The sequence below is a fragment of the Parabacteroides sp. AF18-52 genome (genome assembly GCF_003479145.1).
Taxonomy (GTDB): domain Bacteria; phylum Bacteroidota; class Bacteroidia; order Bacteroidales; family Tannerellaceae; genus Parabacteroides; species Parabacteroides faecis.
Genome location: NZ_QUGR01000001.1, coordinates 1 through 922,746, shown reverse-complemented (window position 1 = coordinate 922,746; position 922,746 = coordinate 1). Strand labels below are relative to the sequence as shown.

General features: G+C 42.7%; 745 protein-coding genes, 10 tRNA genes, 5 pseudogenes and 2 riboswitches (1 of these 762 only partly in view). Of the genes and pseudogenes, 430 read left to right on the top strand and 330 right to left on the bottom strand.

Annotated elements, in window-relative coordinates; genetic code table 11:
- The 9 genes from DWX23_RS03805 to DWX23_RS03765 all read left to right on the top strand — a co-directional run.
- Positions 1–1,034 carry the final stretch of a glycoside hydrolase family 95-like protein gene (locus DWX23_RS03805; protein WP_122373505.1) on the top strand. It extends 1,246 nt beyond the left edge of the window, so only the last 1,034 of its 2,280 coding nucleotides appear in the window; the start codon falls outside the window, past its left edge; its stop codon occupies positions 1,032–1,034.
- Positions 1,035–1,040: 6 nt separating this feature from the next.
- Positions 1,041–3,431, top strand: a complete 2,391-nt coding sequence (locus DWX23_RS03800; RefSeq protein ID WP_122373452.1) for a glycoside hydrolase N-terminal domain-containing protein — start codon at positions 1,041–1,043, stop codon at positions 3,429–3,431.
- 190 nt (positions 3,432–3,621) lie between these two features.
- Positions 3,622–5,007: an alpha-L-fucosidase gene (locus tag DWX23_RS03795; protein WP_122373451.1), complete on the top strand. Its 1,386-nt coding sequence runs from the start codon at positions 3,622–3,624 to the stop codon at positions 5,005–5,007.
- Positions 5,008–5,021: 14 nt separating this feature from the next.
- The gene (locus DWX23_RS03790; RefSeq protein ID WP_122373450.1) at positions 5,022–7,364 is read left to right on the top strand and encodes a glycoside hydrolase family 3 N-terminal domain-containing protein; all 2,343 of its coding nucleotides are present in this window, start codon (positions 5,022–5,024) and stop codon (positions 7,362–7,364) included.
- Positions 7,365–7,479: 115 nt separating this feature from the next.
- Positions 7,480–7,704 carry a DUF2007 domain-containing protein gene (locus DWX23_RS03785; protein WP_122351528.1) on the top strand — a complete coding sequence of 75 codons (225 nt, stop codon included), beginning with the start codon at positions 7,480–7,482 and terminating at the stop codon, positions 7,702–7,704.
- Between the two features lie 332 nt (positions 7,705–8,036).
- Positions 8,037–11,168 (top strand): TonB-dependent receptor, encoded by a 3,132-nt coding sequence (locus DWX23_RS03780; protein WP_122373449.1) that lies wholly within the window; start codon positions 8,037–8,039, stop codon positions 11,166–11,168.
- A 21-nt stretch (positions 11,169–11,189) separates the two neighbouring features.
- Entirely contained in the window at positions 11,190–13,067 is a 1,878-nt protein-coding gene (locus tag DWX23_RS03775) for a RagB/SusD family nutrient uptake outer membrane protein (protein WP_122373448.1), read from the top strand.
- Positions 13,068–13,100: 33 nt separating this feature from the next.
- Positions 13,101–13,640: a hypothetical protein gene (locus tag DWX23_RS03770; protein ID WP_122351525.1), complete on the top strand. Its 540-nt coding sequence runs from the start codon at positions 13,101–13,103 to the stop codon at positions 13,638–13,640.
- A gap of 278 nt (positions 13,641–13,918) precedes the next feature.
- A complete protein-coding gene (locus DWX23_RS03765; protein ID WP_122373447.1) occupies positions 13,919–16,819 on the top strand; it encodes a glycoside hydrolase family 2 TIM barrel-domain containing protein in 2,901 nt (966 codons plus the stop codon).
- Positions 16,820–16,837: 18 nt separating this feature from the next.
- On the opposite strand, the gene DWX23_RS03760 is transcribed toward DWX23_RS03765, so the two are convergent.
- Positions 16,838–19,078, bottom strand: coding sequence for a S41 family peptidase (locus DWX23_RS03760; RefSeq protein ID WP_122373446.1), 2,241 nt, complete (start codon positions 19,076–19,078; stop codon positions 16,838–16,840).
- Between the two features lie 107 nt (positions 19,079–19,185).
- On the opposite strand from DWX23_RS03760, the gene DWX23_RS03755 reads away from it, so the two are divergent.
- Positions 19,186–19,581, top strand: a complete 396-nt coding sequence (locus tag DWX23_RS03755) for an ACT domain-containing protein (protein WP_122373445.1) — start codon at positions 19,186–19,188, stop codon at positions 19,579–19,581.
- Between the two features lie 131 nt (positions 19,582–19,712).
- Here DWX23_RS03755 and DWX23_RS03750 read toward each other — a convergent pair whose 3' ends face one another.
- Complete coding sequence (locus tag DWX23_RS03750) at positions 19,713–20,141, bottom strand: hypothetical protein (protein WP_122373444.1); 429 nt, start codon at positions 20,139–20,141, stop codon at positions 19,713–19,715.
- A gap of 516 nt (positions 20,142–20,657) precedes the next feature.
- Between DWX23_RS03750 and DWX23_RS03745 the strand changes: the two genes are divergently transcribed.
- Positions 20,658–21,098 (top strand): helix-turn-helix domain-containing protein, encoded by a 441-nt coding sequence (locus DWX23_RS03745; RefSeq protein ID WP_122351518.1) that lies wholly within the window; start codon positions 20,658–20,660, stop codon positions 21,096–21,098.
- Positions 21,099–21,433: 335 nt separating this feature from the next.
- On the opposite strand, the gene DWX23_RS03740 is transcribed toward DWX23_RS03745, so the two are convergent.
- Positions 21,434–21,766 carry a hypothetical protein gene (locus DWX23_RS03740; RefSeq protein WP_122373443.1) on the bottom strand — a complete coding sequence of 111 codons (333 nt, stop codon included), beginning with the start codon at positions 21,764–21,766 and terminating at the stop codon, positions 21,434–21,436.
- Positions 21,767–21,890: 124 nt separating this feature from the next.
- Between DWX23_RS03740 and DWX23_RS03735 the strand changes: the two genes are divergently transcribed.
- From DWX23_RS03735 to DWX23_RS03670, 13 genes are all read left to right on the top strand, one after another.
- Positions 21,891–22,469 (top strand): RNA polymerase sigma-70 factor, encoded by a 579-nt coding sequence (locus DWX23_RS03735; protein WP_122373504.1) that lies wholly within the window; start codon positions 21,891–21,893, stop codon positions 22,467–22,469.
- A gap of 80 nt (positions 22,470–22,549) precedes the next feature.
- Complete coding sequence (locus tag DWX23_RS03730) at positions 22,550–23,548, top strand: FecR family protein (RefSeq protein WP_122351671.1); 999 nt, start codon at positions 22,550–22,552, stop codon at positions 23,546–23,548.
- A gap of 321 nt (positions 23,549–23,869) precedes the next feature.
- Positions 23,870–27,175, top strand: a complete 3,306-nt coding sequence (locus DWX23_RS03725; protein ID WP_229801038.1) for a TonB-dependent receptor — start codon at positions 23,870–23,872, stop codon at positions 27,173–27,175.
- Positions 27,176–27,191: 16 nt separating this feature from the next.
- Positions 27,192–28,916 carry a RagB/SusD family nutrient uptake outer membrane protein gene (locus tag DWX23_RS03720; RefSeq protein ID WP_122373442.1) on the top strand — a complete coding sequence of 575 codons (1,725 nt, stop codon included), beginning with the start codon at positions 27,192–27,194 and terminating at the stop codon, positions 28,914–28,916.
- An 86-nt stretch (positions 28,917–29,002) separates the two neighbouring features.
- Positions 29,003–31,450 carry a hypothetical protein gene (locus DWX23_RS03715; RefSeq protein WP_147382518.1) on the top strand — a complete coding sequence of 816 codons (2,448 nt, stop codon included), beginning with the start codon at positions 29,003–29,005 and terminating at the stop codon, positions 31,448–31,450.
- Positions 31,451–31,477: 27 nt separating this feature from the next.
- Positions 31,478–33,697 carry an alpha-N-acetylglucosaminidase gene (locus tag DWX23_RS03710; protein WP_122373440.1) on the top strand — a complete coding sequence of 740 codons (2,220 nt, stop codon included), beginning with the start codon at positions 31,478–31,480 and terminating at the stop codon, positions 33,695–33,697.
- Complete coding sequence (locus DWX23_RS03705; protein ID WP_122373439.1) at positions 33,678–36,365, top strand: glycoside hydrolase domain-containing protein; 2,688 nt, start codon at positions 33,678–33,680, stop codon at positions 36,363–36,365. Before DWX23_RS03710 ends, DWX23_RS03705 begins: the two co-directional genes overlap by 20 nt.
- A gap of 140 nt (positions 36,366–36,505) precedes the next feature.
- Positions 36,506–37,372 (top strand): AraC family transcriptional regulator, encoded by an 867-nt coding sequence (locus DWX23_RS03700; RefSeq protein ID WP_075557960.1) that lies wholly within the window; start codon positions 36,506–36,508, stop codon positions 37,370–37,372.
- Positions 37,373–37,514: 142 nt separating this feature from the next.
- Positions 37,515–38,207: an RraA family protein gene (locus DWX23_RS03690; RefSeq protein WP_075557959.1), complete on the top strand. Its 693-nt coding sequence runs from the start codon at positions 37,515–37,517 to the stop codon at positions 38,205–38,207.
- A 17-nt stretch (positions 38,208–38,224) separates the two neighbouring features.
- Entirely contained in the window at positions 38,225–39,394 is a 1,170-nt protein-coding gene (locus DWX23_RS03685; RefSeq protein WP_122351512.1) for a mandelate racemase/muconate lactonizing enzyme family protein, read from the top strand.
- 5 nt (positions 39,395–39,399) lie between these two features.
- A complete protein-coding gene (locus tag DWX23_RS03680; RefSeq protein WP_122373438.1) occupies positions 39,400–40,191 on the top strand; it encodes an SDR family NAD(P)-dependent oxidoreductase in 792 nt (263 codons plus the stop codon).
- A gap of 115 nt (positions 40,192–40,306) precedes the next feature.
- Positions 40,307–41,860, top strand: coding sequence for a sodium/sugar symporter (locus DWX23_RS03675; protein ID WP_122373503.1), 1,554 nt, complete (start codon positions 40,307–40,309; stop codon positions 41,858–41,860).
- 35 nt (positions 41,861–41,895) lie between these two features.
- Positions 41,896–44,877, top strand: coding sequence for a glycoside hydrolase family 2 TIM barrel-domain containing protein (locus DWX23_RS03670; RefSeq protein WP_122373437.1), 2,982 nt, complete (start codon positions 41,896–41,898; stop codon positions 44,875–44,877).
- Positions 44,878–44,987: 110 nt separating this feature from the next.
- On the opposite strand, the gene DWX23_RS03665 is transcribed toward DWX23_RS03670, so the two are convergent.
- Positions 44,988–45,455: a GAF domain-containing protein gene (locus tag DWX23_RS03665; RefSeq protein ID WP_122373436.1), complete on the bottom strand. Its 468-nt coding sequence runs from the start codon at positions 45,453–45,455 to the stop codon at positions 44,988–44,990.
- Between the two features lie 76 nt (positions 45,456–45,531).
- Between DWX23_RS03665 and DWX23_RS03660 the strand changes: the two genes are divergently transcribed.
- The 3 genes from DWX23_RS03660 (at position 45,532) to DWX23_RS03650 (ending at position 48,515) form a co-directional block, all read left to right on the top strand.
- Positions 45,532–46,884, top strand: a complete 1,353-nt coding sequence (locus DWX23_RS03660) for an MATE family efflux transporter (RefSeq protein WP_122373435.1) — start codon at positions 45,532–45,534, stop codon at positions 46,882–46,884.
- 45 nt (positions 46,885–46,929) lie between these two features.
- The gene (locus DWX23_RS03655; RefSeq protein ID WP_122351505.1) at positions 46,930–47,571 is read left to right on the top strand and encodes an AAA family ATPase; all 642 of its coding nucleotides are present in this window, start codon (positions 46,930–46,932) and stop codon (positions 47,569–47,571) included.
- Between the two features lie 17 nt (positions 47,572–47,588).
- Positions 47,589–47,684, top strand: a riboswitch (TPP riboswitch).
- A 60-nt stretch (positions 47,685–47,744) separates the two neighbouring features.
- On the top strand, positions 47,745–48,515 hold the full coding sequence (locus DWX23_RS03650) for a sulfide-dependent adenosine diphosphate thiazole synthase (protein WP_122373434.1): 771 nt from the start codon (positions 47,745–47,747) through the stop codon (positions 48,513–48,515).
- A 91-nt stretch (positions 48,516–48,606) separates the two neighbouring features.
- Here the strand turns inward: DWX23_RS03650 and DWX23_RS03645 are convergent, their stop codons facing one another.
- On the bottom strand, positions 48,607–49,569 hold the full coding sequence (locus DWX23_RS03645; RefSeq protein ID WP_122373433.1) for a hypothetical protein: 963 nt from the start codon (positions 49,567–49,569) through the stop codon (positions 48,607–48,609).
- Between the two features lie 524 nt (positions 49,570–50,093).
- On the opposite strand from DWX23_RS03645, the gene DWX23_RS03640 reads away from it, so the two are divergent.
- From DWX23_RS03640 to DWX23_RS03560, 17 genes are all read left to right on the top strand, one after another.
- Complete coding sequence (locus DWX23_RS03640) at positions 50,094–50,486, top strand: DUF6769 family protein (protein ID WP_233587484.1); 393 nt, start codon at positions 50,094–50,096, stop codon at positions 50,484–50,486.
- A gap of 93 nt (positions 50,487–50,579) precedes the next feature.
- Positions 50,580–51,818, top strand: a complete 1,239-nt coding sequence (locus DWX23_RS03635) for an efflux RND transporter periplasmic adaptor subunit (RefSeq protein WP_122373431.1) — start codon at positions 50,580–50,582, stop codon at positions 51,816–51,818.
- Between the two features lie 15 nt (positions 51,819–51,833).
- The gene (locus DWX23_RS03630; RefSeq protein WP_122373430.1) at positions 51,834–54,944 is read left to right on the top strand and encodes an efflux RND transporter permease subunit; all 3,111 of its coding nucleotides are present in this window, start codon (positions 51,834–51,836) and stop codon (positions 54,942–54,944) included.
- Positions 54,941–56,122 (top strand): TolC family protein, encoded by a 1,182-nt coding sequence (locus tag DWX23_RS03625; protein ID WP_122373429.1) that lies wholly within the window; start codon positions 54,941–54,943, stop codon positions 56,120–56,122. Before DWX23_RS03630 ends, DWX23_RS03625 begins: the two co-directional genes overlap by 4 nt.
- 216 nt (positions 56,123–56,338) lie before the next feature.
- Positions 56,339–57,352, top strand: a complete 1,014-nt coding sequence (locus DWX23_RS03620) for a LacI family DNA-binding transcriptional regulator (protein ID WP_122373428.1) — start codon at positions 56,339–56,341, stop codon at positions 57,350–57,352.
- Positions 57,353–57,406: 54 nt separating this feature from the next.
- Complete coding sequence (locus DWX23_RS03615; RefSeq protein WP_122373427.1) at positions 57,407–60,049, top strand: family 78 glycoside hydrolase catalytic domain; 2,643 nt, start codon at positions 57,407–57,409, stop codon at positions 60,047–60,049.
- Positions 60,050–60,070: 21 nt separating this feature from the next.
- Positions 60,071–62,473: a glycoside hydrolase family 2 protein gene (locus DWX23_RS03610; RefSeq protein ID WP_122373426.1), complete on the top strand. Its 2,403-nt coding sequence runs from the start codon at positions 60,071–60,073 to the stop codon at positions 62,471–62,473.
- A 5-nt stretch (positions 62,474–62,478) separates the two neighbouring features.
- Positions 62,479–63,438 carry an ROK family protein gene (locus DWX23_RS03605; protein WP_122373502.1) on the top strand — a complete coding sequence of 320 codons (960 nt, stop codon included), beginning with the start codon at positions 62,479–62,481 and terminating at the stop codon, positions 63,436–63,438.
- Positions 63,439–63,452: 14 nt separating this feature from the next.
- On the top strand, positions 63,453–64,031 hold the full coding sequence (locus DWX23_RS03600) for an SIS domain-containing protein (protein WP_122373425.1): 579 nt from the start codon (positions 63,453–63,455) through the stop codon (positions 64,029–64,031).
- Positions 64,032–64,053: 22 nt separating this feature from the next.
- Positions 64,054–65,211, top strand: a complete 1,158-nt coding sequence (locus DWX23_RS03595; RefSeq protein ID WP_233587483.1) for a sugar MFS transporter — start codon at positions 64,054–64,056, stop codon at positions 65,209–65,211.
- Between the two features lie 208 nt (positions 65,212–65,419).
- Positions 65,420–68,548, top strand: a complete 3,129-nt coding sequence (locus tag DWX23_RS03590) for a TonB-dependent receptor (RefSeq protein ID WP_122373424.1) — start codon at positions 65,420–65,422, stop codon at positions 68,546–68,548.
- An 11-nt stretch (positions 68,549–68,559) separates the two neighbouring features.
- A complete protein-coding gene (locus tag DWX23_RS03585; protein ID WP_122373423.1) occupies positions 68,560–70,425 on the top strand; it encodes a RagB/SusD family nutrient uptake outer membrane protein in 1,866 nt (621 codons plus the stop codon).
- 231 nt (positions 70,426–70,656) lie between these two features.
- Positions 70,657–72,783: a glycoside hydrolase family 36 protein gene (locus DWX23_RS03580; protein ID WP_122373422.1), complete on the top strand. Its 2,127-nt coding sequence runs from the start codon at positions 70,657–70,659 to the stop codon at positions 72,781–72,783.
- Complete coding sequence (locus DWX23_RS03575; RefSeq protein WP_122373421.1) at positions 72,780–76,256, top strand: alpha-galactosidase; 3,477 nt, start codon at positions 72,780–72,782, stop codon at positions 76,254–76,256. The genes DWX23_RS03580 and DWX23_RS03575 overlap by 4 nt, the downstream gene beginning before the upstream one ends.
- A gap of 130 nt (positions 76,257–76,386) precedes the next feature.
- The gene (locus DWX23_RS03570; protein ID WP_122373420.1) at positions 76,387–77,706 is read left to right on the top strand and encodes an acetylxylan esterase; all 1,320 of its coding nucleotides are present in this window, start codon (positions 76,387–76,389) and stop codon (positions 77,704–77,706) included.
- A 185-nt stretch (positions 77,707–77,891) separates the two neighbouring features.
- Positions 77,892–79,328, top strand: a complete 1,437-nt coding sequence (gene aldA, locus DWX23_RS03565; protein WP_122373419.1) for an aldehyde dehydrogenase — start codon at positions 77,892–77,894, stop codon at positions 79,326–79,328.
- Positions 79,329–79,474: 146 nt separating this feature from the next.
- Positions 79,475–81,493 (top strand): SUMF1/EgtB/PvdO family nonheme iron enzyme, encoded by a 2,019-nt coding sequence (locus DWX23_RS03560; RefSeq protein ID WP_122373418.1) that lies wholly within the window; start codon positions 79,475–79,477, stop codon positions 81,491–81,493.
- Positions 81,494–81,675: 182 nt separating this feature from the next.
- Here the strand turns inward: DWX23_RS03560 and DWX23_RS03555 are convergent, their stop codons facing one another.
- Complete coding sequence (locus DWX23_RS03555; protein WP_122373417.1) at positions 81,676–82,626, bottom strand: nitronate monooxygenase family protein; 951 nt, start codon at positions 82,624–82,626, stop codon at positions 81,676–81,678.
- A gap of 113 nt (positions 82,627–82,739) precedes the next feature.
- On the opposite strand from DWX23_RS03555, the gene DWX23_RS03550 reads away from it, so the two are divergent.
- Positions 82,740–84,857 carry a M3 family metallopeptidase gene (locus DWX23_RS03550; RefSeq protein ID WP_122373500.1) on the top strand — a complete coding sequence of 706 codons (2,118 nt, stop codon included), beginning with the start codon at positions 82,740–82,742 and terminating at the stop codon, positions 84,855–84,857.
- 217 nt (positions 84,858–85,074) lie between these two features.
- The gene (locus DWX23_RS03545) at positions 85,075–87,189 is read left to right on the top strand and encodes a M3 family metallopeptidase (protein ID WP_122373416.1); all 2,115 of its coding nucleotides are present in this window, start codon (positions 85,075–85,077) and stop codon (positions 87,187–87,189) included.
- Between the two features lie 454 nt (positions 87,190–87,643).
- Here the strand turns inward: DWX23_RS03545 and DWX23_RS03540 are convergent, their stop codons facing one another.
- Positions 87,644–88,522 carry an aldose 1-epimerase family protein gene (locus tag DWX23_RS03540; RefSeq protein WP_122351495.1) on the bottom strand — a complete coding sequence of 293 codons (879 nt, stop codon included), beginning with the start codon at positions 88,520–88,522 and terminating at the stop codon, positions 87,644–87,646.
- A gap of 124 nt (positions 88,523–88,646) precedes the next feature.
- Between DWX23_RS03540 and porU the strand changes: the two genes are divergently transcribed.
- The 3 genes from porU to DWX23_RS03525 all read left to right on the top strand — a co-directional run bounded on the left by porU (position 88,647) and on the right by DWX23_RS03525 (position 96,611).
- On the top strand, positions 88,647–92,132 hold the full coding sequence (gene porU, locus DWX23_RS03535) for a type IX secretion system sortase PorU (RefSeq protein ID WP_122373415.1): 3,486 nt from the start codon (positions 88,647–88,649) through the stop codon (positions 92,130–92,132).
- 610 nt (positions 92,133–92,742) lie between these two features.
- Positions 92,743–93,732 carry an L-glyceraldehyde 3-phosphate reductase gene (mgrA, locus tag DWX23_RS03530; RefSeq protein ID WP_122351493.1) on the top strand — a complete coding sequence of 330 codons (990 nt, stop codon included), beginning with the start codon at positions 92,743–92,745 and terminating at the stop codon, positions 93,730–93,732.
- A complete protein-coding gene (locus tag DWX23_RS03525; RefSeq protein WP_122373414.1) occupies positions 93,729–96,611 on the top strand; it encodes a PD-(D/E)XK nuclease family protein in 2,883 nt (960 codons plus the stop codon). The genes mgrA and DWX23_RS03525 overlap by 4 nt, the downstream gene beginning before the upstream one ends.
- 20 nt (positions 96,612–96,631) lie before the next feature.
- On the opposite strand, the gene DWX23_RS03520 is transcribed toward DWX23_RS03525, so the two are convergent.
- The 6 genes from DWX23_RS03520 to DWX23_RS03495 all read right to left on the bottom strand — a co-directional run bounded on the left by DWX23_RS03520 (position 96,632) and on the right by DWX23_RS03495 (position 102,279).
- Positions 96,632–97,348 carry a porin family protein gene (locus tag DWX23_RS03520; protein ID WP_122373413.1) on the bottom strand — a complete coding sequence of 239 codons (717 nt, stop codon included), beginning with the start codon at positions 97,346–97,348 and terminating at the stop codon, positions 96,632–96,634.
- Between the two features lie 4 nt (positions 97,349–97,352).
- Positions 97,353–97,919, bottom strand: coding sequence for a flavin reductase family protein (locus tag DWX23_RS03515; protein ID WP_122351490.1), 567 nt, complete (start codon positions 97,917–97,919; stop codon positions 97,353–97,355).
- Between the two features lie 6 nt (positions 97,920–97,925).
- The gene (gene pyrI / locus DWX23_RS03510) at positions 97,926–98,390 is read right to left on the bottom strand and encodes an aspartate carbamoyltransferase regulatory subunit (RefSeq protein ID WP_122351489.1); all 465 of its coding nucleotides are present in this window, start codon (positions 98,388–98,390) and stop codon (positions 97,926–97,928) included.
- A gap of 14 nt (positions 98,391–98,404) precedes the next feature.
- Positions 98,405–99,319 (bottom strand): aspartate carbamoyltransferase, encoded by a 915-nt coding sequence (gene pyrB, locus DWX23_RS03505; RefSeq protein ID WP_122360268.1) that lies wholly within the window; start codon positions 99,317–99,319, stop codon positions 98,405–98,407.
- 69 nt (positions 99,320–99,388) lie between these two features.
- On the bottom strand, positions 99,389–101,083 hold the full coding sequence (locus DWX23_RS03500) for an alkaline phosphatase (protein ID WP_122373412.1): 1,695 nt from the start codon (positions 101,081–101,083) through the stop codon (positions 99,389–99,391).
- Between the two features lie 20 nt (positions 101,084–101,103).
- Positions 101,104–102,279 (bottom strand): Xaa-Pro peptidase family protein, encoded by a 1,176-nt coding sequence (locus DWX23_RS03495; RefSeq protein ID WP_122373411.1) that lies wholly within the window; start codon positions 102,277–102,279, stop codon positions 101,104–101,106.
- 274 nt (positions 102,280–102,553) lie between these two features.
- On the opposite strand from DWX23_RS03495, the gene DWX23_RS03490 reads away from it, so the two are divergent.
- The 3 genes from DWX23_RS03490 to DWX23_RS03480 are packed head-to-tail and all read left to right on the top strand — an operon-like array spanning position 102,554 to position 104,583.
- Positions 102,554–103,111, top strand: coding sequence for a LemA family protein (locus tag DWX23_RS03490; protein ID WP_122360265.1), 558 nt, complete (start codon positions 102,554–102,556; stop codon positions 103,109–103,111).
- Between the two features lie 2 nt (positions 103,112–103,113).
- A complete protein-coding gene (locus DWX23_RS03485; RefSeq protein WP_122360264.1) occupies positions 103,114–104,094 on the top strand; it encodes a M48 family metallopeptidase in 981 nt (326 codons plus the stop codon).
- A 9-nt stretch (positions 104,095–104,103) separates the two neighbouring features.
- A complete protein-coding gene (locus DWX23_RS03480) occupies positions 104,104–104,583 on the top strand; it encodes a DUF456 domain-containing protein (RefSeq protein WP_122373410.1) in 480 nt (159 codons plus the stop codon).
- A gap of 44 nt (positions 104,584–104,627) precedes the next feature.
- On the opposite strand, the gene DWX23_RS03475 is transcribed toward DWX23_RS03480, so the two are convergent.
- Entirely contained in the window at positions 104,628–105,134 is a 507-nt protein-coding gene (locus tag DWX23_RS03475) for a bacterioferritin (RefSeq protein ID WP_122351471.1), read from the bottom strand.
- 80 nt (positions 105,135–105,214) lie between these two features.
- Positions 105,215–106,342, bottom strand: a complete 1,128-nt coding sequence (locus DWX23_RS03470; protein ID WP_233587480.1) for an alpha/beta hydrolase — start codon at positions 106,340–106,342, stop codon at positions 105,215–105,217.
- Between the two features lie 200 nt (positions 106,343–106,542).
- Here DWX23_RS03470 and DWX23_RS03465 point away from each other — a divergent pair, with 200 nt between their 5' ends.
- The 6 genes from DWX23_RS03465 (at position 106,543) to DWX23_RS03440 (ending at position 116,447) form a co-directional block, all read left to right on the top strand.
- Complete coding sequence (locus tag DWX23_RS03465; RefSeq protein ID WP_122360261.1) at positions 106,543–106,884, top strand: hypothetical protein; 342 nt, start codon at positions 106,543–106,545, stop codon at positions 106,882–106,884.
- A 25-nt stretch (positions 106,885–106,909) separates the two neighbouring features.
- Positions 106,910–109,102, top strand: coding sequence for a DUF4838 domain-containing protein (locus DWX23_RS03460; protein ID WP_122373499.1), 2,193 nt, complete (start codon positions 106,910–106,912; stop codon positions 109,100–109,102).
- Positions 109,103–109,299: 197 nt separating this feature from the next.
- Positions 109,300–111,021, top strand: coding sequence for a phosphoethanolamine transferase (locus tag DWX23_RS03455; RefSeq protein ID WP_122360260.1), 1,722 nt, complete (start codon positions 109,300–109,302; stop codon positions 111,019–111,021).
- A 30-nt stretch (positions 111,022–111,051) separates the two neighbouring features.
- Positions 111,052–113,535: an ATP-binding protein gene (locus tag DWX23_RS03450; RefSeq protein ID WP_122373408.1), complete on the top strand. Its 2,484-nt coding sequence runs from the start codon at positions 111,052–111,054 to the stop codon at positions 113,533–113,535.
- Positions 113,536–113,902: 367 nt separating this feature from the next.
- Positions 113,903–115,078: a DUF418 domain-containing protein gene (locus tag DWX23_RS03445; RefSeq protein ID WP_122373407.1), complete on the top strand. Its 1,176-nt coding sequence runs from the start codon at positions 113,903–113,905 to the stop codon at positions 115,076–115,078.
- Positions 115,079–115,127: 49 nt separating this feature from the next.
- Positions 115,128–116,447: a sigma-54 dependent transcriptional regulator gene (locus tag DWX23_RS03440; RefSeq protein ID WP_122373406.1), complete on the top strand. Its 1,320-nt coding sequence runs from the start codon at positions 115,128–115,130 to the stop codon at positions 116,445–116,447.
- A 50-nt stretch (positions 116,448–116,497) separates the two neighbouring features.
- On the opposite strand, the gene DWX23_RS03435 is transcribed toward DWX23_RS03440, so the two are convergent.
- A complete protein-coding gene (locus DWX23_RS03435; RefSeq protein WP_122373405.1) occupies positions 116,498–116,962 on the bottom strand; it encodes a TspO/MBR family protein in 465 nt (154 codons plus the stop codon).
- A 630-nt stretch (positions 116,963–117,592) separates the two neighbouring features.
- Between DWX23_RS03435 and DWX23_RS03425 the strand changes: the two genes are divergently transcribed.
- The 25 genes from DWX23_RS03425 to DWX23_RS03285 all read left to right on the top strand — a co-directional run bounded on the left by DWX23_RS03425 (position 117,593) and on the right by DWX23_RS03285 (position 151,036).
- Positions 117,593–118,897 carry a DUF3440 domain-containing protein gene (locus tag DWX23_RS03425; protein ID WP_122373403.1) on the top strand — a complete coding sequence of 435 codons (1,305 nt, stop codon included), beginning with the start codon at positions 117,593–117,595 and terminating at the stop codon, positions 118,895–118,897.
- Positions 118,881–119,390: a ParB/RepB/Spo0J family partition protein gene (locus tag DWX23_RS03420; protein WP_122360253.1), complete on the top strand. Its 510-nt coding sequence runs from the start codon at positions 118,881–118,883 to the stop codon at positions 119,388–119,390. The genes DWX23_RS03425 and DWX23_RS03420 overlap by 17 nt, the downstream gene beginning before the upstream one ends.
- Before the next feature lie 112 nt (positions 119,391–119,502).
- Positions 119,503–120,201, top strand: coding sequence for a response regulator transcription factor (locus tag DWX23_RS03415; protein WP_122351460.1), 699 nt, complete (start codon positions 119,503–119,505; stop codon positions 120,199–120,201).
- Positions 120,185–121,552, top strand: a complete 1,368-nt coding sequence (locus DWX23_RS03410; RefSeq protein WP_122373402.1) for an ATP-binding protein — start codon at positions 120,185–120,187, stop codon at positions 121,550–121,552. The genes DWX23_RS03415 and DWX23_RS03410 overlap by 17 nt, the downstream gene beginning before the upstream one ends.
- Before the next feature lie 226 nt (positions 121,553–121,778).
- Entirely contained in the window at positions 121,779–122,558 is a 780-nt protein-coding gene (locus DWX23_RS03405; protein WP_122360248.1) for a class I SAM-dependent methyltransferase, read from the top strand.
- Complete coding sequence (gene rsgA / locus DWX23_RS03400; protein ID WP_122373401.1) at positions 122,555–123,610, top strand: ribosome small subunit-dependent GTPase A; 1,056 nt, start codon at positions 122,555–122,557, stop codon at positions 123,608–123,610. The genes DWX23_RS03405 and rsgA overlap by 4 nt, the downstream gene beginning before the upstream one ends.
- A gap of 187 nt (positions 123,611–123,797) precedes the next feature.
- Positions 123,798–125,063 (top strand): ATP-binding protein, encoded by a 1,266-nt coding sequence (locus tag DWX23_RS03395; protein ID WP_122373400.1) that lies wholly within the window; start codon positions 123,798–123,800, stop codon positions 125,061–125,063.
- 430 nt (positions 125,064–125,493) lie between these two features.
- Positions 125,494–126,813 carry a hypothetical protein gene (locus DWX23_RS25095; RefSeq protein ID WP_233587479.1) on the top strand — a complete coding sequence of 440 codons (1,320 nt, stop codon included), beginning with the start codon at positions 125,494–125,496 and terminating at the stop codon, positions 126,811–126,813.
- Positions 126,795–127,436 (top strand): hypothetical protein, encoded by a 642-nt coding sequence (locus DWX23_RS25090; RefSeq protein ID WP_233587478.1) that lies wholly within the window; start codon positions 126,795–126,797, stop codon positions 127,434–127,436. Before DWX23_RS25095 ends, DWX23_RS25090 begins: the two co-directional genes overlap by 19 nt.
- 3 nt (positions 127,437–127,439) lie before the next feature.
- A complete protein-coding gene (locus tag DWX23_RS25085) occupies positions 127,440–130,721 on the top strand; it encodes a hypothetical protein (protein ID WP_233587477.1) in 3,282 nt (1,093 codons plus the stop codon).
- Positions 130,711–131,661, top strand: coding sequence for a hypothetical protein (locus DWX23_RS03355; RefSeq protein ID WP_122373398.1), 951 nt, complete (start codon positions 130,711–130,713; stop codon positions 131,659–131,661). The genes DWX23_RS25085 and DWX23_RS03355 overlap by 11 nt, the downstream gene beginning before the upstream one ends.
- 715 nt (positions 131,662–132,376) lie before the next feature.
- Positions 132,377–133,297 (top strand): site-specific integrase, encoded by a 921-nt coding sequence (locus DWX23_RS03350; protein WP_122373397.1) that lies wholly within the window; start codon positions 132,377–132,379, stop codon positions 133,295–133,297.
- Positions 133,298–133,848: 551 nt separating this feature from the next.
- Positions 133,849–135,108 carry a DUF3575 domain-containing protein gene (locus DWX23_RS03345; RefSeq protein ID WP_233587476.1) on the top strand — a complete coding sequence of 420 codons (1,260 nt, stop codon included), beginning with the start codon at positions 133,849–133,851 and terminating at the stop codon, positions 135,106–135,108.
- 14 nt (positions 135,109–135,122) lie between these two features.
- Entirely contained in the window at positions 135,123–136,043 is a 921-nt protein-coding gene (locus DWX23_RS03340) for a DUF5119 domain-containing protein (protein ID WP_122373395.1), read from the top strand.
- Between the two features lie 30 nt (positions 136,044–136,073).
- On the top strand, positions 136,074–137,030 hold the full coding sequence (locus tag DWX23_RS03335) for a fimbrillin family protein (RefSeq protein WP_122373394.1): 957 nt from the start codon (positions 136,074–136,076) through the stop codon (positions 137,028–137,030).
- A 22-nt stretch (positions 137,031–137,052) separates the two neighbouring features.
- Positions 137,053–138,006: a fimbrillin family protein gene (locus DWX23_RS03330; RefSeq protein WP_122373393.1), complete on the top strand. Its 954-nt coding sequence runs from the start codon at positions 137,053–137,055 to the stop codon at positions 138,004–138,006.
- 61 nt (positions 138,007–138,067) lie between these two features.
- A complete protein-coding gene (locus DWX23_RS03325) occupies positions 138,068–139,360 on the top strand; it encodes a fimbrillin family protein (RefSeq protein ID WP_122373392.1) in 1,293 nt (430 codons plus the stop codon).
- A gap of 21 nt (positions 139,361–139,381) precedes the next feature.
- Positions 139,382–140,503, top strand: coding sequence for a fimbrillin family protein (locus DWX23_RS03320; protein WP_122373391.1), 1,122 nt, complete (start codon positions 139,382–139,384; stop codon positions 140,501–140,503).
- Positions 140,504–140,534: 31 nt separating this feature from the next.
- On the top strand, positions 140,535–141,710 hold the full coding sequence (locus DWX23_RS03315; RefSeq protein WP_122373390.1) for a fimbrillin family protein: 1,176 nt from the start codon (positions 140,535–140,537) through the stop codon (positions 141,708–141,710).
- A gap of 27 nt (positions 141,711–141,737) precedes the next feature.
- Positions 141,738–144,293 carry a BACON domain-containing protein gene (locus tag DWX23_RS03310; RefSeq protein ID WP_122373389.1) on the top strand — a complete coding sequence of 852 codons (2,556 nt, stop codon included), beginning with the start codon at positions 141,738–141,740 and terminating at the stop codon, positions 144,291–144,293.
- A gap of 58 nt (positions 144,294–144,351) precedes the next feature.
- Complete coding sequence (locus tag DWX23_RS03305; protein WP_158607044.1) at positions 144,352–146,913, top strand: DUF1566 domain-containing protein; 2,562 nt, start codon at positions 144,352–144,354, stop codon at positions 146,911–146,913.
- A 123-nt stretch (positions 146,914–147,036) separates the two neighbouring features.
- A complete protein-coding gene (locus tag DWX23_RS03300; RefSeq protein WP_122373387.1) occupies positions 147,037–147,315 on the top strand; it encodes an HU family DNA-binding protein in 279 nt (92 codons plus the stop codon).
- 71 nt (positions 147,316–147,386) lie between these two features.
- A complete protein-coding gene (locus tag DWX23_RS03295) occupies positions 147,387–150,152 on the top strand; it encodes a DUF4906 domain-containing protein (protein WP_122373386.1) in 2,766 nt (921 codons plus the stop codon).
- A gap of 6 nt (positions 150,153–150,158) precedes the next feature.
- Positions 150,159–150,440, top strand: coding sequence for an HU family DNA-binding protein (locus tag DWX23_RS03290; protein ID WP_122373385.1), 282 nt, complete (start codon positions 150,159–150,161; stop codon positions 150,438–150,440).
- A 104-nt stretch (positions 150,441–150,544) separates the two neighbouring features.
- On the top strand, positions 150,545–151,036 hold the full coding sequence (locus DWX23_RS03285) for a hypothetical protein (RefSeq protein WP_122373384.1): 492 nt from the start codon (positions 150,545–150,547) through the stop codon (positions 151,034–151,036).
- Here DWX23_RS03285 and DWX23_RS25080 read toward each other — a convergent pair.
- The 3 genes from DWX23_RS25080 to DWX23_RS03275 form a co-directional block, all read right to left on the bottom strand.
- Entirely contained in the window at positions 151,033–151,476 is a 444-nt protein-coding gene (locus tag DWX23_RS25080; RefSeq protein WP_233587474.1) for a PDDEXK nuclease domain-containing protein, read from the bottom strand. The two genes, DWX23_RS03285 and DWX23_RS25080, sit on opposite strands and share 4 nt — an antisense overlap.
- 14 nt (positions 151,477–151,490) lie before the next feature.
- Complete coding sequence (locus DWX23_RS25075) at positions 151,491–151,847, bottom strand: DUF1016 N-terminal domain-containing protein (RefSeq protein ID WP_233587472.1); 357 nt, start codon at positions 151,845–151,847, stop codon at positions 151,491–151,493.
- Between the two features lie 73 nt (positions 151,848–151,920).
- Complete coding sequence (locus DWX23_RS03275) at positions 151,921–152,781, bottom strand: DUF2806 domain-containing protein (RefSeq protein ID WP_122373383.1); 861 nt, start codon at positions 152,779–152,781, stop codon at positions 151,921–151,923.
- Between the two features lie 900 nt (positions 152,782–153,681).
- Here DWX23_RS03275 and DWX23_RS03270 point away from each other — a divergent pair.
- Positions 153,682–154,122, top strand: a complete 441-nt coding sequence (locus tag DWX23_RS03270) for an HU family DNA-binding protein (protein WP_122373382.1) — start codon at positions 153,682–153,684, stop codon at positions 154,120–154,122.
- A 215-nt stretch (positions 154,123–154,337) separates the two neighbouring features.
- On the opposite strand, the gene DWX23_RS03265 is transcribed toward DWX23_RS03270, so the two are convergent.
- Both DWX23_RS03265 and DWX23_RS03260 read right to left on the bottom strand, forming a co-directional pair.
- Positions 154,338–154,727 (bottom strand): HipA domain-containing protein, encoded by a 390-nt coding sequence (locus DWX23_RS03265; RefSeq protein WP_233587471.1) that lies wholly within the window; start codon positions 154,725–154,727, stop codon positions 154,338–154,340.
- A gap of 70 nt (positions 154,728–154,797) precedes the next feature.
- Positions 154,798–155,022 (bottom strand): helix-turn-helix domain-containing protein, encoded by a 225-nt coding sequence (locus DWX23_RS03260; RefSeq protein ID WP_044214648.1) that lies wholly within the window; start codon positions 155,020–155,022, stop codon positions 154,798–154,800.
- Between the two features lie 378 nt (positions 155,023–155,400).
- On the opposite strand from DWX23_RS03260, the gene DWX23_RS03255 reads away from it, so the two are divergent.
- The 4 genes from DWX23_RS03255 to DWX23_RS03240 are packed head-to-tail and all read left to right on the top strand — an operon-like array spanning position 155,401 to position 156,954.
- On the top strand, positions 155,401–155,844 hold the full coding sequence (locus DWX23_RS03255; RefSeq protein WP_122373380.1) for an HU family DNA-binding protein: 444 nt from the start codon (positions 155,401–155,403) through the stop codon (positions 155,842–155,844).
- A 51-nt stretch (positions 155,845–155,895) separates the two neighbouring features.
- Positions 155,896–156,114, top strand: a complete 219-nt coding sequence (locus DWX23_RS03250) for a hypothetical protein (protein WP_007659354.1) — start codon at positions 155,896–155,898, stop codon at positions 156,112–156,114.
- Positions 156,095–156,505, top strand: a complete 411-nt coding sequence (locus tag DWX23_RS03245) for a D-Ala-D-Ala carboxypeptidase family metallohydrolase (protein ID WP_122373379.1) — start codon at positions 156,095–156,097, stop codon at positions 156,503–156,505. Before DWX23_RS03250 ends, DWX23_RS03245 begins: the two co-directional genes overlap by 20 nt.
- On the top strand, positions 156,502–156,954 hold the full coding sequence (locus tag DWX23_RS03240) for a hypothetical protein (RefSeq protein ID WP_233587470.1): 453 nt from the start codon (positions 156,502–156,504) through the stop codon (positions 156,952–156,954). Before DWX23_RS03245 ends, DWX23_RS03240 begins: the two co-directional genes overlap by 4 nt.
- A 25-nt stretch (positions 156,955–156,979) precedes the next feature.
- Here DWX23_RS03240 and DWX23_RS03235 read toward each other — a convergent pair whose 3' ends face one another.
- A complete protein-coding gene (locus DWX23_RS03235; protein ID WP_122373378.1) occupies positions 156,980–157,549 on the bottom strand; it encodes a YdeI family protein in 570 nt (189 codons plus the stop codon).
- Positions 157,550–157,553: 4 nt separating this feature from the next.
- The gene (locus tag DWX23_RS03230) at positions 157,554–158,369 is read right to left on the bottom strand and encodes a transglutaminase-like domain-containing protein (protein WP_122373377.1); all 816 of its coding nucleotides are present in this window, start codon (positions 158,367–158,369) and stop codon (positions 157,554–157,556) included.
- A gap of 263 nt (positions 158,370–158,632) precedes the next feature.
- Between DWX23_RS03230 and mgtA the strand changes: the two genes are divergently transcribed.
- Complete coding sequence (mgtA, locus tag DWX23_RS03225; protein WP_199673203.1) at positions 158,633–161,287, top strand: magnesium-translocating P-type ATPase; 2,655 nt, start codon at positions 158,633–158,635, stop codon at positions 161,285–161,287.
- A complete protein-coding gene (locus tag DWX23_RS03220) occupies positions 161,254–162,390 on the top strand; it encodes a carbohydrate porin (RefSeq protein WP_122373376.1) in 1,137 nt (378 codons plus the stop codon). The genes mgtA and DWX23_RS03220 overlap by 34 nt, the downstream gene beginning before the upstream one ends.
- Positions 162,391–162,489: 99 nt before the next feature.
- Here the strand turns inward: DWX23_RS03220 and trxA are convergent, their stop codons facing one another.
- Genes trxA through DWX23_RS03205 form a run of 3 tightly spaced genes read right to left on the bottom strand, consistent with a single transcriptional unit; the run spans position 162,490 to position 164,248 of the window.
- Positions 162,490–162,975, bottom strand: a complete 486-nt coding sequence (trxA, locus tag DWX23_RS03215; RefSeq protein ID WP_122351434.1) for a thioredoxin — start codon at positions 162,973–162,975, stop codon at positions 162,490–162,492.
- A gap of 24 nt (positions 162,976–162,999) precedes the next feature.
- Positions 163,000–164,025 carry a TQO small subunit DoxD gene (locus DWX23_RS03210; protein ID WP_122373375.1) on the bottom strand — a complete coding sequence of 342 codons (1,026 nt, stop codon included), beginning with the start codon at positions 164,023–164,025 and terminating at the stop codon, positions 163,000–163,002.
- A 1-nt stretch (position 164,026) separates the two neighbouring features.
- Positions 164,027–164,248 (bottom strand): DUF6132 family protein, encoded by a 222-nt coding sequence (locus DWX23_RS03205; protein ID WP_075557749.1) that lies wholly within the window; start codon positions 164,246–164,248, stop codon positions 164,027–164,029.
- 275 nt (positions 164,249–164,523) lie between these two features.
- Here DWX23_RS03205 and recR point away from each other — a divergent pair, with 275 nt between their 5' ends.
- The 3 genes from recR to DWX23_RS03190 are packed head-to-tail and all read left to right on the top strand — an operon-like array spanning position 164,524 to position 166,866.
- Positions 164,524–165,147 carry a recombination mediator RecR gene (gene recR / locus DWX23_RS03200; protein WP_122373374.1) on the top strand — a complete coding sequence of 208 codons (624 nt, stop codon included), beginning with the start codon at positions 164,524–164,526 and terminating at the stop codon, positions 165,145–165,147.
- Positions 165,148–165,158: 11 nt separating this feature from the next.
- On the top strand, positions 165,159–166,334 hold the full coding sequence (locus tag DWX23_RS03195; protein WP_122373373.1) for a glycosyltransferase family 2 protein: 1,176 nt from the start codon (positions 165,159–165,161) through the stop codon (positions 166,332–166,334).
- A 1-nt stretch (position 166,335) separates the two neighbouring features.
- Positions 166,336–166,866 carry a GNAT family N-acetyltransferase gene (locus DWX23_RS03190; protein ID WP_122373372.1) on the top strand — a complete coding sequence of 177 codons (531 nt, stop codon included), beginning with the start codon at positions 166,336–166,338 and terminating at the stop codon, positions 166,864–166,866.
- On the opposite strand, the gene DWX23_RS03185 is transcribed toward DWX23_RS03190, so the two are convergent.
- Both DWX23_RS03185 and DWX23_RS03180 read right to left on the bottom strand, forming a co-directional pair.
- Entirely contained in the window at positions 166,867–167,463 is a 597-nt protein-coding gene (locus DWX23_RS03185; protein ID WP_122373371.1) for a YqgE/AlgH family protein, read from the bottom strand.
- Positions 167,464–167,582: 119 nt separating this feature from the next.
- Entirely contained in the window at positions 167,583–168,896 is a 1,314-nt protein-coding gene (locus DWX23_RS03180) for a pyridoxal phosphate-dependent aminotransferase (protein ID WP_075557744.1), read from the bottom strand.
- Between the two features lie 138 nt (positions 168,897–169,034).
- Between DWX23_RS03180 and DWX23_RS03175 the strand changes: the two genes are divergently transcribed.
- A tRNA-Asp gene (locus tag DWX23_RS03175) sits at positions 169,035–169,108 on the top strand.
- 41 nt (positions 169,109–169,149) lie between these two features.
- Here the strand turns inward: DWX23_RS03175 and DWX23_RS03170 are convergent.
- The 3 genes from DWX23_RS03170 to DWX23_RS03160 form a co-directional block, all read right to left on the bottom strand.
- Positions 169,150–169,551: an ASCH domain-containing protein gene (locus tag DWX23_RS03170; protein ID WP_075557743.1), complete on the bottom strand. Its 402-nt coding sequence runs from the start codon at positions 169,549–169,551 to the stop codon at positions 169,150–169,152.
- 36 nt (positions 169,552–169,587) lie between these two features.
- A complete protein-coding gene (locus DWX23_RS03165) occupies positions 169,588–170,064 on the bottom strand; it encodes a YdeI/OmpD-associated family protein (protein ID WP_075557742.1) in 477 nt (158 codons plus the stop codon).
- Between the two features lie 207 nt (positions 170,065–170,271).
- Complete coding sequence (locus tag DWX23_RS03160) at positions 170,272–171,159, bottom strand: radical SAM protein (RefSeq protein WP_122373370.1); 888 nt, start codon at positions 171,157–171,159, stop codon at positions 170,272–170,274.
- A gap of 155 nt (positions 171,160–171,314) precedes the next feature.
- Here DWX23_RS03160 and DWX23_RS03155 point away from each other — a divergent pair, with 155 nt between their 5' ends.
- Both DWX23_RS03155 and DWX23_RS03150 read left to right on the top strand, forming a co-directional pair.
- Complete coding sequence (locus DWX23_RS03155; protein WP_122373369.1) at positions 171,315–171,668, top strand: helix-turn-helix domain-containing protein; 354 nt, start codon at positions 171,315–171,317, stop codon at positions 171,666–171,668.
- Positions 171,669–171,785: 117 nt separating this feature from the next.
- Positions 171,786–172,691 carry an AraC family transcriptional regulator gene (locus tag DWX23_RS03150; RefSeq protein ID WP_122373368.1) on the top strand — a complete coding sequence of 302 codons (906 nt, stop codon included), beginning with the start codon at positions 171,786–171,788 and terminating at the stop codon, positions 172,689–172,691.
- Here the strand turns inward: DWX23_RS03150 and DWX23_RS03145 are convergent.
- Entirely contained in the window at positions 172,686–173,672 is a 987-nt protein-coding gene (locus DWX23_RS03145; protein WP_122373367.1) for an aldo/keto reductase, read from the bottom strand. The two genes, DWX23_RS03150 and DWX23_RS03145, sit on opposite strands and share 6 nt — an antisense overlap.
- Before the next feature lie 304 nt (positions 173,673–173,976).
- Between DWX23_RS03145 and DWX23_RS03140 the strand changes: the two genes are divergently transcribed.
- From DWX23_RS03140 to DWX23_RS03095, 9 genes are all read left to right on the top strand, one after another.
- Entirely contained in the window at positions 173,977–174,411 is a 435-nt protein-coding gene (locus tag DWX23_RS03140; RefSeq protein WP_075557737.1) for a DUF6078 family protein, read from the top strand.
- A gap of 737 nt (positions 174,412–175,148) precedes the next feature.
- Entirely contained in the window at positions 175,149–175,598 is a 450-nt protein-coding gene (locus DWX23_RS03130; protein WP_122373365.1) for an Arm DNA-binding domain-containing protein, read from the top strand.
- Positions 175,555–175,872 (top strand): hypothetical protein, encoded by a 318-nt coding sequence (locus DWX23_RS03125; RefSeq protein ID WP_147382516.1) that lies wholly within the window; start codon positions 175,555–175,557, stop codon positions 175,870–175,872. Before DWX23_RS03130 ends, DWX23_RS03125 begins: the two co-directional genes overlap by 44 nt.
- 73 nt (positions 175,873–175,945) lie before the next feature.
- Entirely contained in the window at positions 175,946–176,515 is a 570-nt protein-coding gene (locus tag DWX23_RS03120) for a Crp/Fnr family transcriptional regulator (protein WP_122373363.1), read from the top strand.
- Between the two features lie 152 nt (positions 176,516–176,667).
- On the top strand, positions 176,668–179,013 hold the full coding sequence (locus DWX23_RS03115) for an outer membrane beta-barrel family protein (protein WP_122373362.1): 2,346 nt from the start codon (positions 176,668–176,670) through the stop codon (positions 179,011–179,013).
- A gap of 291 nt (positions 179,014–179,304) precedes the next feature.
- Positions 179,305–179,700, top strand: coding sequence for a hypothetical protein (locus tag DWX23_RS03110; protein WP_122373361.1), 396 nt, complete (start codon positions 179,305–179,307; stop codon positions 179,698–179,700).
- Positions 179,701–179,895: 195 nt separating this feature from the next.
- On the top strand, positions 179,896–180,000 hold the full coding sequence (locus DWX23_RS25290; RefSeq protein ID WP_122373496.1) for a zinc-binding dehydrogenase: 105 nt from the start codon (positions 179,896–179,898) through the stop codon (positions 179,998–180,000).
- Positions 180,001–180,151: 151 nt separating this feature from the next.
- Complete coding sequence (locus DWX23_RS03100) at positions 180,152–180,433, top strand: hypothetical protein (RefSeq protein WP_122373360.1); 282 nt, start codon at positions 180,152–180,154, stop codon at positions 180,431–180,433.
- Between the two features lie 443 nt (positions 180,434–180,876).
- Positions 180,877–181,203, top strand: a complete 327-nt coding sequence (locus DWX23_RS03095) for a helix-turn-helix domain-containing protein (RefSeq protein WP_122373359.1) — start codon at positions 180,877–180,879, stop codon at positions 181,201–181,203.
- Positions 181,204–181,644: 441 nt separating this feature from the next.
- On the opposite strand, the gene DWX23_RS03090 is transcribed toward DWX23_RS03095, so the two are convergent.
- The 5 genes from DWX23_RS03090 to DWX23_RS03070 all read right to left on the bottom strand — a co-directional run bounded on the left by DWX23_RS03090 (position 181,645) and on the right by DWX23_RS03070 (position 186,459).
- Entirely contained in the window at positions 181,645–182,286 is a 642-nt protein-coding gene (locus tag DWX23_RS03090) for a flavodoxin (protein ID WP_075557736.1), read from the bottom strand.
- Positions 182,287–182,357: 71 nt separating this feature from the next.
- Positions 182,358–183,521 carry an aldo/keto reductase gene (locus DWX23_RS03085; protein WP_122373358.1) on the bottom strand — a complete coding sequence of 388 codons (1,164 nt, stop codon included), beginning with the start codon at positions 183,519–183,521 and terminating at the stop codon, positions 182,358–182,360.
- 134 nt (positions 183,522–183,655) lie between these two features.
- Positions 183,656–184,468: an AraC family transcriptional regulator gene (locus DWX23_RS03080; protein WP_075557734.1), complete on the bottom strand. Its 813-nt coding sequence runs from the start codon at positions 184,466–184,468 to the stop codon at positions 183,656–183,658.
- A 4-nt stretch (positions 184,469–184,472) separates the two neighbouring features.
- Positions 184,473–185,300 carry a carboxymuconolactone decarboxylase family protein gene (locus DWX23_RS03075; protein WP_122360210.1) on the bottom strand — a complete coding sequence of 276 codons (828 nt, stop codon included), beginning with the start codon at positions 185,298–185,300 and terminating at the stop codon, positions 184,473–184,475.
- Positions 185,301–185,334: 34 nt separating this feature from the next.
- On the bottom strand, positions 185,335–186,459 hold the full coding sequence (locus DWX23_RS03070) for an aldo/keto reductase (protein ID WP_122373357.1): 1,125 nt from the start codon (positions 186,457–186,459) through the stop codon (positions 185,335–185,337).
- 634 nt (positions 186,460–187,093) lie between these two features.
- Between DWX23_RS03070 and DWX23_RS03060 the strand changes: the two genes are divergently transcribed.
- The 10 genes from DWX23_RS03060 (at position 187,094) to DWX23_RS03015 (ending at position 203,760) form a co-directional block, all read left to right on the top strand.
- Entirely contained in the window at positions 187,094–188,077 is a 984-nt protein-coding gene (locus DWX23_RS03060) for a site-specific integrase (RefSeq protein WP_122373355.1), read from the top strand.
- A gap of 423 nt (positions 188,078–188,500) precedes the next feature.
- A complete protein-coding gene (locus DWX23_RS03055; protein WP_122373354.1) occupies positions 188,501–189,142 on the top strand; it encodes a sigma factor-like helix-turn-helix DNA-binding protein in 642 nt (213 codons plus the stop codon).
- 24 nt (positions 189,143–189,166) lie between these two features.
- Positions 189,167–189,769 carry a DUF3575 domain-containing protein gene (locus tag DWX23_RS03050; protein WP_370450054.1) on the top strand — a complete coding sequence of 201 codons (603 nt, stop codon included), beginning with the start codon at positions 189,167–189,169 and terminating at the stop codon, positions 189,767–189,769.
- 23 nt (positions 189,770–189,792) lie between these two features.
- Entirely contained in the window at positions 189,793–191,220 is a 1,428-nt protein-coding gene (locus tag DWX23_RS03045; protein ID WP_122373352.1) for a DUF3868 domain-containing protein, read from the top strand.
- A 107-nt stretch (positions 191,221–191,327) separates the two neighbouring features.
- Positions 191,328–193,316 carry an Mfa1 family fimbria major subunit gene (locus DWX23_RS03040; protein ID WP_158607043.1) on the top strand — a complete coding sequence of 663 codons (1,989 nt, stop codon included), beginning with the start codon at positions 191,328–191,330 and terminating at the stop codon, positions 193,314–193,316.
- A 132-nt stretch (positions 193,317–193,448) separates the two neighbouring features.
- Positions 193,449–194,594 (top strand): FimB/Mfa2 family fimbrial subunit, encoded by a 1,146-nt coding sequence (locus DWX23_RS03035; RefSeq protein ID WP_122373495.1) that lies wholly within the window; start codon positions 193,449–193,451, stop codon positions 194,592–194,594.
- A 12-nt stretch (positions 194,595–194,606) separates the two neighbouring features.
- Positions 194,607–196,253, top strand: a complete 1,647-nt coding sequence (locus DWX23_RS03030; RefSeq protein ID WP_122373350.1) for a FimB/Mfa2 family fimbrial subunit — start codon at positions 194,607–194,609, stop codon at positions 196,251–196,253.
- Positions 196,250–202,225 (top strand): T9SS type A sorting domain-containing protein, encoded by a 5,976-nt coding sequence (locus DWX23_RS03025; protein ID WP_122373349.1) that lies wholly within the window; start codon positions 196,250–196,252, stop codon positions 202,223–202,225. The genes DWX23_RS03030 and DWX23_RS03025 overlap by 4 nt, the downstream gene beginning before the upstream one ends.
- Positions 202,226–202,357: 132 nt before the next feature.
- A complete protein-coding gene (locus DWX23_RS03020) occupies positions 202,358–202,888 on the top strand; it encodes a hypothetical protein (RefSeq protein WP_147382515.1) in 531 nt (176 codons plus the stop codon).
- 116 nt (positions 202,889–203,004) lie between these two features.
- Positions 203,005–203,760, top strand: coding sequence for a class I SAM-dependent methyltransferase (locus DWX23_RS03015; protein ID WP_122373347.1), 756 nt, complete (start codon positions 203,005–203,007; stop codon positions 203,758–203,760).
- 25 nt (positions 203,761–203,785) lie between these two features.
- Here the strand turns inward: DWX23_RS03015 and DWX23_RS03010 are convergent, their stop codons facing one another.
- Together DWX23_RS03010 and DWX23_RS03005 are read right to left on the bottom strand one after the other, a co-directional pair.
- Entirely contained in the window at positions 203,786–204,604 is an 819-nt protein-coding gene (locus DWX23_RS03010) for an AraC family transcriptional regulator (protein ID WP_122373346.1), read from the bottom strand.
- A gap of 64 nt (positions 204,605–204,668) precedes the next feature.
- Complete coding sequence (locus DWX23_RS03005; RefSeq protein WP_122373345.1) at positions 204,669–205,649, bottom strand: aldo/keto reductase; 981 nt, start codon at positions 205,647–205,649, stop codon at positions 204,669–204,671.
- A 271-nt stretch (positions 205,650–205,920) separates the two neighbouring features.
- Here DWX23_RS03005 and DWX23_RS03000 point away from each other — a divergent pair, with 271 nt between their 5' ends.
- From DWX23_RS03000 to DWX23_RS02985, 4 genes are all read left to right on the top strand, one after another.
- Complete coding sequence (locus DWX23_RS03000) at positions 205,921–206,160, top strand: zinc ribbon domain-containing protein (protein WP_221267848.1); 240 nt, start codon at positions 205,921–205,923, stop codon at positions 206,158–206,160.
- Between the two features lie 5 nt (positions 206,161–206,165).
- Positions 206,166–207,083 (top strand): cation diffusion facilitator family transporter, encoded by a 918-nt coding sequence (locus DWX23_RS02995; protein ID WP_199673201.1) that lies wholly within the window; start codon positions 206,166–206,168, stop codon positions 207,081–207,083.
- A gap of 173 nt (positions 207,084–207,256) precedes the next feature.
- The gene (locus DWX23_RS02990; RefSeq protein WP_122373343.1) at positions 207,257–207,874 is read left to right on the top strand and encodes a TetR/AcrR family transcriptional regulator; all 618 of its coding nucleotides are present in this window, start codon (positions 207,257–207,259) and stop codon (positions 207,872–207,874) included.
- Between the two features lie 93 nt (positions 207,875–207,967).
- On the top strand, positions 207,968–212,215 hold the full coding sequence (locus DWX23_RS02985; protein ID WP_122373342.1) for an acyl-CoA dehydratase activase-related protein: 4,248 nt from the start codon (positions 207,968–207,970) through the stop codon (positions 212,213–212,215).
- Between the two features lie 203 nt (positions 212,216–212,418).
- Here the strand turns inward: DWX23_RS02985 and DWX23_RS02980 are convergent, their stop codons facing one another.
- Entirely contained in the window at positions 212,419–213,363 is a 945-nt protein-coding gene (locus DWX23_RS02980; RefSeq protein ID WP_122373341.1) for an AraC family transcriptional regulator, read from the bottom strand.
- A 23-nt stretch (positions 213,364–213,386) separates the two neighbouring features.
- Between DWX23_RS02980 and DWX23_RS02975 the strand changes: the two genes are divergently transcribed.
- The 6 genes from DWX23_RS02975 to DWX23_RS02950 all read left to right on the top strand — a co-directional run bounded on the left by DWX23_RS02975 (position 213,387) and on the right by DWX23_RS02950 (position 217,844).
- Entirely contained in the window at positions 213,387–214,235 is an 849-nt protein-coding gene (locus DWX23_RS02975) for an aldo/keto reductase (RefSeq protein ID WP_122373340.1), read from the top strand.
- Positions 214,236–214,277: 42 nt separating this feature from the next.
- A complete protein-coding gene (locus tag DWX23_RS02970; protein WP_122373339.1) occupies positions 214,278–215,144 on the top strand; it encodes an aldo/keto reductase in 867 nt (288 codons plus the stop codon).
- 4 nt (positions 215,145–215,148) lie between these two features.
- On the top strand, positions 215,149–215,796 hold the full coding sequence (locus DWX23_RS02965; RefSeq protein WP_122373338.1) for an NADPH-dependent F420 reductase: 648 nt from the start codon (positions 215,149–215,151) through the stop codon (positions 215,794–215,796).
- Positions 215,797–215,817: 21 nt separating this feature from the next.
- Positions 215,818–216,861, top strand: a complete 1,044-nt coding sequence (locus tag DWX23_RS02960) for an aldo/keto reductase (protein WP_122373494.1) — start codon at positions 215,818–215,820, stop codon at positions 216,859–216,861.
- A 108-nt stretch (positions 216,862–216,969) separates the two neighbouring features.
- Entirely contained in the window at positions 216,970–217,563 is a 594-nt protein-coding gene (locus DWX23_RS02955) for an NAD(P)H-dependent oxidoreductase (protein ID WP_122373493.1), read from the top strand.
- A 44-nt stretch (positions 217,564–217,607) separates the two neighbouring features.
- Positions 217,608–217,844: a hypothetical protein gene (locus DWX23_RS02950; protein WP_122373337.1), complete on the top strand. Its 237-nt coding sequence runs from the start codon at positions 217,608–217,610 to the stop codon at positions 217,842–217,844.
- A gap of 4 nt (positions 217,845–217,848) precedes the next feature.
- Here DWX23_RS02950 and DWX23_RS02945 read toward each other — a convergent pair whose 3' ends face one another.
- On the bottom strand, positions 217,849–218,760 hold the full coding sequence (locus DWX23_RS02945; protein ID WP_122351409.1) for an AraC family transcriptional regulator: 912 nt from the start codon (positions 218,758–218,760) through the stop codon (positions 217,849–217,851).
- Between the two features lie 182 nt (positions 218,761–218,942).
- On the opposite strand from DWX23_RS02945, the gene DWX23_RS02940 reads away from it, so the two are divergent.
- Both DWX23_RS02940 and DWX23_RS02935 read left to right on the top strand, forming a co-directional pair.
- Positions 218,943–219,431 (top strand): cyclophilin-like fold protein, encoded by a 489-nt coding sequence (locus DWX23_RS02940; RefSeq protein WP_122373336.1) that lies wholly within the window; start codon positions 218,943–218,945, stop codon positions 219,429–219,431.
- A 47-nt stretch (positions 219,432–219,478) separates the two neighbouring features.
- Entirely contained in the window at positions 219,479–219,895 is a 417-nt protein-coding gene (locus DWX23_RS02935) for a putative quinol monooxygenase (protein WP_122373335.1), read from the top strand.
- Here DWX23_RS02935 and DWX23_RS02930 read toward each other — a convergent pair.
- A complete protein-coding gene (locus DWX23_RS02930) occupies positions 219,819–220,601 on the bottom strand; it encodes a hypothetical protein (RefSeq protein WP_122373334.1) in 783 nt (260 codons plus the stop codon). The two genes, DWX23_RS02935 and DWX23_RS02930, sit on opposite strands and share 77 nt — an antisense overlap.
- Positions 220,602–220,714: 113 nt before the next feature.
- Between DWX23_RS02930 and DWX23_RS02925 the strand changes: the two genes are divergently transcribed.
- Positions 220,715–221,749, top strand: a complete 1,035-nt coding sequence (locus DWX23_RS02925; RefSeq protein ID WP_122373333.1) for an alcohol dehydrogenase — start codon at positions 220,715–220,717, stop codon at positions 221,747–221,749.
- Between the two features lie 626 nt (positions 221,750–222,375).
- Here DWX23_RS02925 and DWX23_RS02920 read toward each other — a convergent pair.
- Positions 222,376–222,942, bottom strand: a complete 567-nt coding sequence (locus tag DWX23_RS02920) for a sugar O-acetyltransferase (RefSeq protein WP_122373332.1) — start codon at positions 222,940–222,942, stop codon at positions 222,376–222,378.
- Positions 222,943–223,078: 136 nt separating this feature from the next.
- A complete protein-coding gene (locus tag DWX23_RS02915; protein ID WP_122373331.1) occupies positions 223,079–225,493 on the bottom strand; it encodes an outer membrane beta-barrel family protein in 2,415 nt (804 codons plus the stop codon).
- A gap of 151 nt (positions 225,494–225,644) precedes the next feature.
- Here DWX23_RS02915 and DWX23_RS02910 point away from each other — a divergent pair, with 151 nt between their 5' ends.
- On the top strand, positions 225,645–229,694 hold the full coding sequence (locus DWX23_RS02910; RefSeq protein ID WP_122373330.1) for an ATP-binding protein: 4,050 nt from the start codon (positions 225,645–225,647) through the stop codon (positions 229,692–229,694).
- Positions 229,695–229,710: 16 nt separating this feature from the next.
- Here DWX23_RS02910 and DWX23_RS02905 read toward each other — a convergent pair whose 3' ends face one another.
- The 3 genes from DWX23_RS02905 to DWX23_RS02895 form a co-directional block, all read right to left on the bottom strand.
- Positions 229,711–230,325, bottom strand: coding sequence for a flavodoxin family protein (locus DWX23_RS02905; protein WP_122373329.1), 615 nt, complete (start codon positions 230,323–230,325; stop codon positions 229,711–229,713).
- Between the two features lie 96 nt (positions 230,326–230,421).
- The gene (locus DWX23_RS02900; protein WP_122373328.1) at positions 230,422–231,828 is read right to left on the bottom strand and encodes an aldo/keto reductase; all 1,407 of its coding nucleotides are present in this window, start codon (positions 231,826–231,828) and stop codon (positions 230,422–230,424) included.
- Between the two features lie 30 nt (positions 231,829–231,858).
- Positions 231,859–233,406, bottom strand: a complete 1,548-nt coding sequence (locus DWX23_RS02895; RefSeq protein WP_122373327.1) for a 4Fe-4S binding protein — start codon at positions 233,404–233,406, stop codon at positions 231,859–231,861.
- Between the two features lie 170 nt (positions 233,407–233,576).
- Here DWX23_RS02895 and DWX23_RS02890 point away from each other — a divergent pair, with 170 nt between their 5' ends.
- On the top strand, positions 233,577–234,476 hold the full coding sequence (locus DWX23_RS02890) for an AraC family transcriptional regulator (RefSeq protein WP_075557326.1): 900 nt from the start codon (positions 233,577–233,579) through the stop codon (positions 234,474–234,476).
- Positions 234,477–234,479: 3 nt separating this feature from the next.
- Here DWX23_RS02890 and DWX23_RS02885 read toward each other — a convergent pair whose 3' ends face one another.
- Positions 234,480–234,986: a hypothetical protein gene (locus DWX23_RS02885; protein WP_122373326.1), complete on the bottom strand. Its 507-nt coding sequence runs from the start codon at positions 234,984–234,986 to the stop codon at positions 234,480–234,482.
- A gap of 155 nt (positions 234,987–235,141) precedes the next feature.
- Between DWX23_RS02885 and DWX23_RS02880 the strand changes: the two genes are divergently transcribed.
- Both DWX23_RS02880 and DWX23_RS02875 read left to right on the top strand, forming a co-directional pair.
- Positions 235,142–236,230 (top strand): MBL fold metallo-hydrolase, encoded by a 1,089-nt coding sequence (locus DWX23_RS02880; RefSeq protein WP_305036996.1) that lies wholly within the window; start codon positions 235,142–235,144, stop codon positions 236,228–236,230.
- Between the two features lie 53 nt (positions 236,231–236,283).
- Entirely contained in the window at positions 236,284–237,129 is an 846-nt protein-coding gene (locus DWX23_RS02875; RefSeq protein ID WP_122373324.1) for an aldo/keto reductase, read from the top strand.
- A 193-nt stretch (positions 237,130–237,322) separates the two neighbouring features.
- On the opposite strand, the gene DWX23_RS02870 is transcribed toward DWX23_RS02875, so the two are convergent.
- The 3 genes from DWX23_RS02870 to DWX23_RS02860 form a co-directional block, all read right to left on the bottom strand.
- Positions 237,323–237,763, bottom strand: a complete 441-nt coding sequence (locus DWX23_RS02870) for a DUF6078 family protein (RefSeq protein ID WP_122373323.1) — start codon at positions 237,761–237,763, stop codon at positions 237,323–237,325.
- Positions 237,764–237,856: 93 nt separating this feature from the next.
- A complete protein-coding gene (locus DWX23_RS02865; RefSeq protein ID WP_122373322.1) occupies positions 237,857–238,417 on the bottom strand; it encodes a YdeI family protein in 561 nt (186 codons plus the stop codon).
- Between the two features lie 26 nt (positions 238,418–238,443).
- Entirely contained in the window at positions 238,444–239,295 is an 852-nt protein-coding gene (locus DWX23_RS02860) for an AraC family transcriptional regulator (RefSeq protein WP_122373321.1), read from the bottom strand.
- Positions 239,296–239,479: 184 nt separating this feature from the next.
- Here DWX23_RS02860 and DWX23_RS02855 point away from each other — a divergent pair, with 184 nt between their 5' ends.
- The 21 genes from DWX23_RS02855 to DWX23_RS02755 all read left to right on the top strand — a co-directional run bounded on the left by DWX23_RS02855 (position 239,480) and on the right by DWX23_RS02755 (position 261,662).
- Positions 239,480–240,604 carry an efflux RND transporter periplasmic adaptor subunit gene (locus DWX23_RS02855; protein WP_370450053.1) on the top strand — a complete coding sequence of 375 codons (1,125 nt, stop codon included), beginning with the start codon at positions 239,480–239,482 and terminating at the stop codon, positions 240,602–240,604.
- A gap of 11 nt (positions 240,605–240,615) precedes the next feature.
- Positions 240,616–243,792, top strand: a complete 3,177-nt coding sequence (locus tag DWX23_RS02850) for an efflux RND transporter permease subunit (protein WP_122373319.1) — start codon at positions 240,616–240,618, stop codon at positions 243,790–243,792.
- A 2-nt stretch (positions 243,793–243,794) separates the two neighbouring features.
- Positions 243,795–245,156, top strand: a complete 1,362-nt coding sequence (locus DWX23_RS02845; RefSeq protein ID WP_122373318.1) for an efflux transporter outer membrane subunit — start codon at positions 243,795–243,797, stop codon at positions 245,154–245,156.
- Between the two features lie 127 nt (positions 245,157–245,283).
- The gene (locus DWX23_RS02840; RefSeq protein WP_122373317.1) at positions 245,284–246,639 is read left to right on the top strand and encodes a dipeptidase; all 1,356 of its coding nucleotides are present in this window, start codon (positions 245,284–245,286) and stop codon (positions 246,637–246,639) included.
- A complete protein-coding gene (locus DWX23_RS02835) occupies positions 246,636–247,946 on the top strand; it encodes a DEAD/DEAH box helicase (RefSeq protein ID WP_122373316.1) in 1,311 nt (436 codons plus the stop codon). The genes DWX23_RS02840 and DWX23_RS02835 overlap by 4 nt, the downstream gene beginning before the upstream one ends.
- The gene (locus DWX23_RS02830) at positions 247,943–249,199 is read left to right on the top strand and encodes an amidohydrolase (protein ID WP_122373315.1); all 1,257 of its coding nucleotides are present in this window, start codon (positions 247,943–247,945) and stop codon (positions 249,197–249,199) included. Before DWX23_RS02835 ends, DWX23_RS02830 begins: the two co-directional genes overlap by 4 nt.
- Before the next feature lie 9 nt (positions 249,200–249,208).
- On the top strand, positions 249,209–250,030 hold the full coding sequence (locus DWX23_RS02825) for a purine nucleoside phosphorylase I, inosine and guanosine-specific (protein WP_370450052.1): 822 nt from the start codon (positions 249,209–249,211) through the stop codon (positions 250,028–250,030).
- Between the two features lie 137 nt (positions 250,031–250,167).
- A tRNA-Gly gene (locus DWX23_RS02820) sits at positions 250,168–250,240 on the top strand.
- A gap of 49 nt (positions 250,241–250,289) precedes the next feature.
- Positions 250,290–250,374, top strand: a tRNA-Leu gene (locus tag DWX23_RS02815).
- 3 nt (positions 250,375–250,377) lie between these two features.
- Positions 250,378–250,461, top strand: a tRNA-Leu gene (locus DWX23_RS02810).
- A gap of 237 nt (positions 250,462–250,698) precedes the next feature.
- Positions 250,699–251,616 carry a helix-turn-helix domain-containing protein gene (locus tag DWX23_RS02805; RefSeq protein WP_122373313.1) on the top strand — a complete coding sequence of 306 codons (918 nt, stop codon included), beginning with the start codon at positions 250,699–250,701 and terminating at the stop codon, positions 251,614–251,616.
- A 120-nt stretch (positions 251,617–251,736) separates the two neighbouring features.
- Positions 251,737–252,873: an N-acetyltransferase gene (locus DWX23_RS02800; protein ID WP_122373312.1), complete on the top strand. Its 1,137-nt coding sequence runs from the start codon at positions 251,737–251,739 to the stop codon at positions 252,871–252,873.
- Positions 252,874–252,888: 15 nt separating this feature from the next.
- On the top strand, positions 252,889–254,109 hold the full coding sequence (locus tag DWX23_RS02795) for a beta-ketoacyl synthase (protein ID WP_122373492.1): 1,221 nt from the start codon (positions 252,889–252,891) through the stop codon (positions 254,107–254,109).
- 26 nt (positions 254,110–254,135) lie between these two features.
- Positions 254,136–254,387: an acyl carrier protein gene (locus tag DWX23_RS02790; protein WP_122351379.1), complete on the top strand. Its 252-nt coding sequence runs from the start codon at positions 254,136–254,138 to the stop codon at positions 254,385–254,387.
- The gene (locus tag DWX23_RS02785; RefSeq protein ID WP_122373311.1) at positions 254,380–254,805 is read left to right on the top strand and encodes a beta-hydroxyacyl-ACP dehydratase; all 426 of its coding nucleotides are present in this window, start codon (positions 254,380–254,382) and stop codon (positions 254,803–254,805) included. Before DWX23_RS02790 ends, DWX23_RS02785 begins: the two co-directional genes overlap by 8 nt.
- Before the next feature lie 14 nt (positions 254,806–254,819).
- Positions 254,820–255,200 carry a beta-hydroxyacyl-ACP dehydratase gene (locus DWX23_RS02780; RefSeq protein ID WP_122373310.1) on the top strand — a complete coding sequence of 127 codons (381 nt, stop codon included), beginning with the start codon at positions 254,820–254,822 and terminating at the stop codon, positions 255,198–255,200.
- Between the two features lie 10 nt (positions 255,201–255,210).
- A complete protein-coding gene (locus tag DWX23_RS02775) occupies positions 255,211–256,686 on the top strand; it encodes an NAD(P)/FAD-dependent oxidoreductase (protein ID WP_122373309.1) in 1,476 nt (491 codons plus the stop codon).
- A gap of 13 nt (positions 256,687–256,699) precedes the next feature.
- Positions 256,700–257,428 carry a 3-oxoacyl-ACP reductase FabG gene (gene fabG, locus DWX23_RS02770; RefSeq protein ID WP_122373308.1) on the top strand — a complete coding sequence of 243 codons (729 nt, stop codon included), beginning with the start codon at positions 256,700–256,702 and terminating at the stop codon, positions 257,426–257,428.
- 80 nt (positions 257,429–257,508) lie between these two features.
- Positions 257,509–257,934 carry a thioesterase family protein gene (locus DWX23_RS02765; RefSeq protein ID WP_233587469.1) on the top strand — a complete coding sequence of 142 codons (426 nt, stop codon included), beginning with the start codon at positions 257,509–257,511 and terminating at the stop codon, positions 257,932–257,934.
- Positions 257,935–257,970: 36 nt separating this feature from the next.
- A complete protein-coding gene (locus tag DWX23_RS02760) occupies positions 257,971–258,951 on the top strand; it encodes a CDP-alcohol phosphatidyltransferase family protein (RefSeq protein ID WP_122373306.1) in 981 nt (326 codons plus the stop codon).
- Between the two features lie 155 nt (positions 258,952–259,106).
- Positions 259,107–261,662: a DUF5686 and carboxypeptidase-like regulatory domain-containing protein gene (locus tag DWX23_RS02755; RefSeq protein WP_122373305.1), complete on the top strand. Its 2,556-nt coding sequence runs from the start codon at positions 259,107–259,109 to the stop codon at positions 261,660–261,662.
- Positions 261,663–261,728: 66 nt separating this feature from the next.
- On the opposite strand, the gene DWX23_RS02750 is transcribed toward DWX23_RS02755, so the two are convergent.
- Positions 261,729–262,616: a helix-turn-helix domain-containing protein gene (locus DWX23_RS02750; protein ID WP_122373304.1), complete on the bottom strand. Its 888-nt coding sequence runs from the start codon at positions 262,614–262,616 to the stop codon at positions 261,729–261,731.
- A gap of 338 nt (positions 262,617–262,954) precedes the next feature.
- Between DWX23_RS02750 and DWX23_RS02745 the strand changes: the two genes are divergently transcribed.
- Positions 262,955–265,951 carry a glycosyl hydrolase gene (locus DWX23_RS02745; protein WP_122373303.1) on the top strand — a complete coding sequence of 999 codons (2,997 nt, stop codon included), beginning with the start codon at positions 262,955–262,957 and terminating at the stop codon, positions 265,949–265,951.
- Between the two features lie 17 nt (positions 265,952–265,968).
- Here the strand turns inward: DWX23_RS02745 and DWX23_RS02740 are convergent, their stop codons facing one another.
- On the bottom strand, positions 265,969–266,493 hold the full coding sequence (locus tag DWX23_RS02740; protein ID WP_122351369.1) for a TlpA disulfide reductase family protein: 525 nt from the start codon (positions 266,491–266,493) through the stop codon (positions 265,969–265,971).
- Between the two features lie 683 nt (positions 266,494–267,176).
- Between DWX23_RS02740 and DWX23_RS02735 the strand changes: the two genes are divergently transcribed.
- From DWX23_RS02735 to DWX23_RS02720, 4 genes are all read left to right on the top strand, one after another.
- Positions 267,177–268,142 carry a helix-turn-helix domain-containing protein gene (locus tag DWX23_RS02735; RefSeq protein ID WP_122351368.1) on the top strand — a complete coding sequence of 322 codons (966 nt, stop codon included), beginning with the start codon at positions 267,177–267,179 and terminating at the stop codon, positions 268,140–268,142.
- Positions 268,143–268,343: 201 nt separating this feature from the next.
- Positions 268,344–269,309 (top strand): helix-turn-helix domain-containing protein, encoded by a 966-nt coding sequence (locus tag DWX23_RS02730; protein WP_122351367.1) that lies wholly within the window; start codon positions 268,344–268,346, stop codon positions 269,307–269,309.
- Between the two features lie 202 nt (positions 269,310–269,511).
- A tRNA-Ser gene (locus tag DWX23_RS02725) sits at positions 269,512–269,596 on the top strand.
- A gap of 67 nt (positions 269,597–269,663) precedes the next feature.
- Positions 269,664–269,751 (top strand) — tRNA-Ser (locus tag DWX23_RS02720).
- 545 nt (positions 269,752–270,296) lie between these two features.
- Here DWX23_RS02720 and DWX23_RS02715 read toward each other — a convergent pair.
- Positions 270,297–271,631, bottom strand: coding sequence for an MATE family efflux transporter (locus DWX23_RS02715; RefSeq protein ID WP_122351366.1), 1,335 nt, complete (start codon positions 271,629–271,631; stop codon positions 270,297–270,299).
- A 131-nt stretch (positions 271,632–271,762) separates the two neighbouring features.
- On the opposite strand from DWX23_RS02715, the gene DWX23_RS02710 reads away from it, so the two are divergent.
- From DWX23_RS02710 to DWX23_RS02700, 3 genes are all read left to right on the top strand, one after another.
- Positions 271,763–272,863: a cytochrome-c peroxidase gene (locus DWX23_RS02710; RefSeq protein ID WP_370450041.1), complete on the top strand. Its 1,101-nt coding sequence runs from the start codon at positions 271,763–271,765 to the stop codon at positions 272,861–272,863.
- Between the two features lie 89 nt (positions 272,864–272,952).
- Positions 272,953–274,692, top strand: coding sequence for a thiamine pyrophosphate-dependent enzyme (locus DWX23_RS02705; RefSeq protein WP_122373302.1), 1,740 nt, complete (start codon positions 272,953–272,955; stop codon positions 274,690–274,692).
- Between the two features lie 48 nt (positions 274,693–274,740).
- Entirely contained in the window at positions 274,741–275,556 is an 816-nt protein-coding gene (locus tag DWX23_RS02700; RefSeq protein ID WP_122373301.1) for an alpha/beta hydrolase family protein, read from the top strand.
- Between the two features lie 71 nt (positions 275,557–275,627).
- Here the strand turns inward: DWX23_RS02700 and DWX23_RS02695 are convergent, their stop codons facing one another.
- Complete coding sequence (locus DWX23_RS02695; RefSeq protein ID WP_122373300.1) at positions 275,628–277,553, bottom strand: DUF4132 domain-containing protein; 1,926 nt, start codon at positions 277,551–277,553, stop codon at positions 275,628–275,630.
- Positions 277,554–277,699: 146 nt separating this feature from the next.
- On the opposite strand from DWX23_RS02695, the gene DWX23_RS02690 reads away from it, so the two are divergent.
- The 3 genes from DWX23_RS02690 to DWX23_RS02680 all read left to right on the top strand — a co-directional run bounded on the left by DWX23_RS02690 (position 277,700) and on the right by DWX23_RS02680 (position 281,117).
- Positions 277,700–278,053 (top strand): hypothetical protein, encoded by a 354-nt coding sequence (locus DWX23_RS02690; RefSeq protein ID WP_229801066.1) that lies wholly within the window; start codon positions 277,700–277,702, stop codon positions 278,051–278,053.
- A 232-nt stretch (positions 278,054–278,285) separates the two neighbouring features.
- Positions 278,286–280,586: a TonB-dependent receptor gene (locus tag DWX23_RS02685; RefSeq protein ID WP_122373299.1), complete on the top strand. Its 2,301-nt coding sequence runs from the start codon at positions 278,286–278,288 to the stop codon at positions 280,584–280,586.
- Positions 280,587–280,685: 99 nt separating this feature from the next.
- Complete coding sequence (locus DWX23_RS02680) at positions 280,686–281,117, top strand: HIT family protein (protein WP_122373298.1); 432 nt, start codon at positions 280,686–280,688, stop codon at positions 281,115–281,117.
- A 42-nt stretch (positions 281,118–281,159) separates the two neighbouring features.
- On the opposite strand, the gene DWX23_RS02675 is transcribed toward DWX23_RS02680, so the two are convergent.
- From DWX23_RS02675 to DWX23_RS02650, 6 genes are all read right to left on the bottom strand, one after another.
- Positions 281,160–281,483: a type II toxin-antitoxin system RelE/ParE family toxin gene (locus DWX23_RS02675; RefSeq protein ID WP_122373297.1), complete on the bottom strand. Its 324-nt coding sequence runs from the start codon at positions 281,481–281,483 to the stop codon at positions 281,160–281,162.
- Positions 281,468–281,770, bottom strand: coding sequence for a hypothetical protein (locus tag DWX23_RS02670; RefSeq protein ID WP_229801065.1), 303 nt, complete (start codon positions 281,768–281,770; stop codon positions 281,468–281,470). The genes DWX23_RS02675 and DWX23_RS02670 overlap by 16 nt, the downstream gene beginning before the upstream one ends.
- 205 nt (positions 281,771–281,975) lie before the next feature.
- Complete coding sequence (gene yihA, locus DWX23_RS02665) at positions 281,976–282,578, bottom strand: ribosome biogenesis GTP-binding protein YihA/YsxC (RefSeq protein WP_122351358.1); 603 nt, start codon at positions 282,576–282,578, stop codon at positions 281,976–281,978.
- A 121-nt stretch (positions 282,579–282,699) separates the two neighbouring features.
- Positions 282,700–284,442, bottom strand: coding sequence for an alpha-L-fucosidase (locus DWX23_RS02660; protein WP_122373296.1), 1,743 nt, complete (start codon positions 284,440–284,442; stop codon positions 282,700–282,702).
- Positions 284,443–284,642: 200 nt separating this feature from the next.
- A complete protein-coding gene (locus DWX23_RS02655; protein WP_122373295.1) occupies positions 284,643–284,864 on the bottom strand; it encodes a hypothetical protein in 222 nt (73 codons plus the stop codon).
- A gap of 521 nt (positions 284,865–285,385) precedes the next feature.
- Positions 285,386–286,834 carry a sodium:solute symporter gene (locus DWX23_RS02650; protein ID WP_122373294.1) on the bottom strand — a complete coding sequence of 483 codons (1,449 nt, stop codon included), beginning with the start codon at positions 286,832–286,834 and terminating at the stop codon, positions 285,386–285,388.
- A gap of 163 nt (positions 286,835–286,997) precedes the next feature.
- Here DWX23_RS02650 and DWX23_RS02645 point away from each other — a divergent pair, with 163 nt between their 5' ends.
- The 3 genes from DWX23_RS02645 to DWX23_RS02635 are packed head-to-tail and all read left to right on the top strand — an operon-like array spanning position 286,998 to position 293,686.
- A complete protein-coding gene (locus DWX23_RS02645; RefSeq protein ID WP_122373293.1) occupies positions 286,998–288,971 on the top strand; it encodes an alkaline phosphatase in 1,974 nt (657 codons plus the stop codon).
- Positions 288,972–288,986: 15 nt separating this feature from the next.
- Positions 288,987–292,100, top strand: coding sequence for a TonB-dependent receptor (locus DWX23_RS02640; protein WP_122351355.1), 3,114 nt, complete (start codon positions 288,987–288,989; stop codon positions 292,098–292,100).
- A gap of 20 nt (positions 292,101–292,120) precedes the next feature.
- Positions 292,121–293,686 carry a RagB/SusD family nutrient uptake outer membrane protein gene (locus tag DWX23_RS02635; protein ID WP_122373292.1) on the top strand — a complete coding sequence of 522 codons (1,566 nt, stop codon included), beginning with the start codon at positions 292,121–292,123 and terminating at the stop codon, positions 293,684–293,686.
- 238 nt (positions 293,687–293,924) lie between these two features.
- On the opposite strand, the gene DWX23_RS02630 is transcribed toward DWX23_RS02635, so the two are convergent.
- The 3 genes from DWX23_RS02630 to DWX23_RS02620 form a co-directional block, all read right to left on the bottom strand.
- On the bottom strand, positions 293,925–295,238 hold the full coding sequence (locus tag DWX23_RS02630; protein WP_122373291.1) for a SpoIID/LytB domain-containing protein: 1,314 nt from the start codon (positions 295,236–295,238) through the stop codon (positions 293,925–293,927).
- Positions 295,239–295,246: 8 nt separating this feature from the next.
- Positions 295,247–297,244 (bottom strand): OPT family oligopeptide transporter, encoded by a 1,998-nt coding sequence (locus tag DWX23_RS02625; protein ID WP_122373290.1) that lies wholly within the window; start codon positions 297,242–297,244, stop codon positions 295,247–295,249.
- Positions 297,245–297,552: 308 nt separating this feature from the next.
- The gene (locus tag DWX23_RS02620; RefSeq protein WP_122351351.1) at positions 297,553–298,125 is read right to left on the bottom strand and encodes an HdeD family acid-resistance protein; all 573 of its coding nucleotides are present in this window, start codon (positions 298,123–298,125) and stop codon (positions 297,553–297,555) included.
- Between the two features lie 211 nt (positions 298,126–298,336).
- Between DWX23_RS02620 and rfbA the strand changes: the two genes are divergently transcribed.
- From rfbA to DWX23_RS02420, 39 genes are all read left to right on the top strand, one after another.
- Positions 298,337–299,212: a glucose-1-phosphate thymidylyltransferase RfbA gene (gene rfbA / locus DWX23_RS02615; RefSeq protein ID WP_122351350.1), complete on the top strand. Its 876-nt coding sequence runs from the start codon at positions 298,337–298,339 to the stop codon at positions 299,210–299,212.
- Positions 299,209–300,282 (top strand): GDP-L-fucose synthase, encoded by a 1,074-nt coding sequence (locus DWX23_RS02610; protein WP_122373289.1) that lies wholly within the window; start codon positions 299,209–299,211, stop codon positions 300,280–300,282. Before rfbA ends, DWX23_RS02610 begins: the two co-directional genes overlap by 4 nt.
- Positions 300,283–300,295: 13 nt before the next feature.
- Positions 300,296–301,447 carry a GDP-mannose 4,6-dehydratase gene (gene gmd / locus DWX23_RS02605; RefSeq protein ID WP_122373288.1) on the top strand — a complete coding sequence of 384 codons (1,152 nt, stop codon included), beginning with the start codon at positions 300,296–300,298 and terminating at the stop codon, positions 301,445–301,447.
- A gap of 112 nt (positions 301,448–301,559) precedes the next feature.
- The gene (locus tag DWX23_RS02600; RefSeq protein WP_122351655.1) at positions 301,560–302,696 is read left to right on the top strand and encodes an OmpA family protein; all 1,137 of its coding nucleotides are present in this window, start codon (positions 301,560–301,562) and stop codon (positions 302,694–302,696) included.
- Between the two features lie 100 nt (positions 302,697–302,796).
- On the top strand, positions 302,797–304,194 hold the full coding sequence (locus DWX23_RS02595) for an undecaprenyl-phosphate glucose phosphotransferase (protein ID WP_122373287.1): 1,398 nt from the start codon (positions 302,797–302,799) through the stop codon (positions 304,192–304,194).
- Positions 304,195–304,263: 69 nt separating this feature from the next.
- The gene (ruvX, locus tag DWX23_RS02590; RefSeq protein WP_122351346.1) at positions 304,264–304,686 is read left to right on the top strand and encodes a Holliday junction resolvase RuvX; all 423 of its coding nucleotides are present in this window, start codon (positions 304,264–304,266) and stop codon (positions 304,684–304,686) included.
- A 3-nt stretch (positions 304,687–304,689) separates the two neighbouring features.
- Positions 304,690–305,247, top strand: coding sequence for a peptide deformylase (gene def / locus DWX23_RS02585; protein ID WP_122373286.1), 558 nt, complete (start codon positions 304,690–304,692; stop codon positions 305,245–305,247).
- A gap of 19 nt (positions 305,248–305,266) precedes the next feature.
- Positions 305,267–306,814, top strand: a complete 1,548-nt coding sequence (locus tag DWX23_RS02580; RefSeq protein ID WP_122351344.1) for an acyl-CoA carboxylase subunit beta — start codon at positions 305,267–305,269, stop codon at positions 306,812–306,814.
- A 28-nt stretch (positions 306,815–306,842) separates the two neighbouring features.
- Positions 306,843–307,169, top strand: coding sequence for an acetyl-CoA carboxylase biotin carboxyl carrier protein subunit (locus DWX23_RS02575; RefSeq protein WP_122351343.1), 327 nt, complete (start codon positions 306,843–306,845; stop codon positions 307,167–307,169).
- Between the two features lie 242 nt (positions 307,170–307,411).
- Positions 307,412–309,538: a tetratricopeptide repeat protein gene (locus tag DWX23_RS02570; RefSeq protein ID WP_199673199.1), complete on the top strand. Its 2,127-nt coding sequence runs from the start codon at positions 307,412–307,414 to the stop codon at positions 309,536–309,538.
- A gap of 154 nt (positions 309,539–309,692) precedes the next feature.
- Entirely contained in the window at positions 309,693–311,648 is a 1,956-nt protein-coding gene (thrS, locus tag DWX23_RS02565; protein ID WP_122351341.1) for a threonine--tRNA ligase, read from the top strand.
- 33 nt (positions 311,649–311,681) lie between these two features.
- Positions 311,682–312,329, top strand: a complete 648-nt coding sequence (gene infC / locus DWX23_RS02560; RefSeq protein ID WP_122351340.1) for a translation initiation factor IF-3 — start codon at positions 311,682–311,684, stop codon at positions 312,327–312,329.
- A gap of 51 nt (positions 312,330–312,380) precedes the next feature.
- On the top strand, positions 312,381–312,578 hold the full coding sequence (gene rpmI, locus DWX23_RS02555; protein ID WP_122351339.1) for a 50S ribosomal protein L35: 198 nt from the start codon (positions 312,381–312,383) through the stop codon (positions 312,576–312,578).
- A gap of 106 nt (positions 312,579–312,684) precedes the next feature.
- Positions 312,685–313,029 carry a 50S ribosomal protein L20 gene (rplT, locus tag DWX23_RS02550; protein ID WP_005635321.1) on the top strand — a complete coding sequence of 115 codons (345 nt, stop codon included), beginning with the start codon at positions 312,685–312,687 and terminating at the stop codon, positions 313,027–313,029.
- Positions 313,030–313,484: 455 nt separating this feature from the next.
- Entirely contained in the window at positions 313,485–315,659 is a 2,175-nt protein-coding gene (locus tag DWX23_RS02540; protein ID WP_122373489.1) for a beta-N-acetylhexosaminidase, read from the top strand.
- Positions 315,660–315,740: 81 nt separating this feature from the next.
- Positions 315,741–317,984 (top strand): GH92 family glycosyl hydrolase, encoded by a 2,244-nt coding sequence (locus tag DWX23_RS02535; RefSeq protein WP_122373284.1) that lies wholly within the window; start codon positions 315,741–315,743, stop codon positions 317,982–317,984.
- 138 nt (positions 317,985–318,122) lie between these two features.
- Positions 318,123–318,284 (top strand): hypothetical protein, encoded by a 162-nt coding sequence (locus tag DWX23_RS24845; protein WP_158607042.1) that lies wholly within the window; start codon positions 318,123–318,125, stop codon positions 318,282–318,284.
- 767 nt (positions 318,285–319,051) lie between these two features.
- Positions 319,052–320,968 (top strand): UDP-N-acetylglucosamine 4,6-dehydratase family protein, encoded by a 1,917-nt coding sequence (locus tag DWX23_RS02525; RefSeq protein ID WP_122373283.1) that lies wholly within the window; start codon positions 319,052–319,054, stop codon positions 320,966–320,968.
- Positions 320,969–321,202: 234 nt separating this feature from the next.
- Positions 321,203–322,447 (top strand): hypothetical protein, encoded by a 1,245-nt coding sequence (locus DWX23_RS02520; protein WP_122373282.1) that lies wholly within the window; start codon positions 321,203–321,205, stop codon positions 322,445–322,447.
- 4 nt (positions 322,448–322,451) lie between these two features.
- Positions 322,452–323,432 (top strand): hypothetical protein, encoded by a 981-nt coding sequence (locus DWX23_RS02515; protein ID WP_122373281.1) that lies wholly within the window; start codon positions 322,452–322,454, stop codon positions 323,430–323,432.
- A 1-nt stretch (position 323,433) separates the two neighbouring features.
- Positions 323,434–324,237 carry a phosphorylcholine transferase LicD gene (locus DWX23_RS02510; RefSeq protein WP_122373280.1) on the top strand — a complete coding sequence of 268 codons (804 nt, stop codon included), beginning with the start codon at positions 323,434–323,436 and terminating at the stop codon, positions 324,235–324,237.
- 8 nt (positions 324,238–324,245) lie between these two features.
- Positions 324,246–325,772, top strand: coding sequence for an oligosaccharide flippase family protein (locus tag DWX23_RS02505; protein WP_122373279.1), 1,527 nt, complete (start codon positions 324,246–324,248; stop codon positions 325,770–325,772).
- A gap of 373 nt (positions 325,773–326,145) precedes the next feature.
- On the top strand, positions 326,146–327,072 hold the full coding sequence (locus DWX23_RS02500; protein WP_122373278.1) for a hypothetical protein: 927 nt from the start codon (positions 326,146–326,148) through the stop codon (positions 327,070–327,072).
- A 19-nt stretch (positions 327,073–327,091) separates the two neighbouring features.
- The gene (locus tag DWX23_RS02495; RefSeq protein WP_147382513.1) at positions 327,092–328,306 is read left to right on the top strand and encodes a glycosyltransferase; all 1,215 of its coding nucleotides are present in this window, start codon (positions 327,092–327,094) and stop codon (positions 328,304–328,306) included.
- 215 nt (positions 328,307–328,521) lie between these two features.
- The gene (locus tag DWX23_RS02490; protein WP_122373276.1) at positions 328,522–329,484 is read left to right on the top strand and encodes a glycosyltransferase; all 963 of its coding nucleotides are present in this window, start codon (positions 328,522–328,524) and stop codon (positions 329,482–329,484) included.
- Positions 329,485–329,486: 2 nt separating this feature from the next.
- Positions 329,487–330,797, top strand: coding sequence for a hypothetical protein (locus DWX23_RS02485; protein ID WP_122373275.1), 1,311 nt, complete (start codon positions 329,487–329,489; stop codon positions 330,795–330,797).
- Positions 330,797–331,726: an NAD(P)-dependent oxidoreductase gene (locus DWX23_RS02480; RefSeq protein WP_122373274.1), complete on the top strand. Its 930-nt coding sequence runs from the start codon at positions 330,797–330,799 to the stop codon at positions 331,724–331,726. The genes DWX23_RS02485 and DWX23_RS02480 overlap by 1 nt, the downstream gene beginning before the upstream one ends.
- Before the next feature lie 2 nt (positions 331,727–331,728).
- Positions 331,729–332,769 (top strand): acyltransferase family protein, encoded by a 1,041-nt coding sequence (locus DWX23_RS02475; protein ID WP_122373273.1) that lies wholly within the window; start codon positions 331,729–331,731, stop codon positions 332,767–332,769.
- Positions 332,770–333,918 (top strand): glycosyltransferase family 4 protein, encoded by a 1,149-nt coding sequence (locus tag DWX23_RS02470; protein ID WP_122373272.1) that lies wholly within the window; start codon positions 332,770–332,772, stop codon positions 333,916–333,918.
- 5 nt (positions 333,919–333,923) lie between these two features.
- Positions 333,924–334,745, top strand: a complete 822-nt coding sequence (locus DWX23_RS02465; RefSeq protein ID WP_122373271.1) for an aldolase/citrate lyase family protein — start codon at positions 333,924–333,926, stop codon at positions 334,743–334,745.
- Positions 334,746–334,890: 145 nt separating this feature from the next.
- On the top strand, positions 334,891–335,499 hold the full coding sequence (locus tag DWX23_RS02460) for a sugar transferase (protein ID WP_122373270.1): 609 nt from the start codon (positions 334,891–334,893) through the stop codon (positions 335,497–335,499).
- A 7-nt stretch (positions 335,500–335,506) separates the two neighbouring features.
- A complete protein-coding gene (locus DWX23_RS02455; protein WP_122373269.1) occupies positions 335,507–336,094 on the top strand; it encodes an acetyltransferase in 588 nt (195 codons plus the stop codon).
- Between the two features lie 4 nt (positions 336,095–336,098).
- On the top strand, positions 336,099–337,343 hold the full coding sequence (locus DWX23_RS02450) for a DegT/DnrJ/EryC1/StrS aminotransferase family protein (RefSeq protein ID WP_122373268.1): 1,245 nt from the start codon (positions 336,099–336,101) through the stop codon (positions 337,341–337,343).
- A gap of 31 nt (positions 337,344–337,374) precedes the next feature.
- Positions 337,375–338,448: a polysaccharide biosynthesis protein gene (locus DWX23_RS02445; protein ID WP_122373267.1), complete on the top strand. Its 1,074-nt coding sequence runs from the start codon at positions 337,375–337,377 to the stop codon at positions 338,446–338,448.
- A gap of 42 nt (positions 338,449–338,490) precedes the next feature.
- Positions 338,491–339,639: a capsular polysaccharide biosynthesis protein CapF gene (locus DWX23_RS02440; protein ID WP_122373266.1), complete on the top strand. Its 1,149-nt coding sequence runs from the start codon at positions 338,491–338,493 to the stop codon at positions 339,637–339,639.
- A gap of 79 nt (positions 339,640–339,718) precedes the next feature.
- Positions 339,719–339,970, top strand: coding sequence for a hypothetical protein (locus tag DWX23_RS02435; protein WP_122373265.1), 252 nt, complete (start codon positions 339,719–339,721; stop codon positions 339,968–339,970).
- Complete coding sequence (locus tag DWX23_RS02430; protein WP_122373264.1) at positions 339,961–340,281, top strand: type II toxin-antitoxin system RelE/ParE family toxin; 321 nt, start codon at positions 339,961–339,963, stop codon at positions 340,279–340,281. Before DWX23_RS02435 ends, DWX23_RS02430 begins: the two co-directional genes overlap by 10 nt.
- 36 nt (positions 340,282–340,317) lie before the next feature.
- A complete protein-coding gene (wecB, locus tag DWX23_RS02425) occupies positions 340,318–341,460 on the top strand; it encodes a non-hydrolyzing UDP-N-acetylglucosamine 2-epimerase (protein ID WP_122373263.1) in 1,143 nt (380 codons plus the stop codon).
- A 10-nt stretch (positions 341,461–341,470) separates the two neighbouring features.
- Positions 341,471–341,866 (top strand): WbuC family cupin fold metalloprotein, encoded by a 396-nt coding sequence (locus DWX23_RS02420; protein ID WP_122373262.1) that lies wholly within the window; start codon positions 341,471–341,473, stop codon positions 341,864–341,866.
- Between the two features lie 60 nt (positions 341,867–341,926).
- Here the strand turns inward: DWX23_RS02420 and DWX23_RS02415 are convergent, their stop codons facing one another.
- The 3 genes from DWX23_RS02415 to DWX23_RS02405 form a co-directional block, all read right to left on the bottom strand.
- Positions 341,927–342,253 (bottom strand): hypothetical protein, encoded by a 327-nt coding sequence (locus DWX23_RS02415; RefSeq protein ID WP_122373261.1) that lies wholly within the window; start codon positions 342,251–342,253, stop codon positions 341,927–341,929.
- A 33-nt stretch (positions 342,254–342,286) separates the two neighbouring features.
- On the bottom strand, positions 342,287–342,748 hold the full coding sequence (locus DWX23_RS02410) for a glucosaminidase domain-containing protein (RefSeq protein WP_122373260.1): 462 nt from the start codon (positions 342,746–342,748) through the stop codon (positions 342,287–342,289).
- A gap of 97 nt (positions 342,749–342,845) precedes the next feature.
- Positions 342,846–343,301, bottom strand: coding sequence for an HU family DNA-binding protein (locus tag DWX23_RS02405; RefSeq protein ID WP_122351318.1), 456 nt, complete (start codon positions 343,299–343,301; stop codon positions 342,846–342,848).
- A gap of 342 nt (positions 343,302–343,643) precedes the next feature.
- Here DWX23_RS02405 and DWX23_RS02400 point away from each other — a divergent pair, with 342 nt between their 5' ends.
- From DWX23_RS02400 to DWX23_RS02330, 15 genes are all read left to right on the top strand, one after another.
- Positions 343,644–344,084, top strand: a complete 441-nt coding sequence (locus DWX23_RS02400; RefSeq protein WP_122373259.1) for a hypothetical protein — start codon at positions 343,644–343,646, stop codon at positions 344,082–344,084.
- A 302-nt stretch (positions 344,085–344,386) separates the two neighbouring features.
- The gene (locus DWX23_RS02395; protein ID WP_122373258.1) at positions 344,387–344,887 is read left to right on the top strand and encodes a hypothetical protein; all 501 of its coding nucleotides are present in this window, start codon (positions 344,387–344,389) and stop codon (positions 344,885–344,887) included.
- A complete protein-coding gene (locus tag DWX23_RS02390; RefSeq protein ID WP_122373257.1) occupies positions 344,884–346,221 on the top strand; it encodes a DnaB-like helicase C-terminal domain-containing protein in 1,338 nt (445 codons plus the stop codon). Before DWX23_RS02395 ends, DWX23_RS02390 begins: the two co-directional genes overlap by 4 nt.
- The gene (locus DWX23_RS02385) at positions 346,218–347,405 is read left to right on the top strand and encodes a DNA primase (RefSeq protein ID WP_122373256.1); all 1,188 of its coding nucleotides are present in this window, start codon (positions 346,218–346,220) and stop codon (positions 347,403–347,405) included. Before DWX23_RS02390 ends, DWX23_RS02385 begins: the two co-directional genes overlap by 4 nt.
- Entirely contained in the window at positions 347,402–347,674 is a 273-nt protein-coding gene (locus tag DWX23_RS02380) for a DUF4248 domain-containing protein (RefSeq protein ID WP_122351313.1), read from the top strand. The genes DWX23_RS02385 and DWX23_RS02380 overlap by 4 nt, the downstream gene beginning before the upstream one ends.
- Before the next feature lie 39 nt (positions 347,675–347,713).
- Positions 347,714–348,442: a YjbH domain-containing protein gene (locus DWX23_RS02375; protein WP_122373255.1), complete on the top strand. Its 729-nt coding sequence runs from the start codon at positions 347,714–347,716 to the stop codon at positions 348,440–348,442.
- A gap of 19 nt (positions 348,443–348,461) precedes the next feature.
- Positions 348,462–349,694, top strand: coding sequence for a YjbH domain-containing protein (locus tag DWX23_RS02370; RefSeq protein WP_233587468.1), 1,233 nt, complete (start codon positions 348,462–348,464; stop codon positions 349,692–349,694).
- 37 nt (positions 349,695–349,731) lie between these two features.
- The gene (locus tag DWX23_RS02365; RefSeq protein ID WP_122373253.1) at positions 349,732–350,967 is read left to right on the top strand and encodes a carboxypeptidase-like regulatory domain-containing protein; all 1,236 of its coding nucleotides are present in this window, start codon (positions 349,732–349,734) and stop codon (positions 350,965–350,967) included.
- A 52-nt stretch (positions 350,968–351,019) separates the two neighbouring features.
- Entirely contained in the window at positions 351,020–351,772 is a 753-nt protein-coding gene (locus DWX23_RS02360) for a polysaccharide biosynthesis/export family protein (protein WP_370449231.1), read from the top strand.
- 12 nt (positions 351,773–351,784) lie between these two features.
- A complete protein-coding gene (locus DWX23_RS02355; RefSeq protein ID WP_122373252.1) occupies positions 351,785–354,151 on the top strand; it encodes a polysaccharide biosynthesis tyrosine autokinase in 2,367 nt (788 codons plus the stop codon).
- An 8-nt stretch (positions 354,152–354,159) separates the two neighbouring features.
- Positions 354,160–354,915 (top strand): tyrosine-protein phosphatase, encoded by a 756-nt coding sequence (locus DWX23_RS02350; protein ID WP_122351308.1) that lies wholly within the window; start codon positions 354,160–354,162, stop codon positions 354,913–354,915.
- Between the two features lie 12 nt (positions 354,916–354,927).
- Positions 354,928–355,215 carry an HU family DNA-binding protein gene (locus DWX23_RS02345; protein ID WP_122373251.1) on the top strand — a complete coding sequence of 96 codons (288 nt, stop codon included), beginning with the start codon at positions 354,928–354,930 and terminating at the stop codon, positions 355,213–355,215.
- Positions 355,216–355,710: 495 nt separating this feature from the next.
- Complete coding sequence (locus DWX23_RS02340; RefSeq protein ID WP_233587467.1) at positions 355,711–356,226, top strand: DUF3575 domain-containing protein; 516 nt, start codon at positions 355,711–355,713, stop codon at positions 356,224–356,226.
- Positions 356,227–356,239: 13 nt separating this feature from the next.
- Positions 356,240–357,250 (top strand): DUF3868 domain-containing protein, encoded by a 1,011-nt coding sequence (locus tag DWX23_RS02335; RefSeq protein ID WP_122373250.1) that lies wholly within the window; start codon positions 356,240–356,242, stop codon positions 357,248–357,250.
- 32 nt (positions 357,251–357,282) lie between these two features.
- A complete protein-coding gene (locus tag DWX23_RS02330; RefSeq protein WP_122373249.1) occupies positions 357,283–358,851 on the top strand; it encodes an Mfa1 family fimbria major subunit in 1,569 nt (522 codons plus the stop codon).
- Between the two features lie 62 nt (positions 358,852–358,913).
- Here DWX23_RS02330 and DWX23_RS02325 read toward each other — a convergent pair whose 3' ends face one another.
- Positions 358,914–359,801 carry an AraC family transcriptional regulator gene (locus tag DWX23_RS02325; protein ID WP_122373248.1) on the bottom strand — a complete coding sequence of 296 codons (888 nt, stop codon included), beginning with the start codon at positions 359,799–359,801 and terminating at the stop codon, positions 358,914–358,916.
- 186 nt (positions 359,802–359,987) lie between these two features.
- Here DWX23_RS02325 and DWX23_RS02320 point away from each other — a divergent pair, with 186 nt between their 5' ends.
- Genes DWX23_RS02320 through DWX23_RS02305 form a run of 4 tightly spaced genes read left to right on the top strand, consistent with a single transcriptional unit; the run spans position 359,988 to position 366,779 of the window.
- Positions 359,988–361,100, top strand: a complete 1,113-nt coding sequence (locus tag DWX23_RS02320) for an efflux RND transporter periplasmic adaptor subunit (protein WP_122373247.1) — start codon at positions 359,988–359,990, stop codon at positions 361,098–361,100.
- A 2-nt stretch (positions 361,101–361,102) separates the two neighbouring features.
- Entirely contained in the window at positions 361,103–364,240 is a 3,138-nt protein-coding gene (locus DWX23_RS02315; protein ID WP_075557300.1) for an efflux RND transporter permease subunit, read from the top strand.
- Positions 364,237–365,607, top strand: a complete 1,371-nt coding sequence (locus DWX23_RS02310; RefSeq protein ID WP_122373246.1) for an efflux transporter outer membrane subunit — start codon at positions 364,237–364,239, stop codon at positions 365,605–365,607. Before DWX23_RS02315 ends, DWX23_RS02310 begins: the two co-directional genes overlap by 4 nt.
- On the top strand, positions 365,604–366,779 hold the full coding sequence (locus tag DWX23_RS02305; protein ID WP_122373245.1) for a multidrug effflux MFS transporter: 1,176 nt from the start codon (positions 365,604–365,606) through the stop codon (positions 366,777–366,779). The genes DWX23_RS02310 and DWX23_RS02305 overlap by 4 nt, the downstream gene beginning before the upstream one ends.
- Before the next feature lie 84 nt (positions 366,780–366,863).
- On the opposite strand, the gene DWX23_RS02300 is transcribed toward DWX23_RS02305, so the two are convergent.
- Positions 366,864–367,790: a magnesium transporter CorA family protein gene (locus DWX23_RS02300; protein ID WP_075557303.1), complete on the bottom strand. Its 927-nt coding sequence runs from the start codon at positions 367,788–367,790 to the stop codon at positions 366,864–366,866.
- Positions 367,791–367,985: 195 nt separating this feature from the next.
- Here DWX23_RS02300 and dnaB point away from each other — a divergent pair, with 195 nt between their 5' ends.
- The 18 genes from dnaB (at position 367,986) to DWX23_RS02205 (ending at position 388,120) form a co-directional block, all read left to right on the top strand.
- Complete coding sequence (dnaB, locus tag DWX23_RS02295; protein WP_075557304.1) at positions 367,986–369,515, top strand: replicative DNA helicase; 1,530 nt, start codon at positions 367,986–367,988, stop codon at positions 369,513–369,515.
- A gap of 134 nt (positions 369,516–369,649) precedes the next feature.
- Positions 369,650–369,958, top strand: coding sequence for a nucleotidyltransferase domain-containing protein (locus DWX23_RS02290; protein WP_122373244.1), 309 nt, complete (start codon positions 369,650–369,652; stop codon positions 369,956–369,958).
- Positions 369,955–370,350 carry a HEPN domain-containing protein gene (locus DWX23_RS02285; protein ID WP_122373243.1) on the top strand — a complete coding sequence of 132 codons (396 nt, stop codon included), beginning with the start codon at positions 369,955–369,957 and terminating at the stop codon, positions 370,348–370,350. The genes DWX23_RS02290 and DWX23_RS02285 overlap by 4 nt, the downstream gene beginning before the upstream one ends.
- Positions 370,351–370,546: 196 nt before the next feature.
- Positions 370,547–370,834: an HU family DNA-binding protein gene (locus DWX23_RS02280; RefSeq protein WP_122373242.1), complete on the top strand. Its 288-nt coding sequence runs from the start codon at positions 370,547–370,549 to the stop codon at positions 370,832–370,834.
- Positions 370,835–371,372: 538 nt separating this feature from the next.
- Positions 371,373–373,340 carry a response regulator gene (locus DWX23_RS02275; RefSeq protein WP_233587465.1) on the top strand — a complete coding sequence of 656 codons (1,968 nt, stop codon included), beginning with the start codon at positions 371,373–371,375 and terminating at the stop codon, positions 373,338–373,340.
- Positions 373,341–373,610: 270 nt separating this feature from the next.
- A complete protein-coding gene (locus DWX23_RS02270; RefSeq protein WP_158607041.1) occupies positions 373,611–374,843 on the top strand; it encodes a fimbrial protein in 1,233 nt (410 codons plus the stop codon).
- Between the two features lie 125 nt (positions 374,844–374,968).
- The gene (locus DWX23_RS02265; RefSeq protein ID WP_122373240.1) at positions 374,969–376,117 is read left to right on the top strand and encodes a fimbrial protein; all 1,149 of its coding nucleotides are present in this window, start codon (positions 374,969–374,971) and stop codon (positions 376,115–376,117) included.
- Positions 376,118–376,150: 33 nt separating this feature from the next.
- On the top strand, positions 376,151–377,326 hold the full coding sequence (locus tag DWX23_RS02260) for a hypothetical protein (protein ID WP_122373239.1): 1,176 nt from the start codon (positions 376,151–376,153) through the stop codon (positions 377,324–377,326).
- 1 nt (position 377,327) lies between these two features.
- Positions 377,328–378,233 carry a FimB/Mfa2 family fimbrial subunit gene (locus tag DWX23_RS02255; RefSeq protein ID WP_122373238.1) on the top strand — a complete coding sequence of 302 codons (906 nt, stop codon included), beginning with the start codon at positions 377,328–377,330 and terminating at the stop codon, positions 378,231–378,233.
- Between the two features lie 27 nt (positions 378,234–378,260).
- Positions 378,261–379,382, top strand: coding sequence for a fimbrial protein (locus DWX23_RS02250; protein WP_122373237.1), 1,122 nt, complete (start codon positions 378,261–378,263; stop codon positions 379,380–379,382).
- Between the two features lie 11 nt (positions 379,383–379,393).
- The gene (locus tag DWX23_RS02245) at positions 379,394–380,584 is read left to right on the top strand and encodes a fimbrial protein (RefSeq protein ID WP_122373236.1); all 1,191 of its coding nucleotides are present in this window, start codon (positions 379,394–379,396) and stop codon (positions 380,582–380,584) included.
- A 257-nt stretch (positions 380,585–380,841) separates the two neighbouring features.
- Positions 380,842–381,621 carry a DUF6261 family protein gene (locus DWX23_RS02240; protein WP_122373235.1) on the top strand — a complete coding sequence of 260 codons (780 nt, stop codon included), beginning with the start codon at positions 380,842–380,844 and terminating at the stop codon, positions 381,619–381,621.
- Positions 381,622–381,936: 315 nt separating this feature from the next.
- Positions 381,937–382,893, top strand: a complete 957-nt coding sequence (locus DWX23_RS02230; protein WP_147382512.1) for a fimbrial protein — start codon at positions 381,937–381,939, stop codon at positions 382,891–382,893.
- 44 nt (positions 382,894–382,937) lie between these two features.
- Positions 382,938–385,772, top strand: coding sequence for a fimbrial protein (locus DWX23_RS02225; protein WP_122373232.1), 2,835 nt, complete (start codon positions 382,938–382,940; stop codon positions 385,770–385,772).
- A gap of 12 nt (positions 385,773–385,784) precedes the next feature.
- Entirely contained in the window at positions 385,785–386,105 is a 321-nt protein-coding gene (locus DWX23_RS02220) for an HU family DNA-binding protein (protein WP_122373231.1), read from the top strand.
- A gap of 47 nt (positions 386,106–386,152) precedes the next feature.
- Entirely contained in the window at positions 386,153–386,812 is a 660-nt protein-coding gene (locus tag DWX23_RS02215) for a DUF3575 domain-containing protein (RefSeq protein WP_122373230.1), read from the top strand.
- 31 nt (positions 386,813–386,843) lie between these two features.
- Positions 386,844–387,188 carry a hypothetical protein gene (locus DWX23_RS02210; RefSeq protein ID WP_122373486.1) on the top strand — a complete coding sequence of 115 codons (345 nt, stop codon included), beginning with the start codon at positions 386,844–386,846 and terminating at the stop codon, positions 387,186–387,188.
- Positions 387,189–387,778: 590 nt separating this feature from the next.
- Positions 387,779–388,120 carry a hypothetical protein gene (locus DWX23_RS02205; protein ID WP_122373229.1) on the top strand — a complete coding sequence of 114 codons (342 nt, stop codon included), beginning with the start codon at positions 387,779–387,781 and terminating at the stop codon, positions 388,118–388,120.
- On the opposite strand, the gene DWX23_RS02200 is transcribed toward DWX23_RS02205, so the two are convergent.
- Positions 388,117–389,565, bottom strand: coding sequence for a mechanosensitive ion channel family protein (locus DWX23_RS02200; RefSeq protein ID WP_122373228.1), 1,449 nt, complete (start codon positions 389,563–389,565; stop codon positions 388,117–388,119). The two genes, DWX23_RS02205 and DWX23_RS02200, sit on opposite strands and share 4 nt — an antisense overlap.
- A gap of 106 nt (positions 389,566–389,671) precedes the next feature.
- On the opposite strand from DWX23_RS02200, the gene DWX23_RS02195 reads away from it, so the two are divergent.
- A complete protein-coding gene (locus DWX23_RS02195) occupies positions 389,672–391,882 on the top strand; it encodes a C10 family peptidase (protein ID WP_233587463.1) in 2,211 nt (736 codons plus the stop codon).
- An 89-nt stretch (positions 391,883–391,971) separates the two neighbouring features.
- On the opposite strand, the gene DWX23_RS02190 is transcribed toward DWX23_RS02195, so the two are convergent.
- The 3 genes from DWX23_RS02190 to ettA are packed head-to-tail and all read right to left on the bottom strand — an operon-like array spanning position 391,972 to position 394,860.
- Positions 391,972–392,490, bottom strand: coding sequence for a GNAT family N-acetyltransferase (locus DWX23_RS02190; protein ID WP_122373226.1), 519 nt, complete (start codon positions 392,488–392,490; stop codon positions 391,972–391,974).
- A 3-nt stretch (positions 392,491–392,493) separates the two neighbouring features.
- Positions 392,494–393,147 (bottom strand): DUF1080 domain-containing protein, encoded by a 654-nt coding sequence (locus DWX23_RS02185; protein ID WP_122373225.1) that lies wholly within the window; start codon positions 393,145–393,147, stop codon positions 392,494–392,496.
- 24 nt (positions 393,148–393,171) lie between these two features.
- Complete coding sequence (gene ettA / locus DWX23_RS02180; RefSeq protein ID WP_122373224.1) at positions 393,172–394,860, bottom strand: energy-dependent translational throttle protein EttA; 1,689 nt, start codon at positions 394,858–394,860, stop codon at positions 393,172–393,174.
- Between the two features lie 380 nt (positions 394,861–395,240).
- On the opposite strand from ettA, the gene DWX23_RS02175 reads away from it, so the two are divergent.
- Positions 395,241–395,313: transfer RNA gene (locus DWX23_RS02175), tRNA-Lys, on the top strand.
- A 272-nt stretch (positions 395,314–395,585) separates the two neighbouring features.
- On the opposite strand, the gene DWX23_RS02170 is transcribed toward DWX23_RS02175, so the two are convergent.
- The 4 genes from DWX23_RS02170 to DWX23_RS02150 all read right to left on the bottom strand — a co-directional run bounded on the left by DWX23_RS02170 (position 395,586) and on the right by DWX23_RS02150 (position 400,827).
- On the bottom strand, positions 395,586–396,539 hold the full coding sequence (locus DWX23_RS02170; protein WP_122357311.1) for a bifunctional helix-turn-helix transcriptional regulator/GNAT family N-acetyltransferase: 954 nt from the start codon (positions 396,537–396,539) through the stop codon (positions 395,586–395,588).
- 673 nt (positions 396,540–397,212) lie between these two features.
- Positions 397,213–398,196, bottom strand: a complete 984-nt coding sequence (locus tag DWX23_RS02160) for a YgcG family protein (RefSeq protein WP_122373223.1) — start codon at positions 398,194–398,196, stop codon at positions 397,213–397,215.
- 20 nt (positions 398,197–398,216) lie between these two features.
- A complete protein-coding gene (locus DWX23_RS02155) occupies positions 398,217–398,816 on the bottom strand; it encodes a LemA family protein (protein WP_122357313.1) in 600 nt (199 codons plus the stop codon).
- A gap of 100 nt (positions 398,817–398,916) precedes the next feature.
- Positions 398,917–400,827, bottom strand: a complete 1,911-nt coding sequence (locus DWX23_RS02150) for a biosynthetic peptidoglycan transglycosylase (RefSeq protein WP_122373222.1) — start codon at positions 400,825–400,827, stop codon at positions 398,917–398,919.
- Positions 400,828–400,918: 91 nt separating this feature from the next.
- Here DWX23_RS02150 and DWX23_RS02145 point away from each other — a divergent pair, with 91 nt between their 5' ends.
- On the top strand, positions 400,919–401,917 hold the full coding sequence (locus DWX23_RS02145; RefSeq protein WP_122373485.1) for a 2-hydroxyacid dehydrogenase: 999 nt from the start codon (positions 400,919–400,921) through the stop codon (positions 401,915–401,917).
- A gap of 88 nt (positions 401,918–402,005) precedes the next feature.
- Complete coding sequence (locus tag DWX23_RS02140) at positions 402,006–402,851, top strand: patatin family protein (RefSeq protein WP_122373484.1); 846 nt, start codon at positions 402,006–402,008, stop codon at positions 402,849–402,851.
- A 92-nt stretch (positions 402,852–402,943) separates the two neighbouring features.
- Here DWX23_RS02140 and thiC read toward each other — a convergent pair whose 3' ends face one another.
- The 4 genes from thiC to thiD are packed head-to-tail and all read right to left on the bottom strand — an operon-like array spanning position 402,944 to position 406,803.
- On the bottom strand, positions 402,944–404,650 hold the full coding sequence (gene thiC, locus DWX23_RS02135) for a phosphomethylpyrimidine synthase ThiC (RefSeq protein ID WP_122357316.1): 1,707 nt from the start codon (positions 404,648–404,650) through the stop codon (positions 402,944–402,946).
- A gap of 22 nt (positions 404,651–404,672) precedes the next feature.
- Positions 404,673–405,371 (bottom strand): thiamine phosphate synthase, encoded by a 699-nt coding sequence (locus DWX23_RS02130; RefSeq protein ID WP_122373221.1) that lies wholly within the window; start codon positions 405,369–405,371, stop codon positions 404,673–404,675.
- Entirely contained in the window at positions 405,356–405,958 is a 603-nt protein-coding gene (locus tag DWX23_RS02125) for a thiamine phosphate synthase (RefSeq protein WP_122373483.1), read from the bottom strand. The genes DWX23_RS02130 and DWX23_RS02125 overlap by 16 nt, the downstream gene beginning before the upstream one ends.
- Entirely contained in the window at positions 405,955–406,803 is an 849-nt protein-coding gene (gene thiD / locus DWX23_RS02120) for a bifunctional hydroxymethylpyrimidine kinase/phosphomethylpyrimidine kinase (protein ID WP_122357319.1), read from the bottom strand. Before thiD ends, DWX23_RS02125 begins: the two co-directional genes overlap by 4 nt.
- A gap of 28 nt (positions 406,804–406,831) precedes the next feature.
- Positions 406,832–406,917: riboswitch (TPP riboswitch) on the bottom strand.
- 175 nt (positions 406,918–407,092) lie between these two features.
- Between thiD and DWX23_RS02115 the strand changes: the two genes are divergently transcribed.
- Together DWX23_RS02115 and DWX23_RS02110 are read left to right on the top strand one after the other, a co-directional pair.
- Complete coding sequence (locus DWX23_RS02115; protein WP_122373220.1) at positions 407,093–407,641, top strand: AAA family ATPase; 549 nt, start codon at positions 407,093–407,095, stop codon at positions 407,639–407,641.
- A 130-nt stretch (positions 407,642–407,771) separates the two neighbouring features.
- Positions 407,772–410,324 carry a DUF5686 and carboxypeptidase-like regulatory domain-containing protein gene (locus tag DWX23_RS02110; protein WP_122373219.1) on the top strand — a complete coding sequence of 851 codons (2,553 nt, stop codon included), beginning with the start codon at positions 407,772–407,774 and terminating at the stop codon, positions 410,322–410,324.
- Positions 410,325–410,574: 250 nt separating this feature from the next.
- Here the strand turns inward: DWX23_RS02110 and DWX23_RS02105 are convergent, their stop codons facing one another.
- Together DWX23_RS02105 and DWX23_RS02100 are read right to left on the bottom strand one after the other, a co-directional pair.
- The gene (locus DWX23_RS02105) at positions 410,575–411,810 is read right to left on the bottom strand and encodes a BamA/TamA family outer membrane protein (protein WP_122373218.1); all 1,236 of its coding nucleotides are present in this window, start codon (positions 411,808–411,810) and stop codon (positions 410,575–410,577) included.
- A gap of 89 nt (positions 411,811–411,899) precedes the next feature.
- Positions 411,900–413,519: an ATP-binding protein gene (locus DWX23_RS02100; protein WP_233587462.1), complete on the bottom strand. Its 1,620-nt coding sequence runs from the start codon at positions 413,517–413,519 to the stop codon at positions 411,900–411,902.
- A gap of 234 nt (positions 413,520–413,753) precedes the next feature.
- On the opposite strand from DWX23_RS02100, the gene DWX23_RS02095 reads away from it, so the two are divergent.
- The 4 genes from DWX23_RS02095 (at position 413,754) to DWX23_RS02080 (ending at position 416,442) form a co-directional block, all read left to right on the top strand.
- A complete protein-coding gene (locus DWX23_RS02095) occupies positions 413,754–416,069 on the top strand; it encodes a patatin-like phospholipase family protein (RefSeq protein ID WP_122373216.1) in 2,316 nt (771 codons plus the stop codon).
- Positions 416,070–416,145: 76 nt separating this feature from the next.
- Positions 416,146–416,222 (top strand) — tRNA-Arg (locus DWX23_RS02090).
- 33 nt (positions 416,223–416,255) lie between these two features.
- Positions 416,256–416,332 (top strand) — tRNA-Arg (locus tag DWX23_RS02085).
- Positions 416,333–416,368: 36 nt separating this feature from the next.
- A tRNA-Arg gene (locus tag DWX23_RS02080) sits at positions 416,369–416,442 on the top strand.
- Between the two features lie 166 nt (positions 416,443–416,608).
- Here DWX23_RS02080 and DWX23_RS02075 read toward each other — a convergent pair.
- Genes DWX23_RS02075 through DWX23_RS02055 form a run of 5 tightly spaced genes read right to left on the bottom strand, consistent with a single transcriptional unit; the run spans position 416,609 to position 424,118 of the window.
- The gene (locus DWX23_RS02075) at positions 416,609–418,468 is read right to left on the bottom strand and encodes a helix-turn-helix domain-containing protein (protein ID WP_122373215.1); all 1,860 of its coding nucleotides are present in this window, start codon (positions 418,466–418,468) and stop codon (positions 416,609–416,611) included.
- An 8-nt stretch (positions 418,469–418,476) separates the two neighbouring features.
- Complete coding sequence (locus DWX23_RS02070) at positions 418,477–418,704, bottom strand: 4Fe-4S dicluster domain-containing protein (RefSeq protein ID WP_122373214.1); 228 nt, start codon at positions 418,702–418,704, stop codon at positions 418,477–418,479.
- Between the two features lie 44 nt (positions 418,705–418,748).
- On the bottom strand, positions 418,749–420,290 hold the full coding sequence (locus DWX23_RS02065) for a DUF6850 family outer membrane beta-barrel protein (protein ID WP_122373213.1): 1,542 nt from the start codon (positions 420,288–420,290) through the stop codon (positions 418,749–418,751).
- Between the two features lie 4 nt (positions 420,291–420,294).
- The gene (locus DWX23_RS02060) at positions 420,295–421,464 is read right to left on the bottom strand and encodes a DUF4876 domain-containing protein (RefSeq protein WP_122373212.1); all 1,170 of its coding nucleotides are present in this window, start codon (positions 421,462–421,464) and stop codon (positions 420,295–420,297) included.
- Between the two features lie 29 nt (positions 421,465–421,493).
- Positions 421,494–424,118, bottom strand: a complete 2,625-nt coding sequence (locus DWX23_RS02055; protein WP_122373211.1) for a TonB-dependent siderophore receptor — start codon at positions 424,116–424,118, stop codon at positions 421,494–421,496.
- A gap of 977 nt (positions 424,119–425,095) precedes the next feature.
- On the opposite strand from DWX23_RS02055, the gene DWX23_RS25070 reads away from it, so the two are divergent.
- From DWX23_RS25070 to DWX23_RS01960, 20 genes are all read left to right on the top strand, one after another.
- On the top strand, positions 425,096–425,386 hold the full coding sequence (locus DWX23_RS25070; RefSeq protein WP_229801055.1) for a helix-turn-helix transcriptional regulator: 291 nt from the start codon (positions 425,096–425,098) through the stop codon (positions 425,384–425,386).
- Between the two features lie 195 nt (positions 425,387–425,581).
- Positions 425,582–425,986, top strand: a complete 405-nt coding sequence (locus tag DWX23_RS02045) for a LytTR family DNA-binding domain-containing protein (RefSeq protein WP_122354415.1) — start codon at positions 425,582–425,584, stop codon at positions 425,984–425,986.
- A 22-nt stretch (positions 425,987–426,008) separates the two neighbouring features.
- Positions 426,009–426,896: a helix-turn-helix domain-containing protein gene (locus tag DWX23_RS02040; RefSeq protein WP_122373210.1), complete on the top strand. Its 888-nt coding sequence runs from the start codon at positions 426,009–426,011 to the stop codon at positions 426,894–426,896.
- A 124-nt stretch (positions 426,897–427,020) separates the two neighbouring features.
- A complete protein-coding gene (locus DWX23_RS02035) occupies positions 427,021–427,602 on the top strand; it encodes a DUF4255 domain-containing protein (RefSeq protein ID WP_122373209.1) in 582 nt (193 codons plus the stop codon).
- Between the two features lie 29 nt (positions 427,603–427,631).
- Positions 427,632–428,300: a hypothetical protein gene (locus DWX23_RS02030; RefSeq protein ID WP_147382511.1), complete on the top strand. Its 669-nt coding sequence runs from the start codon at positions 427,632–427,634 to the stop codon at positions 428,298–428,300.
- Between the two features lie 35 nt (positions 428,301–428,335).
- On the top strand, positions 428,336–429,769 hold the full coding sequence (locus DWX23_RS02025) for a phage tail sheath subtilisin-like domain-containing protein (RefSeq protein WP_122373207.1): 1,434 nt from the start codon (positions 428,336–428,338) through the stop codon (positions 429,767–429,769).
- Between the two features lie 12 nt (positions 429,770–429,781).
- The gene (locus tag DWX23_RS02020) at positions 429,782–431,698 is read left to right on the top strand and encodes a phage tail sheath C-terminal domain-containing protein (RefSeq protein WP_122373206.1); all 1,917 of its coding nucleotides are present in this window, start codon (positions 429,782–429,784) and stop codon (positions 431,696–431,698) included.
- Between the two features lie 40 nt (positions 431,699–431,738).
- Positions 431,739–432,191 (top strand): phage tail protein, encoded by a 453-nt coding sequence (locus DWX23_RS02015; RefSeq protein ID WP_122354421.1) that lies wholly within the window; start codon positions 431,739–431,741, stop codon positions 432,189–432,191.
- A gap of 14 nt (positions 432,192–432,205) precedes the next feature.
- On the top strand, positions 432,206–432,676 hold the full coding sequence (locus DWX23_RS02010; RefSeq protein ID WP_122354422.1) for a phage tail protein: 471 nt from the start codon (positions 432,206–432,208) through the stop codon (positions 432,674–432,676).
- Between the two features lie 3 nt (positions 432,677–432,679).
- Positions 432,680–432,844, top strand: coding sequence for a hypothetical protein (locus tag DWX23_RS24945; protein WP_183671638.1), 165 nt, complete (start codon positions 432,680–432,682; stop codon positions 432,842–432,844).
- A gap of 6 nt (positions 432,845–432,850) precedes the next feature.
- Positions 432,851–433,507 (top strand): hypothetical protein, encoded by a 657-nt coding sequence (locus DWX23_RS02005; RefSeq protein ID WP_122373205.1) that lies wholly within the window; start codon positions 432,851–432,853, stop codon positions 433,505–433,507.
- A gap of 2 nt (positions 433,508–433,509) precedes the next feature.
- Positions 433,510–435,288 carry a type VI secretion system tip protein VgrG gene (vgrG, locus tag DWX23_RS02000; protein ID WP_122373204.1) on the top strand — a complete coding sequence of 593 codons (1,779 nt, stop codon included), beginning with the start codon at positions 433,510–433,512 and terminating at the stop codon, positions 435,286–435,288.
- 19 nt (positions 435,289–435,307) lie between these two features.
- Positions 435,308–435,610: a PAAR domain-containing protein gene (locus DWX23_RS01995; protein WP_122354425.1), complete on the top strand. Its 303-nt coding sequence runs from the start codon at positions 435,308–435,310 to the stop codon at positions 435,608–435,610.
- Positions 435,611–435,689: 79 nt separating this feature from the next.
- Positions 435,690–436,010, top strand: a complete 321-nt coding sequence (locus DWX23_RS01990) for a GPW/gp25 family protein (protein ID WP_233564372.1) — start codon at positions 435,690–435,692, stop codon at positions 436,008–436,010.
- A gap of 6 nt (positions 436,011–436,016) precedes the next feature.
- A complete protein-coding gene (locus DWX23_RS01985) occupies positions 436,017–439,409 on the top strand; it encodes a baseplate J/gp47 family protein (protein ID WP_122373203.1) in 3,393 nt (1,130 codons plus the stop codon).
- A 6-nt stretch (positions 439,410–439,415) separates the two neighbouring features.
- Positions 439,416–439,937, top strand: a complete 522-nt coding sequence (locus DWX23_RS01980; protein WP_122373202.1) for a hypothetical protein — start codon at positions 439,416–439,418, stop codon at positions 439,935–439,937.
- A gap of 8 nt (positions 439,938–439,945) precedes the next feature.
- Positions 439,946–442,435, top strand: a complete 2,490-nt coding sequence (locus DWX23_RS01975) for a hypothetical protein (RefSeq protein ID WP_122373201.1) — start codon at positions 439,946–439,948, stop codon at positions 442,433–442,435.
- Positions 442,419–443,969: a contractile injection system tape measure protein gene (locus DWX23_RS25065; RefSeq protein WP_233587461.1), complete on the top strand. Its 1,551-nt coding sequence runs from the start codon at positions 442,419–442,421 to the stop codon at positions 443,967–443,969. Before DWX23_RS01975 ends, DWX23_RS25065 begins: the two co-directional genes overlap by 17 nt.
- Entirely contained in the window at positions 443,960–444,493 is a 534-nt protein-coding gene (locus DWX23_RS01965; protein ID WP_229801051.1) for a DUF4157 domain-containing protein, read from the top strand. The genes DWX23_RS25065 and DWX23_RS01965 overlap by 10 nt, the downstream gene beginning before the upstream one ends.
- 18 nt (positions 444,494–444,511) lie before the next feature.
- The gene (locus DWX23_RS01960) at positions 444,512–445,831 is read left to right on the top strand and encodes an ATP-binding protein (protein WP_122354430.1); all 1,320 of its coding nucleotides are present in this window, start codon (positions 444,512–444,514) and stop codon (positions 445,829–445,831) included.
- Between the two features lie 88 nt (positions 445,832–445,919).
- Here DWX23_RS01960 and DWX23_RS01955 read toward each other — a convergent pair whose 3' ends face one another.
- The gene (locus tag DWX23_RS01955) at positions 445,920–446,666 is read right to left on the bottom strand and encodes a NigD-like protein (RefSeq protein WP_122373200.1); all 747 of its coding nucleotides are present in this window, start codon (positions 446,664–446,666) and stop codon (positions 445,920–445,922) included.
- Positions 446,667–446,891: 225 nt separating this feature from the next.
- Between DWX23_RS01955 and DWX23_RS24940 the strand changes: the two genes are divergently transcribed.
- The 5 genes and pseudogenes from DWX23_RS24940 (at position 446,892) to DWX23_RS01935 (ending at position 450,378) form a co-directional block, all read left to right on the top strand.
- Complete coding sequence (locus DWX23_RS24940; protein ID WP_183671632.1) at positions 446,892–447,050, top strand: hypothetical protein; 159 nt, start codon at positions 446,892–446,894, stop codon at positions 447,048–447,050.
- A 546-nt stretch (positions 447,051–447,596) separates the two neighbouring features.
- The gene (locus DWX23_RS01950) at positions 447,597–447,986 is read left to right on the top strand and encodes a hypothetical protein (RefSeq protein ID WP_122373199.1); all 390 of its coding nucleotides are present in this window, start codon (positions 447,597–447,599) and stop codon (positions 447,984–447,986) included.
- Between the two features lie 111 nt (positions 447,987–448,097).
- Positions 448,098–448,544, top strand: coding sequence for a LapA family protein (locus tag DWX23_RS01945; protein ID WP_122354433.1), 447 nt, complete (start codon positions 448,098–448,100; stop codon positions 448,542–448,544).
- A 6-nt stretch (positions 448,545–448,550) separates the two neighbouring features.
- Complete coding sequence (locus DWX23_RS01940) at positions 448,551–449,765, top strand: sodium ion-translocating decarboxylase subunit beta (RefSeq protein ID WP_122373198.1); 1,215 nt, start codon at positions 448,551–448,553, stop codon at positions 449,763–449,765.
- 90 nt (positions 449,766–449,855) lie between these two features.
- A pseudogene (locus tag DWX23_RS01935) lies at positions 449,856–450,378 on the top strand (SGNH/GDSL hydrolase family protein).
- A 92-nt stretch (positions 450,379–450,470) separates the two neighbouring features.
- Here DWX23_RS01935 and DWX23_RS01930 read toward each other — a convergent pair.
- On the bottom strand, positions 450,471–451,691 hold the full coding sequence (locus tag DWX23_RS01930; RefSeq protein WP_122373197.1) for a lipopolysaccharide assembly protein LapB: 1,221 nt from the start codon (positions 451,689–451,691) through the stop codon (positions 450,471–450,473).
- 40 nt (positions 451,692–451,731) lie between these two features.
- Positions 451,732–454,311, bottom strand: a complete 2,580-nt coding sequence (gyrA, locus tag DWX23_RS01925; protein ID WP_122373196.1) for a DNA gyrase subunit A — start codon at positions 454,309–454,311, stop codon at positions 451,732–451,734.
- A gap of 221 nt (positions 454,312–454,532) precedes the next feature.
- Here gyrA and DWX23_RS01920 point away from each other — a divergent pair, with 221 nt between their 5' ends.
- The 3 genes from DWX23_RS01920 (at position 454,533) to DWX23_RS01910 (ending at position 461,214) form a co-directional block, all read left to right on the top strand.
- The gene (locus DWX23_RS01920; protein ID WP_122373479.1) at positions 454,533–457,094 is read left to right on the top strand and encodes an ATP-dependent Clp protease ATP-binding subunit; all 2,562 of its coding nucleotides are present in this window, start codon (positions 454,533–454,535) and stop codon (positions 457,092–457,094) included.
- Between the two features lie 110 nt (positions 457,095–457,204).
- Positions 457,205–459,256 carry a molecular chaperone HtpG gene (gene htpG, locus DWX23_RS01915; protein WP_122373195.1) on the top strand — a complete coding sequence of 684 codons (2,052 nt, stop codon included), beginning with the start codon at positions 457,205–457,207 and terminating at the stop codon, positions 459,254–459,256.
- A gap of 587 nt (positions 459,257–459,843) precedes the next feature.
- Positions 459,844–461,214 carry a PL29 family lyase N-terminal domain-containing protein gene (locus DWX23_RS01910; protein ID WP_122373194.1) on the top strand — a complete coding sequence of 457 codons (1,371 nt, stop codon included), beginning with the start codon at positions 459,844–459,846 and terminating at the stop codon, positions 461,212–461,214.
- 79 nt (positions 461,215–461,293) lie between these two features.
- Here the strand turns inward: DWX23_RS01910 and DWX23_RS01905 are convergent, their stop codons facing one another.
- From DWX23_RS01905 to rpmB, 15 genes are all read right to left on the bottom strand, one after another.
- The gene (locus DWX23_RS01905; protein ID WP_122373193.1) at positions 461,294–461,674 is read right to left on the bottom strand and encodes a RidA family protein; all 381 of its coding nucleotides are present in this window, start codon (positions 461,672–461,674) and stop codon (positions 461,294–461,296) included.
- Between the two features lie 13 nt (positions 461,675–461,687).
- Positions 461,688–462,440: a 23S rRNA (guanosine(2251)-2'-O)-methyltransferase RlmB gene (gene rlmB / locus DWX23_RS01900; RefSeq protein ID WP_122354442.1), complete on the bottom strand. Its 753-nt coding sequence runs from the start codon at positions 462,438–462,440 to the stop codon at positions 461,688–461,690.
- Between the two features lie 253 nt (positions 462,441–462,693).
- Positions 462,694–464,166 (bottom strand): tetratricopeptide repeat protein, encoded by a 1,473-nt coding sequence (locus DWX23_RS01895; RefSeq protein ID WP_147382510.1) that lies wholly within the window; start codon positions 464,164–464,166, stop codon positions 462,694–462,696.
- A 207-nt stretch (positions 464,167–464,373) separates the two neighbouring features.
- Positions 464,374–464,799: a hypothetical protein gene (locus DWX23_RS01890; RefSeq protein ID WP_122373191.1), complete on the bottom strand. Its 426-nt coding sequence runs from the start codon at positions 464,797–464,799 to the stop codon at positions 464,374–464,376.
- 62 nt (positions 464,800–464,861) lie between these two features.
- A complete protein-coding gene (locus tag DWX23_RS01885; RefSeq protein WP_122373190.1) occupies positions 464,862–465,209 on the bottom strand; it encodes a DUF1622 domain-containing protein in 348 nt (115 codons plus the stop codon).
- 59 nt (positions 465,210–465,268) lie between these two features.
- Complete coding sequence (locus tag DWX23_RS01880; protein ID WP_122373189.1) at positions 465,269–466,039, bottom strand: hypothetical protein; 771 nt, start codon at positions 466,037–466,039, stop codon at positions 465,269–465,271.
- A gap of 67 nt (positions 466,040–466,106) precedes the next feature.
- Entirely contained in the window at positions 466,107–467,771 is a 1,665-nt protein-coding gene (gene recN / locus DWX23_RS01875; protein ID WP_122373188.1) for a DNA repair protein RecN, read from the bottom strand.
- A 9-nt stretch (positions 467,772–467,780) separates the two neighbouring features.
- On the bottom strand, positions 467,781–468,698 hold the full coding sequence (locus tag DWX23_RS01870) for a DUF4835 family protein (protein ID WP_122354447.1): 918 nt from the start codon (positions 468,696–468,698) through the stop codon (positions 467,781–467,783).
- The gene (gene coaBC, locus DWX23_RS01865) at positions 468,695–469,897 is read right to left on the bottom strand and encodes a bifunctional phosphopantothenoylcysteine decarboxylase/phosphopantothenate--cysteine ligase CoaBC (RefSeq protein ID WP_122373187.1); all 1,203 of its coding nucleotides are present in this window, start codon (positions 469,895–469,897) and stop codon (positions 468,695–468,697) included. Before coaBC ends, DWX23_RS01870 begins: the two co-directional genes overlap by 4 nt.
- Positions 469,898–469,905: 8 nt before the next feature.
- Positions 469,906–471,057 (bottom strand): iron-containing alcohol dehydrogenase, encoded by a 1,152-nt coding sequence (locus DWX23_RS01860; protein WP_122373186.1) that lies wholly within the window; start codon positions 471,055–471,057, stop codon positions 469,906–469,908.
- 5 nt (positions 471,058–471,062) lie between these two features.
- Complete coding sequence (locus DWX23_RS01855; protein WP_122373185.1) at positions 471,063–471,836, bottom strand: 3'-5' exonuclease; 774 nt, start codon at positions 471,834–471,836, stop codon at positions 471,063–471,065.
- 10 nt (positions 471,837–471,846) lie between these two features.
- Positions 471,847–472,971 (bottom strand): DNA polymerase III subunit beta, encoded by a 1,125-nt coding sequence (gene dnaN, locus DWX23_RS01850; RefSeq protein ID WP_122354451.1) that lies wholly within the window; start codon positions 472,969–472,971, stop codon positions 471,847–471,849.
- Positions 472,972–473,207: 236 nt separating this feature from the next.
- The gene (locus DWX23_RS01845; RefSeq protein ID WP_005638125.1) at positions 473,208–473,360 is read right to left on the bottom strand and encodes a DUF4295 domain-containing protein; all 153 of its coding nucleotides are present in this window, start codon (positions 473,358–473,360) and stop codon (positions 473,208–473,210) included.
- A 16-nt stretch (positions 473,361–473,376) separates the two neighbouring features.
- The gene (rpmG, locus tag DWX23_RS01840; protein WP_007657199.1) at positions 473,377–473,565 is read right to left on the bottom strand and encodes a 50S ribosomal protein L33; all 189 of its coding nucleotides are present in this window, start codon (positions 473,563–473,565) and stop codon (positions 473,377–473,379) included.
- 18 nt (positions 473,566–473,583) lie between these two features.
- Positions 473,584–473,823: a 50S ribosomal protein L28 gene (rpmB, locus tag DWX23_RS01835; protein ID WP_005638129.1), complete on the bottom strand. Its 240-nt coding sequence runs from the start codon at positions 473,821–473,823 to the stop codon at positions 473,584–473,586.
- 261 nt (positions 473,824–474,084) lie between these two features.
- On the opposite strand from rpmB, the gene DWX23_RS01830 reads away from it, so the two are divergent.
- The 6 genes from DWX23_RS01830 to DWX23_RS01805 all read left to right on the top strand — a co-directional run bounded on the left by DWX23_RS01830 (position 474,085) and on the right by DWX23_RS01805 (position 481,068).
- Positions 474,085–474,687: a nitroreductase family protein gene (locus DWX23_RS01830; protein WP_122373184.1), complete on the top strand. Its 603-nt coding sequence runs from the start codon at positions 474,085–474,087 to the stop codon at positions 474,685–474,687.
- Between the two features lie 15 nt (positions 474,688–474,702).
- Positions 474,703–476,052 (top strand): dihydrolipoyl dehydrogenase, encoded by a 1,350-nt coding sequence (lpdA, locus tag DWX23_RS01825; RefSeq protein ID WP_122373183.1) that lies wholly within the window; start codon positions 474,703–474,705, stop codon positions 476,050–476,052.
- On the top strand, positions 476,052–476,795 hold the full coding sequence (locus tag DWX23_RS01820; RefSeq protein ID WP_122373182.1) for a biotin/lipoate A/B protein ligase family protein: 744 nt from the start codon (positions 476,052–476,054) through the stop codon (positions 476,793–476,795). The genes lpdA and DWX23_RS01820 overlap by 1 nt, the downstream gene beginning before the upstream one ends.
- A 113-nt stretch (positions 476,796–476,908) precedes the next feature.
- On the top strand, positions 476,909–478,285 hold the full coding sequence (locus DWX23_RS01815) for a dihydrolipoamide acetyltransferase family protein (RefSeq protein ID WP_122373181.1): 1,377 nt from the start codon (positions 476,909–476,911) through the stop codon (positions 478,283–478,285).
- A gap of 18 nt (positions 478,286–478,303) precedes the next feature.
- Positions 478,304–480,334, top strand: coding sequence for a thiamine pyrophosphate-dependent enzyme (locus tag DWX23_RS01810; protein WP_122373180.1), 2,031 nt, complete (start codon positions 478,304–478,306; stop codon positions 480,332–480,334).
- Positions 480,335–480,525: 191 nt separating this feature from the next.
- Complete coding sequence (locus DWX23_RS01805) at positions 480,526–481,068, top strand: flavodoxin (protein WP_122373179.1); 543 nt, start codon at positions 480,526–480,528, stop codon at positions 481,066–481,068.
- A gap of 69 nt (positions 481,069–481,137) precedes the next feature.
- Here DWX23_RS01805 and DWX23_RS01800 read toward each other — a convergent pair whose 3' ends face one another.
- Both DWX23_RS01800 and DWX23_RS24840 read right to left on the bottom strand, forming a co-directional pair.
- Positions 481,138–482,664, bottom strand: a complete 1,527-nt coding sequence (locus DWX23_RS01800) for an alpha-L-fucosidase (RefSeq protein WP_122373178.1) — start codon at positions 482,662–482,664, stop codon at positions 481,138–481,140.
- 22 nt (positions 482,665–482,686) lie between these two features.
- Positions 482,687–482,845 carry a hypothetical protein gene (locus DWX23_RS24840; protein WP_158607039.1) on the bottom strand — a complete coding sequence of 53 codons (159 nt, stop codon included), beginning with the start codon at positions 482,843–482,845 and terminating at the stop codon, positions 482,687–482,689.
- Positions 482,846–482,953: 108 nt separating this feature from the next.
- Between DWX23_RS24840 and DWX23_RS01795 the strand changes: the two genes are divergently transcribed.
- Positions 482,954–483,772, top strand: a complete 819-nt coding sequence (locus DWX23_RS01795; RefSeq protein WP_122373177.1) for an AraC family transcriptional regulator — start codon at positions 482,954–482,956, stop codon at positions 483,770–483,772.
- 82 nt (positions 483,773–483,854) lie between these two features.
- Here the strand turns inward: DWX23_RS01795 and DWX23_RS01790 are convergent, their stop codons facing one another.
- Genes DWX23_RS01790 through DWX23_RS01770 form a run of 5 tightly spaced genes read right to left on the bottom strand, consistent with a single transcriptional unit; the run spans position 483,855 to position 488,956 of the window.
- Positions 483,855–484,226 carry a YbaN family protein gene (locus tag DWX23_RS01790; RefSeq protein ID WP_122373478.1) on the bottom strand — a complete coding sequence of 124 codons (372 nt, stop codon included), beginning with the start codon at positions 484,224–484,226 and terminating at the stop codon, positions 483,855–483,857.
- A 2-nt stretch (positions 484,227–484,228) separates the two neighbouring features.
- Positions 484,229–485,203, bottom strand: coding sequence for a methionyl-tRNA formyltransferase (gene fmt / locus DWX23_RS01785; protein WP_122373176.1), 975 nt, complete (start codon positions 485,201–485,203; stop codon positions 484,229–484,231).
- Between the two features lie 3 nt (positions 485,204–485,206).
- Positions 485,207–486,991: a chloride channel protein gene (locus DWX23_RS01780; protein WP_122354461.1), complete on the bottom strand. Its 1,785-nt coding sequence runs from the start codon at positions 486,989–486,991 to the stop codon at positions 485,207–485,209.
- Between the two features lies 1 nt (position 486,992).
- Positions 486,993–488,393: a sugar transferase gene (locus tag DWX23_RS01775; RefSeq protein WP_122373175.1), complete on the bottom strand. Its 1,401-nt coding sequence runs from the start codon at positions 488,391–488,393 to the stop codon at positions 486,993–486,995.
- A gap of 2 nt (positions 488,394–488,395) precedes the next feature.
- Entirely contained in the window at positions 488,396–488,956 is a 561-nt protein-coding gene (locus DWX23_RS01770) for an L-threonylcarbamoyladenylate synthase (RefSeq protein ID WP_122373174.1), read from the bottom strand.
- Between the two features lie 329 nt (positions 488,957–489,285).
- Here DWX23_RS01770 and recJ point away from each other — a divergent pair, with 329 nt between their 5' ends.
- From recJ to DWX23_RS01750, 4 genes are all read left to right on the top strand, one after another.
- Positions 489,286–491,010, top strand: coding sequence for a single-stranded-DNA-specific exonuclease RecJ (recJ, locus tag DWX23_RS01765; RefSeq protein WP_122354464.1), 1,725 nt, complete (start codon positions 489,286–489,288; stop codon positions 491,008–491,010).
- 9 nt (positions 491,011–491,019) lie between these two features.
- Positions 491,020–492,975: an ATP-dependent DNA helicase RecQ gene (locus tag DWX23_RS01760; RefSeq protein WP_122354465.1), complete on the top strand. Its 1,956-nt coding sequence runs from the start codon at positions 491,020–491,022 to the stop codon at positions 492,973–492,975.
- Positions 492,976–493,042: 67 nt separating this feature from the next.
- Positions 493,043–494,344 (top strand): ABC transporter permease, encoded by a 1,302-nt coding sequence (locus DWX23_RS01755; protein ID WP_122373173.1) that lies wholly within the window; start codon positions 493,043–493,045, stop codon positions 494,342–494,344.
- A gap of 8 nt (positions 494,345–494,352) precedes the next feature.
- Positions 494,353–495,615, top strand: coding sequence for an ABC transporter permease (locus DWX23_RS01750; RefSeq protein WP_122373172.1), 1,263 nt, complete (start codon positions 494,353–494,355; stop codon positions 495,613–495,615).
- A 147-nt stretch (positions 495,616–495,762) separates the two neighbouring features.
- Here DWX23_RS01750 and DWX23_RS01745 read toward each other — a convergent pair whose 3' ends face one another.
- On the bottom strand, positions 495,763–496,680 hold the full coding sequence (locus DWX23_RS01745) for a ThuA domain-containing protein (RefSeq protein ID WP_122354468.1): 918 nt from the start codon (positions 496,678–496,680) through the stop codon (positions 495,763–495,765).
- A 192-nt stretch (positions 496,681–496,872) separates the two neighbouring features.
- Between DWX23_RS01745 and DWX23_RS01740 the strand changes: the two genes are divergently transcribed.
- On the top strand, positions 496,873–497,598 hold the full coding sequence (locus tag DWX23_RS01740; RefSeq protein ID WP_122373171.1) for an SDR family oxidoreductase: 726 nt from the start codon (positions 496,873–496,875) through the stop codon (positions 497,596–497,598).
- A 112-nt stretch (positions 497,599–497,710) separates the two neighbouring features.
- On the top strand, positions 497,711–499,363 hold the full coding sequence (locus DWX23_RS01735; protein WP_122354470.1) for an amino acid permease: 1,653 nt from the start codon (positions 497,711–497,713) through the stop codon (positions 499,361–499,363).
- A gap of 3 nt (positions 499,364–499,366) precedes the next feature.
- Here the strand turns inward: DWX23_RS01735 and DWX23_RS01730 are convergent, their stop codons facing one another.
- From DWX23_RS01730 to DWX23_RS01700, 7 genes are all read right to left on the bottom strand, one after another.
- Entirely contained in the window at positions 499,367–499,756 is a 390-nt protein-coding gene (locus DWX23_RS01730; RefSeq protein ID WP_122354471.1) for a GtrA family protein, read from the bottom strand.
- 32 nt (positions 499,757–499,788) lie between these two features.
- Positions 499,789–500,172 carry a DUF3859 domain-containing protein gene (locus tag DWX23_RS01725; RefSeq protein WP_122354472.1) on the bottom strand — a complete coding sequence of 128 codons (384 nt, stop codon included), beginning with the start codon at positions 500,170–500,172 and terminating at the stop codon, positions 499,789–499,791.
- Between the two features lie 61 nt (positions 500,173–500,233).
- On the bottom strand, positions 500,234–500,956 hold the full coding sequence (locus DWX23_RS01720) for a LytTR family DNA-binding domain-containing protein (protein ID WP_122373170.1): 723 nt from the start codon (positions 500,954–500,956) through the stop codon (positions 500,234–500,236).
- Between the two features lie 8 nt (positions 500,957–500,964).
- A complete protein-coding gene (locus tag DWX23_RS01715) occupies positions 500,965–502,011 on the bottom strand; it encodes a sensor histidine kinase (RefSeq protein ID WP_199673197.1) in 1,047 nt (348 codons plus the stop codon).
- Entirely contained in the window at positions 502,008–503,084 is a 1,077-nt protein-coding gene (locus DWX23_RS01710; protein ID WP_122373169.1) for a sensor histidine kinase, read from the bottom strand. Before DWX23_RS01710 ends, DWX23_RS01715 begins: the two co-directional genes overlap by 4 nt.
- Before the next feature lie 94 nt (positions 503,085–503,178).
- Positions 503,179–504,081: a DUF6268 family outer membrane beta-barrel protein gene (locus DWX23_RS01705; RefSeq protein ID WP_122373168.1), complete on the bottom strand. Its 903-nt coding sequence runs from the start codon at positions 504,079–504,081 to the stop codon at positions 503,179–503,181.
- Positions 504,082–504,390: 309 nt separating this feature from the next.
- Complete coding sequence (locus DWX23_RS01700; protein WP_122373167.1) at positions 504,391–504,573, bottom strand: hypothetical protein; 183 nt, start codon at positions 504,571–504,573, stop codon at positions 504,391–504,393.
- A gap of 444 nt (positions 504,574–505,017) precedes the next feature.
- Between DWX23_RS01700 and DWX23_RS01695 the strand changes: the two genes are divergently transcribed.
- Genes DWX23_RS01695 through DWX23_RS01680 form a run of 4 tightly spaced genes read left to right on the top strand, consistent with a single transcriptional unit; the run spans position 505,018 to position 508,778 of the window.
- On the top strand, positions 505,018–505,422 hold the full coding sequence (locus DWX23_RS01695) for a hypothetical protein (protein ID WP_233587460.1): 405 nt from the start codon (positions 505,018–505,020) through the stop codon (positions 505,420–505,422).
- 35 nt (positions 505,423–505,457) lie between these two features.
- Positions 505,458–506,111 (top strand): DUF3575 domain-containing protein, encoded by a 654-nt coding sequence (locus DWX23_RS01690; protein ID WP_229801049.1) that lies wholly within the window; start codon positions 505,458–505,460, stop codon positions 506,109–506,111.
- Positions 506,112–506,117: 6 nt separating this feature from the next.
- Entirely contained in the window at positions 506,118–507,143 is a 1,026-nt protein-coding gene (locus DWX23_RS01685) for a DUF6562 domain-containing protein (RefSeq protein ID WP_122373166.1), read from the top strand.
- Between the two features lie 45 nt (positions 507,144–507,188).
- Entirely contained in the window at positions 507,189–508,778 is a 1,590-nt protein-coding gene (locus tag DWX23_RS01680; protein WP_158607038.1) for a DUF6562 domain-containing protein, read from the top strand.
- A gap of 108 nt (positions 508,779–508,886) precedes the next feature.
- On the opposite strand, the gene pgl is transcribed toward DWX23_RS01680, so the two are convergent.
- The 4 genes from pgl to DWX23_RS01660 are packed head-to-tail and all read right to left on the bottom strand — an operon-like array spanning position 508,887 to position 513,977.
- Entirely contained in the window at positions 508,887–509,588 is a 702-nt protein-coding gene (gene pgl / locus DWX23_RS01675; RefSeq protein WP_122373164.1) for a 6-phosphogluconolactonase, read from the bottom strand.
- A 46-nt stretch (positions 509,589–509,634) separates the two neighbouring features.
- Positions 509,635–511,104: a glucose-6-phosphate dehydrogenase gene (gene zwf / locus DWX23_RS01670; RefSeq protein WP_122373163.1), complete on the bottom strand. Its 1,470-nt coding sequence runs from the start codon at positions 511,102–511,104 to the stop codon at positions 509,635–509,637.
- A gap of 18 nt (positions 511,105–511,122) precedes the next feature.
- Complete coding sequence (gnd, locus tag DWX23_RS01665; protein WP_122373162.1) at positions 511,123–512,577, bottom strand: decarboxylating NADP(+)-dependent phosphogluconate dehydrogenase; 1,455 nt, start codon at positions 512,575–512,577, stop codon at positions 511,123–511,125.
- 23 nt (positions 512,578–512,600) lie between these two features.
- Positions 512,601–513,977: an FAD-dependent oxidoreductase gene (locus tag DWX23_RS01660; RefSeq protein WP_122373161.1), complete on the bottom strand. Its 1,377-nt coding sequence runs from the start codon at positions 513,975–513,977 to the stop codon at positions 512,601–512,603.
- Positions 513,978–514,465: 488 nt separating this feature from the next.
- Here DWX23_RS01660 and DWX23_RS01655 point away from each other — a divergent pair, with 488 nt between their 5' ends.
- Positions 514,466–514,897, top strand: a complete 432-nt coding sequence (locus DWX23_RS01655) for a transposase (protein ID WP_122373160.1) — start codon at positions 514,466–514,468, stop codon at positions 514,895–514,897.
- 244 nt (positions 514,898–515,141) lie between these two features.
- On the opposite strand, the gene DWX23_RS01650 is transcribed toward DWX23_RS01655, so the two are convergent.
- Together DWX23_RS01650 and DWX23_RS01645 are read right to left on the bottom strand one after the other, a co-directional pair.
- Positions 515,142–515,987 (bottom strand): helix-turn-helix transcriptional regulator, encoded by an 846-nt coding sequence (locus DWX23_RS01650; RefSeq protein ID WP_122354486.1) that lies wholly within the window; start codon positions 515,985–515,987, stop codon positions 515,142–515,144.
- A gap of 15 nt (positions 515,988–516,002) precedes the next feature.
- Positions 516,003–516,809 carry a helix-turn-helix domain-containing protein gene (locus tag DWX23_RS01645; protein WP_122373476.1) on the bottom strand — a complete coding sequence of 269 codons (807 nt, stop codon included), beginning with the start codon at positions 516,807–516,809 and terminating at the stop codon, positions 516,003–516,005.
- A 443-nt stretch (positions 516,810–517,252) separates the two neighbouring features.
- On the opposite strand from DWX23_RS01645, the pseudogene DWX23_RS01635 reads away from it, so the two are divergent.
- A pseudogene (locus tag DWX23_RS01635) lies at positions 517,253–517,754 on the top strand (ORF6N domain-containing protein).
- A 52-nt stretch (positions 517,755–517,806) separates the two neighbouring features.
- Positions 517,807–518,148 (top strand): annotated as a pseudogene (locus tag DWX23_RS25250) (DUF3987 domain-containing protein); the annotation flags it as partial.
- A 60-nt stretch (positions 518,149–518,208) separates the two neighbouring features.
- Here the strand turns inward: DWX23_RS25250 and DWX23_RS24835 are convergent.
- Complete coding sequence (locus DWX23_RS24835) at positions 518,209–518,562, bottom strand: helix-turn-helix domain-containing protein (protein ID WP_183671731.1); 354 nt, start codon at positions 518,560–518,562, stop codon at positions 518,209–518,211.
- Between the two features lie 254 nt (positions 518,563–518,816).
- Here DWX23_RS24835 and DWX23_RS01625 point away from each other — a divergent pair, with 254 nt between their 5' ends.
- Positions 518,817–519,692 (top strand): arginase family protein, encoded by an 876-nt coding sequence (locus tag DWX23_RS01625; protein ID WP_233587490.1) that lies wholly within the window; start codon positions 518,817–518,819, stop codon positions 519,690–519,692.
- An 82-nt stretch (positions 519,693–519,774) separates the two neighbouring features.
- On the opposite strand, the gene DWX23_RS01620 is transcribed toward DWX23_RS01625, so the two are convergent.
- Together DWX23_RS01620 and DWX23_RS01615 are read right to left on the bottom strand one after the other, a co-directional pair.
- Positions 519,775–520,734, bottom strand: coding sequence for a ketopantoate reductase family protein (locus tag DWX23_RS01620; RefSeq protein WP_122373156.1), 960 nt, complete (start codon positions 520,732–520,734; stop codon positions 519,775–519,777).
- Positions 520,735–520,756: 22 nt separating this feature from the next.
- Positions 520,757–521,590 carry a helix-turn-helix domain-containing protein gene (locus DWX23_RS01615; RefSeq protein WP_122373155.1) on the bottom strand — a complete coding sequence of 278 codons (834 nt, stop codon included), beginning with the start codon at positions 521,588–521,590 and terminating at the stop codon, positions 520,757–520,759.
- Positions 521,591–521,765: 175 nt separating this feature from the next.
- Between DWX23_RS01615 and DWX23_RS01610 the strand changes: the two genes are divergently transcribed.
- Positions 521,766–522,467, top strand: coding sequence for a carboxylesterase (locus tag DWX23_RS01610; protein ID WP_122373475.1), 702 nt, complete (start codon positions 521,766–521,768; stop codon positions 522,465–522,467).
- A 15-nt stretch (positions 522,468–522,482) separates the two neighbouring features.
- Positions 522,483–523,220 (top strand): carbon-nitrogen hydrolase family protein, encoded by a 738-nt coding sequence (locus DWX23_RS01605; protein ID WP_122373154.1) that lies wholly within the window; start codon positions 522,483–522,485, stop codon positions 523,218–523,220.
- A 234-nt stretch (positions 523,221–523,454) separates the two neighbouring features.
- On the opposite strand, the gene DWX23_RS01600 is transcribed toward DWX23_RS01605, so the two are convergent.
- The 21 genes from DWX23_RS01600 to DWX23_RS01500 all read right to left on the bottom strand — a co-directional run bounded on the left by DWX23_RS01600 (position 523,455) and on the right by DWX23_RS01500 (position 549,362).
- Positions 523,455–524,450: a BF3164 family lipoprotein gene (locus DWX23_RS01600; RefSeq protein ID WP_122373153.1), complete on the bottom strand. Its 996-nt coding sequence runs from the start codon at positions 524,448–524,450 to the stop codon at positions 523,455–523,457.
- Positions 524,451–524,480: 30 nt separating this feature from the next.
- Positions 524,481–525,371, bottom strand: a complete 891-nt coding sequence (locus DWX23_RS01595; RefSeq protein WP_122373152.1) for a slipin family protein — start codon at positions 525,369–525,371, stop codon at positions 524,481–524,483.
- Positions 525,372–525,376: 5 nt separating this feature from the next.
- Positions 525,377–525,757 (bottom strand): GntR family transcriptional regulator, encoded by a 381-nt coding sequence (locus DWX23_RS01590; protein ID WP_122354501.1) that lies wholly within the window; start codon positions 525,755–525,757, stop codon positions 525,377–525,379.
- 141 nt (positions 525,758–525,898) lie between these two features.
- Positions 525,899–527,077: a HAMP domain-containing sensor histidine kinase gene (locus tag DWX23_RS01585; protein ID WP_122373151.1), complete on the bottom strand. Its 1,179-nt coding sequence runs from the start codon at positions 527,075–527,077 to the stop codon at positions 525,899–525,901.
- Positions 527,074–527,751, bottom strand: a complete 678-nt coding sequence (locus DWX23_RS01580) for a response regulator transcription factor (protein ID WP_122373150.1) — start codon at positions 527,749–527,751, stop codon at positions 527,074–527,076. Before DWX23_RS01580 ends, DWX23_RS01585 begins: the two co-directional genes overlap by 4 nt.
- 91 nt (positions 527,752–527,842) lie before the next feature.
- Positions 527,843–530,968, bottom strand: coding sequence for an efflux RND transporter permease subunit (locus DWX23_RS01575; RefSeq protein ID WP_122373149.1), 3,126 nt, complete (start codon positions 530,966–530,968; stop codon positions 527,843–527,845).
- Positions 530,969–530,974: 6 nt separating this feature from the next.
- The gene (locus DWX23_RS01570; protein WP_199673195.1) at positions 530,975–532,060 is read right to left on the bottom strand and encodes an efflux RND transporter periplasmic adaptor subunit; all 1,086 of its coding nucleotides are present in this window, start codon (positions 532,058–532,060) and stop codon (positions 530,975–530,977) included.
- A gap of 33 nt (positions 532,061–532,093) precedes the next feature.
- The gene (locus DWX23_RS01565; protein WP_122373147.1) at positions 532,094–533,362 is read right to left on the bottom strand and encodes a TolC family protein; all 1,269 of its coding nucleotides are present in this window, start codon (positions 533,360–533,362) and stop codon (positions 532,094–532,096) included.
- 103 nt (positions 533,363–533,465) lie between these two features.
- Positions 533,466–533,930: a septal ring lytic transglycosylase RlpA family protein gene (locus DWX23_RS01560; protein ID WP_122354507.1), complete on the bottom strand. Its 465-nt coding sequence runs from the start codon at positions 533,928–533,930 to the stop codon at positions 533,466–533,468.
- Positions 533,931–533,956: 26 nt separating this feature from the next.
- Entirely contained in the window at positions 533,957–535,330 is a 1,374-nt protein-coding gene (locus DWX23_RS01555; RefSeq protein ID WP_122373146.1) for a cytochrome-c peroxidase, read from the bottom strand.
- A gap of 185 nt (positions 535,331–535,515) precedes the next feature.
- Positions 535,516–536,778 (bottom strand): DUF4934 domain-containing protein, encoded by a 1,263-nt coding sequence (locus tag DWX23_RS01550; RefSeq protein ID WP_122373145.1) that lies wholly within the window; start codon positions 536,776–536,778, stop codon positions 535,516–535,518.
- The gene (locus tag DWX23_RS01545; protein WP_122373144.1) at positions 536,775–538,418 is read right to left on the bottom strand and encodes a M56 family metallopeptidase; all 1,644 of its coding nucleotides are present in this window, start codon (positions 538,416–538,418) and stop codon (positions 536,775–536,777) included. The genes DWX23_RS01550 and DWX23_RS01545 overlap by 4 nt, the downstream gene beginning before the upstream one ends.
- 4 nt (positions 538,419–538,422) lie before the next feature.
- Positions 538,423–538,788 carry a BlaI/MecI/CopY family transcriptional regulator gene (locus DWX23_RS01540; RefSeq protein ID WP_122354511.1) on the bottom strand — a complete coding sequence of 122 codons (366 nt, stop codon included), beginning with the start codon at positions 538,786–538,788 and terminating at the stop codon, positions 538,423–538,425.
- Positions 538,789–539,183: 395 nt separating this feature from the next.
- Entirely contained in the window at positions 539,184–541,631 is a 2,448-nt protein-coding gene (locus DWX23_RS01535; protein WP_122373143.1) for a DPP IV N-terminal domain-containing protein, read from the bottom strand.
- Positions 541,632–541,770: 139 nt separating this feature from the next.
- Positions 541,771–542,223: a hypothetical protein gene (locus tag DWX23_RS01530; RefSeq protein WP_007656321.1), complete on the bottom strand. Its 453-nt coding sequence runs from the start codon at positions 542,221–542,223 to the stop codon at positions 541,771–541,773.
- Between the two features lie 54 nt (positions 542,224–542,277).
- The gene (locus DWX23_RS01525) at positions 542,278–544,098 is read right to left on the bottom strand and encodes a V-type ATP synthase subunit I (protein ID WP_122373142.1); all 1,821 of its coding nucleotides are present in this window, start codon (positions 544,096–544,098) and stop codon (positions 542,278–542,280) included.
- Positions 544,095–544,718, bottom strand: coding sequence for a V-type ATP synthase subunit D (locus tag DWX23_RS01520; RefSeq protein WP_075557595.1), 624 nt, complete (start codon positions 544,716–544,718; stop codon positions 544,095–544,097). The genes DWX23_RS01525 and DWX23_RS01520 overlap by 4 nt, the downstream gene beginning before the upstream one ends.
- Before the next feature lie 94 nt (positions 544,719–544,812).
- Positions 544,813–546,132, bottom strand: coding sequence for a V-type ATP synthase subunit B (locus tag DWX23_RS01515; RefSeq protein ID WP_075557596.1), 1,320 nt, complete (start codon positions 546,130–546,132; stop codon positions 544,813–544,815).
- A gap of 8 nt (positions 546,133–546,140) precedes the next feature.
- Positions 546,141–547,898, bottom strand: coding sequence for a V-type ATP synthase subunit A (locus tag DWX23_RS01510; RefSeq protein ID WP_122373141.1), 1,758 nt, complete (start codon positions 547,896–547,898; stop codon positions 546,141–546,143).
- 2 nt (positions 547,899–547,900) lie between these two features.
- Positions 547,901–548,770 carry a DUF2764 domain-containing protein gene (locus DWX23_RS01505; protein ID WP_122373140.1) on the bottom strand — a complete coding sequence of 290 codons (870 nt, stop codon included), beginning with the start codon at positions 548,768–548,770 and terminating at the stop codon, positions 547,901–547,903.
- Between the two features lies 1 nt (position 548,771).
- On the bottom strand, positions 548,772–549,362 hold the full coding sequence (locus tag DWX23_RS01500) for a hypothetical protein (protein ID WP_122354516.1): 591 nt from the start codon (positions 549,360–549,362) through the stop codon (positions 548,772–548,774).
- A 158-nt stretch (positions 549,363–549,520) separates the two neighbouring features.
- Between DWX23_RS01500 and DWX23_RS01495 the strand changes: the two genes are divergently transcribed.
- Together DWX23_RS01495 and DWX23_RS01490 are read left to right on the top strand one after the other, a co-directional pair.
- Entirely contained in the window at positions 549,521–550,024 is a 504-nt protein-coding gene (locus tag DWX23_RS01495) for a GNAT family N-acetyltransferase (protein WP_122354517.1), read from the top strand.
- A 105-nt stretch (positions 550,025–550,129) separates the two neighbouring features.
- Entirely contained in the window at positions 550,130–551,197 is a 1,068-nt protein-coding gene (locus tag DWX23_RS01490) for a family 20 glycosylhydrolase (RefSeq protein ID WP_370450051.1), read from the top strand.
- A gap of 65 nt (positions 551,198–551,262) precedes the next feature.
- Here DWX23_RS01490 and DWX23_RS01485 read toward each other — a convergent pair whose 3' ends face one another.
- Positions 551,263–552,588: a PhoH family protein gene (locus DWX23_RS01485; protein ID WP_122373474.1), complete on the bottom strand. Its 1,326-nt coding sequence runs from the start codon at positions 552,586–552,588 to the stop codon at positions 551,263–551,265.
- 559 nt (positions 552,589–553,147) lie between these two features.
- On the opposite strand from DWX23_RS01485, the gene DWX23_RS01480 reads away from it, so the two are divergent.
- Positions 553,148–554,791, top strand: coding sequence for a beta-N-acetylhexosaminidase (locus tag DWX23_RS01480; RefSeq protein WP_122373138.1), 1,644 nt, complete (start codon positions 553,148–553,150; stop codon positions 554,789–554,791).
- Between the two features lie 69 nt (positions 554,792–554,860).
- Here the strand turns inward: DWX23_RS01480 and DWX23_RS01475 are convergent, their stop codons facing one another.
- The 21 genes from DWX23_RS01475 to nspC form a co-directional block, all read right to left on the bottom strand.
- Positions 554,861–555,484, bottom strand: a complete 624-nt coding sequence (locus DWX23_RS01475) for a lysine exporter LysO family protein (RefSeq protein ID WP_122357277.1) — start codon at positions 555,482–555,484, stop codon at positions 554,861–554,863.
- Positions 555,474–555,758, bottom strand: coding sequence for a LysO family transporter (locus tag DWX23_RS01470; protein ID WP_122373137.1), 285 nt, complete (start codon positions 555,756–555,758; stop codon positions 555,474–555,476). Before DWX23_RS01470 ends, DWX23_RS01475 begins: the two co-directional genes overlap by 11 nt.
- A gap of 407 nt (positions 555,759–556,165) precedes the next feature.
- Complete coding sequence (locus tag DWX23_RS01465) at positions 556,166–558,535, bottom strand: outer membrane beta-barrel family protein (protein WP_122373136.1); 2,370 nt, start codon at positions 558,533–558,535, stop codon at positions 556,166–556,168.
- A gap of 253 nt (positions 558,536–558,788) precedes the next feature.
- A complete protein-coding gene (locus tag DWX23_RS24935; protein WP_183671589.1) occupies positions 558,789–558,953 on the bottom strand; it encodes a hypothetical protein in 165 nt (54 codons plus the stop codon).
- A 185-nt stretch (positions 558,954–559,138) separates the two neighbouring features.
- Positions 559,139–559,312 (bottom strand): histone H1, encoded by a 174-nt coding sequence (locus tag DWX23_RS01460; protein ID WP_122357252.1) that lies wholly within the window; start codon positions 559,310–559,312, stop codon positions 559,139–559,141.
- 266 nt (positions 559,313–559,578) lie between these two features.
- Positions 559,579–560,691: a universal stress protein gene (locus tag DWX23_RS01455; RefSeq protein ID WP_122357253.1), complete on the bottom strand. Its 1,113-nt coding sequence runs from the start codon at positions 560,689–560,691 to the stop codon at positions 559,579–559,581.
- A 118-nt stretch (positions 560,692–560,809) separates the two neighbouring features.
- Positions 560,810–561,085: a DNA-binding protein gene (locus DWX23_RS01450; RefSeq protein ID WP_122357254.1), complete on the bottom strand. Its 276-nt coding sequence runs from the start codon at positions 561,083–561,085 to the stop codon at positions 560,810–560,812.
- Positions 561,086–561,237: 152 nt separating this feature from the next.
- Complete coding sequence (locus tag DWX23_RS01445; RefSeq protein WP_122373135.1) at positions 561,238–561,924, bottom strand: phosphatase PAP2 family protein; 687 nt, start codon at positions 561,922–561,924, stop codon at positions 561,238–561,240.
- Positions 561,924–562,691, bottom strand: a complete 768-nt coding sequence (locus DWX23_RS01440; protein ID WP_122357256.1) for a tetratricopeptide repeat protein — start codon at positions 562,689–562,691, stop codon at positions 561,924–561,926. Before DWX23_RS01440 ends, DWX23_RS01445 begins: the two co-directional genes overlap by 1 nt.
- Position 562,692: 1 nt before the next feature.
- Entirely contained in the window at positions 562,693–564,507 is a 1,815-nt protein-coding gene (locus DWX23_RS01435; protein ID WP_122357257.1) for a BatD family protein, read from the bottom strand.
- A 31-nt stretch (positions 564,508–564,538) separates the two neighbouring features.
- Positions 564,539–565,288: a tetratricopeptide repeat protein gene (locus DWX23_RS01430; protein WP_199673193.1), complete on the bottom strand. Its 750-nt coding sequence runs from the start codon at positions 565,286–565,288 to the stop codon at positions 564,539–564,541.
- Positions 565,289–565,301: 13 nt separating this feature from the next.
- Positions 565,302–566,321 carry a VWA domain-containing protein gene (locus DWX23_RS01425; protein WP_122357259.1) on the bottom strand — a complete coding sequence of 340 codons (1,020 nt, stop codon included), beginning with the start codon at positions 566,319–566,321 and terminating at the stop codon, positions 565,302–565,304.
- A 12-nt stretch (positions 566,322–566,333) separates the two neighbouring features.
- Positions 566,334–567,320 (bottom strand): VWA domain-containing protein, encoded by a 987-nt coding sequence (locus DWX23_RS01420; protein WP_122373133.1) that lies wholly within the window; start codon positions 567,318–567,320, stop codon positions 566,334–566,336.
- Between the two features lies 1 nt (position 567,321).
- The gene (locus DWX23_RS01415) at positions 567,322–568,326 is read right to left on the bottom strand and encodes a hypothetical protein (RefSeq protein ID WP_122373132.1); all 1,005 of its coding nucleotides are present in this window, start codon (positions 568,324–568,326) and stop codon (positions 567,322–567,324) included.
- Positions 568,327–568,328: 2 nt separating this feature from the next.
- Positions 568,329–569,198 carry a DUF58 domain-containing protein gene (locus DWX23_RS01410; RefSeq protein ID WP_122373131.1) on the bottom strand — a complete coding sequence of 290 codons (870 nt, stop codon included), beginning with the start codon at positions 569,196–569,198 and terminating at the stop codon, positions 568,329–568,331.
- A 125-nt stretch (positions 569,199–569,323) separates the two neighbouring features.
- Complete coding sequence (locus tag DWX23_RS01405; RefSeq protein WP_122357263.1) at positions 569,324–570,319, bottom strand: MoxR family ATPase; 996 nt, start codon at positions 570,317–570,319, stop codon at positions 569,324–569,326.
- A gap of 157 nt (positions 570,320–570,476) precedes the next feature.
- Positions 570,477–571,763 carry an HU family DNA-binding protein gene (locus tag DWX23_RS01400; protein WP_122373130.1) on the bottom strand — a complete coding sequence of 429 codons (1,287 nt, stop codon included), beginning with the start codon at positions 571,761–571,763 and terminating at the stop codon, positions 570,477–570,479.
- A complete protein-coding gene (locus tag DWX23_RS01395) occupies positions 571,756–572,046 on the bottom strand; it encodes an HU family DNA-binding protein (protein WP_122357279.1) in 291 nt (96 codons plus the stop codon). Before DWX23_RS01395 ends, DWX23_RS01400 begins: the two co-directional genes overlap by 8 nt.
- 77 nt (positions 572,047–572,123) lie before the next feature.
- Positions 572,124–573,422 (bottom strand): 30S ribosomal protein S12 methylthiotransferase RimO, encoded by a 1,299-nt coding sequence (gene rimO, locus DWX23_RS01390; RefSeq protein ID WP_122373129.1) that lies wholly within the window; start codon positions 573,420–573,422, stop codon positions 572,124–572,126.
- A gap of 132 nt (positions 573,423–573,554) precedes the next feature.
- Entirely contained in the window at positions 573,555–574,508 is a 954-nt protein-coding gene (ftsY, locus tag DWX23_RS01385) for a signal recognition particle-docking protein FtsY (protein WP_122357266.1), read from the bottom strand.
- A gap of 122 nt (positions 574,509–574,630) precedes the next feature.
- Positions 574,631–575,770: a carboxynorspermidine decarboxylase gene (gene nspC / locus DWX23_RS01380; RefSeq protein WP_122373128.1), complete on the bottom strand. Its 1,140-nt coding sequence runs from the start codon at positions 575,768–575,770 to the stop codon at positions 574,631–574,633.
- A 419-nt stretch (positions 575,771–576,189) separates the two neighbouring features.
- On the opposite strand from nspC, the gene DWX23_RS01375 reads away from it, so the two are divergent.
- From DWX23_RS01375 to DWX23_RS01365, 3 genes are all read left to right on the top strand, one after another.
- A complete protein-coding gene (locus tag DWX23_RS01375; protein WP_122373127.1) occupies positions 576,190–576,549 on the top strand; it encodes a BlaI/MecI/CopY family transcriptional regulator in 360 nt (119 codons plus the stop codon).
- 17 nt (positions 576,550–576,566) lie between these two features.
- Positions 576,567–577,904 carry a TonB family protein gene (locus tag DWX23_RS01370; RefSeq protein WP_122373126.1) on the top strand — a complete coding sequence of 446 codons (1,338 nt, stop codon included), beginning with the start codon at positions 576,567–576,569 and terminating at the stop codon, positions 577,902–577,904.
- Positions 577,905–578,137: 233 nt separating this feature from the next.
- Complete coding sequence (locus DWX23_RS01365; RefSeq protein WP_147382509.1) at positions 578,138–579,598, top strand: TlpA disulfide reductase family protein; 1,461 nt, start codon at positions 578,138–578,140, stop codon at positions 579,596–579,598.
- 164 nt (positions 579,599–579,762) lie between these two features.
- Here DWX23_RS01365 and DWX23_RS01360 read toward each other — a convergent pair whose 3' ends face one another.
- From DWX23_RS01360 to DWX23_RS01350, 3 genes are all read right to left on the bottom strand, one after another.
- Positions 579,763–579,981, bottom strand: a complete 219-nt coding sequence (locus DWX23_RS01360) for a DUF6722 family protein (RefSeq protein ID WP_122373124.1) — start codon at positions 579,979–579,981, stop codon at positions 579,763–579,765.
- A 311-nt stretch (positions 579,982–580,292) separates the two neighbouring features.
- On the bottom strand, positions 580,293–582,629 hold the full coding sequence (locus DWX23_RS01355; RefSeq protein ID WP_122373123.1) for an ATP-dependent helicase: 2,337 nt from the start codon (positions 582,627–582,629) through the stop codon (positions 580,293–580,295).
- A 37-nt stretch (positions 582,630–582,666) separates the two neighbouring features.
- Positions 582,667–584,877 (bottom strand): outer membrane beta-barrel family protein, encoded by a 2,211-nt coding sequence (locus tag DWX23_RS01350; protein WP_122373473.1) that lies wholly within the window; start codon positions 584,875–584,877, stop codon positions 582,667–582,669.
- A 205-nt stretch (positions 584,878–585,082) separates the two neighbouring features.
- Between DWX23_RS01350 and DWX23_RS01345 the strand changes: the two genes are divergently transcribed.
- Both DWX23_RS01345 and bla read left to right on the top strand, forming a co-directional pair.
- Positions 585,083–586,000 (top strand): helix-turn-helix domain-containing protein, encoded by a 918-nt coding sequence (locus DWX23_RS01345; RefSeq protein ID WP_122373472.1) that lies wholly within the window; start codon positions 585,083–585,085, stop codon positions 585,998–586,000.
- 20 nt (positions 586,001–586,020) lie between these two features.
- Positions 586,021–586,914 (top strand): class A beta-lactamase, subclass A2, encoded by an 894-nt coding sequence (gene bla / locus DWX23_RS01340; RefSeq protein ID WP_122373122.1) that lies wholly within the window; start codon positions 586,021–586,023, stop codon positions 586,912–586,914.
- A 15-nt stretch (positions 586,915–586,929) separates the two neighbouring features.
- On the opposite strand, the gene DWX23_RS01335 is transcribed toward bla, so the two are convergent.
- Both DWX23_RS01335 and DWX23_RS01330 read right to left on the bottom strand, forming a co-directional pair.
- Positions 586,930–588,087, bottom strand: a complete 1,158-nt coding sequence (locus tag DWX23_RS01335) for a MalY/PatB family protein (protein ID WP_122373121.1) — start codon at positions 588,085–588,087, stop codon at positions 586,930–586,932.
- Positions 588,084–588,950, bottom strand: coding sequence for a DUF3737 family protein (locus DWX23_RS01330; RefSeq protein WP_122373120.1), 867 nt, complete (start codon positions 588,948–588,950; stop codon positions 588,084–588,086). Before DWX23_RS01330 ends, DWX23_RS01335 begins: the two co-directional genes overlap by 4 nt.
- Before the next feature lie 300 nt (positions 588,951–589,250).
- On the opposite strand from DWX23_RS01330, the gene DWX23_RS01325 reads away from it, so the two are divergent.
- Positions 589,251–589,844: a sugar O-acetyltransferase gene (locus DWX23_RS01325; protein WP_122373119.1), complete on the top strand. Its 594-nt coding sequence runs from the start codon at positions 589,251–589,253 to the stop codon at positions 589,842–589,844.
- Positions 589,845–590,039: 195 nt separating this feature from the next.
- Here the strand turns inward: DWX23_RS01325 and DWX23_RS01320 are convergent, their stop codons facing one another.
- A complete protein-coding gene (locus DWX23_RS01320; protein WP_122356683.1) occupies positions 590,040–590,447 on the bottom strand; it encodes a secondary thiamine-phosphate synthase enzyme YjbQ in 408 nt (135 codons plus the stop codon).
- A gap of 14 nt (positions 590,448–590,461) precedes the next feature.
- Complete coding sequence (locus DWX23_RS01315; protein ID WP_122373118.1) at positions 590,462–591,259, bottom strand: hypothetical protein; 798 nt, start codon at positions 591,257–591,259, stop codon at positions 590,462–590,464.
- Positions 591,260–591,338: 79 nt separating this feature from the next.
- Here DWX23_RS01315 and DWX23_RS01310 point away from each other — a divergent pair, with 79 nt between their 5' ends.
- From DWX23_RS01310 to DWX23_RS01295, 4 genes are all read left to right on the top strand, one after another.
- Positions 591,339–592,289, top strand: a complete 951-nt coding sequence (locus DWX23_RS01310; RefSeq protein WP_255419624.1) for a DUF362 domain-containing protein — start codon at positions 591,339–591,341, stop codon at positions 592,287–592,289.
- Positions 592,289–593,902, top strand: a complete 1,614-nt coding sequence (locus DWX23_RS01305) for a 4Fe-4S binding protein (RefSeq protein ID WP_122373117.1) — start codon at positions 592,289–592,291, stop codon at positions 593,900–593,902. Before DWX23_RS01310 ends, DWX23_RS01305 begins: the two co-directional genes overlap by 1 nt.
- Positions 593,903–593,942: 40 nt before the next feature.
- Positions 593,943–595,073, top strand: coding sequence for a tRNA guanosine(34) transglycosylase Tgt (tgt, locus tag DWX23_RS01300; RefSeq protein WP_122356691.1), 1,131 nt, complete (start codon positions 593,943–593,945; stop codon positions 595,071–595,073).
- An 87-nt stretch (positions 595,074–595,160) separates the two neighbouring features.
- Positions 595,161–596,246, top strand: coding sequence for an LptF/LptG family permease (locus tag DWX23_RS01295; protein ID WP_122356693.1), 1,086 nt, complete (start codon positions 595,161–595,163; stop codon positions 596,244–596,246).
- Positions 596,247–596,370: 124 nt separating this feature from the next.
- Here the strand turns inward: DWX23_RS01295 and DWX23_RS01290 are convergent, their stop codons facing one another.
- The gene (locus tag DWX23_RS01290; RefSeq protein WP_233587457.1) at positions 596,371–597,843 is read right to left on the bottom strand and encodes a PCMD domain-containing protein; all 1,473 of its coding nucleotides are present in this window, start codon (positions 597,841–597,843) and stop codon (positions 596,371–596,373) included.
- A 241-nt stretch (positions 597,844–598,084) separates the two neighbouring features.
- Here DWX23_RS01290 and DWX23_RS01285 point away from each other — a divergent pair, with 241 nt between their 5' ends.
- Positions 598,085–599,806, top strand: a complete 1,722-nt coding sequence (locus DWX23_RS01285) for a hypothetical protein (RefSeq protein ID WP_147382508.1) — start codon at positions 598,085–598,087, stop codon at positions 599,804–599,806.
- A 391-nt stretch (positions 599,807–600,197) separates the two neighbouring features.
- Here the strand turns inward: DWX23_RS01285 and DWX23_RS01280 are convergent, their stop codons facing one another.
- The 6 genes from DWX23_RS01280 to DWX23_RS01255 form a co-directional block, all read right to left on the bottom strand.
- Positions 600,198–601,256, bottom strand: coding sequence for a DUF4925 domain-containing protein (locus DWX23_RS01280; RefSeq protein ID WP_122373114.1), 1,059 nt, complete (start codon positions 601,254–601,256; stop codon positions 600,198–600,200).
- 143 nt (positions 601,257–601,399) lie between these two features.
- Positions 601,400–602,524 (bottom strand): DUF4925 domain-containing protein, encoded by a 1,125-nt coding sequence (locus DWX23_RS01275; protein WP_122373113.1) that lies wholly within the window; start codon positions 602,522–602,524, stop codon positions 601,400–601,402.
- A 213-nt stretch (positions 602,525–602,737) separates the two neighbouring features.
- A complete protein-coding gene (locus tag DWX23_RS01270; RefSeq protein ID WP_122356703.1) occupies positions 602,738–602,923 on the bottom strand; it encodes a CDGSH iron-sulfur domain-containing protein in 186 nt (61 codons plus the stop codon).
- Between the two features lie 96 nt (positions 602,924–603,019).
- The gene (locus DWX23_RS01265; protein WP_122373112.1) at positions 603,020–603,544 is read right to left on the bottom strand and encodes an acetyl-CoA carboxylase biotin carboxyl carrier protein subunit; all 525 of its coding nucleotides are present in this window, start codon (positions 603,542–603,544) and stop codon (positions 603,020–603,022) included.
- 15 nt (positions 603,545–603,559) lie between these two features.
- On the bottom strand, positions 603,560–605,071 hold the full coding sequence (gene accC, locus DWX23_RS01260) for an acetyl-CoA carboxylase biotin carboxylase subunit (protein WP_122373111.1): 1,512 nt from the start codon (positions 605,069–605,071) through the stop codon (positions 603,560–603,562).
- 13 nt (positions 605,072–605,084) lie between these two features.
- The gene (locus DWX23_RS01255) at positions 605,085–606,629 is read right to left on the bottom strand and encodes an acyl-CoA carboxylase subunit beta (protein ID WP_122356708.1); all 1,545 of its coding nucleotides are present in this window, start codon (positions 606,627–606,629) and stop codon (positions 605,085–605,087) included.
- Between the two features lie 416 nt (positions 606,630–607,045).
- On the opposite strand from DWX23_RS01255, the gene DWX23_RS01250 reads away from it, so the two are divergent.
- The 9 genes from DWX23_RS01250 to DWX23_RS01215 all read left to right on the top strand — a co-directional run bounded on the left by DWX23_RS01250 (position 607,046) and on the right by DWX23_RS01215 (position 620,311).
- Complete coding sequence (locus DWX23_RS01250) at positions 607,046–607,759, top strand: FadR/GntR family transcriptional regulator (protein WP_122356710.1); 714 nt, start codon at positions 607,046–607,048, stop codon at positions 607,757–607,759.
- A 117-nt stretch (positions 607,760–607,876) separates the two neighbouring features.
- Positions 607,877–610,366: a sodium/solute symporter gene (locus DWX23_RS01245; protein ID WP_233587455.1), complete on the top strand. Its 2,490-nt coding sequence runs from the start codon at positions 607,877–607,879 to the stop codon at positions 610,364–610,366.
- Positions 610,367–610,370: 4 nt separating this feature from the next.
- The gene (locus tag DWX23_RS01240; protein WP_122356714.1) at positions 610,371–611,282 is read left to right on the top strand and encodes a dihydrodipicolinate synthase family protein; all 912 of its coding nucleotides are present in this window, start codon (positions 610,371–610,373) and stop codon (positions 611,280–611,282) included.
- Between the two features lie 84 nt (positions 611,283–611,366).
- The gene (locus DWX23_RS01235) at positions 611,367–614,531 is read left to right on the top strand and encodes a TonB-dependent receptor (RefSeq protein ID WP_122373109.1); all 3,165 of its coding nucleotides are present in this window, start codon (positions 611,367–611,369) and stop codon (positions 614,529–614,531) included.
- 37 nt (positions 614,532–614,568) lie between these two features.
- Entirely contained in the window at positions 614,569–615,489 is a 921-nt protein-coding gene (locus DWX23_RS25055; RefSeq protein WP_233587454.1) for a RagB/SusD family nutrient uptake outer membrane protein, read from the top strand.
- A 63-nt stretch (positions 615,490–615,552) separates the two neighbouring features.
- Entirely contained in the window at positions 615,553–616,023 is a 471-nt protein-coding gene (locus DWX23_RS25050) for a RagB/SusD family nutrient uptake outer membrane protein (RefSeq protein ID WP_255419749.1), read from the top strand.
- A gap of 77 nt (positions 616,024–616,100) precedes the next feature.
- Positions 616,101–617,228, top strand: a complete 1,128-nt coding sequence (locus tag DWX23_RS01225; RefSeq protein WP_122373108.1) for an exo-alpha-sialidase — start codon at positions 616,101–616,103, stop codon at positions 617,226–617,228.
- 7 nt (positions 617,229–617,235) lie between these two features.
- Complete coding sequence (locus DWX23_RS01220; RefSeq protein ID WP_122373471.1) at positions 617,236–618,672, top strand: sulfatase; 1,437 nt, start codon at positions 617,236–617,238, stop codon at positions 618,670–618,672.
- A gap of 7 nt (positions 618,673–618,679) precedes the next feature.
- Entirely contained in the window at positions 618,680–620,311 is a 1,632-nt protein-coding gene (locus DWX23_RS01215; protein ID WP_122373107.1) for a sialidase family protein, read from the top strand.
- Between the two features lie 78 nt (positions 620,312–620,389).
- Here DWX23_RS01215 and DWX23_RS01210 read toward each other — a convergent pair whose 3' ends face one another.
- The gene (locus DWX23_RS01210; protein ID WP_122373106.1) at positions 620,390–621,679 is read right to left on the bottom strand and encodes a serine dehydratase subunit alpha family protein; all 1,290 of its coding nucleotides are present in this window, start codon (positions 621,677–621,679) and stop codon (positions 620,390–620,392) included.
- Positions 621,680–621,905: 226 nt separating this feature from the next.
- Between DWX23_RS01210 and DWX23_RS01205 the strand changes: the two genes are divergently transcribed.
- Positions 621,906–623,069 (top strand): hypothetical protein, encoded by a 1,164-nt coding sequence (locus DWX23_RS01205; RefSeq protein ID WP_233587453.1) that lies wholly within the window; start codon positions 621,906–621,908, stop codon positions 623,067–623,069.
- A 91-nt stretch (positions 623,070–623,160) separates the two neighbouring features.
- Here DWX23_RS01205 and DWX23_RS01200 read toward each other — a convergent pair whose 3' ends face one another.
- Positions 623,161–623,823, bottom strand: coding sequence for a glycine zipper family protein (locus tag DWX23_RS01200; protein WP_122373105.1), 663 nt, complete (start codon positions 623,821–623,823; stop codon positions 623,161–623,163).
- A gap of 133 nt (positions 623,824–623,956) precedes the next feature.
- Between DWX23_RS01200 and DWX23_RS01195 the strand changes: the two genes are divergently transcribed.
- The 12 genes and pseudogenes from DWX23_RS01195 to DWX23_RS01145 all read left to right on the top strand — a co-directional run bounded on the left by DWX23_RS01195 (position 623,957) and on the right by DWX23_RS01145 (position 642,607).
- Positions 623,957–625,885, top strand: coding sequence for an AAA domain-containing protein (locus DWX23_RS01195; RefSeq protein WP_122373104.1), 1,929 nt, complete (start codon positions 623,957–623,959; stop codon positions 625,883–625,885).
- Positions 625,886–625,977: 92 nt separating this feature from the next.
- Positions 625,978–627,210: a Cof-type HAD-IIB family hydrolase gene (locus DWX23_RS01190; protein ID WP_122356815.1), complete on the top strand. Its 1,233-nt coding sequence runs from the start codon at positions 625,978–625,980 to the stop codon at positions 627,208–627,210.
- Positions 627,207–628,295: an isochorismate synthase gene (locus tag DWX23_RS01185; protein WP_122373103.1), complete on the top strand. Its 1,089-nt coding sequence runs from the start codon at positions 627,207–627,209 to the stop codon at positions 628,293–628,295. The genes DWX23_RS01190 and DWX23_RS01185 overlap by 4 nt, the downstream gene beginning before the upstream one ends.
- A gap of 360 nt (positions 628,296–628,655) precedes the next feature.
- Positions 628,656–630,317, top strand: coding sequence for a 2-succinyl-5-enolpyruvyl-6-hydroxy-3-cyclohexene-1-carboxylic-acid synthase (menD, locus tag DWX23_RS01180; RefSeq protein ID WP_122373102.1), 1,662 nt, complete (start codon positions 628,656–628,658; stop codon positions 630,315–630,317).
- A 49-nt stretch (positions 630,318–630,366) separates the two neighbouring features.
- The gene (gene menB / locus DWX23_RS01175) at positions 630,367–631,191 is read left to right on the top strand and encodes a 1,4-dihydroxy-2-naphthoyl-CoA synthase (RefSeq protein WP_122373101.1); all 825 of its coding nucleotides are present in this window, start codon (positions 630,367–630,369) and stop codon (positions 631,189–631,191) included.
- Between the two features lie 12 nt (positions 631,192–631,203).
- Positions 631,204–632,217, top strand: a pseudogene (locus DWX23_RS25045) (o-succinylbenzoate synthase); the annotation flags it as partial.
- A 63-nt stretch (positions 632,218–632,280) separates the two neighbouring features.
- Positions 632,281–633,369 (top strand): AMP-binding protein, encoded by a 1,089-nt coding sequence (locus DWX23_RS25040; protein WP_370450050.1) that lies wholly within the window; start codon positions 632,281–632,283, stop codon positions 633,367–633,369.
- Between the two features lie 24 nt (positions 633,370–633,393).
- On the top strand, positions 633,394–635,358 hold the full coding sequence (locus DWX23_RS01165; protein ID WP_122373099.1) for a DUF3857 and transglutaminase domain-containing protein: 1,965 nt from the start codon (positions 633,394–633,396) through the stop codon (positions 635,356–635,358).
- A gap of 6 nt (positions 635,359–635,364) precedes the next feature.
- A complete protein-coding gene (locus DWX23_RS01160; RefSeq protein ID WP_122373098.1) occupies positions 635,365–637,074 on the top strand; it encodes a DUF3857 domain-containing protein in 1,710 nt (569 codons plus the stop codon).
- Between the two features lie 121 nt (positions 637,075–637,195).
- Positions 637,196–639,712: a beta-N-acetylglucosaminidase domain-containing protein gene (locus DWX23_RS01155; protein WP_122373097.1), complete on the top strand. Its 2,517-nt coding sequence runs from the start codon at positions 637,196–637,198 to the stop codon at positions 639,710–639,712.
- A gap of 153 nt (positions 639,713–639,865) precedes the next feature.
- Positions 639,866–641,173, top strand: coding sequence for a folylpolyglutamate synthase/dihydrofolate synthase family protein (locus DWX23_RS01150; protein WP_122373096.1), 1,308 nt, complete (start codon positions 639,866–639,868; stop codon positions 641,171–641,173).
- A gap of 24 nt (positions 641,174–641,197) precedes the next feature.
- Positions 641,198–642,607 (top strand): MFS transporter, encoded by a 1,410-nt coding sequence (locus DWX23_RS01145; RefSeq protein WP_122373095.1) that lies wholly within the window; start codon positions 641,198–641,200, stop codon positions 642,605–642,607.
- 83 nt (positions 642,608–642,690) lie between these two features.
- Here DWX23_RS01145 and DWX23_RS01140 read toward each other — a convergent pair whose 3' ends face one another.
- Positions 642,691–643,782, bottom strand: coding sequence for an acyltransferase (locus DWX23_RS01140; RefSeq protein ID WP_122373094.1), 1,092 nt, complete (start codon positions 643,780–643,782; stop codon positions 642,691–642,693).
- Positions 643,783–644,031: 249 nt separating this feature from the next.
- Here DWX23_RS01140 and ispE point away from each other — a divergent pair, with 249 nt between their 5' ends.
- The 3 genes from ispE to DWX23_RS01125 are packed head-to-tail and all read left to right on the top strand — an operon-like array spanning position 644,032 to position 647,922.
- Positions 644,032–644,841, top strand: coding sequence for a 4-(cytidine 5'-diphospho)-2-C-methyl-D-erythritol kinase (gene ispE / locus DWX23_RS01135; protein ID WP_122373093.1), 810 nt, complete (start codon positions 644,032–644,034; stop codon positions 644,839–644,841).
- On the top strand, positions 644,838–645,413 hold the full coding sequence (locus tag DWX23_RS01130; RefSeq protein WP_122373092.1) for a bifunctional 2-polyprenyl-6-hydroxyphenol methylase/3-demethylubiquinol 3-O-methyltransferase UbiG: 576 nt from the start codon (positions 644,838–644,840) through the stop codon (positions 645,411–645,413). Before ispE ends, DWX23_RS01130 begins: the two co-directional genes overlap by 4 nt.
- A gap of 16 nt (positions 645,414–645,429) precedes the next feature.
- A complete protein-coding gene (locus DWX23_RS01125) occupies positions 645,430–647,922 on the top strand; it encodes a prolyl oligopeptidase family serine peptidase (RefSeq protein WP_122373091.1) in 2,493 nt (830 codons plus the stop codon).
- Between the two features lie 80 nt (positions 647,923–648,002).
- Here DWX23_RS01125 and DWX23_RS01120 read toward each other — a convergent pair whose 3' ends face one another.
- Positions 648,003–649,004 (bottom strand): malate dehydrogenase, encoded by a 1,002-nt coding sequence (locus DWX23_RS01120; RefSeq protein ID WP_122373090.1) that lies wholly within the window; start codon positions 649,002–649,004, stop codon positions 648,003–648,005.
- A 182-nt stretch (positions 649,005–649,186) separates the two neighbouring features.
- On the opposite strand from DWX23_RS01120, the gene DWX23_RS01115 reads away from it, so the two are divergent.
- Positions 649,187–651,001 carry a YgiQ family radical SAM protein gene (locus DWX23_RS01115; RefSeq protein ID WP_122373089.1) on the top strand — a complete coding sequence of 605 codons (1,815 nt, stop codon included), beginning with the start codon at positions 649,187–649,189 and terminating at the stop codon, positions 650,999–651,001.
- A 103-nt stretch (positions 651,002–651,104) separates the two neighbouring features.
- Here DWX23_RS01115 and DWX23_RS01110 read toward each other — a convergent pair whose 3' ends face one another.
- Positions 651,105–652,280 carry a VWA domain-containing protein gene (locus DWX23_RS01110; protein WP_122373088.1) on the bottom strand — a complete coding sequence of 392 codons (1,176 nt, stop codon included), beginning with the start codon at positions 652,278–652,280 and terminating at the stop codon, positions 651,105–651,107.
- Positions 652,281–652,433: 153 nt separating this feature from the next.
- On the opposite strand from DWX23_RS01110, the gene DWX23_RS01105 reads away from it, so the two are divergent.
- The 3 genes from DWX23_RS01105 to DWX23_RS01095 all read left to right on the top strand — a co-directional run bounded on the left by DWX23_RS01105 (position 652,434) and on the right by DWX23_RS01095 (position 658,995).
- Positions 652,434–654,131 carry a histidine kinase gene (locus DWX23_RS01105; protein WP_122373087.1) on the top strand — a complete coding sequence of 566 codons (1,698 nt, stop codon included), beginning with the start codon at positions 652,434–652,436 and terminating at the stop codon, positions 654,129–654,131.
- Positions 654,132–654,238: 107 nt separating this feature from the next.
- A complete protein-coding gene (locus DWX23_RS01100; protein ID WP_122373086.1) occupies positions 654,239–658,099 on the top strand; it encodes a TIM-barrel domain-containing protein in 3,861 nt (1,286 codons plus the stop codon).
- A gap of 134 nt (positions 658,100–658,233) precedes the next feature.
- Positions 658,234–658,995: a LytTR family DNA-binding domain-containing protein gene (locus DWX23_RS01095; RefSeq protein ID WP_122373469.1), complete on the top strand. Its 762-nt coding sequence runs from the start codon at positions 658,234–658,236 to the stop codon at positions 658,993–658,995.
- Here the strand turns inward: DWX23_RS01095 and DWX23_RS01090 are convergent, their stop codons facing one another.
- Entirely contained in the window at positions 658,996–659,841 is an 846-nt protein-coding gene (locus tag DWX23_RS01090; protein ID WP_122373085.1) for an AraC family transcriptional regulator, read from the bottom strand.
- Between the two features lie 218 nt (positions 659,842–660,059).
- Here DWX23_RS01090 and DWX23_RS01085 point away from each other — a divergent pair, with 218 nt between their 5' ends.
- Entirely contained in the window at positions 660,060–660,284 is a 225-nt protein-coding gene (locus DWX23_RS01085) for a winged helix-turn-helix domain-containing protein (protein WP_122352829.1), read from the top strand.
- 47 nt (positions 660,285–660,331) lie between these two features.
- On the opposite strand, the gene coaW is transcribed toward DWX23_RS01085, so the two are convergent.
- Positions 660,332–661,174, bottom strand: coding sequence for a type II pantothenate kinase (gene coaW / locus DWX23_RS01080; RefSeq protein ID WP_122373084.1), 843 nt, complete (start codon positions 661,172–661,174; stop codon positions 660,332–660,334).
- 91 nt (positions 661,175–661,265) lie between these two features.
- On the opposite strand from coaW, the gene DWX23_RS01075 reads away from it, so the two are divergent.
- The 3 genes from DWX23_RS01075 to DWX23_RS01065 all read left to right on the top strand — a co-directional run bounded on the left by DWX23_RS01075 (position 661,266) and on the right by DWX23_RS01065 (position 663,843).
- Positions 661,266–661,865: a MarC family protein gene (locus tag DWX23_RS01075; protein ID WP_122352827.1), complete on the top strand. Its 600-nt coding sequence runs from the start codon at positions 661,266–661,268 to the stop codon at positions 661,863–661,865.
- A gap of 109 nt (positions 661,866–661,974) precedes the next feature.
- Positions 661,975–662,541 (top strand): Crp/Fnr family transcriptional regulator, encoded by a 567-nt coding sequence (locus DWX23_RS01070; RefSeq protein ID WP_122373083.1) that lies wholly within the window; start codon positions 661,975–661,977, stop codon positions 662,539–662,541.
- A 144-nt stretch (positions 662,542–662,685) separates the two neighbouring features.
- Positions 662,686–663,843, top strand: a complete 1,158-nt coding sequence (locus DWX23_RS01065) for an acyltransferase (RefSeq protein ID WP_122373082.1) — start codon at positions 662,686–662,688, stop codon at positions 663,841–663,843.
- Positions 663,844–663,978: 135 nt separating this feature from the next.
- Here DWX23_RS01065 and DWX23_RS01060 read toward each other — a convergent pair whose 3' ends face one another.
- The 6 genes from DWX23_RS01060 to DWX23_RS01035 form a co-directional block, all read right to left on the bottom strand.
- The gene (locus tag DWX23_RS01060; RefSeq protein ID WP_122373081.1) at positions 663,979–664,539 is read right to left on the bottom strand and encodes a flavin reductase family protein; all 561 of its coding nucleotides are present in this window, start codon (positions 664,537–664,539) and stop codon (positions 663,979–663,981) included.
- Positions 664,536–665,081 (bottom strand): flavodoxin, encoded by a 546-nt coding sequence (locus DWX23_RS01055; protein ID WP_122373468.1) that lies wholly within the window; start codon positions 665,079–665,081, stop codon positions 664,536–664,538. Before DWX23_RS01055 ends, DWX23_RS01060 begins: the two co-directional genes overlap by 4 nt.
- A gap of 87 nt (positions 665,082–665,168) precedes the next feature.
- Positions 665,169–665,690, bottom strand: a complete 522-nt coding sequence (locus tag DWX23_RS01050; protein ID WP_122373080.1) for a DUF6125 family protein — start codon at positions 665,688–665,690, stop codon at positions 665,169–665,171.
- A gap of 122 nt (positions 665,691–665,812) precedes the next feature.
- Entirely contained in the window at positions 665,813–666,616 is an 804-nt protein-coding gene (locus DWX23_RS01045) for a 4Fe-4S dicluster domain-containing protein (RefSeq protein ID WP_122373079.1), read from the bottom strand.
- Positions 666,616–667,239 carry a hypothetical protein gene (locus DWX23_RS01040; RefSeq protein ID WP_147382507.1) on the bottom strand — a complete coding sequence of 208 codons (624 nt, stop codon included), beginning with the start codon at positions 667,237–667,239 and terminating at the stop codon, positions 666,616–666,618. The genes DWX23_RS01045 and DWX23_RS01040 overlap by 1 nt, the downstream gene beginning before the upstream one ends.
- A gap of 623 nt (positions 667,240–667,862) precedes the next feature.
- Complete coding sequence (locus DWX23_RS01035) at positions 667,863–668,765, bottom strand: AraC family transcriptional regulator (protein ID WP_122373077.1); 903 nt, start codon at positions 668,763–668,765, stop codon at positions 667,863–667,865.
- A gap of 302 nt (positions 668,766–669,067) precedes the next feature.
- On the opposite strand from DWX23_RS01035, the gene DWX23_RS01030 reads away from it, so the two are divergent.
- The 7 genes from DWX23_RS01030 (at position 669,068) to DWX23_RS01000 (ending at position 676,554) form a co-directional block, all read left to right on the top strand.
- Positions 669,068–670,240: an iron-containing alcohol dehydrogenase gene (locus DWX23_RS01030; RefSeq protein WP_122373076.1), complete on the top strand. Its 1,173-nt coding sequence runs from the start codon at positions 669,068–669,070 to the stop codon at positions 670,238–670,240.
- Positions 670,241–670,269: 29 nt separating this feature from the next.
- Positions 670,270–670,812: a flavodoxin family protein gene (locus DWX23_RS01025; protein ID WP_122373075.1), complete on the top strand. Its 543-nt coding sequence runs from the start codon at positions 670,270–670,272 to the stop codon at positions 670,810–670,812.
- Between the two features lie 166 nt (positions 670,813–670,978).
- Positions 670,979–671,269, top strand: coding sequence for a YtxH domain-containing protein (locus DWX23_RS01020; protein ID WP_122373074.1), 291 nt, complete (start codon positions 670,979–670,981; stop codon positions 671,267–671,269).
- Positions 671,270–671,340: 71 nt separating this feature from the next.
- Positions 671,341–672,546 carry a hypothetical protein gene (locus DWX23_RS01015; protein WP_122373073.1) on the top strand — a complete coding sequence of 402 codons (1,206 nt, stop codon included), beginning with the start codon at positions 671,341–671,343 and terminating at the stop codon, positions 672,544–672,546.
- 80 nt (positions 672,547–672,626) lie between these two features.
- Positions 672,627–674,063, top strand: a complete 1,437-nt coding sequence (locus DWX23_RS01010; RefSeq protein WP_122373072.1) for a sensor histidine kinase KdpD — start codon at positions 672,627–672,629, stop codon at positions 674,061–674,063.
- A 13-nt stretch (positions 674,064–674,076) separates the two neighbouring features.
- The gene (locus tag DWX23_RS01005) at positions 674,077–674,760 is read left to right on the top strand and encodes a response regulator transcription factor (RefSeq protein WP_075557622.1); all 684 of its coding nucleotides are present in this window, start codon (positions 674,077–674,079) and stop codon (positions 674,758–674,760) included.
- Between the two features lie 21 nt (positions 674,761–674,781).
- A complete protein-coding gene (locus DWX23_RS01000) occupies positions 674,782–676,554 on the top strand; it encodes an SUMF1/EgtB/PvdO family nonheme iron enzyme (protein WP_122373071.1) in 1,773 nt (590 codons plus the stop codon).
- Between the two features lie 23 nt (positions 676,555–676,577).
- Here the strand turns inward: DWX23_RS01000 and DWX23_RS00995 are convergent, their stop codons facing one another.
- From DWX23_RS00995 to ppdK, 16 genes are all read right to left on the bottom strand, one after another.
- Positions 676,578–676,832 carry a TIGR03905 family TSCPD domain-containing protein gene (locus DWX23_RS00995; RefSeq protein ID WP_122352810.1) on the bottom strand — a complete coding sequence of 85 codons (255 nt, stop codon included), beginning with the start codon at positions 676,830–676,832 and terminating at the stop codon, positions 676,578–676,580.
- Positions 676,833–676,920: 88 nt separating this feature from the next.
- Entirely contained in the window at positions 676,921–677,409 is a 489-nt protein-coding gene (locus DWX23_RS00990; RefSeq protein ID WP_122373070.1) for an NAD(P)H-dependent oxidoreductase subunit E, read from the bottom strand.
- Positions 677,410–677,411: 2 nt separating this feature from the next.
- Complete coding sequence (locus DWX23_RS00985; RefSeq protein WP_122373069.1) at positions 677,412–679,202, bottom strand: NADH-dependent [FeFe] hydrogenase, group A6; 1,791 nt, start codon at positions 679,200–679,202, stop codon at positions 677,412–677,414.
- Between the two features lie 41 nt (positions 679,203–679,243).
- Positions 679,244–681,037, bottom strand: a complete 1,794-nt coding sequence (locus tag DWX23_RS00980; RefSeq protein ID WP_122373068.1) for an NADH-ubiquinone oxidoreductase-F iron-sulfur binding region domain-containing protein — start codon at positions 681,035–681,037, stop codon at positions 679,244–679,246.
- Between the two features lie 23 nt (positions 681,038–681,060).
- The gene (locus DWX23_RS00975) at positions 681,061–681,459 is read right to left on the bottom strand and encodes a ferredoxin (protein WP_122373467.1); all 399 of its coding nucleotides are present in this window, start codon (positions 681,457–681,459) and stop codon (positions 681,061–681,063) included.
- Between the two features lie 101 nt (positions 681,460–681,560).
- Positions 681,561–682,448 (bottom strand): serine O-acetyltransferase, encoded by an 888-nt coding sequence (locus DWX23_RS00970; protein WP_122352807.1) that lies wholly within the window; start codon positions 682,446–682,448, stop codon positions 681,561–681,563.
- Position 682,449: 1 nt separating this feature from the next.
- Positions 682,450–684,690: a hypothetical protein gene (locus DWX23_RS00965; RefSeq protein WP_122373067.1), complete on the bottom strand. Its 2,241-nt coding sequence runs from the start codon at positions 684,688–684,690 to the stop codon at positions 682,450–682,452.
- Between the two features lie 11 nt (positions 684,691–684,701).
- Complete coding sequence (locus DWX23_RS00960) at positions 684,702–685,643, bottom strand: hypothetical protein (RefSeq protein WP_122373066.1); 942 nt, start codon at positions 685,641–685,643, stop codon at positions 684,702–684,704.
- A 7-nt stretch (positions 685,644–685,650) separates the two neighbouring features.
- The gene (locus tag DWX23_RS00955; RefSeq protein ID WP_122373065.1) at positions 685,651–687,552 is read right to left on the bottom strand and encodes a serine/threonine-protein kinase; all 1,902 of its coding nucleotides are present in this window, start codon (positions 687,550–687,552) and stop codon (positions 685,651–685,653) included.
- 43 nt (positions 687,553–687,595) lie between these two features.
- Entirely contained in the window at positions 687,596–688,399 is an 804-nt protein-coding gene (locus DWX23_RS00950) for a PP2C family serine/threonine-protein phosphatase (RefSeq protein WP_122373064.1), read from the bottom strand.
- Between the two features lie 14 nt (positions 688,400–688,413).
- Positions 688,414–688,929 (bottom strand): FHA domain-containing protein, encoded by a 516-nt coding sequence (locus DWX23_RS00945; RefSeq protein WP_122352803.1) that lies wholly within the window; start codon positions 688,927–688,929, stop codon positions 688,414–688,416.
- Positions 688,926–689,168: a hypothetical protein gene (locus DWX23_RS00940; protein ID WP_122352802.1), complete on the bottom strand. Its 243-nt coding sequence runs from the start codon at positions 689,166–689,168 to the stop codon at positions 688,926–688,928. The genes DWX23_RS00945 and DWX23_RS00940 overlap by 4 nt, the downstream gene beginning before the upstream one ends.
- Before the next feature lie 137 nt (positions 689,169–689,305).
- Positions 689,306–689,959: an FHA domain-containing protein gene (locus tag DWX23_RS00935; RefSeq protein WP_122352801.1), complete on the bottom strand. Its 654-nt coding sequence runs from the start codon at positions 689,957–689,959 to the stop codon at positions 689,306–689,308.
- Positions 689,949–690,347 (bottom strand): LytTR family DNA-binding domain-containing protein, encoded by a 399-nt coding sequence (locus DWX23_RS00930; RefSeq protein ID WP_122352800.1) that lies wholly within the window; start codon positions 690,345–690,347, stop codon positions 689,949–689,951. The genes DWX23_RS00935 and DWX23_RS00930 overlap by 11 nt, the downstream gene beginning before the upstream one ends.
- Positions 690,348–690,672: 325 nt before the next feature.
- Positions 690,673–690,894 carry a hypothetical protein gene (locus tag DWX23_RS00925; protein WP_122352799.1) on the bottom strand — a complete coding sequence of 74 codons (222 nt, stop codon included), beginning with the start codon at positions 690,892–690,894 and terminating at the stop codon, positions 690,673–690,675.
- A 164-nt stretch (positions 690,895–691,058) separates the two neighbouring features.
- Positions 691,059–693,779 carry a pyruvate, phosphate dikinase gene (ppdK, locus tag DWX23_RS00920; protein ID WP_122352798.1) on the bottom strand — a complete coding sequence of 907 codons (2,721 nt, stop codon included), beginning with the start codon at positions 693,777–693,779 and terminating at the stop codon, positions 691,059–691,061.
- 196 nt (positions 693,780–693,975) lie between these two features.
- Between ppdK and rlmD the strand changes: the two genes are divergently transcribed.
- From rlmD to DWX23_RS00900, 4 genes are all read left to right on the top strand, one after another.
- Positions 693,976–695,391: a 23S rRNA (uracil(1939)-C(5))-methyltransferase RlmD gene (rlmD, locus tag DWX23_RS00915; protein WP_122359991.1), complete on the top strand. Its 1,416-nt coding sequence runs from the start codon at positions 693,976–693,978 to the stop codon at positions 695,389–695,391.
- 11 nt (positions 695,392–695,402) lie between these two features.
- The gene (locus DWX23_RS00910; RefSeq protein ID WP_122373063.1) at positions 695,403–696,800 is read left to right on the top strand and encodes a transglycosylase SLT domain-containing protein; all 1,398 of its coding nucleotides are present in this window, start codon (positions 695,403–695,405) and stop codon (positions 696,798–696,800) included.
- A 200-nt stretch (positions 696,801–697,000) separates the two neighbouring features.
- A complete protein-coding gene (locus tag DWX23_RS00905) occupies positions 697,001–698,593 on the top strand; it encodes a RagB/SusD family nutrient uptake outer membrane protein (protein ID WP_122373062.1) in 1,593 nt (530 codons plus the stop codon).
- Between the two features lie 2 nt (positions 698,594–698,595).
- Positions 698,596–699,324 (top strand): T9SS type A sorting domain-containing protein, encoded by a 729-nt coding sequence (locus tag DWX23_RS00900; RefSeq protein WP_158607037.1) that lies wholly within the window; start codon positions 698,596–698,598, stop codon positions 699,322–699,324.
- A gap of 143 nt (positions 699,325–699,467) precedes the next feature.
- Here DWX23_RS00900 and DWX23_RS00895 read toward each other — a convergent pair whose 3' ends face one another.
- From DWX23_RS00895 to DWX23_RS00870, 6 genes are all read right to left on the bottom strand, one after another.
- Complete coding sequence (locus DWX23_RS00895) at positions 699,468–699,989, bottom strand: HAMP domain-containing sensor histidine kinase (protein WP_122373060.1); 522 nt, start codon at positions 699,987–699,989, stop codon at positions 699,468–699,470.
- A gap of 150 nt (positions 699,990–700,139) precedes the next feature.
- Entirely contained in the window at positions 700,140–700,883 is a 744-nt protein-coding gene (locus DWX23_RS00890) for a PHP domain-containing protein (protein WP_122373059.1), read from the bottom strand.
- On the bottom strand, positions 700,880–701,218 hold the full coding sequence (locus tag DWX23_RS00885; RefSeq protein WP_122373058.1) for a DRTGG domain-containing protein: 339 nt from the start codon (positions 701,216–701,218) through the stop codon (positions 700,880–700,882). Before DWX23_RS00885 ends, DWX23_RS00890 begins: the two co-directional genes overlap by 4 nt.
- Positions 701,205–702,584 carry a [Fe-Fe] hydrogenase large subunit C-terminal domain-containing protein gene (locus DWX23_RS00880; RefSeq protein WP_122352792.1) on the bottom strand — a complete coding sequence of 460 codons (1,380 nt, stop codon included), beginning with the start codon at positions 702,582–702,584 and terminating at the stop codon, positions 701,205–701,207. The genes DWX23_RS00885 and DWX23_RS00880 overlap by 14 nt, the downstream gene beginning before the upstream one ends.
- Positions 702,585–702,590: 6 nt before the next feature.
- Complete coding sequence (locus DWX23_RS00875; RefSeq protein WP_122352791.1) at positions 702,591–703,013, bottom strand: ATP-binding protein; 423 nt, start codon at positions 703,011–703,013, stop codon at positions 702,591–702,593.
- A 14-nt stretch (positions 703,014–703,027) separates the two neighbouring features.
- The gene (locus DWX23_RS00870; protein ID WP_122352869.1) at positions 703,028–703,372 is read right to left on the bottom strand and encodes a hypothetical protein; all 345 of its coding nucleotides are present in this window, start codon (positions 703,370–703,372) and stop codon (positions 703,028–703,030) included.
- A 113-nt stretch (positions 703,373–703,485) separates the two neighbouring features.
- On the opposite strand from DWX23_RS00870, the gene DWX23_RS00865 reads away from it, so the two are divergent.
- Positions 703,486–704,859, top strand: a complete 1,374-nt coding sequence (locus DWX23_RS00865; protein ID WP_122352790.1) for an aminopeptidase P family protein — start codon at positions 703,486–703,488, stop codon at positions 704,857–704,859.
- Between the two features lie 184 nt (positions 704,860–705,043).
- Here DWX23_RS00865 and DWX23_RS00860 read toward each other — a convergent pair whose 3' ends face one another.
- Complete coding sequence (locus DWX23_RS00860; RefSeq protein WP_122352789.1) at positions 705,044–707,347, bottom strand: family 20 glycosylhydrolase; 2,304 nt, start codon at positions 707,345–707,347, stop codon at positions 705,044–705,046.
- Positions 707,348–707,549: 202 nt separating this feature from the next.
- Here DWX23_RS00860 and DWX23_RS00855 point away from each other — a divergent pair, with 202 nt between their 5' ends.
- Positions 707,550–708,848, top strand: a complete 1,299-nt coding sequence (locus tag DWX23_RS00855) for a 6-bladed beta-propeller (RefSeq protein WP_122373057.1) — start codon at positions 707,550–707,552, stop codon at positions 708,846–708,848.
- A gap of 59 nt (positions 708,849–708,907) precedes the next feature.
- On the opposite strand, the gene DWX23_RS00850 is transcribed toward DWX23_RS00855, so the two are convergent.
- Positions 708,908–709,408 carry a thioredoxin-like domain-containing protein gene (locus tag DWX23_RS00850; protein WP_122352787.1) on the bottom strand — a complete coding sequence of 167 codons (501 nt, stop codon included), beginning with the start codon at positions 709,406–709,408 and terminating at the stop codon, positions 708,908–708,910.
- Positions 709,409–709,807: 399 nt separating this feature from the next.
- Positions 709,808–710,332: a hypothetical protein gene (locus DWX23_RS00845; protein WP_122352786.1), complete on the bottom strand. Its 525-nt coding sequence runs from the start codon at positions 710,330–710,332 to the stop codon at positions 709,808–709,810.
- A 155-nt stretch (positions 710,333–710,487) separates the two neighbouring features.
- On the opposite strand from DWX23_RS00845, the gene serB reads away from it, so the two are divergent.
- The 3 genes from serB to DWX23_RS00830 are packed head-to-tail and all read left to right on the top strand — an operon-like array spanning position 710,488 to position 712,524.
- On the top strand, positions 710,488–711,714 hold the full coding sequence (gene serB, locus DWX23_RS00840; protein ID WP_122352785.1) for a phosphoserine phosphatase SerB: 1,227 nt from the start codon (positions 710,488–710,490) through the stop codon (positions 711,712–711,714).
- Positions 711,715–711,730: 16 nt separating this feature from the next.
- A complete protein-coding gene (locus tag DWX23_RS00835) occupies positions 711,731–712,033 on the top strand; it encodes a Dabb family protein (RefSeq protein ID WP_122352784.1) in 303 nt (100 codons plus the stop codon).
- 17 nt (positions 712,034–712,050) lie between these two features.
- Positions 712,051–712,524: a C-GCAxxG-C-C family protein gene (locus DWX23_RS00830; protein ID WP_122373056.1), complete on the top strand. Its 474-nt coding sequence runs from the start codon at positions 712,051–712,053 to the stop codon at positions 712,522–712,524.
- Between the two features lie 4 nt (positions 712,525–712,528).
- Here DWX23_RS00830 and DWX23_RS00825 read toward each other — a convergent pair whose 3' ends face one another.
- Positions 712,529–713,233 carry an MgtC/SapB family protein gene (locus DWX23_RS00825; protein ID WP_122352782.1) on the bottom strand — a complete coding sequence of 235 codons (705 nt, stop codon included), beginning with the start codon at positions 713,231–713,233 and terminating at the stop codon, positions 712,529–712,531.
- Between the two features lie 138 nt (positions 713,234–713,371).
- Here DWX23_RS00825 and DWX23_RS00820 point away from each other — a divergent pair, with 138 nt between their 5' ends.
- On the top strand, positions 713,372–714,553 hold the full coding sequence (locus DWX23_RS00820; RefSeq protein ID WP_122373466.1) for an MFS transporter: 1,182 nt from the start codon (positions 713,372–713,374) through the stop codon (positions 714,551–714,553).
- Positions 714,554–714,640: 87 nt separating this feature from the next.
- On the opposite strand, the gene DWX23_RS00815 is transcribed toward DWX23_RS00820, so the two are convergent.
- The 6 genes from DWX23_RS00815 to DWX23_RS00790 all read right to left on the bottom strand — a co-directional run bounded on the left by DWX23_RS00815 (position 714,641) and on the right by DWX23_RS00790 (position 722,141).
- On the bottom strand, positions 714,641–716,797 hold the full coding sequence (locus DWX23_RS00815; RefSeq protein ID WP_122373055.1) for an alpha-galactosidase: 2,157 nt from the start codon (positions 716,795–716,797) through the stop codon (positions 714,641–714,643).
- A gap of 419 nt (positions 716,798–717,216) precedes the next feature.
- Positions 717,217–718,128 carry a dihydroorotate dehydrogenase gene (locus tag DWX23_RS00810; RefSeq protein WP_122352780.1) on the bottom strand — a complete coding sequence of 304 codons (912 nt, stop codon included), beginning with the start codon at positions 718,126–718,128 and terminating at the stop codon, positions 717,217–717,219.
- Positions 718,116–718,898: a dihydroorotate dehydrogenase electron transfer subunit gene (locus DWX23_RS00805; RefSeq protein WP_122373054.1), complete on the bottom strand. Its 783-nt coding sequence runs from the start codon at positions 718,896–718,898 to the stop codon at positions 718,116–718,118. Before DWX23_RS00805 ends, DWX23_RS00810 begins: the two co-directional genes overlap by 13 nt.
- 63 nt (positions 718,899–718,961) lie before the next feature.
- Positions 718,962–719,411 (bottom strand): helix-turn-helix domain-containing protein, encoded by a 450-nt coding sequence (locus tag DWX23_RS00800; RefSeq protein WP_183669933.1) that lies wholly within the window; start codon positions 719,409–719,411, stop codon positions 718,962–718,964.
- A 914-nt stretch (positions 719,412–720,325) separates the two neighbouring features.
- On the bottom strand, positions 720,326–721,348 hold the full coding sequence (holA, locus tag DWX23_RS00795; RefSeq protein WP_122373053.1) for a DNA polymerase III subunit delta: 1,023 nt from the start codon (positions 721,346–721,348) through the stop codon (positions 720,326–720,328).
- Positions 721,349–721,364: 16 nt separating this feature from the next.
- Positions 721,365–722,141 (bottom strand): AMP nucleosidase, encoded by a 777-nt coding sequence (locus tag DWX23_RS00790; RefSeq protein WP_122352777.1) that lies wholly within the window; start codon positions 722,139–722,141, stop codon positions 721,365–721,367.
- A 58-nt stretch (positions 722,142–722,199) separates the two neighbouring features.
- Between DWX23_RS00790 and DWX23_RS00785 the strand changes: the two genes are divergently transcribed.
- Positions 722,200–722,652 carry a type I restriction enzyme HsdR N-terminal domain-containing protein gene (locus tag DWX23_RS00785; protein WP_122373052.1) on the top strand — a complete coding sequence of 151 codons (453 nt, stop codon included), beginning with the start codon at positions 722,200–722,202 and terminating at the stop codon, positions 722,650–722,652.
- Between the two features lie 930 nt (positions 722,653–723,582).
- Here DWX23_RS00785 and nqrF read toward each other — a convergent pair.
- From nqrF to DWX23_RS00745, 6 genes are read right to left on the bottom strand one after another with little or no spacing between them, the layout of a single operon-like run.
- The gene (gene nqrF / locus DWX23_RS00770) at positions 723,583–724,872 is read right to left on the bottom strand and encodes an NADH:ubiquinone reductase (Na(+)-transporting) subunit F (protein WP_122373050.1); all 1,290 of its coding nucleotides are present in this window, start codon (positions 724,870–724,872) and stop codon (positions 723,583–723,585) included.
- 27 nt (positions 724,873–724,899) lie between these two features.
- Positions 724,900–725,517, bottom strand: coding sequence for an NADH:ubiquinone reductase (Na(+)-transporting) subunit E (nqrE, locus tag DWX23_RS00765; protein ID WP_007656841.1), 618 nt, complete (start codon positions 725,515–725,517; stop codon positions 724,900–724,902).
- Positions 725,518–725,542: 25 nt separating this feature from the next.
- Positions 725,543–726,172 (bottom strand): NADH:ubiquinone reductase (Na(+)-transporting) subunit D, encoded by a 630-nt coding sequence (locus DWX23_RS00760; protein ID WP_075557435.1) that lies wholly within the window; start codon positions 726,170–726,172, stop codon positions 725,543–725,545.
- A gap of 4 nt (positions 726,173–726,176) precedes the next feature.
- The gene (gene nqrC / locus DWX23_RS00755) at positions 726,177–726,842 is read right to left on the bottom strand and encodes an NADH:ubiquinone reductase (Na(+)-transporting) subunit C (protein ID WP_122373049.1); all 666 of its coding nucleotides are present in this window, start codon (positions 726,840–726,842) and stop codon (positions 726,177–726,179) included.
- 22 nt (positions 726,843–726,864) lie between these two features.
- Positions 726,865–728,067, bottom strand: coding sequence for an NADH:ubiquinone reductase (Na(+)-transporting) subunit B (locus tag DWX23_RS00750; protein ID WP_122373048.1), 1,203 nt, complete (start codon positions 728,065–728,067; stop codon positions 726,865–726,867).
- Positions 728,068–728,089: 22 nt separating this feature from the next.
- Positions 728,090–729,439, bottom strand: a complete 1,350-nt coding sequence (locus DWX23_RS00745; RefSeq protein WP_122373047.1) for a Na(+)-translocating NADH-quinone reductase subunit A — start codon at positions 729,437–729,439, stop codon at positions 728,090–728,092.
- A gap of 132 nt (positions 729,440–729,571) precedes the next feature.
- Between DWX23_RS00745 and DWX23_RS00740 the strand changes: the two genes are divergently transcribed.
- Complete coding sequence (locus DWX23_RS00740) at positions 729,572–730,840, top strand: DUF5103 domain-containing protein (RefSeq protein ID WP_122352866.1); 1,269 nt, start codon at positions 729,572–729,574, stop codon at positions 730,838–730,840.
- 13 nt (positions 730,841–730,853) lie between these two features.
- On the opposite strand, the gene DWX23_RS00735 is transcribed toward DWX23_RS00740, so the two are convergent.
- The gene (locus DWX23_RS00735) at positions 730,854–731,594 is read right to left on the bottom strand and encodes a DUF5131 family protein (protein ID WP_122373046.1); all 741 of its coding nucleotides are present in this window, start codon (positions 731,592–731,594) and stop codon (positions 730,854–730,856) included.
- A 319-nt stretch (positions 731,595–731,913) separates the two neighbouring features.
- On the opposite strand from DWX23_RS00735, the gene DWX23_RS00730 reads away from it, so the two are divergent.
- Entirely contained in the window at positions 731,914–732,522 is a 609-nt protein-coding gene (locus DWX23_RS00730) for an HU family DNA-binding protein (protein ID WP_122373045.1), read from the top strand.
- Between the two features lie 95 nt (positions 732,523–732,617).
- Here the strand turns inward: DWX23_RS00730 and DWX23_RS00725 are convergent, their stop codons facing one another.
- From DWX23_RS00725 to DWX23_RS00715, 3 genes are read right to left on the bottom strand one after another with little or no spacing between them, the layout of a single operon-like run.
- Entirely contained in the window at positions 732,618–733,082 is a 465-nt protein-coding gene (locus DWX23_RS00725; protein WP_122373465.1) for a hypothetical protein, read from the bottom strand.
- Positions 733,083–733,122: 40 nt separating this feature from the next.
- Positions 733,123–734,847: a RagB/SusD family nutrient uptake outer membrane protein gene (locus DWX23_RS00720; RefSeq protein ID WP_122373464.1), complete on the bottom strand. Its 1,725-nt coding sequence runs from the start codon at positions 734,845–734,847 to the stop codon at positions 733,123–733,125.
- 13 nt (positions 734,848–734,860) lie between these two features.
- Positions 734,861–737,986, bottom strand: coding sequence for a TonB-dependent receptor (locus tag DWX23_RS00715; RefSeq protein WP_122373463.1), 3,126 nt, complete (start codon positions 737,984–737,986; stop codon positions 734,861–734,863).
- A gap of 601 nt (positions 737,987–738,587) precedes the next feature.
- On the opposite strand from DWX23_RS00715, the gene DWX23_RS00710 reads away from it, so the two are divergent.
- Positions 738,588–739,562 carry a 4Fe-4S binding protein gene (locus tag DWX23_RS00710; RefSeq protein ID WP_122373044.1) on the top strand — a complete coding sequence of 325 codons (975 nt, stop codon included), beginning with the start codon at positions 738,588–738,590 and terminating at the stop codon, positions 739,560–739,562.
- On the opposite strand, the gene guaD is transcribed toward DWX23_RS00710, so the two are convergent.
- Genes guaD through DWX23_RS00695 form a run of 3 tightly spaced genes read right to left on the bottom strand, consistent with a single transcriptional unit; the run spans position 739,527 to position 743,032 of the window.
- Positions 739,527–740,867: a guanine deaminase gene (gene guaD, locus DWX23_RS00705; protein ID WP_122373043.1), complete on the bottom strand. Its 1,341-nt coding sequence runs from the start codon at positions 740,865–740,867 to the stop codon at positions 739,527–739,529. The genes DWX23_RS00710 and guaD overlap by 36 nt on opposite strands.
- Positions 740,868–740,912: 45 nt before the next feature.
- A complete protein-coding gene (locus DWX23_RS00700) occupies positions 740,913–741,467 on the bottom strand; it encodes a DJ-1 family glyoxalase III (RefSeq protein WP_122373042.1) in 555 nt (184 codons plus the stop codon).
- Positions 741,468–741,472: 5 nt separating this feature from the next.
- The gene (locus DWX23_RS00695) at positions 741,473–743,032 is read right to left on the bottom strand and encodes an ATP-binding protein (RefSeq protein ID WP_233587452.1); all 1,560 of its coding nucleotides are present in this window, start codon (positions 743,030–743,032) and stop codon (positions 741,473–741,475) included.
- 286 nt (positions 743,033–743,318) lie between these two features.
- Here DWX23_RS00695 and DWX23_RS00690 point away from each other — a divergent pair, with 286 nt between their 5' ends.
- The 7 genes from DWX23_RS00690 to DWX23_RS00665 all read left to right on the top strand — a co-directional run bounded on the left by DWX23_RS00690 (position 743,319) and on the right by DWX23_RS00665 (position 750,068).
- Positions 743,319–744,620: a phenylacetate--CoA ligase family protein gene (locus tag DWX23_RS00690; RefSeq protein ID WP_122352760.1), complete on the top strand. Its 1,302-nt coding sequence runs from the start codon at positions 743,319–743,321 to the stop codon at positions 744,618–744,620.
- Between the two features lie 32 nt (positions 744,621–744,652).
- On the top strand, positions 744,653–745,078 hold the full coding sequence (locus DWX23_RS00685) for an acetolactate synthase (protein ID WP_122352759.1): 426 nt from the start codon (positions 744,653–744,655) through the stop codon (positions 745,076–745,078).
- Positions 745,079–745,133: 55 nt separating this feature from the next.
- Positions 745,134–745,274, top strand: coding sequence for a symporter small accessory protein (locus DWX23_RS25285; protein ID WP_370449246.1), 141 nt, complete (start codon positions 745,134–745,136; stop codon positions 745,272–745,274).
- Complete coding sequence (locus tag DWX23_RS00680; RefSeq protein WP_122373040.1) at positions 745,271–746,839, top strand: sodium:solute symporter; 1,569 nt, start codon at positions 745,271–745,273, stop codon at positions 746,837–746,839. The genes DWX23_RS25285 and DWX23_RS00680 overlap by 4 nt, the downstream gene beginning before the upstream one ends.
- Before the next feature lie 243 nt (positions 746,840–747,082).
- Positions 747,083–747,769 carry a hypothetical protein gene (locus DWX23_RS00675; RefSeq protein WP_122373039.1) on the top strand — a complete coding sequence of 229 codons (687 nt, stop codon included), beginning with the start codon at positions 747,083–747,085 and terminating at the stop codon, positions 747,767–747,769.
- A gap of 5 nt (positions 747,770–747,774) precedes the next feature.
- Positions 747,775–748,692 (top strand): ABC transporter substrate-binding protein, encoded by a 918-nt coding sequence (locus DWX23_RS00670; protein WP_122373038.1) that lies wholly within the window; start codon positions 747,775–747,777, stop codon positions 748,690–748,692.
- Positions 748,689–750,068, top strand: a complete 1,380-nt coding sequence (locus DWX23_RS00665; RefSeq protein WP_122373037.1) for an ATP-binding cassette domain-containing protein — start codon at positions 748,689–748,691, stop codon at positions 750,066–750,068. The genes DWX23_RS00670 and DWX23_RS00665 overlap by 4 nt, the downstream gene beginning before the upstream one ends.
- Here the strand turns inward: DWX23_RS00665 and DWX23_RS00660 are convergent.
- Positions 750,061–751,569 carry a PAS domain-containing sensor histidine kinase gene (locus tag DWX23_RS00660; protein ID WP_122373036.1) on the bottom strand — a complete coding sequence of 503 codons (1,509 nt, stop codon included), beginning with the start codon at positions 751,567–751,569 and terminating at the stop codon, positions 750,061–750,063. The genes DWX23_RS00665 and DWX23_RS00660 overlap by 8 nt on opposite strands.
- Positions 751,570–751,706: 137 nt before the next feature.
- Between DWX23_RS00660 and DWX23_RS00655 the strand changes: the two genes are divergently transcribed.
- Positions 751,707–753,833, top strand: a complete 2,127-nt coding sequence (locus tag DWX23_RS00655; RefSeq protein WP_122373035.1) for a Tex family protein — start codon at positions 751,707–751,709, stop codon at positions 753,831–753,833.
- A gap of 1 nt (position 753,834) precedes the next feature.
- On the top strand, positions 753,835–754,317 hold the full coding sequence (gene ybaK / locus DWX23_RS00650) for a Cys-tRNA(Pro) deacylase (protein WP_122373034.1): 483 nt from the start codon (positions 753,835–753,837) through the stop codon (positions 754,315–754,317).
- 87 nt (positions 754,318–754,404) lie between these two features.
- Here ybaK and DWX23_RS00645 read toward each other — a convergent pair whose 3' ends face one another.
- The 9 genes from DWX23_RS00645 to DWX23_RS00605 all read right to left on the bottom strand — a co-directional run bounded on the left by DWX23_RS00645 (position 754,405) and on the right by DWX23_RS00605 (position 765,823).
- Positions 754,405–754,812 carry a lipocalin-like domain-containing protein gene (locus tag DWX23_RS00645; RefSeq protein ID WP_233587451.1) on the bottom strand — a complete coding sequence of 136 codons (408 nt, stop codon included), beginning with the start codon at positions 754,810–754,812 and terminating at the stop codon, positions 754,405–754,407.
- A gap of 1 nt (position 754,813) precedes the next feature.
- Positions 754,814–755,941, bottom strand: coding sequence for a bifunctional histidinol-phosphatase/imidazoleglycerol-phosphate dehydratase HisB (gene hisB / locus DWX23_RS00640; protein WP_122373033.1), 1,128 nt, complete (start codon positions 755,939–755,941; stop codon positions 754,814–754,816).
- Between the two features lie 2 nt (positions 755,942–755,943).
- A complete protein-coding gene (hisC, locus tag DWX23_RS00635) occupies positions 755,944–756,975 on the bottom strand; it encodes a histidinol-phosphate transaminase (protein ID WP_122373032.1) in 1,032 nt (343 codons plus the stop codon).
- Complete coding sequence (hisD, locus tag DWX23_RS00630) at positions 756,972–758,252, bottom strand: histidinol dehydrogenase (RefSeq protein ID WP_122373031.1); 1,281 nt, start codon at positions 758,250–758,252, stop codon at positions 756,972–756,974. Before hisD ends, hisC begins: the two co-directional genes overlap by 4 nt.
- A gap of 165 nt (positions 758,253–758,417) precedes the next feature.
- Complete coding sequence (gene hisG, locus DWX23_RS00625; RefSeq protein WP_122352748.1) at positions 758,418–759,269, bottom strand: ATP phosphoribosyltransferase; 852 nt, start codon at positions 759,267–759,269, stop codon at positions 758,418–758,420.
- Between the two features lie 257 nt (positions 759,270–759,526).
- Complete coding sequence (locus DWX23_RS00620) at positions 759,527–759,844, bottom strand: multidrug efflux SMR transporter (protein WP_122352747.1); 318 nt, start codon at positions 759,842–759,844, stop codon at positions 759,527–759,529.
- A gap of 4 nt (positions 759,845–759,848) precedes the next feature.
- The gene (locus DWX23_RS00615; RefSeq protein ID WP_122373030.1) at positions 759,849–762,407 is read right to left on the bottom strand and encodes a M1 family aminopeptidase; all 2,559 of its coding nucleotides are present in this window, start codon (positions 762,405–762,407) and stop codon (positions 759,849–759,851) included.
- 6 nt (positions 762,408–762,413) lie between these two features.
- Complete coding sequence (locus DWX23_RS00610) at positions 762,414–762,869, bottom strand: DUF4268 domain-containing protein (RefSeq protein ID WP_122373029.1); 456 nt, start codon at positions 762,867–762,869, stop codon at positions 762,414–762,416.
- Positions 762,870–762,958: 89 nt separating this feature from the next.
- Entirely contained in the window at positions 762,959–765,823 is a 2,865-nt protein-coding gene (locus DWX23_RS00605; protein WP_122373461.1) for a pitrilysin family protein, read from the bottom strand.
- 260 nt (positions 765,824–766,083) lie between these two features.
- Between DWX23_RS00605 and DWX23_RS00600 the strand changes: the two genes are divergently transcribed.
- From DWX23_RS00600 to DWX23_RS00585, 6 genes are read left to right on the top strand one after another with little or no spacing between them, the layout of a single operon-like run.
- Positions 766,084–766,950 (top strand): hypothetical protein, encoded by an 867-nt coding sequence (locus DWX23_RS00600; RefSeq protein WP_122373028.1) that lies wholly within the window; start codon positions 766,084–766,086, stop codon positions 766,948–766,950.
- A gap of 26 nt (positions 766,951–766,976) precedes the next feature.
- Entirely contained in the window at positions 766,977–767,150 is a 174-nt protein-coding gene (locus DWX23_RS24830) for a hypothetical protein (RefSeq protein WP_158607036.1), read from the top strand.
- Positions 767,151–767,170: 20 nt separating this feature from the next.
- Positions 767,171–768,466, top strand: coding sequence for a hypothetical protein (locus DWX23_RS00595; protein ID WP_122373027.1), 1,296 nt, complete (start codon positions 767,171–767,173; stop codon positions 768,464–768,466).
- Positions 768,467–768,482: 16 nt separating this feature from the next.
- Positions 768,483–768,971 carry a S24/S26 family peptidase gene (locus DWX23_RS24825; protein ID WP_158607035.1) on the top strand — a complete coding sequence of 163 codons (489 nt, stop codon included), beginning with the start codon at positions 768,483–768,485 and terminating at the stop codon, positions 768,969–768,971.
- Entirely contained in the window at positions 768,968–769,261 is a 294-nt protein-coding gene (locus tag DWX23_RS00590; RefSeq protein ID WP_158585843.1) for a PqqD family protein, read from the top strand. The genes DWX23_RS24825 and DWX23_RS00590 overlap by 4 nt, the downstream gene beginning before the upstream one ends.
- Positions 769,258–770,880: an ABC transporter ATP-binding protein gene (locus DWX23_RS00585; RefSeq protein ID WP_122373025.1), complete on the top strand. Its 1,623-nt coding sequence runs from the start codon at positions 769,258–769,260 to the stop codon at positions 770,878–770,880. The genes DWX23_RS00590 and DWX23_RS00585 overlap by 4 nt, the downstream gene beginning before the upstream one ends.
- Positions 770,881–770,882: 2 nt before the next feature.
- On the opposite strand, the gene DWX23_RS00580 is transcribed toward DWX23_RS00585, so the two are convergent.
- The 11 genes from DWX23_RS00580 to DWX23_RS00530 all read right to left on the bottom strand — a co-directional run bounded on the left by DWX23_RS00580 (position 770,883) and on the right by DWX23_RS00530 (position 783,257).
- Complete coding sequence (locus DWX23_RS00580; RefSeq protein WP_122373024.1) at positions 770,883–772,019, bottom strand: nucleotidyltransferase family protein; 1,137 nt, start codon at positions 772,017–772,019, stop codon at positions 770,883–770,885.
- Positions 771,994–772,416: a helix-turn-helix domain-containing protein gene (locus DWX23_RS00575; protein WP_158607034.1), complete on the bottom strand. Its 423-nt coding sequence runs from the start codon at positions 772,414–772,416 to the stop codon at positions 771,994–771,996. Before DWX23_RS00575 ends, DWX23_RS00580 begins: the two co-directional genes overlap by 26 nt.
- Positions 772,394–774,748: a polysaccharide biosynthesis tyrosine autokinase gene (locus tag DWX23_RS00570; protein WP_122373022.1), complete on the bottom strand. Its 2,355-nt coding sequence runs from the start codon at positions 774,746–774,748 to the stop codon at positions 772,394–772,396. Before DWX23_RS00570 ends, DWX23_RS00575 begins: the two co-directional genes overlap by 23 nt.
- 29 nt (positions 774,749–774,777) lie before the next feature.
- Positions 774,778–775,587 (bottom strand): polysaccharide biosynthesis/export family protein, encoded by an 810-nt coding sequence (locus tag DWX23_RS00565; RefSeq protein WP_122373460.1) that lies wholly within the window; start codon positions 775,585–775,587, stop codon positions 774,778–774,780.
- A gap of 89 nt (positions 775,588–775,676) precedes the next feature.
- Positions 775,677–776,072: an HU family DNA-binding protein gene (locus DWX23_RS00560; protein WP_122373021.1), complete on the bottom strand. Its 396-nt coding sequence runs from the start codon at positions 776,070–776,072 to the stop codon at positions 775,677–775,679.
- Positions 776,072–777,277, bottom strand: coding sequence for an OmpA family protein (locus DWX23_RS00555; RefSeq protein WP_122373020.1), 1,206 nt, complete (start codon positions 777,275–777,277; stop codon positions 776,072–776,074). Before DWX23_RS00555 ends, DWX23_RS00560 begins: the two co-directional genes overlap by 1 nt.
- Positions 777,278–777,281: 4 nt before the next feature.
- Positions 777,282–778,529: an OmpA family protein gene (locus tag DWX23_RS00550; protein ID WP_122373019.1), complete on the bottom strand. Its 1,248-nt coding sequence runs from the start codon at positions 778,527–778,529 to the stop codon at positions 777,282–777,284.
- A 52-nt stretch (positions 778,530–778,581) separates the two neighbouring features.
- A complete protein-coding gene (gene wecB / locus DWX23_RS00545; protein ID WP_122373018.1) occupies positions 778,582–779,724 on the bottom strand; it encodes a non-hydrolyzing UDP-N-acetylglucosamine 2-epimerase in 1,143 nt (380 codons plus the stop codon).
- Positions 779,725–779,735: 11 nt separating this feature from the next.
- The gene (locus tag DWX23_RS00540; RefSeq protein ID WP_122373017.1) at positions 779,736–780,884 is read right to left on the bottom strand and encodes a capsular polysaccharide biosynthesis protein CapF; all 1,149 of its coding nucleotides are present in this window, start codon (positions 780,882–780,884) and stop codon (positions 779,736–779,738) included.
- 15 nt (positions 780,885–780,899) lie between these two features.
- Positions 780,900–781,973 carry a polysaccharide biosynthesis protein gene (locus tag DWX23_RS00535; protein WP_122373016.1) on the bottom strand — a complete coding sequence of 358 codons (1,074 nt, stop codon included), beginning with the start codon at positions 781,971–781,973 and terminating at the stop codon, positions 780,900–780,902.
- A gap of 42 nt (positions 781,974–782,015) precedes the next feature.
- Positions 782,016–783,257: a DegT/DnrJ/EryC1/StrS aminotransferase family protein gene (locus tag DWX23_RS00530; RefSeq protein WP_122373015.1), complete on the bottom strand. Its 1,242-nt coding sequence runs from the start codon at positions 783,255–783,257 to the stop codon at positions 782,016–782,018.
- Positions 783,258–783,386: 129 nt separating this feature from the next.
- Here DWX23_RS00530 and DWX23_RS00525 point away from each other — a divergent pair, with 129 nt between their 5' ends.
- Positions 783,387–784,595 (top strand): ATP-binding protein, encoded by a 1,209-nt coding sequence (locus DWX23_RS00525; protein WP_122373014.1) that lies wholly within the window; start codon positions 783,387–783,389, stop codon positions 784,593–784,595.
- A gap of 30 nt (positions 784,596–784,625) precedes the next feature.
- Here DWX23_RS00525 and DWX23_RS00520 read toward each other — a convergent pair whose 3' ends face one another.
- From DWX23_RS00520 to DWX23_RS00510, 3 genes are read right to left on the bottom strand one after another with little or no spacing between them, the layout of a single operon-like run.
- Positions 784,626–785,252 carry an acetyltransferase gene (locus DWX23_RS00520; protein ID WP_122373013.1) on the bottom strand — a complete coding sequence of 209 codons (627 nt, stop codon included), beginning with the start codon at positions 785,250–785,252 and terminating at the stop codon, positions 784,626–784,628.
- 6 nt (positions 785,253–785,258) lie between these two features.
- Positions 785,259–785,867, bottom strand: a complete 609-nt coding sequence (locus DWX23_RS00515; protein WP_122373459.1) for a sugar transferase — start codon at positions 785,865–785,867, stop codon at positions 785,259–785,261.
- 11 nt (positions 785,868–785,878) lie between these two features.
- Positions 785,879–786,217, bottom strand: coding sequence for a hypothetical protein (locus DWX23_RS00510; RefSeq protein ID WP_233587450.1), 339 nt, complete (start codon positions 786,215–786,217; stop codon positions 785,879–785,881).
- Positions 786,218–786,422: 205 nt separating this feature from the next.
- Between DWX23_RS00510 and DWX23_RS00505 the strand changes: the two genes are divergently transcribed.
- The 5 genes from DWX23_RS00505 to DWX23_RS00490 all read left to right on the top strand — a co-directional run bounded on the left by DWX23_RS00505 (position 786,423) and on the right by DWX23_RS00490 (position 790,326).
- Positions 786,423–788,561 (top strand): BT4734/BF3469 family protein, encoded by a 2,139-nt coding sequence (locus tag DWX23_RS00505; protein WP_122373011.1) that lies wholly within the window; start codon positions 786,423–786,425, stop codon positions 788,559–788,561.
- 212 nt (positions 788,562–788,773) lie between these two features.
- On the top strand, positions 788,774–789,016 hold the full coding sequence (locus tag DWX23_RS00500; protein WP_122373010.1) for a DUF4248 domain-containing protein: 243 nt from the start codon (positions 788,774–788,776) through the stop codon (positions 789,014–789,016).
- A gap of 177 nt (positions 789,017–789,193) precedes the next feature.
- Positions 789,194–789,655, top strand: a complete 462-nt coding sequence (locus DWX23_RS00495; protein WP_122373009.1) for an HU family DNA-binding protein — start codon at positions 789,194–789,196, stop codon at positions 789,653–789,655.
- 63 nt (positions 789,656–789,718) lie between these two features.
- The gene (locus DWX23_RS24820) at positions 789,719–789,850 is read left to right on the top strand and encodes a smalltalk protein (RefSeq protein WP_158607033.1); all 132 of its coding nucleotides are present in this window, start codon (positions 789,719–789,721) and stop codon (positions 789,848–789,850) included.
- 47 nt (positions 789,851–789,897) lie between these two features.
- Positions 789,898–790,326 (top strand): N-acetylmuramoyl-L-alanine amidase, encoded by a 429-nt coding sequence (locus DWX23_RS00490; RefSeq protein WP_370450048.1) that lies wholly within the window; start codon positions 789,898–789,900, stop codon positions 790,324–790,326.
- Positions 790,327–790,476: 150 nt separating this feature from the next.
- On the opposite strand, the gene DWX23_RS00485 is transcribed toward DWX23_RS00490, so the two are convergent.
- The 11 genes from DWX23_RS00485 to DWX23_RS00435 form a co-directional block, all read right to left on the bottom strand.
- Positions 790,477–791,616 carry a glycosyltransferase family 4 protein gene (locus tag DWX23_RS00485; protein WP_122373007.1) on the bottom strand — a complete coding sequence of 380 codons (1,140 nt, stop codon included), beginning with the start codon at positions 791,614–791,616 and terminating at the stop codon, positions 790,477–790,479.
- A 68-nt stretch (positions 791,617–791,684) separates the two neighbouring features.
- A complete protein-coding gene (locus DWX23_RS00480; RefSeq protein WP_147382506.1) occupies positions 791,685–792,641 on the bottom strand; it encodes a glycosyltransferase family 2 protein in 957 nt (318 codons plus the stop codon).
- Positions 792,642–792,648: 7 nt separating this feature from the next.
- Positions 792,649–793,824, bottom strand: coding sequence for a Coenzyme F420 hydrogenase/dehydrogenase, beta subunit C-terminal domain (locus DWX23_RS00475; protein WP_158607032.1), 1,176 nt, complete (start codon positions 793,822–793,824; stop codon positions 792,649–792,651).
- Positions 793,817–794,941 carry a polysaccharide pyruvyl transferase family protein gene (locus DWX23_RS00470; RefSeq protein ID WP_158607031.1) on the bottom strand — a complete coding sequence of 375 codons (1,125 nt, stop codon included), beginning with the start codon at positions 794,939–794,941 and terminating at the stop codon, positions 793,817–793,819. Before DWX23_RS00470 ends, DWX23_RS00475 begins: the two co-directional genes overlap by 8 nt.
- A 128-nt stretch (positions 794,942–795,069) precedes the next feature.
- On the bottom strand, positions 795,070–796,371 hold the full coding sequence (locus DWX23_RS00465; protein ID WP_122373003.1) for a glycosyltransferase: 1,302 nt from the start codon (positions 796,369–796,371) through the stop codon (positions 795,070–795,072).
- A gap of 17 nt (positions 796,372–796,388) precedes the next feature.
- Complete coding sequence (locus tag DWX23_RS00460) at positions 796,389–797,369, bottom strand: glycosyltransferase family 2 protein (RefSeq protein ID WP_122373002.1); 981 nt, start codon at positions 797,367–797,369, stop codon at positions 796,389–796,391.
- Positions 797,362–798,453, bottom strand: coding sequence for a polysaccharide pyruvyl transferase family protein (locus DWX23_RS00455; protein WP_122373001.1), 1,092 nt, complete (start codon positions 798,451–798,453; stop codon positions 797,362–797,364). The genes DWX23_RS00460 and DWX23_RS00455 overlap by 8 nt, the downstream gene beginning before the upstream one ends.
- Positions 798,450–799,649: a glycosyltransferase family 4 protein gene (locus tag DWX23_RS00450; protein ID WP_122373000.1), complete on the bottom strand. Its 1,200-nt coding sequence runs from the start codon at positions 799,647–799,649 to the stop codon at positions 798,450–798,452. Before DWX23_RS00450 ends, DWX23_RS00455 begins: the two co-directional genes overlap by 4 nt.
- Complete coding sequence (locus DWX23_RS00445; RefSeq protein WP_122372999.1) at positions 799,646–800,818, bottom strand: O-antigen ligase; 1,173 nt, start codon at positions 800,816–800,818, stop codon at positions 799,646–799,648. Before DWX23_RS00445 ends, DWX23_RS00450 begins: the two co-directional genes overlap by 4 nt.
- Entirely contained in the window at positions 800,811–802,013 is a 1,203-nt protein-coding gene (locus DWX23_RS00440) for a glycosyltransferase (protein ID WP_122372998.1), read from the bottom strand. The genes DWX23_RS00445 and DWX23_RS00440 overlap by 8 nt, the downstream gene beginning before the upstream one ends.
- A 240-nt stretch (positions 802,014–802,253) precedes the next feature.
- Positions 802,254–803,792: a lipopolysaccharide biosynthesis protein gene (locus DWX23_RS00435; RefSeq protein ID WP_122372997.1), complete on the bottom strand. Its 1,539-nt coding sequence runs from the start codon at positions 803,790–803,792 to the stop codon at positions 802,254–802,256.
- A gap of 314 nt (positions 803,793–804,106) precedes the next feature.
- Between DWX23_RS00435 and DWX23_RS24815 the strand changes: the two genes are divergently transcribed.
- On the top strand, positions 804,107–804,244 hold the full coding sequence (locus DWX23_RS24815; protein ID WP_158607030.1) for a hypothetical protein: 138 nt from the start codon (positions 804,107–804,109) through the stop codon (positions 804,242–804,244).
- A gap of 32 nt (positions 804,245–804,276) precedes the next feature.
- Here the strand turns inward: DWX23_RS24815 and DWX23_RS00430 are convergent, their stop codons facing one another.
- The gene (locus DWX23_RS00430) at positions 804,277–806,190 is read right to left on the bottom strand and encodes a UDP-N-acetylglucosamine 4,6-dehydratase family protein (protein ID WP_122372996.1); all 1,914 of its coding nucleotides are present in this window, start codon (positions 806,188–806,190) and stop codon (positions 804,277–804,279) included.
- Positions 806,191–806,880: 690 nt separating this feature from the next.
- On the opposite strand from DWX23_RS00430, the gene DWX23_RS00425 reads away from it, so the two are divergent.
- Positions 806,881–808,050 carry a mechanosensitive ion channel family protein gene (locus DWX23_RS00425; RefSeq protein ID WP_122372995.1) on the top strand — a complete coding sequence of 390 codons (1,170 nt, stop codon included), beginning with the start codon at positions 806,881–806,883 and terminating at the stop codon, positions 808,048–808,050.
- 80 nt (positions 808,051–808,130) lie between these two features.
- Here the strand turns inward: DWX23_RS00425 and DWX23_RS00420 are convergent, their stop codons facing one another.
- From DWX23_RS00420 to DWX23_RS00410, 3 genes are all read right to left on the bottom strand, one after another.
- The gene (locus tag DWX23_RS00420) at positions 808,131–808,901 is read right to left on the bottom strand and encodes a DNA-binding domain-containing protein (RefSeq protein ID WP_122372994.1); all 771 of its coding nucleotides are present in this window, start codon (positions 808,899–808,901) and stop codon (positions 808,131–808,133) included.
- Positions 808,902–808,980: 79 nt separating this feature from the next.
- On the bottom strand, positions 808,981–811,890 hold the full coding sequence (locus DWX23_RS00415; RefSeq protein ID WP_122372993.1) for a leucine-rich repeat protein: 2,910 nt from the start codon (positions 811,888–811,890) through the stop codon (positions 808,981–808,983).
- A 165-nt stretch (positions 811,891–812,055) separates the two neighbouring features.
- Complete coding sequence (locus tag DWX23_RS00410; protein WP_147382505.1) at positions 812,056–812,832, bottom strand: DUF4469 domain-containing protein; 777 nt, start codon at positions 812,830–812,832, stop codon at positions 812,056–812,058.
- Positions 812,833–812,994: 162 nt separating this feature from the next.
- On the opposite strand from DWX23_RS00410, the gene DWX23_RS00405 reads away from it, so the two are divergent.
- Both DWX23_RS00405 and DWX23_RS00400 read left to right on the top strand, forming a co-directional pair.
- On the top strand, positions 812,995–814,155 hold the full coding sequence (locus DWX23_RS00405) for an AraC family transcriptional regulator (RefSeq protein WP_158607029.1): 1,161 nt from the start codon (positions 812,995–812,997) through the stop codon (positions 814,153–814,155).
- 81 nt (positions 814,156–814,236) lie between these two features.
- On the top strand, positions 814,237–815,508 hold the full coding sequence (locus DWX23_RS00400; protein ID WP_122372991.1) for a mechanosensitive ion channel family protein: 1,272 nt from the start codon (positions 814,237–814,239) through the stop codon (positions 815,506–815,508).
- Between the two features lie 42 nt (positions 815,509–815,550).
- Here DWX23_RS00400 and DWX23_RS00395 read toward each other — a convergent pair whose 3' ends face one another.
- The 6 genes from DWX23_RS00395 to sucC all read right to left on the bottom strand — a co-directional run bounded on the left by DWX23_RS00395 (position 815,551) and on the right by sucC (position 823,607).
- Positions 815,551–817,164 carry an energy transducer TonB gene (locus DWX23_RS00395; RefSeq protein ID WP_122372990.1) on the bottom strand — a complete coding sequence of 538 codons (1,614 nt, stop codon included), beginning with the start codon at positions 817,162–817,164 and terminating at the stop codon, positions 815,551–815,553.
- 24 nt (positions 817,165–817,188) lie between these two features.
- Complete coding sequence (locus DWX23_RS00390; RefSeq protein WP_122372989.1) at positions 817,189–818,718, bottom strand: MBOAT family protein; 1,530 nt, start codon at positions 818,716–818,718, stop codon at positions 817,189–817,191.
- Positions 818,708–820,093 carry a GDSL-type esterase/lipase family protein gene (locus tag DWX23_RS00385; RefSeq protein WP_122373458.1) on the bottom strand — a complete coding sequence of 462 codons (1,386 nt, stop codon included), beginning with the start codon at positions 820,091–820,093 and terminating at the stop codon, positions 818,708–818,710. Before DWX23_RS00385 ends, DWX23_RS00390 begins: the two co-directional genes overlap by 11 nt.
- Positions 820,068–821,519, bottom strand: coding sequence for a hypothetical protein (locus DWX23_RS00380; protein WP_122372988.1), 1,452 nt, complete (start codon positions 821,517–821,519; stop codon positions 820,068–820,070). The genes DWX23_RS00385 and DWX23_RS00380 overlap by 26 nt, the downstream gene beginning before the upstream one ends.
- A 65-nt stretch (positions 821,520–821,584) precedes the next feature.
- On the bottom strand, positions 821,585–822,451 hold the full coding sequence (gene sucD / locus DWX23_RS00375) for a succinate--CoA ligase subunit alpha (RefSeq protein ID WP_122372987.1): 867 nt from the start codon (positions 822,449–822,451) through the stop codon (positions 821,585–821,587).
- Positions 822,452–822,467: 16 nt separating this feature from the next.
- A complete protein-coding gene (sucC, locus tag DWX23_RS00370) occupies positions 822,468–823,607 on the bottom strand; it encodes an ADP-forming succinate--CoA ligase subunit beta (RefSeq protein ID WP_122372986.1) in 1,140 nt (379 codons plus the stop codon).
- A gap of 240 nt (positions 823,608–823,847) precedes the next feature.
- Here sucC and DWX23_RS00365 point away from each other — a divergent pair, with 240 nt between their 5' ends.
- The 7 genes from DWX23_RS00365 (at position 823,848) to DWX23_RS00335 (ending at position 831,240) form a co-directional block, all read left to right on the top strand.
- Positions 823,848–824,408 (top strand): NUDIX hydrolase, encoded by a 561-nt coding sequence (locus DWX23_RS00365; RefSeq protein WP_122372985.1) that lies wholly within the window; start codon positions 823,848–823,850, stop codon positions 824,406–824,408.
- A gap of 100 nt (positions 824,409–824,508) precedes the next feature.
- Positions 824,509–825,333: a hypothetical protein gene (locus tag DWX23_RS00360; RefSeq protein WP_122372984.1), complete on the top strand. Its 825-nt coding sequence runs from the start codon at positions 824,509–824,511 to the stop codon at positions 825,331–825,333.
- A gap of 353 nt (positions 825,334–825,686) precedes the next feature.
- Positions 825,687–826,700 (top strand): N-acetylmuramoyl-L-alanine amidase, encoded by a 1,014-nt coding sequence (locus DWX23_RS00355; protein ID WP_122352730.1) that lies wholly within the window; start codon positions 825,687–825,689, stop codon positions 826,698–826,700.
- Between the two features lie 98 nt (positions 826,701–826,798).
- The gene (locus DWX23_RS00350) at positions 826,799–828,040 is read left to right on the top strand and encodes an anaerobic sulfatase-maturation protein (RefSeq protein WP_122372983.1); all 1,242 of its coding nucleotides are present in this window, start codon (positions 826,799–826,801) and stop codon (positions 828,038–828,040) included.
- Between the two features lie 5 nt (positions 828,041–828,045).
- Positions 828,046–829,578, top strand: a complete 1,533-nt coding sequence (locus DWX23_RS00345; protein WP_122352728.1) for a TldD/PmbA family protein — start codon at positions 828,046–828,048, stop codon at positions 829,576–829,578.
- Between the two features lies 1 nt (position 829,579).
- A complete protein-coding gene (locus tag DWX23_RS00340) occupies positions 829,580–830,899 on the top strand; it encodes a TldD/PmbA family protein (protein WP_122372982.1) in 1,320 nt (439 codons plus the stop codon).
- A 128-nt stretch (positions 830,900–831,027) separates the two neighbouring features.
- Entirely contained in the window at positions 831,028–831,240 is a 213-nt protein-coding gene (locus DWX23_RS00335) for a DUF6722 family protein (RefSeq protein ID WP_122372981.1), read from the top strand.
- Between the two features lie 157 nt (positions 831,241–831,397).
- Here DWX23_RS00335 and DWX23_RS00330 read toward each other — a convergent pair whose 3' ends face one another.
- From DWX23_RS00330 to DWX23_RS00320, 3 genes are read right to left on the bottom strand one after another with little or no spacing between them, the layout of a single operon-like run.
- Complete coding sequence (locus DWX23_RS00330; RefSeq protein ID WP_122352725.1) at positions 831,398–832,057, bottom strand: hemolysin III family protein; 660 nt, start codon at positions 832,055–832,057, stop codon at positions 831,398–831,400.
- A gap of 6 nt (positions 832,058–832,063) precedes the next feature.
- Positions 832,064–832,270, bottom strand: coding sequence for a heavy metal transport/detoxification protein (locus DWX23_RS00325; protein ID WP_122372980.1), 207 nt, complete (start codon positions 832,268–832,270; stop codon positions 832,064–832,066).
- Positions 832,271–832,290: 20 nt separating this feature from the next.
- Positions 832,291–834,501 carry a cation-translocating P-type ATPase gene (locus DWX23_RS00320; protein ID WP_122372979.1) on the bottom strand — a complete coding sequence of 737 codons (2,211 nt, stop codon included), beginning with the start codon at positions 834,499–834,501 and terminating at the stop codon, positions 832,291–832,293.
- 207 nt (positions 834,502–834,708) lie between these two features.
- Between DWX23_RS00320 and DWX23_RS00315 the strand changes: the two genes are divergently transcribed.
- A complete protein-coding gene (locus DWX23_RS00315) occupies positions 834,709–835,161 on the top strand; it encodes a YhcH/YjgK/YiaL family protein (protein WP_122352722.1) in 453 nt (150 codons plus the stop codon).
- A gap of 95 nt (positions 835,162–835,256) precedes the next feature.
- Here the strand turns inward: DWX23_RS00315 and DWX23_RS00310 are convergent, their stop codons facing one another.
- The 3 genes from DWX23_RS00310 to DWX23_RS00300 all read right to left on the bottom strand — a co-directional run bounded on the left by DWX23_RS00310 (position 835,257) and on the right by DWX23_RS00300 (position 840,848).
- A complete protein-coding gene (locus DWX23_RS00310; RefSeq protein WP_122372978.1) occupies positions 835,257–836,546 on the bottom strand; it encodes a TolC family protein in 1,290 nt (429 codons plus the stop codon).
- Positions 836,547–836,751: 205 nt separating this feature from the next.
- A complete protein-coding gene (locus tag DWX23_RS00305) occupies positions 836,752–839,829 on the bottom strand; it encodes an efflux RND transporter permease subunit (protein ID WP_122372977.1) in 3,078 nt (1,025 codons plus the stop codon).
- Positions 839,826–840,848, bottom strand: coding sequence for an efflux RND transporter periplasmic adaptor subunit (locus DWX23_RS00300; RefSeq protein ID WP_122372976.1), 1,023 nt, complete (start codon positions 840,846–840,848; stop codon positions 839,826–839,828). Before DWX23_RS00300 ends, DWX23_RS00305 begins: the two co-directional genes overlap by 4 nt.
- A 164-nt stretch (positions 840,849–841,012) precedes the next feature.
- Here DWX23_RS00300 and DWX23_RS00295 point away from each other — a divergent pair, with 164 nt between their 5' ends.
- Complete coding sequence (locus DWX23_RS00295; protein WP_122352718.1) at positions 841,013–841,891, top strand: helix-turn-helix domain-containing protein; 879 nt, start codon at positions 841,013–841,015, stop codon at positions 841,889–841,891.
- Between the two features lie 4 nt (positions 841,892–841,895).
- Here DWX23_RS00295 and DWX23_RS00290 read toward each other — a convergent pair whose 3' ends face one another.
- Positions 841,896–844,280 carry a PAS domain-containing hybrid sensor histidine kinase/response regulator gene (locus tag DWX23_RS00290; RefSeq protein WP_122372975.1) on the bottom strand — a complete coding sequence of 795 codons (2,385 nt, stop codon included), beginning with the start codon at positions 844,278–844,280 and terminating at the stop codon, positions 841,896–841,898.
- A 269-nt stretch (positions 844,281–844,549) separates the two neighbouring features.
- Here DWX23_RS00290 and DWX23_RS00285 point away from each other — a divergent pair, with 269 nt between their 5' ends.
- Entirely contained in the window at positions 844,550–845,434 is an 885-nt protein-coding gene (locus tag DWX23_RS00285) for an AraC family transcriptional regulator (protein ID WP_122372974.1), read from the top strand.
- Between the two features lie 13 nt (positions 845,435–845,447).
- Here DWX23_RS00285 and DWX23_RS00280 read toward each other — a convergent pair whose 3' ends face one another.
- Together DWX23_RS00280 and hypD are read right to left on the bottom strand one after the other, a co-directional pair.
- Positions 845,448–846,356, bottom strand: coding sequence for a glycyl-radical enzyme activating protein (locus DWX23_RS00280; protein WP_122372973.1), 909 nt, complete (start codon positions 846,354–846,356; stop codon positions 845,448–845,450).
- A gap of 83 nt (positions 846,357–846,439) precedes the next feature.
- Positions 846,440–848,878 (bottom strand): trans-4-hydroxy-L-proline dehydratase, encoded by a 2,439-nt coding sequence (gene hypD / locus DWX23_RS00275; RefSeq protein WP_122372972.1) that lies wholly within the window; start codon positions 848,876–848,878, stop codon positions 846,440–846,442.
- A 326-nt stretch (positions 848,879–849,204) separates the two neighbouring features.
- Between hypD and DWX23_RS00270 the strand changes: the two genes are divergently transcribed.
- Positions 849,205–850,869 (top strand): AMP-binding protein, encoded by a 1,665-nt coding sequence (locus tag DWX23_RS00270; RefSeq protein ID WP_122372971.1) that lies wholly within the window; start codon positions 849,205–849,207, stop codon positions 850,867–850,869.
- A 139-nt stretch (positions 850,870–851,008) separates the two neighbouring features.
- Here the strand turns inward: DWX23_RS00270 and dapA are convergent, their stop codons facing one another.
- From dapA to DWX23_RS00215, 11 genes are all read right to left on the bottom strand, one after another.
- On the bottom strand, positions 851,009–851,902 hold the full coding sequence (gene dapA / locus DWX23_RS00265; protein ID WP_122352712.1) for a 4-hydroxy-tetrahydrodipicolinate synthase: 894 nt from the start codon (positions 851,900–851,902) through the stop codon (positions 851,009–851,011).
- A gap of 53 nt (positions 851,903–851,955) precedes the next feature.
- Positions 851,956–852,477: a hypothetical protein gene (locus DWX23_RS00260; protein WP_122372970.1), complete on the bottom strand. Its 522-nt coding sequence runs from the start codon at positions 852,475–852,477 to the stop codon at positions 851,956–851,958.
- Positions 852,474–854,474: an NAD-dependent DNA ligase LigA gene (gene ligA / locus DWX23_RS00255; protein WP_122372969.1), complete on the bottom strand. Its 2,001-nt coding sequence runs from the start codon at positions 854,472–854,474 to the stop codon at positions 852,474–852,476. Before ligA ends, DWX23_RS00260 begins: the two co-directional genes overlap by 4 nt.
- Positions 854,475–854,476: 2 nt before the next feature.
- Positions 854,477–855,436, bottom strand: coding sequence for a PCMD domain-containing protein (locus DWX23_RS00250; protein WP_122352709.1), 960 nt, complete (start codon positions 855,434–855,436; stop codon positions 854,477–854,479).
- Between the two features lie 27 nt (positions 855,437–855,463).
- Entirely contained in the window at positions 855,464–856,567 is a 1,104-nt protein-coding gene (locus DWX23_RS00245; RefSeq protein ID WP_122372968.1) for a sulfotransferase, read from the bottom strand.
- Between the two features lie 3 nt (positions 856,568–856,570).
- Positions 856,571–858,034, bottom strand: coding sequence for a sulfate adenylyltransferase subunit CysN (gene cysN / locus DWX23_RS00240; RefSeq protein ID WP_122372967.1), 1,464 nt, complete (start codon positions 858,032–858,034; stop codon positions 856,571–856,573).
- 90 nt (positions 858,035–858,124) lie between these two features.
- Positions 858,125–859,033, bottom strand: coding sequence for a sulfate adenylyltransferase subunit CysD (gene cysD, locus DWX23_RS00235; protein WP_122352706.1), 909 nt, complete (start codon positions 859,031–859,033; stop codon positions 858,125–858,127).
- Between the two features lie 23 nt (positions 859,034–859,056).
- Positions 859,057–859,665, bottom strand: coding sequence for an adenylyl-sulfate kinase (gene cysC, locus DWX23_RS00230; protein ID WP_122352705.1), 609 nt, complete (start codon positions 859,663–859,665; stop codon positions 859,057–859,059).
- Between the two features lie 24 nt (positions 859,666–859,689).
- Positions 859,690–861,243: an SLC13 family permease gene (locus tag DWX23_RS00225; RefSeq protein WP_122372966.1), complete on the bottom strand. Its 1,554-nt coding sequence runs from the start codon at positions 861,241–861,243 to the stop codon at positions 859,690–859,692.
- Between the two features lie 106 nt (positions 861,244–861,349).
- Positions 861,350–862,174, bottom strand: coding sequence for a 3'(2'),5'-bisphosphate nucleotidase CysQ (cysQ, locus tag DWX23_RS00220; protein ID WP_122352703.1), 825 nt, complete (start codon positions 862,172–862,174; stop codon positions 861,350–861,352).
- 107 nt (positions 862,175–862,281) lie between these two features.
- A complete protein-coding gene (locus DWX23_RS00215) occupies positions 862,282–863,337 on the bottom strand; it encodes a DUF362 domain-containing protein (protein WP_122372965.1) in 1,056 nt (351 codons plus the stop codon).
- Between the two features lie 182 nt (positions 863,338–863,519).
- On the opposite strand from DWX23_RS00215, the gene DWX23_RS00210 reads away from it, so the two are divergent.
- The 3 genes from DWX23_RS00210 to DWX23_RS00200 all read left to right on the top strand — a co-directional run bounded on the left by DWX23_RS00210 (position 863,520) and on the right by DWX23_RS00200 (position 866,695).
- Positions 863,520–863,909: a hypothetical protein gene (locus DWX23_RS00210; RefSeq protein ID WP_122372964.1), complete on the top strand. Its 390-nt coding sequence runs from the start codon at positions 863,520–863,522 to the stop codon at positions 863,907–863,909.
- 492 nt (positions 863,910–864,401) lie between these two features.
- Positions 864,402–865,598 carry a DUF4272 domain-containing protein gene (locus DWX23_RS00205; protein WP_122352700.1) on the top strand — a complete coding sequence of 399 codons (1,197 nt, stop codon included), beginning with the start codon at positions 864,402–864,404 and terminating at the stop codon, positions 865,596–865,598.
- Between the two features lie 35 nt (positions 865,599–865,633).
- On the top strand, positions 865,634–866,695 hold the full coding sequence (locus DWX23_RS00200) for a Gfo/Idh/MocA family oxidoreductase (RefSeq protein ID WP_122373457.1): 1,062 nt from the start codon (positions 865,634–865,636) through the stop codon (positions 866,693–866,695).
- A gap of 136 nt (positions 866,696–866,831) precedes the next feature.
- On the opposite strand, the pseudogene DWX23_RS00195 reads toward DWX23_RS00200, so the two are convergent.
- A pseudogene (locus tag DWX23_RS00195) lies at positions 866,832–867,440 on the bottom strand (class I SAM-dependent methyltransferase); the annotation flags it as partial.
- Between the two features lie 241 nt (positions 867,441–867,681).
- On the opposite strand from DWX23_RS00195, the gene glyA reads away from it, so the two are divergent.
- Both glyA and DWX23_RS00185 read left to right on the top strand, forming a co-directional pair.
- Positions 867,682–868,962, top strand: coding sequence for a serine hydroxymethyltransferase (gene glyA, locus DWX23_RS00190; protein ID WP_122352699.1), 1,281 nt, complete (start codon positions 867,682–867,684; stop codon positions 868,960–868,962).
- A 169-nt stretch (positions 868,963–869,131) separates the two neighbouring features.
- Positions 869,132–871,480, top strand: a complete 2,349-nt coding sequence (locus tag DWX23_RS00185) for a family 20 glycosylhydrolase (RefSeq protein ID WP_122352698.1) — start codon at positions 869,132–869,134, stop codon at positions 871,478–871,480.
- A gap of 244 nt (positions 871,481–871,724) precedes the next feature.
- On the opposite strand, the gene DWX23_RS00180 is transcribed toward DWX23_RS00185, so the two are convergent.
- Positions 871,725–874,193, bottom strand: a complete 2,469-nt coding sequence (locus DWX23_RS00180) for an alpha-L-arabinofuranosidase C-terminal domain-containing protein (protein WP_122372962.1) — start codon at positions 874,191–874,193, stop codon at positions 871,725–871,727.
- Positions 874,194–874,386: 193 nt separating this feature from the next.
- Here DWX23_RS00180 and DWX23_RS00175 point away from each other — a divergent pair, with 193 nt between their 5' ends.
- The 16 genes from DWX23_RS00175 to DWX23_RS00100 all read left to right on the top strand — a co-directional run bounded on the left by DWX23_RS00175 (position 874,387) and on the right by DWX23_RS00100 (position 892,579).
- A complete protein-coding gene (locus tag DWX23_RS00175) occupies positions 874,387–874,752 on the top strand; it encodes a PleD family two-component system response regulator (RefSeq protein ID WP_122352696.1) in 366 nt (121 codons plus the stop codon).
- A gap of 33 nt (positions 874,753–874,785) precedes the next feature.
- On the top strand, positions 874,786–875,955 hold the full coding sequence (locus tag DWX23_RS00170) for a sugar transferase (protein ID WP_308425743.1): 1,170 nt from the start codon (positions 874,786–874,788) through the stop codon (positions 875,953–875,955).
- Between the two features lie 13 nt (positions 875,956–875,968).
- Complete coding sequence (locus DWX23_RS00165; protein ID WP_122373455.1) at positions 875,969–876,754, top strand: TolC family protein; 786 nt, start codon at positions 875,969–875,971, stop codon at positions 876,752–876,754.
- 3 nt (positions 876,755–876,757) lie between these two features.
- Entirely contained in the window at positions 876,758–878,917 is a 2,160-nt protein-coding gene (locus DWX23_RS00160) for a hypothetical protein (protein ID WP_122352695.1), read from the top strand.
- A gap of 1 nt (position 878,918) precedes the next feature.
- On the top strand, positions 878,919–880,370 hold the full coding sequence (locus tag DWX23_RS00155; protein ID WP_122372961.1) for an O-antigen ligase: 1,452 nt from the start codon (positions 878,919–878,921) through the stop codon (positions 880,368–880,370).
- A gap of 11 nt (positions 880,371–880,381) precedes the next feature.
- Complete coding sequence (locus DWX23_RS00150) at positions 880,382–881,611, top strand: glycosyltransferase family 2 protein (protein ID WP_122352693.1); 1,230 nt, start codon at positions 880,382–880,384, stop codon at positions 881,609–881,611.
- On the top strand, positions 881,595–882,713 hold the full coding sequence (locus DWX23_RS00145) for a glycosyltransferase family 1 protein (RefSeq protein WP_122372960.1): 1,119 nt from the start codon (positions 881,595–881,597) through the stop codon (positions 882,711–882,713). The genes DWX23_RS00150 and DWX23_RS00145 overlap by 17 nt, the downstream gene beginning before the upstream one ends.
- Positions 882,714–882,717: 4 nt before the next feature.
- Positions 882,718–883,347, top strand: coding sequence for a DapH/DapD/GlmU-related protein (locus tag DWX23_RS00140; protein WP_122372959.1), 630 nt, complete (start codon positions 882,718–882,720; stop codon positions 883,345–883,347).
- A complete protein-coding gene (locus tag DWX23_RS00135) occupies positions 883,347–884,492 on the top strand; it encodes a sugar-transfer associated ATP-grasp domain-containing protein (RefSeq protein ID WP_122372958.1) in 1,146 nt (381 codons plus the stop codon). Before DWX23_RS00140 ends, DWX23_RS00135 begins: the two co-directional genes overlap by 1 nt.
- A 22-nt stretch (positions 884,493–884,514) precedes the next feature.
- Positions 884,515–885,447 (top strand): glycosyltransferase, encoded by a 933-nt coding sequence (locus tag DWX23_RS00130; protein WP_122373454.1) that lies wholly within the window; start codon positions 884,515–884,517, stop codon positions 885,445–885,447.
- Positions 885,448–885,452: 5 nt separating this feature from the next.
- A complete protein-coding gene (locus DWX23_RS00125; protein WP_122372957.1) occupies positions 885,453–886,898 on the top strand; it encodes a lipopolysaccharide biosynthesis protein in 1,446 nt (481 codons plus the stop codon).
- The gene (locus tag DWX23_RS00120) at positions 886,895–888,016 is read left to right on the top strand and encodes a glycosyltransferase (RefSeq protein WP_122372956.1); all 1,122 of its coding nucleotides are present in this window, start codon (positions 886,895–886,897) and stop codon (positions 888,014–888,016) included. Before DWX23_RS00125 ends, DWX23_RS00120 begins: the two co-directional genes overlap by 4 nt.
- Before the next feature lie 81 nt (positions 888,017–888,097).
- Complete coding sequence (locus tag DWX23_RS00115) at positions 888,098–889,273, top strand: glycosyltransferase family 2 protein (protein ID WP_122372955.1); 1,176 nt, start codon at positions 888,098–888,100, stop codon at positions 889,271–889,273.
- The gene (locus tag DWX23_RS00110; protein WP_122372954.1) at positions 889,266–890,159 is read left to right on the top strand and encodes a glycosyltransferase family 2 protein; all 894 of its coding nucleotides are present in this window, start codon (positions 889,266–889,268) and stop codon (positions 890,157–890,159) included. Before DWX23_RS00115 ends, DWX23_RS00110 begins: the two co-directional genes overlap by 8 nt.
- A 12-nt stretch (positions 890,160–890,171) precedes the next feature.
- On the top strand, positions 890,172–891,368 hold the full coding sequence (locus tag DWX23_RS00105) for a glycosyltransferase family 2 protein (RefSeq protein ID WP_122372953.1): 1,197 nt from the start codon (positions 890,172–890,174) through the stop codon (positions 891,366–891,368).
- Positions 891,369–891,466: 98 nt separating this feature from the next.
- The gene (locus DWX23_RS00100) at positions 891,467–892,579 is read left to right on the top strand and encodes a hybrid sensor histidine kinase/response regulator (RefSeq protein WP_122352683.1); all 1,113 of its coding nucleotides are present in this window, start codon (positions 891,467–891,469) and stop codon (positions 892,577–892,579) included.
- Positions 892,580–892,810: 231 nt separating this feature from the next.
- On the opposite strand, the gene DWX23_RS00095 is transcribed toward DWX23_RS00100, so the two are convergent.
- From DWX23_RS00095 to DWX23_RS00050, 10 genes are all read right to left on the bottom strand, one after another.
- Positions 892,811–894,106 carry a TolC family protein gene (locus DWX23_RS00095; RefSeq protein ID WP_122372952.1) on the bottom strand — a complete coding sequence of 432 codons (1,296 nt, stop codon included), beginning with the start codon at positions 894,104–894,106 and terminating at the stop codon, positions 892,811–892,813.
- Positions 894,107–894,109: 3 nt separating this feature from the next.
- Positions 894,110–897,151: an efflux RND transporter permease subunit gene (locus tag DWX23_RS00090; RefSeq protein ID WP_122372951.1), complete on the bottom strand. Its 3,042-nt coding sequence runs from the start codon at positions 897,149–897,151 to the stop codon at positions 894,110–894,112.
- 11 nt (positions 897,152–897,162) lie between these two features.
- Positions 897,163–898,215 (bottom strand): efflux RND transporter periplasmic adaptor subunit, encoded by a 1,053-nt coding sequence (locus DWX23_RS00085; RefSeq protein WP_122352857.1) that lies wholly within the window; start codon positions 898,213–898,215, stop codon positions 897,163–897,165.
- Positions 898,216–898,396: 181 nt separating this feature from the next.
- Positions 898,397–899,365 (bottom strand): DNA/RNA non-specific endonuclease, encoded by a 969-nt coding sequence (locus tag DWX23_RS00080; protein WP_122372950.1) that lies wholly within the window; start codon positions 899,363–899,365, stop codon positions 898,397–898,399.
- A 109-nt stretch (positions 899,366–899,474) separates the two neighbouring features.
- Positions 899,475–901,682 carry an alpha-L-rhamnosidase C-terminal domain-containing protein gene (locus DWX23_RS00075; RefSeq protein WP_122372949.1) on the bottom strand — a complete coding sequence of 736 codons (2,208 nt, stop codon included), beginning with the start codon at positions 901,680–901,682 and terminating at the stop codon, positions 899,475–899,477.
- 39 nt (positions 901,683–901,721) lie between these two features.
- Positions 901,722–903,476, bottom strand: coding sequence for an alpha-L-rhamnosidase C-terminal domain-containing protein (locus DWX23_RS00070; protein ID WP_122372948.1), 1,755 nt, complete (start codon positions 903,474–903,476; stop codon positions 901,722–901,724).
- Between the two features lie 101 nt (positions 903,477–903,577).
- Positions 903,578–904,378, bottom strand: a complete 801-nt coding sequence (gene rhaD, locus DWX23_RS00065; RefSeq protein WP_122352677.1) for a rhamnulose-1-phosphate aldolase — start codon at positions 904,376–904,378, stop codon at positions 903,578–903,580.
- Between the two features lie 35 nt (positions 904,379–904,413).
- Complete coding sequence (gene rhaT / locus DWX23_RS00060) at positions 904,414–905,442, bottom strand: L-rhamnose/proton symporter RhaT (RefSeq protein WP_122372947.1); 1,029 nt, start codon at positions 905,440–905,442, stop codon at positions 904,414–904,416.
- Positions 905,439–906,698: an L-rhamnose isomerase gene (locus DWX23_RS00055; RefSeq protein WP_122372946.1), complete on the bottom strand. Its 1,260-nt coding sequence runs from the start codon at positions 906,696–906,698 to the stop codon at positions 905,439–905,441. The genes rhaT and DWX23_RS00055 overlap by 4 nt, the downstream gene beginning before the upstream one ends.
- Before the next feature lie 214 nt (positions 906,699–906,912).
- Positions 906,913–908,388: a rhamnulokinase family protein gene (locus DWX23_RS00050; RefSeq protein ID WP_122372945.1), complete on the bottom strand. Its 1,476-nt coding sequence runs from the start codon at positions 908,386–908,388 to the stop codon at positions 906,913–906,915.
- Positions 908,389–908,483: 95 nt separating this feature from the next.
- Between DWX23_RS00050 and DWX23_RS00045 the strand changes: the two genes are divergently transcribed.
- Positions 908,484–909,371: an AraC family transcriptional regulator gene (locus DWX23_RS00045; protein ID WP_122352673.1), complete on the top strand. Its 888-nt coding sequence runs from the start codon at positions 908,484–908,486 to the stop codon at positions 909,369–909,371.
- Here the strand turns inward: DWX23_RS00045 and DWX23_RS00040 are convergent.
- From DWX23_RS00040 to DWX23_RS00005, 8 genes are all read right to left on the bottom strand, one after another.
- Positions 909,368–911,182 carry a glycoside hydrolase family 127 protein gene (locus DWX23_RS00040; RefSeq protein ID WP_233587485.1) on the bottom strand — a complete coding sequence of 605 codons (1,815 nt, stop codon included), beginning with the start codon at positions 911,180–911,182 and terminating at the stop codon, positions 909,368–909,370. The two genes, DWX23_RS00045 and DWX23_RS00040, sit on opposite strands and share 4 nt — an antisense overlap.
- A 128-nt stretch (positions 911,183–911,310) precedes the next feature.
- Positions 911,311–912,873, bottom strand: coding sequence for an ATP-binding protein (locus tag DWX23_RS00035; RefSeq protein ID WP_122372943.1), 1,563 nt, complete (start codon positions 912,871–912,873; stop codon positions 911,311–911,313).
- A gap of 184 nt (positions 912,874–913,057) precedes the next feature.
- Positions 913,058–913,828 (bottom strand): DNA-binding domain-containing protein, encoded by a 771-nt coding sequence (locus DWX23_RS00030; RefSeq protein WP_122372942.1) that lies wholly within the window; start codon positions 913,826–913,828, stop codon positions 913,058–913,060.
- Positions 913,829–913,880: 52 nt separating this feature from the next.
- Positions 913,881–916,865 carry a BACON domain-containing protein gene (locus DWX23_RS00025; RefSeq protein WP_122372941.1) on the bottom strand — a complete coding sequence of 995 codons (2,985 nt, stop codon included), beginning with the start codon at positions 916,863–916,865 and terminating at the stop codon, positions 913,881–913,883.
- Positions 916,866–916,897: 32 nt separating this feature from the next.
- Complete coding sequence (locus DWX23_RS00020; RefSeq protein WP_122372940.1) at positions 916,898–917,176, bottom strand: HU family DNA-binding protein; 279 nt, start codon at positions 917,174–917,176, stop codon at positions 916,898–916,900.
- Complete coding sequence (locus tag DWX23_RS00015) at positions 917,176–919,059, bottom strand: fimbrial protein (RefSeq protein WP_122372939.1); 1,884 nt, start codon at positions 919,057–919,059, stop codon at positions 917,176–917,178. Before DWX23_RS00015 ends, DWX23_RS00020 begins: the two co-directional genes overlap by 1 nt.
- A gap of 154 nt (positions 919,060–919,213) precedes the next feature.
- Positions 919,214–921,676 (bottom strand): hypothetical protein, encoded by a 2,463-nt coding sequence (locus tag DWX23_RS00010; RefSeq protein ID WP_122372938.1) that lies wholly within the window; start codon positions 921,674–921,676, stop codon positions 919,214–919,216.
- A 42-nt stretch (positions 921,677–921,718) separates the two neighbouring features.
- Positions 921,719–922,660 (bottom strand): FimB/Mfa2 family fimbrial subunit, encoded by a 942-nt coding sequence (locus DWX23_RS00005; RefSeq protein ID WP_122372937.1) that lies wholly within the window; start codon positions 922,658–922,660, stop codon positions 921,719–921,721.
- Between the last annotated feature and the right edge of the window lie 86 nt (positions 922,661–922,746).

Sequence of the window (922,746 nt, the reverse complement as noted above, 5' to 3'; positions counted from 1 at the left end):
CCGGAGCATGGCTGGCACAACATTTTTATCTTCACTGGAAGTATTCGATGGATCGTGAATTTCTGAAAGATCGTGCGTATCCTTTCCTGAAAGAGGTTGCTACATTCCTGGAGCAGATATCTGTAGTGGATGCGCAGGGTATCCGTAAACTGACGATGAGTTCCAGTCCGGAGATATACGATAATTCGATCAATGCCTGGTTCAAAGATATGACCAATTATGATCTGGCTTTAATGAAGTTCGCTTTCAGCGCTGCTTCAGAGCTGGCAGGTGAATTGAATATCCCGGAAGAGGCCGCTCACTGGCAGGAACTGAATAAACAATTACCGGAACTGGATACGGATAAAGAGGGTGCCCTGACCTTTGCAAAAGGTTTCTCATACGATCAGTCCCACCGTCATTTCTCTCATGCGATGGCTATTCATCCGCTGGGATTACTGGATTGGAGCCAGGGAGAAAAATCGCAGAAGATCATCCGGGCTACAATTAAGAAATTAGAGGATTATGGTCCCGATTACTGGACTGGCTATTCATACAGTTGGTGTGGTAACATGAAAGCCCGTGCTTTCGATGGCGAAGGTGCCGCACAGGAACTGCGTACATTTGCCGAATGTTTCTGTCTCCGAAATACATTCCATGCGAACGGCGATCAGACAAAGACCGGCAAATCGAAATTCACTTATCGCCCGTTCACGTTGGAAGGAAATTTTGCTTTTGCTTCCGGTATCCAGGAAATGCTGTTACAGAGCCATACAGGTATTATCCGGATATTCCCGGCAATCCCTGCCGGTTGGTCGAACGTTTCGTTCGATAACTTACGTGCTATGGGTGCTTTCCTTATCTCGGCAGAAAAGCAGAACGGCAAGATTACCAAACTCCGTATCTATCCGGAGCAGGGCGGTACCATCCGGATCGCTTCACCGTTCGGGACGGATGAAGTGGTTGTCACCGGAAATGCCAGTGAAGTTACGAATGAGAACGGTATCCTTTCTTTTGATACACGCAAAGGAGAGTGGATAGAGATAAATAATTAATTATTCATGAGAAACACTTTTGCAAAAATAGTCTGGTGGCTACTGCCGACAACACTATTGGCTTGTGCCGGAGATCCTCCTCCGGCAAAGCAGACTTCTTCGACAATCCTTTATATGGATAAATCGGCGGCATCCTGGTATGAAGCGACCCCGATAGGGAACGGACGTTTGGGGGGGATGGTGTATGGCGGGGTTACCCGGGATACTATCCGAACAAACGATGATACGTTCTGGAGTGGTGAACCGCGTGATTTGCAGCGGCCAGGAACCTACAAGGTACTTCCGGAGATACGCAAGTTGTTGTTGGAAGAAAAGAATCAGGAAGCACAGAATGTGATCGATGCCAATTTGCTCGGTCCCTGGAATCAGAATTATATGCCTCTTGCCGATATTCTGTTGGAATGGCCGGGAGATGGGAACGTTTCTGGTTACAGAAGAGAACTGGACCTGAACCGTGGTGTGGTGACGATCACCTATGCACAGAACGGGATAAATTATAAACGGGAGTTATTTGCTTCGTATCCCGATCAGGCTATTGTGATGAATATCTCGGCCGATAAGAAGAATGCTATTGAATTTACTGCCGGTCTGGGAAGCCAGATCGAGAGCGGAGTAAAAGTAGAAGACGGTCAGATTGTGATTGACGGACAGGCTCCTTATCATACCGATCCTAATTATACGGGCGTCCATCCTCCGGTATATAAAGAGGGAAAAGGAATGCGTTTTGAAGGGCGGTTGCTGGTTAAACAGGAAGGCGGATCGGTTACTCCTTCAGGCGATAAGCTGCATGTGAAAGAGGCAACTTCCGCTACTCTGGCTTTTGTGGCGGCAACCAGTTTTAACGGTTTTGACAAAGACCCTTATACGAATGGAAAAGATGAAAAGGCGATTTGCCGGAAATATCTTACTTCATTGGAGGCAAAGAAGTATTCCGACCTGTATAAAGCACATGTGGCTGATTATGCTTCTTTGTTCGGGAGGGTAAGCATTGACCTGGGAGAATCGGCGGAAGCTGCTTTACCAATAAACCGACGGATTGCAGACTACAAACCGAGCATGGATCCGGCTCTTACTGCTTTGTATTTCCAGTTCGGACGTTATCTGCTTATCTCCGCTTCCCGTCCCGGGTCGCAACCGGCTAATTTGCAGGGTATCTGGAATCAGGATATGCAACCCGCCTGGAGTGCGAACTGGACGATCAACTGTAATGCGGAAATCAATTATTGGCCGGCAGAGATCACGAACTTGTCCGAATGCCATGCCCCGATGTTCGATATGATCCGGGAAACATCGGTCGACGGAGCGAAAACGGCAAAAAACTTGTATAACTCCCGCGGTTGGATGGCACATCACAACCTGGATATCTGGCGGACTACCTGGATGGTAGGAGGAACCGGATTGTACTCCTTGTTTCAAGTGGGCGGTGCGTGGCTTTGCCAGCATATCTGGGAACATTATCTGTTTACGTTGGATGAAGATTTTCTAAAGGACCATTATGACCTGTTGAAGAATGCGTCTTTGTTTTATCTGGATAATCTTCAGACCGACAGGGATGGCTATCTGGTGACAAGTCCTTCCGAATCCTTTGAGAATGGCTTTGTGAAGCCGGACGGAGAGACCGGTTGGGCTTGTATCGGTTCGGCGCAGGATATGCAGATCATCCGTGCATTGTTTGAGAATACCATGAAAGCGGCTGATATTTTGAATGACGGTGCTTTCAAAGAAGATGTTTCCAAAGCGTATGCAAAACTGGCTCCTATGAAAATCAGTCCTAGAACAGGACAGTTACAGGAATGGAACGATGATTGGGAACCTTCCAATCCGGCGAGCGGCCAGGTAGGACATGGATGGGCATTCGCCGTCGGTAATCAGATTACCTTGCGAGGGACTCCGGAATTGGCTCAGGCTTTTAGAAAAACGATCGATTACCGTCGCCCCGGTTATTCTTATAATAGCGGTAGTTGGACGGGAACATTCCCTGCTGTCTATTGGGCTCGTTTTGAGGAACCGGACAGCGTACAACGTGTGATCGACCGCCATTTCGATTTGGCATTATCTCCGAACCTGACTTGTGAGTTTATGAAGTCCTGGCAAATAGACGGTAATTTAGGGATAACAACGGCTATAACTGAAATGCTGTTGCAGAGTCATGCCGGTGAGATCAGCCTGTTGCCTGCTTTACCGGCTAAATATCCTGCCGGTTCCGTTACCGGCTTACGGGCTCGTGGAGGTTACGAAGTGGATATTTTCTGGAAAGACGGAAAACTGACTAAAGCTGTGATAAAAGCAGACCGGACGAAGAAGGATGAGGTTATTCCTGTCCGCTATGGCGGTATCGTTAAAGCGGTAAAACTGGCAAAAGGAGAAACTGTTATATTGGACGGTTCTCTGGAATAAATAGAATAGCTAATAGAGTGAAGATGTACGGATCGGTAATGAGATCCGTACATCTTTTTTGTTACATATTGTCAGAGTTACATTTTGGTTTTTAGGATATTTTCTGTATCTTGCCGTGCTTTTTTAATCCCCGTTAAGAGTAGACTTAAACGAAAAATTAATAATGTACAATAATTAAAACGGTTATTTTATGAAAATCCTGAAAACACTATTCGGCTGTCTGACTGGGGCGGTTTTGACGATGAATGTAAACGCCCAACAGGTACAAGGTTTTGTTCACGAACGTTCAACCGACTATGAATGGCCTACAGATCAAAAGGTTTTGGATAAACTGGATAAATGGCAAGATCAAAAGTTCGGTGTTTTATTCCATTGGGGACTTTATTCTGTTCCCGGTATCGTAGAGTCATGGTCCATCTGTTCCGAGGACGTAGACTGGATCTCCCGCAAGAAAGATATGACATACGATGAATACAAGAAGTGGTATTATGGCTTGAAGGATTCTTTAAATCCGACACAGTTCGATCCCGCTAAATGGGCGGATATCATGCAGGATGCAGGAATGAAATATATGATTTTTACAACGAAACATCACGATGGCTTCTGTATGTTCGATTCGAAGTATACGGATTTTTCCATAGCAAACGGTCCTTTCGGTACTGATCCGAAAAAAGATGTGGCGCGTCATGTCTTCGATGCTTTTCGTCAGAAAGATTTTATGATCGGATGTTATTTCTCAAAGCCGGACTGGCATTGCGAATGGTTCTGGAATCCTTATTTCGCAACAGCGAACCGTCGTCAGAATTATAAGAAGGAAAACCATCCGGACTGGTGGAAAAACTATCAGGACTTTACATATAATCAGATGGATGAACTGATGACCGATTATGGCAATTTCGATATCCTTTGGCTGGATGGCGGCTGGGTGACCGGTGAGGATGTCAATCTGGATAAGTTGCTGGCGAAAGTACGTACTTCTACACAACCGGGGTTGATCTCTGTTGACCGTACGATCCGCGGAAGAAATGAGAATTATCAGACTCCGGAGCGTAGCATCCCCGAAACGCAATTGAATAATCCGTGGGAAAGCTGTATTACATTGAGTAATGATTGGGGATGGGTTCCTAATGCGCCATATAAATCTCCAACTAAAGTGATTGGACTTTTGGCAGAGATTACTGCGAAGGGTGGCTGTTTGTTATTGGGAGTCGGTCCGACTCCGCAAGGAACTATCGAAGATGCAGTAGCAGAACGCCTGCATGTTATCGGTGACTGGTTGAGAGTAAATGGAAAAGCGATTTATAATACCCGCATCACTCCGGTTTATAATGATGGCAATGTTTGGTTTACTGCCGATAAAGACGGTAAGACCTTATATGCTGTTTACGCTTTGCCGGAAGGAGAAAACTTACCTGAAACAATCGAGTGGTCCGGAAACATTCCGACAGGTAAGATGAAAATGCTGAAAGGAAACAAAACGGTGAAGTATACAAACAAAGACGGCAAAGTAAAAGTCTCTCTACCGAAAGGATTAAAGAATGAACCGATTGCTCTGCAGTTTGCTGTTAAAAAATAGAACAATATAATTATATGAGTAAAACAACATCTTTATTGATCGGCCTGATTGCTTGCGCCGGGCAGGTTATGGCCCAGCAACCGGTATATAAGCAAGCGACGGCCCCTATTGAAGACAGGATAAATGACCTGATAGGACGTATGAACGTCGAAGAGAAAGTCGGGCAACTATGTTGTCCGTTGGGTTGGGAAATGTATACGAAAACAGCTAACGGCGTTGTTCCTTCCGAATTATATAAGGAGCGGATGCAGGCGATGCCTATCGGTTCCTTCTGGGCTGTTCTACGTGCCGATCCCTGGACACAAAAGACATTGGAGACGGGTTTGAACCCCGAATTATCGGCTAAGGCTTTGAACGCTTTACAGAAATATGCTGTGGAAGAAACCCGTTTGGGAATACCGGTGCTGTTTGCCGAAGAATGTCCGCACGGACACATGGCTATCGGGACCACTGTTTTTCCGACTTCACTGGCACAGGCAAGTACCTGGAATGAGGATCTGATGTATAAAATGGGAGAAGCGATCGCTCTGGAAGCCCGTTCGCAGGGAGCTAACATCGGCTATGGTCCGGTATTGGATATCGCCCGTGAACCGCGTTGGTCGCGTATGGAGGAAACTTTCGGGGAAGATCCTGTGTTGACATCTAATTTAGGTGTTGCTTTTATGAAAGGCATGCAGGGGAACAACCAGAGTGACGGTAAACATCTTTTTTCCACTTTGAAGCATTTTGCCGCTTATGGAATACCTGAAGCCGGACATAACGGAGCACGTGCCAATGTAGGTATGCGCCAACTCTTTTCCGATTATCTGCCTCCTTTCAAGAAAGCTGTCGAAGCTGGTGTGGGAACGATCATGACCTCTTACAATTCAATCGACGGTATCCCTTGTACTTCTAATAAATATCTGCTGGACGATGTACTTCGTAAACAGTGGGGATTTAAGGGATTTGTCTATTCTGATTTGACAAGTATCGAAGGGATCGTAGGAGCCCGGGTCGCTAAGGATAATAAGGAAGCAGCCGTGTTGGCATTGAAGGCCGGTCTCGATATGGACCTGGGTGGAAATGCCTATGGTAAGAATCTCCGGAAAGCATTGGAAGAAGGCGCTATCACAATGAATGATCTCGACCGGGCGGTAGCTAATGTGCTTCGTTTGAAATTCCGTATGGGATTGTTTGAAAATCCGTATGTTTCTCCCGAACAGGCTAAACAGGTAGTACGTTCGAAGGCGCATAAGGAGCTGGCTCGTGAAGTAGCGCGTGAAGGTATCGTCCTGCTGAAGAATGAGGGGGTGTTGCCATTGAAGAAAAATATCGGAAGTATTGCAGTGATCGGCCCGAATGCCGATATGATGTATAACCAGCTAGGCGATTATACGGCTCCACAGGAACGGGAAGAAATAGTGACTGTCCTGGATGGCATCCGGAAAGCGGTGTCTTCTTCCACGAAAGTCAATTATGTAAAAGGATGTGCCATCCGTGATGTAACGACCAGTAATATTCCTGCTGCGATAGAAGCTGCCCGTGCGGCTGATGCTGTCGTTCTGGTAGTCGGTGGTTCCAGTGCCCGCGATTTTAAAACGAAGTATATCGGAACAGGTGCGGCTACCGTATCGAATGAGGGAAACCAAATCCTTTCGGATATGGATTGCGGTGAGGGTTTCGACCGTAGCACATTGCGCCTGTTGGGCGATCAGGAAAAGTTGCTGGAAGCGGTAGCCGCTACCGGTAAGCCATTGGTGGTCGTTTATATTCAGGGACGTACCCTGAACATGAATCTGGCATCAGAAAAAGCACAGGCTTTGCTGACAGCTTGGTATCCGGGTGAACAGGGTGGTACGGCTGTAGCTGACGTTTTGTTCGGTGACTATAACCCGGCCGGACGTTTGCCGGTTTCTATTCCCCGTAGCGAAGGGCAGCTACCATTATTCTATTCGCAGGGAAAGCAACGTGCCTATGTAGAAGAAGCAGGAACTCCTCTGTACGCTTTCGGCTATGGGCTGAGCTATACCACCTTTGAATACGGTCAGCTGGAAATGCAGAAGGGAGATGGTAAAGATGCTTTGCAAACAGTAAGTTGTACGGTAACCAATACGGGTGACTGCGATGGGGAAGAGGTTGTCCAGCTTTATATTTGCGACAAAGTTGCTTCTGTTTCCCAGGCTCCGATCCTGTTGAAGGCTTTCGAGCGGGTTGCTTTGAAGAAAGGTGAAAGCAAGAAAGTTACATTTACATTGGGTGAAGAAGAGTTGTCTCTTTATAATATGGATTTGAAACAGGTCGTAGAACCGGGAGATTTTAAAGTTATGGTCGGTGCTGCTTCGGATGATATCCGCCTGGAAGGTGAGTTTACACTATAACAAATCCTTATCTGTATCGTTGTGAACAGACTGTTGCTAAATTGGGAATAAAGCTTGTTTTTCTAAAGAAAAAAGCATATCTTTGAGAAATAAGAAACCCTAAATTTATAAAGGTATGGAAACAGTTTATTTGGCAACATTAGATAACGATTTCCAGGCAACTCTGTTGTCGGATTTGTTGAGAAATGACGGTATCGAGTCTTTTCTAAAAAATGAGATCATTTCTTCCGTACTGAATATCCCTGGTTTTCAGATAGAGATATATGTTATGGAGAAGGATTATGAAAAGGCAAAAGAAATACTGACGCAAGCATTCCCTGAATTAGTGGGAAAAGAATAAAAGAGTAGCTATTGCTCTGTAAATATAAGTCGGGTGTGATTAAGTTCATCCCCGACTTTTATTTTAAGTATTTGTTTTTACTTAATTATGTAATTCTGCATCATCATTGATTTTTTACTCTTTTGCACCTGTTGCGTCGACAAAGAAGTTTACATTGAATATTTTGTTCTGTTCCTATTTTGATACATTTTTTAGAAATCCGTTCCGTATTTAAAAGTTCTTGCCATAAGTATAATACCCGCTGATAATGAGAACATAACTTACTTTGTAATCGTAAAACATTATCAAATTAAAGCATTGTGTAAAGTAGTTTTCATTAAAGCATTATTATTATGGAAAGCAAAAAAATGTGTGTGTGGAAACGAGGGGGATACTTGTTTATTGCGACTTTATTAGGCGCAGGTCCTTTCTCAAGTCATATTTATGCCGGAACTGATCATGATCAGTTCAACTCGGTTACTACCGAGTTGAATAATAGTTTAGATCAGAAAAAGGGGAAGAAAGTTACAGGAACGATTGTCGATGAAACCGGCGAACCTGTTATTGGGGCCAATGTAGTTCAAAAAGGTACTACAAATGGTAGTATAACGGATATAGATGGACGATTCTCTTTAGAAGTTCCGGAAGGGGCTGTTCTCGAAATTTCTTATATAGGTTATTTAACTCAGTCGGTACCGGTAGGTAATAAATCTTCTTTTCAAGTTACACTTCGGGAAGATACTCAAAAGCTGGATGAAGTGATTGTTGTAGGTTACGGTTCGACCAGTGTTCGGAAAAATACGGCAGCGTTGGCTTCGGTCGATAATACGAAGGTTTTAGAAGTACCTTTTTCCGATATGGGATCGACTTTGCAGGGACGTGTACCCGGAGTGATCGTACAGCAGGGATCTGCAGAACCGGGGCAGAACGGAGCTAGTGTCTCCATACGTGGGAACGGAGATCCGTTGTATGTAATCGACGGATTTGTTTCTTCAAGCGGCCGTTTCATGGCATTGAACAAATCGGATATCGAATCGATGACCGTATTGAAGGATGCGGCTTCTACAGCTGTTTATGGTATGAATGCCGGTAACGGAGTCATTGTAGTCACAACCAAACAGGGAAAAGCTGGGAAACTGAGTGTAAACTACCAGGCGAATTTTGCCTTCAATACACCTTCTTATCCATCGGAACGGATGAATGCCTATGAATATGCAACGGCAATCAACAAACTGAATCAATCTTTGGGAAATGGCCTCAATTCGTTCAGAACCCCGGAAGAAATGGCAGAGATTGCAGCAAATGTAGGCTCATACACGAATTGGGAAAATGAACTGTTGCGTAATTATACACCCCAGAACGAACATACGGTGTCGATCAGCGGCGGTAATGACAAACTGAAGTATTTCGGTAGTTTGAACTATTTGGGACAAAAAGGTATTTACAAAGCCGATAAACTGAACTATGACCGTTATAATTACAGGACGAATATCAGTAGTAACTTTGACGAAATAGGCTTGACCGTCGGATTAAATGTGAACGGTACCGTGCGGGATGAACTTTATCCGAGTGCCAGTGCATATACCCTTTATTCCCGTTTAAAAGACAGGACTCCTTTTGAAAGACCCTACAATGAGGATGGTACGGTCTCCAATCAATTTGACAATCCGGCTTTGCAGCTGGATGGCCCGGGTGAAATCAAGTATCGTACTGTTTATAATCAGTTGGCGGTGAACCTGGAGTGGGCTGTACCCTGGGTGAAAGGGTTGAAACTGGGTTTTGACGGTAACTATAATATCGAGTCGCAAGACCGGGCAGACTGGTATGAAAATGCGACTTATTATGATGCCGATGGGAATGCAACACTGGAAGATCCTTCCAACATCAGTATGACCCGCTCTTCCTATCAGCATAACAGATATGATTTCAACGTACGTGTCGATTATAAAAACACGTTCAACGATAAACATAATGTATTACTGACTTTGGTACATAACCGTCAATATTATCATGGTACTTCGCTCAGTGCAGGATCAAATACGTTTTATTTGTCGACGATCCATCAGATACAAAATGGTGATGCTTCCAGTATAACGGCAAGTAACAAAGAGAGTGAGCAGGCTTCGATGGGATATGTTGGTCGTCTTCGTTATGACTATGATAATCGTTATATGGTGGAATTTTCCGGTCGTTATGATGGCTCCGATTGTTTTCCTAAAGGAAACAGGTTCGGATTTTTTCCTTCCGGTTCTTTAGGATGGGCTATTTCGGAAGAAGAATTCTTTTCTCCTGTGAAGGAACTAGGGATATTTGACTATTTCAAGGTGCGTGGTTCGTATGGGGAGATTGGTCTGAACGGAGCCAAACATGATGACTATGCCTACCTGACCACTTTTAACTATAATTCCAATGCGTATGTGATTGGCGGTAGTTTGGTCAATTCTATTACTCCGGGTGCGACTCCGAGTATTAATATGACATGGTATAAACGTGATAAGACAGATGTCGGTTTCGATTTCGCCACTTTGGGAAATAAGCTGGAAGGATCATTCGACTGGTTCTATGAACGTACGAAAGGATATCTGGTAGCTCCCAAATATGAATACACCGATCCGATCGGTTACGATTTGCCTTTGATCGTCTCTGATGCGGAAGACCGTTCGGAAGGATTGGACGGTTTTGTAAAATATTCGGATAAGGTCGGAGATTTTAATTTCTCTGCCGGTTTTAACTTTACCTGGTACCGTTCCATCAAAGCGATCACCAATGAAGATAAAGTAACCTTGTCGAATCCTTATACCCGTGAACAGGGGTATAAACTCGGATATCTTGGTACGGGTTTTATCGGTACACAGTTTTATATGACGCCTGAAGATGTTTTGAATAATCCGAAACGTATCAACTCGAAAGACCTGCGTCCGGGTGACCTGTGGTATGCTGATGTCAATGGTGACGGTCAGATTACCAATCAGGACCAACGGAAATACGGACATAATGCAAGTCCGCGTTTTGTTTTCGGTATCGATCTGTCAGCTGATTGGAAAGGTTTGAGTGTGTTGGCTAATATTCAGGGAACGGGTCGTCGGCAAACTTATATGAGTAATGTCGCTATGGCGCAGGAAGGTGAACGACGCCTGGATTTCACTTATCAGCTTGATACCTGGTCACCAACCAATACGAATGCCGCTTTCCCACGCCCTGGTAATACTTCGTTGAATGAAAATAATAACTATGTCGCCTCTGATTTCTGGGCTCGTAATTCCAATTATGTACGTTTGAAATCGTTGACAATCTCATACGATTTGAAATATGCCGCTTTGAGAAATCTTTCCTGGCTGCAGAATATGACGGTATTTGCTTCCGGTGTGAATTTATTCGCTATCGGACCGTCGGTAAAATATGCCGATCCCGAAGCATCTAACTTCGATGGATATGCTTACCCGATGATGCGTACATATTCTGTGGGATTTCAATTAGGATTTTAATAATAGATAAAAGAGTAAATCATGAAAAAAATATTATATACAGGCATTGTTTCTTTATGCCTTGCTTTTACAACTACATCATGTTCGGATTTTCTCGATACGAGACCGTATGACAAGATCATAGGAGACGATACATGGACCAGTGAGACATTGGCTGAGTCTTATGTCTATTCCATTTATTCCACTGTACTGCAAAAAAGTTTATGGCTGGGTGCTTACGGGCATCGTTATTCATGTCATTCCGAAAGTTCTACCAAGAATGCCATGACGGGAACCTTGAATAGCTCCTACTGGTCGAGAGACCGTTCGGAAGGAGTTACGGCGGATGATAATTATGAATGGCTAGATTACAGCGTCTTATGGCGTATCCATACTGCTATCGATGAGATTTCTGCAAGTGCGATCTTCTCGGATGAGTTTAAGAGTCGTACGATCGGTGAGTTGAAGTTTTTACGTGCAGCCCATTATTTCCTGTTTGCCCGTCAGTATGGCGGTTTACAGATCATAGACCGCGTATTGTCTGTGGAAGATGATCTGCAGATACCTCGTTCTTCCATTAAAGACACTTACGACTTTATTATTAAGGATTTGCAAGATGCGGCAAACGCGTTGCCGACTACCGGTGAAGTAGCCAGAGGACGTGCGAGCAGTGCAGCCGCTTATGCTTTGTTAATGCGTGTTGCGAACCAGGCAGCCGCTTATGTAGACGGAGGAACGGCGCAGAGTGAATATTACGATAAGGTGATAGCTGCCGGTACGGCTTTGGGACTGGATGTCGAAGGCAGCCGGTTAAGCCCTTATTATGACATGTTCCGTTCTTATGAAACTGCTATCGCTGCACAGGAACAGATACTGGTTGTGGAACGTTTGAAATTGAATACTTCTTTACATGATACACCTATGCAGTATCAGGGATTATGGCATGCCGGTAATATTTCGGAGTATGCTAAAAAGAATTATCCTATCCACGCAACGATGAACTATTGGGGAATGGATGGCGGTTCATGGCCTACCCAGGATCTGGTCGATGATTATCTGGTTGAAGATGTGGACGGCTCCGTCAAATACTGGGAAGATGCTTCTTATGTACAGACTGGTTCCAATGTGGATGAGAAAATGTATTTCAGTAAAGATAAGAAGAGGGATTTACGTTTCTATACGACTATATTGTATGACAGTTGTCTGTATTTTAACGGACAGGAACGTATATTCTTCCGCCGTGACGGAAACTGTTCAAACTCGAACAGCCCGATAAATGCTGGTGCGGAAGATGAATATGGACGCAGGGCAGGTGATCTGGATAATTATAATTCTTCGACCGGCTATGCGATGGTGAAGTATCATTACGATCATGTGGTTTCTTTACCTGATCCGGGATCACAGAAATTGGACTATTGCTATTCAGTATTACGTTATGGCGAGGCTTATCTGAATATGGCAGAGGCTTATCTGATGAAGGGAGATTTTGCCAATGCACGGAAATATATGATTCCGACAATGGTGAAGCATGGTGGATTCAGTGCGGAAAAAGCGGCGCAATACCTTAATTCGAAAAGTGGAAATGGTTGGAACGATCCGCTCTTCGAGGCTTACAAACGTGAGCGGAATGTGGAAATGGTGTATGAATGCAACGATCGTTATTGGTCTTTACTGCGCTGGGGAATGCGTCAGAGTGGTGGTGTCGGTAATGGTACTTATGCAACCGGAGGTTTTATTATCCCAGAATTGACAGGTTCGTTGCGTGGTATCCGTATCTCACGTGACGGGCAGACCTACAATTTCTTTACTGTTAATAATGCGATAGGAGAGGCCCGGTTCACACCGAAACGTTATTTAGTCCCCTTGAACCGTAAATTCTGCCTGAAAGCGGGAGTCGAACAGAATCCGGGATGGGAATGATCATGTAAAATAGTAACTAAAAAAACAAGTACAATGAAAAGAGTTTATAATATATTGATCGGATGTTTGCTGATGTTCGTTATGAACAGTTGCCTGTATCACAATTTGCAAGACCTGGAAAATTCGTCGGATAAGGTAATGACGAATGTCGACTATTCTTATCGTTTCTTATATAATGATACGATCCAGAAAGGAACTGCTAACCAGGAAATAGAAGAAGGCCGTGTTTGTGAGGTGATATTTAATAAAAAGATGGAAGCGGTTGAGGAAAATGGCAAGACTGGTTTCAAAACGACTTTAAGCCATAGCCTGAACAGTATCCAGAAGGCTGGTCCGTCTGGCTCTGTGACGAAGGAGATGTTGTATGATATGTTTAAGGAGCAGATTGCGCAAGACGGTTTGACAAAGTTGTGGGTGTATGTCTCTATTTCGGATGCCGCAACCATTTCACCTTTGGATGAGGCTCCCAGGCTGGGAGCTCCCGGTGATTTTTCTCAGGATCGTTTTTACCGCGTAACAGCTGCAGACGGTTCTTATCAGGACTATATCCTGAAAACTGTTAAGGACTTCTGAAAATGAGCTGCGTTTGAAGATTTATTTTTGATCTTATTTCTAAAATACAGCCGGGAATCGGTAGCTGGTATAGCTGACTGATTCCCGGCATTTCTGTATAACGGTTGTTTCCTGTGTGTGGTACGAAACTTTTTAGTTCCTAATTTTATACATTATATTTGTGAAGGTTCCGATTTGAAGTTTTTTTGTTTTGACAAAGAGGAAAAGCGATAAGAATAATTATCGTTAATTTGCGTATGTAGAGAAGATTATCAATCTTATTAAAACACAAATACATAATGAAAGTAAGGATACTATTTTTCCTGATGATTTCGATTTTATTCTTACCATCGGTTTTCGCGAATGATTTTATCGTTCCACGCCTTTCCCCTTTACCTGCGAAGATGGAGAAACAGAAAGTTTCTTTGGCAGGAAATTGGTTGTTCAATCCTTCACCGGAAAGTGAATTCTGGAATAAAGGGAATGTTTCAGGTTGGAAAAGCATAGAAGTTCCCGGTGAATGGGTAATGCAGGGATTTGAAGTGGAGAAAGGGAAGCCTGCCGGTTATTTCCGGACATTTACTGTCCCTGCTTCCTGGAGCGGACAACGGATCAAGTTACGTTGTAACGGGATATACAGTGACAGCCGGATTTTTATAAACGGTAAGGAGGCGGGTTCCCATTTGGGTGGTTTTACTGCTTTCGAACTGGATGTGACCGGATTGATAGAAGCCGGAAAAGAGAACAGGATAGCAGTTTCAGTCATATCGGAGAGCCTGGCGGATTCCACGTCGAGCGGATCTCAGTATGCCGTACACCCGTTGGGAGGGATTACGCGCGATCTGTATCTGTTTACATTGCCGGAAGTGAATTTGTCGATGTTCCATGCTGCGACTTTATTCGATTCGACTTATACGGATGCTACGCTAAAGGCAGAAGTAGAGGTTATGAACGAATCTTCGGATGCAGCTAAAGGATTGTCTCTTCATTTCATTTTGAAAGATAGAAACGGAAAGGAGATCCCGTTAAAACAAAATACGACTCCGGTCGGTGTTGTCGGGGTGGGGAGATCTGAGAAGATGACGCTTTCATTTCCTGTTACGGAACCGGATAAATGGGATTCGGAACATCCTGTTCTGTACACTTTCACCTGCCAGTTAAAGAGCGGGAAACAAATATTGCATGAGACTACCCGCCGTATCGGTTTCCGTCAGATAGAGGTACGGGGTAATCAGATGTATGTAAATAATATGCCGGTGAAGCTTCGGGGTGTTTGCCGCCATGAGGTAATGCCGTTACGCGGACGTTCGGTAAACGGGGATATATGGCGCCGGGATGTCGAGTTGTTCCGTCGTGGCAATGTGAATTATATCCGTACTTCCCACTATCCGCCGGATGAGGCTTTGCTGGAGGCTTGTGACGAACTGGGAATGCTAGTAGAAGTGGAGGCCCCTTTCTGTTGGGCACATAATACCAAAGTATCGGACGACAAACACGATGTCGTTCTGGTAAATCAGCACGTGGAAATGGTCAACCTGAACCGGAGCCATCCTTCCGTCATCATGTGGTCGATGGGAAATGAATCGACACTGTTTACCGAATATTTCAAAAAGGCGTCGGAAGTCGTGAAGATTATAGACCCCACCCGTCCCCGTATCTTTAGCCAGTGGGGACCGGATGCGGATAACGGGGAACTGGAAGTGACCAATCATCACTATCCCGGACCTACCGGACCGGATAAATACCGTAATAGCAAACGTCCTGTCACATTCGATGAGTTTTGCCACCTGAATGCTTATAACCGCTTGGAACTGGCTGCCGATCCGGGACTTCGTTCGATGTGGGGACCGTTGTTGGACCGGATGTGGAATGATATGTACCATAGCCAGGGTGTTCTGGGTGGTGCGATATGGGCGGGTATCGACGATACTTTCTTCCTGCCGGGAGAAAAGGCGGTCGGTTACGGAACCTGGGGACCGATAGACGGATGGCGACGTGAAAAACCGGAATATTGGGGAATGAAGAAAGCCTTCAGTCCGGTTAAGATAATGCAGAAAGGTAATATGACGGCCGACGGCATTGTCCGTTTCTATGTGGAGAACCGTCATAATTTCAGTAACCTTTCCGAATGTTCCATTGAATGGAAAGTAGGAAAGAAGAGCGGTAAGATCACTGCGGATATCGCTCCCCGTACTGAAGGCGATATAGAGGTCCGTTTACCGGAAGAATTGCGTAATGCGGAGATCATGGAACTGGCAGTGATTGGTGTTCGCGGTTTTGTCATCGATGAATATCGTTTCCGCATCTTACCTGAACAATTGAAGGAACAGACACAGGAGCAGACCGGAACTCTTTCCTGGCAGGAAGGACTGGATGCGATCGAAATACAATCCGGCAAAGGACATTTTACTATAGACAGACGGACCGGTTTGTTATCGGCCGAATGTAACGGAAAGACTGTTTTGCATCAGTCTCCTTCATTGATGGTGTTACCTTTGAACGGAGAAGGCGAAGGGATTCAGATGGTAGGAAAGGATCAGAAATTTGAGCCTTATAACCCTGTTTGCGAGGATTGGCTGGCCCAGTCGGTTACTTTTGTACCCGGCGAAGAGGTTGTTTCCGTAAAGGTGAAAGGAAATTATAAAGAAGCAGAAGGTGTATTGGAATATCGTTTCCATAAGAATGGTGAAGTCACTTTTACTTATGATTTTACGATGCTTCAGGATATTTCACCCCGGCAAACCGGATTGGTTTTCACGCTGCCTTCTTCTTTCACTCATTTGGATTGGGAGCGTAAAGGGTATTGGACTGTGTATCCCGAAGATAATATAGATGCCCTGAAAGGAGAGGCCGAGGCTTTTGATAAATCTTTACCGGTATCCGGATTGGCCGGGCCATCCAAACAACCATCGAAATCCTGGTCATACGATCAGACGGCAGCGGGTTCAAATCTGTTTCGTTCTACCAAAGAGAATATCTACCGGGCAGGTCTGAAGAGTAAGGAAGGCAATTCTGTTACCATCATTTCCGATGGTACGCAACATGTCCGCCCCTGGATAGAAAAAGAGGCCACCCGCTTATTGGTGGCCGGTTATAATAATCCGGGAAGAGAGAACTTCCTGATTCCTCATGCAGAAAAGGGATACAGGCCACTCAAAAGGGGGGATAAGGTAGAAGGGGTTGTTAAACTGGTATTTTAGCTATATCCATAGGCCTGTTTATTTTAATATATATTCAATTGCTTTTTCGATCCATACATCTTGTCCGTTACGGATCTCCTGGTTTGTCGGGCGGACTTCGATGTCTACCTTAACGCCTTTGCGCTGGCATTGTTCCCAGTTCGGGTAATAAGCTCCCAAAGCGGTGTAGATGCAGGTGGCTTTACCTGGCAGATAAAAACTTCCGATATTGCCGTCTGCTCCGGCTGTCGTGCTGCCGATAATGGCACTTTGCGGAGCTTTGCGATAAGCCATGGAGGAAAATTCTCCATGACTTTGAGTTCCTTCATTTACCAGAATGGCTACTTTCCCTTTGAAATAGTCGGGATTATCGGAGCCTGCTTTTGCTGTGGAACATAATTTGTAGTTGCCCGGAGCTTCATTCCGGTTAAATGAAAACCACATGAATTCTTGCGGAGCAGGAAGCAGTAAATTGGGTAAAGTACCGTAAGCCGCCATGGATGGATATTTTCGCATGTCGAGTATCATGCCTTTCGCATTCTTATTGTTTTGAATCACATCGGTAATGGCATCGCTTTCTGCCGTCGACACATCTATATATATAATTTTTTTGGCTGACAGATTGTAATCTTTCGGCCATTTCATGTCGCTGAGTTCATGGGGCTGTCTACGCCTGTTTTGTCCGAAGTTTTTGATATCTATCTGTATTTCTTTTCCGTTGCGGATACAAGTGATATTCATATATCCTGTATCGGTCCGCAGTAACCAGGGCAATACGTTTCTGACCAATGTCGGATGGTTGGAGGCGGGGACGTACGGACTAAGATCTGTTATAATCTTTTTTACATCCTCACCATCGATCGTACGAATAATGTCTCCTCTTTCCAACTCGAATGTCCGTGTATCCCTGACCACGATGTCACCGCTTTTCGACTCTGTTAATGTAACAGGGACCACAAAACTATCGGATTGTCTTTTCAAAATCGTTTTTTCCAAGTCCTCTCTGGGTACATAAACGAAACCATGTGAATCGTTAATGCAAGTGAGTAATTCCAGAATAGCCAGTTTATACTCTTCGTTATCGACTGGTGACACGAATCTGGGAAGGAATTTCCCTAATAATGTATCCCACGGTTTATCTGTCATTTCTGTATATGGAAAACAATATTCAACGGCATTCCATAACCTGTATAAAGTCAGGATACGGTAACCTTGGTCTTTCCAGGGAATCAGAGGATATTCTTTTTCACGGTCGAATAAAGAAGATCCGCCGCTTTGATAAGGGATCAGATAGTAATTGAATTTAAGATTGCGTTTTGCATTCTTGATTGTATTCAATTTGGATATTAATGGGGCATCGAATAAATTTTTGTCGTTTATCCAGTCCGTATCGATGATACGTGAATATTTACTGGAATCTTCTATTGCGTAGGAGACAGTTTGGGTTATCTTTCCGTATTTGTCGATCCATTCATTCAGTAATTTATTTCTTTTGTCTTTGTCGGGAGCTTTGGCTATTTGAGGTAATATCCTGAATAATTCGTAGTCCCAATTGTAATTACCCTGGGTAACTTCTGGGTGGTAATATTTCAGGAATCCCCAGACCTTACCCAGTACCTCCAGATTTTCATATGTTTGTGTGGTCGGGGCGGATAGGCAGAAGGACGATCCGTAATCAAATTCTTTATCTTTTTCTACTGAAAATTCGTGATTGACAAATGCCCCTAACGGTTTTTTATCTAATTGGGCCTGCCAGTTGCTTGTCCACAATTCGATATTTCCGGTAGTGAAGACGAAGAAATTGATACCCGATGTCAATGAAGACATGGCTGTTTTAATGGTAAAATCATTCCACTCTGAATCTCCGGAGCGTTTCCCTATCTCAGTCATGGCATTAGCCATAGTATCCTGTCCCATTTGTTGTATACCGAAAACGATAGAGGTGCTGTCGGCTCCTTTGTATTTAAACTTTCCGGAAAAATAAATAGAATCGCCGGTAATATCTCTGGTGTTGGCGTAATAATAAACCTGGGATATTTTAAGGCTGTCAGCCGGATCGTTTTGTAACTTCAATGACTTCCGGTCATTGAATAGTTCAACCGAATCGATTGACGCATTTCCATTGGAGGCAAACCAACCATTTAACTCAAGAGAGGATAAATGGCCCTTTTTTATACGAGGATTGTTGTCGAATGACATCAAATCGGATTGTGTGCCTTGTTGTGAACAAGAGCATATCCATACGAGTAGCATACAAATAAAAAAAGAGGAATTTTTCATGCTAGTCTGATTAAGTTTGTAACTTTGTTCAATTACAAATATACGGAAATAGTGATATATATGTTTATAAGCCTTTGAGAATTATGTTAATTTAAAATCAATACATTATGACAGGTATTAAAGAATTGCAGACATTATTAGCGAATGTAGATCCGGTATTGGATGAGCGGAGTTTTGTTTTTTGTACTTTCCCGGATTTTAATAGCAATGATATCTGCCGTCTGAATCCGATAGGAATGTTTCAAGAAAAAGAGGGAGTGACATTAATTATAACAAAGCAGCAGGCTATTGACAGTCATATCGACTATGAATCTGTTTATAAGCTTATTTCTTTGAATGTTCATTCCAGTTTGGATGCTGTTGGATTGACAGCCGCTTTTTCTGCAAAACTGGCAGAAAAGAATATTAGTGCGAATGTTGTTGCAGCCTATTATCACGACCATATTTTTGTACCTGAAGAAAAAGCAGAACAAGCTTTGATGGCAATTTGTGAACTACAATAATCAGGAGGAATACAACCTGCTTGAAAGGTCAGGTCTTTTGAAATGTTAAGACAGGACTTTTAATTACAAAATAAGGGACTTTTGAATTCAAAAGTCCCTTATTTTTTCGGAGATAGTTATGCCCTGTTTTATTAGGATTCAACTATCGCGGAATTACCCTGTTGTTCTTCATTTTTTGCCAATAGGTTGTCAAGATCATTGATCTGGTGGTCGAAATAAACAGCCAGAGCATTAATCTCCCGTCCGTTTTGTGACAGATAAGTGATACAATCAATTAATTGTGCAGTTAACTGGGCCATTTTTCGTTTGTTTATATTTATGTCCGGTTGTTGCATGTAGAGGGTAAGACTACGAAAGAGGATGGGAATAAAGCGATCCCACGGAAGTTCAAGGCTTGTTGCCAGACTTTTCATACATTTCAACTGGTGACGGAGATACTCGAGGTCCAGCTCATTACTTTTGCTGTTGAATGCTTCCCGTATACGGCGGGCTTCTTCTTTGAAAAAGACTTCACTAGAGATTTTTTTCGGGAGTGTCGATGTGTTTTCTGCTTCATTCATGGTAGTATTTTCTTTAAAGCACAGGTGGAAAAAAACGGTTCCGCCCTTCCCGTTGAACAACACATTCCTAGAATGCTGGAGGCACATTAATGCTCTCCACGGGGGTACGGAACCGTCTATAAGGAAAAGTTGTAGACAAAAAATATTTACCCCACATATTAAATATATGTTTAGTATGGCAAAGATAAGGCTTCTATTGAAGATTTATAAGATGTGAAGTGAAATAATCAAAGAAACAACGTTGTCTTTGTAATGTGTTTTATATCTTTACAATTGATTTAAAGGATGCATATTCTGTTTTTTCAAAAAAAATGTTGGTATCTTTATATTTTATTTTAAAGAATAAGATATTTATTATATATAATATAAGGAATCGCGTTTGTTACATCGGACAAAAATATAACTAATTTCACCGGGTGGTGTAAAGGGTTTATTGATAGACGATTAAAGATGAATAGTAAATTGCACTTTTACATCGGGAGTTACATCGTAATATTTGTTAATAAATTTGATGCTATGGATGAGTTCCGGTCTGTTAATGAGAAGCTGGCAATCGATTTAATGGGATTGCCTTACGTAAAAATTCCACGTTATACCCTGGATTTGTTAAAGTGTCCGGCTACCCGCCAGTTGGGACAGCTTCATTTGTTGTTATTCGACATTTGCTTTTTTGCCGATGGTTATACTGATTTGAACGGACGGAAGGTTCCGTGCAAAAGAGGAGAGTACGTCGGTACACAACAGGAATTAGCCGACCTGTCAGGTATCAATATCGGTTCGATTAATCGCTTGATACGTAAATTGGAAGCCCTGCACCTGATCTCCGTCACTAAAATACAGGGAGGAAGTTTAATAAAAGTACACGGTTATACAAGCCTGATTGCAGCTCCGGGAGTAAAAGATGATTCCCGGAAGAGGAATGGAAGACAATTTAACGATAATCTTTACGGAAACTGAAAGGTTTTATAGCAGCCGAATGGACCGGACAAATGAGAATAATTTCGTTTCATCTTTAGGAAAGATAAAAAAATACATATCTTTACGAAATAAAATTTAATCATACTTTAGAGATATGAGGGAAATTATCACCTGTTTTTATAGCTATTTATCTGAGCATTTTGGTGATAAAAATGGAAGGGTAGAATTCGGGGTGATAAATCAGACCGGATTAGGGCTTCATGTCCCGTTTTTTTTAAAGAGAAATATGGTTCCATGTTTTAATATACACAAATTACCGGAAGTTATCAGGCAGTATCCAAAGGTAGAAAATCAACTGTATGAAATAGATAATTTTAACCATTTTGACGCTTGTTCTTTAGTTCCGGGAGTTTTCTTTTGTCCTCTATTGGCGATATATTGTTGTTGTGTAGCCTCTTTTTATTTTCTGTCTGAGCTTTCTGTCCAAAACGCGGTTCATATAGAACTTTGGTAATTTGGCGTAAAAACCTTGTTAACTTCCTTATTAATCCGGTCTTATAGTGAGTATAATAGAGAACTTTGTCCGTAAATCCGGATAAAGTGGTATCTGGTTCTATAAATTTATACCATGCTTTATAATTTTCAGGTAATAAATCCCCGTAATTTCGGAAAAAACTCTCCTTTTTGACAACATATTCGTTTTTCATACAGCCAATGAATATTAATATAGTACATAGTTCTATATGAACTATGGCTGAAATGTCTTCTGACTTGTTGCGGTTTTTGGTGTATTCCTATTTTTTGTTCACGACTCTTAAACCTTTCAAAAGCATGAGTTCAGAGAAAGATATATATGAGATAGCAGCTTTGGGGACGCTCTTCAGACGTTTTTATAAGCCTTTACGGACGTATGCTTTTCGTTTCGTAAATGATACGGACCTGGCGGAAGACATTGTGCAGGATACTTTTTTTGAACTTTGGCAAAGGCGCGATTCGATTGAATTTGAAGGTGCGGTAAAATCCTATTTGTTCAAATCGGTATATAACAGATCCATCAATGTGATGCATAAAAAATATCAGAATAAAGAATATTCATTGGATGAGAGTAATGAAAGCGATATTCTCGAACAATATATGTCCGCTAATATCCTGAACTCGGAGCAAAGTTTACTTTTGAAAGAACTGGAAACAGAAATAACCTTATTTATAGATACATTATCACCGCAATGCAAGAAAATATTTTTACTCAGTCGCTCATACGGTTTAAAGAACCGTGAAATAGCCGAACAATTGGAAGTCAGTATAAAAGCGGTTGAGAAACAGATAAGTAAAGCCTTGTCAGGACTGAAAAAACATTTGACTGAAGAAGGGCTGATCTCACTGCTCATTTTATTGTCGGGAATATCTTAACATAAAGGCAAATAAAAAATATTTCAAACAGGGGGTAGGGTAAAACCCCGAAATTTTGTACTACTAATAGAATGGAAAATATGGAGAATTTCACAACTGATATAAATCTTATAATAATCCGTTACCTGGACGGTTCGGCAAGCCTGGAAGAGAAAAGACAATTACTTCAGTGGCTGAAGGAATCGGAAAAGAACAGAAGTGATTTTACGGATACGAGAGATCTGTGGCTTTCGTGTAATGCTTCTGCCGACAATGAGTTGGAAGTGGATATCGCTCTCGACAGGTTGAAGATGCGTATTCTGAACGAACATGAACGGATAGAGAAGAAAACCCGGCGGTCATTTATCCGTTGGTATCAGGCTGCTGCTGTTTTGCTTGTTTTGTTCGGATTGTACTTCTGGTTGAGTATTGAACAGACGGAACCGAAATTGATGGTGCAGAACCAGCTGATAACGGCCAAAGGCAGCAAAGGTAAATTTACTTTACCGGACGGGACGGTTGTCTGGCTGAATTCGGAGAGCCGCCTGGTCTATCCTGATCAGTTCGCTGATGGTAAAAGAACGGTCAATCTGGTCGGAGGCGCTTACTTTGAAGTGGTAAGGGACGAAGAAAAGCCGTTCATCGTAAAAGCGGGTGATGTGGACGTGGAAGTTTTAGGTACGAGTTTTAATATATCGAGTTATCCTTTTAAAGAGAATATAGAGACGGCCTTATTGAGCGGAAGCGTAAAAATATCCGGTCCTTCCGTTCACCGGGAAGTTTATTTGAAGCCCAATGAGGTTTTTGAGTATAAGAAAGACCTCCAGGCTGCAACAGTGAAATCGGCCAATGCTAGTTTATATGCCGACTGGATCAAAGACCGGCTTGTTTTCGATAACCGCCCTCTTTCCGATATTCTGATTAGTATGGAAGGATGGTATAATATAGATATAGTGTGTCCGGAAAAATTTGCTGAATCGACTTATATGTCATTTACGATCCGTCAGGAGGACATCGACGAGATATTGAGGGCGATGAGTTTTATTATTCCGATCAGTTATCAGATAAAAAACGGAAAGGCATTTATTATGCCTAAGTAATAGAGTATTAACCTTAAAAAAAAGAATGCTTATGAGACCAGACATATAGAGAAAAAGAAAATAGGCGAATGCGGTAACATTCACCTATTCCGAAGATTTTAATTAAACAATCACATCTCTTGGCAGGGAATGGGATAAATGTCTAACTAGAAAAATCCATGTAAAAATATGAATAAATTTTATGGGAAGGGCTTATTATGTCCTTTCTTAACAGAAATAAACTTTCGGGGAATGAAAATAGTCCTGATTTTGTTAACCGTCGTGCTGTTTAAAGTTTCTGCTGTAGAAACTTACGCCCAAAGCACCAGAATTGATTTAAACATGAAAAACTCTACCGTCAAAGAAGTTTTGAAGGATATCGAGAGTAAAAGTGAATTCACCTTTTTTTATAATGACAACGCGATCGATACCAATCGTCGGGTTAGTATCAATGTGGCAAAGAAACGGATCGATGAAATATTGACCGTGATTTTGCCTGAATGTTCTTATAAAGTAGAAAACAAAAAGATCATCATTGTTCCGAAAGCGTTGGAAGATGTCGCTACCGCACAACAGCAGGGAAAGAAACTGACCGGTAAAGTGGTGGATCATAACAACGAGCCGATCATCGGTGCTGCTGTAGCTGTTGCCGGAACAACGATCGGTACGGTAACGGATATCGATGGTAATTTTGCATTACAGGTTCCGGATAATGCAACCTTGCAGGTTTCTTATATCGGATACCAGAGTTTTCTTGAAAAAGTGGGAAACCAGACGAATTTGATGATCACACTGAAAGAAGATACGCAGTTGATCGATGAAGTGGTAGTAGTAGGTTACGGTACGCAGAAGAAAGTGAACCTGACCGGTGCCATCACTTCCGTAAAGACGGACGATCTGAACAAGATCCCGACCTCCAACTTGTCTAATACGCTGGCTGGACGTGCTCCGGGCGTAACGGTAACTACTACTTCCGGTATGGCGGGGGCTTCTTCCAAGATCCGTATGCGTGGTAGCTTCGGTGAACCTTTGTTCGTTATTAATAATGTAATTAAAGACAAAGCAGCTTTCGATGCTCTGGATCCGAATGAGGTAGATAATATCAGCTTCCTGAAAGATGCGGCCAGTGCTTCTATCTATGGTTCGAAGGCAGGTAACGGCGTTGTATTGGTAACAACGAAAGCCGGTAAGAACCAGAAACCGGAATTTCAGTACAAGGGTGTTTTCAGTGTCTCCAATACGACCCGCCCTTTGCAGGATTACTCGGCAACCGATGAGCTGATCTGGGCAAACCGTGTAGCGGAAACCAAAGGGCTTCCGTCTCCTTACGGACAGGAAATATTCGATTATTTTGCGGATAAGAGTTATAATGTAAATGATTACGTATGGAGAAATCCGTCTTCTCAGCAACATAATATCAGTGTCAATGGCGGTAGCGATCGTATTACTTATTATATGATGCTGGGCTTCCATGACGAGAACGGTTCTTATAAGAAACTGGATTTCAAGAAATACAATTTCCGTTCCGATATTACGGCTCAAGTATCCAAACGTTTCAATGTGAACTTTAACCTGAGCGGTAACCAGAAGGAGTATAATCGTTTTTATTGGCCGTACGATAAGGTGGACGACTTTAATGTGCCTGATTTTTATCGTACAACTTTCAACTGGACTCGTTTATACCCATTTTATGTGGACGATAACGGTAACCCGACGACCGATACGAATGCCAATCCGGTGACAGCTGGTTCATGGAATCCGGTCGATATGGTTCTTGGTAATCGTTATCAGAAAACGACAAGACGGACGATCGACGGACAGGTTCGCTTTAATCTCGACCTGGGACAGTTTGTCGATGGATTGAAAACCAGCTTCCTGGCCCAGTACACGGCTTATGATGAGAATCTGAAAGGCTTCCTGACCCATAACAAAGGATATCGTTTTAAGAGTGCAAGTGCGGATAATAAATTTGTCCCGACTAAGGTCGATCCGAATGATATGGTAGTTCACAACCTGAGTTCCAATTATGAAGGAATCCGTGAGATGGTCAAACTGGATCATTCTTATCAGATCAACTGGTTCCTGCAGTATGACAAGGTATTCAATAAAAAACATGCCGTATCTGCTTTATTGGTATATGAACAGTCTGAATCAGGCGGTAAGACGTTGAACGGTACAGCCGACGACATGCTTACTACGTCGATCGACCAGATATTTGTAACATCCAGCGATACACAGCGTCGTTACTTCAGCGGTAGTGAATGGGAAAAGGCCCGCCAGTCTGTTGTCGGACGTTTCAACTACTCATATGCAGATAAATACATTGCTGAATTCTCTTTCCGTGAAGACGGTAACTATAAATTCGCTCCGGGTGAACGTTGGGGATTCTTCCCTTCCGGTTCTGTGGCATGGCGTATGTCGGAAGAAGGCTTTATGAAGAATATCTCATGGCTGAGCAACCTGAAGATCCGTGGTTCTTACGGTACGACCGGTGATGATAATAACTGGGACGGTGAAGATAACATCGCTGCTTTCTTGTGGCGCGAATCGTATAAGAACGGTACAGGTTTCATCTTCGGTGATAACTACCAGAATGGTCTGACGGTAGGTAGTACGGCTAATCCGTATATCTCATGGGCAAAACTGGAAGTATATGATATCGGTCTTGATTTCGGTTTCTTCGATAACCGCCTGAGTGGTGAGTTCGACTACTTCTATAAGAATAAGAATCATATCCTTAGAGCCCGTAACCGTGTCATCCCGGGTACTTATGGCGCCAGCCTGAGTAACGAGAATTATGCAGAGCAGGATTGGAAAGGTACTGAAGTTTCTTTGAAATGGTCGGATACATATCGTTCTCTGGATTACAGCGTATATGCTAATCTGGGTTATGTGAAAGATACCTGGAAGGTATTGGATGAGGCTGAAGGGCTGGAAGCATGGAGAAGTGCGATCGGTCATCCGAACACTCGTCTGCAGGGATATCTTTGTGAGGGTATTATCCGTACACAGGAACAACTGGATGCTCTTCCTGAAGGCTTTACGCAGTTTGGACGTAAGCCGATCCTGGGAACGCTTCTGTACAAGGATATTCGCGGTTCCAACTATTCGGAAGGTGCCGACGGAAAGATCGACAGTAACGATAATACGTATCTCTCCGATAAGGGAACTCCCCGTATCAACTATGGTTTCGGTTTCAATCTGTCATGGAAAGGTATCACGTTGGATGCTCACTTCCAGGGAGTAGGAGCTTACGACCGTATGTTGAAGACCAAGAATGGCGACGGTGTATTCCAGGTAGGTGACAAACCATACTTCGAGTTGTGGACCGGTGATGTCTGGAGACCGGACAATGTAGATGCGAAATATCCGCGTGTAAGTGGTGAATGGCAGGAAGAATACGGTGCAGCCGGTTCTACTTACTGGATGAGGAACGGTGCTTATATGCGTTTGAAGAATCTGAATATCGGCTATACATTGCCTCGTACATGGTTCTCGAAACTAGGAGTGAATAATGTTCAGGTGTTTGTTAATGCAACCAACTTATTCTGTATCTCAGGCATGGACGAAATGGATCCGGAACAGGATACGTTGGATTCTTATCCTCTGATGAGAACATTTACAGGTGGTTTAAGTATTAATTTCTAATAGATTATTTAGTAATATGAAAAAGATATATGCAGTAATAGCCGCAAGCCTTTTAGCTTTTTCTGGTTGTAATGTGCTGGATACGAAAGATTTGAGTAATTATGGTCCGGATGTATGGAATGATTCGAAGCTGACATCGGCGTTCCTGACCGACATATATGGGAATGTTTTGAATTTAACCTGGCCCCGTGACGGTTCAAATTCGGATGAATGTCTGGGCATTATGGGAAAAGATGCCGTACAACCGAATAATACGTCGTTTAAGTTCTGGCCTTATGCCAGTATCCGTAATATCAATACGTTGTTGAAGAATATAGATGAAGGGACGTTGCCTGAAGGTGAAAAGAATCTGATGAAGGGGCAGGCTTATTTTATGCGTGCGTTCCAGTATTTCAAGATGGTCCGTCTGCATGGAGGTGTTCCCATTGTCAAAGAACCTCAGTCGTTGGAAGATGATTTGAATGTGAAGCGAAATTCTACTGCCGAATGTTTTGAATTTATCCTTTCCGATCTGGATGAGGCAGCTAAACTTCTTCCTGTCAAGAATTCCGGAGATAATTACGGACGTATCGACCAGTGTATCGTTGCTGCGTTTAAAAGCCGTGTCTTGTTATATAAGGCAAGTCCGCAGTTTAACCCGTCGAGCCCTTACAATAACAGTTATTGGAAAGATGCTTATAATGCGGCGAAATCGGCAAAAGAGTTGCTGGATCAGAATGGTTACGGACTGATCGATAACTATACGGATGTCTTTGAAACGAAAAAACATTCGGAGGCGATCCTGCCGATCATATATTCTAATCCTACCAAAGTGAACGGACGTGCCGAAGATGCAGTCCGTCCGTTGTCGGAATCGAAGAATGCGACCGGTGGCGACCAACCGACCTGGGGATTGGTTGAGTCATTCCCGATGAAAGATGGTAAGAAGGTCGGTGAGTCTGATAAATATTCTTATAATGTACAGGAATTCTGGAAAAACAGAGATCCGCGTTTCGATGCCGTCATTGTTTATAACGGAGATATTTATGAATTGAGCGGTAAAGCCGGACGTCGTCAATATACGACTCCCAACATCGCTAATTCGCTGGATGCTTTCGGATATAATATACAAGGCGAACATCATAACCGTACCGGTTTATATTGTAAGAAAGGGATCATGGAAGAACTTCCGGTTGCACAGGTTACTCTGAATGATGTAGACTGGCTCGAGATCCGTTATCCGGAAATTATGTTTAACTTAGCGGAAACTGCCAATGAGAACGGAAGTACGACTGAAGGCTATGAAACGCTGGTGGCTATCCGTAAACGGGCAGGTATCGAACCGGGAGCAAACAATCTGTATGGGTTGAAAGCCGGAATGTCACGGGAGGAAATGCGCTTGGCTTTACTGGATGAGAAACGTATCGAGTTCTGCTTCGAAGGCCAGCGTTTCTGGGATTTACGCCGTCACCGTATGCTGCATACTTATTTGAACGGACAGCATAAGTACGGTATCCTGGCTAACCTGAAAGCCGGTATCGATATGACTGACGCGATGAACCGGGCAGCTAGCTATACCTTGATGCCGGAGGAATTCGATTATCAAGTGATCGACCTGATCTTCCAGAATCCTACGAGTGAAGATGCCATGTATATGCCTGAGTCTTACTATTTCTTCCCGATCAGCAAGGATGAAATAGAAAAGAATCCGAACCTCGATCAGAATAAAGACTGGGGAGGCAGTTTCGACCCTGTGTTATAATTAGATTGTAAAACATATAGAACGGATTCTGGTTTAGCTTACTGATAAGATGCCGGGATCCGTTTTTTTTAATACTAACCTATCGTATGAAAACACGTAATATATTTATAATAGGTCTGTTAGCCTGTTGTATGTTATCTGCTTGCCGGAAGCAGATAATGAGTTTTGAAACGGATACATTCAAATTGGAGGTCGACGCCAATGGGAATATCTCTTCTTTATTGGATAAAACACACCGGAGGGAATATTTACCGGACGGACAACTGTCGTCTTTGCTGGCTATCCGTGTCGGCGGGGAATATGAAAATCCGGCAAGTGCATCCTGGAATGATAACCAGGGAATCCTGTCATTGACTTATCCGAAGAATGGGGCCACTTTACTGGTGACTACCAAACAGGAAAAGGGTTTTATTACTTTCGAGTTGCAGGAGGTCCGTTCTGATAAAGATATCGATCTGGTTGTCTGGGGACCGTATGCCACGACGATTACGCAAACGATCGGGGAGTGCGTCGGTGTGGTGCGTGATAGTCTTTTTGCAATAGGAATACAAGCACTGAACCCTAAAACAATCGGCGGTTATCCTTCGACGGAAGATGATATAGATCCGGCATTCGATATTTTTGCAACGACATCACTGGTCGATGTTGCCGATTCGATGAAGGTATTATATCGCGGACAGACTGCCAAACATACGGAGTTTGGCAGTGTTTTACAGGCTTACTGCCGTAACCGGGATCATGAACGGGTAGTTCCGATGTGGGGACATACGCATTATACGGCTCCGGCTTATGAAGATGGCGGTATTATCGGCAGTAAAATCGCGTTGTTCGGTTGTCCGGCGGATCAGGTACTCGATCATATCGAAGAGGTAGAATTAACGGAAAGCCTGCCGCATCCTGAACTGAACGGTGTCTGGATGAAACGTGCGCCTGAAGCGGCACAGGCCTATATTATCTATCCGTTCAATGAGAATAATATAGAAGAGGCGATTGCCTTTACGAAACGTACCGGATTGAAATATCTGTATCATGGAGGTCCTTTCCTGACATGGGGGATTTTTAAACTCAACCCGTCGGAGTTCCCTACAGGACTGGACGGATTGAAAGACTGCGTGAATAAGGCTGCACAATCCGGAATTAAATTGGGATTTCATACTCTTTCCAATTTTATTACGACCAACGATGCCTATGTAACGCCTGTCCCGGATAAGCGTTTGGCAAAGGTCGGAAGTTCGATACTGGTATCCGATCTCAGTCCGGATCAGCATACTGTCGAAATAGCCGATCCTTTGTTTTTCAACCAAATGGAAAATAACAGCCTGCATGGCGTAATGATCGGTGATGAACTGATCCGTTATGAACGGGTAAGCGAAGCGGCTCCGTGGAAATTACTTAATTGCCAGCGTGGGGCGTGGGGTACGAAAGCTGTAGCTCATTCAAAAGGAGATACGATCGGTAAGCTGATGGATCATGGTTACAAGGTCTTTCTGTCGGATACGGAACTGACGAAAGAGATCGCCCGTAATATAGCGGGTATCTTCAATTATACGGGTGTGCAGCAGATTTCCTTTGACGGGTTGGAAGGAGCCTGGTCTACCGGTCTGGGACAGTATGGATTGTCGCTGATGATGAAAGAGTGGTATGATAATCTGTTGCCCGAATACCGTAACTGCATTAACGATGCCAGCATGACCACCCATTATAACTGGCATACTTTTACCCGGATGAATTGGGGTGAGCCCTGGTATGCCGGATTTCGTGAGAGCCAGATGAACTACCGCCTGATGAACCAGGATTTTTATCGTCGTAACCTGATCCCTTGTATGTTGGGATGGTTTAAATTCGATGCGAATACCAGTATTGAGGATATTGAATGGCTACTGGCTCGTTCGGCTGCCTTTGATGCCGGTTATACATTGGTCACCAATAAGGAAAATGTAGCGAACAACGGGGAGTCGGATGCGATCATCAAAGCTATCCGCGAATGGGAAAACGCCCGTTTATGCGGAGCTTTCCCGAAGGAACTGAAAAAGGAAATGGAACATGTTTCCAATGAATACACTTTGACGGAGACTTCTGCGACATCCTGGTTGTTATCTCCGCTTCAGGTTCAACGTTTCAAACATACTAACAAAATCCTTCAGCCCGGTGAGCCGGTCGTTTCCAAATGGGAGTTCGAGAATAAGAATGATCGCCAGCCGGTTCAGTTCATCTTAAAGGCGAATGACCGTATCTCGGATATCTCGCTGGAGATTGCCAATTATTCTACGGTCCGGTTAGATTGTGCACTGGAAGAAGGGCAGTACCTGAAGTATGCCGGAGGAGATTCTTTCTTTATTTACGATAAAAACTGGAATGAGGTGAGACGCATTTCCACGAAGGCTGATCAAATGAATGTACCGAAAGGCAAGGTCTCACTGGTATTTTCTTGTACCTTTGCCCGGCCGGATAATATGGATAAGTACGTTTCGGCGGAGTTTAAAACAGTAGGAGAGAGCATTCGATTATCCGCTACAAGGCAAAAGAATAACTGACAATTATAGATATTAATCATTAGCATCATGAAATATACATTTAATTTATTATTAATTCTTCTTCTCTTTTTTACATCTTGCCGGAAAGACCCGCAGATACAGGCGGCTTATGATTTGATCGAACGTATTACTCCGGGATATGGCAAACAATTTTGTCTGGAACTGATCGGGCCGGACAACGGGAGCGATGTCTATGAAGTGGCCGGGGAGAACGGCAAAGTCGTGTTGCGCGGGAATAATACGGTATCGTTGGCAACAGCTTATAACCAGTACCTGAAATATCATTGCAACGCCCATGTCTCTTGGTTCGGCGATCAGTTGAACTTGCCGGAAACACTGCCTGTTCCGGCTGAAACGACACACCGGGTCATTAACGGTAAGTATCGTGTCTATTTTAATTATTGTACGTTGAGCTATACCGGTGCCTGGTGGGATTGGGAACGCTGGCAGCGTGAGATCGACTATATGGCTATGAACTCGATCAATACACCTTTGTCGGTTGTCGGTCTGGAAGGCGTTTGGTATAATACTCTGCTTCGTTTCGGTTTTACGGATGAGGAAGCACGTTCTTATCTGGTCGATCCTGCCCATTTTGCCTGGCAGTGGATGCCTAATATCGAGAGTTTCGGCGGGCCGCTGCCGAAATCATGGATCGATTCGCATATCGCATTGGGTAAACAAGTGGTAAACCGTCAGTTGGAGTTGGGAATGACACCGATACAGCAAGGTTTTTCCGGTGCTGTACCTCGTAAGATGATGGAAAAGTTCCCGGAGGCCAAGATACAGAAGCAACCGGATTGGTACGGATTTGAAGGTATCTGCCAGTTAGACCCGCTCGACCCGTTGTTTACGGATCTGGGAAAAGCCTTTCTGGAAGAGGAACAGAAATTATACGGGACCTACGGACTTTATGCAGCCGATCCTTTCCATGAAAGCAAACCGCCTGTGGATACGCCTGAATATCTGAATGCAGTAGGTTCTTCTATCCACAAATTGATGAAGACGTTCGACCCGGATGCAATGTGGGTGATGCAAGCCTGGAGCTTCCGGAAAGATATTGCATCCGTCGTACCGAAACATGACCTGCTCGTATTGAGTCTGAACGGTGCGTTAGGGGGAGAAGATTATTTCTGTAACCATGATTTTGTGGTAGGTAATCTGCATAATTTCGGCGGACGTGTCAATCTTCACGGAGATTTGCCGCTGGTATCGTCCAATCAGTTTATGAAAGCGAAACAGGAAACACCGAATGTAGTAGGTTCCGGTTTGTTTATGGAGTCGATCGGACAGAATCCCGTATTCTATGAGTTAGCCTTTGAGATGCCTGTTCACCAGGACTCGGTGAAGCTGAAAGAGTGGTTGGATAAATATGCGCAGCGTCGTTACAGCGCACCTTCCGAAGCTGCCGGTAAGGCCTGGGAGTTATTGCTTGCAGGTCCTTATCGTGCGGGGACGAACGGGGTGGAGTCCAGTTCGATCATCTGTGCCCGTCCTGCTGTGGATGTAAAGAAGTCGGGACCGAATGCCGGTTTCAATATCCCTTACGACCCTCAATCGTTGATAGAAGCCGAAGCCTGTTTGTTGCAGGATGCAGAACAATTGAAAGGTTCCAAGCCTTATCGTTTCGATATTGTCGATGTGCAGCGTCAGATCATGTCTAACCTGGGACAGGAAATACATAAAAAAGCGGCGGAAGCATTCAAAAAAAAGGATAAAGAGGCGTTTGCCCTGCACTCCGGACGTTTCCTTGAATTATTAAAAGATGTAGATATCTTGCTTCGTACCCGTACAGAGTTTAACTTTGACCAGTGGTTGACGGATGCCCGTGCCTGGGGTACGACCGACGAAGAACGTAATTTGTTTGAAAAGAATGCCTCTTCGCTGGTGACTATCTGGGGCGGACAGGTCGATGTTCGTCAGTTCGATTATTCATGGCGCGAATGGACCGGTTTGATCGAGGGGTATTATCTGCAACGCTGGAAACAGTTCTATGATATGTTGCAGGGACATCTCGATAACGGAACGGCTTACAGGGAGGAAGATGCAAAGATGGATTTAGGCCGCCAGGCTTTCCGTGCGAATGAGTTTTATGATTCATTGGCTGACTGGGAGTTGGCTTTCGTCGATCGTCCGGGTAAGGCCCGTACTCCGGTAACGGAAGGAGATGAAGTGACCGTTGCCCGCCGAATGCTGGACAAATACAAACAATTATCAAAAGAATACTACAATGTTGAGAAAACAAATTAAGTACCTGATGGTGTATTCGCTTCTGACCCTGCCTTGTGTGATGCAGGCGCAGGATGATGTAACGAATGCCTTCGATGACTTGAAACGACAGGGAACGGTGAACGAGCAGGACTCGGAAATGCGCCGTGTGGCTTCGTCGGATGCGGTGAAGAAGTTGATACAGGAAAACCCGGAAGCCGGTTATTTCTGTTTTACGGAAGACCGGGAACACGATATCCGTATGACGGATGCGATACCTGTGCGTTGGGTGGAACGGTCGGCCGATTCACGTACAAAGTTCCAGGGCGATTGCCTTCCGGGCGAGTTCTATACCTGGCAAGTAGGAATCTTCGCTCCGTATCAAACTGTATCGGACCTGTCTGTCACCTTCTCTGACTGGAAGAATGAAAAAGGAAACAAGATCCCGGCTTCTGCTTTCCGTTGCTTTAACCTGGGAGGAACCGATACGAACGGTAAATCTTTTAAGAAGACAGTGAATGTTCCCAAAGGAAATGTACAGGCATTATGGATCGGCTCTGATGTGCCCGTAACGGCTGACGGTGTTTATAAAGGAAAAGTGACTATCAAAGCAGCTGATGCAAAACCTGTAGAGATTACCTGCGAATTGACCGTACAAGGTTCTCCCATCGCGAACCACGGAGATAACGAAGGGTGGCGTAAAACCCGTCTGCGCTGGTTGGATTCTTCCATCGGTAATGCCGATGAACCGACGGCTCCGTATATTCCCGTTCAATTACAGAAACAAACGATCTCCTGGCTGGGAGGGACGATGGAACTGTCGAAAGAGGGGTTGCCTCAGTCCCTTTCTACCCGTTATGATCGGAGTAACCAATTGAACGACCAGAGCAATAACCCTGTCCTGGCAGGCGAAATGCGGTTCGTGATCGAAACGGAGAATGGCGAAGAAGTATTGAAGGGCGGTTCGCTGCGGATCACCGGACGGAATAAGGCGTCGGTAAACTGGACAGCTACCCGGAAGAGCCGTCATTTTGAAGTGCAGTGTTCAGGTACCTTCGGTTTCGACGGTCTGGTCGATTACCGGATACAGGTGAAGTCACTGGGAGACGTGAAGGTGAAGGATATCCGTCTGGAAGTACCTTATACTGCGTATGCCGCCAAGTATATGATGGGATTGGGCCATAAAGGCGGTTTGCGCCCCGACTCCCTGATCAACTGGCAATGGAATGTAGAGAAACATCAGGATAAGATCTGGATGGGAAATATAAACGCCGGTCTGAACTTCTGCTTCAAAGATGAAAACTATGTGCGTCCGCTGGTGAATATCTATTATGGTTTAGGTAGGTTGAACCTACCTGCTTCGTGGGGAAATGCCAATAAGGGCGGTATCGACATTCAGCCCGATAAAGGCGGCACGGTCCTGATGACAGCCTACAGCGGTGAACGTTCGATGCAGAAAGGCGATGTCCTTCATTATAATTTCAATATGCTGGTTACTCCGGTGAAACCGCTTAACCTGCCGGAACTGGCGGAAAAACGTTTCTACCATTCCAACAGCGATGTAAGTGCCGATTATATCCCTGCCGCCCTGAAAGCGGGAGCCAATATGATCAATGTGCATCATAAGAAAGATATTTACCCGTTCATTAACTATCCGTATTATGATGAAGCCGTTCCGGATTTGAAGCGCTTTATCTCGGATGCACACAGCAAGGATTTGGATGTCCGGCTTTATTATACGACCCGTGAGTTGACGGTGAAGATACCGGAGTTGTGGGCATTACGCAGCCTGGGCAGTGAAGTGATTCATGACGGTCCCGGAAAGGATGCCCGTACACTGATCCATCGCAACGGTCCTCACGAATGGTTGAACAAGAACCTGACAACTCATTTCATCCCCGCTTGGTATAACGCTTTCAAAGAAGGTAAATATGCCGGCGATATGGATATCTCGGTTATCACCACCCCTGATTCCCGTTGGAACAATTACTACCTGGAAGGGCTGGACTGGATGATTAAAAACCTGGGCCTGGATGGTGTCTATATCGACGACAGTGCTTTGGATCATCAGACCTTGCAACGTGCCCGCCGTGTGATGGATGCCGACGGTAAACGCCGCTTGATCGATATCCACTCCTGGAACCATATGAATCAGTGGGCCGGCTATGCAAACTCGTTGCATCTTTATCTGGAGTTACTGCCTTACGTAGACCGTACCTGGATCGGTGAAGGTTTCCCTGCAAACAATACACTGGACTTCTGGCTGGTGGAAATGTCCGGTATTCCTTTCGGATTGATGAGTGAAACGTTGGATGCCCGGAATGTGTTCCGTGGAATGGTCTACGGTATGCTTCCCCGCCTGCCGTGGAGTGGAAACCCTGTTCCGTTCTGGCATATTTGGGACGATTTCGGTATGAAGAATGCCGTGATGAGAGGCTATTGGGATGAACGTTGTCCGGTAAAAACAGATAATGCTGATATCCCGGCTACCGTTTATATCAACGGAGATAAAGCGCTTGTCGTACTGGCAAACTGGACCGATCTTCCTCAAACGGCAAAGATCACTTTGGATGAAGAACTGCTTGGCTTCAAGCCGTCTTCCTATCTGTTGCCGGAGATCCGGAACACACAATGGGAAGGAAAACTGTCTTCCCTGAACCAATGCGAGATCATGGGACGTGGCGGTATGATCATTTTACTGGAAAAATAAAAGAACGGACCGAGTAGTTCCGTTTTGTATAAGTTAAAGGGCCGAATGATACCATTTCGGCCCTTCTTTTTTTTCGGAAGTGTAAAATCCGGTACTGCCTTTTCCCTATCTTTGCTTCTGAATAAGGGAAAGGAAATACCATGGATAACAAGACAACAGAACAGTCTCTCTGGGGACTTTTGGAAGGGATAACGGATAATCTGAAGTACAAACGACTGGCGGATGTCTTCCGCTTTGTCTCTTTCCAGCCATTTGAAACATTCGGACCACACCAGCATCTGCGTATCGAGATCAACTATGTAAAGAAAGGAAATTGCATTCTGCACCTGGAGAACGAAAGTATCAGTTTTAATGAGAACGAGATGATGATCATCTGCTCGAATGTGGAACACACCTTCGAGGCCGGTTCGGAAGGGACGACGCTGATGCAGCTGGAATTTCTGCCGGAGATCTTCTCCCGCTTCAATCCGCATGCCCAGGATGAGACAGGCGAATTGACGCCCGTCACTATCTTCTCGGAAGAGAACCGGCTGATCAAGATCGTGAATAATGTCCGGATCATGCGGGCCGTTCAGCGTATCGTGAACGAGATGAACCTGAAAAACAAATACTATCAATACCTGGTCGTGATGTACTATGCGGAACTGCTGATTCTGATCTACCGCTATATGGACGAATCTTACCTGCCGATTTGTACAAATGAATCGCTGAAAAAGGCAATTTCTTATATCCGCATGAACTATCAGACAGATATCTCCATCACCGACGTAGCCGGGCAGACCGGAATAGGGGAACGTTACCTGCGCAAACTCTTCGCCCAGCATCTCAATCTATCTCCGCTGGATTATCTGAACCAGATACGGATCAATAAGGCGATCGAACTGTTGAGGAATACGGAAATGTCTATAAAAGAGATCTGTTTCATCTGCGGGTTCAAGTCGCCGCAATACTTTTCTAGGGTATTCAAACAGCAGATGGGGATCACTCCGAGGGAGGTTACCAAATAGTTTTCCGTTTTGTACACATTTTCCTCTTAAAAGGTCCTACCTGCATACGTTGCAGCTTTGTTTTAAGCCTTACTTTTTGTACACTCCGGCTAACTTTGTGATCAGTAACAGGAGTATATAAATACTGATAAACTATAGTAAAATGAAAGAATGGAATGATGATAAAGCGTTGTTCTCTTTGATAAAAGAGGAGCTTTATACCGCAGTGATCGGTGACATTATGGATAAGATGGGATATACCCGTCAGTTTCTTCCTCCACAGATACGTCCGCTTCGTGACGATATGCTGGTTGTCGGGCGGGCAATGACAGTGCTGGAAGCAGATGTGTTGGAACATGGAAAGGAATGCGGGGAGAATCCGTTATTGAAACGTTCTTTCGGATTGATGCTCGAAGCGCTGGACGATCTGAAAGAAGATGAAGTCTATGTCTGTTCCGGTTCGTCTCCCTGTTATGCCTTATGGGGTGAATTGATGAGTGCCCGGGCTATGCAGTGCAAGGCAGCCGGTGCCGTGGTGAATGGTTATTCACGCGATACGAAAGGGATTCTGGCACTCGACTTCCCTTGTTTCTCTTACGGCCCTTATGCACAGGACCAGGCTCCGAGAGGAAAGGTGATCGACTATCGCGTTCCGATTGAAATGGATGGGGTGCGTATCGACGACGGGGATATCCTGATAGGAGATATCGACGGTGTATGTGTCGTTCCCCGCGCTATCGAGGAGGAAGTCTTTACCCGTGCCCTTGAAAAAGCCCGTGGCGAACGGATGGTATTGAAGAAGATACAGGAAGGAATGAAAGCCCGCGATGCTTTCGACCAGTTTGGAATCATGTAATTAAATCGAAATAGACAATGAAGATCACAGATGTAAAGGTATGGTTGGTACAAGGTATCAAATACAACTGGACGCTACTTAAAATATATACGGACGAAGGATATACCGGTGTGGGCGAAGCGACCAACTGGCCGGGAAGCCCGATCGTCTTTGAAGCTGCCAAGCATGTAGGGCAGCGTATCATCGGTCTCGATCCGATGAAGACGGATTTTATCTGGACAAAGCTCTATCGCGATCTGAACTGGATCGGCCCGTACGGTGCCAGCCTTTGCGCCATCAGCGGTATCGATATGGCTTTGCTGGACCTGAAGGCAAAAGTGCTGGGCGTTCCCTGCTATGAGTTGCTGGGCGGCGCTTATCGCAAAAACGTTTTATTATATGCCAACTACTGGTTTACCGGTGGCGGACATAATGCCAAAGACTATACGGAACAGGCGTTGAAAGTAAAGGAGGCCGGTTTCACCGGACTGAAGTTCGACCCATTTGCACATACGAACTATTTCTATGGGGAAGACCTGGCTTCCAATCTGACCCTGACGGCAGAACAACAAGATCTGGCTTTCGATGTATCGAAGGCGGTACGTGATGCGGTAGGACCGGAGTTCGATATTATGATCGAGACACATGCCATGCTGAATTACCGGGTGGCGGTGAAGATGGCCGAACGTTTGGCAAAGCTGGATATTACCTGGTATGAGGAACCTGCCGGACCGGAAAGTTCGCAGACCTTGCGTGCCATGCGTGAACGTATCCCTTCCGATGTCGCTATCTGCGTAGGCGAACGCCATTATACCCGCTTCGGTATCCGTTCTTTGTTGGAGAAACATGTCTGTGATGTCATCATGCCGGATATCACCCGTTGCGGCGGACCGTCTGAAATGAAGCGGATGGCGACGATGGCGGAAGCCTACAACGTCCTGATCGCTCCCCATAACCCGAACGGGCCTTTATCGACGCTTGCTTCTTCGCATGTGTGTGCTGCGATCCCGAATTTCTTCCGTCAGGAATTTATGTTCAATGATGTTCCCTGGAGGGATACGGTGATCGACCATCCGATAGCGGAAATGGTGTACGACGGCCATCTGCACCTGTCCGACCGTCCGGGACTGGGCGTAGATCTGGTGGAGGAAGAGATGGAAAAGCATCCGGGTATTACGACGAACGCGCCTGATAACTTCTATATCTGATTGGTATGAGCTTTACGATAGACTATAAAGATAAAGTAGTACTTGTTACCGGTGTATCTTCCGGTATCGGTCTGGGTACTGCCCGGGAGTTTGCCCGGGCGGGTGCTCATGTCGCCGGATGTGCACGAAAAGCGGCGGATGATCCGTCGGCAGCCGCATTCCGGGAGGCTGTCGAGTCGCAGGGAGTCCGGTCGCTGTATGTGCAGACCGACGTCACTTGTCCCGAACAACTGGGGCAGCTGGTGGAGGAAACGATCCGTACTTTCGGGCGGTTGGATATTCTGGTCTCCAGTGCGGGAATGAATGTATTCGAGGGTGCAGCCGGGTGTACGGAAGAACGCTGGCAGTATAACCTGGATCTGAACCTGGCATCCCACTGGCGGTTGTCGAAGCTATGCAAACCCTATCTGGAACAGAGTGGGGAAGGCGTTATCCTGTTGATGACTTCCAACCATGCGTTCGGAACGATTCCCGGATGCTTTCCGTATAGCGTGACGAAAACGGCGATCACCGGCCTGGTCCGTAACCTGGCGATCGAGTGGGGGCCTGCTATCCGTACGGTCGGTGTCGCTCCGGGCTTCATCGATACGGCGGGCAACGATACCTGGTTCGACTCTTTTCCGGATGCCCGGGAAGAGCGTTTACGTACGATCAACCTGCATCCGGTCAAACGGATCGGGACAGTAGAGGAGGTGGGTGACCTCTGTGTCTATCTTGCATCGCCTATGGCGCGTTTCATTAGTGGGACAACGATCCTGATGGACGGTGGCCGGTCGGCTCTGATGCAAGATGAATAGGGTTTTGCCACTACGATGGCAGACCCCTGCCATACCTTTGGCAGAGCTCTGCCATCGTAGTGGCAGTATTCTGCCAAAGGCATGGCAAAAGAATTAGATAACGAATATGAATACCATGAACACAATAGATCTGATTGTTTTTATTGCTTACTGTGCCCTGATCCTCTTCGTAGGATTGTTTGTCTCACGAAAGAAGAAAGGCGAAGAACGGGATGCCGGCGATTATTTCCTTGCCGGACGCGGACTTGCCTGGTGGGCGATCGGTGCTTCGATCATTGCGTCGAACATCTCTGCCGAACAGTTTGTCGGTATGTCCGGCTCCGGGTATGCGATCGGGCTGGCAATGGCTACTTATGAATGGATCGCCGCACTGGGATTGATTATCGTAGCCAAATACTTTATTCCGATATTTCTGGAAAAGAAGATATTCACGATGCCGCAGTTTCTGGAAGAGCGGTTCGACAGGCGGGTGAAGACGGTCATGGCTGTCTTTTGGCTGGCGGTTTTTATCTTTATCAACCTGACTTCCATACTGTATCTCGGAGCACTGACGATCGAGAAGGTCATGGGTATTCCTCTGTTTTGGGGAGTAGTCGGACTGGCTGCCTTTGCCGGTATCTACTCTATCTACGGAGGATTGAAAGCGGTTGCTTTGACTGATGTCATTCAGGTGATCTTCCTTATTGGAGGCGGACTGATAACGACTTATATTGCCTTGGACTTGCTGGGAGCCGGTGAAGGAGTATGGCAGGGTGTCACGAACCTGTATGCACAGGCAGAAGATAAGTTTCATCTGATCCTCGATAAATCGCATCCGAGCTACAAAGACTTGCCCGGTATCTCTGTTATTCTCGGTGGACTGTGGGTGGCAAACCTGTATTACTGGGGATGTAACCAATATATTATTCAACGGGCTTTGGCTGCCAAATCGGTGGGAGAGGCGCAGAACGGTATGTTGTTTGCCGGGTTTATCAAACTGTTGGTTCCGTTGCTGGTCGTGATACCGGGGATTGCTGCGTTTGCTTTGAATGCTCCGTTGGAAAAGTCGGACGAGGCTTATCCCTGGCTACTCAGCAACCTGCTTCCGGTAGGAGTGAAAGGGATTGCTTTTGCGGCGTTGACGGCGGCGATTGTCAGTTCGCTGGCTTCGATGATGAACAGTATATCCACTATCTTTACAATGGATATTTATAAGTCCTTTTTCAGGAAGGAAGCCGGGCAGCATGAATTGGTAAAGACTGGAAGATGGGCGAGTTTTGGGTCGTTGCTGGTTGCCGTATTGATCGCACCGATGTTGTCGGGACTGGATCAGGCGTTCCAGTATATTCAGGAGTTCACCGGATTTATCAGTCCGGGTGCTTTGTCGATCTTCCTGGCTGGGTTCTTCTATAAACGGGCGACGGCAAACGGAGCATTAGCGGCTGCTTTCGGATCGTTTGTATTCTCTACGTTGATGAAGTTCCTCTGTCCCGGTTTACCGTGGATGGATCGTATGATGATCGTTTTCTTCCTCTGTTGCGGATTGATCATCCTACTGGGTAGCCGTAAGCCGATGGAAAATGCCTATACGACGCATCGGCCCGGATTATTCCATACGAGCCGCCTGTTCAATATCCTGTCGTTGGTCGTGATAGCTATATTGGTCGCATTCTATTGGTTCTGGTGGTGACATTAGAAATAACAACTATAAAACATGAAACATATATGAAAAAAACATTATTACTCTTGAGTAGTTGTTTCCTGCTCAGTCAGGGAATAGGTGCGGCAGATTCATCGGAGACACTCTCTCCGGAGTCTTCTTTCCTGATCCCTTGTAAAATAGCGGGGGTAGATTCACCCTCTTTGCTATTGAATGGCGATTGGCAATTCCGTTTTTCTCCGAAAGGAAAATGGAATACCGTCCAGGTTCCCGGCGAATTGGCTATGCAAGGTTATGCCATCCAACACGATACTCCATACCTTTATCGTAAATCATTCACTCTTCCTGCGGATTATAAAGGCAAACGTACGATACTACGTTTCGATGGTGTATATAGCCATGCAGTTCTTTCAATAAACGGAAAACAGGTCCGTGAGCATCATGGCGGCTTTACCCGTTGGGAAACGGACGTGACGGATTATGTTCGTCCGGGTGCGAAAAATGAGATACAACTGGATGTAACTGACCGTATAGACGATATCTCTTATGCTTCCGGATACGCCCATCATCCGATAGGCGGTATCCTGCGTGATGTGACTGTTTTTGCTTTGCCGGAAACCTATTTCTTTGATTTTGCAGCGGAGACACACCTCGATACGCTTTACCGCGATGCCGTGCTGAAAGTATCCTATACCGGTAGGACCACGGGAAATACAGAGGTTACCTATGCCTTGACCGATCCTTCCGGAAAGAATGTTCCGTTGTCTCAATCTGTTTTTGCACTGAAAGAGAATGATAATATCCATGAACTTCCGGTGTCTGCCCCTTTGAAATGGGATGCCGAGCATCCGAACCTTTATACCCTTACCGTAGCCCTTCGTGAAGGAGGAAAGGAGATCAGCCGCTTCATTAAGAAGGTCGGCTTTCGGGATGTAAAGATCGTAAAAGACCGTATGCTGGTTAACGGAAAGCCGGTTAAGTTACGCGGTGCTTGCCGCCACGATATCCATCCCACATTGGGACGCACCACGACTGCCGAACTCGATAGTCTCGATGCCCTCCGTTTCAAACAATCGAATATGAACTTTGTGCGTACTTCGCATTATCCGCCTTCTGAAAAGTTCCTTGAGTATTGCGACCGCTTCGGTATCTATGTAGAGTGTGAAACGGCTGTTTGTTTTGTCGATACCTATCGCCAGAAGAATTATGCCCCGGGTAAGACACAAGATAGTACCGAGTTTACACCTCGTTATTTGTCGCAATGCCGTGAAATGGTAAAGTCGTTCTGCTCGCATCCATCGATCCTTTTCTGGTCGATCGGTAATGAGAGTGTGTACGGAAAGAATTTTCAGGCTTGTTGGGATTGGGTGAAAGCGACGGATACGACTCGCCCTGTTATCTTCAGTTATCCCGGTTCGGTAGGTGAGAAGAAGCCGATATATGATATTCTGAGCATGCATTATCAGGATGTGGATGGAAACCTGAACCAATGGGGACGCGCCACCCGTAACTTCCAAGGACATGGTATCCCGGCTCTTTTCGACGAATGGGCACATCCTGCTTGCTATACCTATAAAACATTGCAGGACGATCCGAATATCCGTGAGTTCTGGGGAATCTCCCTCGATAAGATGTGGAGCGGTTTGTTCGATGCTCCCGGCGGTTTGGGCGGTGCCATCTGGGGATATATCGACGAGACATTTATGTTACCCGAGCCTAAGATGGGTACTTCTTTCTGGAAGGAGTTTGCCCATACTGCCAAGCCGGAAGACTTTCAGGGGAACTGCGTAGGATATGGCGAATGGGGTATTGTAGATGTCTGGCGTCGTGAGAAACCGGAGTTCTGGTCTACCAAGAAAGCCTATTCACCAGTACGCCTGTTAGCGGAGCAGGTCAGTGATTATACAACGGGTGAACGTCTGGTTCTTCCGGTATATAACCGTTTCGATCATACGAACCTGAATGAGATAAAAGTACGTTATCAATATAACAGTATGGAAAAAGATATCCGGATGGCTTCCATCGAACCGCATCAGAAAGGTGTTCTGATCCTTCCCGCTGAAGACTGGAAAGAAGGTGGCGAACTGCTTGTCAGTTTCCTTACAGCGGAGGGAGATTTGATCGATGCCTCGCTTGTCACATTAGGGCAACCTAAAATCACACTGCCGCAACCGGATCGTAAAGGTTCGCTACTGGTCGAGGAAAGTGCTGACCGTATCGTGGTAAAAGGCGATCGTTTTGAAATCCCGTTCAGTAAAGAAACCGGCCTGATCTGTCATGCAACGGCCGACGGGCAGGTCTTTATAGAAAAAGGTCCTTTCCTGAATCTGGATATCAACCTGAACCATCTGACGGGAGCCGAAGTGCGTAAGAGTGCAACCAAGTTCCTTACATCGGATGCCGACTGGCAGAAGCAGAGCATCACTTATACAAAACAAGGCGATAATGTCCTGGTTATCCTGAACGGTCGTTATAATGATGTGGATACGGATATCCGTCTATTGATCTCTCCCGAAGGACGTATGGAGATCAATTACCTGACGAACGGACAACCGAATGGTTTTCTGCGTGAAACAGGTCTTTCTTTCTATCTTCCTGAAACGATGGACCGGCTGAAATGGAAACGCCGGGGACATTGGAGCTATTATCCTTCCGGTGCTTTTGCAGGCAATGAAGGAGAAACCTCTCTCTATAATCCGAACAAAGTGCCTTATGGAGCCCGTCCGGAACAACCCTGGCAGTGTGATACGCACAATTATTATTATTGGGCAGATGCCGGAGCGAATTGCGATCGCCCGCTTACTCAAATGGCAAAAGGAATGAAAGAAAATATCTATTTCTATACGTTGAATGCCGGTAATACAGGAAAAGGCTTATCGGTTCTTTCACCGGATGCCACTGTAGCCTGCCGTTCAAGTAAACGCGCAGATGGCCAATTGATCCTGTACGTCAACAACCGTTGGGATTATCCGGAAATTGCCTGGGGAAATTATTGTAAGACATTGGAGGCTAACCCTTGCTATGGCAAGATAGAGATTGTCTTCTAAATATTACAAAAGCCTATAAATGAAGATGTGTCAAAATAGATAAACCGTCTGCGTTATCTGCGTCTGGTAAATATCAATTCTGGCACATCTTCATTTATATTATGTTACGGTTAAATCAACCGGCATATCTTCTCCAGATAAACAGCATCTGTCTCATCGAAACTATTCAACTCATCGCTGTCGATATCGAGTACAGCTACCACTTTCCCGTCACGAATAACCGGAACTACAATTTCAGATTTCGAATCGGAGTTACAGGCAATATGTCCGGGGAATAGATCTACGTCAGGAACAATTTGAGTGGTTGCCTCTTTCCATGCCGTACCGCAAACACCTTTGCCATACCGGATACGTGTGCAAGCTATCGATCCCTGAAAAGGAGCGAGCACCAGCATATCGTCTTTGACTATATAGAAACCGACCCAAAAGAAATTGAATGTCTGTTTCAGTGCCGCTGCTACATTTGCCATATTGGCGATCGTGTCGTTTTCACCAGCCAGTAATGACTCTATCTGGGGGAATAGTGTTTGATACTGCTGCTCTTTATTTCCAACGCTTATGATTAAGTTCTCTGCCATCTTTTAAACTATTATAGTAGAACAAAGGTAAAAATTAATCGGAAATATCCGTACCTTTGCATATCAATTGGTTTTTATGGCAAAAGAAAACTCTCCTCTGGTATTAGGTACCGAACGTATTGGAAAACTGCTTACGCAATACGCTATTCCGGCGATTATCGCCATGACGGCATCTTCGCTTTATAATATGGCAGACAGTATTTTTATCGGACATGGGGTTGGGCCGCTGGCTATCTCCGGTCTGGCTCTGACCTTTCCGCTTATGAACCTGGCGGCAGCTTTCGGTTCGTTGGTCGGGGTAGGGGCTTCTACGCTTGTGTCTGTTAAATTAGGGCAGAAAGATTACGAAGGTGCAAACCGGGTTCTCGGCAATGTATTAGTGCTGAATGTCCTTCTTGGCGTCGCTTTTACCTTTGTCTTTTTGTTCCTTCTCGATCCGATCCTTTATTTCTTCGGGGCTAGTGAGAATACGATATCGTATGCACGCGATTATATGCAGATCATTCTCTATGGAAATGTGGTCACACACATGTATTTGGGATTGAATGCCGTATTGCGTTCATCCGGTTTCCCGAAACTGGCCATGTATGCGACACTGGCTTCGGTCGTGATAAACTGTATATTGAATCCGATCTTTATCTTTGGATTCGGCTGGGGAATCAAAGGTTCCGCATGGGCTACTGTGATTTCTCAGGTGATTTCACTGACCGGACAGATGATCCATTTTTCCAGACCGTCGCAATTGCTTCATTTTAAGAAAGGTATTTATAAATTGAAGAAGGAGATAGTAAAAGGTATCCTGTATATCGGTATGTCTCCTTTCTTGATGAATCTCTGTTCTTGCCTGATCGTCATCCTGATCAACCGTGGATTGAAGGAGTATGGCGGAGATATGGCTATCGGGGCCTATGGTATTGTAAACCGTATCATCTTCCTGTTTGTAATGATCATTATGGGCTTCAACCAGGGTATGCAGCCGATTGCCGGATATAATTTCGGCGCCCGTTTATATCCTCGTGTGACGGAAGTGACCAAGCTGACGATGAAGTGGGCGATAGGCGTTGCAACGACGGGTTTCCTGTTATGCCAGTTGTTCCCGACTCTGATCGTGAATATGTTTACGACCGACGATGAATTGGTGAAAGCTGCTGTGTTCGGTCTTCATATCGTATTTGCCGTCTTCCCGATCGTGGGGTTCCAGATGGTGGCAACCAACTTCTTCCTTTCGATCGGTATGTCAAAGAAAGCGATCTTTTTGTCGCTTACCCGTCAGTTATTGTTCCTGATCCCTTGTTTGATCATCCTTCCCCGTTTCTTCGGAACGTTAGGTGTCTGGATCAGTATGCCGGTAGCCGACACGATCGCAACGGTCGTAACAGCAATTGTACTGGTAAATCAATTCAGGAAGTTTAAACATGTACCAAACTAAAAAAATATTGTATATTTATCGCAGGATAATCAAATCTGGTAATTTATGGATAACAAGATCATATTGACCATTGGCCGTCAATTTGGCAGCGGTGGACGAGAAGTAGGGCAGAAGTTGGCGAAAGCGCTGGGCATCGCTTATTATGATAAGGAATTGATGGCGATAGCAGCGAAAGAGAGCGGCTTGAGTGAGGAGTTTTTTGAGAAAGCGGACGAACGGGCTTCCAGCGGACTGTCATATGCATTTACTATGGGATATTCCTATATGGGAATGTTTACACCTTACAACGACATTTTGTCGAACGACGGATTATTCAAGTTTCAGAGTGACGCTATCCGCAAGTTGGCGGCTGAGCAGTCGTGTGTCTTGGTAGGACGTTGTGCAGACTATATCCTGCGTGACGATCCCGACTGCCTGAGTTTCTTTATTCATACCACTCCCGAACATCGTATCCAGCGTATTATAGAAAGACAAGATGTAACTGTCGAGCAGGCAAAAGAATTGATGATGAAAACCGATAAATCGCGTGCCGCTTACTATAATTATTACACCAATAAAGAGTGGGGAGTTGCTTCTTCTTATAATTTCTCTATCGATGTATCTGTATTGGGTGTAGACGAAACAGTAGGGTTTATCAAAGACTTTGTTGAACGGAAAATGAATAAGCGGCCGCCACATTTCGGATAATTTATTATCTTTGCTGCGACTTATCATAGGGGTGCCTTAATATACAGGCTGAGATTATACCCATAGAACCTGCCCGGGTAATGCCGTGAAGGGAGAATCGGTAGAATTGCTAAATAAAGGAGAGCTTTACCTCTATGTGCTCTCTGATGTTTAAACACTAATTATTTAATGTAATGGAACAGATCGTTTCAACAGGAATTATTGACTCTTATTTTGCAAAACTGAAGAGCAACTTATCAATTGATGTGGCTATCGTAGGTGGTGGCCCTTCCGGTATCGTAGCAGCTTATTATCTGGCTAAAGCCGGTAAAAAAGTGGCTCTTTTCGACCGTAAACTGGCTCCCGGCGGAGGTATGTGGGGCGGTGCTATGATGTTTAATGATATTGTCGTACAGGAAGAAGCTATGCCGATCGTAAAGGAGCTGGGTGTTTCTTATCATGATGCAGGCAACGGTACTTATATAATGGATTCGGTTCATACTACTTCTGCATTGATCTATCAGGCAACAAAAGCCGGTGCTACTATCTTTAACTGTTATTCGGTGGAAGACGTAGTATTCCATAACGATGCCGTAGCCGGTGTTGTAGTGAACTGGGCTCCGGTAATCCGCGAAGGTATGCATGTGGACCCGCTGACTATTATGGCTAAAGCTGTATTGGAAGGTACAGGACATGACTGCGAAGTAGCCCGTACAGTTGCCCGCAAGAACGATATCCGACTGAATACTCCGACAGGCGGTGTGATCGGTGAACGTTCATTGAATGTGGAACTGGGTGAACAGACTACCGTTGAAAACACAAAAGAGATCTATCCGGGATTATTTGTTTCCGGTATGGCTGCCAACGGAGTTAGCGGAAGTTTCCGTATGGGGCCGATCTTCGGCGGTATGCTGATGAGCGGAAAGAAAGCCGCAGAACTTATCTGTGAAAAGCTGAATAAGTAAGATCAGATAATGATATCATATGAAAAGGACGGAAATCTATAGAAGATAACCGTCCTTTTTCAATTATAGTAACATAAAAACTCATGCCTTTTTACATATTCTCTACAATCTCCCGTTGTTTCTTGAAGAACTGTATCCGTTGCATTTCGCCGCTTTCGGATATCATCGTGGAGAATTTACGTAAGGACTGAATCCATTCCTTCATATTTTTGCACATCTCTTTATCCCTCGAAGTGATCGAGTTGATTGAAAAAATCCGGATCAGGCTTAATTGCAGGCTCGATGTTTCCACATAGCTGTATGTAGCTTCAAAATTGATGTTAGATATATATATATGTATATCTTTACCTGTATCAAATTTGCCTTTGGAAGCAATAGTTTCCAAATCGTCTAATAGCTTGAGGAGTTCTTCTTGTAATTTAGTGACTTCTTCTTCTGTAATTAAATGAATACTGGCGAAATATTTTATATCGTTCACCAGATAGTTAAACATCATGCTATCCCATATATAATGTGTTGTTTGTATATATGAACTAGCTTCGACAAATGCCTTTTGGGCACGCTTAAGATCATCGGATATATTCAGTTCTGAAAAGTTCTTTACACAATTTACCTTTTCATTCTGGTACATCCATTTGAATAGCCGGAACCTGGACAAATTATCGTATTTCAGGTAATAAGTCTGGGGGATCATATTTGAAGCCGTACTAAGTTCCGAGGTCGGATCATCCCGTAAGGATTCAAATAATTCAACGTAGTGGTCAAGAATCGCGTAATACGTTTTGATAGGATCTGAATAATGTAAAAGATTCAGGTCGAACATTGCGTTATTGGTATAGCTTATACCCACGATCTGATCCAGGGAAACTCCCAATTTCTTTGAAATTATAGAAGCTTCATTGAGGGTGAAAGGGACTTCGCCGCGTAATCTTCTGTATACGGCTTCTTTTCCTATATAAAGAATATCCATCAGGGTGTTCGCTAAGTTGACCCCATCCGGAATTTTATCTTTCATTACCTCGATCAGATTTGTATTTAATACATCTGTATTCATTCCAATTCTCCCTTTTAAATAATATATATGTTCAATTATTAAACAATAAACAATGCGTATTGTTTCGGAAAACGCAACAATAGACGTTAAAGTGTCTCCATGTTACTTATTTTCGAAAAAGACGAGTCGGTAAATACTTGAATGAGAAATAGACGCGTCTCAAAATACCTTATTTGCGAAATAGAACTCCCGTATTTGCTTCGTAAATTCGCATATCTCAATTAAGAGAGACGGCAATGATGGTTTGAACGAATAGTTATTGCAGTTTAATATTAATACTAAGTGATGTTAATTGAAATAGCATTAGAATGGATGAACTTTATTTTATTTTAGTCTTAGATTTTTTGTTTATAAATTATTGACCTAACCAAACATTTGCTTGTATAATCAGAATGAGTAGACCACTAATGCTAATACCATGAACAACTGTCCGGCTGGGAGGTGACTCTCGGCCGGTCTTTTTTTCTATATATCTGCTGTTTGCCTTTGAGTTGCAAAATAAACTTTTTACTTTTGCAACATAAATGATGAGAGCGAAGAAACATATAATCCGTTACATAATGCTGGTGGCAAGTATCATCATGCTGCTTTCGGTTGTGGTGCCACATCATCACCACAGTAACGGTATGCCTTGTTTCAAATCGTTGACTGAACATAACCATAAAAGCTCGTCTTCCCACGATTGCGGATGCAACGGGCATAATCTGGCCCTTTTTATATCTCTTTTGTCACATGTGACAGATGGTGATGTAAGTCACTTACTTTTCCCTTTGCAAGTTTTATTTGATTATATTAACCCTCCTGTTCCGTTGTTGTACGGACAAACGTTCGATCGTGAACGAGCCTTTTATATTGAGTCTCTGCACGATACCTGGATCACGTGCTCCGGCGGACTGCGTGCCCCTCCTGTGTTATAATTGTTTCTGATAGGAGCGAACCTTATTCGCATTCCGGTGTTTTAAGCAAGACGCCGAACTATTTTATTTGCATTTATAACATATTATAATACAATGAGAAAGATATATTTATTGTGGGTTTTATGTGCCTACATATTCGCAAGCTGTAGTGGCGGAGCTGCTAAGCCTGAAGAGCATAACCATGATCATGAAGCACATGAACATGAAGAAGGACACGATCACGAACATGAAGGTCATGATCACGAACACGAGGGAGACGAGCATGAAGGCCATGATCATGGGAACGAAGCTGCAGCAGGTGCACATTCCAACGAAATCATTTTTAAAGAAGAATTGGCGAAAGCTGTCGGGCTGCAGACAAAAGTGATGGAACCGGCTTCTTTTACGGATGTTATAAAAACCAGTGGAAGCGTACTGGCAGCACAGGGGGATGAAACAACGGTGGTTGCGACAGTTCCCGGTATTGTGACATTCGGTCGTTTATCATTTGTTGACGGTACTCCGGTAAAGAAAGGGCAGGCGATCCTGAGCCTGGCTTCCAGCTCCCTGTCGGAAGGGAATGTAGCTGCCCGTGCCAAATATGCATACGAAACAGCCAGGAAAGAATATGAGCGTATGCAGCAGTTGGTAGGAGATAAGATTGTTTCGGCGAAAGATTTTGAACAGGCACGTTTGAATTATGAAAATGCAAAGGCTGCTTATGATGCTGTTGCCGGTAAGCAGACAGAGAATGGCGTGTCGGTGGTATCTCCGATGAACGGATATTTGAAGAATCTTCAGGTAAAAGAAGGGGACTATGTGACAGTGGGGCAACCGCTGGCAACTATCTCTCAGAATAGCCGTCTGGTGCTTCGTGCCGAGGTTTCGGAAAAGTATTATCAATATCTTCCGGCTGTTCAGTCTGCTAATTTCCGTACTCCTTATGATGAGCAGGTATATAAGCTTTCCGAGCTTCACGGACGGCTGCTTTCGTATGGAAAAGCATCGGATGCCAATTCATTCTATATTCCTGTTACTTTTGAGTTTGACAATAAAGGGGCCGTTATTCCCGGTTCTTTCGTCGAGATTTATCTGCTTGTTACTCCGATGCAGGAGGTGTTGAGTGTCCCTGTTTCCTCCCTGATAGAAGAACAAGGAATTTATTCTGTATTTATCCGTCTCGATGAAGAAGGTTATAAAAAGCAGGAAGTAAAACTGGGAGCGAATAATGGTTCTGAAGTACAGATATTATCCGGCTTGAAACCGGGTGACGTGGTCGTAACACAAGGCGCTTATCAGATTAAACTCGCCTCTGCTTCTAATGCTATTCCGGCTCATACTCACAATCATTAATGGGAGGAGCAGAATATGTTGAATAAGATAATATATTACTCGCTGCATAACAGATTGGTAGTCCTGATCTGTGCATTGCTGCTGATGATAGCGGGAACTTATACAGCCTTTCATACGGATGTAGACGTGTTCCCCGACCTGAATGCTCCGACCGTGGTTATCATGACCGAAGCAAACGGGATGGCTCCTGAAGAAGTGGAACGTCTGGTTACTTTCCCGGTCGAAACGGCTGTAAACGGAGCGATGGATGTACGCCGTGTACGTTCTTCTTCTACCACCGGATTTTCGGTTGTATGGGTGGAGTTCGACTGGGGAACGGATATTTACCGTGCCCGTCAGATCGTTTCCGAGAAACTGGCGGTTGTAAGTGAAAGTCTTCCCGAGAATGTAGGGAAACCGACGTTGGGGCCGCAGTCTTCTATCCTGGGTGAAATGATGATCATCGGTCTGACGACAGACGAAACAAAAGCCTCAGGTGAAGGTACTCTCCCGACGACACAGATGGACCTGCGTACGATAGCCGACTGGACAATCCGCCCGCGTTTATTATCTACCGGAGGTGTGGCACAGGTAGCCGTAATTGGGGGAGATATCAAAGAATATCAGATTTTACTCGATCCTGCCCGCATGAAACATTATGGAGTAGGGTTGAATGAGGTGCTGACAGTTTGCCGTAACATGAACCGTAATGCAAATGGTGGTGTCTTGTACGAATACGATAATGAGTATATCATTCGTGGTGTCCTTTCTACTCCGAAAGCGGAAGAACTGGCAAAAGGTGTGATCAAGACTGTGGACGGTTTTCCTGTTCTGCTGGAGAATGTGGCTACGGTGAAAGTAGGAAGCAAAAGCCCTAAATTGGGTACGGCATCCGAACGGGGCAAACATGCTGTCCTTATCACGGTTACCAAGCAGCCGAATACCAGTACGATCGATCTGACAAATAAACTGGATGAAATTGTGGCTGACCTTCAAAAGAGCTTGCCTGCCGATGTAAATATATCTACCGATATTTTCCGTCAGAGCCGTTTCATCGACAGTTCTATTAATAATGTAAAGAACAGTTTGTTTGAAGGAAGTATCTTCGTGGTGATTGTGCTCTTTCTTTTCCTGATGAATATCCGTACAACGGTGATCTCGTTGGTGGCGTTGCCTTTGTCATTGCTGGTCTCTATCCTGGTTTTGCATTATATGGGGCTGACCATTAATACGATGTCGCTGGGAGGTATGGCGATTGCTATCGGATCGTTGGTGGATGATGCCATTGTCGATGTCGAGAATGTATATAAGCGGATACGTGAAAACCGGATGTTGCCTCCCGACGACAGGCGTTCGATCCTGGATGTTGTATATGATGCTTCTCGCGAAGTGCGTATGCCGATCCTGAACTCGACGTTGATCATTGTGGTGAGTTTCGTGCCTTTGTTTTTCCTTCATGGAATGGAAGGGCGTATGCTGGTTCCGCTGGGAATTGCATTTATTGTCGCTTTGTTCGCTTCTACAGTCGTGGCACTTACTTTGACACCGGTTTTGTGTAGTTATTTGCTGAACCGTAAAGCAACCGATAAGAGAATAGATAAAGAATCGTGGGTTGCCAATAAGCTGAAAAAGGTGTATGGCGCAGCGTTGAAGGTGGCTTTGGCACATAAATCGATCGTGTTGGGCTGTACAATAGGATTGTTCGTCGTATCGTTGGGAATATTCTTTACGTTGGGACGTAGTTTCCTTCCTCCTTTCAATGAAGGATCTTTCACCATCAATGTAAGTTCCTTACCTGGGATTTCATTGGATGAGTCTGATAAGATGGGACACCGTGCGGAAGAATTGTTGATGCAGGTTCCGGAGATACAGACTGTGGCTCGTAAGACAGGACGTGCCGAACTGGATGAACATGCCCTGGGTGTAAACGTATCGGAAATAGAAGCTCCGTTCGTCTTGAAAGATCGCAGCAGGGAAACAGTTATGAACGATGTACGCAAGAAGCTGTCAACCATCAGCGGAGCCAATATCGAAATCGGCCAGCCTATTTCCCACCGTATCGATGCGATGCTTTCGGGAACGGAGGCCAATATTGCGATCAAACTGTTCGGAACCGATTTGAACCGTTTGTTTACGATCGGTAATGATATCAAAAACTCTATCCAAAGTATTCCGGGCCTGGTCGATTTGAAGGTGGAGCAGCAGATCGAACGTCCGCAGCTGACCATTACTCCCAAACGGGAACTTATGGCTAAATATGGAATACCTCTGCCGGAGTTTGAAGAGTATATTAATGTTATGTTGGGAGGTGAAGTAGTCAGCCAGGTATATGATGACGGAAAGACATTCGACCTGACTGTAAAGACTTCCGACGAAAGCCGTGCAACCATGGAGGATATCCGTAATCTGATGATCGATGCCGGAGGGAAGAAGATACCGTTGAGTTATATTGCCGAAGTCCGTTCCGTAACGGGTCCGAATACGATCAACCGCGAGAATGTACAACGTAAGCTGGTCATCAGTGCAAACGTATCCGAACGTGACCTGCGTAGTGTCGTAAATGATATCCAGAACAAGATCGGGAATTCTATCCAGTTGCCCGAAGGTTATCATATCGAATACGGCGGACAGTTCGAAAGCGAACAGGCTGCCAGCCGGACTTTGTTATTGACATCTTTGATGTCTTTACTGGTAATCTTCCTGTTGCTTTATAATGAATTCAAGAATGCGAAGGAGAGCGGTGTGATCCTGTTGAACCTGCCGTTAGCGTTGATCGGTGGTGTGCTGATCTTGTGGATGACATCCGGTGAGATCAGTATTCCGGCTATTATCGGTTTTATCTCCCTGTTCGGTATTGCTACCCGAAACGGTATGTTGCTGATCAGCCACTATACTCAGTTGCGCAGTGAAGGTTTTTCTGTATATGATGCAGTGATACACGGTTCGCTGGATCGTTTGAATCCGATCCTGATGACAGCCTTGAGTTCTGCGCTGGCTTTGATCCCGCTGGCATTGAACGGAGATCTGCCGGGTAACGAAATACAAAGCCCGATGGCCACTGTGATCCTGGGAGGGTTGCTGACGTCTACCTTCCTGAACGGATTTATTATTCCTATTGTCTATCTTTTAATGAATAAGGAGAAATGAAACAATTCATAGTAATCACTCTGTTGGCTTCGACCGTACTTTCTGCGAGCGGACAACATTCTATAGATGGGGTCCTGAGTAGTATCGAAGCTAACAATAAAGAATTGCAGGCAAATAAACAGCTTACAGCTTCCAAGAAACTGGAGGTAAAGCTGGATAATAACCTGGCCGACCCGTCGGTATCGTATGTACATCAATACGGTAACCGTGAGGGGATGGGGATGCAGGGAGAGTTGGTCGCTTCCCAATCATTCGACTTCCCGACCGTGTATGCTCAGCGGAGTAAGTTGATTAAGTCGCAGGCTGTCGGCTTCGATCGTCAGGGGGCCGAATTCCGTCAGCAGATTTTGCTGCAGGCTAAAGAAGTCTGTCTGGATCTGGTTTTACTGAATCAGCAAAAAGCATTGTTGGACCAGCGGCGGGAAAACGCGGAACAGTTAGCCGCTTTGTATGCTACCCGGTTGGAATCGGGTGATGCCAATATTCTGGAGACAAACAAGATCAATCTGGAATTGTTGAATGCAAAGACGGAAGCCCGTATGAATGAATCTGCCCGTATCGCTAAATTGCAGGAGTTGGCAACATTGAACGGCGGGATCGCTATCGAGTTTAACGATACGACGTATGCTCCGGTTGAAGACATTCTCTCTTTTGAAGAACTCTGTCAGGAAGCTGTCACTTCCAATCCGCAGTTATTGACATTGAAAAGTGAACAGGTGACAGCTCGTCGCCAGATAAGTGTCAATAAGTCGAAAGGTTTGCCGGGTCTTGAGTTGGGCTATCGTCTGAATACAGCTTCCGGTGGCGAACGCTTTAACGGTTTCCTGGTGGGAGTCAGCATCCCTTTGTTCTCTAACAGGAACAATGTTAAGCAGGCAAAGGCACAGGCTCTTTACACAGACTTACAGTTGGAGAGTACAACGACCGCTATTGAAAGCGAATTGCACCAGTTGTATAACCAGTCAGTTGCTTTGCGAACTTCGATGGATGAATACAATACGGTACTGAAGAGCCAGAATAGCTTGGCTTTGCTGAACAAGGCAATCCAGACCGGACAGATCAGCATGATCGAATATTTTGTCGATATAACGACTTTGTATCAGAGTATGCAGAATTATATGCAATTACAGAATGAATATCAGAAGGTGATGTCACAACTTTATAAATATAAGTTGTAGTCTTCCTTTAGTGTTAAAAGATTAAGGTTCATGTCTTTTCAGATGTGAACCTTTTTTTCTTCTGTTTATGGAGCTTATTTATGAGCCCTTTTAGATGGGATTAATCTTATCTTATAAACAAATGAATCAGATTAAATAAAATTAACTTCACTATTCTTTGTTTTTTGAAACAAGTTAATATATTTGCATCACTTAACCGATTAAACGGTATGTATCATGAGAACATCACTTAAAGACATAGCAGAAAAATTGAAATTGTCGAAAGCGACGATTTCATGGACTCTTTCTGGAAAGGGTGATGAGAAGGGTATAAGCTTAGCCACGCAAGAAAAAGTTTTTCAGTGTGCTAAAGAATTGAATTACCAACCTAATTTGTTAGCCAGAAGTCTACATAGAGGATATTCTAAAACTATCGGTTTGATTATTCCTGATATTACAGACTCTTTTTATTCCAAAATAGCTTGTGTTATAGAAAAAGAAGCAGATGAGCAAGGCTATTCGGTTATGATAGGTAACTCTGAATCTAAAATTGAAAAAGAAAATAAACTGATCCGTCTTTTTAAAGCTAAACAGGTGGATGGTATTATATTGGCACCGACGAAAGTTTCAAAAAGTGAAATAGAAACTTTAGTCGATGAATCTTTTCCGTTAGTTCTGTTTGACCGTTATTTTCCACAGATTGATACAAATTACGTCATTATTGATAATGAGGAAAGTAGTTATCAATTAGTGCGGAAAATGATTGTGGACGGTGCTCGTAAAATAGCTATAATTACAACGAACTCCTATCTGCGGACAATGAATATGAGGCGGGAAGGCTACGCCAGGGCTTTAATGGAGATGGATTTTCCTGTCGAACCCGAACTCTATGGAGAAGTTCCTTTTGTAGATTATGAGCATAACATCGATAAGACATTAGATACGATATTTCATGATGTACCGGATGTGGATGGCTTTTTCTTTTCGACCCATATATTGGCTATTGAAGCTTTTCGCTATTTTTATGACAAGGGTATCGATTTGAAAAAATATGAATTAGCTTGTATCCATAGTATTCCTTCTTTTCGGGCACTGGCTCCTAAAATAAATATAGCATTCATGCCTATTGATGAAATTGGAGAGAATGCTGTGAGGATTTTATTGAAATCAATAGAGAGCCATCAGGAGCAGTCCAAAGAGAAGAAGAAAGTGGAAACAGTGGTTTTGCATTGTAAAATTTCAACTCTATAATACTATTGATATTTTTTTATTTATTTGTTTAACCGATTAAGTAAAGTATTTATTATGAAAATGAATATGAAATACGGAATTTATACTATTGTATTAGGAACCTTTTTACTGTGTGCATGTAAAAATAATAAGGTTGAAATTACCGGGATGTATTGTGAATATTCGGTAAATCCTATTTGCGTAGATAGTCCACATCCACGGTTTATCTGGAATTATTATTCAGAGGCTGGTTTTGATCAAGAAGGATACTGCTTATATATATATGTTGACAAGCAATCTCTGAATGGTTTAACTAGAGATGATCTGTTTAATTGGAATTCAGGCCTTATAAATACAGAGGAATCTTTCGGCAAATATACGGGAAATGATAAATTATTATCACACACTAAGTACTATTGGCAAGTCAAGGCTTTTGATAAGAACGGGAATACAGTAATATCTCCTGTAGATAGCTTCGAAACGGCTAAAATGAATCAGAAAGAATGGTTGGGTAACTGGATTACCGATGGTCATGATAAAGATTTTGATCCGGCTCCTATGCTGCGAAAATCATTTGTTGTCAATAATAAGGAAGTTATACAGGCAAGATTATTTATGAGTGCTGCTGCTTATTGTAAGATGGAAATTAATGGAAGTCCGGTATCTGCCTCTTTGTTAAATCCAGGCTATACACATTATGACAAAAGGAATTTATACAGTGTATTTGATGTAACTTCGTTGTTGGGAACTGGGGAAAATGTCTTGTCTGCTGTGCTGGGTAATGGTTTCTATAATGAAATAGCACCAGTTGCCACATGGGATTTTGAAAAAGCACGCTGGCGAAACCGGGCACGGATGATTTGCGAGTTACATATTAAATATGCTGACGGCACTTCTCAAATAGTAAACTCTGATGAATCCTGGAAGACAGCAACAGGTCCGTATACCCAGAATAATATTTATGGAGGGGATATATACGATGCTCGTTTGGAAATAAACGGGTGGGAGAAACCCGGATTTGATGATTCGTCATGGAGTAATGCCAGACATGTAACGGCTCCTTCATCGTTGTTGGTTGCTCAAACGATGCCGGCCATTGAGGTAGAACGTGAAATAGATGCAGTTTCCATGAAAAATTTCGGAGACAGTATATATGTATATGATTTCGGAATTAATATGACTGGTTTTTGTCGTCTTTCAGTGAATGGAGAAAAAGGAACGAAAATAACATTGAGGCATGCTGAGATACAGAAAGCTGACGGGCATATTGAAACAGGAAATATAGATGTATATTACAAGTCTCAGCCAGATGTGCCTTTTCAAACTGATATTTATATCTTAAATGGCGGAGACGAAGTGCTGAGTCCGAATTTTACTTACCATGGATTTCAATATGTAGAAGTAAAAGCTGATCGCCCTGTTAAATTGACTCAAGGAAGTTTAAAAGCCTTATTCTTTCACACTGCGGTACCACCTGTCGGAAGATTTAGTTGTTCCAATGATCTTCTCAATAAAATTTGGCAAGCGACTAATCAGTCTTATCTGTCTAACTTGATGAGTATTCCGACAGATTGTCCTCAACGTGAGAAGAATGGCTGGACGGCAGATGCACATATTTGTATGGATTTGGGATTACTAAATTTCAATGGGATCACTTTTTATGAAAAGTGGGTCGATGATATCGTGGATAATCAGAATGAGGAAGGACGAATCTCGGGAATTATTCCTAGTTCAGGATGGGGATATGATGATTGGATAGGACCTGTATGGGATGCCGCAATGTTTATTGTCCCGATGGCTATTTATAATTATTATGGTGATACAAAGTCAATTGAAACGATATGGCCTGTATGCGAGAAATATCTTGCCTATTTGGCGGCGCGTGAAGATTCGGATGGAACTGTAACCTATGGCATTGGGGACTGGGTATTTTATGATACGCAAACCCCTACAGATTATACGACAACCTGTTATTATTATTTGGACAATTTGTATATGTCTCGTTTTGCTCGACTGATAGGAAAAGACGGTACCGTTTATGCACAAAAAGCAGATTCGCTTAAAGCATTTATTAATAGCCGCTATCTTGACAAGGAAAAAGGTTTATATGCCAATGGCTCACAGGCAGCACAGGGAGTTGCCCTGTTTTTAGAAATAGTACCGGCTGAATATGAACAGAAAGTGGCAGATAACCTGAGTCGCATAATAACAAATAACCATAATCATCTTGATTTTGGTATGTTGGGAAGTAAAACCGTATTACGTATGCTTGCTAAATATGGTTATGCCGATCAGGCGTATGAGCTGGCTATTCAGGAAGATGTTCCTTCATGGGGTAATTGGATAAAGAGGGGATTGACTACTTTACCCGAAACCTGGAATCTTTCGCCTACTTTTAAAGATGCATCACTGAATCATGTATTTCTTGGAGATATTTCCGCATGGATGTATAATGTATTGGCAGGGATCAACTATGATGAAAAATCTCCGGGATTCAGGCATATTCTGTTTCAACCTCATTTTGTGAAAGGTTTGGATTGGGTCAAAGCAGAATATCATTCTATTAAAGGATTGATATGCTCTGAATGGGAACGTTCTGGTAATGAAATCTTATTAAAAGTTGCGGTTCCGGCTAACACGACTGCAACGGTAAAAGCTGAGGGACAGAATGTGGAGCTGACAGCAGGAGAACATCAATTAAAATTCATATGTGAATAATATTATTAAAAAGGAGGTAATATGAATAAACAGCTTATTTGCATTTTTGCAGTGTTCCTTTCGTTTATAAGCCTGGAAGTTTCAGCGAGTTCTGATGATGGTATAATCTCTCTTAACGGGAAGTGGGAACTGTCATATTGGAAGCAACCGGAGCAACCGGTATTGTCCCCTGACGGAATGAAACAGATGGAAGTAAAGACTATTACTGCCACTGTTCCCGGGAATGTAGAATTAGACTTGCTTTCTGCCGGTCTAATCGATAATCCTATGATAGGAAATAATGTAAATGAATTGCGCAAATGGGAAGAATTTCAATGGTGCTATTCGAAATCTTTCACTTCTCCGAAGCTAGAAAAAGGCCAACGCCTTCAATTGTTTTTTGGTGGAATAGATTGTCTGGCTGATATTTGGTTAAATGGCAAACGTATAGGAAAGCCTGAAAATATGTTGATCGAACATTCATTTGATGTAACAAATGAAATTAAGCAAGGAGAGAATAACCTGCTGCAAGTCATTATTCGTTCTTCCGTTATTGAAGGGCAAAATTATTTCTTAGGCTCTTTTAGTATTGGTAATTTCCCATCGGAAGAATCTACATTTATTCGTAAAGCTCCTCATGCTTATGGTTGGGATATATTGCCTAGGTTGGTCAGTGCTGGTCTGTGGCGTGATGTGGAATTACGTGTATTAGAACAAGCACGATTTAAAGATGTACATTATATGGTGGCTAATTTGGATACGGCACAACGTAATGTCCGTTTGTATATTGATGCTCAATTGAAACTTCCTTTTGAGAAATTTGATAAAGTGAAAGCTGTATATACTTTAAATCGAAATGGAAAAGAGGCCTATAAAGGAACTACCGCTGTGGTTTCACCAGCATTCCGTTATATAATGGAATTGAAGAATGCTGATTTATGGTGGCCGAGAGGATACGGTGAACCTGCGTTGTATGAAGCAAAGGTGGAATTAGTGGATGAAGATGGTTCCGTTTTGGCGACTGATACCAAACGTATTGGTTTAAGGACTGTACAGTTGGAGAGGACAGATATTAATTTGCCGGATGATCCAGGAAAGTTTTGTTTTATAGTAAACGGAGAACGTATTTTTATTCATGGTACTAATTGGGTCCCGTTGGATGCTTTGCACAGCCGGGATAATTCGTTGGTTGATGAAGCGATAGAGATGGCGGTTGATCTGAATTGTAATATGATCCGATGCTGGGGAGGAAGCGTTTATGAAGATCATCATTTCTTTGATTTATGCGATGAAAATGGAATTTTGATTTGGCAGGATTTTGCGATGGGATGTACTTTTTATCCACAGCGCTCTTCCTTTACCCGGAATATAGAAGAAGAGGTGATATCAGTTGTCTGTAAATTACGTAATCATCCGTCTGTTGCTTTATGGTCAGGTAACAATGAAGATGATATAGCTTTGCGTTGGTCTTTATTACCTTTTAATCTGGATCCGAACCGTGATGTAGTAACGCGCCAGGTCATTCCTTCGGTTCTTTATGAGTTCGATCCGACAAGGCCTTATCTTCCCAGTTCTCCTTATATCAGTGAGGCTGTCTATCAAAAAGGTTGTGATGAAAAGTATTGGCCGGAAAATCATCTTTGGGGACCGAGGGGATATTACAAAGATCCATTCTACATAGATGCACAATGTGCTTTTGTCAGTGAAATAGGCTATCATGGTTGTCCTAATCTGGAAAGTTTGAAAAAGATGATGACAGAAGATTGTGTATATCCTTGGGTAAAGGATCATGAGTGGAATGATGAATGGGTGACCAAGTCTGTCAGACGTTTTCCTGTTTGGGGAAAGACATTTGATAGGAATAATTTGATGATTAATCAGGTCCGTTTATTATTTGGTGAAGTCCCGTCAAAACTTGAAGATTTCATTTTTGCATCGCAATCTGTACAGGCAGAAGCAATGAAATACTTTATTGAGATGTGGCGTGGCAATAAATTCAATAAAACCGGGATTATCTGGTGGAATTTGAGAGATGGATGGCCTTTGATTTCTGATGCGATAGTGGATTATTATAATTCAAAGAAAATGGCTTATTACTATATCAGGAATGTTCAGAAAGACGTTTGTATTTTTATGAATGATGCCAGAGATGGTAATCATCCGCTTGTTGCTGTCAATGACACTCGCCATGCTAGCGAGGGAGATGTGAAAGTGACAGATGTAGCATCGGGCAAACAAATTTTTGAAGGAAAGTTCTATGTACCAGCTAATGGTAGAGTGCAGATCTCATCGCTACCCGAACAAAAGGGACAGGGTATTTTATTAATTCGTTATAAAGTGGGGAATCAGGAATTTACCAATCACTATTTATACGGTGAACCTCCCTTTAAGCTGAAGGAATATAAGCAGTTATTGCAGAAAACTAATTTATATACTGTAAAATGATGGAGATAGAAAGTAATTTGCTGGGAATAGACATTGGCGGAACCAAATGTGCGGTTATCTATGGTGTTCAAAAGAATGAAAATTTGATGCTTGTAGATAAAAAAAGATTTGCAACAACAAATGTGGATGAAACTATTGAAACTATTTTGTCCGGGATTGAAGAGATAATGAAAATTCATGGTCTTACCTCTTTAAATACGAAGGCAATAGGTATTTCATGCGGTGGTCCTCTTGATAGCCATAAAGGAGTTATTTTATCACCTCCTAATTTACCGGGCTGGGATAATATACCGATTGTGTCTATTGTAGAAAAGAGAGTAGGGATAAAAGCCACGCTTCAGAATGATGCTAATGCTTGTGCATTAGCGGAATGGAAGCTCGGTGCAGGAAAAGGAACGAAGAACATGGTGTTCCTTACATTTGGAACTGGCTTAGGAGCGGGGTTAATATTGAATGGCATGCTTTATTCAGGCACGAATGATAATGCTGGTGAACTAGGGCATATCCGTATGGCAGAATTCGGACCGGTGGGTTATGGAAAAAGGGGATCTCTGGAAGGTTTTGCCAGTGGAGGAGGCATCGCCCAGTTGGCAAAGATGTTTATTTCGGAAAAACTCCAGAAAGGGGAAAAGGTCCCTTGGTGTACTTTACAAGAGTTGGATCAAGTGACTGCCCAAAAAGTTGCAGAAGAGGCTATTAAGGGAGATGAATTAGCCCGGAGTATTTATGAAACGTCTGCTATTTATTTGGGAAAAGGATTATCTATTGTCATCGATCTGTTAAATCCGGAAGTGATAGTCGTAGGAGGAATTTATTCCCGTAACAGGGAAATGATGGAATCTGTAGTGCAAAAGATCATAAAAAGGGAAGCATTATCTAATTCAAGTCGTGTTTGTATCATTAAACCGGCTGCTTTAGAAGAGCACATCGGCGATTATGCAGCTCTTTCAATTGTATTTACTTAACCGATTAAATAGTTATGAAAGAGATTATTCGAGATAGTTTGAGGGAAACCCGATCCATATTGGAAACCTTTATAAATAATGAGGCGAATGTTGAGAGTATTTATAAAGCAGCAGATATATGTGCTGAAGCATTACAAACAGGGCATAAGATCATTAGTTGTGGAAACGGAGGTTCTTTATGTGATGCTACCCATTTTGCCGAAGAGTTAACAGGTCGTTTCCGGAATGATCGTCGTCCTTTACCGGCATTGGCAATCAATGATCCGGCATATATGACTTGTGTAGGGAATGATTTTTCATTTGATGAGATTTTTTCCCGTTATGTGGATGCTATGGGAAAGGAGGGAGATGTGCTACTGGCAATAAGTACAAGCGGACACTCCAGGAATATTATAAGTGCGGTAGATCAGGCACATATAAATAGGATGAAAGTGATAGTTCTTACATCTTTGGGGAAAAATGAATTGATTGAGAAAGCTGATGTGGCAATCAGTACTCCAAGTGCAGCGCATTCTGACCGGATACAGGAAATTCATATAAAGGTGATTCATATTCTTATTCAGGTCATAGAAGAGATTTTGAAAGTTAGTTAATCTTAAATAAGCAGTAAAGATTATGAAAAAGGACAATTTGAAATACAGTATTTATTCCGTTATGTTTGGGTTCTTCATTATGGGATTCGTAGACATTATTGGAATTGCTACAAGTTATGTCAAAAATGATTTTAGCGAATTGACTGATTCCAGGGTTAATCTTATTTCATTCTTTTGTTTTCTGTGGTTTTTGATCTTATCCGTACCGACAGGTCTGTTGATGAATAAAATCGGACGGAAAAAGACCGTGTTATTGAGTTTTCTGATAACGACATTAGCGATGTGTTTTCCACTGATCAATTATAGCTTTATATCAATAATAATAGCATTTGCTTTGATTGGAATAGGGAATACCATTTTACAAGCTTCATTAAATCCTTTGGTAACAGATGTTGTTACAAGTGAACGGCTTACAGGCAGTCTTACTCTGGGACAATTTATTAAAGCAGTCAGTTCTTTCTTAGGCCCGTTATTAACAGCCGGTATTGTCGGAAGTTTTTTAGGATGGAAAATGATTTTTCCGATTTATGCATTTATGTCTTTGTTAGCATTGATCTGGCTCTTACTGACACCTGTAAAAGAGAAAAAACTGGAACAGAAAAATATCTCTGTTAAAGTTACATTCGATTTATTGAAGGATAAATATATTGCGGCATTCTTTATTGGCATATTGGTATTGGTCGGTATTGATGTGAGTATTAATATGACTTTCCCTAAATATCTGATGGAACGTTGTGGTTTATCGTTAGCAGATGCGGGGATGGGGAATAGTGTTTATTTCTTTTTCAGAACAATCAGTGCTTTTGTCGGTGGTATTTTGTTAATGAGATATTCAGCAGGTAAATTTTTTATTTACAGTGTATGGATTGCGATCGCTGGCCTGATATTAATGGCTTTAGGAACTAATCTATGGTTTATTCTGGGATGTGTTGCCGTATTTGGAATAGGATATGCTAATTTGTTTTCGATTCTGTTTTCTTTTTCATTGAAGAGAGTACCTGAAAAAGCAAATGAAGTGTCTGCATTACTTATTTCCGGTGTATTTGGGGGAGCAATATTACCACCTATTATCGGAATGGCAACGGATATTACCCATACCCAGGTTACTGCAATAATTATACTGGTAATAGTTTGGTGTTATTTGATAGGACTTATCCGGAAAGTAAAATCGTTTTTATAACATCAAATAGTCAGGATTTGTAATAATATGTCTAACAATTTTAGAAATAATGCCTATGGAAAATTGATAATAAATATGGAGAAAAAACTCTTCAGATAATATTTGTGATTGAATATAGTATATAGCGTTTTATAGCAGTATGTCTCGAAAGTATGAAAATACTTTGTTAAAGGAATTATAAACTTTTAAATTTAATTATTTACAGATTATGAAAAATACATATTCCGTAATGGCATTTTGTATACTAGCCGTTTTTTCATTATGTGCTAATGCGCGGAATGCTGAGCCCGATGTACTACCCGACATTAAGAAGGCAAGTAATAATTTAATTAGTCAGCAACAGGAGAATACAATTTCAGGAAAGGTTGTTGATGTGAATGGTGAACCGGTTATTGGTGCATCTGTAGTAGAAGCGGGGACGCCTACTAATGGCACAATAACAGATATAAATGGCGTATTTTCTTTATCAGTGAAGAAGAATGCTATGTTAGATATTTCTTATATAGGTTATGTCACTCAACAGGTACAAACAACTCCTGGGAAAATGCTGACTGTCACACTAGAGGAAAATATAAAAGCACTGGATGAAGTTGTGGTAATCGGATACGGACAACAAAGGGTTGCTACGGTAACAGGTTCTGTATCTCAAATAAAGACGGAGAAAATAGCTGTAGCTCCTGTTGCCAATGTCAGTAATATGTTGGCCGGACAACTTCCAGGTTTGGTTAGTAAACAGACCTCCGGTCTTCCGGGGCTTGACGATGCCAGCTTGAATATACGTGGTTTTGATGCCCCGTTAATCATAGTGGATGGAATGGAGACAAGTTTCAATAATATTGATGCCAATCAAATAGAGTCCATTTCTATTCTGAAAGACGGTGCAGCTTCCATATATGGAGCACGAGCCGGTAACGGAGTAATTTTGATCACGACAAAACGTGGTAAATCATCCAAACCGACTATCACAGTGAACAGTTCGTATACACTTCAGGGATCGACGAATGTAATGAAGTCCGGTAGTTCGGCTGAAAGAGCCCAATATTCCAGAGATACATGGATATATTCGGGGAACCCGGCTGAGACTGCTCCTTACACAGAGGAAGAAATTCAGAAATATAAGGATGGTACAGATCCTAAGTATCTGAATACTGACTGGTATGCAGCTTCTATCCGGAAATTTGCACCTCAGCAGAATCATAATGTATCTATATCCGGTGGTAATGAAAAGATGAAATATTATGGCTATTTTGGTTATAATACGCAGGAAACCATTTTGAAGAAGAATGGAGGGCATTATGACCGTTATAACTTCCAGTCTAATGTCGATACAAAGATAACGGACCGCCTTTCAGCGACAATGGATTTAATGTATATCAAGGAACAGCGTTATTATACATCCGGTGCGGATATGATATCCAGTAATAATAATTTCTGGAATGATTTGATCTACAGGGCCAGCCCGATGTATCCTTTGGAATTGCCTGATCCTTCCAAACTGGCTTATGCTGAAGTAACGATGGGTAGTCCCGTTTTTGCAACGAACTCTGAATTGGCCGGTTATGTAGAGCGGATAAATAATATCACGCAGTTTAAAGGAGCGTTACAGTATGATTTCAAATATATTCCGGGATTAAAAGCCAAAGGAACTATTATTTACCGGAATGATTCGTACGATCAGAAAACCTTTAAAAAACAGGCTTCATTTTATACATATAATTCGGAAACAGATCAGTATACATTGGTACGCAATTCGCAGGACCCGACATCTTTGAATATGGGGGCCTCCAATAATACAAAATTAATTCAGCAGTATTCACTGAATTATGATGAGACTTTTGCAAAATCTCATCACATATCTGGTCTGTTCATGTTTGAATCAGTTGATGAAAAAAGCAAAAATCTAAACGCTTCGCGTACAGGTTTTGTATCAACGGCATTGGATGAGTTATTTGCCGGGAGTTCCACAACTGCTGCGAATAATTCATCGAGCTCGGCCGTGGGACGTGTAAGTTGGATCGGACGAATAAATTACAGTTATCTGGATCGTTATATGGTAGAAACTATTCTGAGAGCCGATGCTTCTTCAAGGTTTGCCAAGGGGCATAGATGGGGATATTTTCCCAGTGTGTCTTTGGGTTGGAATATGGCAGAAGAAACTTTTATGAAGCAACTGAATTTTGTTGACAATCTGAAGATACGATTAAGTTATGGTGAATCTGGATATGACGCAGTAGCTAATTTTGCTTATTTGACCGGATATACATTTGATTCGAGTTATACGTTGGGTTCTAATTTGATTTCAGGGTTAACACCGTCTGGATTACCCAATATAAATCTGACCTGGGAGAGAATGAAAATTTATAATGCCGGTGTCGATTATTCATTGTGGAACCGTAAACTTTACGGGGATGCAGAGTTCTTTTACCGTAAACGTAGTGGAATTCCGGGAACCCGCTCAAGTTCTTTACCATCTTCTTTCGGAGCTGCATTACCTACGGAAAACCTGAATAGTATCAATACGAAAGGATTTGAATTAAGACTCGGTACGACTGGTAATATAGGAAGTGTTGCATATGATATTTCAGGTAATGTTTCTTATTCCAGATCCAAATGGAACTATTATGATGAGCCGGAATATACGGATCCTGATCAGGAAAGATTATATAAGAACAGTGGAAGATATACGGATCGCCGGTACGGATATGTTTTCGACGGATTGTTCACAAGTCAGGAGGAGATAAATGCATGGAACTGCACTTTCGAAGATTTGAACAACGACAATTCTTCTTTACGTCCCGGAGATGCCAAATATAAGGATTTAAATGGCGACGGAGTGATCAACTGGCGTGACCAGAAAGAAATAGGTAAAGGTGCGACTCCTCATTGGATGTTTGGATTCAATTTGAATCTGAAATACAGAAACTTTGACTTGTCAGCCCTTTTCCAGGGAGCATCCGGCTACACAACGTTTGTGACTTATCTGGCGGAAACATCTTTCCGTTATCAGAATACGTGGAATGACAGGACAAACGATCCTGATGCTTTGATCGCACGGCCGGGAGGTTCGTCTACCAATGGTTTCTATTCGGATCACAACAACCATAATACAACTTATCTGCGTTTGAAGAACATGACATTCGGATACGAGATCCCTACTGAATTGTTGTCAAAAATAAGAGTCAGCAAATTGAGAATCTATTTTGCAGGAACGAATCTTTTTACAATAAATTCACTGCACAAATATGGAGTTGACCCTGAAATGCCGGAAAATTATGGAGCCGGTACTTATTATCCTCAGCAATATACGATGAGCATAGGTTGTAATCTTATTTTTTAACATGTACAATTATGAAAACGAAATTAAATATAGCAATAGTCGCTTTGGCTGCGACAATGACGTCGTGTTATGATGTATTGGACAAAGTTCCGACCGATCGGTATACGGATGCTGTAGTATGGAATGATCCTGCATTACTTGATATGTATCTGGCAGAGCTTTATGCTTGTACGCCGGTGATGATTAATGATGCGACATGTTTATATGACAGTTCGCCTATGAATCGTGATGGTAATGATTGGGGAACCGTTATGGGATACAGTGAGCAGATGGAAGGTACTGTCAGAATGCTCGAAATTACAGATGAGGCAAAGTATAATTTCGGGGCACAAGCTCATATGCTCGATATAAAAGATAACGGATTTCAGGTAAACTCTACTCAGATGCAGTGGTGGGGAAATGCTTATTATACCATTCGGAATTTGAATGACTTTATTGAGCGTGCAGCTGAGTCCTCTATTTCGAATGTGAATGAGCGAATTGCTGAAGCTCGTTTTTTAAGGGCATTTTGTTATTTTGCAATGGTAAAACGTTATGGAGGAGTACCTTTGATTACTGAGGTCCAGTCTATCGATGCGGATTCTACTGCATTGTATCCGAAACGTAATACGGAAAAAGAATTGTACGACTTCATCCTGAAAGAGACAGATGAAATATCTGAAATCCTTCCTTCTGCTACGGATGCGGGGCGTGCCAATAAATGGGCTGCATTAGCTCTTCGAAGCAGAGCTGCATTATACGCAGGAAGCATCGCTCAATTTGGTTCGGTACAACTGGACGGATTATTGGGTTTTCCTAATGGAGAGGCTTCACAGTATTATCAGATTTGTTATGATGCCAGTAAGAAGATCATGACTGAAAGCCCGTATGCCCTTTATAATGCGGATGCAGATAAAGTGGAGAACTTTAAGAATATATTTTTGAAAAAAGGTAATTGTGAAGCAATTATGGTAAAGCAACATACCGGTCCAAGTGCTTCGGATGGCGGAAAGAACAGATGGTCATGGGATATGACGGAATGTCCTCGTCCGAATGTCTGGGGTGTCGGTAACTATCATGGTCCTTATCTGGATATGGCGGAAGAATTCGAATATATAGACGGCACTCCTGGTAAGATTGACCGGGCATATGCAAAAAACCGTCTGTGGACGATGGAGGAATTATGGGGGAATAAAGATCCCCGGTTCGCTGCTTCTATCTGGACGAATGGAACCTCATGGCCGGATGCTGTAGGTGGTGTATTGGGTGAGAATACAATAGACATGCATAATGGCATCATTTCGAAAGATGGAACACTGATCGACGGGCGTTATGATTCCTACGAGGGTGTTGCTGCAATCGGAGATCAGCTGACACGTTTTAAAGAGCTTAGCTGTACTAATACAGGGTTCGGTGTAATGAAATACCTTGATCCAACGGCAAATAATATGAACTGGTTCAGTGAGTCGACAACCGATTATCTGATTTTCCGCTTCGGTGAGGTTTTATTGAATTATGCGGAAGCAGCGTTTGAACTGGGTAGAACCGGTGATGCGTTGGACGCTGTCAATCAGATTCGTGAACGTGCTGGAATTGCCAAATTAACTTCTATCGACCGGGAAAAGATACATCATGAAAGAAAAGTAGAATTAGTTTTCGAGAACCATCGTTATTGGGACTTAAGACGTTGGAGAACTGCCGTTACAGCTCTTACACGTACATATTCCGGTTTACGGTATATCTATGATGCAGCCAGTGGAAAGTATCGTTTGGATTTTGTCGATGATATCGACGGAAGACCGCAAACACCGACTTTCCCTGAAAAGAATTATTATTTGCCTATCGGGCATGGCCGTACTTCTGCTAATCCGAATTTGGTGGAGAATCCGGGGTATTAATGATTTGATCTACCAGTGGCCACTATTAAAAAGTGGTCACTGGTATTGCTGTAGTTTCAAATGGAATATGTGTTTCATTAGAATGAAACAATAGTTTCACCTTAGAGAAACAACTGTTTCATAGGGATGAAATAATTGGACAAATAGTACAACAGAGCATCTGATAAAGATAAGGAATAGAAATAATACAGGTGTTTTGACTCTGCAGAATAGTAACTTAATTATAATAAAATGGAGAACAGGCAATTCAAGTTAAAAGGTATAGCATATAGTTGGAAAATATTGCTGTCATTATTACTGATATATACAGGTTGTTTTAGTGTAGTGGGGCAAACTACTGTCAGAATGTCGAAGCACTTACCCGGTATAGAGCAATGGATCGAAGAGCACTTTGCCGAAGGGAAAATACCTCCTTTTTCTTTCGTTTATGATGGACAGCCGTCAGAGAGCTTTATTGAACAATGGAAGTATTCGGCAGAGAAACTGACTGTAGACGAACCGGATGTAGTCGAATACATATTCACATATATAAATCCGACTAATGGATTATCAGTCATATGTAATGTGAAAGGATATTCGGATTATCATGGCGTGGAATGGGTTCTGAACTTCACGAATAAAAGTCCGGAAAATTCACGGGAGATAACAGATGTAAATGTATGTGATTTATCCATACAATATCCTGCGGAAGGGGCTTTTCACCTTCACTATTCAGATGGCAGTCATATTTCCAAATACGATTTCCATCCCCGCTCCATAGAATTGGTTACAGGCGAAATGAAACGAATGAGTCCGGAAGGAGGACGTTCTTCCCAGGGAGATTATTTGCCGTTTTTTAATATAGAGTCACCGGCAAGTCAGGGAGTGGTTATGAGTGTCGGATGGACCGGAACCTGGCAGGCAAATATTTCTGCGAAGGATAAGAATACAGTGGCTATGGCCGCCGGTATGAAGAGAATGAATTTATATTTATATCCGGATGAAAGTATCCGTACTCCGAGTGTCAGTCTCATGTTTTGGAAAAGTAAAGACCGGATGGATGGACATAATCAGTTCAGACGTTTTATTTTGGCACATAACAGCCGGAAGATCAATGGAAAATTGGCTGAATATCCACTATCCAGCGGATTTAATTACCGGGATCCTTCTCCTTGCGGGGAATATTCCTGCATTACGAGTGATTACGCGATAGCTATGGTTAAGAGATATATCCAGTTTGGACTGAAACCGGAAGTGTTTTGGTTGGATGCGGGCTGGCATACGGATGCGTCTGATTTTGAACATGGAAAATCGTGGGCTAATACGACAGGAAACTGGACTATCGATACCCTGCGTTTTCCGAAAGGTTTACGACCTGTAGCAGATATGATACATCAGGTCGGGACTAAATTTATGGTTTGGTTTGAACCTGAACGGGTTGTAAGAGGAACCCAATGGGCCGTGGAATACCCTGAATGGATGCTTGAAAAAACGATGCAGGGAGATCCGAACCGGGAAGATAATACCTGGCTTTTATTTGATTTAGGAAATCCGGAGGCTTGTGAATGGTTATCGAAGTATATCGGTGATATGCTTGAAAAGAATGGCATAGATTATTACCGGCAAGATTGCAATATAGAACCGGCTGATTATTGGGAAGCAAACGATGAACCCGGACGTATCGGTATGAAAGAGATCCGGTATGTAGAAGGTCTGTATCGTTTCTGGGATTATTTGTTGGAACGTTTCCCAAATCTTCTGATCGACAATTGTGCTAGCGGTGGACGGAGAATCGATTGGGAGACTACGGGCAGAAGCGCACCTTTATGGAGGAGTGATTATTATCATTATTATGATACGGACGGACTGCAGAACCAGACGTACGGACTTGAATTTTTCTTACCTATACATGGTACGGGAAGCCTTAATACGGATAAGTATTCTTTCCGTTCCAGCATGAGTTCCGCCCTTATCTATAATTGGAAAGTAACAAATACCCAGGCATCCATACCGGAAATGCAACAATGCTTGAAAGAGTTCCATGAAATCCGGCCTTATTATTATGAAGATTATTATCCATTGACAGGAACGGGAGATATTACCCCTCTGAATATTTGGATAGCTTATCAGTTACACTGTCCGTCGGATGGCAGTGGAATCATTGTTGCTTTCAGGCGTCCTGAGTGCGGAGAGAATAGAATCAATGTGAACCTCCGGGGAGTAACTCCCAAAAAGGAATATAAAATTACAAATATGGATACCGGTAAAGTACTCAATATGTCAGGAAAGGAATTAACTGACGGATTGATGCTTGAGCTGGAGAACCCTCGCTCTTCCCTTTTATTGAAATATGAACCTGTTAATACTATAAAGAAATGAGAAAAAAATTATTTTATTTTGTGGTTGCCCTGATTATATATCCATATATATGTATAGGGCAAACAATTGCGTCGATGGATAGTCGGCCGACCGATGTGGAACATTGGATATCCTCGCATTTTGCACAAGGAACTGTTCCTCCTTTTTCATTCGAATACGGAGGAAAGCCATCCAAAGAATTTATCAAAGATTGGGCATATTCGGCTAAACCTCTGAAAAGCGACGATCAGCATGAAGTCAGATATTGCTATACATATCAGGACCCTGTAGGGGGGCTCAAGGTTGATTGTGATGTAAAAGGTTTTACAGACTCACAAGCTGTGGAATGGGTACTTCGTTTTACTAATACCGGATCCGGAAATACCCCAGAGATAGCGAATGTCTGTGTTTCCGATATCGTTTTCTGCTATGACCGGCCAGGCAACTTTCGTTTGCATTATGCGAATGGAAGTTTTCCGTCCAAAGCAGATTTCGCTCCTCGTCTGAAAGAATTGACTTCGGGCGAGAACCTGTATATGCGCCCTGATGGCGGGCGTTCTTCCCATACGGCTTTTCCTTTCTTTAATATAGAATCGCCATCCGGTCAGGGGGTGATGGTTGCAATAGGATGGACGGGGACCTGGTTTTCCAATGTGCGTTGCACAGATGCACAAAGTATTCAGCTTAAATCAGGAATAGAACGTTTGAAGGCATATCTTTATCCCAAAGAAACTATTCGTACATCGAGTGTCTGTCTATTATTCTGGCAAGGGAATAACCGTATGATCGGACATAACCAATTCCGTCGTTTCATATTAGCGCATCATACCCGTAAAGTAGATGGGAAACCAGCTCAATACCCGTTTTGTAAAGGATTTAATTATGGTGATCCGCCCCCGTGTAATGAATATACCTGTTTGACTGCCGATTATGCCATCGCATTGGTCAAAAGGTACAAACAATTTAAACTCCTGCCGGAAGTTTTCTGGCTCGACGCCGGTTGGTATGATCAGTCGGCAGATGTTGCCAATAATAAGAATTGGGCAAATACGGTTGGTAACTGGACGGTCGATTCCGTTCGTTTTCCGGAAGGGTTGAAGCCCATTGCTGACGAGATACATAAGGTAGGCTCTAAGTTTATGGTTTGGTTTGAGCCGGAAAGGGTTTATTATGGTTCTGCCTGGGCAATCGAACATCCCGAATATATGTTGGAAAGACCTGGTGCGGATGCTTGCCTCGTCAATTTGGGAAATCCGAAGGCTTGCCGGTGGATGAGTGAATATATCGGCGATTTTATAGAAGAGAATAACATCGATTATTACCGGCAGGATTTTAATATCGAACCGGCAGGTTTCTGGGAAGCAAATGATGAACCGGGACGGCAGGGTATATGCGAGATCAAATATATTGAAGGTTTATATGCTTTCTGGGATTATCTGCTGGAACGTTTTCCGAATTTACTGATCGATAATTGTGCCAGTGGCGGCCGTCGTCTGGATCTGGAAACGACTACCCGAAGTGCCCCTTTATGGAGGACGGACTACAGTTATGGAGAACCGGATGGTTATCAGTGCCATACATACGGATTGAATTTCTATCTGCCGTTGCATGGGACCGGCGCATGGGGAGTAGATAAATATACCTGCCGTTCCAGTTTAAGTTCTGCTGTAACGTTCAACTGGAAGATAACGGAAGCAGGCGTCTCTATTTATGATATGAGAGACAGACAAGCTGAGTTTGAAGAATTGCGTCCTTACTTTTTGGAAGACTACTATCCTTTGAGTGGTATAGATAATACAACCGCTGAAAATACATGGCTAGCTTATCAGTTGTACCGCAAATCGGATGACAGTGGTTATATCGTTGCTTTTCGCCGTAAAGAATGTCCGGATAAAGATTGCAGGGTTGAATTATCCGGAGTGAACCCGGATAAAACTTATTTACTCATCAATAAAGATACCGGCGATTCGATAAGAAAAACCGGAAAAGAGCTTTCCGAAGGTTTGACACTGACATTGAACGAACCTAGAAGCAGCATGATAATCAGATATCAAAGTGATCTGTCCGAACCAGTACATGATCTGGTTGTCGGGGAGAAGACAGATGCGGTATTACAGGCTATAGGTGCAGAATTTGATCCTCACTTCCTTTCTCAGAATGTAACCCGGAATGATGGAGCTAAAGAAAAGGATTGGAAGAATATCATAGAAAAGCGAATCAAGGATATGGACATTCATCGTCTCCGTGTAATGGTATTGCCGCAGTGGTATGAACCGGAGAATGATAATGACGACCCCGGTTTAATAAATTGGGATAAGTTTACATTCAACTCCCCGGAGATGCAATCACTATACCGTGAACTGGATTTGGCACAGCAGCAACAAATGGAAGTGACATTGACATTATGGGGTGCTCCCGACAAACATTTCCTGGCAGGCCGCAATAGTGGGAATTGGGTTGTTGCCCCTGAAAGCAACGAGGAGTGGAGTGAAAACTTTTCGGCACTAATCCAATATTTGATAAAAGAAAAGAAATATACCTGTATAAAAGAGATTACTCCGGTCAATGAACCGGATTGGTCGTTCCTGGTTAATGGAAAGAGGGCTTCTACTGCAAAATACATTGAAATGTGTAAGGCTTTGGACCGGCGTTTTAAAAAGGATGGAATACGTGAACTGGTCGATTTCAGCTTGTCGGATAATTCCGACGGAGGCATAGGTACGCATAAATACCTGGCAGCCTGTACCCGTGAGTTGGCGGATGTGGCGGATGTTTTTAACTCCCATACTTATATTTTCGGGTATGAAACACCAAATTCAACTATTCTGGATTGGGAAAGACAGAATTATGAATTATCCAAGTCGGCAGGAAAACCTCATTTTGTCGGAGAATTCGGAGGAAATCAATGTGTCGGAGCTGCCAGGCAGAAGGATATTAATTTATATGAACGTGGCGTGTTAATGGTACGTATAGCAATTAATTTATTGAATGCCGGTGCAAGTGGTGTCAGTTATTGGAGTTTGATAGATCAATATTATGGTAAAAATGACAGCTACGAGGGGATGCAGCAATTAGGATTATGGAAATATGTAAAGAATGCTTATGCGCAGGATACCTGTTATGAGAATATGACGGTAGACTATGAAGTTCGTCCTCAATATTTTGCCTATTCCCTGCTGACTCGTTTTATTCGTCCCGGAGCAGAAGTTTATCCGATATCGACCCCAGATGAATTTTATGCGGGTACTGCAATAAAAAATAAAGATGGGAAATGGGTGTATATATTTGCGAATGGTACAGCTCAGGAGAAAAAGATAAAAATCAGTAATAAGCATGTCGGTGCGAAAGGGACATATGAAGTTTATAAATATGCTCAGAATGCTTTGCCGAAAGGTGATAAGCAAATCTCACCGGAAAAACGGGCTATGAAAGGAGGAAATGAGTTCTTCTATACGTTGCCGACTAATTCTGTTATTCTTTTAAGAGAGAAGTAATAAAGTTTCAATGAAATGGTTCCGCAGTGGGAGGGCAGAATATATAAATTCTGCTCTCCTATCTCTTCTCGATACGAAACTTGTTTTCATAGATATTTATTGATCATAAATACTATTTATCATTTGTCGAATGAAACGAGATATCTTTTTTTCTTTTCTGCTTTTTATCGGTTACCTGTTTTCTCCGGTATCGGTTGTTCTCGCTCAGACAGTTCCCTCACCTTTACAGTTGGATATTGCGGTGGACAGAAATTGGATATTTGATCAAAAGCACCTTCCTCATTTTTCCCTGACACTGACATCTCCTGAATGTATTGATGGCTCTCTCCTTATAAATGTAACGACAGATTTTGGTGAAATTATTTCTTCACAAACAGAAAAATATACATTTGCAACCGATTCTCCGGTTTTAGACAGTCTTGGTTTTCGCAGCCATATATCATTTGAATTGAAAGACCTTATTCCCGGCTTTTATCATGTGACGATTCTTGCGGAAAAGGATACTCTTCGACAATTTTCATTTGGGTATGAACCGGAGATGATCCTGTCGGATCCGGATAAACCGGAAGGATTCGATCAGTTCTGGCAACAGACCTTGGCTGAGTTGGAAAGTGTGAAACCCGAATATAAAATGTCGCTTCTGAAAGAAGCCTCGACGTTAGAACGTCAGGTTTATGAAGTGGAAATGAAATCTTTGGAAGGTGAGACAATACGGGGGTATTGGGCAGCTCCTACAGATAAAGGCAAACATCCGGCTGTAGTTGTTTATCAGGGTTATGGAGCGACCACCTGGATTCCTGGTGAAAATGATTATCCCGGATGGTGTGTACTGGTCATTCCTCCTCGCGGACAAGGGCTCAACCTGCCGTATAATCGGTTTGGGGAATGGATGACTTACGGCCTTGATTCTCCGTTACGCTATTATTATCGGGGAGCATTTATGGATACGGTTCGGAGTATAGACTTTGTTTTTGAACAATCTGAATATGATGGAAAGAATCTTTTTGTGACAGGCATTTCCCAGGGGGGAGGATTATGCTTGGTTGCAGCATCGCTCGATAAACGTGTGACTGCGGCTGCCCCCATAGTTCCGTTTTTAGCAGATTATCCGGATTATTTCCGGATAGTTCCGTGGCCTGCCAGCTTAGTTTATGCAGAAGCCGGAAAACAAAATCTCACACAGGATGAGGTCTTGTCGGTAATGAGTTATTTCGATTTGAAGAACTTGACGGAACGTATCACCTGTCCTGTGTTGATGGGGTTCGGATTACAGGATGATATAACGCCGCCTCATACAAATTTTGCAGCCTATAATCAAATTCGTTCTCCCAAACGATGGATTTGTTATCCTCTGTCGGGACATTTGGCGGCATATGATCATATGGAGAATTGGATAGGAGAGAGCTGTCGGTTCTTCAAAAAAAGTTTACATTCATTTGCACGAAATTAGTTTCATGATAAAAGATGATAAAGCCGACTAATAGTTTTTTATTGTACAAATAATTTTTTATTTTTACAAGGTTCTTTTTTACTCAGGGAATGTATAGCTGATTTTCTTAAAATACCATGTATAACAAATATTTGATTCCTTGACAAAGGGAAACCAATAGTATTAATTATCAATTAAAAGAGACCATGAAAGATTTAAAAATGTACATCGATGGGCAGTTCATCGAGAATCGATCCGGAAAGTGGATCAATGTGTTGAATCCTTCTACAGAAGAAGTTATCTCCCGTATGCCTGACGGGACAGTAGAAGATGTCCGTACAGCCATCGATGCCGCAGAGAAAGCACAAGGTGCATGGGAGCGCCTGACTTCCATAGAACGCGCACAGTATCTTACTAAAATAGCACAGGGAATTCGTAACAGGGAAAAAGAACTGACAGACATTATTGTACGTGAAGGTGGTAAGACCCAGGGATTAGCTAATGTCGAAGTTAACTTTACTGCTGATTATATCGATTATATGGCCGGTTGGGCACGCCGTTATGAAGGAGAAATCATTCCCAGTGACCGTCCTCATGAAACTATCTTTGTCTTTAAGAAACCTATCGGAGTGACAACAGGTATATTACCGTGGAACTTCCCGTTCTTCCTGGTTGCCCGTAAGGCTGCTCCGGCTATGTTGACGGGAAATACGATTGTGTTGAAACCAAGTCAGTTGACTCCGGAGAATGCTTATGTCTTTGCCCAGATCGTGGATGAAGTGGGAGTGCCTAAAGGTGTATTCAATATCGTAAACGGTCGCGGATCGGTTGTCGGGCACGAGATGGCTGCTAATCCGAAAGTCGGTATGGTCAGCCTGACAGGAAGTGTATCAGCAGGTGTACAGACCATGGAAGCTGCTTCGGCCAATGTGACAAAAGTGTCGTTGGAATTGGGAGGAAAGGCTCCGGCTATCGTTATGCCGGATGCGGATCTGGATCTGACCGTGAAGTCGATCATAGCTTCCCGTGTTATCAATACCGGACAGGTATGTAACTGTTGTGAACGTGTTTATGTACATTCCAGTATTAAAGATGCCTTTATTGAAAAGTTACTGGATGGCTTTGGCAAGGTGAAAGTGGGTAACCCCAGTGAGATCACAGACCTGGATATGGGACCGCTGATCGATGCCGGTGCCTTGAAATCAGTGGAAGAAAAAGTAGAGAAAGCTGTTAAGCAAGGTGCAACCCTGGCTTATGGCGGCAAACGTATCGGAACCCAGGGATATTTCTTTGAACCGACACTTTTGACTAATTGTACACAGAAGATGGATATTATCCAGGAAGAAACATTCGGTCCCGTTCTCCCGATTGTAGAATTTACAGAAGTGGAAGATGCTATTGCCTGGGCGAATGACTGTGAGTACGGACTGACCTCTTCGGTCTATACACAGAATCTGGATATGGCCTTTAAACTGATGCGTTCCTTGAAGTTCGGTGAAACTTATATCAATCGTGAGAACTTTGAGGCAATGCAGGGATTCCATGCCGGTTGGCGTAAATCGGGTATTGGTGGTGCTGACGGTAAGCATGGTTTGGAAGAATATCTTCAGACTCATGTCGTTTATCTGGAGACACAGGGTTAATGTAAATCCGGTACGATTAAACAGAATATATAGAAAGGAGATTCCTGGTAGTCAAAGATTATCAGGAATTTTTTTGATAAATATCCCGGATTGTATTTCCGATAATATATTTATCTTTATTCCGGAATATGGAAAAATGAATAATGATGAGAAACGCTACAATCTTATGTTACTGCCTGATAGCATTAGGTGCCTTTACTATTAACGCACAGGAAACGAATAGTCTGGGAATGCAATTTGCCCGGATTCCGGCAGGGTCTTTCCATATGGGAAGCCACGGACAGGGAGAGGACTACGATGAAGCCCCGATCCATCCGGTAACGATCACAAAACCTTTCCTGATGGGAACAACTGAAGTGACAAACGCCCAGTACGAACAATTCGATCCTTCCCATAAAGAATTACGGGGAAAATACGGTCTTTCAAAAGAAGACGACGAAGCCGTGATCTTCGTCAATTACCGGGAAGCGGAAGCCTTCTGTAAATGGCTTTCGGAAAAGGAAGGAAAAACATATCGCCTGCCGACTGAAGCCGAATGGGAATATGCCTGTCGTGCCGGTTCCTACTGGAACTTCTGGATGGATGACGGACTACATGCTGTTTATCATAAAAATCAGCAGAATGTATGGGGAACTGATTCGACTATCAGTCTAAAGGTCGGTAAAACACCGGCCAATCCTTTTGGCCTGTACGATATGCACGGAAATGTAGAGGAATGGTGCTGCGACTGGTACGGACCTTACGAGGCTTTTCCGCAGACAGACCCTGTGGGGCGTGCTGACGGATTATATAAAGTAACGCGTGGTGGAAGCCATAGTACGCCGGAACGATTTCTGCGCTCCGCCAACCGTCTGGCAATGATTCCGGAAGATAAACATTGGTTGACCGGATTCCGGGTTGTCCAGGCTGATATGCCGCAAACCCGGCCTTTACCTGCTATCGAACCCGCTTCGCAGGAAAATATTTCCCAACAAAAATATAATTGGGGAACTCCGTTGAAAACCCCGTTCTTTGCTGAGCCTCTCGTTTATGTAAAAACTCCGGACTGTTCTTCGGGTGTCCCGTTTTATAAGCATAACCATTGTCCGGCTGTCAGTTGGTGTGATAACGGCGATTTATTGGCAATCTGGTTCACTTGTGACGAGGAATCGGGTAGGGAAATGGTTATTTTGGAAAGCCGTCTGAAACAAGGTACTGCTGAATGGAGCGAACCGCGTGAATTCTTTAGAGTCCCCGACCGGAATGTGACAGGCTCGTCTCTCCTGAATAATGATGGGACACTGATTCATATGAATGGAGTGGAGGCTGCCGGGACCTGGGAAACACTGGCTATGGTGATGCGTACCAGTAAAGATAACGGAGCCACCTGGAGTCGCCCCCATCTTGTTGCCCCGGAACATGCCCGTCGCCATCAGGTAATAGCAGGCTCCTCTAAAACGAAAGAGGGTTGGCTGATACAAGCCGCTGATGCAACACCCCGGAGTAATGGAGGTACTGCCTTGCATCTCAGTAAAGATAACGGTCTGACCTGGGAAGATATGGGAAAGACCAATCCCGGAACTTTCGAAGCCGGTGCTTCGGGTGGAACCATTGCCGGAATTCATGCCGGTGTAGTACAACTGTCAGACGGTCGTCTTATGGCTTTGGGGCGTGGTGACGGCATTGTCGATAAAGACGGTCTGGAACGTATGCCCATGAGCCTGTCGGAAGATAATGGTCGTACCTGGACTTATAGTGCTTCGGAGTTTCCTCCGATCGACGGCGGTCAGCGTCTGGTATTGATGCGATTGAAGGAAGGCCCTCTTTTACTGGTCTCTTTTACGAACCATCCTTTCCGCCTGAAGAACGGATTGAACGGAATGACCTTTAAAGATAAAAACGGACGAGAATATACAGGGTATGGAATGTATGCAGCCCTTTCTTTTGACGAAGGAAAAACATGGCCCGTAAAAAAGTTACTGACAGACGGTAAAAGTCGTTTCATGGATGGAGGCGCCTGGACAGGTTTCTTCGATATGGATCAGACGCATGCCGAACCTCGCGGTTATCTGGCAGCGACACAGACACCGAATCAGATTATCCATCTGTTGAGTAGCCGGAATCATTATCGGTTTAACCTGCAATGGCTGGTCGAAAATACAGACTTTCAAGGGAAAATAAAGTGATCTCTTCGGTTTTGCCTAAACAGGTTATCAGTCAGGGGCTTGCAGTTTCCTAAATTTTTTTAATAAGGAAACTGTAGTTTCCTGCGCGGGGAACTGTGATTTCCTCGGCAGGGAACTGGCGTTTCCCAGGCAAGAAACTCCAGTTTCCTAATGAGGAAATTATCAGGACACCGGATGCCCGGTTAGAAAAGATTTGCTTCGTTGTTCAATCCGGCAAGTGCTTTACGATAATCGGCAACAAGTTCTGCCATCACTTCACTAACAGTCTGTTCTTTTTTGAATAAGGCGGTAACTTGTCCGATTTCCAGCTCTCCTTCTTCCAGATTACCTTCGAACATACCTTTTTTGGCTCTTCCTTTGCCTAGTAAAGCACGCATATCTTCTGCTGATGCACCCTGTGCTTCGGCTTCTTCCACTGCTGTTTTGAAATCACCTTTTGCGAGCCGGGTGGGAGCCAGTTTCTTGAGGAGTAACTTTGTATCGCCTTCGTTGAGGCTGAAGCAGAGTTGTTTGAATTTCTCGTGAGCGGAACTTTCGGTTGTCAGGGCAAAACGCGTTCCGATCTGTACGCCTTCCGCACCGAGGGCGAAAGTGGCGAGCATTGCCTCACCGGTTCCTATTCCTCCGGCGGCCATCAGTGGGAGCGAGGTAGCACGGCGTACGGCAGGGATCAGGCAGAGTGTTGTCGTCTCTTCACGTCCGTTATGACCTCCGGCTTCAAAACCTTCGGCAACGACAGCATCGACACCGGCCTCTTCGCATTTAACGGCAAATACGGAACTACTTACCACATGCACGACGGTGATACCATGCCCTTTCAGAAAAGATGTCCATTTCTTCGGACTTCCGGCAGACGTAAAGACTATTTTTACTCCTTCTTCCACGATCAGTTGCATCAGTGTATCTATTTCCGGATACAACAACGGAACATTAACACCGAAAGGCTTGTCGGTTGCCGCTTTGCATTTCCGGATATGTTCGCGTAATACTTCGGGATGCATAGAGCCGGCTCCCAATAATCCCAGTCCTCCGGCGTTACTTACAGCCGAAGCAAGCCGCCATCCGCTGCACCAAACCATTCCTCCTTGTATAATAGGATATTTGATGCCAAACAATTCACATATTCTATTCATGGTTATTCTATTTATAATGTTAAAAGAACAAAGAAAGATAAAACTTCCCTATCTTTGTGCATCCTATCGTATAATTAATGTAGACATAAATTAATTCTTACAATATCATGGTTATGAATAAAACGCTTATGGCTGCCAGTCTGGTAGTAGTTTTGGGAGCTTGTAACTCCTCAAAGAAAAGCGATGTAGCAGATGCTGCACCCAATCCTTTTTTCTCGGAATATACAACTCCGTTCGGTGTTCCTCCTTTCGATAAAATAGAAGTAGCACATTATAAACCGGCTTTCGAGAAGGGAATGGCGGAGCATAAGAAAGAGATCGATGTCCTGGTGAATAATTCGGAAGAGCCAACCTTTGAGAATACGATCGTTGCCCTCGACCAGGCAGGCGAGTTACTGAATAAAGTTATGTATGCTTTCAGTGGGCAGTCGAGTGTGAACACAACCGACGAGATACAGGAACTCGAGCAAGAATTGTATCCTATTCTCTCTGCCCATTCAGATGATATCAGTTTGAACCCGGCCCTTTTTGCCCGTGTGAAAGCTGTTTACGACAATCAGGCTTCGCTTAACCTGGATAAGGAACAAAAGAGGCTGCTGGAAGAAACCTATAAAGGTTTTGTTCGCAGCGGTGCCAACCTCGATGCCGACAAGCAGGCTAAACTGCGTGAACTGAACGAGCAGATCTCAGTACTGGAACTGACCTTCGGACAGAACACCCTGAAAGAAACAAATGCTTTCAAGTTGGTTATCGATAATAAAGAAGACCTCTCAGGCCTGCCTGAAACCCTGATCGCCGCTGCTGCCGAGACAGCCGCTGCCGACTCGATGGAAGGCAAGTGGGTTTTCACGCTTCACAACCCGAGTGTAATGCCTTTCCTCCAATATGCAGATAACCGGGCATTGCGCGAAAAGATGTTTAATGCCTATGTTTGCCGGGGAAATAACAATAATGCCAACGACAACAAAGAAGTAATAAAGAAACTGGTTACCGCCCGTCTCGAAAAGGCCAAACTGTTGGGTTACGAAGACTTTGCCGCTTACGTCCTGGAAGAGAACATGGCAAAGAACGAAAAGAATGTATACCAACTGTTGGATCAGCTTTGGAAACCGGCGTTGGCAAAGGCAAATGAAGAATTGGCCGACATCAATGCCGAGATAAAGAAAGAAGGTGGCAACTTCAAGGCTGAAGCCTGGGACTGGCGTTATTATGCCGATAAAGCCCGTCAGGCAAAGTTCGACCTGGACGAGAACGAAGTGCGTCCGTATCTGGAGCTGAACCATGTACGTGAAGGGGCCTTTTATGTGGCAAACAAACTGTACGGTATCACCTTTACAGAAATAACAGATATACCGAAACCAGATCCGGATGCTTATGCATTCGAATGTAAGGACAAAGACGGTTCTCCGTTGGGTGTTCTGTATATGGACTTCTATACCCGTCCCGGCAAGAGTGGCGGAGCATGGTGTGGCGGTTATCGTTCGCAGACTTATAAAGACGGTAAAAAGATCACTCCGGTGGTAACGACTGTCTTTAACTTCAGTAAACCGGCAGCCGGACAACCTGCCCTGCTGAGTACCGATGAAGCAGAAACCGTTTTCCATGAATTCGGTCATGCACTGCACGCATTGTTTGGCGATGTTCATTATTATGGCGTTGCCGATGTCCCTCGCGATTTCGTAGAACTGCCTTCGCAGGTCAATGAGCATTGGGCATTTGAACCTGAAGTATTGAAAGTATATGCCAAACATTATAAGACAGGCGAAGTTATTCCACAGGAACTGGTAGATAAGATCGTGAAGAGTGGTAAGTACGGACAAGGTTTTGCCACAGTAGAATATCTGGCTTCTTCTTTGTTGGATATGGATTACCATGTAATGAAAGAAATTCCGGCCGACCTGGATATTGAGAAATATGAAGGGAAAGCGATGTATGGTCGCGGTTTGCCGACTCAGATAGCACCTCGTTACTGGGGAACTTATTTCGGCCATACGATGGAGGGAGGATATACTGCCGGTTATTACAGTTACATCTGGGCGGAAGTATTGGATGCCGATGCTTTTGAAGCTTATAAGGAAACTGGTGATATCTTTAATCAGGAAGTTGCTGCTAAATTCCGTCAGTATGTCCTTACTCCGGGTGGTATCGATGACGCTATGGATATGTATACCAATTTCCGGGGAAAGGAGCCGAGCATCGAGCCGTTACTGAAAAACAGGGGACTAAAATAGTTGACAAGACAGTTGACAGTTGACAAGTGACAGTTGACAGTTGACAGTTACGGTTAGGTTGACTGGCTGAATTTATTATTGACAGTTGGCAAATGATAGAAGACAATATATAAGCGTAAAGTTTATCTGTCAACTGTCATCTGTCAACTGTCATCTGTCTTGTCAACTGTCAACTTTTTTCTATCTTTGTGCAAATTAGTAACTTAAACAAAACATAATGAAGAAAACAATTATGGCTGCCGGATTAGCCGCTGTCTTGACAGCCTGTGGTTCGTCAGGAAATAAAACAGAAACCATGACAGAAAACCCTCTTTTAACTGAGTTCAAAACTCCGTTCGGTGTTCCTCCTTTCGATAAGATCGAACTGGATGATTATATGCCTGCTTTTAAAGAAGGTATCGCTCTACAGCAAAAGGAAGTAGAAGAGATTGTAAAACAGAAAGCTGCTCCCGATTTTGAAAATACGATTGTCGCACTCGACCAGAGTGGTGATCTGCTGCGTAAGGTAAGTGCAATTTTCTACGGGCTCAACAGTGCGAATACAAATGATGAGATGCAGGCATTGAGCCGTGAATTATCTCCGTTACTTTCAAAGAACAGTGATGATATTCGTATGAATCCGGATTTGTTTGCCCGTGTAAAAACGGTGTATGAGAATCAGGAATCGATGAATCTCAATAAAGAACAGAAGAAATTACTGGAAGAAACCTATAAAAGTTTTGTCCGTGGCGGAGCAAACCTGGATGCAGAACAACAGGCCCGTTTGCGTGAACTGAATAGCGAAATATCCATGCTTCAGTTGACTTTCGGACAAAATATGCTGAAAGAAACGAATGCTTTCCAATTAATTGTAGATAATAAGGACGACCTTGCCGGATTACCGGAGAGTCTGGTCATGAATGCTGAAGTAGCTGCCCGTTCGGCTGGTCTGGAAGGCAAATGGCTTTTCACGTTGCATAATCCGAGTGTGATGCCTTTCCTGCAATATGCCGACAACCGTGCGTTGCGTGAAAAGATTTTCAAAGGTTATATCAACCGAGGGAACAATGGCAATGATGCCGATAACAAAGACGTTGTACTTAAATTGATCACTCTCCGTCTGGAAAAAGCCAAACTGATGGGGTATGACAACTACGCTTCTTTTGTGTTGGAAGACCGTATGGCAAAAACGCCGGAACAGGTATATGCTCTTTTGGATGAGATATGGAAACCTGCACTGGCTAAAGCTAAAGACGAACTGGCTGATATCAATACTGAGATCAAGAAAGAAGGCGGCAATTTTGAAGCGGAAGGTTGGGACTGGCGTTATTATTTCGAGAAAGCTAAAAAGGCTAAGTTCGATCTGGACGAGAATCAGGTCCGTCCTTATCTGAAGCTTGAAAATGTGCGTGACGGCGCTTTCCTTTTGGCTAACAAGTTATATGGTATAACATTTACTCCGATCAAAGATATACCGTTACCTCATTCGGATGCTCAGGCTTTCGAATGTAAGGATAAAGACGGTACGCATCTGGGGGTTCTGTATATGGATTTCTTCCCTCGTGCCAGCAAACGTGGCGGAGCCTGGTGTGGAACATATCGTTCGCAAACTTACAAAGATGGCAAACGTCTAGGTCCGGTTGTTACGATTGTATGTAATTTTTCCCAACCGACTCCCGGACAACCTGCTTTGCTGAGTGCAGACGAGGCGGAAACATTATTCCATGAGTTCGGTCATGGCCTGCATAACCTGTTTAAGGACGTGCATTATTATGGCGTATCGGGTGTTCCCCGCGATTTCGTGGAGCTGCCATCACAGGTTATGGAACATTGGGTGTTTGAACCGGAGTTGCTGAAAGAATATGCAAGACATTACGAAACAAATGAAGTGATTCCTGCCGGACTGATCGAGAAACTGGATAAGAGCGGTAAATACGGACAGGGTTTTGCAACGACCGAATATCTGGCTGCTTCTTTGCTGGATATGGATTTCCATGTATTGAAAGAAGTACATGAAGGTGCCGATGTGATGAAGTTTGAAGAGGCTGTCCTGGGTGACCGTGGCTTGTTGAAACAGATTCCTTCCCGTTATCGTACGACTTATTTCAATCATACGATGGGTGGCGGATATACAGCCGGTTATTATAGTTATATCTGGGCGGAAGTATTGGATGCCGATGCTTATCAGGCTTATAAGGAAAGCGGTGATCTTTTCAATCAAGACGTAGCTCAGAAATTCCGCCAGTATGTTCTTACTCCGGGCGGTATCGATGATGCAATGGATATGTATAAAAACTTCCGTGGCAAGGAACCTAATACGGAACCGCTGCTGAAGAATAGAGGCTTAAAGTAGAGTTACTTTTCTCTTGATAGAAAAGTAACCAAAAGATCAAGGCTGCACCGGCTTCGCTGCTACGGTGAAAGACTACGCTGAAAAATCCGAAACTCGCTTCGCTCAAACAACGGATTTTTTTAACCGCTTCGTCTTTCCCCTTCGCGGACGCTCACCCGCTGAGGCCTTTCCAAGGAAGCTCTGCTTCCTCTTAGGATCGTCGATACCGACACCTATATATTATAACAGGTGCTTTCTGTTTTAACAAGCAATATCGGCAATCACAAGAGAACGCTTTGCGTTCTATGAAAGACCTCAGCTGACGAGCGTTAAGCGCAGCAGCCGGAGTGAGCGCCCGGAGCATCCGCTGTTTGAGCGTAGCGAGTTTCGGAGGCGACAGCGAACGCAGGATGCGGAGTAGCGAGGCAGGTGCAGCCTTGATCTTTTGATTACTTTTGGATCAAGCCAAAAGTAATTAATAAATTTCGATAAAATAGGAAGCCTCAAACACTTCTCCCGGCTCCAAATGTTGCATCCAGTCTTTATCCTTATATTCTCCCGTATAATTGACCCGGTCACAGCGTCCGTACCACGGTTCGATGCAAACAAAAGGCGCATTTTTAGCAGGAGGCGACCAAAGGCCGACAACCGGTGCCGTGAAATATACGGAGAGTGAGGTGCTTCCGTCCTGTTTCAATAAGTCGACCCGGTTGATCTGGTTGTTTTCAATGACTAACGCATCTTTGTCGAAAGTGTGTGTATCCAGTGGTAACAATCCTTCTTTGTCAAGTACAAGCGGATATTCTTTCTCTCCGATGCATCCTTTCTCCTCGACCAGTTTGTATGTCAATCCCTGTGTTTTATCAAAGGCAAAGAAACCTCTTTTCTGATCTTCTTTGTCGTAGTCCGGAAAATAGAAAGCCGGATGTGCCCCGATCTGGAAATGAAGTTCTTCGTTTCCGGTATTTTTTACGTACCATAAAACTTCGATCTGGTTACCGGCCAGTTTATAACCGATCTCCAGGCAGAACGGGAAAGGATATATCTGCAATGTCTCTTCGTTTTCTTGTAGCCGGAAACGCAATTCCGTATCAGTTTCCTTTATTAGTTCAAACTCCCGGTCCCGTGCAAAACCGTGTTGCGATAGTTTGTATGTCTTTCCGTTATGGCGGTATTCGTTATTCCACACACTGCCCACGATAGGGAATAAAACGGGCGAGTGGCGTTTCCAGAAAGCCGGATCTGCCTGCCATAAAAATTCTTTACCGGTCGCGTTGGCAACGATGCTGCTGAGTTCGGCTCCATGTGGTGACACCTGAATAGTCAACAGGTTATTCGATAATGTTTTCTTCATCTGATCTGTTTGTTTAAGTCATTTTCAATTTCAACAAAGTTAGTGAACTTATTTTTTGATTCTCCAGCTCTTTTATAATAAATCAAAACAGAAAGCGTTAAAAGATCATTGAATAGTTGAAAATATGAAGCTACACGAAAAAAGATTCTCGGCAATAACTAGTATTGCATTCTTACTTTGTTTCTGCCTTTCTTTTTCATTGGAAGCAAGTGGACGCTATACGGACAATTCTGTATTAAGCAAAGGACACTGGGTGAAAATACAGATCGAAAAAAACGGAATATATAAACTGACTTATTCCGAATTGAAGAATATGGGTTTCGACGATCCTTCAAAAGTCGCAGTCTATGGCTATGGCGGTTGGCCGTTGGAGGAAGATTTTACCAAACCCTATGTGGATGATCTGCCTGCTGTTCCGGTATTGAGAAAGGATAATTATATACTTTTTTATGGAAGAGGAACGACGAAATGGGAATATAAAGAAGTGAGCTATAGAAAAGACAGTAAAAGAAATAAATTTGTACATACCAATAATCCCTATTCCCTTTACGGATATTATTTTCTTACCACTTCTTCAGAGGTAAAAGAAATGGATATTGTCCCATCTGAAACGAAAGATGCTACTATAGAATTTGACTATTTTGATGATTATCTTTTGCATGAGAAAGATTTGGTTTCGGTTAATAAGTCCGGGCGTGAACTTTTTGGTGAATCGCTGTATTCCACTGTTTCTATTCCTTTTGAAAAGGTAGAAGGTATATTGGATACAGATGCTTTTGTTGACTGTCGTTTAATAGCTAAAACAAACGATGCAAAAAATTTTGTTCTTTCAATTAATGGGGAAGAGGTTGTGAAGAGCTATATCAATGGTGTATCGCCTAATTTGGATCTTTATGAATATATAAAAGCCCGGTCGGCAGAAGCCTATGGAATTTGGAAAGGTAGAAAAGAAAATAGTTTTTCCGTCAAAGTTGATTATTCAGAGAAAGGGAATAATACGGCTTATCTGGATTATATCTATATACAGTTGCAGAGGTCTTTGCAAGTCTATGGTCAACCGACGTTCTTCCGAACTCTCTCATCGATAGGAAATAAATCATGTTTTACAATAAAGAATGCTGATGCGAATACGATTGTACTTGATGTGACTGATGCTTTAAATCCTCGGATAATTGAAGGAGTGTTGAATGAAAGCAATTTCTCATTTGTTATTCCTAAAGAGGATCGGTTGAGAGAGTTTGTGGTTTTCAGGCTGGACAACTCTGTTCCTGTTATCAGTGCGAATAATAGCCAAAAGGTAGCAGAGCAAAATTTACATGCTTTACGACAGGCAGATATGGTGATCATTTCTCCATCTGCCTTTAAGAGTGAAGCGGAAAGATTGAAACAAGCACACGAAGAGCATGATCAACTGGAGAATATCCTGGTTGTTACCCCAGAAGAAATCTATAATGAGTTTTCCAGCGGAACGCCGGATGCTACAGCTTACAGACGTCTGATGAAAATGTTTTATGACCGAAGCAAAAATGAACAGTCGAACGCACCTAAATATTTATTACTTTTTGGAGATGGAGCCTATGATAACCGGTTTGTTTCCAGTGAATGGAAACTTTTTCCTTCAGGTATGAAAAATAATATGTTGTTGACTTATCAGACAAATGAATCATTAGATGATACTTCGTATGTGGTTGATGATTATTTTGGACTACTGGATGATAATGAAGGCGTGAATATTAGTAATGACATAATAGATATCGGAATAGGACGCTTTCCGGTCCGGACAATCACTGAAGCCCGGAATGCTGTGAATAAAGTGATCTCTTATATGAATGCTCCCGTTGGCGACTGGAAGAATAAGGTTTGCTTTATAGGTGATGATGGAAGTAACGCTGATCAATATGCTACTTACCATCAAAAGTATGCGGATGAATTGGCTGATACATTAGAAGAGAATCATGCTGAATATGTTTCAACCAAGATACTTTTTGATGCTTTTAAAAAGGACCGGTCAGGTAAAAGTTCCTATCCGGATATTCCCCCGCTTATCCAGAAGACATTAAAAGAAGGATGCTTCATGTTGAATTATACCGGACATGGTAGTGCTAAATCATTAAGCGAGGAGGCTGTGATCACTCAAAGCGATATTATTCAATCCACTTATAAGCATTTACCGATATGGATCACTGCATCCTGCGATTTCTGTCCGTTTGATCAGGTTGCTACTTCAGCCGGAGAAGATGTTTTCCTGAATAAAGTAAGCGGAGGAATTGCTTTGTTTACAACTACCCGTGTAGCTTTTTCTCCAGATAATAAGAATATCAATGAGAATTTGGTTAAGGAACTGTTTGGATCGGATAATGAGAGAAAGGCGCTAGGAGATATTTTTTTAAGTTCTAAGCAGAAACCATCACTTCGCAAGCTCGGTTTCAGTCTGATCGGTGACCCGGCATTGAAGTTATCTTACCCTAAATATCGGCTCAGGTTAAGTACGATCAATGGAAAAGACGTGGCTGATAGTTCTTTTGAGTTTAAGTCACAGGATAAAGTAGAGTTGGAAGGAATTGTCTGCACTGCCTCTGACGATTTACTGTCGGATTTTAATGGAGTTTTGAACGTCCGGGTGTTTGACGCACTTGATGAAAAAGAAACTATGGGTAATAATAAAATTTCATTTAAGTATGGTGAAAAAGATGGGAAACCTCTATATCGGGATTCTGTTCCTAAAATCAGATATAAAGATTATATCAATACGATTTTTTTAGGCAGTGACTCTGTACGGAACGGAAGGTTCAAGATATCTTTTTTTGTACCTAAAGACATATCTTACAAAGTTGGTAAAAACGGAAAAATAACTATGTATGCCTATGAAAGTGAAAGTAAAAGGGATGCAAGCGGCTCGTTTAAGAAATTCTCTGTTTTTGGGACTTCGGATAATCCGAAAGATGACAATATGCCTCCGGAAATACGGTCACTCTTTTTGAACGATACTACTTTTATTGATGGTGGTGATGTGAATTCTACTCCTTATTTCTATGCAAAAGTGTGGGATGAAAGTGGAATCAATATAACAGAGAGCAGTATAGGGCATGGTATTACATTGTCTATAGATAATAATCCGAATAGTAGTTATATTCTCAATAGCTATTATGAAAATATAATAGGTAGTGATGGGGAAGGTATGGTGAAATTCGGTATTCCGGTTTTAACTCCGGGTTTACATCATGCAGAATTCAAAATTTGGGATATCATGAATAATTCGGCTACTTATACATTTAGTTTTAATGTTGTTGAAGGTCTAAAACCTTTCATCACCAATGTGATCGCAACTCCTACACCTGCGAGGGGAAATGTCGAATTTCATATTACGCACAACCGTCCGGAATCCCGGATGAAAGTAGGTATCATGGTATACGACATGACAGGTCGTCTGCATTGGAAGCATGAAGAGACAGGTTCTTCCGAACTGTTCAAAGACTATACGATAGACTGGGATTTGAGAAATAATTCGGGAACTCATGTGCGTCCGGGTGTTTATATTTATCGCGCAGCGGTAAGTACTGATAATTCTAAAGAAGCAACGGAAGCAAAGAAGATGATTATTTTGTGGTGATCTTTTATAATCAATAGATTGAAAAAGTAACTGTCATACTATCATTCTATGTTTTGAATACATTGAAATTCATGTTGTTTACTCTGTGATAGTATATATGATAGTATGAATTTGTACTGTCATACTATCATAAAAATACCTGTTTGTTTTCACGAAGTATACTTCTTATTTTCAATAACATACTTACTAAATATTATTGAGACCCGGGTCTCGACACCTTCAAGACCCGGGTCTTAGCATCGTTCAGATGGGGGTGTAAATGGCATTCAGATGGGAGACTTGGAGAAGATTTCTGCTTGTTTTCTGCTAAATAAGACATAGTATTGCTGAAAAAAAGAGTATGTTCTGTGCAAAATAGCCTGTTTTGTAATGCTTTTGGATACCTTATTTTTCGATGAAAAGGGCCAAAATGATAGTTGAATGACAGTTTATGATAGTTGCATGATAGTTGTTTTGGGCAACTATCATGTTTGTGTTGTATGAAATTCAATTAGTATGCCGAAAATATGATAGTATGATAGTTGATTTGTGCAAAACTATGTTCGACACTAAAAAAAGACTGTGTCCGATATGCAATTTTTATATACATTTGTAAGAAATAAAATGCACCATGGAAAGTATATATACACCAAATGAAAACAGATACGCGGAGATGACGTATCGTCGTTGTGGACGCAGCGGTATCTTATTGCCAGCTATTTCTCTGGGGTTATGGCATAACTTCGGCAGTGTGGATGTTTTCAATAACTTTATCAAGATTGCCCATACGGCTTTCGATAACGGGATTACCCATTTTGACCTGGCGAATAATTACGGGCCAGTCTATGGTTCTGCAGAAGAAAATTTCGGCAGGATTCTGAAGAAAGGACTGGGAGCTTATCGGGATGAGCTGCTTATTTCGACAAAAGCCGGTTACGATATGTGGCCCGGTCCGTATGGGAATTGGGGTAGCCGGAAGTATTTGATAGCCAGTCTCGATCAGAGTTTGAAACGGATGGGACTCGATTATGTGGATATCTTCTATTCCCACCGTCCTGATCCGGAAACACCGATAGAGGAAACAATGGGGGCTTTGGCGGATATTGTCCGCCAGGGGAAAGCATTGTATGTGGGCATTTCAAACTATAATGCCGAACAGACGGAAAAGGCACTGGCCGTATTAAGAGAATATCGTGTTCCTTGCCTGATTCATCAGGCACGTTATTCCATGTTCGACCGTTGGACGGAACCTGATTTGTTACCTTTATTGAAGAAAGAAGGAGTAGGCATGATCGCTTTTTCTCCTTTGGCACAGGGGATGCTGACCAATAAATATCTGCACGGAATACCGGAAAACTCAAGGGCTGCCAGGTCGACAGGACATTTGCAGCGTGAGCAGGTGACAGAGGAAAAAATAAACAAGATATGTCGCTTGAACGAGTTGGCTATGGAACGTGGGCAGACGTTGGCAGAAATGGCGTTGGCATGGTTGCTGAAAGACGATCGTGTAACGAGCGTCCTTGTCGGAGCCAGTTCGGTAGAACAGTTACTGGATAATTTGAAGGCGTTGAATAATATTAGTTTTACATCAGAGGAACTGGAAAGGATTGAATCGATATGACACCATTCTTATACCAGGTAGCCTCTTTGTTTTATCAGCAATACGGAGCAGAGGTGAGTAAGTTGGCATTTGTTTTCCCTAACCGGCGAACAGGCCTGTTCTTTCAAAAATATCTTTCGGAGGTGGCGGACAAGCCGCTTTTCTCTCCGACGATCCTGACCATCAACGACCTGTTTGTGCAGTTGAGCGGCAAACAGGCGGCAGATAAGATCAATATGCTGTTCATGCTGTACGATATCTATATCCGGCATAGCGGCTCGACGGAAACCTTTGACGAGTTCCTCTATTGGGGGGAAATGCTGTTGAACGACTTTGATGATGTCGATAAATATATGGCAGATGCCCGCATGTTGTTTACGAATGTGACGGACCTGCGGGAGATAGAGAACGATTTCAATTTCCTGGATGAAGATCAGATTGCGGCAATCCGTACATTCTGGTCGTCTTTCTATCCGAAGGGAGATTCTCCGAACCAGGAAGAATTTCTGGCTGTCTGGAAAATCCTGTATACGTTGTACACCGATCTGCGTGAAGCGTTGGCGGCGGAGGGAAGAGGCTATGAAGGTATGATCTTCCGTGAAGTCGTTGAACAGATGGAGCAGGATGACTGTTGTGACCTGCCTTATCTGAAGGTGGTCTTTGTCGGTCTGAATGCCTTGTCTGTCGCGGAGGAACGTTTCCTGATGCAGTTGCAGAAACGGGGAATCGCTGATTTTTATTGGGATTATGCTTCGGATAAAGTGACGGACCGGGATAATAAAGCGTCCTATTTTGTCGAACGGAATCTTAAAAACTTCCCGTCGCAGTATCCGCTTCCTCCGGAAGAAAAAACGGAAACACAGATTGAGGTGATCGGTATTCCTTCCGGTATCGGTCAGGCAAAACAGGTGTACACATTGCTGAACGAACTTTGCAAGGAGGATGAAATGTCGCCCGAGGAAGCGTTGCGTACAGCCGTTATCCTGCCTGATGAACATTTGCTTATTCCGGTACTGAATGCCATTCCCGAACAGATACGCCGTATCAATGTGACGATGGGGTATCCGTTGGCAGGTACGCCAGTCGCTTCTTTGATGGAGTATATCCTGGCATTGCAGAAAAATGTACGTTATGTAGACCGTCAGCCGGTTTTCTATTTCCGTGACGTGCTGCCTATCCTGAACCATCGGTATATCAGTTCGACCGGTCCGGAAACGGTCAATGCCCTGGTGAAAGATATTGCGGAAAACAACAAGATCTATATTTCTGCCGCCGATCTGGGAAAGACGCCTCTTTTGTCCGTCCTCTTCCTGCCGGTAACAGATGTCAATACTTTTTCCGATTACCTGATCAATGTCCTGCAGGAACTGAATAAGGTGATGCACGCTTTATCATCCTCCGGTGAAGAGGAAGAAGATGCCACCCAGCGCACCAACGACCTGGAGCAGGAATTTATCTTCCATTACTTCACGACCGTCAACCGTATGAAAGAGATCATGCAGGATGCCGGGATCGAGATGAAGATCGACACCTATTTCCGCCTGCTCAAACGGGTGACCGATACGATAACTATCCCTTTCCGGGGCGAACCGTTGTCCGGTCTGCAGATCATGGGAGTTCTTGAAACCCGTGCACTGGATTTCAACCGGCTGATCATCCTTTCCATGAATGAGGGTATATTCCCACTCAGGAAAGCGGCCAACTCGTTTATCCCTTATAACTTGCGAAGAGGTTTCGGCCTGCCCACTTATGAGCATCAGGACAGTGTGTGGGCTTACCATTTTTATCGTCTGATTTATCGGGCGAGCCATGTCAGCCTGCTCTACGATACCCGCAGTAATGGTTTGCAGACAGGCGAAGTCAGCCGTTTTGTCCATCAGCTGCACTACCATTATGAAGAGCCGTTGCAGAACAAACTGGTCGTCTATAATGTCTCGTCCGCGAAAACCCCGGCTTTGCAGGTCCGGAAAACGGACGAAGTGATGCAACGGTTGGAGGCTTTCCATAAAGGAGGGCACAGGGCCATTTCTGCCAGTGCGGTCAATACCTATTTGGATTGCCCGCTGAAGTTCTATTTTTCGGTGGTCGAAGGTATACAGGAGGAAGAGGAGGTCAGTGAAACGATCGAGAGCAATGTGTTCGGAAGTATCTTGCACAAAGTGATGGAAGAGTTGTACATGCCTCTTTGCGGAAAGATGGTAACAGCCGATTTACTGAAGGCGATTAAGAAAGATACACCTGTCCTGACCGGTGCTATTGCACGGGCATTTGCGGAGATCTTTTTCATGTCGGATGTCGTACGTCCTTTGACGGGGCAGAACTTTCTGATCGGTGAGATGATCCGGAAATATGTGGAAAAGATACTGGAGCGTGACAGTAAACTGACACCTTTCCGTTATATCGAATCGGAGCGGAAGATCAACCGCCTGTTTACCCTGGGTGACGGTCGGACGGAAATCCAGTTGAAAGGTTTTATCGACCGGATCGATGAGGTGCGTGATACGGTCCGCATCATCGATTATAAGAGTGGGAGTGGGACTTCGGTATTTACTTCTATAGAGAGTCTGTTCGATAAAGAAGATAAAGACCGTGCCAAAGCCGTGATGCAGGTTTTCATGTACTCGTGGATGCTGGGCGACGTGCCTGCAGGAAAGACCCTTCAGCCGGGAATTTATTATATGCGTACGCTCTTTTCCGATTCGTTCGATGCAGCTGTGAGCCGGCGCGTGGAGCGGATGAAAACAGAGCCGGTAACGGATTTCTCTGTCTATTCGGCCGACTTTGAAGCGGAACTGCGCCGTTGTCTGGATGAGATATTCGGACAGGAAACTCCGTTCGTGCAGACGATGACGGAAAAAGCCTGTGCCTGGTGTCCTTTCAAGGATATATGCGGAAAATAGACGGAGAAGAATCAAACGAATCAGAACAGGAAACCGAGCGAGAAGCTCATCATATTGGTCCGCTTGTCTATCGAGATATTTCTTTCTATCGGGGTTAACGAGGATTTGTCCTTAAAATCGGACTCAACCTTGTTAAGCCCGAATTCGTAAGTGAATTCGAAAAACAGACGCCAGATACTCACGCCCAGCCCTGTGGCAATACCCAGTCCGAACGGTGTACTGTTATTGATGTATTCGTTGGTGACTTCAGAAAAATGGGTCGTATAACGTGACTTGTAGTTGTATTTCACTTTGGGTCCTACCATCAGGCTGAGGGCATAAGGACCTTCTTTTACAAGATAATAACCGATCATGACCGGCATTTCCAGTGAAGTCGTTTTTAGTTGGAGCCGGTCTGTTTCCGAAATACTTCCGGCTGCCTGGTCTGATTCGGTAGCTTGTGGCAATGAAAAAAGAACATCTCCTTGCTTGCGCGACCATGTCAGGTCCGGTTGGATAAAGAAGCGGTCGATATTGATCCTGCAAAAGAAAGAGGCCTGATAACCGACTTTATATTGCAGACGGATATTTTCGGCTTCGACACCGTCTATTGTCAATGAGTTAATGATCGGGAATGTAGAATTGACTCCCACCTTTGCACCAAAGTTGAAAGCTTTATCCTCAATATATATGAACTTCTGTGCATGGACTGAAATGCAAAGGAGGAACAGCGGCAATAGAAGGAGAATCTTTTTCATATGCTTATTTTTTCTTTTTTACAGACCAGCCGAATTTACCTACAAACTCACCTAATCCATAATATTTACCGTGCGAATAAGCCAGCAGGTCTGCCCGTTGCATATCGAATGCACCTGTTTGCGGATCCAGGTATTTATCATCCGCCTGGACATTGAGAACATCGGCGATGAACATATCGTGGCTACCCAGTGCAACCACTTCTTTTACCCGGCATTCGATGCAAAGCGGTGCTTCTTCGATGGTGGGGCAATTCACCAATGTTGCTTTACCCGGCGTCAGTCCCATTTCTTCAAACTTATGATGATCTTTTCCTGAATTAACGCCGCACCAGTCGGTGGCATAAGCCAACTCGCGTGTGGTCAGGTTGATCACAAATTCCATATTCTTTTTTAGGATCGGATACGAATGGCGTTCCGGACGTACGGATATATAACACATGGGTGGATTGGTACAAATCGTACCGACCCACGCCACAGTTATAATATTATATTCTGAAGGTTCGCTGCCACAACTAACCATTACGGCCGGTAAAGGATAGATCATGGTACCGGGCTTCCAGTCTTGCTTCATACAAACTTATTTAATAATAATGTCTTCTTTATTGATCTTGCGTTCGCAATAATGACATTTGATCGTGCCTTTCTCTTTGTCGATCACTTCGAAACGGCTCGGCATCGGTTCATTATTGGTGATACATTTCGGATTGTTACATTTAACCAGTCCGACCAGTTCGTCCGGCAAAGTAACCGTTTTTTTCTCTACAACCTCATAGTCGCGGATAATGTTCAGAATCACTTTCGGAGCGATCAGTGCGATACGGTTGATCTCATCTTCTTCGAAGAACTTATCGGATATTTTGATCACGCCTTTACAACCCATCTTCTTGCTTTGGAAATTGTTGCCGATCGTGATCGTGTTGTCCATATTTTCAAGTCCCAACAATTTGGCGACTTTAAATAACTGGCTGGGAGGAATATGGTCGATAGCAGTTCCGTTCTCCAGGGCGGCAACCTGCAATTCTCTTTTCTTTTCTACTGACATAATGATTATCAGAATTAAATATTGATACCTAAAACTTCACAAATAATAGCCTGACGGGCAAACAATCCGTTGCGTGCCTGCTGGATATAGTAGGCTTTCGGATTATCATCCACATCGTAAGCGATCTCGTTTACGCGGGGCAGCGGGTGGAGGATACGGAGATTTTCGCGGCTTCCTTCCAACATTTTGTTACGCAGGATATACACATTCTTCACCCGTTCGTATTCTTCCAGGTCGGTAAAGCGTTCGCGCTGTACGCGGGTCATGTAAAGGATATCGGATTGGTTGATCACCTCTTCGTCGAAAGTGGTATGCTCGTAATATTTGATGCCGTGTTCGTCGCAGAAATTCTTGTATTCGTCCGGCATGCGAAGTTCGTCCGGAGCCACGAAATGAAAAGTAGGATTGAAGTGCGACATGCCGACGATCAGCGAATGTACCGTACGGCCATATTTCAGGTCGCCCACCATTGTGATATTCAGGTCGGTCAGTTTTCCTTGTGTCTTTTGGATCGAATACAGGTCGAGCATGGTTTGCGAGGGATGCTGGTTTGCTCCGTCTCCTGCGTTGATGATTGGAATATCGGTTACTTCCGAAGCATAGCGTGCTGCACCTTCCAGATGGTGTCTCATAATGATCAGGTCGACATAATTGCTGACCATCAGGATCGTATCTTTCAGTGTTTCCCCTTTGGAAGAACTGGTCGTAGAGGCATCCTGAAATCCGATCACTCGTCCGCCCAGGCGGTTGACAGCTGTTTCGAAGCTTAATCGCGTGCGTGTAGAGGGTTCAAAAAACAGGGTGGCAGCAACTTTGCCTTCCAGCACCTTTCGGTTCGGGTTTTCCTCAAACTTCCTGGCGTTATCCAGAATACGAAGAATGTCCTCTTTGGAACATTGATCGATAGAAACTAAACTTTTACTTTTCATTTTGTGTATAATCTGTCTTTCTTGCAAAAGTATAAAAAAAGCGGAGACCGAATAGTCTCCGCTTTATATTTATTTCAGATAATCTGCCAGCTTCGTCGGGAGATAGAATGTATTGTTCTTATCTACATAGACAACGACTGAATTCAGCCGGACTTCTTCCTGTCCTTTCTTACCGATTGTAACGATATTGCTGAACGGTGTGATGTTGATCTGTTTCTTCTTATTCTTCACGACTAATGAAGGAGAACCTTTTTCATCTTTAGCGGGGATAATCTCACATTGGTAGTCTTCGAATACTTCTGTGTGAGGTGCGAAATTCTCTGCCGTAAGTTCATCCAGCTTATCGCGGTCCATGCCGAACAAAGCGCACAGGTAGGCGTTCAGTTCGATATTGGTATGCATACCGATCGGCAGGCTGGCCTTGTCGGGATGATAGGCTGCCAGGAAGACATCTTCGCCGGTATGACCGCCGGTGGTAAATCCGAAACAGGTTTTTGAGGTAAGCAGTTTCGACATGAAAGAGGTCAGCGAACCGCTATACAGTGAACCTTTGCCTTCAGTTTTGCGTTCGGCTTCTGGGATCGGACTGTTTTTATAGTCTTTACAATGGTTCAAAGCATCCAGTTCTTCCGGGCTTAGTTCGAAACCTGCATATTCACGGAAGATGTTCTGTACTTCCGAATTTGGTTCGCTGTTTACTTTCTTAGCGAATCCTTCTGCCGTCAGTTTATACAGAGAGAACTGGTGGAATAACTGGTCTTTCGTTAGTTTGTCGTATCCTTTGCAGTCGGCACGACCGATACTGATACCGCTGTTTCCGTGGTCAGGAACCATGATAACGGCTGTTTCACCGTTCTGGCGGGCAAATTCGAGTGCGGCACCGCAGGCACGGTCGTAAGCCAACATGTCTGTAGCCATGCCGACAGGGTCGTTTGCGTGAGCGGCCCAGTCTACTTTACTGCCTTCTACCATCAGGAAGAAACCTTCCGGGTTTTTGGATAGTTTCTGGATAGCGATGCGGGTCATCTCTTCCAGGTCCGGTTGTTGAGCCGGGTCACGGTCGATGTCGTAAGCCATTTCGCGGTCTGCGAATAAAGCCCACATATTGTCGCCGTTATAGTTGCGCATACCGTTGATGTCGTTTTTGAATACGCCGTATCCGTTACCTTTCAGGTAGGCCTCACTTTCTTCCGGAAGGAGGGAAACACCACCACCGATCACTACATTCAGATCGTTATGAGCCATCTGCGGAGCGATCCATTCATATTTGCCACGGTTGTAGCTATGGGCGGAACAGTCTGCCGGTGTAGCGTGAGGAAATTCGCAGGTGAAAACAAGACCGGTCGATTTACCCTGTGTTATTTTTGCGGCTTCCAACACAGTTGTAAGTGGTTGGAAAGCACGTTCGGGATCGGTCGGATAGATATCGTTGTCACCGTCATTTTCCGGATAAGTAGAGACATAGCCGGTACGGCTCGGATAGCCTGTCATGTAGCAGGAAGTAGTCGGAGCAGAGTCACCGATCGGAGCGTTTGATGAGTGTGTACGTACGGTACCGCACAGGTACGGGTCCAGATTCAGGTTCGGTTTGTCCGGGTTGGTATACCATTGCAACCAGCGTGCCATAGAAACGGTAGCCAGTGAAGTTCCGTCCGGTATCAGAAGAATAACGTTCTTGACCGGTTTTACATTTTCTACATCTGCAGCTTTTGCCGGCATAATGATGAATGCCAGTAGAAGCAGAAAAGTAATCGTCTTTTTCATGTGCTTTTATTGTTTATTAATTAATGTAATTGAATGATCTCTTCTTCGAAATGAGTCAGTTTCTCGATACCTGTTTCGGTAACCAGGAAACTGTTCTCGATACCGACGGCTCCTACACCCGGAATGACGAATTTAGGTTCGAGGGCAAATACCATATTCGGTTGCAGCTCTTCTTTGGAACGGGGAGTCAGCACCGGAAGCTCGTTGATCTGGATACCGATACCGTGTCCGACGAATTTAGCCTGCTGTTTGGTTCCCATGAAGTTTCCGGCAAATCCTTCTTTCTCTGCGATACCGGCAGCAATGTTATATAATTCCGAACAGACGACACCCGGACGGACGACATTTTCTATTTCATTTTGTATCGTTAATGAGGTCTGGTGCGCACGATAAGCATCTTCCGTCAGTTTACCGACAGAAAATACGCGGGTCATGTCGGTCATATACGGTGTATAATTACCTGCCATATCTACCATGATGGCTGTCCCGTCTTTCAGGATTGTGCCGTTAGCTCCGAGCGGGCAGGATGCGTCCATGCCGTTGCCTCCCAGGGCAAAGTCGAAAGGAGAGGGAGCTTCTGCGTTCTCACCTGCCAGGATGCTTCCCATAAAGATATCCATGTTAGCCCCGAATGCACGGAAGATTCCGATCGAACCGTTCTGGCGCATGCGTTTTTCTATTTCATACTGAAATTCGAGGTCGGTCATTCCCGGACGGAAACATTCGGTAATTTCCGAGTATGTCTTGGCATGTTTTTCGGCAGAGATACAGAACTGCGAGATTTCCCAGGGTGTTTTGATCTCGCGTAGGGTTCTCATCAGAGTGGTCGCATTACCTGTTTCTTTCGGGTTGAATATGGATTGCAGGCGGATATAATCGTTGTATGTCAACTCGTCGGCTTCCAGTAACAGTTTTTCCGGCATCGGGATACCGCGGGCGGCGAATATCTCGGCTATTTGTTCGGGTTTGCGGATATATTCGATATGATCGTCGGTCAGGCCGTTCGGACGTTTGACGAAGAACCAGGGTGCTCCTTCTGCAGGCAGATAGAAATATCCGCTGAAAATCCGTCCGGTTGTATAATACAGGTTTACATCTACACTCAGCAGGCAGGCATCTGCATGCTGTGCTTGCATTGCCTGTTGTATACGACCCCATTTAAGTTGCAGGTCGTCGATCAGTTCTTTTTGTATCATCTCCAACTTTTATTTTTATGTGGCTTCAAAGGTATTAAAATCTGTCGGGAAAAAAGAGGAGTTTGATATTAAATCTTGATTAAATGATCATCTGTTTAGCTTCCTGTAATAGCAGCGTACCAGCCTGGTTGTATTTGGGATGAAACTATTTTGCGGATGAGCAAATGATACTGAAATAGTTGTATTGAATTACAAATATCGGGCGAAGAATCATGACTACAAAATACTTTTTATATCTTTGGGCAGATTCTAACTTATATAATAAAGAAAGAAAATGGTACTAATAGTTTCTATTGTAGTAATTGTCGTGCTGGCGTTGTGGATAATCTCGTTGTATAATTCGCTGGTCAAGCTGCGGAACAACCGTGAAAATGCTTTTGCGGATATAGATGTGCAGCTCAAGCAACGGCACGATCTGATCCCTCAGTTAGTTGCAACGGTTAAAGGATATGCTGCCCATGAAAAAGATACGCTTGAACGGGTGATCAATGCGCGTAACGGTGCGATGAGCGCTCATACGATTGACGAAAAGATCAAGGCGGAAAATGCGTTGTCATCTGCATTGGCAGGGTTGAAGATCACTTTGGAGGCTTATCCCGACCTGAAAGCAAATCAGAACTTCCTCCAGTTGCAGGAAGAAATTGCCGATCTGGAAAATAAATTGTCTGCTGTAAGACGTTATTTCAATTCGGCTACTAAAGAGCTGAATAATGCAGTGGAGACATTCCCGTCCAATCTGATCGCCGGAATGTTTGGATTCCGTAAGGAGATCATGTTCGATCTGGGCGCACAACGGGCCACTTTGGAAGAAGCTCCCAAAATTGAATTCTAAGTATGCAATACGTTGGTATACAAACACAGCAGAGCAGGAATAATTTTCGTTCGTTGCTCTTGCTTTGTCTTTTTCCGGTGCTGGTCTGTGTGCTGGTGTTGCTTTTTTGTTATCTGTATGTGATGCTTCTCGGCGGTGGCGGAGGAGACTATCGGATGCCGGGGGAGGTTACACAGATGCAGTTGGCTATGGGCTTTTTCGTACAGATCGCACCGTATGTGCTGGGTGGCGTGCTGATTTGGTTTCTGATTGCTTATTTTGCCAATACGAGTATTATCAATTCAGCGACCGGCTCCAGGCCTTTGAGCCGTATGGAAAACAAACGGGTGTATAATCTGGTAGAGAACCTCTGTATGAGTCAAGGTATGACGATGCCGAAAATCAATGTGATAGACGATGATTCTCTGAATGCTTTTGCCAGTGGAATTAATGAGAGGAGCTATACGGTGACACTTTCGCGGGGAATCATCGATAAGTTGGATGATCAGGAGCTGGAAGCAGTGATCGCTCACGAACTGTCGCATATCCGTAATCATGATGTACGGCTGCTTATCATATCGATTGTGTTTGTCGGCATCTTCGCGATGGTGGCGCAGCTGGCTATGCGTTCGGCTTATTATTCTTCTTTTTCAAGAAGGAGAGATGAAAAGAACGGAGCCGTTCTGCTGATGCTACTGGTTTTGTTGGTGGCAGCGGTCGGTTATTTCTTTTCCATATTGATGCGTTTTGCCATCTCCCGGAAAAGGGAATATCTGGCGGATGCCGGATCGGCGGAGATGACAAAGAATCCGTTAGCTTTGGCAAGTGCGTTACGGAAGATTTCAGCAGATCCAGATATCGAGGCTGTCGAGCGTGATGATGTCGCCCAGTTATTCATCCAGCATCCGGGAAAGCAAGCTGAGAGTGCATTGAGTGGAATGAGCGGTTTGTTTGCAACGCATCCGCCGATAGAGAAACGGATTCAGATTCTGGAACAGTTTTAGCGGGAAGAGATGGATATCTTTTTGATCATATTAGGGGCTATTTGCCTGCTGGTCGGGTTGGCGGGGTGTTTTTTACCCGTTCTGCCGGGACCACCTTTGTCTTATTTGGGACTTTGGTTGCTTCATTTTACGGATAAAGTGCAGTTCTCCGTTACTCAACTGGTTATATGGGGAGTTTTAGTCGTGGTAGTGCAGTTGCTGGATTATCTGACCCCGGTACTTGGTACAAAGTATGGCGGAGGAAGTAAATGGGGTAACTGGGGTTGTGTGATAGGGACGATTGCGGGGATATTCATTTTTCCTCCCTGGGGTATATTGTTCGGACCGTTTGCCGGTGCAGTGATAGGCGAATTGCTTGGAGGTAAAAAGTCTATAGATGCTTTTAAAGCCGGAATAGGAGCGTTTATCGGATTCCTGCTCAGTGTCGTGGTGAAGATGGCGCTTTGCGGATATTTTGTCTATTGTTTTATAAAAGCTATCATAGGATGAAACAAAAAAGAGACTCTTGACAAGTCTCTTTTTTATTTTTATCATTATTCTGCCGGAGTGCCACCCGAAGAAATAATTTTACTACGTTCGATAGATTGTAATGCCAGATAGTTTGCACCGAAGTTTTCCATGTTTTCGATTTCTGTTTCGAACTGGTCGAGATGACCTTCTTCTTCGATAACCAAACCTTCAAATACCTTTTTGGTAGCAGAATCTGCATGTTGGGCACATTCGTTAGCCCATGCATTGTAATCGTCTACACTTCCGGTTTCCATTTCTGCCGCTTTTTCGAGCATTGCTTTTACATCGTGGATTTTTTCTACCGGGCCGGAGCATTTCATTTCTACTTCACCTTTCAGAAACAGGATACGTTCGGCAAGGCGTTCTACGTGCATCATTTCAGTAATGGCAGTACGTTTGAAAAGGCTTGATAACAAGTCATATCCCATATCATCCAGACGGAAGTGGAAATACATGTACTGGTTGACTGCTGTCATTTCATCAGCTACTGCTCTGTTCAGCAGTTCAATACTTTTCTCTCTTTTAATCATAATGCGTTAATTTTAGTCGGAATATCAGATTTTTAATTCGTTTATAGGCCCTAAAGTTAATAGATTTTTTCATCCGTGGTTCAGTTGGATAGATTCTTATTGAAAAATATTTCCAACTTATCAAAAGGTATTACGTCCATCCGATCGTATAAATCTACGTGGTTCGCTCCCGGGATAATCATCAGCTCCTTATTATCTCCTTTTAGTTTTTTGAAAGCATCTTCACTGAAATAGCGGGAGTGAGCTTTCTCACCGTGCATTACGAGTACGGCACTACGAATCTCGTCGCTATAAGAGAGCAGCGGCATGTTGATGAACGGCAAGGACGAGGTCTTGTTCCAACCATTATTCGAGTTGAGTGAACGGGGATGGTAACCGCGTTCGGTCTTGTAATAGTCATAGTAGTCTTTCACGAATTGCGGAGCATCGGAAGGCAGCGGATCGACTACACCACCGGCAAGCGCATACGTACCGTTCTTCGCATCCTCCGTTCGCTGGGCGTTGAGTTGTTTCCGGAGTTCGTAACGGGCATTGGCATCCATCGAGTCGAAATAGCCGTTGGCATTGACGCGGCTCATGTCGTACATTGTCGAAGTTACCGTTGCCTTGATGCGGGTGTCGATAGCTGCTGCGTTGAGTGCCATGCCACCCCAACCACAAATACCGAGGATACCGACACGTTCGGGATCGACGTCATTGCGTGTCGAGAGGTAATCGACTGCTGCACTGAAATCCTCTGTATTGATGTCGGGCGATGCTACATATCGGGGTTCACCGCTACTCTCGCCCGTATACGAAGGATCGAATGCAATAGTCAGGAATCCGCGCTCGGCAAGTGTCTGGGCATAGAGGCCCGACGACTGTTCCTTTACGGCACCGAATGGACCGGAGATGGCGATGGCAGCCAGTTTGCCGGTGACATTCTTAGGTATATACAAATCTGCTACGAGCGTAATACCGTAGCGGTTACGGAAGGTCACTTTACTGTGATCAACCTTGTCGCTTTGTGGGAACACTTTGTCCCACACCTGCGTTAAATTCTGATTTTCGTTCATTGTTATATCAGTTTTTAAATGAGTACTTGTCGCTTCGGATATGTCTGTCGTTGTAACAACATTTTTAGTGGAGCTTGCAACGAATAAGCTTCCCATGATGCAAAAGCATGCGACCATTATAATACGTAGTTTCCGGAATGAATTTCTTGCCATACTTTTAATGTTTAATTAGGTAATGTCATTCTCTATTAATTTCACATTACAAAATTACCGGATTACAACAAGCGGCTTTGTACCAGAATCAAGGATATATTTACCTAATTTACGGATTCTCAAAAATGTGTCAGTGTGTTTTCGTGAGTCAGGGATATTTTGTGTAGATTTGTCCTACAGAATTTAATTGAAAGAGAATTATGACTAAGATACAAGAATTTCTGGCTGCTCTGCCGGAAGATAAAAAAGCGTTGTTTATCCCAGTGTTCGGTAATGTAGATAAATTTTACACAGTCGTATATCTGATTGCCCGTAATGAACATGTTACAGATATGGAAAAACCGGATCGATATGAAGATCGTTTGCAGGTGATCCGGCAGATAAGAAGTAAGGTGGAGGATTTGGTTTCTTCCTATGGCCTGGAAGGGAAAGAGATCGTTGCCGATATCGCTAGTGATTATTTTGAAGATTATGTGAATTACAAAGAGCCAGAACTGGATATAACGAATGAAGAATTTATAGGAATCATACAAAAGCTGTAAAAACAGCTACTAAACACTTATGAACATGAGAACACTAAACCTATGTACTGCATTCCTTTTATCTGTAGCCACCTGCCTGCAAGCCCAGGTGACTGTAGTGAAAGAGGGTAAACCTGTATCCCGTATTCTGATAGAAAAGGATAATTCCGTAGATAATCAGGCGGCACTTCTTCTGCAGGATTTTGTGCAACGGATAAGCGGAGCTTCTTTGCCTGTACTGACGGATAAATCCCCCCGTAAAGGAGATATCGTGATTGGAGGAAAAGATACCTCCGGCCTGACTGAAGACGGATTTCGCCTGAAAACAGATAATGGAATTGTTTATATCAGCAGTGGCGGCGATAAAGGAAATATCTATGGAGCCGTAACTTTGCTGGAAGATTATCTCGGAGTAGCCTATTATAGTGCTGATGCTTATAGGCTGGAGAAACGTTCTACTGTGGTTATTCCGGAACTGGACCGTGCGGAGAATCCAGCCTTCCGTTACCGCCAAAGCCAGTGCTATGCCTTGCGGGAAGACCCTGTCTATAAATTATGGTTCCGTTTTGAAGAACCATCCGAAGTCTTTGCCGGAGGAATGTGGGTACATACGTTCGATCGTATTCTTCCTTCGGACGTATATGGAGAGTCGCATCCCGAATATTATTCGTTCATCAATGGCGAACGCCGCCCCGGGAAAGCCAGCCAGTGGTGTCTGACCAACCCGGAAGTATTCGAGATGGCTGCGCAGAAGATTGATTCGATCTTTAAAGCCAATCCTGGAAAGAATATGATCTCCGTCAGCCAGAACGACGGTAATTTTACCAATTGCAGTTGTCCGTCATGTAAGGCGCTCGACGAACAGGAGGGAGGTCCGTCCGGTAGTCTGATCCATTTCCTGAATAAACTGGCGGCCCGTTTTCCGGATAAGGAATTCTCGACGTTGGCTTATTTATATACCATGCATCCGCCCAAACATGTCAAGCCACTGCCGAATGTCAACATCATGCTTTGCGATATTGACTGTGATCGCGAAGTGCCGTTAACAGACAATGCTTCCGGGCAGGATTTTATGAAAGCGATGGAAGGCTGGTCTGCTATCAGTAATAATATATTTGTATGGGATTACGGAATCAATTTTGATAATTACGTTTCCCCTTTCCCGAATTTCCCGATCCTGCAAAAGAATATTCAGTTATTTAAAGATCACCATGCTACCATGCATTTTTCGCAGATCGGAGGATCGAAGGGCGGAGATTTCCCGGAGATGCGCGCTTATATGGTCAGTAAGCTGATGTGGAACCCTTATCAGAATGCCGATTCACTGATGCGTGCATTTATGGATGGTTATTATGGGGTAGCATCTCCCTATATCTATCAATATGAGAAACTATTGGAAGGCGGTTTGCTCGCCAGTAAACAACGTCTCTGGATCTATGACTCGCCGGTTACGCATAAGGATGGTATGCTGAATACGAATTGCCGTAAGCGTTATAACGAATTGTTCGACCAGGCAGAGCAAGCGGTTGCTGACGATCCCGTTCTGTTGAAACGGGTACGGTTATCCCGTTTGCCGTTGCAATATGCCGGACTGGAAATAGCACGTGCAGAAGGAAATCACGACCTGGAAGAGGTAAAAGCCAATCTGGCTCTGTTTGAAGAACGTACGCGCGAGTTCAATATTCCGACCCTGAATGAACGAAACAATCCGCCGGCTGAATATTGTAAACTATATACTGAGCGTTATCTGCCCGGCAAGGCAAAGAACCAGGCAAAGGGTGCGAAGATTATCTGGTTGCAGGAACCGTCCGGTAAATATAAAACTTTAGGTGAGGCAGCCCTGACCGATGAACTGTTTGGTGGAACCACTTTCGTGGAAAGCTGGATAGGATGGGAGGGGATCGATGGTTCCTTTATCCTCGATCTGGGAAAAGACATGCCTGTCCGTTCGGTTGAAAGTGACTTCCTTCACCAGCTGGGGGCATGGATATTACTTCCCCGAAAAGTAACTTATTCTATCTCTTCAGATAATAAGACCTGGCAGCCGTTCGGCGAAAAGAGCCTGGAGGAAGACCGTTCCGTACAGGTGAAATTTGTAGGAGTCAAGTGCGATGTCCCTTCTCCTGTAACGGCCCGCTATATAAAAGTGGAGATTGAAGGTGTTAAAACCTGTCCGTCCTGGCATTATGGAGTAGGTTATCCGGCCTGGTTCTTCCTGGATGAGGTTACAGTTCAGTAATATTTATTTGTCACAAATAGCAGAATGCAAGTTCTTAATCAAAAGGACTTGCATTTTTAATAATCATGAAATAACTTTTTTTGTATGTGCTGAGTATGAGTATATGCTGAATAACACCTACTTTTGCAGTTCGCCCGTAAATGAATGCGGGAGAAGAGAAAAGAATAGTTGTTTTTTAGGAATATTACGGTATATCGATGAGTTATTTTATAAAGTTGAGGGATTGGTTCACATCCCAGGAGCATTTACTGTTCCTGTTTGCGTTGCTGTTTATTGTTCCTAATTGTGTCTTGTTCTTTACGGAACCGTTGCCTGTCACAGTTGGGATTGCTTCTTTGATATTACCTTATGCTTTTTGGGTCGGTCTGCTTTTGCTGGCACGTAAGCCGGGAATCGTAGTTTGGTGTCTGTTGCCGAAAGTCATATTGGACGGAGGGCAATTGGTGCTGCTTCACCTTTTTGGCGAATCGGTCATTGCTGTGGATATGTTCCTGAATCTGACCAGCTCGACAGCCTCCGAAGCCAGTGAATTGCTTGGAAATATCTTTCTGGTGATTATAGGTGTCTTTTTCTTTTATACGTTGCCGACTTTATTGCTGGCTACCTGGTCTGTCCGGATGAAAGCGAAATTGACAGGGCCTTTCCGTAAGAAATGGGCCATACGGAGTTTCGGTGTTTTCATTTTGGGGATTATTCTTTGTTTGTTGGCTCCGATCCAGGGGCATCAGGTCTCTTTAAAAGATGATTTTTATCCGGGAAATGCCCTTTATAATCTTTACTTCGCGATCAATAAAGCGGAGAAAAACAGCAACTATCATATCACATCCGCTGATTTCAGATTCAATGCGATGAAGCCGGAACAGGCCAGCGGGAAGCGTGAAATTTATGTGCTGGTAGTCGGAGAGACTTCACGTGCTATGGAATGGAGCTTGTATGGCTATGAGCGGGAAACGACTCCCCGGATGGAAAAACTGGATGGACTGGTTCATTTTACCGATGTGGTGACACAATCCAATAATACGCATAAGAGTGTCCCCATCATTCTGTCGGCAGCCAGTGCGGAAGATTACGGAGTGATATATGATGAAAAAAGTATCGTAACCGCTTTTAGGGAAGCCGGTTTTCATACGGTGGTGATAGCCAATCAAAATCTGAGTACTTCGATGATCGGTTCGTTTTACCGAGAGGCGGATGCTTTCATCGATATGAGTACATTTAAACCGAAATCGGCTTATCTTACTTCGCTGCATGACGGAGAATTGCTCCCTTATCTGCAAAAAGAACTGGATAAGACAGAAGGAAACCTGTTTTTTGTGATTCATACTTACGGATCGCATTTTAATTATCACGAACGTTATCCGAAAGATTTTTCTCTGTTTAAGCCGGATAAAGCGGAAGGAATCCGTGCCTCCTATAAAAAGGAATTGCGCAATGCTTATGATAATTCAATCCTTTATACAGATTACGTACTGAGCGAAATTGCCGGTATGCTGGCAAAAACGAATGCCTGTGCTTCCATGCTTTATCTGAGCGACCATGGTGAAGATATTTTCGATGATGCCCGTGCGCGTTATCTGCATGCATCTCCGATCCCGACTTATTATCAGTTACATATACCCTATGTGATCTGGTTCTCGGATACATATCGCGAAACTTATCCGGAAAAATATCAGATGGTAGAAGCACATCAGGCTCTGCCGGTCAGCACGAACAGCGTGTTCCATACAGTGCTGGATCTTGCCGGAATACATACGGATGTTTCCGATTCTACATTGGCGGTGTCCAATCCGTCTTTTACGGTCCGTGATCGTATGTACCTTGGAGATCATGATGATCCCGTACCTTTCTGGAAAGTCGGACTGAAGAAAACCGACTTCGAGATGTTGGACAAATGGGGAATTGTTTACGACAAGGATTGATTTTTTGAGAGAAACTTCTACCTTTGTTTTATGGCAGAACAAAGTGGACATATTACCCTTAAGGTTATTCTGGGATATTTGTTGTTGATTGCAATAGCGATCTGCTCTGTCGTATATATCTATCGGATCATCGAACAGGTGGCCGGTGAGGAAGAACCGGACGGAAAAGCCCGCCAGAAAGTTTACCTTGTAACAAATACGTTATCACTGCTTTATGAAAGTGAGGCATTGGGGCAGTTGGTCGGTATGCCTCAGAATGATGTAAATCACTTTAACCGGACATTGAATAAGGCTCACAGCAATATGGATTCACTGCGTGTCCTGATCACCGACTCAGTTCAATTATTGAAGATCGATACGATCGATATGCTGTTAAGGCAGAAACGGTTGAATACCCGGCGTTTGCTGGAAACCTGGAAAGAAACGAATACGGAACATCTTTATACGATCAATATCGAAAAGGTGATAGCCGAACAGGATACATTCATCGAGCAAAAGGAGATAAAAGAACATGTGGTAGTCAAGCAGGATACCGTCTTTTCCCAAAAGAAGCCGCGCGGTTTTTTCCGCCGTCTGGCAGACGCTTTCTCTCCCAGCCGTGAAGATACGAGTATTATCGTCAATACAACCCGCCAGATCGTGACGGATACCCTGGTGAACGCTTATAATCCTTCGGATACGATTGCCAGTGTGCTGAAAAGCCTGCAGGATAGTGTTGCGGGACAACGTAAACTGTTGGCGGATCAGTTACTGGAACGCGCTGCCAATCTGAGGTATAATAATAGTATAGTTACCCGTAAGATCAACCAGATATTACGTGATATCGAAGAAGAAGAGGTGAACGCTTCGCTGGAACGTATGCAGAACAAACAGTTGATTTTGCGTGAAACATCTTTGCTGATTGCCGGTATTGCCGTCGTCTCTGTCATTATTGTGATCATCTTTATCTTTATGATCACCCGTGATGTCTCGAAAAGTAAATATTACAGAATGCAATTGGAGAAGGCGAAGCAGTATGCCGAAGACCTGTTGCATAGCCGGGAAAAGATGATGTTGACGATCAGCCATGATATCAGGGCTCCGCTCTCTTCCATCATCGGATATATAGATCTTTTGCTGAAAAGGCATCCGGACGAACGGCAGCAGTATTATCTGGAAAATATGTCCGGTTCTTCCAGTCATATCTTGTCACTGGTCAATGACCTGCTGGATTTTCACCGGCTTGAATCGGGGAAAATGGAGATACAGCGAGTTCCATTCAGCGTGTCGGCCTTGTTCAATGAGATATTTACCAGTTTCCGGCCGATTGCCGAATCGAAGGATCTTACATTTGTCTTGAATCTGAAAGAAGAAGGGACGGATAAGTTATATATCGGAGATCCGATCCGTATCCGCCAGGTGGTGGGTAATTTGTTGTCGAATGCCCTTAAGTTTACACGTGAGGGACGGGTTGTCATGGTGATATCCATCACTGCTTTAACAGATAACAGTGCTCGGCTGAATGTGCTGGTAAGTGATTCCGGTCCGGGAATCCCTCCCGAAGAGCAGGAACGTATATTCGGAGAATTTACCCGTCTTTCTGCCACTGAAAAAGCGGAAGGGTTTGGATTGGGCTTATCTATCACCCGGAAGATGACGGCATTGATGGGAGGAGAACTTTCATTGAAGAGTGTAGTCGGACAGGGTTGCGACTTTACCATTGAGTTGCCGCTTACTGTGGCTGATGTTCAGGTTCTTCCTGCACCGGAGGAAGAAATTACGGTGGAGCCGTCCGGACCTTCTTTTGCCGGACGTGAAGTTTATTGCCTGCTGGTTGATGATGATCCGCTACAGTTGGCTCTTACAGAAGAATATCTGCGGCAGAATCATGTGGAAGTAACTTGTTGTACCGATCCGTTCTCGGTAGTTTCTTTATTGCAGAACACCGCTTTCGATGCTGTCATTACGGACATTCAGATGCCGGGAATGGATGGTTATCAGTTGTTGGAAAGCATACGTAAATCCGGCATTCCGGGTAGTGATTCGATCCCGGTCATTGCACTTTCCGCCAGTGTGGAGAATGAGCATGACCATTATCTGGAATCCGGTTTTACCGGTTTTCTGAATAAGCCTTTTACTGCCCGCCAGTTAATCTCTTTATTGAATAAACTGTTGTCGACGGAATTGGTGGTAACTTCCGATTTCAACTTTGATTCGCTGACGGCTTTCGCCGGTGAAGATAGGGAAGCTTCTGCATCTATCCTGAAAACATTTATTGAAGAAACAGGTAAGAGTAATGCTCTGCTTGAAGACTCTTTACGTGATAACGATCGGGAACTATCAGCAAAAACATCTCATAAAATGGTTCCCTTGTTCGCAATGCTGGGTGCAACATCTCTGGTTGAAAAGCTACGAACTATAGAGAAAAATACTGCCACATTGCCTGAAGAAGAATGGAAATCGTTGCTTTCGGAGGTAATCGCCGAAGTGAAAAAGATCATCGATCAGGCAGCGAGCCTAGTCGGCAGTTGTTAGTAGATAACAGCCTTTTTGTGGAACAGGTTTGTAGAAAAAATCCCCAATTGTGTATTATGTTCCCCAGTGTCTTCCTTGTTATATTTTTGTTAGCTAAAACATTTTATCTCTCTTTTCTGTTAAGTTATAAGAGTTTATGAAATAGACGAAGACCTTTTACGGATTCTGGCACGGTATTCGCATTCATATTTACAGAATCGTAAGTGGACGTTTCTACATTTAAGCCGTTTAAAACAAAGAAAGATTATTTCTGAGTATTCTATTTAAGTCTGCGAAACAAAAAAGGCATCTGTTGGGGATGCTTTTTTTGTTTGGTTAGGTTTATTTGTTAAATTCGTGCCCAATATTAAAAAAGACCTATTTTACCATGGAGCACGAAATGCCACTCAAGTCACCACGCATTGAAGTTGTTGACGCATTAAGAGGATTCGCCGTTATGGCGATTATGTTTTTACATAATATCGAACATTTTAATTTCTACGAATTTCCGGAAGTCACTTCTGATTTTATGAAAAGCCTGGATAAAGGAGTCTGGGACACACTGTTTTTCCTTTTTGGAGGGAAGGCCTATGCGATCTTCTCTTTATTGTTCGGGTTCAGCTTTTTTATTCAGTATAATAACCAGGCCAGGAAAGGCAAGGATTTCCGTTTGCGTTTTCTGTGGCGGCTCTGTTTATTGTTTGTTATAGGTTGCTTCAACGGGGCTTTCTTTCCGGGAGATATACTTGTCCTTTATGCAATAATCGGTGTCGTACTCATTCTTGTTTGCCGCTGGAGTGATCGTGCTGTATTAATTGCTGCCGTTATCCTGATGCTTCAGCCTGTGGAATGGGGTAAATTCTTTTATGCAATGCTGCATCCTGATTATATGGCTTCGGCCGAGCAATGGCTGGTGCATCACAGAAAAATGTATCCATTCCTCAGCCAGCCTGATTTTTGGGAGATGGTCAAATCGAATTTATGGGATGGCCAACTGTTCAGCATTCTATGGGGCTGGAGCTACGGACGCTTTTTCCAGACTGCGTCTTTGTTCATGTTGGGTATGTTGATCGGACGTAAACAGTTGTTTGTGAATCTTGCGGAACACCGTACTTTTTGGCAACGAACCTTCTTGATCGGTCTTATTTGTTTCATTCCTCTGTATTATTTGTCTTTGTCGTTGCCGGATTTATTGACGAACAGGAGCATGCTTACTCCGATGAATACGATTGTATCCTCTTTCCGTAACTTTTCATTCATGTGTGTTCTGGTTTCTGTCTTTGTTTTTCTGTGGCAACAGGCAACTTCCCATAAAATTTTATATGGATTAGTTCCTTATGGAAAGATGAGCTTGACTAATTATCTGAGCCAGTCGATCATAGGTTCGTTTATCTATTTCGGTTATGGTCTGGGATTGTATAAATACCTGGGTGTCACTGCCAGTTTCGGAGTAGGAGTGTTGTTGTTCATCCTTCAGTTAGGCTTCTGTCATTGGTGGTTAAAGAATCATAAACAGGGGCCGTTCGAAGGAGCATGGCGTAAAGCGACTTGGATTTGTTCCTGATTTTCCGTTAAAATATATATCTTTGTCAGAGGTTTTAATCTAATAATGTATGCCGTCGATTCTTATAGTAGAAGATGATATAACTTTTTCTTTGATGCTAAAGACCTGGTTGGGTAAAAAGGGCTTCGAAGTAAAAACATTTAGCTCTGTTTCAGATGCAAAGCGTCAGATAGAAAACGGAGGTTACGATCTTATCCTGTCCGATTTGCGTTTACCGGATGGCGACGGGATCGATCTGTTGAAATGGGTAAAAGAGAAACAGACCTCTTTGCCGCTGATCATGATGACAAGCTATGCGGAAATACAAACGGCTGTCCAGGCAATCAAGTTGGGTGCCTCTGACTATATAGCCAAACCGTTGAATCCGGAAGAGTTATTGGGAAAGATACGTGAATTGATAAAAACGGTACCGGCAGAACATCGTCCGGCTGCAAAATCATCGGAGAGTAATACTTATATTGAAGGTCAAAGTCCTGCTGCCCGACAGTTATTCGACCATGTTCGTCTGGTGGCTCCGACGGATATGTCCGTGTTGATAACGGGGGCGAGTGGTACTGGAAAAGAATATATTGCCCGTCGTATTCACGAGCAGAGTAACCGTAGTAAAGCGCCGTTTATCGCTGTAGATTGCGGTGCTATCCCGAAAGATTTGGCTGCATCCGAGTTTTTCGGCCATGTGAAAGGTTCGTTTACCGGGGCGATAGACAATAAAACCGGTGCATTTGTGGCGGCACAAGGCGGTACGATTTTTCTGGATGAAATAGGTAACCTGACCTACGAGGTACAAGTACAGTTGCTTCGTGCCCTGCAGGAACGTAAAATAAAACCGATCGGAACGAACGATGAAATAGCTATTAATGTACGGTTAATTTCGGCAACGAATGAGAATCTGCGTACTGCAATAGAGAAAGGTGATTTTCGCGAAGACCTTTATCACCGTATCAACGAATTTACGGTTCGTATTCCGGACCTGAAAGAACGTAAAGAGGACTTATTGCTTTTTGCTAATAATTTCCTTGACCAGGCAAATGCGGAACTACAGAAAGATATTATAGGTTTCGATAACGAGACGATCCGACTTTTCCAGTCTTATTCATGGCCGGGAAACCTGCGTCAGATGAAGAATGTCATCAAATATGCAACACTTCTGGCTACAGGACGTTACATTACGCGTCATGAACTTCCTGAAGAACTAACGGATGCCCCTGCAAAAGACACCCGCATCCTCTTGAAAGACGAAGCTCACGAAAGCGAATTGATCAAACGTGCCCTCCAGGAATCCGGAAACAATAAAACCCGTGCCGCCCAACTATTGGGAATCGATCGGAAAACGTTGTATAATAAGTTGAAACTTTATAATTTGGATTGATAGGATAATATAAGATGAAGCCGGACATGATCCGGCTTATTTTTTTACAATCAATTATACATCAAAATATACCCATTCAAATAAGTTGCGAACAGTAGCCATAGTAGATAGGGAATGAAGAGTAGTGAACTAACTTTGTTGACAGGATAACTTTTTAAGGTGTAATTAATCACGAAGATATCGAGCAATATGATATTCAGGAAGCCGATAAGCGGATTCTGAAAATAGAAGAAACCGATGCTCCATGTGAAATTGAAGAAAAGTTGGAAGATAAAAGCTTTAATGAAAAACCTTGTTCGTTCACTCCCTGAATTGATCATTGATCCGATAGATAATCCCATACATAGATAAATAATACTCCAGGCAATAGGAAAGGTGATGTTTGGAGGAGTTAATACCGGTTTTATAAGAGTCGGATACCAGTTCTTTATTGCGTTAGCCTGAAAATAACTGACGGAAAGTCCTACCAGGAAACAAATCAGGATAGGGATAATAATATTCAATGCTTTTCTCATGATCTATCGTTTTTCTAATTGAATAACAAAAGGTAGGATGATCTTGTTGTCCCGAATGACAAACTTTTTGTGATGTATCTAGTCGGGATGGTAATACATTTTATTTTCTGCTACTTTTGAAAATTAAAGGGTGAAGCTCGCTATTTAAAGTTAAAATATTCGCAAATAATGAACCTGGAACAGTATTTTGTTTAATTTTGTATTTCAAAAGATTTTTGTTGTCCTAGTCTCTTTGGAATATGAGTATAGAAGTATTATCCGGAATTGCCCCGAGGCTATACGAACTGGTCGCTCCACTGGTGATGAACTGTAGCGTGCTGCGGCAAAATAATAATTACCCATTCAAAACTTCTAAACACTATTTATGGTTCGTCGCTATTGAAGGAGACATGGTCATAGGCTTTATACCTGTTGAGATTAAAAGTACCTGTGTGGTTATTAATAACTATTATGTGAGAGGGGAGGACAGTAAAACGATGTCATCCCTGATCGATGCTGTTCTGGAGCATTTCAAAAGCACTTCAATCATACGGGCCGTCGTTCATACCCGGCATGAAGATATTTTTGCTTCAAATCATTTTTTTGTAACTCAAAAGTGGAAACTATATATTAAAATGGAATATAGATGCGATGATGAGAGAAAAGATAAATGTTTACGAAGCAGTACAAGCGCGGTTGGATAAGATATTTTCCGACTTCGATAATATATATGTGTCCTTTTCCGGTGGTAAAGACAGCGGTGTGCTGTTGAATTTGTGTATCGACTATATACGTGAACACCGGTTGAAGCGAAAACTGGGGGTATTTCATATGGATTATGAGGTGCAGTACCAGGAAACGACATCTTATGTAGACCGGACACTGGCTTCTAATGCGGATATTCTGGAAATATATAGAGTTTGTGTTCCCTTCAAAGTACCGACCTGTACCTCGATGTTCCAGAACTATTGGCGTCCCTGGGATAAGCTACAGCAAAATATCTGGGTAAACAAAATGCCTGAAAACTCTTTGAAAGCTGAAGATTTTCCATTCTATAATGAAGACATGTGGGATTATCAGTTTCAGTTGTTGTTTGCAGGATGGCTGCATGAGAAAAAGCAGGCCGGAAGAACTTGTTGTTTAATCGGGATACGTACTCAGGAGAGCTTCAACAGATGGAGGGCTATCCATATAAAAAGTAAGGTACAGACCTATCGGCGTTTGAAATGGGTTCATCAGGTAATGCCTCGTGTCTATAACGCTTATCCTATCTTTGATTGGAAAACGAAAGATATATGGATTGCCAACGGTAAGTTTCATTGGGATTATAATCATTTGTACGACCTGTATTATCAGGCCGGAGTGCCTCTTGAAAAACAGCGGGTAGCAAGTCCTTTTATTTCCCAGGCGCTGGCTAGCCTGAAACTGTACCGGGCGATAGATCCCGATATGTGGGGAAAGATGATCGGACGGGTCAACGGTGTCGGTTTTGCCGGATTATATGGCGGCACTTCCGCTTTGGGATGGCAATCGGTCAAGTTGCCTAAAGGAATGACCTGGAAGTCTTATATGGAATTCCTGTTAAAAACATTGCCAGAGAAGACGCGTAACGGTTATTTACAGAAGTTGTCTGTCAGCATAAAATTCTGGCGGGATAAAGGAGGATGCCTTGCAGAGGAAACGATAGAGAAACTGCAACAGATCGGGATCCCCATCCGGGTGGAAGATAGCACGAATTATAAGACAAAAAAGAAACCGGTCCGTATGGAATATCTGGATGATATCGATATTCCGGAATTTAAGGAACTGCCGACCTATAAACGGGTTTGTATCTGTATTCTGAAAAACGATTACTATTGTAAATATATGGGATTCTCATTGAATATTCATGAGAGAAAGCAAAAGGAAAATATTTTACAACTTTATAACTCTGAATTATATGGAGGAATATACTAGCCCTGTCTACAAAGTAAGACCTGTTCCGGTTGAAAAAGTAATGGCTAACAGCTATAACCCCAATGTGGTTGCTCCCCCGGAAATGCAATTACTGGAAGTCTCCATCTGGGAAGATGGCTTCACCTCACCTTGCGTATGCTATTATGTACCGGAGAAAGATATGTATGAATTGGTTGACGGTTATCACCGTTATATGGTCATGAAAACGTCGAAACGTATATATGAACGTGAACACGGAATGCTTCCCGTTACTGTCATAGAAAAAGATCTGTCCAATAGAATGGCATCGACGATTCGCCATAACAGGGCACGCGGCACCCATAATATCGAGTTGATGAGTCATATAGTCTCCGAACTTTCCAAATGTGGTATGTCCGATGCTTGGATACAACGTAATATAGGAATGGATAAAGATGAAATATTGCGTTTGAAGCAGATATCGGGATTGGCCGAATTATTCTCTAATAAGGAGTTCAGTTTGTCGGAAGAATAATGTTTTCATCTTGTATGGGATAGATGCATACCTGAGAGGGGTGATGCCTGATTTATAATTAATGATTATATTTGCAGATATCATTCACTGTAATTTGTAAAAGCCTTTTCCCATGACAAGAATACTGGTAGTAGAAGATGAACAGCGTGTAGCGGAGCTCTTGAAGGTCGGTCTGGAAGATTCCGGCTATCAGGTGTCGGTGGCTTTTGACGGGGAGATGGGGTTGCGTCTTTTTCGGGCTTCGGGGTTCGATCTGGTGATCTCTGATATTATCCTACCGAAGATGAATGGCTTTGAGCTGACGAAAGAGGTGCGGCAACTGAATCCGGATATCCCCGTTTTGATGCTTACAGCTTTGGGTACAACCGACGACAAGCTGGACGGCTTCGATGCCGGGGCAGACGATTATATGGTCAAACCTTTCGATTTCCGTGAACTGGATGCCCGTATCAGGGTGCTGCTGAAAAGAAAAGTTGTCGCTTCGCAAACTACACAGCCCCAGGAGTTAAACTATGCCGATCTTCGTATCGATCTGTCCGGTAAGTCTGTCTTTCGCGATGGACGTGAGATAAAACTGACACCTAAAGAGTTTAATTTGCTGGCTTATATGATGGAGAATCCGGAGCGTGTCCTGTCGCGTGCGGAGATAGCCGATAAGGTTTGGAACACTCATTTCGATACGGGGACTAATTTTATCGATGTCTATATCAATTATCTCCGAAAGAAAGTTGACCGTGATTTTCCTGTTAAACTGATCCATACTAAGCCAGGCATGGGTTTTATACTGCGTACCGATGAAAATCAGGACTAAACTGACGATCCGTTATACGGCAGTCACAGCTACCGTCTTCCTGTTCTTGATGGGAATGATCTGGTTCTTGTCGGAAAGTAACCGGAAAAGTGTTTTCTATCGCGATCTGAAAAAGGAGGGGATTACGAAAGCCAATCTATTCCTGCAACATAAGGTCGATGCCGCTACCATGCAATCCATTTACATGAATAACCGGGAGTTTATCGATGAGGTGGAGGTGGCTGTCTATGAACCGGATTTCAATCTACTCTATCATGATGCCAAAGAGATAGACCGAGTAAAGGAAACCCCAGAAATGATCCGACGTATTGTCGAAAAAAAATCCATCGAATTCTTTGAAGGAGATTATCAGGTGGTCGGACTTTTGTATCCGTTTGAGGGGAAAGACTATGTTATCACGGCTGCTGCATTTGACGGTTATGGCTATGCGAAGCTCGATGCTTTACGGAATATCCTGTTGATATTATGGGGTGTCGGGTTGGCGGTACTGGCTGTTGTGGGGTATTTTCTGTCGCGAAGTGCTTTGTCGCCTGTCTCGAATATCGTCAGGAAGGTGGAGAAGATAACGGCATCCAATCTGGACGAAAGAGTTCCGGTAGCGGACGAGAAAGACGAATTGGGTGAGTTGGCTGTGACCTTCAACCGTACGCTCGACCGGTTGGAGCAGTCGTTCGATGCGCAGAAAATGTTTGTCAGCAATGTTTCTCACGAACTTCGTACACCTATGGCTGCCTTGATCGGTGGCCTGGAGGTTACGCTTCTCAAGGAGCGTTCCGGTGAAGCCTATCGGAAAGCGGTGGAAGAGGCTTTGACGGATGCGGATAAGGTGGTGAAATTGTCTGAGGGCTTGCTTAATCTGGCTCGTGCCAGTTATCAGCCGGAGCAGATCAGTATGGAAGAGGTACGTCTGGACGAATTGTTGCTCGATGCCCGCGAACTGGTTCTGAAAGCCAATAAGGAGTATAAGGTCAATCTGCTTTTTGAAGAAGAGACCGACGATGATGCCATGATCACCGTCTCCGGGAATGCTTATCTATTGAAAACTGCCTTTGTTAACCTGATGGAGAACAACTGTAAATTTTCCGATGACAAGACTTCCTCAGTGCAGATATCTTTCTATGAAGAAAAATCCATCCTCCGCTTTTCTGATTCAGGCATCGGAATCCCCGCAGAGGATATGGAACATCTCTTTACCGCTTTTCACCGTGGCAGTAACCGTAACTATGCTGTCGGCAATGGAATAGGGATGGCGTTGGTTCAAAAGATCGTTTTCCTCCACAAAGGAAATATCTATGTTCATTCTTATCCGGGTGAAGGGACTGTGTTTGTGGTGGAGTTTCCGCATATATAATTAGCATAATACAAAATATTATGTACCTTTGCCGCATGTTGAACAAACTATTTAAATTGGATTTGGTGTAGTAAACAATCTGTATTCCTTGTACAGGTTGTCCTTTCGTTTATTCTCGGGTAATTCTGCTCGGGTGTAATTCCTATTGTATTAATTCAATTTTAATCAGTGTACAATGATGATGGTATTGTTATGCTTTCACGGGTATGCTATATACATAAAGAAAATGAGTAACGAAAATAAAACAATTCACGAATTCGATTTTAATTTAATCTGCGAATATTTTTTAAATACAGAACGTCAGGGACCCGGAAGTCCCGAAGTGACCCTTAAAGCATTGAGTTTTATAGACAACCTGACCGACCGGTCCCTTATCGCCGATTTGGGTTGCGGTACAGGCGGACAGACAATGACATTGGCGCAGCATGCTCCAGGACATATTACAGGTCTCGACTTTTTTCCGGGATTCATCGACCGGTTCAACGACAATGCCAGGAAACTGAATCTTCAGGATAGAGTGGAAGGAATCGTCGGTTCAATGGATAACCTTCCTTTTGGAGAAGGTGAATTAGACCTGATCTGGTCGGAAGGAGCCATTTATAATATCGGCTTTGAACGCGGACTGAACGAATGGCGTAAATATCTGAAAACAGGAGGATATATCGCTGTTTCCGAAAGCACATGGTTTACTGAAGAACGTCCCGCAGAGATCCATGATTTTTGGATGGAGGCTTATCCGGAAATAGATACCATTCCCAATCAGGTAGCTCTGATACAAAAGGCCGGGTATCTTCCTGTCGCTTCTTTTATTTTGCCTGAGACTTGCTGGACAGAGCATTATTTTGCGCCTTTGGTTAAAGCACGGGAAAAGTTTCTAGCCAAATATCCGGGAAATAAAACTGCCGAAGAACTTGTCGCGATGTCACATCACGAAGAGGAATTATACCGTAAGTACAAAGGATTCTACGGCTATGTGTTTTATATCGCTAAAAAGATAACGCTATGATCTGTTTGGATATGTATGGTTGGAATGACAGGTTGAACCAACTGAAACAAGAATCGGCATATAATACGTTATCTCATGGACGGATAGCTGTCGTGCATCGCACCTGTTATGAAGTTATTTCCGAAAACGGACTGTTCCAATGCGAGTTGACGGGAAATATGATGTATGGAAGATCTGACTTTGAATTGCCCTGTACGGGCGATTGGGTCCTGTTTCAACCTTTCGATGATAGTAAAGGGATTATCGTCGATAGGCTGCCCCGTGAACGGACATTGTACCGTAAGAAAAGCGGGACAGTAGCCGAGAAACAGGCAATTGCATCGTATGTGGATAAGGCGTTTATTGTGCAGAGCCTCGATGATAATTTCAATATCCGCAGGGTCGAACGTTTCATGGTTCAGATACTGGAAGAAGATATCGATCCCGTGTTGATACTCAATAAATCCGATCTGTCTTTTGATAAACAGGAAGTAGAAGAGGCGATCAAACATCTTGCCAGCAGGATGCCGGTGTTTTTCACCAGTATCCGTCATCCAGAGACAGTTTCCCGGTTACGGGAATCCATATCGGAAGGCGAAACGGTGGTGTTTGTCGGTTCGTCGGGTGTGGGGAAGAGTTCTCTTGTTAATGCTCTTTGTGAAAGATCGGTGTTGCTGACATCGGATATAAGCCAGTCCACGGGGAAAGGAAGGCATACTTCCACCCGCCGGGAGATGGTCTTGATGGACGGTTCAGGTGTTTTAATAGATACTCCGGGTATCCGGGAATTTGGATTAGCTGTAGATAATCCCGATTCACTTGCTGAAATGCTGGAAATTTCTAGTTATGCAGAATCGTGTCGCTTCAAGGATTGTACACATACCAATGAACCTGGTTGTGCCGTGCTGGATGCGGTCGACAAGGGCCTGTTGGATACAAAAGTGTATGAAAGCTATCTGAAACTAAAGCGGGAAGCCTGGCATTTTGCTGCTTCCGAACATGAGAAACGTAAAAGGGATAAATCCTTTTCAAAGCTCGTGGAAGAAGTGAAGAAGCGCAAAGCAAATACCTGATTTTTATTTATATGGTGCAGGTTTCTTCGGATTCCTGCACTGTATTGTATTATTTTTTAGACATACAAACTTTAGGGTAGAATGTTTTTTTGTTTTGTTGATAAAATGATAAATATGTATTTTTGTTTTGTGTATAAAACAAAAATGGACAATATTTGTATTGTTTGGAGAATAAATATAGAAAGATATGGATAAAAATATTCTGAAAACGGTTATCGCTGACAATCAAGTGGAAGTCCCCAAATATAAGGTGATTCCACGAAGTTTTACTTTTGAGGAGTTTGGAAATTATGTTTTTGTGGGTATTCGGCGAGCGGGAAAGTCTTACCTGTTATATCAACGGATGCAGCAACTACTAGCACAAGGTGTACAGTGGGATGAAATGCTTTATATCAATTTTGAAGATGAACGTCTTACCGGAATGAAAGCAGAAGATTTAAATCTGTTGTTGGAGGTTCATTTAGAAATGTATGGAAAGAAACCTATCCTGTTTTTGGACGAAGTACAAAACGTTTCTGGATGGGAAAAATTTGCCCGTCGTATGGCTGATACCAAACATCGGGTTTATATTACTGGAAGCAATGCCAAAATGTTAAGTCAAGATATTCAGACAACTTTAGGTGGACGTTATATTCCTATTGATGTTTATCCGTACTCTTTTAAAGAGTTTTTGACGGCAAACAATGTTCCTGCTACTACCAATCATCTGTTGTCTACGGAAGGCAAAGCCGAAGTATTACGAAAATTCAATGACTATTTCTATTTTGGCGGATTCCCGGAAGGTGCTGAATTTTTGGTTAAACGGGATTACTTGACCAGTGTTTACCAAAAAATCTATTTGGGAGATATTGCAGCCCGTCATACGGTAGATAACACATTCGCTTTACGTATCATGTTCAAGAAATTGGCTGAAAGTGTCAAACAACCTTTATCATTTACCCGGATAGCAAATATTGTATCATCAACCGGAGCAAAGGTCGGAACGCAGACAGTTATTAACTACATGGAGTACGCTAGAGATGCGTGGCTTATCAATCCTATACAGAATATAGCGGGGAAATTGGTTGATAAGGAAACTTCTCCCAAGTACTATTTCACAGATAATGGCATTCTGAACCTTTTTTTATTGGATGGGAATACTTCTTTATTGGAGAATATGGTAGCTGTGAATCTACTGCGTAAATACGGGCGAAATGATGCTGTTTATTTCTATAATCAAGGTATTGAGGTTGACTTTTATATTCCCGACGATTACACTGTGATTCAGGTTTGTTACAATCTCGACAATAGCGATGGCACATTTGACCGGGAAATAAAAGTCTTGCTGAAAATTACCGAAGTTTTGGAATGTAAGCAACTATTAATTATTACCCGCGATACAGAACGAACGATAGAAATGAGTGGAAAAACTATTGAAGTCCTTCCGGTTTGGAAATGGCTTTTAAGTTTATAAGGAGTTTTCATATATCAGGCAGGAAAAAGATTGGTATAAATTCTTGTGCTACACCAGACAATCTACAGGGTTGTCAAATAGACTGTTTTATTTATCTGATGAAACTTTGCATCAGATAAATGAAAAAGGTTGTCTGCTTCCTTTCGTTTTTGATTCCCGTTAATTATTCAAGATAGGTTGTGAAGTCTTTCTATTTCTTCATATGACCAAAACGTATAAATATATTTGTCCTATCCGACTATAGGGGAGCTCTTTAGAATATGCTTTCCCATCCATTCTTTTCTGTAAGTGTTCGAGTTTAAAAGCTGTATCGAATGCCTCAATTGAAATGGAAACAATTATTTTCCTCTTTCTAAATGATTCTTTCAATATTTTTTTAGTAAATTTGTGGTAATGGTGTTAGAGGAAATAATCTTTTAATCTTTACTACATGCAATCCTTATTCGAGCAATTAAAAATAGAAAAGACCTATGAACATCTTTTTCCAGAGAAAAAGAAGGGATTAGCTGTAATATGGTTGTATGAACGGGTGAAGAATGGAGAATTTGAATATGGGATTTTTAAGGAAAAAGATATACATCGGGCTTTTGAAGCTGTAAGTCTTATCGAACGTGAACCTATACGGTTACAATGGGTAACTTATACAGCTTATATTTTAGAGCTACAGGAGTTTTATCTTATATATAATGATGAAAATCAGACCTATATGTTTACTGATTTCGGTTTTCAGATATGTGATAAGATACATCGCCTAATATCTCAGCGTTTTAATCCCACCTTTATTGAAATAACCTGTGAGGAACTATATGAGAAGCTTGAAATTGCCATCACAGAAGAACAAATAAAAAATTGGCTTACAGTCGACTTGTTCAAGTCTCGAACTCTTTTATTGGAACAAGTCGACTATCTTAATCAACAGATTGACCGTTCCGTAACAGCTTTAAGTGAAAAAGCTAAAAGGCGTAAAGAAACTTTGCTCGTAGCTTTACAGGAAATAGAAAAGCAAATTGATACCATACGTCAGCAAAACAGGGAATTAAGAGCTGCTTTCCGGGAAACTGACCGGATGAATGATATTCTTATATCACATCCGGTACGTGATGGGAGTGAAGAAGTAGATGATCTCATTAGCGAGGCCGTTTCTTATTTTGAAGGTATTCATCTCCGTTTAGCAATGGTAGATTCACGTATTGATAAAATACAGCCTAAAATAAAACAGTTTTTTGCCTCTCTCAACCGAGATATATTTAATACCAAAGTCGAGAAATTTTTGTATTTCTTGCTGGAAAAAAGCCATGTAACAGATAAACAGATACAGTTTCCTTTTCCCTATGACGGAAAAATTCAATTGGCAGATTCATTTCCCGTTTTTACCTCTGTAGATAGGCCAGAAAATCTTTTCCCGCCAGAACGTAAACAGCGTTCCGAATACAAAAAAGACCCGCAAAAAGAACAAGAAGCACACCAGAAAGGTCATGTGCAAATGATGCGTCAGATTCATATTCAGTGGTGGCTGGAATTTATTCGTCGAAAATCTCTGGAAACTGATCTCATACATCTTTCCGAAATATTCTTCGACATTTTGGAAAAGCATGATAACGATTTGCAGCTCGCTATACAGGTGATTGACCAGAGTATAAAAAAATATAAGGAAGACCCACATTGGGAAATACAGATTGATACAAGTAAAAAAATAGATAACCCTAATTCAAAACATACAATATCTGATATATGGATGAAACGCAAATAACTCAAAAATATGACTTCCTCGAATGTGAAGACGGTGCAGTACTGTTTTCACAGTTGGTAGATGCTCTGAAAAGAGGTGCTCATATACAATATGAAGGAGATAAGGCACTTTTTCTTTATCTAAATAAATATGTAGATAATCTGACAGCCTATTTCAAACGACATGAGAACATAACTATTGCTCCAGCCGGTAGTGGAAACGAATTTTATTATTTCCCCCTCTATCACTCTGTATCAAGAAGTAATTATTCCGTTGAGCGGTCGTCTTTACCTAAAGAACATATTCTTATAGCCTTGCTGCTGTACAAAGCTTATTATATCGATCACAATATAGAATTAACTTCCGTAAAAAAGTTTGTTGCTCTAATTCGCGTAGATATGCCTGATCTCAAGAAGCATGTGCAACGTCTACTTGTCAAGACAAAAGGCTCCAAAGAACGTTTTACTGAATCAAATGATGCTCGTATTGATCAAGAAGTACAACGTGCATTCAGGAATTTCTATAAGCTAAGATGGATTGATTTGAAAGAAGACGATTTTGCCATTCTCCCTGCATTTCAGCGTATAACACGGGAATTTGCTGATTATATTAATTATATTGGTAAATGGCTTAAAGAAGAATAAATTATGAAAAAATATCCTCGTATTTACAGTTTGTCTACTGTAGGTATCATACACCATCAGGAAAATGATTACATTTTTCATCCCGCTCGTACCGATTTTATTGGTGACAGCGGTTCTGGTAAAAGTATCATAGCCGATTTACTGCAACTTATATTTGTAGGGGCTTCCGCTTTCCGTTCCGCAACCATTCCGGTTCAGGGTAAACGGGAACCTGATGGCCTCGTTTTGCGATCACCTGGTAAATCATTGGATTATGGATATGCATTTGTAAATATAGAAGTTGCCGATGGACAATTTATTACAGCAGGAGCCTATCTTGAAAGTACTTCCAAAGCTACACGCTCTTTTATTGTACAGGCAGGGCTTGTTATTGAACATGGTGATTTTACCCCTATGACGAAACCTCTTTATGCCGCCGATTTTCAGGATGATGAATGTATTATTCCATTAGAGGATATTATTGAATACATGGAGGAAAAAAACTTAGTTTTTAAGGATTGGCAACGGATTTCTTTTTTTCATAAAGTACTCTATAAAAATAAAATACTACCACTTGACCTTACCGATAAAGATAAAGTTCTAAAAGATTATGCGAAAATAATTCAATCATTTTCAAGGGGCAAAGAACTTGATACTACAAGAAGTTCCAGTTTGTTGGATTTTTTATTCGGTCAGGAAAAAGGAAAAGACTTCATGAATAAATACAGGTCAATTGTAGAAGAAATAGAAAAAAATGCGGTAGACTATGGAAAAAATAACGATGAGATTGTTTTGCTGACACAGAAATGCTTTCAAGTTAGTGATCTATATAAGGTGTTGATAGAAAAAAAGGAAGCAGAAAAAAAATACCTTACTTCCCAATATGTGTTTTTGCTAAGAGATTATAATTCAAATAAAGAAAATCTCAAAAAAGAAGTCTATACATTTTTACAAGCCCAGGAAGATCTATCAGGATTACAAGTATTGGTCCGGTCTGAGTTAGAAGAGGCCCAAAGAAGTCGCGATAAGAAAGAGTCAGCTTATGAAGAAATAAGTGATATTTATAATGAATGGCGACAAAAGAAAAGTTTCCTGAATTGTGCTAACAATATAATTGAACAGTTAAACATTCTTCCTGGAGACTTGGCAGCCTGTTATAAACAATACAGAGCACAAAAAAAAGACTACATTTATTATAAAGATTTGAAAGATAAATTAGTCGGTTTACGTATGGTTGATTTTTTTGCAAATTCAGGTTGGAAAGGTGGATTAGCTGCAGGAAATAGTTTTTACTTCAAAAAGACAGGTGAACTACGTGACCGTTTATCACAATTGCATGTAGTAGAGCAGTTTCACGATATAAATAATCCAAATTCACTTATACGTTGGGCTTTGTCGTTGCGACGCAATTTTACAAAAGAAGAAGAAAGCTTAATTTATCATTTTCAGAAGTATGGGATGAATAAACCTAATCAGCCTAAACCGCTTGACCGCTATGTTTGCTCCCCTGAAGAATTAATAAGAAACACAAATATAGACTCCGAAGCAGAGGGATTCTGGATAAGCCTCGGTGGAGTAAACGAATTTGTAAACTACGTAACAGAAAAACAGGAAAGTCTCAATAATGATCGGGAAACGATTTTGCAGTATTTTCAATCACAGGTAGCCAATATAGAACAGGAGAAAAAAGCAATTGAAGAAGAATTAGAACTGTGGAAAAAACTATATGATATAGTAAATTCTCTCGATGCACCTGCTCGTTCGGTAGATGTATTTTTCCATAAGCCCGAAATAAAAACATTTCAGGAAATAGCAGTTTTAAATATCTCTCCCGAACAAATGGAGCAGTCTGTGAAGAGCTTAGCAGCAAAAGAATTAATAGAACAGTCGGAGAAAAATGCGAAAGAAGAACAAACATTATTGTACAACCAATTTGTACAACTTAAAAATATAGTTGAAACATTCCCTGATCTTATACAAAGAGCTACCAGTTTATTAATCTCAATATCAAAGAAAATAAAACCGTACGAAGTAGAGTGGAGCACCCTTTTGCAGGCAGAAACTATTCAGGCTTATAAAGAAGACGATTATATAAATGCAGATAATAAAACTGAGTTCTTCAAGGACGAATTAACCATTTTAAGTAGCACATTGAATAAATGCGAAGAATTAATACAGTCGGTGACGAATTTAAAAAGTCAGGAGAATTACCTGAATATAATTGAAGCTGAATACATATCTCTTTATATGGATTTACCTACCATTGATAGTTATCCGGCAGTAATAAGTAAAGAGTTGGTAGAAGAAGCAAAAAAACTTCATCTCCAAAAGGACATTACCTACATTAACCTGTATATCAATATGGTAAAATGTTTTATACCAAATGAACAATATAAATTTGAAACTAGCCATGATTTTAAGGAGTTGATAGCTAATTTATTGCCTGATTTATTCCCTGAAGATATGATTATAGAAGAAGAAGTCGTCAGCAGAATCAAGAAAAGGCTCGAAGATATTAATGAGAAAAATAGAGAACTGAATGGTAAGAAGATCGGTAAAATCCAGGATTTATTAACTGAAGTGAAACGGCAAGTCGAAGCACAATGGGATGAGATTCGTCGCATAAACCGTTTCTTCACAAGTAGTAGAAAAAAAATATCCGGAGCATATAATATGAAACTTGAAAAAACAGATTCTTTACAGTTTCCCGTTAGCTGGTTAAGCCAGTTTAAACATATGACATCTTTGGATAATATGGCTGATATGTTTGATGTCTCTATTTTGAACGAATTAAATACGCAAGTTTCTATCCGTGAGAAAATCATGAAAGCTTTCTACGAAATAACCAATAATTATTCAAATGATATAACGTTGGAAGACTTGCTGAATCCTAATTCATATATAGAACTGAGGCTTGATATGAAAAATCGTGTTGGACGCAATAATAAAGGAAGTACCGGGCAGACGTACGCTGCCACTGCTCTGCTTTGTATAGCCCGTCTCTCTATTGTTGGTAACAAAAACAATGCACAAGAAGATGGATTACGGTTTATGCCCATTGATGAGGCAGAAGGATTGGGTAGTAATTTTGACCTGTTGAGTGATATTGCCGAAGAATACGATTACCAGATACTAACTTTTTCAATTAATCCTTTGGGGAAATACAATGAACAACATGTATATATTCTTAACCGTAATCCAGATGTAGAAGAAGAAGTTAATTATGCTCCGATAGAGATACGTAGCCGAAATGATATTGATCCGGAATTGGCCAATTTTATAAATGTAAATGACTATGGAAGCTGAATTGACCTGGCGAACACTCACTGCAATGTATTCTCTTTACGAGGGGAACAAAATATCAGCGACAAAAAAAGATGATAATAAGTTTCGTAACTTGATAAGTAGAAAGTTGGTACAATATCAGCCAGGTAATCATAATTATTTGATTAAAAGTGAAAAGTACGATGCCTATTTTGCTAAACGCTACCTGGAAGATTATTTGGAATATGACCGTTTTCTGAAGTCTGTACAACCGAATGTGACTGGTCGACAAACATATACAGTTAATGATATCCGTTCTTTACAGTTTATTGCAGATAACAGAGAGCAAATTCGGAGTTCCCTTACGACCCGACATACATTTAGTGAAGACTTCTTTGAACATGGTGGAAGCAAGCATTTGGATACTTATCAAAGTCTGAACGATTTGGTGCTTTCTATCTTGGGAGTAGAGGATTATCCTCTGGAAGATCCAAAAATGCATCAGTGGAGATTCGTTGTAGATGTTGGTGAACCGCGTTGTATAGTACTTTGTGAAAACCTCAATTTTCTGAAAATGCCCCGCATTGCTCGTGAATACAAAATTGAGTTATGGTACGTAGGTGGAAATAATACAAAAGGAACTCATTTTATTGATGAAAAGAAATTGGATAAACTCTTATTCTATTCTTGTGATTGGGATTATAATGGTTTGGAAATCTATGTTCGGTTAAAAAAAATATTTCAGGAGAAAGGCTGTGATATAAAGCTTCTTTATCCTTCAGAACCAGTTAAAAAGTATCCAGTTAATATGAAAAAACATAATAGCAAATGGAAAACTACACTTCCCTTTTCAGGTTTGGAGCAATCCTGTTTTACTTCTGAAGATATTCATTTGATTAATGAATTGATATGTACGGATAGATGGGTAGAGGAGGAAACGAATGATTTGGTAGCGATGGTAAAGAGGTACATTGATTTATGAGTATCAATACAAGTGGTTAGTGTTTATCGGAGGAAAAGAGTAAGTTTGTAACATTGTAGAAAATTGCCGTTTTAGATTACACTCACAAGACTTCAATTATAGGAATATTACAAATTGACATTCTGTTAATTCATATACTCTTTCTTTGCTATATATAAAGGTAAAGGACAGTTCAAAAGCATTTATCCCCTCAATCTGGAGTTTAATAATGACGGATTGAGGGGATTTTCTTTTTGGTGCTGACATTTGGATAGCTGCAAATACAATCATTGCAATGTTTTTAGAGTAGGTGACAGAGATAGGACAAAACTTGCTGCAATCTGTTACATGGAAACAAGCTGTCCGGAAATACCTTCCAGCTTTCTGAAAGGTGTATTATCCCCATTTTATAAGATAATCACGAAGTAAATTCCCTAATATTCTGCAATGTTAAAAATTTCATTGTAATGATCAGTCCGGTTCATTGTGATAAGTGCCTGGAGTCATTGTGATGACTTCCCCAAGGCATTATGATGATCGGGAAGAATCATTGCAATGAATTTGTGTAAAGGTGGAAATGAGGGTAGGAAATGATGGTGAAAGATGTGATTTTTCTTCTAAAACATGCTTTTAGAGAGGTAGTGCCGTTTGCGAAAACCGTGAAAATCGAACAATCTGCAAGCCAGGAATGTTTATCTTTATCTTTTTGATTAATAACATAAAGAAGGAATAAGTTATGAGAAATAAAGATTTTTGCAGGCTGATGCTTGAGCAGGAAAAGCAGAAGCGTAGTAATGGGGATGAAAGCACAGCTGATCTGTATCGTGCTACCCGAAATCATTTTGTAGCATTCAATCGTGAGGGAGGAAAGAGCGGATTACTGGGAGATGTGACGCAGGATGTTGTGCAGGAGTTTGTCTTGTACTTGAAAGGAAAGAAACTGCGTGTAAATTCGGTGAATAGTTATATTAGTAATCTACGGGCGATGTACAACCGTGCTTGCCGGGGTTGGAAAGGGCGGCCTGAGGAACGACCGTTCGAGGGGATGCAGTTGCAACGGGAGGATACTGTTAAACGGGCAGTCCCGGTGGAAGTGATCAAGCAGATGGCTGCGCTCGATCTGGAAGAGGAACCGGAGAAAAAGCTGGCGGTGGATATGGCCTTGTTTTCTTTTTTGGCTTGCGGTATGCCTTTTGCGGATATCGTTCGTCTAGGGGGAGAGAACCTGGTTGAAGAAGGAAAAGTGTTGTCGTATCGCCGGCAAAAAACAGGTGCTCTGATTGAGATGGAAGTTTCGGAGCCTATGCAGTTACTGATCGATCGTTACAGGCGGGCGGATTCCAAATATCTTTTTCCTGTGTTACAGGAGGGAGCTACGCATGAACAGTATAAACAATGTCTGGCAAAGGAAAATCAATATCTGGCAGATGTGCAGGTCTTATTGGGTTTATCTGCAAAGTTGACGACCTATGTTTTTCGCCATAGCTGGGCATCTACGGCTTATCATCTGGGGATACCGATCGCTATTATCAGCCAAGCCCTGGGGCATTCTTCCGAAAAAATGACACACATTTACTTGTCTGCATTTGATGCAGGTAAGGTAGGAGAAGCAAATAAAAGGGTTTCTGAAGGTGTGAAGGAGCTGATGGCTGCATAAATTATCCTTATTTATATAATAAGGTAATTCCCTCTCTTTTTATTTCATATCCAAGCCTTTACAACTTGTGGATTTCGCAAAAAAGTTTGAATGCTCTGCAAACATAGGAAGAATCTTATGGAAAAACAAAGCTTTTGGGTAAAATCCTAAAAAAAACATATAGAATTTGTATTAATTAACCTAGTTTCCTACTTGTGACCTTTAAATCATAATTTTCAAAGAATAAGACATAAGGCGGGTGAAGACTGCTGTCTTATTAATATCCGTTTGAAAAAAACTGTTATCATTTTTACATGTTTTTACTCCACAAAATATTGAAATAAGACATCAATCTAAAATATCCCAGGGGCAAAACTCATTAAATCCCCCTTAAAACCGAGGTGTTTTTCTCCTATTACCTTATTATATAAATAAGGAAGCTATTTAGAGGTTAAACGGATAATCAAAGGCTAGTATTGATATAATATATGTATAGGATAAAAATACCATATTGTCAAATCCCGTTGAAACGGATTTTTCTGTTGCTGGTTTACTGTTTGCTAAAAACAGGTATGACTGCGCAGACAACGATTTATCATAAGGCGGAGTCCTTTTTATTTTCTTTTAAAGAGAACAGCGATATGTTCCTGGCAGATTATGGCGACAATGCTTACCAACTAGAACGGATGGGGCGATTACTCGATGCTTCCCGCAACCGTTTGCTGAAAGGCAACTCCCACCTTTTAATCGTTTCGCATGTGGATGCCTATACCAGTGAAGAAGAGTCGGTGATCAACGAAGCTTCCCTGCGCGCGAACCGTATCCGTGCTTATCTGAAGGTCCGTTTCGATATTCCTCACGAATGTGTTGCTTTTTATATCGACCGTAGCGGTAGTTACCGTGACCGGGTGCATGTGTATGAGGTGTATAAGCCACTTTCGTGGTTTGCCAATACCTCGATCCATTACAGTGATAGCCGTTACCCGGTTGCGATAAAAGCGGCGATCGACCGATATGGTGCCGTTCCTTATGTCGACCTGTATCGCCGTGGAGAGAAGGGAGGTTATGACCGTGAAGTGTATCGTATAGATGATCCTCTTTTTGACCGGACGGAACTGGAAGATTACCGGCTGGCATTGGTAGCGGATACCCTGCGGGTAAAAACAGAACATAAGATAACTGTACCGGAAGAAGCAAGAGTGACACCGGTGGAACAGCCAGTCGTTTCAGGGAAACCGGAACGCAAAGCTGTATATCTTGCCATTAAAACCAATCTGCTTCCGTGGTGTACAGTAGTCCCTTCGGTGCGTCTGGGAACCGGTGAAACAAAGATAAAAACCGGGTCTTTCATGCCGAATTTGGCACTGGAATACTTTTTTGCCGACCGTTGGTCGATCGCTGTATCAGGCATGTATTCCGATTTCTCTTATAAGAATAAGGTGTGCGACCGCTGGTCTGTCTCTTCTTTTTCCATCGAACCCCGTGTGTGGCCATTGCGTCCGGGTGAGTTTGTATGGCTTAATACAGGATTGTTCGGCGAGTACGGCGATTTTGACATACGAGGCAGTGCGATCGATCCGGATAAGGATATTCTCTATGGTCGGACTGGTCGTTTCTGGACGGCAGGTGCCAGTGTTGGTTGTCTGATTCCTTTCGGGAAAGGTTTCTGTATGGAGGCTGGAGTACGGGCAGGTTATCGTTCGGTGTCGGAGGGAAAGAAATACCGTTACGATAAAGTAGATGACAAGAATTATCTGGAAACCCGTTTTTCGTCGACAGGTTTTATGATTGGGCTGAATGTCAGCTTGGTGTATCGTTTTCAAATCAGATAAGGAAAGGAGGGAATATGGGTAAACATAAAAACGATAGAATAAAGAAATGGGTAATATGCCTGGTCGGCGCCCTAGCCTTGGCGGCATGTACCTATCATACGCCGGATGAAGACTGGGAGAAAAATGGGAGGGTGCGCTTGCTTCTCGATTGGCAAACCCGAGCACAGCCTTTGGTCATGACTTACCATTTCTATAAAGATGGAACAGGCAGTCCCGTTGTGCGACGTGGGGATGCTTGGGGATATGAAGGAACACTTCCGGCGGGATATTATAAAGTGGTTGTTTGTAATACCGACTGTGAGAATGTTTTGCTAGAGACGGAAAACGGATATGACGGGGCTTGTGGAAGGGCCCGGCAGGTATCTTCCCTGAAATCGTCACCAGTCTTGATCGCACAGCCGGGTAATTTGTACAGTACCGGTTGTGAACAAATCGATATCGGGGGCGAAGAAATTGCAGTACGGGAATTAAGTCCCGCCAGTCTGGTTCGCAGGCTGGAGCTGAATATAAAGATCACAAGCGGAGAGACGGGTGAGGTGGTTCAATGTGAAAAACTGACTGGGCGGCTCACCGGTCTATCTCCGGGCGTATATCTTTCAAGTGGCAAACCTTTTACCAGTACATCTGCCTTTGTGGTATTCGAGTCTGAGTTAACCTCTTCCGGAGTATATACCACGATACAGAATCTGTTCAGCCTGCCGGAAAAGGATGCTGGTAGCAGTCCGATCTGTCTTCTGTTGGACATGGAACTGGCGGACGGAAAAGAAGTTTCCACGTTGATCGATATTACGGAAGAGATCGGTAAGGCATTCATAGAGAACACGTTTTCGGTGATACTCGACTTGACGGTTAAGTACGACGAAATAAACGGCTTGACTGTCTTGCTGGCGGAATGGAAAAAAGGAAATGAGGGTTCGGGCGTTGTCGATCCCTGAAAAAGAATAACAATTAAACACTGGTATGATATGAGAACAAATGGATTTTTTGTAACAAGTATGTTGGCTGTCGCTTTTCTGGCGGGTTGTACCAACACAGAAGAGCCGGTGACGGCAAATAGTGAAGAAGCGATCCGCATAACAGCGGGTATCGGAGAACCTACCCGTGCGGTAATAGATGCCGGTTATGGCGCAGATCTGAATGTGTCGTTTGCCCGGATTGATAACCAGCCCGCAGGGATGAACTGGAATACACCGTCGATCGATGCCATCCGTACCGGTGGTGCAGGTAATACAGCGATTACTTTCGAGCAGGAACAAAACTATCTGGCGGCAAACGGAGTGTCGGCCCTGATCGGCTACTATCCCCGCAAGACTCCGGAAGCAGGGACGGCCAATCCGTTACGTGTAGTTTATACGATTACCGGAGATGAAGATATTATGGCAACGGAGATACAGACGGGATGGTTGGCGGCCCCGTTCGAAGTATTCACCTTTAACCACTTGCTTACCCAATTGCAATTTGTTTGTGTGGGGTCTGCTGAAGCCGTTGCCAAATGGACGGCAGTCACTTCCATAACGGTAAAAGATGTAACCACCGAATTGACACTTTCGCTCGATAAAACGACGGGTGCCGGTTTAACGGCTACCGGTGTTGCCAACAAAAGTTTGTTGGCAAAGAACTGTCCGGCAGCTGTCTCGGTAGTCGGTCTGGCTGTTCCCCAGACCGGCTACCTGATGCTTTATCCGGTAGCGGATATGGGAACGGCTGTAGCTGCGATCGACCTGGAAGTGAAAGCAACTTACGACGGAGTGGGAAAAACACTGCCTGTTTCTATAACGAATATTGATGGTGGAGTACAGGCGGGACAATCTCACCTGATCACGCTCACCTTTGCGGAGGACGGCACGATCATAGCAGAGGCCGGTATTGCGGTCTGGCAGCCGGGTAATGGCGGAAGTTCCATTATAACCCCCGGAGAATAATAAAAAATCGAATAGTAATAGAATGAATAAACCGATAGTCATAGCAACCGTCGTTATCCTTTCAGGTATCACCGCCTGTTCGGACAGCAATCCTACACCGCAGTTAGTTCCTGAAACGGCGGTCAACCTGGAAGGGGCGATCGGCTTGTCTACCCGCGTTGTAATCGATTCCGGTTATGAAACGGATCTGGATATCTGTTTTGTGCGTCAGGATGAAACAGGTAATACCTACGGTGCGTGGAGTCTGTACAAAGCTGTCCGTAGCGGAGGGGCAGGGAACCGTCCGATCCGGTTTGAGATACCCCAGTTATATCCGGCTGATGGAAGCCATATCCGCCTGCACGGTTATTATCCGGTGGAGAATGAGGTCGATCCGGTAACAGGTAAGGTGATTTTTACTTTAGACGGGATGACGGATATCATGGCAACGGGATGCCTTTCTGCAACCGCTTATGCTCCTGTGAGGACCTGCCTGTTCCGTCATTTGCTGACACAGGTCGGGTTGGTTTGCTATAGCGACCGGGCGGTGCTGTGGGGAGAGATCGTAAAGATAGAAGCAGTGGGAGTCCATACCCGTCAGGAACTCGATTGTACGGATGAGTCTCCCCGGTTGACGGATGTATCTTCCGCTGAAGTAATAAAAAATGTGATCGTGCAAGGGATAAACGGATTATCTCTCCCGCAGGTGGATGAAGGGGAAGGACTGCTTGATGCGCAAGGATATATACTGCTTCCCGCATCGCAGCCTGTAGGGACGGACGGGAATCCGCTCCGGTTGGAGATAACCACGACGAAAGACGGAAAAGGGAATGAGATAGAAACGATAACGTCTGTATCCATTACCGTAGAAGATGGTTTTCAGATTGGCAAACGACATGTCGTTTCGCTTTTTTTTACAACGGGTACCCGTATACAAACATCTTTTGTCGGCGTAGAACCCTGGACGGATCACGATGCTGATGAATTACCCATCTGAAAGGATGACTGACATAATTAAGTATGATTTTCTTTAATGTATAATTAAAAAACAAACGAAAATGAAAACAACAACAATGTGGGTTATAGCTATAGCCCTGGTGGCAGCAACAGGTTGCTCGGAAACAGAAACGGAAGTGATCGATTCCGGCGGCGACGATCAGGTAGCTTTAGGTATTTCACCTAATCTAAAGGTGGAAGCCGGAACCAGATCGGCAACTAAATCGGTTGTGAGCGGTGACCTTATTACCTATGCCAATTATACGACTGAAGCTCCGGGATTAGGCGTATTGATAACGAATAAGGCTGCAAATGGCTGGTATACACCTGATGGAACGGACTATACCGGCCACCATGTATGGTATATGGGTGATGAAAGGGGAGCGAATTGGATCTCCATACAAACAAAAGGAGCCACTTTTGCGGATACGAACGAGTCTCCTTATTATCTGACGAAGGATATAGGTAGAGTATATGCTTATTATCCGTATGATGTAACTATAACCAATACTCTCACAAATGTAAATGCGGAAGCCGACCTTAAAATACCCGTAACGGTTTTGAGTAGCGGTGAGATAAACGCTCAAAGAAATAATGCGAAGAAGTATTGGAACGCGGGTGCATGGGCATCTACAGCGAGGACTGACCTGGTCAATCTCAGTTTGCCGACAGAAAAAGACTACCTGTATTTTGGTGCGGATGGCGGACGCTATGTAAATAACGGACGTGCCGACGGATTTTCGCCTGTGACACCGGAGGATGAACCTAATAATCTGGATACGGATAATCCCGGTTACAAGATCAACCTGGATATGAAACATGCGATGGCGATGGTCTCTTTTCGGGTGTACGATGGCGGACGTTTAAGCGGTAATAATGTGAATTTTACGAAATTTACCATTAAGAATCATATCGGTGGTACAAATCTGTTCAAAACCGGTAGTGGAAAAATGTCTTTGACGGACGGTGCTATAACAGAGACAGTTGCAACGGCGGAATTGAGTCGTACGATCATCAATTATGTCCTGATGCGGCAAGTGGAAGCAGGAGAAGGACAGTATGCCTTTATACAGACCGGGACTACGACCGGCGGGATAAATGGTAAGACTGTATCCAAGTCGGTCAGTGCTATTGTGTATCCTGTCAATTTCGGTGAAAATGAAATCGACCTGGAGATCACGCTTCAAGAAGGTGATAATACTCCCGTCGTGTATCCTGTAACGCTGATCGGTAATCAATGGGAACCCAACAACAATTACATCTATACACTTTCCGCAGGACGTAACAAACTTACGGTGATGGATGTCAGTGTTGAGGCCTGGGCGGATAACGAACAGGACGAAATACCTCTGTAATCATATATAAAAACAAAGCCCATGAAACAATTCATATATACACTTTCGACAGTTGTTTTCTTCCTGCTGGCTAACGCTTGTACGGAGGCCACGATCTTTATGGGCGACGGGGGAAATGAAGGCAAAGGCGATGTGGAGGAGGGTGTTCCTTTGAGCGTAAAGAATCTGGGGTTATCGGTCGAGATAGAATCGAGAAGTATCGCAACGGGAGGGGCGATAGCTAGTCCGGTGAATCCCAATCCGCTTATGCAGGTAGGAGTTTCGGTTACGAAAGCGAATGGTTCCGCTTATGCCAGCGGTACTCATACACAGGTGTTTGTTTACAATACAGCGGCCGTTTCGCCTGGCTGGGAGTTGGCGGAGGGTGAGGAGAGGCTTTTGTTGTTTTCGGAGAAAGGAACCGTATACGGATATGCTCCGGCAGAGAGAAGCGTGTCTTTGTCAGGAACACCGAAAGTACCTGTCATGAGTGGTGTAAAGGTACTGGATAAACAGAAGTTTTACTTTAGCGACACCAGTGATCCGGTAGATGCATCGACCGATATACAGTGGGAAACCGATCAGGATGATTATCTGTATTGTAAAGTGCCCGTAGAGGTAGACCGCTGGCATCCGGAGGTTTCTTTGACGATGAATCATGCATTGGCAAAAGTGAGTTTCCGTGTGCTGGAAACGGATGGCGGTTCGGAGTTTGCCGGTAGCCGGGTGAAGAAGGTCGTGTTGAAAAGTAACAGCGGTTTTAAAAAGTCGACTTCCGCGAAGCTGAACCTGGCAACGGGGGAATTTGGGGGAACGGTGGCGACAGTGGGTGAGTTGTGGTTTACAGCAGACGGCGACCTGCGAAGAGTTGGAACGGGGGGTGGTGCTGGTGAGGATGATATTCGTAAGGTTGCCATACAGGCTTTCGGGATGGTTATACCTGTGGCGGACGTCCCTGTAACGTTGGAGCTGACGCTTGACAATGGTTCTGTTTTTACGATGGCTCCGGCGACAGGCGGCGGTGTAAGTACATTTATTGCCAACTGGTTGAAGGGGAACAATTATATCTACAACATCCAGCTATCTCCGCAAGGTATCAGTATTACTAATGTTGAAGTAGCTGGTTGGGCAGAGGGCGGTGCAACGGATGTTCCTGTGGAATAGTGAAACAAAATAATGCGAAAGACGAAATAAAATGGAACGGAATCGAGTACTGTTATATCTGTTATACTTGTTGTGGCTACTGGCTGGTATATTGCTGGTTGGGTGTACGGCGGAACCGGTAGAGGAGATCGTACCGGAAGAGAGCCAGCCGGTAGCCCTTAGTTTCGGCAAGCCCAATTTGGGCGTGCCGGAACTCCTGACCCGTGTCGGAGAGGTTGCCACCCTACCTCCAACACCTTTACCAGCCGGGGCAACCATACGTATCGGGGCTTATTTCACCGGTAATGTAGGAGATGTGCCGGCAGAGGCTTCCTTCTCTACGGTAGCCCCCTCGTTTGAAGCAACCTACGTGGTAGGGGATGACGGTAGTTTATCCCCTTGCTGCGTGAATGGGAACGGAGAGCAAGCGGTGGGTACAGCCAAAGGTTTGACTGTCAGGAATGGTATGTACGATTTCTACGCAGTCTCCCCGGCACGACCGCTATTGCAAGGGAATGACGGTTTCTATAGGGTAACCGGTATTTCCCACAAGGAGGATGTAATGACCTCTTTTGTTCGTGGTGTGGCTGTGACGAAGACCGCCAGACAAGTGACACTCCGAACTTTTAGCCGGAAATGTGCGATGTTGGTATTCAATGTGGCCCCTTCACCCGGTAATGCTCTTTCTTTTGATCGGTTATACGGAACTTCTCTTGTAATAAGAAAGATATCGTCTTCGGGGGCTGTCCTGCTGGCAGGTACGGATACGGGTATTCTTCCTACGGGAGGCGGTACCGGGGTGGATGCGGAAGTTACGTTTGCTACAGAAGAATTTGAACCGGTCGATCCTGGTTCTGATCCGGATAATTGCGGTCTGAACAAAACAAAAGGTGTCGTCCTTCCCAAAGACAACCAACCTTTCGAGGTGGAAATAACCGTAGTAAGAGACGATGAGACAGCGATCCTCAGGGCCACTATCGACCGGAATATCTCTTTCGACGAAGGCAAGCGGTATATTTTTACCCTCGAAGTGAAGAATAATGAAAGTAGTCTGATCATGAAGGTACTCGATTGGAATGCAATAGCTTTCAGAGACGACAATGTGGGAGGCCCCGACACTCCTTATCCCGACCCTGATATCAACGAAGGAATAGGTACAACCGTTACTGTTGCCCGATGGACGGAAATAACCTGGAGCGGTAATGGAAATGTCGGCGGAGATAGTTGAACGAATATAGTTTAAAAACGAAATACAATGAAACGAATAAGTAAAACAAGGCTGTTTGCACTGTTGTTTCTGCTGGTAGCTGGCGGTTGTACTGAAACGGTTGTGGAAGAAGATGATATTCCGCTTCATGCTCAGAAGGAAGTGGATGCCGGATTTATCCTGAATGTGCAGGCTAACCGGACTCCTGTTACCCGTAGCATCACTTTTACTCCTGACGGCACGATCGAGTCGGATACGCTAGCAGTAGGTACAAATGACTCGATACGAACGAAGGCCGCCGCTCCATTGTCTGAAATGCAGGAAAGCCAGATCGCCAGCCTGTGGGTCGGGCAGTATGATGTTATAACAGGTATGCGTTTGTTTAACCAGTATATTCCTTCTATGACAGGAACTACAGTTAATCTGAAATTGAAGCATAATGATAACAGGAACCGTGTTTATTTTATATCGAATGCCGGTGACCTGGGGGCGATAGCTACTGAAGCAATTTTGAAAAAACATACGTTGGCTTATACTTCTACACCTGAGGGGTTGCCTGATAATAATTTATGTAAAATGATGGGATACTGGGAGGGTGAAGTGACGGCTGATGGCATAAGAGATATAGGGGTGGAACTAACCCGTCTTATTGCAACAATTACGTTTACTTACTCGATAGGTGCTGATTTTATATTTAGGCCTGCTTCTGTTGCTTTGAAGAATACCCCGACCGTATCGCAGGTGGAAGCACCAACGGAACAATTGACAACAGGGGGTATCAGTTATAATATATATACGGGAACGGTCAACCAGGAGGGTGCGACTATTTATTGGTATTTGCCGGAAAATATGGCGGGTACTGTCAGTGGAGAAAATGTCGTCGATTCGGAGAAGAAGAAGACTGGTCAGGGTGTGACGAATGCAACCTGTATCGAGCTGACAGGAACAGCCGTACAAGGAGGTGTGACGTATGGGGATGTTACTTTCCGTTTTTATCCGGGTAGTGATAAGAACAATTACGATATTGTGCGTAACTCCCGTTACACGATGGACGTTACTTTGATAGGTATAGATGTTTTCGATGAACGTATTACCGTCGGTGAGATACCTCCTATAGTAGTTGATCCTACTGAAATGCCAGCTAAAAAAGGAGGAGAGAAAGAGATACAGATCACAGCTCGTCCGGGTCAGCCGTGGGTCTTCGATATGCCTGCTTGGTTATCTGCGTTGCTGGATAGTCAGAATATACCTTCGGGTGCCACTATTACGTACCAGGGGCCTGCCAATGTTATATTTAGAGCTGTGGAAGCAAACCCAAGAGCAGAAAGCAGATCTGTTTCTTTTAATATTGAAGTCAACGGAGTCAATCAGGAGATAACGATTGTTCAGGCAGGTTCTACCCTGACAAAAGGCAGTGATATATCACTGGAAGCAGAAGCCCCTTCAGAGTCGGCTTCTGCATTTACGGCTACAGAGGGCTTGCAATGGTTGGCGTCTTTAAGTGGCGATGGCTGGCTGGACTGGTCTGCATCTAATCCGGGCTCTTCGGGAGCTGAAGCACCGGACGGATCGCAGCCGCTAAAAGTAAAGGCAACTGCCAGTAATCCATTTGCCCTGGCGCGTAGCGGTAAAATAACGGTAAAAGCCGGGGCGTCGGTGGGGGACGCCGGTTATACAAACTTAACTCAGGAAATAGCTGTTTTACAAGCGGGTTCTATTGTAACCGGATCGGCCGTGAATCTGAGTGCGGAAGCGGTAAGTCATCAGGCATCAGCGTTTGTTGCCACAGCCGGTTTGGACTGGGCAGCTAATGTAACGAATGGCGATTGGATTACACTCATCGGAACAACGTCGGGTAATCTGACAACCGGTAATGCCCAGGACATAACTTTTGATGTAGAGGTGAATCTAAACTCTTCTTTGCGAACCGGTGAAATAACTGTTCGTGCAGGTGATGAGACTGGAGGTCCGACAGGATTGATTATTATAAAACAACAGGCTTCTACTTTTAGTACTACTGATGCTGCAACTGAAATAGACGCAGCTGGTATTGCTACTGCAACTGGTTCGGTTACTGCTACTTCCGGTTTGGAGTGGACTGTATCTCCTGAAACAGATAATGGTATAACTGTAAGTCCAACAGGAGGTTCGGGGGATGCTACGTTAACATTTACGGCTTATGCCAATCTTGATGCACCTCGTACGGGTACATTTACAGTATCAGTTACAGGTGCAAATCCGGCACGAACGGCTACCGTCACGGTTAAGCAGACTGGTGGGGCTTATCTTGGCAATATGCAGGTTCTGAAAACAGAGCCTTCCTCTAATAGTTGGAGTGGTGCCAATTTATATTGCAGCGGTCTAGATGCGGAAGGTCATACTGATTGGCGTTTACCAACGGTGGATGAAGCGGTAAGTATGTATCAAAACCAAAGTACGTTATTGGCCGTAAGTGGCTTTACGGGGTTTATCCGTGGTTGCTATTGGACTGTTACGACCGCTCCTTACAGTAGCCACTACTATGTGGATTTTAATAATGGTAGTTATAATTATAATCGCTACGATGCAGGAAATGCCTATGTTCGCTGTGTTCGTAATAGGTAAGTGTGCGTCTATTAGGTTCAAAACTGACAAATATCGAAACAATAAAAAACGAAATACAATGAAACGAGTAAGTAAAACAAGGCTGTTTGCACTGTTGTTTCTGCTGGTAGCCGGCGGTTGTACTGAAACGGTTGTGGAAGAAGATGATATTCCGCTTCATGCCCTGAAGGATGTGGATGCCAGGTTTATCCTGAATGTACAGGCTAACCGGACTCCTGTTACCCGTAGTATTATTTTTACTCCTGATGGTACGATCGAGTCGGATACGCTGGCAGTAGGTACAAATGACTCGATACGAACGAAGGCCGCCGCTCCATTGTCTGAAATGCAGGAAAGCCAGATCGCTAGCCTGTGGGTCGGGCAGTATGATGCGATAACGGGTACGCGTTTGTTTAACCAGTATATTCCTTCTATGACAGGAACCACGGTCAATCTGAAATTGAAACAGAGTCATAATGGCAACAGGAGCCGTGTCTATTTCATATCGAATGCCGGTGATCTGGGAGCGATAACCACTGAAACGATCTTGAAGAAACATACATTGGTTTATACCTCTACGCCTGAGGGGTTGCCTGATAATAATTTATGTAAGATGATGGGATACTGGGAGGGTGAAGTAACGGCCGGCGGCATAAGGGATATAAGAGTGGAACTAACCCGCCTTGTTGCAACGATTACGTTTACTTATTCGACAAGTGCTGATTTTACATTTAGGCCTACTTCCGTTGTTTTGAAAAATGCCCCGACCGTATCGCAGGTGGAAGCGCCAACGAAACAGTTGACGACAGGAGGTATCAGTTATAATACCTATACGGGAACGGTCAGCCAAACGGGTGTTACTGTGTACTGGTATCTGCCGGAAAATATGGCGGGAACTGTCAGTGATGCAAACGCTGTTGATTCGGAGAAAAAGAAGACTGGTCAGGGTGTAACGAATGCAACCTGTATCGAGTTGACAGGAACAGCCGTACAAGGAGGTGTGACGTATGGGGATGTTACTTTCCGTTTTTATCCGGGTAGTGATAAGAACAATTACGATATTGTGCGTAACTCCCGTTACACGATGGACGTAACTTTGATAGGTATAGATATTTCCGATGAACGTATTACCGTCGGTGAGATACCTCCTATTGAAGTCGATCCTGCTGAAATGCCTGCTAAGAAAGGAGGTGAAAAGGAAATACAGATAACAGCTCGTCCGGGGCAGCAATGGGTGTTCGACATGCCTCTCTGGTTATCTGCCTTGCTGAACGGTCAGAATATACCTTTGGGTGCAACCATCACGCATCAGGGGCCTGCCAAAGTAAAGTTTATAGCTGAGGAAACGAACCCAAAAGCAGAAAGCAGATCTACCTCTTTTAATATAGAAGTCAACGGAGTCAATCAGGTGATAACGATTGTTCAGGCGGGTTCTACCCTGACAAAAGGCAGTGATATATCACTGGATGCAGAAGCCCCTTCAGAGTCGGCTTCTGCATTTACATCTATCGAGGGTTTGCAATGGTCGGCATCTTTAAGTGGCGATGGCTGGCTGGATTGGTCTGCATCCAATCCGGGTACTTCGGGAACTGTGCAGGACGGCCCACAATCGTTAATAGTAAAAGCAATTACCAGTAATCCATTTGCCCGGGTACGTAGCGGTAAAATAACGGTAAAAACCGGGGCGTCGGTGGGGGACGCCGGTTATACAAATCTGAAACAGGAGATCGCGGTTACGCAAGCAGCTTCGACAGTCAGTAGTTCAACCAAAGCGGTAGCTGCCGAAGGTGCTGGAAGCCTAAGCTCTTCGTTAACTGTTACTCCCGGTTTGAATTGGTCAGCTAGTGTAGTGGGTGGTAGTTGGATCACTTTAGTAACGACATCCGGTGGTCCGGCTACAAATTCAGCAGAGAATGTAACTTATAATGTCCCGGTTAATCCGTACTCTTCTCCGCGAAGCGGAGTAATAACGGTTCGTGCGGGCGATGCGACTGATGGGCCGACAGGAATCATCACCATAAACCAGGATGCTTCGGTATTTAGCGCAACTAATGCAACTACAACAATAGATGTTGTGGCTACTACTACTTCAACCGGTTCGGTTACTGCTACTACAGGTTTGGTATGGACTATATCTCCGGAAACAGATAATGGAATAACTGTGAGTCCAACCAATGGAATAGGTAATGCTATACTAACGTTTACGGCATCAGATAATACCAGCTCTGTAGCTGTTGAGCGTACGGGTTCATTTTCTGTAACAGTTACGGGAACAAGTCCGGCGCGTATAGTGATGGTTACTGCTAAGCAGACGGCTCCGGCTTATGTGGAAAGTATCCAGGTTTGTAAAGCTGATGGTGGTAAGATGACTTTTAGTGAGGCCAACGATTATTGTCTTAATTTGGTTGCAGAAGGAAAGGAGGATTGGCGTGTACCTACGAAGAGTGAACTGGAAGTTATATATAGGAATAAAGATTTATTACAATCCGTAACTGGTTTCGATGAGTTTATAAACGACTACTATTGGTGTAGTGATACCGGTGGGCGCTACGGGCGTATTGTCATGCACTTAGGTAATGGTAATGTTGGCAGTGATTATGATCATTACAGTAACTATATTCGCTGTGTCCGGTCTAAATAGTTATGCCCAGCAAACTAGACCAAAGATGATGGAGTGACAACCGAGGTTTGGAAGGTGTAAGAAAACCTTTTTAATGGCAACTTAATAATAATACGAATAAAAATAACATTTAAAACATATATTATGAACAAAGCGGATTTAGTAAATGAACTAGCGGTGAAGTTGAATATCCCACAGTACCAGTCTCGTCAATTTCTCAATGCTTTCCAGGAAGTGTTGACAGAAACATTGAAACGGAGTCCTATAATCCTTCAAGGATTCGGGACATTTGAGCCCTGGAATCAGAAAGAACGGCAGGGGCGTAATCCTCGTAACGGTGTCCCTTGTATGATTGCTCCCCGCAAAAGTGTTAAATTCAAACCTGGAAAGTTTTTACTTCGAGATTTGAATTCTCCCAAATAGAGAGCAAAAGGGAGACACAAGTGTAAACCGAATAGAAAAGTTGAACGAATATAGATTAAAAACGAAATACAATGAAACGAGTAGGTAAAACAAGGCTGTTTGTACTGTTGTTTCTGCTGATTGCAGGCGGTTGTACTGAGACGCATGTGGAGGAAGATGATATTCCGCTTCATGCCCTGAAAGAAGTGGATGCCGGGTTTATCCTGAATGTGCTGGCTAACCGGACTCCCGTTACCCGTAGCATCACATTTACTCCGGACGGCACGATCGAGTCGGATACGCTGGCAATAGGTGCAGAGGATTCGGTACGAACGAAAGCTGTTGCCCCGTTGTCTGGAATTCAGGAAAGCCAGATTGCCAGCCTGTGGGTCGGGCAGTACGATGTAACAACGGGTATGCGTTTGTTCAACCAGTATATTCCTTCTATGACCGGTACAACAGTCAACCTGAAACTAAAGCAGAGTCAGGCCGGTAGCAGGAGCCGTGTCTATTTCGTGTCGAATGCCGGTGATCTGGGGGCAATAGCTACTGAAACGGTCTTGAAAAAACATACGTTGGCTTATACTTCTACGGCCGAGGGATTACCAGATAATAACTTATGTAAGATGATGGGATATTGGGAAGGCGAAGTGGCGGCCGGTGGTGTAAGAAATATAATGGTGGAACTGACCCGCCTTATCGCTGCAATAACGTTTACTTATTCGACAGGTGCTGATTTTACATTCAGGCCTACTTCCTTAGTTTTGAAGAATGCCCCGACCGTATCGCAGGTGGAAGCGCCAACGGAACAGTTGACGACAGGAGGTATCAGTTATAATACCTATACGGGAACGGTCAGCCAAACGGGTGCTACTGTGTACTGGTATCTGCCGGAGAATATGGCGGGAACTGTCAGTGAAGCAAACGCTGTCGATTCGGAGAAAAAGAAGACTGGTCAGGGTGTAACGAATGCAACCTGTATCGAGCTGACAGGAACAGCCGTACAAGGAGGTGTAACGTATGGGGATGTTACTTTCCGTTTTTATCCGGGTAGTGATAAGAACAATTACGATATTGTGCGTAACTCCCGTTACACGATGGACGTTACTTTGATAGGTATCGATATTTCCGATGAACGTATTACCGTCGGTGAGATACCTCCTATAGTAGTAGATCCAACTGAAATGCCTGCTAAGAAAGGAGGTGAAAAGGAAATACAGATAACAGCTCGTCCGGGGCAGCAATGGGTGTTCGACATGCCTCTCTGGTTATCTGCCTTGCTGAACGGTCAGAATATACCTTCGGGTGCCACTATTACACATCAGGGGCCTGCCAATGTGGTGTTTAGAGCTGTGGAAGCGAACCCAAGAGCAGAAAGCAGGTCTGTCTTTTTTAATATAGAAGTCAACGGAGTCAATCAGGTGATAACGATCGTTCAGGCGGGTTCTACTTTGACAAAAGGGGATGATATCTCACTGGATGCAGAAGCAAGTTCTGAAGGGGCTTCTTCTTTTACAGCAACCGAGGGGTTGCAGTGGTTAGCTTCCCTAAGCGGTGGTGACTGGCTGAATTGGTCCAATTCAGCGTCAGCCGGTCCTGAAGCACCGGCTGACGCACAACCGTTAAAAGTAAAGTCTACTGCCAGTAATCCATTTGCCCGGATACGTAGTGGTAAAATAACGGTGAAAGCCGGGGCCTCGGTGGGAGACGTTGATTATACAAATTTGATTCAGGAAATAAAAGTTTTACAAATGGGTTCTATTGTGACCGGATCAACTGTAAATATGAATGCAGAAGCTGTAAATAATCAGGCATCAACCTTTACTGCCACAGTCGGTTTGGACTGGGTTGCTAATGTAACGAATGGTAATTGGATTTCACTTACCGGAACAACGTCGGGTTATCCGACCACCGGAAATTTACAGAACATAACTTTTGATGTTTCTGTTAACCCGTCTTCAACTCAACGAAGTGGTGAAGTTGTTGTTCGTGCGGGGGATGTGGTTGATGGTCCGACGGGAACAATTACGGTAAATCAATTAGGCTCTAACTTTAGCGTATCTGATACAGAGTTAGTGTTGGCGTATGTTGCTACTTCTGGTTCTGTAATAGTAAAAGGAACAAACGGTTTGCTTTGGACAGTAAGTCCGGCTGAGAGTATAAATGGTATCACACCTGCTACTATCTCTCAAATAGCAGATGGTAATGCGCAGGTATTAAACTTTGATGTTACTGAAAATATTGGTACTGTAGTTCGTGAAGCTATTTTCACTGTCGCTGTAACAAATGGAGATCATTCTAAGCGAGTAAGAGTGAAACAGAAGGCCCGTGTTACTGTAACAATAGATCAGAGTGTGTTGCAAAGTTATTCTGCTCGATTATTATTTGGTTATAATTGGTTAAGTCATCCGCTATTTGATGCTGATGGAACAAATAAGGCCGCATCTCATGGTATTACTAATGTGAATTTATCATCATCTCCTCCTACAATGACAGGGTCTTATACTATACAGATACAGGAAGGACAAAATAGAGCCTCTGCCAGTTATTCAGATATGCGACATTATTGTGATACTTTAACTGAAGATGTTTTTAATGATTGGCGTTTACCAACTCAAATAGAGTTACATGGCATATATCAAAAAGTTGCACGAGAAGGTTCTATAGGTGCTAGTGCTAGCGCGTTTATCAGCAATTGGTATTGGAGCAGTTCGGTTTATCTTGAGGCTCCAGCCGATTATCGTTGTGTATTGACTTTTGGTGGTGTTGATGGTATTCCTGCCGGCGCTTTTGGTGCTCTTGGTTTGGGTACCAATTCTTATGTACGTTGTGTAAGAGATATTCAATCTATAAGATAAGAAATTATGAATAAAAAAGATTTAATTAGTGCATTAGCTGTCAAAATGAATGTTACGCGACAACAATCATGCGAGTTTATCAACTCTTTTCAAGAAGTATTAGCCGATACATTAAAACAGGATTCATCTGTGATGCTCCAAGGGTTTGGTACTTTTTCTTCTTGGAAACAAAAGAAACGGGAAGGACGTAATCCTCATACTGGCATTTCTTGTGTAATTGCTCCCCGTAGAAGTGTTAAATTTAAACCCGGAAAGTGTTTACTTAAAGACTTGAATTTTCCCAAATAGAGAGCAAAAGGGAGACACTAGCGTAAACCGAATAGAAATAGACCTTGTGTTTCCCTGTTTTTTTGATTTCCCTCAATTATTTATTAACGCCTATTAGATATATCATGAAGAAACAAAACAAATTAGAAGCCTTATTCCCAAATGGAAAAGTCCCAGACGTGAACGAGTTTAACCGCAATCTTGACAAAATGTCGAAAGAAGGTCGTAACCATTTGCTTGAAAAGATTTACAAAATTGCATTTACCGTATGGTCAACCTTGCCTAAAAAACACCAGAAGTTCATCGAAGAAGTAATTATCCACGACCGCCAGTCATATGTCGACTTCATCATTGATAAAACAGTGATGACTTGCCTTCGTTGCCCCCTCCGTTTTCCCGTCTTGTTTATCCGGATGCTCCATTTAACGGAAGTAGTAGAACGTACTGCGCAAACTTCAATAAATCATTTATCAATGTCTGTTCTTATCTGTTTCCAAATTTGTGGCAAGATTGGCACGCTTGCCGGGAATATTAGTAAAGGAGGGTTTACTTGCGAAGAGGTGCTGGTGTTGGCGGGGAAGGTGAGGGTGGGGGATTATTGTGGGGACTTGAATTAATAGTATTTTTCAATTCTACCAAATCTTGTTATTATTTTATTTTCTGATTCAATAGCTACGAGCGAACGTAATCCCCGATGAAAGAAGAGCATATCTACAAAATACTCCTTATTGTTATACTCCAAACGATATTGATTGCCCATAAAGGTAAACCCTCGACCTAATTCCAAAATGAATGACTTGATTTTGGCGACCAACCGTTTCTTCAACTCTAATTCTTTGATGGGCTCTGCTATTCCAAGAAACCCTAAATTATAAGAACTCCTGAATACCTCATTGGCATAATCAGCTTGCGCTTCGGGCAGTGCAATATCAAAGTTATTACTTTTGATTTGCGTTTGCCTGTTAGCATAGGTATTCATCTTTATGGCATTGAGTAACAAATCTTTTTTCCATCCTTTTTGAACTGCTTCTTGAGAATGAAAAAATATTTGCTCCAACGTGAGTTCTTTATCTACATAAGTAATATATTATGCCCCCAAGGCAAAACTGCAACGCAACGTTGCAGTTTTATATCAGCTTGATAATAAAGCTTATAATACCGTTTCATGTACCACAAATTACGAGGCGACAACCCCATATCTGGAAACTGTTCTTTTAGGTCAATAGACAATCTATTAACTACACCACTACCATATCCACCTTCTAAATTTTTTTCAAGGAGCAACTTACCTATATTCCAATATGCAGAGTTTACGGTCGTGTTTATCTGTCGGGCAATAGTGGCGCGAGCAGTCTGAATTTCTGCAACAGCTCGTTGTAGTATTTGAGCGTACTCACTATCGTTTATTATCTTTATTTCTTTCGTCATGACTCATTCATTTTTTATACCAGTCTATTAGCTCTTTTATTTCAGGAGGAATAGTCTCTCCTACTAATCGTTTTTATTGATTAATATATTGGAAAACATATCCTTGTTTACTTTTCTCTTTAATAAAGTATGATAAATAATTATAGTTATGCTCGAATTTAAGTATATTGATAAGCTCTTCTGCTGCGTGAGTAAAGCTAGTTTGATTAAATACAATCTTATTTTCACCTTCCTTTTTTACACCTATTATCTTATTTCCAAACTGTATTATAGCCATATTCAAAGGCGGAATAGTTGGGTATGTAATATTTAGTGATGTATTTGAATGAATCAACCCCGCAGCTTCCAAAACAAGTATATCTGAAAATGTTATACCAAATTGGTCATATGAGTTTTCATTGTTTACTTTTAGGACTGAATGATTAAAAACAGACATCGATGCTAATTTTTCAAAAAGCTCAGCCTCTTTTTTATCCAAATTACTCAATAACTCTAATGCTCTAATGCTCACATTACCAGGATTAGAAACCTCGTTTCCTAATATTTTCGCCCAGATTTCTTTTAACTCATCACTATTAATGTCCTGAACTTTATTAAAGAATCTATTTTTCCAATCAAAATCAATAGGTGTGTCTGAAACATTTTTTGATAAATATTTAATAGATCTATCCGCTACATCTTCAATGTTCATTTGTCTATTTATTTCTTGTAATGCTATGCGTTTTTTTGTCCTTTCAATAATTTCATCGTTGGCATCGGCAATTATTATCATACCTTTTGCTTCAGCTTCTTTTTGCATTATTAAAGCTTCCGCATTCGCTTTCGCCTCTTTTCTTATTTGAGTTGGTTTATACAATGTCCCAATAGCAGAACTTACTGTTTCGATAAGTTTCTCCAGAGGCTTTCCTTCTGTTTTAATAATATTAACTTCCATTATTTTGCATTTATTTAATTAGCTCTTTCATATCAACCTGCAAAATTTCAGCTATCTTATGAAGCATTTGCAGGGATAGTTGGCTGCGGTTGCAAGCGTTTAAAGTTCTTACCGAGTTTTTCTGCTAACCACGTCTGCTTGATGCCTTTTTCGTTTAGTACCTCTTTATCTGATTATTTTGCATCTTAACGTTTATTATAGTCCAAATATAAGAAATATTTTTGGATAATTATAAGTAAACAGTGAATTTACTAATGTGTAACTAATTAAAACTTTGTTTCAAACGACCTATATGTTATAGAAGCGGAGTCTTTTGTTTGAAACCTGCTACTAAACAGGTCGCGGATTTGCAACAGAAAGTCTTCGTAATACCACATGTAATGTGATTGTTTGCGGAGATTAATGTTTGTATTTGGTACGTCGTTGCGGTAAATCTACCTTGATGGAAATAGCCATCAACATAGAAATTGTTGCTGTAGGATGATTGGTTTTAAAGACCGATTCTTTGCGGGAAAATGAATTCCCGTTAAGTGGGGAGAAGATATATTGACTTATATTCTATAATTTGATACCCTTTCGGATATTTATTTCGTGATTATGTTAAAAAAGAGTACCCGAAAGGGTATTAAGAGTGTTATTGAAAGTTGTAAATAAATTAAATCCATTCCAGAGATTCCAGCGTAATAATCATTATTTTCCTGATAAACGTTAAATAAGAACCTAAATTTATCGGTGTGATGATTCCTGAAAAATGGTATTTTAAGATTTTGGTTGTTTCTAAAGTCTTATTATATATTGTTTTACATGATACTCTCGCGCCTATCTTTGCATATATCCCTATCTGTACCTTTGTATCGTTCCCCTGGAAACAGTAGTATTAATCATTAAAATAGAAAAGCTATGACACTGAAATTTAGAAAGGTGCAGCGCAAGGTTCTTAGCGGTGACGATAAGGACAAGGTGAAGACTTATGCGATGGCGCGGTCGTCGAATTATTGCGATATGGATAAGTTGTGTGAATTGATCTCCAGCCGCTCGGCGATGTCGAGTGCTGATGTGAAGGCAATACTCGATTCGTTAAATTGGGCGATGAGCCTGGAGCTTCGTTCGGGTAGTATTGTACAGGTGGGTGAGTTCGGTAGTTTTCGTCTTTCGATTCGTTCGAAAGGAGCGGAGACGGCGGATGCTTTCAATGCTTCCCTGATAAAAAAGGCACGGGTGATATTCTCGCCGGGTACCAGTCTGCGCTGGATGAGTGAGATCGTGAAGTTTGAAGAGGATGAAGATACGAAACCTAAAAAAGAAGAAAATCCGGATGATGACAGACCGGTGATTGAATAATTAAAAATGGTAAATTGGGGATTACCTGATTGAAAGAGGAAGGGGGGAATGTATGAAAAAAGTTTCCTTTATTTTAGGAAAGAAAATGCTTTTTTGTCCTAAAATAAAGGAAAACTTATAAGGAAAGAGGTTATCAAATTGCTGATTGCTATTAAGCAAAGTGAAATCCTGTTTGATGTGATAGACCGGGATGTGGAATTGCCATTTTCCTATTATCACTTGTTTAATATGGAAGATCTGTGTTCTATTAAAGCCTTATAATCTATTTTCATTTGATTTAGTAAAAATGAAATATCAATAAAATCATACCATAGCGGTACTACTTTTCTAAATTTGTTGTATGTATTTTCAATAACCTTATCTTCAACTTTCATTGTTTTTAGTAGATTGTCAAAGTCAGATCTCTTTAATTTTCGTTTTTTTCCGTTCAGAGTCAGAGCAAGTTCTTCTGTGTCTTCAGGTATGACCAGCTTAGTCGATAAGAGATCATAAGCAGGCGTTAGTGTGGTTTCTTTTATCTTTTTATAGAGGGAAAAGTTTTTTAGGTGCATGTCTGCATTACCTGTAAGATAACAGAACAATAAAACCTCAACGTAATTGATCAAGTCCAGGACTGGGTACGCTGAAAACTCTACAATCTTTTTGGCTTACTATACATATAAATTTTAGCTTGTTTCATGGTTCTATTAAATTATTCCTGTCCATAGGTACGGCACCAAGTTGCATTCCGAACAGTTTTAATACCTGATTTACTTTATCCATTTTCAAGGTTTCTTTTCCTTGTTCTAGTTCGCGAAGAAAACGGAGTCCGACACCTGCTTTCAGCGCGAACTCTTCACGTGATAATCCAAGCGACTTGCGCTTTGATTTTACATATTCATTTAATGATAAGTTATTCATTTTTGATACCTCTTCGGGTACAAATATAATGAATATTTCTTGTTTGATACCCTTTCGGGTATTTATTTTTGTGGCTTTTGTTAGGGAATACCCGAAAGGGTATCAAATTTGTTACGAGAAGTCATTAAATAACCTAAATCTATCCCTAAGAATCTCACGTAATAATCATTATTTTCCTGATAAACGTTAAATAATAACCTAAATCTATCGGTGTGATGGTTCGTGAAAAATGGTATTTTAAGATTTTGAATGTTCCTAAAGTCTTATTATATACTGTTTTACATGATGCTATCGCGCCGATCTTCACATATATTCCTACCTATACCTTTGTATCGTTCCCCTGGAAACAGTAGTATTAATCATTAAAATAAAAAAGCTATGACACTGAAATTTAGAAAAGTGCAGCGCAAGGTTCTTAGCGGTGACGATAAGGATAAGGTGAAGACTTATGCGATGGCGCGGTCGTCGAACTATTGCGATATGGATAAGTTGTGTGAATTGATCTCCAGCCGCTCGGCGATGTCGAGTGCTGATGTGAAGGCAATACTCGATTCGTTAAACTGGGCGATGAGCCTGGAGCTTTGCTCGGGTAGTATTGTACAGGTGGGTGAGTTCGGTAGTTTTCGTCTTTCGATTCGTTCGAAAGGGGCGGAGACGGCAGATGCTTTCAATGCTTCCCTGATAAAAAAGGCACGGGTGATATTCTCGCCGGGTACCAGTCTACGCTGGATGAGTGAGATCGTGAAGTTTGAAGAGGATGAAGATACGAAACCTAAAAAAGAAGAAGGTTCCGGTGGAGATGACAGACCTGAGATTGAATAATTGAAAATGGTAAATTGAAGATTACTTGATTGAAAGAGGAAAGGGGAACGTATGAAAAAAAGACTGACTATTCAATTGGTAATGGCAATCCTGCTCGTAATGAGCGGGATTGTTCTTCTTTTCTCCGGTTTCTGGATTGCTCCGAAAGGGGAGATTCATAATAGTGTGCTGGTGGCTTTCGGGGAAACCTGCACATTTGCCGGGGCTTTGTTTGGAGTGGATTACTCGTATAAAATTAAATCGGTACAAAATGAAAGAGAGGATAAGTAGGAATTTTACCTGGGAAGAAATGACGTATAGCCGGGTAGCGGTAGAGAACGGCTTGCTGAATGAGCCGTCGTTTGAGGTGAAGCAGGCTATAATGGAGTTGGTAAAACGGTTGTTACAGCCGTTGCGACTGGCTTATGGGAAGCCGATTGCGATCACAAGCGGTTACCGGAGTCCGGAGGTGAACAGGTTGGTGGGGGGCGTGCCTTCGAGCCAGCATGTGAAGGGGGAGGCTGCGGATTGTTATGTGCCTGATCCGAAGGTGTTACTGGATGTGTTGCTTTATTGTAAGTTACCTTTCGATCAGGCGATTCTTTATAAACGAAAGAAGTTTCTGCATTTGTCGTTTCGGGTAAATGGTGAGAATCGTTATCAGGTGATCATTAATAAATGAAGGGGATAGGTATGGATATGTGGAGGAGAAGTTTACTTGTTTCGGTTGGTTTGTTGGTTGTTTCGCTGTCCGGTTGTAGTGCCGGGCGGCGTAGTGTACAACATCGGGAGATAAGGAAGGAGATGCATAGCATTCATAGTGATAGTATGTTGTTAAAAAATTTGTATCAGGCTTCCCGCAATAAGGTGATCGATATAGAGCATATCGTGTTCGATAGCTGCCGGTTGAATGGGGTACAGTCTGTTACTCATGTCGCCATTAAGGAACAGGGGGAGGAAGTTGTTGAATCGGTTGTTAGTTCTGGTTCTGTAGATGAGAACTGTTTTGCCGGTTCTGATTCTTTTCAGAAAGGTAGTATTGTGGAGTTTTCCTATCCCAAGCGGATGTTGGTGATTGGGGTGGTGGTTTGTTTGTTATATATAGGTATAGCATTTAGAAAACGGAAGTAAAATTCATGCCAGCATTTTATTGGGATTAATAGTATTTTCCAATTCCCCCAAATCCTGCTATAATTTTATTTTCTTTCGTTTTATTGATAAAGTTGTTTAGTCGTTTTTCAAATTCTTTAGGCCGTTTCCTGGCTGCTTCAATGTATGCAATTCGGATACGTTTATATGGGTCGGAGAAGTGCAGATAGTTTTTCCATGCTGTTTTATCTTCTTTCAATCTGTCAATTATATCATCTGGAAAAATAAAAGGGTCAGATAAAATAGTTCTTATTTTATCCTCAAATTTAGGGTGTATCATTTTATTTTCCAATAACCATTTAAGTCTTTCTTTGTTGGCTTGCGAGTATGTACTTTTAGGGTTTCTAGGCGTGAAGCGCTGAATTTTATGTTCTTTGTCAAGTGTTTTTATCGTACTGTCGATCCACTCGAAACAAAGGGCTTCTTCAACAGCGTCGTTGTATGTAATACTTTTTTTGTCTGACGACTTACAAGGGAAGACAAACCAAATTTCGTTTTTGGTTTCAAAGTTGTCTGTCAACCACTTTCTCCAATCTTCCCTATTTTCAAAATACTTTATTTTATCTTCTGTCGTCATAGGGTTATTTCTTTGTAAACTCGATCGGCTCGATGTCATAGTTTAGGGTTCTGATATCGCAGTCTTCGTAATCTATTCCGTAACGCATCCTAACCATACCAAAATGAGGGGAGATATATGAAGGAAAAGTCGGGTCGACAGAACACCAACCTGCACCTTCTATATAGCATTCGGGCCAGGCATGGGTACTTTCGGCTTTCCATTCGGGAACATAACAATATCCTACTGCAAAACGGGTCGGTATATTCATATAGCGCATCAATGCGGTAAATAGATTAGTATATTCGCTACAAGTACCTTTTCTTGTTTGGATAACTGTATTGACATCTACGGTTCTGCAAATCCCTGCATCGATCTGTTTGGCAATGGAGTCAGAAGGTGACAGATAGGTATAGACAAATTTAAGGGCTTTCTCTATTATGACAAAGGTCTGTGTTTCGCCTTTGAACAGTGTATCGGCAATTTGTCTAACGTGTTCATTTTGTGCATCTATCAACGGGGTAGATTGCAAAAATCTAGTGATCTCTCTGTCGTATTCCCGTGATTTGTCATACTTGGCTTCTTTCATTTTAGCCAGTTTGCTTCCATCCAGGTAGGGGTTGATAGTGGTGAGTGAAATTACGTAATTTTCCCCGTTTTTCGATATTTGGGTAATCTGTTGCGGATAACAGTCTATTGCCTTAATATCAGGTTTCCTCACAGTAAAAGTAAAGTTGACGGTATCCTGATTTTCCAGGCGAAAGTATTTGGAATATGATTGCGCAAAAGCAGATTGTGCAATAAACAAGCACGTTATCAGCATAAATGGATATTTACTCATGACGTTTCGTTTTATGATTTACAATTGGCGGCAAAGGTAGTAAATATTTGAGATGTTGGGATGAGTATAGAGGTATCAATATTTAGAAGCAGAAGTAAACTGCAAAATTCTAATGGTTCTCTAATACCCTTCTAATAGTTCTCTAACGGCTTGTCTGGCCGGGTGTCTCTACTTTTGTGCTGTCAAAAAGAGAGACATAAAACGAATACCAAACCGGAGACCTCCTGCTTTGGGAGCAGGGGACTTCACAAAAGAGAGTTATCATGTGGATCAGAAGAAAGAAAAGAAAGAACAACAACGCAATCTCTTTCAACAGCGAACGGGTGTTCCTGGCTGCTACCCAACCACTGAAATCTGTGTTCAGTTATTTCGACACTTCACGTCTGGGATTGACGGAAGGAGAAGTTACAGACCGTTTACGTTTTCATGGGCCTAACGAAATCGTACGCGAAAAACGTGACCGTTGGCTGATCATGTTTATTAAAACCTTTATCAATCCTTTTATCGGAATATTGATGGCATTGGCGGTTGTCTCGCTGGTGATCGATATTCTGATGGCTGCGCCGGAAGACAGGGAATGGGTGACCGTTATTGTTATTACGGCGATGGTGATGCTGAGTGCGGTGCTTCGTTTCGTGCAGGAATGGAAATCGGGCAGGGCTTCGGATGCCTTGAAACGGATGGTGAAGAATACGGCTACCGTCTACCGGCTGGGTGCAAAAGACGGACAGGAAGTGAATATCGCTGAACTTGTGCCGGGGGATATCGTTTACTTGGCTGCCGGTGATATGGTGCCTGCCGATATCCGTATCGTGGAATCTAAGGATTTGTTTGTCAGCCAGTCGTCGTTGACAGGCGAGTCGGATGCTATAGAGAAAAGGGCGGAACTGGGGAACAGGACGCATCGGACGGGCAGTGTGGTCGAGCTGGATGATATCTGCTTTATGGGGTCGAATGTGGTGAGCGGATCAGCAATAGGCGTGGTGTTTGCTACCGGGCGTTCTACCTATCTGGGGACGATTGCCAAAAGCCTGACGGGGGTGCGGGCGCAGACGAGTTTTGACCGGGGAATCAATAAGGTGAGTTTGTTGCTAATACGGTTTATGCTGGTGATGGTTCCGTTTGTGTTCCTGATTAACGGGTTGAGCAAAGGGGACTGGTTCGATGCTTTTCTGTTTGCCGTGTCGGTTGCTGTCGGTCTTACGCCGGAGATGTTACCGATGATCGTTACCTCCAATCTGGCAAAAGGGGCTGTTAGTATGTCGCGCCGCAAGACGATCGTGAAGAATCTGAATGCGATACAGAGTTTCGGGGCGATGAATATTCTTTGTACAGATAAGACGGGGACGTTGACGCGCGATAAGATCGTGTTGGAGAAATATCTCAATGTGCATGGGGATGACGATCTGCGTGTGTTGCGGCATGCCTATTTCAACAGTTATTTCCAGACCGGACTGAAGAACCTGATGGACAAGGCGATCCTTTCGCATGCGAAGGAACTGGATTTCGAACATCTGGGTGATAAATACAGGAAAGTGGACGAGATTCCGTTTGACTTTACCCGCCGCCGCATGTCGGTGATCGTGGAAGATAACGACGGTAAACGGCAGATCATCACCAAAGGGGCGATCGAGGAGATGATGCAGATCTGTTCGTATGTGGAATATAACGGTGAAGTATGCCCGATGACGGACGAACTGAAGCAGATTGCCTTGACAATAAGCGGGCGGATGAACCGTGACGGCATGCGTGTGCTGGCGGTTGCCCAGAAGAGTTGGATAGAAAAGGAGCTGGATTTCTCGGTGGAGGATGAAATGGATATGGTGCTGATTGGTTATCTGGCTTTCCTCGATCCCCCCAAATCGTCGGCTGCCGGAGCGATCCGACAGTTGCATGAGCATGGTGTAGAGGTGAAGGTGTTATCCGGTGATAACGAAGCTGTGGTAAAAGCGGTCTGCCGTCAGGTCGGTGTAGATATTACGCATACGTTGCAGGGACCGGAGATCGAGAAGATGACGGATGAGGAACTGGTGAAGGAGCTGCAACATACGACGGTTTATTCGAAACTGACTCCGATGCAGAAAACGCGTATTATCACGTTACTGCAAAAGGGTGGGAATACAGTCGGTTTCCTGGGGGATGGGATCAACGATGCGTCGGCCTTGCGTCAGTCGGATATCGGGATTTCGGTGGATACGGCGGTCGATATTGCTAAGGAGAGTGCTGATATCATTTTGCTGGAAAAGGATTTGATGGTGCTGGAGCAGGGAGTTCTCGAAGGACGTAAGATATTCGGCAATATTATGAAGTATATCAAGATGACGGCGAGTTCAAATTTCGGTAATATGTTCAGTGTATTGGCGGCGAGTGCTTTCCTGCCTTTCCTGCCGATGCTTCCGATTCATTTGCTGGTACAGAACCTGTTGTATGATGTTTCGCAGACGACGATACCGTTTGACAAGGTCGACCGTGAATATTTGCTGAAGCCGCGTAAGTGGGATGCTTCCGATCTGAGCCGTTTCATGATCTGCATCGGGCCGATCAGTTCGATATTCGATATTACGACTTATCTGTTGATGTGGTATGTGTTCGGGTGTACTTCGCCGGAGCATCAGGCTTTGTTTCAGAGCGGTTGGTTCGTGGAAGGGTTGCTTTCGCAGACATTGATCGTGCATATGATCCGTACACGGAAGATACCGTTTATACAGAGTCGGGCTTCATGGCCGGTATTACTCACCACTTTTGCGATCATGGCGATCGGTATCCTCCTGCCGTTTACAGGGATAGGTGCATCTATCGGGCTTGTACCGCTGCCGCTGAGTTATTTCCCCTGGCTGCTTGCGACTTTACTTGGATATTGCATGTTGACTCAAATCGTAAAACAATGGTACGTAAAACGGTTTACACGCTGGTTGTAATAGTGTTGCAGATGGGTGAGGAGAGAGTGGTTTTTGCCCGGGAGAAGCCGGAAGTATCCGTTCAGTACACAACCGAGCTACAGTCGGATTTCGGCAGGCGGTTGAATTGGGTGAATCTTCTTTCTCTTCGTGTTACGATACCGACGGAATGGCTGGGGCTATGGGGTAACGGGAGGTTGGAGGTTCAGGCGATTTCTGTCTACAAGACTTCCCGTGAACGGATTGCCGGGGACAGGCAGGTCTTTTCGAATATAGAAGAGGACAATCTGCCTTTCAGCCCTTTTATCCTGGGGTATTCCCAGCAGATAGGGAAGGTGCTTCTGTTTGGGGGATTGAGGAATGTGAACGAGGATTATTTTACGACTCCATATGCTTCCTTGTTCACGAATAGTTCTTGTGGAATTTATCCGACGTTATCGGCTAATTATGTGTTGGCGAACTATCCTTTATCTGCTGTTTGTCTGCATCTGGAATATCGGATAAATGAGAAGATCGGGATAAAGAACAGTCTGTATAACGGGAAGGCTTATCTTCCTTTTAAGCGGGGAAGTTCGGTTTTTACCGTTGCGCCACGCCGGGATGGGTTGCTTGATTTGGCAGAAATAAGTTATACTACAAACAACAGTTATCATGGTACTTATAATTTGGGTGTTGTTGTACACGGCAGCAATCGTCTCGGTGATGCGTCTGACTGTCGTCTGCCGTCGGAACAGCTGCAGGCGCAGACGGAAGCGTCGTCGGCAAAACATTGGCGGGTGAATTATGCCTGCTGGCTTTCTGTGGAACAGGAGTGTTGGCGTTCGGGACGTTATTCGGCGGGGGTGTTGGGACAGTATTCTTTTGCTCCGTCCGACCGTAATGACTGCCGTCGGTATGTGGCTGCCGGGGGTGTTTTTAGAGGGATACTTTCTGCTTCACGGGAGGATGCTTTGGGAGTAATCTTTTCTCAGGCTTCTTTCTCCGATGTCCGGGAGAGGGCTTTGGAAATAACATGGAATTATACAGTGTCGGATCATTTTACTGTGCAACCTGCATTCCATTTTATACGGACTGGAAATGAGAGTTGTAATATTGCGATGTTGAGGGTGGTGGTGAGTTATTAGCTTCTTTACCGGATGCAGACGAACGCGGAGTAATCCTGCGTCGTCTGCGTCTGGTCCCTTTATTGGGATACCTCTTTTTTAGTTATGGATAGAATACTTTTACTTTTTCAGTAAAATAGTTTCAATCTTTTCTTTTAATTGATCTTTAGGCAATGCTCCTTGAAGCATCTGGGGTTTCCCTGTCATGGGGATGTACAGCAATGCCGGGATACCTTGTATTCCGAAAACCTGTGCCAGTTCAGTTTCCTTGTCGACATCTACTTTGTATATATCGATCTTTCCGGCATATTCTTTGGCTAGTTGTTCCAGAGAAGGAGCGATCATTTTACAGGGGCCACACCAGTCTGCATAAAAGTCGATGATGGCGGGTTTGTCGCCCAAATATTTCCATTCGTTGGGGCTGGCTTCGTAATTGTATATCTTTTTCAGAAAATCAGCCTTTGTGATATGGACAGGTGTATTGGCTGTTGTTTCCTGGCTGCTTTCTGTTTCACCGGCAGCGTTTTTGGCTTGTCCTTTGCAGGAGGATAAAGTCATGAAACCTACGACCAATACTAATAATGTGAAGATTTTTTTACTGTTCATTTGGATTTGAATTGATGTTAATAATTAATTTTTCAGTTTCTGTTTCCAGGTAATGCCGCTGATATCTGTCAATGTCAACTCGTAGTCACCTTTGGGCAGATTGGCGAGTGTTTCATCTTTTATTGTCAGCTCCGCTTTGCTTCCCAAAGGGATGACAAGGCTATGCTTACCAGGAGCCACTTTCGCTATATACATATTCCGGATATCTGTTTCCGGAAATTCAGATAATTCCTCTCCGTTTCTGTCGAGGATGATATTGCCATTTGCATCTTTCAAAGTAACGCCGATCAGGAAGGAACCGTATACATCCACACCTTCTACACGATAGATGGTGAATGACAACTTTTCTTTGCCCAGATTGACATCGTTTATTTCTATCTTTGGCTTGACCGACTTATTATGTAGCTTTCCCCATACTCCATTATGGAATACCTGATTGGTCAGGAGGGAGAGAAACAATATGGCTGTTGCACCGGCTACCGAAAGTCTTCCCGATGACTTCTCATCGAGTGGAAGCGGGCCGGATGTCAACCAGGTTGTCCAGGCATACTTATTTAGTAGTGGAATCCGGGGAATGACTATGTTGTCCAGAGAATATTTACCTCCACCGGACAGGAATAGGCTAAAGCCTGCTGCGACACCTAATATCCCGATTTGCCATTCATCCACGCAAGTGGTTCCCAGCCATCCCGAACCTAATAATATACCGGTTGCAAGGCTCAACACTCCGATACTCATCAACCGTGTAAAGAAGCCGAGCATAAAAAACAGACCTACAATTCCTTCAATGATCGTGAAAACGACCATCGCCCACCAAAGTTGATCCGGATTTGAAACGAGATATTCTATCACCGGTTTTATTCCGAATGCGTTAGGGAGGAAATGGTTGAATTTCTCTCCTATATAACCTGCCGTATCCGGGATAAGTTTATTCTCAAGTACTAATCTTCTCCAAAAAGCAGAAAAATAAGTCCAGCCGACTACAAGGCGTAGTGCCAGTGTAAACATTCCGAACAGTGAATATGCCTGTTTTTTGTATAGTGTTTCCATATCATTGATCTTTATCGGTTGATATTTTATTTTCTTTTTGAAAAGAGCTGAGCAATAAACCTCCTATAATTGCTCCCCAAACCGAACTGTTGATAGGAGAAGATGTGATAGGGCAGGTTCCTGTTGTGCAACCAATAAAATTCCAGTATAGAAATCCCCCTGCGGCGCCGAGTGCTATCCCTAGCAGTGTAAGCCAATGTCTCTTGAAAAATAACTTTGCCATGCGTTTACTTATTTGTTTTCTACTGATAAATATTTCTACTTGCAATGATACTGCAAACTTATGTTCTATTTTTTAATAAAACAATTTTCTAGTAGAAAATATCCTGTGTGCTAACATTGTTTCACAGATATGGTTTTATAAGGGCTGTCTGGATGTGTCGGAAATGTGAAGTTTGTAATTGGTTTGGTATTTTTAATAAAAACGGTTCGTTATTTATTACGGATAGAGTTGTTTGTGCGGAATTAATTATCTTTGTGGTCAAAGAAAGGTAATCAATGACTCAGAAATATCCGTCCGTTTTATTGGAGAATGCTGTGAACGAGCTGGCTTCGCTACCGGGAGTAGGAAGAAAAACGGCTCTCCGGTTGGCTTTGTATATGCTTCGCCGGGATGAAGGTTATACGGAAAACTTTGCTTCGGCTTTGCTGGCTTTGCGGAAAGAAGTGAAATATTGTAAGGTGTGCCACAATATTTGTGATGACGACATGTGTTCGATTTGTACCGATCCGCAGCGCGACCATTCTACCGTTTGCGTAGTCGAGAATATAAAGGAGGTGATGGCTATCGAGAATACCGGGCAGTTCCGTGGCGTTTACCATGTGCTCGGAGGAATTATTTCCCCGATGGACGGCATAGGGCCTGGCGACCTGCAGATAGATAGTCTGGTGCAGCGGGTGGCGAATGACGAAGTGAGGGAGATCGTGCTGGCACTTAGTACAACGATGGAGGGTGATACGACGAACTTTTTCATATATCGCAAGTTGTCTCCTTATGAAGTGAAAATTACGGTGATTGCCCGTGGGGTGTCGATTGGTGACGAGATTGAATATGCCGACGAAATAACCCTCGGTCGTTCCATTGTGAACCGGACTAGCTTTAATGATTCGATAAAAATTTAATCAGACTCTTTATGTACGAAACCAAGATATCCATTATTATTGTAAACTACAATGTAAAGTATTTTCTGGAGCAGTGTCTGCTTTCGGTTCGTGCTGCCATAGCCGGGCTGGATGCAGAGGTTTTTGTGGTTGACAATAATTCGACTGACGGCTCCATCGATTATTTGCGTCCTAAGTTTCCGGAAGTCCTGTTTATAGAGAATAAAGATAATCCGGGATTTGCAAAAGCGAATAACCAGGCTATCCGCCAGTGTAAAGGAGAATATGTTTTGTTGCTGAATCCTGATACGGTGATAGGAGAGGAGAGCTTGCGGACCCTTTGTTTCTTTATGGATGAGAATCCGAACTCCGGTGGTATCGGTGTGAAGATGTTGGATGGGCATGGCGTTTTCCTTCCGGAAAGTAAACGAAGTTTTCCTTCTCCCTGGGTTTCGTTCTGCAAGATATTCGGTTTGTCGAAATTGTTTCCTAAATCGCGTATATTCTCCAGGTATAGCCTGGCTTATCTCGATAAGGAGAAACAGCATAAAGTCGATGTATTGGCTGGTGCTTTCATGTTGCTCCGTCATGAGGCCTTGGATAAGGTCGGCTTGCTGGATGAGGCGTTTTTTATGTATGGTGAAGATATTGACCTATCGTACCGTCTGGTATTGGGTGGATATAAGAATTACTATATTCCCGAACGTATCCTTCATTACAAGGGAGAAAGTACCAAGCATGGCGACATGAAATATGTGAAGGCATTTTACGGGGCTATGCTGATCTTTTTCAAAAAGTATTATCCGCAGTCCGGCTGGCTGATGGGATTTTTTATCAAGATGGCTATCCTGTTGCGTGCATCTCTGGCTGCTTTGTCACGGATGTTGGGAGTTCGGACAAAGCCGAATAACAAACACCGCCGTTTGCTGGTGATTTGCCGGGAAGAGCATTTCGAAGCAATGAAAGCGGTTTGTGCCAAGCGTATGCCTGAACTGGAGCATATTAATCTATGGAACTTGAGTGAAGAGCGTGTGATGGATGCCATTTGCCGCCGTAATCAGATGAAAGAGTTCACAGACTATGCCTTTTGTTATCCGGATGCTCGCTTTGAACAAATGCTTTTGTTTATGGATAAGCTGGTTGACAAAAAAGTAACCTATCATATTTATAGTACAGAGAGCGGACAATTAATATCACCGGGAAAGTAATATGGCACTACTGGAAAATGAAATGATCCGGCTTCGTGCACTGGAGCCGGAAGATCTGGAACTTTTATATCGTTGGGAGAATAATCCAGACCTGTGGGAGTTGGGTAACACTATGTCCCCATATTCCCGTTATATATTGAAAGAGTATATCCGGGAGTCACACCGGGATATTTTCGATACCAGGCAATTGCGTCTGATGATCGAGTTGCGTTCGACGGGAGCAGCTATCGGCACGGTCGACTTGTATGACTTCGAGCCCCATCACCGGCGTGCAGGCATCGGTATTCTGGTCGATCCGCTTTATCAGGGGAACGGATTTGCATCAGAAGCGATGCATGTATTGATGGAATATGCTTTTATGTTTCTGAAATTGCACCAGTTATTTGTTCATATCCCGATAGAGAATGAAGCCAGTAAGGCCTTATTTACCCGTTGCGGGTTTGTTCTTTCCGGAATAATGAAAGATTGGGTCCTGACGGAAAAAGGATATTCCGACGTTTTGGTAATGCAAAAGGTATGGACTGAAAGATAATTAGTTAAGATACGGATCCTTGGGATATTTTGTCCATGCTTCATAATTGCTGCCAAGCTCTCCCAATGAATCTTTCCAGAAATCCTCTCCGTCGGCCAGCAACACATTTTCTTTTGATGCGTGGCTTACTACCCATGAGTTATGGTTGATCTCATTACCCAACTGACCTTCTGTCCAGCCTGAATAACCGAGGAAAAATTTTACTTTCCCGTCAATAGAATGACCATTCTGGATATAACGTTTTAACGCTTCGAAATCACCGTCAAAATAGAGATGGTCTTTTATCTTCAGGGAATCGGGGATAATCAGATCACCTAGTGAGTGAATGAAGAACAGGCGATTGGCACTTACAGGGCCTCCCAAGTAAATCGGTATCTCCGGGAACTTCTCCAGTTCCGGAAAAAATGTATTGACTACCAGATCCGTTTTCTTGTTTAAGACTAATCCCATTGATCCGTTATCTGTGTGTTCTACGAGCAGAACGACGGAGCGTTGGAAATAGGCATCTTGCAGAAAAGGTTCTGATATGAGTATGCTACCTTGTGCAGGCAGGAGATTATTATGCGTTATTTTGAAGATATTTTTGTATGATGCCATGATAAGATCGCTTAACTGTTAATACACAGCGACAATATATGGCTTTTGATGTTAAGAAGCAAACGAAAAACCCGGCATTTGGGTTAATAAGTGTAAAATAAATGCCGGGTTTGTGTTAATTATAGGGTATGATTTTCTTTGAATAGCTTTAAACGCTCTTCCAGAAGGTCATATTGGTGCGGTTTGATGAACGAAGTGCAGGCGCGCAGACCTTCCTGGTTGCTACCGGTCGTGCTTAAAGAGATGGCACTTACTCCGTAATAGATCAGTTCTTCCATCAACTCTCCGCCGGTCATTCCGGGATAAGCGATCGTGAAATAGAAGCCGTCGGCAATCGGTTCATCCAGGTCATGATCGTAAACGATCGTGAAGCCGTAGTCTGTAAAGATCTTCTTCAGTCTTTCGGCACGGCGTCCGTATTCCTTTACTTCCGAGATAAAATCGAACTGGCCGTCGGAGGCTGCTTTGAACATGGCAGCCAATGCTACCTGCGCTGAATGGCTGGTTCCTGATGACAGAGCGTACAGTACACGGTGGATGTAAACAGTACCGAAAGTACCGCCGCCATAACGCTTCGTCAGTCCCGGATAAGCACGGTGGTAAAGTTTGTTGGAGATAGCAGTTACACCGATACGTTGTCCGGCATAGCTGAATGCTTTCGAACCGGAGATCTGTAAGATGTAATTATCCGTATAATGTGCAACGCTTGCCTGATAAGGAGCTTCGAAAGGTTTGCCGAGTTCTTTGCGGAAATCCATAGCGAAGTAGGCGAGATCTTCGATCACGATCGTATCATATTTGTTTGCCATTTCTCCGATGATCTTCAGTTCTTCGTCTGTCAGGCAGAACCAGGCAGGGTTGTTCGGGTTCGAATAGATCATGGCTGCGATATTGCCTTTTGAAAGGTGTTCTTCCAGGATGGCACGCAGTTTCTCTCCGCGATATTCATAGACATCGAATGATTCGTATTTATATCCCATCACGACGATCTGTTGTTTCTGAACCGGAAATCCGGGATCGATGAAGAGGATGGTGTCTTTTCCTTCCGTGCATTGTCCGCTGGTAAGGAAAGAGGCAAATGTTCCTTGCATGGAACCGGTTACCGGAACACAGCATTCCGGTGCTATATCTATATTGATAAAAGCCTTGATGAATCTGGATGCTTCTGCTTTTACTTCCGGCGTACCGTTGATATTCGGATAGATGGAGGCGATACCGCTCTTTAGTGCGTTTATTTCCGCATCGACACCGACTTGCGCCGCTTTCAGTCCGGGAACGCCCATTTCCATATGTATGAACTCGGTTTTTGTTTCCTGTTCCAATTGTGTGGATATGGCAACAACTTCACGGATTGTAGCTTTCCCGAAATCCGGTAATCCGTAGCCATCTATTATTCGTCTGGCAGTCTGATAATCTACTGGAGTATTCTTCATGTCTGTTATAGTTTATATGGGGGACAAAAGTAAAAAAATAATCGATCCGATGTGAAATATTTGTATGAAACTGTTGTGTAATTAAAAATATTATCTACCTTTGCACCGCAATCGAGAGAGATGCGATATGAAAACATTGGTTCGGTAGTTCAGTTGGTTAGAATACATGCCTGTCACGCATGGGGTCGCGGGTTCGAGTCCCGTCCGGACCGCTTTCGAAAGAAGCAAAAGATATAAAGCTCTGTAATATATATTACAGGGCTTTTTCTTTTTCTTCGCTTTGATATACCTTGAACCACTCACAAAGTAGTTTTGTTTCTCCTGTAAGCTTTTTCCCTATTTTTTCTAATAATAAAGAATAATATTCCGTATGTATTCTTAGCCAGTTTTCTAAATTCCCATCACCCTCGGCAATTGCAAACTCTTCTGTTATATTCTGAAATTCAACAATTTCAATCTTGTTGATTTGTATGATGCATACCTCCCTACCATGTGAATCCAATATAGAGGCATATTCATTCTCTTTTATTGTTTCCTTTAGGTTCATACAATAATAGTCATATAAGGAAGATGTTGCTATCTTTTCTTTTGTTAGAACTTTCTTTGCTAATTTATCGGTAGTAGTTCCAAACTGTATTTTATGTTTTATTTCCATATTTATTGTATTTGCCTTTTTGCCAATAAGCGAACTCTAATAAAACTTATCCTCGTTTAGCACTTTGAGTATGGTTTTAGCGATACGGTCAGCTTTGGTTTGTTCTGTTTTAGCAGAATTGATCCAGTCGATAAATGCCTTTTTCTGACCATCGCTATAAGTTTCAAACTTTTCCAATGCTCCCTCTTCATATTCCATACATAAAAGCAATTCTTCCGGAATTATCAATGGAGTTTTATCCTCATATAAAGTAATATGAACTGTGTCGGGAGCTTCCTTTTTGATTTTCTTTCTTATTGCCGACTTGATGGGTAAACCGATATTTCCGTTCCCGATAGGCATCATATTCAAGTTAGAAAACTCATAATCATCTATCTTCCCTTTTACTTTCAACATCCCGAATGATGTTTTGGGCATAGGGATTTCAGGAATTTCGACAAAGGTCCAACCTCCTTTACCTCCGATTTTGAACAATATATAATCTTTGTCTACTAATGGTTTTTCTGTATTCATAATATGATATATCTATTTTAGTTTTGAAACAAAGATACTAAGTACGAATGACAGCAGTATGTCAGCAGCACAAATTATTTTTTATTCTCTGTTTACCAGACGTAGAAAAAAGTTCCTTCTTTCGTACGACCCTCGAAAGATGTAAAGTAAAGCCCTGCAATTATCATATTGTAGGGCTTTTTCTTTACTTTGATAAAAGACTCATTCTTATAAAGATACTATATGATCTCTGTATTGCCTTAATTCTGTTTCATTAGGTTGTTTGATTGCTGCATCCAAATCCTTTAATATCCGGACTTTATCGTTAGGAATCATACCTACAAATGGAATTGCATTTGAAACCGTATTTCCCAGTAAAGTAGTCTTTATAGTAAGTGTTGAAATAAATGTTCGTAATTCTAACAAACGTTCATGTTCTGTTGCTTCTACATATTTGTAGGCTTGTATTTCTTGATAAAGTTCTGATTCAGGAAAAACGGTCAGAGATACAAAATTGATGGTAAAAGGATGTAGCTGATTAAATATTGCAGCCGTATTTGTTGCATTTTGTTGTCCTTTCCCTTTTCCTGCAAGTCCGGTCAGGTAGACCAAATTATAGCGAATATTAGCTTCTTCCAACTTCTGACATTGCTCTAATATATCGGAGGCTGTATTACCTTTACTCATTTTTGTCAGTGTTTCATCATCCCCTGATTCCGTTCCGATACTGATACTGTCAAAACCTAAATGGCGTAGATTTTTCAGTTCTTCTACACTTTTAGGCTTAATATCTGCTATTCGGGAGAATGTACCGATTGTTTCACAATAAGGAAGATATTTGCGAATTAGTAAGCCCAATTCGAGCAATCTATTGTAGCTTAAAGCAAAAGGGTTAGCACCTGTCAGAAATACGCGTCTGGCTTTAGGCTGATATTTTTGAATGACTTTCAAATCTTCTTCAATCTCAGAAAGAGGAGATAACCTGAATTTTGTTCCATGATACAAACTGCAAAATTTGCATTTGTGATATGTACATCCTGCTGTTACTTGTAACAGTTGGGAACTTGCTTCATAAGGTGGTCGCCAAACTTGTCCTGTAAAATGTAATAGTTCCATAATCTGATAAATTAAATCCTTAAAAAAATATTTTGTTACTTTTGTGGGAGCGAAGTTAGGACGTTCTTTTGGTAAAAAGAAGAACTGTGTTATTACTCAGTTACTTACGTTTAGGTTAGTTTTTCTAAGTATCAATTTGTTTGATTACGAAAAAAATGAGAAAAAAATTGGATTATGAATATTGTTCCGCTTCTCCTGTATTAGAATGGTTGGGAGATAAATGGGCATTAGTCGTGTTATTGAAACTTCGGGAAAACGGAATTATGCGTTTTAATGAATTGTATAAACTTATTCCGTCTATTTCTGAGAAAATGCTTTCAACAGCACTTCGTTCATTGGAAACCGACGGTTTGGTGCATCGCAAAGTATATCCGGAAGTTCCCCCACGTGTAGAGTATTATGTTTCTGATTTTAGGATGACTTTAATTCCTCATCTAGAAAATATAATACAGTGGGGACAAGAGAACTTCTCGACTATTATGGATAACAGGAAAAAGAAAGTAACTTGACTTTCAAGTTTACCGAAACTACGGGAAACATTACCATTATTACGGTTTCTTTCCATGCGATGATGAGGATAAGGAAAAAACGAATTACTTTTGTAGTGGATCAAATATTAATATATTATGGATGAGATTCTTAAAGTAGATACGATTGAACAGTACAACGACCTGTTCGGTTTTGAAACCCTTCATCCGCTGGTGGCAATTGTTGACCTTAACAAGCCGGAAAGCCAGCGAAGGGACCGGATGACTCTCGGCTTTTATTCTCTTTTCCTGAAGGAGACCAAAGGGTGTGTGATCAATTATGGAAAAAGCATTTATGATTTCGATGCCGAAACAATTGTTGCCATTGCACCAGGTCAGACGGTGGGTTATTCCAATGATTTCACGGGAACGACTCCGAAGACCATCGGTTTATTGTTTCATCCTAATTTTATTAGCGGAACGTCATTAGGGCAGAAAATCAAAAAATATACCTTCTTTTCTTACGAATCGAATGAAGCTTTACATCTGTCGGAAGAAGAGCTCCGGATCATAAGGGATATACTGTCTATCATCCGGACAGAATTGAAACATGCGATAGACAAACATACCAGAGGACTGATATGTACCAATATCGAATTGCTGCTGGATTATTGCATGCGCTTTTATGACCGTCAGTTTATCACACGACAGGGCATGAACCTGGACGTATTGGCCCGTTTTGAAAGATTGCTTGACGAATATCTGGATTCCGGACTTGCCGCTAAAGAAGGATTGCCTACGGTTAACTATTTTGCAGACAAGATTTGCCTGTCTCCCAACTATTTTGGAGATCTTGTAAAAAAGGAAACAGGCAAATCTGCTAAAGAGTACATCCAATTGAAAATGCTCAACATGGCTAAAGAGGAATTACTGAACCCGGAGAAATCAATCACACAGGTTGCTTATTCACTGGGATTCCAGTATCCCCAACATTTCGTTCGCTTCTTTAAGAAATATGGAAATATGACCCCCAGTGAATATAGACGCGCAAGTTCGTCTTTATAACCCGGTTGTCCGTTCCAGTTCTTCGGGATAACGGTTGCCTGTCAGTTTTATTTTTGAACTGGCTTCATTGATGTTTTTCAATTCATCATCTGTCAAGTGAATTTCGGCTGCACCCAGGTTCTCTTTCAGGCGGTGCAGTTTGGTCGTTCCCGGTATGGGAGCAATCCACGGTTTTTGTGTCAGCAACCATGCCAATGCTATTTGGGCGAGCGTTGCTTCTTTCTCTGCGGCAATCTTTTTCAGCAAATCGACTATCGCCTGGTTAGCATCGAGTGCATCCTGTGTAAAACGTGGGAGCTTATTGCGGAAATCATCTTTGCCGAATGTAGTCTGTTTGTTAAAACTTCCGGTCAGATATCCTTTACCAAGCGGACTGAACGGAACGAGGCCTATACCCAGTTCTTCCAACGTAGGAATGATCTCTTCCTCGGGACGACGCCACCAAAGAGAATATTCACTTTGCAGGGCAGCGACCGGTTGAACGGCATGTGCCCGGCGAATGGTTTTAGCTCCGGCTTCCGACATGCCGAAATACTTTACTTTCCCTTCCTGAATGAGGTCTTTTACGGTTCCGGCAACCTCTTCGATAGGAACATTCGGGTCTACGCGATGTTGATAAAGCAAATCGATGTAGTCCGTCTTTAATCTTTTCAGGGATTCTTCTACTACCTGACGGATATGTTCAGGGCGACTGTCAGTTCCGGCTTGTTTACCATCGACTATATTGAAGCCAAACTTAGTGGCTATAACTACTTTGTCCCGGAAAGAGGCAACTGCTTCACCTACCAGTTCTTCGTTGGTATAAGGGCCATATACTTCAGCTGTGTCGAAAAATGTTTCGCCCAGTTCGTAGGCCGAACGGATTACCTGTATCATTTCGTTACGGTCGGGAAGGGGATCGTAAGCAAAACTCATACCCATACAGCCCAGTCCGATGGCCGACACTTCCAGCCCGTTGTTTCCTAATTTTCTTGTTTTCATATATTCTTTTTTAATAATAGTTCTTGTCACGTTTTCCTGTTATTTCTTCTGTGCCCAATGTACGTTTGAGGTGATTAACTGCATGCCGTCAGCAGATTTATTTTCTATTGCAAAGTACGGAAGAATGTATGATAGATTTGGTAGATAGATTACAGATATACTAACCTTAATTACAGGTAGCTATTATAAATCATTATCTTTTTGCCGGAATCACTCTGTTTACACCAAAAGAATGCTTACATTTACACGATTGGTTTGATTAATCTTATATCGAAAACTAACACAATAAACACTTATCACTAGTATGGAAGAAAAACATCTTTTCCCGGAAATTCCCTTCAACTATGCTTTATGCCTTAAACGGGAGTGCCCCAAAGCCTCTACTTGTTTGCGGCAGTTGGCAGAACAGGATATTTCGGACAGCGTCGAGCGTTGGATGATTATTAGTCCCAAATACCAGGTTACACTGGAGGGAGAGTGTCCGCATTATCGTCCTGACGTGAAAGTAATTTATGCCAAAGGCTTTACACGTTTGTTGGATAACCTGCCTTACGCACAGATGAAAAGCGTTATTTCTCGTTTGAGAAACCTTTTCAGTGAAAGAACTTACTATCGGGTTCGTAAAGGCGAACGTTTACTTTCTCCTGCCGAACAAAAAGAGATACAGCACATTCTGGTACGATGTGGAATTGATGAACCACCGAAGTTTGATGCCTATGTAGAAGATTATGCCTGGTAGTAACGGGGAAAGGATTTTGCCATAGGCTTGGCAGGCCACTGCCATCGTAGTGGCAGAGCTCTGCCATGCCTTTGGCAGACTCTTGCCATTACTATGGCAAAACATTTTCATCGGCATGACAAGACACTGTCATTTAAAGAACAGAGCGTCTTGCACGGGAAGAGGATTTTCCAACTGTGCAATTGCTGCTCGCTGCACTTCCTGCATGCCGATACCGCCCATAAAAAGAGGTGTTATCATTATCTGTTGTTTCAGTGACTTATTACAGTAGAAGCAAGAAAGAGAAGCATGGTAATTGATTGAATGATAGAAATGTACGTCTTTTAGTGTCTTTGGGTGTTCGATAGTGAAATTGCAAGAAAAAGCAGACTTATGCAAACTTTCCGTTTCTAGATTGTATCCCCTGAAAGCAAAAACTGATAAAACAGCGTAACTCATTGATTATATGGTGTAATGCGCACCGTTTCACTCTTCCTTGCCAAGTAGTAAAAAAGCAGAATATTGTGGTATTACGAGGACTTTCTGTTGCGAATCCGTTACCTGTTTGGTATTCGGAAGCAAATAAAAAAGAATCACAAACAACTGATTTAATCAGTGTTTGAGCAGTCATTTAACAAAGAACAGTCTCATACGTGACAAAATAACTATTTGAGAGGTTGTTACTCGCTGTACCACAATGATTTGCACACACTTAATTAGCTCTAATTAAGGTAATTTTGAAACCAAAAATTAGAGTTATGAGCAACGGATTAAAAGTAAATTTCTACCTCAAACGTGGTGAGGTGAAAAGTGATGGTACGGTTCCAATCACAGGACGTATCTCAGTGGGAAAATCAATGGCACAGTTCAGTGCCAAGTGTAGTATTCAGGTATCCCTTTGGGATACTCAATCAGGACGGGCAGTAGGCAAAAGTAAAGTAGCCACCGATCTCAATCGGGCATTAGAGAGAATCAACCTATCCATTCACAGCCATTACACAGAACTGCTGGCGAAAAAAGAAAACATTACGGCAGTAGAAATCAAGAATGCGTTTCAAGGTATAGCCTCTCTGCAGGAGACTTTGATAAGCTCTTGCGATAGATACGAAAGTATGCTATCATTGCGAGTTGGCGTGAATATTACATTGGAAAGCTACAAACGGTATGGCATCTCATTCAACCACCTTGCAGGGAATCAGTTTCATTAAAGACGATCTATCCTACAAAGGTTCGCAGGTGGATAGGTCGTTTAGTTTCTCGAAATTGGACGCTCAGTTGTCGCAAGCCAACCATCAAGGGCAACCAAAACAAATATTCGCTCCGCATTCATCGCAGCCACAAGTCCACGAAAAAGCTACAAATTCCGAATCTATCATCGGAGGATTATTCGACCTGCCTTTTGTCTCTGACGGTATAGACCCCGAAGAAGAGGCTTTCAGAAAACGGATGCAGCGAAAAAAGAAGAAAGGCATAAGGAGATAACCACTTCTTTGTATATGAACAGGATAATTGCCATCTAAAAAGCGTATCTTTGCAGATATAAGCGAATTAGAATATGATGAATTTCAATGAATATATGAATGGGGTTGATTTTTCAGGCTTTAAAAAGCTCTTTTTAGAAAATGGGAAGTCAATTGAATTTAAGAAGAAGGATTATTTTGTTCGACAAAATGAGCCGTGTAAATACGTGGGATTGGTTCAAAGTGGTATTTTTAGATATACTCGCATTGACAACGAAGGGGACGAACACATTGTAGGTTATAGTTTTACCGAAGACTTTGTGTGTGATTATCCATCATTGATTAAGCATTCAGATTCATTAACCAATATTCAGGCTGTTACGGACTGCTCTGTATATGTGCTATCCATGAAAGAGTTGAATGATTATTGGGAAACCAATATGAATACTCAAAGATTGGGCAGATTAGTAGCGGAAGAACATTTTATCGAAATATATAGACGGCTGCTTGGGTTTTATTGCGAGACTGCAGAGCAGCGTTATATTTCATTGCTAAAACGTTGTCCGAATCTACCCCAATATATTACACTCAAAGAAATAGCATCGTTTATTGGAGTAACTCCGGAAACAGTTAGCAATATTCGTAGAAAATTGCGTCATAGATAAAAGTCTTGAAATACTTCAAGGCTTTTTTTATTGATTGGCGGTAGCTTTGTGATTATTTTAAAATGAAAATTTTATAAATGACCTCAATATGAGTATTTTATAAATATTCAATACGCAATTTTAAGTTAATCATAGTTAGCACTCCAAAAAACATGAAATGTAATCTGTTTTTAAAAGCATCTGCTTTATTTTGTTTGTGGGCAATTAGTTCAGTAGGTGCACACTGTCAAACTATCTCAGGTTTGATTATAGACAAAAATAACAATCCAATAGCTTATTCAACTATCGAATTATTATCAGCGAAAGACTCAACTTTCCTAAAAGGAACTATTAGTGATAATGATGGGAAGTTCTCTATTACATCATCACCTAATATTGGAATAATAAGAGTTTCGTTTATAGGATATAATACTGTATACCAAAACTATAACGACACGGATAAAGATGAAATGGTTATTAGAATGTTTGAAAGCGCAACTCAACTTGAAGAGGTTGTCATTAGGAGGAATTTGCCACAATATCGAATGACAAAGAGCGGAATGCAGACTAATGTAGCAGGGACAATATTGAGTAAAGCAGGCACAGCTGACGATGTATTGAAGTATATTCCAAGTCTGAGAAAGATAGAAAACGGATACGATGTTTTTGGCAAAGGTTCTCCGCTTATTTATATCAATGGAAAAAAAGTGATGGATTTATCAGAATTGGATAGATTGAGCTCTGATAATATCAGTAATATAGAATTGATTTCAGATCCCGGAACGGAATATGATGCAACAATCACCTCTGTCGTAAAAATTAAGACAATTCGTAAAGTTGGTGACGGTTTCGGCCTCAATTATCGTCAAGTATATGCCCAAGCTCATAAAGCAAGTTTTCAAGAACAGTTAGACGTAAACTATAGAAAAAGTAGTTTTGACATATTTGGAACACTCTATTTAGACCAGACAAACAATAGACAAGAACAGCGCGGTATACAAGTTGTCAATAATGAGATCCTGATTGAATTGAAAAGCAGCATGCTAATTGAATCATCAAGCAATAATCTGAAAGGGTCGATTGGACTCAATTATGAAGTAAACGACAATCATTCTATTGGTGCTTCCTATAGCGGCAGTGTACCTACTTATAGCTTTGGTGGATGGAACTCTACAATGGATATTTTGAAAAATAATACGATTTCCGAACGTATCGACAATATATTTACAAGCCAAGGGAAAAAACGCTCGACACATGACCTAAATGCTTATTATACAGGAATGATTAATAAAATAAAAATTGACTGGAATGGTGATATGTTTCTTAGAAAAGGGGGAAATACACAGGTATCTGAAGAGCTTGAGATGATCAGTAATAATGATGAACGTACTATTGAAACAATGTATAATTATGACACTCGACTTTATGCCACAAAATTAAGTTTATCCAGACCTATATGGAAAGGTAACCTTATGGTAGGAGGTGAATATACCGATATTAGCAGACAAAGCCACTATCAAATAAGCCAGATTAGTGATGAATTACCCTCTTCTACAGATGACGAAGTCAAGGAAAGTAATATTGCAGGCTTTGCCTCTTATGCATTTACCAAAGATAAACTTCAGGTAAACGCAGGAATCCGTTTTGAACGTGTAGAATCCAAATATTATGATACCGGTACTTTTTCTGCAATTCAAAGCAAAAGGTATCAAAACTTATTTCCTCATCTCTCCATTTCTCTTCCGATTAAAGCTACGAACCTTATGTTCAGCTATACAGCAAAAGCACAGCGTCCTTCGTATAGCATGTTAAGCGGTAATATACAATACAACGATCGGTATACGTATCAAGGAGGAAATCCGTTGCTCCAACCCACAACCGTTCATACGCTTGCAGCTACATTGTCTTACAAATGGATTCAGTTCTATGCAAATTGGCGATATTATAAAAATGCATTCTATCAGTGTGTTGAACCATACAAACAAGGTTCTGATATTACAATATTCGCATTTCGGAATATTCCAAACTACCAATCAATGTACGCAGGTTTTTCCTTATCTCCAAAAATTGGATGCTGGCGACCTATGCTTGATGTTTGGGTTAAGAAACAGAATTTTGAGGTAGAAAGTGAAGGCATAAATCATAAATATAACACCCCTATTGCTTTCTTGGTATTCAATAATGCGATTCAAATATACGATGATTTTATAGTTAATATTGATATGGATTTTAATACAAGAGGACATTCAACCGCTATAAGATGGGAACCAAATGGAGGTGTAAATATTGGTGTTTACAAGAGCTTTTTTAATAATAGTTTATCTATAAATGTTCAATGGAAAGATATACTTGCAACCAATCGGGGATCAAATTGGATGATTTATGGGAAACGAGAAATTTATAAATGGAATTATTCAGATACTCGCAAAGTGATGATAACTGTTCGTTATAAATTTAATGTTACTAATAGTAAGTATAAAGGCACTGGTGCTGGAAAAGAAGAAAAATCAAGATTGTAATTTTCTTTTAAACTTTCATCCATAATTATCATGATATTATGTACTGAACACAAAGAGTTAGGGGAATTTATATTGTGACAGACCGAACGTTATGTTAAATTGGTATAACAATTCCCTGACCTGAAAGAGATAGCATCTTTTTCTTGGAGCGACTCCCGAAACTGTTAGCAATATTTGTAGAAAGTGCCACCATGGATAAAAGTCTTGAATTACTTCAAGGCTTTTTTTATTCCGCCACTCTAACTTTGCAAGTATTATTTCGAAAGTTACTATCAATTAAAATATAACAACATGAAAAATTTATTCAGAACATTCGTAGTGCTGCTTTTTACAATCGTATCGACTTCTTGCAGTGATGATAATAATGATTTTAGATTTGATTCTGAATCATTGAAACAGACAACTTGGAGTGGGGTAGAGCTCGTAACCGATGGGGGCAAAGTTATAAGGACAATAAATGTTGAAATGCAATTTTTTACCGCTCAACATGGTCAATACATTCTTAAAGAAGACGATACAGAAACAGAGGTATATAAGTTTAACTATTCTATTGACGGTAAAATAATGAATATAGAAGATGGTCCTCTTTTTAGCAAACGCACGCTATTGCAATTTAGTAACGATAAAATTGTGTTAGAGGCACTTAACTCGTACAAATCAACACTTACTCTAACTCGACGATATTAGCTGTGATGTTTTTGAAAAACACACCCAGATAATTAATTGCAAAAGCAAACAAATCGCATGAAGAAACTCAGTTTTAAGAAATATAGAGAGGCTAAAATTCTATTTTTCAAGAACTTGAGCTACCTACTGTAAAGGGGAATAGAGAAATACTTGTCAAAGTATTAACCGAGCTGTATAATTTAATTAAATCAAAAAATAAGTGCACATATTGATCATATATTTTCATTTAATGATGTAGTATCTGCACATCAATATATGAAACAATCAAGAACAGTAGGAAAAGTAATTATTAGCATGTAATAAAGGTATACGCTTTATATTTAAGGAAATGGTTTGTCAAACAAGGGGTTACTTGCTCTCTGAAACGAGAGTGAAGTAACCCCTATTTCTTTTTCGGAGGTTCGTAAATCCTCAATATCAATCTATTATTAATCATCTAAAAATTAAAACAATGAAGAGATTAACAGAAATGAAATTTTTCGAAATGGTTACTGAAAAATCGCCAACAAAAGTTACCTTGGATGAAGTAGAGTTGGCATTTAACGAATTTGCCAACTACGTGACCATTATCAGTGATGCAGAGTCCGAGCATAGTAAGCTCTACCGTACTCTTGCTTATACTCGTACCAGATTGCAAACCTTGCAAGGAAGAACCACACCAAACAAGGCGGAAAAAATGTGTCCATCACTCTCTATCTTAATGATGCAATTGGGCTCATTGATGCAGAATTAGAGTTGCTTAACTTACGGATTAAATTATCCCAAAGAGTTTCCACAGATAGTTATTGACAATCGGAAATCGCCTGTTTATCTGGCTGATGACGTAACTCATACGGCTATCATGGAAATAATAAATGGGATTTACTATCTCAATCAAGCTAAAACAATTAACGGTCAGCCTCTAACTTTAGCGATGTTGCCAGGGTCTTTGAAAATGGATTCAATTTTAAATTTGCTAAAAGATATCAGACTGAAGAATATGTTTTTAAGCGAAAGCCGTCCAAAATCACAGAGCAGTTAGAGAAGATGATAGTTGCCATCAAAGAAGAAAGCAAAAAAAGAGGCTATTTATAATCAGCGGTTTAGGTGCTATTTATAGAGTGTTATCTCAGGTATTCCCCTAATTTAACCACCCTGTTTTACTGAACTTTGCGTCAAACAAAAACAGATACCATTATGTATATAGAGAAAAGTGAATTTACCCTTTGGATGGAAAAACTATCCGAGAAGTTAGACAAAATCGGCAAGAGCCTCAAAGAATTATGTAATTCTTCCGAAGTGATGAAAGACGACAAACTTTTAGATAATCAGGATTTAGCATTCTTGTTAAAAGTTAGTTACCATACCCTGCAACGCCACCGTTCCAATAAGGTGTTGCCATACATAATAATAGGACACAAAACCTACTACCGAGCATCGGACATCCGTAGCTTTGTGACTGATAATTTTGATTGTCAAATATTAGAGCGTTTCAATAAAGAGACGAAAATCACTCCGCAGTAGATATTACTGCCCAACACCACTAAAATCCGCAGTAAACAGTAGACAGAACCATTTATGACCGTTCTTTCGAATCAATATAATTATTAACCCGTCAGCAAGACCTATCCAACCTTACTGGCACATTAAAGCCCCGAAACGCAAAAGACGTTTTGGGGCTTAGTTTTATCGTTGAATCACAAAATATGAAGCAGTTAGTATGATATTCAAAAAAGATGATTACCTTTGTAGAAGAGCTGATTGAACTACTTCAAAATGAAGAAAATCAATGAGGTTTACCCGTTTCAAATCCGTTACCTACTCAGGTTTATCAGTCTCCTAAATAGCTGATATATAAAGGAATCAATCAAAAGCATCAAATTATTTCTATATCGTTACCCATTGTTCTTTTTCTTTAGCCCAAATATCTATTAATCAATAGATAAAATTAAAATCTTCTGCTGTTTAATTGATCTCATTCAGCCAGTCGGCAATCATCGAGTGACAGTTGGATGTTTGAGATGAACGTATCCATAGGCTTGGTGTGAGGAAGTTTCCGCCCGGAATGAGCCGTTTGGCATCGGACTCGACACCGTTGATCCCGCTGCTTGCACTCGATACGATCAAACCGATGTTTTTACCTTCCATCTGACTGCCGTATTGAAATAGGAATGTTTGCAGGGGCGCAGCCATATTGCTCCACCAGAGAGGTGCGCCTATGATGATTCTGTCATAATCGGACAGGTTATCAATTGTCGTTTCAATAGATGGATAAGAATTCGCATCGTTCGGATTATCCCGGATTGCCTGAATCAATGCACTGCCAATCGCATAATTGTTGGCGGCATAGTCTATCCCTTTTTCGGTAGGTTCAACCCTTACCACATCGGCTTCTATTTGCGTCTGCAGATCGTTGATAATAGAATGTACATTATTCGTGTAGCTGTAATATACAATCAGTGTCTTGCCCGTTGGGGCCGGATTCGGATTGTCGGGTGTTTCCGGAGTCTCGGTCTGCGGGTTATCCGGCTCATTATCATCGGGAGAACATGCATTTAATCCTACCGCTATAAGAGTGGCAAACAGTAGATACAGGTACTTTTTCATATGATTCTTATTTTATAATTAAACAATTATTCCAATGCTGAAAGTTTGAGAAGTCTTGCAGGATTGATTCTTTAGCGACCTACCTGACGTTGTTGCTCGGCATTGTATCGGTCTCCGACAACGGGAATAGCGGCTACTGTATCCTCCAGTTCTTTCCATTCTTCGGGTGAAAGAGTAAATTCCTGTGTGCGCAGGTTCTCTTCCAGATGCGCCAGTTTTGTTGTTCCGGGGATGGGAACGATCCACGGTGCTTTCCGGAGTAACCAGCCGAGTGCCACTTGTGCCGAAGTCATGCCTCGTGTGCGGCCGAAGGCTTGAAGCACATTCACGATACGGGTATTCGCACGCATCGCTTCCGGTTGAAAGCGTGGCAGGGTTTGGCGGTTGTCGTTGTTTACATCGAAAACTGTGTATTCGTTGATGCAGCCACCCAAAAATCCACGGTTCAGCGGGCTGTACGGAACAAAGCCGATCCCCAACTCCCGACAGGTATCGAGCACTCCGTTTTCCTCTACCAACCGGTGCATCAGATGATACTCGCTTTGTATAGCCGTCAACGGGCAAACAGCATGAGCTTTACGGATGGTCTCGGCACTGACTTCGCACATGCCCCAGTGTTGTACCTTGCCCTCTTTCATCAGGTCGGCAATGGTCGATGCCACTTCTTCCGCCGGTGTATCCGGATCAGAGCGGTGCTGGTAAAACATGGGAAGCGATTCGAGCCGGAGGCGACGGAGCGACTCTTCGCAATAGCGACGAATAGTCTCCGGTCGGCTGTTCTGACGACCCGTGGCTTTCCCGTCGATAACTTCATGTCCGAATTTAGTCGTTACGTTGATCCGGTTTTTGAATTCGGATAATGCTTCTCCGGCTAGATTTTCGTTAGTCAACGGCCCATAGATGATAGCCGTGTCGAAGAGTGTTATACCCCGATCCACCGCTTCATGCAACAATCGGATGCACTGTTTTTTGTCCGGATGCTGACTGCGGTTGTAAGTCATACCCATTACACCAAAGCCGAGTGTCGATACCTCGAAAGCTGCCTTTCCCGTACCCAATATACGATGTCCCGTAATATGAGCGGCATCACTGTCGTTATCGGAGACTGCCGTCTGTTTCGTTTTCGCTGCAAAGACTTTATCCAGTCCGGTGGGCATGGTTAATGCTGCTCCTGTCAAGGTTGCCGTCTTGAGAAATCCGCGACGGCTGAGATTCATTTGATTGTTCTTTTCCATGATTTTATGTTTTAATGTTCTGTAGGCAAAGGTAAAAAGAGAGCCTCGCAACGACTTTGCTGCGAGGCTCAAAAGGGTTTGTTATAAAGTTCATTTAGTTAAGTAGTGTTTTACGAAAATACATCTCTGTTTTTTTACCATGATGGGGCAACCCCATACGCTTCCTTATATATTTTGGAGAAATGAGACAGGTTTTTGAAACCCACATCGAAACAGGCTTCCGTCACTTTTTTTCTACCTGATTTTATCAAATCATGTGCAGCCTCCAGACGACGTCTGATAATCCATTTCTGTGGTGTCAGGTCACTGATTTTGGCGAAGTCTCGTTTGAAAGTCGCCAAGCTACGTCCCGTATAACTTGCAATTTCATCCATCGAAAGGTCGCACATATAATTTTTATTCAGATAGTCGAGAATGTCTATTTTCCACGGTTCCACAAAATCGAACAACGAGGCGTAAAGGTTCCTGTCGGTATTGAGTAGTACATATACTCCCTCAATCATTTTTAACTTCAGTACATCTTCAGACGGTTTTTCGCCTGCATCGAAATAGGGTATGATGGATTCGAACAGTGAACGAATGTCCGGTCTGTTGCCTGGTAATACACGCAGACTTACTTTATCGCGTTTAGAATCAGTTGGAATTTGTTGCCGGTTAAGAGTCTGATAAAATTCTCTCAGAAAAGGTCTTGAGAATTTCAACACGACAGAACGGTACGGTTTCCCATCCTCGACCTTTTTTTGCAACCACATCCGGTTATCGCGCCGCATGAAAGCACACTCTCCCGGATGCAAAACGGTTTTCTTTCCGCGCTCCTCTATTTCCAGTTCACCGGAACATAGATAAATAAGCGTATGTTCCCTGTTTTCGTGGGCACATCCCCGGTCGTCAGTGAAATAGCTCGCTATAAGCACATTCGAGCAATCGAATACATCTAATTGTTCCATATATTTATTGTTTGTTCTGTTCGAGTTTGTTATACTCTTCATCCGTCACCGGTTCGAGCCATTCATTGGAAGTATTCTCTCCGGGGACTTCAAATGCTAAATGAGCGAACCAACTGTCGGCTGCAGCTCCGTGCCAATGCTTGACGTTAGCAGGGATATGAATCACTGTGCCAGGCAGAATCTCCACTGCCGGCTTGCCTTCTTCCTGATACCAACCGCGTCCGGCTACGCCGATGAGCATCTGTCCGCCGCCGCTTTTTGCGCGGTGTACGTGCCAGTTGTTGCGGCAACGAGGTTCAAAAGTAACATTGGCTATCGATACTTGCTCTCGGGAAACGGGAGCAAGGTAGCTGTTACCGATGAAGTACTGTGCATATGCAGTATTGGGTTCGCCGATAGGGAAAATCATTTCGCGTTGGAAAGCGGCCTTGGCATCTTCACCGGTAGAATCTTCCGCCCATACGCCTTTGGCCAGATTGAATGCCGCCCACGCTTTGGGCCAACCGGCATAGAAACCGATGTGGGTGATTATTTCGGCAATCTCGGTGCGGGTAATACCGTTCTTCTTTGCTGACTGAAGATGGAAAACGAGCGAATTGTCGGTGATACCCTGGCTAATGAGAGAGGTGATGGTCACTAAACTGCGGTCGCGCAGACCAAGTTTATCGGTGCGGCTCCATACTTCGCCGAAAAGGACATCATCGTTAAGTTCTGCAAATTTGGGGGCGAACTCGCCTAATTGGGTGCGCCCTGCTGTCTGTACTATTTTTTCTTGTGCCATGACATTGAGTGTTAAAATGGTGAATACTGAAATTAAAAGAATCTTGTTCATTGCTATTTGATTTATAGGATGAAGTTATTTGTTTTTATTTATCTATTTGACTTTCTGTGAAGGGGTCTGCCCGATGACCCATCAGGTCGATTTTTGCGTACTCCTTGTCGAATTCTTCCATTTCCCATGCTGAAAGGCGGACTGTCCCTGCTCCGAGAAAATCGTCCAAGTGTGACGGATTGGTCGTACCGGGTATCGGAGCAATCCATGACTTGCGCGACAACATCCAGATTAGGGCAAATTGTGCAGGTGTTACTCCTTTGCGTTGTGCCCATTCGAGTACCAACGTGATGAGCGGCATATTGTGTTTCAATGCTTCTGGTGTAAACTGAGGCAGTGTTGCCCGGCGGTCGGGTTTCTCGAAACGGCTGTTACCGTCGATTATTCCGGTGAGAAACGCACGCCCCAGTGGACAGTAAGGTACGAAGCCGATATTGAGTTCTTCCAGTGTCGGAAAGATTTTGGTTTCAGGTTCTCTCCACCAGATGGCATATTCGCTCTGCACAGCCGAGAGGGGACAAACGGCGTGTGCCCGGTGGATGGAACGGGCGCTGGCCTCGGACAAGCCCCAGTACAATACCTTTCCTTCCTGCATCAAATCCTTTACGGTTCCGGCCACGTCCTCCATCGGTACATTAGGATCGACACGGTGTTGATACAGCAAGTCGATGTGGTCGGTACGAAGGCGCTTCAGGGAGCCTTCTACCGCCCGACGGATATGGTCGGGACGGCTGTTGAGTGCAGTCGGTTGTTTTTCCTCGACTCCGAATCCGAACTTCGTACCGATTTTCACTTTGTCGCGGAACGGGGCGAGGGCTTCGCCGACCCACTCTTCGCTGGTATAGGGGCCGTAGACTTCTGCCGTATCGAAAAAAGTAACGCCCTTGTCATAGGCTCGGCGGATCAGAGCTATCATTTCATGCTTATCGTATCTGCCGCCATAGTACCCCACCATAGGCAGACATCCCAAGCCGATGGCTGATATGTCCAGTCTTCCGAGTTGGCGATATTCCATACTGTCCGACGTATTGCCGTCATAAGAACGTACGTCTTTAGACTGCGACGGGGATTGTGCAAAGACTTTAGATACCCCCGTCCATGTACCGATTGACGATATTGTTACCATCGATGACATTTTCAGAAAATCTCTTCTAACCATAACTTGTAAATTTTATGAATGATTGTTATAAGTTTATTTTTGATAATGCAAAGTTAGCAAGGCTTGTAAAAGCAGTTGTAACGATAAGTGGGAAGTTTGTACCAATTTTACTGATTTTGGATATCCATATTCTTCGGCGTTTCGTTTTCATCATTATCGTTTTCCGGTGTTTCGGGTTGTTCTATCGGTTTGTCACCGGAACGTTACCTGGAAGGATTGCTGGAAGAATAAATAATTCATATTTACATTTTGCTATTTTATCTTCTTAACCAGTCTTCTGCATGAAGGCTTGGTTAAGGATATCTTTTTTTATGCGTTTCTCCCGACGTTCAGTAAATACAGAAAGATAACCTAAAAGCTGAACAGATAAATTTTTGTTCTTTATCAGCTGATGACCTGCCGGGTAAATCACTGTCAGCTGCCGGAAAAAATAAATTATAAGCCGGGTGAAGAGAACTATGACCGTGTAAAAAAGGTTTATAGGGGAAGAAATGGGAGCGGAACAAGGTGAAATTACCCTGAAAGCGTTCTCCATGGAAAAAGTGATGTTACAAATAATGGAATAAAATGATATATTTGATTTTAATTCCTGTAAAAGTATAACATTTTGATTTACTAATATAACCAATCATGTATGGCAATAACAAAAGAAAACAATCAGAAGAAAAAAGGGCTTTTTCTGCATGAATATGTCGGTCGACGGGCAGAAAGCAAGCGACTGATGGGAAAAGACAGTACGGCTGATCTTTATCAGGCAGCCGGTCATCATTTTTTTGTCTTCCAGGGAAACAGGGATATTCGGGTCTGTGACGTAACGGCGACTCAGGTGAACGATTTTCAGGCTTACTTGCAGGCAAAAGGATTAAAGATCAATACGATCAATAGCTACCTGAGCAGTCTTCGGGCGATATACAATGCCGCCTTCGACGACAAACCGTTTAAAAGAAAACTGCATCCGTTCCACAAACTGAGACTGAAACGCGATATGACGGTCAAAAAGCCATTGTCGGACCAGCAAGTGAAAAAGATGGCGACAGCCGATTTTTGTGACCGTCCCGATCTGACCCTGGCAACAGATCTGGCTCTATTCAGCTTTATGGCGTATGGCATGCCTTTTGTAGACATGGTGCACCTGACGCGGAAGAATATCCATGGACAGGCTATCGTGTACAACCGGCATAAGACCGGTATAGAGATACGTGTCGAGATCACCTCCGGCATGTGGCAGATGATCCGTAAATATGAATCATCGGGCAGCGATTACCTTTTCCCTGTGATGTTTGCCTCGGCTACTTACCAACAGTATAAGTCCATGCTGTCTGCCCATAACGAAACATTGAAACAGGTGGGGCAGTTATTGGGTATTCATAATAACCTTACCTCGTATGTGATGCGTTATACCTGGGCTTCGGAAGCCCGCCGGCTGCATGTGGATATCGCCGTGATCAGTCAGGCATTAGGGCATACGAACGAAAAAACGACGCGGGGCTACTTCAACCGACTCGACCAGCCGGAACTCGATCAGGCGAATCGAAAGATTACAAATCCGATTTGTAAAATACTGTCGGATAAGCAGAAACGCATAAATTGGCAGGGAGTTGAAGCTACTTATTTATGAAATAAGAACAATTACGAAATGAATGTTGATTCTTATTCGCTTTTGTCTTAATACCTAATACTAGATGTCCACAAAGGTAAGAATATTAGTAAAAATAAAGAAAAAATCATCACACTTTTTATGTGTATAGGTAGTAAAGAAGATCTGGTATTAGCGTTTTGTCTGTAATTTACAATTTTTTTGCCGGTAATAGCTTGTTTATATTGAATTTGATAAAATGAGAATATGATCGGTCACCCTTCCTTGTGTTTTAACAGCTGTTATGTGAAAGTAACAGTGGATTTATACTCTTTTAAACACAATTGAAAGATAAAATAAAAGAAAAACTATCCTATTGTCTTTCCGTCTTTCTTTCTCAGTGTGGTTTTTCCGGGCTGATAAAACTTATTTCATAAATAAGTTCAAACAAAACCAGCATTAGAAATGGTTGATGATAAAAAGACAACATTTTCTCCTTCTGTAACCACTCTTTCCGAGAAATACTCGGAAGCGGTATCTTTGTATGCCACCACGGACATGACAAGCAAACAAATAGCCAGTCAATGTGGAGTCAGCCTTTCCGCTTTCCGCGTCTATCTGAGACGGCATCACCGTGACCTGGTCTTACGACGTTACGGGGTCGAAGCGGATTCGAATGAACTTGCTTCCATCAAGCTGCGCGGTCGTCGGGGACAAACACCGGCAGCCTACCATAAATATAAGGAAGCCATTGAAGCCTGCGACAACCTGTCTTATATCGAATTTAATATCTCCCAAATCGCCCGGCAGTTTAATCTGGACGGAACCTCTCTTTCCAACCAGCTGAAACTCCATTATCCGGAGATTCTGGAACGCCGGGAGAAGACTCGCGTACGTTTGGGGCTGGCCGACAACTTCCTCAAGTCTACCGCCTCCAAATACGCCGGTGCCATCGAAAGCCTTCGTACGACCCCCCGTCTGTTGGCGCAAGTGGCGTCCGAATACGGTTTCAATCCCGATACTTTCCGCGACTACCTTCACCGGCACGAGCCTGAGCTGGCGGTAAGCAATGCGGCAAAGCTTCGCATGAAAAGAAAGATACAGTAACAATAAAATAACAAACAGATTATGATTAAAAGATTAACATTTATCCTAAGCCTGCTGATGGCAGGACTTTTCACTCAAGCACAGGAAGCTGTACGGCCTGGCGTGGTGGAAAGTAAAGGTTCGGTTGTTGGTATCAAGACCAACCTTCCGTACTGGGCTACGGCTACCTTCAACCTGGGTGCTGAAGTACGCCTTGCCCGCCACTGGAGCCTCAGTGCCGAAGTCGGCGTCAATCCCTTCGACGGGAAGAATGATGACGGCAGCTATGGCCAATCCCTCAAGCACCTGCGTGTCCATCCGGAACTGCGCTACTGGTTTTGCGAAACATTCCACAAGCACTTTGTCGGCCTGCATGTCCCTTACCTATTATATAATGTATCCGACATCAAGCTGCTGGGTACGGAAGGCGAACGCCACCAGGGATGGGGTACAGGCGCAGGCATCAGCTACGGCTACTCGTGGCTGCTCTCCAAACACTGGAACCTCGAAGCCACGGTGGGCGTGGGATACCTCTACCTCGAATCGGAGAAATACCCCTGTGCCAACTGCGGACGCAAGCAGGAGACTGTCAAGAAACATTATTTCGGCCCCACGCAGGCAGCCATCAGCCTGATTTATCAATTCTAAACTATCCTAAACTATCTGAGCACATGAAAAAGAACAACATACTCATCATGACCGCCGGCCTTTTGCTATCAGCCGTAACTGCCGGCGCACAGGAAATCGTCGTCAAAGACAAGATTGTGGAAAAGGCGGGTTCCTCGCTGGTTATGGGCATGACGCTCGACCTGAGCCAAATCCGGCTGGCAGGCAACCGCAGCATCGTCTGCATCCCCGTCATCGTTCGCGGCGACAGTATACGTCCGCTCGCCCCGGTCATCATCAATGGTCGCAGCCGCCACATCCTGTATGAACGTACGGGCCGCAACCGCCAGGAAAACCAGGAGATCGAACTGCGCCGCCGCAACGGGAAAGAACAGACGGTCGACTACCAGGTGCGAACGCCCTACGCCTCCTGGATGAACAATGCCGAAGTGGCCCTTGTCACCGACGAATGCGGCTGCGGATGGGAAGCGATGCAAAGTAACCGTTCGCCGCTCTTCGCCATACAGCTTGAAAAACCGATTATGACCCCCTTCCTTTGCTATCAAACGCCCAAAATGGAAACCGTCAAAGCACGTGCCAAAGAGGGAAGCGCCTTCCTCGACTTCCCCGTAGGTAAGACAACCATTGCACCCGACTATCGCGACAACCGGGCCGAGCTGGCCAAAATACGCGAAACGGTCGAATCCGTACGCAACGACCCGTATGCTACCATCACCGAAGTCTATATTAAAGGCTTTGCCTCGCCCGAAGGCAGCTATAAGAGTAACAGCTACCTGGCCGAGAATCGTGCCAAGGCGCTCAGCGACTACGTGAAAGGACTCTATCATTTCGACCGCGCCACCTTCACCGTCGACTTCGAACCCGAAGACTGGGACGGACTGGCCGCACACATCGAAACCTCCGGGCTGGCAGACAAGGCCGAGTTGCTCGACATCATCCGTGCCGACCAGCCCGCCGACCTCGACCAGAAAGAATGGAAACTCAAGACGCTCAACGGTGGCGCTTCATACCCTGCTATCCTCCGCGACATCTATCCCTCCCTGCGACATTCGGACTATGCAGTGAAGTACACCATCCGAAACTTTTCCGTAGAAGAGGCCAAGGAACTGATCTACACCGATCCGAAGCAGCTGAGCCTGGACGAGATGTTCCGCGTGGCACAGACCTACGAGCCGGGCAGCGACCAGTACAACGAAGTCTTCGAGATTGCCGTCCGCATGTATCCCGACGACCCTGTGTCTAATCTGAACGCTGCCAATACAGCCATCGGTAATAAGCAGTTGGCACAGGCAAAACGCTATCTGAGCAAGGCTGCCGATTCTCCGGAGAAGCAGTTGGCGGAAGCTTCCATCGTCATGCTGGAGGGTGATCTCGATCGGGCAGAGCAACTGCTCGACCGGCTGAAAGGTACCCCGAGCGTATCGGAAGCCGTAGAAAAGAATCTGGAGCAAATCCGCCTTTGGCGGGAGTAGCTGGCCGCTATCTTGTTTAAGGTGTCCAGGCAAGGTTTGTTTGCGATATCCAAAAATGAAACTATTTATCAATAACTTAATTCATAAACTAAAAAATGAAAGTGAACATGAAAAAGAACAGACTTTACGCAGCAATGGCAGCCGTCGTTCTACTTGCTGCCGGCTGTACAGACAAAATTGGAGATGGTACAGAACTGGAAAATCCGGAAGAACTCAATGGCCAGAAATGCTACCTGACTGTAAATATTGCTACTGGAACGAGTGGCGGTTTTACGAAGGCTGGAAGTTCCAATGGTGAAGGTGACCAGTATTTGGAGGAAATTAAAGGATTGAAAGAAGATGAAATTAACGATGTTAATATCTTCTTATTTGAAGTTCCTGCAAGTATAACTGAGAATGATAAGTTACTGAAGACTTTGAACGCTGATCTTACTACTGATATAGATATAGCAGGACATGGTTATGTAGGCAACCTAAATGAAACACCAAATGGCGGTAGTGAAGCATACCATGATAAAGCTGATGTCGTAGTAACATTGAAAGATCCATTAGGTGATAATGAGTCTAAAACGTATCAGGTTTTGACAATTGTTAATGCTGGAAGTTCTCTCACAAATTATACAAAATTATCACAGTTAAGGGATGCAACGTTTGATAAGGCATGGACTGGTGGTGCATCAGATCTTGCTTCCTATACTAATTTTGTAATGTCTACCCATCAGATGAAGGGAAATACAGCAGAATCAACAGTAGAACTGAGTAAGAATAATACCAGCGAAGGTAATCCTGCTCACACTACAGTATATGTAGAACGTTTGGCTGCTCGTGTTGATTTGAAGGTTGCAGAGAACTTGTCAAGCAGTTCAAGAACAGACGGAACATTCGCTGTTACTCGCTATTTACCTGTAAACTTGTGGACTGGTAATACATATATGTTTAAGCAGGTTTCTCCATCTGTGACTAGCTGGACTGGTGCTATACCAGCTGTGGATGCGGTATATAGTGATGGTGAATATAAATACTTGGGCGATGAAATATGGAACAATACCGGCAATGGTACAGGTACGTTTAATTACGTATTGGATCCACAAACAAGAACTAAAACAGCAACTCAAACTGATAATTTTAATAACAACAACTTTTCTTATACTAATCACTTTATTTCAAACACGACCACTTTAGATCCAACAAATGGGGCTTGGAAAGATGTTTCTGTTTTAACTGGAAGCCAGTATACATCCGGAGACTTTACGCCAATCTTGTACACAAGAGAAAATACAACAGCTTACGATCAGCAGAAGAATGGTTTTTCAACTGGTGTGATTTTCGAATCTACATTTACTCCTGGTGAGGGTTTTGGCGTTAGCCTATATAGTGATGGTGTGATTTCATCTGGAAGAACAAACCTACCTCAAGATAAAAGTTTCTTTGTAGCCAACCACTTGGGTACAGATGGACATCATGTAAAGGTTAATTATGCCGATGTTAAGACAATTGCTGCGATGGCTTTTGTTAATATTGAAGATATGTCAAAGCCGCTGTACGAAGGTTTCATGGATGGTAGTTGGCTGTCAAATGGTCCAGACTTAACCACACTAGAATCTATTGTAGACAAAATGCAGGAATCAAATCCGGTTGAAGCTGCGTTTAAAGCCTATTTGAAAGGTGTTTTTGATGGAGCCGATGAATCTGCTTTAGATGATATTAAAGGTCTTTTGAATTATAATTCTTTTGTAGCTGACGCTAAATATAGCAATTTAACTCGAGGTGATCAATCGGAGCAGGCCTACGCTGGTATTCTATATGAAAACTATGAAGTATCCTATTATCTCGGCGGTAAGAGTTATTACAAATTCTGGATTCGTCACGATGATAACCAGAATCCGAACTTGATGTCTGTAATGGAGTTTGCTATTGTCCGTAACAATGTTTATCAGTTGAGTGTAACAGGTGTTAGGGATTTGGGCGATCCACTGCCTTTCACTCCTGGCAAGGATGATCCTAACAATCCGGACGAAAGCGATGAATTGAAGATTTCTGTTGAGATTTATGTTAAGAACTGGGTAAACCGTCTGAACGACAACATCATCCTCTAACGCACATAACCGTTGTTTCAATAATCAACTCGCATGAAGCACTCATGTGTGTCTAGGGCCAAGGGAGGGCAACCTCCCGGCCCTTTACCCTTTTTGCTTCAGATGTCTTATTTTTAACACACTAGCATGAATATGAATAATTTATTGCATACCTGTAAACAGCTGCTCTGCGCCGCAGCCCTTATCGGACTGCCCGCCTGCGACTGGATACACGACGACTCGCTGCCGCTTTGCGAGTATCGTCTGCATTTTAAATACGACTACAACATGAAATTTGCCGACGCCTTCCAGCAGGAAGTCGACCAACTGACGCTCTTCTTCTGCGACGAGGCTGGCAACTTCCTCTACCAGCGGCAAATCAACCAGGCGGAACTGACCGACGGCTCCATCGCACTCGACCTCGAACCCGGCACCTACCAGCTCCTTACCTGGGCCGGACTCAAAGCCGATAGCTACGAGTTACCCCAACTGACTGCCGGCACCTCGACTATTAAAGATATTAAAGCACGCACCCTGCGCAACGCCGACGCCACCCAGCCCAACGAACTGGACGCCCTCTGGCATGGCCTCGACACATTGGTGGTGACCCGTGACGTGCCCGAAAGCAAAACCGTCAGCCTGGCCAAAAACACCAACAAGCTGCGTGTCGTCCTCCAAAACGTGATGGGGGAGGACATGGACGTAAACAATTTCACCTTCCAAATTGTAGCCGACAACGGCTATATGGACTACGACAACAGCCTATTGGAAGACCCCGAAATCCATTATCTGCCTTACTACACCGAGAACGTGCAGATCGGTGCCGACCCGACCGAAGGAGCCACCACCGGCTCTCAGTTTGTCGCCGTTGCCGAACTCAACACCATGCGTCTGATGGACGGCCGCAACTACCGCCTCATCGTGCGCCATGAGGGATGGGAGAACGACGTATTGAACGTCAACCTCAACAACTACCTCCTCCTCACCAAAATGGAAGGCCACCGCATCTCGGCTCAGGAATACCTCGACCGCCAGGACGAGTACTCCATCATCTTCTTCATGACCCCGGTAACTTGTCCCGACTGTCCGGACCCTGAAGATCCGGATCCCGAGAAACCTGACCCCGAAGACCCTGACCCTGAAAAGCCAGATCCCGAAGACCCTGATAAACCTGACCCCAAACCGGATCCGGATCCTAAACCCGATCCCGACCCTGAAGACCCGACAATCGTCGGCTACGCCTGCTTCAAAATCCAGGTAAAAGATTGGGTCATCCGTTTGAACCAAGGTGAACTTTAAAACAATTATACAATGAAACACTATACATATATATTATATAACAAAGCAGCAGCAGTAGCCTTCACGCTACTGCTCTTGCTGCTTTCCCCCTCCTGTAGCAAGGAAAGCGGTAGCGGCACCCCCGACCTCCCCGACGAACCGCAGCTTTGCACGGTGACGATTTCGCTGCAGGCACCTAATTCTCTGCGCCCGATAACAAGAGCTAGTGGAGAGGAGGTTTCGACAGATTGGGCTACCGAAGAAGAAGAATCTGCGTATGAAAGAAATATTTCGGACTGGATTGTGGTGGCTTATGACGAAAATGGTACTTATGCAGGGCATTTACTAGGTAATCTGTATAATAGTGATGACGAAGATTCCCAGACATCATTGGAAATGCAATTGCCGACGGGGAGATATAACTTTTATGCTTTTGCAAACTTAGGTAGTTTGGAGAGTGGGGATGACATAAAAGATAATATTATAAATCCAGAAAAGGGAGAAGCATATATAAAAGATTTAACAGTCAATGTCGGTGATTTGTCTGCCAAGTTTAATACACCGACATCTGAAGCAAAACAACTTATCCCAATGAGTAGCTACGCTCAGGAGCAGGCTATTACCCAAGATTCCCAATTGGAGATTCCACTGATTCGTATGATTGGGAAAGTGAAGGTAACTATAAGTAATAGCTTGGATCAAGCTATAACGGTCAAAAATCTTACACTGGGAAAGTTTAGGCGTAATGGATTGATTAACTTTTTGCCTTGGGGTGAAAATAAGTATTTGGAGTTTAATGGAGTAAATTATCCTAATAAAAATCAAGGACCGCCTTTTGAATCGGATGATTATGCAGAAACATCATATTCTTATGTATTATTGGATGATCAGGGTGAGGAAATAGCGAAAGATGCTGAAACACAGTCCTACAGTTGTTATGTTGAAGAAACTCTGTTTACAAAACTTAATGAGACAAAAGGCTTGCTTCTGAATTTGGATATAGAGGGCCGGGAGACTATAGAAAGAGAAACTAATTTCGATTTTGTTCGTCGCAACGACTTGCTGGAAATTCCATTGATGGTAACAGAATTGGATGGAACGATAACCATCGGAGATATGCGCCTACCAATTGGCGTATTCCCGACAAAGTATGAATTTGGTGTGGGAAGCTCTATCCAGATTCTTACTCCTATCACTCACTATTTGCAGAGTGCGGGAGATTTGGTTATTAATTATGCATTGAGTGATCCTGTATCCGGAAAAGTGTGGAAGATTAAATATAAAGAAAATCCAGCTAATCCCGAAACAGAGAAATTTAGTAATTATATGTTGATACCAGCTCACTCCGGAAGTGGTAACCTGTTGCTTGATAGAGAAACGAACACAGAGTTAACGCAAAGTAAAACAATATATACATTCGATAACCCTGCTGTGTCTGAAGCAGGTTCTGCTGCAGATAAATCAAAGTCAGGTTCCTTTACAATCCGTACGCAAGAACTGGCAAAAACGGCAAGTGCAACTATCAAACTGACATTGATTGTAGAATATGGGAAAAATGAAAATGAAAGTTTTACAAAAGAAGGAGAAATCGAAATCCCCTACACAATAAACATAACAAACGCTCCGGAATCAACAACCGATGAAGGAGGAGAAACAACAACGAAAGGAGGTAAGGCATGATGAAAAGATATATAAATAAGTTGGGTAAGATATTACTTGCATCTACTTTATTAATAGGTGGAAGTGGAGGTTTGGTTTATGGACAAGGTACTGTGGAAGACGACCATGAGAGTACTACTATAAGCTTTACTAATACAGGTGATAGAATAAAGCCTACAGAAGAAGTCATTTATGCTTTACCTAATGTCCCTAAAAACATCTATTTCCAGTATGCTTATACGAGAGATAATATAGATGGGTTTATTTCGTGGAGGAATTTTACTAATAATAATCCCAAAGCAAATTTGACAAGACCTCAGGGCTATAGACCTGATTATAGAGTAGGAGGGGCTTGGGAATGGTCGGATGATGAAGCCAAAAATTTCTGGTCTGATGGCAATTACAGATTAGTTGAATACCAAAATGCTTTTGCGTGGTTTAGAAATAGCGATGATAGTAATACATCTTATTGCTATACCGTAACAAAGAGTAGCAGAGATAATGTAATTGGAGATATTACCTATAAGCGTGATAATTTGAATAATTCTTATTCTACACTTGCCAGTACTTGTTATATCACATATCAAAATAATACCATAAATGGTAATGAAATAATAGAATGTTCGGCAAGCTCTGTCCTGCCGACCTCATGGACTGTAGATAGGAGCAGACAATCCCCAGAGTTAACAGTAATACGTCGCTACCAAATAAAAAATGGGGCAGAAAGAGGTGATAAATTGAAGAATAACAGAGAGGTGATGGGGACTAGCGAATGGCTTATCAATGTAGATGCAACCTTGCCGGAAGCTTATCGTAACAATCCAGGTACATATTTCATTGAGACTCCAGTTATTCATACACCTATGACACGTGGTACGAGTTACCGTCTTGCTGAGAGGCTGACAAACTATTATGTACCGTCAGGCGGTAACTATGCAGAAGCGGGACAAGTACGTTGGAGAGCGTATGACGAGAATGGTTATCCGTCACAGGGGAATATTGAATTTTATGGGGAGAACAAGAAAACGGCTTCATATACAATACAAGAACAAAAAACAGACTTGAATTTGGCGGCAAACGAAAATCGATCTGTGGCAAGTATTTTGAATTTCTATTTTAATTACAATGAAGAGAATTCATCAAGTCAACAAAAATTTTATCTGACTGCCGAAGTGGCGGCAGAGGGTGGAGATACTTGGTATCCAGTTTCTCTCATTACAGTTTATTTGGAACCTCATTCTGATCCGATGACACAAGAGGAACTATGTGATATAAACAATGAAGATGATCCTCTGTATCAGCGAAGATTTTCTTATATAAATAAGCATTATACTTTATTGGCTAGTGAAACATTTGATGGAGAGCAGGGGGAGAAAAAAGAAATAGAGACTAATCTTAGTTCTAATAATAACTATCGCTCTACCCCTTTTACAAACAGCGAATCTTTTTATGCATATACTTATCCTTCAGAGAATAGAGATGAAGGTCGAAAATCGGCAGGTCGAGGAGAATATGGATTGTATAGAACTTTGAATTATGAGGGTGTATCTCAAACTAACTATACAGATTATTTTAAGAGTGTATATAATCATGAAGTGATAGACCGCAATAAAGAACTTGCTGATAGTAGATTCGAAGAAGAGAGACCTGAAGATTATGAAGATGGATTTGGTTATTTCTTATATGTAGATGCTGCGGATGAAGCAGGTGTTATAACCAAGTTGAAATTTAATGAGGATTTGTGTCCTAACACTCGTTTGTTGGTTACAGCATGGGTTTGTAATTTGGGTGGTACTTATGGTTTAAGTGCAGATGTGGGACTGACTTTTAAAGGAGTAAAAGATAGTGGCGAAGAAGAAATTCTGAATAAGTTTTATACAGGAGCTGTTAAGAATGTACCGGAAACTAACGATCCGCAGAGACAAACAGTAAAATGGCAACAAATCTACTTTTATTTCAACTATTCAGCAACGGAAGATACTTATGAATCGTATGTGTTGGAGTTAGCTAATAACTGTCGCCACTCCGGTGGTGCTGACTACGCGATTGATGATATTCGAATTTATCGCTCATTGCCAGATATACGTGTAGAGCGCATCAACGATTGTGATGCCACAACGCTGGAAGTAACAACTGACGTATTGACCCTATTCGCTAATATGAATTGGGATCAAGATCAGCCGGTACTAGAGAGCCAACAGAGAGAAAATGAAATATTGGGCGATTATACTACTCGAAAGTATCGGTATGGCTTGATGGGGTTGAAAGAAGGAGGAGTCATAAATGGTGAAGATGATGTGTATTCCGGAAACTTCTATTTTGCTTTTTTGGACAACTTCGATCCAGAAACGCAAAATCGTGATTATGATTGGGTTGCCATCAACAAAGATGCCCTAGGAAATGTGCCGGAAGCAGTACATGCCGCCCGTGTTTCATTGACAACTAAACTTGAGTTAATGCCGAGAAGTGCCGAAAGAGCTTTAATTGCTGAAAGGTATATGAATATTCAGGCAATGATAGACTATAATTCTGATTATCAACACGTAAGGGGGAGTTATGACCAATTTACAAATAAAGAGAATCCCGATGCTGAATTTGATGTCTCCTTGGGAAATGGAAGCTCTTTCAAGATGACTGTTACTGAAGCTATGCAGTTCTTGAATCTGTCAGATGATGGTTCGTCGCAAGAACTCTTGGATCTCACAGCTTTGGTTGATAACACCTCGTCTTCTCCAAATGTAGGTAGTTGGGATGATAACAAGTTAGCCAAATATACTCAAAATGTTATAGAGCTATACCACCGTTTGCATATCCCTCGCATTCGCTATCCTTGGCTTAGTTCAGATGGGAGTACGCTTCATATCAGTACGATAGATGTTGATAATACAGATTTGAAATGCTTTGAATACGACTCAAATGGGACGACTGTTAAACATGATGGTAAATACCATGTTATGATCTTTACGGCAGAAGAAGTAGCAGGAGTAAATACGACAGAAGTAAGCCCTGTAGGTAAATGTAAGTTGGTTTCTCCATTCCAGGTGCAAGGTGTTGTACAAATCAATATCATCACAGGAACTCAGCATGAGGCAGCCTTATGCGTCGGCAATCAGAGACAGCTATCTGCTTACTTATTACAATGGGAAGAAGGTAGTGAGGAACCCACAAAATTGGAGGTAGAAGATGGCTATATTTTTGACTGGTATCTAGGTCCTATGGAAGGGGAAGGAGAGGATGGAATACCTAGCTATTCCTCACTGGAGATTAAAGGGGCAGATGATAAATCTTTAACTTTAAAAGAAGCCCTATCTGAATATCGAAACGCTGTTAATAATCCCAAAGGCGTTATATCAGTTGATGCTTTGGAAGAATGGTCCTCTTCGGTTGGTAACATAAAGGAGGTTCTAATCGACTTGATTCAGCGTGGACTTTTGCAAACAGGAAAATTTGCAAATGAAACTTTCACAATGATTGTAAGGAGTGATGAAATTGTAGCAATGCCTTATGTCTCTAATCCGGCAGATCAGAATATACACTATTGTACAGAAGAATCTCCTGTTGACTTCGGAGAAGTAGGAGATCACTCACCACTACTATATCCAGGATTTAACAATACAGGAGATGATACAGATTTGGCAAGTGGTATAGCTTATTTGCGTTTGGGGCTGCTCCATCTTGAAAGTGGAAAATCATTAACAGTCCCTGTTCGTAGTAATGTAGAAATGGCAGATGATGCTACTTCTTTAAGAGAAGGTAGTAATACAAATATTACTTGGACAAATGTGAATACAGGAAATGTTACAACTGTAGGAACAATCACTGCATTAAATGTTACTGAAGCTGGTGGAACTATAACTTTCCAATGGAATAATTTTGCGAAAGAAAACTTCAAAGAGGGTATAGAATATCATTTGAATATTCCATTTGTACAATATGATGGTAGTAATATTCTTAGTAATGAATGCGACGGGCTCGCAACCTTGGCAATCAAAATCGTCCCCGAATACCTAACCTGGTCTGGCGATGCCAACGGCCTCTGGTACAACGATAACAACTGGGAGCAGTCAACGAAAGGAGAGTTGTATAAGGATGGTGATGCAGGAACATCAACAAATGATGCTAATGGAACAGATGATATCAAAAACGCCTTCTCCCCATTATACTTTACGAAGGTAACAGTTAATCCGGAGAAGATTGTTGATGGTAAAGCAAGTGTTTTGCCATTACGAGAAGAGAAAACAACTCTTGTTACTGGAACAGACAAGCATACATTGAACTTTGGAGCAGATGGTATGAATTTGGATGCAGCTACAGATGCAACTTCTAAATCCGGTGTCACCCCCAATATCCAATACGACATGGCAGTGGATGGCGAAATTACAGATGGTATAGATAAATCTGACAAATGGTCTATCGTCCCTTACTACGGCAACAAAGTTGACCAAATCTACTTCAAACCCGGTGCTCAATTACAACGTCAGCAAGAATTGAAATACAACATCGCTCGCGTAGAATTTGAGATGGATAAGGATGCCAAGTATTGGCTGGCTTCTCCGCTTAAGGATGTATATGCCGGTGATATGTATGCTCCGAAAGGAACAGGTAGGCAGACAACGTATGCGTTTGATCCGATTTCTTATTCAAAGAATGCACCAAATTCCGAAAATGATCGTCAAAATCCATCTTTCTATCAGAAAGCTTGGGATAAAGGGGTGAATATTTACACAAATGCAGATGGAGACCTAAGTACACTTTACAGCGTTGTCAAATCCAACTGGAGTGTTGAATACAATGATGTAAATGTACCTTATGCTTTGGGTAAAGGTTTCTATGCAAGTGTAGAAGACTTTACGAATGATGAAAATAAGGCTTTGGTTCGTTTGCCGAAAGAAGATGTTAGCTATACGTATGAAGAGTTGAAGACAAAAGCAGCTACTTCTTTATCAAAAACAAATGGTGGTAAATTAGCAGACGGAGCCGAAATCACTGTCACATTATCTAGTGATGATAATGCCAGTGATGCCGATGGCGATGGTAAACATTTCTTGTTAGGTAATCCATATATGTATCCGTTAAGTCTTGAAAGTTTCTTTGCGGAAAATACAATGTTGGCAAATAAAGTTTGGACATTAAATGGAGGAACAGCTATAGTTGGAACTCCAGATTTAGTTAATGGTTGGAATACAGGCGAAAGTTTGACTGAAATTCCCCCAATGCAAGCTTTCTTTGTGGAGTTGAAGGATGGTCTGACCGTAGAAACAACAACACAGACAGTCACATTCTCTACAAGTATGATGAAGTCTGATGACGAAACATCCCGCGCCACCCTCCGTTCCTCCATCACCGCCTCCCACCCGGTTCTCCGTCTGACGGCTGAGAAGGGAGAGAAGCGAAGCATCGCTTTCCTGACGCAACGCGATGACGCTAGTAACGCTTACGAAAGTGATAAGGATGCCATCACATTGCTCGATTCGGAACTAACGGAGATACCACAGGTCTACACCATTGCCGGTGACCGGGCTGCCGGAGTCAACGCCGTGAAGACTATCAATAATATTCCGCTAGGTGTCTACACCGCCTCCGACAAGGACGAAGTGGCGCTGACTATCGAAGGCATCAGCAACCTGCCTGCCGCACTTTATCTCTACGACGCAAAGACCAAAGAGAATAAGGTATTGACCGGTGACAGCTATACGTTGAACCTGACCGGCGCGACACACGGACGCTACTTCTTGCGTTCGGGCGATATGCCGACCGGCAATGAAGCCATCGAAGGCAATAATATCTCGATCTATTCCGTAGTAAGAGGCGAAGTAATTGTCAGTGCAACGGAGCCGTTGAAGCAGATTCAGGTAGTCGCACCTTCCGGCCAGGTGGTACGTTCGTTCTTCCCCAGACAGGCAGTTCATTCTTTCAACTTGCCTCAAGGCATTTACATTATTCGTGCCGAAAGCCAGACGGCTATAAAAACAGTGAAATTACAGGTACGTTAAACGCATTCCTACATTTTACATAAATAAAGTTGTTTACCGGCAGGATTGAATCAGTCCTGCCGGTATTTTTTCCGTACCTGTCAGCCGGGGCAGGCAAGGGAATTCATCCTTGCCGGTAAAACATACAATACGATGTACGAAGAATTAAAAGCCCTTTTCGGCAAAGAGACCTCATCGGTGAGAAAGTTTCAAAAAATCCTGAACGAGTTACCCCCTGTCCGGCGTTTGCATTATCTCCAGTTAGCTTATAAGGCAGCCTTTTGTGAATGGGACGTAATGAATGTGCGCTACCGTTTGTTTCTGACCCACCTGTTTACCCGTGACTGGCAGCGTACGCTAAACTTCTTGCTGGAAAGTACTGTACTCGGCACGTTACAGTTCGACTTGCAGGAACCGGGGATTATTCAGCGTTTTATCGGGCAACTGGAAAATCCGGAGAACAGCCCGAATCCCTCTTTTCTTCATTTAGCCTTTTCTTTGTCGCTGGTTTTTCCTTATTCCTGGTCGGTCGGGTATCTGGGTGATAAGTTACGGACACAAATCCTTACTTCGGAGGATCTTCTCCGATTGAATGACAAGACGCTTTTGGGTAGTGATCCGGGAGATAAGTTTCATTGTGACTATAAAGAGGTAATGAAAAATAAAGGTAAGAAACCATGCTGATCTGTTCGCTGATTATCTCCTTTATTTTGTTTTTTAACTGTATCTTTACGATCAATTCATAGTAATATGAAACAACAATAGATGAAAACATAAAACTATAAATCAGGAGGACATAGATGAATAGTGATTATAAAGTAGGCGATTTAATTTATGATGCAAATATTTATGATGGCATGAATACCAGCCTGACAGATTTGCAATTTTATAAACGGTGGCTGCCGAAAGGTAAGGAGACCCGAATACTCGAACTTTGTTGCGGCACAGGCAGGCTTACTGTTCCGATAGCAAAGGACGGGTATGATATTACCGGGGTTGATTATACTTCTTCAATGCTTGACCAGGCAAAGATTAAAGCATCCGAAGCAGGATTGGAAATTCCTTTTATTGAAGCAGATATCAGGACTTTGAATTTGCAGGAAAAATACGACCTTATTTTTATTCCATTTAATTCAATCCATCATTTATATAAAAATGAAGATTTGTTTAAGGCATTCAGTGTCGTTAAAAATCATCTCAAAGACGGAGGTTTATTTCTGTTGGATTGCTTTAATCCGAATATTCGATATATCGTGGAAGGCGAAAAAAAACCGATGGAAATTGCTGCATATACAACAGACGATGGAAGAGAAGTTTTGATAAAGCAGACAATGCGATATGAAAATACGACTCAGATTAATCGAATCGAATGGCATTACTTTATTAATGGTAAGTTCAATTCGAATCAAAATCTGGATATGAGAATGTTTTTCCCGCAAGAATTGGATTCATATTTGGAATGGAACGGTTTTAATATTATTCACAAATACGGAGGATTTGACGGGGAAGCATTTAATGATGATTCGGAAAAACAGATATTCGTTTGCCGGTGTTAGTTCTGATACGAACGCTTTATTTACGTTATCTGCCGGCACTGGGGGCCAACCCGTAAGCCTCCTTATAAATCCTTGAAAAATGTGACAGGTTCTTGAAACCGACATTCATCATTGCCTCGCTGACTTTATAATGTTGCTTGGCGATCAACTCGTGGGCGGTTTCCAGCCGTCGCCTGATGATCCATTTCTGCGGAGTAAGTTCGCTTACCTTCCGGAAGTCATTCTTAAAGCCTGTCAGGCTTCGTCCGGTGTATGTCGCCAGTTCTTCCATAGACAGGTCGTACATATAGTTTTCCTCCATGAATCCCATTAAGTCTATTTTCCAGGGTTCGGTAAAATCGAATAAGGAGGCGTAAACATTGGCATTGGATTTCAGTACGACATATAACCCTTCTTTCAGTTTCATATCCAACCACTCCTTATCGGGTGTGTCGGATGAACTGAAATAAGGGAAGATGGACTCAAACAAACTTGTGACATCAGGGCGTGAAGGTATTTTCAGGATACTTGTCTTGCTCCGTCTGGCTGTTTCCGGAAATTTATCTTTACCCTGATGGCGGTAATATTCCAACAGGAATTTTCGGGGAAAATTCAGAAGGATGGATTGATAGACCTGTGTATTCTTATCACTGTATTTAGTCATTTTTATCCGATGCCCTTTGCGGATAAAGGCACATTCCCCGGCACTAACTATAATGGAATGGTTGTCTTCCCGGAAATCTACCTGACCGGAATAAACATAAAGCAGGCAATGTTCCGGTATGCCGAGGTCGCATATCGTGTCCTCACTGACTTTCATATTGAGAAAGATGTTGGAGTAGTTGATGAAATGTCTGTCTTCCATATCTATTATTGTTTGAAGGCGAAAATACGATTTTATCCGCAAAAGGAGGAATTTGTACTAAGTTTTATTGGTAAAGCCTGGCAATATCTTCGTCTGTCCGGTTTCCGTGGATCTCAATATTGGCGAGTTCTGCCTCGATCCGGTTAAACTCTTCGGGAGTTAGTTCGAGATCGGCAGCATGCAGGTTCTCTGCGATACGTTCCGGTTTACGTGAACCGGGGATCGGAACAAGGAATTTATATTTATGCAGCATCCAGGCGAGAGATATCTGAGCCGGAGTCGCATTTTTCTCCTGTGCAAACAGATGAAGCAGATCGAGTAACGGTTGGTTGGCTACCATATTTTCTTTCTCGAAACGGGTAATTACCCGGCGCACATCGTCACCCGTATATTCCTGTGCAGGAGTATATTTCCCACTCAGGAAACCACTGCCCAGCGGACTGAACGGAACAAAGCCGATCCCTAACTCCCCACATGCAGGAATGACTTCTTTCTCGAATATACGCTCCATCATGGAATACTCGCTTTGCACGGCTGTCATGGGTGTGACGGCATGTGCCAGACGGATTTGTTCGGCAGTGGATTGCGATTGTCCCCAGCCCCGTATCTTCCCTTTCTTTATCAGTTCGCCCATACACCAGGCAATCGCTTCTACCGGGATCTGTTTGCTGACACGGTGCTGATAATAAAGATCGACATAATCCGTTTTGAGGCGTTTTAGCGACGCATCCAGATGCGATTCCACTGCCTTCATCAATTGGGGCATCGTAGAAACCTCTTCATCCGGATAAATTCTGAACTTCGTAGCCAGAATGAGATTCTGCCGGATCGGAGCAATGCCTTCGCCCACCAGTTTCTCATTCTCTCCGGCACCATAGGCTTCTGCCGTATCAAAGAAATTACATCCCAATTCATAGGCATTTCTCATTAAAGCAATAGCCTCGTCTTTCTCCGGAGTTTCACCGTAGCCATGACTTAATCCCATACATCCGTAACCTACAGCCGAGACTTCCAGTCCTGCTGCACCGATTTTTCTTTTCTTCATATTACTTCTTTGTTTATAGGTTTTATATCTGTTGGCAAAAGTAGGGGATAGGAATGATTCGGACTTTGCTGTGCGGACAAACTGTTTTTGCTGTGAGGGCTATTACACAAAAGAAGGGCAGAGGAAATATGATGTAATCATCGCTGATTCTTAAATAATTGTTAGCTTTGTAGACAGTTAGAGAGTAATATAGATTTATTCGATATCTGATAATAATTATAAACCTAATTAGTAGAACATTGTGAACAAACTATTTTGCCAGAGTTGTGGTATGCCACTTGAAAATGACAAGGTAATTGGAACAAACACGGATAACAGTAAAAATAACGACTATTGTATTTACTGCTATAAGGATGGAACTTTTACACAAGATGTGACTATGAATGAAATGATAGAGATCAGCTTACGACATATGAAAGAATTGTTTAAAGGCGACCCTGCTTTTGATGAAAAAGCTGCGCTCGATAACATGAACTCCTTTTTCCCACAATTAAAAAGATGGAGTAAATAATACGTATGTCACGGGAGAAAATCTTGATAAGAACTTCATGGGTAAGTACGATAGGCAACGCGATACTGTCTGTATCTAAAATTGTTGTCGGCTTGTTGTCGGGGAGTTTGGCTGTAATTGGGGATGGTATTGATTCGGCAACCGATGTGGTTATATCTGTTGTCATGATCTTTACGGCACGTTTGATGAACAAGCCACCTTCCAAGAAGTATGTGTTTGGTTATGAGAAAGCGGAGAGTATTGCCACTAAGGTGCTTTCGTTAGTGATCTTTTATGCAGGCGCACAGATGTTAGTGTCGTCGGTTGAAAGTATCTTTTCGAACGAGACGAAAGAGATTCCATCGGCTATTGCCATCTATGTTACGGTCTTTTCTATTATCGGTAAACTTTTGTTGTCTACTTACCAATATAAACAAGGAAAGAAAATAAACAGTTCCATGCTGATCGCGAATGCTGTCAATATGCGTAATGATGTGGTTATTTCATGTGGTGTCCTGTTTGGATTGATATTTACTTTTATATTTAAGTTGCCTATACTCGACTCAATCACGGGGTTGGTGATCAGCCTCTTTATCATCAAATCGTCTATCGGTATCTTTATGGATTCCAATGTTGAACTGATGGATGGGGTGAAAGATGTCAACGTATATAATAAGATATTTGAAGCTGTAGAGAAAGTTCCCGGTGCAGGTAATCCGCATCGTGTCCGGTCGAGAATGGTTGGTAATCTGTATCTGATTACGCTCGATATAGAAGTAGATCCGCAAATGACTTTAATGCGTGCCCATGAGATTGCCGATGAAGTGGAGAAGAGTATAGAAGACTCGATAGATAATATATATGATATTTTAGTCCATGTGGAGCCTGCCGGAAAATGCCAAACGGATGAGAAATTTGGTATCGATAGAGACATGGTGAAATAGAAAAAAATCGGTCTCGGTATAAGTCAAGAAAACTGTAATAATCAAAGCGGATAGCTAATATTTAGAGTTTCAGTCAGATACCAGCTGTTTTCTCGTTGATAATTATTAACAGTAAATGTTTTGCCATGTTTAAACGATCGTTTAAGTTTGCTTAAACAATCGTTTAAAATAGTATGGTGAAAAAGAATTCGACATCGGATGTAAGTGACCGGATACTGGATGTAGCCCGTGACTTATTTATTAAGAATGGCTATACGGGAACCAGTGTTCGCGATATAGCAGCAGCTTCAGGCACTAATGTAGCCCACATCAATTATTATTTTGAGTCGAAGTATAATCTTTTTGAAATAATATTTGATGAGGCATTTGATATTCTCTTTAAACGTGTTTCCGCAACTTTGACATCGGATATGCCATTCTACGATATGGTAGAAGCATGGATAACTACCTATTATGAAATATTGTCCGAATATCCTCAGATACCTATTTTTATCTTGAATGAAGTCAACCAGAGTCCTGATACCCTGATCAAGAAACTGGTGGAACGTAATCCTTTGGCTATATTTACAAGATTGTCTGAAAGGATGGCTGAAGAAGTGAAAAAGGGAACGATAAAGGATATTCCGGTGATAGACTTAGGATTAAATATCTTATCCCTATGTGTATTTCCGTTTATGTTCAAAGGATTGGCCATCAGGATTGCAGACCGTTCGGAAACTGAATATAATGAAATCCTGGCAGAACATAAGAAACGTGTGATTGATTTGATCTTTAGCGGGTTGAAACCATAAGTTTTTACTCGCTACATATATAATACCAGGGTAACCACTAATATTTAGCCCTCAATTAAGATTGTCGTATAGATTTATTATAATCGTTTTAATATGAAACCAAATACTATTTGTAGTATCGGGATCGATGTCGGTTCCACTACATTGAAAGTTGTTGTTTTGAATGACCGGAATGAAATCATTTACAAAGTTTACAGACGTCATAAGGCTGATTTTAATACCTTATTTGTTGAAGAACTGAATACTGTCACTTCCCGGTTCCCTGATTGCCGGTTTACAATAGCCATTACGGGATCGGCTGGCATGGGGATATCCGAACGAACAGGGATTCCTTTTGTTCAGGAAGTCGTTGCATCTATAGAAGTAGTAGATAAAGAATATCCGGACACACATACGCTGATAGATCTGGGTGGTGAAGATGCCAAAATGGTATTCTTTAAAGATGGAAGACAGCCGGATATTCGTATGAACGGAAGTTGTGCCGGTGGAACGGGAGCTTTTATCGACCAGATGGCCGACCTGATGAATATTCCTGTCGAAGAACTGGGGCGTCAGGCGCTGAGGTATGAAAAGTTATACCCGGTAGCTTCCCGTTGCGGTGTATTTGCGAAAACGGACGTACAGAATCTTATATCGCGCAATGTGCCGGTTCCCGATATATCCATGTCGATCTTGCGGACTGTCGCCGTGCAAAGTGTGACTACGCTTGCTCGGGGATGTGATATACAACCGAAGATACTTTGTGTAGGCGGTCCGCTGACGTTTATCCCTGCATTAAGAGACTCTTTTGTCGAACTACTGAACCTGGATGAAGCAGATCTGATCGTCCCGGCAAACAGTGAGTATTTTCCGGCATGGGGAACAGCCCTTTATAACCGGGAGGGAGAGACAATCGAAGACATATCCTTGCTGATACAAAAGTTGGGAATAAAGGATCATAAACGGAAAGATGTATTGCCTGCTTTATTCGCGAATGAAGAGGAATATCAGTCCTGGAAAGAGAACCGGAAGATAAAACCTTTAAAGCGGGCAGAACTCGGTTCGAAGAAAAATATCGAATGCTTTCTGGGTATTGACTCCGGTTCCACGACGACCAAGATACTAATTATGGATACGGACGGTGATATCGTTTATACGTTCTATGGCACCAACCAGGGAAATTCCCTGAGGAAGGTGATCGAGGGACTGAACGGATTTTATCAGGAAGCCAAAAACAAAGGAGTTACATTCCGTTTTATCTCATCTGCGGCGACAGGTTACGGGGAAGACCTGATCAAGTCGGCATTAAATTTCGATTACGGGATCGTGGAAACGATGGCGCATTTATCCGGTGCACAATATGTAGACCCGGAAGTCTCCTTCGTACTGGATATCGGCGGACAGGATATGAAATCCATATTCACCCGCAACGGAGTCATATCGAATATCGAACTGAATGAAGCATGTTCATCCGGTTGCGGCTCTTTCCTTCAGAACTTTGCGGCAACCATGAATATGGGGCTTTCCGAGTTCACGAAAGCAGCCTGCCTGGCAGAATATCCCAGTGACCTGGGATCACGCTGTACTGTTTTTATGAATTCGAAGGTGAAACAGTCATTGCGTGAAAATGCGGCATTAGGTGATATTGCAGCCGGTTTGGCTTATTCGGTCATCAAGAACTGTCTGTTCAAGGTGCTGAAAATCACGAACCTCAACCTTTTGGGAGAACATATCGTGGTGCAGGGCGGAACGTTCCGCAACGATGCTGTTTACCGTGCACTCGAACTCCTGTCTGGCAAATCGGTCAGTACCACCGACTATCCCGAATTGATGGGAGCGTTAGGAGCTGCTTTATATGCCCGGAAGATGTGGCAGGCTGATAAGAAGCAGACGCTGTTTACCGGAGAGGAAGTATTGCCGGATGTAAATACGGTGGATACAAAAGAATTGCAATGTAAAGGATGTACGAACAAATGTTCGATCCTTCGTTTCCGGTTTGATAACGGGAATATTTGTTATGCAGGAAATAAATGCGAGAAGGTGTTTTTTAGCAAAACCACGGCTGCAGAGAAAGGCTATAACGCTTTTGACAGAAAGAATGAGATTCTTTTTGCCCGTAGTGGTGAAAAGCAGACGTCTGTATCCGGTTTGCGGATTGGTATTCCGCGGGTGCTGAATATGTTTGAGAATTATCCTTTCTGGCATACCTTGCTTACCGAATGTGATTTGGAAGTGGTATTGTCTCCCGAGTCTACGACGGCTCTTTACCAGAAAGGAGTCGGAAGTGTGATGTCTGACAACATCTGTTTTCCGGCCAAGTTGGTGCACGGGCATATCCTGGCATTGGCAGAGCAAAAGGTCGACCGTATTTTCTATCCGATGATCGTGAAGGAAGAAAAAGAGTTCGATTCGTCGGTCAATTCATACAATTGCCCGGTCGTGAGCGGTTATCCGGATGTGATCCGGAGTTCTATGGAACCGGAGGAAAAGTTCGGTATTCCGTTCGACAAACCTGTCGTTACTTTTAGTAATGACAAAGCACTGGAGAAAGCCTGTTTTACTTATCTCTCTTCTTTGGGCGTATCGGAGGTTATTTTTAGAAAAGCCTTTGTGAAAGCGCTGAAAGAGCGCAATGAGACGAAAGATGCTTTGCGGGATAAACAAAAAGCTTTGTTCGACCAGGCGGTCAGAGAGAATAAGTTGGTATTCGTGGTAGTGGGCAGACCTTATCATACAGACCCGCTGATCCATCAGAAGGTAGGGCAAATCCTTTCGGATATGGGAGTATATGTGTTCACCGACGATATTTTCCGTCATAAGGAAAGTAAAGGGTTCGGTAAACTGAATATAGTCTCGCAATGGTCTTACCCTAACCGGGTCGTACAAGCTGCCATGGAAGTCGCCAAACTTCCTCAGAACGTGCAATTGGTGCAACTGAACTCTTTTGGCTGTGGTCCCGACTCTTTCTTTATGGATGAAACCGGGGAAATATTGAAGCAAGCAGGCAAGAACCATACGATCTTACGTATCGACGAAATAGCCAGTCCGGGTTCTGTCCGGTTGCGTATGCGTTCCCTGATCGAGTCTTTGAAGGTGATAATACCTGATCCGGTAACAGGAACGAAGACATTCCGGGGCTATGACATTGCTTATAAGAAAGAGGACAGGCAAAAGACGATACTCGCTCCCTGGTTTGCCGATTTTATCTCGCCTTTCATTCCGGCTCTCGGAGAACTGGCAGGTTATAAGATCGTCAATTTGCCTAAGACCAATACGGTCTCAGCGGAGGCCGGACTTGTTTATGGGCATAATGAAGTCTGTTATCCTTCCACATTGATTTTGGGAGATATTATCACGGCGTTACAATCAGGTAAATATGACTTGGATGATGTTGTGGTTGCCATTACGCAAACAGGCGGTCAGTGCCGGGCTACGAACTATCTGGCACAGATCAAATCTGGTTTGATGAACGCGGGATTTTCCAATATTCCGGTGTTGGTGTTTGCTGCCGGAGAGGTTTTCCAGAATGATCAGAAGGCGTTTAAACTGCCGGTTCTTAAATTGATGGATATTGTCGTTTATATGCTTCTTTATGCGGATGCATTGCAGCAGATGTATAGCAGTACGATCATCCGGGAAAAGAAGAAAGGGGAGACGCAGCATCTGTTTGATTTCTATATCGACAGGGGAGTGGAGGCAATCCGCAGGAACGATCATAAAGCGTTGCTTTCCTTGTTGGAACAGGCTGTGGCCGACTTTAACGGAGTTGACATCTACGACCGTGAGTTTACGAAGATCGGTCTGGTAGGGGAAATCTATGTGAAATACAATAATTACGGACAGGCTCATATCACCGAATGGCTTCGTTCCCGGAATATGGAAGTGGTCACGCCTCCGATCATTGATTTCGTGATGCAGTATTTCGTAAATTCCCAGGCCAACGTAAAAAATGGTTTGCAGAAGGATAATCTCTTTAAGCATTGCCTGAGCCCTATATTCTGGAAATATATGAATGACAAGATCAGGAAGGTGGAAGGGATCGTGAAGAGTTATCGTTTTCATGTGCCGTCTAAATCAATATATGTAAAGGCAAAATATGCATCGGAGATATTGGATTTGTCCAATCAGTTCGGCGAAGGTTGGTTGATAGCCGGAGAGGTTGCCAGCTATGCCCGTCAGGGGATAAAGAGGGTTGTCTGTATTCAGCCGTTCGGTTGCATTGCCAATCATATTGTAGCGAAAGGTATCGAGAAACGGTTGAGGAAGTTCTATCCGGAAATGAACCTGTTGTATCTGGATGTCGATGGTGGCATGGCGGAGGTGAATTTACAGAACAGGTTACATTTCCTGATTAATGATTGAGGGCGATATAAGTAATACAGAATTATCATTTTGACACATTTAATAACGACACGGTATACTTTGACAAAGTGATAAATAAACATTCAGTCCCGGATCATATATGTAGACCGGTGCATATACCTATTGAAATAGGGCGCTCAGCGAGAGTTAGGTTTTGTTATTTTGAAGCTGTATGACGGAGATTGGTGACTTTTGTCTGTGATTTAGGATTCTTCTGAGTAGCGGACAGATATATCTTTCCTATACTCTGATGGCGTTATCTTCATTCTCTTTTGCACATACCGACTGAAATAAGAAACAGAGGAGAAATTCATTCGTTCGGCAATCGTAGTTAAAGACAACTCTTTTTGTCGCAGCAAGCGGGTAATCTCTTGAAGGGTAAAGCGGTCGATCCAATAAGTGGCAGGTTTGCCGCTTACCTTTTTACATATCTCCGACAGATAATGAGGTGTTATGCAAAGCCGGGAAGCATAAAAATCGAGATCTCGATTTCGGATATATTCGCCGTTATATAACAGTTCTATGAAATTTCGCAGTAAGACCGTAATACGCTCCGATACCTGCATGTTATTCTGACTGCGTGCATGAATATCATAAAGGTCGAGGATGTGCGCCGTAAGCAGGCTTCCCATCAATTCTTCCCAAAACAGATGCTCTTTATTTTCCAGGCGTTGACGGATACAGCGCATCGCCTGCTCGCATACTTGAAAGTCATGGGAGGAAAGTTTCATAACCGGATTCTGTAAAAGCGATAGATACCCTATAATACCATAATTACTGCGAATAGCTATCGAAGAAACGAACGCATCCGAAAGGTTCATCAAAATACCTTGAAAGTCTTCGGAGTCCGAAAATTCCGATACGAGCGTGGCGTTGGGCAGAATTACATAATCCCCGACCGCGATGTTATAACGGGTATCCTGAAACGTGAAACCCATATTTCCTCCGCTGCAAAGAATATGGATTACTCTTCCTGCATATCGTAAGGTATTAAATTCCTGCAATGTATCGGCGAAAATAATCCCGTCGAAGTCTGTATGTGTCATTTCTCTTTCATTTCCTGCGAAAATAACAAAAAAACACGAATAGTGAAAATTCTTCCCCGAATAATGCAACAATAAAATGATAGGTACCCTGTAACTTTGCATCAGAATTAAAAACCATAAAGGATATGAAAAATGTAAGATTAAGCAATGGAGTAATGATGCCTGCTATCGGGTTCGGTGTCTTTCAGATTCCTGAAAATGAAACGGAACGAGCCGTAAATGATGCTATCGAGATCGGTTATCGGAAATTCGATACGGCTGCGGCTTATTTCAACGAGGAACAGTTGGGAAATGCCATCCGGCAAAGCGGTATCAAACGGGAAGAGTTTTTTATAACCACCAAATTGTGGGTGCAGGACTATGAATATGACGATACCCTGCGGGCTTTCGACCTCTCGATGAAAAAACTCGGATTGGACTACCTCGACCTCTATTTAATGCACAAACCATACGGGAATTACTATGCCGCATGGCGGGCGATGGAGCGGCTCTATAAAGAGGGACGTATCCGGGCTATCGGGGTTACGAGTTTCTCTAATGAACGCCTGCAAGACCTTTTCTTGCATAACGAAATAAAACCCGTCGTAAACCAGCTTGAAACGCATCCGTTTTTCCAACAGCAGGCTGCCAATGCTTTCTTACAGCAGGAAGGCATTCAGCACGAAGCATGGGCATCTTTTGCTGAAGGGCAGAATGACATATTCAACCATCCGACATTGAAAGCGATAGCAGAGCAACACGATAAGGGGGTCGGAGCCGTGATTCTTCGCTGGCTGAACCAGCGTAACATCGTAGTTATCCCGAAATCCGTACACAAGGAACGGATGAACGAAAACTTCAATATCCTCGATTTCACACTTTCAAAAGAGGAAATGGATGCTATCGCCCTGCTGGAGACAGGAAAAAGCCCCATCTACGACGATATGGACTTACCTACGGTAAAAGGTATCGGGTTACACAAAATCCATGAATGATTTCTAAAACAAATGGAATATTAACTTTAAAAACAGAATGATATGCAGACTGTAAAATTGAACAATGGCATCGAAATGCCGATATTAGGATATGGTGTATTTCAAGTATCGCCTGAAGAGTGCGAGCGTTGTGTGCTCGATGCCATCAGCGTGGGCTATCGGCTGATAGATACGGCGCAGGCTTATTATAACGAAGAGGGCGTGGGTAATGCCGTTACCAAATGCGGTGTGTCCCGTGATGAACTTTTTCTCACGACCAAAGTGTGGATTACCAATTCAGGAGAGGAAAAGGCAACCCGCAGCATCGACGAATCGCTCCGTAAGTTGCGCACCGATTACATTGACCTGCTGCTTATCCACCAGCCATTCAGCGACTATCTGGGAACATGGCGGGCGATGGAGAAAGCGGTAAAGGCCGGAAAAGTCCGTGCCATCGGACTCTCGAACTTCTATCCCGACCGCTTCGTGGATATGGCCGAATGTGCCGAAATAAAACCTGCCGTAAACCAACTAAAAACCAATGTATTCAGTCAGCAGTGGGACGCTGAAGCTGAAATGAAACCCTATGATACACGTATCATGGCTTGGGCACCGCTGGCACAAGGCGATCCCGACCTTCTGACCAATCCCGTACTGACGGCCTTGGCCGAAAGATACGAGAAAACGGTACAACAAGTCGCCCTACGTTACTTGGTGCAATGCGGCATCATCGCCATTCCGAAAAGCACGCACATCGAGCGAATGAAACAAAATCTGGATGTATTCGATTTCACCCTCACACCGGAAGATATGGAAAGCATACGTCCGCTCGACAAACCTGCCGACTTCCGCTGGTCGCACCGTAATCCCGAACTTGTAAAATTCCTTCTGAATTACGACAAGCAATTTAACCCTGACAATAAGAAATAAAAGTATGAAATACGGAATATTGGGAACAGGCGATGTGGCTCACGCCATCGCCACGAAATTGACCGAACTCGGCCATGAAGTCATGATGGGGGCACGTAATGCTACCAACGAGAAAGCTGCAAACTGGGCAAAAGCTAATGGAGAGCGGGCTTCTCACGGCACTTTTGCCGATGCTGCCCGATTCGGTGAAAGAGTATTCAACTGTGTGCAGGGCATCCACTCGCTCGAAGCTCTTAACGCTGCCGGGAAAGGAAATCTGAGCGGAAAACTGTTGATTGACTTGGCAAATCCGTACATCTACAAGGATGGGCATATTTCACTCGATTCGAAGTGGAGCGGAACAACCAGCCTGGGAGAAGAAACCCAAAAATTCCTGCCGGACGCAAAAGTCGTAAAAACGCTGAACTATCTCTGTAATCATCTGATGGTTCATCCGAGGCAACTACCAGAAGCCATTACAGGCTTCTATTGCGGCAACGATGCTGACGCGAAAGCCGAAGTAGCGGCTCTATTAAAGGATTTCGGCTGGGAGGATACCCTCGACTTAGGAAACATCAGTATGTCCCGCTACACTGAAATGCTCGGCACGTTCTGGGTAGCCGCGCTTAGTGCCACCGGAAATATGGATTGGGGAATAAAACTCGTAAGATAAACAAGTAAAAGATACAGAATGATGAAAACAAGAAAATTCGGGACATTGGAAATCTCGGCTGTCGGTCTTGGCTGCATGGGGTTCACGCATGGCTATGGGACTTGTCCGAGTGAAGAGGAATCCATTCGTCTTATCCGTAAAGCATACGAGGAAGGCTGTACCTTCTTCGATACGGCTGAAATATACAGTTGTTATAAAAATGAAGAACTCGTGGGAAAGGCATTAAAACCTTTCCGGCATGAAATAACAATCTCTACAAAATTCACTCCGGCTGTCCTGCCCGGACAAAAGAATCCGGAAGGCAAATTGAGCCGAACAGGAATCCGACAAGCTGTCGAGGGTTCTTTACGACGTCTGCAAACCGACTATATCGACCTTTACACGGAACACCGTGTGCCCAAAGAGAATGATCCCGCGGAGGTTGCCTATTGGATGGGAGAATTGATCAAGGAGGGGAAAATCCGTGCATGGGGACAGTCCGAGCCCACCCTCGAACAACTCAAGGCGGCCCATGCCGTTACGCCTATAACAGCCGTACAGAGCGAATACTCGCTGATGGAACGCAAGTGGGAGGCGGACGTAATTCCCTATTGCAAGGCTGAAGGCATCGGCTTTGTCGCTTATTCGCCTATGGCAGGCGGCTTTTTAAGCGGTAAATACCACTCCACGGCTGAATTTAAGGGAGATGATGTAAGGCGCGTGATTACCCGTTATTCCGAAGAGAATATGCGTGCCAATCGAGTCCTGCTCGATCTTATCAACCGCTATGCGGATGAGAAGCATTGTACCGCCGCACAAATCTCTTTAGCTTGGGTGATGTATTCCGGTCATATTGTTCCTATACCCGGTATGCGTAGCGATGCCCGTATTCTTGAAAATCTGGGCGCTGCGGAAGTGACTATTACGGCTGATGAATATGCCGCCATGAACGAAGCTCTAAGTCATATTACCATACACGGAAACCGCACGGACGAGGATATTGCCAAGTTGGGGACTATCGAAGGGCAGCAGCAGACTGTGGCCAAAGCGGAGAGACAGCAAACTAAAATCAACAAAATCAAATAAGAAATATGTATCCATCATTAAATCATAAAACAGCTCTTGTAACCGGAGCCGACTATAAAGTGGACGGCGGTGTAGGTGCATAAAACAAATAACAATAAAAGAATGAATATGAAAAATATATTGATTATCAGCGGCCATACAGACCTCGCCGCATCCGTGGCCAATAAAACGATTCTCGAAACCCTGAACGAACGGCTGCCGGAAGCCGAAATCGTAAAACTGGACGAACTCTATCCCGATTTCAAAATCGACGTAGAAGCCGAACAGCAGAAATTGCTCCGGGCAGACATCGTCGTGTTGCAGTTCCCCCTTTTCTGGTACTCCGCACCCTCCATATTGGAACGCTGGATGGAAGAGACTTTCCGTCATGGTTTCTCGCACGGAAGTACCGGAGACAAACTCAAAGGCAAGAAACTCGTTCTCTCTTTCACAACGGGAGCACCCGAAGCATTGTATAGCCATGAGGGGGCGATGGGCTACACGATCGACGAATTTCTGGCTTGCTACAAAGCAACTTGCCGACTGACGCACATGGAGTATAGCGGCAGTGTTTATACCTGCGGCGTAAGTTACGGCAACCGTACCACACCGGAACTTATCGAGCAACAAAAAAATGTATCAGTGGCGCATGCTGAACGTCTTATCGAATTACTCGAAATGCTCTCATGCTTGAAGACAGACTACATAATTTCGACGATATAGTATTCAGTTGCTTCCTACCCGATGACTGACTGAATGAATTTCGTATGCCGCAACACGTACTCGTGTATGTTTATGACACTTTTATTGCATATATGGTGATTGCTGCTTTAGGTAATGTTGTCGGTTTCCTGATGGACAGGTTTGAGCCGGAACATATCGACGGCTTGCAGATATATGGCCGCGATTCTTATTTGCTTTCGTTCGGTGTATTGCTGGTTATCTCATTGTTTGCGGTATATAGTGCATTCCGGATACGGGAAACATATGGTAAAGATATTTGAGTGCTCAGTTCTGCATCCGATATTCATTGGGAGTTATTCCAACTACCCGTTTAAACATGCGGCTGAGATGTTGAGGATACTGAAAGCCGAGGTCGTAGGCTATTTCGCTCATCGTTTTGTCGGATGAGAGTAGTTTTTCCTTTGCCACTCCTATTACTCGGTCCTGTATATACTCAGAGGCGGTACGTCCTGTTTGTTTACGTATCATATCGCCAAAATAGTTGGGGGAAAGGAAGACTTTGTCGGCGAAATATTTCACGGATGGCAATCCCTCTTTTTGTGGTGCGTCTCCCTCGAAGTAATCATTCAGTAACTGTTCGAAGCGGACGATGATGTCATTGTTTACCTCACCCCGTGTTTGGAACTGACGTTCATAGTAACGCATACAGTAGTCGAGTAATAATCCGATATTGGCACAGATCAGCCGACGACTGTGTTTATCGATGGCATGTTTCAGTTCGTTTGAAATATTCTGTAAGCAGTCCATGACAGTTTGCCGCTCTTCTTCGGAAAGATGGAGTGCCTCGTTGGTCTCGTAAGAGAAGAAAGAGTAGTTCCTGATTTCCTGACCGAGGGCGGTTCCATGTATCAGGTCAGGATGAAAGAGAATACCGTGTGCATGAGGCTGTATGTTCGGTAGCATTTCCAGGTCAGTAACCTGTCCCGGAGCGAAGCAGACGATAGTTCCATCCTGATAGTCATAATATTGACGACCATATTTGATGTTACCGCATTTGACATCTTTCAGGAATAGTGCATACACCCCATATCGGAACCAGGCTCTTTCAGGCCATTGTGTGGACTGGGTCAAATCGACGACACTCACCAAAGGATGCTGGGTTTCAAGTCCGAAGATTTTGTTGTAACGATCTACGCTGTCTAGTTCGATAATTTCATCTTTATTGATCTCTTCCATATCGCTTTATGTTTTTATACATTACAAATGTAGTTCTTTTCTTCATACGATTTCTATCGTTGTTTCAGAATCCATGATTAGGGTACAATTATCAGTAAAATGTATAAAGTCCCGGTGTTTCTGAGACTCTATTTTTGTATCAGAATAATTAAAACAAAGATAATCTGATAAATAGTAGTAATATGAAAAAGTTTTTATTAATTCCATTGATGCTGTTGACCGTTATGTCGATGGCTGCCTGCGGAGGATCGGACGATGATCCGGTGATGCCTGAAACACCTGAAACACCTGAACAACCCGAAACTCCTACAACATCTATGAAACTAAATATAACAGTCGGGAGCCGGACGATTACGGCTACGATGGAAGACAATGCTGCTGCACGGGATTTCCTCTCGCGTTTACCTTTGGAGGTGACTCTGAATGATTATAACAATATTACTGAAAAGATTTTTTATCCGTCGCCTGCACTGACGACGGCTGGTGTGACACGGGGCTGCTCACCCGCACCCGGTGATATTACGATTTATGTACCGTGGGGCAATGTCGCTATTTTCTGTAAAAACTGGTCGCGAAGCAACGATCTGATTAAGATCGGTCGTATTGAAGGTGATGGTATCGGGGTTTTGAATGTGGCGGGTGATATAGCGGTAAAATTTGAAAGACAATAAAACCAGCGAAGTTTGGTTTAATATAAGAAACAAAATAAATAAAGCAAATGAAGAAGTTACTAATTATTTTATTACTAACAGCTGTGATTATTCCGGTGATCGCACAAGAAACTGAAAATATGGTACGTCTGTCGAAAATTACAGTCGATCCGGAACGGTTGGCTGAATATAATGCTTATCTGAAGGAAGAGATAGAAGCCTCTATGCGGTTGGAACCGGGTGTACTGCTACTTTATGCAATGGCTGAAAAGGATCATCCGAATGAGGTGACTATACTTGAAATCTATGCGGATGAAACTGCCTATAAAAGCCATATCGAAACTCCTCATTTCCAGAAATACAAACAGGGAACGCTCGATATGGTAAAACATCTGGAACTGATCGATACTACTCCGTTGATTCCCGGGTTAAAGATGAAATCTCCTTCAACAGCCGTGAATACGGTTCGACCGAGGCCTTTCTGATCAGGACTCCTTTTTCTCCATGAAGTTCCCCTGAAGCCGGTAGGCAAAGACTAAGACAAGGGAGAGGAGGAAAAGTGCCTTCAATACCTTTGCCGTAATCCCAGGTTTCATCCGGTTCGGCTTGATGAACCAGCGTGCAAGGTTGTTCTGAAGACTGGAGTAGTTGAATGATATGATAACCTGTCAGTATATCGAATCCGCGGTCATTCTCTATGGAAAAGCCCGCTTCGTCTTCCCATCCCTCTTCGGTTACGTCCAGTATGATGCCGAGGGCGAGGTGAACTTTGTCTTTGTGCAACACATTCATCACTTCGACGGCGCCACCCGAATGGATTTCTTCATCCCCGGTAAATGCTATAACTACATCGTTATTCAGTTCATCACGCAGCATCAGGTCGATGATTACGGCATTAGTCGCACTGTTGTCGAAAGTCCCTTTCCAACAATCACCGGCCTCTTCCATAAAGCAATTCTGATAGACACAATCGATATGAGAAGATATAAGTGTGTTCCATTCGGCCGGATCTGTTTGCCGGGCATAGATAAGTGAAAGAGGTCCTTCGTGAATTAACCGGTAATTACTTGATTGCAGCAGTCTTTTTATTTCATCTACCCGATTATAGATCGTAAATTTATTCCCATCATCTTTGCTGTCGATGGTGAGACGTTGGAGCAGGGTGGGATATGATAGAGAGTTATGTTGCATGAATATTATGGAATGTTTTTCGAATACAAAAGTAGGAAGTTTTTTTAAGAGTAGGATATGATTATCGTGTAATCGCTATCTTTGTAAAATCTATTAATCAACAGAAAGAGATTATGCTTGCATATACATATATTAAACATGGTAAATTCGAACTGCGCGAGAAGGCGGAACCGGAAATAAAAGATTCACGTGATGCTATCGTGCGTGTGACGCTGGGTAGTATTTGTACGAGTGATCTGCATATTAAACATGGTAGTGTACCACGTGCCGTACCCGGAATAACGGTAGGGCATGAGATGGTCGGTATTGTGGAGCAGGTAGGTCCTGATGTTATTTCCGTCAAACCGGGGGATAGGGTAACCGTAAATGTAGAGACATTCTGTGGGGAATGCTTCTTTTGCAAACATGGGTATGTCAATAACTGCACGGACCCTAATGGCGGTTGGGCTTTAGGATGTCGTATAGACGGCGGTCAGGCAGAATATGTCAGGGTTCCTTATGCCGACAGTGGATTAAACCGTATTCCGGAGACGGTTAGCGACGAGCAAGCTCTATTTGTTGGTGATGTGTTGGCCACAGGTTTTTGGGCAGCCCGCATTTCGGAGATTTCCAATGATGATACAGTGCTTATCATTGGTGCCGGTCCTACCGGTATCTGTACATTGCTTTGTGTGATGCTGAAGAAGCCACGACGTATCATTGTCTGTGAAAAGTCCCCTGAAAGAATCCGGTTTGTCCGTGAACATTACCCGGATGTGCTGGTGACGGAACCCGAAAACTGCAAGGATTTCGTACTTCGTAACAGCGATCACGGCGGTGCAGATGTAGTCCTGGAGGTAGCGGGTAGCGAAGATACTTTCCGTTTGGCGTGGGATTGTGCCCGACCCAATGCGATTGTGACCGTTGTTGCCCTCTATGATAAACCCCAACTTCTTCCTTTACCAGATATGTATGGAAAGAATCTGACCTTTAAAACAGGGGGCGTGGACGGTTGCGACTGTGCCGAGATTCTCGAATTGATCGAACAAGGTAAGATAGACACCACTCCGCTTATTACTCACAAATTTCCGTTGAACGAGATTGAAGAGGCTTATCGTGTCTTTGAAAATCGTTTGGATGGGGTTGTGAAGGTGGCTATTTCGGTTTAGTGATACAATAAAAAGTTTTCAAGATAAATCCTTCATTCCTTCATCTTATTGTATTAACTATTTGATTATGCTGTTTTTATATATGAAGGATGTTTGTCAGGATGAAGGAATGTCTTTTGAATTGTCGTTTTTTCATTCACAAATGATGATTCCGAAACGATAAAAAGAGAGAGTATCCATCGAAAGGTTATTTGTATGCTAATGTTATTTTAGTTCTAGGATTACTGGGGCTTAGCTTGGTTGTCCTTTCTTTTTTCCTATTTGTTATTTGTCGAACGCTTGTTTGTCAGTTATCAAACGCTTGTTCGATAGTTGTATTATAAGCGTTTGACAATTGACAAACAATAAAAAGATAGTAACTCTCATAATAATAAGTAATTATAGATACCCTTACTGCTTATTATTTCAACCTTACTCCCTACCTGGCATATAAAGTTGAATCAGGTAGGGATTTTAGGTAGGAATATGAAGATTTCAGCCTAAAATAGATCTGTTTCCTTCATGTTGCCCAAATTCCTTCATGTGCAAAATATCAATAACCAGTTTGTTAGATCAAACATGAAGGAATGAAGGATTTATTTTAGGAAATTTTTGTTGAGATATTTTTGAAGATGTGATGCTCCGTTTTATATTTCTATGTTCCGGATGAACTTTGCCGGAACACCGCCAACTACCGTGTTTGCAGCCACGTCTTTTGTTACGACTGCTCCTGCTGCAACGATGGCATTGTCGCCAATGGTTACGCCTTGTAAAATAGTGGCATTCGAACCGATCCAGACATTTTTGCCAAGTACAATGGGAGCAGGATAGGTTGTCTTACGGTCTTCTGGTGTAAGGCCGTGGTTGAGGGTAGCGAACACAACGTTGTGTCCGATTTGACAATCATCACCGATCGTAACACCGCCGTGATCCTGAAAGTGACAGCAGGCATTGATAAAAACATTTTTACCAACTTGTATATTTTTACCAAAATCAGTATAGAACGGAGGAAATACACGCAGTGTCGGATCGACTTCGTATCCGAACAATCGCGAAAGTAATGCCCGAACCTCGTCGGAGGTATGATAGGAACCGTTCAGTTCGAAGGTGATACGCCGTGCCTCATTGCTCATCTCATCCATGAAACGATGGATTTCCGGTGTATTGAGTGGCCCCCGTGTCCGGATAACTTGTAAAAAATCCTTGAGTATCATAAGCTTAATTTTTAGATGTATATTTTCATAATGCAAAATTACAAGAAATATACATCCTGTTCTATACCCAAATCAGGGGAAAGATTACCCTTTTTACGGTTTTATACGGACATTTGGCACACCCTTAAGATCTTTTTTAATGATTGGTTCCTTCAAACAGATCCCGGTTATCCCGTGAGTTTTGTGAACCTCTCTTGAAGTTATTGAATGTATAACTGATAGACAAGGTTATAACCGGATAATCCGGTCGTATGCGTGTAATGGATTGTAGGTCTGCTGTTGTAATATCGCTTCTGTAACGGGCAGAGTTGAATATGTCCCGGAAAGAAAGTGTCGATTGCAGGTTGGGACTGAAGAGTTGCTGACGGATTGCCAGGTTGACAAACCAGAAAGCATCCGACCGTCCCTGCGTCGTAACCGACGGACCTACGAAGTTACCGTCCAACTGGATGCGAGTGTTCTTAAATACACGGAACATATTATTTAATGTAATATCATAATTCGTACTGGTCTCTTTCTTTCCACCCGATTGAATATCGTTCACAACCTTATAGTAGTAAACGTTTCCATTTACATTCAGGTTCCACCATTTGTTAATCGTTAGTTGTCCGTTTAATTCGATACCCAGAGCATGGTCGTTTCCGACATTTGCCATAGAGTCGAGGGTCACTCCGGCTTGATACGGGACACGTAAGCGTTCGATCTTATCTTTTCGCGACCTGTAAAACAAGCTGGATTGTAATAATTGTTCTCCAAAGTTCTTTTTGTAATTCAGTTCAAAGGAATGTATATATTCAGGCCGGATGTCTGGATTTCCGATCTCGGCTGTATAGTAATCGCGATACGTGATATATGGCTCCATGTAAAAGAGTTCCGGACGGTTGGTTCGGTACGAATAGGCAAATGTCAGTTTCTGTTCATGGGGAAGTGTATATCCGATATGTACGGAAGGAAAAACTTCGAAACGATTTACTTTCCGATTTGCACCTTCGATGGAGCTGCGTAATACCTGGTGCGTATGTTCGCCCCGGACGCCGACCTGTGCATCGAATGCCTTATAACTATCGCTGCCTATCAGATAAACCGAATGGATACCACGTTGAAAATAGAATGTGTTGTAAATATCTTCGCGCCAGTAGAACTCCTTTTTCTCCGGGTTCCAGAACTGCATACTGTAATCGCCGTCTTCCAGGTAAGAATGATACTGATAGCCGCTCTCCAAATGACCGGTCTTGCTGTAAGGATATTTATAGTCGACATTACCCCGTACCGTCCAACGTATTTCATCCTCCCAGGCACGATGTCCCTGTTGACGTTGGTCACTTTTATCAAACAGGTCGCTTTGGAAATACTCCATAGGATTTCCTTCATATCCTAACATGAAACTGCCGGAAAGTGCATGTCCATCGTCATTGAACTTATGGGAAAATCCGGCTTTCCCGATATTGACAGTCGAATGCAGGTCGAATTCATCGCGGCTGTTGAAGTTGTGCGGGGCGGATTCGCCGGTAGCGTCCTTACGGGTTTCCGTGTAGTCCAGGTTGCCGTCGCGGGTGAATTTGTCGTAGACGACTTGCAACTCTGCGTTGACGGATGTTTTCGGAGAGAAAGAATAATCGATGCCTCCGCGCAATCCGTAATGGTAGTTCTTCCCTTTTCTGGGACCATGAGAGATGGATGTTGTTGTTACATCATCGACAATAGTTGTTTTTTGTTGATCGAAGTGGCTTTCCCGGATCGGTTGGTTCCAATGTCCGGCAAAATGCCATTGTAATTTATTCAATTGTTGGGAGATAAGGAAATCGACTCCATTGGAAAGAGCTGTACTACCATACATATTCGCCATGCCGTTAATACCCTGTCGTTTATGCTTTTTAGTGACAATGTTAATCATGCCGACTTCACCATCCGTATCATAACGAGCCGATGGGGTAGTGATGATTTCCACATTTTCTATCTGTCCGGCCGGTATCTGTTGCAATGCCTGTGTACCAGAATAGAAGCTCGGCTTTCCATCGATATATACTTTGAAGCCGCTACTCCCTCTGAATGTTACGTCACCATTGACATCGACCCGTATGGAAGGGGTGTTTTCAAGAATATCGACAGCCGTACCGCCGCTTCCCATCAGGTTGTTGGAGGCATCGATGATCTTTTTATCCAGTTTATAGATGATCTGCCTTTTCGTACCTTCCACTACGACTTCGGATAATCCGACTTCCAGTGGTTGCAATTCGATAATACCCAGATCCAATACGGGCTGGGAGGGGAGAAGCGCAATCGTTTCACGGGTATAGACATCATATCCGATCAACCTGACCAATAATGAATATTCCCCGTCGTTAATATCCGTTATCCGGAAAGACCCGTCTGTCCCGGATAACGTACTGGAAACAGCTGCCGTTTCCCCTTTCTTTAATACTATGACATCCGCAAATTCGATCGGATTGCCTGTGCTTTTATCCCGGATCATCCCTTTTATCCGGGGAGAAACAGCCATAACGGAATGGAAACTGAATACTAAAAGAATAAGAATTAAAGTACCTTTCATGATGATATGTTTATGATTGATGTCGCAAAACTAATCAAGTGCTTTCTATACGGAGAAGAGATAATGGGAGATCTGATCGGCGTGTCATGGAGAGAGATACATTTGTCACTGTCAGACATAGCGGAGACAGGAAATAAGACTATATTTGTCTATGATTTCATTCTTCGATATAGCTATTGGAAAGAGAACTTTCTATTGTTTTCTTTTCTTATCGGCCCTTTTACTGATCGCTCCGTCGGTGAAGGGTTTCAACCTGCGGAAAATAAATAACGCGGAAAACCTTTCCAGTAGCAACATCTTTTCATTCTATCAGGACGAAAAAGGATTTATGTGGATAGGTACGAGCCGTGGGGTAGATATCTATGATGGAAAACGTATTATAAAGTACAGCCCCGGGGACGGCGAGAAATATTTTGCCGGTAGCCGGATTGAGAAGATAGAGCAGACCGGTGGGAAGGTCTGGCTTCAGACTTATCACGGATTATATAAGATTGACTTGAAAACATCTGTCACCCGGTCGTTCGATATGTTTAACCGGATAGCTTTTCTCGATAAAGACAGCCGGGGAAATATCTTCCTGATACAGGGTAACAATAGTATTTATTATACGCTTAAGGATCAGGAACAATTTGAGCAAAAATTCATTCCTGATCTGGCAGCAAACGATATAGCCGATTTCTTTATCGATGACTCCGATCGATTGTGGATATTCCGGAAGAACGGCGACAACATTTGTTTTTCCATTCAGATAGACGAGCAAGGTAATGCGAACCTTTTCCCTTTGCCCGGTTATAAGCATCCCGCCGGTATCGTCTATTGTGCGAACGAAGATAACATCTCGTATTTCGTGGATAACACATATACGTTGTATGAATTCGATACATCCAGTCGTAAAGCTTTTCCCGTATATCCTTTAAAGGATTATCTTGCCGGAAAAGACGACATCACATCCCTTCTGAAATTCCATGACGACTATTTCATCGGCTTTAAGACGAAAGGATTATCCTTGCTTAGGAAAGGTGAATATGGTTATTATTTCGATACATTGGAGATTACCGGTGGAATCAACTGTCTGCGTAAGGATAATTATCAGGATATGATTTGGGTAGGAACTTCTGGACACGGTGTATTTACCTATTCGGAAGACCTGTATTCCATCCGGTCTGTTCACCTGAATGATCTTCCGTTAAAATTACGGCAACCTGTAAATGCTTTGTTCGTAGACAAAGAGAATACTTTATGGTTGGGTAGCCGGGGAGACGGCATTCTTCGTGTCTTTGATTTCCAACCGGATAAAAAGGTAGAAGATCACCGTATGGAATTGATCTCTACTTCAAATAGTGGGTTACGGGATAATACGATCCTTTCTTTTTCATCCAGTCGACAGGATAACCTCTGGATCGGAAGTGAACACGGACTCAGCTATTTTAACCGGAAAGAGAAACGTATCATTCCTGTTCCTGTGTTGTGTGGGAATAGAAATGTAGAATTTATATCCGATATATATGAACGAGATTCCCTATTATGGATATCTACGCTTGGCATGGGGATTATACAGGCAACACTTGAATGGCGGAACAGCCATCCTGTGGTAACGGTTGTAAAACAATTCACTGTCCGTGAAGATGACGAGTTTACCAATCGTTTTCAATATATCTATCCGGAAAACGATTCTATTTTATGGTGCATGAATAAGGGAGAAGGCTTCTTCCGGCTGAATATCGCAACATCTACCTGGGAAAATGTCCGTTTTGATGGAAATACGATCAATGAAACCAATGTTATACAGAAAGATTATCACGGAAATTACCTGGTCGGAACCAATTACGGGTTGGTAAAATATGGCCCGGACGATTATAAATTATTGAATGAGATCAATAAATACCCAACCAACAGTATTTATAGTATTCTTCCTGATACCATTGCCGGTTATTGGTTAAGTACTAACCGGGGACTAATCTTGTATAATACAGATCAGGAATTGTTCCGCACTTACGATCATCATGACGGTCTTTCGATACTTGAATTTAATGAAGGTTCCTCTTTCAAAAACGAAAATGACGGGACGCTTTTCTTCGGGGGAACCAATGGCTTTGTTACTATCCGTCGCAATTATTATGATGAAGGGCAACACTATATGCCGCCAGTCTATTTCAGGACGATCACTATACGGGATAGGCAGTATCCTGTTGAGGAATTTATGTCGCAGAAAGGAAAAAAGACGATTCTGAAACTCTCGCATGACGAGAATTTCTTTACGCTCTCTTTCTCTGCGACCGACTATCTGAACGGTAATGGTTATTCCTATTATTATAAGTTGGATAGCGGTGAAAAGGAATGGATTTCCAACGGAAGTTCCGATATAATCACTTTCGCTGATCTTCATCCGGGGAATTATACATTGTATATAAAGTATTATAATAAAGTACTGGGAAAAGAAAGTTATATCTATAAACTAAATATCGAAGTTTTACCTCCGTGGTATGCTTCATCCTGGGCCCGATGCATTTATTTTTTACTATTATTGGTTGTGACAGGGCTTGTCACTCGGATATGGATTGTTTACAATAGAAAGAAAAAAGCGGATCGTCTGCAGAAGATGGAACAGAAACATAAAGAGGAAATATACGAGTCCAAGCTCCAGTTCTTCACAAATATATCCCATGAGTTCTGTACGCCGTTAACGCTTATCTATGGCCCTTGCAACCGTTTGATGGATCAGAAGAACTTGAGTGAACCCGCCCGGAAATACACTTCCATCATTAAGCAGAATGCCGAGAGGCTGAATTCGCTGATACAGGATCTGATCGAATTCAACCGGATCGAGTCGGGTTATAAGAAACCTGTGATAATACCTGTCGATATAACTGCTTTAGCCAATAAACTGGTGGATTCATTCACCGATATGGCGGAGTCGCATGCTGTAAGACTTGAAAAAGAGATATCCCTTTTTATTCAATGGAATTCCGACAAGGATTTTATTGTCACCATCCTTCTCAATCTTTTATCCAATGCATTCAAATACGCGGAAAACGAGAAGAAAGTAATTGTCAGGATCGGAACCGATTCCAATAATTTATATATCACCGTCTCCAATACCGGAAAGGGGATAGCAGCAAAAGATATTCCTACTCTGTTTGACAGATACCGCATTCTGCAGAACATTGAACAAAGTGACAATACTTCATTCTGGTCACGTAACGGGTTAGGTCTGGCAATCTCTTACAATATGGTACATTTGCTCGGCGGAACGATTGAAGTAGAGAGTATCCCGGATGAATGGACACATTTCAGGATCAAACTGCCTTACCTCGAAGCTTCTCTTGCCGGATCAAACGAAGAGACAGCTGTATTGTTGCCTGATTATAATCCGGAACGTACACCTGTCTGGCAAATCCCTGAAAGTCCTATCGACACATCGAAACCGACACTGCTTGTCGTGGATGATGAAATAGAAATCCGCTGGCTTATCTTCGATATATTCAGGGACGATTATAATGTATTGACAGCTGCAGGTCCCATTGAGGCCTCTGAAATATTAAAAGATATACACCCCGACCTTATCATTTGTGACGTGATTATGCCGGGAACAGATGGCCTGACTTTCTCGCGGCAGGTAAAAGAGGATGAAACAACTGCTCATATCCCTTTTATCCTGTTATCGGCTCGACAGGATATTGAAGGGCAGACTGCGGGGCTGAATGCCGGAGCAGAACTTTATATAACCAAGCCGTTTAATGTGGATTTCCTGAAATCTTCCGTACAACGCCTGTTGGAGAGAAAAGAAAGTCTCCGTGAATATTTCTCGTCTCCATTGAGTTCATACACGTTAGAGAATGGAAAGCTATCCCATAAAGAGCATAAGAAATTCGTCAATGATATATTGAAGATCATTAATAAAAACCTAAGGAACAAAGACCTGTCTGCGCAATTGATCGCTGAGAAAATGAACATAGGTCTTCGTACCTTTTACCGTAAGCTGGAAGAGATTGAAGAGATTACTCTAGCTGAACTGATCAATAGCTGTCGGTTACTGAAAGCTGCCGATTTGCTTATAAAAACAAAACTGACCATCGATGAAATAGTCTTTCAATCCGGCTTCACCAACCGCTCCACTTTTTATCGGGCATTCTCAAAGAAATATAATTGTACCCCGACGGAGTATAGAAAACAACAGTCGGGGACAATAAATTCTCAATAGATACCAAGACTTTATATTATCTGATAAAGTTCGTTATTTGCCGCTCTTCAGTTTCCGGCAATGGCTGTGCCCCGGCTTTTATGTTTTTCAGTAACCGGGCCATATTCTTACCGAGTGTCCGCATGATTTGTAAACCTTCGGCATCCTGTGCAGCCTCGCCGGGCATGCGACCATGTACGATGTTCCAGTATTGTGAAGAGACGACAGGCATGTTGTTGATCGTAAAATATTTGTTCAGCCGGTCGATTGTAGCACTGGCTCCACCACGTCGGCAGACTGCAATTGCGGCTGCCGGTTTGTACGCAAGCATATCCGAACAGGAATAAAAGACTCTGTCGAGGATGGCACAAAGCGAACCGTTAGGCCCGGCATAATATACGGGAGAACCTACTATCAATCCATCTATATCCTGAAGATTTTCACGTATCTCTTCATACAGTTTATCTTTGAAAACGCATCTTCCCAATTCGTTGCACTTGTTACAGGCAATGCAACCTTGTACGGCTTTATTGCTGAGTTGGATGATATGGGTTTCGACGCCATTCTGTTCCAAAGCTGTTGCCACTTCAGACAAAGCCAGAAATGTATTTCCCTCTTTCCGGGGGCTTCCATTAATAAGTAACACTTTCATATATAATCTTTATTGGACAAAAGTAGCAGTTTTAAGACAATGCCCTGTTCTTTATTCGTTCAAATTGTTTTTCTTTTTAGCTCATATATCCGGTTGCTATAATAAGTTTTGTTTCAACTGTTCCGTATATTTATCTATACGTAATAACTCTTTCGGAATATCGATGTTCTGCGGACAATGCGGATTACACTGGTTGCAGCCGACACAATGATTGGCCTGACGTAACCGGGGAACACTACGGTCGTATCCGACAAGGAAAGCACGACGCGCTTTCGCATAATTTTCATCCTGTTGACTTTCGGGAATATTTCCGGCATTGATACAACGGTTGTAATGCAAGAGGATCTCCGGAATATCCAAACCATACGGACAAGGCATACAATATTTACAATCATTGCAAGGGATGGTTGGATAACGTAGCATTTGTACGGCAGTCTCTTCCAGAAAAGCCAGATCGTTATCCGTCAGCGGTTCCAGTGGGGAATAGGTGCGGAGATTATCCTGCAGATGTTCCATATAAGTCATTCCGCTTAACACTGTCAATACACCCGGGAATGTTCCGGCGAAACGGAAAGCCCATGATGCGACACTCGACTCGGGACTGCGTTGTTTCAGTTTCGCTGCAATATGGTCGTGTACGTTCGAGAGACGGCCTCCCAGTAACGGCTCCATGATGATGGCGGGGATGTTCCGTTTCTGTAATTCGCCGTATAGATATTCAGCATCGGTATTCCGGGTGTTGACCTCTTTCGCATGTTTCCAGTCAACATAGTTGAGCTGTATCTGGACAAAGTCCCACTTGATCTCGTCCTGACGGGAGAGGAGGTAGTCGAATACTTTGATATCTCCATGATAAGAGAAACCTAGGTTGCGGATACGGCCTGCCTTTCGTTCTTCAAGCAGAAAATCAAGCATACCGTTGTTTATATAACGTCCTTCGAAATCTTCCATACCATTCCCCATACCGATACCGTGCAACAGGTAATAGTCGATATAGTCGACTTGCAGCTCTTTCATAGAGTTACGATACATTGCCATCGAGTTTTCACGGCTCCATGTCTGGGGCGCGAAGTTGGATAATTTGGTGGCAATATAATAGGTATCGCGCGGATAACGGCTGAGAGCGATACCTGTGGCATGCTCCGAACGTCCTTTACAATATGCAGACGATGTGTCGAAATAGTTGATACCATGTGCGATGGCATAGTCGACCAGGCGGTTGACCATTTCCTGGTCGATCTCATCACTACTGTCTCTTGCACTGCTGTTGGAAACTGTCGGCCAACGCATACAGCCATATCCTAACAAGGATACTTTATCGCCTGTCGTGGGCGTGGTGCGATAGGTCATTTCGGCAGGAATATCACCGGAACCGTTTCCCCGGAAGGATGCGTTTTTGTCCGGTTTGCAACTATAAAGTGAGGCTGTCGATGCCAGTGTGCTGCCGCCTAAGACTTTCAGGAATCTCCGTCGGTCTATATTCTTTTTATTCTTTTCTTCCATGATGCTTTGTTTTGATGATTTTCGGGTATATTAAATGGTCCGGTGCATTTCGTGTCCTTCCACATAGATGGCACTCAGTGGGCGGGAGGGACAAAGATGTTCGCAAGCTCCGCAACCGATACAACGTTCGGTATTGATAACCGGTATTTTCGGTGAGTCGGGTGCTTCGGGATCTTTGGGAACCATCTGTATAGCAGCTGTCGGACAATGACGGGCACAGTTGCCGCAATCGACACCGTCGGTATTGACTACGCAAAGGTCTTTGATCCATACGGCATGTCCGATCTGAATGGCAGATTTGTCGGCTACACTGATCGGCTGTATGGCGCTAGTAGGACACACGTCCGCACATTTGGTACATTCCGGTCGGCAATACCCAAGTTCATAGGACATTTCCGGTTGCATCAGGGTCATAAGGTTACCGGATGGACGCAGTACCTGGTTGGTACAGACGGATACACATAATTGGCAGGCAGTACAATGTCCGGTAAAGTTTCGTGCGCTTAATGATCCGGGAGGAGTGATAGGAGTGAGGCGTTCCGGCTTTTGTTTGTCTTCTATCGGAGCTAAACCGCCATCTACATTCTTTTCGGGTTTGACTTGTGCCTTCAATGTGGCTGATACGGCAAACAGGGTGGCAGCTGATAAAAAGTGACGGCGTGAAGCAGCGGATTTTTCTGTGGCAGGAGCCGATGCCGATGGCAATACTGATGCCGAAGCCGATGGCGAAGTGGTTGTTTCAACCTGTTTTTTAGGCAGCGATTGTCCCGGTACATATTTCAGGGCATTCCGGCGACATTTCCCGATGCAATCCATACAAGCCACGCAACGGCTGTAATCAATCCTGTGTTCTTTGGTATCGATGCATGCAGCCTTACAATTCCGGGCACATAATCCGCAACCGTTACATTTTTCGGTATCGATAACCGGTTTGAAATAAGAATACCGGGCAAGGAAGCCGAGGATGGTTCCTACCGGACAAATGGTATTGCAGTAGGTTCGTCCGTTACGCCACGCTAATATAGCCAGTACGATACATGTGATGATGGCTATGCTGAAAGTGGCTATTCCTTTCATCCAAACATCTACCGTATAAAAGGCATAGCTATCCATCCGTTCAGCGAGATAGGCGAGTCCATTGTTTGCCCATTGATAGAAAGGCGCGAACAGATTGGAGGCGATCCGCCCATAGGCACTGTATGGAGCCAGCAAAGCCAATAGCGAACCGAAACCTCCAATCATCGCAAGTATAAACATAGCAAGTATCCCATAACGTAACCAGCTAACCACCGGCGAATACGAAAAACGGTTCTTCTTTTGTTTTCCGGCTATCCATGAAACAACATCCTGAAATACTCCCAGCGGACAAATAACCGAACAGTAGATCCGTCCGAACAGTAATGTCAGGACAACAAGCCCTATCACTATTCCTATATTCACCGCCAGCAATGCCGGAAGGAATTGTATCTTCGCCATCCAACCGAACCACTGATGTATTGTCCCCGTGAAATCAAGGAACAACAAGGTGGTCAGGGTAAAGAAAATGACGGCAGCAGTTAGTCTGATTTTTCTTAACATATACGTCTCTGAATATTTTGTTGATTATTACTGATGCAAAATTATTCTTGTTTTTCCCGTTAACGATTACACATATTACAGGTATATCTACCATTATTACTGATTTGCTTTAGCAGATGAAAAAATGACGCAAAAAACATCTAACTTTGTGAAAACAAAACAGAAAGCATATGATGGAAATTAGAGAAATGGATCACATTTATCAGTATAATGACCGGATGGGGCTGGAAACATTGCATCCGCTGATCAGTATTGTCGACTTTTCAAAATGTGAGGTACAGGTAGAAAGTGCACGTTTGAGATATGGCTTTTACTCAGTCTTTTTGAAAGATGTGAAATGCGGTGACCTGCAATACGGGCGTAATTACTATGACTATCAAGAGGGCACGATGGTTTTCACTGCCCCCGGACAAGTGGTAGGTGTTGCCCGGAAAGGAGAATATATCCAGCCGAAAGGATGGGCGCTGCTTTTCCATCCCGATTTGATCCGTGGTACTTCTCTCGGTCGTAACATTAAGAATTACCGTTTCTTTTCTTATGAAGTGTATGAGGCACTTCATCTTTCGGAACAGGAACGGCAGATAGTAATCGATTGCCTGAAAAATATAGAACTGGAACTACATCATGGAATAGATAAGCATAGTAAAATGCTGATCGTTTCGAATATCGAACTGCTATTGAACTATTGCGTCCGTTTTTACGACCGTCAGTTTATTACCCGCGAAGAAGCAAATAAGGATACACTGGCTAAGTTTGAGAAGATCATGAACGACTATTTTCAGTCGGATAAACCGCAGGATATCGGGCTGCCATCCGTTCAGTATTGTGCCGACCAGTTACATCTTTCGGCAAATTATCTGGGTGATCTGATAAAAAAGGAAACGGGTAAATCTGCGCAGGAGCAAATCCAGCTATATCTTATCGATATGGCAAAAGAGAAAGTGCTCGATACCAGCCGTTCCATCAGTGAGATCGCTTATGAATTAGGCTTTAAGTATCCGCAGCACTTTACCCGTTTGTTTAAAAAGTGTGTGGGAACTTCTCCGAATGAGTATCGGATGCAGAATTAAGTTTTATTTCTTTTTGCGGGTAGCAAAAACTTTAGCTAAAGTGATCCATTCCCCGTCTTCGTTGATGGCAGTACTTCGCCAGGTGAAAGAATTGTCTGTAATATCAGAGAATATCCACTTCATACCTTGCGAAGTTATCTCCGTCAGGACAATTTCGTCCCCTTTTTTCCGGGCTTCCAGCCGGGCACATTCTTCCGGACATCCGTAGAAGATTTCCCAAAGACATTTTTCTTGGTTAAATAACCTGAGAGTAGTCCCGTAAGCTGCATCCGGTTGGATATCAATCAATCTTTCTGTTCGCGACGGAACAATAAAGACATCTTGTACTGCCATTCCGTCGAGTACCCATGAAAAGATCCATTCTCCTTTTACGCGTCTGGGAGTAGGTGTGTTGAGGTGGTCGTTCCAGTCAAGATCCCATTCACCGATCACTTTACCGAAGAAATTGAACTCTTCCGGTATTCTTTCACTCTTTCCTTCGCTGACTAGTGCTGCTTCAAATTCTTTCATGATTTCTTATTTAATTTGATTCAAGGTTTAATATTTAACAAAGATAAGCGAAAATCAACAAATAAGAACAGTGATAAAGGTAAAAATATCAGTAATCTATCTACCAGACTTCTGATAAAAGGGATGTACTTTTGTTTTATATAAAAGGATTTGATATGAAAATAAAAAATAGATGGTATATGGTAGCAGGACTTATAATAGGTATAGTGATCGTTTTGGGAGTGGCAGTGGTTGCTTTTATCAATCAACCGGCTTTCGGACGTCTGCCGCAAGGGGAACGACTGGAAAAAATAGAACATTCTCCCCATTATAAAAACGGAGAGTTTCAGAATATACATCCGACGACGTTAATGACTTCCGATAAAGGACGTTTGCGCAGCATGTGGGATTTCCTGATCTCCAGACCTGACGGACTGAATCCGGATGTCCCGGTTCCGGCGATCAAATCTGATCTGAAAAACTTGGGGGACGATTCGAATGTAATGGTCTGGTTCGGCCATTCTTCCTATCTGCTTCAATTATCCGGTAAACGAATTTTAGTCGATCCGGTGTTCTGTATGGCTTCTCCGGTTTCCTTTGTCAATAAGCCTTTTAAAGGAACGGATATATATAAACCGGAAGATATGCCGGATATCGATTATCTGGTTATTAGCCATGACCATTGGGATCATTTGGATTATCAGACGGTAATCCGGCTGAAAGATCGCATCCGTAAAGTAATCTGCCCTTTGGGTGTGGGTGAACATTTTGAATATTGGGGATTCGATAAAGGGAATATTATTGAACTGGACTGGTACGAAAGTGCGTTGCCGGACGAAAACTTTACGGTCCGTTGCCTGCCAGCCCGTCATTTCTCCGGCCGCGGACTGACATCGAATAAGACTTTGTGGGCTTCTTTCCTTCTGGAAACTCCTTCGTATAAAATCTATATGGGAGGGGATAGCGGTTACGATACTCATTTTGAAGAAATAGGCAAACAGTATCCGGATATCGATCTGGCTATTCTGAAAAACGGACAGTACAATGAGGGATGGCGTAATATCCATACGATGCCTCAGTATTTGGGGCAGGCAGCCAAAGATTTGAAAGCCCGTAAGGTCGTGACTGTCCATCATTCCAAATACGCATTAGCCAGACACCGTTGGGACGAACCGTTGAAAAACGAAATAGAGATGGCAAAAGAAAACTCTTTGGAGTTGATCGTTCCGGTGATCGGACAGGTGATGAATTTGGATAATAAGTAGATATAATTTAGTAGCTTTGTCTCAGATAAAAATAATTGATAATTAAAGAGATTATGGAAACAGTAAAATTGAATAATGGCATTGAAATGCCGATTTTAGGTTATGGAGTTTATCAGGTGACACCTGAAGAATGTGAACGTTGCGTATTGGATGCTTTGAGCGTAGGTTATCGTTCTGTCGACACGGCACAAGCCTATTTTAATGAAGAAGGTGTAGGGAATGCAATCAGTAAAAGTGGTATTCCACGGAACGAATTGTTTATTACAACCAAGGTTTGGATCTCCAATGCCGGATATGAAAAGGCAAAAGCATCTATCGCTGAGTCTTTGTGTAAACTGCAGAGTGATTATGTCGATCTCCTCCTGATACACCAACCTTTTGGTGATTATTACGGTACTTACCGTGCGATGGAAGAGGCTTATAAGGCAGGAAAGGCACGTGCTATCGGAGTAAGTAACTTTTATCCCGACCGTCTTGTCGATCTGGCGGAGTGCTGTGAGATAAAACCGGCAGTCAATCAGGTAGAAACACATGTCTTCAATCAGCAAATAGAACCCCAGAGGATCATGGAGGAATATGGAACACGGGTCATGTCATGGGGGCCATTTGCAGAGGGTAAAAATAACTTTTTTACTAACGAACTATTGAAAACAATCGGTGAAAAGTATGGAAAGTCGGTTGCACAGGTTGCTTTACGTTATCTGATTCAACGGGATGTGATCGTTATTCCGAAATCGACGCATAAAGAACGTATGATCGAGAATATGGATGTGTTTGATTTCTCCTTATCAGAAGAAGATATGCAGGCTATTGTGACGCTTGACCAAAAGAAAAGTTTGTTTCTCTCTCATAATGATCCGGAGATGGTGAAATGGCTGATTAATCTGGTGAAAAAGTAATCCTGTTAAAAACAGGACTATTGTCTGATTGCTAGTTTATTACAGTTTCCTCGTAGTTTCGTGCTTTGGAAACTCCGGTTTCCTCCGCGGGAAACTGTAATTTCCTCGGCAGGGAACTGCAGTTTCCTGGGTAGGGAACTGGCGTTTCCTGCTTAGGAAATTTACGGAAACTAACGAAGAAGTCGGAGCAGGATTACTTATTCCAATTATACGACTCTACATATCCGTCGAAATACTCCTCCAGAACAACTCCCAACTCCTGGGCAAGGGCGACGACATATTGTTGTTCGGCGGGTGACAAAGGTGCTCCCCCTTTACGTTTCAGATAATAATTTTTCCGGCCTAAAAAGGTTATCATCCGTAACCGGAAAGTATCTGCGACGTTTAAGGTTAACGCATTTACCGTGCGCATAAATCCAAGGGCATTAATGATTTTGTTGTTAGGGCGGTAAAGCTTGCATGCTCCTTTCATCTTCTTTAATGTGTTTGGATTCATTATCCGCAGGAAAATCATATCTTCGGGAGCATGCTTTAAAGCGATCTGGCGTAGACAGGTAGTTGCTTTTGGGCAGTTCTCGGCTGCACACATACCAAAATCATATGGTACTTTTGAGAAATCAAACGACTCTTCCATAACTTTGTAGAATTCAAGGTTTATTAATTCCGATAAAGATCGGGATATATCGGGGAAATACCAAATATCAAAGCATGAAAAGAGTGGCCGTTTTTACATTAACTTTTTGTTCTGTTCGAGTAACCCGATTATTTTCTCCAGTCTTTTCAGGCGGGTGTCTTCTCTTTTTGCTTCAAAGTAGAAACCGACAAAATTATTTTGAGTCGACTTTGCTGTCGTAAGGTAATTAGCATAAGCCTGATTGTAGTCTTTTATCAGGGATTCAAATTCAGACTTTTGAGTATCGGTAACATTTCTGTCCCGTACCTTTTCCCATTCTCCGCTTCTTTTGGCTTCTTCGATGGCCTGCATTCCGAACCCGGTCATTCTTCCTTCTTTGATAAGCTTTTCTACAATATTTTTATTCTTTTCCGACCATTTACTTCCTTTCCTTCTTTGGGAAAAGTACTTTTTGTATTTGTGCTCGTCGATAGAGTTGATCAGCCCGTCGATCCAACCGAAACACAATGCTTCTTCCAACGCCTCTTCTGCGGATAATGTTTTTAATGTTTTTGTTTTCCCGAATAGTAACCAGACACCCTCGTTTGTCTGGCCGTAATTCTTTAACCAGTCCTGAAAATCTTCTCTTGTCGCGAAAATTAATTCTGTTTCCATTTTTAATTGGTTTTATTTCGTGAGTATTATTTTAAGTAGATATTCCGGTATTCTGTCGGTGACGACCCGGTATGTCTCCGGAAGAAACGGCACATATATGAGGGATCTTCGAAATTCATCTCAGCTGCAATGTTTTTAATAGACAAATTAGTATTGGAAAGATAAGTTTTGATCTCTACGATGATCATTTGTTCGATTATCTCTTTGGGGCTTTGCTCCATTCCTTTATAAGCCAATTTGTAAAGATAGTCAGGTGTTATGCAGAGTTTGTCTGCATAAAAGCGTACTTCCCGGTGTTGATGGCAATGCTCTGCTAACAGGCTGGCGAACTTTCCCAGGATAGCCCATGTCTGATCTCTTTTGTAGTGATCGTTGATTCCTATATTTTTTTCTTTCGCTTCACTGTCGATAGCCATAAAAAGGCTGTGGATGTTGTTACGTAACAGTGTCAGTTTATATTCTTGTGCACATTCGTCAATAATCCATTTTGTTTGCTGATACCACGTATGTAGTAGCATGGATTGATTTTCCGATAGATGGAGAATGACGTGGTCATATATGAAATACCAAAACGAAGTAGGAGTAATTTTATAAAAGACTTCTTCCATCACTTCTTCGGAAAGCGAAACATACAGGGCGGAAAATGTATCTGACACTTCGATTGTAACGAATACTATATCGGTAAAGATAAAGACCGCATCTCCTTTTTTCATTATTCGCTTTTGAAAATTGGTAGAGACAGTAGCCATCCCCGCCGTACATAACAGGATTGTGCAACAGTTTGGATCCAACGGATGTCCTATGCTCTCTTTCAGGTTGGTTATTCCGGCTGCATTTTCGTTTCCAGGTCGGTGTAAAGCGTATTTTATATTTGTCATATTTTATTCGGATCTTCTCTGCGAAGATAGTATGTTTTTTTAGAATCCCTCTTTGATTTGTATTGAAAAGTACCCGATATGGCAGGATTATGATATGTGATCAGGTTACGACAAACTATATCTTTGCGCTCCGGTAAAATCAGTTGTTACCGGAGATAGTTCCAGATAATGAAAGATTGTTCAAATTAGTAACCGTATGAAAAATTTATCTCAATTTATTACCATTCTCTGCTTTATGTTTCTGATATCTTGTAAGAATAAACAAGAAGGGGAGTTTCATCAGGCTTATCCAGTATTAACCGTGACGTCTGCTCCGGCGGAAATCAAAGAATCTTATTCAGCCTCTATCCGGGGGCGACAGGATATTGAAATTTATCCGCAAGTGTCGGGTACGATATTCCGGCTTTGTGTTCAGGAGGGCGAAAAAGTGAAGAAGGGAGAAACTCTTTTTGTTATCGATCCGGTTCCTTACCAGGCTGCTTTAAGAACAGCGACGGCCAATGTACATGCAGCACAAGCACAAGTGGAAACAGCCCGGCTGACTTACGAAAGTAAACAGGAATTGTTCCGTGAAAACGTCATTTCGGAATATGAATTATCGACAGCACGGAATGCACTGTCTGTTGCCAATGCAGGACTGGAGCAAGCCCAGGCACAGGAAGTGAATGCCCGCAACAGCCTCTCCTACACAGAAGTGAAAAGTCCGTCGGACGGTATTGTCGGGATACTTCCTTACCGGACAGGCTCTTTGGTTAATCCGTCGATGGCTCAACCGCTGACCACCGTATCAGACAATTCACAAATGTATGTCTATTTCTCTATGACGGAAAATCGCCTCCGGGCATTGATCCGGCAGTATGGTTCGCCGGACGAAACGATAAAGCAGATGCCGTCGATCGAACTGCAGTTGAATGATGGAAGCATCTATGAGGAAAACGGACATATCGAAAGTATCAGTGGGGTTATCAACCAGCAGACGGGAACAGTATCGGTACGAAGCGTATTTCCGAACGAGAACCGTATGTTATTCAGTGGCGGGATCGGTAATGTCGTTATTCCTTATAAAATGGATGATGTGATTGTCATTCCTCAGTCTGCTACCTATGAATTACAGGATAAAGTATTTGCTTACAAAGTGCAGGAAAACGGAAAACTTTCTGCTGTTCAGCTACAGATAGAAAAGCTGAACGACGGTACTGACTATATTGTTCGCTCAGGTCTTCAGCCGGGCGACCGGATTGTCAGCGAAGGTGTCGGATTGTTGCAAGACGGAATGGAGATACTTGTCAAAGAAACCGAAAAACAATAAAATAAAAAAGTATGAACCTAAGATATTTTATAGACCGTCCCGTCTTATCGATTGTCATTTCCATAACAATTGTTCTGATGGGGATTATTTCTTTGTTTACACTGCCTGTCGAGCAGTATCCCGATATTGCCCCTCCTACGATCCAGGTCTTTACCAATTATCCGGGAGCCAATGCTGAAACTGTTCAGAAAAGTGTCATTGTCCCGTTGGAGGAAGCAATCAATGGGGTGGAGAATATGAACTATATCACTTCCACGGCCTCAAATAGTGGCGATGTGTTCCTCAATATCTTTTTCAAACAAGGAAGCGACGCAGATATGGCGGCAGTGAATGTACAGAACCGTGTTTCTACGGCGTTGAGTTTGCTGCCTGCCGAAGTAACCAAGATCGGTGTCACGACCATGAAGCAGCAGAACGCTGAGTTGAAGACTTTTGCTCTTTACTCACCGGACGATGCTTACGATCGCCAGTTCCTCAATAATTATATGAAGATTAATGTGGAACCGCGCATCAAGCGTATTGCCGGAGTAGGGCAGGTTATGCAATTCGGTTCCAATTATAGTATGCGTATCTGGCTCAAACCGGATAAGATGGCACAGTATAAACTGGTTCCGGGAGATATCTCGGCTGTATTGGATAAACAGAATATCGAAGCAGCTACGGGAGCATTCGGAGAAAATCATGATAATACCCATCAGTACACCATGAAGTATCGTGGACGTTTCTCTACGCCGGAAGAGTTCGGTAATCTTGTGATACGTTCTTTGCCGGGGGGCGATGTGTTACGATTACGTGAGGTTGCTGATATTGAACTGGGAGATGAGGCTTATAATTATGCAACGGAGGTAAATGGTCATCCGGCTGCACTGGCAATGGTGTTTCAGACTGCCGGGTCGAATGCTTCAATTATCATCAATGAAATCGACGCCACACTGGAAGAGATAAGCAGTGACCTTCCTAAAGGAATGGAGTTTATAACACTGAACGACACAAACCGTTTCCTGTATGCTTCGATCCATGAGGTGGTAAAAACATTGTTGGAGGCTATCTTGCTGGTAATCCTGGTGGTATACGTCTTTTTGCAGGATATACGTTCTACGTTGATCCCGACTATTTCAATTTTTGTTTCCATTATCGGTACGTTCGCCTTTATGTCGGTTGCCGGGTTCTCGATCAACCTATTGACATTGTTTGCCCTGGTATTGGCCATTGGGACGGTGGTGGATGATGCGATAGTGGTGGTCGAGGCTGTCCAGGCACGGTTCGATGTGGGATATCAATCCTCTTATATGGCAACGAATGATGCAATAAAAGGAGTCTCTTCGGCTATTCTTACCTCGACCTTGATCTTTATGGCTGTATTTATACCTGTGTCTATGATGGGAGGGACTTCGGGAGCATTCTATACCCAATTCGGTATAACAATGGCTGTTGCCGTCGGTATTTCGGCAGTCAATGCCTTTACATTGTCTCCGGCACTCTGTGCTTTGTTATTGACTCCTTATATAGATGAATCCGGAAATGTAAAGGATAATTTTGCAGCCCGTTTCCGTAAAGCGTTTAATGCAGCTTTCGATGTGATGACCAAACGTTATGTACAAGGGGTATTATTGTTTGTCAAACGTCGTTGGCTGATGTGGGGTACGTTGGTGACTGCACTTGTTTTACTTGTTTTTCTGGTACAACATACCAAGACAGGACTGATTCCCGATGAAGATACGGGAACCGTAATGATTAGCATGAACTCCAAGCCGGGTTCATCTCTGCCTCAGACTCAACGGGTGATGGAGCAGATGAACGAACAGCTAAAAGGGATCCCTGAGGTAGAATACAATGCCAATGTGGTAGGTTATTCATTTTCCGGTTCGGGACCTTCCATGGGAATGTATTTCCTTTCGCTCAAACATTGGGATGAACGAAAGGAAGAAGGACAGTCTGCTGCCGATGTAGTGAATAAGATTTATGGTTTGTCGACTGAAGTTCCGGATGCGCAGATATTTGCTATGACGCCACCGATGATCCCTGGTTATGGTATGGGTAGCGGTTTTGAACTTTACATACAGGACAAGACTGCCGGTGATCTGAACGCTTTCAAGAAAGTAACAGATAATTTTGTGGCCGCACTTAGCCAGCGCCCCGAGATTGAAGCCGTTTATTCTGCTTTCGAGACAAACTATCCACAGTATTGGGTAGATATCGACGCCGCGCAATGCGAACAATCAGGAATTTCTCCGGGTGAAGTATTGGAAACGCTTTCAGGCTATTATAGCGGCGGATATGTATCCAACTTCAACCGTTTCTCTAAATTGTACCGTGTGATGATCCAGGCAGATCCTGAATATCGTGTCACATCGGAGTCGCTGAACCATCTTTATGTAAGGGTCGGTGAGGAAATGGCACCGCTGAGCCAGTTTGTAAAGTTGACGAAAACATATGGCCCGCAGGATTTAATGCGTTTCAACCTCTATAATTCGATCTCGATTAACGGTTCACCGGCAAACGGTTACAGTTCGGGAGATGCATTACAGGCCATTAAAGAAACGGCGGATCAGGTGTTGCCGAAGAATTACGGATATGAATTCGGAGGCATCTCACGTGAAGAAAGCAAGACGACTAATAATGTCGTTATTATTTTCGGTATCTGTCTTTTGTTGGTTTATTTGATATTAAGTGCTTTATATGAGAGTTTTCTTATTCCGTTCGCAATTATTCTTTCGGTGCCTTGCGGATTGTTGGGTAGCTTTTTGTTTGCCCAGTTGTTTGGGTTGGGGAATGATATTTATATGCAGACCGGATTAATCATGCTTATCGGATTGCTGGCTAAGACAGCTATTCTTCTGACGGAATATGCGACTAAACGCCGGGAAGCAGGAATGTCACTGACGCAGGCTGCTCTTGCTGCTGCAAAAGTTCGTTTGCGTCCGATCCTGATGACGGCTCTGACAATGGTATTTGGTCTGTTGCCGTTAATGGTGGCGCATGGGGTAGGTGCAAACGGAAGCCGTTCGTTGGCGTCCGGTGCGGTAGGCGGCATGCTTGTCGGAACGTTGGCTTTATTATTCCTTGTCCCGGGTCTTTTCATTGTATTTCAATATCTACAGGAGAAAGTCAGACCGATACAAGCCTCCAGGGGAGATGCCGATTGGTCTATACAAACGGAATTAGAAGAAATAGGAAAGAAAAAGTGAGTATGAAACAGTTATTTATTTTAAGTCTTGCAATCTGTCTGATAACAGGTTGCAGGATATATAAACCTTATTCTCGTCCGGAGGTCAATACGGACGGACTGTATCGGGATATGACAGTGGAAGATACGGCGACAGTCGCTTCTCTTTCCTGGAAAGAGCTTTTTACGGATAATTTATTACAGAGCCTGATCGAAAGGGGATTGGAGTATAATACCGATCTGAATATCGCTCATCTGCGGGTGAAGGAAGCCGAAGCTGTCCTGATGAATGCCCGTCTTTCCTATCTTCCTTCTTTATCGTTGAATCCGGAGGGCGGAGTTAGCAGCTTCGATGGCTCTGCTCCTGGTAAGACGTATAATTTAGCTTTGTCGGCAAGCTGGGAAATAGATGTTTTCGGTAAAGTAACGAATGCGAAAAGAGGAGCGAAAGCAGCACTTGAAGGAAGCCGTGCGTATGAACAGGCTGTACAGACACAGTTGGTGGCTACCATCGCGAATAGTTATTATACTTTGTTGATGTTGGACAGACAACTTGTAATCAATAAAGAAACATTGGAAAGCTGGTCACGTACGGTAAAGACTTTGGAAGCATTGAAACGGGCAGGGGAATCGAATGATACTGCTATCCTTCAGGCAAAGGCAAATCATTTGGCACTCGAAGCTTCTATTCTATCCATACAGAAAAGTATCCGTGAAACGGAAAATAGTTTGTCTGTTTTACTGGCTATGGCACCACAAACGATTGAACGGAAGACGCTGGAGGAACAGTCGTTTTCGGAAGAACTAAAGGTTGGGGTTCCTTTGCAGCTTTTATCTAATCGTCCCGATATACGGCAGGCGGAATTTAACCTGATGCAGGCTTTTTATTCAACCAATGCAGCACGCTCTGCTTTTTATCCGAACATAATGCTTTCCGGTACTGCCGGATGGACAAATAACGGTAGCGGTGTGATTCTGAATCCCGGTAGTTTGTTATTGAGTGCAGTAGGATCGTTGGCACAACCATTATTTAATAAAGGTACGAATATCGCTAATCTGAAAGTGGCGAAAGCGCGGCAGGAAGAGGCCTCTCTTTCATTTCAACAATCTGTTTTGAATGCAGGGAAAGAAGTGAACGATGCTTTGGTGCAGTGGCAGGTTGCCCAACAAAGGATAGAGATCGGAAAGCAGCAGGTTGGTGCTTTACAGGAAGCTGTACATAAAACGGAGTTATTGATGCAATATTCTTCTACGAATTATCTGGAAGTATTGACTGCACAAAAGTCCTTATTGGATGCGGAATTAGTACAGGCGCAGGATCAATTTGATAAAATACAAGGGGTTATTAACCTATTCCATGCACTTGGTGGTAGTAGATTCCAGTAAACATAGGAATGGAAAGTTAACATTCTGATATATTTTATAGGACAATAAAAGGTAGATTTAAGTAATTTATTCGTAAACTTGTAACCCTAAATAAAAACGTTAAATTTAAAATTAAATCTCCAGTTTTATGACAGTAAAATCGTATATAGAATCCAATAAAGATCGTTTCCTGGAAGAGCTGTTCAGCTTGATCCGTATTCCGTCAATCAGTGCAAAACACGAACATAAACCGGATATGACAGCCTGTGCTGAACGGTGGACAGAGTTGTTGTTGTCTTCCGGTGCAGACAAAGCGGTAGTTATGCCAACAGAAGGAAATCCGGTAGTTTATGGTGAAAAGATCATTTCGCCGGATGCTCCGACCGTACTTGTTTATGCTCATTATGATGTAATGCCTGCCGAACCGTTGGAACTGTGGAAAAGCCAGCCGTTCGAACCGGAAATACGGGATGGTCGTATCTGGGCACGTGGTGCCGATGATGATAAAGGCCAGTCGATGATGCAGGTGAAAGGTTTTGAGACAGCATTGAAGCTCGACCTGCTGAAATGTAACGTGAAGTTTATCTTTGAAGGAGAAGAAGAGATCGGTTCTCCCAGTCTGGAAACCTTCTGCCGCGAACATAAAGACTTATTGAAAGCAGATGTGATCCTGGTATCTGATACCAGTATGGTCAGTGCCGAAACACCTTCATTGACAACCGGTTTGCGTGGTCTGGCCTATTGGGAAATCGAAGTGACGGGGCCTAACCGTGATCTGCATTCCGGTCATTTCGGTGGGGCAGTAGCTAACCCGATCAATGTATTATGTAAACTGATGGCGGATATAATCGATGCCGACGGACGTATCACGATCCCCGGATTCTATGATGATGTAGAAGAAGTTTCTCCGGCAGAACGGGAGATGATTGCACAGATCCCGTTCAATGAAGAAAAATATAAAGCGGCGATCGGTGTGGATGCCCTGTTCGGTGAAAAAGGATATTCGACACTGGAAAGGAACAGTTGCCGTCCGTCATTCGACATCTGTGGTATCTGGGGCGGTTATACGGAAGAAGGAAGCAAGACCGTGTTGCCGTCGAAAGCCTATGCAAAAGTTTCCTGCCGGTTGGTTCCGCATCAGGATCATACGAAAATATCTCAGCTATTCGAAGATTATATAAACCAAGTGGCTCCTGCCTGTGTTAAGGTAAAAGTCACACCGAAACACGGTGGACAGGGTTATGTTTGTCCGATCGACCTGCCTGCTTACCAGGCAGCGGAGAGAGCCTGTACGGTTGCTTTCGGAAAGAAGCCGCTGGCTGTACGTCGTGGAGGAAGTATTCCTATTATCTCCACTTTCGAACAGGTATTAGGTATAAAGACCGTCCTGATGGGCTTCGGACTCGAACAGAACGCTATTCATTCTCCTAACGAGAGTTGCATGTTGGACTTCTTCTATAAAGGGATTGAATCGGTTGCCGAATTTTATAAAGAATACAAATGACACAAAATGAGATCGTAGCCCGTGCCTTATCGAATACAGGTATCGAGGCGTTGAATGAAATGCAGCAGGCCGTATTGGATGCCGGTACAACCAAAGATATGGTTTTGCTTAGTCCGACGGGATCAGGTAAAACCCTGGCATTCCTGTTGCCTTTACTTACTACATTGACTGACGAGGAGAAAAAGATACAAGCGCTTATCATCGCTCCGTCGCGTGAACTGGCTTTACAGATAGAGACGGTGTTTCGTTCTCTGGGTGCCGGATATAAGGTGAATTGCTGTTATGGCGGTCATCCGATCCGGACGGAAAAGAAAAGCCTGGAACATGCACCGACCGTATTGATCGGAACTCCGGGACGAATCCTCGACCATCTGGAACGGGGTAATATCGATTTGGATACTGTCCGGACACTGATTCTGGATGAGTTCGATAAGTCTCTGGAATTAGGCTTTCAGGATGAGATGAAAGACATTCTGGCACACCTTCCGGGCGTGCGTCGCAGGGTGTTGACTTCGGCAACGGAAGCTGTCGAAATACCTCCTTTTACCGGTATTACGGCACCGGTACGTTTGTCATTCCTGACAGGTGTAAAGGAAGCGAAAGGTTTGACTTTGCATATCGTGAAATCTCCGATCAAGGATAAACTGGAAACGTTATACAAACTGTTGGGCGAATTGAAAGGCGAATCAGCTTTGGTATTCTGTAACCAGCGTGAGTCGGTGGAACGTGTCAGCAATTACCTGACCGAGATGGGTGTGGATAATGAATATTTCCACGGAGGTATGGAACAGCCGGAACGTGAACGGGCTTTGTCGCTTTTCCGTAATGGCAGTGCTTCTGTCTTTATTTCCACCGATCTGGCTTCCCGTGGACTGGATATTCCGGAAGTGAAGAATGTCATTCATTATCATCTCCCGATCAATGAAGAGGCGTTTATCCACCGAAACGGGCGAACGGCCCGTATGAATGCGGAAGGAAATGCCTTTATGATCCTGAACGAAGTGGAAACTGTCCCTGAATATATCACCCGTGAACCGGATGAGTTTTTCCTGCCGGAGAAAGCAAAGAAACCTCTTCGTTCGGAATGGGTGACGCTGACGATCAACCGCGGTAAACGGGACAAGCTGAGTAAAAAGGATGTTGTCGGTTTCCTTTTCCAGAAAGGCGGTTTGGAGAAAGAGGATCTCGGTGTTGTCGAAGTAAAGGAAAGTTGTGCTTATGCAGCAGTAAAACGCGATAAGAAAGCAGACTTGCTGGCACGTATCCGTGAAGAGAAGATAAAGAATATGAAAGCGAAATTTGTATGAGCATATTGATCAAAGGGGTAGAACTGAATGGAGTAGCTACCGATATTTATATAGAAAACAAATACATCAAACAGATAGGTGCAAACCTTCCTGTAACGGCCGATACTGTTATAGACGGTCGTCGTAAAGCCGTAGTTCCCGGTTTTGTGAATACACATGGTCATGCTGCAATGACTTTGTTTCGTGGTTTTGGCGACGATATGCCGCTGATGCCCTGGTTAGAAGAAAAAATATGGCCTAACGAAGCCAAGCTGACAAAAGAGGATGTTTATTGGGGAGCCAAACTAGCTTGTCTGGAAATGATAAAAAGCGGGACAACCACTTTCTTTGATATGTACCATAAGTTTCATGCAACCGCAGAGGCTGTGGAAGAGATGGGTATCAGAGCTAATATTTCCAGTGCCTGTTTCGACCAGTTTAAACCGGAGTTGACGGAGAAAAGTAAACAAACGATCCAAAAACTATATAATGAAGTGGATCGTTACAGCAAGCGGATACATTTTTCGATAGGTCCGCACGCTATTTATACCGTTTCCGGCGAATTACTGCAGTGGGCGGATGCTTTTGCACGGGAACACAATGTTTTGATCCAGCTACATCTGGCGGAAACGGAAGGTGAAGTGGAAAACTCCGTGAAGAACTTCGGATTGACACCTGTCCGCTATTTATATAAGTTGGGAGTGTTGTCTCCCCGCTTGTTGATTTCCCACGGCATTTATGTCGATGACGATGAAATTCGTATGTTGGCAGACCATGAGGTAAAAGTGGCACATAATCCGGCATCCAATATGAAACTGGCTTCCGGAATGCACTTTAAGTTCCGGGAGATGCGTGAGGCAGGTATTTTGGTTGGATTGGGAACGGACGGTTGTTCGTCATCCAATAATCTCGATATGATAGAGGCAATGAAGCTGGCTTCGTTATTGGGAAAGGTTTGGAGAAAAGACCCTGAAGCCGTTACTGCCGACGAGATATTCCAGTCTGCGACAGTCAATGGAGCAGCTATTGCTAACCTAAAGGCAGGAAAAATAGCTGAAGGCTATCTGGCCGATCTTTCTTTGATCGATTTGAATATGCCTGCATTTACACCGAATTTCAATTTCATATCCAATCTGGTCTATGCGGCTAACGGAAATTGTATCGATACGGTGATCTGTGACGGAAAAGTCTTGATGCAGAATAGAAAGGTTCCGGGCGAAGATGAGATCATGGAGCGGGCTGCCCAAATAGCCTATAACTTGATTAAACGATAAATTATGAATATGAGTTATACAAACGAACAATATCAGGAAGCGGCAGCATTTATAGCCGCGCGTATCACCGGCAATCCGGAGACAGCCATTATCCTGGGTAGCGGATTGGGTTCTTTGGCAGACCGGATAGAGGAGGCTATCGTGATCCCTTATGCCGAAATACCTCATTTCATGCATTCGACGGCTGCAGGACATAAAGGTAATTTTATTTGTGGAAAGTTAGGTGGAAAGCAAGTACTCGCTATGCAGGGACGCTTCCATTATTATGAAGGGTATTCGATGCAGCAGGTTACTTTTCCTGTTCGCGTGATGAAACTGTTGGGGATAAAGAATTTATTGGTGTCGAATGCGGCAGGCGGTATAAACAATACGTTCAAAGTAGGCGACCTGATGATTATCCGTGACCATATCAATATGATGCCGAATCCGTTGATCGGTCCGAATAATGAACTGTTCGGAACCCGTTTCCCGGATATGACACGTGCTTATGACCGCGAGTTTATCTGTGCGATAGAAGAGATTGCCGCTTCACATGCTATACCTTTAAAGAAAGGTGTATATGTCGGATTGACCGGTCCGTCTTTTGAGACACCTTCCGAATATGCTTTTTATGGTCGGGTAGGAGGCGATGCTATCGGGATGAGTACGGTTCCTGAAGTTATTGTAGCGCGTCATGCCGGATTGAGAGTGTTCGGTATGTCGGTTATCACGAATGAAGGATATCATTTTGCAGACGATTTTGTGAACGACGGCGCTGATGTGATCGTTGCTGCCAATAAAGCAGCAGCTGTAATGACTACTTTGTTCAGTGAACTGGTTTCCCGCATCTGAATTTTTTTTCAGAGTGAAACTCACTGTATTAAAATAAGATAGGAAATTGAACGGGTTGGGAAGGAAAAAATAGTATAAAAAAAGTATCTTCCGGTTTTGGAAAATAAAAAAATACCTATATCTTTGCACCCGTTATCGCGAAAGTAGCTCAGTTGGTAGAGCATAACCTTGCCAAGGTTAGGGTCGCGGGTTCGAGTCCCGTCTTTCGCTCACAGATAATAAGAGCGGTAAGAGGCCGCCTTTTTTATATAATGGAAATGCCCAGGTGGCGGAATTGGTAGACGCGCACGTTTCAGGTGCGTGTGTCGCAAGGCGTGCAGGTTCGAGTCCTGTTCTGGGCACCATTGGCGCGGATGGTGAAATTGGTAGACACGCTACTTTGAGGGGGTAGTGCCGGTTACGGTGTGTGAGTTCGAATCTCATTCCGCGCACATTTACTTTAAACTTCTGAATATCAAAATCTTATTTTACTTCTCTTGTATTATTCATATAAATCTTATTTTTTGAGTTATTCTATATAAGTCATTTGTTTTTATCTGTAACAAATTTTCTGTTATGCTTCTTGTTTTTTGAAATAGGAACAATAGGACACTTTTAGGGTGATATGTAGCATATTAGAATACATTGATACAGTTATATTTGCATGGAAGTGATAATTCTATGTAGATATGGAAAGAGAAAATACAATTCGACAAGTGGGTATAAATGACATCCTGGATGCCAGTGAAAGAATCAATGCCGGTATCACGTATACTGATAAAGACATTATTGTAATAGAACACTTGGAAGATATGACGGAACGCGGATCTGTCAAGTTATCGAAAGATATGATTATGATAATCGCCTGTCTGGAAGGAAAAATGCAGGTCAATTTGAATGCTAAACTCTATACGCTCCATCCGTACGAAGTTTTAATTTGCAAACCTAATATTATTTTATATGATCATGAAAACAGGACTTCTTTCAGGGGGAATGCAGTATGTCTTTCTACCCGCATTCTCCAAAGTCTCTTGCATTATGGGAGTGATATTTGGAACAGATTTTTTCAGTTCAACCAAAATCCGGTCATTTGCATAGGAGAGGAGAGCCTACAGTTGTTTTCCCTATATTCTGAGATCATGCGTTTAAGATTAAAATTTCCTCAGCGACCTTATCATAAAGAGGTTATGACTACTTTTATGCGGGCTATTATCTATGAGTTGCTGGCTGATTTGGACCATAATACGATTGAAACAACCCCAACTTCTATGAAACAGGGAGATATCTTATTCAAGAAATTTATAGAAATACTGGCAAACAGTGAAATAAAGCAGCGTAATCTGAGCCATTATGCCGATAGGTTATTCGTTACTTCCAAATATCTATCGACTGTAAGTAAAAAGGTTAGTGGAAGAACTGCTATGGATTGGATCAATGAATATGTCACAGACGATATTCAGCATTTCCTGACACATACCGATAAATCTATCAAAGAAATTTCTGAATACCTGGAGTTTACCAACATATCTTTTTTTGGAAAATATGTGAAGGCCCATCTGGGGTGTTCTCCGAAAGAGTTTCGTAAACAGTTGGGTTATAAAAAATGAGTTCGTCTTTCCATAAACTTTCCCGAAAATATTCTTAAATTCTCCAATACTGGTGGATTAGTCGCAGCTATTTTTACTCGCTTTGCAATTAGGAAAACCTTTCATAGTTTTACTCTCGTTATGAAAATTGTCAATGTGAAAAAGGTTGGGACGAAACACGAAATGGACGATTTCGTGAAGTTTACAGGCTGGTTGTATACCGGCTGCCAATACTATGTTCCCGACTTGGATATGGATATTCGCGAGGCTTTCGATTCACGTAAGAATGCGGGATTGGAATTTTCCGATATACAACCTTTCATTGCATACGATGAAGAAGGGAAACCTGTGGGCCGCATAGCAGGTATTATCAACCATCATGCCAACGAGAAATGGCAAAAGAAGAATGTCCGGTTTGGATTCATTGATTTTATTGATGACCCGGCTGTGTCGGCTGCTTTGCTGAAAGCTGTGGAAGAATGGGGCAAAGAGAGAGGTATGGATTATATACAAGGGCCGATGGGGATCTTCGATTTCGATAAGGAAGGTATGCTTATCGAGGATTTTGACAAACTGGGGTCGATGATTGCAATATATAACTATCCTTACTATCCCAAGCATATGGAGGCCTTGGGTTATGAGAAAGAGGTCGACTGGGTGCAGGTATGTATTGAAGTCCCTGAAGAAGTCCCTCCTAAATATGCCCGTGTGGCCGGGTTAGCAAAAGAGATGTTCGGATTGCATGTCAAAAAGTTGACTAATACTGATATTTCAGAACTTGGATATGGAAAAAAGGTATTTGACCTGCTGAATGTGGCTTATGCGCCTCTCTTCGGTTATACGGAATTGTCGGATAAACAGATTGATTTGTATATCAAACGATATCTGCCGCTGGTTGATAAGCAATTGTTGCCTGTCATAGAGAATGAAAACGGTGAAGTGGTAGGCGTGGCAATAACGATGGGCAGTTTATCGCATGCGTTGCAAAAAACAAAAGGGAAACTTTTCCCTTTTGGATGGTATCATCTTGTTCGTGCTTTGAAATGGAAAAAGGAAGAGAAAGCGGAACTGCTTTTAATGGCTGTGCGTCCTGACTATCAGGGATTGGGCGTGAATGCACTGTTTTTTGATGACCTTATACCAATCTATAATAAACACCACTTTAAATGGGCGGAAACTGGTCCTCAACTGGAGGACAATATCAGGGAACTGACGCAATGGAAACCTCTGAACCCAACTTTCATAAAGAGAAGGCGATGCTATAAAAAGAAATTATAAACGAAAATGACAATTATGGAAAGAAAAGTAGTGATAACGGGCATGGGTATATGGTCGTGCCTGGGAAAGACACTCGAAGATGTACGCGATTCGCTTTATGGCGGCAAGAGCGGTATCGTTTTCAGTCAGGAACGTAAAGAGGCCGGATTTCGTTCTGCTTTATGTGCCGATATCGAACTGCCTGACCTTAAGCCGTTCATTCCTCGTAATTTACGACAGTTTATGCCTGAAGAAGCACAATATGCTTATATGGCAACGCGTTCGGCCCTGGAAAATGCAAAACTGGATCAGGATTATATCGACAGCCATGAGGTAGGCATTATTTATGGAAACGATTCTGTAGCCGAAGCTACCATGCATGCGCTAGATAAGTTTCGTGAATTCAAGGATACATCCGCTTGCGGTAGTGGTGCCATCTTTCAGTCGATGAACTCCACCGTGTCGATGAATCTTGCGTGCCTGTTCAAATTGCGTGGCATTAATCTGACAGCTTCTGCTGCCTGTGCTTCCGGTTCCCATGCGATAGGATTGGCACATACTCTTATACGTAGCGGATTACAGGATTGTATTATATGTGGAGGTGCCCAGGAGGCCAACTTATACAGTGTGGCTTCGTTCGATGGTATTCAGTCGTTTTCCATGCGTGAAGACGAACCCGCAAAAGCTTGTTGCCCGTTCGATCGTCACCGTGACGGCCTGGTACCTGGCGGTGGTGCAGCAACAGTGATAATCGAAAGTTATGAACATGCTGTTAAGCGGGGTGCACCCATATTAGCAGAAATAGTAAGCTGGGGATTTTCAGGTAACGGTGACCATATCTCTACTCCGAATATATCCGGTCCTGCACGTTCACTGGAATTATGCTTGAAAAACGGCAATATGACTCCACATCAGATAGGCTATATCAATGCCCATGCTACTTCTACACGTATCGGTGACAGCAGGGAGGCTTTGGCTATAGCTCATATATTCGGTGATTACAAAGTGCCGGTAACTTCCACCAAGAGCCAGACGGGACACGAAATGTGGATGGCGGGTACCAGCGAACTGATCTATTCGATGCTGATGATGAAAAATGGTTTTATTGCAGGAAACATCAATTTCGTGAATCCTGACGAAGAGACGGCCTGTATCAATGTAGTGCCGGAGACACGTGAAGAAAATTTTGACGTATTCCTTTCCAACTCATTCGGGTTCGGTGGAACAAACTCGACTCTCATTGTAAAAAACATATAGTAAACAAACTGATAAAATATATTATTATGGCACGTGAAGACATTACAAAACAGGTAAATGCGATATTGGCAGAAGAATTTGAAGTTGATCCGACTCTTTTTACACCGGATGCTAATGTGAAAGATACGCTCTCCCTGGACAGCCTCAGTCTGGTTGATCTGGTGGCTATTATCCAACAGACCTATAAAATAAAGATCCCGGCAACTGATTTACGGGAGATTCAGACTTTTGATAATCTGTATGACTATATAGAGTCACATTTCGGGCAGAATGGTTAATGAAGATATAAAGAATCTGATCCCGCAACGCGATCCTATCATGATGGTTGATAAACTGATAGATGTAGATGGAGATGTGGCGGTAACTTCGCTTACAGTCAGAGATGATAACTATTTCATAGACGAGAATGGCCTGCTTGCCGAACCGGGACTTATCGAACATATAGCCCAGTCGGCTTCAGCATTTGCAGGGTACAGAGCTATGGCTTCTGGAGCTGTTATTCCTCCTGTGGGATATATAGGTGAAGTGAAAAGGTTTCATTGTTATCGTCGTCCATATGTAGATGATGAATTGCGTACTGTTATCACCATGGGTACAGAGATAGCCGGTGTGACTGTCATCACCGGTGAAATCCGTCTTGGGGATGAGATAATAGCCGATACGCAAATGAAGATTTTCATAGAGAAAAATAGTTGATCTACAGAGTTGTTATGTTACTTGAAAATAAATATTACAAGATAGTCGATAGCTGTGGTGAAGGATTGAATGCCGTTTTTCGTATTGTCCTTTTACCTGATTGTGATGTTTATCGCGGTCATTTTCCTGGAAATCAGGTATGTCCCGGAGTTTGTAATATCCAGACCATCAAGGAATGTGTTATGCAGTTGACGGAGGAAAAACTACTGATCGGCACTATAAAGCAATGTCGCATGACAGCAGTTGCTTCACCTGTCGTTTGTCCGGAGGTAAATGTGACGATCACTGTTCTGCCTATCGACAGGGGATTCACCGTCACGGCCGCAATAACCGATACGGAAAGGACGTATATGGAGTACAAGGGAGATATGATTGTAGATAGTATTCTACCTTAAAGAATAAAGAATGAAATACGATGTAATTATTATAGGCAGCGGATTGGGTGGACTGGAATGTGCTCATATTCTTTCGCGCGCCGGAATGAATGTTCTTCTGCTTGAGAGAGGAACGCAAGCCGGAGGTTGCCTTCTTAGTTACAAGCGACTTGGATTGGCTTTCGATACGGGATTTCATTATGTAGGAGGTTTATATGAAGGTCAGTCACTACATGCTATATTCGAATATCTGGGATTACTACGTCTGCCGTGGGAACGCCTTGATACCTATTTTGACCGGGTAACAATAGAGGATCGTACCTTTGCTTTTGCACAAGGGTATGATAGGTTTGTCAGGACATTGGCTGAAGATTTTCCTGCTGAACGTGAAGCTCTGAACAGATATGTAAATATGTTGAAGCGAATTGAAGAGCAACAGTTCGATATGTTGAATCCTCAATCCGGAAAACCGTCATTCCCCTTTAAACTTTTTGAAACGAGTGCTTATCAATATCTGACAGAGACGTTTCGTGATCCCTTGCTGATAAACGTGCTTTGCGGTACTTCTTTGAAAATGGAGTTGAGGAGGGAATCACTTCCTCTGTTTACTTTTGCTCATGGCAATAGTAGTTTCATAGAGAGTAGCTGGCGGTTGAAAGGAGACGGTTCGTTGATCGTAAACTCACTGGTTGATGACATTCGCAGGCATGGCGGCGAGATCCTATGCAATTCCGAAGTACAGGTACTGGTAGAGAAAGACGGAAAACTGGTACATGCTGTATGTTCGAACGGGGAGAGTTATGAAGGCAATATTTTCATCAGTAATGTGCATCCTGCCGTTACTTGCGATCTGGTAAAACAGAGTGATAGGATGAAAAAAATCTATCGTAACCGTATTGCCGGACTGGAAAACACCTTCGGTATGTTCACTGTATCGCTTTGTATCAGGTCACGAACGCTTAAATACTTCAACTGGAATCAGTATGTCTATGATCAACCTAATGTATGGACGTTTTATCTTGAAAACAGTCCTGTAAGCGGAGTGCTGGTAAGTTGCCGGATTCCGGAAGATGGTAGTGAGTATGTGCAGCAAGTGGATTTGCTTACTCCCATGCTTTGGAGTAAATGTGAGCCATGGAATATGACAGAGGTCGGCCGTCGTGGTGAAGAATATAAGGCCATGAAGAAGCGTGTGGCAGAGGAATGTATTATACTGGCAGAACGATTTATTCCCGGACTCCGGGATATGATCACCGGATATTATACTAGCACACCGCTGACTTATCGTGATTACACCCTTACTCCTGAGGGGACTGCTTATGGTCTGCGTAAGGATTTCAGAGATCCGGTAATGACTGTGCTCTCACCGCGTACACCTATTCCGAATCTGTTCCTTACGGGACAGAACCTTATGCTGCACGCTCTGCATGGGGTGACAATGACAACGCTTTTTACTTGTGCTGAAATACTTGGAAAAGAGCATATATGGAATATCGTAAAAAATTAAAAAGAACATAACCATGAAGTATGCATTAGTAACCGGAGGCAGCCGCGGCATTGGTCGTGCTGTCTGTGTGAAATTGGCCCAAATGGGTTATCGTATTATTATTAACTACGTAAACAATACGGCGGAAGCCGAAAAGACGCTTGAACTGGTGAGGCTAACCGGTCAGGATGGCGAGATGCTGAAATTTGATGTAAGCGACTATCGGGAAACCCGCGATGCGATCGAGTCATGGGAGAGCGCCCATACAGAGGAGTATATCGAAGTGCTGGTGAATAATGCAGGCATACGGCGTGATAATGTTATGGCGTTTATGCCGGAAGAGGACTGGAGCCGTGTACTCGACATCACTCTTGATGGTTTTTACAACGTGACACAACCGTTGTTGCAACCTATGTTGGTTCATAAGTTCGGTCGTATCATCAATATGGCAAGTGTGAGCGGTCTCAAGGGAATGCCGGGACAAACCAACTATTCTGCAGCCAAGGGGGGTATCATTGCTGCGACAAAAGCACTGGCCCAGGAGGTGGCACGGAAGAACGTGACAGCCAATGTTATTGCACCCGGTTTTATTAAGACTGATATGGTGGAAGGCCTTGATGAGGAAATATTGAAAAAGACTATTCCTGCCCAGCGTTTCGGTACTCCCGAAGAAGTGGCTGAAGCGGTCGGTTTCCTGGTTTCTCCGAATGCCGGTTACATTACCGGTAATGTGATTTCAATCAATGGGGGATTGTATACTTAAGGATTTATATTCAATATGACTTTTATAAACGATGTATATAATGTCGCAATCAACGACAACGTCATTAATTTCCAATCCTGATGAAAGATCTTGAAGATATTTGTCGAGTACAGGTAAAGTTCAGTGAGATAGACTCGATGCAGAGGGTGTGGCATGGGGCGTACATTACCTATTTTGAGGATGGACGCGAATCATTCGGCAGGCATTATCCCGGCATAGGTTATGCAGATATGCAGCGTTCCGGTATTTATGCCCCCATTTATGATATCCATATCAAATATTGTGCGCCTCTCGTTATGAATGATGTGGTTATAGTGCATACGCATTATATCTATAAACCGGGTGCACGGCTTGATTACAGCTATGAAGTCTACCGTGAGCATGACAATGTGCTGTGTGCCACAGGAAACACCATCCAGTTGTTCATCGATCCTGAGGGACAACTGATGATAGATAAGCCCGAATACTACCAGAGATGGCAGGATAAATACCTGGCTCAGTTGTAATATTGTAATAAACAATGAATCAAATAGAATAAATGTATGGCAGAAAATGTCAAATCGACTTATAAGTCAGATGATACCGAAGAATGGCTTGATACTGTTTGGACACGTCCTATCGGTTATCAGTGGGCACTTTTTTTCAAACGTCTGGATATCCATCCCAATACCGTAACTGTCCTTTCAATGATTATCGGTGCGGGATCTGCCTTTTTCTTTGCACAAGGTTCTTTCCGTACAGAAGGAATGAGCGGATTATTGTGTAATATAATAGCCATATTATTGTTGGCCTGGGCGAACTTCTACGATAGTGCGGACGGACAACTGGCTCGTATGACGGGGAAGAAAACCAAATTGGGACGGATTCTCGACGGTGCAGCCAGCGAGGTATGGTTCATTCCCATCTATCTTGGTCTTGTCTATCGGTTTTATATCCACCATGAGCTTGAATTTCGTATTCTGGGTATTGAGAATAATCAGCAGAATACGCTGGTGGTTACACTGATACTTTTTATTTTGGCGTTATATTCCGGTTTTGGTTGCCACAGCCGTCAATGCGGACTTGCCGACTATTACCGTCAGATCCATCTTTTTTTTCTGAAAGGTGAGGCCGGTAGTGAATTAGATAAGTCGGTACAACAGCAAAAGATATATGATGAAACGCCCTGGAAGGGTAACTTCCTTTGGAAAGCGTTCCTGAAAACTTATGTAGGCTATACTAAAAGGCAGGAAGCACAGACTCCTGATTTTCAGTTGCTGATGGATAAGTTGCGTGAAAAATACAGTATGATGGAGAATATCCCGCAATCTTTTCGCGACAAGTTCCGTACCCTTTCATTACCCATGATGAAATGGACTAACATTCTCACGTTCAATACTCGTGCCATTGTGTTATACGTCACTTGTCTGATTGATTTGCCCTGGCTCTATTTCTTCTTTGAAATTGTCGTGATGACTGCCATTTGTTATTACATGCGCCTGAAGCACGAGAAATTTTGTAAGGAGTTATATACCCAATTATAAGTTTGGCCATACCTGAGTGGCATGTGGTTCTTTATTCATTGATGCTCATTAGAATATTATGTGCGTATTTCGGGACACTCGATAAAAAAGATACTGTCGTATTTTTGTTGTGTCTTATGTAGGGATAAAGTAAAAATAGGTGATAGGAAGTTGTGATGGGAAAGAAGTTTGTTTTTTTGCTGATATCCTTGATCTCCGTATGGATGGCAAATGCTCAGAATACGACAATAAAGGGTATTGTAACCGATTCGATTACAGGAGAGGCACTGCCTTATGTCTCCCTTATATTCAAGGGGACCACTCTGGGGACGGCTACCGACGAAGATGGTTGTTTTTCATTCTCTGCCCCGGCTACAGGCAGGATCCTGCAAGTGTCGTATCTGGGATATGATACGAAAGAAGTGAAAATTATTCAGGGAAAAACAAATGATCTGAAAATACAGTTAGCGCCAAACGGGATTACCTTGAATGAGGTCGTTATCAAACCGAAGAAAGAAAAATACAGTAAAAAAGAAAATCCGGCTGTCGAATTTGTAAAACAGGTGATCGCTTTGCGGGAAAGGAACAATCCTCGTAACCATGATTATTTTCAGTACGATCAGTATGAAAAAATGATCTTTGCGATGAATGATTATCAGCCGAAACCTAAAAAGAACGGTAAGACCGGTAAGTTCGATTTTCTGGTCGATTTTATAGATACGCTCGATATCGGTACAACTATTTTGCCGGTTTCAGAAAAAGAAAAAGTCGAAACGGTTTATTATCGTAAAAATCCGAAGTTGGAGAAACATGTAGTGAAAGGAAATAAATCATCAGGTGTAGATGAAGTGTTCTCTCGTGACGGGATCCAGCAGGTACTGAATGAAGTGTTCCGGGAAGTCGATATTTTCAAAAATGATGTGCCTTTATTCCTGCAGAGGTTTGTAAGTCCGCTTTCCACGATCGGACCTAACTACTATAAATATTATTTGCTCGATACGCTGGATATAAATGGGCAGGAATGTGTGGACTTGGGCTTTGTTCCCTTTAATTCGGAAACATTTGGTTTTACGGGACATTTGTATGTGACGCTTGACTCCACTTTTTTTGTTCAAAAAGCAATACTCAATGTCCCGAAAGATATCAATCTGAACTTTGTTTCCAGAATGACGATTGAGCAGATATTTGAACGGACTCCGGAGGGTACCCGTGTCATTACAAAGGATGATATTAGCGTGAATTTCAAATTAAACGAAAAGACCAAGGGAATGTATGCACGGCGTTTGAATATTTACAGCAATCAGTCATTTGAGGAACCGGATGCTGAACAGGCTTGGGTCTTTAAAGAAAATGCCCCGGTCATTACTTTGAAAGAGGCTTATCGACAGCCGGAAGATTTCTGGGCAAGCAATCGTCCGGAAGAAGCGGTGAAAAAGAATCCGAACTCGGTGAAAAATCTAATGGCAAAACTACGTTCTGTCCCGGTCTTTTATGTAACGGAGAAGGTTGTAACGACCCTCGTATCTGGTTATATCGATACCAATAAGGACCCGTTGAAAAGTAAATTCGAATTTGGCCCGATGAATACAACGATCAGTGGCAATTCGATCGAAGGCGCTCGCTTCAGGGTGGGAGGAACAACGACGCCAGCTTTCAACAAGAACTTGTTTTTCGATGGCTATGTAGCGTATGGTACGAAAGATGAGAAACTGAAATATAATGCTCTTGTTGAATATTCGTTCAATGATCGTAAGGAGTTCCGCAAAGAATTCCCGATGAACTCAATCCGTTTTGAGTATATGTATGACATCAATAAGTTGGGGCAACAATATATGTACACCAGTAAAGATAATATTCTTTTGACAATAAGACGGCAAAAGGATACACGGGCCACTTACTTGCGACAGGCTGAGTTGAGTTATTCTTACGAGCATTATAATGGCCTGTCGTATAATGCCATTGTTCGTAACCGTCGTGAATATGCCACGGAATATGCGGTTTTCGACCGTATCGGTACAGATGGTACTATCAGTCGTCTCGGACATTACGATATGACCGAACTGGAGTTGAAATTCCGTTATGCCAGGAATGAAAAGTTTTATCAGACGCGTAACAACCGTATTCCGATCACATATGATGCTTTGATCTTTAATTTCAGCCATGTGATGGCGAAGAAAGACCTGTTAGGTTCGGCTTATGATTATCATCGTACGGACATCGGAATCCAGAAGCGTTTATGGTTCTCCGCTTTCGGCTATATGGATATTATCACCAAGGCAGGGAAAGTGTGGACCAAGGTCCCGTATCCGTTATTGATCCTTCCGAATGCCAACCTGTCTTATACTATTCAACCGGAAGCTTATACGAATATGAATGCGATGGAGTTCATCAATGATGAATATGCGTCCTGGGATTTGACATATTATATGAACGGGAATCTCCTGAATCGTCTTCCTCTTATCAAGAAGTTGAAAGCAAGGGAAGTTTTTGCTTTCCGTGGTTTGTGGGGACATCTGACGGATAAGAATAATCCAGCAAATGGGAAGGATGGACTATATCTCTTCCCTTATGGCTCTTATACTTTGGGAAAAGCTCCGTATATGGAAGCAAGTGTGGGCATTGAAAATATCTTTCAGTTCCTTCGTCTCGATTATGTCTGGCGTTTGAACTATCGTGATCATCCGGGTATCCAGACGAAAGGTGTCCGTTGTACAATGCGGTTGTCATTCTGACAATGGCGAATAGTCCATATAATCATATTCTCCAGTGAATGTTATGATCATATGGACTACTGCCTTTTATTGAAGGCAACGTTTTCTGAACTGAGAAGGCGACATGCCTTCTTTTTTTGTAAAAAACGTAGAAAATTGAGATATTGTTTCGAAATGAAGCGTATAAGCTATCTCGGAAATATTCATTGAAGTCTCGCTCAATAACTCTTTAGCCCGTAAATAACGGAGCTGCAATTGGTATTGCAGTGGAGATACGCCTGTATACGCTTTAAAAGTACTCCGGAACCAGGAATAACTGACATTTAGTTTTTGAGCAACTTCCTTTACTGAAATAGGATTATCCAGTTTCTTTTTCATAATGGCTCTCGCCTGGTTGATCTTTTCTACGATATCTGATTGTGTTAATGAATTATTTTTCTCTTTATAATAGATTTCTCCCATCAAATACAGGACGATGCAGGATATTAATTGTTGATACCCTATTTGTTCTTTGATGGTATGGGTTACAATCTCTTCGTATAATCCTATGATAGTGGCGTTTATACCAATTTCAAAGATGGGCTTTTCTTTGGAAAAGAACTTATTGGTTATCCAGTTTTCAATCAGATCTCCTTTGAAACCGACCCAATGTTCGTACCAACCCTCCTCATCTGGGGCATACGTATGCCATTCGTCAGGGAATAACAGGATCATGGTCCCGGCTTTGACTTTTATCCGTTTACAGGATTGAGACTCAAAAAAGCCGCTTCCCTGAGAAATATAAACTAATTGATATTCTGTCAATATACGTCCCTTTTCCGGGTTGAAAGAATAACTTTGAGGATGTTGCCGTTTGGATGGGTAGATACTATGTGGCGGGATACATTGATAACCGGCGGTTGTAACAGTTAATCCCCATTGCTTATCTATTGAATTAATATTCAGATAACGAATGTTGTTGTGTTGTGTATTCATAAGCTAGTATCTTTTAGGAAATTGAAATCAGGTCAAAAATAATATAATAATACAGTCTAAACAATGCGTGAATATTTTTTTGTCAAAAAAGAATATATAAATATCATTTTTGAAAATTCAAGGGCTGTAAAATAATGAAGATTATAAAAGAATATATGGTTTATAGGCAAAAACACAAATAAAGGAATTAAGGCGGATGTTGTCATTTTTTAGAAATCTAAAGTCATAATGCTAAAATCAGAATGAAGCAGATCCGATATATTTGTATTGTCGATAAAGTATATCAACGTATTCCGGATTTTCTGAATCAACTTTTATAACCTTTTAAATTTGATTGTATGATGAAGAATGTTTTTTATTGGTTGGTGAGCATCAGCCTTTTTGCACTTATAAGTACCTGTCAGGCTGAAAGTGATACGAATATGTTACGGAAAAATTTTATGACCCCACCTGATTCAGCCCGTCCTGGTGTGTATTGGTATTTCATGGATGGTAATTTGTCTAAAGAAGGAATGACAAAAGATTTGGAATCTATGAAGAAGGTTGGTATCGGTTCTGTTGTATTTCTGGAAGTAAATGTCGGTATACCTCGTGGAAAGGTAGATTTCTTGAGCGAGGAATGGAAGGACTGTTTTAAACATGCGGTTCAGGAATGTGAGCGGTTGGGGATTAGCATGATACTGGGTATAGGTCCCGGTTGGACGGGAAGTGGCGGTCCCTGGGTAAAAGCAGAGGAATCCATGCAAAGCCTGGTTTCTTCTGTAACTCATGTGACCGGGAAAGGAAAACAGACAGTATCTTTAGCTAAACCGGATCCGATGCCTCCTTATTTTGGAGAAGGAGCTTTTACTCCTGAGTTGAAAGAAAGATGGCAGGCCTTTTATAAAGATGTAGCTGTTTTAGCCTTTCCGAAGACAGATGAAAAAACTTTTATAAAAGATATTCATGAAAAAGCATTATACTATAGAGCTCCTTATAGTTCAGTTCCAGGAGTGAAGCAATTCTTGTCAAGAGATAATGACGATCTCAGTTTGAATTCGGGTGATGTCATTCACCTCGATAAAATTGTCGATTTAACCGGGTCATTGGTTGATGGGACTGTTACCTGGGATGTTCCTGCGGGGGAATGGACAATTATGCGGGTTGGTGTTCGTAATAACGGAGCTGTAACACGTCCGGCACCTCTGCCCGGAGTCGGTTTTGAATGTGATAAAGCAGATACGACCGCTTTAATGGCGCATCTTCGTGTTTTTACGGAAGAATTATTCTCTTTGTTGGGAGAACGTGATACACTTTTACCCGGAGGTTTGAAAATCTTACATATGGATAGTTGGGAGATGGGAGCACAGAACTGGACACCGAAGCTCCGCCAGGAGTTTAAAAAAAGGAGAGGGTATGATCCTCAACCTTACTATCCGGTTTATGCTGGCTATATTGTGGGAGATAAACAAACCAGTGAACGCTTTTTGTGGGATCTACGGCAGACTATGCAGGAACTGATGCTTGAAAATCATTCTTTATTTGTAAAGGCTTATGCTCATAAACATGGCATGAAGCTTTCTATAGAGCCTTATGATATGAATCCGATGCAGGATCTGGAATTGGGTGCTTCGGCTGATATACCGATGTGCGAATTCTGGAGTATGGGTGGGTATAATACATCTTTTAGTGCTGTAGAGGGAAGCTCTTTAGCCAATATCAAAGGCCAGCGTGTAGTGCCATCGGAAGCCTTTACTGCTGCCGGAGATGGTTGGAAGCAACATCCGGCATCTATGAAAGACCAGACCGACTGGGCTTTTGCAGCAGGAATTAACCGGCTTACCTTTCATACATTTCAACATCAGGCGTTGCGGGATGATCTGCGTCCGGGAATGACCATGGGCCCTTATGGTGTACATTGGGATCGGAATCAGACTTGGTGGCCTTATGTAGACGGTTACCATCGGTATATAGCTCGCTGCCAGTATCTGCTACAGAAAGGGCAAACAGTGGCGGATGTTCTTTATCTGGCGCCGGAAGAGGCTCCGTTTGTATTCAGAGCTCCTGTCTCTGCCTTGGAGGGCGATTTCTTAATCGATAAAAAAGGACATAACTTCGATGCTTGTCCGCCGAGTTTGTTATACAACGCTTCAGTTGAGAATGGAAAAATAAAGTTCCCTTCCGGAATGCAGTATAGCCTGTTGGTACTTCCTGTTTTTGAAACGATGACTCCCCGGTTATTGGATAAAATAAAGTCATTGGTAGAAGATGGTGCTACTTTGGTGGGAATACCTCCTCTGCATGCTCCCGGGTTAACCGATTATCCTGTATGCGATCAGGTATTATCGACGATGATTACAGATCTTTGGGGTGGCAAAGATCTTCCGGCAGGACTCGTAAAACGTACTTATGGTAAAGGTCAGGTCTATTGGGGACAGGATATTAGAGATAAGGCAGATAATCTTTATCCGAATTACCCATTAACTTCCGGTCTACTGGATCAGATGAAACTGGGTGATGATTTCAGATCGGACATAGGAAAGATACGGTACATCCATAAAAAGGTGAACGAACAGGATTTCTATTTTGTGTCCAATCGTACCAGGGACTTATTGAATACAGTTTGTCATTTTCGTGTGACAGGTAAACAACCGCAGTTATGGAATCCTGTTAATGGGGAGATACGGAATTTACCGGCGTTCACAGATGATGGTACTTGTACGTCTGTCGATTTGTCGTTTGAACCCAATCAGAGTTTCTTTGTTGTTTTTGACGGAAAACCTCAACCTGATTTAGGTGTGAAGAATTTTTCATTATCTAAAGAGATACAGAAATTAGATAAGAGCTGGCAAGTCTCTTTTGATCCGAAGTGGGGAGGTCCTGCTAATGTTGAGTTTAAAGAATTGCAGGATTGGAGCCAGTGTCCGGATGAAGGTATAAAGTACTATTCCGGGACAGCAGTGTATTGTCAATCATTTAATTACAGTCAATCTCTACAGAAACCAATTTATTTGGATTTGGGGCAGGTTAAGAATATTGCGAAGGTTTGGTTGAATGGTAAAGATTTAGGAGTGATTTGGACGAACCCCTGGGAGGTGGAGATAACAGATGCTTTGAAAAGAGGGAAAAATGAGCTCAGAATAGAGGTTACGAACTTATGGGTCAATCGATTGATAGGAGATGAGCTTAAACAGGATGATGGAATTGTCGATGGGCAATGGCCGGAATGGTTGATTAATGGGAAAGAAAGACCAAGCAAAAGATATACTTTTGCTACTTTCAGGCATTATACCAAAGAATCTCCTTTATTGGAATCAGGTTTATTAGGACCTGTCCGTATTGTTGTGAAGGAATAATGATTGTCAGTTTCTTTTTATTTCAGTTCTTTAATTATTTGTATTAGTTCTTTTGCTGAAATATCCAAAGACTCGACAGCCATCCATACGACTTCTTTATTCTGATTTATGATATATATTCGCGGGATAGTATTATTGGCAAAGAGAGCGAAAACACTGCCATGGGTAGGATCCAGATAAAACGGCATTGTCAATTGATTCTCTTTCCAGTATTCAGAGACAGCTTCGGCTGTTTCTTCCCGGGAAATTGCTATCAATTGGAATTTGCTGTCGTTTTTCATCTCTTTCCAGACTTCTTCGATAACCGGTAGAACCTGTTTGCAGTCAGGGCAATAAGTACCGAAAAATACCAGTAATGATTGTTTGTCGAGGAATTGGTTGGAGCTGAATGTATTGCCAGTCGTATCTTCAACAGCGAATGAAGGTATCTGATTACCGACATTCACATAATTAATCATTGTGTCATTATCATCATCCTTTATACAAGAGTAAAAAAGGAGGGATAGGATTGCTATGAACGAAAATATTTTTGTAAGCGACATATATTTATTATTTTAGTTTACGAAGATAAGGAATGTATTTGAATCTCTGAAAGAAAAGGAGCTGCCGTTTTGTAGATTTCACAACCTGTCGTCAGAACGGACAACCCCTTTTAGCAGCATCCCCTTTTATCGCTGCAATTTTCATTTATATTACTGAGATAGGTTTTGGCTTTTTTAACTGATTCGGATTCACATTCCTATGTACATTATGAGAGGATGCTGTCATCCTGTCTGAGTTTACATTATGGGGTTAGTTTTTACTTTGTTATTGACTATATTTGTATAAGTAAATATATGTTTTTTTATTTGAGTGCATTTCTCTGATAATAAGTATTACTGTTGTTTTTTTGATGAAATAGATAACGGATCTTCTTTTTTGAGCTATAATAAGAGTTATTGAGGCGAGTAGGGTAGAATATAACTGTTTATGTAATATTGGTTTTCTCTTTTCTCTTTTTTTACCGGTTTATACATTACTGACGTGGTGATTATCGTAAGTCGATTCCTGTTTCTTGTGTTATCTGATTATGTGGGAATCGGATAAATAGGTTATTCTTGAAAATAGCAGAAAACTGGGCGGCTTTGTTTTTTTATACTATTGACTCCCGTTTAATCGATTGTTATATTTGTGATTATAAGCATGAAAGCTACTAAGATGTAAGCTGGCATGAAAAGATTAGACTATGAAAAGGGATTTGTTATATGAAAATATACTGGAAGCTATCAGAGATAAAATATCGAACAAGGGAATACTGACAAGTACACTTGTGGATTTATTGGATCTGGAGAAGGAAGCGGTGTACCGTCGGCTGCGTGGAGAGGTTGCGTTTTCATTTTCTGAGCTAGCCATTGTTTCCAGTACTTTGGGTATTTCGTTGGATAATATGGTCGGAGGGCGGTTTACAAATAGCAGGCCTTTCCAATTGAGACTGGTTGACTATGGTGATTTGGACAATATCGATTACAAAATGTTGGAGCATTATATCTATATCCATAATTTAGGTAAATACGATAAAAGATCGCGAGTAATGGACTGTTCCGGCATTTTGCCCCAATCCCTTTATTTAAGTTATAAAAATATCTCTCGTTTTTTTCTTTTCAAATGGATTTATCAGAATAAAGAATTTAATAAGAAACTCCGGTTTCAGGATGTTTATCCAACGGAACGTCTTGAAAAGATACAAGAGAAAAGTGTGGCTGCGGCGAAACGGATTAATCAAACCATCTATGTTTGGGATCCCTTGATTTTTTATTATCTGGCGAATGATATCCGTTATTTTATCAGTATTCATTTATTGAGCGAAGAAGATTTGCTGCTATTAAAAATAGATTTGCTGCAGTTTTTAGATGATATGGAAGTTCTGGCTTTCAAGGGACAGTTTGATGATACGGGAAATAATGTCTATTTTTATATATCAGGAACACATATCGATACAAGTTATCGTTGTGTAGAAGTAAAACACTTGCGCGTCAGCTTGATACGAACATTTACACTGAATGCTGTCGTTTCGTTGGATCACCAGATTTATGAACGTATTTCGTCTTGGCTTGAGGCCATTGTCAGGTCGTCGACTATGATTTCCGTCAGTGGGGGCAGGCAACGTATTCAATTTTTTGAGAAACAGCGTGAAGTTATCAATGCCTTGTAAATGTTTAAAAATGAGGTTATATATTATTAACGGAACTTTCTGCTTTTATCGGTGACCGAGATTCAATGTCTGTTCGTTTTCTTAGTTTTTTTTGGATATTTAAAAGAGCTATGCCGGTTTATCCGGTAACTTTTTTATGGGTTCCTTGTTTACCTTTGCATGAAAACAGTGTGTTGATATCAAAACTTATAATTCTATGACATGGAAAAAGAACTTTTGTATGATAACCTTCTGAATACGATCAAAGAAGAGTTCCCTCAGAAAACAAACTTAGTAAGTGCGTTAGTCGATTTGTTGTGTATTGAGAAAGAAGCTGTGTATCGACGTTTGCGGGGGGAAGTTGCATTTACATTTGCTGAAATTGTTACTATAGCAAATGCTTTTGGTATATCATTGGATAATTTAGTCGGTACGGTTACAGCTAAAAGCAGGCCGTTTCAACTGAAGTTGGTTGATTTTGTGAATCCGAAAGAGATAGACTATGATATGTTGGAGCAATATGTCGATGTATTGGGTTTGTCCCGCGAGGATGAAAAATCGGAACTGATCGATTGTACGAATATATTGCCGCAACAGCTTTATATGAATTATAAGTATATCTCGCGTTTTTATCTTTTTAAATGGTTGTATCAATGTGGGGTTCCGGGGAAAGCAAAGCGTTTTGATGAAATCGAGGTTACCGACCGTTTTGTTGGAATACAGTTGGCAAGTGTAGAAGAATCGCGATATGTCCGTAATTCTTATTATATACTTGATCCGTTGATATTCCAATATCTGGTGAACGACATTAATTATTTCATGAGTATCCATCTGATTGGGAAGGAAGATGTGGAGCTTCTGAAAGAGGAGTTGATGAAGTTTCTGGATGAGATGGAAATTCTGGCAACACGCGGTTATTTTGAAGAGACAGGGAATAAAGTTTTCATTTATATATCGAGTGTGAATTTTGATACGAGCTACTGGTGCGTACAAATTAAAAACTACCATATAAGCATGATCAAAACGTTTATTCTGAGTTCTGTTGCCTCACTGGATGAAGGGACTTATGAAAAACTACGGAAGTGGCTACGGGCTCTTATCCGTTCTTCCATTATGATTTCTGTTAGTGGAGAGAGGCAAAGAGTTGCTTTTTTTAAGGCACAGCGTGAATTAATTCAATCTTTATGATGGTTGCTGTTTGTGAAGAGTATCAGAAACTTAAACAATAAAAGGACTATTTTGTAGTATTTTTTTGAAATGAATAGTATAAAAATAATTCCTGAATATTTGGAGCGTATTAATCTTTTACCTACTTTTGCACCCGTAAACAAGAGAGGCCAGATGCTTTGAAAAGCAACGTTTAAATACGTTCTGGCAGTTTTGATTTATTGGAGAGATGGCAGAGTGGTCGATTGCGGCGGTCTTGAAAACCGTTGAACTGAAAGGTTCCTGGGGTTCGAATCCCTATCTCTCCGCAAAAGCAGCAAAAAAGGCTGCTTTTTGTTTTATGGAGAGCTTACGTTCTCAAAATTCTTCCTTAAAGGAGAGATGCTCGAGTGGTTGAAGAGGCACGCCTGGAAAGCGTGTAAACCCCTAAAGGGTTTCGCGGGTTCGAATCCCGCTCTCTCCGCGGAAAAAACTTCTTACCCTTAAAAATTCCAGTAGACAGACTTATCGGATATCAACAAAATACATAAGTATTTGATTCGGAAAACATAAGTATTTCTGTATAAAAACATAAGTATTTTTTGTCCCTCTCAGTAGCATTTTATTAATCACCTTTCAGCCTTCAGTTTAGCTGTGCGACCTGTTTCTCAAAGGCGACAGGCTGAAACGTGGGACGTTACTCAAAATAAACAGGTAGTTACTCAAAATAAATGGGTAAGCACTCATCTGTGATTCGGTAGGTACCGGAAAAAGGTCCTATGTTTTGAAATGTAAAGTCAGGACTTTTGAATGCGAAACATAGGTGTTTTGTTTTCAAAACATATATGCTTTGAAAGTGGATTTTTTATTTGTATTGTACCATTTTATTCACCCTTCAGCTGAAATAATTGTTTTTCAATGCGTAAGGGTGGCTGAAGGCTGAAAGGATAGATAGTCTTTCTTGCTGAGATTCGATTACTTTGCGTATTCTGCGCTATCTGCATTCCCTAATAGCATGCCCTGGTTGCCTTATTTCTTGATCTTTCTATATACATATATAAAAGCAGGAATCAGAAACAGATCTGCTGCCATCCATGCCGTGGCATCACCGAAGCAAACAGCGAGAAACCCGAAAGCCGGTACTGCATAGATACTGACGAGTGTCCGGGCGATCATTTCAGATACGCCGGAAAGCATTGCCAGATTGGTAAATCCGGCTCCCTGGATCGTGTAACGAAGAATACAGAGAATACCCAGAATAGGAAAGAAGGAACAAGATATATGCAGGAACTGAATGGCATCTTTAATAATTTCCGTTTCTGCAGGATCGACGAATATAAATATCAGTTCGCGTGAAGCCAACATCAGTATAAGGAATGAAAAAGCAGCATAAACGATCATCATCAACCCGCTGGCTTTGATACCCTGCCAGATACGTTCCGGTTTGCCTGCCCCGTAATTTTGTCCGGTATAGGTAGCCATGGCAATTCCCAAACTTTCGAAAGGGCAGATAAAGAATGACTTGATACGCACAGCCGATGCAAAGGCTGCAATGCAGGCCGACCCTAGTGCATTATTGGCACTTTGCAACATGATACTGCCGATAGCAGTGATAGAGAACTGAAGCCCCATCGGTACGCCTATCCACATCAGGTTTCCTGCCAGTTTCGATTGAAATTTCCTCTCTTCCCGTGTACTTCTCAATATCTCAAAACGGCGATACATGTAAACGAAACAAAGAACAGCCGATATTCCCTGGGAGAGAAGCGTGGCTATGGCAGCACCGGCAACTCCCCATTTAAATACCAGGATACAAACCAGATCGAGGATCACATTCAGAATGGTAGAAAAAAGCAGGAACCAGAATGGGGTCTTGCTATCGCCCAAAGCGCGGATAATACTGGACAACAAATTATAAAAGAAAGTACAGGGTACGCCGATGAAAGTAACCAATAAATAGAAATAAGCATCTTTAAAAATATTCTCCGGAGTTTGCATCATCCTTAGAATATCCTTACAATATATACTTGTAACGACTGCAATGATAACCGACATAACTGCTGCCAGCTGCAAACTGATGGAAACATACTTCCGCATCGTGCTGTAATCTCTTGCACCGAATTTCTGTGCCACCGGAATACCGAAACCGGCACAGCATCCGTTACAAAATCCTATGATAAGAAATATAACAGACGTACTCGCCCCGACGGCGGAAAAAGCATCGATTCCCAGAAATTTACCAACAATAGCCGCATCGATCAAAGAATAGGTTTGTTGAAGCAGATTAGCCAGCAATACCGGCATGGCAAAGTTGAAGATCAACGGTAGCGCTGCCCCGGATGTCATTTCTTTTGAAGTTCCCATAACTATTTCCCTAAACAATCGCTGCAAAGGTAACTATTTTGTGACAGAAAGGATAAATATACACTTATAAAATCTATTGCTATGCAACTCAATAAATCATATATTTGTACGGATAAAGAAATTCATCTTATATGCATAGTTTTAGAAAGACGAAACAGATAACCGGAATGATGGTCTGTGCTGCTTTATTGTTTGCATGTCAGCTAGACAAGCATACCGGATTAAGTGAAAAAGAACTACTGGGTAAAAAGATTTTCTTTGATGAAAATCTTTCGGAACCTGTGGGTGAATCCTGTGCAACCTGTCACACTGCAGAAAAGGGTTTTGCAGATATATATTCCCGTATCACTTCTGAAGGTGCTGTCAAAGGGCGCTTCAGTAACCGTAACTCAATGACTTCCGCCTATACCTGCTATATCCCGCCGTTACATTATAATGAAGAGGATGAGACGTATGTCGGGGGACTTTTCTGGGACGGACGTGTCAACACACTGGAAGAGCAGGCCGCGCAACCATTTACAAACCCGTTGGAGATGGGTAATCATGACAATGCTATGGTTGCAGGAAAAGTGCGCCGTGCCGGTTACTACCGCGATTTGGTGAGGATATATGGAGAGCCGGCATCCGATGACTCTCTCTTTTCATACATAACAAATGCCATTGCTGCCTATGAACGTTCGGCAGAGATGAACCCTTTCTCTTCTAAATACGATGCCTGGCAAGCGGGTAAATGTGAACTGACAACACAGGAGCAACAAGGCTTGGAACTATTTAAAGAAAAGGGACTTTGTGCCGAATGCCATATATTGGAACCGGATGAACGGGCAGGAAAGGTCTTGTTTACTGATCATACCTATGATAATTTAGGAATTCCTTCCAATCCGGATAACCCTTTCTTTGCAACGCCGTTCCCTTACAATTCTTGTGGCCGCGACACGGTTGATCTGGGTTTGGGAAGTACTCTGAGGAATAGTACCGAAGCGGGCAAGTTTCGTGTTCCGACCCTTCGTAACATAGCTCTGACTGCTCCTTACGGGCATAATGGTTATTTTAATACATTGGAAGAAATAATCCATTTCTATAATGTTCGCGATGTAGAAGAATACCCTCAACCTGAATTTGCAGCAACTGTCAACAAAGAAGAACTCGGCAACCTCGGTCTGACACAGGACGAAGAGGCTGCTATTATCGCTTTTCTATCGACGTTAACGGATGGATATCAGGCGGACTAGAATATAATCTTTTTCCTGTTTTCAAAACATTTTACATTCTACCATAGTTCTTTTATAAAACAAAACATAAAAGAAAAAGTAAATATATTATGGCAAAGAATGTAGCAGAACAATTAGTCGACACGCTTGAAAAAGCAGGTGTGAAGCGTATTTATGCTGTCACGGGGGATAGTCTGAACGAGGTGAATGAAGCTGTGCGGAAAAACGGAAAGATCAAATGGATACACGTCCGTCATGAAGAAACAGGTGCTTATGCTGCTGCTGCCGAAGCGCAGTTGAACGGTGAGCTGGCTTGCTGTGCAGGAAGCAGCGGCCCGGGGCATGTCCACCTGATCAATGGTTTGTATGACGCACAACGTTCAGGAGCTCCGGTATTGGCTATTGCTTCCACGCTGCCGACCCATGAATTCGGAACAGAATATTTCCAGGAAACCAATACGATCAAATTATTTGAAGATTGCAGTTATTATAACCAGGTGGCAACTACCCCGGAACAGTTTCCCCGTATGTTGCAGGGAGCTATACAAGCGGCCCTTTCCTTCCGGGGCGTAGGAGTGATCGGGCTACCCGGCGACCTGACATCGAAAACAGCAACTCCGGGAGAATCCTCCCAACAATCATTTCCTACCAAACAGCGTGTTTGCCCTTCTGCCGAAGAGATCAACGAGTTGGCAGACCTGTTGAATAAAGCTGAAAAAGTGACCCTGTTTTGTGGAATAGGAGCGAAAGATGCCCATAAGGAACTGGTCGAATTATCCCAACGCCTGAATGCTCCGGTGGCTTATTCATTTAAAAGTAAAATGGAAATCCAGTACGATAACCCGAATGAAGTAGGAATGACCGGTTTGTTGGGTATGCCTTCCGGTTATTACAGTATGCATGAAGCAGAAGTATTGGTCTTGCTGGGAACAGATTTTCCCTATGAAGCTTTTATGCCGCAGAACAATACGATCGTTCAGGTAGATATTAAAGCGAACCGTTTGGGGCGCCGTGCTAAGATAAAGATGGGACTTTGCGGCGATGTAAAAGATACATTGCAGGAGTTGCTCCCTCTGATCCGTCAAAAAACGAATGATAGTTTCCTGCGAGAACAGTTGGCGCATTATGATAAAGTAAAGAAAAACCTGAGATCGGCTGCCGAAGTAAAAGGAAAAGAAGAAAAAATCCAGCCCGAATATGTTATTTCCGTTATCGACGAACTCGCATCGAACGATGCTGTCTTTACTGTCGATACTGGTATGACCTGTGTCTGGGGTGCTCGTTACTTACAGGCTACCGGGAAGCGGAAAATGTTGGGTTCTTTCAATCATGGCTCGATGGCGAATGCCATGCCACAGGCTATCGGAGCTGCTTTAGCCTATCCGGGACGTCAGGCGGTGGCTCTGTGTGGCGATGGCGGACTTTCGATGATGTTGGGTGATCTGGCGACGATCGTACAATATAAACTGCCTGTTAAACTGATCGTTTTCAATAACCGTTCCCTGGGAATGGTTAAGCTGGAAATGGAAGTTGCCGGATTGCCTGACTGGCAGACAACGATGTTGAATCCGGACTTTGCACGTGTCGCCCTTTCAATGGGAATGGCTGGTTATAATGTCAGCAAGCCGGAGGATGTATTGCCGACGCTTACAAAAGCTTTTGTTTCCGATGGCCCTGTCCTGGTCAATATCATGACCGATCCGAACGCGCTGGCAATGCCGCCGAAGATCGAGTTTACACAAATGTTGGGATTTGCACAGACTATGTACAAGTTACTGATGGAAGGACGTTCAAAAGAGGTAATGGATACGATCGATACAAATCTGAAGCATTGGAAAGAAGTCTTCTAACCAAAAAATGAATATCTTTGCTTTCTACTAATAAATTCTATACAGATCATGAAAGCAAAGATATTTTTATTATCGCTTGTAGCATTTTTTATCCTGTCTGCACAAGCAGCAGTAGTCGATACTATCCATGTTCGCAGTGATGCGATGAACAAGGATATTCAGACTGTTATAATAACGCCGGGAAATGGGAAGAAGTCAGCTCCGGTCATCTATTTACTGCATGGCTATGGCGGAAATGCTAAAACCTGGATCGGCCTAAAGCCTAATTTACCGGAGATAGCAGATCAATATGGGATCATGTTTGTCTGTCCGGATGGTAAGAACAGTTGGTATTGGGATAGTCCGGTCGATCCTTCCTATCGGTATGAAACATTTGTTTCCAAAGAGCTTGTCAATTATATAGATGCCAATTATCCGACCATAAAAGATCGTAAAGGACGTGCTATTACCGGTCTTAGCATGGGAGGGCATGGTGCGATGTGGATTTCTTTCCGTCACAAGGATATTTTTGGTGCGGCGGGGAGTACAAGCGGCGGTGTCGATATCCGTCCTTTCCCGAATAACTGGAATATGAGCGATCGGCTGGGGAAGGAAAGCGAGAATCAGGTGGTCTGGGATAATCATACGGTTATCAATCAGGTAGACCGCCTGCAGAATGGCGATCTGGCATTGATCTTCGATTGCGGTTACAGCGATTTCTTCTTTGAAGTAAATAACGATTTCCATAAAAAGCTGCTGAAATATAAGATCGACCACGACTTTATTGTCCGTCCGGGCGCACATAATGGCGAATACTGGAGTAATTCCATCGATTACCAGATATTGTTTTTCAAGAAATTCTTCGATAAACGAAATACTAAGTGAATATGGTAGACAGCCTGTCCCCGTGCTTGGAGTGGGGACAGGATCGTTTTATTTTCTGAACTGGCAACTGTTTATTTCTCCAGTGAAAAAGCATTGATCAGCATATCTAATATGCTGCAGATAATTCGTTCCGGTATGGCTGATAACGGCAGTTTTTCATTTTTAGGCAATCGGATAGTTTCCATATCTTCATCTTCTTCCAATGAAGAGAAATATATCTCTTTCAAAAGAACTTCATTTCCTTCAGTAACAAACGGTAGTTGTACCACAATATTTAGCGACCTATCTATAATATAGAGAATGTCATTTTCAATCCGGGTTGTTATATCCGCCGTTTCAAAGTTGTAAATGTTACTGATATAAACTTGTTTTCCGGAATAACGGGTAATCGTATTTACCTGTTTTTCCTCTTCACTCAGATAATATACCGGAGCAGTTAACTGCGGAAGGAGAGGAGTTATTCCCTGATTATCCAGTTGCTTCTTCCATCCGGATAATATTTCGGAAGTCAGATCGACCGGATGTACCAGGGAAAGGATTGCATCGTCAGAAAGGATAAATTCTTTTTCATCGACAGTTATACATTTTCCGTTCTCCATATACCGGAAAGACTCCCTTAGTAGCCCTTCCTTATAGACACCCCAGACAAGTCCGGTCGTGATATACCGCATAACCGGGTTTTCTATAAAGATAGTTTGCCATATCTTCCGGGGCCAGGTTCGTCCGTTCTTTAAAGACTGTTCCAGGCGTTTCCGCTGAATTTTAGTCTGGGTTTTGACTACTTTGTTTAAAGTAGATAACTCCTCCCGGGCCTTTTCTGCTTTTTTACGGTCATCGTTTTTAGTCGGGGCGGGGAGCGATTTGCTTACTTTCTGTTTTTCAAGATCGAATACAGAAAGGGTAAAGTCCGGATTCAGAGTTACACGGAAAGTCCGTGTGCCATAGCTTACCTCTTTCTCTGCCGAGTTATTGAAACCGAAAGTTGGAATGATCTGGTCTGCCAGTTCCTCTACAGTCATGCCTTTGCGGATGGCTGCCTGACGGAATGCGTTCCATGACGTGGTCCTGTACGTTCCGTTGGGAGAGATTTCCATCCATTCATTCAGGATACGGAGGGCATTGGGACTCGATTTTATTCCCAGTAGCTTGAGGACAAATCTGGAAAGTTGTTTGCGGGAGGCTCTCGACCACGACTTGATCAAAGGAGACAGCTGTGCGATCTGCTGTTCGGAACCGTAAAAACAATAAGGGAGCAGGAGCATCCTTCTGTTTGCCTCTGCACTATCCGATTGCCAGTAGCGGAACAGTTCTTCCATCATCGCCTGCCATTCTTCTTCTTCTATGAAAGGAACGATCGCATCGCAGGCATGTAGCCGGACAACTTGATTAAGAGACATATATTCACTTAATACGTACCGGATTACATGGCGGGGTACAAACTCATCCACATCTGTTTCGTTTGCCCAGTGGAGTCTTGTATAAGGTTTTTGCGGTAACCAGGCTATCTGTTGCGTACAATATAGTTCGATATGCTTACTGCAATAGTCGATGACTGCCTGCTTATTCCTGAATTTGATTTTGGCAGCGGAAGCATGTGTATTGTCCCAGTATTTGAATAATTGTCTGGCCCAGTTTTGCGACTCTTCATCCAGTTCCGGATAGAGTTGTTCAAGCAATTTGCGGGTTTTCTTTTCTTTGTCGAGCAGGAGTCTTTCGATATTCCTGCGGATTAATTTAGAGTTTTCTTTCAATAATCCCAGCAACTGTTCATAGTCTGTCAAGCCGCAGTCTGAAAATAGTTTATTCAGCCAGACCAGTCTTTTCTTTAGTGGAATGTCACTATATAGATAATGGTAGGCTGCTTGCTTATTCTTACGGATAAGTTCATCGATTTGTATTTCCCTGAGAGTATCCGGAAGTGGCAGGTCGGAAGTACTATATACTTCACACCAGGCATCGAATAGTACTGCAGCATCCGTTTGTTGCTTTTTCTTCATATATATATTGTTTTTCTTTTATTACTGTTTATTTCCTTATTCCTAAAACAAATACAGAAGTGGTTAGTTGCAGGAAATAGTATTACATATAAAAGCAAATGTATAAAAAATATTTTGTAATTTTGCACCTTCTAAATAATATGGGTGTGAGGCAAACAATGAATAAATATCTGAAATGGCTGTTACCGGTGATCTTTATCGCCTACTATGGCAGCATTACGTTATTTATTCATGTCCATATAGAACATGGTACGACGATTGTCCATTCGCATCCTTTCGGGAAATTGAACGGCGGTGCCTGCCACCATCATGCTTCCTTATCCGAAATACAATTATTCCACATACTGACAACGCTTAGTGTGGAAGACGGAGCAGTACATGCTCTTTATCTGAATTTTAGTGCACAACAAATTGCTGAAATAGTTGAATATCCGGTCTATCCGGACTATGCGCACCCTGACAAAGGGCAGCTTTCCCTTCGTGCTCCTCCTGTTTTCTGATAACAAATAGTAATACTTCAATTGATAAGGATAGGTGTTTCTAATAAAAACATCCCATCCTTCTAATTTTTCGACCCAGGTCGAAAACGTTTACCACCCAGGTCAAAAACGTTTATCACCTTGGTCAAAAAGGTTTTCGACCTGGGTCAAAAATATAAAACATCGGGTATTTCGGATTAGGAAGTACCGTGTTTTGCATTATAACATTACCTATTTATCAGAACAAATCGCAATGAATAAGATTATAACTCTTATACTGTGCCTGTGCTGTGTCTTTACGACGGCATGGGCGGATGATGCTCCGACCCTGAATCCGTCGGATGCCAATATCGTAGGACATATATTGGATAAGAAAACGGGCGAGCATCTTTCTTTTATCAATGTTTTCCTGAAAGGAACGACGATCGGTACGTCGACTGATGCAACCGGTCATTATTACCTGAAGAACCTGCCGGAAGGTAAGTATACACTGGTGATGAAAACATTAGGCTTTAAGACTATAGAGAAGTCGGTAACTTTGAAAAAAGGGAAAACTCTGGAAGTCAATTTTGATGCGGAAGAGGATTTGGTTGCATTGGACGGAGTGGTCGTATCGGCAAACCGTAACGAGACAACCCGCCGTCTGGCTCCTTCGCTTGTGAATGTGCTCGATTCGAAAACTTTTGAGACGACGCATGCTACCTCTTTGGCGGATGGTCTGAACTTCCAGCCGGGTGTACGTGTGGAAAACAACTGTCAGAATTGCGGATTCCAGCAGGTCCGTATCAATGGACTTGAAGGTCCTTATACGCAGATACTGGTGGATAGCCGTCCGATATTCAGTGCACTGACCGGTGTATATGGTTTGGAGCAGATCCCGGCAAATATGATCGAGCGTGTGGAGATCATGCGTGGGGGAGGTTCAGCTTTATTCGGTTCTTCCGCTATTGCAGGTACGATCAACATCATTACAAAAGAGCCTTTGAGGAATTCCGCACAGATCGCCCATTCATTAACGATGATTGGCGGCGACCGTCCGGATAATAACACGACAATCAATGCGTCGCTGGTGACAGATGATCATAAGGCGGGCATCTATATGTTCGGACAGAATCGCTATCGCGGGGCTTACGACCATGATGGCGACGGCTTTACCGAACTGGGAAAACTGAATGCCCGTACGCTTGGTTTCCGTTCTTATCTGAAGACGAGCACTTATTCGAAGTTGACTTTCGAATATCATAATATCAATGAATACCGTCGTGGCGGTAACTTATTGGATCTGCCTCCTCATGAAGCGGATATAGCCGAGCAAACGGAGCATAATATCAATGGGGGCGGGTTGAAGTTCGATCTCTTCTCGAAAGATTATAAGCATCGTTTGAATGTATATACTTCTGCCCAACATACGCAAAGAAGCAGTTATTACGGTGCCGATAAGAATCCGAATGCTTATGGCAGCACGACGGATATGACTTTTGTAGGTGGCGCTCAGTATTCGTATGAATGGGATAAATGCCTGTTTATGCCTGCCGAATTTACCGGTGGTGCTGAATATAACTACGATGATTTGCAGGATAAGATGCTGGGTTATCACCGTACGATCGAGCAGACAGTGCATATCGGAAGTGTTTTCCTGCAGAACGAATGGAAGAATGAGAAATGGAGTTTTCTTGTCGGGGCGCGTATGGATAAGCATAACCTGATCGATCATGCTATATTCAGTCCGCGTGCCAATGTGCGTTTTAATCCGATCAGCGATGTGAATCTGCGTATGTCCTATTCAAGCGGTTTCCGTGCTCCGCAGGCGTTCGATGAAGATTTGCATATCACGGCTGTAGGTGGTGATGTGGCTATTATTCAGATATCTCCCGACCTGAAAGAGGAAAACTCGCAGAGTGTGAGTCTTTCTGCTGATTTTTATCGTCGTTTCGGTCCGGTCCAGACTAATTTCCTGGTAGAAGGTTTCTATACGGATTTACGAAATGTATTCATCCTGGAAGAGATTGGACGTGACAATGATAACAACCTGCTGATGGAACGCCGTAACGGGAAAGGGGCTCGTGTAATGGGGATTAACCTGGAAGCAAAGGCGGTATATTCGTGGATGCAGATACAGGCAGGTGCAACTATCCAGCGCAGCCGTTATAAAGAGCCGGAAAGTTGGAGCGAGAATAAGAATCTGGAACCTCAGAAAAAGATGTTCCGTTCGCCGGATGTGTATGGCTACTTCACTTCCTCATTTACTCCGGTGAAAAGATTTACGGCTTCGTTGACCGGTACTTATACCGGGAGCATGCTGGTTCAGCATCTGGCTGGTTATATTCCGGAAGACCGGGAAGAGAAGACAAAAGATTTCTTTGACCTGAATGTGAAGGTAGCATACGATTTCCCTCTTTACCAGTCTGTTACTTTGCAGGTAAATGCAGGTGTTCAGAATATCTTTAATTCCTATCAGGATGATTTTGATAAATACGAGAAACGTGATGCCGGATATATCTATGGTCCGGGTATTCCGCGCAGTTATTTTATCGGATGTAAGATCAGTTATTGATAGGCTGATATAAAAATATTCGGGAAAGCCCGGTAGAAGTTCCTTGCTTTTACCGGGCTTTATGTTTACTTTAGCGTCAATTTAATAAATCTATATAACATGAATTTAAGTGATCCTAAGGATTGTTTGTATTGCACGAACAATCAGACATTACACGATCTGATGATCGAAATAGCTCCTTTATCCGTATCCAGACTGTTTCTTTTCAAGGAACAAACATATTATGGGCGTTGCCTGGTTTCTTATAAGGACCATGTGCATGATCTGAATATGTTGAGCGATGAGGAAAGAAATGCGTTTATGGCAGATGTGGTAAAGGTAACACGTGCCATGCAGAAGGTATTCAATCCGCAAAAAATAAATTACGGTGCTTATTCCGATAAACTTTCACATCTTCATTTCCATCTGGCTCCCAAATATGAGGACGGCCCTGACTTCGGAGGAACGTTCACTATGAATCCGCAGAAGGTTTATTTGTCGGATAAGGAGTATGAAGGCATGATTGCGAAGTTAAAGGAAGCGTTGGGATAAAAATAAAAACAAAAGGAAAGCTGCCGGGCTTTCCTTTGTTGTTTATTTTAGTTGTTTGATAAAGCTTTCTGGATTCTGGCTGTTAGGCCAAATGCTAACAATGTAGATTGTCTTTTTTTCTACATAGTAAAGGCTTTTATGGTTTCTATGTTCGACAAAGGAACGATAATTTCTTTTACATGTTTCGGTTTCCGGTTCATAAGATCCCATATTGGGATTTAATGCCAGCAAGTCTACGGTTTCTAAAATCCCATTAATGAATTTATCTGCAGCTCTAAGTCCCATTTCTTTTTTGTACCAGGCATAAATTGTTCGAGCTTGTTTTCTTGCTGTGCGTTTCCATGCAATAACTAAAGATTCCTCCATGAAGTGACAGCTTTTCGCATTTCATCTTGTGTGTAATAGACCGAATCTTCCTCTGCCAACCTAAGACTTTCCATCTTTTCTTCATGGGATAACGGGTGCATGGCACTTTCTATTTCTTCATCGGTAACGAAGTCGATATCGTCAACAGTTACCCTACGGGATATTTTAGATTTGTTGGATGCAATCCGCTTGACATACTTCTTTACTCTCTCGATACTTTCTGTGTCTAGGTTGATAATTTCGTTGAACAGTTCCAGGCGTTCACCCTGTAATTCCATTGCTTTCATATATTTACTCCTTCCGGTTTTGATAAAGTACAAATGTATTTATTTTTTTAATAAAGACAATGAAATAAACTTTTTTCTTTCAGGAGGCTGCGGTCACACGGCAATTATACTTGGTGAAGCGTGACCTTACGGAGCGGAGAGCATTCCGCTCCGGTATAACTGTGGCGATATCCATGTAACCAGAGCCATGTCGCTCCCGGATGATCTAACCTTTCAAACTTTTATTTATTGTATCTATGTAGTTAAGTATTTCGTCCCGTCCTTCTTTTTTCTCGGAAGAAGAGAAAAGCATCGGAGGGAGTTCTTCCCATGTTTCAAGTAACTTTTCCTGATAAGCTTTCAGATTTTCCTGTAAGCGTCCTTTGCTGATCTTGTCGATCTTTGTGAAGATGATAGAGAAAGGGATGCCGTTTTCACCCAGCCATTCCATAAATTCCAGGTCGATCTTTTGTGCTTCATGGCGGCAGTCGATCAAGACAAACAGGTTTGTGAGTTGTTCACGTTCCAGGATATAATCTTCGATGATCCGCTGGATATTCTCCCTGCCTTCTTTTCCGCGCTGGGCAAAACCATAACCCGGCAGGTCGACCAGAAACCAGTTGTTGTTGATTATAAAATGATTGATAAGCAAAGTTTTTCCCGGCTTCTGTGAAGTCATAGCCAATCCTTTCTTGCCTGTCAACATATTGATAAGGGAGGATTTGCCAACATTGCTTCGCCCGATAAAGGCATACTCCGGAAAGTTACCTGCGGGGCATTTCTTTACGTCTGTGTTACTGATAACAAATTCTGCACTTTTGATTTCCATATTCTTACGCTTTTATTGTTTTGTGTTTAATACAAACAATTTATGATGTACAAAGGTATAAAAATATTTAGAATTCAAACTTTGGTGGATTTTGAGGATATCTGTTTTTGCCATCATATGATTATTCGAATTCTATCCCATAAAAATTAGCCCATTTCCCCTCGCTTGGTTTTATTGTCAATTTTATACAATGAGTTCCCTGATTTAAATTGTAATTCTCCATTATTTTTGATTTATGGCGTTGATATCCTCTTTTTATTGTTCTGTCGTATTTTTCTCCATCAATATCCACTGATATTTCATAATCACTCATTTCAGCTGTATAAATGGATATATTATATGATCTGTTTTCTTTTGAATTAACACAATATTCTATGGAATTGGAAAGTTCTCCTTTCCAATTTGTAAGCATAAACTGATTGTTATCCCCTGTCTCTATGCCGAATTCTCCGTTGGCAAAGGCCGATAAAGATGATATTATTTCGTTGCATGGGATATTTATTCCTGCGTCGTAAGAATCAATTTCTCCGGATAGCAGAAGGCATGCCGTATCGAATTCTCCGTTGAAACCGCTTATAATAACGTCATCTCCTTCTTTTTTTGCTGTATGATTGGTTTCCATTGAGATAATGGAATTTTTGATCCCTGTTACTTTTATTTCTGAATTGTTTACATTAGGCATCTTTGTTATATACAACTTTGTATTACTGCTTTTTACAGTATATCTACAGAAACAATTATGTTGTCCATATATTTGGTTTAGACTTTTTGCACCTTGTATTCCTCCTATCTTTTGAATTATGTATCCCGCTTTTTCTAAAGGTTCAGATTGTTGTACAGGTATACTTCCATCGTTTTTGGGACCTATGTTAAGAAGAAAATTGCCTCCGTATTGGATACATCTTAATAGGTCGATGATGATTTCTTCTTTGGTCATATAAGAGTTTTGATTTTTAGACTTACTGTATCCCCAGCTTTTTTCGTTTATTGATGTACATAATTCAAATCGCTTGAATTTTTGAATAGATAAATTTAAAGACATCTCAGGAGTAATATAATCTCCTTCATGTTTTGAATATAACCTATCATTAAATATAATGTCTGGCCTTATACTTTCAGCTGCTTGTAAAAAACGGTTGGCTGAATTGGTATTTGTATTTTCAAGATATCCATCCCACCATATTAAATCGACGGATGGATATCTGGTAACAAATTCACGTATTAAATTTTCAGTATAGTCATCATACTGTTTGTGTTCTTTATACCTGCCTTTTATTTCCGGAACATAACCATACGATTCGTTGGTCATCCAATCAATATTTTGTGAAAAATATACACCGAATTTTAAACCTCTGTTGAGGCATGCTTCCTGCATCTCTTTAATAACATCCAATCCTTTTGCTCCACTATTTGATATGTTCCAGTCTGTTAATTTTGTAGGATACATGACGAATCCATCATGATGTTTTAACGTAATAACCAGATAATTCATTCCACAAGATTTTGCTAAATCGGCTATTTGGTTTGCATTAAAATTATGGCAAGTGAAATCTTTTGCATATAATTTATAAGTTTCTCTTGGAATTTTAGCAGTGTACATAATCCACTCTGCACCTACACCTCCTGACAATTTAGGTGAATCGGTAGGATAGACTACTCCATCAAGATCTGTTCCTGCAAATTCACCGGCAGGAACGGAATATACCCCGAAATGAATAAACATACCGAACTTCGCTTCATCCCACCAGTCCATTTTACTTGTAGGTTCAGGAGGTTCAGGCTTATCTATACTATCTTCTTTTAAACATGAAGTTAGGATTATGAGTAGATTAATTATTATAAAACTGTTGTATAAATATTTCATATGATATAATATTTCAATATAGGAAGAGTAATTATAAACTGTTTGTGTTGTATTATGATAATTTTTTTATGACTGATATTAATTGATAAGTCTCATAAATATCACTGCTTAGGTGATAATTAATTTTAATAAAAGTCGCATTGCTCCCGTTTTCTGGAGTGAATGATCGATTTGCGTTATTTGTCATATATAAATGTTTTTTATGTTACTGATGTTGCATCCGTTCTAATATTGATTAATTCATCTACGTTTATTGAAGATTTTATTTTTGTGATTGGAGAATTTGAGTCATTAACAAAAACTATTTTATTGTTAGAGTAATCAATTATATTATTTGTGATATTGACAGTTGTCATTATGCCATATATTTTCCCCGGTTTGGCATAATTAAAGACATTATATCCTACATTTATTTCGCTCATAACATTATTGTTCCCATATATAAAAAAATTGTTATTGAAGTATTATCAATTTGGATCAGATACATTTATAGTATTATTATAAATACTTACAAATGATTTGTCAATAGAGAAATACATTGCCTGCTTTTATATTGTTAGGCGCATTTAATGAACCAAAGTGCATTTTGTCCAGTCATATTATAGATCATATGTATAATCACTATTTTTTGAAACACTTATGTTTTCAAAAATATTAAATTGATTAGGTAAAAGATAATTTATACCCTTTTCTCCTCCATATAAAATAACCGTCACTACCATCACCTGAATTGTTGTATCCTTTTACATAGACTAGTCTGTTGTGATAGGTGAATTCTTTAAAGTTGCTAGATTTTTATTTGTGTCATAATCTAAATATTTAAAAGTTTAAATCTTTTGTTATATAAAACGTGTGAACAAGATAGCTTATTGTTTTTTACGCTTGTTAATTAATATTAAATGAATTTATTTGCGATTATGCGATATAAGCCATTTCGTTTTTCTTATTTGTGTTTGACTGAGGCCGCCCATAATCCGAAGAATGTGATTGCTCCGTTCAGCATCAGCATTTCATAACCGAAGGCATAGCCTGTATGTTGTTTCACCAGATAATCCGTTGCAAAGCAGATCAGCGGTGAAAAGATACATATATAAGGAACATATTTATCACGCGGATGTTTTTTTGTGAATAATCCAAAGACAAATAATCCCAGTAAAGGACCGTAAGTATAGGAAGCAATCATATAGATGGCATCGATCACACTACGGCTGTTTACGGCCTTAAAGATAAGGATAATTATGGCAAATAAGACAGAGATGAGCAAATGGCTCATCAGGCGGGTGCGCTTAGCCTTGGTTGCTTCTTCCTTTTCCACTCCGAGGATGTCGACACAGAAAGAGGTGGTCAATGCCGTCAATGCTGAATCGGCACTGCTGAAAGCCGCCGCTATGATACCGATCGTAAAGAAGATCAGAATGGAATGTCCCAATATGCCGGAAGTACAAAACATAGGCAGGATATCGTCATTTAATACCGGCAATTCGATATTCTTTTGTGAGGCAAGGCTTAGTAACAATACGCCGAGGGCAAGGAACAGGAAGTTCACCGGCGTAAAGGCAAAACCGTACGTGTACATATTCTTTTGTGCATCTTTCAGACTTTTGCAGGACAAGTTCTTTTGCATCATATCCTGATCGAGTCCGGTCATGACGATAGTGATAAAGATTCCGCTGAAAAACTGTTTCACGAAATGTTGCGTACTGTGCCAATCATCGAATTCAAAAATACGGAAATGAGGACTCTCTGTCAATGTCCGCACCATGCCTCCCATATCTAGTTCCATGGCATCTTTTACTTTCCATATAATAACGACCAGCATAGCGACCAGGCAAAGAGCCTGGAGTGTATCTGTCCAGATGATCGTCTTTATGCCGCTTCGGTACGTGTATAGCCATACCAGGAAAATACTGATAATGACGGTTACCCAAAAAGGAATATTCCAGGTGCTGAATACGTAATGCTGCAAGATCAGGACAACCAGATAAAGTCGTGCTGCTGCCCCGACGATCTTTGAAAGCAGAAAGAAGGAAGCCCCTGTTTTGTAACTTCTTCGTCCGATACGGTCTCCGAGGTAGGAGTAGATCGATGTCAGTTGTAGCTTATAATAGAGAGGCAACAATACTTTAGCTATTAATATATATCCGAAGAAAAAGCCGAAAACCGTTTGCATATAAGTCATATCTATGCTCCGTACCATTCCCGGGACCGAGACGAAAGTCACGCCTGAAAGCGATGTCCCGATCATCCCGATGGAAACGATATACCACGGTGATTTACGGTTGCCCAGGAAGAACGCGTCATTGCTTGTGCTTTTTCTACCTGTGATCCAGGCAATCAGCAACAATATGCCAAAATAAATGGCAATTATAGAGAGGATGATATAGCTATTCATTAACCGGTATTTAATTAAGTAGAGCAGGGAAGTTTAATCCCTGTCGAACGTTCGGGGACAAAGATAACAACATTTTACAAAAATGTAATATCATGTAAACTTCTTCTTAATATACGCATTGTTCCTTTGCGGTCGTAAAAAAACAAAGAAAAACAAAAAGAAAATGGAAATAAATAAAAGACGCTTTTCTGTTTTTAACTCGCTTTTAATCGCTGGCTTTTTGACTGTTTTTCCACTCGGAAATTTATCAGCACAACAGGCTGTCCTGATTCATTCTCATAATGATTACCGTCAGCGGGTTCCTTTTTATCAGGCCTATTCGCAGCAGTTATACTCAATCGAAGCGGATGTGTACGCAGTAGAGGAAACCGGAGAACTTCTGGTTGCACATGATCCGGAAGAATTGGGTACGGCATCTACACTGGATGAATTATATATAGAGCCTATACTCTCTTTATATAAACGAAATAACGGACGTCCCTGGAAAAACTCCGATAATAGACTGCAATTACTGATTGAACTCAAAACACCGGAAAAACCGACTCTCGATTGTCTGGTTTCCAAGTTGAATAAATATCCGGAAGTTTTTGATCCGGCTGTTAATCCGGCAGCAGTTCGTATTGTAATTACCGGAAACTGTCCGGCTCCGTCTGATTTTTCCAAATATCCGTCTTATATCTATTTCGATGGACAAATCGGTGTTGACTATACCCCGGAACAATTGGAACGAGTCGGGATAATCAGCGATGCTTTCGGTCGCTATTCTGTATGGAATGGAAAAGGAGCCATGATTGCTCCGGAAAAGAAACTGGTCGCAAACGTGATAGAAAAGGTTCATGCCTTGGGAAAACCGATTCGTTTTTGGGGAGCTCCGGATGGTATCACAGCCTGGAATACATTCCATAATATGGGAGTGGATATCATTAATACGGATAAACCGGAAGCTTGCTCCGATTTCTTTCACAACTTTGAAAGTAAGAATTTCTCGATTATTTCTGATACGCTCAATTTAAGTGAAGAAGTTACCCGAACCGACAGGCTGGATAAGACCACTGCCGGTTTCCGGGGCTTCGGTAAAAAGAACAGGATGCTGACAAAGCCAGTGGAAATTTACACGCCGACTTACCTGAATGATGGTACTGAAAAACCGATTAAAAATGTGATCCTTTTGATTGGTGATGGAATGGGACTGGCTCAGATTTGTGCTGCCCAGACGGTAAATAAAGGTCTTTCTTTTCTGCAATGTAAATATGTAGGGTTACAGCAGACCAATGCGAAAGACCAGTACACTACAGATTCGGCGGGTGCCGGAAGTTCGATTGCTACAGGACAATCTAATTGTAACCGTTATATTAGCATGAGTGAAGATGGTGAGGTATATCCTTCTCTGTCGGAGGTATTGGCTTCTGACGGATTTGCCTGTGGAGTCGTTACATTAGGCAATATTGCAGATGCAACCCCTGCTGCTTTTTACGGTCATGCAACGGAGCGTGACAATACGGATGAAATAACCGATTGGCTTCTGAAAGGTACTCTGACTTTATTGAACGGCAGTGGAATGAATGTACTTACCAAAAGGAAAGATAGCCGTAATTTGGTTGAAGAGTTGAGACCTCAATATAATATAACGACTACTATAGATGATATTAACGAGGTCAAAGGAAAGGTTATCTGTATAGATGAACGGATGGGGCAGGCTACAACCGAGGAATCGCTACCATTGCTTGCCGAGGCAACTCATGCTGCTATCGATAAACTGAAAGAAACGAATGAAAAAGGTTTTTTTCTGATGGTGGAAGGTGCTAAAGTTGATTATGCCGGGCACGCCAATTCTTTACCTGGCTCTGTTATGGAGACACTTAGTTTTGATAAAGCAGTAGCTGAAGCAATGAAATTTGCCGACAGTAATGGAGAAACGTTGGTTATTGTGACAGCCGACCATGAGACCGGTGGGCTGACTTTGGTTGATGGAGATCGTGAGTCTGGACATATTACAGCTCGTTATATGACTGATGATCATACACCGATAATGGTTCCTGTTTTCGCCTATGGTCCCGGAGCTTCACATTTCTGTGGAATTTATCCCAATACTGAAATCTTTCATAAGATATTAAATAGCATAAAACAAATACATTAATTAAAATCATTGAACATGAGATTGTTGGTTACTTATTTTCTTCTCACGTTTTGTTGCGTGAGCGTGTTGTTTGCGCAACAAATCAGCGTGAGAGGAGTGGTTTTTGATGCAAAAACATCGGAACCTATCATTGGAGCAACTGTTGTACAGACTGGAACTGCCAATGGAGCACTCACGAATATCGATGGGGAATATCAGTTGGAAGTCCCTGCGGATGCAGAATTGCAAATCAGTTATCTGGGATATAAACCTTTTACAACTAAAGTGAACGGTCGTTCGCAAATCAATGTTTCACTGGAAGATGACCTGGTGAATCTGGAAGAGGTGGTTGTTATCGGTTACGGACAGGAATCCCGTAAATCGAATCTTTCTGTTGCCGTATCCAAAAAAGATATCGGAGATGATGTAAAAAGCCGTTCGACAAGTGTGATCGGAGCTTTACAGGGGCAGATAGCCGGTGTGACGATCGCTAATAATAGCGGCGATCCGATGTCGTCACCTTCTGTAACGATTCGCGGAAAAGGTTCGCGTGACGGAGAAGCACCTTTATATGTAGTAGATGGTGTATCCGGCGCTCCTTTCAATATGGAAGATGTGGAATCCATCACGATCCTGAAGGATGCGGCTTCTGCTGCTATTTATGGAACGAATGTCGGTTCGGGTGGTGTGATCCTTGTAACGACTAAAAAGGCGAAAGAGGGTAAAATTACTGTTTCTGCTCGTGCTAGTTATGGCGTTCAGTCGGCTTGGAGAAAACCGAAAGTGCTGACTGCCGAAGAATATGTGAAAGTTCGTACCGATGCAGCCAATGTGGACGGAGTTTCGATACCGGCCGGCATCGATCCCGATATTTATCCTTATGGGCAGCAAACTCATACGAACTGGATCGATGAAATATTTCGTACTGGTAAGATACAACGATATGCTCTTTCCTTGAATGGAGGTAGTGAATCTTTGAAATCTTATCTTTCCGCTGAATATAACAAGACAGAGGGTACTTTACTTAATACCTATGCGGAAAACCTGGGGGTAAAAGCAAATATCGATTTCAAGATTAATAAATGGGTATCTCTTTCCGAACGTGTCAACTATGTATATACAAACGGACGAGGCGATATAAATACTTCCAGTCATACGGGGGTCACAGCTTCAGCTATGTTTATGCCTCCTTCCGCTACTGTTTATGAAATGGACCAGGACGGTAATTATGTTTTGGATGATTATGGGAAAAGAAAATTTGGAGGGACAGTCCCTTTGTGGGCAAAAGACCTGGGAGTAGCCGGAACTTTCGGAGAAGTAGTGAATCCTGTGGCAACCCTGATGCGTTTAAACCAGAATCGCCCGAATCAGCAACTGTTTTCAACGACAAGCCTGGTGATAGATCCTATCGAGCATTTGAAGATTCGTTCAGAGTTTTCTGCCGGGACAAAAAATAATTATTATGAAAATTTTAGCGTCCGTGTACTTGAGATCGGTAAAACAAATGATGAGAACTCACGGAATCTGATGTATTCACGTACAAATAACTGGTTGTGGGAAACGGTCGCAACGTATGACCAGATGTTCGGTAAGCATCAGGTGAATGTGATGGGTGGTTATTCAATGAGTTATAACTCTTACAGAGATGCGAATGTAACTGTATATAATTTCCCCGACGAGGATGAATATTCACAAAATCTGGTAAACGGTACGGATTGGACAAAGACAAAACCAAGTGAAAGCCGTACACAGGAATCGCAGGTATCTGTATATGCCCGTGGCTCTTATTCTTATGATGACCGTTATTTCCTGACTGCGAGTATCCGCCGTGATGCTTCATCAAAATTGTATTACAAGAATAATTCCGGTATTTTTCCCGCAGTGTCCGGTGCCTGGAAGATCTCTTCCGAGAAGTTTTTGAAGGATAATCCGGTGATTTCATTGTTGAAGCTACGTGCTAGCTGGGGGCAGATAGGTAATGTAGCCGGTGTGCGTAACTACTCTTATATGTCTAACTTGTCACAGACCGGTGATTATACATATTTGGGAAATAGCCACCAAAACCCGATTCTGGGACTGGGATTGACGACATTTCCTAATCCTGATTTAAAATGGGAGACTTCAGAACAAACAGACTTAGGATTCGATATTGAATTTTTAGAAGGAAAACTGGCTTTCGGGGCTGATTATTTTATTAAGAATACAAAGGACTTAATCGAGGAAGTTCCGCTTGCATCTGTCGGTGGCGTGTCGGTTGCTCCGCTGGGAAATGTAGGTAAAGTGCAGAATAGTGGAGTTGAGTTTACATTAGGTTATGGAGATACATCAAAGGGAGGTTTTTCTTATCATGTGGATGCGAATTTTTCTTTTCTCCGTTCGGAGGTAAAGGATTTGGGAGATCGTGATTTCTTTGCTCATGGATTGACTATCCGTGCTATGCAACCGTTACGTTCCAAAGTCGGACAACCCTGGTATTCTTATTATGTAGTAAAGACAGATGGTATTTTTCAATCACAAGCGGAAATAGATGCCTATACTCATACGGACCAGAATGGAAATATCACGAAGATACAGCCGAATGCAAAACCTGGTGATCAAAAATTCGTAGACCTGAATGGAGATGGAATCATCAATGATAATGACCGCGAATATATGGGTAGTTACACTCCGAAGTTTACATATGGTTTGAATGCATCTTTCGGTTATAAGAATTTCGATCTGAACATAGCCCTGCAAGGTGTTGCCGGAAATAAAATATTCAACGGAGTCAAGGTAATGACCTATGCTGCCGGCCAGGGTTGGAATATGTCTGCCGACGTTTTGGATTCATGGGGGTATAATCATAATTCGGATATCCCTTTGATCAGTATGTCGGATACGAACGGGAATTACAGTACGGTTTCTGACTTTTTCCTGGAAAACGGTAGTTACCTTCGTGTAAAAAATATTACGCTTGGTTATACTTTACCTAAAAGTTTGTTCGGAAATGCACCCGGAGCACCCAATCTGCGTGTGTATGCAAGTGGTGAAAACCTGTTGACTTTCACTAAATATTCAGGAATGGACCCGGAAGTGGGTAATTACGGAGTAGATGGCGGTACATATCCTGTATCCCGTGTAGTTTCTTTTGGATTGAATCTTACATTTTAAGCATATAAACGAATCAAAGTATGAAAACAGTATTGAAAATAGGAATTCTTTGTCTGGCATTGGCCGGATTAACATCTTGTGAGGATTTCCTTACCTATAATAAATATGGAGAACCTTCCAGCGACCGTTTCTGGATGACGGAGAATGATGCGCTTCGTGCAGCTGACGGACTTTATTTCTGGACCGGGGAAGCCGGTGTTGTCGGGCGTGGCTTTATGCATTATTATAATTGTAGTGATGATGTGGTAACAGGACGTACACAAGCCGGTTGTGCTGCCATGAAGAATTTTACGGCGGATTATAGCCGTGATGTCGTGGATAACTGGCCGAAAATGTACCAGTTGATCAAACGTTGTAACGATATTATTTTAAATGTTCCCGATATGAATATCAGTGAAGATACAAAGGATAAAGTCTTGGGACAAGCTTATTTTTTCCGTGCCTGGGCTTACTTTTGGATCGCTCCTTATTACGGGGATAATGGAGAAAACGGAGGTATACCTATTGTAGAGCCGGGTCTGGCAGTAGATGAACTGGATGTACCCCGTGTCAAGAGTGTACGCGATAACTATACTTATTGCATAGAAGATTTTGAAAAGGCAGCCGCATTATTGCCTGACTTTAAAGAATGGGGAGAGGCTGATTACGGCCGTCCGCATAAAACTGCTTGTTGGGCATATATTGCTAAAGTTGCTTTGTTCGATGCTCAGTATGATGCATCTTCTTATGCAACCACTATTGAATATTGTGATAAGGTTATCAACTCAGGAAAGAACCGCCTGTTGGATAATTTCGCCGATGTATTCAAGATCGAGAATAATTACAGTGATGAATATATTTTCTCTTCTCCGTCTTCGGAAGTGGCCGGTTCTTTCCTTCCCGGCGCATTGTTGGAGAATAAAGGTTGGGGGCAATATAACGGTTGGGGGTATTTTACTCCGACAATCGAGTTGGTCGAAGCTTTCGAAGTAGGCGATAAACGTCTGCCTGCCACTATTCTTCAACCAGGTGACAAGTTCTTTTTCCTGGGACAGGAAAAGGTATATTACTCCAATGAAAGTTTGTCCGGTATGCAGTTCAATAAATATATGGATCCGTTCAAGGCGGCAGATGCTATCGGTACGACTGTCAATCCGAACGGCGATAATCCGACAACAAGTCTGAATATACCGTTGATTCGTTATGCCGAAGTGTTGCTAATGAAGGCCGAAGCTTTGATTTGGCAAGGTCAGAACGGAGATGCCTCTTTGAATGAAGTACGTAAACGTGCCGGTTTGTCTCCTAAGCAGAATGCAACGAAGGAAGATTTGATGAATGAACGCCGTTGTGAGTTGGCCGGAGAGTTTTCGAATCGTATGTTGGATCTGATCCGTTGGGGTGTTGCGAAGAATTATGTGGAGAAACCTTTACATGGATATAGTGTTAAAGCTAAAATCCCGGTTCCTCAGTCGAAAGACGATTTGGAGATAACAGAAATAGAAGCCTGGCCGTCCCGTACATTCAATGCATCGGTCAATCATGTATTCCCTATACCAACAAACGAGATATCAAAGAGTAAGAATCTGATACAGAACAAAGGTTATTAATAATTTTATCGGTATTTTTCCCCATTTTGTGGGGAAAATACCCTTATTAATCTATTTTGCTTGGTTACTTGTAGAGTTATTTATTCCTTTGTAATCAGTTAGAGCTCGTGAGAGTAAAGACAACCGGCTACCACTAGGAGCCGGAAAGATAGGTAAACACAAAAAAAGGCCGCTATCGTGAGATTAGCGACCTTTTTAGATTTTAATATGTTTGTATCTGAATGCTTGTGGAAAGGAACTAATATCTTTTCTCAATTTTAGCTCCCCGGAAATAATGTGACAATATCTCCGTATAAGAATAGCCCTGTTCGCCCATAACTGCTGCGCCGATCTGGCAAAGCCCTACACCATGTCCCCAACCGGCACCCGTCAGTACGAAACGCTGCGGGATGTTGAGGCGCATATTTTCCTTATCAACAACGAAAGCAGAACTATACAGATGGGTTTCCGATAAGGTCCGCCGTATTTCCAACTCCTTGCCGATCGTATAAATACGGCGTGTTCCTACGATCTGTAACTTTTCGATACGTCCGGAACTCCCTCTTTCCAATGGGATCAGATCTTGTATCTCGCCGAAGTCGATGCCACTTTTGCGGTGGATCAGTCCGGCAAGTTCCTCCTGTGTATAAGTCACTTTCCAACGATAGAAATTAGTTGTTTCCTGATCATAATTGTTCAGCACCTGGCTCAATATCTTTTGATCTGTCGTATTGCAAAAAGCATCGGGCGAATTGCGTATCCACATTTCTGCTTCGACCGGATCGGTCAGGTCAGGAAAAGCGCTCTCCTTGCTGTCGCGAACGGCTGTCAGATAGGAGTGGGGCACAGGCTCCCAGCAATGTTCGAATTGCTCGGTTACGCCTCCGCAGCATTTGGAAAAGCGGGTATCGCAAATCGATTCGCCATCGGTCAGTATTTCGCCGCGTGTTTCGTGGATCACTTCTTCCACTATCGGAGTGGAGGCGCGGGTGATGCCCTGGTAACGTTGGCAATGATCATCGGCACAGACATCGAACATACCATGATCATCGCGGTCGTACCAACGGATCAATTGGTCACGGTCGCGTTCACAACTTTTGTATTTCTCCGGTGCTTTTCCCAGGCGGAACGTCTTTTCAATCTGTGCCAGCAACCAACTGCGGGAGATCACGGCGTGTGCCTTCAGCAACTCTTTTGAAGCTGTGGCACTCATTTCCGACGAGATCACACTGGTGAGATATTCTTCAACATCGATGCTGTTGATCACCACAATACCTTCATTCCCTGCTACCAGGTTCAATGCACCTTTGAATCGTTGGTCTTCCTGTCTTTGCCAGTGAAAATCAACTCCGATCGTAACAGCTTTCAGATCGAATGAAGAATCAGGCGAAGCCGGTTCAAAGAAAAGTTCCTTATACAGCTTGCCGTTGTATACTATATTCCCGTTTACGAACAACGCCCGTTGTTCTCCCGTCAGAAAAGAACTGCTCTCGGTGTGGATATATTCTCCGTTGAATACGAATGAGAGTGCCTTTTCCGTCATAATCCCAACATTAACTAACGGTGCATCCATTGTTTATATTATTCTTTTTTCGCTTTCATCGAGCTTATCGCCAGATAAGCCATTAATGCAATATACATAAGAACAGCTAAAGGCTCGGCAAAGTTTCCTTCCAGCCATTTTTCATTTACCAGGTTAATGCCACCGAAACGCAATGCTGCGCTGACAACACCCATTAAAGCTCCACCGGCAATGAATCCGGAAGCAAGCAATGTACCCTTTTCAAGACGGGCAGTATTCAATGCCTTGTCTTTGCTGCGGCTTCCAACATACCAGCTGATAGCACCACCGATCAACAAGGGGGTATTCAATTCCATCGGAATGAACATACCTAATGCGAAAGCCAATGCCGGGATTTTGCAGAAATTCAGGATGATAGCCAATACGGCTCCGATTCCGTACAGTATCCAGGGGGCTCCCGAACCACTCATCAGAGGTTCGATAACAGCTGCCATTGCATTTGCCTGCGGAGCTGCCAGTTGCCCGGTGGTAAACCCGTATGTCTGGTTCAGGATAAGGATAACACCGCCAACGGTTGCAGCAGAAACCAGTGTACCGAGGAATTTCCAGGTTTGTTGTTTTGCCGGTGTACTTCCGAGCCAGTAACCTATTTTCAGGTCGGTAATGAAGCCTCCCGCCATAGAAAGTGCCGTACATACAACACCTCCGATGATCAGAGCCGAGACCATACCGGCTGTTCCTTTCAGTCCGGCAGCAACCAGAATGATCGACGATAAGATCAGTGTCATCAATGTCATACCAGATACCGGATTGGTTCCGACAATCGCAATCGCATTGGCGGCAACGGTTGTGAACAGAAAAGCGATGATCCCGACGATCAGCAGACCGATCAGGGCATAATACCAGTTATCCAGCACACCGAAATGGAAGAACAAATAGGTAACGATCAGTGTCGCAAAGATACCGATCGAGATGATCTTCATGGATAAATCTTTTTGTGTGCGTACCGTTTCTGTGTCGGTTTCCGTATTTTTCCCTTTCAGTTCTTTGGCTGCCAATCCCACGGCTCCGCGGATAATTCCCCAGGAATTGATAATACCGATTACTCCGGCTGTAGCAATACCCCCGATACCGATATGGCGGGCATAAGTGGTAAATATCTGTTCTGCACTCATACTTCCGACTGTTGCAGTGATCGCGTCGTTGCCTAGTGTCAGTACATCTGCACCGAAAAAGGCGGACATCAACGGAATGATCACCAACCAAACCAGGAATGAACCGGCACAGATAATCATTGAATATTTTAAACCGATAATATAACCTAACCCCAGTACGGCTGCACCTGTATTTACTTTCAGAACGACTTTAGCCTTGTCCGCCAGCATTTCACCGGCACTGACGATCCGTGTACTTATCGTTTCGCTCCACCATCCGAATGTGGCGATGATAAAATCATATAAACCTCCGATCAGTCCGGCCAGGATAAGCGGCTTGGCCTGGCTTCCGCCTTTTTCACCTGAAACGAGCACTTGTGTCGTTGCTGTAGCTTCCGGGAACGGGTATTTACCGTGCATGTCTGAAACAAAATATTTCCGGAAAGGAATCAACAACAGAATGCCGAGGATACCACCCAACAGCGAGCTCATAAATACTTCAAAAAAGTTGATGGTGATTTCCGGATATTTATCCTGCAGGATATATAAAGCAGGAAGGGTAAAGATCGCCCCGGCTACGATCACGCCGCTACAAGCTCCGATAGACTGGATAATAACATTTTCCCCTAATGCATTTTTTCGTTTAAAGCCGCTCGACAGTCCGACGGCAATGATAGCGATCGGGATGGCTGCTTCAAAGACCTGTCCGACTTTCAGTCCCAGATAAGCTGCAGCCGCACTGAATATCACGGCCATCACAAGTCCCCAAAACACAGACCAGGGTGTCACTTCTTTGTACTGTTTATTGGGTGACATGATAGGGTTATATACTTCTCCTTCTTTGAGTTCTCTGTAGGCATTTTCCGGTAGCCCGCTTACCTTTTCTTCATCTTCCTTCTTCACGGTGACTATTATTTTTAGTTAGATTTAATCTCAAATGTGTTTTTCTGTATCTATAGCGTTACAAAACTACGTTATTTTTTTTATAGAACAATGATTAGGGTGGTAAGAATGGAGGGCTCGAGGTTTATATGAAAGCAGTGTGTGTGGCGTATTTCTTTTATCGGTTGATTATGAATTTATTACAGTTTCCTCGTAATTCCCGGGTAAGGAAACTGTAATTCCCTGCGGAGGGAACTGCAATTTCCTCCGCAGGGAACCAGAATTTCTTCCGGAGGAAACTACAGTGTCCTCCTGGGGAAATGATGAAATTATTCTTTTTCGTTTTTCTTATGCAGGCTTCTCAGTTCAAAAGAAAGCATTACGCGGAAGATACCGATGATAAGCAGCGCGTAAGCGATCATATAAACGAGTGTAAAGACTCCTAATCCCGGCTGCCAGATAATGGCGATGCTACAGATAATAGCCAGAATTCCGAAAGCCATATACCAACCCCAGTTTCCGGTTCCGAACCGTTTCAGGTCCATCGCATAACCAGTAGAAGAGAAACCTCTGAACATTAACCAGAATGCGAGGATAAACGGAAGGACGGTCATGCTCAGCCCAGGGCTTGCCATCAGGTAAATACCCAGTATGAGGTCGATGATACCACCGGCCAGATACCAGCCCCAGCTGGAAATATGTTTCCGGTTGGATACGGCAAAAAGGATTTCAAGTGTTCCGCTCACAAACATGGCAACGCTGAATAAAATACTTAATGCAACATAACTAGCCATCGGCGTGAACATCAGGCATATTGCAATCAGGATATATAATAATCCCAGTAGAAGTGAAACCCACCAGTTTTTTACGGCGGAACTAATTCTTTCGTCAAATGTGTTCATATCAATTTGTTATTAAAATTATTTCTACTGTAACAAAAGGCAGGAATGAAAGGTTGTAAAAATCTTCTTTTATATACATTATGGTCAGTTCTCTCTTAAATTGTCTTCTTCCCTTTAAACACATCGGAAAGAGGTCTTTGTCGAATAAGGACAAATCGAATATTTTGTATACATTTGTACTCTATTTTAATAATTAAAAAGTCTGAACCTAATGAAAGGAATTGTATTGGCCGGAGGTTCCGGAACCCGTTTGTATCCGATTACAAAAGGTGTATCTAAGCAATTATTGCCGATTTATGATAAACCGATGATCTATTACCCTATCTCTGTCCTGATGTTGGCCGGGATACGGGAGATATTGATTATTTCGACCCCGCAGGATCTGCCGGGATTCCGTCGACTGTTGGGGGACGGTTCGGATTATGGTGTGCATTTCGAGTATGCCGAACAACCTTCACCCGACGGGCTGGCACAAGCTTTTATTATAGGGAATAAATTTATTGGAAATGATTCGGTTTGCCTGGTGTTGGGCGACAATATCTTTTATGGACAAAGTTTTACGGCTATGTTAAAAGAGGCCGTTAACAATGTGGAGAACGAACAAAAAGCAACTGTGTTCGGTTACTACGTCAACGATCCGGAACGCTATGGTGTAGCCGAATTCGATAAAGAAGGGAATGTGCTGAGTATTGAAGAAAAGCCTCAGTCTCCTAAGTCGAATTATGCTGTTGTCGGACTCTATTTTTATCCGAATAAAGTGGTTGAGGTGGCAACGCAGATTAAGCCCTCGGCACGTGGAGAATTGGAGATCACGACTGTGAATCAGGAGTTCCTTAAAGACGGGGAACTGAAAGTCCAGTTGTTAGGACGTGGTTTTGCCTGGCTCGACACCGGTACACACGATTCTTTGTCGGAAGCTTCGACCTTTGTGGAAGTGATAGAGAAGCGTCAGGGTTTGAAAGTGGCCTGCCTGGAAGAAATTGCTTACCGGAAAGGTTGGATAGATGACGGAAAACTAAAAGAAGTGGCCACTCCAATGATTAAAAATCAATATGGTCAGTATTTATTGAAATTAGTAAAGGAATGAATAAGGACAGCAAAATATTTGTAGCAGGACATCGGGGGCTGGTTGGATCGGCTATCCTGAAAAACCTGAAGCAGAAAGGATATACAAACTTTATTTTGCGTACCCATGCCGAACTGGATTTGACAGACCAGTGTGCGGTGAATGAGTTCTTTGCAACCGAGAAACCGGAATATGTATTCTTGTCGGCTGCCCATGTGGGAGGAATTATGGCAAATAGCTTGTATCGTGCAGATTTTATTTATATCAATCTGATGATACAGAATAATGTGATCCATGCTTCTTATATTAATAATGTAAAGAAATTGCTGTTTCTGGGAAGTACTTGTATCTATCCTCGCGAAGCTCCGCAGCCGATGCCTGAGGATTGTTTGCTGACCTCTCCGCTGGAATATACCAACGAACCTTACGCCATAGCAAAGATTGCAGGTATAAAGATGTGCGAAAGTTATAATCTGCAATATGGCACGAATTATATTGCCGTGATGCCAACCAACCTGTATGGTCCGAATGATAATTTCAATCTGGAAACTTCTCATGTACTTCCGGCTATGATTCGCAAAATTCATCTAGCCAAATGTCTTCATTCAAATGATTGGGATGCTTTGCGAAAGGATTTGAATGCGCGTCCGGTAGAAGGAATCTCTGGTGATGCTCCGGAGAAGGATATTCTGGCTGTTCTTGGAAAATATGGTATTTCTCAAGGAAAAGTACAACTTTGGGGAACAGGAAAGCCGCTTCGTGAATTCTTGTGGAGCGAAGAAATGGCCGATGCTTCAGTATACATTATGGAACATATTAATTTTTCTGATGTGCGTCCGGAAGGCAATGAAGTGCGCAATACCCATATAAATATAGGTACGGGTAAAGAATTATCCATCAGGGAAGTTGCAAAACTTATTCAGGATAAGATCGGTTTTCAGGGTGAACTCGCTTTTGACGCATCCAAACCCGACGGAACATTGCGAAAATTGACAGATGTAAGTAAACTGCATGCTTTGGGATGGCATCATCAAATAGAGATAGCCGATGGTGTGGAAATTTTATATAATTGGTATTTAAACAAACAATAATAAACTTAGTATAATGAGTAAAGTTGCTTTAATAACAGGCATAACGGGGCAGGATGGAGCTTATTTGGCGGAATATCTTGTCAAAAAAGGATATACAGTACATGGCATCAAACGTCGTTCCTCTATGTTTAATACGGATCGTATCGACCATCTGTATCAGGATCCTCATGTAGAGAACCGGAATCTGATTCTCCATTATGGCGATCTGACCGATAGCCTGAATCTGACTCGTATAATAGGTGAGGTACAACCTGATGAAATATATAATCTGGCGGCTATGAGCCATGTGAAAGTTAGTTTTGATACACCGGAATATACTGCTAATGCCGATGGGCTCGGGGTTTTGCGTATCCTGGAAGCCGTACGGCTCTTGAACCTGATCCCTAAAACGCGTATTTATCAGGCTTCAACATCCGAATTGTACGGATTGGTTCAGGAAGTGCCTCAGAAAGAAACAACTCCTTTTTATCCCAGAAGTCCTTATGCAGTAGCTAAGTTGTATGGTTACTGGATTACGGTCAATTACCGGGAAGCCTATAAGATGCATGCGTCCAACGGAATTTTGTTTAACCATGAATCTCCGCTTCGCGGGGAAACTTTTGTTACCCGTAAAGTGACCCGTGCTGTTTCGCGTATCGCTTTGGGTATGCAGGAAAAAGTTTATATGGGAAATTTATCTTCCAAACGAGACTGGGGGCATGCTAAGGATTATGTTCGTGCGATGTATGCCATTCTTCAGCAGGATGAACCGTCTGATTATGTAATAGCTACCGGAATAACGACGACTATTCGTGATTTTATCCGTAAAGCCTTTAATGAAATAGGTGTAGAAATTATTTTCAAAGGAGAAAATGTTAATGAGGTCGCAGTATTAAACTATATTGACGAAAAAATGTTTATAGAGAAAGTAGGTGAGGCTTATCTCGAACGTTTTAAAGAACGGATAGGTGAGGAAGTTGTGGGAATCGATCCTCAATACTTCCGTCCGACCGAGGTGGATTTGCTTATTGGGGATGCTACGAAGGCCCGTACCCGTTTGGGATGGGAACCCAAATACACCCTTGATGCTCTTATTCAGGATATGATGCAGAATGATATCAAACTGATGAAAAAAGAGTCCTACCTGCGAGAAGGAGGATATAAAATTCTGAATTATTTTGAATAAATTAAGAACAAAACATAGATTTAATTTGTTTTAGTTAAAAAAAGAGTTAATTTTGCTCTAAATTTGAGCGTTATTTAAGGTAATTGATTGTTTAATTAAAAAGTTGATGAATATGAAGACTAAAGTATTACTTTTAGCTTTGTTGTCAGGTTTTGTTTTCTCTGTGTCAGCACAGGAATTTAAACCACAAGTTGGTTTTAGTACTGAAAAAGGTTATAAGACAAATTTCAAGAAAAACAAAGCTGGCGACAATTGGTTTATTTCTGTTGCCGGTGGTGCAAGTATGTTGTTGGGTGACCAAAATAATAAAGCAGATTTTGGAAACCGTCTGAATTTTGCTCCGCAGTTCTCATTTGGTAAGTGGTTCAATCCGTATCTGGCTTTCCGTGCTCAGTTGAACGGTGGTATTTTACACGGATTTGTAGGTGACAACGCAGAAATCATGCAGCACAACAAATATGCAGCTGCTCATGTAGACTTGTTATGGGATGTTACCAATTTCTGGGGAGTTTATAATGAAAAAAGAGTATTCCGTTTGATTCCTTGGGTAGGTTTCGGTTACGCACAGCGTTTCGAAAATCAGGGATATGCAAGAACAGAATCTCCGACGTTGAATGCCGGTATTCTTACTGCTTTCCGTTTAAGCAAACGTGTTGATTTGAACGTGGAAGTTCAGGGTTCTTTGTTGAATGAACAGTTTAACCGTGTTAATATGTTCCACCTGACAGACGGTATCGCACAGTTGAGTGCAGGTTTGACTTTCAAACTGGGTAAAACTGATTTCGAAGTTTTGGAACCGATGGATTACGCTTTGTTGAATGACCTGAACAATCAGATCAACTCTCTGCGTGCTGCTAACGATGAATTGAGCAAACGTCCGGAATCTTGTCCTGAATGCGAAGAAGTTGTAACTAATGTTGTAAATAACTATGTAGACAATGTAGTTTACTTCCGTTTGAACAGTTCTAAGATTGACAAGAACCAGCAGATCAATATTTACAATACTGCTGAATTCATGAAATCTAACAATGCACCTATCAAGGTTATTGGTTTTGCTGATAAGAACACAGGTACATCTAAATATAACATGGGTCTTTCTGAAAAACGTGCTAAAGCCGTTGCTAAAGAATTGATCGAAAAATATGGTGTTAACTCTAACCAGATTTCTATCGAATGGAGAGGTTCTGATGAACAACCGTATAGCGAAAACAACTGGAACCGTGTTGTTATTATGTCTGCTAACGAATAATTTATTTCGATTATATCCTGAAAAAGGCTGCACATTATGTTGTGCAGCCTTTTTTTTGCACAGAATATTGATTACTTTTGTAGAATTTTAGAACACAGTTATGGAATTCGACAAGAAACATGGTTACCTTATCCAGTGGCTGATAGGAATAGGAGATTTGTTAGTATTAAATCTGTTGTTCTTTGCTGTTTTTTATGGATTAGGGGATTTTTATACAAAGGCACTATCTAATAGCTTAAGAGAGGTTGTTCTCTTATTGAATTTTTGTTACTTCTTTGCTTTATATTTTGTCCCCATGCAATTGCATGTGGCTGTAGTCTTTATTGATAAAATTGTTCAGCGTGCTTTTGCTTTAGTTTCTATATTGGTGTTTCTGTTTGCAACCTGCCTCATATTTCTGAATATAGGTGACGCTTTGGCTACATTTCTGTTGATCTATTATATAATAACGGTAGTCATTTTTGCTCTTTGGCGTGTTTTTGTTCGTGTCACGTTGAAGATGTATCGTAGAAAAGGCCATAATTTCAAAAGAATTATTATTGTAGGAGCCGGTAAAAATGGAATGGAGTTATATCGGGTCATGAAAAATGATCTTTCCTATGGTTTCAGTATCATGGGATTTTTTGATGATAATTTGTCTTTGCAGAGTGTGCTGCCGAATTATTTGGGTATGACGCATGAAGTGGAGGAGTATGTGGAAGCTAACGATATCGATGAAATATATTGTACATTACCAGGAACACAGGATGAGAAGATATTGCGGATAATGAATTTTGCTGAAAAGCATATGATCCGTTTCTATATTGTGCCCGAATTCTATCGAAATATCAAGAAGAGTCTCGTTATGGAAATAATGGAGTCAATACCATTATTAGCCGTACGTCGTGAACCGTTGCAAGCAGCCTATAATCGGGCGTTGAAGAGGTCTTTTGATATTGTCTTCTCCTTGGGAATTCTCTTGACAATTTACCCGATACTTTATGTAATTGTCGGGACATTGATAAAAATAACGTCTCCGGGCCCCGTCCTTTTTAAACAAAAGCGAACCGGTTTGTATGGACAAGAATTTGAATGTTATAAATTCCGTACTATGAGGGTCAATTCGGATGCGGATAAATTGCAGGCGGTAAAAGACGATCCCCGTAAAACGAGGATCGGAGATTTTCTGCGCCGCACGAATCTGGATGAATTTCCTCAATTTATCAATGTGTTGAAAGGAGACATGTCAGTAGTCGGTCCCCGTCCTCATATGCTGAAGCATACCGAGCAATATTCGGCGCTTATCGATAAATATATGGTGCGTCATTTGGTGAAGCCTGGTGTTACTGGGTGGGCGCAAGTAACCGGTTACCGGGGAGAAACAAAGACTCTGGAGCAAATGGAAGGTCGTGTGAAAAGAGATGTGTGGTACATTGAGAATTGGTCCTTTTTCCTGGATCTGAAGATCATTGTGGTGACGGTTTTGAATATGTCGAAAGGTGAAAAGAATGCCTATTAAACTTATAAGCTGCACACTTTTTGCGTATTTGTGTAATATAAATGCATATTTGTGTTATCTTTGCAGCCGATGGGAAGGATACTAGCAATTGATTATGGTCGGAAACGGACCGGATTAGCGGTTACAGACACCTTGCAAATGATTGCAAATGGGTTGACGACAGTGCCGAGCGGTGAGCTTGTCCCCTGGTTGTCTGTTTATGTTTCAAAAGAACCGGTTGATTTGTTTGTGGTTGGCTTGCCGAAACAGATGAATAATGAACCTTCGGAGAATATGAAGTATGTAGAAGCTTTCGTTACGCATCTGAAACGGACAATACCGGGCGTTCCGGTTGAGTATTACGACGAACGTTTTACATCCGTCCTGGCACATAAGGCAATGCTGGATGGAGGTCTGAAGAAGAAAAAAAGACAGGATAAAGGTCTTGTTGATGAAATCAGTGCAGTTATTATCCTACAATCATATTTGGAAAATAAAAAATATCAGTTATAGTTTATGATTTTACCAGTATATTTATATGGACAGCCCGTATTAAGAAAAGAGGCTGAAGAAGTACCAAAAGATTATCCGGAATTAAAGCAGTTAGTAGCAAATATGTTCGACACGATGTACAATGCCGATGGAGTAGGCTTGGCCGCTCCCCAGGTTGGTTTGTCGATCCGTTTGCTCGTAATCGATGCAGATGTGATGGGAGATGATTTTCCTGAATGTAAAGGTTTCAAGCGTGCAATGATTAATCCGGACATTGTTGAACGCAGTGAAGAAGAAATAGCTATGGAAGAAGGCTGTCTGAGCCTTCCGGGCGTACATGAAAAGGTATCCCGTGCCAGTAAGATCCGTGTGAAATATATGGATGAAAATTGGGTGGAACATGATGAAGTCGTGGATGGTTTTGCTGCACGTGTTGTACAGCATGAATGTGAGCATCTGGAAGGTCATGTGTTCATTGATAATGTGTCGGCTATCCGTCGTCAATTGAATAAAGGAAAACTAAATAGTATTATTAAAGGGACCGCTCGTTGTTCATACAGAGCAAAAGCTGTCGGTAAATAATAAAAATCTATTAAATAATATGACAGATTTAAGTAAAAACATTCAGGCCCTCAGGGAGAAGAAAGCCGTCGTAGAGATGGGGGGAGGCGAAGCTGCTATCGAAAAGCAGATCGCAATGGGTAAACTGACTGCCCGTGATCGTATTCTTTCCTTGCTGGACAAAAACTCTTTTCATGAGTACGATTTGTTTGTAAAGCATGATGGTCGTGATTTCGGAATGGATAAGAAAGACTTTCCGGGTGATGGTGTGGTTACAGGTACGGGTACTATTTTCGGTGCTCCGGTATGTATCTATGCACAGGACTTTACTGTTGCCGGTGGTTCATTAGGTTTGCAACATGCCCGTAAGATCACAAAGATCATGGATCATGCACTGAAGATGAAATGCCCGATTATCGGTATCAATGACTCTGGTGGTGCACGTATTCAGGAAGGTGTTGGCGCTTTGGCCGGATATGGAGAAATATTTTATAGAAATACGATTGCATCAGGTGTTATCCCTCAGATCTCATTGATCCTGGGACCGTGTGCCGGTGGTGCAGTTTATTCTCCGGCTTTGACCGACTTCGTATTCGTGGTAGAAAACATCTCCAAGATGTTTATCACCGGTCCGAATGTGATCAAAACTGTTTTGGGTGAAGATATCTCTATGGAGGATCTGGGTGGTGCCCGTGTTCATGCAGAAACAACAGGTAACGCTCACTTTTATGCATTGAGCGAACAGGAATGTTTCGAACAGGTTAAACGTCTGGTAAGCTTTATCCCCTGGAACAATCAGCAGCGTGCCAAGACTACTGAACCGAAAGAGCCGACAGCTATGTTGAATATCGAAGAAGTTGTTCCAGCTGACCCTAAACAGCCGTATGATGTACGTGATGTTATTAAATGCATCGTCGACGACTCCGACTTCCTGGAAGTCCAGGAACTGTGGGCAGCCAATATCGTGGTCGGTTTCGGTCGTATGGCTGGTGAAACAGTAGGTTTCGTAGCTAACCAGCCGATGGTACTGGCAGGCGTACTGGATTGCGATAGTGCCGATAAAGCCGCACGTTTCATCCGTTTCTGCGATTCATTCAATATTCCTATCATTACATTGGAAGATATGCCGGGTTATCTGCCGGGCGTAGACCAGGAACATGCCGGTGTGATCCGTCACGGAGCAAAAGTTCTGTATGCTTATTCTGAAGCAACTGTACCTAAGATTACTGTGATCCTGCGTAAGGCTTACGGTGGTGGTTATATCGCGATGAACTCACGTCACCTGGGTGCTGACTTTATGTTTGCATGGCCGAGTGCGGAGATTGCCGTGATGGGACCGGAAGGTGCAGCAAACATTATTTTCCGTAAGGAAATTATGGAAGCTGAAGACCAGAATGCAATGCGCCAGGAAAAAGTAAAAGAGTATATCGAGAAGTTCGCTAATCCTTATGTGGCAGCTTCAAAAGGATTTATTGATTCTGTTATCGAGCCGAAAGAAACACGTGCGCTGTTGCTTCACGCTCTGAAACTTTCTGTTTTGAAAGAGGAATGCAGACCGGCCAAAAAGCACGGAATCCCTCCGTTCTAATTAAATCCGTACATATACTTTTTGAAATATGGAAAATAAAGAAAATGAATATGTAGATTTTGTAGTTACCGCCCGTAAGTACAAAACGCTGCTGACAGAGAAATATAAGAACCGTAAGATGTGGCATAAGCCCTTCGTCGGTGATGTGATTTCCAACCTCCCGGGAACCATCGTGAAGATTTATGTGGAGCAGGGCCAGGAAGTTGAAGCCGGCCAGTTGCTTCTCATCCATCAGGCGATGAAGATGTACAACCGGATCGTTGCTCCGGTATCCGGGGTGATTACCGAGTTGGGCGTAAAGGAAGGTGACAAGATCACAAAAGATCATTTGATGGCAAAAATACAGCCGAAGTAAAACCGGCTATATATAAATGTAGAGAAAGGTTGCGTTAGAGGTGTTCTGCACTTTGTAACGCAACCTTTTTTATGTCCGGTTTATGTTTTTTGACTAGATTACGATTTGTTGAGGATAATTTTACCAAGAACCGTTTTAACATTCATCCGAATTGCTTATTTTTGTTCGCTGAACAAGGAGGGGTGTCGAAAAGTCCGTTGAAACCTTTCGACACACCTCTTTTTAACACTTAAGGCAATCTGATGAAAAAAATATTCCTTTTTCTGATGTTTATCGCATTTTCGTTGGCGATGTCGGCCCAGATCAATACGGATCGTGTGCTGGCAATTGGGCGTAATGCTTTATATTTTGAAGATTACGTGCTGTCCATACAGTATTTTAACCAGGTAATTAAAGCGAAGCCCTGGATTGCGGAACCCTATTTTTATCGTGCTGTCGCGAAAATCAATCTGGATGATTACAAAGGAGCCGAAGAAGATTGTACGTTATGTCTTGAGCGGAATCCCTTTTTGGTGCAAGCTTATTATGCCCGCGGTATTGCCCGCCAGAGCCAGGAAAAATATGTGGAAGCGATTGCCGATTATGATAAAGGACTTGAATTCAAGCCTGACGATCGTCAGATGCTTGTCAATAAGGCTGTTGCCAATATTCAGCGAAAAGACTATAATGATGCGGAGAAGACATTCGATGTGCTGATGAGAGCGCATCCTAAATATTCTATGAATTATCTGACCCGTGGTGCGATGTACAGTGAAAAGGGAGATACGGTGAAAGCGCTTGCCGATTATAATAAGGCGATTGAAATGGATCCATATTATGCACCTTCTTATGGTAACCGTGCTATATTGCTCTACCAGACCAACGACCTCGACGGAGCTCTGGCAGACCTGAATGAAGCCATCCGTTTGAATACGCGTGAAAGCGGTTATTATATAAATCGTGGTTTGGTTCGTTATCAGAAGAACGACCTTCGCGGTGCAATGGACGATTACGACCAGGTAATCAGCATGGATAAAAATAATCTCATCGCCCGTTTTAACCGTGGATTGCTTCGTTACCAGGTTGGTGACAACAACCGTGCTATCGAAGATTTCGATGTGGTTATCCAACAAGAACCGGATAACTATATGGCTTACTATAACCGTGCTCTTTTACGTTTTGAAACCGGTGATTATCGGGGTGCTGTCCGCGACTTCGATGTTGTCCTGGGACAATATCCGAACTTTACCCCGGGCTATTACAGCCGTTCGGAAGCGAAGCGTAAGATGAATGATCAGGTCGGTGCCGACCGCGATTACTGGACCGCTATCGAAATGGAAAATAATAGTAAGAAAGGGAATGCTTCCGGTCAGACCGGCAACGCTATGGCTTCCAATAATACGACGGGGCAGGGGAATGATGCCACCTCTCCGGACAGTAAAGAGGAGAATACGCGTGAAAAGTCAGATAAAAACATCAGCAAATTTAACCGTTTGGTGGTATATGATAAGGATGAAGAGCGCAGAAATAAATATCAAAGCGATGTGCGTGGACGTGTGCAGGATCGTAATGTGCGTGTAGACCTGGAACCTCAGTTCGTCCTGACTTATTATGAAAAGATCGATCCGGTCAAGAAGATCGTCTATTATGATAAGATGATCGAGGAATATAATGCCCGCATGGTTTTGTCCCGTAAGTTGCGTATCACTAACGAAGAAGCAGCTCTTACGGAAGATCAGATTGCGGTGCACTTTGCATCCATAAATGACTATTCAGCTAAAATAGAAACTCAGCCGAATAACGCTGATGCATGGTTTGGACGTGCTGTCGACTATATGTTGGTACAGGATTTTACCGAAGCGATTAAAGACTTCAATAAAGTCGTGGAACTCGATCCAACCTATACCATGGCTTATTTCAATCGTGCGGTGGTGCGTTACAAACAATTGGTTTATAATCTGTCACAGGTATCCAGTACCGATGATTTATCTATGTCTATGAATAGTATGAACTTCAAGATGGGACAGGCCCCGGCACCTAAAACTCAATCCGATGTTGCATCGGCAGAGGTAAAGGATAAGAAGAGAGCTTACGAACACGAAATGATCACACGCGATTACGACATGGTAATCCGTCTGAATCCCGGTTTCGTATATGCTTACTTCAACCGTGGAAACCTGCGTTGCGTACAGCGTGATTTCCGGGCTGCCATACAGGATTATGACGAAGCAGTCAAGCGCGATCCCGATTTTGCAGAAGCCTATTTTAATCGTGGGCTGGCACGCTTGTCTTTGGGGGATGCCAATCAGGGAATTGCCGACCTAAGTAAAGCCGGTGAGCTGGGTATTATTAATGCTTACAGTATCATCAAACGTATGACAAGCAATTGATATGAATCAGTTTTTTTGAATCAAAACAGACATGTTTTCCAACAAAACATGTCTGTTTTGGGTTTAAAGCATATATCTTTTAGACTAAAAATATCATTTTACGAAAAAGAATGCTAAATTTGCATGCTAATTAAAGAATTATAGAGAACAGATTATGATAAAGATTACATTTCCGGATAATTCCGTAAGAGAATACGCTGAAGGAACTACTGCAATGCAGATCGCAGAAAGTATCAGTTCCCGTTTGGCTCAGGAAGTTTTGGCCGCAAGTGTGAACGGAGAAACATGGGACCTGTCTCGCCCTATTATGCAGGATTCGACAGTGAATCTGCTGAAGTGGGACGACGAAGAAGGTAAACATGCATTCTGGCACTCGAGTGCTCACCTGATGGCAGAAGCCTTGCAGGAACTTTATCCTGGTATCAAGTTCGGTATCGGTCCGGCTATTGAAAATGGATTCTACTATGATGTAGATCCGGGTGAAGCTACAATCAAAGAAGGTGATTTTGCAGCTATTGAAGCAAAAATGCTTGAACTGGTAGCAAAGAAAGAAGAAATCAAACGTCAGGACATTTCCAAAGCAGACGCTATGAAAATGTTTGGTGACAGAGGTGAAGAATATAAGACTGAGTTGATCAGTGAACTGGAAGACGGTAAAATAACCACCTATACACAGGGATCTTTTACTGACCTGTGCCGTGGACCGCACTTGCCTAACACATCTTACCTGAAAGCTGTTAAAATTCTGAGCGTGGCTGGTGCATACTGGCGTGGTGATGAAAAACGTAAACAGTTGGTTCGTTTGTATGGTATCACTTTCCCGAAAAAGAAAATGCTGGATGAATACCTGGCGTTACTGGAAGAAGCCAAAAAACGTGACCACCGTAAGATCGGTAAGGAACTGGAATTATTTACATTCTCTACTGCAGTAGGAGCAGGCTTGCCTTTATGGTTACCCCGCGGTACTCAGTTACGTTTGAAACTGGAAGACTTCCTGAAACGTATTCAGAAGAAATACGGTTACCAACAGGTGATGACTCCGCATATCGGTGCAAAGCAGTTGTATGTGACATCAGGTCACTATGCAAAATACGGCAAGGATTCATTCCAGCCGATCCATACTCCGCAGGAAGGTGAAGAATTTCTGTTGAAACCGATGAACTGCCCTCACCACTGTGAGATCTTCAAGTCATTCCCGCGTTCATATAAAGACCTGCCTTTGCGTTTCGCAGAGTTCGGTACTGTATATCGTTACGAACAGAGCGGTGAGTTGCACGGTTTGACAAGGGTTCGTGGTTTTACTCAGGATGACGCTCACTTATTCTGTCGTCCGGATCAGCTGAAAGACGAATTCCTGAAAGTAATGGATATTATCTTTATCATCTTTAAGGCACTTGACTTTGAAAACTTCGAAGCTCAGATTTCTTTACGTGATAAAGTAAACAGAGATAAATATATCGGTTCGGAAGATAACTGGGAAAAAGCAGAAACCGCCATCATCGAAGCCTGTCAGGAAAAAGGCCTGAAAGCCAAGATCGAATACGGTGAAGCCGCTTTCTATGGTCCGAAACTTGACTTTATGGTGAAAGATGCTATCGGCCGTCGCTGGCAGCTCGGAACAATCCAGGTAGACTATAACCTGCCGGAACGTTTTGAACTGGAATATACAGGCGAAGACAATAAAAAGCATCGTCCCGTAATGATCCACCGTGCACCGTTTGGCTCAATGGAACGTTTCGTTGCTGTGCTGATCGAACATACAGGCGGTAAGTTCCCGTTGTGGTTGACTCCGGATCAGGTATGTATCATGCCTATCAGTGAAAAATTCAATGAATATGCATGGAATATCGCTCGTCAATTGGAAGAACAGGATATTCGTGTACTGGTAGACGACAGAAACGAGAAAATTGGCCGTAAAATTCGTGACAATGAATTGAAACGTATTCCTTACATGCTCATCGTTGGAGAAAAAGAAGCAGAAAATAATGAAGTTTCTGTAAGAAAACAGGGCGAAGGTGATAAAGGTTCGATGAAAATTGCTACCTTTGCAGCGCTTTTGAACGATGAAGTAGAGGACATGATGAATCGTTGGCAAAAAAGTAATAAATAAATAACTAATAACGAGGAGAATAAATCTTTTTGAATGAAGAATGACAATCTGAAAGAACAGTATAGAATTAACGAACGTATTCGTGTTCGTGAAGTTCGTCTAGTAGGTGACAATGTAGAACAGGGCGTATACCCGACATCGCAAGCTTTAAAAATGGCTGAAGATATGGGATTGGACCTGGTTGAGATTTCACCCAATGCTGCGCCCCCCGTTTGTAGAGTAACCGATTACCAGAAATTCCTCTATCAGCAGAAAAAACGACAGAAAGAGCAGAAAGCGAAGTCAGTTAAAGTTGTAGTGAAGGAGATTCGTTTCGGACCTCAGACTGATGATCATGATTATAACTTTAAATTGAAACATGCCAAAGGATTTCTGGAAGAAGGAGCTAAGGTTAAAGCATATGTGTTCTTTAAAGGACGTTCCATTCTTTTCAAAGAGCAGGGAGAAGTTTTGTTACTTCGTTTTGCTAATGACCTGGAAGACTACGGTAAAGTCGAACAGTTGCCGGTATTGGAAGGTAAACGCATGATCATCATGTTGACACCGAAAAAGGCAGGCGCACCTGCTGCTACTGCTACTCCGAAACCTGCTGCATCTGCCGGACCTGCAAAGCCTGTGGCTAAGAAAGTTATAACCTTGAAGCCGAGGACAGAATCTGACGCAGAGGGAAACAAAGAATAAAAAACCGCCCGTTAGAGGGTGTCAAGTTTAATAATTAAAACAAATTGGAAAATGCCTAAGATGAAGACTAATTCCGGTGCCAAAAAGAGGTTCGCCCTTACCGGAACAGGAAAGATCAAAAGAAAACACGCTTTTAAAAGTCATATTTTGACGAAGAAGACTAAAAAAGCTAAGAGAAATCTTACTCATACCGGCCTTGTTGCTACTGTTGATGTAAGAAGTGTTAAGCTAATGCTTGGCATGAAGTAATCTTCTTAAATTAAGCGAGTTTTACAAAGATTTTTATTAACCGAATGTATTTAGCAAGTAAGATCATCATAAAGGATGACGCTAACATTCAAAACAGATTAGAATTATGCCTAGATCAGTAAATCATGTTGCTTCAAGAGCAAAAAGAAAACGGATTTTAAAACTTACCAGAGGTTATTATGGTGCACGTAAGAATGTGTGGACCGTAGCAAAAAATACCTGGGAAAAAGGTTTGACTTATGCATTCCGTGACCGTCGTAACAAGAAACGTAACTTCCGCGCATTGTGGATCCAGCGTATCAATGCTGCCGCTCGTCTGGAAGGTATGTCTTACTCTCGTTTGATGGGAGCTTTGCATGCTGCAGGTATCGAGATCAACCGTAAAGTGTTGGCCGACTTGGCAATGAACCATCCGGAAGCTTTCAAAGCAATCGTAGCGAAAGTAAAGTAAATTGATATATAAATGTCAATAGGAGAAGGGTTCCGATAACGGGACCCTTTTTTTGTTAGCTTTTTACAATTCATACCTTCTGAAACACTGCGACTTCACTTTTTTATTCATTATTTAAGGGGAAATTGTTGACATTTTGTTTGGAAGATTCAAAGGCTTTACATATCTTTGTAATAAGAAAAATGAGTTAGCCGCACTTGTTCGATTGGGAAACTCATCAGTTTATTTTAATTCCGAGACACAGCTCTTGTCGCTAATGGCGGGCCGCACCCTTCGGGGATGCATCGCACAGCGGATTACAAAGGTGGCAAAGCACTCAAATCCTGTCATACGGAGTTTGTTCATATCTAGGGTGCGGCTTTCTTCTCATATAAAGGGAAAATCTCTTACGGGATTTTCCCTTTTTCTTTGTATATTTACCGCACCAAGAATAAATACACAAAAAATAAATTATGATGTTATTGCCAAAACAATCGCGCATGACGATGGCTGGGATTACCGTAGCATGTTCGTTGTTCCTTGTAGCCTGTTCTCCGAAGGAAACAGTGCAGTTGAATCTAATCCCGTTACCGGCACAATTCACTGTGGCCGATGTTTTTTTCAAGGCAGACAGTGCAGCGGTCTTCTCTACGGAAAAACCTGCAAATGTTCATTTTGTTGTCGATAAGTCATTAGGCGGAAATCCGGAAGGATATCAGCTTACAGTTAATGACAAAGGTATCGACTTGAAAGCGGCTACAGAAACGGGCCTCTTCTATGGTGAGCAGACTCTCCGGCAATTATTTACTCCACAGGGCTTCCCTTATGTATCCATACAGGACGAACCTCGTCTCAAGTACCGTGGATTGCATTTGGATGTGTCCCGCCACTTCTTTCCGAAAGAAGAAGTGTTCAAACTGCTGGATGTGATGTCTTTCTACAAACTGAATAATCTGCATTTCCATCTTACGGATGCCGGTGGCTGGCGTATACAGATGGATAAATATCCTAAACTGACAACAGAGACGGCTTTCCGGACAGAATCCGATTGGCGGAAATGGTGGGATGGAAAGGACCGTAAATATCTTCCCGAAGGCACTCCGGGTGCTTATGGCGGTTATTATACGAAAGATGATATACGTGAGATCGTTGCTTATGCAGCCTCTAAACATATAAATGTAATACCGGAGATCGAATTTCCTGGTCACTCGGAAGAAGTATTGTTTGCCTATCCGGAGTTAAGTTGTTCCGGTCAGCCTTATAAGAATGGTGATTTCTGCATAGGCAACCCGAAGTCGTTTACCTTTATGGAAGATGTGCTGGATGAAGTGATCGAACTTTTCCCTTCCGAATATATTCATGCGGGAGGAGATGAAGCCGGTAAAGGAGCTTGGAAGACCTGTCCTAAATGTCAGGCTTTGATGAAAAAGAATGGCATGAAGAGTGTGGATGAACTGCAGAGTTATATGATCCATAAAGCGGAAGAACACCTGATCTCTAAAGGCCGTAAGTTGATCGGTTGGGATGAGATCCTCGAAGGTGGCCTTGCACCGGAAGCTACCGTTATGTCCTGGCGTGGTGAAAGCGGTGGAATTAAATCTGCCCGTATGGGACACGATGTGGTTATGACACCGGGCAATTATATGTATTTGGATTTCTATCAGGCTGATCCGAAGACACAACCTTATGCTATCGGCGGATATACCCCGATCAAGAAAGTATATAGCTATAACCCGGTTCCGGTCGATTCATTGACCGCAGAAGAAAGTAAACATATTATAGGTGTACAGGCGAATACCTGGACAGAATATATCACGAATGAGAAACATCTGGAATATATGATGTTCCCGCGTGCGCTTGCTGTTGCCGAGATTGGCTGGACTCCTCAGGAAAAGCGTGAGTGGAATGACTTCAAACCTCGTATGAACGCTCATATTTCAAAATTGCAGCAGATGGGTATAAACACCTTTACCCTTTCCGACGAACTGGAAGTTACCATGTCTGTCGATACAGTAAAGAAACAGATAGAAGTATTCCTGGATGCAGAGAAATATCCGGCAGAGATCCGTTATACGACAGACGGGACTGTTCCGACTGCTTCTTCCGCCCTTTATGATGGCGTGATTGTGGTAAAAGATTCTGCTTATGTCAAAGCTGCTATTTTCAGAAACGGTCAGTTGCAGGGAGCACCGACAGAAAAGAAAGTCGATTATCATCGTGCGATCAATAAGCCTATACATTATAATAGTAAGTTGTATCCCGGCTATATGGCGGGAGGTATGAATGCCCTGATCGACGGATACCGTGGTGGACTGACTTATCTGGATGGCCGCTGGCAGGGATATCTGAACGATCTCGATTGTGTGATCGATATGGAAGAAGTGACCGACATTCACAAAGTATCGGCTCGCTTTATGCAGTTGATCGGTCCGGGTGTTTACCAACCGGCCAGTGTCGAGCTGCTGACCTCGGAAGACGGTACAAACTTCACCTCTCAGGGAATTATCCCGACAACCATCTCCAATAAAGATGCAGACCTCTCTTTCCAGGAATATCTCTTCCAGGGAGACTGGAAAGCCCGTTACGTTCGCCTGAAGGCTGACGAAGCCAACAAAGGGTTTATTTTTGTCGATGAGATTGTTGTTTGGTAGGATTCACTTTGCTATTTCCATTAGCACATTATTAATGATAACAGAATACAATATATTAATTAGTAACTAAATAAATCAAGAATGAAGAAGCAAGTAATGAGCCTTCTGCTGTGTGGCAGCCTGATGGCGGCAGCGCAACAGCCGGTAGATTATGTAAACCCCTTTATCGGGACCAGTAACTACGGGACAACCAATCCCGGAGCTATTTGTCCCCAAGGTATGATGAGTGTCACTCCATTCAATGTGATGGGGTCGGAGAGTAACCGCTTCGATAAAGACAGCCAATGGTGGTCCACTCCATACTCTTCCGACAACGATTTCATGACAGGATTTGCTCATGTCAATCTGAGTGGCGTCGGTTGTCCTGAACTAGGAAGTCTTTTGTTGATGCCTACAGCCGGTGAACTGAAAGTCGATTACCGTGAATACGGCAGTAAATATAAAGATGAAGTCGCCCATCCCGGTTATTACAGCAATGTCCTGACAAAATATAATATCAAGACAGAAGCAACAGCCAGTATGCGTACAGGTCTCAGCCGTTTCACTTTCCCGAAAGGGCAAGGCAATATCCTTTTAAATCTAGGTGAAGGACTGACCAACGAGACCGGAGCCACCGTTCGTATCGTTAATGAGACCGAGATCGAAGGTAGTAAACTGTTGGGAACTTTCTGCTATAACCCACAGGCTGTTTTCCCTATCTATTTTGTGATGAAGGTCAGCAAGGCTCCTAAATCGATGGGATATTGGAAAAAACAGCGTGAAATGAAGGGTGTGGAAGCCGAATGGGATATCTATTCGGGTAAATATAAGTTGTATACCAAATACAACCGTGACATGAGCGGTGACGATATCGGTGTATGGTTTACCTACGATACGGAAGAAAACGAAGCAATCGAAGTAAAGATGGGCGTCTCTTTCGTCAGTATCGAAAATGCCCGTCTGAACATGAATACGGAACAGCCGGACTTTAACTTCGATAAAGTAAAAGCTACCGCCAGCAATATGTGGAACAGCGATCTGTCCCGTGTAAAGGTTGAAGGAGGTTCCAAAGACGATAAAACGATCTTCTATACCGCCTTATACCACCTGTTGATCCATCCGAACATTATCCAGGATGTGAACGGCGAATATCCGATGATGGAAAGCCTGAAAGTGGGCCATACCACAGGCAACCGTTACACAGTATTCTCATTGTGGGATACTTATCGTAATGTAAGTACCCTGATGACTCTTCTTTTCCCTGAACGCCAGCTCGACATTATCCGTACGATGATCGATATGTATAAAGAAAGCGGATGGTTGCCTAAATGGGAACTTTACGGACGTGAAACTCTGACGATGGAAGGCGATCCTTCTATACCTTATATAGTAGATGCCTGGATGCGCGGTCTTCGCGATTTCGATGTCGAAACAGCTTATGAAGCGATGCGTAAGGGAGCTACAACTCCGGGAGAGTTCAACCTGCTTCGTCCGGACAATAACGATTATATGAGTAAAGGCTATGTTCCTCTTCGTGAACAGTACGATAACTCTGTATCTCACGCCCTGGAATATTATATTGCCGACTGGAACCTTTCTCAGTTTGCCAAAGCATTAGGAAAGAAAGAAGATGCCAAGTTATTCCACGATCGTTCTATGGGATATAAGAACTATTATAGCAAAGAGTTCGGAACCCTTCGTCCGCTTCTGCCTGACGGAACGTTCTATTCTCCGTTCAACCCGAAACAAGGAGAAAACTTCGAACCGAATCCTGGTTTCCACGAAGGAAGTGCCTGGAACTATACATTCTATGTACCTCACGATATCCCCGGCCTTGTTAAGCTGATGGGTGGTCAGAAGAAATTTGTAGACAAGCTGCAGATGGTATTCGACGAAGGCCACTATGATATGGCTAACGAACCGGATATCGCTTATCCTTACCTGTTCAGCTATTTCAAAGGCGATGCCTGGCGTACACAGAAGCTCGTTCGTGAACTGCTAAACAAATATTATCACAACGCACCGAACGGTCTCCCTGGTAACGATGATACCGGTACAATGTCTACCTGGGCTGTATTCTCTATGATGGGATTTTATCCGGCCTGTCCGGGTGATATGGATTATGTATTAACATCACCGACCTTTAATAAGGTAACAATCGATCTGGACAAGAAATTCTATCCGAAAGGTGAACTGGTGATCGAGTCGATGCATCAAACTCCGGAAGATATCTACATTAAAGAGGTAACAGCCGGAGGAAAGAAGTTGAAAGGCTATACTATTTCTCAGGAAGAACTGGTGAATGCCGGAACATTGAAATTTATTTTAGAAGATACGCATAAATAAACATTAGAAAATAACTTGTTTGAACCCCGGAAGGCCTATTGGCTTTTTGGGGTTTTTTTATGGCTTAAAGCAATAAAGGGAAGTGTATTGTTGGTATTGTAGAAAATAAAATGTATCTTTGTATAAAGATAAATGTTTATGAAAGAGAGAATTTCAAAAGATCAAACAGAGGAAAAAAAGATGGAATCTTTGCGTTCCATGATTGCCTCTTTTAGAATAGAAGGGATTCATATTTCTGAAGAAATGGCCTTATCTATTTATGAGAAAGTTCAGCTCCGTCTACAAAAGTCATCTTTATAATATCTTCCATCCAACCATATTCTTTATTAGCTGCCATTTGTACAGCATATATATACTTGTCAAAATAGGTTGATGCAATCTTTGTGAAATCTAGTTTAGGGTATCCTTGTTTTTGTGCCATTAAGTTCGCTAATAGACGAGCTGTTCTTCCATTACCTTCGCGAAAATTCCGCATATAAAAATCCTTCGAATTCAGATGCTGCAATATCCTCTGCTGTAAGTAGTCCTAGAAGATTTGGTAAAATTTCAGATTCATCTTTATTTGTAGTGTATTTATTCATAGCTACTAAATTATATGAAGAGCAAATATACATATAATATAAGTAAAGTAGTGAACTAGTAATATGAATCTTCTCAAAGCTTTTGTATTTTAAAAACTGTATTATAGAAGCGAAGATTGATCGATAAATTTGTTTCATAATGTGAATCTTAAAAAAAATTGGAGGGGCTAGAATTCATAATGACTAGAAAAAACGATCGTTTTTTCTAGTCATTTTTTTGTGCTGCAAATGTAGGAGATATTTATTGAAATACAAAAGGTTTTGGGAATTTTATCTATTTGTTTTTCAATGTTTTGATCTTGTTTTTTCAAAATGCCGCTTCAATCATAGGTTAACAAATATTAGTCAAATAAGGCTGACTAGAAAAAACGATCGTTTTTTTTAGTCACTCCAATAACCTTCAAGTATAAGATTTTCAGTTGTTTATGTAGGTTGGCCGCTTGGGACTGACGAACTTTTTTACATAACACCCCTAATTTGTGACTTATGAATATCAATGGTTTTGCACTAGTATTATCACGCGTTAAATTTTTTAACCGTTGGATCGTCCTATTTATTGATTTATTTTTATCAATTCTGGCAACTGCTACTTCTCTGTCATTCCTGTGGTATATCCTTGGGACAGAGCTTGTAGACGATTCTCTTTTTCATATATTATTCATTTCTTTCTGCAGTAGCCTGGCAAGTTTCTTTTTGTGCCAGACCTATAAAGGTGTGATCCGGCACTCTGCATTTACAGAAGCCGGACGTCTCGCTTTATCCTCATTAATAAAGGTACTTTTCATCGTTGTTTTAGTCTACCTGACCACGACGATTCAATCTCCTCGTGAATTAGCCTTAGGAGCTGTAGTAGACTTATCCCTCACATTCTTCCTTTTAACAATACTCCGTGTCTTCATGATTGTTTTCTATACGATTATAGTCAATAGTGTATCCTTAAATCAAGGAAAACTACTGATTTATCAGGGTGATAAATCCGGGACTTTCTTGTTTGATGCTTCCCTGAGCGACAAACTGCTGTATAAAGTTTGTGGTTTCCTACGTTTTGGCGATCACACCTGTTTACGTGTAGGAAAATACAGAATTTACTCAATCAAAAAACAGGTAGACTTTAATCATTTGGTTAACAGGAAAAATATTAAAGCTGTTCTGTTTACTGACTATCATCTAGTAAAAGAAGAGAGTGAGCGTTTAGTCCGTTATTGTGAAAAGAAGAAGGTTCGTATGTTGATACTCCCTTCTGTCGATGAATTGAAGAAAGGCAGGGTTAATTTTCACAATCTTCCTGAAGTACATATAGAAGATTTATTGGGTCGTGAGGAAATCTGTATCAATATGGCTGAAATCGCCGCTTCCTTAAAAGGTAAAGTGGTTTTAGTCACCGGAGCTGCCGGTTCTATTGGCAGCGAACTCTGTCGTCAATTATGTACATTCAATCTGAAACAATTAATCTTATTCGACAGTGCCGAAACTCCCATGCATAATATACGTCTGGAACTGGAAGAAAAATTTCCTCAGGTAGAGTTTACTCCTGTAATGGGAGATATCCGGATGATCGATCGTGTAGAATCTGTTTTCTGTCGTTTTCAGCCTCAGTATGTATTTCATGCAGCCGCTTACAAGCATGTCCCTCTAATGGAAGAGAATCCTTGCGAAGCCGTTCATACGAATGTATATGGTACTCGTAATGTGGCGGATATGGCTGTCAAGTATAATGTCGATAAGTTCATTATGGTTTCTACCGATAAAGCCGTCAATCCGACAAATGTGATGGGAGCTTCCAAGCGTCTGGCAGAAATCTATGTACAAAGCCTGAGCATCGCTATCAGTAAAGGTTTGCATCCGGGTAAGACTCGTTTTATTACCACTCGTTTTGGTAATGTATTAGGCAGTAATGGCTCCGTCATTCCCCGTTTCCGTGAGCAATTAGCGAAAGGAGGTCCTTTAACAGTCACCCATCCGGACATTATCCGTTATTTCATGACGATTCCGGAGGCATGTCGTTTGGTCTTGGAAGCAGCCTTTATGGGTAAAGGTAATGAAATCTTTGTATTCGACATGGGAACCCCTGTAAAGATTGCTGATCTGGCTCGTCGTATGATTGAACTGGCAGGTCTTGTCCCCGGCGAGGATATCGAAATCCAATATACCGGTCTTCGCCCAGGCGAAAAGCTGTATGAGGAACTTCTGGCAACGAAAGAAAATACCCTTTCTACCAATAATGCCAAAATATATCGTGCCCAAGTGAGAGAATATGATTACAATGATATTTGTACGGTTATGAACCCGCTGATTACATTGGCGATTAAAGTCGATAAGATGGGAACAGTCCAAATGATGAAAGGGATTGTACCGGAGTTTAAAAGTAAAAATTCGGAGTATGAGGTGTTGGATAATGAATGAAGTTTCTATCTTTTTTTGTATACGAAAAGGAATATGAAGGCCAATGTGCAGGATGCTGAGGATATCAGCTCTTAATTTAAGCAAGGGAATTGTTCCAGGAAATTATCAATGGTGCAGGGATTATGAAAATCTACTGCCGATGAGTATCGGAATCTAACCTAATAAAATCAAAAATCAAGTCTATATTTAGGCGATATGTCAAAATGATGTTTACTATAATGTTCTTATTGGAGTATGGACAACGAACTTGGAGCTAGGAAATTACCGATAATTGAATTTTTATATATGCTTGTTTATGCTTCATATACAATATCCCCTGAATTATCTAAACTTCCGGCAGTACCATTTTTTGGAATTACATTTTGTTACTTATTTTATGTGATTATAAGGTCCAAAACAGGTAATAATGATAATAAGATTTTGACTTATGTTCTAATAGCTGTATATATATCATTGCTGTATTTTCTTCTTACAGAAACGCAGACGATTGATAATAAAGTTGATAATTATGTCTTAAAGTTATTTATTGCAAAGTTTCAGCAAATGTTATATCAGATAATACCCTTTGTAGTAATGTATAGACTTTTAACGGCAAGTTCTATTATACAATGTAGAATTTTTTTAGGTGTATCATTCGTTTGTTTTGCTTATACCATATGGATAACAAATATCTTTATGACAATGTATCCTGGGGTTGTGAGGTCATTTGCTAATAGTATAGAGGTAGCAGAAGAAACTAAAGGTATTGGTAATTTCTATTTTATTTATGGTACAGCAGCATTACTTCCTACATTAGCTCTTGTGTTTGTTACTTATAAAAACAAAATAATAAAAATATTGGTAAGTGTAAGTATTTTACTTATTTATTCGTTTCTTATGAAGGCTGAATTTTCGCTGTCAATTATTATTCCAACAATCAGTATTTCATATTTCTGCTATAAACAATTACCTGAAAAGAATAGACCTTTGATCTTTTTGGGAATACCTGTTTTATTTTTTCTGTTGCCTATATTTTTTAGGTTTGTAGCCGATAATGTAGAAGAGGGCAACGACATTAAGGATCGCTTTATGGAATTAAGCCTTTTATTTAGTTTTCAAGATACAGGTGGAACTGCCCAAGATGGTACAGCTAGAATGGAAATTTATAGTAATGCAATAAGGGTATTTTTAAGTTCTCCTATATGGGGACAGGCTGTAGATTTCGACCCTCATTCAACATTCTTTGGTTTTTTATGTGATATTGGTTTGATTGGGGCAATTCCATATTTTTTTCTGTATTATTCAATGAACAAATATGTATATAAATATTTGAATTTGCCATCAGAGTCCAATTATTTTAAAATATCCTTCTTGTTTATTATACTTATGGGCTTTACCAATCCTGTTCATTCAACATCAGCGTTGCAGTTTGTAATATGGTGTATTGCCCCATTGGTTATTAATGAGATATTAAAATATAACGCTAAATATAAAATATAACCTAATGAAAGGCTATTTAATTGACGTTCCCGTTTTACTTATCTTTTTTAAGCGTGATGATACATTCAAGCGGGTGTTTGATATCATAAAACAAGTGAAGCCAAGTACTTTGTTGTTATGGCAAGATGGTGCAAGAGAAAACAACCAAAGTGATATTGAGGGGATTACAAGGTGTAGAGCAATAGCTGAAGATATAGATTGGGAGTGCACTGTTTATAAAAAATATAATGATGTAAACTATGGTTGTGACCCCAGTACTTTTTATTCGCATCGTTGGGCTTTTACATTGGTAGAGAAATGCATAATATTAGAAGATGACCAGGTGCCAACTAAGAGTTATTTCCCTTTTTGTAAGGAGTTGTTAGATAAATATGAGAACGATTACAGAATTAGCCATATTTGTGGAATGAACTTGGTAGACTGCTCTTCATATGATAGCGATTATTTATTTTCTATTTTTGGAAGTAATTGTTGGGCCAGTTGGAGACGAGTTGTTTCAAACTTAGAAGAGAATTATGACTTTCTTCATAATGAGTGTGCTTTAAAGAATATAAAAAAGAAAATAGGGAAACATTTTGATGATGTTTACAAGGTTGCGTTGCAGCGTGAAAGCACAGGAATTCCATATTGGGAAAGTATTTTGTGTTTTGGAGCCCTTATGAATAACCAATATGCGATAATTCCTAAAGTAAATATGGTTACTAATTGTGGAAATACAGCGGACTCTACTCATTCTCAGGTGAATGCAAAATATTTAACAAAGGAAGAGCAGAGAATCTTTGGAATGAAAGCTAATGAAATAAGCTTTCCCTTGAAACACCCCAAGTATGTGATAGAAGATTTTGATTATATGGCAAAAAGGGATGGCTTTTTTGCCATAGGTCATCCTTATAAAGCCTTCTACCGAAGAGTACATTTGCTTATGATGTATTTAGTGCATGGAGAGTTTCTATCCAGATTAAAAAAGAAATATAACAAAAGATAATATGAGTAAGTACAAAGTGTGTGGTTATGACATGAAGGTGCTTCATCAGCGTCAGCTTGAGATAGCCATAGAAATAGATAGAATTTGTAGAGAACAAGGATTTAAATATTCATTATATGGAGGCTCTGTTATTGGAGCTGTACGCCATAATGGTTTTATCCCTTGGGATCACGATATTGACATATGCATGCCAAGAAAAGACTATCAAAAATTTTTGGAATACTGTGCAAAGCATCCATCGGAAAAATTTTTCTTCAGTAACTATTTTTCTGAACCTAAATATCCTAACAATTGGGGTAAGATGCGTCATGAGGAAACTGTGTTTGTAGAAAAAGAGCTGGCAAATTTACCCCTCCATCACGGTGTTTTTATAGATGTTCATCCTATTGATAATATAAATCCCTTATTTTTAAAAACTCAGGTTGTACTTGCTTCATTCTGGGCTTGTGTACATCATATCAAAACTGGCAGATCTCATCCAAACAGAATTAAACAATTCTGTTATACACCTTTCTCTTGGTTGCCTTATAAGTTTATCAATAAATGTCGTGATTGCGCTATGCGTGTATTTGAAAACTATAATACTAAATTTGTATATAAAGTAGCTCATCCTAATAACGGAGTATATCCTATTCCTCGTAATACTTTTGAGGATCTTATTGAACACGATTTTGAAGGGTATATGTTTTTTATTCCTAGGAATTATGACGAATTTCTGCGTAAGAGATATGGGAATTACATGCAATTTCCTCCCGAATCGGAAGTTTATGATTGTTGTACATCTATTGTTGAATGTAAACTATAACATTCAATATGGGTAGACCAATAAATTTAAATCGACAATTAAAGTTAGGGGCAATATTTTCATATTTGGCGATAACCATAAATATTGTTTCTGCCCTTATCTATTCACCATGGATGCTAAGGCAAATAGGGAGTGGAGACTATGGATTATATGCTCTTTCCTGTTCTTTGATAAATATTTTTATGCTGGATTTAGGCATTGGTGCCGCTGTGTCTAGATTTGTTTCTAAATATTTAGCCGAAGATTCACAAGACAAGGTTAATAATCTGTTAGGTGTAATCTACAAACTTTTTCTTGGTATTGCTTCACTAATTAGCATTATACTTATAATTGTTTATTTTTATATAGATGACATATATTTGTCGTTAACATCAGAGGAATTAAATAAATTCAAGATTGTTTATCTTATAGTAGCAACATTTACGGTATTGTCATTCCCATTGTCAGCAACACTTAATGGTTTAATGACATCTTATGAGAAATTTATAGAGATGAAATTGTGTGATTTAATTCACAAGATAGTAGTTGTGATTCTTATTGTTTTTGTGTTACTTTTTGGATATGGATTATATGCTCTTGTTACAATAAATGCTATTGGTAATTTATTATTTCTTCTTGTGAAATTTGTAATAATAAAGAAGACAACACCTGTTAGCGCAAATTTTAGTTACTTTGAATTTTCTCTTATAAAAGAAATATTTGGTTTTTCTATTTGGGTTCTTGTTAATACTATTATGGCCAGATTGATAATTAATTTTACTCCGTCAATTCTTGGTATAAGTGCAGGAACAATACAAATAACTTTGTTTAGCTTTGCGGCAGCCCTGGAAGGTTATACTTACACTTTTGCTAGTGCAATAGATGGATTGTTTATACCGAAAGTAGCCCGATTGGCATACAGAGATAAGGATATCTCAAAAATAGAGGATCTTATGATAAAAGTTGGTCGTTTCCAATTAAATGTTATTGGTCTTATATTTGTGGGATTTGTTGTAATTGGCAAAGAATTTATTACACTTTGGTTAGGTGCCAATTATATAGATGTGTACTATGGTGCAGTGTTATTGATATTCCCTGCTTTGTTCTATTTATCTCAACAAATAGGAAAAGAAACAATGGTAATGACAAATAAAGTTAAATACCTCACTTATGTAAATATTGGTAAAGCATTAATTAGCGTGGGATTAGTATTTATGTTGTCACGCAATTGGGGAGTTGTGGGTGCCTGTGTGGGAATTTCGGTTGCATACATGTTTAGAAGTATAGTTAATTTATTTCAGTACAAGTATCAATTGAATATTGCCATTTCAGGTTTTATACGTAATTGCTATTTTAAGATGATGCTTCCTCAAGTCATCGCATTAGTGATTTGTATATTTATTTCAATGGTTTATGTTTCTACAGGTTGGTTACATTTGGTGATAAAGGGAATTCTTGTTTTTGTTGTTTATGTAACTATATTATGGTCCCTTGCATACAATAGGGAAGAGAAGGCTCTGTTTGTAGGAATCATACACAAACTAATCAAAAGATGAAAAATGGTAACAGGACTATAGATGTTTTGTTCTTCTTATTGCTTATCGTATATTGGACTTAGTTCTTAGTATAGTTTTTATAAATTATGTTTCCATTTATAGTATTTATTTCATCTTATAGAATTAGCTGTAATTGTCCATAAGCCTTTTTGATTACTAAAAAATAATGTCATGTATGATTTTAATAGTTATATTTGTGATAATTACATTGGTGGTGGTTTTACAATTTTACCATCAACAATATTCTAGGGAACTATTATATTTTAAGATGTATAAATATTTCAGATTTCCACTTAATACTTTATAAATTAGTTTTATATATTTTCCCCAATAATAAGTAGTATCGAAATTCATAAAACATACATTTGTATAAATGAAATTTAGAGAAATAACAGAAAGACTAAAAATTTATGAAAGTCAAAGCCTTTATATTCCACATTTAACAGGTTTTTGGTATGAATTGATTCAAAAATTGGAAATCATTTCTATTAAAAATGAAACAGTGCCAAAGAATCCCTTAAATTTGGATAATAGAGACATAGAGGTAATATGTTCAATGACATCATTTCCTGGGAGGATTCATTTGGTACATTGGGCATTGAAATCTCTTCTTTTACAGTCTTACAAGCCCGACAAAATACTTCTGTATTTAGCTGAAGAACAATTCCCCAATAGAGATCTACCCCAAACCTTATTGAACTTACAGAAATATGGAGTGGAAATATGCTGGTGCCATGATATGTACGGACATAAAAAATACTTCTATCCGGTTCTTAATCAGAAACCCAATCAGGTTATAATAACTTTTGACGATGATATAATATATCCGGTTAAATGTATTGAACGTTTAATGAAAACCCATGAGAAATATCCAAATGTATTGGTATGTGAGCGAGCGCAGGCAATAAACAATGCACCGAGTAAGATTGATAATCCTGGTAGATGGGATACTATATCAGATGTTGGTATCAATACTCCATCATATAGCTTGAACCCATCACCTGGTGGTGGTTGTTTAATACCATACAAAGCGTTTTATAAGGATGCTACAAATGAAGACTTATTTCGTAAATATGCATATAAAAATGATGATTTATGGTATATGTTTATGTGTGCAGCAAATAGAACAAGGATTATAAAGACACGTAAGTATCATAAAATATTTACAGTATCTAAAGGCTCCCAGGAGATTTTTATGGCTCAAGAAGCCATCTTACAAAACAAAAACGCAATAGTAATGGCTGATTTGAAAGCCGCTTACCCTGAAGCGTATCAAAGAATCTTAACAGATATTGATTGAATTTGAGAAAGTTTCATGTATGAAGATACTTCACATAAATACGGTATGTGGGTATGGTAGTACCGGCAATATTGCTGTGGAGATTGCAGAGTATACCCGAATAGCTGGCCACGAAGCTTATGTAGCTTTTGCTCATAATGGTACTAAATATGCCCACGGAATAAAGTTTGGCAGTACTATAGAGCAGAAGCTATATGCTATTTTTGCACGCCTTACAGGCATGCAAGGCTTGTTTGGATATCGTTCTACAATACAACTTATCGCCATTATAGACAAGATATCTCCTGATATTGTTCATATTCACAATATACATGGAAATACGCTATATTTTCCATGGCTTTTCAATTATTTGAAACAAAAAAAATTGAAGGTGATTTGGACTTTACACGACTGCTGGAGTTTCACAGGTGGATGCTCACATTTTACAAGATATGGATGCTTTAAGTTTCAAAAAGAATGTAACTATCCATGCTCCAGTTACAGGTCCTGGTTGCCATTTGGTAAAGCTAAGCGACTGAATACTGTTTATAATAAAAAGAGGGATGCCTTTACTTCCATTGATAAAGATAAGCTGAAAATAGTGACAGTTTCTAGTTGGCTGAATAAAACTGTAAAACATTCATTCTTAAAGAAATATGAGATATCAACCATTTATAATTGGATTAATACAGATATATTCCAATATAGATATGATAAAACAACATTTGTAAAGTATAATCTTGATCCTAATAAAAAGTATTTAGTGAGCGTAAGTGCATTGTGGTCTGATACAGGAACTACAAAATTGAATGATGCATTAAGGTTGGTTGCAATTTTACCAGAAGAATATCAGATTTTAATTATTGGAAATCTTGAAACTAGTAGGACTTTACCTGCAAACATGACTTATATCCCTTATGTTAATGGTGCTTTAGAACTCTCAAAACTTTATTCTATCGCCTTTGCATATGTAAACTTTTCAATAGAAGATACCTTTGGAAAAGTAATAGCCGAAGCAATGGCCTGTGGTACGCCAACGGTGGTGTTCGATTCAACTGCATGTGGTGAGGTGGTGGGAGATGTCGGTATAAAAGTGCCTTCTCATGATGTTCAGGCTATCCTTGATGCGTTAACAATAATTGGGCAGACTGGTAAAGAGGCATATATACAAACTAGTATTGATTATGTAAGATCGAACTTTGCTCCAATGGTAAGTTTAAGTAAGTATTTGGATATATATAATTCATTTTTATAAAGTATAATAATAAAGTTATTAGATTCTTATCAATGGTGTTACACCCATCATTTGATCTATTAGGTAGATTATTTGAAAAATTGATAATGTTTATATGTAGTGTAGATATATCAGGAGAAGTGAAAAATTATAAGAGTGTAATTTCTCATGGAATAGAGGATGTATTTTAGTTGGTAATCCAATACGAATCATTCCCGAAAAGAAGTATAATAAATATGAAAAATCCGTTGTTTAGTATAATATTACCTGTATATAATGTGAGTAAATATTTACGCCCATGTATTGAAAGTATATTATCGCAAACCTACAAGAATTATGAGATAATTCTTGTAGATGATGGTTCTACTGATAATTCTCCAAAGATTTGTGATGAGTATGTAGACTCTAATGCCTGTGTACATGTAATACATAAGCTCAATGGTGGACAATCTACTGCTCGTAATGTAGGGCTTGATATTGCAATAGGTGAATATATCTATTTTATGGATAGTGATGACTATCTTATAGATGAACAGATGTTGGAGAAGATAGAAAACTGTATTACTAAATCGCACAATGATATTGTTGCTTTCAAATTTATAAAATGGTTTGAAAGTGATGGGCATATAGAAGAATGTACATTTAATTATCAATTATCGGTACCTTCAAACGATTATGCTGAGGTAGGAATACAGTTGACAAATAAGGATGCATTTTATAACGCTGCTTGGTGTAAAGTTGTGAAACGTTCTCTGTTGCTTAACAACAATATAAAATTTCAAATTGGCATAGTTGGAGAAGATAATGACTGGGGCTACCAAGTAGCATATCACGCCAAGACTATCTCCCTAATAGACGAACCTTTGTATGGGTATCGTCAGCGTGCAGGTTCTGTAACAAGAAATACCTCCTCTAAGCCATTGGTGGATATGCTTTGGATTATAGACAAATGGGATAATATTATAAGAGAAGAGCCTGCAAATCGCAATTGCGAGGTTATTCGGCAAAGTTTGTCAAAGATTTACTGTAATACAATAATAACTTTCTCTAAGCTGAGTAACAATTCGATTTATTACCCGTTACTGAAAAAACATAAATATTTGCTATATGTTGGTCGAAACAGACGTGTTGTTCTTTTCAGGTGGATAATTAGTTTGATAGGGTTGAAAGGTTTGATTGCTGTTCTGAAAAGAATGTAATAATGGAACAAAAAAAGAAATATCCAGCCACTCTTGTTGTAAGTATTAATGCTTGGAAAGATAAAGGGGGTGTAAACACTTTACTCAATCTGTTCAAAAACTGGAACAAGGCTAAGCTATCGCAAATATATACAAGGTCTGATATGCCTCAAACTCGAGTATGTGATGATTTTTTCCGTATACCAGAGATTGCTGTGGTAAAACGTGTTTTCAAGCCTTTCTCTAAGGCCGGTGAAAGAGTTTATACTGTGGTGGGTGATTTGACACAGAGTCAAAAGGCACAAATTGAAGCTGAAGAGAAAAACAAACAGATGATACACAGAAGCCAATCATGGCTTCTCACTCTGTTTCGTGAGTTTATTTGGTGGCTTGGCTCGTGGAAGACAAAAGAACTAAAGCAGTACTTGGCTGATGGTAATTGGGATGTTGTATTCTGTCCTATATATCCTTTGATATATATGAACCAGCTTCAAGCTTATGTGTTAAAAAGAACGGAATTAAAAGGTGTTGCTTTCTTTGGTGATGACAACTATTCATATAAATCGGGTGATGGTTCATTCTTATTTAAGGTTCACCGCTATTTCCTACGTAAGAGCATACGCAGTGTGATAAAGAAATGTCGTGATGTATTTGTTATGGTGCCTAAGATGCAAAAGGAGTATGATGCGGAATTTGGAATACATTCTATCTTACTCACTAAAGGAATAGACTATGATGCAATTCCAATTCCTGATTTTAAAGATCCAAACAAGCCCATTCAGATTGTGTATGCTGGCAAAATGATTTATGGAAGATATAAATCATTGAGTGCCATAGCAAGTGCTCTGAAAAATATTAACAAAGATGGGGTAAAGGCTATACTGCATATCTATACACCCGACGTTATTACCCCCCAACTTGATGCCATGCTGAATATTCATAATAGTAGTGTGCTTCACAAGCCTGTTCCTTATACCGAACTACAAAAAGTGCTTGTAGCTGCTGATATGGTGACATTTGTTGAATCGTTGGAAGATAACTATCGCTATTTGGCTCGTCTGTCGTTCTCGACAAAAATTACCGATTATTTTATGAGTGGTAAGTGTATATTCGCTATTGGTGGTGATGATATTGCTCCGATAGAGTATTTGAAAGAAAAAGATGCAGCATTAGTATGTACATCTTACTCTGAAATAGAGGATAAATTAATAACTATAATTTCGAATCCTTCAATAATCAAGGTGTATGCTAAGAAGGCATTTGACTGTGGTTATAAGTATCATAATGCTAGGGAGGTAGAAAAAAAAATGTATAATGTGTTGTCTAAAGAATAATGATACTTTGTGACAATAAAAAGCTTGTGGACCAACTCACAGGAAAGGGGCTAATCAATGCAGATATCTGCTTGGTAAATACACATTCTTTGATGAATTATTCAGGTTCCAGGGAGATAAAAGTCGTAATTGGCAGTAGAGCTTTGTTACAGGTTGTACAAGCAACATATTTGCCAGCATTGAGATATGTTCAGCTTCTGAGCGTTGGTATGGATGGACTTTATCCCAAGTTGTTTGCTTCAAGAGGTGTACAGTTAGCCAATGCTCACAACATTTACAGTGATGGTATGGCAGAGTTTGTGGTATATGCTATCTTAATGCATGCAAAACGCTATGATATAATGCCGGGTTCTTCAAGGCCAAAGCTATTGCGTGGCTATAAGTTTTTTACAGAACTAAGTGGTAAGACTGTGGGTATTATGGGGGTTGGCAATATAGGTAAAGCTATAGCCAAGCGTTTGGTCGGTTTTAATATGAATATTATTGGTTATGCTAATTCTACAACAACAGCACAGTATTTCAGTGAAATATATCACAGAGAGAGACTTACTTCTTTTTGTAACCAATGCGATTATATTGTAAGCACACTTCCCAACACGGAAGATACGCAGGGGCTTATTGATGCTTCTTTTTGGGCGCATGTAAAGCCAACAATATGCTTTGTGAATGTGGGAAGAAAGATTGTAATTGATGACAATGACTTTATTGCGTTCTTGAAATTTAACAAGAGAGCATCTGCAATACTTGATATGTTTGAATACTTGCCATTGCCTTGGTCCAATAGATATCGTCGCTTGCCTAATGTGAAGATTCTTCCTGGAGTAACTGCAATTTCAAAGGAAATTGATAAAAAACTGTTGAATTTAGTTGTTGGTAATATTCAAAAATTTGAAGCAGGTGAACCCTTGATAAACATTATAAAATTGTAATTATGGTAGAAAGAAAACAATACGCGTTACTTGATGTGCTGAAGTTTTTGCTGATAGGCTTAATTATGCTTTCGCATACAGCGAATGAACATGCACACCTTACAGGTATGTGGCACTATGTGTTTTCGCTATATAATTTTGGTGTACCATTTTGCTTTGCTTGCAGTGGTTATTTGTTTTTCTCTAAGGTAAAGACTTTACCTGGCAATGAAAAAAGTGTTTATTATAAGAAATACTCTATACGATTAGGCAAAATGTATCTTGCGTGGTCAATTATTTACATATCGTTTACAATATGTTCGTGGTTAGTAAATGGCGTAACATCTGATAAGATTCTTTCTTCAATTCATGGTTGGTTAGTGTATTCAACCTATGCAACAATATGGTTTGTACCTGCACTATGGATTGGCATTAGTATAACTTATTGGCTTTGGAAAAATAGAACTTGTAGAACTGTTTTGATTGTAGCTTCTGTATTATTTGTCTTTGGTAACTTAATGGGGTCGTATGTGAATTTTGTAAAAAGTTTCGATATTATAGAGGCATTTCATAATGGTTATATGATGGTGTTTAGAACGTTTAGAAATGGAGTATTCAATGGTGTGCCTTTTGTGGTATTAGGTTTTCTTGTTGCGAAAAAGCAGAATACCTGGTCAACCAGAACAAATCTTTTGTTTGTTTTGCTTTTTACTTTTTTTGTTGTGGGAGAATGTGCAGTCGTAAAGTTTTGTAATTTATCTACTATGACCGATATGGTATTTATGCTTGCTCCTGCTATATATTTCTTGCTGTTATGGGCAACCAAAGTTGAGGTAAAATACAATAACCTATTCTTGTGGATGCGTAACATGAGTATGTTGGTATTTCTGAGTCAAAGAATTTTTCTTTCTGCGATACCGAGTATATCAGTAGGGTATAGTAACTGGATTAAAAGTATGTCACAGCTTCAAATAATGATTGTGCTGCCGTTAATGACACTTCTGTTCTCATGGACAATCATTGTTCTTTCAAAAAGAATTTCATTATTAAAAGTGCTTTGGTAAATGAAGAAGGTTTGTGCAATAAGCACCATTGATATGACAATGTCTTCTTTTGTTGTAGATGCAATGTGTGCGTTACAACAACAAGAGGATGTGAAAATTACATTGGCATGTTCAATGTCTGATGCTTTTTATGAGAAATATAAGGGTGTGTTTCACTGTGTAGACATCCCTATGAGCAGGGGAGTGAATCTTTTAGATATAGTAAAGTCGACTTATGCTTTTTACAAATTATTTAAGAAAGAAAAGTTCGACTATGTGCAGTATGCAACTCCTAATGCTTCTTTGTACGCTTCAATGGCAGCTACATTTGCAGGAGTGAAGAAACGTGTTTATTGTCAGTGGGGAATCAGATATGTAGGTTTTCAAGGCAAAAGTAGATGGCTATTTAAACAATTGGAAAAATTGATCTGTAGATTGTCTACTCATATACGTTCTGCAAGCCAAAAAAATCTTGACTTTGCTGTAAATGAAGGCCTTTATAAAGTAGAAAAGGCTAGTATTATTGGCAATGGGGGCACTATTGGTGTGGATTCAAGACTATATGATATAACAAAGAGAGTCGAATTAAATTCTATTGTGCTTGAGCAATACCCTAGTCTTAAAGGTAAAACAGTGTTTGGTTTTGTTGGGAGGATGGATAGAGACAAAGGTGTAAATGAATTATTTGATGCTTTTTTGAAGATTGCTATCAGGGACACAAATATAGCCTTGTTGATGATTGGTCCGATGGATAAAGCTGATGGTATTGATGAAAACTTACTGAAACAAGCGAAAGCATCGCAGCAAATAGTTTTTACTGGTTACACAAACGAAGTATTTAAATATATGGCAGCAATGGATGTATTGGTTCATCCAAGCTATCGAGAAGGTTTTAGCATGGTTATCCAACAAGCTATGTTTATGGGTGTAACTATATTGACTACTGATATTCCTGGTCCATCTGAAGTTATAGAGGCAGGAGTGTCTGGTTTGTTGGTTCCTGCCAGAGAAAGTGATATGTTGACAGAGAAAATGAAAATACTGGCTAAAAACTGCTATTTGCGAGAAAAATTAGCTAGAGCTGGCTATGAACGGGCAACTAAGCTTTTTAACCGTCAGCGCATGATAGAATTAACGGTGAAGGATCGAATACAAATCCTTAATTCTTAAATAATATGGGTTTTAATTTAATGATTTTGGCAGCGGATCCTGATTCTGCTGTAAAGGCTCAGTCCGCGGGTATAGATAGGATATTCTATGACCTTGAATATATTAATAAAATGGAGCGGCAGCATGGTAGAAATACGGTTATCTCACATAACAACATCGATGACATTCCCGCAGTGCGTAATGTGTTAATCACATCAAAACTTTTGGTACGTACAAATCCTATACATGCTTATTCAAGAGTAGAAATTGATAAGGTTATCAGTTATGGTGCCGACATTCTGATGCTACCTATGGTACTTGATCAGCATGATGCTGAAGCCTATGTTGAAATGGTTGCTGGTAGAGCAAAGGTTTGTATCATGATTGAAACAGCGCAAGCTTTAGCTCGCATTGACAAAATTCTAGCTGTGCCAGGTGTGGATGAAATCTTTATTGGACTGAATGATTTACATATTAGTATGGGATTAACATTCATGTTCGAATTGCTAAGTGATGGACTTGTAGAGTACGTGGCCAATAAATGTAATGCAGCAAATATGCCTTTTGGTTTTGGAGGCATTGCTCGCATAGGCGAGGGTATGTTACCTTGCGATTACATTCTTGGAGAACATGTTCGCCTTTGTTCTCAGTCGGTTATTCTTTCACGCTCATTCAAGGGCGATGTTGGAGGAGCTTTAAAAAAAATTAGACTGGATATAGAAGTAAACAAAGTTCGTGCAAGGTTACAAGAGATACATTCTTGGACCGAAGCTCAGTTCATAGAGAACACTTCAAAAGTCGTAGAAGGTGTTGATCTTGTAATTAATAAAATTTGTGGTAAAATATAGAATAGGGATTGAGGGAGCTAAATATCAATAACTCTAATCTTTTTTATATAAACTTAAATGTACTTCATTTCATCCCTCAACGAGACATATTTAGGTGAATATATGGCTACCTAAATTAAATGAAAATATACAAATAAATATCGATATGTATAAAAACTTTTTTAAAAGGTTGATAGATTTCTGTTTAGTATTTACTGTCTTAGTTTTTATTTGGCCTGTTTTATTGTTGGTTATGGTTTGGCTATATTTAGCCAATAAAGGTGCTGGAGCTCTTTTTACTCAGGAACGCCCGGGTAAGGATGGGAAAATTTTTAAAGTGATTAAGTTTAAGACTATGACGGATGAGAGGGATGTAGATGGTAATTTGCTCCCTGATACAGAACGGTTGACCAAGGTTGGGCGTTTTGTTCGCTCCACCTCTATTGATGAACTTCCACAGTTGATTAATGTGTTGAAAGGGGATATGGCACTTATTGGTCCTCGACCGTTATTGGTTCAGTATCTTCCACTATATAGTCAAGATCAAGTTCGTCGACACGATATTCGTCCTGGTATTACAGGGTGGGCTCAAGTAAATGGACGGAATGCAATTAGTTGGACAAAAAAGTTTGAACTTGATGTTTGGTATGTGGATCATTGTTCATTTCTGTTGGATGTGAAAATACTATTTATTACCCTGAAAAAGGTATTTGTACGTGAGGGTATCTCTTCGGAGACTTCTGTTACGATGGAGGTTTTTACAGGAAATAATTAAACGAACTATGTACTTATTTGGAGCAAGCGGTCATGCTAAGGTAATCATTGATATCTTGAATGCGCAAAATGTGGTGATTGACGGGTTAGTAGACGATAATTCAGATGTGAATGAGTTGCAGGGGTATTTGGTAAAGCACTGCCATTCAGGTTTGTCACCTTTCATTGTAAGTATCGGCTCGAATGCTATTCGTAAAAAGGTCGTGGAGAAGTTAGATGTAGATTTTGGCAAGGCTATTCACCCCTCTGCAATAGTTTCGCCATCGGCTACCATTGACGAAGGTACGGTAGTTATGCAAGGGGTAATCATTCAAGCAGATGTTAGAATAGGAAAACATTGTATTATTAATACTGGAGCTTCAGTGGACCATGAATGTGTTATAAGCGACTATGTACATATCTCACCGCATTCTACGCTTTGTGGAAATGTAAAGGTGGGAGAAGGAACATGGATTGGAGCAGGTACAACGGTCTTACCGGGGGTTAAAATCGGTAAATGGTCTGTGATTGGAGCAGGATCTGTGGTTGCTAAAAATATTCCGGATGGGGTCTTGGCTATTGGTAATAGATGTAAGATCATAAAAAATATAATATAACATAATGAACAAACGAATCTACCTTTGCCTTGCCCACATGAGTGGCAAAGAACAGACTTTTATTAAAGAAGCCTTCGATACCAATTGGGTTGTTCCGCTTGGCCCGAATGTGAATGCTTTTGAAAGAGAATTGGAAACATTTGTAGGTGAGAATAAACAAGTCGTTACCCTCTCTGCCGGTACGGCAGCTGTACATCTTGCATTATTGGCTTGTGGTGTCAGTCCAGGTGATGAAGTGATTGTACAAAGCTTTACATTCTGTGCTTCTTCGCACCCTGTAACTTATTTGGGGGCTACTCCGGTGTTTGTTGATTCGGAGGTGGTTACCTGGAATATGGATCCGGAGTTTTTGGAAAAGGCAATTGTTGACCGGATGGCGGTGACAAGTAAAAAACCAAAAGCGATCGTTCCGGTTTATCTTTATGGAATGCCTGCTAAAATCAATGAGATCATGGCAGTTGCTGACAAATATGATATTCCAGTTATTGAGGACGCGGCTGAAGGCTTGGGTAGCCGGTATGATGGCAGGGTGTGCGGTACGTTCGGACGATATGGGGTACTCTCTTTCAATGGAAACAAGATGATTACTACGTCCGGAGGTGGTGCATTAATCTGCCCGGATGAAGAAACGAAAAAGAAGATTATGTTTTATGCTACTCAGGCTCGTGAGTCGTATCCTTATTACCAACATGAGGAAATTGGTTATAACTATCGCATGTCGAATATCTGTGCCGGTATCGGACGGGGACAGATGATGGTTCTGAATGAACATATTACTCATCATAAACATGTCTGTCGGCTTTATAAAGAGTTACTTGCCGGAGTAGAGGGAATTGTACTGCATGAAAATCCTTCTTCCCAGTTCGATAGCAACTATTGGCTGAATACGATTTTACTTGATCCTGACTTACATGTGAATGGGGAAGAATATGCATATGAAGCGGTAGTTCAGGGAGCTGTAGGTGGTGCTGCCGGTGTGACACACGAAGCTTCTTCTTTGCATACGGATTGTGAGCCGAACAAGAATGTAGAGGCGATGCGTATGGCTTTGGATGCTGTCGGTATCGAATCTCGTCCGCTATGGAAACCGATGCATTTGCAACCCGTTTATAAAAATAATCCTTGTTATGTGAACGGTGTAAGTGAATCTTTGTTCAAACAAGGACTTTGTTTGCCGAGTGGACCATGTGTGACGGATGAGGATGTGGTTTATATTGTACAAGAGATCAAGAAGGCGATTCAGAAGTGAAATAATTGAAATTTTAATAGAATAATATATTATGTCAGTTTTTAAAGACAAAACCCTCCTAATCACCGGCGGCACCGGCTCTTTCGGTAATGCCGTTCTCCGGCGTTTCTTGGATTCCGATATCAAAGAGATCCGGATCTTTAGCCGGGATGAAAAGAAGCAAGACGATATGCGTCACGCTTTGCAGAATCCTAAAGTGAAATTCTATATCGGAAATGTACGTAACAAGACATCGGTAGATATTGCTATGCGCGGTGTGGATTATGTGTTTAGTGCAGCTGCATTGAAGCAGGTTCCCAGTTGCGAGTTCTTCCCAATGGAAGCTACCCGTACAAATGTAGAAGGAACGGAAAATGTGTTGCTTTCCGCTATCGAACATGGCGTAAAAAATGTAGTCGTCCTTTCGACCGATAAAGCGGCTTATCCGATCAATGCGATGGGAATCTCCAAGGCGTTGATGGAAAAGGTGGCGATTGCAAAAGGGCGTGAGTTGGGCGAAGGGGCGCAGACGACGATCTGCTGTACCCGCTACGGCAATGTAATGGCAAGCCGTGGTTCAGTGATCCCTCTTTGGGTGGAACAGATAGAACAAGGGAAACCGATCACTGTTACCGATCCGGAAATGACCCGCTTTATGATGACTCTGGATGATGCAGTCGATTTGGTGATCTATGCCTTTACACATGGTCATAACGGTGACCTGTTTGTTCAGAAAGCTCCGGCAGCAACTCTGTCTGTTCTGGCACAGGCATTGAAAGAGACATACGCACAGATCGATCCGAAGTATCTGGATACAGAAGTGAAGGTGATCGGTACGCGTCACGGAGAGAAACTGTATGAAACACTGGTAACACGTGAAGAGATGGCGAAAGCGATCGATATGGGAGAGTATTACCGCATTCCTTGTGATACACGCGATCTGAATTATGACAAGTTTTTTACCGAAGGCAGCGAATGTCTGTCTAAGATAGAAGATTATCATAGCCATAATACCACACGTCTGGATGTGGAAGGCATGAAAAAACTATTACTCCGCTTACGTTTTATTCAGGAAGATCTAGGACTGATTGAACGGGCAAAACCAAGAGAAATCAGAAGCGAATAAATTAGCTTCATGTCAAGCCTCCAAACTTAAAATTTTAATGTAATGAATATATTAGTTACCGGTGCTAAAGGATTCGTCGGTCGAAATCTTGTTTCCCAACTCCATAATATCCAGTCGGGGAAAGCACGGAATTACCCTGTTTCGGAAACTGAACTAAAGGTTTTCGAATATGATATAGACAGCGATACGGCTGAGTTGGATGTCTATTGCAAGAATGCCGATTTCGTCTTTAACCTGGCGGGTGTGAACCGTCCGAAAGATCAATCGGAATTTATGAAAGGTAACTTTGGCTTTGCATCTATTTTGCTGGATACGCTGAAAAAGTATAACAATACTTGTCCTGTAATGATCTCTTCGTCTACGCAGGCGGCCTTGGATAATCCGTATGGTGAATCGAAGAGGGCGGGAGAGAACTTATTATTCGAGTATGCAAAAGAAACCGGAGCAAAAGTCCTGGTTTATCGTTTCCCGAATGTGTTCGGAAAATGGTGCAGACCAAACTATAATAGTGCTGTCGCTACTTTCTGTAACAATATAGCCAATGATCTGCCTATCCGGGTGAATGATTCGAGTGTGGTTATGAACCTGGTGTATGTGGATGATGTAGTGGATGAACTGATTGCTGCTTTGTCGGGTGGGGAACATCACGAGGGAGACTTTTGTGCCGTTCCTGTGGTTCATACGATCACGTTGGGAGGTATTGTTGACCTGCTTTATTCTTTTAAGGAAATGCCGGATAATTTAAGTGTACCTGATTTGGGCGATCCTTTCACGAAGAAGTTGTATTCGACCTATCTGTCTTATCTGCCGAAAGAGAAATTCAGCTATCCGGTACAGATGAAAACAGATGATCGCGGTAGTTTTACGGAGATTATCCGTACGCCTGACCGGGGACAGTTTTCAGTCAATATCTCCAAACCGGGTGTAACCAAAGGTCAGCACTGGCATCATACCAAGAATGAGAAATTCGTGGTGGTGAGCGGTCATGGCTTGATCCGGCTTCGTAAGATCGGAACGGATGAAGTAATCGATTTTGAGGTCAGCGGGGAAAAGATAGAGGTCGTGGAAATGATTCCCGGTTATACGCATAACATCATTAATCTTTCCGATACGGAAGAACTGGTGACTTTTATGTGGGCCAACGAACCTTTCGACCCAACCCGGCCGGATACTTATTTTGAAGAGGTGTAAATGTTAAATAAAGAAGAGAGAATGATTATTCTAAATGATTTACTACTTTTGTAAAAAGGAACTACAAATATAAAACGATATGAATACCTTTAGTGTAGATACATTGAGAGTCGATATTTTTAAAGAGCTTATAAACTTGGATCAAGAAAAGTTATCTGAAGTTTATAAGTATGTTAAAGAATTGGCTTCAAAAGGAAATTCAGAAACGCTTATTTTAAAGGAAATGTTGGATGCTTCGGCCGATTATGCGGTTAAAGCTCATAAGCGTGGTGAATTTCATTCTACTGAAGAGGTGATGGAACGGTTGGGGAAGGAGATGGGATGGATGTAATTTGGACATCTCCGGCTGAAAAAAGTTTTGCTGAAACACTCTATTATATCAGACTGAGAACGGGGGATGCTTCTGCCCGTAAAGTATGGCAAATGATTAGAAAGCAAGTCGACCTATTGACATTTAATCCATATATGGGTAAAGTCGATCCGGATTTATCTGATGAAAACCACCAATACCGCTTTATAGTTGTCAACAAAAAAAGTAAAGTCTACTATTTTATACAAGAGGATTTTCTCTATATAGCTTTGGTAAGAGATACCAGGCAGGACTTGCAATATTTAAGGGAACTTCTATCTTTATTATTCTAAGAAAATCAATCTCTTCCATAATCTATTTGAAGAGAAATGAATAAACTGAAATTAATGACCATCATCGGTACCCGTCCGGAAATCATCCGTTTGGCTGCTGTTATTAAACGATGCGATCAGTACTTCGATCAGATCTTAGTCCATACCGGACAAAATTACGATTATACATTGAACCAGGTATTCTTTGATGATTTGGGACTTCGTGCTCCTAACTATTATCTGGACGCCGTAGGTGCGGATCTGGGAGAAACGATTGGGAATATCATTGCCAAATCGTATAAACTGATGGCGGAGGTGAAGCCTGATGCCGTGCTTGTCTTGGGAGATACGAACTCCTGCCTGTCTGTTATCGGTGCAAAGCGTTTGCATATTCCTATTTTTCATATGGAGGCGGGTAACCGTTGTTTCGACGAATGTCTGCCGGAAGAAACCAACCGCCGTATCGTGGATGTGACAGCCGATGTCAATATGTGTTATTCGGAACATGCGCGCCGGTATCTGAATGCTGCCGGTACACCGAGAGAACGTACTTATGTAGTCGGTTCGCCGATGGCAGAGGTATTACATAATAACCTGGAACAGATCAAAGCAAGTGATGTACTGGAACGTCTGGGATTGAAGAAAGGAAAGTATATCTTATTGTCTGCCCACAGGGAGGAGAATATCGATACGGAAGTAAACTTCTTCAACCTGATGAATGCGGTAAATGCGATGGCAGAGAAATATGCCATGCCCATTCTTTATTCCTGCCATCCCCGTTCCAGGAAATACATAGAACAACGTGGTTTCAAATTCGATCCGCGTGTGATACAGCATGAACCACTGGGGTTTCACGATTACAATCATCTTCAGATGAATGCCTTTGCAGTGGTATCCGATTCGGGTACGCTTCCCGAGGAAAGCAGTTTCTTCTTGTCTGTCGGCAATCCTATTCCTGCGGTATGTATCCGTACGAGTACGGAGCGTCCGGAAGCATTGGATAAGGGAAATTTCATCTTAGCTGGTATTACAACAGAACAGGTGTTGCAGGCGGTGGATGTGGCTGTCGTGATGAATAAAGATGGCGCTTTGGGAATCCCCGTTCCCAACTACGTGGATGAGAATGTTTCGGTGAAGGTAGTCAAGCTGATCCAGAGCTATACCGGAATCGTGAATAAAATGGTTTGGAAAAAATATTGAAACAAAAGTCATGCAACTAATTAATTCAACCTTATTAAATGAAGTGACGAAGCAAGCCCAGGAATCTCCCCGCTTGCGTATGAACTGTAATTTTCATGATTCTTTGGATGCCAAAGCCCAGCGTTTGCTGAATGCGTTGGAGCCGGGGACTATTTTACCGATTCATCGCCATCCGCATACGGCAGAGACTTATTTGCTGTTGCGTGGGAAGATTCGGGTGATGTTTTATAATGATAAAAAAGAAGAAACAGAGTCGACCCTGTTGGATCCTTTGGTAGGAAGTTTTGGTGTACATATTCCGGCTAATCAATGGCATACATTGGAGGTGTTGGATAGCGGCTCTGTGTTGTTTGAAGTAAAAGACGGCCCCTATACTCCGTTGGGGGAAAACGATTTGTTGAAGTAAGAGATGTAAGAAGGGAGTACCTTCCTCATATCGGCAGTGCACTCCCTCTTTTTATATCGCTTACGCAATAAACCATTTATAAAGACACCCGACCCCGCCCATCAGCATCAGGCTATATCCTGACATTCCGAGCCAGTCGGCTCCGGGCGGGAGGTTATTCTTCCCATCTCTGCGGCTTCCCCAGTCCCCCTGGGTGAGAGCGAGAGAATCGCCCCGATGCAGGTCAGGGTCACTTCCGTCTCCCTCATCAGGAGGGAGAGGAGGCTCAGGAGGAGCAGGCAGAGGATGAGTACAGGGGCAGTCACCGGCTGCCGGTTTTCGCTTGCGGGGGAAGATGATCCGGGCAAGGCCGGTGAGGAAGTTGAGTATTGTTTCAAGGACATTCATGGAAATTGAAAATTATAAATTGAGAATTGAAAATTAATTTACCTTCAATCGCTCTATCGACCGGCTGACCGCCACCAACATGCGCTGGTAAGCCGCACGGTTGTCGCCGTTCACTTCGCTGATATATTTGCTGTAAGCAATCTCTTTGGCGTAGGCGGAAGGGTGGAAGGTGAGAGTCGCGGCCACAGGATAGGCCGAGTGGATCAGACGGGCGAAATCGAGAAAACTGGCTTCCGGAGTGAGGTAACTGCGGAACCACAGACACGGACGGCCGTCGTTGGCAGACAGGTCGGTACGGTCTCCTTCCCAGAAAGGGTTGGGACGGCCATAAGCGGTGATGCCGAAAAAGTTGTTATGCTCTCTGCATAGCGCACTTTTGCCCCAACCGGTCTCGATGGCGGATTGAGCCAGGATGATGACCGGGTTCATTCCGAACCGCTCTGCCGCCTTTTGGGCGAGGGGAAGATACTGTTTGATAAAATCTAGTTTTGTCATAATCGATAATGAAATTATTTGTCAATGTGCCAATATGCCAATGGGAATACCAATTATTGCAATCTTAATTGCCACATTGGTAAATTGGTTGATTCTTTTACTCAATCTCCGGACGGTCGCTACCGCCGCCCGAACCTGAACCGGAGCCTGAATCGCTGCCCGGAATGACCCACTTCTCGTAAGAAGCGTCGCGGACAATATCCATCAGCATGGTGCCCGGATAAAATACGATATGAGCACGATTGAACAACGAAGAATTGAAATCCTTTTCGGTGCTGGAACCTTTGCTGCCGGCAACCATACGGAAACTACCGAAATCGCCCAGATGGATCGATTCGCCGTCGGCAAGGGATTCGTTCATGACGGTGATCAAACCGTCCAGGACCAGCAGGATATCGCCACGGCTGGCGGTACTGTATTTGCTGATGCGGCTGCAGATGCGGTTCAGATCGACCTTTTTACTGATGCTGGTCTGAGCATAGTAGAGCTCGGCTCCTTCTGCTGCATCTTTACTCATGTCTTTGCGTTTGACAAGTCTGTACTTTAATGGCATAGATTTTAAAAATTAGGGTTGATACTTGAAATTAATTGTTGGTTATCGATAACATTACAAAGGTACGGCAGCCCGAAAACACGCAGACAGATAGATGCCGGTAGAGACAGATAGGGTCAGATAAAAACAGTTAAATATTTACATTCAAAACAGGTATGTTTCGTTGTTAAAACATATATGTTTTGAAGACAAAAGGTATATGTTTTACAATCCGGACAGACTATACGGAGACATAAAAAAGTATAGACTTATGGATTTATTTAACAGACAAGATCTACAAAAAGGAATCAGCCTTTTAAAAAAAGGATACGAGGAATAGCGGGTAAACATCTGTCATTCCCTTTGCTGAAAAAATCGATCGATGAACAGGAAAATGAGATACCGGATATCTTTTTACTGGCATTTTTGCTGGGAGACCCGAAGATCAGGGAGAAAAGGACATGGGACGACCTGGCCAGGTCGTTTTTCAAACAGTACCGCAAGGTGATATACAGTTACTGCCATTACGATACCGGTCCCCTCGACCTGGAACGGATCAGGGTGAAGGAACCGAAGTTGTTTATCGAATATTTGTCGGGGATGGTCAGAAGCGGGATGTTCGGTGATTGTTCGTATGAGGAACTGGCGGATTATATCTACATGATCTTTCAAACCGACTTTGAAAAATCGTACATCTGCAGCATTCTGAAGAATGCACATGAGGATTATCTGCATATACATGACCAGATAAGACGGGAAATGAAGCTCGAACCGAAGAGAAAGAACGGAATTTTTAATAACTAACCTGTTGATGTATAGTCTGTTGGGTTGTAATAAATACGTGAAAAACAGTTTTTTATATCAGAAAAGCACTGTGTACCTTTGTTTTAAAGCGTTGGAGAACGGTCTTATTCTGAAAAAAAATTGAAAAACCTCCTATTATAAAATCTTTATATAAGAAATACTTCTTTTTATATTAAAGAGGAACGCATAAAAGCTAAATAGAGAGCAAATATAAACCTGATATGATCTGATGTTATTCAATTGTTTTTGCGAATAGAGCGCACATAAGGACGCAAATACTAATTTTAGTTAAACCAAACACAATGAACAGAGAGCAGAGAAACTATGCCCAGGTTGCAACGTTACTGGGAAAGGCTTTTATCAGGTTGCCGAGAAAGATCTTGAACAAATTAACTTGTCCGATAAAAAAAGAACGCGATCTGGCAAAAATGTACGTCACTTTGATTATCAGAGCTTTTTATGTCGACGGGACGGTGATTTTAGGAAAGTACCGGCATATTTGCCGCCGGGGGGAGTATATGGGAACCTATCATGAATTGTCGGAATTGACTTGTATCAGTATCGGGTCGGTCGGCTATTATTTGAAATTACTGGCTATTGATCATCTGATCGTAATCAATGCCGTGACCGGAGGAACACGTATCGGTATTTGCGGCTACGACTATTTTTCCGGTTACGAATTGGAAACGGACACGCAGCAACGGGAATCTGAGCCGTCTTGCACATTGGCCGATATCGAGCGGAAAATGGGGGGACGCAGCATGCAGGATGCCGGTAACCGACAGGAAAGGAGTGACGTATGATGGATGTCGAGAAAACGTTGATCTGTTGCCTGCTGACCTCGGCGGAAGCTCCGATGCTGGTAGCTTCTTCCTTGCGTAAAGAGATGTTTGAAGATAAGTCGCTGAGCTTTGTTTACGGGGTTATCATGGATTTGTATAACCGGGGTGTGCGGCCGGATATGATGACGGTCGAAACTGAAATGCGTCGCCAGGACGAGGCACAGTGGAAAGAATTGAACGGGCTTTCTTTCATCCTCCCGGCCATGCTGAATGTCCGTACCGGAGAGAATGTAAGCCTGTATGCCGATGAGGTGAAACGCCGGTATAAACTGCGTCTGCTGGGACAATTGTTCGTTATGCTGAATTTTAAATCGGGGCAGTTCGATGCCGTACCCGACGAGCTGATCGCGGAGGCGGAACAGTCGTTGATGGATATCCGGCGGAATACGGCCGACGGGGAACCGATGCAGACGGTGGGAGAACTGTCGGCAAAGGCTGTGGAATGGCACCGGAAACGGATGAATGCTTCCGAAGATGTCACCCGGATATTGAGCGGGATGGAGGAACTTGATTATGTCACGGGCGGTTTGCATCGTGGGGAGGTGATCGTTTTGGGCGGCCGTCCCAGCGACGGGAAAACGGCGGTGGCACTTCATATCGCTGTCAATGCGGCACGTGCCGGAAAGCATGTCTGCCTGTTCAGCCTGGAAATGTCTGACTTGCAACTGCTGAACCGTATCCTGGCTGGCATGACCGATGTGGATGCCGATCATCTGCGTATTTCCGGATTGACGCAGCAGGAACTGGAGATGCTGGCGGAAGCAGGAAAGAAGTTGGATAAGCTACCGTTGTATATCGATTACACGCCTTGCTGTACGGTCGGCGATATCCGAGCCAAGGTGATGCTGAAGAGTAAGGCGGGCGAGTGCGACCTGGTGGTGATCGATTATCTGCATCTGTTGTCGTCGGTCCGCCAGAAGAATGAAACACTGGATCAGGTGGTAGGACGTAATGTGACTGCCTTGAAACAGCTGTCACTGGAGGCTGATTGTCCGGTTTTGCTTGTTTCGCAGATGAACCGTGCCTGCGAGACGAGACCGGATAAGGCACATGTCCCGGTGATGAGCGACCTGAGGGATTCGGGTACGATCGAGCAGGTGGCGGATTGTGTAATTTTTGTCTATCGTCCGGAAAAGCATGGGATTATACGGGACGAACGGACAGGGGAGAGCCTGGTGGGAGTAGGCAAACTTTATATCGTGAAAAACAGGAACGGGGCAACAGGAATTGCCCGTTACCGTTACAACGAATCTTATACGAAGATCACGAACTATCGTAATACTTCTGCATCATGACGCAACGGGAAATAAACAATATAAAACAGTCTGCACCGCCGATCGAAGAAATCATCGGGCGGTATGTACAGCTGACGCAGAAGGGGAGAAGCCTGTTGGGGTGTTGCCCGTTCCATAAAGATCGTCACCCTTCTTTGGCGGTAAATCCGGAGAAGCAGTGTTTCATCTGTTTTGCCTGTGGAGAGAAAGGGGACGTAATCAGTTTTTTACAGAAGATAGAAGGGATATCGTTCGGAGAGGCAATTGATAAATTGAAAATTGAAAATGGAAAGTCGAAAGTGAAATCTGAGGTCAAACCCGAAGTCAAATTGACAAAGCCGGTATGTGAAACAGACAAATTTTCAAATCTCGATTCTCAAATTTCAATTGAAAAAAATCTTCAGTTTCTTTCGTCTCTCCTTCCTGCCGCTTCAGGGGATTCGGACCTGACACCGACCTGGCTCGATTTCGGGGTTGGGACTTCACCGGCGATGGTTCCTGAAGAATGGAAGGCAATGCGTAACCGGCTGGTGTTTCCCATCCGGAATGAGGAGGGGCAGTTGGTCGGGTTCGGAGCACGCCGTCTGACCGAAAATCCGGATATCCCTAAATATATCAACTCGCCGACCAGCGGACTCTATCGTAAAAACGAGCTACTTTACGGCTTGGATATGGCCCGGAAAATGATTCGTGAAAAACAGTTTGCCATTCTGGTGGAAGGATACAAAGATGTGCTGGCGATGCACGCAGCCGGATTCAGGAATACGGTGGCGCTTTGCGGAACGGCTTTGTGTGACGGGCATATTGCCTTGTTGAAGAAATACACCTCGCGGGTGGTCGTGATGCTGGATGCGGACGCAGCAGGAAGAAAGGCTGCTGAAAAGGCGGTTTGCCAGCTGGGGATGCAAGATATCCGGGTGTATAGGATGGAACTGCCGGAAGGGCAAGACCCGGACTCGTTGTTCAGGCTTTGGGGAAAAGAAAGGTTTACAAGGTATCTGCGGGAAAGACTCATGCAGGGAACCTCTTCGGAAGAGGCTTTATTGCTGGGACGTATCCGGGAAGGGATACTGCTGTTGTCTGCCATCACCGACACGGCGAAACGGATGGAGGCACTTCGTTGCCTGAATGTCGGAATGGCTTACCTGACCGGTCTGTCGCAGAGGGAGAGACGTCCGGCCACGATGGACTGGAGGTGGGTATGAAGAAGGACGATAGAAAAAGCAGGATAAAGACCGCCGGGGAAGATGAGGAGGAAAGGATGTGGAAGAACCGCAGTTTTACCTGGATGGAACTGGGGATATTGTATAGTCCGGATCTGACTCCTGCGGCAGCCTCACGCCGGTTGAAGGTATGGGTGACGGCAAATGCCGGATTACTCCGTAGCCTGGGAAAGACGGGATGGAACCGTACGCAACGCATTCTGACACCGCGCCAGGTGGGGTATATTGTGGAAGTTCTGGGCGAACCCTGATTTTAGGATGAAAGAAATATCTGTCGACAGATAAATCAAATGAACTATTTTTTGAAATTCTTTTTTGTGGTCTGCATGTTACCGGTCGCTTCGTCATTGAATGCCCAGTATTCGCTGGGCATGACCGGATTGCAGACGATTCCGACTGCGGATATGCAAGCAGACGGAACTTTTATGGGAGGAGCTAATTTCCTGCCCGAAGCGATGACACCCGGCTACTGGGACTATGATACCGGAAACTATTTTGTCAATATGACTTTCCTGCCGTTCCTGGAGGTTGCATACCGTTGTACTTTACTTCACGGAGAATTTGAAAACGGGAATAAATGGCAGCAGGACCGTTCCGTCTCATTGCGTCTTCGCCCCCTGAAAGAGGGGAAGTGGCATCCGGCAATCGTTCTGGGATCGAATGATGCCTTTACGAGCAGCGAACTGAATATGTTTGCGAAAGTCAAAGGCAACCGTTTTTTCTCGTCCGTATATGTTGTTGGAACGAAACATCTGTTATTCGGCGGCCATGATCTGGGGCTTTCTTTGGGAGGTAATATCCCGTTCCGTAAAGATGCTTACCATAAGGGCGTTTTTGGAGGAGTAAGCTATCGTCCGGCTTTTCTGAAACCTGTCGTACTGATGGTCGAATATGATACGGAGGCAGTGAGTGTAGGGGCTGCCGCACGTTTTTTCAATCATTTATCCCTACACGCTTTCTGCTATGATTTCAAAGCTCTCTCTGCCGGGATACGGTATGAGTTCAGATGCTGGAAATGACTTAAATCGTTACAGTCGGATGTCGAAGATATATCGTATACTTTTTTTATTTCTCCTGGGCAGTCTGTTTGGTTGGAAAGGAAAGGCGACAGTAAAGGAGGCGCTTGTCGACCTGGGGATGGAAAACGTAAAAGTGGCGGTGCAGGCTGGTGGGGTGTGTATTGCTTATGAGGATAATGTTTACCGGGGTACTTATCGCGGATTGTTTGAGGTGATCCGGACTTTATTGGATGAACCGGATATTGCAGATGAAAACATACAACTGGCCGTATTGGAAAACGGAATTCCTCAAATCAGGGTGTCGCTGGACCGGGAGTTTGTCTCTGCTTACCGGCAGGGGCGTTTGTCACTGGCGGCCGTGATGAAGGGACTGGCGATAAGTTACGATACGGATGAGGTAATGAAGGCTTTGAAAGGGACGAAAGCGGTAAACCGTTCGGCAGGGAAAGTGGATCTGGTATTGTATCCCCAGGTCAGATTGCAAAATTCCTGGCTGGATAAAATATACGGAGCCGTACTCGATATAGCACCGGCTGTAGAGATCGGTTTATGGAAAGGTGCCTCTTTTACCGGGCAGGTGATATTTCCGGTCTGGAATAATCTGGTAGGAGAAATGGATTATATCCGTGCAGGGATGCTGGTGGTACGTCAGGAAATACGGTTACCGAAAAATGTGTTTGCGACATTGAGTGTAGGCAATTTTAATCAGGACCGGATCGGAGTGGACCTGAACCTGTTGTATCATACAAATTCCGACCGTTGGGCTTTCGGCTTGAGCGGCGGCTTGACGGGAGCATCCACTTTTTACGGCGGTAGATGGGAGGTGACACAATGGAGACGGGTAAACGGCTCGGTATTGGTGCGCTATAACGAGCCGTATTATAATTTGCAGTTCGACTTATCGGCGCATCGGTATATCTATGGCGATTATGGAGTGCGTGGTGATTGCAGCCGTCATTTCGGAGAGATAACAGTCGGTTTGTTTGCCATGTATTCCGAAGGGGAGGTGAACGGAGGATTTCACTTTGCTATTCCTCTGCCCCGGAAAAAACGTAGCAAGCACCGGGCTGTCCGGGTGCGTTTGCCGGAATATTTTGACTGGCAGTATGAAGCGCAGTCGGGGCCCCGGTATACTTCACGCAGGCTGGGACGTTCTTACGAGACACGTCCGGATGAAAACAGAAACCGCACTTACTACAATCCTGACTTTATCAAGGATAACCTGGTGATCCTGGCAGAACAATCCAAATAATATCAAGAAATATTTTTTTAACAAAAAAGAAGACAAAATGAAAATGAACAAGCATTTGGTTGCGGGCATGGCTATATGTCTTGCTGCAACAGTAGGTGTAGGACTTAGCTCCTGTAAGAAAGATGAACCGACTCCCGTCATTGTGGAAAATCCGTTGGATGCGGAGGTCTATTACATTGCCGGAAAAGTGATGGCTGGAAATAATGCTTTGGAGGGTGTAAAAGTAACTGCAGCGAACTCGGAAGCAACGACGGCCGCCGACGGTACTTTCCAGTTGGAGATGACATCGAAAAATGATTACGTTGTCACTTTTGAGAAGAGCGGCTATGTGACCGTTACGGCAGAAGCCAGTTTCCCGTCTGATGCCAAGAAACAGAGTGTCGTATCGCTGGTGCAGGAACTGGAGGAAAAAAATCAGCCTGTTACCGTTACTCCGGATGCCGGAAGTACAGTGATAGAGGCTAAACGGCAAATGGTGGAACTGGAATTTCCGGCCGGTGCGGTTAAAACGGCAACGGATATAACTGTGACGGCTTATAAGGAAGGTGCTAAAAAGTCTCAGGCAGGTACCGTTCGTGCCAGCCTCTCTACTGTTAGTTGTGAACCGGACGGTCAGACTTTTGAGAAGCCTGTTATTCTGCGGATGAAGAATCCGGCAAGTAACAGCGTTTATTTTGCTGATGTAAGGCATTATGTGGAGAAGAACGGCGTGTGGAATGAAACCGGTACTGCCGGGTACAATGGAAATGGATATTATATGACCACGATCGACGGATTTTCAAATCACTCGTTCGGAGTGCCTTGTTCATCACAAAAGGGAACATCTAAAACTGAAGATCTGGCATCGGTTGTGATTGATAATCTGGGAAATATGGATTCAAAAGAACAGGCGATCGATGTGACATTCCACTTGGGTTGGAAGATCGACGGAACTACGAGCGATCTGCTGAAGAAACAATTGGCAGGCTTGAGTGATAGTGATGTTACAGCTTTATCCGGTGCTGTCGAAAGTTCATTGGCTTCATTGCTGGGAGGAACTCAGAGTGTCGGTGAGATGACATTGAAACGTGATGCCAGAGTAAGCGGGGATATGAAAGCGACTGTTTCCATGATTGAAAAGACCACTACTACGGTATTTGGTTTTCCGGTCGTATTCGGAGGACAGACTGTAGCGCTGACCATTCCGGTTGTGAAATATGAGGGAGTCGACCTGGTAGTGACAACTGAGAAAGGGGCGAGTCATGGAAGTCATTCCGGTGGTTCAGGCGAGTAAATATCCGGAAAAGAAGAAAAGTATGAAGATAAAATATGTGACTTATCTGGTGATGTGTATGGCGGTGTTTTTTTCCGCCTGCACTTCAACCAAGAAAATTATCTATCTACAGGATGTTATCCCATTGAAACAGCAGGAGATCGAACAGAAATATGAAGTGATTATTCATAGCGACGACCTGCTGGCTATCATGGTAAACAGCCGTGATCCGGAGCTGGCGTTGCCTTTTAATATGCCGATGGTGACTTATCAGTTGGGATCGAATAATGGCGGACAGCAACGTGTTTTAGGTTATCTGGTGGATACGAACGGAGATATAGATTTTCCGATCCTGGGGAAGATCCATGTGGAAGGGTTGACTCGCATGCAGTTGACGGAGCTGGTAAAGAGCAAGCTGATCGAAGGCGACCTGATCAAAGATCCGATCGTAACGGTACAGTTCCTGAACTTTAAGGTTTCGGTGATGGGCGAAGTGGGCCGTCCGGGTAGTTTCACTATCTCCGGCGACCGTATCACATTGCTGGAAGCATTGAGTATGGCAGGCGACCTGACTATCTACGGCCGTCGCGACCGGGTAGGTGTTATCCGTGAAAATAACGGGAAACGTACGATCCTTTTCCATGATCTTCGGTCGGCTGATATTTTTAATTCTCCCTGCTATTACCTGCAACAGAACGATATTGTCTATGTAGAACCGAATAAAGCGAAATCAGGTCAGAGCAGCATTAACCAGAATAACTCGATCGGAGTCTGGGTTTCTGTCATATCGTTGCTGACGACGATCGCGGTATTAATCTTTAAATAATCGGATAATCTAATGAATTCTGAACAAGAAACTACTTATTTACGTGAAAAAGAAAACGAACTGAATCTGAACGACCTTTTCCATATAGTCCTGGCTAATTGGTACTGGTTCCTGTTGTCCACCCTGTTTTGTTGCGGGGTGGCGTTCCTGTATCTGAAATGGGCGCCGAAGGTGTATACACGTACGGCTTCCGTGCTGATCAAGGATAATACCAAAGGGGGTGGTCTTAGTGAATCGGCGGCTTTTGAAGAACTGAATATGTTCAATGTAAAAAGCAACGTGGATAACGAGGTGTTGGTTTTCAAATCGAAACGTTTGATGAATATTGTTTCCGAGCGTCTGAATCTGGATGTCAGCTATACGGAGAAGGACGGGTTGCGTACGGTTGAGTTGTATACGCAGTCGCCTGTAGCCGTACAGTTCCCGGAGGCGGAGGCGACGCAGGCGTTTTCATTGGTAGTGACGCCTTTGTCGGAAAAAGAAGTGCTGCTGTCGGATTTCTCTATGGCCGAGGGGAAAATGCAGAAGGTCGTGCTGAACGATACGGTGGCAACGCCTGCCGGCAAGCTGGTGGTAACTCCGACCTTGTATTATTCGGATAAATATTTCGGAAAGTCTGTCGTTGTCGGGAAGAAGAACCGGGAAGATGTCGCATTGAATTACAGCAATGCCCTGCAAGTGGTATTAGCCAGTAAAACGGCTACGATCATTAACCTGACCTTGCAGGATGTGTCTATCCCGCGTGCGGAGGATATCCTGAATATGTTGATCGCTGTTTACAATGAGGATGCGATAAACGACAAGAACCAGGTAACGGTGAATACATCCAATTTCATCAATGAGCGTCTGATCATTATTGAAAAGGAGTTGGGAAGCGTGGATGCCGATATCGAAACGTATAAACGGGAAAACCGGTTAACGGATATCAGCTCCGAGACAGGCATGTACCTGCAGGAAAGCAGTCAGTACAGTAAAGAAGGACTGGGGTTGGAAAACCAGAGGACGCTTGCCAAATATATACGCGATTACCTCACGGACCCTCATAAAAGTGCCGACCTGATACCGGCTAATACCGGCATCGCGGATGTGAATATCGAGGGACAGATCAGCGAGTACAACAACCTGTTGCTGAAACGTGACAAACTGATCAGCAACAGTAGTAATAAGAACCCGGTGGTTATGGATCTGAACAATTCGCTGAATGCGATGAAACAGACCATAATCCGGGCGGTTGACAACCTGATTGTCGGTCTGAATATCAAGATAAAGAATATCAAGGAGCGGGAGGTACAAACGACACGCCGTATCTCGGCTGTACCGACACAACAGAAGTATGTGCTGTCGGTCGAACGCCAGCAGAAGATCAAGGAAGAGCTGTATCTCTACCTGCTGAATAAGCGGGAAGAGAATGCCTTATCGCAGGCGATCACGGAAAGTAATGCCCGTGTGATCGATGCTGCCCAGGGTAGCCGGAGTCCGGTGGCTCCCAAGTCGATGATGATTTTACTGGCGGCTATGGTATTGGGGTTGGCTATTCCGGCAGGTATTATCTGGCTGCGGATAGTTATGAATACAACCGTGCGTACACGTAAAGATGTGGAAGATGCCGTATCGATTCCGTTCCTGGGAGAGATCCCTTTGCGTGACAAGAAGAATAAAGATGAAATAGTCGTGCGTGAAAACGGGCGCGACAGTATTTCGGAGGCGTTCCGCATTGTTCGTACGAATATGGATTTCATGCGTGTGAAAGCAAAGGATATGAAAGTGGTGATGTTTACTTCTTTCAATCCGAATGCCGGTAAGACATTTGTGTCGATGAACCTGGCGATGAGCTTTGCTTTGACCAGCAAAAAGGTGATACTGATCGATCTCGATATTCGTAAGGGTACCCTTAGCAGCCATGTTAGTGCTAGCACTAACATGGGAGTTACAAACTATTTATCTGGAAAAGTGGATGATGTAGATGTAATCATAGGAAAAGAGGAAATTGCGAAGAATCTGGATATTATCCATACGGGCCCTGTTCCTCCCAATCCTTCCGAGCTTTTGTTGAGTACCCGTTTGGATACTTTGATCGAAGAGCTGAAGAAACGGTATGACTATATCATTCTGGATAATGTGCCTGCTGGTCTGGTTGCCGATGCGGCTATTGTGAATCGCGTAGCTGACCTGACCATTTATATCCTGCGTGCCGGTTTGATGGACCGCCGCCAGCTTCCGGAACTGGAGAAGCTGTATAAACAGGATAAGTTCAGGAATATGAGTTTGATCCTGAACGGCGTACGCTATAACCATTCGGGCTATGGTTACGGCTATGGTTACGGATACGGCTATGGTTATGGCTACGGTTACGGGAATGAAAAGAAAAAATCAAAATAGTTTCCGTTATGTTGACCTGGATTATACCGAAGAGAAATATTCTTTATACCACATTGCTTGAGGGAATGACGGATGTGCATGCACATCTGCTTCCCAATGTGGACGGGGGAGCGGAGTCCTTAATGGACTCGATGGCTGCATTGGATAGGATGAGGGAGGTAGGGGTAAAGCGAATCTTCCTTACTCCTCATATTGCGGAAGAATGTACGAATAATTCGTTAGAACTTTTACAGGCAAAATATTCCATTCTGAAAGAGTGTTGCCCTGCGGATATTGAATTATGTCTGGCTGCCGAATATATGCTGGATAATGGTTTTGATGCCCGTAAGAGGGGAAAAGTATTGACTTTCCCCGGTAAGCAGATATTGGTGGAGACTTCCCGCTTATCGGCACCCGAGAAATTCCTGACTTTTTTATTCGATCTTATGCTGGAAGGGTATAGGCCTGTTATCGCTCATCCGGAACTGTATCAGTATATGACGCAGGATGATTATTATTTTCTGAAAGACAAAGGATATAAGTTTCAGTTGAATTTGTTCTCGTTGGCCGGACTGTATGGAAAGCAAGCCCGGTCGGTTGCCCGGATTTTGTTGAATAAAGAATATTATGATTATGTGGGGTCGGATTTTCACCGGCTGGCCGATTATGAAAAAGGCCTGAAAAAACTCTACTTGTCGGGAAGTCAGATGAAACAAATCTACAAACTATTTAATAATAACGATTCGCTTTGGAACAGCGGATCGTTGGAAGAACAAAAAATTTAAAACTGTAAAAATATGATGAACAAAAGAGAATTGATATACTCTATCGCAGAAAAGACGGGGTATACGCAAAGTGCTGTACGGAATGTTTTGAATACATTTATTAATACTGTATTTGAAGAAGTGAAATCAGAAAATAAAGTAAGGATAGGGGGCCTTGGGGTTTTTTCTCCGATGTTTCAGAAACCTCGTCCGGTCAGGAATACGCAAACAATGGAACCCCTGATGCTTGCACCCAGAAGTACCGTGAAATTTCGTGCTGCGGATGACCTGGTCAGAAAACTGAATAAAGAGGAAGAATAGCTGCTTTAAGCTTTCGTCCGGTTGAATATTTAACTCTGTATTTTCCGATATTATTTCAATTAAAGTCGGAAAATACAGAGTTTTTTTATGCTGAATTCATAAAGATCCGATGTAATGACTAAAATAAACGAACGTTTTTTCTAGTCATTTATTTGATGCAAATATATTTTATATTAAATGAAAAACAAAGCGTTTTTTATCTTTTTATTTTACTGAATTACAGAGAGATATATGTGGTTCTTCAAGAAGTTGCAATAATCATATTATCTTGAATTTTCGTCTCGGAATAATGACTAGAAAAAACGTTCGTTTATTTTAGTCATTATTTTTTTATTAAAATGAAAATAGAATAATTCAATATAGTATTAATAGTTTGTTATAATGTCTGATATGCGATATAAAAGTAATTATATAATTGTTTTTGGTGTTATTATGATAATGTATCGTAAGGTGTTTATCAGGCTTTATAGTCCTAAGAGTCTGATTTTTATAATAATGATTATCAGTTCTTTATCTAAATTGAACTGTCAGAATATAGCAGTGAAAACAAATGTACTTTATGATTTGACGTCGTCTTTGAATATCGGGGGAGAAATAAAATGTAAAGATGCCTATTCGTTCAGTTCTATTATCAGTTATAACCCGTGGACTTTTGCTGATAACAAGAAGATGAAACATCTGCTTATACAACCGGAGTTCAGAAGATGGTTTGGTGAAGTTTTTCAGGGAAGTTTTGTAGGTATACAGGCCCATTATGCGCGTTTTAATTGGGGAGGAATATTGTCAGATTATCGTTTTCAGGGAAATCTGGTCGGTGCCGGAATTTCTTACGGATACCAATGGATGATAAGTCCGCTATGGAACCTGGAAGCTAGTATTGCTTTGGGGTATGCTTATCTGAGTTATGATAAATACAGGCAGGAAAAAGGAACGCCTCGCATAGAAAAGGCGCATACCAATTATGTGGGACCGACACAAATAGGCATATCTCTAATTTACTTTATACAATAAAAAAACAATAAATATGAAAATCAATCCGCTCGTGTTGTTGAGCTTATTTTTTATTTGCAACTCCTTATACGCAAAGGATATTGATGTGGAGATAAAATCGCAGTCATGTTTTGTGAAAGGTGATTCGTTGATGGTATCGGTGAAATGTATTGTCAATACCCATGATTTCACATCTGACGAATCACTTACCATTATTCCGGTGATAAAAGAGAACAGGCAGGAGAAAGAACTTGCGCCTGTCTTGCTGAACGGTAAAAAAAGACATCGCATATATGAACGGAACCGTGTATTGAATAAACGAAAAGGTATTGAAGGGGAGAAATATTTTCTTGTCAGGGAGCTGTCGGGAGAATACCCTTGTGAAGTGATCTATAATACTTCTGTTGCTTCCGAAAATTGGATGCGTATGCCGGAACTGTTTTTGAAGGTAAACAGGCTGGCTTCTTCCGGGGAAATTGTCCAGGAAACGATCGGTCTGAAAGAATCGGGTAGGTCACCGGAGGTAAAGAGAGTTGCTGTAACCAATGATGTTACGCTTTCGCCGAAGGTTTCGGAAGTATCCGGGTTAAAGGCTTCATACATTTCTCCGGAAAGTGATGCGACCGATGTACGGAATCAGAAAGAACTGAATTTTAACCTGGAAGAGGCCAGGGTGGTGGCGGAAATGAATCCCCAGATGCTTTCTTTACGCGAGTTGTATATGGTGGCGTTGAGCTATAAAAATGAACCGGGGAAATTTTATCAGATAATAGAAACGAGTGTAAGGATTTACCCGGCTCATCCGGTAGCCAATCTGAATGCAGCAGCGGCTGCTATCGAGCAGGGCAACTGGCAGGCAGCCGGGGAGTATCTGCGGATGGCACCCCATGAAACCCTGGCTTATAAAAATTGCAAAGGGGTGTATGAGTTGATGACCGGGAATCTGTATGAAGGCATTCGTTTGCTGAAAGCGGCAAAAGCGGAAGGATCGGAAGAGGCCGGTATGAATTTGGCCGTATTTTTTGAGAATAATAAACGTCATTGAATGTATAATTATTTACTAAGTGCTTTTATCATATGAAAAACAACTTTTTTGTAAAATCAGCAGGACTGTTATGCCTGGTATTGGGCTTGTCGGGATGTATTAACGATGCAGATGTATTACCGGAAGATAATTCCGGCTTTGTGGACGAGGGAGAAGGAAATGTCCGGTTCGCTTTTGTTGTTCCTAACAGTTCTACGACCAAAGCCGGCGAGGCGGAAACTTCGGGTATTTATAAAACCGGTACTGCCAATGAGTATAATGTAAAGTCGCTTACCGTTTATCTGTTCAATTCGGATACGAAGGCTTTATATAAAAAGATCTCGTTGGAGAATATAACCCGTACGGCAGGACCACAGGTTTCGGAAAATGCTTCTTCCGGAAACCAGAGTGAACATATCGTAAAGTACACGGCTAACAGGGTTTTGATAGATCCGGGTACGTATGATATTTTTACGGTTGCCAACGGGGATGTGACAGGTTCTTTCAATACGGAGAATGAGTTTATCAACCTGGTGGACAGATCCACTTATAAAGACGGCTTCGGGGTTTTGACCGAGGACGGTACTTTATTGATGTCAGGGCGTGCCGACAATAGCGGTTTGTATGAGGGTACTACGGATTCGAATTTGAAAGTGACTGTACGTGAGATTTTACCGTCGGAAGATCCTACTATTATAACTATAAATCTGGAGCGGGCTATGGCTAAGGTATTGGTCGGACAGTCGAAAGAGAAATACGATCTGACGACCGGCGATGGCGATAAATATGTTTCCATCAGCCTGTCCGGATTCCAGTATATCAACTTAAGCCGTTGGTTTTACACTTTCCGTCATACGGCAGTCCTGGCTGCAAACCGGGCTCCTTCTTCCTATACCATTACAAACGGAAATTTCGGGGAGATAAATCCTGTTAACGGGTATGTGATCGATCCTTATTTCTTCTCGAAAACGATAGATGGGGCTACCGATTTCGATAATACGGACGGATATTATGCTTATCCATTGAAGACGGTTGCTGAAAACTGGCAGTCTGTACCGGTTAATTCGTACCATGGTTTTTACTGTCTTGAAAACTGTATGTTTAAAACGAACCAGTTGAATGCTTATTCCACCGGAGTGCGGTTTAAGGCCAGTTTTACACCTGAGACTCTTTGGGGAGAGAATAAGGAGACGACCGATGCGAGACCTGATGTTATCTATTATGCGAATTATAAATTTTATACCAGTATCCAGGCAATGAAAGATGCCGGATTCAAACTGGATGGTATTACGGAAGGATCGACCGATGAAGAACTGGCAAAAGTGTTTGTGAAACGTTACCGGAAAGATCCGGAAGTGGCGAGCTATTATTGCTATTACAATTACTGGATCAGACATCTGGATAATAATAAGGAGAATGAGATGGGAGTCATGGAGTTTGCGATCGTACGCAACAATATTTATCGTTTGCTGGTGACCAATATCTCTGGACTCGGCACGGGAACTCCGGAGATCGATCCGGAAAAACCGGATGAATATGAAGCTTATCTGAAAATGGATTTTAATGTGTTACCCTGGATTGTCCGGAATCAGGGAGGAGACGGAGGCGCAACCCTTAAATAAGTATATATTGTTGTTCAGGAGACAGTGATTGTTTCTATGAAAACAGGCCAGGTAGCCACGGTTTATTCCGTGGCTATTTTTTTTCTATAGGCCATCGGTGATATGTCCTTGTATTTTTTGAAGAATTTACAAAAAGCCGCCTGGTCTGAAAAATGCAGTATCTCTGCGATCTGGCGAACCGGGATTCTGTCGTCTTCCAATAGGGTCATAGCCATGTGGAAGATTTCTTCGGAGATGACGGCATGAGGTGTCTTTCCCATCTGGTCTTTGATGATTCGTGAGAGGTGTTTGGTCGAGATACAGAGTTTGTCGGCATAGAAATCCACATTGTGCTCTGTCTTGAAGTGCTGCCATACCAGTTTCATGAAATCCAGCATGACCAGTTCTTTCTTTTCGATCGTGGAAGGGGTTTCATCTGCTGGTGCCCTGTGTTTGAAAAGCAGGTTACCCAACTCCAGCATTAAACTTTTGAAGTAAGTCCTGGCCAGCTCTGTCCGGTAATAGTTGTCTGTATTCCGGAGACAGTTTTGGAGCAGAAGCATTTGGTTTTCCAGAATATGGTTCTCTTCGGGAGAGAAAGAGAGGATGGGAGCGTCCATGATGTCCAACATATAAGTCAGTGGTCCGGGCTTCAGGTTCTTCAGGGATTCACTGGCAAACTTGTAGTTGATGAACAGGCAGTAAGCTCTTATATCCGTGCTGGTATTGAGTATCTGGATGGTGATCCCGTCCAGCATATCCAGGAGTGTATGTTCCCTCATTTCGTAGCGTCTTCCATTGAGTTGCAGTACCAGACAACCTTTGCATACCAGGATGAAGGCACGGGTACGTTCGATATAATGCTCCTTTAATCGTCCGAATTCGGATGAAGGAACCAATAACACCCTGTCGGTTAAAACACAGGCAGGCGGAAACATCGGGAATAGTTCTTCCAGGCTTAGTGGATTCATGGCTGTTTTTTTCGCGAATGTAATTATATCATGTCTAAAATGAGCAAATCTATGCGCTAAATAGACAAACGTTTTGCTAATAATCTATAATGATGGGCAAAATGGACAAATATGAGAGCGGATTGTACAAATGACGCTTGTAGGATAGCTTCTATTTTTGCCTTCGAGAAAAACAAATGCAAGAAAATGAAGGCAAGAAGTGTTATTACGATTGGTTTAGGTTTGCTGCTGTTTGTGGCTTGTAAACAACAGGAGCAACAACAGGTTGAAGGTGAAAATTACCCTTTATTGACCTTGAAGCCGGAGAACAGGCAGTTGTCTGTCAAATATTCGGCAGTGATAGAAGGAAAGCAGGATGTGGAAGTTCGTCCGCAGGTCTCAGGAACGATCACACAGGTGTGTGTAGAAGAAGGGGCACATGTCCAAAAGGGACAAGTATTGTTCGTGATCGATCAGGTTCCCTATGAAGCCGCCTTGCAGAAGGCGGAAGCGGCTGTGGCTACGGCAGAGGCGAATGAGGCAACTGCCAAACAGACGCTGGAAGGAAAACAGTTGCTGTATGAGGATCGTGTGATTTCCGATTTCGAACTCCGTACGGCACAAAATTCTTATAAGAGTGCCAAGGCTGCTTTACTTCAGGCACAGGCGGAAAAACGGGATGCGGAGAATAATTTGTCTTATACGCTGGTGAAGAGTCCGGTGGATGGGTTTGCCGGTATGACCTCTTACCGTATCGGGGCGCTGGTGAGTGCTTCGATGACTGATCCCTTGATCCGTGTATCGGACAATTCGGATATGTATGTTTATTTTTCGCTGACGGAAAAACAGGTTCTTTCACTGACCGCCCAATATGGTTCGCTGGATAAGGCGTTGGAGTCGTTCCCGGAAGTTTCTCTGGAGCTGAATGACGGAACGGTCTATGAGCAAAAGGGAAAAGTGGATGTGATCAGCGGGATTATAGACAAGACGACCGGGACTGTCAGTATGCGTGCGGTATTCGGCAATGAGGGAAAGCGTCTGATGAGCGGAGGTTCGGCCAATGTGATCGTGCCTTATGACCGGGAGGAATGTATCGTGATTCCTCAGGGCGGTACTTACGAGATACAGAACCGTATTTTCGCTTATAAGGTGGTGGACGGTAAAGCGGTGTCTACACCTATCCGGGTATTTGAGGTCAATGACGGTAAAGAGTATATTGTGGAGGACGGACTGAAGGCCGGTGACGTGATCGTATCGGAAGGTGCCGGTTTGTTGAAAGACGGTACAGTCGTGTCGGGTACTAAAACAGAGGAGAACTGACTATGAAACTACAACAATTTATAGACCGGCCGATTTTATCGATGGTTATTTCGGTTGTTATCACGGTGGCCGGATTGATCGGGCTGTATGCTTTGTCTGTGGAACAGTATCCGGACATCGCACCGCCTACGATCCGTGTGTCTACCACTTATAGCGGAGCTAATGCGGAAGCGGTACAGAAGAGTGTGATCGTCCCGTTGGAAGAGGCGATCAACGGGGTGGAGAATATGACCTATATGACTTCTACCGCCAGCAATACCGGTAGCGCGGAGATCACGGTTTATTTTAAGCAGGGTAGCGATGCGGATATGGCTGCCGTGAATGTACAGAATAAAGTATCTACCGCCACATCGCTGTTACCGGCAGAGGTGACCAAAGTCGGTGTGACAACGATGAAGCGGCAGAGCAGTATGCTGAAGATTTTCGGTTTGTACAGTCCGAACGGTACATACGACGAGACCTTCCTGACCAATTACCTGAGCATTAATGTGAAACCCCAGATACAACGTATCTCCGGTGTCGGTGAAGTGAATGTGATGGGAGGGGACTATGCGATGCGTATCTGGTTGAAGCCGGATGTGATGGCGCAGTACGAACTGGAACCGAGTGATGTGGAAACAGCACTTTCCAGCCAGAATATAGAAGCCTCCACGGGGGCTATCGGCGAGGACTCCAAGAATGTCTATCAATATACGCTGAAATATCGCGGACGGTTGGAAAAGGAGCAGGAGTTCGAGGAGATCGTGATCCGTGCTTATGACGACGGGCGTGTACTTCGCCTGAAAGATATTGCCACGGTGGAGCTGGGGGCGCAAAGCTATTCCTATACCGGTACGGTGAACGGTGCGCCGGGAAGTACCTGTATGATCAACCAGACCGCCGGTACGAATGCGAATGAAATCATCCAGGAAATAGATAAGTATCTGGAAGAACTGAAAGGAAGCTTGCCGGAAGATGTGGAAGTGGTGGAACTGATGAGTACCAAGAACTTCCTCGACGCTTCCATCAACGAGGTGATAAAGACCTTGCTGGAGGCGATTATCCTAGTGGTGCTGGTGGTGTATGTCTTTTTGCAAAATCCGCGTTCTACGCTGATCCCTACCATCAGTATCTTCGTGTCGCTGATCGGTACGTTTGCCGTCCTGTATATTGCGGGATTTACCATTAACTTGCTGACCTTGTTTGCGCTGGTTCTTGCCATCGGTACGATTGTGGACGATGCCATTATCGTGGTGGAAGCGGTGCAGGTGCGGTTCGATGAAGGGTATCGTTCGCCTTACAAAGCGTCGGTGGATGCGATGAGCGGCATCTCTTCTGCAATCGTTACTTCTACACTGGTCTTTATGGCGGTGTTTATCCCTGTTTCTTTTATGGGAGGGACTTCCGGGGTGTTTTATACCCAGTTCGGTATAACCATGGCCGTTGCCGTAGGTATTTCGGCTATCAATGCGTTGACGCTTTCACCGGCACTCTGTGCACTGATCCTGCGACCGAACGAGATACTGGTGGATGGTAAGAAGCCGGAGTTTTCCACCCGTTTCCGTTTGGCTTTCGATTCGGCTTTCAAACAACTGGTTCTTAAATATAAGAGTGGCGTTAAGTTCTTCGTTAAGCGGAAATGGATGGCCTGGGGTGCCTGGGGGATTGCTGTCGTTGCACTTTTTTATCTGATGAGTACTACCAAGACGGGGTTGGTTCCTTCGGAAGATACAGGTTCTATCTTTGTCAGCCTGGATGCGCCTGCCGGAAGTACGCTGGCGGAAACGGCTAGTATCATGGACGAGGTGGAAAAAGAGTTGAAGGATCTGCCCCAGATAGACAATTTCAATAAGGTAGCCGGTTTCGGTATGGGATCGGGGAGCGGGGCTTCGCACGGAATGTTTATCATCAAGCTGAAACATTGGGATGAACGTCAGGGTGAAGAGAACAGTGTGGATGCTGTTTCCGCCGAGATCTATAAACGTACGGCACATATCAAGAATGCGAAACTATTTGTCTTTTCCCCGCCGATGATTTCCGGATATGGTACGGGAAACAGTTTCGAGCTTTATCTGCAGGATCGTTCGGGAAAAGGGATCGAGGCGTTGAGCAATGTGACCAATGATTTTCTGGAAGCACTGAATAAACGTCCGGAGGTACAGATGGCTTATACCTCTTTCAGTGAGAACTTCCCGCAGTACCGGGTGGATGTAGACGAGGCACAATGCCAGCGTGCAGGGACATCGACCGATCAGGTATTGTCGGTGTTGTCCGGGTATTTCGGGAGTATTTATGCCTCTAACTTCAACCGTTTTACGAAGATATACCGGGTGATCGTACAGGCACCGTCCGATTACCGTAAAGATATGCAGTCGTTGAACAATATCTTTGTGAAGACGACCGATGGGATGGCTCCGGTAAGCCAGTTCGTAAAACTGACCAAGACATACGGGGCGGAGTCGCTGACACGGTTCAATATGTTTTCATCCATCAATGTACAGGGGATGCCTGCCGAAGGATATAGTTCGGGTGATGTGATCAATGCGGTATCGGAAGTGGCTGCCCAGACATTGCCGACCGGTTATGGTTATGAATTTTCCGGTATGACGCGGGAAGAGGAACAGATGGCGAACTCGCATGATACGGTGATTATTTACGGGGTATGTATCCTGTTCATTTACCTGATACTTTGTGCCCTGTATGAGAGTTTGTTTATTCCGATGGCTGTCATCTTATCCGTTCCTTTCGGCTTGATGGGTAGTTTCCTGTTTGCCCGGATGTGGGGGATAGAGAATAATATTTATCTGCAAACGGGGTTGATCATGCTGATCGGATTACTTTCAAAGACGGCTATTCTGTTGACGGAATATGCTACGGAACGCCGTCAGGCCGGTATGTCGCTGACACAGGCGGCGATGGCTGCAGCTTCTGTCCGCCTGCGTCCGATCCTTATGACGGCGTTGACGATGGTGTTCGGTTTGTTGCCACTGATGGTTGCTTCGGGTGTGGGGGCCAATGGTAACCGTTCGCTGGGTGTGGGAACGGTCGGAGGGATGGTTATCGGAACCGTTGCTTTATTATTTGTGACGCCTGCTTTCTTTATCGTATTCCAATATATTGAAGAGCGGGTGATGGGTAAACGAAAAGAAGATAGAAAATGAAAAAGATCATATATAGTATTATAATATGTACGGCTTTGCTGAGCAGTTGTTCGGTTTACCGGAATTATCACCGGCCGGACAATCTGCCGGTCGACAGCCTGTACCGTGATAACCCGGCTGTCGGGGAAGATTCCCTGACGCTGGGGGATCTTCCCTGGGAAGAGATGTTTCAGGATTCGTTATTGCAAAACCTGATCCGTTACGGATTGGAGAACAATACGGATATGCAGGTTGCTTTCCTGCGGGTAGATGAGGCGAAGGCCCAGTTGATGGCTGCCCGTCTTTCTTTCCTTCCGTCGCTGACCTTGTCGCCGCAAGGGACTATCAGCCGTACGGACGGGGCGAAGAGTGTGAAAACGTATGAGTTGCCTTTGCAGGCCAGTTGGGAAGTCGACCTGTTCGGTAGCCTGCGTAATGCGAAGAAGGGGACACAGGCCACTCTTTTACAGCAGGAGGCTTACCGGCAGGCGGTTCGTTCGGAACTGATCGCGACTGTCGCCAACAATTACTATTCTTTGTTGATGTTGGATGAGCAGATCGGGATCAGCCAGTCTACGCTCGATATCTGGAATGAGCAGGTGCGGACTATGGAGGCAAAGCTACGGGTAGGCGAGGAGACGGAGAATGCCGTAACACAGGCGCGTGCCAGTCTGTATGAGCTGGAAGCTACTCATAATGACTTATTGAGACAGCAGCGTGAGGCAGAGAATACGCTTTGTACGCTGTTAGGGATGACTTCGCAATCCATCTCCCGGAGTACGCTGGCGGAACAGACCTTGCCGGAGGAGGTTAATGCCGGTGTTCCTCTCCGCTTGTTGTCCAAACGTCCGGATGTGGTACAGGCAGAAATGGAACTGGCGAATGCTTACTATGCCACGAACCAGTCTCGGGCTGCCTTTTATCCGAATCTGACACTGACGGGAAGTGTGGGCTGGACCAATTCGTTGGGGCAGGTAGTGACAAATCCCGGCGGATGGATACTATCGGCTATCGGTTCGCTGACACAGCCTATATTCAATAGGGGGAAGCTGATCTCGAATCTTCGTGTATCGAAAGATGAAGAACAGATCGCACAGCTTAATTATAAACAGGCTTTGCTGGATGCCGGGCAGGAGGTGAATAATGCGCTGTATGCCGTAGAATCGGTGAAGCGGACACTCGACAGCCATCAACGGCAATGCAAAGAGTTGGAACGTACGGTACAAACATCCGAATCGCTGTACCGGACGGGGAATGCAACTTATCTGGAGTTGCTTACCGCACGGCAGTCGCTGTTGAGTGCCCGTCTGAATGTGGTTTCCGATCGTTTTTCACAGTTCCAATCTGTTGTTAGTCTATATAATGCGTTGGGAGGAGGTTGCGAATGAGAGTCCTGGTTCAAAATAGAATAAACTATAAAGTTTTCTTGTTATTATTCCTCGGTATGCTGACGGCTTTCGGGCCGTTCGCTACCGATATGTATCTGCCGTCTTTTCCGTCGATGGCCGAATGGTTCGGAACTTCTTCGTCGATGGTGCAGCTGAGTCTGACATCCTGTATGATCGGGTTGGCAGTTGGGCAGTTGTTTTTTGGTCCTTTGAGCGATAAATACGGGCGGAAGATCGTGTTGTTGTGGTCGCTTCTGCTCTTTATCGTAGCTACTTTCTGGTGTATATATTCATCCGATATATATCAGTTCGTTGCTTTCCGGTTACTGCAAGGCATTGCTGCGTCAGGAGGGATTGTTATTTCGCGTTCTGTTTCTACGGATATGTTCGAGGGGCATGAACTGGCGAAGATGTTGGCGGTTATCGGTTCGATCAATGGGGTGGCACCCGTACTCGCACCGGTCGTTGGTGGTGCAATGACGGGGATAGCCGGTTGGAAAGGTATTTTCGGCGTTTTGCTGTTGATCGGCATGCTGATTTTATTCGCAGCTTTTTATTATCAGGAGTCATTACCCCGTGAAAGGCGTGTTTCATCCAGTTTTCTACATGCTTTCCGGAACTTCAAACCTTTATTTGGAAACCGTCCTTACATGGGGTACATGTTGCAGCTTGGGTTCGCCCAGGCTGCACTCTTTGCCAATATTGCTTCTGCACCGTTCATTATGCAGGAACATTATGGGTTTACACCGCTCGATTTCAGTATCTGTTTCGGGGTTAATGCGCTGGCGGTGGTGATAGCTGCTGCGTTGGCCGTGAAATTTAAGCGGGTGGAGAACGGGACGCTTGCCGGGAGTATCGGGTTACTGGTCTTTTCCGTGTGTGAGATGGTTGCTTTGTTTGCCGGATGCAGTTTCTGGGTGTATGAGGTGTTTATGCTTTGCATTCTTTTTTCGTTGGGGCTTTGTTTCACTTCTTCTACAACACTGGCTATGGATAAGGGACGGATGTATTCGGGGAGTGCGTCTGCATTGCTGGGATCGGTTTCTTTCGCTTTTGGCGGGGTTGTTTCTCCTTTGGTCGGCATGGGAAACCTGATGCATTCGACGGGGATCGTCTTTGTTGTCTGTGCCGTATGTTCTCTCCTTTGCATATATGTGGCAAAGGAGCATTAAATATCTTTTTCTGTCAAACAAATGAAACGGGGCTGTAGTATATATCTTACTGCAGCCCCTAATCTTATCTGTGATGGAGATGTATCAGAACCACTTGATCCTCCTGAAGATGAAGAATGCCAGTGCCGACAAGGTGATGGAAAAGAGTACGATCACGACAAATCCGTGCGGTAGTTCTTCTACATAGTTGATCACATTCATCCCGTAGAAGCTGGCTATCAGTGTCGGAACCATCAGGATGATCGATATGGAGGTCATGCGTTTCATGATGGTGTTCACATTGTTGGAGATGATGGAGGCGAAGGCATCCATCGTTCCGGTAAGGATATCGCTGTAGATGTTCACTGTGAGATGCGCCTGCTTCAACTCGGTTTCCACATCTTCCACCAGTTCGGCATCCATATACATCGGCTCCTGGAAAATACTTTGCAGCTTCGAGAGCATCACTTCATTTCCACGGATGGACGTATTGAAATAAACCATACTTTTCTCCAGCTTCATCAACCGCAGCAGGTCTTCGTTACGGATACTTTTCTCCAGCGCTTTTTCGGCACGTGCCACTTCGTTGTTGATCTGTTTCAGATATTTCAGGAACCAGACGGCAGACGAATGGATCAGTCGCAGGATCAGGTCGTATTTATGACGTACGACGAGCTCTTTGCGCCGGCTGTAACGAATGAAATCGGGCAATAACTCAGTCTTATGATAACAGACGGAGATAATGATCTCGTTATTCGTGATGATGCCGATCGGGACAGTTGTAAAAGGAATACCGCTTTCGGTGCTCTGTACCGGGATACGCAGGATCGTCAGCAACCAGTTCCCTTCATACTCGATACGCGGACGTTCGTCGGTATCTTCGATATCGCTCAGGAATGATTGGGGTACGTGAAACTGGTTTAAAAGGTATTGGATATCTTCAGGGGTAGGGCATTCTACATTTACCCAGCAGTCGGGAAGCCACTTGTCTTTTTCCACAAAGCCGGCTTCACAATAAAGAAACGATCTCATTATTGCCTCCTTTCGTTGTTGATACGAACAGAGGTAATAAGAAACCTCCGTCCGCTAATTTTTACTTGTTAATCTTTCTCGCGGAATACTGTCGTCCATAATTCGTTAATTACTTTTTACGGCTGCAAAGGTAGAAAAAAGGAATGAATACCAAATAAAAATCGTATTTTTGGCATTCGAAAATTACTAAAGAGAATGGCAGAAGGAACTAAAAATACCGGAAGAGGAAACTCCGGAAAGGGGAAACAAAAACCTGTTGTAGTGTCTGATATGGGACGTCTGCAGCCACAGGCTCGTGAGTTGGAAGAGGCCGTTTTAGGTGCCTTGATGCTTGAAAAAGATGCTTATTCGATCATCAGTGAGATCTTGAAGCCGGAATGCTTTTACGAAAAGTCGCACGAGATGATCTATGCGGCTATTGTGGATCTGGCAGCCAGCCAGCGGCCGGTCGACATGCTGACGGTGACGGAGCAGTTGAGGAAACGCGGCGAACTGGACCAGGTGGGCGGACCGTTTTATATCTCGCAGCTGACCAGCAAGGTTGCCAGTAGTGCGCATATCGAATATCATGCCCGTATCATCGCCCAGAAATACCTGGCGAGAGAGTTGATCTCTTTCACTGCGATGATCCAGGGAAAGGCTTTTGACGAGACGATCGACGTGGAAGACCTGATGCAGGAAGCGGAAGGTAAACTGTTTGAGATATCCCAGCGGAATGTAAAGAAGGACGTAACCCAGATCAATCCCGTTATCAAGGATGCGATGGATTTGTTGCAGAAAGCGGCGAACCAGAAGGAAGGTCTGAGCGGTACGCGTACCGGTTTCGATGCGCTGGATAAGATCACTTCGGGATGGCAGAATTCCGACTTGATCATTATCGCTGCCCGTCCTGCGATGGGTAAGACGGCGTTCGTACTTTCCATGGCGAAGAATATGGCGGTGAATCATAATGTGCCGGTTGCTTTGTTCTCGCTTGAAATGAGTAACGTCCAGTTGGTAAACCGTCTGATCGTAAACGTATGTGAGATCCCGGGCGAGAAGATCAAGAGCGGACGTTTGGAAAGTTATGAGTGGGAGCAGCTGGACTTCAAGATCAAGGAGTTGTATGATGCACCTATCTATGTGGATGATACGCCGAGTCTTTCGGTGTTTGAGTTGCGTACCAAGGCTCGCCGTCTGGTGCGTGAGCATGGGGTACGATGTATCATCATCGACTACCTTCAGTTGATGAATGCGAGTGGTATGAGTTTCGGTAGCCGTGAGCAGGAGGTAAGTACAATCTCCCGTTCATTGAAAGGGTTGGCGAAGGAGTTGAACATACCGATCATCGCACTGTCGCAGTTGAATCGTGGTGTGGAAAGCCGTCAGGGAGCCGAAGGAAAGCGTCCGCAGTTGGCCGACCTTCGTGAATCGGGAGCGATCGAGCAGGATGCGGATATGGTTTGTTTTATCCACCGTCCGGAATATTATAAGATCACGGAAGATGAGCGTGGTAACTCGCTGGTCGGCCTGGCAGAGATCATTATCGCCAAGCATCGTAACGGTGCGACAGGTGATGTGCGTCTGCGGTTTAAAGGCGATTATGCGAAGTTTATGAATATAGATGAGGATGTTGCCGTGCGCGAGTTCTCATCGAATATGAACAGTGAGGATCCGTTACCTCCGATACCGCCTGCTGGTGCAGATTTCCTGAACCAGGGCAGCAGCAGCGAGGTTCCGTTCTGATCAATCGAGGATAAGATCATGTGCGGCCTGTTCCCGGATTTGCGAAGGGGACAGGCTTTTTTATTCGCTTTATGTTCTCTTTTTGTTTGCTTTATGTTACCTTTGTGATTGTTGTATGATATAATATCAGGTTTATGAAACGTCCGGAAATAGTAAAAGCAATAAAGAAAGTATTAAAACAGGTGGCTCCCGATGCTACTGCAATTCTTTATGGCAGTGAAGCACGTGGCGACGCACGGTCTGATAGTGATATAGACTTACTTATATTGGTTGATAAGGAGCGTATTTCTCTGGAGGATCAGATGCGTATTATCGAACCGATCTATGAAATAGAACTTCAATCAGGCGTACAGATCAATCCCTTTTTTGAAACGTTGAAGAAATGGGGCGAACGTATTACACCTTTTTATCTGAATGTAATGAAGGAAGGGGTCGCCTTATGAATGAAGAACTGAGGAATGAAATCATCCAGTATCGCATGGAAGCAGCCGAAGCATTACTAAAGGAGATAGATAGCCATATTAATAATGGCTTTTATAATACAGCTGTAAACCGGATGTACTACGCATGCTTTTATTCTGTAAGTGCTTTATTACTTCATCAGATGATAGATGGAGTGAAAACACATGAAGGTGTCCGTCAAATGTTTGGAAAACATTTTATTAATACAGGTGTATTGCCTAAAGACTTCGGAAAGTTTTACACCATATTGTTTGCAAAGAGAAGCGCAGCCGATTATGAAGACTTTCTGAATTACGATAAAGAAGCTGTCATGGAACTACAACCCCGGACAGAAGATTTTGTAAAAACAATACATGATTTGATTAGTAAGTAATATTGATAATTATCACTTGAATATAGAAACGCTCTTTTCACCAAAATCAAACCTTCCTTTTCCCAATTTCCCTATAATTTCCCCCTTCACAGAAAAAATAGAACATATTTAGAAAAATATTGCGATTGCGAAGATGGATTGAAAGTCCGAACTTTGTAGCGATAATGTATTGTGTGTATTTTGATAAGTAATAGGGATGAATAGAAACTTAGTTGCCAGAAAGCTGGCGGAGAAAATGAGTATGAGTTTAGTGGATAGTCGTGTTTGTGTGGATACAGTTGTGTCGATTATGGTCGAAGGGCTGCTTACAGATGAAAAAGTAACTTTTCACGGTTTCGGGAGGATCTTTCTGTTATCACAGAGACCTCGGACCGTGCGAAATCCACAAACAGGGGAATCCATGATGTTTGAGTCGCGTGACACCATACGTCTGAAGCCCAGCAGAGAGTTGATCGATAAGATTAATAAAAGGAAAAGAAAATGATTTGTTTCCGGTGAAGCGGGATGGATAAAAGCAACCTTAGTCCATACAGAACTATATTTTTCACGGCTTCAAAGGTAGGAAATTATTTGATATGGTTACGACTGAGCCCTTATTTTATAAAGGAATTATACGTTTTTCTTTTTTCTCTTCTTTTTTACTTCTGCGGGTGAAATAGAGCACGGTACCAACCGAAGGTTTGGATATGCCTGCCATTCTGCGTAAACTCCTTCTATACTTTCACTGTTTTTTGATGTTTTCCCAATTGGCGTCAGATGTTTTGATATGTTTTTCATTTCAAAAAACGTGTTTATCTAATTGAGCCATAGTTCTGTATGGACTATGTATATCACTCCTGTAAATTTCAACAGTCTGTAAACGTATGATTGTATGGGTAATAAGTATTTCAAAGTATTGCTGCAACGACCTGTTTTTTGCGCAAAACCGAAAAAACACACTTCAAAATGCTACCCAACTTCTACTAAAAGACCGGAAACAGCAGGAGGTATCCTATAAAACAACAAAATAAACACCTGATACAATGGAAAAGATTGATCTACTTCAAAAGTTTTTGCCCGCAGGAGCTATCCTGACAGGGAATGCAGCCTCTCTGATGGCCGCAAATGAAAGCGAGGCAGCCTCGCCGGATGAGACGAGCTATCTCCTTTGCATTCTCATCCTCCTGTTACTGATAATGTGTGGTATCTCGATCCTCCTGTACCGCATCCTCAAACAGAAGATCGGTGATAAGCAGGAACAGAAACCAACCTCCGCCCAGATTCCGCCATCCGTCCCTGTGCCATACCCCGACCTCCGTGCCGAGAACGAAGAGTTGAAACAATCCGTCGACACCCTGACTGTGCGTAACCGGGAAATGCAGCAACTCATGGTAAACAAGATCAAAGAAACGGACAACTGGACTATCGAACAGGAAGCCAAATACCAGGAAGCCCTCAATAAGGCTGCCGAACTAGAGAAGATTCACAACTCATTTTTTGTTGAAGCAGTACATGAGATGCGAACACCTTTGTCGCTGATATTAGGCTATTTGAGTCAGTTAGTACAGAACCGCGAACTCGACAGGCTCGTGTCTACCCAGGTTCTTTCCGCCTACCGTAATACCCTCGCCTTGCAGGATATGATGTACCAGTTGCAGGATATCCGCCACGGCGACGATGTGGCAAACCATATGCGTCTCGCCCGTTACGACCTCGTCGAAATCACGAAGCAGATGTGCGACCTCTTTGTCGATTGGATCGCCATGAACAATATCGACTTCAAGATCAACACGCAAACCCCTGTCTTATGGATGATGATCGACCGCCGGAAGATGGAGTATGCCCTGCGAACCCTTCTGTCGAACTCCCTGAAAAATACTTTTATGTACGGAAAGATAACCGTCAACATCTTTGTTGTCAAAAAGGACGGTATCGCCTATGGTGCCGTAAGCATCCAGGACGACGGCCTGAACGAGCAGGAGAACACCCGTATCGGATTGAAGCAGATCCGCGATATGGCCGAGTCGGTTCGTGCCGAATTTATGTTGGAGACGCTTCCCGGGCAGGAGGGAACCTGTTGCACTGTGATGGGGCCGTTGGGTAAACATGCACTGATGGACCTCCCGGTCGAGTTCGTCGAACCCGATGCCGGTCTGGTCAAGCTCAATGAAATCCAGAAAGAAGAGATCTCCGGCTTCGTGCAACTCGTTCCCCAGAAGAAAGAGACGGGTAAGAAACTGCTGGTGATCGACGACAGCGACCAGATACGCTGGTTTCTCCGTCACGCCTTGAATAAGGAATACCGTATCGTGGAAGCCCGTGACGGCGGCGAAGGTGTCGAGATGGCAAAGAAAGAACGCCCGGACGCTATCCTTTGCGACGTCATGATGCCTGTAAAGGACGGCTTCACTGCCTGCCGCGAGATCAGAACCAATCCTGCCACCTGCCAGACCGTTGTCATCATGCTGACCGCCAAGGTGGAGAATGAAGACGTGATAGCCGGTATCGAAGCGGGTGCGGACGATTATATCACCAAGCCTTTCGACCTCGAAGTGCTGCGCAGCAAACTGATGAGCCAGATCAAACGCCGCGAACAGATGAAAGAATTCTACACCCAGCCCTCGGAACTTCCGGGCGGTGGTCCGCTCGTCATGCCTGCTCCGCTCAACGAGATCGAAGTGGCAGGAAATGCCTTTATGGATAAGATCATGAAGACGATCGAAGACCATCTGGACGACCCTTGTTTCGACGCGAAATACCTCGCAGACGAGATGAGCATGAGCATTCCGACGCTTTACCGCAAAGTGAAAGCCTTCTCCAATTGCAGCATCCTCGAATTAACGCGTGGTGTCCGTATCAAACGTGCCGCCGAACTGATCCTGCAACAGAAATATTCGATTATCGAAGTCTGCGAGATGGTCGGCTTTAACGATATGGCGACTTTCCGCAAACGATTTATCGAACAATATGGTGTCAACCCTTCGCAGTTCGGTCAGCCGGTGCGGGTGTAAAACATGGTATTCATTAAAAAAGGTGCAGATAAACAGAGGAATTTTTATCATTTAAAAATTACCGTACATCGGTGATAAATATACCGACAAGCGGTCAGAAACAGCTTCTCTACATTTGCATTGTCAACAAGAAACGATATGAAAAGATACTTAGTCTCTCAAGCGAAAAGAAGTGAAATGAAAAGATTTTAGATTAAGTATAGGTGTAAAATAGTATATCACTTTTAAATAAATTAAGTTATGAAATTACAGAATTTACTTTATGCAACTATGGTTGCTTGCGCATTCAGCGCATGTTCGAACGATGACGATCCTAACATTCCGGATCCTGCATTAGAAATGGATGCTACACTGACAGCAATGTTCAATACAGTAGGGGATGGAGGTTCCGGGTTAAAGAGTACCAAAGCGGATGATGCCACGTACAACACCATTTCTAAAATAGGTATTGCAGTATTCAACAAAGGTGCAATGGGCACTGCTATGGCAGAAGGAGCATTGATCGATTATCAGGTGAAAACAAATGTAAGTGACACTACTGCCTGTATTTCCGCAAAATCAGGAGCTGTAAGTATTTTGGTCATTGCCAATCCGAGAGGTGATATGTTTCAGGGTTTAAACACACTGGAAGGTTTTCTCGGAAAAATTGATGACACTGCTATGGATCCTACCGGTGCTGATTTATTGATGTCAAGCCAGGTTCATGATATAACGTTGAAGAAAGGCCGGAATGTATTTGCGAAGACTGCATCTGATGTTGATAATACAACTAATGATATGCTTGTAGGAAGCGACAATATTGCACTTTATCGTAATGTAGCAAGAGTGGAAGTACCCAAGATTACAGTTAGTCCTCGCGAAGGTTTTGGTAAAGGCGATGAAGTGACGTTTACTTTGAAATCTGTTTTTGTAGCAAATGTACGTAACAGTGTAAGAGTCGGAGGTTTGTCAGATAATGCCGTAGCTCTTTTATCTGCACAGAAACCGTGGTGTACGGTAGTTAATAATGCTACTGATAATTTGTCGGGATTTGCTTCTGACCCGCAATCGGGAAGTCCTTATCTTAAAGAATATGCATCAAAAACTCTCTCATATAATGGCAGTGTTGTCGATTTATCTCTTACTGCTGATGCTGATAAAGTTGAGCTCTTCGTTTATGACAATGCAGCCAACGCAGCGATCACTGCGACTAAAGATGATAATAAAGCAACTCTTCTGGTAATTAAGGGAGATTATGAATATAAGACATCGACGGGTTCAAAAGTAAAATCGGAAAATGCTTATTGGACTGTTCCTATCAACAATACCAACCTTGATGCTACAACAGGCAAAAATTTCCCTGCACATTATGGTGTACTTCGTAATGTTAAATACATAATCAGCCCGACTATCACAGGCCCGGGTACCGGTACAATTACTCCTGAAAGCACAGGATCCAGCTTGTCAGCTAAATTTGAAGTTGTAAACTGGGGCGAAGTAAACCTTGATCCAGATATCGACTAACAATCATATCACTTACGCTCAATAAATCTAATAGATGTTAGACGGATCGATCGGGGAGGACTTCCCTGGTCGATCTTATTACCAAAAAAACTTTCCGGTTAAGACGATAATAAAACAATTAATATATGAACATTAGGGTTTTATTTTACAATGTATTTCTGTTTCTCGCTTTTCTATCCTGTTCCCACGACGGCGACAAGGAGATCGATGGGAGCGGAGACGGTTCGCTTTCATTGCGCATAACGATCCCGCAGATCGGGACGAAAGCCGACGGAGACGCATCGGTCGAACGTCTCTACGTAGCTGTATTCGGAACCTCCGGCGAGAACACGGACAAATTGATCGTCGCCAGCGAAGTCACCCGAACGAATACGGTGGAAGACCTCGGACCGCTGAAAGCCGGTTCCATCCGCATGCTTGTCGTTGCCAACGCTCCTGTTGGTACATTCGACGGTTTAACCTCACTGGACCAGTATCTGGCCCTTACCCAACAACTGGAAAATCAAGAAACAAACCCCGCCATGAGTTCGGGAGTACAAACCTACCTGTTGAAACCCGGTAAGAACACCATCGGTATGCAGACAGCAGGTGCCAACCAGATCAGCGTATCCCCGGTGACCGTCTATCGTACGGCTGCCCGCGTTTATCTCAACCGACTCTATCTACGTCCGGTGGACGAATACGCCGATGAAACCGCCTTCAAACTCGAATCCGTCTTTATGGCAAACGTAAAAAGTACCTCCCATTATATCAGCGAGCAAAACTGGGGTACAGTGGAAGTCACCGATCGTACCCAACCCGACCTTTTCCTGTCGGGCGAAGAAGCCGATCTCGACAGCATCTGCAAAGTAGATGGCATCGCCGCACTATCAGACGCTCTGCGTACCGCCTATCTCTACGACTACCGCGGTCCGGAAGACGAAACCGCGCTGATCGCTAATTGTGCCGCCAACACCTACACTGTTTTTGAAAACATGCAGGAGGAAGAATGGCATACCATGCTGATCATTCGTGGCAGCTACCGTTTCAAAGACAAGAACGGGAAAATGCAGGAAGTGAAAAACACTTATTACCCGGTCGTTGTGAACCGTCAGCACGATACGATCGACAACGTGACGGAACACCGGTATATCCGCCGAAACGTGATCTACTCGATTGACGTCGTGATTAAAGGCCCCGGTTCAAACAACCCGTTCGACTTCGATGCCACCCTGACAAGCAAGATCGCGGTGCAGGCCTGGGGCGAAGTCGTGGAGAATCCTTCGATCGATTAATTCCGAAAATAAGTTAGATAATACAATACAGACATGAAACATTTTAAATTATATATCACGCTCTTATCTAGCCTGTTGCTAGCAGCCTGCTCACACGAAGAAGAACCATCCCCGACCCTGGGTGGAGAGGACGCATCTGTCACAGTCTCGGTGTCGGTGGATGGGATTGCCGCAACTAAAGCATTCTTATCCTCCATGGAAAATGTGATCCGGAATATGACAATTGTTTTTATCGATAAGCAGAATAATGAAGTAGTCGGGCATGGATATTGTTTGACTGAATTTAAGGGTTATATTGATAAATATGAATACACATCGGAACCTATCAACCTGAAAACCGGAACATATAGAATGCTTGTGATGGCGAATACGGTCGAAATATCTTCTTTTAAAGCAACAGACTATTATGATTATATATCTGCTGATTTCTTTCAGCCTGACGATATGATTTTGGCGTCGGAATTTGGGTTTCCTATGAGTTACGTAGACGAAGATATAACGATCGATAACAAAGAGACGACCATTACGGCAAAGGTAAAACGTGTTGTATCCAGAATCGAACTAAGTGAACTTTCCTTCAACTGGAAGGATCCCGATCTTAAATCTATTTCAGGTCTTAAATTCAAAATAAAACGTGTATTCGTTGCAAATGTGCGTCAGCGGACTTACCTGTTCGATACATCGACCTGGCTGCCGGAAGGAGTTGCAACGCATCCGATAGAATGTGTCGAAGATAAATATTACTGTGGTATAGAAGACCTCGGGTTGATAGTAGAAGGAGGAGATATTGCCAAAGGAAATGTAAATAAGTCGGTAATACCCTTTTACGATTTTATGGATGAAGGAATGGGGACAAGTTACTTCGGTGAGAATGAAAATGTGATTGATTTAAAACATGCAAATTTCTATGTCACCACCAATTCTCAGACTAAAGACGACGCTGCTCCCGTAATCCTTTATATAACAGGAGATCTTTATGACAGCGTGAACAATAAGACTGTCCTTTCAGATCGCTATTACCGCGTCAAACTGGAAAAAGGCGTAAAGCCGAATACCGTTTACAAGCTATCTGCACACATCACCGGTAAAGGTTCATACGCCCCGGGAGTCAATCAGGAGAATACCGACCTATCCGCTATCCTCAAGATCCAAAGCTGGGACGGTAAGGATTTAGACAAAATAACCATAGACGAAGATTTCGAATTATAATATGAAACAGATCGATCATATCCATAGATGGCTGGTTGCCGCCGTATGTGCCGCCACCCTTACCCTGACCGGTTGTATCCACGAAGATATGGCCCCCTGCTACAAGCTGACACTGAAAGCGGAGAACGCCAAAGGCGACGACGTCACCGCAAGCGCGCTTAACGATGCCTCCCTCTATGTTTTCGATGAAGGGTACGAGTATCTGGAAACCGTCCGTATGACGGAAGCCCAGATACACGACCATCAGGAAATAAGACTGAATTATCCGGAAGACCGTAATCTGCATGTGATAGCCTGGGGGAACGTTGCCGGAGGCAACCAGACTGTAACGGAAAGCGAGTTGATAGAAGAACTAAGGGTGATACTTAAAAGCCGTGATGGTCTGGCTCAAAAGCCCGACGACCTTTTTTACGGCAGCCGCCTCGTGCAGACGAAAGCCGGGGGCGGCCTGGCGGCGGACGATACTATCGTGGTACGCCCCAAACTCTCGCAGGTCAATATCCTGACGCAGGATATCAAATACGCCCTGCAAAAAAACGTCCCCTCCGCCGTCCCCGGTGAAGCCGACTGCAACTACTACGTCAACCGCACGTTGAACGCCTTCGACTACCGGGGTAACCTGACCGGCGATAGCGTCTATTACCATCCCGATGCCGGATGGGATGCCGACAACGAATATTTCGCGCCCAACTACCGCATGTGTGCCGGCGAAAACATCAACGTCGAACTGACCGCCGAAAACCGGACGCTCGGTATCGCCACCCACGATGACGACGGTGATCCGCTGGTCGCTCCCGAAGCCGGTATCCTGTATGTTGTCCTGCGCTTCGGTGAAAACGGTGCCTTGCTTTCCGTCCGGCAGACCGTCCGTCCCTGGGGCACCATAGACGATCATATCGAATTTTAAATCAATCCCCATTAAATCGAACAGACAATGATCTTACATAAAATATTTTTATTCGTATCTGTATCCACTTTGTTGGCCTCCTGTGCAAAAGACGACGGACCAGTAACTCCGCCGCTTGAACAGGCACGTCTTTCCGTCGGGCTGCAATTGCGCAGCCAGGCGGAAAGCAAGGCGACCGACGATCCGAACGCGCTGCCCGGTGAAAGCGACATACACGACCTGTCCGCCTACGTCTTCAACAGCGACGGTTCCACTCTGATCGGCTACCGGCGTAACGACGATCCCGATCCTTCGATGCTCGCCATTACCGATATAGAAACCAGTGCCGAACGCATCCTGCTTGTCGTACTGGCGAATGTGCCTGCAGACCTCGACGGGACGGTAGGCAGTTACGCCGGATTGCAATCGCGTCTGGCGGGGCTTGCCACGCAGTCGCAAAGCTCGCTCACTTTCAGTACGCAGGTGATCCGCTCGACACAGGCGTTGGAGAAAGGGGAGGACAACCTGATCGGCTACACCGCAGGTACGAACGTGGATAATATCTCCAGCCCCTTGCAACTCACCCGCATTGCCGCGCGTGTGGAAATGCGCAATATCGAAACCAATTTTGCTGGTACGCCTCTCGAAGGCAAGACCGTGCGTATCGACCATATCACGCTTGCCAACGTCAAAAGCAACTCCCGTTATTTCAGCGAAGCCGATTGGGGAGATGTCGAAGCCGGTGCCGCCGATGCTGCTCTGGTTTATGGTGCAGGTGCTTCCGAAGCGGCTTCCTCCTTTGCCGAGGGTTCGCATCCGGTAGATTATCTCGGGGCGGACTTCAACCGGACGGTCAGCGACAACAGCCCCTGGTTGTCGCCTGCTTACAGCAACTACGTTTTCGAGAACAGTTCGTCCGATGCGTCCCCGACGCTATTGGTCGTCAAAGCGACCTTGGTGGAGACGAACCAGACCCGCATCTTTACGTCGCCTGTCAACCGCAACGGCGTACAGAACGGCTACGATCACAATTATGTGAAACGAAACTATATCTACCGCCTCTACGTCACCTTCTCAGGCACCAGCTTCGAGAGTGACGAAGCCTCGCTCGACGTCCGTGTCGAAGTGGCAGGCTGGGGCTCCGTACATCAAACCGAAGAAATAAAATAAAAGAAAAAGATATGAAACCGATCAAAAGTATATTCTTTCTACTGGCGGCGGCATTGCTGGCCGCCTGTTCCGCTCCCGGCGAGGAGGAACCCGAAGTGATCGTTCCGCAGGATGCGACATTGACCCTGTCGGTTGCCCCCGGATCGATATTGACGAAAAGTGCCGCGAAGAGCACGACAAAAGGCGCAACGGGTGAAGATCACCTGATGAAGAAAGGCGAAGACAAGATCAACAACATATTTGCCGCCGTGTTCCGGGAGGATAGCACGTTACTGGCTTCAGCATACGTGGATTATGCGAATGTCAGCGGTGCTACGCCCGACACGATACGTATCGCAGCCAAGAGCGATACGAAGTATATATATGCGGTGCTCGTCAATGTCGGCAAGCCCAATTTTACAAACATAAAAGAGTTGAGGGAACAGTATATTAAGCTCGAAGATATTCGGGTGGATAACCAGCCGATGTGTAGCCACTTTATAGATCTCACCAAACTGAAACCGGGCAACAACTACATCGGGTCGGCAGAAACATTCAAAGATGTTCCGGCCGATGCCTTTTACAGTACCAGTCCCGTTTCGGTCTACCGTACCGCGAGCCGTATCGATATCGAAAATATCGACCTGGAATGGCGCGAAGCGGATGCTGCCGACCTGAGAACCGAAGGTGCCCGCTTTCGTTTGAAACGGATCTATGTGGTCGATGCGAAAAGTGCCGCCGCCCTGGTGGATGACGCGCTGCACAAAGTGGAATGGAAGGAAGGCGATTATAAGAATGGACGCGCTACAAACGAGCAGGGATATTTATCTACACTCGACTTGTTCACTGCTACCGAAGCCGATGCTCCGATACTGACGGTAAACAGCAGTTATCCGCCGGTCGATGCCCCTAAGATACAATGCTACGTCACCGAAAATACAGGCGTGAATCCTACAACGATCATCCTGAAAGGCGATATCCTCCATAAGGACGAAGACACGCCGATCCTGTCGGATCGTTATTTCTTTGTCCGGCTTAAAAATATGACAGATACACAAGGTAAAAGCCTTTCCGGCGTACTCCGCAACTATGTGATCCGTATCAGTGCGACGATCGCCGGACGAGGTTCCAGTGATGAAACATACAGAGAGAATGCCAAAGCCTTGGCTACGATTAGTGCTGACGACTGGGAAGTCGAAACACAGAAGACAGAGGTAAATTGAGAATGCAGATTGACACACGTCGATTTCTTCACCTCGGAGGTTTGGTGCCGGAAACGAGCCAAGCCATGTCCGTTCCGCCGGTTGGGAGGTAGTAACGTCCGTTAGGGCCTCCTTTCCGGCGGTTTGGATTAAAAAACAATCGTTTTTTCGTTCAGCACAATGGCGCGGGATGTTTGACGCACGTTTCCGTCTCCGCGCTTGCCGGGTTATATCAGAAACATAAAACAAACAGAATATTCATATAAAAACAGAAGATCATGGAAATAAGCACAATCAGCTTGCCCCGTATGAACAACGGGGCTCATTTTCTTTATAACATCGACTTTTATAACCGCATCGAAGCGGATACGAAAGTAAAAAATAAGGTCGCCGAAGTATTGACCCGTTACAAACAGGCCATCGACCACGAAGACGAAGCATTGACTATTTCCCGCAAAAGTCTGAACACCGACAAGATCGTCGAGTACGACCGCCGCCGCGACTCTCTCTATGTCGGCATAAAAAGTATCGTGAAGGCACAGCTCACCGTCTCTGATCCGGAGATTCAGAATGCCGCACGCGAAATCAATCAGATAATCAAGGACTACAATATCAATGTGAAGACACAACTGGACAAAGAAACCGGTCTCCTGATCAATTTTATCGACGATATGGAAAATAAATATGCCGACCAGGTGCAAAAACTGGCACTCGGTTCATTTATTAACCAGTTGAAACAATCGAACAGCTACGTACGTTCCTATACTGCCAGCCGCAACGATGAACGGCTGTCAAATCCGGAGTATACGTTGAAGGAAGCACGTAAAGTAACGGATGAAGTTTATCTGGAAGTGGTCAAACTGATCAATGCGTATGCCGTTATCGAAGGGGATACCGATTATAAAGCATTGATCGCGGTGCAAAATCAGGAAATCGTACATTACAAACAGCAGGTATTGAAGCAATCGGTACCTCCGGTTCCGGGTGACCCGACTGCCCCTATTGAACCTGATGCACCGAGCGGGGGAGGTGGTGACGACCGTCCGGAGATCGAATAATCCTTCGTCCTGGGGAACTGATTTTAATAAATACCGACCGAAAGGTGGCGTTCGTTGCAAACATCGGAAATTATCAGTCGGCGGTATTTTTATCAATTTCATGAGAATATATTTTTTCTATTGTTTTTCGGGGTTCGGAAAGCTCTTTTTTACAAGGTGTATTTATCGTTTTCATAGGGTATATTTATCAATTTCACGGCTTTAAAAAATACCTCTCCAGCCTGAAATATTTGCCGCACTTCGGCTATCGGGCAAGGCTGTACATTTGCATTGTAATCGTAAGGGTAAAATTTTAAATCGCAAATATACATTCCTATGAACACAAAAAATATCATTCTGGCAATTTTAATGGTGCTGTCATTCGCAGCTTGTTCTTCTGAAATAGAAGGTATCGACAACAATATGACAGACGCAAGTGTAAACAGTAACAGTGAAACATCTTTATCTGTACGTATGGTATCGAACGGAATCAATACAAAGGCTGACAACGATGTCAACGAATTTGCTATCGACAGTTATATGATAGCTGTTTTCGACTCCAAATCCGGCGAACGCATCGGTTTCACCAAAGAAGCATCTTCTTTTACGGATGAAACTGTAACGATCGACAATATCAGCACAAAAGAAGGAAAAGCAGACGTAGTCGTGATCGCTAATCTCGATCAGCATAATAACGATTGGACATTGTTCGACAATCTTTATACATACAACGAATTTGTAGATCAGACAGTAGGTTGTGTTCCTGGTTTGGTGAAAGTTGGAATTTCCAAAGGCGTTACTTTATCTGGAAGTGCAAGTACTGTTACCGTGGAACTGAAACAACTGACTGCCCGTGTCGTAGTAAATCTGTCAGCTAAAGCGGAAGGCGCAGGTTCGAATACTGTTGTAACGATGGTAGCAACCCGCTACGACGCAAAGATTGCCCGTGACTCTAAAATCATACCGGAAATTAATGCTCATGTGGATGGTGCAGCTCGTTATGATGGTGGTGTTTCTTCATTCTGGTATTGCACTACCAAAACGGAAGCGGCAAACATCGATGTAAATGTTGTAATCACCATTGATAAAGGAGACGGTAGCACACCGAAGGAAGTGAAAAAGACCATCTCCGTACCGTTCCTGAGCAACGGACAACCGGTGACGGTTCTTGAAAACGGTGTATCTTACAACATCGAGGTCGAGGCAAAGATAAGCGTGAAGTACGAAGTAGAATTGTCTTACCAACTGCATGCGATCAACACTATCACACAGGACGAAATAACTTTCAATTAATATTTTCTCGTATTACATCAATAATCCGATAAAAAGAAAAAACTATGATACATTCAATAAAAAATATATGCAACCTGTTGGCAGGCTTCCTGTTATTCGTCTCCTGTACGGACGAGACGTTGATCGGACCGAAAAAGATAGTCGTAGAAGAAGGCTTGCCCGTCACTGCAAAGCTGGCATTCGGTACTGCCGATCCGGTGAAGATCGAGACAAGAGCTTCGGATATCAGTGAGAACGATCAGGTCAGATCGTTAGCTGTACTGATCTTTAAAAGAGATGGCGGCAGCATGGTGAAAGTAGACAATACATTTTTCTTTGATGCCGACACGTTGACTATGGGCGCTGTCACGTTGAAAACAACTACCGGAGATAGATATGTGTATGCGGTGGCAAATTATAAGAGTTCTGTGTTTGGTGATCTGACATACCAGTTGGAAAATGTGAATACGTTGGAAGGCTTGAATGAGTTGTGTATCGAACTAGAGGAAAACAACACATCCGTACTGGACGGACAGTTTTTGATGAGCGGTTATTTTATTGGAAATACAGAGAGCACCGGAAAAGGAGCCTGCTGTATTACGGAAAATGGGGTAGTCGATCGATCGGGAAATTCCGGATTTATCGATTTGAAAAGGATCATGTCGTCTGTAAAGTTCAAAGTTTATAGCGATACTCCGGGGGCTACGTTTATTGTCGATAGCTGGCAGGTGAAAAATATACCTCAACGGTCGTTCGTTTTGGAGCAGAATGGTGAGTGTAGCGGAATGTCATATGATAACACAAATAAAAGCTCTGTGTTCGTAAAGGAAGATGGCAAAAAAACATTCTCTTTTCTGATGATGGAAAGCCGGAAAAAGACAACGGGCGTAACTACCCGCGATGAACGGGAAAAGATGTCCGGCAGTTCTGAGAACTTTGTTAATGCACCGGAAAATTCGGCGTATGTGATACTGAAAGGAACTTTTTCGGGAACAACCAATGAAAATGTGAATGGTGCTCCCGGTAGTAGTGAAGTTACTGCCTATGTAACCTATTATATACATCTGGGAGATTGGAGAGCCTTGAATAGTGGTACACCGGACTATAACAATTATAGTATTCTTCGTAATAATAAGTACGTTTATACGGTCAATGTCAGAGGAGTGGACGACTTGATTGTCGAAGTTCAAACAGATACCGAAAACTGGTCGGGTGACGGGGATATGCTTGTGTCGACCGATAATGCAAGGATTTTTGATGCGCATTACGAAACGACGATCATTTCTTTCACAAAAAAAATGATTGGCGATTTGAGAGAGAAATATTCTTCGGATGGGACTGCCGCAGGTTGTACCTTGGAACAGTTTAAAGAGAAGTTCTTAATTCATGCGGCTACACCTAAAAATGATTTTGTACCCAGTGCTTCTGATATCGGTTGGGTTTCTTATAGAAGGAATACTGAGGGAGATGCATCAAAAGACTTTATGGATTATAAATCTCCAAAAACGATAGGTGAGCCTTTGAAAGCTGATGGGTTTAAGGAGGATTTATATCATGCTTATGATGAATTGGCTGATGATGGGACTGTGTATTATACCTGTTTTATCGATGAATATTTTTATGGCGATGCGAATGGAAATTATGACGGGTCGGTGAAGTTGAGCAATTTCATCAACCAACAACCACGCATACTTCAGATTTGTACCAAATATGTAAAGAATGATGAGATCTCGAGTAACAGTTCCATCAGTATGGCTGCCTATACTTTCTCACAACGTTCGATATGTACGGTATATGATATGGATAGATTGGAAAATAATGTGAATGGTTGGGGTACGGAATGGAAACAGGAAGGAGAATATATGGGCTATCCTCAATTCAAAGTAATGCAGGATCCTAATAGTTTATTGAATGGGCGTACTAACATTTGGAATCGATTGAAACTTCAATCTTATCCTGGATTATTCGGAAAAGGTTATGACTGGAACCAATATGTGGATTATAAAACGAATACGCTTCAACGTAGCGATACATATAAAGTTTATGGCTTTGAATATGCCTGTTTTTCAAGGAACCGTGATTTGAATGGAAATGGAAAAATTGATGCAAATGAATTTCGTTGGTATCTTCCTGCAATCAATCAATATATGGCTTTTTATCTGGGTGCTGATGTTTTGCCGGAAGAAGTTCGTTTAGCGAGTGCCGATAAATTTAATGCAGAAGAGATGTATGCTAGTAGTACTTTAGGTAAAAAACAGGACTATTCTTGTGATTTTAAAATATTCTGGGCATGTGAAGGCTCTTCTATTGGCTTTTTTGCAGGTGGATATACAGGTTCATATCCTAAAAAACCTTATCGCTGTGTCCGCAATTTAAGAAGTGTACAAGGTGATGTTGACGATATTGTGGTTCCGAAAGGGATGTTGTCAGGGACTGATTATGAAAAGAATACCTATGAATATCTTTATTTTGATAATTTGAATTCTGCATCAAAGCGGAAAGGAGTATCTAATGAATTGAGTTATGGACATACTAATTTTGATGAAGAGAACCGTGTGTCTGACGGCATTCAGGTTGGAACAGTAAATCAGCCTAATGGTTTAACTGCTTTGAATGCCACTTTGACTAATCCGTGTGCATCTCTGGGACCGGGTTGGAGACTTCCGAACCAAAGGGAATTGACTATTATCGTTTCCCATCGAAGAGATAATGGAATGGAGGGAACATATCTTTTATGTAGTACGCAAAGCAAATATCCCCCGGCTGGCTATCCAAGCGATAATCAATCGGATAGAATCTATTTCGGTTATCGTAGCGGCAATAATGGTGATTATGCAATGACTATGTGGTTTCCTTATAATTCATATCCTTACCGTTGTGTAAAAGATGTCAAACGATAAACAGTTGATAAAATGAATCGTGCAGAGTTAATAGAAATAATCCGTGACAGGTCGCATTTGAAGAGGAAAGAGATCATTGCCTGTCTGGAAATATGGGAAGAGGAAGTAGGGAAGGCCTTATTACAGGAAGACAGCGTGATGTTAATGGGCTTCGGCACTTTCTCCCTTTGGAAGCAGACGGGCCGTCCGGGCAGAAATCCCAGATGCAACACCCCCTTTATGATCGCCGCCCGCAACAGCGTCAAATTCAAACCGGGTAAATTTCTCCTTGAATATCTGAACAACGCTGCTGATCCCGACAACAGTAACGGGCAGCCCGTAAACGAAGAATAAACAGACAAACAAGGAATATCGACAAACAAAGTATAAAACAATAAACGATGAAGAAAAATATATTTATCCTGTTTCTGCTCCTTTTAATTATCCCGACCGTTTCCGGCCAGCAACCGCAGCCTTCGGACGTTCCTGCCCGTCAGACAGTGGCGATTGCCGGTCAGCAGTCTTTGAACGTTTCCGGTGAGGGATCTTCGGTTGTTCCTGCCCGTCAGTTCGCGGTAAAAACGAATGTCCTTTATGATGTTACGACCTCTCTCAACCTCGGCATCGAAGTGGCTCTCGCTCCGCAATGGACTCTCGATATCTCCGCCAACTACAACCCCTGGAAGTTTGGCAACGGCATGCGTCTCAAACACTGGATGATCCAGCCCGAAGCCCGCTACTGGCTTCGTGAAAAGTTCGCCGGTCATTTCTTCGGTCTCAACGCCCAGTATGCCGATTACAATATCGGCGGCATCCGCTTCCTTAGCGACAACATGCAGTCGCACCGTTATCAGGGCAAACTTTACAGTGTTGGCCTGTCTTACGGTTACCAGTGGCACCTGTCTTCCCATTGGAGCATGGAAGCGACTGTCGGCCTTGGCTGGCTTCATCTCGATTACGACAAGTATCCTTGTGCTTCCTGCGGCACTCCGCTGTCTGCCTCCAAAAATTACTTCGGTCCCACAAAAGCCGCCCTGTCATTCATTTATTTCATAAAATAAGACGATCATGAACCAACAAATATTCAGCATTATGAAACGAGCATCAGACGTAGAATTAATCTTACTCAACGAAGTAGATAACAATCGGTACGTCCACCTTTATCTGGAAGGCGATACCTGGTGTGCATACGAGCGTTCGGCCTATTACCTGGCCGTGATGGATTTCCCGGTGAGCCTGGATATCGAGGTCGTTCATGATGGTTATGAAGTAATTTTGATGAAGGCCTCCTTCAACATCGACCAAATGCGCCTCCCTCTCTGCCGTTCCGCCGTACTCCGTTCTGTTGCCGACGACCGCCTGCTTTTTCAACTTGACAAACCCATTACCGGCTTCGTTGAATGGAAGGGTGAACAACTAAGCGGGATGCCTGCATAATTTGTCTCCCGTACTTGACGTGGGGAATTGTAGGAACGTATTCTTTTAGTAAGGGTAAAAAGAGAACGAAAAGTATTGTTTAAAATGGACTTAGTTCACGTAGAACTATTTTTTTCCCGTGTTCAAAGATATATATTTATTTTAAAAGATTTGATCCTCAGGCGTTATTTTATAACGACCTGTCCAGAATCATTTCTGACGCTGATTGTACCTTTTTTTCACCAGCCTTATAAGGTACAGTACACATTCAGTATCTGAAAATTTTGCCGGGGTCGTTCTGCTTTTATGTACACTTTGCCTCATTTTTGCGAAATACGACGTCGCATGCGACAAAATCTCTTGTTTATCATCTTAAAAAGTCTGTCCTCTTATCGTAACATAGTTCTACGTGAACTATGATTCTAGCACTTTTATCCCCTGGCAATCGTCCAAACCAAGCCTCTGCGTAGCCTAACGAATACAATGGCTCTTGCAGCAGGAAAACGATTACCGGATAAAAGTGATAAAATCAGGGTAAATAGTACTGTTTTTCTACTAAAAACGAACATAGTACGAATTTCACAAACAATCTCTCGAAAAACAACCAACTTATGACACAGATCATAGACATAGACTTGATTTATTTTAACGAAGTAGATAACGACAAATACGTCTACCTTTATCTGGAAGACGATTGTTGGTGCGCTTATGAGCGTTCGGCATACTATCTGGTAGCAAAGGATTTTCCGGTGACCCTCGCCAAAGAGGTTGTTTACGACGGTTGTGAGATCATCATGAAAGCCTCTTTCAACGTAGACCACATGCGTCTCCCTTTGATTCCCTCCGCCGTCTTGATAACTGTTGCCGACGACCGTCTCCTTTTCCAACTCGACAAACCCATCGACGGCTTCGTCAAATGGAAAAGGGCACAGATAGGTAGTCAGCCTGCTTAATTCGTTTTCGTCTCTTCTTTCTTGGGGATCGTAGAAGCATTGCCATTCCGGAACGCCGTGTAATGGGGCGACATGATCTCTACGCCTGCCTTATCGAAATAGTCCTGGATATTCTGGTGAAGGGCCGAATAGATGGTCGTCATATTGTTCGCCTCCTGGATATATGCGTTGATCTGGTAGACAGGATAGAAGTCGCTCAGGGCCGTTTCGAGAACGAAGGGAGCCGGTTCAGGCATCACTCCGGGTGTTGCTTTGGCGGCATCTATCAGAAGTTGATGCACCTTGCGCCAGGGGGTATCGTAGCCGATCGTTACCTCCGAGTGGATGATCAGCCCGTAAGTCCGTGCCGATGATGTATAGTTGACTGTTTGTGATGACATGATGAAGGAGTTCGGTATCGTCACGATCTCATTCTTGATGGTGCGCAGACGGGTGACGAAAGCGGTCTTTTCGATCACATTGCCTACCGTATCGTTCAGTTTGATCCGGTCGCCCTGCTTGAAGGCGCGCATATAAGTAATCACGAACCCGGCAATAATATTCCCGATCACCGTGCTGGAGCCGAGCGAGACGATCAACCCGACGAAAACAGATACTCCCTGAAAGACTCCCGAATTGGCTCCCGGCAGATAAGGATAGATCATCGCAATCATAAAAGCATACAATAGGAACCGGATAATATGGTAGGTCGGCATCGCCCAGTCCGAATAAAAGCCGTTAATCTTCAACCTGCCGGCATCTATCTCCGTGGCAAGGTAACGGATGCCCTTAATGACGTATTTTATAACCAGGCAAATCACGATGATCGTGAAAAGATTAGGGATATAGCCGAGGATGCCTTCCAGGATATCTTTTACGGGATTCCAGATATAATAGGCGATCTTATACGCCAGTTCCTTCGTCTGCGGGAAGATGGAGAAAAGGATCGGTATCGTTAAAACCAGCAGGATGAACAATAGGAGATAGCGGAGGATATTCGCCAGGAAGATCAATAGGGAGACCTGTTTCTGCGTATCCAGTATCTCATAATTCTGTATGGAGATCGGTTTTAGCTTGGTATCTTTCAACTGCTGGATACGGTTTTTCAGTTTCTTGTAAAGCCAGGAAGATAGGCGGAACAGTAGGAATTGCCCCAGCAATACCAATACGAAATAAAGGATATGTTTCCCCGTCTGCCACCAGCTGTCGTGATATTTCATCTCTTTCTCTTTGGCGACCGACTCTTTCCGCAGCGAGTCGAGTTTCTGTATCTGCCCGGTTTTCAGCTTGAAAGTCGCATCGTATTTTTGTAACTCGGACGAATCGATAGAGTCGGAGTCGGCATGCTCCGTCGTTATTTCGTCAGCTGAAAAAATATCCTTGATAACCTTTTGTAATTGCGCCTGCCCCGTTATATGCATAACCAATAGTAGCAGAAGAAGATATAATGATCTGTACAGTCTCATGTTGGCGTTCGTTTTTATTGTTGACTTAGATACAACAATGAAGAAGCTAAATTGTTACGTTAGATTTTTATCCTATATTTGTAGATATACAAAAAATCAAAGGCTTATGAAGAAACATTTACTTCGCATGTTGAGTTTTGGATTGCTGGGTTGCTTTGCCTTAGGCGTACAACTTTTATCTGCAGATCCAATAGGTTTGGCCGGATCGCTCCGGATTGCACAGGAGCGTTATTCAGAAGCGCATACTTCGGGTTTGAAATCCGAGGGTTTTCCTGATTTCAAGTTGGCATATATCGGAACGGAGAAAGCTATTATGGCTGCTTCTTCATTACGTTCGTCGGCTGTCGAAGATGCTTTGTTATACATTTATAATGTCGGTGACGATCGGGGATTTGTAATTGTTTCCGGTGAAGACCAGGGGAAACAACTTTTGGGGATATCGGATAACGGCTCTTTTCCGACTGGTGGTTTGTCCGGCAATATGAATAATTTTCTTATGATGTACACCCGTTATGTCAAGGCTTTGCGAAGCGGTGCAATTGTTGCGCAAACAGCAGGGACGAAAGCCGGTAGTTCAGATACGGATGCTTCTGAGTTTCCGGAAAGAGTGATCCCACTGGTCAAAGCCAAATGGGAGGTAGGTTATCCTTATAATGCCTCTTGTCCTGAAATCGGTGGTTATCTGAGTGAGGCCGGTCCTGCTGCTGTAGCAATGGCCCAGATCATGTCTTTTCATAAATATCCGGCGGGTGGAGTAGGGCATATCAGCTATAAATATGCCGGCAGCTCCCATGGTTTCGGGGGAACTCTTACGGGTTCTAAGTACTATTGGGATGAAATGCCTGTTGAACTGAATGAAAAGTCTTCCGATCGTGAGATCGATGATGTGTCGACGTTGATTTTTCATTGTGGCATTGCTGCCCGTACCAATTATGAATATGGTTCGACTGCAGATAATGAAGATGTATGGAACGCCTTTGTCGAGAATTTTCAGTACGACAAGAACCTGCAACTTTATGACCGTGCTTTCTTCTCGGAAAACGAGTGGACTACTATGTTGAAGACTGAACTGGCTGCTATGCGTCCGGTTTATTATTCGGGAGAGGGCGGCGAGAATAATCAGGGATATAGCTGGTCTTTCGTTTGCGACGGATATAATAAGGATAATCTTTTCCATCTGAAAACCGGATATGCCGGGGACGGTTATTTTGAGTTAGGTGCTATCAATATTGGTTTTTATTCACAGAACGAGCATCAACAGATAATCACCGGTATCCGGAAACCGACGGCGGCATCTGAGCCTGCAACGCTTTTGGGGATCAGTTCGATCGATATTGAAGGAAACGGACAGGTTAAGTTTGGCGATAATCTGCCGATTTCTTTTTCCTTGTCTAACTTCGGTGCGGATGGCGACTATTACATTTTCAGCAAGCTTTTTAGGGAAGACGAAGCAATCGAGGTACAGAGAGAAGACTATGAGGCAAACGTGGAGTTGATCGATAACTTCAAACGTGGAGAGCTTATCGAAGGCAATACCTTTACCTTCGATGTGCCGGACAGCACGGCTACTTATTACATCTATGTGGTTGGTTGCAAAGCCGGGGAGTCTGTGATGAAACCGATCCGCACGGCTAATCATCCGTATGATTATGTGGTGGTCGATGTGAAGGACGGTAACGTTACGCTTTCTAAAGCCGAAAGGAAACTGTCTGCCGATCCCGTTAAGGTCACTTATGATGCGGATAATAATACGGCAGTCTTCGAGGTCACTTTCCATAACAATCAGCAGGCGGATTATTATGGAACAGCCGGTCTGCTGGTCACAGCGCCGGGTCTTTCTACCGAAGAATATAGCTGGGAAGTAAATAACCTGGTGAATATACCTGCAGGGGAAAGCCGGAAGGTTTCCTTTACGGGTGGTTTTGACTGGACTGTTGGTGACACTTTGGTTGTTGTTGCTACTTATCAGTCGGGCTTACGGGATCTGTGGTATCCTTTTTATACCGATATTGAGGAAAGCACGCGCTGGTTTGCATTGAAGGTGGACGGTTCTCTGACCGTTTCCAATGAAACGATTGAACAACCGGCAACTGGTTTTGAATATACTTTTGATCCTGTATCCGGGTTGCTTGCCTTGCAGTCGAATGCATTAATGACAAACCTGATGGTTTACAGATATGATGGACAGGCTGTATGCAGATATCCGATCGGTAGTCAAACAGCTTATTCAACTTACCTTTCTATTCCAACGGGACATTATATTCTTATGGTACAAACCGGACAAGGAACGGAAGTCAGAAAGTTTTATAAGAAATAATGGTTGAGAAACCAGCTTTACTTTTATTGACCGGCGGATCTTAAACTCTAAGATCCGCCGGTTATTTTTTCAGACTGATTCGGAATGGTTTATTCAACCCGCACTTCCCCTGTAATCCCTTTCAGGCTGCCGGGGACTAACTCGTATCCCATGACATATTCCGCCGGAATGCTCTTGTGTGTCAGTCCGAAATCAGCGATCGACTTAAAACCGAGCCGATAATAGTAATTCGGATCGCCGCACAGGAATGCCGCCTTATATCCCATCTCTTTGCCGAGTTTCAGACCTTCCCGCATAAGTGCGCCGCCGATACCCTTGCTTCGATATTCCAGGGCGACCGAAAGCGGAGCAACCAATAGGACATCGAACCGGCTGCCGTCCGGTTGGGTGATATACGTATTGGTCAACATGATATGACCGATCAGCTTGCCACCTTCTTCGGCTACCAGCGCCAGTTCGGGAATGTATAATTTACTGTTATTCCTTAGATTGACAGCGAAATCCTGTTCGTCTCCGTCACTGACTTTCGCCGTTTCGAAGGCCGTACGGATCAGGTCGTAGATAGCCGGGTGATCTTGCTCCGTCTCTTGTCTGATGATGTATTCCATAAATTACCAGGGAGTGAGCGTCACATTACGGAACTCCACTTCTTTCCCTTCGCTCTGCAAGCCGATGTAACCGTCTTTCTGCTTGTTCCATCCCGTGTTTTGGTAAACGCCGTTGATGTAGACGTTGATCTTACCGTCTTTCACGTAGATGTTGGCTTCGTTCCACTCTCCGGCAGGCTTCTCGCTGCTGGGAGCGTTCTTTTTCACTACCGGGAAACCAGGACGAGGTTCGCCGGGCTTGCCTTGATACTGTGCCAGGTCGGAACCGCCCAACAAGACGAAATCACCGGCACTGCCTAACATCAGGTTACATTCGATACCGTTCGGGAACGGATTCTTCGGTTCGGCGATCAACAGGAAAATACCGCTGTTCGCACCTTGGTCACCATTCGGCCAACGCCATTCCACATGCAACTTATAGTTGTCGTATTTCTCTTTCGTGTACATGTAACCGAAAGGCTGTCCTTTGATCTTGATCACACCGTCGCCTACGGAATAAACCTGTTCGGCTGGAACGGAATTTTTGTCGACGACAAAGTTCCAGTTGGAAAGGTCTTTCCCGTTGAACAACTTGATTGTTTTCTGTGCGTTTGCATCGCTTCCGAAACAGAGGAAAGCAGCAGCGATAGCCGCCATGCAGAGCATTCTTTTTTTCATGGTTCTAAATGAATTATATAGTAATTAATCAACAATAAGTTTACGGTAACGTACGCGTTTAGGCTCTGTATCTCCGCCCTGTTTGCGCTTGTATTCTTCATATTCAGAATATGTTCCTTCGTAGAAGACCACATTCGAATCGCCTTCGAACGACAAGATGTGCGTACAGATACGGTCGAGGAACCAACGGTCGTGGGAAACGACAACGGCACAACCGGCGAAGTTTTCCAAACCTTCTTCCAGTGCGCGCAGCGTGTTTACGTCGATATCGTTGGTCGGTTCGTCCAGCAACAGCACGTTGGCTTCAGCCTTCAGCGTGATGGCGAGATGCAGGCGGTTGCGTTCTCCACCTGACAGGACACTGCAAAGTTTTTCCTGGTCGGCACCTGCAAAGTTGAACCGTGACAGGTAAGCACGCGAGTTGATCTCTTTTCCACCTACGCGGATAAATTCCTGTCCTCCGGAAACAACCTGGAAAACGGTCTTTTTCGGATCGATATCTTTATGTGTCTGGTCGGCATAACCTACTTTCACGGTTTCGCCCACTTCGAATGTACCTTTGTCGATGCTTTCCATGCCCATGATCATCTTGAACAGCGTTGTCTTACCGGCACCGTTCGGACCGATCACACCGACGATACCGTTCGGAGGGAGCATGAAGTTGAGGTCGTCGAACAACAGTTTCTCACCGAAAGCCTTCGCTACATGCTGTGCTTCGATCACCTTATTACCCAGACGCGGACCGTTCGGGATAAAAATTTCCAGCTTGGCTTCGCGTTCTTTCTGGTCCTCGTTCAGCAACGCTTCGTATGAGTTTAGACGAGCCTTACCCTTGGCTTGACGGGCTTTAGGGGCCATGTTGATCCATTCCAGCTCACGCTCCAGCGTCTTGCGGCGTTTGCTGACCTGCTTTTCTTCCATAGCCATCTTCTTCGTCTTCTGATCCAGCCAGGAAGAGTAATTGCCTTTCCAGGGAATACCTTCGCCACGGTCGAGTTCCAGAATCCAGCCTGCCACATGGTCGAGGAAGTAACGGTCGTGCGTGATACAGATCACTGTACCGGCATATTGCTGCAGGTGTTGTTCCAACCAGTCGATCGATTCGGCATCCAGGTGGTTGGTCGGCTCATCGAGCAGCAACACATCCGGCTGCTGAAGCAATAGGCGGCAAAGGGCAACACGGCGGCGTTCACCTCCTGACAGCGTATCGACTATCTGATCTTCGGGCGGGCAACGCAGGGCATCCATCGCACGTTCCAGGCGGCTGTCGAGGTTCCAGGCATCGGTTGCGTCGATCTTGTCCTGCAATTCAGCTTGACGGGCAATCAGTGCATCCATCTTGTCGGGATCATCCAGCACTTCCGGATCACCGAATTTTTCGTTTACTTCTTCGTATTCTTTTAATGTGTCTACAATATCCTGTACACCTTCCTGTACGATTTCTTTCACAGTCTTGCCAGCTTCCAGTTTCGGGTCCTGTTCCAGGTAACCTACCGAATAGCCGGGCGAAAACACCACTTCTCCCTGGTATTCTTTTTCGATGCCTGCGATGATCTTCAGCAAGGTTGACTTACCGGAACCGTTCAAACCGATAATACCGATCTTGGCTCCATAGAAGAAAGACAGATAAATATTCTTCAATACTTGTTTCTGGGGCGGGAAAGTCTTGCTCACGCCAACCATCGAGAAAATAATTTTCTTATCGTCTGCCATATTAATTAAAGTATGTTTATTAATTTTTTTCCAGGACAAACTTACGGAAATATCTTCAGATTCGAAAATAATATCTTATATACCCGATGATCTTTCTTTTGTATCTGCTGATGTAGTCGCATAATGACGTGATCCGGCCGTTTCCTACTTTTTGTAGGGTTGGCCGGTAGGGTAGATAAAGGGGGGCAGGCTTTTGCAAATGGTAAACATCTGGAGTGGTGCCAAAAGACGGAGTGAAAATATTGTATCTGTTATGTGCAGTAAGCCAGTGTGTTCTGAACTTTTGGTAGAAATTTATGTAAAAAAGTTATTGGAATATTTGCATAATATAAAACAACCCTCTATCTTTGCACCCGCATTACAGAAGTAACGCACAGGATGATTCGCTAGCTCAGCAGGTAGAGCACATCCCTTTTAAGGATGGGGTCCTGGGTTCGAACCCCAGGCGGATCACTGAAAACAAAAGAAAAATCAAGCAAAGCCCTGATAATTAGATATTATCAGGGCTTTCTTTTTTGGGGAAGATCGCAGAAAATAGCCGTTTCAAGCATATTATCGGTGGATAAATCGTGGGGCTAAAGTTTAGTCGAAAAAGTCCCACGAATTTGCATCTTTCTTGCTTATTCATACTATTTTGCGTAGTGTTATTTTGGAGGGGCTGAGATTTTTTTGTGCATAGTTGTGCGATACTCAAGATAAACAATTTACTCACCATCGTATTTTATTCATTTTAGTATCAATTCCATTTGAATATTGCATCTCTGATAGGATGTACTATGCCCAAAAATCCTTTTAAAACCTAATTTTTCATAGATATGAATTGCCGGTTTTAAAGCAGTGTTGCTTTCTAAGTACAGATTTCTCCCCCCTAATTCTTTTACTTTATTGATAACAGCCTGCCCTAAAAGCAGCCCGATGCCTTTCCCTTGTACTTTAGGACTAACAGCAAGTTTAGATAACTCATAATCATAATGTTCATCATTCATTTTAAGCAAAGCGCAAACACCAACAGGTTCGTTTTTGTAAAGTGCAACAAAAATTTCTCCCCCTTTATCTATAATAAGCTCTTGGGGATTATTGACTGCTGCATAATCGGTTTCTTCCATTTTGAAGTATTTGTTTATCCATTCTTCACTGAGCGACTTGAAAGCTTCCTGATAACAAGGTTCATAAAGTGTTATTTGAATATCCTTGCTTTCTCTTTGCTTTTTTACCTCTTTTACACGTTCCAGTAATGATTTGCCTGATAATAAACATTCCCATTCTTCAATGGCTTGCCATAAATCATTATGCGCTTCAGATGAAATATTTTCTATAGTAACGGTCATATCAGAGCATTCCTCGATGAGTATCTCTGACATTTTTTTTCCTTTGGGAGATAGCATTATTAAGTTTCTTCTTCCGTCAGACTTATCTTTTGTCTCCTTTACAATTCCTCTTGTAACCATCTCTTTTACAATATTACTAACTGAAGGATGGGAATGTCCTATTTCCTTTGCGATAGCAGTAATTGTTTTTGCTTCCCCATGTGCTAATACGAAAAAGACTGGAAACCATTTTGCACGAATGTCTATTCCATACATTTTGTGAATCCGTTCGGCATCGTTAGTTATTTTATCGGTTAACATCCGTAGCCTGCTACCAATTGCCATTTTACCTGTTTGATTAAAGAAATCCATGTTTTATCGGTTTTATTTAAGTAGATACGTAATTGATTACGCAAATGTAGGTAACTTACCTAATATATGCAAATATTCTTAGCAATTTACTACTCTTTCAACATATGAAAAGGGGTATTCTGATAAAGTTCTGACCGATCTAATGCGCTGCTTATATGTTCATATCCATATTTCATACATAGCAACAGCATTTCTAAACTGATGATAAGAAACAATATACAGATGTTCATATCCGATGGTCATATATGGAATTATTACTTGATGATAGCTGCAATGATGTGGTTTCAAATGTATGTTTGTTTTGACTACTAAATTCATGATAGTACAAACATGTTTTGCAAAACAACTATCATACTATCATAAATCGATATATGTTATTTATAATCAGTGATATGTATAATGATAGTTGTTTGTTTTAACTATCATAGCACCTATCATACTCTCATTAAAAGAATTATATAAGGAGATATTCTGATAAAGTATATAGTTTATTTTCAGAAGAGTAGGTAGAAAAATACGGTGAGACCCGGGTGTGAATAGTATCAGCACCCGGGTCTCGTTATTGTTTACACCCGGGTGTAAACCGGATGAAGAAGGGGATCTCAAATAACTTTTCTACCTGTTTTCGGTAAAATATCTAACCTGTTTACGCAAATCAGACTACTTATTTTGCTTAAAAGCGACTAATAGAACCGCCGCCCCCCGAACGTCCTCCTCCCCAGGAGCCACCGCCACCACCAAAACCGCCTCCAAAGCCTCCGCCTCGTCCGCCGCCACCAATGATGATAGGTCCCGTACTGCGTCTTAACCGGCTGATATGACGGTTTTTCTTTTCTGTATAGCCGCAATTCTTACATCTGTAGGTATCTTCTGCCAATCCTTCCGAACTGTAAGTAGCCCTTTGTATCACTTGCTGGCCCACATATACCAATGTTTTTTGTCCGCAACGGGGACAGATACGAGGACGGTATTTGAGGATGGATACAAGTATAAAGATCCCGGCAGGAAAAATGATCATCATGATCAGGAATAGCCATAGAAAAAGATCGTCGCCTTCTGTTTGTCTGCTGGTATTTCCTCCGGTCATGGCTGCACGTTCATAATCGCTTGTCATCAGATATTCTTTTACTGCGGCAACCCCTTTCAGCATACCGGCACTATAATCGCCCGTTTTCAGATCAGGGATCATGTATTTTTGTTGCAGGCGGTAACAGATTGCATCCGGAAGAATACCTTCTATACCGTAACCAGTCTCGAAAACAACCGAACGCTGTGACGGCTCAGTGACAAGCTGGATCAGAAGGCCGTTGTCTTTGTCTTTCTTTCCCAATCCCCAATGCCGGAACAGGTCTGTGGCAAACATACGGGCGTCATTATCACCGATACTTTCCACAGCAACTACGGCCACTTCGATCCCCAGACTGTCTTCTACAATCTGCAGCAAACGGTTGATATGCTCGACATCCTGCGGATGAATGATCCTATCCGGATTGCTTACATGATTGTTCCGGTCGGAGAGACGGACATTCGGAACTGTCTCGATAGTATAATCCTGCGTTGCAGAAAGTTGTAGCGGGAAAAGAGAGAGCAGGAACAAACCTGCAAGCAGTAAAGCCTGCAGGCGATTACCCGTCAGTATTTTATTCAGATTTCTCATTTTTATCTGAACTTATCGAATTAAAATTCTACTTTCGGAGCTTTCTCGGCACCGCTTTCCGCACTGAAATAAGCTTTCGGCTGGAATCCGAACATACCGGCGAGGATATTGGTAGGGAAACTGCGGATATAAGTATTATACGTTTGTGCGGTTTCATTGAAACGCTTACGTTCTACGGATATACGATTCTCCGTTCCTTCCAGTTGGGCTTGCAATTCAGAGAAGTTCTGATTGGCTTTCAGGTCCGGATAACGTTCCAGTACGACCATCAGGCGGGAAAGGGCACTGCTCAGTTCTCCCTGTGCAGCCTGGAATTTCTTCATCGACTCTTCATTCAGGTTAGACGGATCGATGGTGGTCTTGGTGGCCTCGGCACGGGCACTGACTACACCTTCCAGCGTTTCCTTTTCATGAGTAGCATATCCTTTTACTGTATTGACCAGGTTTGGGATCAGGTCCATACGACGCTGATATTGATTTTCTACCTGGCTCCAGGCTGTTTTTACTCCTTCATCCTGTGTGACCATTGTGTTGTATGTACTTTTTACCCAAGAGTATCCGGCAAACAAAAGTACCACGATAATGGCAAGTGTAATCCACAAAGCTTTGTTCTTAAACATTTTCTTTTTGCTTTAATTGTTATACATAGTTGTGCAAAGCTATATAAAAAACAGGATAGAAGAAGAAACTGTTTATACAATTGTTGGTTGCAATGAATATTTAGTGGGTATCTGCCAAGTAATATTTGGCAGGTCCTGTTATTTTCAAATCTTCGGGACGTATACCTTCTGCTTCCTGAGGCGTTATCAGTCCGCGATCGACCAGACGACTAAGGATTACCTGATAGAACTCCGTATAATAGGGTTTTAATTGCAAACCTTCAAAGCAATAGCGAACATGTTTCGGCTTAGGTACGATACTTGCCAGGAAGATACATTCTCCTAAAGTCAGGGCCGAAGGTTCTTTGGCAAAGTAAAAATGTGAAGCCTCGGCTGCACCGTAGACAAGCGGTCCCCATTCGACGATATTCAGATAGACTTCAAACATCCGTTCCTTCGAGGTAAGACGGTTACTTTCTATCAGCCAGACAATCAACATCTCTTCCAGTTTCCGGGCAATCGTTTTGTTACGACTCAGGAAGACATTTTTTACCAGCTGCATACTCAACGTACTTCCACCCCGTGCAAACCGCCGTTCTTTGAGGTCCAGTATCAGGGATTCACGGATCGCACTCGGGATAAAACCATTGTGATAAAAGAAACCGGCATCCTCGCTTTGCATGATGGCCAGAGGCAAATAATGGGATACAGCCGGGAAAGGCCGGAAAGAAGGATTGCCTTCACCGACCTCGAACGTACGCACCGGTTCTTCATTCTCGTAAACGGTATATTCGAACGGTTCGTTCATTTTTCGCAGATCAGTATTCCCATATTGAATGATCTGGAAATTACGGGCGGTAAGCGACGATTCCAGTTGCAGGCTATCCAATGAGGCAAAATCGACATCCAGTAAAAACCGATATGATAATGTTCCGTCGGCTTTTAATCCTTCCAGATTGTAAAACAAACCTTTCGGCAGGGATGCGAACAAGTCATTTGCCGGAAAGTCCTGTTTATTCACCGAGGCAGTTATATGCCAGTCGTCTTTTTTCTCAGCCTTCAGATAAGGATGAAAATCCAATTGATTGAAGTTTACCTGGGAGACACTATCCAGTTCCAGATAGTTTTTTCCGATATTCACCTGGCAGTCGACAGTTCCCCGGTCCAGTAAAACAGTATTGGGAGAAATGCGTCGTTGATGAAGTGTTAGTCCGCTGATATGTGCCTGTCCCCGGACAGCGTGTAGCTCATTCTTTTTGAGTATTTCCTCCAGTTTGAATGTGAGTGTGTCGAACTGTATCTGTGCTCCCCAGCGATAGTTCAGGAAGGGTAGGGTGATCTTTGTATTCTCTTTGGCATGCAGCTGTGCTTCGATCTTTTTTCCCTTGTCCAGCAGCGAACCTTCACAAACCCATTCGCTTCGTATTCCGTTTTCCGTGCTTCGTATTCCGGTAGCGAAACGGCTATCCTTTATGATCAGTGAAGGTATCTCGATCAGGAGTTCATCTCCTTTGTTCAGATAAGAAACACTTAGATTGCGTAAGGTCGCATTATCGGGAAGTAATTTGAAAAGCAGCCCGAACAACCTGCCTGTCTTCCGTGCAAAATTCTGTTCTGTTTCAGTATGGGCATTTATCTCCGCAGATGGGACAGAATGATACAGAAATTCAAAATTGGACGTATTGTCTTTCTTTATAAAGGAAATATTCACGTCGTCGGCTTCTATACTCTTTACGGAGACTTTAAAAAGAAGAAGTGCGGAGCGATCCAGCTTCACCCGGAAAGAATGGCTTCGCAGGAACGTATCGGCATCCGACGGTGTTACAGATAATCCTTTGATCTGTATGCCGCTGAGACCGATCATGCTTATGTCGTCGTAATGGACAGATATCCGGCGCGTTTCTTCCAGCTTCTCCAGTTTACGGTCGATGTATTGCCGTACGAATATGTTCCGTATGGAAAACGAAAGCAGAACCAAAACAGCTAAAAGAATGACACCTGCCGCAATTACTTTCCTAACAGGTTGATGCATATATTCTTCTTGTTTAAAACGGGAGTAAAAGTAGATATTTTTTCAACATTTCATATCTTTTATCTGTTTTAATAAAAACAAATAAATGAATATGTCATACAAGATTGCATTTTTTGGAGCTAAACCTTATGATATAGCTTCCTTTGATCAGGTAAACGAGAAATATAATTACGATATAAAGTATTATAAAGGACATCTTAATCCCAACAATGTGGTCCTGACGCAAGATGCCGACGCTGTCTGTATCTTCGTGAACGATACAGCCGATGCAGCCGTAATCGATGCGATGGCAGACAACGGTGTCAAGCTACTGGCTCTGCGTTGTGCCGGTTTTAATAATGTAGACCTTGCTGCTACCAAAGGAAAACTTCCGGTCGTCCGCGTTCCGGCTTATTCTCCTTATGCCGTTGCCGAGTATTCGCTGGCATTGATGTTGTCGTTGAACCGGAAGATGCATCGTGCCTATTGGCGTACACGCGACGGAAACTTCTCCCTGAACGGATTGATGGGATTCGATATGCACGGAAAGACAGTCGGTATAATCGGTACGGGAAAGATTGCCAAGATATTGATCCGGATATTGAAAGGGTTGGGTATGCATATCCTTGCTTATGATCTTTATCCCGATCACAAGTTTGCGGAGGAAGAAGGTATTACTTATGTGACATTGGATGAATTATATCGCGGGTCGGATATCATCTCGCTTCATTGTCCGTTGACGGATCAGACCCGTTACCTCATTAACGAGGATTCGATCGACAAAATGAAAGACGGTGTAATGATCATTAATACCGGCCGCGGGCAATTGATTCACACGAATGCCCTGATCGAAGGACTGAAGGAAAAGAAGATTTCGGCAGCCGGACTGGATGTATACGAAGAAGAAGGAGATTACTTCTATGAGGATAAATCCGACAAGATTATCGATGATGACGTGCTGGCACGTTTATTGTCTTTCAATAACGTGATCGTTACTTCGCATCAGGCTTTCTTTACCAAGGAGGCAATGCATAATATTGCAGAAACGACTTTGCAGAACATCGAAGATTTCCGGCAAAATCGTCCACTAGTGAACGAAGTTATTCTATAAACAGACTATTTTTTTATCGCTGATTTATTATATTTTTGTGGCCATTGTCCGGTGTGAGCCAGGCAATGGTCTTTTAATTTTACGTATTATGAAAATAGATGATCAGACAGGACTTGTTTTAGAAGGTGGGGGAATGCGCGCCGTTTTTACAGTAGGGGTATTGGATTACTTTATGGACCACAATCTCTGGTTCCCTTATACGATCGGAGTGTCGGCTGGGGCCAGCAACGGTATTTCGTATGCTTCCCGGCAACGGGGACGCTCCCGTTACAGCAATATAGATTTATTGAAAGAATATAATTATATCGGTCTGCGCCATTTTCTGCGTGGCAGAGGATATATCGATATGAAATATCTGTTCTATATTTATCCGGAAAAACACTATCCGCTCGATTATGATGCCTACTTCAGGTCGAAAGATCGCTTCGTGATGGTCACGAGTAATTGTCTGACGGGAAAGGCGGAATACTTTGAAGAGAAGAAGGATAAAAAGAGGTTGGTGGACATTTGTTGTGCTTCTTGCACGTTGCCGATCCTTTGTCCGGTCGCTCATGTAGACGGCATTCCGATGGTAGACGGTGGTGTGTGTGATGCTATTCCCATCCAACGGGCTATCGATGACGGTTTCAGTAAAAACGTGATCATTCTGACACGGAATAAAGGGTATCGCAAGAAAGATAAGAATTTTTATCTGCCAGGATTTATCTATAAACAATATCCGGCTATACGTGAACAGCTCAAACTGAGATATAAGCGTTATAACGAAGTACTCGATTATATCGACCAACTGGAAGCGGAAGGGAAAGCCTTTGTGATCCGTCCTGAAAATAAGATGGAGGTGGGGCGGACGGAAAGTAATCCGGAGAAGCTGGAAGCGTTATACAATGAAGGGTATGAGCTGGCTGCGAGGTTGTTTTCAGGGAAGCATGAATAATTTGAGGGTATGTCAAAACAAATAAACCGGACGCAGATATCGCAGAATTCTGCGTCCGGTAAATACCAGCTTTTGACACCCCCTCGTTCTTTTTATTCTTTACATTCTTTATGTAAATCCTTACTCAGGCGCATAGCACAGAAATTCGGACCACACATCGTACAGTATTCCCCATCGGTGACAGCGCTTTCCTTATAGTATTGCAAAGCCCGTTCCGGATCGAGCGACAGGTTGAACTGGTCTTTCCAGCGGAAGTCGAAGCGTGCTTTACTCAAAGCGTTGTCGCGTACCTGGGCACCCGGATGTCCCTTTGCCAGGTCGGCTGCATGGGCAGCTATCTTATAAGCAACCACACCGTTACGTACATCTTCTTTATTCGGCAATCCTAAATGTTCTTTCGGAGTTACATAACAGATCATGGCTGTTCCGTGCCATGCAATCTGTGCCGCACCGATAGCAGAAGTGATATGGTCATAACCGGGAGCGATATCTGTTGTTAACGGGCCTAATGTATAGAAAGGTGCCCCGTGGCAAGCATATTGCTGCTCCTTCATATTTTCATGTATCTTGTTCATTGGGACATGTCCCGGACCTTCGATGATTACCTGAACGAATTTCTCCCAGGCAATCTTTGTCAGATCACCCATTGCATGCAACTCGGCAAACTGGGCGGCATCGTTCGCATCATAAATAGAACCCGGACGAAGTCCGTCGCCAATCGAAACAGCTACGTCATACCGGCTCAATATATCGCAAATCTCTGCGAAATGGGTATAAAGGAAGTTCTCTTCATTGTGCAGTTGCATCCATTTCGCCATGATGGAACCGCCGCGTGACACGATGCCCGACAGGCGGGTTGCCGTCAGATCGATATGACTTTTCAGTAGACCGGCATGAATCGTGAAATAATCTACACCTTGTTCGGCCTGTTCGATCAATGTATCACGATAGATATCCCAACTTAGTGCTTCCACATTTCCGTTCACTTTTTCCAAAGCCTGGTAGATAGGAACAGTCCCCATCGGTACAGGACAGTTACGAATGATCCATTCGCGTGTTTCGTGGATATTGTCGCCTGTGGAAAGGTCCATTAACGTATCGCCTCCCCATTTGCAACTCCATACCGCCTTCTCTATCTCTTCGCTGATACCGGAAGAGAGGGCCGAGTTTCCGATATTCGTATTGATCTTCACCAGGAACTTCTTACCGATGATCATCGGTTCCGCTTCCGGATGGTTGACGTTGGACGGTATGATCGCACGCCCGGCTGCTATTTCCTTACGGACAAAATCCGGTGTAATATACGATTTCAGTCCCAATGCCTCGATCTGTTGATTTTCACGTATGGCAACGTATTCCATTTCAGGCGTAATGATCCGGCGTTTGGCATAATACATTTGGGTGATGTTCTTACCTTCTTTTGCACGATAGGGGAGGTGGCGTTTCGGGAAACGGATAGCATCCAGGCTTTTATCTTCCAGGCGGCTACGTCCGTATTCCGATGTAAGTTCGCTCAGCTGTTCGATATCCTTGCGCTTGCTGCACCATTCTTCACGGATACGTGGGATACCGGCTGTTATGTCGATGTTTATCTTCGGATCGGAGAATGGTCCGCTTGTGTCGTAGACAATTACCGGATTGTTTTTCTTACAAACTTTTTCTCCGTTTTCATCCAGTGTAACGGTATCCAGAAGTTTTATCTTACGCATTCCAACTTTGATCTTGTTGATCTCTCCCGGAATGTATATCTTCTCCGATGACGGGTAGGTGATACGCATCGTATTTTTCTTGTTTGCCATTGTTATATTGTTTATATTTTGATCAATGTAAATCTATTTGCTTGCTATACTTTTTTATTATTAAACAGAAACGTTCCATCTCCTTTACAGGATCGGGCGCCTGGGTAATAGCCGATGATACGGCGATCCCTGTAATTCCGGTACTCATCAAAGGGGCGATATCCTCATACCGGATTCCTCCGATTGCAAATATAGGAATTTTTAGTCCTGCTTCCCGGCATTGTTCCATGATTCTTTTGTATCCTTCGAGACCGAGTATCGGACTCAGGTTCTTTTTTGTTTCTGTAAAACGATATGGGCCAAGACCGATATAGGAGGCGCCCTGTCTGTCTGCTTCCACGATATCTTCAAAGGTATTGGCTGTAGCACCTACCAGGAAAAGGTCGCCGTATCCTTGTTGACGGATAATCTTCCAGGCATCGCTGACCGGCATATCTTTCTTACCCAGATGTACAGTGAGAGCTTTGCTTTTAATAGCGATCTCCAGGTTGTCGTCTATGCATACCCGACAGGATGATCCTGCTAAATGAACCAGCTTTTCGGCAGCTTCGAGGGTAAGATTGTCTTTCATTCGTATCTGTATCCAGTTACATCCGCCTTCCAGGGCTATTTTGACCTGGTCTTCTTCTGTATATTTTTCAGTACGGTGTGTGATGAACATCAACGGAAGTGTGTTCTCTTCCGTGAAACAAGCATACCGGCTGTTTATCTTTTCAGGCATAGTTGTATATTTTTATATTGATTGATAATTGTTTCTTTTTGTGATATATCCGGCACTTTTCCCCACAATGCACCTAAAACGGCTACGCCTCCGAAACCTATTGAACGGATCGATGGGATCGTTTCGTTACTGATACCACCCAAAGCGATTACTTTTTCATTTATTATCTTATGGGAAGCGGCATCCTGCAAAGTTTCCAAAGAGAAACCGCTACCGTATTCTTCTTTAGATATGCTCTCAAAGACAGGGCTGAGAAAGACATAATCGAGTTGTCGATTTTCTTTTACTTCCTGTAAGGAATGACAGGAACGGCTGATACTGCCTTTGAAACCTTCCGGTATAATATGGTTCCTGCTGTTCAGATGGATGCCGGCAAGATTATATTCCGATGTCAGTTCAAAATGATCATGTAAGACGATACGGGAGTGAAACACCTCCGGGACGGTATTTAATAATAAACGTAATACCTGTTTATCCCCCTGGGGTTTACGCAAATGCACTCTTTCCATTCCTTCCTGAAATAAAGCCGTCAGGATCAGACCTTCGCCTTCAAAGAAATTAGGAGTCGTTATGGCTATCAGTTTCATGACCTATTCATTTCTATTTTATGTAATGGAACCGGGGCAAAAAAATGATTCAACGGGCCATGACCATGACCCGTTTTTACATCTTTTCCACTCTGAATAGCTTGTGTGATATACTCTTTGGCAGAACCGACTGCTTCAGGCAGATTCATACCCAAAGCAAGATAAGCAGCAATAGCCGAAGATAATGTACAGCCAGTCCCATGACCGTTCGTCGTTTCTATCGTTTCGGCGGACAGGCGGACAGGAGACATTTCCGACATATATAATATATCGGTCATATCTTTTGTCTTCAGATGGCCGCCTTTCATTAGAACGGCCTTGCAGCCCCGGGACAATAATTTTCCGGCAGCCAAATCCATATCTTTTTCGGAGAAGATCTTTACACCTGACAGGTATTCTGCTTCGTCGATATTGGGAGTGACTAATGTACTTCGGACGAACAGTTCGCGGACTATGATTTCGATGGCATCATCCTGTAGCAATTTATTCCCGCTGGTAGAGATCATCACCGGGTCCAGTATGATATATGCGGGAGAAAATTTGTCTATTGTTTCAACGATAATTTCGGCTGCCGTCTTGTTATGTACCATTCCTATTTTCACAGCATCGATCGTAATATCTTCAAAGACAGCATCGAGTTGCCCTTTCAATATCTCGGGAGAAATAGCCTGAATGCCTCTGACACCCTGGGTGTTCTGAGCTGTGACCGATGTTATGACGGAAGCTCCGTAAACACCGATGGCGGAGAATGTCTTGATATCTGCTTGTATGCCAGCTCCGCCACCACTGTCGGAACCGGCAATTGTAAGTGCTACCGGATAGCGATACGTCGTATCTGTTTTCATGTTTACATACCAAAGGAGGGAAAAAGCCTTATCTGTCTTTCCTACGGCGGCATTACCCGCATCAGGTTCACAGGGTATAATCTCAGCCCGTTTACAGTATGGCACCCCCTTTTCGCGGACAAAGGTAGAAAGATTGACAGGAGAAAACAAAAGTGAATTGTTAAATTTAAGAGAGAATTGATACATATAAAGAAATAATCCAGTATATTTGCGAGTACATATCCGGCATTATAGCTTTTCTTCCGGATTGTGTTTCCTTTTACCATAACAATCTTAAAGGTGACTGAACATGTTGAATAATAAAGGCTTGTATGTGATTACCGGAGGGCCTGGAACAGGTAAAACATCGCTAATTGAAGAACTTGAAAAAGATGGATTAAAGACTGTAAAAGAGGTTGCACGAGATATAATCAAAGAACAACAACTGCAGGGAGGAGATGCCTTGCCCTGGAAAGATACCGGGTTATATACGAAGATAATGCTGGAACGCTCTGTCGATTCGTATCTTGCACATGCAAAAGAGGAAGGTGTCCTGTTCTTTGACAGGGGAATACCTGATACTTTGGCTTATGCACAGTTAATAGGGTTGAACGACCGGAAATACATAGAACTGGCCGTTAATAAATATAGGTATAGTGAACAGGTTTTTATACTTCCCCCGTGGGAAAGTATATACCATACAGATAAAGAACGTAAACAATCATTTAATGAAGCGATAGATACATATTATGTAATGAGAGATGTTTATGAGAATGCAGGTTATACATTGATCGAAGTACCCCAATTGCCTGTGGAAGCAAGGAAGGATTTCATTATTGATCGTATAAATTCAATCTGAAAACATCAATATTGGGGCCTTTTAATGAATTTTGTTGTCAATTGGAATATAATCGGTTCAATTTGGAACATTCAGAAAAAAGAATCTGTTATAATTTTGCGGAGTTTAACGAGGGAGTTAATATAAAATAATGGGGAAAAAGATTGTTTTTATTCTGACATTCGTTTTGATAGCTTTTGCATCAAAGGGTCAGAACACAATAATAAACGGAATTGTAACGGACTCGATCACAGGAGAAACGTTACCATATGTTTCAGTTATACTGAAAGGTACAACTATCGGAGCAACGACAGACGATGACGGGAAGTTTTCACTGACAACATCATCTAATGAAAGAACTTTATCCGTTTCTTATCTTGGATACGAAGAAAAAGAGTTTAAAGTTGCTGTCGGAAAGAAGAATTATTTCAAGATAGCTTTAGCGCCTTCCAGCTTCGCTATCTCGGAAGTTGTAGTCAAGCCCAAAAAGGAAAAATACAGTAAAAAAGAGAATCCGGCCGTCGCCTTCGTCAAGAATGTGATCGATTCACGCGAAAGTAACAATCCGCGTAACCACGATTACTTCAGCTATAGCCAGTATGAGAAGATGGTTTTCGCAATGAACGATTATCATCCGAAACCCAAAAAGGAAAATGGTAAAGCCGGTAAATTCGACTTCCTGATCGATTATATCGATACGTTGGATATCGGCAAGACTATCCTGCCCGTATCGGAAAAAGAGAAGGTGGAAGGTGTCTTTTACCGTAAAGATCCTAAGGTGGAGAAAAGAGTCGTATTGGGAGCCAAGGCTGCCGGTGTAGATGAAGTTTTCTCACGTGATGGCATGCAGCAGTTCCTGGGAGAAGTTTTTCGTGAAGTAGATATTTTTAAGAATGATATTCCTCTCTTCCTGCAACGTTTTGTAAGCCCGTTGTCCAGCATGGGGCCTAATTTCTATAAGTATTATCTGCTTGATACATTGGAGGTCAACGGACAACAATGTGTGGACCTGGGGTTTGTTCCTTTTGTTTCCGAAGGCTTTGGCTTTACGGGGCATTTGTTCGTGACGCTCGATTCTACCTATTTCGTCAAGAAGGCGATATTGAATGTTCCTAAAAACATCAACCTGAACTTTGTCAGTGGAATGACGATCGAACAGACTTTTGAAAGGACGGAAGACGGAACACGTATCATAACCAAAGATGATATAAATGTAGACTTTAAGCTGACGGAGAAGTCGAAAGGCATGTATGCCCGAAGGCTGAACATATACAGCAATCATTCTTTCCTGCCTCCTGAGGACGATGGGATATTTAAAGAAAGTGCTCCGGTCATCACGCTGCAGAATGCCTATAAACAACCGGAAGATTTCTGGGACCTGAATCGTCCCGAGGAAGCCGGAAAGCGGAATCAGAATACGGTCGATAAGCTGATGGAGAAATTACGTTCGGTTCCGATATTCTATGTGACGGAGAAGATCATAACGATCCTGACTTCGGGATATATAGGCACAAATACTGATCCTGTTAAAAACAAATTTGAGTTTGGACCGGCCAATACCTTTATCAGTGGTAATGCGATCGAAGGTGCCCGCTTCCGTGTCGGAGGTACGACTACGACTGCTTTCAGTAAAAGATTATTCCTGGAAGGATATGCCGCTTACGGTACGACAGACCGGAAGATCAAATATAATGGTTTGATAGAGTATTCGTTCAACGATAAGAAAGAATATCGTAAAGAGTATCCGGTCAATTCCATTCGTTTGGAATATCTGTACGATATCAACCAGCTGGGACAACAGTATATGTACACCAACAAGGATAATATCTTCCTGGCATGGAAACGTCAGAGAGATACCCGTGCTACTTATTTGAGAAATGCCGAGTTGACTTACTATCGCGAACATTATAACGGTATTGCTTACGGTGCTGTCCTGCGTAACAAGAAAGAATATTCGACAGACTATGCTGTTTTCGACAGAATAGAAGAAGATGGCCGTATCACTCCGATAAAATCTTATTCAATGACAGAGCTGGAATTTAAGTTCCGCTATGCTCCGAACGAGAAATTCTATCAGACACGTAATTACCGTTATCCGATTACTTTCGATGCTCCGGTAATCACTTTGAGCCATATTACAGCAAGAAAAGGTGTATTGGGTGCCGATTATACCTATAACCGTACAGACCTGGGTATCCAGAAACGTTTCTGGTTCTCTGCTTTCGGATACATCGATATTATCGGTAAGGCAGGCAAGGTGTGGGACAAGGTTCCTTATCCATTGCTGATATTGCCAAATGCAAACTTGTCATATACAATCCAGCCGGAGTCCTATACGAACATGAACGCAATGGAATTTATCAGTGATGAATACGCATCCTGGGATGTTACCTATTTCATGAACGGACTTCTTTTGAACCGTCTTCCGCTGATTAAAAAGCTGAAATGGAGAGAGGTGCTTTCATTCCGTGGTATGTGGGGTAATCTGACAGATAAGAATAACCCTTATTATGGCGGTAAAGATCTGTATTTGTTCCCGGAAGGATCCTATACATTAGGAAATACGCCTTATATGGAAGCCGGGGTAGGTATCGAAAACATCTTTAAGTTCCTTCGTCTCGATTATGTATGGCGTTTGACTTACCGTGATCATCCGGGCATACAGACAAAAGGTATTCGCTTCTCGATGAAGTTGTCGTTTTAGTCGGCATATTTGAAATATAAATAAAGCTTCCGTTGTCCGTAATTCATGTTACTGGCAACGGAAGTTTTTTATGCAGTATCGTTCTCGTTTCCTAAGCAGGAAACTGGAATTTCCCAGGGAAGAAACTGCAGTTTCCCAGGCAGGAAATTGTAGTTCCCTGCGGAGGAAACTGGAGTTTCCAAATAAGAAAACTACGAGGAAACTGTAATTGGTTGATAATTACAACGGTAGTCCTGTTTTGGTAAATCCTTTAAAATGCTTCTGTCATATTCATATAAACCTGCACTCCATCCAGTCCCGGTTCCTTTCCTATATCCAGTCGGAAGTTTTTACCCGGTTGCATTTGTACACGTAATCCGGCACCGAAATTCAGTTTCCATTTATTCCAGTCAAAAGGAGTATTACCGATCGTTCCGGTTCCCATCCAGGCGACAAAACCGCATTTAGCCCAGAAGTTTCCGCTTTTGTATTTAGCCTGAGAACCGAACATATGGCGGTATTCCACGATTCCGTAAGCCATAGACTTATCCCTGTATTTACCCCAGTAATATCCGCGCAGGTCGAAAGGCGAACCGAAAGACGGTAATTCGGAGTAGGGGACATCTCCCATGCCGATCTGACTCTTGGCGATCCATGCTAGTGTACTTCTGGGGCGGAACACATTTACAAAGTGCCGATATTCAAGTTCCAGTATTTCATAATTATAAGTGCCTCCGAGATACTTGCCGAAAGCCTTCATATTTCCACTTAGTAATACGCCCCGTGTCGGTGTGGCTACATCGTCTCTGGTATCATATTGGATCAATCCACCGATACCTACATTCAGATATTTCCGCTTGAACCGGTTGAAGTAGGGATCTATTTCTATTACCGGATTAATATCCGAGGCATCCGTAAAATTTATATCGAACAGCCCTCCCAGATAGAAGTGGGGGTGTATCTCCCAGACAAAGCGAGGGTAGATCTGGAAATAACTCCGGTGATAACGAGTGGTCGAATCGCTTCTGTCTACATGCTCAATCGTTTCGTATCCCTTTCCATAATAATGTGCCGGCTCGTTCCTGTATCCGTAGCTGGCATAAATACGGAATTTATTCTGATTGAAAAAGAATGTCCCGGCTCCTGCAACCACGATTGTTCCGTTTATCGAAAGATTGATGCCCGCTGGAAGGAAGGAACGTTGTGAGATTGTATCGTTCTTATTCATTCTAAAACTGGCCAACACAGCGCCGCCAACACCGAGTGATGCTTCCGGAGTATAAGACGGTCCTCCAAGGACTGACCACCATATTTTTTTGTTAGCTCTGATGGAGTCTTTTCGTAATTGCCGATAATAACGTTTAAGTTGTTTCTCGTTCAATTGCTGTCCGTCAACAAAAATGGCCTCTTTATGGAGTGTATCGGTCGGCTCTGTATTTTGGGCCTTTCCGGATAAAAAAGAAACAGATAGGATGATACCTGTGAAAACGATTAAATGTTTCGACATCGGCTGCTTTTATTTTTAGGTTGCAAAAGTATGAAAAAGAAAACATACTAACCTATACTTTGGTTGTCAGCCTTTGTATTTCTTTAGGTTTATTCAGCTTTTTGTACCGGAATTTCAATCCAGAACAGGGATCCTTCTCCTTCCTGGGATTCAACGCCTATATTTCCTCCGAATTTTTCGGCTATCATAGCACAGATAGGAAGTCCGAGTCCTGTGCCCTGGGCGAATGAATTCAGTTTGACGAAACGGTCGAAAATCTTATCTTTTTTATCTTCCGGTATGCCTATTCCGGTGTCTTTCACGTAAAAACGGATATTCTTTTCCGTTTCATCCAATGTATAGCCAAATGTGATAGTTCCTTTAGGCGTAAACTTCAATGCATTTGTGAGGAAGTTGATTATCACTTGCATCAGCCGGGTGCGGTCTGTGCAAATGATACATTGAGGAAGCTTCTGGTCGAATGATATACTGACTTCTTCAGATTTGTTCTTCAGTTTCATTTGGCTGCAAATCTCTTCCATCAGCTCATTTATGTCTGTCTGGGTATAGACATAATCCAACGAGCCGGATTCGATTTTGGCCATATCTATAATGTCGTTTATCAATTGGAGCAAGAGTTCATTATTGGTGGAAATGATATGTGCAAATTCCTGTTTCTCTTCCGGATCATCCGTCTCCGTCAATAAGTTTGAGAAGCCGACTATTGCATTCAACGGTGTGCGGATCTCATGGCTCATATTAGCAAGGAATGCTGATTTTAGACGGTTTGCTTCGTCAGCTTTCTTTACTTCATACATCAGATGTTCTATTCTCTTTTTGTCTGAAATATCTTCTATCTTCATTAAACCGCCGATAACATTTGTTTCCGAATGATCTAAAACGGGGATTGCACTGATCTCGAATGTCGTTTCGCCGTCGGAAAACTCATGGCGGACCGGATGTTCTTTTATGATCGCTTCGCTGAGTGCACATTGGGTACAGGGCTCTTTTCTTCCCATAACAGTTTCATAGCAGATCTTTCCCGGTGTATAGCGGCGTCCTTTGGCTTTCCCCTGTAGATTGGACGTAGATTCCCATTGTACCTTATATTCTTTGTCGATATAGATTAATCCAAAGTTTATGCTGTTCAATACCAGGTTTTGTGTATCTGCTGCATCTTCCAGTTTTTCCTTGGCCTGAATCAGCTCTTTTTCATATTCCTTTATCTGTGTAATATCCCAGCGAATGATCAGCAACCATCTGTTCTTGTCGTGCGAGATGATGGATTTATGTACGATCGTATTATGAAGAATGCCGTCCGGGGTTACATAATCTTCTTCTGCTCTGTAGTTTTCGCCTATCTGGACTAATTGTTCATCGACTTTGCGGTATTTCATACCGCGTTCTGCACCATAAATATCAAAATCCGTATGTCCCAGAACCTCTTCACGTTCAGTGCCGGACCGTAACTCCGCCTCTTTATTCCAATAGAGATATTTGTAATCATCATTGATATCCTTGACAAAAACCGGAAAAGGAAGATTATCCAGAATATCGATGCTAAAAAGACGTTCTTTTACTGTTTCGCTCAATGTCTGTTCTCCTGCCAGTTTGACTTTGTATTGATCGTTTTCTCGAGCTAATTTCCGGTTTCTGTACAACAGAAAAAAGGAGATAACAACCGATAGCAGAAGAAGCAGAAGTAATATGGTTGTTTCCACTGTTAACATCAAAAATAGATTATTTATCGAAATAAGCATTCCCATAAAACTGTAATAAAGATTTACCCCTTACAAATATCGACAAATGTATCATTAATATTTTAAATACTTCCTGAAATTTATTGATTTTCATATTATTTTTCGATTATACCCCTAAATATTTCCATAATATGCAATCTAGTTTCCTTGTAGTCTGAGAAATTAGCTTTACATTTGAAGAGGTAAACAGAGAAAAAGTAATTTATGAAGAAAGTAGCTGTTCTGGCAACCTTTTTTCTGATCTCCATGCAACTGCTCAACGCCCAGAAAGTAGGGTTAGTATTAAGCGGAGGAGGTGCGAAAGGTGCTGCACATATCGGGGTAATAAAAGCGCTTGAAGAAAATGGAATACCTATTGATTATATAACTGGTACCTCTATCGGATCCATTATCGGTAGTTTGTATGCTATGGGATATTCGCCGGAAGAAATGCTGGCATTAATGTTGTCGGAAGAATTTAGTTACTGGCAGACGGGAACGGTTGAAAATGAGTATAAATATTATTTCAAGCGGCCGGACCCGACGCCAGAATTCGGTCATTTTTCTATCGACATGACTGACTCCTTGCAGATAAAAGCAAACTTTTTGCCGCAGAGCCTTATCAATCCGATCCAGATGAATCAGGCTTTCATGGCTCTTTTCTCGCAGGCTACGGCTAAAGCCGGATGGAATTTCGATAATCTGTTCGTTCCGTTCCGTTGTGTCGCTTCCGATATTTATACAAAGAAAGCGATTATATTCAAAAATGGAGATTTGGGAGATGCTGTGCGTGCTTCCATGACTTTCCCTTTCTTTTTTCAACCGATCTGGAAAGACAGTATTCCTTTGTTTGACGGTGGCATTTATGATAATTTCCCGGTTGGTCCGATGAAAGAGGCTTTCCATCCTGATTTCATTTTTGGTTCTACAGTAGCCGGAGGGAATAACAAGCCTTCCAACAATGCATATAATCAGCTGGAAACAATGATTATGCAAAAGACAGACTATGATGTTCCCGAAGAAGACGGTATGATGATCAAGTTCAGCTTCCCGACCGTCTCATTACTGGATTTTCAGAAGGCAAAGGAATTGATGGATATTGGTTATAAACGTACTATGGGGATGATCGATTCGATTAAGCAGCGAGTTCCCCGCAGGGTGCCGCTTACCGAAGTGAATATGCGAAGGGCTGCTTATAAGGAAAGTTTGCCTCCATTGATTTTCCAGAATATCTATGTGACGGGAGTCTCTGAATCGCAGCGTAAATATATAGAGTCGCAGTTGCATCGTGACATCAACCATGAGTTTTCGATGGAAGAGTTCAAACGGGCTTATTTCAAAATGTTGACCTCTTCCAAGATCAGAGAGATTATGCCACATGCTGTTTACAATCGCAGGGAGAAAAAATTCGATCTTTATCTGGACGTAAAAATGAAAGAAGAAATAACGGTCGGTTTTGGTGGCAATATTTCATCACACCAGGCAAACCAATTATTTCTGGGGTTAGGATATCAATATTTAGGTCGTTTTGCTGCCGATGTTAATGCTAATTTCCAGGTGGGAAATTCCTTTAGCGGAGTGTTGTTGAGCGGGAGGATTTATTTGCAGACCAAAATTCCGACATATCTTAATTGGGAAGGCGTTTATTCTGATAAAAGATATCAGGAGAGCCAATCTTTGTTCTATGAAGATGTATTACCGGCTTTCATAAAGCAAAAGGAGCTGTATATGAAGTTGAAACTGGGATTCCCATTCCTGAACAGGGCTAAGTCGGAGATAGGATTCGCTTATGGGCAGTTGAATGATTATTATTTCCAAAGCAACAGCATGTTGTTCCCTAATTCGAGGTTTGACCATAGCTGGTATAACTTGTTTAGCGGCTCGCTCAGTATAGAACGTAATTCGTTGGATGCCAAACAATATCCCATATCCGGACGGAAACAGTTCCTGATAGCGCAATATGTTACAGGGACAGAGAATTATGATCCTTCCTCGCAGACAGCGGAAAGTCAACCGTTTAAGAAAAAGGTTCATAGTTGGTTGCAGTTGAAAGGGGAGTGGCAACACTATGAAGTGTTAAGTAATCGTTTCAACCTGGGACTTCAGGGTGAACTGGTCGTGTCGAGCAAAAACCTGATGAATAACTATACGGCATCAGTTTTACAGGCTCCGGCATTTACTCCTACACCTCATAGTAAGATTGTGTTTAATGAAGCTTTCCGGGCAAATCAATATTTGGCTGCCGGGATTTCACCGATCTATAAGTTCAGTAAGCTTCTGCATTTTCGTTTGGACTTATATGGTTTTGCGCCATTATACGAAATAAAGAAGGAGGTCAAAAGTGAAAATCCGTATGTGGCGGCTCCTTATTATGGAAAATTTCTTCATTCATTTAAGTATATGGGAGAGGCTGCTCTGGTTCTGCAATTACCTTTTGCCTCTATTAGTCTGTATGCCAATGGATATAGCTATCCAGCGAAGAATTTCAACTTCGGACTGAATATCGGTTACTTGATCTTCAATCCAAAAATGTTAGATTAATTTGAAAAAAAGATGTAGTAAAGTCTTGCAAGTTTAAAAGAAAACACTACCTTTGCACTCGCAATCACGAAACAATGGCCGCGTAGCTCAACTGAATAGAGTAGCTGACTACGGATCAGCCGGTTACAGGTTTGAATCCTGTCGCGGTCACCATTCGAGATTACAGTTTAAACAGATACAAAGATTGGCCGCGTAGCTCAACTGAATAGAGTAGCTGACTACGGATCAGCCGGTTACAGGTTTGAATCCTGTCGCGGTCACCATTTGAGATCACAGTTTAAACAGATACATAAAAGATTGGCCGCGTAGCTCAACTGAATAGAGTAGCTGACTACGGATCAGCCGGTTACAGGTTTGAATCCTGTCGCGGTCACAGAATAGGAAAGTGTTGAAGTAGTAATATTTCAACACTTTTTCTTTTTCCACAACTATTATCATACATCTTTCATATTGGAGAGTTTGTACAATAAACGTAAAGGATTGTAGGATTCCTATCTTATTATTTCCCGGAATAAAGGGTGTGGAGAATGAAATATAAATTATTGGGGTGGATTTTGTTTCAGGTACTCGTTGGGAGTAAGATTGGTCTTTCGTTTAAAATTACGATAGAATGAATCGGTAGATACAAAACCGGCTTTCTCTGCCAGTACGGATAATTTCTGACCGGAATGGATACGCTCCAGCAAATAATCGATACGGAAATCGTTGATCCATTGATTGAAGTTTTTGCCTGAACAGGTATTGATACATGATGACAAATAGGTCCGGTTGGTATCCAGTATCTTTGCCAGTGAATCAAGCGATATCTCTTTGTCGAGGTATAGTTTCCCTGATTTTACTTTCTTTTGAGCTGTACGGAAGAGTATTTCTTGTTGGCTGAGTGGTTTTGCGTTTTCTGGCGATACCAATGTCTGACGTTGTTGTTCTTCTTTCTCCTGCTCTATAAGAATGGCCATGCGCTTTTTCCGCTGGCGGTAAATGTGATAAACAGTTCCCATAAGAGCAATAAAAAGAATTATGCAGGTACCAAAAGCGACTAGTAGACGTTGAGTGTCCATCAATTCAACTTTCTGCATTTCGAGTTTGTGTATCAAATCACTAATTTGCAGACGGTCTATAAGATTTTTGTCATCACGTTCTTTCTCGGCTTTCGTAATGATTTGCTGGATAGAGTCCCGGTATATCAGAAGGTCTACAGCTTTTTTATATTGTTTAGTGGCTCTGCAAAAAGAACTGTAACGAGCAAGGGCTTTTACCTGTATTTCTTGTTGAGCTGGATTGTTAATGGCCTTTTTCATTAAAGGTTCTACTAAGGCAAATGATTTACCGGCTTGTTGATAGTCACCGTTCTTTTGATATAAGGTGGCGAGAGAGGAGTAAGGAGATAAAAAATAAAAAGGAAGAGAGGCTTTGATATCTTTAAAGCGTCCTGTTTGTTTCTGATATTGTACCATTGCTTTATCTAGAAAGAAGAGAGCTGAATCCATGTGACTTTCTGCAAGATAAGTGTCTGCCATATTACAATAAAAAGTCATGTTATTTTCAGTCTTTTTAGTTTGTTCTATTTTTGTTAAATAGAAACGTGCGCTATCTGGCTTTTGAAGTTCTAAATAGCATGTTGATAATATAGGATAAATAGAAGGAATGGATATAGCCACAGAATCTATATCAACTCTATTGGTATAGCTTATAACTTCTGTATATTTGTTCGATTTATATAAAAGGTATATTAATTGGGAGAAACACCTGTTTTTCAAATCAGAGATATTATTATTAATAGCTAATTGATAGGCTTCTTTATATAAAGAAATAGCTTTTTCTTTATCATCTAATATTGAGAAATAATGAGCAATCGTGCAAAGGTCTTCTATTATAAGAATTGGCTTATTAGCTGTGCGATGCTCCGCCAGTAACTCGAACCAAATAGGTAGATATTGTTCGTGTAATCCTCTTTTATTCAGAAAAGATGCTTTTATCTTCTTTATTTTCCATTCTTCCTCTTGTGGAAATGAATAAGTCTCTAGTTCTTTACATAACTGAATGCCATTAATCTCTTCTCCTAGAACTCTTTGTTCTACTGTTTTTTCGTAAATTTCGAGTAATTGTAATAATATTTTCTTTTTTTCTTTTTTAGAAGCAAGTGGTAAGCTTTCAAGTAATAGAGTCTTTTGTTTTAACAGTCCATCTATTTCTTCTTCTTCTCTACGGGCTATCTGATATAAGATTGCTACTTGTTGATGGGATGGTAATTTATGTACATCCAATAATAAAGAATCGAATGATAAAGAAAGAATTGGAGTAACCTCCAATTCTTTCTTTAATAAATCGGCTCTATTCTGAATTTCGTTCGTGCAACCTGTATATAAGTAAATAAAAAGAAATAGAAGATATGCTTTCATTTCCTGAATTAAGTCAATACGATAGCATCATAAGCACAAGCACTAGCACAATCACCACACCAATCACAACTAAATTGATCGATAATTATGATTTTTTTATTTTTAACATCGAGTAATCTAAGTTTACAAGCGTCTATACATTCACCACAAACCGTACACTTTTTGCGATCGATAGTCCATTGGGTTATTGGTGTATCCTCTGAGGATTCTTTTATTTTCCCTTCATTGTTTTTCATTATACTAATGTTTTAAAATTGTTAGACAAAATTACATATTCTATTTAAAATAGCAAACCGATACGGACTTCTATTTTTTGAAAATTTTCACGAATGGCATATTGAGGAATGCACTCAAAATTAAAGCCTGCACGGATAAACCATGAAAAAGGAGCAGACCGTGTATAAGTAATGGAAGCATTCATTCCCCAACGTGACATCGTTTCATAATCGAATACTTGTTGTAATCTGTTGCGATTTTGCCACAATGGAATTTCAGGAGCATTTTCTCCTGATTGTAGTTGTTTTTCATTGAGGATTGATCCTCCTCCTTTTCCATATTCTCCCCCCAAAGAGAGATCGAGCAACGCATTAGGTAATAAAAAATTCCGAACAAATGTGGCATGAACTGTAAACCGATGGATTGGTTGTGTGAATTTAGCCGGATAAAATAGCAATGCACTTTCTGCTTGATAATAGCTGATCCCTGAAAAAATAGAGAAACGAGGATGCCATGCGTCACGTAATTGATCATACTCATAAGTCAGCGCATACCGGCTTGTACGCCGAGTAGAACGAAGCAATTTTCCATCCGATTGCCAGGTATCCGATTCAGTCTGGTGCTGCAGCGGATCATAGTTATTCACATGGCCAAAGGTTGCCTGCCATACCCATTCATGTCGGAAAAGGGGAGAAACTCTTTGAAGTTTTCCTTTATAGTCTATTTGCCAGATGTTTGATTCTCCTTCTTTGCGATTTTGTATACGGTTGCTCTCAATGGCTTGATTGATAACACTTCCGTCCATTTCTTGAAATAGTTTAAAAGGACCACGATTGAATCCTAACTGCAAAGAACCACCTACTTCCCGACCAATATAATACCAGTTTACATTTTCACCTACAGATAAGGTTTTAAAGTATCCGAGTGGATAAGCTGCCAGGACTGGATAAGCTGTATGGCTTCCCATATTTTGATAATTCACAGTTTCCTTTCGATATGTGTAAAGAAAAGAAGCTCCCAACTGTAAATCTCTATACATATATCCCATACCCGGTGTGAATTGCCATTCCATCCATTGATTCTTATTGCGCGGGTCAATGTCTTTGGCTGTAAGTTGTACCTGATAAGCTGCTTTTGCTCCTAGTAACCAATGTTGGTGAACCGGTAGAGAGAAACCTGCTGCCAATTGATATTGTTCCGAACGTTGTTTTCCACTTATAGAGTCACATAAGTTTATGGCCTGCCAATGATCACCGGTCATTCCATTCCAGTTTTGTTCCCCATTTTGATATTGTGTATAACCGATCTTGCCATAAAGAGAAACTTTATTTACCATCTGGAACGATTCGCTATACACTGAATAAATACTAGTTGAAGCCGGTATACTGACATTTCCCAGATTCCCATTATGATAACTATAGCCTGCTTCCGCCACAGAAAAAGAACGGAAGCGATTGAATGATAGTCCTACAGGATTGTTGGCTGCTAACCAGTTATTATGCTTGTATATTTCCCGGATAGAAGGAATATGCAGCGTGTCGGTTTGAGCAGAAACCATCGTGGATAACGAAAATAAAAATCCGAACAGTACTTCCCGGCTTCTCATAGCACTATTTTGTTTTGAGTGTAGCAGTCGTTACTTCTATATCTTCAGCTGAATTGTTCGTATCCTGATAAACTGTGCGTCCATCAGTCGTACCTGTTTTCTTACGGATAATAGACCTGCCTGAATAGCGATCACCAGGGATATAACATTTTCCATTGTCGAGTTCGTTAGGTACTCGCTTGGGAGAATTTGCATCCTTTACACATTCAATGCAGTCGATGACCCATTCTTTGGGAACCATCAGATAACGTTTCTCCTGATTCGAAGCATTCGGGCGTGGTTCGCGGTTCTCCGGGTCTAACACATATTCTTCCGGAGAATCCTGTAGACTGAATACCATAAATGTAGGACCGTTTACGGGGAGTGCATACATAACCAGCAAAGGATTCAGGTTTGCAAGCAATGTCATCGGTTTAACACCGGCTGTAATGTTCTGACGCTCAAGACTGACATCCCAAAATCCCCAATCGACACCGGACAGATCGACGGAATTGGCATGCTGAAACTCTCCACCTGTATGATCTACGGCATTTGTTGCTATGGTCGTTTCTTCTCCTGGAGCTAAAGGATACTCTTTTCCACTCCCGGGGAATTGCCAGGTCAGATCATTTACCGGAATACGTTTCATTTCTGTATATGCCATCCAGGGTGATTCAAGGTTATTACCAGGGTCTACTACGCCGACACACAAACCATCCAGATAAATAGTTTGATCTGAATTATTATACAGAGTTATATACTGGTCAGCTTGATAATTTTCATAATACCCTTTACATCCGCCAAAGTAAATCTCTTTAATCACAAGGGCATTAGTTTTAGCTTGTGATAAAGGAAGTTCTATAATATCCGGTGCTTCTCCCTGATCTGGTAATAGTGCTAATGATTCTATCCTTCCGCTAAAAATTAATCCGGCATTTGTTTGATGGTGTACGGAGGCGGAGTAATAACCAGGTTCTACATCGAGAGAGGCTTGTCCTGTCGAAGAACAATGCAAAGAATACACGGTCCCCTGATCTTTATTAGTGAGCGTTACTTCCATTTCCTCATAAGGTAATGTTGTATAACCATCAGGAGGCAACAACTGGATATGAACGGAATAAGACTGATCTTCACTTTCCGAGCAGGATGCTAAGGCTAAAATTAAAACGAGTAATAAATAGGATACTTTTTTCATTCGATATTTGTTTTTTTGTAAATAATCAATCAAAACCGAATCATTATCTCGGCTCCGTAATACAAACCGGGATTTTGAATCGTATATTGTTGCGTACTACAGGTATATTTTTTCGGATTCGATTGCGTAAAATTGTTGGCGCAAAAAGCAACCGACACATAACGACCTATCTCTTTTGTTACCCGAAGATTCAACAAAAAATAAGGGCCGAACGAATCCGTCAAAAATGCAGTTGGCGTGCCTGTAGTCAGTACCAGATCTGCAAAACGTTTGTCATTTGCCATTTCTGGGGTGAAAAGATGCTGTACACCTTCACTATCCATATAATATACCGGATTGATACGTTTCTGGTGTTCAGTATCTGTCATTGGATCTCCATCTATACGGTTTCCGTTATCGTCGATCAGATAAACGGGATTATTGTAATTACTTTCCATACCCCGACGTTGTTTATCCATCCATACGGCTTGTAATGTCAAAGTGGTAATCAGTCCTATACGGGGGAGCTGAGTGATGAACTGGAAACGGGTACTGAATTGTTGCCATACTTTGAGATTGGCAGCGAAACTATTTGTTTCGTAAATGCCGACATACGGATATGGTTTACCGTTTACTTCTATCTGGGGATATCTGGCTGAAAGTGCAGTGTTTTTTTCATGTAAATTCAGATAACTTCCACTGATAAATAACGAAGTATGTAAAAGATCCCAATGCCCCATGTCGAATGTATATTCTATACCTTGTTTCAACTGTTCAATACCATTATCCGGAGAGGTATAGGTTGCAAAAGTTGTATAAGTAGTATAGGGGAGAGGCTGTCCGTTATTTATCACACCATCGGACGTTAATTCGGGATGTTCTCCTTTGCTGAATAACGGATCATAACGACGGTATGTAAAAGGTTCAACTTGTTCCGATGTACTGAATCCGTTCCGGAGGTGTTCCCGGAACCATACGATATCGGCTTCAACTTGTCCTATTTGCAGGTTAAGTCCTAGTTCTAATTTTTGGTTCACTGGCAAGCGTAGCTTCGGGTTGAACGTACGGCCTGTCGCAAAAGTATGCATCACAGTCAGGCGTTCACCATTTTCCATATCGTTATAGGTAAAGCAATTTTTGTCGGTATAGGACTTATCCGGATACAGGTAAGTTAATACCGGCATCTTATGCATTAATCCCCAGCCTGCCCGTATACTAAGATGTTTCAACATTGCATCTTTGTTTTGCTCCACCAGAATTTGTTTGAGGTTTATTCGTGGATCGACTGCCGGTGTATAATGGAGTGCCTTTGTTTGGAGTTGGGTGATACGTAAGCCAGCCTGTAATTCCGTTCGCATTTTTCCCATGTGAAAAGAGACTTTGTCTTCTGCAAAAGTTGTATAATGGTTTACAAAAGGAATACTACGGAAAGAACGGCTGCGCACCTGGATCATTTCTAACGGTGGCTGAAGGGGATCGAATACTATACCTTCGCCACGATTGCCTTCTGTACTTATTTCCATTCCTAAAAGAAAGTGATTATATACATTATTATATAACGTATTTCTAAGATTGGCCGTTAGTGACATGTCGGCATATATCGGTTTACCTTCTACCGAAAGATGACTGAAATAATTAGGAGCTAAAAATATTCCTGCCTGTTCACCTGGCTGACGGGTATAAGTAGTGACTTGTTGTGTACCGGAATAATATGTGCTTGATTCATTTTTCTGATAACCATAAGTTAGCCCGGCACGATATTCCAGATTTGATATCCAGGATTTGTTCAAATTCCACTGACCGTTTGCTGAGAACGAGAGCCCCCGGTTAAAGGCTTTCTGAAATTCACCATCGACCGAATTACGTCCATAGCCTCCTTTATCTCGCATCCAATATCCTCTTAGGTTGAAACGAAGTGATGCCGTAGGGAAATCTTTTGAATGAGCAATTTGAATACCTAACCGTTGAAAAGCCTGTTCCGGTATGCGGGGATCTTGTGCAGAAAGAGCATAATCAGCCCCAAGATGGAGAATGCCGCCATGATTACCGATAGCCATACCTTTACTTATAGATGCCAGTTTTTCAGTAGCCGTAAAACGTAATCCTACTGTATAGGGTTGTAATCCGGCTTTTGAGTTGACCAATACAACACCACTGGTCGCATCTCCATAACGGGCGGAAGGTATTCCACGTATAACTTCTACCGACTCGATGGAAGCAGGCGACAGTGAACGTATATCGAATCCCGAAAGAACAGAACTGTTCAAGAGACTACTTTGGCCTTCGAGTCCCATTTGCTGCATATTCATATTATTATTCATTCGTATGCCATCCACCAATATGGCAGTTCCCAAAGCATTCGTTGCATTTTCGTATGTGGCACTGCGGATTGTAAAAACGGCAGGTGTGTTCAGGTCAGGGTTGCGGGTAAGTACACCTGGTAATAATTGCGACAGATCAGACAAATCGGTAGCCTGAATATGACGAATGGCATCCTGACCGATCACGGAACTGGTGCCTGGCGTATTTGGTTGGGTGGCAGTAACTATCACTTCCCGAAGACGGATATTAGAGAGGGTATCGGTGGGTATTGTTTTTTCCTGTCCGTTAATGAATAAAGAACATAAAAGAAAGAATATTGCACACCATGTTTTTACCTGACTATATTTGTTCATTCTTGTTGTAAAACTGATAACTGACCGGTATAGTATGTTTTGAGGGGGCAAAATAAGCTATTTTATTTTGTACATTCACCGTCTGAAGTAAAAAAAATTAAAGAATCCTGTATTTATCAACTTTAGTAAGTACATTTGCATTCAACAAATTCATGATGCCATTACTACTATTTAAGATATTAGTTATTTGTACCTCTTTACTATCCTGGGTTGTTTTAAGCATTGCCGGGATTTCTTTGTTTCAGTACAATAAGTATAACAAGAAGATTGCTCTTTCGATTGCCATCGTTTCACTACTTTGGTTTGTTTCTACCTATAATAGTTGGTATGAAGGAGTTTTTCTCTTTAGGAAGATTGCTCTTATGCCCAGTCTGAACAGTTGGGCACTTACGTTACTTACTCCCTTGTTTTATCTGTATTTTTGTACTCAGAATAGTGATAAATCATTGAATACACGGCTGTGGATACGACATTTACTTCTTCCGGGAATACTGGCGGGTATATATATTGGAATGATACTTTTCAATCCGGTACCTGATATACTGATTTATAATTGGTCAGAATTCGAACTTAATTGCCCGGCCTGGTGGATTTCCTTCCGTATCGGTTGTTACTTGCTTTTGATCATACAACTGTTTGTTTATGTACCGAGACTCTTTGATATGAGTAAGGAAATAAGCGATAAAAACATGTATCAAATAAGATTCTTTAAAAGAGAATTATTATATATTTTAAGTTTTTACATTATCTCTGTTGTGAGTATGCTTACTCTCTGTTATATTTGTAATATTCTATATAATTTGTCTGTAACTCTGACGGCTGGATATTTTTTGAGACAATCGGTCTTTTATAGAACTATAAAATACAAAATAGCATTTTCGTTGCAGCCTCACTTAAACACAAGACAAGAAGAGAAAACAGATATTATTATCCTCTCTCCACCGGAAGAAGAACAATTAGCCAAGCATTTAAAAAGAATGTTGAATAATCCTGATCTGACACTCAAAATGCTCGCTCGTGAAGTAGGAAAGAATGCAACGATATTAAGCCGTTACTTCAATCAACAATTAGGGGTCCGCTTTTCAGATTATGTGACAGCCCGCCGTTTGGATGAAGCGGAAGTCTTACTAAAGGATACGGATATAACTGTAATTGAGATTTCGGAGCTGGTAGGCTTTCAGACTTCGTCCACATTTTATCAGGCTTTCAATGCACGACACAATCTCCCTCCTTCTCAATGGAGAAAGAAAATGAATGTAGAACTTTGAGGTTTGTATTCTGAAATCGTTTATTATTATTCTGAAATCATAAAATTTAAGACTCTATTTATTGTGTTAAATTGCTGTTAAACAGCATAGTATGATTATGTTAAAATAAGAATCATTTCGTTGTTGACACATATTGTTTCTAAGCTACATTTGCATATGTAACCTAGGTCGTAAGGCCTATAAAAATGAAACAATATGAATACACCTAATTTGGAAGAACAGACCATTCAGGAAGCTGCTGTCGATACATTGAGCAACGCGGATCAAATTGTATCGGATAGTATATTTATTAAAATACAGGAACATTTCCGCAGAATATTATTTAAAGATATTCTTTATATAGAAGCATCTGGCAGTTATTGCAATGTCTATTTGCAAGGCGGTTCTAAGGTCACGGTTGCATATACGTTAACCGACACTATGCAGCATTTGTCAAATAGCCTTTTCATTCGCGTACACCGTTCTTTCATTGTTAACATAAAACATATCACAGCTTATATCGGTAATATATTTTATGTGGGTGAGCATGTGATACCCATCGGTAGACAATATAAAAAAGAGGCATTATCCCATCTTAATATCTTAGGAATGATCAGTTAATTATAAATTCATGATGCAATAAATGAAATCATCTATATTGACTCTGCTTGTTTTGCTATTATTTTCTCCTGATTATATATATTCGGTAGAGTCCGATATAATGTCAGGGAATCTTGATAGTCTGCGTTATCGTTTATCTCAAAGCGATAGCACAAAGAACACACCGCAACAATTAGAAATTATACAGAGTTGTATCCATTTTAATAACAATGAGATTAGTAAAGGACTTCACCATGCTTCAAAAGCATTAAAATATGCCCGTAAAGCTGGAGATATAGACATTGAATTACTATCCTTGCAGATGCTTTGTAATGGATACAGCCTGCAAAAAAACGAAAAGGAACTTTCTTATTATACACGTCAATTAAAAGAGGAACAAAAACAGACAATTATAAAGTTACAGGATACAGTCAAGTGTTATCGGATTTATTGTATTATTTTATTAATATACTCCATTTTATTATCAGGTTTTATATACTATCATTATTATCGTCTAAGAGAGAGTAAACGATCCGTTGTTATTACAGGATCTGATCCTTCTCATGTTGACGAAGAAGACAAAGATGAATTTGAACCTGTTTATACATCTATAATTCAGTATGTTGTTACAGAAAAGCATTATCTGGATAAAATTATCGATATAGCAGAAGTAGGGAAACATTGCCACATAAATAAGGAGCTCGTAAATAAAGTACTGAGTGCAAAAGCCAATATGACGCTTTTGGAGCTGGTGAATAACCATCGTTTGGAACATGCCTGTTCTTTATTGTTGGACGATAGTAATAAGACAGTGGATGCCATAGCTGATGAATCCGGTTTTAAAACAACCCGAACGTTCCTGCGTCAGTTTAAGTCACGATATAATATGTTACCTAGTGAATATAGGCGTAGCGATCCACCTCCTCATTGACAATCCTTCTATAACAAAGGCACAACAGAAGTGGGGAAGGATGGGGTGACATTACACTTGTCATGTTATTTATTGCAAGTTGTCACCTTCGAAACAAGGATTTGTTTGTCTTATACTAAATAAAATGTTTTATTTGCTAGACTATATATTACATCTAAGAAGAAAACATATGATCCATGAAATAATGAACACTCTCAAATTCCGGCTGGAAGAATATATAACCAGTATTTTGGATTTGCCATATAGTCCCGTACTTACAGGCAATCTGTCCATGAGCGGAGAAGATGAGCCAAATAAACTGGTATTATCAGTTATAAATATAGAGCGTGAAACAGCAATGGGCATCACTGCTATGACTCATCAAAGTAATAATGAAAATGTTTCTATAAAAAAGTTTCCTCCCTGGCATCTGAATCTGAAAATATTGATATCTTCAGTTTTTGAAGATAAACTATATCTAGAATCATTAAAAATGTTTTCAATGGCCATCGGTTTTTTGCAATCAAACTCTTCTGTCAATTATTCAGACGGACGATATTTTACAGTTGAAATGGTTACACTTGATACGCAAGAATTAACGAATGTATGGAGTCTGTTCGGCGGACATTATTACCCCTCTATTGTTTGTAAAATACGCATACTGGAATTTGATGGAAATGAAATTTATGCATCTATGCGAAACATAACGGCTTCCGATGTAAAATAAATTTGTTTAATTGAATAATATTCATAATTATGGATACTTTTAAAATAATATTCCGAATTTCTTTAATGCATGACTTTTATAAGGATAGGAAGTGCCGTGGGATAGACATGAACTTAACTGATGAGACCAGACAGTTGTTTAACCGACGTGGCATTCTCTTCCGGGCAATTGGAATTGGGGAATGGGCTTTGATTTCGGTGAATGATCGGTCACCGAATATTTCGGATGAGCTGTCTTTGGTTTTGAAAGTGCGCGATCCTGATTTTTTCTATTATACAGAATCATCTGATGTATTAAAAAATATATCAAGGGGAAAAATAGTTATTCCATTCCAGTTTGCAGGAACAGATAATATGGTTCTGTATTTTCAAGCCCGTAAGGTTTATTGGGCTTATAAATTCATATCTAGGAGGAAGAATGAAGAGCGTAAGCTGGAAATAAAGAGTACGGATAAAAACTTCACGTTTAAGAAAGTGGAATTTATAGAAAAAGAAAATTCCTATTATTGCTGTTCGGAAACTAAAATCAGATTAAAAGAATCATATGATTTTCGTTTAAGTCTGACTGAGAATATTTCTCTAGGTGGCGACTTGCATACAACTGAAACAAAAGTACTGATCAGCGGAATGCCATTCCCGAAGCCGGGACGTATATATACAGATGATATACACTGTATACAAGAAATTATATACATATAACGAATTAAATTAGTAATCATATAAATCATTCTACCATGGGAACATACAAAACGCCAGGCGTTTATATTGTAGAGAAAAATGCATTTCCAAATTCGGTTGTAGAGGTTGAAACCGCAGTCCCGGCTTTTGTCGGATACACAGAGAAAGCAGATGACGGAAGCCAGTCATTATTGAACAAACCTTTTCGGATTTCATCTATGAGTGAATTCGAGGCTTATTTTGGAGGGGCAAATAACAACGTAAAGTATACTGTAACATCAAAAGAAGAAGCAAATGCATCAAAAGATGATTTGATCTTTAATAATGGTACTGATAAAAAATATTATGCTGTTACTACCGATAATACATTATTCATGTTGTATTATTGTATGAAAATGTTCTTTGCGAACGGTGGTGGCCCTTGTTTTATTGTTTCTGTAGGAAATTATACAGATAAGGTCGCTGTAGAGACAATCACTGCCGGAATTGACCTCCTGAAAGAGGAAAGAGAGGCAACGATGTTATTGGTTCCGGATGCAATGGCATTGGATGCAAAGGAATATGCTAATATACAGACTGCTATGCTTAGCCATTGTGGAGAAATGCAGAACCGGGTTGCATTGTTGGATTTTAAATATGAAAAGGATGCTGATATAGTAACTTTTCGGGATGGTGTTGGTTCCAGCTATCTGTCGTATGGAGCGGCTTATCATCCCTGGCTCAATACTTCTGTTTTGTCAGAACGTGATGTAACAGACTCTTTTTTGTCAGATGGCAGTTTGGATGAAATACTGAGTGATAGTGGCATTTCTAGAGAGGACCTTGGTAACGATAAATCTGCCTGGCACAATATTCTGTATCAAAATAGTCTTTTATATAAAGCTGTTATTACTGAAATACGCAGACAATTAAATTTATTACCTCCTGCTGCTGCTATGGCAGGTATTTATACAGCAGTCGATAATGCCCGTGGCGTGTGGAAAGCACCAGCTAATATTTCTGTAAATAATGTGATATCCCTGTCTCACACAATAACGAATGATGATCAGGAACTACTGAATGTTCCCTTGAACGGTAAAAGTATCAATGCAATCCGTTTTTTTACAGGGGATGGCATAAAGGTTTGGGGAGCACGTACATTGGACGGAAACTCTTTGGATTGGCGATATATCAATGTACGTCGTACGATGATCTTTTTAGAAGAATCAGTAAGGAATGCAGCCCGTGCTTACGTATTTGAACCGAATGTTGCCTCGACCTGGTTGAATATGAAGGGGATGATTGAAAATTTCCTACGTGGAATATGGAAACGCGGAGGTTTGGCAGGGGCTAGTCCTGAAGATGCTTATAGCGTACATGTTGGTCTGGGCGATACAATGAGTGCTCAGGATATTTTGGATGGAATACTTAGAATAACAGTACTGGTAGCAATCAGTCATCCGGCTGAATTTATTGAAATAACATTCCAGCAACAAATGCAAAAATCATAAAACATTGAAGATATGGAAACAATGAAAACTCCCGGCGTATATATTGTGGAAAAAAACGCCTTTCCAAATTCGGTTGTTCCTGTTGCTACGGCTGTACCAGCCTTCATAGGACACACTCAAATAGCAATGAATGGGACCAAGTCTCTTCTGAATGTACCTTTCCGTATTACTTCAATGCTGGAATATAATAAGTATTTTGGAGGAGGACCTCAGTCAGAATACTCCTTATCTGTTGAAAATCAGGAGAATATCAAGGACGCTGGGAAAAAGCTGGATGAGAAAGATGCTGAAATAGAAAGTGTTAATATCACTATAAACACCATACAAAATTTGCAGGAGGAGGCTAATAATCTAATTTCAGCACTTGAAGAGAAGAAACCTGAAGGTGAAACGACAGTCATAGCTGATAGGATTATAGCAACAGTAGTTATATTAGAAGATGATGTTAAAACACTTGAATATGACAATATACCTTCAGATGTGGCTAATATAAAGACTGTAGCAGATAATGTGAAAGAATTAATATCACAACCAGATGTAGCAAAATTAAAGGCCAATGATATTATAATAACCTCTAAGGATATACAGGTAAAAATCAATAATATAGTACCTAAGTTAAAAAATGAAAGAAAACAATTAGTAGAAGCAGTTAATACAGAAATAAAAAAACTTTATAGTGTTAGTGAGTCATTATGGAGCATCTCAGAAGCCCCAACAATACTCAATACATTATATTATAATATCGTTCTGTTTTTTGCTAATGGGGGCGGTGCCTGTTATATCGTATCGGTAGGAGATTATTCGGAAGCTTTCACCTCGGAAGATTGTGAAGCAGGTCTTACTCCTTTAACTAAAGAAATGGAGCCGACTATGTTGATTATTCCTGAAGCTGTAAACCTAAGTTTTGAAGAATGGAAAAAGACAATGGAGTATGCGTTAGGACATTGTGACACTATGAAGAACAGAGTAGCTATATTGGATATTTTTGAAGGATATAAGCCTCAGAATGATTCTTCAGGGGATGTTGTGAAAAATTTCCGTGAAAATATAGGATCCATATCTCTTGATTATGCAGCAGCTTATTATCCTTGGATAAATGCCTCTGTTGTAAGTGAGAGTGATATTGATACTTTTAATTTAACTACAGAAAGTGCAAAACTCTTACTTACCATTATGCAATACGAACTGGGGTACAAGAGTACAAAAAAAATAGAGCAAACAGATAATAAAGAAAATGCTACTGGTGTAGAAAAAGCTGATGAAGTTCTACTGGACTACAAACTGTTGAATACTCTTTTGCAAAGTAGTCCTTTCGGTGCTTTGGTAAGAAAAGAAATTTGTAAGAAAATAAATCGATTACCGGTTGCTGCTGCTATGGCTGGCATTTATACAAAAACGGACAATACCCGTGGCGTATGGAAAGCACCTGCCAATGTATCGATCAATAAGGCTGTATCCCCCACAGTAAATTTAACAAATAATGCTCAGGAAGACTTGAATGTCGATATATACGGACGAAGTATTAATGCGATCCGTTATTTTAAGGGAGAAGGTGTAAAAGTCTGGGGTGCTCGTACTCTGGATGGAAACTCCGGTGACTGGCGTTATATAAATGTACGCCGCACCATGATTTTTTTGGAAGAATCGATAAAGAATGCTGCCCGTGCTTACGTATTTGAGCCAAACGTAGCTTCAACCTGGTTGAATATGAAAGCTATGATTGAAAATTTCCTTTTGGGGGTATGGAAGCAGGGCGGACTGGCTGGGGCATCTCCTGAAGATGCTTATAGCGTACATGTCGGATTAGGTGATACTATGACACCGGAAGACATTCTGGAAGGCATACTCCGTATCACAGTCCTGGTAGCGATCAGTCACCCGGCTGAGTTTATAGAGATCACGTTCCAGCAACAAATGCAGAAATCGTAGTTTATAGTAACAATTAGTTTAACATTAAAAATAAAGTATTATGGCAGGAGAAAAACAAGATAACGTATGGCCGTTACCCGCGTTTTATTTTAAAGTAGAGATTGAAGACATAGGTGAAATTGCTTTTAAGGAAGTATCAGGTATGGATATGGAAGCACAAGTCATAGAGTACCGTCATGGCAACAGCCCGGTATTCTCTAACATTAAGATGCCTGGATTGAAGAAAACCAGCAATGTGAGTCTCAAAAAAGGCGTTTTCAAATCAGACAACAAGTTTTGGGATTGGTTCAATGAGATAAAAATGAATACGATCAAGCGTCGTTCAGTTACTATCAGCCTGTTGGACGAGACAGGTGCCCCTACGATGGTTTGGAAACTTATCAATGCTTTTCCAACCAAGGTGACGGGTGTAAGTCTGAAATCGGATGGAAATGAGGCTGCGATAGAAACGCTGGATTTGGCTCATGAAGGATTGACCATCGAAAACTCGTAAGTCATATAGGAGTTATGGGAGAACTGTCAGATTTCTTTCCGCCAGCTGTTTCTTTTTATTTCAGCGTGGCTTTTGTCATACCTTTTCGGGCATTGATAGAAATTCCGTTTATGGAAGTAGGAGGGTTGACAACTGAGATGACTACTGAAGAATTAAAGGAAGGTGGGGAAAATAGTTTTTCCTATCAACTTCCTGTAAGGATCAAACATGGGAATCTCATATTAAAGCGCCCGATAGAAAATATGTTGACAGATCTGCTGGAAGCCTGGTCAGCCAGTTCTCTTCACGGGGAACTGGTTACAAATGTTGTTCCGATAGATGTAACTATATCCTTGATAGATGCTTACAAGCTTCCTCACCGGATGTGGTACGTTACAAATGCTTATCCGGTAAAATGTGATAATAACCCGTTCGCATCCAATAAGAATGAGTTGGCTATGGAATCTTTGGAACTGGCTTATAATAAAATACTTAGAATAATCTGATTTATGGCAATAGTAATTAAAGAGATCATAGTACGTACAACAGTTGAAAAGGTCCGGACACGCGAGGAACTTCTTACGCAGGAATGGAAAGAGCAGTTGAAACGGGATATCCTGGAACAGCTTCGTTGGAATAATATTGGTAATAACAGTGGAAAAGGAAAAAGATAAAAGCATATGCAAGGTGGATTGGTAAAAATGTCTTTGACAGCTTACGGGGATGAATCCTTCACAAATAAGCTGGTATCTATAGATGTCCTTGTAAATCCAGACAGCTACAAGATATCGAAAGACGTTAATTTGTCGGATAGCAAACAGCAAAAATCCTCAAACAATGCTCAACATTTTGAAAAATACGGAAAAGAAACTTTATCGTTTTCAATTGTTTTTGATGGTACAGGAGTTCTTCCGGGAACAAATAGTAGCACAGTAAAGGACTTGGTTAATGATTTGGATGTCGTTATATATAACTACAATGGCAATATTCAACGGCCGAATTTTGTGGTAATCAACTGGGGAGATTTACTATTTAAAGGCCAGTTGAGCAGTTATTCGCTTAATTATACATTATTTTCTCCGAATGGTGACCCGCTTCGCGTAAAGATCGACCTGTCATTTGTGAATACACTCAAGATAGATCGGGATCTTGTTAATTCAAATAGCAAGAAGCTATCAGAATTAATTAAAGCAAAAGAAGGAGACAATGTAACCAGTCTCTGTGACAAAAAATATTCTGATGCATTAGTTGCACCATTGGTAGCCAAATTAAATGAATTAAATAGCCTTCGGAAAGATATAGCAGGAACATTATTGAAATTACCAAAAATAATTTAGAGATGGAAAATTCGTTAATAGCAAACAGTGACAAGATTATTTCATATATAATAAAAACAAATGGAAAGGAGATTGATGAATCTTTTGGGCTTTCCTCATTACATGTCTGCCGGATTTTAAACCGGATAGGCAATGCAACATTGCAGTTTGATACAGGAGATAACGATTCGTTCTCTTTTCCTGAATGTGATGCCGATACTTTTAAGCCGGGCAATGATATAGAAATTGAAGCTGGTTATGATAATGAACCCAAACGCGTGATTTTTTCCGGTATGATAATAGGTATGAATGTCCAGATACAGGGGGGGATACGTCCCCAATTGGTAGTTGAGTGCCGTGATTCTATTTTCCCGGCAACTCAAGGGCGTAAAAACCAGTTATTTGAAAAGGTAAAAGATTCCGATATTATAGTACGGCTTGGCAAACAATACGGGCTATCTGTTTCTGTGAATCCGACTCAAATCGAGCATGAATCATTGGTTCAGTATTATTGCAGCGATTGGGATTTTATTCGTTCACGCGCAGAAGCTAACGGATTGGTTATTTGTATTCAGGGAAAGAAGATGATTGTAGAACGACCGAAGGTTAGTGCTTCTCCAGTATTGACAGTCACCAATGGCGTTAATCTGGTTAGTTTCAATGGTACACTTTCCTCTTCTGAGCAATATTCGAAAGTTGTAGCTAATACCTGGAAAATAGCCAGTCAAACAACTATCTCCGAAACGGCTTCGGCTCCTTCGGTTAATTCACAAGGCAATATACCCGTAAAATATTTACAGGATAAAGGAGGGGAAAGTCTATATTGCCAGACCGATGCTCCTATATCGAATAACGAATTGAAAACCTGGGCAGATGCAATGGCTATGAGAAATGCCATGTCCCGATTTCAGGGGGACTTCTCCTTTATAGGGAGTGCCGAAATTGAACCCGGGTCTGTTGTTTTGCTGGAAAATGTAGGAAAACGTTTCAATGGGAGTGTGTATGTCGGTGGTGTAGAACATACGATAGAAAAAGGCCAATGGATCACGCGTGTTCATATGGGGCTTATGCCGGAAAACGTAACAGACTTACCTGATGTTATAGCACCTCCAGGAGCCGGTTTGTTACCTGGTATTGAAGGGTTACATGTCGGAAAAGTGAAAGAAATAAGTAATGATCAGGAAAAGGAATTTCGTGTACGGGTCAATATACCTTTACTAGGGAAAGATATATGGGCACGTTTATGTACTCTGTATGCTACAAATACATCCGGAAGTTTCTTCTTCCCTGAAAAGGGAGATGAAGTTGTGATCGGTTACTTTAATAATGACCCCCGTTTCCCGGTTATTTTAGGAAGTATGTATAGCAGCAAACAAGCGGCTCCCTACCAACCTGAATCATCGAACGATTTAAAATCGATTGTTACACGTGCTCAATTAAAGCTTGAGTTCGACGAAAAGAAAAAAAGTATAAAACTGTATACTCCGGGAAAAAACAGCATCGAGATAAATGATGACGGAAAATGCATACGACTTTGTGATCAACATAAAAATGAGATCATAATGAATGATAGTGGTATCACATTGAATTCATCGAAAGATCTGATGATGAAAGCGAGGGGTAATATTGTTCTGGATGCAGGAATGAAAGCGGATATAAAAGCCAAATCAGATACTTCCATTGAAGGTCTCAATGTAAAGGCAGCAGCTAAGGTTAGCATTTCTGTTTCCGGCAATGCAAAAGCTGAGTTGTCTGCTTCAGGGCAGACGGTTGTTAAAGGCGCAATGGTAATGATAAATTAAAAAAGAAAGGAGTAAAATTATGCCACCGGCTGCAAGAATTACTGATATGCATACATGTCCAATGCAAACACCGGCATTTCCTTCACCTATACCTCATGTGGGAGGTCCGGTAACGGGGCCATGTGTACCAAATGTTTTAATAGGCAAAATGCCAGCCGCCGTCGTGGGGGATATGTGCGTTTGTGTGGGACCACCGGATACAATTATCAAAGGATCTGCTACCGTAATGATCGGTGGAAGACCTGCTGCTCGTATGGGAGATACTACTGCTCATGGAGGACAGATCGTTGCAGGTTGTCCAACAGTTATAATAGGAGGTTAAAAAGGTGGAAGATAAATCTTTTTTAGGAAGGGGATGGAGTTTTCCTCCAGATTTCCAAAATGATAAAAGAACGACAAGAATGTCGGAGTATGAAGAAGATATCAGGCAGAGTTTGATTATTCTGTTCTCGACCCGGGTTGGAGAACGATTCAACAGAAATTATGGATGTAACTTGGCAGATTTTGTTTTTGAACAGATTACAAGTTCGGTTATAACCCGGATGAAGGATGAAATAGAACGAGCGATCCTGTTATTCGAACCCAGAATATCACTAAAAAAGGTAAACATCAACACATCCCGTGAGCCTGACGGAATCCTGTTGATCGAACTGGATTACCTGATCAGACAAACCAATACGGATGCAAATTTTGTATATCCGTTTTATTTACAAAATAAGTAAGAAAGAATGGTTTTATATAACGGAAGAGATGGTTTAAGCAGGCAGAAACGATCAGACGATGTAAAAGTCGTCTGTCCGTTTCGTATTCTGGAAGATGATTCTTTCAGTTTGCTTACCCGTGCTTTGGAAAATGCCTCCTTTATCCGTTATTTCAACTCGGAAAATACACCTGAAGGATACTGGAAAGCCTTGTATCTAAAACAGTCGATAGTCGTCCTTTCGGAGGTCAGGCAAATAGATACATCCACCCTGGAACAAGAATTTGTTGAAGGAAATTGGGAATATCGTTCATTATTAGTGGAGAATTTACTTAATAAGATAGATGACTGGTGTAAAAGGTTATTATCGTCTGCCCCTTTTGAAAATAAAATATTGTTGGCTATCGATCTGGAAAACCAGATAACAGTAAATTTGAGTTCCGCTTTTTACTGGCTAAAGGATGTTCTTCCGAAAGAGAATGTTTTAGCCGGTTTAACATTTGATTGGGGGAGAAAAGACGTTGATCATTCTGATATTATTATCACACAGAATGAATTGCTTGACCTATTGTTTTATAAAATACTGGAGTCGCTACGATTTTTGCAGGAAAATGTAAATTTATATACGAAAGATATCGAAAGTAGCGGTCTGGTAGACCCTTCACTTGCTCTCATTCTTTCATTTGCAAGAAATTATAGCGGCATTGCCAGTCGTTTTAATAAGAGATGGGAAGAATTGTCTGGTTTTTATGTAGAAAAAATACTACAAATACGTCCTCGTGCTTTTATTCCTGATAATACCTGGTTGATACTCACACCGAATGAATTATCGGACCGGATATGTATTCCGGCACAAACTGGTTTTATAGCAGGAAAACAAACAGATGATATTCCTTTGATCTACCGAAATGAAAAGGAAAGCTATATCAGCCAAATAGCTCTTCATACTGTATTAGCCTATAGACAAGACAGATTACTTTTAAGAAAGGATCTTTCAAGCTATATAAATCCCGATGATCCTGCTCTTCTTCAACCTCAGAACTTGTTCCTCGATAATGATAAGCAGGCTATAGCGGTATCTATGGGAATGATGATTGAATCGCCCTTATTTCTTTTGTCGGAAGGAGAAAGATTTATCACTCTCTCATTTACGTTGACAAATGAAAGTCGGGAACTGTTCGACTCTACCTATGGAAAACCGAAATATCTGAACGATGCCTTTTGTCTAGAAATCAGTACACAGGAAGGTTGGACACCTATTCCTGAATATGAACTGATCTACCTATCAGATAACGGTTGTCTGAAGTTACATCTTCTGCTATCTGAGGATTTTCCAGCTACAGCAGTTTGCACAGATGCTTACGGAAAGGTTACGAATGCACCGGTATTACGACTGTTAATGAATCCGGATGCGGTCTTTTATCCGTATATTTGGGCTACTCAATGTCATATTTCCCGAATGAATATCCGGGTAGATGTTACCGGGATTTCAACACTGGATATACAGAACCTGGCTGGTCCCGTAAGTGCATCGAGTTCCTTTTATCCGTTCGGACCTATGCCTGAACGTGGAGCATGGATGATCTGGGGTAATGAAGAAATGGCTCAAAAGGACTTGATTTCAACCGAATTAACCTGCGAATGGTTGGAACTTCCGGCATCAAATAATGGCTATTCCGATATTTATAGTACATATACACCTCCTCTCGATAATAGTTCCTTTAAAGTACAAACAGCATTTTCGTCACACAATAAGTGGGTAGTACAAGAAGATGCCGACTTAACCGAATTGTTTTCATATAACTTCCCAAAAGGAAAAGTGAATAAAACAAGTACTTTCAGATGGACTATAGAGAAAGGAACCTTTTCTGACGGACTTTTCAGACTTATATTGGCGGAACCGGAGATCGGATTCGGATATACTACTTACAGGCAAATGTTCAGTGATATCATGATCCGGAACAGTCATAAAAAAAAGGGTATTGTCATTCCTCCGCCAATGCCGATAGTTCCGCTTATGGATCAGGTTCGCGCGTCTTATACCGCCGAAGAAGAAATTTTATTTCAATCCGGGGCAAAAGGAGCATCCAGTACGCTGTATCATATTCATCCATTGATGGAAGACTGCCTGAAACAAATCGATACAGACGACGAGATCCTGTTGTTTGAAGGAATATCCAATAGTCGCAATCTGTTGTTTGCTATCAGTGGTGCCGTCGGAGAAACATTGATCCGGTTATTCATCAAAATTAAATCGTTAAAATTGTCGCTCAGTACTGTTCAACAACCTGAAGTCAGATGGTTGATCAAACGTAACAGATGGGATTGGGAGAAACTTTCTCCTCTGGCTCTTTTGGAAGATACGACCTCTGCATTCATGCAAACCGGTCAGATCGAGTTACAATTACCTGATCCGGTTTCGGAAGAGTGGTTGGATGAAGACGGACTCTTTTGGCTTTGCGCAGCTTTCAAAGATCCGAAGCCCGGAGCTAATCTAATAAATCCTATTATTTCCGGTTTTTATACAAATGCCGTTCAGGTGACACTGGATACAGAGCAGGAAGGATTCGATGTAGAAAAGTTACCCGGGTCAATACCGCCCGGAACCATTACAAAACCAGAAAAAGATATTATCGGTATCGATATGATCCGTCAGATCGAACGAGCTAAAGGAGGAAGACCGGAAGAAACCCGGGAAGAGATGATTGTTCGTATAGCCAACCGTATCAATCATCGTAACCGTGCTGTTTCTGCCCGGGATTATGAAGAAATGGCATTGGCACATTTTCCCGAAATCGGGAAAGCCTATTGCTGTCCTGGTAAATCATTACATGGCGGTCAACCGGTTGTGGAACTTACGGTTGTCCCCAATAGATATACGCCCGGTACTTATCCGCTGTGTGAAGGCATGCTATTGAAACAGGTGGAAAATTACCTGCAAAGCAAATCCAGTACATTTGTTAAGCTGAATGTGGATAACCCTTTCTACGAGGAGGTAACGGTGCGTTGCTGGATTGTACTTGCCGAAAGAGTGCCAATACCGTTGGGAGTCCTGGAAGACCAGGTGATACAACAAATAAATAACTGTATCGCTCCCTGGCAGGAAGCTACCGGATTGCCAGTTTTTAATTATGCATTTACATTGGATGATATGCATAATACGATAGGAGATAATCCTTATATTCAGTCGGTAGTCAAGCTTGTTGTTCTGCAACGTACCTTTATCGGAATGGAGCTGTATTATCTGAAAGATTATTATTCCGGAAAGACAGAAGGAGATGAGTTTATACAACCTACGATTCCCGGAAATATACTTTTCCCCGGTAAGGAACATTTGATAAGGACCACCGATTCTGATAAATGGGATAATCAGGCAGGTATTGGAGAATTAGAAATAAGTAATACATTTATAATACGCTGAAAAAATATGCCCAAGCAAGATAGAAAAACATTAAAGGAATACTTCAGACGGGGAAAAATGCCGGATGAAGGACAGTTTAATGATCTGATTGACTCAATGCTGAATCTGGTAGACGATGAGTATCCGGAACCTGTTCCGCCATTGCCTCCCATACCTCCTGTCCCTCCTGTTCCGACACCGGAGATCAGAATAGAGGTTCCGGCAAACGGCAAATGGCATACACTGACAAACTGGAGTCCTTCTTGTCGGGCTTATTCACTCACTGCAGGATGCGGAAGCCGTAAGTCTGACCGGTACGCATTGATACACGCAGTAGCTATGCATTGCATGGGAAATCATTTCCGTATTAACTATACACGTTCCTGGTATATGTTCTTTTTGAGTAAACTGAAACTCCGCTGGGCTTCCCGGGGAAATGCCTATGCTTTGCAAATACGTACCCGTAGCAATTATGGGGAAAATGTGAATATCTGCTGTAAGATCACCGAACTATGGGGTGAAGACGATATGACCTGGATCATTAAATAAAGAGAACTATGGAAGAAGTGATCCAATCTTTTAAACCCGAAGAGTCGTTGTACACCCTTCTGCAGGAAGAGTCGCTTGAATATGTACAAGGTATGTCCGGCAAAATATGGACGGACTATAACATACATGATCCTGGTGTGACAATTCTTGATTTGCTGAATTATGTTCTTTGGGATTTGGATTATCAGTTATCTTTCAATCTGGAGGATTACCTGACTCCGGAAAATAAGCATTTTGTTCCGAAAGTAAACGGGCTTTTCAGTCCACTGGAGGTTTTTCCTGTTTCCCCGGTTACACCGGATGATTACCGGAAACTGATTTTCGATTCATTCGACGATATCGAGAACGTAGAAGTTATTCCTTTCGAACCAACGGATGTAAAAACTTGCCGGGGAATGTATGACCTGAAAATTCAAATTTGTTTTTGGTCTGATAATAAGATACGGGAAAAGTATCTGAAACAAAAGATCCAATCATTGTTCCACCAGAACCGGAACCTTTGTGAGTCTCTGCACGAAATTTATTTTGTGAATTGGAATACGCTGACCATAACGGGAACGATAGAGATAGAGGCGGAAGTCGATCCGTCGCTGATACTTTCCCGGATTTATACGGAAGCTGCAGATATGTTTACCGGAGGGATCCGTTACCGTAATCTGCAAAGTTTGTTACAGAACGGAACCTCTCTGGATGAAATACTGGAAGGCCCCAGACTTCACTACCTGACTGTCGATGACGATTCCTTGACTGATTCGATTCAAATTTCCGTTTATTCTCAATTATATAACCGTATCAAAGAAATTGCAGGAGTAAAATCAATCCGTTCTCTTGATTTACCGGAATTAGATGGGGCAGGAATAATGAACAACATCGCTGTCCGATTCCCTAAAAAGAAAGCGGAAGTACTGATCCGTCTGGTATGTGCAGGACAAGAGATCAGTTTCAATTTTGAGAAGGTATCTCGTCAATTGTACCTGTATAAGATGAATCTTTATGGCGACCAACACCGGACAAGCAATCTTGATTTTTATAAGTCACCTGCTGGTTCTTTTCGGGATATTTATACTCTTTACAGCGTACAAAATGAGTTTCCGCATTGTTATGGCATCAATAAGTGGGGAGTTGCTCCAGATAAGAGTGATTTACGAAAAGCACAAGCCCGGCAGTTGAAAGCTTATATGCTTATTTTCGATCTTCTTGTTGCCAAAGGATTAAATGAAGTAGAAAATATACGGCAATGGATGCAGCTTACTTCCGAACTACCGACAGATCGGATACCGGTTCTTAGCAATGATCCGCTTTTGAAGTGGGAAGAATTGACAGATGATATCAAACGGGAGGAAACCGAAAAAGGGAGGTCCCATACCCTGAAATATGAAAAACGGAAGTGGCTGGATGTGATCGACAAGATCTATGGGGAACAAAGTAATCCTACTTTCCTGGATAACTTGAATATCTACGAAGATACGGAGGAAGAAATAACAGCTCGCCGGACAAAATTCTTGTCTTTAGTACCTGAATGGGGATACGGACGTTTTAAAGGCATCAACATTTATGATACGACCAATTCAGGAAGGTCGGGATTAGACCTGTATATTACAACACTGCTCGGGTTTGCCGGAGCAAACGGACACCCGATAGCAAATCTCTTGCCTTGTTACAATTTGAGTATGCTGGGTGATTCCGCCTTTTTCAGTAAACTTGGATGGCTATTGGATTACCGTTTGGTGACACAGAACCGAAAAGATATCCTGGAGGAGAAACGTTTGTGTGACGTGCCTCTAAGAAAACGAGAATGGACTGACGACAAATATGAATGGCTGCGGTTACAGTTCCCTTTGCTTCAGCATGGATTTATTTTTGAATCTTTTCTGCAAAAAGGATTTCAAATAGACAATTATAAGATATTGACGCTCCCGCTGAATGATAGCGGCTCAGTATTTTATTTACTTTTATTCCGTTATGGGATCGGAAAGAACTGGAGTTCACTGGGACGTTTTTCTTCAAAGGAGGAAGCTATACATGCAGCGAATTGCCTCTGTAGTTTTCTTCTGATGTTAAACAGGAGGAGCGAAACGATGTATGTAGTCGAACACTTGCTTTTAGCTCCCATCAATCAGGAAACCGAATTGGAAGAATCAGAAGAAGAGGAGGAAGAATACGATGAAGGAGAAAGTAATGATCAGGCGGTGTTTTCGAAGAAACAGCAGTTACTCTTGGATTTTTCCATGACCATTGTTCTGAATGGGACAACAGCCCGCACTGCTAATCCTTTATTCAGGAAACAAACAGAACAGCTTATTCTTGAAAAGGCTCCGGTCCATCTGGATATAGGTATTTACTGGCTTTCTTTCTGGGATATGACTGTTTTCGAGAAATTATACTATTCATGGCGGGATGCGCTGACATCGTCTATTGCAGGTGAAGTGAACAAAAAATCAGGAGAGCTAGCTGCTTTCCTATTAAAAATAAAGGAAAAATATGATCGCGATAGGTAAGGTAACATTTGATTTTAATATGGAAGATGAATCCTATGCACGTCAGTTATATGGACGATGGGATACTTTTTCCCGTACCTCTTTCGAACAGGTGGTAGATGATGTTTTATCACGGTTCGATTCTTCAGATGAAACGATTGAAATAGAATCGCTTTCATTGGATCTAGGTGTGATCCCTGAAGATGAGTTCGATGATAAGTTTCCCAAAATACTGGCAGAGAAACTAAATGAAACTTTCTCAGACTTTCTTAGGAATCCGGAAAGCCATTCGCAACAAATACGAATTATCCCTGTTTCTAAAAGCCGAATCGAATTATTAGCTTGCTATTTGCAATATGGTTTTTTCCCCTGGTTGGCAAATACGGAAAACCTGAATTTGGAAACGTTACTTTTAGAAGCAATGCAAATGGATAATGATGCCTTAAGGCAGTTGATCCATACGCTGGGAGATAATGAAAAAGTTCGAACACGCCTGATCTGGCAGTTATCGGACAAAATGCTGGAATCGATCGTTGTATTGATAGAACCAGGTGAAAGTGGGTTTATTAACACCTACACGCATGTTCTGGTTGCTTTATACCCCTATACCGGCCATCCGGAGATAAGCCGCCTGAACTTTCGTGATGTAGTCCATAATCTGGTTTTTGCTTATCTGCTTTATCCCAACAGAGGTTATTTCATGCGTAAACAATTCGTCTGGCAGACTATCTATGGGTTAGCCCAACGTTATAATATACAGGTGCTTTCGTTAATAGATATACTTACTAGTCAGGTACAAACATTATCTGAAGGTAAAACATTGTTACCTGGTTTGTTCCTGATACTAAATGAGCTTCGGACGGAAATGAAGTTGGACGGAGGACCACACCTGGATATAAAGAACGGTGACATCAATACGATAAATACTAACAAACAGACAGTTCAGGGTACGGTATCGGATAGCCATAAAGATGATGCTCTGTCAACTTCAACAAATAATCAACTTATTAACAATTTAAAAAACACGGAAATGGAAAATTTTAATGAAAAGACTTTTGAGGTTCAAAATGCAGGTTTGGTTTTAATATCACCTTATTTGCCTATACTTTTTTATCGACTAGGATATTTGGCAGAAGATCGAAGATCATTTGTTAATAAAGAAAAACAGATACGAGCCATATTTTTATTACAATATATGACTTCGGAAAAGCCTGATTACAATGAAGCATCTTTGTTATTGAACAGAGTTCTTGTAAATTATCCCATATCAGAACCACTTCCTCGTAATGTGGAATTAACACAGGCAGAAACTGATATGGCTGATCAAATGTTAACTGCGATTAAGACGAATTGGGATAAAATGAGAAATACATCCGTTAGAGGATTTCAGGATGCATTTCTGAAACGAAAAGGGAAGTTGGAAGAAAGTGAGGATCGCTGGATGCTAAAAGTGGAAGAGCGAGCCTATGATATTTTGCTAGATTCAGTTCCCTGGTCATTTAAGATGTTCAGGTATCCTTTTCAGGAAAAAACAATGCTGGTCGAATGGAGATAAATCCTGAGTTAAGTATGAAAGTAGAAAAAATAGAACACCCTCGGAGCACATCTCATGTGCTTCGGGCTGAAGCTGTACAAAGCGCCCAGATGAAAGATAACCGGGAATCGGTTTTGATACAGGCTAAACTGATGGATGCCATTCAACGTCAGGAAGAAGACGAAGAAGAACTGATCCAGGGAAAATTTGAAAACAAAACAGGAATCCCGGATGATGTAAAACAACGCATGGAAGATTCATTCGGGACTGATTTCTCATCTGTCAGGGTTCATCCGGAATCCTCCAAAGCTCCGGAAGTCGGGGCTTTGGCTTACACACAAGGCACTGATATCCATTTTGCTCCCGGTCAATTCAAACCAGAGACATCAACCGGCCAACAGTTGCTGGGCCATGAACTGACTCATGTTATTCAACAGTCCGAGGGACGGGTACAACCTACTACGGAAATAGGAGGGATGGCCGTCAATGACGATATCTCATTAGAAAATGAAGCTGATCTTTTAGGGGCGAAAGCTAGTATGTAAATCAAAAACCTGTAAAAGATGGAGCAATATATCGAATGGTTCCGCCAGGTACTGGATGTTAGTATCCGGCTTTATTTCCGTCAGGAATGTCCTGTCTCATCGATTTATGAGATCAGATGTCCCGACGGAGGTAAGCTGGAGAAAACACTGGGTATCGACAGCGGACCTCTTTCGTTCGATGAACAAGTGGTTATTATGCTTGCTCTGATTCCTCATTTGTGCCCACAGGCACTTGATATCCTGTTCGTGAACAATAAAAACTTCGATCGCCCTTATACGGAATTCGGAGGGTGGAAAGGTTTGTCTCATGGGGGATTCCTTCCTACCGGCGAAACAGCGGCTTTTATCCTGGCGGGAGAAAACTTCGAAAAGAGAAAAGATGTCTGTAAACTTTTCGATCCTGAACATCGTTTCCGTACTGCCAATATACTCCGGCTGGATGAACAGGGGAAAGGCGAACCGTTCCTGAGTGGCAAACTGGAAGTTTCGGAAGAGGCATTAAGCCGTATATTACAGGAGAAAGATTTTAAACCGGATTATAGTCCGGGATTTCCGGCAAAAAGGATTACAACACAACTGAACTGGGATGATGTGGTTCTCGATTATAATGTAAAGGTAGAGATAGAAGAGATCAACAACTGGATCAGGTGGGAATCGACAATTATGGATGAATGGCAGTTGGGACGTTTTCTGAAGGCAGGTTATCGTTCTCTTTTCTACGGTCCGCCGGGGACAGGCAAAACACTAACGGCTACATTGATCGGTAAACACAACCAGATGGATGTATACCGTATCGATCTCTCCATGATCGTTTCTAAATATATCGGTGAAACAGAGAAAAACCTGGCGTATGTATTCGATCTTGCTGAGAACAGGAACTGGATTCTCTTTTTTGATGAAGCAGATGCCCTTTTCGGTAAACGCACATCGACCAATACCTCCAACGATCGTCATGCTAATCAGGAAGTAGCTTATCTGCTCCAACGCATTGAAGATTTTCCGGGAATTGTGATCCTGGCAACCAATCTGCGTTCAAATATAGATGAAGCCTTCTCGCGTCGTTTTCAGTCGGTTGTTTACTTCCCGATGCCAAGAGAAGAATTACGCATTGAATTATGGAAAAAGATGTTGAGACAGGAATGGTTAGAGGAGAAATTCGATAAAACAGATGCGTTGATCAGGCAATGTGCGGGATATGAGCTATCGGGAGGTTCCATCTCCAACGTAATACGTCGTTGTGCCTTACGTCTGTTGGCAGAAAACAGAACCAAATTGACTAAACCTATATTAATAGAATCCATACAGAAGGAACTATATAAAGAAGGACGCATTCTTTAAATATACAAAAAGGCAGTGCTGAAAATCTCAACACTGCCTCATTCTTCTGGCAGATCAACTCCGCCACCTCATAATAAATAGATCCGTTTTATTTCAGATTTAATACACTTCTTTCTTCGCCTATTCCAGATTTATTGGCTGGTGTCGACTTGCGTGTGCAATAATCAAATTCTGCCGATTTATCTCCGCTGAACGATTTCCATTTCAATTTCAGTTTAACGGTTTTGCCTTGTGTATCAGGCAGGCCATCCAATTTGAATGCAACCAATCCGTCGCCTTCTGCTCCATATATATCTCCGTAAGCATTGTGGCGGAATTCCACTTCATAAGGATTAGCAGGGTCCTGGCTTACTAATAAGTTTACGAAATGTGCTTTGCTGCGATCTCCCCATAATGTTCTGAAACGAAGTGTCAGATAACCATCTTCGGCAATTGTCACCCAGTCTTTAACCATTTCGACAGGGTCGCTGCCATATACGGAATCGTTATCAACTCCCAGATCCGGAGCTATTTGCTTTGTCAGAATACTGTCGATCCAGTTAATATGAACAGCTTTACTGTATCCTTCGCTAGGCTCGTTTACTTCACTGAAATTAACCAGTGCTCTAACTTCTTTATCTCCAAAAGGAGAGGAGGTGATGTTTGCTGGCAACAAGGTAGTAGAATCATCCAATTGCAGGAAAAATGAATTGTCACTAACCGGCTTCACCGTCACAAGTGCGTTCGGGATCAAATACCCATAATGATAATCATCATTATCATCCAAACATGACTGAAAAGTCAAAGAAGTAAACAGAACACTTGTGGCCATTAAAAATAATTTCAACGTCTTCATAGCTTAATATCACTAAATTATTAATTGTTTATATCAGAGAAGATGAACAAGTGCTTGAAAATGCTGCAAAGCAGGTTGATAAAATATATTAATAAATATCTCGAACGTATGCTGAACGACGGAAATAAAGAAGAAAATAAATAATCAAAAAAAAATCGGGAAGATGATAGGGGTATTTTCTTTTTTTCTGTCTTAGGTATGAAGTTGAATTTAAAAAGGAAAAAAATGGAAACAGCAGAAAGAGAAAATCAAGCGCCCATGTTGTGGTACTGGAGTGTTCCTGAAAATGGTATGGATATGGAAGATTGCGAAAAGATAGCTAAGGAAAATCTGGCTAATCGACAGAGCAACAGATATAAGGAGATGTATATCGCGTTTATTTAGGCGACCAGATACAACGTAAAAAGGCATGTAGCGTATCAAATAAGATACATACATGCCTTTTTTAGTATTTATTAGTACATAGTCGCAAAACATATATAATTGACGTCTTGTTATAATATCGAATAAAATATAGTTCTCATATGAGAATAGTTTTTTATACTGACTGAAAACAAGCAGAAAAAAATAACAAAAATTATTCCATACTCAGAACTAAATAAACCTTATCATTGTTATAATGATACACAGAGCTTAAAAGTAAGATTCTGTAATAATTATGTTAGTAGTATTTGTTTTTTCATATAAGTAGAGTTTGTTATTTGTTTGGTCCGTATGTAACTGTGAAGTTATATACGGATTTTTTATTGGTTCTACTTTGATTTGTCTTTTTATTACTATTTTTTATAATTACCATTATGTTTAATAGAGGTTGTGGAACTCTCTAACTCTTGCCTATTTATCTGGATTTAACAGGCTCAATAATTTTTTTCAACATTTATTATCTAAAGAATGTTTTATATGAAATAAGTGTTTTATCTTCGCACCGCGATGAAAAAAATATTGCTGATATTATTATTCCTGTTTCTGCTGTTACTGAATATGCAGGTCAAAATTGAAGATGAAAAAGTTTTGTCTCCGGATGAAACTACTTTTATCTGCAACAAGAAACTGCCGCTACAGGACGAACTGAAGAATTTTGATTTGAATCAGTACCATAATACAGCTTATTGTCCTACCAGTCGTATTCAGGTTTTATCTACCAGATGTGAACGTCCGTTCAAAGTAACTACAAAATTTCTGGAATTCTTTTTATTGAAAGAGCAAAATACGCTGAATAGAGTCTTCGAATCTTATTTAACAACACAATCTATAAAATTTTCCACTCTTCGTATGCGATCTGCCCATTGGGTCTACGTATTACGGAAAATTATTATTTAGTTTACTATTTCTTGTTTTTTTTATTTTATTTGTCTGTACTGGATTACTGTCAGACAAAGGTTAACTATGCACTTTAAAGTGTATTATATCAGGATTTTAAATTAAATAATTATGTTAAGTCTATTACTTTCTACCCTGGAAATGATGGCCCTGACCTTCATCATAGGTTTTATTGTAGCCGGTGTGATCAAGATTATTGCAGCCTGGGCTGACTCTTTGGAGTTTCATCATTCTAACAGTGATGAAATGGTACAATTCAGTAAGCTGAATAAATTACGTGCCAAAATCGGTGATATCTTAGGATTGGATGTGGTGAATGAAAATGAAGAAGATCCGGTGGATGATGAACGTGAAGAGTTCCGCCGTGGTGTAAACAGTGACCTTCTCCATATAAAACCTTCCGGATATTATCATGGTGTTAGTCATGGTGCTTCTCATTTGGACCTGATGGATTATTATTATCCGCAGGATACTCGTATTATGTATCTGAAGAAAAAGGAACAGATGATAAGAAAAAACAATACAAACAATAAGGAAAATCCTTCTACCGAAAAATAATAAGATATGGAAAATGTTGATTTTTTAAGCTTGTTTCAAGGATTTGGAACAATGGTTGCCGGTGGATGGATACTGGCTATAGCACGTGTTTTTTTGATTTCCCTTGGTGCCCTGCTTGTTTATCTGGGCTGGAAAGGTGTTCTGGAACCAATGGTAATGATTCCTATGGGTTTAGGAATGGTTGCAATCAATTGTGGTACACTGATTATGCCGGAAGGTGGTCTGGGAAATCTTTTTCTGGATCCGATGCTATCTGATACGGATCAATTAATGAATACTATGCAGATTGATTTCCTTCAACCTGTTTATACACTGACGTTCAGTAACGGTTTGATCGCCTGTTTTGTGTTCATGGGGATCGGTACTCTACTGGATGTAGGTTTTCTACTTCAAAAACCGTTTGCTAGTCTTTTCCTTGCACTTTGTGCCGAACTGGGAACTTTTCTGACTGTTCCCATTGCAAGTGCATTCGGTTTATCTTTAAAAGAAAGTGCTTCTGTCGCTATGGTCGGTGGTGCTGACGGTCCGATGGTGTTATTTACCTCATTGATCCTGGCAAAACATTTGTTTGTACCAATCACAGTAGTTGCCTACTTATATTTGGGACTTACCTACGGAGGTTATCCGTATCTGGTAAAACTATTGATTCCACAACGTTTGCGTGCGATTAAAATGACGACTACGAAACCTCCCAAGAACTACGATGCAAAAGTTAAGCTGGCTTTTTCAGTTATTTTATGTGCTGTCCTGTGCTTTTTGTTCCCGGTGGCCTCTCCCCTTTTCTTCTCCTTATTCCTGGGTGTTGCCGTACGTGAATCGGGTATGAAACATATTTATGACTTTGTTAGCGGACCTTTATTGTATGGTTCGACATTCATGTTGGGGTTGTTGTTAGGTGTATTATGCGACGCGAAGTTATTGCTCGATCCTAAAATTCTGAAATTACTGGTGTTAGGTGTCACAGCATTACTTTTTTCCGGTATCGGAGGTATAATCGGAGGATATATAATGTATTTTATTAAACGTGGCAACTATAATCCTGTGATCGGTATTGCTGCAGTAAGTTGTGTTCCTACAACGGCTAAAGTGGCACAAAAGCTGGTCAGTAAAGAGAACCCGGATTCGTTTATCCTGGGTGATGCCTTGGGAGCGAATATTTCAGGTGTTATTACATCTGCGATTATTACAGGTATTTATATAACAATTATTCCTTACTTGTAATTCATCAGCAGAATTAGAGATAAAAAATAGCCGTTCCGTAAATGGGACGGCTATTTTTATAACTTTGTACGGCGTAAAAACAATCTTGTTATGAACAAACATCTAATACATTTTCTGATACTTTTTCTGAGTATCTCTTCAGGAATTTTGCCCAAAAGAAAATATCTATTCTTGGTGATTCCTATTCTACCTTTTATGGGTATGTTATCCCTGCCGGTAATGCGTGTTGGTATGGTGTTCGTTTGTAACCCGTATGGACAGTTTAGGTAATCCTGATATCATTTTTATCTTTGGTGGTACCAATGACAGTTGGGCAGGCTCCCCTATCGGCCATTTTCAATATGAAAACTGGACAAAAGCCGATCTTTATAATTTCCGTCCGGCTTTCTGTTATTTATTGGACCATATTACCCGATTTTATCCGAATGCCCGGGTTTATAATCTGATGAATACAGAGCTTTCTGAAGATATTACAAACAGTATAAATGAGATATGCTCTCATTATGGAATAACCAATATCGGTCTTCGCGATGTCGATAAACAATGGGGACATCCTTCTGTAAAAGGAATGAAAAGTATCAGTGAACAGGTTTGGACCGTCATTTCACAATAAGTATACAGAGAAATAAATACCGGAGAGACATAGAGACAAAAAAATAGCCATCTCAATCGAGACGGCTATTTTTGTATGTAATGAGATGATTATTATTTGTTCATTTCTGCTTCGATAGCTTCCAGTTCCGGACCCATGTTCAGATTATAATAGATACCTCTTAACGCAACCATATATTCTGATTCAGTCGGTTTCATTTCGTGAGCTTTCTGGAAATAAGGAAGAGCCTGTTTGAAAAGATCTTTAGCAACAGCTAATTCTTCCTGATATTTCTTGCTATCATTGATCATGTTAGCTTCACCTTGTTTGTTCACACCCTGGTTGTAGTAGATACGTCCCAGACCTGACATTGAATCGATGTTTTCCGGATTAAGTTCCAATGCTTTCTTGAATGCTGCTTCTGCTTTTGCATAATCCTTGAAACCTGTTTCATAAACGATACCCTGAACATGATAAAGTTGTGAGTTGTTCGGATCTTTAGCGATAGCTGTTGACAGGTTTTCGATAGCCTTTTCATTCTGACCTGAACGAATATAAGTATCGATCAAGCTCATCAGATAGAAATCTTCATTCGGGAATTTTGACAAACCTTCTTCCAGAGTATTTAAGTAGCTTACAGAATCTCCAGCCTGCTGATATTCGTAAGCCAGATACTGGTAAACATCATTCTGTCTGAAATCTGTATCTTTAGCACGAGTCAAAGCCTTGATAGCTGTAGGAGAATCGCCCAACTGAGTAGCAGCAACAGCAGCATAGAACTGAACTGTCATGAAAGTAGAGTCTTTTTCTGCAGTCTGAGTTCCTTCAAACATCGGCAATTCAGAGATTTCCAGATATTGATTGAAGAAATCATAAGCTTTCTTGTAATCTTTCTGGTCGAAATAGTAAGCACCACCGTTGAAATAATATACATGGTCAGCACTCAGAATGCTCTTGATGTCTTTTGTATATTTAGGTTTGATCTTACCTTTTTCGTTAGGCAGTTGATCTAGTTCGTAAGCCTTCTTGAAATAAGGAAGGATAGCGATCAATGCATCATACATAACCGGTTCGTTCGGTTGTTGTCCCAGGATCTGTTTTGTTCTTTCAGAACTAAACTGCTGATCTTCGATAAAACCTGCTACATACCATGCCTGAGCATCGTCTTTTGTTTCAGGATTTTCCAAAGCTCCCTTGATCAAGGTTCTAGCTTCTGTAAAATCAGGAGTTGCCCCTTTTGCTATACCTTGCGCCTCCTTAACGGCTTTCTTCTGAGCGAAAGAGGCTGATGATGCTGCAACACATAATGCAACTGTTAACAATAATCGTTTCATTGTGATAGTAATTTGAGATTAATATTTCTATTTGTTTAAATTATTCATTTGTTGTCTCTTCAGTATCATTTGCGATATCTTCAGATCCTCCAAACCCGGTTAATTCTTCATTATTTTCATTCTGAGCATCCAGTTCAGCGTTTTCTTCATCCACCTCCTGCTCTTCCGGTTCGGACAGTACCTTACATACCGAGGCTATCTCATCGTTACGTTTACCCAAGTTGATCAGGCGTACACCTTGTGTTGCACGTCCGATAACGTTCAAGTCGGTCACTTTCATACGAATAGCGATACCAGACTTGTTGATGATCATGATATCATTTTCTACTGTAACATTTTTGATGGCAACAAGTTTACCTGTTTTTTCTGTAATGTTGAGTGTCTTAACACCTTTACCGCCACGGTTTGTCATACGGTAATCTTCCACAACCGAACGTTTTCCGTAACCCTGTTCGGAAACGACCAGTACGGTATCGGCTTCCTTGTCCTTGATACATACCATTCCGACTACTTCATCGGAAGGATCGTCATCGAGTGTCATACCTCTTACCCCGGATGCTGTACGTCCCATAACACGAACGGCGCTTTCATGGAAACGGATAGCACGTCCGTTACGGTTTGCGATCAGCACTTCGTTATTGCCATTTGTCATACAAACTTCGATCAGACCGTCGTCTTCACGCAATGTGATGGCATTTACGCCATTCTGACGCGGACGTGAATATGCTTCAAGCAATGTTTTCTTGATGACACCTTTCTTGGTACAGAACAACAGATAATGTGAATTGATAAATTCGGTATCGGTTGTCAGTTTCTTTACACGGATGAATGCATTTACTTTATCATCCGGTTCGATATTCAATAAATTCTGGATTGCTCTACCCTTTGCGTTTTTGGCGCCTTCCGGGATTTCATAAACTTTCAGCCAGTAGCACTTACCTTTTGCCGTAAAGATCAGCAAGGTTGCATGCATAGAAGCCGGATAGATATATTCAACGAAGTCTTCGTCACGTGTTACCGATCCTTTCGCTCCTACTCCGCCACGTCCCTGGGCACGGAATTCACTCAGCGGTGTACGCTTGATATATCCCATGTGGGAAATGGTGATGATCATTTCGTCATCAGCGTAGAAATCTTCAGGATTCAGTTCTTCCGAAGCATATACGATATCTGTTTTACGTTCATCGCCGAATTTCTCTTTTACCTCTTCCAGTTCTCCTTTGATAACGTCCATACGAACATCTTCATTTTCAAGAATTTCTTTCAAACGAGCGATTAACTTTTCAATTTCTTCGTATTCTGCACGAAGTTTATCCTGTTCCAGTCCGGTCAACTGGCGAAGTCTCATTTCAACGATGGCACGTGACTGAACATCAGACAGCGAGAAACGCTCCATCAAACGTTCGATAGCCTCATTCGGACTTTTGGATGATTTGATGATAGCGATCACTTCATCGATATTGTCAGAAGCAATGATCAAACCTTCCAGGATATGTGCTCTTTCTTCTGCTTTCTTCAGTTCGAAGCGAGTACGACGGATAACAACTTCATGGCGGTGTTCGATAAAAGCCTTGATCATATCCTTCAGGTTCAACTGTCTCGGACGACCGTTGACCAGGGCGATATTGTTTACACTGAAAGAAGATTGCAGTGCGGTCAGCTTATACAATTTATTCAGTACGACACCTGAGTTGGCATCACGTTTCACATCGACAACGATGCGCATACCGTTACGGTCGGACTCATCGTTTACGTTGGAAATACCTTCAATACGTTTGTCATTTACCAGATCAGCTATATACTTGATCAATTCTGCCTTATTAACAAGGTAAGGAATTTCGGTAATAACAATCTTTTCGTGATTGTTTTCAACTTCAATCTCTGCTTTACCACGAAGGATAATACGTCCTCTACCGGTCTCGAAAGCCTCTTTTACACCGGCATATCCGTAGATCGTTGCACCGGTCGGGAAGTCAGGAGCCTTGATATATTGCATCAATCCTTCTATGTCGATGTCTCCGCGAGCGTCGATATAGGCAATACATCCGTTGAGCACTTCGGTCAAATTGTGTGTCGGCATATTTGTAGCCATACCAACAGCAATACCCGAACCACCATTTACCAGCAGGTTAGGAATACGAGTCGGCAACACAGTCGGCTCTTTCAGCGTATCGTCAAAGTTCAACTGAAAATCTACTGTATCCTTATCGATATCCCGGAGCATTTCCTCGGCAAGTTTACTTAATCTTGCCTCCGTGTAACGCATAGCGGCAGGACTGTCACCGTCCACAGAACCGAAGTTACCTTGTCCATCGACCAATGTATAACGCATCGACCATGTCTGTGCCATACGAACCATTGCGAAATAGACGGACGAGTCACCATGTGGATGATATTTACCTAAAACTTCACCAACAATTCTCGCAGATTTTTTATAAGGTTTGTCGGATGTATTTCCCAATTCATTCATTCCAAACAAAATACGACGATGAACCGGTTTAAAACCATCCCTAACATCCGGAAGGGCACGTGAAACGATAACAGACATTGAATAGTCAATGTATGCCGATTTCATTTCCTCCTCGATGTTAATCTTAATAATTCTGTCTTGATCAACCATTTAGTTTTATATTAATTACACTCAATATCTCATCTTTTAAAAAGTGCACTAAGGTAACGCTTTTCCCCTTATCACGAAAGTTTTTGCACTGAAATTTTATTATTCAGAAATATTGGGGGTTTCTTAAGGAATAATGGCATGAAATTTGTTAGATATATATGGAGAGTTTATTAATTTTGCATTCACAGTACATTATTATAATAGATAAGGATTCATATAATATGAAAAATAATTATTCGAAAAGGCTTATTGACGTTATAGAATATAGCCGCGAAGAGGCCGCCAGGCTTCAGAACAGCTATATCGGGCCGGAACACTTAATGCTTGGTATCATCCGCGACGGTGAAGGCAAAGCCATGCAATTGCTGCATGATTTGCATGCCGACGTATTAGATATAAAGAAAAGGATTGAGCAGGAAATCAAAAATACATTTGAAACCGAAGAGTCCGAACTACACGATATAGCTATCAGTAAGACAACAGAGCGTGTGTTACGAATGAGTATGTTAGAATCACGTTTGTTTAAAACAGACGAGACCGGGACGGAACATCTGTTGCTGGCTATTTTGAAGGAAGAGTTCAATGTAGCCGCAAAAGCATTGGGAGAAGCCGGGATAAATTACCGTAACGTGTATAACAGTCTGATAGGCGAAACAAGTATGGACCGTATGGAAGAACTGGAAGAGATCGATGAGATCAGCGACGGTTATACAGATGACGAGGACGATGACGACGAGGATTTCTCTTCCCGTAAAGAAGCTCCCCGCTCCTCTTCCGGAGCCGGTGCTGCACAGCCGAAATCGCCGAACGATACACCTGTACTGGATAACTTCGGTACGGATATGACACGTGCCGCAGCCGAGAACCGTCTCGATCCGATCGTCGGTCGTGAAAAAGAAATTGAACGTCTGGCACAGATATTGAGCCGCCGTAAGAAGAACAATCCGGTGCTGATCGGTGAACCGGGGGTTGGTAAATCTGCTATCGTAGAAGGACTTGCTCTGCGTATCATCCAGCGTAAGGTATCTCGGGTGTTGTTCGACAAGCGTGTGATCAGCCTGGATATGGCCTCTATCGTAGCCGGAACAAAATACCGCGGACAGTTCGAAGAACGTATCAAAGCGATACTGAACGAACTTTCAAAGAACCCGAATATCATCCTGTTTATCGATGAGATCCATACGATCGTAGGTGCAGGGTCGGCTTCCGGCTCTATGGACGCTGCCAATATGCTGAAACCGGCTTTGGCACGTGGTGAAATCCAATGTATCGGTGCAACGACTTTGGATGAGTATCGTAAGAACATCGAGAAAGACGGTGCTTTGGAACGTCGTTTCCAAAAGGTAATTGTCGATCCGACTACCGCCGAAGAAACATTGCAAATATTGAAAAATATCAAACCTCGTTACGAAGAACATCACAATGTGATTTATACCGACGAAGCACTGGAAGCTTGCGTTAAGCTGACAGAACGGTATATCAGTGACCGTAATTTCCCGGATAAGGCGATCGATGCCCTGGACGAGGCCGGTTCCCGCGTACATATATCTAATATTACAGTTCCGAAAAGTATCGAAGAACTGGAAGCGAAGATAGAAGATACGAAAACCGAAAAACTGGCAGCCGTGAAGTCGCAAAACTTCGAACTGGCAGCAAGTTTCCGTGATAAAGAACGTCAGTACTTGTTGCAGTTGGAGGCCGCAAAATCTAAATGGGAACAGGAATTGCAGGAGCACCGCGAAACGGTGGATGAAGACAAAGTTGCCGAAGTTGTAGCCATGATGTCAGGCGTTCCCGTTCAGCGTATTGCTAAAGCAGAGAACCTGAAACTGCTGGAAATGGCAGAGAACCTGAAAAAGCAGGTAGTCGGTCAGGATGATGCTGTCCAGAAGATCGTAAAAGCGATCCAGCGTAACCGTGTCGGTCTGAAAGATCCGAACAAGCCGATCGGAACCTTTATGTTTTTAGGTCCGACAGGTGTGGGTAAAACTCACCTGGCTAAGAAGTTGGCAGAATACCTGTTTGACTCGGCAGATGCTTTGGTTCGTATCGACATGAGTGAATATCTTGAAAAGTTCGCGGTTTCCCGCCTGATCGGTGCACCTCCGGGATACGTAGGTTATGAAGAAGGTGGTCAGTTAACAGAAAAAGTTCGCCGTAAACCCTACTCTGTCGTATTGCTGGATGAGATCGAAAAAGCGCATCCCGATGTATTCAACCTGTTGTTGCAGGTGCTCGACGAAGGTCGCTTGACTGACAGTCTTGGCAGACGGATTGATTTTAAGAACACGATCCTGATTATGACTTCCAACATCGGAACACGCCAGTTGAAAGACTTCGGCCGTGGTGTCGGATTCAGTTCGCAGGCAGCCGGTGAACCGGATAAGGATTTCTCACGCAGCGTAATTCAGAAAGCGTTGAATAAGGCGTTCGCTCCGGAATTTCTGAACCGTGTCGACGACATTATCATGTTCGACCAGCTTGATAAAGATGCGATCCACAAGATCATCGATATTGAGTTACAGGGACTTTACAAACGTGTTTGTGGTCTGGGGTACGAATTGGTGCTTACCGACGAGGCGAAAGACTTCATCGCAACGAAAGGCTACGACGTACAGTTTGGTGCCCGTCCGCTGAAACGCGCCATCCAGAAATATCTGGAAGACGAAATGGCTGAGCTGATCATCCGTGCTTCTGTTGGCGAAGGCGACAAGATCGTTGTAGACTTCAACAAGGAGGAACAGAAAATAGTAACATCCGTAGAAAAGAAGGAACAGGAATAAGTCGTTTCTTCCGGTAATAAAGTCAAAATGTCAGATAGAACCTATCTGGCATTTTTTTTGTTTATATCGTAACGTCAAACGAATTAGTGTAACATAAAAATATAAAGAAAATGGCTAAACAAGGAAACATTGGTGTTACAAGCGAGAACATCTTCCCTATCATTAAGAAGTTTTTGTATAGTGATCACGAAATCTTTCTTCGTGAATTAGTGTCAAATGCTGTCGATGCGACTCAGAAATTAAAAACGCTGGCATCTGTCGGAGAATTTAAAGGTGAGTTAGGAGATTTAACGGTCCATGTAAGTTTCGACGACAAGATCATCAAGATCTCCGATCGTGGTATCGGTATGACGGCCGAAGAGATCGACAAATATATTAACCAGATTGCCTTCTCCGGTGCTGAAGAGTTCGTAGAAAAATACAAGAACGACGCGGCAGCTATCATCGGACATTTCGGTCTTGGTTTCTATTCTTCTTTCATGGTTTCGAAGAAAGTAGAGATCGTTACCAAATCTTACAAGGAAGGTGCCGTTCCTATGAAATGGAGTTGCGACGGTACACCTGAATATACACTGGAAGAAACACAGAAAGAGGATCGCGGTACAGATATCATCCTGTATATCGACGATGAAAACAAAGACTTCCTGAATAAAGACAAGATCAGCGGCTTGCTGACGAAATACTGCCGTTTCCTTCCGGTACCTATTGCCTTCGGTAAAAAGCAGGAATGGAAAGACGGCAAATATGTCGATACCGACGAAGATAATATCATTAATGAGATCACACCGGCATGGGTTCGCAAACCGACCGATATGACCGATGAAGATTATAAGAAATTCTATCGTGACCTCTATCCTATGTCGGAAGAACCTTTGTTCTGGATTCATCTGAATGTGGATTATCCGTTCAACCTGACAGGTATTCTGTATTTCCCGCGTATCAAGAGCAATCTCGACCTGCATCGTAATAAGATTCAGCTTTACAGCAACCAGGTATTCGTTACAGACTCTGTGGAAGGCATTGTTCCTGAATTCCTGACATTATTGCATGGCGTACTCGACTCTCCGGATATTCCTTTGAATGTTTCCCGTTCTTATCTGCAGAGCGACCAGAATGTGAAGAAGATTTCCAACCATATCACCAAGAAAGTGGCCGACCGTCTGGAAGAAATATTCAAGAACGACCGTCCTCAGTTTGAAGAGAAATGGGATAGCCTGAAGTTATTTATCCAGTATGGTATGTTAAGCGATGAAAAGTTCTACGATCGCGGCGCTAAGTTTGCTCTTCTGAAAGATGTCGACGGCAAATACTATACATTTGAAGAATACAAAGCATTGGTTGAAACCAACCAGACAGACAAAGACGGCAACCTGATTTATCTGTATACAACGAATGCCAATGACCAGTACAGCTACATCCAGGCTGCTAAAGATAAAGCATACAGTGTATTGATCATGGACGGCCAGCTGGATGTACATGTTATCAGCCAGTTGGAACAGAAGTTCGACAAGACTCGTTTCGTCCGTGTAGACAGCGATACGATCGATAACCTGATCCGTAAGGAAAATGTAGGCCAGGTAACATTGGATGAAGATCAGAAGAATGCCCTGCAGGAAATGTTTAAGAGCCAGTTGCCGAAGATCGAAAAGACGGACTTTATCGTTACTTTCGAAGCATTGGGTGAAAACTCAAATCCTGTAATGCTTACACAGAGCGAATATATGCGCCGTATGCGTGAAATGTCTGCTATGCAACCGGGTATGTCATTCTATGGCGAAATACCTGACAACTACAACCTGGTATTGAATACGGATCATGAACTGGTTAAGAAAGTGCTTTCTGAAGAAGAACAGAACTGCGAAGAGAAGTTGAAACCGATCCTGGCAGACCTGAAAGGTTGGAAAGCTCGTCAATCCGATCTTCGTGACGCTCAGAGTAAGAAGAAGGAAGAAGAGATCACTTCCGAAGAAAAAGAAGACATGACAAATACGAACCATAAGATCGATGAGCTGACATCACAGCGTGATGCTATCCTGGCAGAATATGCAGGCAGCAACAAGTTGGTCAGCCAGTTGATCGATTTGGCTTTGCTTGCCAATGGTATGCTGAAAGGCGAAGCGTTAAGCCAGTTTATCAAACGTAGTGTTCAGATGATTGGATAAATGGTCCTGTCTCTCCGGAAGTTTTTATAACTCACGTTTCAGGTTTCAGTCGTCTTAATATATTATATGTGAGTAGATTATACTGAAACGTTATAAAAAGGAAAAAAGCCTTGCAGTTTTTTCAAAAAACGACAAGGCTTTTTTTGTTATATACTTAAGGCTTTTCTGAAATAACTCCTGTCCTATTTTTTTCCGTTCACTTCCTGTTTTTTATGGATGCCTACCCATTTTAAAGAAGTAGTTATCCACTTGTCAAGACATAGTGACCCATCGGAAAAAAACATATATGTTTCGTCAACAAAGCATATATGTTTTGAAGTCAAAAGTCCCTTATTTTATATTTAAAAGAACTGACTTTTTAAATTCTTTTTTACCTGTCAGTCGGATCGTTTGAAAAACAATTGATCGAGGTGGCTGAAACCTGAAACGTCTCCTTGTGTGTAAAAAAATAAGAGAACACTATTTCGTAAGAAAAGAAAAACTTTATGTTATTTATTTTATCTTTGGTTGTTCCAATTGTAGATCAATAGTCTTACGAGACTGTTTTTTATATTGTGATGACATGATTATTACAGTAAAGATTATATATGAAAAAGAACTTTATTTTATTTACGAGTATTTTTTTGCTTTCATCCACTAGCTGCCAAAAGGATTTAAGAGATGATGTGGATGATTTATTAGAAAGAGTTTCCAAATTAGAAAAAATCTGTGAGCAGGCTAATGCCGACATTGTTGATTTGAAGCAAATTGTTTCGTTATTGGAAGCTAACGATTACATTACCAGTGTAAATGAACTGGCTGACAAAAGTGGATATGCCATTAATTTCCTTAAAGGAAACACCATTGTGGTCAAACATGGTACGAATGGTGATTATCCCGTAATTGGTGTAGATGAGTTAGATGGCATTTTTTATTGGACACAAAAGGTTGGGGATAATTCTGCTTCCTGGGTTTTAGATTCGAATGGCAATAAAGTACAGGCAACTGGGGGAAACGGTAAGACTCCTGTTATCGGCGTAAACTCCAGTGGAAACTGGACTGTAGATTATGGAGAAGGTTCTAAAGAACTTCTAGTTAATGGTAAACCGGTTTCTGCTAAGGGTAAAGACGGACAAAACGGGAAAGATGGAGTAAATGGTACCGACGGAAAAGACGGAGCGAATGGAACCAACGGTAAAGATGGCGTTGATGGCTACTCTCCATTTAAAAGCGTAACGGACAAAGGAGACTATATCGAATTAAAACTAACGACAGGTACTATATTAAAGTTGCCCAAAGAAAATTCTAAAGCAATGAAAATTCTCTTTGATGTAAATGAAAATGGTTTGATTACAGAAAGAATGTGGGCTAATGAGACAAAAGAGATTACGTATAAGGTAGAAAATCCGGATTCACAAACAACAGTTGATTTTGAAGCAACTAACGGATGGAGAGTTAAGCATAATCGTAATAACAATTCTATTACTTTAATACCTTTAGAAGCCTGGAACGAAGAAGGGCGTATAATTGTCTCTCTTCTAAAGGACAATAAACTGATATCGCAATTTAGGTATTCGGTAAAAACAATGCTATTTTGGGATAAAAGCTCTATCAATACAATGCCACAAGTGTTAGAGGCTATAGGTGGTAAGGTTCCTGTGACTATCCAAAATATCATATTTCCTCCCCAGTGGTTCTATAAAAATGCTGTTATAAAAATAACTCCGGTTCTTCGTTATTCCGGTGGTGAAGCAAAAGGACTACTTTACACATTCAAAGGAGAGGATGTAGAGGATATAGAAGAAGGGGATGTAATTACATATGAAACAGGTGCTAATGAAGCAATAAGATCTTCTTTTGATTACATACCTGAAATGAATAAATCCGAACTGTATCTGACTTTCGATGTAGTAATAGACGGCAGAGCAGTCAAAATAGATGACATAAAGGTAGCCGATGGGGTGATCGCTACTAACTAAATATGTCTTTACTCTATCTTTTATTTATGGGGCACTGTCCATTGTTTTGTATAGTGCCCCATGAAAATTGTACTGATTATTATTCTTTTACAGCTATCACTTCGATCTCTACCAAACCATTCTTAGGCAAAGTCTTTACGGCAACAGCAGAACGGGCAGGGAAAGCACCTTCGAATTGAGAAGCATATACTTCGTTCATCGCAGCAAAATCACCCATATCTGCCAAAAATACGGTTGTTTTTACGACATCGCTGATATCGTATCCGGCTTCAGTCAGGATCGCTTTTACATTCTTGAAAGCCTGGGCAGTCTGTTCCTTTACGGCTCCTTCCACGAAATTACCGGTTGCGGGATCGATTCCTAGTTGTCCGGAAGCGAACAGCATGTTTCCTACTTGTACAGCCTGGCTGTAAGGGCCTATTGCGGCAGGCGCATTTGTTGTTGCAATAACTTTTTTCATTGTGTTTATCTTTTTAGTTGTTTTGTTCTTCATTCATACGCTGGCGGACAACTTCATAGATCAGGATAGAGCTGGCTACCGATACATTCAGTGAGCCGATCGTTCCGAACTGCGGTATTTTTACCATACTGTCGCAGATACGCAGGTTATCCATCGAAACGCCTTTATCCTCCGCTCCCATTACGATAGCGACCGGACCGTCATATTTAATAGATGTATAGTTTTCGTAAGCCTTCTCGCTGGCTGCATATACTTTTACTCCGCTTGCCTGGAGGAAACGGATGGATTCTTCAATACTTTTCTCTTTGCAGACAGGCAATACATGCAATGCTCCGGCAGATGTCTTGATTGCATCCGCATTTACCGTAACGCTTCCTTTTGCCGGAATAACAATAGCATCCACACCGGCACATTCGCAGGTACGGGCTATCGCACCGAAATTACGAACATCCGTAATACCGTCCAGCAAGACGATAAAAGGATTTTTCCCCTGTTCGTAAACGAATGGTATAATATCTTCCAGACGCTGATAAGTGACAGCCGGAATAAAGGCGATCACGCCTTGGTGATTCTTCCGTGTCAGGCGGTCCAGACGTTCAGCCGGTACACGCTGTACAGGAATCTCACGTCCTTTCAGCACTTCAAACAGTTCGCGGGAAAGTTCTCCCTGCAACTCGCGCTTTATAAGAATTTTATCTATTTCCTTATCGGCCTGGATAGCCTCGATCACGGCACGTATGCCGAATACCATTTCGTTTTCTTTCATCAATCTTATTCTCTGTAAGTTATATTATTTATTAGTAAGATTAGAAAACATTTGTAAAACATCTTTACTGTTCATCACCTCTACTATTTCAATGCAAAGATAAAAATAAAATGAGAGGATTTGTTTACATCATTGCTATAAACAAAAAAAGAGGTTACTTATTTATAGAACTCTCTCCCTATAGTTTGGGTATGTAAATAAAAAAGCCACCTACTGCGAAGTACATGGCCTTTTCGTTATTACTTTAGGATTTTTATCTATTTACATAACCTGATCCTCCGCATCCAGAACAATCTCTATGCCAGTGATTAGATTTGTCTCCACATATTGAACATGCAGGATGATCATTTGTTTCTGTCGAATAATCGTAGAAAGGAGGTCTTTCTCTTGTTTCATTTTTACCAGTTCCCCGACAAGTAGGACAAACTTGCCTTGAAGAAGTGTATTTAATATTGCTAGAACTTCCAGAATTAAAACTTCCGCCTTCCGTATTTGTCGATACATAATAATTTGCAAAGTCATTAGCAATCGACAAACAACCTAATATGATGTTCATTACTGTTTTTTTCTTTTCTGCTTTTTGATTCTCTTTTATTTCATTTTTAATAGCAATATTTTCATTTTCAATTTTACTGATATTATCCATAAATTCACTTATCACCTTATTTTCCGGCTCATATGCAAGAATTGTTTTACAATCATTCTTTGCCTTACTATAATTACCTAAAATTAAATATGAAGAAGCTCTATAAAACAACGCACTTGTATTATTGTCATCTATTCTTAATAATCTATCACACAAATTAATGGCGGATTGGTAATCATTCAAATTCTGATAATTCTTAATCCTTGCCAAATGAGCATCAATATAATTAGGACGAATAGTTATTGCCTTATCAAATAATTCGATAGCTTCTCTGTCATTTTCTGTGTTTAACCCTTTAGAATAATACGAATAAGCATCCAAACCTAATTTAAACTTATTCTCCGAGAAATCAACATTGTCAATAGGATAATCCAATGATATTCTTTTTGTTTCAAACATTAGACCTATTTTGCCGTTGTTCTCAGTATAAAAATCAGGCAACATTACATCTCCAAACTGAGTATAGTTATTAAACGTTTGTTTCTGTTGTTCAGTATGTAATACCTTCTTTTGTTCTTCATTCAAAAAGGAAATTGAGTAATCCAAAAGTCCCGTTCTTTCATTAAAGTACATATTGACCTTGCTGTTTTCAGGGGAAATCAACTGTAAAACGTTATATGTATTTTTACCTTCAGTAATAGTTTCGACATATTTCATATTTGAAATATCTGTCATTGAAGCGGTTGATGATTTTAGAAAATCGGTTAACTTAGACATAGAGGATAACATGTTCTCATCAAGTTCCAAAGTTGTTCCATCATTAGTTAGGATCCATCCCCTATCTTTATTAAATAGCGTTTCGATTTTACTATTATCTGATGACTCTTGCACCATATACGCTCTTTCATTCTCAGAATCACCAATAATTGTTATCCAGGAAATATTTGGTTGATCGGAAAAAAAAGAAGTCATTTTAGATTCTTGTAAAAATGTTTTTGGTGGATTTTTGGATAATTTATCAAGCCCTGTAACTTTATTGTATTTATCAATAACAGCTTTTACTTTATTTACGTTGTCATTTTGAGCCGTTGAAAACAAACAAATAAGTGATAACACTAATAATATACTGTACTTTTTCATACGTAATAGAATTTATCCATAATTAGCAAATCCAGCAAACTCTTTAGATGTTAATGCATCTAATACAAAAATAGATATAATAATGATTATCAAAAAGTTTTATGTATAAAATTCATCTAAATTCTTCTTCAAATGCCCCAATCCCTTTTATTTGTTACCAAAGTAGTTACTTAGACTTCCAACTTCAATTTTTGCCATAATTGCTGGTTATTTACTGTTTCGCCGTTCCTTCACGCCTTGAATAAGAAATAATATTCCGGTGATGATAAGGGCTGAAGAGAGGCCTGTATAAAAAACAGAAATAAAGGAATCGGGTAATAACCGGGAATGACGGATTCCTACTCCTAAAATGATCATGAAAAACATCACAACCCAACCTTTAACATCAAAGAAAGAGAAAGGACAATTCTTTTCTCCTTTTTGAGCGATACGCCGGCTATGCTTCCTGAACAAACGTAGGAATACGAAATTGAGGAACAAGAGGAACACAATAACGGCTTCTCCCACCTTAAGCACAGAGTAATGAGCATCATGCATCCACGTGAGAATCCCGATCCGGAGAATATTGACTCCGGCTATGATCCATACGCAACCTGCTATAAATAATAATATCTGCTTATTGACTCTGAACATCCGTCTACTTTTACTGCAATGCAAAAGTACTATTTTTAACGATATATCCTAATTTCAACAAACTATGAAGCCTGCTTTTCACTTTCCAGTTCCTTTATTTCCTTATTCAGGAAAACAGAAAGGACAGTCCTTAAAACAACAATACCGCCAAGGATAGCCAGTTCGTCCAAACTGGGTTCCAGGACGGTTTTAAGAATATCGGAAGCTATCAGCAACTCCAATCCTAATAACAAATAAGTTCCTAATTCAGCTCGTAGCCGGCGGATATTGACTGTTGAGTATTGGCCGGTAAACCGCTTGAGTTCATTTCCTAGAAAAGATATAAAAGCAACCAGCGCTCCGTAAGTAACGATCAGTAAACTTACCACGCTGATAACCGTAGCCAGAATATTCAGAAAATGTGTGAACATGAGTTTATTCTTTATAATAGGAACAAACTCATGTTCAGGAAAGTTCACTTAATATGTTTTTAGCTTCTGCGATAAACTTCGGAACGTTTACTTTCCTGTCGTTTATTCTCTTTTTCCTTCTCTTTTTTATCTTTATCACGCTTGTCATTGCGTTTTTCATTACTGCGATAGCTGTCTCCCCGCTTATCGGATCTTTTATCCCGGTCATACCGGTCATTTCCCGGTTTCGATGGTTTATTGAAATGCTGGTTATGATTTGGATTGGGACGGTTATGATTGTCCGGGCGCCACTGTCCGTTATCATGATGACCGGGACGATCGTATTTACCCCGATACCATTTGCCATCATCAAAACGTCCATTCCATCGTCCGTTTGAATATTCCCATTGATTATGCCAGTAATGATCTTCATAACGCCAACAAACATCGGACGGACGGTAATTCGGATAATGAGGATTATTATACCAACCCTGATAATCATGAATACGCTGCGGACGTTCACGAACAAAGCGAACATACAGGCGGAACTGCGAAGGAGAAAGGACACGCTGTAATTTACGGTCGCGCTCCATACGCAGATTAAAGATCTTCTTTGCAGACTGGTCCCAGTAACGATAATGTTTACGGGCCTCTTTCTCTATCTTCTGACCGTATTTATGTACGATATTATGATAATCGGCCGCCTGTCTTCCATTCAACCGCATGGCCTGCTCCATCCAGAGGCAACTCTGGCAATGGGGTTCATTCCAACCAAAACTGATCCAAAACTGAGCTTGTCCCGGCAAACTACATAACAAAATCAACAAACATATAAAGCTAATCCGTTTCATGACTTTTCGTTTTTAGTTAGTAATTACTTCTATGACCAGCTAAAGAAGAAATGGTTTAACGGCCTGATCAACGTTTGACCTTCAACAATTCTTTTGCGTTGGCGATAGAAGCTCCGGTCAACGATGCGCCACTCAACATACGGGCAACTTCCTTGATCCGTTCTTCCTTGTTGAGTTTCTTGATTCGGGTTATCGTACGTTCGGATGTATCTTCCTTATAGACAAAGAAATGATCTTTTCCTTTGGCGGCAATCTGAGGTAAATGAGTGATAGTGATCACCTGCATCTTTGATCCCAGATCCTGCATAATATCCCCCATTTTATCGGCGATATCACCGGAAACTCCTGTATCTACTTCATCGAAAATAATAGCTGGTAGAGCTGTGAATCCGGCAATCATTGCTTTTATACATAACATAAGGCGGGAAATTTCACCACCGGATGCTGTTTGAGCAACAGGTTGTAGTTCTCCACTCTTATTGGCAGAGAAAAGAAAACGTATATCGTCCATTCCATCGCTTTCCGGTTCCAGTCTGGCAACAAAATCCACAGCAAAACGAACATTCGGCATTCCCAATGGAATAACCATTTTCACTAACTGTTTGGCTATTGCATTCGATGCTATCTTACGCTGTTCGCTTAAAACGGCTGCCTGTTGGAGTAATTCCTGATAAGAAATATCCAATTGTCCTTTCAGAACATCGATCTGTTCGTCAAAAGAATCTATATCGCGTAATTGTTCAGTATATTTATCCTGTATCGCGATCAATTCTTCCACAGTGGCAACCCGGTGTTTTTGTTCCAATGTATACAAGGTGTTCAGACGTTCATTTACCCATTCCAGGCGCTCCGGGTTGAATTCAACATCTTCTTTCAGAACATCAGTCTCCGAGGCCAGGTCGTTCAGGTCGATATAAGCAGAGCGCAAACGTTCTGCAATCTCTTTGGCTTTAGGATAGTAACGTTCCAACGAATCGACCGTTGAAAGAGCTTCTTTGATAAGCCGGACACTTCCCTGTTCTTCGCCATTCAGTAATTCGGTTATCTTATATAAGGAACTTTTGATGTCTTCGGCATGGGACAAGGTTTCCAATTCCTGTTCCAGTTCTTCCTGTTCTCCGGCAACCAGACGGGCATCGGTCAGTTGCTCCAACTGAAAACGGATATAATCCTCTTCCTGCCGGTTCTGCCCTGCCTTTTCTTCCAACTCTTTCAATTCCCGTTTCAAAGACTGATAACGCCGGTATTCTTTCCGGTACAGAATCAGAAGTATTTCATTTTCCGCCATTACATCGATCACCTTCAACTGGAAACGGTTATCTCCCAACAACAAGTTCTGATGTTGCGAATGGATATCGATCAGGCGACTACCGAGTTCCTTCATAACAGTAAGAGACACAGGGGAATCGTTGACAAACGCACGCGATTTACCGGAAGCGAACAATTCCCGGCGAAGGATACAGATTTCCGGATCATATTCGAGGTCGTTCACATGGAAAAACTCTTCCAACTGATACTTGGATACATCGAAAGTTGCTTCCATCACACATTTATCCGAGCCGTTCTTAATACTCTTCCCGTCTGCCCGTTGCCCGAGCACCAACGATAAGGCCCCTAAAATAATAGACTTTCCGGCTCCCGTTTCACCGGTGATAACCGAAAAGCCGTTATTGAACTGAATATCCAGGCTGTCTATTAAGACAAAATTCTGTATAAATAAAGATTTCAGCATAGTTCTTATTTACTTTTTGAGTGGCTCCAGACGTGTAGTCATTGCCGGATACAGATTGGACAGCATTTTATATCCTTCCTGCTTTTCAGTCGTGGTTGCCTTGGAATAAATGGCAACTACTTCATCCAGTTTGGAATCGGCAAACATTTGCAATAAAACAGAAGTCGGCCGGGTTTTCTTCAATTCCTCCAAGACAGGCAATAAAGAAAGGATCGTAGTACGTCCACGATCTACATTTGCGGCCATTTCATCGAGGCCTTTGCGATGGTAGTTATACCACATATCGCGGTATCCTTCCGATGCATTTTCAGTCAGCGCGGTCGCTATTGCATGGCGGTTACGGTCACTGTCGAAAGCTTTCCAGCCATTCCATGACATCTGTGCCTGGGCCAGTGTAACGACTTGCTGTGCCTGCTGGTAGAAAGCGCTTCCTCCTTTAGGTGAAAAACTATCGAAATCAAGCCCTAAAATGGTGTACAGATAAAATATGACCGTAGCTGTAAGATTATTGCTCAGAGAATTCTCCGTATATTCCAGCGGTTCGAACTCTGTGTAATCAAAATCGAGCTGGGTGTCACGGAAGTTCAGCAACGTAGTTATATAACTTGAATTGTAGACCGGGCGACTTGCCTGAACCTGTAATTCCGCCTTGAAGCTGTTATCAGAAGGCATTTCATTGATAATGATATTAAAAGTACAGTCAATCCGTTCGTTGATACCGAAGGTCGCATCCGTCCATTTCCGGTTATTGATAAACTCGATCAAAGCATTCTGCAATGTAGTAAATACCTGCTTGTTAGTACCTTGGATCTTATCACTATTGATTTTGACCTGGGCATTAAACTCATTTGCTTTATCTTGCGCTTTACCGATAAAAGGAATCGTTCCCAACAGGAACAGGAATAACAGTCTTTTAATCATTTTCATTTCAATAATGTTGCCAACTTATTTACGATATCAGCAGCTACCCTTTGTTTTGATTTCAACGGATAACTGGTCAATTCTCCCTGACGGTCGATAATGGATATCTTATTGGTATCGCAACGGAAACCGGCACCAGCATCACGAAGTGAATTCAACACGATGAAATCGAGATTTTTCCGCTTCAACTTGCTTTCGGCATTTGTGGCTTCATTGTTCGTTTCCAAAGCAAAACCGACCAATACCTGCCCTTCCCGCTTGATTGCTCCCAAAGAAGCAGCAATATCCTTATTCGGGACCAGATGCAACGTCATCTCTTCTTTACTTTCGCGTTTGATCTTTTCATCCGCCTGTACCTCCGGACGGTAATCAGCTACTGCCGCACATAAGATACCGGCATCCGCATCCGGAAAAGCTGCTATAGCTGCCTGATACATTTCTTCGGCTGACTCCACATCCACCCGATGTATGTTCGGATGCACAGTCGTCAACGATACCGGACCGGCTATCAATGTTACCTCCGCTCCTTGCTGTGCACAAGCCTCCGCCAGTGCAAATCCCATCTTCCCGGAAGAATAGTTACCTATAAAACGTACGGGATCAATCTTTTCGTACGTCGGACCGGCTGTTATTACAATCTTTTTTTTTTCAAGGGCAGTTTGGGAAACAAAAAACTCTTCCAGAACGGCAATGATCTTATCCGGTTCTTCCATCCTGCCTTTACCTACTAGATGGCTTGCCAGTTCGCCTTCAGCAGGTTCAATGATATGGTTTCCGAATGAACGGAGACGGTCCAGGTTCTGCTGTGTCGAAGGGTGGGCGAACATATCCAGGTCCATTGCCGGTGCGATGAAAACAGGTGCCTTACATGACAGATAGGTGGTCACCAACATATTATCGGCTATTCCGTTCGCCATCTTGCCGATCGTCGAAGCCGTTGCCGGAGCGATCAGCATCGCATCAGCCCACAAACCCAGATCGACATGGCTGTGCCAGGAACCGTCACGGTTAGAGAAAAACTCACTGATAACAGGATTACTGCTTAACGCAGAGAGGGTTATGGGGGTAATAAACTCTTTTCCCGCCGGGGTTATCACAACCTGCACTTCAGCTCCTTTTTTGACTAATGCACGGATAATATAGGCTGCCTTATAAGCCGCTATACTTCCTGTTATTCCTAGTATGATATGTTTACCTTTCAGCATCTTTCTCCTTATAAACGCAACATCAGAATGTCGCGTGTTACCTTACTGTCAATATTATGATGTTCACCCAAATGCCAGCCTTGTTTATCCACCGGAGCTGAAAGTGCATCCAGATCGCTTTCTTTAATACCGCATTCGCTCAAACGGGTTTTCAGCCCCATACGGCGGAAAAAGTCTTCGCAGGCTGTAATTGTTTTACGGGCACGTTCTTCTTCCGTTCCTTCAGTTATGCCGAAAACGACTTCACCCATACGGGCCAGTTTCACCTGTTTTTCCTTGAACATATAAGTCATTACACCCGGCAGAAGAATAGCCAGTGTTTGTGCATGGTCCAAACCGAACTGAGCTGTCAAAGCATATCCCATACGATGAGAAGACCAATCCTGCGGAACACCCTGGCCGATCCACACATTCAATGCATTGGTCGCTGCCCACATCAGGTTGGCACGGATATCGTAATCATGCGGATGATCCAAAACTTTTATGCCTTCTTCATAGATCACCTTCATCAGACCTTCGGAAAAAGCATCCTGTACTTTGGCATTGACCGGATAAGTCAGATATTGCTCCACGACATGGATGAAAGAATCCACAACACCGTTAGCAACCTGTCTTGCCGGTAGTGAATAAGTCACTTCCGGATCGAGTACGGCAAACTGAGGGAATACCATAGGACTCGCGAAATTCAATTTCTCACGGGTTTCCACACGTGAAATAACAGAACGTTCGTTCATTTCAGAGCCGGTTGCCGATAACGTCAGTACAACGCCTAAAGGTAATGCCTTTTTAATAACACCTCCTTTGGAGAGAATATCCCAAGGTTCGCCTTCATAATAATAAGCCGCTGCAATAAACTTGGTAGCATCGATAACGGAGCCACCTCCTACTGCCAGCAGGAAATCAATATTTTTTTCTTTAACGATCTCCACTGCTTTCATACAGGTTTCATAATGCGGATTGGCTTCGATACCAGGAAATTCGGTTACTTCAAAACCCTTCAGCGCATTTGTTACCTGGTCATAGATACCGTTTTTCTTAATACTGCCGCCTCCATAAACCATCAGCACCTTGCTTCCGGCAGGGATCAAAGCGGATAAACGTGCAATTGTGCCTTTCCCGAACACTACTTTTACAGGATTGGCAAACTCAAAGTTATTCATTGCTGTTATTTCGAATTAAAACCTCTCAATTTGATTTCGGTAAGCACTTTCTTCGTATTCAACGGGAAATCGCCATTCATGATCCAGGAATAATATCCCGGGTCGTTCTTCAACACTTCTTCTACCAGTTTTCCTTTGTATTTACCGAAATTGATGGTTTCTTTACCATCTTCATTGTAAACCATACGGCCTGCAAAATCCACATTATTGGTGAAGCTGGAATATTTGGAAAGAAATTCTATATCATTCTGCAAATCATCCGGATAACGATCAAGTTGTGCTTTTAATATCTCATAAGTCGCCATTGTATCAGCTTCTGCGGTATGGGCATTCTCCAGGCTCTTATCGCAATAAAACTTATAGGCGGCAGAAAGTGTGCGCTGTTCCATCTTATGGAAAATAGTCTGTACATCGACAAACTTGCGCTTGTTCAGATCAATATCCACTCCGGCACGAAGGAATTCTTCAACCAGTAAAGGAATATCGAAGCGGTTGGAATTATATCCGGCCAAATCACAGCCTTCGATCTGTGCTGCCAGCGATTTGGCTATCTCTTTAAAAGTGGGGCAGTCTTTTACGTCTTCATCCGTAATACCGTGGATCGCCGTCGATTCCGGTGGAATGGGCATTTCCGGGTTGATACGTCTCGTCTTACACTCTTCTTTGCCGTTAGGGTGAACCTTTACAAAAGAGATTTCAACGATACGGTCTTTAACAATATTTATACCCGTAGTCTCCAGGTCGAAGAAGACTAACGGGTTTCTCAGATTTAATTGCATTTTTTATTTATTAGTCATTCAACATCATTGGCATAAGCAGCATCAGTTGGTCTTCGTTCTCTTCATTTTCTGCAGGAACGATCAGACCGGCACGTGAGGGGTCTGCCAATTCAAGAATTACTTCTTCCGAATTGATATTACTTAATATTTCAATCAGATAGGTTGCCTTGAAACCGATATTCAGTTCTGTCCCGTCGAACTGGCAAACGATCTTTTCTTCTGCGGAAGTAGAAAAATCTATATCCTGTGCAGATACGACCATTTCACTCTCCTTCAACTGCAACTTAACCAGGCTGCTTGCCGGATTAGAGAAAACAGAAACACGCTTCAAAGCATTCAGGAAGGATACACGGTCAATCGTTACCTTGAACGGATTATCTTGTGGAATTACACTGTTATAATTCGGATAACGACCTTCGATCAGGCGGCAAACCATTTCAAAGTTTGTACAATTCACATAAGCATTGTTGTCGTCGAACTTGATATTAACCATTTCAGTTTCCTTACCCAGCAGATTCTTTAACAGGTTAGCCGGTTTCTTCGGTAATATAAAGGAAGCTCTTTCCGGTGATTTCACCGACAGGTTACGCAAACGCACCAATTTATGTCCGTCTGATGCCACAAATGTCAGGTCATCCGTATGGATATCAAAATAGATACCATTCATAACCGGACGAAGTTCATCGTCTGCCGTAGCAAAAAGAGATCGGCTGATACCATTCAGCAACATCTGTGAATCTACAGTAATGGCGATCGCATTATCGTTCAACGGTTTTTGTTGCGGATAAGTATCCCCTTTCTGACCGATGAAATTGTATTTACCGTTCTGGAAATGAATAAAGATCTCCAGATTCTCGTCGTTGATATCAAAAGTTAGCGGTTGTTCCGGCAGTTCTTTCAGAGGATCGAGCAGGATCTTGGCAGAAACGGCGAAAAGTCCGGTTCCTTTTGCATTCATCACTTCAACAGAAGTAACCAGACGTGTTTCAGCATCCGAAGCTGTTATAGTCAGTTTATTACCATCAAGGTCGAACAGGAAACTGTCGAGGATCGGTAAAGAGTTCTTAGACGCAATAACTTTGCTGATAGACTGCAAACGGGATAACAGCGCAGTGCTGGATACATCAAATCTCATGGTTCTTAATTGTTTATATTATTAATTTTATTATTGTACATTATTTAGTGACGCATCGTCAACGCCCATACAAAAGTAAAAAAATATTTGATTCTATCCATTATAATCTCCGTTACTTTTCTCTTGATAGAAAAGTAACCAAAAGATCAAGCCAAAAGTAACATACTAAATATGAAAACAAAAAAGAGGTCCTTCGTGACGAAGAACCTCTTTTTTATATCTCTTATTACGAAAGATTATTTCGCGAAATAATCTTTTACTGCTTCGTTAGGAATCATTTCTTCCTGGAAGATGTAAGCACCAGTTTTCGGAGACTTAACCATTTTGATTACTTTTGAATAAGTACGGCCGTCACCTTTCTTAAATGTTGCAACTGCTTTTTTTGCCATCGTTTAAAATCTCCTATTACTTAATTTCTTTGTGTAAAGTCATCTTCTTCAGAATCGGATTGTACTTCATCAGTTCCAATCTCTGAGTTGTATTTTTTCTATTCTTTGTAGTGATGTATCTGGATGTACCCGGCATACCACTTTCTTTGTGTTCAGTACATTCCATGATTACCTGAACTCTGTTACCTTTTGCTTTCTTTGCCATTTTTTCTTTTCCTCCAAATTAAGCGTTTAAATAACCTTTTTCAGCTGCTTTTTTAATTGCTGCATCTAAGCCAAGCTTATTGATAGTACGCAAGCCTGCGGCTGAAATATTCAGGCTAACCCAACAATCTTGTTCTACCCAGTAGAACTTTTTAGTAAACAGGTTAACATCAAACTTACGTTTCGTTCTTCTCTTAGAGTGAGAAACGTTGTTGCCAACCATTGCTTTCTTTCCGGTAATTTGACAAATTTTAGACATTGCTATCTTCTTTTTTTATTAACGCAATAAATTAATTACAACTCCTGCTATCTGTCTTCCCTTCCGAACTAGCATCATGATCAGAACGAAGATTCTAATAGAGTTTCTCTCTTTACAGGGCGCAAAGGTAAATATTATTTTTGATTCTACCATACAAATCTCCGATAAATTTCACCTATACTTACATATATACTCCCGTGCAACAAAAATACAACTTTATTGGTTTTACTAATAATAATAAACATAAATACTTACGTAAAAATGGCTAGAAATTTTAAAGAAGCAGTAGAACACAGGAGAACATACTATCACATCACTAACAGCTCTCCTATTTCAGACAATGAGATTAAAGAGATCATCGCATTTGCAGTGAAAAACGTACCTTCCGCTTTCAACTCGCAATCGTCACGGATCGTTCTTCTTTTAGGAAAGAACCATAAGAAGTTCTGGGATATCACAAAAGAAGCATTAAAAGCGATTGTTCCGGCAGAAGCATTTGAAAAAACGCTTGCAAAGATCAATACCAGCTTCGACTGCGGGTACGGAACCATTTTATACTTTGAAGATATGGCAGTAGTAGAAAACTTACAGAAAGCTTTTCCGACCTACAAAGATAATTTCCCAATCTGGTCGCAACAAACTTCCGCTATGCACCAGTTTGCTATCTGGACGATGCTGGAAGATGCCGGTCTGGGTGCTTCCCTGCAACATTACAATCCGTTGATCGATGAAATGGTGCAAAATGAATGGAAACTCGACCCGAACTGGAAGCTGATCGCACAAATGCCGTTCGGTACACCGACCGAAGGACCGGGAGGAAAAGAATTCGACCCGATGGGAGAACGTTTCCTTACTTTTGAATAATTAAAACGAAAGGTTATGAAATATGACATAGCCATTATCGGAGGAGGTCCCGCCGGCTATACAGCCGGTGAACGGGCCGCCGAGAATGGATTAAAAACAATACTCTTTGAAAAGAATGCCATTGGCGGAGTCTGCCTGAACGAAGGTTGTATTCCTACCAAGACATTATTATATTCAGCAAAAATACTGGATAGCATAAAGAGTGCCTCCAAATATGGAATACAGGCAGATGATAACCCGGGGTTCGACCTCGGTAAGATCATCGCACGAAAAAATAAGACCGTAAAGAAACTGACGCTGGGCGTGAAAGCCAAATTGAACGGGAACGGTGTAACAATCGTGCAGGGTGAAGCTTTGATCCGGGGAGAAGAAGAGGGATACATCCTGATCCAATGCGGTGAAGAAGTATTTGCGGTAAAAAGCATTTTGCTCTGTACCGGTTCGGAAACCGTCATTCCACCGATAAAAGGACTGTCGGATATTGCCTACTGGACATCGAGAGAAGCTCTGGGCATAAAAGAACTACCCCGTTCGGTTGCCATTATTGGCGGCGGAGTGATCGGCATGGAATTTGCCTCCTTTTTTAACAGCATGGGTGTAAAAGTGAAAGTCATTGAGATGATGCCCGAAATACTCGGTGCGATGGATAAGGAAATATCCGCCATGCTCCGGGCAGAATACACCAAAAGAGGTGTTGAGTTCTTTCTTGAAACCAAGGTTATTGAAGTCACTTCCGACAGCGTGATCGTTGAAAAAGACGGAAAGACGGAAACGATCGAAGCAGATAAAATACTGGTCAGTGTCGGACGAAAAGCCAATACAGCGAATCTGGGTCTTGAAACCCTAGGCATCGAACTCTTGCGGAACGGCGTAAAAGTAAATGAATACATGCAAACCTCCCACCCCAATGTCTATGCCTGCGGAGACGTCACCGGTTTCTCCATGCTGGCCCATACGGCATACAGGGAAGCGGAAGTTGCCATCAATCATTTGCTGGGACATGACGACCGGATGAGTTATAATGCGATTCCGGCTGTCGTTTACACCAATCCGGAAGTCGCCAGTGTCGGGAAAACGGAAGAAGAGTTGCTGGCTGCCGGCAATATATATAATGTAGTAAAGATACCGATGACCTATTCCGGCCGTTTTATGGCAGAGAACGAAGGAATCACCGGCTTATGCAAACTGATCACCGATACGGACGACCGTATCATCGGTTGCCAACTGCTGGGAAACCCCGCTTCCGAAATCATTATTACAGCCGGTATCGCTATCGAAAACGGTTTCACGACGGAAGAGTTCAAAAAGAATATCTTTCCCCATCCGACAGTCGGGGAAGTCATTCACGAAAGTTTATATATGTAATGCTCTGCATTCATAACCCCCATACAGACGCCTGGTTCAATCTGGCAGCAGAAGAGTATCTTCTGAAGAATTTCTCTGAAGACATTTTCATGTTATGGCAGAATGAACCGGCCGTTGTTATCGGTAAATATCAAAATATATGGGCGGAAGCAGATCTTGAATATGCCGGACAAAAGCAAATAAAACTGGCGCGCCGTTACTCCGGCGGAGGTGCCGTATATCACGACATGGGCAATCTGAACCTTTCTTTTATAGAAAACAGCAGTCAGATCCGCCCGACCGGATTTACCAACAGCATCATAGATTTCCTGGAGACTTACGGTTTGCATGCCTGCTCCGACGACAGACAGGGCTTGACTATTGACGGTCTGAAAGTATCCGGTAGCGCACAAGCCATCCATAAACGGAGGATGCTGCACCATGCCACTCTTTTGTTTTCCACCGATCTGGAAACGCTCGAACATGTGCTTTGTCCATCGATAGAATATACTACCGGACATGATACGGCAGCCCGTCCCTATTTCGTTCCGTCGGTAAAAAGTCCGGTGACCAATCTGTGCGGCAAACTGCCTGTCCCCATCACCATCGACAAATTCAAGCAGTCTTTGCTGGCTTATTTCTCTGCGCGCAGCACAGCCTTCCGACCATACAAATTCACAGACCAGGACCTGGAGGAGATTCGGTTGTTAAGGAATAAAAAATATGCTGACGAAAACTGGATATTCAATACTTACACCCTGTAATATAGAACTTTCCGTATCTCTTCCTTGTTCCATTATAACAATAGAACAGACCGAAATATTCACGGTCGATTTATTTATCCGGCGATAACAAAAAGAAATAAATTAATTATACTATGGCTACATTCGAAATAAAAATGCCCAAACTGGGCGAAAGTATTACAGAAGGAACCATTATTTCCTGGTCTGTAAAAACAGGTGATTTCATCAAAGAAGACGATGTACTTTTCGAAGTAAGTACGGCAAAGGTCAGTGCGGAAATACCTTCCCCCGTTGCCGGAAAAGTACTTGAAATATTATTCCAGGAAGGTGACACGGTTGCAGTAGGTACAACAGTTGCAATAATCCTGCTGGAAGGTTCGGAAGAAGAGGATGCACCCGATCATACAGCTTCAGAACAAAAAGTTGAAAAAGGAACGACAGCCGCTGCTCCTGCCGGGAATAGCAACACGATATCTTCGGCACCGGTGCCTAAAGCACAAGCCGCCCAGGAAGACGGGAGATGGTATTCGCCTGTCGTACTCCAAATGGCCCGCGAAGCCAATTTGTCGCAAGAGGAACTGGATCAGATTCCCGGAACAGGTTACATGGGACGTTTGAGCAAAAAAGATATGAAAGATTACCTATCCGGAAAGAAGAATACCGCTTCGGGAACGCAAGCGCAGCAGCCCTCACAAGCTGTACCGGCCAGCAAACCGGAAGCTGCTCCACATAGCAAAGCAGCTTCAGCAACTCCGGTTACTTCTGCCCCATCCGCTCCGGCTTCTGCTCCGTCAGTACCCGTATCGGCAAACGGCGAGGACAAAATAGTCGAGATGGATCGTGTCGGCCGGATCATTGCTGATCATATGGTCATGTCGAAGAACGTCTCACCTCATGTCACAACGGTTGTGGAAGTAGATGTAACCAAACTGGTTCAATGGCGCTCCCGCACAAAGGATGCATTCCGGAAACGCGAAGGTATCAGTCTGACCTATATGCCGGCCATCACGGAAGCGACAGCTAAAGCTCTAGCCGAATTTCCGCAGGTTAACGCCTCTGTCAACGGCTATCAGATCATTCTGAAAAAGCATATCAATGTAGGAATAGCAGTTTCACTGGATGACGGCAACCTGATTGTCCCGGTCGTACGTGATGCCGACAAGCTGAATCTGAACGGCCTTGCCGTTGCCATCGATTCTCTGGCCAATAAAGCACGTGCCAATAAACTTGCGCCGGATGATATACAAGGAGGAACTTTCACGATCACTAACTTCGGTACATTCAAGAACCTGTTTGCCACTCCGATCATCAATCAACCGCAGGTGGCCATCCTGGGTGTCGGTTATATAGAAAAGAAACCGGCTGTCATTGAAACACCTGAAGGCGACACGATCGGAATACGCCATAAGATGTATCTGTCCCTGTCATACGACCATCGTCTTATCAACGGTGCTTTGGGCGGTGCTTTCCTGCGCTACATTGCCGATTATCTGGAAAACTGGAATCTTTAATAATTAAATTACTCAAACATGAAAAAGTACGATATAAAGACTACGGATAAAGAAACCCTGAAAAAGTGGTTCTATCTGATGACACTTGGCCGGGCTCTCGACGAAAAGGCCCCTGCCTACCTGCTACAATCGTTAGGTTGGTCATATCATGCTCCATACGCCGGACATGACGGGATTCAACTTGCGATCGGGCAGGTTTTCAAAAAGGGAGAAGATTTCCTGTTCCCCTATTACCGGGACATGCTCACGGTATTATCGGCCGGAATGACTCCGGAAGAAATTATACTGAACGGTATCTCTAAGGCGACCGACCTGACTGGTGCCGGACGGCATATGTCGAACCATTTCGCCAAAACGGAGTGGAACATAGAAAATATCTCTTCCGCAACAGGTACACACGACCTGCATGCGGCTGGTGTCGGACGTGCGATGGTTTACTACAAACACAAAGGAGTTGCTATCACTTCCCACGGTGAATCCGCCACTTCCGAAGGTTTCGTGTATGAAGCGATAAACGGTGCCAGCACGGAACGCCTGCCGGTTATCTTTGTTATTCAGGACAACGGTTACGGCATTTCTGTTCCGAAGGAGGATCAGACAGCTAACCGAAAGGTGGCCGACAACTTCTCCGGTTTCAAAAACCTGAAGATTATCCATTGTAACGGTAAGGACGTATTCGACTCCATGAATGCCATGACGGAAGCAAAAGAATATGCCCTGAACCGTACACCGGTAATCGTACAGGCAAACTGCGTCCGTATCGGTTCACATTCCAATTCGGATAAACATACTTTATACCGCGATGAAAACGAGCTGAACTATGTAAAGGCAGCCGATCCTTTGTACAAATTCCGCCGTATGCTTCTCCGTTACAAACGATTTACGGAAGAAGAACTGAAGGAGATAGAAGACAAAGCAAAGAAAGACCTGAGCGCAGCCAACCGGAAAGCATTGGCCGCACCCGATCCGGATCCTGCCACAGTCACTGACTTTGTTTTGCCCGAGCCTTATATCCCTACCAAATATACGGACGGCATACACGATGAAAACGGAGAAAAAGAAACATTGGTCACCGCCATCAACAAAACACTGAAAGCAGAATTCCGTCACAACCCGGACACGTTTATCTGGGGACAGGATATTGCCAACAAAGAGAAAGGCGGCGTTTTCAATATCTCAAAAGGAATGCAGCAAGAGTTCGGCGATGCCCGTGTCTTCAATGCCCCGATTGCCGAAGACTATATCGTCGGTACGGCTAATGGCATGTGCCGTTTCGATCCTAAAATCCATGTTGTAATAGAAGGGGCCGAATTTGCCGATTACTTCTGGCCCGCAGTAGAACAGTATGTGGAATGTACCCACGAATACTGGAGAAGCTACGGACGGTTCACTCCCAACATCACGCTTCGTCTGGCTTCCGGAGGTTATATCGGAGGAGGTTTATATCACTCCCAGACTATCGAAGGGGCGCTGACTACGTTGCCCGGTGCACGGATCGTCTATCCTTCTTTTGCCGATGATGCTGCCGGTTTACTCCGGACGAGCATGCGGTCGAAAGGCTTCACCCTGTTTCTCGAACCGAAAGCTTTATATAATGCAGTTGAAGCATCTGCCGTCGTTCCCGATGATTTTGAAGTCCCATTCGGCAAGGCACGCATCCGCCGGGCAGGCGACGATATGAGTATTATTACATATGGTAATACCACTCATCTCTGCCTGAATGTTGCCGAACGGTTACAGAGAGAGCATAACAGGAATGTCGAAGTGATCGATCTCCGTTCGCTTATTCCGTTGGATAAAGAGACTATTTTTGAATCCGTTAAAAAGACCAGTAAAGTACTGATCGTACATGAAGACAAAGTGTTCTCTGGTTTTGGAGCCGAAATTGCCAGTATGATCGGTGCTGAGTTGTTCCAATATCTGGATGCCCCTATACAGCGTGTCGGTTCGATCTTTACCCCCGTCGGATTCAATCCGATACTCGAGAAGGCTATCCTTCCCAATGAGGAGAAGATATATAAGGCGGCTAAAGAACTATTGGAGTATTAAGATAATCAGAAAGGCAGTACCTGGTAATGCCACTATTATGGCACGACTCTGCCAAGGTAATGGCATAACTCTGCCATAGGTATGGCACAACTCTGCCAATACAGTGGCAGAGTCTTTTGGTCAGGACAAAACCAATCCTTTGTTACGGGTTCAGGTCTGATAAGATTAGAAACAATTAATAAAAACAAGCAATGAAAAAGATAGGATTATTTTACGGGACTGCTACAGCTAAGACTGCTGCAGTTGCCCAAAAGATAAAGGAAGCGTTCGGAGAAGATATTGTCGATATAATTCCGGTAGAACGTTCCGATGAAAAGGAGTTTAATGCATACGACCATATCATTGCAGGCTCATCCACCTGGTTTGACGGAGAATTGCCGACATACTGGGACGAGACCCTCCCCGAACTGGCAACGCTCGACCTGAAAGGGAAGGAAGTCGCCCTCTTCGGACTGGGTGACCAAAAGAAATATCCGGATAATTTTGCCGATGGAATCGGTATTCTGGCAAGAGCATTTACCGAACGAGGGGCTACCCTGATCGGTAAAACATCGATAGATGGTTACCATTTCAGCCGTTCCGAAGCCGTCGAAAACGGACAATTCCTCGGCCTGGTGATAGATATAGAAAACCAATCCGATAAAACGAACGAAAGGATACGGAAATGGGTGAAACAAATAAAGACAGAGTTCGAGAAAGGCGCGCCTTCTTCCGATGAAGAATTTAATTGTTGAGCCGATAAAATAAATCTCCCGGTGAATGTTCTCTTTACGAGAACAATCAACCGGGAGATCATTATTTAATTATTTTTGTTCCTCTTCAGAAGCCTTATAGAATCCGATCTCCGATAATTGAGGAAGATCTCTCGACTCCGAAACCACAATACGGACTTTATTGCATCGGACAGGGGCAAACCGTAGAATCCGTTTATATCCGACAGTTGTCCCTTCTGTTACCATTTGCCAGGTATCGCCTACCTGACATTCCAGTGTAAAGCGTTCGATCCGTTGACCTTCCGTTATATTTTCCTGTAAAAGAAGGCGGTCGAACTCCTCTTCCCCTTCAAAGGATATTTCTATCGTATTTGTTTTTCCGGAACCTTGCCAATAGGTTTCCAGCCTGCCATCAGTCAAATCTCCGATTTCACCGGTAGACGAAACAGCTTTCTTCAACAGATTCTTTTCAAATGTCTTTCCCAGTATCCGCTTCATATTCATTAATGAAGAAATGTCATTCTCATGGATCAATCCCCGTTTGTCAGGAGGCAGGTTCAATAGCAGCAACGAGTTCTTCCCTATCGAACTGTAATAGATATCGATCAACTTTTGAGGCGTTTTCACCGAAGTATCTTCTGATGCATGGTAATACCAACCCGGACGGATCGAAACGTCTACTTCGGATGGATACCAGATCACTCCCCTGGCATCAGCCAATAAAGTACGGCTTCCCAAATCCTGTGCCATCTTATCTCCTTCCGGCAGGAAAGTACCGCTGCCGGTTTCTTGCTGGGACGACTCCGCAATAGCTGTCAGGCTGGATACTGCTGCCGGCAATACACTCCACTCCGTATCACGTCCGTAACCGCTTTCCGTTCCTACCCATCTCACATCCGGCCCCATAACAGCAATGACAGCCTGAGGTTGCAAGCGACGGATCAGTTCATAATAACGCATGAAATCATATTCCTGTTTTTTCCCGTTCGGCCCTTCACCACAGGCTCCGTCAAACCATACTTCGTCAACACGGCCATATTGCGTCAACAACTCTGTAAGCTGGTTGACAAAATAATCATTATATTGCTCCGTTCCATAATCCGGATGATTCATATCCCAGGGAGAAAGATAAACGGCAAACTTCAGGCCGTATTCCTTACAGGCATCAGCTACTTCACGAACCAGGTCACCCTGCCCGTCTTTCCAGGGAGTAGATGCTACCGAGAAATCGGTATATGCCGAAGGCCATAGACAGAAACCATCGTGATGCTTACAGGTCAGCAGAATCATTTTCATGCCCGCGTCTTTCGCTGTCCGTGCCCATTGCCTGGCATCGAGTTCTGTCGGATTGAAGACAGACGGATCTTCTTTTCCCGTTCCCCACTCTGCATCGGTAAAGGTGTTTACACCATAGCAGATGAAACAGGTAAACTCCATCTGCTGCCATTCCAGCTGACGGTCGGAAGGTACGACATGAGCTGCCAAACGGGCCTTTTCATCCGCCGTAACTCCTTCCGGGAACAGGCAGGAGGTGACATATATTTCTTTCTGTTGGTTCCCACAGGATAATAAAGAACAGAAAGCAAGTCCCAATAATAAGTTATTCAAATTTTTCATATAGTAATTTCCGGTTCATTTGTTATTCCTGATCATCTCTCCTACTTCCTGAAGTACCTTCCGGTCTGTTTCTCGGATCATCATGAGGTCCACCCGTCCATTCTTTCTTCCGGCCACAACCACTGAACAGTAAAGACAAGATCATACACCAGAGATACAGATTCCCAACTATTGTTTTCATGATGTTAGAATTAGAATTTAGTACCGGCAAAAATAAATAATCCGTTTTATATACTCATTGTATAATTTTTGGCTATTATTGTAGAATCTTATTCCAGACTATAACATTATGATCCATTTAAACCATACAATCGATGTGCTTACCGGAGGAACTTATTCAGGCAACAGTTCATGGAATAAAAAGCATTCGGACATAGATAACTGTTTCAAGCTATACCAGATCACAGACGGAGAACTGTTCCTTACCGATGAAAACGGGGAATTTCTACTGGAAAGCGGAAATCTATACTTTATTAACGGTAGTAAACTGGTATCGCAACAATGCAGGAAATCGTTCTCTACGCATTGGCTGCATTTCATTCCCAAAGATATAATTCTTCATCATAGTCTGCTGGCAATGCCTTTAGTCGTTAATTTCGCAGATACATTGGAAATGGTTGCCGGGGCATTACCCCATATAGAAATACTGATCTCCTCCGCACATACCTCCGGCAGAGAATATCTTCTGGAATCATTACGCATGCAAACCGGTATTCAGGCAATGATCGTATCTTTGCTGGAGCAGCATTCATGGACTTCTCCACGCGAGATTTATTCTATCCATACGATAGAACCGGCCATTTCATATATCAAGGAACATTTCACCGAACCAATTCGCTTAAAGCAACTGGCCGATTGTTGTAATATCTCACCGAACTACTTCCATAAGATATTTTCAAAGGCATTGCAGACGACTCCGGCAAACTATATTTCTTTATTACGAATGAATGCGGCACTCCCTCTGTTGCTCAACAATGAATATAATATAAAAGAGATCGCTTACCGGTTAGGATTCTATGACGATGCTTACTTCTCACGTGTGTTCAAAAATCATTATGGCATAACACCCGGTGAATACAGGAAAAGAAGAAAAGAATTATTATTCTGAAACAACGGTATGATGTCCGTTCTGAAAATATATATGGTTTGAAGGCAAAACACCTATGTTTTAGAAGCGAATCATATATGTTTTATTTCTTGGTAGGGAATGACAGGATATGCCAACTGACTCCGATACTGATCAGGATCAGCAGGATCTTCACCCAAAGAATATCGACGAGAAAAAGAGAGGTAAAAATAGCAGACAGCCACATCACTGCTACGGAAATGATCTTTGAACGTAACGGGATTGCCTTATCTACCAAATAATTCCGGATGTAAGGTCCGAAATGGCGGTTGCTCATCACCCTGTTGTATAACTTCTCGGAACTCCGGATATAAAACCAACAAGTGAGCAACCAGAAAGGAGTAGTCGGGAGCAACGGAACGAATATGCCTATTGCTCCCAGTATCAGGAAAAAAGAACCCAGTATTATATAGATAATGCGTCTGGTTCCTTTCATCATTATTCTACGGTATAATCCCCGATTTGTTTGAATCCGTTCAGGAAGTCTTTTACTTCCATCCGTTTTTTACCAGCTAATTGCACCGCCAACAGACGGATGTAACCATCTTCTACGGCGATATCGATATAGCTTTTGGCATCCGTATGTATCGTACCGGTAACCAGATCATGCGAAGCCGGATGCTTTTCAGTCTTATAAACTTTCAATGCCATACGGCTTCCATCGGGAGCTACCAGCTCTGTCCATGCTGCAGGATACGGAGAAAGACCACGGATAAAATCATATATCTTCTTCAACGGCTGGTTCCAATCGATCCGGCAGGTATCCTTGAATATCTTCGGGGCCGGGCGCAGTTCGGCCGCATCCTTAAAGAACTCTTCCTGGGGAACGGCATCCACTTTCCCTTCCAGCAGCAGATCTACCGTTTCTGTTACCAGGCCGGCACCTATGGCCATCAAAGCATCGTGTACGACACCGACATCATCCGTATCGGCAATCGGCAGATGTTTCTGGCGGATGATCTTTCCGGTATCTATTTCATGTGTCAGGAAAAAAGTTGTCACACCTGTTTCCGTATCACCGTTAATCACAGCCCAGTTGATAGGAGCCGCCCCGCGGTATTGCGGCAGCAAAGAAGCATGCAGATTGAATGTGCCGAAACGAGGCATATCCCAGACAACTTCCGGCAACATACGGAAAGCTACCACGATCTGCAAATCTGCTTTCAATGCACGCAGTGCATCGAGAAAAACTTCATCTTTCAGTTTCTCCGGTTGTAACACGGGAAGATTCTGCGACAAAGCATATTCTTTCACCGGACTTGCCTGCAGGACACTTCCATGACGTCCGACCGGTTTATCCGGCATAGTGATTACTCCTACTACATTATATCCGCCTTCCACCAAGGCACGCAGGCTCTCCACGGCGAAATCGGGAGTGCCCATATACACAATCCGTAACTCTTTTTTTTCCATCTTTTAATCTCCTGAAAAGTTTTCTACCAATACTTCGCGGTATGAATTAAATATCTTTGATTTCGACATAAAGCCGACATAACGTCCTTCTTCATCCACTACCGGCAAGTTCCATGCTTTCGTATCGTCAAAGATACCCATGATTTGTTCCATCGGTGTCCCGATCTGTATCTTTGCCGGAGCCGATACCATGAACTTAGAGACATGAAATCTGTTATATAACTCCGGACGGAACATAATGTTGCGAATGTTATCCAATAATACAATTCCCAGCAAAACACCCTTTTCATCGACAACCGGGAATGTATTTCGTCCGCTCTTTGCAATCACCTTGACCATATCTCCCAATGACATCTCCGGTGAAACGACCTGAAAGTCTTTCTCTATTACACTGTCCGTATTCAACAAAGTCAGGACGGCACGGTCTTTATGATGGGTAAGCAATTCGCCCTTTTGTGCCAGACGCATTGAATAGATACTATGAGGTTCAAACATGAGAATTGTCAGATACGAGCTGATAGAAACGATCATTAACGGAAGGAAAAGATCGTATCCACCGGTAAGTTCCGCAATCAGGAACACACCTGTTAGCGGAGCATGCATGACTCCCGACATGATTCCGGCCATCCCCAGCAGGGCAAAATTCTTTTCTGAAATATACATGGTAAACGGAAAGTAATTGGAGGTATGTGCAAAGAGAAAACCGGAAATACATCCCAGGTACAAGCTAGGTGCAAAAATACCACCACATCCGCCACCGGCATTAGTCGCACTGGAGGCGAACACCTTTGTCAGCAGGATCAGGAACAGAAACACGATAATTCCCCAATAAGTATCATTCAGGTCATAAAACAAACTCTTGTCCATGATATGGGAAAATTGTCCGTTCAGCAGTGAACCGATCGTATCGTATCCTTCACCGTATAACGGCGGGAACAGGAAGATAAGAACGCTCAGCATGACACCGCCCAGCAGGAACTTCTTCCAGTAAACACCCAGTTTACGGTACATACCTTCCACCCGGTTCATCACCCGTGTAAAATACAAAGAAACCAATCCACAGAAAACTCCCAGTAATAATACATACGGAATACGTTCTATCTCAAACACTTCTGTCTGCGAGAATTTAAACATGGCCTCCGTACCTGTAAAGATATAGGAAACCGTAGCCGCTGTCACTGAAGAGATCAGCAAAGGCAACACCGATGTCATGGTCAGGTCGAGTAATAACACCTCGATCACAAATACCAATCCCGCGATCGGGGCCTTAAAGATACCGGCAATCGCACCGGCAGCCCCACAACCAACCAACAGCATCAACGTCTTCTGCTCCATACGGAACAGACGCCCCAGATTGGAACCGATAGCCGCTCCCGTCAATACGATCGGGGCCTCCGCTCCTACTGATCCACCGAAACCGATCGTGACCGAACTGGCTACAATGGAAGTCCAGGTGTTATGTGGCTTGATACGGCTCTTACGCTGCGAAATGGCATACAGGATCTTTGTCACCCCATGACTGATATCGTCACGTACGATGTATTTTACGAATAATCCTGCCAGCAATATACCGATCACCGGATAAAGCAGATACAGGTAGTTCACTCCGCTCACATCGAAATTGCCGGTAAGAAGATGTTGTATCAGATGAATTAACTGTTTCAGGATAATTGCGGACGCAGCCGTACATATCCCGACCAGAAAACTGATCACCAAAATAAAATGCTTTTCTTTTATATGCTTGTCCCGCCAGAGCAGGAACCTGTAAAATAAACCTTCTTTTGCCATTTCAAATACCTTTACCTGTAAACACCGTTTTCACCGTATAAATCAAAATTGTTATATCCAGCACTAACGACATATTTTCGTAATATAATATATCATATCTTAAACGTTCTATCATCTTATCGACATCATTGGCATAACCGTATTTCACCATTCCCAACGAGGTTATACCTGGCTTTACGTTATGCAACAGATAGTAATAAGGCGCTTTTTTCACGATTTGATCGATAAAATACTTCCTCTCCGGACGCGGACCGACAATCGACATGTCGCCTTTCAGTACATTCCAGAACTGGGGGAACTCATCCAACCGATATTTCCTTAAAAGATGACCGAACGGAGTGATCCGTTTGTCTTTTTCCGATGAAAGCAAAGGACCGTTATCTTCCGCATCGGTATACATTGTCCGGAATTTATAGATATAAAAAGGCTTCCCCATATATCCGATTCGTTCCTGCCGGAAGAACACCGGTCCTGGCGAATCTTTCTTCACCCGCCAGGTTATGTAAAGATACATCGGCGAGAGTATCAACAGTACCAATACAGACAATACTTTGTCCATCACAAACTTAATGTTCTTTTCAACCGACGACAGGTTATTCTCTGTCACGTTCACCAACGGGATACCTCTGATCGTCTTTATCTTCACTTGCGACAACATGCTCAACTTATCTGCCAGCACCTTGATCGGCAATTTGTAATGATAAAGCGAATACAGGATCGTAAGTTGCTTTTTGTCGTCTTCCGTTTCAGCAGCCAGTACCAGTTCATCGATCTTCTTGTCGGTTACGACCGATGGCAAATCAGATAATCCTCCGGCAATCTCATTCTTTTCCACAAGTACAGGAGTCGTATCGTCTTCGGGGATAAAACCTGATATATGGTATCCCAGCCGATAAAGATCACCCGCAATATGGGCTGCTCTCTTTCCTGCACCGATAATCAAAACTTTCGTTGCCCATTTCCGGCTCTTTATCTTTCGTATGCCACTTTGTGTAATTACCAGACGTGGTATATAGGTCATCAGAAACTGTAATCCGAAGAAAGAGAAAAACAGTTCATAATAGACATGGAAAGAACGCGGCAGGTCATTCAACACCACCACAAAGAAAATAAATACCACCCCGATCAGCACTGTCACAAAAGTCGAGAACAACTCTGTTAATCTTGACTTGGCCAGCCATTTATTGTAATAACCCGAGAAATAATACAAAGCCAGCCAAAAGAACGGAATGATCAACTGTCCTTTTATAACCGGAGTATAACTCAGATAGTTAGCAAAAGAGGTTGCCCCCTCATACACAGCCATCTCTTCATAGCGAAGCCAGTTAAATAAAAACCAGGCGACCGCTGCCGATACAAAATCCGATAATATGTATTTTGCTGCCTGTCTGTTTCTTTTCATTATTACCTGATCACCTGAATAAGACCTCCGGCACCCAACTTAAGTATGTTCGACGGTTGCGCCTTGCTCGTATCATCCTGGCGGTAAGAAACGATGTAATCGACGCCATTCTTTACCACCTCGGACACTTCAGAGAAATTAGCTGGAGAAAGATCTCCGCTCACATTGGCAGAAGTAGAGACCAACGGTTTACGGAAGCGTTCGCATAACTGACGCGAAAATTCTTCATTGGTTATACGTATACCGACACTACCGTCATCTGCCAACAGGTTTTTTGCCAGATTCTTCGCATTGGAATAAATGATTGTCAGTGGCTTATCTGCCACTTCGATCAGATCCCAGGCAATATCCGGAATATCGTTCACGTACATATTTAATTTGGCTGAACTATCCATCAGGACCAGCATAGCCTTATTGTCTGCTCTTTTCTTTAATTCGTACACACGCTGCACGGCCTTCTCATTGGTCGCATCGCAACCAATTCCCCAGATTGTATCTGTCGGATAGAGAATTATCCCTCCCGCCTGCATTACTTCACAGGCCTTTTTTATATCTTCCGTCATTGTTTTTTAAAATATTGTGACAAATATACAGGTTTATTTTCCAACTAACGATATAAACCGAAAATAATTATATATCACCTTCACTGCTTTCTGTTTATCACAGAGACGGTACGAATCTACGGAAGAAAACATAAACCTGCCATTCTTCATATCCTGAAAGGAAAGTCAGTTTTTTTATTGTTAATATTTCATCGTACCCACCGATATTCTCCATTTTAATTTCTAACTTTACGGGTTCAAAAGAAACAGGGAGTTAACTCCGATGATAATGTGATTCAATCGACACATTATCTGTGATAAGAGAGAAAAAAGAAAAAAAACAATATATAATGATTAACAGATGGAATTTTCAAACCCCTACAGAAGAAGAATTACGTAAGAGAGATGCACTGGCAGCCGAAATCGGTTTCAGCCCGGTCATCTGCCTGCTGCTTGTTCAGAGAGGGATCACGACGGCTGAAGAGGCCAGAAAATTCTTTAAACCCAGCTTGAACGACCTGCACGACCCGTTCCTTATGCCGGATATGGATAAGGCGGTGAAACGGTTGAACAGGGCATTGGGAAATAAAGAGAAGATTCTGATTTACGGCGATTATGACGTGGACGGTACAACAGCCGTATCACTTGTGTACAAGTATCTAAGACCCTATTCTTCGTCCCTGGATTATTATATCCCGGACCGTTACGATGAAGGATACGGCATTTCTTACAAGGGGATCGATTATGCCTCCGAAAACGGAGTCTCATTAATTATTTCACTCGATTGCGGAATCAAGGCAATCGAAAAGATTGAATATGCCAAAGGCAAAGGCATCGATTTTATCATCTGCGACCACCATATGCCGGATGATACACTGCCGGATGCAGTGGCTGTGCTGGATGCAAAACGGGTGGATTCGATCTATCCGTATGACCATCTGTCGGGTTGCGGCGTAGGTTTCAAATTCATGCAGGCTTTTGCCAAAAGCAATAATTTCCCTTTCTCGGAACTGGAAAAACTACTGGAGTTGACAGCTGTCAGCATAGCCTCCGATATCGTGCCTATCACCGGCGAAAATCGTATCCTGGCTTATTACGGACTAAAGCAACTGAACAGTAACCCGAGCCTGGGACTGAAAGGTATCATCGATATCTGCGGACTTACCGGGAAAGATATTACGATCAGCGACATCGTTTTCAAGATCGGCCCACGTATCAACGCATCCGGACGCATGATGAACGGAAAGGAAGCTGTAGACCTGTTACTGGCGAAAGATGTGGAATCGGCCCGTGAAAAGAGCGAAAACATCAATCAATACAATGACGAACGCCGGGAACTGGATAAAAAGATTACCGACGAAGCGAATGCTATCATCGATGATTTCGCCAATATGGAAGACCGGAAGGCAATCGTCGTTTATAATCGCGGTTGGCATAAAGGCGTGATCGGTATCGTCGCTTCCCGCTTGACGGAAAAATACTACCGCCCGGCAGTCGTTCTGACCAAATCATCCGAACTGATCACCGGTTCCGCCCGTTCGGTTACGGGTTTCGATATCTACAAGGCTATTGAGAATTGCCGTGACCTGCTGGAGAATTTCGGAGGACACACATACGCCGCCGGTCTTTCCCTGAAAGAGGAAAACCTGGATGCCTTTACCGAACGTTTCCTGAAACTGGCTGCCGATGAAATCATTCCGGAACAGATGACACCGCAAATCGATATCGATGCGGTACTGGACCTGAAAGATATCAATACCAAATTTATGAGTGAACTAAAGAAAATGAATCCTTTCGGTCCAGACAACCAGAAACCTGTGTTTTGCTCGCTGAACGTGAAAGATTACGGAACAAGCAAACTGGTCGGAAAGGAACTGGAGCACATCAAACTGGAACTGATAGACGACAAGTCGAACACACCGATCCACGGTATCGCTTTCGGAATGCATCAACACAGTACCCATATTAAAGGTATGAAGCCTTTCAATATCTGCTACACGATCGAGGAAAATACGTATAACGGTAACACGACCTTACAACTCATGGTTAAAGACATAAAGGTCGATGACATATGAAGGAAACCGGTGGACGTCTACCATAAGATATTAGAGAAGTATTGGGGATACCCTGCTTTTCGTCCTTTACAGGAAGATATTATTCACTCCGTTTGCGAGGGAAAGGATACCCTTGGACTCATGCCGACAGGTGGAGGTAAGTCGATTACCTTCCAGGTGCCGGCATTGGTCATGGAAGGGATATGCATTGTCGTGACTCCTCTGATCGCCCTGATGAAAGACCAGGTCGACAATCTTCGCAGGCTGGGGATCAAAGCGACTGCTGTTTATTCGGGGATGACGCGACAGGAGATTATCGCCCAACTGGAGAATTGTATCTTCGGCGATTATAAGTTCCTGTATGTCTCTCCCGAACGGTTAGGTACCGATATATTCAAAAGCAAACTTCAGGCGATGAATGTCAACCTGCTGGTCATCGACGAAAGTCATTGTATCTCACAATGGGGATATGACTTCCGTCCCTCCTACCTGAGTATTGCCGATATTCGTGAAGAACTTCCCGGAGTACCGGTACTAGCCCTGACAGCAACAGCAACTCCGGAGGTCGTTAACGACATTCAGGAACGGCTGCATTTTAAAGAAAAGAATGTATTCCGAAAAAGTTTCGTACGGAAAAATCTGTCATACATCGTACGGCAGACAGAGGATAAGTTGAACTCTCTGATTTATATTCTGGGGAAAGTGCCCGGAACGGCAATCGTTTATGTGCGTAACCGGAAACGGACCAAAGAAGTGGCAGTCATGCTCCAACAAGCAGGTATTTCGGCAGACTTCTTCCATGCCGGACTCAACCGGGATGAAAAGAACCTGCGTCAAAGCCGTTGGAAAAACAATGAATGCCGGGTAATCGTATCGACAAACGCATTCGGTATGGGTATCGATAAACCGGACGTACGCCTGGTAGTCCATCTGGATATGCCCGGATCGCTGGAGGAATATTACCAGGAAGCGGGACGCGCCGGACGGGATGAACAAAGGGCTTATGCAGTCGCATTATGTTCTAATATAGATTGTACGAAACTAAAGAAACGGCTGGCCGACGAGTTCCCCGACAGGGATTTTATAAGCCGGGTCTATGATGCTTTAGGTAATTATTACCAGATAGCGATGGGCTTCGGACTGGATACGGTACACGACTTCTCGCTCGTCGATTTCTGCACGGCTTATAAGTTCTCGCATTTACAGGCACACCATGCTTTAAAAATACTGGAACTGGCCGGTTATATAGAATACACGGAAGAACAGGAGAATGCTTCGCGCCTTGTATTTACGGCTACACGTGACGAGCTTTACAGATATCTGCATCAGGATAAGAAAACGGACGAAGTAATACAATGTATCCTCCGTTCCTATACCGGGCTATTTTCTGATTATGTCTATATCAATGAGGGACTGATCTCTACACGTACCGGATTGAGTCAACAGGATATTTACGATGTACTGGTCGGACTATCCAAATACAGGATCGTAAATTATATCCCGCACAAGAAAACGCCGCTAATCATTTATACCCGGACCCGTGAAGAGGTCAAATACCTCTCCATCCCCCGGTCGGCTTATGAAGAGCGAAAGGAACGTTTTGAGAGCCGGATCAGCCGGGTTATGGCGTATATCAATGAAAACCGTATCTGCCGGAGCCGGATGCTGATCTCCTACTTCGGTGAAGAGGACCCTTCTGATTGCGGTTGTTGCGATGTCTGCCTGGCTAAAAACGATTCCGGCCTGAACAATCATACATTCAACGCCATTCGTGATGCCTTACTGGAAGCTTTGGCTGACGGCCCGGCAGAAGCTAAAAAGTTGATGGAAAACATCTCTTTTCCTTCTGACAAGATTATAACCGTAATTCGTTTCCTGGCTGACCATGATGATCGTTTTTCGCTGGAAGACGGTATATTAAGCCTTACGAAAATGAACACTCTGTCCGATAACGAACACTACGAAGCACAGCCTGAAGCTGAATAACAAGCTTTTATCTTTATGGCACAAACTTTGCTATTATGGATCGAGAACAATAATAACAAAGTCTTTTATGTATAAAGTCTATTTCAGGCAGGCAATGCAGATGCTAAGGCAAAACAAGTTCTTCAGCATCGTTTATATAACCGGTACCGGCCTGGCCATTACAATGGTCATGGTACTGGCTATTTTATATTACTTCCGCACAGCCGATATTGCCCCGGAAACCAATCGTGACCGGATGATGATCGTACAGCACGGAAAAGTAAATAATAAAAAAGGCCAGGGATACGGAAGCAGCAAACTATCTTACCCGACCATTAAAGAATGCTTTTACCGGATGCAGACACCGGAAGCTGTCACCGCCATTCTTCCTATAGGCGAACAAAGTGAATTCATACAGGTACAAGGAAACAATGATGTTTACAACGGACTTGTTATGGGTACGGATGCTGCTTTCTGGAAAGTTTTCCAGTTTAGCTTCTTGTCAGGGATACCCTACACGGAAGAAGAGTTCATCTCCGGAATTAAAAAGGCAGTGTTGAATGAATCACTTGCACGCAGACTGTTCAACACCTCCGATGCGGCAGGGAAAACATTTATGCTGAACTTTGAAGAATATATAGTCTCCGGCGTAGTAAAAGACATACCCTCCATCGCAAAATACAGTTACGCAGAGATGTGGATACCCTTTACTACCCGACCTTCACAAATTCAGGGAGGTAGTTGGTGCGATTATATATTGGGACATATGAAAGTTTGCATACTGGCAAAAAAGCCCGGTGACTTCGATGCCATCCGGCAGGAAGCCAAAGAACTTTGCCGCCGTTACAATACCACTACGGTTCAATACGACTTTGTTTTAAACAATCAGCCGGATACCGTATTCCATGCCTGGATGAGTGAAGGAGACTCCTTTAACAGTCCGGAATTATTGAAGATCTACCTGCAAATCATACTGATCATACTTCTGTTGTTGTTAGTGCCTTCCATTAACCTGACGGGCATGACTGCCTCACGGATGAAAAAGCGCATGGAAGAACTGGGTATCCGTAAGGCTTTCGGAGCTGAAAACAGAACATTACTTATGCAGATATTATATGAGAACCTGTTGCTTACTTTCCTGGGAGGACTGGCTGGGTTACTGGGGTCTTATATCCTGATCTATTTGTTGAAAGGATGGTTGCTCGGCAATTATAACTGGGACGGTAGCTCGCTGACCGCTTCTATCGACCTTTCTCCCGGCATGTTGATCAATCCGGCTATTTTCGGATACACATTGATCTTCTGCCTGGTCTTAAATCTGATGTCGGCTCTTGTCCCGGCCTGGCGTGCACTCAGACGACCGATTGTTGATGCTATAAACGATAAATAAACAGAACCATGATACAGCACCTTTTTAAACTAATATGGAAACAGCGCAGGCAAAATGCCTGGATCGCAGCCGAATTATTCCTGGTATTCATGTTACTATGGTATATCATGGATTACTTCATTACAATCGGATATACAGCATCCATAGAGAATGCCTACCATATCGAAGATACATATCAGGTACAACTTGCTACAGTTCCGGCAAGCAGTCCGAAATACATTCATTATGAAGAAGGAGAACAGATTGCTGCCGAACAGTATCTTTCCATCATCGAACGTATCCGGCAATATCCCCAGGTAGAAGCCGTCTGCCTGTCGAATATGAGTGTTCCCTACTGTCCGAGCTACAGAAATTTACCGATGGGGCCAGACACGACAAGTTTAAAGAACTGTCAATACCTGCAAGTCACCCCATCTTATTTCGAAGTATTCCGCATCGAACCTTTGAACGGAGGGGAACCATCTTCCCTGAAAGATGCCTTGACAGAAAAGAGCATCGTCATATCCCGTTTGATGGCAGAAAAAGTATTTCCCAAAGAACAAAATCCTAAAGGCAAGTCTGTTTTATGCGGAGGAAACGACGAGTTTTACCAGATAGGAGGCGTCTGCGGAGCAGTAAAACGAGATGACTACAGCCGGGAAGAAAGAGCCAATTATTTCTTGTTATCAAACTCCGATATTGTCGACTGGGGAGAAACGGCATTGGCAGACCTGGAGATAAGCATACGGGTTAAACCGGGATTGAACAAGCATAATTTCATCGAGAACTTCCAAAAGGATATGCGGGAACAACTGAATACCGGGAATTTCGTATTATACAAGGTTTCATCGTTTGAAGATTTGAGAGATACGCTCTATCTGACCAATGGGGTTACTGATGCCATTCGGTACCGGATAGCATTTATGGCATTCCTTATCTTTAATATATTCCTGGGGATCATCGGAACGTTCTGGTTCCGCAACGAATACAGAAAGCCGGAAATAGGTTTGCGTATAGCGATCGGTTCCACACGCCGTCAGATATTACAAATGATGATCGGCGAAGGATGGCTGTTAGTAAGCCTGGTGGGTATTCCGGCTGCCATCATCTGCATCAATATAGCAAAGATGGAGTTTATCGGTACGAATATCATGCCGGTCACTTTCTTCCGCATCTTTGCCAGTCTGATATCAACCTATCTCATCATGGTCGTCTTTATCACACTGGGAGCCTGGTATCCGGCCTACCTGTCGTCAAGAATAGCTCCGGCGGATACGCTACGGAGCGAATAAAGGATAAGATATTTTACCTGCCGGTCACCATCGCTTACCTTAACGATGACGGTCGGCAGGTTTTATAAAAAACGTCGGCAGATTTTCCGAAAAACATCGGCAGTTTGAACAAGCACCGACACAAAGCTTTACAGTAGGATATTTATCTTATTTCTTTTCTTTATAATCTTTCCGGTAACTGCATTGCGTTTCAGTCGGGAAATCTTTCGGGACTTTCTGGGTCACTTTTCCTGTTGCTGCCCATTCAGCCCCCCGTAGTAACAAGACCTGAAAACCTGTGCATTGCATAGCGGTATTATCTTCAACAGTAGCACCGGCATGTCCGAGCATCGTATGGAAGATACGGGCATTCCCATAATCGACGGTAAAGATCAACGGTTCCTCACGTCCCGAACCTCCTGTTTCCTTATCGGAATAAGCCGTATAAAGCAAATCGCCTATATTACCGGGACCACGCATACGGTCGTACAATTCATCTTGTGTATGACGCCATTTTAACGGTAATCCCTTCATTATAGGATTCTCTTTATTACGTCCGTTCAATACATATTCATGCTGACGGCCATGCGAACCGCCGGGACCCGCCGAACTGTCTTTGATCAGCTTTCCATCCTGCCAGTAGACATAGGGACCGGAATCTTCATTGCGTCCTTCCCATCCGCCCAGGGCACAGATCTTATTAAATTCCGGCCATTTGGAGAAAGCATTATCTGCTGCATGGTAAACAACCACTCCCCCGCCGTTCTGTACAAATTCCAGAAAACGCTTGTTTGTTTCTTCCGGCCATGAATCGCCATTATAATCCAACACGACCAATTCGTACGGGGTAAAATCCAGTACAAACCCCGACATGTCCTTCCCTTGAGAAGGCGACACTGCAAAATCAACGGAGAAACGACCGGAGTTTTCCAGTATCTGTTTTAACACGACATGGCTCACCTGCCAGTTGTGATTGTTCTGCCCGGTGATCAGCAACGTTTTGATTGGTTTGCGTGCAGACACTGAACAAACACAGAAAAAGGAGAGCAACACAACCAATAACTTTCCTAAGAATAAATGTTTCATGGTATAAAAATGGTTTAAAGATTTAGAACACAAATATAGTAATTATTGTATGAATGCCAATAAGTAATAGTTACTGATAACGAATGTATTTATTCTTTCAACAGGATAATCCCCTGCTATAAATAAAGAATGACTTTGAATTAATAAAGTTTTAGTTACATTTGTCCATCTATTATTTAAATAAAAGAAATCGTGAAAAGGATTGTGATCATCGGGGCAACTTCCGGTATCGGTTATGAAGTGGCAAAGATATACCGTCAGCTGGGTTGGCGTGTCGGAGTGGCAGGTCGTCGTTTGGAGCTGCTTGAGAAATTTAAAGAACAGGCCCCCGAACAGATAGAAATACAAGAACTTGATGTGACCCGGGCCGACGCTGTGGACAAGCTCCGTCAATTGATCGGAAAGTTGGGAGGCATGGACTTATTCCTTCTCAGTACAGGCATTGGAAGTCAGAATAGAGCATTAAATCCGGAGATAGAACTGGCAACCGTAAACACCAACGCCATCGGTTTCACCCGTATGGTCACTGCCGCTTTCAATTATTTCCGGGAAGAAGGCAAAGGGCATCTGGCTGTGATCAGTTCTATTGCCGGGACAAAAGGTCTGGGGGCCGCTCCTGCCTATTCTGCTACCAAACGTTTTCAGAATACCTATATCGATGCCCTGGCACAATTGGCAAAGATGGAGAAACTGCAGATCGATTTCACCGACATACGCCCTGGTTTTGTCAAAACAGATCTATTGAAGAACGATAAATATCCTCTATTGATGCGCCCGGAACGGGTAGCCCGGCGGATAGTACGGGCCTTGCAGCGGAAAAAGCGTAGTGCCATTATCGACTGGCGATATGTAGTCCTCGTCTTTTTCTGGAAGATGATCCCCGAATCTATCTGGGAACGTTTGTCCATTCAGAACTGAATTTGTATATTTTTCCTGTAATCCCTACCTTTGTCGCCAATTATCAAAAACAGAAGGAGAGCATTTCTTAATACATACTTTTGATATATCTTCTTATTAAACAAATTGAAAAATGGGATTATTTATAAAGAAACCGTTAGCCGCCTTGCAGGCGGAAGCCAACGAATCGGGTAGTAAAACACTTAAACGTGTACTAGGCCCCTGGAGCCTGGTTGCCCTGGGCGTTGGGGTTATTATCGGAGCCGGGCTATTCTCTATTACCGGGACCGTTGCTGCCGGATATACCGGACCTGCCATCACCTTATCATTCGCTATCGCTGCTCTAGGCTGCTGTTTTGCCGGATTATGCTATGCAGAATTTGCCTCCATGATTCCGGTTGCAGGAAGTGCCTACACCTATTCATATGCCACTATGGGAGAATTGATTGCCTGGATTATCGGCTGGGACCTGGTACTAGAATATACGGTCGCGGCCACAACGGTCAGCATCAGTTGGAGCCGGTATCTGGTTGTATTCCTCGAAGGACTGGGGATTCATCTGCCGCATGCTTTAACGGCTTGTCCGTGGGATGGCGGTATTGTCAATATCCCGGCTTTCCTGATCGTTGTCCTGATGAGCATTTTCCTGATCCGGGGAACGGAAGGAAGTTCTATCTTCAATGGGATTATCGTATTTCTGAAAGTATCGGTCGTGTTGGTCTTTGTCGCTTTAGGATGGAAGTATATCCAGACAGACAATTACGTTCCTTATATTCCGGCCAATACCGGTACTTTGGGAGAATATGGATTCTCGGGAGTTCTGCGTGGAGCTGCTATCGTATTCTTTGCCTTCCTCGGCTTCGATGCCGTATCGACTGCTGCACAGGAAGCTAAAAATCCGAAACGGGATATGCCTATCGGTATTCTTGTTTCGTTACTGGTCTGTACGATCCTTTACATGCTCTTTGCACATGTGATGACCGGAGTGGCGCACTACAGCCAGTTCAGCGGGCAGGAAGGTATCGCACCTGTTGCCGTAGCGATCTCTCACATGGGACATGCGGACGCTGCCGGAGTGATACAGCCGGATTATCCGTGGTTAAATAAAGCGATCGTACTGGCTATCCTGTTCGGTTACTGTTCGGTCATCATGGTTACGTTATTGGGGCAAAGCCGTGTATTCCTGAGTATGAGCCGCGACGGGTTGTTACCTCCGTTCTTCTCGCATATCAATGAAAAATTCCGCACTCCGGCACGCAGTAATTTTCTGTTTATGCTGCTGGTCGGATTGCTTGCTGCATTCGTTCCCGCACAGGTTGCAGGCGAAATGACCAGTATCGGAACATTGTTCGCTTTTACTTTGGTTTGTGCCGGTGTATTAGTGGTAAGAAAGACGATGCCGGATGTGCAGCGGGCTTTCAAGACACCGCTCGTACCGTTCGTGCCGGTAGCGGGTATCGTCACCTGTCTTTGTATGATGCTTTTCCTGCCTGCCGATACCTGGATACGTTTGGTGTTATGGATGCTTATCGGACTTGACATCTATGCTTGCTACGGTATCAAGCATAGCAAACTGGAATATATGCAACAGCATCGTAAAGGGAATCTGTCACTTAATATGATTGGGATAACATTGTCGGTATTATGTGTGATTACCGGGTTATGGCATCAGCAGACCGTCGGTTGGAATGAAAGCAAGGTTTTGCTGATCATTTCATTTGTCTTTGCTTTTACCCATTTGCCATTCTATATGATCAGGATATGGAAAGGGACGACACAAGCGTAAGGCTTATTTCTCTTTTTTTCTAAAGGTAAGCCGTCTGTTCATCGTGAAATTGACGGCTCCGTAAACAAACATGCCCAGGAATTGTGCCAGGTATTCATTCATGTCTCCGATCTCTACCATCAACAGCAGAGACAGGAACTGAAGGCCATAGGCACATCCGAAAGCAACGAGGAAAAGAGGAATCTCCCGCTCGAACTTTCCGCTACGGGAAGAGAATATCCAGTACTTGCTCCAGCAAAAGTTATTGATCAATGCAGCTACATATCCGGCAATGTTCGACCATAAGTAATTACAGCCGATGCCACTCATCAGCACCCAGATAACCAAGGCGGTAATAAGTGCATTCAGTGTCCCCACAATGATAAAACGAAATATCCGTACCGATTCTTTCATATCAATTTCCCACAGGCCAGTTCAGCCATCTATCAGAATATATTAAAACATTTACGAGCCACTTCCTTCCCCTTATAACTGACCACAAGCGTCCAGGTCCCCCGTTTATCATCGGCAGGTTCCCAGATCGTATCTCCCAGAAAAAACTCGAAATCGTTACTGTTCACAAAATAAGTACCCACAAACGGGGGCATCACCTTCCCATCTTCATCACAAAAAGGCGGATGATCTATACAATATTCCAGTATTTCACCTTTACCCTTTTTCACAGAAAGAATAAAACCAAACTCGACACCAAGCTCTGCCGGAATATCCAAAGTGTGTTTGATAATCTTAGGTAAATCCTTCGATCCACGATCCCAGGCTGTGTATAATCCATAACTCTTAATGGAGAAGACAGGAGCTATTTTAGGCATCTTACGTTAATTTTATTCATTTTTCCACCACAAATATACGTGATTTTAAAGAGAACGAAGCCTAATCCGCGGAATTATTCTTCATAAAAAACTTCTCGAAAAAGGCATCCCGGTAACTGTTGCCTATCGAAATTTCATACTTTCCGATGAACACGTCATTATTATCAAACGAATCAATATGGTCGGAATTAACGATATACGACTTGTTTGTCCGTAGAAAAACATCCTTCGGGAGCATCTCATGGATCGACTTCAGATTCATTTTCGTCACGATCCGCTGTTCGGGTGTCTGTATCACGACATAATCTTTCAGGCCTTCGATGAACAGGATATTTTTCAGCTGTATCCTGAAATAACGCCGCTCCGCTTTCACAAAGATATGATCGGCAGAGACCGATTCCACCTGGTTTTTGCTGTTGTCCGTTTTCAACAAAGAATGATAGGTATGGGCTTTCTGTACCGCCCGTTTGAAACGTTCGATCTCGATTGGCTTCACCAAATAGTCGATCGCATCCACTTCATAACTGTCGAGGGCATATTCCGCATAGGCGGTAATAAAGATCACGAGTGTTTCAGACGGGATTGTCCGGGCAAACTCCAAGCCGTTCACACCGGGCATCTTGATGTCGAGAAAGACCAGGTCGACCGGACTCGCCTGCATAAACTTACCCGCAGAAACAGCATCCCCGAAACTCCCGCACAAAGACAACGCCGGTGTATCCTGTACCAACAGTTGGATGGCCTTGCGGCCCAATGGTTCATCATCTACAATGATACAATTCATATAATTATCTATTTTAGTTTTAAACGGAGATTTATTGTATATGTTATATCGGTTTCATCTATTTCCAGAGAACAATCCGTATCGTACATAAGTTGCAGGCGACGGCGGATATTGGCAAGCCCTATCCCACCGTCTGCCGCCTTTTCTTTCTGTTCCGTCGGTTTGGAGTTGAGACAGATAAAGATGAGTGTAGCTTCCTCCACCTTGAAATAAAGATGCACATAAGACAGCTTCTCATTATCGTTATTATGTTTCACGGCATTCTCTACAAAGGGGATGAACAATAAAGGAGGAACGGTTATATCCGCAATCTCCCCTTCCGTCGAGATGATAAAGTCGAAATTATCACGCCGTATCTTTTCCAGATTGAGATAGTCGTTCAGGAAATGGATGTCGTCTGCCAGGAATACCTTCTCTGAAGTGCTGTCCTTTAACTGGTATTTCAGTAGATCTTTCAGCTTGGACAGGACATGCACTGCCTCCACCGGGTTTTCCCGGATCAGGACATTCGCATTATTCAGCATATTGAACAGGAAATGCGGATTGATCTGATTCTTTAACTGTTCCAGTTCCGACTGCATCGTCGCATTCTTCAATTCGTCGATCCGCTGTCCGTATTTTACATAATCCTGGAAGACGATCACAGCCGAAGCACCGGCAATGATCAGGCACAATTGAATAATGGACGAGATGAAAAAGAAAGCAGCCAACCAGAATTGGAACAACTCATATTCTTCCTCAATCGCTTCTTTCCGCAATATATAGGAGAACAAAAGTGCCAAAAGAATCACCAACACAACAGAAATTACATAAGTTCCAACCTTATTTTTCAGCAATAAACGGGGTGTGAGGACAAATACGCTCAAATAGATCGGGACAAGCAACAAGGCACTCTGAATGATATTGCTTACCAAGAAGCGGCTGTCTTCTATTACATCGACATAAAAATTCACAGACAGAATGATTATGCTCAGAACGAACAACAGGAAATGCCGGCAAATCCTGTAACGAGGATCGACCAGTAAGCGTAACAGAAAACCAGATGTATTCTTCATAGCTTTATATACAAATTCGTTCTACAAATAGTTCCCTCATCCACCGTATCCAGCGTATAGGATTCTTTAAACAACAAGCTTAAGCGATGCCTTATATCTTCCAGTTCCCAGCCTTTACCTGTTATTCCCGGAGCAAAACAGATACAGGAAAAGAATAGCTCCTTTTCCCCGGCACGGAAAGTGAAATGAATATCCATCGGTGAACTTACCGACGGCAACAGTTTCACATAATAGATAGCAAACGGGATAAATAGCAAAGGCGGCACCAGTTTACGACTAAGTTTCCCCTCCTTCGTCACTGTAAAGTTCAAGCCCGTGTAACGAACCTTCGCCAGATCAAGAAAGTTTTCGATAAATGAAATTTCAGAGATAAGCAGTACCTTCTCCCGCTTTCCGTCATACAGCTGATAACGAAGCAATTTACTCAATTTCATCAATACCATAGATGCCCGTTCAGGGGCATTGGGGGTTTGCTCTCCAGCTTCGTCAAGCATATTGAAAAGGAACTCCGGATTTATCTGATCCTTCAAAGATTCCAGTTCCGTCTTCAGGTTCTCCTTCTCCAGTTCGTTCTTCCGTTTGCTGAACTGCATCCAACGGCGCAGCAAAATCGTAATGGATGTCCCGGCAATCAGAAGTGCATACAGGAAGAAGTTTCCGGCTATTTCTATTGCCGGTATCCGGTCTTTATAGAAATAAGAATAATGTGTCGGTTCCTGGTCGTAATACCGTGTTACTCCATAATCAGCCCCCAAAGAGATCAGTATCATCAGGAAGATGAGCAGAGAGACAGTAATCGTGTAAAGCACATACCGGTTCTTAAGTAGCAGCTCCGGCAACAAAACATACAGATGCAGATAAACTCCTCCCAGATAAGAAACAAGTAATGCCAGACTAATATACCAAACCATATGATCCACCTGATCCAGAAAAACCGCGCAGGTAAGAAAAGGCAGATTGAACGACACGAAAACGAAAAACAGTATAAGCAGCAAATGTCTCGCTACCCTGTATTTCCTGTCGATCAGAAAATTGATCATAAAACTATTATAGGTCCCTTCCGACTTCGGCATAACACGAACTTAATTTATATATGAGAAGTAAAGGTGGTACATTTCCCGGTAATAACAAAACGATACCACCCGGTTTATCAGAAACGTCATCGACTTAGAAACCATATTTCAAGGCTAGACTTGCATAAAAGGAAGGCATGAAATGCGGATCATATTCGTCTCCTTTGAAGAATGCTTTCAATGTCCGGTCACTATAATAAGCGGCACGGTAAGCCGACACTCCGACCGTTAGCGGGATGGAGAACGATTTCGACAAGACCAGTTCGGGTTGAAGTCCGCAGACGACATACTGCTGCGTAAATATCTGATCTTTCTCGCCATGCTCCACCAAAGCCATCATTCCGCCCATCGAAGCGACTAGCTTTAGGCGCATCAACTTGTGCAGCTGGATACCGCCCGACAGCTCGATCCCGTCCATCATCGAGACATTCACCATATAACGTCCCTCGATCCGCCAATCCACGAAAGCTGCCGGAAAGACCATCGGATAACCGAACGTCGTATTCAACGCTAGTCCCATCCCCACATCGAGGTTCTCCCGCAGATGCCAGATCGCAGCAGCCATGCCTATTCCCATAAGATTATTGAAACGGATATACGACAGGTTGGGCGTATCCATGAATGTCCCCACCCCGACACTTGCCAGCAGCGACCATTTTTTATTCAACGGGCGGATATATGACACTGCCAGTTGGGCATTGAATATCTCTTTTAGATCGACATACCCCGCCAGGTTCTTGTTATTCATCGATGCGTACGTTGCGCCCACTCCCACCATCCAGGCGGTCGGATGGTTATTTTCATCCATCTTCATAGACAGGGGAATATTCACGCCTCCCTGTATCACTTTCATATCCCCTTTGCCGCCAACCTTTTGGTTATCCGCATCGCGGAAGCCGGAAGAGCCGATATACTCAGTCTTCAGCCAAACCTGGGCATTTACACCCTGACATACAGAAACAAACAGTAAAATCATCCACAACCATGCAGTCTTCATACCTTATTCACTTTAAGTTTACAGTTTAATACGCTGCAAAACTATTCGAACAAAGCATGGCGTTGCAGATTAATAGACAAACACGGGGATAATAATAGACCAAACGCAGGTTTCAGTATATAACGGACTACAAAGTCACTCCTTAAATTCGGATACACGCTAGGCTATATGAAAGGAAAGAATAAAAAAATCCCAGGAAAGATCAGAGCTTCGTTTTTTTAAAAGGGGATACATCCTGTAATTAAAAGGGGTACATGTGTTTGCGTAAGAACAAGCTCTTAGTGCGCGATCTTTCCCGGAATTAGTATGTCAGGGGACGTCATTTTCTTCGTTCAGGTCATCAGCTTCCTGATTGCCGCCCTCTATTGTTTCCGTAACGTCTTTAATATCACCTGCTGTATAGGTGTTAGACAGGACAGAGGCATCCGAAGCCATCGCTTCGTCGGTCAGATCCGAGCTCTCGTCCCACAGTGTTTGCATTATCTTCGTCATAACCGTTGATTTTATTGTTGATACACTATTCTAACAGCCTGTAGACGATAATTGTTGTCGGTAGAACGATGTTTTTTTAATTCTTTTACAGATAAACCGTTTTTATGGTTAAAAGGGAAGGACATAGTTCGTATAGAACTAGGTTAATTATGCTTTCAAAGGTATGAAATAAATCAACACAACCTCTACAAAGCCGTTAATTTATAAAGCAAGTATGTGTTTTTGCAAAGAATAGACCTTTTATGTCAGGAAAGCGGAATTGTATCGGGTACCAATACGATAATTGCCAAAAACTTAATTTTATATAAACCCAGTAGGTACTTTATGTTTTTGGAGGTGGTAAAAAAAGGATCAACACATTTTTTAGTATGTTTTTCATTTCAAAACGCACGCCTATTTTTATTAAGACATAGTTCTATACGAACTAATTAAATCTCAAAGATTATGGCTACAAATGAACCAAAGAAACGTAGCATCACCGGCAACCTCGTCGCTAACATGCTGACAGAGTGTGAAGACGACTTCACATTGAATATTACCTACGTGGCACGCCGCTTTATCGACAACCTTTGTCAGATCGCCGCCAAAGGTAAAAGTAAATTCACTGCTTCCGAATTGAGAACCACCTACAACGATCTGATGGACGTTGCAAAGGATAAGTTATACTCTGCTTCTACCGTAGAATTTGGTTTTGTAACCAACTCACTCGGTGTTGACGGTGCCTTTATAGGACCGAAGGCTAAATCGATCCTACGAAGAATAAAATCAACATTCGTGTTATCCCACTCACCTCCAACAATCATCACCGCATCCGACACCCAGATACGCTCACATCCGGTCTCCGGATAAACGATTCCCTTTATTCAAACACACTACGTATATATATGGCAACACGACTTATTCCATCCCAAACACTCCGCAACATCATCTCCGCACTATTTTCCGCTTGTATGATCTTCATCACGACAATAGCAAACGCTCTGCCTCCATCCGACAAAGCGATTGGCAATATCTCTCCTACTGCTCCGGTTCCTACGGCGAATAGATACCTTGCCGTAAAAACCAACCTGGCAGCTTGGGCAGGAACGATTATGAACATGGCGGCAGACGTGCAAATCACGAAACATGTTTCCGTAGAATTACCCGTATTATGGTGTCCGTGGCATATCGGTAGCCAGCATGCTGTAAAAACCTTTGTCATCCAACCTGAAGGGCGTTACTGGCTTTCCAAGCCTGGCAGAGGACACTTCTTCGGTATTCATGCGCACATGGGCTGGTTCAATGTCCGGTGGAACCGCGACCGCTATCAGGATACCGATCGTCCGTTCGTGGGTGCAGGCATCAGTTACGGTTATCTGTTGCCGTTCAATGAACATTGGGCAGGAGAATTTACCCTCGGCGCCGGTTATGCCAACATGAAATACGACACCTATTATAATATAGACAACGGCGCATGCATCGACACGCACACCCGGAACTATTGGGGCATCACACGTGTAGGTCTGTCGATTGTCTACCGGTTCAACTTAAAAAAGTAAGCGACCATGAAGAAACAATATTCCATCCTGTTGTTCATGTTACTCTCCATGCTGGGCAGCTGCGTACACGATTATCCCACGATAACCGAAGAAGGTGAAGAGGGTATCGACCCCACACTGGTACAAATCAACACAGAAGTGACACTCGACCTCGAACTCGTTCCGCTCGAAATCATCACACAAAAGAACGTCCGGACCGGAACCACGAAAGCTACTTCCGATTACCGACGCCGCTTCATCATCGAAGCCCGGAGAGACGGACATGCCGAAACACGCCAAGTAACGATACTGGATGAAGCCGAAACTGAAAACAAACAAATCTCCCTTCCTATCAATCTCCGCCTGCATGCCGTGGAGTACACTCTCGCCGTATGGACCGACTACGTGAAAGCAAACTCAGGCACCGACCTGTATTACGACACGGAGGATTTACAATACGTAGGTTGTACCGTTCCCTATACAGGTAGCACCGACTACCGGGATTGCCTCTACGGAACTACACCACTCGACCTGCGTCCCTACCGGGATGAATGGAACGCTAAAGTGCAGGTATCGGTGGATATGGTCCGTCCGCTGGCAAAATATGAACTGATCGCTACGGACGTAAAGGACTTTCTGCGCAAGACCCGCAAACAACGGTCCGGAGGCAAAGCCTTCAACGTCACATTCGCTTACGGCTTCTATCTGCCAACCGTATTCAACGTCCTGTCGGGTAAGCCTGCCGATTCGCAGACGGGAGTGCAATACACCGTCCCGCTCACTATTCCCACGGACGGCGCAGAGGAATGTAGTATCGGGACAGACTACATATTTGTGAACGGCATGGAATCGTTCGTCCAGCTCTCGATAGAGATACAGGATGAAAGAGGTACGGTCGTCGCACGCACTACCGGCCTCGAAGTGCCCTACTGCCGTGGACATCTCACCACTGTCCGTGCCCGTTTCCTCACCAACGAGATGCAAGGAGGCGTGGATATTGACGATGATTTTGAAGGAAATATAGACATAGACCTCGACGGTCTGCTCAAATGATCGACGAACAAAATATAATAATTAAACATCAAAATGTTAGAAACAATGAAGAAGAACAATCTTTATCTTTGGTTAATCACCCTTCTGGGATTGATAACCTCGTGCAGCCAGGACGAACCCGCCAATGTGCTGCAAACCAATAATCCGGGCAGTCGGGTGAGCCTTACCGCGTCGTTGCCTGCTGATTTTGCAAAGGTTGAAACACGTACCGTGCCCTCTGCACCGGCAAATCATCAACTGCGTTGCGTGCTCGAAGTGTGGGATGAGGATCTTACCGTACTCAAAGTGCGTCAGGAAATGTGCACCACCGGAACAAGCGATCTCACTTTCGAATTCGAACTGACTAATTCCGGGAACTACAAGGCGTTGCTTTGGGCAGATTATATGGACGCCACCGCATCTTCCTCACCTGTTACCATTGCCGGACTGAACAGTGTAGCACATTATCCCGACAAATATTATACAACAGATGGCTCCACAGGATTACAAGCCGTAGAGATGAAACAAGGAAGCACAACTCCCGCAGACTGCGACGCTTTTTATGCCTCCAAAAACTTCACCAAAGAGGCTAGCGCCCTGAATGACCTGAAAGTAACTCTCACGCGTCCGCTCACCAAGCTGACCATTGCGGAAAAGGATGCCACAAACTTCGGTTACTTCAATAGCATGAATATCACATTCTCCGTTCCCAGCTTGCTGAATGTGGCCACCGGTACTGTCTCCGGATCAAAGAACTGGGAAGTAAAAGGCAACGCAAACGAATTTGATAACGGCAAGGATATCACCATCAAGAGTTCTTCCTGCAAAACGATCTTTTCCCAATATTTCTTTGCCGAAGCGGACGGTACGATAGGTGAAATCACAATGGAGTTTACAGCGACAACGGCAAGCGGTAAGAAACTGAAGACGATTACCCTACCTGCCGGAATCCCAGCCAAACGCAACTATTGCGTCAATGCTGCCGGAAGCCTGCTGGTTATCGAAGACGAGCCTTCAACTGTCACGAAAATAACAGTGGATATCGATAAAGACTGGACGAGCGAACAGGAAGATACAGATGTGGACCCGAAGGTTGGCGACTGCTATTACTCGGATAATACCTGGTCAACCACGATAGACAAGAGCAAAACGGCTATCGGTGTCGTGTACTGGATAGATCCTACAAACAAGATCAAAGGTAAGATCATGGCGAAAGATTATGTTACAGCTCAGGTATGGGGACCTGTGGGTGTTGATGAATCAGCAGTCGGAGCCATCGGACAAAGTATCCGCAACGAAACGGACGGATCGCTGGGAACCCAGAAACTGCTCACTCAATATGGAAGTAATGCTGACTTTAAAACGAAATATGAAGTGTTTAACCAGGCATATGAAGCAAACGGCAGTGATAATAGTCCCTGGTATATTCCTTCAAAGAATGAGTTAGCGGAACTTTATACGATATATACAAATAATAATAAAATATTGGATAACACGCTGACCTCAATAGGAGGACGCGCATTCAAACTCAATACCCATTGGAGCTCCACGGAGAACGATGCCAATACAGCTTTTACCATAGCCTTTGACGATGGTACTCTAAGCAGCAGAACAAAAAGCAACAATCAAAGCGTGCGTTGCATCCGAGCATTTTAACATTCCAGTCAAGAGCTATTAACCCGACAAAAGAGATGCATCGAAAGCCTAAAAAGCTTTTCGGTGCACCTCTTTCTATATATAAAGTCAAGGACTTCTATCCTTTCATCACAATGTCGTATAAACGATCGAATCTACCGCATGCGACAGGATATAAGCAGCCGGTGTTGCATTCGTAGCCGAATACCCCTGCTTCAACTCCTCTATCGCAGCCGCCTTGCCTTTACCCAACACGGGGACAAGCAGCGGCGAACCGTTCAGGATAAGCGGACCCGTCATCGTAATACGGAACTGTCCCGATTCCGGATGCTGCGATACGGCATAATTCCGGCTGTCCGTCAGCAACGGCAGATTATCCGGGAAGATGGATGCCGTATGCGAATCGCCTCCTATCCCCAGGATGATACAATCGAAATACGGGAACTGCCCGTGACGAGGCAGATATTCCTTCACGATACGCGAATAACGCATTGCCTCCGTGCCGGGTTCTCCTTCACCGTGGATCCGGTGAATATGATCTTTAGGTATCTGCAGGGGTTCGAACAATAACTTGTTCGCATGCCCGAAATTACTCTCCGCATCTGTCGGCGGCACACAACGCTCGTCCACCCAGAAGAAACGCATGTTCTCCCAGTCGATCTTATCTTTATACTCATCCGCCCATAGAGCAAACATCTGTTTGGCTGTCTCGCCACCCGACAAAGCCAGGTTGAACGGCGTCTGCTCTTCTTTACGGGCCATATAATCCATCAATTGGCTGGTCAAAGCCCGCAAAGCCTCCTTGTTGTCTTTGTAATTCTCTATTTTCATATGTTTCTCATTTGAGGGGGCGATTCACGAACTGCCCCTACGTTGTTTAACCGCAGGAATCGCAGGAGTCTCCTGCTGAGTCTGCGCCTAACATCATTCTTTCCAATGGCCCGTTCTGCCCCGGTTCGTAGAAGAAGAGATTCTTCGAACCTTCCTCTTTCCAGTGATGCAGGATCGGGTCGATAAAGCGCCAGCTGGCTTCCAAAGCGTCGCTACGTGCATACAAGGTCGAATCGCCCAGCATGGCATCCAGCAACAGACGCTCGTAAGCATCCGGCAAATGGGTCTTTGACAGTGAATCGTAGCGGAACTCCATCCCTACCTGCTTCACTGTGAATCCGGCACCCGGCATCTTCAGGCCGAAACGCAGCGTGATGCTCTCGTCCGGCTGGATACGGATCACCAGCTTGTTACATGAACTGCCCGAGCATTGTCCGGCAAAAAGCTGATGGGGTGTCGATTTGAAATGGATAACGATCTCCGACGACTTCTCCGGCAGTTTCTTCCCCGTAAAGAAGTAGAACGGCACACCGCTCCAACGCCAGTTGTCGATGAAGAACTTCATGCCGACATAGGTTTCCGTATTCGAATCCGGCGCGACATTCTTCTCTTCACGATAGCCGTCGTACTGCCCGCGGACCACCTGTTCGTTGATCTCGCGGATCGTATAAGGACGGATGGCACGGAAGACCTTCACGATCTCGTCGCGGATAGGTTCAGGATCGAACACGGCGGGCGATTCCATAGCGGCAAACGCCATCAGCTGCATGAGGTGATTCTGAATCATATCACGCAGGGCCCCTGCCCCGTCATAGTATTTACCGCGGTTCTCCACGCCCAATGTTTCGGATGCGCTGATCTCCACCGAATCGACATAATTACGGTTCCATAACGGTTCGAAAATACCGTTGGAGAAACGGAGTACCAGGATGTTCTGCACCGTCTCCTTACCCAGGTAATGGTCGATACGGTAAATCTCGTTCTCGTCGAAGATGCGGCAGAGATGCTTGTTCAGCTCCTGCGCCGTCTCCAGGCTTGTACCGAAAGGCTTCTCGACGATCACGCGACGCCAGCCGTCTTCCGATTCCGCCACGTTCATGCCGTTTTCCTGCAGGTACTTCGGTACCAGCTCGTACATCAGCGGCGGTGTAGCCAGATAATACATGATCCTGTCCGGGATATTCTCTTGTTGCAGCAACAGATGTACACGGTCTTTCAGTTTCACATATTCGGCGGATTTGGTCGAATCGAATGCCAGGTAGAACAGTATCTGGAGGAATCTATCCAGATCTGCGCTGTTTGTTTCCTTATTTCCCCGTGCTTCCAGGATATGTTTACGTTGTTCGGCACGGAACTCATCATCCGTAAACGCTGTACGTGCAGCTCCCAGTATGGCAAAATGTTCGGGCAACATATCGCCGATGAACAATTCAAAAAGTGCGGGCAGCAACTTGCGGCCCGTCAGGTCGCCCGATGCCCCGAAAATAACAAGTAGTTGGTCGTTTGCTCTTTTCATTCTCCGGTCCTCCACTTGTTAAACTGTATAGGTTCCTGAAACCGTATTACCCCCTTCGCCCGTCCAGTTGGTGTGGAAGAAAATACCACGGTCGCGGTCTGTCCGTTCATACGTGTGAGCACCGAAATAGTCACGCTGCGCCTGTATCAGGTTGGCTGCCGAGCTCTGGGTACGCAACCCGTCGAAATAACTCAGGGCGGAACTCATGGCCGGTAGGGCGACACCGCTCAGGGCACCTTCCGCAACGACTTTACGCCAGGAAGGTAAAGCAGACTGTATCTTGGTGCGGAAGAAATCGTCGAACAACAGGTTTTCGAGTTCCGGATTCTTCCGGTAAGCCTCCGTGATCTTCTGCAGAAAGACGGAACGGATGATGCAACCCTTACGCCAGATCTGTGCGATCGTCCCGAAATCCAGTTTCCAGCCATAACGTTCGGAAGCACGGCGGATCAGGGAGAATCCCTGCGCATAAGAGATCAGCTTGGCAGCATACAATGCCTGGCGTATCTCTTCCACATACAGGTTTTCACCCAACTGCACCGGTTCCGGATACAAGCCGGAAGCCTTTTCGCGTTCGTCAGAGAGGGCGGACAGCATACGGGCGTACACGGCCTCGGTAATCAGCGTCAACGGATCGTTCTCGTCCATTGCGGCGATGGCACTCCATTTTCCCGTTCCTTTCTGGCCGGCAACGTCGAGTATCTTATCCAGCAACGGCTTGCCGTCTTCGTCGCGGAAGCGGAGTATGTTCGTGGTGATCTCGATCAGGAAACTATCCAGTTCGCCCTTGTTCCATTCTTCAAAGACGACGGACATTTCATCATTGTCCAGGCCTTTCCGGTTCTTCAACAGGGAATAGGCTTCGGAGATCAGCTGCATGTCACCGTACTCGATGCCGTTGTGCACCATCTTGACAAAGTGCCCGGCACCGCCTTCGCCGATCCATTGGCAACAAGGCTTACCGTCATCCAGCTTGGCTGCGATACTCTGTAAAATATCCTTTACGATGGGCCATGCTTCGGGAGATCCTCCGGGCATGATAGAAGGGCCGTGCAAGGCACCTTCTTCACCTCCCGAAATACCTGATCCGACAAAATACAGACCTTTGGCTTCCACCTCTTTCACACGGCGTTCCGTATCATGGAAGTCGGAGTTGCCTCCGTCGATGATCACGTCGCCGGGCGACATATGAGGCAAGAGCTGTTCGATCATTTCGTCGACCGGAGCACCGGCCTTGATCATCATCATAATGATGCGGGGACGCTTCACGGCATCCACCAGTTCTTCGATCGAATGGGTAGCGATAAAATTCTTTCCTTTTCCACGGCCGTTCACGAAGCGGTCCACCACTCCTTCTTCGCCGGGGAAACTACGGTTATATACTGCAACGGTAAAACCTTTGCTTTCCATATTTAGAGCCAGGTTCTCACCCATCACGGCGAGACCAATCAGTCCGATATCAGCTTTCTTCATGTTTTGTTCTATTTTATATTTCGTTATTTTATTAATGCAAACAAATCGTTCAACGATTCACTCATCGACGGATGCGTATAAATACTGTCCCGAAGGAATGTATAGTCTTTTCCGGCACGTATGGCCAGCGATACGGTGTTGATCACCTCGGTCGACTCGGCACAGAAAAGGGTACATCCCAGTATCTCGCCTGTTTCCGTATCGACGATCGCTTTCAGCAGTCCGTCCGTCTGTTCGAAGGTACGTGTCCGCGGGAATGCAGCAGCCGGCATCCGTGCAATGCTTATTTTCCTTCCGGAACGCAGCGCCTCTTCCTCTCCCATCCCGATGCGTGACAGCGGGGGATCGATGAATACGGAATAGGCAACCGCCACACGGTCATCCTTCGTTCGCCGTCCGTTACCGAACAGCTGGTCTTTTATCACACGATAATCGTCCAGAGAGATGTAGGTAAATTGAAGACCGCCCGTCACATCGCCCATTGCCCAGATATTCGGGACATTGGTGCGCAGATGGTCGTCCACGATGACGGCTCCCCGGTCGGAGATCTTTATCCCCGCAGCTTCCGGATGCAGGTCTGTGGTGTTCGGACGGCGTCCGGTTGCCAGCAGCACAGCGTCGGCGGGAAGTTGTACTTCGTTTCCTTCTTTCTCTTTATATGTTATAACAACTCCGGAGCCATTGTGTTCAATCGACTGTACCGAAGCGTTCAGACGGATGGTGATTCCTTTCTTTTCGAGTACCGTTTTTACCGCATCGGCAATGTCGCGGTCTTCGCGGGCAATGAACTTGTCTCCCCCTTCCAGCACGATCACTTCCGAACCGAAACCGGCAAACATGGAGGCGAATTCCAGGCCGATATAACCGCCGCCTACAATCACCAGCCGACGTGGTAGTTTGTCCAGTTCCATGATCGAGGTACTGGTGTAGACAAACGGATTTCCATCTATACCTTTGATGGGTGGGATGATGGTAGATGCTCCCGTATTGATGAATATCTTTTTACCTTCCAGGAGGAGGGTTTCGTTACCTGCTTTTACTTCTATTTCGTAAGGAGAACGGAAAGAGGCGATGCCTGTATAGACAGTCACGGTATCTTTTGAGTCGAGGTTGTCGAAATTCTTTTTACGCAGCAGCGAGGTCAGTTCCCTTTTCCCGGCAATCGCCTGGCGGAACTCTTCGGCATACTGTTCGAAGGAAGAAGGTTTGCGGTAGGAAATGACTTTCGACATATGCACCAGCCTTTTCGTCGGGATACAACCGATATTGATACAGGTTCCTCCGTACATACCGGACGAACGCTCGATAATAGCGACATTCCAGCCTCTGTTTCCCAACTCTGCGGCAAGTGTTTTACCGGCTTTACCAAACCCAATGATAATTGCATCGTACTTTTTCATCCTACAATCCTCCTCTTTTTTTAGACTAAGTTATTAACAGAACAGCTGTTTTAACCTAATTGTTCGTAAAATTTTATCTATATTCTGATAATTGTTATCTATCCCCCGCCCTAATAGCAAAGGTCGACGATACAAAAGTAGAGAATGCAGACGGTTAAGAGGATATCTATTTTTCCTGAAAAGTTGGCGATTTGGCTAAATAAGAAAAAATGTGAAACATTTTTTCAGTTGACAGTTGACAGTTGACAAGTGACAGTTGAGAGTTAGGCTTCGCTATCGAATATAGAAATAATTGAACCTATTCGAGCATAAGCGATCGTTCATAAACAAGGCTGGCTTAGTTACAGGTTCATTTGCCGTCAGTTTCAACTGACGGATAGTTAATGGATATATTATTCCTGGACTTTAGTCCCATTTCTCTTTAATAATATTACCTTTGTAAAGAATGTCGATTTAACCGGGGAAATCCCCCTTAACAAAAGAAATATATGAGCTATGTAAAAATTATCTTACACTGTGTCTGGAGTACCAGAAACCGTCAACCTTTACTGTCCGACTGCAGTCAGCGTAAAACTCTTTTTGCCCATATCTGTGCCAATGCCAAAGAGAAAGGTATATGGGTTAGTTTGGTTGGAGGTTATGTAGACCATCTACATCTTATACTCTATCTGGGAAAAGATCAAATTCCGTCTAAAGTATTACAACTCATTAAAGGTGAAGCTTCTCACTGGTTTAATAAACAATATGGGCAACGTCTGGAATGGCAGGATGATTATTTTTCTGTCTCCATCGGAGAAAGCCAGCTTGCAGCAGTTAGTAATTATATACTTAATCAGGAAGAACATCATCGTCATAAAAGCTTTCAGGAAGAGTATGAGGAGTTTATGCGTGTATATAAATTCAAGAAGAAATGTGACTAAAGTTAAAGAATAATATACACATTAACTATCCGTCAGTTAAAACTGACGGCAAATAGACCTGTAATAGCTGAGTTACTTTGATTACGGGTAGTTTATTTATTGATAAAATTTGAAGGGACCGTCTAAAAAGTATTTTTGACTCTGTTTTATTCGAATACCTATCTGAGATTGATTTCAAATATTCAATTCTCAAGGAGAATGAGTGACTTTTTAGACAACCTCTTCACATCGGATAAGACATCTACTATTCTTTAATAATCTTATTCTTCTTCCTGTACTCGGTTGCACTCATTCCGGTTGCGTTCTTGAAGAAGCGGCTGAAGGTGGCCTGGTCTTCGAAGCCCAGCATCAGGGCGATCTCTTTGGAGCTTTTGGAGGAGTAGAGTAACAGGCGTTCGGCTTCTGCCTGAATGCGGTTGTGGATGATGCGTATGGCAGAGGGTTGCTGGTAGGTGGAAAGGAGGTTTGCCAACGTCTTCGGCGATTTGTTCAGCATATCGGCATATTCCTGCACCTGCTTCTTTTCCTTGAACCAGGTATCGACCAGGACATAAAACTTACGGATCGTCTCAAACTGCATGCCGTTTTCCGTCCTCACCCCCTGCCGATTCTCCGCGATGCGTGTACATAATATAATAAAACGTTTCAGTAACACACGGAGCATTTCATCCTGCAGGTGGTCGCGGCTTTCAAACTCCTCGCGCATGATGTCCGTTAAGGTCCGGATCTTCCGCTTCTCGTCGTCGGAGAGATCGAAAATCACCACATGCGAGGAACCATGAAACAACAGTCCGTTGCACGACACCTCATGGTCATTGCCATAGATACAATAGAAATTACCATTGAACAACAGCGAGAGATATTCGCCCTCCACCCGGACAAACTCCAGATGATGCAGATGCGATAAAGTCAGCAGCTGGCCTGCTTCCAGTACGACCGACTGATGATCGACATCCAGCTCCAACCGTCCTGACAGCACCCAGATAAACTTATACAAAGACTTGTCCTTCAACAATGCCGGACTTTCATGCAACGAATCCGATAAAACGACTTTCCCTTTAATCTTGCTGTTCTCAAATGATAAATTCATACTACCCAATTTATATTACCTCCATTCGGTTGGGATCTCGCCCGTATGCCTGCGGAACCAGCGTGAAAAAGTATCGTGGTTGGCAAAGCCCAGCATCGTGGCGATCTGCGAAGGACGCAGACGGGTCTTCGATAACAGGTCTTTTGCTTCCAGCAATACGAACTCGCTGATCCACTCGGCGGCGGATATTCCGGCACCTTGTTTACACCGGATATTCAGTTCCTGCGAGGTGATCCCTAGTTTCTCCGCGTAAAAGTACGCAGGAGAATGGTGATATCTGCTAATTAAGGTCGCAAATTGTTGAAAAAAGAGTGAATTTTCTGTTTTCGGCGCGTCGATGATCGTTTTTCCCTGTTGTAAGTTTATGATTAGAGCCCGGAGCAACGATTCGACCACCTTCGCACGCATCTCTTTCATCTGTTCGATCTGCGATTCGATCAGGCGCAGATAAATCCGTGTTTCCTCGACCTCGTCCGAAGGGATATCGCGGTAGACGAGACGTTGCCGGTTGATCAGCAACTCTTCCGAAACGTAAACGATGATCCCTGTAAACCCGGTATCATGAAAAGGCTTTACCTCCGTCACATCATCGCTCGCCAGCAGAAGGAGTTGCCCGGGAGCCACTTCATACAGGTGATGCAAAGCCTTGCAACGAAAAGTACCTCCGGTACAGATCACGACCAACGTTCCCGAATCCAGCGGTAGTAATTTATCGTCTTCACCCTCTTTCACATAGAGGATCTTCAGCGAACTTTCAAGTTTCAGTTCCGGTGTCGACACGGAATTATAAAGATCCACAGGTAAGATTCTTTCTGTTTTCATCATCATGTTTTTTGTCTGTATTTTAATTTCCGGGTAAACATAAAAAGGTGTCTTTTAGTTTATTATGTTGTGTGATTTTATCTTTAGTTAAAAGAATAAGACATATTCTGTAAACAAAATCCCCGTCATGAAGAACAACGGTTCATTCTTCGTGACGGGGATGGTGGTCAGCGGAAACGTATCCTAAGGGATAGTTTCAAACAGAGGATCAGTCCGTGTTTCAGGAGACCGCACAGCAGGCGGTACAGGAGACGGATACGGGTCGGCCATGTCGGGAGTTTCGTCATCAGGTATAGATTTAAAGTGAAACAAAAAGTTAAGCAGGGCTAGGATAAATTCGATGATTCGTTTGAGTTTGGACATAATTATTACAATAAAAATAAGTTCATTTATAAAATAACATCTACATTTGTCGGAATAACAACAACTAAAAATTTATAACTATGAAAGATTTATGCATTGAAAACAAAATATTCGAATTACGCGGACAGCGCGTGATGTTGGATAGTGACCTCGCCGAATTATATGAAGTTGAAACCAAAAACCTAAATAAAGCTGTTAAACGTAATTTAGATCGTTTTCCAGCTGATTTTATGTTTCAACTGACAGAAGAGGAATTAACCAACTTGAGGTGGATCACGTTATTTGCCATACGCCTTTACAGAGCAAGGAGTTGCCATGCTTTCAGGAATATTACGTTCGTCCATAGCAGTACAAGTCAATATAAACATAATGAGAGCATTTGTCAGAGTGAGGCAATATATCGCTTCATATAAAAGCGATAATTTGGAATTGGCTGAACTACACAAGCAAATGGAACTTATCCTCTCTCGTTTAAATGAGATAAACGAAGATATAGAAAGCCTTAACAAAGACCAGATTTCAAACGAAAGTATTTTTGAAGACTTATTTCGTTCCATAGCAGATATCAACCTTCAAATCTAATTAAAACATACAAAACTCGACAGAATACCAGTAAAAGGTTACTTAAAATATATTGATAAGGATCAAAACGGATGAAGTTCAATTCAAAAGCAACACAACCGGCTACGAACATTGTGCGCGTCCGCTGATGGGTATCCTGCTCTCGGGTACTTTCGGACAGTTCACCCGTTTTATCCCTTCGGCCGACGACGGTCTTTTCAGCCGCTTCCTGGCCTACACCGTCGACAAGCCGGTGGAATGGAAAGACCTGACCGACGAAGACAATAGTCCGTCGTCGAACAACTACTACCATGATCTGGGCCTGCGCGTGCTCGATATGGGAAACTTCCTGGATAAGTATCCTACCTTCGTGTGCTACACCAAGAAGCAGCGCGACCGTATGAATGCCCGTTTCCGCTACCTTTCGGAAAATACGTACGTTTCACTCGCGTTCATCCGGGTCGGGACAGCCCTCTCAGTCCTTTATCCCGAGAATCTTTTTCATCTCCGGACGGAAACTGTCTCCCCATCTCTCCATCTGTTCGATAATCGGAAGCAGGGTTTTACCTGTTTCCGTTATGGAATATTCGGAATGAGGAGGCAGTTCCTTAAATATCTTTTTCTTTATCATCCCGTGCATTTCCAGTTCTTTCAGTTGCTGGTTTATGACCCGCGGGCTGGCATCTTCAAACAGGCGGTGAAGCTCACTCGGACGCTTCGCCCCTGTACACAGTTCCTGGATGATGCAACTCTTCCACTTCCCTCCGATCACTTCCATAGTGATCTTTATGCCACAGTCAATGTCAAAAGGTATTTTCTTCTTATACATACTTGTTATTTTGGTATAAAGATACAAATTAAAACAGGACACCTGCAAAAAAAGCTGGTATACCCCCTGTCAGTCAGTATAGTGATAAATTTATCAGTATATGAATAATTCAGCCGTACTTGCAGGATTGTCCCCTACCATTTACCTTTGTATCAAAAGACAGCACCATGAAAAAGTTATTATTATCAATTGTTTTATTCATTGGCGTAGCTTCGGCATACGCACACGATAAAGTATTTACAAATAATCAGAATATGGAAAATAAAACATCAACACTTCGTTTGATCTACCCGCAATGGCAGGGTGGAATTGTGGATCACTGGATGCCCGATATTCCGGCAGACGATGCTTCAAGAGGGTATTATTTAGGAGCTCAGTTACTGAACTTCCTGGCTCCCGAGAGTTCGCAAAAGACAGTGGAAGTACCGGTTTCACTGGATATAAACGACCGGAAAACGGAAAAAGGGGTCAGTGCCCGCAACGTAATCCTGAAGCAGACGAAAGCCGCCCTCGGAATAATCGGGGAAAACGCTCCGGAAAAGATCGTTACGCTCGGTGGCGAATGTTCGGTGAGTGTCGTGCCGTTTACTTATCTGGCTGCGAAATATCCGGATGATGTGGCGATTGTCTGGATCGATGCCCATCCCGATATAAATCTGCCTTACGATGACTATAAAGGCTATCATGCCATGGCTTTAACCGCCTGCCTGGGGATGGGTGACGAGGAAATTATCGGCACGCTGCCCGGAAAGGTCGATGCTTCGAAAGCGTTGCTCGTGGGATTGCGCTCATGGGATAAAGGTATGCAGGAACGTCAGAAAGAACTGGGGATAAAGGGCCTTTCACCGGAAGAGGTTGCCAATAACAGCGCGGCGGTCATGGAATGGCTGAAAGGGACCGGCGCCTCGAAGGTCGTTGTTCATTTCGACCTGGACGTGTTGGACCCTGCCGAAATCATTGCCGGTGTCGGTGTCGAACCTGACGGAATGAAGATGGATGAAGTGATCCGTGTGATAAATGATATTGCCTCCGACTATGACCTGATAAGCCTGACCATAGCCGAACCGATGCCACGCATCGCCATCAAACTAAGAAATATGCTCAACCAATTGCCATTGCTGAAAGAGTAACGGGATATCTGTTTTTCGTATGTGCATTTATGAACACGGACCGTATCCGCACATACGAAAAACAATCGGAAAGAGAAGCGGGTCAGCTAAAAATATCCTGTTGTAATCTTCTTAATGACACAGCCTTAACCCCTTGCTGCTCTCCTTGTAAGAGAATATCGCCCAACATTCTGCTCACGTCTTTTGCCGAATTCCGCAGATAGCCATCGAACATAGCCTGCATCGCTTCATCATTAAAAACTTTCCGTACGATTGGAATACAAATAAACATAGGCAGATAATAGAGTTTGTTCACTTTCTCTTTTTTAGGATCGGTTCCCATCGCAGAACAGACATGGAAACCCTCTCTGACAGCCATTATTGCCTCCCTGACAATCTCCCGTTTTTTAAGAAAAGCCTCCATCGTGCCCCCGGCTTTCAGAACTCCGGCCGAAAGCCCGGCTATAAACGCACAATGAGGAAGAAGCCATGTGATGATCTGACCGGATATAAATGGCTTCATGCCGGCATCGTCCATTGCATCCGCTATTTTCCGTACACGCGGCGTTATTTCACCGGATACTTCGCCCAGCATTGTTTTCGAATATCCGGAACCGGAAATAATCGTATCGAGTCCTTTTTCATTCCGGCCTCCACCAGCCATAAAAGGAAAACCGAAGAAATATTGTCCGGGCGATATGTATTTACTTATTTTTTCCAGATCATCATACCATATATTCTGAAAGAAAAGAATATGGGCCTTTCCGACAGATTCTTTCAGGACAGACAAGACTTCTTCGGGATGGAGATTATTTGTCGCAACGATGATATACTCAAAATCATTGTCGGCCGAAAGAATATCCAGGACCTTTGGACGGAAAACGGTCTCCGCTTCCACCTTTCCTCCATTTCTGTAATCCGTACAATGGATATGAATACCATGTTCTTCAATCGGCATCTTTTTTCCCTTTCTAACCAGAAAACTGATGTCGTGCCCGGCCTCGGTCAGTTGCCAGCCATAGGTGCAGCCAATCACGCCCGCGCCAAAAATAAGAATCTTCATAATAAAATATATTTATTGTTTGCTATTCGGGAGGAAGATCGATAAACGCCGAGCGGAACAGTCCGTGATATCCGGAATATACCGGTTCGCAGGCATTGAAAAGCTGAGCCGGTGTAAATCCGGAAAAATCTTTCAGTTCCTTTATCAGGTGCGATTTGTCGTAGTAACCACATTCATAAGCCAGTTCTGCCAATGTCATACTTGTATGCAACTGCATCAAATGGTGTAGCTTCTGGAAACGCACGATTTGCAGGAAATCTTTCGGGTTTGCTCCGATCTTTTCACTAAAAACACGTTTGAACTGCTTGTAACTCAGGCAGGCGGTTTGCGCCAGACTATCGACATCTGTATTTCCCTGCCGGATAGCGTCTATTACCGCATGAATCCGTTTGTCATCCTGTTTGCCGAACCAGCACATACGGCTGAACAGAAATTTTTCTATAAGGCCGACACAGGCTAAATCATCAGCCGTCTCGTTCAAACGTTGCTCCAACTCAAGCAATTCCGGGTCGTCCAATACATCGAGCGAGGTCTGCCGGTCCTTCAGTTCACCGGGGGATATAAGGAAGAATCGACAGGTTCCCGCAGGCTGAAAAACAATGCTGATAAAATCAATACAGCCGGAAAAGACAAGGTCTGTATAACCGGCCGTTATGCCATAGAGATGCGACCGGGGCAAGCACCCTTTTTCCTGTGATGAATACGCAAAGTTCCCCCGATGAAAACTTAATGCCACACAACCCAACGGAACAAGGCGCTGTGAACTTCTCACAACGTCTTCCATCCGCAGAAACCAATATTGCTTTACATACGGAGCAAGTAACCCGGAAGGTTGTATAACTTTAAATTTATTCATACCGGTACAAAGGGTAAGGTTATTACATGATCCGCCTAGTGTAAAAAAAGGACAAATCTTTGCTATGCTTCAAAAAGCAATTCGGGACACAACCGGCACAAAGATAGAACCTCCATATTTTGTCCGATTGAAAATTAAGCCATACTTTTGTCCAAACATGACAAATGTATTCATCATGCAAAAAACAGCTCTCAGAATAAGTCATATACCAGCTATCACATGGGGCAGCAAATCCGAAAAAGTCATTATTGCCATTCATGGAAATAGATCGAATAAGGCAGATACACCTATTGAGATCGTAGCCCAAAATGCGCTGCTGAATGATTACCAGGTTTTGAGTTTTGACCTGCCGGAGCATGGAGATAGAATAAACGAAGGCATTCCCTGTAAAGTCCGGTCTTGTGTTAAGGATCTTACTACCGTTATGCAATATGCAAAAACGAACTGGAAGCATATCGATTTATTTGCAAACAGTATAGGAGCCTATTTCAGCTTATTGGCTTATCCGGAGGAGGTAATAGGAAAAGCATGGTTCCTCTCCCCGATCGTCGATATGCGACGCCTTATCGAAAATATGATGACCTGGTTTTCCATAACGGAAGAAGAACTGAAAAGGCAACAGACCATATCCACGCCTATAGGACAAAAACTCTATTGGGATTATTACAGTTTCGTTAAGGATCATCCGATATCCCATTGGAATACCCCTACCCATATTCTATACGGCGGCAAAGATGAGCTATGCGAAAACGATGTCATATCCCGATTTGCCGAACAGTTTTCCTGCCAACTGGAGATTGTCGAAGGATCGGAACATTATTTCCATACACAAGAACAATTGACTGTTTTCAATGAATGGATAGGACGAACTTTATAAAGACACAGAAAATATATGAAAATAAGTATTGCACAAATAGAACCGATAAAAGGTGATATCGAAAAAAATCTGAGTAAGCATTTGAAGTTTATTGAAGCCGCATCGTCCGGACAATCGGACCTGATAATGTTTCCCGAACTATCGCTGACGGGCTATGAACCAGAACTGGCAAAAGAGCTGGCGATATATTCACAGGATGAAAGACTGACCCCGTTGCAAGAAATTTGTGATAAAAAGAACCTGATCATAGGTGCAGGCCTGCCTACTAAAAAAGATGATAATTTATTTATCAGTATGGTTATTTTCCAACCGGGAAAAGAGAGAATCACTTATTCAAAACAATACCTGTATCCTACCGAGAAAGATATATTCACCCCCGGTAATACCCCTTGTGTAATCCCTTTTGACGAAGCAAATACCATTGCCCCCGCCATCTGCTACGAATTATCCAACGAAGAACATGCAGCCCATGCACATAAAATGAATGCAAACATCTATATGGCAAGTGTCCTCAATTCCGTCAACGGCGTAGATGCTGACATCGAAAAGCTTTCAAAAATAGCTTCAACATATAAAATGATAACGTTCATGTCCAACTATATCGGGACATCAGGCGGTTATGAATGTGCGGGCAAATCCTCTATATGGAACCAGGAGGGCGAATTAATAGCACAGTTCGACAGCCAGACTGAAGGCATACTGATTTACGATACCTTAAGCAAATCTGTCGACACCATCCGTACGATCGTCTGAGCTTGTTTATCAGCAGTCTATTTGTTAAAAATGCGATTTTGTAAAAAATAATAAGAAAACCATGAGGTAGATAAGAAATAAGTTGTATCTTTACTGGTGAAAAACGTAAATTTTTTCATAGTTAAGGTTTTGGTTTAGAGATGGCCCCCTTGTGAAAGCAGGCCATTTCGTTTTTTTATTCAACCCGAAACAATTTGTTCTTGTAATCAATGATTACCGGTATCGCTATCCCAATTAGGAAAGTCCTTTTAGTTTATACACCAGCAAATTATCTTCCGGATCTCCGTCCTCTATCGATCCGTAAAGCGTAAAGGTTTCTTCATCGACAGCAAATTGAACAGGCCGTTTGCCATCCAAATGATACCGGATAACCGGATTGCCATCCAGATCGAATACCTCAAGGATCGTTCCCCGCGTATTGTTTGCATTGTGTTCTTTCCATGATGTTCCGAAAAATAATGCGTACAGATAGCGTTTGCCCAAATGACCATAAGCATAACTTACTTTTGCGTTTTCACTTGCCAGAACACTTACATCAGAAGCGTCAAAATCAAATGTCACCCTTTTGATAAGGTTAAAATTGATATCCATAAAATCAATCTGCTTCTTATATCCATAGCAAAATACTATACGACTTTCATTTGCATACACATTCCCCATATCCGGATCCAGTGAATAATCCATGATATCCGGACTCCTGTATGTCCATATTTTCTGCGGCAATGAATCTTTTACAGCCAACATATAAAGGCTGGGGACTAACATATATTTAGGATCTGCAATATATAAGGAGTCATTAATAAAGGCTGCGTCATATAAAGCATTGTCATAACCGAATGTTTTTACATCTTTGAAAACAGGCTGTCCTTCTTTGTCGATACCAAACCGGGCTATCTGATTCTTACCAAAATCACCAATCAGAAAATCGGAAAGCGGCCCCTGAAATAAGTATGAAGAAACAAACTCATCCGGACCTTGCCCCTCCACTCCAAAGGCACTTTTCAGTTCACGGCTTGTCAGATCATAGATGTGAAATATACTGTCACGACGCTTTACATTCTGAATAATCAGGTAAGGCGGTTTCACTTCTACTTTCCAGGGATTGGTTATCCCCTGCAAGGGCATCAATTCCTGAACCAATGTTTCTTCACGAGGAAAATCATGACCGGTAGAGCTACATGCTACTATTAAACCGCAACATAATACCAGCATTAAAGAATATATCCGCATAATCGTTAATTTTGTTTGGTTCTTAAACTATTACTTTACAGACTCTTCATGACTTTTAGCCAACGATGCCAATCCTCCTATAGCACCTAGGTTCATGGTGTCCAATGCCGAACTGGGAACAATGATCATAGATCCTTTCTCTTTCAATCCCTCAAAAAGCATATTCATTCCTCTCAGGTGTAGTGCTACAGGATTATCGGTATACTTTTTACTAGCCTGTTCAAACTTATCGGCAATCTCGGTTTCTGCCGTACCCAAAATGACACGGGCTCTTCTTTCACGTTCAGCCTGAGCTTCCTTACTCATCGCATCAGCCAGATCTTGCGGTATGGCAATATCGTTAATACCAACGGTTTGGCACGTAATACCCCAAGGATTGGTATTTCTATCTAAAAGCAGCTGCAGATCTTCCGCTATTTTATCGCGTTCCTGCAAAAGAGTAGACAATTCATGCTTACCGATCGTGTCTCTTAATCCTGTCTGAGCAATATGTTCGATAGCTTTTTGATATTCCTGCACTTCCAAAGCTGCCTTCTCCACATCCCACACTGTCCAATATATGACGGCATCCACATTTACCGGCACCGTATCCTTTGTCAGGGTTTGTTCAGCTTTAAAGGAACTTACACGTACCCGCTGATCGATATAAGCAGATACACTGTCTAATATAGGAATAATTATAAACGGTCCGGGCCCTTTTAAGCCTTTGAACTTTCCCATACGCAACACCACGGCCCGCTCCCATTGGTCGGCAATACGGATCGAAAGAGACAATAAGCCTGAAATAAGAATCAGGAACAACAAAACCGGCGTATTTACTACATGTAAAATATACAGAGCGACCGATACAAAAATCAGTACCAACAATACTGAAATAGAAATTGGATTAAACCATCCCTTGTTGATTACATTTGTTGTCATAAGTATTATTTTTTAGAGGTTTCAATGTCTTTCAATTCTCGCACGACTTCATCGAGAGTAAAGCCGTAACTAAATGCTACAGAAGAAAACTGCACACAAATTTCTTTCAGCTTATCTTCCCTCTCCTTTTCTGCGATTACATTTTCCGTTTTATTGATAAAAGTTCCGGTACCTTGCTGAGTCTCCAGAATATTCCGGATCTCCAATTCTTTATATGCCTTCGATACCGTATTCAAGTTCACCTTTAACTCGACGGCAAGTGCCCTGACCGTAGGAAGCTGTTCACCTAATTTAAGCTGTCCGGATGCTATACCAAATATAATCTGATCGATGATCTGACGGTATACCGGAACGCCGCTGGAATAATCTAATAGAAACTTAATCATATAGGTATATATTATATTATACAAACATTGTACTATTTATATAGTACAAAGGAACAAAATAAATTTATTCCACCAAATTTATTTCAGATTTTTTTATCGGGAAAAAATGTTTGTCGATAAATAGATGAAGATAAGCCTTTATTATCCAAAGTCTATAATAACTCTTGTTCCCTTATTTACTTCGGAGTTTATATCCACTTTGGCACCATAAGAATTCAAAATACGCAACGATAAACTAAGACCGATACCGTGCCCGGCAAATTCACGGGTATTGGTCGCACGGTAGAAAGGTTGATAAACTCGTTTCAATTCTTCAGCCGGAATACCGATACCAAAATCCTGTATTTCGAGAACGGAACATTTCAAACGCATTTCAACAGGCCCCTCTCCGGAGTATTTACAGGCATTGTTCAGGATATTACCGATAGCGATCTTCAAAAGATGCGGATTTGCTTCCAGGCAGTATGCAAAGGTGTCGGTCGTGAATCTGATGCGGTTACCTACGAATTGCATCAGGAAGTCGGCCAGCATAATCTTTTCAGTGGCATTCTTCAATATCTCTTTATCGCCGTGCGACAAGAAAAGAAGGTGCTTCATCAACTGGATGATACGTTTTGTTTCGGAAGCAATACGTTGTAACGCTGCCTGGTATTCGGCAGGGGTACGTTCTTTCAACAGGCTTATCTCGCATTCACCCTGTATGGCTGTAAGCGGATTATTCAGTTCGTGGGAAGCATTGCTGATAAAAGCTTTCTCGCTTTGATAGGCTGCATCGATACGATCGACCATACGGATGGCATAGAGTTTACCGACAAAATAGATCAGGACGGCACTTATGACGATCAGGGCGAGCAATAGCCAACCGATACGTTGCTGAATGTCCCCTCCATATTGATTGTTAGAGATAACAAGTACAATGAAATTACCTTCATTGTCCGGATAATAAAGGGCAGCTCCCACTTTCTCCTTTTCATGAAAAGTAATCACATCTCCTTTATACAACCGTGCAATCTCCTTTTCCGTCATATAACGGCCTAATGTCGTATGCGTCTCTGCCACACTGTCTGCGTTCAATAATATTTCGGTAGCGACAGGCAACGTTTCTTCATAGCGTTTTTGTATACGGGCATAGCTTTCCTCGTCCACTTCATCCTTCTCCCAATGTTTCTCGGCAGTAGCATAGGCTTTTTCCGTCAGGTAAGAATAATACAGGCGGCTGATATAACTGGTCGCAATAAAATAGAAAAGAATCGTGACAAAAGCAATGATACCGACTGTCATTGCCGTATAAAAGAAAGCTATTTTATTCCCTGTTTTCATGCTTCCATCATATAACCGATACCCACTACGGTACGGATCAGTTTATGAGTAAAATCTTTGTCTATCTTGGCACGGAGGTAGTTGACGTAGACATCGACAACATTGGTATTGGTATCGAAATCCTTATCCCATACATGTTTCAGAAGTGTCAGGCGGTTAAGGGCTGTACCCTGGTTCAGTATAAAGTATTCCAGCAAACGATATTCCTTAACCGTCAGGTCGATAACTGCATCCCCCCGGAAGGCCCGGTGGCTAGTCGGATCGAGATGCAGGTCTCCGCACCGTAAAGAGCCGGCCGTAACTTCCATTCCCGACCGCCGCAAAAGAGCTTTTATACGGGCTTCCAATTCCTGGAAACTGAATGGTTTAACCAGGTAATCGTCGGCACCGGCATCGAGGCCGTTCACAATATCGTCCGTTGTTCCCAAAGCCGTCAGCATAATTACCGGTGACTGGAAACCATAGAGTTGACGATATTGGCGACATAACTGTAAGCCGTTCATCTTAGGCATGATAATATCCAGGATCAGCAGTTGGAAGTTCTCTTTTTGCAATAACTCCCAACCCGCCATACCGTCATAAGCAACGCATACTTCATGACCGAATTCCTGTAATCCTCTTTCAATGAAAGAGGCTATATTCACTTCATCTTCTACTAATAATATTTTTGCCATTTGAAAGCTTATTTACTTAGGAGCACAAATATACGATTTCAGATTATATTAGAGAACGCGGATGACGCAGAATACGCAAACGTTCGCAGATTTACAATCTTCGTTGTATCAGTTTTCCATCTTTGTCATAAAGCATGCGGCGATAGAAGGCTTCGACCATCAGCGGAAAGACAAACAGGGTAAAGAATGTCGCCCCTATTAAGCCACCGATGATGACAATAGCTAACGGACGCTGACTTTCCGAACCGATACCGTGACTAAGAGCCGCAGGCATCAAACCGATAGCTGCCATAGAAGCTGTCATAAGCACTGAACGCACACGTGATTTCACACTCATCTTGACGGCGTCCGACAAAGGCTCCCGCGCTTTCAGATTCCCTTTGATATCCGATATCATGATAACTCCGTTCTGAATACAGATACCGAAAAGAGCAATAAATCCGATACCTGCCGAGATAGAGAAATTGAAACGGGTGATCAGGAGTGCCAGGATTCCCCCTACTGCGGCATAAGGAACATTCAGCAACACAAGTCCTGCATCCCGGGCATTCCCGAACAACACGAACAGGATGACAAATATGATAGCAATGCTGACGGGGACAACCTGCGCCAAGCGTTTCGTTGCCCGTTGCTGGTTCTCGAAATCTCCCGTCCATTTCAAGGTATAGCCTTCGGGAAGTTTCACCTGCTTATTGACTTTCTCCTGGGCTTCGGCTACGGCTGTACCCATATCCCGTCCGCGGACAGAGAATTTTACGGCACAGAAACGGGCGTGATTATCGCGGTAAATGATAAGCGGACCGGTTATCGTCGTGATATCCGCCAGTTCCTTGATAGGAACCATTGTCCCGTCGCGGGCAGGAACCAGGATCTTTCCAATCTCATTTTCACTCCTTCGGAAGGCAGACTCATAACGGACCATGATATTGAATTTTCGTTCATCTTCGTACAATAAAGAAGCACTCTTACCTCCTATCGCCATTTCGATGATCGATTGTACATCTTCTTTCGCAACACCATAACGAGCCAGGCGCGATTCATCGAGCTCAATACGCAGTTCCGGCTGACCGATATTACGGATCACTCCGAGGTCTTCGATGCCGTCGACCGTTTGTAATATCTTATAGATTTCTACGGCTTTCTTTTCAGATTCATATAAATCTTTCCCGAAAACTTTTACTGCAATAGAGCCCTTAACGCCGCTGGCCGCTTCTTCCACATTGTCGGTGATCGGTTGCGAGAAGTTGAAATCGACACCGGGATAGACAGCCAGGTTCTCTTCCATCTTTTCTATCAATCCGGCCTTGGTCAGTCTACTTTCCCATTTCTTTTCGGGATAGATATCCACATGAAATTCGATATTATAGAAACCCGTGGCATCTGTCCCATCGTTCGGGCGACCTGTCTGCGAAAGGACCTGGCGCACTTCCGGATAAGATGCCAGGTTGCGGCGCATCTGGTTAGCGAGTTTGACCGATTCATCTAAAGAAATACTTTGAGGCAACGTCGCACGGATATAGATAGAACCTTCATTCAACTGGGGAAGAAATTCCGTACCCAACAACGTGAAGCACCACAAGCCGGCGGCCGCCACCAAGGTAGCGATACCGATCGTAACTTTCTTGTGGGCATGGCAACGGTCAAATATAGAAACGGACGTCCGGTTCACCCATGACAAGAAAGGGTTGTGCTTTTCACGCACATTCTTTTTCAACAGCATGGACGACAGTACCGGCACCAATGTCAATGTAAAAATAAGCGCGCCCAACAAGGCAAATCCCAGGGTATAAGCCAGCGGACTGAACATCTTCCCCTCCACTTTCTGGAAAGCAAAGATCGGGACCAGCGCAGTGATAATGATCAGTTTGGAGAAGAACACCGCCTTAGCACGATCCTTTGCCGTATGACGGATCAACCCCATCTTACTCATTACATTAAAGGCAGGCATCCCCACCTCCCGCGCTTTCCTGTCAAGGGCAACAAAAAGACCTTCCACCATCACCACGGCACCATCGATAATGATCCCGAAGTCGATCGCCCCCATCGAAAGCAGATTGGCGCTCATCCCCATCGCCCGAAGGCAGATAAAGGCAAAGAGCAGCGCCAACGGGATAATAATGGATACAATCACCGTTGTACGCCAGTCTGCCATAAAAATCAACACAATGAAAGTTACCAGCAAAATACCTTCTATCAGGTTATGTGTAACCGTGTTCACAGCCAGGTCAACCAGATCTTCCCGGTCGTAGAACGATACGATCCGGACATCTTCCGGCAACGAGTTCTCCTGGATATCGGCAATCTTATCTTTCAGGGCAGCGATTACTTCACCCGGATTTTCCCCTTTCCGCATAACGACGATACCCTGCACGACATCGTCTTCATCCATCCTGCCCACCTGTCCCAGACGGGGTAGACTCGACTCGTGCACGCTTGCCAGATGCTTTACCAGGATTGGCGTGCCGTTGATGTTCTTGACTACGATATTCTCGATCTCTTTCGTATCATTGATCAGACCGATGCCTCGTACTACATAAGCCTGCGAACTTTTAGTGATCACATCACCGCCCACATTAATATTACTCTTGGCTATGGCATCAAAAAGTTCAAGTGATGTTACATTATAATTGATGAGTTGGTTCGGATTAACGCTTACTTCAAAAGTCTTTACTTCACCACCGAAACTCACGATATCCGCGACTCCCGGGACAGCGCGCAGTTTACGCTCGATCACCCAATCCTGAAATGTTTTCAATTCGCGGACGGAACGTTTGTCACTACGCAGGGTGTAACGGAAGATCTCCCCCGTCGGTCCGTATTGCGGCTGAACCTCCGGTGTAACGCCTTCCGGCAGATCGGCATCGTTCAACAGGTTGTAGACTTGCTGGCGAGCATAGAAATCGTCGGCATCATCATCAAACATTACATTGATCACCGAAAGCCCGAACAAAGTGGTACTACGAATATCCGTTTTTTTCTGTACCGGGTTCATCGCTATTTCGATCGGAATAGTAATGAATTTCTCTATCTCTTCCGCACTACGTCCCGGCCACTGGGTTATGATCGTTACTTTGGTATTCGTAACATCGGGGAAAGCGTCAACGGGGGTATGAACAAAGCTGACAGCACCTGCTATAATGGCTATGACGGTGCAGAAGAAGATAAAGAATTTGTTTTTCAGTGAAAAGGCTATTATATTGTCTATGAACTTATGCATATCCGTTTACTTTAAAGCGTTATAGACCAATAATGCATTCCGGTTGATGATACGGTCGCCCGCTTTCACGCCTGATTCCAAGAAACAATCTTTCTCGGTCTGTTTGAATACGGTGACTTCGTTGGTTTGCAATATATTATCACTGCCGATGCTCACGATATAATGTTTACCGTTTTCGAATATGACGGCACGGGCATCCACGCGAGGCATTTCCTTCCCTTCCACTTTGCTCTGCACATACACATTGGTGAACATGCCCGGTTTCAGCATATAATCCTCATTCTTTAGTTTCACCCGTATGTTCATGGTCTTGCTTTCGCTATCCAGCATATTATATACTTTGTCTACCGTTCCCGTAAACTTTTTCTCCCTGTAAGCGAGTGTCGTTATACGGACCGGTGCTCCTTCATACACCTTACTGATATCGCTTTCGTAGACATCAGCCATTACCCACACGTTATCCAAACCGGAAATGGTAAACATTGCTTCTGTCTGGTCGGAACGTATCTGCATATTCCGACTGACATTCTTTTCAATCACGAAACCGGATACCGGAGATTTTATTTCGTAAGTGGAATTGCCGGTTATATGATAGATGGCATAGACTTCATCGATACGTTTAAGTTCGGCTTTGGCATTTGCTACCTCCTGTCCGGCCTGCAGTTTGTCACGTTCGGAAGCCATTCCACTGCGAAACATATCCTCTGTGGCTTCCTGATTACGGTTTGCCAGCAGTAGTTGTTGCTCTGCCTCTTTCCGTTGTTTTTCATAATCGGCTACCTCGCTGCTGTGTATGATGGCTAGTATGTCTCCTTTCTTCACATAATCGCCGGTTTCAACATTCACCTCAGTGATGTTTCCTCCGAAGATGGGATAAACATGTGCCAGTTGTTCGGGATTGAAACTGACACGTCCGTTCAATAGCAATTCATTGCTTAAAGGAACATTGTGAACAGTTTCAACCGAAACAACCTTCTGTAAACTGTCGGTAAGCATGAGAGGGGCCGGACCCTCTTCCGGCCCGGTTGTCTTTTTGCCACAGGCTGCCAGTAAAGGAAGCAGAAACATTAATGCAATACAATTCTTATTCATCTTATTTGTCATTTTCTTATTCGCTGTTATTCGTTAATAGCTGAAAACATCACTACCTGTCACCGTGTTGATCTCCTCCATAGCCAGGAAGACATCTTTCTGTGTTTGATAAAGTTGCAGGCAGGTTTCTTTATAAGCCTGGTAGTAATCAATAAATTCCAGCAAACTGATATTACGTTTCCTGAAATTCGTGTTTACCCCGTCGATAATGGTTTCAAAATCACGTTCCAACTCATAGTTCGAAGAGTTGTATAGTTTAACCGCTTTTTCCAGCCGGGCATAACTGGTGAAAAGCTCTTTCTCCGCCTGTTTGCGAGTCAATTCTTCCCGGCTTGTATTTTGCAGGACGGAGAGACGGGCAGATTTGATATTTCCCTGATTGCGGTTGAAGACCGGGATCGAGATGCTTAAACCAATAGCAAAATAGTTATCGCAGAAGTTTCCGGCACGGTCGTAAGAACCTTTCAGGCTGACCTCCGGAAAGGCTAATGACTTTTGTAGGCTTACATTTGCACGTGAAGCTTGTATATTGGTTCGTGCCATCTTCAGATCCGGACGTTCGGCAAGACGGTTATTCAGTTCGATAAAAGGGATGGAAGTTATGTCGATCTGTTTCAGGACAGATTCATCGAAAACGGGTTCAAACGTCTCGGATGCATTCAAACCCAATAATAACTTCATATCGCCTTGCAGGGAAATAAGCTGGTTGGAAGTCTCGTTCCTTTCCTGTTGGAGAGATAACAGAAGTGCTTGTATTCTCGACTTTTCCAACAAAGAGATGTTGCCTTTATCGTTCTGCTCCTTCATTACCTCCAGGAGTTGTTGCAGATATTCTATCTCCTTGTCATAAATCGACAGAGACTTTTCCGTATAATAAAGTTCGATGAATTTACTGTTCAGTTCGCTTTTCAATGTGCGGAGTACCTCTTCAAACTGGTGGATCGCCATTTCTTTATTGAGTTTTTCTACCCGGACCCGTTTGTTACGCTGTCCGGCAATATAGATCAACTGCTCTATTTCGACAACAGCTTCCCCTTCTTTACCCATATCGAAATATTTCCCGTTCAGCCGGTTGTAGACGTTTTGTTCAAGAGAAATGACCGGGTTCTCAAACAATTTAGCCTGGATAACTTCGGCTTCGGCCATCTCTATATTATAACGTTCGGCTATAAGTTCCAGGTTGTTGACAAAAAACTGCCGACCGGCTTCTTGTAACGTCAGCGGTTTTTGTTGAACTTCTGCCGACGTTTTTAGATTGAATACGTGTAAGATTAATAATAATAAAATGAATCGTTTGCCCATTTCCTTTGTTTTTGGAAGCAAAGGTATAAGACTGACATATTTCAGACTCAATCAAAACGATTAGAATACTCTTAACTGAAATTAGAAATTAATTAGAAGGTTTTCAGGGGTTTATTTTCATACGGTAAAGCTGCATCGGCAGCTGATCGGTCTGCAGTTTGGGAGGTTGTTGGGGATAAATGAGTTCGAGCCAGCGTTGATCGATCGGGCCCGGTACCTCTTCGATACGTACACGGGTTATACCTTTTCGCTTGAATCCTAATATTTCGGCTGCGGAGGATGAGACATCTATAATTCTTTTTCTGCGATGCGGACCTCGGTCAGTGACACAAACAATCACAGTCTTCATATTTTCCAGATTGGTTACCCGCAGATATGTCCCGAAAGGATAAGTACGGTGAGCCGCAACCAGTTCGTCTTTATCATGGATGCGGCCGCTGGAAGATTTCCGTCCATGAAAACGTTCGTGATAATAAGAAGCAAGCCCCTCCTCTTGTCCCCACACAACACCCCCTGCGCTTTGTAAAGCGATAAACAGGAGTATTATATGTGACAAGCGGAAGGGCATGTGCAAATATAATAACTAATTTGTATTTATTGAAGGAGCTTTCCGTTATATTCGCCGGTCAATGTATTCAGGAAGGCTACAATCTTTGCTGTTTCCGCATCTGAAATATGTCTACCGATCTGGAATTCATGCATTACCTGGATGGCATCTTCGATCGTTTGGATCGAACCGTCATGCATATAAGGTGTCGTAAGCATTACATTACGCAAAGTTGGTGTTTTGAACTTATGGCGGTCGGATTCATTTTTGGTAACAGCCCAGCGTCCGTTATCGCCATCTGTCATACCTGTACCGCGATAATCAAAATAGTTCTCTTTGATACCCATATATTCGTATGACTGTCCGCCGAGATTCATACCGACATGGCATGTTGCGCATTTATTGTCTTTAAACAACTGGTAACCTTCCAGTTCTTCTGCTGTAAGCGCATTCTTATCTCCACTCAGATATTTATCGAAACGGCTTGGAGTAAGCAACGTTTTTTCAAATTCAGCGATAGCTTCCGTTACAGTCGATTCAGTAAAACCTTCGGGAAATACTTCCAGAAAACGTTTACTCAGTTCCTTATCTTCTGCCAGTTTTGCACAGATCTCATCGAAAGAAGCACTTCCCATTTCAACCGGATTCAATGGAGGACCGGCAGCCTGTTCTTTCAGGTCGGCAGCACGTCCGTCCCAGAATTGAACGAAGTTAAGTGCAGCATTATAGACAGTCGGAGCATTTACACCACCAAATTGTCCGTGGATACCTTCAGAATATTGCTTGCGGTCTACACCGGCAGTATTCAGGCCGTGACAGGTTGCACACGAGATCGTATTATCTCCTGACAAGCGGGTATCGTGATACAAATCAAATCCTAAGGCAACCTTTGCTGAATCGGTAGGAATAAAGGCCACTAACGGCTGAACCGGTTCATTGGCAAACTCTTCTGCAACTGTAGGCGATACATAATTATTCTTGCGGGCCTCTTTTGCCCATGAAATAATTACTTTCTTTTCGTCGTCATTCAGACTGGTACCCCAATGCATGGTGTAATATTTGGCAGGAGGCATCGAACCGCTGAGAGCAGTGTTTTCTACTTTTGCCAAATCCACTTCAGAAACAGGCTTTCCGTTGTCAAGAGCGGTCAGCATAGCTGTAAGATCCAGATAATGTGTACCTTCTTTCATATCAGCCTGTACAACCGGGCCAATAATCGGAAGTTTGCCGTAAAAAGGAACATTTGCGGTGGCTGAATGACATTCCATACATCCGTTATTGCGAATGATAGAGGCTACCTGCTTTGCTTTATCGCCTTCAAGCTTCTTATACTCGTTGGATGAACAGGAAGGCATCGTTAAAGCTAATGTAAGTAGTCCGACAGGAAGTACTGCCATTTTACTAAAACTAGTGTTGCGCATAATTATTGGTTGTTTAAGATTTGTTTAGTGCAAAAGTAGATATATTTATTAATATATGTTCACAATGCCGATAGGTTTTATTTATCAGAAGATAGTCTGTATTTATAAGGCTGACTTTATTACAAGCTCAGATTGTTCCGATCAATAAAAAAGAGCCGTAAAAGTGTTCTTTACGGCTCTTTTCTTTATTTCATTATTACAACTACCGGATTATCTTCTTCGCCTATCCGCTTCAGTTCTTTTACCTGTTGCGGAATCTCTTTATTTTCGTTATCCTCAAACCATTCAGCAGCATCTGCAGCGGAGAGTAAACCGACATATTCCCCTGCCTGGGACACCGACATAGGCTGTAAAGGCAAATAATTCGTTAAATCATCTTTCATACCATCCGCATACAAACCGACTTTAACATCGCCTGTCGATTTTGTAATCACAGCATTATACAACGTCGGTTTATGAAATAACTCCCTGATAAAGCGGACAATCATCCGGTCTTCACTATCAAGTATCTGCGTAATCAGAGCTGCATTGTCTTTATTCTTCATAAAGCGCTCGGAAAAAGACCAGTGATATTTCCCCAAATCAAGTACGCCTGACGGCATTAAAGTCCTGTCTTTTATCTGATAGATTGTATCATTGTACGCCTCCTTAAAATACAGTTCCTTGTCCTGACGCCACAAACGAGTATTAGCATTAAGAATAATACAACCGGTTTCCGGCTCTTTATAATCAATAACAATCGTCCCTTCATAGGCCGTCGGACCAAAAAGTTCGATACCTGTCTCGCTTTTAAAAATTGCTATCGACCCTATATTGGAAGGATCGAACGGCTGTTCGTCAGTAGCCATTGTAGAACATGAATCTACCGGCATATTATCCTTAAAGAAAAGAAGGTTGTTTTTCCCATCACCCAAAATACCCGATTTATACAAAACAAATGTTCCATCATTCTGATAGCCAAAAGAGGTCGATGAAGCTCCCATCGTCTCAAATGGAATCTTAATCTTTCTCTGGAATACACCGTCCTGGTCATAACAAACCAAATCTTTATTCCATCCGTTGAAATAAATCATTCCTGTTTCGTTATCACCCCAACAGAAAACACTATTATACCCTTCCGGATCATTCCCGATATGCCCAACCTGTTTGATGAATTTTCCAGTTCCCTTATCAAACATCAGGCATTGACTCTGGTTAGTAGAAACCAATATCCTGTCTTTGATAATCTGTACATAGGGGCCTTTCCCTATCAGGCTGCTGTCGGTCGTTTCCAGCGGAACATAACGAACCTGTTTGAAATAATCGGATGCCTTCAGCTCTACCGGTTTTTCAATGGCTGTTCCCAACGGGATTACGGATAGTTTACCGTCTGCAGTTTTATCTCCATTGCATGCAGCAAGAAAAAGACAGGAGGCAACGGTTAATTGACACAAATAAATCTTCTTCATTTTACTGCTTTTTTTGCTGACGCATTTTTTGTTGTGATCAAAATCACTCCATCCTTGCCCTTTTCTCCATATAGACTTTTGGCTGATTCGTCTTTCAGTACAGAGATCGATTCAATCGTGTTAGGATTTATCTTTTCCAATGCACCTTCTCTTATCTGTTCTACCCCATCGATAAATATAAGAGGTTTTTCCACGCCGTTTTTTTCATTTCTAATACGGAGTTTCACCTCGCCCGGCAAATGATCTTCTATCGGACCGTACCCGACAACTTTTATTTCATCCGCTTTTACTTTTCCGGAATCAACTCCCTTTTTAGTTATAAGAGAAATAACGCCAAGTTTATCCGTCGCGTTATATTTGGCTAACAGTTCTTCAGACTTTTCTTTGGGAAACATCGAGAAGCTATGGATATTTTCCGGAGATATTGCATCCAACTGGTCATAGGTTGCCACTTCATTGTCGATCAGGATCAGATTTCGGGACCATTCCACTTTCTTCTTGATCTTTCTCATGCGCTCTTCAGATCCTTTTCCAAAATCATCCAGTTGCTTTTGCATGGCTTCCAAAGGATTCACATTCTCTTTTTTCTCCTCCGGAACCGTTTCAGTCTTTATAGTTTTTGTTTTCTGCGGAACAGGAACAACCGGTTTGTCCACAGGAACCGGTACGGCCTCGGCCATAGGTTCAGCTTTTTTAGGCTCAATAACTTCCTTAACCGAAACAATTTCGCTAATTTTGGCACTTGAAATTTTCTCCAGTTCGCGAGAGATTTCAGGACGGGCAAAAGCGACTACTGCTACAGCAGTCAGCGGAAGTACATACAGATACTTCAACCGCGCCCAGGGGTTTGATTTTCGTTTTAACATCATAGTAATTCGTTTTTTTAGTTTACTGTGATTAAAGCTGTTGGCCATAGAAGTGAAGCGCTGTGAACCAACAGCTTTTTTTATTAATAATAATTGATAATGTTTCGCGTCGATGCCATGATTGATCACACTCTCATCGGCTTCGTATTCATGAATATTCTGTAACTCCTGTTTCAGCAGCCAGACGGCAGGATTGAACCATTGAAGTATCACACAAAAACTACAAATCAACATATCCAAAGAATGATGAGCACCTATATGAGCCAGTTCGTGTGTCAATATCTCTTCGCCGCTTTCTTCCATATCTTTCCGGGAAATGACAATGTATCCCATCCAACTGAATGGACAGATCGGGTCGTTCGTAACTACCAGTTTGCATCCTTTGGAAAGAACCTGCTTCTCTCCTTTCCCGACCATCCGCCATATACGGAATGTAGAATAAAAGAAACGAAGAAAAAAGAAAATACAGCCGGCCAGATAAACGACAAACAAGAACGGAAGCCAGAAAGACTGAGGTGTCTGCACTTCTGTCTCCGTCTGCATCTGCGCCATTTGTAAAAGGTACTCCAAGTTTTGTAACGGGCGTTGTATGGCAACAGGCTCATCCGTCATTATACGGATAAAAGGAATGGCTACGGAGAGAATAACGACACTCAACAATGCGATCCGGTTAAAACGATGAAATGTTTCACGGCTTAACAACAATCTGTAAAACAGGTAAAATACTGCCAGGCATACAGACGATTTAAGGATATAAACAAAGAAATCTCCCATAATATTAATCCTTATTTGCTTGTTCCACTTCGTTCAGCAATTGCCGGAGTTCATCCACGGAAATATCCTCCTCCTTTATCAGCGAAGAAACAACTCCCAGATAAGAGTTATTGAAATATTTGGCAATGACATTTTTCAATGTGCCTTTACTGTACTCTGCCTCGCTGACTGCACTATAATACTGATAAGTGTTACCGAATGTATTATGTGAAAGAAACCCTTTCTCCTCCAATCCCCGGACAATAGTCGACAAGGTATTGAAATGAGGCTTAGGTTCCTCATAATATTCTAGCAGTTGCTTCACGAACAAAGGGCCTTTCTCCCAAAAATAGCCCATGATCTCTTCTTCTTTTGCAGTCAATCGCTTCATAATTCCTATTGTTTACGGCAAAGAAACTAAAAGTTTTAGTTTTAAAACTAAATTCATTAGTTAATAAACTAAAAGAGATCGTTTTTCTCTTTTATCATCTTTTTTTGGACTATTCTTTTTTATCTATGTTCTATTTTTATTGTCCTGGAGCTATCATTTCAAATAATCATTATATTTGAAAACGAATAGATCCGAAAATTTATTTTTCGCTCAAGTACGCTCAAAAATTGACTTAGATTTGATTTTTTCACCAATAGTCCTTAACTCATTTGTTATTTTATCTGCGAAGAAATCAAATAACAATGTCTATTTATGTAAGAAGAGGCTTCCGCATTCAAATGCAGAAGCCTCTTTAGTCTTACCGTCAAAAGATCTTTCGAACGTTTCTGAAAAACTTATCGTTTCGGTATATCCACCGACTTATCCGATTTTCCTAATAAATGTTCTGAGAAGTAATCGACCATTCGCCAGTAGAAGTATTCGTCCATATCACCGAAACCGTGGCGTTGCTGTGGTAAAAGCAGCATGTCGAAGCGCTTATTGGCACGGATCAAACCATCTACAACGCGCATCGTATTACCCGGATGGACATTGTTGTCTATATCACCGTGAACCAACAGTAAATGGCCTTTCAACTGTTTTGCCAATTCTTGATTACTCTTGATATTGTATGTAAATGTCGTATCGCCTTTTTCCGATACTACTTCTTTCACACCATGATGTGTTTCACTCCACCAACGGTTATAGATCTTGTTATCATGGTTACCGGCACAGGAAACTGCCACCTTGAAGAAATCCGGATATTGCAGGATTGCTGCAGTCGACATAAATCCTCCACCCGAATGTCCGTGGATACCTACACGATGGATATCGATAAACTTATTTTTATCAGCCAACTGGATGATGGCCGCTTTCTGATCCGCCAGTCCATAATCACGTAAATTACCGTATCCGAAGTTATGATACCATTTCGAACGACTCGGATGACCGCCACGGTTACCGACAGAAACAACAATAAATCCTGCCTGAGCCAAACGGTCTGTACGAACGCTCATACGGGTAAACGGATAACGGGTTGCTTCCACTTGAGGACCGGGATAAACGTAATCGATAACAGGATATACTTTAGTCGAGTCGAAGTTGAACGGTTTGTACATAACACCATAAAGGTCTGTCACACCGTCGGCAGCTTTCACCTTGAACGGTTCCGGGAACTGGTAACCGGCAGCAAACAGTTGTGAGAAATCGCTTTCTTCCAGGTCCATAATCTTCCGGCCTGTATTATCCAACAAGTCTGTCTTAGGAACCGTATTGATGCGGGAATAATTATGGACAATGAATTGTGCATTATCATCTATACGGACATCATGGAAATAATCACCGACTGAAACCATCTGCAAGCCGCTTCCATCCAGGTTCGCCCGGTAAAGATGTTCATAATAGGGATTCTCGTCCTTTTCCCTTCCATTGGCAAGGAAATAAACGACACGCTTGGCTTCGTCTACTTTTACGATCTGGTCGACATGCCAGGGGCCTGATGTGATACGGTTTTTCAGGTTGCCTTTATCATCGTAGAGATACAGATGTGCCCAGCCGTCGCGTTCGCTCCAATGGATCAGTTCCTTGCCATTGTTTACGGATGCCAGCGGACGGACTTCGATATAGGTATTCATACGCTCTTCGATGATCGGACGGATCGAATCTTCACCGATGGTATATGTACAGATGTCGATGCGGTGCAGGTCACGGCTGGAACGGGTAACGAAGAAACGGTTATTGTCACCCAACCAAATACTCGGCAGCTCCTTCATATCACGTTGTTTCTGCAAGCGGGGTTGGTAAGCCATGCGGATGGTCTGGTCTTTGAATGCCCAGGTATTGATCTCTTTATAAGAGTCATTGGTCATATCGAACAGATACAGATGGCTGATCGGTGCTTCTTTTTCACCCGGCATCTGGTACTTGTATGTTTCCAATGTCGGACGCGGGGTTGCCATGGCATTGATTACCCACAGGTCTTTCACCTCGCGGCTATCTGAGATAGATACGGCAAAGTGACGTGAATCGGGTGACCACAATAAGTAACCCGGATTTTTTCTTTTGCCGTTACATAATGTATCCGTATTTAAAATGCTGTAAGGCTGTCCGAAACCAAAGTCTTTTACTCCGGTGGTTGTCAACTGTATTTCCGTAACGGTACTGTCTTTGTCATCCTTTTTCAGTTTCTCGTAATCTTCACGCGACATGCGGTACAGATTCAGGTCTTTTGCATAAACAACGGTTTTACCGTCCGGCGAAATAGAAGCCCAGTCGGGATATTCCGTATCTTTCTTTTTATCGGCCAGATGTGTCAGTTTACGTGTCGGATAATCATAAGAGAAATAGAATATCTCTTTCTTAGTCTTGTTATCTTTATCCGTACTATCTTTCTTCGCATCCTGTGAAGAGGTTACCTGGAACGTAAAAGTACGCCCGTCCTCTCCTGCCTCCAATTTCCGGATAGGTAACTGTTGAGCGATAAACGGATCTTTTACGATCTCCGTAAGTTCTGCTGCCAGCTTATCCTGATCGAATAGAGGACGTTTCGATTTAGCGGAAGGATTAACCACATACCAGACAGTTCCGTCTCCAGTCTTGTATTCATACCAGAAACAGTTCCCCGCCTTAAACCAATGTGGATCTACCGAAGTAGAAAACAACATCGTCGGCAATTTATCACCGGCAAACCGTTCCGCCTGCGTATAACCCGGCAGCGGATCGTCTGCTGAATTTGTTTGTGCACTCACGCCCTGAACAAGAAAAAGTCCTGACGCTAATAAGAGTAGATGTAAATGTTTTTTCATATTTTACAATTGTGTTATATTGTTTGCTTGCAATTCATACAAATGTAAGTAAATATTTTTTCTTTCGCCATATAAACTAAAAATCCCCTGTCTTATCAACCGATAAAACAGGGGATACTACTATGTTAAATACTAAATATTACACCGGAAGAGTTCCGCCGATCAGGATAACAACCAGCAAAGCCAAGATTGCATACAACTCAGGGAATACGGCCATTACCATCGTTGCGCCGAATACGTTATGACCAGCACCAACACCGGCAATACCGTTTGCACAAACTTCTGCCTGACGGATAGAAGAGAATAAACCAGCGAATCCTAATACCAGACCGGCACCGAATATAGCTGTTGCATTCAGCATCGTAATGCTTTCAACCAGGAATTTCTGCATCATGAAATAACCTACGAATCCGTACAAACCTTGTGAAGAAGGCAACGCACTCAATGCGATGTAAGTACCCAGTGCATCCGGGTTCTTCTTCATTGCTCCTACTACTGCGTTACCGCAGATTGTTACACCATAACTACTGCCGATAAAGGTTAAACCTGTCATCAACGCAATACCAAGATAAGCTAATAAAATTGGTTCCATAATGAAATTTGTTTGTTTAATTATTTTTTTGTTATTATTTAAATCACGTTTTGTTTATGCTTTTTTGAAAGGTTGGTAAGCCTTACCGCCACCTTCGAACTCTGCATTCTTGTAATACTCTACGAAGATCAGACGGAGCGGGTGAACCAGTGAACTGATGGTACACAGACCGATGTTGATCGCATGGCCGACCAAAAGGATCAGCAACATACAGATCACACGCAATACGATGTTCATACCTTCCGTCATATCCACAGCCAGCGAATTGAATACGCCACCCAGGATCGCACCGGTCAGGCCGATAGCGAACAGACGGATATAAGACAATGTATCACCCAGCAGTCCGGAAGCCATGTTATAGGTATTCCACAGACCTGTACCGAAGTTCAGGAAGATATTCTTACCCGGCGTATTGTAAAGGAAGGCTACCAGCAATCCCAGTCCGGCTATCACCAGGAAGATATTTTTCACTACTTCCGGTAACTGTACGTCCAGCATCGGCAAACCGAAAACAAGACATAATGCCAGGATAATGAATACCCATGCCAATGGTGCAATACCATATTTCTTGCCCTTCTGTGACATGATCTTCAGTGCTGCGATCGTCTTTCCGAACAGGATCTGTACCAATCCGATTATGATCGAGAACGTCATCAGATTGTCGCTCGAAACAAAATACTCTTTCACTGAAGCAAAAGCAGGTATGTCGACCAAAGCGATACCGAAAAACGAACCGGTAAGAGTTCCGACGATCAATGTCGCCAGTCCAAGATACTGGAACAAACTCAAATAAGGCTTGTAGTCCGGATTAACTTTCCGTTTCAGGATCGTACAGGCAATAATCATTAACAGTCCGTACCCACCATCTCCGAAACAAAGTCCGAAGAATAACATGAAGAACGGAGCAAAGAACGGTGTCGGGTCAAACTCTGCATAATTAGGCAAAGAGAACATTTTTGTGATCGGCTCGTATAGTTTGGCAAACTTCCCATTCTTTAACAGAATAGGTACTTTATCTCCCTCTTCTATTTCCAATGGCTGATAGAAGTAACCATCCTTTTCAAGCGTTTCCTCCATAGCAGGAGCCTTTTCCGTAGGTACCCAGCCTTCCAGCAACATCAACTTATCGCCTGCCTGACGATCGGTTTGCACAAGCACATTCGACAGATTGAACTCATTCTGCAAATTCTTGTCAAACAAATCGAGCGTATTATAATCAGATGCTGCCAGCTTTTTCATTTCAGCATCCAATACCTTCATTTCCTGCTTTAACAGGTCGAGACGTGCATTCAGTTTCTGCAATCCTCTGTCCGGCATCTTCGGACGTTCCGCATCTATGTCGATCGTCGTACCGACTTTCGTTATAGTAAGGAAATAAGTAACCGACTGGAAATTGTTGATCAATACGGCATTGTACTCATCACCCCATTTCGGTTCATATTTAGCCGTCGGGCAAGTCCAGAACGTAATATCATATCCAGCCTTCTTCAGACGATTGAAATTAGCCCAACTGAAATCACCCCAGATCTCCATATAAGCAATATCCTTTTCAAGGGATGCCTTGACAGATTGAAGCTGCACTTTCTTATCCTGCAATTCTTCGATCTTCTGGAGCAACTTCAGTCCTGCTTTCTTATCCAGTTCACGGGCCGGAGCCAACTGAAGGTCTTTCGTTCCTGAATTCAGGTTCTTGAAAAAGCGCATTAACAAGTTGACACGCTTACGTATAGCCAGTATATCCTGAAGTTCTGCATTATCGAGAATAGACTTGCCCTCTTTCACATGCACGACACCCAGTTCGCGCAATTGTGCCAGGAACGAATCATATTCCCTGTGATATACCATAAAGGCATATTTACTCATTTTTACTATCATACGCCAGCCTCCTCTTTTTGTTCTTTTGCTTTACGCTTTTCCTGGTTAGCCCGCATGATCTTCTGTGACGACTTGGAAAGACTTTCTTCGTCTTCCATAAATCGTTTCACCTTACGGATCGCATCTTTATAGCCGGGGATCTGTACCTTCTCAAAGAGGTTTACCTTCTGAGTGGTCTTCTTCCTGGCATGCTCCAATAACTCCAGCTTCATTCCCGAAAACTCGGCTTCTATCCCGGTACGCGCCAGCTTCTTCAGCAGCTCGACACCATCGGTAAACCAGGCAGGGGAATTAAAGAGACTGTAATGTCCGATCTCAAACTGAATCTCGTCCAATACAGGAACGATCACACCGGCAATCTTCTTCGTAGAGAGTGTCACATCCTTCACTGCAATCAGTTCGGGAGAGAACTCGTTCCACAAAGCCACCATGTTCTCGTAGCTCTGAATCTCTTTTTCCAGCTGAAGTTCCAATTTTGTCACTTCATCCTTGGTCCGCTTCACTTCGATACGCAACGCACTTTCCTTGCTTTTAATCGTAGGCAGGGAACGCTCGCGCATCTTCAGCTGCTTTTCCAATTGCTGAAGAGAGGTTTTATTATATTGAAACTTTATTGCCATATTATATCGTTTTTTAATTCCTTTCGGATGGAATTCCGGTTTCTTCCGAGAGAAATTCTTTTTTCATCCGAATGGAACGGTTTGCGGACCGTTCTTACTTTTTCCAGTATTTGTCTACCAACTCCTGCTTGATATTCACTTCCGCCGGTTTGAAATATTCGCCGAACAAGCCCCATGCCACGTCGAGCATTTCGGTTGTGTCGAGGTTTACGTCGATAGCCAACAGCTTTTCCGAATAATCCTTTGCAAAAGACAGTGTACGGTTGTCGTAGTCCGTCAGGTCGAAACCATTCTCCATCTTGGTCTTTGCATTGGCAGCATCGGCATACAGACGAACGGCAGCATTCATCACCTGCGGGTGATCTTCGCGTGTCTTCTTTCCTGTTACCAGCTGTTTCAAACGTGACAAGCTTCGGAACGGGTCGACGATTACTTTACCGACATCGCTATCACGGCGCAGATACAACTGGCCTTCGGTGATATAACCTGTATTATCAGGCACGGCGTGTGTGATATCGCCACCGGACAAAGTCGTTACCGCAATAATGGTAATGGAACCACCTGCCGGGAACTGTACCGCCTTTTCGTAGATCTTTGCCAAGTCGGAATAAAGTGAACCCGGCATAGAGTCTTTCGACGGGATCTGGTCCATACGGTTCGATACGATCGCCAGAGCATCCGCGTAGTTGGTCATGTCGGTCAACAACACCAGTACCTTTTCATTCTTTTGTACGGCGAAGTATTCAGCAGCCGACAGCGCCATATCCGGAATAAGGATACGTTCTACGGACGGGTCTTCGGTTGTATTGATGAAGCTCACGATACGATCGAGTGCACCGGCGTTGCTAAATGTATTTTTAAAGAACAGGTAGTCGTCGTTGGTCATACCCATACCGCCTAGGATGATCTTATCCGATTGGGCACGCAGGGCTACCATCGCCATCACCTGGTTGAACGGCTGGTCAGGATCGGCGAAGAACGGGATCTTTTGTCCGGTTACCAGCGTATTGTTCAGGTCGATACCGGCAATACCCGTAGCGATCAGTTCTGACGGCTGTTTACGGCGAACCGGGTTTACAGACGGGCCACCGATTTCCACTTCCGTTCCTTCCGGGATCGGACCACCATCGATCGGGTCGCCATACGCATTGAAGAAACGTCCGGCCAACTGGTCGCCTACTTTCAGTGTAGGCGCTTTGCCCATGAATACCACCTCGGCATTCGTACGGATACCTTCCGTACCGGAGAACACCTGCAGCGTAACCTCGTCGCCGATGATCTTTACCACCTGTGCCAGCTTGCCGTCTACGGAAGCCAGCTCGTCATACCCAACTCCCGTTGCCTTCAGCGAACAGGTAGCTTTCGTGATCTGGGTAATCTTCGTATATATTTTTTGAAATGCTTTTGTTGCCATACGTTCTGTTATTTTTCCATACGCTCTGCGAGCAGGGCGTCGAGTTGATCGTTGAACTTCTTAAACTGATCGCTTTCGTATTCGGAATAGTTCATCTGCTTGAAGATGTTGATCATCTGTTTGAAATATTCCATTACTTCGAGGAAGGTGTCGAAACGGAATTCCGCATGACAGATCTTCACCACCTTGTCCAGCATAAATTCCTGACGGGCCAGCGGTGTCACGGCATCGACCGTATCGAACGCATCCTGTTGCAGGATCACGAAGTCGATCAATTCCGATTTCCAGAAAGTAACATGGTATTCTACAGGTACACCGTCGTCACCCAGGATGTTGATCTGTTCGGCAATTTCCTTACCACGCAACATACGGGTCTTGATCTCGTTCACCTTATCGAGCCATTCCGGAGAGATGTGTTTAGCGATATATTCCTGAAATTCGGGATATTCCAGATATTTTGAATAACTGTCGATCGGGTTTACGGCCGGATAACGTTTACGGTCGGCACGTTCCTGCTCCAAAGCGTAGAAACAACGGGCTACCTTCTTCGTATTTTCCGTTACCGGTTCTTTCAGGTTACCACCGGCGGGTGATACTGTCCCGATAAAGGTTACTGAACCTGTCGCCCCATTATTCAAATGAACGAAACCTGCACGGGCATAGAAGTTAGCCACGATCGCAGACAAGTCCATCGGGAATGCATCGGGTCCCGGAAGTTCTTCCAGACGGTTAGACATCTCACGCAAAGCCTGTGCCCAACGGGAAGTAGAGTCCGCCATCAACAATACCTTCAGTCCCATGCTACGGTAATATTCAGCCAGAGTCATCGCCGTATATACGGATGCTTCACGGGCTGCCACAGGCATGTTTGAAGTATTGGCGATAATGATGGTACGTTCCATCAATTTACGTCCTGTATGCGGGTCGATCAGTTCGGGGAACTCGGTAAAGATTTCCACTACCTCATTCGCACGTTCACCGCAGGCAGCGATGATCACGATATCGGCTTCCGCCTGTTTGGAGATAGCGTGTTGAAGCACTGTCTTACCTGTACCGAACGGGCCGGGGATAAATCCTGTACCGCCTTCGACGATCGGGTTTACCGTATCGATTGTACGAACACCTGTTTCCAGCAATTTGTATGGACGCGGTTTTTCTTTATAACAAGTGATGGCTCTCTTTACCGGCCAGCGCTGTATCATATTAATATCGATATCCTTACCATCTTCGTCTGTCAATACAGCGATCGTCTGGTTGATGGTATATTGTCCGGCTTCCACCAGGCTCTTTACAGTATAAGTGCCTTTAAACGTGAAAGGGACCATGATCTTGTGAGGCTGGAAGTTTTCATCCACTTCGCCCAACCAGTCACCGGCAGTCACTGTATCGCCTACCTTCGCCAGCGGCTTGTAATCCCACAATTTATCGTTATCGAGTGCAAATGTATATTCACCACGTTTCAGGAACACGCCGTCCATTTTATCCAGGTCATTCTGCAAACCGTCGTAGTTACGCGACAGCATACCCGGCCCCAATGTCACTTCAAGCATGTGCCCTTCAAACTTGGCTTCGTCACCTACACGCATCCCACGTGTACTTTCAAATACCTGTACAAAGGCATCTTTCCCTATTACTTTAATAACTTCCGCCATCAGCTTTACGCCTCCTACGGAAATGTAACAGATTTCATTTTGAGAAACCGGCCCATCCACCTCGACGGTTACCAGGTTGGATACGATTCCTCTAACAATTCCTTTCGTAGCCATAATTATTTATTATTGTTTCTTTTAAATTCTTCCAACGCATTATCACTTCCCTTCTTCATCGCTCCTACTATTTCGCGGAAAGTCTTCTCGCCTGTCACCCTATCCAGAGTAACCCAGCGTTCGATCATTTCCAGTTTCAGCAAGTAGGCGAACACACTTTCGATATCGAAAGTCTTGAAGAACGTATTATCGTCCAGCCATTTCCATTTCAGCAAATCCACTTTCTTTTCGCGGGCCATCAGGTCAGGCTCTTCAGCAATGCGTTGCAGATCGGGCAGATAGTCTACCGCATCTCCCAATCCGAAATCACGGGCATTGGAAGTACGGATAGCCTCGGCTACCTCGTTGTTTCCCACTATATATTCTGCTTTATCAAATCCATACTTGCGGCAGGTTATGGCGGTCAGCATGTTATTGATATTGAGGTTCAGTTCAAACCAGTTACGGATGAAACCGTTGCTGCATTTCATCGCATAGTCGTAATAAAGGGCTGCCAGACGGTCTTCCCAGGAGATCGTTAGCTTTTCCTCTTTCTTCTGGCTATCCAGATACTGTTTGAAGAACTCTATGAAATAAGGAGGAATCTGTTTGTTCTTAGGCGGCTTCTCGCCATCCTTCAAAGCATCGAACAGACTTTTGTACTCGTCGTATGTTATACTTCCCTTTTCATCCGGGTCACTGTCCGGACGCTGTGAGAAACTAAGCAGGTTCTTATTATCGAATTTGAGGAAAAACAAGTCTACCAGCTTCTTATCACGGGATGTAAGAATACCGTCCAACTCCTTTCTGAATTCAGAAACGGAATAGGTCAGCTTACTATCATCCAATGATATATTAGGGAGTCCGGCAATCAGACAGTAGTATTTACTCATATCAGAACAACATTTCTACCAGCCCGGGACGCAGGAATTCTTTAAAGAATGCAACAAACTCGTCTTCCCCGAAACTTACTTTATAGGATCCGTCGGCAGGAATAATGGTAAAATCGGCTTTCTTTCCGCTTACTTTTTCTATTTTCACGCCACCGTCGAGCAACGATTTGGCATTTGCTTCAAAATATTTGGTTAATGCATCCGCATCGGCTGTCTGGATAGTGATCGCTTCTTTCTTAGCCCATTCCTTAGCCATTTCAAGGATCACCTTCTGCATAAATGCAGTGTCAGAAACGATCGCTTTCACATTCGAGGAAGTAATCTTTCCGGTTATAAGGTTTACCACTTCGCTCTTCAGCGCTTCTACAGCCTGGGTAGCGAATAACTTCAGTTCGGCTTCTGTATTCTTTTTCAGTTCGGCAGCCTGTTTTTGCGCTGCTGCTACAATACGTTTTGCTTCCGCTTCCGCCTCGCTAACAATCGCTTGTTTCTGAGCATTCGCATCGGCAATGATCCGTCCAGCTTCTTCGTTCCCCTTCTCTACTCCTTCTTTGTAGATCTTGTCGGTCAGTTCCTGAATCTTTGTATCCATTTCTATATATATTTATTAAATTGTATTTTTCCCTAATATTAAACGCCTACAAAGTTATTCTTTTCTGTGAATAAACATTGAAATAAATGCAAAATCAAGCTAAAAAATAAAACGCTATAATTTAATTTTTAATTTTGTTCGTCTAAAACTAGCATAATATGTTCTCAATCAGAAAAGCAACGACAGAAGACTGTCTGTTAATCAGAAACTTGGCATCCCAAATATGGGAGCCGACCTATGGTTCTATCCTCTCCCGCGAGCAACTCGACTATATGTTCGAGATGATGTATGCCCCGGAAAGTATTCTCAATCAGATGAATGAACTTCATCACGAGTTCTTCATCATCAGCAAAGACGGTGAACCATCCGGATATCTCTCCATCGAAACGGTTGAAAAAGACCTGTACGAATTCCAGAAAATCTATTCGCTCCCTTCTTTGCATGGTTCGGGTATCGGACGTTTTATCATCGAACAAGGCGTCGCTTACCTGAAAAGTATTCATCCGGGATCATTCACCGTCGAACTGAATGTAAACCGCGAAAACCCGGCTCTCGGTTTTTATAAGCATATGGGGTTCCATGAACATGCGACACGTGATTTTCATATCGGCAACGGCTACTACATGAATGACTACATTATGCGGATGGAGGTGGCAAACTAAGATAAGAGACCGGTAATCCAATTTATTTGATTATATTCGTAACCAACAATTTAATACTTAAATACCATGAAACACTTTATCCGTATTTTATGTCTTTTGGTTTGTATGGCGGCTACCGGTATGCTCAAGGCAAACGCAAGTCCGCTGGACAGCATTATCCCCACCCGTGGACTGGCTATTGCTGCCCCTTCTGTTCAAAAAATGGATCTCTTCCTGAAATTTATAGAGGAAGAACTGGCTCCGGGGCATTTCAACCTGCTTATCTTACGGGTGGATTGGAACTATGCCTATAAATCTCATCCGGAATTAAGCGATCCTAACCCGCTTACGCTTCAGGATGTAAAACGGATTGCCGCCACCTGCCGGAAACATAACATACGGATAGCCCCGCAGATCAATCTGCTCGGTCATCAGTCATGGGCGGAAACGACCTATGCCCTGCTTCGTGTATATCCCGAATTTGACGAGACACCACATGTGGACACAAAAAACTATACCGGATGGCCTAACCCGGACGGATTATATTGTAAGAGTTATTGTCCTCTTCATCCGGATGTTCATAAAATAGTATTTGCTTTGGTAGACGAACTGACCGATGCTTTTGAAACAAATTTGTTTCATGCCGGTATGGATGAAGTTTTTTACATAGGTGACGATAAATGTCCCCGTTGCAATGGCCGGGACAAAGCCGAATTATATGCTGGAGAAGTGACCAAAATACAGAATCACCTGGCTCAACAGGGAAAGCGCCTGATGATCTGGGGTGACCGCCTGATAGATGGAAAAACGACGGGTATAGGGGCCTGGGAAGCCAGTATGAACAATACATACCGTGCTATCGACCTGATACCGAAAGAGGTATTCATCTGCGACTGGCATTATGAACGGCCGGAACAAACTGCCGTGTATTTTGCCATGAAAGGATTCGATGTCGCTACCTGTCCCTGGCGTAAACCGGAAGTAGCATTGAAGCAGGTGGACGATATGGTCCGCTTCCGTCAAAATTCGGGTAAACAGATGCGCGACCGCTTTCAGGGTATTATCGAAACGGTATGGTCGGGAGCCGACGGCTTTTTGGAAAACTATTATAAACCGGCAGACTCTTCAACGGAAATATCGGAAGCAGCAACGATTAAAAAGTTAATCGAGACTTATAAAACAATGAGTAAATAAAAATTTGCTCAAAAAGAAAGGGACTTTGAATTCAAAGTCCCTTTTACATATAATTAGTTGGTATTTTACAATAAGTTCGAAGCTAATTCAGACAACTGACTTCTCTCCCCTTTCACCAGGTTTACATGAGCGAACAGGTCCTGCCCTTTCATCTTATCCACCATATAAGCCAAGCCATTACTCTGGGCATCCAGATACGGCGAGTCGATCTGCTGGATATCACCGGTAAAGACCATTTTCGTTCCTTCTCCGGCACGGGTGATGATCGTCTTGATCTCGTGCGGTGTCAGGTTCTGTGCTTCATCGATGATACAGAATGTTTCTGACAAACTACGGCCGCGGATAAAAGCCAAAGCCTCAATAACCAACTGATTATTCTTCTGCAGGTCATCAATCTTGCGGACATCCTGGCTTCCGGGTGCAAACTGGTTCTTTATAACATTCAGGTTATCGAACAATGGCTGCATATACGGAGCCACTTTCTGCTTCTCATCACCCGGCAGGAATCCGATATCCTTATTTGCCAATGCAACGATCGGACGGGCCAGTAATATCTGTTTGTATACCCCAGCCTGTTTAAGCGCAGCGGCCAGTGCCAATAATGTTTTTCCTGTTCCCGCTTTTCCGGTCAGGCCGACCAGTTTTACATCGGGATCATTCAATATTTCAAAGGCAAAACTCTGTTCCGCATTACGGGGTTGTATGCCATAATTAGATATCTTTTCTACCTTCTTTATCTTTCCGGTAAACGGATTATAACGAGCTAAAACAGAAGCACGTACACTCTTCAATATAAAGCATTCGTTCGGCTCCAGTTTCGACTTGAATTCAAACATATCCGCATCGAGTCCGTCGGGTGTTGAATAGATCTTGTCAATCAAATCAGGCTCTATATTTTCATAGGTGTCCTGTGCCCGTTCGAAGATATCGACATTGATCACTTTATCAGTGATATAATCTTCTACCTGAATACCCAACGCACGGGCTTTCATACGCAGATTGACATCTTTCGTAACGAGGATAGTCTGTATTTTCGGAGTCTTTTCTGCAACGGAAAGTGTGCAGGAAAGGATACGGTGGTCAGGCGTCTTCTCCGGGAAAGACAGTGCAATCTTCTCCTGGTATTTATCACCGGTTACCACATGTAATGTTCCTAGACCAGGACCTAACGAGGCACCTTTCAGAAAGAGATCATTGCTGGTCAGCAGATCCAACTCGCGCACAAATTCACGGGCATTATAATTAATCTGGTCGCTCCCCTTTTTAAACTTATCCAACTCTTCCAACACGACGATAGGAAGATAGATATCATTCTCCTGAAAATTTTCGATACACTTGTAGTCATGCAAGATAACGTTCGTATCCAATACAAAATTCTTCTTTGCTCCCATGATCATTTCGATTTAATGATTATCGCTTCTAAGTTAAAAACATTTTTGATACTTATTTAGTTTAAAAGGTAAAATAAAGTTGAATGACTAATTTATTCCGTATTCGGGCTAATAGCACAAAACCCTACTTATCGAAACATAGGTGTTTTATCATCAAAACATATATGGTTTGCGAACAAAACACCTATGTCGTGAAAACGGAAGAATCAGGATTAGTTCCGTCAGTTTTCAAAAAACAGAAAATCCCTATATTATATAATCTTTATATATAAATACTTCTTATTATATTAAAGAGGAAAGTGTTAACAGCAAATAGAGCCCCAATACAAACATACTGTTAACAGCCATATATCAACATATAACGCGAATATAATGCGTATAACACGACAAATACTAAAAAATGTAAACAAAAAAAACTCCGAATTTAGATCCACAAACTGCTTTTATCTGCCATTATCTGTTCCTATCTGTCCTTATCTGTTTCTAAGTGTTTTTTTTATTCAACCAGATATGTATCTTTGCCTCGAAGAAAATTAACAAAACAATAAATCTAACATCTATGATCTTAAGTACTAAAAAACTCAAACTCATTTCTCTGTTTCTATTAACAGCAACTTTGTCGTTCGGGCAGAGCAACACTTCGGCCTTATTACCCTTGCCGAACCACATCGAGCAGGTTACAGGTAAGAAGAACTTTACAGTCACTCCGCAAACAGTAGTGAAAACAAATTTGCCCAAGCAGGCATTCTGTTTGTTCGAACTGCAACGTATATTGAGAGACAGAGTCGGCCAAAGCGCTATTATGGGAGGCTTTCAGGCAAGCGGAAACTCCGTGATCGAACTTTGGACAGAGCCTGCTATAAAAGGGGAAGAACATTACATGATCGAGATTTCGGAAAGCAAACTTTCCATCAAAGGAAGTACACAGAAAGCTCTTTTCTACGGGTTGAAGACGCTGGACCAGATATTACTGGGCGATGTATGCAATACGGCGAATAAGCAGATCGCTCCTATCCGTATCGACGATGAACCTCGCTATGGTTACCGTGCCTTAATGCTCGATCCGGCACGCCATTTCCTGCCTCTTGAAGATGTTAAATTTTACATCGACCAGATGGCAAAATACAAATACAACATCCTGCAATTACACCTGACAGACGATCAGGGCTGGCGTGTCGAAATAAAGGCACACCCGGGACTGACAGAGATCGGTGCTTTCCGTAATCCGAAAACAGGTCCGAACGGGCCGGATAATGGTTTTTATACGCAGGAACAATTAAAAGAACTGGTCCGTTACGCTGCCGACCGGAATATAGAGATCATACCGGAATTGGATATTCCCGGCCATACGGTAGCCGTACTGGCGACTTATCCGGAACTGGGCTGTACACACACGGATACCATTCAGAAAGAAATGGGTAAGACAGTCGATCTGATGCTCTGTGCCAATAATGAGAAAGTATATTCCGTTTACGATGATATTATCAAGGAAATAGCAGCTATATTCCCGTCATCCAAAATTCATTTGGGCGGTGACGAGGCTGTTATTGAAAAGAACTGGACCAAATGCGATCATTGCCAATCGTTAATGAAACAATTGGGATATACCCAAGAATCTCAGCTTATGAACTATTTCTTCGATAAGATACTGGCTTCCGTACGCAAATATGGCAAGGAGCCTATGCTGTGGTGCGAACTGGACAATATTCGCATGCCGGCTAACGAGTATCTGTTCGACTATCCGAAAGATGTTACACTGGTCACCTGGCGTGCCGGATTGACACCCAAATGTATCGAGCTGACAGCTAAACACGGGAATTCGTTGATCATGGCTCCCGGAGAATATGCTTATCTGGATTACCCGCAACTGAAAGGCGATCTTCCGGAGTTCAATAACTGGGGAATGCCTGTTACCACTTTGGAAACCTGCTATCAATTTGATCCGGGTTACGGGCTTCCCGCAGCACAGCAAGCACATATCCTCGGTATATCCGGTACGTTATGGGGAGAAGCAATGAAAGATATCAATCGGATAACTTACATGACTTACCCGCGTGGTCTGGCATTAGCAGAAGCCGGATGGACACAGATGGAGCATCGCAGCTGGGATTCGTTCAAAGAACGGATGTATCCGAACCTGATGAATCTGATGAAACAGGGCGTATTCGTGAGAGTGCCGTTTGAAATCGTTCCCAGAAGATAACATACAATATTTCCGGACGCAGACAAATGCCGAGCACGCAGAGGAAAAGTCTGCATCCGGAAATTATTACTATCTGCAAAACAATGAAATCAATAATGGAACACAAATCTCCAGTACAATTCCGTGAATGATGGCAATCGGAATGATATTCTTCCCGGAATAACGACTGATGACCGGCAGACAGACATCCATCGAATTAATACCCGCAACAGACACCGGAGCAAATTTTCCAAATAAAGACGCATAGACCGGCGCACCGAACAAAGCCATCATCTCTCTGATAATATTCGCCAGCAGGGCAATAGTCCCGAGCTGTGTCGCAATCTCTATTCCCGCAGAGGCTTCCTTAAACTGCACAATCAGTAAGGAAGATAAAGAATAGTAAGCAAATCCGCTTCCTACCGCCATGCAATCATACACATTCCAGGTTTTCAGCAGGATACTTGCCATCGCGGAAAAAAGTAAAGTACCCGCTATAGTAAAGAGTGGTAATAAAAGGTTGGATATCCGTACATTCCGTAACATGGTTCCCATCTCTCCGTTTGAACCGAGATTCAATCCCACCTGAATAATCAGCGCATACAATAACCAAGTCGGAAGTTTGGCACAGTAACCGGCCAACTCATCTCCTCCTAACATGCCACAAAGTATCCCTATAAAAAAGCAGGCTATCACGATCAGATTACTTTTCATCATTCCCCCCTTTCCCCGATAATACTTTAAAAGCCAGATAAGAAGCTAGCAAACTCCCCAGTACGCCACAAACAGCCAGCAGGGCTGCCTGCAAACCAAAATCTCCTATATTATCGACCAACGTTTTGTTCGCTCCTATCGTAACACCAAACACGAACAACATGATAAAAATGGTATAAGATATTGTATTTTCCAATCTTTTCAAACTATGGATATGACGGAACAGGTAACCCATACCTATCCCTACACATAATAGGCATAAAATGACAAACATATGTATAATCAATTTACACGCGGAGGATACACTTCTCCCGCGATACGTTAATAAAATAAATGATTGTTATAAAACGGTCTCCGGAAACATCCGGAAAAAGAAAGGAAAATAACTTAGATAAAACCACTAAACCAATGGACATGCACAACATGAATACCACACATCACGAGGGCATTCTGTCTTTTTAAATTATTTGTATAAACTTCATTCATATTCAATGCTCTGTCCTAATTTGGGTGCAAAAGTAATAATAAAATAACAAATTATCAAATTGATATGTTTTTGTCATTGCTGTATAGGGTCTTTTCTTTGTTTAGCTATCAAAATAACACATTTCGGCTATCAGGGTAATATTCATCTGGTATAAATATTACTCTGATAGCCGAAAAAATATTCTGAAAGGACGACTACTTACCGAACCGGGATGTATCTACTTTATCATGCTTTTTAGTTTTATAACCACCGAACTTCCAGATAAAGGAAACCGTCACACAACGTGTATCGTCAATCTTCGTCAGGCGGCTATATTGGTTTGCCTGGTTGATCTCAATCTTTTTCGGGATATTACTCCGGAAGATATTATCACATTTCAGGAGAACTGTCGCTTTATCATTGGCGAACTGCCATTTCAAACCGGCTGAAACGTTATAAACGGAACCCAGGTCGTAGATACCCTGCACTGCTCCTGTTATATAATAACCATTCAAATCCAGCTTCAGGTTCGGACGCGATTTGGAAAGCGTGAATGTATTATTCAGAAAGAATTGCCCCAGATATTTACTGTTATCAAAAGAAATATCATTGAAATGATCCAGTTTCTGACGCATCCTGATTCCCTGTGCCGTAAACTGGCTATTCATAAACTCACCAATACGGAACGGAATAACAGCCCCTATTCCTGCCGTTAAATTATAATCCATATTCTCATACCGGAACACATTTTTCAGTTCCGTAGAACTTTGATAAGGCAACTGGGCAAAGTAATCCGGTTCGTACTGTGCGAAAACCATAAAGGTATATTTCTGTTTCAGGATATAGAGGAATTGCCCTTCATACGAACGATAAGGCTTCAGAGCTGGATTACCCATCACGACAGAGTAAGAGTTTATGGGTGTTATCTGCGGTGTTATTTCCCAATAAGAAGGATAGGTTTTGTCGCTGTTCACGTTTAACTGCAAAATATGTTGCGGTGTAAAAACATAACTCAAAGAAGCATTCGGAAAAAATGTCCAGTCATTCCAGAGAGTCGATTTACTCCCGTTTGAATTATAATCCGACCTGAAATACTCCCCTTTCAATGAAGCGGTTGCCGAAAAATGCTCTCCGAAATCCTTGGACACTTCCGCAAAGAGATTGCCCGTGTATTCCTTTTGCGTATTATTTTCCAGTAAATCCGGCTCTGGTTCATACCCATTACCTTTATTATATAGATAATCGATATAAGTTTTCGAGGAAGTGTAGCCACCGTGGACACCGTAGTTCAGTGTCCATCCGGTGGCAAAAGTGTGTGTATGGTTGGCAAATAGTGCCCATTGTGAAATATTCTGCTTGGAATTATTCTGCATATCCGTCAACGTTTCCTGTCCGCGGTTTTCCAAAAAGTTCTGGAAAGACGGAGAACTATAACGTGTAAAATCCATTCCGGCAGTTATACCCGTATGACCGTCATATTGCACACGGATATTATGTAAAGTTACTTTATCCTCTCCGGTTGTCCGGCTGAAACGTTGGTCACTTGTCTCCGCATCCTGCAGTACGGAAAAAGAAGTTTCTGCTACACGATTCTTTTTTATATTATTGCCGCCCAAAGTATATGCAGCAGATAACTTATCTTCGTTCTTCAATTTATAGTCTACGCCTAACCGCATGTCTCCGCTGTTTATACGGCCATTGCCACGGCCTGACTGATAAACTTCCGTCACACTATTCTCCAGGGTGTGTCTTGCTATAATATTTTCCCCTTCAAAATATCGTCCTTTCTCTCCGTTTACCAGAAAATCGACAGTCAGGTTAGATGTAGAATATAAGAGGTTCGCATGTGCCTTACCTGTTGCAAAATGTTTCTGTAGATAATCAACACCGGCTTCACCCTGTAAAGCTGTTCCTTCTGTCGATCCTTTATCTAATATAACGTTAATAACAGCTCCTTTAATATTGTATTTTGCAGGGGCATTATACATAACCTCTACATTTTTTACCCGCGAAGAAGGAATACTCTTCAACATCGTGATCAACTGGTCCGGCGACATCGTCGTCAACTGTCCGTTCAGGATAATTCTCGGAGCCCCCGCCCCCAGCAATTGAATCTCGTCTGCACCGCCGATAATACCGGGTAATTGTTTTACCGCCTCAAAAGCATTACTCACTGATTTATCTTTCATCAGTTGCGGAACATCATATTTCAATGCGCCATTCTCCACTTTGACCTTCGGACGTTCGGCTTTTACCACCACTCCGTCCAACTCATAATCTTTAGTTGTCAGACGAATCGTTCCGGCATCCGCCTGTGAAATCTCCTGCTGGAAAGGTTCGTATAAGAGATGTTGGAAGAGAAGCCGGTAAGCCTGATCAGCTGCCCGGTTCAGGTTAAACAGTCCGAGACTATCGGTCACCACAGCATCCACATAAACAGAATCCAATGTCTGAAGTACGACAGCTACGCCATCTACCGGAATATTATCCGTATCGGTTACCTTTCCGTGAATCGTATTTTGAGCGATCAACATCCCATTACCGGTAACCAGCAAAAACATCATGTAGTAAAGTATTCGTTTCATATCTATCGATCTTATTAGTTTCTCATTGCAAAGGAAAGAAGTTACAATGAGAAACTGTGTTACCGTTGGCTTATGAAGTGTTATTTAGTCTTACCGTCGAATGCAAAACGGCATCCAGTAAAAGGCTGCGGATAAGTAAAGGGCTTTTGTTAGTTATGAAGAAAAAAGGAATCTTTAGTATAAGAAAAAAAGGCCATCTCAAATTTTGAGACAGCCTCTCCTTATGTATTGTCTGTAGAGAAGGAGTGATTTTTTAATCGTTGCTTTCCATATTCGGAGCGATCTCCTGCATATCTAAAGAACCGGTCAGTTCTTTATTATATTCCTTAAGTAAATCAATATCATGCATATCATTGATATCTAGTATTTCACGGATCAATTCAACTTTACCATTTTCCAATTCAGTGTTAGGTATCATACTTTTTGTCGTTTTAGATTGTTTAATATTGTTTTATCTTTCATCTAACAATACAAATTTCACATTGTTCACATGTGTAATGTCTTTTTTCGAAACTGATTTCCGGATCGATTGATATTCATAAAAACAAAAAAGGTGATCATCATGAATAGATAACCACCTTCCCTTATAACTGAAATAAAATTTTATTTAGCTGCTTCGACAGAAACTTTTCTAAATTCTTTCAGTAACTTCTCAAGTTCCAGAGAAGCTTTGCGAGCACGTGTACCTGCTGCCTTGTTTCCGTTTTCAACCTGCAAATTAGCATTTGTACTAAATTCTCCAATTGCTACATTGATTCTTTCTACTAACTCTTTCATTTTACTTTTGATTATTTTTTATTATTAAATCGAAGCACAAAAATATAAATAATTATATCATGGGCAACAAAAAATCAACAAAACATATCAATTAAAACGATGAATATTATAAATGTGCCATATATTGACATAACTAATTATATGACAATCAGAACACAGGAAATTGAAGTACTACTTTTTATATGTATCTCCCTTTTTAAGCAAAAAAGCAGACTATCCCTTATTTTTGATAGTCCGCTTTTATATCATAGCCTTTATTTAATTTTTCATGCATGCATTACCAACAACGGCGTATCGGTGTGGAATAACATCTTACGCGCAATGGACGGATTGAACATACGTGCCAGGATATTCCGGCGATAGGTGCTTAAAGCGATCACATCGATCTGTTCATCACGGACAAATTTTTCAATAGCAAGTAATAAATCACCGTCAGCCAGTACGGAATAAGTGATATTTGCGTCCGGATACTGTTTCTGGAAATACTCGCGGACACCTGTTAAACGTATTTCATTCCATTCATTCTTACTGGTCGATATATTGAACAAATGGATCTGAATATCATATCCTTTTACTATTTCCATGAACTCGTCGAAAGCGACCAGGTCACGCTGGTTGAAAGAGGTAGCGAATGCGATATTCTTAGCTTCACTCAGGTCATTGAAACGTACATTTTCAGGTATAGCCAAAACCGGGACTTTATTGACCTCAATCACTTCACCTGTCACACTACCGATCAGATCCATATCTTTCTGGCTCTTTCCACGCGTACCCATGACAATAAGCGTTGGATGATATTCCTTACAATAAGCCAGAATTTCTTCTTCGGGCAAACCTTCCCGTAATACATAATTATATTTAACCTTCGGCAGTTCACCGGACTGTATCTTCCGGTTGATCAATGTACAGATATTTTCCATATCGATCTGCACACGTTTCAATACGTTCTGCACGGATTCTTCTTCATTCACCTGGTAAGCCAGTGTGTCTCCCATAGGAATTGCCGATGGAAAATAGGGGCTGAAATAAGCATGCATGATCATGACTTCCGCTCCGGCATGATAGGCATAGTTGATTCCCAACTCACAAGCCTTAATGGAGTAATCGGAAAAATCGACAGGGATCAGGATCTTCTTTACCTGTGGGGTTGTTGCTTCTTCAGGAGTATCTTCACTCAGCCATTTACTGTCCTCTATAATGCGCAAGGCATGGGGCAGATCGCTCTCTTTGATTCTCACACGTACACCTGCCGATACAACCGGCTGGATCTGATTGACATTGTGTATGTAAACTTCAATTCCTTCCGTTTCAAGTATTGTTTTCAGGATTTGTGCTTTCTCGAACGTGTGAATAGCTAATGTTACTAATTTATCTTCCATACTCGTGTGTTTTTATAGATTAAACAATCTGAAAATGGTAAATGCTACCTATAATAAAAAAATCCCACAGCGTTTTTGTTCAGTCAGCTATGGGATTTTTTATGTACTGTAAATTTCTTTACGCTTGTTGTGCTTCCGATACGCCTTCTGCTTCTGCCAGTATCTGTAAAGCACGTTCAAATATTGTTGTATCATCTAATACTACCAAACCGCCATCAGGACCCGGTTCGATGTGTATCCCACAGCTTTTACCATCTTTATAATTATATCCACCAAAATAATTACGGACAGTTTCAACTGATAAACCTAACTCATCTGCTATGCGATGAGTACTACCGTCAGGCAGACGGTCTTTAATTCTGCGCAATTCATTAAAAGTGATTGTCTTTGTCATGGTGTTCCTTTATTTTGAAGGTTAATACTTCGGTTAATTATTTATGGCACTAACTTAAGCAATATATATCAGAGGCACAAATTATTTAGTTAAATTTAGCTTGAAAACAAACATGCTTTACGACATGTACCGAATCTCTGCTATAATTAACTTTATCTTAACCAGCCAGCTAAGGGAACATTAAAGATTGCGATCAGCAAGGTCGTGATAAATATGGCATAAACAATAACACGCTTGCGTTTATCCGAATAGATTGCACTGACTTCTCCGTTCGACCCTGTAACAACCGGATGTACTTTTACATACAACCAATACACCAGCCCACCGAAGAAGACACCGGCTATAGCACCCGGCACGATATCTGAAATAAAATGAACTCCCAGATAAACGCGGGTATAAGCAGTAAGGACAGCCCAAAGGAAGATGGTCCATGTAAATAACCTGTAACGGAAAAGCAACGACATATAGGTTGCAAAACCAAACGCATTCGCCGCATGGCTGGAGATAAAACCATATTTTCCTCCCCGGTAACCGAAAACGGTTTTTACCTGATCCATGAAGTCCGGATGATGAGTCGGACGGAAGCGGGTAAAAATAGGTTTACACACATGAGACGCAAACTGGTCACAAAGAGTAACTACAAGTACTATGGCTAACAAAATCAGAATAGATTCTCTCCATTTCTTTTTATACAGCAGTACGATCAATATAAAAGCGGCTAACGGCAGCCAAACCGTCTTTCCTGAAAATATCCACATAAAGCGGTCAAGAAAAGGGGAATCGCTGCCGTTAAGCATGAAGAACAAATCCCGTTCGTAAACTAATATTTTTTCTACCATCAGATTGTTTCAATATCTTTTGTCGGCATCCAACCAACGTTTCCATCTTCTAAAGCTATTTCACTCCAGTCGCCTAACGTACTTTTTACTAAGACTTTGGTTCCTTCATGCAAGACGAACAAATCTGTTCCGCTAGCATCAGGCGAACTTTTTACAGTTACAGTCGGAGCAAAAACAATAGCATGAGTACGGTTTACCAACTCGTTTTTCTGGTTTCTGGCAAAGATATTCGAGATGATCACACAGATTAAAAGCAGTACTCCTATATAGAAACCTACTTTCTTCAGGCGAATCTGTCTTGAAAAGAAAAACAGGATCAGACAACCGATAAATAAGATAAAGCAAACAATTCCCGTTTTAGCCCATGAATCGGCTGCTCCCATATTCTGAACGGCGTCAAACCATCTGGCCAGGAAGAAACCGTCGACAGGTTCAATCTTGTCTACTGTCTTCTGGCGTGCCATCTGCAAGTTGAAACGGACATCACTGTCACCCGGATCGAGCACCAGTGCCCTTTCATAGTTCAAAATGGCAGAAGATATCTTACCGGCTTTATAATAGGCGTTTCCCAGATTATAATATATCTCCGGCGAATCGCCATTACTTTTCAGTACCCCTTCATATAGTTCGATTGCTTTTCCGTAATCTTCTTTAGTATATGCAGCTTCTGCTTCCTTGATCGCTGCATCCTGCGCATAAGCACTTAATGCCAGACACTGAATCAATAGAAAAAACAATATTTTTTTCATCTTTATACTTGTCTTCATTTTATTGCTTTTTAATTGTATTCTCCATCTTACCAATGGCATCTACGGTTAACTCATACAATTTATCCATAGCATCCGAAGCCTGCGCCGGTGCATAACGGGCAAACTCGCAGGTATTCAGAATATCCATAAACTCATTTATCAATGTTTCGTCCACTCCATATCTGGTCAACTCTGTTTCCACATTATCTTTGGTAAGGCTCGCCTGAGATATATTGAGTTTATCGCTCAGATATCCCCATAAAGCCCGGAGAACTTCGTCGTAAAACTCTTCTTTCTTGTTTTCCTTCATCAGCTTACCGGCATTCTTCAATCTCTTTACAGCGATCTTATTAGCCTTCTTGGTACGAACCAGGGCAATGTTGGAATTTTCCTTTACCTGCTTACGGTAAATGAAGAAGAAGACAATAAATAGAATTGCCGGAACGAGATAACACATGTAATACATGAACGAACCAAAGAAGATATCGTTGTTGGCAACAAAATTGAAGTCTTTTACTTTGAGGAAACGAATATCTTTACCCAGATACTTCACGCTTTCTTTGTTGCTGAAGTTTGAAACGACCGGTGAATTGCTGCTTCCTCCCTCACCCTGCTCTACATGCAGCTTATAAGGTTCTGATTTCAACGTTTTATAAGTTGCCGATTTCGGATCGAAATAAGAGAAAGAGATAGCCGGTATTTCAAAATCTCCGGCATAACGTGGAATAGCCATGTATTCGATTGTCTTGCTTCCGCTTACTCCTGCTGTTGTCGTTTTGAGATCTGTCTCAATCTTCGGTTCGAAGGTATCGAAATCATTCGGAAAAACCACTTCCGGACTCTTTATCAGTTTGATATTTCCATTACCGGAAATCTTCAATTTGATCGTGACTGCATCATTCGTTTTTACATTATTGGAATTAATGTCCGATGTCATGGTGAAGTTTCCTACTGCACCTGTGAATGATGCCGGCTTACCGGACGGCAATGATTTCACGTCGATCGTAGCAGGACTTGAAACCAGGACTTTCCTTACATTAGTATAAGCATCTTCAAACTCATCGAAGATACTACGTATTTTCCGTTCGGTCGGGATACGGATAATAGCATCGAATTTCCCACTTTCGATAGTCAGCTTTCCGGAACGCTGCGGATAAAGAACCGTTTGCTTTAAAACAACCGTAAAATAATTACGACCATTATAATGATCTTGTGTCCACTGGGGATTCGGCTGTTCTATCTCCTGTGCCAGAAAACCTTCGAACTCAGGAAATTTTGCATTTTCCAATCCGCACATACGTGCAGCATATAATTTGAACGTTACCAAGAAACCTTCCTGCTCGTACACATTGCGGTTAGAAATTTCCATTCTGACAAAATAGTCATCTTTTCCAATAGAAGCAGACTGTCCGGAATTATCCCCCCCACTCGCTTCAGAAGCCTTATCCGGCGGAAGAACTTTAACACTTACCGCATTGGATGTATAATTGGCCCCTTTTACTTTTATGGATGCCGCTCCGATATTGAATGTACCTTCCTTTTTAGGCATCAGAATATAAGTAAACGTGAATGCCGTTTCAGATGATACACTCCCGTTAATGATCTGAGTACTCATACTACTGGAAGTAGAAGGTCCCATCAAGACATCAAAATCCGCAAGTTCAGGAATACGAAGGTCGCTGGCCTTCGCTTCCGCATTCACGGTGTACGCTAATCTGAATTGTTGCCCCATCACCACAGCATTCGGAGCGACAGCTTTAAAGGTCACATCAGCGGCCTGTGCCATCATCCCGGCTGTTAGAAAGAGAACGAATAAGAAAGCTAATTTTCTCATTATATTGTTGTTTTTTCTGTTTCTGTATCTATTACCACTCTTTATCTGTTTTACGACGCTGTTGCTGTTGTGCCTGTGCCTTCTTTACCTTTTCCTGCGTATTCTTTTCGTCCTGCAGGAATGCATCCAACATCTGCTGAGCGTTGTCCTGACTCATCTGTTCATTTTGCTGTTGTTCTTGCTGAGTCTTATTTTCTTTCTTGTCATCCTGCTGCTGTTGCTGCTGGTCTTGTTGCTGTTGATCATCCTTATTTTCCTGATCTTCCTTTTTATCCTCATTCTGCTGATCCTGGTTTTGATCCTGGTCCTGATTTTGTTGATTCTCAAGCAACTTCTGAGCCAATGCCAGGTTATAACGTGTCTCGTCATCCAGCGGATTCAAACGCAAAGACTGTTTGAAAGCTTCTACGCTCTTGGCGTACTCTTTACTTTGCATGCTGATATCGCCCAAATTATGGAATACACTGGCAAGACGGGCTTTCCCTTCTTCTGTTTCGACCATCTTCTCAGCCTGACCGGTCAACAGCTGATATTGCTCGGCTGCCTCCGGGAACTTTTTCTGCTTGTATAAAGCATTTCCCAAATTATAAGTACCTTCAACAGAACGGGGATTTACATCCAGACTTTTACGGTAAGCGATTTCGGATTCGGTGAACTTTTCGCTGCTGTACAACTTGTTCCCTTCCCGTACATTCTTACGTTCAGCCTTCTGGGCAAACACCGCTCCTGAGCAAAACAGGAACGCTCCCATCCATATCATTGATTTTCGTATATGTCTCATCTTATCCATTGAATTAAGAGAACAATTTTACTTTTCTGAAAATACGATTCTTCCTGTCTAATGTGAGGAAGTCTGCGATCAACAGGATCAATGCGATCCATGCCAGTGTCTGAAATTGTTCGTTATATTCGGAATAGACTTTGCTGTCGAGTTCCGATTTATTCATCTTCTCTATCTCTTTCTGCAATGCCTTCAATGCTGAATTGGTATTGTCTGCACGTACATACATTCCTTTACCTGCTGCTGCAATCTCCTGGCACATCTGTTCGTTCAACTTGGTAATAACCACATTGCCGTCTTTATCTTTCATGTAGTTATTGGCTCCGGCTACAGGGATCGGCGTACCTTTCGGGTCACCCATACCCACAATATTTACATGAATATTTTTTTCTGCGGCAGCGGCAGCTGCTTTTACAGCATCATCTTCATGGTTCTCACCATCAGTGATCAGGATAATTGTTTTATCCGACGTTTCGCTGGGAGTAAATGAACGCATAGCCAGGTTGATAGCCGATCCGATTGCCGTACCTTGCGTCGAAACCATCGACGGGTTGATAGAGGAAAGGAACATCTTGGCCGAAATATAATCGGAAGTGATCGGTAACTGGGTGAAAGCATCACCGGCAAAAACGATCAATCCCATTTTATCATCCTTAAAACCATCCGTCAGTTTCGACAGCATCTGTTTAGCCTTATCCAAACGATTGGGCGAAACATCTTCTGCCAACATGGAGTTAGAAACGTCCAGACAGACCATAATCTCCACGCCCTGCCGTTTTACGGTTTCCAACTTGGAGCCGAACTGAGGTCCGGCAATAACAAAGATAACCATTGTAATGGCTCCGAACAATAGCCAAAACTTCAGATGCTGACGCTTGGGAGAAACCTCCGGCATCAACTCTGCCAACAATTCGGGATTACCATATTTCTTTATTGCTTTTTTCTTCAGGATCATCGCATATACATAGAATGCAATGAGTACCGGAAGGATGAAAAGCAAGTACAAAAAGTCCGGATGTGCAAAACGAAACATAAGCCTTTATATTTACGGTATATTTCTTAACAATGTATTTCTCAATAAAATCTCGACTAAAAGCAACGCAAACAACAACAAAGCCCAGTTTTTATATTCTTCCTGTTTCTTGCTGTATTGCTGAACGCTGATCTTGGTCTTTTCCATCTTGTCGATCTCTGAATAGATTTCCTTCAAACTGCTATTATCCGTAGCACGGAAATACTGTCCGCCTGTCGTTGACGCGATCTGCTTCAACGTAGGTTCGTCGATCTCGACATCAATATCTTGGTATTGTACGCCGAATGCAGTCTGGAAAGGATAAGGAGCTTTACCTTGCGTTCCCACACCGATCGCATAAATACGGATACCGAATGTCTTGGCGATCTCGGCTGCCGTAACAGGAGCAATCTCGCCAGCATTGTTCACACCGTCTGTAAGCAGAATGATCACTTTCGATTTTGCCTGGCTGTCTTTAATACGGCTTACCGCATTTGCCAGTCCCAGACCGATCGCAGTCCCATCCTGGATAATACCCGGCTGAATATCTTTGAATAAGTTCAGCAACACGGTATGGTCGGTAGTAAGCGGACATTGTGTAAAACTTTCAGCCGCAAAAACCACCAACCCGATGTTATCGTTCGGACGGCCGTTGATAAAAGAAGCAGCCACATCTTTGGATGCTTCCAGACGGTTCGGCTTAAAGTCCTGTGCCAACATACTACTGGAAATATCCATTGCCATGACAATGTCGATACCTTCCGTAGAAGTGTTCTGCCAGCTATTTGTCGACTGTGGACGTGCCAATATAATAATAAGTACAGCTATTGCTGCCATTCTTAGTGCAAAGGGGACATGACGCAGATAAACCTTCCACGAAGTCGCCCCCGGTGCATCGAATGCTTCCGAAGATGATACCTGCAAACTAGCCTGACTTTTACAGAGCTTCCAGATATACCATCCTATCATCGGGATAAGCAGCAATAACAAATACAGATATGTAGGATTTGCAAATACCATTTTATTCTTTTGTTATATTAGAATCGTTTGTTTCAGTTGTCTTTTCTTCAGTTTCGGCAACTTCAGGAGTGGCAACCTCTTCAATCTTTGTCTGATTAATAAACAAGTATGCATTTACCATACTCAAGTCATTCTCATCAGGAAGCGGATTCATTTTAGCGAATTTCACAAAATCAGACAGGTTCAGTATCTGTTTCAGATTTTCGTATACAGAATCAGCTTCATGCTGCTTACGGATGATATCCAGGATTTCGGCAGAAGTCATTTCCATAGCATTGATGTCGAAACGCTCTACAATATAACGACGCAATGTTTCGGTAACCAGTGTATAGTATTCCTTGCTACGTCCCTGTTGCCATAGTTTCTGTTGTTTGATTTCATCCAGTTCCTTGATGGCCTGTTCATGAGGCGGAAGTTTCGGTTCCGACTTCTTGAACGGGATAAGAGACTGTTTGTTGCGTATACGTTTAATGATATAAGCAATCACACAAATCAGGAAAAGAGCCAGCAAGATGCCATAAATGATCGGATAATAATCAGCCAGGACAAAAGGCGGCTTCCAGATATCCTTTATATCGTAGAACTCCTCCGGTTTGTCCACATTCACAGGAATGGTCGAAACTTTCAAGGCTACCTGATTGGAATAAACCGTATCGACCCCGTCGATCACTTTGAACGGCGGTAATAAATACAGCGACGAATCGAATGAAGTGACCAGAATATCCTGCTTGATCAGCAAGCGATCATTCTCGATAACCGACGAGTCCGCCTTGGAAAGGTTCAGAACCTCTACCCCACGCATCAACGTATCATTGGGGATCACGATCTGGACCGGTTTATCCTTGTCTGTGGTAACCGTCAAATGTAAAACGGTCTGTTCCCCGATCAGAATAGCAGCCGAATCGATCTTCACATCGATCAGTGTCTTCTGTGCAAACATCTTCCCTCCTGCCAGCAAGATCAGAAGAAGGAACAGAACGCCCTTATTTATAATTTTCTTTTGCATGCTTAACTACGTTTATCAAAAAGAGCAATCAATGCTTTCACATAATCATCTTCCGTACGAATAGATACTGAATCGACACGGCACTTCTTGAACGAATCGTTCATAGCTGCCTGCCGGCGGTTCCACCATTCTTTATAGGCTTCACGGACACGGGCAGAAGAACTGTCGATCCAGCGCTCCGATCCTGTTTCAGCATCTTTTATTTTCATCAATCCGACAGACGGCAACTCGGTTTCACGACGGTCGTATACCTGGATAGCCACCACATCATGTTTACGGTTGGCAATCGTCAGGGCGTCTTTGAAACCTTCCTTATCGATAAAGTCGGATATCAGGAATGTCGTACAACGTTTCTTAATGGCGTTGGTCAGGAATTTCAGTACCTGGCCGATATCAGTCTTCGTATCCTGAGGTTTGAAATCGATCAGTTCGCGAATGATATAAAGAATATGCTTCTTTCCTTTCTGTGGAGGAATGAATTTCTCTATTTTATCAGAGAAGAACACTACACCGATCTTATCATTATTCTGTATAGCAGAAAACGCCAGTGTAGCAGCAATCTCGGTAATTACCTCTTTCTTCATTACGTTCACGGAACCAAAGTCTCTACTGCCCGATACGTCGATCAGCAACATCACGGTCAGCTCACGCTCTTCTTCGAACACCTTAATATAAGGGCGAACATAGCGGGCTGTCACATTCCAGTCGATATCGCGGATATCGTCGCCGTACTGGTACTCGCGAACTTCGCTGAACGCCATACCGCGACCTTTAAACGCCGAATGGTATTGTCCTGCAAATATATTGCGTGACAAGCCACGGGTTTTTATCTCGATTCGCCGGACTTTTTTTAATAGTTCACTTGTTTCCATCGTAATCCTTTTAATTTTTTAATCACTATTCCTTTTGTTTCTTCCGGGTGGAAAAAAGATTCCTTTCGGAAGAAAATAAAATTTCATCCGGGAGAAACTTCTTTTTCACCCGGACGGGATTAAAATTAAGGTACTTCTACCTTATTAAGGATTTCGCTGATAACCTCTTCGGATGTCAGGTTATTTGCTTCGGCTTCATAGCTCAAACCGATACGGTGGCGCATCACATCGTGACACACAGCACGGATATCTTCAGGGATCACATATCCTCTGCGTTTGATGAAGGCATAAGCACGTGCAGCCAGTGCCAGATTGATAGAAGCACGAGGAGATGCACCGAAAGCAATCATGTTAGACAGATTTGCCAGGCCATGTTCCTGCGGGAAACGGGTGGCAAATACGATATCGACGATATATCGTTCGATCTTTTCATCCAGATATACTTCGCGAACCACTTTACGGGCTTCCAGAATTTCATTCTTTGTCAGGATCGTTTTAATATCCGGTTTCACGCCTGAGATATTCTGACGGATAATCAGTTTTTCTTCCTCTTTCTTCGGATAGTTGATGATCACCTTCAGCATGAAACGGTCGACCTGGGCTTCGGGCAGCGGATAAGTACCTTCCTGCTCGATCGGGTTCTGAGTTGCCATTACCAGGAATGGTTCCGGCAATTTATAGGTGTTTTCGCTGATTGTCACCTGACGTTCCTGCATGGCTTCCAGAAGTGCACTCTGAACCTTTGCCGGTGCACGGTTAATTTCATCCGCCAACACAAAATTAGCGAAGACCGGGCCTTGTTTTACCTGAAATTCTTCGCTTTTCTGACTATAAATCATAGTACCGATCACGTCGGCCGGCAGCAAGTCCGGTGTAAACTGTATTCGACTATATTTTGCATCGATCAGTGAAGCCAATGTTTTAATGGCAAGCGTCTTTGCCAACCCGGGTACACCTTCCAAAAGGATATGCCCATCTGAAAGCAGACCGATCAATAATGATTCCACCAAATGCTTCTGTCCAACAATTACCTGGTCCATGCCCATCGTAATCATGTTTACAAACGAACTTTTACTCTCAATCCGTTCGTTCAACTCACGAATGTCTACTGTCTGACTCATAGATTTTTCCTATTTATATTGTTTATTGTTTCTGCTTGTTTTTATGGTTGCACAAAATTAGAAATGTTAAATTCGTATCCTTCACTTTTGCAGTTAAATAATACTAACCTAACGATAACTATTTTGTTTTATTTTACTTAAAAAGGCGGATTTTTAGTTACAAATTTCCGGATAATATTTCTGTCTGGCGTGCAGCAGCCTTATCTACGGAGGCACGACTATATCTGTCGATTCCGTATACTTCTGCCGCAGGGACTTGTATTTCAGTGCCTACCGGGACGTTGTTAGGATCTTTGATCACTGATTTATTGAACTCATACAGGTAAACCCAAAAGATCTTACTACCATAATATTCAAGGGAGATCAAGGTTAAACGACTTCCCGGTTCTATTTTTACTTTTGCCAATACCTTCGGTGTTTGTACTGTGGGTTCAGCGGTTTGATTTGAAGATACAGTAGAAGTTGTATCCGGTTTTTCTTCCGCGACAGTAGTGCTTTCTGTCACTTTTGTTTCTTCTACCTGAGTTGTATCCGGGAGGGCAATGGCCGTTTCGGGTAAAGACTGACCAGTTAATGCTTTCGGTTTTTCCGGTCCCAGAAAGAAACTACGATTCTGGTACAAAAAGAAACTGGACACGGCTATGATAGTTACAATACCCAAAGAAACCCAAACTTTCATCCAGTGTGATTCTGCCGGTTTTTCGTCTTCAAACTGATAATCCGTCTCACTGAAACCGGTTGATGTAACCGGTTGTTTTATTTCTTCATCCGGCTGTCCGGAAGATTCTTCTACCGTTTCTGTTGTTTCAGGTACTGAAGATTTCTCCTCTGTTTCTTCCACTGTTCCGGGATCTTCCGTCTCTTTTACCTCTGCTTGTTCCGGTTCGATAGATTCTTCCGTCAATTCTTCTACCTTATTTCCTACAGACCCTGTTGTTTGTAAATCAGGCTCCGTAACAGCAACGGTTTCCTCCGGGGCGGAAACTTCTTCAGCTATTGGCTGTAACTGCGGAGTTTCACTAACCGCTTCTTCATTTTCAGGAAGGATCTCTTCTACAGATTCGTCTTCGCTCTCTTTCTCTTCTGCACCATTGGATATATCCAGGTCTGTAAAATCAACATCCTCATTCAGTTCTGTTGTTTCAAAGAATGAAAACGGTTTATTGACTAATTCACGTAACTCCTTATCGGGTAGAAAAGAAAACTTATAATGTGCAGGGATCGTAAAACGCTCACCTGTATTCACATGGATACTTTCCCGTTTTTCTACCAAGACAATTTTAAAGGTGCCAAGCCCCTTTACTTTAGTCATTTTGTCAGTGAAAACGCCCTGTGATACGATGGCAATAAACTCTCTCAGGAATTGCTCGGAGCTATTCCTGTCCTTTCCGGTACGCTCGGCTAGTAAAGCGGCCAGGTCTTGTATCGTTAGCCGACTATTCATTGTCGCTCAATTCTTTTAATTTAGATTTAATGGTTGCTCCCGGTTTGAAAACAGGTACTAATTTCGGAGGGACCAGATAACGCTTCCCGTTTGCCGGATTTACAGAGATGCGTTCTGCTTTCTTTTTGATTTCAAACAGCCCGAACCCTTGTAAATAAATAGCATCATTATCCATTAACTTTGAACCGACCACAGCCCCAAAAGCAGATAACATTTCTGTTACCTCCTGTGAAGTCCACCCCAATTTCGCGGACAACTCTGTTATCAGTTCTTTGTTTTTCATACTTACTTCATCAATAGATTCAGCAGCGATATTAGTTATTTTTTTGTAAACAGACAAACTTCTTAATGGTTTTTATATCAAAGCAACACTTTTCCGTATAGGTCAAAAGCCTGTGATTCTTCGATATTTACGTTATAAAATTCTCCCGGATTCAATGATTGCTCTTTAAAAACAAGGATTTCCGGATCAACCTCAGGTGAGTCAAACTCGGTACGTCCGACATAATAATCTTCATCCTCACGATCGAGCATTATTTTAAAAGTCCGGCCTACCTTTTCTTCGTTTATCTCGGCAGAGATACGTTCTTGTATCCGCATAAGATAATCCAAACGCTCCTGTTTTACCTCTTCAGGGACATCATCCGTATAATTCTTGAATGAATAAGTGCCTTCTTCGTGACTGTAGGCAAATGCCCCCATACGCTCGAAGCGTGCTTTTTTGACAAATTCGACTAACTCTTCAAAATCCTGCTCCGTCTCCCCCGGATGACCGACCATCAGCGTTGTCCGGAGATGAATGCCCGGAACCTCTTCGCGAATACGTTCCAGTAAGGCGTATGTTTCTTCCTTGGTTATATTACGGCGCATCATTTTCAACATATGATCACTGATATGCTGTAAAGCGATATCCAGATATTTACAGACATTATCACGTTCACGCATTACCCGTAACAGATCATAGGGGAAATGAGACGGATAACCATAGTGTAAGCGGATCCATTCCACACCGGGAATATCAGAAATACGTTCGATCAATTCCGGTAACGCGTACCTCTTATATATATCCAGTCCGTAATAGGTCAAATCCTGTGCGATCACCTGAAACTCTTTTACCCCCTGGGCAACGAGCAGACGCACTTCTTCTTCTATCTGCTCCATCGGAAGAGACTGATAATGCCCGGTACTGATAGGTATCGCGCAGTACGAACAGGTGCGGTTACATCCTTCCGCTATCTTCAGAAAGGCATAGTGTTTCGGGGTTGTCAGCACACGGTCGGAAGCCAGTTCGCGATAATAAGATTTACCGATATCGGACAGGAGCTGTTTCCAATTGAACTTACCGTAAAAATGATCTACTTCGGGTAGTTCCTGCTTCATTTCTTCCAGGAAACGCTCCGTAAGGCATCCCATAACGTATAATTGCCCGATCTTTCCTTTCTTCTTGGCTTCCCCTAATTCCAGAATCATATTGATCGATTCCTCCTGGGCATCTCCGATAAAACCGCAGGTGTTTACAACGACAATCTCTCCGTTTATTTTATGGGGATCATGTTCTACCGTATAACCGTTAGCTACAAACTGGCGCATCAGCTGTTCCGAATCGACCAGATTCTTCGAACAACCAAGCGTGATTATATCTACTTTATTTTTTCTCATATGATTAATATACAAACAAATAGTAACCAATTCCCCTCTTGAGCGGGGAAAGGGGTGTGTAAAAAGTATCAAATACGTAATTGTTACACACCCCCTGCCCCCTCTCAAGAGGGGAAAAGTTACTCTTAAATATTATTCTCCAAATAATGAATTGACAAATTCCTTTTTGTTAAAGACCTGCAGATCTTCCATCCCTTCACCCAGACCGATATATTTCACCGGGATACGGAAATGGTCAGAAATACCGATCACCACACCTCCTTTAGCTGTTCCGTCCAATTTAGTGACAGCCAACGCATTCACCTCCGTTGCGGCCGTAAACTGCTTAGCCTGTTCAAAAGCATTTTGCCCTGTGGAACCGTCCAGCACCAGTAAAACTTCGTGGGGAGCATCCGGAATGACTTTCTTCATCACATTCTTGATCTTGGTCAGCTCATTCATCAGGTTTATCTTGTTATGCAGACGACCTGCCGTATCGATAATCACCACATCTGCATTATTAGCCTTGGCCGAACTAAGCGTATCGAATGCCACAGAAGCCGGATCTGAACCCATTTTCTGCTTTACGATAGGGACACCGACACGTTCACTCCAGATAACGAGTTGCTCCACAGCCGCTGCACGGAATGTATCGGCAGCTCCCAGGTAAACATTTTTCCCGGCTTTCTTGAACTGATAAGCGAGCTTTCCGATCGTAGTCGTTTTACCGACCCCGTTCACACCGACCACCATAATGACATAAGGCTTTTTATCTTCCGGCAGAGTAAAACTTTCAGCATCTTCCGTATTATTTTCGGTCAACAGAGTTGCGATCTCATCACGCAACAACGTTGTCAGTTCCTGGGTAGTCACATATTTGTCACGGGCTACGCGCTTCTCGATGCGTTCGATGATCTTCAACGTTGTGTCTACACCGACATCGGAAGTAATAAGCACCTCTTCCAGGTTATCCAATACTTCATCATCGACTTTGCTCTTACCGGCAATGGCCCTGGTGAGTTTAGAAAAAACATTTTCTTTGGTCTTAGATAACCCTTTGTCTAAAGTTTCCTTTTTTTCTTTACTGAAAAAGCTAAAAATACCCATATATTAATCCGCTTAATTTATTTCTGCTTAGAATGAGACCGCTAAGTTACAACTTTTTTAGTTGACAGTTGACAGTTGACAATGGAAAGTTATCTAAAAACTGTCACTTGTCAACTGTCAACTTAACCATTTCTCCCTTTATAATCTTCGTAGCCGAATGTCCGGTATAGAACCAGTTTGTCATCCTTACTCCACAGAGCCAATGACGGATGTGGTATTCCGTTGAACATGGACGTTTTTACGATTGTATAATGGATCATATCTTCAAAGATAATCTTATCTCCTATTTTCAACGGTTCATCAAACGACCAGTCTCCCATATAATCACCACTCAGGCAACTGTTTCCACCGATACGGTAAGTCGGTTTTCCTTCTATCCGGTCAGTGGCATTACGGATGGCCGGCTTATACGGCATTTCCAGGCAATCCGGCATGTGGCAGGTAAACGACGCATCGATTATAGCAGTCTTTATACCGTGGTTCTCCACGATATCCACAACTGTGGTCAACAGGAAGCCTGTTTGCCAGGCAAAAGCACTTCCCGGTTCCATAATGATTTCTAAATTAGGGTATTTAGCCTTGAATGACTGAAGTAAAGATATCAGGTGTTCCGTGTCATATCCTTTTCGTGTCATTAGATGTCCGCCTCCCATATTCAACCATTTGATATGAGGAAGGAAACGTCCGAAACGCTTTTCCACTTCCCCCAATGTTTTTTCCAGATCATACGAAGAGGATTCGCAAAGCGTATGAAAATGGAGTCCTTCTACTCCTTCCGGTAACTTGTCGCCCAACAGGTCTGAAATAACTCCCATCCTTGAACCCGGTGCGCAAGGATTATATAACTCGGTTTCCACATCCGAATATTCCGGATTGATGCGCAAACCGCATGAGACACGGCTCCCATCCGCTTTCACCATCGGATAAAAACGCTCGAACTGAGATAACGAATTGAAAGTTATATGACTGCTATATTTCAATATGGCAGGAAAATCAGCTTCCGTATAAGCCGGGGAATACGTATGAGCCGGACTTCCCATTTCTTCAAAAGCCAACTGTGCTTCAAACTTCGAACTGGCCGTTGAATACGGTATATACTCACGAACGATCGGAAAAGATTTCCACAAAGCGAATGCCTTGAATGCAAGAATTATATTCACTCCTGCCCGCTCCTTTACACTTTTAATAAGTGCCAGGTTATTACGAAGCAGTTTCTCTTCCATCACATAACAAGGAGATGGTATTACGTTGAAATCGATCATCTAGTTTCTTTATTCAATTAAATAAGCTACAAAGATAATGTTATATTCAGAATATCCCAGTATACCAAGCGGAAGAAGATAACGTCAGCTACAAATCTTAATAGAGATAAGAGCGTAAACCCTCTGCCACAACGTTGGCAGAAGAATGTCAAGCTGGTGGCATTACTGTGCCATGCCTGTGGCACTCTTTTGCCATAGTAATGGCATCAGTTGTCAGTAACATGAAAAAAGTAATTTTATATAGGTATTACATAGGCAACTAGCAAGCATCCGACATTTGCAGTAGTATTACCCTTGCAATGACACAATAGTATTTGGTCCCCTTTAACAATATTTACAAGGCTTCCGGTTGTATATCTACTAAATATTAGTAGCTTTGCTAAAAAATAGTAGACTATTAATCAGAAAATTATAGACAGATGGAACGATTGACAGCACAAGAAGAAGAGATCATGTTGTATATATGGAAGTTAGGTCCTTGCTTTATCCGGGATATCCTGAGTGAAATGTCGGAACCCCGTCCTCCTTATACCAGTGTCGCATCCGTTGTGCGCAACCTGGAACGTAAAAAATATGTCTCGCCGAAGAAGTACGGAACAATTACCGAATTCTCACCTTTGATCAAAGAGGCAGACTACAAGCGGACTTTCATGTCGAATGTTGTCAGGGACTACTTTACGGGCTCTTACAAAGAAATGGTTACGTTTTTTGTAAAAGACCGGAAGTTATCTAAAAGCGATCTGCAGGATCTGATGAACCTGATTGAAAATGAAGAATAATTAAAAAACGCTCTGCTATGACGCCGCTATTTATCTATTTCATCAAAGTAAACCTGGCGTTGGCTTTACTTTATATAAGTTACCGCCTGTTATTCCGTAATGATACATTTTTCGGACTGAGACGGATAACGTTATTGGGCATGTTGCTGATTGCTTTTCTATATCAATTGCCTGATATCAGTAATTGGCTGTCAACACGTCCGACCATATCGGAAATGATTTCCTATTATTCAACGATCTTACCCAAGGAGATACCTGTCGAGGCTGCCGCAAGTATGGACAAAACGGCCAATGAAGCGAATATGGATTGGGGAAAAGCAGGCATGAACAGCTTTATCATCATCTATCTGTCCGGAGTGCTGATCTTAACCATCCGGTGCATAGCTGAAATGATAAACTTATTCGTAACACATCGGCGGAGTAAAAAGTGTATGATCGACGGAATTAAGGTATATCTGATCCCGGAAACGGAAGAACCTTATTCTTTCTTCCGATGGATCTTCATCCCTGCGAAACTACAGAATGAGCTTATATTGGGGGAAATACTCCAGCATGAAGCTGCCCATGTCCGGCAAGTTCACTCTTTCGATGTCTTGCTCGGAGAGTTGGTTTCTGTTATTTGCTGGATAAATCCGTTTGCGTGGCTCTTCAAGAAAGAGATCGGCATAAACCTGGAATATCTGGCAGATCAAGAAGTTATGCATGCGGGATACGACAAGAAAAAATATCAGTATCACCTCATAGGATTGGAACATTCAGATACGGCTATAGCAAATCTATATAATAATTTCAGTGTCTTACCATTAAAAAAGAGAATTTCTATGTTAAACAAAAAAAGAACGAATAATGTCGGAAAAGTAAAGTATCTGGCATTAATCCCGATGGCTGCTGCCATGTTGTTATTCAACAACATCGATGTAATGGCGCGGATTGTAAATAGCCGGACAACGGATGCCCCTAAAGCGCTTGTTGCTGCAACGACTCCCGAATTTGTCCCGGCAACGATAGCGGAAGCACCGCTTCCTCCGGATGATGACAAAGTGCACACTGTTTGTGAAGTGATGCCTGAATTTCCAGGTGGACAGGAAGCGCTGTTACAGTTTTTATCAAAAAGCATAAAGTATCCGACAGAGGCTTTTGAAAAGAAAGAAGAAGGGCGTGTGTCTCTGACATTTATCGTAGAGAAAGATGGTAGCATATCAGACATCAAAGTTGTACGCAGCATCTCTCCTTCGCTGGATGCAGAAGCCTTACGGGTTGTTAAATTAATGCCTAAATGGACTCCGGGTAAAAACAAATCAGGTGAAATCATAAGAGTCGCTTATACTGTACCTGTTATTTTCAGATTACAATAATCAATCCGGTTTAACATCTATTTCCCTTTTTTGAGTAGACACAAAGAAGGCATGAAATCTTCAAAATGCTGCCAGGCGATAATAAAGATAACATGCCCCACCCTCTCGAAAAAGGGAAATATTTTTATTAGTAGTTAGTACTTACAAAAGTATAGATTTTTATTAGATTCGTACTCCTTACTCGATATAAAATCGTATTTTTGTTTACAAAGTATCTTGTAATCCCGAATCCCATGAAACGACTATTATTACCTCTGATTCCTTTATTATGCCTGTCTTGTAATCCATCCGACAAAGAATATAAGGATTACTCGAAGGAAGTTATTATTACCGGAAAAGTCTTGAACAGTGATTTTTACCCGCAGGAAAAAGACTTAACACTTATCGTTCCGTTTTTCCGTGACCAGGAGACGAAATATGTTGTACCTATTGCTGAAGACGGAAGTTTTTCATTCCGTTTCTCTCCTTACGCCAAACTCCGAAATGTGCAGATCAGTAAGTATGCAGACCATTTATTTGTCAGTCCGGGCGATAGCCTGCATGTGGAGATAGACTTTAAAAACATTCTTAATCCGAAGATATCCGGAGATGCCGAAAAAAGGAATCAGGAAATAAATACTTTCGCACAGAGCGGACGCTATTATATAGAAGACTATTTAATCAGAAGAGATCTGGAACCGGAAGCCTTTGAGACTGAATTACAACAGGAATATCAACTACGGCAAGAACGCAGACTGGAGTTTCTCGACACATACAAACCGGACGAAGAGATACGGCAATATACGGACAAACTTTTGAAAATCGATTATTATCGCATATTGATCGACTATCTCAGCACCCGGAGCTGGCAAAATAAAGATATCTCAAGATACAACGAACAGGAGATATTTGCTAAAGCCGACTCTTTTTTTGAAGGGGAGATCATTCCGTCAAATATATTCAAGTTGACAGAAACCATTAGTTCTTTTATTACTTGCCAAATATATAAAGTAAAGAAAGAGAAGACTACTTTCGATGATTTCGTAGCTTATCCCACAGGGAAAAATATCAAGCAATATCTTTATGCTGCATCAATCTCACAGTCGCTAGTATCAAACGACACAACGCTTTTCTCCAGTCGGCAGAAACAACTTGATTCGATTGTACATATTCCTGTTCTAAACCAGGTGCTTCATTCGGCTTATCAGAACAAAAAAGATTTTCTGAAAAATCCCCGTACCGTATCTAATTATATGCTTTACGGGAACTATTCCGATATGCCGGGTTTGAAAGTCGATATGGATTTTATGAAACCTGTTTATGAGATAATGGACAAATATAAAGGAAAAGTAATTTATCTGGATTTCTGGACTACAGCTTGTTCTCCCTGCCTGGGTGAAATGGAACCGCTCAAAAAACTTCGTAAAGAGTTTTCTCCGGAGGATGTCGTTATGGTAAGCATTTGTGCCGGTGGTCCCAGAAAGACATGGGAAGATTTAGTGAAACGGCTGGATCTGCAACAACCGGGAATCGATTGCCTGTATCAAACGGACTTTGCGGATGATAAATCTTTAATAAAAATATTGAACCGACTGGAACTAAAAGGCTATCCTCATTATCTATTGCTCAACCGCGAAGGAATCATTGTGGATTACGGAACAGTAGTACGCCCCAGTGATCCTCGAACCAAACAAAAAATAAACAGTCTGTTATGATATAAAAAGCCAATAGATTCATAATTGATCTATTGGCTTGATTTTATTTGTTTTAGAAATCTCCTTTTACAATTTATCGATCCACCGCTTACCTGCTGGGGTTATCGTATAAATATAAATACCAACTGCGACGATTGCTAATATTCCAAAAGTTATCATTTTCTTTATTTTAAGATGTTATTACCAATACGGGCAAATGCAAAAACGACTATGAGTCCCAAAAGTACTACATAACACCATTTAATTTCAATTCCCTGAAAAAATGATATTATTCCCCCCAAAACCATTGCCGCAAAAGTTAACCTTGACAGATCGTAAAAGTACTTACCCATTGTCTCTTTACGGACTTTTTGCTTTTCTTGTTGAACTATAAACTTTCCCATAACGTAAGATTTTAATTGTAATCAGTTACAAATGTAATTATTTTTTCATCTATAAGGATAGATTATCAAATTATTTTCATTCAAGTAAACCGGATTTAGTATTAAGATATTGCAAGATACAAATTAGACTGGGGCATTGATGGATAATATTCTTTGAAGATGATGCCGATCTCTATCCCAAAGACGAAAATCAGAACTATATCCAAACGGATCTTTTTGAATGCTGATGCACCATTCCAGTTCGTCTATATGAAGATGGTAGTTATGACCTTTTCGCTCGAATCCTGCATTTTGAGAATTTGTGAACTTATTTACTTTATGATTGTCAACCGGGCAAATTTTAAAAGTAACTGTTTTTGTCCGAAATGAGTGAATGCCACTGTTGCTTTGGCATTGCCTCCATCTCCTTCGATAGCAATAACTTCACCTTCCCCGAAGCGGTCATGGCGTACTTTGGCTCCGACACGTAAACCGGAAAGATCGGAAGCAGGTGCAGAAGACGATACCGGAGAGGAAGTTGCAGTTTCCACCTTTCTCAAACGCTGACGTTGTTGTGCCTGTGCCACAGGAGAGATGAAAGACGGTTCTTCTTTCTCCACTGCCCGAGGCTGCTGGAAAGGTGAAGAAAAAGCCGGACGTTCAAAGCGTTCACGGGCAGCAGCAAACGTATCTGCTGACGAGTCTGCCGGAAGTTCCAGAAACTGCACATCGATATCTTTCAGGAAACGGCTGGGAGAACACATGGCACTCTGCCCGTTCCGAAAACGGCTCTTGGCATAAGTCAGTACACAGTTTTCTTCGGCACGGGTAATTGCTACATAAAATAAACGACGTTCTTCCTCCACCGCACGCGGATTATCTTTCGACATGGACGACGGGAACAGTTCTTCTTCCAGACCGACTACAAACACATTTCTAAATTCCAATCCTTTGGCAGCATGAACAGTCATCATGGTAACTTTATTCGCCTGTTCGTCTTTGTCATTATCCTGATCCGTCAACAGGGATATTTCAGAAAGAAAGTCTGCCAGAGAAACTTGTTCGACTCCTTCCTCGCGTCTCAGTTCGCAAAATTCAGCGATACCTTTCAATAACTCCTGCAGATTCTCCTGTTTACTGATCCCTTCTACCGAACGATCCTGAAAGAGCGTACTGACGATTCCACTCTCCTTTACGACCATAGCAGCCATTTCTTCAGCGGAAAGACGTGCATTCTCCTGTATAAACCGTTCAATCATTTCACGGAAGTCGGACAACTTCTTCGCCGTCCCACTATTGATCGGCAACGCATAATCAATCGGCGCATTCAGTACGGTCCAAAGACTTACGTTATTTTCCGTAGCAGCACTGATCACTTTATTAACTGTCGTATCACCGATTCCCCTGGAAGGATAATTGATAACACGTTTAAAAGCCTCTTCATCATGCGGGTTGACTATCAGGCGCAGATAAGAAATTACATCCTTCACTTCTTTACGCTGATAAAAAGACAAGCCGCCATATATTTTGTAGGGTATTCCTCTTTTACGAAGCGCCTCTTCCAGAATACGCGATTGGGCATTTGTCCGGTACAGAATGGCAAATTCGGAATAATCATAATCCTTGCGCATCCGCATTTCATTGATCATGGCTGCTACTGCGTATCCTTCTTCATAATCGGAATAGGAAGAAGAGACACGGACTTTACTGCCTTGCTCCTTTTCCGAATATACGTTCTTGAATATCTGTTCTTTATTCTTATGGATCAGACTGTTTGCCGCATTTACGATATTCTGTGTAGAACGGTAATTGCGTTCCAGTTTGAAGATACGGCAACCCGGATATTGATTTTTGAATTGCAGGATATTATCGATATTGGCTCCACGGAAAGAGTAAATACTTTGAGCATCATCTCCCACCACACAAATACGGCGATGTTGCTCGCAAAGTTTCTGAACGATCAAATGCTGGGCAAAGTTCGTATCCTGATACTCGTCAACCAGTACAAACTGAAAGAAGCTACGATATTTTTCCAATACTTGCGGATGGTCGCGAAACAGGATATTCGTTTGAAGCAGCAGATCGTCGAAGTCCATTGCTCCTGCCTGCTGGCAACGGTTCTGATAGCGCTTATATATTTCACGTAACAAAGGGACTTTCGAATCTATATCATGCTGCATCAACTCCTTGGATTGCTCATAAGCCTTCCAGGTGACCAACGCATTTTTAGCGTTCGAAATACGACTCTGTATCATTCCGATACGATACACTTTATCATCCAGCTGCATCTCTTTGATAATCGCTTTCAGCAGACTCTTCGAGTCGGATGCGTCGTAAATTGTGAAGTTGGAAGGGTAACCGATATGTTCTGCTTCATAGCGAAGGATACGTGAAAAGATCGAGTGGAACGTTCCCATCCATAACCGGCGTGCCGTCTGGTCACCGGTTATCTTTGCAATACGTTCTTTCATTTCACGTGCCGCTTTGTTGGTAAAAGTAAGTGCAAGAATACTCTGAGGTGCCAGCCCCAAATGTACCAGATAAGCTATCTTATAAGTAAGTACTCTTGTCTTACCGGAACCGGCGCCGGCAATCACCAGCGACGGCCCTTCATTATATTTAACAGCTTCGCGCTGACTCTCATTTAGTTGATCCAGATATTCTTCCACGTACCTTCTCTTTTTAGGAATACAAAGGTACTAATTTTTATTTATTTGAACGTTCCAGGTCGTCGTTCGTGATACTACGGGCAACCTTCCTCACATTCTCCTTCAATTCCCCGAAACGGTAACTTACTGAAATACCGAATGTATTATCGTAATACCAGATTTTCTGGGTGAGATTAAAATCCGGATAAATTTGTTTACCGGTTCCTTTCCGGTAAGGTTGCAGGAAATTTTGTCCGCGTAAAGCCAGCGTCAGTTTCTCTTTCATAAACGATTTAGAGATCGTTGCTCCGTAATAATAAAATAAATCAGGATGATAACCCAGCGATATTTCCTGTTTACCGCAACCACCGGATAAATTGATACGCCATCCCCGGTTCAGCTTCTGTGAGAAATTGGCATATATACCTCCACTTACTCCCTGATTATCCAGTCCGGGAAGTAGAGTTTCATACTTCTTGTCGACCCACAAGTTCAGATAATAAAGAGATGCATTGACCGACAACGAAGTCTTAGCGGAAGGATTATATCCAACATAACCACCTAGTCCTCCGCCTCTTATATTTTCCAGATTTGCATAGGTATGATTCTGTACATTATTCGCATCCAGGAACTGATACTCACCGACCCCTTTGCGGGATTCAGTATAAAGCACGGTTGCCTGCATATTGAAGTTGGAGGCAAAATAGCTATAAGCCAATGTAATGCGATGATGTTTCTCCGATTTCAAATCCGGATTTCCGTAGTTGATACTCTTTCCCGTTATCGAGATATAAGGATTCAGACGGTCGATACCCGGCCTGCGCAAACGTAAATTATAAGACAAACGAAGACTCTGAAGATCGCTTATTTTAAATGATCCGGACAAAGACGGCACCCAGTCGGTTGCCTGATAACCGAAATCCTTTCCATAGCCTTCCTTATAGGTTACGTCCTGCCAGGTATGTTCCATCCGAAGGCCGCTTTTGACTCCCCATTTTTTATATGAATAGCTGTAACCTGCATAAACAGCCATTATATTCTGCAAATGTCTATAATCGAGAAAAGGTTGATAATCCGAAGGACTCCAGTCATCCGATTCCTGTCTTTTCACTTCTGAAATCGCTTTGCTGCTACTGACCCGGCGTATATATTTCAATCCGCTTTCCATACAATGTTTTCCGGTAAACGGATTTGTATAATCCAGTTGTAATGTATGTTCGTCACTCTTTGCTTTATTCCGTTGATGATTAAAATTTTCCAGATATTCCAACGAAACAGCATCTCCTTGTTTATCTATAATCTCTGAATAATTATTGGTGTTTTGTGGAGAATAACCATACTGATAAGACAATGTAAGCATCTCTTTCTTATTTCGCCTGAAAGAACGTTGATAATCTGCTTTTATCGAATTATATCCCCATTTATCATAATCATTCCGGTCATGCCCATAAGAATATACAGGTTCATGTCCGACGTCTTCCATGGAATAGCTAACGAAACTGTTCGATTTGTTATGCCCATTATTCAAAAAGCCAGATAAGGTTATCAGGTTAAGAAAATCGATCTCCAGACTAGCTTCCAGGCCTCCATAATGTCCGGGTGTTTTATAGGAACTATTGTTATATTGGTTCAGGTAAGTTTCTTCAGGCCTGTTAAACTGCTGCTGAAAAGATTCGGCCTTTATCTTACTTTTATAATGGCTGAAAGAATAATTGGCAGAGAGTGATAACTTGCCATATTTAATCGTAGCATATCCTCCTATCATCTGCATTCTGTTCAACAAGATCGTGTTCAGATCTGCATTGTATCCTTCGAACTCCGAACCTTTGGTTATAATATTCAGTACCCCGCTAACCCCTTCTGCATCATAACGTGCCCCGGGATCGGTAATGACCTCTATCTTTTTAATCGTATTAGCCGGTATACTCCGCAATGCTTCTTTCGGATTATTCGATAATATACCGGACGGTTTACCATTCATATAAACACGGAAGCTACTGCTGCCGTTTACTTTGATATCGTCATTACCGTCGACAGTTACAAACGGGACTTTCCGAAGCATCTCAAGCAATGTATTAGTTTTCGAATCGGGATCGTCCGCTATATTATAAACGGTCTTATCCACATCTGCCTTTATTAATGGCTTGGCTGCAACCACGCTCACTTCCGATAGTTCGATTTCTTTGAGGGACAGGGAATCAACCTGTCCGCATACTTCGATACTTTTAGAAAGTAAGATCAACACGCATAAACCAACTATTTTTTTCATATAATATATTTTAATTGAATTATCCGAAACAAAAGTAGACGGCAAAAGGAACGACGGTATAAATAATTGGCGTACATCTGTCTGACATTTATCTGACAATTACATGACATCCCGTTATTTAGCGGATTTCACGAAAATAGATACGAATGTTACCGGTACGGATTACAATAAATTCTTATCTTCGGGCGTTAATAAAAGAAAAACGATGAACACACGGTTAGCAGCAAATCTATCGGTTATTTTTACAGCCTGCATGCTTGTACTATCATTCAGTTTCGGCTTTCATAATTATTCGGAAGTACAGAAAGCAATCGTTTCGGATCTGAATCAGGCATTGCAGCAGACTATTATGCAAAAGTCCGGACAATGGATGAATCAGGATACACTTAAAACTTATTCGCGCTTGTCTGCTCTTTTCGGAAATCCGGTCTCTATCGAAAGTTATAATAAAGATTTTGCCGAAGCATTGAAGTTTGAGCAACTGAAAAAGAAAAGCGGTATTATTGTACACGTAAAAAATAAGAAAACAACAGATAAATCTATCGCATACGTAACTCCTGAAAAAGATCAAACACAGAATTATCTGGCAAGCGATACCGTTATCTGGCTGAGTGCCAACCTGAATATCCCCGAAGCATCACAGGAAGAACTGGGAATTTCTTTTCAAGGATATATCAATTACTCGACTGCGGATATTTTGGCACTTACAGATAAACGAACTCCTTTGATACTGTTGATCGTTGCTATCTTGTCCGGTGCCCTTTCTGTCTTTTTATTTCGTCGCAGAAGCGCAAGCCAGCCACAAGAAGAAAAGACGTTGGTCTTCGGAAATCTGACTTTTTCCTGTCACCATGCATGTTTCTATAAGGAAGATCGGGAGAAACTAAAACTTACTCCGCAACAATACAAGATCATGGAAATGTTTTTCCTCTCCTCCTCCCATATCCTGCCGAGAGCAGATATCTGCGATACACTATGGCCGGGTAAAGACAATGCCGACGAAACGTTGAATACTTTGATCCGACGTCTGCGTCCGCTGGTAGAAGATAACAGCAATTTAAAAATAACGACCGACAGAGGAAGAGCTTATCAGTTGGAGATCAAAGAAAGCATTGCGGTATAAATGTCATTCATTTTATATTTATGAAACACATACGTATTATTTTTTGTACTCTTTTCTGCTTCTGCTACATTGCCGGTTTGCAGGCACAATCAGAGCAATTAAAAGCCGATATTCAAGAAATTATCAAAGATAAAAAAGCCCGGATAGGTGTAGGTATCATATTAAATGGCAAAGACACTGTTACCGTTAATAACGAAGACCGGTATCCGATGATGAGTGTATTCAAGTTTCATCAGGCATTGGCAGTACTCAATTATTTGCAACAAAACAATCTGCCTCTCGATACCCAAATACGGATGGAGAAAGAGGATATAATCGAAAACACTTATAGTCCGTTGCGTGATAAATATCCCCAGGGAAATGTATCCCTTCCGATCAGTGAACTTTTGAAGTACACTATCCAGCTAAGTGATAATATAGCTTGCGACGTCTTATTCAAATATATAGGCGGTCCTTCTGTTGCGGATAAGTATATCCGTTCCTTAGGTCTACAGCAATTCTCTATTGTAATCACCGAAGATGATATGCATCTGGATTTATCAGCTTGCTACCTGAACTGGAGCACACCATTGGAAGCTGCCCGTTTATTAGACATCTTACTTACCCGGTCATTATTTAAAGAGGAATATCAGGAATTCATCAAAAATATCATGATCGAATGTGAAACCGGAAAAGACCGTTTGCCACAGCCATTATTAAAAACAAAGGCAGTTATAGGACACAAAACCGGTACCAGTGATCTGAATGAAAAGGGGCAATTTATTGGTACAAATGACATCGGTTTTGTTCTGCTTCCGGATGGAAGCAGATACACTGTTGCTGTATTTATCAAAGATTCAAATGAAAGTATGGAAACAAATGCGAAAATCATAGCTTCCATATCGGACGTGATTTATAAATACCTCACTGAATGAGGTATTTATATCCTCTTATTTCAAAGCACGTCTAAGCCTGCCTAAACCATCGATCAGAAGCGCTCTCGGACAAGCAATATTGATGCGAATAAAGTACTTACCCACTTCACCATACATGTTTCCTTCGTTTACCAACAGTTTTTCCTTATCCAGCAAAGTCTTCACAATCTCTTCCGAAGATTGTTTCCGGGCGGAACAATCGACCCAAACCAAATAGGTTCCTTCCAACGGTAAAACTTTCAAATGAGGGAGATACTTTTCAAAATATCTTTTCAGGTAATTATAGTTGCCCAGCAGGTATTGTTTAAGATCTTCCAACCATTCTTCACCTTCATTGTAGGCAGAGATCAGGGCTTCAACTCCAAAAGGATTCACATCGCAGACCTCGTTGATATTAATCGCCTTGTCTATTTTCATACGCACATATTCATTGGCAGAAATAATGTTTGCTATCTGTAATCCAGCCAGATTAAAAGCCTTGCTAGGTGAAATACAGGTAACGGAATTCATCAGGAACTCTTTCGAGATGGAGGCAAAAGGTGTATAAGAATGCTCCGGAAAAACGAGTTCGCAATGAATCTCATCAGCGACCACCCATACGTCATTCCGAAAACAAATCTCGCCGATACGCATCAATTCCTGCCGGGTCCAAACTCTGCCTGCCGGATTATGCGGGTTGCATAAAAGTAATAATTTGACTTTAGGATCGGAAGCTTCTTTTTCCAAACCATCGAAATCGATCCGGTAAGTTCCATCGGTATAAAGAAGTGGATTGGTGACCACTTCGCAACCGTTATTACGAATAGAGGAGAAAAAGCAATTGTAAACCGGAGTTTGTACCAATACACGATCGCCCGGCATGGTCAGTGCTTTGATTATGGCTGATAAGGCTGGAACTACACCAGAAGTATAGATAATCCAATCTTCCTTTATTTGCCAACCGTGCCGTCGCATAAACCAGTTCGTTACAGCTTCGTAATAAGCGGAAGGCACTTTGGTATAACCGAAAATGCCATGTTCCACTCGTTTGTGCAATGCTTCAACCACACAAGGGGCTGTGCGGAAATCCATATCGGCTACCCACATGGGAAGAACATCCTCTTCTTTTGCTGTATCCCATTTATAGGAATTACTTCCACGACGGGGTATTATTTCATCAAAATTGTATTTCATTGATTGAAGCAAGTTATGTTATCCCACAGTCTCAATTCACAATTTGCCGGTCGCAGGATGTTTTCATCAATAATGATTTCATTATAACTTTCAGCCGTGATGCATCCGGTACGCGGATTTTTTATGCTATGTACCGGGCTGTTAATGGTAGCTTGTACACTGCTGTATTCAAAACAAAGATCAGCATCATCCGCCATTGTACAGTTCTCCATCACCAGGTCATGTGCATAACAAAGAGCCTGTGTTCCTGATATTTTGCAATTTACCAGACGCAGGTTATGTGAGTGCCATCCCAGATATTCACCGGTCAGTTCAGAATCGTACACTGTCACATTTTCAATATTCCAGAAGGCATCTTTCGAATGGATAACGGCATTACGGATTTCGACATTCTTGCAGTACTGGAATGAATAATTCCCATTCTGGCTGTAATTCTCAATATGAATATTCTCTCCGTGCATAAACAGGTAATCTGCTTTGTCGACCTGTACATTCTTCAGTTCAACGTTGCGGCAATGCCAGAATGTTTCCAACGCATTGGATAGTTGCACATTCTCTAATTTGATCCCATCCATATCACGGAACATCTTCGGGGCTTCTACAATAGTGTCAGTCATTTGCAGATTCCTTGAATACCATAAAGCTGCACGTGCTCCATCAGTAAAAAGACAATTTTTCAGGATAAAGCCATCGTTATGCCAAAAGGGATATTTACCCTCGAAGCGGCAGTTTACCGCGATGATATTACTGCATTCTTTTAAAGCTGATTCACCTGTATGAATCGTTACATTTTCCAGTTGTAAATCATGTGTCGCAAATAAAGGACGTTCGCCTTCATATTCTTTGTTCTTAATAATTTCCATAATTCAATTAATTAGTTTATTCGTTATTTTATAATTCCTATTTGTTTTTTATAGCAAGACTTTACTGAAGAAATCCGTCTGCTTTTCCGCATGGCTATTTTCTACACTACAAAATTACAATCGGGATATAATATCTTTTGTAGACAAATTACTGGTATCATTACCTAAATTACAGAAATTCAAAATATCGTATTTTCATGAGGAATATAATGATACATATAGATTTATTCGTACTTTTACAGGTGTACAAGTCTACAAAGCAGATTGCCATTCGACTATGCATTTAACAGTTATCAGAACATGAAAACCAATTATCAAAAATTTTTAGCCGGTGAATACTGCAACCGGCTCGACAAAGAGGTTTTGGATATGATCATCCGGAATAAAAGATTACTCTCGAAATTTAATGCAACGGATATTTCCGATACGGAAGCGAGGACGGAGCTTTTGCATGAAATGTTCGGGAAAGTTGGCAAGTATGTAAGTGTGGATATCAATTTTCATTGCGAATGCGGTAAACATATCTTTATTGGGGATAAGGTCGTTATAAATATGAATTGTACCTTTTTAGACGATAACATTATTACGATCGGAAACCATGTTTTAATTGCTCCCAACGTACAACTATATACTGCAACACACCCGGTAGCTGCCAACGAAAGATTTGTAGAAAACTGGGATGAAAATTCAGGGGAACTCTTTTTCAAAACGAAAGCCCTCCCGATCACCATCGGAAATTATGTATGGATCGGAGGCGGCGCTATCATCCTTCCGGGTGTCACGATCGGAGATAATTGCGTTATCGGCGCCGGAAGTGTGGTAACCCAATCAATACCCGCCAACAGTATAGCGGTTGGAAATCCTTGTAGAGTTATCAGAAAAAATTCCAATTGACAGGAATAGTCATTTGTTCCCTATTGTCTATTTCAACGTACCCAACTAATTGACAATCTATTACAGTTTCCTCGTAAATCCCAGGTTTGGAAACTCCAGTTCCCTCCGCAGGGAACTGGAATTTCCCAGGTAGGAAACGCGAGTTTCCCAGGCAGGGAACTGGAGTTTCCTACTTAGGAAATTTACGGAAACTAACTATATAATTGTAATACTCAACCTGCGGCTGTCACCGCCGTCGCGGAATTCACAAAGATAGATACCTTGCCAGGTCCCCAGGTTCAGACGATGGTTCTTTATCGGAATAGTTACAGACGATCCTAATAGCGAAGCCTTGATATGGGCAGACATATCATCGTCTCCTTCCAGCGTATGGGTAAAATAAGAAGCTCCGTCGGGCACCAATTTATTGAAAAAGGTATTGAAGTCGTGACGGACAGACGGGTCCGCATTCTCATTCAGGGTAAGCGCGGCAGAAGTATGTTTGATAAACAGGAATAACAGGCCGCTTTCCGGTAGTTCCGGCAGACGGGAAACAATATCCCGCGTGACGAGATGGAATCCCCGGTTATAATGAGGCAATTGTATATCGAATGTTGTAGCCATGATAAATCTCCGGTTTATTGTTCCAGTAATCCTTCCAGATAACGTTCCGGTGATAAACCGACCTGTTGCATGAATCCGGCAAGGGCACTAAAGTTCAGTTCTTCAGTCTCACTGTCAAGTAAAGTTACTTTGCGGATGACATTCAGGGGCAAAGAGATGGGAACGAAAGGTTGCAATTGCCCGTCCTCGTACCGGTAACCGGCATCGGCAGGATTGCGAAGGACTGTCAACCGCCATTCTTTCTCCGGTGCACATGCCGGATTCTTTACTTCCAGGCAAGCATTACATAAGAGTGAGAAGAAACGCGAATCAGCCGTAAAACCACTGTGCTCTTCATCGAAAAAGAACTTATCGTATTCACGCTCCATCTGTGTAACAAAATTGGCGAGTACCTGCCCTTCATCATATTTACAGCGGATCAGGAACATGTTTTCAAAAAGACAATGTTCAGCCAATTGCTCATAATCGAGTGACAAACGCAGGTATGGCAATCCGGAGTCTTTTACTTTCCCGGGAAGAAAAGTGCCGTCTTCATAAAAAGATAACTTATAAAGATCCATCTCCGGCCCGATCAGCATCCGCCGCTTTTCACGAAAAAAAGGAATGGCTTGTTTACTCTCTTCCTTTGGAATTCCTTTCTGTACTTCATACTCACCTATGGCTTTCCTTAGCAACGACAATCCATATTGATATTCTTCCTTGGCAACGATATATAATAAATTTTCAGCTTGTAAGATAAACGCCGGTTCCCCAGCCGGTTTCATGCAACCTTCGACAAAGGAATGTAGTGATATATAAGTATATAATTCCATTAAATTAATATTTTTTACGGGCAAAGATACACTATAATTCAGAGAATTGCTACCTTTGTTTCAACTATCAATAATTCTAATAACCAATTACAACAAGATGAAACGTCGTGATTTCTTAAAGACCAGTGTAGTAGCTGGTGCCGCTCTTTCAATAGACTTTAAAGGGTTGCAAGCTGCCTTATCAACCAATACGATGGCAGTGGAACAAGCTCCTGAAATGGTAGCCGTTATGGGTGGCGAGCCTGAAGTCATGCTTGACAAAGCATTGGAGACCCTGGGGGGAATCGGAAAGTATATCAAAAAAGGGCAAAAAGTCGTTATCAAACCGAACATCGGATGGGACCGTACACCGGAACTGGCAGGAAATACCAACCCACAACTTATCAAAGCGCTGGTAAAGAAATGCCTGGATGCCGGAGCAGAAAAAGTAACCGTTTTCGACCATACCTGCGATAACTGGCAGAAATGTTATGAAAGCAGTGGTATCGCTGCAGCCGTAAAAGAAGCCGGAGGTATTATCATGCCGGGTAATGACGAAAAGTATTTCAAAGAAGTATCTATCCCCAACGGAGTAAAAGTAAAATCAGCCAAGATACATGAAGCACTGATCGAAGCGGATGCCTGGATCAACGTTCCTATCTTGAAGAATCATGGTGGAGCAAAACTATCCTGTGCCATGAAGAATTATATGGGGATCGTTTGGGACCGCCGGTTCTTCCATCAGAACGACCTGCAGCAATGTATCGCCGATATTTGTACCTGGCAGAAGAAACCGGTACTGAATATCGTAGATGCTTACCGTATGATGCACCAGAACGGGCCGCAGGGTAAAAGCGCTGCCGACGTAGCTACATTGAAATCCATGATCGTCTCTCCGAATATCATTGCGATCGACACGGCCGCTCTGGCTCTGTTCAACCAGGTAAAGAAACTGGATATGGAAGCTGTCGGACACATCGGTAAAGGAGAAGAATTAAAACTGGGAACAACGGATTTAAAGAAAGTCAATATCAAACGTATTAAGATTTAATGAAGCGACCTAATTATTTAAAAGGACTGAGAGTTCTGCTCGCAGTCCTGTTTTTTATACCCATCCTTCTTTTCTTCCTGGACTTTACGAATAAGATGCCGATGGATATACATAAACTGCTGCATGTCCAGTTACTGCCTGCTATTTTGGGCGGTATGTTCGGGATCGTAGCCGTTCTACTTCTGCTGACGTTATTCTTCGGGCGTATCTACTGTTCGGTAATCTGTCCGGCCGGAGTTTTCCAGGATATGATCAATCGCCTGTTCTGTATAGGCAAAAAGAAGAAAAAAGGGATACGACGGTTCAAATATCATAAACCCTTGAACTGGGTACGTTATGTTCTACTGGCGGCAACAGCGATAACGGCTGCACTGGGATTTTCCGGTCTGTGCCTGTTACTCGATCCGTACAGTAACTTTGGACGCATCGCAGCAAATTTGTTCCGCCCTTCCGTCATGTGGGGAAATAACATTTTGGCCGACTGGTTGATGAAAATGGATAACTACTCGTTGTTTCATGTAACGATCAGTACCGTGAGCATGGCAGGTCTGGTGGCCGGCATCGTGGCATTGGTTGTATTTGCCGTGATGGTTATTTTCCGCGGCCGTCTGTTTTGTAACTCGTTATGTCCGGTTGGAGCTTTGCTTAGTCTGGTTTCGCGTTATTCATTCTTCCGCATTTCGTTCGACAAAGAGGCTTGTACTCATTGTGGGAACTGTGAACATACCTGTAAAGCAGAAGCGATCGACGCTAAAAATCTGACGGTCGACACATCGCGTTGCGTGGATTGTTTCAACTGTGTTTCATCCTGCTCCAAAGGCGGATTGCAATACCGTTTCAACCCTCCTTTCAGGAAAGAAGAAAAGAAGATTGCCGAAGCTGCCATGAATATGGAAGCAGAACCGCAACCGGCAGTGAACAGCCGTCGTACTTTTCTGGCAACCGGAGCTACTGTTGCCGCTACCCTCCCGATCGTTTCGGCTATTGCGGAAGGTGTCGAACAAGCCAAAGGTAATGGACATGGGAATGGTCACGGAAAGAGAAAAGGCCGTAAAAAATGGCCGCCCGTTACACCTCCGGGATCACTGAGCCTGGAACGTTTCAAAGACAAATGTACCGGATGCCATATCTGTGTGGTGAAGTGTCCGAGCCAGGTATTGCGTCCGGCCGGATTGGAATATGGTTTCGATTATCTGTTGAAGCCGCGCATGGCCTATCTCAGTAGTTATTGTAATTACGAATGCACGATATGCTCGGAAGTTTGCCCGGCCGGTGCCATTATGCCTATTACGGTGGAAGAAAAGAAATCGTTGCAGGTAGGTATTGCCACTTTCTTTATCAACCGTTGTATTGTGAAGACGGAAGGAACTGACTGCGGTGCCTGCTCCGAACACTGTCCGACACAGGCTGTACACATGGTACCTTACGAAGGAACACTGACGATCCCACAGGTAAATCCCGACTTATGTGTAGGTTGCGGCGGCTGCGAATCGATCTGTCCGGTGCGTCCGATGCGGGCTATTATCGTGAAGTCGAATGTGGTGCATCAAACCATTGTTTTACCGGAAGAGGAAGAAGTCAAAAACGTAGAAGTAGATGACTTCGGATTCTGATAGAATTATATTACCTTTGCGCCCAAAGCAAAGATAAAGAATGAAATTCGAATTACAACACAACGATACTAAGACAAATGCAAGGGCGGGCTTGATTACAACCGATCACGGGGTAATCGAGACGCCCATTTTTATGCCTGTCGGAACACAAGGCACAGTGAAAGGCGTCCACATGACCGAACTGAAAGAGGATATTAAGGCACAGATTATCCTGGGTAACACCTATCATCTATACCTGCGTCCGGGTCTTGAAATCCTGGAGAAAGCCGGGGGATTGCACAAGTTTAATACATGGGATCGCCCTATCCTGACCGACAGCGGAGGTTTTCAGGTATTCTCGCTTTCCGACAACCGCAAATTGCACGAGGAAGGAGCCGAGTTCCGTTCTCATATAGATGGTTCAAAGCATCTTTTCACCCCCGAAAAGGTAATGGATATCCAGCGTATCATCGGTGCCGACATCATTATGGCTTTCGACGAATGTTGTCCGGGAGATGCCGACTATGATTATGCAAAAAAGTCACTGGGTTTGACCGAACGATGGCTGGACCGTTGTTTCGACCGTTTCAATTCCACGGAGCCGAAATATGGTTACAGCCAATGCCTCTTCCCGATCGTACAGGGTTGTGTATATCCAGATCTGCGCCGTCATGCGGCTGAGAACATTGCAAAGAAAGGGGCTGACGGAAATGCTATCGGCGGACTGGCTGTCGGCGAACCTACCGAGAAGATGTACGAAATGATCGAGGTTGTCAATGAAATATTACCCAAAGACAAACCTCGCTACCTGATGGGGGTCGGGACTCCGATTAATCTGCTGGAGGCAATCGAGCGCGGCGTGGATATGTTCGACTGTATCATGCCGACCCGTAACGGACGTAACGGGCAGATCTTCACGCAATACGGTACGATCAACCTGCGCAATAAGAAATGGGAGGACGACTTCTCCCCTGTCGATCCGGATGCCCACTCATACGTAGATACGCTTTACAGCAAAGCATACCTGCATCATCTGATCAAAGTAAACGAACTCCTGGGTCTGCAAATTGCTTCCATCCATAACCTCGCCTTCTATCTGTGGCTGGTGAAGGAAGCACGAAAGCATATCATCGCCGGTGACTTTGCTATCTGGAAAAGCGGTATGGTGCAGCAACTAAATAATCGACTTTAAGAATTGAAGATTGAAAATTGAGAATTTTCATAATCTATTCCAGTTTTCAATTTTCAATTCTCAATTTTCAATTAAAAAGACATTCGTATGAAATTCAAATTAAAACGGATAGACTGGTATATCATCAAGCAGTTTCTCGGAACGTATGTTTTCGCGATCATGCTGATCATCTCTATCTCCGTCGTATTCGATATAAACGAAAAGATCGATAAGTTCCTGAAGCCCGAAGTTCCCCTGCAGGCGATCATTCTGGATTATTATATGAACTTTATCCCCTATTTCGCCAACTTGTTCAGTCCATTGTTCACGTTTATTGCGGTCATCTTCTTTACCTCGAAGCTGGCGGACAATTCGGAGATTATCGCCATGTTGGCAAGCGGAATGAGTTTCCGGCGACTGATGCTGCCTTATGCGATCTCGGCTGCGATCATTGCGATAGCCAGTTTTGTATTGAGTGCTTTCATCATTCCCCCGGCCAATGTGACGCGTATCGATTTTCAGAACAAATATATCAGGAACAAAAAAGTGGAATATGCCCGAAACATACAGATTGAAGTGGAACCGGGTGTGTTTGCTTATTTCGACCGTTATGACGCACGCCCGAACATGGGTTATCGTTTCTCACTCGAACATTTCGAAGGAAAGAAGCTGATCTCCAAGCTGACGGCCAATTCAATCAAATACGACTCGCTATACAAATGGACCGTGATCGATTATATGATCCGTGACTTTGAAGGAATGCGCGAACATATCACCCAAGGCTCCCGTAAAGACACGACGTTGACGATCATTCCGTCCGACTTCCTGATCTCGGTAAACGATTGTGAGACGATGACCTCCCCGCAGCTGGCAACTTATATCGAACGGCAGAAAACGCGTGGTATAGGTAATATCCAGACATTCCAGATCGAATATCATAAGCGTTTCGCTTCCATCATGGCGGCATTTATCCTGACCTCTATCGGGGCTTCCCTCTCCTCACGCAAAATCAAGGGAGGTATGGGTATGAATATCGGTATCGGACTGGCTTTGAGTTTCTCTTACATCCTGTTCACCACGGTTACATCGACCTTTGCGATCAACGGATATGTAAGTGCGATGGTGGCCGCCTGGATCCCGAATATTCTCTATACGTTCATTGCCATTTATCTGTACCGGAAAGCGCCGAGATAATCACTGGTATACCCGCCGCTTATGAGCCATGAAATGTTTGTGGTAGCTGAAAAATAAAAAGGAATGTATCAAAACTAACTTTGATACATTCCTTTTTCACTATATGGATTTTACGAATCGTATATTATTCGAAAACGACTTCCAGCTCATCTATATATAAGGTACTTCCGGGTGCTCCCTGGAAAGCATCACCTTTACTGCTGGAAGAAAAAATGAGAGCCAGCTTATACAATTTGGTTGAATCATACGTTTTGCCATCCAGAAAATTGAATTCGAGGCTGAACGGAGTATATTCCGCTTTCGCCGTACCGTCGGCCAGCTTCGCTACTGCTACACGTTTATCAGAATCGCCGATATCTACGCCTGTCAATGTTTCCTTCTCGTCAGCTACTTCATATAAAACTCCCATTATGCTGCATTCGTCCGTCAATTCCGGATGTTCTATAATATTTGCTTTTTCAGAACCATCTAAAAATAATTCACCAGGAGTATATTTATAATATCCATTAAAGAGCAACGGTTTCTTATCACACATGATACCGAATTTCGTACTGTTCAACTGGTTCGAAAAATCAATTGCAAAACGACCTGTATATAAAGAGCCGGAAGTAATAGCAGGTGCCATAGATATATCCGCTGTATTCTTAGTAACCAGTTTAGCAGCCGTTCCGCTAACAGCGTCATCTGTTGGAACAACCGGAAATTCGCCCGTATAACCAAAAAGCGCTAATAAGCTGGCTCCGGCGGTACTGGTAGCCCATTTATCATCAGGGAATGGCGTTTTGTAGGCAGCCTTACCGGTTCCTTTGTCAACCCATTCGTCTAGTGAATATTTCTGCATTTTGCCAGCTACGGAAACAGTATAAGTCGTGGTCGTAATTCCATCTTCCGAAGTCACAGTGTAAGTGACTGGTTTAGAGAAATCCTGCGCTACACCGCTTGCAGGAGTGATTGTTGCCTTATCGGAAATTTGGATAGTTGGAACCAATGCGGCCAATTCTTCTGCTTTGATGGTGTCTGTTACCATAAATGTAATATTAGTTCCATCAATAACTGGCTGTGAAACGACTTCTTTACTGTCGAAAGTAAATTCTGTGATCTTAGCTTCCGAACTCTGGTCTGTAGCCAGTTTCGTACCCGTGAAATCGACTTTCACCGTGATGGCTGCACCTGGCTGGGACACTTTCACATCGATCACCATATCGATTTTTTCACCGACGATAGTACCGTTCATCACTACATCGCAATCGCCGTCGATAGGCAACAGCTTCAACTTTTGTTCGCCATCGAACTTACAAGCGTCATCACTTTGTTTTTCTACATTACATTTGTCTACGGAAATGTTTCCGAGTGCCATAGCACCGAAGCTGAAGTTTTTCAGTTCCATCTTGATCTGGTTGTCGCCGACTTTGGTCACATACACTTTCTGGGGAAGATTTTCACCGACTTTAGTTCCGTCCAGATCTACATCGAGCGTTCCTTTATATACGCCGTCAAATTCTGTTCCGATAGGTCCTCCCTTATCGTCATCACTACAAGCCGTGAACAAACTTAGCATGCAAAGCATGCTGAATAAACACATTAGTTTTGTTTTCATAAATTTGTCAGTAAACTAATACCTTTTAATTATTAAAATAAAGTTCTTCAAAACAGCACGAAGATAAGGATTATTTTTGGAAATTAAGAAAATCTTAAATATAGAACATTTATTATTAAGAATTAGTGTTGCATAAAAGCAATGAAAATTGTTACTTCGCACTCTATTATAAATGCGATCTGTAGAAACGTATTTATTAACGATATATCACACTTGTATTAATTATTAACTAAATTGTAAGATGAAAAAAAATCTTTTTTACTTATTTGCATTAGTTTGCACTTTGGGATTCTTTAGCTCTTGCGGCGATGACGATGAAGATACCGCCTGGACACAGATCCCCGATTCAACAAAAGAAAACACGAACCTGACAATCAATGGTGAAACTCTTGCCGATGCTACTGCAACATTGGATATCAAGTCGGCCGAAGCAGCTGTCCTGACTTTAAAGAATGCCATTTACGGTCATGAAAGCATCGATGTCAACGTAGCGATGACAAAAAGTACCGATTCTCTTTACGTTTTTGAAGGAACAGCCAACGTAGACGGTGCCATCTCTAAATCAACCGCAGCAGTCGATAAAGGCTTGACCGTTACTGCCAAAGGTACCGTAGCACTGAACGGTAAACTGACAGTAGAGGTAACAACCTCCGGATGGGGAACTCTTTCAGGCGTTTACTCAGGTGATAGCTTGAAGATGACGACTAACGGAACAGAAAACAACCGTTATCCTGTGACTGTAACTGCTACAAGCGAATCGAAAGCAACACTTGTGTTTGATAAAATCCCGAATGTTGCCAACGATTTCACGGTAGAAGTTTCTTTGGCAAAGGATGGCGAAGGCTATAAGCTGGAAGGAACAGCTGATATGAAGGCTGGTTATCATGTCAATGTTAGCGGTACGATTGTTAAAAATGTGCTGACCATAACAGTTACAACAGACGGATATGCAACGATGAGTAAGTCTTATAGTGGATCTGAATTAGTTTGTACTTATAACGAAGTATTAAAAGATTCAGAACTTTGGGCCGGATCAGCGAAATTAGAGCTTAAATCCGAAAGCAAATTAGATATAACACTTTCCAGCATTGTTTCCGGTTTATATACTCAAAGTAATGGAGGTGAAGTAAGTCTTCAGGATGTCGATTATACAGTAAAAGACGGAACATATACATTCTCTGGTTCTGTAAGCCCAGAAGGATTCAAAGCCTCTACAGTTACTGTTGAAGGGTCTGTTTCTCCTGAAAAGGTTCTGACTCTGAACGTTAAACACACCATCAGTTCTGATATCGTTGGTAAATGGAATATGGCAAAAACACCGCAAGGATTGGGAAAAACATTCTTTGATTTCCAAAGCACTTCTAATGTAGTAGAAATTCCGGATGCTTTGTATCAGCTTATTCCTACAGATATGCAGGCTCAAATTCCTGCTAAAATGAATGATGAAGGATTTAAAAATTTAGTAGCCCAACTGTTAGGTCAGTATACTATTTATTTGAAATCAATAGAGTTCAAAGCAAACACTGAAATAGCCATCGTTTATTCAAAAATGGGAGATACTTCTGGTAAAGAACAGACACTTGAAGGTTATATGACTTATTCTATCAACGACAAAGGTAAATTGGTTATTACTCCTAACTTAGAAGTATTAATGAAGATGCTGATGCCTAGCACTACAAATTTAAAATCAACAAAGGCTTATGATCCTTTTGATGCGTCTCAACTTCTTAGTGGAGGTGGCATTCCTTTGAATTTCGATATAAAAAACAATGAATTATGTGTAAAATTAGATAATGGAGTGTTGCAGGGAACAGGTACATTTGTTGAACAATTGTTACCTCTTATTGGAATGTTCCTTCCTGATCCGGCATTAGCTGAAAAGATTAATGCTATTTTTACTCCAGTAAATGCGTTTATTCAGAATACTCCAACTTTAGAGGTAGGTTTATATCTTAACAAATAAGAAGTATTCAAATCCTAAACAAAAGGGTTGCAAATGCTGTAAAAGGGTTTGCAACCCTTTTTATATCATATCTGACTTAACACATCTATTTTCTTTATGAGCAAATTGAATTTATACTCGCACTTTTGATTGAGAAAGCAAATGTGGTCTTCAAGAAAGAGTAATGCATACAAGGAAGAAAGCGAAGGTTGAGTCAGATGACAAGCCGGTTATTCCTCCCGAAGAAGGTGGTGGTAACGACCGATCGGAGTATAGAGTAAATCAGTGATTTTTCCTTCTTGAGAAGAAGCAAGGGGTGTGTTATTGTTCCGTTGTGGAACTGGCTTTAACACACCCCCTGTCGCTACAATCCGGCATGAGGAGTGTCTCCCGTTCCCCGGGGCCGGGCAGATTATTTCTTCATCAGGTTTATTCCTACCATAAAATCTTTATCAGCCATGATCTGAGGAAGAAGTTTTTCTATCTCCCCGATCATTTCCTTTTTATCCGGCATCAAAGTCGGAAGCATCGGTAGCAGCAGAGTCAAATTTGAGTTCATAGAAGTAGCGAGCGCGTTATCGACAAAGATACTGCAAATGCCGTTTTCTATTTTAAAAGCCAACGGAATACCGTTTTTAGCCAGCGCTACCAGACCTTCAAACGGATCATGCGCGATCGATTTACTCTGCAACATGTCAATAATTTTCGTGAGATCCAGCGTAATATAGACCATCTTATCTTTCACATAATATCCGGCAAGTCCTTCGGGCGAAGTCGTTGTTTTGCCATCTTTGTTGTAAGTAGCAACGATATTACCATTCTCAAGGAAAGAAATCTCTTGTAGGGATGCGTTCAGGAATCCTTCTGCTTTCTGGTCGGTATCCTTGCAAAACTCGTAATCGGCTTTTGTTTCTCCGCCAAAAGTAATATTCCCATCAGCAGTTGCCAGGCTCAAAAAGAAACCACCGCCCATCACATTGTAATCGTTATCGTTTATTATACCGTCGCCATTGATATCAGACTCGACATACGGTGCCAACCCCCATTTACCAACCAGCGGAGAATCGACTTTTATATCGAGGCTCAGAGTCAGGACATCTCCTTTTACATTTCCTTTAGCCGAAACGGTACGGCTGCCTTCGATAGTGGCAGAACCTTCCAGGCGGTAGTCCGCAACGACCGCTTCCGATTTGGTCGATTGCGCCATGACCAGGTCGATTTTCACTTCATCGGCACCCGGTATCGCCCCTTTCAGGGTAGCTGTTACCTTGTCGGCAGAAACGGCTTCAAGGGTCACAGACCGGCCGCTTATATCCTGACCGTTGAATGTCAGATTCAATTTGTCAGACACATAAGTTCCGGCAATCTCCTGTTCCGGAGAAGGAGGCGGCATTCCGCCTTCATCTTTCCCGCAGGATGAAAAATTCAATGCAAGAAGCATTGCAAAGAAATAAAACAGACTCTTTTTCATTTTACTCTCTTATTTATAAAACACTTATTAAAAAACGGCTGAAAGTTAAGTGTTTCAACCGAACCAGGCAATTAAAACATGAAATAAAAAGGGAGCTTCTTTTTACAGAAACTCCCTCTTCACAGGTATAGTTTTATAGAAAATTACTTCTCCAGCAGATTCAACGTTACGCTGATATCTTCCGTCTTTTCCAAAATCTCGGGCAGGTTGGTAAACAGTTCCTGTACAACCGGCAGCAATACAGGCTTAATCTCATTGGGAATAATCTCCGACAATTTGGGGAGCAAGAGCTCCTGTATCTTTTCGTTTGCCAGCACAGGCAACAACTGCATCAACAGTTCTTTGTTTGCCGTGATCCGGAGATTGCCGCCGGTGACACTATAGTCCAAAGGTATTCCTTTCGAAAGATATTGGGCTAGATACTTGATCAGGGACAAATCAAATCCGGGCATTTCCGCTTTCGACCTGTTGGCTTCCACTGTTGCCAGGATTTGAGCGATATTCAACTGCACATACATCACATTGTCCTTTACATAATACTGCGCCAGGTTAAGCGGTGACGATGACCATTCGGATGAACCTTTTTTCTTATAGCTGGCAACGATATTCCCATCGCCTCCGAAAACAACCATTTGAAGCACGCTTTGCAGCAACGGTCTGACCAAAACGTCCAATTCAGGAGCAACAACCGAGATCGGCAGTTTACCTTTGCCCAAAGCAGACAAATCGATCATATAATCAGACTTCCAGACAATATTCAACGGTTTGGCAGGCTGGAGATTCCAGTTGCCAACCAGGTCGTTGTGCGGCATTCTTATATCATCGACTGTCATGGTCAGTTTATCTTTCTCAACGCTACCTGAATACTTAAATTCGCGTCCGTTAGACGAATCGGTGCCCTCAAACGTATATTTCTCACCCGACAGTGTCAACGGGACATTCGACAAGGTGGTATATATTTCACCCGGAATAACGCCCGGTGCTACCTCGAGAAAGGGTGCGCTAGATTTCGAGAACAATCCCAGCAACTCGACCAGATAATCAGCCGATCCTCTCATCGTGATCGTAGCCGTTTTTCCGTTTTGTGTGTCAAAGATGATTTCTTTGCCTAACAAAGCAAGATTTCCATTTTTCAAGTCCAATTTATCACCGGAATAAGTGGTGTTTACGTCCAACCCGTTCGGGTCTTTCGAATCGTCATCGTCACAAGCTGTAAAAAAGCTCAACGCACACAACATGGTAAACAAATACAAAAAACTTTTCTTCATAACTCTCTTTTTTATAAACAAACGTCTCTAACTAAGAATAAAATAGTTTATTCAAACGCCACGAAGATAGGCATTATTTCATTAAGCGGATTTAAAAATTAAAGGCTTAACATTACGTCGGCCAAATCTTTAGCATTTATAACCAAAGAAAATCCGTAGCTCTTGAGGAGATACGGATTTTCCGAATGTAAATGTATATCTATTATTACCAGGTCACAGTTTCATATGTGATCCGTCGCAAAACGGTTGGTTCTTTGAATGACCGCAACGGCAAATCGCCGTTCTTTCCATGATCATTTCTTTTCCATCGGGTGTGATCAGTTTTACCGGGCCTTTCACCAACAACGGACCTTTATCCATTGCTTTCAGTTCTACTAAAGGTTGTTCTTTGTTTTCCATAACTTCTAATTCTATTGGTTTTTATTTATATTATGTAAGCTTTATATAAGAACAACGACAAATTTACATTTGTTTAGTAAAAACAGTAAATAGCACTTATTCTACCACTAACATTTTATCATTGACGGCGACTTTATCGCCACCGGTAATATAAACCTCCTTCACTACCCCGTCTATCGGGCTGCGTATCTCGTTTTCCATTTTCATGGCGACCAATACACAAAGCGGAGTTCCCGCCGTCACTTCATCGCCGGGTTTCACATTCACTTTCAGGATCACGCCCGGCATCTGAGCAGTGATCACCTGACGGCCGACAGCCACCGACTGGATACGCGACAGGCGCATCTTCTTCAGTTCGTCGATTACCTGTACCTGGAAATAATCGCCTTTATTCTTTACTTCGTACACATCGTCGGATATATTGAATATCTGGACACCGTGCGATTTATGATTGAGGATGATGGAATAGATGCTATCCCCTCCCACATTATAATCTACATTATATATCTTGCCGTTTACGGAGACTTTCTTTACCGGGCCGTCTTCCAGTATTTCCACCTTGAATTCGGTGTCGGGCATATCATTCACTGTTGCAAAATAGGTTGCTAATGCTTTTGACATAATCAGATCCTCCTTTTAATAGTTATTGGCAGTCATCTGCAGTTTACCGTAATATTTCCATAAAGACTCGCCTACCAACGGGACTGTTGTCATACGGGCAGAGGCCTCCTTCTCCTGTTCGAAATGCTTGATGGCCGCGGCAATCACGGCAACCAGCGGATCGTTGTTCTGACGACGTTTCAGATCTTCCTTATCGAATTTGGTATCGATGAAAGTCGTATCGTAATTTCCTTTCAGGAACGTCTCGTTGTGCAAGACACGCTGATGGAACGGGATCGTCGTTTTAATTCCCAGAATCTTATATTCCCGTAAGGCACGTGCCATATTGGAGATGGCTGATTCGCGGTTACGCCCCCAGGTACACAGCTTAGCGATCATCGGGTCGTAATGCAAAGAAACTTCAAATCCGGCATACGCGGCACTGTCCAGACGTACATTACGTCCTTCGGGCGCTTCACGAACCTTGATGACACCCGGCGAAGGCATAAAGTTATTCTCCGGGTCTTCCGCATAGATACGGCATTCGATGGCCGCCCCTCTGAACTCTACATCTTCCTGTTTGTATGGCAACGGATTACCGGCAGCCACCAGGATCATATCACGTACCAGATCGACACCTGTAACCTCTTCCGTCACCGGATGTTCCACCTGCAGACGGGTATTCATTTCCAGGAAATAGAAGTTCTGGTCTTTATCCATCATAAATTCCAACGTTCCGGCACTGTAATAACCGATCTTCTTACAGGCTTCCACCGCCACAGCCAGCATCTTTTTGCGTGTCTCTTCCTTCACAAAAGGTGACGGCGATTCCTCGATCACTTTCTGGTTACGGCGCTGGATAGAGCATTCACGTTCATAGAGATGGATCACATTCCCATATTTATCACCCAAAACCTGTACTTCGATATGATGCGGATTCTCTATATATTTTTCAATGAAAATAGCATCATTCCCGAATGAATTTCCGGCTTCGGAGCGCGACAGACGGAAAGCTTCTTCCAGTCCTTCTTCATCACGGACCAGACGCATGCCTTTACCACCTCCGCCGGCCAATGCTTTCAGCATGATCGGATAACCGACCTCTTTAGCGACCTTGCGGACTTCGGCTATATTGTTAACCGGCTCTTCTGTTCCGGGAACGACAGGTACACCGGCTGCTTTCATGATCTTGCGGGCCTCGGTCTTAATCCCCATTTTAGCAATAACATCGGCACTCGGACCAATAAATATGACACCTTCTTCTTCACATCTGCGGGCAAAATCTGCATTTTCAGATAGAAAACCGTATCCCGGATGGATAGCGGCACCGGTTTTCCGGGCGATTGCCAGGATCAGATCGGGTTTCAGATAAGAAGTGTCTGTTTCATCTTCCGAGATACAGTAGGCTTCTTCGGCATATCGTACATGCAAGGCACCCCGGTCTACATGTGTATAGATCGCAACGGTCGGTATATTCATTACGCGGCAGGTACGAAAGATTCGCATCGCAATTTCGCCGCGATTGGCTACTAATACTTTCTTTATCATAATCGTTCGCGTATTAAAGTGGTAAATTGGAATGTTTCTTCGGCGGATTGGATTGCCGTTTATTAGCTAGCAGTTCGAAGCTGCGGATCAGGCGGGCACGTGTTCCCGACGGTTCGATGATCTCGTCCACATAGCCCAGTTCGGCTGCCCGGTAGGGATTAGCGAATTTCTCACGGTAATCATCCTGCAATTCCTTGCGTTTCTTCTCTACGTCCTCGGCCTTTTTCAGTTCTTTACGGAAAAGGATATTCACGGCACCGTCCGGTCCCATCACAGCGATCTCGGCAGTCGGATAAGCGAAATTGATATCACCGCGGATATGCTTGGAGCTCATCACATCATAGGCTCCGCCGTATGCCTTACGGGTAATGACTGTTACTTTCGGCACCGTCGCTTCACAATAGGCATAAAGCAATTTTGCCCCGTGGCGGATAATACCTTCATATTCCTGGTTAACGCCCGGAAGGAATCCCGGCACATCCACCAATGTCAGCAACGGAATATTGAAAGCATCGCAGAAGCGCACGAAACGGGCCGCCTTCACGGAAGCATTTATATCCAGCGTCCCTGCCAGAGCGGCCGGTTGATTGGCTACAACACCGATCGTTTTTCCATTCAACCGGATATAGCCGATAACGATGTTCTTGGCATATTCTTCCTGTACTTCAAAGAAATTATGATCGTCGGCAACCGATTCGATCAGTTCTTTCATATCGTAAGGCTGATTCGGATTGGTCGGAATCAGATTATTCAATTGTTCATCAATCCGGTTCGCGCTGTCGGTTGTCGGGATGAACGGAGGTTCTTCCATATTATTACTTGGAAGGAATGACATAAGTTCGCGTATCTTCAGAATACAATCCATGTCGTTATCCCCTGTGAAATGAGCTACTCCGGAACGACTGCTGTGCACTTCCGAGCCGCCTAAATCCTGCATTGTCACCTCTTCCTGCGTCACACTCTTTACCACTTCCGGCCCCGTAATAAACATATAGCTGGAATCTTTCACCATAAAGATGAAATCGGTCAGAGCCGGTGAATAGACTGCACCTCCGGCACACGGCCCCATGATCGCACTGATCTGTGGAATAACCCCCGATGCCAGCGAGTTACGTAAAAAGATTTCTGCATAACCTGCCAGCGAGCGTACACCCTCCTGAATACGTGCTCCGCCTGAATCGTTCAGACCGATCACTGGTGCACCCAGTTGCATCGCCATATCCATAATCTTACAGATCTTCCGTGCGTATGTCTCGGAAAGAGCACCACCGAATACCGTAAAATCCTGGGCAAATACAAATACCGTACGTTTACCTATCAAACCGTAACCTGTCACTACCCCATCGCCCAACGGACGCTGTTTCTCCAGTCCGAATTCTGTACAACGATGGGTTACAAATTTGTCGACTTCCACAAAACTTCCTTTTTCAAGAAGTAATTCGATTCTTTCACGGGCAGTCAGTTTACCCGCTGCGTGTTGTTTTGCGATACGGTCTTCGCCGCCTCCCAGCTCTGCCTGATGGTTCAGAGCTGCCAATTGTTCAATTTTTTCTTTCATGGCGATTGTCGGTTTTTATTGATGAACTTTATTTTATTACTACTGGTGATATATACAAAAGTAAGAGTAACAACTATCTTAAACTGTATTATATATTACACAGCAAATATTCCATGATCTTAACGCCTTTACAAGATAAACATTTGAAAGTATGAAACTGTTACGGAAACCAATCGAATTTATCGATAGAGTTATCGATTCTATTTATCTCCGATGTTCTATCTACTCCATAAAACCGTTGCTTTTTCACAGCTTCTATCCTGCGAAAATTTTCTGTTTTTTTCTTCCCGACTATATACTAAGCGACTAATAAGTTAAATTATATAAATATAATAAGTCATTTATTGTATATAAAAAATCTTTTCTCTTTATTTGTCAGACAAATAAGATTAATAAGAATTATAACCTACTATATCATGGATTCACTGAAAGTTCACAGTCAGACCATTACATTGGTCGATCAAGTTGAAGATAAGCTCCTTAATTACTTAAAGGAAAAGGATTTGCGTGCTGGAGATCCTATTCCCAATGAACTGGAATTAGCGGCTGCCCTGGGCGTTGCCCGTAGTGTTCTGCGCGAAGCATTAAGCCGCCTGAAGATGATGGGGATGATAGAAAGTCGTACTCGTAGAGGAATGATCCTAAGAGAACCGTCCATACTTGGAGGTATGAAACGGGTTGTCGATCCGCGTATTTTAAGTGAAGAATCGCTTTTCGATATCTTAGGCTTCAGAATCGCTCTTGAAATAGGTATGTGCAGCGATCTATTCCGTAATATCACAACCAGGGATATCCACGAACTGGAAGAAATTGTAAAGATGGGGATCGTTTTCGAAAATAACGAATATGCTCCGGTCAGCGAATTTACTTTTCATGCCAAATTATACGAGATAACAGGTAACAAAACCATTTCCGAATTTCAGGAAATCATACATCCCGTCATGATCTTCGTAAAAAATAAATTCAAAGACTTGCTTGAACCTATCAATATCGAGATGAAAGAAAAAGGCCAGATAGTTACCCATGCCGACCTGCTCGAATATCTGAAGAAAAAAGATGAAACAGGTTACCGGAAAGCCATAGAGCAACACTTTGAGGTCTACAAAAGATTCTTAAACAGTAAAACGTAAACAAAAAAATTTCATCTTATGTCTAATACATCTAAAATAACAATCCTATTTCTTGCTTGTCTCTTAAATCTTCCTTGCCTGCAAGCAAACATCCATGATACTTCAAAAAGTACAGAGATGGAAAAGATCAAATGGGACAATAGTTTGACTTTACCAGAAATAGACGGACGAGCCAACATAGGTGTTGCCGGTGCTTTTTCAGGATTTATCGGCAATAACCTGGTTATAGCCGGAGGAGCCAATTTCCCGGATATGACTCCCTGGAACGGAGGGCATAAAACATGGTGGAATACATTATATTATATAGACATTTCCGATCCGACCGCAAAATGGAATATTGTCCGGGATTGTATGCCTAAAGCATTAGCTTACGGAATTTCTATTGAATTACCTTACGGATTATTGTGTATTGGAGGATGTGATGACAGTCAATGTTACAAGGATGTCTTTTTACTTCAGATTAAAAATGGGAAAATCGAAGTCGATACGAACTGGCCTTCTTTACCTGTACCGTTAGCCAATGCGACCGGTGTACTGTTAGATAATAAGGTATATATAGCCGGAGGCCAGGAAAGTATGGTTATGCAGGAAGCAACCGGACACTTTTTTGTTCTCGATTTGTCAAATCGTAAAAAGGGTTGGAAAACTCTGGAGACCTGGCCGGGAGCACCACGTGGATATGCTGTCAGTGCTGCTCAAAGCGATGGATTTGATAAATGCTTCTACCTTTTCAGCGGGCGGAACTATAAAGCGGACGGATATGTAGAAGTTCTCACAGACGGATTTGTATATAATCCCCGCCTGAACAACTGGAAAAAACTAGACCGTCAATTTCCGGTCATGGCAGGTACCGCAATACCGACAGGAGCTAACCATATTCTTTTTCCAGGCGGTGTCTCCAGATTAATCCCAGGCTCTGACGAGCATCCGGGATTCGATAATGTGATCCGTTCATATCATACTATCACAAACACACTGATAGAAAAAGAAGTTGTACCCTATCCTATTCCTGTCACAACGAACATTGCCCGTAAAGGGAATACATTCTATCTGACCAGCGGAGAGATCAACCCCGGTATCCGTACGCCTTTGTTGTTAAAAGGAGAAATTATACCTTTTGAAAAAGGACTCGGAACAACCAACACCATAGTTATCATCTTATACTTTGCATCCTTAGCCTGGATTGGATATTACTTTTCCAAAAAACAAAAGAATACGGACGATTACTTTAAAGGAGGAGGTCGTCTTCCCTGGTGGGCTGTTGGCTTGAGTATTTTCGGGACGAGCCTCAGTGCTATAACCTTCATGTCCATTCCGGCAAAGTCTTATTCATCCGACTGGAGTTATATGTTGGTTAATGCCGGAATCCTGATGGTTGTTCCCTTTATTCTATATCTGTTCATTCCTTTTTACAGAAAACTGAATGTAACAACCGCTTATGAATACCTGGAGCAACGGTTCAATCCTTTGATCCGTGTTATCTGCAGTCTGGCATTCATCTTGTTCCAGATAGGAAGAATGGGGATTGTTTTATTCCTGCCGGCAATCGCACTAAATGTCGTAACAGGATTCGACATATTTCTCTGTATCGGACTAATGGGTATATTGAGTTTGATATATACCATGATGGGAGGAATTGAAACTGTTGTATGGACAGACGCTTTACAGGTTGTCGTTTTATTAGGAGGAGCTATTTTAGTTGTTATCATAGCGATATTCAATATTCCAGATGGTATTTCCGGCGTTATACAGGAAGCCGCATCAGACAACAAGTTCGATCTGGGCAGTTTGAATTTCGATTTGAAACAATCGACTTTATGGACTGTACTGATCGCAACATTCTTTACCAATTTAACAACTTACGGGACTGACCAGACAATGGTACAGAGATATATGACCACAGAAACTGAAAAGCAGGCTAAAAAAAGTGTCCTGACAAATGCCGTTCTGACCATACCTGCCACATTACTTTTTTTCTTTGTCGGCACGGTACTTTATGTATATTACAAACATAATCCGGCAGACCTGAGTCTGACTATTACTGACGGAGACGCGATCCTTCCCTGGTACATTTATTCTGAATTACCTCAAGGCATAACCGGTCTTCTGATATCAGGTATTTTCGCTGCCGCTATGTCAACGCTCAGCAGCAGTATGAACTCTGCTGCAACGGCTTATATCGTCGATATCCATAGTAAGATCATAAAAAGAGATTCAATGAATAGCTTGTTTGCAGCGAAAACAGCCACCCTACTGCTAGGTATTGCCGGTATTGCTTTCGCCTATATGATGGCTACCTGGGAAATAAAATCATTATGGGATGAATTTAATAAAATACTAGGTATCATCCTGGGAAGCCTGGGTGGCCTGTTCTTATTAGGAATGATAACACGACGGGCTAATGCAACCGGTGCTGTATGTGGCATAGCCGGTAGTATTATAGTCCAACTGGTAATGATCCATTTTCAATATGTCCATTTATTATTATATACGACAACAGGATTCATCTCTTGCTTCGTCATCGGATATATTGCCAGCCTGATCATACCCGGTCATAAAAAGAATATCGATCATCTGACCATTTACAAAATATTTTCTAAAAAATAACAACATGAAAAATTATCAACGTCTGAAAGGATTGATTGCCGCATCTTTTACTCCCATGGATGCGAACGGAAATGTAAATCTTTCCGCAATCGACAAGTATGCCGACTTATTGGCTGATTCGAAGATGACAGGAGCATTTGTTTGCGGAACAACAGGAGAATCCCTGTCCCTGACCACCGATGAGCGTAAAAGCATTTTGGAACAATGGGTAAAATCAGCAAATGGGCGTTTTAAAGTGATCGCACATGTCGGAAGCAATTCGCTGATTGAAGCCATCGATCTGGCATCGCATGCAGCCCGTTCAGGAGCGGATGCTATTGCATCCATGGCACCTTGCTTCTTCAAACCGGCAACAGTGGACGAACTGATTGCCTTCTTCGCCCCGATAGCAAAAAGCGCGGAAGATTTACCGTTTTACTATTACAACATGCCTTCTATGACCGGTGTTTCTTTATCGGTTACAAAATTCCTGGAAGAAGGTAAAAAAGTAATCCCTAATCTTGTCGGAACTAAATTCACCCATAATAATCTGATGGAAATGGGAGAATGTCTGACTTTACATAACGGCGAATTTGAGGTCCTTCACGGATATGACGAAATATTAATATCCGGATTAGCTTTCGGTGCCGTTGCAGGCGTAGGTAGTACTTATAATTACTTACCGGATGTGTACCACGGCATTCTGAAAGCGATGCAGGACGGTGACCTTCAGAAAGCTAGAGATCTTCAAAAGAAATCGATAGAAATTGTAGAAATAATCATTAAATACGGAGGAGGTGTACGAGGAGGAAAAGCAATTATGAATTTGATTGGAATCGAATGCGGACCATGCAGATTACCCATTTCGCCTGTGAGCGATAAAGAATATAACATGCTGAAGAACGATTTGCTTAAAATCGGTTTTTTATCAAAATAAAAAAGACACGGGGAATAAAACTTTGGACGGTGCTATTCCCCCGTGTCGATCTTAAAATAACACTATTTTAAAACCAGTACAAAGATGAATAAAATTAATTATTTATGTCTACTGTTTGTCCTTTTATTATTCCCTTTAAGCTCAATTTCTGCACAAGAAATGTCTATTTCCGGTACTGTGACGGATAATGAAGGATTAACTATGCCGGGAGTTTCCGTAGCTGTAAAAGGAGCACCGACAGGAACAATTACCGATGTGGACGGTAATTTCAGTATTAATGTGTCCAAAGGCACTACACTTATTTTTTCATTTGTCGGATACACGACGAAAGAAATAAAGATAGAAAATACATCTATTTTAAATATCACCCTCAATGCTTTGACTGTCGGCCTCGATGAAGTTGTAGTTGTCGGCTACGGTACGCAATCGAGAAGAACCATCACGTCGGCAATCACAAAAGTAAGCGGAGATGCATTGAAGAATGTTCCGGTCAATACCATCGGTGAAGGCTTGAAAGGCAAGATAGCCGGTGCCAGATTATATTCCAATAATAATACACCGGGAGCCGATGCAACCATTCGTATCCGTGGAGGATCTTCCATAAATAAAAGTAATGATCCGCTGATTTTGGTCGATGGTGTCGAACGGGCCTTTTCCGGTATCAACCCCAATGACATCGAATCTATCGAAGTCTTAAAAGATGCGGCTTCTACCGCCATTTACGGATCAAGAGCTTCCAATGGTGTTATCCTGATCACGACAAAGAAAGGATCTGCCAACCAGGCTCCTCGAATTACTTTTGAGGCGAATCTGGCTTTGCAACAAGCAGAAACGCTATATAACTTTATGAATGCGGAAGATTATATAAATACGGTTCGCCCGGCTGTAGCAGTTGGTCCAAATGCCAAATATAATTGGATGGACGGCTACTCTGCCAGTTCTGGAAATACGGAATCCTCTATCTATTCCACTCGTTATCTAAAAGACGGAGAAAGTGTTCCTGCAGGATACCGATCCATGCCCGATCCGCTTGATCCGAGTAAAACTCTGATTTTCCAGGATAATAACTTCCAGGATGAAATTTATAAAAACGCCCTCTGGCAAAACTATTATATCGGGATCGACGGCGGAAACGATGCAATAAGATATAATGCCAGCGCAGGTTATACCGATGACGGCGGTGTTGCGTTAGCGACCGATTATTCACGTTTAAGCATGCGCAACAACCTGGATGTAAAGATCAACAGTAAGCTGACTTTTGCTGCAGGTTTCGATTATTCGAAGACAAAATCAGCAGAATATCCTAACCAGATGAATGTTATATCCAGAGGTTTGGCAACCCCTCCTACGCAGAAAAAATACAATGCTGACGGTACACCGACAAAAGGTTACAACGCAACCTCTCCTAACCCGTTATGGTACCAGTACTATAACGATCAGAGCAAAGAGGAAAAACGCCTGTCGGCATTCGGGAAATTGACTTACCATATTATCGATGGTTTAAAGGCAGATATCCAAATGTCTACCTACAATCATCATTGGAGAAGCGACAGTTTCGAAAAAGCGAATGAGTTCAGCGGTTTGCGGACCACCACTGCCCAATACGGAGAATTGGAAAGAAACAAACTGGAAGCATACGGAACTTATAGCAAGACGATTAAAGATCATTCTTTCTCTGTTATGACCGGTTATTCATATCAAAAGGATAAAAACCAAACGATGGAGGCAACCGTTACGGGCGCAAGTTCCGATAAAGTACCGACATTAACGGCCGGTCCGAATAAGAAAGACGCAAAAAGTGACTTTACAGACGATGTTACTATCGGTTACTTTGGACGTCTATCCTATGACTTCCAGAAAAAATATTTATTCTCTGCCACATTCAGAGAAGATGCCTCTTCCCGCTTTGCTTCAGGAAATCAATGGGGCTTCTTTCCCGGTGCTTCTGTCGGTTGGGTTATGTCTGATGAAAATTTTATGAAGAACATCAAGCCGATCGATAACCTCAAATGGCGTATCAGTTATGGTCAGACAGGTAACAATGCTATCGGATTATATGATGCATACGGAAAATATTCTACGGATGCCAAGTATGACGGAGTTGCCGGTATTGTCCCTTCTACAATGCCGAACCTGGGATTGACCTGGGAGGTTTCGACACAGTTGGATGCTGGTTTCGATTTATCGATGTTCAATAACCGGCTAAACATTAATGCCGACTATTTCGACAAAAGGACCGACAATCTGTTATTCAGTAAAGAACTGCCCAACACTTCCGGTTTTAAGGACGTACAAACGAATATAGGCAAAGTCAAATTCTATGGTTTTGATATCGAAATCGGTTCTACAAATATCGAAACCAAAGACTTCGTATGGACATCCAAATTCACCTGGAGTTTTGTAAAGAATAAAGTATTGAAACTGCCGGATAACGGACGTGATAAAAACCGTATCGGCGGTATAACATTGGCAGACGGAACTGCTTTTGGCGGAACAGCAGAAGGAGAATCACTGTACCGTTATTATGGGTATGTCGTGGATCGTATTCTTGAAACTCAGGAACAGGCTGATAATGCCATGTATGACAGTTCGGCCAAAGGATATCGCCAGTCTGACGGAAAGAAAATCGCGGGTCGTAAAGATGTGGGAGACTACGAATGGAAGAACCGTGAAGGCAGTCAGACCAAAGATGGCAAAGACTATATCGACAGTCAGGACCAATTCTTGCTGGGTTATACCGTTCCCCACTCTACGGGAGGCTTGAACAATAATTTCACCTATAAGAATTTTACCCTGAATATATTCCTGGATTGGGCGCTCGGACACTCTATCAACAACAATTCGGAAATGCGTTATTTCATGAATACATTTGCTAATAACTACACGTTGATTGATGAAGTAAAACAATGTTGGAAACAACCGGGTGATGACACAAAATATGCTCGTTTTACAGCAAACGATCCGGACGATGGAAATGCAAATTTCAGCCGGACTTCGAACATATTCAATTATAAAGGCGATTATTTGTGTATCCGGGAGATCAGTCTTCAATATACTGTCCCCACGAATAAGTTAGTAAAGTTAGGTATCCAGAATTTGGCTATCACATTAGCCGGTAATAACCTGCATTATTTCACAGCTGTGAAAGGTGTTTCTCCGGAAGTAGGAGCCTCTACTACTTACAATAAAGATTATTATAACTATCCTCCTATCAGAAAGTATTCCATAGGAGTAAAAGTTACATTCTAAATTAAAAGGATCTTATAAGCTATAAAAGAATAGTATTATGAAAATCAAAACAATAATATCAATATTACTGGCAGGAACCCTACTCTCTTCATGTCATGGGGACCTGGACATTATCCAGAAAAGTGAAGTATCTGCCAACTCCATGTGGCAGGACGAGGGGGATGCATCTTCGGCCATGTACGGTATGTTCAACAAATTCAGGGCTACATTCAGTACCGGTTATGTTTACTGGGGTGAATACAGAACCGGATTATGGGCGGACGGTCTGGCTGGTCAGACTGCGCGCGATCAGGTCTATCAGAATCAGATACCGACCAGCCACGGTTATGCTAACTGGGAAGATCTGTATACAACGATCAACAATGCAAATCTGATTCTGAAATATACTCCCGATATTGCATTTAACAGTGAAGAAGCTAAAAATAAAATTCTGGCAAATGCCTATTATGTAAGAGCTTTCTGTTATTATTGGATCGGACGTATCTGGGGAGATGCTCCGATATTACTGGAAGGTTTCGAATCCGATCAGCAGGAAGGTTTATTTCCGACACGGCAACCGGCTGATGACGTATTCAGGCAGGTAGGTGAAGATATCGATAACGCCCTGGCTTTAATGCCGGTTTCGGTTACAGACAGAAATCTGGCTTCACAAGGTTCGATCAATATGTTGAAAGCTGATTACAACTTATGGATGTACAAAGTCCGGAATGCTGGAGAAACAGCACTGAATAATGCCAACAATGCGGTACAGGCAGTTTTAAGTAATTCCGATTATTCACTGGAAGAGGATTTCGGCAACATCTTTTATAATGAACTGGGAAATGAGATTATTTTTGCCTGGAGCTATATACAAGATGAATACACAGATGGATATGCGGGCGATTATCTTGTTCCTTCCCAGTATGTTTCTACGGAAGCAATCGAAAATCCTGTAAAAGTCGGCAGCCATCAGCAATAGTGCTTCTATACGGAAGATTACAAGAAGTTACTTTCTGAGAATCAAGATGACCAACGAACTGTTATCAGCTTCGAGACCTATTTCGACGAACCTAAAAACGCAACATTCCAGTGGATCAACAAATTTGCCGGAACATGGACGAACGGCACACGTATTTTTGATTCCGATGTCATTGTTTATCGCTATGCAGATGCCATTCTGTTTGACGCAGAGATCAAAATGGCGAAGAATGATATAAGCGGAGCAATCACATCTTTGAATAAGATTGCCGAACGGGCCTACAGGAAAAAAGACTTTTATCCGTCTTCCATGTCTGTAGCAGACCTCAACGAAGCAATAGTCACAGAACGTATGAAAGAATTCGCAGCTGAAGGTAAACTTTGGTGGGATTTTATTCGCCTGGGAGTCGTATTCAAAAAAGCACCTTATCTGATAGGACGCGATAACGAACAGAACGTTCTTCTGTGGCCGGTATCCCAGACATCGATCAATAAGAATCCGAATATCACGCAGACACCGGGATATGATAAATAATAAACTGTGAACATCCGGAGGATGAAACCGATATTTTATAAAAGCTTCATCCTCCGGTGTCTCAAAAACATACGATCATGAAGAAGTTAATAGTTATGAGCCTGATCCTGTTGATGCAATCAGGTATTTTCGTTCAGGCACAGGAAGAAAAAACAACAGACATTTTTCAGAAAGGACAGGATGGATATGCTTGTTTTCGCATCCCTGCAATTGTTAAAAGTAAAAACGGTACTCTCCTCGCTTTCGCTGAAGCTCGTAAGAACAGTTGTTCCGACACGGGTAATATCGATCTGGTATTAAAGCGTTCCGAAGACGGAGGAAAAACCTGGAGTTCCACAATCACGATCTGGGACGATGGCGATAATGTTTGTGGCAATCCTGCACCTGTCGTCGACCAGGAAACCGGACGTATCCTATTAGTGTCCTGCTGGAATCTCGGCGAAGACCATGAAAAAGAGATCATCGACAAAACGAGTAAAGACAGCCGGCGGATTTACGTCCTTTATTCGGATAATGACGGGAAAAGCTGGTCAACCCCTAGAGACATAACCTCTTCCGTCAAACGATCGGACTGGACCTGGTATGCAACAGGCCCTTGTCATGGCATCCAGTTACAAAACAAAAAACACAAAGGCCGTTTAGTTGTTTCTGCCAATCACATGGTAGCAGGAACAAAATCATACCATTCCCAACTCATATATTCTGACGACAAAGGAGATACATGGAAACTGGGCGGTGTGGTAAAAAAACACGGAGGAAACGAAAGTAGTGTCGTAGAACTTGAAAATGGCGACCTGATGCTGAATATGCGCAACTACAACCGGGAAGAAAGTAAAACCCGTTCCTGTGCGATCAGTAAAGATGGCGGAGAAACAATTTCAGAAATGTATTACCTGCCCGAATTGATAGAACCGGTTTGCCAGGGAAGCACACTTAATTTTATAAAAAAAGGAAAAATCAGCAACTACATTTTGTTTTCCAATCCTGCCTCAACGGATAAAAGAGAGAAAATGACCCTGAAATTAAGCGAAGACAACGGCAAAACATGGCCCTGTGCCTATCTGGTTTATTCCGGTCCAAGTGCTTATTCTGATTTAGTAAACCTACCGGATAGTAAGATTGGCATACTATATGAATACGGGATAAATGATCCGTACGAAAAAATAGGTTTCACTATTATACCTTTTGATAAACTCAAAAAATAAAACATATATGGAACGGGGAAAAAAGCTAGTCATGTCATTGCTCTTCTTACCCCTTTGCCTGCAAGGGAAAGAAGATATAAAAAATGTACTTTTTATTGCAATTGACGATCTACGTCCCACCATAGGGTGTTATGGCGATTCATATGCGATAACACCTCATCTCGATGCCTTTGCTGCAAAAAGTCTTCTTTTCAGGAATGCCTATTGTCAGCAATCTGTCAGTGGTCCCTCCCGTGCTTCCATGTTGACAGGATTACGTCCGGACGAGATCGGAGTAACCGATCTAAGCACACATTTCAGAGAAAAAGACCCGCATATAACAACACTGCCACAGCTTTTTAAAAAAAACGGTTACGAAGCAATCGGTATAGGCAAGATTTATCATGGAAGTCTTCAAACACAGGATAGCTTTTCCTGGTCACGGCCACCAGTATACAATCTGTCTATAAAAAAAGAAGAATATACACTACCGGACAACCGACATGGTAAAAAAGCAACGGCTGTTGAAATAGCCGATGCACCTGAAACTTCATTTATGGATGGAAAAGTAACCCGCGAAGCGCTGACAGTTCTTGACGAATTGTCTGTATCCGGACAAGCCTTTTTTCTGGCAGTCGGATACATCAAGCCTCATTTGCCCTTCAGTATGCCGCTGAAATATTGGAACTTATACAAAGACAGACCGATCGTTCGAAATAAATCCGGTTATGATAGACCACTTCATACTCCTACTATTGCTTATCATAACTGGGAAGAACTCCGGGGATATACGGACATACCCGAATCAGGAGATCTTTCGCCGGAAAAGCAAGAAGAACTATCTAAAGCATATTACGCATGTGTAAGTTTTATAGATGCTCAGATCGGGCAATTACTCGATAAGCTCAGGACACTTGGATTGGATAAGAACACGATCGTAGTCATTTGGGGAGATAATGGTTTTCATTTAGGAGAGCAGTCATTGTGGGGGAAATCGACCAACTTCGAACTCGACTGTAAAGTTCCGTTGCTCATATACAGTCCCCAATATCAGAATTGTCCGCGCGAGATAAACAAGATAGTCGAGTTAATCGACATCTATCCTACCCTTATCGATTTATGCGGACTCAAACCTCAACACACATTATCCGGACAGTCTTTACGCTATCTGGCGGAAGGTAAAGCCAATTGGAAAAACAGGGCATTCAGCCAGTTTCCCAGGCCATATAAAGCAATCAATTCGCATAAATATCAAACTCATATGGGCTATACGGTACGGACAACTAATTGGCGCTACATCCTGTGGTATGAAAAAGCGTCGGATCGGATCACTGACCGGGAACTCTATCGGATGAACGGTGATAAACCGGAAGAGGAAAATATAAGCGGAAAACCGGAATATGCCCATATAGAAAATGAATTACAAGAGTTGATTCAGGAGTATAAAAATTCTCATCATAAATAAAAACACCATGAATAAAGCACTATTATTTATAATCATATCAGTCTTGGCTACATCCTGTAAAAATTATACAGACCAACTATTCGTATCTACGGAACAACCGGTATTACCAGTCCTTACCATGAAGGAGACCAATCCTGTACTGAAAATCGAAGTGATCCGGAAACAGCCGGGTAATTATTCTTTGCAGCAGTTAGCGTTCGATTTATCGGGAACAACAGATATCGACGATATCGAGAGTATCGGTCTTTATCAGGCTAATTCCAAAGGAATGCTCGATACAGACAAACCTATACTCACACCTGTCCCTGTATCAGAAAATATAACATTCAATACCGATATCTCCCTGGAGACAGATACAACCTTACTTTGGGTTTCATTTAAGTTGAAAAACAAAATTGAGCTCGACCACCGGTTCAATATATCCTGTACCGCCCTGAAAACAAATACAGGATATATCGATATCCCTGTAAGTACATCAAACGGATTACGTACCGGAGTTGCAGTACGGCAGCATAGGCAGGATGGAGTGCATACATCACGTATTCCTGGATTGGCAACATCTAAGAACGGGACATTACTGGCTATTTACGATGCTCGTTACGACAATTCACGCGATCTTCAGGGAGACATCGACATTTGCTTGAACCGCAGTACGGATGGCGGACAAACCTGGGAACCTATGCAAGTTGTTTTAGACAGAAAAGAATGGGGTGGTCTACCTGAAAAATATAACGGGATAAGCGATGCTAATATCCTGGTAGATGAAAACTCGGGTGATATTTATGTAGCCGGTCTTTGGATGTATGGCGTTCTTGACGGTCAAGCCGGTAAATGGGTTCCTGGTATGACTAAAGATAGTACCCGCTGGATGCATCAATGGCGGGAAAAAGGCTCACAACCCGGATTCGGAGTAAAAGAGACCAGCCAGTTCCTGATAACGAAAAGTACGGATGACGGTCTAACCTGGAATGAACCAGTCAATATCACAGCTAAAACAAAAAGAGAAGAATGGTGGCTCTATGCCCCTGCTCCGGGTCATGGCATTACGCTGAACGATGGAACACTTGTCTTTCCAACGCAGGGACGCGATAAGGACGGACATGCGTTTTCCAATATCACCTGGAGTAAAGACGGCGGAAAAACATGGACAGCCAGCAATCCGGCTTTCGATAATGTTACGGAATGTATGGCCGTTCAATTGTCTGATGGCAGTATCATGTTAAATATGCGTGATAATCGTAACCGGGGGAATATGGAGGTAAACGGACGGCGGATTTGCATTACTACCGATCTGGGACAAAGCTGGACTGAACATTCGACTTCGCGGAAAGCACTGATAGAACCGACCTGTATGGCCAGTTTCCACAAACATGTTTACCGGCAAGAAGGGAAAGAGAAATCTATCTTGCTTTTCGTTAATCCCGAATCGCATTCGGAACGGAATCATATGACACTGAAAGTCAGTTTCGATGACGGTAATACATGGCCTGATGAAAAGAAAATACTGTTAGACGAATATAACTGCCGGGGGTACTCTTGTATCACTTCTGTCAATGAAAGTACAATTGGAATCCTGTATGAAAGCAGTCAGGCCGACATGGTATTCCAGCAAGTCAAACTAAATGAAATCATCGAATGATAATGATATGAATCACAAAAAACCTCCCAACTGCAAAGAAACAGTTGGGAGGCCAAAGTAATGAACAAAAACAATCTTTTAGCAAGACTTGCCTGTCATAATATCTAATACCAATTTGTCTGTTTCTTCCATTCCACGGGAACCTATCGCTGTCAGATTCGAGATCGATTTATCCACATCCTCGTCGATAATACCCTCCACAGGAGTCACCACTTTGTTCTCCATCGCCATCAAAGCGGAGATCATTGCCGTAGAGACACCGCTCGAAACCTTCAAGGCGCAACTTGGCTTAGCCCCGTCGCAAATCATCCCTGTAATATTTCCGATCATATTCTTGATCGCATACGAAATCTGTGCCTTATTACCACCCATCAGATAAGTAATACCGCAACTGGAACCGGTAGCCGCAACCACACAACCACAGAGGGCAGACAATCGTCCGAGGCTCTGCTTAATATAAATAACCATCAGATGGCTAAGTGTCAGGGCGCGTATCAACTGCTCTTCCGGACAATCGATGTCTTCGGCGAAAGATAAAACCGGCAACGTAGCTGCAATACCCTGGTTACCGCTTCCTGAGTTACTCATAACCGGGATCATCGCTCCATCCATACGGGCATCACAGGCAGCAGCCGTCATCACCAACATATGTGTATAGGCCGAATCGCCCATATATTTCCGTCCGTATTCTCCGGATACGGTTTTGCTGACAGTATGCCCGTAATGACCTTTTATAGAGGCTTGTGCAGCCTTCTTATTCAGATCGGCAGTTTCAAGGATAAAACGGATTTCATCGAGCGGCATTTCCATCGCAAACTCATAAACGGTAGAAAAAGATAATTTTAATTCTTCCTCGTGGCAGATAGTATCGCCGGATAACTCTTTCCGCAGATCGGTCAGTACCACCCCATCCTTTTCCACATAAATTATATGCGTATGTTCGTGGCAGATGACAACCTTCGACGTCTCTTCGCCGGCAGTACAAATAATCTCTATATATAATTTGTCGACATTTTCCTTTAAAGCAATATGGATAATCTTATTCTCTATCATGGCCTTTCCCAACTCCAGAGCTTCCGGCGTTATATCCCGCAGCACCTCCAGTTCGTAAGCAGACTTTCCGATCAGCGTACCCAAAGCAACGGCAATGGGCAATCCTACCATTCCGGTTCCGGGAATTCCTACGCCCATGGCATTCTTCAGAATGTTGGCGCTAAGTAACACCTCGATCTTTTCGGGACGGTGTCCTAAAACTTCGGCAGCCTTGGCAGCAGCCAAAGCGACAGCAACAGGTTCAGTACAGCCGATAGCAGGAATTACCTCCTGATGTATGAGGGATATAATTTGTGATTTTGTCGTATTATCCATGAAAACTATGTTTTATGCGTTAGATTGGGGCAAAGGTAATGATTTAATTAATTACCGGACTTTATATGATCAAAATTATCACTTGTTTTCAGGCAGAAAAGGCAGATACAAAATGATTTGTAATTTATGTTATACGTTTCGCTAAATTTAGAATGAATATGATAAATTCGCAGCGTCCAACGCCATAGCGGGGAAAACTGAATGAATTAAAAATAAAAGATTGTTTATGGAAAGGAAAAGATTTATTTTCTACGGGTTGGCGATGCTCGTAGCGTTATTGTTAGTGGCTAAAATATTGATACCGGCATCACCGCCCTCCTCTTCGCCGCCGGAAAGCCTGTTGTCTGAAAACGATGATCTTCTGGAACGCGCGCTCCCTTCACTCGAATATATCCGGACCCATCAGCCGGAAGGTATTCCTGCTTTACATTCTGTTTCTGTTTATTCTCACAACGACTCGTTAAAACTGGATTACTGTTATCCAGATACTCTTATCACCAGACTTATCTCTCCGATTTTTGCTCCTTCTACCCCAACTCATCATCCGGAACACCATTATCAAACATTTCTGGCCACCATACCGGAAGGTGAAGATAGCTTTTTCAATATAGAATATCCGGAATTATGGATACCGACAACAATCTATGTCGTATTCCTGCTATTTCTGTTATCAGTACGGGGAGCTTGTCTTACAGCGGGAATACTTCGCCGGAAATGGGTACACATAGACGAAAGTAAGCCACAACCCCTTCCCTGCCGCTGGGGTAAAGGTCAGTGGATACAGATAACGGACACTGGAGTTTATATCTGTATCAGCGTATTTATTATGACCGGATTATTATCCATGTCACCAATCCCGAAATGGCTGGGCGACAACCACAGGAAAAACGAAGAGAGTAAATTGCATCCGCCTCTTCGCCTGGAAGGTTTTAGTATGGACCCCGGCAAACTGCTCCAACCGGATGCTTACGGTATCTCGGCTACAGGCGGTGAAAAAGTCTGTATGCTGAAACTACGTTCGTATTTGGACAAGCCTCTGGTGGAAATTATCCGGCAGGCGGATGACGGTACCGTGCAACCGGAATATATTTACGCAGCGAAAAGTACGCCGCGGCGGTTCGTCGTTACCCGGCCGGACATTCTGCATTCACTGGAAAAACTATACGGCAAACCTATTCCTTTATTGAAGATGTCTTTATTGGAAGAATATGATGAATATTACCGTCCGGGGTCCGGCCTGAAAACGCTGCCTTTGCCCGCATACAAAGTTGAAATTGACAACAAGGCACAGGACCTCTATTATTTCCCTTCTTCTACGCCGACATATTATCATTATAATTCGAATACGAAGCTGCGGAAGAAAATTTCATCCTTGCCCGATAAGTGGTAAAGATTATTATATAAGACGAGTATGTTTCAAAAGTGCTGAATGGAACTGTTGAAACATACGCGTTTATTCTGATTTTTCCGGTTCTTATAAGCTAGTTATCAGCGCCCACCGTTTCGACAGTAAATATTTCCTCATCTGTCCCATTACCGCGTCCTTCTTCCAGACGGACACTGAAAACTGCTTCACCTGTTTTTAACTCTTGCGAGGCACGTACTGTCACTTCATACGTGACAGGCTCATCCTGTGAAACCTTGGCTATCCGCACAGGATCCGATATTTCCAGATGTTCCCCTTCCTTTATTTTTACTATGGGAACAACATTCACCGCTTCCTGAAAACTGTTATTTACGATCACGAACGAGATACGGCAAGTTTCACCGGCATCAATCTTTTGGTTATAAGTCAGGCTATCCTCATCCAGCAAGATGTCTTCTATCCTCAAGTCAGGAAGAAGCACATGAGACGATGGCGTATATTTAGCCGGTCTGCTCCGCTCGACATAAGTTTCATTATCCGTACTGGCTGCGATCGATGCTCCGGCAATACCACCGACTGCCGTTCCTATGAAAGAACCGATTTCACCTCCTCCGTCATCATCGATTGCCTCCCCGATCAATCCGCCAAAGATCCAGCCGATAAAAGAACCGACCTGTGCCCCAAAGCCGGCCTTGTCTTCAGTGCTCATATTCCTCATTGCCCCGCAACCAGGCAGTATCAACAAAGAAATCATCAGGAAGAGAACTACATTTTTCATATATCAACTATTTCTTTAACTGTTTACCGGCAAATAAGATCTTCCAGTTTGACTTTATGACAGCAGAAAGGGGAAAAACCCCCATCCGTTTCCTTTTTTTTATGTAAGTTTGCGGTCTCTTAAACAAAGAATAATGATCAATCAATTTCAGACTCCATCTGCAGACTTGCAACATCAGTATGATCTTCTGCAAAAAGAATTTGAATACGAAAAAGAGATGTACAGGGAGCAGACAGAGCGGACCGGAATACACCGGCGTATCCAACAGGGAGTTTGCTGGTATCCTGCTATTCCGGGAAGAAGTTATTACAATTCGCTGAACCAGCTCGTCGTCGAAGTCGAACGCCGGGATGATAAAGAGATAGAACATAATTTCGAATACGGCCGTCCGGTCTGTTTCTTCACGACAGATGTCAGCGGGAAACCCAAATATCTGAACTTTTCGGCTGTCATCAGTTATGTGCAGGATGACCGGATGGTTGTCGTCTTGCCGACACCTTCCGCTTTATTCGACCTGCAAAATGTGAACAGCGAACTGGGAGTTCAGCTCTATTTCGATGAGACAAGCTACAAAACGATGTTCAATGCACTCTCCGGTGTCATGAAAGCGAAAAACGACCGGCTGGCTTATTTACGCGACGTCTTACTCGGAAAATCGCCGGTGACCCGAAGAACACTTTTTCCCGTCCGCTTCCCGTGGTTGAATACGACCCAGGAAGAGGCGGTCAATCATGTACTGGCAACGAAAGAGGTATCGATCGTACACGGTCCTCCCGGGACAGGGAAAACGACTACGCTGGTAGAAGCCATCTATGAAACACTGCACAGGGAAAACCAGGTAATGGTCTGTGCACAAAGCAATACGGCTGTCGACTGGATATCAGAAAAGCTGGTAGACAGGGGAATCAACGTGCTCCGCATCGGTAATCCGACACGGGTGAACGACAAGATGCTCTCATTCACCTACGAACGACGCTTCGAATCGCATCCGGACTATACGGAACTTTGGGGAATCCGTAAGGCTATCCGGGACATACAATCTTCTTTCCGTAAGAAAAGCCATGCGGAAAAAGATACTGCCCGCAACCGCCTTTCACGCCTGCGTTTCCGGGCCACCGAACTGGAAGTAAAGATAGATACGGACCTGTTCGATGAGGCTCGTGTCATCGCATGTACCTTAGTGGGATCAGCCAACCGGGTCCTGACGAACCGGCACTTTACTACCCTGTTTATCGATGAAGCAGCACAGGCTCTGGAGGCTGCCTGCTGGATCGCGATCAGTAAAGCAGACAGGGTGATACTGGCAGGCGACCACCACCAACTCCCTCCTACCATCAAATGTATAGAAGCGGCACGCGGCGGACTCGATCGCACGCTGATGCAGAAAATAGCCATCAGTAAACCTGAAACGGTATCGCTGCTTAAAATACAATACCGGATGCATGACGATATTATGCGCTTTTCATCCCACTGGTTTTACCGGGATGAACTGCAGGCGGCACCGGAAGTAAAATATCGTGGTATCCTGGCTTACGATACTCCCATCGTTTGGTTCGATACGGCTGATTGTAATTTTGAAGAAGACCAACAGTCTGAAAGCCAGAGCCGGATTAACCGACAGGAAGCAGAACTGTTGATCGAACAACTACAAAGTTATATCGAGAAGATCAGCAAAGAACGCGTGCAGGATGAGAGTATCGACTTCGGATTGATCTCTCCCTATAAATCGCAGGTACAATATATCCGGAGCCTGATCAAGCGGAACTCTTTTTTCAAACCGTTCCGGAGACTGATCACCGTACACACGGTGGACGGCTTCCAGGGACAGGAACGCGATGTGATCATGATCAGCCTGGTCCGTGCCAATGATCAGGGAAATATCGGTTTCCTGAACGATCTTCGTCGTATGAACGTCGCGATCACCCGTGCCCGCATGAAGTTGATCATCCTAGGAGACGCTTCTACCTTGACAAAGCATGCCTTTTACAGGGAACTTTACAAATATATTACGGCAAACGGCCTTGTAATTCCAATAAAACCAATCCCTGAAACGGATAAATAGTATGGTTTATCCGTATATTTCATACAAGGATTGGTAAAAAGGTAAGTCAGAATTATGTATATTTGTCATCTAAACAAAAAAAACAGCAAGCCATGAAGTACAAATTATTAGTTTTAGACGTAGACGGGACATTGCTCAACAGCAATAAAGAGATAACTGCCCGTACCCAGGCTGCTTTACTGAAAGTTCAGCAGATGGGAATACATATTGTATTGGCATCCGGCAGACCGACCAACGGGGTCATGCCGCTGGCTAAGGCTCTGGAACTGGATCATTACGGTGGTTTCATTCTTTCATATAACGGTGGACAGATCATCAATGTACAAACGGGTGAATTACTTTTTGAAAAACGTATCAACCCGGAAATGTTGCCCTATCTGGATAAGAAAGCAAAGAAAAACGACTTTGCCATTTTCACTTACCATAAAGATTACATCCTGACGGACAAACCCGACAACAAACATGTGCAGGAAGAAGCTGCCTTGAACAATATGCGTGTGATCGGCGTCGATAATTTTCCGGAGGCTGTCGACTTCAGTCCCTGCAAATGTGTTCTTGCCAGCGACGATGAAGCAGAACTGGTAGGTTTGGAAAATCACTGGAAGAAACGTTTGGACGGTGTACTGGACGTATTCCGGTCGGAAGATTACTATCTGGAGGTTGTCCCCCAGTTTATCAACAAAGGGAATACATTGGGCGTTCTGATGGCAAAACTGAATATCACGACAGAAGAAGTGGTAGCCATTGGCGACGGTATTGCCGATGTACCGATGTTACAGCTTGCCGGAACCAGTGTTGCGATGGGCAACGCCCGCGATTCTGTAAAGAGTTGTACGGACTTCACCACTTTGGCTAACGATATGGACGGTGTTGCAGTAGCCGTGGAAACAGCGATCCTGGCAGCGATCAAACCGACGGAAGTTCCTTTGGACCAGTTGAACATACGTGCCAAACATGCACTGATGGGCAATCTGGGCATTCAATATACTTATGCTTCTGAAGACCGCGTGGAAGCGACCATGCCGGTAGACGAGCGTACGCGCCAGCCTTTCGGTATCCTGCACGGTGGTGCGACACTGGCCCTGGCTGAAACTGTTGCCGGATTGGGTTCCATGATCCTGGCAAAACCGGACGAGATCGTTGTCGGAATGCAGGTAAGCGGTAGCCATATGTCATCGGCCCATGAGGGAGATACCGTACGCGCCGTAGGAACAATTATCCACAAAGGTCGTTCTTCACATGTATGGAACGTAGATGTGTTTACCTCTACTGATAAACTGGTATCCTCCATACGCGTAGTGAATAGTATATTAAAAAAGAAATGAATTCAGAAGAAACAAGCGAAGCAATAGATTCATTGATCAGGCAGGGCCGGAGTTTTGCAATTTACCGTATACCGGGAGAAAAAGACCCGCGATTCGTCATGCAGAGTTCCGGTTCTGCCCGCCTTTTATACAGCATAGAAGAGCTGAACGGACAAACAGGATTCGTGATCGCTCCTTTCCGGGTCACCCCGGATTGTCCCATTGTATTGATCCGCCGCGATCTAACAGAGGTACCGGCTGTCTTGCCAATGGATTCCATTCGAATGGATCTGGAATTTCATCCGAATGGAACTGAAAATCCATCCGAATGGAAAACGGAAAGCGATTATATCCGTTGTTTCGATTCCTTCATCAAACCTTTGCAGGAAAAGAAACTGGATAAGCTGGTCCTTTCACGCAGTCTGACACAAAACCGTCTGTCCGGTTTTTCACCTGCAAAGGCTTTTTACAAAGCCTGCCAACAATATACCCGTTCGTATGTCTATCTGTGCCATACGCCACAGACTGGGACCTGGATCGGAGGTACACCCGAAATCATCCTCTCCGGAGAAAAAGGAGCATGGAACACGGTCGCCCTGGCCGGGACACAGCCGCTTCAAAACGGCGAACTGCCGACCTATTGGGACGAGAAGAATAAGAGAGAACAGCAGATTGTCGCCACCTATATCCACGACCAGCTTACTTCACTCGGTATCGACTCGATCATGGAAGGTCCGTATTCGGCACGTGCCGGCGCTTTATGCCATTTGAAAAGCGATTTCAGGTTTACCTTGCGTGAAAACAATAAATTGGGCGACCTGCTCAATTTGCTCCATCCTACCCCTGCCGTCTGCGGATTACCAAAAGCCGATGCTTACCGGTTCATTCTGGACCATGAAGGTTATGACCGCCGCTATTATTCCGGCTTTATCGGGTGGTTGAACCCCGAAGGCAGAACCGACCTGTACGTCAACCTGCGTTGTATGCATATCGAAGACAAAATACTTACGCTTTATGCCGGAGGAGGTCTGCTCTCTTCCTCAGAGCTTAACGACGAATGGCAGGAAACGGAAGATAAACTACAAACGATGAAAGCTTTGTTGTAAAAACAACTATACGTTTCCGGTCACAAAAACAATTGTTTTCGTAACAGAATACAATTGTTTTTGTAATCAAATACAGTTGTATTCTAAAGTAAAAACAATAGTCTCTTTTATTTATTCTTATTATATATGTAGGGTTTTGACAACCTTTTGACAGAGCACCCTGTTACCTGCAGAATATCAACCAGTTAGACGTGACAGACATCCGGCAAGAGAAATATTTGTGATTTTTCATTGATAATAAATACTTTATAAATCATCAACAAACAATAGACGGCGGAAGGTTGATTTGATGCGTATCCTTATTATTAAATCAGATATTATGGTTACTTTTGCATATAAACTCCAATATGAGAATTTGATATGTATTCAGATAAAAAGAATATTCTTCAACTCGTTGCTCTGCTGAAAGAGCACAATATCAGTAAAGTAGTATTATGTCCGGGAAGTCGAAATTCCCCGATCGTTCATACGTTGGCAAATCATCCTTCTTTTTCCTGCTATTCCGTCACAGACGAGCGGAGCGCTGGTTTTTTCGCTCTCGGACTAGCGTTGCACGGAGGAAAACCGGCTGCTATTTGTTGCACTTCTGGTACGGCTTTGCTGAATATACATCCGGCTATAGCGGAAGCATTCTATCAGCAGGTTCCTCTGGTAGTTATTTCTGCTGACCGGCCTGCTGCCTGGATCGGACAAATGGACGGACAAACATTGCCACAACCCGGCGTATTCGGTTCGCTGGTAAAGAAAGCCGTTAACCTGCCGGAAATACAGACCGACGAAGATGAATGGTATTGTAACCGTCTCGTCAACGAGGCTTTATTGGAGTTGAATCATCATGGAAAAGGTCCGGTCCATATCAATGTGCCGATCTCGGAACCTTTGTTCCAATTCACGACAACCGAATTACCCGACGTCCGTGTCATCACCCGTTACCAGGGGCTCAACATATACGACCGGGAATATAATTCATTGATCGAACGGCTGAACAAGTACAACAAACGCATGGTGGTAGTCGGACAGATGAGCCTGATCTATCTTTTTGAAAAGAAAATATCCAAACTGATATACAAACATTTTGCGTGGTTGACCGAACATACCGGAAACAAGACCATTCCCGGTATTCCGGTCAAGAATTTCGATGCAGCGCTTTATGCCCTGCCCGAAGAGACGTTAGAGAAAATGGTCCCCGAACTGGTAATTACTTACGGAGGCCATATCGTATCCAAACGTTTGAAAAAATTCCTGCGTAACCATCCGCCCAAAGAACACTGGCATGTATCGGCAGACGGCGAGGTTGCCGACCTTTACGGCTCTCTGACGACAGTGATCGAGATGGACCCGTTTGAATTTTTAGAGAAGATAGCCTATTTACTGGAGAATAAAACGAGCGAGTTTCCCCGCGTCTGGGAAAATAATACAAAGGAATTGCCCGAACCGGAATTCGCTTACTCCGAAATGGCCGCGATCGGTACGCTGATCAAGTCGTTGCCGACTCCTTCCGCTTTACACTTAGGGAATAGCTCGACAGTGCGTTATGCCCAGTTATATACATTACCGGAAGAGGTGGAGGTTTGTTGTAACCGGGGTACGAGCGGCATAGAAGGTTCGCTTTCAACAGCCCTGGGATATGCAACAGCTTCGGACAAGCTGAACTTTATCGTGATTGGCGATCTGAGTTTCTTTTATGATATGAATGCTCTCTGGAACAGTAATTATGGCTGTAATGTTCGTATTTTGTTGCTGAACAACGGAGGAGGCGAGATTTTCCAGGCATTACCCGGCTTATCTTTGTCGGACAAGACACACCGTTTTGTCACGGCCTCGCATAAAACGTCTGCACAAGGTTGGGCGACGGAACGGGGATTCCTTTATCAGGGAGTACATAATACCGAAGAACTGGAAGAAGCGATGAAAGCCTTTACGGAACCGAACCCGGTCAGCCAGCCGATCCTGATGGAAGTGTTTACTGAAAAAGAAGAAGATGTCCGCTTGTTGAAAGAATATTATCATAAACTAAAATAATATGCCAATCAGGAGTTACTTTCATTGGCAAATTAAATAATTATATATTATGTCTACACAAAGAGAATGGAAAACAATAAAGGAATACGAAGATATTCTTTTTGATTTTTATAACGGGATTGCCCGTATCACTATCAACCGCGAACGTTACCGTAATGCCTTCACGCCTACTACAACGACGGAGATGAGCGATGCACTTTATATTTGCCGTGAACGCCAGGATGTAAGTGTGATCGTTCTGACAGGAGCCGGTGATACCGCATTCTGCGCCGGAGGGGATATGAATGTAAAAGGTCACGGCGGTTATATCGGTAAAGATGGCGTGGCACGCCTGAATGTGCTCGATGTACAGAAGCAGATCCGCTCTATGCCTAAACCGGTCATTGCTGCCGTAAATGGTTTTGCTATCGGTGGAGGCCACGTATTGCATGTAGTTTGTGATTTGACCATTGCTTCGGAAAATGCGATCTTCGGACAAACGGGTCCTCGTGTGGGCAGTTTTGACGCCGGTTTCGGTTCTTCTTATCTGGCCCGCATCGTCGGACAAAAGAAAGCACGTGAAATATGGTTCCTCTGCCGTAAGTATAATGCACAGGAAGCACTCGATATGGGACTGGTAAATAAGGTTGTTCCTTTGGATAAGCTGGAAGACGAATACGTTGAATGGTCTGAGACCATGATGATGCACAGTCCGCTTGCCCTCCGTATGATCAAAGCCGGCTTAAACGCTGAACTCGACGGCCAGGCAGGCATCCAGGAACTTGCCGGTGATGCAACAATGCTTTACTACATGACCGACGAAGCGCAGGAAGGTGGTAAAGCATTCCTGGAAAAACGCCGCCCTCGTTTTGAGGATTATCCGAAGTTCCCGTAAAGCTGCTGTCTTATGTCTTATCATATACAAATCATCCCCAGGGTACTGCATTTCAAACAACCGGCAGGAACATCGAGGGGAACATATACTACGCGGAAAAGCTGGTATTTATATCTTACTTCGGAAGAAGATCCCGGACGAATGGGTATAGGGGAATGTGCTCCCCTTCCTAAATTAAGTTGTGATGATCTGCCGGATTATGAACAAATACTGGCAACGATCTGCCGGCAAACGGAACGAACCGGAATGCCTGATACGGAAGCGCTCCGTCCCTATCCTTCCATCCTTTTCGGACTGGAAACAGCTTTCCGTCATTTCAGTACAGGAGATTTTGCCCTCTGGGACACCCCTTTTTCAAGGAGTGAGGCAGGTATTCCGATCAATGGCCTGATCTGGATGGGCGATTATAAAAAGATGCTGGAGCAGATCGAAACAAAAATGCAAACCGGCTTCCGTTGCATCAAACTGAAAATCGGAGCGATCAACTTTGAGGAAGAACTGGCGTTGCTAAAACATATCCGTGCCCATTTCTCTGCGAAAGAAATAGAACTGCGGGTAGATGCGAACGGCGCATTCTCTCCGGCAGATGCCCTGGATAAATTATATCGGCTATCCGAACTCGACCTGCATTCTATCGAGCAGCCTATCCGTGCCGGACAATGGGAAGAGATGGCACGTCTTACAGCACAGACACCGCTTCCTATTGCACTGGATGAAGAACTGATCGGTTATAATAACCAGCTGGAAAAAAAAGAGCTTTTGTCTGCTATCCAACCGCAATATATCATATTGAAACCTTCCCTGCATGGCGGCATAAGCGGCGGTCAGGAATGGATAGATGAAGCTGAAAAACAAAAGATCGGTTGGTGGATCACTTCCGCCCTGGAATCTAATATCGGATTGAACGCGATAGCACAATGGTGTGCCACATTCAATAATCCGTTACCACAAGGGCTGGGAACAGGGGCATTGTTTACAGACAACATAGAGATGCCTTTGTCCATCCATAAAGATTGTTTATGGTACGATGGTAACTCTTTTCCTTCCGGAGAGGTGGCAGAGAGTGTGCTAAAGCCGGAGAGAAAAGAACTGTCAACAGACCCTAATAAACAGGAATTACATCTGGAAAACGATATTATTTGCCATGCAGATAATATACAGCAATTAATTTCCGGACTCTCCGACAATACGCCGCAAATACAACGTGATCTTTACAACTTCCTGGCAGACTGGTTCAATGAATCTCCTTATATAACGGTACACACCTCCGGTTCTACCGGAACACCCAAAGCATTTACCGTTCGCAAAGAGCAGATGATGCAAAGCGCAATCCTCACCTGTTCTTTTCTCCAATTACAAAAAGGCGACACAGCCTTATTATGTATGCCTTTACAATATATTGCCGGGAAGATGGTAGTCGTACGTGCATTGGTTGCCGGATTAAAACTCATCCTGCGTACACCGTCAGGACATCCGCTGGCTGATGTAAAAACCCCGCTCCGCTTTGCTGCAATGATTCCTTTGCAGGTATACAATACACTTCGAATACCGGAAGAAAAGGAACGTCTTTACCAAACGGAAATACTGATCATCGGAGGCGGAGCAATCAACAAAGAACTGGAAACAGAGATCAGGGCATTTCCCAACACCGTCTATTCTACCTACGGCATGACAGAAACGCTCTCGCATATCGCATTACGCAGGTTGAACGGACCGGAGGCCTCTTCTTCCTACACTCCTTTCCCTTCCGTACAACTTTCTCTGTCACCGGAGGAAACACTTGTTATCGATGCCCCTCTGGTGTGCGACGAAACTTTAGTTACGAATGACATTGCCGAGATACATCCGGACGGTACTTTCACCATCCTGGGAAGAAAAGACAACACCATCAATACCGGAGGAATAAAAGTACAGATAGAATGTGTAGAAGAAACACTTCGTTCAATAATTTCTGTTACCTTTGCGGTAACGGCTGTTCCACATCCGGGATTAGGGGAAGCAATTGTGCTATTGGTGGAAAAGGCAGCAGATACGGACGGCCTTCCTGATAAGATCGCCTCCCTCCTGCCCAGATATCAACAGCCTAAATATATCAGGCAGGTAGACGCCATCCCACTTACAGGGAGTGGCAAAACAGACCGGAAAGCCTGTCGCTTACTGGCTGCACAACTAATCTGATCATCATTTAAAAACACTATACTTATGAGGTATTTGACACTTACCGTATTATCATTTCTCACGCTATCGTCCGCCTACGGACAGAGTGGAGAAAGTTGCCGGTTCGCACCGGACCCGACGCTTCAAAAACCGGAGGTTTATGCCGGATATGATTGCGTCAACCTCCTGGACAGTACATCCGTAACCGTACAACCAACCGGTTCGGGGTCTTTTTCTGTCTGCAAAACCATCAAGATACAGACTCCCCGCGGAGCAGTCGCCAACCGTATCATCAAATACGATTACGATCCGCTGACAGCTTTTGCCCAATTCAAGAGAGCGACCGTTTACCGTGCCAACGGAGACGTGATCAACCTGGATGTCACACGTGCCTGTGATTACGCAGCACCGGCACGTGCCATTTATTGGGGTGCCCGCCAGATCATGCTTGAAGTAGGCCAGTTGAATCCGGGTGATATCCTGGACTATGAGATCGACAAGAAAGGTTTCACCTACGCATTATTGGCAGATGGCGGTGATGACGAATCCCGTTTCATCCCTCCTATGCGCGGGCAATTTTATGATATCGTTCCTTTCTGGGTTACAGAACCGACTGTGCGTAAAGTGTACAAAGTATCCATTCCGATGGAAAAAGAGATGCAGTTCCAGTTCTATCAGGGGGACTGTGCTTCCTCTATGCGTTACGAAGACGGACGTAAAGCATATACATTCTCGACAAACGATATCATGCCGACCAAACGGGAACCCAATATGGTAGACCTGTTCGATGCAGCTCCGAAACTAATGATGTCATCCACTCCGAAATGGCAGGATAAATCATTGTGGTTCAATAAAGTTAACGAAGATTACGGAAGTTTTGCTCCATTACCCGAAGCCCAGAAAAAAGTAGACGAACTGATCAAAGGGAAGAAAACGGAAATGGAAAAGATCGCCGTCCTCACTCACTGGGTTGCCGATAATATCCGTTATTCGGGTATCTCGATGGGAAAAGGAGAAGGTTTTACACTTCATAATACCCAGATGAATTATACCGACCGCTGTGGTGTTTGTAAAGATATCGCCGGGACATTGATCTCCTTCCTCCGCATGGCAGGCTTTGAAGCTTATCCGGCTATGACAATGGCGGGTAGCCGGGTGGAAAGTATCCCCGCCGACCATTTCAACCACTGTGTCGCTGTCGTTAAATTATCAAGCGGTACTTATATGCCTCTCGACCCGACCTGGGTTCCTTTCTGCCGTGAATTATGGAGTAGTGCCGAACAACAGCAAAACTATCTACCGGGCGTCCCGGAAGGTTCCGATCTTTGTCTGACTCCCGTCTCCGCTCCGGAAAACCATTATGTACGCATTCATGCAAACAACAAACTGGATGCGAAAGGTACACTGACCGGACAGTTTACTATCACTGCCGAAGGGCAGTCGGACAGTAATATCCGTGGTATGTTTACCCGTGGCTGGCAGTCGCAATGGAAGAATATGCTGGAAAGCCAGTTATTGAATGTTTCTCCTAAAGCCCGTCTGATCAGCGTTGATTACGGTAAAGACCCGAAAGACTATCAGGCTGCCCCTATTAAGATCACTTTCCGCTACGAGATTCCGGAATATGCTATTACCGGTAAAGAAGAACTGGTATTTAAACCGATGGTAATGAACAACCTGTATAATCAGGTAAAAAGCTATCTGCGCATTGACACCGACCTTGCAGAACGCCAGTATGGCTTCAAAGACGCTTGTTCCCGGCTGGTTGAACTGGACGAAACAATCCAGCTGCCCAAAGGATACAGCCTGCTGAATGAAGCTAAAAACGAAAGTAAGCAAAGCGATGCCGCCGACTTTGAAGGTTCATTAAGCCAGCAAGGCGATAAAGTGACGCTTCACCAGAAGCTCGCTTTAAAAAAACGTATATATGAAGCGAACGACTGGGACGGTTTCCGTTCGGCCGTCAATGCACACAAAGGTTTCGGAGATTATTTAATTATTAAAAAGTAAAAGACGATGACTAGGATATTAAATAAATTCGCACTGCTTCTCTGTCTGCTTGCCCTCACAGCATCTATATTTGCTGCACCGGAAGCCGAATACAGGAAGTTATCGAAAGCATATATTTTGAATGCAGACGGCAGCCAGGAGTTCCGCTATACTATGGAACTGACCCTTTTCACCCATACTGCCATGAACGGTACATACGGAGAAAGTTTCATTGTATACAATCCCCAATATCAGGATTTGAAGATCAATGCTTCTTACACCAAACAAAAAGACGGTAACATCGTTAAAACGCCGGATAATGCTTTTGTCGAAGTACTACCCCGCACGGCAGCCGATGCTCCGGCTTACAATAATCTGAAAGAGATGGTTGTTGTCCATACCGGACTGGAACTGGGGGCAACCATTTATCTGGATTATACCCTGACCTCCAAACCGGGTTACCTTCCGGAACTGGATATCTATGATGAGATTTTACAGACTTCCCCGGTAAAGGAATATACGATCAGCTTGTCTGTTCCTGAAAACAAACCGCTTGCCTATACTCTGGAGAATGTCAATTCCAAACCCATAGTGGCAACTGCCAACGGAGTGAAAACCGTCACCTGGAAACTGAATAATCAGCCGGCCTCTTCCCGTGATCCGTTCGTATCGACTGCCAATGGAGATGTTCCATTCCTGACAGCCTCTACTTATGCATCCAACAAAGATGCCCTGCATACGTTATTTGCCCAGTTCACTCCTGCCAATGATGTACAGTTGAATGCTATCGCTGAAAACCTGACAGCCGATAAAAAGAGTGACACCGAAAAGCTACAAGCGATCCTCAAACATGTGACCGAAGATGTCGGTTACAGCCAGGTACCTTTACGCGATGCCGGATTCAAGATCCGTTCAATTAACGATGTATTTTACTCCGCTTACGGAACTGAAGCGGAAAAAACAAACTTGCTGAACGGTCTGTTAAATGCAGCCGGTATCAAGGCAGAAACAGCCGCTTCTTATCGTGTCAATGCAGATCCTGCCAGCCTCGGATTGAATGCCATAAAGGAACTGGTCGTTATTGCTAACGCAGACGGCAAACAATACATCATGTCTCCGATGTCCAGTAAAATGGCTGCAGCCGGTTGGAACAACCAAACACCGGTCATCAGCCTGACAAATGCCGGGACCCCGGTAGCTATCAGTACACCTGACGCCGGTATAAATTATGAAGTAGCTATATCTGTTTCTCCGGAAAAAGCAGAATCGCAGGTGAAGGCTACGATCGGTGACGCCTACGCACCTTATTACGGTGGAAACAGATCTGCGTATGCAGGAAGCGAATCATCTTCACAGCCATTGAAAGCGAACAACGGCTATGTAATGGTCACTTTACTGGATGCCCCTGTCAGTCTGGCGTACAGCAGCTATTGCCATATGAACAGTACCCGTAAAGAAAACCTGTTATTACCCTGTAAGTCGAACGAACATTATGCTTACACGGTAACGATACCGACAGGTATGGAACTCGCAACCCCTGAATCTGTAAAAACAATCGAAAATGCAGCCGGGAAAGTCGTCATTTCCGTCAAACAGGACGGTAATAAAGCAGAAGTAGAACGTTCTTTGCAACTGAACAAGCAATTATATACGCCGGCCCAATTCGTTAACTTACGCGACTTGTTGACAGAATGGGGAAATAAATCGAATAAGGTGCTGTTATTGTCAGTCGACTAAGTAAATACAAACAATAATTTATTCAAGGATGGAATGACAGAATTATCTTGTTCCATCCTTGTTTTTTTATTGAATAGTGATAACTTTACAACCTAATATTAATCACTTAAACCGTTGATCTATGCAAATACTATCAAATCTACTCTTAACACTTTTATTATGTTGCATTCCGGGGATTACTTATGCCCAAAGCCTCTCTCTGGAGCTATATCCCCAACCGCAGCATATTGTCATTTCCAACCAGCAATATATCCCTTCCCACGGATATACCTTGCAAGGTATCAGCAATCCGGACGCCGATGCAGTGAAGATATTGAAAAAAGCATTGCCTTTTGCCCAATCCGGCAAATCGTTGCCGCTGGAAATCAAAAAGCTCAAAGCAAAAACACCCGAAATGGAACGCTCCGGTGCCTATATTCTGGATATATCCAAGAAAAAGATCACCATCGAGATTGTAGACGACCGTTCCTTGTTCTATGCAGCCCAGACATTGAAACAGTTGGTCAGCTACAATGAAGCAGGAAAACGTACACTCCCCCTCTGCACTATTACAGACTATCCCGACGTACTTTACCGGGGAACTGTCGAAGGCTTTTACGGAACTCCGTGGAGCCATGCCGACCGTATCAGCCAGCTTCGCTTCTACGGAGAGTTTAAGATGAACACTTACATTTACGGTCCGAAAGACGATCCTTTCCACAGTGCCAGCTGGCGCGAACCTTACCCAGTCGATCAGGCTAATCAGATCAAAGAACTGACAGCCGAAGCCGCGCGTAACAAAGTCGATTTCGTATGGGCAATCCATCCGGGACAAGATATCCAATGGAATGCGACCGACAGCAGTAATGTTATTTCCAAATTCGAACAGATGTACAATTTGGGCGTACGTGCTTTCGCTGTTTTCTTCGATGACATCTCCGGGGAAGGGACCAATGCAGCCAAACAGGCAGGCCTGATGAATTACATCCAAAAGGAATTTGTAGAAAAGAAAAACGATATCCAGCCATTAATCATGTGTCCGACAGAATATAACCGTGCCTGGGCTCGTACCGACTATCTGGATATTCTCGGCGAACAACTCCATCCGGCTGTTCAAATCATGTGGACCGGTAACCGTGTAGTAGACGATATCACCCTGGAAGGCCTTGAATGGGTAAACAAACGTATCCGACGTCCGGCTTATATCTGGTGGAACTTCCCGGTAAGCGACTATTGCCGCGATCATTTATTGATGGGACCGGCCTATGGTCTGGACACACAAGCTTCGAACGCCATGTCCGGCTTTGTTGCCAATCCGATGGAACATGCGGAAGCATCTAAAGTGGCCCTGTTCGGTGTCGCTATGTATAGCTGGAATATTCACAATTACGACCCGCAACTGGCATGGGAAAAGGCTTGCGAATATTTAGTGCCGAAAGCATCTATCGCTTTCAAAACATTCTGCGAGAATAACAGCGATCCGGGACCTAACGGTCATTTATACCGCAGGGAAGAATCGACCCGCTATCAGGCTTTAGCCGATAATTTTCTATCCGGTTATCGGAACGGACGTTTCGGCGAAAGAGATGCGAATCAACTCGGGGCTTTGTTCGCACAGATACAGGTGGCTCCTGAACTGATCTATAACCAGGGCGACAACAAAGAACTGATCAAAGAGATCAATCCCTGGCTGATGCAATTCGAGCTACTCGGCAGATGCGGAACCAACGCATTACACATGGCGCATGCCTGGTATGAAAAAGACCGCCAGAACACCTGGCAACGTTTCCTGGCTGTCTCTGCCGTTATGGATAGCATGAAATTAATCAACCGCTCTTTCAATCAGAATCCATACCAGAAAGGCGTCAAAGTCAGTACGCGGGTACTTATGCCTCTTATTGAAGGAATATACCGGCAAACCAGCCGTAACCTGCTCTCGACAACAGAAACTCCGTCCAACGAGATCCGGGTGAGTACGGCTTCAACCATTACGAATGTAAACCAGTTGAAAAATCAACCGTGGTCGGAAGATGACGGCCTGATTGCATATGTCCCTATGCTCGAAGTCGTAAAAGTGGAACCGGACGAGTATATCGGCCTGGGATGGGAAATCCAGAAAGATGCCGAATCTTTCACATTCAACTTACCGCAAAGTAATGTGGAAGGACGTGTATTCGAATGGTCGGCAGACGGTAAAACATGGACTCCCCTCTCCGATATTCCGGCAGACCGGACCAAATTTACCGTCAACAATGTTGACCCGAAAGCTCACTTCATCCGGATGCGTAACAATTCCGGCAAACAAATGGAATTAAAGGTGGCCTCTTTCTCCGTAAAGACCAAAGAAGTTCCTGAAATCAATGAAGAACTGATGATGTACGATTTGAACCTGAATACCTACAAGACATTGAAACCGGGTAAAAAAGTAAATGTGAAATGTGAAGGTGTAGATCAGTATATCGAATTCTATCTGTCAGGCGACAACGAAAGTATGGTATCCGTTTCCGGAGAAGATAAAGAAGGTGAAACCAATATGTTGTACTGCGGATATGCCGGTTACATCAGACTGAACAAGATATCTTTTGATGATATACAAACACTAACGATCACTCCGGCAGGCAAAACCCCGATCCTGATCCATCAGATCGTAAGGGAATGATCGACTGAACAACCAATAAAAAGAGCCGTAAGTGATATAATTTACGGCTCTTTTCTTTATTTCTCGGAACATGGCACTGATATTAAAAGGTTTTCAATTCTTTGCCTGTCTGTATTTTTCTAACTACTTTTGCCAATTATAAAAACAAACAGCATGACTTACGAAGAAACGCTTCACTATCTATATACAAGCATTCCGGTATTTCAGCACAGCGGGGCATCCGCTTACAAGCCGGGATTAGATACCAGTATCGCACTGGATAATTATCTGGGTAATCCGCATAAAGCCTATAAAACGATCCATGTAGGAGGGACAAACGGGAAAGGTTCCGTCAGCCACTTACTGGCTGCGATCCTTCGTCAGTCCGGATATAAAGTGGGACTTTTCACCTCGCCTCACTTGATCGATTTCCGCGAGCGTATCCGTGTCAATGGTAAAATGATCCCCCAGGAATATGTTATAGACTTTGTTGAACGTCACCGTACCACTTTCGAACCTCTTCATCCCTCCTTCTTTGAACTCACTTCTACTATGGCTTTCGATTATTTCCGTGCCGAAAAGGTAGACTTTGCCATTATTGAAGTAGGTATGGGTGGACGACTGGACAGTACGAACATTATCACACCGATCCTGAGCATCATTACGAATATCAGCCTCGATCATACGCAGTTCCTGGGTGATACGGTTGAAAAGATCGCATTCGAGAAGGCCGGTATCATCAAACCGAAAATTCCGGCACTCGTCGGAGAAATATATACCCAAAGTGTCGCACAGGTCTTTGCCGATGCTGCAGACAGGAACGATACGTTGGTTTACTTTGCTTCGCAGGAGGACTTGCTTAACGAATCATATCTGATGGATACGGGTGAATGGTATTTCGATTCTGTCGAATACGGACAGCTATTCGGCGAGTTAGGCGGAGTTGCCCAGGTCAGAAATGCCAAAACGGTTCTCGCTGCCCTGAATCTGCTTCACAGCCTAGATATCGATATTCCGGATGAAGCCGTTCGTGAAGGTTTTGAGCATGTTGTAGAGTTCACCGGATTAATGGGACGATGGCAGGTTTTACAGGAAAAGCCGACAGTGATATGCGATACAGGTCACAACACCGGCGGATGGCAATATCTGAATATGCAGCTCAAAGAAGTGATAAAACGTTCCCGTCGTACGTATATGATCGTCGGTATGGTAAACGATAAAGATGTCAACGGCGTACTGGAGTTAATGCCTACCGATGCTTTTTACTTTTTCACACAGGCGTCTGTCGAACGGGCAATGTCGTCAACCGATATCGCTGCTTTAGGCATGATGCATGGTTTAAGCGGTGTCACCTGCGATAATGTAGCTGTAGCTGTCGAACGTGCCCTCGCAACTGCCGGGGAAGACGATACGATCTTTATCGGAGGAAGTACTTTTATCGTAGCCGATGCGCTGCCTCTTTTCATGAAAGAAAACAAATAATATAACTTAATTAAAACAAATATCATGATTGAACAAATTCATCAGAAACTGAGCGACTCAAAAGTGGCACGATGGAGCGTGCTGGCACTTGTCGCCTTTACTATGTTATGCGGGTATTTCCTCACCGATGTGATGGCACCGCTTAAACCGATGTTGGAAGAACAACTTTCCTGGAACAGTACCGAATACGGCTTCTTCACAAGTGCCTACGGTTGGTTCAATGTCTTCCTTTTCATGTTGATCATCGGGGGGATCGTACTGGATAAGATGGGTGTCCGTTTTACTGGAGTCGGTGCCTGTATTTTAATGATTATCGGTTGTTCTCTTAAATATTATGCAATATCCGATTTCTTTACCATGGAAGGTGAACTGTTCGGATGGAAAGCCCAGGTTATGGTTGCGGCTCTCGGTTATGCTATCTTCGGTGTTGGTGTTGAAACAGCCGGTATCACCGTTTCCAAGATCATCGTAAGATGGTTCAAAGGGAAAGAAATGGCATTGGCTATGGGGCTTGAAATGGCTACAGCCCGTTTGGGTACGGCACTGGCATTGTCGATCACTGTTCCGGCAGCGAAGTTCTTCGGTAGTATCTCTGCTCCGATCCTGCTTTGCCTCTGTATGTTGTGTATCGGTCTGATCGCTTTCCTTGTATTCTGTGTGATGGACCGCAAACTGGATACATCCATGAGTGCTGTCGAACAGGCAGAAGAGGAAGAGCCGTTCCGCCTGAAAGACATCGGACTGATTATTACAAGCAAAGGGTTCTGGTTGATCGCCCTGTTGTGCGTATTGTTCTATTCTGCTGTATTCCCGTTCCTGAAATATGCAACCGACCTGATGGTCAACAAATATAATGTAAGCCCCGACCTGGCCGGTAACATTCCGGCCATCCTGCCTTTCGGTACAATCCTGCTGACACCGTTCTTCGGAAACCTGTACGACCGTAAAGGAAAAGGAGCTACTATCATGATCTATGGTGCATTGATGCTGATCGGCGTACACCTGCTATTTACATTGCCGATCCTCAACGAATGGTGGTTTGCTACCATTGTCATGGTCGTATTAGGTATTGCTTTCTCCCTGGTTCCGTCAGCTATGTGGCCTTCCGTTCCGAAGATCATTCCGGAAAAACAGCTGGGTACAGCTTATGCCCTGATCTTTTGGGTTCAGAATATCGGATTAAGTATGGTTCCACTTCTGATCGGCTGGGTACTGGATACCTACTGCAAGATCGACAACGGTACCGGAAAACCGGCCTACGATTATACGCTGCCGATGGCAATCTTTACCTGTTTCGGTGTGTTGGCATTGATCATCGCTTTACTGTTGAAGCGTGAAGATAAGATCAAACATTACGGTCTGGAACAGCCCAATATCCAGAGCGATGCCGATAAAGCACGTATCCTTGCAGAAGAAACGATTGCAGAGCCTTAATGAACAAAGGTAAACATAAAAAGTCCCGGTATTTTCTTCGAGTAAAATACCGGGACTTTTTTATACTAAACACTTACATTATTTTAATCTCCGATTATCCATTTACTACCGGGTAAAAGCGAGAGAATCTTTGTCGTAACATAACAGCTGGCGAAGGTACTCACAGCAATGCTGGGTATGGCGGCAACAGTTGGCAATGCCAAAGTTTGCTTAAACACTGTTACCCATAATCCGAGCCAGAATATATGCATCAGGTACATACCATAGCTGAGTTTCGACATTTCTGTTATCAGCTTTGGAGCCTTCGGACGGTCTATACATGTGAACATAAGGAACGTGCCCGCAGTAAGAATCACACAGTTGATCGTACAGAAGGCCCACCCTATTTCTATTACGGGAGTAGTATGAAGTTCTCCGGGTATAGCCTGGATATAGAACGAATAGATGGTCAGTGCAGCCCCTACGACCATCAGGACGAATCCTATGGCAAAACGTTTGGTGCGATCCCAGGTAAGATGAACACGTATGTAATGTGCCAGAACAAGATACCCCAGATAACCGGAGAAATACCACAACATATGGTATTCATTCCAGAAACACTGTCCCCACACTTCACCACACCAGCGGTTGAGATATGGCATACAGGTCGTTAACAGGAACAACCCGATAAAGAAACGTTCTTCCTTTGCCGTGGCTTTACTCAGCCAGGGTGATATGATAGGAATAAAAAGGTAAAGACTGATCAGGGGATACATAAACCATAAGTGCCCGGCCAGCGTAGGGAAATTCAGCAATATCCGCGATAAATCCTTTATGGATGTTTCTCCATCTATCTGCCCCCACAACATAGGCAAAGTACTGTATAATATCATGAATATAAAAAATGGCGGCAAAATACGGATACAACGCTGGCGGTAAAACTGCCACATGGTCTGTCCCTCCTTCATCGGTGCAAGAAGAAAGGCGGAGACAATCATAAACAGGGGAACTGCCATGCGTGAGAAACCGTCATACACAGACACCCACAGCCGGTCTGCCTCATTGGCCAAAAAGGATTGCGGTCCCGCCATGTCTGTGGATCCGGGAGCGCCATAAAAATTTTCACTGGCGTGAACAACCATAACAAGGAAGCAGGCAAACACGCGTACATAGTCTAAAAAAACGATTCGTTTCATTTTCTTGAATTTTCGATTGGAATTAAATTAGCACGCGGCGAAGATAATCAATATTTCCGTAAAATCAGTCTTTCCTCATTCTTCAAAAGTAACCTTACAATACCTAATCATTTCAACCGGATATTACAGATCTATGAAAAAGTTTTGAACTACAATATATAAAGTAATAATTTACCACGATATACAGCTTGCTTATAAAGATTATTTTGTTTACGTTTGTCTACAAAACATAATTAAAAAAATCTATCTATGATTTGTTTTCCTAATGCCAAAATAAACCTGGGTCTGAATGTCGTCAGCAAGCGACCGGACGGTTATCATAATATTGAAACTGTATTCTATCCAATACCCGTGAAAGACGCGCTTGAAATAGTAAATGCAGAAAAGCTCTCTTTCACCCAAACCGGCATACAAGTAGATGCCCCTATCGAAAAGAATCTGGTGATAAAAGCACTTAATCTGCTTAAAACACACTACGAGGTACCACCTTTGGAGATTCATTTACTGAAAGCGATCCCTTTTGGTGCCGGATTAGGCGGCGGATCAGCTGATGCAGCTTTCATGCTGAAATTACTGAACGATTTTTGTAAATTGAACATACAAAACGATGAATTGGAAAAGATAGCGGCAACTATCGGTGCCGACTGTCCTTTCTTTATCCGCAATATACCCGTCTTTGCTACGGGGACAGGGAATATTTTTGAACCGGTTGAACTGTCACTGAAAGGTTATCACCTCTGCCTGATAAAACCTGACGTAGCGGTCTCCACTCCTGAAGCCTATTCGTTGGTGACACCGGCTGCACCTGTCCTGTCGTTAAAAGAGGTTGTCAACAGACCCGTTTCCGAATGGAAAAAGTTAATGATAAATGACTTTGAGCAAAGCGTATTCTCCAAACATCCGGTCATCGGGCAGATCAAAGAGGCACTTTACAAGGCTGGTGCCGTTTATGCATCTATGTCCGGTTCCGGTTCCTCCGTTTTCGGATTGTTTGAAGCTCCGACACAGTTAAAAAATCAATTTAGCGATAGCTTTGTCTGGGAGGGACAATTACCATGACTGTTATAGCCGATTTCTTCGATGCTTTGGCCGACCGCTGGGACGAACTTTGTTTCCATGCACCGGAAAAGATCAATTATATACTGGAACAGACCACTCTGCATAAAGGACTTCGTATACTCGATGTAGGATGCGGAACGGGCATACTGGAACAGTATCTGCTGACCTATGCCCCTGTTCACATCACAGGCATTGACCTGTCTCCCCGAATGATCGAAGAGGCACGCAGGAAATATGCTACACCGATCGTGGATTTTCGCTGTATGGATATTATGGACCTGAAAGATGAAAAATTCGATTATATCATAGCATATAGCGTATTTCCCCATTTCGAATATCCGGATCAGGTGATCGATCATCTGGCAAACCTGCTTGTGCCGGGAGGCGAACTTGTGATCTGTCACAGTGAGGGAAGGGAAAATATAAACGGTCATCATAACAAACAAGCCAACAGGATATCGTTCGGACTACCTCCCGCCCGGGAAGTTGCCGCCCTGATGGAACCTTATTTCCATATCGATGCGATGGAAGACAGCGACCAGCTTTATATGGTCAGCGGAATCCGAAACTAATAAATACAAATATAACATGAATAAATGTACCAGCTTATTATCTGTATTACTTGTCTCTGCTTTTACCTTACAGGCGGCAGAGGATGTAAAAGTAATGCAATTCCTGCATGCCGGTCCTGTTCCGGTGAACAAACCGATCATGGCAGACAGCCTGAATGTCAATGGAAAACCCTTTGAAATCAAGAATCTGTTGAACTCAACTGTTCCCTTCGACCGGGCATTGGCAAATGCAACTGTTCTGAATGCCGATACCGCCGGAATGATCAGTTTCGATGCACCTCCAAAAGGATATGCCTTGCATTTCTTTTCTTTTTACCTGAACAGCGACCAGTATACCAAAGGGACATTGGAAGTTTCCGGTCCGGGATCATTCGATGTGTATGTAAACAACAAGAAAGTAAATGCAACCTCTGAACTGGAGATGGAACCGCATCGGTATGAAGTAGTAGTAAAATACCTGACTGCCGACAACGATACCTGTCCTCCAACGTTGAAAGCAGTTTATAAAAGTGACAAGAATGCAAAAGTTGTTGCTTCACTGAATCCGGAGAAACGGTATACTTCCCGCGACATACTGGAAGGGACAAACTTCCGCGGAGCCAGTGTCTCCCCCAACGGTAAATATGTGTTGGTAAAATACTATACGCGCCTGGAAGGGGGGAAAAGTGAATCGTATGCACAGTTACGCGATGCCGCCAGCGGACGTATTTTGTTACAGGATAAAGGTTTTATCATGAATGCAAGCTGGATGCCCACCAGCAGCAAGATGTATTTTACACGTACCGGGTTCAATGGGAAAGAGTTGGTAACGGTCGATCCGGCAACGATGCAGGAAGAAGTGCTGGCAATGAATCTGCCGGAAGGAAGTTTCAACTTCACTCCCGATGAAAAAACACTCCTTTTCACCGTACAGGAAGAAGGCCCGAAGGATGGTCCCGATATGCTCCGTATTTTGGAACCGAATGACCGCCTGCCGGGATTCCGTAACCGTTATTTTATCTGGCGATATGATCTGCAATCGGGATTATATGAACAACTGACTTTCGGCCATAACAGTACATATATTAATGACGTTAGTCCGGACAGCCGTTACATGTTGTTCAGTACCAGTGAGCAAGATTATACCTCTCTGCCTCATTCACGCAACTCATTATATAAACTCGATTTGCAGACGATGGCAGTCGATACGCTTTGGGAACATGCCAAATATGTAAACGGCGGAACCTTCTCTCCCGATGGAAAAACATTACTGGTCAGCGGCTCGGGTGATGCTTTCGGCGGAATAGGCCAGAACATCAAAGAAGGGCAGATATCCAACACATATGACGGCCAGTTATTCTTGTACGATCCGGTTACACGGAAAGCGACTGCATTGACTAAAGACTTCAATCCGAATGTCACAGGTGCCCTTTGGAATAAATATGATGGCCTGATCTACATGATGACAGAAGATCAGGATTACCAACGTATCTATACCTGTAACCCGGCAAACGGAAAGATCAAACAGATCAATACATCCGAAGATGTAGTTTATAACTATTCTCTGGCAGAAACCGCTCCTGTGATGTATTATTACGGACAGAGCGTTTCTAATGCAAACCGTTTGTATGCTTATGACCTGAAAAACGGGAAAAGCCGGTTGATATATGACCTGTCGGCCGAAAAACTACGGGATGTGAAACTTGGAGAGGTACATGACTGGAACTTCACGGCTGAAGACGGAACGACCATACAGGGGCGTTACTACCTGCCACCTAACTTCGATCCGAATAAAAAATATCCGATGATCGTCTATTATTACGGAGGAACTTCACCGACGAACCGTGCGTTGGAGTTCAGCTATTCCATGCACATGTATGCCGCTCTGGGATATGTTGTCTATACCCTTAATCCTAGTGGTACGACCGGATTCGGACAAGAGTTCGCCGCCCGTCATGTGAATGCATGGGGAGAACCGACTGCCGACGAAATCATCCGTGGTACGGAACTGTTCTGTAAAGAACACCCTTTCGTAAACCCGAAGAAGATCGGTTGTGCAGGTGCCAGCTACGGTGGTTTCATGACTCAATATCTTCAAACACGCACAGATCTGTTTGCAGCCGCAGTCAGCCATGCAGGTATCAGCGCCCTGAGTAGTTATTGGGGAGAAGGATATTGGGGTTATGGTTATTGTTCGGTAGCCAATACGGGTACTTACCCATGGAACAATCCGGAATTCTTTACCAAACACAGTCCGTTATTCAATGCCGATAAGATCAAGACACCGTTATTATTATTGCATGGAAATGCCGATACAAATGTTCCGATCGGAGAAAGTATCCAAATGTTCCTTGCCTTGAAACTGCTTGGCAGAACAGTGGAGTTCGTTCAGGTAGATGGCGAGAACCACGGAGTGGCTGATTATAAGAAACGTCTGGAATGGCAAAATACAATCTTTGCCTGGTTTGCCAAATGGTTGAAAGACGAACCGGAATGGTGGGATGCGATGTATCCGGAAAGAACTTTATAAACATTTTCCATTATATAAAGAAAGGGAGTGCCGATGACCGGTCACTCCCTTCTTCGCATATATATCATTAAAGAAACAGCTTATTTCATGTGGGGATTCAATGTATGCCACAAATGAATTTCCGGAATAATCCCCATGCCGATTACTTCGTCACGCAGTTTACTCAAGTGTACGTAACTTTCTGTCAGTTCGGCATTTTCTTTAGCCGTTCCCTCTACCTCTTTATAGAAGATACCGTCTTTGGTAATTTCAGTTTCCATAGCCATCATGATATGGTCGAATTTACCGGTATGAACATAAGTGCCGGCAGGCCAGCGGAATGCTTCACCTCCCATAGCTGCACGGATCATTTCGATAGACAGATAAGACGGACTCTGGAAAGAAGAGCGGCCGCGAAGTTCGATGATACGTTTTCCACCTTGTATTACTTTAACTTTCAGATCTTCCCATTGTTCGTCCGTCAGTTCCGGTGTACCGATCAGATCCAGTAACGGTTTTCCGTCTACCGTGGCAGTAGAAGCAAAAACAGCCATCTGCTCGCCATGTCCTCCATATGTACGACAACCTTTTACCAGGTTCTGACGGATACCGAAATGCTGTGCTAATGCTGTTTGCAGTCGTGTACTGTCCAATGCAGCCAATGTACTCACCTGTGATGGTTTCAGTCCGGAATATAACAGCGTGATCAATCCGGTAATATCGGCCGGGTTAAAGATCACTACTACATGTTTTACATCGGGACAATAAGAACGAATATCTTTTCCGAACTGGGCAGCGATCTCGGCATTCCCTTTCAGCAGGTCTTCACGGGTCATACCTGCTTTACGGGCTGCACCACCGGATGAAACGACATACTTAGCGCCTCTTAATGCTTCGCTGATATCAGACGTATAAGTAATATTGGCATATTCAAATCCGGACTGGAACATTTCTTCGGCAACACCTTCCAAAGCCGGAGCAAAAGGATCATAAAGACAAATATTAGAGGTTAACCCCATCATTAAAGCTGTCTGGGCCATGTTAGAACCGATCATACCTGCTGCACCTACGATAGTGAGCTTTTCGTCTGTTAATGCTTTCATACTGTATTACTTTTTAATAATTATGTTTGCTAAGAGAACACATATCTTATTGATAATGTTTGCTGTTTCGCTTGTATTTTTCTTTTCGGTTACAAAGGTAAAGCATCCTTTTTTAATACGCCAATCATTAAATTCTATCCCCTATAAGCTGAAGTTATAGCTCAAATTCCTACCTTTGCAGCATGAAAACATTCAGACCGGAAGCATGGTTGCCCACCACTAAGAAGGAAGTCGAAGCACGTGGATGGGATTATATAGATGTAATTCTTTTTAGCGGGGATGCCTATGTGGATCATCCTTCGTTTGGTGCTGCCGTTATCGGACGTACTCTGGAAGCTATGGGACTCCGGGTGGCTATCGTTCCACAACCGGACTGGCGAGGGGATTATCGTGATTTTAAGAAGCTGGGAATTCCCCGGCTCTTCTTCGGTGTTTCACCGGGAGCGATGGATTCAATGATCAACCATTACACAGCCAATAAACGTTTACGCAGTGACGATGCCTATACGCCGGACCGCCGTGCCGGTATGCGCCCCGATTATCCCAGTATTGTCTATACTAAAATCTTAAAGGAACTCTATCCGGATGTACCTGTCGTACTCGGCGGAATAGAGGCTTCTTTACGCCGGTTGACTCATTACGATTATTGGCAGGATAAACTACGTCCGGGTATTTTAGTCGACAGCCCTGCCGATCTCCTTATTTATGGTATGGGGGAATTACCCCTCAAAGAATTAATTACGCAGCTGCAGGCAGGAAAACCTTTTCATGAATTAAAAGACATTCGCCAGACAGCTTATCTGGCTGATAAGGTGGAGAAAAGCCCCGATGACATCGTACTCTTTTCGCATGAAGAATGTTTGCGGGATAAATTGAAACAGGCTAAAAACTTCCGCCATATCGAAGAAGAGTCAAACAAATATAATGCGTCACGTATCCTTCAGCAGGTTGGAAAACAAACTATCGTAGTCAATCCGCCTTTCCCTCCCATGACGGAAGCAGAGGTAGATGCTTCGTTTGATCTGCCCTATACAAGATTACCCCATCCGAAGTACAAAGGGAAAGTGATACCGGCATTCGAAATGATCAGGTTCTCTGTCAATCTGCACCGGGGATGTTTCGGAGGATGTGCATTTTGTACAATTTCTGCACATCAGGGAAAGTTTATAGCTTCCCGCAGTAAAGAATCTATCCTGAAAGAGGTGAAGGCTATTACGGAAATGCCCGATTTCAAAGGAAATCTCAGCGACCTGGGAGGTCCTTCGGCCAATATGTATAAGATGAGAGGCAAAGATCAGAGTATCTGCGCCAAATGTAAAAAACCTTCCTGTATCTCTCCTGTCGTTTGCAGGAATCTGAATGCAGATCATACGCCGTTGCTCGATATTTACAAAGCAGTTGACAGTATGCCCGGCATCAAAAGATCGTTTATCGGTAGTGGTGTGCGTTACGATCTGCTTCTGCACCGCTATGACGATGAAATCGTGAATAAGTCGGCACAAAGTTATACAGAAGAGTTGATTGCCCGACATGTGTCCGGTCGTTTAAAGGTTGCTCCCGAACATACAGAAGATAATGTTCTGAAAATGATGCGTAAACCTTCCTTCGATCAATTCGGGCAATTCAAGAAGATATTCGACCGTGTCAATAAACAATACGGACTAAACCAACAGTTAATTCCTTATTTCATTTCCAGTCATCCGGGATGTACGGAAGAAGATATGGCAAAACTGGCTATCGAAACCAAAAAACTACATTTCCAATTGGAGCAGGTACAGGACTTCACTCCTACACCAATGACACTGGCTACTGAAATGTATTACACAGGTTACCACCCTTATACATTGGAAAAAGTTTATACAGCCCGTACAAAAGAACAAAAACTGGCACAGCGCCAATTCTTCTTCTGGTATAAACCTGAATTTCGCCGGCAAATCACACAGGCATTGCAGAAAATAGGTAAAAAAGACCTGCTCAATAAATTATTCGGGCGTTAAGCGATAATATTCGGTCATCCTGCCTGCTTATACGAAATATTCGTAGAAAAAGTCACGAGGGCGCCATAAATTTTTGACGCCCTCATAAATAACAGGATTGCTCCTATTCTGCTGTATATCCTTTCACTTTTGCTACCGCAAGAATGGACTCTGTAATCGCATTACCCAGATCATCTCCTTTGTTTTCTCCTTCCTTCTTCAGTTGTTCATCGATATAAATCTGACGTTTGATCGCCAATTCACTGATTTCTTTCTGGATCAGAGACCTCTCCTGCTCTTTCTGCGTGATGAAAGCTTTCAGTTCTTCCGGAGATTTACTTCGTAGTTCTTCCGGTAACTCTTCCTTTTTTATACGTGACAAAGCATCTTTATCCTCTTTTACCTTATCGACCAGATCCCAGGAGGTGTTTTTATAGATAGCCTTGGATTTACTGACTGCCCGTTCCGTATAATTGGCCGATGAAATAGATCCCGCATTTCTATCCTGAACAGTCTGATTCACTTTACGTTCTTTTCCGACTGCACCGTAACCGATATACGTATCGTTCAACTTGTCATTACATAAAATGATCTGCGGATCGAAAGGAGTTTTGATGGCTCTGACGGTCGCATTGGCATCAATATTGAAGAACTTTCCGTTTCCTCTTAATGCTGCATCCTGCCAGAAGTCACGTATTCCGATATCTTCACTACCACAATGGATCGTGTTGACAAAAATATCCTTTTCCAGTGCCTTGGCTATTGCCGTTTTATAGGAAATACTACCTTGGGTAAACTCTTCGTTTCCGGCGATATAGACCAACTTCATGTCCGCTTTGTCATTCCCCCATTCCAGTTCTTTCACGGCACGTTGGATAACCGTACCACAATATTCCTCACTTCCGCTGGTTGTCAGGGCAAACAATTCTTTCGAGATCAGATCGAGATCGACTGTCAGTGGAGTAATCCGGCGGATATAATCACCATCGTATCGCTTATAATTGCCATATTCGTACAACGCTATTTCAATATCCGGTGTTTCTCCTTTATATTTCAGCGTGGTGAGCGTGTTGACAATATTCCACAAGCGGGACTTCGCCTGTTCGATCAATCCCTGCATACTGCCCGAAGTATCTAACAGGATGGCCACTTGTATTTTTGTCTTTTTAGCAGTGACAGCACTTACGACCGGAGCACCGGCTGGTTCTGTCGACGTTTTCATGTTTCTTGCCTCCAACATACAGCCTATAGCAGCTGTTAATGTTGTAAATAAAATGCATAGTAGAACAATTCTTTTCATATTCGGAAATTTTTTAATAGGTTTATGGCTCAAAAATAAGATGTTAGAATTTAGGATTCCGGGAAGAATGGGTGAACCGGCGTTTTGAGTTGGTGAAATATAGGATATAAATGTTTTACATATGCTTACTTTACAATCTCAATCAAACATGCAATGAACAGACTGATCATATATCTGATAATATGGGTACTCGGCAACTTTTCTACGGCTACGATGGCGCAGGATTCGATACCTCCTGTACTGAAAAGAAGTGCGAAAAGTGCCGTCATGAAACTGTCTACTTCGCTGGAAAGCGGTAAATCGGATGATTTGGTGGCAAGCGATTATGAAGCATTGGCAAAGACACTGATCGAACAGGGCGAATATGAAAAAGCCGAGAATTACCTCCTCAATGCCAGGAAACTGTATGACAAACTGAAAGACAAAGAAAAGACAGCCCGTGTGGACCGGGAGATTGGTCGTATCCAGGAAACATTGGGAAAGATAGATGCTGCCATTCTCAGTTATGCAAGTGCTGCCCACTTATCACAGAATGAGGAGTTCAGGGAGTTGAATAACAATGATGTCAACCGATTAAAGAATTTCTCTGATCCAATGGCGCAATCCCCCTATATCAAGAGCAATATAAAATTATTGAACACATCCAACAGGCCGGAACAGCAGGAAGACCGCGTTGCCGCTTTCCATCAGATGGCAAATGTCAATCTGGTAATGAATAATAAGGAAGCCGCTATCAGCAACCTGAACAGTATATTGGATGAAGTGAAGGATAAACCGGTGGAAACGATTAAAGTACAACGGGAAATCGCTAAAGTATATGCTGCTGACAGCCAAAAAGTCAAGGCGATAGCCTCACTCCAGCAATCTTATGATATGGCATTGAAGGAAGGCCACACTATGGAAGCGAAGAAAAGTCTGGAGCAGTTGGTCGATCAGTACCGGAAAGAAAACCAATCACGGAAAGCATTGGATCTGTATGCTAACTTTATGGAACAGTTGGAGCCGTTGGTCAAATCGGACAGTACGTTGATCGATCAGAAATTCTTCCAGGCACATGAAGCACGGATCGCCCAACTGGAAAAGGAACGTATTCTGAAAGACGAACTGATCAAAAAGAAAAACACATTCAATTATGTATTGATAGGTTCGATCGTCTTGATCCTTATTTTTCTGGTATTCACCGTAAAAGCCTGGTACTCTATCCGGCGAAAGAATAAGAGAATCGCTCTTCAGTCGTTGCGTCGTGAGATGAACCCTCATTTCATCTTCAACAGCCTGAACAGTGTCAACCAGTTCATCGCCCAGAACAATGAGTTGGAGGCAAACAAATATCTTTCCTCCTATTCGCGTCTGATGCGAAATATACTGGAAAACTCCAATAAGGATTTTACCCCCCTCTCGACGGAGTTGGAACAACTAAAGGAATATCTGGATCTGGAACATATGCGTTTCAGCGATAAGTTTGTCTATAAGATAGATGTGGACGAATCACTCGACTCCGATCATATTGTTGTTCCCAATATGCTGATACAACCCCAGTTGGAAAATGCAATATGGCACGGCCTGCGCTACAAGGAGTCCGGCGGGTTACTGTACCTGTCCGTCAAGGCAGAAGGCAGCAGTCTTTGTGTCAAAATAGAAGATAATGGTATCGGCCTGAAAAAAAGTAACGAACTCAAAACACGTCATCAGAAAGAGCATCATTCGCGGGGACTTACCAATACCCGTGAACGTATAAAACTGTTGAATAGTTTGTATAATATGCATATTACGATCGAAATAACTGAAAAAGAAGACGACGGGAAAGATACCGGTGTGATTGTCCTGCTACGCTTCCCCCTTATTGTCTGATTATAGAACGTATTTTTATTATTCGATATATTTATTATTTTTTGCTCATAAAAATAATAACCAGTAAGTTTGTTGCTTAAATCATTTATTCGTTAAAACAGATAAACATGAATGACACTATTAGAAAAATGAAGCAAAAGAAAGTGCTTATACTCGCTCTTGCCTTTCCTTTGTTTTCACCATTATCCATGCTAGCCATACAAAAAGCCGACAATGTATGTATGGAAATACAGCAGGATAAAAAAATTGTCGGTGTGAAACAAATCAATCCTACAACAGTAGAAGTCTTGTTCTCCGACAATCAGAGAATAACCTATGATTTTTACGGGGAAAACATCTTCAGAATGTTCCAGGATGTCAATGGCGGAATCCTTCGTGATCCGGAAGCCAAACCGGAAGCACAGATCCTGGTTGATAACCCCAGAAAGAACATCTCTCCGCTGACGCTGAAAGAAGATAATAACACTATTTCTATCAGCACAAATAAAATGAGACTGGAACTGGATAAAAATACTTCCCTGCTGAAAGTGATCAATCTGGTCACAAATAAAGTGGCATTCGAAGAAGTAAAACCGGTTCTTTATGACAAAGGGAAAACAATCCTTACTTTGAAAGAAAATCCGGGTGAATACTTCTATGGCGGCGGTGTGCAAAACGGACGCTTCTCTCATAAAGGGAAAGCGATTGCCATTGAAAACCAGAACAGTTGGACGGATGGAGGTGTTGCCTCTCCTGCCCCTTATTACTGGTCGACCAACGGCTATGGTTTTATGTGGTACACATTCAAACCTGGTAAATATGATTTCGGTGCAACGGAAAAAGGAACCGTAATGCTGTCCCATGATACCGATTATCTGGATGCATTCTATATGGTCAGTGATGGTGCAGTATCTCTGTTGAACGATTTCTATCAACTGACGGGAAACCCAGTCTTATTGCCGAAGTTCGGTTTCTACCAGGGACATCTGAATGCCTATAACCGCGACTATTGGGTAGAAGATGAAAAAGGAATCCTTTTTGAAGACGGTAAACGTTATAAAGAAAGTCAGAAAGACAATGGCGGTATCAAAGAATCATTGAACGGGGAAAAGAACAATTACCAGTTCTCTGCCCGTGCCGTAATCGACCGCTATAAAAACCATGATATGCCGCTCGGATGGTTGTTGCCTAATGACGGTTACGGTGCCGGATACGGACAGACGGAGACTTTGGACGGAAATATACAGAACCTGAAAAACCTGGCTGATTATGCCCATAAGAACGGTGTGGAGATCGGACTCTGGACACAATCGGACTTGCATCCGAAGCCAGAAGTCAGTGCCCTGTTGCAACGTGATATCGTAAAAGAAGTGCGTGATGCCGGGGTTCGTGTCCTGAAAACAGACGTGGCATGGGTTGGTGCCGGTTATTCATTCGGCCTGAATGGTGTATCCGATGTAGGCCACATCATGCCTTATTATGGAAATGATGCCCGTCCTTTTATCATCTCTTTGGATGGTTGGGCCGGAACGCAACGGTATGCCGGCATCTGGTCAGGCGACCAGACAGGCGGCCAGTGGGAATATATCCGTTTTCATATCCCGACATATATCGGTTCCGGATTGTCCGGACAACCGAATATCACTTCTGATATGGACGGTATCTTCGGCGGAAAGAACCTGGCGATGAACACCCGTGATTTCCAATGGAAGACATGGACACCGATGGAGTTGAATATGGACGGCTGGGGTGCGAATGAGAAATATCCGCACGCCCTTGGCGAACCGGCGACCTCTATTAACCGTTGGTATCTGAAAATGAAATCGGAGTTGATGCCTTATGCCTATAGCATCGCTAAAGAAGCGGTGGATGGCAAGCCGATGATCCGTGCGATGTTTCTGGAATATCCGAATCCTTATACCTATGGTAAAGCGACAGAATACCAGTTTATGTACGGCCCCTACTTTCTGGTCGCTCCTATCTATCAGGAAACACAGGCTGACAAAAAAGGAAATGATATTCGTGATGGTATCTACCTGCCGGAAGGTGCTTGGGTCGATTATTTCACCGGAGAGAAATATGCCGGTAATTGCGTGGTCAATAACTTCGCTTCCCCACTGTGGAAACTGCCGGTCTTTGTAAAAAGCGGTGCTATCATTCCGATGACAAATCCGAATAATAATGTAGCTGAGATCAATAAGAACCTGCGGATCTATGAAATCTATCCGGACGGTTACAGCTCATTTACGGAATATGACGATGATGGTATTACACAGGCTTATCTGAATGGTGAAGGCGTAACGACACAGATCGAAGCAGAAGTAGGCAATAAGAATAATGTAACTGTCACGATCCAGCCGTCTACCGGAGATTTTAAAGGTTTCGTGAAGGAAAAAGCGACAGAACTCCATTTCAACGTTTCCGAAATGCCGAAAAAGATCGCTGCTAAAATAGGTAAAGACAAAGTTAAACTGACAGAAGCCCGTTCAATGGACGAATATCTGAAAGGTGAAAACGTTTATTTTTACGATGCGGCTCCTAACCTGAATAAGTTTGCGACGAAAGGAAGCGACTTTGAAAAGGTAACGATCATCAAGAACCCACAGTTGCTGGTAAAATTAGCAGCAACGGATATTACGGAAAATATGACGACAGTTACTTTCGAAGGTTACAAATTCGATATGGGCAACAGCCATCGTGTTTCAACCGGAACGCTGACAGCACCTTCCGCACAGGTTACAGAAGAGAATACAGAAGCCTATACGTTGAAACCGACATGGAGCAAAGTGGCTGGCGCCGACTTCTATGAGATCGAATTCAATGATATGCTGTACACGACCATCAAGAATACGGAATTGTTGTTTGATGGACTAGATGCTGAAACAGATTATACATTCAAAATCCGTTCGGTTAACAAAGACGGTTATTCCGATTGGGCTTCTTTCAGCGTAAAAACAAAATCCAATCCGCTTGAATTTGCCATTAAAGGCATCCGTGGCGAAGTGACGGCGGAAGAACAGGGAGGCTTTGAAATATTCCGCCTGTTCGACTTTGCAGAACTTGGCGACATGTTCCATACGAAATATCGCAAGAACGCTATTCCGTTCGATATAATCATTGACCTGCGTACAGTCAACCAGTTGGATAAATTCCATTACCTGTCCCGTCAGGACGGTGGAAACGGTACCATGCTGAGAGGCTTCGTATCTTATAGTATGGACAAGGAAAACTGGACACCGGTCGATTCCTTCAAATTTGAACGTAACGGCGATATAAAGGTATTCGAATTCAAAGAAAAACCGAAAGCGCGCTACATCAAGCTGAATGTAACGGAAGGTGTCGGTAACTACGGTTCAGGGCGCGAATTATATGTATTCAAAGTTCCGGGAACAGAAAGCTATCTGCCGGGTGATATCAACAATGATAAGAAGATCGACAACAATGACCTTACTTCTTATATGAATTATACCGGTTTACGCAAAGGTGACAGTGATTTCGACTATGTAAGTGCCGGAGATATCAACCAGAACGGTTTGATCGACGCGTATGATATTTCCGTTGTCGCTACCCAACTGGATGGTGGCATCGAAGAACAGGGCACGGAAAAGGCAGCCGGTACGATCGAGATCAGCACTCCTAAACAGAGTTACAACAAAGACGAAATCGTTGAAGTAAAGGTGAAGGGTATAGACTTGAAAGCAGTCAATGGATTGAGCTTTGCTCTGCCTTACGACCAGCAAGATTACGAATTTGCAGGTATAGAGCCATTGAACCTGAAGGTCATGGAAAACCTGACTTACGACCGTCTGCATACAAGCGGCCAAAAAGCCTTGTATCCAACATTCGTGAATCTCGGCGATAAGGAAACACTGGAAGGAACAGCCGATTTATTCATCCTGAAGTTGAAAGCAAAACGTAAAGTCAAATTCAACCTGAAAGCCATCGACGGCATGCTGGTAGATAAAGACTTAAATATGTGTAAGTTCTAAGTAATCTTAGATAAAGCATCCCGATCCCTTGTTCCGGACATTTATGCCGGGGCAAGGGATTTTTTATGACCGATTATATTATCTTTGTCAGAGTGAAATCAGTTAAATTGTTGAATGACCAAGAGAACGCTGATATGGAAATGCTGCAAAAAATAAGAAGTGTGATCGTTGAAGACGAATCGGCTGCCCGTGAAGCGCTGAAAAATTATCTGGCGAAATATTGTCCGGCAGTCGAAGTGATCGGGGAAGCTCACGACTGTAAATCTGCCGTTCCCCTATTGCACGAACTGGAACCTCAATTAGTATTCCTTGATGTGGAAATGCCCTACGGTAATGCGTTCGATGTGCTGGAAGGTTGTAGGGATCTTTATTTTGAGACCATCTTTGTCACCGCATTTTCGGAGTATTCGCTTCGTGCGCTCAACCAGAGTGCTGCCTATTATCTGCTGAAACCTGTCAGCATCGAAGAACTGATACTAGCCGTAAACAAGGTACAACAACATATCATAAACAGAGAAATATTCAACCGCAACAAGATACTGGTCGAAAACCTACGGGAACCCAAACCAGAAAAACACCAGGTCATCCTCCCCACCCTTGAAGGATTTGAAGTAATCAGGATGGAAGATATCATCCGGTTACAGGGTAACGGGAATTTTACCGATATTTATTTAAAAGACAAAAGCAAGAAGATGGTTTGCCGCTTTCTGAAGCATTTCAGCGAAATACTCCCGTTCCCGTTTGTCCGTGTACATAAATCACATATCATCAATTTCCATTGTGTCAAATCTTATCATAAAAGTTCCGGGGGCTATGTTGTACTTGATGATGGTACAGAGATAGAAGTCTCTACCAGTTATAAAGATGATTTCCTTCGTTTGCTGAAATCTCAGTAATTAGCTGTTGCGATACTCCTGAGGCGTCATACCCGTATGCCGTTTGAAATACCGGTTAAAGAAAGACATATTATTGAATCCTAACGAGAATGCAATCTCTTTGATAGGGAGTTCCGTCGATTTGAGTTGCGCTTTGATATCCATCAGCACGATCGCCGTTATTATCTCCAAAGCTGTTTTTCCCGTTTCTTTCTTGATGGTCGAACAGAAATGTGAGACGGTCACACCGAGTTGTTCCGCATAAAAGGCGACATTGCGTTGTGTCGTATAATGCGACATGACTAATTTGATAAACTCACGGCACATCTCCTTGCTGCGTGTTCGTAACTGGTTTTTCCATTTCCCGTGATTCTTGTATAATTCTGCTGTTCCTTGTATGAAAATGGTGAATACGGATTTGATGATATCTTTATTCTCCAATGTACAGGGAAAAGAATAAGCATGGATCAAAGGCTTGAATAAATCCATATACAGTTGGGTAATGTCTGCCGACAAACTGATAACAGGTTCTTCCGCCAACATGGGAAGTAACCGGATCGTTGTTAAGATCAGGTTGTTATTATCCATAAATTCCTGTGAAAAGCAGGCATAAAAGAAATGGGTATCCGCCGATACCTCATTGATCTGCACAAAACAATCAGGTGTCAAGGTGACGAAATCATATTCTTTTATGTTATGTTCGGATAAATTGATGGTGACTTTAACAGAACCTTTAACACATAGAGCAAAAAGCGCAGCTTTCATTTTGCATGAAAAATGCACGTATCGATTCAGCATATCTCCGGATATATTGTCACCAGCAATAAAGTCCGCAGGAATGTCAAATATTTGTATGTTTGCCCCCATATTTCATCGATTTATGATTTTCAAAGATAGCATATTTGATTTTTCTACAATAATAATCGCAAAAACAGAACATAGAAACCCAATAATAGGAATTGACCATTCTATCCAAATCCGTGTACTTTGTAAACGATTAAACAAAGAAAGAAAAAATGAACCGAAAGAGTTCTCTTTTGTTTTAATACAAAGAGGACATGTATCACATCTAATAAATTATAATTATGGAACTAGAGAAGATCGGAGAAAATGCCGGAAAAATCTGGCATGTGTTGAATGAAGGAAGAGAACTGACAATACCAGAACTTAGCAGACGGATTGACCAAAGCCACGAAGATACGACAATAGCTATCGGCTGGCTGGCACGTGAAAACAAAATCTACATACAGCGCAAAAACGGGCAGATATATGTAAGTAACGGCGTTTTACAAGGTCTTTACTTCGGATAAAACAGGAACTCCGGAAAGTTAAATACGACTTTCCGGAGTTTTTTTATTCAGCCGATGTTGAAATAATTTCTTTTATTTATATAGGTCAGTGCCGCCCCGATCGCTGTCCGGTATTCTGCATAATCTGGTATGTGAAAACGCCCTCCGTACATATCTTCAAGACGGGGGAATATATCCTTGCACTGAGGTAGTTTGGTCAGATTCCCAATCAAAACAAAATCGTGTATATCACTATTTAAAGCAGCCAGGATCACCGACTGGCCGATACATTGCAGTACCATATAAATAATACCCAGCGCGACATCTTCCTGTGAAGCATTTGCATCTGCTTTGCCAAAGGTTGATGCTGTTGCGTCTAACGGTAAACCAGGCAAAGGTATATTACAGATATCTTTAATCTGCAGGTTTATATTCGTGATACTCCCTTTCAAAGCAAGTGTGACCACCTGATGGAAATCCTGCGTTTTCAATAATAGCCGGGACAATCCCAGCACTGTTCCTCCTCCGATACCGATTCCGCCGATATGCTCTATTTTCGTTCCGTCCACTTTTACGAAAGAAGTACCTGTCCCCATGCTGACAACAATCAGTTTATCCAGTTGTGTCATATACTGTGCTCCCAACCCATTTGCCAGAAACTCATCCGTTTTGGCTGTCGGCAAGCCATACAAAGGTTGGTTGATAGATGCACTTCCCACACCGGTAAGCATCACTTTCTCAATGGCAGAAAGTGGAATGTCGTTGTCATACAGATATTTTCCAAAAGCGCCGAACAAGGATGTTACCGGGTCGGTTGCCCTGACAAACATCGGATTCCTGATCTCCTTACCGTCTATGCCAACGATCTTGGTTGTGCTCCCTCCCACGTCTATACCAATTACTATACCCATAACTTTTTTGTTAATATCGGGATCAAAGATACGTCTTCTCATTGAAATTTAGTATCTTCACGGGAGAAACTTAAAAAAAGGAGGACCACATATGTTTGCAGAATTTAATTTCCAACAAATGATCAGTGCTTTTATTGTGCTTTTTGCAGTAATCGATATAATTGGCTCCATTCCTATCATTATAAATCTGAAGGAAAAAGGTAAAGATGTAAATGCTTTAAAGGCTACGATCATTTCTTTTGTCCTGATGATCGGCTTCTTTTATGCCGGAGATTTTCTGCTGAAACTTTTCCATGTGGATATAGAGTCATTTGCTGTAGCTGGTGCTTTTGTCATCTTCCTGTTGTCGCTGGAAATGATACTGGATATCGAGATATTTAAAAACAACGGACCGATCAAAGAAGCCACATTGGTACCCCTCGTATTCCCTTTGCTGGCAGGGGCAGGATCATTCACTACACTCCTTTCCTTAAGGGCCGAATATGCCAATATCAATATTGTAGTAGCTTTGATACTGAATATGTTGTGGGTATATTTCGTTGTCCGTATGACCAAACAAGTGGAACATCTGCTAGGGAAAGGCGGCATCTACATCATTCGTAAATTCTTTGGTATCATCCTGCTGGCTATCTCCGTCAGGTTGTTCACTGCTAACATAACTCTACTTATCGAGGCTTTGCACAATCAATAAAAGTAAATATCTATCCGTTTCACAAATAAAAGCAGGTAATTAATGACTTAATGTAAATACAATTTGTTAGTTTTGATCCGGTAATGATAAATTAAGTGATTATCCAGCAGTGAAAAATATAACAACAAGAATAAAAGAAATATACCCGGTTTCAGACGAGGCATTGGAGGCTCTTCTATCCTGTATGCGCGAAGAAATCTATCCTAAACATACAATCATTGTGCGTTCAGGCTCTGTTGATCATAATGTCTATTTTATTGAAGAAGGGATCACCCGCTCCTTTTTCCTGCATGATGGAACGGAAACAACCACCTGGTTCAGCGAGGAAGGCGATATAACTTTTGGAATGGGGTCTTTATACTATAATCAACCCTCGGCTGAAAGTGTGGAGACACTTGAACGGTGCAAAATCTATGTCATCCCCATTTCCCGACTGAACGAATTATATGAAAATTACATCGATATCGCCAACTGGGGGCGTATCGTACACCAGCATGGATACAACAATCTGACCCATATCTTTGTGGATCGGTTACAACTATCCCCGAAAGAACGCTACGATCGTTTTATGAAATATTTTCCCCGGCTGATCAACCGTGTCAAACTGAAATATGTAGCGGCTTTTCTGGGAATATCCATTTACACGTTAAGCCGGATACGTTCTCAAAAGATATAACTGCATTTTTTGCCATAGAGCAAAAATTGAATTTAGTAGGAAACGTACTTTTGCCTTTTCAAACGGATAAGAAAATTGAAAAGGCTTTTTTATGCCGGATACTTACAAGTAGATAGATAAATTAGAAACTTATATTTTAATCTTATGGAAAACAAAACTCTTCCTAATGCAGGCAACCATATTGTCTGGCTGGATGTAATGCGATTCGTCGCGATGTTCACTGTCGTATGTTGTCACTGCGCCGATCCTTTTAATTTTTACACAGGAGAAATACCCGATAATATCGGAGAGATAAAATTCTGGGGAGCTGCCTACGGAGCATTTCTCCGTCCCTGTGTTCCTTTATTCGTAATGATCACCGGAGCATTGCTTCTGCCGGTAAAAGGAGAAGCCTCTGTTTTCTATAAAAAACGTATTCCACGTGTGTTATGGCCGTTCCTGATCTGGTCGGTTCTGTATAATCTGTTCCCTTGGTTTACTGGGGTGTTGGGACTTAACTCGGATGTGATACTTGACTTTTTTCCCTACTCCGGTGAAGAAGCTACCCAGCAATCTTTGAGTGTATCGTTGAAGAACATCGCTGAAATACCACTCAATTTTTCCCTGCTGGATGTGCATATGTGGTATATTTATCTGTTGATCGGTTTGTATCTGTATCTGCCTATCTTTTCTGCCTGGGTTGAGAAAGCTTCCGACAAGGCCAAGCTCTGGTTCCTGGCAGCTTGGGGAATAACGACACTTCTTCCTTATTATTATGAATACGTATCGCCGTACTTATGGGGGACCTGTTCCTGGAACTCATACGGTATGTTATATTATTTTGCCGGTTTCAACGGTTATCTGATGCTAGGGCATTATCTGCGTAAACTAGAATGGCCTGTCGGCAAAATACTGGCGATCGGTATCCCTATGTTCGTTATCGGTTATGCCGTTACATTCTTCGGATTCCGCCATGTAACCTCATTACCGGAATTCAGTGACGAATTATTGGAATTGTTCTTCACTTATAACTCGTTGAACGTCGTTATGATGACAGCTCCAATCTTTATGCTGATCAAGAAAGTGAATATAAAGTCGCTGACTCTACAGAAAGCACTGGCAAACCTGACACTTTGCGGTTTCGGAGTTTATATGGTGCATTTTTTCTTCACCGGCCCAAGTGTGATCGTGATGCGTACGATCGGCATTCCGGTGTGTCTGCAAATCCCGTGTGCTGCGGTATTGGCATTCAGTGTTTCATGGGTAATTGTTTACCTTATCTACAAAGTAGCCGGTAAAAAGGCTAAATATATTGTAGGATAAATCTAATAAGAATCCTTATTTTTCAGCCCCGGACAAAAATCCGGGGCTTTTTGTTAAAAAAAAGTTAGTTCCCGGTGTAAATCAACGGTTATGATTACCACTTTACTTTCTTTTACCGGTTCAACAATTCAATTCCTATTTCAATTTCTTACCATCCGAAAAAGCACTACCTACCTTTTTACCCACTTCCAGGTAATCGTTATTGAATGGGTCGAATATAATGGGAGACACTTTGGATACATCCACTTTACCGTTTTCGTCAAGAACGCGATCATCTACGCTTACGTTTATTATTTCACCTCGCAAAATACAGGTCTCTGGGTTATAGTCCTTCAATTTACATTCCAGCACTACAGACAATTCGTCAATCAACGGTGCATCCACAAACTCCGAACGGGTAGCATGAAAACCTGCACGGGCAAATTTATCCGGAACTCTATTACCGGAAACAATACCTACATAATCACAGGCAACCACCTGCCCGACTTCTGCCATACTCACGGTAAAAGCTTTACGCTTCAGGATATTTGCTGTTGTTTTATGTCCCTCACTGATACAAATACTAATTTCATGCATCTCGCTGATACCACCCCAGGCGGCATTCATAGCATTGGGAGTACCATCTTCATCATAAGCAGCGATAATAAACACCGGCTGCGGATAAGTAAAGGGCTTTGCCCCAAAATTCTTTCTCATAATAATTTATTTTTAGTCCATTTCTTAATATCTTCCTTTGTCGCACCATTCAAAAGTCGGCCTTTCTGCCATTTCAGATCAGGATAGGTTTCCTGCAGCTCTTTTTCTGCATTAGAAATACTGCTGCTACCCGATGTTGCAAACGGAATAATCGTCTTGCCTGCAAAATCATTGCTCTCAATAAAAGTATTGATGATTCTCGGAGCAGAATTCCACCAAATAGGGAAACCTATATAAATGGTATCGTAATCTGCAAAATTCTCTGATTTGTTATTCAATGCAGGACGTGATTTGGTATCTGACATCTCTACACTGCTACGCGAGGATTTGTCATGCCAATCCAGGTCAGCAGCGACATATTCTTTTTCAGGTTGTATTTCATAGAGCGTTCCACCTGTAACTTCTACAATCAACTTAGCAGCTTTCTCCGTTGTTCCTGTTGCCGAAAAATAAGCGACCAATGTCTTATCACTCTGCGTCTGTGCATTTATGGGGATACATAACATCATGATCACTACCATAATCATACCTTTAACTTTCATTGTTGTCATATGTCATTCTTATTTTATTGTTATGACACAAAATTACAGAATAGTATCCAATATAAAAGTATATAAATCACTGATTATCTAACCCAAATTACTGATCGTAAACCGCCAGCAACAAGCACATGACTGGTCTGTTACATCCGGGAAACAACTAACCATTTCTGTAACGATTCTTTCATCGATTGCGCTGGCAAAGCCAGCATGTTCGATAAAACCGACCGGTGCACAAGGGTGATAAGGCATTCCTTTATCTTTTCGGGCTGATTGTACCCTGCAAACATTCACCCGGTAGATCAGGGACTCACCCTCCCTGAAAAGATCCACAGAAGGATTTGCCAAAGCCGAAAACCGAATAGCTAACGCTTTCTCAAGTCCGTCGAGCCCCGGCTTTTCGGGAAGGTTCAGAAAGTTCTTAATTCTTAATGCCTCGGTACGGGTAAACCTCGTCCACGCTTGCTTATCATGCAACATAGCGTCATTCATTCCACATTCCGCTTCCACGGACTGAAACCACACTCCGTCAAGAGCATAAATATTCCTGGCATATATTCTTACCAAATCTTTCAATTCTTCTTTCGTCAATAGGTCAAGCTGATCTGTCATAATTTTTCAAACTAAAAATATGTTTCAATTAAATACTAATTCCGACACATCAAAAGTAGACAAAATTCAAATGAATATCATAAACAAGACGGGAAAACGGAACGAACAGCGAAGGCAGGAGATTATTTTGACCAATAAGCCGTTTGAAGTTTATCACATGACACTTCACGGAACAAGATTCTTAGTCCATTGCGGAAAGATTCGTTAATGAAAATAGCATCCGAAGGACAGTCTTTTTCACATTTACCGCACATGATACAATCCATTTCACCCGTTGGAAGTATAACTTTCTTATTTTCGTCTGTCGAAAAAACATTCAGCGGACAATTCTTTACACATTTGCCACAGGATATACAACTCGTTATATTCAATAAGACAATATTGCCAATCACTTTATTTAGACCATCCGTACGAAGATTCAACCCCTCAAAATCTGACGAAACAGCATATTTCTTTCTAAAGTTTGTCAACGGATGAGCTTTCTTTCTTATCCTCGCAGCAAACAATTTAGCCTTGAATAAGTCTTTATCATCCGGTCTGTTTTTATTATATCCATCCATGCCGACCCACGGACCGGTACGATCAAAACCGACACATGAAAATTCCCCTAAGAGAACACCCTCTTTTTCCTCAATCAAGGTTTTCAGCTTTTTATGATAACCTCCTAATATGGGCCTGCACCTAGTCGAAAAGATAAATACCTTTTGTCCTTTTATAGAGATATTTTTCATTAACGAAATGATCTCTTTATTATGCGATGCAAAATTAATCCCCGATCCGAAGCCTATCAGATCAAATGCGGATATATCGAACTGTGCAACCTCAATAGGGGTTAATACTGTTGCTTTCAGCTCTTCAGCCATTGCTTTCGCAACCTTCATCGTATTACCGAGATAAGTCGATGAAACTATGATAAGTGTTTTCATTATTTGATAGTTATTATTGTTTCCGGAGTTCCGGGAGGACCATGTACTCCCTTGTATTTAACAAATCGTCTGGTAGAACAATCGATATAATAGTCACTTCCAAAGAATTTTGCCAGCATACCTGTCAGGTGAATATTGATTCGTTGCTCCTGCGTTCCGTTATTATTTATGATCTCTTTTGCATCTGCCTGCATTTCATACAATTTTAGGTTGTCAGGACGGATGCACTCATATTTGAAATTTGATTTATCCTTCATGGAATAACCTAGATTGAAACCAATATTCTGATACCAGGGATAGCCTTTTGAAGTATATGTTTTCGAAAATGTTTTTGATTTGAAAGCTCCTGTCATCTTGTAAACACCATTTTCCAAGACAACTTTTATATCTGTATTTTCAGCAGGATTCGAGTATTCCCATGAAAGAGTTTTATAATTTAGAGTCATCACATAACTATGAATTTCATTTCCCTGAACTGTTTTCAGATAAATATGATTATCTTTTTTACTTTCAGTCCACCTGATAACCGATTTTTCGACACCACAAGAATAGTTATATTCTATCGTTTGGGAATAAGCCTGATAAGATAACAGGGCTAGTAATATGAATATTAATCTTTTCAATTCCACAATTTTATTTTTATCAATCATTGTCTGGCGACAAATATATCTTACCGAACGGTAACATACAAACTATACGATTGTATTATTATTTATTTTTCAGAAGCAGACAGGACGGACATTGCGATGTAATTTATGGAGGTTTGTGCGGTATGTTCGAAGATTTCAGTTAGGTGATTTCAGAAATGCCTGCAACAATATCTGTCCACGAAAATCTCTTTTCTTCATTACTCTTCCTCCATTTTATCCGGATTAATCAAAAAGATAAAGATAAACATTCATAACTTTCAAAATGTTCGATTTCTACCGATCAGGCTAACAGCCGTTTTCATTCAAACACATGTTCCAGAAGGATTGGCTAGATATACCTTTCAGAAGGCTGGAAGCTCTTTGGAGGCAGATCATTTTCGGTTGACAGATTGTAGAAGTTTTTACCTTATCTCTATCATCTATTCTAAAATCATTATGATGATTACATTATTCCCTACTAAAATGTACATTTTATCTCTTACTAGAATCCTTACGTCAGACCTTAACTTCCGCTGGAGCACAAAAAACAGTTCCTTACATCCTCTATATCCAAATAGAACCGGGAATTAAGGAGATAATTATCAGAATGACAATTTTCAATTTTGCGAATAACGATAATCGCTGGGTGCAACACCTGTTATTTTCTTGAATATAAGACTAAAATACTGCACATTCGGATAACCCAGTTGGCGAGCTATGATGGCAGGTGTGGCATCGGATTTCAGTAACATCCGTTTAGCAGCCTCCAACCGTTTGAATTCGAAATACTGTTCCAGCGTCTTGCCCGTTTCAAATTTCAGCAGGTCGTTGAAATAGGATGCAGAAAGATTGAGTCTCTTCGCAAGATAGTCGGATGCAGGCAGTTTACCGTTTTGCAATCTGCCGGAGCTTATATAGTCATCGAGCAACTGCTCCATTTTTTCCAGAATGGTCTTATTCTTATTCTCACGGGTGATAAACTGACGTTCGTAATAACGGGCACAATAGTCCAGCAACAATTCGATGTGCCGGGAAAGGATAGTGCTGCTATGCATATCGATCGAATGATGCAGTTCTTCTTCTATATTCCAGAGACAGCAAGTGACTTTTTCCGTTTCACGCTGTGACAGGTGCAATGCCTCTTCCTTGCGATAGTGGAAGAATGTGTAATTCTCTATGTGGTTCTTCAGTGTGGTCTGAAACAGCAAGTCCGGATGAAACACCAGCAGGTAGCCTTTGCCGGGCAGGGTTTTCTCCTCACTCATACGGAAAATTTCACCGGGGGTAAGAAATACCATTGTTGCATTGGAATAATCATAGTATTTCCGCCCGCAACATGAACATTCGTCAGGGCAATTCTCTATCAGCAAGATAGCATAAAACTCAAACTTGACGGTATCCTGTTCCAACGACGGGTTCTCCAGATTGATAAGACTTACCTGTGGGTGCAACGTCTTGCAGGCCAGGCAACAGTTACAATCATATACGGTCTTAAAATCCAATGTATTTTTCTTTTCCATATCCTACTTACAGATTATTCAGTGTACAGTATTCGTATCTCGTTACAAAAATACGGGATACTTCCGTCACTTTTACAACCCAAATTACGGATTGTATAACCTTGTTTACGGATTACATAAACTTACATATTACGTCTGCATCATAAATCTGTAATTGGGGTTATAATATCTGTAATTTATCTACCAATGCCAGGTATAAATCCACCTAACTTTGCAACATCCAAAGAAGAGAATAAAAGAACAATTCTTGAATGGTAATTTGAAATAGTAGATGTTTGTATATAAATAAAATTGAAAAAACAATGTTAGGAAATTTCAGTTATTCCAATCCCACGAAACTGTATTTCGGAGATGATGCTCAGAAAAACCTGAGCGAGGAATTAAAGCATTACGGTACAAAAGTACTTCTGACGTATGGTAGCGGCTCCATCAAGACAAACGGCATTTACGACGAGGTAATATCCGCATTACGTACAGCAGGAAAAGAGGTTATAGAATTGTCCGGCGTCATGCCGAATCCCACGACGGAAAAACTGTATAAGGGGGCGAAAATAGCATGGGAGAATGATGTAGATTTGATCCTGGCCGTCGGAGGCGGATCGACGATCGACTATGCCAAGGCAATAAGTGTTTCAGCATGGTATGATGGTGATCCGTGGGAAAAATTCTATCTCAAACAGGAAGATCCCGACAGTAGTCAGCGTATCATTCCAGTGGGTTCCGTATTAACGATGGTAGGTACCGGTTCGGAAATGAACGGCGGTTCGGTCATCACCAACCATGAAACGAAACTCAAAATCGGCAAGGTATTCGGGGAAAGCGTCATACCGAAATTCTCCATACTCAATCCGCGCTATACGTTCTCCGTACCGCAACGGCAAATGGTGGCCGGATTCTTCGATATCATGAGCCACATCATGGAGCAGTATTTTTCCGGTGAAGACGATAACACTTCCGACTATCTGGCGGAAGGTCTGATGCGCTCGCTCATACACAGCAGCAGGATAGCGGTGAAGAATCCGCAAGACTATGAGGCACGTTCCAACATTATGTGGACCTCCACATGGGCTTTGAACACGCTTATCGGCAAAGGCAAGAGCCAGGACTGGATGGTGCATATGATAGGTCAGGCTATCGGGGCACATACCGATGCCACCCACGGCATGACTTTATCGGGTGTTTCCATAGCTTATTATCGCCATATCCTTCGATACGGATTGAATAAATTCGTTCGCTTTGCAACGGCGGTATGGGATATACCGGCAGCTGGCAAAACGGATGAACAGCTTGCACAGGAAGGTGTAAATGCCCTGCTGGACTGGATGAAAGAAATCGGTGTGGCTACGGAGATCACATCGCTAGGTGTCACCGAAGAAATGCTGGAAAGCATTGCCGATGCTACATTCATTATGAGCGGCGGTTTCAAGGTGCTTACGCGGGAGGATATTCTTTCTGTCTTGCATGAAAGCTTATAACGGTTAGAAATTATAAATAACATAAGAATATGGCAAGGAAAGTTTTGATTTTATCATCCAGCCCGCGTCGCGGAGGGAACTCCGATATGCTTTGTGATGAATTTATGCGTGGTGCAGTGGATAGTAACAATGAGGTGGAGAAAGTTTTTCTCCGGGATAAGACGATACATCCTTGCTTGGGGTGTAGTGTATGCAGCCAATACCAAAAACCGTGTCCGCAAAAAGACGATGCTGCCGAAATCATCGACAAAATGCTACGGGCAGATATTATTGTTATGGCTACTCCTGTTTATTTCTATGCGATGAGTGCACAGATGAAAATGCTGATAGACCGTTGCTGCGGACCTTATACGGAAATGAGAAACAAGGAGTTTTATTTCATAGCTACCGCAGCAGAGGATGATCCAGAAATAATGGAACGTATCGTAACTAACTTCAAGGGTTTCCTAGATTGTCTGGAAAATCCGACAATAAAAGGTTCTGTTTTCTGCGGAGGTGTATGGCATGTCGGAGAGATTAAGGGTAATCCTGCTCTGCAAGAGGCGTATGAGATGGGGAGAAGTATAGAGTGAAAACGATCGTAGGCAGTGCTCCTACAAACAGTTATATCCGGCACCATTCGGGAGGAAGATTGGATGATCTATGGCTCCGACTGCGTGGTGCTTTTGTTATTAGAACTTTCCTTTTATCAATACTGTTTTATAAAAACCAGTATTGATTTAAACACCAATTAAACAAATGAGAAAGTTAGTTTTAGCAACAATAGCAGGAATATCCGTTTTTTTATTTGCCTCCTGTGGTAATAAAAAGACAGAGAATAAAGTCAATTATCAAATAGAGAATGCCAAGGAATCAGTCGATGATGCTATGGATAAGGCATCTGACAAGATTAACGAAGGGACTGATAAAGTGAAAGATGCCTGGAAGGACACCAAAAAGAATGTCAAAGAAAACGCCCAAGAAGCGAAAGAGAATATCAAGGAAGGTTACGACAAAGCCAAAAAGGATATAAAAGAAAAACTGGATTGATTTCGTCGTTTATTTGTCTATATTGATTATTGTGTATATGTTTGCCACTAAATACATAATACTTATACGTCATGAAAAAGCTCATCTTAGCGGCAATTCTCTGTTTCTGCTTTTCTATCCAGCAACAACATGCTTGTACCTCTATCATTATCTCAGGGAAAGCGACACCCGACGGGCACCCTTTGATGTGGAAACATCGTGATACCGGTGCCCCTTACAATCATATTGCCTATATTGACGAAGGTGGTTATCGTTTCCTGGGACTGGTGAACAGCGATGATCCGGACGGGGCTGTATGGACCGGCAGTAACGAAACAGGTTTCTCCATTATGAATACGGCTTCCTACAATCTAAAAGACGATGACGTAAAAGAAATGGACCATGAAGGACTACTGATGCGCCAGGCACTGAAAGTATGCAAAACCATACAAGACTTTGAGCACCTGCTCGATACCCTTCCCCGCCCTCTACGTGTAGAAGCCAACTTTGGTGTGATCGATGCTTATGGAGGCGCTGCCTATTATGAAACAAACAATAAACACTTCTATAAAAAAGATGTCAACGATACCTCTCTGGCCCCGGAAGGATATTTGATCTATACGAACTTTTCTTTTGAAGGCCGTACTGATGAAGGACTGGGATACATCCGTTATGATAACGCCCGAAAGATATTCAAACAAATGGAAAAGGAAGGATTTACCCCGGAACGCATCTTCCGGGAAGCCTCCCGTTCATTTTACAACAGCCTGCTTGACATAGACCTGAGAAATCCGGAGCAAAGTCCGAACAATCATTCCGGATGGTTTGTGGAACAGGATTTCATTCCACGAGCTGAAAGTACGGCTTCTATCGTAATACAAGGAGTAAAACCGGGTATGTCGGCAGAACACACCATCATGTGGACCGCATTAGGATATCCTCCTGTTTCGGTAGCCCTGCCGCTGTGGGTAAAAATGGGAAAAGACCAGCCCTCCCTGGTACAATACGATGCAGCCTTAAAGATTGCTCCTCTCTGTTATTATGCCTCCCGCCTGAAAGACAAAGTCTATGCGATCCATCGTGGCAACGGACAAAAATATCTCCACTGGCAACTTCTCTGGAATAATGAAATGACCGGTTATATCCAGCAACTACAGCCGGTGGAAACACAGATATTCAAGTTATTCGAAACAGCTTCATCCAGCCATGACACACTGGATACGGAGAAAACAAAGGATATCTATAAGCAAGCTGAATCAATCATTTCTGCCGCCTATAGGCAACTCGGGGCTTATTAAAGAAGTGTTATTTAGTCTTACCATAACCCGTAGATTCTGAAACTTATCCTTTATTTTTGTCGGAAAGAAGAAAATAAAAGATGAAAACGAAACTACGTTTTAAGATTATTGCTGCACTGATCTGTTTGTCACTGGCTGCATTATTGTTTTCACAGGGATACTGGTTGAAGGGACTCTACGATTCAACCTGGGAACAAGTAAATGGAAATATACAGGATGCCATGCGTATGGCTGACTACAAGGAGCTATTCATCCGTATGGATTCACTGAGCGAGAATAAAGGATCCGGAACAATCACCTCCGAGATTAAACTTTCGAAGGACAGCACTGATGAAATTTCCCGAAACGGATTAATGGATACATTTTCCGTAAAAGCAGATAAGAACCCCTTCAAATATAACGAAGCGGCTGAATCGCTCAACGAATACCTAGACTTGCTGACCTCACTGGAAGGCCAGATACAAGAAGCCTTACACGTAAAACTCGATTCATTGATGCCTATCGACTATGCCTTATATGATAGCCTACTTGTCATGGAACTCAAACAGTACGATATTTCTGTCCCCTATAAACTGGAAGTAATTCAGATGAAGGACAGCCTGCCCGAAACTATTATGACATTCCGGTCTATCGAGACATTCGACAATAAAGGATTACAATTTAGCTATCCGATCAAAAGCGTAGAACCGGAACTATATTACCAACTAACATTAAAAGCCCCCTCCCAACTGGTCTTCAAACAAATGGCAGGCATCCTCACTTCATCTCTTCTGCTGGTCATCCTGATTCTGATCGCTTTCATCTACCTACTTTATACGATCCTCAGACAAAAGACGATCGAAGAGTTGAAAGCGGATTTTACCAACAATATGACACATGAACTAAAAACCCCGATATCCGTCGCCTATGCTGCGAACGATGTTTTACTCAACTACGACACCCATGTCAGCGAGAAACAGAAGAAATACCTGGGTATCGTCCGGGAACAACTCACGCAGTTAAGCGGCCTGGTCGAACAGATACTCACCCTCTCTGTGGAGAACCGCAATACCTTCCGGCTGAAACAGGAATCGATCCGCGTAGCTGACATGATCGCCCCGCTCATTGAACAACACAAGCTGAAAGCAGGAAAACAGGTCGATATCACAACAAATATACCAGAGAACATTGCAGTATTTGCCGACCGTACGCATTTCTATAATATATTGGGTAACCTGATCGACAATGCGGTAAAATATTCCGGCGATAAACCTGCAGAAATATCTGTCAGTGCGGAGATGCTGCCGAACGAGATCCGCGTATCTGTTACGGACAACGGTATCGGCATCAGCGATACGAATCTGCAACACATATTCGATAAGTTTTACCGGGTCCCCAGCGGCAACCTGCACAATGTAAAAGGTTTCGGACTAGGGCTATATTACGTAAAAGACATGATGTCGAAACATGGGGGATCAGTGACCGTTAAGAGTCAACCGGGAAAAGGCACGACATTCACCCTCCATTTCAAAAACTAAAAAAGATAAAACTATGGCAAAGATAAAAGTATTATTAGTAGAAGACGAACCGACACTGGCAATGATCATCAAGGATACGCTGGATGGTGAGGAGTTCGATATTGTACTGGCTGCCGACGGCGAAGAAGGGCTGGCGCTTTACAAAGAAATCAAACCGGATATTATCGTGACCGACATCATGATGCCTAAAATAGACGGCTTTACCCTGATACGGCATATCCGCAAAACAGACAGCCAGATACCTGTCCTCTTCCTCTCCGCCCGTTCTGCCGCCAACGATGTTGTCGAAGGTTTCGAGCTGGGCGGCAACGACTACCTGAAAAAGCCTTTCGGCATGGCAGAACTGATCGTCCGTATCAAAGCCCTGCTGAATAAGATCACAGTGCGCAAGGAAGAAAAAACAACCTTCAACCTCGGTCAATATACATTCGATGCAGTTACGCAAACATTATTATATTGCGGCGAGAAACAACTCCTGAGCAACCGCGAATCGGAAATACTTAAACGGCTTTGCGAAAACAAAGACCATGTATTGCCGATGAAAGACGTACTGCTCGACCTGTGGGGAGACGACTCTTTCTTCAATGCCCGCAGCCTGCACGTCTTCATTACCAAACTGCGACATAAACTATCGAAAGACGACTCGATAAAAATCCTGAATGTCCGTGGAATAGGCTATAAACTGATCATTGATTGAATCACCTTATAAACGATCCGTATGCAGACTAAACTATTTCTATCCATACTATTTGCCTATTTCAGCCTTTTTCTGACGGCTAATAACGACCGGTATGTCATAGAAGCACACATCGGCGGAGTGAAAGATGGCACGGTGTTCTTCCTCAAACAGTTCGACAACCAGCGCATCATCAACTCCATGCGGATCGAAAAAGGAAAATTCCAAATGAAAGGGACACTGGCCGACGTACCCCAACACTTATGGCTGTGCACAACGATAGACGACGAGTTCCATTACTGCGACCTGCTTATCGACAAAGACACATTATACGTGGAAGGCCATCTCTCCGACTTTCCTAACGGACTGCATTTCAAAGGAGCTGACACCCACATGGGATATGCCGTTTACCTGGAAGAGACGCACGACCTTAACCAAAGGATCGACAGCCTGAATGCCGTCTCGATGGCCCAACACGAACTAGGTGCTATCGGTAAAAAACGTTCTGACGGCAAAGAAAAAAAGAAGCCCGCCTTCCTCCAATCCCTGAGCAATCTGAATGCTCAACCAGTACGGGGAAGCCAGGAACTGGATGTAGATATCGAACTGCATGCCACCCAGCAGAAAAGAGATTCGATCCGAATTGCTTTCATCGGAGATAATATGGATAAATATGCGGGCCAGTTCCTTTTGACCCGTATCATGAAAAAACTGTCGCCCGATTCACTCAGACAGTTCTACCGCCTGATCCCGGTGGAGATGAAGAAAACAAAATTCGCCCGCCTAATCAGTAGCCAGATCAACCCTTATGCCGATAATTGCATCCGACAGGCAGACAACCTGCTCTCTTTTAGCGGTACCCCGATTAACATGTACAAATATACCGAAGAGGCTTACAGACTCTATGAACAGGGCGTACGGCTGGACCCGGAACGTACCGACGGATACATTGCACTGGCAACCATGTACGAACGGTTGCTTCCTTTGAAAGGGAACGGAGCATACGATATCTCTATCTCCTACCTCAATAAATTCATTGAAAGCGATGTAAGGGAAGAAGACCGGAATGAAGCCCGGAAACGGATGAAAGAGATTGAATTTCGAAAATGGTTATCAACCAACATCAATCCGGAGATGATCGAAGTGAAAGGAAGTACTTTTAAGATGGGCTCGACCTATAAAGAAGATAACAATCCGGTTCATGAGGTGAAAGTAAACAGTTTCTCCATCAGCAAATATGAAATAACCAATTTCCAGTTCGCCCAGTTTCTGAAAATATACGAAAGCGATGTAATCAAAGAAGGTTCTGACATCGGACAACCTTTATATTTTGAATGTAACTGGGGAATCCAAAACGGAAAACCGGTCCCCGGCTACGAAGCCAACCCTGCCATTTACATCACCTGGTACGGAGCTAATGCTTATTGCCAATGGGCAGGCGGACGTTTACCCACAGAGGAAGAATGGGAATATGCTGCTCGCGGCGGCATGTATGGCAAACGGGACCATTTATATAGTGGCGGTATGGAACTCGACAGCCTCGGATGGTATGCCGGAAACTCGGAAGGCAAACCGCACCCTGTCGGTATGAAGAAACCGAACGAACTGGGAATCCATGATATGAGCGGGAATGTATGGGAATGGTGTTCCGATACATTTGAAAAAGACGGCAAACTATATGCAGTCGTACGCGGCGGCACCTGGTTCAACGAACGGGCAACCTGCCGGCCTACCTGTCATTACTATATCTACCCGGGAAGTAAACACTTCAACAACGGATTCAGGTTGGTAAAAGATATCCCCCTAAATCCGTAAACCAGTCGAATGTACGCCGGCAATCAGCTAAGTTTTCGTAATGCCTGTGCCAACTGATCCGGGCAGGACGTTCCCCGTTCGCGGCAGTCGATACCTTCCAGGCGCTGTATAGCTTCGGGTACTGCCATACCGATCAATAATTTGCTCAGTCCCTGTGTATTACCCTGGCAACCGCCCACGATCTGTACGCCGGTAATAATGTTATCTTCAGCATCTACAATCATCATTTTTGAACATACTCCCCCAACCGGAGTATAAGCGACACGTTGTTTATTCATCTCCTTTTTACTCTTTTTATATTACGGGCGACAAAGGTAACAATAAACTGTGTTATTTAATATGAATAGCTCATAATCTCGAATTGTATTACTCTTCGCGAATATAATACTCAGACAGAATATCCCGCACTTTTTCCGGAGTAATTCTACCGTACACCTTACCTCCTATTGTAACTACAGGTGCCAGTCCACAGGCCCCCACACAACGCAGGCAATCTAAAGAGAATAATCCGTCTAACGTAGTCTCTCCTACTTTAATTTCAAGCTGACGCTGGAATTCATCCAGCACCTTTTCTGCTCCGCGCACATAGCAGGCGGTTCCCAAACAGACGGAGATCGGGTATTTTCCTTTCGGCGTCATGGTAAAGAAAGAATAGAAAGTAACTACACCATATACTCGGGATACCGGGATATGCAACTCGGACGCTACTATTTCCTGTACTTCTCGAGGAAGATAACCGAATATTTCCTGTGCTGCATGTAAAATGTTGATCAGTTCACCGGAGTCATTATCATGCTCTTTACATACGGCCTGCAACTCTTTTATCTTTGATTGGGGCAAATGTATCTTTTCCATGCTTATTCGTCTTTATCGGTTTCCAAAAACATATTGACTACTTCTTTACGGTCGAAGTAATGAGTATGCAATAACTTATGCGCCTTCGGTCCGCAAGGTTCACCCAGGTATTCTTTATATAATTGCTGAATATATGGGTTTTCATGACTCTTGCGAATCGGTTTGTTTTCGTCCTCATTGTAAAGAGCGGCAGCACGTTTACGCAGAACATCCATTCTACCTTGATGGAACGGCTGACCGCCACCTCCGATACAACCACCCGGACAGGCCATAACTTCGATAACGTGATAAGGTGATTTCCCACTTTTCACTTCTTCTACCAGTTTACGGGCATTCCCCAGACCGTGCGCGATACCGATTTTGACTGGGACACCGTCGAAGTTGATCGTTCCGCTACGGATACCTTCCAGTCCTCGTAGTTCCTTAAATTCAATTTTTTCCAGCGGCTTCCGGGTATATAACTCGTAGGCTGTACGGCAGGCTGCTTCTATAACACCTCCAGTCGTTCCGAATATAACGCCTGCACCGGTCGATTCACCTAGAGGATGGTCGAAATCACTGTCAGGAAGTTCATTGAAGTTGATATTGGCATAACGGATCAAACGAGCCAGTTCGCGGGTATAGATTGATATATCGACATCCGGATTACCTTCGACGGCAAACTCCGGACGGCTGGCTTCATATTTCTTGGCCAGACATGGCATAATGGATACTACAACTATATTTTTACGATCCACTCCCAGCTTTTCTGCAAAATAGCTTTTAGCTATAGCTCCAAACATCTGCTGCGGACTTTTTGCTGTCGACAGGTTGTCGCGTAATTCAGGAAAGTGTTGTTCTACAAAACTCACCCACCCCGGACAACAACTGGTCATCATCGGTATTTTCACCTCCTGATCTCCCGAAAGGTATTTGCCCAGTCTTTGAAGAAGCTCCGTACCTTCTTCCATGATGGTCAGATCGGCGGCAAAGTCGGTATCGAATACATAATCAAAACCTAACTGACGAAGGGCAGATACCATCTTTCCTGTAACCAATGTTCCCGGTTCACAGCCAAAATCACGTCCGAGTGCCGTACGCACTGCCGGAGCAGTTTGTGCGATCACAATCTTGGTCGGATCGGCCAATGCGTCCAGTACCGGCTGCTGGGTATTACGGCCACTAAGTGCATTCACCGGGCAGACTGAAACACACTGCCCGCAATAGGAACAGGTGCTACCGGCTATGTCCCGTTCAAAGGCTGTAGAAACAGCAGCGTTGAATCCACGATGAACAGCGGTCAAAGCACCTACCGTTTGTATGCTGTTACACATGGTTTCGCAACGACGGCACATGATACATTTGTTCATATTCCGCACAATGGAAGGAGAACGGTCGATCTCAAAAGTAGACTGTTCACCCTGATATCTTATTTCACGAATACCGAGGTCGTGAGCGATGGTCTGCAATTCGCAATATCCGTTACTGCTACAGGTAAGGCAACCGGCCGGATGATTGGACAGGATCAGTTCCATCACTGTTTTCCGTGCATTCATTACGCGGGGTGTATGGGTTCTGACCACCATTCCTTCCGTACATTCCATCTTACAGGACGGGGCCAGGTTGCGGCGTCCCTCGATCTCCACCACACAGATACGGCAAGCTCCGGGGTTGTTTTCGTAATTCAAATCTTCGAGTTTCATGTGGCAAAGTGTCGGGATACGGATTCCCATGCTCTTTGCTGCGTCGAGAATAGTTGTCCCTTTGAGAACTTCCACTTCTCTGTTATCTATTGTTAGTTTTATCTTTTCCATATTCTTCTCTGTCAACTGTCAATTATCCACTGTCAACTTATTTAGTGTACATAAATAGCATCGAACTTACATTTCTCTATACATGATCCGCAACGGATACAAATTTCCGAGTCGATCGTATGAGGTACTTTCCGGCTACCGGTGATAGCATGTACCGGACAGATGCGGGCACACATGGTACAACCTTTACATTTCTCCGGATTGATAAAGTACTGGGTCAGTTCGCGGCACTGGTGAGAAGGACAGCGTTGTTCGTCGACATGTGCCAGATATTCATCGTAAAAGTTATCCATGGTAGAAAGAACAGGGTTGGGTGACGTTTGTCCCAAACCGCATAAAGCAGTATCTTTTATTACCATAGCGAGGTTACGCAGTTTATCCAGATCTTCGATGTTCCCTCTACCCGAAGTTATCTTCTGCAGCATTTCATGCAAACGTTTATTTCCGATACGGCAAGGGGCACATTTGCCACACGACTCTTCTACCGTGAAATCGAGATAGAACTTGGCCATTGCTACCATGCAATCGTCTTCGTCCATCACGATCATTCCACCCGATCCCATCATGGAACCGGCTGCGATCAGATTGTCATAGTCGATCGGTAGATCCAGATGCTTCTCTGTCAGGCAGCCACCGGAAGGGCCACCGGTTTGTACAGCTTTGAATTTCTTTCCGTCTTTTATTCCTCCTCCGATACCGAATATTACTTCGCGCAGTGTCGTTCCCATCGGAACTTCAATCAGTCCGACGTTGTTCACTTTGCCGGCCAGGGCAAAAACTTTCGTGCCTTTGCTCTTTTCCGTACCTATGCTGCTGAACCATTTGGCTCCTTTCAGCAGGATAACGGGAATATTGGCGTAAGTCTCTACGTTGTTCACGTTCGTCGGACAACCTTTATAACCACTTTCACTGGGGAAAGGAGGTTTGACCGTGGCTTCCCCACGCAATCCTTCCATACTATGGATCAGTGCCGTCTCTTCTCCGCAGACGAAAGCACCGGCACCATAACGTATCTGAATATCAAAAGAAAAGTCTGTACCGAAAATGTTATCACCCAAGAATCCGTAATCCTTCGCCTGGTCTATAGCAATCTTCAGACGCTCTACTGCCAATGGATATTCGGCACGGATATAGACAAGTCCTTTGCTGGCACCGGTACAATATCCGTTGATTGCCATTGCTTCGACAATAGAGTGCGGATCGCCTTCCAGGATGGAGCGGTCCATGAACGCTCCCGGATCGCCTTCGTCGGCATTACAGACTACATATTTCTGTGGTGCCTGTACTTTACGGGTAATCTGCCATTTCAATCCGGTAGGGAAACCACCACCGCCTCTGCCTCGCAAACCACTATCCATAATCTCTTTGATCACTTCTTCAGGTGTCATTTCGGTCAGCGCTTTCCCCAGGGCGATGTAACCGTCACGAGCAATATATTCATCTATATTTTCAGGGTTGATGAAACCACAGTTACGTAAGGCTATACGTAACTGTTTTTTATAAAAATTGATATGTTTGGAGTCGAGTATCAGTTCGTTCGTTTCCGGGTTTACATAGAGTAAACGCTCTACTTTACGACCTTTTATCAGATGTTCATTGACGATATCATCCGCATCTTCGGGAGTAACCTGCACGTAAAAAGTATTATCCGGGATCAGTTTTACAACCGGACCTTTCTCACAAAAGCCGAAACAGCCTGTCCGGATCACCTGTACACTTTCCTGTAATCCGTTTTGCCTGACCGCCTCTTTCAGGTTTTGTAGTATAAGTTCGCTCTGTGATGCACGGCAGCCTGTACCGCCGCACACCAGGATATAGTTGCTATATTGTGCCATTATGTAAGAATTTGTATTGGTTTTTATTCTGGGCCAACCGAGTTATAGTTGACAGGTATAATGTCGTCTATCAGAATACCCTGTTTGATATAACTGGTTATGATCTCGTCTACTTTGGTTTTATTGACGCGACCAAATACGATCGGTTCTTTGCCGGGGACTGTGATCTCGACAGTAGGCTCCGCGTAGCAATATCCCATACAACCAGTTTGAGTCACTAGGGCATCTACACGTTCCCGATCGAGGGCTTCAATAAAATAGCTCATTACTTCTTTGGCTCCGGCAGCAATACCACAGGTTGCCATAGCGACCTTAATCTGAACCATTTGCTCGGGATTATTACTTTTCTCGCGTAAATCAAGAGAGGTACGTAAGGATTCACGCATCTTCCGCAGGTCATCTAACGTTTTTACTTTGTTCATCATCGTACACATTTAAGGCATTATTACCACATGGGTATGACACAAACATACGTATTTCTGTTTGATTTACGGGCGTGTTTTGTTCTAAAAAAACAAAAGATTTATTTGTCTTCAACAGCTCGCGTTTGAAGAACTTTGGAGTTTGGTGGGACACTATGAGTTAACCAAATATTACCCCCTATCACCGAACCTTTTCCGATCGTGATACGACCGAGAATAGATGCATTGGAGTAGATAGTAACATAATCTTCAATGATCGGATGACGGGGAACATCGATAGGTAGTCCTTCTTCATCCAACGTAAAGTTTTTGGCTCCTAAAGTGACTCCCTGATATAGACGGACGTGGTTACCGATAATAGCAGTTTGTCCCACAACAATACCCGTACCATGATCGATACTGAAATATTCTCCTATCTGTGCTCCCGGATGAATATCGATACCAGTCTCGGAATGGGCCATCTCAGTTATAATACGCGGCAGAACAGGTACACCCAGCTTTAATAACTCATGAGCTACCCGTTGATGAAGGATTGCATGTACGGCGGGATAACAGAAAATTATTTCACTAAGGCTCTTCGCCGCCGGATCTCCATCCAGTATAGCCTTTACATCTGTAGAAAGCAAATACTTTATATGAGGAATTTTATTTATAAAATCAATCGCTATCCGGGAAGCGCGATCTTTCGAGTCGCAACAACGATCCACTTCAAAACACAGTCCATTGTATATCTGTTCCTGTAACAGATCGTATATTTTCTCCAGATATACACCTGTATAATATTGGATTGAATCTACCTGTGCCTCTTGCTCCGATCCAAAGAATCCCGGAAAGATCACTTTCCGTAGCAATAACATCACCTCCCGAAGAGAATGCACGGAAGGTGATGGCTTCTGATGCAGCGGAATATATTTATACTCCGGCAGATCGGAAGCCGATAAACGTTCAACGTTTTTTTGTATCTGGTTTAAAATATCAGTTCTGTTCATCTTATTTCTGTTCTTGTGGTACATCCCACAAAGGATCATAAATCTTCAAATAAGAATAGTAATAATTGATCAGGAAAATGTATATAGTATCATCCAACAGGAATATCCTATAATCGACAGGTGGGTTATCCAGTTTTCTAGGGAAGCTGGACATTTTTGACCACTCTTTCGTTGCTAAACTAAAACGCCAGATAATGCCAGCATTATCTATATAGTATAAACAATCCTTGAACAAAATACCAGAACTAACATTTCCCATACCGGTCGGTGCATCAGCCAGCTCAGCCCAATCCTCCCAGTTACCAGAGGTATTAAGCCACAATCCCCGTTCATATGAATTATCTTTAGAGATACTTCCCAAACCAACAAATACACTATCTCCGGAAGTGATAGAAACTCCAGACTTTATAGGGACTGGAAAATTACCGCATCCAATCCATTCTTTATTGACCATATCATAACGATATATAGTGTCCTGCACTTCCATACTGCTTTTACTTTCAGGAACCGTTACAGCTCTTTCACCTCCAATCAAAATGATTGAATCTTTATAAACAAAGCTAGTAGGGAAAATACATTCCATTTTGCTATCCATTGAAGCAAATGAAGACCAAGAATTATTCTCGTAAGTATATAATTCTGTAAACCATTTTGAATTTGTCCTTCCCCCGACAGAATAAACATGATCATCCTGGGTACAGACAGAAGCTCCATACACATTTTCATTGTAAGAAGACAATGCTGCCCATTTGTTCACACTCGGACTATAACCGTATAGTTCTTTAATATATCCGGTACCAGAATATCCTCCCAGAATATATATCTGACTGTTTACACAGAAGGTAGAAAATTCAACACGCCCTGACCCGGGGAAAGTAGCCAAATCTTCTCCAAAGATGGAAGGGGTAGTAAATTTTTGAATCTCATTACTTGGAGCCGAACCGGATTCATTGGTCGCATAAGCTCTGACATAATATTCCTTTCCTCCTTTTATATTCTCAAGAGTAACGGTAAACTTATTATTTTCATCCAGATCAGTAGTCTTAAACTCCTTTTTCCCTTCATAGTTTTCCGGACCAGGAGTTTTGGTAGATGAAGAATAATAAACAGCTAATTCACTCACAGGCGTTTTTCCTTCACTTTGCAGTTCCCCACCAATCGTAACAACTCCGGCACTTATGACATAAGTGGAAGATTCATTGAGAAATATGGTCGGAAGGTCTCTCTTTGTCACCACTCTGATCGTATCATTACTATACCGTGTTCCGAAAGCGTTGGTTGCATAAGCAATCACATAGTAGTTTGTTGCAGCACTCAGATTTTTGATCGTAGCTTCGAAGAAATTATCAGCATCCAATGAGAGGGCCCTGACCGTATCGTCTTGTTCAATATTGGGCCTTCCTGGAGTTCTATTATCTGTCCCCCAACAAAAGCCGAACTCTTTCACTGCAGAATCTCCTTCACAAACCAGTTCCGCTCTTAAAATTGCATAATCATATCCTGCATCTTCCTTAAGACTGATACTTCCTAATTGAGGAAGACCATCTTTTGTTGTGAATTTCACTTTGCCATCAGAACTAAATGTTCCGAATTTATTCTTTGCATAGGCTTCCACGAAATATTCAGTATTAGGCTCCAATCCTTCAATTGTATATACTAAAACACTATCATCCCGAAGTTCTACACCCTTTTCCTTATTGAATGTTGTATCTTTTTCAGCATTAAATAAACGGAAACCATAATCTTCATATTCTCCCTCTCCTTTTTCAGCAATGATGCCTTTTACATTCACAGAAGTGGCATTAATAGCTTCATCTTCTATTGTCGTTGTCTTTACTCGACCAGTTCCACGATTTGTATTAACCTTAATTGTATCTCCATAACTGGTACCAACACCATTAATTGCATAAGGACATATCATGTAAGTTGCACCATCTATCAGTTGGTCCATAGTTAAACTATATGTTCCTTTGCCTTCTTTTTCCTTATCAGTTTCTTTTTGAATATTAGTACTGTTCTCCTCCCAATATTGGAATCCACGTTCAGTAACCGGAGAACCATTTTCTTTCTTTATAGTAGCTTTAGCAACAATCGTTGTTGCCGTCTTTGTAATATCATCTCCACTAAATTTTTCAAACTCCGGTTTCAATGCATTCTGTAATCCGGTATTCATATCCGGATCTTCCAAACAACCTGATAATAGTAAAGAAAATATAGTTAATAAGAAGTATAATTGTTTCATAATCTTATCAGTTAAAAGAATAAACCTAAACCTGCATTCAGATCCACATATTTAAAATTCAAGGTATTACATCCGGCACTAACAAATATTGAACCGAACTTTACCATAAAGTCTAAATCTGCGATCACACCTTCATACGAATGATCAATATTCTTTGCCCAATACGTATTTTTTATATTGATATCATCCCAACTGGTAGCATTATATTCACACAACAACTCCCGCTTCCCATATCCTAAACCGACAGAAGTATACAACCACGGCGTACATTTAACAACAAGACCGGCAGAAGCTGTTAAGCAGTTTACTTTTTTCTTATTGGTAAACTTTAAAGCTGTATTTTCCGGATAACTGATAAACTCATCTGTTCCTTTACATTTATCCGTATAATTATCAAATGACATATTCGTCCTGAACCGTGCATACCAACCGAACCTTTCACCTACGCCACCTACAGTTAAGCCGTAAGGAGCCTCGATAGAAAATGCATAACCAACAAAAAATTTCATGGGTTCTCTGGGCTTTTTCTCCTGGTGGGGGATATAAGTTATCGATTCCACCGGTCTACGAAGTTCTTCCAGGCGATTACTCCAACTTCTGGCACGTTCTTCGTTTGCCAAAGTACCTATTCCTTCTTTATAATAAAGAATCAGTTGCGATATGGCAGTCGAATCGCTATCTATTGTAGCTTTATCTCTCAGACAGTCGAAACACTTACTCATCAGGCTACGCATAGACGGACGCATCTTTTTATTGAGCTTCCAGATAGTAGTCAATTGCTCTATGCTGTATGAATCACACTGCATAACGCCTTCTTCATACCACATTGTCGCATTCCTGTAATCCTGGCGCTTCATTGCTTCATCGCCTTTCTTGTTATATTCTGTATATTGTTGTGCCATTATATAACCCGGCAATACAACAAATAAGATAAGTATCCAAAGTCTCTTCATAAAAACATTAATAATAATCTGGTAAACGTTCACTGATCATTACACCTTCGGTATTATAAATATCGAACAATTCATCTTCCCTGACAAACGCTCCATATCCTTGCTGTGTCCGGTATGCCGCCAAATATTTGCATTTGACCCGTTCTCTTGCATTGGCATCAATGGCTCCGTACTTCTTCGTATCCTTTTTCTGAACGATCATAAGATCACCAAATGGTTTTATTTCTTCATATTGTGCTTTTCTACCGGCAAGGAGTATTTCCTCCTCTTTGACTTTACATTTTCCTATAAGGTCAATAAGTTCATCCGTCGTTTTGAGCTTTGCAGCCTTACTGAAAGCAAGACCTGCTTCCGAAATTTCTTCCGTAGCTTTTGCAAAATCGGCTGCACCATTGGAAACCTGTGCGTCCGCCATTTTACTTTTACCGGAAGTAATCAATGTTTCAAACTCCGCATTGATCTCTTCTTCCGAAGGAACTGATGGTGTAACAACTGTTTTCTCAATATCTTTTACCGTTGGCTCCTTTGGAGGTTTCGCCGTTTCTGTTCGTGAAGTCGTAACTTCAGACTTAACAGCGGGTTTCTCTTGCGAAGTCTGCCGGTTATCGACATTTTTCTCATCAGAACCATTTCTGGGTTCTTCTTCAGCAACTGCCGACGTATTGTTCTTTTCAATAATATCAGTAGCTACCGTTTCAGAGACCGGATCGCTATTTCCTTTCGGAGCAGCATTCAGAACTTCAACAACAGGAGGTACAGGTTTATTTCGTTGTACCAACAGCACCCATGCAGAAGCTATACTTGCAAATATAATAATAAGTAAAGATATTAACGTTACTTTTCTTTTTTTCTTTTTAGGTATTGAAGGCTGATCGACATTATTCAATACCGTTTCATCTCCTTCATCCGTCTTGGATTTGGGTAAACGTGTTGTAAATAAAATCGTCGTTTCATCTTCCTCAAAATATTCCGGAGAAGATATATCTTTTTTTATTTCCTCTTCCTCCGCTTCTGGGAAGTCCAAAGCTACCAACATCTCCGACACCGATTGAAAACGGTCAGCAGGAACAATTTCCATTGCCTTGATTATTGCAGCTTCTGTCTTGGAAGAAATAGCCGGATTTAATTCTCTAGGAACTGGCAACGGACGGGTTGCACGGAGAATAGATTCTGTCGGTATCTTGCCAGTCAACAGGTTATACATAGTTGCGCCCAGGGAATAAATATCCGGGCATGGCGAAAAATTTTGTGTACCCTCATTATCATACTGCTCTATAGAGGCAAAACCTTTCGATAAAGTCAGCATGGTCGTACTCGTCTCCTGCTGTTCAATATCATATCGTTTACTCACACCAAAATCGATCAGGCGTGCTTTCCCACTTTGGTCGATCAGTATATTACTCGGTTTTATATCCAGATGGAGAACATTTTTCTCGTGAACGAACTGAAGAGCCTCTCCTATCTGATGCACGTATCTAAGCACCCTCGCTTCCGGCAAGACGCCTTCCTTGTCCATCATATATTTCAAACTATTACCGGAAATATACTCCATAGCAATATAGGCCGTGTTATTTTCTTCAAACACTTCCAATACATTGACAATATGAGGGTGATGAACATCCGATAATATCTTGGCCTCTTTAATCAGTTTCTCTTTAAACTTCTCAAAAAGCGCCTTTCCTGTTTCTGAATGAACTTTAACTTCAAAAGAATCAGGATCTCTATAACAGTAATCTTTAAAAAAATATTCTTTTACACATATAGGAACTTCTGTTTTGATCGTTCCCAATGGTCCTTTAACCTCAGTAAACCAGACGCCTTTGTAAGTTATACCAAAGCCGCCCTGACCAACTACATGAGTAAGCCGATATTTTCTATTTTGAAGAAGATGTCCGTTTGGCAAATTCATAACTTATTGCGTATCTCTTTTTAATCTGCCAAAATTACGTTATTTATATAAAAGAATAAAGGAAAGAGAGAATATTTTGTTTTATTCCGATAGATTCACCAACGTTTTGAACCGGTAAAATATAAAAAGAAAAGTTATCCCTGGTCTTCCCGCAACAGGATGCCATAATGGCATCTTTTATATCTTCCGGGTTATTATGGGTTGAGAAAATATAAGAAAGGTCCTCATTTTTCAACCGTTCCAATACACCATCCGTACACATGAAAAAATAATCGCCAGCCTGTATATCTTTTAACAGGATCACATCTGCTTCCGTCGGATGTTCCGTACTTTGTATGGCACGAACAATAACATTTTTTTGCGGATGGGTCGATGCTTCTTCCTTGGTTATCTTTCCCAATTTGACAAGTGAATTGACTAACGAGTGGTCTTCAGTCTGATAAAGGATCTCTCTCTGGCGGAATTGATAAATCCGGCTGTCCCCAACATGCGCTAATGTCACACCGGATATCCCAACTGAAACCATCGTCAGTGTCGTAGCCATACCTTTGGCCTCCGGATGGGTATTTACGTAATCGTCGAAACGAGCTTCTGTATATCTGATAGCTTTATTTATAAATTCTTCTGATGGTTCATCGTCCAGGAATGTAGAAAAGAAAGTCTGGAAAGATTCACAAGCCAGCGAACTGGCAATCTCTCCTTTCTCTGATCCGCCGACACCATCGCAAACCAGAAATAATTTCTGATTGGAATTAACCATTTCCGGTAACGGATAGATTGAATCCTCGTTGTTTTGTCTACCGCCTTTTTCACAAACGGCCCAAGGCTTGCCAATCGTTATATTCATAGCACGAACAGATTTTATTCATTAAAGCGAAGAACAGTATGCCCGATAACGATCTCGTCATTATTCTTCAGCACCACTACTTCTCCATTTTCAAGGTAATTGCTATTATATAACGTATGGTTTTTACTATTATTGTCAGAAAGATAATGTTTATACCCTCCTTTTGGGTCTTTTTTAACTTCTATTCGTATATGTTCCCGGCTCATTGATTTATCGGCCGTCAGAATCCCTATAGTAGCATTCGATGCATTGGATTTTCGACCGATGATTGCAATACCTTCATAGAGGGGAAAAGATTGTTCGGGGGTAACGGCATCGCCAACAACCAAAAGCTGACCTGTACTGTTTGAAACGGGATGGACCAGGATTGTATCCTGATCACAATCTGCTCCTTGCTTTCCCAGTTGAAGCAAAGAGACAGGAATCGATTGTTTACACTTCGGACATTTAAAAGAAGTGAGATCGAGGGGAAGTTTCCCCTCGTCTACCTTTAATCCTACGTGACAATGTGGACACTTGACTGAAATCATAACATGAACGATATATCAGCTCCGTCAATATCAGTAGAGAAAGCGTCATGTACATCTGTGTCAGACAATATTATAGTGTCATCAGATAATGTAATAAAATCTGAAACATCCATATTATCATCATCAATCATAACGATACCAGATAAATCGTTTTCCCCATCCACATCTACTACTACCGCATCACTAAATACGGAGTCGTCACTGTCTAGTGTAACGAATGTGTATTCCTCCTCTTGCATACTGGTTTGAATTAAAATTATTCTTTCTGGAAACAAAAGTAGAAAAAGTAACGGATTAAATTAACATGTAATTTCCTCTTATAATCAAAGGTTTGGGTTTTATGTACAAACTGTCCGCTTTTGAGATACGAAACAACTTATTCGCTGACCCACTTTGCTTTACAGGAAGAAACCGGGCATTGCTTTCTGTTCCTCAGGGATTCCCAAGGTATTTCTCCCAAAAAAGTACCGCATTTGGGACATACATAGTCTATTTTAAATTGATTTGCAATGTCTTGCAACTGTTGAGGTGTCTTGGATGCCTGTTTGGCTCCCATATAAATACCGACGGTAGGAGCACAAATTGTAATGAAAAGACTTATCCCTAAAAACTCAGGACTCCCTTTACCTAAAAAACCGATCACAACACCTATTATACCGGGTAAAGCAAAAGGAAGGGATTGAAATAATCTGGTTTTAAACTGATTAGCCGACTGTATCTTCACTTTTGCTTGAACATAATCATCATACACTTTCTTTAAAGCGGCAAATTCTTCGCTATAGTCATTATTATACTTCAGCGCTTCAGACAAATTCAGGACATAGCCTGTTCCCAAAATGATCTTATCTGTCGGTGTAACACGTTTTTTGACGATCTGTGAACCATTAACAAAAGTTCCGTTGGTAGAGCCGAGATCTTCTAACAACCAACAGCCATGATCCTCACGCATCAGACAAGCATGGTGTCTGCTAACATGAGGATCATTCACTATAAAATCATTATCTTCAGCTTTACCGATTTTAATTTTCATCTTTTAATTCCTTTGGTTCTTCCGGTTTGCCCATCTCCTTTTCCAGCGATTCTTTTAGCACTTTCAAAGGATCTTTAGATATTATAAGCTCTCTGGGTTTGCCCTCTTCCGTCAACAATAATAGTTTTTGCTTAGGTAAATTGATCTGCAGAATATGATTTTTATTGATGATATGACTTTTTCCAACTCTCATTAATATCTTGTTGCATCCTGCCACCTGCTTTTCTAATATCTCTTCTATTTTACCGATATTAATTGCAAACGTAAACTGGATTCCATTGGATAATAGTAATTTAGTGTAATTTCTATCAGCTTCAAAATAGAGTATCTGCCCTATCTTTATTCGTAACAACTCATCCCTCGTCTTAATTATTAAATACCGCTCCATACGTTGATATTGTTTTTTTAATTTTCATCGAGTAACAAATATACGGTATTTTATCTTTATTCCGGCTATATTTTACAAAGAAATATAAATGTAAAGGGAAAGCCGTGCTGATAAAATTCCTCTTTTATTCTTGAATATTAAGAAGTTCGATAAAAATAAGTTATCTATTAAATTTCAATAGCTCACCCCATACTGGCCTAAGCTGGAAACTTCTCATTGAATATTTGGCATCAACCGGACACCAGACATGACCTGTTTAATATAAAAAAAGGGTATTCCATTACAGAACACCCTTCTCCATTTAAGGTATAAAACCTCAATTCGATTAATTCTTCATTTTTTGATTAATTGCACGAACTAAACGCGTCTGAATTTTCATTAACGTAGCAACATCTTCATTTTCGAAATCAATATCAGAAATTTTCACTTTCTGTTCTACAACTTCTTCTGTTTCTTTTTTAGAACCATTTTCAATGTCATTAACCAGCTCGTCTAGTTGAGCTTTAATTTTCCCGATCCTTTTTGAATAATTTACTTTTCGTGCCATATAAATTTTTCTACATTTATGAATAATAAAAAATCATTAATACAAAAGTAATTATATTTTGAGAATAATGAAATAAATGATATAGAATACGAACTATTTTAAAACGAATTAAGAAGGATATCCCAAAAGAATACCCTTCTTAATTACTTTATTTACATTTTATGTTAATCTTCGATCGCAGCTTGTGCGGCAGCGATACGAGCGATAGGCACGCGGAACGGAGAACAAGATACATAATTCAGTCCTACTTTATGACAGAACTTCACTGAAGAAGGTTCACCGCCATGCTCACCACAAATACCACATTTCAGATCCGGGCGGATTGCACGTCCTTTTTCTGTTGCCATTCGAACCAGCTGGCCTACTCCATTCTGGTCTAATACCTGGAACGGGTCTACTTTCAGGATCTTCTTTTCCAGATAGATCGGTAAGAAAGAGGCAATATCGTCACGTGAATAGCCGAATGTCATCTGAGTAAGGTCATTTGTTCCGAATGAGAAGAACTCAGCAGAAGAAGCGATACGATCAGCAGTCAAAGCAGCACGAGGAATTTCGATCATTGTACCTACCTTAAAGTCGATACGGTCTCCTACTTCGGCAAATAACTTTTCTGCGGCATCACGGATTACTTTTTCCTGTTCTTTGAATTCGTATAAGATACCTGTCAGAGGAACCATAATTTCCGGTTTAGCTACGATACCTTCTTTCTTCAATTCCAGCGCAGCACCTAAGATAGCGCGTGTCTGCATTTCTGTAATTTCAGGATATGTATTACCCAGACGGCAACCACGGTGGCCCAACATCGGGTTATGTTCGCAAAGCGATTCTACACGCTGCTGGATTTCCTTTACAGAAATACCCATTGTTTCTGCCATTTCTTCCTGACCTTTCAGATCGTGAGGAACGAACTCGTGCAAAGGAGGATCGAGCAAACGAACAGTGACAGGCAGATCATGCATAGCTTTGAAAATACCCTTGAAGTCAGCCTGCTGGTAAGGCAGGATCTTCTTCAATGCATTCTTACGTCCTTCAGCATCTTCTGCCAGGATCATTTCACGCATAGCTTTGATCTTTTCACCTTCAAAGAACATATGTTCCGTACGGCATAATCCGATACCACTTGCACCGAATGCACGGGCAATTTCAGCATCATGCGGAGTATCTGCATTGGTACGAACCTGCAATTTGGTGTATTTGTCGGCCAACTTCATCAGTTCTGCGAAATCGTCAGAAAGCTCAGCTGCAGTTGTTTCAATTTTGCCTTCGAATATTTCACCGGTAGAACCGTTGATAGACAGGAAGTCACCTTCTTTCAGCGTAATACCTCCTACCTCTATCGTTTTCTTCTTATAATCGATATTCAAACCGCCAGCACCTGACACACAGCATTTACCCATACCACGGGCAACTACAGCAGCATGAGAGGTCATACCACCACGAGCTGTCAGGATACCTTCAGCCACAGCCATACCAGCCAGGTCCTCAGGAGAGGTTTCGATACGAACCAATACCACGTTCTTTCCGGCAGCATGCCATTCGGCAGCGTCATCCGCAAAGAATACGATCTGGCCTGTCGCAGCACCCGGAGATGCAGGCAAACCTTTTACCAATACTTTCGCTTTCTTCAAAGCAGATTTGTTAAATACCGGGTGAAGCAATTCATCCAGTTTATTCGGTTCGATGCGTTTCAAAGCTGTCTTTTCATCGATCATTCCCTGATGTAACAGATCAATAGCGATCTTCACCATAGCAGAACCGGTACGTTTACCGTTACGTGTCTGAAGGAACCAAAGTTTGCCTTCCTGTACGGTAAATTCCATATCCTGCATGTCGCGGTAATGATTTTCCAGTTTTGTCTGCAGTGCATCCAGTTCCTTATAGATTTCCGGCATGGCTTCTTCCATAGAAGGGAATTTAGCAGCTCTTTCTTCTTCCGGAATACCGGCACGTTCAGCCCAGCGCTGTGAACCGATCTTCGTGATCTGCTGCGGAGTACGGATACCGGCAACAACGTCTTCACCCTGTGCATTGATCAGGTATTCACCGTTGAATAAGTCTTCACCGTTACCGGCGTCACGAGAGAAACATACACCAGTAGCAGATGTATCACCCATGTTACCGAATACCATCGCCTGAACAGAAACAGCTGTTCCCCATTCTGCCGGAATACCTTCCATCTGGCGGTACAGGATAGCACGTTCGTTCATCCAGGAGTTGAATACGGCACAGACTGCACCCCACAATTGTTCGTAGGCACAAGTCGGGAAGTCGCTTCCTGTTTGTTTCTTAACAGCGGCTTTGAACTTTGTCACCAATGTTTTCAGGTCGTCGACAGTCAGTTCGTTGTCCAGCTTCACCCCTTTGGCTTCTTTCACCTCTTCGATGATCGCTTCGAACGGATCGATGTCTTCCTTACTGGTCGGTTTCATACCCAGAACCACATCACCATACATTTGTACAAAACGGCGATAAGAGTCCCATGCAAAACGAGCGTTGCCTGTTTTACGTGTCAACCCTTCTACTACCTCGTCGTTCAATCCCAGGTTCAGGATGGTATCCATCATACCCGGCATAGAAGCACGTGCTCCGGAACGGACAGAAACCAACAGCGGGTTTTCCACATCTCCGAACTTGGAGTTCATTAACGTTTCTATGTTAGCAATAGCTTTTTCAACGTCCGACTTCAGTAATTCTACCACTTTGTCTTTGCCCAGTTCATAATATTCCGAGCAAACTTCTGTTGTAATTGTAAATCCCGGAGGAACCGGAACGCCAATTAAATTCATTTCGGCAAGGTTTGCACCTTTACCACCCAGCAGATTTCTCATATCTGCTTTACCTTCGGCTTTTCCATTTCCGAATGTGTAGACTCTTTTTCTTTCCATATGTCAGACTGTAAATATATGTTTATTAGATTTCAGTTTTGCTATCTCTACATTGCAATGCTGCAAATATATGCTATTTAGAAGTACACAGGATACAGAAAGTTAAAGATTTTTATATGTTTTAGAACTATTCTTTACTATTCGTATCAGCTAAATATGTACATTTGCGTGGCGAAAATTTTAAACACAGATAAAATTGGCAAGAAATAAGAAGCAGTTACCCTTGCTTGAAAAGGTAACAATTACAGACGTAGCCGCTGAAGGTAAGGCGATTGCACGTGTAAATGAGAAAGTAGTGTTTGTTCCTTTTGTCGCTCCCGGCGATGTAGTAGACATCCAACTTACCCGTAAAAAGAATAGTTATGCCGAAGGGAAGGCTGTACACTTCCACGAATACTCTACAGAACGAGCCACTCCGTTTTGCGAACATTTCGGCGTATGCGGTGGTTGCAAATGGCAACATCTCCCCTATGAAGCCCAGTTAAGATACAAACATAAGCAGGTTATAGACAACCTTACCCGCATCGGAAAGATCGAGATGGAAGAGGTTTTGCCTATATTAGGTTCCGAACGTACCACCTTCTACCGGAATAAACTCGAATTCACCTTCTCCAATAAGAAATGGCTGACGGAAGAAGAAGTGAAGTCAGGAGCCACTTTCGATTGTATGAACGCTGTCGGTTTCCATATCCCGGGAATGTTCGACAAGGTATTGGATATACACAAATGCTGGTTGCAGAATGATATTTCCAACCGCATCCGTCTTTGTATCAAAGAGTATTGCTTGTCACACGAAGGCTATCCTTTCTTCGATCTAAGGAATCAGGAAGGGTTTATCCGTACATTGATGATCCGTACCGCTTCAACGGGCGACCTGATGGTGGTAGTCGTATTCTTCCACGAAGATAAGGAACGCCGCGAAGCCTTGCTCTCGCATGTGGCAGAACAATTTCCGGAGATCACCTCTTTATTATATGTAATAAACGAGAAATGCAACGATACGATCACCGACCAGGATGTTCTTGTGTTCCGTGGCAAAGACCATATCATTGAAGAGATGGAAGGGCTGCAATTCAAAGTGGGTCCCAAATCTTTCTACCAGACGAACAGTGAACAGGCTTACAACTTATATAAGGTAGCCCGCGAGTTTGCCGGACTGACCGGCAATGAAATGGTGTACGACCTTTATACGGGAACCGGAACGATCGCCAACTTCGTTTCACGCCAGGCAAAGAAAGTAATCGGTATCGAATATGTGCCCGAAGCTATCGAAGATGCCAAAGTCAATTCTGCCCTGAACAAAATCGACAACACATTATTCTATGCCGGTGACATGAAAGATATCCTTACGGCAGATTTCATAAACCAACATGGCCGTCCGGATGTTATTATTACTGATCCGCCTCGTGCCGGAATGCATGATGATGTAATCAACACCATCCTTTTTGCCGAGCCGAAGCGTATCGTATATGTAAGTTGTAACCCGGCAACACAGGCCCGCGATTTAAGCCTGCTTAGCGTGAAGTATAATGTGAAGAAGGTACGCCCCGTCGATATGTTCCCACATACACATCACGTGGAAAATGTTGTCTTACTGGAAAAGAAAGAATAACATATATAATAATGTATAGGAAAATCGTCTCCCTTTTGTGCTTAACTTTGCTTTTGAGTAGCTGTTCCGGCAATAAGCAAGAGCAAAAGGAAGACGATTTTGTCTATACCGACCTGCCCCAACTGAAAGCGGAGGGCGAGATCACGGCCGTGACACTTTACAGCTCCACTTCCTACTTCCAGTATAAAATGGAACCGATGGGGTATGAATACGACCTGATCAAAGACTTCGCCCGCTCCGAAGGATTGAAGCTGAACATTAAAGTCGCTGAAAACGCAACCCGTTTGATCGAGATGCTGGAAGCCGGTGAAGCAGACGTTGTTGCCTACCCTATCCAGATGAGTAATAACCTGAAAGAGAACTATCTTTACTGCGGGCGCGAAGAGTTGACCAGCCAGGTGTTGGTTCAGCGTGCCAACAAAGGAGATACGATCCTTAAAGATGTGACTCAACTGATCGGGAAAGAAGTGTATGTAAAGCCGGATACCAAATATTACGAACGGCTTAAAAACCTGGATAAAGAACTGGGCGGCGGTATCCATATAAAAGACATCAAGAAAGATACGGTAACAACCGAAGACCTGATCGCCATGGTTTCGCAGGGCGAAATACCCTACACCATCAGCGACGATAATATCGCCCGTCTGAACAAGACTTATTTCTGGAATATCAACGTATCACTGAAAGTCAGCTTCATGCAGCGTTCTTCCTGGCTGGTTCGTAAGACGAGTCCGAAACTGGCAGAAGCGATCAACGCCTGGGCATCCGACAAATCGGGAAACCATGTCTACCGGGCATTGGTGAAACGTTATTTCGAGCTAGGCAAGCAACCGCTTACCGCCGACCTGCCTCCGGTAAAGAACGGACATATTTCTCCTTACGACGAGCTGTTCAGAAAGCATTCCAAAAACATCGGCTGGGATTGGCAGCTTATCGCATCTATCTCTTATCAGGAGTCTCATTTCAACCCATCGGTCGTCTCATGGGCAGGGGCGGAAGGATTGATGGGGATCATGCCTAATACAGCCAAGGCACTCGGCGTCACTCCGCACGAACTGAAAGACCCGGATGTCGGCATCCGTACCGGAGTGGATTGCCTGCGCAAATTCCGTCAGGGCTTTTCTGAAATAACCGATCCGCAGGAGAAGATCAAGTTTACTTTAGCCTCTTACAATGCCGGTATCGGACATATCTACGACGCCCAGCGTCTGGCGGAGAAATACGGGAAAGACCCGAAAGTCTGGGATAACAACGTAGCCGAATATGTCCGCCTGAAAAGCGATCCCGAATATTACAACGACCCTGTCTGCAAGCATGGATATTTGCGTGGTTCGGAAACGTATAATTATGTGCGTGAAGTGATGCAACGTTATCGTTACTATAAAGAAAAAACAGGGTATAAATCATAAATTCTTCTTTTAAGATAAATATCTCAATAATATTCTTAATTTTGTAATGAATCTTTAGTATTCAACATTCTATTTCCTATTTAATTTAGATATAGTCATAATACCACTATTTACTGTAAATGTGTTTGCCTTGAATGCTAAAGATAAAAATTTTGATAAATAGTATCTGAAAACGAATTCAAACGAATAAAATATTTTTTATGAACAAACTATTATTTGCTGCATTCATGTTATTATGCTGCATATTCGCTTGGGGACAAGCTCCGCAAGCAATCAACTACCAGGCTGTAGCACGTGACAATCAAGGACGTATCCTTTCTGAGAAGAAGGTTTCTATCAAACTGGCAATCTTACAAGGAAGTTCTACTGGTTCAAAAGTTTTTGAAGAAACTCATGTTACAACAAGTTCCAAAGATGGAGTTATTAACTTGCAAATAGGCAATGGCTCTGTGACATATGGAGCTTTTAGTAATATAGATTGGAGTAAATCCCCATATTTCATCCGTTTCAGTATGGACGAAAACGGAGGTACTACTTATAAAGATATCGCAACCACCCAAATGCTATCGGTTCCGTATGCTCTTTATGCAGAAAAAGCCGGAAATACCGAAAACCAAGCCAACCATATGTTTATAGTTACGACAGATGGTCATTCTGACCGACTATATACAGGAGCTTTAGTTGAAAACTATGATCCTGATTTTCGAGGATTAGTGTCTTATTTAGATATGCAAGATCAAGATGTAAAAGTGAAAATTGAAGGTTTACCCAATGGTGCTACTCTTGAGGATAATAGTTTGGAGTCTGGTCCTTACGGTAGATACATCGATATTAGCATTAACAATTCACCAACAGGCACACACAAAGTCACTATCGTTATGACTAATAAATATGGAATAACAAAAAAGTTTCCTTTCACATATCAAAGATCAGCACCTATTAATCCAGAGCCATCACCAGGTAATAATATTTCAGACTTAAAACAAAGCTTACTAACATCTTTTCGCTCGTTTTCTAATTTAAATAAGGCTATAGACAATGCATTCATGAATAAATCTTCAGATGAAACTTTTGCTGAATTTAAAAATAAAACATATACACCCAATTCCTCTCAAGTCAATAACTATTGGCAAGAAGCATTCAATGTATTACGTATGGCTAATTCTTTAATCAGAGAAATAGAGTCCAATCCCTCTAGTGATATTGGAAGAAATGCGATGGATCAAGCATTAGCAGTCCGCGCTTATGTGCACCTAATGTTAACACAATGGTTTGGAGATATTATACTTATAACTGAAGACTTTGAGGAAGTTCTTTTTTTACCCCGTACACCTAAAGCTCAAGCTTTAGCATCTATTATTTCTGATTTACGTACAGCCTCCATCAAAACAAAATCTGCAATGGATTCAAACAATTCAGATATTACAGTAGAAGAAATGCAAATTCTATTGCGTGAAGCATATTTAATGCAGGGAGAATGGCAAAACGCAATTGACTTAGGAATGAATATGGAAATCAGTTCCATCCAATTAAAAAGCACCTCAATAACAGACTTCATTAAAAAAATTGCTAATTGGAAATTGAATACTACGTCTGATATTAACAATGAAGTCTTGATGAAAGAATATATGGATAATTTCTACTCTACTTATAACAGAGGAAATTTATATTTAAATATTCTGAAATACAGTGCAGAATATTTTAATATGGACAATTATAAATCTTTATTGCCCATTCCTCAAAGAGAAATGGATTTAAATCCAAATATGAGACAAAATCCAGGATGGCAATAACTATGAGACAATTATTATTACTACTATTATTATCTGTATTCACTAAAGGCCTCACAGTTGCCCAAAGTCTTTCAAATGGGACTTTTTCTTCATTTGGAATAAATACAGAATCATGTACTGCAGTGGGAGGAGAAACTGTCATCAGTCCTATAAATGAACAGATGACATTAAACTCTGGTTTTATCGAAGTTCTTTTGATCAATAAATCAGAAAATCCTTTACCAACTCCTGAAATTGTAGATATCACGGAAAACAGTGCTATTGTCCGTTGGCAAAAAATAGAAGGAGCTACTAGCTATAAATTAAATTTGTACGATAAAGAACAAATACACTTATTAGCGACATACGAATTAGACGAAAATGGAAAGCTTAAGTCGAGTACTCAAGAGCTATCTTTTAATTTAACAGACTTAGTCGCTTCAACAGAATATCATATAGAAACGATTGCATATAAATACCTTGATATTATCAACCTACAAACAATAATACTGGAAACACTTTCTCCAACAGGTATTGAATCTTTTGATAATATAAATTTATCTGTAAATGAAAATGTTGTAATTATACGAACAGATAGACAACTATCTGTAGACATAATCAATATACATGGACAAACCATTACACATAAAAATATCGATATGCAATATAGTCAGAGTCTTTCATCTGGTATATATATTGTAGTTCTCAAAAATCAGAGATTCCAGAAGACTTTTAAAATAATGATAAAATAAGGTTCTCAAAACTAGCTTTGGAAAATAATAGGCACACATAACAGATCGGACAGATATCCAGACAGTACTATAATTGTATAAAATCTTATCTGATCTGTTATCTGCATGCTATAATAAATTACTTCTTTTCATATTTTCCATATTTAGATATTCTCTTTTACCATCTCTTTTATCAGTAACATTACTTTCGGATGATTTACTGGAATACCATCAAGTACTTCTTTGATTTCATCTGTAGAAACTGAATATACAGTTTTATTGAACCGATATTCAAAACAGACATTAATCCCCGGATTCCCGCTTATCAGCATAGCAACCGTTCCGGGCAGATCACCCATAGGCGGACAGTCGATATTAGAAGTAATGAAGCAAGCCGTTACCGCCGTTCCTTTTCCCGGCTCCGATGTGATGCTGACATGACCGCCGGTTTGTTCTGCATTCTGAATAAGGAAAGGGATTCCCAGTCCCACTTTCCGGGTTGTCCGGGTCGTATAGAACGGATTGGTTATCCGGGAGACCGTTTCTGCATCCATACCACAACCGTTATCCGTAATACGGACAGTCGTATGGTCTTCATGAATCGTTATTTCCAACGAAATACGGGTGGCGCCTGCACGAACACTGTTCGAGGCAATATCGGTGATATGGAATGTAAGCGTGTTCATCCTGATATTTATTTCCTGAAATAGTGAATTTTAAACTTTTTTCTCATCTATTTTATAAAAGGAAAGCCTGCCTTACGTATTTGTATAGAGTGCCTTACTTATACGTATAGTATGCTTTACATTTATGTATAGTTTATCTTATTCTTTTAATTATGCGGAGGAAAAAACTAAATGTTCCTGAGTTTTAGCATAAGCCATCCTGATGTTTTCGAATAAAGGTGCAGATGCCCGTATCAGGCATGGATTACTTCCGATCTGTGACGGGTAATGGGCATCGGAAGCCGGATAAGAGGTGTAGTTCGACAAATACTTTTGTTTGTCCACAAGCCTTGCAAACCGGGACGCATCCGTATATTCAATCGCATCCAAAGGCAATGCGGGGTCAATGAAACCAAGCTGGCTGATCAGGCTGAAAGACGGACGTTCCACATGAGCAGCAATAAACAGACCGCCCAGTTCCTTTACAAATGCCGCTACCTGGTTCACATTGCGGTCGAGCGCAGAGAGCAACAAATACGGGACCTCCCCTATTATTTCGTCCTGCCGGTTCACCCACACCTGGTCACCGAACCGTTTAGGGTCGTTCGGAACAGGCGGCAAATACATCTCCAGATATTGCTGAAAAGCAACACGCGCCTCTTCCGTTCCCAAAAGAACCACACAATGCGCCTCCTCACGGGTACAAACCTCGGCCCCGGCAAAAACCGTCAATCCGGCTTCGGCCCCCAGCTTTTGTATCTCAGGACATTGCAGGGTACTGTTATGATCCGTTACGGCAATAATATTCAGTCCCCGGGCAAGTGCTGTTTCGACAATGACCGTGGGGCTCATTTCCAGGCTTCCGCAAGGGGAAAGACAAGTATGAATATGCAGATCAGCCCGGTAAAGATTCATCCGTTCTGCAGGAGTTGATATATTTTACCACTGACGACGAATGCGGAAAGCGGCGTCCCCAGTAAAGGAACCCCTTCTTCTATCCCTTTCTGCAACGTTTCTTCATCCGGTGAAGCACCGTTCACGATCAAAACAGCCGCCGCATCTTTCAAGGTTGAAACGGCAACGATGTTCTGATGGGTTTGCATGGTGATCCATAGCATCCCTTCTTCCATATGCCCCATTACATCACTCAACAGATCGCTGGTATAACCGCCTTTAACGATGGCATCCAGATTCTCTTCACTGCAGAAAACGGTGAGTTCCAATTCTTTTACAAGATCACTGACCTTCATATTTGGCTCCTTTCTTATAACAGTCTTTATTTAAACGATCCTTCCCCCATATTTTTTCTACCAGGCGGAAAGCATGCTCCTGGTCCAGCTTGCCATGTTTCTCCATATTGCGCTGCATAAAAATACAGTCACTGAACTGGGCTTCGTGACGGACAATATCTTCCGCCAGGCTTTGACAGTTCGGATTTCCACATGCACCGCAATCGATTCCCGGAAGATAACACATCAATCTCCGTACCTGCTCCATCTTTTTCAGCACTTCTTCAATGCTGCCGTCGTAAAGCAGTTTCGGATTAGCCGGAAGCGGACGGATCGTGATATGTTGTTTCAGGTAAGCTAATGCCCCCAGCCGTTCAGAAGCATAAATAAGCGGGGCCTTATCACGTTTCATCGAACGCTTCATGATCCGCTCGGCAGTCAGGAAACGGTTGGCTACAGCCAATACACCTCCGGCACAACTGCGGTCACAGGCACGCAGTTCGAGAAAATCCACATTCCGGACCTCCGTCGTCGTTTCCATCCGTTCCAGAAAGTCGATCACGTTGTGTATTTCGTCGATAGCCAGGCAACGGCCGGAGAAATGCTTTGCCTCCCCTCCCGTCTGGCTCCATCTCATTTCTTTCTTGGTCAGGGCGGGCGGAAGGACACATTCGGGCTTGTAGCCTTTCGGACGGTTTTGCAGGATATGATATACCTTATTATATAGGGTATCCATATTGATCACACCGTTAATGGTGGATGAATAGCCATCCGCACTTTTCAATGCGGCAATCTTGGCGGCACAAGGCGTCACGTAAAAGAGTCCGATCTGTCCGGGCTGATAGCCTTCTTCCGTCAACACCTGATGATAATAGGTGGCAGTCGCATTAACCGGACTTTTCACCAAAAGAATATTATCGACCAACGCCGGGAAACGAATCTGTATCAACCGCACGATTGCCGGACAGAAAGAGCTGATTACTGGCTTCTCCTCCGCCTGTTCCATCTGCCGGAGCATCTCCCGGTGGATCATATCGGCAGTGAATTCGACCTGGTACACATGGGTGAATCCCAACTCATACAGGGCACTGAATATCTCCTCTTCCGTCGTATATTTGGAAAACTGTCCGATAAATACGGTCGGAACAAGCGCCACCCGGCATTCATAGTCGAATATCTTCTGGAAGTCGTCCTGCTCCACATAGATGGCTTCCGCCGGACAGGCTTTCAGGCATTCCCCGCAATCGACACACCAGTCTTTGCGTATCACGGCTTTACCGTCACGGATACGGACTGCACGGGTCGGGCATTTGGTCATACAATGCGTACAACCGATGCAACGTTCCTGATTTATTTTAAGTGCATGATAAAACTTCGTCTCTTCCATGGTGTTTTACTCCTTCTTCCCGAACCAGGTGACCATGCGTACGGTTGTGCCTACGCCGACCTCGCTCTCTATATTAAGTTCGTCTACATTCTTTTTCATATTGGGCAATCCCATTCCCGCACCGAACCCCATTTCCCGCACAGCAGGCGAAGCGGTCGAGAACCCTTCCTGCATGGCCTGCGGAATATCGGGGATGCCGGGACCTTCATCCTTCAACAACAAAGAGATCTTATCGGCATCGAGTTCCGCCAGTACTTTTCCCCGCCAGGCATGGGCAACCACATTTACCTCGGCCTCATACAGTGCGACAACCACCCTCTTGATGATGCGGGGATCGATGGACAGCTGTTTCAGTATCTTCTTGACCTGGCTGGACGCATATCCGGCTTTCGAGAAATTTCCTCCTTCTAATTCAAACCTCAGTTGCATACTTTCTCCTTTCTTTAATAGACCGGCACGAGGCCGCTGCAATACAGTTCGCCCACCGTATGATACATGGAATGTTCCGTTTCGAGTAAGATCATGTTATTCTCGGATGCCAGTTGCAGCATCTCCGGAGTGATTCTTTTTCCACGGACGAAAAGGATGCAGTCGACATCTGCCATTTCCGCCGTACGGATTGTTTGCAGGTTACAAAGTCCGGTGATAAGAATGACTTCATTACAGTCCAGTGTCAGCACGTCGCTCATCAGGTCGCTGGCAAAAGCACATTGTACATCATGGTCTAGCTTGTCGTTTCCGCACGCCACGACCGCATCGGTAAGTTCTTGTATTTGCTGAATCTTCATAATCGCATGCAAGGTTTAATTCGTGATGGCAATGTAAGAAATATTTTTTAATAGATGTCCGTTAGTCTATATTAATTACTATCTTTGGTAGCAATAAATAAAATTCTAATCTTATGTTTAGTAAAGAAACCTATATCGCCCGCCGGGCTAAACTAAAACAGACGATAGGCTCAGGTCTGTTACTTTTCCTTGGAAATGATGAGTCAGGAATGAACTATGCAGACAACACGTATCACTTCCGCCAGGATTCTACTTTCTTGTATTTCTTCGGACTGCCGTATGCCGGACTGTCCGCCATCATTGATATAGACAACGACAAAGAGATCATCTTCGGTGACGAACTGACCATCGACGCAATCGTATGGATGGGCACGCAACCGACTTTGAAAGAAAAGAGCGAAGCTGCCGGTATCACGGAAGTACGCCCGTTCAAGGAAATTGAAACCTATCTGAAAGCGGCTGGGCAGAAAAGCCAGCGTATCCATTACCTGCCGACATATCGTGCAGAACATCAGATCAAGTTATTCCAGTGGTTAGGCATCGTACCAGGAACCGAACAACCTTCCGTTCCTTTCATTTTCGGTGTCGTTAACCAGCGTAATTATAAAACGGCGGAAGAAATCGTCGAGATCGAAAAGGCTTGTGTGGTCACTGCCGACATGCACCTGACTGCCATGCGTACGGTCCGTCCGGGAATCCGCGAAAGCGAAGTGGCTGCTGCCGTGGCAGAAGTGGCTTATGCCAACGACTATCAGCTCTCCTTCCCTATTATCGCAACAATCAACGGACAGACATTGCATAACCATGACCACAGCAATATGATCAAGAGCGGCGATATGTTGTTGCTCGATGCCGGTGCCGAAACGGAGATGGGCTATGCAGGCGATATGTCGTCTACTATTCCGGCCGATTCCAAATTCACCACCCGCCAGAAAGATATTTACGATATCCAGGTAGCTGCCCATGAAGCTGCTGTTGCCGCCCTTCGTCCGGGTATTCCTTTCGTCGATGTGTATGAGCTGTCTTGTAAGGTCATTATGGAAGGTTTGAAAGATCTTGGTTTCGTAAAAGGCGATCCGATGGATGCTGTAAAGGCTGGTGCGCATGCCATGTTCATGCCTTGTGGCTTGGGACATATGATGGGACTGGATGTACATGATATGGAAAACCTGGGTGAGGTATATGTGGGTTATGACGGACAGCCGAAGAGCACTGAGTTCGGCCGTAAGTCTCTCCGCCTGGGACGTAAACTGGAACCGGGATTTGTTCTTACGATCGAACCGGGGGTTTACTTCATTCCTGAACTGATGGATTTATGGAGAGGCCAGAATAAGTTCACTGAATTTATCAATTATGAAAAGCTGGTAACTTATAAAGACTTCAGCGGTATCCGTAACGAAGAGGATTATCTGATCACGGAAGACGGAGCACGTTTGTTAGGTAAGAAGATTCCTTTGCATACGGAAGAAGTAGAAGCACTGCGATAGTCGTTCTCACTGTGAGAATCCTTCAAAATCACAAAAAAGACATTTCCAAGCATGAGAAAAGCTCGGAAATGTCTTTTTTATTGTTTCTCATCGTGAGAATCTTTCAAAAAATACTTTTGAAGCTTTCTCGGTAGTGAGAAAGCTTCCCGGGATCATATTGAACATTTCTCACTGTGAGAAATGTCTAAAATGCAAATAAACTATCGTTAACCGGTAATTCTTTTCCGTCAGCTGTCAGCACCTTCATCTGAAGCATTCCGCCGTTATGATCGAAATATTTTACTTCTATCGGATGAAGACCTTTTGCCAACGCCTTTTGTCCGACAACTTCGCGAGGTGAATGAGGACCGTCATTATCGACAACCAGCTCTCCGTCGACTTTCAGTGTACTGCCGTCATCAGACAACAGGTTGAAGGTATAAATACCATCTTCCGGAGCATTGAAATAACCTGTTACGACCAAGCCGATATTTCCTTTCACTTCTGCCGGAATAGTCACTTCGGATATCTCATAAGTACCGTTTACCGGAGCCTTTTCTATCTCGTCGCATGCACTGCCTCTGAACTCATGCCATACAGCCTGCAAACCTTTCTTTGAAGGGGTTGCTTCTGCTGCCGGTGCATATTCGCTCTTGATAAACCGTGTCTTTACGATGTCGCCTTTCTTTCCGTTCGGGCGGAATGTACGGAAAGTAAAGTCTGTCGTCTCCGTTACTTTGACCGGTTCTTTATATTGAGGAGATTCCAGAGTCGGAGTACTTCCGTCGGTTGTATAATGGATCTCCGCACTCGGATCGAGACAGGTTACCGTCAATGTGCCTTCACCGACAAACGCATTGGTATTATTGAATCCTTCCAGATCCGGAATACGATAATTCACATCCATGATGTTCAGACGCGGGAATTGCTTAACCATCCGTTCTTTAAAACCATCCCAGCTTTTTACGGAAGGATCGCTCCAGGCTAGTTCCGCCATAGCCATCATACGGGGCATGATCATATACTGTGCCCGTTCGAAAGAAGGGATATATTCGCACCAGAGATTTGCCTGAATACCCAGGATCAAGGCCTTCTGCGCATCACTCAACGATTCGGGCATCGGATTGTAGTTGTAAACACCCGGCAAAGAGTTTTTATCCTGCTGATAATCGAAATAGAAGTTTGCATTCGGGGAAAGAATAGCATGGTTTCCCTGTGCGGTTGCTTCCGGAACAGCGTTCGGAGACCAGGTACGCCACCACATGATCGTTGCCGTCGGAGACAATCCGCCTTCCAGGATCTCATCCCAGCCGATCATTTCTTTTCCGTTATCGTTGAAGAATTTCTCCATATTATGAACGAACCAGGATTGCAATTCTTCTTCCGTCTTCAGTCCGTTATCTTTCATCCGCTTCTGGCAATCCGGGCATTTCTTCCAGTTGGCTTTCTCTACTTCATCCGCTCCCAAATGAATATATTTATAAGGGAAAAGCGGGATTATTTCGCTATACACATTCTTACAAAATTCAAGGGCAGAGTCTTTTCCGGGACATACCGGCGAAGAAAACATGGTTCCCCATCCTGTCTGGTTGAAACAGGAAACGCCTGAATAATTGCTTACGGCAGCCAGCATATGGCCCGGCATATCCACTTCCGGGATTACGTCGATACCTCTCACACCGGCATATTCTACGATTTCCTTGATATCTTCCTGAGTATAGAAACCACCGTACAGAGTATCGCCTTGTACAATCTGCAATTTCTCAGCAGGTAATTCATAATCCGGATTATCCTGTGATTTTGCCAATCTCATACATTCCCGGTCATGATTGTTGAAGGTACGCCAGGCTCCTTTTTCAGTCAACAGCGGATACTTCTTTATTTCAATACGCCATCCCTGGTCATCAGTCAGATGCCAATGGAATTTATTCAATTTGTAGAGAGCCATCATATCCAGCAGTTCTTTCACTTCTTCTTTAGTAGAGAAATGACGGGAAACATCCAGCATCAACCCTCTCCACCCGAAACGGGGTGCATCCGTGATCTGGACAGCCGGAACACTCCAGGTAATATCGTTCACCACTTCCGGCGATTCGATCTCTGCCGGCAAAAGCTGGCGAAGCGATTCGATACCGGAAATAACTCCACCATAAGTATTTCCCTTAATCTGCACTTTACCGGAAGAAACATCCAGCGTATAAGCTCCTTCATTCTGGCCGGCAATATCACTTACCGCCAAAGATATATCACCGTCTCCCTCACGTACATTATATATATAGCCGGTTGCACGCGATAAAAGGCCGGAAAGATAATTTGCTGCCGGTAATAACTGCTTATCGGCAACACCGATCGTCATACCATTCTTCAGGATGAACTGTCCATTCACATTCTTGATCTCTTTCGGAACGGGGATCAGGGAAACATCATGTGCCGCAGGCGTCGTGGGCGAACATGCACTCAGCATTAAAGCTCCGGTCAGGGAGCAAGCTGCAAGAAATTGTTTGTACATTTTTATGTGTTTATTTGTTTGGTAATAAATTAGAAAGCAAAAATACAATAAAAATCCGTTTCGCCCTTATTTTGAAAGGAGATTACATGTGTGATTCGAATAACATTTTACACTGTTTCGCGGATATGTTACGAATAATTCGTAATAATGTCGTATCTTTGTTCATAACAGCTTCTAATGTTATCCTATAAATTTCGTTGCCATGAAAAAGTTAATCTATCTCTTTTTTGCCGGTCTTCTGCTCTCCTGTTCCGGCAACCCCAAACAATCAGAGGCAGAAGAGAAACCTGTCGACAACATCATCCGCCTGGCCGATGCAATCGATCATATACGGAAAGTCAATCTGTCGGAACTGGCAGACAGCATCACCTATCTCCCATTGGAAACCCGTAAAGAATGTTTGCTCAGGAATACCAGCTGGTTTAACTACTCTCCTCCTTATATCATATGCAGCCGAACAGTTTTCGACCTGAACGGCCGGTTTATCCGGACCATCGGCCGGATCGGACAAGGACCGGGCGAAGACCCTACGCAATATATGGGTTCTATCTTTACAAAAGGACATTTTTATAGCTATGGACACAAGTTGATAGAATATGATGAAAATGGGAAATTTACCGGGAAAGAAATACAACTGTTGTCAAAGGGCAAATCAGAGTTTGACATACCTGAACAACTGGGCAGAATAGGCTGGGTTGATGATTGGTCACCGGCCGGAAATAATATCTCGGTATTTAACCAACCGGATACAGTCTATACAATAGACCGCGACTTTAACACATTGAAAGCCGAGCGGGCTATCTCTCCTTCCATTCCTAAAGTACAACTGAACAATGTAGGTTATACAGGTATAAAACGTGCTTACACCTGCAACTCAGACAGTACCCTTTTTTATAATTACTACAACGACACGATATACCGGGTGACGGAAAACGGCCTGGCTTCCCGGTGGATCATAGACCTGGGTGACTATAAAATACCTGACGAAGTATCGCTGATACGGCAAAACGAGCTTTTCACCGATGCATTAATGTGTATCCATAAATCCAGGAACAGCGTAGACAGAAGTGCCGCCGTCAAGAATTGTCTTGACAATTGCGAATTAACGCGTCTGACAAAAGGGAAGAAAATGGTCAATGCTGTTTACGATACGGATAATTATATATTTATTATCTGGAATGAATTCGTAGTAAGTCCGGCTTTACGGGGACTGGAAGATCAGGTTTATCCACAAATCGCCTATTATAATAAACGGACAGGTGAAACCATAGCCATAGAAGGAAAAGGATTTATCGACGATATTCATCACAAAGAGACTTTCTTCCCCCGTTTCGGTATCTATGACAATAAACTGTTTGCTTATTTCTGGCCCTACGAGCTACATGAATATATAGATGAAAAGCAGGCCGCCGGCAATAAGGTGGATCAAGCGTTGCTCGATTTATCAGGAAAGGTGGATGACGAAGATAACCCGATCTTTATGATCGCTCATCTGAAATAACAAAAAAGAGCTGTTCCTCGTTGGGCGAAACAGCTCTTTTTTAATAAATAATCGACAGATTAAATTCTATTCAAAATTTCAGTCAGTTTGTCCGGAGTAACATTTTCGGCTATGATAACCCCTTTGTCGTCGATCAGAAAGTTCTTCAAACCTTTCTTCAGGTTAAACTTTCCATACAACTCTGACTTTTTACCAAGTTCTTCATGAAATTGCTTTGTATTGCTCAGTCTGTCCGCTTTTACCGTCTCGGTAAAGATCGATTCTTTCTCATCGAAAGATACAGAATACATAGCAACTCTGTCCGAACTTAACTTGTTAATCTCATTCCATAATTGAACGTTACGGGCCCGCGATTCAGCATCGTAAGCTGCCCAGAAATTCAGCAATGTGTAACGTCCTGAATGATTTTGGAAACTGAAATTGCTTTCGTTTCCCAAAGACTCTATTCTCGGAGCCAGATCACCGGGATTGGTACCCACGGTAGGTCTTGCTTCTTTTGTACCGGACGACATTATTGTAAATGCTACCGCTACAATGAGAACATAAGCTCTTACCTTCATAATTTAATATTTACGTTAAACTTAATCGGAACATACCCTTCAACACTCTACTCGCCGGTCTGCGGTCGGCTTTCCTCTGCATATCTTTATGTCCGACTCCTGATTTTCAGGAAATAAACAAGTGCTTTTCCTTCGCTAAGGAGCCACTTTCTTGTTTTTAACGCTGGCAAAGATACAGGCAAATTACCTATCCTTCCAAACGATATAACATAAATCGACTGAAATGCAAGATTTTTTATATGTTTTATCGCATAAAAATCCACTAAAACGGTTGTTTTATAACATAAATTTAGTTTTCGCTATATACTAAAATCAGGTTAATAAACTCAATAATCATGTATATTAGATAGATATGGAGATAAAAAAAGCCCGATACGGAGTGCATCGGGCTTTTCCCTGTTATTCTTTATCGTAAGGGGAAGGCATCGGCATCCCTTCCTTGATATATTCATCATAAACTACCGTCGGATGGTCCTGCAACGATGTTCTGTTATATTCTTCCTTGAAATTATCACGACGGAAATTTTTCAATTTGAGGTTTTCAGAACTATAAGTCCGCAACGTTTCCTTTCTGTTACCGGTCAATGAACTCTCTATAACGACAGAATCCAATATGTTCAACTTGGGAGTCAACGTAGGAAGCAGTGTCTGCTCCAGTAATCCCCGATAAGCTCCGATATATTCACACCAACAAGAATCACCCCGTTTGAAAATACGGTAGGTATAATTAGACCATGCCGTACGGATATGAATCTCATGTTCCCAGATCTCTACACAGGCTTCCGAATCATAATTAGGATCTTTGATCGTAACTCTTTCAAGGCTGTGCGTTTTTTCCACTACTTTTGTTTGCCATTTGTCTGAATGCCGTACTTCGGCAATAATCTCAGGCAGCTTTTCCTTAACTTCAAACTGAATCTTCATCTCATTTGCCTGCCAGTCAGGACTTATTAAGGTTGCCAGGTTCTAAATTAAATATAACGTCTCTGTAAAAATAACAATTTCATTTGAATTTTTGTTTATCCGGATGCCTGAATTTGCATATAACTTGTTTACCTTTGCCTTATAAAACAAAAAACATGGGACAAAAAGACGAAATTATACTATTAAATATAAATGGAGCCGATCGTCCGGGTGTCACTGCCGCCCTTACTGAGATCTTAGCTAAAAATAATGCGGCTATTCTCGATATCGGTCAGGCTGACATTCATAATAACTTGTCATTGGGTATTCTTTTCCAGAGTTGCGAAGGTAATTCGGGAGATATCCTGAAAGAGCTACTTTTCAAAAGCTATGAGCTGGACGTAAATATCCGTTTCAACCCGATCACGGAACAGGAATACAGGAAGTGGGTCGATATGCAAGGAAAGAACCGGTATATCATCACCATTCTGGGACGAAAGCTGACTGCCAGACAAATTGCAGGAGTGACCCGTATTGTTGCTGACCAGGGAATGAATATCGACGACATCAAGCGCCTGACCGGACGTATCCCTCTGGATGAAGATGCCCGTACTCCGAAAGCCAGTGTCGAGTTTTCTGTGCGTGGTACTCCTTGCGACAAAGAACTGATGAAAGCGGAATTTATGAAGCTTTCTTCCGAACAGGTAATGGATATTTCTTTTCAGGAGGACAGTATGTATCGCCGTATGCGTCGTCTTATCTGCTTCGATATGGACTCGACGCTTATCGAAACGGAAGTGATCGACGAATTGGCCGTTCGTGCCGGTGTCGGCGACCAGGTAAAAGCGATTACCGAATCGGCTATGCGCGGAGAAATCGATTTCAGCGAAAGCTTCGCCCAGCGTTGTGCATTACTGAAAGGACTGGACGTCTCTGTCATGCAGGAGATCGCTGAAAACCTTCCTATAACGGAAGGGGTCGACCGTCTGATGCGTATCCTTAAAAAAGTCGGATTCAAAATCGCTATCCTTTCGGGAGGATTCACCTATTTCGGCAATTACCTGAAGCAAAAGTATAACATAGACTATGTATATGCCAACGAGCTTGAAGTCGAGGACGGCAAATTGACAGGCCGATACGTCGGGGATATTGTCGATGGTAAACGGAAAGCCGAATTACTTCGGTTGATCGCACAGGTGGAAAACGTAGATATACGCCAGACCGTTGCTGTCGGAGACGGCGCAAACGACCTGCCTATGATCAGCATAGCCGGGTTGGGAATTGCTTTCCATGCCAAACCGAAAGTAAAAGAAACCGCCAAACAGTCAATCTCCACGATCGGACTGGATGGCATATTATATTTCCTGGGATATAAAGATTCCTATTTGGACGAACAAATGTAATTAATTAAAAGCGTTTATGGTAAGACACATTGTAATGTTTAAACTGACGGAGTTTGCAACTCCTGCCGATAAACAGGCAAAAATGCAGGAAATCAAAACGGGGCTGGAAGCTTTGATCGATAAGATCGATATATTGCGTATGATCCGTGTCGATTTCAATATCAACCCGGAAGAAACATGGGATATTATCCTGACAACAGAGCTCGATTCGCTCGAAGATGTAAAAACATATGCCAATCATCCTGAACATGTAGCTGTATCGAAAGGAATTATCGGCCCGGTAAAAGCCGACAGGGCATGTGTTGACTACGAATTCTAATACTTAATACTTCCTTTATGAAGGAATTTGATATTGAAGAACGTGTAAAGCTTGCCGTTCAAAACTTTGAATCGGGGTTTAACTGTGCACAATCCGTATTCCTGGCCTATTCGGATGTTTTCGAACTGAATCTGGATATGGCCAAGCAAATGTCTGTCTCTTTCGGTGGCGGCGTAGGCCGGATGCGGGAAGTCTGCGGAACGGTCAGTGCTATGGCTATGCTTGCTGGATTCAAATATCCGGTACTGGATCAAAATGATCAGGAAGCCCGGACAAAGAATTATGGAATGGTGCAAAAAATGGCTGAATTGTTTAAGGAACAGCATGGTACGATTATCTGCCGGAGTCTTTTGCCTGCCGCAGAAGCCAGCCAGACAACTCCTGCCCCTTCTGCAAGAACAGCAGAATATTATGCCAAGCGCCCTTGCTGCAAATATGTGGAAACGGCTGCCCGGATAGCAGGCCGGATGCTGAAAAACGAATTGGATTGATGGCTCAGGCCATCAATCTTATTTGAGAGACATACCCCAACGTCCTGATCTCACTGAATAAATTCATATAAGAAGACTGCGCCTTGACATTCACTTTATAAGTGATAATCGCTTTATTCTGCTCATAGATTGATTCGAACGAAACACTGACAATATAAATATTCTTTGATTCCAATATCTTACGAACCGCTTTCAGGTCAGGTGTTGCTGTTGTACAAATAATAGTCAGGATCTTATTCACTCCGTTCAGGAACATTCTTTTTTCAAGCTTTTCAAGGCTGACCAGGATAACCAATGTAAGGCCTGTCCCTATCAATGCCGGTACATACATCCCCGCTCCCACAGCCAGACCGATCACGGCCACTACCCAGATACAGGCAGCCGTTGTCAATCCGTGAATACTTCCGTGACTTTGCATGATCGCCCCGGCACCAAGAAAGCCGATGCCGGTAAGTACCTGTGCTGCAATACGTCCCGGATCTCCATTCAGAAAATCAGGATAGCATTGCGGTATCCAGATGGAAATAAGCATAGCGGCAGCCGATCCCATACAGATCAGTGTAAATGTACGCATTCCGGCTTCACGGCGGCGGAATTGACGTTCTATACCGATAATAGCACCCAGAAAGAAACTGACAAGTAGTTTGACAGCTGCGGTTGAGGGTGTTATAGTTGTATTTTCCAATATATCATTAAGATGTTCAAACATATATTCTCCTGTTTTAGTTATTGGCAAATATAACCAATTATTTGAATATCTCTATATGTCGGAGGCTGCTTCCATACAAAGAAAAAAGGTTCTATATCTCAATTTTTTAAGGTAAATTTGCCGGTTCAAACGCAAAATATGAAACAGACATTGAAAGAAAACGGAGGTCTGCCAGCTTCGATACTCTGGACATTATCTATCGTAGCCGGTATATCGGTAGCCAATCTTTATTATAATCAACCGCTTTTAAATATGATACGGCGCGATCTCGACGTATCCGAATTTACAACCAACCTGATCGCAATGGTTACCCAGATCGGTTATGCGTTGGGACTGTTGTTTGTGGTACCGCTAGCCGACATGTTCAAACGTAAAAAAATCATTATAACCAACTTTACCCTTTTGGTGCTATCGCTGTTAAGCATTGCCATGGCCCCCAATATTCATATTATCCTGATCGCTTCACTGGTCACAGGTGTTTGCTCGGTAATTCCGCAGATATTCATTCCTATCGCCGCCCTCTATTCCAAACCGGAAAATAAAGGACGTAATGTCGGACTGGTCGTTTCGGGATTATTATCCGGGATATTGGTATCGCGAGTGATCAGCGGATTAGTCGGAGAACTGTTCGGATGGCGTGAAATGTACTACATTGCAGCCGGATTGATGATCGTCTGCTGTATTGTCGTGATCACCGTACTACCGGATATACGCCCGACTTTTACAGGGAAATATGCTGAATTGATGAAATCCTTGCTTTCCCTCGTAAAAGAATTTCCGGCGTTGCGTATCTATGCTGTCCGGTCCGGACTGGCTTTCGGCTCTTTTCTGGCGATGTGGTCATGCCTGGCATTTAAGATGGGGCAAGCCCCTTTCTTTGCCAATAGCGATGTTGTCGGTATGTTGGGACTTTGTGGGGTTGCCGGAGCCATGTCGGCATCACTTGTCGGGAAATATGTAAAGAAAGTAGGCGTCAGATGTTTTAATTTCTGGGGATGCGGATTGATATTGTTATCCTGGTTATTACTTTATTTCGGAGGTAGTTTTTATACTTCCATCATTGCGGGTATAATTATTATCGATATCGGCATGCAATGCATCCAGCTCAGTAACCAATCGAGCATTTTCGAGTTATGTCCGGCTGCATCGAACCGGGTAAATACCATATTCATGACCACTTATTTTGTTGGCGGCTCACTGGGAACCTTTCTTTCCGGGACAGCCTGGCAATTGTTCGGTTGGGCCGGGACAGCCGGTGTTGGGGTCTTACTCTGCTGTGCTTCCCTGTCGGTCACTTTACTATCAAAAAGGAAAATATAAATAATATAGTTTATAGTGAAAACAAAAAAACGGAGAGACTTAACTTATCAGCCTCTCCGTTTTTGCTAAAGAATGAATATGTTTCACTTATATTTTTGAGATCTCAATAACCCGGCTAGCCAATTGTCTGCCGGAAAATACCGGTATACCTACTTTCATCAGGTATTCACCGGAATAAGTCTTTCCATTACATCTCAACACCGATTTAGTGTTCGGTAGTAAATTAATCTCCTTTATCTCGTACTGAGCGTCCGGATTCAACCCCTGTAAACGCACTGACTGTAAATTTTCAGCATATCGCGGATGGATATCGAAAGCAAAAAGAACAGCTTTATCTACAGCCTCATTTACATACATTACAGCCGAATGATTTCCATCATAAGGGGATACGAGACGGTACAGATCACCTTCCATAATTTCCTTATTCAAACGGTTGAAGTTTTTCACAGCTCCTTTGCAATATTCCTGTTCTGCCGGGGTCATATCATGAATACGGATATCGAAACCCAACTTACCCATCATCGCAACATCCGTACGAAACTTCACACCAGCCCCTTTGTTCCAGCTTGTTACATGCGCTGCCATTGTCTTTGACGGGAAGAAATGAGAATATCCCCACTGGATAAAGATACGTTCGATAGGGTCTGTGTTATCACTCGGCCAGAACTCGGTAAAATATTTCAATCCTTCATAATCCGTACGTCCGCCACCTCCGGAGCAGAGCATCATCGGCAGATCCGGATATTTTGCTTTTACACGTTCCAATACATTATATAAACCTCTCACATGTTCTATGTACAAATGAGATTGTTGATCTTTTAAATAAGGGGAATAAATGTTGGTAATCGGACTATTACAATCCCATTTAAAATAAGCGATACCCGGATATTTTGTCATCAGATTGTCCACAATACCAAATACATAATCCTGAACTTTCGGATTACTGAGATCCAATACCAATTGATTTCTGAAATAATATTCTTCCCTGTTCGGCAGATGAATTACCCAGTCTTTATGCTTTTCATAGAGTTCGCTCTTCGGATTTACCATCTCCGGTTCAATCCACAGACCGAATTTTATCCCTTTACCGGTTGCTTCTTTCACCAATTTCCCAATGCCATTCGGTAGTTTTTCTGCTGTTTCATCCCAATCACCCAAGCCCTGGCGGTCGCTGTTACGCGGATATTTGTTGGCAAACCATCCGTCGTCCAACAGGAACATATCGACTCCCAGCGATTTCGCTTCATCCATAATATCGACCAACTTGTCTTCATTGAAATCAAAATAAGTAGCCTCCCAGTTATTCAACAATGTCAGACGTGATTTATCACCGTCTTTCACCTGGTATTTACGAGCCCATCTGTGAAAATCGCGGCTTGCTTTCCCTTTTCCTTCCGCACTGAAAGTAAATATAAATTCAGGAGTACGGAATATTTCTTTCGGTTTTAATGAATATTCTGATGCATAGTTATTTATACCTGAAAGAATACGTAAATTATTCAAGTTATCGACTTCAAAGGTAAACCGGAAATTCCCTGTCCAACCAATTGTCCCGAAAAGGACTTCACCCTCATTTTCTTTTGCCTGTTCGTCCAAAGCCAGTAAAAAGAAAGGTGAATTGAACATATTTGCACGACTTCCCAGCTTCGTATCCAAAACTTTTTTACCGAATGAAAGCTGTTGTTCCGTCATATTGACTTCGTGTGCCCAGTCACCTGCAAATTCCGTGAGAAAATACTTGCCGCTATTCAGATGCAACATAGAAGAAGCATAATTATAGAGCGTAACCGGCTTTTTTTCCTGATGGGATATTTCTGTATATGTCTTGATGATGTTTTCTTTGGCATAAGCTATAAAATAGAGGTCTACCATTACGGGATAAACTTCATCTTGCAGCTTAATGACAGTTTCTGTAGCTCCCGGCTGCAACTCCCGGGTTTCGGAAGAGATATATTTCAGTAGCAGGGAAGGATTGCCGTCATTATGCAATACGCGGATAGCTGGTTCGAAATAATCTTCCATACCATGCGCAATATAGGCTTCATCACCCATCGGCAACTGGTCGATATCACTGCTGAAACGAAGTTTTTGCCCTAAATATGATTGGTATAAACGACCGTTATCACCTACTTTATAGATCAGGCTAATATTTTCCGTTGTAATAGGAATAACTGTTTTGTCACTGGCTTTCAACGATATAGATAAAATCGTCAATAAGATTAAAAGAAATAATTTGTTCCTCATACTATTATTTTACTTGGTTTACAATAAATACATTACATACTTAGAAATCGAAAAACAACTATCATACTATCATTTTCAAGTATAAATACCTATAAATCTAAGCTTTACATAATGATAGTTCTTATTTTCAACTATCATTTAACTATCATACAACTATCATAGTTTCCGGATATAATCAACGAAATCATTCGTGTGGCAAGTTCTCCGACGATACTTGTGCTTTCCATAAACCCTATTGTCTTTTTTTACAAAGGTCAGTAGTTAAACTGATCGACACCCGGATCTCAAAGAGGTTGACACCCGGGTGTTGACCCTACTGACACCCGGGTCTACCGATCGGTAGCATCCGGATGTTACAAGCAATAAACAACTTCCTTCCGTAAAAAAAACAAGGAAGTTCTTCTGTTTAATAGTAAGTCTTATACTTCCAAAGCCCCAATAAGCTCTTTTACAGACTTAAAACCATGCCTGTCGAGGTAATCGTTCATACCATCGATCACTTTTACCGATACAGTCGGATCAATAAAGTTATAAGTACCGATCTGTATGGCAGTAGCTCCGGCCAGCATAAACTCGACGGCATCTTTCCAGTTGGAAATACCACCTAAACCGATGATAGGAATCTTCACAGCCTTGTACGTTTGCCATACCATACGGAGAGCAACCGGCTTTACACAAGGACCGGAAAGGCCACCGGTTATTGTAGATAATATAGGTTTACGCTTCTCTGCATCGATAGCCATACCAAGCATGGTATTGATCAGCGAAACAGAGTCTGCACCTTCAGCTTCGACAGCTTTTGCTATCTCGGTTATGTCTGTTACATTAGGAGAAAGTTTTACAATAAGGGTCTTAGGATAAACCTTGCGGACAGCCTTCACGACTTCGGCAGCACCACAGGTTGTCACCCCAAAAGCCATACCGCCTTGCTTCACATTCGGACAGGAAATATTCAGTTCGATAGCGGGAATTTTATCCAATTCCGCTATTTTCTCTGCACATTCCACGTATGTTTCAACAGACGATCCGCTCACATTTACGATCATATTAGTATCGATATCCTTAATAGCGGGATAGATATTATCGACAAAATATTGGGCACCTTTGTTCTGCAGACCGACGGCATTCAACATTCCGGAAGGAGTTTCTGCCATACGGGGATACAGGTTGCCTTCGCGTGGCTGGATAGTTGTTCCTTTTACAAAAATACCGCCCAGTCTCGAAATATCCATAAAGTCTGAATATTCGACTCCGTATCCAAATGTTCCCGATGCAGTCATTACCGGATTCTTCAACGGCAAATTACCTATGTTTACATTTAACTCAGCCATGTCAATTTTTCTATATTAAATACGGGACCTTCAGTACAAACACATACATGACCTTCTTTCGTATTCTCCACACAGCACAGGCAAGCACCTATACCACAGGCCATTGTATTTTCAAGCGAGACTTCGCATGTGATCGATTCGGCAGCTGCATATTTGGCAACAGCTACCATCATAGGCTTCGGTCCACATGTGTAAATTCTATCAAAATGAACGTTTTTCAATACGGAATGGTTTGTTACATAACCTTTTTCTCCGAGAGAACCATCTTCGGTAGTTATGTGAACAGTTCCGATTTTCGTAAACTCATCCAGTTGCAATACATCATCCTTTGAACGCGCTCCCAACAGAAATACAGGTTCAAAACCGGCATTCTTCAGGGCAGCCCCCAAACATAACATCGGAGCCGTACCGACACCACCGCCAATAAGCAGGAATTTCTGATTTTTATCTCCGGCAGCAGGAATTGTGAAACTGTTCCCAAGCGGCAACATAATATTTACAATATCTCCGGGACGGTATTCTGCCATACGACGTGTTCCGTCGCCAATCAACTGGATAAGCAACCACAATTCATTGGTTGTTCTATCTACAAAGTTAATTGAAATAGGTCGGCGTAGAAATGTTGTAGGAGAGTTATCCACCAGCACCTGAACGAACTGTCCGGGAAGCATTTCCGGTAAAGTATCGTCGCTGGTTAACTTCAGCAGGCAATAATTTTTATGAAGGCGGTTGTTTTCTGTGACCTTCATATCTAACATGTACTTCTTCATATAATATGATTACTCAATTTCTATACAAAGATACATGAATAAGATGTATATAACAATGTTGGCCTAGTCTTTCTTGTTTTTTTCAGACGTAAAAGTCTCAAATGTATTATCAGAATAAAATATCATTATCTTGCTCACATTTCTGACAGGTTGTTCCGGTAGCACAATTTGTTCAATTACAGGCTGTTTAGGTGTGTTTACAGGTGTCTCAACCCTAATTTCCTTGCGATATTCGGGAGAATCCGATAGGTTGGGCGGATTTATCGTTGTATTTGTAAACAAATTGGGTTCAGTTAACACATGTTCGCGCATCATATTGCCTTTACCGAATAAAAGCCAGTCGGAATCTACATATGTGAATCGTTCCAGAATTTTTATCAGCACATCCAGGCTGGGATTATTCCTGCCGGATATAATATGCGACATAGCCGAACGTTGGATACCGATTGCTTCAGCAAATTTAGAAGGAGTCAGCCCTTCATGTTCCATTACTGCTAAAATACGATCTTTCATACTAAAATACGATTTATATATCAAAAATCACTGCCAATATGACTGTTTACAAGCATATGATACAAAAATAAATATAGACACAAAGATAAATCATTATTTCCAATTGTGCAATTTATAGTTATAACAATAAACCAGAACATTTGTAACCGTCGTTACACTTTTGTGTAGAACACTTTTGTAAACCGATATCCAGGACCATAAAACAGGCTTAAAGCAGTGTTAATGATTTTATAGAATAAATATCTGTTGCATAACGAATTAAGGTATTATTATTTGCATAGATTCAAGCATATTTCACATTTATATACGGAATAATAGGAGAAAATTAATGTATACAATTAATATATTTAGATAATGTGCTGGTTTTTGATCTTTTATCATATACATTTACAATAACAGTATTTAAACCTATTTTTATTGATTTATATTAGTAATGTATATTGTTACTTTTGTATCACGGATGACATCTTTACAAAAGTGACATTTGTTCTGATTCGTCAGTACACAAGTGTATCCGATTACAAAAGTAACATTCATTTTAAATCACACTTTTGTAAACTCGCCTTCTTTAATTGAAAAGAGCTACTGCCAATATGTCCTATTTTGTATTCCTGGTCTTCTATTATCTGATATACTTTTGTATCCAAGACTCTAAAACCTGATTTTTCAGTGATATTTGTAAACAACTATACGGGCGGAAATAAATATTGAATTCTCAGAGGGGTAAAATATAGTCTTAATCATTGAGAAACAAAACGAACACCTACTTTTTTGTCGTTCTGCGTTTAGACTGTTCTAGAAAAAGAAGAGTAAAAAAACGATTGAAAGAGCTCCAACCGGTAGTTTCATAAAAAACTGCATATGTCGATAATTTAGATTTATCACACATGCAGTTTTCACTACTGATCCAATTTTTAATGAAGTATTTTATATAATAATTCTTTGAGTAAATCTGCATCCGATACAGAAGAATTGTCTACTCCTTTTGACCGCGCATCAGTTGTCCGGATATCACTGATCAGATTAAAAACTTTCATGGCCGGAAAGTTTCTTAGTCCGGTCATATAATCTTTTACCTGAAAAGTTCCTCTTAAACCTAATGCCGTCATTAATCCAGTCTCCGACCTGTCCTTTGTATAATAGCAGATCAGCAGGTTTGAGAAATAATTAAAAATTACAGGAAGGGTCATCTGTATCGGGTTACTTTTCGGATTCTTTTCAAAATACTGAATGATCCGGTTTGCTTTTAATACATCCTTTACCGCAATGGCTTTTATCAATTCGAAGTTATTGTATTCTTTACTTATTCCGATATTCTGTTCTATCAATTCCGGTGTGACGCGTTTTGGGGCTTTTTCAGGCAAGATCAATGTCAACTTGTCCAATTCCTTACTAAGACGGCTTAAATCGTTTCCCAGGAAGTCTGAGAGCATCTGAGCGGCCTTTGGATCGATCCCGATAGAACGCTGTTGCATAAACGAAACGATAAACCCCGGCATTTTATAATCCGGAATCTTTTTCGATTCGAACAGAACGCCTGTTTTTTCAGTAGCTGCAGCCAAAGACTTCCTTCTATCCAGATTCTTATACTTGTAATTGACGACCAGCACTGTCGATTTAAGCGGATTCTTGACATAATTGGTCAACAATTCTATGTCACGGACCAGTTGGGCCTCACGTACCACGACCAGTTGATATTCAGACATCATTGGGAACCGCCGGGCTGCATTGATGATCATGGCTGCATCCGTATCTGCACCATACATGATCATCTGGTTAAAATCCCGTTCGGATTCCGACAGCACGTTCTCAATAAGCAGATCGGTTATCTTGTCCATGAAAAAGGGCTCTTCGCCCATTAAAATATAAACGGGTTGAAATTTCTTTGCTACGATATCCCGGCATATTTCCTCAAACGTATTTTCTTTTTTTGCCATAATATAGCTTTAATTATTACCAACTGAACCGGATATGGCGAACTGTTTTTTTATCGTCTATAATTTGACGAAGGGCTTCGATTCCCAGTTTTACATGCTCCGGAGCAAAGTTACGGGTAACTACCCGATCACTCGCTTCTGTTTTAACTCCATCTTCTTCCAAAGGCTTATCCGAGATCATCAGCAAGGCTCCTGTTGGAATTTTATTGGCAAAGCCCGCAGTAAGCAACGTCGCGGTTTCCATATCGATACCGGTAGCATGAGTGCGTTTCAGATACTCCTTGAAAGATGTATCATACTCCCAAACACGGCGGTTCGTAGTATAAATCGTTCCGGTCCAATAATCTTTTCCCTGGTCACGAACGGCAGAAGAAATAGCGCGCAACATCGAAAATGCCGGGAGAGACGGAACTTCGGCAGGCAGATATTCGTTAGAAGTTCCTTCACCACGGATTGCAGCAATCGGCAAAACATAATCGCCCAGATTATTGGCTTTCTTTAATCCGCCGCATTTACCTAGAAACAGGACGGCGGTCGGACTGACAGCCGACAACAAATCCATGATCGTTGCAGCATTTGCACTTCCCATACCGAAGTTGATGATGGTGATGCCTTCTGCCGAAGCGTTCGGCATGGAACTTTTCAGTCCGAGTATCGGGACATTAAATTTTTCAGCAAACAGCTCGACGTATTTGGTAAAGTTCGTGAGTAATATATACTTATCAAAATCTTCCAACTTGCGATCGGTATAACGAGGCAGCCAATTTTCAACGATTTCTTGTTTTGTTTTCATAAATCATTACCTTTGAGGGTGCAATTATAGTGTATAATATAAACGACAAATATAATAAATGCTGTCATTAAACTTACCAACATTCGCTGCGAAAGTAAAGGAAAAAGATGGGAAGCACATCATATTCGATCCGGTACGCCGCAAATTTGTTGCCCTGACTCCTGAAGAATGGGTTCGCCAACATTTTGTGAATTATCTGATCACGGATAAAGGATACCCTAAAGAACTTCTGGCAAATGAAGTTCCTTTAAAACTGAACGGCACCTCCAAACGATGCGACACGGTTGCGTATAACCGCTTTTTAACCCCTTTAATGATCGTAGAATATAAAGCTCCCCACATCGAGATCACAAGCTCGGTATTTGACCAGATAGTACGCTATAACATGGTATTACACGTTCGTTATCTCGCCGTCAGCAACGGCATCAGCCATTTTTGCTGCAAAATAGACTATGAAAATCTGACTTATTCTTTTTTGGAAGGAATCCCGGAATATAATGTGCTGGAGTAGACAAAACCGATAAGAAAAGACAACAACTTTGTTCTTATTTATCTGAAAACAGTACAGATAATAAGTATTAGATTTTTTACACAAAGCCTCTCCCCTTATCCTTCAACGCTTAGTTGCCGGATAAGGGTTCGTCAGCCCAACCGGTGACGGTTATTCCTTATCTGTGATTTATCCGGGATCGTATGATGCATGAAACCCTTCTTGGATTCAGTTATTCTATCCTGTTTCCCCGCAAAAACAGAATCAGAGATAACCGGAATTAATCGGGTTACATTATTTATAATAAAAGACTTGCTTACTTCTATGAAAAAAACAGGCAGACACAGAAAAAACAACACTCCAAAGAGCATTGTCATCAAAAATTCAGAAGTATATATAGTAATAAACTGGTGTAGCATTTCCGCATATTCATAATTATACGGAACAAACATAGCAATATTTATTTAATAAACAAACATTTACAGAATAAATATTGCTATTTGGAGTATTTTTTATAAAACAGATGCTGTTCTGTTATAATAAATGGCAACAGAATCGACCCTCGGTGTATCGGATTTATGGATATACACAGAATTATCAATCACATGAATCGGCTGACTGATTTCTTCTTTTTCATTAAAAAGAAGAGAATAACCTAGTATAACTGCGAAAAAAGATAAAATCAACGGCTTCATAATCTTGCTCAATTTTTATGTCTCTATTAGCTAAGATGTAATAAGAACGAAAAATGCTGCATGATATTACATGAAAAGTACATTTTATGTATTTTTCTTTAGAAATTTACTTGAATTTCAGGATTTAAGAGCATATAATAAATTATACTTATATATCTTATATGGCTTTTTATAAATAAAACAGAAAAGAAAAAGGGAAGAAAAATTCAATTTTCTTCCCTTTCGTTATTTGGATCTGAATATGGATCACTCCATTTTATGCACCGAAGTCATCGAAATGTAACATTTCACGAGGTACACCCAGATTGTCAAGCATATTTTCTACAGCTTTCGACATCGGGCCCGGACCACACATGTAATATTCGATATCTTCCGGAGCTTCGTGATCCTTCAGATAAGTATCGTAAATTACCTGGTGTACAAAACCCGGGGTATACTTCACGCCGGCTGCATCAGCTGCAGGATCCGGACGGTCAAGTGCCAGACGGAATTCGAAATTCGGGAATTCTTTTTCTATTGCCAGGAAGTCTTCCAGATAGAATACTTCATTCAATGCACGAGCACCATAGAAATAAGTCATCTTACGATCTGTTGTCTTCAATGTCTTAGTCATGTGCATGATCTGAGCACGCAACGGAGCCATACCGGCACCACCGCCGACCCACATCATTTCTCTCTTAGAGTCGAAGATCGGATGGAAATCACCGTAAGGACCGCTCATGATTACCTTATCACCCGGTTTCAGGGTAAAGATATAAGAAGAAGCGATACCCGGCATTACATCCTGGAATCCAGGACCCTGTTCTTTCGGTTTGAAAGGAGGAGTTGCGATACGTACTGTCAACATGATACGGTCTCCTTCTGCAGGATAGTTGGCCATTGAGTAAGCACGGATAGTCGGTTCAGTGTTCTGACATTTCAGACTGAACAAACCGAAGTTCTTCCATGCCGGCAAATAACCTTCACCGATCAGGTCTTTATCGATATCCTTGTCATAATCCATAGTATATGCAGGGATCTTGATCTGTGCATAAGAACCCGGAACGAAGTCCATGTGTTCACCCTTAGGCAGAGCAACGATAAACTCTTTAATAAAGGTAGCCACGTTCTTGTTGCTGATCACTTCGCATTCCCATTCCTTAACTCCGAATACTTCATCAGGAACTTTGATCTTGATATCTTCTTTTATCTTGGTCTGGCAACCCAGTCTCCAATGATCTTTAATTTGTTTACGAGAGAAGAAACCAACTTCCGTAGGAAGAATGTTTCCGCCACCTTCCGGCACCTGACAACGGCACTGTCCACAGCTACCGCTACCACCACAAGCAGACGACAGGAAAATACCTTCACTCTGAAGCGTATTCAATACTGTTCCACCAATGGGAACATCGTATTCCTTTTCTCCGTTAACAACCATCCTCACATTGCCCGATGGTATTAATTTTGCTTTCGCAAATAAAAGCGAACCAACAAGGATCAGTGTAATCACAAGGAAAACGACTGCTCCGACTGCAATGGTAAGTCCGCCCGACATTAATATAATCATCTTTATTCTTGTTTAATGCGTTAATACTTAGATCTTAAGTCCTGAGAAGCACATAAATGCCATACCCATCAGACCGGTAATGATAAAGGTAATACCCAGACCTTTCAAAGGCTTCGGTATATCCGAATAAGCCAGTTTTTCACGGATAGCAGCCATTCCAACGATAGCCAGCATCCAACCGATACCAGAACCTAAACCGTATACAGTAGCAACTCCTACATTAGGAAATGCTCTTTGTTGCATAAACAGAGAACCACCCAGGATAGCACAGTTCACAGCGATAAGCGGCAAAAAGATACCCAGAGATGCATACAATGCCGGAGCAAATTTCTCAACAACCATTTCAACCAACTGCGTAAATGAAGCAATGATGGCGATGAAGATGATCAGAGAAAGGAAACTCAGATTCACTCCTGCATATTCAGCGCCTAACCAGCTCATGGCGCCTTCTTTCAATATATAATTTTCGAGCATATAGTTGATCGGCAACGTACATACCAAGATGAACGTTACAGCCATACCCAATCCTAAAGCAGTCTTTACGTTCTTGGAAACAGCCAGGAAAGAACACATACCCAGATAGTATGCGAAAATCATGTTGTCTACGAAGATCGAGCGGACAAACGTGCTTAAATATTCTTCCATTCTATTATTCGTTTAATAGTTTGTATTAATTTTCTTGAAGCTCTTTGTTCTTAGAACGGTGAACCCATATAATCACGGCAATCACGATCAAAGCCATCGGAGGCAGGATCATCAAACCATTGTTTACATAGCCGAAGTCGTAGAATGCCTGCGGGATCACCTGGAATCCAAGTAACGTACCAGAACCTAATAACTCACGGAAGAAACCTACGATCACAAGGATCAGAGCATATCCCAAACCATTACCGATACCGTCCAGGAAAGATTCCCACGGACCGTTACCCAGGGCGAACGCCTCCAGACGTCCCATCAGGATACAGTTGGTAATGATCAGACCAACGAACACCGAAAGCTGCTTATTTACATCATAGGCAAATGCTTTCAATACTTCACTTACAATAGTTACCAATGCGGCAACAACTACCAACTGTACGATAATACGGATACGGTTAGGAATTGTATTACGCAGTAACGAAATAATCACGTTGGCAAACGCCACCACAGCCGTCACGGAAATACCCATTACAATAGACGGCTCAAGTTTTGATGTTACAGCCAGTGCAGAGCAAATACCCAACATCTGTACGATGACAGGGTTGTTTGTGCTCAACGGGCCTAACAGAACTTCTTTATTCTTACTTGATAATAATCCCATCTTCTTACTGATTTTGTGAGGTTAAAAACTTAACATAACCATTCAGGCTATTGAACAACATGTGGTCAACCCCCTGACTGGTGATCGTACCACCTGAAATACCGTCAACATAGTCCTGACCGGCTACGCTCTTACCCGGCTTAACAATAGCTACGGATTTGAATTCACCGTTGAAGAACAATTTTTTACCTTTGAATTCTTTGCTGAATTCTGGCTTTGAGATCTCAGCACCCAATCCCGGAGTTTCTCCCTGGTGGCTGAAGTCTGCACCAAAAATTGTATTCTTGTCTTCATCAACGGAAAGATACCCCCACAGAGGTCCCCACAAACCTGCACCTGACAAAGCCATGATATATTTGTTTTTACCATCTACATTGGCTACAAATACCGGATGTTGATCAGGTGTTGCAGTAAATGCGTCACCTTCTACCTTTTCTCCATTTTCATTCACAAGGAAAGATTCTTTAATCAATTCATTGTATTTTGTTTCAGCGTCATTAGCCGATGCAGATACATTGATTGAACGCAGGATCTGTTGTCTCTTGTCGTTATCTTCATTCTTTTTCTGGAAACTTCTCAGCGACTGCGAAGTGAAAGCTAACACAACAGCAACCAGAAGAACCATTACAGAAGCGTATACTACGGTATATACATTACTATCTCTATTCATAATTCTACTTCTTATTATAATGTTACTTCACTGCTCTTTTCAAACGACGTGTGATGTTGCTTTCTACCACATAGTAGTCGATCAGCGGAGCAAATACATTCATTAACAGGATAGCAAGCATCATACCTTCAGGATAACCCGGGTTCAATGCACGGATAATGATAGCCATTGCTCCTACCAGGAAGCCATAGATATATTTACCTGTTTCAGTACGTGCAGATGTCACAGGGTCGGTAGCCATAAATACGGCACCAAAAGCAAAACCACCCAGGAACAAATGATCGATCGGAGATACACACATAGCCACCGTTGTGCCGATCATATTGAAGATAGCTGCCATTAAAGCACCACCTACAAATACAGACAGCATGGTCTTCCAGCTTGCGATCTGAGTATACAGAAGGATAACAGCACCGATCAGGATAGCCAATACGGATGTTTCACCGATTGAACCCGGAATCAGTCCCAGGAACATATCCCAGGTAGTCATCGGGTTACCCAGTACGTCAACTGTCTGGAATGAACCGATCATATCCTTTCCTGCAATAGCAACCTGTCCCAGCGGAGTAGCTCCGGAGAAACCGTCAACTACTGTTCCTGCACCCAGTCCGAATGTATCGGCTGTGCGAACGAATACCTGGTCGCCAGACATGGCAGCCGGATAAGCAAAGAATAGGAATGCACGTGTTACCAATGCTACGTTAAATACGTTATAACCTGTACCACCGAATACTTCCTTAGCAAAAACGACTGCAAAAGCAGTAGCTACAGCGATCATCCACAGCGGAGTATCGATAGGAACGATCATCGGGATCAATATACCGGAAACCAGGAAACCTTCCTGAATTTCTTCTTTCTTCACCTGGGCAACAGCAAACTCGATACCCAGACCTACTACATACGAAACAATAATTTTAGGCAGTACAGCCAGGAAACCAAAGATGAAGGTCATCAAAAATCCGGGATCAGCGCCAACAGCCAGATTGTGTTGATAGCCGACATTGTACATACCAAAAAGCAAAGCAGGCAACAAAGCGATAATAACCACAGTCATAGTACGCTTAGAATCGATATAGTCGTGAATATGCACGCCTGATTTCGAAGTGGTGCTCGGAACAAATAAGAATGTTTCAACACCTTCGAATACAGAACGGAACATCGCCAGCTTTCCGCCTTCTTCAAAAGTAGGCTTAATCTTGTCGAGGTAATTCCTTAACGCTTTCAATGTATTCTAATTTTTTATGTTATTAATTCATTTCCTTGTATAACAGATCCAATCCCTGACGTACGATCTTCTGGATCTCGATCTTGGAAGTGTCAACAAATTCGCAAAGTGCAAAATCTTCCGGAGCAACTTCGTAGATACCCAGATTTTCCATTTTATCGATATCGAAAGCGATAATGGCTTTCAGCAGGTATTCGGGATAGATGCTCATCGGGAATACTTTTTCGTATTCGTTCGACATGATCATGGCACGTTTACCTCCTTTGATACGTGCATCGATTACATATTCTTTGCTCTTCGGAGCCAACCAGGTAAAGAAAGAGTGGCTTACGCTGTATTTTCCGAATCCGGGAGTCGCCCAGCCGAAGAAATCATACGTTTTGTCTCCTTCCGGAATCACAGTGATCTGATTGTCATAAGCACCCAGATAATCATCTTTACGAACTTTTGTTCCGGTCAGTACATTTCCGCTGATGATACGAAGATCTTCCTTGCCTTCCAGTATCTTTCCGGCAACCAAACTGTTGATCGTACAACCTGAAATTGTTTTGATATATCCTCTTTCCGTTGTTTCTGACCCAGTGATAGCTACCAGGCGACTGAAATCAGCTACTCCTTTATTGAACAGACGACCGATAACGATCACGTCTGCCGGATTTACCACCCAAACAACTTCCTGTTTGTTAACCGGTTTGATATGGTTGATCTGCACACCCACATTACCTGCAGGATGCGGTCCCTCAAACTCAACGGTTTCAACTCCTTTCACATTCACGGAAGAACCTTTTCTGACGCCGACATAAACTTTACCTTTAGTAAGTTTTGCCAGTGCATCCAACCCGGTCTGGAAATCAGTTTCCTGTCCTTTCAGGATGAAATCGAAATTCGGAGCTAACGGTGCAGAATAGAATGCTGACACAAAAATGTCACGCGGTTCATCTGTCGGCGTTGCTACGATATCGTACGGACGCTGTTTGATAAAAGGCCACATACCACCATTGAGCAGGGCTTCCTTTATCTCTTCACTCTTCAGCGAAGACACATTTTTCTTACCGAAATCCTCATACTCGATCTGCGTGTCCGGCTTAACAACGATGCTAAGCACTTTACGCTTCTCTCCTCGGTTTACGGCAGTTACTTCACCGCTAACGGGTGAAACGAACTTGATCTCCGGGCGGTTCTTATCGATCATCAATACAGAACCGGCTTTGACTTTTTCTCCTACTTTGGCAACAACTTTGGGGGTAATACCGTTATAATAATCGGGGACGATAGCATAACTGTCGCTTTTCCCGGTGTTTAACAGTACGTCCGAAGCTTTACCCTTCAGATTAATGTCTAAACCCTTTTTAATCTTAATCACATTTGCCATGATACAACTAAAATTGTTTATATGTAATTTTCCCGCAAAAGTACATAAATTTTTATGCTTTAAAGCAGGATTAAAGAAATAATTAGAGAAATAATTCCATAATTTTGTACCGTCAAAGAAAGATACATGAAAATGAGAGTACATTGTTTACTATTTTTGTTGTTTTGTGCCGCTATAATGCCGGCCAATGCTCAGCAAACGTACTTTACCGACGTTAACAGCAAGCTGATAAAAACCCTTCAGGTGAAGGTGGCCGGAGAGTTTATTTCCGAGCCTTATATCGAGTTGAACGGCGACCAACAGATCCAGATCAACTTCGATGCGTTGGAACAAGGCGGCGTCCGCTATTCTTATTCCATCATCCATTGTGATGCAAACTGGCAGAAGTCTATCCTCTCTCCCATTCAATATATGAGTGGTTTTCAAGGATTAACGATAGATGACTTCGCGAATTCCATTAACACCACAACACAGTACACAAACTACAATCTGCTGTTGCCGAATGAAGACATACAATTCAAAGTTTCGGGAAATTATGCCGTACAGATTTATAATGAAGACATTCCTGACCAGATAGTTCTTACCGCCTGTTTCTCTGTTGTGGAGCCGATGGTCGGCATTTCTGCTTCCGTTAGCGGAAATACGGACATCGATACAAACCAGACTCACCAGCAGGTTAGTTTCACGATCAATAATAAAAACTTTCCGATACCTTATCCGCAAACAGACCTGAAAATACATGTCTATCAGGATAACCGGCGCGATAATGCCGTATCAGGACTTCAACCGACAACCATTCTTGAGAATCAGATCGGCTACACAAACAACCGTAGTCTGATCTTCTCTGCCGGCAATGAATACCGCCGTATGGAATTCCTGAGTACCAAATATAATGGAATGCACATAGAAAATATTTCGTACCACAATCCTTATTATAATGTGGAACTAATGACCGATCATAAACGCAGCGACCAGACCTATCAGTACGATCAGGATCAGGACGGCCGTTTCTTTATTCGTTGCAGCAGTTGCAACGATCCGGATACGGAGGCGGATTACTGCATTGTTCATTTCGCTTTGGCCTGCGACCCGTTACTTGACGGCAATGTTTATCTGAACGGCGAACTTTTCCACAATGTACTCGATGAAAAGAGCAAGATGGGTTACAATTTTGAAACTCACCAGTATGAAAAAGCAGTGCTTTTAAAACAAGGAAGTTATAATTATCAATATTTGTTTGTACCCAACGGTAACACGGTCGGAGAAACAGGTCCGATAGAAGGCAATTACTATCAGGCAGAAAACGAATATACCATTTACGTCTATTACCGCCCGATGGGCATACAATACGACCGATTAATCGGAGTCACAAGCGTTAAGAACGCAATGCAGGTATTTTAACCTGTATTGCGTTTTATAGATTCTTCTTCCGTTCATAATTTATCCCAGCTTTCCTAGCCTGTGAGTGTTGAAACTGACGGGCAATTTTATATTCGCTACCTTCTTTCAGCAGATAAGAACCGGTTTGCTTAAACCAGAAACCGACATCCGCCTCCATGCATTGCCGACGGATATCCAGCACCCAGTCATAATTGCATCTACGGGCCTCCTTGCCGGATTCCCCTCCGGCTACCACCTGTTCCACCCAATCGCCCAGTTCACCTCTGAAGTCTATCGGTCCGAGAAGCGGTTCGCAAATAATAATTTTATGCTTTATCGGAGCAGCTTTATAGATAGGCAGGCGATAATCTATCCGGTCCTGATTTTCCATTGTGCAACAGATGGTTACATGATCATATCCATCTCCCCAGTCAGCCGGAAGACATTCATGCAACCGGTCGATCCGTTTGGTAATGAACAGAAAATCAAGATCCTGCCGCGTCCGTATCATTTCCCAGGCTTCGGCACGCCATTCATCCGCATCTTCAACCAGGAAATCGGAAGTAAAGCAGGTATAAACAAGGTTTCCCGAAGGTATTTTATAAGTCTTATTCTTTTTCTGCTGCAAAGGCAGATCAAACTTTTCCGTTTTTGCAACAACAGAACTGTCTTTGCCATATTTACCGTCCGTACGATAAACATAGCAATGCCGGCATCCCTCACTTAACTTATGACAGCCATGCCAGGGATTCCATATAGATGCTTTTTGCCCCATTCTATTCTTTTTATAGCGGTAGAACTTCAGTAAAATCAGCACGAAAGTACAATAATTTTATTCCTTTTACCTGCAGGAAAGAAATAATCCGGTGAACTTCTGATATATCTCTCCCTTCTTTCCTTGTTTTTCCTCCTATCTTTCAATATATTTGTTCCTTTACTCCTATATTTTCGACCTGGGTGACAAACGTTTTCGACCTAGGTGCTAAACGTTTTTGACCAAGGTAGTAAACGTTTGCGACCTGGGTCAAAAATATAGAAGATACGGACGTTTGAATTTGAAAGTAGTAACCTTATAATTAAAAAACACTGGTATTATGACTGCACAGTACGGACTTTTCAAAAATCCTCCGCATAAAGGAGAGAAAGAAAGTGATATTCTTCATGCCCGCATCATTCCGGGAAGAACGATACGGATCGACCGGATTACACGAGAGATATCCGAATGCACATCTTTTAGCCCGGGAGATGTGAAAGGACTATTGCAAGCTTTTGCAGATGTGCTCGTATCATATTTGGAAGACGGCGATGAAGTCGAACTGGAAGGTCTCGGGCATTTTTCCATCTCACTGAAATGTCCTAAAATAACAAATCCCCGGCAAGTGCGTGCCGAAGATATCAGTTTCAAGTCGGTAAACTTCCGCTGTTCGAAAGAAATAACAGACCGCCTTTGCTGTATGAAAGTGGAAAGAAAGCCGGGATCATCGAAACCTGTAAAATACAACGGTGAGGAACGAAAGGCAAGGATCATGCAATACCTTGAAAAACAAGAAACTATTATGAGCTCCGATTGTATGGGGATAAACGAGTGTACGCGTTATCTCGCATTGAAGGATATCAAGGAACTTCTCGCAGAAAAGAAAATAACCCAACAGGGATACCGGAAAGTCGTCGTCTATACTTTGTCAAAAGCCGGACAGGTTTAATTTTCCGGAGAAGACTCCGCTACCCGGATGGATATAAAACAACAGTGGCCGCCAAAATCACTTTTGGACGGCCACTTTCATTGTTTACCAAACGCCTACTTATTAAAACCACCAATAATAAGTTTCCAAATCTTCTTCGTCTTTCCATCAGCTGCAACAACTTCATATTGCATATCACTTTTGGAGAAATCCCCTATTTTACCTAATACAGGAGTATCGCCGACAGGTGTAATTGTAGCCGCAGTAGAGATCGTGCAATATGCATTCAGATTGCTCAATGCTACTTTATCGCGTACTTCCTGAGTAAAAGCTCCGTTCACAGCCGGTACCGTAATAGTACAGGTAACAGTCATATTGTCTACGTCGATCTTTACATCCGTATCCATTTTCTGGACTCTCAGTTTCTCACTTTCGCCCTCTTTGATCATCCAACGATATTCAAAAGTGAACGCCTTAACGTCAGCATCTTCATAGCTGGGCAGATCTTCCAGACCTGATGTCAGGCAGGAAGAGAATGACAAACAAACGAAGAACAGCAATATATATTTCAGATATTTCATATTCATTTTATTTATAGTTATTGTTCATACTATTTTGTTGTTACCACCCGGGATTCTGGTCGTTAGCCAGATTCGGATTCTCATTACGTTCACTTCTCGGAACAGGAAGCAGATATCGGCGCTTAGTAAAGACACGCGCATTGGCAGCTTCAACAGCCTGGACAGTTCCAATGGAGAAAGACCTACCGTCCTCAGAAATCGTAATAGCGGTCGGAGTTGAATTTAATTCGGGGATCACATCGAGTCCCTCTTCTTTTCCCCAGCGAAGTAGAGACCAGTAACGGTCGTTTTCCTGTACCAGTTCGACACGGCGTTCTATTTTGTAATATTTCCAGGTATCTTCCAGGCTGGTGCCTGCCGGTAATTCAGGTAAGCCACCGTGAACACTTCTCGTCTTGTTTATATATTCGATCGCCGTATTCTTGTCACCTAAACGAAGCATAGCTTCTGCATAATTCAGGTAAGAACGCCCCAGGCGGAGTACTACATAATGATAGTCGGTCGGGTCGGAATACCATACCCATTTACTTTCATAAACGTTTTTGCGATAGATATATCCACTCTTCGATACATGGCGTGTCTGTTCTTTATTAGACAGATAATGAATATTTCCTTTCAGGCGGGTAGAAACAATCGAAGTGAAATAATGACAGGAATCATAGACGATAGTCGCATCGAAACGTTTGTCACGATGTCCGTAAAGGGCATCACGCACCCACAGTTTTCCTTGTTTGAAATCTTCCGTATAATAAGATGCTTCATCCCAACGTTTGGCCTTTCCATCCTTGTCGACCACCAGGAAGGCATCGGTCACTTCCTGGGAAGGAGTCCGTTCCATCCAACCTTCCATATTGGCATCCAACGGCCATTTTTCCCATACACCGTCGATCGCCTTATCCATATTCATATTAGGAACCAATTCCTGCATCCAGGTACCCTGAAATGTTGTATTCTCGGAAATCTTATATACTCCGAGAATTATTTCGCTGGAATTTGTTCCGACTGAATAGTCGTTAAACAACCCTTTAAAGTCAGAGTCAAGCGAATACTTATTCAAATTGAACAAATCTTCGCTTGCCTGTTTGGCTTGTGTATAGTAATCTTTCTTTTCAGAGGCATTATCCATATAAGCAGCCCCTTGCAGACAAACTTCAGCTTTCAGCGCATAAGCCGCTCCACGGCTGATACGTCCGGATTTCACATCTACAGGAAGGCGTTTGGCTGCTTCATCCAGGTCTTTGAGAATGAAATCGTAGGTTTCCTTGATAGTTTTAGTTCTCGATAACTCCATATCATCATCGGGCGTCAGCACCTTATCCACGATCATCAACCGGCCAAATTTACGGGCCATATTGAAATAAACCGAGGCGCGGAGGAAATACCCTTCTCCCATCAACAGGTCCTGATCAGCCTGTGTGAAGTTGGTAGCGGCTGCCACTTTTTCAAGGATAATGTTACAACGGCGGATATCGCCATATTTATACCAGCCGTAATCATTGTCTTCGGTTATCTGTTCCCTGATCAGGGCATCCGCTTTTTCTGCATTGATGACCGTATTATCGCTCCAGTCATCGTTCCCCACCAGAAAATCATTGATAATGTAATAAGTCCCGTTGACAAATAGCTGTGCCGACGCAGGTTCGCTCCAAACAGTTTCTTCAGGAAACTTATCCAAAGGGAGATTATCCAGATAGTCATTACAGGAAGTCATTCCTGTCAATGCCGTAATGCAGATGAATAATTTATAAATTTTATCTCGTTTCATATTTCTGTACTTTTTAGAATCCGACATTTAATACAATAGAATAAGTCTTTTGTGTCGGGTATGCATACCCGTTATTAGCATTCAGTTCCGGGTCATAGAAGTCTTTCACATCTGAGATGGTGAATATATTCGTTCCCAATAAAGACAGCCGCAAAGAAGATATCAACTTATAATCTTTCAAGATAACCTTTTTGAAGTCGTATCCGACCTGCAAGCTTTTCAGGCGGAAATAAGCCGCATTATGATACCAGAAGTCAGAACTTACTCCATAATTGTTATTTCCGTTCAGACCTGTCATAGTTGACAAACGCGGAAACATTGCATCTGTATTATCGGGACGCCAGTAATCGAGCTGGAATTTATACGTTAAAGCCTCCGCATAGGTTCCCCTCATAAATTCATCCAGAGCACGGTAACGTTCTCCTGTTCCCTGGAACAAACCGTTGACAAAGAAACCTTTATAATCCAGACTAAAATCAATACCGTAGCTTATTGCCGGGAAGGTCGGCTTACCGATACGTACCTGATCTTCACCATCTATTTTACCGTCACCATTGATATCCTGATAAGCTATATCTCCAGGTTTCAGTTCGTTGGAGGCTTCACGACGAGGACTGTTCAGGATTTGTTCTCCGCTCTGATACAATCCGTTACTCTGATAAGCCGTACCATAAAAGTTCTTTATATGAGTCACACGCTTTTTAGGGTTCATCAGACTGGATAAAGACTCGTCTTCTTTCTTTTCCCATAACTCATTGTAACCGGTGACATTGAAGCCTACCTCATAATGGAAATCATTATAAGAATCTTTCCAGCGCAAATTCAATTCAAAACCGGCACGGCGGTGCACGCTTTCCGATTTTACCTGCGGCAGGTCTTTACCCAGAGGTGTTGTATATCTGTTCTGCGGAGAGATCAGATATCCCTTGGTACGATAGTAGAAATAGTCGAATGAAGCCGACAGCCGATTCTGTAAAGTAGACAAGTCGACACCAATATCCCACACATCTTTAGTATACCAACTTAAATCGTTTGAAACCAAAGGTCCTTCCGAGAAACTGGAGACAAACTTACCATCGACAACATATCCTTTTGAGTTAAAACTATAAGCAGGAACATACCTGAAACGCATGTTCCGGTAATCGTCACCGGACAATCCTTCCAGTCCTTCCAAACCTACCTGACCAAAAGAAGCCCTGATCTTAAAGAAATTAAGTATATTCCTCTCATTCAGTTCCTTCATAAACCCTTCTTCTGAAACAACCCAGGCCAATGCGGCTGACGGGAAAAATCCGTAACGGGAACCTTTGGCGAAATTGTCGGAACCGTCTACACGGAAATTACCTTCAAACAGGTATTTACCCGCATAATCATATTTCACACGGCCAACATAACCGACACGGGCACTCTTTTCTGCAAAGCCTGAGTTTTGCTGGGTAGAGGCATCACCGGCGAATAACTGGTCAAAGTCAGAAGAAATAAAGCCTTCACGGTATCCCCAGAAGTTCTCATCGAATGTTTGCTGGAAAGAATAAACACCCTGTACCTCAAAGTTATGTTTACCGAATGTTTTACCGTATTGCACATTCACATCAAACGAGTTACGCCATCCCCATGAATTAGACATCTGAAGCGAGCGGAAATCTTTGGGAACCAGCGTTCCGTCACTGGTATATTGGGGTGCATTGGCATTGAACGATTTCGAGTTATAATCCGATATACGGAAGTTACCAATGAATCCGGCCTTTAATCCTTTTACGAACGGAACCGCCCAATTGGCATAAACTTGTACGTTTGCATATTTATCATCATTATTATTGTAACCTGAACGTTTATCGAGGTAAGCCAGCGGATGTAATGACAAGGCACTTAAAGTACCATCGGGATTGTAAGCTTCGATAGTCGGTTTTGCTGCATTGATATCACGCCATACAGCATAACTTCCTTTGATGGTCGGATGCTTTCTTTCCCAGGCACCATCGATATTCACTCCAACCTCCAACCCGATCGGATCGAATGTCGTCGATACGTTACTGCGCAGATTATAGCGGGTATAAGTATCATTATGACTTTCTCTGAACAAGGAACCCTGATCCAGGATACCCATAGCCGTATAATAGTTGACGCCATTCTTCACTCCAGAGAAGGATAAGGTATGACGTTGCTGGATCGCATTGTTTTTCAAAGCCAGTTTCTGCCAGTCAGTATCCGGCAGGGTCGCAATAACATCTGCCGGATATACCGGATCAATGCCATCGTAAGCCGCAGCCTGGTTGGTAGCCCCTGTATATTCCGCTGTATTTACCCTCGACGGCAAAACGGTAGGTGAACTGAAGTCTATACCTCCCGTATATTCGATCTTAGTTTGTCCTTCCTTACCTCTTTTAGTTTGTACCATGATGATACCATTACCGGCACGGGCTCCATATACAGCTGTTGCACTGGCATCTTTCAATATACTGATCTTTTCAATATCAGAAGAGTTTAAACTGTTAAAATCCTGTGCTTCACGTATTACACCGTCAATAACATAGAGAGGCGTGCCACCGCCACGGATAGAAATAGTCGGAGTAGATCCGGGTTCGGCTCCTCCCTGCTGAACGATCACACCAGGCGTACGCCCCTGCAATGCTGAAGCTGTATTAGTGAAAGGTAACTGGTCGATTTTATCTGTCTTCATAGCTGTAACAGCTCCTACCATTTTGCGGGTAGAGGTCGTACCGTAACCAACGACAATCACTTCATCCAATGCCTGTGAGTCTTCTTTTAATTTCAGTTTGACCGGTGCTTCTCCTACAGTGACTATTTGGGTCTTATAGCCTATGTAGGAAATTTCCAATTGACTGCCCACAGGGGCATTAATAGTAAATTTACCATCGGCATCGGTTATTGTCCCAACTGTAGAATCTTTGATCTTCACATTCACTCCGATAAGAGGTTCACCCGCATCATCTGTAATCGTACCTGTTACAAGATGTTCTTTTTGTTGGGTGATAGTTACAGCTGCATTGTCATTGGCTTCAGCCATGATGAATTGCGGCGACATACATAATAGCAGGGTACTGACTCCTCCTACTTTCAGATAATTCATTTCATGAGGCTTTATCAGACCCCGAAATAGGTTAATTCTGTTTGTCATACTTTTAATTTTTCTGTTAAACACCGTAAAACTCATCTCTATTCACTTAGAATAAGGTTACATTCACTCTTTGTTTTTTGTTCTTTCTCCATGATTTTTCTTGCGTATTAACGTGATTAATAATATTTTGTAAACTCTCACCAATGTTTTTTGAACATTGTGTATAAAATCAGAATGACTAGAAAAAACGATCATTTTTTCTAGTCATACTGGCCTTATAAGATGTTTTTAGATATATTCAACCTTAAACTATGAAATATAAGCCCTAAATAATATTCATAAAATTTGTTTATATAAGAAAAATAGTCTAGTTTTGTAGACTAAAATAAACGATCGTTTATTTTAGTCATCTTAATATTCAAAGACTCTTACAATCAATAATTTAGGATAGAACAAGTTACATAAATGATGATTTTCTGATACAGTCATTCATAATTCAGAATCTACTTATCTATTATTACATTCTTACAATATGTATTTAGAGGATAAAAAAGTATCTTTGTGGAAATAGTAATACATAACTCAATATCATGGAAACGATTATTTGATCAACGACAGATAATAATTTTCAGACCAGCACTGCTACAAAGTACGTTAAGAGATGAATAAACAGTTTCTCTATATTTCAGCTATAACGGCAATACTAATTGCTATTCTATTGACGATTGTTCAGATCGTTCCAAACAAACCATTACTGCTATTGGATAGATTTGTGCCATCCGCAGGATGGATACAGGTCGGCATTGCTGTCATTTACGGGGCACTGCTCAGTTATAAAATGCAGGATCGGAAAGAACGACCCAAATGGCGACTCCGGGCCTGGTTACTTTTTTCCATTGTTTTTTTCGGTCAGTTATTCTTAGGCATAACTGTCGATTCCGCCTTCCTGATGACCGGAAAGCTGCATTTACCCGTCCCGGCAATTATACTGGCCGGTCCGCTTTTCCGGTTGGAAGGTTTGTTTATGCCTATACTTTTTCTGAGTACATTGCTGCTTTCGGGACCAGCCTGGTGCAGCCAGCTTTGTTATTTCGGGGCATTTGATGCGTGGAACGCAAAAGGGAAGACAGAAAAGAATGTTTTCCATTATCATAAGCAATTGCGCTACAGTGTATTTTTTATAGTAATAGCAGCGGCTATTGCATTAAGGTTGTTCGGGGCAACTGGATGGCTAGCTACGATTGCCGGACTGATTGTCGGGATCATCGGACTGGGAATCATGCTGACACTTTCACGGAAGAAGAAAAAAATGATCCATTGCAGCAGCTATTGTCCGATAGGAACATTGGTTTCTTTTATGAAGAAGCTCTCTCCTTTCCGGGTCAGGCTCAACATGAACTGTACACATTGCATGGCTTGCCTGAAAGCCTGTAAATATGATGCATTACATAAAGAAAATATCGAAAAGGGAAAGATAGGCTACACCTGTACTTATTGCGGCGATTGTCTTTCAGCCTGTAAGCACGGCGGGTTGGAATATCGTTTTTTAAGATTGCGTCCAGCTACAGCCGAACGCCTCTGGATTGTCATTACAGTTGTTTTACATACCTGTTTCCTGATGATTGCCCGAATCTGACAGGTAAACCCTATTTCCCGCCACATAAGTGGCCCGGATATTACGGTCATCTCCCAAAGTCTGGATACCGAACAGTTTGTTTTCCAGGTCCCACTTGCCATTACGTTCCAGATATTCTTTTCGTATTTGCTGAGAAGGTGTTGCCGCATAGTCTACAACAATAAAATCGGCCTCTCTTCCTTGTTCAAAACTACCGATCTTATCATCCAGTTTCAATGCTTTAGCCGTACCGCGCGTACATTTATATAATGATTCGAAAACGGGCATGGAATAACCATTCAGTTGTTGCACTTTATAGGCTTCCCCCATAGTGCGGAATAGGGAGAAAGAAGTACCGCCACCTACATCTGTAGCCAATGTTGTCCGGATATTGATCCGGTTAGCCTGTTGCATATCAAACAAACCGCTTCCCAGAAACAGGTTTGAGGTCGGACAATGAGCTATTATCGCTCCGGCTTCAGCCATCCGCCGGCATTCCGAATCGGAAAGATGGATGCAATGACCGAACACAGCACGTTCGGTTACCAGTCCGGCACGTTCATACACCTCTAAATAATCAGTACATTCCGGAGATAAAGAAAGTGTCGAATCTATCTCATTCTTATTTTCAGAAAGATGGGTCTGGACATAAGTATCCGGATATTCTTCATGTAAACGGGCGGCACTGATCAATTGACCATGAGTAGAAGTAATAGAAAAACGGGGAGTGATTACGTACAAATTACGTCCTCTCTTATGCCAGGTCTCGATCAATTCCCGGCTATTCGATTCTCCACTTTCTTCCGTATCCATCAATGCCTGAGGAGCATTGCGGTTCATCAGTACTTTACCGGTTAGCATTTGCATATTATAACCGGAAGCCACGGAAAAAAGTGCATCGACAGACTCTTTATGGACAGTAGCATAGGCCATACAAGTAGTCGTACCATTGCGGAATAGTTCATTTACAAAAAAACGAGCGACTCGTTCTGCATATTCAGGATTGCTGAAAGCCTCTTCCGTAGGATAAGTATATTCGTTCAGCCAGTCGAGCAACTGCCTGCCATACATGCCAATCATTTCCGACTGTGGATAATGGACATGCGAATCAATCAGCCCCGGCATCAATAGTTTACCGGAATAATCCGTAATAGAGGTTTCCGGATAACGGTCTTTTATATCTTGATATGTACCAGTCTCTATGATCTTTCCCTGAGAAACTACCAGAAGTCCATCGGGGAAATAACAATAAAAATCATCTGTATCCAAAGGAGAAGCCTTAAAATAAAAGACTTCTCCCCTATATAAATATACCGGATCGTTCATTCTCTTTCCTTATTTATTGGTTCAACAGACCAAAGGTAAGAAAATTCACCTATAATTGACTAACAGTGCTGCAGCAACCTCCTGGGCAATTTCTTCGTCACGAAGTTCCCGAAGAATAGTCAAACCAAAATCAAACACAAATCCCGGCCCTTTACAGGTAATGATATTTCCATCCTGCTCCACACCATTATCTGTAGGAGTTGCTCCGATCATTGTCGGTTCAAAATAAGGGAAACAAGTTGCTTTGCGTCCTTTCAATAACCCAAGTCCTCCAAGAACCATAGGACCGGCGCATATTGCTGCCAGTATTTTATTCTCTTTATACTTCTCCATTACCAATTCTTTCAATCGGGTGCAAGTATTCAGATGGTTACTTCCCGGTATTCCCCCCGGAAGGATCAAGGCATCCGCCGTACTGTAATCGGCATCTTCAAACACATAATCGGCAATTACCGGAATATTATGTGCTCCCATAACCCGCATATTTCCATCGATAGAGACAGTAGTAGTCCTGACACCGCCTCTGCGTAATATATCGGCTGTGCCTAATGCCTCAATTTCCTCAAATCCTGTTGCCAGGAATATAAATGCTTCTTTCATAACGCTTACTTTTTATTTTTATTCAGATAATATTTGATCTTATACTTCAATAATGGAATATCGACCGGCTTTACAAGATAATCATTGAAATGGCATTCTTTCGCTTTCTCTTTTTCCTTATCATAGGCAAAAGCAGAAAGAGCCATTACGGGGACATCCGAAGATAGTTCCCTGATCTCACGAGTCGCTGCAAACCCATCCATGACAGGCATTTTTATATCCATTAAAATCAAATCCGGTTCATACTTTTTAAACATTTGTACAGCTTGTCGTCCATTCGTAGCATAGATCAAACGATATTGTTGCTTTAAAACGGCTTGTAACAAAAGGTAATTTTCCAATACATCTTCTGCAACCAACAATGTATATTGTCCGGGTAATGCTTCCGGAATATTATCGGATATATTATCATCTTCTTCGTCCGGAAATGCCAACGGAACACTCAACGGCAGAGTAAACCAAAAACAAGAACCTTTCCCTTGTTCTGATTCCACTCCTATTTCTCCTCCTAACTTTTCTATGATCATTTTACAAATAGATAATCCCAAGCCTGTACCTTGCCTGAATTCATCCAGTTTCACAAAACGGTCAAAAATAGCATTTTGCTTTTCTCTGGCGATACCTATTCCGGTATCTGTCACAGAAACACGTACAAAGCCGTCTTCCAATTTATAAGACAATGAGATAAAACCCTGATTCGTACATTTTATCGCATTTGACAGAAGATTCAGAAGCACCTGTTCGACACGCTGTGCATCAGTCTGCAACCGAACTGAAGGTAACAAATCTCCATTATACAGCAGAGCAACATCGGAAGTCATCTTCAGCGACTGAGATACATATACCTCATGGCAAATATCTTTCAGGTCGACATACGAAATATTATAATTCAATGTTCCAGATTCTATTTTCGCAAAATCCAGAATATCATTGATCAACTGGAGTAACAGACTGCTGTTGTTATCAATAATAGTAAGATATTCCTGCTGTTCACTGTCATTATCGGTTTCTGTGATCAATCTGGAGAAGCCTACGATCGCATTCAACGGGGTACGTATCTCATGGCTCATATTAGCAATGAAAGCATTTTTCATTTTGTCGGCTTCACGTGCTTTGATCAGGTCGAGTTCATTCTGGCGTTGTTCGGTAACGTCCCATAACATCACTAACAGCAACGGGGAAGCCCCTGGGTCCGGATTGGTTATCAACAGACGAATTGTATTTACAATCCGGATGTCGCCATTCGGTTTCTCATATTCTACCATTATCTTATGAGTTTTTCCATTTTTTATTGTGGAATAGTCCTCCGTCCTGATTTCATGGGCTCTCCGCGGGTCCGGATAAAGTTCAAAATCTGTTTTGCCTAACACGTCAGAAGCATTTACCTCGGTAAAATCCTCTGCCGCCTGGTTAAAATAGATGTATTTGAATCCATCGAAAATATCTTTTACACTAATCGCAACAAAAACATTCGACAGAATTGTATTCATTAATATATTCAGGAAATTAATCTTACGCTGATTGGCAAGATTCTCACTCATTTCTTCCATATCCGCATTATTCATTGCAGATTGAGATAGATTTGTTTCGAGTTCCTTTATTCGCTGAATCAATTCTTCCCTTGAAAAATTTTCATATACATCCATTTCTTAGATTTTAAGGCTTGTGCATAAATTTGATTTGCTTGTATCGAGTAGCAAATGTAAATATATTTTTCAATGATCCTTGAAAAACATCTATTTAATTACTCTATCCTTATAATTTTAATATAAAATGCTGCTCTAATCCAAAATAAAAGATACATTTGCATTCTAATTTCATGAATTAAACACAATATAATACGAAAAAGCTATGATGTATTGGCAGAAAGATATTGAGACGATGAGTCGTGACGAACTGAATAAACTACAGTTAGAGCGACTGAAACAAACAATAGAATTAGCCGGACACTCCCCTTTCTACAGTAAAGTACTTAAAGACAACGGTATAACGGCAGACAGTATCCAGTCATTGGATGACCTGCAAAAAATTCCTTTCACAACGAAAGATGACTTGCGTAATAATTACCCGTTTGGAATGGCAGCCATTCCCCTCAAGGATTGTGTAAGAGTGCATTCCTCGAGCGGTACAACCGGTAATCCTACCGTTGTTTTACATTCGGCAAAAGACCTGGACCAATGGGCCAATCAGGTAGCACGCTGCATGTACATGGTCGGTTTACGCGATACGGATGTTTTTCAGAACACTTCCGGATACGGTATGTTCACCGGTGGTCTGGGATTTCAATACGGTGCTGAAAGGCTTGGTGCATTGACCGTTCCCGCTGCTGCCGGTAATTCGAAACGACAGATCAAATTCATTACCGACTTCGGAACGACCTGCCTGCATATTATACCGAGCTATGCAACCCGTTTAGCTGAAGTTATGTACGAGATCGGACTTGATCCGCGAAAAGACACCAAACTACATACCGTTTGCATCGGTGCCGAACCTCACTCGGAAGAACAGCGCAAACGCATCGAACAATTGTTAGGCGTAAAGGCATATAACTGTTTCGGTATGTCAGAAATGAATGGTCCCGGAGTTGCATTTGAATGTACGGAACAAAATGGTCTGCACATTTGGGAAGATTATACGATTGTCGAAATAGTCGATCCCCAGACATTGCAACCTGTCCCCGAAGGAGAAGTCGGCGAACTGGTATTGACAACGATCAATCGTGAAGCCATGCCATTGCTGCGCTATCGTACCCGTGACCTGACCTGCATTATTCCCGGTGAATGTGCCTGCGGAAGAACTCATAAACGTCTGGCCCGTTTCAAAGGACGTAGCGACGATATGATCATCCTGAAAGGTGTTAACCTCTTCCCGATCCAGATCGAAAAGATATTGATGCAGTTCAAAGAATTAGGTAGTAATTACCTGATCACCCTTGAAACCGTGAATAATAGCGACGAAATGTTGATCGAAGTGGAATTAAGTGACCTGTTCACAGACGATTACAGCGTACTTCAACGTCTTGCAAAAGATATCACAAGACAGTTGAAAGATGAGTTGCTACTGACCCCGCGTCTGAAACTGGTTGCCAAGGGCTCATTACCGACACAGGAAGGTAAGGCCGTAAGGGTAAAAGACTTACGTAAGTTCTGTTAAAACGATTGTTCAACAAATAAAAAGATACAGCTATGACGGTAAATCAAATTTCTATTTTCCTGGAGAATAAATACGGAAAACTTAGTGAAATCCTGGCTCTGCTCGCTGAAGAAAAGATACGGATCATTGCTGCTACAGTTGCGGATACGTCTGAATATGGTATTCTGCGCATTATTGTAAGCGATCCGCAAAAAGCATATAAGATACTGAAAAATAATAATGTAAGTGCAAATCTTACAGATGTACTGGCAATTGTCACAAACTCCTGTGCCGGAAGTTTTGCTGAAACACTGACACACTTTACAAAAGCCGGTTTAAGTATCGAATATATGTATTGCTTCTCTATAAACGACAAATCCATCCTGATTCTGCGAACAAATAACCGGGAAGCAGCCCGTGAAGTGATCCGCCGTCAGAATCTGGAATATATTTGCGAAAGTGATTTGATGAAACTATAATATTATTTATCGTGGAGAGGCCTATACAGCCTCTCTACCCTAAAACAAATAACAAATGTTCGGAATAGAAGACCCCGGTATCTGGTTAGCCTACCTGTTAGCCTTCGTGTGTTTAATTTTTTCTTTATGGTTCGGAATTGCCTATTGGAATAAAGGAGATAAAGAGAGTGATAACCCTAAACAATCTGATAAATGAGTACCCTTACCCTTGGAATTATTGTTATCGTTTACATGTTCGTTATTGCCTGGTTAGGTTATATAGGATATAAACAGACAAAAAATGCCAGTGATTACTTATTAGGGGGAAGAAAAGTCAACCCCATCGTCATGGCTCTCTCTTATGGGGCTACATTTATTTCCGCTTCCGCCATTGTTGGTTTTGGCGGTGTTGCTGCTACTTTCGGTATGGGTATTCAATGGTTATGCCTGTTGAATATGTTTATGGGAGTAGTCGTAGCCTTCATATTCTTTGGCAGAAAAACACGAAAGCTGGGAGAAGAACATAATGCACGTACATTTCCGCAATTATTAGGGATGCATTATAATTCACGTAGTATTCAGATATTTATTGCTACGGTCATATTTATCGGAATGCCACTATATGCAGCTGTCGTAATGAAAGGTGGAGCTGTCTTTATTGAGCAGATGTTTCATATCGACCTGCATCTGGCACTATTAATATTCACACTGATCGTTGCGGCTTATGTAATTACCGGAGGTATCAAAGGTGTTTTGTATACAGATGCTTTACAAGCAGTTATCATGTTCGGTTGCATGTTATTCCTTTTATTTTGGTTTTACCATGTAATGGATATTGGATTCATCGAAGCAAATCATAAACTGACAGAGATTGCACCTCTCGTTCCCGACCGATTCAAGGAACTGGGGCATCAGGGATGGACAGCTATGCCCGTTACCGGTTCTCCCCAATGGTATACCTTGGTCACTTCACTTATTTTAGGGGTTGGGATCGGTTGTTTGGCACAGCCTCAATTGGTTGTACGTTTTATGATGGTGGAAAGCACCAAACAACTGAATCGCGGGGTGCTTATCGGCTGTGTATTCCTGATCGTGACTGTAGGAGCAATCTACCATGTCGGAGCTTTATCCAATTTATTTTTTATGAAGACTGAGGGCGTCGTTGCTTCCGAAGCTATAAAAGATATGGATAAAATTATTCCATTATTTATAGACCGTGCAATGCCGGAATGGTTCGGGGCAGTTTTCATGCTGTGCATCTTGTCAGCCAGTATGTCTACATTAAGTGCACAATTCCATACCATGGGAGCTGCGTTCGGAGCAGATGCTTTTCCGAACCTGGGACGTCGTAAAAATACAAATTCAACATTAGGAGTCCGTATCGGTGTATTATGTTCCATATTGTTGAGTTATATCATTTGTTATACATTGAGTGCAGGTATAATCGCCAGAGGCACGGCCTTATTTATGGGAGTTTGTGCAGTCACATTCCTTCCTGCCTATTTCTGTGCTTTATATTGGAAAAAAGCGACTAAACAAGGAGCTATAGCAAGTCTATGGACCGGAGCATTGGCAAGTCTGTTTGCTATGTTGTTCCTCCATAAAGCTGAAGCAGGTGCTGTTGGTTTGTGCAAAACATTGACAGGAAAAGATGTACTGATCGATGTGTACCCTTGGTTTGCAATAGACCCTATTCTGTTTGCGCTTCCGTTATCGGTTATGGCTATTGTTATAGTCAGTTTGATGACACAGGAGAAAACTAATAACATAAATATGGAATAGATTTGCATTTATTACATGTTAGAAAACACATATTAGCATTTTAACTATTGCTACTTATGGAAAGATCCGTACATTTGTACCGTGGTTTTTTCATAATAGTATTAGATTTAAGGTTAACAAAGTTGGTTAGGGCTTGTCGTGAGACAGGCTTTAATTTTTTATAGGCCGCCAGGATGGAATAGTTCAGATATTTATCTACCCAAAGAAGTTTATTCATATCTTTGTTTCTCTAAAACAAACTATATGAGAAAGTATTTGATTACCGGCTTCTTTCTGCTGGCATTGTTATTTCAAGCATGTGACAAAAATGAAGAATCCATTACAGAAGAATATGAAACAGTCGGATTGACTACAGAGATCAATATATCCGATGTCGATAACGCGCCTTATAAAGAGGCTATTTCGGAGGTGGCTTTCGTAGCGAGATTCCATGGTTTCGGCGGAATCGGTTCCCCTATCGATCCTCTGGGTAATGACACGCGTATCATGCTGAAAGTACCGTTCGATGAAAACGGAACAAAACTGATCCTGCCGGAAAATCCTCCCCAAGAACTTATGAGCAACATCGCATCCGACATTCCGTCAGGATTCGTGATAAGTGACACTAATGCGAAGACTATTTCGTTCGTTGAGATCGCCACTGACATGCCCGATTCGACGCGTGTTTTCGGATTCCTGTATATGAGTTATGAGGCAGCAAATATCGAGTACCAGCTGCAATATATATATTGTGACCGCGCAGTAACAATAACAGGATCAGGCAAAGACTGGTGGGATCATGCCATGACATATGACCTTAACCTAAAGAAAGGATGGAATATGGTGGTTGAAAAGACCATATATGAAAAGGATCTACAGATCAGAAGCACAACTCATTTAATGCCGGTCGATATGAAATGGAAGCGCAGCAGATGGATAGGCGGCAAATGAAAAAGATGATCAAATACTTTTGTCTGTTCCTGCTGATATTATGCAGTTGTAATAGAGGGAAAAAGGAGAATAATGTATTCCATGTAGCTGTTCTTCGAGGTCCCTCTGTTATAGCGTTTGCAAAGATGATTGAAGATTCTCCGGAGATAGATAGTAAACGGTTATCAGTCGATATAGTGGATTCTCCGGAACAAATGCAGGCTTTATTGATAAAGAGTGAAGCGGATCTGGCTGCACTTCCCATGATAAATGCAGCAAACCTGTATAATAAAGGTTTGAAGTATTCCCTGCTTGGATGTCCGGTTTGGGGAAACTTGTATATTGTCGAAAAGAAAGAATATAATGCTCCATCCCAGGGAACAAACACTTTGCATATTTTTGGCGCAGGTACTACTCCTGATATATTAACCCGTTATTATCTCAAACAAAAAGGACTCACTTATTCTTTGAATTATTCTTTTTCCACTCCCCAGGAAATAAGCCAGGGATTACTTAGCGGACAAATCCGAACAGCTGTAATGGCCGAACCATTTTTAAGCCTGATTCTCCGTAAAGACAGTACATTATATATAAAATCAAGCCTGAACAATCCGGACAGTACTTCGCCCGGATTCGCTCAAACCGCCATTGTATATGCTCCTTCTTTGCAAGGGAAAAGTACAATACTTGACAGTTTACTAGATGAATCCTGCCAGTTTGCTGTCAACCAACCGGAGCAGGCAATAAAGATTCTTGAAAACCGGAATATATTTGTGCCTGGATCACTGACCCCGGAAAGCATAGAGAGATGCCAGATTAAATATCTATCGACAAAAGAAGCTAAAAGAAGTATTCTCGATTTTCTTCGTCTGATAGAAAAATATGAACCGAAAGCCATAGGCGGAAAAGTTCCGAATGATGGTTTCATGCCTGAAAAACAATGAAAAAAGGACTTATCTCATTTATATCCATATGTTTGTTATTGCTATTCTGGCAACTGACTGCTTCCTACATGAATCAGCCGGAATTGATACCGTCCGTTCCTGATCTTATAAAAGCCTTATTTCAGTTGTTTGCCACCGATACTTTTTATAAAAGTATCTTTGCGACGGTTTTACGTGGAATATCCGGTATATTGCTGTCGTTAGCTGCTGCAATACTAGCTGCATTTTTGTTTGCCCGCTACGAATTACTTTATGAATTATTCCGGCCGCTACTGACGATCATGAGGTCTGTTCCTGTTATTTCATTCATATTATTAGCTTTGATCTTTCTTGATCCGGAAGGAATCCCATTGATGATCGCTTTTTTGACTATGTTTCCTCTATTGGCGGAAAACCTGACAAAAGGTATTATCAATCTGAAGCCCGGACTTTCCTTAATGGCAAGTCAATTCAGGATCAGTCGCAAAAACAAACTAATACATATTTATTATCCCCAACTCAAACCATTCCTATTCAGCGGACTTGTCTCTGCTATCGGATTCGGTTGGCGTGCAATCATTATGGGTGAAGTCCTTTCTCAATGTGCCTTCGGTATCGGCGGCGAAATGAAACGTGCCCAGCTATTTATATCGGTTCCAGAATTGATTGCCTGGACTATTATAGCCATTCTGATAAGCTTCCTTTTCGATAGGGGGATCAACCGATTATTACATATTAAATGGAATATACGATTTAGTAATACAACGTCAGAGAAAAATTATACCTCCGTCATTTATCCGATAAAAATGACAGACGTTACTTTTCAATATACCGATATAAAAGTATTATCCCATTTCTCATATACTTTTGAACCTGGTATCATTTATGGAATAAAAGCTCCTTCCGGTAGTGGCAAGACTACTTTACTGAATCTACTGGACGGTTCATTGAAACCGGACAAGGGGGAAATATCATCCAATAAAGAGCAAATATTCTCCGTTGTTTTCCAGGAACCTGAACTTTTATCCCATTTGACAGTGATGCAAAATATATGTCTACCGTTAGCTTCTGTCTACAACCATTCCTATTCAGAACAGAAAGCCCGGAAAACATTAGAAATCGTTGAAATGGAAGCATTTCGTGACCGTTATCCAAATGAACTCAGTTACGGACAACAACAACGTGTCGCTCTTGCCCGCGCCCTGGCATATCCTTCTGCAATCATGCTTCTCGATGAGCCATTTAAAGGATTGGATAAAGCCCTTGCTATTCGTATTATCGATCGGATGATCGCACGACAAACAGATCAAAAGCAGACCATTATTTTCACCTCCCATAATCAGGAAGAAATAGACCGCCTTGCTTCCGTAATTATCCGGTTACAAACTGTCAATTGATTTTTACAGGGTCGCAGGGTATTGTAAACCAGAATGTAGCTCCGGTACCTTCCTCCGATTCTACTCCGATCTCACCATTCAACATCGTTATAATAGTTTTGCAGATAGACAAACCTAGACCTGTCCCTTGCTTAAAACGATCCAGTTTAACAAACCGATCGAAAATAGTGTCTTGGTCTTCCTTTTTTATTCCTGTTCCCGTATCACTGACATAACCATAAATACCATTATCCGTCAGACGATAACCGAATCTGATAGTACCTGTCGATGTAAATTTTATGGCATTAGACAAAAAATTCGTCAGAACTTGTGTCAATCTTGTCTTTTCAGAAATAATACTATAATTAGTTCCGTCATTTTCAAAAATAACCTCTACTCCGGGATTCACCCGGCGCAAAAAAGCCTGTTCCTGTGGCTTAAAGATCTCGTTCAGGCTAAAGCTTGTATAAATGAACTCCAGTTTTCCCGATTCGATTTTGGAAATATCCAGAATATCATCGATCAACTGTAACAGAAATTCATTACTCGTTTCGATGATCTTAAGGTATTCCTGTTTGTCTTCCTCTGTTTCCGCCTGTGCCATCAAGGTCGAAAAACCTACGATTGCATTTAATGGTGTCCTTATTTCATGGCTCATATTGGCTATGAAAGCTGATTTCATCCGGTTGCTTTCTTCTGCCAATCGTTTAGCCTGTATATCTGCTTCATGACGTTTATCTATCGTAATATCCCTCAAAATACCGATCGCTTTCAATGGTTTTCCGTCTTTTCCATATTCGTAGACTTCTCCGATCTTTTCCAGCCAAATATATTCTTCGGAAAAATACCGGCAACGAAAGCTTAGGCGCAAAGACTCTATTTTCCCCTGGGCAAATGCATTTACAACATCCCGGTACATTTGTTGATCGTCCGGATGTATCTTTTCCGTAAAACTTTCATGGGATATATAGGCATGAATCATTTCTCCGTTCTCCACATGAGACAACTCGGCCGTTTCATTCACCACATCCCATATCCAGGGATAAATACGACCGGCCATGCAAGACAAAGCCAGTCTTTTATTATTTTCATGTAATTCTTCTTCTATTTGCCGCTGTTTGGTGATATCCCACGACATACCTAATAAATAAGGAGATTTGCCTTCGCGGGGAACAAGTAGTTTCATCGTATCCAAAGACCGCAATACACCTCTCGGATCGAGTATTTGTTCTACAAAACGTTGCATTTCACCTGTCTGAAGGACTTTCTCGTCCATATCCCTGAAAGACTGTGCAGCTACAGGATCCATAAACAGATCAAAGTCCGTTTTTCCAACAACATCATTGTGAAAACGGCCATATATCTGATTCATCATCGGGCTGGAATAAACATAACGAAAATCATCACCGGTATCCTTGACAAAGAAATACATTGGCACTGAATTCACTATATTCGATAATAACCCGGATAAATCCTTATATTTCTGCTCCAATGCATTTTCATCCAAATAAGAAAGTTCCATAGCCACTAATTTATTATTCCACAAAAGTGTTGAAAATAAACGAGAGTGACAAATAATAAAAGAAAGAACTTCCCGCAAAAAGTAAAATAGACAGCAAAAGATTATCTTTGTAGAATAGAAATTGAAATGAAAGAAATATGATGACATTATTCCATTCACTTATCTCCCGTTCCCTAAATATTTCGGCCGGGCAGGTTGAAAGAACAATAGGTTTGCTTAACGAAGGGGCTACAATACCGTTTATCAGCCGTTACAGAAAGGAAGTTACCGGAGGGCTGGACGAAGTTCAGATCGGGAACATCAAAGATCAACTGGATAAATTAACAGAGATCCAAAAGAGAAAAAATTCCATATTAAGCTCTATAGAAGAACAGGGAAAGTTAACTCCCGAACTCAAAAAACGTATTGAAGAATCCTGGGATAGTACAGAAATAGAAGATCTTTACCTGCCTTACAAACCGAAGCGGGTTACTAAAGCAGAGATTGCACGCAAGAAAGGTTTAGAGCCTCTTGCCAAGATTATCATGATACAAAATGAGTCTAACCTATTGGATCGGGTTAAAAACTTTATCAAGGGAGAAGTTAAAAATGCGGCTGAAGCCTTACAGGGTGCACGTGATATTATTGCTGAATGGGTGAATGAAAATGAAGGGGCACGTAATGCCGTACGTAATTCTTTTGCCCATACAGGGATCATTTCTTCCAAAGTAATCAAAGGGAAAGAGGAAGAAGGAGCTAAATACCTGGATTATTTCGATTTCAGCGAACCGTTGAATCGATGTAGTTCCCACCGCTTGCTGGCTCTCCGCCGCGGAGAAGCCGAAGGTATTCTCAGAGTCGGCATCTCTCCGGACGTCGATACGACCCTCGACCGGTTAAAAAGACGGTTCGTAAAAGGAAACAACGAAGTCTCAGACCAGGTTGCCAATGCTGTCGATGATTCTTTCAAACGTCTTTTGAAACCTTCCATTGAAACGGAATATGCTAATTTGAGTAAAACAAAAGCGGATGAAGAAGCTATCCGTGTTTTTGCAGAAAATCTACGCCAACTGTTATTAGCTCCACCATTGGGGCAAAAGCGAGTACTGGGAGTCGATCCGGGATATCGCACCGGATGTAAGTTAGTATGCCTGGATGCGCAAGGTAATTTATTACATAACGAAGCGATCTACCCCCACCCGCCACAGAATGAAAAAAGCAAAGCTGCAGCCAAGGTATCTCAATTGGTATCAACCTATGCAATCGATGCTATTGCTATCGGTAACGGGACAGCCAGCCGTGAAACAGAACAATTCATCACAAATATTCGCTATGAGCGAAAAGTACAGGTGTTTGTTGTCAGCGAAAACGGAGCATCCATCTATTCTGCATCGAAAGTTGCCCGGGACGAGTTCCCTGAATACGATGTAACGGTCCGGGGAGCAGTCAGCATCGGACGCCGGTTGATGGATCCGTTGGCCGAACTGGTAAAGATCGATCCTAAGAGTATCGGTGTCGGCCAGTATCAACACGATGTGGATCAGACAGCTCTAAAGAAAAGTCTGGATCAAACGGTAGAAAGTTGCGTAAATATGGTTGGTGTCAATGTAAATACAGCCAGTAAGCATTTGCTTACCTATATTTCTGGTCTGGGTCCGACACTGGCACAGAACATTGTCGATTACCGGGCAGAACACGGTCCTTTCCAATCCAGACGTGAATTACTGAAAGTTCCCCGTATGGGTGAAAAAGCATTCGAACAAAGTGCCGGATTTCTCCGTATACAGGGAGGAAAAACTCCACTCGACAATTCGGCCGTGCATCCGGAAAGCTATCCGATTGTAGAAAAAATGGCTAAGGATTTGAAATGTACAGTAGAGGAACTGATCACAAATAAAGAATTAAAGAAAAAACTGGATCTGAAGCTGTATATCACGGATAAAGTCGGTATGCCAACCCTGCTCGATATTATGGAGGAGTTGGATAAGCCAGGCCGTGACCCGCGCCAGGCCATTCAGGTATTTTCTTTCGATCCGACAGTGAAAACAATAGAGGACCTGAAAGAAGGACTTGTCTTACCGGGAATCGTAACCAACATTACGAACTTTGGATGTTTTGTCGATGTCGGTATAAAAGAAAACGGATTAGTTCATATCTCAGAACTGGCAGACCGGTTTATCAGTGATCCGACACAGGTCGTATCTATTCACCAACATGTTAAGGTAAAGGTTCTGAGCGTAGATTTAGTTCGCAAACGGGTTCAGTTATCTATGAAAGGATTATGATATGAAAGTAAATAAAACGAATGTAGCCAGACTGTTGGATAAAGCCAAAATATCTTATCAGTTGGTTCCTTATGAAGTGGATGAGAATGATTTGAGCGCTATCCATGTGGCAGAGCAATTAGGTGAGAATGTTGAACAGGTATTCAAAACTCTGATCCTTCATGGAGATAAAAGCGGATATTTTGTCTGTGTAATTCCCGGGGCTGATGAAGTAGATCTGAAAAAGGCGGCAAAAGTCTCCGGAAATAAGAAATGCGAAATGATTCCGGTAAAAGAACTGTTACCTTTGACAGGTTACATCCGGGGAGGATGCTCTCCTATCGGAATGAAGAAACATTTTCCTACTTATATTCATCAAACGGCAGAAGAATATGACAATATATATATTAGTGCCGGACAGCGGGGATTACAGGTTCAAATCGCACCAAAAGATCTAATTCGCGAAGTGAAAGCTGAAATATCCGATCTGATTATTGATAAATAAGATTCTAATAATAGCATAAAAAAACAGGACTGTTTATTTCTACATTGTGTATAGAATAACAAACAGTCCTGTTTTTTTATGCTATTATTAGAATTTCCTGAATATATATCTTTTACCTTCACTATTCAAAATCAACTGCTTTCCACTTAACTTTTCAATAGTAAATTCACGCGTTTTTGAACTCCAATCAGTACGGGGTAGAAAACTTGTTACAGGACGAGGATAATTATCTAACTCTAAAGTCAACGACGTCTCATCTTTTAATGTATTATAGCCATGCTGATTTGAAAAAGAATCAGCATCGGCAAGATATACCTGATACATAAACAATATATTCTGAAAATTATAAAATACCGTATCAGCCTGTATCACCTCTCCATTCGCTTCCACTTGCTGTAATTGCCATTTGCCTTCCAGCTTATGTTCCGTATCATTACTACATGCTGCCAGTATGATTACGACAGCGGCTATCATCCAGTATTTCACTTCCTTCATCTTATAACAATCCTTTTGTGCTTGGTAGCTCATATTTATAAATATCACGGCGTATCGCCATTTTTACAGATCGCGCCAAAGCCTTGAAAATGCCTTCTATCTTATGATGTTCATTCGCACCTTCCGCTTTAATGTTCAGATTCATGCGAGCCGCATCACTCAAGCTCTTAAAGAAATGAAGGAACATTTCCGTAGGCATATCCCCCACCTTTTCACGATGAAACTCAGCATTCCAGACTAACCACGGACGGCCTCCGAAATCAAGAGCCACACTGCATAAGCAATCATCCATAGGCAGGCAGTAACCGTAACGTTCGATGCCACGCTTGTCACCAAGGGCTTTAAGCAAGGCTTCACCAAGGGCAATCGCCGTATCTTCTATTGTATGATGCTCATCAACATTCAGATCGCCCTTTACACGTATAACCAAATCCATCCCGGAATGTTTTCCTATCTGATCCAACATGTGGTCAAAAAATCCTAATCCGGTCGAAATTTCGGTCTTGCCAGTGCCGTCAAGATTAACTTCTACATAAATATCCGTCTCTTTAGTAGTGCGCTGTACAATGGCACGACGCTCACCGGCAAAAAGATATTCAGTCACCTTGTCCCAGTCTTCCGTTATCAGGACCGGCGATATAGAAGGATTCTCTGCCAGTAACCGGGAAGCTTCTTCATCGGAAGGACGTAACCAAATACCTTTGGCTCCCAGATTTACAGCCAGTTGCATATCCGTCAGACGATCCCCGATCACATAACTGTTTGCTAAATCGTATTCACCACCGAGATAGTTACCCAGCATTCCGGTCCGCGGTTTGCGGTTGGGAGAATTATCTTCCGGAAAAGAACGATCGATCAGAATATCATCAAAGACAATCCCCTCGCCTTCCAGAGCTTTCAACATCTTGTTATGAGCTGGCCAGAAAGTGTCTTCCGGAAAAGAGGACGTACCCAATCCATCTTGGTTGGTCACCATGACCAACTCAAAGTCCAATTGTTTACGTATGAAATATAAGTTACGGAATACCTTTGGGTAGAACTCCAGTTTTTCCAGGCTATCCAGCTGGTAATCAACAGGAGGCTCTATCACTAATGTCCCGTCTCTATCGATAAAGAGCGCTCTTTTCATGCTTACATATTTTTTAAAGCCTTCAATAATGCATCGTTTTCTTCCGGTGTACCGACAGTGATACGCAGACAACCGTTACACAAAGTTACATTATTCCGGTTACGTACAATAACGCCTTTCTTTACCAATTTATTATATACTGAATCAGCTTTACCGACATTTACCAGGATAAAGTTGGCATCGGTCGGATACATTTTCTGCACAATCGGCAGCTCCGGCAAAGCAGCCTGCAAACGAATACGCTCAGACATGATACGGCGCAATTGCTCCAGCATCTGTCCCTCATTGTTCAATAATTCCAGAGCCTGCTTCTGTGTCAGCATATTGACATTGTAAGGATATTTGATTTTGTTCAATATCGCTATAATTTCAGGTGAGGCAAATGCCATTCCCAAACGGAGACCTGCCGCTCCCCACGCTTTGGAAAGTGTCTGTAGCACGATCAGATTCGGGAATTTCTTTAATTCCGGGAGAAAAGAAGGCTCTGCCGAGAAATCAATGTAAGCTTCATCCAGTACAACGATTCCTTCAAAATCAGTCAATATCTTATAAATTTCATCCCGGTCCAAGCTATTTCCCGTCGGATTGTTCGGCGAACAAAGGAAAATTACTTTCACCCACTCGTCCACTTCTTCCAGTAACTTGTCTGCATCCAGTTCAAAGTCAGCCGTTAATTCGACTTTTCTAAATTCTACATTATTTACATTTGCTGCCACTTCATACATACCGTAAGAAGGAGCTATGCTAACGATGGTATCGATTCCCGGATCACAAAATGCACGGATCACGAGATCGATCGGTTCATCACTGCCATTTCCCAGGAAGATAGAATTACGGTCCACATCTTTTAATTCGGCAATCCTGTCTTTCAACTCCCACTGCAACGGGTCCGGATAACGGTTATACGGTTCGTTATAAGGATTCTCATTCGCATCCAGAAAAACAGACGCACTGCCGTGAAACTCGTCCCTTGCAGAAGAATATGGCTTCAAGTCCCAGATATTAGGTCTTACAAGTTTTTTTAAATCCATCATATTGTTTTTAATCTTATTGTTACTGCATTGCGGTGAGCATCCAGCTGTTCGTTTCCGGCCATGACCTGAATGGTTCCACCTAAACTCTTAATACCTTCGGCAGTGATCTCCTGGAAGGTTATTTTTTTGATAAAACTATCCAGGTTCACACCGCTGTATGCTTTAGCATATCCATTGGTAGGAAGTGTATGGTTCGTACCAGAAGCATAATCACCAGCACTTTCGGGTGTATAAGGGCCCATAAACACACTTCCTGCATTTTCAATCTGTTCTGCAATATAGGCATAATTTCCGGTCTGTATGATCAGGTGTTCCGGAGCATACATATTTGTGAAATCGATCACTTCCTGTTCATCCTTCAATACGATTATACGGCTGTGTTCTAATGCCTTTTCCGTAATTTCCTGACGGGATAGTGCAGACAATTGACGACGGATGGCTTCGGCTACAGAAGAAACCATGTTTTCGGCCGATGTAACCAGAATGGCCTGGCTATCCGCTCCATGTTCAGCCTGTGAGAGAAAATCAGCAGCAATAAAGTCCGGATTAGCTGTTTCATCTGCAATTACTTCCACTTCAGAAGGGCCGGCCGGCATATCGATAGCTACATCTTTCAGGCTGACAAGCTGTTTGGCTGCCGTTACATACTGGTTGCCGGGACCAAAGATCTTATATACTTTAGGTATGGACTCCGTTCCGTAAGCCATCGCAGCAATAGCCTGTATTCCACCGGCTTTAAATATTTTGCTGACACCAGCTGCACGGGCGGCGAAAAGAATAGCCGGATGCACCTTGCCTTCCCGGTTCGGAGGAGTACATAAAACGATCTCTTTACAACCTGCAATATGTGCCGGCACAGCCAACATTAAGACTGTAGAAAACAGAGGTGCCGTTCCTCCCGGAATATACAGGCCGACTTTCTCTATTGCAACTGCTTTTTGCCAGCAGGTTACACCGGGAGTCGTTTCTATTTTATGTCCAATGAAACGTTGGGAAGCATGAAACTTCTCTATATTGTCTTTAGCTGTACGAATAGCCTGCTTCAATTCTTCGGAGACAAGTTCACAAGCTTCTTCTATTTCGGCTTCCGATACCTGAAGATCCGTTAATGTTACTTTGTCGAACTTTTCTTCATATCGCTTTACGGCAACATCACCTTCCTGGCGCACTTCATCCAATACGGTACGGACCGTGTCAAACAAAGTCGTCACATCCAAAGCAGGCCGTTTGACCAACGAAACCCACTCTTCTTTTGACGGATATTTTATTATTTCCATAATTGCACTCTATATCTATATTCTAAAAACTCCTATCATAATCTATCATATCTATTACTTAATTCCCCGCACTATTTACACCCCATCTCAACGATGCTGACACCGGGTGTAAAGGGCATTGAGACCCGGGTGTCACCGGACGTATGATAGTTGTTATACATTTTATTAAAGTATCATCTTCTCAATAGGAATAACCAAAATACCTTCTGCTCCCAACGATTTAAGCTTTCCGATAATTTCCCAGAAATGTTTCTCTGCAATAACAGACTGTACAGAAACCCAGTCGCCATTTGCCAACGGCGTCACCGTCGGGCTCTTCATACCCGGCAACACTTCTATGATCTCATCCAATTTGTCTTTCGGAGCATTCAGCAATACGTATTTCTTTCCTTCTGCTACCTGGATTGCTTCAAAGCGGAACAACAATTCATCCAGGATCGCCAGCTTTTCTTCCGACAGATTATTATTGGCGATCAAAAGCGCTTCGCTTTGCATGATCACTTCAACCTCCTTCAATTGGTTGCTGACCAACGTACTGCCTGAGCTGACAATATCAAAAATGGCATCAGCCAAACCGATACCCGGAGCAATCTCAACTGAACCGCTGATAACATGCAAATCGGCCTTTACGCCTTTTTCTTTCAGATACGCCTTCAGGATCTCCGGATATGAAGTAGCGATAGTCTTTCCTTCAAACCATTCTATTCCCTGATAATCTTCATCTTTAGGAATAGCCAAAGACACACGGCATTTACTAAATCCCAGTCGTTTAACCAGGCGGGCTTCCCCTCCTTTTTCTACATATTCGTTCTCTCCAACAATACCTATATCAGAGACTCCATTCGCTACCGATTGAGGTATATCATCATCACGCAGGAACAACACTTCCACCGGAAAACCTTTTGCCGATAAAAGCAAAATACGCTTTCCCCTGTTCAGTTTGATACCTGCTTCTTCCAATAATAGCATTGTTTCATCGTATAAACGACCTTTTGATTGTACTGCAATTCGTAACATGTTTGTTTTTATTTTAATAATTATATTCTTTCCAAAAACAAAATAAGGCTTACCAAATAACGGCAAGCCTTACTTAATTATATTATGCGTATCTACACACCTCACAGCCCACCGAACTATTGCCCGTTGTAATGATGATGATGGTGATGTGATACTTTTCTTCTCATTTGTTATTTTATTGATGCCGCAAAGTTACAATAATAATTGAAAATGCAAATAAAACTATCAAAAGATTAGCGATCAGGCCCACTTTTTTTCTAGGATGCCAGTTTTATGCCGATAATTCCGCATATGACCAGCATAGCGGAAAGGATACGCCATATGCCTGCCGAATCACCGAAAATAAAGATGCCGATCAATAAAGTTCCGACAGCTCCTATGCCGGTCCATACCACGTAAGCCGTTCCGATCGGGATTGTCCGTTGTGCCAGATATAAAAAGTATCCGCTCAAAGCCATTGAGATAACAGCGACCGAAAGATAAAGAAAACGTGATCCCGTCGTTTGTGCCAGTTTCATACCGACAGGCCAGCCTATCTCAAACAGGCCGCCTAACAATAAATAAATCCATCCCATAATTTCATCTGTGTTTTAATCTATATAAATGATCGGCTTGCTGCCGTATTTTATTAGCCAGCATTGGCGGATAATCCGGATGATCGGTAAAGAAAGCATCGACCTCTGCCCTCGCCTCCGGAGATGTATGTCCGGACAACAACGCTCGTACCCAGGCTGTCGGGAAGAATATATCGCCGGTCCGCTGCACCTCCTGCATCGCCTCCAAAGCCGGACAAATATATTTTATCGCCCCTTCCTGTCTCAACCGGTGATTCAGATTTGCCAATGCGGCAGACGCCCAGGGTTCTATCCGACGGTTCTCTGCAACCAGCAAAGAAGCGAAGACACTGTCACGCATCTCTTTATGGGGAGAAACAGACGGCGAGATAAACTGATACTCCCGTTTCCGGTCCGGATTTGTTATACGCGAAAGTTGGGTATTAATAATTTCGTCTGCCTGTTCCGGCAGATGAAGGGCCAATATATAAGATAATCCGATATAATCATTCTCACTTAACGAACACCCGGCAGGAGCCTGCTCTTTCTTCCACAAATCATATAATGAAGCGATCGCTTCAGGTGACTGAACGATTGAACGATACGAACGGAAAGCCTGCAAACGGTGTTGTGGGACAGAAGAAGCCGTAACGATCTGCCATAACGTTTTTTCCAATAAAGCAGTATCTGCCGGATAAAGACGTTGACAATTGCCTATATATCCCAAAGCGGCAGAGAACAACAATGAATTATTCTCCTTCGGCAAATAATCCAGCATAGCCTCCATATAAGAAGTCGGTGAAATAGTTCCGTTCAGCAGATTTTCATATAAAGTAATCAGTATAGAACCTCTCAGCAACTCATCTTTACAGGCCGGAAGATATGACGCACAAGCCTCGGCATCCGCTTTATTCAACCGGAAAAAGCCATATCCTTTTCCATCTGTATTCGGAATAATGAAACACCCCTCTTTCGGAAGCTTTTTTAATTCCTTTCGGATGGAATTTGAATTTCTCCCGAGAGAAACTGAAATTTCTTCCGGATCCCCGTTTTTAGGAACTATCAGAAAAGATAAATCCTGCGGCCAGTTCAGTCCCCGGTTGAAAGGATCGTTTTGTGAGACAACCAAGCTATCTCCGACAACGGAGGCTGTGATCTCCGGCATCCCTTTTTCATTCACCCAGATATGGCTCCAGGTTGCCAGATCATCATCCGTATATTTATCCAAAATAGTAATCAATCCTTCCCAGGTTGCATTTCCGTAAGCATATGTTTTCAAATATTCCTGTATCCCTTTCCTGAATGCCTCTTTTCCCATCTTCTTGATCAACATTTCCAATACGACAGGAGACTTATCATAGATAATATTACCATAAACCAAACCGGCATTACGCAAATTATCCAGATCCTGTTTGATCGGATTGGCACCGGCTGTACGATCTTCCGAATAAGCAGGCGGAATATAATCCTGCATAAAATTCAAGGCATGATTGATATTCGGGTATAATGGCTCGACAATCTGGGAAGCAAAATAGTTGGCAAATACTTCTTTTGTCCAGACATCGTCAAACCATTTCATCGTCACATAATCGCCAAACCACATATGTGCCGTTTCATGGGCAATCAGGGCACTCCGACTCAGCTGTTCGTTCAGTGTCGGATTTTCATTCAGGAACATCCGTCGGTCTGTATAGAATGTGGCTCCGGTATGTTCCATTCCACCAAACTGAAAACCGGGAAGGATGATCAGATCGTATTTAGCAAAAGGATACGGTACAGCCGTATAATCTTCCAACCAGGCCAATGCGTCAAAAACTTCGGATGCGATATCCGGACATTGGGCTATTTTCTTAGGCTCTGTCTCCCGGTGATATATAGAGATTTCTCTGCCATCCCGAGTATAGGTCTCACGAATAAACTTTCCGGCAGTAAATGCAAACAGATAAGTACTCAATGGCTCCGTTTCCTTAAAAGATATGATTTTCCGTCCGGGAACAGAGATCGTGTCGGTCTTTCCGATCGCACCATTCGTAACTGCCTGCCATTCAACCGGCACTTCCAACGCCAATGTAAACAGTGACTTCATATCCGGTTGGTCAAAACAAGGGAATGCAGTACGCGCCCTGTCAGGCACCAACAATGTATAAAGAAACTCATCCCGCCTGTTCAGAGACTGGTCAGCCGGGGTGAAAGCTATATTGACTTCATTCTCTCCTACTTTACTCCGATCTGCCGGAATAATAATATGTTCATTCCTGACTTCATAAGGAACTTGCTCCCCATTCAGTGCAACCAAAGCTATCTGCGAGGCTTCTCCCCTGAAGTCAATAATGACCGGAAGCTTCTCTTTCAGGGATAACCGGATTACCGCCCTACCCTTTACCGGTTCCTGTTTAGATTCCGGAATAGAGAAAAACAGATCATATTTTACCTGCCCGAAATGTTCTTTTCTGAACTGAGCCAGTTCGTGACTGACTCCCGCTTCCTGCAAAACAATATCTTTCTGCTGTGTTGCACAAGCAGAAAACAGACCTACAGTTACTGCTCCTGCCACCTGAAAAATAATATGATTTGTATGTGTCATTCTTTTTTACTCTCTCAAATATTCAGCGATCGACATAAAGTTACGCTCCAGTAAATACATTTGCGACGCCATAAAAGTAAAAAATTCTCCCCAATCTTGTTTGCGGTGAAAATCTATTCCTTCTTTGGCAATGTAAATACGTGCAACTTCTTTTCCGGTTTCCCGGACAAAACAAATATCCCAGATCAACCCTTCGGGAAAATCCATTTCTAACGTTTCCTTATACCAGGTGAGACGTTCATACATCTCCAAACGAAGTTCTTCACTCCGGTGATTCACTTCCAAGATCACATAGGCTCCGTTACGGCTGACATCAAATTTCAATTCGACACCTTTCACTTTGGTATCGTATAAAGTCCATATTTTCTTTCGGTCCCGCAGATAAGGCTGTACTTCACAATAAGCGGCGAAACTTTCCCAAAATTCCAGTTTCAGGTTCTTTAATTCGTCTTTACTATACATCTTTTTTAGTTGACAATTGACAGTTAACAGATGACAGTTAAAAAGAGGGGACTAAAACCACCTGTCAACCGTCATCTGTCAACTGTCAACTATTTATAAATATCTTTCTTCCTTAATCTGATAACTTCTCCATACCCAGCCAGTTCCTTCATGTCGATACGTCTTGAATCACCAACTACCACATAAACAAACGGTTTCAAACGGACATTATGCCGGTAAAAACGGACAATATCTTTCATATCCATCTCTGAAATACCTGACAACAATGCTTCATTCGGGTCGTTATCGAAACCTGCCCTTCTGAAAGATGCCACTTTCTCTGATAAGTCCCTGAAAGGAGGAAAATCATTATTCACCTGATTTACGATAGATTGCTTGACTGTAGAAACCCGCTCCGGCTTCTCCGGCATTTCGCGGATCAGCGAGCACATAACCGCCATCGCATCCAATGTCTTGTCACTCTGTGTAGACAGCATTGTAACAAACTCTCCGGCTTTCCCCGATAATTGGTGGGGAGGCAATATATAACGCCCGCTCACCCGATAAGCCAAAGAACGGAACTCTCTGATCTCCTGAAACATCAAAGAAGACATATCTCCGCCGAAATAAACCGAGAATAACCGGGAAGCATGACGTGACCAGGCATCATCGGTAGCCTCTCCTTTTGTATAAGCGTAAATGATACTTTGCGATGCCGTTGGCATATCCATAAAGTAAACGAGCGGTTTATCATATAATTTTGCATCCCGGTAATAAGGTTCTTTTACAGCAACAGTCATTTCCTGCAACGGAAGTGTCGCCTTTATTTGCCCCGTAACCTGATCGGCAGACAACGTCCCGCAATAATGCAAATCACATTCCATCCGGCGAACATCGGCAAAGACATCCAGTAAATCCTTCCCTTTCAACTTCTTGACCTCTGAAAGCGACAATTTATTCAGAAATCTCGATTGTTCCCCATATTTCACCTTCTCCAACATGGCACCCGCAATATTATCACTCGATTCAAAGAAGGCTTTCTCCATTATTTTGGCATCATTTATAACCTGCCGTATTTGTTTATCATCAGCTTTGACATGCGTGATAAAATCACCGGCCAACTGAACGGTCTCCTCTAAATGATTATCAAAACCGGTAACACGGACAATGAACTGCTTATCGTTCGCATCGAAAGACATCGTGCTGCCCAACACCTGCAACCGTGTCCGGAATTCCTGGAACGATAAAGAATCTGTGCCCAGGAACTGGAGATAATTTGCCAGATACTTCAATTTGGGTTGCTCCAACGTACCTATCTGATACACCATATTCAGTGTAAACACATCCGTAACCGGATTTATCGTTGTATATAAGGTTGCCAAAGGCGTTAGTTGAGTGATCTGAACATCTTTACTAAAATCGATAAAACGAGGTGATACTGTTTGTACAGGCAATCGTTCCAGCTGTTTGGCATACTCGGATGATGCTTCCGAGTTTTTAGGAACGACCGGATTGAAGTCTGGTTTTGGCAGATTGTCCTTTGGGTATTTTCCCGTCGTTTTAGTGACACACAGATAGTTTTCACTAAAATATTTGCGGGCAACGCGGATAACATCCTCCCGCGTTAATGCCTCGATCTTGGATACATCCTGCAAATAATCCTCCCAGCTTTTACCCTGCGAATAGATTGTCATCATAATGCGGGTACGCGAATCGATACTTTCCAGATCGGTAGCATACTGGCGACGTTGTTCCTCTTTCAGGCTATTGAATATCTCATCACTGAAATCTCCCTCTTTTATCCGGTTTATTTCTTTCCAAACCAACTTTTCCGCCCCGCCGTATGTCTGGAACATAAGTTTCGGAATAACAGCCACTGCCAATATACCGGATTCATTCAAATTCTCATTCATTGCCATCGAGGCCATTATTTTCCGGTCGACCATCAGTTTATCCAGAAAACCTGTTCCATTGGCATTGTTCAGCATATTAACGGCAACGGCAAGTGCGACCTGGTCTTCATGGTTGGCGGGAAGTCCACGGAATCCCAATCCCATCGCTTTTACTAAAGGAACAGGAAATTTCACCTTCATTCTCTCTTTACCTTTAAAAGGAGGCAAAGCGACAGTCTCTTTTTTAGGTGCTTCACCCGGACGAATACGTGAGAAAGTCCTTTCGAGGATGGGTAATACAGTCTCCGTATCAAAATCGCCGCTCAACATCAAAGCCATATTGGACGCTACATAATATTCCTCAAAGAACTTCCGCATCTCTGTCAAGCGCGGATTCTTCAGGTTCTTTGTACTCCCGATAATCGGATAGGCATAAGGATGCGGTGCAAAATAGCGCTCAAGCAAACGATCCATAACCTGGCCGCCAATAAAATCACCATACATATTCTTTTCTTCATACACAGTCTCCAGTTCGCTTTGGAACATACGAAAAACCGGATTCAACAGGCGTTCGCTGTTTATTTCGGCCCATTGCTCCATGTATTGCGGAGAAAAAGTATTGAAATAGAACGTAACATCATAAGATGTCGCAGCGTTCAATCCCGAACCGCCATATTTGGAGATCAGGCGGTTGAACTCATTCGGAATAACATAATCGGAAGAGCGGATGCTCAACTCATTGATATCTTTCTGGATTTCTGCACGGGCAAGTTCATCTTCTGTCGCAGCAAGTTCGTCATATTTCATAGCTATAGAATCCAGCAGGACTCTCTCCGCTTCATAATCCACCGTACCAATCTTATCGGTTCCCTTGAACATCATATGCTCAAAATAATGAGCGATCCCTGTATCCGGACAGTCTTTCGATCCTGCCTTCACAACTACGGCTCCGAAAACTTTCGGCTGACTATGGTCTTCATTCAGCCAGACGGTTAATCCATTATCCAGTTTATGTTCTTTTACTTCAAGCGCTTTTGTATTCTGAGCGGTTAACAGATTTGTACCAGTTGCAAATAACATCATCGTCAAGAATGCTTTCATGGCTATATTTTCACCATCAATTATAACTTACAAAGATAGCTCATTTCCACAAGTAAATAGGATTTGATAAGATATTTTTGGACTATTCTTTCAAATCTGAAGCACAAAACAATATCCCCGCCCCTTTTCAAGAAAATGGGACTTTGTTTTCCTTTTATTAAGACACCTACTACTTTACAAAACCGTACCAAACTCATATTTATTCTTTCCTTTGCGGAACAATAATGAAAACGAACACTAGTATGCAATATCTTAATATCGCAGGTTTTAATATATTATTGGATTTTGACTTCAACCCCTTTCTCGAAATGAAGAATTTTATCCCCTTCATCGGAAAAAGCCAGGAGAAGCAAGCTACAGACCTGTGTACCATCTCTGTCTATCCCGGCAGAGAAATAAAAGATATACCCGTATTCGTGTATTCAACCACCACAGAAACAGGTTCCTATGGTATATATCAAAACGATGATTTGAATATAGTCATATACCAGTCTGCCGAGTCAGGCAACAAATACCGGTTGCTGGCCGACAAAACATGGAAAGAACTCACAATCGACTTTGTTCCGACCACAAGTGCCGAAAGTCCGACTGTCTTAAATCTGTTTCTCATGTTGGCCTTTATTTACAGCTCTTCATTTCATGATACAGTTCTGATTCACGCGTCTTCCATCAAAAAAGAAGAAGAGGGATTTGCTTTCTTAGGCCCTTCCGGAATCGGCAAAAGCACCCATTCCGACCTGTGGCTGAAATACATCCCCGGTTCTACTTTATTGAACGACGACCAGCCGGCAGTCCGTATAATAGGAAACATACCTTATATATATGGCACTCCCTGGAGTGGAAAAAGAGACTATTATCGAAACGAAAGAGCTCAGCTGCAAGCCCTCTACAAAATGGAGCAAGCAAAAGAAAACCGCTTGAAGCGATTGTCTGCCATTGACACATTCCGACTTTTACTGGCCTCCGCATCTATGATACGCCACGACAAGCCGACTTTCAATGCGATCAGTCAGACTTTGGCCCGACTTGCAGGAACCGTTCCTGGCTACCATTTGCAATCAAGGCCAGAACGAGAAGCTGCCGAAATATCTTACAACAGAGATAGATAATTGTTTAATTTTAATACGAATAGAAAGTGAAAAAAGAAAATTTAAAAATGTACGAGAAACCAAAAGTGGAAGTCGTAGAAATCCACTTGAATGAGTGTATCGCTGGTAGCGCTGTTCAAGTTAAAACAGGAAGTTATGATTCACGTTATTATGGAACAGACACTAGTGATTGGAACCAAGGTTGGGCTAATTTTAATTAATTTAAAAATATTACGAATCAATGAAAACCCTAATTAAATTATTAGCATTTAGCAGTTTATCGTTTTTTGCATTTACTGCATGTAACGATGATATTGAAAGCAACGGACAAGAAACACCTATTGAAAGAGTTTGGACAAATGTCACTATGCAGCTTTCAGAAACAGCACAAGGCTCCATCGAAGGGGAAGACTTAACTATAACCAAAAGTGGTTCCTCACTATGGGATAACTCAAGTGCTTTAATAAATGGCAAAGCTCCTGGTATTTATCCATTGGATGAAGTATATCTAGTAAAAGTTGTAGATGCAGCAAATAGACAATGTGAATCTACAAAAGCAAACATAAGTTCTGATGGAAAGGTAACTTGGTTTACAGCTAAAAATGGAGATGTAGCCATAATAAAAGGAGAAAATGGAAAAGAACTTACATTGAGTAATAATGACTTAGTTTACTTTTCTTCTCAAGAGAATGTCACAAAAACAAATGCAGAAGAATCATCGATTCTTGGTATAGGTGTATATAAACCCATTGGTGACATATTATTCGTAAGTCCAAATGCTTTACAAGTCAAAATAGAAAATGATAAAATAGTTCTTACATCTGTAGAAAATGAGGAAACATACGAATTAGCATTAGTAGAGGACAAAGAAACCTCTACAGAGAATATTATTAATTTAGAACGTGCTACGACAATATTAAGTGTACGAGTTGCTCTTAATCCTCAAAATGAAGGTGATAGAAATAATATCGAGTACATAAAAGAATATATCAAGGATCGACTAAGTGAAGATTTAAAAGATACACCTGTAAGATTCCGTGCTCGTTTCTTCTTTGCCGGCTACCCGAATTCGTATGATATGACAAGAATGAATCCTATATCGGGAAATGCTACTGATTATACAGCTATCAGCAATAAATGGTGTGATCTTACCAATGGATTAGAATATCCTGTATTCGATACACCGACTGCATATTTTGCAGGTTTCAAAGATTCATCTTGTCCTTATCTTACACCACATGATTTCTCCGAGGGACTTAAAGCAACTATTTACTTTACTTTTGAAATTTCCAAGGAAGGAGCAAGTGATGATGCAGATCCTCTATATAGAGGTACTATCGAAGGTAAGTTCAATGCCTTTGAAATTATGAAGAGAAATAATCATATGGGTGTGTTATTCACAATCAACTTATCTACATTCGATGAATTATTCAATCATCCATATAAAAAGAGTCTCGTTACCCGTTCAGCCGTTGAAGACGAATTATTCGGTACAATGTTAAATGGTGATGTAGACATTGATTATAGATCCAAATAACACATAAAATTTTATCATGGAGCTCCCCTCCTCTACCCGTATCATCCAGCTGTCGAATGAATTAATCATTCAAGAAGTGGCAACATGTTTACGTAAAGGACAGACAGCTACCATACGTATAAAGGGGAACAGCATGTTCCCCTTTTTGCGCCATGAAAAAGACGCCGTCCGGCTGCAATCTGTTCATCCGGACAAACTCAGATGCGGGCAAATCGTATTATTCAAATACGGCCCCGTTTATCTCTTACACCGGATTATCCGTATCGAAGCCTCACAGCTTTATATCCGCGGTGACAACCGAATCGGATTTCCACTTGAAATTGTAGACAAAGATGCTGTCGTAGGATACGTCACCTCCATCCAGCGAGGAACCCGATGGATGCCTCCCGAACACTTCGGATGGCAACTAATCTCCTCCCTCTGGATACACTCATATCCGCTACGGCTCCGACTCTCAAGCTTAAAAAAACACATTCGAAAAATCCTAGAACAATCAAACTTATGAAAACCTTTAAACTTAAACAAGGCTATAAAATACAAGAAATAGCAGAAGAAAAAGTCCTTTTCCCTGTCGATATGGCCAATGTGGATTTCACCAATATGCTCGTGCTCAACACCACCTCCACCTTCCTGATTCAAATGCTGCTCGAAAAAGCATACAGCAAGGAAGAGTTGGCTACAGCCCTGGCCGACCAATTCGACGTAGACCACTCTACCGCCGAATCCGATATCGAAGAACTGATAAACACCCTGCAAAACTTACATATCCTGGATACCGACATCCAAGAAGCATGAAGCAGATACTCTACTATTTCTTCCATCTTTCCAAAGGCTTTCGGAAAGAGATAATCAGACTCATTTCCGTGGGAGCAATCGAAGTTGCGCTCTCGCTTATCATCGTATGGTTTTCCAAACGGGTAATCGACACCGCAACTCACTCACGCGAAGGGGCCTTACTCCCGCCCCTGCTCCTGATCGGAGGCTGTTTCCTGTTCTCCATCATCTGCCGGGCGTTCCTCTCCAGATGGTCTGTGCTCCTGCAAACCCGTCTGCAAAACACCCTGCTTCACCGTTACTTCTCCACCCTGCTCCATGCCGAGTGGAAACCGGCGCAAGCCTTTCACAGCGGCGATATCATGTCAAGGATGCACACCGATATCAACGACGTAGTCAATACCTTCGTCACCGCCATTCCCCAAGTCATCCTGATGCTATTTAGCCTGTGCGGAGCATTCTACTTTCTATACACGATGGAGCCTATCCTGGCCGGTGTCATAGTCGGAATGATTCCCTTCATCCTGTTGCTCAGCAAGGCCTACTTCAAAAAAATGCGAAAACTATCGACTGAAATCAAACAGTCGTCCAGTCATATCAAACAATTCTTCCAGGAATCCATCCAGCGTAGCGAAATAGTAAAGGCACTCCGCTTCGAAAACCTGCTCCTGCACCAACTGAACAACCGCCAGTCGGACTACATCGGCAAGGTCAGACAGCAGAACACCTTCTCAATCTTCTCCAACCTGGTACTGTCCATCGGTTTTCTGTCCGGCTACCTGGTAGCCTTCACCTGGGGCGTTTACAGCCTCCAAAGCGGTGAAATCTCATTCGGCACCATGACAGCCTTCCTGCAACTGGTCAGCATGATTCAAAGCCCGGCTCTCGGTCTGGTGCACACCATCCCCGGCTTTATCACTGCCTACACATCAACCGAACGCCTGAAAGAAATCAATTCCCTTCCGGAAGAGACACAGGAAGCTTCTCTCCGCCCAATAGACTGCACGAAGCTGCAGCTTCAACAGGTCACCTTTTCCTACACGCCGGAAAAGCCTGTCCTGACAGATATAAATATGGAATTTCGCTCCGGCGAAATCACTGCCCTGGTCGGTCACAACGGATGCGGCAAGACAACCCTGCTCCGCCTGCTTCTGGCACTGGTATCTCCCTCCCAAGGCCATATCGCCCTGACAGACAGCCAGGGCCACATCCATACAATCGGAAAACAGACCCGTATCAATTTCTCATACGTGCCACAAGGAAACTACCTTTTCTCCGGCACGGTACGCGATAACTTAAAAGCAGCAGCCCCCTTAGCTACAGACGCCGAACTTTTGCAGGTATTGAAATCGGTCTCCGCCGATTTCATCCTGCAAACAAAAGAACAATTAGATTTGAAATTAAGAGAAGGTGGAGAGGGCTTGTCCGGTGGAGAGACACAGCGCTTGGCCATCGCCCGCGCCCTGCTTTGCCCGGGAAAAATCCTCTTATTAGACGAAATTACTTCTTCCCTGGATGAACAAGCCGAACGAGAAATCCTGGCTTTACTCAAAAACAATGTAAAAGATAGGATTATTATATTGGTATCGCATAAGCGGCAAGTGGTGGAGTTGTGTGATGAGGTTTATTTGTTAGGGTGAAGTTAGTGTAAAAAACGCTCTTTAAAGGCTGTATTCAGTGATGTAAAAAATAATTTCAGTTTCTTTCTTGCCAGTTTCGGATAGAAAGGGTATAAAATAAATATCTCCTTTAATATATTTCCATACCAATAAATCCGCTCTCTTAGTATTTGAAGAGAGAAAGAATTTCCTTTTTTCCAAATAGTAAACTTGCACTTCTTTCTCTTCTTCAGACCAAAATTACCCAATTTTCGGATACAAAACCATAATAGTCTTTTGAAAAATAACCTATCATAAATATTTAATGACCAAGAAGCTGAAAGATTAACCGAACCGATACCAATGTATTCAAAGCCGACAACAGTAAACACCCGCACAAACCGAGCCATCCCTTCTTTCCTTAGCTCTTCCATGATACTTGCATAATCCAATTCCGGAAATTGCTTAACGAAAAGTACCCAGTCACACAAATGACGTAAACCAATTCCCCCGTTAAAAAGATGTTTAGCCGCATGTTTCAGCAGCATAATAGCATTCTCCCTTGTTTCCGGAACACGATACAAAACACCCTCCTTCTTCACAAGTTCACACTTTCTATTCTGCAAAGAAGAAGGATTCGAATTATGCGGATAATGCAATTCGACCAATATATCCCGAATATAAATCATATCATGTTGATGACTGCGATTATGATCAAACTTAATCTCTCCCCATTGTTTCAAACACTCTAAAGCCTTATCATACGAATCCGGTATATAAAGATCCAAATCACCAGTCATTCTCAACAAAGGCTGCGGATAAAGAAGCGCAATGCCAATCCCCTTCATCACAATCGGGTAAACTCCGGCCTGTTCAAAACTGGCATTTACTTCGGTCCAGACACTCCGGATTTTCTGGTTATATCCCTGAATAGCCTGTGCCTCCGCCATCCAGGAGAAAAAAAGTTGCCGGGGAGGACGAAAAGCCTTCGGCAAACGTTCTACCGCCACATAACAGATGCCTGTTACTGCCTGGTCGTGCACCGCTTCCCATATCACCATCCACTCCGAGGCATCCAATCCCTCAAAAAAGGAAACATCCGGCTCTTTATCCCATATCCCGGACTTTATCAACTCCAGAAAGGCTGCTTCCGCCTTATTTTCCATAGAACGCTTCATCATCAAACTCCTCAAATTTTAAATGAGTAAATTCTTTCCCTGCAAAATCAGCCCGCACGCTCTCCGGAACACGCCCGTATTCATTTTTAAAAATACGATAAAAGGTACTTCTCGAAGGAATCCCGCACTGGTTCGCAATATAATCGATCTTATAGTTGGGATTCTTCACTAATAAATAACAGGCATATTTCAGTCGCAGATGGGTCAAATACCGATAGAAGGTCTTTTCACGGCTAAAAGAACGAATTGCCATCGATAGATATTTATCATTGCTTCCGCATGCGGAAGCAACCGCCCGCAAAGAAATAGCGGGCGATCTGAAACGCAGTTCCTGTATCATGTATTTTTTAAACACATTATAGATCAACTGCAATGTTTCAATCTTTACTTCCGTAGCCATAAGTATATCCTTTTCCGTAATAACCATATCCATACCCATAGTTATAACGGATATCTACGCCATTCAATAAAATAGCCATATTTTTCAGCTTATTGCTTTTATACAGCTTTTCTACCTCCGGTAATAATCGTTTGTCCATATATCCGGCACGCAATACATAAAGTGTCAGGTCGGCTACACGGTTAACGATAATTGCATCCGCAATCATATTAGAAGGCACATTATCCAGTATCACGTAGTCGTAGCGCTCTTTCAACCATTCCAACAAATCATCCAGCCGCTTACTGCGCAGTAACTCCGACGGATTCGGCGGAATAGGCCCATTATACAAAACGTCCAGGTTCGGATGATACTTTCCTTTTTCCAGAAGATTATCCAGGTTCGTTTCCTTTCCCGACAGATAATTGGTAACCCCAGCCTCATGTTTATGACCAATGCGTTCACTCAGAGAACCTTTTCGGATATCCAAATCGACCAACACGACTTTCTTGCCTCCGGTAGCCATACTTACTGCCATATTGATTGACAGAAATGTCTTGCCGGCACCCGGATTAAACGAAGAAAAGACTATCACCTGCAGGCGGTTTGTATTCACCTCCATAAAATCCATATTTGCTCTCACAATACGGAAAGCTTCAGATATGGCATCACGTCCATTTTCCGACACATAAATCTCATGTTCTTTCCGTCTATGCTTTTTCGGAAGCAAAGGGATCTCTCCCAATATCGGAGCGGTCAGCTTTTCTTCCAGTTCCCTACGACTGTTAATCTTCGTATTCAGACTAAAAATCAACCAAAGGATTAGTCCCGGTAAGGCAAAGCCCCCCACCAAAGCAGCAAGCAAAATCATAGATGTTTTCGGAGCTACCGGCGTGTCGCTACACATGGCCGGATCGATCACACGTGCATTACTTGAAGTAATCGACTGCGACAAGGCATTTTCTTCACGTTTATTCAACAGATACAAATACAAAGCTTCCTTGATTTTTTGCTGACGCTCAACCGATAATACATACTTCTGCTGAGAAGGGACAGCCGAAATACGTCGGTTGGCCTGCCTCTCCTGCTGCTCGATACGCTGTAACTGTGCATTCAGACCGGCAATCAGGTTGTCGACCGTGCGCACAATGGTCTGCCGCATAGCCGACAATGAACCATTCAACTCCTGGATAATCGGATTCTTCTCGCTACTGTTTTCCTGCAATTTGTTTCGCTTCAGCAACATTTCGTTGTATTTGCCGATACTCTGCTCGATATTCACATCCGGAATACCGGTATTGGAAGGAATCAAATCCCGTTCATGCTGCGGGTCATGCAAATACTCTTTGATGGAACGTGCCAGCGATAACTGATTCTCCAATCCCAGCCCCTCTTGTTGGTAAAGGTTGGAGTTTTGCAGATAGATACCTGTTTCCGACACAATATCCGTCAACAGGTTTTCTTTCTTAAACGTTTCGATTTCCGATTCCACGCCTCCCAACTCCTGCTCAATGATAATCAGACGCTCATTGATAAAATTGGACGTATTGATCGCTACCTGGTTTTTGTCGTTAATCGCATCTTCATTATACACAACGATCAATGTATTGATAATATCTTCCGCTCTCGCTTTAGATACATCTTCAATAGCCAGATTGATAATAGAAGCTTTCTTGTCGGCCAAATAAGCACGCAGACCGGCGTTGCAGGCTTTCGCTACCTGAAGCAAGTTATACTTCGTGACAGTGACCGGCACCGAATAATACATCTTGGAATAATATAAAGTAGGCGTAACGACCACCTTTCCCACAGGCGTTTCTACCGTATCCTTCAGAGCCACCTTCTGCTTCCATTCCTCATCGTCACCTTTCCATCCGGCAAGCATAACCGTTTTATCGTCCAAAGGTGTCACCACCATTTGTAAACTGCTGGTTTCTTCGGCATCCGGAAAGCGAAGGACAACAGGAGATTCCTTGTACAATTCAAGCTCCCGAAGACCGGCTTCCACCCTGTAAGAAATGTTCAGATTCAAGCGACGGACCACCTCTATCATCAGGTTACGGGATTGAAACACCAACACTTCATTATCCACACTGCTTTTGGTATTCAATACATTCAAATCCTCAAAGGCCGCAGCCTCACTGGCCAGACTTGTTCCCTTCGAATCATTCTTGATTAAAACGGAAGCGACACAGGTATATATCTTGGCAGTGCTTTTCACATAATAGACTGCCCCCCCAAGGAAAACCATAACCGACAGGACAAACCAATACCAGTAACGCTTGAACATGTACCACAAATCTATCAGGTTCAAAGCATTTGTCCCATCTTCTATTAGTTCTTCATTCTTCATTATCGCAATAAATTAAATTATACTCGTTCTCATTTTGTCAATGTCACAACCAAAGAAGCTATGGAAACCAGAATAGAAGCGGCAGACAACCATACTCCTACCGATTTGTTCTGGTTGATTCCACTCTGTTCGGCTTTCACCTTGTTCGGCTCTACATACACGATATCGTTCTGTTGCAAATAATAACAGGGAGAGTTGAAGATATCGGACGAACGAAGGTCGTGAAACAGAATAGTCCGCTTTCCATCCTTCTCACGGATAACGGCTACCCGGTCACGACGACCATAGATAGTCAGATCGCCAGCCATACTCAATGCTTCCAGCAATGTGACCCGGTCGCTGGAAATATTAAACGATCCCGGACGGCTTACCTCACCCATGACTGAAATTTTATAGTTCAAAAACTGTACGGTTACAATCGGATCCTTAATCAAGTCTTCGCTTATCAGACGCTCCTTAATCATCTCAGTCAATTGCAGGCGGGTTAACCCTGCAACATGCAGTTTACCTAGAATCGGGAAATCTATATTCCCATTGACATCCACCAGATAACCCAGTACACGCTGTACACCGGGACTTTCACTTCCAAGCTGATACGACACCAGCGGCATATTAAACGGCAGCGCCAACTCCGGATTCTTACTATTCACCATAATCGACAATAAATCGTCGTTATGGATAAACACTTCGTATTTCTGCTCGATTTCCTGTTGCTTTAAAGGAACAACATCCTGCAGATAGACAATCTTCTTTGAAGATCTGCAGCCCGTGAAAAGTACTGCCACACACACCAGTGCTGCAGCCAACAGACCCAACGAATGGTAATTCTTCGTTCTCATAACAAATAAATAAAAGTTTAATATTAATTCCTGATATATTCCGTAAGTCAAAGTAAACCAACGTCGGCAGCCGATGACTACCTCTGTCCTCATTCTCTGCCTGCTCCTTCTGACTCTCCTCTCTCCTTATGAGGGAAACGGAAGTGATGCTGACCTATATGAGCTACAGCCTCTTCCTCGACTGTATCGGGATTCTCTTCGGCGAGAAAGTTGTTGTTCAAAGCGGCCAGCAGATATACGCCGGGCTTGAATTTTACACTTATACGCGGAGCGATCATGCAGGGAAGCTCTGCTCGTATATTACGTCCCGGACGGGCGGATTGATACCAAGGTTCCAGTGAACCAAAGCCATGGATACTGAAACCGCGACCGGCTTTCAACTCTTTTGTCGCCACATCTGCTAGCGTATTGACGACCAACCTGCTCGTTGCCAATGGCAACGAGCAGTGTTTTGCTAAATAAGATACCAGTTGTTTTTTTGTCATTATTGTTCTATTGCAAAATTAACCGTTTGGTTATCTTCCATGTGATCAGATACGGAACCCATGTCTTTCACACGTACTATCAGACGCGACGGCTGTATGGAATAGCGGTTGATCAGGATGTTTCTGACACGTTCTGCACGTTTGCGAGCGACTCTGTCACTTGCCTGATGGCTGTTACCGATGACTGCAATCTTGTAGTTTGTATGCTCTTCCATGAAATGAGCCACCTCGAAGATATTAACCTGCTGCAATTCTTCATTGTAGGTGTCTTTTTCAGGGAAGAAGACAACAGCCGGAATCAGCAGTTCGCTACCTGTAGCGACGTGAGTAACAGTACGGTGAACCGTTTTTGAGTGTTCGGTGTACTCGCGACGTATTTTGCTTACGCTGTTGTTTAACGCAGCATACTGTTCCGTCGGAACAAGGCGTACGACCTGGAAGCCCTGCTTACCAATGCGCCATTTCAAACCGACCAATCCGGAAAAAAAGGTATCGAACTGGTTGCCTTTCCCGATCTCGCCGTCGAAGGTAGCGCTGGTAATGGAAGAACTGATCTCCGCATTGACGGCCAGGCGGTCTGTGATATTATATCCAGCGATAGCACCCAGACGCAAGGCAATCTTGTTCTCCTTACTCATACCGTGCCAACGCATATTATAAAGGTAACCCAAACCGGAATAAGCCTCGAAGTCCCAACGACGGTCGAAACGCTTCTGTTCATGGAACAAATTATATAAGTCGACCATCAAATCCAGATTCACTTCCAGATATTTCATCTTCTGCTTGTAGCCATCCTTCGTATCGACTCCCTGCGATTCCAGGTATTCGCGTACCGGATCATTACCGTCGCTCCAGTTGGCATACTGCTTGTAGATACCCGGAATACCCGTATTCCAACCCGTCAAACGCATACCACCAAAGCTCAAACGAAGACTCAGATTCGGATTCAAATCCTTTCCGATACCGAGCAAGAATCCCGGAGACAAACGCTTGCCGACAGACAGATGGTTATCATCTTCGGCACACATCACACGCCCGGCAAATGAACCTTGTATATAGAAATTGCTCCAGAAAGAGGAAACATATCTTGTCTTATAGTCCACTTCAAGCGTATCCATCATAACAGTAGATTCCACACGCTTTTCTTGTGCATATCCCCCTGCCGATACGGCTGCCAGGAGAAGTATCAATATTGTCTTTTTCATCCTTTTACTTGTTTTCAGTTTCGTCTTCGATTATTTCCATCACTACGGCACGATTCCAGCGGTAGTCCTCTTCGTAAGCCCGTTCGATATCCCCTTTCGCAGAAGTCTGCAAACGTTCAGGGTCGATATTGAATTCTTTCACCAGACAATCCTTCACGGCTTTTACACGGCGTTCGCTCAACTTCATGTTGTAGGCCGGATAGGCAGTTTCCTTATCGGCATAACCGCATAGCTTCAGTTTAGCCTTCGGATGTTCTCTCAAATAATCGACAACCAGATAGATGTTGGTCATCTGATCTTCTTCGATCGTAGACTGGTCGATCAGGAAACGAACAGGAAATTCGGTCACCAATGATTCCGGTTCGGCAGTCGGTACTTCCACAACAACAGGAGCCGGCGTGTAATAAACGCTTTCCAGCACAACCGGGTTCACCTTTGTATAACGGTTGAATTTCTGTCCTCCGAACTTATAAGTGATACCGATGCTCAGACCGCCGTAGCCTTCTACGGTACGGTTTGTTTTGGAGGAAAGGCCATTAATCTGTCCGTCAAAGGATTCATCAACGATAGTTCCCTGCAACTCGGCTATCAATGAAAGTTTGTCGCTCAATTTCACATCCAACTGTGCACCGGCATTCAATGAGAATGAGTTATCCGGCGTGATTCCCTGCTTCTCGAATGTATGCGAGAAACCGGGTCCCAGGAAAAGATAGAAATTGACCGGTTTCTCGTCTCTTGTGAACCAACGCACCACATTGCTCATCAGGTTCACCTGGAAATCCATGTAAGCGAACTGACGGTGGAACCAGGTTACTCCATCTTTCTCTGAGAAATAAGGCTTAGCCTCTTCGGGTATCACCGTATGGTCAGGCACCTTATCGAACATGTTGTAGAAAGCAAACGGATAAGAATGTCCGCACAGCTTTCCGGCCCCCACCTGAAAGCGGAATGCCCACAATGGAGAAAGCCATTTACCTACTGATATCTGCCCCATGGGCTGCATGCGCTTAATAAAGCCTTCATACTTCCGATTCGCCTCTGCTGCCAAACCATTCATACCAATCGCTCCACTGATAAACCAGTTGGAAGAGCGGCCTCTACCGGCCACAACAATGTCTGTCGAATCGCCCAACTCACTGATAATGTTGTCTAGTTGGGCCACCCGAATGGTGTCAGTTTTAACCTCCTGTGCCCTCGTTGCGTATGGTAGTGATAGCAAGAGGGTTACAATACAAACTGCTTGTTTAATCATATTACTAATTTTATGTTAGATAGATTTATTTTTTAGTTTCATGACTTTGGTTTTAATATTTTCTCCAAACCATCTTATTTACGACTCCGGTATAGCTTTGTATCAATTTAACGACCTTGACTGATACATTCTCATCCACATAATTGGGAACAGGGATTCCCAAAGCGCCATCCTTATTCATTTCGACCGCCACATCTACAGCCTGCAAGACCTGTTCGGTCGTAATACCTGCCAGGATAAAGTTCCCTTTGTCTAATGCCTCCGGACGCTCCGTACTCGTACGGATACATACCGCAGGAATAGGATTACCGACAGACAAGAAGAAACTGCTTTCCTCAGGCAGCGTACCCGAATCAGATACCACAGCGAAAGCATTCATCTGAAGATGATTGTAATCATGGAATCCCAACGGTTCATGTTGTATCACACGCGAATCGAACCGGAAACCACGTTGTTCGATATATTTCTTTGAACGAGGGTGACAAGAGTACAGGATCGGCATATCATACTTCTCGGCCATCGCATTTACCGCATTCATCAGGTTGAAGAAGTTCGTTTCCGTGTCGATATTCTCTTCCCTATGGGCAGACAGTAAAATATATTCTCCTTTCTTCAATCCCAAACGTTCCAGAACATCGCTAGCCTTGATCTTTTCCAGGTTATTATGCAATACCTCTGCCATAGGTGAACCGACTACATAGGTACGTTCTCTCGGTGTACCGGCAGCATTCAGATACCGGCGTGCATGTTCGGAGTAACACATATTGACATCGGCTGTCACATCCACAATGCGACGGTTTGTTTCCTCCGGAAGACATTCATCGAAACAACGGTTACCCGCCTCCATATGGAAGATAGGAATATGCAAACGCTTCGCCCCGATAACCGACAGACAAGAATTTGTATCTCCCAGTACCAGAACGGCATCGGGCTTCACCTCCACCATCAATTTATACGATTTGGCAATGATATTTCCTATTGTTTCCCCCAGGTCCGCACCCACTGCATCCAGATAATAGTTAGGAGCACGAAGTCCCAAATCATCAAAAAAGACCTGATTCAATGTATAATCATAATTTTGTCCGGTATGGACCAGGATTTGATCGAAGTATTGATCGCATCGCTTAATAACGGCAGCCAGACGGATAATTTCCGGACGGGTACCGATTATAGTCATTAATTTTAGTTTGCTCATAGTGTTATCTTTTATACTTCCTCAAAATAAGTATCCGGACGGTTTGGATCGAAAGGTTCATTGGCCCACATAAAAGTCACCAACTCTTCCGTATCGGAAAGATTAATGATATTATGCGTATAACCGGGAATCATTTCGACCACTTCTATCTTTTCTCCACTAACTTCGAAATCGATTACTTCATCTGTTCCGATCTTACGAAGCCGGATCAAGCCATGCCCGCTTACGACCACAAATTTTTCATTCTTGGTATGATGCCAGTGCTGGCCTTTGGTTATACCCGGTTTAGAGATATTTACGGAAAACTGTCCCCTGTCCGGCGTACGGATGATCTCTGTAAAACTACCGCGATCATCTGTTTTCATCTGTACCGGATAGCAGAATTTCTCTTTCGGTAAGTAAGATAGATAGGTCGAATATAACTTCTTCGTAAAAGGATCACCCAGATCGGGTACACCTAAGTTACCCGGCATCTCTTTGAATGAATAAAGCAGATCAACAATGCCTCCTAGCGTAATCGTATGAACGACTGGTACTGCACAATAATCTCCTTCATGATGTTCATTACCAGATAAAGCGGCAATCAATTCGTCTACTACATCATCCACATAAACCAGATTCATCACCACACTCGGATCATTCACCCGGATAGGCAGATCATTGGCTATATTGTTACAGAAAGTAGCCACAGCACTGTTATAATTGGGTCTACACCATTTTCCGAACACATTCGGGAAACGATAAACCAATACTTTCGCCCCGGTTTCTTTCGCATACTCGAACAACAGGTTCTCTCCTGCCCTTTTCGATTCGCCATACGGATTATCCAATGCCGCCTGCGTAGATGATGAGATCATCACCGGGCAAGTATTGTTATACTTTTTCAATGTATCCAGTAAAGTAGATGCAAAACCGAAGTTACCCTTCATAAATTCCGCCTGGTCTTTCGGACGGTTCACACCCGCCAGGTTAAAGACGAAATCAGCTTTCTTACAATAGACATCCAACTCAGCCGGATCGCTGTCTATATCATATTCGAAGACCTTTAGATCAGTTCCCGAAACAGGATAATTCCGGGCTTTCCCCGATTGGATATTATGGAGCTGGAAAACAAGGTTCCGACCGACGAATCCTTTGGCGCCAGTAACTAATATGTTCATTACATTAAAATTGATTTATTCGCTTCTGATTTCTCTTGGTTTTGCCCGTTCTATCAGTCCAAGATCTTCCTGAATGAAACGTAAGCGGAGTAATAGTTTTTTCATGCCTTCCACATCCAGACGTGTGGTGTTATAGCTGTGATAGTCTTCAATCTTAGAGAGACATTCGCTTCCTTCGGTAAAGAACTTATCATAATTGAGATCGCGTGTATCGCAGGGAATACGATAATATTCACCCATATCGATTGCCTTCGCCATCTCTTCCCGAGTAACCAGTGTTTCGTATAGTTTCTCTCCGTGACGTGTACCGATTACCTTCACTTCCGTATCCAGATACTTCGGATCGATCTGTGCGTATGTCTCTTTCAAGGCTTGTGCCAGAACAGATAGAGTAGCTGCCGGAGCTTTCTGAACAAATAGATCACCATTATGACCATGTGTAAATGCATAGACCACCAAATCTACGGCATCATCCAACGTCATCATGAAGCGAGTCATTTCAGGGTCCGTAATGGTAATCGGCTTGCCCTGCTCCATCTGTTCCACCCAAAGAGGAATTACAGAACCACGACTTGCCATCACATTGCCATAGCGGGTACAGCAGATAGTCGTCTGTGCCCCTTCGCCCAGCTCACGTCCTTTAGCAATCGCTACTTTCTCCATCAAAGCCTTGGAGATACCCATTGCATTGATTGGATAAGCTGCCTTATCCGTAGAAAGAACAACTACATTCTTTACACCATGTTCAATGGCTGAAAGCAGCACATTTTCCGTACCTTCTACATTTGTACGCGTAGCTTCCATCGGAAAGAATTCGCAACTAGGGACTTGTTTTAATGCAGCTGCACTAAAAACATAATCCACACCGCGCATGGCGACATCCACAGATGTTTTGTTACGTACATTTCCTATGTAAAATTTTACTTTAGGATTTTGTAAAGCATGACGCATATCGTCCTGCTTCTTCTCATCTCGGCTAAAGATTCGGATTTCCTTGATATCGGAGTTGATGAAACGCCGGAGGACGGCGTTACCGAAGGAACCAGTACCGCCGGTGATTAAAAGGGTTTTGTCTTTGAATACTGACATATAATATATATTCTATTAAAATTCAAATGAATTCATTACAGATTACAGAATAGACTTTTTAATTTCCTCTACGATATACGCTACACCTTCATCCGTCACGCAAGGACCACTCGGCAGACATAGCCCCTGCTTAAACAAAGATTCGCTTACGCCGTTCGCATAACAAGGGTTGTTCTTATAAACGGGTTGTAAGTGCATCGGTTTCCACAGCGGGCGAGATTCGATACCGGCAGCATCCAACGCCATACGCATAACTTCCACATTCCGGTTCGGCTCCAAATTGGTATGTAAAGAAGAAGCCTCGTGTGTCACACCGGCAGCACCACCTACAGCCCCCTGTACAGCAGCCTCGTATGCATGTTCTTCTCCTTTCACATGTAAATCCGAATCAAGCAGGATTGTATTCAACCAATAGTTACTATCAAAGCGGGAAGAAGGATTCTCATGCAATGTAATCCCTTTTACTCCGGTAAGCAGTTCCTTATAAAGTTGACAAGTATGTTTATGATGAGCAATATGTTCATCCAACACTGTCATCTGACCACGACCGATACCCGCACAAATATTCGACATACGATAGTTATAACCAATCTCTTCATGTTGGTAATAAGGATAAGATTCGCGAGCTTGAGTAGCATAGAACATGATCTTCTTTTTCGCTTCTTCATCCGGGCAGATTAATGCGCCACCACCGGAGGTCGTAATCATTTTATTACCATTAAAAGAAAGTACCCCATACTGTCCAAATGTTCCGCAAACCTGACCATCATAGCGACTACCCAATCCTTCAGCAGCATCCTCGATAACCGGAATATCATATTTATTTGCCACAGCCATAATCTCTTCAATTTTAGCTGGCATACCATAGAGATAGACGGGGACAATTGCCTTCGGCTTCTTACCTGTAACTGCTATTCGGTCGATAATCGCTTTCTCCAATAGTTCCGGATCCATATTCCAAGTGTCAGCTTCTGAATCAATAAATACCGGAGTTGCTCCCAAATAAGTTACAGGATGCGAAGATGCACAGAAGGTAAAACTTTGTACAATCACTTCATCGCCCGGACCGACACCACAGGCTAAAAAAGCCAGATGGACGGCAGCTGTACCGGCAGAGAGGGCAACGACGTGTTTATCCTCTCCTACAAATGTTTCCAGATCTTTTTCAAATCCATTCACATTCGGACCAAGTGGAACAACCCAGTTGGTATCAAAGGCTTCTTTTATAAAGCCTTGCTCTTTGCCGCTCATGTGAGCGAGGCAAAGGTAAATTCGTTTATTCATTGTTATGATAGATAATTAGAGTTTTACTTATAATTAAAACTTTTCGTGTTTCAAGGGCGAGTTTTAAGTATGATTAAAACTTTTCATATATTTGCCATAAGTTTCACCTATACTTAAAACTTTCAGCAAATGGATTTACCTCAAACACTCATCAATCGAAAAGGCTATTCAGAAAGAATCAAGCCTTTCATGAGAAAAAGCATAACCAAAGTATTAACCGGTCAAAGACGTGTCGGTAAAAGTTTCCTGCTTTTCCAGCTCATGAAACAAGTTCTTGAAGAAGAGCCGAATGCCAATATCATATATATTAATTTTGAAGATTTCACCTTTAGCCAAATTCAAACAGTAGAAGACATGCACACTTATATCACATCACGGCTTCTAGGAAATCAATTCAATTACATTTTCATTGATGAAATACAAGAAATTCCCAATTTCGAAAAAGTAATTCGTTCTTTGTTGCTATCCCCTTGGAATGACATCTACCTGACCGGTAGTAATGCCAAAATGCTTTCCGGAGAACTAGCCACTTATCTGAGCGGACGATATATAGAGTTCAAAATCTATAGCTTGTCTTATTTGGAATTTCTGGAGTTTCACCGGTTAACCAATACCGAACAAAGTCTCGATTTATATAGTCGTTATGGCGGTTTGCCCTATTTGATCAATCTGCCTCTAACCGACGAAGTTGTCAATGAATACCTAAAAAGCGTCTATTCCACCATTGTATTCCGTGATGTAGTTGGCCGTTATAATTTGCGAAACAGTGACTTCTTAGAACGTCTCATTCGTTTCTTGTCTGAAAACATCGGGAGTCTTTTTTCTGCCAAAAACATCAGCGATTATTTAAAATCTCAACATACTACGGTTTCTGTCAATCAGATACAAAACTATACCCAATACTTAAGCAATGCTTTTCTCATTCATCGGGTTGAAAGATACGACCTGGTAGGTAAACGTATCTTCGAAATTGGAGAAAAATATTATTTCGAGAATATGGGAATACGCAACATTGTCATTGGTTACCGCCTCACGGACAAAACTAAAATATTAGAAAATCTAGTCTACAACCATCTCCTCTATCGCGACTACACCGTCCAAATCGGTTATTTGGGCAATAATGAAATCGACTTTATCGGAGAAAAGGATCATGAGAAAATTTATATCCAAGTCGCCTTACGTATCGACAATGAGACAACCGCTCAACGTGAATTCGGCAACCTATTAAAAATACAAGACAACTACCCTAAACTTGTCGTCACCGCAGATCCTTACACCGGCAGCAGCTATGAAGGTATTCAGCATTATCCGATACGGGAGTTTTTGTCGGTGTTTTGATAAGGGAAATTTCCTTCGACCCGAGTGGAACTACCCAGTTGGTGTCGAAGGTTTCTTGAATATACTTCTGTCCCATATTTGTTTCACTATTTTACATCTGTTTCCAACAGCCAGAACTCCATCAGGAATATCTTTTGCAACCACAGAGCCTGCACCGATCACCGACCATTTACCGATCTTTACACCTGGGATGATTGTTGTTCCGGCTCCAATCCAGGTTCCTTCCCCTATCGAAACATTTCCACATAAAGTCGAATGTGGTGAAACATGAACATAATCCCCAATCGTACATTCATGATCGATAGAACTAGCTGTATTGATTATACAATGTCGTCCTACTTGCACACAGGATTGTAATATGGCTCCCTGCATAATTACAGTTCCCTCACCAATTGAAGCGTATGGAGAAACCAATGACGAAGGATGAATAGCCGTACCAAATTCAACCTTTAATTTTTCAGCTATCATTCGGCGAATCTTATTATCTCCAATACTTATAATTAAAGGGGAAAGGTCTTCTCTCCCATGAAAGACCGGGTATCCTAAAAGTTCGTTTACGGCTGGATTATCATCAATCAATCCTTCAATATCAACTTTATTCGCTTTTAATATATCAATGATCACTTTTGCATGACCGCTCGCACCATATAAATACATAACCGTTTAATTATTTCCAGTAAAATACTCCATCGTCGCCTGCCCCTCCTGGGAGATACCTTCTCGAACAAAGACTTTCTTTATTGTCAAAAGAATAATCTTCAAATCCAATAGAAACGAACAATGATCCACATACCAAACATCTAACTCAAACTTTTTTGTCCAACTGATCGCATTGCGCCCATTCACTTGTGCCCATCCCGTAATACCTGGTCGCACATCGTGGCGACGCGCTTGTTCTTCACTATACAAAGGCAAATACTGAACAAGCAGAGGACGCGGACCAATCAAAGCCATATCTCCTTTTAGTACATTGATCAACTGGGGTAATTCGTCTATAGAAGTTGAACGTACCAAACGCCCTATCTTTGTCAAACGCTCTGCATCCGGTAACAGATTTCCCGTAGCATCCCGTTCATCCGTCATCGTTTTGAATTTAATTACTTTGAAAATTTTCTCATCTTTCCCCGGCCGTTCCTGAAAGAAAAACGCCCCTGCCCCCTTATTAGCAAAGTGCAGCCAAAGGGTAATGATCAACAATATCGGCCAAATCACAGCCAATACACAAAAGACGATAATAAAATCGATCAGTCGTTTAAAGAAATGTTTGTACATATTTATATATTTCATTTTTTCCCCAACACCAGAGAACTCACCTCCGAACACATCATAATGCGAATACGCGAATCGGCTAGTTTGCGGTGCTCCTCTTCGACCTCCTCCGGAGTGAAATAGACCGGGCAAAGATGGATGAAAGTTGCATAAATACGGTCGAGCGTTTCCAGTGTCAATGTACCGTCCGGATGGCGGTGGTCCAACTTGGAAAGCGTACGGCGATCGATATGCAGACATTCGGACATTCGTCTGAATGAAAGCAATCTCCACCTTTTCTGTATCTGCCAGACTTCATCGGAAGCAACCATAATCCATTTATTTGAACCTACACCGAAATGTTGTCGGGACATCTCATTTCCATTGAGGGTTATCTCCTCTTGAAACGACCCAAAAACAAAATAAATTTTAATTTATACTACTAGATCTTATATTTGGTACATCCATCGATGTACCACGCTAAAAAATAAGAACTATATCTTTAGCACCAGCATGAAAGGAAATACCTCTCACTTGTACTTTCCTTTGTTTTTATTAATTATATAAACTGTTGTTAACATGAATCAAGCATCTACTCCATTCCACCCCAGCCGCTTCGCCTCGTTGCGAGCCACAACACCGGTCTCCACTTCGTGGGAGGCCATTATCGACGAACTGAAAGGAACGCGCCATGAAACGCAAACCCGGCTGTACCGACAGACCATCGCCCGCTTGCTGCAAGCGGAACAGGATGGTGACGAGCAGCTTCTCCAAAAGTTGAAGGTTGAAAAAGAACGGATCAAACAGTACCAACCCGCCTTCGTCGCATCGACCTCGCTCGTTGGCGGACGTTCCACCGCACACGTCACGGGTTATTCCGGATTCATTATGGTTGACATCGACGGCATTCCGTCCGGACAATTTGTCGAGACACTCAACCGGGTCAAAGGCGATCCGCATACCTTCCTGGCCCACACTACGATCTCCGGTTCCGGTATTCGGGTGTTTGTCCGGATGAAAGAGACCATCACTAAGCAGAATTTTCCACTTGCCTGGAAACATGTCAACGAACATTACGCCCAGCTGGCCGGCTTCGAATACGACCTCAAGTGTAAGAACGCGACCCGCATGTCCGTCATCTGCCATGATCCCGACACGTTCTACCACCCCGACGCACTCCGCTTCCCGCTGCCGGAGGAAAAACCCGGCAAGCACACAGCCAAAGCGGAAAAACGCGGCCGCAAGCCTTCCATTCAGCGGGCAGCACCGACCGTGCGCCGCCTTGTCGAACAGGAAGGCATTGCCTACGAGGCACATAGCCACAACGATTACATCTGCCGTTGCCTCTACTGGATGAACCGCTTCGGCATACCGGAACAGGAGGCTACGGCATGGGTGCTCGATACGTTTACCGACTATGATGCGACAGCCATCCGTTCCACAGCAAAAAGCTGTTACGCTCTGACCGCCGAACATGCTACACAAAAGCTTCGGCAGTTCGAACGGGCGGCTTCCGGCGAAACCCGCAACCGAAGTTACGCCTCGGTCGAGGAGATGGAGCATTTCATAGGTGGCTATATGGAAATCCGCCGCAACCGGCTCACCCAACAGGCGGAAGTACGACTGCAAGGCAGTGAAGAGTGGCAACGCATGACCGACACCATCGAAAACTCCCTGTGGCGTGCCATGCAGAAGGAAGGGGTCAACGCAGACCTCTCCCGCTTGCGCACGCTGTTGACCAGCGACTTCGTGCCCGAATACCATCCGCTTGCGGACTATCTCAATGCCCTCCCACCCTGGAATGGCACAGATGACCCGATTGGTAAACTGGCTGCAATGGTGCATACAACGGACAACTCTCCTGAAAAATTCGCTTCCTACTTCCGCCGCTGGCTCGTGGGCATGTTGGCGGGCGCATTGGACGAACGGACGGTCAACCATGTTATCTTCGTATTGATCGGCCGCCAGGGAAGTTATAAAACTTCTTTCATGCAAAACCTGCTGCCACCCAGCCTCCGACGTTACTTCACGACGAAGACCAACAGCCAGCGGCTCGGTAAAGACGACCTGCTGACCCTCTCGGAGTTCCTCCTGGTTAATTTCGAAGAGATCGACACCATGCGCCCGGCGGAGCTGAATCAGCTCAAGGCGATGACCACCGCTCTCTACATCGACGAACGACTTCCTTATGGCCGCAACAAGATACGATTGCCACACGTTGCCTCTTTCTGCGCCACCGGCAACAATCCGCTTTTCCTTACCGACGATACCGGCAACCGCCGTTGGCTCGTTTTTGAAGTGACGGACATCAACAACCCGTGGGAACACCCGATCGACCACGATGCCGTCTATGCGCAAGCCAAAGCCCTGATCGACAGCGGTTTCCGCTACTGGTTTCAAGGCGAAGAGATCGACGAACTCAACCGACGCAACCGGCGTTTCGAGACACCCAACCCTGCCCGTGAGCTGATCCTCGCCTTTTACCGAAAACCCTACGGATTGGAAAGGGGACGTTACATCACCGCCAGCCAGATTGTGGCTCGCTTCGGCAATAGCGTCCACTTGACAACCGCGCAAGTGGGACGAATCTTGAAAGAGCTGAAATTCGAGCGTTTGCATACCCGTAACGGCAACTTCTGGCTGGCCATCGAACGAACCACCGACGAAATCACCACCATCCTGCCAGAACCGCAAGAAGAGATTCCCGACGGAAATTAGCCTCTGTCCGTTGTGACAGATGTGATGGATGTGTCCCCCCTTTTGTAAACTATGCGAGAAAATAAATAAATATAGCCAGCCCTTTAAAGGGGTTATGTATTTTATTTGCATCTCCAAAAAGTTTACAAAACCGCCCTCACAGTCGTCACATCTATCACACTGCCCAATCATCAGTTTATCAATTTGCAACTGTCAACTATTAATTTTCAATTATGAACTCTTATCCTCTCAAAAAATCAACCTTCGCCCAGCTCTACTTTCCGGAGCTGGCTTCCCATCAGGCTTGCAATCGCCTGCGTCGATGGATTATCCGTTGTAAACAACTGCATGAAGAATTGCTCCTATGCGACTATTCTCCCTACCAACGTGTTTTTACTCCCCAGCAGGTTCAACTCATTATCCAGTACCTGGGGGAACCGGAAGAATTTTCAATTTCCAACGATCCCAGCCGTTAGATGCTTGCAATGCCTATTGTTGGGGTCTTACGATGCCTATTGTTAGAGGCTTACGATAGGCATTGTAAAAAAATTACACCAGAATCTCGCCGCCGGCATCGTTCAGCATCACTGGCCCTTGCCCACTGTTGTATATTTGCATTGTAATCATTGTTCAACCATTAAAACGTAAAGCGTATGCCACAAGCATTTTTTATCCGCAAGTATCGCGTTCCCGGCGACGAACCGCGGAAAGAAGTTTTCAAACCTGCGCCCTATTATTTCGGGACACTCTCGACGGCCGATGCTGCCAATCAGATTGCCGAAGAGTCGTCGCTCACCAAAGGGGATGTTTTGAATGTGCTGGATCGTTACCAGCGCTATGTCATCGTCAACCTTCAAAAAGGTTACAGGGTGGAACTACTCGGATTCGGCACCGTCTACAACCGTTTCGTCACGGGAAAAGGTGTTGAAAATGCTGAAGATGCGAAAGCCACCCAAATCCGGAGCATCATTCCCGGTTTTACCCCTTCGTTCACGCGCATCAACGGTAGTCGCCGTTACTCGCTCCTGGGCGAAAAAACCTCCCTGGTGAAAGTAAACATCAATGGTACGCAAGTACCGGATGATGAAGAAGGTGACAGACCGGAAATCGAATAGAGCCGGTCTCGCCTCCACCTGATTGAATTCATACATTTACAAACCTATTAAATTTACAAATCTATGCAACAAACCATTACAACCAATCCGGAACCCGAAAATCCTAAACGCAAAGTCTGGGGCATCGTGTTAAAGGTGATCGCCACCGTAGTAGCTACCCTTTTAGGAGCCTTGGGACTCCAGTCGTGCATGTAGCCATGGACTCCATCTGCGAAACCGTCCTGCAGGGCAAGATCGAACGGATGCGTCATGCTACGGAAAGTGTCCGCTTTATCGTGATCCACTGTTCTGCCACCCGTTGCAATCGGCCCTATACTGCCCAGCAGCTGGAACACGACCATCGGAGCAGGGGTTTTCGTACAACCGGTTACCATTTTTACATTCGCACCGACGGAACCACTACCCACCCTCGCCTGCTGGGCGAGGTGGGTGCCCATGTAAAAGGTTTGAACCATTGCTCGATCGGTATTTGTTACGAGGGCGGACTTGATCCCGATGGGAATCCTGCCGATACCCGTACGCCCCGCCAGCGCAAACGGCTGGAGGAGTTGCTGACGATTCTCCATCGGCTTTATCCCAGGGCGCTTATTACCGGACATAACCACCTCAATCCGCGACCACCCAAGGCATGTCCTTGCTTTGATGCTGAGTGGGAGTATCGGGGGATTTGAGGGTTTCTTTTTGGCACGCAAATGACAGAATTCATTTAATTGGGTATTCTGTTGTTTGCATGCTATATCTTGCCAGATAGATTACAACCACAAAACTATGAATTTTATTGCTACAAGGTTAGACGTCAAAATTAGACGCTAACAGAAAATTTAAACAGCTTCTAAGATTTTCTTATAAAAGTTTTTCTGACATTGACGTACAAACGATTGTTCATAACGTTCTCCTATTATTTTTCGAGCAACAGAAGCCATTTTATTTACCTTCTGAGGATTCTCGAGAAAATCTTTCATTGCCCTATATAAAGCATCTATATTATGGGGAGGTATAATTACACCATTGAAATCTTGCTGTATAATCTCTCGCGACCCATTAATATCTGTCACAATAGAAGGAAGTCCCATTGCTCCCGCTTCCAGCACAACATTAGGAAAACCTTCTCGATAGCTAGGAAACACCAATACATCTGATGCTACCAACCACGGACGAACATCCTTTTTTCTACCAACAAAATCAATATACTCAGCATTGAAAAGTATTTTTCTAGTTTCTGCCTGAAGAGGATCCAACTTTTCTTCAAAAGTTCCAAGTAATAAAACACGGAATTTAAAACCTTCTTCATATAAGCATCTAGCAACTGCAACTAGTTCATTTATACCCTTATCACGAACTAATCTACCAATAAAAATAAATGTAAATATCCCTGGAGTACGAACCTTCATAGCTTCATCCAAAACAGCCTTGGTTCTAGCATAATGTTCCATATCTACACCCCGTACATTACCATACCCAAGTACCTTAAGTTCCTTTTTGGTAATACTATTCGTTAATAAATCCTTTTTCACTCCTTCACCTTCTGGAATAATATGCGTAGCGCATATACAAGTAATCCAATCCGTTAACATTAAAATTCTGCGTTTTAAGCCATACGATGTAGGAAATACTAACCCTGTAAAAGTATGTACCCGTAAAGGCACACGCATTAACCATGCTGCAACCATACACAATAACCCTGCTTTAGGAGTAATACTATGTACTATAATGGGTTTTTCTTTACAAAACACTCTAATTAAATTATAAAGTGAAACGATATCTTTTTTAAGAGATATATGCCGTTCCATATCAACTGCAATTGTTCTAACATTTTCACATTCTGCAATTAACTTTAAATCTTCCCCAGGTGAAGACAAGGCTATAACTTCATATTCATCTGAAAGTTCCTTTAAAAAACCTTTACAGAATGTAGCTAAAGACCCTGGTACAGTTGATGCTCTTATTAATTTAGGTTTCATTTAACAAATATTAAATCATATATATAAAAAACTCCTATGTACAACTTTTTCCTAAATATGCAGTATATTCATAATTGCCTATTAAGATAAAAAATCAATAACTTGCGAACTATGTTATAACCTAAAAAACTTATTTTCGAAACTACCCTTACTCTAGGATACAGGTTGTATTTCAATAGATAAAAATATTTACCCATCTCTTTAATAAGTTTATCTCCTTCCCTACCTGTAGCATGATTTGTAATAGCACACCAAAGTAACATTTCAAGAGCTAGAAAATTCAAAATCAAGACATCATTCTTTTCCTCAGCCAACTTAACATATTTATATATTACACCATAAATATCAGAAAGATTTGTGTTTGAAACATTTGCTGTTATCGATAATGAATTCTGTTGTCTATAAACATGTATAACTCCATCTATGCATGCATAGATCAAATCTAATTGCAGTAATTTACAACACCATTCAATATCCTCACTCAATTGTCTTTCTATGAATTCAATTCCATTTTCAACAAGTATAGAACGCTTAATAACCTTATCCCAAGCACATGCAAGGAATAGAGAATTACACATAGCTTCTTCAATAGAAACTGAAGACTGAACAGATAATCTTTCATGAGCTGAAGTTTTTTCTATAAATCGATTTTCTAATGTGTAATACTTCTTACTAGCTAGAAAAATCACATCAGCATTTGACTCTTCAATTTTTCTGACTATCCGAATCAGAGCTGTATTATCACACCACCAATCGTCACTATCAAGATATATGATATATTCTCCTTTTGCCTCTTTCAATCCTGCATTGCGAGCCGAGGACAGCCCTCCATTTTTTTTGTGAATTACAGATATTCTTGAATCCTTTTTTACCCAATCATCACAAAGCACCGGACTATTGTCAGGTGATCCATCATCTATAAGAATTATCTCGTAATTCTGATATGATTGAGCTAAAATACTTTCTATACATTGATTGAGAAACTGCTCAACATTGTACACAGGAACAATAAAACTAAACTTCATATTTAATTTATCGTTTGGCAATCAACCATTGTTTTACAAGTCTGAAATAATCTCGAACATCAGCTTGTAAACCATATCGTTTAACAATATCTGTCTTGCTCATATCAAACAAATCAGCAATAAATTGATTTCTATTCTTTGGACGTACAGAACTACGAGACAGATTAAAGTTGCCCTCTAAGGCTTCCTGTAAATCCCGTTCCTCACAAAAGAAATCGGGTAATTCTTTCAGTATCTCACAAGCCCTATAAGTATTAACCAGTAACATTGAAACACCTCTATGCTTAGGATGTAAAAAGGGAGTATTACGTCCTACCCCCCAATAGTCAGCCATCGTAAAATCGCTTACACGTTCGGGCTTTGCATACGAGCAGGAATAGCAAGCCTCATTAAACATAAAACTTTTATTGAATGCTCGCATATACCATGCATTCCGAGGGTTAATAGGCTTGCGTTTCACGCAAGTTGAGTTGAAATTCTCGACCTTGGTTGGAAGGATCAACTCACGTGTGAGTTGAAATCCCCAACCTTCCGTAAAACGAAAACTAATTCCGTCGCATGTTCCAGTCAAGTGTGTTCTCTCGCAGAAAGCATTAAAAATTCTCTGTGAGGGAACACCATGGCAAACCATGTCACAGGTAATCAAATTATCGTATTTCTTACGGAGGTAGGTAAGTAGCCCCCCTATTTGACATGGAGTACCTGTAAATAAAACTAACCTACCTTGCTTGAGATGATTACGTACTTGAATAAAGGTATCTCCTAGATATGATTGCACATACTTACTTCCTTGTAAACGATAAAGATGGTCTACACGTTCAATAGATGTATGATATACCTGCAAATTTTTATTCATTGTAGCACCAAACACAACACCATCCTCTCCTAATACCCAACGAGCAAGCACACTAAATGCACCTCCTGAAGAACTATTCCTACGGTCTATATCCACCATTGTCCAGCATGCCAATGTCTTTATCGGGGTATATCGATTCAATGTATTCTCTAACTGATGACATGAATGCATGCAAACTCCACATTTCACACAAAGAGTGTTATCAATTTGAGGAACAACAAAGCCCTGTCCTCCATCAACCATATTAATACACCCTTTGGGACAAGCATTTACACAAGCCATACATTGTGTACATGTAGTCTTATCACATAATTGTATTTTATCCATGATGTAATGCATTAAAAAGATATTGCTTTGATTCTTGACGTAAAATCTCTAGTCGTCTCTGTACCTTTTCTACATCATAAGTAAATTTATCTACAGTAGGGAATGAATCCTTAATAGACAGTACTTGTTGTTCCATCCCTAGATTTTCCATCAAACTAACCAGTCTATTATCACTTGCCATTCTGTCTTTAACTATAGTAAACACGGGTTTACCAAAATTAATCGCAAAAGCAGTTCCATGAAAAGAAGTTGTAAGCACCATTTCTGCATCTCTTATCAAAGCTAAAAACTCCTCAGGAGAAGCACCTATTCGATAATGAGTATGTGGAACAAATAACTTATGAGGAGGTCTAGCTACGCGGACAATTTCATACCCTGTTAGCTTTTGCATATAGGCCGCTAAATTATCCGCATAAGGAAAGGAGTTGAATGTATAGTTTAAATAATAGCAAAGTATATATTTCTTCTTTAACTGTTTCTTAGAAGTTGCTATTTTATTCCATTCATCCTGATTAAGTAAGAGTGTAGGATCCAATACGACCATTGACTCCATTCCAATAATGTCTTTCATGACTTTTTTACCACTATTTTCTCTAACCGAAATATATGCATATCTATTCAGCAGTTTTTTATAGAGAGGTTCCAAGTCCTTCGGTAATACATTTGTTCCAAAACTAGCTGCATAAGAAATTTTCAATGCTCTATCCGGAGCAAAATGCAACATAAATGCAGGATCTCCATTACAAAAACGAGGATTCCAAAGTTGATCACTACCTGTTATATATATATCATAAGTAGGCCTCTCTTCCTTTAAATCTGCAGGAGAGCTGTATTGATTAGGACTCAAATATTGAAATCTTCTTACAAATGAACTTATTCTTTGATGCTGGCATAGCAAAGCTTTAGCAAAGAGTATCTTAATCCATATAGGCTCATTAGATTGACTATTGCAATTTGATTGATATTTATTCTCTGCATGGAAAGAGTTCGGAAAATTATAGTCTATTATTTCAACTTTAAACCCCATTTTTTCACAAATATACTGTAGAGCAAAAGCCTGAAAAACTGAACCATAATTATAAATTTTATGTATAGTAATTATCCCAATAGTTTTCATTAGCATATAAGATAGTGAAAAAACAATAAATCTTACATCTGTCCAATCAAGTGTATAAATAATGTAACTTTTTTATTGCTGTTTTGTGTTAGGTATTATATTATTACAACTAAAAGTTAAGATATTCTTCATGTCTTATTTTCTTGAATAGCTCTTTCAAAAATTGCTGTAATATGATTCTGAATTACAACACGTGTATGATTACGCTGACCACAACTCCATGCCTTTTGTGCATACTCCTTTATAATAGATGGATTCTCATAAATACTTTCTAGTGTTTTCTTTACCTGATTTAAATCATCTATACATATTGCAGCATCTTCTTTCTTGAGATATTTTAGGCCATTATGTTCTTTCCAACATACTGCCATTATTGCACATGTAGAAGTCATAAGATCCACAATTTTTGTAGAAAATGAGTCTTTAGTAGCTAAACGATACTTTTTAGTAAAACTTTCTATATGTAAAGCTATATCCGCTTTGTTATAAATTTCTACCAACTCAGAAGGGGCAACCCTACCATGTATATTTACCCCCTTGTGATTATTAAGTTTCTTTAATACTTCTTTTGTTAAATGTGTGTTTACGTAAATATCAAGCAGCATTTTTTCAGTATCTCTATTGATTATCTCCAATGCATCTACTATGGCTGCAAGTGTTTTCCATCTGTTGTAAATAATATTACCTGCATAAACAAGTTTAATCGGACTTCCTACTTCCTTAGGTGTAAAACTATCAGAAAAATCATTACCTTTATACAAAGTAGTTGACGAAACCCCCGAAAAACTCTCATACCATTTAGCCTGATCCTCACAAAATGTGAAATAGTGGCTATATAGCTTTATATGCTTCCTGAACAACAAATTCAACAGCACCTGTCTCAACCAAAACAAAGGAGAATAACTAATCTTATTCAGAGAAATTTCAGAATCACCAGTAAAGGCCACCATTGGAGCTTTTGTATACTTACGAATTAAACGTTCCAATTTTCTGAAATTGAAACCAAATACACGATGACAAAATATGATATCTGGATTAAAATCAGTAACAAACTTTTCTACTGCTTCATTATTAATTCGTCCAACAAGCCAAACTGCATCCTTGGCTAAATTTGCTAGATCTGACGGCAAGGATTTTACTTTGTTTACCAATCTTGTATTTCGAACATACAAACCCTCCTCTTTAGCAATCATTTGCTGCTCATCTTTGGTCATAGTGAAAATCTTCCCTGCTTTAGCTCCTAGAATAGAATGCATCATCATAGAATCTGTAATCTGCAAATATTTCTCACACATACTATTACAAGGAGTCCCTGTATGTACGTAAATATTTGCAAACTCTGCATCATAACCTTTAAACCAGTTGGTCATCACGTTATTACCATATTGTATGTCATTCCACGGCCCTACACCTACGACTAGTATTTTCATCTTAATATAGATATAATTTAAAAACGAAATTTCTTGTACAAATGACTTATAGTATATAGTAATGGTTTATAACTTTTATGAGCAGCAACAAACAAAATCATCTTATGCTGAAGTCTAATGTTGTCTGATTTATATAAAATCCTAAAAATATTTGAATAGCCTTCCTTCTGGATAAAATTCAGCTCATCGGAAAAATCTTTGTAAGTAGACATAGAGGCACAAAAGATAACTGTAAATGCAAGGGTCTTTGCACTATTGGGTAGATATTCATCAACATTTCTATCTACTCCAAAAAGTAATAAACTCTTCTCTAATTGGGTTTTTACCAAAACTACAGTATCACATAATCGACCTTTTTTATACCTTTTATTTACAGATACCGGATTATCTAAAACCACATTATAAAGACAGTCATCTATACATTCTATCTTCGTTTCATTTGTGAGATTGTCGTAATTAAAAATACTATCCTCACCATAAACAACCCCTTCTCTGAATTTCTTCTTAATATAGTTTCTTCTATAAAGTTTATTACATGCTGAATCTAGAAGTTGTGATACTATCTTGAACTTCTCAAATTCACCATGATATGATATTCTACTACAATGTGGATTTCTCAACAATTCACCATTTTTATAAATATTGAAACCATATAAAACTATATCAGTATTCTGCTTCATTGCCTCAACTGCTGTAGCACAAGCTTTTTCTTCGAGAGTATCATCACAATCGAGAAATTGTACATATTCTCCTTGAGCTATATCCAAACCTACATTACGTGCACTTGGTACTCCTTCATTCATTTTTCTATACACATGCACTCTTTCATCAATGGCTATCTCTTTACATATACTCCAAGAATCATCTGTAGATCCATCGTCAATCAATATCACTTCCACATTAGTGTATGTTTGAGAAAGAGCACTATTAACAGCATTCTTCAACCATTTTTTTCCATTATATATTGGAATAATTATACTAACAAGCCCTTTAATCATTATTTAGAATTTTATCAAGATAATTGAGAGATTTATTTCTTAACTTTTGTAGTTCCTTATTAATTACAGAATATTCCATGGTACCTACATTTTCATACGACTCACTATCTATTCTACGAAAATGCAGATTCAGAAGGCTAAGGATTGTTTCTATTCTACTGTTAGTAATTGAACGTGGAATATAGCGAGTAATAAACTGACGATTGAAATTAATCGAAAAGACTAAACCATGAAAAGAATTTGTAACTACAATATCAGCTTTCAAGAATAATCCCAACCATTGTTCAGGTGTAACATTTCTCAAATTGAGAGCTCCTCCCAATTTAAAAAATCGTTGTGTAATATATACAACTTTAAGATTGTTTTTTTTTGCACATATTTGAGCCTCCTTGATAAGAACATTATCCTCTGCCATAACATATAAAAGCAAATACCGACAATCCTTAGGAAGCTGAGTATAATCTGCTATCTTCTCCCACTGAGCCTTATCTAATAAAAAAGTTGGATCAAGAACCAACTCTACATTTTTACCTGTTAAATTTTTTACAATATCAAGAGCAGACTGCTCACGAACAGATATATTACAAAAGTCCATCATTAATCTCCGATACCGATCAACTTCGCTAATAGGTAATTTTGAATATCCTATACTTGCTGCGTATGAGTTCCGTTTTTTCTGCTCTTCAACAAATGGGAGATAAAACATCTCATCCCCTTCCGTACAGGCCAGATTCCAAACCTGATCACTACCAGTTATAAAAATATCAAATGACGAACTCAATGAGGTTAATCCTTCTTTATCATAAACTGGCTTGGTTAGTTCCAAATATTGATTCAAGAAATTTTGAAATCCATCTTTATAATATATCTCATAGCCATTACGAAATAATATATTATAAATTGTTCGAATATTAAAAAAATAACTAATTGGCTTTGGAGCAAATCGCTTTTCATTAAAAGGTGCTCTATAGTCGATTACCTTTACGTCATGTCCTTTATCTTTAATGGTTTTATATAAGGCATATGTCTGCAATACTGCTCCAAAATTTAAGGCGGTATGAAATGTCATTGTTCCAACTCTCATAATTCAATAATTTGTTTAATCGCATTACAATAGTTTACATAATAATTACATTTGTCATATTGCAATGCAACATTACGAGCATTTCGCTTTAAGTTAGTATAAAGATTATTATTATAAGCCAACTCATGAATCTGAATTGCCAAATTTTCAACAAAATATTCATTGTAATCCACGAGTCTACATGCACAAAGATCTGCATACTCCGGAATTCCTCCCTGTGAAGATGCGACTACAGGTATCCCACAAGACAAAGCTTCAATGATAACATTACCAGCAGCTTCAAAGCATATAGATGGCACAGAGGCAATATCTACCGCAGTTAAATATTTAGGTAAGTCTGCTTGAGGAATGTATCCGGTAAATGTTACACCACCAGTAATCCCCTTCGCTTCCTGCTCGACCAAGTCTATATATTTGTTTTTTTCACTGCCAAAATAGACACTACTCCCCATTACTAAAACATGAATCAATGGATCATTGAGTTGCTTAATCGCACGTATTAATTCTAAAACGCCTTTAGATTTATTAATTCGACCACAATAAGATACTACTTTTTGATTGGGGCATATTCCGAGTTTTTTTCGAATCTCTGCTCTCACGTCTTCTCCCTTAAAAGTAAACTTTTCGGTATCGATTGTATTCTTTACAACAATCGTTTTCTCATGACAACAATTATCGACTTCAATCATTCTATTCTTACAGAACTGGCTGATGGCTAATAGTCCATCAGAAGCCTTAATCATACGACCTGCTGCCTTCAATCCTCTATTGAGACGGTCTATATGCATATGCAAAATTATTTTCCTATTCCCTATCAATACTCTTAAATACTCAATTTGGAAACAATTGCCTTCAATCACAATTACATCAAAGTCAGATTGATTGATGATATCGGCACACCAACGAATATATCTTGAACGAAGATATACTCGTTCGGATGTTACTTTCCTAAGAAAACGCCAAAATCCCCCCTCTAAAAATTCAATTTTGGGATTAGGAGAATAACAATAAAAGGAACTACATTTAAAATTCCGAGAGAAAGTTACAGCTTTCTCTTCGTAATATCCTAAAATATGGAAATGATGCTCCTGACGTTCCTCATTGACTTCAAGCATATGAGTCATCATGGTTTCTGTAGCGCCCCCCATAGTTGCAGGTATTGGAGTTGAACCTGCACAAATCAAAGCTATATTCATAAAATCTGTTTCTTAGAAATTATCGGATATTTATCTATTGTACCCCATAATAAAGCAAAAAAGAGCATATTAATCTGTTGTACGATAAAGTTTGAAGCCAAACAGGAACAAATATAAATTATCAAAGATATATCATATACAACATGAATATTAGTGCCACTAGGTAGTTGTTTTCTTTTTTTTATCAACTGATACCAAAATACAAGGAATAATATAAGACCTACTACTCCATAATCATAAAGCACTTCCAGAAAATCATTATGAGCAGATAATTTCGTATCAGTCGCAACAGCAAAAAAGCCAGAACCTAAAATCTGATTAATAATTCCTTTGTTCATATAATGAGTCAATACATTCTTGATAATATTAATACGCCCGTTTCCCCCAGAATCAAGATCAAGACTGATTCCTTCCAACAAACTTCCAAAATTCACAAAAGAATCGCCTATGTAGAAAATAACATAAAACACAATAATTACCATCATAAATATCTTTATTTTACTATTACTATGCATAATGGTACTAAAAAAGAAATATGCTGTACACAGTAATGACGAAGCAATACATGTGGTCTTTCCAGACATAATGAAAGCCATAATAGGTAAAATAAGAAGAAAAAATTTGAGTTTGTTATTGGATATTAAAAATACAAATGGGAAAGTAGATAAAACAAGATATATTGAATTTATTGCACCCACAGCCTGACTAAGATCCATACTTTCCAACAGTTCAATATTAGATCTACCCAGTATAGTTGTTACAGACATCAAATTACATATTATAGCAATAATTACGGCTGATAACTCAAAACTATCTGTTGTAAAATAACTCTTCTCTGCAATCCACAAAGTAATCGGCCAAAAAAAGATTATCGCACCAATTGCCATTATATCTTTAGGATAAGATACTAATATTGTTGTTAAAAAACAATATACTGAAAAAAACAATACTACTCGAGACAATTTTTTTCCTGAAAATCTTTTGGTTATAATAAAGCCAAATAAGCTGAATAAAATAACAGAAATAGCTCTTGTTCTTAGCAAAAGTTCAAACAAGAAATTAGTTTGTCCATAAAATTGACATAAAGTAGCATAGAAGACTAATGATAACGGGAATATATATAATAATATATAATTCCACTTTACATTATTAAATTTTATATTAATCATTGACCAACAATCTTGTATAAAGACTTACATATTTACCTATATTTTTCTTTCCAAAGACAGAACCTGCTAGTTTATGCATCTGTTCTCTATTCCGTTTCTCATGCTTCATTATTGATAGTTTTTGTTCTATTTGTTTAATATTATTGTTCTCTACCACATAGCCACATCCTTCAAGTACTAATTCTGGTATAGCTGTTACATTATTCGCAATAACGGGAAGTCCACAAGAAATTGCCTCTGCAGTCACTAATCCAAACGTTTCTTGAACAGAAGGATTAATATAAACATCTGATAATGAATAATATTCAGAAAGTATATCTGCATGCCTCACTAGCCCAACTACCGTCATATTATCAGGGAAGAGTCTTTGATCATGTATTTCACCTATTAGCACAAAATGGTATGAAGGATTGCGCTTAGCAAGACTCTCGATTACGTCAAGTCCTTTTAGAATACTCCAACACTGTGATACTCCCAATATTATAAATTCAGAAAGTTTGAAATTATACTTTTCTCGACACTCTTTTTTATTGCGTGGGTAGAAAATATCTGTATTAATCCAATTGTATACATTATCTAATATAAAAGCTTTTTTTAAGAAGGATTTTGCAGCCTCTTGTGTTGTCCACTCAGAGTTTCCTATAACAGCTAATCTTTTTAAATCTGTAAAATATACCTCCTTCTTCTTTCTAAGCCAACTTGAGTTATCAAAGAACCAGCTGTTATTATATGTATTTATTGCTGGGCACTTTCCACAATCCTTTTGCCACTTCATACAATTATCGCTTGTAAAATAACAACAATGACCTGTCATAAACCAAAAATCATGCATAGTGATAACTGTTGCTACATTATTTTTTTTTAGATAACGAAACAAAAATGGTAGATTAATATAATTATTATGCAAATTATGGAGATGAACTATATCTGGTTTAATTTTAGAAATTTTCCTAAGCAATAATAATGTAGAAACTATAGAAAAATAACCTTGAAGTCCTGTTATTTTTGACATAAGTGAATGCCATAAGTAATCAAACTTACATCCAATATTAAATATCCTTTCATCGTTTCCATAATAACTTGGAACAAAAATGTAAGAATCATGCCCATTAGACAGAAAGAACTGATGCATTTCTTTCACCATTCTTCCTGTACTACCGCGATTATAACACGCATTAATCTGAAGTATCTTCATATTATATTATTTTCTAAATTGTTTCATTATCTCCCCAAATTACTAATTGTCCCTTGAAATAGTTAAATTATAATAAATCACAATAAATTCAACATATTACCAAGCATAATCTACTCATAAGAAAAATAAATACAAAAAGAACAATTATCATAGAAATCTTCTTTTCTCACCATAAAACATCTCTCACAAACAACATAGATATAATACAAATACTATTTTTCAATTGAAAAACATACATTATCATCTAAATAACCTTCTAAAAAAGTTTTTTAGATGGCCAATAACAAGCCTTCTATCATACATAGTTAAACCAAATATATAAATTGATAAAATTGAAACAATCAAACAGACAACAATCATATAAGAGAAATTGACAAACGAATTACATTCGAATTGTTTTGTCAACAACAAAATACCAACACTTGCAAATATAGTTACAATAAATACATTAAAATAAACTTCTTTCAAGAAAAATATAACGTTTAAGTTTGCTTCTTTTCTGAGAATGATAAGTCGCGCTATTTCACTTACAATAGAAATAGTAATTGCAACAATATAAACAGACTCAGGTGGATATGAAGAATCTAACATCAAATATACAATAGGGATATTTAGAATCTGTAATAATCCAATAACAATCTGATACGTTTGGATTCTCCCTATAGCATAGGTTAACGTAAGTAATGAACCGGCAAGACTTTCGCTCATAGAAAAGATTATAACTAATCTTACAAAGGCCACAGTATGTTCAGGAACAACTCCTAACCAAAGTTGCAACAAATAAGGTGCAGTTACAATAATAGGAAGACCCAAAAGTAGAATTATATAGTAAGATAGTCGAGTACTCTGAAATACAAGTTGCATAGTGTATTTATGTTCTCCAATCGAATAACTTTTATAAATCTGAGGATTTATCGCAATCATAAAGTTTCCTACAAACCCCATTACAGCAGAATTAACAGTAAAAGCCAATCCTTTTGCGGTATTAACCGCAGGACCAAAAAACATATTCAATAACATATTACAACCTTGTTCTCTAATGATTGTTGAGGAAGCTCCAATAAAGTTCCATCCTGCAAAGCCAAACATTTCCTTCAAAAGACCTCTATCAGTAAAAAAACGGAATCTACACTCTTCAAACATTCTTGAACAATATATACCATATGTTAATCTCACTCCTATACTGACTATACACAACAATAAAGCATAAAATATAAGTTTATCTTTAGAATAAAAAAGAATTACAACTGCAACCATTAATTTTGCAACAGATTCCAAAATACTGACATAAGCAAAAACATTCATTTTTTCATGAGCAATAATCTCGGCATTATAGGGAATGCTCCACATGTTAAGTACAAATGTTAATACTGAAAACTGAAAAACCCAATTAGCAGCAACAATCCTATCTACCGGTATTACTAATTTATAATTAAGAAACCATAGACCAACGGTCTCCAGTAAAACAACAACAATTACAATCAACAGTATTTGGGTAGATACAGATGTACAAAAAACCAAATTTAATTTATTACTATCTTTCTTTCCCAATTCAATAGAAATAAATCTGACTATCGCAGCATTTAATGCACTAGACAGAATCGAAAACATTGATACTAAGCCACCAACCACATTATAAATTCCATAATTATCCACCCCAAGAGATTGGAGAACTATCCTAGATGTAAAAAGGCTAATAAATAACATTACTAACATTCTTACATAAAGTAACAAAGTATTCTTTGCTATTCGTTTGTTATTTAATGAAATATCTGACATTTTAAAAATATCTCTATTATTGTCATTATTCTACAGTGACTTCGATCTTGCCGTTTTACCAGATGCCTTAATATCACTATCATCAATTTTTCTTTTGATAGCACATCTCATATCGATATAATACATGTAAATTTATTATTTAGCTTTCTATAAGCTTATCTACATTGATGTAATATCGTGTACTTCTTGCCCAATGAAAATGACTGGTATTGTAAGTAACAACAGTCAAAGAGATTCCTTCCGAGTCCACCCCTTCTTGCTGATTCTAAAAGGGCGGCTGATAAACTGCCAACAGATAATCTATGTGGAGCAGAATGGCAAAGAGAGAAATAGAACATCTCCATTTATCTTTTGTGAACAATTGTATGACTCCCATCAATAAATTGGCTGCCAGTATCGACCAAATGGCCAAAGTCAGAAGAGATAGCCAGATACAAAATCCTTCAACATAACGTCCTCCGATAAAACAGAGAATGGATACTCTTTATTGTTGCTTATCCAACACTTCATATTCCGAATTCTTACTCTTAAACTCCGGAACAATCTCTTTCATCATCTTCACCGTCCCGATTTTATCAACACAGAGAGCCAGGTGAACCAATGGTTCCATTAAATTATTGATTTCATTGAAATCGTATTCGCGAACCTGGGCACGATAAATCTTTTCATTCGATGTCGGCAGCGTATTCTCCTTTATAGCCAGAAGTTCTTCATAGAGTTTCTCGCCCGGACGAAGACCTGTGTACTGGATTTCTATATCTTTATCAGGAACAAGACCTGCCAGTTCAATCATACGGCGTGCCAAATCGGCTATCTTTACAGGTGTTCCCATGTCGAATACGAATATCTCATTTCCCTTTCCCATAAAAGCGGCCTCCAACACCAGGCGACAGGCTTCCGGGATAGTCATGAAGTAACGGATAATATCGGGGTGAGTTACTGTCAGCGGACCTCCTTTTGCCAATTGTTCCCGGAAACGGGGAATAACCGAGCCATTACTTCCCAGGACATTTCCAAAACGAGTCGTGATAAAACGAGTCTTTCCGGGATGCAGTCCTCTACTGATCGCAGTACTTAGACTTTGAACATAGATCTCGGCCAGGCGCTTGGATGCCCCCATTACATTCGTTGGATTTACGGCTTTGTCAGTAGAGATCATGATGAATTTGTCTACCTCATATTTTACTGCCATATCAGCTACGTTGTGAGTACCATAGACGTTCGTGTGAATGGCTTCACAGGGGTTTTCCTCCATCAGAGGTACATGTTTGTAAGCGGCGGCATGGAAGACCAGCTGGGGATGAAAGCGGCTGAATACACTCTCGACACGATCGATCATACGAATATCTCCCATAACAGGCACGAACTGGACTTCGGGGAATTTTTCTTCCAGCTCCAGACGTATGTTGTGCATCGGTGTTTCCGCACTGTCGAATAAAACCAGTTGCTTTAAACCGAAATGACATAGCTGACGGCATAGTTCACTACCAATCGAACCGGCTGCTCCGGTTACCAAAACAACTTTTCCTTGAAGGGAGTTTGCGATTTCCTCCATATTTATATGGATTTCATCACGCCCCAATAGATCTTCGATACGTACGGCAAGGAGGTTATGCAATGTTTTGCTTCCTTCTCTGAGTTCGTCAATAGTCGGAAGCATCAGCATACGGACTTTCTTCTTTTCACAGTAACGGATTAGGCGTTCGCTTTCGGCTTTGATGGCCTGGAAGTCTGTGAAAAGAATGGCTTTGATATTTTTCCTGTTAACCAAACTGTTAAATTCGATCTGATCTCTAACGGAATAGACTTTATATCCGCCTATACGTAATGAGGATTTCTTGCCGAAACGAAGATATCCTTCAACCTGGTACATCAGCTTATCATTCAAGGAGGCTCCGAACAGGGCTGTTGTTCGATTTTCACTTCCGTAAATCAGAAGCTTGTCGCGATTGGATATATTCAGGACCAAATGATACAGTGTAATCAGTGTCACCCGGAAAAGGGTCAGCAGGAAGAAAGTTAAGAACAGATCGATCAGAGTTCCTAATAAGATATTACGGAAAGTCAGTTCGGTTGCCAGATAAGCAATAACCGGTATCAACAGCAATATCTTCAGGAAAGTGACCAGAAGGATGCGCCCAACCTCGGTGAAGGCAGAATGGCGAATAACACCTTTGTAACTCTTAAAACAAACAAAGCTAACGGCACTGCATAATGTAGAAGAAAACAGTGCTATGGCAAATATGTGTATCGAATAGTTAAAAGCTAAAACATAAGAGAGAAGCCCCAAAGAAATCAAAGTAGAGCAGCCGGAAAGGAACAAATCAATCAAGAAAATTATCCATTGATTAAAATACCTTAATTTGGAGAAATAACGAAACAGTGAAATAAACGTCATAGGATCAATTTTAATGGATAAAAAACGATTAATAATCAATAGTTTTAAAGTTATAAAATTTCGTTATTGCATATAACAAAGTACGTCAGTCACAGAGCAACTTACTGTAATATATATACTACTAAATTTCAAAATAGTCATTAAAAATCATAGTAATTTGGAGATTTATATTGTTAAATAATAATTTTCCAATGTTCCTATAAAAATGACTAGATTAATCGTTCCTTTTTTTACGTCATTTTATTTGTTACGAGACAAAAAAATGCATTTCTTATACTGTATGAATTATAAGGGATATAGAAAATACGCTATTGTTTGTTCTAACTTTTATTATAACTTTGCAGTGACTAAAAAAAAGGAACGTTTTTTCTAGTCATTTCGCTTTATTAACACACTAATATTCAATCATATATATAAATACACAGCTATCTAAAACAACAATCATACATTATACACATATTAACTAAAATATATAATCGATTATATCTAAAAATCTTACAGAATCCAATAGTCTCCATGGTTATTATTTAACACTTCGACTATATCAAATAATGTTTTTTCACGAAATAAGATCTCATTTTATGAATTAATTTTTGTTGTTAAGGTGTATGTGATTAATGTGAAAGTAGATTCTACAGGCACATTTCAAATTATAAATGTTATCTTTATAGAGAAATAGATATAAATAATATGGTGAACTTAGGTAGTTGGATGAACAAGATCCTCATTGGATGGGGAGTCGATCCAAAAATTGCAAACACTTTCGATGAGATTATCATTGCTGCATTACTGATTGTTTTAGCAGTCGGTATCGATTATCTATGTCAGTTCATTTTTGTGGGTAGTGTACGGAAATTGTCTGAAAAAAGCCATTACTTCTGGGATACATTACTGATCAAGCGAAGAGTAATACATAATCTGGTACATGCCATTCCCGGCATTCTGGTGTATGCATTACTTCCGATGGCTTTCATACGGGGAAAAGAACTATTGCTGCTTTCACAAAAAGTGTGTGCCGTCTATATTGTATTTGTATTACTATTGGCGATCAACGGATTTATCCTTGTGATAATGGATATATACAACCACAAGGAAGTAAATAAGAACCGGTCGATCAAAGGTTTTATACAAGTCTTCCAGGTGTTGGCATTCTTTATAGGCGGGATTGTTATTATTGCTATTCTGGTCGGAAAATCACCGGCAACCTTGTTTGCCGGACTGGGTGCTTCGGCTGCTATCCTGATGTTGGTATTTAAGGATACGATATTAGGATTTGTGGCAGGCATACAGCTTTCAGCCAACGATATGCTGCGGCCGGGCGACTGGATAACGGTACCGGGCTCGAATGCAAACGGTGTTGTACAGGAAATTACACTAAATACAGTCAAGATACAAAACTTTGATAACACAATTTCCACAATTCCCCCTTATACGCTGGTCAATAACTCTTTCCAGAACTGGCGGGGCATGGTCGAATCCGGGGGGCGGCGTGTGATGAAGTCTATCTTTCTCGATCTGAATACGATCAAATTCTGTACACCGGATATGCTGGACACTTTTCGTAAAGAAATTCCCCTGCTTGCCGATTATCAGCCGGACAAAGGTGTTACACCGACCAATTCTCAAATATTTCGTGTCTATGTGGAACGTTATCTGACCAGTTTGCCGGTGGTGAACACAGACCTCGACCTGATCATCAGCCAACTGCAGGCAACCGAATACGGAGTGCCGGTTCAGATCTACTTCTTCTCCCGTAATAAAATATGGAAAGAGTACGAACGTATCCAGTCGGATATTTTCGACCACTTCTTCGCCATGATTCCCCAGTTCGAACTGAAAGTGTATCAGTATTCAGAATAGTCTCCCCCTTCCAAAACGCAACAAGAGGCTTCCGCTCGCCCGGCGAAAACCTCTTGTTCGTGATTATTGATCTCCGGAGATCATTCTATTTCCGGACGGTCGCCACCACCACCATCCACTGTGAGCAACTTTTCATACTCGATGGTGCGGGGTTCCTTCAGCAAGGTTGTGCCGGAGGAGAAGGAGGTGACGATGCGCAGAGTGTACTGAGCCCCTTTCGTCAACGAATCGGGAACTTTCACTTCGACACATTTCGGATCGTTACGACGGATACGGTCAGCCACCTTCACCGGGTTGGCTCCGGTACTGTCGACAAAGAAAACACCGATCGCTTCGCCTTCGCCTGCCACACGCAGTTTGTCACCTTCGATGGTGATCACGTCGCCTGCCGTGATCGTGCCGTCGATAAAGCCTGTTGCACCGTCGGTCACCTTGTTGATAGAGGCACCGCTGTCTTTCACGCCGAGTATTTCGAGACCTACCTTCGCCAATGCTTCGCGCATTTTGGCCGAAAGGGTGATGTCGAGCGTCACTTTATGACGGGCCGGGTCGAACTGGTCTTTGGCAGTGATCCAGGAACCGGAGACACGGGGCGTGAACTGACAGTTGTCCGTCAGTACGCTGTATCCCTGCTGCACGGCTTCGCTGATGATGCGATCGTGCTGCTTGATGATCGACAGCATGGTGTCGTACTTGATTTCGCTGCCTTCCACAACGATACGGCGGGCGATGTCTTCGTTGCGCAAGGTGTTTTTCATGGTAGACACTTCGGCTGTATAGTCGTTGTCTACGTCTTTGGTCAGGAGGTTGAGCCGCAGCCAAACCTTCCAGAAAAATTCATAAACTGCCATAATGTTTGCTGTTTATTTAGATGAATAATTTCAGTGGCCGCCCTCACTCAGGAGGGCGGGTTAACTGTATTTCGGTTGTTTAGAGGATCACTTTAAAGGTCTTCCCTCCTACCTTTACAATATAGGCTCCTTCAGACAAAGGGATTTGAACATTGCCGGAGGAAACGCGGAGGCTTTTCACCAGCTGGCCATTGAAGCGGACGATCTGCACGTCTTCCGGGCCGGAGGTGGTGATCCGGATCACGCCGTCGCGGGCACTAACCGTTACACCGGCCTGCAGCCCTTCGTTGCCGACAGGAGAAGCGTTCTTCACAATGCCACTGATCGAGATCGTGAGGTCGGTGCTAACATACTTCACGATATAAGCTCCGTCGCTGCTGCGCGGTTCGAGGGTCTCGCCCCGGCTGGTGGTGACGACGGGTTGCGACTGGTTGTAGTCGGCATCGAGCGTGAGGTAGAAGCGGAAGCTGCTCCACTCCTCTACGGCATGATCACCGGCCGAGGGGTCGAGGGTAGCGCCTTCTACGGCAGGCAGGCTGACGTTGTAGTAGACGGGATCAGGCTCGGGGTCAGGGGCAGCGGCCTTAGTGACGGTGATGGGCTTGGTGAAAAGCGTCGTGGTGCCCACCGTGATGCCTACACGGTAAGTACCGGCGGCAGAAATGGTGACGGTGGAGGTAGTCGAACGCAATCCCAGCTCGGCTGCCTTCGACTGCGGCACGTCCTGCCAAACGTCGGCGGCATCCTTCTTTTGCAGGGTCAGGACGGGAGCGTTTCCTTCCGGAATGACGATCTGAATATTGATCGCAGAGGCATTTGCCGGAATCTCGGCGGTCGGCGTGGGCGGGTTATAACTGAGGATCGGTGTACCGCTGTTATCTACCACCTTGGTCACAGTACCTGTCTGGTCAGTGAAGGTGCCGTTGTTGTTCACGTAGATGCCGGTAACGGTCAGTTCTTTGGCGATCTCTTCGGTCAGGGTGAAGTCGACGCCGCTGCCGATGGTGAGCTTATCGGTCACTACTTTGTCGAAGAATACGTCGGCGGTTTCGAGAGTGATGTTACCGGCGGCGGTATGGCCATCCCCCTTGATCGTGGTATTGGGCCTGGAGATGGTCACCTCCTCGTCCGGGGTTGTGATCGTCACGGTGATGTCGGACATGGAGTTGATGTCGTGCGTCTTCCCGCCTTCAAACAGGTCGGTCGCGGCGTTCTGTAGCCGTGTCTCATCCATCCACGCCTGGTAGAACTTTCCCTGAGGGGCAAAGAGGGCATACGCCTTGCTGGTCCCGTCGGCGGCGAAGTCGAGGGAGACGACGGGCGTTACGTCCTCGTAGACCCGCACCGTTTTGCCGGCCTCCGGAGCGACATCAAACAGCAGCGTGAGCAGCTCGGGGGCCGTTCCCTCGTTGTTGAACTTCTCCGTGCCGACGGCCATGAACCGGACGTTGGGCGTCGGGCCCGGGGTTATCGTGCCCTGAGTTATGTTCCAGAAGCCACCCTTGACGGTGATATCCCCGTCGAGGGTCAGGGCACCGCTGTTAAACAGACCCGAATTATACCCTTCGATGGTGAGGGGTTGCTCGGCACGGATGGTCAGCGTGCCGCTGCTAGAGAAGGCGGCGCTCTTGTCCGGATTCTCTGTCACGATCCGCGATCCGACCGCCCCGGATACCAGCAGGGTAAAGCTCGCGTTGGAGTATGTGTTAAACATCGCGTTGATGGTTACCTCCCACAAGGTAAGCACCGGGAGAATGATGCCTTGCGGAGTCTTGTCGATCAGGATATTTGCCCCGTTGAATACGCCGGTCAGGGTTCCGGTAAAAGGGGTTGTGGTGGTTCCCGGATAGTCCGAGGTGGCGTACACCCATCCATCGGCCTCGGTGTAAGAGAGGAAGAGGTTGCTGCCGGGCTGGAACGCGGACAAGTCGAGGTCGGAATAGGTGTAACTGCCCGTCACCAAGGCTTTCAAGGCAGAGTCGGTGAGTTTGCTCTTGTAGGCCTCCACGCTCCTCCCGTCCACGACGATACTTGTCAGCTTGGGACAGTTACTGAAGGTCCCGTCGGCGAAGTCGTCAGGCGGGGTCTTGCTCTCGATCGCGACGGTCTCCAGCAGGGGGCAGTCGCTGAACATCCCAGCCATGGAGGATACGTCTCCCTGGATCGTCGCCTTCTTCAGCTTCCGGGCAGAACTGAAGATATTGCTGCCAAGCGTGATGACATGAGCCGGGAGGATCACCTCCTCCAAAGTGAGGTTCGAGAAGAAGGCCTGGTTCTGGATCTCCGTCACCCCTTCCGGTACGGTATACTGGCCTTCGTAGATAACCACATTTTCCGGATAATACAGTAAGGTGGTCTTGTCTTTGTTGAAGAGGACGTTCTGATACTCGGCGAAGTAGGGATTATCGAGCGCCACCGAGAGGCTTTTGATAGAGGAACCCCTGAAGGCCTCGATATAGGTGACGTTATCGCTCTTGAGGCTCTTTACGCTTGCCGGGAGCGCTAGTCTTTTCAGCTCGACGCAACCGTCGAAGGCATCGGCCCCGATGCTTTCCAACCCCTCCCACAACTCCACTTTCTCAAGTTTGTTGCAGCCTATGAACGCGTTTTGGCCCAATTGTTTCAAGGAGGCCGGAAGGCTCACTTCTACCAGGCTGATGCAACCCTCGAAGGCATTCGCCCCGATGGTTTCGATTTTGTCCCATAGGACCTCGGTCAGGTTGACGCAACCTTTGAAGGTATTGGCTCCGATGACGGTTACATTGTCCTGTATATATACCGTCTCCACCTGTGGCAGGATCGCCTGGTTATCCTGCAGGCTGGTCGCATCGTTGTCCAGAATGTGTAGAACCTTGCCGTCCAGCGACCATCCGGTTCCGCTGGCTTCCTGAGCCGCGGTTCGTGCGGGCAGGAGCATGAGTAGCATCATCAGGATGCTGAGGCCTACGCCAAGTAAGCGGTATAGGCGGGTTGTTGTCTTTTCTTTCATACGCTTTAAAATGTTAGTTATTATTCTTTTATATATGGTTGTTATTATTCTTGATTCATGTTCTTTATAAGTATTGCATCAGCTGCTGCGAGATATCTGCATCAGTTGTTGCGACGTCTTTGCATCAACTGCTGCGAGGGTATCGCAACGGGTGATGCAATGTTGCTATTCTTCTGCTCTCAGATTTCCGAGGCTGCAAATCTCGCGGCATTCGTTGAGAGTTACACCTCCCGACCCGGTGTAGCGTGTGCGGATAATCGCCGTGTAGCTTCCCGGAGGCAGGTCGGCAGGGACGCGGGCAACGACCTCGGAGGGCATGTTGCGGGTCAGGCGGCGGCTGACGCGGTATTCGGCCTGCGTGGAAGTGTTGCGGAAGAAAACGCCTGCGTCGGCATCGTCGGTGGTCACTTTCAGTTTTTCGCCTTCCAACACCACGTCGTCGCCGCGAGTGATGAAGCCGTCGGTGCGTCCGGTGGCGGCATCGGTGATGCGGGTGATGCTGAGGGAGTCTGTCCGGTAACGGTTGTCGACGATCTCGACGCCTATCTGCCGGAGCATTCTGCGCATGAGGGGCGTGAGGCGGAGGGCAACGGAGCAGGTGTGCGTCTGGGGGTCGAAGGGCTCGGTGGTCGTATTCCAGAGGCCTTGTATGCTGGGGGTGAACTGGCAGTTTTCGGTCAGCACGCGGTTGCCGAGCGTCAGTTCGTGGCGGATACGTTGTTCGTAGCGTGCGATAATGTCGCTGATGGTTTCTGCTTTGATCTCACATCCGTCGGAAAGGATGCCACGAACGATGTCGTCGTTGCGCAGCGTGTTTTTGCCGGACAGGACTTGCGCAATGTAACCCGTTTTGCCTTCTTTGCCGAAGGGGGTGGGACGAAAATGCATTTTCCAATAGTGAATGAAGTTTGTCATATGATCGTTCTTGTTGTCGTTGTTCACGTACCACCGTTCAATGCTGGGGTGATAACCGTATCAAAAATAGGGAAGCGGACGCGACGGCAAGTTGTCAAAACGTAAAACACCATGAATTTTGATGTTTAGACAACAATAATGATAGGAATGCCATGGGTTTTGATTAGTTTTGCGGCAAACATAAAACAGATGCCTCTACAGATTTCACATTATTTGTTGTTAACGCTTCTCTCGTCGGTTGTAATCATGGCCTACGGCTTTCAGCTGTTGCTGAATGTTCCGGGAGAAAAAGACCTCACGGTCTACTGCTTTTCACGGCGTGTACTGGCGGCTGCCTATCTGAGCCTGGCGTCGTTGGGCATCCTCGAAATATTCCTTCAGAACGAGACGTCCGAAGGGGCGGTGGTCAGTTCCTTTACGCTGGTGATCGCTGGGTTTCAGGCGTTTCTTTTCACCTTTGCACTGATTGCGCTGATACGTCCCGATTATATTACCCGCCGCCTGCTGGGGGTGCATTTCGGGGTGATAACGTTGGTTTCTGCCGTATTGCTTATCAGTTTGTTCGGTTTCGGGGGGATGGTTCATACCGTGATATTCCGGCTGTGTCTGGTGGGATACGTGGGGCAGTTGGTTTGGTATGTGCGTAAATTCCGGCAGATTTACGGGGAAGGTATCCGCCGGTTGTCAGACTTCTACGCCGAAGACGAGGACAGACGACTCCACTGGATCAACCGGTGTTTCTACATGGCATTGACAATCGGCATCCTGGCGCTTGTCGGGGCTTTTATGCGTTCGTTCTACTATCATTTTTTTATACCTTTATATACGGTGTTTTATGTCTACTTTGCTGTGAAGTACTGTAATTACGTGCCGGTTTTCTATTATGTGCTGCGTGGTATAGCGTTGCCCTCTCCTGCTCTATCGGTGGAGATGGGTGATACGGAAGACATCGGCATCATGCCGGAAGTGGTTATGGATACGGCAGAGAAAAATCCTTCGAATGTGGTGGCAGCATTCAATAATAAGCAGTTTACAGAAAGGCTTCAACAATGGATCGAAGACAAGAAATATCTCGAAACGGGCAAGAACCTGAGTGATGTGGCGGAAGAGCTGGGCACCAACCGCAGTTATTTCTCCCGTTACCTGAATACGCATGAGGAATGCGATTTCCGCAACTGGCGTAGTAGACTCAGGATAGAAGAAGCCAGTCGGCTTCTTCTGATTTATCCGGATAAATCAGTATCGGGTATCGCTGAAATGGTGGGCTTTTCAGACCGCAGTAATTTTCATAGGCAGTTCACCACCATCATCGGGATGTCGCCGCAAAACTATCGCAAAAACAGGGAGTAAAACAACATTACCATTTTCATATTGAACTTTTATTCATTAGTTTTGTATTGTATTTATAGGAAATATCTAAACGAAACATGTATGAGTGAATTACAACAATGGATTAACAGTTACTTGATTAAATGGGGTTTAGTACGCGACTCGGCTAATATCTGGGATAACCTGATCGTATTACTTCTCGTTATAGCAGTAACTGTCGGTATCGATTATACCTGCCGGTATATTTTTCTGGGATTATTCAAACGCTTCGCCAAAAGAACCAAAAACCAGTGGGACGATCTGATCGTGGAACGGAAGATCATCAACAAGCTGATGCACCTGATTCCGGCCATTCTGGTTTATATCATGCTCCCGCTGGCACTTCCAAGGGCTGAAATGCCAACATTACTCGGCATCCTTCAAATGATTTGCAGTATCTATATCGTAGCTGTCATATTGCGTTTTATCAATGCGGCATTAAATCTGCTCCTCGAAATATACAACCGGAAAGAAGCCTTCAAGAATAAGCCGTTGAAAGGGTTTGTACAAATCATTCAGGTGCTTGTGTTCTTTGTCGGGTTCATCATTATCATCAGTATCCTGATTGGAAAATCACCGGCTACACTATTTGCCGGATTGGGAGCTTCGGCTGCTATCCTGATGTTGGTTTTTAAAGATACGATACTTGGTTTTGTTGCCGGTATCCAGTTATCTGCCAATGACATGCTCCGTCCGGGTGACTGGATCACAATGACTAAATACGGGGCCGACGGAACCGTGATAGAAGTAACGCTGAATTCGATCAAAGTACGTAATTTCGATAATACGATCACTATGATACCACCCTATGCGCTCGTCAGCGACTCTTTCCAAAACTGGCGGGGCATGCAGGAATCAGGCGGGCGACGTGTCAAACGTTCGATCAATATCGATATGAACAGCGTACGTTTCTGTACACCGGAAATGCTTGATAAATTCCGTAAAATATCCTTACTGACCGAATATATCGATACTAAGCAACAAGAACTGGAAAGATATAACAAAGAACATAATATAGACGGCTCCATCAAAGTGAACGGGCGCCGTCAAACCAATCTCGGTGTTTTCCGTGCTTATCTGGTAAATTATCTGAAAAGCAACCCTGATGTGAACAAGGATCTGACGTGTATGGTACGCCAATTGCAACCGACAGAAAAGGGAATACCGATGGAGTTATATTTCTTTGCAGCAACAACTGTCTGGATTCCTTACGAAGGCATTCAGTCTGATGTATTCGATCATATTCTGGCTGTTTTACCGGAATTCGATTTACAGGTTTTCCAGGAAGTGTCAGGTTCGGATCTGCGTCATTTGAGGATTGAAACTGTTAACTAAGCATAAACAAAAAGGGACTTTTATGTAAGTCCCTTTTTTATATCAATCAATTTCTATAAAATTCTTTTGTACAATTTCGTAGTAAGCGAATGGAGGCTTAACATATTCCTCACCGCCTTCTGCCTCTTTCAAGGCTTCTGCTTCATAGTCTATTTTCCAATAACGATTATATTGGGTTGTGACATAGATCGGTTCAAAATCATTATCATCTTCTTTAAAGAATAACATTGCATGTTCACCGGCAACCGGTTCGCATTCTTTCGGTAAAGTCAGCCACGCTCTGATCTGCGCTTTAAGCTCACTATCATCAAAATAAACCAGATGATCCATCAACTCAATAAAAAGCTCCCAGCTGATATCATACGGGAAAGTCAATGCAAACACTTGTTTCCCCATCGGATGGATACGAATGATCGCATCATATCGACGGCTATTATATATGTCGGTAAATACACGTAACAGCTGTTCCACATCAGCTTCCTCCAGTCCGGCAACGATCACTATTTTATCATTGCTGACAGATATATTAGGACGTAAAGCCGGATCTGGCTTTGCATCTTTTTTCCGGAACTTATTCCGCAAATAAAGAATCAATACGATAATTATAGCTAAAAAGAACAGGTACGTTTTGAGCGGCAACTTCTTACTGCTTTTTTTCGTATTTTGCACCACTTTTATTCCGTCGTCATTCAGATTGAAAGTAACAGGAATAACTTTCTCATCAGCAATATTCTCTCCGTTACGTGTAGCCGGTATCCATTTTCCGCTTGTCAAACCTACCAAACGGATCGCTTCATCATTCAGCAACGGCTCCGAACCAAGAAAAACATGCGGATCGGTAACCGAACCGTCAGGCTCTACCGTACAAGCAATAAGGACAGTTCCACTCACCTCTTCCCTGATGGCCTTTTCCGGATATTCCATGTTCTGCCGGATAAACCAAAATTGTGCGGACGATCCACCGATATATTCAGGAAAAGTGCGGTCGGAACCCTCGGAACGGTCGATCGGGCTATAGACACCTTCATTCGTTTTTAACAAATAAGTAAGCATATATTGATCGTCATTCGCACGACTGAAACTCATGGAACGGTAACCCAATTTAGGTACATTATTTATCTGCTTTCCGTCATTATCCGGAGGCAACAATACGACATCCATCATTCCCACTTTTATTCTGGAGAAACGCAGACCATTCAATACATGCAGATAAAGAGACTGGCAAGCCATTTCTTCTCCCGATTCACCAGTCTTCCGGACACTTTCAAACCGATACTCCCAGGCGATAGAGACCGTATTTTTATAATCATCAGCAAAAGAATAAATCAGACTGATCCTGGCACCGCCTAGCAAAGGAATAGGCTCGGTTATAAGCCCTTTCAGTTTGGGATTATCGGGTGTAAAAGCCGTAAGCTTTCCTTTATCCGTTCCAAAACGAGTCAGTTTATTGACCGGAAAAACAGATTCCAGACGGAACAGAGAAATATCCTTATCATTTGGTTTGGGTTCCTCAATGATCAGACTATCCAGATAAGGTCTGACTTCCTGCCGTAAGCGAAGTTGCTCTTCCGGTAAATTGTTTTGTTGCGCCTTTACTCCTGATATTCCGCTGATAAAAACAGTCAGGAGTAGATATAAAATCGGGGTGGCTTTCATGATTATAGAAATATTTAGTTTACATCAGAACTGGAAATAGATAAATGGTTGTACACCTGCACTCTTGAACTGTACCACAACGAAAACCATAATCGCCAGGATGACTGCCTGCACCAATAACGGAGAGCGGGTAACGACACCCTGCAAAGCATTCTCGGCCGATTTTGGCATAAAATGTAATACATAACCAATTATCATCAATATAAAAACGCCTTTATAACCAGTAACAAACTGTGTAAATACTTCCGGATGGAAATTTGTACAGATTTGCGTAAGCATCTCTTTTACTGTTTGCAGCGAGTCGGCACGGAAAAATATCCAACCAAAACATACCAAATGGAACGTGATCAAAATCCCCAACACTCTGCGCCAGGGTTTCATTTCCGATCCCAACGGTTTAAAACTACTGAAACGCCCCATTATAAACTTATGAATAGCCAACGCCACGCCATGTATAGCTCCCCAGATGATAAAACTCATGGAAGCACCATGCCATAGGCCACCTAGTAGCATTGTGATCAGCAGGTTGATATAAGTACGGATTTTCCCTTTCCGGTTCCCTCCCAACGAAATATACAAATAATCTTTCAACCAGGAAGAAAGAGAAATATGCCACCGACGCCAAAATTCAGTAATAGTTGCCGATTGATAAGGTGAGTCGAAGTTCATATTGAAACGGAATCCCAATAATAAAGCGATACCGATCGCCATATCCGAATAACCGGAAAAGTCACAATAAATCTGTAAAGCATACCCGTAAATACTTAGTAGATTTTCCACCCCGGTATAAAGTAACGGTGCATCAAAAACACGATCTACAAAGTTCAAACTGATATAATCGGAAATCACCGTTTTCTTAAACAGGCCACACAGAACCAGAAATAAACCTTCCCCAAATTCAGAACGGGTAACAGTCGGATTCTTATAAATTTGAGGAATAAAATCGCGGGCACGAACAATCGGCCCTGCCACCAGCTGAGGAAAAAACGATACATAAAACACATAATCGATCCAACGTGTCAATGGTGTAATCTTTCCCCGGTACACATCGATCACATAACTGATCGTCTGGAATGTAAAGAATGAAATACCGACAGGCAGGAAAATATCCAATGGTTGATAAGTCACACTTTGCAAGGAGGTATTTCCAAACTGATAACCAAACTCCCGTGTAACAGAAGCGATGATCTCCAGCAGGAAATTAAAATATTTAAAATAACCCAGCAATCCCAGATTTATACATAAGCTAAGGACGACCAACAGCTTACGTTTCCATTTGGTCGCCGTGTGATATATTCCCTGTGCAATACAAAAGTCGGAAGTCGCCGTAAACAACAACAGGAAAAACCAAAATCCGCTACTCTTATAATAGAAATAAAGGGAAAATAGTGTCACATATATAATACGGGCCAGCAAATGCTTCCTGAGTGACATATATATGATCAGGAATCCGATGAAAAGAAAGAAAAACAGTCCGCTACTAAAAAGTATCGGTGCATTGTGCTGGTAGGTAAGCACATCTCCCAGTTTGGACAAATCAATATTATCGAACATTGTTATCTGCTATATATCGGTTATAGGTTTGCATCAGTGCACGATACAATAAAGTTCCCTGCTCCTGATAGCCTTCTTTAGTAAAATGAACGCGGTCTCTCCCCATCAATCCGGCTTTATGCCATTTAGCACTCGAGCTCTTACCTCCTGTTGCAGCAAATAAATCCCAGCAGGCCACACCTTCACGACGGGCCACATCGACAATAGCCTTAGCGGCGCGTTCTGTATTTTCATTGCGTACATACGTACGTTTCTTATTCACATACACCCGTTTATAACATTCCGGAGGCGTAGTAAGCAAGATCGCAGTATGCGGCATCTGTTTCTTTACCAAAGAAATAAAAGTTTCAATCTGTCCGGCAAACTCACTCCGGTTAAAACGTCTGCCGAAAGTCTCATTCGTTCCCAAAGAAATAATCAGCAACGACGGATTCAGCAAGGCTAGCTGGCGGACATAATCTTCATCCGTGTAATTCACGTACATAGCACCGTTTACTCCTACCGAATGATAAAGAATCCCCGGCTGGCCGTTAGTAAGATTAAAACCATAATAAAGATTTTTGAAAGAAGAAGCAGGCAACAGTTTGTCTGTCCCTTGTTTCCGACGGGTACTTTGTAACTGTAGCGTATCGATCAGGCCGGAGATACGGAAAGTATCGGTAATCACACCCGGAGCACAAGCCGTTTGGCTTAAAATCGTTTCTATCGAATCCTTCATCTTTCCGGCAGGCAACATCGGCATGGACTTTTCACCACGATAGATGACAGCCTGATTGAATGAATAACCGGCTCCGTTGTTGGGCGCCATACTTATATCCAAATTTATGGACGGAGATACGGATTGAATACCAATTCCTCCCGGTCCGATCGGACACTTCCTGTTATGCTGGATACAACGTCCGGCCACCCATTCCCGGATAACAGAGGAAATAAAATAATCATCCGGCTCATTCGTCTTGCTTAACTTGAACGGAGCGATCCAGCCACGTCCGGCATTACCGAACTGCTGCTGCAAAAGACGCATGGTCCGCCCGCTGTAATGACCTGCCTGAATATGGGAATCGCCTAACTGAACAATCGTGATGACTGTATCTTTCCCTGCACGCAGAGAATCGAGTGCCGCAAAAAAATTATGTAAAGGAGCGTAGTCACTCACACAACTGTCAGCCTCCGACAACAGAACAGAATCGATAGCAGCTCCCATTTTATAAGAGGCAAAAGGCAAAGCAACCGTATCCGAAACAGCCAGTGTATCAGGCAAAGCAGTATCATCCTGCAACGCAACACGGGAAGGCGAAAGATTTTTCGCCCCGACGGTGATTGCAATCAGCGCCAACAAAACCGACAAATTAATTAACCACTTTGTCTGCTTCATCATAAAACTCCTTTTCTAATAATAATGCATTGAATAATGCTGTGGCTATCTCACGTCCTCCCCTGAAACTCAGGTGGGTATAATCTTTACTTGCCCAATTGTTCTCTACGAAACGGACCATACTGTTCTCGCCTCCCATGGCACCGAAAGTATTCCAGAACGGGATACCGACTTTACGGGCGATCTGCCGCTGGGTATGAAGCATAGCCAATACGGCAGGCATCGTTTCAAACTCCCCGTCTTCCTGATGACTACGGTCGGAAACTCCCAGCAACAAAACATCCGATTCCGGGAAACAAGCCTGTACGTGACGGACTGCTTCCACCATACGTTTATCGTACCAGCCATAATGCAGTACACTATCGCTCACCACGTTCAGTCCATATTGTAGGATGATCAGATCGTATTGCCGTACCTCGTTCAGGCTTTGGCAACGCGAACTGTCCAGGCGGTTCAGGATCATACCGGAATTACCCCGTAACGAATAATTATCTACCACGACTCCTGAATTATCTTCCAAAGCAACACCTAAAGCCCGGAAACCTTCCGTCTCGGTAAAAGAGAAAGTTGCTTCGGTGAAGTTTCCTTTACGCACATATTGAGTGATTGTTGTCGTTGGCGGTAATATTTCATTGATCGTATCCGGTTCCCCGTTATAGTGCAATTTCATCCGTGTCCCCGTATTCTGTTCATACAGGAATTTCAGCGATGAAGCTGTTTCCAGTTCAGGATAACGGTTAGTTGTTTTGAGAGAGACGGTGACCTTTTCCTCTTTTTTAGGTTCAAACATCATACCGGAAAGTGTATAACCATGTTCATGATCAGTCAGCATCGACCATGTATGCCAACCTTCCGAACGTTGTTCGATCGTCGGACGGAACTGAGCGGCAACGGAAGTAATAGGGACAAAACCAACCCCACGTCCTCCAAACTCTTTCTGTAAGGCTGAACGCAAATCGGCAACGACAATGTCACCTTCGATGAACGAATCACCCAGGAAGGCAACACGTACCGGCCGGCCCAACTTATCCCGTTTCTTCAACGCCGTAAAGAAACGCTTCAAACCGATATGCCCTACCGAATAATCTTCGATATGCGTACCAAGCGAATCGGCTCCCTGAACGGAATACATCACATTATACAAGGAATCGCGTAAAGCCAATGCCGCCGAGTCAATCCCCGTCGAACGGATGATCGAATCGCGCAAAGCCACCGAATCAATTTCCAGTGTATCCGGCTGTTCGAGCTGTTTACGCAGCGAGTCCATAGACAGCGATTGCGTTTTTACCCGTAAATCCGAAAGTAAGTCAACCTTTTTTATCTTCTGACCGAACATTCTGTCCGGCAGATAATATAGTCCCAGGCAGATACAAAGCGTAATTAGCAAAAGAGCCAGTAATCTGCCGAAATTATCTTCTTTATTCATTTACTCATTCTTACGAAGGTGCAAAGATAAAGATAAAGTTGGTATGTTCGTGTATTGTTTCAGAATTAGAAAGAGACTTTTAAAAGTTCCGGTATTTCAGAAGGCTCGCTGGCCACCCTGATTCCGGCCTCTTCCAAAGCCCGTATTTTCTCTACGGCAGAGCCTGAACCTCCGGAGATGATTGCTCCGGCATGCCCCATCTGTTTTCCGGGCGGAGCGGACTGTCCGGCAATAAATCCGACAACCGGTTTGGTGACATGCTCACGAATATATTCGGCTGCCAACTCTTCTGCATTGCCGCCGATCTCACCGATCATCACGATCGAATGTGTCTCCGGATCATTTTCAAACATTTCCAACAAATCCCGGAAATAAAGTCCGACCACAGGATCGCCGCCCATTCCGACCGCGGTAGATTGGCCCATACCTTTGGCGGTCAAATGATAAACCACCTCATAAGTAAGCGTTCCGCTCCGGCTGAGTACTCCTGTATGACCTTTTGTAAAAACTTTTCCAGGCAAAATGCCTACCAGACTCTCACCCGGAGAAATCAGTCCGGGACAGTTCGGACCGACCAGCTTCGCTCCTTTTAACTGAACGAAACGATAAGCCTTTATAACATCGAGTGTCGGGATTCCTTCCGTTATACAAACGATCAGTTCTATCCCTGCATCAGCTGCTTCCATAATGGCATCTGCTGCAAAACGGGCCGGAACAAATATAATGGAAGTATTCGCCTGTGTCTGCTGCACAGCATCATACATTGTATTAAAAACCGGGATATGCTCGATAAGAGTACCACCTTTGCCCGGCGAAGTCCCGCCAACAACATCAGTGCCATATTCTTTCATTTTCAATGCATGAAAAAGTCCGTCACGCCCGGTTATCCCTTGCACGATCACCCGGGTCGATTTATTTATTAATATACTCATAATGATTTTTTCTTTTTTACTGTTTATTAGATGCTTCAACAGCCATCAGGGTGGCTTCTCCCATTGTCTCAGCGACTTTGAAACGTGTATTGCGCAACAAGTCACGTCCTTCCGCCTCATTCGTTCCGGTTAATCGGACAATCACCGGAATATCTGTATCGATCTGCTCAAAAGCTTTCAGCAAGCCGTAGGCAACATCATCGCACCGGGTAATTCCGCCGAAAATATTGATCAACACCACTTTCACCTGCTTATCCTTCAGAAGAAGTTTCATTGCCTCGATCACTTTTTCAGGATTGGAACTACCTCCGATATCCAGGAAATTGGCCGGATTTCCGCCATACAACTTGATCAGATCCATCGTAGCCATAGCCAGTCCGGCACCATTCACCATACAGCCGATCTCGCCATCCATATGTACATAACTAAATCCTTTTTCCTTTGCCTGTGTTTCTGTCTTTTCTTCCTCGGTTGGCTCGAACAAAGATAAAACACCGGGCTGACGATACAATGCATTATCATCGAAAGTCATCTTGGCATCGATAGCAATCAAAACTCCTTCCCGGGTCATTACCAACGGATTGATCTCAACCAGCGAAGCATCTTTCTCAATAAAAAGCCTGTACATATTCTGTATAATTGCTGCCATCTGGTTTACCTGTGCACTGCTAGCGAACAAAGTAAAAGCAAACCGGCGAGCCAGATAATCCGGGATTCCGATCAGCGGATCGATCCTGAAATGAAATATTTTTTCCGGACTTCTGCGTGCCACCTCTTCAATATCCATGCCTCCCTCCGCACTCATCATCAAAACAACCGAACGCGAATTACGATCGATAACAAAACTGACATAATATTCGAGATGAATATTTACCGCTTCGCTGACAATCACGCGGGTAACCGGATAATCTTTGATCGTCATACCTAAAATACTTTCAGCATGTTGTAAGGCTTCCCTAGCATTTCCAGCCAGTTTAACACCTCCGGCTTTTCCTCTTCCTCCGGTCAGAACCTGCGCTTTGATCGCAACTTTTTCATTTCCGAGCTGGCTGAACGCAGCTGTAACTTCTTCCGGCTTACTACACAGGATGTGTCGTTCTACCGGAATTCCATAATCTGAAAAGAATTTCTTTGCCTGATATTCGTGTATCTTCATCTGGTAATAATTTAGTGGAATTTATTCTCTCATCTCTAATAACATTCAAATAAACGAAGAAGTTGTTGAAGTAAAAGGATATATCAGACTGCTTTTCAGCATAAAAGCCCTGTAGACGCCGGATACAAACACATTCTTTATTTCCCCTGTTTTATAATAATCAATTTATAAATACGTTACTTTTGCAAGGCTTTATCGAAAGAAAGCCCATCGCGATCAATAAAATAAGAATTAGCTGATATGGAAAAGTTGAAAGAGAGAAAATGGAAAGTGCTTGAAAGTACCTATCTTCACCGCAAACCGTGGCTGACAGTACGGAGCGAACGGGTCGAACTGCCCAACGGCAACCAGATTCCCGAATATTTCGTATTTGAATATCCCGAATGGATCAATGTGATTGCCATCACGAAAGATAAAAAATTCGTTTTTGTCAGCCAATACCGCCATGGACTGGGAGAAACGTCCTATGAACTTTGTGCCGGCGTATGTGAAAAAGAAGACGGCTCTCCCCTCGTTTCCGCTCAACGTGAGCTCCTGGAAGAAACAGGCTTCGGCAAAGGTTCCTGGAACGAATATATGCTGATCTCGGCCAACCCGGGAACACATACCAATCTGACTCATTGCTTTCTGGCAACCGACGTCGAACCCGTCACTGCTCAACATCTGGAAGACACAGAAGACTTAGCAGTCCATATCCTCACACTCGAAGATGTTTTAGAACTATTAAAAACAGATCAGATCAAACAGGCCATACATGCTGCCCCGCTTTGGAAATACGTGGCAGAAAACCATCTGCTCTGACCTTCAAAGGACAAATCGCCCTGTATTAATCGGAGATTTATTAGGATAATTCATTCTTTTTTCTTATGTTTGTTAGGGAAGAATATGAGGAGGATGAGTTATGAGCAACATTTCAGATTATATCGAACAATTTGTCCTTGATAAACTGAACATGTTTAATGAAGGAAGAAATGAGGATAAAGGCGTATATTACATTCTTTTACCTAACGAAAAGACAGCCTATTATACGCTTTGGTTCTATAACCCGGCGGCGGAATATCATCCTAATATATTCCTTTCTACCTTGGACGTCAATGCCATTAATTCGGTCGGGAAAGCAATGAAAGCCGTGGCAAACTCTTTTGTCAAACTAACGGTCAAGATACGCATCGAATCCATCTCACACAATGCCGACGACATGATCTCTTTCGGCAAATATCGGGGGTATCATCTGTTTGAAGTAGCCCTAATCGACCCTAAATATGTCACCTGGATAGCTAACAAATACGAGGCACACGTTCAAAGTGAAAGGCGCTTCAAAGAGCTTGCGGCCACTTATTCATGGGTTTATCAGGATCTCAATACTTCCCGAATACATAAAATGCCGGTAAGCCGCTTTGTCGGAACGATAGACGAGAAACTGACTGATTTGCATCTTACTATCCGCCAGATCAAGATAGAAGACAATCCTTATAAAACCCGTGTGATCCGGGGAACGACTCACTTTTATGTCGATCAAAAGATCATTGCGGCCGATGATTCGGAAAATCTGTTTTTCTTTACTATCCGTGCAACCGACCGTAGCCTGGAAAGCGGAAAATTAAGCAATTCCGACCATGCCTACCAGGTCGGAGAAAAACTATATATACGCTCTGCCAAGGTAATCAAACATTATGCATCCCGAAATATACGGTATACGAAATTGGGGTATGTAAAGTTTAAATAATACAATAAGCTTTTATCTGATAAAATCCCATTCGAATCCATTTTTAATTTCTTCCGAGAGGAATTCGAATTTCATTCGGAAGAAAATTTAGTTTCTCCCGAATGTATGTTTTTCTGCACAAACAAAGATGAAAATTTTATTTTTGAGAAAATACACAAAGAAAAAAACGATTATTAAGGCATTTATCCAAAACAAGCGCATATTAGCAAATCAGCCATAAAAAACAGCAACAGCAACGCGTACATACGCGTGCGTGAGAGCCACGGAGAGCAAAAACTTCCTGCCATTTTCTTTTTCGACATTTCTGTTATTCAACATCTTTTTTTATCTTTACCGCATTATATCCGGAAAACATGTTTGCAAAAAAAATAACGCTCATACTATCAGTCTTAGTTGCGCTCTTTATATTCAATGAGCCTATCATTGCCCAAGAAAAAGCTTTTCCTAAAAGTGGAGAAGGAATTACCCTTTTCCTGAAACGTCATAACCGTGTAGGGAAAGAGTATCACGATGAATTTATCAAATTAAACAAGACCAGGCTCGGCAGTGGTAATTCGCTGAAAATGGGCGTTAAATACCATTTGCCGCCTTTAAAGGGCGCAGCGGCTACAACTGCGAAGAAGCCTAATTACGAGCCCTTATTCGGCAAGGAATTAGCCCAATACCAAGTCACCTCTTCCGAATTGAAAGGCTGTTGCTTTTATCTGGTCAGCGGACATGGCGGTCCCGACCCCGGAGCCATCGGAAAAATGGGGAACGTCGAACTTCACGAAGACGAATATGCCTACGACGTCATGTTGCGCTTGGCACGTAATCTGCTTATGCGGGGTGCCAAAGTGCATATCATCATCCAGGATGCCAAAGATGGCATTCGCAATGACCGCTTCCTAAACAACACCAAGCGTGAAACATGCATGGGTGCCCCGATCCCATTCAACCAGGTGCGCCGCCTCGAACAACGAAGCGAAAAGATCAACTCACTGTTCAAAAAGGATAGAGAACTTTACAAACGCGCTATCTTTATGCATATCGACAGCCGTAGTAAAAGTCATCAGACTGATGTTTTCTTCTATTATCAGGATAAAAATTCTGAAAGCAAACATTTGGCAAAGACCATGAAATCCACCTTCGAGCATAAATACAACCGGCACCAGCCCGGTCGCGGATTCACAGGCACTGTTGGTCAAAGAGGATTGTTCGTCTTAAGAAAAACAACACCTCCTTCCGTATTTGTCGAATTAGGCAACATACAAAACAGTTTCGACCAAAAGCGGTTTATTCTCAGTGACAACCGCCAGGCTTTGGCAAATTGGTTGTGCGAAGGTTTTGTCACTGACTACAAACGCTACAAGAAAAAGCTGAAATAAATGCCTTGACAATGAATTATTAGCCCCTGAAATACCGATTAATCCACAGATTAATCGTACCTTTGTGTAATTTTATTGTTGAATCGTTTTAAATAACCATGAATAATTCTTATATATCTCCATTTGCTAAGCCCGTTTATGTGATGTTGAAACCTGTCGGCTCGGTGTGTAACCTGGCGTGCGATTATTGCTACTACCTGGAAAAGGGAAAACTATATCCGGAGGTGAAGAATCATATCATGAGTGATCAGTTACTGGAAAAATTCATCAAAGACTATCTGGAATGCCAGACAATGCCTCAGGTGCTTTTTACCTGGCATGGCGGCGAAACACTGATGCGTCCGATCAACTTTTATAAGAAAGCGCTCGAACTTCAGCAGAAATACGGACGCGGACGGCAGATCGACAACTGTATCCAGACAAACGGTACCTTGTTGACAGACGACTGGTGCCGCTTCTTCAAAGAAAATAATTTTCTGGTCGGCATCTCGATCGACGGTCCGCAGGAATTCCACGATGAATACCGCCGGAACCGCCAGGGGCTTCCCTCCTTCTACAAAGTGATGAAGGGGATCGAATTGTTGAAAAAACATCAGGTAGAATATAATGCTATGGCTGTGGTAAACGACTACAACGTTGATTTTCCACTGGAATTTTATCGTTTTTTCAAAGAAATAGACTGCCATTTCATTCAGTTTGCTCCTATTGTCGAACGATTGGGATTTCACCAGGACGGGACGAAGTTAACTTCGCCGGAACAACAGGATGCCAATATCAAACTGGCACCATTCTCTGTAGATTCCGGAAAATGGGGGGATTTCCTTTGTACGATCTTCGATGAATGGCTGAAAGAAGATGTCGGGAATTATTATATCCAGCTGTTCGACGCTACACTGGCAAACTGGGTCGGAGAGCAACCGGGCGTATGTACGCTGGCCCGGACATGCGGACATGCCGGAGTGATGGAGTTCAATGGCGATTTATATGCGTGTGACCACTTTGTGTTCCCTGAATACAAGTTAGGAAATATCTATACGCAGACATTAACTGAAATGATGTACAGTCAAAACCAACTTAAGTTTGGTGCAGACAAATACGATAAACTCCCCACTCAATGCAAAGAGTGTGAATTTCTCTTTGCCTGCAACGGGGAATGTCCCAAAAACCGCTTCCTGCATACAGCCAGTGGCGAACCGGGATTAAACTACTTATGCAAGGGCTACAAAAAGTTTTTCAAACATGTAGCACCCTATATGGATTTTATGAAAAAAGAATTATTAGCCCAGCGTCCGCCCGCAAACGTGATGCAATGGGCTAAGGAGAACAGGGATACTCTATAAAAAACATGAAATACAACAGACGTGATTTTATTAAAACAGGAGGTATGGTTATGCTTGGTTCACTGGCAGTTCCTTCTTTTTTAGAAGGTTGTGCCGGTAGTACTGCTGATAAAGCTGCCGGTATCTCATTTGCGTTAAACCATTTCGGGTTAAGCGAAAGTGATATGAAAAAAGTGCTGAACGCAGCACTGGAAAAAGGAGGAGATTATGCTGATCTTTTCTTCGAACACTCTTATCGTAACAATATCGGTTTACAGGATGGAGCGGTGAATCGTGCTTCTTCAAATATAGATTTTGGAATGGGTGTACGCGTCCTTTCCGGAGACCAGACAGGTTATGCCTATGTCGAAAACATCTCGCTGGACGAAATGCTGACTGCTGCACGCACAGCCGCACGTATCGCAAACGGCGCTGCAGGGAAAGGACCGGCCAAACTGACCGAGGAACCGATCGTCAATAACTTCTATGGCGTACAGACGCCCTGGGATGAGATTGCCGTCAAAGAAAAAACACCTTACCTGCAAAAACTGAACGACCAGATTTTTGCACTCGACAAACGTGTGCATAAAGTAATGGCATCTCTCGGCGATACGACATCGCATATCTTTTTCTGTAACTCGGAAGGACAAATGTATTACGATTACCGTCCGATGGTTACACTCGGAGCTGTTTGTATCATGGAAGATAACGGCAAGATCGAAAACTCCTACGCTTCCCGTGCATTCCGTATGGGTGCCGAGTTCCTGACCGACGATATCATCAGTGAAGTGGCTAAAGAGGCTGTAGAGAAAACCTCTATCCTCTTCCAGGCGGTAAAACCTAAAGGCGGTGAGATGCCGGTCGTAATGGGTGCCGGTGGCTCCGGTATCCTGTTACATGAAGCAATCGGACATGCATTTGAAGCTGACTTTAACCGTAAGAACACTTCCATCTTTTCAGACCAGCTGAATAAGAAAGTCTGCAACGAACATATCAACGTAGTGGATGACGGTACGATTCCGTTCAATCGTGGTTCTGTCAATATCGACGACGAAGGTGTAGAAGGGCAAAAGACATATATCGTGAAAGAAGGTATCCTGACCAGCTATCTGCACGACCGTATCAGTGCGAAGCATTACGGCATCCCGTCGACAGGTAACGGACGCCGCGAATCATTCCGCCAGATGCCTATCCCGCGTATGCGTGCAACCTATATGGAAGCGGGCAATGTGACGGAAGAAGAGATGATCTCGACCGTTAAGAAAGGTATTTATGCATCCAGCTTCACCAACGGACAGGTACAGATCGGTGCCGGAGATTTCACTTTCTTCGTAAAAGACGGTTATCTGATCGAAGACGGTAAACTGACACAACCGATCAAGGATATCAACATCATTGGTAACGGACCGAAAGCATTGGCCGATATTACAATGGTCGGCAACAACTATAAGATGGATAACGGCACATGGACATGTGGCAAAGACGGTCAGTCATGTCCGGTAACTTGCGGTATGCCATCTGCCCTGGTTAGTAAACTTACTGTAGGAGGAGAAAATTGATATGATAACTAACGAAAATAAAAAACTGGCTCAATGGGCCATGGAGTTCGCTTTGAAAAATGGTTGCCAGTCTTCACGTGTCAGCCTGTACAATGGCTCGAGCAGTTCGTTTGAAATCCGTGATATGAAAATCGATCGCCTGCAACAGGCATCGGAAAACAGTCTGGTTATCCAATTATTCGTAGACGGACGTTATGGTTCTTTTTCCACCAACCGTCTGGACAAGAAGGAACTGGAAAAGTTTATCCGCAATGGAATCGACTCAACCCGTTATCTGGCAGAAGACAAAGCCCGTACACTTCCTGACGCATCCCTTTATTACAAAGGCGGTGGTGCAGACCTGCAACTGATCGATCCTAAATTCGACTCCATACAGCCGGATGAGAAGGTTGCACTGGCAATGAAGACCTGTGAAGAGATGATAGGAAAAGACGACCGCATCATTTCTGCCAATTCTTCTTATAGCGATGAGAAAGACTTCAAATATATGGTTGCCAGCAACGGCTTCGAAGGTGAAGCCTGCGGCTCTTCATTCAGCTTGGTAGCCAGTGTCAGTATTCGTGGCGAAGGCGATGCCCGTCCGGAATCTTACTGGTATGATTCTTCCCTATACTACGATACAATGATCAAAGAAGGATTGGGAACCAAGGCATTGGAGCGCGTTTTTCGCAAACTGGGACAAAAGAAGGTAGCCTCCGGAAAATATCGTATGATCGTTGATAACATGAATTCAGGCCGTTTGTTATCTCCCGTTATAGATGCTTTATATGGCTCGTCTATTCAACAGAAAAACTCTTTCTTGCTTGACAAGCTCGACCAAAAGGTTTTGGGTGAGAAACTTACTCTGATCGATGAACCGCATCTGCTCAAAGCTTCCGGCGCCCGTTACTTCGACGGCGAAGGGGTTGCGACCAAACGAATGCCTGTCTTTGAAAACGGAGTATTGAAAACATACTATATCGACACCTATTCTGCCAACAAAATGGACGTGAAGCCAACTATCGCCTCTCCTTCCATCCTGACAATGCAAATGGGCGACAAAGATACGAACGGTTTGATCGAATCCGTGGATAAAGGTATTCTTGTCACTGGTTTCAATGGCGGTAACTGCAACAGTACAACCGGCGATTTCTCCTATGGCGTGGAAGGCTTCCTCATCGAAAAAGGTAAACTGACACAGCCTATATCTGAAATGAATGCCACCGGAAATATGATCTCGCTGTGGAATAATCTGGCTGAAGCCGGAAATGACCCGCGTTTGTTCTCCAGCTGGCGTATTCCGTCATTATTATTCGATGGTGTTGATTTTAGCGGATTATAAGATTTTCACCTATATTCCATAAATAAAGGCCGGATGATTATTTCCGGCCTTTATTTATATACAAAAAATTGTTCTCTTAAAAAAGATTTTCTATATTTGCCAATACTTTATAATTAAAACTTGTAACTATGAAACAAAAGACCATTCCACCACAGGTGGTTATTAATGAAAAGCTTGGTGATTTCTTTATCGATATCGCCAAATTGGTATTTGCAGGAGTTGTACTCAGCACTTTATTGGATATGGAAGTAGATAAACAATCGGTATTATTACTGGGAATATTTACTACTATTGTTTTAGTCAGATTAGGATTTATTTTTTATACAAAAAAAAGAAACTAAAATGGAAGCTATTTACTTATTTGGAGGATTAAGCATTTTCGGTTTAATAATGATTGCCTATTTAACTTATGAAGATTGGCAATATAAAAAGAAACATCCGGAAGAAAAATAATAATCATTACAGAAAAGGAGAAAGCCAGTCGACTTTCTCCTTTTCTTATCTTACCAATAAATAGACAGAAATAAAATGGCAGACACTGCCACCCAATACAAAGAAATGCCACATCGGATGCATATACTTATATTTATCGAAGAAATAAAACACGCACCCTACAGTATAAAATAGTCCGCCGCCAATCAGCCAGTACAGTACATCCATTGAGCCGGTTTGTCGACAGACATCCAGTAACGGCTTAAAAGCAATAATAACCACCCATCCCATCGCCAGGTAACAGACCGTTTTCAGATGATCCGTTTTCTTCATCTTTCGGAAACTCAGAAAAATTCCTATCACGGCGGCAACCCAGACAATCGCAAACAACGACCATCCCCAATAACCGACCTGACGAAGGGCTACTAAGGTGAAAGGAGTATATGTTCCCGCAATATGCAAATAAATCGCACTATGGTCGAAACGGCGAAGCAATCTTTTACGCCGGGCATTTGCCGAAGCATGGTAAAAGGTTGAAGTGACGTAAGAAGATGTCATACTAAGGGCATAAACCACCGAACTGCCGACAGCCCAGGGATTTCCGCTCCGGATTGAAGCCATCAATAACAGAATGAGAGCAACCGCCCCGAAAATCATCCCTGCGCCATGTGTCAGCACATTGGCAACCTCTTCGCCATAAGTTTGTCTTTGTTTGGTCCTGACCATTCGAGGTTACAGTTGTTCAGCTTTAAAACCGGCTGCCGTAACTGCCGCAACAACTGCATCAGCCGGAACATCGGCTGTAACTTCCAATACCTTGTCCGGTGATTTCAGATCGATGGACCATTCGTTATCTTTCACTACGTTATTCAGTTTTGCACCGATGGCTGCTACACAGCCGCCACATTTTGCGTTTGTTTTAAATTTCATTGTTACTATAATTTTTTATATTTATACTATTACTTCATAAATTTCAATCTCAAACTGTTAAGCACTACAGATACGGAGCTGAACGCCATTGCCGCACTGGCCAGCATCGGATTCAATAACAATCCGTTTACCGGGAATAATACCCCCGCTGCCAAAGGTATGCCTATCAGGTTATAGATAAATGCCCAGAACAAGTTCTGATGGATCAGCCGGACAGTCCGTTTCGACAATTTGATTGCTTCAGGCAATAACAACAGGTCGGAAGTTATTAACGTGACCATCGCCACGTCCATCGCAATATCCGTACCTTTTCCCATCGCAATACTGACATCTGCACGGGCCAGCGCCTGTGAATCGTTAATGCCGTCGCCGACCATCGCCACTTTCTTCCCCAGCTTCTGAAGGGCGATGATATATTCCTCCTTATCGTTCGGCATCACCTCGGCTTTAAAATGCCCTATACCTAATGTATTTGCCACCCTTTCAGCAGTTTTTACGCCGTCGCCCGTCAGCAAATGAACTTCAATTCCCATCTCTGTCAACTTCCTGACAGCTTCTGCCGATGTGGGTTTGATACGGTCCGAGATAGCTAAAACAGCCAGCAGACGATCGCCTTCGCCATAATAAACGACGCTAATGCCTTCATCCTGCCATCTGCCGATCTGCTTCATCGTATCATCAGGAATCCGGGCTCCGAACTTTTCAAGCAGTCCCTGACTTCCGACCCAATAGACAGTACCGCCCACTTCCATACGGATACCCCGCCCGGTAAGGCTTTCGAAGTTTTCCGCTTCAGTGGTTGAAGCACCCGAATCTTCCAGCCAACGGATAATAGCAGAGGCCAGCGGATGTTCCGATTTCAGCTCTGCCGTATAAAGGATATCCAGATAGCAGACATTCGACTCGGTCAACCAACAGGAATCGACAACTACCGGAACTCCTTCCGTCAGTGTACCTGTCTTATCCAACACGATCGTGTCGACCTTACACAGCGTCTCCAAAGCATAAGCATCTTTTATCAGTATATGTCTTTCAGCCCCCTTCCCCATTCCGACCATCAGGGCGGTAGGAGTTGCCAGACCTAAAGCACACGGACAGGCAATAACCAACACCGATACAGCCGAAAGAAGTGCGTAAGAAAAATAGCTGCTGCCGCCAATCGTCATCCAACAGATGAATGTCACAACAGAAAGCAACACGACCACCGGAACAAATATACCACTTATTTTATCAACAATACGCTGCACAGGCGCTTTACTTCCCTGGGCCGCCTGTACCATCTGAACGATTTGTGCGAGGATCGTATCATTACCGACTCCCGTTGCTTCCATCGTAAAGGCACCTTTCTGGTTGATCGTACCTGCTAATACCCGGTCGCCAGCCGTTTTCTCAACAGGGATCGGTTCGCCGCTCAACATACTTTCATCCACAGAAGAAGAGCCTTGCAGCAAAACACCATCCACAGGAATTTTCTCACCGGGACGAACGCTTACCACATTTCCGGTCTTTAAAGAAGAAATAGGGACTTCCTCCTCTTTACCTTCCGTTACGAGGCGGGCAGTCTTCGGCTGCAATCCCATCAGACTCTTGATAGCAGAGGATGTACTGTTCTTTGCCCGTTCTTCCATCAGTTTTCCCAGCAGGACAAAAGCGATGATCACACCCGATGCCTCATAATACACATGTGGCTCCAACCCTTTTTCAATCCAGAACTGCGGATATACAGTATTAAAGAAGCTGAAAATAAAGGCAATAGACGTACTGAGGGCCACCAGCGTATCCATATTGGCTTTCCCCTGAACAGCATGGCGTGCGCCACTCACATAAAAGGTTCTGCCGAACAGCAACATAATTGCCAATGCCAGCACCATCATAATCCAGTTAGCATAGGGCATATGCATAAATACCATTCCCAACAACGCCAAGGGCACGGATAATACCCACGCCCCGATCGTATTCCGCTTCAATTTCTTATAATGCTTACGCGCCATCTCTTCCTGCTCGGCAAGCGGATCTTCCGATTCTATGATCAGATCGTATCCCGCTCCCTGCACAGCTTCTTGTATTTTCTGTAAGCTGATTACAGACGGACGAAACTTAACGGACAAAGTGTTAGCCGCAAAATTAACAGATGCCTCTTCTACCCCGGAAAGCCCCTTAACAGTGCTTTCCACGTTATTGGCACAAACCGCACAACTCATCTCCAGGACGGGCAATACCTTACTTTCTATATCTTTCATTATTGTGTATCTATTTATACCGATTCTATTTGTAGAACAAAGATACAAATAAATCAGTTGCAACAAAGTTGCGGATTTTCATTACTCCTGATTAAGATATGTATAAATTTAATAGTTTTATTTGGTATCTTTGTCCTATTATTTAACAATCGGATACCCGATCTTTGTCAGACTAATTTACGAATGAATTTATAAATAAATACAGTTATGATACTTGACTCCTTGAATAACACAGAAAAAGTAGAGCGCTTACACCCTCTTTTCAAAAAAGCATTTGATTACATCAAAGAAACAGATTTTTCCAAAGTGGAAGATGGTAAATATGAACTGGATGGTTCCCGCCTGTTCGTCAGTGTGGTCAGTTTGACCGGTAAAGACAAAAATGATGCCGCTATCGAAACACATAAAAAATATATCGATATCCAGCTCCCCTTGTTAGGCGTGGAAAAAATCGGATGGAAGCCCGGTTGCGAACTGCAGGAAGAATCTATTCCTTACGACGAAGCAAAAGACATTGCCTTCTATGTAGATCGTCCTACCGCTTATACTAAAATCTATCCGGGACAATTCGCTGTTTATTTTCCGGAAGACGGACACGCTCCCGGCATCGGCGAAGGGAATATCCGTAAGGTGATCGTAAAAGTACAGGTAGAAGAATAATATTGCCAGATACGACAAAGCCGGTATTTTCCGAATAAAGATCGAGACAATCTTTAAGGGAAATACCGGCTTGCTTTTGTAAAGTTCTTATCTCGTCACTGCCCTGTTGCCTGCAAATACTGCGTACGTTTGATCAGGTAACTCGTATAATCGTCTGTGTATTGATCACGACTCTGCTGCAACAGCGACTGGGCATCCAGCAAATCGCTCAATGTTTCGGTCCCAGCCTGGTAATAGGCGGTACTGAGACGGACATTCTCCTCTGCCGTCGCGATTGATTCTTCCGAGAGTTTGACCTGCTTATAAGCTTCTTCCAGCTCGTTCCATAATTTCTGCATCTGCAACACAAGTTTCTCATTCGAATCCTGGCGGGTATATTCGGCAGCCTTCAACTGTAGTTTCTGCTTCCGGATAGCATGCGACCCTCCCCACCAGTCCGTAATCGGAATACTGACCGTAGCAAAGATCATCCCGAAAGAATGATCGGTATCCAGAATATTATGATACATATAACCGGCTCCTATACCCAACGACGGCAGGTTCTGGCCGACTTTCAGTTTATATTGCAGGCGGCTCGCCTCAACCTGTTTATCCAATAATTTATAACCCACAGTATTAGGCAGAGCCGCTATCGGATCGACCCGATAAGTTTCCGGTAACGGCAAAGGCTCCTGCAAATAAGAACGAACAAGGAAATCATCTTCCGCCACACCGATATACTGTGCCAATACCATTTTAGACAAACGCAGATTATTTTCTACCTTCAGCCGATCGCTGGCAACACTGTTCTTTTTCAGTTGTACCTGCAACAGTTCATTCCGGTTGGCAACACCGGCTTTTACCGAGGTTTCGACATCTTTATAAAGATTACCGACCAGCGATTCAATGATCCCGATCGTTTTCATCTTTTCCTGCAAAGAGACGTTCTGCCAGTAATATTGCTCGACCGTCAACAGTACCTCATTTTCCGATTGCTTCATCTGGTAACGGCTAACCTCTACAGCCAGTGCAGCCAGCTTGTTGCTGTTCCATATTTGTCCGCCGGCAAATACAGGCTGGACGGCAGTAACTCCTCCCATGACTCCGTTTTTCCCCAGTGTCATTTCCAGTCCCGGCATCAAGATCATTTCCGCCATTCCGTTGTCGGAAGCAAAAGCGCCTCCTGTTGCACTGACAGAAGGGAAGTATTTGGTAAATGCTTCCTTTCGGGTCTCTTGCGTCCCTTCCAGATCAAGACGGGCATTCTTCATCCGTGCATTATTCTCCAATGCCAACCGGCTGCATTCTTCCAGTGTAAGATGCTGTTGTGCATTCCCTGCAACCAGACACAAGGACAATAAACAAACCAAGCCAGGTATTCTATATCTTATTTCTCTTCTCAGCATATTCTATTTTTTTTATTATTTGATTCTATTCTTTTCCTCCCGATCTTTTATATTTTTGACCTAGGTAGAAAACGTTTTGCACCTAGGTCAAAAACGTTTTTCACCAAGGTCGTAAACGTTTAGCACCTGGGTCAAAAATATAGAAGATAAGGATGTTTTTATCAGGATATCTGCACTCTGCAGTTATCGGTTCTGCTATTTCCGGCTACTTATTCCCGAATATCTTCCAGTAGAATACCGGTAAGATGGTTACCGCCAGTATCATAGCAAAGACAGTTCCGGCACAGATCACGATTCCCATCGGCATCCAAAGGGAACTTTGGCTGATGATCATCGGAACTACTCCTACTGCCGTCGTAGCCGAAGTCAGGAAGATCGGGAGCATACGGCGTTTACCGGCATCGAAAGCGGCATCCTTCGGGGTGAAATGGTGATTGATCCTCAGATCCTGGGCATGCTCGAACATAATGATTGCATTGCGGACGATAATCCCCATCAGGCTGATCACTCCCAATACACAAGTCACACTGAAGGCCGTATCTGCCATCCATAATCCCAAAGAGGCACCGAACAGGCAAAGCAACAGAGAGGACAAAGCCGCCAGTGCCAGGCCGATCTTCTTGAAGTTGAACAGAAGAAAAAAGAAGATGATCACCACCGCAATCAGTAAACCGCGCAACAAGGGTTCGATAATCTCCAGGTCTGCTTCTTTCGCTCCGCCATATTCCATAGAGACACCCGCAGGAAGTATGGGTTCGATCTCGGCTTTTACAACTTTCTCGATCTTTTTCTGCATGCTGTTTTCCGTATATCCCCGCTTCACCTGTGCCATGACACTGATCGTACGGACACCGTTACGTCTCACAATCTGCCCTTCATTCCATCCGGCTTCTACTGTGGAGACCTGTCGCAGAGGGACACTTACACCCGGGACAGCCGTGGGGATATATTCGTCTTCTACCTGGTTGAAAGGCTGTTTCTCCTCCTTTTTATCCGCTTTCAAATGGACTGGCAGTGCATAATCGCCCTCCCAGACGGAACCGACCGACAAACCGTCGTAACGGATAGCCATATCGGCAGAGGCCATTGCTTTCGTAATTCCGAGGCGGGAAGCTTCTATCGGATCGAGCTTCACACGTATTTCGGGCTGCATCTCTTCATAGTTGGTGTGTATCCATTCCAGTTCATCTATTCCGCGCAAAGCCAGCATCATCGAATCGGCCGCCTGCTTCAGCAAAGCGATATCTTCGCCGGAAAAACGGATCTCCAATGGAGAAGACACATTCTGATAATCCAGTTGTTTGAACTTAACGTAGGCGTTCGGGAAATAATCGGCATAACGATCGGTATAATCGTCGAGAATTTCCACCGTTGCTTCCGGGGAAGCGGTATTGACAATGAACTGTGCATAATTCTTTCCTGCCAGATTGGGGGCATAGGTTGTCTGGAAACGGGGCGAAGCCATACCGACAAAAGAGGTGACGGAAAGGATACGTTCGTCTTTCTTCATAATGGAATAGAGACTGTCGCAAACCTCTGCCGTGCGGTGTAAAGGCGTTCCCTGCGGCAGATATATCTCCACGGCGAACTGGTCACGGTCGGCAACAGGCATCATGCGCTGATCCAGACGAGTCATCATCCATAAGGCAAGCAGAATGGAAAGCACACCTATCCCGATCGTTGTCTTTGGAAAGCGGAATGTCCATTTCAATGTTTTCTCGTAAACGGACTGGACTATATCCAATAGATTAAAGGTCGGTTTAGCTTCTTTTTCCTTCCGGTTGTGCAAACCTTTCTTTATCACGGCATATTCGAACAGCGGGATAAAGACCATGGCTATGACCAGTGAGATCATCAGTGAGATCGTGATCGTCCAGGGGAAATACTCGACAAAATCATACATCTGTCCCGTCATGGTAAACAATAGCGGGAAGAAGATGATACAGATACAAAGTGTCGCCAGGAAAATAGACCCGAAATAATCTTTTGCACTGGAGATGGCGGCATTCCAGCGGGACATTCCCAGATCCAGCTTCTCGAGATAAGCATCGATCACGATGATGGAGTTATCCACGATCATACCTAACACGACGATCAATGCAGCCAGTGTAACCGTATTCAGCGGAATGCCGGTAACATACATCACCCCTATCGAAATAAAAATACTGATCGGAATAGATGTTGCCGCTACGACTGCCGAACGGAAAGGGAACAGGATCATCATCACCAGAATAACGATGATGATAGAGACGAAAAGGTCGCGAATGAAAGAGGTTACCGACTCGTTCACCACCTTCGGCTGGTCGGCAATCCGGCGGATAGAGACACTGTCGGGCAACTCTTCCTGGAAAGAGGCCAGCACTTCATCAACCTGCCTGCCATATTCCACAATATTATTCCCCTCCCTCATTTCCATGGAGAGAATGATCGCTTTCTTTCCGTTATTGCTAATGTAGCTATCCGGTTCGGGATATTCACGGACAATCCTGGCGATATCCTTCAGGCGGATCATGTTGCCTTTATTATCGGAGTAAATGATCTGTTCGCCGATCTCCTTTTCCGAAGGATAGGAGACGGAGAAATGGAGAGGGATATCCAGTGATTCGCCTTTCGCCGTTCCGCCGGAGGTTGTGAAACCCTGTGTAAACAGAGTAGTAAGTAGCATCCTGCTATCCAACCCGTAAGCCGTCATTCTGTCTTTATCCAGATAGACTCCGATCTGTTCATTCTGTATTCCATAACGGCGGAGATTGGATACGGATTCGATACGGCGGAGGCGGTCTTCCAATGTCTCCAGATACCTTTCCAGTTCACGGTAAGTCTTGTCTTCCGATTCCAGAGTGATCAGCAAGGCAGACGTATCGCCAAAATCATCATTAGCAATAAGTGCCAATACACCGGCCGGCAATTGCGACTTGAAGTTCTGCAATCCCAGTTTGATCTTCGACCAGACTTCATCTTTATTGTTCACATCATCGTTCAACTCGACCATCACATATACCAAGCCGTCTCTCGACATGGAATAGGTTTTCTTCTTCTTTACTTCCTTAAAGGTGAAGAGATAGCGTTCGAGCGGCTTTGCCAGTTGTTCTTCCACTTCGGAAGAGGTGGCACCGGGATATACGCCCACTACAACACCTTGGCGGATAATAAATTCAGGAAATTCCTGTTTTGGCATCTTAACCAATCCGTATATGCCAAGCAATACCAGCAGAAAGATCAATAGCAACGTGATCTGGTTATAACGCATGGCAAGCTCTATGATTCCGCGTTTCTTTTTCATTGTACTTTCACTTTCATGTTCTCACTGATTTTCTGGTAACCTTCGGTAACGACCTGGTCGCCTTCTTTCAATCCGTTCGTTATTTCTATGCCGTCAGTGGTCAACGGGCCGGTTACAACCTGCCTTGCCTCTGCCCTTCCGTTATTTACACACCAGACGAAGTTGTTTCCTGTATGGGATATTTGTACGGCATTCACCGGGATAGAAATGACGGGAGACGCAGCATCATCCAACACGTTGACACGGCAAACCATTCCCGGCATCAACAATCCTTTGCCGTTATTCAGCTTGATCCTTGCATCATACGTATGGGAAAGCGGGTCGGCAACTACGCCTTTCTCCGTTATTTGTCCTTCAAAAGACTGGCCACCAAGAGCGGCAACAGTGATCAGGGCTTTCTGTTTATCCAACCTGGCAACTTCTTTTTCCGGTATAGCGATGCGGACATACACCTCGTTGATCTCCAATAAAGTAAGCACAGGAACTCCCGGTTGTACATTCTCACCCGGCTCGACAGTCCGTTTTCCGATCACACCGCTGAACGGGGCATACAAAGAAGCATCTTCCAGATTCTTCCGTGCAATACGTTCCATGGATTGTGCCTGCTGTAATTTACTCTGTACTTCCACCCATTTGATCTCGGGAAGACTTTTACTGTCATAAAGTATCTTCATTCGATCGCAGGCATCCTGTGCCTGAACCAGGGAAGCATGTGCCGCCTCATAAGAGTTTTGAAGCGTCGCCCGGTCGAGCGAGGCAAGAAGTTGCCCTTTATCCACCCGCTGGCCTTCCCTGACAAGTATTCTCTCGACATTCCCCATCACCTGGAAACTAAGGGAAGAGGCCGACATCTCTTCTACTGTTCCTACATAATATTGTTCTTTAACGGAACTCATATCTGTAATCCTGATAACCTTTACCGGGATTTCCCTTTCTGCCGTTCCTTTGTCCTTGCTTCCGGTGCAACTCAGCAGCAGAGATAATAACAAAAGGGTTCCCACGCAATTAACAATCTTCATATTATTCTATTCTTTGATTTGTACTACAAAATAAACAGTGCAAAAGTCGAGAGATTCTTTAGAATACAAAAGGTCTATTTGCTAATCGTATTGTTCTAAAAGTCGCTTACTCCGGGTTGATATTCCAATTCTTTTATGTATGTTTACAGTCAAATAGTAAAAAGATGGATAATACGACCGTACCTGTTATTGATTTCTCTTTTATAGAAAATCTGCCCGAGATAGATTATGTAGATAAAGACCTTGCCATATTCAATACGCTGGATCATTTTCCAATATTCGAATATCCCAGTCGTATTAAAGCAGCTGCTTTTGCTGTTTGCCTGAGTGGTTCTATCCGTATCAGCATCAATCTGGAAGAATATATTATTACCCAAAACACATTGGTGGTCATCTTACCGGAGCAGATAGTGCAACACTATGAACAAAGTGCCGATTTCAAAGGGGTATACCTGGGGGTATCGGAAGATTTTGTCAACAACATAACTCCTAACATACAAAATTTGCTCTCAGCCTTCTTTTACATCAAGCGGCATCCTTATACCATACTCACGAATGAAGAGTTGGAGGATCTGGTGGAATACCATGCAATCTTATGGAAACGGGTGAAAAATAAAGATCATGCTTATCAGCGGGAGGTCATACAAAATCTTCTGCTGGCTTTGTTCTACGATATTTGTGATATATTCCGTAAACATGAACCGCAACACACTAATAAGGTATCCAGAAAAGAAGAATTGTTCGAGAAGTTTATACAAACAGTGATGGAATATTATAAGGAGGAAAGAAGTCTTGGTTTTTACGCCGGTAAACTTTGTATTACTCCAAAATACTTATCCCTGATATCCAAAGATGTCAGCGGAAGATCAGCCGGAGAATGGATCGACCAGTATGTGGTACTGGAAGCAAAGACATTACTGAAATCGACCCGGATGAGTATCCAGGAGATTGCCGATGTGCTGAACTTTGCCAATCAATCTTTCTTCGGCAAATATTTCAAACACCATACCGGCATTTCCCCAAAAGAATATAGAAAAGTATAATCTCTTACAGATACGTGGATAAAACGCCCATCAACGCTTTAATATCGATCGGCTTCGCCAGATGATGGTTCATGCCGGCATTGAGGGCGTTCGCCACATCTTCGGAAAAGGCGTTGGCCGTCATAGCAATGATCGGTATATTTACAACATCCGTACGCGGAAGTTGTCGTATTTGGCGGGTTGCCTCATAACCGTCCATAATGGGCATTTGGATATCCATCAGGATCATCTGATAATAACCTTCAGCCGATTGCATCACCTTATCGACTGCATCCTGTCCGTTCACCGCCGTTTCAACCAAGACACCTGTGCTGCCGATGATTTCCTCGGCTATCTCACGGTTCAGGTCATTATCTTCCACCAGCAAAAGATGTTTCCCTGAATGATCGGCCTCTGAAAACTTAACAGGTTCAGTTACCTGACGTACTTCATCCTTTTCAAGGAATCTCCTCAATATCTGAAGTAATTTTGATTTGAAAAGAGGCTTAGCAACAAATCCATTAGCACCTGCCTTCCGGGCATCCGTCTCATATTCATCTATATCATAGGCCGACAGAATGATGATCGGGACGTCTGGTCCGACTGCCGATCTTATCTGCCGGGTAGTCTCGATACCGCTCATTCCCGGCATTTTCAAATCCATGATAACGGCAAAATAATCCTCCTTTTCTTTATGACGTTTCCTGGTTGCAGCCACCGCTTCACTACCGGAACAAACCCAATCGCTCTTCAGCCCGATTTCCGACAGACAATTACAGGTACTCAGACAAGCCGTTTTGTCATCGTCGACAACAAGCACAGACAATTCCGGTCGTTCTATCTTCTCATCAAAGGCTTTCTCATGGTATTTCAATGGCATGTGGATAGTAAAACGGGTGCCTTTTCCATATTCGCTCTCCACCTGGATATCGCCTCCCATCATCCGAATAATACTGTGACTGATAGCCATACCAAGCCCTGTTCCCTGAATACTGCTGATACCATGATCGTCAGCCCGTTCAAATGGCTGAAATATCTTATCCAGAAAATCAGGTTTCATACCTCTCCCGTTGTCTTCAAAGACGAACTCATAGTTGGCAATTCCATCATGGGGAGCCTTTTCTTCAATGCTAATCAGGATCTGCCCATTATCCGGCGTATATTTGATCGCATTGGATATAATGTTCATCAACACCTGTTTTATTCTTTGAATATCTCCTACTACGTTTTCATGATGTAATCCGCTGACATGGATATCCAGTTTGTGCTGCTTGTTCTTAATCTCCGATTGCATCATAACGATCAGATCCTGCAGAAGTTCACCGATATTAAACTCATCCTCCGATAGTTTCAAACGTCCGCTCTCTATCTTCGACATATCCAGAATTTCATTTATCAGGCTAAGCAACAGGTTTGACGCGCTCGTTATCTTTTTCAGGCAATCATGTACGCGTTCGTGGTCATCTACATGTGCTCCTGCAATAGCCGTCATACCCACGATCGCATTCATCGGCGTACGGATGTCATGACTCATCCGGGCAAGAAAATCAGATTTCGCCTGATTGGCCTTTTCTGCGAAATCGAGTGCATCCTTCAGAAGTTGAGACTGTTCCTCCAACTTCTTTTGTAACTCGCGTTGTTCCGTAATGTCCGTAATATCGATGTAAACGATAATATAGATGGATTCTCCGTTCACACAGCCGATACATTCGCCATTCAACTGAAACCAGGAATAGCTTCCGTTCTTATTTCTCGAACAGATAACAAAATGAACCGGCTCTCCTTTTTGCATCAAAGGAATATGCTCATCCAGAACTATCCTGCTTTTTTCCGTCAAATGAGAAAAAGTAGGAAAAGTGCTTATATTCTCTTTTTTGATACCGAAGAAACTCAAAAACTTATCATTCGCATCCAACAATCCCAGACTTCCATCCTTCCGTATTTTGTATTTAGCGATAAATCCGGGGATATTCTCATAAGCAATCGTTTGTTCGATACGTTTCTGCATCATATCATCCACATTTGTGATAACTGTGTATGCTATAGGGTGGCCGTTATAAACCTCTTCCGTAAAAGAGGCTGTTATTTTCGTCCAGATCAGGGAACCATCTTTACGTTCCATCTGGACAAATACATCATATCTGCTCTTGCCGGTTTCCAATGCATTTGTCACAGCCTCCACAATGGTATCCCATCCGGCTTTATTCCTTGCAAAAAACAAATCGCATTGGTTGTGGAATGTTGCTTCATATTCTTCTTTCGGATATCCAATCAAATCATAATAGAAGTCATTGGCCCATAAGACCGTAAAATGTTCATCCACCAAATGTTTGCTGACACTTACTCCCATCGTACACATCAACAAATTATAATCTCCATCTACCTCCGGTTGCAAAAACTGTTCTTCCATGATACTTCTATCTCTCAATGATTATTCTTTATTACGTTACATCTCTTTTCATACCGGAACCTTAATAATTGACTTTGGCGTCCGGTAGTTGCCGCTTATATTCGTCTGTCATATAAGTTTTGTGAAGATGAATCGATACTTTTTACAAAGTAACAATTATTGGTAGCAACTAACAAATCCATTTTTTCTTTTATATGTTCTATTCTTTCTCTCATAACATTTGTTTTTCAAATAATATTTATATTTGATGCAAAAACTAATCGACAGAAATGGATAAACAAATTATCAGCATCGATTCGCCAACCGATTTCATTGTCGGCAAATATGTATCCTCCGATGAACTCAAACAATATATGAATGCGCCTTACAAAATTAAAGCAGGGGTCTTTATCCTCTGCATGGAAGGATATATACGCACTACTATAAACCAATCCGAATATACATCGACACGTCATCATGTTACGACATTGATTCCCAATTCTTATTTACAGATCCACGAAATGTCAGAAGAGATATTAATCTATTTTGTGGCTTTTTCCTCTGATTTTATGGGATACGTTAACTTTGTGAGAAGTACGATGAACTGCCTATCGGTTATCTATAAGAATCCGGTTATCCCCATTTCCCAGGAGATGTCTTGTCTTTTTGCTACTTTCTACGATCTCTTGTTCCAGTACGCCATATACCCCAATATTCTGAACAACAAAGAGATGATAAAAGCCATTTTTACAATGTGCAGCCAGGGTATTGTTGAATTATATAATAGTAATCAACTCCTGGAAAAAAGAGAATTGACCCGGTACACCGAAATATACCAGGATTTCATGAATCTGGTCCTAAAACATTATACGACGGAGCATAACGTCACATTCTATGCAGACCAACTTGGACTGACACCTCCTTATTTCTCCACATCGATCAAAAAGGCGATCGGACAAACACCTCTTGAAGTCATTACTCAAATAATTATCATGGATGCCAAAGCCCAACTGAAAGGGACAAACCTGGAAATCAAGAAAATAGCCATGGGACTTGGTTTCAACAATCTGTCTTTCTTTAACCGATTCTTCCGGCAACATGTAGGAATGACTCCTCAGGAATACAGAGGAAAAACATATACTTATTCATATTATCAGAAAGATCCCAGTAAATAAATACGTTTACTGGCTATCCGCCTACTATAACATCTATTCCATAACGATTAAATATATCTGTACATCGCTGTACAGTTTCTTCTGAAGGTGTCGCCATCGGATACCGGTTCGGATTGTATGTCGTACCTAATTTATCATGTTTATTTTTTCCGATATCATGGTATAACAATAAATTTACTGTACGGTGTTCCCAGGGTAAGGAAGAGAGAAAAGCGGCCGCTTGTACCATATTCTCTTCATCGGCATTGATACCTTCGATCAGTGGGATACGGATATGGAACTTATAACCGGCTTCTGCTATCAGGCGTAAGTTAGAAAGAATCAATTCATTAGGGACACCACAATAAAGCTTATGTTTAACCGTATCCATTTGTTTGAGATCTACCAGAAATAGTTCGGAATGCTCCATTACCTCCCTGACTATTTCCGGTCGGGCAAACAATGTCGTATCGACGGCACGGTGAATACCCAACTCTCCGCAACGCCTGAGCAATTCCAGCAGCATCTCCGGATGTAATAACGGTTCCCCACCACAGAAAGTAACACCTCCCTCCGACCGATCCATGAAAACCGTTTCCTTCCCGATCTCTTTCATCAGGTAATCGATGGAATATTCTGTTCCGGATATCTCCATTGCCATCGCCGGACAGACTTCCGCACAAGTACCGCACAGGTCACAAAGAGACCGATCGGTCACGATTCCTTCAGAAGTCCATGTCAATGCCTTTTGCGGACAAGCTTTCACGCAAGTGTTGCATCCTATACATTTCTTCTTTGTATACAGTTTCTGTTTCCGGCAGGATAATCCCTCCGGGTTATGGCACCACACACAGGAAAGCGGGCATCCTTTCATAAAAATAGTTGTTCGGATGCCCGGCCCGTCATTTATTGCATAACGCTTTATGTCGAATATCAATCCCATTTTTCAGTTGACAATTGACAGTTGACAATTGACAGCTTTAAGGTGTTTTACCTGTCAACTGTCACTTGTCAACTATCAACTAATTAAAAGTTATCCTGCTCCGTACGGGCAATCACATCTGCCTGCAGGTCTGCATTCATATCATTAAAATAATCGCTATAACCGGCCACACGCACCAACAAGTCTCGATAATCTTCCGGACATTTCTGGGCAGCATATAACGTTTCCGTATCCACGATATTGAACTGGATATGATGTCCTCCCAAAGCAAAATAACTGCGAATCAAGGATGCCAGTTTGGAAATATCCTCCTCCCGTTTCAAGAGGCTCGGGAGGAAACGCTGATTCAGGAGAGTTCCTCCACTCTTTACCTGGTCCAGTTTTCCTAATGATTTGACAACGGCAGACGGTCCGTGCGTATCGGCACCATGAGAGGGAGATGTCCCGTCGGAGATCGCTTTCTCCGCCAAACGTCCGTTAGGAGTCGCTCCCATTACTTTTCCGAAATAAACATGACAAGTGGTCGACAGCATATTCAGATGGAAACATTCCCCCTTCGTATTCGGTTTTCCTTCAATAGTATCATACAGGTCATTAAAAACTTTAATAGCAATAGAGTCGGCATAATCATCATCGTTACCAAAGAAAGGCGTACGATTCAAAATCGTTTGACGCATCACTTCCGCACCGGCAAAATTGTTAGCCATCGCTTTCAGCATCTCGTCCATAGAGAAACGCTTATCTTCGAACACATGTTTCTTTAAAGAAGAAAGACTGTCGGTAATCGTTCCCAAACCGGTACATTGTATATAAGTAGTATTGTAACGCGGACCACAATTATAGTAATCACGTCCCTTGGCAATGCAATCGTCAATAAACAGAGAGAGGAAGGTTGCCGGAGCATATTTGGCAAACATACGGTCGATATAATTACTGACACGCATCTTCATATCCACAAAGTACCGAAGCTGTTTCATAAAGGCAGCATACAGATCATCATAATCTGCGAAATTGCGCGGATCACCGGTTTCCAGTCCTACTTTACGACCCGAAACCGGATCAACGCCATTATGAAGTGTTACTTCCAGTATCTTCGGCACATTCAGATATCCAGTCAATACATAGGCCTCTTTACCGAAAGCACCCACTTCAATACAACCACTGCAACCTCCTTCCCGGGCATCCTGCAACGACTTTCCCTGCCGCATCAATTCCTGGATATACACATCCGGATTAAATACGGAAGGATAACCATGCCCCTGACGGATCACTTTACATCCGGCACGCAGAAAACGTTCCGGCGTACGGGAGCTGATATGAATAGCACTACCCGGTTGCAGGATATGCAGTTCTTCGATCGTTTCCAGCATGATATAGGATACTTCGCTTACTCCGTCGCTACCATCGGCTTTCACGCCTCCGATATTCAGGTTGGTGAAATCATTGTACGTTCCGCTTTCCTTAGCAGTTATACCGACTTTCGGGGGAGCCGTATGGTTGTTTACCTTGATAAAGAAACACGACATCAACTCTTTGGCTTCGGCACGGGTAAGTGTCCCGGCTGTTATTTCCTTCTCATAGAAAGGTGTCAGATGCTGATCGAAATGCCCCGGATTCATGGCATCCCACCCGTTTAGTTCGGTTATGGTTCCGAGATGGACAAACCAATACATCTGTATAGCTTCCCAATAAGTACGCGGAGCATGTGCCGGAACCCAACGACAGACATCTGCAATCTTACGCAATTCAGCTGCCCGTACCGGATCTTTCTCCGTCATTGCCATCTCATCAGCCAGGTCGGCATGACGTTCGGCAAATAAGATAGCGGCATCACAGGAAATAGACATCGCTGTCAGTTCTTCCTGTTTATCTGTCGCTTCCGGGTCGTTCATGAAATCCAGATCAGCCAATTCTCCGGCTATCCGTTCCTTCAGGTCAAGCAAACCATATTGATATACTTTACCGTCGAGTGCCGTATGTCCCGGAGCACGCTGTTCCATAAACTCAGTGAACATGCCGACCTCATAGGCTTCTTTCCATTCTTTCGGAACATGGCTGAAAATACGTTCCCGTTGTGTACGGCCTTTCCAATAGGGAATGACTTCACGTTCATATGTATCGATATCTTCCTGGCTGATCGTATAACGTTGCAAATCACGGGTATTCAACACATGCAGATCCTCTACGCTATGGCAGGTCAGCTCCGGAAAAGTAGGAACAGCTTTCGGTGCCGGACCACGTTCACCCACGATCAGTTCGTCCTTACCGATATAAATAGTCTTATGCCTGCATATTTCCAGAAAGTTCAACGCCCGCAGTATCGGGATAGGATATTTGCCATAGTTTTCTTTATAGAAACGGGTCTCGATCAGTGCCCGTTCAATGGATAAAGAAGGTTCGGCTTCGAAAGAAAGCCGGCGTAACCGTTTGATACGGTCGTTCATACCATAAGCATTTGCTTCCACTGCAGGAGCAAAATTAGAGGCACTCTTAGGTACACGCTGAGCTGTTGTCGTACTCATTTTGAATGGTTTATTTATTCGTGCATACACTATACACTACTACGCACAGAGACACACAGTATTTTTAAAGAAATAATTAAGAATAACAAAAGAATTTACCGCACCACAGGCGGCAATACCCGGGAGAGAGAAAATTGTTTAAAGATAGAACATCAAACAATTGAAAAGTTTTCTGTAACCTTTTATAACCATATTATTTACATAGTGTTACACTGACATCGCAAACATAAATACTTTTAAGGAATAAACAAAATTATTGCATCCGTATTTTTAGTATATTTGCAACAATCAATTTGTTTTCATGGTTATTCAATAAACATATCTTCATGGAAAATCGTTTCTTAGGACTTATCGAGAACAGCATCAAGGAACATTGGGACCTCCCCGCTTTCTCTGATTATAATGGACATACATACCATTATAAAGATGTGGCCCGTCGTATAGAAAAATTTCATATAATACTCGAACATGCAGGGATCAAGAAAGGAGACAAAGTCGCTTTGGTCGGGCGTAACTCGTCCAACTGGGCAATCTGTTTTTTCGGAATCCTGGCGTATGGAGCCGTAGCCGTTCCCATCCTGCACGAGTTCAAGCCGGACAACATCCATCATATCGTCAACCATTCGGGAGCCAAAGCTGTTTTGGCCGGTGCCAACAACTGGGAGAACATGAACGAACAGATGATGCCCGACGTCAAACTGTTCATGATGCTGGATAATTTTTCCATCATCAAAAGTAAGAACAAGGATGTACGGATGGTCCGTGACAGGATCAATGAATATTTCGGAAAGAAATATCCCCGCTCATTCACCTCCTCAGATGTAAAATATCATGCTGAACAACCGGAAGAACTGGCTGTTCTGAATTATACATCGGGAACAACAAGTTTCTCCAAAGGTGTTATGATCCCTTATCGTAGTTTATGGAGCAATACACAATTTGCTTACGATAACCTGCCGTTCATTCATCCGGGAGATAGCGTGGTCTGCATGCTACCGATGGCACATATGTACGGACTGGCTTTCGAGATACTGAATTGTGTAAATAAAGGTTGTCATGTACATTTCCTGACACGTACGCCCAGTCCGAAAATCATTGCCGAAGCTTTTGCCCGCGTGAAGCCGGCATTGATACTTGCCGTACCTCTTATTATTGAGAAAATCGTTAAGAATAAGATATTCCCTGAACTGGAAAAGCCTCTTATCAAGCTATTGCTTAAAGTCCCTTATCTCGATCAGAAAGTTCTCGACACGATTGCAAAGAAACTGAACGATTCGTTCGGCGGTAAATTCGGCGAAGTGGTTATTGGCGGTGCAGCTTTGAATAAAGAGGTGGAAGAGTTCCTGCGTTCGATTAAGTTCCGCTATACGGTAGGTTATGGTATGACGGAATGCGGACCGTTGGTTGCTTACGAGCAATGGGATACTTTCAAGAAAGGCTCCGTCGGCCGGATTGTCGACCGGATGGAAGCACGTATCGACTCTGCCAATCCTACTAATGAAGTTGGTGAAATCTTGGTTCGTGGCATGAATGTGATGTTGGGATATTATAAGAATCCGGAAGCAACCAAAGCCGTTATGATGCCCGACGGATGGATGCGGACCGGCGACCTCGGAACGATCGACTCCGATGGATTTCTGTACATTCGCGGACGCAGTAAAACAATGATACTGGGTCCGAGCGGACAGAACATTTATCCGGAAGAGATTGAAGACCGGTTGAATAATATGTTATATGTAGCTGAATCACTGATCATCTCTCAGGGGGGTAAACTGGTTGCTTTGATCTATCCGGACTGGGAACAGGTCGATAAGGCAGGTATCCAGCATTCTGAAATAGAAAAACTGATGCAGCAGAATGTAGACCAACTGAATGCAGAAATGCCTTCGTACAGCAAAGTCTCCTGTTTCAAGTTATATCAGGAAGAATTTGAAAAGACACCGAAACGCAGTATAAAACGATATCTGTATCAGCCTGCGGAAGAAAATTAATTATTCCAAAGGTGATCAATGAAAAAGCGGTGACACCGGATTTATTTACCGGAGCCACCGCTTTTCCTTTATTTATCAACAGATTACTTTCTTTTCAATCTTATGACTATTTTCTGAAAATAATCAGCAATTCGACTTATCAGCATTTAATGCTTAATTCGCGTAATACGTCCCGAATCTTTTCAAAGGTCGTAATACGTGTCGGAACCAGCGGCAAACGCAATTTGTTTTCAATAAAGCCCATTGCATTCAACATACTTTTAGCTCCGGCAGGATTACCATCTACAAACAGCAGTTCGAATAACTCGGTGAAGCGATGATGTATAGTCCGGGCATGATCATAATCTCCGGCCAACGCCAAACGCACCATGCGGCTGAATTCACGCGGGAAAGCATTACCGATAACAGAGATGACACCGATAGCTCCTAACGTGATCAACGGGAATGTGATACCATCGTCACCCGAAATAACATTGAAATTAGCAGGTTTATTTTTGATAATATCATCCATCTGCGTGATATTTCCGGAAGCCTCTTTCACAGCAATCACATTCTTGAACTCACGTGCAATGCGAAGCGTCGTGGCAGCAGTCATATTCACACCTGTTCTTCCCGGTACATTATATAACACGATCGGAAGTTTTGTTGCTTCGGCAATAGCTTTGTAATGCTGATAAATCCCTTCCTGTGAAGGTTTATTATAATAAGGCACGACAGACAGGATCGCGTCGATACCATCAAAGTTATCATTCTTTAATTTCTCAACAATCGTACGGGTACAGTTACCGCCGAGACCTAAAACAATAGGTATACGACCATTCACTTTCGTTACGACAAGGCTGATAATTTTCTTTTTTTCTTCTTCAGTGAGGGTTGGAGTTTCCGCTGTAGTTCCTAACACTACCAGATAATCGGTTCCGTTCTGCACCTGGTAATCAACCAGTTTGCCTAACGCATCATAATCCACACTTTCGTCTTCTTTAAAGGGAGTGATCAAAGCCACACCCATTCCTTTCAAATTTATGTCTGCCATGGGGAAAATATTCCTTTTTTGTTATTTAGCACTGCAAAAATAACGAAATTATATCATTTGGAGCGGATTGTTTGCAAATAAAATAATATATGTCCGAATATATGCTTTATATCAGCGTTTTCTGTCACTGAAATAGTAAGATCGTATAAATCAAGTTCACTGCTCCTTGCCCCGACTTTGAAAGTTCCGGGATGCTTCAACAACAAATACTGCATGGCATAATTATCCCCTCGTGTAAGGTCGATAAGTATATCCGCATCACATGAACAGAACTTCTTCTCTATTTCATCCACAGGCATATACCACATATCCAGATCTGTTTTTGCATGGATGACCATATAGGACGGATCCATTTCAGGAACCGTATCTCCGGAAACATAGACACAAGCTTTTGTATTCTTCTGCTGCGAGCGTAATGTTTCCAGGCAAGGCTCGACAATATCCTTATCCTCGACATTGAACAATACCAGGATATGGCGTGCATCCTTCAAAGTGCAGAAATGACTCTGACGCTTTCCGGCCTGCTCTGCCAGTTCTTTTACTTTTTTACGGATGAAATGGTTCGTCAGTCTCATTCTGCCAACATATTTAAGAATTCATTCTCATTGATAATCTTTACTCCCAGCTTGGCTGCTTTTTCCAGTTTTGCCGGACCCATATTTTCTCCGGCAAGGATATAATCCGTTTTGCCGGAAACAGAACCGCTGTTCTTGCCGCCATGCTGTTCAATCATCGCTTTATATTCATCACGCGAATGTTGTGAGAAAGTTCCGCTGATCACGATCGTCAAACCTTTCAACTTGTCAGAACGATTTGCCAGTACTTCTTCCGCCACCGCCATCTGTAATCCGGAAACCTGCAGACGGGCAACCAATATGCGATTATCCTCGTCGGCAAAATAATCCACTACACTGCGTGCGATACGTTCGCCGATCTCATCCACTTCCGTCAATGTCTCCAACGATGCTTCCTGTAATTGCTGCATCGAATGAAATGCAGAAGCCAAACGTTTCGCTACCGTCTCACCTACATAACGGATACCTAATCCGAACAATACCCGTTCAAACGGAACCTGCTTGGATTCCTCCAGGCTGGTCATCAGATTACGGGCACTTTTCTCCGCCCAACGTTCCAAACGCAACAAGTCTGTCATCTGCAATGTATACAAGTCTGCCACGTTTTTGACCAAGCCTGCATCATACAGATCCTCCACTGTCTCGGGTCCCATGTTTATATTCATTGCCCGTCGGGTAACGAAATGTTCGATACGACCTTTTATCTGGGGAGGACAACCGGATTCATTCGGACAGTAGTGAGCCGCCTCTCCTTCGGGACGGTACAAAGGTGTACCGCATTCCGGACAAGTCTTGATGAAAGTGACCTTCGCCCCCAACAACATCGAACGGGAATCGACATCGACACCCACGATCTTGGGGATGATCTCTCCTCCCTTCTCTACATATACATTATCTCCCAGATGCAAATCCAGACCTTCTATGATATCCGCATTATGCAAAGAGGCACGTTTCACGGTCGTTCCGGCAAGCAATACAGGCTCCAGGTTGGCTACCGGAGTAACCGCTCCCGTTCGTCCTACCTGGAAAGAGACAGAGTTCAGACGGGTTACCGCCCGTTCTGCCTGAAATTTATAAGCGATCGCCCAACGAGGACTTTTAGCTGTGAATCCCAGATTCTTCTGCTGGCGAAGCGAATTTACTTTCAGAACGATACCGTCTGTTGCTACCGGCAGATTTTTCCGTTCCACATCCCAATAAGCAATGTAGTCAAAAATATCCTGCAAGCTATTGCACTTACGGATAACATCAGGTATTTTGAATCCCCAGGTACGGGCCATCTGTAAGTTTTCATAATGGCCTTCGGCGGGAAGGTTTTCCCCCAGCAAATAATAGAAATAAGCATCCAGCTTACGTGAAGCCACAATAGCCGGATTCTGCTGTTTCAATGTCCCTGACGCGGCATTACGGGGATTGGCAAAAAGCGGTTCTTCCTGTTCTTCGCGTTCTTTGTTCAGACGGCCGAATTCCGCCCACGGAAGTAATATCTCACCACGAATCTCAAAATTAGCAGGGTAATTCTCTCCGCGCAATTTTAAAGGGACAGAACGGATTGTCTTTACGTTCGCCGTCACATCATCTCCACGGGTTCCGTCACCACGGGTAACGGCACGCACCAGACGTCCGTTCTCATAGATCAACGAGATGGAAGTTCCGTCATATTTCAGTTCGGCAACAATCTCAAAAGGCTCGTTCAAAGCACGTTCCGTCCGCTCATAGAAATCACGTATCTCTTCTTCGGAATAGGTATTCCCCAAAGAAAGCATCGGATACTGATGAACAACCTGTTCAAACTCCTTCGACAGGTCGCTTCCCACCCGTTGCGTAGGTGAATGCGGATCGGCAAATTCAGGATGAGCTTCCTCCAATGCCTGTAACTCTTTCATCTTCTCATCAAACTCACGGTCTGATATAGTCGGTGCGGAAAGCACATAATAATTGTAATTATGTTGCTCCAGCTCATCACGAAGTGCTTTAATCTTTGCCTCTACTTCCATATTTAATATACCAGTTTTACATTATCAATCCAGAACGTATTTCCGGGAGAACCGATATAGGCCCCTCCATGACTGGAAGTGAACTGCAGAACCATATGCGTCGGTTCTTCATTTTCTTCCGCCCAGCCGATCTCCTGGATAGGGACACTCTTTCCCTGGCTGTTCATCGTATAACGTTCTTCAACCTGTATGCGCATGTACGGTTTGTAATCGGAATGGGAAGAAATATCTCCATACATGATCGGATAAGTAGCATCGTTCACCCAACCGTCTGTCGACGATACATAACGCTGCACCATGGTTCCGACACGTTTGGCATATACATTTCCTTCCTTATCCTCCCAACGTTTCTGCAAAAACAAGATGGCAGCGATAGAATCCTGCCCCGCCACTTTCGACTTACGGCTGAATCCCGTACTACGGATACGATCTTTTTCAGGTGCCGCCTTGATCTTATAATCAAAACGGATTGCTTTCGGTTTTTTTGTAAAAGGAACACCACTTCCCAGCATACTCTGCGGATTCTTCGTTCCTTTAATCGGTTCATGCACTGCACCCAGAAAAACAGAACCGGCTGCAACCACCTCGATATCGACCAGACCGAGCACCTTCACACTTTCCATACGGGTCTCCAATCGGGCACACCAGCCATCATCTCTTCTTTCAGGGAAAACAGAGGTATTCGTCTTTACAACCCCGGCCACTTTCGCCATCACATTGGAGTTCGCCCACGGTGAACCTCCCCGGTTATGATAAGCGATATTACCGACAATCGTATCGGTCGGTCCCAGTTCATAAAGATACTTTTTGTTTCCACCGATGATTCCCGATTCCTGAATCTCACGGACAACCCATTGATCCATATCTCCAAACGCAAAAGGAACAACCTTTTCCTGTCCGGTCATCGTGGATAGCTGACTGCCCGCAAACAAAAATAATAATATATTCTTTATAGAATTCATAAGCTTTGCTTAAAAGTTGAAAGAATATTATAAAGAATATCCCCACTCTTTCAGAGCCATTCCCCAGTTCTCTTCCACGATCTTCACCGTACGGTCATCGTATTTGTACTGGTTCTTTTTATATCCCTTCTTCTTACCCAGATATTTTCCGATCTCGTCTTTTGACGCTTCAAAACCCGGCAGGTTTAATTTACGGTAAATATCTTCGGTCATGGCATAAGCATCCTGTTCGAAATCCTCGAACTTAACTTCCACCAGATTTCCTTCAGGGATCAGCCCTTTCTGTTCTTCAAATTTGTAAAACAAGCGGCGGTATACTTCAATAAGATTGCTTTCAATCTGTTCATTAGTGATATCCTGCAAACGAAGCGGCTGTATTGTATTTGTAAAGAAACTGCGTGTACTTTCAAATACGGTATAAGGATTACGCTTCAAATAAATAAATTTAGCATTTGGAAACATCTCCAGCAATGTCTTTACGCGTCCGGTATGTGGCGGGTTCTTACTCAGAAACTGAGAACCATGCGTATTCCAGAGCGATATCTTGACAAGCTTTAGGAATGTTTCCTTAAAAATTTCCAGTTCATGCGCTGTAACATTGTCAAACAAAAGATACCGGTCGCAATACTCCAGCATATGCTTCGGGAAAAACCAGAAATTATAATAAGTGTACGGCATCATATTTGCCAGTGCAAACTCTTCTTCCTGCGGAAGGTCGACCTTCAACTCCATATTGTCGGTAGGACGTTTGTCGGGCATCAGGAATGACATATTCTTCTTAAAGAAAGGCTGCCCCCAAAGCATCAGATTCGGAAATACCGTCTGATAAGTCGTATTGTAGCCGAAATGCTTGTCACACGAAAACACATTGTGTACAAATGTCGTACCACTTCGCCAATGGCCCAGAATAAATACCGGGTCCATTTCCAGCGGTTTGTCCGCGATCTTGCGATAACGGGCATCTTCGAAAGGTTGCAGTAAACTAAGCAGACGGCATACCGATTTTGTCAGATAATACTTGTTACGAAAACCTTTATCGATCGTTTTATCGGCTGTCACAGCCTTGAATGTCTTCCAGTCCGCACCAACCAGCGTATTGATTGGCAATTTATCAAATTCCAGCAACCCCATAAGTTATTTCTTTTCAGTTATACATTTCACAGGAACGCCCTGGCGTCCTAATTCTTCACATATCGTACGAATGGCATCGTAATGCTCTTCACCTATACCCAATTCCGGCAGATTCAATACAGCCAAAGCATCCTCCGTAACCATGTCTTTGGCATCCACCCGGTCGATGATCATTCCGACAGCCGACGTGTTATTGGTTATCGGATCGATCAGGATAAATGCTCCTGTCTGCTTATTCTTCTGATAAGGATCGAAGAACAACTCTTTACCGGTAGTGAAAACGACACGAGCGATCTCGTTCAGTTTCATAGGCAAACTCTCAATAGTCAACTGTCCATTATCAACGGACAACTGTTCCATTGTATTGACATTCACCTTATAACGGATACTATCTACACGGGCACGCGTTAGATTCGTCGTGTGTTTGATATAGAACTGTTTGGACATGTCCATCGCTTCTTCATCCATCCATACGAGCATGGCTTCGAAGTTACGGTCTCCCATCGGCAAATTATCCGGATGTACCAGCATTTCGCCACGCGACACGTCTATTTCATCTTCCAGCGTAATGGTAACGCATTGGGGCGGGAAAGCATAATCCAGTTCGCCATCATACGTCACGATACTTTTTACTTTCGATGTTTTGCGTGAAGGCAAAGCCATAACCGTATCTCCTTTACGGATGATACCGCTGGATACTTTTCCACAGAACCCACGGAAATCCAGGTTCGGACGCAATACATACTGTACCGGATAGCGGAAATCCTCGAAATTGCGATCCTGGTCGATAGGCACTGTTTCCAGAAAATCCAGTAAAGAAGGACCGCCATACCAGGGAGTACGGTCGCTCTTATCCACTACGTTATCACCGTCCAGGGCGGAAAGTGGAATACAAGTGATATCCGGGATATTCAGCGGAGCCACGAACTCTTTATAGTCGGATACGATCTGATCGAATATCTGTTTGTCAAAATCGACCAGGTCCATTTTATTCACAGCCAATACAACATGCTTGATACCCAGCAAAGACACCAGATAAGTATGGCGACGTGTCTGTGTGATCACACCGGTACGGGCATCGACCAGAATAATAGCCAGGTTGGCTGTCGAGCCACCAGTTATCATGTTGCGGGTATATTGTTCATGCCCCGGAGTATCAGCAATGATGAACTTACGGTTATTCGTACTGAAATAACGGTAAGCCACATCGATCGTAATCCCCTGCTCACGCTCTGCTTTCAGGCCGTCCAGCAATAGAGCATAATCGATATGATCGCCGGCATTTCCCATACGCTTACTGTCGCGTTCGAGTGCATCCAACTGATCCTCGTATATTTTTTTACTGTCAAACAACAGACGTCCGATCAAAGTCGATTTACCGTCGTCCACCGAACCTGCTGTAAGGAAACGAAGCAAATCCTTCTGCTCGTCCCTGTCCAGGAATTCTTTTATATTTAATGTTGCCATAGTTTTATGAGTTGACAATTGACAGTTGACAGTTGACAGATAAAAACAGTTCTTAAAACTGTCATCTGTCAATTGTCAACTGTTAACTAATTAAAAATATCCTTCTCTTTTCTTTTGTTCCATGCTGGCATCCTGGTCGAAGTCGATCACACGGGTCGTACGTTCGCTCTTGGTGGTTGTCATCATCTCTTCCACGATTTTTTCAATCGTATCGGCCTCACTCTCCACTGCCCCTGTCAACGGCCAGCAACCAAGTGTACGGAAACGAACCATACGCATCTTAATCTGATCGCGATACTGTTCCGGCAGACGGTCGTCATCAGCCATGATCAGGTTGCCGTCAAGCTCGACGATAGGACGTTCTTTGGCATAATACAACGGAACGATAGGTATATTTTCCAGACGGATATATTGCCAGATATCCAGTTCCGTCCAATTGGATAACGGAAATACGCGGATACTTTCACCTTTATGGACACGGGCGTTATAAATATCCCATAATTCCGGACGCTGATTCTTCGGGTCCCACTGATGGAACTTGTCACGGAAGGAATAGATACGCTCTTTCGCACGGCTCTTTTCCTCGTCACGACGGGCACCACCGAAAGCGGCATCAAACTTATATTTATCGAGGGCATGCAGTAAAGCCTGCGTTTTCATCAGGTCGGTATGCACTTTACTACCATGCGTAAAAGGCCCGACACCAGCGTGAAAGGCCTCCATATTCGACTCGACGATCAGGTTCCAACCGAACTTTTTCGCATACTCATCGCGAAACTGTACCATCTCCTTGAACTTCCATTTGGAGTCGATATGCATCAAAGGAAACGGCACTTTCCCCGGAGCAAAGGCTTTCTCTGCCAACCGGACCATCACAGACGAATCTTTACCGATAGAATAAAGCATCACAGGATTCTCAAATTCAGCAGCAACCTCCCGTATGATATGGATGGATTCTGCTTCCAGCTCCTGCAAATGGCTTAATTTGTAATCTGACATAGTTATATTTGTTATTATTATTATTATACTTTTACTTTAGGTAATATCAACCCTAATAATTTATTTACCGACTCTTCCAGACTCAACACAGATGTGTCCAACGATAATGCCGGATGTTCCGGTGCTTCGAACGGAGCCGAAACACCTGTAAAATCTTTGATTTCCCCTCTACGGGCTTTTGCATATAATCCTTTCACATCGCGACGTTCACATTCTTCGATCGGTGTGTTCACATAGATTTCCAGGAAATTTTCTTTTCCTATGATAGACGAAGCCATCTCCCTCAAATCGTTGTTCGGACTGATAAAAGCCGCTATGGTTATAACACCGGTATCGATAAACAGTTTACTTACCTCCGCTATACGACGGATATTCTCGACACGGTCTTCCGGCGAGAACCCTAAATTGTTATTGATCCCGCTACGGATATTATCGCCATCCAGGATACGGCATAACAAACCACGCTGATGCAACTCACGCTCCAACGCAATGGCTATCGTACTTTTACCCGAACCGCTGAGCCCGGTAAACCAAACCATCACACTACGTTGTCTTAATAGAGATTCTTTATCCTCCCGCCCCATCATCCGGTCGAAGATCGGATAAATGTTATTTGATTGTGTATTACTCATTTTGTTTTTTATTTCCCCTTTTTACTAGAATTTCCAGATCATTGGTATCACAAACACGGAGATCAGGAATGTGATCAGGTTCAACGGCAATCCGATACGGACAAAGTCGGTGAACTTATAACTACCGATACCCTGCACGATCAGATTGGTCTGATAACCGATCGGAGAACTGAAGCTAGCGGATGCAGCCATACAAATCACTACAAAGAAAGGTGTCGGATTGACTCCCAACTGGGTAGCGACAGACAACGCGATCGGAAAACTCAAAGCCGCCGCCGCATTGTTTGTAATCAGTTCCGTGAATATATTCGTAATAATAAAAATAATGGCAAGTAAGGCATACGGTCCGAAGTTATCCGCCATGCTGATAATATAGCTGGCAACCAACGACGCAAAGCCGGAATTCTCCATCGCTTTACTGATCGCAAAAGCACAGGCGATCGTAATCAGGATATCCCATGAAATATATTTCGTATATTTTTTAGGTGGAAATATCTTTGTCCAGGCCATAATGATCGTCGTGATACAAACGAAGAAAAACATATCCAGCCTCATATTCGGAATAGCCTCTTTCACTGCCGGCAACTCACCGACCGTTGCACCGACGATCATAAAGATCAGCAGACCTAAAGCCAGCCAACGCTTCTTTTTCGACACCGGTTCCGTATTCTCACTACCGTTTGCCAACATCAGGAAGACACTCGATTCTCCCCAGGTCGGAATGAACGTATCGTCAGCCCAGAGAACCAACGTATCTCCCTCATGCAAAGTAACTTTATCGAGATCGTGAGTGAAACGTTCTCCCCCGCTTTTCACCTCCTTCACAATCGCACCGTAATGACGGGTGAAATTAAACTCCCCTAATGTTTTATTAATACCGGGAAAACGGGCTCCCAACACAGCTTCTACGCGGTGCAGATTTCCCGGTCCACCTTCTTCATCTTCTTCCAGATGGTTGTCCTGGCGGGAATCAGGCAATAACTTGTTAGAGAAAGCAAAGAGATATAAAATACCGGCTATAGCAATAAAAACGCCTACCTTTCCGAGTTCAAACATTGTAAAACCCTCATAACCAGCATCCATTACCATACCATGTACTACCAGGTTGGTCGATGTACCGATCAATGTACAGATACCGCCTAATATAGTCACATAAGATAACGGAATAAGGAACTTAGTAGCAGGAAGTTTTACAGATTCAGCCCAACGTTTAATGATCGGGGCAAAAATCACAACTACAGGAGTATTATTAAGGAATGCGGAGACAAATGCAATAGAAGGTAACATGCGAACCTGTGCTTTCAAAACAGTTGTTTTACCTTCCGGAAGGAGTTTCTTGATCAATTGCCCTAAAGCACCGCTCTGACGGACACCTTCACTCACCAAAAAGAGCATGGCAACAGTTATCATCCCTTTATTACTGAACCCTTCCAGCATTTCTTTAGGGGTTAATATACCGGCAACCAGAAATAATACTACAACGGAAAGTAGTATCATTCCCGGTCGCATCCTGTCCCATACTAATGCCGCAACCATTCCGGCCAGGGCCAGCAATACAAATAATATCTCGAAGTTCATTATGTACCTAATCTGTCTAATTTTCTCAGATAAGGTGCAAATGTAATAAGAAAATTAACGTTATTCGTACGTAAAAGATCTATTTTAGACTTATTGACCAAAATAATCAGCAAATGGAAGAAAGGGGTTTTACAATGAACCAGGGGTTATGCAAATCCTCTTTGTTGTATTTCAACGGAGTTCGCCCATCAATATGAAAGACATCGCATCCGGCTCCTCTTGCAATGGCGTGACCGGCAGCCGTATCCCACTCCATCGTCGGCGCAAAACGTGGATAAATATCGGCACTACCTTCTGCTACCAGGCAGATTTTCAAGCTACTGCCACTACTGATAAGCGTAACAGGCTGGCCTTGTTTCCGCAGGTTCTCAATAAAATCCGTTGTCTCCGGACTCTGGTGTGAACGGGAGGCAACAACGACAATTCCCTGATGTGCCATAGAAACGGGTAGACGGTTTGCGTTTTGCATGATCTCATCCATAGAAGGCTGATGATCGCAATCCGCCACCAGCTTATATGCGCCCAAAGAATCCGCCGAGAAATACAACTCTTTCCGTACCGGAACGTAAATAACCCCCAGAACGGGTACACCCTTTTGGATCAAAGCGATATTCACAGTAAACTCACCGTTCTTTTTGATAAATTCCTTGGTTCCGTCCAGCGGATCCACCAGCCAGAATGTTTCCCACGAAGAACGTTCGGCATAAGGAATATCCTTTCCTTCTTCACTCAATATCGGATATGGAGTTACGGAAAGAACGTTCATGATCAGTTTATGAGCAGCTTTGTCGGCTTTCGTCAAGGGAGAATTATCGGCTTTGCGTTCAATTTCAAAATCAGATGCAGGATCTGTATAAATATCCATGATAGCTTTCCCGGCGTCTATCGCTGCCCGGACAGCAATGTAAAGATTGTTCGAATAGTTCATCATCACTCATATCTATTAAGTTTGTAATAATACAAATATAATGTTTTTTCCGAACAAAACCATCTATGAAAGCTATTTTATTTCAAACGCTACAAACTATTCACGTATTCTCAGGCATCCAGTAGGACCAAATTGTATTTCTGGCTACCGACACCTATTGCCTCTGCATGCTCAAGGGTATGGATGCCGTGTCGCGACTCCATCCGTTCGATCAGATGCTTACGTCCTTCGTCCGGCGAGTTATATACCATATCCACACAGGCTTTATCCAATGCGACCGGGTCAAGAGAAGCCAGAATGCCAACATCTGCCATTTGCGGATCAGCCGGGTGGGAATCACAATCGCAATCTACCGACAACTTATTCATCACGCTGATATAAAGTATTTTATCACCGCAATGGTCGGCAACAGCTTTGGCAGCTTCAGCCATCGATTCCAGAAAGAAATCCTGTTCGGGAAGATTTCCCCACATCTCCGAGGCATTCCGGGTCGTACCGGCAGAATGTATCCAGGCTTTACCGGAAGAAGAAGCAATACCGATAGATATATTCTTTATAGCACCACCGAAACCTCCCATCGCATGCCCTTTGAAATGAGAAAGAACAACCGTGAAATCGTAGTTTGTATAATGTGAACCGACAAAGTCTTCTTTCAGATGCGTCCCACCTTTTACCGGCAAACTAATCTCTCCTTCCTCATCCATGATATCCACTTTCGCGATAGAGGTAAACCCATGGTCCGCAGCCGCTTTCAAATGATTCTTCGTATCAGATCGTCCGCCGCCATAAGCGGTATTACATTCGACAATGGTACCGTTTACTTTCCGTACCAGGTCGCCAATAAGCTCCGGTTTCAGGTAATTATTTCCACCAGGCTCTCCTGTGCTTAGTTTCACCGCTACTTTTCCTGTAACCGAACGTCCGAGAGCCTCATAAATACGCACCAGGCTCCTGGGAGAAATTTCACGCAACATATAAACTGTTGCTACTTCTCCGGACGGGTTATTTGTGTGTCCTTCTTCTCCCGTCTCTTCACCTGACCTGCCATTTGCCGAACAGGCTGATAACGGGACCAGATTCGATGTTAACAAAACGCCTCCGGCTGCTACCGAAGCCTTAATAAATCCACGCCGCGTAAATGACGACATCTTTCTTTTTCCACTCATAAGTAATACATTTTATTTTAATGCAAATGTATCTGTATTCCTACTTTTAACTTGTACCTATATTACATATATTTTTACCCAAATCACTGTTTTACTCTAATTCTTCGAATAACACAATAAACATCTATAAACCAACGTTTAATACATCAAGAAAGTAATTATTAACTTTAAACATATAAGAAATGAAATCATTAAAATCGGTATTTAAGTTTTGGCAAGAAATTATTTTTATAGTTTCAACCGGATCATTGCTTATTGGAAGTACAAGAGGCGTCATCAATTCGCAATCAATGGATATATGGGATATTTTGCTCGTATGCTGGGTACTTCCTTTATTTATTTGCCTTATCGGACAATTTTTCTGGAAAAAGAAAAGCCTGGCTACCATCTTATCCATACCTCTGGGATTAAGCTCCGTGATTACTATTTTTATGGCTTTGTATGGTATATTCAATAGTCCGTCTTACAGAACGGAAAGTATTGCGATGCTTATCATCGGAACAGTCTTAGTGCTAGCGGCGTTAAAAATGCCTTTTAAATATGATGTTAATAAAGTACATGTGGAATCCTAACGCAAGATAATAGATATACTCTTGATTATTTTTGCCGGCAAATAATTAGAGAGTAAACCTCTTTCAAAAATAAACAACAAAAGGGACAACCCTTTTTATTGATTAGACAGAAAGTAGTCAACTAAAATCGTTAAACTACACCTTGAAAGTGTTTCATTGTGTAGAAACAAGTGTTTCACTTAGGAGAAACAACTGTTTCATTATAATGAAACAATAAATTCACCCCTATGAAATAACCGGTATAACTTTATAAGGAATTCAATTCTCCTTCAGTCTTCTTCATTTGAAATACAAAACATACACACAGATCGAAATCTAAAACATAATATTGGTGTTAGCAGCGGCCGGTATACACAACACAGTTAATCCATCTCTACCACCCGATAAACTTAAATAAAGACACAACAGCAACACTACAAAATACCTTTATTTTATTATTTTTGTACAAGAGAATCATCATCCGGCTATCAAACGGATATAAACAACAAAATAATGGAAAAAGCAAACATCACGTTATACACAGTAATCGGCAATCCGGACCGTATCGTAACCTCTATCCGGGATCGGTTCAAAGAGATGACAAAAGAGCTTACATCAGAAAACGGAGCTATCATCCTGACACTTGCAGACGACTCTAACATCACTTTCAACATCAGCCATCAACAGGATAAACCGGACTTTATCGCATCGCATACAGCCGGCATGGCCAACTATTTCGCTTCCGCCCAGACACCATTGGTCGAACTGAAAGAAAATGTGCTGCGTCAAATCCGCGTATTCAACTGTATAACAGGTATTACATTCGAAGTCGATGATAACGAAGACCGGACGAACTATATCATCAATTGCCTTTTCGCCGTCGCCAACGATGTGAACGGCTTCCTGCTCTATCCTAGTATGCAGATATATACGAAAGAGGGGAAACTACTGTTCTCTATCCAGGGTGAAAGCCAACTGACGGAGTTTATCCCGATCGGCAACGCAGACCTGTTGGATGCGAACCGCCCGGAAGAGGCTCCGGCTGATGTGGAAAGACGTTTACGTTCTATAGCACTCCTTGAAGCAAGAAATATTCCTTATATGGAACATTTACACAGCGAGGCGCTGGAAAGCGAAGTTAAACTGAGAAGCCGCGAAGAAATGGTGAAACGGGCGGCGGCATTATTCGCCGTTGCGGTTTATTCGGAAGTGATGTTATCGGAAGACTCCGACCGGGAAGCAGCACTCTCCTATTTTAATAAAATGGATGAATTATACGGAGTAAAATCATATATTACACCCCATGAAGCTGCATATATCAATAACCCGGAACCGGAAGAACAAGAATGTATACAGTTCGGATGGCGGTATGAATGTTGTGGCGTATTGCTTTGGGCTGCTGGTGTGGTAGACGATCTGTCTTATCCTTCCACTATCATCGACGTCCCCGTCCTTGCTGCCATATTCTGGCAACATAAAGGTATCAAAGATCTACTTTCCAAGGGATTTGCACGCCCCGAAACTGAAATACTGGATGCCGCCGATATGACATTACGTTATGACTGGGCTTGCGTGGACGCACGTATTCATGGTAAAGAAGCGCCTGCCTCACTCGACGGAGGAGTCGTCATGGAACGTCATTATGCTTTCAACTGGATCATCGGAGCTAATAACGGAGCCGATTGGGATCATATTCAACCGAATACATAAGAAACAAGATTCTAACAATGCATAAAGAAACAACTATGGATAAGATAAAAACCGGATTAGCGGCCTACGGAATGTCAGGACAAGTTTTCCATGCGCCGTTTATCAGCACGAATCCCCACTTTGATTTAACGGCTATCACAGAACGCAGCAAAAACCTGGCAAAAGAGCGTTATCCCGAAACACATATTGCCCGCAGTTTTGATGAGTTGCTCGATATGAACGACCTGGAACTGATCGTTGTCAACACTCCCGACAGCTCCCATTACGACTATGCCCGTCGCGTACTCGAAGCCGGCAAGCATGTGATCGTAGAAAAGCCATTTACACAAACTGTAGAAGAGGCGAACGAGTTGGTAACTTTTGCTACAGAAAAAGGTCTGACATTAAGCGTCTACCAAAACAGACGCTGGGACAGCGATTTTCTAACGGTTAAAGAGATATTGGATAAAAAATTAACGGGCAGATTGGTTGAGTTCGAATCAACCTTTCCCCGTTTCCGTAATTTCATCAAACAAGGGACCTGGAAGGAAACAGGCGAAGCCGGAGGCGGAATAACTTATAATCTGGGAGCACATCTGATAGATCAGGCGGTACAGTTATTCGGTATGCCGGAAGCCGTCTTTGCCGATATTGCGGTTCTACGTGACAATGGGTTGGTCGATGATTATTTCATTATTCATTTATTAAGGCCGTCAAAAGCACCGGACGTGAGAATTACCTTAAAAGCCAGCTACCTGATGTGCGAACGGGAGCCGCGGTTCACGCTGCACGGGACAGACGGATCATTCGTCAAATATGGCCTCGACAGACAGGAAGCCGACCTGACAAACGGCCTAATGCCTAACACGCCGCATTGGGGAGAAGAAGATCCCGAAATCTGGGGATTGTTGCATACAGAAAAGAACGGCCTGAATATGCAGGAGAGATATCCGAGTATTCCGGGTAATTACGGTGCCTTTTACGAGAACATTTACCAGCATATCCGTAAGGGAGAGACACTGCTAAGTGATGCCCGTGGAGTGATAAATGTAATACGCCTGATCGAGGCTGCCTGGGAAAGCAGCCGATCAGGGAATGTTTTAAATTTGAACCCGTAACAAAAACGCGCCTTGCTCTTATCAGGTTTTTACATAACGGATGGCACAACAGTACTATCCGTTATATATAGTTACACCATCCGAATGATATTTTCTATGCTACTTCTTTACCGCCGACACCAACAACATCATCGGCCTTTATTAAACCATTTACATAGGTTGTCAATGTCTTATGGTATTTCACGACATCTTCACCCAAAAAGACAGCATTCCGCTTTCCTTCTGTAAAATAACGATCTACGGGCCAATGAAGGATTTTACCCTCCTGATCATACTGCCAATCCTGTGTGCCGTACGCTGTAAAAACAGGATGCTCGACAGAAAAAACAAACGAACCTCCTTGTGGTAAACACCTGTGAACATCGCGACAAATCGTATCGAATGATTCCAGATAATGAAATGTCAACGAACTGACAACCACATCAAACGTATCAGGATCATAATCAAAATCTTCCACTGCCATGCATTTATATTCGATTAAAGGAGAAGCATTCCTTTTCCGTACTTCTTCCAGCATCTTTTCCGAAATATCAATACCTACAACCGAAATAGCTCCATGTTCCACCGCATAAAGACAATGCCAACCGAATCCGCATCCCAGATCGAGCACCCGTTTACCCTGAAAGTCCGGCAGCATCTTCTTCAGCACATGCCACTCTCCTGCCCCCTTCAACCCACTTACAGAGCGCGACATCTGACTGTATTGACTAAAGAACTTCTCATCATCATACTTATTCTCTTTCATAACTTAAAATGTATTATTATATACAAAACAAATAATCCCCTGTAAGGGAACGGTCAAAAATAGAGAAATTATCGGGAAAATGATCCTCAATCCCATAAATATAACTTGCTCATTATTTCCAGATTATAATTATATTTTGATAACAATTTAGCTATATATACAGATATTTATCGTAAATTTGCGACGATTCTCTCTAAAATAGCAAGTAGAGAGCTCATTGCAATAACCAATTTTACATGTAATGAAACAAGACAAGATCATTTTCGACATCATTGAGAAAGAACATCAGCGCCAGTTAAAAGGAATCGAGCTGATTGCTTCTGAAAACTTTGTGAGCGACCAGGTGATGCAAGCCATGGGTAGCTGTCTGACCAACAAATACGCCGAAGGTTATCCCGGCAAGCGCTATTATGGTGGTTGTGAGGTAGTAGACCAAAGCGAGACGATTGCTATCGAACGGTTGAAACAAATCTTCAATGCTGAATGGGCAAACGTTCAACCTCATTCAGGAGCACAGGCAAATGCTGCTGTATTCCTGGCAGTTCTTAATCCCGGGGACACATTCCTCGGTTTGAATCTGGCTCATGGCGGGCACCTTTCACATGGTTCTCCAGTAAATAGTTCAGGTATCTTATATAGAGCAACAGAATATAATGTAAAAGAAGAAACCGGTCGTGTCGATTACGACCAGATGGAAGAAGTAGCACTTCGTGAAAAACCGAAACTGATCGTCGGTGGCGGTTCTGCTTATTCACGTGAATGGGATTACAAACGTATGCGCGAAATCGCTGATAAAGTAGGCGCATTATTGATGATCGACATGGCCCACCCGGCCGGTCTGATTGCTGCAGGTTTGCTGAACAATCCGCTGGAATATGCTCACATCGTAACTTCTACAACACATAAGACATTGCGTGGTCCGCGTGGCGGTATCATTCTTCTGGGTAAAGATTTCGAAAACCCATGGGGAAAGAAAACTCCCAAAGGCGAGATCAAGAAAATGTCTCAACTATTGGATTCTGCGGTATTCCCGGGTATCCAAGGAGGTCCTCTGGAACACGTAATCGCAGCTAAAGCCGTTTCTTTCGGTGAAGCACTGGAACCTGAATACAAAACTTATCAGGCTCAGGTTAAAGCAAATGCTGCTGCTATGGCTAAGGCTTTTATCGACAAAGGATATAAAATCATTTCTGATGGTACGGATAACCACAGCATGCTGATCGACCTGCGCAAGAAGTTCCCCGAACTGACTGGTAAAGTAGCCGAAAAAGCATTGGTTGCTGCAGATATCACTGTAAACAAGAACATGGTTCCGTTCGACAGCCGCTCTGCTTTCCAGACTTCAGGTATCCGCGTAGGTACTCCGGCTATCACGACTCGTGGTGCGAAGGAGCCGTTAATGGCTGAAATTGTTGAATTGATCGACACAGTTCTTTCTGCACCGGAATGTGATAAAACAATCACTGCTGTTCGCGAAAAAGTAAACAGCATCATGAAAGAATATCCAATCTTCGCATGGTAAAACACAATGTATAGGAGTTGCGTTCACTCGCGCTCCTATACATTATATTATATATAAACCGTATAAGCGGCAAAAATATCTGTTTAACCGGGATAAATACCGGGACGACCGCTAGGGCCGCCCCTACGAAAAACAAAATTCACAATTATCAATAAACTTATTCTTGAACATGAAGAAGCTCATTTCAATGTGTGCCGGCGCAGCACTTTGTATACTTGCGTCATGCAGTGAAGGGCCAACTAAGCAGATGCCTTACAATCAGGGTATCAATGTTATTCCGACGCCTGTAAGTCTGACCCAGAATGAAGGGGTCTTTAAAGTAGGTAAGAATATGGCTTTCCAGGCTTCCACCCCGGAGGCAAAAGTCATTGCCGAGTATTTTGCTTCAAAGATCAACCAGGCAACAGGTTATAAGACCACTGTCGGAGACCAGGCTGTTTCTAACGGAATCTCGCTCGTACTCGACGATGCGTTAGACGTAAATAACGAAGGCTACACACTGGACGTTACCACCAACGGCGTAACCGTAAAAGCCAAAACTCCTCAAGGCTTATTCTATGGTATGCAGACTTTCATGCAGTTATTGCCTGCAGAGATCGAAAGTCCGGCTGTTGTAAACGGTATCGCATGGACAACTCCATGCGTAACGGTAAAAGACGAACCGCGCTTCGCTTATCGTGGTTTCATGCTGGATCCTTGCCGTCATTTTATCCCTGTCGAGAACGTAAAGAAACAAATCGATGTTTTGTCTTTATTCAAAGTAAACACAATGCACTGGCATTTGACCGACGACCAGGGCTGGCGTGTCGAAATCAAGAAATATCCGAAGCTGACAGAGATCGGTGCAAAACGTATCGAAGGTGAAGGAACCGAATACGGTGGTTTCTATACACAGGAAGAGATTAAGGATGTTGTAAAATATGCCGCAGACCGCTTTATCACCGTTATTCCTGAACTGGAACTCCCGGGACACGAAATGGCCGCTATCGCTGCTTATCCGGAACTGTCCTGCAAAGGCGAACAAGGTACTCCCCGTATCATCTGGGGTGTTGAAGACATCGTTATGTGTGCAGGCAAAGAAGAACCATTCAAGTTCCTGGAAGATGTGATTGATGAGATCGCTCCGATGTTCCCCAGCGAATACTTCCATATCGGTGGTGATGAATGCCCGAAGATCAGCTGGAAAGAATGTCCGCTTTGTCAGAAAAGGATCCAGGAAGAAGGTCTGAAAGGGACTAAAGAACATAGCGCAGAAGAACGTCTGCAAAGCTATTTCGTACAACGGATGGAAAAATATCTGGCCGAAAAACATGGCAAAAAGATCATTGGCTGGGATGAGATCCTGGAAGGTGGACTCGCTCCTTCTGCAACTGTCATGTCATGGCGTGGTGAAGCCGGAGGTATCGCTGCAGCTAACATGGGACATGATGTGATCATGACTCCGGGAAGTGCCGGTATGTATCTCGACCAATACCAGGGAGATTCCAAGATCGAGCCGGTTACTATCGGCGGATATGCCACAATCGAGAAAGTATATAACTACAATCCGGTCCCCGATACACTGGTCGCAACAGGCAAAGCACAACATATCAAAGGTGTTCAGTGTAATAACTGGTCTGAATACATGTATAATACAGATCTGATGGAATACCGTATGTATCCTCGTATGCTTGCTTTATCCGAAATCGGATGGAGTCCGCTGAATCGCAAAGATTACAAAGATTTTGAACGTAGACTGGACAATGCATTGGTTCGTCTGGATGAACACAACATCAACTACCAGATCCCGCAACCGGAACAACCGAACGGTTCTTCTAACTTTGTTGCATTCACAGATAAGGCTTCTCTTGAATTTAAGACTACACGCCCTGTCAAAGTGGTATATACGATCGACGGAACAGAACCGACTGCAGAATCTACGGTCTACTCAGCTCCTATCGAATTCACCGAATCAGGTATATTGAAGATCCGCTCTGTTCTGCCTTCCGGTAAAATGAGCAAGACTCGTACGATCACCGTTGAAAAACAGGCATTGGCTCCGGCTAAGGAAGTTGCTAAAACAACTCCGGGACTGGAAATGCAGGTTACTGACGGCATGTTCCTTGAATCATCGAAACTGGCAGATGTGAAGGAATGGAAGAAGTCTACAATGAAAGATCTTCGTGAACTTACCAGTGTCGTTAAGAGTAGCGAGTCGATGAGAGGTGTAAAACAGTATGCTGCCGTTGCTACCGGTTATGTAAATATTCCGGAAGATGGCGTTTATTATATTTCTTCAGACAATGAAGAAGTCTGGATCGACGGCAAACTGCTTATCAACAACGGCGGTGAAGTAAAACGCTTCTCTCGTCACGACACATCTGTTGCTTTAGCAGCCGGTTTACACGAGATCAAGGTTGTATTCCTTGGACATATCATCGGCGGATGGCCTTCTAACTGGAATGACGGTAGCGTAAAATTACGTAAAGCCGATGCAGAGAAATTCACTCGCATCACTCCAGAAATGCTGGTTCATTAATTGAAAATATCTTCCGGGGTCTCGAAAACCCCGGTCAAACGTTGAAAAATGCTTTCCGAGATCTCGGGAAGCATTTTTTTATGGTGAAAGTGACTTCCCGAGGTCTCGGAAATGAACTTTCACCATTGAAAACGATCTCCCGAGACCTCGGAAACGAACTTTCACCATTTAAAGTCGGTTTCCGAAGCCTCGGGAGTCGACTTTAAACGTTTTTCAACCATCCGAGGACTCGAGAGGCCTATTCTTAATCAATCTTCAGCTTCATTATCGTGATCGAATTAGGCGGAAAGGAATAAACCATCGGTCCCCCTAATGAGAAAGATACATTTTTCGATACCGGGATAATCCTTGTAGGATCTTTAAATGTATTACGAGCCGAAGGATCTCCCGCTAACTGAAGGATCTCAGCATCATTCTTAACACCGGCACCTTTTATATTCAACTCTGTTTTTTCTTCATGCTGTGTCGTATTGACCACTTTCAGTATGATCGTATCAGTCTCTTTATCCAAAGTCGCTACGGATACAAGTGAAGGCAGAGGAGGCAATACAACCTCATGCAACAATACACCATCCACATAACAGCTAACTGTTTCATCTTTACAAACGACTTTCACATCATACCAGCGATTACTCTCAAAAGAATATGCTTTAGGAGAGCGCAACGTATCTTTAACAGCACCCGATGAGCGGTAGAACTCACAGGAACCCGGAGTGATGGAAACGGCAATATGGTCATTCGCTTCTCCATTCTTTCCATTATCCCGCACACGTAGCTGAACCGGTCCGCTCCCTTTATTCCTTCTTAGCTTCATAGAGAAAGTATAATCATGGGCTGCAGAATCCCCCATCAGAACATAGTTCCAACGGTTGGCATCAGGTGTTAAAGTTCCGTTATTCACTTTCCAGCCACCGGTCCGGACCATAGCTTCCGTTACCGGTTTTCCATCGATCCTCACATCATCAAAGTCATAACTATTATCAAACAAATCGATTCCGGTATATCCGAACGTCACCTGTGGCTTATTGTACGTATTAATTTCCGTTTTCAACAGATCATCACCCCGATTATCCGAAAACATCTTCAGCATATAATAAGAAGGCGACCCTATAGCACTGTTATTATTAAATGAAATAGCCGGATATCTCTGGAAGTCATAATTCACATTTCCCAATACAGGTGCATAAGCCAGATGTTTTACAACTTCCGGACTGTTCTCTACCCCCAGCAGAAAGCAAGCCTCTCCTATTGCAGCCCGTAACGTTCCCTGCAAAGAAACATCTCCCATACTGAATTCTCCGATGAATACAGCAGGGAATCTTCTCAGATATTGTCCGGTTTCATACCTGTTATGATTCGCGATCAGAAAGTCCTCACCGGAATAGAAATGGTAATCCGTCCACTCTGTTCTGTTTTTCCCTGAAATAAAAGAACTTTTGATCACGGTAATTTCCGGATAAGCTTCATTGATCGCTTTTTTAAACAGATCAAAACGCTTGGAATATTCCTGTCCATAGTTTTCACTACCGACCTCTATGTATTTCAGATCAAAAGGTGCCGGATGCCCATTCTTTGCACGCATAGCACCAAATGTCGAATCAGCCGGTTGATTGGCATAAGCGATGGCATCCAATGCATCTTGTACTAACTTATTCATTGCCGTAATATCCTCATAACGCGGACGTCTGCTCTGACTGGTAACCCCACTGTTTATCACATAGAGCGGTTCTGCATTCAAATCTTCACACATCTGCAGATATTCATGATATCCCATCCCATTCGTCGAACCATAGGCCCAAATATTCCAGAAATTCCTACGCGTAGAGATATCACCTATCGTTTCATGCCAGACCGGATATGTCCCGGCTGTATATCCTTCAACAAAACTGCCTCCCGGAAAACGAATGAACTGAGGATTGAGCGCAGAGATCATCTCCATCAGATCAGGACGCAAACCATTAGGTCTGTCTTTCCATGTTTTTTGAGGAAATAAAGAAACCATATCCATCCAGAATACAATGGAAGTATCGGCAGTAATTGCTAAAACGGCATTATCGGTGTTTTCTGAAACCGTGAACGTGTGTTTATATTTTCTCCATTCATATATCGGAGACACATTAAAAATATCACTTAACGGTGCCCCTATCACGGAATCACCGATAAATATACTTACTTTTTTAGGAATCATCGAACCGCCTTTCAGGAATAAAGACAACTCATATTTTTCTCCCTTACGTATGGAAAGTCCATTATAACCCGTTGCAGCGACTCCTCCTCGTCCCGACTCCGAGGAGGCAGCAACAGAGACCAGTAAAGATCGCTTATTCTTATCATTAATCAATTCCTGTCCGTCAGGCCACATACTGGTATTGGATGAGATTTTTCGCCATCCGGGCAATGAATCGGAACGAATAAAAGGAATTGTCCATCCGTTCGGAGTACTTAAAACATTTCGTTTTGCATCATACGGACAGTTCAAAGGAGGCACTCCCTCTTCAAAGCTACGATTTTGTATCATCTCCGCATACAATCCGCCGTCGATAGCATGATTTATCTCTTCTATTGTTACTCCATACAATTTTTTATTCACAGGAACAGAAAAACCGTCCATATCAATCACTATCGATGACGTAACAGGCATTTCCGGCTGGCATCCGGACAACAACAAAACAAGTATAGCGCTTATATTTAATGCTTTAAAAGGTATATTCATTTCTTTGTTTATCAATTCAAAATAATGACTACATTTCGCCTTGCAAACTTAAAGAATAATTTCCACATATATCATTCTTTGAGAAAAAGACTATTCCACATTAAAAACCTTTGATTTTTATACTCTTTATTAAATAATTATTTTAATTTTGTGCATTGAAGCATACAAAAAAAGCACTAGTATAAGAAAAAACATGAAACAGTCAATTTTATTGGTTGATGATAAGCCGGAAATAGCAAAGATTATAATGCTGTATTTGTCTTCATTGTATGAAGTCACATATAAAGAAAATCCGATAAAAGCTATAGCATGGCTTAATGAAGGTAATATTCCTGACGGAGTTATATCCGATTTGAATATGCCAGAGATGAGCGGAGAAGAATTTTTGTGCTATTTAAAGGCAAACGAACTTTTCAATCACATTCCGGTACTGATCCTCTCTAGCGTTGAAAGTAGCGCTAACAGAATCCGTCTTTTTGAAGAAGGAGCAGAAGATTTCATTCTGAAACCTTTTAATCCTGAAGAACTGAGAGTCAGGGTTAAGAGACTCTTGAGATAAGTACTTAAACACCAGGGTAAAAACGACATTAGTATGGAATATATCTTTTGGGGGAATAATATTCCTTTAGCAACTCACCTACGAGAAACTCTGCAATGCAAGATTTCCGAATGTCTCACTTTCCAACAGTTAAAATCAAATCTCACCCTTATCAATGAGGTTGATTTTTGCGTATTTGTGGAAAGACAGGATATATTAACGGATATACCGACCATCACCCAGCTTCATAAAATGTATCCGGCTCTCTATATCATTTTAATAAGCGAGCCATTACGTAAAGAAGAGAAAATACCTTATCTGAGAGCAGGTATCGATTGCATGATCTCAAAAAAGACCTCAAAAGAAGACATGCAAAAGTTATTGTCCGTCGTCATCGATTTCAAAGAAAAAGAGAAATCCAGAAAAGATAACCCAATTTCATCTCTGGCTGAATTTCATTTGCCGGTATGGAAACGTTCATTCGATATTCTGGCTGCCGGATCAGCGATCCTTTGTTTATCCCCCATACTCATAACAACGGCATTAGCGATACTTTTTGAAAGTAGAGGAAAAGTCGTATACAAGTCGAAACGTGTAGGCAGTAATTACAAAATTTTCGATTTTTATAAGTTCCGCTCCATGTATGCGGACGCAGACAAAAGACTTGCAGAGTATCAGAAACTGAATCAATACACTAAAAAAATAGCGGACGAAGAGTCAAACAACTCTTCGTCCGCTGCAGAGGATCCTCTGCAAGCCACTTCCGGCAATATTGAACAGGATATACTTTTATTCTCAGATAATCTAAGTACATCCGAAAACGATTATCTGAAAACCAAACGCACAGAGCGTTCGAATGCTTTCTTCAAACTGGAAAACGATCCGCGAATCACTCGTGTGGGACATTTCATCAGAAAATATAGCATAGACGAACTCCCGCAGCTATTCAACATTTTAAAGGGTGACATGTCAGTTGTAGGAAACCGACCGCTTCCTTTATACGAAGCCGAATTACTCACAAGCGACGAATATGTAAACCGCTTTATGGCTCCTGCCGGCCTAACCGGCTTATGGCAGGTAGAAAAACGCGGAGGTGCAGGAAAAATGTCCGCTGAAGAACGAAAGCTTCTGGATATCAAGTATGCGAAAGAATTTTCTTTCCGTATGGATATGATGATCATTATCAAAACATTTACGGCATTCATTCAAAAGGAAGATGTATAGAGACTCTAAGCTGATGAAAAACATTTTCATTATATTATTACTGATAAATACTTCCTACTGTTTCTGCCAGAAAAATAAAAGCAACTATTTTAATAAGGCAACTACGGTAGAAGTCACTACTATGGTTAACAACGACTCCATACAAGCAATGCTGGACGATTATGAACGGATTCAGTTACCTCCTCTTTCTGTCTTTTTACAATCTGTTTACGATCATCCTTCTATTAAAATTTATGAAGCAAAACGAGAAGAAGCCAACGCTGAGATGAAAATATCAAGAAGGGAATGGCTGGACTATTTCAGAATATATGGACAATACCAATATGGAAGAATTGTCCAATTATCATCAACAGAAACAGTGGACGATCCTATGTTCACGACCAGTCTGGGCAGCAATCAAAGTACATACAGCGCAGGTTTCTCCATTTCAGTTCCTTTTGGCGATCTATTTAGTCGTAAGCAAAAGATAAGAGCAAAAAAAGCACATTTTCGTCAACTGGATTATGAATATGAAATGTCGATCGAGGAACGAAAGTTGAAGATATTAGAAGCATACAATGATGTTCTACAATCTTTAGCAACTTTAAAAGCGAAGTCTGACGCAGCTGCACTATATAGCGCTCAAATGAAAATATCCGAGCAAGACTTCATCAATGGGAAAATTGGAATAGGCGAACTTTCTATAGAAAAAGGAAGACGAACAAATGCTATTATTCTTTATCAGGAAGGACGAACTACCTTGCATAATGCAGTCACTCTGTTAGAAATGCTTACAAACGTAAAGATCATAAATAGATAACTTATGGATATCACACTCTATATATCCCGTTTTCTACATCGTATCCGTTACCAACTAATACTGGGTTCACTTGTCGTGACAGCATTAGTTGCCTACTTTACGCAATTTATGCAAAAGAAATATACTGTAAATACATCTATATATACAGGTATTACATCAAATACAGGATTAGAAAGCGAAAGTAAACCGGATTGGATGAGTGTGAACAATACGTTCGATAATCTGGTAAATCTAACCAAATCAAAAGGTACTTTAGAAACTGTATCTATGAAATTACTGGCTACTAACCTGATTAATGGGGATGCTAATATCGATAATAAATATATATCAGCTAAAAACTACCAAAACTTGATTACACTTGTGCCCAAGGAAGTCCTGAACCTGGTCGACAAAGATTCATTTGAGAAAACAGTAAACAATCTTGAAAAATATAAACAAGGCGATACGCATAATTTTTTATACAGATTATTTAATGGGTTCGCCCCGTACTATAGTTACGGATCATTATCCCAAATCATTGTAAAACGTTTAGGTAACAGTGACTTAATCGATATTGCTTATACCTCTACAGACCCGGGAATCACATTAACAACCGTAAAACTGATCAGTGAGGAATTACGTATTTCATATAATCAACTGAAATATAAAACAGCTGATGACATCGTAAAATACTATGAGAATGAGCAAAAAAGGCTGCGCGAGCAATTGAATAAACTTGAAAACGAACTAACAGATTATAACATTCAAAATAGCGTAATCAATTATCAGGAACAAACAAAAGCAATTGCCGGTTCATTTGCTGATTTTGAAAATAGACACGAAGAAGTTATCCGCAGGATAAATAGTTCTTCACAGTTAATAGAAGGTCTTGAAGAATATATGAAAATCCGTATCAAACTGGTAAAAGCAAATGATGAATTTATCAAAGCATTAGAAGATATTTCAAAAATAAACGGTAAAATCACCGAAATTGAAATTTTCACTACGGAAGAAGCCCAAAATGATGATCTGGAACTATTGAAATACAAAGAAGAATTAAAAAATGCCGAGAAAAAAGTTGCAACATTAACAGAACAAATAAATAACTACAAAGAAAGTAAAGAAGGTCTTTCAATTGACGGTTTAGTCAACGAATGGCTCTCACAAACGATCATCAACATAAAAGCCAAAGCTGAATTAAAAATATTGGATCAAAGAAAAAAAGAATTTGCGGAACAATATAAAACATATTCTCCTGTCGGAACACAAATCAACAGGCAAGAACGTGAAATCCATGTTACCGAAGAATCTTATTTACAAGTGTTACATGCTCTGAATATGGCAAAGATGAAACAAAAGAACCTGCAGCTTACCACTGCAACATTGAATACCATCTCGGAGCCTGCATTCCCTTTGTTTAGTGATAAAAGCAAACGAATGCTACTGATCATTGCTGCATTTGCCGGAAGCATAATATTCATTATTGGTCTTAATTTGATAGTCGAATTATTAGACAGAACTTTACGGGATGCAGAACGTGCCCGAAGACTTACCAAAATGATCGTTTTAGGAGCATTTACAGGCAATCAACAATTAAAATACAGAGGATTCATAAAAGCATGCAACAGAATTTCAGCTGCCTATACTTGTAACCGACTGATGCAATATATGAAAAAAGGTCATACGTTCCATATCAATATATTAAGTATAGATAGAAAAGAAGGTAAAAGTTTCGTCTGCCAGTATATAACAGAATATTGGAAGGAAATTGGATTCAATGTCAAGCACTTGGTTGCAGGAATAGATTTTCCGATTGACGCAACATATTTATCTTCAGGAGAAATCGATTCTTACATAAAAGATAACGACCATCCGGACATAATCTTATTAGAATACCCTGCAATTAAAGATAATAGCCTACCGGTTAATCTGTTAAACAAAGCAGATGTTAATCTCTTAATTGCCAATGCTCGCAGAGTATGGAAAAACAGTGATGAAGAGTTTGTGAAATATCTACATGATATGGCTCAGGACAAACCATTATATCTCTATTTGAATAATGCTTCACGTGAAGCTGTAGAAGACTTTACCGGTCAATTACCCCCGGAAACCTCTATTCGTTCACTTTCAAACCGTATTATTTATATGGGATTAACAGCAAAAAACTCTGCAATTGGAGAATAACATGGATAACAGTAATTACATACCTGGCGAAACTCGTTCCGTTAAACTTCTCTATCTTTTAATATTGGTAGGGTTAGTTGGTATTCTTATGGCCTTATTATCCATGAACATACCTCTGTTTGCAGTAATTATAACATTTCCTTTTATATGTACCGGAGGAATTTTAATTTTGAGATATCCTCAATTAATGCTATTCATCATCTTTACTATCAATTATTTCATACTTGGGATCACTCGTTATATACCGATAGAAGGAATAAGTATAATTATGGATATATTATATGTTTTGACCCTCATACTGATTATTATACAAAGCGCACTCTATCACAATATCGAATGGAAAAGATGTTTTCACCTATTAAGTGCATTTTCATTGCTATGGGCATCCTATTGTATTTTGGAAATTATGAATCCAAGTGCGCTATTGGATGGTTGGATTTTATCCAGAGGATTAATTATTAACGGATTAATCATCACAGTTATAACTTCTTTATTATGCACCAAATACAAAATATTGAAAGCCATCTTATTCACTTATTCACTTTTCACAGTATTAGCGATACTGAAAACTTTTATGCAAAAATATGTAGGCTTTGATACTTTTGAAACCCGATGGCTCAATAACGGAGGTGCAACCACTCATTTAATACATTCCGGAATACGCTATTTTTCATTTTTCACGGATGCCAGTAATATGGGATCAAATATGGGAGGTGCAGGTATTGTTTTAGGTATAGCATCTTTATATATAAGAAATAGAACACTCAAGATTTACTATGTAATTGTTGCTATTGTTTCTTTATATACTATGATGCTTTCCGGCACCCGGGGAGCCATAATTGTCCCTTTGGCTGGAATAGCACTCTATACTGTTGTGAGCAAACAAACGCGATCAATAATACTAGGAAGCATCTCTTTAGCCCTAGTTTATGTATTTTTCGCTTTTACGATGATCGGACAAAGTAATTCATCGATCAGAAGAATGAGAACAGCGTTTAAACCAAGTGAAGATGCTTCATACATCGTCCGTAAAGAAAACCAAAGGAAATTAAAGGAATATCTAAAATATAAACCATTTGGAGAGGGCCTGGGATTATCCGGTGATGGTTTGGGGGTAAAACTATCCAAACGCTTTACAACTTCTATACCTACAGACTCCTGGTATGTTAAGGTATGGGTTGAAACAGGAATAATCGGTTTGATCATATATATGGGAATGGTTCTTATTACTATAGGCCGTGGATCATGGATTTTAATGTTCAATATACATGATCCGGAACTTAAAGGGATATTAACAGGCTGGCTATGTGCCATATTTGGTATGTTTATGAGCGCATATGGAAACTCATTTTGGGGACAATTTCCAACAATGGTCATTGCTTTCATGGGTATGAGTTTTATTTTAAATGGAAAGTATTTTGACAAAGAACTTAGTAATTATACAAACCTTTAGTTGATAGAAATATGATAGAATTATTATTTAATATAAAGAACAATTGGATAGATAAACAAGAATATATATTCCTGCTTATCGATGCCATCCTTTTTTTACTTTTTCTGATAGCGGTTTTATATCTATTCATATTTGCTGCTTATTCAAAAAAGAAAGCTCCTTATACTTACCCTAAAGCTAATAAACAATGCCGATATGCTATATTGTTTCCTGCTTATATGGAAGATGAAGTAATCATTGATTCTGTTCAATCATTTCTCAGACAAGATTATCCTAGAGAATTATATGATGTAATTGTTGTTTCAGATCAAATGCAGGAAAAAACAATTCTTAAATTAAAAGAAATAACTGCTAAAGTCACTCAAATATCGGATCCGATAAATACCAAGATCTATGCTTTGGAAAAAGCCATTGAATATATTGAACAAGAAAAACTATCATTTGATATGGTTGTAGTCCTTGATGCTGATAATATTGTAAAACCTGACTTCTTAGACAAAATCAATGATGCTTTTTATTCCGGATGTTTAGCTATACAGACACACCGAGTTGCCAAAAACCGGGATACAAATACAGCAGTCCTTGATGCTGTCAGCGAAGAAATCAATAATTCTATCTTTAGAAAAGGACATACACGTCTCGGTTTTTCTTCCGGATTAAGCGGATCCGGTATGGCTTTCGAATACACCTTATTCAAAAACCTAATCCAGGGGATTGATAAGGTAGGTGAAGATAAACATATGGAGCGTAAATTACTCTTACAAAATATATATATAGAGTATCTGGAAGATGTATATACTTTTGATGAAAAAGTAAGAGGTAAAAAAGAATTCTATAATCAACGACGTCGGTGGTTAGCTACCCAATTTTATAATTTGTTTTCAGGAATGTCCCAATTACCGGGGGCTATATTAAGAGGGAAATGGGATTACTGTGATAAATTATTCCAATGGATGATGCCTCCCCGCATCCTACTATTAGGTTTTGTTATCCTTATCGCCTGTTTCTTAAGTGTTATCAATATATTTCTATCAATTAAATGGTGGGGGTTATTACTTTTTATTGGTATAACTTTCAGCTTGGCTGTTCCTGATTATTTAGTAGACAAACAATTCAAAAAGGCGATTATCAGTTTGCCGGTATTGTTTTTTTTAATGTTTCTCAATCTTTTTCGATTAAGGGGAGGTAATAAACATTTTATTCATACAAAACACACTGTTAGATATGAAAATAGCCATTGAAGCACAACGCATATTTCGTCCAAACAAACATGGGATGGACTTTGTTGCCTTAGAAAGCATACGGGAATTACAAAAAGTAGACAAAGAAAATGAGTATTATATTTTTGTAAGTCCTGGAGAAGACCGCTGTCTGGAGGAAACTCCCAACATGCATATTATAGAGGTAAACTGCCCCACATATCCTCTTTGGGAACAGGTGGCTTTACCTCGTGCCGTAGCAAAAATAAAAGCAGATTTACTGCATTGTACAAGTAACACAGCTCCTATCTATTGCCCGGTTCCATTGATACTCACATTACACGATATCATCTTTCTGGAACCACGGCAAAGCGGCAACAAATCATTCTATCAAAATATGGGGTGGTATTACCGCCGGTTAGTCGTTCCTCGCATTTTACCTAAATGCAAGAAGATTATTACAGTTTCTAATTTTGAACGTAACCGCATTCAAAGCGCATTGCTTCTACCCGATAGCCAAATAACATCGATATATAACGGATATAGCCGGCACTTCCGCCCGATATCCGATGTATCGTCCGTTACAGGAAAATATATAAAAGGGAACGAATATCTCTTTTTTCTTGGAAATACAGATCCTAAAAAGAATGTTCCACGCACATTAAAAGCCTATAGCTTGTATTTAAAGAGATCGGAAATAAAACGTCCTCTCTTGATCGCTGATTTAAAAGAAGATAAATTGGATATTATATTGAAAGAACAAGGGATAGAAGATATCAAACCTTATCTATACTATCCGGGATATATTCCCAATAAAGATCTGGCGTACCTATATAACGGAGCATATGCATTTCTATATACTTCACTCAGAGAAAGTTTCGGCATTCCCATGCTTGAAGCTATGGCGTGTGGAACACCCGTGATTACTGGAAACACATCCGCGATGCCGGAAATTGCGGGAGAAGAAGGCATACAGGCTGATCCATTCAATGAAGAAGATATTACTATTAAATTACTTCAACTGGAAAATGATCATTCCTACTATATCCGGCAGGTTGAATACGGATTACAACGAGTAAACAAATTTTCCTGGGAAAATACGGCTTTGTCATTATTGGAAATCTATCGGAATATTTTAAAATAACATCATGAATAATAGCCTTAAACAAAAGATAAAACAAAATGAGACATTAAAGCATTTCGTTTTATTTTTAATATCATCCCCCAAAAATCCTAAACCCAGATTCTGGGTAAAGTGGTTTGTAAATCCCTTTTTTCATAAGAAAGGAAAAGGAGCAACCATTCGGAAAAGCAAATCAAGGATCGATGTCTTTCCCTGGAATCAGTTCACAGTAGGAACTAATACACTAATAGAAGATTTCACCACCATTAACAATGGTGCTGGCGATGTCATCATTGGTAATAATGCAAGAATAGGCATAGGATCAGTTGTAATTGGTCCTGTTAAGTTAGGAAATAAAGTAGGTCTGGGACAACATGTATTCATTTCCGGTTTTAATCATGGATATGAAGACGGCAATCATGATTCTAATGAGCAACCTTTGGTAAAAAAAGATGTTATCATCGAAGATGATTCTCATATAGGAGCAAACTCTGTTATAGTAGCAGGAGTACATATAGGGAAAAGATGTCAAATAGGAGCAGGTAGTGTTGTAACAAAAAATATTCCTGATTATTCGGTTGCTGTCGGTAATCCGGCTAAAGTTATAAAGCATTTTAATTTTCAATTAAATAAATGGATTAATACTGAAAAGTGATGAAAAGCATCAAAGAATATCTGTATTACTTTATAAAAGTGAATTCAGAAAAATCGCACCGAGATTATTATCGCAACTACTATACGAAATATTTAGATATGTATATGTCATGCGAAGAAAAAAAAAGTGCAAATACCATTAAGAATGAAATGAGAATACTAAAAAAATATTGGAACGTCTATCCTTTTCAATATTTCAGATACAATTTATACAAAAAAGATTGTACTTTAAGTATCGAAGAAATGAAAGACTACATACCTGATTTTTTTGCATATTATTTACTATTTCCTAAATCATTTAAAGATAGAAATATTTTATGTGAGGATAAAAAACTTATGCATATTGTAAATGTAGGATTAAAGATATCACAACCCAACACATTATTTTTCACTGAAAACAACACTATTTTATCCACTTCGTTAGATTTCATAAACACAACAAAATGCTATAACCTAATCCAAAAATCAAATGCAAATAAAATATTTGTAAAACCAACATTTGGTGTTGGGGGAAAAGGCATTAAAGTTTTCAACAAAAATAACAACATTTTTTTAGATAGTAGTAGCAATACACCTTTAGATGAAAATTACATATCAGAAATAGCAAAAAACAATTATATTGTTCAAGAAGGGGTAAATCAACATATGGATATAAACAAAATATATCCATACGCTATAAATACATTTCGTATAATAACAGAATATAATCAAGGCAAAGAGCCTAAAATTATTTTTTCTCTTTTACGTATGGGGTGTGGAGGCATGCAGATTGATAATGCCAGTTCAGGAGGTATCTACATTAAAATAAATTCAGAATCAGGATTATTAGGGGATGAAGCAATTGCCGACGATCGAAAAACATATATAAAACATCCAGATACCCTATTTTTATTTAGCAACTACAAAATTCCATTTTGGAATGAAATTATAAAATTTGCAAAAGATGTTGCATTAAAATATTCTCCTATAAAATACATTGGGTGGGATATTGCATATTCTGAGTCAGGTCCGGTTCTCATTGAGGGGAATAATGGACCAGGGATAGAAATCATACAAGATCATTTTGGAGGCGTCAGAAAAGAATTCGATATCAATAACCCTAATGATTTTTGGTTCTCAAAAAGTTATGGATTGAAAGATTTATAAAATCTACGATAAACATATGATCATGAAATCTCCCAAAGTAAGTGTTATAATTCCTGTCTACAATACAGAAAAATATGTAGAAGAGGCTGTGAGATCTATAATGAGCCAAACATTAAAGAATATAGAAATTATTATTATTAATGATGGTTCAACAGATAACAGTCTGTCTATAATCCAGGATTTATCTAAAGAAGATTATCGCATACAAGTTTATAACCAAGAAAATCGAGGTTTATCTGCCAGCCGTAATGTAGGTATTGACTTTGCAAATGGGAAGTACTTATATTTCATGGACAGCGATGATTATCTCGAACCGGAAACATTAGAATCATGCTTACTCAAATGTGAAGAAAATTCATTAGATTTTATTTTTTTTGATGCAGACATTTTAAATAAAGATACAGAATTTGACTTCAACATCAATTATCAACATAAAGGTTGTACGAATTCGAATATAATATACAAGGGTATACAAATATTCAGTATTTTAACTGAGAGTGGAACATATACTCCGTCTGCATGTTTGAATATTATAAATACAGAATTTCTAAAAAGCATAAATCTTCGATTTCTACCTGGTATTATTCATGAAGACCAGTTATTTACGACCTTATTATATTTGCAGGCAGAAAGGGTAATGTGCATACATGAGGACTTTTTCAAGAGAAGACTTCGCCACGATTCAATTATGACGAGTAAATTCTCATTGAGAAACATGGATAGTTACTTCATCATTACTGATAAGTTATTACTTTATACATCCAATCATGTAGAAGCGCAGGAGATAATCAATAAGCATCTGTTTAAAATGCTCAATGCTGCAGTATGGCTATCTTATAAAATCTCATTTAAGGATCGTTTATATATAACTAAACGTTGTATTAAAGATTACACAAAGTACGTCTCTGGGAAAAATCTGGTGATTTTATTGTTTAAATCATTTTTCAAAAAATAAATCATATGTCTTCTACTAAAAAAGAACTTTTATCCGGTGTTTTTTATACCGCGATAGCCAAATATTCGGGAATAATAGTATCCCTGGTGGTAGCAGGGATATTAGCTCGTCTTATAGAGCCAGAGGAGTTCGGGATAGTAGCGATTGCAACTGTGATCATTTCTTTCTTCAGCATATTCAGCGATCTCGGAATAGCACCGGCAATCATACAGAATAAGGAATTATCCCAAAAGGACCTCAGTAATATCTTTACTTTCACAATCTGGTTAGGTATCAGTATATCCATCCTGTTTTTTTTATGTTCATGGCCCATCTCTCATTTCTACAAGAACGGTACATTGTTAACGATATGCCAACTACTATCATTAAATCTATTCTTCGCATCAGCCAATATTATACCCAATGCACTATTGTTTAAAGAAAAAGAGTTTAAATTCATTGCATACCGAAGTTTAACAATCCAAATCTCCGGAGGTGTTATGGCCATTACAGCAGCTCTCTTGGGAGCCGGATTATATGCATTGATCATCAACCCTATATTGTCAAGTATATTGTTATTTATCATTTCTTTCCGGAAAAACCCACAAAAATTAGCTCAAACATGGGGTATACAATCCGTGAAAAAGATTCTTAGTTTCTCTGCCTACCAATTCATGTTTAACGTGATCAATTATTTCAGTCGCAATCTGGATAAACTATTGATCGGAAAATATATGGATATGGTTGCATTAGGATACTATGAAAAATCATATCGGCTGATGATGTTACCTCTTCAGAACATTACGCATGTTATTTCACCTGTAATGCATCCTATATTTTCTGACTTTCAGAATGATTTGACAAAACTATCAAATTCATACAATAAAGTAATTCATTTTCTCGCATTTATTGGATTACCTTTATCGGTATTATTATGGTTTTGTTCCAAAGAGATCATATTGATCATTTTTGGAGAACAATGGATGCCTTCTGTTCCTATATTTCAAATCCTATCCATATCAGTCGGCATACAGATCATTTTATCGACCTCCGGGTCTATTTTTCAAGCGGCCAATGATACCAAAAGTTTATTTATATGTGGTGTATTCTCCACCCTGCTCAACGTTATCGGTATATTGACCGGTATATTTTTCTTCAAGACTTTAGAGGCCGTTGCATGGTGTATATGTATCACATTTACAATCAATTTTATACAATGCTATATCTGGATGTATAAGATCACTTTTAAGCAAAGTCTCTGGAAATTCTGGAAACAGTTTTTATCTCCTATTCTACTAACAGGCATATTAATCGTTTGCTTACTACCGACCTATTACCTATCAGATAAAAGCTCTATATACGCCACTCTGCTATTAAAAGGCGGTGTATTCATTATAATTTATGTTGCATATGTGCAAATAAGAGGAGAATATAATATTATTAACTTCATCAAATCCAAAATAAAAAAATGAAAGTATTATTCCTCATATACCATGGTTTCAGTGAAACAAATGGCATCAGTAAAAAAATATGTTATCAGGTAGATGCTTTAAAAAAATGTAATTTAGATGTATGTACCTGTTACTTATCAGAATCTGATGGAAACAAATACCGGATGATTGATAATAATATATTGAGTGATTATGGACATGGATTCAGTAGTAAAATTTTAAAACGAATTGAATTCAATTCTATTGCAGATTATGCGATTCGAGAAGGAATTCATTTTGTATATATCCGCTCAGATCATAATGCCAACCCTTTTACTATTAACATGGTAAAAAAAATGCGTAAAGCCAATATTTGTGTTGTAATGGAAATACCTACTTATCCATACGATAATGAATATTCCAGTATTTACGGAAAGATAATATTGTTTATAGACAAATGTTTTAGAAAAACCTTAGCTAAATCTTTATATCGTATTATTACTTTTTCTGATTATAAATCTATTTTTGGAACCCCTACAATTCAAATATCCAATGGTATAGATTTCGATAAAATAAAACTGAAGCAAAATATCAACGACACATTTCATGAACTTCATTTGATCGGAGTAGCGGAAATACATTACTGGCACGGATTCGACCGTCTCGTACAAGGTCTCGTTAATTACTATAAGGGAAATCCAGACTATAAAGTATTTTTCCATATTGTTGGCGATTTCTTTGGGGAAAGGGAGCGTAATGATATTTTACCCTTAATCAGCACTCACCATTTAGAGTCATATATAATTCTTCACGGGGCAAAACATGGTGAAGAGTTAGATCTGCTTTTCGAACAATCTGACATGGCAATCGGTAGCCTTGCCCGTCACCGCAGTGGTATAACGAACATAAAAACATTAAAAAACCGGGAATATGCTGCTCGTGGATTATCTTTTATCTACTCGGAACAAGATAGTGATTTTGAAAACAAACCCTATATCTTAAAAGTTCCGGCAGATGAAAGTCCTATTGATATCAATTTAATTATTGATTTTCATAGAAAATTAAATATTTCTCCCATAGATATACGAAATTCCATACAGTCTCTCTCCTGGGAAGAGCAAATGAAAAAAGTTATTACAACAGTACAAACAACACGTTAATATTATTCATTCATCACATAATAAAAACCTGTTGAATTTCAAAACATATAATAATTATACCTATTTTTGCACAAAAAGACTATGAGCCTTATTTTTAAACTAGATATACTACTGTTTATCATCACTGCAATATTTACAGGGTATAATCTTTTCTTTGTCCTAGCCGCTTTGTTCAGGCAGAGAAAAAAAGAGATCAATCATGTTGATACGCAAAACTTTGCAGTTATTTTTGCCGCTTATAAAGAGGACAGGGTGATAAAAGAATCTGTTGAAAGTTTTCTGAAGCAAAACTATCCACAAGATAAATATACAATAGTAGTAGTTTCCGACCATATGGAAAAGGCTACCAATCTGGCACTCTCTCAGATGCCCATAACACTTTTCGTGGTCGACTTCAAAGATAGTATGAAGCATAAATCCATCTCTTATGCACTGGACCACCTCGATGGTTTTGACCGGGCGATCATTATGGATGCCGATAATATTACCGATACAGACTTTCTGACCCGAATTAATGAAGCGACACAAACTGTAAAAGTCCTCCAGGCACACAGGACCCAAAAAAATAAAAATACCTCTGTCGCTATTTGGGATGGCATCTCTGAAGAAATAAATAACACTATATTCAGGAAAGGACGCGTTAATATCGGATTATCATCCGCTTTGATCGGTTCCGGAATGGTTTTCGATTTCGAATGGTTGAAGAAACACATGCACGAATGTAAAACTTTTGCAGAAGATAAAGAACTGGAGGCTATTCTGGCAAGAGACAATGTATTTGTAGATTATAGTGATGATATATATGTATATGATGAGAAAACCGCCAGGCAAGATATCCTGATCAGGCAAAGATCGAGATGGTTCCATGCCCAAATCCTTGCCTTTTCTTTAATAATCAAGGATTTTAATCCGCGAAAGCTAAATCCTTCATACATCGATAAGATTATCCAATGGATCCCATTTCCCAGAACTGTCAGATTCTTATTGATATTCCTGATGATACTTTTCTGGTCTGTAGTGGCATTCCCCGTTGCTATTAAATGGTATATTCTGCTATTTGTCAAGATAGTAACTTATTTTTTGGCAATACCTCGAAAGATGTACACACGCGATTTTTGGAGCAGTATCATCCAATTACCATCCATGATGATTGCTTTGTTACGTAGTTATGTCGAATCGATCTGCCGCGTAAAGAAAAAAGATATGAGATTCAACAATACTCCCCATCACATAACCAAAGAGAATAATCATGGATAAGAAGGTCTCCATCATCACCGTTAATTATAATGGTGCTCCCGATACATGTGAAATGATTGAATCATTAAAGCGGCACGAGGGCTATCCCTATGAACTGATCGTCGTAGATAATGGTTCTGCAAACCTGGAGGGTTATACCCTGCTGAAAGATAAATATCCTGATGTAATAGTGATAAGAAGCGATCAGAACCTCGGATTCGCAGGTGGAAACAACATCGGGATCCAATATGCAACGGGAGATTATTTATTTTTTCTGAATAACGATACAATTATTACCTGCCCCATTCTGGAGATACTTGTAAACCGGCTGGATAGTAACAGAAAAATCGGATGTATTTCCCCTAAAACGACTTTTTGGCCACAAAGAAGCAAGTTACAATATGCCGGTGCCACCCCCATGAGCTATATTACTCTGCGTAACGAATTTACAGGATATATGCAGGAAGATGACGGAAGATTCGACACCCCGCAGGAAACAGCCTTTGCCAACGGGGCAGCCATGATGATACGGACCGCAGACATTCAAAAGTTTGGCCTTATGGCTGAATTTTATTTTCTGTATTACGAAGAACTGGATTGGTGTGCCTATATGCAGAAAGCCGGATTCAGTATTTGGTATGAACCCGGAGCTGTTGTCGGACATAAAGAAAGTGCCAGTGTCGGATTGCAAAGTCCGTTACAGGTATATTATCACACGCGCAACCGTTTGATATTTGCTCAAAGAACCTTATCCGACCCTTTCGAAAGGAGATGTTCTTACCTCTATCAAACTTTTGTTGCCTTACCTAAACGTTTTCTGACTTATTTATGCAAAGGAAAACTCAACCTGATAGCTCCTTTGGTTAAAGGAGGAAAAGACGGAATAGCTTTTATTATGAACAAATAAATATAAAAAACCATGCAAGAAGGACTTTATACAGTAGCCGAATGGTTATTCTGGATCGGAATTTTTATAGTATTCTACACCTACCTGGGATACGGTATCTTATTATATCTATTGGTCAGGATAAAAGAACTTTTCCGGAAACCTATGCCCATCGCATTGCCGGAACCACTCCCCGAAGTCACCCTCTTCATCGCAGCATACAACGAAGAGGAAATCGTTGCTGACAAAATGAAGAATTGTTATACTCTCGCCTACCCTGCCGACAAACTAAAAATCGTTTGGGTAACAGATGGTTCTAACGACCGGACGAATGAACTCCTGAAGCAATATCCGGATGTAACCGTGCTTTTCCATCCTGAGCGCAGAGGTAAAACGGCTGCCCTCAACCGGGGTATACAATATATAACAACTCCCTATGTCATTTTTACAGATGCAAACACGATGCTCAACAAAGAAGCCGTACATGAGATCGTCCGCCAATTCTCGAACCCGAAAGTTGGCTGCGTGGCAGGTGAAAAAAGAGTAGAAACAAATACCGCACAGGGAGCGACAGCAGGAGAAGGCATTTACTGGAAATATGAATCAGCCTTAAAAGCGCTGGATTTTCGTTTATATTCGGCAGTCGGAGCAGCTGGTGAGTTATTTGCCGTACGGACCGAGCTGTTTGAACAAATGCCGTCCGACACGCTTCTCGACGATTTTATCTTATCACTCCGTATCGCACAGAAAGGATATACGATAGCCTATTGTAAAGAAGCTTATGCCACTGAAACAGCATCACTTAACATGAAAGAAGAAGAAAAACGCAAAATACGTATAGCAGCCGGAGGCTTACAATCGGTCTGGCGCCTGCGTAACCTATTCAATATCTTCCGATACGGCACGCTTAGCTTCCAATTTGTGAGCCACCGTGTCTTACGATGGACCATTACCCCTATCATGTTATTCGTATTAGTACCATTAAATACATTATTAACATGTAAGGGAGGGTTTACGTATATATTTTTACTACTTTTACAAGTCGCCTTTTATATGATGGCTTATGCCGGCTATATGATGGAGCAGAAAAATGTACGAAACAAGTTGTTTTTTATACCCTACTACTTTTCTTTTATGAATTTGAATGTAATAAGAGGATTTTTCTATTTAGCTGGAAATAAAGGGAATGGAGCCTGGGAAAAAGCAAAAAGAAGTCAACAGCAAAAATAATTACAAAATGAAACAATGAAAACCTCTGTAAATTCAAAGTTTATTAATATTTTTGCGTACGCATAGTGATTGAATATCAAGAAAAGTTTATATTTGATATGGATAATTTAGCAGCAGGATATACAGTATTGATCGTTGACGATGTTCCCACCAACGTCATGTTAGTACAAGCTATATTAAAAAAAGAAGGTTACAGGTTACTCACCTGTGACAGCGGCGCCAAGGCTCTCCGTCTGGCACACGACAAGCACCCTAATCTCATTCTATTAGATATTATGATGCCGGAGATGGATGGATACGAAGTATTACAGCATCTGAAAAGTAACCCGGATACCAACGATATACCTGTTATTATTATGTCTGCATTAAGCGATATGCAGAGTATAGTAAAGGGGTACCAATTGGGAGCAACGGAATATGTTACCAAGCCTTTTCAAAGAGAAGAACTGGTAAAACGAGTAGCTCACCGTTTTGAGTTATTCAGTATAAAACGGATCAAGCAGGAACTGGAAAATACGATCGAATCGAGGGATACTTTGTATTCAGTTATCGCCCATGACTTACGTTCACCTCTCGGATCTTTAAAAATGATGAATAATGCCATCCTTATGATGGTAGATAAAGATCAGGTAAGCCCCGAAGTATTTGAAATGCTTCAGATGATGAATAAAACATCAGAAGAAATTTTCTTGTTGTTGGATAATCTGCTTAAATGGGCTAAGAATCGCCTGAAGAAACAAAATGTATACAAACAGGAGACCGATATCAATAGCCTGGTTTCCAGCACAGCCGAAATATATATTCCGATGGCCGCTCAGAAGGGATTGACTATCCAGTTACAAGATATGGATAAAGAACTATCTGGTTTTGTAGACATAGATATGATTAAAACAGTCATCAGGAATCTCATTTCAAATGCTATCAAGTTTAGTTTTGAAGGAGGTACAATCTCGATCGCATCTAAGATTGAAGGTGATTTTGTTATTGTCAGCGTGAAAGATTCAGGCAAGGGAATCAAGAAAGAAGACCAGGAAAAGTTATTAAAGCAAAATACTCACTTTACCTCTTACGGAACAAATAATGAAAAGGGTTCCGGCTTAGGATTAATGCTTTGTAAAGATTTTGTCGAGCAACATGACGGAAAACTTTGGTTTGAATCGGAAGAAGGCAAAGGATCTACATTCTTCATTTCATTGAAAGCATTTAAGTAAAAAATAAACGAAAATATAAGATTTTATATATCCCTGACATCAGACCTATATCTTTCTGATGTCAGGGATTCTTTATTTATTCAAAATATCCAACAAACGCTTGCCGGGTTTGAACCTGACACAGTTACCTTTATAAAGATAGACGCTTAAATACTATATACACAGCATTTAAGCGTCAAATTATTTTTATATGTTCCGTACAGAAAACAGTACGGTGGTTCTACACCTACTCTATTGCATGCGACGGATACCGATCGCTTTATTGTATTGTGCCAGAGATGTTTTTTGCTGATACCATGTCTGTATCAAGCTGCTATAAGATTGTATCCATGAAAGCTGAGCTGAAAGCACATCGACAATCGGGAGTTTACCTTCGTTATAGCTGAAAGTATTCAAATCAAGATTTTCTTCAGCTATTTTACAGGCTTCTTCGGCAACATCGATCTGTTTGGTATTCTCAGTCAGGCTAGTCCAGGTATTTGCCACTTCCTGTGTGATTTGATCACGTGTATTACCCATAGCATACTCTTTGCTTCGGAGGATTGCTTTCTGTGAATTGACTTCCTTAAAGCGTGCTCCCCAACGGAACAATGGAATTTTCAGAGAAGCAAAGACAGCCGGAGTCCATAAGTTGTCAGAGCCTTTTACGTTCAGCATAGAAGTACCCCATGATCCCTGAAAGCCGACAGATAAAGTCGGATTGTATTTAGCCTTCGAGAGGTTGATCTGTCTTTTCTGATATTCGATATTCAATTTAGAAATCAGATAGTCCGGACGATTTTCCAAAGCTGCAGATTCACCGACCTGCATAGGTAGCGGCAGAACCATCGTGATAGAATCGGCAATCGTGATCGGTTCCATCGGAGAAACACCCATCAGCACATTCAGGTTCTGCAAGGCAATCTGATAATCTTTATAAGCCGAACTTTTGTTCAGCTCAGCCTCTTTCAAACGTGCCTGGACCTGTAACAAGTCTGTTTTACTAATCTGTCCATCCTGAAAACGGAGAGTCAGCACATTCGCCAGTTCCTGTACAATATCGACATATTGAGTCATAACATCGTACATACCTTTGCGGGCTGCCACAGACCAATAATTCATATCGGCTGCATACACGATATTATCCGTCGTCAGTTCTTCTGCTTCGTCAGCGATCTGTCCCTGTATCTCTGCAGCTTTATAATTGTTATAGATCTGTCCTCCGGCATAGATCGGCTGACTTACAGTAGCACCCAGGCTATAGGTATTATGGTCCATTTCGATACCAGGGATACCTTCACCCATTCCCAATTCATACTTGTTGATACGGTATTGGTAACTACCTGAGAAATCTACAGCCGGAAAGAATGCCGTTTTTGCCGCTTTTATAGCATGTTGCATAGCGATCCTCTCTTCCGAACTCTGCTTTATCTGACGGCTATATTCCAATACTTTCTCTTTATATTCGGCTGCTGAGATGGGCTGCACCTGTGCTTTCACAGACAGGGCACCCAATAACATACAACCTATTATCAGTTTACTTTTCATATCTTATTCAGATTTAATCTTAAAGAATATACAATAGGTAACCGGAAGCACGAAGATAGTCAGGATCGTTGAAACGAACAGACCTCCCATGATCGTCGCTGCCATACCGGCAAACATCGCATCCCCTAACAACGGGAGCATACCCAGGATCGTCGTCCCCGATGCCATTGTGACGGGGACAATACGTGTTTTAGTTGCTTCTACTACAGCTTTAACCGGTTCCAGGCCGCTATCCATCTGCAATCCGATCTCATCGACGAGCACAATTGCATTCTTGATATTCATACCGATCAACCCCAGTAAGCCAAGCATTGCAAAGAAGTCGAGCGATTTTCCGAACACAAGCAATCCCAAAACAACACCTATAAAAATAAGTGGCAGCATAGCCATGATCAAAACCGGTTTTCTGTAATATTTCGGGAATAAGAATAATAAAGTCACATAAATCAGCCCGAACATCAAAGGGATATTGGCAGCAATCGCCTTATTACCTTTATCCTGTTCATTCTGTTCTCCGAAATACTGTAGTTTATAACCTTCCGGTACCTTCACTTGCTGCTGGACCTCTTCCCACAGATGACTGAAAGCAGCCATCGTATTGGCACCACGCTTCGGCTCACATTGCATCATCATATAAGGCTGGCGATTAAAACGCTTCACCACAGCATAATCATAATCCAATGAGAAATCATCGATTACCTGTTCCACTTTCACAGAACGGCCTTTGGCACTATAAACAGGCAAACTCTTCAAATCGTTCAGACTGATCGAATCTTTATCCGCATCTTTCAATAAGATAGGCATGAAAACATCCCCTTCACGATATTCACCTAAAGGTACACCATTCGTTGCCGAACGTAATGAATAAGCGACTTGTTGCCGGGTAATTCCCAAGCGCAATCCTTTTTCCTGTGAGAACAGAGGTTTCCATACCGGGACCTTATTTCCCCAGCTGTCACGTACCTCCATGACCTGATCATATTTTCTCGCAATTTCTTTCACCTGTTCCGTCAATGCTGCCAGCGTATCCACATTATCCCCGATAAAGCCAATCTCAATGGCGGCATCTGGTACAGGAGACAACGCAAACAGAGCAGAACGAGTCAGGATACTCGGATAATTGGCAACCATGTAATCGTAGAATTTACCTTCTTCGACAGGTGCATCCTCTGCATTCTTCGTTTCGATAAGCACATTGGCAAAGTTCGGTTTCGGTCCTACCGACGAGCTTGCCAGATAGTAACGAACCGGAGAACCTCCTAATGTAAACGAATATGATTTGATGTTTTCATTCTTGCTCAGGTATTCTTCTATCGATTTCACATTCCGTTCCACATCACGGATACTATAGCCTTCCGGGAAGATAAGATCAGCACGGAAATAGGGCTTGTTCATGATCGGGAAGAAACTCTGCGGCATAATCGCCATAATGAACAAAGACAGGAACAGCATTGCAACCACAGAAGTAATCGTTATATATCTGCGTTTGATCAGGCGTCCGAGGACGTTTTCAAACTTATGGTACAATTTTGTATCGTAGGGATCCTGTGATTCACCCGGTTTGGCTTCTTTCAGAATAAAGCTACCGAACGTAGTAGTCTGTGTCAACGCCAGAACCCAACTCAATCCCAACGATACAGCTAACACAATAAACAGCGGTTTAACGATCTCGGCTACTGACGCCGGAGCCAGATACATCGGTAAGAAAGAGCAGACAGCAATAAAGGTCGCTCCCAGCAATGCCCACTGCGGTTTTGTAGCCCCTTCGACCAATGCCTGATAACGGGACAATCCTCGTTTGATACCGACCTGGGCATTATCCGTCACCACGATCGCATTATCCACCAACATACCCATTGCAATGATAAATGCCGCCAATGAAGTTCGGTTCAGACCGACCCCCCAGATCAACATTAATAATAATGTACCACCGACAGAGAACAGTAGGGAACTACCGACCAGCATACCGGCACGTGATCCCATGACAAGGAAGATAACCACAATCACGATCAACAACGATTCCATCAAATTCAGGATAAAGCCATTGTTGGCTTCATCTGCAATCTTGTTCTCCGGATAGATCGTTTTCAAATCCATTCCGACAGGAAAGAGTTCCTGCATTTCATCCAGGTGGCTGGCAACATCATTACCGACAGCCACAACATCATCTTTCGCTCCTGTTGCCACACCAATGCCGATCGCACGCTTACCATCCACACGCATCAAATTAGACGGGGGATCCATATATCCCCGTTCCACAACGGCAATATCGCCCAGACGAACTTCACCTCCGCTTTTTGTAACAATCAGCTGATCGCGGATATCCTGAATATCTTTATAGGTTCCTTCAGCTCTGACACGCAGATCATACTCACCGGTATTGATCTCTCCCGTATTGACCAGCAGGTTCTGTGTTTGTAATACTTGCTGGATCGAGTTAGGATCGATCCCAAGGTTCGCCAGTTTGGGAACGGAAATCTTTACGTTTATCACTTGTGTCTGTTCACCGAACAGATAGACTTTCTGAACACCCGGCACAGGAGACAGTTCTGTTTTAATCTTCTGTGCCCAATCCCTTAGTTCATCATATGTATAACCGTCATCGGCAGTCAAGGCATAGTAAATGCCGAATACATCACCGAAATCATCACTCACGGATATAGAGGATGCTCCGCTCGGAAGGCGCGGTTGTATGTTGTTTACTTTACGACGAAGTTCATCCCACTTGACAGGCATATAGTCCGGATCCAAGGTTGGTTGCAGTTCAATAGAAATCTTTGACATACCAAAATAGGATTCCGACTTGATCTGATACACATCAGTCATAGACTGGATCTCCCTTTCAATCGGTTCTGTAATCAGCTTTTCCACTTCAAAAGGCGTTGCTCCCGGATATTGCGTAACCAATACAGCCTGTTTGATCACAAAAGGAGCATCTTCTTTTTTCGGCAATTTGAAGAAAGAGTATATACCTCCTATCAGCATGACAGCCAAGAAGAAGTATATGATCTTACTATTCTCTAAAGAATATTTTGGAATATTCATTGCTTATCTTCTTAATCTGTTAATACTTTTACTTGTTGTCCTTCTACCAGGCGGGTTACTCCGGCAGTAACGATCTGTTCGCCGGCCTTCAAGCCTTCCGTAACAACAACACCGTCTTTACCGACTAATTCTTTTTCCGTAATCTTACGGCGTTCTACTTTCTGTGTCTGAGGGTTGTAAACAAATACGAATTTATTGTCGCTGTTCACTTCGTCAGCTACAACAGCGGACAGAGGTATTAATACGGCTCCTTCATTGAAGCTCTGACTCTCGATGTTCAGGATCACACGACAAGAGAAACCGACGGCAATCTTATACTTCTCCAGGTTAAATTCAGGATCATCGATATACAGGAAGACAGGTACACCCGAACCATCAGGAGAAGCTTCCACATACTCCTTTACTTTTGCCTTGAAACGGACACCTTTATAATTGTCGAACTCTACATATATCGTATAGGGTGTCGAAAAATAAGTGATATTGGTTTCAGGCATCGTGAACTGAACCTGCAACTTGTTCGGATTGATCAGGCAAACAATTCCCTGTCCCATCTGAACCTTCTGATAATTCTCTACGTACTTCTTCTGAATAAATCCGTCGAAAGGTGCTCTCAACTTAGTCTGTTCCAGCGTATTCTGGGAGTTTTCGAAAGCTGCCTGTGCATTGGAATAAGCTGCTTTTGTCGATTCATATTCCTGCTGGGAGATGGCTTGTTTTGCCAATAGTCTTTCAGCACGCTGTAGCTGTGCCTGTGCAGTTTGGAAAGAAGCTTTCTTCGCTTCATAGTCCCATTTAAAATCTTGCGGATCTATTTCTGCCACCACTTGTCCGGTGCGAACTTTCTGCCCTTCTTCCACGTTCAAAGAAATAAGTGGTCCGGACATTTTAAATGCCAGGTCGCTGAACTGGTCAGGAGAGACAACGCCGCTGAACGACTTTTCCACTACATTCAAAGATGTTACTTCCGCCAACTTTACCGGACGAGGCCCCTGCTCTTTTACCGGTGGTTGACTACAAGACATCAATGCTGCCAACACAAAAACGGGAATTAATTTACCATTCATGATAACTTGCATTTTCTTATTGATTTTTTGTTAATTATATGCTCATACAAAGCCATATAAACTACGCGTTAAGTCATAGCTATACAACATTCATTTTCTACTAATTGTTCTAATTCTGCCGATCCTTCAGTACCGACCGGCAACACATTACATTTGCTTATATCACTAATATTTGCTTGTATCAAAAGGACCAACTGTCCCAATCTATTTTCGATTCCATTGTTTTTTCCTGTTCATCAGGTATTGCAGGGAAAAAGTCTATTCCTGTTACTTTTTCTACGCTATCCACCGGAATGGCCATCGATTTCAAAGATGTCTTTTTGTAATCACGGTTCTCCAGGATAAATGCAATTGCCTTATATTCATTTCCCGAAACGTAACAAATCACTTTGTAAAATGCTCCGGGAACCCCAACTCTGTTCTTTCCCATTTGTTTCATACTGTCCGTGATCACAGGACCTGTTGCAATCAATAAAGCCCCGTAATCTCTCGCCCACAAACGACTCTGTTCCTCCAGATCTTTCCAGATACCTCGGTTCAGCCCCGGTTTTTGCGGACAGATATTACTAAAATAAAAAGATTCACGCATTGCTTTTGCCGACCATTTCATATCACCGGCAGGAGCCAGATGTCCCCGGTCATAACCCGTACGTGTATAATCGTCATTGGTTGCTGTTGCGCCTTTAACTGCCGGATCAGGAACGAACTTATTCGAACGTTCCGTCTTTTTGCTTTTAGCTTCTTCGGCTGTCAATTCATAGGCAACCCAATTAGCTATTTTGTAATCGGAATTATAGGAAACGGTATACCCTTCATGGCGGATCACCTGTTCGGAACGCTTTGCCTGTAACTTAGGTATCTCGGCATTCGCCGGTATTTTAAATGTTGTTGTCTTCAGAACGGAAGGAATGATAGGTTTGGATTTCTTTTCAGCCGGTTCCTCCTTCACAGGAGTGGTCGTTTTCTTCTGCTCCACGACTACGGTTTTCGTTTCGGATACAGGATATAAATAATTGAATACATACAAAACCCCAATAAAGCAGATCACTACCAGAGCTGCAAGAACAAATATACGTCGGATCGTAGAAATCAAAGATGAGCCTTGATTCTTCTTTTTCCGCGATTTTGCTTTACTTCTCCTTTTTGCCATTGATTAATAATCGTTTTATTCTCGGGGGCAAAAGTAGATAATGTGATGTTATGAAACAATATATAAACCTTAAATCTATTCGTCAGAATTAATACAAAAAGTGCCCCGATTAAAAGGGGCACTTTAAATTATAAGTTCCGGAGCCTATTTGCTGTATCTTCCCTTTAGGAGAAACAACTTCCGCACTCGTCTGTTCCGGAACCTCTATTTCCATCAATATATTACGTCCTGACTTACGTAATTTTACTTTGATATCCCCGTAAAGAGTAGGAACTGTTGCCGAGGCTTCGGTAAGGGAACCCATCTGTGGCTTCACACGGAATGTACGGAAACCGGGAGATGTAGGTTCGATTCCACAGACCTTCTGACTCAGCAATGTTAACGGACCACCACTCCATGCATGGTTGATCGTTCCGCCTCCGAAACCTTCGGCACCGACACCCCAGCCTTCAAATAAAGTCGTATATCCCTTATAACCCAACATACCGGCATATCGGTCTCTCATCCTTTGCATGGCAACATCCGGGGCATTCATCCGGAAAAGAGCTTCCAATACATACTTCTCCATGTAAGGACTCGCATGATATTCTTTTTTCAGCACTTTCAAAAGGGCGGGATATTTCTCTTTCGGAGCCAGTCCGGATAAAACGGCCATCGCCTGCGAACGGTCGTCGTCCTCGCCACGATATCCCGGAGAACGATAAGCCGTTCCTGTCCAGAACTTCGTATTGAAACATTGTTCGATGCTAGACATCATACGGGATATATCTTCTGCGTCTTCTTTCTTTCCCAATTGGAGAGCAAATTCTTTCTCTGCTTTCAGAGCCAGGTAATACCAACAGTTCGTCAGTACACCCATATCGATCTGTTCACCCCAGTCTCCCCAACTCCATTCACCACTGCGTTCGATAGGCAAACCGCTCTTATCGACCTTCCATGTTTCATGCAGGTAACGATGCAGACGATCATAAATGACAGGGACAAACGTACTGTCTCCACTATAATAATATTGAGTATAAAAACCATACCATCCCACCGATGCCAACATCTGCAAAGGCAACTCCTTCGACCAGTTACCGGCAGGGACCGGGGCAAATAAAGAGCCGTCGGGACGTTGCCAGTTCATCAACTCGTAAATACCTTTCAATGCCAACTTATGTGAAGAAGGAGAAAGTGCATAAAACGCTTCGCCCAATTCATTCACTTCGTCCCCCCACCACTGGGCACGTTCGCGTTCGGGACAATCCATATAGTTATCACGCATCGTGATATACAATGTTCTTGCCGAGCGTTTCCAGAGTTCGTTCAGGAAAGGATCGTTACACTGGAACGATCCGGCAAATTCGGTATCATAACCAGTCTCACGATATTTAACCTCCAGGACTTTCACACCTTCGGGAAGGATATACCACATCTCATGGCCACTCATCCAACCATAACTTTCATATTCTTGTACTCCGTTCCGGGTAATATATTCGGCACGGACATTCTCCGGACCTCCACCGCGGTAATTATCCGTCTGCATTTGGATAGTAGCACCATCTGCCGCTTCGACTTTCAGATATGGTGTAAACTGGCAGTTGTAAGGCAAACGACAGAACAATGTATCGCCGTTTGCCGACTGACGTACACCCGGATAGTCCTTCAGTCCATAATCCTTGAACAGTGGAATCGGGCGTTCGACCAACTCCCCTAAAGGAGCCTTTCCTACTATCGAAGCGATCTCTGCCCCGGGAAACGAGTTCTTATATCCGGGTTGGTTCCAGCCTTCCATCGCCCTACGGGCATCGAAACGGATATTACTCTCCGACAACCGGTAATTCGGATACGGAGCCTCCGTATCCTGATACGCGTCATAAACCCTACAGTTCCAGCTTTTATCCGATACGATCTCTATACCGGGAGCTATCGCTTCAAACAATAAGGCAGCCAACCCACTGTTCACATGACTGAACCCGTTCTTTCCAAAATGCCATACCAGGACAGCGATCGTATTCTCCCCGGAAGTGAGATAAGGAGCGATCTCTACCGAATCATAGTAAGTATCATAAGGAGAAGGCCCTCGTTTCAGCCCACCCTCAAATACGACCATCCGTCCGTTGATCCATAACCAATATTTACTGTCGGCGGCAATATGTGCCGTCAGTGTCCGGGGAACTTCAGCCAGACTGACCGTTTTACGATAGGCCAGCCAGGTATTGCTTGCACTCTGGCATTGTTCCGTATTTATCCAGTGCGCTTTCCAGTCCGTTTTATTTTTTGCTTCTGCCGAAACCAAAAATCCGACACACGCACACAGTAAAAGATATTTTCTCATAATATGACATTTTATATAGGTTACAACTCTATCCGGCTATCAATTTTCCAGATATACTTTTACTCCGTCCGGAGCTTTTACATCAGTTTTTACTTTACCGTCCGGGCCTTTCTCATGACGGATCGTCAGAATCCCCTGCGGGGTCGGGAACGTTCCTTCCACCCATTCCAGGTCACCCAGATGCGGAGTAATACGAACGGCACGGCATCCCGGTTCCACTACCTGAACACCCAATACATATTCACTTAACCACGGTGTCGGACCGGAAGCCCAGCCATGACACAAACTATGGCGGAAACCTTTATAGCAATAGTCGCCATAATCGCCGTGAATATCTTTTTTCCCTGCCGGAACAAGTTCGTCGATACGACTGGCATTCGGCAACCAATCCATATTGAAATCTTCCCAAAATGTAGTAGCGCCCAAGTCGATCATGGCTCCCCAATACTGGCGGATCACATCGATCGCTCCCTGGTAATTACCGGCTGCTGCCATTGCACGTAACATATAATAACCATAGAACGTTGAAAAACCGCGTGCACCGCCTACCGAGAGATATTTCTTATTAGCATCTTCCGGCTTCATCAAACCAGCCAGGGCTAGTAAGGCAGCCCCTTGCTTTGAGCCCGGAGCATCCGGTGCAACCTTCGACTTCAACAATGTTTTAGTTACTTTCGAAGCTGTTTTCTCCATTTTCTTTGCCGTTTCACGACACTGGCCAGCCAGCACGTCATCACCAAGCGTAGTACATAGTTCATCACCTGCCCTCATTGCCATCAAGACCAAAGATTGCAGACCGGCATCGATAGCTACGGAATTCTCGCTCGACGGCCAATCCATGAAACGCCAGCCATCCAGCTTCTCATGCCCTTCGGCATCCACTTTAGAGATCAGCACGCGCAAAAGATCACTCAAATAAGTTTGCTGTTCTTTCAGATACGCCTTATCTCCATGATAGTAATACCAGTCGCGCTGGATCAGCAGCCACCATATCGAATAGGCACTGATACCGTTCATCCAACCGGGAAGAGGCGTCACATCGCGAACCAGGTCGAGACTTTTCGGAACGACCTCGTTATAGCCGAAAACAGTATTGACAGTCATCACCTCCGGGTGCATATCTCCCAGCCAAACCAAACGGTCACGCTTGATGCCGTCCCACAGGTATTCCTGCATATTCAAATGAACGGTATAAGCACCGGTCTGCCAGATTTTATTCAACCGTTCGTCATTGCACCGGAAAGAACCTTTATATGGGATATCACGGAAAGCAGAAACGGCACGAACCTCTTTCAAGGATACCTCCGTTGAATCACTGATCAGGTCGATACGGGCAAAACGAAAACCAGAATTTCCCACTTCCAATACACCTAACCAGGGTAAGGTAACGATAAAGTCGCGCATCGCATGATCGTTGCTGGCTCCGTTCTTGCCGTCGATATCACACATTGCCTCACTTACGGATTCACCGAAACGGACACGCAGAGTGATCGGCTTATTAGCTGTAAAAGCCCCGGTTACAAACTGGATGCCCCCCTGTAGCTCTTTCCCGAAATCAAATAAAAGAGCCGGATGTTCCTGTGCCGTACTTGCCAGTTTACAAAGAGGACGGTCAGATAGTTCCGCCTGTCCGTTACCCGGCAAAAGCAGCCTGTCCGCATCCTTTATCAGTTCACTATGTTGTTGCCAGACGATACGCTTGGGGGAAAGATATTCGCGTACCCGGCTGTCCCTCTGTTGGGCTGTTGCCGACAAAGAACAAAGAAAAGTAAGAAGTATAAGTATCTTTTTCATGGTCGTTTTCAATGGTAATTCTGTTGGTCTTAAAAACAGAAGATGTGTCAAAAACAATGATCATTTTGGCACATCTTCTTAATCAAAAACCAACCCTGTTATTATAATCCAAATGCCGGAACCAGATCATCCAGTTGCTGATCGGTCATACCTGCCGGTTCAAATCCCGCCATACGGGCGCTCAGATAGATCTTCGATGATTTACTCAATGTATCGATCGCATCAAAACATTCGATCAGGTCCTCACCTACTGCCAGTATTCCATGTTTCTCCCAGAACACCACATCATGCTTTTCAAGCTGTTTGATCGTAGCATGAGCCAGATCCATCGTACCGGGTATTTCATAAGGAACGATACCTACACCTTTCGGAACGATGATACGGCATTCCGGAATCATCCCCCATAAAGTCCGGGTGATCACTTCCGAATCGAGGAAAGGTTTGCAATGCGTCATACCGATCAGTTCGGTCGGATGCGTATGCAAAACAACTTTATTATCGCGCCCTAACGAGCGGAGATAGTTATGCATCAGCAAGTGAGACGGCAGTTCCGATGTCGGGGCAACCGGCTGTTCGGCTATGATCTCATAACTTTTCCCATCCGGTGCGATCCGGATCAACGAACCATTTGCAAACGGCTCCTGTGCTACATAACGCATGCGCTTACCTGTTCCGGTCACATAAAAAACATGTCCTCCCAAGGCTGTCATCGCTTCCTGCAACTGAGTAGCAGGCGCAAGAGCGGGCAATGCCATTTCTTCCGGTGTCAGTAAACCGGTCAGGTTTACTGATATATTTCCTCCATTCCGTTCAGCCCATCCATTTGTCCAGAGATAGCCTGCCACCTCTGCGATACGGCCGATTTCAGCCATCAAACGGCTGTTGTTTCTAACTGTTGTCATTTTCTTTTTATTGTAATTCAACTATTTGTACTCTTTTACCCGAACAAGTTCGGTAGTAATAAAGAGAATATCAGTATACACATGCCGGAGATCAAAACAACGATCGTTTTCCGACTAACGCCTTTCCACTCATTCAACACAATTCCCCACACATTACTGAATATAACATTCAGTGACATCAGGATACTCCAGGAAAAGGCGAGCATCACAGGAGAATCGGCAAAATAGCTTTTCCCCATTCCCAGTCCGAAGAACTGCGAATACCAGAGTACGCCGGCCAGCGCACAAAATAAGACATTATTCAATAAAACCGAACCGGAAACAGAAAAATAATCTTTCCCGGTTTTATTTTTTACATTCTGGAAGATACAATAGACTGCATTTGTAATGAATCCGCCCATTGTAACAAGCAGAATCACCGGATTCAGGGCGAACAGTTCGCTGGCACCGGACGTTTTCACTTTTTCCAGTATCGGAGTTCCGGATTCAAGTCCCAGATTAAAACAGGCACTCATCACACCCGCCAACAGCGCGACCAGCAAACCTTTTGTCAGGGCAAAATCTTTCACAGCAGCTTTCTTCTCCTCTTCCGTCATATTGCGGGCACGCAAGCTCCCGGCATAACCGATCACTGCGATACCGGCCAACGTCACGCAAACGCCCAGAAGAAGGATTAATCCGTCACCATGAAACAAATCCGTACCTCCGAATACTGCCGGAAAAAGCGTACCGAATCCTGCACAAGTGCCCAGTGCAATACTCTGTCCTAATGCAATTCCCAGATAACGCATGCTCAGTCCGAAAGTCAGACCTCCGACACCCCATAACATTCCATAGACCAAAGCACCGGTACTTCCTCCGGCGCTCCAAAGCTCAGTCAGGCTACTCCCATCGGGAATAGCCAACTGTGCACCAAGAAAAGGGAAAAAAAGCCAGGCAAAAATACCCTGTATCAGCCAAAAACTTTCCCAACTCCAGCTTTTCACCTTATTGATCGGCACATAGGAGCTACTTTGCCCCAAACTGCCGATCGCGATGATTAATAAACCTATTAGTATATTCATACTCGTTTGCTTGTTACTGCAGCTTCGTATTTTTCGATTTCACCGATATAATCTTCCCCGACAGGAACATTATTCTTCAAGCAGAACATATCCCAAACGGCTGTCCACGGCAGGCTCTTCAGTTCTTCCTGTAATGCCAGACGCTGGAACAACTTATCTTCCGATTCATACTGCTGCAAGGCAGCGGACGGTTCCAGTAGCGCTTGCAGGAATGCCTTTAATGTAGCACGGCAACCGATCACATAAGCACCAATACGATTGATCGTAGCATCGAAATAATCCAGACCGATATGTACGCGATCCAATGCATCGCAACGGATGATCTCACGGGAAAGATCCAGCAGGTCGTCGCTCAGGATCACCACATGGTCACTATCCCAACGGATAGGGCGACTTACATGGAGCATGATCTCCGGAGTAAACAACAGCATGGAGGAGATCTTATCGGCAATACTTTCCGTCAGATGGAAGTGTCCGGTATCCAACGTCACAATCTTGTTATTCTTTGCGCCGTAACCCAGATAGAAATCATACGAACCCACTGTATAGCTTTCCAGTCCGATACCGAACAATTTAGCTTCGATACAATCTTTCATATTCTTATATTCCGTAGCAAAGATCTCATCCAGAGAATTCTTCAGCAACTGACGATATTTAATACGGCTTGCAGGAACCTCTTTAGAACCGTCATGTATCCAAAGGTTCATCATACACGGGTCATTCTGGTAAACACCCATCGCTTCACTGATCGCACGGCAACGTTTTGTATGTTCGATCCAGAAGTTACGGATCGAATCGTCCGGATTTGCCAATGTCAAGTTGCCGCTTTTAGGATGTGAGAAAGAGGTCGAGTTGAAGTCCAGCTTCATATTGTTCTCCTTCGCCCATTCCATCCAGCTCTGGAAATGTGCAGGCTCCACTTCATCGCGATCAACCTTCTTACCACCGAAATCGCCATAGATCTCATGCAGGTTCAAACGGTGCGTTCCCGGAATAAAGGAATTTGCTGTCAGGATATCAGCCCGTACTTCATCGATATTACGTGCCTTACCCGGATAATTACCCGTCACCTGGATACCACCGGAGAGAGAGCCGTCCGGATTCTCGAATCCCGTTACATCATCGGCCTGCCAGCAATGGAGTGAAAGACTTACTTTCTGCAACTTTTCCAGTGCACTATTTACATCAACGTTTAAAGCAGCGAAACGCTCTGCTGCCAGATCAAATGCTTCTTTTACTTTCTTTTCAGTATTCATGGTATATTCTTTAATTGTTTATATTGATAATTTATTTTTTACTAATTCACTGAATAATGTTTATTTATCTGATTCAAAATGCAGGAGGCCGCGGGTATAGGCCAGGTACCGGCCGACCTAACCCACTGAACCATTACATGCATCTTCACATGCCTGCTTTTTACACTGGTCTTATATCTTTTCTGATTTATATAAATAAATCAACTGCCTCCTATCAGCGTTTTACGATCTTCTTATAGCGACCGTAAACCTCTTTCCAGTTCTTTTCATCCTGCGGAAGGAATGTTTCTGTCCCGATCGATTGGGCAATCAACCGGCGCATCTCCCAACGGGTAGAAACGATGCCTGCAGAACGGGCCTGTATCATTGCATTTCCGATCGCAGTTGCTTCCGACGGTCCGGCTATCACCGGCATACCGATAGCATTCGCAGTAAACTGATTCAACAAGTTATTCTTAGAACCACCCCCGATCACATGCAATCTCTCGATCGGGAAAGGAGCCATCCCTTCCAACATCCGGATCACTTCGTTATAACGGAGCGCCAGGCTTTCGAAGATACAACGGACAAAATCGGCATCCGTCTCCGGCACAGGTTGTCCGGTCTCTTCACAATATCCGGCAATAGCTTTTGTCATGCAAGAAGGATTGGCAAAACGCGGATCGTCCGGATCGACGAAACGGACGAAAGGAACAGCTTGCTCTGCCATTTCCACGATCTCCGGATACGTATATTTACGTCCTGCTTTCTCCCACTCTTTCCGGCATTGCTCCAACAGCCACATACCGGTAATATTTTTCAGGAAGCGGGTCGTTCCTTCGATACCGCCTTCGTTCGTAAAATTATTCTTATAAGATTCTTCCGTTATGATAGGTTCTTCCGTTTCAATCCCCATCAAACTCCAGGTACCGCTACTCAGATAAGCAAAGTTCTGATCCTGTGCAGGAACAGCAGCCACGGCAGAAGCCGTATCATGTCCGGCAACAGCAATAACAGGAATTTTTCCTATACCTGTCTCTTCCGCCAACGCATCTGTCAGTTCTCCGACAAGCGTCCCCGGCATCACAACCTGCCGTACGATAGAAGGAGGTACACCGGCAGCCTCCAATAGTGACGATTCAAACTGTTTTGTTACTGGATTCAGCAACTGCGATGTAGAAGCATCCGTATATTCGCAGACTTTCTTACCTGTTAATAAATAGGACAGTAAATCCGGAATAAAAAGTATCTCTTTCGCATTCTTCAACGGAGCAAATTCCTCTTTCCGGGCACGGAACAACTGAAAAAGACTATTGAAGTTCATAAACTGGATACCGGTCAACCGATAGACTTCTTCACGCGGCACCAGTTGGAAATATTCTTCCAACGCTCCTTCTGTATACGGATCACGATAAGCACGCGGTAACCCCAGCAAAGAACCGTCCGGTGCTATATAGCCGAAATCGACTCCCCAGGTATCGATACCGATCGAATCAAGAGAGATATTTTCCTTCGCACAAATCGAAAGACCTTTTTTCAACTCCTCATACAGATTATATATATTCCAATAGTATTTCCCGTGTAACTCCAACAGGTTATTAGGGAAACGATGCAATTCCTGCATTTCAAATTTGCCATTAACAAGCGTCGCCAAAACAGCCCGTCCGCTCGTTGCACCTATATCAAATGCTAAAAAGTTATGTTTCTTCATGGGAACAACAAAGTTATTTGTTTAACAATGGCAAAAGTAACAGGTAAATTACTACATTTGCTTACGAAAATGATTTTAAACCTTTCAATTCTGACATGAATAAACACGCTAACAACCAGATTCGCTATCTGACTATCGGAGCCTCAGATGAAGAGTGGGGAATCACGGTTACCACTATCGGAAACCAGTTCATTCCTCCCCAGAGTCAATATCCGCTATCCGGTCACCCGGATAGTTACAACTTCAAGCCGCAGACAGGACGTATCCTGAATGAATATCAACTTGTTTATATAACGAAAGGAAGCGGTTACTTCTCTTCCCAATCCTGCAAAAAACAAAAGATAGAGGCTGGTACCATGATCCTGCTCTTTCCGGGTGAATGGCACAGTTACTATCCGGATAAAGAGACAGGCTGGGACGAATACTGGGTAGGATTTCGCGGGATACATATCGACAAACGGGTGGAAAAACGTTTCTTCATCAAAGAAGAGCCGCTTCACAAAATCGGTTTAAGTGCCACTATCGTAGGATTGTATGAAGATATCCTGAAGTTTGCTTTGCAGGAAAAATCCGGATACCAGCAGATGATATCGAGCATCGTACTTCATATATTGGGTACCGTTTACTACAAGAAAAAGAACGGTGCCTTTACAAATACATATGTGGTAGATAAGATCAACGAGGCGCGTATCCTGATGAAAGAGCAGGTGGAAAACCCACTGTCGCCGGAAGAAATAGCCAGCCAGTTAGGACTAGGCTATTCCTGGTTCCGCCGTATGTTCAAAGAATATACCGGAGTCTCCCCAGCCCAATACCAGCTACAACAGAAACTCCTTCGTGCCAAAGAACTTCTTACGGGAAGCAATCTGAACATATCAGAGATCGCCTACAGCCTGAAATTTGAGAACGCAGGCCAGTTCTCGACCTTCTTCAAAAAGAAAGAGGGCGTTACGCCCTCCGAATTCAGGGAAAGAGCACATTAATACGGTTTATAAGGAGCATGCATCACATTCAATGTCCTGGGCAGCCATACACGGTAACGTTGTGACCTGTCCCAGGTATTGCCTGCCGATGCAAAGTCACAGAAATGAATGGGACGTGCGGCACTATTGCCTTCCAGGTCAGTACCTAAGATCAATGGTGCCGTAAATGCCATCCATGCAAAGTCGGGAGCTTTGACCGGAGTAAGTTCCACATAACCGTCTTTATTTACAACAACAGTCGTTTCGTCTATAAAACCGTCATTAAAACGACTGTCACGTGCCAACACCAATGGCCCCCTGACAATCGCCTGTGCCTGGTTCATTTCGACCAGACGGGCACGCAGGTCTAACCGGACCGTTATCTTATCTCCGGCTTTCCATTTCCGGGTAACAGGCAGATAAGCCCCTTGCAATACACCATCTTCCGGCTCTCCATTGACCAGTACCATAGTCTGGCGGCTCCATGCCGGGATGCGCAATGCAATCGTAAACGGACTGTCTTTTGCCGGATCTACCTGAAGTGTTATTTCATCTGTTACCGGATAATCTGTTATCTGTCTTATCCTTACATTCTTTTTACCTGGCAACGTTACCTCCGCTTCCGATTCTCCATAGAAATTCACCCGGATACAATCATCCTTCACCTGGTAGGCAAATTGGGGTATCATGGCAAATGCCCGCGGACCGTTCGCATTGCAACAATTGATATGCATACCGCACTGCTCCTCCCCTTCATGGCGGCAACCTTCCAACGGACTGTACTTGGCTATTTGTGAAGCATCCGCCTTCAAAGAAGCCATCAAAGCATTATAGATGGCGCTTTCCATATAATCGGCATATAAGGAATTGCCGGTCATTTGCAATAAACGGTTACATAGCTGCATCCAGGTAAAGGTCACACAGGTTTCCATCGTATGATAAGTAGGAATTGTCTGGCGTGCTTTCCCGCTGTACCAGCATTCAAACGCACTTCCTGATCCGGCTATGTTAATTTCTTCCTGTACAATATGCTCTACGGTCTTTTCCACAACAGACAGATAGAGCGGATTGCCCGTTACTTTATATAATTCCAGCAAACCTTCATAACACGACATCATCTCATAGGCTTTCTGTCCGTTTTCCCGGGAAAACCATGTTTTAGGATGCGGGAAACGGTTCGCTACAGGAATACCGGCAATCGCCTTACTGATAAGTTGCGGTCCATCCGGTGTCTCCCATTGTTCCACTATATATTTTGCGTAATCCAGATAACGTGCTTCTTTTGTCCGGTTATACAAATACATGACTGGTTCCAGGATCGATGAACTCGGCATACCTATATAATTACCGGTCGAGACTATATTTACTTTACCGGGTCCCACCTGTGTCATCAAATGGTCCACAACGCGGCAGGCGGCATCCAACGCCTTTTTATCGCCGGAAAGGTCATACCAGGCGATCAATCCCAATGTAGTGTATTTCCTGCCCCAGATATCCCATTGTTGTAGCTGTGCATTCGGTGCATAATTGCCGATATATCCGTCAGCCGTCTGGGTACTCATCAACGATTCTGCCGCATTCTTTATGATCTGGTAAAGTTCCGGATCCTGATTATAACGATAGGAAGCGATTGCCCCCTGTATCCATTTTCCCCAGAACTCCGATTGCCAGCGTGTTTTTTCTTCCCTATGCCGGAACGGTTCCACCAGATGGTCAACATCCTGAGCTTTCACACGATGTTTGATACAATCGTCGATACGCTCTCCGACATAACCGGAAATCTTGATATGTGTTACTGGTGATTGGGCGGGATTCTGCGCCAAAACAGGCATAGTTGCCAGACATAACAAAAAAGAAGGGATAACTAATTTTGTTTTCATAATAACCGATCTAAAGATAAATGAAAGCAAAAATAATTATCCCTCTATTATTCAGACTTATAAAAGTGACAAAATATGTTTCAGTTTTGATAGAGCCACTCTCCTATATTTCTTGTATCAGCATCAAAAGAAACGCCGACTTTAAGAAGTTTACGTCCGTCTACAGCATAAGGGAGTAAATAACCTTTTTCGTTTATTTGCTTCAAAGCAGCTTCAGCCGAACCATCCAACTTAAATTCAAAAACATAAATACAGTCTCTTGTTTTTACTACAGCATCAGCACGTCCCCGGGCACTTCGAACTTCTGCATCACAAAACTGCCCCATTAATTTAAAGACCAGATAAAAAACAATCTGATAATGACGTTCTTTCTTCTCATTCAACTCATAAGGAAAATCGGCAAAGAAAGCTTTTAAACGATTCAGGAAAGCATCCACATCGCCACTTTCCAATTCACGAACAAATTTCCCAATATAGAAACCATTATCTTCATCACCTACTGAAGTATAGAAAGGAGTTATAAAATCCAAAAAACCATATTTAACTTCATCATTGGGAAATTGTAATGTATATAAATGAAAACGCTCATCATAATCCTTAATGGTCAGATATCCACTCTGATAAATTAAAGGAATTGGATTATTTTCAACTACTCTATATTCAGAAAAAGCAGCTTCTTTCATTTCCACCCCGTCAATCAACGTTCGCAAATCGTATTCACTATCTTTCAACAATTCCACCAAAAAAGTAGGAGTACCAGTCTGAAACCAATAACTTCCAAACCTGCTAAAGTTTAATGTGTTCAATAAACTAAACGGATTAAAGACTCCCTCCGATCGTTCACTGAAATGATAACCATCATACATCTGCGTCAATCGGTCCAGTGCTTCCTCTTCTGAAATATTATATTGCTTTTCCAAAGCATAAATTTCGGGTTTAAAGTCTCTGGTCAATTCTTCATGCGTAATACCACATAAGGTTGCATACTGAGGTAACATACTCAAATCTGTCAGTTGGTTTAAATCACTGAATACACTGACATGAGCAAATTTAGTTACGCCGGTAAAAAAAACAAACCTTAAATAACGATCGGCACTCTTTAGTACGCCATAAAAAGCTTTTAAGGTTTTTAGGTATTCTGTTTGAAGCCTTTCTTCACCAAACGATTGTAACAAAGGTTTATCATATTCATCTATCAAAACTACGATCTGACGACCAGCTTTTTCATAAGCACGAGTTATTACACCTATAAAACGGTCAGACAAAGTGTTCTCCCGTGTATCTTTTCCCCACACATCTTCCCATCCATTAATATGACGTTCCAATATATAAACTAACGCCTCAGGAGAAGTATATTTTTCTGCATTCAAATCCAGATGAAATACCGGATATTCCAGCCAATCCGTTTCCAACTGCTCAATGGTCAGTCCCTTAAACAGTTCCTTTTTTCCTTGAAAATAAGCCTCAAAGGTAGAAAGTAAGAGACTCTTGCCAAACCGACGAGGACGGCTCAGGAAACAGGGCTTTCCACTTACAGCCAACTCATAAACAAAAGCTGTTTTATCTACATACAAGAAATTATCCTGACGCAGTTTTTCAAAACTCTGTATACCGATCGGCAATTTTCTTATGGATGCATTCATGATTTCATTTTTTTATTACAAATATAAGATATAATATGAAGCAAGAGTCTTTAAACCATGTAAAATTAGCATCTAACCCCGACACTGCGCTGCATCTCGGTGAGACGTAACGTTGCGTCGGGGTTAGACGTAGGGTTGCGTCACGACGAGACGTAAGGCGGCGTCTCATCGCGACGGAGAATAGTTACTCGATTTCAGGACGGTCTCCGCCACCACCTCCGTTACCGACAGTGAGGAGACGTTCATATTCGATAGTACGAGGTTCTTTCAACAGAGTGGTCGTGTTTGAAAAACGGGTGACGATACGCAAGGTGTACTGTCCGTCGGTCAGGCCGGAAGGGACACGGGCAAGCAGGCATTTAGGATCGTTGGTCGTCAGACGGCGGGTAACAGGATATTCCTTACCGTCAGCATCGATAAAGAACACACCGATACCGGCTCCGTCACCGGCTATACGGATCTTCTCTCCGTCGATACGGATATCGTCACCCGGGGTGATCGTTCCGTCAGAAAGACCGGTGGCCGTATCCGTAACAAGACCGATACGTGCACCGCTGTCTTTTACCTCCAACACCTCTACCCCGACATGACTCAATGACTCACGCATCTCGGAAGAAAGAGTGATATCGAGCGTCACCTTATGTTTCTCAGGGTCGAATTTGGCACTCGAACCGATCCAGGTTCCCGCCACACGCGGAGTGTACTGGCAGGTTTTCGTTAAGACACTGTAACCGTCTGCAACCGCTTCACGGATGATGCGGTCGTGCTGGTTGATAATCGAGAGCAAGGTATCATACTTGATTTCCGAACCTTCATCTACTATCCGCTGCGCAATGTCTTCGTTACGCAACGAGTTCTTCATCGTGGATACTTCGGCTGTATAGTCGTTATCCACATCTTTGGTTAGGAGGTTCAGGCGAAGCCAGACCTTCCAGAATTTAGTGTAATTTGCCATATTATTAATTTATTATAGTAAATGTATCATTGATATACCTCAATGATAACGCTTAATTGTCAGTATTAGAATTATACTCTCTCCAGCAACGTAAAAGACAATTATTATTACCAGTGGCTACACCTAAGGTAAATACATTTGCTGCTGATTCATTCGGGACGAAAAACCATCCTGCTCCTCCAGATAGAGCTGTATATCCACCAGCCATACTTACTGCATAACTTTTATCAGTAGAGTTGTTATATGGATAACTCTCTCCATGTCCTGGGTGTTCAGTTCTCTTACCTGCAAATAAATAAGTAATTTCAGGAGCACTTAACAACTTCCAACCTTCCGGACACCTACTTTTGTAAGAATTATATTCACCAACTGTAACCCAAGCCAGAATTTGGGTCATCCAATATCTGCCATAACTTGTATGTACATCCTTTGGAGGTTCTGTTGTAGCTCTATCATTACAGGTCATATGTTCAGTCTTCAAATCAATATATTTTTTTAATGCAGTAGTTGTTCCTGTCAACGTTATAGTACCTGTTTTTCGTCGGGTATTGCAGGTCAATGCAGAAATACTGCTCCATTGAGTGACTTTGTATGTTTGTATTATATCACCGTTTGACTGTGTGGTAGTTTCAATAACCGAAGGAGTGTTGATCCAGTTAGTATTATCAGAAGCAGATATGCCAAAAGGAGAACGTACTTTAAAGGTGAAATAATTATTCTGACTCGGATAATATGTTATGCTTGGTCTGTCAGTAGTTATAGAATTGTTTAGAGATGTATAACTGTTACTTCCAACAAAAGCCGACAAACGAATATCTTTCTTTTTATTATAAACCGTTATAGATATACTTTTTGAAGTATCCAATATATTTTGTATTTGTATCGTTGCAGACTCATCATCTGAAGCAGGGTTTGATCCCTGTTTGAAAGTCAACTCCATTGTGTTTTTAGTCTCCCCGGGAGTGACAGTTAACCATGCTGGTTGATTAGCTATTTTACACCCTCCTAATGAAAATACAGTCAGTTTCACTTCCGAACCATCACCAAAAAGATACATTTTTTTCTGACCTGAATCATAGTAAGACAACTTTGCTGAGGTCGCACTTTCCGGTGTTGCAGAAAGAATCTCCGGATTATTAATTATCATATTAACTGATACCTTTGTCTGTTTACTAACATCTGTCAAATTAATCATATCAAAATAAGTATTGACATCACTTTTAACAAATGGATCTGGCAAAGATGTTATCTGAAAATTATATTCTCCACTGGTTTCTGTAATAGATTCAGGAGAAACAGTAAGCCAAGTCGGTTTATTCTCTATTTTTGACCCGATTGCAGAGAAGACTTGTAAAGAAGCATCAAATGTTTGAATCGTACCTGTTGGAGTAAAAGATAGAACATTATTATTATAAGCTACTCCCGAAGATAAATGGTTTACTTTTTCAATTGCTGGAGAAGAAATAACCTGAAACATCAATATATTTTCCTGAGCGGATAGTTTGTCCGTAAAACGAACAAAAGCTAAAGGGAAGTCAGTACCTGCATAACTGTCATTAATAGAAAATGTATAGATGCACTTACCATCATTCGCTTTTGTCGGTATTATACCGTCAGGTCCCTCTATTTTCAGCCAGTCATGGTCCGTATCCTTATCCACATAATATTTTGAAACAAAATATCCCCCGGTAGAATTTCCCGTTACCGTAAATTGAGAAACTTGATCTATGGCTATTGTGACAGTACGCAAATCTTTATTATATTCTACTCCTGCAGCAGTCTCGACAATAAGCCCTTCTTTATCCGCATCTCCACCCGGTTCATAGTCGTCAATATTGCCCTCGTCGGTCCAATCGGCTACGTCAAGAGTAAAGTCTAGATGATACTCGTCCGCTTTTGTGATTTCGACTGTGTAACGGTGGTTTTGGGAAACTTCAATATAATTACCGGTTTCACTACCGGACGGTTTGAATGGAATCTTATAAGTGACGGGGACATTGTCCGTCTGGTTGGCGGCATACGTTCCGCTCAGGATCAGGTAACCACCGTCTTGTGCAGGACTGGGCCAGGTGTAGAATGCACCGGTACTAATTCCGGCATTCGCATTCGTTCCATCGAATTTACGGGCCGGATAAGTGATCAGCTCGCCAGTGTTGGCATCCGGTAATTTACCGGTTACTGTCAATGGGAAAAAGCTGACACCTTTACGGCCATTTGCCATACTGACCGACTGAATCGTAAACTTCGATTGCGTAGCATCATTCACTATATCGAAACGAGCCACGGCACGGGTCAGACGAAATCCCAGTTGCAGGAGGGCAGAAACGGAAAAGTCCGTCAGGTCGAGCGGTGTCGTATAAGCGCCGGTCATTGGTAACGGTGTCAGTAGTATATCGGTTGTTGAAGCAGGGTCGAGCTGGGTACTTTGAAGAAGTTTGAAATCTACTTCCTTGGGTTTACCCTCCGTCACCGTATTACCGGCCTGCCCCGGATTGGATTGATATAAAGGAGCAAAATCAGTATATGCAGCTCCCGTTGCCGGATCGATCAGCTTACCTTGGTTGGCAATGCAATAGAGTTTGACAAAAAGACCTTTCTTTAATGACAATAGCGCGGTCGTCTCTTTTCCTTCACTACCTTTGGCTGTCAGGTCGAGAGCGGTCACATCACTACCGAAAGGCATCTCGCTACTATTCTCACGATAACAGAAACGTTCCTGATAAGTGTACACGCCGTCTTCGGTTTTACTGCCAAAGACATAGATATCCAGTGCCGAAATTTTATTCTCGGCGGCTGTTGCTATTTCACCACCAGCCTTGGTGGCCTGTATCTCACCGGATTTGGTAGATGCTTCACCGGATTTGGTCGGTACAATCGACAATTGGTTTTTCAGCGTCAGCAAAACATCCCGGCGACCCACATCTTCAGAGGGGATCGGATCGGGAGTTTTCATTTCTTCTGTCTCACCGGTGCAGGCAGCAACAGTGAGAAGCAGGGAAAGCAAGCTGATTCCGTATAATTTATTACGTATTTTCATCGTTGTTTCTTTCTTATGGATTTACTATTATTCTATTTCTTGTTCAGAACCTCCAGCAAATATTTACCGGGTTTGAACTTCACGCTGGTACGTGCTTCGATTGTACAGGTTTTCCCTGTACGTGGATTACGTCCCAAACGCTCACTCTGCTTCCAGGAAGTAAAAGTGCCGAAACCTTGCAGCACAATCCGTTCGTCAGACAGTAAAGCGTCTGACAGAACGCCCTCCCAGACGTTCACAATCTCAAGGCTCTGGGATTGTGTCAGGGAGAGGCGCTCGGACAAGGCAAGCACTAAATCGTGTTTGTTCATCAGGGGATAACGGTTTTTAGTTTAACATTTACAACCGTAGTAGCCGAAGTGGCAGCAGAGGTTAAAGTCACCGTAGTCGTTTCATCCGGACTAGCCTGTGCAGTCGCCATTGTGAATGTGTAGTCATCTTCGGCGGTGGCTGCACTTGACGGATCGGCTGTGAGCCATACCCCAGCCACGGATACGCTGCTTCCTGTCGTACCTGCTTCACCGGACAAGGTGGGAGCTATTGCATGCAGCTTAAACGTCTGTCCATCGGTATTATCGATGGTAACCGTATTCGTCGCCGCATCATAGCTGCTGCCTGCTACCGGAACCAGACTGATCGCCGGGCCGGACAGGGCGGTAGGCGTTACCTTTATATCCAGGTTCTTGCCGCTTGCTTTATTACTCAAACGGATCGTTACCGGACGGAAATCGGACATACCCGATAAACCGGCTGCCATCTTATATTTAAACAGGGTCGATCTTGAAGCTTTTGTAGGAGTAGTCGTTCTGTCGCCGTCTGCCACCAGCCATTCATCACCACCGGCATAATCGAGTTTTTCGACGATAGCGGAAGCTTCGGTGTTATTTCCGGCAATGGTAAAGGCGAGCGTACCTGTTGCAGCGCTAGTGGCATCCATCACGATATTGCCGTCGGCCAGGAGCTTCACATCCGCTGAACTACCTGTACCTGCTAACGCTAATGCGTCTTTGGTGAAGTCGTTTTCCGGTTTGTAATCGTCTATATCGCCTTCGTCCGTCCAGTCCGCCACATCAATCGTAAAGTCGAGGTGATACTCGTCGGCTTTTGTAATATTGACAGTATAACGGTGGTTATAAGCCACTTCGATATAGTTACCGGAAGCATCGTCAGCCGGTTTAAAGGGGACTTTATAGGTGACTGGAATTTCCTCCGTCTTGTTGGCGGCATAGGTTCCTGTCAGGATCAGGTAACCACCGTCATCCACCGGACTGGGGTAAGAATAGAAGATGCCTTTTCCTTCCGTATTGACTCCTGTCTGGGTATCCGTATATTCACGGGCCGGGTAAGTGATCAGGTCGCCAGCTTGAGCAGGTGTTGCGCCTAGTACCTTGACCGGAAAATAACCGGCTCCGGTACGTCCGTTACCCATGCTCACTGATTCGATAGTGAATTTCGAATCTGCGGCGTTATTCGTCACATCGAAGCGGGCGACCATACGAGTGAGTTTGAAACCCAGTTGCCTACGGGTAGAGACAGAGAAGTCAGTCAGGTCGAGAGGCGTGGTGTAGGCTCCCGTCATGGGCAGCGGCGTGAGCAGCACATCATCGGCGACATCTGCCTGCAAGGCCGGTGTATGGAAGGTTTTGAAATCACTTTCAGTAGGCACACCGTCAGTAACGGTGTTGCCCGCCTGGCCCGGATTACTCTGTATCAATCCTTTGAAATCATCGAATTCGGTTCCGTCAGCCTGGATCAGTTTCGTACTGTTGGCGATGCAATAGACTTTTACGAAAAGTCCTTTCTTCATGCGCAGCAGGGCGGTCGAGTTGTCCGCGCCCGTATTCAGGGTGAAGCTGGTGGCATAATCGCCTGCGACAGTCTGCCGGGCATCTTCCCGGTAATAGAACTGTTGCAGGAATGTGTAATCGCCGTCTTCCGTTTTGGAACCGAAGACGTAGACGTCAAGACTATAGATATGGTTCTCGGCTGTCGTGGCGATAGGATCACCGGCTGCTTTGGTTTCGACCGGGGTTACTTGCAGCTTGTTCTTAAGTAACAGCAGGACTTCACGGGTGTTACCGTCCGACGTTCCGCCCTCGTCCGGGGGAGTCGTGGTTTCCAGCGTATTCTCGCTGGTGCAGGCGGCCAAAAGAAGGCTGGCGGCGAGCAGGGGGATATATTTGAATAGTTTCATTATATACTTGTTTAAATATTTATGTTTTAACAACTAATGGTAACTGTTTCCCCTCTGGAGAGGGGATTAAGGGGTGTGTTATAGGGCGGTTAAAAGAACTTGCTTTAACACACCCCCTGCCCCCTCTCAAGAGGGGAAAGGTTACCTTCTGAAGCTAAATTTTCTTCTTCAGGGTTATCGTCAGGTCTCCACCGCCGGAAACGGTGTTGGTGAAGGTTAAAACAACATCATCATTGGACGAGGTATCCCCGGCAGCTTTCAGCATATATGTTTCAGAAGCACCTGCAGCAATCGTTGTTTTACCGGTATCACCACTGTCTAACTCCAACCACTTGCCGGTAAGCGGGGTTGTCAGATCTACCGTTGCTCCTTTAGGGGCAGTAACGGTAAGGGTGAAAGTATTCGTTGACAATAATCCCAAATCAACCGTACAGGTACCATCTAACTCTGTTACGGCACCGGATGCGTTATCTGTTAAACTTACTGTCGGTTTGGCACTTTTAGGAGTGATTTCCAGCGTAGAGGTGACCGTCTCGTCCGTTGCATTCTTGAACGTGACCGTTACCGCCGTTCCGGCTGTCAGGGATGTTGCTGTCGGGATCACGATCTTGAATATTCCGGGAGCTGCCGTTTCTTCTGTTACCGTAACACCTGTAGGGGCAGCCACCTTCACCGCACCGGCCGTTGTGCTTTCCGTACAAGTTGCCTTGACGTAAATCGTGCTTCCGTCGATCAGATACATATCTGCTGTCGCGGCACCAGCTGTTCCGCCAATCGTGCCGTCGTTATATGGACTGTTCGTATAACTTCCGTTATCGTTGGCCACAATCGAAGGTTGGGAAGCCTTTTTATGCTTGATGGTCAATGTAACCATGTTGCTATCGGCTGCTTTGTTCTTGAATTCGATTGTTGCATTGTCGGCAGCTGTACCGGCATCTGTTATAGCCACACGATAAGTAGTCGTAAAGCCTTCGGTTGCGACCTCAGTTACAGAATAACCCGTCGGAGAGGTTATATCGGCTATGCCGTCCACACAGAAGACGTTCAATGAGACGTAGCTGCCCACCGCTTTGACCATGGTGGCTTCGGGAGCATCCGGCGACGTTACATCCACAGAATTACCTTTACTATGCCCTTTGACAACTTCGCTTATTACAGGAGCGGCTTCCGGACCGACGAAAGTCAACATAGTCTGCAAGTCGGGATCATAAGAGGCTGCCTGATTGATGAAGGTAAGCGAGACAGGACGCTTGCCGGTAGCATCGGCTATAATGACCGGGAAGGTCGTTATCGTCAGTCCGTCTTTCTGTTCAGTGGTCGGTGTCCCGACGGTCAGCCAGTCTATTTCATCACCGGCTTTCGTTACCAGTGAACGGCTGTATTCCAGTTCTCCGGTCGAGGTCATCACAATGTCGAATGTTCCGTCAGCCAAGGTGCGGTAATAACCTCCCGTAAGATCTGTCGGCGGGTTAGTTCCTGCAAACTTGTTAAATTCAGGTTTCGTATTATCCGGTTTGATGATGATACCACCGCCCGATGTCCAGTCTTCCACCTCGAAAGTAGAATAGATATTTGATTCGGTTACATCGGTAATACGGAGCTTGTAACGGCTGTTGGCATTGATAGCGATATAGTTCGCAGGATCATCCGGCTTGGCATCAGCGGGTGTTTTAACAACCGGGATATTGTAAGTGACGGCTATCTGTTCACCGGTAGACGGACTTTTGTATTTACCCTTGATGATCAGGAAACTCTCATCGCCGGGAATATTCGGATATACGTAGATGGCACTTTCAAGGGTTCCCTGATTGGCGTTCTCACCTGTGAAATCGACATCCTTATAAGTAACCAGATCACCGGTTGATGCACCCGCCGGTGTCGCTCCGAAAAGTGAACCGTTCGAACGGCCTTTCCCCATCGACACCTTCTCGATAGTCAACTGCGAAGTTGCCGTCGTGTTGTCGATGTCGAAACGGGCAACAATTCGTTTCAACGTAATGGCGACTTTCGAGACACTGCCGCTGATCTTTGTCGTTCCCGTTCCGGTCATTGCCAGCGGGGTTTTGATAAAATCAGTTGCAGGATCTGCCATCTTAGCCGTATAAGCGGCTTTGAATGCATCCAAGGTCGTACCGGCTGCAGTGATATCACCAGTTCCAGCATCCGTCGTAACCGCGTTCAAAGCTCCAAAATCAGTACCATCCGCATCAAACAGTTTATCCTGGTTAGCCACACAAACCAATGTCAGATACGGAAGCCCTTTCAGTTCGTTCGGCTTGATGGAGGCTGTCCACGACGAACCGGAAGGCTGCAATATAAACTGGTTACCAGTCGGTGTTGCTTCCGTCATTTTCCAGGTTTCAATGTAATGGTAGTCTGCATCATTGGTAGATGCAGATGCGGCACCAAACAGGTACACATCTAATTTGCTGATCTTGTTCTCACTGTCAGAGGCTATCGCTTTCGTATATTCCTCTTCTTCTCCGCTTCCGCTGAATACCAACTGAATTTCACCGGGATCGCCCGAAGGGGTTACACCCTCAGTCCCGTCTTCATTCGTACAACTGCTTCCCAACCCAGCCAGGGCCAAAAGCAACATCAAATACGTCTTTTTCATAACTACTTTTTTAAGTGAATACTATATGTTTATAAATCTCTTTTATCCTATCGCCCCACCCTCGTCCCAATCGGAATCGGTTACTTCCGAGACGATGGTTTTGTCTTCGTAGACCGTTACCAGGATTTCGAATTCCTGTTCCACATTCTGATCCATGTTCATCGGTTTTTTCGAGAAGAAACGATGTAGATCGAGGTCACCGACGATACGTTCGTCATTCCGCCACAGGCTCCATAGCAGGTGAGTGTCGGAAGTGTACCGGAAGGTGACAAACTCGCCTATCACTTCACCATCGTAACTCATTGCGGCACGTGTCTCGTGGCTGATCTCGGAAGTTCCGATATACGGCACCGTATAACTACCTCCCGAAGTGAGCGGCTCACTCTCCCAGCCCTTCATGAAACCATACTCCGATGCCAGCCCTTTCATACGCATCCGGTAAGTGCCTCCCTCCGGCGGGGCATCCGCCATCCATTGTACCGTCACATGCAATGATGCATGCGCATGCGAGAGATAGACACGTCGGCGAAACATCTTCCTTTCCTCTACATGGAAAGACAGATAGCCGTAATAGAGTCGACCCGTATTGCGGCGGTAGGCCGGTGGAGCCTCGGCTGTAACGGCGCTAAGTGTCATATCTGCAAGGTGGCGATCGGTCAGCGGCTGTACATCCAGGTCATCACTGCCGTCTTCTGACAGGTTGCCCCAGAGAACGACGGTATAGTCACCCTCTTCCAGATTTCCCTGCCAACTGCAGATTGTGTCACCCCGCAAAGCAACCACACTGAGAAGATTTCCTCTTTCATCAAAAAGATACTGGCGGAGATTGTCTACATAGACCGGAAGCATATTTTCACTGCTGTTGCCTGCATACCAGTAATCAAGCCGTGTCGTATACGGACAGACACCCGGTTCATCGCCAAATGTGCAACCGCATAAGACCACCGCCAACAACAGGTATGCTATCTCCACCATCTTATTCATTCCACCTCCGTTTTATCCTCTTCATAGCGAACGATCACCTCGATGCGCCGCAGCTTCGGAAAAAAATGTCTCAGCATATCTTTATA

Coding starts and splice junctions, on each gene's coding strand:
- DWX23_RS03800 (WP_122373452.1), top strand. CDS start 1,041: ATGAGAAACACTTTTGCAAAAATAGTCTGGTGGCTACTGCCGACAACA.
- DWX23_RS03795 (WP_122373451.1), top strand. CDS start 3,622: ATGAAAATCCTGAAAACACTATTCGGCTGTCTGACTGGGGCGGTTTTG.
- DWX23_RS03790 (WP_122373450.1), top strand. CDS start 5,022: ATGAGTAAAACAACATCTTTATTGATCGGCCTGATTGCTTGCGCCGGG.
- DWX23_RS03785 (WP_122351528.1), top strand. CDS start 7,480: ATGGAAACAGTTTATTTGGCAACATTAGATAACGATTTCCAGGCAACT.
- DWX23_RS03780 (WP_122373449.1), top strand. CDS start 8,037: ATGGAAAGCAAAAAAATGTGTGTGTGGAAACGAGGGGGATACTTGTTT.
- DWX23_RS03775 (WP_122373448.1), top strand. CDS start 11,190: ATGAAAAAAATATTATATACAGGCATTGTTTCTTTATGCCTTGCTTTT.
- DWX23_RS03770 (WP_122351525.1), top strand. CDS start 13,101: ATGAAAAGAGTTTATAATATATTGATCGGATGTTTGCTGATGTTCGTT.
- DWX23_RS03765 (WP_122373447.1), top strand. CDS start 13,919: ATGAAAGTAAGGATACTATTTTTCCTGATGATTTCGATTTTATTCTTA.
- DWX23_RS03760 (WP_122373446.1), bottom strand. CDS start 19,078: ATGAAAAATTCCTCTTTTTTTATTTGTATGCTACTCGTATGGATATGC.
- DWX23_RS03755 (WP_122373445.1), top strand. CDS start 19,186: ATGACAGGTATTAAAGAATTGCAGACATTATTAGCGAATGTAGATCCG.
- DWX23_RS03750 (WP_122373444.1), bottom strand. CDS start 20,141: ATGAATGAAGCAGAAAACACATCGACACTCCCGAAAAAAATCTCTAGT.
- DWX23_RS03745 (WP_122351518.1), top strand. CDS start 20,658: ATGGATGAGTTCCGGTCTGTTAATGAGAAGCTGGCAATCGATTTAATG.
- DWX23_RS03740 (WP_122373443.1), bottom strand. CDS start 21,766: ATGAAAAACGAATATGTTGTCAAAAAGGAGAGTTTTTTCCGAAATTAC.
- DWX23_RS03735 (WP_122373504.1), top strand. CDS start 21,891: ATGAGTTCAGAGAAAGATATATATGAGATAGCAGCTTTGGGGACGCTC.
- DWX23_RS03730 (WP_122351671.1), top strand. CDS start 22,550: ATGGAGAATTTCACAACTGATATAAATCTTATAATAATCCGTTACCTG.
- DWX23_RS03725 (WP_229801038.1), top strand. CDS start 23,870: ATGAAAAACTCTACCGTCAAAGAAGTTTTGAAGGATATCGAGAGTAAA.
- DWX23_RS03720 (WP_122373442.1), top strand. CDS start 27,192: ATGAAAAAGATATATGCAGTAATAGCCGCAAGCCTTTTAGCTTTTTCT.
- DWX23_RS03715 (WP_147382518.1), top strand. CDS start 29,003: ATGAAAACACGTAATATATTTATAATAGGTCTGTTAGCCTGTTGTATG.
- DWX23_RS03710 (WP_122373440.1), top strand. CDS start 31,478: ATGAAATATACATTTAATTTATTATTAATTCTTCTTCTCTTTTTTACA.
- DWX23_RS03705 (WP_122373439.1), top strand. CDS start 33,678: ATGTTGAGAAAACAAATTAAGTACCTGATGGTGTATTCGCTTCTGACC.
- DWX23_RS03700 (WP_075557960.1), top strand. CDS start 36,506: ATGGATAACAAGACAACAGAACAGTCTCTCTGGGGACTTTTGGAAGGG.
- DWX23_RS03690 (WP_075557959.1), top strand. CDS start 37,515: ATGAAAGAATGGAATGATGATAAAGCGTTGTTCTCTTTGATAAAAGAG.
- DWX23_RS03685 (WP_122351512.1), top strand. CDS start 38,225: ATGAAGATCACAGATGTAAAGGTATGGTTGGTACAAGGTATCAAATAC.
- DWX23_RS03680 (WP_122373438.1), top strand. CDS start 39,400: ATGAGCTTTACGATAGACTATAAAGATAAAGTAGTACTTGTTACCGGT.
- DWX23_RS03675 (WP_122373503.1), top strand. CDS start 40,307: ATGAACACAATAGATCTGATTGTTTTTATTGCTTACTGTGCCCTGATC.
- DWX23_RS03670 (WP_122373437.1), top strand. CDS start 41,896: ATGAAAAAAACATTATTACTCTTGAGTAGTTGTTTCCTGCTCAGTCAG.
- DWX23_RS03665 (WP_122373436.1), bottom strand. CDS start 45,455: ATGGCAGAGAACTTAATCATAAGCGTTGGAAATAAAGAGCAGCAGTAT.
- DWX23_RS03660 (WP_122373435.1), top strand. CDS start 45,532: ATGGCAAAAGAAAACTCTCCTCTGGTATTAGGTACCGAACGTATTGGA.
- DWX23_RS03655 (WP_122351505.1), top strand. CDS start 46,930: ATGGATAACAAGATCATATTGACCATTGGCCGTCAATTTGGCAGCGGT.
- DWX23_RS03650 (WP_122373434.1), top strand. CDS start 47,745: ATGGAACAGATCGTTTCAACAGGAATTATTGACTCTTATTTTGCAAAA.
- DWX23_RS03645 (WP_122373433.1), bottom strand. CDS start 49,569: ATGAATACAGATGTATTAAATACAAATCTGATCGAGGTAATGAAAGAT.
- DWX23_RS03640 (WP_233587484.1), top strand. CDS start 50,094: ATGATGAGAGCGAAGAAACATATAATCCGTTACATAATGCTGGTGGCA.
- DWX23_RS03635 (WP_122373431.1), top strand. CDS start 50,580: ATGAGAAAGATATATTTATTGTGGGTTTTATGTGCCTACATATTCGCA.
- DWX23_RS03630 (WP_122373430.1), top strand. CDS start 51,834: ATGTTGAATAAGATAATATATTACTCGCTGCATAACAGATTGGTAGTC.
- DWX23_RS03625 (WP_122373429.1), top strand. CDS start 54,941: ATGAAACAATTCATAGTAATCACTCTGTTGGCTTCGACCGTACTTTCT.
- DWX23_RS03620 (WP_122373428.1), top strand. CDS start 56,339: ATGAGAACATCACTTAAAGACATAGCAGAAAAATTGAAATTGTCGAAA.
- DWX23_RS03615 (WP_122373427.1), top strand. CDS start 57,407: ATGAAAATGAATATGAAATACGGAATTTATACTATTGTATTAGGAACC.
- DWX23_RS03610 (WP_122373426.1), top strand. CDS start 60,071: ATGAATAAACAGCTTATTTGCATTTTTGCAGTGTTCCTTTCGTTTATA.
- DWX23_RS03600 (WP_122373425.1), top strand. CDS start 63,453: ATGAAAGAGATTATTCGAGATAGTTTGAGGGAAACCCGATCCATATTG.
- DWX23_RS03595 (WP_233587483.1), top strand. CDS start 64,054: ATGAAAAAGGACAATTTGAAATACAGTATTTATTCCGTTATGTTTGGG.
- DWX23_RS03590 (WP_122373424.1), top strand. CDS start 65,420: ATGAAAAATACATATTCCGTAATGGCATTTTGTATACTAGCCGTTTTT.
- DWX23_RS03585 (WP_122373423.1), top strand. CDS start 68,560: ATGAAAACGAAATTAAATATAGCAATAGTCGCTTTGGCTGCGACAATG.
- DWX23_RS03580 (WP_122373422.1), top strand. CDS start 70,657: ATGGAGAACAGGCAATTCAAGTTAAAAGGTATAGCATATAGTTGGAAA.
- DWX23_RS03575 (WP_122373421.1), top strand. CDS start 72,780: ATGAGAAAAAAATTATTTTATTTTGTGGTTGCCCTGATTATATATCCA.
- DWX23_RS03570 (WP_122373420.1), top strand. CDS start 76,387: ATGAAACGAGATATCTTTTTTTCTTTTCTGCTTTTTATCGGTTACCTG.
- aldA (WP_122373419.1), top strand. CDS start 77,892: ATGAAAGATTTAAAAATGTACATCGATGGGCAGTTCATCGAGAATCGA.
- DWX23_RS03560 (WP_122373418.1), top strand. CDS start 79,475: ATGAGAAACGCTACAATCTTATGTTACTGCCTGATAGCATTAGGTGCC.
- DWX23_RS03555 (WP_122373417.1), bottom strand. CDS start 82,626: ATGAATAGAATATGTGAATTGTTTGGCATCAAATATCCTATTATACAA.
- DWX23_RS03550 (WP_122373500.1), top strand. CDS start 82,740: ATGAATAAAACGCTTATGGCTGCCAGTCTGGTAGTAGTTTTGGGAGCT.
- DWX23_RS03545 (WP_122373416.1), top strand. CDS start 85,075: ATGAAGAAAACAATTATGGCTGCCGGATTAGCCGCTGTCTTGACAGCC.
- DWX23_RS03540 (WP_122351495.1), bottom strand. CDS start 88,522: ATGAAGAAAACATTATCGAATAACCTGTTGACTATTCAGGTGTCACCA.
- porU (WP_122373415.1), top strand. CDS start 88,647: ATGAAGCTACACGAAAAAAGATTCTCGGCAATAACTAGTATTGCATTC.
- mgrA (WP_122351493.1), top strand. CDS start 92,743: ATGGAAAGTATATATACACCAAATGAAAACAGATACGCGGAGATGACG.
- DWX23_RS03525 (WP_122373414.1), top strand. CDS start 93,729: ATGACACCATTCTTATACCAGGTAGCCTCTTTGTTTTATCAGCAATAC.
- DWX23_RS03520 (WP_122373413.1), bottom strand. CDS start 97,348: ATGAAAAAGATTCTCCTTCTATTGCCGCTGTTCCTCCTTTGCATTTCA.
- DWX23_RS03515 (WP_122351490.1), bottom strand. CDS start 97,919: ATGAAGCAAGACTGGAAGCCCGGTACCATGATCTATCCTTTACCGGCC.
- pyrI (WP_122351489.1), bottom strand. CDS start 98,390: ATGTCAGTAGAAAAGAAAAGAGAATTGCAGGTTGCCGCCCTGGAGAAC.
- pyrB (WP_122360268.1), bottom strand. CDS start 99,319: ATGAAAAGTAAAAGTTTAGTTTCTATCGATCAATGTTCCAAAGAGGAC.
- DWX23_RS03500 (WP_122373412.1), bottom strand. CDS start 101,083: ATGAAAAAGACGATTACTTTTCTGCTTCTACTGGCATTCATCATTATG.
- DWX23_RS03495 (WP_122373411.1), bottom strand. CDS start 102,279: ATGATACAAAAAGAACTGATCGACGACCTGCAACTTAAATGGGGTCGT.
- DWX23_RS03490 (WP_122360265.1), top strand. CDS start 102,554: ATGGTACTAATAGTTTCTATTGTAGTAATTGTCGTGCTGGCGTTGTGG.
- DWX23_RS03485 (WP_122360264.1), top strand. CDS start 103,114: ATGCAATACGTTGGTATACAAACACAGCAGAGCAGGAATAATTTTCGT.
- DWX23_RS03480 (WP_122373410.1), top strand. CDS start 104,104: ATGGATATCTTTTTGATCATATTAGGGGCTATTTGCCTGCTGGTCGGG.
- DWX23_RS03475 (WP_122351471.1), bottom strand. CDS start 105,134: ATGATTAAAAGAGAGAAAAGTATTGAACTGCTGAACAGAGCAGTAGCT.
- DWX23_RS03470 (WP_233587480.1), bottom strand. CDS start 106,342: ATGGCAAGAAATTCATTCCGGAAACTACGTATTATAATGGTCGCATGC.
- DWX23_RS03465 (WP_122360261.1), top strand. CDS start 106,543: ATGACTAAGATACAAGAATTTCTGGCTGCTCTGCCGGAAGATAAAAAA.
- DWX23_RS03460 (WP_122373499.1), top strand. CDS start 106,910: ATGAGAACACTAAACCTATGTACTGCATTCCTTTTATCTGTAGCCACC.
- DWX23_RS03455 (WP_122360260.1), top strand. CDS start 109,300: ATGAGTTATTTTATAAAGTTGAGGGATTGGTTCACATCCCAGGAGCAT.
- DWX23_RS03450 (WP_122373408.1), top strand. CDS start 111,052: ATGGCAGAACAAAGTGGACATATTACCCTTAAGGTTATTCTGGGATAT.
- DWX23_RS03445 (WP_122373407.1), top strand. CDS start 113,903: ATGGAGCACGAAATGCCACTCAAGTCACCACGCATTGAAGTTGTTGAC.
- DWX23_RS03440 (WP_122373406.1), top strand. CDS start 115,128: ATGCCGTCGATTCTTATAGTAGAAGATGATATAACTTTTTCTTTGATG.
- DWX23_RS03435 (WP_122373405.1), bottom strand. CDS start 116,962: ATGAGAAAAGCATTGAATATTATTATCCCTATCCTGATTTGTTTCCTG.
- DWX23_RS03425 (WP_122373403.1), top strand. CDS start 117,593: ATGATGAGAGAAAAGATAAATGTTTACGAAGCAGTACAAGCGCGGTTG.
- DWX23_RS03420 (WP_122360253.1), top strand. CDS start 118,881: ATGGAGGAATATACTAGCCCTGTCTACAAAGTAAGACCTGTTCCGGTT.
- DWX23_RS03415 (WP_122351460.1), top strand. CDS start 119,503: ATGACAAGAATACTGGTAGTAGAAGATGAACAGCGTGTAGCGGAGCTC.
- DWX23_RS03410 (WP_122373402.1), top strand. CDS start 120,185: ATGAAAATCAGGACTAAACTGACGATCCGTTATACGGCAGTCACAGCT.
- DWX23_RS03405 (WP_122360248.1), top strand. CDS start 121,779: ATGAGTAACGAAAATAAAACAATTCACGAATTCGATTTTAATTTAATC.
- rsgA (WP_122373401.1), top strand. CDS start 122,555: ATGATCTGTTTGGATATGTATGGTTGGAATGACAGGTTGAACCAACTG.
- DWX23_RS03395 (WP_122373400.1), top strand. CDS start 123,798: ATGGATAAAAATATTCTGAAAACGGTTATCGCTGACAATCAAGTGGAA.
- DWX23_RS25095 (WP_233587479.1), top strand. CDS start 125,494: ATGCAATCCTTATTCGAGCAATTAAAAATAGAAAAGACCTATGAACAT.
- DWX23_RS25090 (WP_233587478.1), top strand. CDS start 126,795: ATGGATGAAACGCAAATAACTCAAAAATATGACTTCCTCGAATGTGAA.
- DWX23_RS25085 (WP_233587477.1), top strand. CDS start 127,440: ATGAAAAAATATCCTCGTATTTACAGTTTGTCTACTGTAGGTATCATA.
- DWX23_RS03355 (WP_122373398.1), top strand. CDS start 130,711: ATGGAAGCTGAATTGACCTGGCGAACACTCACTGCAATGTATTCTCTT.
- DWX23_RS03350 (WP_122373397.1), top strand. CDS start 132,377: ATGAGAAATAAAGATTTTTGCAGGCTGATGCTTGAGCAGGAAAAGCAG.
- DWX23_RS03345 (WP_233587476.1), top strand. CDS start 133,849: ATGACTGCGCAGACAACGATTTATCATAAGGCGGAGTCCTTTTTATTT.
- DWX23_RS03340 (WP_122373395.1), top strand. CDS start 135,123: ATGGGTAAACATAAAAACGATAGAATAAAGAAATGGGTAATATGCCTG.
- DWX23_RS03335 (WP_122373394.1), top strand. CDS start 136,074: ATGAGAACAAATGGATTTTTTGTAACAAGTATGTTGGCTGTCGCTTTT.
- DWX23_RS03330 (WP_122373393.1), top strand. CDS start 137,053: ATGAATAAACCGATAGTCATAGCAACCGTCGTTATCCTTTCAGGTATC.
- DWX23_RS03325 (WP_122373392.1), top strand. CDS start 138,068: ATGAAAACAACAACAATGTGGGTTATAGCTATAGCCCTGGTGGCAGCA.
- DWX23_RS03320 (WP_122373391.1), top strand. CDS start 139,382: ATGAAACAATTCATATATACACTTTCGACAGTTGTTTTCTTCCTGCTG.
- DWX23_RS03315 (WP_122373390.1), top strand. CDS start 140,535: ATGGAACGGAATCGAGTACTGTTATATCTGTTATACTTGTTGTGGCTA.
- DWX23_RS03310 (WP_122373389.1), top strand. CDS start 141,738: ATGAAACGAATAAGTAAAACAAGGCTGTTTGCACTGTTGTTTCTGCTG.
- DWX23_RS03305 (WP_158607044.1), top strand. CDS start 144,352: ATGAAACGAGTAAGTAAAACAAGGCTGTTTGCACTGTTGTTTCTGCTG.
- DWX23_RS03300 (WP_122373387.1), top strand. CDS start 147,037: ATGAACAAAGCGGATTTAGTAAATGAACTAGCGGTGAAGTTGAATATC.
- DWX23_RS03295 (WP_122373386.1), top strand. CDS start 147,387: ATGAAACGAGTAGGTAAAACAAGGCTGTTTGTACTGTTGTTTCTGCTG.
- DWX23_RS03290 (WP_122373385.1), top strand. CDS start 150,159: ATGAATAAAAAAGATTTAATTAGTGCATTAGCTGTCAAAATGAATGTT.
- DWX23_RS03285 (WP_122373384.1), top strand. CDS start 150,545: ATGAAGAAACAAAACAAATTAGAAGCCTTATTCCCAAATGGAAAAGTC.
- DWX23_RS25075 (WP_233587472.1), bottom strand. CDS start 151,847: ATGACGAAAGAAATAAAGATAATAAACGATAGTGAGTACGCTCAAATA.
- DWX23_RS03275 (WP_122373383.1), bottom strand. CDS start 152,781: ATGGAAGTTAATATTATTAAAACAGAAGGAAAGCCTCTGGAGAAACTT.
- DWX23_RS03270 (WP_122373382.1), top strand. CDS start 153,682: ATGACACTGAAATTTAGAAAGGTGCAGCGCAAGGTTCTTAGCGGTGAC.
- DWX23_RS03260 (WP_044214648.1), bottom strand. CDS start 155,022: ATGAATAACTTATCATTAAATGAATATGTAAAATCAAAGCGCAAGTCG.
- DWX23_RS03255 (WP_122373380.1), top strand. CDS start 155,401: ATGACACTGAAATTTAGAAAAGTGCAGCGCAAGGTTCTTAGCGGTGAC.
- DWX23_RS03250 (WP_007659354.1), top strand. CDS start 155,896: ATGAAAAAAAGACTGACTATTCAATTGGTAATGGCAATCCTGCTCGTA.
- DWX23_RS03245 (WP_122373379.1), top strand. CDS start 156,095: ATGAAAGAGAGGATAAGTAGGAATTTTACCTGGGAAGAAATGACGTAT.
- DWX23_RS03240 (WP_233587470.1), top strand. CDS start 156,502: ATGAAGGGGATAGGTATGGATATGTGGAGGAGAAGTTTACTTGTTTCG.
- DWX23_RS03235 (WP_122373378.1), bottom strand. CDS start 157,549: ATGACGACAGAAGATAAAATAAAGTATTTTGAAAATAGGGAAGATTGG.
- DWX23_RS03230 (WP_122373377.1), bottom strand. CDS start 158,369: ATGAGTAAATATCCATTTATGCTGATAACGTGCTTGTTTATTGCACAA.
- mgtA (WP_199673203.1), top strand. CDS start 158,633: ATGTGGATCAGAAGAAAGAAAAGAAAGAACAACAACGCAATCTCTTTC.
- DWX23_RS03220 (WP_122373376.1), top strand. CDS start 161,254: ATGGTACGTAAAACGGTTTACACGCTGGTTGTAATAGTGTTGCAGATG.
- trxA (WP_122351434.1), bottom strand. CDS start 162,975: ATGAACAGTAAAAAAATCTTCACATTATTAGTATTGGTCGTAGGTTTC.
- DWX23_RS03210 (WP_122373375.1), bottom strand. CDS start 164,025: ATGGAAACACTATACAAAAAACAGGCATATTCACTGTTCGGAATGTTT.
- DWX23_RS03205 (WP_075557749.1), bottom strand. CDS start 164,248: ATGGCAAAGTTATTTTTCAAGAGACATTGGCTTACACTGCTAGGGATA.
- recR (WP_122373374.1), top strand. CDS start 164,524: ATGACTCAGAAATATCCGTCCGTTTTATTGGAGAATGCTGTGAACGAG.
- DWX23_RS03195 (WP_122373373.1), top strand. CDS start 165,159: ATGTACGAAACCAAGATATCCATTATTATTGTAAACTACAATGTAAAG.
- DWX23_RS03190 (WP_122373372.1), top strand. CDS start 166,336: ATGGCACTACTGGAAAATGAAATGATCCGGCTTCGTGCACTGGAGCCG.
- DWX23_RS03185 (WP_122373371.1), bottom strand. CDS start 167,463: ATGGCATCATACAAAAATATCTTCAAAATAACGCATAATAATCTCCTG.
- DWX23_RS03180 (WP_075557744.1), bottom strand. CDS start 168,896: ATGAAGAATACTCCAGTAGATTATCAGACTGCCAGACGAATAATAGAT.
- DWX23_RS03170 (WP_075557743.1), bottom strand. CDS start 169,551: ATGGAAATAAAACATAAAATACAGTTTGGAACTACTACCGATAAATTA.
- DWX23_RS03165 (WP_075557742.1), bottom strand. CDS start 170,064: ATGAATACAGAAAAACCATTAGTAGACAAAGATTATATATTGTTCAAA.
- DWX23_RS03160 (WP_122373370.1), bottom strand. CDS start 171,159: ATGGAACTATTACATTTTACAGGACAAGTTTGGCGACCACCTTATGAA.
- DWX23_RS03155 (WP_122373369.1), top strand. CDS start 171,315: ATGAGAAAAAAATTGGATTATGAATATTGTTCCGCTTCTCCTGTATTA.
- DWX23_RS03150 (WP_122373368.1), top strand. CDS start 171,786: ATGGATGAGATTCTTAAAGTAGATACGATTGAACAGTACAACGACCTG.
- DWX23_RS03145 (WP_122373367.1), bottom strand. CDS start 173,672: ATGAAAACAAGAAAATTAGGAAACAACGGGCTGGAAGTGTCGGCCATC.
- DWX23_RS03140 (WP_075557737.1), top strand. CDS start 173,977: ATGGAAGAAAAACATCTTTTCCCGGAAATTCCCTTCAACTATGCTTTA.
- DWX23_RS03130 (WP_122373365.1), top strand. CDS start 175,149: ATGAGCAACGGATTAAAAGTAAATTTCTACCTCAAACGTGGTGAGGTG.
- DWX23_RS03125 (WP_147382516.1), top strand. CDS start 175,555: ATGGCATCTCATTCAACCACCTTGCAGGGAATCAGTTTCATTAAAGAC.
- DWX23_RS03120 (WP_122373363.1), top strand. CDS start 175,946: ATGATGAATTTCAATGAATATATGAATGGGGTTGATTTTTCAGGCTTT.
- DWX23_RS03115 (WP_122373362.1), top strand. CDS start 176,668: ATGAAATGTAATCTGTTTTTAAAAGCATCTGCTTTATTTTGTTTGTGG.
- DWX23_RS03110 (WP_122373361.1), top strand. CDS start 179,305: ATGAAAAATTTATTCAGAACATTCGTAGTGCTGCTTTTTACAATCGTA.
- DWX23_RS03100 (WP_122373360.1), top strand. CDS start 180,152: ATGAAGAGATTAACAGAAATGAAATTTTTCGAAATGGTTACTGAAAAA.
- DWX23_RS03095 (WP_122373359.1), top strand. CDS start 180,877: ATGTATATAGAGAAAAGTGAATTTACCCTTTGGATGGAAAAACTATCC.
- DWX23_RS03090 (WP_075557736.1), bottom strand. CDS start 182,286: ATGAAAAAGTACCTGTATCTACTGTTTGCCACTCTTATAGCGGTAGGA.
- DWX23_RS03085 (WP_122373358.1), bottom strand. CDS start 183,521: ATGGAAAAGAACAATCAAATGAATCTCAGCCGTCGCGGATTTCTCAAG.
- DWX23_RS03080 (WP_075557734.1), bottom strand. CDS start 184,468: ATGGAACAATTAGATGTATTCGATTGCTCGAATGTGCTTATAGCGAGC.
- DWX23_RS03075 (WP_122360210.1), bottom strand. CDS start 185,300: ATGAACAAGATTCTTTTAATTTCAGTATTCACCATTTTAACACTCAAT.
- DWX23_RS03070 (WP_122373357.1), bottom strand. CDS start 186,459: ATGGTTAGAAGAGATTTTCTGAAAATGTCATCGATGGTAACAATATCG.
- DWX23_RS03060 (WP_122373355.1), top strand. CDS start 187,094: ATGGCAATAACAAAAGAAAACAATCAGAAGAAAAAAGGGCTTTTTCTG.
- DWX23_RS03055 (WP_122373354.1), top strand. CDS start 188,501: ATGGTTGATGATAAAAAGACAACATTTTCTCCTTCTGTAACCACTCTT.
- DWX23_RS03045 (WP_122373352.1), top strand. CDS start 189,793: ATGAAAAAGAACAACATACTCATCATGACCGCCGGCCTTTTGCTATCA.
- DWX23_RS03040 (WP_158607043.1), top strand. CDS start 191,328: ATGAAAAAGAACAGACTTTACGCAGCAATGGCAGCCGTCGTTCTACTT.
- DWX23_RS03035 (WP_122373495.1), top strand. CDS start 193,449: ATGAATAATTTATTGCATACCTGTAAACAGCTGCTCTGCGCCGCAGCC.
- DWX23_RS03030 (WP_122373350.1), top strand. CDS start 194,607: ATGAAACACTATACATATATATTATATAACAAAGCAGCAGCAGTAGCC.
- DWX23_RS03025 (WP_122373349.1), top strand. CDS start 196,250: ATGATGAAAAGATATATAAATAAGTTGGGTAAGATATTACTTGCATCT.
- DWX23_RS03020 (WP_147382515.1), top strand. CDS start 202,358: ATGTACGAAGAATTAAAAGCCCTTTTCGGCAAAGAGACCTCATCGGTG.
- DWX23_RS03015 (WP_122373347.1), top strand. CDS start 203,005: ATGAATAGTGATTATAAAGTAGGCGATTTAATTTATGATGCAAATATT.
- DWX23_RS03010 (WP_122373346.1), bottom strand. CDS start 204,604: ATGGAAGACAGACATTTCATCAACTACTCCAACATCTTTCTCAATATG.
- DWX23_RS03005 (WP_122373345.1), bottom strand. CDS start 205,649: ATGAAGAAAAGAAAAATCGGTGCAGCAGGACTGGAAGTCTCGGCTGTA.
- DWX23_RS03000 (WP_221267848.1), top strand. CDS start 205,921: ATGCCACTTGAAAATGACAAGGTAATTGGAACAAACACGGATAACAGT.
- DWX23_RS02995 (WP_199673201.1), top strand. CDS start 206,166: ATGTCACGGGAGAAAATCTTGATAAGAACTTCATGGGTAAGTACGATA.
- DWX23_RS02990 (WP_122373343.1), top strand. CDS start 207,257: ATGGTGAAAAAGAATTCGACATCGGATGTAAGTGACCGGATACTGGAT.
- DWX23_RS02985 (WP_122373342.1), top strand. CDS start 207,968: ATGAAACCAAATACTATTTGTAGTATCGGGATCGATGTCGGTTCCACT.
- DWX23_RS02980 (WP_122373341.1), bottom strand. CDS start 213,363: ATGCAAAGTTACAGGGTACCTATCATTTTATTGTTGCATTATTCGGGG.
- DWX23_RS02975 (WP_122373340.1), top strand. CDS start 213,387: ATGAAAAATGTAAGATTAAGCAATGGAGTAATGATGCCTGCTATCGGG.
- DWX23_RS02970 (WP_122373339.1), top strand. CDS start 214,278: ATGCAGACTGTAAAATTGAACAATGGCATCGAAATGCCGATATTAGGA.
- DWX23_RS02965 (WP_122373338.1), top strand. CDS start 215,149: ATGAAATACGGAATATTGGGAACAGGCGATGTGGCTCACGCCATCGCC.
- DWX23_RS02960 (WP_122373494.1), top strand. CDS start 215,818: ATGAAAACAAGAAAATTCGGGACATTGGAAATCTCGGCTGTCGGTCTT.
- DWX23_RS02955 (WP_122373493.1), top strand. CDS start 216,970: ATGAAAAATATATTGATTATCAGCGGCCATACAGACCTCGCCGCATCC.
- DWX23_RS02950 (WP_122373337.1), top strand. CDS start 217,608: ATGCCGCAACACGTACTCGTGTATGTTTATGACACTTTTATTGCATAT.
- DWX23_RS02945 (WP_122351409.1), bottom strand. CDS start 218,760: ATGGAAGAGATCAATAAAGATGAAATTATCGAACTAGACAGCGTAGAT.
- DWX23_RS02940 (WP_122373336.1), top strand. CDS start 218,943: ATGAAAAAGTTTTTATTAATTCCATTGATGCTGTTGACCGTTATGTCG.
- DWX23_RS02935 (WP_122373335.1), top strand. CDS start 219,479: ATGAAGAAGTTACTAATTATTTTATTACTAACAGCTGTGATTATTCCG.
- DWX23_RS02930 (WP_122373334.1), bottom strand. CDS start 220,601: ATGCAACATAACTCTCTATCATATCCCACCCTGCTCCAACGTCTCACC.
- DWX23_RS02925 (WP_122373333.1), top strand. CDS start 220,715: ATGCTTGCATATACATATATTAAACATGGTAAATTCGAACTGCGCGAG.
- DWX23_RS02920 (WP_122373332.1), bottom strand. CDS start 222,942: ATGATACTCAAGGATTTTTTACAAGTTATCCGGACACGGGGGCCACTC.
- DWX23_RS02915 (WP_122373331.1), bottom strand. CDS start 225,493: ATGAAAGGTACTTTAATTCTTATTCTTTTAGTATTCAGTTTCCATTCC.
- DWX23_RS02910 (WP_122373330.1), top strand. CDS start 225,645: ATGATTTCATTCTTCGATATAGCTATTGGAAAGAGAACTTTCTATTGT.
- DWX23_RS02905 (WP_122373329.1), bottom strand. CDS start 230,325: ATGAAAGTGTTACTTATTAATGGAAGCCCCCGGAAAGAGGGAAATACA.
- DWX23_RS02900 (WP_122373328.1), bottom strand. CDS start 231,828: ATGGAAGAAAAGAATAAAAAGAATATAGACCGACGGAGATTCCTGAAA.
- DWX23_RS02895 (WP_122373327.1), bottom strand. CDS start 233,406: ATGTTAAGAAAAATCAGACTAACTGCTGCCGTCATTTTCTTTACCCTG.
- DWX23_RS02890 (WP_075557326.1), top strand. CDS start 233,577: ATGATGGAAATTAGAGAAATGGATCACATTTATCAGTATAATGACCGG.
- DWX23_RS02885 (WP_122373326.1), bottom strand. CDS start 234,986: ATGAAAGAATTTGAAGCAGCACTAGTCAGCGAAGGAAAGAGTGAAAGA.
- DWX23_RS02880 (WP_305036996.1), top strand. CDS start 235,142: ATGAAAATAAAAAATAGATGGTATATGGTAGCAGGACTTATAATAGGT.
- DWX23_RS02875 (WP_122373324.1), top strand. CDS start 236,284: ATGGAAACAGTAAAATTGAATAATGGCATTGAAATGCCGATTTTAGGT.
- DWX23_RS02870 (WP_122373323.1), bottom strand. CDS start 237,763: ATGGAAGAGTCGTTTGATTTCTCAAAAGTACCATATGATTTTGGTATG.
- DWX23_RS02865 (WP_122373322.1), bottom strand. CDS start 238,417: ATGGAAACAGAATTAATTTTCGCGACAAGAGAAGATTTTCAGGACTGG.
- DWX23_RS02860 (WP_122373321.1), bottom strand. CDS start 239,295: ATGACAAATATAAAATACGCTTTACACCGACCTGGAAACGAAAATGCA.
- DWX23_RS02850 (WP_122373319.1), top strand. CDS start 240,616: ATGAACCTAAGATATTTTATAGACCGTCCCGTCTTATCGATTGTCATT.
- DWX23_RS02845 (WP_122373318.1), top strand. CDS start 243,795: ATGAAACAGTTATTTATTTTAAGTCTTGCAATCTGTCTGATAACAGGT.
- DWX23_RS02840 (WP_122373317.1), top strand. CDS start 245,284: ATGACAGTAAAATCGTATATAGAATCCAATAAAGATCGTTTCCTGGAA.
- DWX23_RS02835 (WP_122373316.1), top strand. CDS start 246,636: ATGACACAAAATGAGATCGTAGCCCGTGCCTTATCGAATACAGGTATC.
- DWX23_RS02830 (WP_122373315.1), top strand. CDS start 247,943: ATGAGCATATTGATCAAAGGGGTAGAACTGAATGGAGTAGCTACCGAT.
- DWX23_RS02825 (WP_370450052.1), top strand. CDS start 249,209: ATGAGTTATACAAACGAACAATATCAGGAAGCGGCAGCATTTATAGCC.
- DWX23_RS02805 (WP_122373313.1), top strand. CDS start 250,699: ATGGAAAGAGAAAATACAATTCGACAAGTGGGTATAAATGACATCCTG.
- DWX23_RS02800 (WP_122373312.1), top strand. CDS start 251,737: ATGAAAATTGTCAATGTGAAAAAGGTTGGGACGAAACACGAAATGGAC.
- DWX23_RS02795 (WP_122373492.1), top strand. CDS start 252,889: ATGGAAAGAAAAGTAGTGATAACGGGCATGGGTATATGGTCGTGCCTG.
- DWX23_RS02790 (WP_122351379.1), top strand. CDS start 254,136: ATGGCACGTGAAGACATTACAAAACAGGTAAATGCGATATTGGCAGAA.
- DWX23_RS02785 (WP_122373311.1), top strand. CDS start 254,380: ATGGTTAATGAAGATATAAAGAATCTGATCCCGCAACGCGATCCTATC.
- DWX23_RS02780 (WP_122373310.1), top strand. CDS start 254,820: ATGTTACTTGAAAATAAATATTACAAGATAGTCGATAGCTGTGGTGAA.
- DWX23_RS02775 (WP_122373309.1), top strand. CDS start 255,211: ATGAAATACGATGTAATTATTATAGGCAGCGGATTGGGTGGACTGGAA.
- fabG (WP_122373308.1), top strand. CDS start 256,700: ATGAAGTATGCATTAGTAACCGGAGGCAGCCGCGGCATTGGTCGTGCT.
- DWX23_RS02765 (WP_233587469.1), top strand. CDS start 257,509: ATGAAAGATCTTGAAGATATTTGTCGAGTACAGGTAAAGTTCAGTGAG.
- DWX23_RS02760 (WP_122373306.1), top strand. CDS start 257,971: ATGGCAGAAAATGTCAAATCGACTTATAAGTCAGATGATACCGAAGAA.
- DWX23_RS02755 (WP_122373305.1), top strand. CDS start 259,107: ATGGGAAAGAAGTTTGTTTTTTTGCTGATATCCTTGATCTCCGTATGG.
- DWX23_RS02750 (WP_122373304.1), bottom strand. CDS start 262,616: ATGAATACACAACACAACAACATTCGTTATCTGAATATTAATTCAATA.
- DWX23_RS02745 (WP_122373303.1), top strand. CDS start 262,955: ATGATGAAGAATGTTTTTTATTGGTTGGTGAGCATCAGCCTTTTTGCA.
- DWX23_RS02740 (WP_122351369.1), bottom strand. CDS start 266,493: ATGTCGCTTACAAAAATATTTTCGTTCATAGCAATCCTATCCCTCCTT.
- DWX23_RS02735 (WP_122351368.1), top strand. CDS start 267,177: ATGAAAAGGGATTTGTTATATGAAAATATACTGGAAGCTATCAGAGAT.
- DWX23_RS02730 (WP_122351367.1), top strand. CDS start 268,344: ATGGAAAAAGAACTTTTGTATGATAACCTTCTGAATACGATCAAAGAA.
- DWX23_RS02715 (WP_122351366.1), bottom strand. CDS start 271,631: ATGGGAACTTCAAAAGAAATGACATCCGGGGCAGCGCTACCGTTGATC.
- DWX23_RS02710 (WP_370450041.1), top strand. CDS start 271,763: ATGCATAGTTTTAGAAAGACGAAACAGATAACCGGAATGATGGTCTGT.
- DWX23_RS02705 (WP_122373302.1), top strand. CDS start 272,953: ATGGCAAAGAATGTAGCAGAACAATTAGTCGACACGCTTGAAAAAGCA.
- DWX23_RS02700 (WP_122373301.1), top strand. CDS start 274,741: ATGAAAGCAAAGATATTTTTATTATCGCTTGTAGCATTTTTTATCCTG.
- DWX23_RS02695 (WP_122373300.1), bottom strand. CDS start 277,553: ATGAAGAAAAAGCAACAAACGGATGCTGCAGTACTATTCGATGCCTGG.
- DWX23_RS02685 (WP_122373299.1), top strand. CDS start 278,286: ATGAATAAGATTATAACTCTTATACTGTGCCTGTGCTGTGTCTTTACG.
- DWX23_RS02680 (WP_122373298.1), top strand. CDS start 280,686: ATGAATTTAAGTGATCCTAAGGATTGTTTGTATTGCACGAACAATCAG.
- DWX23_RS02675 (WP_122373297.1), bottom strand. CDS start 281,483: ATGGAGGAATCTTTAGTTATTGCATGGAAACGCACAGCAAGAAAACAA.
- DWX23_RS02670 (WP_229801065.1), bottom strand. CDS start 281,770: ATGAAAGCAATGGAATTACAGGGTGAACGCCTGGAACTGTTCAACGAA.
- yihA (WP_122351358.1), bottom strand. CDS start 282,578: ATGGAAATCAAAAGTGCAGAATTTGTTATCAGTAACACAGACGTAAAG.
- DWX23_RS02660 (WP_122373296.1), bottom strand. CDS start 284,442: ATGAAATATTTATACAACAGTTTTATAATAATTAATCTACTCATAATC.
- DWX23_RS02655 (WP_122373295.1), bottom strand. CDS start 284,864: ATGAGCGAAATAAATGTAGGATATAATGTCTTTAATTATGCCAAACCG.
- DWX23_RS02650 (WP_122373294.1), bottom strand. CDS start 286,834: ATGAATAGCTATATCATCCTCTCTATAATTGCCATTTATTTTGGCATA.
- DWX23_RS02645 (WP_122373293.1), top strand. CDS start 286,998: ATGGAAATAAATAAAAGACGCTTTTCTGTTTTTAACTCGCTTTTAATC.
- DWX23_RS02640 (WP_122351355.1), top strand. CDS start 288,987: ATGAGATTGTTGGTTACTTATTTTCTTCTCACGTTTTGTTGCGTGAGC.
- DWX23_RS02635 (WP_122373292.1), top strand. CDS start 292,121: ATGAAAACAGTATTGAAAATAGGAATTCTTTGTCTGGCATTGGCCGGA.
- DWX23_RS02630 (WP_122373291.1), bottom strand. CDS start 295,238: ATGGATGCACCGTTAGTTAATGTTGGGATTATGACGGAAAAGGCACTC.
- DWX23_RS02620 (WP_122351351.1), bottom strand. CDS start 298,125: ATGAACACATTTGACGAAAGAATTAGTTCCGCCGTAAAAAACTGGTGG.
- rfbA (WP_122351350.1), top strand. CDS start 298,337: ATGAAAGGAATTGTATTGGCCGGAGGTTCCGGAACCCGTTTGTATCCG.
- DWX23_RS02610 (WP_122373289.1), top strand. CDS start 299,209: ATGAATAAGGACAGCAAAATATTTGTAGCAGGACATCGGGGGCTGGTT.
- gmd (WP_122373288.1), top strand. CDS start 300,296: ATGAGTAAAGTTGCTTTAATAACAGGCATAACGGGGCAGGATGGAGCT.
- DWX23_RS02600 (WP_122351655.1), top strand. CDS start 301,560: ATGAAGACTAAAGTATTACTTTTAGCTTTGTTGTCAGGTTTTGTTTTC.
- DWX23_RS02595 (WP_122373287.1), top strand. CDS start 302,797: ATGGAATTCGACAAGAAACATGGTTACCTTATCCAGTGGCTGATAGGA.
- ruvX (WP_122351346.1), top strand. CDS start 304,264: ATGGGAAGGATACTAGCAATTGATTATGGTCGGAAACGGACCGGATTA.
- def (WP_122373286.1), top strand. CDS start 304,690: ATGATTTTACCAGTATATTTATATGGACAGCCCGTATTAAGAAAAGAG.
- DWX23_RS02580 (WP_122351344.1), top strand. CDS start 305,267: ATGACAGATTTAAGTAAAAACATTCAGGCCCTCAGGGAGAAGAAAGCC.
- DWX23_RS02575 (WP_122351343.1), top strand. CDS start 306,843: ATGGAAAATAAAGAAAATGAATATGTAGATTTTGTAGTTACCGCCCGT.
- DWX23_RS02570 (WP_199673199.1), top strand. CDS start 307,412: ATGAAAAAAATATTCCTTTTTCTGATGTTTATCGCATTTTCGTTGGCG.
- thrS (WP_122351341.1), top strand. CDS start 309,693: ATGATAAAGATTACATTTCCGGATAATTCCGTAAGAGAATACGCTGAA.
- infC (WP_122351340.1), top strand. CDS start 311,682: ATGAAGAATGACAATCTGAAAGAACAGTATAGAATTAACGAACGTATT.
- rpmI (WP_122351339.1), top strand. CDS start 312,381: ATGCCTAAGATGAAGACTAATTCCGGTGCCAAAAAGAGGTTCGCCCTT.
- rplT (WP_005635321.1), top strand. CDS start 312,685: ATGCCTAGATCAGTAAATCATGTTGCTTCAAGAGCAAAAAGAAAACGG.
- DWX23_RS02540 (WP_122373489.1), top strand. CDS start 313,485: ATGTTATTGCCAAAACAATCGCGCATGACGATGGCTGGGATTACCGTA.
- DWX23_RS02535 (WP_122373284.1), top strand. CDS start 315,741: ATGAAGAAGCAAGTAATGAGCCTTCTGCTGTGTGGCAGCCTGATGGCG.
- DWX23_RS24845 (WP_158607042.1), top strand. CDS start 318,123: ATGAAAGAGAGAATTTCAAAAGATCAAACAGAGGAAAAAAAGATGGAA.
- DWX23_RS02525 (WP_122373283.1), top strand. CDS start 319,052: ATGAATATCAATGGTTTTGCACTAGTATTATCACGCGTTAAATTTTTT.
- DWX23_RS02520 (WP_122373282.1), top strand. CDS start 321,203: ATGGACAACGAACTTGGAGCTAGGAAATTACCGATAATTGAATTTTTA.
- DWX23_RS02515 (WP_122373281.1), top strand. CDS start 322,452: ATGAAAGGCTATTTAATTGACGTTCCCGTTTTACTTATCTTTTTTAAG.
- DWX23_RS02510 (WP_122373280.1), top strand. CDS start 323,434: ATGAGTAAGTACAAAGTGTGTGGTTATGACATGAAGGTGCTTCATCAG.
- DWX23_RS02505 (WP_122373279.1), top strand. CDS start 324,246: ATGGGTAGACCAATAAATTTAAATCGACAATTAAAGTTAGGGGCAATA.
- DWX23_RS02500 (WP_122373278.1), top strand. CDS start 326,146: ATGAAATTTAGAGAAATAACAGAAAGACTAAAAATTTATGAAAGTCAA.
- DWX23_RS02495 (WP_147382513.1), top strand. CDS start 327,092: ATGAAGATACTTCACATAAATACGGTATGTGGGTATGGTAGTACCGGC.
- DWX23_RS02490 (WP_122373276.1), top strand. CDS start 328,522: ATGAAAAATCCGTTGTTTAGTATAATATTACCTGTATATAATGTGAGT.
- DWX23_RS02485 (WP_122373275.1), top strand. CDS start 329,487: ATGGAACAAAAAAAGAAATATCCAGCCACTCTTGTTGTAAGTATTAAT.
- DWX23_RS02480 (WP_122373274.1), top strand. CDS start 330,797: ATGATACTTTGTGACAATAAAAAGCTTGTGGACCAACTCACAGGAAAG.
- DWX23_RS02475 (WP_122373273.1), top strand. CDS start 331,729: ATGGTAGAAAGAAAACAATACGCGTTACTTGATGTGCTGAAGTTTTTG.
- DWX23_RS02470 (WP_122373272.1), top strand. CDS start 332,770: ATGAAGAAGGTTTGTGCAATAAGCACCATTGATATGACAATGTCTTCT.
- DWX23_RS02465 (WP_122373271.1), top strand. CDS start 333,924: ATGGGTTTTAATTTAATGATTTTGGCAGCGGATCCTGATTCTGCTGTA.
- DWX23_RS02460 (WP_122373270.1), top strand. CDS start 334,891: ATGTATAAAAACTTTTTTAAAAGGTTGATAGATTTCTGTTTAGTATTT.
- DWX23_RS02455 (WP_122373269.1), top strand. CDS start 335,507: ATGTACTTATTTGGAGCAAGCGGTCATGCTAAGGTAATCATTGATATC.
- DWX23_RS02450 (WP_122373268.1), top strand. CDS start 336,099: ATGAACAAACGAATCTACCTTTGCCTTGCCCACATGAGTGGCAAAGAA.
- DWX23_RS02445 (WP_122373267.1), top strand. CDS start 337,375: ATGTCAGTTTTTAAAGACAAAACCCTCCTAATCACCGGCGGCACCGGC.
- DWX23_RS02440 (WP_122373266.1), top strand. CDS start 338,491: ATGAATATATTAGTTACCGGTGCTAAAGGATTCGTCGGTCGAAATCTT.
- DWX23_RS02435 (WP_122373265.1), top strand. CDS start 339,719: ATGAATACCTTTAGTGTAGATACATTGAGAGTCGATATTTTTAAAGAG.
- DWX23_RS02430 (WP_122373264.1), top strand. CDS start 339,961: ATGGATGTAATTTGGACATCTCCGGCTGAAAAAAGTTTTGCTGAAACA.
- wecB (WP_122373263.1), top strand. CDS start 340,318: ATGAATAAACTGAAATTAATGACCATCATCGGTACCCGTCCGGAAATC.
- DWX23_RS02420 (WP_122373262.1), top strand. CDS start 341,471: ATGCAACTAATTAATTCAACCTTATTAAATGAAGTGACGAAGCAAGCC.
- DWX23_RS02415 (WP_122373261.1), bottom strand. CDS start 342,253: ATGAATGTCCTTGAAACAATACTCAACTTCCTCACCGGCCTTGCCCGG.
- DWX23_RS02410 (WP_122373260.1), bottom strand. CDS start 342,748: ATGACAAAACTAGATTTTATCAAACAGTATCTTCCCCTCGCCCAAAAG.
- DWX23_RS02405 (WP_122351318.1), bottom strand. CDS start 343,301: ATGCCATTAAAGTACAGACTTGTCAAACGCAAAGACATGAGTAAAGAT.
- DWX23_RS02395 (WP_122373258.1), top strand. CDS start 344,387: ATGAACAGAGAGCAGAGAAACTATGCCCAGGTTGCAACGTTACTGGGA.
- DWX23_RS02390 (WP_122373257.1), top strand. CDS start 344,884: ATGATGGATGTCGAGAAAACGTTGATCTGTTGCCTGCTGACCTCGGCG.
- DWX23_RS02385 (WP_122373256.1), top strand. CDS start 346,218: ATGACGCAACGGGAAATAAACAATATAAAACAGTCTGCACCGCCGATC.
- DWX23_RS02380 (WP_122351313.1), top strand. CDS start 347,402: ATGAAGAAGGACGATAGAAAAAGCAGGATAAAGACCGCCGGGGAAGAT.
- DWX23_RS02375 (WP_122373255.1), top strand. CDS start 347,714: ATGAACTATTTTTTGAAATTCTTTTTTGTGGTCTGCATGTTACCGGTC.
- DWX23_RS02370 (WP_233587468.1), top strand. CDS start 348,462: ATGTCGAAGATATATCGTATACTTTTTTTATTTCTCCTGGGCAGTCTG.
- DWX23_RS02365 (WP_122373253.1), top strand. CDS start 349,732: ATGAAAATGAACAAGCATTTGGTTGCGGGCATGGCTATATGTCTTGCT.
- DWX23_RS02360 (WP_370449231.1), top strand. CDS start 351,020: ATGTGTATGGCGGTGTTTTTTTCCGCCTGCACTTCAACCAAGAAAATT.
- DWX23_RS02355 (WP_122373252.1), top strand. CDS start 351,785: ATGAATTCTGAACAAGAAACTACTTATTTACGTGAAAAAGAAAACGAA.
- DWX23_RS02350 (WP_122351308.1), top strand. CDS start 354,160: ATGTTGACCTGGATTATACCGAAGAGAAATATTCTTTATACCACATTG.
- DWX23_RS02345 (WP_122373251.1), top strand. CDS start 354,928: ATGATGAACAAAAGAGAATTGATATACTCTATCGCAGAAAAGACGGGG.
- DWX23_RS02340 (WP_233587467.1), top strand. CDS start 355,711: ATGATTATCAGTTCTTTATCTAAATTGAACTGTCAGAATATAGCAGTG.
- DWX23_RS02335 (WP_122373250.1), top strand. CDS start 356,240: ATGAAAATCAATCCGCTCGTGTTGTTGAGCTTATTTTTTATTTGCAAC.
- DWX23_RS02330 (WP_122373249.1), top strand. CDS start 357,283: ATGAAAAACAACTTTTTTGTAAAATCAGCAGGACTGTTATGCCTGGTA.
- DWX23_RS02325 (WP_122373248.1), bottom strand. CDS start 359,801: ATGAATCCACTAAGCCTGGAAGAACTATTCCCGATGTTTCCGCCTGCC.
- DWX23_RS02320 (WP_122373247.1), top strand. CDS start 359,988: ATGAAGGCAAGAAGTGTTATTACGATTGGTTTAGGTTTGCTGCTGTTT.
- DWX23_RS02315 (WP_075557300.1), top strand. CDS start 361,103: ATGAAACTACAACAATTTATAGACCGGCCGATTTTATCGATGGTTATT.
- DWX23_RS02310 (WP_122373246.1), top strand. CDS start 364,237: ATGAAAAAGATCATATATAGTATTATAATATGTACGGCTTTGCTGAGC.
- DWX23_RS02305 (WP_122373245.1), top strand. CDS start 365,604: ATGAGAGTCCTGGTTCAAAATAGAATAAACTATAAAGTTTTCTTGTTA.
- DWX23_RS02300 (WP_075557303.1), bottom strand. CDS start 367,790: ATGAGATCGTTTCTTTATTGTGAAGCCGGCTTTGTGGAAAAAGACAAG.
- dnaB (WP_075557304.1), top strand. CDS start 367,986: ATGGCAGAAGGAACTAAAAATACCGGAAGAGGAAACTCCGGAAAGGGG.
- DWX23_RS02290 (WP_122373244.1), top strand. CDS start 369,650: ATGAAACGTCCGGAAATAGTAAAAGCAATAAAGAAAGTATTAAAACAG.
- DWX23_RS02285 (WP_122373243.1), top strand. CDS start 369,955: ATGAATGAAGAACTGAGGAATGAAATCATCCAGTATCGCATGGAAGCA.
- DWX23_RS02280 (WP_122373242.1), top strand. CDS start 370,547: ATGAATAGAAACTTAGTTGCCAGAAAGCTGGCGGAGAAAATGAGTATG.
- DWX23_RS02275 (WP_233587465.1), top strand. CDS start 371,373: ATGGAAAAGATTGATCTACTTCAAAAGTTTTTGCCCGCAGGAGCTATC.
- DWX23_RS02270 (WP_158607041.1), top strand. CDS start 373,611: ATGGTTGCTTGCGCATTCAGCGCATGTTCGAACGATGACGATCCTAAC.
- DWX23_RS02265 (WP_122373240.1), top strand. CDS start 374,969: ATGAACATTAGGGTTTTATTTTACAATGTATTTCTGTTTCTCGCTTTT.
- DWX23_RS02260 (WP_122373239.1), top strand. CDS start 376,151: ATGAAACATTTTAAATTATATATCACGCTCTTATCTAGCCTGTTGCTA.
- DWX23_RS02255 (WP_122373238.1), top strand. CDS start 377,328: ATGAAACAGATCGATCATATCCATAGATGGCTGGTTGCCGCCGTATGT.
- DWX23_RS02250 (WP_122373237.1), top strand. CDS start 378,261: ATGATCTTACATAAAATATTTTTATTCGTATCTGTATCCACTTTGTTG.
- DWX23_RS02245 (WP_122373236.1), top strand. CDS start 379,394: ATGAAACCGATCAAAAGTATATTCTTTCTACTGGCGGCGGCATTGCTG.
- DWX23_RS02240 (WP_122373235.1), top strand. CDS start 380,842: ATGGAAATAAGCACAATCAGCTTGCCCCGTATGAACAACGGGGCTCAT.
- DWX23_RS02230 (WP_147382512.1), top strand. CDS start 381,937: ATGAACACAAAAAATATCATTCTGGCAATTTTAATGGTGCTGTCATTC.
- DWX23_RS02225 (WP_122373232.1), top strand. CDS start 382,938: ATGATACATTCAATAAAAAATATATGCAACCTGTTGGCAGGCTTCCTG.
- DWX23_RS02220 (WP_122373231.1), top strand. CDS start 385,785: ATGAATCGTGCAGAGTTAATAGAAATAATCCGTGACAGGTCGCATTTG.
- DWX23_RS02215 (WP_122373230.1), top strand. CDS start 386,153: ATGAAGAAAAATATATTTATCCTGTTTCTGCTCCTTTTAATTATCCCG.
- DWX23_RS02210 (WP_122373486.1), top strand. CDS start 386,844: ATGAAACGAGCATCAGACGTAGAATTAATCTTACTCAACGAAGTAGAT.
- DWX23_RS02205 (WP_122373229.1), top strand. CDS start 387,779: ATGACACAGATCATAGACATAGACTTGATTTATTTTAACGAAGTAGAT.
- DWX23_RS02200 (WP_122373228.1), bottom strand. CDS start 389,565: ATGAGACTGTACAGATCATTATATCTTCTTCTGCTACTATTGGTTATG.
- DWX23_RS02195 (WP_233587463.1), top strand. CDS start 389,672: ATGAAGAAACATTTACTTCGCATGTTGAGTTTTGGATTGCTGGGTTGC.
- DWX23_RS02190 (WP_122373226.1), bottom strand. CDS start 392,490: ATGGAATACATCATCAGACAAGAGACGGAGCAAGATCACCCGGCTATC.
- DWX23_RS02185 (WP_122373225.1), bottom strand. CDS start 393,147: ATGAAAAAAAGAATGCTCTGCATGGCGGCTATCGCTGCTGCTTTCCTC.
- ettA (WP_122373224.1), bottom strand. CDS start 394,860: ATGGCAGACGATAAGAAAATTATTTTCTCGATGGTTGGCGTGAGCAAG.
- DWX23_RS02170 (WP_122357311.1), bottom strand. CDS start 396,539: ATGGATTTCTTTAATCAAACAGGTAAAATGGCAATTGGTAGCAGGCTA.
- DWX23_RS02160 (WP_122373223.1), bottom strand. CDS start 398,196: ATGAGAAATCTGAATAAAATACTGACGGGTAATCGCCTGCAGGCTTTA.
- DWX23_RS02155 (WP_122357313.1), bottom strand. CDS start 398,816: ATGTTTAAGAACAAAGCTTTGTGGATTACACTTGCCATTATCGTGGTA.
- DWX23_RS02150 (WP_122373222.1), bottom strand. CDS start 400,827: ATGCATCAACCTGTTAGGAAAGTAATTGCGGCAGGTGTCATTCTTTTA.
- DWX23_RS02145 (WP_122373485.1), top strand. CDS start 400,919: ATGTCATACAAGATTGCATTTTTTGGAGCTAAACCTTATGATATAGCT.
- DWX23_RS02140 (WP_122373484.1), top strand. CDS start 402,006: ATGAAAATAGATGATCAGACAGGACTTGTTTTAGAAGGTGGGGGAATG.
- thiC (WP_122357316.1), bottom strand. CDS start 404,650: ATGGCAAACAAGAAAAATACGATGCGTATCACCTACCCGTCATCGGAG.
- DWX23_RS02130 (WP_122373221.1), bottom strand. CDS start 405,371: ATGCCTGAAAAGATAAACAGCCGGTATGCTTGTTTCACGGAAGAGAAC.
- DWX23_RS02125 (WP_122373483.1), bottom strand. CDS start 405,958: ATGAAACTGATAGCCATAACGACTCCTAATTTCTTTGAAGGCGAAGGT.
- thiD (WP_122357319.1), bottom strand. CDS start 406,803: ATGAAAACAGATACGACGTATCGCTATCCGGTAGCACTTACAATTGCC.
- DWX23_RS02115 (WP_122373220.1), top strand. CDS start 407,093: ATGTTGAATAATAAAGGCTTGTATGTGATTACCGGAGGGCCTGGAACA.
- DWX23_RS02110 (WP_122373219.1), top strand. CDS start 407,772: ATGGGGAAAAAGATTGTTTTTATTCTGACATTCGTTTTGATAGCTTTT.
- DWX23_RS02105 (WP_122373218.1), bottom strand. CDS start 411,810: ATGTCGAAACATTTAATCGTTTTCACAGGTATCATCCTATCTGTTTCT.
- DWX23_RS02100 (WP_233587462.1), bottom strand. CDS start 413,519: ATGTTAACAGTGGAAACAACCATATTACTTCTGCTTCTTCTGCTATCG.
- DWX23_RS02095 (WP_122373216.1), top strand. CDS start 413,754: ATGAAGAAAGTAGCTGTTCTGGCAACCTTTTTTCTGATCTCCATGCAA.
- DWX23_RS02075 (WP_122373215.1), bottom strand. CDS start 418,468: ATGAAAGCATATCTTCTATTTCTTTTTATTTACTTATATACAGGTTGC.
- DWX23_RS02070 (WP_122373214.1), bottom strand. CDS start 418,704: ATGAAAAACAATGAAGGGAAAATAAAAGAATCCTCAGAGGATACACCA.
- DWX23_RS02065 (WP_122373213.1), bottom strand. CDS start 420,290: ATGAGAAGCCGGGAAGTACTGTTCGGATTTTTATTTTCGTTATCCACG.
- DWX23_RS02060 (WP_122373212.1), bottom strand. CDS start 421,464: ATGAAAAAAGTATCCTATTTATTACTCGTTTTAATTTTAGCCTTAGCA.
- DWX23_RS02055 (WP_122373211.1), bottom strand. CDS start 424,118: ATGAACAAATATAGTCAGGTAAAAACATGGTGTGCAATATTCTTTCTT.
- DWX23_RS25070 (WP_229801055.1), top strand. CDS start 425,096: ATGTTGAATAATCCTGATCTGACACTCAAAATGCTCGCTCGTGAAGTA.
- DWX23_RS02045 (WP_122354415.1), top strand. CDS start 425,582: ATGAATACACCTAATTTGGAAGAACAGACCATTCAGGAAGCTGCTGTC.
- DWX23_RS02040 (WP_122373210.1), top strand. CDS start 426,009: ATGAAATCATCTATATTGACTCTGCTTGTTTTGCTATTATTTTCTCCT.
- DWX23_RS02035 (WP_122373209.1), top strand. CDS start 427,021: ATGTTTTATTTGCTAGACTATATATTACATCTAAGAAGAAAACATATG.
- DWX23_RS02030 (WP_147382511.1), top strand. CDS start 427,632: ATGGATACTTTTAAAATAATATTCCGAATTTCTTTAATGCATGACTTT.
- DWX23_RS02025 (WP_122373207.1), top strand. CDS start 428,336: ATGGGAACATACAAAACGCCAGGCGTTTATATTGTAGAGAAAAATGCA.
- DWX23_RS02020 (WP_122373206.1), top strand. CDS start 429,782: ATGGAAACAATGAAAACTCCCGGCGTATATATTGTGGAAAAAAACGCC.
- DWX23_RS02015 (WP_122354421.1), top strand. CDS start 431,739: ATGGCAGGAGAAAAACAAGATAACGTATGGCCGTTACCCGCGTTTTAT.
- DWX23_RS02010 (WP_122354422.1), top strand. CDS start 432,206: ATGGGAGAACTGTCAGATTTCTTTCCGCCAGCTGTTTCTTTTTATTTC.
- DWX23_RS24945 (WP_183671638.1), top strand. CDS start 432,680: ATGGCAATAGTAATTAAAGAGATCATAGTACGTACAACAGTTGAAAAG.
- DWX23_RS02005 (WP_122373205.1), top strand. CDS start 432,851: ATGCAAGGTGGATTGGTAAAAATGTCTTTGACAGCTTACGGGGATGAA.
- vgrG (WP_122373204.1), top strand. CDS start 433,510: ATGGAAAATTCGTTAATAGCAAACAGTGACAAGATTATTTCATATATA.
- DWX23_RS01995 (WP_122354425.1), top strand. CDS start 435,308: ATGCCACCGGCTGCAAGAATTACTGATATGCATACATGTCCAATGCAA.
- DWX23_RS01990 (WP_233564372.1), top strand. CDS start 435,690: ATGTCGGAGTATGAAGAAGATATCAGGCAGAGTTTGATTATTCTGTTC.
- DWX23_RS01985 (WP_122373203.1), top strand. CDS start 436,017: ATGGTTTTATATAACGGAAGAGATGGTTTAAGCAGGCAGAAACGATCA.
- DWX23_RS01980 (WP_122373202.1), top strand. CDS start 439,416: ATGCCCAAGCAAGATAGAAAAACATTAAAGGAATACTTCAGACGGGGA.
- DWX23_RS01975 (WP_122373201.1), top strand. CDS start 439,946: ATGGAAGAAGTGATCCAATCTTTTAAACCCGAAGAGTCGTTGTACACC.
- DWX23_RS25065 (WP_233587461.1), top strand. CDS start 442,419: ATGATCGCGATAGGTAAGGTAACATTTGATTTTAATATGGAAGATGAA.
- DWX23_RS01965 (WP_229801051.1), top strand. CDS start 443,960: ATGGAGATAAATCCTGAGTTAAGTATGAAAGTAGAAAAAATAGAACAC.
- DWX23_RS01960 (WP_122354430.1), top strand. CDS start 444,512: ATGGAGCAATATATCGAATGGTTCCGCCAGGTACTGGATGTTAGTATC.
- DWX23_RS01955 (WP_122373200.1), bottom strand. CDS start 446,666: ATGAAGACGTTGAAATTATTTTTAATGGCCACAAGTGTTCTGTTTACT.
- DWX23_RS24940 (WP_183671632.1), top strand. CDS start 446,892: ATGGAAACAGCAGAAAGAGAAAATCAAGCGCCCATGTTGTGGTACTGG.
- DWX23_RS01950 (WP_122373199.1), top strand. CDS start 447,597: ATGAAAAAAATATTGCTGATATTATTATTCCTGTTTCTGCTGTTACTG.
- DWX23_RS01945 (WP_122354433.1), top strand. CDS start 448,098: ATGTTAAGTCTATTACTTTCTACCCTGGAAATGATGGCCCTGACCTTC.
- DWX23_RS01940 (WP_122373198.1), top strand. CDS start 448,551: ATGGAAAATGTTGATTTTTTAAGCTTGTTTCAAGGATTTGGAACAATG.
- DWX23_RS01930 (WP_122373197.1), bottom strand. CDS start 451,691: ATGAAACGATTATTGTTAACAGTTGCATTATGTGTTGCAGCATCATCA.
- gyrA (WP_122373196.1), bottom strand. CDS start 454,311: ATGGTTGATCAAGACAGAATTATTAAGATTAACATCGAGGAGGAAATG.
- DWX23_RS01920 (WP_122373479.1), top strand. CDS start 454,533: ATGAAAAATAATTATTCGAAAAGGCTTATTGACGTTATAGAATATAGC.
- htpG (WP_122373195.1), top strand. CDS start 457,205: ATGGCTAAACAAGGAAACATTGGTGTTACAAGCGAGAACATCTTCCCT.
- DWX23_RS01910 (WP_122373194.1), top strand. CDS start 459,844: ATGAAAAAGAACTTTATTTTATTTACGAGTATTTTTTTGCTTTCATCC.
- DWX23_RS01905 (WP_122373193.1), bottom strand. CDS start 461,674: ATGAAAAAAGTTATTGCAACAACAAATGCGCCTGCCGCAATAGGCCCT.
- rlmB (WP_122354442.1), bottom strand. CDS start 462,440: ATGAAAGAAAACGAAATGGTATTCGGCATACGTGCCGTGATCGAGGCT.
- DWX23_RS01895 (WP_147382510.1), bottom strand. CDS start 464,166: ATGAAAAAGTACAGTATATTATTAGTGTTATCACTTATTTGTTTGTTT.
- DWX23_RS01890 (WP_122373191.1), bottom strand. CDS start 464,799: ATGTTCAGAGTCAATAAGCAGATATTATTATTTATAGCAGGTTGCGTA.
- DWX23_RS01885 (WP_122373190.1), bottom strand. CDS start 465,209: ATGTTCACACATTTTCTGAATATTCTGGCTACGGTTATCAGCGTGGTA.
- DWX23_RS01880 (WP_122373189.1), bottom strand. CDS start 466,039: ATGAAACGGATTAGCTTTATATGTTTGTTGATTTTGTTATGTAGTTTG.
- recN (WP_122373188.1), bottom strand. CDS start 467,771: ATGCTGAAATCTTTATTTATACAGAATTTTGTCTTAATAGACAGCCTG.
- DWX23_RS01870 (WP_122354447.1), bottom strand. CDS start 468,698: ATGAAAATGATTAAAAGACTGTTATTCCTGTTCCTGTTGGGAACGATT.
- coaBC (WP_122373187.1), bottom strand. CDS start 469,897: ATGCTGAAAGGTAAACATATCATACTAGGAATAACAGGAAGTATAGCG.
- DWX23_RS01860 (WP_122373186.1), bottom strand. CDS start 471,057: ATGAATAACTTTGAGTTTGCCAATCCTGTAAAAGTAGTGTTCGGGAAA.
- DWX23_RS01855 (WP_122373185.1), bottom strand. CDS start 471,836: ATGCAATTAAATCTGAGAAACCCGTTAGTCTTCTTCGACCTGGAGACT.
- dnaN (WP_122354451.1), bottom strand. CDS start 472,971: ATGAGATTTGATGTATCCAGCACTGCGCTGTTATCCCGTTTGCAGTCT.
- DWX23_RS01845 (WP_005638125.1), bottom strand. CDS start 473,360: ATGGCAAAAAAAGCAGTTGCAACATTTAAGAAAGGTGACGGCCGTACT.
- rpmG (WP_007657199.1), bottom strand. CDS start 473,565: ATGGCAAAGAAAGCAAAAGGTAACAGAGTTCAGGTAATCATGGAATGT.
- rpmB (WP_005638129.1), bottom strand. CDS start 473,823: ATGTCTAAAATTTGTCAAATTACCGGAAAGAAAGCAATGGTTGGCAAC.
- DWX23_RS01830 (WP_122373184.1), top strand. CDS start 474,085: ATGGCTAGAAATTTTAAAGAAGCAGTAGAACACAGGAGAACATACTAT.
- lpdA (WP_122373183.1), top strand. CDS start 474,703: ATGAAATATGACATAGCCATTATCGGAGGAGGTCCCGCCGGCTATACA.
- DWX23_RS01820 (WP_122373182.1), top strand. CDS start 476,052: ATGCTCTGCATTCATAACCCCCATACAGACGCCTGGTTCAATCTGGCA.
- DWX23_RS01815 (WP_122373181.1), top strand. CDS start 476,909: ATGGCTACATTCGAAATAAAAATGCCCAAACTGGGCGAAAGTATTACA.
- DWX23_RS01810 (WP_122373180.1), top strand. CDS start 478,304: ATGAAAAAGTACGATATAAAGACTACGGATAAAGAAACCCTGAAAAAG.
- DWX23_RS01805 (WP_122373179.1), top strand. CDS start 480,526: ATGAAAAAGATAGGATTATTTTACGGGACTGCTACAGCTAAGACTGCT.
- DWX23_RS01800 (WP_122373178.1), bottom strand. CDS start 482,664: ATGAAAAATTTGAATAACTTATTATTGGGACTTGCTTTCTGTTCTTTA.
- DWX23_RS24840 (WP_158607039.1), bottom strand. CDS start 482,845: ATGAAAACAATAGTTGGGAATCTGTATCTCTGGTGTATGATCTTGTCT.
- DWX23_RS01795 (WP_122373177.1), top strand. CDS start 482,954: ATGATCCATTTAAACCATACAATCGATGTGCTTACCGGAGGAACTTAT.
- DWX23_RS01790 (WP_122373478.1), bottom strand. CDS start 484,226: ATGAAAGGAACCAGACGCATTATCTATATAATACTGGGTTCTTTTTTC.
- fmt (WP_122373176.1), bottom strand. CDS start 485,203: ATGGAAAAAAAAGAGTTACGGATTGTGTATATGGGCACTCCCGATTTC.
- DWX23_RS01780 (WP_122354461.1), bottom strand. CDS start 486,991: ATGGCAAAAGAAGGTTTATTTTACAGGTTCCTGCTCTGGCGGGACAAG.
- DWX23_RS01775 (WP_122373175.1), bottom strand. CDS start 488,393: ATGAAAAGAAACAGACAGGCAGCAAAATACATATTATCGGATTTTGTA.
- DWX23_RS01770 (WP_122373174.1), bottom strand. CDS start 488,956: ATGACGGAAGATATAAAAAAGGCCTGTGAAGTAATGCAGGCGGGAGGG.
- recJ (WP_122354464.1), top strand. CDS start 489,286: ATGATTAACAGATGGAATTTTCAAACCCCTACAGAAGAAGAATTACGT.
- DWX23_RS01755 (WP_122373173.1), top strand. CDS start 493,043: ATGTATAAAGTCTATTTCAGGCAGGCAATGCAGATGCTAAGGCAAAAC.
- DWX23_RS01750 (WP_122373172.1), top strand. CDS start 494,353: ATGATACAGCACCTTTTTAAACTAATATGGAAACAGCGCAGGCAAAAT.
- DWX23_RS01745 (WP_122354468.1), bottom strand. CDS start 496,680: ATGAAACATTTATTCTTAGGAAAGTTATTGGTTGTGTTGCTCTCCTTT.
- DWX23_RS01735 (WP_122354470.1), top strand. CDS start 497,711: ATGGGATTATTTATAAAGAAACCGTTAGCCGCCTTGCAGGCGGAAGCC.
- DWX23_RS01730 (WP_122354471.1), bottom strand. CDS start 499,756: ATGAAAGAATCGGTACGGATATTTCGTTTTATCATTGTGGGGACACTG.
- DWX23_RS01725 (WP_122354472.1), bottom strand. CDS start 500,172: ATGCCTAAAATAGCTCCTGTCTTCTCCATTAAGAGTTATGGATTATAC.
- DWX23_RS01720 (WP_122373170.1), bottom strand. CDS start 500,956: ATGAATTGTATCATTGTAGATGATGAACCATTGGGCCGCAAGGCCATC.
- DWX23_RS01715 (WP_199673197.1), bottom strand. CDS start 502,011: ATGAAGAATACATCTGGTTTTCTGTTACGCTTACTGGTCGATCCTCGT.
- DWX23_RS01710 (WP_122373169.1), bottom strand. CDS start 503,084: ATGCCGAAGTCGGAAGGGACCTATAATAGTTTTATGATCAATTTTCTG.
- DWX23_RS01705 (WP_122373168.1), bottom strand. CDS start 504,081: ATGAAGACTGCATGGTTGTGGATGATTTTACTGTTTGTTTCTGTATGT.
- DWX23_RS01700 (WP_122373167.1), bottom strand. CDS start 504,573: ATGACGAAGATAATGCAAACACTGTGGGACGAGAGCTCGGATCTGACC.
- DWX23_RS01695 (WP_233587460.1), top strand. CDS start 505,018: ATGGCTACAAATGAACCAAAGAAACGTAGCATCACCGGCAACCTCGTC.
- DWX23_RS01690 (WP_229801049.1), top strand. CDS start 505,458: ATGGCAACACGACTTATTCCATCCCAAACACTCCGCAACATCATCTCC.
- DWX23_RS01685 (WP_122373166.1), top strand. CDS start 506,118: ATGAAGAAACAATATTCCATCCTGTTGTTCATGTTACTCTCCATGCTG.
- DWX23_RS01680 (WP_158607038.1), top strand. CDS start 507,189: ATGAAGAAGAACAATCTTTATCTTTGGTTAATCACCCTTCTGGGATTG.
- pgl (WP_122373164.1), bottom strand. CDS start 509,588: ATGAAAATAGAGAATTACAAAGACAACAAGGAGGCTTTGCGGGCTTTG.
- zwf (WP_122373163.1), bottom strand. CDS start 511,104: ATGAAAAGAGCAAACGACCAACTACTTGTTATTTTCGGGGCATCGGGC.
- gnd (WP_122373162.1), bottom strand. CDS start 512,577: ATGAAGAAAGCTGATATCGGACTGATTGGTCTCGCCGTGATGGGTGAG.
- DWX23_RS01660 (WP_122373161.1), bottom strand. CDS start 513,977: ATGAAAAAGTACGATGCAATTATCATTGGGTTTGGTAAAGCCGGTAAA.
- DWX23_RS01655 (WP_122373160.1), top strand. CDS start 514,466: ATGAGCTATGTAAAAATTATCTTACACTGTGTCTGGAGTACCAGAAAC.
- DWX23_RS01650 (WP_122354486.1), bottom strand. CDS start 515,987: ATGAATTTATCATTTGAGAACAGCAAGATTAAAGGGAAAGTCGTTTTA.
- DWX23_RS01645 (WP_122373476.1), bottom strand. CDS start 516,809: ATGAAAACAGAAAGAATCTTACCTGTGGATCTTTATAATTCCGTGTCG.
- DWX23_RS24835 (WP_183671731.1), bottom strand. CDS start 518,562: ATGTATAAGAAGAAAATACCTTTTGACATTGACTGTGGCATAAAGATC.
- DWX23_RS01625 (WP_233587490.1), top strand. CDS start 518,817: ATGGAAAATAAAACATCAACACTTCGTTTGATCTACCCGCAATGGCAG.
- DWX23_RS01620 (WP_122373156.1), bottom strand. CDS start 520,734: ATGAAGATTCTTATTTTTGGCGCGGGCGTGATTGGCTGCACCTATGGC.
- DWX23_RS01615 (WP_122373155.1), bottom strand. CDS start 521,590: ATGAATAAATTTAAAGTTATACAACCTTCCGGGTTACTTGCTCCGTAT.
- DWX23_RS01610 (WP_122373475.1), top strand. CDS start 521,766: ATGCAAAAAACAGCTCTCAGAATAAGTCATATACCAGCTATCACATGG.
- DWX23_RS01605 (WP_122373154.1), top strand. CDS start 522,483: ATGAAAATAAGTATTGCACAAATAGAACCGATAAAAGGTGATATCGAA.
- DWX23_RS01600 (WP_122373153.1), bottom strand. CDS start 524,450: ATGCGGATATATTCTTTAATGCTGGTATTATGTTGCGGTTTAATAGTA.
- DWX23_RS01595 (WP_122373152.1), bottom strand. CDS start 525,371: ATGACAACAAATGTAATCAACAAGGGATGGTTTAATCCAATTTCTATT.
- DWX23_RS01590 (WP_122354501.1), bottom strand. CDS start 525,757: ATGATTAAGTTTCTATTAGATTATTCCAGCGGCGTTCCGGTATACCGT.
- DWX23_RS01585 (WP_122373151.1), bottom strand. CDS start 527,077: ATGAAAACAGGGAATAAAATAGCTTTCTTTTATACGGCAATGACAGTC.
- DWX23_RS01580 (WP_122373150.1), bottom strand. CDS start 527,751: ATGGCAAAAATATTATTAGTAGAAGATGAAGTGAATATAGCCTCTTTC.
- DWX23_RS01575 (WP_122373149.1), bottom strand. CDS start 530,968: ATGCATAAGTTCATAGACAATATAATAGCCTTTTCACTGAAAAACAAA.
- DWX23_RS01570 (WP_199673195.1), bottom strand. CDS start 532,060: ATGAATAAGAATTGTATTGCATTAATGTTTCTGCTTCCTTTACTGGCA.
- DWX23_RS01565 (WP_122373147.1), bottom strand. CDS start 533,362: ATGGGCAAACGATTCATTTTATTATTATTAATCTTACACGTATTCAAT.
- DWX23_RS01560 (WP_122354507.1), bottom strand. CDS start 533,930: ATGCCCTTCCGCTTGTCACATATAATACTCCTGTTTATCGCTTTACAA.
- DWX23_RS01555 (WP_122373146.1), bottom strand. CDS start 535,330: ATGCGCAACACTAGTTTTAGTAAAATGGCAGTACTTCCTGTCGGACTA.
- DWX23_RS01550 (WP_122373145.1), bottom strand. CDS start 536,778: ATGAAGAAGATTTATTTGTGTCAATTAACCGTTGCCTCCTGTCTTTTT.
- DWX23_RS01545 (WP_122373144.1), bottom strand. CDS start 538,418: ATGGGAGATTTCTTTGTTTATATCCTTAAATCGTCTGTATGCCTGGCA.
- DWX23_RS01540 (WP_122354511.1), bottom strand. CDS start 538,788: ATGAAGCGATTGACTGCAAAAGAAGAAGAGATCATGGGCTATTTTTGG.
- DWX23_RS01535 (WP_122373143.1), bottom strand. CDS start 541,631: ATGAAAAAACATTTACATCTACTCTTATTAGCGTCAGGACTTTTTCTT.
- DWX23_RS01530 (WP_007656321.1), bottom strand. CDS start 542,223: ATGGAACCAATTTTATTAGCTTATCTTGGTATTGCGTTGATGACAGGT.
- DWX23_RS01525 (WP_122373142.1), bottom strand. CDS start 544,098: ATGATAGTAAAAATGAGTAAATATGCCTTTATGGTATATCACAGGGAA.
- DWX23_RS01520 (WP_075557595.1), bottom strand. CDS start 544,718: ATGGCAATAAAGTTTCAATATAATAAAACCTCTCTTCAGCAATTGGAA.
- DWX23_RS01515 (WP_075557596.1), bottom strand. CDS start 546,132: ATGGCAACAAAAGCATTTCAAAAAATATATACGAAGATTACCCAGATC.
- DWX23_RS01510 (WP_122373141.1), bottom strand. CDS start 547,898: ATGGCTACGAAAGGAATTGTTAGAGGAATCGTATCCAACCTGGTAACC.
- DWX23_RS01505 (WP_122373140.1), bottom strand. CDS start 548,770: ATGAGTAAATACTACTGTCTGATTGCCGGACTCCCTAATATATCATTG.
- DWX23_RS01500 (WP_122354516.1), bottom strand. CDS start 549,362: ATGGATACAAAGATTCAGGAACTGACCGACAAGATCTACAAAGAAGGA.
- DWX23_RS01495 (WP_122354517.1), top strand. CDS start 549,521: ATGTTCTCAATCAGAAAAGCAACGACAGAAGACTGTCTGTTAATCAGA.
- DWX23_RS01490 (WP_370450051.1), top strand. CDS start 550,130: ATGGCGGCTACCGGTATGCTCAAGGCAAACGCAAGTCCGCTGGACAGC.
- DWX23_RS01485 (WP_122373474.1), bottom strand. CDS start 552,588: ATGGGAGCAAAGAAGAATTTTGTATTGGATACGAACGTTATCTTGCAT.
- DWX23_RS01480 (WP_122373138.1), top strand. CDS start 553,148: ATGATCTTAAGTACTAAAAAACTCAAACTCATTTCTCTGTTTCTATTA.
- DWX23_RS01475 (WP_122357277.1), bottom strand. CDS start 555,484: ATGAAAAGTAATCTGATCGTGATAGCCTGCTTTTTTATAGGGATACTT.
- DWX23_RS01470 (WP_122373137.1), bottom strand. CDS start 555,758: ATGTTTGTCATTTTATGCCTATTATGTGTAGGGATAGGTATGGGTTAC.
- DWX23_RS01465 (WP_122373136.1), bottom strand. CDS start 558,535: ATGAAACGAATACTTTACTACATGATGTTTTTGCTGGTTACCGGTAAT.
- DWX23_RS24935 (WP_183671589.1), bottom strand. CDS start 558,953: ATGATACCTAACACTGAATTGGAAAATGGTAAAGTTGAATTGATCCGT.
- DWX23_RS01460 (WP_122357252.1), bottom strand. CDS start 559,312: ATGAAAGAGTTAGTAGAAAGAATCAATGTAGCAATTGGAGAATTTAGT.
- DWX23_RS01455 (WP_122357253.1), bottom strand. CDS start 560,691: ATGGAAGATAAATTAGTAACATTAGCTATTCACACGTTCGAGAAAGCA.
- DWX23_RS01450 (WP_122357254.1), bottom strand. CDS start 561,085: ATGACAAAGACAATCACTTTTAATGAATTGCGCAGAATTAAAGACCGT.
- DWX23_RS01445 (WP_122373135.1), bottom strand. CDS start 561,924: ATGGTAGAAAAAATATTAGTTTACGAACGGGATTTGTTCTTCATGCTT.
- DWX23_RS01440 (WP_122357256.1), bottom strand. CDS start 562,691: ATGAAGACAAGTATAAAGATGAAAAAAATATTGTTTTTTCTATTGATT.
- DWX23_RS01435 (WP_122357257.1), bottom strand. CDS start 564,507: ATGAGAAAATTAGCTTTCTTATTCGTTCTCTTTCTAACAGCCGGGATG.
- DWX23_RS01430 (WP_199673193.1), bottom strand. CDS start 565,288: ATGAGACATATACGAAAATCAATGATATGGATGGGAGCGTTCCTGTTT.
- DWX23_RS01425 (WP_122357259.1), bottom strand. CDS start 566,321: ATGTTTCGTTTTGCACATCCGGACTTTTTGTACTTGCTTTTCATCCTT.
- DWX23_RS01420 (WP_122373133.1), bottom strand. CDS start 567,320: ATGGTATTTGCAAATCCTACATATCTGTATTTGTTATTGCTGCTTATC.
- DWX23_RS01415 (WP_122373132.1), bottom strand. CDS start 568,326: ATGCAAAAGAAAATTATAAATAAGGGCGTTCTGTTCCTTCTTCTGATC.
- DWX23_RS01410 (WP_122373131.1), bottom strand. CDS start 569,198: ATGGAAACAAGTGAACTATTAAAAAAAGTCCGGCGAATCGAGATAAAA.
- DWX23_RS01405 (WP_122357263.1), bottom strand. CDS start 570,319: ATGAGTCAGACAGTAGACATTCGTGAGTTGAACGAACGGATTGAGAGT.
- DWX23_RS01400 (WP_122373130.1), bottom strand. CDS start 571,763: ATGAATAGTCGGCTAACGATACAAGACCTGGCCGCTTTACTAGCCGAG.
- DWX23_RS01395 (WP_122357279.1), bottom strand. CDS start 572,046: ATGAAAAACAAAGAACTGATAACAGAGTTGTCCGCGAAATTGGGGTGG.
- rimO (WP_122373129.1), bottom strand. CDS start 573,422: ATGAGAAAAAATAAAGTAGATATAATCACGCTTGGTTGTTCGAAGAAT.
- ftsY (WP_122357266.1), bottom strand. CDS start 574,508: ATGGGTATTTTTAGCTTTTTCAGTAAAGAAAAAAAGGAAACTTTAGAC.
- nspC (WP_122373128.1), bottom strand. CDS start 575,770: ATGATCGATTTCAACGTAATACCATCTCCTTGTTATGTGATGGAAGAG.
- DWX23_RS01375 (WP_122373127.1), top strand. CDS start 576,190: ATGGAACGATTGACAGCACAAGAAGAAGAGATCATGTTGTATATATGG.
- DWX23_RS01370 (WP_122373126.1), top strand. CDS start 576,567: ATGACGCCGCTATTTATCTATTTCATCAAAGTAAACCTGGCGTTGGCT.
- DWX23_RS01365 (WP_147382509.1), top strand. CDS start 578,138: ATGAAACGACTATTATTACCTCTGATTCCTTTATTATGCCTGTCTTGT.
- DWX23_RS01360 (WP_122373124.1), bottom strand. CDS start 579,981: ATGGGAAAGTTTATAGTTCAACAAGAAAAGCAAAAAGTCCGTAAAGAG.
- DWX23_RS01350 (WP_122373473.1), bottom strand. CDS start 584,877: ATGAAAAAAATAGTTGGTTTATGCGTGTTGATCTTACTTTCTAAAAGT.
- DWX23_RS01345 (WP_122373472.1), top strand. CDS start 585,083: ATGAACACACGGTTAGCAGCAAATCTATCGGTTATTTTTACAGCCTGC.
- bla (WP_122373122.1), top strand. CDS start 586,021: ATGAAACACATACGTATTATTTTTTGTACTCTTTTCTGCTTCTGCTAC.
- DWX23_RS01335 (WP_122373121.1), bottom strand. CDS start 588,087: ATGAAATACAATTTTGATGAAATAATACCCCGTCGTGGAAGTAATTCC.
- DWX23_RS01330 (WP_122373120.1), bottom strand. CDS start 588,950: ATGGAAATTATTAAGAACAAAGAATATGAAGGCGAACGTCCTTTATTT.
- DWX23_RS01325 (WP_122373119.1), top strand. CDS start 589,251: ATGAAAACCAATTATCAAAAATTTTTAGCCGGTGAATACTGCAACCGG.
- DWX23_RS01320 (WP_122356683.1), bottom strand. CDS start 590,447: ATGGCTACAACATTCGATATACAATTGCCTCATTATAACCGGGGATTC.
- DWX23_RS01315 (WP_122373118.1), bottom strand. CDS start 591,259: ATGGAATTATATACTTATATATCACTACATTCCTTTGTCGAAGGTTGC.
- DWX23_RS01305 (WP_122373117.1), top strand. CDS start 592,289: ATGAAGCGACCTAATTATTTAAAAGGACTGAGAGTTCTGCTCGCAGTC.
- tgt (WP_122356691.1), top strand. CDS start 593,943: ATGAAATTCGAATTACAACACAACGATACTAAGACAAATGCAAGGGCG.
- DWX23_RS01295 (WP_122356693.1), top strand. CDS start 595,161: ATGAAATTCAAATTAAAACGGATAGACTGGTATATCATCAAGCAGTTT.
- DWX23_RS01290 (WP_233587457.1), bottom strand. CDS start 597,843: ATGAAAACAAAACTAATGTGTTTATTCAGCATGCTTTGCATGCTAAGT.
- DWX23_RS01285 (WP_147382508.1), top strand. CDS start 598,085: ATGAAAAAAAATCTTTTTTACTTATTTGCATTAGTTTGCACTTTGGGA.
- DWX23_RS01280 (WP_122373114.1), bottom strand. CDS start 601,256: ATGAAAAAGAGTCTGTTTTATTTCTTTGCAATGCTTCTTGCATTGAAT.
- DWX23_RS01275 (WP_122373113.1), bottom strand. CDS start 602,524: ATGAAGAAAAGTTTTTTGTATTTGTTTACCATGTTGTGTGCGTTGAGC.
- DWX23_RS01270 (WP_122356703.1), bottom strand. CDS start 602,923: ATGGAAAACAAAGAACAACCTTTAGTAGAACTGAAAGCAATGGATAAA.
- DWX23_RS01265 (WP_122373112.1), bottom strand. CDS start 603,544: ATGTCAAAAGCATTAGCAACCTATTTTGCAACAGTGAATGATATGCCC.
- accC (WP_122373111.1), bottom strand. CDS start 605,071: ATGATAAAGAAAGTATTAGTAGCCAATCGCGGCGAAATTGCGATGCGA.
- DWX23_RS01255 (WP_122356708.1), bottom strand. CDS start 606,629: ATGAAAGAAAAAATTGAACAATTGGCAGCTCTGAACCATCAGGCAGAG.
- DWX23_RS01250 (WP_122356710.1), top strand. CDS start 607,046: ATGGATTCACTGAAAGTTCACAGTCAGACCATTACATTGGTCGATCAA.
- DWX23_RS01245 (WP_233587455.1), top strand. CDS start 607,877: ATGGAAAAGATCAAATGGGACAATAGTTTGACTTTACCAGAAATAGAC.
- DWX23_RS01240 (WP_122356714.1), top strand. CDS start 610,371: ATGAAAAATTATCAACGTCTGAAAGGATTGATTGCCGCATCTTTTACT.
- DWX23_RS01235 (WP_122373109.1), top strand. CDS start 611,367: ATGAATAAAATTAATTATTTATGTCTACTGTTTGTCCTTTTATTATTC.
- DWX23_RS25055 (WP_233587454.1), top strand. CDS start 614,569: ATGAAAATCAAAACAATAATATCAATATTACTGGCAGGAACCCTACTC.
- DWX23_RS01225 (WP_122373108.1), top strand. CDS start 616,101: ATGAAGAAGTTAATAGTTATGAGCCTGATCCTGTTGATGCAATCAGGT.
- DWX23_RS01220 (WP_122373471.1), top strand. CDS start 617,236: ATGGAACGGGGAAAAAAGCTAGTCATGTCATTGCTCTTCTTACCCCTT.
- DWX23_RS01215 (WP_122373107.1), top strand. CDS start 618,680: ATGAATAAAGCACTATTATTTATAATCATATCAGTCTTGGCTACATCC.
- DWX23_RS01210 (WP_122373106.1), bottom strand. CDS start 621,679: ATGGATAATACGACAAAATCACAAATTATATCCCTCATACATCAGGAG.
- DWX23_RS01205 (WP_233587453.1), top strand. CDS start 621,906: ATGGAAAGGAAAAGATTTATTTTCTACGGGTTGGCGATGCTCGTAGCG.
- DWX23_RS01200 (WP_122373105.1), bottom strand. CDS start 623,823: ATGAAAAATGTAGTTCTCTTCCTGATGATTTCTTTGTTGATACTGCCT.
- DWX23_RS01195 (WP_122373104.1), top strand. CDS start 623,957: ATGATCAATCAATTTCAGACTCCATCTGCAGACTTGCAACATCAGTAT.
- DWX23_RS01190 (WP_122356815.1), top strand. CDS start 625,978: ATGAAGTACAAATTATTAGTTTTAGACGTAGACGGGACATTGCTCAAC.
- DWX23_RS01185 (WP_122373103.1), top strand. CDS start 627,207: ATGAATTCAGAAGAAACAAGCGAAGCAATAGATTCATTGATCAGGCAG.
- menD (WP_122373102.1), top strand. CDS start 628,656: ATGTATTCAGATAAAAAGAATATTCTTCAACTCGTTGCTCTGCTGAAA.
- menB (WP_122373101.1), top strand. CDS start 630,367: ATGTCTACACAAAGAGAATGGAAAACAATAAAGGAATACGAAGATATT.
- DWX23_RS01165 (WP_122373099.1), top strand. CDS start 633,394: ATGAGGTATTTGACACTTACCGTATTATCATTTCTCACGCTATCGTCC.
- DWX23_RS01160 (WP_122373098.1), top strand. CDS start 635,365: ATGACTAGGATATTAAATAAATTCGCACTGCTTCTCTGTCTGCTTGCC.
- DWX23_RS01155 (WP_122373097.1), top strand. CDS start 637,196: ATGCAAATACTATCAAATCTACTCTTAACACTTTTATTATGTTGCATT.
- DWX23_RS01150 (WP_122373096.1), top strand. CDS start 639,866: ATGACTTACGAAGAAACGCTTCACTATCTATATACAAGCATTCCGGTA.
- DWX23_RS01145 (WP_122373095.1), top strand. CDS start 641,198: ATGATTGAACAAATTCATCAGAAACTGAGCGACTCAAAAGTGGCACGA.
- DWX23_RS01140 (WP_122373094.1), bottom strand. CDS start 643,782: ATGAAACGAATCGTTTTTTTAGACTATGTACGCGTGTTTGCCTGCTTC.
- ispE (WP_122373093.1), top strand. CDS start 644,032: ATGATTTGTTTTCCTAATGCCAAAATAAACCTGGGTCTGAATGTCGTC.
- DWX23_RS01130 (WP_122373092.1), top strand. CDS start 644,838: ATGACTGTTATAGCCGATTTCTTCGATGCTTTGGCCGACCGCTGGGAC.
- DWX23_RS01125 (WP_122373091.1), top strand. CDS start 645,430: ATGAATAAATGTACCAGCTTATTATCTGTATTACTTGTCTCTGCTTTT.
- DWX23_RS01120 (WP_122373090.1), bottom strand. CDS start 649,004: ATGAAAGCATTAACAGACGAAAAGCTCACTATCGTAGGTGCAGCAGGT.
- DWX23_RS01115 (WP_122373089.1), top strand. CDS start 649,187: ATGAAAACATTCAGACCGGAAGCATGGTTGCCCACCACTAAGAAGGAA.
- DWX23_RS01110 (WP_122373088.1), bottom strand. CDS start 652,280: ATGAAAAGAATTGTTCTACTATGCATTTTATTTACAACATTAACAGCT.
- DWX23_RS01105 (WP_122373087.1), top strand. CDS start 652,434: ATGAACAGACTGATCATATATCTGATAATATGGGTACTCGGCAACTTT.
- DWX23_RS01100 (WP_122373086.1), top strand. CDS start 654,239: ATGAATGACACTATTAGAAAAATGAAGCAAAAGAAAGTGCTTATACTC.
- DWX23_RS01095 (WP_122373469.1), top strand. CDS start 658,234: ATGGAAATGCTGCAAAAAATAAGAAGTGTGATCGTTGAAGACGAATCG.
- DWX23_RS01090 (WP_122373085.1), bottom strand. CDS start 659,841: ATGGGGGCAAACATACAAATATTTGACATTCCTGCGGACTTTATTGCT.
- DWX23_RS01085 (WP_122352829.1), top strand. CDS start 660,060: ATGGAACTAGAGAAGATCGGAGAAAATGCCGGAAAAATCTGGCATGTG.
- coaW (WP_122373084.1), bottom strand. CDS start 661,174: ATGGGTATAGTAATTGGTATAGACGTGGGAGGGAGCACAACCAAGATC.
- DWX23_RS01075 (WP_122352827.1), top strand. CDS start 661,266: ATGTTTGCAGAATTTAATTTCCAACAAATGATCAGTGCTTTTATTGTG.
- DWX23_RS01065 (WP_122373082.1), top strand. CDS start 662,686: ATGGAAAACAAAACTCTTCCTAATGCAGGCAACCATATTGTCTGGCTG.
- DWX23_RS01060 (WP_122373081.1), bottom strand. CDS start 664,539: ATGAGAAAGAATTTTGGGGCAAAGCCCTTTACTTATCCGCAGCCGGTG.
- DWX23_RS01055 (WP_122373468.1), bottom strand. CDS start 665,081: ATGAAAGTTAAAGGTATGATTATGGTAGTGATCATGATGTTATGTATC.
- DWX23_RS01050 (WP_122373080.1), bottom strand. CDS start 665,690: ATGACAGATCAGCTTGACCTATTGACGAAAGAAGAATTGAAAGATTTG.
- DWX23_RS01045 (WP_122373079.1), bottom strand. CDS start 666,616: ATGAAAACACTTATCATAGTTTCATCGACTTATCTCGGTAATACGATG.
- DWX23_RS01035 (WP_122373077.1), bottom strand. CDS start 668,765: ATGGAAAAGAAAAATACATTGGATTTTAAGACCGTATATGATTGTAAC.
- DWX23_RS01030 (WP_122373076.1), top strand. CDS start 669,068: ATGTTAGGAAATTTCAGTTATTCCAATCCCACGAAACTGTATTTCGGA.
- DWX23_RS01025 (WP_122373075.1), top strand. CDS start 670,270: ATGGCAAGGAAAGTTTTGATTTTATCATCCAGCCCGCGTCGCGGAGGG.
- DWX23_RS01020 (WP_122373074.1), top strand. CDS start 670,979: ATGAGAAAGTTAGTTTTAGCAACAATAGCAGGAATATCCGTTTTTTTA.
- DWX23_RS01015 (WP_122373073.1), top strand. CDS start 671,341: ATGAAAAAGCTCATCTTAGCGGCAATTCTCTGTTTCTGCTTTTCTATC.
- DWX23_RS01010 (WP_122373072.1), top strand. CDS start 672,627: ATGAAAACGAAACTACGTTTTAAGATTATTGCTGCACTGATCTGTTTG.
- DWX23_RS01005 (WP_075557622.1), top strand. CDS start 674,077: ATGGCAAAGATAAAAGTATTATTAGTAGAAGACGAACCGACACTGGCA.
- DWX23_RS01000 (WP_122373071.1), top strand. CDS start 674,782: ATGCAGACTAAACTATTTCTATCCATACTATTTGCCTATTTCAGCCTT.
- DWX23_RS00995 (WP_122352810.1), bottom strand. CDS start 676,832: ATGAATAAACAACGTGTCGCTTATACTCCGGTTGGGGGAGTATGTTCA.
- DWX23_RS00990 (WP_122373070.1), bottom strand. CDS start 677,409: ATGGAAAAGATACATTTGCCCCAATCAAAGATAAAAGAGTTGCAGGCC.
- DWX23_RS00985 (WP_122373069.1), bottom strand. CDS start 679,202: ATGGAAAAGATAAAACTAACAATAGATAACAGAGAAGTGGAAGTTCTC.
- DWX23_RS00980 (WP_122373068.1), bottom strand. CDS start 681,037: ATGGCACAATATAGCAACTATATCCTGGTGTGCGGCGGTACAGGCTGC.
- DWX23_RS00975 (WP_122373467.1), bottom strand. CDS start 681,459: ATGAACAAAGTAAAAACGTTAGATGACCTGCGGAAGATGCGTGAATCC.
- DWX23_RS00970 (WP_122352807.1), bottom strand. CDS start 682,448: ATGAACAGAACTGATATTTTAAACCAGATACAAAAAAACGTTGAACGT.
- DWX23_RS00965 (WP_122373067.1), bottom strand. CDS start 684,690: ATGAAACAATTATACTTCTTATTAACTATATTTTCTTTACTATTATCA.
- DWX23_RS00960 (WP_122373066.1), bottom strand. CDS start 685,643: ATGAAGAGACTTTGGATACTTATCTTATTTGTTGTATTGCCGGGTTAT.
- DWX23_RS00955 (WP_122373065.1), bottom strand. CDS start 687,552: ATGAATTTGCCAAACGGACATCTTCTTCAAAATAGAAAATATCGGCTT.
- DWX23_RS00950 (WP_122373064.1), bottom strand. CDS start 688,399: ATGAATATAACGATTGGCAAGCCTTGGGCCGTTTGTGAAAAAGGCGGT.
- DWX23_RS00945 (WP_122352803.1), bottom strand. CDS start 688,929: ATGATTTCAGTCAAGTGTCCACATTGTCACGTAGGATTAAAGGTAGAC.
- DWX23_RS00940 (WP_122352802.1), bottom strand. CDS start 689,168: ATGCAAGAGGAGGAATACACATTCGTTACACTAGACAGTGACGACTCC.
- DWX23_RS00935 (WP_122352801.1), bottom strand. CDS start 689,959: ATGAAAATTAAAATCGGTAAAGCTGAAGATAATGATTTTATAGTGAAT.
- DWX23_RS00930 (WP_122352800.1), bottom strand. CDS start 690,347: ATGGAGCGGTATTTAATAATTAAGACGAGGGATGAGTTGTTACGAATA.
- DWX23_RS00925 (WP_122352799.1), bottom strand. CDS start 690,894: ATGGCACGAAAAGTAAATTATTCAAAAAGGATCGGGAAAATTAAAGCT.
- ppdK (WP_122352798.1), bottom strand. CDS start 693,779: ATGGAAAGAAAAAGAGTCTACACATTCGGAAATGGAAAAGCCGAAGGT.
- DWX23_RS00910 (WP_122373063.1), top strand. CDS start 695,403: ATGTATAGGAAAATCGTCTCCCTTTTGTGCTTAACTTTGCTTTTGAGT.
- DWX23_RS00905 (WP_122373062.1), top strand. CDS start 697,001: ATGAACAAACTATTATTTGCTGCATTCATGTTATTATGCTGCATATTC.
- DWX23_RS00900 (WP_158607037.1), top strand. CDS start 698,596: ATGAGACAATTATTATTACTACTATTATTATCTGTATTCACTAAAGGC.
- DWX23_RS00895 (WP_122373060.1), bottom strand. CDS start 699,989: ATGAACACGCTTACATTCCATATCACCGATATTGCCTCGAACAGTGTT.
- DWX23_RS00890 (WP_122373059.1), bottom strand. CDS start 700,883: ATGAATCTTTACCGGGCTGATCTGCATATTCATACTTGTCTTTCCCCT.
- DWX23_RS00885 (WP_122373058.1), bottom strand. CDS start 701,218: ATGAAGGTCAGTGATCTTGTAAAAGAATTGGAACTCACCGTTTTCTGC.
- DWX23_RS00880 (WP_122352792.1), bottom strand. CDS start 702,584: ATGGAAGAGACGAAGTTTTATCATGCACTTAAAATAAATCAGGAACGT.
- DWX23_RS00875 (WP_122352791.1), bottom strand. CDS start 703,013: ATGCAACTGAGGTTTGAATTAGAAGGAGGAAATTTCTCGAAAGCCGGA.
- DWX23_RS00870 (WP_122352869.1), bottom strand. CDS start 703,372: ATGAAGATTCAGCAAATACAAGAACTTACCGATGCGGTCGTGGCGTGC.
- DWX23_RS00865 (WP_122352790.1), top strand. CDS start 703,486: ATGTTTAGTAAAGAAACCTATATCGCCCGCCGGGCTAAACTAAAACAG.
- DWX23_RS00860 (WP_122352789.1), bottom strand. CDS start 707,347: ATGTACAAACAATTTCTTGCAGCTTGCTCCCTGACCGGAGCTTTAATG.
- DWX23_RS00855 (WP_122373057.1), top strand. CDS start 707,550: ATGAAAAAGTTAATCTATCTCTTTTTTGCCGGTCTTCTGCTCTCCTGT.
- DWX23_RS00850 (WP_122352787.1), bottom strand. CDS start 709,408: ATGAAGGTAAGAGCTTATGTTCTCATTGTAGCGGTAGCATTTACAATA.
- DWX23_RS00845 (WP_122352786.1), bottom strand. CDS start 710,332: ATGAAGATTCAGTTTGAAGTTAAGGAAAAGCTGCCTGAGATTATTGCC.
- serB (WP_122352785.1), top strand. CDS start 710,488: ATGGGACAAAAAGACGAAATTATACTATTAAATATAAATGGAGCCGAT.
- DWX23_RS00835 (WP_122352784.1), top strand. CDS start 711,731: ATGGTAAGACACATTGTAATGTTTAAACTGACGGAGTTTGCAACTCCT.
- DWX23_RS00830 (WP_122373056.1), top strand. CDS start 712,051: ATGAAGGAATTTGATATTGAAGAACGTGTAAAGCTTGCCGTTCAAAAC.
- DWX23_RS00825 (WP_122352782.1), bottom strand. CDS start 713,233: ATGTTTGAACATCTTAATGATATATTGGAAAATACAACTATAACACCC.
- DWX23_RS00820 (WP_122373466.1), top strand. CDS start 713,372: ATGAAACAGACATTGAAAGAAAACGGAGGTCTGCCAGCTTCGATACTC.
- DWX23_RS00815 (WP_122373055.1), bottom strand. CDS start 716,797: ATGAGGAACAAATTATTTCTTTTAATCTTATTGACGATTTTATCTATA.
- DWX23_RS00810 (WP_122352780.1), bottom strand. CDS start 718,128: ATGGCTGAGTTAAATGTAAACATAGGTAATTTGCCGTTGAAGAATCCG.
- DWX23_RS00805 (WP_122373054.1), bottom strand. CDS start 718,898: ATGAAGAAGTACATGTTAGATATGAAGGTCACAGAAAACAACCGCCTT.
- DWX23_RS00800 (WP_183669933.1), bottom strand. CDS start 719,411: ATGAAAGATCGTATTTTAGCAGTAATGGAACATGAAGGGCTGACTCCT.
- holA (WP_122373053.1), bottom strand. CDS start 721,348: ATGGCAAAAAAAGAAAATACGTTTGAGGAAATATGCCGGGATATCGTA.
- DWX23_RS00790 (WP_122352777.1), bottom strand. CDS start 722,141: ATGAAAACAAAACAAGAAATCGTTGAAAATTGGCTGCCTCGTTATACC.
- DWX23_RS00785 (WP_122373052.1), top strand. CDS start 722,200: ATGCTGTCATTAAACTTACCAACATTCGCTGCGAAAGTAAAGGAAAAA.
- nqrF (WP_122373050.1), bottom strand. CDS start 724,872: ATGATTATATTAATGTCGGGCGGACTTACCATTGCAGTCGGAGCAGTC.
- nqrE (WP_007656841.1), bottom strand. CDS start 725,517: ATGGAAGAATATTTAAGCACGTTTGTCCGCTCGATCTTCGTAGACAAC.
- DWX23_RS00760 (WP_075557435.1), bottom strand. CDS start 726,172: ATGGGATTATTATCAAGTAAGAATAAAGAAGTTCTGTTAGGCCCGTTG.
- nqrC (WP_122373049.1), bottom strand. CDS start 726,842: ATGAATAGAGATAGTAATGTATATACCGTAGTATACGCTTCTGTAATG.
- DWX23_RS00745 (WP_122373047.1), bottom strand. CDS start 729,439: ATGGCAAATGTGATTAAGATTAAAAAGGGTTTAGACATTAATCTGAAG.
- DWX23_RS00740 (WP_122352866.1), top strand. CDS start 729,572: ATGAGAGTACATTGTTTACTATTTTTGTTGTTTTGTGCCGCTATAATG.
- DWX23_RS00735 (WP_122373046.1), bottom strand. CDS start 731,594: ATGGGGCAAAAAGCATCTATATGGAATCCCTGGCATGGCTGTCATAAG.
- DWX23_RS00730 (WP_122373045.1), top strand. CDS start 731,914: ATGACTGCACAGTACGGACTTTTCAAAAATCCTCCGCATAAAGGAGAG.
- DWX23_RS00725 (WP_122373465.1), bottom strand. CDS start 733,082: ATGAAATATCTGAAATATATATTGCTGTTCTTCGTTTGTTTGTCATTC.
- DWX23_RS00720 (WP_122373464.1), bottom strand. CDS start 734,847: ATGAAACGAGATAAAATTTATAAATTATTCATCTGCATTACGGCATTG.
- DWX23_RS00715 (WP_122373463.1), bottom strand. CDS start 737,986: ATGACAAACAGAATTAACCTATTTCGGGGTCTGATAAAGCCTCATGAA.
- DWX23_RS00710 (WP_122373044.1), top strand. CDS start 738,588: ATGAATAAACAGTTTCTCTATATTTCAGCTATAACGGCAATACTAATT.
- guaD (WP_122373043.1), bottom strand. CDS start 740,867: ATGAACGATCCGGTATATTTATATAGGGGAGAAGTCTTTTATTTTAAG.
- DWX23_RS00700 (WP_122373042.1), bottom strand. CDS start 741,467: ATGAAAGAAGCATTTATATTCCTGGCAACAGGATTTGAGGAAATTGAG.
- DWX23_RS00695 (WP_233587452.1), bottom strand. CDS start 743,032: ATGAATAATGCGGATATGGAAGAAATGAGTGAGAATCTTGCCAATCAG.
- DWX23_RS00690 (WP_122352760.1), top strand. CDS start 743,319: ATGATGTATTGGCAGAAAGATATTGAGACGATGAGTCGTGACGAACTG.
- DWX23_RS00685 (WP_122352759.1), top strand. CDS start 744,653: ATGACGGTAAATCAAATTTCTATTTTCCTGGAGAATAAATACGGAAAA.
- DWX23_RS25285 (WP_370449246.1), top strand. CDS start 745,134: ATGTTCGGAATAGAAGACCCCGGTATCTGGTTAGCCTACCTGTTAGCC.
- DWX23_RS00680 (WP_122373040.1), top strand. CDS start 745,271: ATGAGTACCCTTACCCTTGGAATTATTGTTATCGTTTACATGTTCGTT.
- DWX23_RS00675 (WP_122373039.1), top strand. CDS start 747,083: ATGAGAAAGTATTTGATTACCGGCTTCTTTCTGCTGGCATTGTTATTT.
- DWX23_RS00670 (WP_122373038.1), top strand. CDS start 747,775: ATGATCAAATACTTTTGTCTGTTCCTGCTGATATTATGCAGTTGTAAT.
- DWX23_RS00665 (WP_122373037.1), top strand. CDS start 748,689: ATGAAAAAAGGACTTATCTCATTTATATCCATATGTTTGTTATTGCTA.
- DWX23_RS00660 (WP_122373036.1), bottom strand. CDS start 751,569: ATGGAACTTTCTTATTTGGATGAAAATGCATTGGAGCAGAAATATAAG.
- DWX23_RS00655 (WP_122373035.1), top strand. CDS start 751,707: ATGATGACATTATTCCATTCACTTATCTCCCGTTCCCTAAATATTTCG.
- ybaK (WP_122373034.1), top strand. CDS start 753,835: ATGAAAGTAAATAAAACGAATGTAGCCAGACTGTTGGATAAAGCCAAA.
- DWX23_RS00645 (WP_233587451.1), bottom strand. CDS start 754,812: ATGAAGGAAGTGAAATACTGGATGATAGCCGCTGTCGTAATCATACTG.
- hisB (WP_122373033.1), bottom strand. CDS start 755,941: ATGAAAAGAGCGCTCTTTATCGATAGAGACGGGACATTAGTGATAGAG.
- hisC (WP_122373032.1), bottom strand. CDS start 756,975: ATGATGGATTTAAAAAAACTTGTAAGACCTAATATCTGGGACTTGAAG.
- hisD (WP_122373031.1), bottom strand. CDS start 758,252: ATGGAAATAATAAAATATCCGTCAAAAGAAGAGTGGGTTTCGTTGGTC.
- hisG (WP_122352748.1), bottom strand. CDS start 759,269: ATGTTACGAATTGCAGTACAATCAAAAGGTCGTTTATACGATGAAACA.
- DWX23_RS00620 (WP_122352747.1), bottom strand. CDS start 759,844: ATGGGATGGATTTATTTATTGTTAGGCGGCCTGTTTGAGATAGGCTGG.
- DWX23_RS00615 (WP_122373030.1), bottom strand. CDS start 762,407: ATGACACATACAAATCATATTATTTTTCAGGTGGCAGGAGCAGTAACT.
- DWX23_RS00610 (WP_122373029.1), bottom strand. CDS start 762,869: ATGTATAGTAAAGACGAATTAAAGAACCTGAAACTGGAATTTTGGGAA.
- DWX23_RS00605 (WP_122373461.1), bottom strand. CDS start 765,823: ATGATGTTATTTGCAACTGGTACAAATCTGTTAACCGCTCAGAATACA.
- DWX23_RS00600 (WP_122373028.1), top strand. CDS start 766,084: ATGCAATATCTTAATATCGCAGGTTTTAATATATTATTGGATTTTGAC.
- DWX23_RS00595 (WP_122373027.1), top strand. CDS start 767,171: ATGAAAACCCTAATTAAATTATTAGCATTTAGCAGTTTATCGTTTTTT.
- DWX23_RS24825 (WP_158607035.1), top strand. CDS start 768,483: ATGGAGCTCCCCTCCTCTACCCGTATCATCCAGCTGTCGAATGAATTA.
- DWX23_RS00590 (WP_158585843.1), top strand. CDS start 768,968: ATGAAAACCTTTAAACTTAAACAAGGCTATAAAATACAAGAAATAGCA.
- DWX23_RS00585 (WP_122373025.1), top strand. CDS start 769,258: ATGAAGCAGATACTCTACTATTTCTTCCATCTTTCCAAAGGCTTTCGG.
- DWX23_RS00580 (WP_122373024.1), bottom strand. CDS start 772,019: ATGATGAAGCGTTCTATGGAAAATAAGGCGGAAGCAGCCTTTCTGGAG.
- DWX23_RS00575 (WP_158607034.1), bottom strand. CDS start 772,416: ATGGCTACGGAAGTAAAGATTGAAACATTGCAGTTGATCTATAATGTG.
- DWX23_RS00570 (WP_122373022.1), bottom strand. CDS start 774,748: ATGAAGAATGAAGAACTAATAGAAGATGGGACAAATGCTTTGAACCTG.
- DWX23_RS00565 (WP_122373460.1), bottom strand. CDS start 775,587: ATGAGAACGAAGAATTACCATTCGTTGGGTCTGTTGGCTGCAGCACTG.
- DWX23_RS00560 (WP_122373021.1), bottom strand. CDS start 776,072: ATGACAAAAAAACAACTGGTATCTTATTTAGCAAAACACTGCTCGTTG.
- DWX23_RS00555 (WP_122373020.1), bottom strand. CDS start 777,277: ATGAAAAAGACAATATTGATACTTCTCCTGGCAGCCGTATCGGCAGGG.
- DWX23_RS00550 (WP_122373019.1), bottom strand. CDS start 778,529: ATGATTAAACAAGCAGTTTGTATTGTAACCCTCTTGCTATCACTACCA.
- wecB (WP_122373018.1), bottom strand. CDS start 779,724: ATGAGCAAACTAAAATTAATGACTATAATCGGTACCCGTCCGGAAATT.
- DWX23_RS00540 (WP_122373017.1), bottom strand. CDS start 780,884: ATGAACATATTAGTTACTGGCGCCAAAGGATTCGTCGGTCGGAACCTT.
- DWX23_RS00535 (WP_122373016.1), bottom strand. CDS start 781,973: ATGTCAGTATTCAAAGACAAAACCCTTTTAATCACCGGCGGTACTGGT.
- DWX23_RS00530 (WP_122373015.1), bottom strand. CDS start 783,257: ATGAATAAACGAATTTACCTTTGCCTCGCTCACATGAGCGGCAAAGAG.
- DWX23_RS00525 (WP_122373014.1), top strand. CDS start 783,387: ATGGATTTACCTCAAACACTCATCAATCGAAAAGGCTATTCAGAAAGA.
- DWX23_RS00520 (WP_122373013.1), bottom strand. CDS start 785,252: ATGTATTTATATGGTGCGAGCGGTCATGCAAAAGTGATCATTGATATA.
- DWX23_RS00515 (WP_122373459.1), bottom strand. CDS start 785,867: ATGTACAAACATTTCTTTAAACGACTGATCGATTTTATTATCGTCTTT.
- DWX23_RS00510 (WP_233587450.1), bottom strand. CDS start 786,217: ATGTCCCGACAACATTTCGGTGTAGGTTCAAATAAATGGATTATGGTT.
- DWX23_RS00505 (WP_122373011.1), top strand. CDS start 786,423: ATGAATCAAGCATCTACTCCATTCCACCCCAGCCGCTTCGCCTCGTTG.
- DWX23_RS00500 (WP_122373010.1), top strand. CDS start 788,774: ATGAACTCTTATCCTCTCAAAAAATCAACCTTCGCCCAGCTCTACTTT.
- DWX23_RS00495 (WP_122373009.1), top strand. CDS start 789,194: ATGCCACAAGCATTTTTTATCCGCAAGTATCGCGTTCCCGGCGACGAA.
- DWX23_RS24820 (WP_158607033.1), top strand. CDS start 789,719: ATGCAACAAACCATTACAACCAATCCGGAACCCGAAAATCCTAAACGC.
- DWX23_RS00490 (WP_370450048.1), top strand. CDS start 789,898: ATGCGTCATGCTACGGAAAGTGTCCGCTTTATCGTGATCCACTGTTCT.
- DWX23_RS00485 (WP_122373007.1), bottom strand. CDS start 791,616: ATGAAACCTAAATTAATAAGAGCATCAACTGTACCAGGGTCTTTAGCT.
- DWX23_RS00480 (WP_147382506.1), bottom strand. CDS start 792,641: ATGAAGTTTAGTTTTATTGTTCCTGTGTACAATGTTGAGCAGTTTCTC.
- DWX23_RS00475 (WP_158607032.1), bottom strand. CDS start 793,824: ATGGATAAAATACAATTATGTGATAAGACTACATGTACACAATGTATG.
- DWX23_RS00470 (WP_158607031.1), bottom strand. CDS start 794,941: ATGAAAACTATTGGGATAATTACTATACATAAAATTTATAATTATGGT.
- DWX23_RS00465 (WP_122373003.1), bottom strand. CDS start 796,371: ATGAAAATACTAGTCGTAGGTGTAGGGCCGTGGAATGACATACAATAT.
- DWX23_RS00460 (WP_122373002.1), bottom strand. CDS start 797,369: ATGATTAAAGGGCTTGTTAGTATAATTATTCCAATATATAATGGAAAA.
- DWX23_RS00455 (WP_122373001.1), bottom strand. CDS start 798,453: ATGAGAGTTGGAACAATGACATTTCATACCGCCTTAAATTTTGGAGCA.
- DWX23_RS00450 (WP_122373000.1), bottom strand. CDS start 799,649: ATGAATATAGCTTTGATTTGTGCAGGTTCAACTCCAATACCTGCAACT.
- DWX23_RS00445 (WP_122372999.1), bottom strand. CDS start 800,818: ATGATTAATATAAAATTTAATAATGTAAAGTGGAATTATATATTATTA.
- DWX23_RS00440 (WP_122372998.1), bottom strand. CDS start 802,013: ATGAAGATACTTCAGATTAATGCGTGTTATAATCGCGGTAGTACAGGA.
- DWX23_RS00435 (WP_122372997.1), bottom strand. CDS start 803,792: ATGTCAGATATTTCATTAAATAACAAACGAATAGCAAAGAATACTTTG.
- DWX23_RS24815 (WP_158607030.1), top strand. CDS start 804,107: ATGGCAAAGAGAGAAATAGAACATCTCCATTTATCTTTTGTGAACAAT.
- DWX23_RS00430 (WP_122372996.1), bottom strand. CDS start 806,190: ATGACGTTTATTTCACTGTTTCGTTATTTCTCCAAATTAAGGTATTTT.
- DWX23_RS00425 (WP_122372995.1), top strand. CDS start 806,881: ATGGTGAACTTAGGTAGTTGGATGAACAAGATCCTCATTGGATGGGGA.
- DWX23_RS00420 (WP_122372994.1), bottom strand. CDS start 808,901: ATGGCAGTTTATGAATTTTTCTGGAAGGTTTGGCTGCGGCTCAACCTC.
- DWX23_RS00415 (WP_122372993.1), bottom strand. CDS start 811,890: ATGAAAGAAAAGACAACAACCCGCCTATACCGCTTACTTGGCGTAGGC.
- DWX23_RS00405 (WP_158607029.1), top strand. CDS start 812,995: ATGCCTCTACAGATTTCACATTATTTGTTGTTAACGCTTCTCTCGTCG.
- DWX23_RS00400 (WP_122372991.1), top strand. CDS start 814,237: ATGAGTGAATTACAACAATGGATTAACAGTTACTTGATTAAATGGGGT.
- DWX23_RS00395 (WP_122372990.1), bottom strand. CDS start 817,164: ATGAAAGCCACCCCGATTTTATATCTACTCCTGACTGTTTTTATCAGC.
- DWX23_RS00390 (WP_122372989.1), bottom strand. CDS start 818,718: ATGTTCGATAATATTGATTTGTCCAAACTGGGAGATGTGCTTACCTAC.
- DWX23_RS00385 (WP_122373458.1), bottom strand. CDS start 820,093: ATGAAGCAGACAAAGTGGTTAATTAATTTGTCGGTTTTGTTGGCGCTG.
- DWX23_RS00380 (WP_122372988.1), bottom strand. CDS start 821,519: ATGAATAAAGAAGATAATTTCGGCAGATTACTGGCTCTTTTGCTAATT.
- sucD (WP_122372987.1), bottom strand. CDS start 822,451: ATGAGTATATTAATAAATAAATCGACCCGGGTGATCGTGCAAGGGATA.
- sucC (WP_122372986.1), bottom strand. CDS start 823,607: ATGAAGATACACGAATATCAGGCAAAGAAATTCTTTTCAGATTATGGA.
- DWX23_RS00365 (WP_122372985.1), top strand. CDS start 823,848: ATGGAAAAGTTGAAAGAGAGAAAATGGAAAGTGCTTGAAAGTACCTAT.
- DWX23_RS00360 (WP_122372984.1), top strand. CDS start 824,509: ATGAGCAACATTTCAGATTATATCGAACAATTTGTCCTTGATAAACTG.
- DWX23_RS00355 (WP_122352730.1), top strand. CDS start 825,687: ATGTTTGCAAAAAAAATAACGCTCATACTATCAGTCTTAGTTGCGCTC.
- DWX23_RS00350 (WP_122372983.1), top strand. CDS start 826,799: ATGAATAATTCTTATATATCTCCATTTGCTAAGCCCGTTTATGTGATG.
- DWX23_RS00345 (WP_122352728.1), top strand. CDS start 828,046: ATGAAATACAACAGACGTGATTTTATTAAAACAGGAGGTATGGTTATG.
- DWX23_RS00340 (WP_122372982.1), top strand. CDS start 829,580: ATGATAACTAACGAAAATAAAAAACTGGCTCAATGGGCCATGGAGTTC.
- DWX23_RS00335 (WP_122372981.1), top strand. CDS start 831,028: ATGAAACAAAAGACCATTCCACCACAGGTGGTTATTAATGAAAAGCTT.
- DWX23_RS00330 (WP_122352725.1), bottom strand. CDS start 832,057: ATGGTCAGGACCAAACAAAGACAAACTTATGGCGAAGAGGTTGCCAAT.
- DWX23_RS00320 (WP_122372979.1), bottom strand. CDS start 834,501: ATGAAAGATATAGAAAGTAAGGTATTGCCCGTCCTGGAGATGAGTTGT.
- DWX23_RS00315 (WP_122352722.1), top strand. CDS start 834,709: ATGATACTTGACTCCTTGAATAACACAGAAAAAGTAGAGCGCTTACAC.
- DWX23_RS00310 (WP_122372978.1), bottom strand. CDS start 836,546: ATGCTGAGAAGAGAAATAAGATATAGAATACCTGGCTTGGTTTGTTTA.
- DWX23_RS00305 (WP_122372977.1), bottom strand. CDS start 839,829: ATGAAAAAGAAACGCGGAATCATAGAGCTTGCCATGCGTTATAACCAG.
- DWX23_RS00300 (WP_122372976.1), bottom strand. CDS start 840,848: ATGAAGATTGTTAATTGCGTGGGAACCCTTTTGTTATTATCTCTGCTG.
- DWX23_RS00295 (WP_122352718.1), top strand. CDS start 841,013: ATGGATAATACGACCGTACCTGTTATTGATTTCTCTTTTATAGAAAAT.
- DWX23_RS00290 (WP_122372975.1), bottom strand. CDS start 844,280: ATGGAAGAACAGTTTTTGCAACCGGAGGTAGATGGAGATTATAATTTG.
- DWX23_RS00285 (WP_122372974.1), top strand. CDS start 844,550: ATGGATAAACAAATTATCAGCATCGATTCGCCAACCGATTTCATTGTC.
- DWX23_RS00280 (WP_122372973.1), bottom strand. CDS start 846,356: ATGGGATTGATATTCGACATAAAGCGTTATGCAATAAATGACGGGCCG.
- hypD (WP_122372972.1), bottom strand. CDS start 848,878: ATGAGTACGACAACAGCTCAGCGTGTACCTAAGAGTGCCTCTAATTTT.
- DWX23_RS00270 (WP_122372971.1), top strand. CDS start 849,205: ATGGAAAATCGTTTCTTAGGACTTATCGAGAACAGCATCAAGGAACAT.
- dapA (WP_122352712.1), bottom strand. CDS start 851,902: ATGGCAGACATAAATTTGAAAGGAATGGGTGTGGCTTTGATCACTCCC.
- DWX23_RS00260 (WP_122372970.1), bottom strand. CDS start 852,477: ATGAGACTGACGAACCATTTCATCCGTAAAAAAGTAAAAGAACTGGCA.
- ligA (WP_122372969.1), bottom strand. CDS start 854,474: ATGGAAGTAGAGGCAAAGATTAAAGCACTTCGTGATGAGCTGGAGCAA.
- DWX23_RS00250 (WP_122352709.1), bottom strand. CDS start 855,436: ATGAATTCTATAAAGAATATATTATTATTTTTGTTTGCGGGCAGTCAG.
- DWX23_RS00245 (WP_122372968.1), bottom strand. CDS start 856,567: ATGGGGTTGCTGGAATTTGATAAATTGCCAATCAATACGCTGGTTGGT.
- cysN (WP_122372967.1), bottom strand. CDS start 858,034: ATGGCAACATTAAATATAAAAGAATTCCTGGACAGGGACGAGCAGAAG.
- cysD (WP_122352706.1), bottom strand. CDS start 859,033: ATGTCAGATTACAAATTAAGCCATTTGCAGGAGCTGGAAGCAGAATCC.
- cysC (WP_122352705.1), bottom strand. CDS start 859,665: ATGAGTAATACACAATCAAATAACATTTATCCGATCTTCGACCGGATG.
- DWX23_RS00225 (WP_122372966.1), bottom strand. CDS start 861,243: ATGAACTTCGAGATATTATTTGTATTGCTGGCCCTGGCCGGAATGGTT.
- cysQ (WP_122352703.1), bottom strand. CDS start 862,174: ATGATGAACTATTCGAACAATCTTTACATTGCTGTCCGGGCAGCGATA.
- DWX23_RS00215 (WP_122372965.1), bottom strand. CDS start 863,337: ATGAGTGGAAAAAGAAAGATGTCGTCATTTACGCGGCGTGGATTTATT.
- DWX23_RS00210 (WP_122372964.1), top strand. CDS start 863,520: ATGAAATCATTAAAATCGGTATTTAAGTTTTGGCAAGAAATTATTTTT.
- DWX23_RS00205 (WP_122352700.1), top strand. CDS start 864,402: ATGGAAAAAGCAAACATCACGTTATACACAGTAATCGGCAATCCGGAC.
- DWX23_RS00200 (WP_122373457.1), top strand. CDS start 865,634: ATGGATAAGATAAAAACCGGATTAGCGGCCTACGGAATGTCAGGACAA.
- glyA (WP_122352699.1), top strand. CDS start 867,682: ATGAAACAAGACAAGATCATTTTCGACATCATTGAGAAAGAACATCAG.
- DWX23_RS00185 (WP_122352698.1), top strand. CDS start 869,132: ATGAAGAAGCTCATTTCAATGTGTGCCGGCGCAGCACTTTGTATACTT.
- DWX23_RS00180 (WP_122372962.1), bottom strand. CDS start 874,193: ATGAATATACCTTTTAAAGCATTAAATATAAGCGCTATACTTGTTTTG.
- DWX23_RS00175 (WP_122352696.1), top strand. CDS start 874,387: ATGAAACAGTCAATTTTATTGGTTGATGATAAGCCGGAAATAGCAAAG.
- DWX23_RS00170 (WP_308425743.1), top strand. CDS start 874,786: ATGGAATATATCTTTTGGGGGAATAATATTCCTTTAGCAACTCACCTA.
- DWX23_RS00165 (WP_122373455.1), top strand. CDS start 875,969: ATGAAAAACATTTTCATTATATTATTACTGATAAATACTTCCTACTGT.
- DWX23_RS00160 (WP_122352695.1), top strand. CDS start 876,758: ATGGATATCACACTCTATATATCCCGTTTTCTACATCGTATCCGTTAC.
- DWX23_RS00155 (WP_122372961.1), top strand. CDS start 878,919: ATGGATAACAGTAATTACATACCTGGCGAAACTCGTTCCGTTAAACTT.
- DWX23_RS00150 (WP_122352693.1), top strand. CDS start 880,382: ATGATAGAATTATTATTTAATATAAAGAACAATTGGATAGATAAACAA.
- DWX23_RS00145 (WP_122372960.1), top strand. CDS start 881,595: ATGAAAATAGCCATTGAAGCACAACGCATATTTCGTCCAAACAAACAT.
- DWX23_RS00140 (WP_122372959.1), top strand. CDS start 882,718: ATGAATAATAGCCTTAAACAAAAGATAAAACAAAATGAGACATTAAAG.
- DWX23_RS00135 (WP_122372958.1), top strand. CDS start 883,347: ATGAAAAGCATCAAAGAATATCTGTATTACTTTATAAAAGTGAATTCA.
- DWX23_RS00130 (WP_122373454.1), top strand. CDS start 884,515: ATGAAATCTCCCAAAGTAAGTGTTATAATTCCTGTCTACAATACAGAA.
- DWX23_RS00125 (WP_122372957.1), top strand. CDS start 885,453: ATGTCTTCTACTAAAAAAGAACTTTTATCCGGTGTTTTTTATACCGCG.
- DWX23_RS00120 (WP_122372956.1), top strand. CDS start 886,895: ATGAAAGTATTATTCCTCATATACCATGGTTTCAGTGAAACAAATGGC.
- DWX23_RS00115 (WP_122372955.1), top strand. CDS start 888,098: ATGAGCCTTATTTTTAAACTAGATATACTACTGTTTATCATCACTGCA.
- DWX23_RS00110 (WP_122372954.1), top strand. CDS start 889,266: ATGGATAAGAAGGTCTCCATCATCACCGTTAATTATAATGGTGCTCCC.
- DWX23_RS00105 (WP_122372953.1), top strand. CDS start 890,172: ATGCAAGAAGGACTTTATACAGTAGCCGAATGGTTATTCTGGATCGGA.
- DWX23_RS00100 (WP_122352683.1), top strand. CDS start 891,467: ATGGATAATTTAGCAGCAGGATATACAGTATTGATCGTTGACGATGTT.
- DWX23_RS00095 (WP_122372952.1), bottom strand. CDS start 894,106: ATGAAAAGTAAACTGATAATAGGTTGTATGTTATTGGGTGCCCTGTCT.
- DWX23_RS00090 (WP_122372951.1), bottom strand. CDS start 897,151: ATGAATATTCCAAAATATTCTTTAGAGAATAGTAAGATCATATACTTC.
- DWX23_RS00085 (WP_122352857.1), bottom strand. CDS start 898,215: ATGAATGGTAAATTAATTCCCGTTTTTGTGTTGGCAGCATTGATGTCT.
- DWX23_RS00080 (WP_122372950.1), bottom strand. CDS start 899,365: ATGGCAAAAAGGAGAAGTAAAGCAAAATCGCGGAAAAAGAAGAATCAA.
- DWX23_RS00075 (WP_122372949.1), bottom strand. CDS start 901,682: ATGAGAAAATATCTTTTACTGTGTGCGTGTGTCGGATTTTTGGTTTCG.
- DWX23_RS00070 (WP_122372948.1), bottom strand. CDS start 903,476: ATGAAAAAGATACTTATACTTCTTACTTTTCTTTGTTCTTTGTCGGCA.
- rhaD (WP_122352677.1), bottom strand. CDS start 904,378: ATGACAACAGTTAGAAACAACAGCCGTTTGATGGCTGAAATCGGCCGT.
- rhaT (WP_122372947.1), bottom strand. CDS start 905,442: ATGAATATACTAATAGGTTTATTAATCATCGCGATCGGCAGTTTGGGG.
- DWX23_RS00055 (WP_122372946.1), bottom strand. CDS start 906,698: ATGAATACTGAAAAGAAAGTAAAAGAAGCATTTGATCTGGCAGCAGAG.
- DWX23_RS00050 (WP_122372945.1), bottom strand. CDS start 908,388: ATGAAGAAACATAACTTTTTAGCATTTGATATAGGTGCAACGAGCGGA.
- DWX23_RS00045 (WP_122352673.1), top strand. CDS start 908,484: ATGAATAAACACGCTAACAACCAGATTCGCTATCTGACTATCGGAGCC.
- DWX23_RS00040 (WP_233587485.1), bottom strand. CDS start 911,182: ATGCCTGTTTTGGCGCAGAATCCCGCCCAATCACCAGTAACACATATC.
- DWX23_RS00035 (WP_122372943.1), bottom strand. CDS start 912,873: ATGAATGCATCCATAAGAAAATTGCCGATCGGTATACAGAGTTTTGAA.
- DWX23_RS00030 (WP_122372942.1), bottom strand. CDS start 913,828: ATGGCAAATTACACTAAATTCTGGAAGGTCTGGCTTCGCCTGAACCTC.
- DWX23_RS00025 (WP_122372941.1), bottom strand. CDS start 916,865: ATGAAAATACGTAATAAATTATACGGAATCAGCTTGCTTTCCCTGCTT.
- DWX23_RS00020 (WP_122372940.1), bottom strand. CDS start 917,176: ATGAACAAACACGATTTAGTGCTTGCCTTGTCCGAGCGCCTCTCCCTG.
- DWX23_RS00015 (WP_122372939.1), bottom strand. CDS start 919,059: ATGAAACTATTCAAATATATCCCCCTGCTCGCCGCCAGCCTTCTTTTG.
- DWX23_RS00010 (WP_122372938.1), bottom strand. CDS start 921,676: ATGAAAAAGACGTATTTGATGTTGCTTTTGGCCCTGGCTGGGTTGGGA.
- DWX23_RS00005 (WP_122372937.1), bottom strand. CDS start 922,660: ATGAATAAGATGGTGGAGATAGCATACCTGTTGTTGGCGGTGGTCTTA.